Raw genomic sequence first — 812,157 nt, forward strand, 5'->3', positions numbered from 1 at the left:
CGCGGGAAGGCATCAATTACGATATTGAAGTCATGTACAGCAATGGCAAGAGAATCGACGAACGATTGATCCAATCGATTGCATCATTGAATGGCGTAACAGAGTTCAACGTGATTCATGCGTTATATAAGAATGCCTGGGTCGATGAAGCGTTCATCGCTGATGAATTGCATGAGAAGGTGAAGAAAGATAAGAGCTTACTGCAAGACGGGAAATATCCTTACGACATTACGATTCATGCATTGAATGATTCGAGTCTGCAAGACTATGCCAGAGCGGTCGGCGCAGATTACGAACAGCTAACGGATCCGGATCATCCTGCCGCGATTGTGATGGATACGATTCATTACAAAGATATGGATACGGGAAAATATATTCAGACGAAGGCCATATATACGAAGATCGGGCAAAGTATTGAGCTAACGAACTTCTATAAAGAAAATGGGGAAGAATCGAAGGCACACAAAGTGATCGTTGCCGCGTTGACGGATCAAGCTCCGATGGGGCTGAGCCCGACAGGCGTAGGCGGGGTAAATATCATCGTCTCGGAACGCGTTATGAATCGGCTGGCAGATGACGAGGACTTAGCTAACGTTCAGACATTCCTCCATCTGAAAAGTACAGAACCGATGAAAACGCAGCAGGAAATCGAAGAGATGCAGGAGACCAACCTGAATGTCTTCAATGTATATCAATCCAGAAAAAGCGAAGAACAAAATATTCTAATGATGTCCGTCTTTTCTTACGGTTTTATCGTATTAATATCTGCGATTTCCATTGCGAACATTTTTAATACGATTTCGACGGGCGTGGCCCTTCGCAAACGGGAATTTGCGATGCTGAAATCCGTCGGCATGACGCCAAAAGGCTTTGCGAAAATGATGAACTATGAAAGTGTTTTTTATGGGGTCAAGTCGCTGCTGTTCGGGCTTCCCGTCAGTTTCGTCGTGATGTATCTACTCTATAGGGCATTTTCGAACAAATTCAGCTACGGGTTCGCCCTTCCATGGATGAGCATTCTGTCCGTCATCGTCGCCGTATTTGTCATTGTCGGTTCCGCCATGTTATATTCCGGCGCGAAAGTAAAAAAGGAAAACATTATTGATGCATTGAAGCAAGAGAATATATGATTAACCATCGGCCCTGACTTGGTTGAAGTCAGGGCTTGCTTCGTAGATGTAGCAACAAAAAACTGACCTCTTGAGGTCAGTCAGATTCACGCGGATGTTAGTTTGTGATAGAAGAGGGCGATGATTTGGCCCGGTACCAGGCAAAGGACTCGGTTATGATATCGAGCAATGTAAGCACGACGATGGCGTTTACGAACCATTCTTTCACGTTGGGCCAGTTGGTATGCGCTCCTCCAGCATATCTTCAATTAGGCTTTGCAATTCCCGTTTAATATCCTCTCTTTGCTGCTCAGGCAAACGCTGTGTAACCGCATAAATATAACGGTCAGTAAAGTTCGCTTAAGATATTCGTTACCTATATCCCCCATCATTCCAATGATATCCTTATCCTATATCAGATGCGCGCCTGATGAATCCTAATTGAAAACGGAAAGGGAGATAAAAAGATGGGTAAGGACAATATCATAAAATCGATGCTTTCTGAAAAGGTTAGTATGACGCCGAATGGATTTATCGCAGATCAATTAAACCCAAAACAGTTCTTAGATTGCTACGAGTTGTTTTTTGACAAGATCCTTGATATTCATTCTTCCGATATAACGGGAGTAGAGGGCTATGGCGAGTTTAACGAGGAATGTATGACGGAATATGGGACCTGTAAGGAATTTCTGATCGATACGTTCGCAGAAGATAAAGAGGGGTATTGGTATCATTGGAAGGAGATGTTTGAGACAACGGTTCTCGAGCGTGAATTCTTCGATAAATACTTGCAGGAAATGAAGGACAGAATTCCTTATTGTGAAGGAAAACGCTTTTTAGTTTATAACAATACGTTTTTTGTCAATATGATCACAGACGGCAAGACGACGGTCGGGTTCCCTGACTGGAGCAGATCCGGCATCTGCGATTTCCTTCTCGATTTTGCCATTATGGACTTGAATAAGCCGTACTTGCACATCCCGGAATTGTTGTTCGAGTATTGCAAGAAAAGGGGTATCGTCATACCGGATTTTAAGGAAAGATTCTTATGTATGGCTTATTATAAAGGAATTGATACCTTGCGTTGGCATGCGTCCATTGATGACACGGAGTCCTGCACGTCCATCATGAAATCCATTAGTGAACTGAAAGATCGAATATACGCCTTATAGAAGGTGAAGCTATGAAATACGAAAATGCGAGCGATATATTACCTGAGGAACTGCTGAAAGAAATCCAGAAATACGCAGGAGGGAAACTTCTTTATATTCCCGCCGGGGAGGAAAAAAGGGCTTGGGGTGAAACGTCCGGCTACCGAGAACAACTGCAGAAGCGCAATCGAATGATTCGCAATAAGTACGCCCATGGGCTCACGGTTTCGGAACTTGCGGACGAATACTTCTTATCTTTGGATTCCATTAAGAAAATTATCTATTCAAAAAATAATGGCGAGTATTTAACTTATTCTCCGACATTAGAATCTGCTGTACACTATGCGAATGCCGGGTTGATCGAAGAGTGGATCCAATGTTATTTGCTGCTTACTCGAAAAGCTGCTCCCACTGTACATGATCTCATGAATGAAGACTTTCTCTATTTGGGAGTCGTTAAGTTTCCATTGCGTCTCATCCGGATTGAAGAATACGATATCAGGGAGAATCTTGCGGAAGAGAGTGAAGATGATGTATCCGCGCCCCCACCGCTTCTTATTGAATATGGGGAAGGAAAGTTCTATTGCACCGCGCAACAAGCGTTGTTGGCCTCCTTAAAACAACGCAAAGTAAATGCTTATCCCACCGTCATCGTGTTGAAAGGAAATGCCGAGTATAAAAGATTCATGCAATACTACGGAAACAAATTTATTTATGTCGATAAAGTATAAGTTGATTCATAGGGCCATCCCGCAAAGGGATGGCCTTATAACTTGCCGTTGTACAACTCGAATCAAGTATGCAAGAATTGCTGGTGATATGATCAAAAGGAAAGGAGAGAGGACTTCCATGTACGAATGGAATGAAATGGTCCAGCTAATGGTAGATTGGGTGGAGAGCAATATTACGGAGAGTACATCCCTATTGCAGATGTCGGAACAGTTAGGTTACTCACCCTATTATTGTTCCAGGCAGTTTAATCAATTAACCGGGATGACATTGAGGGATTACATCTGGACTCGAAGGATCAGCCGTGCCGCCCTGGAGCTCCGCGACACGGATCAGCGGGTTCTGGATGTTGCCGTAAAGTATGGATTTTCATCACAAGAGGCGTTTACACGAGCTTTTAACAAGGCATTTCGGCTCACCCCTGCAGCCTACCAAAAAGCTCCCCGACCTATTCCGTTGGCTATTCGTCAGGAGGTATTCTCGCCTTATCATTATTTGATCAAGGAGCGGGATAAGATGAGTAAAGTACATTTGCAACCGGCGGAGATCAAAGTCGAGTTCATTCCGGCGCACAAATTTATCGGGATCTGGGATATTTCCGTAACAAATTATGGGGACTTCTGGGGAAACGGGCACTCTTGTGATGAGATCAGCGGTACGCTCGAGAGTATGTCCAACCATACTCTTCCTGGACAACTGGGTCAGACGGCGGGATGGTTTTACCAGAACGGTCAACAGGGGTACTTGTATGGAATCCCCGTTTCAATGGAGTATGATGGACCGATTCCGGAATGTATGGAATGCAGGGAAATTCCGGAATCGGAATATTTGGTCTTTTTCCATCCGCCTTTCGATTACATGAAGGATAATGGTGCTGTTATGAGGACAACTGAAGAGGTAGCATGGAACTTCGACCCCCAAGGGATGGGATACGAATGGGATGAAGGGGCCAAACAGGACTACCAACGACATTTTCCAGAGGGTTATGGTTATGCAGTGTTGCGACCAGTAAAAAAGATATAGCTGGCATTTTGAATCTCTTATACTCATCAGAAGCTGGATTTCATGGTAATATAGTATGCAAACATTACCAATTTATAGTTATGGAGGCGCATACGTATGGACCAACAATTGCAGCAAGAGGGGTACTTTGGAGAGTTCGGGGGCAGCTTTGTTCCACCGGAATTGCAGGAAGTGCTGGATTATTTAAGTGAGCAATTTTACAAGTTTCGAGATGACCCGGACTTCAAGGAAGAGCTTAGCTATTATCTGCGCGAATATGTTGGTCGCCAGAGCCCGCTAACGTATGCGGAGCGGCTGTCCGCAGCTTGGGGAGGTCCCAAGATCTACTTAAAGCGCGAGGATCTGAATCATACCGGAGCGCATAAGATTAATAACGCGATTGGCCAGATTCTGCTCGCGAAGCGGATGGGAGCGAAGCGGATTATCGCCGAGACGGGTGCCGGGCAGCACGGTGTTGCTACGGCAACGGCTTGCGCCATGTTCAATATGGAATGCGTCATTTATATGGGAGCGGAAGATACGCGCCGCCAGGCGCTTAACGTGTTCCGGATGGAACTGCTCGGCGCAACCGTCATTCCGGTTCATAAAGGGCAGGGACGACTGAAGGATGCGGTGGATGAAGCGTTAGACGATCTGGTTCGCAACTATAAAAATACGTTTTATTTGCTCGGATCCGCGGTTGGCCCGCACCCATTCCCGACGATGGTCAAACACTTCCAGGCTGTCATCAGCGAAGAGTCAAAGCAGCAGATTCTAGAGAAGGAAGGCCGGCTGCCGGATGCGGTGGTGGCATGCGCGGGCGGCGGCAGCAATGCGATTGGCGCATTCGCCCACTACATCGACGAGCCGAGCGTTCGCTTGATTGGCGTCGAACCGGACAAAGCGCCAACCTTAACTCAGGGCGTCCCAAGCATCATTCACGGCTTCAAGTGTTTAGTGTTGTTGGACGAAGAAGGCCAGCCTCAAAAAACCTATTCGATCGCTGCGGGGCTCGACTATCCGGGCATCGGACCGGAGCATAGTCACCTGAAGGTAACTGGGCGGGCCGAATATGCGACCGTTACTAATGAGGAAGTGCTGGAAGCCTTCCAGGAGCTGTCCCGCACAGAGGGAATCATCCCTGCCCTAGAGAGCGCGCACGCGGTTGCACACGCCAAGAAGCTAGCCAAGGCGATGGGTCCGGATCAAATTCTTATCGTTAACTTGTCTGGCCGCGGGGACAAGGATGTTGAACAAGTGTATCAAATGCTCAAATAGGTTCCGCAGGTGCTGTGGCCGTCAGGAAGTTGATCTGACGGCCTTTTCTCCATTATTATTTCGTGGTTGTAATATAGAATTCGCCTAGAAGTTCCTTCATTTCATAACTGCTTGGTGCCAGTTCTTTTTCAACAAAAGCGTTGATTCCCGACTTTTCAATATCATACATAACTTCAATTTCTTTCGAGAATAATAGCTTTTCTTGTTCAAGCAAGTTCGAAAGGGATGGTTGTTGTTTGGGCTCAATTTTCCCCGTATTCAGCGTTTGCTGCAGGCCCTCAACATAGGATTCCAACGAACGGCTGCCTACGATTTTCAATCCTTTATTGTCCTCGTTGATCATAACGATCGTCGGGAAGCCTCTAACACCAAGTCTTCTAGCGAGACTAAAATCTTCGTTCAATAATTGTTGGCCGGATTGATGCTCGGCATCCCTGACAATAGCTTCTCCATCGAGCCCAAGCTGATTTACGATGTCTATCATGATGGATTCCTCAGCGATATTCCGATTAAAGACGAAGAGGGCTTCTCGTGAACGTCTTAAGTAATCATAGGCTAATGCATCGTTATTATTTTTTTGAATCACTTTGAATACACGAGAAGGCGGGAAGGAGGATTGGACCGGATTGTTGAGCATCAATGAACCGTCAATCGGCATGCGCGAATATTCTCCAACCTCTCTCCAGTGGCCGAAGACATCAGCAGGTCCTGATATTCCGTTACGGGGGTCGACAGGCTCATCACTCCATTTCTCCAGCAACCCGCCCATTACCGTATGAAAGTTAAAATAATGCCCATACTGCTCTTTAAATCGACGAAGAACAGGCTCAAGCGCCCAGCAGTGAGAGCAAATAGGATCCGTGACATAATACAATTCAATGGATTTTTGAGGTTGATTAAAATCGATCATCTCCATTTCTTCTTCCCCAGCTACGCCACATACACCAGTCTCTAAATCACAAATCATATGATTATCGTTCGCCATTTGTTTATCCTCATCTCCCATGATTGTTGCTTTACAATCAAATTCTAGCCATAATCGATCGATCGGAACACCAATAGATCATTCGATTTGTTGTTTATGCAACACATTGATACAATTGTTTAAAAAGTTGGAGGGACATGATATGACGCAATCGAAGACAGACCCCCGCATTTTACGAACTCGCAAGTTAATCATGGACTCTTTTATTGAACTTTCAGGGAATAAAGAATTCAAGGATATTACCGTCAAGGATATTACAACAGAGGCTAAGATCAATCGCGCAACGTTCTATTATCATTTTGAAGATATATATGACTTGCTCGACAAAGTATTATCGGAAGTTCTATTGATTAATTTGAATGCCATAGACTTCGAGAAAAGCGAGCTAAATGAAGCGTCGATTATTGATATCTTCGTAGCCATAACGGATTTCCAAAGAGCGTTATCCAGTCGGTGTCATAGAGGATACGATGAGACTATAGCCCGCATTATCAGGGAACAACTTGAAATCATTTTCTATGGCATGCTGCGAAAACAACATACAACAGAAGAGAATGAATCGCTAAAAATTACAGCGGTCATTTTAAGTTGGGGCGTTTATGGTGCTTCGGTAGAGTGGAGGAGAAATCGTAAGGAATTATCACCAGAAGCATTTATTCGGTCGGCCATTCCTTTTCTGATGTCTGGGATTGAACACGGAAAATCGTAAAAACGCAACAACGGCGAATATTTATAGCGATTATTGTTAATACAAGTCTATGAGAGCAATTTTCTTTTGGATCATTTTAGTATAATATTTGGTAGATAAGAGGAAGAAATAATTGAATGAAGATTGGCAAATATTTTTGGATAAATATGAATTTATTTTCGTTTGTGAATATGAGAAGGAGAGATGGAAATGTCGTATATCGTTGATTTTAAGAATGTGTCTACGGTTGGCTTAGAGTCTTCCCCTGTAGTAGAAGCTCTTGCTGGTCTGCGTGCGAATGAAGCCCGTTATTTTATGACCAAGTACAAGCATGAATTTACGGTTGTACCCGCTAGCGAAAGTCAGGATACCCTTGATTATGTGAACCGCATTTTGAAAGAAGAACGGAATATTGAGTTTGCGGCCAAACCTCTAGAAACGTCGCGTTTTCAAGTGGAAAATATCCAATTTGCCTACGTTTTCTATGAGGATGGTCTTGCGATCAATGTGATGTATACGGTTGATGACCCTAAGAAGCGGGCCGTTGGGTTTAAGCTGTCTGAGGGAATGGAAATACCAAAGGAGCTAGAAGAGAAGTTTAAGTTTGCTAGGCAGAAGTCGAAACTAGCCGGGACGATTCGGGGTTCGTTTTTTGTCATTAAAGGACAATATTAAGGTAAGCAAAAAGCGTAAATAAATAGGAATCCAACCGTTGTGGTCTGTGGCATCTACGCTGGGATCATATGTTGTTCTATTCCGAATATTCGTTCTATTTAAATACCTCTAAAGCTAAGTAGAGACCGGGCGTAGTATGCCCGCAGTCTCTATTTTATTGTTAAACTCCCAGATTTCATCGGATCTAGTGAAATAGTGCTGATACCCCCACACCGCCCTACCATTAGCCTATCTTCTGTCAAGTAAATTAGTGCTTTAGCCCTGATTATTAAATTGGAAATTCAACTATAATGAGAGAATACATAATTCAACATTTTTCAACATTTTCTCAGAAAAGGTGATTTCATCTATGTTTTCTCCGTTCCAAAAGAAGAAGAGTAATCTTGAGCAGCAGCAATCGCGAGAGGACCTCGGCATAAGGAGGGACTTGGAAGAACCACAAATGGAAGTGTCGATAAATTCGGCTGATTCCGGGGTGAATGAAGAGCCTTCAGGCTCTATTTTAAACAATAAGGGCCATATGGACAAAAGCTCGCTTGATCTGGTATTCGCCGTAGAGCAGATGATTAAGGCCAAGCAGCATGTCGAAATGAGTCATAACGATATGCAAGATCGACTAAGCCACGCGAACGGACAAAATGATCGTTTGAACAGAGACTTGAAGAACTTGGGCAAGGTCATCGAGGAACGCGAGAAGAGTATTCTGGAGCTGGAGCGGAGACTGACCGATAAGAATCTGAAGGTCGACCAGATGATGGAAGACTATCGGGAGCTTCATTCCACTTTGTCTGGTGAGAACGAGGAGCTTAAAGGCGTAATTGAGCTTGAACGCCAGAACTATGCTGGCTTACTTCAGAAGCACAACGAGACGACTGCCGATAAGAATAAGAGAATCAGCGAACTTGAGGAGAAGCATGCAAGACTTGAAGCGGAGCTCGCTCAAATGAAACAGAAAACCGATGCTCTTCGCCAGGAGAAGACGCATCTCCTTAATATTGTAACTGACTTTACTAACCGACTGACATCTCCATTTGCATCGAATGTGGGAACAACAGAGGAAGCTTCAATCGATTAAGTCATGTCTGATCGGAAGAGAAGGACGAAGATGGGGATGGAGACATACAGCACGCAGGTAATGGAGCTGCTGTCGCTTGGGAAGACCTCCGATGGTGTAAACCAAATCAAGGTTATCGTTACCCAAGAGGATAGACAAGCTGCATACGTAATCGAAATAGATGACTTTACATTTCTTGGGCTTGAAGCGTTGAATCCATTGAATGGAGACAGGATTCGACTCTCTCCCTATTCCAAGTGGGATCCTTACCGAAATACCTTTTATAGTGCCATAATCAGAACCACAGATGTTTCCCGAGATATGCTGTATTTTGCATGCAGCGAAGCATATATAGATCGAATAAAGCAGATCAGGGATTTTCCACCCGTTCTAATAGACGAGGGAGGGCAGGAAGGCGGAGTAGAGAAATTCGCTCAGTACCGAGCACAATTCCTGCGGCAATTCTCTGCACGCGTGCCAAGGATATCCATTCTAATCCTGGTCATATTCGGCTTGCTGACTGTTCTATCTATCGCTTCGAAGGGCAAAGATGATTTCGTACGTATATTTAGCGGGCCAATCGGCGTAGTGAATGCAGAGGTAACAACGGATGACTTTCAAGCACCGATTGTTCGCGCATTCATAAGTGATTTGGATAAGACCGGAGTTTCAAATGTGGCTGTTGGATCAGAACAATCCGCCCTATCCCAAGTCTCGGATCAGCCTAACATCAATCAGACGCAGGCAGACTTTGAAGTCATCGACATCGATGAGAATAAGAAGCTCTTTGGGGTGCCAAAGAAATATGTCGCCTTAACCTTCGATGATGGACCCTCCGCGCTCACGGAGCAAATCGTGGACATTCTAACGGAAGAGAAGGTAACGGCGACATTTCTATTCGTAGGGCAGAATGTGGAACGCAATCCAGATGCCGTAACTTATGCGAACGAGCATGGAATGTCAATTGGGAATCATTCCTGGGATCACAGTGTACTTCCGAGAGCTACCTCTCAGGATCAGAGTAAAAATTTGTCGAAGACAAACAGCGCTTTGGAATCCCTGACGAATACTGCCGTTACTTTGTTCCGCCCGCCATACGGTGCGGTTAACGATGAACTTGTCTCCGAGGCTAAGAAGTTGAATATGAAGACCCTCCTGTGGAATCGAGATCCGGAGGACTGGAATGAGAAGAAGCCAGAGGACATCATTCGATTCTTTCATCAGAGTGAAGCTGCTGGGGGCGTATATGTACTGCACGAGAACAAGAACACATTAAAGGCACTTCCAGATATTATAAAATACTTAAAAGGAAAGAACTTAACGTTCGTCGCGTTCAAATAAAATAGACCAGTATTGACGTGAAAAGCACCCATTTGGGTGCTTTTTAATTTTACTCTAAAGTTGATACGGTGAACCTGCTCAGAAATTTGCTTTCTAATGTTGGTGGGGTTTGAACATAAGACATTTCATCGATTTAAATGGAATAGCCAAGCCTCTAGAAACGGGAGTTTTTATTTATGACGTTGACAAAATATTAGAACGTGATTAGTATTAGAAAATATTTATATCCGTTGAAAGTCAAATAAAATAGTAAGCAAGCTATGATTGCTATGGGTCGTACTATAGCAGGAGCAGCTTCTGGAGAGACCGTGGAATTCCACGGCGCCGAAGGGTTCACAATCTCAGGCAAAAGGACAGAAGAGTATTAAATATCTAATTTGTTATATTGGAATAGGTATAACAAGTCTTATTTATTATTCTTTTGATCAAGAGATTGGAGCGCATCCAATCTCTTTTTTTATGCGTAAATAAGGGGGAATATGCTATGGGACAACAGGAATTGAAGAGAGGGTTAGAGAATCGGCATGTTCAACTTATTGCCATTGGCGGCACCATTGGTACTGGGTTATTTTTAGGATCAGGCAAAGCAATACAACTGGCGGGGCCATCCATTATCTTTGCTTATTTTATCGTGGGTATTGCCATTTTTTTCGTGATGAGGGCGCTAGGAGAGCTATTATTGTCGAAGGCCGGGTATCAATCTTTTACAGACATTGCTGAAGACTATCTTGGACCACGGGCCGCGTTCGTAACTGGGTGGACCTATTGGTTCTGTTGGATCATGACGGCCATGGCCGATGTGATTGCTGTCGGGGTATACGTGAAATATTGGTTTGATATCCCGCAGTGGATCCCTGCAGTCATCTGTTTAATCATTTTATTATCACTCAATCTATTAACGGTTAAAAGTTTCGGGGAATTGGAATTTTGGTTTGCTCTAATCAAGGTCGTGACTATTCTGGCGCTGATTGCGATTGGCGTTGTTTTGCTGGTCATCGGATTCCAAACAGATGCAGGAACGGTGAGTGTCAAGAATATTTGGGAGCACGGGGGATGGTTTCCAAACGGCGTTTCGGGGTTCTTACTTTCATTCCAAATGGTTGTGTTTGCCTATGTCGGTGTGGAGTTAGTGGGTGTATCTGCAGCGGAGACATCTAATCCGGAGAAAAATATCCCGTCGGCGATTAATAAAATTCCGTTAAGAATTCTATTCTTCTACGTCGGAGCATTGATCATCCTATTATGCATTAACCCATGGACGGAACTCACTCCATCCGAAAGTCCCTTTGTCAAAACGTTTGCTTTGGTCGGCATTCCTATTGCCGCAGGAATTATTAACTTTGTCGTACTAACGTCAGCCGCCTCAGCTTGCAACAGCGGGATGTTCTCAACAAGTCGGATCTTATATAATTTGGGCAAGAATAACCAGGCTCCAACCGGCTTTGCCAAACTTAATAAAAATCATGTACCCAGCAACGCGTTATTCATATCTACGCTTGTCCTATCGGTGGGAGCTCTTCTGAGTAAGCTTATTCCGGAGCAAGCTTTTGGCATCGTGACAACCATTAGTGCCATTTGTTTTATCTGGGTATGGGGTGTCATTCTAATTTGTCATTTGCGGTATAAAAAAACACAGCCGGAATTACAGGCTAAATCGAAATTTAAGGCACCGTTGACGCCATTTATAAATTATGTTGTCCTAACGTTGTTTGCCATCGTTCTCATGATTATGCTGTATGCTGAAGAGACGCGCCCGGCCTTATTATTGACGCCAATATGGTTTGTTCTATTATTTACTTTGTATGCGAGCAGAAGAAGGAAGGAACAGCGTAACAGGGTATAGGCAAAAATTATCACACCCTAATTTGGTAAAGGTGCCCGATGTGGAGTCGGGTGCCTTTTTGCTATTATTACTATTAATGTTTTAATTCATTGTCGAAATAGTGCTTTTATACTATTTTTGAGTCGGATTGTTCGTTTACTGTCTACTTTTTTGGTGATATACTCACTATAAATAGGAGAAAATGCAAAAAAATGTAGAGAATTGGGGATTTTTCAGGATGGTTATGGAGAGAAAAAACGGCGAAACGATTATCCTTATCCCATCGCTTGAGCCAGATGAGAGACTATTGACCTATGTACAGCAATTGCGAGATTATGGTTTGATCCATATTGTTATTGTGGACGACGGTTCCGGCGATGCGTACCAGTGGATTTTTGGTCAGCTTCGCGAGAGCGGTTGTGTTCTGCTGCGGCATACGGAGAATCAGGGGAAGGGCGCTGCGCTCAAGACGGGCTTTCAGTATATTGAACAGCAGTTCGATGAGGTTGCCTGCGTTGTAACGGCCGATTCAGATGGACAGCACGCAGCAGAGGATGTATACCGGCTTGCGGAAGAAGCGAAGCGTCATCCTGACGCGCTGGTTCTTGGGGTAAGGAACTTCAGCGAGGGAGGGATACCGCCGAAGTCATTGCTGGGCAATCGGGTTACTTCCTTTATTTTTGCGATGTTGTATGGCAAGAAGTTATCCGATACGCAGACAGGACTTCGGGCTTTCGGCCCTTCGCTGCTCGCATTTATGCAAAATATTCGCGGGACCCGATTTGAATACGAGCTGCAGATGCTCATCTCTTGTATTCAGTCCGGCATACCGATTCATACGCTGCCGATTCAAGTCATTTATGAAAATGGCAATGCGGGGACGCATTTTAAAGCGATTCAGGACAGCGCTCGGGTGATGCGTGTTCTGTTCTCCAATTTCGTGCGGTTTATTTCCTCTTCGATTGCAAGCTCTGTCGTCGATTTAGGGATCGCATGGCTACTGATCGACATATTGCGGCCCATGCTGGGTGAACAGGACTATATCAGGATCCTACTCGCGACGGTGATCGCAAGAGTCATCTCCATTATGGTCAACTATTTGCTGAATAAGCATTTTGTATTCCGCAAGGAGGATAGCCAGGGGAGTTTATGGAGGTATTTGACTTTGTGCGTAATCGTGATCTTGCTTTCCAGCACCGGGGTCTATTTGTTCCATACGATGATATTTATGAATGAGAAAATAGCAAAACTCGTCTGTGATGCCGTGTTGTTCCTGCTAAGCTTTCAGGCGCAGCGGCGGTGGGTATTTGCTGCAAGGAGGCAGCGACGATAGTGCAAAATGAAAAACGGCAGCATATTTGGTTTGTCGTCACGATGATCCTGATGTCCATCTATTTGTTATGGCGTATCTTTTTTACGTTACCATGGGATCAAGGGTTCTTGAACATGGTATTCGGCATTCTGCTGATTGTAGCGGAGACGGTAACGGTGCTGACGACCTTTGAATTGTTTTTTCAGAAAATGCAAAAGGAACGCACACAGCTCGACTTCCCAATCATCCCACCGGAGCATTATCCGGATGTCGATGTGTTCATTGCCACGCACAATGAGCCGGTCGATCTGCTGTATAAAACCGTTAATGCCTGTACATTCATGGATTATCCGGACAAGCAGAAGGTTCATATTTATTTGTGTGACGATGGTGGTCGGCCTGAGGTTGAAGAGCTGGCCAGACAGTTTGGTGTCGGGTATCTTGGTTTTCCTGGGAACAAGGAGGCTAAATCCGGCAATTTGAATCATGCATTAAGCAAAACCTCCTCCCCGCTTATTGCGACTTTTGATGCGGACATGATTCCGCAGCATACCTTCCTGATGAAGACCGTTCCATATTTCCTGCTCTCGCAGTTTACCCAGGACAAAGGGGAATGGCGGCTTCGAAGAGAAGATGAGCTCGATGACAAATTCAAGCTCGGGCTGGTTCAGACCCCGCAGAGCTTCTACAATCCGGATTTATTCCAATTTAATCTTTATGCGGAACAGGGCATTCCGAACGAACAGGATTTCTTCTCCAGAGAGGTTAATATTTTGCGTAATGCCTCCAATGCGGTGGCCTATACCGGGAGCAACACGGTCATTTCCCGAAAAGCGATGGAGGAAATCGGCGGTTTCCCGCTGAAGACGATCACCGAGGATTTTGAGACCAGCATCCGCTTGCAGCAAGCAGGCTATATTACGTATGCAACCCAGGAAGTTCAGGCTGCAGGGCTGACCACGACAACAATTCCGAGCATGATTAAGCAGCGCATCCGCTGGGCGAGAGGCATTCTTCAAAGTTTGCAGAATACCCGTGCTGTTACTTCCGGCAAGCTGCCCTTTTGGACAAGAGTTACCTATATGAGCAGCTTCTTGTATTGGTGGTCTTTTTTTAACCGGTTGATTTTCATCATGGCACCCATTTTGTTTGCGCTGTTCGACTTCCAAATTGTAAACACGAGCTTTTTGGAAATTCTCGTATTTTGGCTTCCGTCTTACTTTTGCTACAGTATGTCGATGCGTTATCTGTCCAGCAATATTCGCAATCAGCGCTGGAGTCAAGTCATCGATACGATTTTCATGCCATATCTGATATGGCCAGTTCTGCTTGAAACCTTGCACATCCATGAGAGGAAGTTCAAGGTGACGAACAAGAAGAAGGGCGCCGGACCGAAGTGGATGACTTCCTTGTTGTATGCACTTCCGCACATTTTCCTGCTGCTTCTTTCGGTTGCGGCAATCGTCCGGTTCGTGCACGGCAAGTACGGCTTGGCTCTCTTCTACAGCAGCATTATCGTGTTTTGGCTGGTTCATAATATGATTGCACTCTGTTATGCCTTGTTCTTCATGATCGGCCGCCGCGCTTATCGGGAGACAGAGCGAATTCGGGCGCAAGAGGATGTCACGATCCACTACAAAGCGGGCAACCTGCGCTATCAGGCCAGGACCGTCGATGTGTCGGAGCATGGCATTGCCATATATGTCGAACATCCCGTCTACTTGCCGCCCCAGACGACGATCTCACTCGTCGTGAAGAGCGAGCGCTATGAAGCGAGTCTGGATGCCGTCATCGTCTATGTGAAAAAGGATGGGGATGGCTGGCGCTATTCGGCAACGGTTCAGCCGGTCGATGAGACGAACAAACGCCAATACATGCAGATCATTTATGACCGGAAACACTCTTTGCCTGAGCAGATGAATCTATGGGATACGGCTTATGACGATATGGTCCGTAACGTGAAAAGGCGCATTGTTCAACCGCTTCTGGATAAACGAAAAATGCCGCGGATTCCGCTTCAGTGTCCAATCGTTATGACGAATGGTGCTGGATGTACGCTGCGCAGTTTTAATTACCTTTACTTTTCCGCCTCCGGATTCCAGGGCGATATTCCAGTAGGGGCTGTGGTGACCTTCTATACCCGAAGCGATATTGAAGTCATTGTGCGGCATACGGGTAAAACGACGGCCGGTCATCAAGAGGTGCTCCTCTCGGTTGAGAATATCGGCGATATAGTGGATCGCGGGCTTGTCGATCAGATGCTGGATGATTTGCTCCATCCACGTTCCGAGAGCGCTTAAGAGGATGAGGAGAGATAGAAATGCTGATTTTGTTTCAACTGTTGATGGGGGTCCTATTGGTGCTTTCCTGTCTGGGTTACATGCTGTTTGTTCGAAAAACACTAACATTACCATGGGAGTTCATCCCTGTATTCGTATTTTCATCGATTGCCTGCATTGTTTTTGTGGGTGGTCTGGCAGGGCAGCTCTATGTAGTTAGTCTTGTTGTGTTGATTCTAGGCCTGCTGGCGTACGTTGGACTCGTGGTCCGCTGGCTGCGCCAAGGGGCTAAATTCCGCTTTTCGTTTTCTATATTTCTAGTTACTTTCCTGGTAGGAAGCTTTATCTTTCTGCTGGTGCTGTTCCAGACCTCATTGACGCATTACGATAATTTTTCCCACTGGGCGATCGTGTTGAAGGTGATGTTAAGTACAGATGCCTTCCCGACGTCAGCTTCGAACCTGATTGATTTTAAAAATTATCCGCTTGGCGTCTCGTCTTTTCTCTATTATGTCTGCCGGTTTGCGGGACATGCTCAGTCCGTGATGTTATTCGCGCAAGGGCTGCTCATTTTTTCGTGTTTCTATGCTATGTTTGGCATCGTATCCGAGAAGAAACGTTTTCTCTTGTATGCTTTCCTTGGATTAGGCCTTTCCATGCTTTCTTTTTTCAATCTGACGATCCGCATCACTAATCTGTTGGTGGACTTCTTGCTCCCGATTTATGCGCTGGCCATCTTGGCGGTGGTCTATCGGTATCGGAATGAGATGAAGCGGGCATGTCTTGTCGTTCTTCCGCTTGCGGGCTTGCTGACGGTCATGAAAAGCACGGGTATTATTTTTGCGGCGATCGGGTTGCTCTTCTTGATCTACACTTGGCTGACGCATTGGAATAAGCCCGGCTGGAAGAACGTGCTTGCCGTCGTCGGGATGCTCTGCGGGGTATTGCTTCCTTACTTTGGCTGGAGCTGGCGCATGAAGTCTGTCTTCCAGGGCGTAGAGAATAAATTCGACGTCGCTTCCTCCGGTCTTCAAATGGGAAAAACGACGGAGCAAATGCATGAGATTATATCGCTATTTCTGAAGTCCAGTACCGATCTGACGACACGGCCGGCGATCGGGATTGTCGTCTTTGAGCTCCTAGCGATCGCGGCTTCTATTTTTGCGGCGGTGGTGTTGAAGAAGAAGTGGAATTTGTGGAAAGCGCTGATTGCCTTGGATATCGTCCTGTTATTGTACTATGCAGGGATTCTGGGGTTGTATCTGTACTCTATGCCGCTAGATGAGGCGATTTGGCTGGCTGGTTTTGAACGTTATGCATCCAGTATTGTCGTACTCTTCGCTGGCGGTTTAGTGCTGTGCGCTGCGGTCGATATCGAGCGTTCCTTTCATTATAAAATCGGCGAAGTGCCCGATTATCGCGCATTTAAGAGTGTCCAAATGAAAGGATACTATCAAAAAGGAATTATGGTCTGTACGGCGATTGCCGTCACCTTGCTGTTATCGGAGTATAACGGCATTGTCTCCATTGCGAAGAGCTACGATACGACGCTCCCGTACAAAGTCCATGAGGTGACCGGTGATCGGTGGTACCCAAATGGTCAGGAGGATAACCACAAATATCTGTTCTACGCCTCGGACGCAGATCAGCAGGTGACGAACTATTACATGCAATATATCGGGAAGTATTTCCTGTATGCCCCTCATGTGGACGGGATTGTTCTGTTCTATGAGGACAATATGGACAACCTGCTCAGCGGCTACGATTATCTGGTCGTCGTGGAGCGTGATTCCGATGGGAACCGTCTGTTGAAGAAGCATTATGGCGTCGACATGCAGGAGGGCATCTACCATATTACCCGTTCCGGGGAGCAGATCGTTCTTACGCAGGTCTGAATGAAATTGATACTACAACGAAAAAATCACCAAAACCGTAAAAGGGATTGGTGATTTTTTTTGGAGTGGTCTTGTTGTATTTACGCTGAACCTTCCGGCACCCTGCTGGACATATCAAAATCAACATCTTCAATAAATTCGATCACTTCTCCATTGGGACTGTGAACAAGCGCGTTCGTGACGTGAAGCGGCGGTTCGCCGAGCGATAGGTGCGACGGTTCTACGAATGGCTTGGCGCCATACGCAAGCGCTCTCTGGTACATCACCTCGGCATCATCGACATAGAAAGCGAGATGCAGCAGTGCGCCGTGGGCTACCTCTTCATCCGACACGGCCTTCTTGCCTTGGGCGGGAATGACGGCGTCGTTATCGAAGATTTCAAGGCAAGTTCTTCCGTCAGGCGAGACCAGCATGGAAGCTTCTTGGATTTGGAAGGAAGGCAGGCTCCAGCGGTGACCCGTCTTGAACCCTAACACTTCCGTATAGAATGCAATCGTTGCTTGATAATCTTTGGCTTGAATGGCCACATGGGATAGACCTTTAATGCTCATCCTACATCCTCCTCATATATCATGTATCTATTGTAATAGGATGAAGTTATGAGATGAATGCGAATAGTAAGGAGATTATCGTATAATGCATAATGAATATAAGGTATTTTGGCCAAGGAGGTTTATTTTATAAAACCCCGGTCTGGAGGTGTATAGATTGTATGGAATATTTGGAATATTTGATCGATGACGTGGATCGCAAGATCATGCAATTGCTGCAGCGCAATGCGCGCATGCCAATTTCACAGATCAGCAAAGAAGTGTCGATGTCTCAACCATCCGTGAAAGAAAGAATCATGAAGCTGGAAGAAAGGAACATCATTTCCGGGTATTCTGCCGTATTCAATTTGCGGAATCTGAATCGAGGAACAACGACGTTCATCCTCTTCAAAACGGAACACTGCCAAGACATTGTTGATTTTTGCGAGGGTGCTAGAGAAGTAACAGATTTATACCGCATCAGCGGAGAATATAATTATCTGATCAAAGTGCAAACGACAAGCATTGAGGAACTCGCTCAGCTCCAAGACACGCTCACGAAGTTCGGCGTGTCCAAGTCGCATATTAGTATGAAAAATATGATCGAAAATCGGATATTACTCTAAAATAGAGGATCGAAGAGGTCAGGCAGACAGAATAGGCCATCCCGCCAAGGATGGCCTATTAATTTGTAGTGAAAGATCAAGCCGGGAACCATCATGAAGGTTTGTTTATGATTACTTATTCTGCAGGACCTTGCCTTTTACCTCGCCGATTTTAACTTCTCCGTTACCAGACTGCGTAATCGACGCATCTTTGGCCACATCGTTGATGTCCAGGCTGCCGTCACCCACATGAATCTCGGCAGAGCCTTCTACATGATCGATAACCATATGTCCATTGATATTGTGAATGACGACATCAGATCCAATATTGCGAACGGTAATATCTCCATCCCGATTGTCGATGTCAAGCGAGCCGGATACGTTCGACGCTTGAATATTACCGTTGATATTGTCAATTTTGGCGTTGGACGATAGATCTGATATATGGATATTGCCGTCCCGATGAGACATAATGTCCAGTTGAAGTTGCTTCGGCACTTTGATGTCCAAGTCCACCGCCCCAGATCCCATAGCTAGGAATTGCCCTCTAAACTGCGCATCCAGATTAGCGATCTCTCCCTGTGCCTCAAGTTTAAGTTCTAATTTATCCATGCTGACCCCATTGACCTTAGCGAGTGCTGCGACTTCGATCTGATCCGAATCGGAGCTGCCTGTAATCCTAATCTCCCCATTTCGATGATCAATGACGAGCTTGGTCAGAGCATTTACGGGTAGTTCCAGCTTCTTCGTCGCTGTTTCTTCTTTTGCTCCGCAGGCAGTAATCATCAGCAATAGGGCCAGCAGCATCGTGCTAAGTGTCATTTTCATTATTTTCATATAAGACTATCCTCCGTATTATGATTCTCTATCAAGCAACATCTCGCTTAACGAATAAAGGATACGAAATTAAATGCATGATCGCGAGATGAAGTCCAATGAACACCAAGGAATATCCAAGCGTTACCCCATCAACAGAAGGATCCCCATATAGGTACGACGTAAGGTCCGTATGAGAGAAGATGAAGTATTTCGTCCAGGCCCAGCCATCCATTGCGATCGCGATGATGAATCCGGTAAGCGAGGTGAGCAGGGAAATTACAATGGAAAAGGTTGTGCTCCGAAAAGCGGCAGAAGTCATGAAAGCGAGCGTTGTTGCAATCAGCAAGAACGGAATATCTAGCACATACGTTGCTAGTAGTGCCTGCAGCATTGGAACTTCACCTACGGCATGACCCTTCACATAGAAATAGCTATCCGCTAATCCATCAAAGCCGAATATGAAGCCTCCAAGGAGTACGGACACGAGTATGCCGGCTGCGGATAACAGCAGTCCAAACAGGATTGTGGCGATGTACTTGGACATATAGATCTTGGTTCGACTCGCCGATCGGGTCAACAGCAGCTTAATCGTGCCGGATACGAATTCGGCGGCGACAATCTCGCCTGCAATCAAGATGGAGATGAGGGATGCCGCAAAAATAATATTTCGCGCCTGGTTCACAGCAAAACTCCATGCATTGGTGTTAGGCGGAATGTTTTGCTGGAGATAATATTGATTCAACACGATATGTTTCTCGGCCTGTTTGATTTCAATCTCCAACGGGTCCGGTTTGGTAGCCTCCTGGCGAAACCTATCATTGTCTTGTTCGAGCTGAGTCCTCCAGTTCTCGTGTGTAGCACCGCCTCCGGTCGTTTTTAAATTCACGATTTGTAGTAAGACGTACACTAGGACGATTGCAACCATCACCCACGTACGCTTCCGTTTATAGATCTTCATATTCTCGTTGCGAATGAATGGAATCAATGTTCTTCTCCTCCCGTTATTTCCATGAACTTCTCTTCCAGCGTCTTCTGGATCGCGTGGACGCCATATACATTAATTCCAGCACCCATTAGCTCCCGACTAATGTCAGGGATTTGCGTCTTGGCGATGACGATTTGGATATGTCGTTGATCGGTCGTGATGACATCACCGGACAGGATTGATTGCAGGATCTGCACCGCTAAATCCGGTCGGTCGACCTCGAAACGGACTTGAGTTCGTTCATCATCTGCCATATCCGATATTTTGTGAATGCCAACCAGCTTCCCTTGCTGTAGAATCGCAACGCGGTCGCACATCATCTCCATTTCGGACATCAGGTGGCTGGAGATCATAATGCCCACTTCTTCGTTTTGAGCCAGATGCTTCAAATGACGTCTCAGCTCGCGAATCCCAGCCGGGTCAAGACCGTTGGTCGGCTCGTCGAGCACGAGCAGGGAAGGCTTGTGAACGAGAACGACAGCAAGACCTAAGCGCTGCCGCATGCCTAGGGAGTAGGTGGCGACCTTATCGTTGATACTGTGCTCTAATCCAACGAGGGCAACGACTTCCCGGATTCTTGCGTCTGTCACGCCTGGCGTCATACGGGAGAAGTGAATCAGATTATCATATCCGGATAAATATTTGTACAAATCGGGGTTCTCCACGATCACACCTACATGCCTCATGGCTTGCTCAAAATGTGCATGAGCGTCTGTACCGTCAATTCGTACGTGGCCGCCCGACTTGGACATGAGGCCGACGATCATTCGAATCGTCGTCGTTTTCCCTGCTCCGTTGGGACCGAGGAGTCCTAGGATTTCTCCCTTTTCCATGTCCAGCGTCAGTTGATCGACAATGGTCTTGTTTCCAATTTTTTTCGTAAGATTACGAATTTGCAGTAGCGACAATGCAACCACTCCTTTAATTAGCAAATCGAATGAGATATAATTTTCCGTATTCTGGTGGATTTATCTCAGCCACCAACAAACTACCAGAACTGCTGTCATAAAGCCGAGTTACAAGGCGTCATAACCTGATATGACAAGGGAAATCGGGCATGTTCAGGCAGTTTATTGATCATTTCAATCGATTGAACGGAGTTGTACATATGCGTTTATGGATGAAAGACCGGTGGTCTTGGCAGGATTGGGCGATGCTAGCGATTCGTATGCTGTGGGTCGTCGCAGTCATTATTTTGATGTATCAGGATCAGCCTTCCTTTCCATTTTGGATGGTATTTGTTCCTCTTTTGCTGTGTCATCTTGTTCCTTTTATATTCGTGAAGGGCCACTACTATCTATATCTGACCGTTGAGTGCTTGCTCGCTGGCGGTGTATCCTTATATCTTGCTTACGATTTTGGATTGATAAGATTGTTCCCGCCGGCTCTCTTCACGATCGCTTTCTATAGCCGGGGGCGAGCCCACTGGTGCTCGCTGCCTGTCGCCGTGACACTGTTCGTGCTGAGCGCGGGAGATTCCGTTAGCTCATCGTTGTCACACCCAGTCGTGTGGCAGAGCTTACTGGATGCGTTTATTTTCTATGGCGTAAGCTATGCGCTGCAAAAAGGAGCCATAGCGATCCATACCATCAAGCATAAGCTTGTGCTGATCAGAGAGCAGTATGTGATTCTGGAGCAGTATTCTTCACAAATCGAGAAAATGACGCTGCTGGAGGAACGTTATCGGATGGCCCGCGAGCTGCATGATACAATGGGCCATACGTTTACTTCCATGATTCTTGGAATGGAGACATTGAAGTCCCATATTCATTCGAATGAAGGGGAAGTTAAGCTGCAGCGTATGCTCAAGCTGGCAAGAACGGGGTTAGACGATATTCGCCGTCAAGTGCATCAGATGGATCCGATCGAGGAGGCACTGCCGTTAGATCGATCGCTGCTTCAGATCATGGATGAGTTTAAGACGAACACAGGGATCCGGGTTGTATTTCGCACAATGGGCGAGCCATATCCTGTGGTGAAGCAGGGCAAGCTGGCGCTTCATCGCTGTCTGCAGGAGGCGCTAACCAACTCCAGCCGCCATGGGCAGGCGAGCACGATTCAAGTCCTTCTTCAATATGATCCTGCGCAGTTGATGCTGCAGGTACAGGATAATGGTAAGGGTACGGATAGCCTTCAGTATGGATTCGGTCTGACAGGTATGAAGGAACGACTGGCCTCAATGCAAGGCAAGCTCTATATCCATTCGCAGGCTGATGCCGGCACGGTGATGGCCTGTACGTTGCCGAACACGTCTCATGACAGTGGACAAAGCATCAAGATTTTGTTGGTGGATGATCAACCGTTGGTCCGCGAAAGTCTGAGATTGTTGTTGGGAGAAGAACGGGATTTTGAAGTGACGGTCGTTGGAGACGGCAAGCAAGCCATCCAGCAATGTGGGAAGGATCGTCCCGACATTGTATTAATGGACATTAACATGCCCGAGATGGACGGGATTGAGGCTACCAAGTCTTTGAAAGAGAAATGGCCGGACATTCGGATCATCATGATCACAACAATCGAGGATGTCACCTTAGCGGCTGAAGCGCTTCGTATAGGAGCGGAAGGCTACCTGCTGAAATCGATACATCCTAAGGAATTAGCCGCAACGGTTCGGCTTGTATATGGCGGGGGGACCATGATTTCGCAGGACATGGCCTATCAATTGTTTCAATTTCATAAGGGGGATCAGGCACCGAATCCATACGAGCTGACTGAACGGGAGATCGATGTTCTACGGTGCTTGACGGAAGGGCTTCGTAACAAGGAAATTGCGCAAAATTTGCATTTGTCAGAAGGTACGATACGCAATTATATCTCATCTATCTATCTAAAATTGCAAGTAAATGGCCGTGAAGAGGCAGTAGAGAAGGCAAAACTGGAGTGTCTGATTCATCGGAATCCGGTAGGTTCGTCCCGGTAACCGGACGTTAGACGCATTGTTCCAGAAGTATGATGGAGAGTAAAATAATAGGAACATGCGAATCGGGGCAATCAGCCGGTGAAGGATAAGGAAAGGCGGGAGACGATGAACTCACGACAGGAAGAAGCGCTGGAAGAGATGAAGGCGGCGATTTATGAATGGTTCGATGAGCAGGAGAAACGAAAGGACGTGGAGGACGCGGTCAAGCGTACCACACTGCAAATAGGCATCTTTAACGACATGGAGTTAGATTACAGGCCGGGTAGGACGATCGTGGATAGCTCAGGCTTTGGAGGGAACGATGCAGGGCGTAAGTCGATGAAGGCGTCACCTTTTACGCGGGAGCAGGTCTTGCACGAGGTACAGCCGCGGCTTGTGGATATCGTCAAGGAGAGGCTGAACAAGCTGAAGACGCAGGTCTTGATCGACTACCGGTTCACCTTACAGGGATCCTTCGCAACGACAGACGGACCTGTAAAATTAACGGTGCTTGACGTCGTATATGAAGAGAAAAAGCAGCAGCTGTTGGAGCGGGTTGCTTCTTATATCGAGAATAAGCTGGAGAAGGGGGTCTATCCGACCAAGCCGCTGGAAACCTTCTTCCTGACGCGCCATATGTTGGATCCGAATTTGTTCCCCGTGCCGGACGTCGGAAGAACGATTGCTTTATTTGACCGAATTCAGGAGCTGAACAAAGAACGCACGCAAGCGCTGAGGGAGCATCGAGGCGATATCATTCGGGCTTTGAAGCACTGGGCAGAGGATATATTCCTGCCGCGCTATTATGATGTCACCCGTTCCGAATACAGAACCAATGAATATACCATCAAGCCGGATGCGGTATTAACGCATGTGGATGAGCCGAACCAGCCGATCGACCTGCTGTTGTACGGCGCGGTGATGATCCTTCGTTACGAGCCGAACTACAGCAAAGATAAGGGCAAGACGTTCTTGGAGCTTGCGAAGCAGCTTGGCAGCGGCAGAGCAGGGCGCATGCTGAAGGAAGGAAGCGACAGCTTCGCGCCGGAAGACGTGCATTTGCGCGACGAGTTGGTGGAGTGCAAGGCCAACGATGTATTCTCCACGATGACAATAGTGATCCGCCAAGAGGAAGCAGGAGCGTACGAGCGAGCGATTGTATTCATACTCTCTTTGTTACGGAAGGGTTTCCCGAAGAGCTACAAAATCAAACTAAAATCCAGCATGAGAGAAGCATTGCCTATCAAAGGGCTGGCAAAATCGGATACGCATCGTTTTTTCGCGAATGCGCTAGCTTATACAGAACTGCATCCGTTGCTCGAGGAGTACGCTCGCGAGGCGATGGAACAATTCGAATGGTACGAGGATACCGAAAGTGAGAAGAGCGTCATGCCGGGCAGTTATGCCGTATTCGGGCTGGGGCTCACGGACGAGCGGTATTTCCCGCTAGTCGAAGCTTACATGGCGCTTGTGGATGAGGAGCATCAGCTGATGCAGGACAAGTTCACGACTGTTTTCGCCGAGACCCATGGCATAACCGAACGCTCGGTGTCCGCCTTGGTCGCTTGTCTGCGCTGCTCCCATGATTCACTGAAGCTGAAGATCCAGCCAGAGCTGGAGAATGAGGACAAGCTGGCGCTGCTGGTGCAGCATGTCGAGGATTTGCCGGATTACGAGGCGGAGCGGGTGCTGTACCCGATCTGGGGCAAGACGGAGAAGCTGGCTGCCTCGGCCCGCAAGGCGCAGGAACCGCGCAAGGAGCTGTTGCTTCGATTGCTCAAGGCGGCAGGACAAGAGATATAACAGGTAACGGCGTCTCTTATTGTGATTTTTTCTGTGATACAATAGTCAAAAATGATAAAAATTGGAAACTATTAAAGTGTGGGGAGAGGGGATGGAACTGATGTATGAGCAATTGAAGGACAAACTGAGTAAGGAAAACTACCTGAAATGGTTTCCTGGCCATGGAGCGGAAGAGCAATGGATTGCGGAAGTGGAAGAGGAGTTAGGGCTCAGCTTGCCTCCGTCTTACCGCTGGTGGTTAAAGCATTATGGCAATGCTCAATTGCACGGCGCGTATATTCTCGCGGTCGGTTCTCCGGAACATCGCGAATATGACGACAGCGACATGCTCTACATCCATCGGTTGAACCTGGCAGAGGATTGGTGGGTCAGCCAGTTCCCTCACCGAATCGACTTGTTCGTTCCGGATGGCGACGAGCTTTATTTCTTTGATACGTCTATCAGAGACGAGCAGGGCGAATTCCCGGTCATGCGTTATGATCTCATGAATGATATGATCGATCTATATGCTCCGTCGTTCGCGGCGTTTCTGGAACGGTTGATCGACGAGACGAATTAAGATGTGCAGAGCAGAGCCGACACTCGCTATCGATAAGCAAATGTCGGCTCTCCGGCCTACAAAGCCCAGTGTTTACTTGTATTTCTCTAACTCCGCATTCAACCTGGCATTTTCTTTTACCAACTCCGCGTTTTCAGCCCACAATCTTTGCGCTTCTGCGACATCCTTGCTAGATACCCAGCCGGATAGATCGTCTCTTCTTGCATACCCAGGCAGTTGATCACGAATCACCATTCTAATGTGTTGTTCATTATCAGCATGATAGGTAGGCACTTCTTCGAACACGGATTGCTTAAATGCTTGGAACTCTTGATAGTACCGCGTTTCGGTAAAATCGAATGTCTTCTGCCTCAATGCTTCATCCGTGACGGCAAAGGCAAATCGAGGCTTGCCGATTTCTCCAGCATAATCATATTCCCAATGCGTATAGCTCTTCGAGTCATCCGGAATTAAGGTGCCGTACAGCCCACCGAGAATGAGGATGTAGACATCGCTTTCATTGATCCACCGTTTAATCGTCTCCATGTTATGTCTGTCCTTGTAGACTAGCTCTACGCCAGCAGGGATGTGGCCGGCTCTCAGGATAGCTTCTACGGCGGTTTGACGTTCCATGATCAGGTCAGAGAACGTCGACGATATGTAAACTTGCAATTTTTTTCTCATAGGTCACCTACATGCATTAAAATTAATATAAATCATAGCGTCAGCTTACTTTATATGTCAATCGTGCTAAAGTCTTACCATTCTAGCGAATTGCCGCCCATTCCAGGCTAGCGCCGTTCCCCGGACAGGTGTCTAGGCATAGGAATAAGCAAATAGGAACACTAACCCACGAGCGAGGATGGTGGACATTTCGATGGTACAACACCGGAAAAAGACAGGCACGCAATTGACCGGCAGGATCGTGGTACCGGGCAGCCCGTCATACAATAGGGCCAGAATGGAGTTCAACAGACGGTTTGACAAATTCCCGCGCGTCATCGTCTTCTGCAGACGGACGCAGGATGTGATCAACGCCGTCAAATGGGCCAGAGAGCGAGGTGTGCGGCTGCGAGCGCGCAGCGGACGGCACAGCTACGAGGGCTTCTCGTCCGTCAATGGCGGGATCATTATCGATGTCAGCGAGATGAATAAGGTGAAGGTGGATCGCAAGAAGATGGTGGCCCAGGTGCAGACGGGTAATCCGCTTGCCCGTGTCTACCGGAAGCTGTGGAATAAGCGCGTAGCCCTTCCGGCAGGGACCGCGCCCGATGTGGGAGTCGGCGGGCTGACGTTAGGCGGAGGAATTGGACTTTTATCGCGCAAATATGGGCTCACCTGCGACAACCTGAAGCAAGTGAAGATGGTCGTCGCTTCCGGACGCTATGGAGCGAAGACGATTATCGCGAATAAGAAGCGGCATAGTGATCTGCTCTGGGCATCGCGAGGTGGTGGGGGAGGCAACTTCGGCATTGCGACCTCGTATACGTTCCGGGTACGACCGATCTCCACGGTCTCCATCTACAGCATTACCTGGAAATGGCGCGATCTGGAGAAGGTGTTCCCGACTTGGCAGCGATGGGCGCCTTCCGTCACGAACCGCTTAACCTCAACCATTGAGGTAGCGGCCAAGCAGGTGGGAACGATCGTATCGACGGGGCAGTTGCTTGGCGGTGCTAAGGAGCTGCGAAGACTCATCCAGCCTTTGCTGCAGGCAGGAACGCCGGTGAAGGTGATGGTGCGGACCGTGCCGTTTATCGAAGCGACCAAGTTTTTTGCCGCATCGGACTTGAATCTAGAGCCGAAGTTCAAAATTACTGGAGCTTATGGGTTTAAGCCTTTGCCTCGCGAAGGTGTACAGATCATCCGTGATTTCCTGTCCAAAGCGCCTAACAGGCATTCTACCGTGTGGTGTCAAAGCTTAGGTGGTGCAGGAAGCGCGGTGAGTCAGGTATCCCCGACGGCAACGGCTTATCCTCATCGGAAGGCAGAGACGATTTATGAGCTGTCGGCACGGTGGCGGAACGATGGCGAGCAGCAGCGAAATATTCGTTGGGTAGAGAGATTCCGTAGAGCGCTGCGACCTTTTGTCGTCGGGGATTACGTGAACTTCCCCGATTTGAAGATCAAAAACTGGCCTAAGGCATATTATAGCGTGAACTTTCCAAGGCTGACGCGGGTCAAGCGGAAATACGATCCCCACAACGTGTTTCGTTTTGCCCAGAGTATCCCGGTGAAGTAATCAGCGATCGCTCTCCATGAAGGATGAGCGATCGCTTGTTTTCGGTTCGCTAAAATGAATGATACGATGAACGTATATGTTATAATATAAATTTTGTAAATACTTGATGTGTTGCCTAGGCCTACACCAGAAACTTGAATTAAAAGATAGGAAGGGAAAATCAATGAATGACAGAGTTGTGATGCCAATCTGGATGTTTGGCGTATTTATTGTAATTATGAACACGACTATGTTTAACGTGTCGATCCCTAGCATCATTGCGGATTTTCATATCACAGCTGATCTAGGGTCGTGGATTATATCAAGCTACTCCATTGGATATGCCTTATCAACGATGATATATAGCCGTTTGTCCGATAGTGTTCCAATGCGGAAGTTGCTGTTGGTTGGTCTGACAATTCTGGGCGTATCCTCGGTATTCGGTATCTTCGCGCACGACTTTAAATTTCTGCTAGCCGTTCGTATTCTACAATCGGCAGGTGCGGGAACAATGGCAGGTCTGGGATTGGTAATGGCGAGCCGTTATATCCCTTATGAACGGCGGGGAAGAGCGATTGCCATGATCTCGACAGGCAGTGCGATGGCTTTTGGATTCGGTCCTATCATTGGAGGCGTCCTCAGTGAGTATTTCGGATTTAACGGGTTGTTTGCTGTCACCTGCTTGATTCTATTGGTGCTTCCCTTCTTGATGCGGTTGCTTCCAAAGGAAGAACCAAAGCCATTACAATTCGATGTTCTCGGAGCAGCATTAACGATTGTCAACGTAGGAGCATTATTGATCGCTATCATGCAACGCTCCTTATTCTGGTTGGCCGGTAGTCTTCTCTCGATTGTGGTACATCTATGGCATCTGAGAAGAGTAAAGAATGAGACATTTATCAATCCGGAACTTTTCACTAGAAAAGATTACCGGAAACTTACGGCGGTCGGCTTCTGCGTTTTGGTGTTGAACTTGGGCAATCTGTTCCTCATGCCGCTTGCCCTAGCCAATTTGAGTGGTGAGTCGGAGATCGCCATCGGGTTGATTATTGCGCCGGGGGCGTTGTTATCGGCAGTTTTAACCCGTTTTGTGGGAAGGTGGATTGACCGCTACGGAAATATCAGATTTTTGCTTATTGGTCACAGCATTTTAGCCATTGTACTGGCTGTGTTTTCTTTTGCTGTACAAGTCTCGCCTCTCGTAATTCTTTGTGGGTACTTATGTTTCTCGCCCTCGTTCTCGGCTACCCTATCTTCGTTAAATAATGAAACGACCCGCATTTTGCCGAAGCGATTAATCGGCTCGGGTATGGGATTGATGCAGCTGATTCAATTTTTTGGAGGGTCGGTCTCCGTTGCAGTATTCGGAATGATTCTAGCCATGCAAAAGAGCATCCCGCTCGGTTTGGCTTACGAGAATGTATACCGTATTTTGCTTGCGGTATGCCTGCTCTCCCTAGTCATCGTGGTATGGTACACACAAACAGCAAGCAAACCAGAGTATCAGTCTTAACGAAGTCGTCGGTCATTGGAGCGATTCAAATCACATTAAATGACACACCATCACCCCAATGCGGATGATGGTGTTTTAATTTCGGAGGAATAGCGAAGAAGTTAGGCGTTTTCTATGCCATGTTTGTTGGCAATACGCTCGTTTTGGTTGGGCTGGCCCTTTCCCTTGGTAATCAAGTCCCGCAGGCTGCCGTTTATGTAGGTGCCCCAGGAGTCCGAGCAGACGGGGTAGCATTCGTACGTGGGAGTAAGTCCTACGTGTGTAAAGCGAACTTCAGTTTTGTCGTCCTTCTTGGCGATTTCAAAGACAATGTCGGTATCCGTCCACTCGCTCATGTCCTTTACGAAGCTAAAGTAGTTGTCTGTAATGTGCCAGGCAACCTGTCGCCCTGGAACAAGTTCGGTGATTCTGATACTACAGCGGTGAATGTCTTGGTAGTGGTACTTAAATTCACCGAGTTCGTCGGTCTTGCCCTCGATTTCTTCTGACCACCACCCGCGGACGTTGTTGATGGCGGTGAAGACTTCATCGGGGCTCTGGTCTACCTCAAAGGAAATGCTGTAATTTTGATTCATGAATGCACTCCTCCAGCTATTTTTTGATTACCACAATGAGTATAAAACACGTACTTGCAAAACGCAAGTACAATGACGCAATCAAAGTAAACTTGCAAAATGCAAGTACAGTTAGTATACTTATGCTCATGAAAAAGCGAACATCTACAGTTTGTCCAATCGTATACGCCCTCGACATTTGGGGCGATCCATGGAGTCTGGTCATACTTCGTGACGTCCTCATCCATAACAAGCGGCATTACCGCGAGTTTCTCGCTTCACGCGAGCACATCTCGACTAATATTCTAAGCGCACGGCTTCAGTCACTCGTTGAAGTAGGTCTGCTCGTCAAGATAGACGGCGAATCTAATCGCGCACAAACGATGTACCGACCAACACAAAAGGCACTTGATCTTTTCCCGATCGTGTTTGCCATCATGCACTGGGGACTTAAATACAACCCAAATACCGATATGAGTATTCCGATCATGCAAGAACTAATAACAAATGAAAAAGAGCTGGAGCAGCGCTTGTTGCGAAATTTCGACGATATTACGTAATCGTTTTTGATGGATAAGACAAAAGTGCCCTCGGTAACATTTGAGGGCACTTTTTCGTGTGTTCTTTCATTTTGTATTGAAAGCTCCACGTAGAATCCGTGGCTAGTCATTATCGCAGCATCCTTCATCTTCATTTAGGTGCCCGGCTCGCTCGATTTTGGTCTTCAAGTATTTTTCGTTGTATTCGGAGACATCTCCCCACAGCTGCACCCGACCCTCAACATCCAAACCTGCCTTTCGGAGCGCATCTAATTTTCTTGGGTTGTTTGTGATCAGCGTAACCGGCTTAGTCCGCAGTGCCTTCAAAGCCTTTATTGCATCGCCATAATTACGCGCATCATCAGCAAAACCAAGTTGAAGATTGGCATCGACGGTATCATATCCGTTTTCCTGAAGAATATAGGCAAGCGCTTTACTAAAGAGTCCGATGCCTCTTCCTTCGTGGTTTGCCAGATAAAATAACGCGCCATGACCATGCTCGGCAATATGCTTCAAGGACTGTCTGAGTTGATATCCGCAGTCACATCGCTTGCTGCCGAATATATCCCCGGTATGACAGATAGAATGAAATCGGATTAAGGCATGATCCGCGTTATGAAAGTCCCCATGGACGAGGATGCTCGATTGCTGAAATTCGGCTAAATTAACAGAAGATAACTTGGCAATGATACGCTCAAAGTCTTCCGTCACTTCGTCGCAATGAAGCCAGCAGTACCACTTGAACTGGGCGGTTTCCCCATTTAAGTTAATCGGGAGTTTAATGGGACCGACAAGATAGATTGCGCCTTCATCGGATTTGATCAGTTGTATTTTATCTTGTAGAAGCGAAATCACATGAGGATCAAAATTATATACGGCAGGCATGGGACATCTCCTTTTAATATCCGAGTTGAAAATTCCGGCAAATGTTGTTGTCAATCTCATTATGCGCAAAAGATGCCATACTATGTGGGATTTTCGACCATCCTACGATTCCATGTTACAAAAAAGCCGTTTTCCTAAGTTGGAAAACGGCTTTAACTTTTGAATGCTTAAAGATTATGGCCAAACGGGATTACTTTAAATCAACGGGTTGTTGTTGTGTAACGCAATGAATCATGCCACCATCTTTGTACAATTCTCTTACATCAATGCCGATAACCTTACGATCAGGGTATAGTTTCTGGATGCGGTCGTTTGCTATTTTGTCATTCGAATCATGATAGTTGGGCACGAGCACAACGGTATTTCCAATGTAATAGTTGATATAGGAGCCCTTGTAGCCCAAATCTTTTCCGCTCTCCAGCACGACATTGTTTTTAGTTATTGGCAGATACGCATATTGATAAGGCTTGCCAGAGGCATTCTTGGCGTTCATTAACGTGCGTATATCCTTAGGGGAGACGCCCCAGTCCTCCAAATCCTCTTCTTTCATGGTAACAAGCGTGGACTTATCATGAAATTTAGCAAAGCCATCGATATGGAAATCCGTAATGTCCAAGCCTGGCACTCCGTCTAACCAAATAAAATTCGTAACACCAAGATTTTCTTCTATGACTTCCTCAATGTCTGCTTCGGATAACTTAGGATTTCGATTCTTATTCGTAACGCTACTACGTGTCGATAAAAATGTACCCTGACCATCTAACTCAAATGCGCCGCCTTCAAGTACGACATCATTGAGATCGATGCGTTCCATACCTAGCTGTTTGCTTAGTTTGTTCCCAATGGAGGCATCTTTTTTATATGGTGTTTTCTTGCCCCAACCGTTGAATCCCCAGTCCATGAGCTTCAGATTTTTATCTTTGTCATATACAAAAATAGGCGCGGTATCTCTTGCCCATACATCGTCTGTAGGGACAATATAGAAGTCGATTTTGTCCATGTTGAGGCCCTCATCGTACAGAAGATCATAAATATATTCTTTTTCGTACTGATCGTAGGCGATGATATGAACGTTTTCTCCTTCACTTAAGGCACTTGTCATCTCGATCCAGATGTCTTCTAGATTTTCTTTATGGCCCTTTCCATAGGTAAAGTTATGGGGCCATTGCAGCCAAGTCCCTTCATGCTGGCTTCTTTCATCGGGCATTGTGTATATGCCTACGTTTTGTTTCATGGTTTGACCCTCACCGGCTTTCAGTTGCGTACACCCTAATAGAATCCCCGCTGTTAATAAAACCCCCGTGCACAATACAATCATCTTATTCATGTTCTAATCTCCTTATGTTCTAATCGCTTGCTCTTGAAGTAGAATAAGCTTTGACATTGTGTCAAGGTCAAGCCATTATGATCTTGCTTCGTTGATGACGGGAAAGCAGACTTGTGTCACATACTCCTCCACAGGGCAGTCGCATTCCGAACCTTTCAAGTAGGTTTCATAAGGGGGTCCATGCAAGATGTAACAGTTGCTGTCTATCCATTCTTCCAGCGCCAGATGCGCGTATCCGATATCGTCATAACTTCCAATATGCAAGGTTGTAGCAACAAACTCTTGGGGGAGTGTTTTGATTTCCCAATCACATGACGTTTCTTCGCCATGTCGCTGCACGATCGGGATCATCAATTCGATATCGCTATGATCTGGGGTATATTCTTCATCGAAAAAAATAGCAGACGGAGTACCAAGTAAGTGAATAAGACGCTTTTCTGCTTGTTCGTATAAGGAGTCAATATACTCGTCCATGTGATCGATATTCATCTGCACTCTTTGACTTAGGACATGGATCTCGTTCCTCATTCCGAGCAGGATATCATAAGATCTTCTTTCTCCCGGAGTCAAATCCACCTTGTGATCGATCATCTCTTGCATTTCGGCAATAATCTGTTTGTATTGATTCATCTCATGTGATAATTCACGGATTTTCGAGTGCATCAATCCAGTAACCGATTCCAAGTCTGATGTCTGAAGGATCGTTCTAATTTCCGGCAGGGAGAATCGATATTCTCTCAGTTTCTTGATTCGCAATGCCGTCTCTAATTGACTCTTCCCATAATATCTATACCCGTTCGTAGTATCTACATGTTCTGGTTTTAAAAGTTCTTCCTTGTCGTAGTGTCGTAACATGCGTGCGCTCATTTTGCACAGCTGAGAAAATCTGCTGATCGTGTACATCGTTCTCTTCCTTCGTATGGATTTCAGTATAATCATATTCGAATATGGACGACTCGTACAATTGTCTGCCAATAATTGATAGGTGTATGTGGTGATACTTTCCTATATCTCGATGAAAATGAAAATAGCCCCCCCGCACGCTGTCGGCGTACGAAGAGGGTTATTGGAGTTCTGTTTACTTGTAGACCTTGTTCAAAATGCGGTACATGAACACGGCGACTTCTGCTCTCGAGGCGTTGCCTTGCGGGTTCAGCGTCTGTCCGTCGCCTTGAATCAGGCCTTCCTTCACCATGCCGGCCAGACGGTCCGCGGCATAGGCTGATACCTTCGCGTGATCCGTGAATCCGGCTAACGTCTCGGCGCTTGCGGTGATGTTCAGGTGTCTAGCCGTATCCAGCGCTCGAGCCGCGATCGTGAACATGTCTTGGCGGGTGATCTTCTCCGTCGGACGGAAGGCTCCGTCGCTCGTACCTTCGATGATGTTCAGTGCCTTGGCTGTCGCCAGCGCTTCATAGAAGTAATCACTGCTGTTCACATCCTTGAAGCTGCTGGATGGCGCAGCGTTCAGCTCAAGCGTTCGCATGAGCATCGCAACGAAATCCGCTCGGGTGATGCTCGCGTTCGGGGCGTATGTGCGTTCATTCATTCCTTGGATAACGCCGCGCGCCGCCAAGAATTCAATCGATGGCTGCGCCCACGCATATGCGGCAGTATCGGCGAAGGTCTTGTTGACCACTGCTACGGCATAGGTGCTGAATTGCTTCACTTCCAAGCGCACTGTTCCTGTCGATGGATCGTAGATGCTGCTCGGTACTGGAACGGCACGGCCCGCTGCATCGATGGATAGGATGACAATGCTGCCCGGGTTCGCTAGTTCCGCTGCGGCAGGCTTGTATGGAATCGCAATGTGTACGGCCGTATCCGGGTTATGCCACGCACGGCGCGCCCCTTGCTCCATCACATCCAAGCTGATCGCCGACCGGCTGCCGATGGCTTCTCGCGTTTTCGCTTCTAGGGAGGACGGATCGGCCTTGCGAATGATTAGACTCACGACGTCAGTATCCGATACGTTCTTATCCTTCAGGAAGTTCGAAGGCAAGGTGATGCTGCCGATCGGCGTCACGATCTCGATCTTATTGTCCGGTGTCGGCTTATTCACCGACTTCTTCGGCAGCGATACTGCAACTTGGCTCGCGTTATTCGCGCCCTTCACTTCGATGTGGACGACGGTAGCTCCGTCGGCGCCAGGCTTCGTATCCTTCTGTGCCTGCTCCAGATCTTTCGCTTCAATCGTGGCGCTGGCGGTTCCTGCGTCAACTTTCGCATCCACCGAGATATGGCCAGGCGTGACCGTCGCCTTACCCGGCGTCACAGTTGGCGGTTGCGTATTGTTGTTGGTCGGCGTTTTCGGTGGCTCTGGACGCGGATTACCGCCATTGCCGTCATCCCGATCTTTAACGATCAGCTCCAGCTGTGCGTATTTGGTCGGGTCCATCTGGCTCGTTGCGCGGATGAATACCGTTCCGGGGTTCAATCCTGTAACCAGACCTTTGTCGGTGACATTCGCAATGCCTGCCGGACCTTCCACTGACCAGGTGACGTTCTTGTTTATTACGTTCTCTGGCAGTACTTTGGCCGATAACTGAATTGTTTCTTCCGCCTTGATGACCGCTCTCTCGCGATCTAGCCAGACTTCGCTGACCGGTGGATTAGTAGGCTTATCCGCTTCTTCCACGGTGAGCTGGAAGTCTGCATATTTCGTCGCATCCGCCGCGCTCATCGCGCGGATTGTTCTTGTACCTGGCGAGATGGCCTTCACCAGCCCCGTCTCGGTGACGTCGGCCACTTGCTTCGACGCATCACCGTATACGGACCAGATGACGCTTTTGTTCGGCACATGCTCCGGCAGAACCGTAGCGTTCAATTGCAATTCTTGCCCAACTTTCAAGGTGCCGCTCGTCTGATCCAGACGGACTTCATCGACTTGAACCTCCGGCATGCGGTCGACCGTAATGACGCTATCAGCGTAGACGTTGCTCCATACGCTCGTTGCCCGAACGATGGCGCTTCCTAAATTCTGAGCTGTCACCAAGCCGTCTGTACCTACCTGAACGATGTTGTCCGCAGAAGAGCTGTACACGGACCAAGTCACGCCTTTGTTGCTAGCATTGGCCGGTAGTACGGTCGCGTTCAGTTTCACGCTCTCATTCACGGCCAGATTAACATTCGGTTGGTCGATGACGACCGACTGCGCCGGAATTTTGACCAGTCTAAACTCATCGACCACGCGGTCGTTGATGGTCTTCACGACGAATTTCATCTCGTCCCCATCGATCTCGGCAGCAACGTACATCTGCACTTGCTCGCCATCAGTCACTTTCTGCCAATCTCTTGCCCATACCTGGTAGAACTTCGGACCGGACGAGCCGCCGACGATATAGGTCGTTCCTTCGCCGTCACCCACCGGCTTCTTGTCTTTCATCGGATAAGTCCGTACATATACGTGATCGTGGCCGTTCATGACAAGATCGACTTGGAACTCGTCAAAAATCGGCGTCCACGTGTTGCGGATATGCTCGGAATCATACATGCTGCCGAACGGTCCGCGGTGGAACGCGACAATCTTCCATTTCTTATCGGTAGCAGCCAGGTCTTTGCGCATCCATTCCTTCTGTTGTTCGAAATCGTATTCGCTGTTCAGTACGATGAAATGAGTGTTCTTATAATCAAAGGAGAAGTTGCTTCCTTTGAGGCTGTCGATCCCGTTCTGCGGGTGGTTGAAGTGCGCGAGGTAATCCTCGGTCTTACGCGTGCCCGTCACTTCATGGTTCCCGACGACAGGCACGATGGTCGTCTGCATCAGTACCCCTTGCGCGGCGTTGAACCACATGTTCCATTCGTTTTCTTTGAAGCCGTCCTCGACCAAGTCGCCGCCCTGCACGACGAACTCCGTATCCGGATGATCGGTCATCGCTTTTTTCAGAATATCGCCCCACAGCTTGAAGCCTGTTTCATTCGAAGCCTGCGAATCCGCGAGGAAGATGAACTTGGTCTTCTCGCCAGTCGCAGCCGCTGTCTGGAATGAACCGTTCGTGCTGTAGTTGCCGTGTCCATCACCTACGCGGAACATATAGTGCGTTCCTGGCTCTAGTCCGCTTGCGATGGATTTATGAACCCGTACGGTACCTGTATCGGTTGTAGTGAACAAGTAGCTATTGCCATCAAATCGCAGTACGTTCGGAGCGTTGAAATCTGTAAACTCCGACTTCTTCACGACCTCGACCACGGTATCGGCCGTCGCCGGGTTCGTATGCCAAGTGAAAGCTTTGGATGCCGTCGTATCCGCGCCCATCGTCACGCTGACATTGCTCGGCGTTGGACTGCCGGCTAGCGGCGATACTTTGAATTTCAGGATCGGGCTGTAGTCGTCGCCTTTCACCGCTTGGAGCCGATATTCCTTCACTTCCGAGGTGAACGACTCTGTGACCAACTTACCTTGCGCGTCGGTTACACCGATCTCAGAACCGGCTGTATCAGTGATTTTCACGCCGTCGACGGCCGCTCCACGTTCGTCAACGACTTTGAACGTCGTCGGCATGCCTTGCACGACGCCATGCTCATCCCAGCTTAGCTGCAGATGGTGCTTCACGACCGCTTCGACCGGTAGACCAAAGAAGCCGAAGTTCGTATCGCCTTTGTCTCTGAACGTAATGGCCCCCGATTTGAAGGCGATTTTAATTTTCTCCTCGGCATCAGGCTTGATCCGGTATTGGATTTGGCCGAGCAGATCCTGGTCCGTTAGCCCTGCCGCATGAATGTTATTGAAGGTCAGCGTGACGGCACCTGTCGTCTCGTCGATCTTGGAGACCAGTTGGCTCTCTGCCAGTTTGCCGCCTTTCAAGACGCTCAATTGATCCACCTTAGCCGGATCGAAGTTGAATTGCATTGTGCTGCCCTGAATATCCGCTGCCTTCAGCGCTTTAATATCCACGGTGTACGTATTTCCAACGTAGACGGTTGTTGGGGCCTCGTAGATGATCTTCGACGAGCCGGTATTGACCGTAAAGGTCCATTCCTTCTCCGTCACGTTGCCTGACAGGTCCCTGATCTTGATCTTCGCCAGGTGAACCCCGTCCGCTAGTGGTACGTTCGGCGTGTAGTGGATTTGTCCCTTTGGAGGATACAGCGCATGCTGTACCAAGACGCCGTCCACGTAGAAGCGAATTTTGTCCGGATCGATCAATGTCGTTCCCGGGTGGGTTACCGGATCGTACCCGAAATCTTCGCCGATTGCTTCAATTTTAGGCGTATTCGTTGTAATCGTGCTGCCTTCCGCCGGTTTGAAATCTTTCAGGATCGGCGGGTCCATATCGTCGTTGGTAGGTCCGTATACCGCCCGGATTTGGTCGATGTAGAGGACACCTGCTGTCTTGTTGTCGTTCTTTGTCTCCATGTAACGCACAGGCTGATCCATACGCAGTGGAAGCGGCCGCCCTTTCGGCACATCAGCCTCCAGGTATCGCCACCCCGTAAAATCGACGCCTATCGATTGATCGACGTAATCAATGCCGACGGCCGCCCCGTTGCCGTCGCGGATCTGCCCGCGCAGCCAGTGCTTTTTCCCGTCGCCGTATACCCAGACGCCGATCTTCTCCGGATAGCCGGGAATTTTAATGTTGCTGTCGAGATCCTTCGCAGCGATGTACGCGCCGGACGTTCCGATCGTCTCTGTGAAATCGTACTCCAGCTTCGCCGATTTATTGCCTAGCCGAACGAAGTCCTCATCCGTCTCTTCGCTAAGCTTCACGCTCTTGTACCGTGCGCCGGATTCGGTCTGATACTTGCCCGTGCCGTTCTCGAAATCCTCCAGCACGACAGGCGGCAGTCCGACTTTGACGTCCATCGACGTCACGACGTTGTTGTATTTCACGATAATTTTGCCGCTCTGCTCCGTATCGTTCGTTGCGGTAAAGACGCCGTTCTGATCGATGCTTCCGATCGGCCCCTCGATATCCCATACGAACTTATCGTTCTGCGCTTGAATGAGCTGCCCGTTACGGAGCGCACTGACGGATAACGTGAATTTCTCGCCTGAGGTGAAGGTTTTCACGGCGTCAGTGAATTTCAACTCGGTTAATTCATCCACGACTTCCACCTGCCCTGTACCGTCTAATCCGCCTGCGGTCACCGTAATTTCCGCTGTTCCCGCCTGATTGCTGGCCGTGAATTTTCCCGCGTTATCGATCGTTCCGACAGGCTTCCCGAGGCGCCAAGCCGGCGTTCCGGTGATCGAAGCAGGATGACCGTTCGCATCTACCGCGGCTGCTTTGAACGTAACGGAGGAGCCAACCAGCACGCGCTCCAGGTTCGGCTGTATAACCAGCTTGGATGCGGCACCTTCTGGCGCTTTGTTCACGAGCAGCAGTCCGTTCGCCGTCTTCCGCTCCGAACCGTCTGATGGCAGGTTCAGAATTCGGCGCTTCGTATCGCCCGGCAGCTTGGCCACGAACGTCGCAGATCCGCCGCCGTCCAAACATAGCGCGTTCACCGCGCCCATATTTTTCATGATCTTGCCCAGATCGTCGTAGGATACGCCTTCGCTGAAGCCCGGCGCCCGGCCGTCGATTTCGACCATGATGATCGAACCGTCGGCTTTGGTGCCGATCCCGACCCGCGGATACAAGGCTTTATCTTCGTGGGTTTGGGCCACGCCGTCCTTCACCAGCATGAAAACGCCGCCCATCGCCATTTTGACGTCTTTCCATTCACCTTCCAGTTCGAAGCTGGCTGTAACCTCGTCGCCGATAGTTAGTCCGGCCAGTTCGGCCCGGTATTTGCCTGATGCGGACAATACAACTTGACCCGCCTTCAGAGGTGTATTTCCTTTACTCTTATGTATCTCGGACACTTTGAGTTTCAAGCTCTTGCCGCTCTTCACTTCGCCTTCCAGTACGTCGAGCACAACCTCATCGCCGAGATCGTTCGTCATGGTAGAGGTATGGAAGGAGGAAGTATACAGCATGAGTTCTTCGCTATTTTCTCGCATTCGGTTAATGTGGGAGATCGGTACCGTCTTGCCCCCGATTGTAAGCGTCCGGGTCAGCTCTGGGCTGAAGCCGTAAATCGTCGTGCCGTCGTTCTTCAGGCCGAAGGCAAGCCAACTCCACTTCTCCGGCGGACTGGTCAGAATCTCGCCGTCCCCCATGAACAACCCGAGCGGAACGCCGGTCGCCATGTCATAAAAGTCGCCGTTGATGGCTGCAATGACCCGGTTGCCAGGTGCGTCGGCGTCATCGGCCATTTTTGTGACTCCCTGCATCCCGTAGACCTTGCCGTTTGTCTTGCCCGGCTGGAGATCTAGCATCTTATTCTTCGGATCGAACTCGACAGAATGGATTTTCTCCAAGCCCTGCGGCAGCTTCATCTCCTGCCAGGTATACTTCGCACCCGGACTGAGCTCCATCTGGCGCGTATCCAGAACTTGTCCGAATGCCGTCTGGGGATTGTCTGCTGCTAGCGCTTGTCCCAAAGGAGTAACCAAAGAGAACAGTAGAACAAGGTTGAGACCTATAGCGATGCTGCGTGTCTTTCGTTTCATCTCGTTTCTTTTCCTCCTTGCTAGATTCTAGTCGTCTAAATGACGTGTCCTAGTATAATATGCAAGGTTTGAAAAGTAATGAATCGATCTTTTTGTTTCTGAACCAATTTTCTTCTTAACCAAATCTTTAAACCTAGGTCTCAAATTCCTAGACTTCTGCGGTATTCCCCCGGCGTCATATGTACATGCTGCTTGAATACGCGATTGAAGTATTGCAGCGTGTCAAATCCCACCTCGCCGGCCACTTCGTAAATTTTCAGATGGGGTTGAATCAGCAGTTCCTTGGCCTTCTCAATTCGGACGCGGTTCAAATAATTGATGAAAGAATAGCCCGTATATTTCTTGATCTGTACGCTGAAATAAGATACGCTCATGCCGAATCGCCCGCTAATCTCTACCAGCGTATGGTCGCTCTGGTAGTTCTCCTGGATATAGTCGCAGGCCCGTCTCACATTCAGCTTCACGCTGCTATCGGCTGTCGAGGATGATAGAGTGATCCAGAACTCCCCCAGCCTCTGAAAATAGGCGATAGCCTCCCCTTCTCCCTGCCATGTGAAAGGCTCATTGTATTCAAGACCGCGTTGCTTGAGAACGTAATGCCATTTGGCATATAACAGGCGTAACAAGCCCAACCGCTCTCCCGCCTGGCACTCCTCGAAGCTCTGTATATTTCGGATCAACTCGGCGTGCTTCTGGATGAACTCACCCGGCTGAAGGAGCTCGAGCCGATCGAAGAACTGCTGCGCCTGCACGAACTCACGATGCGCGCCATGGTAATAGACCACACGCTCTTCCGCCCGCCGTAGCGCTCGCCTCAGCTCTTCGCCCTTCACCGGCTTGAGCAAATAATCGATGGCGCCTGCTTGCATAGCCTGCCGGACATCTTCAAAGCGCATGCTGTCGCTTAGCATGATCGTGACGACGGGAATTCGCTGTTCGTGTACATGGCTCACCAAGTTCAGTCCTTCGCGCCAAGGCGGCATAAGATCAGTGAGGAGAAGCGTAGGCCAGCCCTGTTCCATCAATTGCAAAGCTCCTTCCCGGTTACAAGCCTCCCCGACGACGATATGCCCCATCTCTTGCACCATCTTTTTGATTGCCGCACGTTTATCCGCATGAGGATCCACAATATGGACATGAAGCATCGCTGTTACCCTCCCTCTCCTCCGCGTTGGAGTCCGTTTGTTCGTATTTAACGTTTCTTCGGCTGATCGGTTGCGGGAAGTAAGCACCTTTGCAAAATCTTTAAAAAGGGATAGCTGGATGGTTGTGCCTATAACTTGAATTTTTTGGTGGGTAGCGTGCGGCGCAGATCCTTCTATTGACAGTTGCCGCACAACCATACTACAATGCGTAGTATAAAAGGATGGGATGGCATGAAGATCAAAAAGATGAACGTGGGCGAAGAGGGGCTGAATCGTTTTTTCGGGCCGCTGGAAGCGAAGATTATGGACCTTCTCTGGTCTTCTGAGGGAATGAGCATCAAGGAAGTGCAGTCGATCCTTAACCAGGAGAGCGCGATCTCGGTTAACGCGGTAACGACGGTCATGAATCGGCTTCTGGAGAAGGGACATCTCTCGAAGGTGCTGGTTGGCAGCGGGAGAACGCAGGCCGCGCGGTTTAGCACGGTCCAGACGAGGGAAGCGTTCCTCTCCGAACAGATGAGGGCGGTGTCAGAGGGGCTTATTCAGGAATATGGAGGACTCGTTGTAAGCCATATGATCAATGCGCTTGAAGACGTGGATCAAGAGCTGATCGCGAAGCTCGAGCACAAATTAAGCGAACTGAAACAGAGGAAGAAGCCATGAACTCGCCAGTCAAGTTAAGATGGGTCTGCGCGCTGATGGTCGTCTTCATCGTATTGCTCAGCGCACAGGCTGTCATATATCTTGCCGACGCCATGCGCGGCGATGCGACGCAAGGTCCGATGATCCACGCCGGCATTGTCGCAATGATCGTCGGATACACGCTGGTCCGAATGATCTGGCGAATCGTTGCCCAGTCGTATGGGTCATGGACATGGCGTAAGCATTTTCGCTCTATCCAGCATGTGAAATTAACAAGACGTTTTGCGTACAAATATCGCAGCTTAGGTACGGAAATCTTGGTTGTGAAGGACCGTGCCTTTATTGCGCTAACCATCGGCATGCGGAGGCCAACCATCGTCCTCTCGTCTTCCGTTTTTGACCTGTTCAACGACGATGAGGTGAAGGCGATCATACTGCATGAATGGCATCACTGCCGCAATCGCGATAACGTGAAGTTGTTCCTGATGAAGCTGCTTACGGAGGGATTCGGGTATTTACCGATCATGCGCCCCATTTTCCACTATTATCATACTTGGATGGAGCTTCTGGCCGACCGCTTCGCGATGCAGCGTATGGGCACGGAGGTGCCGCTAGCCCATGTGCTGCTGAAGCTGTCGAAGCTCGGGGCTGTGCGCCAGCATGCAGCTGCCGTTCATTTTGCGACAGCGACGATGGATTATCGCATTGCGCAAGTGCTCGAACCGAACAAAATTGTGAAGGTGAAGCTGGCATGGCTTAGACCTTTGCTGGTTTCCTTTTCGCTGCTATTTTTATTGATGATTGGCGGGGACTCATAAGCCCCTGTTTTTTTGGTTGATTATACTACATATTGTAGTATGAAAGGGAGGATAAGAGATTGAGCGTAATCTTATTTCAAATTGGCGATTTCGCGCTGTATACGCATGGCGTCGTGACGGCGCTGGCAGCACTGTTGGCGTTGGGGATGGCGCATTACCTCGCTGCCGGTACTTCGTATCGGCCGCATATCACGAATATAGTACCCTATTTGCTCGTTGGAGCGGTTGTATGTGCTCGCATCTGGCATGTGTTCTTTTTCCAGTGGGGGTATTATTCGAAGCATTTGTTGGAAATCCCCTTGATCTGGCAAGGCGGCATATCGATTCAAGGCGCATTGATTGGCGGCTTCGCAGCCATGTACGTCTATGCAAGGAAGTATGGCTTATCCTTCTGGGGACTGGCTGATCTACTGGCTCCGGCGATCGTCTTGGGACAGTCGATCGGGCGAATTGCCTGCTTCTTGAATGGAGATGCTTTCGGTGCGCCAACGGGACTCGGGTTCGGCATGGTCTATCGCGAAGGAACAGATGCGTATGCCGCTTACGGTTCCCAGCCGTTATGGCCGGCGGAACTCTTCGAGAGTCAGTGGGATCTGATCATCTTCGTCTTGCTGCTCTTGGCAAGGAATCGCAAATGGCCGGCCGGCATGCTGTTCTTGGCCTACAATATCATGTATTCGTTCGGACGGTTCAACTTGGAATGGCTGCGAGGCGATTCTCCGCGGTATGCACTGCATTGGACAGCCGGCCAGTGGACCAGCTTCAGCGTGATCGCGATCAGCATGTGCGTGATGGGTGTCCTGTACATACGCGAGCGACGAGGCATCTCTCGCGATATGGCCTCATGAATGAGATGAATAGAATCGACTTCCTTAAAACACTGCAAACTGTGGATCTTTATGCTTGATGTGGTTGAAATACCCATTGTTCTATGCAATAATCACAGGCGATTAACAGAAAAAATCTACAACACCTCAAGAAAAAAGGAGGACTCAAAGATTGATGAACATATCAGATATCAGGTACGAACAATTCAGTGAAAAAGATGATCATGCCGCTAGAAAATTATTAAGCTATGATGCCGATGCGAGTGAAGACATCCTTCGGGTGCTTGATCAAGAACCGAAATTGTTCATTACTGCGTTTATTGAGGACCAGCTTGTTGCGCTGGCCCAAGTGAACGAGCCTGCTCCACAGTCCTATGTAACGGTGTTCGTCGCTCCACAGTATCGAAGGCAAGGAATCGGCTCTGCAGTAGTAAAGTATGCTGAAAATAAATTGCTGGCGGGCGGGACCCAAAACGTCAGAAGTTCCTTTCGTGCCGGCCATCAATCATCTTTTGCATTTGCGCAAAAACTTGGGTATGACAAGTATTTCTCATCGGCTTATATGCAGCGAACCGGCGACGCCTTCCCCCTGGCAGAGCTTCTTCCGATAAGGCAGTATACGGATGACGACTATCTTCCTACGCATTCGCTATATGCCACAGCTTTTCATGAAATGCGTGTCCGTGTGGGGTGCTTTCCTGATTCTGTGATTGAACAGCCTAGCGAAACAGGACGAAGGGCATGGCAAGAGGGGGCGAAAAACCGTTTTGTCTATGAAATGAACGGAGAAATTGTCGCTTACAGCAACCTTTATGGTAATGAAATTAGTAGTATTTCCGTACGTACAGACTATCAGGGGCTTGGGATCGGAAGAAAGTTTATGATGTATTTATGCAACGAGATCTATCAGCGCGGCTACAAAGCCGTCGACCTTTGGTGTGTTGTCGGGAATGATGCTAGACATCTGTATAACAGCCTTGGCTTTAAGGAAAAGTATGTGAATCAATTGGTGCGAAAAACGCTGTGAGTTTACCGACACTGCAATAGATGATTGCACAATTTACCAAAATGAATAGAATTGTTTTCATCAGAAAAAGATAATACAATATCGTCAGAAGTAACGTAGAAAGTTCATGATGACTTTAGATAGCGCTTACAATTCAAGACTGGCGTCTACTTCGTCATTGTGATGTTGCAGCTTGTCCAGATTTACAGCTAAGAGAGTAGCAGAAGGGGGAAACTGCAATGGAAAACAAGGAATTAAAGAGGGGTCTCGAAGCGCGTCATATTCAGATGATTGCTTTGGGCGGCACAATCGGTGTTGGGTTATTTATGGGCTCTGCAAGTACAATCAAATGGACTGGTCCATCGGTGATGCTTGCGTATGCCATTGTGGGGATCTTTATATTTTTCATCATGCGCGCAATGGGGGAAATGCAGTACGTAGAACCGAGTACGGGGTCCTTTGCGACCTTCGGGCATAAGTACATTCATCCTCTGGCAGGGTACATGACGGCTTGGAGTAACTGGTTCCAATGGGTTGTGGTCGGGATGGCGGAGATCATTGCCGTTGGGACATATATGAAGTACTGGTTTCCGGATTTGCCTGCTTGGATCCCAGGGATCATCGCCATGGTGATTCTCGGTGCTGCCAACCTAATCTCTGTGAAGTCATTTGGTGAATTTGAGTTTTGGTTTGCAATGATTAAAATCGTAACCATCATATTGATGATTGTTGCGGGGTTTGGTCTGATTTTCTTCGGACTTGGCAACGGCGGGAATGCGATCGGATTCTCTAACTTGTGGGCGCATGGAGGCTTTTTTGCCGGTGGCTGGTCGGGTTTTTTCTTTGCTCTCTCGCTGGTGATTGGAGCTTATCAAGGTGTCGAGCTGATCGGGATTACAGCAGGTGAGGCCAAAAACCCGCAAAAAACGTTAACGAGAGCGACGCAAGGGATTATTTGGCGGATTTTGATCTTCTATATTGGCGCGATTTTTGTGATTGTGACCGTCTACCCTTGGAATCAATTACAAGCCATTGGCAGCCCGTTCGTCGCAACGTTCGCGAAGATCGGCATTACGGCAGCGGCGGGGATCATCAACTTTGTCGTTATCACCTCAGCCATGTCAGGTTGTAATAGTGGGATTTATAGCGCGGGACGCATGCTGTATACATTAGGGGTTAACGGACAGGCACCGAAAATATTTACGAAATTGTCGGGTAACGGTGTGCCCTTGCTGGGAACGATCGGCGTACTCGTAGGATTGGGCATTGGCGTGATTTTAAGCTACATTGCACCGGAGAATCTATTCGTGCATGTGTACAGCGCCAGCGTACTTCCCGGTATGGTACCGTGGTTTGTTATTCTAATCAGTCAAATTCGATTCAGAAAAATTAAAGGGGCTGAACTGGATCATCATCCGTTCAAAATGCCTCTCGCTCCAGTGACCAACTATGTGACCATTGCCTTTTTACTTATGGTACTGGTCGGGATGTGGTTGAACGATGAGACGCGCATTTCCCTAATTTCCGGCATTATTTTCTTAGGTATTGTTGTGATTAGCTATTTCGCTTTTGGGGTTAGCAGGGCGGTTCCAATAAGTGATCAAACCAATAATGAACCTTCGAACAAATAAACTGGCGAACATCCATTTGATGAAATCAAAAAACATCCCATTCTCCGCCTAAAGGGGAATGGGATGTTTTTATGATCTAACCTGTCGTTTCAGATTGTTTTTATGATCTAGGTTGGCCTTTTAGGCTTCTCGCAGCTGCTTAATCACTTCCGCTGCGAATTGATCCGTAAACCGAAGGCGTCCATTTTCCTGTACGATTCGTCCTTCATGCATGCGGCGGTCCAGCCATTCGGTTATCCATCCTGGGGCATAGCCGCCTTGACCGAATTCTCCGCCGAAGGCGATCATTTTCTCATAGATAGCCAAGTATTGTTCACGACTGGTATCCGGGTATGACTTTGTGTACAGCCAAAACTGCACATCATACATCAGATACGATAATTCATCCGCATGAAAAGAAAAATGGCCTTTTTCTTCGACAATCCGTGTACAGATGCTGCGGATTTTCTGTTCGATCTGTTCCACTTCCGATACTCGAGTGCAAAGCTCCCCCAGCAAGGGAGAAAATTTTCCGTGGGATACTTTGTAAAGATCTGCTTCCTTGTCTTCCTCGGAGGTATCGAATTCTTCTTCACTCACTAGGCCTCTAATAAACGCTTCGAAATTATCTGCTAGGTAAGTAATTTCATAATCGTCCTCCTGATCGACGTGAATCACTTCGGGTTCACCATCTCTTCCACATGCCCGATAGTCTAACATCACGACGTCATGACCTGCTGAAGGACAATCGCAGATCACTACGCCAATGTCGGGATATCCCCATTCCTCAATCATAAACCGACTGCCGAGATCCCCGCCGATCGAATAGCTTTTCTCCCGGCCAATGCCCAGAATGCCCGTAATGGCAATATGATCTTCAGCCCAGGAGGTCGGTTCCTCCGCTCTAAAGCAGGTATTCTTCGGAATTCCGCCATTCTGCTGCTTCATCAGAGCAATGTATGAGGAAGGGAGTTTATAACCTAGCTCTTCCTCGATTGAGGCGATGAGTTCATCCGTGGGTGGCTCAGATAGATAGGAGTTCCTCGCATACTCGCTGTCGTCCCAAAAGTCGACAAGCGAAAAGTTCGAAAAAGGAATTTCCTCTGCTCCCGATCCACGAGACTCTATGGCCGCTGCCCTTTTAGCCGCCATCCGACGCTCTTGCCTTTGTTGCTTCTCCGCTTTTTGCAAGCTCCACTTTAACCATAATTCCGTATCCTGATCACCGGCTTCTAGCTTGTCTGAGGTACGGAATGCCTGTGCCGCCTCTTCATATCTTTTTAAATGATAAAGAGAATAACCTACCCGATAATACCATAGCGGATCTTGTTGACCTGCGTCGGATATTTTTTTAAATTCGTTGAGCGCTTCTTCATATAGCCCCAAGTTGTTATAGGCTCTGGCTAGTCGGCTGACTGTCTCATAGTCCCGTTCCTTTTCAGGAATAGCTAACAACAAGTCCACAATTTGCTGCTGTTCGTCTTCTTCATGCCATTGGTTCAATTGTTCGATAAGCGCTTGGTCCATTGCAACCTCCAAAACTATTATTTTTCTATAAAATAGAGCTCATTGCGGGGGAAATTGGTGCATCGCCAGCAAATTCGAGCAGGCTTTGACCCCGGAGCTGCAGCATATAACGCTTGGTATCTTCTACCTTTAAAAATTGTAACATCAATAAATGGCTGTGTACATGAATAAGCGAACGATCTCGGGGAACTATGCCTCATCAAATTTCTTGAAGGGGAGCTGTAAATGAAACAAGCTGATGCCGGTAGAGTACCAACGCCAGCTTGCATCCTATTACGGGAGAGAACCATTACAAATCTAGCTTTTTATGATCGCGTTGTTCAAGGTTACGGGCCGTCTGGCTAAGCTTCACCTTTTTGTGGTCCTCAAACGTTCCTAGTACAAGATCAAAAACCGGATTAGTGACACCGTACCAGTAATTTTCATTTTTATAGTGATGCCATAAATGAGTTTTCTTCATCCAGCGACCCCATCGGGAGACCGGGGTAATCGGGCGGTGGGCGATATAATGCTTCCACTCATAGAATAATAGGAACAGGATCACGCCAGCGATAAACGCATTTGTAATGACGAGGCTGGTAGTGATAAAGTAGGCAATCGTTCCCGCAATGGCGATGTTCGGCAGAGAGTACCACAAAGGCAGAAACAATAAATGCAGGTCATTCGGTTGTACGTGATGATCATAGTGTAAGCGCTTAATTAGATTTAAAAAGAAGGGGTTCTTCGGCGTTTTTATGTGAAAAAGGAAACGGTGTGTGAAATACTCGGCAGCGGCATAAGCGGCCATGCCTATGACGAAAGCAATCCATGGGCCGATAGAGGTCAGGCTCGGGGTGAGGAAGCCAAGACTAACCACGGAGATTCCGCACATGATGCCTATGTCGGGGAAGAAGAAAAACTCTTTTACATAATCCCTCATTCAAAAACGCCTCCTAATCATAATTACGGGGCAACATTTTCGTATTGCTGGTGCAATGGCCTCTTTGTCACGCTATTCTATGCGTATGCAGGAATAAATTACTTGATTCTGAAGTTATTTTCTGTTATTTTTGTTAGTATCAAAATGTTATTATCAAATAAATACTAAGATATGAACGGGTGGGAACAATCGTGGATTTATTAGATCGCGACGGACTAACGGAACGCGAATTTATGGAACAGTATCAGGCAGGGGATTATGAGCGCCCTTCGGTAGCGGCGGACATCGTCGTCTTCACCGTTACGCAAACCGACGAGGACAATTACCGCAAGCTTCCGGAGAAGGAGCTAAGGGTCCTGCTCATTCGTCGAGGAGGTCATCCCTTCTTGGGCAAATGGGCGCTGCCGGGTGGATTTGTCCGGCCGAGCGAGACGACCGAACAGGCCGCAGCAAGGGAGCTGCGGGAGGAGACCGGCGTGGATAACATTTATTTGGAGCAGCTCTATACGTTCAGTGAAGTCGGGCGAGATCCCCGGACATGGGTTATGAGCTGCTGTTATATGTCGTTGATCAATAGCGAACAAGTGAAGCTGAAGGCAGGGGATGACGCCGATAACGCCGCATGGTTCAAGGTTTCCTATAAGCTGTTGAGGGAGCATAAAGAGTTGGTTGAGGGCGGATACGTGAAGTCGCTGCAGTACGAGCTTAAACTGAGTTCCGAACATGAGGAGTTAGCGGCGGTAGTGGAGCGTACAGTGACGGTGACGGAATCTTCAACCGCGACGTCTTACGCGATCCTATCCAATGAGGGGCTGGCTTTCGATCACGCGAAAATTATTGCCTATTCGATCGAGCGCCTGCGCGGCAAGGTGAACTATACCGATATTGCGCTTCACTTGATGCCTAAGCTGTTTACCTTGACCGAACTGCAGCAGGTTTACGAGGTGATTCTGGATAAAGAGCTGCTAAAAGCTGCATTCCGACGCAAAGTAGCCGATCTTGTCATGGAAACGGACCACTACACCGAAAATGCGGGCCACCGTCCATCCCGATTGTATCGAAAAAGTCTGGAGGAAATCCGATGATATACGACATTCAAAATTTGCGCAACGCGCACCTTAAAGGGAAATCGTTCAAGTTTTTGTTCTTCTGGGGCCATACGCCGCCGCGCGATGGAAGCGTGGATAAGAGCTGCTTCAGCCAGTGGTGGATGAGCCCATTCGTTGTAGAGGGGTCGACTTACTCCTGTGCTGAACAGTACATGATGGCGGAGAAGGCACGGTTATTCGGGGATGATGAAATGCTTGGTGCCATCATGCAGGCCAAGCATCCTAAGGAGATGAAAGCTTTCGGACGTGCAGTGAGAAACTTCGATAAGGATGTCTGGGAGAGCGAATGCTATGGGATCGTCAAGCGAGGAAGCTTGGCCAAATTCTCTCAGAATCCGCAGCTGGGAGATTATTTGAAAGCGACGAAAAACCGCATTCTCGTGGAGGCTAGTCCACGGGATCGCATTTGGGGTATCGGCATGGGACAATCCAACCCGGATGCAGAGAATCCAATGAAATGGCGGGGGAGAAATTTACTAGGTTTTGCGCTGACCGAAGCGCGAGACGAGTTATTGAAAGAAGGGGAATGAATTGAATCGAAAGGAAATTGCACAAGAAACCTTGCAGATCCAGCAGCAAGGATACTATGAATACGATGGACATCGAATAGATTTTGCCGCAGCGCAGAAACATGCTGAGGTGAGCAGTCATCTGATCACACCCGAGCAAGGAGCCGCGATGGTAAGAGACTGTCAGGGGTTGTCTCCACTAGAACAATCAGCTACATACGCCGTCTCGAACGAGGCGACCGTGAAGGCGATCATGAATTTTGCGGAAGCGGGGAAAGAACGGATCGGCGTGCTGAACTTTGCCAGTGCGAAAAATCCGGGAGGCGGATTTCTGAACGGAGCGATGGCACAGGAAGAGAGCTTGGCGGCATCCAGTGGATTATACGGAACGCTGCTGCGCAACGAAGGCTATTATACGGCTAATCGTGCTTACCGATCCATGATGTATACCGACCATGCGATTTACTCTCCGGATGTGGTCTTTTTCCGCGATGAGCGGTTTAACCTCATGAAACAGCCGATTACGGCCTCTGTTTTGACGTTGCCTGCGGTGAATTATGGCCAGGTATTGCTTAAAGGGGAGGATCCTCAGCAAGCGGAACGTGTGATGAAAGACCGTATGCGGTTGGCTTTGGCGATATTCGCATGCAAGCAAGATAAACATCTCATTTTGGGGGCGTACGGCTGCGGGGTGTTCCGGAACGATCCTTTGAAGATAGCCAGCTGGTGGCAGGATCTACTGGATAACGAAGGCTATCGATCGTTCTTCTCGGAAATCAAGTTCGCGGTATTAGATTCGTCGAAGGATGGTAAATGCATTCGTGCATTTGAGAAGCTGAAGTGACGCAACGGAGGGTTATGACGTGAATCCTGTTCAGCCTCTGGTCTGAGCTACTAGGCTAGCGCTTTTTTAATTATAAGCAAGTTGAGTGTCCAACCATTCAATACTATATTGGCATATAGTTGTTGAAAGGAGGGATTGATGTGTCTAGTAAAGATGAAGAATATTATAAGAAGTTGTATCGATACTATAAAAAGAAATATAAGGATTGCAAAGAAAGTCTTGAAGAATGTGAAGAATCGCGTTGTAAACCCGGCCCTCCGGGACCCCCGGGGCCACCCGGACCACCCGGACCTCCGGGGCAAAATGGACAGGATGGACAGACTGGAGAGCAAGGGCCGCCGGGGCCACCCGGACCTCCAGGGCAAAATGGACAGGATGGGCAGACTGGAGAGCAAGGGCCGCCGGGGCCACCCGGACCTCCGGGGCAAAATGGACAGGATGGACAGACTGGAGAGCAAGGGCCGCCGGGGCCACCCGGACCTCCTGGGCAAAATGGACAGGATGGACAAACTGGAGAGCAAGGTCCACCCGGACCACAAGGTCCTCCAGGACCGACAATAACTCCAGCTTATGGATATGTCGTACGGAATAATACTGCTAATGTTACGTACGTTGTGAACACGCCAGTTCAACTGGATGTATTTAATCCACTTGTTCTAAACGATGTGACGATGGCGACGAATGGCTTGCAAGTGCAAAGAACAGGGATATATCATGTGCAATTCGCAGTGTCTACTGTACAATCTTCAAGTCAGAACAGCCAATCGCTTGTTGATTTAAGGGTTTTCATAAATGGCAGCGTTTCTGCCCAAACACAATATCCTAGTAGAGTATCATTACAATTTACACAAAACGGCCAATCTGTAAATCATACGATCACGCAACATTCCTCCGCACTCCTACAATTAACTACAGGAGACTTAGTTCAAATTGCGCCGGTTACCGCAGCAGCAAGCTCTTATACGACTGCTTATTTACAAGTAATCCAAATCATATAGTCTAAGCAGGTTAATTCTTATAATCAAAAAAGAACCCTAAACTTTTGGTTTTAGGGTTCTAATGATGAGTAAAAACATAATCTATTTTGCCGCTTTTCGCCCCACCAATACCCAGTACAGAGATAAACTGAGGAGGGTAATGAGTACGAGAATGAATAGGATATTACTGAACATGGAAGCATCCGAAGTGCTTGTCATCCCTAGGAAGTTATTTCGCAGTGCGGAACGGTCCATCATGGCTGCTGTATAGGCAATTCCGATTGACATCGCGACATTCAGTGTCAAATTATAAAATCCGACCGCTGTTCCTGTTTTTTCTTTTTCAATCGTACGAATACAAGAATCAATTAATGGTGCATACATGAATGCAAATGAACTAGAGAATAGCACCATGGAAATCACGAATACAACAACAGAGGATTGTATAAAGAATGCGCCTAACAGTAGGCTGACTACAATACTGGACATGGCAATTGTAATACATTGCTTGCTCCCCAGAAACTTCGCAATTTTACCAGAAAGTGCCCCGACGATCGTAGCTCCTATAAAGCCTGGTATCATGAGTAGTGAAATGGTATCGAGCTTCAGACCATATATCTTTTCAAGTAAGAATGGAAACAGGAAAATGTACGCTAACTGCACAGAGTAAATGACAAAAGCAACGCCGAGCAAGGAGATAAACTGATTATTTTTAAAGAATGATATGCCAATAAATGCTTTGGAGTTCTTCTTGATATAAATAAGGAACAATGTTATTGCAGCAACAAACAAGAGAAGGTACACCCAATTGAAATCAGTAATGTACAGGAGTAGGGCCGCTGAAATAGTTCCCACGAGAAATAATCCCAATACATCTACATTACTTTTTTTCGCTTCTTCCTTAGGGAGATATTTCAAAACAAAAGGAAGGGTAAGCAGGGTTACTAAAGAAAGTAAAAACAGTGTTGTCCAATGGAAGTACGTAGAAACGTAACCTCCAGTCAATGTACCTATAAGCTGCGAAAGCGCAAAGCTGCTGGTACTCAATCCTAAAAATTTCTTTTGTTCATTTGCAGGTAAATGTTTGGTTACAAAGATAACATAGAGTGTTTCGGCTGATGCCAAGCCTGCCGTCTGAATGATTCGTGAGATCACAACGAGTATAAACGAATGTTGGAACAAGTATCCCATGACGGAACCAGCACATATTAATATGATCCCCGCGATAAAAAGTTTTCTGATACTAACGGAATCCGCCAAAGCTGCGTAAACCACCGCTCCGATTCCAATCACAAGGCCAGCCAAGGTAGCTTGCCAGCTAACGGTAGTCGCCGAAATTTGGAAATCCTTTGCCATATCGACAGAAATAATCTTAAACGAGTTGTCAATGATCAGACATAATAGAAATAACAGCAAGGTTATCGGTACTGCTTTCTTAACATTATACTCTTGATTTTTCTTCATGCTCACATCTGCAGTTATGGTAGACATAGCGATATTCTTCTCCTTTGTTGTTTCCTCATGATGTTAAAAGGTAGCGCTTCCATGAATACCCCAAAATAGTATTATCTTTTGGTTACGATTTCATGATCATGCATAATTCTATACAACATTGTATAGTTGTCTAAAAACTTGTATTAGATTTAACAAAGAGAATGTTAACACAGCTTTATCTTGCAGACAACCCATCTTTTTTTGGAATTTGTCTTTTTTGTTACAAAAAAGCGATATATTCATAAGAATACATCGCTACCAGTTTATAGAATTATTTATTTGTTATTTAGATGCTTTGATCTTAATTTGACTGTGTGCCACAGGGATATAGTATTTGTTGTAGACAACAGGGTATTTATCGCTGATATATACGCTTTCTAGGATCAAATCACATTCCTCTTCGTTAGAAAGTTGGTATTTTAGCGACGACGGCGTATTGACGGAATTCGAACGTTTAATTTCAATGGTTGAGGAATTGGCGAGTTCATATATTTTCGTTTCCAACATCTCTAATACCTGTCCCTCGTTTTGTAAGTCAAGATTTAACTCGGAGACCGCTTCGATTGGCATCATCGTAAAAGCAAAAGCTACGATCTTGTCGTTGCTTTTATACCATCGTTCCAACGCAACAACGGCAGTCGTCTGTTGATTCAATACTTGCATGGCATAATCCGTTAATAGGTCGATTCGAAAACTAAGTTCGATATCATCTATGTTTCCGGTATAGCATTTATAGAGAGGATTCCCGAGCTTCTCCAGGCCATCCATATGATCATTATGATGGAATTTTGTAATGAAATTCCCTTTTCCGTGGATGTTTTTAACCAAGCCATCCTCCTGCAATAGTGCTAGAGCATGTCGTAATGTCATTCGGCTTACACCGAATTTTTTGGCCAATTCAGGTTCTGTAGGAAGCTGACTGTCGGGAGGAAATGCTCCATCCATGATTAATTTATACAATTGGTCATACACAATGACGAATAATGGCTTTTTTTGTTTATTGAGCTCATGAAGTTTATTAATCATTTTCTTATGCCCCTATAATCGTTCTTCTTTTCTTGAATCTATTGTAACGTGGATTCCTTCGAATGCGTATGCTACCAAATGTTGCACATAGGGCTCGTCCAATGGATCACCAGTCACTAGCAAACGGTAGAAAATCGGCCCATAAATGAGATCCGTGCATATTTCAATGTCGAGACTCTTTTTCAATTCCCCGCGTTGAATTCCTTTCTCTAACAGACCTCTTGCCTCAAGTCGGCGGGGACGGAAAAATCGTGCTCGATAGGCTTCCGCCAATCCTGAATCAAACTGGCCTTCGCCTAATAACTCCGTAATGATGGTCCCCTCCCGACTCGTCAAAAACCGGGCTAAATTCGTGGCGTGAATTTGAATATCTTGAAATGCTGAACCCGTATCAGGCACGGGCAGTCTGGCCGTGGCGGCATACAGGTAACTATCCATGACCACAGCAGCCTTGTTCGGCCACCATTTATATATTGTGGCTTTGCTAACTTGGGCACGATCGGCAATTTTATCAACGGTGACGGCTTGAAAACCATTTTCCAACAATAACTCATAAGATGCGGAAAGGATAGACTTTTGCGCTTCTACATTACGAGGCCTGCCTCTTTTGCCATTCATCGTAATTATCCCCTTTCGTCAATACATAACAGATAAAAACAAACTATACGTTCAGTATACCAATTGTGAATAAAAAATAAAGTTGAAATCACCTATTTACAAAACTACACGTTCAGTATATTATTTTGTTATTGAATTTATAAACTATACGTTCAGTATTTAAAATGCGAAGAAGGAGGAGTTAGCCCGAGGTGAAATTCGCATGGAATTGTCATTACCGTAATCAATGAAGTCCCTTGACTGTAAAAATAATAAGTATAAGGAGTTGCCTAAAATGACTGCTGTAAAAAAACAAACAATCGAGAAAAATATCCCAACATGGTTAACCATACTGCTGGCTGCCGCATGCGGAATTATTGTAGCTAATCTTTACTATGCGCAGCCCTTGATCGGGGTCATCAGCTCTTCAATTGGGCTGTCAGCAACCAGTGCAGGCTTTATCGTGACGATAACGCAGATTGGTTACGTCGTCGGCTTGCTATTTGTCGTACCTATGGGAGATATTGTTGAGAATCGAAGGCTAATTGTCATATCTTTACTTCTCACAGCGGTTGCCCTTGCCATCACTGCTGTGTCGAAGCAAGCTGTGCTGTTCCTATGCGCTGCATTAGTCATTGGTATAGGGTCGGTCGCTGCACAAGTACTTGTGCCTTTTGCGTCATATCTTGCATCCGAATCCTCACGCGGCCGTGTTGTCGGCAATATTATGAGTGGCTTGTTACTTGGAATTATGCTAGCACGTCCTTTGTCGAGCCTGGTCGCTGACTTCTTTGGATGGCATGCCGTATTCGCTTTGTCGGCTGCAGCCGTTTTTATTTTGGCAATCGTACTGTCGAAGGTGCTGCCTACAAGAAGGCCTTCGACAGACACACACTATACAGCTCTACTTGGTTCGATGTGGCACTTGCTGCGAACAACCCCGATCTTACGCCGCCGGGCTGCTTATCATGCATGTGTGTTTGCGACGTTTAGCTTATTCTGGACAACAGTTCCTTTATTGTTATCTAGCGAGGCTTTTCATTTTACTCAGAAAGGCATTGCGTTATTCGCGCTAGTAGGCGTTGCAGGCGCAGTAGCTGCGCCTGTAGCTGGGAGGTTGGCCGACCGCGGCTGGACGAAGCCTGCGACAGGGATTGCGCTCGCTACGGTCGTCATTTCTGTTCTGTTACCGCTTATGATCCGTAGTAGTTCACCCATCGGCATTGCTGTTCTCGTCGTTGCAGCCATATTATTGGACGCCGGTGTATCCGCAAATCTTGTGCTCGGACAACGTGCGCTCTTTACGTTGAGTCCGGAAATTCGCAGTCGTCTGAATGGGCTTTTTATGGCTATTTTCTTCTTTGGTGGTGCGATCGGATCCGCAATTGGAGGGTGGATATACGCCACGGGGGGATGGAGTGCTGCGTTATGGGTTGGGATAGCTTTCCCGATCATTGCCTTGCTTTATTTTGCCACAGAGAAGAAGTAATTCTATGCCATTATTATGTTGTTAGTTTCGCATACGCGATAAAGAACACCGTGATCTCTCCAATGATTGCATAATTAGGTACATGATAAATCAAGTCAAACATTATACAGCAACCCAATATTCCTAATAATATCGCCAAATGATAGGGCTTTAAGCGTAGATGTTTGTGTCTATATAGGTGGAACACCAGAGATGTCGATAGAAAGTATAGAAGTACGGACCCGAATACAAAAATCAACATGAATGGATAATCTAATTTTTGTTGATACAACAATTGGATTGATGCGGCGATCATGCTCAAGGATAAGTATATGAATAAGTGTCCATAAATAATCGTCTGGCCCGCCGTTTGTATTTCCTTACTCACTTTGGTCTCAACATTTTCAAAGTACTGCCACCATATTGCAATGACTAGCAGACTTGTAAATGCGACAAATAAAATCGATGGCAAATCCCAGTGACTGAACTGCAGTACGGCCAGAATACTGATTACGGATTCACCTAGAAGAATGAGCGTAAACAAGGCAAATCGTTCAAATAAGTGAGGGGTGTGTATGGGTGTCTTCACCAGGTGTCTTCGCCCGATTAGGGGAAGTATAATATCTACCGCAATTCCCATATACAAAATGACATACCGAATCCAGGAGTCAAAGAAAAGCGAACAAGCAGATATCGATATCCCAATTAAAAAGTAGGTCCCCAAGTAGGATGCGGTCGAATGTTGATGAGCCGCTTTGGATTTATGCACCATCAGGTATTGCATGGCAGTCAGTGCTCTCGAACCTATATATCCTACAAAGAAGGGGATATAGTATTGATCGAAATTAGGGGATAAGCTTGCTGTCATGAGCAATACAAAGAAGAGTTGAAGGATAATAAATATTCGATGTATAAAGATATCTTGACCGAATCGATTGATAAAGAGCGTTTGTCCGACCCACCCCCACCAAATTGGGATAAAGATTAGAACAAATTTAACGAGATATTCAATGGGAATGACCCCATTGTCTGCATGCAATAAGACATGCGTTGCTTTGGAGACCGCTGCGACAAAAAGAATATCATAAAATAGCTCTAACCAGGTGACCTTTTTTTCAGCCATACCCTTTGGAATCCCCCTTTGACGCATATTTTCTAAAGTAAGCTAAATGAAGGCGTTGCTTCATCTGAATGATTATTTTATTATACCAATTTTAATATCGTGGTCTATAATTTAATCAAACATTATCCATAGTATGGGGGATTAGCGATGATTCGATTAGCAGGAGTCGAAGAGGCTCATTACGTTCATCAAGCCATGATGGCTGCATTCGAGGAATATAGAAATGCTGATGTTCCTTCCAGTGCACTTCATGAGACAGTAAGTTCCGTCGAGGAAGCCTTGAGAAATGGGTCGGAGCAAGCTGTAGTATGTATGAATGAGGAAGTTCCGTTAGGTTCGGCAAGGTTTAAAATAGACGCAAGCGGTCTGTACTTCTCCCGCCTTTCTGTTAGTCCTGAAGCTAGAGGGAGAGGGATTGCTAAGCGTATGCTCTCATGGCTCGAAAATTATGCAGGAGAGCAGGGTAAGTCGAGAGTATGGTGCCGAGTTAGGATGTCGGCACCACAAAATATTCGATTGTACCAATCGGTTGGTTATCAGGTTTACAGGGAGGAAATGGTGATCAACCCAAATGGATTCGCGGTGAATACAGTGCTTATGGAAAAGATCATTTAAAGGATTGTAGGATTTCCAAATAATGAGGATTGTACATGATGCCGAGCACGTTACCGAATGGATCGACGACGGAAGCCGTAATAAATCCTGAATCCCCGCGAGGGATGAGCGGCTCGTACTCTTTAGCTCCCATGTCTTTTAATTTCTGAAGTGTGCCCTCGATATCGTCAACATGCCAGTACATGATGGCACCGCCGGGGCCGGACGTCGCAGCAGCAGGAGCAAAACGACGATCAATCAATCCCAATTCGTGCTGGTAGTCTCCAAGGCGGAACTCGGCATAAGCTAAGCGTCCATCCGGTCCTGAGCGTTCGAAGTAAGGCGCGATGCCTAGCAGAGCGGAATACCACTTCTTAGCCGCTTCCACATCATCCGCCCAGTAACTGATCGTTGCAAATCCTCGTAATGTTTGGTTGTTGTTCATGCTTAATTCCTCCCTAGAATATGATCGATAATCGTATCTTTAATACCATTATGAGCAACGATCACTGACGACATCCTGTCAGTGTTGTGAAGTTTAAATGAAGTAATTCGATGGTCATCGAAGGATTCTCATGCTAGCATAGAGAGACAACAGGAGAAATAAGAAAGTAGGAATCATTGTGTCTCGATTACTCTACGCTGCATTAGTGATGCTAAGTCTGATTTGGGGAGGTTCGTTTTTCTTTATTAAGCAGCTGCTGCACGACTTCGGTCCGTGGACGATTGCTTTCCTAAGATCAAGCTTTGGGTTAATCACCATTACGATCATCATGTTCGTATGTAAGAAACCATTCGAGTTACGTAAAATACAGTGGTTCCCGATGGCCGTCATGGCGCTTGTTAACACGGCTGTTCCTTGGGCAATTATCGGGTTCAGCGAAACTCGATTGTCCAGTAGTATGGCCTCAATATTGAATGCCACCACGCCGCTATGGACGATCGTCGTCGGGGCGCTGGTCTTTAAGGTGGCTACGCACCGGATGCAATGGATAGGTATGGGCGTGGCATTTGTTGGGCTGATTATATTACTAGACATTAATCCGCATTCCATTGTGTCGGTCGACTTGATCGGATTTATCTGTATGCTGGCTGCGACGTTATGCTATGCGTTCGGTTCTCAGTTGTCCAAGCGGCTTAAGGGTGTATCGATGTATCAGACGACATTCGGCACGCTGCTCTGCGCGATGCTCGGAAGCGGGACAATGGCATTTTCAACCGAACCGGTTGACTTGTCGAAGGTGACTTCGTTAACGAATATCGGGATGCTCATTGGATTGGGCATATTCGGCTCAGGCATTGCTTATATTTTATTTTATTTCATGGTTCAACGAGGAAGTCCTGAATTCGCAACGATGGTGACTTATCTCGTTCCAGCTACTGCCATCCTATGGGGATATACGCTGTTGAACGAGCCCGTTCACTGGAGCTTATTCGCAGGGCTTGCCTTTATTCTGAGCGGCGTATTCGTATCCAGCAGGAAACGGGTAAGTCCGGGAACCAGTAATCAAAAAAACACGGTCAGCTGAAATCCAGTCGCCCGTGTTTTTTTCTCATTTATTCGCTTTGTTTAAGCTGCTAAGCGAGTCATTAACTGCAGATTTACACTTGCTGTCATCAGGGCTTCCTGAACGGACTGCCGCTAATACCACATCAATGGTTCCATCAATTTGAGTCCATGTGTTACCGTCTATTTTCCGGAGCTTAGGCTCAGAAGTATCCCACTGATGTTCTAAATTATCTGCGTCTTTTTTTGCCATAGCAAAGTCATTGGCGTTTATATCGTTTAACATATCACTCTCAATTTGAACGAAATCCGTTAATTGCCCGGCCAATGTAGCTTGTGTAGCATCGGTTTGCGAAGCGATATGATTGTTTAACCCGACATAACCGCCTATACCAACAACGAAGAAAATGCACAGTACCACAACAGTCTGCATCAAAACATGCTTCTTGCTTCCAATGGCTTGGTTTGTTTCTGCGGTTATATGTTTTGACGTTGTATCAAATTCTGTCACCGCAAGGAAAATAATGATCGCCAGAATAGCGATAAGGAAAATGATACTCGTAATGGTTGTCCCCAAACCTAACGCGCCATTATTTATGGGTTGAGATAGGTAATCTCCGAGTGATGCTCCGAGTGGACGCGTAAGAATATAGGCAATCCAGAATGTTAATATCCCATCAAGCTTCATAAATTTACGTGCCAAGAATACGCAAGTAATAATCATAATCACAGTTATTCCTGTGAGAAGGTAACCAAGACCGAGTTGCTCGGAGAATAGATCCCCGACGGCTGTACCAAGTGCAAATGTGAATAGAATGGTAAGCCAATAGAAAACTTCTCTTCTCCTCGTGTAAATCGAGTGGATTGAGAGTGTTTTCTCGCTAAGATACCAACAAAGAAAAGTTAGTCCTAGTAGCACGGAGAACACGATTGTACTCGTCTCGAGAGGTATTCCGATATTGTCTGTCAGATTATCGGTGACGAGTGTCCCGAATACGCTAATCAGCACAACCGTTAGCCAATAAATGCCGGGAATATATTTCGTTGCTCGGAATTGAAAATACAACACAATGAAAAACGCGATTCCCATGATCATTGTCGTGAGCGATAATCCATATCCAAGACTGAAATTGAGGAAATCGGCAAATGTCTCACCGACCGTTGTACATAACACTTTAATAATCCAGAAGAAAATAGTAACTTCAGGTACCTTGTTAAGTAGAAATTTCATTTTGTCTTGGTTCACTTTCATGCACATCCTTTCCCTTCTTTGCAGTGCCCCCCACAACCTTATTAAATTACAGTAATATAGTTAGATTAAAATCTGATTAGAAGAATATGAAATAGTTGCTCAAAAAAACCCATCCTGTTCTAGGATGGGTTTCTTATCATTTGATATCTGCCGGGTTCTTCTCATTCAGCCATTGCAGCAATTCCCGAATCGCAGGAGCATGTTGGTCATTAGCATTCATGATATCGGTGAATACAGGGGAGGCATCCTTCAACAGCACATAACTGAAATAGTAATAGCTGAGGAAGGCCTTCGACTCGTAGCCGGGAGGCTCTTCTTCCTCCCACTGCAGCTCGTCATCTTCCTCGTCTTCAGGCCATAAGTATTTTTCGTTTAGAAGCTCGCTCATCGTTGCAACCGTTTTTTGCGAATCCATATATTCCACGGTTATCGCATTCGCTACGGTCATGTACAGCTCTATTTCCTTCGTCGAGACATCCTCTGGTTTCTGATCTGCCAGCTCCCGCAGGAGCAGGAGCATGACCCACGGCGTCGTCTGCCACAAGGTGCCTTGATGTTCGATCAGATTAGCTAATTCTTCGTATTGCTTCGTTGCGATAAGTCGTGGGATGTCCGTTCCTCTTCCATAGGCTGTTGTTAACCGCTGCCAGGGTATCTTATCCATTGTTAGGGTATGTATGTCCATTCCCCTCTCCTCCTCATTGCACAAGCGCTTGTTCTTTACTTCCGAAGCAATTCTTCGATCAGCACGCCGTTAATCTTCAATCCCCTAATATCGCAATCGGTAAGCTCGACGTTGGATAGATTGCATTGATTGAACTGTGTTTTCGTGAGATCGCATTGTTGGAAGGAAATCGGTTTATAATTGCCTTCCGGGTTGTAGTTCCCATCACATTCTTGCGGGAGGACAACATGGCTAAATTCGGTTCCGAATAGATGAACATGGTCGATAACGGCATGACTGAGATTCGCATGCTGGATCGTGATCTGGGACAGATTCGCATTCGTAATGTTAGATTTGGCGCCATTCACGTCATTGATGGCTATTCCGCTCATGTTGGCGTTGTTGATCTGCGTCTTGGCGAGACTTACATTATCGAATTGAAGCTCTTCAGCTCTTACATCCTTAAAGACCGAACCGGAGATATCCGCCATGTGAATTTCCATCTTTTCATTTGTCATTGTCATTTTCACATTCTCCCTTCCCAATATTTTACTTGAAAATATCATATACCTAGAAGTTACTTCAAGGTCAACAAGAAAAATAAGAAGGCCCTCCTGAATATCCTTAGGGAGGGCTTTTCATGTTATATATGATGGAAGTAATTACTTCGATGCTGTCCTTTGAATACCGGCATAGACCGCTTCGCATATATCCGTTGTAAACTTGCCTGACATTCCCTCGAGCGCTGTGTTCGTAAAGGCTACAACACTTAGCTCTTCTGTCGGATCGACAAACCACGAATGACCGTAGGTGCCGCCCATTCTCCACGTACCTGCTGATTCCGGGGTATTGGCAGCGACAGGGTCTTTAAGCAAAGTGAATCCTAAGCCAAACCCCCTGCCTGGCCAATACGGCATATGCAGATCTCCGATTTGATTCGTTGTCATCTCTTTCACGAGCGCTTCGGGAAGAATAGGCGCGCCGCCTAAACGCAACGTTTCCAACAGCTTAAGGAAATCGCCTGCGCTGCCGACCATGCCAGCTCCACCCGAAGGATACGCTGATGTATCGTTAGCTCGATTGGGAGAAAGTCGGAATCCTGCTGTTCCCTCTACAAAAGGAACGGTATCATCGTCACGCAAACGTCGAGGTTCTCCAGGAGAATCTGCATATGCTGCAGTAAGTCTAGATTCATCTACCGCCACAAAAGCCGTGTTGTGCATACCTAACGGTTTCGTAACGAGCCTGTGAACCGCCTCGTTCAGAGGCATGCCTACAGCTTTTTCGATGACAGCCCCCAATACGTCCGTTGCGATGGAATATCTCCACATCGTCCCTGGTTCATAGAGCAGGGGAGCGGATGCGATTCTCTTCAGATTGTCCTCTAGCGAGATTCCTGTCTGATCCATGCCATCGGATACCCCTGCCAGCGCATAGGTACCATGTTCTTCTTGGAAGAACCGATACGTTAGTCCAGCGGTATGCGTCATTAACTGCTGCACTGTTATGGAAGCGGGCTCTCCCTTAGATAAGACGGGGCGGAAATTAGGAAGCCATTTGGTCACTGAGTCGCTAAGCTGTAATTTTCCCTGTGAGATTAAGACTAGTGCTGCGGTCGATACGATCGGCTTCGTGACGGACGCATATCTGAACAAGGCGTCTTCCTCCATCGGCCGTCGCTGCTCGCGGTCAGCTAGACCGGCTGCTCTACTGTAGACCCGTTCTCCTCTTCGTGCGATTTGAACTACTGTACCGACAATTCTTTTCTCCGTAAGTGTACGGTCAATGACTTCGTTAACGAATGCGTGCAGATCTTTTGTTTTTAAGCTGCTCATTTCGTCATCCCTTTCCCGATGTTTTTGGTTGATTAAGTCTAATGCGTGAGTTTATTATATAAATGAATACACTGATTTTATATAAGACGTTAAAGTATGTTTCTTAGAATTACGACGATTATCAAGGTAAATATTGAATATATCTTTGAAATTTAAGGAGGTATGATTTCATGGACGAAATTGACTATAACATTCTGTTCCACTTGCAAAATCAAGCCAGATTATCGATGACGGAATTGGGCAAGTTGGTAGGCTTGTCGCAGCCGGCTGTGACGGAACGCGTAAGGAGAATGGAAGAAAAGGGTGTAATTGAAGAATACCGTACTGTGGTTTCTCATCCTAAAGTGGGTAAGTCATGCACAGCCTACATGTTATTCCGGACAAGGGACTGCTATGCATTCCTGGATTTTTGCCGTGAATCACCTGACGTCGTAGAATGTTATCGGATTAGCGGGGAACATAACTATTTACTAAAAGTATTGACGGACTCTACGCAAGGATTAGAAGCGTTCGAGAATAAGTGTGATCCGTATGGCACCTATACAACCTTAATTGTGATGTCTTCGCCGATTGCCTATAAAAATCTGATTGAAGGGACAAATTTATTGGCATAGTCACTGCAAGGTGAACAAAAAGGAATCCCCCAATCGGATTCCTTTTGATGTTTATTTCTAAGATATTGAACTTTTATTTTCTTTGTGGAACGCGTGCTTCTTGGCTTGCCAAGCGATGATCAGAGCAGGAAGCATAATGATAACGAGGGATCCTGGGAGGGAAATCCCCCCGAATTGCTTGAGTAGGATTGCGCCAATTATCCCGCCGCCGCCGATGGCCAGATTCCATACCGTAACAAGCATGGATTGGGCAATATCAGCGTTGTTACCCCCTGCCTGAGCTATTGCAGTCTGCAGCAATGTGGCTGCTCCTCCGAATGTAAGTCCCCATACGATGACGGCTAAAAGAATGATTGAAGGCTGCCCGCTGCCAACCCCCATTGCGATGGAAGCAAGCCCGAATCCTGCGATACTGATGAGCACGAGTAATCTTAGGTGACGATCGATGAACACCCCGATAATCCATAATCCTACGACCGAAGCAATACCAAATATCAGCAGCACCACATCCGTTCGGTCGGCGAGCTTGGTTCCAGCCAGATAAGGAGAAATATACGTATATAGAATGTTATGAGCCAGTACCCAGGCAAGTACAATGATTAAGATGGGCCTAATGCCAGGGAGAATGAAAATGCTCCGAAGCGGGAGTCGATTACTGACTTGTTCTCCTTCATAATCCGGCAGTTTCCACAGGATCCAGACGATTAAGAACGCGGTCAATACGGACAAGGATCCGAAAATCAGACGCCAGCCCATGTGCGTGCCGAGAAAGGTGCCGATCGGTACGCCTAGCGCGAGTGCTAAAGGTGTCCCAACCATGGCTATAGCCATCGCTCTCCCCTTCTGTGAATGAGGTACCATACGGCGTGCATAGCCTGCCGTCATTCCCCACAGTACCCCGGCCGCTACCCCGGAGAAGAAACGAGCCACGAGGGTCAGGATATAAACGGTGGATAGTGCTGTGACGGTATTAAAAATAAGAAACCCAATGATACACAGCAGTAGAAGCGGGCGTCGTCTCCATTCGCGCGTAGCTGTTGTAAGCGGAATGGCTGCTACAAGTGATCCTATCGCGTAGACAGTAACAAGCTGTCCGGCAAGCGGCTCCGTGATGCCAAGATCTTGTGCAATTTGAGGCAATAGCCCGGCTGGCAGACTCTCCGTTAGGATGCATATGAACCCAGCCATGGCTAGCGCTAACAGGCCAGCGATAGGAAGACGGGGTGAATACGCCGCACGGGTGCTGCAACGGGAGGGCGAGGTCGTTCTTGTTTTTGCGATCATGTTCAGTCTCCTTTATCCATGTATTGATGATTTACATGCTTCGGGTCTAAGCATATAGAAAGCCGTCGTGAATTGGCATACAGGATTAAAGGGAATTGCGGCGATTCGTCGTGAAAATCCATTTATTCTCGATGTTCATCTTTTAATTTTAAGGTCGAATTTGATGAGGGTCACCCGATACCGCTTAGTGGGTTCGAACCACGAATTTTTTTAAGCCCAAATTGCAAAATCGGTACTAACAATTGGATATATTTATGCTATGATATATGAATAGTCCTCAATAGGGAGGAAGATTGTTTTATTTTGCTGTTAAGATTGTTAGATTGAAGTCGATAGCAAGAAAAGCGCTTCTTGGGGATGATCGTTAATCGGACATGTGCGAACCAAAGCCACGACCCATGCAAGTGCCCGGGTTTAGGCCTTGGTTTTTGTGTATTCCTAGGCCCTCACCGACGTTTCTCCTAAAATTTATCGATTTATAATCACATCTAACTATCATATAATATTAAATATCTTAATCTAGTAATATTAGCGAGCCTAAACAGTAGGAGCAAGTGCAACTTTTCTTTCAAATACTAGCGTGTAAGGACGGTAAATATGAGCGACAGACAAACCGAAACAGACGTTATTTTAATTGGTGCCGGAATCATGAGTGCGACGTTGGGGACATTGCTGAAAGAATTAGTACCAGATTGGAAGATTACCGTGTTTGAGAAGCTGGCAAGCGCAGGAGAGGAAAGCTCGAACGAATGGAATAATGCAGGAACAGGGCATGCTGCGTTGTGCGAGCTGAACTATACCGCCGAGAAACCGGATGGATCCATCGATATTAGCAAAGCGATTAAAGTAAATGAGCAGTTTCAAGTTTCCATGCAGTTCTGGTCTTATCTTGTGAATAGCAATCTCATTCGTAACCCACAAGATTTTATTATGCCATTGTCTCATATGAGCCTAGTCCAAGGGGAACAGGATGTGGCGTATTTGAAGAAACGTTTTGAAGCGCTGTCGAGCAACCCTCTGTTCCATGGAATGGAATTCTCTGATGATCCGAGCACATTGCTGGAATGGATTCCATTGATTATGCAAGACCGGACATCGAATGAACCGATTGCGGCAACGAAAATTGACTCGGGCACGGATGTCAACTTTGGCGCTTTAACGCGCATACTGATCGACCATTTGAAAAAAAATAACGTCAATATCCATTACAAACATAGTGTTGAAGATATTCATCGTACGAGCGATGGCTCATGGGAATTGAAAGTGCGGAATGATCAAGGTAACGTCGAACGGCATACGGCCAAATTCGTCTTTATCGGGGGCGGGGGCGGAAGTCTTCCGCTGCTTCAGAAATCTGGTATTCCTGAAGGAAAGCATATTGGTGGATTCCCGATCAGCGGACTATTCATGGTGTGCAACAATCCGGAAGTGGTCGCGCAGCATCATGCCAAAGTGTACGGTAAAGCGAAGGTTGGCGCACCGCCAATGTCTGTTCCGCATTTGGATACTAGATTCATCGATAATAAGAAATCGCTGCTCTTTGGACCGTTTGCCGGATTTTCGCCAAAGTTCCTGAAGACTGGCTCTATGTTCGATTTGATCGGTTCCGTGAAGCCGAATAATGTGCTCACGATGCTCGCGGCAGGTGCCAAGAACCTTTCATTGACCAAATATCTGATCCAGCAAGTCATGCAATCGAAAGAAAAGCGTATGGAAGAGCTTAGAGAGTTCATCCCGAATGCCAAAAGTGAAGATTGGGATCTACTCGTAGCCGGTCAACGCGTGCAAGTCATCAAAGATACGACTGCTGGTGGCAAAGGAACGCTGCAATTCGGTACGGAAGTGGTGAGTGCCGCAGATGGATCGATCGCTGCATTGCTCGGCGCTTCACCGGGTGCCTCTACAGCTGTCTCCGTCATGCTAGAGTTAATCGAGAAATGTTTCCCGCAGCATATCAAGGCGTGGGAACCGAAAATCAAAGAAATGATTCCATCTTATAACGTACAGCTCGTCAAAAACCCAGAGCTTGTCCATGAGATCCATACTTCAACTGCGCGGACACTGGGACTGAACAAAGAAATGCAGACCGTTATGTAGCGTGAATGGAAACAACACGGCCTTCGTCCTGATTGCAATGGGATGGAGGCCATTTTGCTATGCCTGCCATTTAATGAGTGAAATGACCTGAACCTTATCGTAAATCGTGGTAAATTGAAGAGTAGAGGACTTAATCTACGTGATGAGAGGGTAGAGCGATGAAAGAAATCTTGTTCAAGTACATGACGAGGTTCACGTCCATGAGCGAAGAAGAGCAGCAGGCGATTATGAATGATATCGTGATAGAGGAATATAAAAAAGGAACCGTGCTCCTGCGACAAGGAGAGGTTCCGACGAAGTGTTATTTTGTGCTAAAGGGATGCATTAGACAGTACTCGATTCATGAAGCGGGCAAAGAGGTGACATCCAACTTCTATACCGAAGAGCAAGCTGCCTCGATCTCCAATGCGCGTAGACGAGATAAACCCTCCGAGTATACCTTAGTGTGTCTGGAAGACGCCGTATTGGTCGTTGGCGATATCGCAGTCGAAGGGGACATGTATAACAAATACAATCAATTGGAGTCCCTAATCCGTCAGATGGTTGAGGAGAAGTTCGGTGACGTGCAGGATGAATATGCGTTATTCATCGCCTCTACGCCGGAGGAGAGATTTAGATCGCTCCAGCAGAACCGACCCCATTTAATCGATCGGGTACCTCAGCATCAACTGGCGAGTTATCTCGGCATGACACCGGAATCGCTCAGCAGGATCAAGAAACGCGTTCAACAAGACGAGCGTGGCAAATGAATGTCACACTGCGGCTGACGAGGGTTTACCGCCTTTGAAGAGCAGCCATAAGCCGAACCCAAGCTCACCAACGATCATCGGAACGGTGAATATATATATCAATACCGCGATCATCCCTTCGTATTGCGGGAGGAATACGTTGCACGAATGAATGAACATATAACCGACACCGGCAATGATCAATAAGATGCTGATGATTTTCGGAGAGTGGGTGAATCGGAGAGCGACATAGCCCACAACCGCTAGATGAATACCGAAGGTGATTAACCCAATTGACCAGATGGATTCAAAAGCGTTTAAATACAGCATCCCCTGCGTTGGAAGCTGCTCGGATATCTGAGACGAGGCTGTGCGGGTGAGAAGCGACATGAATAGCAAATTCAAAATGGCTGTACCCAATATGGCCGAATAGATCAGCCGGAACCACGCGGCCAGCAAGGATAACTTCTGGTGTGCCGGTTTCATAACCGTATAGAACGCCCAGGCTACTACGATATCGCAGATGAGAATGACCACCCAGCCGAAGATCTCAGCTTGAAAAAGGGAATGGGAAGACTGGATGTTTTGAAAAGTGGTGCTGGCGTCGCCTTGTACAACAAGGCTTGCATGGACATAGCCATATGAGAAAAATGAAGCAAGTGTCATAATGATCAGCGATAGACCTGCAGTCAATGCGGCTCGCCGCTGATCCGTTTGCGTTTTCGTAGCGGTAATCATTGAATAACCCCCTAGATGTTGGAATGATTCTATTGTAATGTGAGGGGGATAGCTGTTCATTGACTTAAGTCAAGAGTGCAATGAGTGAATGATCAATGGGCTTTAAGTAACATTGAGGGCTTGATAAATTTGTTGAATAAGTTGGTGAATATCGTTGGAGAATCACGTGAAGGCAATCGATGATGTAATTGAGAAAATGCAATCGGCCGTCGAAGGGATGCGTAAGCAAGATCCGGATTTTTACGCGAAATACCCGATGAATCTTGGGGCCGTAGCGGATGAACAAGCCATATGTACCATTACTGACGAATGGACGCTACCCGATGAATATTTGTACTTCTTGAAGCACTATGTGCCTGAATCGGTGACGTGGAACAATGATGAATATATTGGTCTTCAAATATACGGAGCTCAAGATCTGCTAGAGGGTCAATGGGGGTACAACTATAACCCGGTTACGCAAGAAGATATTCCGGATTGGCCAGACAGCCTACTAGTTATTGCATCCGATGAGGGTGACCCTTACTGTATCGATCTATCAAGGGGAGACACCGTCATCTATACGGCGGAGCATGGGATGGGCACGTGGGATTTCAACATCGCTTACGACAATCTAGTGGAGTTCCTCCACAGCGTCCTCACTCCGCCCGGATTCGATGCGTTGGGACTGGATGGCGACGAAGAGTCGTACGACTACTACAAAATTCTGATTACAGGCGAAGGTAAAGATAAGATCAAAACATTGCTATTCATTAAGAGGACGTTCTCCTGCGATGTTGCGCGAGCGAGATCTCTTTTATCATCCGTGCCTCTGCTCGTATATAAGGGGATTGAGCAGGGCGCTGTGAAGGTCGAGAACGAGCTGCAGAACATCGGTGCGGATTATGAATTGCGTCAAATCGAGTGGGACGAATTCGTGCAGCGGTGAGCGGGCGTATACGAGGATAATTCATTGACAGAAAGAGCGTAGAGGATTAATATTGATTACGTAAACGTTTAACCTTTCTGATAAGTATCGTTATTTCAATAGGATTGAGAATATAGAAAACGTTTACGTAGAGAGGTGGTCGGATGGCAGCAACGATTAAGGACATCGCGAGAGTAGCCGGTGTCTCCACTGCGACGGTATCCAGAGTCATCAATCATCTTGGCGGATACAATGAGGAAACCGAGAAGAAGGTGACCGCCGTTGCCAAATCATTAGGATATCGCAAGAATGAAAATGCACGAAGCTTGGTGCAGAAGTCCACCAACACCATCGGTATCATTATGCCGGATGTGACAACGTCCTTCTATGGCGATATCATCCGAGGCATCGAAGATATGTCTTATGAGCAGGGGTACAGTGTGATTTTAACTCATGCCGGGAGCAGCGGGTCTCGAATCCATGAGAGCTTGAATCTGATGGGAGAACGCAGGGTCGATGGGCTCATTATCGTGTCGATTGAACTGCATGAAGCCGCAATGGATGCGCTATCATCGCTCGACATTCCCTATATTCTGCTCTCGACCAAGACGGATCGCGAAGATATGCCCTATCTGAAAGTGGATGATTTCAGCGCGGCCTATACCGCGGTCGAATACCTTATTCAGAACAATCATCGATCGATCGGCATGGCAGGAGCCAACCCGGTCGATCCGATATCCGGAGCGCCGCGAGTCCAAGGCTATACGCAGGCGCTGCGAGACCATGGGATAAAGGTGGATTTGAACCTGATCAAGGCCGGGGACTTCAGCTTCGAATCAGGGAAAGAAGCGATGCAAGCTTTCCTTGAAGATCAAGCCTCGATTACTGCGGTGTTCTGCGCAAGCGACGAAGCTGCATTAGGGATCATATCGACTTGCTTCGAGCATGGCATCAGCGTACCAGCGGAGCTATCCGTCGTCGGATATGACAATTCCAAGGTATCGTATATGTCGATCCCACCGCTTACGACGGTCGCCCAGCCCTTATATGACATGGGACGAGAGGGATGCTTGGAATTGATTGACGCGGTTCAACATAAAATCAAGATTGAGTCCAAAGTTATTCCGCATGAACTCGTGGTGCGCAAGTCGGTCCGAACGTTATAAAAAACCTCATTAAGAGGTTTTTTCACCCGTTACGTAAACGTTTACGTTAGAACATATAGGCCTTCCTAAACCAAACCGAAAGGAAATGAATTCGATGCAAGATACACACACAAAAGAAAAAGCAGTAAAGTGGTGGCAGACCGCTGTTGTCTATCAAATCTATCCACGAAGCTTCCAAGACAGCGATGGAGATGGCATTGGGGATCTAAGAGGAATCATTAACCGAATCGACTACTTGAAGCTGCTGGGGATTACAGCTATTTGGCTGTCGCCGGTCTATAAATCCCCGAATGATGATAACGGTTATGATATTAGCGATTACCAAGACATTATGGACGAATTCGGCACGATGGCAGATATGGAAGAATTGCTCGCCAAGGCAAATGAGGCCGGCATTAAGATCATTATGGACCTTGTCGTGAATCACACTTCCGATGAACACAAATGGTTCATTGAAGCGAAGAAGAGCAGAGACAATGAATACCGGGATTATTACATCTGGCGTGATCCGGTGAATGGTGGCGTTCCGAACGGTCTAGGTTCCATATTTAGCGGCCCAGCATGGGAGTGGGATGAAGCCAGCGGCCAGTACTTCCTGCATTTATTCAGTAAACGTCAGCCGGACCTGAACTGGGAGAACCCGAAGGTTCGTCAGGAAGTCTACGATATGATGAATTTCTGGTTAGATAAAGGCGTCGGCGGCTTCCGCATGGACGTCATCGATTTGGTCGGTAAAATTCCAGATCAAGAAATTACAGGAAATGGACCGAAGCTGCATGAGTATCTGCAAGAAATGAACCGCAAGACATTCGGTTCCCATGATGTCCTTACAGTCGGCGAGACGTGGGGTGCGACACCGGAAATTGCAAAGCTGTACTCTGACCCGGCGCGGAATGAGCTATCGATGGTGTTCCAGTTCGAACATGTCATGCTCGACCAGCAAGAAGGCAAGGATAAATGGGACTTAAAGCCGCTTCGTATCGCGGATCTAAAAAGCGTGCTCGCGAAATGGCAGACGTCGCTTGGCAACCAAGGCTGGAACAGCTTGTTCTGGAACAATCATGACTTGCCGCGAATTGTGTCAAGGTGGGGCAATGATAAGGAATTCCATGATCAGAGTGCGAAAATGTTCGCGATACTCCTGCACATGATGAAGGGTACACCTTACATCTATCAAGGCGAAGAGATCGGTATGACGAACTGTCCGATCTCGAGCATTGATGAAGTCGAAGATATTGAGGCCGTAAATATGTACCATGACCGTCTGGCGAAAGGGTACGAAGTTAACGATATCATCGCATCGATCAACGCCAAGGGAAGAGACAACGCCCGCACGCCAATCCAATGGGATGACAGCAGCAATGCTGGCTTTACGTCCGGCACGCCTTGGCTGCACGTGAATGAGAACTATACGACGATTAATGTGAAGCAAAACCTTGAACAGCCAGATTCGATCTTCTATACGTATCAGCGATTGATTCAGCTGCGCCAGGAGAATCCGATTATCGTATGGGGCGATTTTGAACTAATCGAACAGACGCCGGAAGAAGTGTTTGCCTACTATCGCATCTTTGAAGGAGAGAAGTGGCTCGTAGCAGCGAACATGTCTGAGCAGGAACATGTTCTTGCTGTCGACGAAAACGTATCTGAGATCATCATGAGCAACTATCATCGTGCTGAGATCGATGTAACGAATCTGACGATGCAGCCGTATGAAGCCTTTGCGGTAAAAGTATGAGCGTAATGCTTAAGAAGTCCACACGCCAATTGTGTGGGCTTTTTGCGTATGAGATAATTCAGATAAGATGCAACTCTAATAGGGGTTTTGGAGGGTGGAGACATGTTGAACATCGACGTGAGTATAGTCGCACGATTGATCGAAGAACAATTTCCCGAATGGTCTGCCTTAGAAATCAGACCTGTCCAAGTGAGCGGACATGATAATCGAACGTTTCATCTTGGTGAGCACATGAGCGTAAGATTACCAAGCGCAGCGGGCTATGTTGCGCAAGTGGAGAAGGAGCATCGATGGCTCCCCATCTTAAGTAAACAGCTATCTCTACCGATCTCACAGCCTGTTGCAATGGGACGCCCTAATGATGAGTACCCATGGCCTTGGTCCATCAATAAGTGGTTGGAAGGGGAAGCGCTATTGCTCAGCCATGTGGAAGATCTGGATCAATTGGCGCGCGATTTGGGTGCGTTTTTGATGGAATTGCAGTCGGTCGATGCGACAGAAGGTCCTCCGGCTGGGGTGCACAATTTTCATAGAGGAGGGTCTCTGTCGGTCTATGATGAGGACTCTCGCACGGCGATCGCGAACAATATCGAGACATTTGATGCAGAAGTATTGCAAGCGATATGGTCGCAGGCACTGGCTTCAGCATGGCGTTCAGAACCGGTCTGGGTCCATGGTGATGTAGCGCCAGGGAATCTATTGGTTCAAGAGGGGAAGCTCTGTGCGGTCATCGATTTTGGTGTTTTGGGTGTCGGAGATCCGGCTTGCGATGCCGCGATGGCATGGACATTCTTCGATGCTAGTAGTCGAGAAATATTCAAGCAGGCCCTGTATATGGACGAGGAGACCTGGGACCGAGCCAGGGGATGGGCGCTGTGGAAGGCGTTAATTACGTACGACGGAAGCAAGGATACGGACAAAGCTCGCGCAGAAGAAGCCTATTACGTGATTCAGACCGTCATGGACGAGTACGCTTGTTCGAAGAGGAACCGTGGCTTAAGATAACCGTCGAGTATATGGAGGCGTTCCATGGATCAATACTATGCTGCCCTGGAAATGCTTCAGATGGATTAATCGGAACTCGAAAACAACCATTGCCGCATTGAACACGGCAATGGTTGTTTTCGTTTTATTTGGACTCCGTCTTCGCATATCCCTTATACGCCATCTGTACGCCCCGCACAATCGCCTTCTCCAAGACGATGGCTGCGGCGGTTCCAACCGCGGTGACAGCGAAATCGCCTGTCAATCCGCTTGTGTCGGATCCCGTAGCCATGCAGAAGACCGTGTCGCCGTCGCTCTGAATATGTACGGGCGAGATGGCCCGTGCCATGCCGTCGTGAGCGAGCGTTGCGACTCGGCTGGCTTCCGCCTTCGTCAGGCGTGCCGTTGTAGCGATGACAGCAATCGTGGTGCCTCTTAGATGCATGGCTGGCGGAATTTCTCCTTCCATCATGGCACGCGTCTGGTTGACGAACGAATTGTCAGGCCGCAGTGCTCCAGCGACAATGCGTCCGCGATCCCAGATGTCACCGAGCGCATTTACGACCGCGAGCGCCGCTACGGTCGGCCCGCCAGGAATCGTCCACGATGACGTTCCTATCCCGCCTTTCATTGGGCGGCCATATATTTTCCCGACCGTTGCGCCCGCCCCCGCGCCAACACTCCCCTCGGCCACCGGCCCCGCATTTGCTGCCACACAAGCAGCGTAGCCCATCTGGCCATCGGGTCTTCGAGCCCCCTTCGAGAAGACAATGTCGAAGATCACCGCGGCGGGTACCGTTGGCAGTGGTCCTGCTTCTGTCATATAGCCAATGCCTTGCTCGGCGAGCCAGTACATAACCCCATCCGAGGCTGCCAGCCCGAAATAGCTTCCGCCTGTTAGGAGGATGGCTTCGACCACATCCGTCGTCGTGCCTGGACGAATGGCGTCGGTCAACTGTGTTCCAGGGGCACCTCCTCGAATATCGACGCCGGGTACAGCTCCCTTCGGGCACAGGATGACGGTACACCCCGTACGCCCACGCTCATCTTCCGCATTCCCCACCAAGATACCCGGCACATCCGTTAGCCCGCCGGCTAGTTGCAACTCCCCATTTTTAGGTACTTTGTTTCTCATGTCCCTCACCTCTTGCTATGAGCGTATGAGATTTGGAATGAATGATTGCTAGTACGGAGTAAAAATATTGCTTTGACCCTAATTCGAGGTTACCCTCCGCCTACTAGAAGACCATCAAATGAAACCAAAACATAAAATCAACCATCAGGAGGAACCCTACAATGAATACCAACGCAGAGAGGAACTTTAGATGACAACATTTGATGCAATCATTATTGGATTTGGGAAAGGAGGAAAAACACTGGCTGCGGAGCTGGCTAACCGCAATTGGAAGGTAGCCGTTATCGAACGATCCAATAAGATGTATGGAGGAACTTGTATCAACATCGGCTGCATACCTACAAAATCATTAGTCTATCAAGCGAAACTAGAACAGGTAAAAGAGGTTCAAGATCCGAAGATGCGGATCGCCCATTATGATCAGGCTATTCAGCAAAAGGATGAACTCATCACCTTCCTGCGACAAAAAAACTACAACAATCTAGCCCAGCATGAAAATATCCAAGTATTTGATGGTACAGCATCGTTCATATCCGATCATGAAGTGCAGGTTGCCTCTGAGGAAGAGACAACCGTCTTATCTGCACCCCAAATCTTCATTAATACAGGAGCCGAGACGATCATCCCTAATATTCCGGGTGTTCGGGAGAGTCAGTGTGTCTACACGAGCACATCCATGATGGAGCTGAAAAAGCTTCCGAAGAAGCTGGCGATTGTCGGTGGCGGCTATATCGGATTAGAGTTTGCATCTATATATCGTCAATTTGGCTCGGAAGTGACCGTTTTGGAAGGCGGCACCAAGTTCATTGCGCGCGAAGACCGAGATGTAGCAGAAGCCGTGTATGACGTACTTTCAAAGAAGGGGATTGATCTTAAATTGAATGTCAACGTCATCGGACTTAAGGATACGCAAGAGGGAACAATTCTGTCTTATGAGACAGCAGGTGTTTCGGAGCAACTGCATGTAGATGCCGTCTTGCTGGCAACGGGTAGAAAGCCGAATGTAGATGGACTTCATCTGGAAGCGGCGGGGGTTGTGTTGGATGAACGAGGTGCCATACAAGTAGATGAGCATCTGAGAACATCCGTCCCCCATATATGGGCGCTTGGCGATGTGAAGGGTGGTTCACAGTTTACTTATATTTCGCTTGATGATTATCGAATCGTGAAGGATGATCTCTTTGGGAATGGCACCCGTCGTACCACAGATCGAACGAATGTCCCTTATAGCGTGTTTATTGACCCTCCGCTGTCCCGTGTCGGACTCAGTGAGGAAGAAGCTCGTCAGAAAGGGTATAACTTGAAAGTGGCGAAACTTCCTGCTGCCGCGATTCCACGTGCTCGCATTATCCAGGAAACAGACGGATTCATGAAGGCGATTGTAGATGCTGATTCGAATAAGATCGTTGGAGCAACCTTGTTCTGTGCCGAGTCTAGTGAAGTGATTAATATGGTAAGTATGGCAATCGAAATGGGCCAACCTTATACATTTCTAAGAGATTATATCTTTACGCATCCTACGATGAGTGAGGCATTAAACGATTTGTTCTCCCAAATCCAAGGGTAGCTATCCTTAACAAAGCCCCCGTGGTAGGCATAAGAAGTGAACGTAATCAACAATAATTGAATCGGCCTTTCTACTTGGTTATTAACGGAAGCAATGACTAGGCGTCGATATCGTCTTTTCTGGGCATGCTACTGAAAACAGGACTAGGAGGGGTTCCACATGTCTCGAAGAAGGAAATATGCTGTACCCGGCGTTGAGCGCGGCATGCAGCAATTTAAGGCGGAAGTGATGCGAAGCGAGGGGTATAACGTAAATCTGGATCGGCCCGACGATGTGAAATACGAGGTCGCCAAGGAACTCGGCGTGCCGCTCGTGCCAGGAGACAATAGTGATCTGACCACTGGCTCGGCTGGCAAGGTTGGCGGTCGAATTGGCGGGTCTATGGTTCGCGAGATGATCCGGTTAGCGCAGCAGAAGTTAGCGGATAGCGACAAAAATTAGCTCATTAGAAGGGCCACCTGTGAAGGATGGCCCTGATTGTCATTTTCTATTTTATCGTTAAGACTTGCCCTTGGGTCATTGCAACCAGCTGTTCCGGCGTAAGCTCGAAGACGGTTTTAGGGTGTCCTGCCGCAGCCCATAGTGTTGTGTATTGGAACAAATCCTCATCGATAAAGGTCAGGATAGGTTCCACATGCCCGAGCGGTGCGACCCCACCGATGACAAACCCGGTCCGTTCCCGCACAAAATCGGCATCCGCTTTGCCCAGCTTGTCCTGCACAACCTCGCCAATGCGCTTCTCATTCACGCGATTGGCGCCGCTCGCGACGACCAGCACGGGTTTATCGGCTCCCTTCAGACGGAAAATGATTGACTTCGCAATTTGTGCAACCTCACAGCCGATGGTATCGGCTGCTTCCTGTGCTGTTCGTGCGCTGTCCGGCAGCTGAATAACCTCGTTGGGATGTCCAAGTTCCATCAATGCATTTTGCACCCGTTGAACACTTTCGTTAAGCAGAAGATCCATTACAATACTTCCTCCTTCATTCAAGCTCCCTTTTTATCCAAGAGCGATATAGATTTACTATACGGATGAAGCCATTCATTGTCCACGCCACAGTTCTTCACCTAAATATGGGCGTCATACAAATACTCCAGATCTTGCAGCAGATCCGGCACCCATGCTTCGGATCCTGGAATGGTCTCGATGCCGCCGTGCACGAGCCAATGCAAGGTCCGAATGAGCCAGCAGATGCCGCCCATTCGGACCTGCCACTCCAACTGCTGGATAGGAATGTCGGCGACATCTTGAAATGCAGCGATAATATCCTCTTCTGTTAGCGCGGTCCCATTTCGAGCCTCCTTTATCAAGCAGTACAAATCGCCGAGATGCGGGCTTAAGTAAGCGATGGACCAGTCGATCGGCATGATGCCGGTATCTTGGATGACGAGATTCTTGGCATGAAAATCATGATGGACAATGGACAGCGGGACGGTCTGATATAAAGTTCTTAAATCATGGGGTAACCGGGCTCTGACGTTGTACAGGACTTGGTTACCCCTTATTGCGTCAGATCGCAGCAGATCATCCAGCTGGCGAATGAAAGCATCGGGTGGTACGAAATACCGCTCCTTCGTCTCTCTCGACAGCACGGCCTCTAAATGTGCAGCTGCGCTCTGGCGGAGACGCGCCAATTCTCTCGCCGATTCTAGGAAATGCTGCGGTTCCGGCTGCTGCTCTAGATTGCAACCCCCTGCATCCTCCATCACCATGACGCCGCCTTCAAGGCATTCAACAACAGCGTAGATCTGCGGAGCTTTGATCTGCAGAGGATGGACGAGCTGACGATATATTTCGGCTTCTCCGGCCATCTCGCGGCCGCCCCATTTCACAATGCGTGATTCGCCTGAGGACAGCCTGACGCGATACACCTCGGATAATGACCACTTTCGTAACAGCATCCATTCGGTCACTTCGTGGATCCATGGCAGCATCTCGCTACATGCGATAAAGCGATCTGGAATCATAACTTCACTTCCTCTCCTAATGTACTTCATGGGTCATATTGTGGCACACACAGCCCCCAAAATATAGACTTATATTTCACAATTTGTTATGATGTTGAATAGGGTCTCGATTGTTTTCGAGACTCTTTTTTTGCCTTGATACTGTGTCCTAATTACAATAAAAGCCACCCCTTCACAGGGGTGGCCTTTGTCGTATTAGAAATCAAAATTATCCGGATCCGGACCGACGCGCAGATCTTGATTTAGCCCATCGATCCGAGCCATATCGTCTTCGCTCAATGTGAAATCGAACAACGCTGCATTTTCAACAATGCGGTGCGCTTTAACGGATTTTGGAATGGTGATAACGCCATGCTGTAGATCCCAGCGCAAGATGACTTGTGCGACGGACTTGCCGTATTTCACTGCAATTTCCTGCAATGTCTCGTTGTCGAGCAGCTCGCCTTGCATCAGCGGGGACCAAGCTTCGAGTTGAATGCCATGTGCCTTCGTGTAACGCAGCAATTCCTTTTGTGTCAAGCGGGGGTGGAATTCTACTTGGTTCACCATCGGTTTGATCTGAGCCGTAGACATGACATCTTCTAAGTGATGAACCTGGAAGTTGCTCACGCCGATCGCTTTGACGCGGCCCTCGCGATATAGGGTCTCCAGCGCTCGCCAAGCTTCGTTGTATTTCTCTTGTACAGGCCAATGGATCAGGTAGAGATCGAGATAGTCGAGGCCTAATTTGTCTAAGCTGGCTTCATAAGCTGCCAAGGTCGATTCGTAGCCTAGATCTGCATTCCATACTTTCGAGGTGATAAATAGATCTTCCCGCGAAAGCTGGTTCTCTTCGAGGGCTTCACGAATCGCCTGGCCAACGCTGCGTTCATTTCCGTAAATGGCTGCTGTGTCAATGCTGCGGTAGCCGTGGGCAATAGCTGATTTGACGGCCTGTACCAACGTGTCTCCTTCTTCAACCTTAAATACCCCCAGTCCTAGCCCGGGCATCTTCACGCCATTGTGTAATGTTACTGTGTCTTGGATATGGTTCATCATGTGTTGTAAACCTCCTAAGTTGTTATATAGATATGATATTCCGGCAGCATCAGCATGCCTTAGCATGTCCATTCGTGCTTGTTCCACGGTGTGAGATCCTCTGGTCTCGGTTCTCCAGCATTTTGGCCCAAGCTGTTAACAGAACGGCCCCGAGCACCATCAAACCGCCGATCCATGTCGTATGAATCAATCCCATACTGTCGGTCACGACGCCGCCGAGATATGCGCCAATGGCGATACCTGCATTAAATGCGGCAATATTGACCGCGGAAGCGACATCCTTGGCCTCAGGGGCTAGCCGCTCAGCCAGCATAACGACGTACACTTGGAGTCCCGGCACATTCATGAATGCGAACATCCCCATGAAGAAGATGGTGACGAGTCCGACCCATTTGAACGGTGCCGTGAACGTGAGCAGGAATAGAATTAGGGCTTGAATGGCGAACATATAGAATAATGCTGTGACGGGCTTCCGGTTAGCCGCTTTGCCGCCGATCATATTGCCAATCGCGATGGCGACGCCATAGACGAGCAGAATGATCGCGATCGTCTGCTCCTGAAATCCGGTTATATCATGGAGCAGCGGAGATAAATAAGTAAAGACGACGAATGTGCCCCCATAACCTAACGCAGTAATGGCAAAGACGAGAAGCAAGCGACCATTCGTGACGAGTTTGATCTGGTCGTTAAGACGAACTTTGGCGCCTTTACGCAAATTCGAGGTAACGAGCGTCAAGTTCGCAATGAACGCGACGACACCGACGGCGACAATGGCAACGAATGCTGCCCGCCATCCCATTTGCTGCCCAATAAACGTACCGAGTGGCACCCCCGTCACCGTAGCGATGGTGAGTCCGGAGAACATGATCGAGATCGCACTCGCCCGGCGATGTTCCGGCACGAGATCTGCTGCAATCGTGGACCCGATGGACATGAAAATCCCGTGCGATAACGCGGAAATGATACGCGCAATGAGCAGTACGGTAATTCCACCCGCCGATGCGGCGAGCATATTCCCCGCGATAAAGATGACCATAATCCATAGAAGTAATGTTTTCCGAGATATTGTCGAGGTCAGGGACGTTAGGATTGGAGCTCCGAAGGTAACGCCTAATGCGTATAACGTAACGGTTAATCCCGCGGTGGTAACAGATATATGAAAATCTTCAGCGATCAGAGGCAGCAGCCCTACGCTGATAAATTCGGTTGTTCCGATGGAAAAGGCGCTGATGGCAAGTGCAAGGAGCGCCAACATGCTTCTTCGATTCTCTATCGTCATGGTTCTCTCCCCTGTATCTTTTCTTGTGGTTTCCGGCCGGTAACGTTATTATGAATGGTAGATGTCCAAATGAATAGTAGGTACTTTTTTGTGCTATAGGTACTAAAAAGTACCTGTAAAATAGATCAGGGGGATGAAGGCAATGGCAGAAGAAGTTGTAGGGAAGAAAAAATATAATATTTCTGTCGAGGCGACATTAGAAGTGATCGGCGGCAAGTGGAAGTGCGTCATCTTATGCCACTTAACGCATGGGAAGAAGCGGACAAGCGATCTCAAGCGACTGATGCCTGCCATTACGCAGAAGATGTTAACGCAGCAATTGCGTGAACTCGAAGAAGATGGCATCTTGAATCGGATCATCTACAACCAGGTGCCGCCGAAGGTGGAATATGAGCTGAGTGAATATGGCTGGAGCTTGAAGAGCATCCTGGATTCCTTATGCACGTGGGGGGAGAATCATATCATTAAGGAGTATGGTGACAAGTTCGCCGTGTTAGAGGACAACATCCTGAATCATAAGTGAGGCCTATGCCAGGCACCGATTATACCTGGGATGCTATAAAAAATGCCACCCCAATCGTAGGGATGGCATTTTTACATCTCAACGTTTACTTCTTCCCTTTGCGTACCTTTAACAGCTTACCTTTGACTGTCGTATCTTTCATCAGTTCAAGCACAAGGGGTCCTTTGCCATTTAGAATCTCGACATCCGTCACGAAATCGAGGATGGTAATGATTCCAATATCATCTGCGGTTACGCCGTCAAGTTTAGCGATTGTACCGACAAAATCTACGGCTCGCAGCTTCTTTTTCTTACCCCCATTGAAGTTAAGCTTCATAATCTGCTTATTTAATTGCTCGCGTTTATCTTTTTTCAATTCAGGTCCAATATGGAGCTTCTTCTCGAATTCTGCCCTATAGCGCTCAACCTCTTCTTCGGAGGGGGCTTTCACTTTCGGAATCGTAAATCCAATATATGCTTCAATATCGGCTAATCGTCTGCTATCCCTCGGCGTGATGAAGGTAATGGCTTTACCCGCCTTGCCTGCACGTCCCGTACGCCCGGTGCGATGAACATAGCTCTCCTTCTCTAGAGGAATATCGTAGTTAATGACATGGGTAATATCCGTGATATCGATCCCCCTGGCTGCTACATCGGTTGCAATCAAGTAACGGAATTGTCCCCTTCGGAACGCATGCATCACCTCGAATCGCTCGTCCTGCTCCATCCCGCCATGGATCCGATCGCATGAATAACCGTGATCAGCCATTTCCCTGAATAATTGGTCCACGTGCTCTTGCGTACGGCAGAATACGATACAGCTGTCAGGACGCTCGACTATAAGGAGATCCTGAAGCAGTGCTAGCTTGTCCGCCTCCGATACCTGAATCATCGCGTGCTCAATGGTGGCCGTCGTCAACCCGCTCGCTTGGATCTCAATTTCGGTAGGATTGTCCATATATTGGTGTGACAGCTTGGCTACATCCTCAGGGAACGTAGCGGAGAATAACATCGTAACTCGGTCGCGTGGCAGCGCTTGAATGATCGACTGCACCTGATCAATAAAGCCCATATTCAGCATCTCGTCCGCTTCGTCAATAACGAGGTAAGCCATCCGACTTAGCGACAGTGTGCCGCGTTCAATATGGTCCAGCACACGTCCCGGCGTACCTACGACGATATGCGTCCGTTGCTTTAATTCGGCCTTTTGTATATGGAAAGGGTGCCTCCCAAAAAGAGGCGTTGCCTTAATCCGCTTAAAGCGCCCAATGTTCGTGATATCTTCATTGACCTGTAACGCAAGTTCGCGGGTTGGCGTTAGGATCAATGCCTGCGGCTTATTCTCGTTCCAATCTACGAGCTCGCAGAGCGGAATGCCATAAGCAGCTGTCTTGCCACTCCCAGTCTGCGATTTGACCACAAGATCCTTCTTCTGAAGCGCAACAGGAATGACTTCCGATTGCACCTCTGTTGGCGTGTCAAAGCCCAAGCTGCTCAGTGCCCTTACAATCTCTTCACTTAACGGATACGCTGTAAATCGTTTCTCAGTCATCAGTAACCTCTTCTATGCTATATTTCGAATATCTTATACCTACAGAGTTCCACCGTGTATCTGTCGTATACCCTCTATTATACGATGTCTTTACACCTATTGGTGTAAGACTTGTTTTGATAGTAGGTGGTTAAGGAGGGAAGGATTGCCATATTAGAGAAATTGTTGTACAATGCAACGTGGTAATAAATTACTTTGTTGGGGGAAGATGACGTTGGAAAGTAACAAAATCGCAATGCCTATTCTAGGCGCATTGCTGGCAGCCGTTGTTGGCGGTGTCGTGTGGGCAGCCATTGTCGCTATGACAAATTATGAATTGGGGATCGTGGCCTGGGCCATTGGCGCTCTGGCGGGATATGTCGTTGCCAACCTTGCTAAGAAGCAAGTCTCTGCGGCACATCAAGTCATTGCCGTCTTGGCAAGCCTTATCGGTATTTTGCTCGGTAAATATTTCTCGTTCGGTTATATCTACAGCGAAGGAGTATCGGGGATCTTCGAGAGCGAAGTGATGACGGTATTCCAAGAGAATTTCTCAAGTCTGTTCAGTGCCATGGATTTCGTATTCATTGCGCTTGCCGTTGTATCGGCATGGCAGCTGCCACGGAGAATCGCGAATCAAGCCGCTCCGAAGGAATCGACGCAAGCTGCAGAATAAATGATCTTTCGTTAGCTCAATCGCATCTGGCCTATCCAATCGTTAACAAGTGGACAGGCCAGGTGCTTTTTCTGTTCTATAACATACAAAGAACAGCTATGACAGAGGGGATCTGCCATAACTGCTCCATAAAAGGATAGCATCACTACTTAATATATTCACGACTCACGAGATCAGATGCGATTTTCTCGGTAGGAATTACAAATTCTACAATGCCTTCGGCTCCCGGAGCTACCTCATACTTATCGAAGGAGATGACGAGTTTGCCTTCGTTATTGATGTAGAAGCTCTGATCCTTCTTGATCGTCTCGAAGATGTCCATGGACTCTGTATCATTCGCGTCCTTCTTCACCCAATAGGTCTTCTCCGGATCAGCTTTCATCTGCTCGAGCATTTGCTGCTTAATATTCTCGCTAATATGCGCGATGTAAGAATCGTCCTTGAACAAGCTTGGAAGGCTGATTAATACTTGGTTCTTCTTATCGATCGTATCATACTTCATCGTTGTTGAAGACGAGCCGACGGTGTTAACATAATAACGGCCGATCGAGAGGATTTGGTCGTTATCTGTTTTTACTTCATACCCCGTATCTACGCCAAGGTGGCCGCCACCTTGTTTTTTCATTTCATCCATCTCTTGCTGGAACTCGGCATACAATTTCTTGTTTTCCTCCATATATTTCGTGTTCAACATCTCTTCGAGGGTTTTGTTCTCCAGATTCGTAACCGCCGGCACCTTCAAGTTGGCATTGAACGTATCTTCATCCACCTTGAACTCGCGGAAGGTAACGACCTTCACGATTTTGTCCAGCACGGGAATATTCGCGAACGCATTGGCAATGGCAGGACTACTGTTCACACTGGATACGAATACGATAACAGCTGCCGCCGTACCGATCATCCATCGCAGGTTCGTTCGTTTCATACGGCTCTGGCGAATGGCTTTGTTCACAACGAAGTCGAGTTCTTCCGGAATCGGGATTTGCGTGTAATTCTGTTTCAATTGTTCGATATTGTTATCCATGGTTATTATACCTCCATAGCGGATTCATCTTTTAATTTCACACGTAGGACACGGAGTGCTTGATACAATCTTGTTTTGACGGTATTGATGTTCTCGTTCAACACTTCAGAGACTTCTTCAATCTTCAGGTCTTCAAAATATCGCAGCATCACGACGCTTCGGTACTTCACAGGTAATTCCTCTAAGGCTCGTTCAAGGTCAATATTGTGGTACGAATCGGATGTTCCTTGGCTATAAGCTTCAAGTGTCTCTTCGTCGACAACCTGAATTCGCTTCTGCTTCCTAAGAAAGTCTAAGGCGGTATTCACCACGATGCGGTAGAACCAGCTTTTTATCGCGTCGGGGTTCTTCAGTGACCCTGCTGATGCGAATGCCTTGTGTATGGAATCCTGTACAATATCCAATGCGTCTTCTTTGTTACGTACATAGCTATAAGCAAGCCGATAAATGTTCTCTTTGTGCTCCGTGATGCATTGGATAAGTGAGTTCTCGAATTTTTTGTGACTAAGCATGATTTCGTGCCTCCAACTTTACGTAATTGCTTGTTGTAGCTATGACGTGGGAATGGCATCAAAAAGTTTTAAATCAGGAAAGACATCTGCAAAACCTCCCTCGCTTGTGTCCTTCGTGTGTTTTGTATAGGCAAGACGGCAATTGTTCCGAAAAAGTTTGAGTCAAGTTGGTAGTACAACCACAGGTCTATTCCATTTGTGGAAGCGGGATAGGCCTTTTTGATATGTCGGAATAGGGTTTTCGCGAGGTTGTTTTGCGAGAATTTTGAGAGAGGCTTTTGGTAGAATGCGGGAGAGCGACAGGTGATTGAAACGTCAGAGGAGGAGGATATTCGACATGATAGACAGACAAGTACAGCAATGGGTGAGGAAGCTGTGGATCGGTGCAATGGCCGTTATGATCGCAGCGCTCGGAATTGCGCCAATTCCGGTGCAAGCGGGAGCAGCTGAACATTGGGTGCAATACGCAAAAATCGGTAAAAAAGAAAATATGTATCTCGGCTCATTTTCAAATCCAAGAAGTGTTGTGGTGGATAGCAAAGGGAACGTATACGTAGCCGATTCAGGTAATAATCGTATTCAGAAGCTTACGATCGCAACGGGCGAATGGAGCATGTGGGGGACAACAGACGGAAGATATGGGGAGAAATTAGGCGAGTTCCAAGGTCCGCAAGGCCTGGCCATAGACGAAGAGGATAACTTATATGTGGCTGACAGCTCCAATGATCGTATTCAGAAGCTTGATGAGAAGACGCAACAATGGAGCGAGATTGGACTCGGCAAAGGGACAGGTCTAGGCATGTTCATGGAACCGAAAGGCGTGGCGGTGGATAAGAGTGGGAATATGTATGTCGCTGACTCAGGAAACCATCGCATTCAGAAGCTGGATTCTAATGGACAGTGGACAGCATGGAATCGAGCGAACGGAGGATCTGGCAGCGGATTAGGCGAGTTCAACAGCCCTGCGCGCATTGCGGTAGATGGCACTGGTAGCCTATATGTCGTGGATCGGAATAATCACCGGATCCAGAAGCTCGACGTATCGGCGGGTGGAGAAGGCGTATGGCATGAGTGGAAGGGGAGCGATGATCTAGGGAGGTTCAAGTTCCCTAACGATGTGGCGGTCGATCGCAGCGGCAATGTATACGTCGCGGATCGCGACAACCATCGCATTCAGAAGCTGGATCGATCATCGGGCGATGAAGGCGTATGGAGCGTCGTTAGCAATGGGTTAGGGAATGCGCCTGGACAGCTAAAAAACCCGAACGGCGTGGCGCTAGACAGCAGCGGGAATGTATACGTTGCGGACACGTCGAATCATCGCATTCAGAAACTCACGGTCAGTACTGAACAGTGGAGCGAATGGGGATATCAAGGTCCTGTTCCTGGGACAGGTCTCGGAGAGTTTTACAATCCAAGCGGTGTAGAAGTGGATCCGAGCGGGAATATGTTTGTCGCTGATTTCTATAACAATCGGATCCAGAAGCTGAATGCATCCACCAAGCAATGGGAGAAGATCGGCAATGGTATGGGGTCAGCGATTGGTCAATTGGATGGTCCGACTGACATCGCGATCGATGGCAGCGGCAATCTCTACGTGGCGGATAAGTACAATCAACGGATTCAGAAGATGACACCAGCTGGCGAATGGAGTGTCTTTGGCACAACAGCTGGGCTTAGCTATCCTAGCGGTGTTGCTGTTAGCAAGAAAGGGGATGTCTATGTAGCAGACCCTTATGAAAAAGTCTTGAAATGGAATGCCGTATCCGAGAAATGGGATAAGCTAGGCGGTAAAAAGGAATGCAAACCGGAAGAAGCCAATCTTCCAGGTCATGAAGACGGCTGCGAGCTTGGCGGGTTCAATGAGCCAGGAGGCGTAGAAGTTGATGACGCTGGCAATATCTATGTCGTGGACAGCCTGAATCACCGTATTCTGAAGCGGGATGAGTCTCAAGGGGATGCAGCGCTATGGAAGGAGTGGGGAGTAAGCGGACAAGCGGGTAGCGGCTTGGGCGAGTTCAACGATCCTTACGATATTGCGATTGACAGCAAAGGGAACCTCTATGTCGCCGATTCGGGGAACCATCGTATTCAGAAGCTGAATACAGCAACGGGCGTGTGGAGCGAGTGGGGCATAGCTGGCGGTAGACCAGGTGCCGGGCTAGGCGAATTCAACAGTCCGCTAGGCGTGGCGGTAGATCGCGAGGGGTATCTCTACGTAGCCGAATTTGGGAACCATCGGATTCAACGCATGGTATCCGAAATCGTACCGCCTAGCGCGCCAACGGATATCAAGGCTGAGGTCGCGGCTGGGGAATCCCAAGCGACGGTGACGTTCAGCGCCCCAACGAATGATGGCGGCAGCGATGTTACGAGTTATACAGTTACCTCAAGTCCGGGCGATATTAAGGTAACTGGCTCAGGCAGCCCGATCTCGGTTACGGGCCTAACGTATGGTACGGCGTATACGTTCACCGTGGTTGCAACGAACAGCGCGGGGAGCTCCGCGGCTTCAGCGGCATCGAATGCCGTAACGCCTACAGAATTGACGGTGCCGACCGCGCCTGGCGCGCCGACGGACGTCACGGCAGAGGTTGTGATGGGCGAGTCGCAAGCGACCGTGAAGTTCAATGCCCCAACGCGAGATGGCGGCAGTCCGATTACAGGCTACACTGTGACCTCGAATCCGGGAGGTATGACGGTAACAGGAACGGCGAGCCCGATCACGGTGACGGGATTGACGTACGGCACGGCTTACACGTTTACCGTCGCAGCAATCAATGACCTCGGGGTCTCGAAAGCGTCGGCTCCATCCAATGAGGTCGTGCCGCTGGAACAGCGATCCATTCCGGGGGCACCGACGAAGGTAACCGCTGTTGCAGGCGATGGGGAAGCGACGATCGCATTTGCCGCTCCGGTAAGCGATGGCGGCAGCCCGATTACAAGCTATACCGTGGTTGCATCGCCGGGAGGCCGCACTGCGACGGGCACAGGCAGTCCGATCAAGGTCATCGGCTTAACGAATGGAACGACGTATACGTTTATGGTGATCGCGACGAACGAGGTGGGCAGCAGCCTTCCATCGGAACCGTCGAACGTCGTAACACCAAGGGGTTCAGAGACGAGTCATAGTGGAGGAAGCGGACCAGTTACGACGCCGGCATTGCCATCGGAACCGGATGCGATTATGTTCGTGAATGGGAAATCCGTTAGCGCTGGCAAGCTGAAGGTAACGAAGAACCGGTCGCAGCAGGTCTCGACGATTACGATTGACCCGAACAAGCTAGAAGAGAAACTTGCGAAGGAAGGTCAAGGGGCTGTGGTCACCATCTCGGCAGCCAAGGGCTCGGATGTCATGATCGGAGAGCTGGATGGTCAGATGCTCCAGAACATGGCTGCGAAGCAAGCAGTGCTCCAGATTAGAACCGAGCAAGCCACGTACACACTTCCAACGCAGCGGGTTGATCTTCAAGCGATCTTAGCCCAATTCAGCAAGTCGGCGGCACTGAAGGATATTACGATTCAGGTTGAAGTAGCTAAGTCGCAGCAGCAGGTACCGGCAATTCTTCAAGAGAAGATGACGATGGTCGTGCCGCCGGTTGCTCATACGGTGAGAGCCCAGTATCTAGATAAGACCGTGGAGGTCGAATTATTTAGCGGCTATGTTGAGCGAATGCTTGCGATTCCGGCCGGGGTTGATCCGAATAAGATTACGACAGGTGTCGTCGTGAATGCCGATGGATCACTGCGGCATGTGCCTACGAAGGTCATGCAGAAAGATGGTCAGCATTATGCCGAGATCAACAGCTTGACGAATAGCCAATACGCTGTGATTTGGAATCCGCTGACGTTCGCGGATGTCACGCAGCATTGGGCGAAAGATGCCGTCAATGACATGGGATCGCGCCTTGTCGTGCAAGGCGACGGCCAGGGCGCATACCATCCGGACGAAGCCATTACACGAGCGGAATTCGCAGCGATTGTCGTTCGCGGCCTCGGGTTAGAGCCAAAGGCGGAAGCGGGCGAGTTCTCTGATGTCGAAGCAAAAGAATGGTTCGCTGGGGCTGTAGGCACGGCATGGAAGCTTCAATTGATTACGGGCTTCGATCAGCGCGAGTTCCGTCCGAACGATAAGATCACCCGCGAGCAAGCGATGGCTATCTTAGCCAGAGCAATGGACGTGACGGGGCTTAAGGCGATGTCTGCGCAAGCGAATGGACAGTCATTGGCTTCGTTCGCGGATGCTGAGCTTATACCCAGCTGGGCGAAGAAAGGTGTCGCGGATTGCTTGCAATTCGGTATCGTATCCGGCAGAAATCGTACAGAATTGGATCCAAAAGCCGATGTCACCCGAGCTGAGGTTGCGGCGATGGTTCAGAAATTACTGAAAAATTCCGACCTAATATAATATCGTAAACCATGGAAAAATCCCTCAAGCGCAGAGATGCGACTTGAGGGATTTTTCCTCCGTAGAGAATGTCATTCGGCAGTAACACTGCGAACCGGAACAGAGGCGGATGGCGTCGGCCGCCATAGTATTTTGCCAAATACAATGCCCACCAGACCGATGATTGCGATGACGATGCCGAAGTAGATGAATGTACGTGCCGGCCCGATCAGCTGCACCAGCAGTCCTCCAAGCAGCGGCGCTCCAATCATCACCACACCGAGCACCGTATTCTGAATGCCGAAAACGCGGCCGATCATGAACGGGGGCGTCTCTTTCTGCAGGCAATAGTTGAAGGTGACGATGAAGATCCCATTGCCGATGCCCATGAGGAGTCCGAGCAGCAGCACGGGCAGGATCGATACCCCGACAGGGAGCAGTCCAAGTCCGCCAACCGACAGGCCAATAAGGGTATAGCCACTGCCGAACTTCCAGCCATACTTGGTCGTTGATTTGAGTCGGTTCATCGCGACAATGCTGAGGATGGCTCCTGCACCGGCTGCCGCTACCATCCAACCCAGCAGCGATTCCTGCTCTGGAGCAACGGTTCGGAAGAGGCTGGTGAATTGAAAGTCTACCATCTGAATGGCGAGGGCCCCGGTCAAACCGAACAGCATCGTGATGAACAGCAGTCGGCTGCCCAGGATGAAGCTCCAGCCTTCCTTCCACAGTGTGCGCAGCGGTGGTGCGGGTTGATCTACCGCAGAGGACGTGTCACCCGACGATGTCTTGTCTGCGCTGCTCTCTCCCGCCTTCACGGTAAGCAGCAGTAGGTAGGAACCAAGCCTGAAGACCGCGCAAATGACAATACACCATTGCGGTGATAACAGAGATAGTACGAACCCGCCGAGTAGAGGTCCGGCGATTTTGGAGCCTTGGTTCACGATGCCGTTTAGCGAGGTCGCCTGCAGCAGCTGATCCTCTCTGACGATACTGCGTGTGAGCGCCTGCTGAGCAGGCACATTCAGCGTCGAAATCGCCGCGCGCAGCATCAGGATCGGAAGCAGCCACGCCATGTTGGGGGTGAGTAGGATCAGTAGCGTGAGGACCGCTGTTAGCAGATCACAAACTCGCATTAATCGCAGCTTATTCAGTCGATCGGCAGCGACGCCTGCAACGGAGCCGAGCAGGATGCTCGGCAGTGCATTTGCAACCGGAATCAGCGCCAGCATCAGCGGGTCAGCGTGCCAGCGATATCCGACGAGTACCTGAATGGCCAACATGTCGAACCAGTCGCCGAAGGTGGCCGCAGCAAAGGCGCAATAGACGCGCATGAAGATGGTGTTGCGAAGCAGGCTGGTCCCTGCCTGTTGTGAAATGTTCATAGGTCATTCCTCCGTATCAATTACAGCTAAGATCTATCAAGGTTGACCCTACTGTAACGGAGAAATGTCAGAGGATGATCAGAGGAAAGTCAGGGACGCTTAATTTCGCCAAGAATCAACGTTTCTAACGGTGCGAGCAGAGCGTGGAGTCCGATCCGCTCCTGTGCTTCTTCGTATAAATCCGCATATTTCTGCTGCAAGGACGGTCTAGTTGGAATACTGCTGCAGATGAACCGGATCCGATTCAGAGCATATAACCGCATCGGCACAAATCCTGACCTCTCCAGCACCTCGAGTCCCTCATCGATGAGCATTTCCGCTTCGCGCCATGCCTGACACCGCAGCATCCAGAGCCCCTTCACGACACGATAACTGCCGATTTCCCGCAGAAAAGGCTTCGCCGTTAAGATCTCCCCTTCGATCACTTCCGCCATCTTGGTCAGCTCACCGTCTTCTGTTCCAGCGATCAAGTGGACGAACATCTCTGTAATGGCTGTTTGTGGTACGAAATTGGCATAGCCAAGCTCGGCGATGACGGCGTGGCTGACATTTATGCGCTCCAATGCCCTGTCAACCTCTCCCGCCAGCGTGAATAATTCAAGAATGTTGAGAATCTCCATCTCACGGTGCGGGGCAGGCGCTAGGAGCCCCTTCTCCAAGACCTCTTCACATACGGCAAGCCGCAGCTTAGGATCTCCGGTGAAGGAATAGAACAACAGCAGATAATAGAAGCGTTCGCTGAGCGGCGCTTCGTTCGTATTTATCAGCCATGACAGGTCCCCTTGGACAAAATGGATATAGACGGAATAGAACGGATCCAGCTCATACCCGAGCACATCCTGTTGGCGAGCAAGGGTCAGCATTGAATGGCCTTGGCCGTACGTATGATACTTCCCGAATACGTCCCGCATCGTCTTATGCAGCTCTGCATCGTGAGTGGTCGGATTCACTGCCCCGGCGCCCGAACGCTGCCGTACTGTAAGGCGATAACCAATACCTCGAACCGATGCGATCTCCACATCGGCAAACGGTCGAAGCTTCTTGCGAAGACGGTAAACATGGTCATCGACCGTCCGTTCGCTAGGGTATTCCAGCGGCCATACTTGATCTAGCAGCTGCTCCCTGCTGAATGTAAGGCCTTTGTTACGATAGAGGAATTGCAGCAGCGCGAATTCTTTGGGCAGCAGGGTGACGGTGAGGCCATCGGCAGCCGCTATATATTCATGTGGGCGTAGTTCCAGTTGCATGCAGAAACCTTCTTTCCCGTGTACAAACTTCATAGGTCTAGTATACCAACCAACCCTTAAAATTTTATAAAATAATTACATTGCAATCCCCTGAATTTTAGCATAATCCCCTCGCCATCTATCAATGCCATTCCGATTTAGGGGTGGCATTTTTACATTCAGCAATAAACGGTATAATAAATGGGAAGAAGTGGACATTAACAATGCAATAGAACATGACCAGGATTTCATACGTCTAAAGGAATAAAGGAGATTATATGACAATACAGCGAAACGTCGGTTGGAATTTCGATAACAGCTATGCGCAGCTGCCGCAATCTTTCTTCTCCACAATAAACTTAGCGCCTGTCCGTGCACCAAAGTTGGCCGTCTTGAATCATCCGCTGGCCGCTTCGTTAGGTCTGGATGCAGAGGCACTCCAGAACGAAGAGAGTGTTGCAGTGCTTGCGGGGAATGAGGTGCCGGATGGCGGCCTGCCGCTTGCGCAAGCGTACGCAGGGCATCAATTTGGGTATTTCAATATGCTAGGAGACGGCCGCGCGGTGCTGCTCGGTGAGCAGATAACGCCGCAGGGCGAGCGGGTGGATATTCAGCTAAAAGGATCGGGGCGTACCCCTTATTCTCGCGGAGGCGATGGAAGGGCGGCGCTCGGGCCGATGCTGCGCGAATATATCATCAGCGAAGCGATGCACGCGCTGGGTATTCCGACGACGCGCAGCCTTGCCGTCGTCACCACGGGGCAGTCCATTGCCCGGGAGAAGGACCTCCCGGGAGCAGTCTTGACTCGCGTAGCCGCAAGCCATCTGCGTGTCGGAACGTTCCAGTACGCAGCGCAATTCGGCACCGTGGATGACCTGCGCCGTCTTGCTGATTATACGATAGAGCGCCATTATCCGAATGAGGATGCTGGAGAGAACCGTTATCTCTCACTCCTCACAGCGGTGATCAAACGTCAGGCTGCACTCATCGCCAAGTGGCAGTTGGTTGGCTTCATTCATGGCGTCATGAATACGGACAATATGACGATTAGCGGGGAGACGATCGATTATGGTCCTTGCGCTTTCATGGATGCCTATGATCCTGCGACAGTATTCAGCTCTATCGATTCCCAAGGCCGTTATGCCTATGGCAACCAACCGTATATTGCGGGATGGAATCTGGCTCGATTCGCGGAGACGTTATTGCCGCTGCTGCATGAGGATCATGAGCAAGCGGTTAAGCTTGCACAGGAGAAGATCTCTACATTCATGGATGTGTACACCGCGAATTGGAATGAGGGCATGCGGGCCAAGTTGGGGCTCTTGGGCGAAGAGGAGCAGGATGAGGCATTGATTAACGATCTACTCGGGTTGATGGAAGCCTACCGTGCGGACTATACCAATACATTCCGCGCCTTAACCTTGAATCAGCTGGAAGGGTTAGACCTGTTTGGCTCTTCGGAGTTCGCTGCATGGCATGCACGCTGGGAGGATCGGCTCGACAGGCAGGAGGCATCAAGAGAAGATGCAAATCAATTGATGCGGAACAGCAATCCGGCCGTTATCCCTCGGAACCATCGGGTTGAAGCGGCGCTGGAGGCAGCTGAATCGCGAGGTGATTACAGCGTGATGGAAGGACTGTTGGCTGTGCTGTCCACGCCATATGCTTACACCACCGAACAAGTGGAGTACTGCACTGTGCCGGAACTGAATAAGCCTTATCGTACCTATTGCGGTACGTAACGGATGGATTGGCCGGAGGACTTGATGTCCTGCGGTCAATTTCGTACATACGGGGCATTTCCGTTTCGCTTGGAGCCTCTGTATAATAATACTCCATAAGTAATTTACAGCTTTGGAGGTCCGCTATGAGCAATAAAGGATGGACGATGGCGTTCGTCGGTGTACTCCTTGTATTCGGTTATTTCCTGTACAAGTTCATGTCGCCAGCGCTGGAGATTAATCATTTGGTTCAGGATATGAATCTGAGCAGTGTTAAGCGTGAATCGATGAAGCATGTCGTGCTGATCGCGCAAGAGCTGGACAATCCCTTCTGGAGGACGGTCGAGCAGGGAGCGAGAGCATCGGCGGCACAGCGCGGAATCGCGATTGAATATATGGGTCCGAATCGCATTAATCCTTCTGAGCAGAAGAGATTGCTGGAGAAGGCGATCACGGGTAAGCCGGATGCCATTCTCCTTCAAGGGGTGAAGGATCCGGACTATGCAAGCCTGATCGACCAAGCGGTCGACCAAGGCATCCCTGTGATCACCGTCGATGCAGATCAGCCGGATAGCAAGCGGCTCGCTTATGTGGGAACGGATAACCTGGAAGCCGGTAGACGCATGGGAGAGTTGATCGTGAGCCATGCTGCCGGCCAGGGCAAGATTGGCGTCATCATCGGGAGCGAGACCGCGGATAATCAGCAGCTGCGGCTAGAAGGGCTTCGTTCCGTCATTTCAAAGACGCAAGGATATGAGATCGTTGCCGTCCGTGCATCGAATATCTCCCGCATGCAAGCTGCGACTCAGACAGAAGCGTTACTCAGCCAATATGGGGATATGAAGACGATGGTTGGACTAAGCGCTTTAGACGCGGCAGGTATCGTCGAAGGGATGAGAGCAGCGAATCGCACAGGTCTGCGTGTGTTCGGTTTCGATGATATCGATGCGACGGTTCAAGGCATCGCAAGCGGAGTTATTACCGCTTCCATCGTTCAGCATCCGCGTGAGATTGGGGAGAGATCGATTGAATTATTAGAAGCTTATTTCAAGGGGACCGCCCCGACGGCACAGCGATTTATCGCAACTCGTGTGCTGGATCGCAATCATTTGGCATCGAAGGTGAACAGCTGATGAATATTCGCAGAATGTTGTTTATTGTGATTCCAGCCCTGTTTATCGCGAGCAATGCGGTGGCGTTCTTCATCTTCCAGAGCGGCATCACGGTGCAGAAGAGTTATAATGTGATGCTGGATCGGGTATTATTATACAAGCAAATCGCCGGGCAAACGGAAAATAATCTTCGGACATTAAACGTTTATTTGTCGGATCGAAACGAGATGAGCCGTAGTAACTTCACACAACAGCGCAATGAGCTGAAGCAGCTGCGGGAGGGTCTGTCTGCACAAGAGACGATCTCATCGACAGCGGTGCTCGTTTGCAGCTACCTTCATATGATTGATACCTTTATGGCACAAGAGGATGATGTCATGCAGGCATTTCACCATACAGATTCTTTGGCATATGCAGGCTTCTATGAGAAGGCGGAGCGGACCGCGGCGTTCATCCAAGAAGAGGGCCATCAGCTCATTGATCTGGAACTTAGCTATTATCAACCGTTCTATCAGCAAATCTTCACCCATACGAAGTCTATGAATGGCTGGGCCGTTGCCGTATTCGTCCTGAATACGCTGATTAGCGTTGCATGCGCGTATTGGATTTCACTAGGGATTACCAGGCCCATCCGGCAACTTACGAGGACCGCGCAGCAAATATCGAGAGGAAATTTACAGGCCCCTTCCCCGAAAATTGGAGCGCATCACGAGTTTGGCGTATTATCGGAGGCATTCGAGCGTATGCAAGAGAGCTTGAAGTCGCTGATTGCGAAGGAGAAGGAGGGTCTAGAGCGGGACAAGCTGGTCAAGTCGCTTGAACTGGAAGTGCTGCAGAACCAGATGAACCCCCACTTCCTCTTTAATTCACTGAATGTTTTATCCAAGCTTGCGCTGCTCGAGGGTGCGGAGAAGACGAGCGATCTCACCGTCACGATGTCTAATCTTCTTCGATATAACCTTCGCAAGCTGGACCATCCAGTAACCCTCCGGGATGAAGTGGAGCATGCCAAAGAATACTTTACGATTCAACAGGCCCGGTTCCGTGACCGCATCCGGTTCATCACCGAGATCGACGAGCGGGGACTGGATATATGGGTTCCAACGTTAACGCTGCAGCCCTTGCTCGAGAATGTGTTCGTGCATGGCATCGAGGGCATGGAGCAGGGGGCCGAGATCAAGCTTGCTGTGTCATACATTCCCGGGGAGGTCAGAGTCTCCATCTCGGACAATGGGATTGGTATGAGCGAAGAAGTACGCCAGTCCTTGCTTCAACATGATGCGAGGCCGCCGACTGCACAGGCGAAGGGACAATCCACGGGTCTTGGCACGCGCAATGTGTTCAGACGATTAGAGTTGTTCTACGGTAGGGAAGATCTCGTAGACATTGTTAGCAAGCCGGGCCTCGGAACGACGGTTCTGATTCGGTTTCCTGCTGCAGGAAAGGAGGAGGAAGATGTATCGCTTATTGATCGCAGATGACGAGGCGTTAGAGCGGGAAGGCATCGAGTGGATCGTGAATCGCATGCTGCCGAATACCTTCGAGATCATGCATGCGGAGAATGGTCGCATGGCGATTCAGAAGGCGTATGAGTTCCGACCGCATATTATTTTGATGGACATCAAGATGCCAGGGATTCAAGGGCTAGAAGCATTAAAAGAAATCAAAGCTCACCATCCGCAGGTCAAAATGATTCTAGTTACCGCCTATGAATATTTTGAATATGCCAAAGAGGCACTGGCACTTGGAGTCAAAGAATATTTAGTGAAACCGGCCAAACGCGACCATATCGCAGCGCTGCTTCAGCGGTTAATCGACGAGATTGATCAGGAGAAGCGGAAGCGTGAGGAGGAAATCGCAGTCAGGGATAAGTTCTTTCAGCTGCTCCCGTTGGCTGAGACGGAAATGGCGCTCGTCTTTATGTCGGATCAGGTGAATGAGACGGAAGTAGGGCAGCTGGCTGACATTGTTGGGGTCTCGATTGATAAAGGATGTGCTATCGTGCTAGCCCTGCCAGACCTAGGGAAGCTGCCTCACAAGGAGATCGGGAATGACAAGAAATATCTGTTTGAGACCGTAAAAAGCGCAGCGAAAGGGTTCATCAAGCAGCGCACAGGCTGTGTGGTCAGCTCCATGGTGTACTGGCATATGGCTATTTTTCTGCTGGAAGAGGATTCGTCGAAGGATGCAGTACTCCGGGAAGAAGCACTCGGTCTTGGCACGAAGCTGATTGAGAATCTTCACGAGCAGCACGGGATCGACGTGACGGTCGGGATCGGCACGGTGGGGGCGGATATCTCAGGCATCCGACGATCCTATTTTGAAGGTGTCTTCGCATCGACTTATGAGCAGCAATGGGGCAGCTTGTGTCTATTTGAAGATCTGGCGGTACCGCGGTCGGAAGATTCATCAGACCGACACGCTGATGCGAAGTTCACCGAACATATCGCAGAGCGAACGTATGTGGAGTTAGCTATCCAGCGTATCCGGGAGGAGCGGGAACAACGCACGTGGAGTGTCATCGATAATGCCGTAACGTTCATTCAAGAGCGATTTCGCGAAGAGATCTCGCTTGAGGATGTGGCAGAGCACGTCCACTTGAATCCGCATTATTTCAGCAAGGTCTTCAAGCAGCAGACCGGAGAGACCTTCATCGATTATGTAACGAGGCTGCGGATCGACAAGGCAAAGGTATTGATCGGCGAAGGCCAGTTCAGCCTGAAGGAGGTCTGTTATCTCGTAGGCTATAAGGATCCGAATTACTTCAGCCGTGTGTTCAAGAAGGTCGCGAAGGTATCGCCAACCGAATATCGCAATCAACTTTAATTCATGAGGTCCATGCTGTGATGCATGGACTTTTTTGTTTTTGGGGGACAATAATGTGCTAGTCTACGGCTCTGATGTTATGCGGCGGAGGCTCGGACTAATATTATGCTGGTATACGACAAATAAGTGAAGGCAATCGAACCCTGACCTGAAGCCAGCCCGTGCTATAATGGGCTCTCAGATTACGAATATACCTTGTGTGGTCAGATAAAGGACTCGTATGCAAATACGAAAAAAGTCAGAAAGGATAATCTTGCGTGAGCTTAAAAGAACATCATGAAGAGCAGCAAGTCAGTATGAAATTTGTCACTCTTGTCTCGATGGTTGCCGCTTTGGGCGGATTATTATTCGGATTCGATACCGCTGTCGTATCGGGTGCGATTGGGTTTATGAAAGACCATTTCAGCTTGAATGAAGTGGAAGTGGGCTGGGCTGTGTCCAGCTTAATTATCGGTTGTATTGCAGGGGCTGCAAGTGCAGGTGTACTCGGCGATCGATTCGGCCGGAAGAAGGTATTGATCACGGCGGCCATCCTCTTTATTATCGGATCCATCGGATCGGCGATTCCGTCCACCTTCAGCGGTTACATTATCGCACGGATCATCGGCGGGATTGGCATTGGTATCACCTCGACGCTCTGTCCGCTCTATAATGCGGAGATTGCACCTGCCAAATATCGCGGTCGTCTGGTTGCCTTGAACCAGTTCGCTACTGTAACGGGAATCTTCCTCACGTATTTCGTCAATCTCGGTATCGCTGGATACGGGGATGACGCATGGGACATTGCCATGGGTTGGCGTTGGATGTTCGGATTTGGCGTCCTGCCGGGCGTATTATTCTTGGTGCTCCTATTCTTCGTGCCGGAGAGTCCGAGATGGTTGATTAAACAGGGGAAAGCCGCGGAATCGCTCCCGATTCTGCTCAAGATTCATGGCGAGGAGCTGGCGAAGCAAGAAGTATTGGATATTAAGAAATCGTTCGCGCAAGAGAGCGGTTCGATTCGCCAATTGTTCAGTCCTGCCTTGCGCATTTCGCTCATCGTAGGTGTAGGACTGGCGATTCTCCAGCAAGTGACGGGGATTAACGCGGTCATGTATTATGCGCCGGAAATCTTCAAAGAAACGGGTGCCGGGACGAACGCTGCCTTGGTACAGACCATCTTGGTCGGGTTGATTAATTTCTTGTTCACCATTCTTGCGATTTGGCTGATCGATAAGGTCGGACGCAAAGTCCTATTGCTCATCGGATCCGCCTCCATGGCCGTGAGCCTTGCGGTGATTGGCACGGCGTTCTATACAGGACACACGTCAGGGATGCTGGTGCTTATCTTTATTTTGATCTACGTCGCATCGTTTGCGATATCGCTCGGACCTGTCGTCTGGGTTATCATGTCGGAGATCTTTCCGAATCGGATTCGCGGAAAAGCGACGGCAATCGCCTCCATGGCGTTGTGGGCTGCGGATTACATCGTATCCCAGACCTTCCCTCCGATGCTTGCTTCGGCGGGGCCTGCGATTACATTCTGGATCTTCGGTGTGATGTCCGTGATTACGTTCTTATTCACATGGCGGATTGTCCCTGAGACGAAGGGGAAATCGCTGGAGGAAATTGAAACTTTGTTGGCCTCCTCAAAAGGTTAAATATAGAGATGCCGGGACGATTGTCCCGGCATCTTTGCTATATATCATTGCGATTGAACCTTCCTCGCCTTCAAGTCGGGTGTTGCAAGCAAACTTGTAGGTCGCTCGTTTCGAAAATGTCTCGGTTGAGGTTGGTTGAGGTGTAGTCTATATCGTCAAATACCGATAATAGTAAAGCGGAGAGAAGACGTCAAGAATGCGATTCTCTTCTCTATTCAAGAATTACACGACTTCAAAAGGTGGGAACATGATGAAATGGAGATTCACAATACGGGCGAGACTTATTCTATCTTTTATAGTCATATTGATCGCGCCCAGCTTAGCCATTGGCCTATTCTCCTATGATAGCGCCAGCTCCACAGTAGAGAAGCAAATCAGACAAGGTACGGAGCAAAGTGTCAAGTTATTGAATGAAAAATTGAGTTCGGTCATTCTGGAAAATAAACAGAATGTTGCCTTCCTAGCCAACACAATCCGAAATCATGAGGATAAGGCGCAGAGTTATACTTCTGCTCGGCAACTCATTGAACAATTCCAGCTTCAGCATAAGGGGATCGAGAGCGCCTATGTAGGCACGTTCGACGGAATCATGATTCAATTTCCTGACGTGAAAATGCCTGATGGCTATGACCCGCGCAACCGGGATTGGTATAAGGCGAGCGTGGATAAAAAAGGAAATACCATCGTTTCTCCTCCTTATAAATCATCTTCAACAGGTAATATGGTCATTACGATCTCACGAGCTCTTGAAGACGGCTCGGGGGTTATCGGTGTAGATGTAAATCTCGAACAAATCTTAACGATAGCACAAAACATGAAGGTGGGGGAAAAAGGCTATTCTATTATTCTAGATCAGAATCGCCGGGCCATCGTTCATCCGACCAAAAAAGCGGGGCAAGTATTGAAGGAGAACTGGCTGGATGAAGTATATTCCGAATCTTCTGGACATGTGGACTATGAGCTCGATGGCAGTCCCAAGATCATGGACTTCGTGACCAATGAGGAGACGGGCTGGAAAATTGGTGGAACAATCGATGTTCAGGAATTTAAGGATGCTGCTGGGCCGATCTTTCGTACGACCGTTATCGTGATCGTTATTGGCTTATTAGCCGGATTTGTTATCGTATATGTTACGGTCAGATCGATTCTGAAACCGCTGAGACGATTGATTCAGGCAGCCAATATGGTTAGTGATGGCGATTTAACGAAGCGGGTACATCGTGAATCGCAAGATGAAATCGGTATTCTAAGTGAAACATTCGATAAGATGACAGACTCATTACGTACGGTATTGCAGGAAGTGGCGGATACGTCTATGCAGCTGTCTGCTTCATCTCAAGAGCTGGCGGCGGCGTCTGAGGAATCTGCCCAAGCTTCTCATTATACGGCAGAGAGTATGATGCAGCTGGCAGAAGGATCGGACGAGCAAATGAATAGCATGAACCGTGTCGACCTTACTGTTCAAGAGATGATCATGGGCGTTAGACAGATTGCGGAGAGCTCACAGACCGTGTCACAAGCAGCTGTTCATTCGTCTGATATGGTTGACGAGGGTCGTCATTCTATTCAAAAAACAGTTCATCAGATGGAGTCGATTAGCAGCAGCGTCAGTCAGCTTGGAGAGTCTATGAAAGGACTAAGCGATCAGGCGCGCAGCATTGATGATATTGTTCAAGCGATTGCCGGTATTGCTTCGCAGACGAATTTACTCGCACTCAATGCTTCGATCGAGGCTGCTCGTGCAGGAGAGCATGGACGAGGATTCGCCGTCGTTGCAGCGGAAGTGCGTAAGCTGGCTGAGCAGTCTAACTCGATGGCGCAGCAAATCGCCGAGACGATCCAACACATCCAGTCTGAGATGCTCAGATCTGCACAGGATACAGAGAAGAGTGCAGCGGAGGTAACGCTTGGTATCGAAGTCATGCATGAGGCAGGCGAAGCTTTCCAGCGTATCGAACAATCGGTGAATGTCGTCGCAACACAGATCCAAGGCGTATCTGCTTCAGTTCAACAGATGGCCGCGGGAACCGAACAGATGGCTAGCGATATCCTGGATGCCAAGTCGACAACCACGGCGATGGCTGGGAACACACAGAGCGTCTCAGCTACGACAGAAGAACAGCTTGCTTCCATGCAGGAAATCAGCATGTCAGCAGAGGAGCTGTCGAAGATGGCAGATCGCTTAAAAGTGGTTATTTCTCAATTCAAGCTCTAAGAATGTCGTGTATCCGATCACGGATAAATAGAGATGCCGGGACAATTGTCCCGGCATCTTTGTTATGTATGTATTCGTGTGCGAGGTTACTTTGCGATGCTCACAATGCGGTTTCGGCCTTCTCTTTTCGCCTGATATAACGCTTCATCCACCGATTGGAACAATTCATTTAGCGTTGATTTCGAGTCCTTTACAGGCTCCAATGTCATGTTGTCCAAGGCAAGCAACCCGACGCTAATCGTGATCGATAATGCGGGCGTCACAGGTGAGATGTTCATCTTGTTCGCTTCGACGGTGGATTTGATGCGTTCTGCCAGGATGTTGGCTTGGGCACGAGTCGTATTCGGGAGATAGATAATGAATTCTTCTCCGCCATAACGAGCCAGAATGTCGCGCTGTCGCAGGTTCTGTCTAATCACTTCCACGGTGCTGCACAGGACTCTGTCGCCGGCGAGATGTCCGTAGTTGTCATTGATGAATTTAAAATAGTCGATGTCTACGAGCAGTAATGAGAATGGTATGCGATGATTCATGTTTTTTATCACTTCGAGCTCTAACTGCTGTGTTAAGTAATGGCGATTGTAACAATTCGTCAAGCTGTCGGTGATCGCCATTTTCTCGAGTTTCTGGTTGGATTCGAATAGTTCACGCTGAATCGCAATCAACGATTGGTTACGATCGTGCAGGATTTGGTTCTGTAAGTTCGTCTCGTTGATCAAGCGGCGCAGGACGCTCATATCCTGGAACGTAATGATACGCCCGACCATGGCATCTCGAACGATAATCGGCGCAGCATGGATATGGATATATCGGCGATTGTCCCGATTGAACATGACTTCAATCTCAGCTCTCTTTAGCGGAGATTGCTGATAGGTCTGAATGAATGCGTTGGTTTTGTCGGTGGATTCATGATGTGGGAGGATGGATGTAATATCGAAGCGGTCACCTACATGCAGTTCAAAATAGGGACGAAGCGAATGGTTGATCTCGACGATGGTCTCATTATCGTCAAGTACGACAATGCCGTGCGCGATGGTGTTGATGATATCTTGGTGTGCGATGGTCACAATATCGAATACTTTATCTCGATGGATGGCGACGACGAAAATGATCGCTGACAGCATAATGCCAAGGGACGTGAGTCCTGGCAAGACCTTAAGCGATTGCCAGAAGACGACATTGAGAGCGATGTCTGCCAGGATGAATATCGTCATGACCACAATGCCTGTGAGCACTTGTTTCACTTGCTTTTTGATGCGTGGCGAGCTGTTCCCTGCTAGGGCGAGATACATCATATACAGTGACACGAAGACATACCCGATAAAAATGGTGATGCAGAGCCAAAATAGAGGCCCATACGTCCTTTGGATATAACCGCCGTCCAAAGGCTCCACGAACATGCCGTAAGGATTGAGAATCACGATGATGGCTGCGCATATCGTAGGAACAGACATGGTAAATAATACTTTTCTTCGTGGGAATGGCGATCGACCCGTCAGGAAAAGTGTGAATAATAGCCATCCAACGGTCAGCATCGACATATCGACGAAGGCAATCTTAACATAAAGTAATTGGAGCTGGGGGTTGTCCGTTGCTTTGATCGCGAACTGGCAGAATGGCCATACCATCATAGAGAAATGGAATACTAAGTAAGCCTTATGCAAATTCGTAATGGTGACGGTAGCAAAAATATAAGCAAATAAGGTAAATAAGAGAATAAACAAAACGAAGTCAATCCACACCCAATATACACCTCTGTGACATGGTAATCCAATTTATTATAAGCCCTTAGACCCACCTACGGAAGCCATAAGGGCTTAAAATTTTCAAATTTGTGGAAAATAGTTAACCTGTAATCACTCTTTCGACCGGATAATGGAACTTGGCATCCTTTTTGCTGCCGCCGATGATGTATAAGAAGGAAGTAAGTCCGATTCTACCGATGAACATGAGTATGATCAGAATCGATTTGGCAAAAGTGCTGAGTTCCGGAGTGATGCCCGTAGACAAGCCAACCGTTCCGAAGGCAGAGCAGACCTCGAGGAAAATCTCAATTAGCTGATGCTGCTTGTCCGAAATGCTGATCGCAATGACGGAGAGACAACACATGATCGAGGCCAATAGCGTAATGGCGAGTGATTTCATCACATCATCTTGGTGCAGCTCACGCCTGAATACCTTGATCTCCCGGTTCCCTCTAGCAAAGTGATAGATGAATAAGATATTCAGCGCAAAGGTTGTCGTCCGGATCCCGCCGCCGACGGAATTCGGAGATCCACCAATGAACATGAGTACACCCATCACTAAGAGTGTCGGATGCGAGAATTCACTAATATCCATCGTCGTAAGTCCAGCGCTTCGTGTTGTCGCGGATTGGAAGAGCGAATAGAAGAAGCTCTCATGTAACGCCATTCCTTTGAAAAAGTGCTGATATTCCAATGCGAAAATAAGCACGGTCCCGATCAGCAGCAGGACCCCATACGTCAGCGTCGATAGCTTGGTGAATAGAGAAAAGCGAAAAGGTTGTTCAAGCTTCGACTTTCTCCGGGATAAATATGCCTTCAATTCGATTAAGACCGGGAAACCGATGGACCCGAAGACGATGAGCACAATCGTGAGCAGCTGTACATAGTAATCATGCGCGAACGGGATAAGTGAATTGCCCGTGATATCCATCCCTGCATTGGTTGCTGCACTGACGGATGCGAATAGCCCTTGAAGGAATGCCTCCTGCCAGGTCGGGAAATATCGCAAGAAATGAAATCCGAATAGAAGCGCCCCGATTAGCTCTGTCAGGATGAAAATTTGTAGGATTTCTTTGACCAATTGAACGAGTCCCGATAAAGCGAACTGGTTATTGTCGACCATGATGAGGCGCCGTTCACGAAGGCCGATTTTGCGACCCAACAGGATCCAGAAGAAGGTACTCATCGCCATAATGCCGATACCCCCGAATTGCAGGACGAGCATAATGACGAAATATCCGAATACACTGAACGTCTCCGATACATTGATGACACCTAACCCGGTGTCGCTTACCACGCTGACGGCGGTGAAGACCGTATCGAAGAAGGACATGTCTACCCCTGGTCTATGCACGGCGGGGATATTAAATAATAGAACAGAAACGGTGACTGCAAGTAAATAATAGCCGGAAATCACTTGAGCTGGGGAACGCCTCTCCAGCCAGTTCCGAAGTTTTTTGAACATGGAATGACTTAACCTCTCAATTTTGCTTTTTTGAATATGGACAGCAGAAAAGAAACCTATAGAAGAGTTGAACTCCTCTATAGGCTTGTACGCAAAAGGTGTTTCTGATGCTTAGAATAGAGTCTACCACACTCTTTGTTTTTTCTCTAGTAATCGATGGTTAACAATTTTGTGATGTTCCTGAATCTCCGCCGGTGGCTCTGTTGCCCTACAATATGAACTTCCAGATCGCCCAAGAGATAAAGGCGGAGAACCACGAAATGAATCCGAACACCATGACGATTTTATTCTCGCTCCAGCCGTATTTGAGACTAAAGTGATAATGGATTGGCGCCATTCGGAATATTCTTAATTTGGTTTTTTTGTAATACCAGACCTGGAGCATCACGGAGAATTGCTCGACGAGATAGACGGAGAATAGGATAGGGATTAAGATCTCTACCTTTTCGATCACCGCTAAGAAGGCGAGTGAACCGCCAATGGCGAGCGAGCCTGTGTCGCCCATGAATGCTTTGGCCGGATAGATATTGTAGATGAACAAACCGAGCAAGCAGCCGACCATCACTAATGAGAATGTCTTTACTTCTATGCGCTCCGAGATGACAAAGAAGAAAAAGAAGGTGGGAATGGCCACGTTGATCAGCAGCCCATCGAGCCCATCCGTAAAATTAATCGCGTTCGCTGAGCCGACAATAAATAACGTCATAATGATAAGATACGCAAGAATCGGTAGATGCAGCGAGAAATTGTTAAACAGCGTAATTTCGGAACTCAAGTCGAACTGAAATAACAGGATGAGCAGCAAGGTGATCGTGAAGGTGAACTGGAAGATCAGTTTGGTCCTTCCGGATATGCCGGACGGGTCTTGAAAAGCCGCCTTCTTGAAATCATCCATAAAGCCGACGAAACTGAACAAGACGAATGTTGCCCCGATAAAAAGTACCAGCGGTTGGGGATGAAGGTACGTTGAGGTCATGACACCGATCAGCAGAATAATCCCCGCCATCAGAGGGGTGCCGCGCTTGGCGTGATGCTCTGGCGGCAGCTCAGCCCGAATCGGCTGCGTTAGCTTCAGACTGCGTAACCCCCAGATAAGAATCGGTGTTAATGCAGCGACGAGTAAGAATGAAATACCAAGTGCAAAAAGTAGTGATGACGTCATCGAAAGGTTCTCCTTTAATCGATATCATTCCGTAGTAGTATATTTTGGAGCCGTGGACAAATATTACTGTTTATCCTTCGACCATTCGAAAATCAACTCATTGGCCATCCTTTTATTTAGCCGATAGGTTTCTTTTGTACCCAACTCGGCGGAGAGCTCTTTGATCTTCTTGATCTGGGATTCTGTTGGCGGTTGTAGCTCGATCAATCGTTCATAATTCTGATAGGCGACGCGCTGTGCAGTCTCTGGGGTCAGCAGATCAATCGTCTCATATAACGCACTGGCGGCTTGTTCGGCGGTCAGGCCGAATCCGGAATCCGTCGATAACATAAATCGGTCGGGATACGATTCAATTAGCGGTATGAAATCTTGTAGTTTATTCGTGCTGTCGGGACTGTATGCCGTAAATCCAGCAAAAAAGTCGATATAGAGATTCGGGTGCTTGGCTAGCAGCGTTTGGAGGCTGCTAGGGTCGTTGTATGCATTGCCATGTCCGAAAATAATCGTCGTGTTCGGGTGCTGTTCCAAGGCTGTCTCAAGATGGAAAATCGGCGTCCCGTTGGGTGGATCGATATGAAGAAGAATCGGAACACGGTATTGTGCAGCTAGCTCATAGATTTGCGGGAAATAGCCGTCATTCGGGTGCTCGGATTTCCAGGCTACTTTGGACACGATCGGCGAATACGTTGATGCGGCAGCGATCTCTCCGATATTCAAATATCCTTGCTCCAGCTTGTCTCGCACGATGGACAGCCCTTCTTCCTCGTAAATCGGGAAGCCTGCAAAGGATGGGTAGATATGGTCGGGTGCCTTACGATAGTGGTCCCAAGCCAGTTGATCCGTAGTTTGTGCGCTCGGTTCTGAAATATCCCCGAATAAGACGATCCGGTCAATACCATATTGGCCCCACTTCGATACAGGATCGGGGTGCCCAGCATCGTGGTTATGGATGTCAATCAGCGTAAGGTCACGGTAGATCTCGTGCAGTGATTGACTCGCATCCTTGCTCTTGCGAACATTCTGAATGAGAGCGAGCTCGGACTTCGGCGAATACTCGCTCAGCGGCTCGACAGCGGCGCTGGTGTTGCTGGTGCATCCCGTGATCAGGAGTATGCCGATTGGTATCGCGCTAAATACAACATGCCATTTGGGCCGAGACATGTCCATCCCTCCAATTTAATGATATGGATCAATTTGGATGTGTCACCAAAATTATATATACAAAAACAAGCTGGTTCAATAGAAACCAGCTTGTTGCGTTGCATGATAACCGAAGCAGGCAACTGTTATCCGCGTTGTGTCATGTTGTTCAAATCCGTGGCCAGCTTGTCGAGCTGGAGGAAGCTGTCTTTGATCTCGGAGATGCGTTCATCCTGCGTTGTCATGCTGGCGGACATCTCTTCAATCGAAGCCATGTTCACTTCCGTTGTTCCAGCGATCGTGACGATATCTTCGGTCAATTTCATATATTGGCGGTATACGTCATTCGCGTACTGCTGTACTTGGGTGGACTGATCTTCAACTTTCATCGAATCATTCGAGAGGGAGCTGATCAAGCCCGCGACATGTTTTGTGACATCTCGGCTATCGATCACAGATTGCTGTCCGAGAATAATTTGCTCTGCCGCTTGATCGGTTTTGACGCGAATGTTCTCGAGAATCGTGCCGATTTGTTCCGTAGACTGCCTCGAGCTCTCTGCGAGCTTCTGAATTTCGCTGGACACGACGGCGAAGCCTTTGCCATGCTCACCGGCTCTGGCCGCCTCGATGGCTGCATTCAGCGCGAGTAGGTTCGTCTGCGAAGAGATTTGGTTGATCGAAGTGACGATATCGCTGATTCGCTCATTCTGCGCATTGAGCTCCTTCATCAGCGCAGCCGACAGTTCAATCGTCTCGTATACATGGTCGATTTTCTGTGATAGCTGTTCAGCACCTATCCAGCCCTGTTGCGCGAGATCAACGGAGTTCTCCGATAAGGTCTTCATCGTGGATGATCGCTCCGCTAGCGAAGCCACCGTATGCTCAATCCTACGGACGGATTCACTCATATCGGTAATGCTATGGGTCTGCGTCTCGATACTTGATGTCACTTCGGAGAAGGATGAGGTCACTTCTTGGGAGATCGTGCTGGTCGACGTAACGTTCTGCCGCAGCTTCGTATTGAAGTCATTCAGAACATGTAGGGATGATGAGATCTGATCGATCATCGTCTGTGTTCGATCTTTTTCCGTGATGGCCTGCTCGCGTTGTTCGGCCGCTTCTTGCTGCAGCTGCCCGCTGAATCGCGTGGAGGCTAGGAGAGGGGCGGAAATGAGCACGAAATATAACATAATCGTGAGCGGATCGTTGTTGCCGAACATCTCTTCTTTATAAGGGCTAATAATTAAGTATATGGTGAGTGCGAGTCCTAAGAATGTAGAGAACGCTTGAGCTCGAAAGTTGTTGTATAACGTCATGATGCCTAAGTTCACGAATACAAGGAAGTACGTCGTAATAATCGGACCGGTCAAAATTAAGAGCAGTGTAAGTACGGTCACGATGATCGGAATGAAATACATGACATAGTCGGAGAGCCAGCGTTTGTAAGTCATAACGGTTGCCATGCCACAAGTAATCGAGCCGACAATGACGAGTACGATGATGGAGCTTGTCGGGGCTCCGGTTAGCATATCAACAACAACGCCCAAGACGAGCATTACCCAAATGATGTTGACGAGGAGTTTATTACGCCGATGCAGCGTGTCAGAACGGGTCACTAGGATCAACCTTTCGTATGTGAATGATTTAGATTTAACAGTACCATAATTCGCCATTTTTCGCCAAGAAATTGCAAGGGCTGACACGTGAAGCATCCCTATCCTACGTGGATAGGGATGCTTCTTAATGGTTCGGAATGATGAATGAGACGGTTGTGCCTACCTCGGGCCGGCTCTGAATCGATAAGCCTTGCCCATACAATTGGATCAACCGACGATTCGTATTGTAGAGCCCAATGCCGCCTTTTCTCTTGGATGGTTGGTACAGCAGCTGATCCACTTGGTCTTGCTCCATGCCTTTGCCATTGTCAATGACTTCAATCCGCGTATGGCCCTCTTGAGCGGTTATTCGAATAAGAACCGTTCCACCCTTTTGCCGGCTTAGGAGGCCGTGCTTGACTGCGTTCTCGACCAACGGTTGAACCGTAAGCGGGGGGAAGAGCACGTGAACATCCGGGTCAACCTCCCATAAGATCGATAGCCGATCTTCAAACCGTTCCTTCTCGATATAGAGATAGGCTTCGACAAGATCAAGCTCATGGGAGAGCTCTACTAACTTCCCAGCATTGAGGAAATCAAAGCTAATCCGCAGATAGGAAGCAAAGGCTTCGCCGAGCTGCCGCATCTTCTCGGTATCGATATCACTTAGCGCCATGATGGAGTTCAGTGTGTTAAATAAGAAATGGGGATGGATCTGGGCCTGCAAGTAGGCTGCTTCCATACGTAGACGTTCATTGATTGACTGCTTGAGTGTAATTAACGCCCGGATCCGATATTTCAGCTCCAGCGCATCTACGGGCTTGGTGACGTAATCGTTCGCCCCCGATAAGAAGCCTGTATAGATATCTGCTGGCTGGCTGCGTGCCGTGAGCAGCAGAACGGGCAGCTCGGATACGGAATAATGCTCCCTGACGTGTTGTGTCAGCTCGTAACCCGACATCTGAGGCATCATGACATCGGTAATTAACAGATCCCACGGCTTCGCCCGCAGCTGATAGAGCGCTTCCCGCGCTGAACTGACGGTGGTGATGTAGTAAGGTTCAGCAGCAAGAATGCCGACGAGTACATTCAAGTTGACGGGATCATCATCCACGGCCAGAATATGGGCTCGCTCCGTACTCTGCGATAACGGTGTTGGAATCGTTGGTGCAGACCATTCAAGAGCAGCCGCGGCGGCCATGGTCGAGGCGGGAGAAGCGTCGTTCACCCTGAACATCATCCCCTGAAGCGGCGCTGGCCCGGGTTCGGACATGGTTGAGGACATCAGCGTTGCCTCTGCCAACGGCAGATTGAAGCTGAATGTCGATCCCTTGCCTTCTTCAGATTGAACGGTCAGCGCTCCGCCATGCAATTCAACTAACTGCTTGCAAATGCTCAGACCAAGTCCAAGGCCTCGACCGTCTTGGATGCCATAGGATCCTTGTTCATAAGGCAGGAATACGCGCTCTAACGTAGCTTTATCCATACCGACGCCCGTATCCGTGATATGAACTAAGGCATGCTCGCCTCGTATCTCAGCGGATATGACGATGGTTCCTTCGTTTGTATATTTGATCGCATTATGCATTAAATTATACAGAATCTGAACGAGTCTCTTCTCATCTGCCAGTACCGGAGGTAGCGAATCTGCGATATCCATCCGGAAATGGACAGGCTTTCCTTCCGTCAAGAACTGCAGCATCGCGATGACACCGGGCGCGACCGCTTGGATCTTGATCGGCTCTTGCGATAGCACGATTCGGTGTTCCTTCAGCCGCGCGACATCGAGCAGATCGCCCAGCAAATGTGACATGCGGCGGCTGACGGTAATCAGCAGTTCCATATCTCTCCGCGTGCTATCGCTCATCTGCGCCTGCTCTTTGGTGACGATATTCTGCGCGATATTCATGATGCCGTGCAGCGGCGTTCGCAGCTCGTGCGATGTATTGGCTAGGAATTGATCCTTCAGCTTATCGGCTTGGGTGAGTTGCTCATTCAGCAAGGTGTTCGCCCTCACGTTGCGGAAAAACTTCTTGAACCAATACGTTGAGAATCCGATGAGGATGGCGATCATATCGATCGGATAATAGACGATATTGAATTCGCGGTAAGCATTCCATAAGCCCCATAGAATATTGGATAGTATCGCAGTAGCGGATAGGATCAAGAATATGTTGTCCACATCGTCTAGCTTGTCGGTGGTCATTTTTCCGATGACGTAGACGAGCCATGCCAATGGAAAGAGGTAGAGAACCCAGAATATCCCGAAGTGAACGGTCGATTGCACGAGTGGAGCGGCTGCTGCGATCGTAACGACCGAATAAGCGATGAGGGCGACCGTGTAGATCTGTACACTTCGGCTCTTCGGGTTAGCTGTCGTGAACCGCCTAAAGACAAGCAGGATAAGGAAGGTCTGCCACATCATTGAGAGAAGTCTAATCTTGATCGCCCACGTGTAATTGATCGGTAGCCAGAGCAGTAGCAGATGATCGTGGCTGACCACAATCTGTGTCCCGACCAACATCGTGAGTAGAACGACGATGAACAATGTACTCTCCCGTCGGCTGAACAAGAAGAGGATGAGGGCGTACACGCTATGAACTAGCAAAATGATGAACGTAACGAGTTGAAATCCGATCGAATACCATCGTACGTAATCAATGCCGGCCTGCGCGCCAAACCGAATGGACTTCTCAATACCCCCATAATAAGGATCGTCGAAGTTCGCAACACGGATCAACAGTTCAATCTCAGTGGTTCCATTCCCTTCATAGGAAGGACGGTATGAGACATTCATCGGCTCGTAGCTCCCCACATCCGAGGTTACGCTGCCGATGCCGCCTGATGCAATCCCGTTGATCTCGACGGCTGAGGAGGCTTCAATCCCTTTGATCCATAAGGAGACCGGTTGTTCAAGCGGGTCCACGAGAATGCGCAGTCGATACGTGCCATAGCCGTACGAGGAATCCGAGGTATTCGCCCATGCCTGGTTCCAATTGCCGGGGACTTGTAGGAATTGTGTATGTGCCTGCTGTTCCTTCGTGCTGGCATGCGTGAGGAGCTTGTCTGGGTAGAATTCCCACTCGCCGTTCAAAGGATAGGTCGACCTGGTATCGAGCGTGATACCTCGCAGATCGATGACACCCCGCACGGCGCGAGGCGCCTCCGAAGGGGTGAAGAAGGATGACCAAGTCATGCGCATGCCGGTAAGAAGAATAAGGAACAGAAGAATGATTGTTATGTATTTAAGGGCGGGTTTATTGTATATTCGCATCATATCGGAGAAATTCGACATAAAGGGAGATTGTTCCTCTATTGGCGTTATATCAAAAAAATTGCAGGGGTCGTTGACTCTCGTCTTACCCGTGGGGGTAAGATGGGAGTGTTCCGGAACAGGCGCCCCGTCCCACGTTCAATTAGCTCCTTTATGCAGTTAATTCATACTTGTCGCGCTAGTCCGCGCCAAATAACTGCTTTTATGCAGTTATTTCACGAGTAATACGGCGGTTTGTACCATTTAGATGCATTTATGCAGTTATTTTCGCACATTATCCATCTGATCGCGCCGAATAACTGCCTTTTTGCAGTTATTTCATGCGGAACGCGGTTATTTGTGCTATTTAACTGCCTTTATGCAGTTATTTTATGCAAGCACATCGCCGAGAAAATCATTCACCTACGTAAGCATGTCGGCGTTACGCGCTTCCTCCTCCATGTACTGCTCGCCACGATGCCGCATGCCGATGTCTTGCGAGCGGTCGAACTGCTCGGCACCGAAGTGGCCCTGCGCGTCCGTAAAGAAGTAAAGCGATGGGAAGCGGAGCGCCAGGGCATACGCTATAATGATTGAATCGCGGACAGCGCAGCCGCTAACCGCCGGATCCCCTCTGCGATATTCGCCTCCGATACATTGCCGTAGCCAAGCAGAATGCGATGCTCATGACCCGTACCCTTCCGAATGGCGTGGATTTCAACCGGGTGAACTCTTACACCGTATGCTTCAATTTTGGACAATACGTCCTGCGTGAACTCAATCCCCGGAAACTCAGCAAGCAAATGAAGCCCCGTAGAACTCCCCATTATCCGCATGTTGTCACCGAAACGCTGCTGCAGCGTCTGCACCATGAAGTCGCGGCGTTTCCGATACACCTTCTTCATCTTGGCAATGTGGCGCTCCAGATACCCCTCCTCAATGAATCGCGCAAGCGTCAACTGCTCCAGTGCAGGCGTATGCAGGTCCGTCAGCCATTTCAAGTCGCGCGCGCGTTCGATGAGCGACGGGGGAAGGATGAGGTAGCCGATGCGCAGCGCGGGCGATACGATCTTGCTAAATGTCCCAATATAGATGACACGTTCCGGGTCGAGCCCTTGGAGGGAGCTGATCGGAGCGCTGTCGTAACGAAATTCGCTGTCATAATCGTCCTCGACGATATAGCTGTCCGTTGCCCGTGCGAACTGAATTAACTGTACGCGCCGTTGAATCGGCAGCACGCCTCCCATCGGGAACTGGTGGGACGGTGTTACATAAGTGAATGCAGGCTTGCGGTCATGCGGCAGCAGCTGCGTTAGCAGGCCTTGCTCGTCGACGGGAATGGGAAGCAGCTCCGCCCCTGGCATCTTGAAAATCGTATGAATTTCATGGGTGAGAGGATCTTCGACGATGACTTCGGAACCGCTCGCGAGCAGCAGCTTAGCAATTAACCCTAGAGCTTGGGTCGCCCCCGTCGTAATCAGCAATTGTTCAGGTTCACAAAGGATTCCTCGCGTCCGCCGCAAATACCGGGTCACTGCGGTTCGGAGCTCGTGTCGTCCCTCGGGTTTGCCATATCCGAAAGCGTCATGAGGAGCCTGATTATATATTTGTTCGGTGAGCTTCCCCCACAGCTTGCGTGGGAACAGATCCAGCGCCGGAATGCCCGGGCGAAAATGAATGATATCACGTTGCTCATGCCCTGTAAGTGCGTCGCTTAGGGGTGAAGGGGCTGCTTGACCGCCGATGCCTTCCAAATAGGCTCCTTCCGCGACATATGTCCCCGAGCCGTGCCGCCCCTCAATATAGCCTTCCGCGAGCAGTTGCTCATAGGCTTCTATGACGATATTGCGCGACACTTGCAGGTTTGCGGCAAGCTCTCTCGTGCTCGGCAGCTGTTCTCCGCTGCGCATCTCTCCTTGCAGAATTTTACGGCGATAGCAGTCATAGATTTGCCGATATAACGAAATGCCGGATGATCGGTCAATTTCAATCCAAGTCATAGGATCAGTCCTTCTTCTAAAGTGGTACTACGAGATCTTGAATCGAGTGGTACTTTTACCATCCACTTTAGCACGTTAGGCTAAGTACGAGAAGGTTAAAGTCGATGAATGGGGATGATATGGAGTGCATGTGATGGAATTGCAAGCTTCGGCTGCGCAAGCGCTGAAATCGATCGCTCGCAATGAGCAAATGAAATCGTATATTCAAGAATCGAAGGATCTCTATCCGCTGCTTGCCAGAGCCGCGAGAAGGTATGTTGCAGGCGAGACGAGGGATGAAGCCATTGCCGAAGCGATGGAGCTCACGGCTCGGGGGTACGTTACATCGCTGGAATATATCGGCGAGAATACGCGGGACCAGGCAGGCTGCGAAGCAGCCCATCATGAGTTCTTGCAACTCATTCATACAGCTAACCAAGCCGGTATTCAGCATACGATATCGCTCGATTTATCGCATATCGGCATGGTGGTCGATGCAGAGCTTGCATACAAGCATCTCGCAGCGTTGGCGCGTGAAGCCGGCTTGCACGGGATGAAGGTGATGATTAGCGCGGAAGAGTCCGCGAAGACAGACCAAATTCTCGCGATCTACCGAAGGGCTTGTGAAGATTATGCTAACGTTGGGATTACGCTGCAGGCCCAGCTGCACCGCACCGAACGCGATGTGGAAGAGGTTCTAGCCTGTCGCGGTCCTATTCGCTTAGTGAAGGGAGCATATCAAGAGTCGCCTGACCTGGCGCTGCCTCGCTCCGAAGCATTGAATGCGAGGTACCTCGGCCTGGCCGACCGTCTAATTGCCTCAGGCCGATCCGTCTCGATCGCGACGCATGATGAAGTATTGCATCAAGCTATCAGGCAGCGCGGATACTTGCAGCATTCTAACGTCGAAATAGAGATGCTCTACGGGATACGACCAGATCTCTTGAAGCGGCTTCGAGACGAGGGCCATCGCGTGAAGGTCTACGTGCTGTACGGCCGAGAGTGGTTCCTCTACTTCTGCCATCGCCTCTCGGAATATCCGCCGAATCTGTATCAAGCGATAGTCGATGTGGTGATGCCGCGCGATTCGAAGGAAATCGGATATTAGTAGACGAACAGCCTCCAGCGATTAACTGGAGGCTGCTTTTATGCGTTCTTCTTTTGCTCGAGTTGGAGATGTCGCCTGCACGGTTCTTGCCGATTCAATGCGGACACTTCGCTCGGCCTTCCGCTGCTGTAGGTTATTGCGCAGGAGCGCAAAGATAATGAGCAGTGTGCCGTAGAATTCATACATACTGATCTGATACCCTTGGAACGCCATAATGACAAAGGTTGTAATGGGAACGAAATTTATAAATAATATCCCATTCACCGGAGATAACAACTTGATCCCTTGGTTCCAGCAGAGCAGTGCAGCGAGCCCCGGCAACAAGATCATGAAGGCCATCTCGTATTTAATCGAGAAGATCGTGTGAAGCGTGGGCACCGGCAGCACACCCGATATCGAGGCAGCCGATACGACGACGAAGGACACCGCGCTTCCTAGCAAGCAAGTAAGGGTGGAATAGCGCAGAATGGACCATTCCTTGAAATGGGTGCCGCCCATGGAATAGATGACCCATCCCACAACGCCTGTAAAGATAAGAAGCAGTGGGAATAGATGTTGTCCTGCCATGACGAAGAATGCTAATTTCCCGTTCGTAATGACGAGCAGTGCTCCTGCAAGTGCAATTACGACGCTGACGAGCGTAAATTTGTTAGGCGCTTTGCGTGTCGTAAGCCAGACGACCATAATCGAGATCATCGGCATCATCACTTCCATGATCGAGGCGGCGATGGTGCCGGCATCCCCCATCAGCTGTTGTCCGAGGAAGACGCCCATATTATAGACGGTGAATGCCATCGTTCCGAAGAACAATAACGCCTTGCCCTTGCCTTCCATACGGAATGCGGCGCGGCCCTCCTTCATCCACAGCATGATGGTGAGGATGATCGCGACGACGAAATAACGAATGAATGAGAAGTAAAATGGATCAATTTGCTGCAAGGCTACGTGCGCGACGGGAAACATTGCTCCCCATGACATACTTGCGATCAGGCATAGGATGGACCCGATGATGGTTTGTTTTTTTAGCATGGTCTCTTGTCTCTCTCCCTTGGTCTCTCCCTAACATGGAACTGCCAATTTTTTGTCTTCACTCATCATAGGAGAGAGGAGGCGGATAGTAAAATGATTGAAAATCAAGTTTATCATCATTTATAATGATACCTAATCAAAATCATAGACAGATGAGAGAGCAGAGGCGAGTTGTAGTGGAACTCAATGATTTGAGAATTTTTCAGACGGTCGCTGTTCATGGGAGTATCAGCAGAGCAGCGCTAGAGCTCAATTATGTGCAATCCAATGTCACGGCACGCATTAAGCTGCTGGAGAAGGAGCTGCGGACACCGCTATTCTATCGGCATAAACGAGGGATGATTCTCAATCCGGAAGGCAAAAGGCTGCTTATGCACACACGGGAGATTCTGTCGGGCGTGGATGCGATGCTCCGTTCCTTCGAAGATACATCGAGTCCTTCAGGGACGCTTGAGATTGGGATCGTGGAGACGGTGAACGCCCTGCCAGGCATCCTATCCGCATATTACAGTAAGTACCCTCAAGTGGAGTTATCGCTAAAGGCGGGGGTGACGGAGCAATTACTGCAGCATGTCGTCGATATGAAGCTCGACGGCGCCTTCGTCTCCGGACCGATCCGGCATCCGTTAATCGAGCAGGTGGAGGTCATGCAGGAACAGCTTGTCCTGGTCTCGAAGAGCCCCAACTTTACAATCGAGGAACTGACACAGAGACCATTATTGTTGTACAACAAAGGCTGCGGCTATCGCGAGAAGCTGGAGAGTTGGATGAAAGCGGAGGGGATCATACCGAAGCATATTATGGAATTCGGCACGTTCGGGACCATTATCGGCAGCGTCGCTGCGGGCATTGGCATCACCATTTTCCCGGAGTCCTCGGTGACTGATCTTGCAGTGGGCGGAACCGTGTATTGCCACCGGATCCCAGAACCTTTTCGCGAGATTACAACCATATTCATCCGGCGCCGAGATGCCTATGTGACGAGCACGTTGCAATGCTTCATGGATGAGATTGTGGCTCGATCGACATCAGGCCATGTTAGATAAATACGTAAGTGAGGGGAAGGTTGTAAAGCATGAATGCTAGCTGGCAAAAGCAGCTGGATGAGCACCGCGGGAAGCGTAAGGAAGAAATCATTGAATGAGCGGCGGAGGCATTGTTCATGGAACAAGAGCTCACGAAAGTGACGATGAAGGATATAGCGGGCTGCAGAAGTTCCGTACCATGTTCGAGCATCTGCTGGATCGTTTTGATGCGAACACAGATCAGAACCGATTCGTCGGCATGTTCGATTTTATGTTCCGCGACAGGGCGAGCTCCATTCGCCGAATGGTTGGAGGAAGGTCAACGCGACGGCTCGATTCGCCAAGACCTACAGGTCGAGGTATGCACAGCGATGATTAGTAACGTGATGAATGCAACGATTCAGCGCATTGCAATTCGCGGCGATATTCTGCATTAAGATCAGCGCGTCGATCCGGCGTTAGTACTGCGTGAAATGACAACGATGATCCTCGCTTACTTACAACCGAATGGATAGGACATGGAACGTAATTTAATTGGACACTCCTGATTCAGCTAAATAGCTCGTAGAATCCTATGGATTTTACGGGCTATTTATTTTGGAGTGTTTGGATAATTATTCATATACAGGAAATGATAACTTCGAAATTCCAACAAGCGGTACAGACGGCTAATTGTAAAAGTGAGGTTAATGGGATGTTCAAGAATATTTTCGGAGTACTTCAAAAAGTCGGTAAAGCACTGATGCTTCCGGTAGCCATCTTGCCAGCTGCGGGGATCTTGCTTGCACTGGGAAATGTATTGCATAATCCGTCATTGCTGGAATGGATTCCTGCCCTTGATAATGATACTGTTCGAGGGGTTTCAGCTGTTATGGAGCAGGCGGGGGGCATCATATTCGATAATTTATCATTGCTGTTCGCGGTGGGGGTCGCTATTGGCCTTGCTGGCGGCGATGGTGTTGCCGGTTTAGCGGCGATTATTGGATATCTCGTGATGAATGTGACGATGAAACTCATTATTGGTATCACACCGGAAATGGTCGCCACGAATTTGTCGTATGCCAACGTGCTCGGGATTAGTACGCTGCAGACCGGGGTATTCGGAGGAATCATCGTCGGCATACTGGCAGCAGTGCTGTATAAGAGGTTCTTTACGATTGAGCTTCCTTCCTATTTGGGATTTTTTGCAGGTAAACGATTTGTTCCGATTATAACGGCGGCATCCTCTCTGATTCTCGGGATCATTATGGTATTCGTATGGCCACCGATTCAAGGCGGCTTGAATGCATTCTCGCACAGTATGATTGATAAAAATCAGACTTTAGCGGCATTCGTATTTGGGGTCATTGAACGGTCGCTCATTCCTTTTGGATTGCACCACATTTTCTATTCGCCGTTCTGGTTCGAGTTCGGTCAATATGTAAATAAAGCCGGGGAACTCGTCCGCGGGGATCAGAAGATCTTCTTCGCCCAACTAGCGGACGGTGTGAACTTAACAGCAGGTACGTTCATGGTCGGGAAATTCCCGTTCATGATGTTCGGATTACCAGCAGCCGCGTTAGCGATGTACCATGAAGCAAGGCCTGAGCATAAGAAATTGGTAGCCGGGATGATGGGCTCCGCAGCACTAACGTCCTTCCTGACAGGAATTACGGAACCGTTAGAGTTCTCCTTCTTATTCGTTGCACCTCTTCTTTTTGCGGTACACGCGTTATTTGCCGGGTTGTCGTTCATGACGATGCAATTGTTGAATGTGAAAATAGGGATGACCTTCTCGGGCGGCGTCATCGACTTTTTGCTGTTTGGTGTGCTGCCGAATCGTACGCGCTGGTGGTTAGTTATCGTGGTTGGTCTTATACTGGCGGTCATTTATTATTTTGGCTTCCGGTTTGCAATTCGTGCCTTTAATCTAAGAACTCCAGGCAGAGAAGAAGTTACCCGAGACAGAGCAGCGGTTAGTGCGAAGGATGCGGATGAACTGCCCCGCAATATTCTGACAGCACTCGGCGGTCAAGAGAACATCACGTCGCTAGATGCATGTATTACGCGGCTGCGCGTAACTGTGAAGAACTCAGCAGGTGTAAATAAAAGTCAGTTGAAGGAGCTGGGAGCTTCTGGCGTATTAGAGGTCGGAAATAATATTCAAGCGATTTTCGGTCCGAAATCGGACATCCTGAAGACAAAAATTAGTGAGATCATTACACGAGACAGTATGGAGCTCGAAGCATCGAAGGATGTTGTGAAGGATAAGGATACAGAGAAGCCTAGCGATAAAGAATAGTACGTACCAAAGAGCAGCATTTGCCAAGTGACCAGGTTGAAAAGTAAAAGAGTTGAGCAGAAATAATCCCCGCTCAACTCTTTTTTTACAAAAAGCTAACAAGCCGTTAGGGCTTCGAGGTAACGGTGTTTGAGCAGGATACGAATCTGTATGCGGCCTTTATGGAGGGAGCGGGAGCGGTCCGGCAGAGAGCGGACTTGGTGATCTATGCTGCCAATCTCCCAAGTGCTAACCTGAAGCCTACGCTTCGCTTAGAGTGGTCGGAGCCTTTTGGTGAGAATCTACCCTGGTTCCTGCACGAGCTGCCAACCGTATTCGTATCCTTCGCGAACCCGTACCAGCTGTATGATCTTCCGAGGGTGCCGGTCTATGTGAATGCATACTTAGCCAGCGAACATACGGTAAGGGCTGTCGTGACTAAGCTTGTCGGAGCGTCCAGCTTCGAAGGCAGCAGTCCCGTTGATCCTTTCTGTGGCAGCTGGGATGCTTGGTTCTAACCTAGCGCATAAAAAAAACGACCTTCCCTAGATTCATCTAGAGAAGGTCGTTTATTTATCGCAATGCTTGTCCTAAGAGCTAAGCTTACGCTTTGTTCGAAGAACCGAACTCGCGGATTTTACCGATAACTGTTGCTTTGATCGCATCGCGACCTGGAACGATATATTTACGAGGATCGAATGCTTCGCTGTCTGCTGCAAGAACTTCACGAACTTTTTTGGAGAACGCGATTTGGTTCTCTGTGTTTACGTTGATTTTTGCAGTACCCAAGGAGATAGATTTCTTGATTTGATCTGTAGGAATACCTGTTCCACCATGAAGAACCAATGGAAGTTGAGTCGATTTGCAGATCTCTTCCATTTCTTTGAATCCAAGTTTTGGTTCGCCTTTGTAAGGACCATGAACAGAACCAAGAGCTGGAGCTAGGCAATCGATGCCTGTCAATTTAACAAGCTCTGCACACTCAGCTGGGTCAGCGTAGATTACGCCATCAGCAACAACATCGTCTTCTTGTCCGCCAACTGTACCAAGCTCAGCTTCTACAGATACGCCTTTGCTGTGTGCATATTCAACAACTTTTTTCGTTGTTTCAACGTTCTCAGCAAATGGATGATGCGAAGCATCGATCATAACGGATGTGAAGCCAGCATCGATTGCAGCTTTACATTTGTCGAAGCTTGAACCATGGTCCAAGTGGATTGCAACTGGAACAGTGATTTTCATTTCTTCGATTAGTGCTGCAGTCATTGCAGTAACAACTTTGAATCCGCCCATATGACGAGCTGCGCCTTCAGATACACCAAGGATAACTGGAGATTTCTCTTCTTCTGCTGCAGCTAGGATCGCCTGCGTCCACTCCAAGTTATTGATGTTGAATTGACCAACCGCATAGCCTTCTTTAAGCGCTTTGACTAGCATGTCTTTCATTGATACTAATGGCATGATAAATCCTCCTAAGTATGGTTCTTTTTACTGTTAAGGGTTCCTCGCCAGATGAAGCGCGTGGCAAGAAATGCAGCCGTAAGCAATACTCTCCGCTACAGAATAACAGCATGTCGCTTAAGTTAATATTAATTAACTCACGCATATTAATTTTTATTTTACCATAAATGAATCAATTTCATAATAGATAGTCGTAAACAAGTGAACCAATAGCGTAGACAATTATTCAGATTTCAGCGTAGAAGCATCATTTTCGGGTGATATTTTTTGATGGAACATGCAATACACAGATAAATTGTCGAATTGAGTCTCCTTGTTTAAAGTAAATCCAAATCGCTGGTACAAATGAACATTTTCCTTATTTTCGGTATCCAGAGCGATGCCACACGAATTTTTGTCTGCATTTACCGTATCCAACAAATGCTGCAGCATCACTCTGCCAATGCCTTTACCCTGCGCTTCTGGCTGAACTCCAATCATAATGAGATAGTGATGTGTAACGGAAGGAGCCGCCGATCTTGTAACGTGCATATAGGAATTAAGGAGATTCACAGCTCGTGTGGATATTTGGAACAATAAAGGAATCAACCGCATGGTTAAAAATAAGACTCCGCTCACGTTAGGTCTCCTTGTTGGTGGCTTCTCAACGAGGTAAGTGCCAAGCAAGCGTTCATTTTCAAAAACACCCCATACCTCCTCTTCATGGAACAGAAGGCTTTTATCGAACAAAAAAGAGACAAAAGCTTCGACGCGTCCTCTTGCTCTACGGTCTTGTTCGGAATCACCAAATATATGCAGGAATAAAGGATCCCGGGCAAAAGCCCTACGCATGAGGGTCACGAATAAGGGTTTATCCGACTTGGTTAGCTTGGATACGCTGTAGGGGCCGCTCATGTCTCGTCACCGGCAGGATGCTGTGCAATGCCATAATGATCCACAGCGAAGCTATACAACACTTTAAGCAGAAATAACAGGCTGATGGTCAACATATAGGGCTGCATACTTGGAAGCAGCGGGATGCCACCGAGGCCCATAGACAAGAGGATTCCTGCGACAAAACGTTGTGAAGCCTTTCCGATAAGCGCGTTCACGATAAATGCCCCTGCAATCGTATATGCCCACACCCCGATCGCATGCCAAATGTTCGTATTTAATAAAAGCGCAACAATCACGATGTGAAAGTGTATCGCAATGAATACGATGCGATTCGTTCTTCGCGACGCATAAAAGTTGCTGGTTGAGGCCGTAAAATTGGCTACACATCCGGCAAAAATATCGAAAATCAATAATAACGCCAGGGCGCTCCGCCATAGGGGTAAATCATCCGTAAGATCAGGGAAGATCACATATAAAGCCGTTGTTAGCAGCCCGCCAAAAAGCAGTATGGACACGATGGAGCCGATTGACTGCTGCTCGCCAAAAACATCATGCAAAAATGAAGGAATCCGTATTTGTGTCATTGCACATTACTCCTATCATCATTTTATAGTTATGTAGTACTAATGTAAAATTACTACAAAATTATTATATGCGAGTAATTTCGAAAATACAATAGATTTGTACTTGATTTATTGAATTACTCTAAAACTTAAGCTACACTACAAATATGAGGTGAGCTAAATGAACGGTTTTGAACGACGAAAACAGAAAAAACTCGAGCAAATCTATCGTGTGTCATTTGAATTATTTTCAAAATTCGGATTCCAGAAGGTTAGTGTGAATGAGATCGCTCAACTGGCCAAGGTTTCCCCGGCAACGATATATAACTATTTCGGGACTAAAGAACAGCTCTATACAGATATGCTAATGAATTGGATGGACAAGCAGTTAGAGCAGTATGAGCGCATTCTTGATTCAGAACTTTCCTTTCCTGAGAAGACCAGGGAAATCATGCTACTCGAGGCCAATAACTTACAAATCATATCCGATGAATTTTCCAGAGTCTCTGAGCTAGGTGGATGGGTGCAAACGATGGAGAGCTATAACGAGCAGAAAATTATCCAATTTTTTGCGAAGTATGTCGCGATGGGGAAACAAGAGGGGTATATTCATAGAGGGCAGACAGACGAGGTAACGATGCTGTATTTTACGATGTACAAGAATGAGCTGGGTCGGTATTGGCAAGAGGAGGATCAAGAGCATAAATCTCGGAGTATGGATCAATTGATGCAGTTGTTTTTTTATGGACTGGTCGGAAAAACAGAATAAACTTGCAGCATCTTCCAGTTTGGTATCATATCAACCCGGATGGCAGATCAACACGCCTTATCGCAGGGAATATTCAGACAAATAAAGCCTTCATGACGGTTAAATGTCATGGAGGCTCTTTTGTGTTTCTATTTTCTCTTTAGTATGATGCATTTGCGCTATATTTATCATCCAATAATGCAAGGAACCGCTTGGTCGCAGGGGATAGATGCTTGCTCCGGTGATAGACATAGCAGATGCCGCGCTTGAAGGTGACGCCTTCGATCGGTACTTTGACCAAGAGTCCATGCTTCACTTCCTGCTCAATCGCGAAGCTTGAGATCATCGCGACCCCCAGTTCATGAATGACGCCTTGTTTGATGCCTTCGAGATTGCTAATCTCGAGATACTTTGGCGGCGAGAATCCCAGTTCCTTGAATTCCTCCTCCAAATAGCTGCGCGTGGCGGACTTATCGGGTTTAATGATTAGCGTCTCGTCGACCAAGTCCTCGAACGTACAAGACGTTTTGCTCGCCAGCGGGTGTAAGGGCGGGACAACCAGGACAAGCTCATCTTGATAGAACGTCTTGCGCTGATACCGCGATTCGTCGACCATGACCCGGTCCGAGATGATGAGGAATTCGACTTTATTGGATTCGAGCAGGTGGGTTAAAGCGCTGGAAGACGTGATGTTCATGTTAATTTTGATATCGGGAAAAGAACGCGAATAATCACGTAGCAGCTTCGGCAGCAAATAGACCCCGACGAAATTACTCGCGCCAAACGACAGTGTGCCGTAGGATAAGTCCTCCAGCTGCCGGATATGATCCTTGGCGGTATGCAGCAGATTGATGATCTGCTCGGCATACGGCTTGAACGCCTCGCCTTGCTTCGTCAGGTACAGCTTCTTGCCGATACGATCGAATAGGGGCACGCCGAGATCCTCTTCAATGCTCTGCACTTGCATGCTCACCGATGGCTGGGAGCAGTAGAGCCGCTCGGCTGCTTCCGTGAAGTTCAAGCATTCGGTTAGGGTGATGAAGGTCTGCAATTTATTGATATTCATCGATCTGACTCCTCTCAATGAACTATAACGATCTGTTATGATAATCACAAATAAATCAAATTGTATTATAATCCATGATTTCATAAAATGAAAGCGGTAACACATACAAGGTTGAGGAGGATGGGGAGATGACCGAGGTTTCACCGAAGGAGCCATCTGTCAAGAAGAAGAGCAAGATTGAGACCGCCATGAAAAGGTTAGGGATTCCGCTTGCTGTCATTATCGCGCTATTATTGTTTTTCATGCCGACCCCTGAGGGGATGAGCCTGGAAGCGCAGCGTTCCATTGCGATATTTACGGGTGCGCTGATTCTATGGATCACAACGCCAATTCCGATTTATTTGACATCGATTATAGCGATTCTATTGCTTCCGCTCGTGGGAGCGGTGGAAGATCAAGAGGTTGCCTTCGGCACATTAGGGTTCGATGTCATCTGGTTGATGGTGGCTGCCTTCATTCTGACAGCTGCGATGATTAAGTCGAATCTGGGCCGGCGATTATCCTTATGGATGGTTACGCAGTTCGGGAAGACGCCGAAGAAGACCTTATTTCTATTGATCGTCATTAACTTCATACTCGCCTTCTTCGTGCCGTCGACGACGGCAAGGGCGACGCTGATGGTGCCGATTTGTCTTATTCTGCTCGAAGTGTATAAGGCGCTGCCGGGAGAGAGCAACCTGGGACGCGTGATGATGCTGCAGGGCGTTCAAGCAGATGCGCTCGCGACATCTGGGGTCATGACGGCAACGTCCGGGAATATTATTGCGGTAGGGTTCATTAATGAACAGGCTGGCGGTCATATCGGGTATATGGACTGGCTGCTCGCGTCGATGCCAACGGCGATCATTACGATGATCCTGACGTTCTTCATCGGCTTGAAGCTGTTCCCGCTCAAGAGCGGATCAAGTTTCGAGAACGCGAGGGATACGCTGAAGGAAGAGCTAAAGAAGCTTGGCAAGTTCTCCGTCGACGAGAAGAAGGCGCTCGCGATCTTCGTCTTCACCGTCCTGTTATGGGCAACAGGCGATTACCACAAGGCGTGGTTCGGCTTCGAATTAAGTACGGAGCAGACAGCTGTGCTGGGCGCACTCTTATGTCTGCTGCCCCGCATCGGACTGCTCACTTGGAAAGAGACAAATATCAAGTGGGAGCTCATGATTTTTGCCGCGGGTGCGTACGCGGTCGGGAATGCGCTGGATAAATCCAAAGGCGCGGAGTGGATTATTAATAAAGTGGTTATGGGTCTAGGGATGGAGCATATGAACCATACACTAGTCGTGATCGTCGTTATTTTCCTCAGTATGTACAGTCACTTGATCTTTACGAGTAAAACGGTACGGGTTACGATTCTCATACCGGCATTTATCGCGCTGGCCAAGACGCTCGGGATGGACCCGGTGCCGCTGGCTCTCGCAGCCGCGATGACGATGACGTATACGATTACGCTGCCGCCGCACTCGAAGGTGAATACGATCTATTTCGGAACCGGTTATTTCTCCGTCTTGGATCAAGTGAAATATGCGATTGTGACCTGCTTCATCGGGGCATGCGTCATCAGCTTGGCTGTCTTTACTTGGTTTAAAGTGATTGGAATATAGATAGAGGTCATAGGAGTATAGGAGGCGACCATGTTGAACAGAAAAGTAATTCTTGCGATTGCAGACGGATTGGGCGACCGTCCACATCCTATGTTAGATAATCGAACACCGCTGGAATACGCGAATACGCCGACCCTGGACCGGCTTGCAGCCGAAGGGATTACGGGCATGATGGATTTGATCAGTCCCGGGATTCCCGTTGGCACCGATATGGGGCACTTGATCTTGTTCGGCTATGAACCGCATCATTATCCAGGGCGCGGTCCCATTGAAGCGCTCGGCATCGGGATGGACGTCCAGCCGGGGGATGTGGTGCTGCGCTGCAACTTCGCAACCGTGGATGAGAATGGCATTGTGGTTGATCGCCGGGCAGGCCGTATCCGTGAGGGAACGGAAGCGATCGCGGAAGCGTTTCGGGGCCTCGCGATCGACGGTGTTCAGATCGAATTCCGCCCGGCTACGGAACATCGAGCGGTGCTCATTCTACGCGGCGAGGGCTTGAGCGACCAGATTAGCGATTCGGATCCAAAGGCGCCGAACGACGGCAGTTCGTATCATGAGGTTCTGCCGCTGAACGCGACGGAAGAAGCGGTGAGAACGGCGCGTATACTGAATGCGTTTCTAGCGAAGGCGCACGCGCTGTTATCCGATCATCCGGTGAACGTGGAGCGGGTGGAGCAAGGGCAGCAACCTGCGAACTTCATCCTCACGCGGGGCGCGGGGCAGATGGCTCTGCTCGAGCCGATCACGGAACGGCTGCATCTGACAGGCAGCTGCATTGCCGGTGAAGGCACCGTGCTCGGCGTCGCGAAGCTTGCCGGCTTCACGCCAATCACGGACAGCCGCATGACGGCGAACGTGGATACGGATGTAGCGCTCAAGGCGAAGCTGGCCTTGGAGCAGATCGTGGAGAACGATATGGTGCTCGTGCATCTGAAGGCACCGGATTTGATGGGCCATGACAATAAGCCGCTCGAGAAGGCGAAGGCGATTGAGCAGTTCGACCGGATGGTCGGCCTGATTGCCGAAGGCCTTCCGGAAGATGTCTACCTTGCGCTCGCGGCCGACCATTCGACGCCGTGCGAGATTGGCGAGCATACCGGCGATCCGGTGCCGGTGCTCATCTATGGGCCAAGCATCCGTCGAGATCGTACGGTGCTCTACAATGAGATGGATTGTGCTTACGGCGGGCTCGGGCACGTGACAGGATACCAGTTTGTTCAGACGCTCCACGGGCTAATGGGTCGTGTGAAGAAGCAGGGGAATTAATAGAAGACGGAAGCGTCAGAGAACATCGCGTTCGCTGACGCTTCTTTTTGCTGTAGCCACAGTTACTCTTTTTCATCGAATTAGAGGGGTTGAAACTCCAGTTACTGGAGGTTGTATGCTTGGTTGGAACAAGCAGCAATAACAGGAACAAGGAGGAGTTTTACTTATGAGATCACTTGAAATGGTGACAACAATCTTCAATATTCTATTGCTTGGCTGGATGGTATTCGCGAGGAGCAAGTCGCAGCGCGGGCTGCTCGGTGGGTTCGGTATATCCGTGATTCTCGTGCTGGTACACGCGCTCGTCGAAGGCATGCGGTGGCAGATGATTCCGGTCTATACGATGACGCTCATCCCGATCGTAATCTTAGCCGTACGTCGGGCGTTCACACCCAAAGAGGGGTATAAAAAAGGTACACGTTCCCGTATCCGATTGATCCTCACGACGGTGCTGGCCGCGCTGTACGCGGTTATCGCCATCGCGCTGCCCATTGTACTGCCGATATTCACGTTCGAGAAGCCGACAGGGCCGTATAAGGTCGGTACGATCACTTATGATTGGAAGGATGAACAGCGGGAGGAGACGCTCACGCCCGAACCTGGCGACAAACGCGAGCTGATGGTGCAGATCTGGTATCCAGCCGATGCACAAGCCAAGGGCCGTACGGCCCCTTATCTATCACATGGGGATGTCTTTGCCGAGGGGTACAGCACGATTTTGAACATGCCGAAGGCCTTGTTCACGACATTTGGTTATGTGAAGACGCATGCCATCGAATCCGCGGAACTGTCCGCGTCGGCAACAACCTATCCGGTACTCTTGTTCTCGCATGGATTTAGTGGACACAAGAATCAGAACACCTTCCAGGTGGAGCAGCTCGCCAGCCAAGGCTATATCGTGGTAGGCATCGATCACACCTACAGCAGTACGGCATCGGTGTTTGCGGATGGTCGAGTGGCCCCATATGTGCCGCAAGACATGAACTCGGGTACCTACTTAGATCAAGCTAATGACGGATGGGTTGAGGACGCGAAGTTCGTGCTCGACCAAGTGGAGAAGCTCGCGAAGAACGATCCCGACAACCGGTTCACCGGGCGAATGGATCTGCAGAACGTGGGGATGTTCGGTCATTCCTTCGGCGGAGCGACGAGCACGCAGATGCTGATGACGGATGCGAGGATCAAAGCGGCCGTGAATCTGGATGGCATCTTGTATGGCAAGCAGCGAATTCCAGCTGGAGGTCTGAAGAAGCCGTTCCTCATGATGAGTGCGGACGGATCCCTCGATAGCCTGCAGATGATCCAAGATCCGGCCATGAAGCAGATGATGAAGGACCTGATTGCACGGTATGCGCATGTTGCCGAAGGCGGCAACTACTGGATGAAGCTCAATCATATGACGCATATGGGCTTCACGGATTTGTACCTGTTCTCCCCGCTGTATGAACAGATGGAAGGTGTCGACGCGCGAGGGGCTCACCGCTTGATCAACGCGTATTCTCTGGATTTCTTCAATCATTATTTGAAGCACCAGCCCCTTCAGCTGTTGGAGCAGAACATCGGCGAACATCCGGATTTTACGCTGCAAAAAGGTTAACAACCTTCTGTTTGCTGCTGAAGTCTCCATTGGATGCCCTGATATAATAATTGGCTTCCCTTATACAATTGGTGGTACTGCGGGCTAATGATGGCGCATAACGTGTTGCACCGTTCCAAATGCTTGGTTCGTGTGCTCTCGAAATATTCCGCATAGGATCGGAAGAAGTCTTCACGATCGCTAGGCGCTAACTCCGCTGAATTGGCATACAGCATGGCCATATCCTCTACAATGGATTGGACCACCGTGCTGCCTGCCGTACATTTCTGCTTCCATGCGTGATTCAAGCGATCTTGAATATGCTCCATCTTCTTCCCCCAAGTCGCCGCGTTATAGCGGGGCTGATGCACGATACGAGAGAAGAGCAGCTCGACGCGCTTCAGATCCGCGATGAATTGCGGATCGTTCATGAGCTCTTGCAGTTCCTGCCAGGCGGCCGTCTGCTTGGCCGACGTCTTGGGCTGATGGACGACGAATTTATTGAAATAATATAGAAGAGGGTCTCTCCACTCGTCGGGGATACCCTCGAATAAATGAGCCTCTTCCACTTTGTCTGCGATGAATTGTCTGCGACTCTCGGTATCGATGGTCCGTGCATTCACCAGATCATGGATGTATCGAAGCGAATCGTTCCCGTGCATCTGAGCCTGTCGCAAGACGGATATCATGCTCGCGATCGTATTCGCCTGCGTCTCCAGTGACTCGATCTGCCACGCCAGCGCCTTCTCTACGGTTAATTCCCCTGCAATCAACTGATGGATTTCGTCAATGCCGAAATCCAGATAGCGCAAAGTCGTAATGAGCTCTAATCGCCAGATATCATCTGCCGTATACAGCCGATGACCGCCCTCCGTATACTCGCTTGGCTTGATCAATCCAATCTCATCATAGTAACGGATCGTCTTCACGGTGGATCCCGTCATTCTAGCGACTTCCCCGATCGGATATTTCTTGTTCATATCTTTTCACCCTCTTACGCTTGTCCTTAACAATCATTTCTTATCTGACACAATAACAAACTAATTATCATTAAACAACGAGAACAGACGGAAAGGGATATGCGTATCCATCCCAACCCAGCGAAGTATCGAGAACGCGAATCCGTTTGGACAGGCTCTTGCCAGAAGGGCTGCTGAAAGGGAAATCCCGGATTAACGTGCATCAAACAGATAAAAGCAATGCTCATCACGAGCATTGCTTTACTTAACAATCGCAGTCCTCGATTGCATTATTTGGTGTAGTTATCAAAATAGCCTTGAATAAAGATAATCGGCGTACCTTTATCTCCGCTTCCTGAAGTTAAATCGGACAGCGAACCAATCAGGTCCGTAAGTCTCCGCGGCGTTGTTCCTTGCGCTTCCATCGCCCCGATCAGATCCGATCCTTTATGGTCAATGAATTGAGCAATCGCTTGCTGGAGCTCTTCGCCTCTTAAATCGGCGAAATTGTTGTCCGCCAAATACTTCAATTTGATTTCATTCGGCGTGCCGCTCAGGCCGGAGGTGTAAGCCGGGGATACGACCGGATCCGCAAGCTCCCATATTTGACCCACCGGATCTTTAAATGCGCCGTCTCCGTAGATCATGACTTCAAGATGTTTGCCTGTCTTCTCTTGAAGTATGCGTTGGATATGATCCACGACAGGTTGGCAGTTGCGCGGGAATAGCTTGACGGTATTTTCCGTTGCTTTGTTGGATCCGAGTAAACCGTAAGCCTCATTATAGCCGCTGCCATCTATGGATTCCGACAGGATGTTGTCGAGGCTGTAAACTTTGTCTCCGTCATTCGCTTTCAAGATTTTTTTCGTTCTGAATCGGGTGTGAATATCGCATGTGAGCACATTTTTAGTGTAATCCAAAATGGATTTAGGATTATTAGAGAAGATAACTTCACAATCAACGTCGTACTCTTCAATCAACGATTTATAGTAATCAATATAGTCGGCACCCGTAAATGGATGTTTGTTATGTCCGAAATAACCTCGGAATTGTTCTTCTGTGAGTACGTCCGTCCAAGGATTCACGCCTTTTTCATCCAGCATGTCGATGTCTACCAAGTGATTGCCCACTTCATCCGAGGGGTAGCTGAGCATAAGGACGATTTTTTTAGCCCCTTTTGCAATACCGCGCAGACAGATAGCGAACCGATTCCGGCTTAGGATCGGGAAAATGACGCCGATCGTCGTATCTCCGAATTTCGAACGGATATCTGTAGCAATATGATCAATTGTCGCATAATTGCCTTGAGCCCGAGCGACGATGGACTCCGTTACTGTCACAATGTCCTTGTCGTTGAAATGAAAACCCTCAACTTCTGCCGCTTTTAACACACTATCTACGACGATCTCTTCTATATTGTCCCCTTGGTTGATGATCGGGCATCGAAGACCTCTAACCACTGTTCCAACAACTCTTTCCAATGTTATCACTCCTTATCACTATATTCCATCCTATCTTCTTTAACTATATAGCGATTCAGAACCATAAGTAAAATTAATATATGTAATAGTAAATATAAATGTCAGTAATATTATCTATTAAATTTCTTTTTTATGAATTTGAAAAATGGGTATTGAATATCCCCTTAGGGGAGGTTTTACGCTTGGATTCAGCAAGCTGTTGGAACAGAAAATAAGGAGGTTTTATCGTTATGAGGTCTTTTGAAATGTTGTCTACGATGTTGAATATTCTATTGCTCGGTTGGTTGATCTTCGCTAGGAACAAGTCGCGGCGGGGGCTTATGGTAGGTGCCGGGATTTCAATGCTATTCGTGCTGCTGCATGGGCTTATCGAAGGCATGCGTTGGCAAATGACTCCGGTCTATCTGATATCGCTCATTCCGATTGTCATGTGGGGAGCAAGACATATTACCAAGCCGAAGGAAGTGAACAAAAAGGCGTCGCGCATCCGATTGATTCTGGTGGCGACGCTGGCTGTCCTCTATTCATTCATCGCTGTAGCGCTGCCGCTCCTATTACCGGTATTCACATTTGAGAAGCCGACAGGCCCATACAACATCGGCACCGTATCTTACGCTTGGAAGGACGATCGGAGAGAGGAGCTTCATACGCCCGAACCCGGCGATAAGCGTGAATTAATGGTTCAGATCTGGTATCCGGTGAGTGCTGACGCGAAAGGCAAGCGAGCTCCTTATGTTTCACACCCCGATATTTTTGCAGAGGGATACGGCACGGCGTTGCATATGCCTAAGCTATTATTTACAAGCATCGGTTTCGTCAAGACGCATGCGATCGAAGCGGCCGCGTTATCCGATCAGGAATCGTCCTATCCCGTGCTCATTTTTTCGCATTCGTTGAATGGGACGAAGAACCAGAACACGTTCGAGATCGAACAGTTAGTCAGCCATGGATATATCGTGGTCGGCATCGATCATACGTATCGCAGTACGATATCCGTGTTCCCTGATGGACGTGTCGTCCCATTTGTTCCCCAAGAAAGCAATACGATCGACTATCTAGATCAAATAAACGAAGAATGGGTGGAAGATGCGAAGTTCGTGCTCGACCAAGTCGAGAAGCTCGCGAAGAATGATCCGGATCATCGATTTACGGATCGGATGGATCTAGAACGCATTGGCATGTTCGGTCATTCCTTCGGCGGGGCCACAACAACGCAAATGCTCATGACGGATTCACGAATCAAAGCCGCGATCAATATGGACGGCGGACTCTACGGCAAGCTCCGGATACCGGCAGACGGGCTGAAGAAGCCGTTCCTGATGATGAGCGCAGATGGCACATTGGCAGGGACAACGCATATGAGCGACGAGGAGATCGCTTCCCAAGGCACGACACGGAAAGACCTCGACAAGTTTTTTGAGGATACGTTTGCGCGTCAAGCATCTGTAGCCGTAGGCGGGAACTACTGGATGACCCTGAAGCATATGAAGCATATGGGATTCTCGGACATGTATCTGATTTCCCCGATATTCGAAAAGTCGGAGGGTGTTGACGTGCAGCGCGTCCATCAGTTGATTAACGATTATTCGCTCGATTTCTTTAACCATTACTTGAAGCAACAGCCGGTTAAATTATTGGATCAGACGGTCGGTGACCATCCGGCATTTACATTACAGAAAGGCTGAGGGCAATTTGCCCTCGGCTTTTTGCCGACTACTGCTGCTCGAGCTTCCATTGGATGCCTTGAAGCAATAAGTCGTTGCCTTTCGCGAACAAGCGATATTTGGGGCTTAGGATGGAGCATAGCGCATTGAATCGTTCGATCCGTTCGGTCCTAGGCTGCTGAGAATAAGCGGCGAAGTAGCGGAAAAAATCTTCTTGGCTCGCCGATTGTCCTGCGTTGGCATACAGTAAAGCGGTGTCCTCGACAATCGCTTGGACGTAGGGGCTATCAGCAGCCCGCTTTTGTTTTAGCGCCGTATTGAGCCGGTCGTGAATTTCATCTATTTTCTTGACCCATCTCGCGGCATCATAATGTGGCTGATGGACCATGTTGAAGAATAGAAATTCATCGTTCTTCAAGTCGGCAATAAACTGTGGATCGTTCAGCAGCTCCTGCAATTCCTGCCATGCGACGGTTTGTTGGGCTGATATTTTCGACTGATGGATAATGTGTTTATTAAAGTTATACAGGAACGAGCTTCTCCATTCTGCAGGAATACCCTCCAGCAATTTGGATTCTTCTACAATTTTAAGTATAAATTTATGGCGTTTCTCCGTATTGATAGCCCGTGTGGTCACCAGGTCATGGATATAATACAAGGAATCTGCTTCGTGATCCTTCGCTTGCCGCAAGATAGATAACATATTCGCGAGTGTGCTCATCTGTGACTCGATGGATTCAATCTGCCAGTCCAGTGCTTTTCCTAACGGAACCTCCCCAGAGATCATCTGCTTGATCTCCTCAATCCCGAAATCCAGGTATCGCAGCGTTGTAATCAGCTCCAAGCGCCACAGATCTGAAGCCGTGTACAGCCGATGCCCGCCTTCGGTATATCCCGTCGGCCGAAGCAATCCGATCGTGTCATAATAACGGACGGTTTTAATGGTGGTTCCGGTCATTTTTGCGGCTTCCCCAATCGAATATTTACGCTCCACATGTCATCCCCCCTTTGGTTGCATTATACTACGTCTTTCGCGTGAAGGGGGGATGAAGACATGCAGGTCACGTATTGACGTCGCCGAGTGATCCCGCACCGGTCGGGTGATCGACGATATACAGCCAGCTGCCGTCGGCTTGTTGCCGCACGATCTCGGATGTGTGACCACTAATCTGCAGCGGCTTGCCTTCTGCATCGACCGTGGTGAGGGTGAAGTGCGCGCGCAGCAAAGCGATATTCTCGAACGGTACGCAGTAGATGTTCTTCGACACCATGGTCCCTTGCAGACGGAGCAGATCGGTGAGCGTGTCTCGTCTTGCGGCTTCGTCTCGATCTTGGGCCCCGCTCGGATTAATCAACACCCCGTCCGGCTCGTAGAGCGCCAGCAGATGGTTGATATCGCCTGAATTATAGGCGTTAGCGAATGCGGCGTTCATGTCTTCGGGTCGCAGGACGGGGCTTGGATGAAATAAGTCGTTCATAAGTTCGGATTCTCCTTTATAATACACGTATAAGAGTGATGTTAACGGAATTCTCGCGATGTGATAAGTACGCAGAAAATAATGACTTAGTCATATAAACCTGACTATAGAATGGTGGAGGTAGACATGCCGTATCAGGATGGACAATTCGGCTGCCCGGTCGAGGTAGGCCTTCAAATGGTCAGCGGGAAATGGAAGCCTCGAATTCTCTACGCGCTGCAACAGCGAACGAAGCGCTTCGGCGAGCTTCAGCGGGAGGTTGCTGGCGTATCGAGACATGTGTTGACGACGCAGCTGCGGGAACTAGAAGCGAGCGGGTTGATCCATCGGCAAGTCTATGGTCAGGTGCCGCCGAAGGTGGAATACAGCTTGACCGAACTTGGTAACAGCCTGACCCCGATTCTGGAGCAGATGATCAAGATCGGGGAGCACTACATCTCTACGCACAAAACGGATTCGGCAGTAGACGTATAGCGCGAAGCACCCTTTTTCTAAGGGTGTTTTTTTATATTGCGAAAATGATGTCACAAAACGGCTGGCGCTAATTGTTATATAGGCATAGATACAAAGGAGGTGAGCCTGTGAAGCCAACCATCCCCGGGGAAGTGGAAGAGAGAGCCAAGGCGATTGAAGCGGTCATCGACCGTGTCAAACATGGAGACAAGCAAGCGTATGCATCGATCATTCGGCAGTTCGAACGGCAAATGTATACCTATTGCTACTATATTCTGAGAAATCACGAGGAGACGGAGGACGCGGTACAGGATATTTTTATCCGGGCCTATGAGCATCTGGATCAATATAGCAGACAGGTGTCCTTCTCCGCGTGGCTCTATAAAATGGCCTACAACCACATGATGAATATGAAGAGGAAGCAGGGCCGCTGGTTAAAGCTAGTGAATGCAGTCCAGGAACAGCAGCCGAAGGTGGAGATTTCGCCGAAGGAGTCTGTGATTGAGGAGATGCTGACGTATCTCACACCGGAAGAACGCCATATTCTGCTGCTCAAAGCGGTTGAGCAATACAGCTTTGAAGAGATCGGCAAGATTATGGGTATCAAGCCGGCCACGATCCGCAAGCGATATGAGCGGCTGCGCAGCAAGCTGCTCGAGTACAAGCTTCATAAAGGAGGAAACACCCATGGTACATTTGCCTGAATCAACGAAGGAAATGGATACGATCGAGCAATGGATCCGTGATTCGGACATGCCGCGAGCGAGTATGAGTGATCAGATCATGGATAAGATTGGAGAGAATAGAATGCGTAACAAACATAAATCGAATGTGATGAAAAAAACAGCCATTGCCGTATCTGCGGCGGCTGTACTAGGCGCCGGCATCATCGGAACGGGGTATGTCTCTCCTGTAATGGCCGCGACACTGAAGCAGATTCCGGTCATCGGCAGCCTCTTCTCGGGTACGAATGAGGAGCGGCTTCAGACGGCAATGGAGCAAGGCATTGCGAGCATTCCTAACTTGAGCGTGACACATGACGGCGTGACTCTGAGAGTGACGGAGCTGTTATACGATGGAACCCGTCTGGCTCTGCAAATGGAGCGCACAGGCATAGACATGGCATCGGTCATGATGCCGTATCAAGGGGATGGCGGGAAGAAAGGCTACATGAAGCAACCGACACTCCTCGCGGATGGCAAGGAAATTAAATTCAGTAAGGGCGCTTTCGGTGAAGTGCCGCAGAAAGATAACACCATTCTCGTGGATTTATCCGAAGGGCTGTCTTTGCCAGATCAATTCGAGCTAACTGTTCAAACCGAGGTAACACAGGTGAAAGAGCCGTTTGTCTTCAAGATTCCCGTGAAAATTGACAATCAGACATTAGCTTTGGAACCGAACGCAACGCAATCGAGCGGCGAGTTCAGCTATACGGTCAAGCAATTGGAGCTAACGCCGTTGTCGACGCGATTGGTATTGGATAGTACGGGCGCTGTTCCTGCAGCGCCAGAGCAATCGGGACAATACAGCCCATCGATGATGTATTATGACATTGTTGATGATCAAGGGAACGTGTTGAATCAGAATCAGGTCGATTTTTTCCATCGCCTGCCAGATACTGCGTACCATATCGACCAGTTGTATTCCGGCCTCCGAGCGACACAGAAATCGATTACGATCAAACCTTACACGTTCACGGTGAAGACGTCAGATTGGAGCATCGTCGGTGAGAGCAACGGCAAGCTTGGCGATAAGACCTATATTAAGGATCTGGAATTAACGATTCCCGTTCAGCCCTAATTCAACAAGATTTCATTCAATCGAGAACTCCTTCCTAACGAAGGAGTTCTTGGCGTTTATCGGGAATAGTTAGAGATCAATCATGGCATGGAGGGGCATCCGCATAGGAGTAGAGAAAAGAGTAATATCGCGAATGGAGGAATGTGCGTGGTTCAAAGAGGGCTTATTCTCGCAATTCTAGTGTGTGGAGGCATTCATTTAGCCACCTTGCAGTTAGATGTTGCACTCATACACTGGGTGTTCAAGCTGCTGCCTATGCTGTTGATCCTTGTGTTGGCCGTTCGTTCGAAATCGATGGACCGCACCCGCGCGTATAAGGGCCTCATCGTAGCCGGGTTATTGTTCAGTATGGCGGGCGATACGTTCCTGCTTAATGCAGGGGATCGTTGGTTCATGCTCGGATTAGGGTCTTTTTTCATCGGCCACCTGCTCTACATTGCAGCCATGGTCAGAAGGTGGCAGTATACCTGGCTAGGGCTGCTGTGGATCCTGCCGATCGGCGCTTATTCAGGGTTCGTCGGTTCCCAATTGCATGAAGGCATTATGGGGGATCCTAGCCAGAATGGCTTATGGCTGCCCGTACTCGCCTATGTGTGCGTCATCTCGGTGATGTGCTGGCTCGCGTTGATGAGTCGTAATGCGTATGCAGCGGTCGGGTCAATCCTATTTGTGGCTTCCGACTCGATTCTGGCTTGGAACAAATTTATCGGGTCAGTGCCGGCATCGGGATTTCTCGTTATGCTCACGTATTTCGCAGCACAGGCGCTCATTGCGTGCAGCATTGCGAATGGATTAGCAGGGAAAAAGTCGACAGATGTGCGCGGGATGCGGATGTGAAGCAAGGATCGATGTAACCTTTCGTGTCTAAGTTGGCACTAGGATATAGGACAGAAGAGAGGAGCGGGGTGCGTGCTTCAATACATCGAAGAAGTAAGACAAGGGAACGAGCGAGCCTTCGAACCGATCGTCAGGCATTTCGCAATGATGGCGCACGCGGTCGGCTATGAGAAGCTGCGGGACGTTCAACTTGCGGAGGATGCGGTGCAGGAGGCGTTCACGGAGGCATATCTGCATATCGGCCAGCTGCAGACGCCGGAAGCATTCCCAGGCTGGTTCAAAGCGATCGTCGAACGACAGTGCTACAGGATGCTGCGGGGGAAAAAGCATCCGGTTGTGCCTTACGACGATGCGGCGCAATCGATCGCGTCCACGTTCAGCTTATCCGATTGGATGGAGCGCCGGGAGCTTAAGGAGGCGGTGCGACAATCGATCGCCTCCTTAAGCTCGAATCTGCGGATTGTTGTGCGCTTGTTCTATTTGCAAGGGTACTCGCTCGCTGAAATTTCGGGGTTCCTGGACGTCTCAGTACCGACCTTGAAGAAGAGACTGTTCGACGCCCGCCAGAAGCTGAAGGACGCGCTGCCCGTTGCCGATCTGGTCTCAGTATTCCATCATTTGTACGAAGGGGGAGCAGGCATGCTGCATATTGTGAACGGCGATTTTGTCGCCGAGAAGCTGCGCCAAGGCGTCGTGAAGGGGGACATTCTCGTCTGGCGGGAGGTCTATCCGCACGGCCCGGTCTTTACCGATCCTGTCGCAGGGGATCATCGCGCGCTGCGGGCCGACTATTTAGAGAAGACGATCGGGGTGCCTCGCATCGAATTCGTGCGGGGTAGCGAAGAGCAAGAGCGCACGCTCACCGCATGCGGTCAATATAGAGACATCGTGTTATGGTTCGAGCATGATCTGTTCGATCAGACGATGCTGGTGTACTTGCTGGATTGGTTCGGAAGGCAATCGTTGCCGGAGACGAAGATCCACCTGCTCTGCATCGGGAGTTATCCGGGGATTCCGCTATTCCGCGGGCTTGGTCAGCTATCGACAGCGCAATTGAGCGAGCTCTCGGGTACGTGGAAGATGGTCAGTAAGGACGAACTGGCACTGGGCAGTGCCTTCTGGCAGGCGTACACGTCAGAAGATCCGGAGTCGCTGCAGCAGCTGCTTCGCACAGATACGAGCGCTCTGCCATTCGCAGCGGATGCGTTCATGACGCACCTTGCGCAGTTCCCATCGACATTGGACGGGCTGGGGATCGTGGAACGGGCGACGCTGAAGGTGCTGCAAGAAGGGGAGCATTCCGCCCACGGCCTTTTCAAGCAAGTCGGCGATCAGCTGCATCGGCTTGGCATGGGTGATTTGCAGTATGGCTATATATTGCGCCGCATGGCAGAAGGCTCGCATCCGTTGATTGAGCTTCGAGGCGACAGAGAGATGCAGCGTCCTCCCGGTCAATATTTCTCTTTGCAGAATCAGGATGTCGCGATGACGCCATTCGCTGAGCGCGTATTGCAAGGTGAAGCAGATTGGGTCACTCATAATGGCATCGACGCTTGGTATGGCGGTGTGCATCTGCAAGGGCACCGTCCAGCGTGGCGGTGGGATGCTGTAGAACGGCAAATCGTGCTCGGAGAATAGCAAGAGCGGCAGCTCTGAACAGATATTCTGTTCAGGCTGCCGCTTGTTTGTTACAGATCCGTATGTGCGATGATCCTCGAAATGATCGAATCCCAGTCTTGAGGGTGAAGCTCATGCCCGGTACCTTCCAGCGTCACGAGCACCGCGCCTGGGATTGTGTTCGCCAGAAGAACCCCATGGGCATAAGGGATGATCGGATCTTCCGTGCCATGGATGACCAGCGCCGGGATATTGATCTCTCTTGTTCGCAATAGATATGACTCGCCGCCTGCAGCCATGCCATGGTTGTTCATGCTGTCGAACCGCCGGGATCGACGGAGCTCCTCTTGCGCCAATTGGCGAATTCGATCTTCGTCGAACGGATGCCTTGACCCTGCGAGAACTCGCCATTTGCCGACCGTGAACGAGGTGACTGCCTGTTCGTCGGTCCAGTCGATGGCCCCGGCATTCGCGAAGAACTGCATCACCTTCTCTTCCATTGGCGGAAGCTCGGGCGCGAAGTTCGAGGTTGCGAGGAGTGTGACGGTATGTACGCGCTCGGGATGTCTCAGTGCCAGAATCTGCGTCAGCATGCCGCCCATGGACATGCCGACGATGTGGGCGCGAGCGATGCCGTAGGCATCTAAGATACGAATTGCATCATCCGCCAAATCTTCGAACGTATATCCAGGTTGGCCCAGCTCGTAAGCGGTGGAACGTCCAACATCCCGGTGATCGTAACGTATCACGTATCGCCCTGCATCCGCTAAGCGCTGACAGAAGCCGTCCTCCCACCACACCATCGAGGATTGCGCCCCCATGACCAGCAGAATCGCTGGATGTGAGGCATTTCCGAAGCTTTCGGTATATAATTCAATGTCATTGAATTGTAATAGTTGTTCGCTCATTGCGAGATTCCCCCATTCGATATCCAATTAAAAAAACAAAGGCCGGCAGCCTGTGTCTATCGTCATCGAAGAAATAAGCGATTCGTAAGGAACCTTCAGGTGTCCGCTCGAGAAGAAGCTTAACGATATCATGGGACAATACGCCACAGATCGTTATTATCACCGAGCGAGATCGCAAGGTTCATTCATCATCAATCACCGATCTAGGTTACCCAGTAGGCAGACCATTCTCCGATTACAATATACACAATATAGCTGTTAGCCGCTATTCCATTCATTGTGCACAAGAAAATCGAAAAATTAGTTAGCCACACGTAACCCTCCATTGTGTTCAAGTGAGTCCATCCTACCATAGGAAAATTTTTACTGTCAATCTTATGTTTTCTGCTTGCAATTTTCAGCACGAACGATTACATTGTAATTAGCTAACCTAACTAGTTGTGCGGAAAGGTGATTGGATGAGTAGATCAAAGAAAGAGTTAACGACAGACCATTTGCCCAAATTAGGCGTGACGCCGTATGTTGAATTGATGGACAGCACGGCGACGAGCGAGACGAATCGCCAATCTGCGTCGCTAGGACTGCTGATGATGTGGCTCGGGGATCATATTTTGGATGCGATGGACTTGGATCTCGCACCGTTCGGTATTACTGAGAGTAAACTGGACCTCCTGCTACTCTTGACGCTGCATGAGAATAGAGAACGCGTGACGCCTTCAGCCTTGGCAGATCGGCTTGGAATTCGGCGCGCTTCCGTTACAACCATGCTCGACTGGCTCGAGAAGAGGAACTGGGTGCTGCGCGAGCCTAGCGCGGGGGATGGACGCATGCTGCATGTCAAGATTACGGCGGAAGGACGCGCACTGATTGATCAAGTCCTGCCGATCTTCTGGGCCGCTTGTGCATCGTTCATGGCCGATTTGGAGCCGGAAGAGCAGCGCGTGCTCGAGAAGATTTTGTTGAAATTAAATCGTTCGATGGAGAATCGACTGGGGGTGGGAAGGTAATTTTTTTTGCGCATGTAGTTAGGTTAGCTAACTAGTTATAAGACAGATGATGAAAGAGGTGCGTTATGGCACAGGTTATTCAAGCATCAACTCGAAAACGAAATTATTCATTGATGACGATGGTCCTCTGTTGGGCAGGGATGGCGGTCATGTCCAGTTTGTACGTGACCTTGCCGCTGATCTCGCTATTCTCTGATCGATACAGCATTACGTTGACGCAAGCGGCTTCAGCGGGAAGCATCTTCTCGCTGGGGTTCGCGATCGGATGTCTGATTTATGGGGCATTGTCAGACAAATATGGGCGTAAGAAAGTCATTTTTATCGGACTTATTGTACTGGCCATCATCTCTCTCCTGCTCGGCATGGCGGATCATTTCGCTTGGATTCTTATTCTCAGAGGCCTGCAGGGGGCTGCGGCCGCAACCTTCTCACCGGTTGCCCTTGCTTACGCGGTAGAGATGTTCCCTGCAGAGAAGCGGGTGACGACCATCGGCTTTATTAGTACAGGATTTCTGGTTGCGGGCATTGTTGGTCAGGTCATCAGCAGCTTGATGAGTCAGGCGTATGGCTGGCATGCCGTATTTTATCTGCTGGCTGTGGTGTATGCCGTCACTTCGCTGCTTGTTGTGTTGTTCTTGCCGAAAGGCGAGATTCAGCAGGCTCATGCGAATATATGGGCGCCGTTGAAGCAGATCGGCAAGGTGTTCACACAGAAAAATCTCGTGTTGGGTTATCTGGTTGCGTTGGTTCTGCTTATGTCCTTCGTCAGCATGTATACGGTTTTGGGCAATTACTTGAGTGGGCCGGATTTTGGTCTAAGCAAACAAGAAATTCTCTACGTTCGTCTGGCCGGTGTGCTGGGCATGATCATCTCTCCGTTCGCAGGGAAACTCGCGAGCAGGATCGGAGTGCGTTCGGTATTGCGTGGGGGGCTCTTGCTAGCGGTGATCGGGCTGGCATCGTTAGGGATGATCGCTAGTCTGCCCGTGGTCGTCCTCATGAGTGTCATTTTCGTTGCAGGTATTGCATTGTCTGTTCCATCCTTGGTGTCCCTGATTGGTCAGTTGGGTGGAAAATCGCGAGGGATTGCAGTTTCAGTCTATACGTTTATTCTGTTCGCAGGCACAAGTCTCGGCCCGATTCTATCCATTTATTTGATGAAAATTAGCAGTTACCTCATGACGTTCATTTTGTTGGCACTTGTGCTGGGTATTGGGTTATTGGCGGCATGTCTGATTCGTCAGGAGACAGCTGAGGTGACAGCAGGAGGGAAATAAGAGGTTGTGAAAAGGAGCTAAAATCGAATATGCAAGCCGAGGAAATGGTGCATTTCAAACTTAGGATCGTCTTCAGTCGGAAGGCGGTCTTTTCTTTTGAGTTTTTCATGCTTCATATGACATAATTCGACAAAAATCAGATGCTAAGGTTGCTATAATAGTCTCATTGTACATATATCTATTTACCTATGTGCTAATCATTGGGGTCAGGAGTGGTGTGTAGCATGAAGAAATGGTCAGGAATGATTTTAGGTGTATTGCTGGCAGTTAATTTGTCTTTTTCAAGCTCTTCATTTGCGGAAGAGGGAACGAAGTTCACAGATGTTAGCGGTACATTCTGGGCGCAGGATGAAATTAATAGCATGGCTCAGTTAGGGCTTGTGAAAGGTTATGCTGATAATACGTTTAAACCGAATAATACTGTGACTCGTGAGGAGTTTGCAGCAATTATTACGCGTGCGTTTTATTTAGATTTGCCGGATGAGAGTAAACCTGAGACTTTCGTTGATGTTACCAAATCAAGATGGTCATATACAGCTGTAGAGGCGTCTAAAGAGTTTATTACAGGGTATTATCCACCCTCGGGTAAAGCTTTCTTCGACCCGACAGGGAAAGCGACTCGGGAAGATGTGGCTGTCGCGCTTGTAAAGACGATGGGTTATCAACCAGATGAACTGAAGGATAAGAATATTCTTAATCAGTTTTACGACGAAGACGATATTTCCCCAAATATGCGCACATATGTGGCTCTAGCTGTAGAGAAAAAGTTGATAAATGGATACAAAACGGGAACATTTAAACCGGCGCAAGCAGTTACGCGTGCAGAGTCAGCAGCTCTACTGTATCGTGTGATCAAGGGAGCGGCGGCAGATAGTCAGCAGGCATTAACATTGAATGTTGAAGTTCCAGAGACAGTATCGTCACCGACATTTTATATTACCGGTGACGTAACCAAAGGCGCCGAAGTATTCATCAATAACCAGAAGGCAGAAGTCGATCAAGGCCAATTCCGTGTTGGGTTCCGGTTGAAAGAGGAAGGGAGCTACAAATACACGGTGTCCGCAAGATTGCCTGGCGGAAAAACACAATCCGTGACAAAGACGGTTAAGTTTGAGAAAGGAGCACCAACACTAGAAGTAAAAGGTGTACCCGAGAAAACAGATAAACAATCCATTACCGTGTCTTGGACGGTAAAGGATGAGAATGATTCATCTCCTGTCGTATTCTTAAACGATGAGAAGCAGTTCGGATCATCAGCAACAGTTAAACTCAAGGATGGAGACAACGAAATTACGGTGGTTGTTCAGAATAGCTTTGGCAAATCGGCCAAAGTCGTTAAACGTGTTGTTTTCCAAGGTAATGGTCCTGTATTGAATGTTTTGGACGTTCCGGCGACTACAGATAAAGAGACATTGAAACTAAATTGGACAGTCCAGGACAAGAACGATAGTTCTCCGAAGGTGTATCTGAACGGAGAGCAACAGTTCGGTACAAGTACGACATTTACGCTTAAAGAAGGTACAAATACACTATTATTCAAAGCGGTTAATAGCATGGGCAAAACAACAGAAGTGACGAAAACAGTCGTATTGACGGGAGGGGCTCCTGTACTGACAGTAGACACATTACCGGAGTCGACCGTTAATAATTCTATTAAAGTCAGTTGGAATGTTAAAGATCAGAACGATAGCTCTCCCAAAGTATATGTAAATGATGAACAGGCCTATGGCAGCAGTATGAGCGTGTCACTTAAGCCGGGGATTAATAAAATTACGATTAGAGCAGTAAATAAACTCGGAAAGGTCGCTGAAGTGACGAAAGAAGTTAACTTTACGAACAATGGCCCGACCTTAACATTGGCTGATATTCCTCAGACAACAGGCAAAAAATCATTGCGCATTAGTTGGACTGTATCAGATACTAATGATAGTTCTCCTAGAGTATATGTGAATGATGAGCAGAGCTATGGTACAAGCACAACCATATCATTAACGCCAGGTTCGAATACGATCAAGATCAGAGCGGTGAATAATCTCGGTAAAGCAACGGAGGAGATGCGCACAGTTGTATTTGAACCGCAAGGTCCGAGTTTGGTTCTAGGATATATACCTGAAACAACAACATCACAGACAATTACGCTTTCTTGGACGGTTAGCGATGAGAACGACGATTCGCCGAAATTATACGTGAATGATAAAATCGTATACTACAGCACTAGTATGGATGTGACGCTGACTCCTGGGGTGAATACGTTCAAAATCGTTGCCAGCAACAAGCTTGGAAAAACTACGGAAGCGATTTGTACGGTCAATTATACGCCAGTTCAACAGTAATAAGGAAGGACCGGGGCAGTGACGCTGCTCCGGTTTTTTAACATTATATGAAAGCGAAGTGATATCATGCATACCTATACACTTGTCCATAAGGATAACCTCACGGACAACGAATTGTCCCAAATTCTCCGCGTCTGGGAAGGATCGGTTCGAGCAACGCACCACTTCCTGAAGGAAGAAGACATTGTATCACTCATTCCACTCGTGCGTGAGGGGGTCCCTCATGTGGAGCATCTGATATGTCTTGTGGATGAACAGCAGGAGATTCAAGCCTTCATGGGCATTCATGGCGATAAAATTGAAATGCTGTTCGTATCGCCGGACCTGCGCGGGAAAGGCATGGGTAGGAAGCTCGTGACGTATGCACTGGAGGAAATGAACGTGCAATACGTGGATGTGAATGAACAGAATCCGCAAGCTGTAGGATTCTATGAACACGTCGGATTTGAAGTTTACGAACGTTCAGAGCTCGACGATCAGGGGAATCCTTTCCCAATCTTGCGGATGACAAAGGCTCGCGCTGCGCATTAAGCAGTGGCGAGCCTTTCGCTTGCTGAGGGATTATCGATCCAATGTCAGCGGGAGAAATGCGTACTCCTCTTGGCGCAGAATCTCGCCTTGGCGTACGGGGATCGGTTGCTTGAACAGCGGTCCATCGAGAACGGTGGTGTGGAATTCCCCGCCTTCACCGCAAGGGTCGATCCCTCGTGCTACGAGCTCCTTCACATAATCGAGCGTGAGTACGCGTCCTAGATCGTCTTCAGTCATGCCGAGCTTGCAATTGACCGTCACGATGATCGTGACGAAGCCGAGCTGGATGAATGTCTCGACCGCTTCGCGGTGATCCATCTCCCATAGCGGCATGCCCAGCTTCATGCCGGCATTTTGCGTGACTTTGTCATGCCAGCAACCATGCTCCGGCATGTCCAGATCACCGGTGACAAGCGCCTCGGCGCCATGCTGCTTCGCTGTTGCTAGCAGTTCCATGTAGTGCGCTTCATAGTCAGCCCAGCTGGAGGCTGCCGTAAATACCGGGAGACCAATTGCATCAGCCTGCGCTTGAATAACTTCCGGCGGCATCCCATGGGATCGCGAACGCTCCCCCTTTTCCTCCAGCATGACGATTAATCCAATGGCTTCTCCGACCTGCATCGCTTGGTGCAGCGCCAGGACGCTATCTTTCCCTCCGCTAAAAGATGCGATGAATTTACGTCCATTCGCGCCTGTTTTCCACTCTGTGGCTTTCGTCATACGTATCGTTCTCCTTCTATCGTCTCAGACTTCTATTCTATCATTGTACTTGATTTATTTTGAATTGCGAGTTGGATATAATGAATGCATATGGAAGGATGACTACCGTAGCGGAATATGACTTAGGAGATGAATGTTGATGTCCAAATCTATCGTAGAGAAGTTGAATTTACATAAATTCGAGCAGACAGCGGTCTTGTATAAGCCGGAAAGAAGTGACTATTTATCGGAATTGGCAGGGTATGATACGTCGCTAACGGAGGGTGCCGCCTATGACCTTATTTTCGCCTTCGTGCTGGATATGGCGTCCTTGCGAACCTTGGTACACCGCGTCATTGAGCAGCGGCATCTGAAGCCGGGCGGTTATCTGTTCGCGGCATATCCGAAGAAGGGCAATAAGGTATATCCGACGTTCATTCATCGGGATGAGCTGTTAGATGGGCTAGGTAGTGACGAGAACGGCTATGTTGGGACAAGCTCCATTAAATTCGCGCGGATGGTGGGCCTCGATGATGTATTTACCGTTGTCGGGTTCAAAGAGGATGCGAAGGGCAAGGTCAAGGCAGATCAGCCTTCTACGAAACCAAGCCAACGCGTAGACGATTACATTGCCTTGATCCCGGAGATCGAGCAGGATCTCGCGGATACGCCGGAGCTGCTCGCCGTGTATCAAGGGCTGACGCCAGGATACCGCAAGGATTGGGCGCGTTACGTCTACAGCGCGAAGCAGGACGAGACGAAGGCAGCACGTCGCGAGGAGATGAAGATGATTCTTCAGGCGGGGTACAAGAGCCGCGAGCTGTATCGCAAAGACCAATCCAAATAATGCGCACACGAAAAAGATCACGCTCCTAGGAGGTGATCTTTTCATTTCTTTCTTTTCTATGGCTTAGATCGCGAACCAATAGACGTATTGCTTGCGAAGGAAGGTAAACCCGGCCTTCGAGGCGGTTCGCCATGAGCCGGTATTCGATTCCATGCAATTCCAATGTGCGATCAAGCCTCTACGTGCACAGGCCTCTGCATAATGAAGCGTCAGTTGATGAGCCAGTCCTTGGCGCTGATGAACCGCTGCCGTCTCAATATCAATCGGGAGCAGTTGATTGTAATACGACGTACCCATAATAACGGCGACAACCTCATCTCCGTGTAACGCGGCATAGGCTAGTCCTTTGCTTAGGAACGCTTCGTCGGATCCCCATGATCCCAAGATTCGCTTGCGAATCATCTCGCTATTCTTGCATTGCCCCGTCTTGATCCTTTTCAGAAATACCTCATCAATACCGTGGATCGCATATGCTCCGTGAATTGTCGGCCGTTCCTCACTGAAAATTGTAGACCTTTGGTAAGTGTGCTCATATTCCCGATCAATGGACTTATCCGAGAATAGCGCAAGCATCGCTGCTTCGGTCTCAGGATCGGCAACGGAGAATTCGAAGTAAAACTGCCCACGTGCCTTGAGCCAAGGGAACAATTCAGTCTAAGAACGCTCTGAATCGCAGATAGGTTTCCTGTTCTTCAGGTCTGCCTAGTGTACAGAAGCCTCCTACAGCGGATGAATACACCACGGCAAGGGTGGGCTGTTCAAGATCATTCACCCATATATCGCCCTTGCATTCTCCGGCGACAATGCCTGAGAAGCTAGGGGTCTCGTCACTTACAATGGCTCCGATTTGTGCTGCGTCCAGCCTGTCTACACGGATCATTTCGTTCACAACTCCTTAGGCGATTATGAACCCATTATAAGGGATGATGAAGTCGCTTGACAGCAGGTAGCGCAATTCAGTCGGATTCGACGGGGAATCCTGTTAGAATACGCGTCTCGCGGTGACGAACCGCTTCTTCCATTGTCCTTCGAACGCTTCGAAGTGTACGCCTTTTTCCTTCGAGTACGTATGCAGAATTTGATTGTTCCCGGCATAGATCGCCACGTGGCCGATGTCAAGCTTACGCGCAGTGAAGAAGAGCAAGTCGCCTACACGGAGATCGTCGAGCTTGACTTCTTTGCCGACTTTAGCTTGATCATACGACACGCGAGGGAGCTCGATCGACAACGTATCCCCGAATACACGCTTCACAAAAGAAGAGCAGTCGAACGTCTTCGTCTGGTCGCTTGTAGCGCCGAACTCGTACGGTGTGCCTAGATATTTCGAGCCGGCTGCGATTAACTCGCTGCCTTGCTTCTGAATTAAGGCAGGGCTGGAGTAATCGGTATATTTGGGTTTGGCTGATATGTACCCGGTTTGATTATTCTTCGTCTGAACTTCTAGCCAAAGCGCATTTACCTCACGGATGACATGGACTTTCTCTCCGACAGGCAGCAGGCCTAGTGAATTGGTATCATTCTGAGAATCTGGCGTCGTTCGAAGATTAACACCTTGCGCGATCGAAGTCTCATATTCGACGGGAGAGGTGATCCAGATGGATTTGGTGTTTGGCTCCCACTTGACGGTGCTACCAAGCGCCTCGCTCACGAATCGCAGCGGAACTAAGGAGAACCCGTTCGTAATCTGACCTGGAACCGATAGGAGTAGGGTCTGGCCATCCAGAAGGGCTGTTGTATCTCCGAGCCTATAAGTAAGGGTCGTGCTTCCTTTCGTTGCTGTTACGGTCTTGCTGGCATCATTCCAGGATAGCTTGGCACCTTGCGCTTCGAATATCCCGCGTATGGGTACCAAGGTTGAGCCATTGACGACGACTGGAGGCGTCTCCGATTGGAGCTGGCGACCATCCATGAACATGGATATAGGCTGCGCTGTCGCTTGTTCCAGCTGTGCCGCTGCTGCTTGCGCAGGAGCTGAAAAGAGCATCGATGCGGCTAGCAGTAAGAGGAGTGTATGTGGTTTCTTCTTCATGTTGTCATCACCTTGTTGATAGATTTGTACTCTATCATTGGACGACATTTAGACGAATTGGTTATGTGGTAAATATTGCAACCGATTGTTCGGGTTAGTGATGCGCGAGGATGTTGATGAGTTTGCCGAAGGGGTCTCGAACATAGAAGCGGCGTACACCCCAAGGTTCGTCCGCGGGACCATATTCGATCTGGAACCCGGATTCCTTCATGCGCACGTACGCTTCATCGACATCATCCACTTCAATGGACAGATCCGGGGTTGTCGTATTGGAGCCGCCTTGTGATGCAAAGCTGATCTGGATTCCCATCTCATCCGGCGATCCATACGTGGCAATCCAGCCGTGATCCATGAGGAGTTCAAGCCCGAGTATATCGTGGTAGAAGGATTTGGCGAGCGTAATGTCTGCTGTGGCAAAATTGGTAACAATTCGGCGGACCTTCATAGGAATCTCCTCCAGTGAATCGTAATTTTCCATAGTATACCAGAAGATAGTGTCCATACGACAGCGTTCTAGTGTTGCGAAATCCTGGCAAGATATAGAATAATAGATCACATATATCAATGCGTAGGGAAATGGAGACTGGAGACATGATTCGCAAGTTATCGCAGGAAGAGCTGGATACGCTATTGTACACGATAGAGAGAGAACAGCATTTTCTTTATTATTCTTATCTAACGAATCGCAGACAGCACACTGTTCATTATGGGCAGTTCACAGATGGAGGCGAGCTGCTTGGAGTTTTGGCATCCTTTACGGGATTACCATTCAACGCCTTTGCCGTATACGCTGTGCAGGAGTCCTTTCGAATGCAATCGATGTTGCCCTTCATGCAGCAGGAGCTTCAATTGCCAGAGGATGCCGTCGGCAACTTTATCCTCACGGAGGAGGAGATAGGGCTGCTCGCTCCTCAGCTCACTTTCGTTAGGCCTCCAAAGCCGCTGCTGCTTATGAAGCATACCGATAGCGAAGCGATACCGTCGGAGGATCAACGCGTTATACGACTTGGAGCAGGTGACTATGAGCGAATCGAGTCGAGGCTAGCAGCGCTGAACACGATGGCTTTCTCGCGTGAAGAGCTGAAGTACCCATTCTTTGGCGTCATGGATGAGCAGGAATTGGTCGCTGTGGGCGGGTACCACGTCTACACCGGGGATTATATCGAGCTCGGGAATATCGGTACGGACGTCTCGAAGCGAAGACAGGGGCTGGGCAGACGGATCTGTACCGAGCTGACAAGGCAGGGAAGAGCCATCTCGCCGCATGTGTATTTGAATGTGCTGGAGGACAATGCCGCCGCGATTCAGCTCTATCGCTCGCTTGGGTATGAAGTAGTCTGCAAGCAGTATATTACTGAATTTGTTATGTGATGGAGGACAAATAACTAGAGCCAATCATGATGATCGGCACCTCTCATCATTTACAGATTATATTCCCTTATTATGGGGTTTTATCATAGGCCTAATCATGCGTATCGTAGAAACGCGACATATACGACGCTAATCCCCACCAAAAAACACCCCTTAGATTGTCTAAGGGGTGCGCTTTATAGGGCTGTGCTATTTATTTTTGTAACCCATAAATGTTGTAGAGTTCATCGACCATCAGGTTCGCCGCGCGAACGCCTCCTGCCGTGTTGAAGATCGCATCATCGACTTTGAATGCTTTCTTGTTCTTCACGACATTCAGGTTCTGCCACAATGGGTCTTTCATGAATTCTTCCGCTTGTTTGTTCCCTTTGTTGTCACCTGTCTCATACGTGAAGTAGAGCATCATATCGGCATCGACTTCCGGGATACGTTCTTTTGTAATTTCCTCTACGAAAGTATCCTTGTAGTTCGTTTCTGGACGCGCAATTCCGATTTGTTTGAAAATGATGCCTGTGAACGTATCGGAGAGGTAAATCCGTGTTTTGCCGCCCATGAAGCGTACAACCGATACTTTCTCTTTCAGCTTATCGCCAGCTTTGGCTTTGAAATCGTCGATTTTCTTATCGAAATCCGCCAGCACTTGCTCGCCTTCGGCTTTTTTGCCTAATGCTTCGGCATATAAGGAGAAGTTCGCCTTCCATTCGCCGCGAAGCGTCTCGGAGAATACGGTTGGCGCGATCGCGCTTAGCTGTTGGTAGACTTTCTCTTGGCGCATTTTATTGCCCAGGATCAGGTCTGGTTTGAGGCTTGCGATCATTTCGATGTTCGGCTGGGATTCTTCCCCGAGTACCGTGACGCCTTCCATGTCGGCTTTGATGTGATCATACCAAGGGTCGCCTGTAAAAGATTTCACCGCACCCACTGGCTTGATACCGAGCGCTAGTACGGCTTCGGTTCCTTCGTTCGTAAGTACCACGATACGTTTCGGTGTTCCCTTAATCGTCGTCTCGCCCATGGCATGCTTAATTGTATATGATGTTGTGTCCGCTGCTTGCGCCTTGTCTTCCGCAGCCTTCGACTCGGAGCCAGATTGGCCGCCGCAAGCGGTAAGCACGAGAATTACTGCGCATAATAGGACAAACATTTTGGTTAACTGAGAAGTATGGCGTTTGGCACGCATAATGATATATCCCCCTAATATCTTTAATTGATAATGATTATCATAGGGGAAGGTAAGGAGGGTGTCAACAATTAATTGAAAATGATTCTCAAAACAATTGACAGCGCTGACTCGGTCTCCTACAATTTAACTTGGATTAAAGCGCTAGAGTCTCGAATAAGCATAGGCAGACGGAGTCGATCATAATGAATAGAGGAATTTTGACCACCCCTTATAAAATAGCAGGACTGTTCGTCTTAGTAGGACTCGTTGCTGTGGCGATGATTTGCAGTGTATTGTTCGGCGTAACGCAAATTTCGTTCCACACGGTGATCGAGTCTTATACAGCATTTAACGGCTCGAATGAGCATCTCATTATTCAGAATACTCGGGTGCCCCGGGCGCTCATTGCGGCTTCGGTCGGCGCTGCGCTTGCGGTTGCGGGCGCCTACATGCAAGGTCTGACACGAAACCCCTTGGCTTCGCCAAGTATTCTTGGGGTCAATTCGGGTGCAGCCTTTTTTATTATTGCGACCTATGCAATATTCTCGGACATCTCGTTGAATGTGCTGACGTGGGTAGCATTCTTGGGCGCTGCGGTTGCAGTCGTCATCGTCTATATTCTAGGTTCCCTCGGCAGGGACGGCATGACGCCGATTAAGATTACGCTCGCAGGCTCAGCGATGACGGCCTTCTTCGCCTCTTTAACGCAAGGCATTCAATTAACGAGCGGCAAGGCGTTCGAGCAGACGTTGTTCTGGTTGGTCGGTTCGGTCGCAGACCGTGATCTGAATATGCTGACGGCTGTATTTCCTTATATGGCGATCGGCCTCATATTGGCGTTGTTCATGGCGGGACAGATGAATGTGCTCAGCATGGGTGAGGATGTCGCGATTGGTCTTGGCCAACGTACGGCGGTCATTAAGGTGATAGCGGTCATCATTATTCTGCTGCTGGCAGGGGGATCTGTTGCGGTTGCGGGACCGATTGCTTTCGTAGGGATTATTATTCCTCATATTTCTCGCTATTTTGTGGGAACCGATTATAAATGGGTGATTCCATATAGTATATTTTTGGGCGCACTCCTTCTGTTGGTGGGAGACATTGGCTCTAGATTTATTGTGATGCCGAAGGAAGTGCCTGTCGGTGTCATGACCGCGATCGTCGGCGTTCCTTTCTTTGTGTACATTGCGCGCAGAGGAGTGGATGCGAAATGAAGAAGTTCATCACGGTTCGAGGTCCGTTCTATTCTTTTCTTATGAGCCGCAAAGTATTAGCGGTAAGCACGTTATTGTTCTTCGTGATGCTGGCTGTCATTGTCTTAAGTGTTGGGATGGGATCTGTGCGAATCGGTGTTATGGATACGATCTCGGCCCTTTTCGGACAGGCGAAGGATAGCTCCCATCAGGTTATTATCGTCAATCTGCGCCTGCCGCGAATCGTTGTGGCGATGCTCGTCGGCGCTGCGCTAGCGGTATCTGGGGCCATTCTGCAAGGCATGATCCGCAATCCGCTTGCATCACCCGATATTATCGGTATTTCGGGCGGAGCAACGCTGGGTGCGGTCATCTATTTCTATTTCTTCGCGGAGACGACAAGCATTCATATGCTGCCGATTGGCGCCGTTCTCGGTGCGTTTATCTCTACATTTGTTATCTATTTGATGGCTTGGAAAAAAGGGGTGTCCCCGCTAAAGCTGGTATTGATCGGCATCGGAATGAATGCGGCATTTACGTCGATTACGTACATGCTCTTAATCTCGGCGCCGTTCGTGCTGGCACAGAAATCATTGACGTTCATGACGGGAAGCATCTACGGCACCTCTTGGCAGAATGACGTGCTGCCGCTGCTGCCTTGGGTTCTGATCTTGATGCCGGCAGCGATGCTACATGCACGGCATGTTAATGTGCAGGAGCTCGGTGATGATGTCGCCGCAGGGGTCGGGAGTTCGGTTCAGAAGCATCGACTGGTGCTGCTGATTCTCGCCGTTGGCCTTGCAGGCGCTGCTGTTGCCATTGGCGGAGCGATCGCCTTCATCGGTCTGATGGCGCCGCATATTGCGCGCCGGCTCGTCGGACCTGCCTTCGGTGGGGTACTCCCGGTATCGGCCTTGATCGGTGCGCTGCTGCTGCTGCTCGCCGATTTCGTCGGCAGAACGATGTTCATCCCGCTTGATATTCCGGCAGGTGTATTCACCGCGATTATCGGTGCGCCGTTCTTCGTCTACTTACTTTATCGTCATCGCAAATCATAAATGTATACATCGAGGGGGGTTCGACCTATGATCGCTATGGAAACGAAGGATCTGAGTCTTGCGTATGGTGAGGCGATAATATTTAACGAATTGAATTTTGCCATTCCGAAAGGCGAGATCACGGTCTTCGTCGGCAGCAACGGCTGCGGGAAGTCAACGCTGCTGCGCTCCCTCGCTCGTCTAATAAAACCGAAAGACGGGGCGGTCCTGTTAGACGGCAGTGAGATTGCCAAACTGTCCACGAAGGAAGTGGCAAGGCGTCTAGCGATCCTGCCTCAAGGCCCGATTGCCCCGGAAGGGCTGACGGTGCTGCAGCTGGTCAAGCAAGGGAGATACCCGTATCAATCCTGGCTGCGTCAATGGTCACAGGAAGATGAGGATATGGTAAGGCAGGCGCTGGATGCGACAAGTATGACGCCATTCGCGGAGCGGACGGTAGATTCTTTATCCGGGGGACAACGGCAGAGAGCATGGATTGCGCTTACCTTGGCACAGGGGACGGATACCATTTTGCTGGACGAACCTACGACCTATTTGGATTTGACGCATCAGATTGATGTCTTGGATTTACTGTACGAATTGAATGAACGCGAGCACCGTACCATCATTATGGTGCTGCATGATATTAATCTGGCCTGTCGCTATGCGCACCATATGGTCGCAATTAAGGATAATCGGATTTGGGCAGCCGGCAAGCCGGAGGAGATCGTGAATGCCGATCTGATGTCCTCGGTATTCGGCATGGAATGTGTGATATCGCAGGATCCGCTATTCGGCACACCGATGGTAATCCCGCATGGGCGAGGACGCAAACCTTTGGAAGTATAGAAGAGTAGATGGCCTTTCACGGTGAAATGGACTGTGAAGGGTCATTTTTTATTTGTGAAGAGATCATAAAGCGATTGAAGAAACCATAGTGGAATAATATACTAATTGTGCCATTTGGTGCTCGTGATTCTAGACTAAGGATGAGGTGATCCCTGTTTTGCAAAAAACAAAAACGTTTCTCGTGTTTTTATGCGCCATTCTAATTGTCCTTTATACGGTAATTCAGTATGGATTCTTCGATGTCAAGTTCGCAGGATTGGTGCAGTTCAAGCTCCAGAACCCAGATTTCCATGTGACGCCCTGGGTCTATTTCTTGTATGCCCACATCGTGACAGGGGCGCTAGCGCTGCTGATTGGTCCTTTCCAGATCTTCCGTAAGCAGCGGGACGTGAAGTCTCGCAACCTGCACCGCCGCCTCGGGATGGTGTATGTCATTTCGATTTTCATAAGCGGGATCGTTAATATTTATCTGTCCTTGTATGCCACGGCGGGTTGGGTTGCGCAGGTTGGGTTCATTGGGCTCGATCTCGCCTGGATGATGACGACGTATATGGCTGTCGCGAAGATTATGCGGCAAGACATTGCTGCCCATCGGAATTGGATGCTCCGCAGCTATGCGCTCACATTTGCTGCAGTGATGCTGCGGATATACTTAGGGCCGCTAAGTCTCGCCTTCGGGGATTTCGAGCTTGCTTATCGTGTTACCGCATGGCTGTGCTGGGTGCCGAACTTGATCATCATCGAGATGGTCATTCGGAAGCGAACGTTAAGGAATGAGTAAGATTCGTCCGCTAATCTTCCGCTGCTCGAACGTCTTATGAGCCTGGGCTGCGTCCGCGAGCGGGTAGATGCGGTCAATTTTGACGGATACCTGGCCTTGCTGAACCCATCTGACGAAATGCTCTGCATAATCGTGCCACGCATCTCTGAAGTATAGGAGCGAGAATCGATTAATGTAGAGCGAGCCCTTCTCCTGCAGAGTCATCAGATCGAGCGGAGGAACGAAGCCGCTCGCTTGCCCGAAGAGCTCCAGATATCCGCGTGGGGCCAGACTGTCGAGGCTTCCTTCGAACGTATCCTTACCTACGCCGTCGTAGACGACATTCACGCCACGGCCTTCTGCGATCCGACGCGCTTCCTTCGCAAAATCCGCCTGTGTCGAGATAATAACCTCATCAGCCCCTGCCTCTCTGACGGCTTGAGCCTTTTCTTCGGTCGACACGACCGCAATAACGCGGCCTCCGCGAATTTTGGCCATCTGTACGAGGAAGAGTCCGACACCGCCCGCCGCAGCATGCACTAGGCACCAGTCACCTGGCTTAATGGGGTACGCCTCATGTGTTAAGGCATAGGCCATGAAGCCTTGAACCAGCCCGGCTGTCGCTTGCTCCAGCGTTAGCTCTTCCGGAACAGGAATAAGGTGATTGGCAGGCGCTAGGACATGCGTCGCGTAAGTTCCGCCTCCACCTCCACAGATGACACGATCTCCTATTTTTACGCGCGTATCGTCTGATCCGAGCGCTTCCACAATGCCCACACACTGGCTTCCGATCGTAGCAGGGAGGTTGTCGTTCAGGCCGCCCTTTTTCTTGTAAAAAGCTTGCTGGACAAGGTCGCCGCGCCGATGCTGCAGATCAAGGAAATTCACACTAGCTGCTTGCACGCGAATGAGGGCTTCGCCTGGTGCGGGCGTTGGTATTGGCAATTCCTCGAGTTGCATCACTTCAGGACCACCATAAGCATGGATACGAATAGCTTGCATGTTCATCGATTTACACACTCCTTTTGTTTCTAAGATACTAAAAATGTTTCTGGGAAATTATATTATCGAGGTTATGCTACAATGTCAATATTGTTTCTGAGAAACTTTAAAATAAGATGCGTTCTTGATATACTGTGCGTAAGTCTATTTTGTTAAGGAGATTGTCGTATGACGCAACCATTAGATTCGAATCGAAGCACAATCGAAGCATTCGATAAAACACAAATCATTCAGGAATTAATGGAGACGACGGCGAAGCTGCAGACCAAATTTCAGGAAGAAGATGATGAAGAAAAGCAGTGGCTTGTTGCCAATAGCAGCAATCCAGAGGTCTTAAGCTTCTTGCAGGAATCGACGGTGATGATGCTGCATGTCATTGATGCCATCGGAGGGCTGGAGCCAGTGAATGGGATCACCATTTCCAAGCAGTTCGGCATTCCAAAAGGCAGCGTCTCGAAGATCACACGGCGATTGGTGGAGAAGAAGATCATTCGTACCGAATATCTTCCCGGAAACAAAAAAGAGGTGCTGTTCTGCACGACATCACTAGGCAAAGAGATCTTCGATCTGCATCAAGCGCTGCATCGCCAGATCGATAAAGGTGTACATCGCTTCCTCCAGCGTTACAGTGAAGATGAGCTGAAGTTCATCATGCAATGTTTGCAAGATGTTCTCGAAGCCTCGTGGGTTCAAGTGGAGTCGGAAGAGGAAGAGGCCCTGCCTGAGTCTTCACAAGTCATGGCACAAGAGCAGCAAGTTTCGCAGGCTACCGAAGATCGGGATGACATCATGAAGATGATGAAATCGTTGAGTGGCCCTGAGTTGAAGAAGGCAAAGGCGATCCTGAAGGATGTCTTTTTCACTTCGTATGACGAATAATAAGGAGCGTGCTGCTGCTTGAATAAGACAGACCGAATGCTTGCTATTGTATTGGAGCTGCAGCGAACGTCGGTGCTGCGCGCAGAGGATTTGGCGGCGATCTTCGAGACGAGTGTGCGGACCATTTACCGTGACATTCAAGCATTAAGCGAAGCGGGTGTACCCGTCGTAGGAGAACCGGGGGTTGGCTATTCTTTGATGGAAGGGTATTTCTTGCCGCCGGTGACATTTACCGCTGAGGAGGCGGTCACCCTGATCATAGGGACGGACTTCATCGAACAGCGATTCGATCAAGATTATGGTCAGAAGGCACGTTCTTCGCGCGGAAAAATTGAAGCGATCCTGCCAGAACCTGTCCGGATGGAAGCCACACGAGTACGCAAGACGATGCGGCTGCTAACGACGAATGATGAGCGATATCGCGGACCAGAGAAGGCGTATGTCGAGAAGATCCGCCAAGCGATTCTACACGTACGGAAAGTTAAATTCGGTTACGCGAAGCGATTGCCGGAGGAGGATGGGAATCGCCATAGTGTACGGGTCGCAGCACCTTATGGACTCGTGTTCACCAATGGCTCTTGGGTTCTTGTAGCGAGATGCGAGCTGCGGCAGGATATTCGCCACTTTCGGTTATCGCGGATGAACGAGCTGACGATGCTCGACGAGGCCTTCCAGCTGCCTTCGGACTTCAACCTGCAAGACTATGCGCCGCCAGATGATCGGAATGTTATTGTACGTGTTCAGGTACATGCCGATATTGCGGATAAAGTGAAGGAATCCCCCAATTACTATCGTGAATCCATCGAGGAGCTAGAAGATGGATGTCTGCATATGACCTTCCGTGTCCGTCTGCCGGAGGAGCTGCTCCAATGGGTGCTTGGGTGGGGTGCGGGTGTCGTTGTGGTCGAACCGGAATCCTTGCGAAGAAAGGTCCGTGAAGAAATTCTGCATATGCTTGAAGACTACTGACATAAGGGTGTCAGGAGCGCTGTGATATCGTGGAATCAAATGACGATAAAGGAGCTGTTCATGAGGATGAATACACGCGAATCTTTGTACAAATTGGAGGAAACGGCGAATCACTATATGCAAGTATTAGAACAATTCAGCATGGAGCAATTACAACGTCAGCCGAATGAGGAGGCATGGTCGCTGGGGCAAATGGTGCAGCATTTGATCAACTCGGCACTCTATATGCACTTACGGAACGTGGAACTGTGCATGGATGCGAGCGGAGGCAGCGCTGAGCCGGATGGCGTGAAGACCGAAGCCGGGATGGCGTTGTTCGAGCAAGGCAGCTTTCCGCCTGTGCGGATCCAAGTACCGCCATCACCGCAATATACGCCTGCACAGCCTACCAGCAAGGAACTGCTCGTACAGGGGCTGAACACGGTGATTCAGCGGATGCGGGAGGTCGAGCCGACACTTGAATCTGCGAATCGATCCAATACGGTCGCTCATCCGCGATTTGGCGGTATGAATGCAACTGAGTGGTTTTTGCTGATCGAGATGCACTATCGTCATCATCTGCTGCAACTCGGTCGGTTGAAGGAATTTCTATACGCATGAATATAGGGAACGAAGGAATGGAAACGATGGCAGCCGATGTCCTAAGCGAGCCATGCCGATACTGGATTGGTGTCGTATCTGCAGCACATGTGAAGCGCGGCGTGGCGGGTGGGTTCGCACAGCTCTGTCACGGCAAGTCAGCACCTTTGCGAAGAATGCGTCAGAACGACTGGTTGGTCTACTATTCTCCACGAACAGATATGGCCCAAGGGGAGGCGCTCCAAGCATTCACAGCCATTGGACAGGTTGCAGATAACAGCGTCTACGAATTTCAAATGACCGAATCCTTTGTGCCATTTCGCAGAAATATTCGCTATCGTCCGAGTAGGGAAGTGAAGATCGCCGATGTATTGGATCAGCTTAGCTTCACGCGCGGGAACCGCAATTGGGGATATTCTTTCCGTTTCGGTCATTTCGAGATCGGAGAGGAAGATTTTCAGATCATTTCCAGAGCCATGCTGGAAGATGCGGATTTGTCTATATGAGGAGACTATGTTATCATTCACCCCTATAAGGACTCTTAACAAAGAATAGAGGAAATGAACATATGTCTAATTTGCCTAACTGCCCTAAATGCCAATCCGAGTACACGTACGAAGATGGCAATCTATTAGTCTGCCCGGAATGTGCGCATGAGTGGACACTAGAATCGGAAGCTGCGAGCAGTGACGATACGAAAGTCTACAAAGATGCGAACGGAAATATTCTAAGTGATGGCGACACGGTGAGTGTCATCAAGGATTTGAAGGTCAAAGGAAGCTCTTCTGTGATTAAAATCGGAACCCGCGTAAAGAATATCCGTCTTGTCGATGGGGATCATGATATTGATTGCAAAATTGACGGTTTTGGTGCGATGAAGTTAAAGTCGGAATTCGTCAAGAAAATATAATCTATATATGAAAAGGGCACTCCTCTTGCAGGAGTGCCCTTTTATTCACGATCTATAGAATACGCTGCGTTGAAGCACCTGCATCGCCTGTTGAACCTCTCTTAATTCCTCTTGCGATACGCCCTGCATGCGCTCTAAAAAACGTTCCCCAATGCGCTGGAAGGCATCATCCATCATCGCTTGTCCTGACGCGGAGAGACGGATCATCTGCTTCCGCCGGTCGTCTGGGCTATCATATTTCTCACACAGATGTTTATCGCACAGCTTGCGGATTTCACGGCTCGTATTCGGCATCGAGATATGCTTGCAATCACTGATCTCACTTAGTGTCACGGGCTGGCTAACCGCCAAATATTCCAGAATGCCATACTGAAGCGGTGTGATGTCGTCCTGCTTCATATCCTTTGTTAACGTATGGGTCACTTCATGAACGTCTGCCGTAAAGGCGACCAATTGATGAAAAAATGCTTCTTTTTCTTTATCCACGTGAGCTCACCTCACCTTCCACGATAACAAATTTGTTATCCACAAACAATTATCATTTGACAACTAAATAATAGCATGATAGCATCTAGTTATCAAATGACAACTAATGAGGTGGGGACATGAACGTATTGGTGATTTATACGCATCCGAATCATGAGAGCTTAAGTTATGCGTTTTTGCAGCAAGTCATCCAAGGCAGCCGTGAGAACGCGAAAATCGCGGAGATTCAGACGCTTGATTTGTATGAAGAGGGGTTTAATCCGGTGCTCGTCTTCAACAAGGGAAAGCGTAGACGGGATATGCATAGCGATCCGAACCTAGCGAAATATCGTGAACAATTGACCTGGGCGGACAAAATCGTCTTCGTCTATCCGATCTGGTGGGGACGGCCTCCGGCGATGCTCCTCGGTTATATTGACCAGATGTTCGCTTCGAATTTCGCTTATCGCGATCATGGCGGTCTTTTGCCGGAGGGGCTGCTGAAAGGCAAATCGGCGGTGTGTATATCCGTCATGAAGGGGCCGCCGCTCTATCCGCTATACTGGCTGAACAATGCCCATAAAATATTAATGCGCAAAGCGCTGCTGAATTATGTCGGGATCAAGCCTGTGAAGTTTTTCGAGTTCGGGAATATGGAGAGCCCGAAGGGCCGGCATTCGCAGAAGCTGCGTAAGGTATATCGATATTTCCAGACAGTAGCGAAGTAGATGTTGGATGTTCATGGATTCAGGCGATAATCTGTGATAAGATTTACTCTTATAGTGCGTGGTTCAAAAGTCGGCATTTCAGCACCGAGAAAGTTGCGAGAACCTGAAGAAGGAGGAACGGAGTTTAGGCGAAACCTAAATGAGTACCGGACTTCGAAGGTGAACGTAAGGTTCGATGTCGATTATGCTTCTTGAATGACTTCGTGATCAAATGATGACTTTTTGAACAACCTCTTATATTGAATGAGGAAGTGAACGTAGATGATCAACATAACCATCCCAACACCGGATGTTACAATTTTGAAGCAAGAGAACCCGCAGCTAAGCCACATTTTTGGATTCACGGATTTCCATCTGATCTCGAGAGAGGTAGGGGGAATCTACATGTTCTACAATGCGAAGGATGAATTGTTATTCGTTGGGAAAGCAAGAAAGCTTAGACCACGGATCAAGAAGCACTTCGAAGATACGGTATCTCCAATCAAAGCACACCGGGAGGAAGTAACGAAGATTGAGGTATGCGTGGTAGAAGATGCGGTTCATCGTGAAATCTACGAGACATATATTATTAATGCATTGCAAGCCAAATACAATGTAGACAAAGTTTTCTACAAATAAAGGGAAGTTGTCCATTCCAAAACCTTTCTTCTGAATAAGATAGAGTAGATTCATATATTCTAATCGTATAAGAGGATCGGTGATGGTCATGGCGGCGAAACGACAACCCAATCTTAGAGAAAACCAAGTTTATTCGAATCGGGTGGTAAGATCGGAGTTCGATAATAACTGGAGAACTGTTGTGCTCCAGAGTGGCTACGTCAAATATATCGCACTGCGGAACAATGCAAAGGTCACGGTGATACTGACAACGGGACTAACGAAGCTGCTGACGTTCAATAAAGGCGGGTACGTCCTCGTCGGATCAGGCGGCGTAAGCCATTATAGTAAACCGCATTTTGCAAGAAACCTGAACTAGGCTATCGGAAGGATAAAAAGAGGGACATTTCATGTCATCAAGCGATGATATGTGAATGTCCCTCTTTTAATGAAAAACGGTTAATTCCCTTCCATACGGGCAATTTCCTTGTGCACGATAGGCGCGACCTTGGTGCCAAGGTACTCAATGGTCCGCAGCATCTCGCTATGCGGCAGGGAGCCGTAATCGACATGCAGGAAGAACCGATCTAGGCCAAGATTTTTGCGCAGCAGAACGATTTTCTCTGCGACATACTCTGGATCGCCGACATACAATGCACCTCGCAGACTGCGAGCTGCATCGAACGAATCCCGGGTATATGGCGGCCATCCGCGTTCGCGCCCGAGTTTGTTCATTGCCGCATGCGTAGACGGGTAATACAGCTCCGCTGCCTGCTCGTTCGTATCCCCAATGAATCCGTGGGAATGCGATGCAATCTGGAGTTTGGATGGATCATGTCCGGCCCGTGCCGCTGCTTCTTTGTAGAGCGAGACTAAGGGTGCGAACCGCTCCGGCATGCCGCCGATAATCGCGAAAGTGATCGGCAGGCCAAGTGTTCCCGCACGAACCGCGGATTCCGGCGTACCGCCGCTGGCAATCCATACAGGCAGCGGATCTTGCACCGCGCGCGGGTATACGCCGAGATTGTCGATGGCTGGACGATGTCCGCCGCGCCATGATACTTTTTCCGATGCGCGAACGGCTAGCAGTAACTCGAGATGTTCTTCGAATAACTCATCATAATCCTCCAGACTATAGCCGAAGAGTGGGAACGATTCAATAAATGAGCCACGGCCTGCCATAATCTCCGCTCGCCCGTTCGAGAGCCCGTCGAGGGTTGCGAAGTCCTGATAGACGCGGACCGGATCCGCGGAAGATAATACGGTAACGGCGCTGGATAGCCGGATATGCTTCGTCATGGAAGCTGCTGCTGCGAGAATGACAGCCGGTGAAGAAGCCGCATAATTCGCGCGATGATGCTCGCCGATCCCATAGACATCGAGACCGACTTGATCCGCGAGGACAATCTCTTCGACGGAACGCCGCATCCGCTCTGCATGACTGATCGCGACGCCGGTCACTGGATCCGGACTTGCATCTAGAAACGTGCTGATACCAATTTCCATTCGCTTGGTTGGTTGGGTCATGTTCTCTGCCTCCCTTGATTTTATGATTATTATACTATAATTTTTATTGCCACTCAAGTAAAGTTAGTTATAAACAAAAAGAATAGTACCACAAAAAACAGCCCCTTCAACCTTAATGGTCGAAGAGGCGAAGTGCGGGTTAACGAGGTCTTTTCGTGAAGATCTGGAAGGTCACGCCGAATTTATCGGTCACGACACCGTAGGCAGGGCTGAAATAAATCTCTTGCAACGGCATCTCGACTGTACCGCCTTGCTGCAGCGCATCATAGATCTGACGTGATACGGATGCGTCGCTCGCCGAGAGGCAGATCCCGACATGGTTGCCTATCGCAACGGAATCGCCGGGGATACTGTCGGAGACGAAGAACACCGTCTCATCCACGCTTAGTACCGAATGCGCAATACGCTCTTTGGCATCGGCAGGGAGCGTTCCTTCCGGCGCATCGCCAAAGGTTTGTTGGAAGAGCACCTTCGCGCCTAACGCTTGCTCGTAGAATTGAATCGCTTCTTTCGCGGTACCATCCAGCATAATAAATGGGTTAACTTGTGTAGACATGTTCAACAACTCCTTCAGATTTTTATGACCAATCAGCTCCAGCTCGAATGCGTCGCTGCTGGACTTTGACCCCATTGTACATGATAATAGTGACAACTATTGTCATAATCATAACGACGCAACATAAATATTGTGACGAGAAGGGAAGACCTTGAACATGCCGAAATCCAAACGACTGATGGAGATGATGATGGTCGTTAATCAGAAGCGACAATTTACGGTGAAGGAGCTGGCTCAAGAATTCGGCATATCCCAGCGGACCGTGCTGCGGGATTTGCAGGAGTTAAGCGAGCTTGGCGTCCCCCTATATTCGGAGGTAGGACCGCATGGTGGATATCGTGTGTTGAAAGAGAGGATTTTGCCGCCGATCGCTTTTACGGAGGAAGAGGCGATTGCTATTTTTTTCGCGACGCATGCTTTGCGACACTATACTTCGCTGCCGTTCGAGACCGAGTCTTCCTCCGCTTTGGGCAAATTCTATTACTACATGCCGGAGGATGTGCGGGCTCGCATTGATCAGATGAAGAATCGGGTTGACTTTGTCACGCCGATGCGAAAGACGGGTTCGCCATTTCTGGCGCAATTGCTGGACGCTGCTGTTCACCAGAGAGTGATCCGCATGGACTATGAATCCCGCAGCAGCAGGTCGGAACGAGAGGTTCAACCGATTGGCATTTATACCAAGAACGGCTTCTGGTATTGTTCAGCTTACACATTTATGTATCAATCGATACGCCTATATCGTTGTGATCGCATTCTTGACGTGCTTCCATCCTCAACGGAGCCGCTGCAGTCGATTCGCTCGATGAATTTAGATACGAGGGATTTGGAACACGGGGCGGGTGTAGAAGAACCCAAGGCGGAGCTGCATGTTGACCTTAGTAAAGAAGGCGTGGAACGATGCGAAGCCGAGATCTGGTCTGCGCCCTATGTTAGGAAGCGGGAGGATGGAACGGGTTCGATGGAAGGTGAAGTCCCGCGCAGTGAAATCCCCTATTTCGCGAAATTCTTCATCGGGCTTGGTCAGGATGCAAGGGTGCAGCAGCCGCAGGAGCTAGTGGATCAGATCCGTCTGATGCTTCATGCGCTCGTAGAGCAATATGGGGGATGATGAAAGTCTATATTATCGGAACGAGAAGAAGGAGAGATGTCATTGATTAGAAGAGAGGCCCCTGCCATTCAGGATGTGCAACAAGTTCTAACGGAATGTCTTCATTCAACTGATTTTACGGTTGAGAGAGAGCGGAGCGGCGTATCTACATATGTGTATCGTGTTCATGCTGCGGGTCAAGTGCTGTACCTTCGTGTTCTTCCCGAGCAAGGGATGAGCTTCGTAGTGGAAGTGCAGTTACATCAGCTGCTGCGGCTTAAGGGCGTTCAAGTTCCTGAAGTGCTCCATTTCGAGCATCGAAATGAAGTGCTTGGCATGTCCATGATGGTGGTTACCGAGATCGCGGGGAGCGATGCTAGCAGATGCGACTCTGCCGATCAATATAAGCATCTTCTGAGGGAGGCCGGACATCAACTGGCTCTTCTCAACCAGGTTGATGTTGACGGGTTCGGTTGGGTTGTCCGAGACAATACCTCTTTGGACAAGAAGCTTCATGGAGAGAAAAGAAGTCTGCACGAAGTCATCTTTGAAAATCTTGATGAGGATTTGTCTGGGCTAGCAGGACATGTATTTCATCCGGAGGAAGCTGCTCGGATCCGACAATTACTAGATTCGGGTACGGAGCTGATGACGCGTCATGCTCCGAAGCTGGCCCATGGAGATTTTGATGACTCTCACATTTTTCAGCAGGATGGACAGTATAGCGGGATCATCGATTTTGGAGAAATCCAAGGAAGCAGCCCATTCTACGACTTGGGACATTTCAAACTGCATGATGGTCAGCGATATCAAGGTTTCGAAGCGCTGACAGCGGGATATCACGATGTAAGGATGCTAACGCGCGATGATCACGCTGAGATTGACCTCTGGGCATTATGGATTGGCGTTCGCAGGCTCGGCATGATCCATGGAAGGCCTTTGGGCGGCTACCACGAGCATCTCAGTCGTACGGTGAAGCAGCTGCTAACGCATATGAAACCTATGAAATAAATTTTGTTCGGAGCATATAATTTCCATTTATTTCATGGTAAGTTAAAGGAGACCTCATAGATTTACATCACACATTTTGATGTCTATAGGAGGCAACGAACCGTGGAAAAATGGATAGTGAGCTTAACGTATTTCTCCGCACTTGGTGCTGGGCTGATGGCTGGGTTATTTTTTGCATTTTCGACCTTTGTGATGACAGCGCTTGAACGAATCCCGAAGTCGCATGGCATTAGCGCGATGCAATCGATCAACCAGACTATTTTAAATCCCTTGTTCGGGCTTGTATTTGGCGGCACAGCCTTAGCCTGTCTTGTCCTCGCGATTATCTCCTTCTTCCGTTTAGGCACCGTGAGTGCCAATCTGGTGCTGGCAGCCAGTCTGCTCTATTTGATCGGGGTCATCTTGATCACGATGGTATGCAACGTACCGTTAAATGACGCGCTTGCTGTTGTGGATCCGAATAGCGCAGCTGGCGCCGACGTATGGCGTACCTATTTGGACCGATGGCTGCCTTGGAATCATGTGCGTACCATCGCATCGATTGGATCGCTTGTTTTGTTTATTCTCGCACTTCGCTTTAAGTCCTAAAAAAATATTATTTTTATTAGCAAACATGTCGATTTCGGATGTTTCCGTTCGTCGTCTTCATAGAAGCAACGATAATTTCATCGAAAAGGGGACATTTCCATGTACACCACAACATCGAAGGACGGAACGAAAATTGCATATGACAAATCGGGCCGCGGGCCATCGCTTATTCTGGTAGCGGGCGCATTCAGCTATCGTAAATTTCCGGGTCAGGTGCAGCTCGCAAATCTGTTATCGGAGCAATTTACCGTATACAACTATGATCGCCGCGGTCGCGGGGATAGCGGCGATGCTTCCGTATACGATGTTGCGCATGAGATCGAAGACCTTGAAGCGTTGATCGAGGAAGCCGGCGGCTCGGCTTATGTGTGGGGGCTATCGTCTGGTGCGGTGCTTGCACTGCAGGCGGCAGCGCGTGGGGCGAAGATTACGAAGCTGGCGCTGCATGAACCGCCATTCATCGTGGATTCCGCGGGCCACAAGCCGCCGAGCGATTTCGCGCAGCACGTTACGGAGCTGATCGCTGCGGACCGCCGGGCGGATGCGATCAAATATTTCATGACACAAGGTATGGGAGCTCCTTCGTTCGTCGTCGCATTGATGCGGTTGATGCCGGGGGTATGGACGAAACTGATGGCGGTTGCGCATACGCTTCCTTATGATGCAGCGCTGCTGAACGGCTATATGGATGGGAAGCCGCTCCCTGCGGATCTGTGGAGGACGGCTGTAATGCCAACGATCATCCTCGAAGGAACAGAGAGTCCGATCCAGTTGCGCAACGGGGCTAAGGCGCTGGCAGGTGTTCTGCCGAATGCGCAGCTGCGGAGCAAGAAAGGGCTTGGACATACCAAGAAACTCAACGCTCAGATAATCGCTGCGGAGCTGAACGCATTTTTCTAGAGAAATGTATCGAAAATGTCGATTTCGACGAATCGCATTCGTCGTATGAATAGAAGCGCCAGAAATGAAGCTTCAACAACCTAATTTCAAGGAGGCATGTTCATCATGAGATTTATGATGATTGTCAAAGCAACAACAGATTCGGAAGCAGGGGTTATGCCAAGCCAGGAGCTTATTGATGCGATGCAGAAATACAACGAGGAACTGGTGAAGGCCGGCGTCCTGCTCGCGGCAGATGGCCTCATGCCAAGCGCAAACGGAATTCGGATTTCCTATCCTGAACCTGGCGGCAAACCCAAAGTGATCGACGGTCCATTTACCGAGGCGAAGGAGATGATTGCAGGGTATACGCTGATCGAAGTGAAATCCCGGGAAGAAGCAATCGAATGGGCGATGCGTATGCCGGACCCGCATGGCTTCGGTCAGGGGGAGATTGAGCTAAGGCAGGTATTTGAGGTCGAAGATTTGATGGCCGACCCCGAGACATTGGCAAGGGAAACGCTGCTGCGTAAGCAGCTTGAGGAGCAGAAGCAAGCGTGACGGTAGCAAATACACAGCGAACCATAGATGCTATATGGCGCATCGAGTCGCCTAAGCTAATCGCCGGATTAACTCGCATGGTGCGAGACGTGGGGCTGGCAGAGGATTTGGCACAGGATGCGTTGGTCATTGCGCTAGAGCGTTGGCCGGAGATCGGGATCCCGGATAATCCGGGCGCCTGGTTAATGACCGCTGCCAAGCGGCGTGCGATCGATCTGCTGCGCAGGAATAAGGTACGGGATCAGAAGTATGATGAGATTGCCAGGCATGCAGAACTGTATACGGAAGATGATGTGGATGCGAGGCTTGACGGGGAGATTAACGATGATCTTCTCCGTCTGATCTTCATGACCTGCCACCCGCTATTATCGCAGGATGCTAGAGTTGCCTTGACATTGCGTTTGTTGTGCGGGCTAACGACGGATGAGATTGCACGCTCATTCCTGGCAGCGGAGTCAACCATTGCGCAGCGCATTGTACGGGCGAAGAAGACGCTTAATGCGGAGAAGGTGCCTTTCGAGGTGCCGATGGGGGACGAGCTGAAGGAACGTCTGGCCGCCGTACTCGAAGTCATCTATCTGATGTTCAATGAGGGATATGCGGCGACTTCAGGCGATCATTGGGTTAAGCCGCTGCTCTGTCAGGAAGCGCTGCGGCTTGGGCGCGTTCTCGCAGAGATTGCGCCGCAGGAATCGGAGGTGCATGGGCTGGTTGCCTTGATGGAGATTCAATCCTCACGCTTCAGAACGCGGGTGAATGCCGCAGGTGAACCTGTGCTTCTGATGGATCAGAACCGAGCACAGTGGGATCGGTTGTTGATTCGACGGGGGCTTGCGGCATTGGAACGCTGCCAGAAGCTTGGTCGACCGCTTGGGCCGTATGCGCTGCAAGCAGCCATATCGGCATGCCATGCGGAGGCGAAATCAGCTGAGGAGACGAATTGGATTCGAATTGCAGCGCTATACGAAGGGTTGTCTCGATTGATGCCGTCGCCGGTCGTTGAGCTGAACCGGGCGGTTGCGATCGCCATGGCGTTCGGCCCGGAATTCGGTTTGCAGATTGTCGATGAGCTGAGCGTCGAGCCTGCCATGAGAGGATACCATCTGCTGCCGAGCGTGCGCGGTGACCTGCTGGTGAAGCTGGGACGGCTTGAAGAAGCTCGTGCAGAGTTCGAGCGCGCAGCCGCCATGACGCGGAATGTCCGCGAGCAGGCGTTGCTGCGTAGTCGGGCAGCCGAGTGTATGTCTGATGCATCGCAATAATAATTTTTTTGACCATGATGTCGATAATGCCGTTGTCCGTTCGTCGTCTTCATAGAGGGAGAACCTTGGCAGCTCGCCGCTGCTGCAGGCGGATCTTCCGAATAGGAGGGAACGACAATGCGATATATGTTGATTGCGAAGGCAACAGAGTACACGGAGGCAGGTGTGAAGTACAGCAGGGAATACGATGCGGCGAGGGCCGCGTATAAGGAATCGCTCGTGAGAGCTGGCGTGCTCCTAGCCGATGAAGCGCTGCATCCTAGTGCGACGGGGCTTCGTATCGGGTATCCGGTCCATGGCGGAGAGCCGGAGGTCACCGTAGGGCCTTTCCCGGTAGACCAAGAGCTTATTGCCGGCTACATGGTGATTGAAGTGCGGTTGGAAGAAGAAGCGATTGATTGGGCGCGTCGTATGCCGGTTCCAAGCGGGCCAATGGCCTTTGGGGTTGAGCTGCGCAAGCTCGAAGAGGATGTGGCTCTCGCAAGAGATCCCCACATTCTGGCGATGGAAGTGGATTTAGAAGAGCAGCGGAACATGTTGAACCAATGATAATCAAAGGAGCGAATACGTCAATGAATCAAGAAGTTACTGAATTTATCGAAACATTAAAGGAACCATGGCAAGGAGAGCTGTCCACAAATTTGCGCGAGGTTGTTCGCCAAGCCATACCGGACGTACAGGAGCGGATGCAGTACAAGAAGCCGCATTTTCTGAAAAACGGCAAATATGCTGCAGTGATCTCGACTTCGAAGGATGCGGTGAGCTTTACGATCTTCCATGCGACGAACCTTACACTTCCGGAAGGGATGTTCGATGGGCCGCCGGAGAGAAAGACGTTGAAGCTGCGTAAAGGGGATACGGTAGATGCTGAGCAGCTCGTGGCTTGGGTTAGTGAGGCATCGAGTGCAATTTAGTTGTGGAGTTGAGATGTACGTTGCAAATTCGAAGAAGGACTGCTCTCTATGGCACCCGTGTGCTTAGGGCGGTCCTTTTTTGGCGTAGAGACTTAGTGAAATATGGACGAATTCAAGGGCTGGTAAAGGCATAAGGATAAGAAGGTAAGATATTGAGTTTGTAGAAGAGGTTGGTGGAACATGCCGACACGACGTACGAACCGGACGCCCCTTGTCTTTGTCCCAGGGGTGTTCGGATCCATGAGCAGCAGCATTATACGAGGGACGGGGCACTGGAGCTTCGGCGTGGCGGGCGTGTTCTACGAGCCGTTCATAGATATGCTGAAGCAGATGGGCTACCGTTTACACATGGATTTGTTCATCGCTTACTATGATTGGCGGCAGCGTATTCCAGACATTGTCGAGAACTACTTGAAGCCTGTCATTCAGGAGGCCAAGCGTGTATCGGGGGCATCCCGGGTGAATCTCGTCTGCCATAGCATGGGGGGCTTGGTTGCACGAGGATACGTGCAGAGCCTGCCTTATTGGAATGATGTCGATCAGCTCATCATGTTGTGTACGCCGAATGCAGGATCGCCTTCCAATTATGTCTACTGGACGGGCGGGGCGCTAGCGCCGGGGGCGGAGACACCGGAGAATATCGTGACGATCGCAATGAACAGCTATCTGGACAATGTGAAGCATGATCATCCGGATGATCCGATCGAAGCTGTCCATACAGTATTCCCGAGCTTGCTGGAGCTTGTGCCGGCAAGAGAATACGGGAATTACTTGATCGTCGGACCGAAGGAGGAGATGCGGTTCGTTCCTTATTCTGCGATGCGGGTACAGAACGCCTTTCTTGACCGGCTGAATGCAGGACGCGCGATCATACAACATCGCGGGATTCAGGTGACTGTCATTGCGGGGATCGAGACTCGTACTGTGCAGATGCTTCGTAGGGTCCAAGGGGATATCCGTTCGGAAGATAGCGGAGCCGTCTGGCAGGCGATCCTCAGTGATACCGGCGATGGCAATGTATTGGTGAGCAGCGTTTTTGTTGTCGAAGGCGATCAATATCTCGTTGAAGGCAATCATATGCAGGTGCTCTTGCGGAGCGAATCTATTCTTCGTTCGAAGTTGACTCGCGATAAGTGATTGAAGCGCAAAGACACTAGTGCCATTAGGCGCTAGTGTCTTTCTTTTCTTGTGCCCGTGTCTTGATCTTGATCTATTGTAATGTGCAGGCGAGGACGGTATCCCCGAAGGCTTGAATATCCTCTAAATAATCGTATCCATGTGGATTGGCGCCGGTTTGATTATACATTCGCACTGCGACCAGTTGATACTGTGGAATGACGAGACAGGCGCAGCCTGTTTTGCCGAGAATTTGATAGGATCCTGTCGGCAACGAATGCCCAAGCTCCGAGAGAGGTCTTGGCTTGTCCTGGACCCACCACGCAAATCCGTTCCTTGGCAAAGAATCATCTAAGCGTGATGGGCTCTGTATGATCGTTGCACGTTCTGTGACTTCTCTCGGAATCACTTGTTTGCCATTTACGAGGCCATGTTGCAGATGCAGATATCCCCAATGCGCTAGTTCTCGTGCACTAACAAATAGGTTCACTTCTCCGCCTTGTTCCGCAGCATACGATTCCCCTAGCCACACGAGATGTTCATTCGGTTCCTTCTGCCATCCCGTCTCTGTCAACCCGCATGGACCGAACACATAGTGACGCATGACATCGGCAAGAGGTGCCTCGAACACCTTACGAATCACACGAATCAGCATATTAATTCCGACGTTGTTATACATCCAACCTGTCCCGGCAGGAAAGGCTCTCTCGTGGTTGTTCTTGAGCCCGTGGGTATGCGTTAACAGATGTCTGAGGGTGGTTCCTTGCACGGCTTTAACGTTCAAATCATCCAAGTAACCGGTAATGGGGTCGTCAAGAGAGGAGATCCGCTTCTGGTGAAGCGCCAGACTGACGGCCAGACCCAGGTACGATTTCCTGACGGAAGCTACATTGAAGCGTGTAGAGGCTGTGACGGGAAGTGTTTGAGCTTCATAATCATAAGATCCCATGTAGGATTCATGGACAACGGTATCGCGGTGAATGACATATACGGCTGCGGCGGTACAAGAGAGTTGTTCTTTAACCCGGAGAATTCGATCGGTCAATGGTGTAAATTGCTCACGCTGCACCGGTTGTGCACGTTCAGGCATGTTCATCACGCTGCCATCGCCTCCAATATTTTGATTTGAAAAGCTTGTGTTCACTAGCCCTCTGCGTCTCTCGCAGGTCCCCACTTGATGGCCCATTTCTCCATCTCCTTCAGGGAGGTCTGGAAGTCCATACCTTTCTCCGTTAAGGAATATTCCACGCTAATCGGAACAGTAGGAAACACCTGACGCCGGACGATCTCATTCTTCTCCAAGAGCCTGAGGACGTTAGTCAGCGATTGTGTCTTTACGACGGCAAGGTCTCGGTGAAGCTGCTGGAACCGTTTGGGCCCTTGCGAGAGCTCGGCGATGATGAGGAACGCCCATTTGGCGTTCAGAATTTGCAATACGGAACAAATATGCGAGTACCGTTGTTCATTTGGACCTTGCACGTGATCTTCCAATTCGACCATCTCCATAACTTACTTATTGTTAGGTAGTCAAAAGTTTTGGATAATGTCCATTCATTTTGCCTTCTTACATAAAGAATGTAACCTCATTATAATTCCAATTACAGGGAATGGAAAGATGAGAAAGGGATGATCGATATGCATCGATTAACAATTTATTTATTAGCACTGGGGGTCTTCTTCACTGCGACGGCAGAGATTGTGGTCTCCGGGATTCTTCCAATGATCGCGCGGGATTTGGGCATCTCCATCGCGCTTGCAGGTCAGCTCATCACGGCGTATTCGCTTGCGTTCGCAATCGGAACGCCGATTGTCGTCGCGCTTACAGCGCGATTGGAACGCAGGCTAGTGCTCGTCAGTGCATTGATCGCGTTCATGCTAGGGAGTGCCGTCGCCGTGTCGGGTACGGATATAACCATCCTCATGGTGTCGCGAGTCATTCTTGGCGTAAGTGCCGGGGTATATCTTGTTGTTGCTCTCGGCGTGGTGGCGAAGCTCGTCTCTGCGGAACGGATTGGAGGCTCGATCGGTACGATTATTCTCGGATTCAGTGCGGCGATGATCTTGGGCGTCCCGATGGGGATTGCGATCGCGTCATGGCTGAACTGGCAGGCGATATTCATCGTGCTCGGCGTTCTCAGTTTATTCGTTACGTTGGCGCTCTATCGTCTTCTGCCACAGCTGGATGGAGAGGCGCCGATACCTTGGCAGCAGCAAGTGAAGGTATTGGGTAGTACCGTTATTGTCAGCGGTTTGCTGCTGACGTTCTTCCGCGAGTCAGGCAATTCCGTGTTCTTCACGTATGTTGCACCGTTTATGACAGACATGCTGCAGATGGATATACGACGAGCATTAGCGTGACGATGCTGATGCTTGGCATTTTCGGGGCGATAGGATCGAGACTAGGCGGCTACGGCGTGGATCGGTGGGGTGCCTCCCGCGTCATTACGGCGAGTGTGGCATTGCATGTGGTTGCTCTCGCCCTGCTGCCCCTGTTCTCGGGGATGAAGTTCATGGGACTGTTCCTCATTGTTATTATTGTGTTCGCGATGTTCTTGGCGGGGCCAGCGATCCAGACCTATTTCATCCAGCAGGCACCGCATTCCTCGAATTTGGTACTGAGTCTGAACACTTCCATTATCCATTTTGGGTTGGCAGCAGGGGCGGGCGCCGGAGGGGCATTGGTGAGTTCGACGTCTACCGTGCTCTATAACCCATGGTTGGCCAGCATTGTTGTCTCTCTAGGTCTTGCAGCAGCAATCGTCAGCTTCTATGTGCGTGGCAAACGCGAGGTACAGACGACATCATAGCGTTAATCGGTTCAAGGATTGTAAGCTCCAATCTTATCTATGCGGTAAGATTGGAGTTTTTGCGTTAAAATGGAAGGTGAGAGGGAAATGAAGGGAGCGGAGGGTATGACTGTATTAGAAGTAGATATTGTGGAAGCGGGTTATGAAGTCCATGAGCCGAAAATCCATGCGATTCAATTTCAAGTGAAACCGGGTGAATTGGTCGGGCTGATCGGGCCGAACGGTGCAGGCAAAAGTACGACGATGAAGAGCTTGATGGGCTTATTGAAACATTGCAAAGGTGAGATTCGATTCACCGGGCCGCAGCAGTCCTACGGCTATATTCCGGAGAAGCCGATCATGTATGATGCGATGACGCTGTGGGAGCATCTGGAGCTGGCGGCGGCAGCCTACGATCTGCCGGTCGAAGTCTTCGAACAGCGAGCGAATGAGCTGCTGCGGCAATTCCGGCTGCAGGATGTTAAGCATCAGCTCCCAGCGAGCTTCTCCAAAGGCATGCAGCAGAAAATGATGCTCGTCATCGGCTTCTTGACCGAACCGGACGTCTACATCGTGGACGAGCCTTTCGTCGGGCTGGACCCGAGAGCGACGAAGGACTTCTTACGCATGCTCGATCTGGAACGGAAACGCGGCGCGGGCGTGCTGATGTCGACGCATGTGCTGGATACAGCAGAGCGAATCTGCAGTTCCTTCGTCATGGTCGACCAAGGGAGAGTCGTGGCGAGCGGGACTCTTGCGGAGATCCAAGCGCAGAGCGGATTGCCGGAGGGTACACTGCTCGATTGTTTTGATGCTTTAACTTGAAGGAGAGAGTAGAGGTGAACCGTCATGCGCATCCATGCGAAGCAATTAGCAAGGAGAAGACTGAAGGAGGATGCCGTTTATCAATATAAGGCGCTGCGCAGCGCAGTAGACTGGACCGTTATGCTGTATTTCATCGTACCTGGCATTTTTTTCGCGGTGATTGGATATCGGTCGTTGTGGACAGACGATTTTCCCGCATGGATCGAATATATGCCTGCATCCGTTGTAGCAGCGCTGTTGTTCCTCTGTGCGCGGAGAGGGAATGTTCGAGTGCTGGTACAAGAAGCAGACGTGTTATTTCTGCGGCAGAAAGAAAGCTGGGTGCACGCCCTGACTCAGGTGGGTTGTCTCTATAGTATGACGCTTGATGTACTTATAAGTGTTTTGGCGTACGTAGCGGTACTGCCGATCGGGATGCGATCTTTCGGATGGATATGGGGTGAGTGGACGGGATTGCTCCTGTTCCATTTGTGCTATTCGATGTTATGGTCCTTACTCAATAATCGTATTCAGATATCGCTCTCCGGTTGGCGGCGTTGGGTGATAAAATGGGGCGTGACCGCGGCTGGAGGCGTGCTGTATGTAGCAATAGTGCTCCGTTATAGTCAACTTACATGGCTGCTGGTCGGGGGTGCGGTGTTATGGATGGCACTCCTTGTGCTCCTTATGCGGTCGCGGATACGTTGTGTGGATGCTTTTGAGCAGGATATCCTCGTGGAGGGCAAGCAGCGGATGCGACTAACCGGGTTGCTGCTGCACAATACACTAGATCGGTCACCGTGGTTCCGCATGCGCAGACCGATGTTGTTTCGCCACTCGAATCATTTGTTCTCGTCTCGTCAACCACACCTTGTCGTAGCTGAACTCGCGATCAAATCGGTCTACCGCTCGAATCTGCAATTGAAGACCATGCTGCAGCTGCTCGGGGCGGGGATTGCTGCCGTCCTGTTGACGCCGACGATGATTAAGATTATCGTATTCGTCTTATTAACGTTGTTAGTCTGGTATTGGATGCAGGGCGTCTGGCACGATTTCGTGAAATCCGCTTATGTGAAAATGTTCCGCTGGCGCGAGGAGGATCTCCGTGCTGCGAAGCCAATTGCTGTCTATGGCCTGATGCTGCCGATCACTGTGGTGCTTGGGTTAGTCATGGGTTTGTTGATTCAAGGGATATGGGGCGGTCTGATCGCAATTCCGGTGAGCGCGTTGTTCGGCTGGATTATCGTACATACGATCGGTGCAGTCGATATTCGTAAGTGATGTTGGGCAGGATAGTACCCGTAACCACCTTCAATACAGAAAGAAGTGAGCTATTATGAAAATTGTACTTATCCGCCATGGGCAGAGCGTATGGAATGTAGAGAATCGGTTTACAGGTTGGACTGATGTGGATCTATCCGAGAATGGTCTGAATGAGGCGCGGGAAGCCGGGCAGATCTTGAAGAAGCATGGGTATGTATTCGATGTGGCGTATACGTCTGTGCTTAAGCGGGCGATTCGTACGTTATGGATCGTGCTGCATGAGATGGATTTAATGTGGATTCCTGTACATAAATCATGGATGCTGAACGAACGGCATTACGGTGCACTGCAAGGGCTGAACAAAGCAGAGACAGCGAAGCAATATGGTGAGGAGCAAGTCATGAAGTGGCGTCGATCCGTGGAAATTCGGCCTCCTGCGTTAGATAAGCAGGATGAGCGGTATGAAGCTTCGAATCCGAAATATAAAGCCTTAGCCGAAGGGGAATTTCCACTAACGGAAAACTTGGAGGATACGGAACGTCGGGTGCTGCACTATTGGACGGAAGAGATCGCGCCTGCCATTCGCAAGGGAGAGAAGGTCATTATCTCGGCGCATGGCAACACGCTGCGGGCGCTGGTGCAATATCTGGACGATATTCCGGCGGATGGGATCGTGGATCTCAACATTCCGACAGGGGTACCCCTCGTGTATGAGCTTGATGAAGATTTGAAGCCGATCCGGCACTATTATCTCGATATGGATGGTGAAGTGGCGGATGGCGTAATTCCAAAGCATATGGGATAGATTGAATAGCTGTTGTGAACATAGACGAAGACCCCTCGAACGGAGGGGTCTTCGTGTGTTTTGCGGCTTACGATCAGCCGCAGTGCAGTCCATTTGGCACTAGAACGGTATCCGTTCTTCCGAGTGTATCGCATAGCCGTGTTCTGCGGCCCAGACATGTAGACCATGCCAGAAGGTCTCACAGACGGCAATCAGCTGCTCCGAATCGGCTAGATTGCCGGACATGACGAGTTCGGCAACGGCATCGTAGCCCGCTGGCCGATCCGGCAGGGATACGGCTTCAGACAAGACCATGGCGCCGGTGGAATAGAGCTTCCGGTGATGTAATCCAATCAGCATCGCACCGTACTGCGCGAACTGCATGGTGAGATACGGTAGGTATGTGCGCGGACCATGGTGCGCAATGTTGCGAAGCTTCCCCGCGAATTCCATCATCTCCCCGACGAGAATGCCCTCGACGGCTTCTTGGTACGCGGAAGCATCCGGCGACTGAGCGGTTTGTCTCAGGGCGACGAAGAAGTTCTCGGGGTCATAGAGGGCCTTCGCGTGATGGTACGGCCCATGGGTCAGCGACCATTCGCCTTCGATGTCGTAAGCCTCGCTGTGCAGCACGTCTTCGCTCACGACGTTCACTTCGGCTTTCCAAGGGCCTGCAGACCATTCATGGCTGAATCGAACCTTCTCCTCAGAACGTCGTAATACGCAGAACATCTCAATATCAGAATAAGGCCCGTCGGTGCCGCGAGACAGCGATCCGTATAGCCCGATGGCCAGAAGCCTCTCGCGATACGTGTCATGCAATCGGTCAGCCATTTCGTGCGCTAATATCATTCGGTCCTCGTGGGACATGGTTTGTGGTCCATTCATCAAGTTCATCGTGTGCATCTCCTTTAATATCGTTATAGGCGGATTGCTGTAGTGTGAACTTGTGTATGGTGGACCACGCGCTTAACGGGGGATTTTATCTCGAAGCAAGATCCTCATATCCGGTTCCTCCTAATATGCTATATTATAGAAATTTTACCCAATCCATGGATTCGAAGTCAAATGAATAAGCCTTCGACACCTAACAGGGATCGAAGGCTTTATGAATTAACGTTTGAGCAGTAAATAGATGAAATACGGAGCGCCGATCATGGCGACCATAATTCCCGCAGGAATCCCGTCCGGTCCTATGATCTGGCGGCCGATCGTATCGGCCAGCAAAAGCAGCCACCCGCCCGTGAAGATGGCGATCGGAATGAACAGCTGGTTCCGCGGTCCGACGAGCGCCTTCGCGATATGCGGCGCCATCAATCCGATGAAGGCGATGCCGCCGGTCACGGATACGGCCGACGCCGCGAGCGCTACAGCGACGAGGAGCAGGATGAGTCGCTCCTTGTTGATCGAGACGCCGACGCCAATCGTCACCGGTTCATTCATGGCGAGCAGGTTCAATCGGTTCGCCCGGTAGAGCGTGAACGGCGCGAGGATGGCGATCCAAGGGAGAATCGCCAAGACGAACGGCCAATCGGTTCCCCAGATGTTCCCCGCGAGCCATTTGGAGATGAAATCGACCTTGGAGCGTTCGGCGGACGAGATCAACACGATCATGATGCCCGACAGCGCCATGGAGAACCCGACCCCGGTGAGGACGAGCTTCACTGGCTGTAATCCGGTGTTTTTGTTATAAGCGAATACATAGATGAGAAGGGCCGTGATGACCGCTCCGATAAAAGCGATGATCGGCAGCATGTAGACGAAATTGCTTGCATCGATCGGGAAGAACAGGAAGAAGACGGCGATTCCGACGCCGGCCCCAGAGTTGATTCCGATGATGCCCGGATCTGCGAGATCATTGCGTGTAATCCCTTGAAGAATGGAACCCGACAACGCGAGCGCCATCCCGGCCAGTAGGGTGATGACAATACGCGGCAAGCGTATCGAGAAGAGCACGAAATTCTCCTTGAAGGTCCCTTGCCCGAGAATCGTAGGCAGAAGCCGGTCGTAAGACAATTTCGAATACCCTAGTCCCATGCTAATAATGACGGTAAGTATAATGAGTGCGAACAAACTAAGTAGAATAAGCCGCTGCTTGCGGATCAGTGCAGGTTGAATCATGAGAAATGCTTCCCTCCTTTACGCACGATGTAGAGGAAGAATGGCAAGCCGAGCATGGCGACGATTGCCGCGACCGGCGTCTCATAAGGCGCGTTGATGGTACGTCCAAGCGTATCGGCGAACAGCATGAATGCGGCGCCGGTAATCGCGGACATCGGAATGGAATACCGGTAGTCGGTGCCGACGAAGCCGCGCACGATATGCGGAATCATCAACCCGATGAACGTCATGTTGCCGACGAGTGCCACGGAGGCGCCGGCGAGAAGTACCGTAGCGAAGATGAGCAGCATCTTTAGCTTCTGGATCTTCTGTCCTAAGCCCATCGCGACCTCTTCGCTGAGGCTTAGGATGGTCAGCTGCTTGGATAGCGCCATTGCGATCAACAGCCCGGCGATAATGAATGGTACGATGACCTGGAGCTGATCCCAGGACGCCCCGATCAATCCGCCGGCAGTCCACATAGATACGTCTTTGGAAATTTTGAAATAGATGCCGATGCCTTCCGCAATCGCATACAAGAAGGCCGAGATGGCCGTTCCGGCGAGCACGATCCGAAGCGGCGAGAAACCGCCTTTCTTCACCGTACCGATGCCGAAGACAAGGATGGATCCAAGTGCTGCTCCTATGAAGCAAGCAATCATGATATAGAAATAATTCGCACCCGGAATGAAGGCGAGCGTAATCGCCAGCGCTGCATTGGCGCCTGCGGTCAACCCGAGCAGGCCGGGATCGGCCAGTGGGTTGCGCGTCATGCCCTGCATCATCGCGCCGGAGACGGCAAGCGCCGCTCCGACGAAGATGGCTGCAACTTCACGAGGTAAGCGAATTTCACGAATCAACGATATTTTATCTCCCGTAGCGTCTGGCGAGGTCAGCGCGAGCCACACATCCTTGATAGATGTGTCGGCTGCTCCGAATACCATCGCGACCATGAACATCGCTACGAACAGGAGAATTCCTGCGATCAGTTTGTAGACGAATGGGATGGAACGTCGATTCGTCATCGGCTTAGTTTCCTAGAAATTTCTCGATAAAGAATTCAAGTTGGAAATCAAGTGTCAGTGGGTCATTGAAGTAGAACGATTTGGCATCCGTTTCGTAGACACGATTGTTTTTCACCGCAGGGACGTTTTTGTACGTATTGGTGTTTTGGAACGAATTGTCGGTATCGCTGCTCTTGCTGAAAATGATGTAGTCGCCGGCGAACTCTGGCAATACTTCGGCAGACAAGGCGTAATAGCCAGGCGCCATCGCCATTTCCTTCACTTTCTCAGGCATTTTCAATTTCATCTCTTGGTAGAGGATCTCCGTACCGCGCCCCCAGTGATCACCGAAGACATAGAGCTGCTTGTCGAAATTCTCAATGACGGACACGGTAGCATTCTCGCCGATTTTTGCTTTGATGTCAGCACCAGCTTTAGCAGCGCGCTGTTTGAAATCATCGACCCAAGCTTGCGCCTCTTTCTCTTTGTTCAGCAGCTTACCAATTTCGATATGCTGCGTTAAGTAGTCTAATTTTCCGTAAGTATACGTAACGGTAGGAGCGATTTCTTTTAATTTATCCGCGTTCTTAATCGTGGTCAGTCCGATGATCAGATCCGGATCGAGCTCAATGATCTTCTCGAGATTCTCATCCGATACTTCCTGGACGTCTTTCAATTTATCCTGGAACTTCGGATTCATCTTCGACCAGGAATCGACGCCGACGAGATGAACGCCAAGCGACATCACGTTGCCAGCATACGTCGAGAGGACGACGACGCGTTCCGGATGGCTAGGAACCTCGATCGGACCAGCCTCGGATTGGTACGTGAAGGTTGCATGTTGTTCTGTCTTCGCCGGTTCTTTCGCAGCGGACTCATCCGCTGGCTTGGCTGCTTGGCTGTTGCATGCGCTCATCAAGATGAGGAGTACAGCAAGGGCGGGGAGCAATAGTTTTTTCATGTTCTGTTCTTCTCCTTTAAGCAAAGTATGGTTATATGCTGTTTAATCTTTCATTTACAATTGATAATGATTATCACTATCGATCTTTTAATAAGATAGCCGTATTCACGCCTATTGTCAACAAATTTTATATATATTTTCGCGGATCAATATGGTACGAATAGATATACTAACTGGATTATGGAAAAGAAAGGAGAAAGTGATTGTAATGGAGTTCGTCATCCCTCTATTAGCCTTGATCGGTGTCATCGTGGTGGCAACGGTCTTGAATAAGAAGTTCCCTCGTATCCCTCTCGCCTTATTTCAAATTCTGCTCGGTGCGATGGTGTCTTGGCTGCCCTTCATTCCGATTACGCTGGAGTTCGAACCGGAAGTGTTCATGGTCTGCCTCATCGCGCCGCTGCTGTTCGGAGATGCCCGCGCGACGTCGCGCAAGGAGCTGTGGGACTTCCGAAAGCCGATCCTGTACATGGCTTTGGGCTTGGTGTTGATTACGGTGCTTGGTCTCGGTTACGTGATCCATTTGCTCATTCCGTCGATGCCGCTCGCCGCGGCCTTTGCACTCGCGGCGGTGCTATCGCCGACAGATGCGGTGGCCGTGAAGTCGATTACGCAGGGACTTCCGCTGCCTTCAAGCTTAATGCCCATCTTAGAGGGGGAGTCGCTGCTGAATGACGCGGCGGGCATCGTGAGCTTCAAGGTCGCGCTCGCTGTCGTATTGACGGGGGTATTCTCCGTGCAGTCGGCGACATTCAACTTTATCATCGTCTCGTTGGGCGGAATTTTGGCGGGACTGATCTGCGGGTTCTTATTCGTCAAATTAAGGCTGTCCCTCCGGCAGAACGGGTTCGAAGAGGTGAACTCACTCGTTGCGATACAGTTCATTACGCCTTTCGTCATCTTCATTATTGCTGAGGAATTGGCGGTCTCCGGCATTCTGGCGGTTGTCGCTGCGGGGATTATTCATGGGATCGAGCGGGACAGGCTTCAACAGACGTCCACGAAGATTCAGATGACTTCGAGTACGACATGGTCCGTATTGAGTTATCTCTTTAATGGCTTCGTATTCGTGCTGCTGGGTTTCTTGCTGCCAGAAGTCGTGCGAGGGCTGCTCGAGAGCCAGGAAATCTCGATAGCTGTCGTGCTCGGGTTCACGCTGCTTATTAGCGTCGGGCTATTCTTGATCCGCTATATCTGGGTGTATGCGCTGTATCGCAATTTCGTCGCTATCGAAGGGCATGAGCCGCATGGTGAAGCCGATAACGTCTCCAGAGGCAGATATGCGTTGTTGACCGCCACCTGCGGGATCCATGGAACGATTACGCTTGCGACGGCGATGTCGATTCCATTCTTGTTGTCGAACGGTTCGTTGTTCCCTTATCGGAACACGATCCTATTTATCTCCGCGGGCGTCATTCTGCTTAGCTTGCTCTTCGCCACGATTGTGCTGCCCCTCTTGCTGCGGCACGCGGCCGAGCAGGAAGTAGAGGAGAAGGACTTCATGTCGATGCAGGAAGCGACGCAATATATTCTGCAGCGGACGATCCAGCTCTTGGATGCCGAATCAGACAATGATCATAAACGAGCGACCTTCCGGGTCATTCGCGAACTGGAAGAGCAGCGGCGGATGATGGAGGAAGGCAAGGCGTCGAAGCTATCGAGCAGCGTCCTGCGCAAACTTCAGGAGATCGGCCGCGAAGCCGAGATGAAGAAGCTGACGCAGATGATCGAACAGGGAGAAGTGTCACCGCAACTGATGACGCATTATCCGGTCATCAACGAGCCGCAAGAGCTCTATACCGTACGGTCGAATCTACGTCGCATATGGTTCCGCTACAAGATGTATTGGATGAAGAAAAAATTGAAGAAGCTTAGCGGGGCGCAGCTGCCGCCTAAAATGGCTTCGCGAACGAAGGAACTCACGGCGTTCGTCGAGGAGATGCATCGCGTGAAAGGGGAGCTGCGACAAGCGGCGATTCAAGCGATCAAGCAGCATATGACGCCGGATAATCACTATGAAGCCCTCTTTATGATTCAATATTACGCACGGAAGCAGCAATCATCGCTTAGTGAGGAAGAAGAAGCGAACTTCATGGATATGGTCGGTGAAGTGCGGCTGCGGAGCATTCAATTGAAGCGGGATTTGGTACAGAATTTAGAAGAATCAGAACAAATTACGGCAGCAACGCGGCTAAAACTGCTGCAGAATATGAATTATGAAGAGATGCTGCTGCTCGATCCGGCGTAAGGTAAGCAGGCAGCAGCAAAAGAGCCATTCCATGGCTGGTGGATAACCAGTTGGAATGGCTCTTTTATGATGTCCTAAGCGTTGATCGATTAGAAGAACTTCACGAGTTGATCTTTGATTGCTTCGTTTGTTCCGCTGACAACCGTGCGGATTTGCGGTTTGTTGAACAAGGCCTGAATCTGTGCAGGATATTCCTGAGCGATCTCACGAAGGCGGATAGATTCGTCGAACTTCGCCGGATGCGCTGTGGAGAGAATGATGGTCACATCGTCCGCTGTCGCCAGCTTGTCTGCTGCCGCTGCGCCGCATGCTGTATGCGGATCCATCAGGTAGTCGTACTTCGCATAGTAGTCGCTCAATGTGTCGAGGCATTCTTCGTTCGACACGCTGTACGCGGAGAAATCGGACTGCACGTGGCTAAGCGTATCCGCATCGACGGCGATGCGCCCTTCGGCTTTGAACTCAGCCATGAGCGTGGATACAACGTCACTATTCCCATTATTCAAGTAGTAGAGGTAACGCTCGAAGTTGCTCGCCACTTGGATATCCATTGAAGGGCTGTACGTACCGCGGAATTCGCCTGGTTGGTACAAGCCTTCACTTACGAAGCGCTCGAGAATGTTGTTCGCATTCGTCGCCAAGATGAGCTTATGAATCGGCAATCCCATTTGCTGCGCAAGGTAACCAGCGAAGATATCGCCGAAGTTGCCTGTCGGCACGCTGAAGCTGATCTTACGGTCAACGCCTTGCTTCGCCAATTGGAAGTAAGCATAGAAATAGTACACCGTCTGAGCCAGAATCCGCGCAATGTTGATGGAGTTGATCGCGCGCAAATGGTACTCATGCTTGAAGTCCACGTCGGCGAACAGCTCCTTGATAATGCGCTGGCAATCATCGAAAGTGCCTTCCACGGCTAGATTCAAGACGTTGGCATCGTCAACGGTCGTCATTTGCAGGGCTTGTACCTCACTGACCTTCTGGTGCGGATGTAGGATACAGATGCGGATGCCTTCTTTGCCGCGTACCCCTTCGATGGCCGAAGCGCCCGTATCCCCTGAAGTTGCACCGAGGATATGGATAATCGAATTGGTTTTTTTGGATACATAGGAATAGAGGTTACCGAGGAATTGCAGTGCGACATCTTTGAATGCAAAGGTCGGGCCATGGAACAACTCCAGGATATAGCGTTGGTCGTCCAGCTTATGGACCGGTGTCACTTCGTCATGACGGAAGGTGCCGTAGCTGTCATCCACCAACTTCTTCAGATCGGCTCTTGGAATCTCATCGTTCACGAACAAGGAGAACACTTCGAGCGCAAGTTCGGGATAGGTGAGCTCTTGCCATTGACGCAGCGTCTCTTCAGATAATTGCGGCAGGTGTTCAGGGACGAGCAGTCCACCGTCATTTGCCAGTCCCATCAGGATAGCGTCGATGAACCCGATCGGGGCGACTTGCCCCCGTGTGCTGATATACTTCATATTTAATCTCCTCGTTAAATAAAATTACATCCATTGTACATGATCTCTCTGTCGAGGTCGATATGGAAGTTGAAGTCGGCTCAAACGTTGAAATCTACCGCTCGAACTGGTTAAATGAGGGATAAGTGTGAAATGGAAATTGAATTGGATAAGGAGAAGTGACGTACAGCCATGGCGAATAGCAGAAGATTCAAGCTTACAGAGGTAGCAAGACAATTAGCGAACGTTGCGATGGGACAAGCCCATGCAGATTTGGTCATTAAGAATGGTACTTTGGTGAACGTATTATCCGGCGAACTCATCGAGCAAGTGGATGTCGCTGTCGCGGCAGGGAGAATTGCGTTCGTGGGCAACGCAGATCACACCATTGGAGAGCAGACGCAGGTGATTGATGCCGCAGGCAGATTTATTTCCCCGGGGCTATTGGATGGCCATATGCACGTGGAGAGCACGATGCTGTCGGTGACTGAGTTCGCAAGAGCGGCATTGTCGACAGGCACGACCGGAATTTTCATGGATCCGCATGAAATCGCGAATGTATTCGGCAGCGAGGGCGTACGCTTGATGCATGAGGAAGGACAGCAGCTTCCGCTCAAAGTCTACACGACCTTCCCATCCTGCGTTCCGGCAACCATGGATTTGGAGGATGCCGGAGCGAGCTTATCCGTCGAGGATATTCGAGCCGGGATGCAGTGGAACAACGTTGTCGGTTTGGGTGAAGTGATGAACTTCCCGGGCGTCGTGTTCGGAGATCCGCAGATGTGCGGCGAGATTGAAGCGACAATTGCAGCAGGTAAGGCGGTGACAGGGCATTTCCCAAGTGATGATAATCGCATGCTGCAAGCTTACCTGAATGCCGGGGTGACGTCGGATCATGAGACGGTTACGCGGGAGCAAGGGCTTGAGAAGGTACGCCTCGGCATGCATTTGATGATCCGGGAAGGCTCTGCATGGCATGATGTGAAGGAAGTCATCAAGATCGTAACGGAAGATAAAGTGAATACGAGCAACATCTCGCTCGTAACCGACGATGTGAACCCGCAGACACTCGTCGAGCTGGGACATCTAAACCATGTGATTCGCCGCGCGATTGAAGAAGGGGTCGACCCGGTGACGGCGATTCAGATGGCGACGATTAACGTCGCGCGTTATTACCGGATGGACGAAGATCTCGGCAGCATCGCCCCAGGCAAGTGCGCGGACATTCTGCTCATCGATGACCTTCGCCGTGTCGTGCCATCGACCGTCATCACGGATGGTGAGGTGATCTATGATCAGGGGCAATATACGGTGGAGTTCCCGAAATTCACCTATCCGGAGCGAATCCTGAACTCGATGAATGTGCACAGAACGCTCACGGCGGATGATTTCAAGCTGGCAAGCCGAGGAACGGCGGCGAAGACGGAAGTGAACGTGATCGGCGCGATCGAGAATAGTGCGCGGACCGAGAAGCGGAAGGCGGTTCTTCCCGTAGTCGATGGCATCATTCAGCCAGACCTGGCGCAGGATGTCATTCGTCTTGCTTGTATCGAACGTCACCATGCGACGGGCCAGATCTCGAACGCGTTCACCCATGGCTTCCAGATCCAATCGGGTGCAGTCGCCTCAACCGTGGCGCATGACAGCCACAACTTGATCGTCATGGGCGTGAGCGAGGAAGATATGGCCTTTGCAGCGAATGAACTGGTTCGGATCGGCGGGGGGACGATCGTCGTTCGTGACGGCAAGGTACTCGCATCCGTGCTCGCGATTGCCGGGCTCATGTCCGAGAAGTCTTTGCAAGAGGTTGTAGAAGAAGTCGCACAGCTGGATGAGGCTTGGAAAACGATCGGATGTCCGTTGAATGCGCCATTCATGACGTTCTCGCTCATTGCGCTGCCGGTGATTCCGGAGATTCGTATCACGAATCGCGGTCTGGCCGATGTGATGGAGTTCAAGCTGATTGATGTCGAAATAGGATAATGATTGAACGTAGAGAGGTGGAGGAGCTATGAAATATCGTCGGCTCGGTAGAAGCGGACTCGAAGTATCGCTATTAGGACTCGGAACCAATGCCTTCGGCAAACGCGCGGATGAGGACACGTCCATTCGGATTATCCATCATGCCATCGATCGTGGCATCAACTTCATTGATACGGCCAATATTTACGCGGGTACGGAATCCGAGCGCATCATCGGCGAAGCGCTGGCAGGCAAGCGGCAGCACGTTGTGCTGGCGACGAAGGCCGGGCTCCCGACCGGGACGGGCCCGCATTCGCGCGGCTCATCGCGGTATCACCTACAGCAGGAGCTGGAGCAGAGTCTTCGGCGTCTAAAGACGGATTATATCGACCTGTACCAGATCCATACGTTCGACCCGAACACGCCGATCGAAGAGACGCTGCGCACGCTGGATGACTTCGTAAGCGCCGGGAAGGTGCGCTACATTGGCGCTTCCAATTATGCGGCTTGGGAGTTCATGAAGGCGCTGGGTATCAGCGATCACCAAGGTTTCGCGCGGTATGTGTCCAGTCAGACGTGTTATTCGCTGGCTGACCGTACGCCTGAGCAAGAGTTGATCCCGATGTGCCTTGATCAAGGCGTGGGATTGATTCCTTACTTCCCGCTCGCTGGCGGTATCTTAAGCGGCAAGTACCTTGCAGCGGAGCAAGCGCCGCAAGGCTCTAGAGCAGAGACGGATCCGAGCTTCAACCGATTCCTGAACGATCAGACAATTGCGTTAGGGCAGCAGGTCAGCAAGTTGGCTGCAGATCGAGGCTGTACGCCTAGCGCGCTATCGCTCGCATGGCTGATGGATCAACCGGTCGTCTCGACGGTCATTGTGGGTGCGACGAAGGTCCAACAGCTTGAGGATAACCTGCAGAGTCTAGAAGTTAGGCTTACGCCTGAACTCACGCAATCTCTACAGGAGGTTAGCGAACCATTCCGCGAGGGCAAGCCTTTTGCCTTGTATCGCCTTTCTTAATAAGCTGCGAGTTGATCGCTTCAAATCCCCATCTTCCAAGAGATGGGGATTTTTTTGCATCCAGGTGTTGACATATTGCGAATATTGTATATAGTATATATATACACTATTTACTTGATGAACACACATCAATGATCGGAGGTAGATAATGAACATCATCATATCTCACGCATCTGAAGATCCGATTTACATCCAGATTGTAAATCAGATTCGACATAGTATATTGAACGGCGAGATGAAGGCCGGAGATAGTCTCCCGTCCATCCGTCAGCTTGCCAAGGATTTGCAAGTGAGTGTGATTACGACGAAGCGCGTGTACGAAGAGCTGGAGAAGGAGAAGTTGATCGACTCGGTCGTCGGCAAAGGCTCATTCGTCTCGGGCGCCAACATGGAGTTCATCCGGGAACAGCGCATGAAGCTGCTCGAGGACAAGATGCTCGAAGTGATCCGGGAGAGCCGTGATCTGAACATGAGCGAGGAAGACGTTATCAATCATTTGAAGTTGTTGTTCGAGGAGGAACAGACATCATGAATGCCATAGAAGTACGTAACTTAAGCAAGTCCTATTCCCAATTTTCCGTTGATAATATATCTCTTGATATCAAGAAAGGTTATATCACGGGTCTGATCGGACCGAACGGCGCAGGGAAGAGCACGCTGATCAAGATGATGCTCGGCATCGTTCGTCCGTCGGCGGGAAGTATCCGCATGCTCGGCGCTGAGATGCCAAGCGAGGAGATTACGATTAAGCAAAGCGTAGGGATTGTCTCCGATGATTGTTTCTATTACGAGCACTTATCTCTGAAGGATATGAAGAAAGTGATCGCACCTTTCTACACGAAATGGAATGAAGCGAAATTCAACCGATATATGGAGCAGTTCGAGTTGTCTCCGATGAAGAAGATCAAAGAGTTGTCCAAAGGGATGAAGATCAAGTTCGCCCTGGCGATTGCCTTGTCGCATGAGGCTGAGCTGCTCATTATGGATGAGCCTACCTCGGGACTTGATCCCGTATTCCGCAGAGAGCTATTGGATCTGCTGGCTGAAATCATGCAGGATGAGCGGAATACGATTCTATTCTCGACGCATATCACGACTGATCTGGATCGTATTGCAGATTACATTGCCTTCGTTAACCGCGGCAAGCTTGTGTTCAACGATGTGAAAGACGATGTATTGGACCGTTATGCGATCGTCAAAGGCAGCCAAGACCTGCTCGATGCAGATATTCGGGCCAAATTCATCGGTCTTCGCGAGACATCGGTAGGGTTCGAAGGACTTGTTGACGATCGCAAGCAAGCCCAAGAGCTGTTCGGCAGTTATGCCATCCTTGAAACACCGTCGTTAGAAGACATCATGTACTACACCGCTAAGGGAGGTCCTATCTATGCTTAACCTGATTCGTAAAGATTTCATCGTCATGAAGAGTTCGTTAGGACTTATCCCTCTCTATTTCGTGATTTTTAGCATGGTTCTCATATCCAATACGATGTCAGCTTACTTCCTGGTCGCTGTCTATACGGCTTTCACCACGTTGATGATGAGCACGGGTGCGGATGTGAAGAACGATAATCATGCATTTCTCATTACGATGCCGATGAACCGGGCGCAAATGGTGAAGTCAAAGTATGTCACAGCGGTTCTGTATACGGGAGTTGCAGCGATTGCTTGCTATATTTTCTACACTATAGTTCGTTACGTGAAGCCAAGTCTGGGCATGCCCGCTTATTCGATGGGACAATTCCTGGCATCGATCGGAATTTCATTGGTGTTCGTCTCCATCTACTTGCCGCTGTTCTACTGGCTTAGCAAAAAAGGCATGGCGATCATCAACATGGTCTTCATGATTATACTGATTGGACTAACGCCATTTATAAACATTGGGACGTACCTGATGCATAAACAGAATGCCGGTTCAATCGACAATATGAGCGTTGTGCTTATCGGATTAGGCGTCGTGCTTCTATTCATTGCTTCCTACTTCTTAGCTAAATACTTGTTCAACAGAAAGGATTTATAATTACGATGAAAACATCATTTGCAAACATCATGAAATTTACGGCGATTTGCGCCATGGTTACATCGATTGGTCTTACTTCCACGTTCGGTTCAGCATCCGCAGCTCCAGCAGCGAAGCCGCTGCCTGTGAAGGCCAATGCCATTCAGACAATTGAATTTAAGACGGATGACAAGTTCGAAGACCTGAAATTTCTCAAGAAAGCAATTGGCGATAAACGAATCGTCATGCTCGGCGAGAGTTCGCACGGTGCGGCGGAGTTCAATAAGTCAAAAGCGAGAATGGTGCAATTTTTACATAAAGAAATGGGCTTTAACGTCCTTGCCTTCGAATCGGGACTCGGGGACGCGAGCGGTACTTATGCAGGGATCTCGAAGCTGACAGCTGAAGAAACACTGCGCAAATCGATCTATCCGGTATGGCATGCGAAGGAAATGGTACCGCTGTACGATTATATTAAGCAGCAATCGACGACGAAGCAGCCTTTGATCCTGACGGGATTCGATATGCAGCCAAATGGTGCTTTCGGCCGGTTCATGGAAACATGGTTCGCGCCAATCGATAAAGCATTTGCGGAAGAAGCAAAGACGCTTGAGAACAAGCTAACCGATATCTATTTCAACATCGATTGGGATCAAAAGGATTGGGATAAAGACTATGCATATGTGCTGGACGGTTATACGAAAATCCAGAAGTTTATAGCAGCGCACGAAGCGGAATTGCAGAAAGATTTCCCGAATGATAAGACGATTCTGCCAATTATGAAACGTGTCATCTCGGATCGCATCTATATGATTCAGAATGTACTTAAGGCACAAGTAGCTTACAACAATCTCACGGTGGAGAATTATGTGGTCTCGACGAGCCTGCGCGAGAATGTCGCTTACCTGCGTGATGAGATGATGGCGAACACGTTAACATGGCTGGTGGACCATGTCTACAAGGATCAGAAAGTCATCGTATGGGGCCATAACTATCACCTTCGGAAGAACAATTCCGTGATGGCTTCGCCGGTTCAGCTTCACCTGTACGAAGGCGGTTCGGTACCGAACATGGGGGAACTGATGTCTTCGCGCTTGAAACAGCAATCATACACGATCGGTCTATTCATGTACGGAGGGGCAACAGGAGCGAATAATGATGGGTCAGCAATGCCAGTGAACGCGGAGATGGGTCCGAATAGCTTGGAGACGATCTTGAAAGGCGCAGGGAAACCGTACGCATTCTTTGATCTAACTTCAGCAGACAACAAGGAATGGAAGAATAGTATGCATACCGGCCTGTATTGGGGCATGCTCGAAGAGCCGTTCGTGCCAAGCGAGCAGTATGATGGGATATTATTTATCGAGAAGACGACACCGTCGGCATATTTACCGAAGAAATAATACAAGGAGCCCCGCTTCGTTACGAAGTCGGGGCTTTCATATGTCATGCTGCATGGTAATCTACTTCATGATCGCGTCCATGGCTTCTTTATATTGTTCGTACAGCGGCTTCCATACTTTCTCACGTGACCCGAAGTTTCGTCCATCCAGCAGGGATGCAATGACGTCGAGGCAGACATGCCATCCGGCGAGGTCTCTCGGCGTATGTGGCGTTGGCCGTTGAATCGTCTCCTTCATCACGAGCAGGCAGCCTTCCTGCGCAGGATACAATTCGAATCGAACAGCATCTTCACCCCACGTGAACGCTAGTACGGCGTTATGCTCGAGTGAGGTAATTGTCATTTCCTCAAATGTACCGTTCTGCATGTCGAATAGGATTCGCCCGCCTTCGCGAAGGGAGTCTACGCGCAGCTCAGAGAACCATTGCTGCAACTTCTCGTTGTCGGTCAAATAAGCCCATACGGCTTCAACGGGATGCAGTAAATGGCGGCGGAATTCTGCAATGTAGCCTTCTCCAGCGGGTTTAATGATTGCTAGCATGTCTCATTCCTCCTTCATAACATTCCTATGATTGATTGTATACTACGCTAAGATGATCATGCCATACCGAAAATTCGAGCGTCTAGATTGTGTTCGATGCGGTAGAGGGCTTCGTCTGGCGTGACGACGGATTCGGTCATTTCCTGCATGTCTTTGAGGCGCACCTTCCCGGCACGTGCTTCATCTTCACCCATCAATAGGACGTAGCGAATGCCTTGGGATGAAGCCGACGCGAGTGATTTCTTCAACTTGCGCTTCATGAACTCAGTTCGAGTACGAATGCCGTTCGATCGAAGCTCGGCTGCGATTTTTAATGCCTCATGAGCGGTATCCCCAATGGGGATGATGAGCACGGCGGCGGTCGGTACAACGGGATTCACGCGATGCTGAATCAGCTCCATGATCGATTCCATCCCAAAAGAAAGCCCCACCGTAGGATAGTCCATGTCATTCTGCCCGATGAGCTGACCGATGATCGCATCGTACCTCCCTCCAGCACCTAAGCTTGAGGGGTATGACAGGGTTGCGTCGTAAATCTCATAGACCGTGCCGGTGTAGAACGATAGGCCCCGGGAAAGGAAAGGGTCGAAAGGGCATTCTTGCGATAGTCCCAGCGATTGGATGAGGGATTGTAGAGCTTGGACTTCCATCGTCCCAGGGCGTTCTTCAAGTCCTTCGTACCTCGAACATACTTCGTCAAAGGTGCTGTTCTTCATCGCAGCGAATGCAAGGATCGCATCGATCACCTGTGAGTTCAGTCCCTTGGTATTCAGCTCTTCCTGTATGCCGGTCAGGCCGATTTTCTCGATTTTGTCGAGCGTCAGCATCACCGAGAGCATTTCCTGGGAGGGCACGCCTATGGATTCAAGTAGTTCCCCTAGAAACCGCCGATTATTCCATCGTATCTTCACCGGGATATCCAACCTGCGGAACGCTTCAATCGCAAGCTGCATCAATTCTGCCTCAGCCTCGGGGCCTTGAATGCCCACCACATCGACATCGCACTGTTGAAACTCACGCAGACGTCCACGTTTTACCGGGCCATCGCGGAAGACTTTACCCATTTCATATCGTTTGATCGGCAGACTAATACTTGGATTCATGGCGATCAGCTTCGCAAAAGGGATGGTTAAATCATATCGTAGTCCCAGCTGCCGCATCCCTTGGTCTGTGAGTTGATACATTTCCTTGATGATTTCATTCCCGCCTGCATATTTCGATGTCAATAGCTCGAGTTCATTCAGAATGGTCGTATTCGTGCCTTCGAAATCATACAGTTCAAACACGTCCTGAAGTGTGACTTGAATGTTGTGCCGAAGCGCTTGCTCTTGTCCCCAGAAATCATAAGTTCCTTTTACGTTTTGCATGATCTTCAATCCCTTCTCTGATCGATAAAATAAAAAACGCGCCGGACCCATAGGTCCTGCGCGCTTCGATATGCCGCAGGTGGGCCAACGCGAATAGCGTTAGCCCACCCTGAAATTTCGATCAGGTGTGCTAACGCCGTTTGTAATGATGAAGTTGACTATTCCATTGGATCGTAACCATGGTGATGATCTCCTTCAGAACGTGATTTAGAACGATTATAGAGGATTCGCCACAGACATTCAAGGGCTGTTTTCATCGTCCGCTAACCCGGCAATGAGAACAGCCCTCTGATTCTAACCTTATTATCTCTTTAGTTTATATTTTATATAGATGTTCTCCTCAAAAGAAAGTTATTCTTCCAGCTTGAACTTCTTCACTTCCTGATCCAGCTCAATGACCATATCGCGCAGGGTAGAAGCGGAGCTCGAGATCTCTTGCATCATGGCCATCTGTTCCTCGGAGGAAGCGGCTACGCTTTGCGAGTTCTGTGACGCGTTCTGGCCGATGCGGGCAAGCTCATCAAGGGATGCAGCCACCTGCTCACTGCTCGCCGACATCTGCTCTGCGGCTGCGGACACCTCGTGCACCTGCTCATTGACGCTCTGCAAGGCACCGACGATGCCTTCGAAAGTCTCGCCTGCGCTATTCACCGCGCGTGCGCCGTGTTCGACCTGTTCCATACTGGTGTTCATGGCCGCCGATGCTTGATCAATGTTCGACGCAATGTCGTTCAACAAGACAGATATCTGCTGCGATGAGTTGTGTGATAAATCTGCGAGCTTACGTACCTCTAGCGCAACGACAGCGAAGCCTTTGCCATGCTCCCCGACTCTAGCCGCTTCAATCGAAGCATTCAGTGCCAAGAGGTTCGTCTGGCCCGCAATGTTCGTAATGGTCGATAGGATGTGTTCTATCTCCTGGGACTGCTGCTGTAAGTTCGCGAGCATGTCCACCGTATGGGAGACGGATTGGTGAATTTCTTTCATTTCATGAACGGATTGGCGGATGATCGTATTCCCTTGCTCGGCATTTCCGCTGACTTCGCGCGCATAATCGGACAACCGGGAAGACGATTCCGCGATGCGCTGAATGCCCGTGGCCATTTCCTCCATCGCGATCTGGCTCTCCATTGCGGATTGCATTTGCGTCTCGGAGCCCGAAGCCACCTCTTGAATGGAGCCGGCAATCTCTTCAGTCGCGCGAGAGGTCTGCTCTGCACTCATCGTTAATACCTTAGAAGACGTCGCGACGTTCTCTGCCGTCACCTGGACATTCTGAATCAGCTGTCTGATATTGTGAATCATGGTATTAAAGTTGGCGGACAGAATCCCAACTTCGTCTTGATTGTGGACCGGTATGTTTACGGCAAGATCTCCGTCCGCGACGCGCATGCTCAGCTCGGACAGTTTTCGAATCGGCCGCAAGGTAGCGCGCACCAAGAAGATCATCAAGATGATGAAGGCGAACACAACAGATAAGGCAATGGACAACGTCTGAACGAGCATATTGCTCTGACGTTCTTTGAGCACGGTATATTTGAAATCGACGCCGAAGATCGCAACCCGTTTCCCGTTCGCATCGGTTATAGCGCTGATAATACTAACCCATTCGCCATTTTCATCTTCGTATACTTCGGACATGGCGTAGCCTTCCTTTTCCAACTTGTCAAGGGCTTCGGCAAATGCACCCTTAGCTTCATAAGGATCGCCTGGCTTGAGATTCATATCATATAGCGCTTGATTCCCAAGAAGCATCGTGATCTTCTTGTTATCTCCGTTCTTCGCTATATCAGGCAAATAAATGTAGCTGTTCGATATCAATTGATTCTGGTCCATGCTGTTCAACTGCCGCTGAAGACTTTGGATGCCGGCGTCTGTATTGAATGCCTCGGTACCGACTAATTTTTTGGCTTTCTCGATTGCTCCGATATTCTGAGAAACCACATTATGCAGCGTCCATTCCATCGTGAGAATCTCATCCGTCTGCTGACCCCTTAATTGGAAGTAGGAGGTGACGGTAAGAATGCTCTCTAATAGGAAAAATAGCACCGCAAGCACCACACTTGATTTGAACACTAGACTTTTTCTGTTGACCCAATTTTTCCTTTTCACACGAAGCCCCCCAATACATGCTAAGAAGTTCAAGACGTCATTTCAGGTGAAGCCAAATCGCAAAAATGTGATTATTTATTTATCGTCATTTATCCTATCGAACTTTAAGGATTTTTTGTAAAAACCGGAGTTATGTACGAGGGCGGATCAACAATGTGGAAGGCGTGGAAAATCATGAGATTACGCACAAAAAAACAGGACGTTAACGTCCTGTTTTCTGCTTGTTGTTAAGGTTCTGGCTATGCTGTGGTGTGGTTCAAATACCGCTCACTATACTCATGCTCCAGCATGCTCATCAAGATCGCATCATGGTACTGGTGATTGTAGAATACCGCATCCCGTTGAATACCTTCCTGCTGGAAGCCAAGTTTCCGATACACATGCTGAGCGCGTTCATTATAGGCATACACATTCAGCTCAATGCGGTGCAAATTCTGGACGCCAAAGCCGTAATCGAGGAGAAGGCGGATCGCTTCGGATCCATAGCCTCGTCCTTGATGACGCGCTGCACTGATCGCAATGCGAAGATTGGCGCTGCGGTTCGTGCTTGAGATGTCTTGTAGAGCGATATCGCCAACAATCTCATCGGTGTCCGTTTCCGCAATGAGAAGTAGAATGCTGGATGAATCTTGGGATTTGCTATCGATATATCGCTCAATCTGTTCTCTTGTGAAATGCTGCTGTGTTCCGGTTAGTCGCAGCATATCCGCATCGTGCAGCAATTGATAGTATACTTCCGTATCTTCATTATTCAGCGGACGTAAGTAGACCTGTTGGCCTGTTAGAAATCGGACAGGGCGATTGGCCGGGGTGTTATGGCTCATGAGATGTTCCTCCTGATTCGCTTCATCGTGTTATGGTGATGTACATAACGTATCGTAAATCTGTATACTTGAGAATATGCAGATTTGAATAATTTTGAAGGACAGATTGAGGTGCAAGATGTATAAGGTCACCCTATCTCTATCGAAGCTGGACCCCGATGCGAAGGCTCCACAGTATGCGCAATTATATGAACAATTGAAGTTAGCCATCACCGATGGAGAATTGGCGGAGCATATGCGGATGCCGTCCATTCGCTCTTTCGCTGGAACACTTGGTGTCAGTACGACGACGGTTGAGCTAGCCTATAGTCAGCTGGTTGCCGAAGGGTTCTTGGATAGTCGGCCCAAACGCGGATATTACGTACAGAAGCTCCCAGAACCTTACTGGCAAACGGGAGGTAGTGAGCAGGATGGAGAGGCAGCCACCATCACGTCTATTCCCCGAGCTGCGCCGATGAGAGACAATCTGGCGTATCGGTATGATTTCCATCTCTCGAAGAATGATCTCGAGGTATTTCCGTTTGCGTTATGGCGCCGGCTATCCAATCAAGTGCTCCGACAGGACCATCAGGACCTGCTGTTCTATGGCGACCCGCAAGGAGAATACGGGCTTCGCGTTCAGATTAGTCAATATCTCCGTCAGTTCCGCGGCTGCGTGTGTACGCCGGAACAGGTGGTCATTGGTTCAAGCCAGCATCAGCTTTTAACATTAATATGCCATCTGTTGAAAGGGCAGTTGCTGCATATTGGGGTGGAAAATCCGGGTTATCTGCTGCATGCGGAGACATTTCGGCAGCAAGGGCTTCACGTGTGCCCGATCCCGGTGCAGGATAACGGCATTCAAGTGGAAGAAGTCTATGCCGCTCATGTGCAGGCGGTCTGCGTGTCCCCCTCTCATCAATATCCGAGGGGGATCGTCATGCCGATCGCGAAGCGTCTTCAGCTGCTGGAATGGGCAGAGCGTGTGAAGGGATATATTATTGAAGATGACTACGATGGAGAATTCCGGTATCATGGCCGTGTGATTCCATCTCTCCAGGGCCTGCAGGGCGGGCATCGCGTGATCTATTTAGGCGGCTTCTCGCAGGTGCTGGCCCCGTCGCTCTGCATCCATTACATGGTGCTTCCGCCCGATTTGATCGGCGTCTATCAGCAGATGGAGCATCAGATGCTGCTCGAGCAGTCTGCTTCGCGCATTCACCAATGCACCTTGCAGTTGTTTATGGAGCGTGGGCACTTGGAGAAACATATCCGCAAAATGCGTAAACGATACGGCCTGAAGCATGATCTCTTAATTCAATCCATTCAGGCTGTGTTCGGGGAGAAGGCGGTCATCATCGGCAAGGATGCGGGGTTCCACATCCTGTTGCGTATCGAGCATCCACTATCGGAGCATGAACTTGTCCTGCGCGCGAGAGAAGCGGGGGTACGTGTCGCTTCTGCTGCCCATACGTGGCTCACGCCTACATCGTATTCGTACCGGGAATTTTTTATCGGCTTCGGGGGTATTGAGCAGGAGCGGATTGAGCCTGGAATCAAGCGTTTATACGATATATGGTATTCCGATCAAGGGGAAGCGAGGGCGTAGCGGTGAGAAAATTCATTTCCATTTCGCATATTGCCCACATATAGGGTAGAATTGATATTAAAATATTTTAGGAGTTGTCGAGATGTCGAACGAAGAAGTGATTTTGACCCCGGAGGGTCTGGCGCAACTGCAAGCGGAATTGGATGATCTGAAATATGTGAAGCGTAAAGAGATCGCTAACCGGATTAAAATCGCGCTCAGTTACGGGGATCTGAAAGAGAATAGCGAATATCACGCGGCCAAGGATGATCAAGCGTTCATGGAGACGCGCATCCAGGTACTCGAGAGCAAGCTGAAGCGATCGCGTGTCGTGGACACGAGCAGTCTGGATCATTCCCAGGTCAACATTGGCTCAACCGTTGTCCTCTATGATCGCGATTTCGCCGAGAAGGTAGAGTATAAGATCGTAGGCGCGGAAGAGGCGGACGTGTTAGAGAATAAAATATCGTATGAAAGCCCGCTAGGAAAGGCGCTTCTCGGAGCCAAGGTAGGCGACTTGGTTAAGGTTGACGCACCGATGGGTGAAATAAGTTATGAGGTACTTGAGATTAAAATGGTCTAATGGATGACCGCTTGAAAAGAGGATAAGGCATGAATAAAGCATCCATCTATGGATTAACACGAGATCAACTGGCAGCTTGGCTGCTTGAGCGCGGGCATAAGAAATCGAGGGCTCTTCAGGTCTGGGATTGGCTCTATCGGCAACGGGTGAAGGCGTTCGACGCGATGGAAGATGTAAACCCGGAATGCATCGCATTGTTGTCCGAGCATTTTGCCATTGAGACCTTAGCGGAGCATTTGAAGCAGGAATCGACGGATGGAACGATTAAGTTTCTGTTCCGACTCGAGGATGGCAATCTCATCGAGACGGTCTTGATGCGCCATAAATTCGGTTTGTCGGTCTGCGTCACGACGCAGGTCGGGTGCAATATCGGCTGCAGCTTCTGTGCGAGCGGGTTGCTCGCGAAGAGCCGCGATCTCACGAGCGGTGAGATTGTCGGTCAGATTATGAAGGTACAGCATCACCTGGATGCGAGAGGGCAGGGAGAACGCGTTACGCATATCGTCGTGATGGGCATTGGCGAGCCGTTCGATAACTTCACGAATATGTCCGATTTCATCAATGTCGTGAAGGATGCGAAAGGTCTTGCGATTGGTCCGAAGCATATTACGGTATCCACAAGTGGTCTAGCGAACAAAATCGAAGAATTCGCGGATTCCGATTTACAGGTGAACCTCGCCATATCGCTGCATGCACCGAATAATGAGCTGCGGACACGGATCATGAAGATCAATAAGGCCATTCCAATTGAGCGCTTAATGCAGGCAATTGATTATTACTTGGAGAAGTCCAACCGCCGCATTACGCTCGAATACATCCTGCTGAAGGATGTGAATGACGGTCTGGCGCAGGCGAATGAGCTTGCAGAACTTATTGAGGCACGTCCGCGTCTGAAGAAGATGGCGAATGTGAATCTGATCCCATATAACCCGGTAGACGAGCATAGTCAGTACCAGCGAAGCGAACAGGCGTCCATACGGGCATTCTACGATGTGATGAAGAAGAACGGCATCAGCGTCAGCGTACGTCTGGAGCACGGGTCGGATATCGATGCGGCTTGCGGACAGCTGCGGAGCAAGCAGATGAACAAAGATCGCACGGAAGTGGGTTAATTCAATCGTCACATCCCATTCCCTGGGAAATAAAGCACGGAACAGAGCACCATCTTCCCCGAGAGAGGAGATGGTGCTCTGTCGTGTTATTGAACAGCGACCGAGACCGGTCTTGCTAAGATACGTTGTCGATAATCATGGATTTTCTGGGCATAGGTCATGGCCAGTTTCTTCGCGGTCTGAAGATTCCCCGCATTCGCGAACACTTGGAACATCGGCTCCTCGCTATCAGGCAGAATCAAGGTCCAGCCTTCGTCGTGGAAGATTTTGATCCCATCGATGAGCTCGACTTGCTTGCCCTTGGTCTCTTCCATTAGGAAACGCATGACTTTGCCTTTGTCAGCCCACGGACACTCGACTTTCTCCTTCAAGAGGGTGAAGTCAGGGATGGAATCCACGAGTTGGGATAGACGCAAGTTTTTGTCGGCCATCAGTTGCATCAAATGCACCAGCGTATAGAGTCCGTCACTGTAGATATGAAATCCTTGATTCTGGCAGCCTTCCATGATGGAACGTGAATCTGCCTTAGTACGAATGACCAAGCGACCCATCTGCGCAGCGAGAATCTCAGCACTGTGGGAGATGTTCACAGGAACAAGGAGCTCCGGCTGATCGTTATGGTTCAACTGGATCATGATCTGCAGGATCGACAGCAACGATTCCGAGATGACTTCGCCTTGCTCGGTCACGACATCGATGTGCTGCCCATTCGCATCTAATCGGATGCCGAAATCCGCCTTGCTCGAAGTAACCCAGCTTGCGAGCTCATCCGGGGAAGAGGTGACGCGATTGAGTTGAATCACTTTACAGCCGAGAATCTCTAGCAACTCTGGAATGATTTGTTGGAGATTCCGGTAATCATACTCGAGTACGACCGTGTAGCCTTGCGACTCAATCGCGTGGTTCTCAATGAGCGAGAGGAGGTGCTCGCGATATTGCAGGCGCACGTTCGGCGCGGTTCTTGCCCGCCCGACTTTGCTCGGACGAATGAGACGGCTGTCCTCTTGGACATAGGCATTTTCGATCTTACGTTCTGCGCCCTTGCTGAGCGGCAGCCCGGCACTATCGAGGAATTCGATGACGAATTGATTGTCGCCGCTCTCGGTAAGGGAGCGGATATGAATGCCGCCGGCGCAATCCGAATGATGGACAGCGTGCCGTGATACGGATGAAGTCATCGAGCCGAAATGATACGTATGGATGCCTGAAGCATGCATGCCGGATAGGAATACATTCGCGATCAACGCAGCAAATGGCGAAGAATCATGGCTGACGCCCACGACGCTGCCAGCAGGAATCGTTGTTCCATAGGCTAGCGCGAGTCGATTGGCGAAGTTGGTCGTCAGATCGACATTGCATGTGCCGTTCACGCCGGATTGTCCGAATAGATTTTTGGATAGGCGATCGCCGCGGATGAAGGAATGCTTGACGGTCGTGTGGTGATCGATAATTTTATTCGGGAAAATTTTGACTCCCGGCTGAATAATACTCTTCGTTCCAATCTGGCAGCTGTCACCGACAATGGCTTCTTCGTGAACGATGGAACCCGATTGAACAATAACATTCTGGCATAGGGTCGCGCCCCGGACTTCCGCGCCGAGTGCAATTAAGTTATTCCGCCATAGGACAGCGCGTTCCAGCGTTGTATGGCGGCCGAGAATGGAGCCTTCGCCGATAATGGTATAAGGCTCGAGCGTAACATGCGGCTCCAGTATGCAGTCAGAGCCAATGAAGCAAGGAGACTGTAGAATGACGTCCTGGTCGATCTTCACATGCTCACCCGTCCAGATTCCCGGAGCAATCTCAATGCCTGGCAAGGCGATATTCACTTTCCGATCGAGCATATCGAACTGCGTCTCGCGATATTGCGTCAGATTGCCGATATCCGACCAATAACCATCCGCGACGTAAGCATATAGCGGTTGATTCTGTGCCATGAGCAGCGGGAAAAGGTCTTGACTGAAATCGAACACTTGCCCGCTCTCGAAGTAGTTGAACACGTCAGTCTCCAGAATATAAATGCCCGTATTCACCGTATCGCTGAAGACTTCGCCCCAGCTCGGTTTCTCTAGGAATCGAATGATCTGGCCATCATCATCGGTCATTACCACGCCGAATTCCAGTGGGCTGTCGACATGAGTTAAGATGAGTGTTCCGATAGAACCTTTGTGGCGATGGTATTCGATGGCTTGCGTTAGATTGAAGTCCGTCAGAGCATCGCCGCTGATGACGATGAAGGTCTCATCAAGGAATTCTTCCGCGTTCTTCACGCTGCCAGCCGTACCTAAGGGGCTATCTTCTTCAAAATAGTGCAGCTGTACGCCAAAATCGGAGCCGTCTCCGAAATAAGAGCGAATCATTTCAGGAAGATATTGAACCGTTACAGCAATCTCGGTGATCCCATGCTGCTTAAGCAGTTCTATGGTATATTCCATTACAGGACGGTCTAATAAAGGTACCATCGGTTTTGGTGTGTTACTGGTTAGCGGGCGCAGACGCGTCCCTTTGCCTCCTGCCATAATAACTGCTTTCATTTTCATTCCTCCTGTTCATTTATATACAAAGCCGAATGGCTTAAACGTCTTAAGGGTAACGACGAACCTGGCTTTACGCGTTGTTATTCACAATTCTCATCTTCGGTTGCTGCGACTTCTTGGTACGAGAGCTGGTCGAACTCACGATGCAGCGTACGATGATACGTATGGATCGTCTGCCGAGCAATGTGTTCCCAGTTATACGCGGTCGCGATTTTATAGGCGGCTTGCTGGGCCATTTCTAGTGCCATTTCTGGGTTCTGCAGCATTTGAATGACATGCGTCGCGAGCGATTGCACATCCCCAGGAAGGACGGTATAACCATCCTCTCCGTAGTTCACGATCTCCTGCAGGCCGCCTGTGCCAGAGACGATGATCGGCGTACCAGCCGCCATCGCTTCGAGCGCGACGATGCCGAACGGCTCATACAGGCTTGGGAAGATGGCGGTAGACGCCATCTGGAACAATTGGTTCCGCGTGGTATCATCCACGAAGCCTGTGAAGAGAACGTGATGCTCCACGTTCATCTGTCTTGCCTGAGCCTGCAGCTCTTCCATGGCAGGGCCCTTGCCGCTGATGATGAATTTCGTATTCGGACAGCTCGCCAGTATGGCAGGGATGCTGCTGAGCAGAATGTGTACACCCTTCTCGCGAACGAGTCTGCCGACGAAATAGACGATTTGTTCATCTGGTCTTGCGTACTGCGATCTTAGGGAAGCATTCATCTCTGCCGGCTCGAGGAGATGCGTATCGACGCCATTCGGAATCGTATCCAGCTTGTCGGCAGGCAGCCCAAAGAGGCGAAGGAGCTCATCCTCCATATAACGACTGCATCCAATCATGCGCCATGCTTCGTAGGTCAGCTTCCATTCAAGATGGTGGATGCGCTGTTGAAGCTCGCTATAGATCCCTTGATTGCGTCCATGTTCCGTCGCATGGATCGTGGCGACGAGCGGCAGGTTGAATTGATGCTTCAGCGCAGTTGCGGCCTGACAGACAAGCCAATCATGCGCATGGATCAGATCAAATGGGCCGTAATGGGCAATCAGCGGCTTGCAGTAGTCCGTCATTGCCAGGTTCAATTGGAATACCCATTCCATGAAGCTGAGGTCATGGGACTGATATGTTCTGACACGATGCACATGTACGCCTTGATTCACTTCGTACGACGGGTAGCCGTCGACATGCGAAGTAATGACATGGACCTCCATGCCCTGCTTCGTCAGGCTGCGTGCGAGATCATATACATGCCTTGATAATCCGCCGACCGTCATCGGCGGGAATTCCCAAGATAGCATAAGTATTCTGAGCCCATTCCGAGCGGGCTGTACTTCCTGCTCAGATTCAGCCGAAGCTGTCGGATAGGAACGGTAGATGCGGTAATCGAGCCTAGGGAAGATATCATCCCGGCGTTCCACTTCCTGCAGCCAAACTTCCTCGAGTGTCCCCTGGCGAAGTGCGCGATAGAGCTTCTGGAATCGGTTCATATGATTTTGCGTTCGCTTCACCGCATAAGGCACCATCGTCTTGTTATCCATAATGAACGCCCAGTCGCTGCTCTCCGCGAGCATCAGCTGCTTCGCAGCTTGGTTCAGTGCTCGCTCCTCGAGATCGGTTGGATTCGGAAAATGATCCGCGAGCTCGATCATCTGTTCCTCCATCCGGTGGAGATGGCGGTAGATCCAAGCGTTATCTTGCCCGAGCCACACTTCCCCGTACCCGGCACGGCCCCAGCTGGAGAACGCTAGGTGACATTGTTCATTCTCGTGATACTCGTGCAAATATTCGGCAGGTGTAATCATCTGAAGAGTCTGGCCGTGATCATGTACCTTGCGACACAAGTGATCGATGAATCGAGGCCCCTCGTACCACCAGTGGCCGAACAGTTCGGCGTCATAAGAAGCGATTATGATCGGTTTGCGATCCATGTGCGCAGCGAGATGCTCCACTTGCCTCTCCCGATTAAAGAAGAAATTGCCTGCATGATCGGAAGCTTTTGCTTCCGCCCATGAGGGGCGGTAGGGCTCTTTGTGCCCGTCTTGCCCTGTGATGCGGTAGTATTTGATGCCGGTATGCAGTCGGACGCCTGTTTTATGTAAATAAGGCTTAATATAGTCGTAGTTCAGGTCATAGCCGATATCACGGTAATATTCGCGATAATCATAGTCGCCAGGGTAGCCCTCGAGCGAGCTCCATACTTGCTTGGAAGTCTCTTGATCTCTCGCAAATGCCGCTACGCCATGCGGGGTAATGACAGGAGCATAGACACCGCGCCGCGGCTTCGGATTGGCGTGATTCAAGCTGTGTGTATCCGTGAAGAAGAAGTCGATCCCATAATCCTTGAGAATGCGGTCTAATCCTTCTTTCATGCCACATTCGGGCAGCCAGATGCCGCGGGGACTTCGTCCGAGCATGGCGGTATGTACCGTGACGGCATTCTCAATCTGTGCGCGAATGGCTTGCTCCGTATTGACATAAGGCAGGAAGGCATGCGTCGCAGCAGAAGTGATCAGTTCAAGATTCCCTGCATCTTGAAATTTGCGGTAACCGTCAATAATTCTACCCTGATATGTCGTGATGAATAGATCTTTGATGTGCTGGAATTGTTCGAGGTATTGGACGGCAAGGGGATGGAAGGCATCGTCGCCTTGGGTCCGTTCGCACTCGCTTGCGGCGAGCTCAATCAAATTGTTGAGATAGCTGAGGTAGCGTTCTTGGAGTAGTGGACTTGCTAACATGGAGAGTAACGTTGGCGTTAACGACATCGTGATGCGGAAGTCGATCCCGTCACGGACCAGTCCTTCGAATACATCCAGCTGAGGAAGATAAGTCTCCGTCATCGCTTCGAATAGCCAACGCTCTTCGATATAATCTTCACTCTCAGGATGGTGTACGAAAGGCAGATGCGCATGCAGCACAAGGGATAAATAACCTTTTACCATGACTTGTTCACTCCTTCCTCTGATGGTTCTGCTGCTGACGCAGTCAGGGAGTAGCCTGTAAAAGCGTTTTGCCATTCCGGTGTTGGGACTGGTCTAGCGAGTTCCAGAGTCACCGGGTGATATTCCGTCCAAGAGCTCTCATCTTGCGGCGGAAGTGTTACTGTATTCGAACGAAGGAGCGTTACAAATCTCCCATCGAGGGTTGTTGTTCCGTAATCTACAATATAAGTACAGTTCGGTTCCATGCCCATGACGAACCAATTGTCCGCATCTCCATGAAGCGCGATGTCTGTGTGGCGATTCCAATGATCGCCGCTGAAATCCAGACACGTGATGTCGTACACGCGCAGGAATTTAGGCAGATGGTGAAAGGCGGTGTGAAAATGCTCTTCGGTCATTTGCTTCCGCTGGCCCGTGATATCCCAATAGACGTAGAGCGAGGAAGGATCTCTTGGCATGATCGTGATGTGATCGAAGATCACGTCACTTGCTTGTAAGTGTGCGTCGTCAATCTCGGGAGAACACGGTGCGACGGTCTGTACGGCCGCATCGATTTGCTGCGCTGCCTTGTTGCGCTCCTTGCTCAAGTGATAGTTCAGCTTGCTGTAGGATACGCCAAGCTGTTCTGCAATTTCTTTACGCGTTCGTCCTTCTTCTAGTAATCGCATTATGTTTACAATATCCAATGAACTTGCCCTCCAATTCCTTATTTGAAAATGAGAAGAAAGTCACTCACGGACTTCCTTGGTCTTTTCATAGATTAGTGTATAGGATATGCCGTGATAAGTTTGCCGAAGTATGAGTGAGGATTTCGGGACCTTTTGTAGAATTTTCGAAGTTCATTGCACATTTTGACAAAATAAAAAGCGCCGTCGAGAGGAACAAATCTCGTAAGCGCTTTTATTGGAAAGAGGGTAATTCAGATCCATCTACGCAAGATTGCTGAGAGGATTCGACTCGGAGAGCAAGGCTTCTTTCGCCAAAATATACATCGCGCTGCTCCATCCGAGCGGGGTATTCGGATTCGCCGCGGCGGTCCCGCCATAATAGAGCTCCGGCAGTACGCCAGGCTTTGTCATGAGGCTCTCCGTTCGGTGGATATAGCTGCGCGCTTCTTCATAGCGGCCAAGCGTCAGGTGGCAAAGGGCGAGCCACGGCAATCCGAAGGTCCATTCCGCCTCCGTACCGCGATAGAAATCACGGGGCTGGTGTCGGCCATGATGGGGTTCAAGGGTGCTGTAGTAGCTGTCCCCCTCGTAGCGGATGAGGCCGCGGTCTCGCAGCAACTGCTGCTCGGCCCGCTGCACGATGATATCGCCCAGCATGCCAGTAAACAGACGATACGGGTACACGAGGCTGAGCTGTGCAAGATCCGTTGATTTTTCCTGACTTTCATGGGGGAAGAGGGTGAGTAAGGCATGAAGTCCTTTATCAATCAAGGCATCGGGCACAAGCACGTATGGCTCAACGGCTTTGAGCCCAGCTACGCAAGCGCCGATCGAGGAGGCATGCACCTCCCGTGCTTCTTCCCACATGCCGTTATCTGGGTCATGCCAATATTCGATGTGGCCTAGATATTCGACCAGTCGCTGGACGATCTCGAGATCTTTGTCATCACGGAACATTCGCTTGCCTGCGGCAAGTCCAGAACCGATCCCGAAGAGGAAGGCTCCGATCATATCATGCTGGACATGTCCCCAGTTCTGATCATGAATTTCCAGAACGTCCTGCGCTGAATAGCGGGCGTGAAGATACTCCCATTCATACGAAGGCTTCTGCTTCGAGAGAATGTGCAGCTTCCATTCGTAGGTACGGAACAAATCTAGCAGCCGATAATAGGTTGATTCATAGTATCGATTTGGTTTATTTAGATAGGGCAGCGACATATAGACACAGTCACGAATCCAGACGTATTGATAATCCTTCGACGGACTGGCGATGTATAGTCCATGGGGCAGGCGCAGTTGATCCAGAATTAGATAGCTCTCCTTTAACATAGGGGTGATTCCTCCTCTTAGGTCACTGAAATCTCCATTCTATTAAGCAGTCTGTCCGATTTCCGAATCTATTAAACTTGTGATGATTAGACCTTTTTCGTTGTATAATGGATAATCATAGTCATGTTCGGCAAGATCTCGTAATGCGAGAGAGGAGGCGTAATGGATGAGAGTGATCATTGTGGATGATGAGCGGTTAGCTCTACAGAGCATGAAGAAGCACCTGCATGAGCTCGGTTCATTCGATATTGTAGGGATATTCCAGGATCCGCAGGAAGTGTTGGACTGGATGCAGCGGGATCGCGTCGATGTCGCATTCCTAGATATCGAGATGCCAGAGATGAGCGGGATGGTGCTCGCTGAACGGTTGATGGAGATTCATCCTTCCATTGAAATCGTGTTCGTTACGGCCTACAGTCATTATGCGATCGATGCATTTGAAATCAATGCGCTAGACTACTTAATGAAGCCTGTGCAGAGGGTCAGGCTGGAGAAGACCATGCGTCGTCTTCGGGAACGTTCCGAAGCCGAAGTTGAAGTGAAGAAGCTGGGTTCGCAAGCAATGCTGGGTTGTCTGCTGAATCTGCATTATCGGACTGCCGCGCAGGAAATTCAGACCTTTGGATGGCGGACGACCAAGGCGCAGGAATTGTTCGCATTCTTGCTCCATCACCGGGGACATACTGTGCATAAGGAGACGATCCTCGAATGGATGTGGCCGGAATTTGAGATCGAGAAATCTACGGCGCATCTGTATACGACGATCTATCAGATTCGCAGAGTGATTAAGCAAATGGGGCTGGACATACAGGTCAAATATAAAGATGAAGGCTATTGCTTTGAACGAGGGAGCTTGCTCATCGACGTTGATGTATGGGAGCAAGGAATTCGATCTGCCCCGCCTGTCTCGCCAGAGACACTGGAGCAGCAGCACGATTTGCTCGATTTGTATCGCGGAGACTATCTCAGCGATCATCGGTACATCTGGGCCGAGAGCGAGCGGGAGCGGCTTCGGATGATGTGGTTCGTTCATGCGAAGCAGGTGATTGATTGCCACATGCAGCTAGAGCAGTATACCGAGGCGGTACAGCTGCTTCAGCAGCTGCAGGAACGGTACCCTTACGTAGAAGACAGTTATTTCGGGATGATGAAGATTCACGCGATGCATGGCAATTTAGGCGAAGTCAAGCGCCAGTATGAACGGCTTACGCTCACCCTACAACAGGAACTGGGCGTTGAACCAAGCGAAGCGATTCATGCGTGGTATACTGAGCGGATGTGACGAGCAGTGATTGGACTGCCGGGGATATCGAAGTGCGTGCGAACACGCATGAATATAAACGAAATAACGATAGTTTGGAGCAATTGACCAAGCACATTCCTGAACCATGATGGTAATTCGAAAGAACCTGTTCTCTCCTCGGGAGGACAGGTTTTTTTCCGTTTGATCGCATTGGTTCAGTTATTGTTCAGCGCGCCGTAATAGAATGTCCCCTAGAGTATCTTGAAGGAGGAGAAATAGGTTGAAATATACCGGAAGACTCGTATTATCGATCATTACGGTGGCGCTTACGGTCAGTTTGAATACGTACCTTATGTCGATCCGATTGTTCAATATATATATTATCGTCATTTCTTGCGGGGCCATCGTACTATCATGGGTGGGAGGCAAACGCTATGATGAGGTGCGCGACGAAGCGGATCTCGACTCGCTTACCCCTGCGTATCGACGTAGAACTGCGTACCACCTATTCGATCGACTGCAGCAGAGAGCAAGGAGGTCTGGACGAGCAGTCGCCGTATTTTTCATTGATATCGATGATTTTAAGTTGATTAACGATCATTACGGTCACGCCGTCGGCGACGTCATGCTGCGAAAGACCGCGGAAGCCCTTATGGAGGTGGATGCCTGTGAGACGCATGTCGTTCGGTTTGGCGGGGATGAATTCCTCGTGCTCGCGTTGTGTGATAGCGAAGCGGAGCTTCAAGACACACATCGTCGAATGGTGCAGCGGCTAGAAGCGATTCCTGCCTTAACCGCGGTCTCCTTAACGGTGTCGATTGGCTATGCTTGGTATCCGCAGCAGGGTATGCGGCTCGATGACCTCATTGATTCCGCTGATCAACAGATGATGGAAGCGAAGCGACGCCTCAAGCAAGGTAGGCGCAATGCGGTCATACGCTGAAGAACATATGAATATCACGAAAGACATGAAGAAGCCCCTGTACTCGAATTGAGTAGCGTGAGGGCTTCTTTGTTTCTCAAAGATGTGTGTATGTAATCACGGATAATTCTGAAATTTTCAGAAAATTTCAGAATTTACCACTGGGATTTGCATTGTACGTACGGCGCTGATGCGCGAGATTGGCGGCTGGGACGAAGATGCGATTACGGAAGACACGGCGGTATCATTCGAGATTCTTACGCGAGGCCAGCTGATTGCACTGGCACCGAAGGCAGAAGTGTAACAGCAGGAGCCTGAGCAGCTGAGCGTATATATGCGGCAACGAGAGCGCTGGGCGAAGGGAAATTACCGTGTTGTTATCGATAATCTGCATCATTTGTTTAATACGTCGAGCTGGCGGATTAAACTGCATGTGCTCTATTATGCCGCGAGCTATTTCTGGTTCATGATCGCACTGATTATCTCGGATATTATTTTCGTCGTGAATATCGTGTATCGGATCATGGGGTTGTTCAACCCGGCGGTTGTGTCGCCGTTCCAATTCACGAGCGATGTCTACGTCTATCTGGTGATTGCATGGGCGCTAATGTATTACATCTATGTGCTGCAGATCAATCTAGCGCTCGCATCGGATATCGGTCAGAGCAATATCCGCAATTTTATTTTGTCCTGCGTTTCTTATTTTACGTATGCGCAGTTATTCCTAATCATATCCCTCAAAGCGTTCTATTCCATGATTGTGGACCGCATCAGCGGCAGGCAGAGCAAATGGTACAAGACGCAGCGATTCGATTAGCGGCAGACCCTTCGGGGTCTGCTTTTCGGTGTTAGCGAGTTCCTGCCTTAATGACCGCGAAGACCTAGAACGATCTTCAGCTTCTTGCGGTTCTTCACACCCCATTTAAACCCTTCCCTCGTATCAAGGATGAGCACGTACGTACCTACCCACATTCTCAGATATATTGCTTCAAGTCGAAAGGGTCGTGCCCAGCCCTTCACCTCGTATTCCGTACCGTCTTCACGCTCGAATTCAGTCCGAATAAACCAGCGGTTGCCTAGTCCGATCTCGATATACTTTTTCAAGCGGGACCTCCATCATATTCGTCTTCACATCCATAATATGCCTATTCTAGCATAATTCCTTGAGAGAGACCCTGCAGGGTTCCTTCTTGTCAACTCTAGTGATACAATCTGGTTAACAAAAGGGGCGAGGTGAGGCATTGAATATTCAACTACGAGGACATCATCTATTATGCCTGCTAGGTTATCGAGGGAAGGGCTATTCGGATGGATTCTGCGCGAACATGACCGAAATCTATGAGAGGCTACGCATGGAGCCGCAGACGATGATCGAGATTGTCTCGGGGCCGGATGCGATCTGTGCCGCATTTCCTTCGGATCAGCCCTCGCATTGTCAGAATCGGACCGTATATCACAAGGATCAAGAGATTCTAGCGCGAGTCGGAATACGTATTGGAGATTCTGCTAGCTGGACGGAGATATGCGAGGCGGTTGCGAGGCAGATTGTCCCAAGCGACATCAACCAGATCTGCGCCGATTGCATTTGGCATCCGCTTGGCGTATGTCAGGAAGGCGTGGCCCATATCCGTTCGGATCGAACGCTTCGCAAGCTGCCATAGGGATCCTTACCCAGCGGAGGGACCAAAAAGCACATACCCCATCCCGAATAGAGATGATATAGTAGAAGGAACGAAATTCAACTAGACGACAAAGGGTGTTGCAAATATGGCATACAAAATGATTGTACTCGACTTAGACGATACATTGCTGCGCGATGATCAGACGATCTCGCCGCGGACGAAGGAAGCGTTAATGCGTGCGCAAGAGGAAGGCGTAAAGGTTGTACTCGCTTCAGGCCGCCCGACCTATGGCATGGTAGGCATCGCGAAGGAGCTGGAGCTTGAGAAGTTCGGCAGCTTCATTCTTTCTTTTAACGGCGCGAAGATTATCAATTGCAAGACTAGCGAGGAGCTGTTCAGCAGCACTTTGTCTGTGGATACGGTGCACGAGCTGTACGCGAAGAGCCAGGAAGAGAACGTATCGATCTTGACTTATGTAGCCGATGAGATCGTGACGGCATGGAAGAACGAGTATACCGAAGTCGAATCCAACTTAACGGGGATGAACATCCACGAGGTTGACAGCTTCGTAGAGGCGGTCGACGTACCGGTGGTGAAATCGTTGATGGTCGCGGCGCCTGAGCGGTTGATCGAAGTTGAGAAGAAGCTGAAGCAGGTGTATGCTGGCAGGCTGAACGTCATGCGTTCGAAGCCGTTTTTCCTCGAGTTCACCGAAGTCGGCGTCGATAAAGGGACAAGCCTCCATCATCTCATCCAGAAGCTAGGCATTCAGCAATCTGAAGTGATTGCGATGGGCGACAGCTACAATGACGTGGCGATGATTGAATTCGCGGGACTTGGCGTGGCCATGGGCAATGCCCCGGATGATATTAAGGCGATTGCGAACTATGTCACGGATACGAACATGAATGACGGTGTGGCAAAGGTCGTAGAACAATTCGTATTAACCCCTCAGCATGTTTAATTGCTATGCATCATAATCGGATAACGCGTATTTCTGCAAGGGCGGAAATGCGCGTTTTTTAGGTTCGGCGCGTTTGACGAATATGGTAAAATGGAAAAGGTGTCTTTCTCATACATCTAAAATGATAAATATGGTAGGTGTTGCATGCTTAATGCATATTTATTTCCGATTTCCTATGCTTTCTTAACTTTTCCCATCGCTGCGTTATTGTTCACGATGCCATTCTTGATCGTGCAATATCGCAGACATGGCTATATTCATAAGTTCAGAGCGCTGGTTCTCTATTTGCTGCTGCTCTACTTAATGAATGCTCTCTATCTGATCATTCTACCGTTGCCGGCATCGATTCATAATCTGCCGCCGAAGGCTGCAACTTATTTCCAGACGATACCGTTCAATTTCGTAGAAGATATCGCAAGAGAGACGTCTGCGAAGCTCGGTAGTCCGTCGACGTACCTGCACCTTCTCAAAGAGCGGGCGTTCCTCCAAGTACTATTCAACGTGCTGCTCCTTGTCCCGTTCGGGATGTTCCTGCGTTATTATTTCCGCGCAGGTTGGGTGAAGTGTCTCGTGATGTCTTTCGGATTATCGTTATTCTTCGAACTGACGCAGGTGACCGGTATCTATGGCATCTATGACTATCCGTATCGGCTGTTCGATGTCGATGATCTGATGGCGAATACGTTCGGCGGCATGGTCGGGTTCGTGCTCGCGGAATGGGTGTCGAAGCTGCTGCCACGCATGGATCGGCTGGATGCTGGGGTTGATTTGTCGACAAAGCGGGTATCTTATACGCGCCGCGGGATTGCCTTCTTTTTCGATTGGTGTATCGTCTTCCCGATCTCCGCTTTTTTGGCGGTAGCCGGGCTCTCGACTTCCTATGTGGTCGTTGTTGCGCTATATTTCATTGTGCTGCCGTATATGACAAATGGACGGACCTTCGGCAAGTGGATCGTGCGGATTCACGTGAAAGGACAAGGAGACCGGATTGGACTCAAGGAGCTTGTGATCCGATACGGGCTGCTCTATGTGGTCGTCGGCGGGTTGAACGTCCTATTCGTCTTCAATGTGCAAGAAATGCCGGGCGTGTTCGGCGTGTTGTATGGATTAGGCTTATTCGTTATGAATGTTTGGTTTGGTATTCACTGTCTCCGCTGCTTGTTCAATCGGAACAAGGAGTTGTTCTATGAGAAGAAGAGCGGTACCAAGCATGTGATCTCTATATATTCCAAGAAAGTTAACAACCAAGAGTAAGGATGAGGTGAAGCGCCGTGAGTGACAACCGTGATACGACACAAGCATGGATTGAGCAATTCTATCAAGCGCGAGGGTGGTCGAATTACGGCCCTTTTGAGCGTGTTGGCTTCCTAATGGAAGAGGTTGGGGAGACCGCACGGGCGATTCGTGCCATCGAAATCGGCCGAGATCGGCCTGATGAGCTTGTGCAGCCGATGGAACGTTTGCGTCAGGAATTGGTGGAGGAGTTAGGGGATGTTCTCGGCAACATCATCATTCTCGCGAACATGTATGATGTGTCGTTAGATCAAATTCTAGAAGTTCATAAAGACAAATTAACGAAGCGATATCAGAGTGGAGTGTGAGCAGTGATGAAAAAGATTTGTGTATTCGCAGGATCGAACGTAGGAACAAGCCCTGAATATGAACAAAAGGCGGAAGAGCTCGGCCAATTGCTTGTCTCCAATAATATCGAGCTCATCTATGGCGGCTCCAAGATTGGCCTCATGGGCCGGGTTGCAGATACGGTCTTAGCGGCAGGCGGACGCGCAGTTGGCGTTATGCCGCGAAATTTGTTCCGCGGGGAAATGGTGCATCCGAACTTAACCGAGCTGCACGAGGTCGACGGCATGCACGAGCGTAAGGCGTTAATGTCTGAGTTGTCGGATGGCTACATTGCCTTGCCTGGCGGACTTGGCACATATGAAGAGCTGTTCGAGGTGCTTAGCTGGTCACAGCTTGGTATTCATAAGAAACCTGTCGGTGTGCTGAATGTCCAAGGATTCTATCAACCGATGGCTGATATGCTCGAGCGTACTGTGGAAGCGGGATTCATGCAGCGATCGAATCTTGGCTTAGTCTTGGTGGAAGCAGCGCCGCAGGAATTGCTCCGCCAGATGTTAAGCTACACACCGCCCGTGCAGACGAACAAATGGAATGAGCTGAAATAGCTGCTGCCGTAATAGCCTGTCCTGATGAAGGGGTGGGCTTTTCGTCAAAATTATGGATTAATTTACCTATTCATGAGATGATTAACAGGTTGGTTCAAATGGGTTATTCATAGATTCTACTGAGGGAGTGTGGTTCAGGAAGTATGAAGTCGACTTGGAAAGGTACGAGAATGGTAGTGATTCTAACGATCGTTGCATTGATGGTTCATTGGTTCATGCCTGCTTACACCTATGCCGCGGGACAATCATCAAGTCGGTATGATGTGGTTGTCATTGGCAGTGAGATTCAAGGGGTGCTCTTGGCCAAATCCGCGCGGAGCCTCGGACTGAACGTGCTGATCCTTGATCCACGCCATAAGCCTGGCGGTGAACTGGTTCAAGGGCAGATGATGGTCCTCGATGAGCCGAATGATAAGAAGAAGCGTAGTCTTGTTCAAGGGGAATTGAAGAATCTATATACCGGATACAAAGCAGGCACCATTCGATCCGTGGAGGAGATTACGCGGTATTATGAGAAGCTGCTTCGCGGGATTCCGATTCGCAGCGGTATTACGATCGAGTCGCTGAATATCGCGCCATCCCCATACAATAGCCAGCAGAAGTCCATCCAATCGCTGACATACAAGGCGAATGACGGGAAGACCTATACGATCGAATCGAATTATTGGGTGGAGAATACTGATCATAACGCATTGACAGGCCGACTGAATCTGAAGCGTATCCCAGGCATGGAGCAGATCTACAAGGGTAAGAAACCGGATTATATGGCCGCAACATTCATGCTGAAGTTCAAGAACGTGGATTGGAAGAAGCTGCACGCAGACATTCTCAAAGATTATCCGATAACTAACTTACAAGCTAAATATGGCCCTAATACATACGTTGATTGGAAATTCGGAACAGGATTCAGCAATGTCACGAGTAAATACAAGCCGCAGGATGCCCAGCTGCTCTTACGTGGGCTCAATATCACCTACCAGAAGAACGGCGATGTCCTTATCAACTCCCTGCTCATCTTCGACGTAGATCCTGCCAATCCGAAATCGGTGGAGTCTGCTGTAGCGAAGGGGAAGGCCGAAGCGCCGCATATTCTGAAGTTCTTGCAGAAGAATATTCCTGGGTTCGCCAAGGCTGAGCTCAATGGCTATCCGGAATACCTCTATATCCGCGATTACAATCGCTTCGAGACGGAATATGTGCTGCATGAGAGCGACGTGATGAACAGCCGTATGTTCTGGGACAACGTGAGCATTGGCGGCTATGGGATGGATCTGCAAGGGACGAAAGCGATACCGAAAGGCATTAATGTCGGCACTCCGGATCGCTATGGGATACCGCTGCGTTCCTTCGAGCTGGCTGATTATGAGAACGTCTTAGTCGTTGGCAAAAATATCGGCGCGACCATCAAAGCTTACGGCAGTGCGCGAATTGTCCCGAATACGGCTCTCGCTGCACAGACGATTGGTATCATCCTCGGTAAGGAATCGAAGCAGAAGCGCCTCAAGGCATTGACGGCAGCCGATTTCGATCGGATTCATCGCTATTTAGAGAAGGATTTCCGTATTAAACTTCAGAAGTAAAGGCTGCATGCAAGGGAGGGATATCCGGTGAAAATTGACCGATTGCTCGCGATGACGGTCCTTCTGCTGAATCGAGGACGCATTAGCGCGAAGGAGCTGGCTGAGCGGTTCGAGGTGTCGACCAAGACGATCTATCGCGATATGGATACGCTGTGCCAAGCAGGCATACCGATTGCCGCGTATCAAGGTACCTCGGGCGGCTTCGAGATGATGGAGCAGTTCACGATCTCCCGCCAGTTCCTGACGCTGCAAGAGATCAATTCCATCATTCTCGCCGTTCGCGGGGTGAATCAAGCTCTCGATGACAATACATATGATCATCTGTTGGAGAAGGTCAGCTCTTTGCTCAGTCAAGCGGATCGATTGCCGTCAGCCGGCACGTCCGACCCGTTGATCGTGGATCTGAACCCGTGGGGGCAAGGCCCAAGCACGCGCCATAAAGTGAATGTGATTCGGCACGCCATCGAGGAGCGCTGCGTTGTCAGCTTCCATTACATGAATATGCATGGCGAAGAGAGTGAACGGGACGCTGAGCCGAGCGCGCTGATCCTGAAAGGCAATGTGTGGTATCTGCAAGCCTATTGCCGGCTGCGCAGCGAGTTCCGCGTCTTCCGGTTATCCCGTATTTATGATCTCGCGCTTCAATCGATGCGGTTCGATCGGCGCGAGGCACCATCGATGGAGGGTTACGTTTGGGATTCTTCCTGGAGTCGGGAAGAGGAGAAAGCCATCAAGTTGAGCTTCTCTCCGCAGGTGCGATACCGGGTGGAAGAGACCTTCGAACCCGGGCAAGTGCTGGTCGGTGCAGACGGTTCTGTGCGTGTGGAGGGAGATTTCAACGATGATGAATGGTTCTATGGTATGCTGTTGAGCTTCGGCCATCAAGTTCGCGTGGAGCAGCCGCCTGCTGTTGCGGCGGAAGTCGTTCGTCGAGCTAAGCAAATTATTGAGCAATATTCGAACTAGACAGATAGCTGTCCAATTTCCCCGGATACAATGAGGATATTAACCGATGGAAATGAGGAAATGTAACATGAAAGAACCTATTGTAACCCAGCGCCCTGCCTTCGATCTGATCGGAATCAGCGCACGAACGACGAACGCAGCCGAGGCGGGACCGGAAGGTGTTATTCCGAAGCTGTGGGAGACCTACTTCCAATCGTCCATCTTGTCGCAGATGGAAGCGAAAAATTCGGATCTTCTCTACTCACTCTATACGGACTACGAAAGTGATGCTTCTGGTGCGTATACCGTGATGCTTGGTCATGAGAAAGGGGATGGAGCGCCGCCTTTACCAGAGGGATTGACCGAGTTCCATGTCCCTGCTGCAAAATATATGGTGTTCACGACGGAACCGGGTCCATTCCATGTGGTCGTACCTGCAGCTTGGCAAGAGATATGGGCTTTCTTCCAGAATTCTTCGCTTCAGCGAACGTATACCGGTGATTTCGAGCTGTATCCTACCGCGCAGTTTGATCCGAATCATGCGGTAGTCGACATCTATATTGCCATTCAATAAAAAGTTCGAGGGATGACCTGATCATGCAGGGCATCCCTTCTTCGTTGTTAGGCGCCATGCGTTCGTACAGGCGTGAGAATGTAGATCGCCTTGGAAGCCGCTTCTTGCTCTAGTGGTTCGATTCGAATGGGGCTCCATTTGCCCTGGAATGTCAGACACACGTCCCTGCTCACCATCGTCCGCAGAATATCACGCATATATTTGCTGTTGAAGGCGATCCGGATATCTTCCCCTTGCTGCAACTTTGCTTCCCACTGTTCGTTCACATCGCCGACTTGCTCTGTACTGGAGAACAAATTCACATGGGTCTCCGCGGTTTCTAAGCGGACGATATGCCCATCCCCCGCTAGTATGGAGACGCGGTCAAGCGCGTGAAGCAGATCCTCCGTCTGCACGACGAGCCTTGTTGTATGCGCGGCAAAGGCATTCGGATCAATGGCTGGATAAGTCCCTTCGATCAAGGCGGTATAGAAAGAAAGCTGGTTCGTGCGGAACAGCACTTGGCGGCTGCCGATCTGAATATCCACGGGGGATTCATCATCGGTGAGGATTCGGGACAACTCCATTAAGCTGCGTCCTGGGAGGATGATCGGATGGATCGCAGCCGCATCGATATCGTCGATATTCGTGAGCAGCGAAGCGAAGCGGACCCCGTCTGTAGCCAGCAATTGGAGCTGGTTCGCATGACGATCCCACGCCATGGATACCCCTGTGAGTACGGGCCGTTGTTCAGAGGGGGAGACGGCGAAGGCTACTTGTTGAACCATCTTCAGCAATTGCGACGAGGACAACCGAAGAGTCAGATCAGGGCTCACGTCAGGCACCTCGGGAAAATCGCCGGCTTCCATGCCGGCTAGCCGATATGTTGCCCGTTCGGAACGCACGGTAAGCAGGAGCGGATCGATGAGTTCGAGCGTTAGTGTGCCAGATGGGAGCTTGCGGACAATATCGAACAGATATTTGGCAGGCACGACGATACGGCCAATTTGCTGGATGTGCAGCAGTTCTTCTTGTAGGGAGAGTTCCACTTGAATCGTCATCTTCGAGTCGCTGGCACGCAGGTGCAGTCCTTGAGGCAGAGCCAAGATCAATAGTCCGGATAGGATCGGCATAGATGGCGATATGGTTCGAATGACCTGACCAAGGGCGAGAAGCAGGTGATCGCGCGTCGTCTTAATCTTCATGTGGATCCTCGCCCTGTCGGCCAGTACCTGCAATGTTATAGGTCATGATGATCTCCCGGATCAGCTCGGAACGAGAGATTTTCTTCGATTGGCATATCGCTTCGAGGTCATCCCAGAGCGGTTCAGGTAGTGTTAGTGAGATTTTCTTCGTCAGACCAATCCCTTTTCGTCCTGCTCCTTCTCTCGCACCGCCTTTGCCAAATGTGATATGCAATTGTCCTTCCTCACGCGGTATACCGACTTTGACTTGCTGCCTAGGCAATAGATTCACGCTCCAATGGTTGAATATGAATAAGGTTACTTAATTCAAAGAGTATGGTACATCCAATATATCACATAAAAATGGAAATGTCTGCAATGAAATGGAATTGCATGTGGAGTTAAGGAAATTCAGTCGTACATCTTAAGCTAATCTTTAGCTGCTAGCGGTTTACAGGCTTGGACGGGGCTTGTAAAATTTGAAGAAGTATGTCGAATTGCAAAGGGTTGAACGTATGAAACACAGCAGGATTTACTTCAAAATGAGGTTGTTCTATTTCGTTATCGTCTCGTGTGCGGTCGTTGGCGCCTTAATCAGTGCCAGACTGTACCTTTCATATTTTGCTACGAACAAGTCTTCTGAAGTGGCGCTCGCGAAGCAGTATCTGGCCATTGCGGAAGATATGAGGAACGAACTTGATCTCATGCTAATTGAAGAGTATCGCAAGAGTCTCGGACCAGAAGAGCATAAGAAAATTAAAGCCTACCTCGAAGAGTATCGCCAGCATATTCATGCGAGGTACGTCTACATCCTCATGCTGGATGAGAGCGATGTATCGAAGGTATTAATCTCGTCGGTCCCATTAGGTGCAGTAGAACTGCCTATCGGCGCTCCATGTACGGTACCACCCGAGCAGGTGAATCAAGCGAAACGGGGACAGTCCTACTATACAGGCATTATGCAAGTAGACGACGGCGGCGTGAAAGAATCGTATTTATCCGTCGGTGTGCCTTTGCTTCGTGCGGATGGATCGGTCCTTGGTGTCATTGGTATTGATATTGGTGCGCAGGATTTAGAATATGCCAAAGATGAAGTCATGCGTGGAAATCCATTTATTTTCGGAATCGACGTCTTATTTGCGTTAACGCTGCTCATAGCGATTTTTATGCTGAATAAGTGGTATCGATTGCGCCTTCGCCGGAGTTTGCAAGAATCTGAACAGCTCTATATATCGGAGCTAGGCAAAGCGATCGGCACGATCAAATCCAGCCGACACGATATGTTGAATCATTTCCAGGTCATTAGTGGTCTGCTCCAGATGAATTATGTGGACCAAGCCCAGGAATATTTGCGGAATCTGAGTATCGAGACGAAGGTACTGGACTGGACGGTGCGGATTAAGAATCCGATTCTGATGGTCTTGTTCCAGAGCAAGTGGGAGCTCGCGAAGTCGCGCGGTATTCATATGGAATTCGATGCCGATCAAGATACGTACCGTCTGGTGGAATCGATGGATCTGGTGAAGATTTTCTCGAATTTATTGGATAATGCGATTGAAGCATTGGAATTGTATGAGGGGGAGCTGCCGAAGCTGATCCATGTGACCTGCCGCAACGATGGGGAGAAATATGTATTTGCTGTCCAGAACCCGGCGGAGCTGACGGCAGGCGAACAGAAGAATTTCTTCCAATATGGCTATACCACCAAAGAATGCGCGCAGCATCTGCATGGGAACGGCTTACTGATCGTCATGAATACGGTGGAGAAATACAAGGGAAGTATTCATTTGACGTATGAAGATGGCCAGGTATTGATCCAAATTAAGATCTAAGTATTTTCAATCTATCGAAATTCTTGGTATCATACAAATAAATGAATCTACAGCAAAGGGATGAAAGAAGATGTTAGACGCAATCAAGATCGAGCGCACAACCTCGCCAAAGGCAAGACCGCAAGACGATCAGCTCGGATTCGGTAAATATTTCACAGATCATATGTTCATCATGGATTATGATGCGGCCAAAGGATGGTACGATCCACGCGTCGTTCCCTATCAACCAATCACACTCGACCCAGCAGCGAAGGTATTCCACTATGGACAGACGGTATTTGAGGGATTGAAGGCTTACCGCACGAAAGATGGAAGAATTCTGTTGTTCCGTCCGACGAGCAATTTCAAGCGTCTGAACAAATCGAATGACCGCCTCAGCATCCCGGCACTCGATGAAGAGCTTGCGCTGCAAGCACTCAAGACGCTAATTGAGGTAGATTTAGATTGGATTCCTCATGCAGAAGGGACTTCCCTCTACATTCGTCCGTTCATTATCGCGACGGAGGGATCGCTTGGTGTTGCGCCGTCGCGTCAATACAAATTCATGATCATCCTCTCGCCAGTAGGCTCGTATTATGCGGAAGGCATTAACCCTGTCAGCATTCACGTGGAATCGGAATATGTCCGTGCGGTTGCAGGCGGCGTAGGGAATGCGAAGACAGCAGGGAACTATGCAGCAGGATTGAAAGCGCAGGAAGGCGCGACAGCGCTAGGGTATTCGCAAGTGCTATGGCTTGACGGCGTGCATCGGAAATACATCGAAGAGGTTGGCAGCATGAACGTGTTCTTCCGAATCGGTGACCAAGTCATTACGCCAGCGATTAACGGCAGTATCCTGGAAGGGATCACACGCGATACAGTTCTCGAGCTCTTGAGACACTGGAATGTCTCTGTAGAAGAGCGCCGGATTTCGATCGACGAGTTGGTTGAAGCGCACAAGAATGGTTCACTCATCGAAGCATTTGGGACAGGTACGGCGGCGGTCATCTCCCCGATTGGTTCCTTGCATTGGGATGGAGAGAAGCTTGTGATCGGCGATGGTGTGACAGGCGAGCTATCCAAGAAGATCTACGATGCGCTCACAGGTATTCAGAAGGGCGAGCTCGAGGATCCGTTCGGCTGGACAATACAGTTGTAAGATTGAATGGCTTGAAGGAGACGACACGATGAGCAAAGTAAATGAGCAAGAATTGATTCAATATATTACAAGCAAGTCCAAGATTGATCCGAAAGGGATCGGCGTCGTGCTGAAACATGCGCAGAAATTCATCAGTACCGCCAAACCGAATGCGCGCGGCGAGGTGGATATTGATAGCGACGACCTCGTGGACTACGTGATGAGCCGTCCGGATGTGAAGCTGAATGAACTTCAGGTGGAGACGATCTTGGATCTCGAGATGGACTACTTGATGGAGAAGGGGCTCGCGGGGTACGAGGACTAAGCTCAATCGAGTGAACGATATAGGCGCTCCCGATGGTGGGAGTAGAGAAGGGCGGCCTGATGGGCCGCCCTTTTTGTGCTGGCAGGTTAGGGAGCGAGTGATGCGAGGTGTGGAACTCTGTCGTGCGGGGACGGGGGGGGTAATCGATGTTACTGGGGTGGGAGAGACGTATGGGTGATCCACAGCTGATGCCCAGTTCTCGAGTCGATCTTCGGCCCTGGCAGGATACGCGCAACCGATGCCGCTACCGTCGGTAATCGCTGACACCGGTGGCCTAACGAATCGAGGTAACGCTATTGTCCGGAAAAATGGGGACGGCACATGCTAACGAACTGAGAATACGCTAATGTGCTCTTTTGGAACTCGAAAGGGCGGAAATTGGCGGAATAGCGCTATGTGAGTTCGTTAGAATCTGAGATCGGTCGATTTGAAGTAAATAAGTGTTGCTGGGTTCGTTAGAAATGTTCACGTTCTGGACACCATTGAATCCAAAACATTTCTTGAAATATTTGGTGATTCAGTGTATATTCTCATTGAGAATGATAATCATTATACATAAGGTGAGGTGTTGGCGCATTGGAGCACAACAACGAAGAATTATTTGATATCACGATTATTGGCGGAGGGCCGGCTGGCCTGTTCTCTGCTTTCTATAGCGGGCTGCGGGAAATGAAGGCGAAGATCATTGAGTTCCAACCGTATCTTGGCGGCAAAGTCCATGTCTACCCGGAGAAAATGATCTGGGATATCGGCGGAGTGACGCCAATCCCTGGTGCGAAACTGATTGAACAAATGGTGGCGCAAGGTTTAACCTTCGACCCAGAGGTCGTGCTGAACGAGAAGATTGAGAAAATCTCGAAAAATGAAGATGGTCTGTTCGAGCTTCATGCTGCCTCAGGCCGCGTTCACTATTCGAAGACCGTAATCGTGGCGGTAGGTGGCGGGATTATCAATCCGCAGAAGCTGAATATTGAAGGCGCCGAACGGTACGAGGTAACCAACCTTCATTACACGGTGAAGTCGCTTAAGCAATTCAAAGATAAGACGATCATCGTCTCTGGCGGAGGCAATTCGGCGGTGGATTGGGCCAACGAATTGGAGCCAATTGCTCGCAAAGTCTATCTGACCTATCGCAAGGAAGCGTTGAACGGTCACGAAGCGCAAGTCAAGCAGCTGATGAATAGTTCTGTCGAATGCCTATTCCAGACGACGATTACACGGCTTATTGCGAATCCAGGGCAAGAGATGTTGGATCGTGTGGAGCTGACGAATCATGCGACGGGGGAAGTCACAGAGCTAGCCATCGATGAAGTCGTCATCAACCATGGATACGATCGGGATGCGAAATTGATCGAGAACAGCGAGCTCCAGATTGAGACCGCCGAAGATTTCTACATCGCAGGCAACGCGTCGAGCGAATCCTCCGTCCCAGGGCTCTATGCGGCAGGGGATATCCTACAGCATGACGGGAAGTTGCATCTCATAGCAGGCGCATTCCAAGATGCGGCGAATGCAGTGAACAGAGCGAAGCAGTATATCGAGCCAGAAGCCTATGGATGGGGGATGGTCTCCTCCCACAACGATATTTTCAAATCCCGGAACCGTGAGCTCGTGAAGCAAATGATGGGTTCATAGAAATAACGTAATGAAAGAGCTTGCCAGTTGGCAAGCTCTTTTGTTATGCCTTCTTCGTCCATAACGGACCGCATCGGCAGCATAAGAAGATGATCACATTGCCAAGCATGGCGATCCCGAATACGATCGTGGGGTTCGCGAGCTCTGAGATCCATCCGGCAGCGAAGATTGCGAACGGCATGCCCAGCTTGAAGAGCGATCCTGTGATCCCGCTGATTCGACCAATCAGGTGATGCGGCGTCGTCTCCTGGCGGAAGGTCCAGATGCTGACGGTACTGATTGTCTCGAACAATCCGTTCAAGAAAAGGGCTGCTGCTAGCCACCACCCCGAGTGGGCGAAATAGAGCATGGCATAAGTGAATCCGACGAGTAGAGTCGTCATCGTTACGATCACACCAGCTTCGAATCTTCTACGCAGCGGCTGAAGCAGGAAGCTTCCGATGAGCCCGCCGGCTCCCGCGGCAGAGAGGACGAGACCAAGTTCGAAATTCTCGAGGCGGAGCGTATCCTTCGCGAAAAAGATGATGGTCGTATCGACCATGCCCGACGTAGCGTTCAGGAAAATGACAGTCAGTGTAATGAGCCAGAGCAGCCGGTTGCTACGAAGTTCCGTCCAGCCGGCATAGAGCTCTCGCCAGAATCCTTGCTGCTTCTGCGGTGCGATCATCTCATCCGAGCGCAGGAATAGGAGTGTCACGAATCCGATTATGAATAACAGACCGGTGAGGAAGAGACTATCCTGCAGCCTTGGCAGCATTAGTACGAGCCCGGTTATAGCCGGACCCATAATGCCGATGAGCGTCGTAATGAAGTTGAATGAAGCATTGGCCGCGGTCAGCATCTCATTCGGCAGGGTGTGCTTGACCATTCCGACACGGGCATTACCCACGGCATAGTTACACGTCATGAGCAGGAATCCACCGATATAGAAGATGGCCATGGAAGGTTGACTGCTGCGAATCGACAGGAAGTAGAGCAAGAACAAGAGGATCATCTGGATCAGTACAGCCCACAAGGACCATTGCTTCTTGCGAACGCGGTCGACGAAGACGCCGATGAACATGGCGAGCAGTAGATTCGGCAGGAACTCAATGCCGCGCATCGTTGACATGGCTACCGATGAGGATGTCCATTGATAGAGAATGAGCGGGAGGGCCAGTTCATAGATTTTATTGCCGAAGGTCATCATCGCCCCAGAGATAAACAGAATGAGGAAATTCGGGTGCATCCAGATGGATGATGTATTGGTCTTTGTGGCGGTAAGCGATGTTGCTTCTGTGCTTGGCATAGCTGCTCGATCCTCCTCTTTACGGTGGGAATGAACCCCATTATACTTTTGGAAAAGGAGAACAAAAAGCGAAAAGGTTCCGCGCATCTTTTCGCCTTTTATGGAGGGGCAGACCAAATGGAAGTGGAAGCGTATTTCGTGAAATTACGTGAGCATTATGCGGATATCCCAGAGAAGCAAGCGTTCTTGCTATCGATGGATGATTTGACGGGAATTTGGGATTGCACACGGCGGAATGCGCAACTTGTGCTCCGTCGGATGGAAGATCATGGTTACGTGACATGGCAAGCTGGCCGAGGGCGGGGCAACTTGTCCAGCCTGACGTTCCGCCGCTCTTATCGTGACGTGTTCCTGCATCAGATCAAGTCGCTCGTGCTGCAGGAGCATATTCACGAGGCATGGCGTCTATTGGATTCGTACGAAGATCAGAACCTCCAAGACGAGGTTACGGCATGGATCGCCAGCCAGTTCGGGGTTCGGCAGGACCTTGATGCTAAGGATGTGCTCCGGTTCCCTTTTTACCGGCCTGTACTTGATCTGGATCCAGCGCATGTCATCCGACGGACGGAAGCGCACTGGATGAGGCAGATATTCAATACGCTCGTATCTTATTCGGCGAGGGAACAGCAGATTGAACCAAAGCTCGCACATGCTTGGGAATGCGATGCGTCGAAGAAGCGATGGACGTTCTATCTGCGTAAGGGGATTCGATTCCACCATGGGAAGCGGATGACCGCTCGCGATGTTGCGTATACGTTTCGTCGAATTCAGACGGCGGCGCCGCTAGAGTGGATTCCTGCGATGATTGAGAGGATGACGGTGATTAGTGACTACTGCATCGAATTCCAGCTGTATACGCCGAATGCAATTTTCGATCATTTCATATGCACGGAACGATATTCGATTGTACCTGAGGATCATGATGAACGGGGAGACGGGAATCTCGAAGCGATACCGGTGGGGACTGGCCCTTTTCGACTCATCGAGAATAATGAATCGAAGATGGTGTTGGAATCGTATGAGCATTATTTCGAAGGTTGCCCGCATTTGGATCGGATTGAGATGTGGGTATGGCCCAATTATGATGGGGATTTGCTTCTCCAAGTGAAGGATCGGGAGGCACAACTGCTGTATAATGAAGCACCGTCCACCATGGGGGCTAAGCCGTCTCTTCGTCAAGTGGAGAAAGGAAGCTGCTACCTCACATTCAATCTCGCTAGAACAGGAATACTTCAAGATATTCAGCTGCGCCAAGCGATTCATGTGGGGCTGGATCGAGCGCAGATGCTCGCGGATTTGGGTGGTCATCGCATGTGTCCAGCGGGTGGATTCATCCCGGAACAAGACGAGCGGCCTTTTCATTCGGAATACGATCTGGCCTATGCGATGGAGCTTGTCCGAACATCGAGCTATCAGGGCGAACGCTTAACGTTATATACGTACGAGATGATAAGTAATGAACAGAGTGCGGCTTGGATTCAGGAAGCGTGTGCGCGGATTGGTATTCAATTGGACGTCGTAGTCGTTCCGATTCGGGAGTTGGCAAGTCGAGAGGTGCTGGCTACAGCGGATCTAGTCTTTGCCGGTGAGGTGCTTGGGGAGCAGCCGGATATGACTTTGATGGAGATGTACACCCTGAATACGAGTTTTATTGGCAATCATCTGAGTCCTGCTGGATCTGCCGTTGTCGATCAAGGGATTGCAGCGTGTCTTCTAGAGGAGAAGGTGGAGAACCGTCTGCTATTGCTGCATGGTATTGAAGAAGCGTTAAAGCAGCAATTACAAGTGTTGTTCTTATATCATAATATCCAGACGGCAAGTCACCATCCTTCGCTTGGCGGGATCACACTAAATGCGTGGGGTAAGGTAGATTATCGACATGTCTGGGTTCGTCGGAAATAGGAGGGCTGCCATTGGCAAGCCCTTATTTTTTTGCCTATGGATCCGGGATGAAATGAAAAAGTTGGGAGAATAGTAAATGAGGTGTTAATAACCAATTGATTAAAGGATGGTGTACGTTGGAATGAGAGGTTGGTCAAATCGTAATTCGGTGAATCTTAAGGGGAACTTCATGTTTAGAAATGCAATCAAAGGGGCAAGTATGCTGCTGCTTGTTATAACACTGATGCTAAGTATGCCGTCGGTCGTTGGAGCGGTAGGTAAAGGCGCGCAAGGAGCCGATGTCTATGTTATCCAAGGTATGCTGTAATCCCTAGGCAGTTATGGGGGTGAAATTACCGGCTATTATGATCAGGCTACGGTGAACGGTGTGAAGCATTTTCAGAAGAGACATGGTCTGCCTGTGACAGGGACAGTAGATGAGCGCCAAGGTGGCGGCATGGGTGGTAACCAAGGCGGCGGCCAAGGGTCCAATCAAGCCCCGGATAACGGGAAGAAGAACACAGCGCCTAAAGTACAAGAAGTGCCTGGTATTAGCAACATCGGCAAGGACAATGGTAAAATCGGAGATGAGTATTAATTCATCTTCCGCAACAAAGTACGCCTTACCCACACGGGATAGGGCGCTCTTTACCTCAATATAAGGGTTCTCACAAAACGATTACCGTTTTCGGATGAACGCCGTCTGGATTCAAGCTTTTGCTTGTTTAATCGGCACTGCTTCCTCCGCCGCTGTCTCCGCTGGAGCTGTCACTTGATGATCCGCCATCACTCGAGGAATGATCATGGTTATGATCGAAGTTGGTCATGTGAGGGTCAGCGTAGAAATGGGAGCTTGAATATTCATTGCCTTCACCGGGTCTTTTCGATCCACGTCTCGCTGACGAAGCTGCTATGACAATAAAAATTACGAAAGCGATTAATATCAAAATGATCCAATTTTCCATAGTGAGCACTTCCTTTTTAACAATACGAACAAGGTTATGAAGAATTATACCATTCATGGCAAGCCCTGCGGGGTAAAATAATAAATCAACGCGCAGACTTGACTTCTTGATTCAAATCCCTTAATATCCCAATAAATGAAAAATAATCAAAAGCGAAGAAGAGAAAGAGTACCAGGCGTAATGTCTTTAACAGAGAGCTCCGGTAGCTGCGAAGGAGCAAAGATAGCCGCATGGGAATATGGTCTCCGAGCTGCGCATCGAATCCCCCGCAGGGGGCTGTAGGCTGCGCCGGGTCCTGCACCCGTTATCGTGCTAGGGTATAACCGTCTCTCGTTTGGCGCCGTACCCGAAGAGGTGACTGCCGCAAGGCAGGAATGAAATTGGGTGGTACCGCGTGAGTTGAACTCTCGTCCCTTTGTGGATGAGGGTTTTTTGGCGTTCAAAGAAAAAGGAGGAATGAACGATGGATTACGTATTTATAGGCGGGGCATGGCCTTATGCCAACGGAGATCTCCACCTCGGCCGCCTCTCAAGCCTGCTGCCGGGTGATGTGCTCGCACGCTATTACAGAGCGAAGGGCAAGCAGGTGCTCTTTGTCTCGGGCAGTGACTGTCACGGGACGCCGATTGCTGTGCAAGCCGCGAAGGAAGGCGTAACACCGAAGATTATCGCTGACCGATACCACGAGAGATTCGTTGATTGTTTTGCACAGCTCGGTATCTCTTATGATTGGTATACGCGTACGGATCAGACGATGCATCACCACGTTGTGCAAGAGATATTTACAGCGCTTCTCCATAAGGGGGTACTGTATCGCAAGACCGTGCAGCAAGCCTACTGTGAGACAGATGAGCGATTCTTGCCTGATCGCTATGTCGAAGGGACGTGCCCGGTCTGCGGCAGCGCAGCGCGGGGGGATCAATGCGATGTCTGCGGGACGCTGCTTGATCCTTCGGATTTACTGGACCGTACCTGCAAGCTGTGCGGCAATCCTCCCGTCGAGCGGCAAACGGAGCACTACTATTTCGAATTATCGAAATTTTTGCTGGAGCTTAGCTCGTACGCCGAGCATGCCACAGGATGGCGAGATAATGCGGTGCAAATGACGCAGCGCTACCTCACCGAAGGTCTTCAGGATCGAGCGGTAACCAGGGATTTAGATTGGGGCGTCGACGTGCCCGTGTCAGGTTTCGAAGCGAAGAAAATTTATGTTTGGATCGAGGCAGTCTGCGGTTATTTGTCAGCCAGCAAGCAGTGGGCAGACGAGACAGGCAACCGCTGGGAGCCGTATTGGCTCGAAGGCGAAGCGGAAGTGCTCTCTTATTATGTCCATGGCAAAGACAACATCCCGTTCCATACCGTCATTTGGCCTGCGATATTACAGGGTGTTGGCGGTCTCCATCTGCCTGATCGGATCGTCTCGAGCGAATATATGACGCTGGAAGGGAAGAAATTCTCTACGAGCAGGAATTGGGCGGTCTGGGTGCCGGATATGCTGGAACGCTATCCAGCGGATGCGATTCGGTACTTCCTCATTGCAAACGGACCGGAACGCCGGGACACGGATTTCTCATGGCGGGAGTTCATTCATAGTCATAATGGCGAACTGCTGGGCGCCTTCGGTAATTTCGTAAACCGTACGCTCGTATTCCTCCAGAAGTCGTATGATTCGCTCGTGCCTGACGGAAGTCTGGACCCGGAATGGAAAGATAGCATCGATACATTGTACCAGCAATCCGGTACCCTCATCGAGGAAGGTCGGTTGAAAGAATCGCTGGAGCTCATTTTCGCGTATATTCGCCGTGCGAATAAATATTTCGATGAACGGAAGCCTTGGTTGCAAGTGAAGGTAGACCGCAGCGCTTGCGGCGATACGTTATATACTTGTACGCAGATCATCGCGAACCTTGCGAACCTGCTGCAGCCATTCATTCCTTTTGCTTGTGATCAGATCAGAACTTTTCTGTCGCTTGCGGCATCACCTGTCTGGCACTGGATCGAGGTCCCTGTTAATCAATCGGTACAACATCTTGCCCTGCTGTTCGAGCGGATCGACGTTCAGAGAATCGAAGAGGAGGCGCGGATTCTTAATCAGCAGTCTACCTAGAAAGTGGTTTGGTTTGTAAAATTATTACATTGTGTGCTTCGAATGTTCTTGTTACAATGAACAGCGAGATGTGATAATGTCATTTTCACATTTTGGGCGGGCGAGGGGTTTTACGAAGAAGAAGGTTCACTAAATGATTCAAAAATGGTTTCGTCTACAGGAACACGGTACGAACGCAACCCAAGAGATCATGGCAGGGATCGTCTCATTTTTTACAGTAGTCTATATTATTGTCGTCAATGCGTCGATCCTTGCGGATGCGGGGATTCCTTTTGAAATGGGCGTTGCGGCGACAGTATTTACATCGTTTATAGGTTGTCTCATGGTCGGTTTCTGGGCGAATACCCCGAATGTACTGGTACCTGGTATGGGTGTCAATGCATTATTCTCGTACACGATTGTACAAGGTATGGGGTTGCCTTGGCAGGAAGCGTTAGCCGCCGTTTTCATTTCGGGCTTGGTTGTTACGGTTATTTCATTTACGTCCTTGACGGATTTGATTGCCAAAGCCATCCCGAATTCGCTGAAACATGCGATTACGGTTGGGATCGGGTTCTTGCTCACGTTCATTGGGATGGAAAAAGGCGGCTTGATCGTCTCTGGCAAGAGCACGCTTGTGGCGCTAGGCAGTTTTTCCGACCCGCATGTACTTCTGACGCTGGCCTCACTTGGGATTACGCTCTTCTTGTTCGTGCGTAATGTCCGGGGGAATCTGTTGATCGGTATCGCACTTGGCACAGCGCTGGCAGCGTTGTTCGGCGGACTGGATACAGGTTCTGGAGGTGAAACGGCCTTATCCCTTGCGGATTATGGTTCGTTCATCGGTGCCATGTCCTTTGACAGCATTGGTTCCATCGTCTTCTGGGTTGCAACATTCTCATTGATCTTGGTCGTCTTATTCGAGAATGTCGGTTTGATTCATGGCCAGATGGAAATGATCAAGCGTCCAGACAAATTCAAGCGGACGTTCCAAGCCAGTGCCGTATCTGCCGTAAGTGCAGGTCTGTTCGGTACGAGTCCGACGATCTCATCGGTGGAGACAGCGGCAGGGATCTCAGCCGGCGGTAGAACAGGATTAACCTCGATTACGACAGGTGTGCTGTTCCTTAGCTCGATCGCAGCGATTCCGCTGATCAAGCTGATTCCAAGCTCGGCGATTGCACCGGTGCTAATGATTATCGGCGGACTCATGATTCAGAGCATCAAGGATATCAAGTTCGACGATATGACGGATTGGTTCCCGGCGTTTCTGACGATTGCGGCGATTCCACTGACTTCGAGTATCGTGGATGGGATGGCATTCGGCTTCATCGCCTATCCGCTCCTTAAGATTGCAACGGGTAAATGGAAAAGTGTCGGCATCGTATCGTACGTCATTGCCATGCTATTTATTATGAATTTTGTGCTTCACACTGCAGGTTAATCGCATAACGACAAGGATAAACCGTCTTCGAGAGAAGACGGTTTTTTGCGCTGCGTGATGCCTTACTTTCCCCTGCGTTCTATGGCGAAATCTGTCTAAAATTCGCACCGAAAGGTAATAATGGTCTATTAGTTCTTACTCAAAAACAACCTCTATTAGTTCACTGCATCTAAGGAGATACATTATGCGCCTAACCAAGCGATTCCGATCGAACGCCACCAATCCCATCAAGGCATCGATCGTCAAACGAAATGTGCTGCACAAGAGTCTCGCAGCGAATATACAAAGAATGAAGCATGATCTGGGGAACAGCACGGATGTTGTCATCCGCGAGATTCGTATTGGTAAAGATGGTAATCAAATGGCAGGGCTCGTCTATACTGATGGCTTGGCTGACACCAAACTCATTTCCGATTTTATTATGGAATCCGTCATGCTGGATATGAAGGCGATTCAAATCCGGTCCACCCCTCAATCGCGCCCGAATCCAGTTCAGATACTGAAGGATTATGCGATAACGGTTGGTGAGATCAGCAGCCTGACTCAATATAAGGATCTATATCAGAGTGTACTGTCGGGAAGCACCGTGATCATGCTCGATGGCTATGAGGAAGCGATCTCGATCGGTACACATGGATGGCAGGAGCGGGGCGTGACAGAGCCGAGCGCAGAGTCGGTTGTCCGAGGTCCGCGGGAAGCCTTCTCGGAGAACCTGCGCACCAATACGGCCTTAATCCGTCGTAAGATTAGAGACCCGAAGCTATGGCTTGAGACGAGGCTGATCGGGCGGGTTACCCATACGGAAGTATCGTTTATGTATATTCAGGGGATTGCGAACGACAAGGTTGTTCAGGAAGTGCGGGAGCGGCTGGATCGGATTGATATTGACGGAATTCTGGAGAGCGGATATATCGAGGAATTGATCCAAGATGAGGCATACACGCCTTTTCCAACGGTCTATAACACAGAACGGCCCGACGTCGTTGCAGCTGAGTTGCTGGAGGGTAAGATTGCGATCCTCATAGATGGGACACCATTTGTACTGATTGTTCCGGCGTTGTTCGTCTCATTCCTGAATTCAGCAGAGGATTATTATCATCGTGCGGATATTAGCAGTCTTGTTCGAATGCTTCGATATGTTGGATTTTTCATCGCATTACTGGGCCCATCGCTGTATGTAGCCATTACAACCTTCCATCAGGAAATGCTGCCAACACAGTTGCTGATTGGCCTTGCAGCCCAGCGTGAAGGGGTACCTTTTCCAGCGTTCTTGGAGGCAGTTATGATGGAGATAGCCTTCGAAATTTTGCGGGAGGCAGGACTGCGGATGCCGAGAACGATAGGGCCGGCCGTGTCCATCGTTGGGACGCTGGTCATAGGGCAAGCGGCGGTAGAAGCGGGAATTGTATCGGCGGCGATGGTCATTGTGGTATCGACGACAGCGATTGCGAGCTTCGTTTTCCCGTCCTACAGCATGGCCAACTCGGTACGGATGCTTCGATTCCCGTTAATGGCGCTTGCTGCTTCCTTTGGATTATTCGGTGTCATCGTGGGGATTTTTGCGATTGTACTGCATCTGTGCAGCTTGCGTACCTTTGGCGTGCCGTATATGAGTCCATTTGCGCCATTCAACATTCAAGGGCAGGAAGATGCGGTGTTCCGGATGCCGCAATGGATGATGCGGACGAGACCTGGGTTAATTGCTAGGAAGAACATCAAGCGTTCAAATAACCGCAGACCCCAGAAACCAAAGCCCAAAGGTTAACTTGTATTCATATATGATGACAGGATGAAGGAGCGGATGGCATGCATCGAAAAATAATGTTGATCTTGATATCCCTCCTCGTTCTGACATCTTTGTCAGGGTGTTGGAGCCGAAGAGAGCTGAATGATCTAGCGATTGTACTGGCACTTGGTGTCGACAAGATCGGGGATCAGTTTGAGGTGTCCGTACAGGTTGTGGGCCCTAGGGAAGTATCAGCCAAGGGAGGGGGAGGGCAGAGCTCCCCGGTGGTTACCTATCATGCCGTAGGGGAGACTGTCATTGAAGCGATACGGCGGATGTCGACCATTACCGCGCGAAAAACCTACTACTCCCATATCCGCATGCTTATTTTGGGCGAGAAGTTGGCGAAGGAAGGCATAAAGGACGCTCTGGATATTATGTCGAGAGACCATGAGTTTCGGACCGATTTCTTTGTAGCTGTTGCCAAAGGCACGACCGCGAGAAATATCTTAGGCTTCTTTACCCCTCTCGAACTGGTTCCGGCGAATAAGTTATATAATTCACTGGAGACCTCGCAGAAGAACTGGGCGCCGACCTTGCAAGTGCATCTTGACGAGCTTATTGATTCGCTGACCAGTACAGGGACTAACCCGACACTAACAGGGATTCGCATTCAAGGCGACGCTCAGATGGGCAGACTGAAGGAGAATTCGAGGCGAATCGATCCCCCAGCATTATTGGAATTCTCTGGCATTGGTGTATTCAACAAAGATAAGTTGATCGGTTGGCTCAATGAGTCGGAAAGTATTGGGCTCAACTATATCATGGATCACGTGAAGAGTACCATCAATGTGATTCGTTGTCCCCAAGGGGGGAAGATTGCTAACGAAGTTATCAATTCTCATACCAAAGTGTCGGGCCATGTCGTGAATGGGGAACCACAAATTCGGGTCAAAATCGAATTGGAACAGAATGTGGCTGACGTTGGATGCAAGCTAGACCTGACGAAGCAGCAGACCATGCATGAGTTGAATCAACGAACCAGTAAGAATGTGTTGGATCGTGTTCAAAAAGTGATTCGCACTGCACAAGATACATACAACATCGATTTTCTCGGTTTTGGCGATACGATACGACGCGATCAACCACAGCTGTGGAAGAAATATGAGCAGCGTTGGGATAGTTATTTTAAGCGATTGAAGGTTACCGTGAATGTTAAAGTCAAGACACGCCGCCTCGGAACGGTGTCGAATTCATTCTTGCAAGAGATGAAGGAGTAGTGGGTCATGTGGGGAGTATTGGGGATCCTAGCCGTAGCTGTAACTATTTTTTGTATCGATGGCCTGAAGCTGGTGAAGCAAGGGGATAAGAAGGAACTGTGGATTTTCTCGATTCTGCTATGCATTGGAACGGGGCTCGGTATTGCTTTTTTGCAGCATATTGAATTACCTAGCCCTGTGGATTGGATTGAGGTTCTCTATCGGCCTTTTCGAAATGTGTTGTACAATCCCAAGGGATGAAGGAGGTAAGGGTCGATGGATAACATTAAGATTAGTGTAAGGCAGTTCACCATTTTAATGATTTTGTTCACCATTGGAACAGCGATTCTCATTATTCCATCGACCATTGCGGCCGTCGCCAAACAAGATGCATGGATATCTGCGTTGATCGGTATTGGCTTGGGGTTGTTGCTGATGTTGATCTATGCGGCATTAGGCAATCAGTTCCCCGGCCTAACCCTTGTGGAGATGAATGATCGTGTGCTGGGTAAATGGATCGGCTGTATCGTATCCCTTGGATTTCTTTATTTTACTTTCATCACGTCGAGTGAACTGTTATATTTCGTTGGCGATTTCTTAGCTACACAGATCATGCCAGATACGCCGCTACCCTCGCTCAATGTTATGTTTGCCATCATATTATTAATGGGTGTACGCCTTGGGCTCGAAGCATTTGCTCGGGCGGCGGAAATATTATTTCCGCTATTCATCTTGTTGTTCCTCATCTTGGTGATCTTCATCGTACCAGAGATCGATATCAAAAACGCAAAGCCAATGCTCAATGCCGGTGCGCCGTCCATTATTCAGGCAAGCCTCATGTTCACGAGTGTAGCGTCCATCCCGACGGTTACGATGCTCATGATCGGTCCTGTGTCGCTGAACAAACCGAATAAATTGCGTCGATCCCTCATCCTTGGAACGTTAATCGGCGGGGCCTTCTTGTTCGTTATCGTGATCTTGACGGTCTTGGTCTTAGGGTCTGATATGACCGCAAGACAAGCATTTCCCAGTTATGTCCTCGCGAAAAGGGTCAATGTAGGCCGCTTCCTGCAGCGGATCGAAGCCATTGTTGCTGTGATGTGGATCGTTACGATCTATTTCCGGATGTTGATCTATTATTATGCATCGATCGTAGGGCTCGCGCAGGTTCTCCGAATCAAAGATTACCGTGCACTGACGCTTCCGCTAGGACTAATAGCCGTCATATGCTCGCTGCTCATCCATCCGAACGCTGCACATTCGATTCAATACGATAAGGAATACTGGCTTCCCTACGCTTCAACGTTCGGTGTATTCCTTCCCTTATTACTGTTGGTGGTGGCTTTATTTCGTAAGAAATCAGCGGAGAGTAACAATGACTCCTAATAGAGTAAATCAATAGTTAAGGCACACCGGAATATTGTTGTTCTCGTGTGTCTTATTTTGTTTTTGCGGCAATGATCTTGATTGAAAAGTGGAAAAGTTATATAGTAAGTAGTAAGTGATAAGTAGTAAGTAGTAAGTAGATAGCATCATCAGCAGACTGATGAGTAAAGGAGTGCTTGGCAATGTCAGAACTTACATTAGCTCAATCGTACACACTCGTAGCCCTGAATGCCCAACGGAGCATGGAGATGACGACGGCGAAGAAGGTAGCGCTGCGCTGCATATCGGCCGCTGTTATCTTAGAGATATGTCTGGAACAGGGGTTAACGCAAAATGACGTTCACATTCGCATAAACAAGGATCAATTCGAGCAATCGCAGCATACAGTCTACCGTGGTTTGACGATCAAGTCGGTTGCCCGCAAGCCAGGGATCGCTTCGGATGATTTAAGGTCTTGGCTTAAGAAGGCTTCCCGTCTCTCTAGAAGAGCGATGATACAATTAGAACGCGTCATGGCAGACTCGCTGCAGGAAATAGGTCTACTAGAGGATATTCCTCATGTGTTAGGCTGCGATCTCTATTTCGAGAGTGCAGGTGTTCGCGTGAAGCAATATCGCAGTGACATGGGGGAATATGCTAGAATCGTAGAAAGTACTCGTGCGGAGATTCTGGAAGAGGGTCCGTTGACGGATGAGACGATCTGCATATTATGGCTGCTTCGCGAGAGCGGATGCATGCGGGAGGTATTCTCACTTCATGAGCTGGGACGTGTGAACGAGCGATTGAATGCGTTGTACGCAACGGTTCCATTAATCCGGCAATTGTTCGATATTCGTATTTCTCACGGGATCGAATTAACCATCAAGCGATTCCTGCATTTGAAGAGGGAAGTAACCAAGACACCGATCGGCAGGCTGGTTAATTTTGCTCTTCCATTCATCGAACGCTCACAGGCTGTCTTCATCGAGACCGAGACGTTGATTACCAATCCAACGCAACGACTGCATTTTGTAATCGATCGGCTGGTGGCGAACGGAAATGTCGTTACAGTCCTGCAAGAAGGCACCATTCCAAGCGTCCGAATTGATAATCTGGATTACGATGTCGTGACGCATGCGATTTATGGGAGATTCCCGATTTATGGCGTTCGTTTGTTACCCAAAAGCTTAGTATAGAAGGGTTGTTATTTATGTCCAGACAACGTTCTATGGAGTCAATATTGAAATCGGAGTACGTATCCATAGGAGAATTAGTGCGGCTGACCGATACACGCTATAGCACGCTCAAACATTATACAGAAGAAGGCATGCTGCCTTTTGAACAACAAGAGGAGAATTTGACACGCAGGTATCGAAGGGAAGAAACGGTTGCACGGATTGAGCTCATTAAAAAGTTGAGGTCAGAGGGAAGATCGGTTCCTGAGGTCAAAGAGCTGCTGTCATGGAAATAAATGCATGACCAGAAAGAAATGGAAGGACCTGAAGCTAGGTAGCTTCAGGTCCTTCTGATTGGCAGGTTGAAATTCTATCGCTCCCCGCCGCGGTTAGGCGTGGATTGCCCAGGCTCTTCTGCGTTAGTAGGCGCCTGCTCATTTTCTGCCTGCGCCTTAGCTTCAGGAGACGATGTTAAGTCTATTGGTGCTTGGGATACGATAACCTCATCAGCGAACGGCTTGCCGCAACGGCTGCAGAATTTGGAATCATAGGGAGAGGTTTCCCCGCAACTACAGATTCTCTCACCTTTGACGCGTGCGAGCTCTTGCTCCAAGGCAATCAATTGTGTCTCTAACACTGAAATCTCGCGGCAGATTCCTTTCATACGGCCTTCAACATCATCCATCGAGGTGGAGGCAATCGTGCTCATCCCCGATGCGCGATAGACGATTTCGCCAAGCTGCTCGTATTGTTCCTGGATGTCTTTGCGTTTCGACGCGATCTGGGCGTAGAGCTTCGTATACTCCACCGTTTGCTGCGCTTTATCTTTGACTTGGTTCAATCCCGATTTCATTTTATCGAATAAACTCATGATAATTCCTCCTTCATCCTCATCCGTGACACGGTTTTCCCTTATTATCCCATGCGACAATAGCAAGGGCAATAGAGGGACAATCTATGCATGTAAATATCTCACCGAACATAGAAAAGACTGCCGCTCACCAAAACGCATTGTGGTGAATGACAGTCTTACACGTTGTTGTCCGAATATTATTCGGATCCCGTCCGCAGATGGCCGGATCGCACGACCTTCGTCTCTAAGTACCGCTCATTATATTCAGATACATCTCCCCAGAGTGGAACACGACCGGACAGGTTCGCCCCGGATTGTTGCAAGGCTTGCAGCTTCCTAGGGTTGTTCGTAATGAGCGTGACCGGTTTGGAACGCAGGGATTGCAGCACGAGAATCGCTTCTTCATAGTTCCGGGTGTCATCGGAGAATTCGAGCGCCAGGTTGGCTTCAACGGTATCGTGTCCTTCTTCTTGCAGCAGGTAAGCAAGGGCCTTGCTGAAGAGTCCAATGCCGCGTCCTTCATGATTCGCGAGATAGAACAGGGCTCCAGCACCTTGCTTCACAATCATTTGCATGGATTGACGAAGCTGGAAGCCGCAATCACAGCGCTTGCTTCCGAAGATATCGCCGGTATGGCAAATGCTGTGGAATCGGATGACGGCATCGCTCGCGTGTTCGAAATCCCCATAGACGAGGACGCTGGATTGCTGCATCTCTGCAAGCGAAGCTTGCGATAACCGAGCAACTAGGGCTTCAATAGGCAGCTCTTCTCCTGGTGCTGTATTCGGCAGTGCATCACTAGGCACCCAGCAATACCACTGGAAAATGTGCGTCTCTCCGTGCAGATTTACCGGCAGCTTAATGGGACCAGCCAAGTAGAGGGATTGATTGGTATCTTGTATATAACGGACTTTATGCTTCAACACATCTGTGATTTTTTTGGATATGGTCATATCGCGTCTCTCCTAATTCTCAAACTCACATATTGGTTACTTAATGTAAGTAAGTATATTATTAAAACCAAGTTGAGTCAATGGATTTAATGTTGGATGATTGTGCAGCACGTCTATTCCACTACTTCCTAGTATAGTGATATAAGTCACATCGAGCAAATAGGTGATTTGCGGTTCTTTTTTTGCTGATTGGGGTAATTTAATGCAAGTGGTGTTCAAATGAAGAAATTGTTGTAGGGGGATTGAAGATGCAGAAGGCGCAGCGGGCAGATAGGTCGGACCGGCTGACAGGCCAGTCATGGCTGCTGCTCGCGGTGAACGCATTGTTCGTGATTGCGAGCAGTCTCTCCGGAACCTTCCTTGGTGTATACCTGTGGAAAGCAAGTCATGACTTTGCCACGATCGGTTGGTTTACACTTCTGACGCATGTATGTATGGCGTTGACGTTCTGGGTTGCAGGATATTTTGTGAAGCAAGGTTATACGTTGATATGTTTTCGAATCGGGATTGGTCTTTCTGCGAGCTTCTATGCGATTGTCTTGCTGCTCGGGACGTCTGCTGTTCACTATATTTGGTTGTTAGGTCTCGTCCAGGGTCTCGCGACAGGGCTGTTCTGGCTTGTGTTCAATGTGATTTATTTTGAAGTGACCGAACCGGAGACGCGGGATCGATTCAATGGATGGATGGGGATTTTCGGCGCGGTGGCAGGAATGGTTGCGCCTTGGTGTTCGGGACTTCTGATCTCGCATATGAATGCGGAGCGCGGTTATCGTGTGGTGTTCATGATTTCGCTCGGAACGTTTATTGCCGGCGCTGTCGTCAGCTTCTGGCTGCGTCAGCGCCAGACGGAGGGAAGTTATGAATGGGGACTGCCTGTCCGAATTTTGAGGTCCAAGGGAACACCATGGCGGTCGATTCTTGGGGCACTCGCGGCGCAAGGGTTCCGCGAATCGGTATTCGGGGTGATGATTGGACTGCTCGTCTATATTCAGACTGGCAGCGAGATGAAGCTCGGTAACTTCACATTGATTACGTCGGCCATTGCATTTGTCAGCTTCTATCTCGCGGGCAAATGGATTAAGCCTACTTGGCGCAGCCCGGCGATGCTCCTCGGGACCATAGCGCTAATCGTGGTGATCTTACCGTTCTTCTTCGGGATGAGCTATATGACGATGTTGATCTTCGGGATTGGAACCTCACTGTTCATTCCATTCTATACCGTTCCGATGACCTCGGCGGTCTTCGATCTGATTGGGCAGCATGAGGAGAGTGTTCGGCAGCGGGAGGAATATATCGTTCTGCGCGAGTTAGCACTGAATGTGGGCCGGATTGTGAGTATGCTCTTGTTCATTGTGACCGTATCCGTCAGTCAAGCTCCGCTCGTTCTGAACATACTGCTTCTCGTGGTTGGCAGCGCGCCATTCGTATGCTGGCTGTGCATGCGGGGGTATCTTCGCTCTATGGCGGTGAAGCCGCAAGAGAAGCGGCCGCAAAGGGTGTAACGCGCTATCATAAAGGGTCACATGTACGATTGCCGTGAAAGTGAAGAGTATGGCAAAGTTGCAGTAGTAGACAATAGGAGTGGGGCATTCGCCGTCACTCCTATTATCTATCGGATGAATGTGATTATGACTTATCGACAACAGCTTTATCGTATAATCCACGGCCAAAGACGTTTGCTGTGATTGGTTTTTTTCCGATTTCGCGTGCCCATACAGAGAGTTGGCCCATATGATGGATCTCATGTGCGATGATGTGGCGGGTGAGTTCACCCCATGTAAACGTCTCGATCCGTCCGTCAGGACGCGTTTCTTGGAAGATTCGTTCCTCCAACTGTTCGTTCCATTCGCTTACGAATTCAATCACATCGGGTCGGAATGAGGATTCCAGCTCACGTACGCGTGCAATGCTCTGATAGCCATCGAAGCTTTCTTGGAAATCCGGTCTTCCTTGCATAGCGCGGATCCAACTCCATTCGACATCGATGATATGGAAGAGGGTATGTAAGATACCGCCTACACCGCCAGTACGCACCTTCAGCAGCTCCTCCAGAGGAACGTCTTCACACCAGCGGAACCAGTCGTTCCGAACCTGCCAGTTGTATTCGAATAATGTTTTCATCAGATCCCTCAATTCTATAGATTCATTATGAATGCCGTAATATTACAATTATACGGGAATGGTTCCTGATCGTGGGTGTTATTTTAACGCCATGTAAAAAATGATTTGATACCTTATCGGCGAGGGAAAATCAGGATATAATAATTGCGATGGGGAGGCCTGTCCGACCTATACAATACTGCGAAAAGAGGATGAGGAGTAGTATGAATATTGCACCTTATATCAATCTGGATGGTCAATGTGCGGATGCCGTTGCATTCTACGAGAAGGCACTGCAAGCGAAAGTCAAAGGAATTATGCGTTTTGGCGATATGCCAAACGAAGATCATCCGATCCCTGAAGATGCTAAAAATCGTGTCATGCATGCTGCGATCGAGATTGACGGCAATACGATTATGTTCTCGGATACGTTCCCGGGACAGCCATTCTCTTATGGAGATCAGCTGAGTATAGCGATCGTATCGAATGATATAGAACGTCTGAAGTCGATCTATCATGCGCTCGCAGATGGGGGACAGGTGATCATGGAGCTGCAGAAGACGTTCTGGAGCCCGTTGTATGCCATGGTAAAGGACAAATTCGGCATCCAGTGGCAGCTTAACGGCGAAGAGTGTAAAGAATAGTAGCTTATACGAACGAGCAACGAGGGGCATCCGCGCGGTGGGTGCTTCTTTTTTAATGGACTTGCCAATACAGCACAAAAAGGGATGTCCTCTGCTAACGATTTCATTACGTTGACAGAAGGCATCCCTTTGCTGGTGTTGTCGCGGTCCGTGCTTAGATGTAAGATCTCTTGCGGAAGAAGAGCAGCGCTGCGCCGCCCAGAATCAGCAGCATCGCAAGCACCGGTTGGCCAGTGGACAGCTTGCTCAAGACGGAACCAATCGTGAAGACCACGAAGAAGATCAAAGATAACGCGAGCAAAATATTGATCGGGATGAGCAGATACTTGTTCCGGCTTCCCATCCAATAGAATTCGAACAATCCGATGGCAGGCGCGAGAATAAATCCTGGCCACATGATACCCCAACTGTCGAACAGCATGGAGATCTGGCAGACCACGCCAGCGGTGAGGAGAATTCCGCCTGGAATTAATAATCCAATGCCCCGTCGATCCGTTACAGAGAAATACAACCAATGCAGGAATACACCCACGGGGATGACGAACATGGTCGGCCAGAAATATTTGAATATCGTACCCGTTCCCCAAGAATCGCCCCCGCTTGTTACGAGTAGAATTCCGAGAAGAATCAGAATCCCGCCCATTAGCCAATTTCGGTTCATTTTACGTTCGCCCCTTATCATTCGTACATGTCAGTTATACTCATCTTAGCATGCAGGTATCGCATTGTCCTCCGACTAGGGAGCGAAGACCTACTGGACTAAAGTCTAGTTGGCTCGTGCTGAGGATTCTTGCTGCCTATCCATTCGGAATGGCTGAATCGATCGAAGATTCAACGGATAGAACGGCCAGTACGGTGACGGCGCTGAATAAAATACCGTAGAGTACCGTCTGGATGGAGAAGTTGAACATGGCAACGCACGCAGACCACTCCAGAAGGACCGCAATAGCGCCGAAGACCAGTTTTGCTTTTTTATTCATGAGAGTATGCTCCTTTTGCATAGTAATATTTACCTTATTTTAACAGGGGATAGGTAATGTCGACAAGGGGAACGTTCATAAAATGTTCAAGAAATGCAGGGTTGAAATGACAAAAATCACTGGTATATAATTAACACATTCAATACGAAAGTGAACGGGTGTTTACTAATGCAGTATTTAAAAGACGACGTCAAAAATAACATATTAAGCGCAGCCTTGTCCGAGTTTCTGGGTCATGGTTATAAGAATGCGTCCATGCGCCAGATTGCGAATACGGCAGGTATTACGCCGGGGAACATTTATCGTTATTTCAAGAGCAAGGAAGACCTCTTAGATGAGCTGCTGCAGCCAACATATGAGCAGTTCCTGCAATACCTTGCCGAGATTCGGATCAATATTGAGCGGACTTGTTCCAAGGACAACACGAATCCGTTCAGTTATCTGAATATGATTCAGAGTACGCTGCTCGAGCTGATCAAGGAGTCTAGCAGCGAGTTTCGCATTATGCTGAATTTAAGCGCAGGATCGAAGTATGAGCATGTGAAGCAGGATCTAATCGAATTCGTCATCCAGATTCTCGAGCAGTTCTTCTTAGCTGCACCTGACTTGTCAGGCCCAGTACTCGCGGAGATGAAGGTGACGGTACGCATGATATCCACGACACTCGTGGAAGGGATGTGTATGATTTTGCGCGATCATGAAGACGGGGCTACGGTTCGTCGGCTCGCGAATGAATTGCTGCATCTTTACTCGGCTGGGATATGCGAGAGACTCAGCCAGTAATTTTTTTGTTCTAAAAATGAACGGGTGTTCATTAACCTTTTAATGGATAGGAGTGGAGAGAGAAATGATGAACAAAATCATTAAATGGCGCTGGGGGATCCTGGCGGCATGGCTTGTTGTGACGGCGCTGCTCGTCGCGTTTCAGCCAGATGTCAATGCGATTCTGCGGCAGAGAGGTCAAGACCCGTTGACCGATGACAGTCCATCGAAAGTAGCAGGTGCCCTGCTCAAAGAGATGAGCGGCGGCGGTACCTCGCGGAGCAATATTATCGTCTTCCATACGGATCAGAAGATGACCGATACGGAGATGAAACAGGTTGAGAAAGGCGTTGCTGATCTCACGTCGAAGAAGTCTGAGCTTGGTCTTGCGAATATTCTAGATCCATTCTCAATGCCAGACGCGAAGTCATCTTTGATCTCCGAGAACGAGACGACGCTGATGGTGAGCTTCGAATTGGATCGTAAAGGGCGGGAGATTTCGGACATTAAGGACGAATTCGGCCAAGTGCTGAAAGGGATGGACGTTCCTTACTATTTGACGGGTGAGGATTTCATCCAAGAGGACTACATTAAGGCGTCGGAAGCTGGGGTAGAGAAGAGTGCCGTTCTCACGGTGGCCTTCATTCTGATCGTCTTGATCGTGATGTTCCGGTCGGTGTTAATTCCTTTTATTTCACTCCTGCTCGTGGGCGTCTCCTACTTAGTCTCCATGGGGATTGCAGCGCAAGTGATTGATAAATTGAACTTCCCGGTGACGAGTATTACGCAGATGCTGCTGATCATGATCTTGTTCGGGATCGGTACAGACTATAATATTCTACTGTTCAACCGGTTCAGAGAAGAGCTGGCCCATGGACGCTCGATCGACGAAGCGATTGTCGTCTCCTACCAGACGGCAGGGAAGACCATCTTCTACAGTATTCTAACGGTATTCATCGCATTTGCCGGGCTCAGCTTCTCGAACTTCGGGATCTATAAGTCGGCGAATGTGGTCGCGATCGGAACAGCAGTATTGGTGCTTGAGATCATGACATTGACACCGTTCTTTATGAAAATGCTCGGGACGAAGCTATTCTGGCCTTCGAAGAATAAGGATGGGCACAAAGAAAGCAAGTTCTGGGCGAAGCTCACGGGTCTGTCGGTCCGTCATCCGATCATTACGACCGTGATCATTCTTGTGCTTATGATTCCAGTGATCTTGACGAGCGGGCAGAAGTTATCCTTCGACCAACTGAAGGAACTCGGGAACGGGTACCCTTCAACGAAAGGGTTTAGTATCGTAGCGGAGAATTTCAGCCGGGGTCAGGCGCTGCCGACAACCGTTGTCGTAAAGAGTGATAAGGCATTAGATAATAATGACAACCTTGCCGTCATCGATAGACTAACCGATAAAATCAAAGGGATTGACGGTGTAAAGAAAGTCGCGAGCGTGACGCAGCCGCAATCCGAACCGATTGAGCAATTCTATATCAGTTCGCAGACGGAGACCGTAGCGGAAGGAATAACGGCAACCAAGGATGGCGTTGACAAGATTCAAGACGGAATTCATCAAATGAATGAAAAGCTGGTGAGCCCTGACTTCTCCGATGTCACGAAGTTGGCATCGGGAACAGGTGAGATATATAACGGCTACAACCAGATCACTGGGGCGATGAACCAAGTGGCTGCTGGGATTGATCAAGGTGCGAATGGTGCGGATCAGTTGAAGCAGGGAATCACGAAGTTGAAGACCGGGATGAAATCTGTCTCGAGTTCAACAGCTGAGCTCAGCCAAGGCATCTCACAATTGCAACAAGGATATGGCTCACTGGCTGACGGCTATTCACAGCTTGAAGCGAAGCTTCCTGGCATTCAGCAAGGATTGGCTGGGATGAACGGATTAATCGGTGGGCTGGGTGCGAAGTACAGTCAGTTAGGCGAAGATCAAGATTATGCGAAGTTGAAGCAGACCGGTGCGTCGCTCGAATCTGGCGTTGCTCAGATGATCGGCGGTATGCAAGAGCTGAACAAGAACTATGGGCAGCTCAATACTTCCTTTGCCAAGGCTTCTGCAGGGCTCCAGCAAGTAGCTGCAGCACAAAAGCAGATGACGGCGGGCATGGAGGAGCTTGAATCGGGGGCATCAGCACTCGCGAGCGGCTTGCATAAGGGAGCTGCGGGAAATCGTCAGATTACAGCGAATATGAAGAAGCTGAATGATGGGCTTGCAAAAATCCAAGATGGACAGAAGAAGCTGGGGGTAGGCCTTACAAGTTTATCGGACGGCATGGCGCAATTGAAAGATGGTCTTGGCAAGAGCGGCAACGGTCTTGGCGACATCTCGGAAGGACTTGGCAAGACAGGCGACTTCATGACAGAGTTGAACAGTGCGAAGACGTTCTTCATTCCTCGCGAGGCGCTTACGAGTGAAGATTTCGGCAAAGCCGTGGATAACTTCATGTCGAAGGACCGCAAGATTACGAAATTGCTCGTTGTGCTGGATAACGATCCATACTCTCAAGCAGCGCTTGGAACTGTGGAAAAAATCAATGACACGATTGCGAGTACGTTGAAAGGAACCACGCTTGCGAATGCTCAGTTCGGTGCGGCAGGACCTAGCTCCTCGACGTATGATGTGAACAATGCGCAGGTGGAATCCTTTAATAGTACAGCGATCATCGTTATCGTTGGGGTGTTCCTCGTCTTGCTGCTGGTGATTCGTCAATTCTGGCCAGCGATCTATATTATACTGTCGCTTGTTGCATCCTATTATGTTGCAATGGCGGCATCGAATTTCATGACCGATTATATTCTGAAGGCGGATGGCGTATCATCGTTCGTGCCGTTCTTCTCCTTCATTATTATCGTCGCCGTAGGTGTCGATTACAGTATCTTCTTAATGATGCGGTACAAGGAATATGGCTCCATGGCGCCAAGAGAGGCTATCGTGCACGCGGCCAAAAATATCGGCGGCGTGGTCATCTCCGCGATGGTGATCTTAGGCGGTACCTTTGCAACGTTGATGCCATCCGGACTTGTCCTGCTCATTGAGCTGGCAACAGCGGTTATCGTAGGACTTCTTGTGCTATGCTTCATCCTGCTGCCAATGCTGCTGCCTGCCCTACTCGTTCTTCCAGATGCGTTCAAACGCAAAGGGGTGCGGGAGAAGGAGCAAGTGTATCGGAACTCGTTCGAATCCTAAGTAAATCGTTAAGGAATATAAAAAGTCTCCAGAGCCACGGTGGATGTGGTCTTTGGAGACTTTTTTGGCATACGCCATAGTTCGGTCGGATGTTATGGTTGCTGGCGGAAATGATTCATCACCCAGTTGATGCCATTGATCGCGTCTGTGACTTCGCCATGCAATGCGCCGAAGAACGTATCTTGCAGCGGGACGGTAGCTTGTCCGTTATCTGCGACTAATGTATCGTATATGCGGCGCATGTCCGCTTCACTATCGATGTTCAGAATGACTTTGATGTGATGGCCTTTCGATACATGACCGCCATACGTACTGGAGAAATGCAGCAAGCTGCTGCCGATATGGAGCTCTGCGTGTCTAAGAACGCCTTGATGCTCGTTGAGGATTTTTACTTCACCGCCGAATAGGCTCTGGTAATATTGAATCGATGCTTCGACATCTTCGACGACGAGGAATGGGCTTGCAGTTGTAATCATGTGAGGACGCCTCCTTTACATTTAAGAAACCATTTAGTTTCACTTTTGATATTATATGAAACCTTTTGGTTGTGTGTCAAATCAAATTTGAGTTGTCGTTCATGTCCCGAGGTTCGTTGGGAAGCTCTTCACACGCAATCTCCATCAGCTGGAGCGGTGGAAAAGGAAGTAAGCCGCAATCAAATTCCTTCTATTGACATCGAAATGATAAAATCTTATCATACATACATATGAATGTATGTAAAAAGAGGTGATGTATTGCCACGTAATAAATACCCGGAAATAACCGAACAACGTATATTAGATGCGGCGACGAAGCTTTTCCTCGAAAGAGGGTGGGAACAGACCACAATTCAAGATATTGTTGACGATTTAGGGGATTTGACCAGAGGCGCGTTTTATCATCATTTCAAATCAAAAGCAGATATTATCGACGCTGTTCTTAATCGATTGGCACTAGAAAATAATCCTTTTGAACAAACAAAAGATATCACAGGTTTAAATGGGTTGGAAAAATTAAAAAATGCTTTCTTATTGTCCTTTACGAATCAAGGGCAGATGGATGCGATCAAGTCGATTCCGTCGATTTTGAGAAGTCCGAAGCTGATTGCCAATCAATTAATGGACTGTATTAACACCGGAGCTCCAGATATCCTTTTTTTTATCGAAGAAGGTATGAAGGATGGATCACTTTCTATTAAGTACCCCAAGCAGACGGCTGAGACGCTGATGCTGCTGACAAACATGTGGATTAGTCCTGTTATTTTTGCAGTCGATACTGAGGAATATATGAACAAGGCTAGACACTTGCGGGAGCTGTATAATGGTATTGGCTTACCTATCATAGATGAACAAATCCTAACGGCGCTTGAACAGTTCCACAAAGAAATTTGTGATCAAAATAGACTGTCGTAAGATAGTTTATTTTTTTGGATGAATACATACATATATATGTATGTAAATGGGATGGATGAAGAATGGTTGAATAGTTGCAAACACAGTAATGAAAAAAAATAGCTGTATGGAGGTCTAACACAAATGGAACAAAAAATTGAAGGATTTGTCGATCGTATGCTTGAGAATTTTGCTCCACAATTTTTTTGGTTGAGCGTTATTTTGGGTGTCATCATCATTCTATTAGGAATCACCTTTACGGTGAGAAGATCCTCAACAAAGAATTTGCAGACTGTTGGAATGATATGTATTGGTGTCGGCGTTCTAGCGATTTTAAGTGGTTGGGTGCAGATGTAGATTCGAGATGAACGAAACGAAAAGAAATGTCCTATTTGAGGACATTTCTTTTATTTTATGGGGCTATGAAGGTTATGGCCCAAAGATCTGACCGAGATGATGCTCCAAATGCTCCACGTAATCTTTAATCAACCACTCCAACGTGACGATCTGCCCTTCACCGATATCACAGGTGTACATTAACCTGTCCTCAGGAATGGTGGTAATGACACTTAGCGCTTGTGTATTCAGAGCAATCCATAGATTTAGCACCTGCGACACAGACTGATTCTGATAATTCATGTGCTCCACCCATTGGTTCTGCGCATATTTAAGCACGACGTAAGGCTGCGATTCATATTGTGCACGTACAAATCGCTGAATATTCGTCAATGCGGAGTCACATAAATGTCCGAGAATTTCTTTTTTGGACCATTTATGCGGTTGCGGTCGTTCGGAAAAATCGTGTTCAGATAGGTTCGCAAGTCTTGCGGGAACCTCCTTGATCCAATGCTGCAATCGTTCTATTGTTGCGTTCATAGGTTCACCTCTATGTCGTTGTTAGGAGGGGACTGCGCTTGCGGCATAGGCATAACAACGGTAAACGTCGTTCCTTCCCCGAGGGCGCTCTTTACGGAAATGCTCCCCTCATGCATATCGATTATTCGCTTCACGATGGATAGGCCTAAGCCGTTGCCGCCGATCTCCCGGTTCCGTGAGACATCGGCTTTATAGAAGCGTTCGAAAATATGCTTCTGCGCCTTCGCGTCCATCCCGATGCCCGTATCCGTAATATGTACACGAACAGGGCCGTGATTCGGCTGTTCACGTTCGACGCGCACTGTGATCAATCCGTTCGCAGGTGTGAATTTAATGCTGTTATGAATGAGGTTGATCCATACTTGACTCATCATCTCTTCATCTGCGGTGACGATACACTCGGGCATTTCTGCTTCGATCTCAATCTGCTTCTCCTGCCATTGCGGTTCACATGCGAGAATGGTTGTTTTGAGCTGCAAGTCTAGTCGATACGGCTTCGGGTCAAAAGGATGATGCTTCGACTCTAGGGAAGTCAGCTTCAGTAAGTTCTCGCTCAGCTTCGATAATCGTACACTCTCCGTCTCAATAATATCGAGATAATGCGAGCGCATATCTGTCTCCAAATCTGTTCGCTGCAAGGCTCTTGCAAAACCGCGAATGGAGGTGAGCGGAGATTGAATCTCATGCGAGACATTGGAGATGAACTCCTGCCGCATGTTCTCGAGCTCATTCAGTTGGACGGCCATATCATTAATGTTCGTGATGATCTGCCCGAATTCATCGTCCACACGCTCCTGCGGATTAATATAGGCGGAGAAGTCGCCCTTGGCAATGCGCTGCAAAGCTGTAATGACGAGGTTGAAGGTCTTCTCGGACTTGCGCTTCGCATAGAACGCGAGAGGTATTGCGATCGTCGCCATAATAATCAGTGCTGCGAATTGAATAATGAGGAAGCTTAGAAAAAGCGACGATGGCAGCGACATCTTATCGCGGAGCCAATAGTAGAGACCGTAGGCTGCCGCCCCGCTGCCGACGAAGAAGAAAATAATGGTGATGGTCGCTTGGAAGATGCGGAACCACAGCTGCTCTCGAATGCGCTTGATCATGACTCGGCCTCAATCTCGAGGCGATAACCGATCCCGCGTACCGTGCGTATGCGGAAACCATAAGCGTCTTGCGGGAAGCGGTCCCGCAGTCGATTCATATGCACATCGAGCGTCCGCTCATTGCCTTCGAAGTCATAACCCCATATGTCTTGAATCAACTGTTCCCGTGTAAAAGTCTTCTCGGGGTAACTCGCTAATTTGAATAGCAGCTCGAATTCCTTGGGTGGCAGTGTAATGGAATCGCCTCGGCTATGGGTCACTTCAAGCGTGTTGTGGTTAAGCTGCATTTGGCCTAAGGTAACAACCTGAGAAGCCGTAATCTGATATCGCTTCAATAATACCTTCACCCGCGCGACGAGTTCTAACGGATCGAAGGGCTTCACGAGGTAATCGTCCGTCCCCAGATCAAAGCCCTTTAACTTCTGCGTCGTCTCCCCTTTGGCCGTCAACATGAGGAGCGGTATATCGTAGTGCCTCCGCAGCTGGCGGCATAACTCCCACCCATCCATCTTCGGCATCATAATGTCGAGAATCATCATGTCGACTTTCAAACGTTCCATCAGGTCGAGCGCTTCAAGGCCATTCGTTGCTTCACAAGTCTGAAATCCTTCTTGCTTCAGGAATAGAGAGACAAGCTCTCGAATATGGGCATCGTCATCGACGATCATAATATTCGTCATGTATACAACCTCCTACAGGGCTATATACAGCAGTATACACGATCTATTTAAACAACATTTAAACGAAATCGTAAAATCGATGCCGGCATCCGTTTATTTCGAGCGAATCATCCAGCGCTGGAGCCAGTTCGGCCGTTTGATACGACAATTATGGAAGGCAGCGATCTGCCATTCGCCATTGACTTTGAGGAGCACATTACTATTGATGGATTGGCGGGACGTTGGGGGCTTCTTATGGAACCGCAGCTGTACGATCCCCGTTGCGTGAGCGATCGCGAGTTCCGGTGAGAGGAAGCGTAGGGTCAGTTCGGCGTCCAGATACAGTAGCTTCGATCCGCGGAGCACGCCATTCCACAGCTGCTGATGCACCGTATCGATGGCTTGCCGCCCTCGGAGATGCTCCCCGTTGAATGTCACATAATCCGCATCTGCTGTGAAGCACCGTCCATAAGCTACCCCGTCTCCTGCATCCCAAGCTTGCGACAATCGGATGAATAGGTTTTGGATCGCTTGGCGATCATTCATGGTTGGACTGTTCATTCGCTTCTCTCCTTTTCATGATCCTGTGGTATACTGAACTGAATTCACAATATCCATTCATTAACTTATTAAGTTGAATTAAATATCTTATTGAATTAAGATATTTTTCATCATAACAGGAGTGTTTTGCCATGTCAACGGATCATAAGCCCGAACTGCCGCCTTTGTACGGGGCATTAATCGAACAAATACGAGAGAATAGCGCGCGCGCCGTGATGTTCCATCAAGCGATTGCGGATGAGTACGGATTAAATGCTACCGATCATAAATGTCTCATGTTCCTCAGCCAAGGCGAGGGGGAAGGCGTTACCGCGGGGCAGCTTGCAGGATTGACGGGACTTACTACAGGCGCAGTGACAAGCATTATTGATCGATTGGAGAAGGCGGGATTTGCGAGAAGAGAGAAGGATCCGAACGATCGCCGCAAAGTCATTGTGCGAGCCGTCCCAGAGCAGGTTGCGCGAATTGGTGAGCGGTTCCGTTCCATTCAGGAGAATACATTGAAATTGTTAGCACGTTATTCGGACCAGGAACTGAGGGTAATTCTCGATTTCTTGCAAGCTTCGAATCAAATGTCGATGCAGGAAATTGAGCGCATCCATGGCAAGGATTAATCCTATCTACCTGCGTCTGTTCGGTGCTATAATAGGAAGAATGAAATCGAGAAGTAGGTGCATCATTAGAGATGATTGCTGATATTCTATCCTATATATCTGACGGTAACTGGGTGGAGCTGCTGGAGAAATATCGCTCGCTAGGGCCGTTCCCCGGTATCTTCCTAACCTTTATGAAGTCCTTCGTTCCGCCGCTGCCAACGATTGTGCTGGTGGGAGGGAATGCGGCTGTCTATGGGTTCTGGCTCGGGTTTTTATATTCGTGGATTGGGCTCGTGAGCGGCTGTGCCGTGACCTACCTGATCGTAGCCAAAATATCCGGATCCAGATTCGCGAAGCGCTGGACGTCGAAGCCGAAGGTTCAACGCGGGATGCGTTGGGCGCGGCAGAATGCATTTAGCTATGTGTTCCTGCTCGGCATTTTGCCTGTCGGACCGTTCGTCGCCGTCACCGTTGCCGCTGCAGCGGCACGTATGCCATTTCGCTCCTTCCTCTTAGCTTGCGGCATGGGTAAGGCGATTATGGTCTTCATGGTCTCTTATATTGGTTATGATCTGAAGAGATTTATGGAGCGTCCAATCGAGCTGTTGTATGTCGTTCTCTTCATTGTGGCATCCTTATGGGTAAGCAAGCGGATTGAGAAGCGATTCGCGCGTGCAGAAGAGGCGATCGATACGACAACGATGCCGTTGGATTCGACGAAATGATTGTAATGATTGTATAGAAGAGGTGTTCTAACGCAGCATGGGTTTTTACTGGTGGTTTGTTCCAGTTCTTTCATTCGTTCTATTCCTTTGGTTCTATCTTAGAGATCCGAGGCGAACGGTGAATGGTTTTTTGTTTAATATTTTCATCTGCTCGACAGGAATTGCGAGCATTATTGCAGCCTTTGCATCCGATCAGACATTTCTCAAAATTCTAGCGATCATTCCGATCGTCCTGATCGTGATCATGTTGACTTTTGGCGTATACGCTCTGGTCATTGTGCTGTTCATCAATGCGAGAATCCTGATTCGCAAGGAAGGTCGTAAGTTTTCGAATTATCTCACGTTGATTTTAGGCATTGGTATTTTACTGTTTATCATTCTTTCGATTATCCAGCCGATTCGTTATTTACCGAAGGAAATTCAAATCTTGTATCCTGGGGTTATGTTCATTTTCCTCTACTTCCTGGTGAATTTATTCAGTTTCCTGTCGGCTTACTTCCTGTATCAATTCAACAAACCGAGATATCGTCAAGATTTTATTATCGTGTTAGGGAGCGGTTTGATTCGTAATCAGGTCCCGCCATTGCTTGCGAATCGAATTAATAAGGCCATTGAATTTTATCGCAAGCAGGAAGCCGTCGGAACGCCGCCGACCATCATTCTATCAGGCGGCAAAGGCTCGGATGAGAATCTGTCGGAAGCCGAAGCGATGCAAGCTTACGCGGTGGACAAAGGAATACCGATAGAGCATACGATTCAGGAGAATCAATCCAGGAATACGTATGAGAATATGTTGTTTTCTAAGAGGATCATGGATGGGCTAAAAGGGGACAGCTACAACAGTATCTTCGCAACGAATAATTTCCATCTGTTCCGGGCTGGCATGTATGCGCGTCTTGCAGGGTTGTCCAGTCAAGGCATCGGGGCAAAGACAGCGCTCTACTATTGGCCTAACGCGATGATTCGCGAATATATTGCCGTCGTGGTCATGAATAAGAAGCGGCATGGAATCGTCGTAGGGATTGTACTAGGCTTAGCGATGTTCGGTGTCATACTTCAATATCTGTTCAAGTAACTAATTAGGATGGGCCATTGTGCGAAGTTGGCACGCGGCTCATTTTTTTTGTTTATTGCTATTTACAGGCGCATGTCATTCTTGATATCGCTTACAACCCACCACAGGAAAAGCCCGATTTTTCGCTGTTTTTGCGATTGGTCAAATTTGCGAATGGCGTAACGGCGCGGTTTTTGAGCAAAAACAACACATTGTCACTATGTGGAAACGATCTTGTGAAAATGATGAAAACGTATACTGTAAGCGTTAGCAGGCACCGTCCAAAATGACATATTTACGGTCATTCTGATCCCCGGTATGTTTGATGTAAGCGCTAGCAAGGTTCGATTCCAAGCATGGATGACGATGCTAACGACAACTACATTTATCAGGAAGGGGTGACACCTATGCAGAATACCAATGGGGCCCTAACGAGCAACACACTTCCTTCAGTAAAGTCGAAAGACAAGAAATTGTGGAAGCGCATTGCTCAGAACTGGGAACTTTATGTATTCATTGCACCAGCGTTTTTGTATTTCCTGATCTTCCATTATGGTCCGATGTACGGCATACAGATCGCATTCAAAAATTTCATTCCGACAAAAGGGATTCTCGGAAGCCCGTGGGTCGGGTTCGATCACTTCACTCGATTCTTTGAATCCTACTATTTCTGGGACTTGCTATGGAACACACTTAGCATCAGCTTGTATGAGCTTGTGGTCGGCTTCCCGATCCCGATCATCCTGGCACTGGCATTCAATGAAATAAGGAACGGCTTCTTCAAGAAGATGGCTCAGACCGTCACATATGCGCCGCACTTTATTTCCGTCGTCGTCATGGCAGGGATGATCATTACGTTCTTGTCGCCTTCGACAGGGCTGATTACACACGTTATTACATGGCTAGGCTTCGATGCACCGCAATTCTTAACCGATCCGAAATGGTTTAAGACGATGTACGTGTTTTCCGGTGTCTGGCAGAGTGCAGGTTGGGGAACGATCATTTATTTGGCAGCGCTCTCAGGCGTTGATCCAACGCAGCATGAAGCAGCGATTATCGATGGCGCATCGCGCTTCCAACGTGTACGTCACATTAACATTCCAACCATTGTGCCGACGATAACGATTCTACTCATTCTGAATATCGGCAGTCTGCTCGGGGTAGGATTCGAGAAAATCCTATTGCTGCAAAATCCACTCAATATGGAAGCGTCCAATGTCATTTCGACATTCGTCTACAAATCAGGTCTTGTGGATGCGCAGTACAGTTTCTCGACAGCCGTCGGTTTGTTCAACTCCGTAATTAACGCTATTCTATTAATTACCGTCAACCAAATCGTACGTCGCAGCAGTGAGAACAGCTTGTGGTAGAAAAGAGGGGTGAGACTGATGGTTTCCGGTGTTAAAGAAACTAGACGGGACAAGATATTTCTAATTTGCAACTATTTTTATGTATTCCTGGCGTTTATTATTGTGTTCTATCCTGTCGTCTATATGCTTAGTGCCTCGATTAGTGATCCGAAGTATGTCGGGTCCGGTGAGATGTGGCTGCTGCCGAAAGGGATCACGTTCGAGGGTTATAAGCGGGTATTTGAGAACGCAGCGATTTGGACAGGCTATGGAAATACAATCCTATACACGGTTATTGGGACATTGGTTAACTTAGCGGTTACCTTGCCAGCTGCATATGCACTCAGCCGCAAAGACTTCGTAGGGCGCAACTTCTTTATGGGGATGTTCATGGTGACGATGTTCTTCGGCGGCGGCTTGGTACCAAGTTACTTGCTGATCAAGGAGCTAGGCATGGTGAACTCGATGTGGGCGCTGATCATCCCATCGGCAGCATCCATTTGGAATATTATCGTATCGCGAACCTTCTTCCAATCTTCGATTCCGAAGGAACTGCAAGAAGCAGCCCAGATCGATGGATGTACGAATATGCGGATGTTCATTAAAATTATTCTGCCATTATCGACACCGATTATCGCAGTTATGGCTTTATTCTATGGTGTAGGTCACTGGAACAGTTACTTCTCGGCGATGATTTATCTCAATGACGCGGCCAAATATCCGCTTCAGCTCGTATTGCGTCAGATTCTCGTACTTCAAGAGATGGCGGCACAAGGCGGTGGCGCGATGGATATGGCAACGGCATCTGCACTGAATAATAAGGCAGAGGTTGCGGCATTGATGAAATATTCCGTCATTATTGTTGCTACATTACCGATTATCGCGGTTTATCCGTTCTTACAGCGTTATTTTGTTCAGGGTGTTATGATCGGTTCCGTTAAGGGCTGATTCATTGATCCATATATGAAAAAGGGGAGAGTATGAACATGATGAAACTTCGTAAAGCATCTTCCGTGTTACTATGCCTCACACTCGCAACATCCTTGTTAGCAGCATGCGGTTCCTCCAAAGAAGGAGAGAAAGCAGCAGAGGGTGGAAACACTACTGAAGCAGCTAAAGATGTGAAGAAAGAGGGGTTTCCGATCGTAAGCCAGCCGCTTACACTTAAGATGATGTCGCAAGATGCTGGACAGGCCGATTGGAACAAAATGCCTGTTATGCAAGAGATGGAGAAATTGACAGGCATTAAGATGGAGTATCAGCTTGCGCCGGTTGATAGCTACGAGACGAAGAAAAACCTCGTATTCGCGAGCGGTAACTTACCGGATGTTTTCTTCGCGGCGGATTTGAAGCCTGCAGAGCAAGTAACGTATGGTACACAAGGCGTTCTTATCCCGCTTGATCCATATATTGATGGCGGCTATGCACCGAACTTGAAGAAGGTTCTTGATGAGCATCCAGAAATCCGCAAGTCTTTCACGACACCGGATGGTCATATGTATGCGTTGCCGTATATCGACTTGTCTGCTGTATGGTATCGTGGACCGATGTGGTATAACGGCAAGTTCTTGAAAAAACTCGGCATGACCGAATTGCCTAAGACGACAGATGAGCTGTACACATACTTGAAACGTGTTAAAGACGAAGATGCGAACGGCAATGGCAAGCAAGATGAAGTGCCTCTTGCCTCGGTAAAACTTGACGATCTACGGATGTACTTCCTCGGATTCTGGGGTATTTACAGTGAAGCCTACTATGCAGATAAAGACGGCAAAGTACACTACACACCGCAAGAAGAAGGCTACAAAGGCTATCTGACATTCTTAAATAAATTATGGAAAGAGAACCTCTTGGACCATGAGACATTCTCACAAACCGATGAGCAGAAGAAAGCAAAAGGAAAGAACAACCAAGTAGCATTGTTCAGCGATTACTTCCCGTACTTCACGCTTGGCGGCGAGCCTAGCGAAGACAACCCGCTAATGACGCCGGTGAAGAGCGAAGTTGCTGGTTCCCCAGTATACGGTAAGCATCCAGGTATCTCGGCCCGCGGTACATTCGCGATTACGAGCAGCAACCCGAATCCAGAAGCTACAATGCGTTGGGTAGATTACCTGTATAGCTATGAAGGTTCTACATTGTTCAACCAAGGTCCTGAGAACCTCTTGTGGAAATTCAAGAACAAAGATGCGAAAGAAAAAGAATGGCTTCCAGTACCAGGCGGAGGCGACCGTGAAGAATATAAAGGTACAATCACGCCGAACTACGGTATCTTGACTCCAGGTATTAACATGAGCGAAGTTACCAAAGGTCTAAGAAGCTCGTTCGATGACTGGATCGACAAAGAGAACCAAGAGAAGCTTGTTCCAATTGCTAGATCTCCGTTCCCGAACGTCTATTTGACAGATGCGGAGCAATCCGAAGCAACGGCATTATTGTCGGATCTTAACACCTATGTGACGCAGATGGAAGCGAAGTTCGTAACAGGTCAAGAGCCGCTCGCGAACTGGGATAAATATGTTGCACAATTGAAGAAAATGGGCAGCGACCGCATCGTTGAGCTGTATCAAGCGGCTCACGATCGTTAAGATCGAATCCCTATATAGCCTCAAACCAACAAATCCCGGTTATGCTAAGGCATACCGGGTGTTGGTCTATCAGCTATGTGAGTTCATCGGGAGGCAGTTCATCGCCCACCTGCACCGGATCAGCATAGAGCTTCCGGTACTGTCCGGGTGTATAACCAGTCTCCTTCTTGAACTTGCGAATGAAGTTTGGTGTGTCGAGGTATCCGACACGTATGATGATATCTTTTAACGGATCATTGGTGGTCTTCAATTGGTGTTGAACTTCCTCCATGCGTTTCTGCCAGATATATTGGATGAAGTTGATTCCCACCTTCTCCTTGAAGGAACGGCTTAGATGTGAAGGCGAAATCGTATATTCGTAGGATACCGATTCGAGACTGAGCGAATGATCCATATAGTGTTCATCGATATAACTTACGATCTGATCCATGAGTGAGTGCTCTTCCTTCTGATGATGCTGTTCGATGGCTGAACAAATCTTCGCGGCGAGCACGTGGAAATGACGCTCCAGATCATCCAAGGAATTCGACATCATATTGGAGGCAACCTCCTGCATGACATTGTGAATGCCAAGTTCGGACGCTGTCTTCAGCATGGTATTCAGAATATCATAGCAAATGCAGCGGGTGAGCAGGGCTGAATGCTCTGATGCAAGAAGGTCACGGATTGCTGTACTAATAATTTGTTCTGCGACATCATAGCTACCCTGCTTCAAACTCTGCGAGAGCTTCAGCAGGACGGCATTTGGAATTAAGAAGGTATGGTCAGGTGTCCCGGACAACTTCTCGAAGTACGTTACAGCGCCTTGTCCCGTATGAAGTTCTACGGCGGAGCAGGCTTCGATAAAGGATTGGTTCAGTTGATCCGCACTGGCGTAGCAGGTTCCTACACCAATCGCAGGAATCTCATCGAACATTTCAAGCATATGGCTGCGTACCGCTTCGACAATGATTCGGACATGCTGTTCATTTCCCAGAGCGTTATCGTGGTCGAAGCCGACCATGAGCGCAATCTGATCCAATTGAGGCAGCTCGACGCCGTAAGCATGTGCTTGCAGCTGAGGGAATTCGATCCTTGTGAGCAACTCGACCATCGCTTGACGGTCCGGGATTTCGCTGAGTTCCTCTTCTTGCACTTCCCAGGCGTATACCATCACGAAATGGTTCGGCAGATCCAGTCGAAGGTCGAAGGCTTCCAGAATATCCGGAGTTATGCTTCGCGCACTTCCATATTTCAGGATCGTGGATAAGACATGGTTGCGTGCATAGGGTTCTTGCAAGTCAACGCGAGAGCTGTAATCTTGCAACGTACTGCGAATGTGATCCAGCTCGTTATCGGTGGAGCGAATCGATCCCGAATTCGCACTTGCCAGATTGACGAGTTCGGAGATGGGATGATATTGTCTTCTCGCGAGAATGTAGGCCATCGCAGCGCCAATGCATAGCGTGATGAAGAATAGCACAATAATGAAGCTGCGCACATGGATAATGCTGCTGAAAAATTGGTCGCTCGTCATCAGAGTGACGTAGGTCCAGCCGTTATTGTCCGATTTGACCGATACGATCGAATGCGATTGGCCGTTAATCTTCTGATCATGAATGCCGGGCTCCAGCTTGAACAAGGATTGGGCATCTAGGACGGAGAGCTTCTCGCCCGTTCCATAATGCGTCAGGACCTGACCATTGTTGTCATAGATGTAAGTCAATCCTTGATAATTGCCGAGCACGGAACTGATTAGACTAGCGAACTCCGATTCACGAATCAAGTAGAGTACACTTCCATGCGGGTTCGGGCTATTCGGCGTAATTGGAACGGTATAAGCTAGCATCGACTCCTGCAGGTAGGTATTCCGATTGACCGTATCCGCGGGATGCATGAAAGGGAATCTCGCCGTATTTAGTTCTTCGATAAGGTCCTTATGCGCCCAGTTCGTGAAGCCATACCGGCTTGAGAAGACATCGAGTGAAGACATCCCTTGTGAAGAGTAGATTCGGTCGTCGTTATGATAATATAAGAAAATTTCCGAGATAATCGAACTGGTCGCTTTATAGTTATTGAGTGCAGATATTGCTTCCAAGCTGTCATATGGGTCGTGAACACGATAAGGTGTCAGTCGCTGATCATAAGAGATGCGTGAAGCCACTTCACTCAGTTCTTTGATTCTCCCGTCAATGACCGTCTTGGTCTGGGTTAATTGATTGAGATGCGACTGCTCAATCTCCGATTGAAGATTATTTACGGCATTGCGATATATGAATACGGTTGCAAAAAGTAGAGGAATGAGGAGAATAAGTAGATAGGAACCTATAAACTTCAAGAATAACTTCGATTTAAAATAATTTCGATGCATGCCTAAGTGCCTCCTCTAGTTGTCGTGCTACGAAGCTGATTGGCAGCCGTCGAAGTACTAGAATTACAGATGATCCATTTTTCATCCATGTCTATGATACCAAAAATTTGAGGTTTTGAGACAAGATGAAGAATAAATTCAGAAATTTGCTAGAAATTGAGGCGAATAGGTCGCCAATATGGAGGGTTCGTATCGTATGAGTGAGAATCATGTAGAGGATCAAGAACAAGATCAAATTGTCGAGCAAGGTGTTCACAACTACAGCAGCGAAGAGGAGTGGGTGAAGCCTACAGACCCGTTATTGCTCGAACGTCTGGAATGGTTCAAGGATCAGAAGCTTGGTCTTATGATGCACTGGGGTCCCTATTCGCAGCTCGGTGTCGTTGAATCCTGGGCCTTGATTGACAAGGACAAAGAATGGTCCCGTAACGAGATAGATTGGGATGTGACGGACGAGGAGCTCAAGGAGCAGTATTTTGCGCTCAACAAGACGTTTAACCCCGTTCGATTCCAACCCGAGCTCTGGGCAGAACTTGCTGCAGACAACGGCTTCAAATATTTGAACTTTACGACAAAGCACCATGACGGCTTCTGCATGTGGGATACGGAGACGACGGATTACAGCATTACCGATCCGAACTGTCCGTTCCATACGCACAAATATGCGGACATCTGCAAACATTTATTCGATGCGTTCCGTGAAAAAGGGCTAGCCATTTCGGCATACTTCTCGAAGGCGGATTGGAATACGCCGACGTATTGGGCGCCGGGTATGGAGCGAAGCGATTTTACGACGCGCGGTCCTTCCTATGATCCGAAGGATTATCCGGAGCTGTGGGAAGCCTTCGTTCAATTTACGCACGAACAGATTATGGAGCTTATGACGCGTTACGGCCGAATTGATATGCTCTGGCTGGATGCGGGCTGGGTCTGTGAGCGGAGCGGACAAGATATCCGTCTCGGTGAAGTGGTCGAGCGTGCTCGGGAGATTCAACCTTGGCTGCTCTCGGCTGACCGCACGGTAGGTGGTCCATATGAGAACTTGATTACACCGGAGCAGACGCTGCCGGAGCGCCCGCTGAACGTACCGTGGGAGAGCTGCATCACGATGGGAAGCGCGTTCTCCTTCCGTTATGAAGATAACTATAAGCCGGTGCGTCAGTTGATCCATTTGCTGGTGGAGATTGTAGCCAAAGGCGGCAACTTGGCGCTTAACGTGGCGCCGCAGCCGGATGGTCGATTGTCGAAGACAGCGATCTCCCGCATCAAAGGGATGGGGGATTGGCTCAAGGTGCATGGCGAAGCGATTTACGGCACACGCACGTGCGCGCCATACTCGGTGGGCAACTACCAATTTACGCAAAAAGGCGATACAACGTATGCGTTCTATTTATATAAAGATGAGCAAGAGAAGGTTGCGGAAGAAATGCATCTGCCGATTCAGCTCGAATCGGACAAACGAATTGATCTGATGGGTGTCCAGGATAACTTGACTTATCGCCGGACAGAACAAGGCATCGCGATTCGCATGCCGAAGGTAGACGCGCAAGAGAAGGCGCCGATTGCACATGTATTCCGAATTCAATAATTGAGAGGGGTTAGGAGAAATGCAGAAGTGGTTTGAGGATGCGAAGCTTGGAATTTTTATTCATTATGGAATTTATGCGGTAGATGGTGTGTCTGAATCTTGGTCATTCTACAATGGGCGAATTACGCACGAGCAATATATGAAGCAATTAGACGGGTTCACGGCGTCGAAATTCGATGCAGACAAATGGGCGGATCTGTTCGAGAAAGCAGGCGCGAAATATGCGGTGTTAACGACGAAGCACCATGACGGTGTTGCCTTGTGGGACACGCAGTACAGCGACTTGAACGTGGTGAAGAAGACGCCTGCGAAGCGCGACATCATTAAGGAGTACGCGGAGGCGATCACGAAGAAAGGCATTCGTCTAGGGATGTACTACTCCTTGATCGACTGGTCGCACCCGGATTATCCGAGCGTGTTCGAAGGCGGCAAGGTGCCGGAAGATTTGAGCAAAGTGAACAAGCACTCCAGCCCAGTGGACGGCATTCAGGATGAAGCGAAATGGCAGAAGTTCCTGGAGTTTAACAATAACCAACTGCGCGAAGTGCTTACGAACTTCGGTAAGGTCGATTTGCTCTGGTTCGATGGTGACTGGGAACGCAGTGCGGAGCAGTGGAACTTGCCGGCATTCAAGGATTACCTCCTATCATTCAACAAGGATCTTATTATTAACTCGCGCTTGCAAGGACACGGGGATTACAAGACGCCAGAGCAAGGCATTCCGATTACGCGTCCAGAAGGTCCATGGGAGTTCTGTACGACGATCAACAGCTCATGGGGTTACCAGCATGCCGATGATAATTATAAATCGCTGAACCAGATCATTCGCATGTTCTGTGATTGCATCTCGATGGGCGGCAATATGCTGCTCGATATCGGACCGCTGGAGGACGGCACGGTTGATCCGCGTCAAGAAGCGATTCTGCTTGGCCTCGGCGATTGGATTCGCACGCATGAAGAAGCGGTTTATGGAACGATCGACGGCATCATGACGCGTTACTACTTGGGTGGCAGCACGATGTCGAAGGACAAGAAGACGCTCTACCTGTTCGTCTACGACGTTCCGAGAGAGAATATTTGCCTAAAAGGCCTTTGCAATAAAATCCGCAAAGCTACCGTATTGCACTCGGGCAAAGAGTTGACGCATGAAATCCAAGGCGGCGTGCCATGGTTCAACATCCCGGGCACGACTTGGATCCATATGACACCGGAAGATACGCATGAGCAGGTAACCGTCGTGAAACTCGAATTCGACGAGGAAATCGAAATGTATGGCGGATCCGGCGCGGTTGTAACACATAATTAAACCTAGCTTCGTGCCCATATGCGAACAATGGGAGCTAGATTCATAGAGGAGTGTTAGATATGGAACAGTTCAGATTACCGAAAATTCCGATGCCGCAGCTGCCGCTGCCACAATCGATACAGGCTGTGCTGCAAGAAGCGGAAGAGAAGCTTGCTCATCGCCCGAAGCTATTGCAATTATTCAAGAATTGCTTCCCGAATACGCTTGAGACGACAACGAAATTGATGGATGACGGTACGACCTTCATCATTACGGGAGACATCCCGGCTTCCTGGCTGCGCGACTCCGTTGAGCAAGTGATTCACTACGTGCCGTTCGCGAAGGAAGACAAGGATCTACAACGCATCTTGAGCGGCTTGATTAAGCGTCATATCAACTACATTCACATCGATCCATATGCGAATGCATTCAATGAGTCAGCGAATGATTGGCATTGGAACAAAGCGGACATTACGGAAATGTCTCCTTGGGTGTGGGAGCGCAAGTTCGAGATCGACTCGCTCTGCTTCTCGATGCGTCTTGCTTATAAGTACTGGAAAGAGACAGAGCTGACGGACATCTTCGATGCTGGCTTCAAATCGGCGATGCGTAAAATCTATGACTTGTTCAAGACGGAACAGCGTCATTTCGAATTGTCGCCTTACCGTTTCACGCGGAATAACGGGATTCCAGAGGATTCCCTGCGCAACAACGGACTAGGCATGCCTGTGAACTATACAGGAATGGTATGGTCAGGCTTCCGTTCCAGCGATGATGCGTGCGATTTCCACTACAACATTCCAGGGAATATGTTCGCAGTCGTGGCCCTTCGCCACATGCAGGAGTTCGCGGAGTGGGTATTCCGCGATATGGACTTCTTGAAGGAGCTCAAAGACTTGGAAGCGGATATTGACCATGGTATCAAGCTCTATGGTATCTACCGCCATCCGGAATTCGGACCGATCTACGCTTACGAGACCGACGGCTTCGGCAACTACTGCCTCATGGACGATGCAGGTACGCCAGGTTTGATGTCGATCCCTTACCTAGGCTATGTCGGTGCGGATGATCCAATCTATCAGAATACAAGACGCTTTGCGTTGTCGAAGGAGAACCCATTCTACTTCGAAGGCAAAGCGGCCAAAGGGATCGGCAGTCCGCATACGCCGGACGGCTACATCTGGCACATGGCGCTCTCCATGCAGGGCATTACGGCGACGACGAAGGAAGAGAAGCTCGAGATGATCACGATGCTCGAGAGCACCGATGCTGACACTGGCTTCATGCACGAAGGATTCCATTCGGATGATCCGACGATTTTCACGCGCAAATGGTTCGCATGGTCGAACAGCTTGTTCTCGCAGCTGGTGTACCAGGCGATGCAAGAAGGTTTGCTCGACGGGGAGGCATAATCTATGAATTACAGTGGTGTACCGGAGCCGAATATCACTTATGCTCCTAAGCATTACCTGTGCAGACGAGCGGCGGGACCGCTCGTCTTGGACGGTCGCGTCGACAAGCCGTTCTGGGCGGCTGCGGATTGGACAGATGATTTCGTCGATATCGAAGGCGACCTTCGTCCTAGACCGTGGAAGCAGACGCGCGTGAAAATGCTGTGGGATGACGAATATTTTTATTTTGCAGCGGATATGGTAGAAGATCAGATTTGGGCGACACTGACGGAGCGGGATTCGGTCATTTTCTATGATAATGACTTTGAGATCTTCATCGATCCGGACGGTGATACGCATCAATATTATGAATTCGAGATCAATGCGCTGAATACGGTGTGGGACCTCCTACTCGTAAAGCCTTACCGCGACGGCGGCCCTCCGGTGAACGGTTGGGATATTCAAGGCCTGAAGACCGCGGTACACATTGACGGAGAGTTGAACAATCCAGCTGCGAAGAACCGGAGATGGAGCGTTGAAGTGGCGATTCCTTGGAAGAGCCTGAAGGAATGCGCGCCGGGAGGCCGCGGACCGCTCACGGGTGAGTTCTGGCGCGTGAACTTCTCTCGCGTGGAGTGGCGCACCGAAGTTGTGGACGGTGAGTACCGCAAAGTGATCAACCCGGAGACAGGCAAATCCTATCCAGAAGACAATTGGGTATGGTCGCCGATGGGGCTTATCAATATGCACTATCCGGAGCTATGGGGCTATGTCGTCTTCACGGATGAGAACGGGCCGACGTCATTCGAGATCCCGCAGGATGAGCACATCAAGTGGGAGCTGCGGAGATTGTATTACCGGGAACGCAATTACTACGAGAAGCATGGCGCATTCACGGCGGATGTGAAGCTGCTGATGGGCGACGATGAATGGCGTATTCAACCGACGATTGAACTGACGAGCCGGATGTTCCAGATCGCGGCGCCATCGGCGGACGGACAAGCGATGTTCTACATTCGCGAGGACGGCAAGCTCTGGAGAGAGAACGTAGGTTAACGAAGGATAGAAGAGAATGGAGGAATCATACGTATGGAACAGCAATACATGGTAGCGGGTTATTGTGTGAATGCGAAGCTTCCGGAGATGACGAAGGAAGATTTGAATAAATTGACGCACCTCAATGTCGCATTCGGACATGTGAAGAATGATGCGATTACGATCGAACAATTGACGAATGCGGACGTGCTGCACAAGATTAAGCAGGAGCATCCGTCACTGAAGATTATTCTATCTATCGGCGGATGGAGCGCAGGCGGCTTCTCGGAAGCAGCTTCGACCGAAGCGGGAAGACAGAAGATGGCACAATCGGCGGTTCAGCTATTAACGGATTTGCCGCTCGACGGCATCGACTTAGACTGGGAGTATCCTTGCTACGGCGAGGCGGAGATTCACTCCAGCCCGGAAGATAAGACCAACTTTACGCTATTGTTGAAAGAAATTCGCGAAGCGATCGATCGTAAGGGCGCGCAGGATGGACGTCACTACTTGCTGTCTATTGCAGCAGGAGCCGATCAATACTATATCGATGGCACGGAAATGGATAAAGTACAGCAGTACCTCGATTTCGTGCAGCTCATGACTTACGATATGCGCGGAGGATTCCAAGTTTTGACGGGGCATCATACGAATCTGTATACGCCAACAGGCGACTTATTCCGGATCAGCACGGAGGCTTCGGTGAATATGTTCATCAAGGCCGGCGTGCCGCGCGAGAAGATTGTTGTAGGTGCAGCATTCTATTCCCGCCTCTGGAAGCAAGTGCCGAACCGAAACAATGGCTTGCACCAAATGGCAGGCACGACTGGAGGTTACGGACCAGATTTCACGGTGCTGGATGCAGAATATATCAACAAAAACGGCTTCAAGCGTTATTGGGATGAGGAAGCATGCGCGCCTTACTTGTTCAACGGCGACACATTCATCTCCTACGAAGACGAAGAGTCCATTACGCACAAGTGCAAGTATGTGAAGAACGACGGCTTGGGCGGTATGATGTTCTGGGAATATGGCTGTGATGGCACGCATCGTTTGCTGAACGCCATTTATGAGGGCTTGAAGTAAATAAATCGTTAGATGTGATAGAACCTTGTCATGTTGCGAATGGGGAGCAGGATCGTCTGTCCGCCGCGCATGTGGCAAGGTTTTTTTATGATACACGTCTCTCTGTTCGCTCATATCACTAACGAACCTAGCAATTCTTATTTGGTTTAAATCGCGTGAATTTCTACCCTAAGGGATCGTATAAACGTTATTTAACGCTAGAATAAGAACTTCACGATTCGTTAGATAAAGGGGTCGACGTTCAGCAAGCTGCTGCACAGTAGTTGGAGCCGGGCAACATTGATGGTTCATTTTGGAATATGCTAGAGTTTCAGGTAGAATGAGAGTAGACATATCTTTTGGAGGAATTATCATGAGTGAATTATCGATTATAGAATCAACGCCGTTCCCCGTGACGGTTGCATCTTTAACGCAAGATTTAACGCGCCTTGGCGTCAAGGCCGGAGATGTCCTGCTTGTCCACTCCTCTTTGTCCCGCATCGGCTGGGTGTGCGGTGGTGCGCATGCCGTGATCCTGGCGCTGCAGGAAGTGCTCGGGCCGTCAGGGACGCTGGTCATGCCTGCGCACAGCGGGCAAGTCTCGGACCCTGCTGCGTGGGAGAACCCACCCGTACCGAAGATGTGGATCGAGGAGATCTACGCGCAGATGCCGGCGTTCGATCCGACGATGACCCCGACGCTCGGGATGGGGGCGATCGCGGAGCTGTTCCGTACGACGCCAGGGACGCTGCGCTCGAATCATCCGCAGGTCTCTTTTGCTGCACAAGGTCCGCTGGCGGAGGACATCACCCGCGACCATCCGCTGACGCCGCAGTTCGGCACGGCTTCGCCGCTTGGCCGACTGGAAGCGCACAACGCAAAGATTCTCCTGCTCGGCGTTGGCTTCGACTCCTGCACGACATTCCACATGGCGGAGGCGTTGTCTCCGGTCATGCCAGAGAAGCAGATGGGCGCGGCGATAACGTTGGAAGGCAGACGCCAGTGGCAGTGGTTTGAGGATTATGCCTACGACTCCGATGATTTCGCGCAGCTGGGCGCAGATTATGAGGCCGTATCCGGTAATGTTGTGAACGGGAAGGTCGGTAATGCCGACTGCAAGCTCCTATCGGCACGTCCGGCTGTGGCGTTCGCTTCCGAATGGCTTGCGAAGCACCGATTCTCGAAGCGTGAATAACGTATATGCTAAGCGATGCACGAATAACCTTCGCCCGAACAAGGGTGAAGGTTTTTTCGTGTATGCATAGGCGGCAAAGCTGACCTGCCGGCGGCCGCTGTGCAATCTACGTTTCCGTGGTGGACTCCTGCAGCGGAACATTCGAGGAGCCCCGGATAATAAGCTCGGAATCGAGCACGAACACACGCTTCTCCGGGTACGTATCTTCGTTCATCTGGTCGATTAATTTCTCGACGAGCAGCGCGCCCATCGTATATTTGGGCTGATTGACCGTACTCAACGTTGGCGTAATGTATTTGCTAATCCGGTTATTATCGACCCCGACGACCGCGAGCTGCGTTGGAATGGTGAGACCCATTTCGGCGCAAGCTCGGTAGACGCCTAGTGCCATCTCATCATTGGCGGAGTAGACCGCCGTGAACTTTAGTTTCTTCTCGAACAGGCGCATCATCGCTTCGTAACCGCCAATCTCGTTGAAATTCCCGTTCTCCACCAACTCGGGACGGAAGGGGATGTGGTGATCCCGCAGCGCCTTTAGATATCCTTCAAGCCGTTCATAGCTATCGATCGCCGTCGGGTAACCGCTCAGGAACACGATATCACGGTGCCCGTTCGCGAGCAGATGGTCGACCACCGTACGCGAGAATTTGACGTTGTCGGTGTAAATGCAAGGGATGCGCTCGTGCTCTACGTGCCGCCCGATGACTGCAATGAAATACCCTTTGTCTGCGATTTGGAATAACTGCTCGTCCGCAATGCTCGGTGCAACCACAATAAGACCGTCGACCGTGCGGTTCATAATGAGATTGAGATATTCGATCTCCTTCTCTGTCTGGTTCTCCGCATCGCAGATGATGACGTTGTAATTGCTGGCATAGGCCATATTCTCGATACCCTTAATGATCTCGGTAAAATAGGATGTATTGATATCCGGTACGATGACCCCAATCATTTTTGTTTTCTGGGAACGCAAATTTTTGGCTGCAGCATTCGGGTGGTAACCCAATTCATCGATCGCGGTCATCACTTTTTTCTTCGTTTTTTCCGATACGGTGCTGGTCTGATTGAGAACTCTGGAGACCGTAGCGGGTGATACACCAGCCTTTTTGGCTACATCAATGATTTTCGCATCCATCACGTGCTTCCTCACAATTCCGGTTCATTTTATGTTTGACAAATAAGTTATGCTGTTATTATAATACGAAATGAAATCGATTTCAATAAAACCTCTATTTTAGCAGATTATTCAGTGTTTTTTGTTGGAGTAAGAGGGGATTATCGAAGATGCCATTTATTTTTTAAGATAAAATGAAATCGATTTCAGTAATTGATGTACATCCAAGCATATTATGCAAAGAGGAGGAAACAGGCATGTCCGGGTTGATCGCGGAGCTGCGTAAGAACAAAATGTTATTTTTAATGATTGCCCTCGTATTGGTCTTTTTCGTTGTATTCAGCTATTTTCCGATGGTCGGTGTCTACTATGCGTTTACGAACTACAATTTTGACGGCGGCTTGTTCGGAAGTCCTTTCGTCGGTATGCAGAACTTCAAGTTTCTCTACGAATCCGGGGCGCTGCTGTCACTGACGAAGAATACGGTTCTTTATAATCTCGCATTTATTTTCATTGGGAACCTACTTCAATTAATCTGCGCAATCTTCCTAAGCGAGCTAGCCAGCAAATGGTTCAAAAAGACCGCGCAATCCATCATGTTCCTGCCGTTCTTCATTTCTTTCGTGCTTGTCGGGGCATTCGTCTTCAACTTGTTCAACACGGAGACGGGCGTGATTAATGCACTGCTAAGACAGTTCGGCCTGCCATCCTATGATTTCTATATGAACACCGAACCTTGGAAATATATCATCGTCTTCTTTAACGTCTGGAAAGGGCTTGGTTACGGCACTGTCATCTACTTGGCTGCGATTATGAGCATTAGCGACGAATACCATGAGGCGGCGAAGATCGATGGCGCGAACATTTTCCACCGCATTCGCTACATTACCATCCCGATGCTTATTCCGACCTTTATTCTATTGATTCTTCTGAGTCTCGGCGGCATTCTCAAAGGGCAGTTCGATCTCTTCTACCAGATTATCGGCAACAATGGGATGCTCTACGAATCAACGGATATTATCGATACTTACGTCTACCGCTCGCTCGCCGTCAATTTCGATATTGGCATGGGAACGGCGGCTGGATTATACCAATCGTTCTTCGGGTTCGTGCTGGTCATGACCGTGAACTGGATTATCAAAAAAACGCGCGAAGACTACGCGTTATTCTAGGAGGTGTACGATGAAAATTCGTACGGAGCGATCGACCTTATGGTTCAATATCGTCGGCTATATCGTGATCAGTATTCTAAGTCTTCTCTGTCTACTGCCGTTCTGGCTGATTGTCTCGGGCTCCTTCTCGTCGGAAGCGGAGATCGTGCGGGATGGGTTCAAAATTTTCCCGTCGGAGTTCACGATCAGCGCGTATCAATCGGTCTTTAGTAACCCGCAGCAAATTTTCAAGGCCTATGCGGTCTCGATCAGCTTAACGGCGGTAGGTACGCTAGTCGGATTGTTCTTGATCTCGATGGCAGGCTATGTGCTCTCGCGTAAAGATTTTAAATACCGTAACACCTTGTCCTTCTTCATCTATTTTACCACCTTGTTCAGCGGCGGACTGATTCCTTGGTATATCTTAATTGTTAAATATTTGGATTGGAAAGACAGTTATCTCGCGCTTCTGATCCCGATGATGGTTAGCGCCTGGAACATCATTTTAATGAAGAACTTTATGAAATCGATTCCAGAATCTATTATTGAGTCTGCCAAAATTGACGGTGCAGGAGAGTTCACGATCTACTCGAGGCTTGTCCTTCCGTTATCGACGCCGGGGCTTGCTACCATCGGATTATTTCTAGGGCTGGCGTATTGGAATGATTGGTTCTCCGCGAACATCTTCATTACCACGGAGGCGAAGTATCCACTGCAGTTCCTGCTCTACAAAATTCTAGCGAGCGCAGCGGTCTTGAAGACGAGCGTGGCTGCGAACCTGTCCGCGGATTTCAAACCGCCGACGGAGTCGCTCAAGATGGCGGTAGCCATCGTCGTTACTGGCCCGATTATCTTCTTATATCCGTTCTTGCAGCGGTATTTTGTCAAAGGCTTAACGATTGGTGCAGTCAAAGGTTAATCCCGGGCATTCGGCTAACATATTAAATTGAATTGGGGGAGTTCGAAATGAAGCAAAGACTGACGAAGATATTGTCTGTATTCTTAATGGTTTCTTTACTAACGGGGATTCTCACGGCATGCGGCGGCGGTAGCAGTGATGAAGCAGCGACGAAACCTGAGACGCCGAAGACGGAATCTGGCAAGCCGGACATTTCGAAAAAGGTCGAGTTAAATTGGTATCTGGTCGGGGATGCGCACGAAGATAGCCCGAAAGTAATTGAAACGTGGAATCAGATGCTCTCCAAAGACCTCAATGCGACCGTGAAGTTGAACTTCATGACGTGGAACGACTGGCAGACGAAATATAATCTGTTGTTCGCGTCAGGGGAGAAAATCGATATGGTCTTTGCTTCCTCCTGGGCGGACTTCTTCAAATTATCGAAGCAAGGCGCCTTCCTCGATCTGAAGGATCTGCTGCCGACCTACGCACCGGAGACGTGGAAGACTGTACCGGAGCAGGATTGGAAAGATGTCACCATCCAAGGCCAGATTTTAGCGGTGCCGAGCACCTACCCGGAGTATACGCCGGATGGCATTGTTTATCGCGAAGACTGGAGGCAGGAGCTGAACCTTCCGGAGATTAAGGACCTCGGAACGCTTGAGCAGTATTTGGAAGGCGTGAAGAATGCGAAGAAAGTAACACCAATTAATGGGAAAGCGTGGAATGAAGTGAATACGCTGTTCCACAATTATTATGACTTCAAAAATATTGGCGGCGACAGCGGGGTCATTGTTGCGAAGTCTTATGATACACCCCGAGATGTCGTGGCGTATCCATTCACTGACGAATTCGCGGAATGGGCAAAGCGGATGAAGACATGGGCGGACAAAGGATTCTGGACCTCCAGTACGCTTGCTTCGCAACAAGAGGCAGGTGATTTCATCAAGGCAGGCACCGGAGCTGCCTATTGGCGTAATGCACCAGGAGCATCCGGTTTCATTGTGGATATGAAGAAGAACAAACCGGACATGAAAATAGCCTACTTCCCGTTCACGAAGTTCCACAATTATGCGGTGCCGAACCTAGGCATCAATAACGGGATGGCGATTCCGAAGAGCGCGGCAAACCCTGAACGCTCCTTAATGGTGCTCGAGAAGCTTCGTAATGATCCGGAATACTACAACTTGATGACTTACGGCATCAAAGGCCGTAACTATGACTTCACGGAGGACGGATCCATCGTATCGCCAGCACCAGGTCAAGATCCGGCAAAGGTGAAAGGCTACGGCATTGCGAGCTGGGGCTGGAGAAATGCCAAGAACGAGCATCCGGCTAAGGACAGATGGGAAGGCGAAGCGAAGCTGATTGAAGAGTTCAAGGCGATCAGCAAGCCGGATATTTTCGCGCCGATCTTGATGGATTATCAGCCGGTCAAATCACAGCTTGCTGCGGTGAACCAAGTGTATCAGCAATACGGCCAGCCGCTCATGATGGGACTCGTGCCGGATGTGGATGCTGCGATTGAGAACTACCGCAATAAACTGAAGACAGCAGGTGTAGATGCGGTGCTTGACTACGTAACGAAGCAAGTTGCGGCTTATGCCGATGAAAAAGGATTGAAATAATCGTGGATAAGGGAGTTGCGCGTATGAAACGGGTCGATAGCTGGAAGACAACGATAGACGGGCAGTTGCTGCTCGCAGCCCAACCACAAATGCAGATGAATGCTGCATCGAATAAGGCAGATGCGGCTTTTAAGATCCATGTGGACGCACAGGCAAAGTATCAGGTGATGGATGGGTTCGGGGCATCCTTCACGGATGCTTCCGCTTACCTCGTGTATCACAAGCTGGAGCAGAACGACCGGGATCGCCTGATGCGGCAGCTGTTCGATGCGCAGGAAGGCATCGGGATGAGCATACTTCGACAGCCGATGGGCGCTAGCGACTTTGCCTCGGCGCTATACAGCTACAACGATTTGCCAGCAGGCAGTGAGGACATGGATCTGCAGCATTTCTCGATTGAGCACGATCAAGCGTATATCCTGCCGCTCCTGCGTGAGGCGCTGCGAATCAATCCGCAGCTGAAGATCTTGGCGTCTCCATGGAGTCCGCCGGGATGGATGAAGACGTCCGGGCGGATGATCGGCGGTACCTTACGGCCAGAATGCTATGAGACCTATGCGGCATATTTCGTGAAATTTATTCAAGCTTACGAGCGGGAAGGGATTCCGATCTATGCAGTGACGATTCAGAACGAACCGGGCTACGAGCCGAAGGAATATTCGGGGATGATCCTGAGGCCGGAGGAGGAGCGAGACTTCATCGCGCATTATCTTGGACCGGCTTTCGAGCGGGCGGGGATCAAGGCTTTGATCCTGTGTTATGACCATAATTGGGATGTGCCAGAGCATCCGCTTACTGTGCTTCGCGATCCGGCAGCAAATCGCTATATTGCGGGCTCGGCGTGGCATTGCTACGGTGGGGAGCATGAAGCAATGTCGAACGTACGGGAGGCTTATCCGGATAAAGGTATTTGGTTCACTGAAGCGTCTGGCGGGGAATGGGTTCCGCCGTTCCGGGAAGCATTCCTCGACCAGATGAAACATGTCATCCGCAGTACGCGGAACTGGTCCAAATCCGTAGTCTGGTGGAACATTGCACTGGATGAGCATAACGGCCCCACGGTGTTGTCCAACAGCACATGCCGCGGACTTGTAGGTATTGAACAGGGGACCGGAGAGATCACGGTCCATCTCGATTACTATACGATGGGCCATATAAGTAAGTTCGTCGAGCCGGGTGCGGTGCGCATCGACTCGGATACATACGTCGATGTGGTAGAGTCGGTGGCGTTCCGCAACCCAGACGGTTCGACGGTTCTGATTGTATCCAATCGTACGCCGGAGGAGCAGACTTTCGAAGTAAGCACGGATGATGGCGTATTTCTCTACAGTCTATCTGGCGAAGGGGCAATCACATTCAAATGGTAGGCACATAACCGTGCAATTCATAACGACTGGCATAAAGGAGACTAACGCACATGACAGTATACAAGACCTATCTCACATCCAAAGATTCAAACGCTCGCCTTCAAGAGCAGCATTCGGCACCGGTGGCTCAGCGCCGTGCGGGCGAGACCGCAGACTTGGAGCTTGACCCCGCGGTGCGGTATCAACAAATTCTTGGTTTCGGCGGCGCATTCACCGAAGCGTCGGCCTATACTTTGTCCCGCATGAGCGAGGCGAAGCGCGTGGAAGTGCTGCACAGTTATTTTGATCCAACGGATGGACTAGGCTATACGATCGGACGCGTGCATATTCACAGTTGTGACTTTGCGCTGGGGAATTACACGTATGTTGAGGAGCATGACAAGGCGCTGCGAACCTTTGATATTTCGCGCGACCATCAATGGGTTCTCCCGCTTGTGAAGGATGCGGCAACGGTGAAGGGCAGCCCCATCACCATGCTCGCTTCGCCTTGGAGCCCGCCAGCCTGGATGAAGACCAACGGCGAGATGAATCACGGCGGCCATCTGAAGCCGGAATTCGCTGCGGTGTGGGCACAATACTATACGAAATTCATTCGCGCATATGAAGAGGCAGGCGTGCCAATCTGGGGGATTACGGTTCAGAATGAGCCGGATGCCGTTCAGACATGGGACTCCTGCATCTACTCTGCCGAGCAGGAGCGCGATTTCATTAAGGACCACTTGGGGCCAACGATGCACGTGGAAGGATTACAGGACGTGAAGATCCTCTGTTGGGATCACAACCGCGACATCATCGTAGAGCGGGCTTCGGTTGTGCTCTCCGATCCGGAAGCCGCCAAATACGTCTGGGGAACCGGATTCCACTGGTATGTGAGCGAGGAATTCGAGCATGTCGGGAAGGTACATGAGCTGTTCCCGGATAAGCATCTCCTGTTCACAGAAGGTTGCCAAGAAGGTGGTGTGAAGCTTGGCGAGTGGTTCACGGGCGAACGGTACGGGCGTAATATGATCGGCGATCTGAACAACTGGACGGAAGGGTATCTCGATTGGAACATCGTGCTCGATGAGACTGGTGGCCCGAACCATGTCAACAATCTATGCGATGCGCCGATTATTGCGGATACAGTAACCGATACGCTTCATTACAATAGCTCGTACTATTACATCGGGCATTTCAGTAAGTTCATTCGTCCGGGCGCGGTACGCATTGGGATGAAGCTCGCGCAGCCGGCCTCCGGTGTGCATGCGACGGCGTTTCAGAACACGGACAGCTGTATCGCCGTCGTTGTCATGAATGAATCGGAACAGCCATTTGCCTTTACACTTGGCCATGGCGATCATATCGCATCGCACACGCTCCCGGCGCATGCGATTGCGACATATGTGATGCAAGGATAGAAATTTAAGGATGAACCGTGCGTGCGATTATTCGATCATACGGTTCATCCTTTTTTTGTTGGTCATTGGCCCTATTCCATCGACAACCCGCCGGTCACTGGCGTATAAGTTCCCGTTAAGAACCGAGCGTCATCACTAGCGAGGAAGGCAATGACGCTGGCGACGTCTTCCGGCTTGGCTACGCGCCCTAATGGCGTGAAGCTGCTGATCATAGCCTTCTCTTGCTCCGTCAATAACGATGCCTCCACCGTATCTACAAAGCCGTGGGCAACCACATTCGCTGTAATGCCAGAGGGGCCGAATTCTTGGGCGATGTAGGTCGAGAACGTATTAAGCGCGCCCTTGGCCGTTCCTTGCGCGATCATGCAAGGCGAGGGATCTTTGCCATGCGTGCTGGATACATAGATGATGCGCCCGAATTTCTGCTCTGTCATATAAGGGATAACTGCTTGCGTCATGACGAACGCGGGCCGCAGTTCACCTTGGAACGCATCGGCGAAGGAAGCCCAGCTCTGGTCGGTGAACGGGGCGGCTTCGACGCTCGGCTCGGCGCCGCCGACCAGAATATCGATTCGTCCGAAGGCTTGCTTTGCCGCCGCAGCCAGCATCGCGGCTTGGTCCGCTTCGCGAAGATCGGCTTGATAGGCGATCGCTTCTCCGCCCGCGCTTCGTATGGCCGTCGCAACCTTTTCAGCCGAATCAATCTGCGACGGATCATGGACGACCAGCTTCGCTCCCCGATTGGCAAGCAGTAGCGAAGCTGCGCATCCGATGCCGCGTGATCCCTCGATGACGATGGCTACTTTTCCATGAAGCATCATAATTCATCTCTTCCTTCCGTTAATGGGGTTGATGTATACAATGCCGCAATCTCGAGTGCAGCTTGCTTCACTTCCTCCGCCAGATCGGCGGGCTGATGTACAATGACATCCGTCTTGAGGTGGAGCAAGAAACCGATTAACCATCTCTGGCGCGGAACCGTCGTACGAACGAGCAGTGAACCGGATGGCAGCCGGGTAATATCCTGCTCATCGAAATGATCGATGGCAGCAATTCTGGCGTTGCCTGAGAATTCCAGCACAAGGTCGCAGGTCAGCTCGTGGCGGCTCGTCTGCTGCAGCTGTGCATCCATTCGTTCATTCAGCTTCGTAAGCGCGACATCACGTCGCTGGAATGTATCGGATTGGATGTTGAGATGCTGGATACGCGAGAGCCGAAAGGTCCTGTAATCTTGGCGTGTCAGGCAGTAGCCGTGGAGGTACCAGGTATATCGCTTCAGCACGAGGCCGATTGGTTCTACACAGCGTTGTGTGTCATCGCCTTGGACATCCGTATAAGCGAACTGAACCAGTTTGGACTCTCGGATAGCCTGCTGCAACGCCTCGTATTTGTTGTGCTCCGCTTCACTTCGCCGCCATGGCGTGAAATCAACGATTAGCTGGTCCCGCTCGGACAAGCGTCCTTGCTCTGCCTGCGAGACCAATGCGCCGACCTTGTCGAGCAGGCGGTCCATCTGGGAACCTTGAACCGCCTGCGTCGACTGAAGTCCGCGGAGCGCGGTGAAGAGGGCAATGAGTTCATCCAAGGATAACATCTGCCGATCCAAGCGGAAGCTGTCCATGATCTCATAACCGCCCTCCACCCCTGTGTACGATACAATGGGGATGCCCGCGAGATTTAGCGATTCCAGATCGCGGTAAATCGTACGCAGAGAAACCTCCAGTCGATCTGCCAGCTCTTGCGCTTGCACGCGTTTGCGATTCAGCAGCAGGATCGTAATGGCCATCAGTCGCTCGAGCTTCATGCCGTTTCCTCCATTCTAAGGTTAATGCGACGCGGCATACCCATCTTCCTGTGCAGTCGGATCCAGCTTCTCTCGGCTCATGAAGAACGCGGCGACCAGCGCCAGGATCGCGGGAACCAGGCTCCATGCAAAGGTGGAGATGATGGAGTTCGTTAACCCCATTTTAATGCTGCTTAGCGTGCTTACATCGAAGGTTTTGCTTAAAGCGGGGTTCAGCAGGATATAAGGGTCGCTGTAATTGAAGTCCGCCGGTACCTGCTGTGCGCCTTGACTTGCAAAAGTTTGCGTCAGCTTGCTCGTGAGCAGATGGCTCTGAATGATCCCGAAAATCGTGATGCCTAGCGTCATGCCGAGTGAACGGTTAAAATTCAGCGTTGAACTCGCCGCTCCGCGTTGCGTAGCTGGGAACGAATGGATGGCCGAGCTGCTTAGCACGGAGAAGGACGCACCGACGCCAAGACCGACGAGAACCATGTATGCCGTAATGAGGATACGCGGTGAATCCATCGACAATCCTGCCAGAAGAGCCAGCCCCGCAATCAGGATGAAGAGCGGCGGAATCATAATCGTCCGGTAAGGCAGCTTCGCCATTAAGAATCCGCCGACGGTTGCCGTGACGACGGAACCGATCATCATCGGGAGCAGCACGAGACCTGAGCTTGATGCCGTTCCGCCAAGAACGCCTTGAATGTAGATCGGGATGAACATGGCTGCGGACATGTACGCGGCGCCGCTGAATACCGCAATCATGTTACTGGTCGTATAGAGTCGATTCTGGAACATGCGGAAGGAAATGATCGGTTCGGCAGCTCTGCGTTCGACGAATACAAGTAATGTGGCGAACACCAAGAACCCTGCGAACAAACTAGTGATCTGCGGAGAGCTCCAAGCGAATTCTTTGCCGCCAAGCTCAAGCCCTAACATGAGGCAGATGACAGCGCCAATGAGCAGGGATGCACCAAGAAAATCGATGCTCTGCTTGGAATGAACTGCAGATTCTTTGTAGAAGATCAAGACCAGAAGGAATGCGACGAACCCAAGCGGCAGATTAATATAGAAAATCCATTCCCATTGCAAGTGATCTGTAATAAATCCACCGAGCATTGGAGCGACGACGCTCGAAAGGCCGAATAGTGCGCCGAACATGCCTGTCATTTTGCCACGATTCTCTGGGGGAACGATATCGAACATGATCGTGAAGGCGATCGACACCATCGCGCCTGCGCCAATGCCTTGGACTGCGCGGTACAGACTAAGCTGGATAATCGATTCAGCGGTGCCGCATAAGGCGGATCCGAACATGAATACAATGATCCCGAAAATAAAGAAGCGTTTGCGTCCGTACATATCGGAGAGCTTGCCGAAGATCGGCATGCCTGCCATCTCTGCAACCATATAAGCGGATGTGACCCAGACGAATTTGTCCAATCCACCCATTTGACCGACGATGGTGCCCATGGCGGTTGCGACGATCGTATTATCCATGGAGGCCATGAGGATTGCGAGCAAGAGTCCCGCGATAATAACCCCAATGTTGTTGTGTATCCTATTCATTTTACATTCATTCCTTTCAGTGATGGTCACGTCGTGAACCGGATTTGAACCTATCGTACACAACCATTGTTGACATCTGTCTGTCAGGGTTCTGGGGGAAGATCTCAGTTTTTTTGAAATGTCTTCATGAATTTTGTAAATTTAGTAGTCATATCCTTATTTTCCATGTAGAATATGAAGCAATTTCTCATCGAAAGGTGGAGGTGTCTGATGCACGTAACATCTGGAGGCGGAATGCTCATCGGGTTCATCCCGATATTGATGCTGCTGGTCTACGCTTTGTTAATCGGTCTCGGGATCTACTTGCTGCTTCTTCTCATCCAACTCGCGAAGCGGGGAGTAGAGCTGCTTGATCTACAAATTGCAGAGAAGCGACGGGCTAGACGCGATGATATGAATCGGGATGATCCGGGTGGGAATGATGTTCAGTAAATAACACATCTTAAGGAGGAGATTGACGATGTACGAGACATTCGGTCCGGGGGATGAGGTGCTGCAATCAATCGCTTTCATCCAAGATGAAGTACCCTATACACTGATACATAGCATTGTTGGTGGGGGAGATGCAGTCAGCTATAAGTCGCGTGACGGGCAAGTGGTCTATGCGCAGACCCCCGGTTATCGGGGCTGGGTCTGGATAAGTAAACACATGCAAGGCATGGAGCGTGAGGAGCGATTACGTACATTATGCGCCGCGCTAGGTGACGTCAAGGTACCGGGGCTGGCGGGCGATCCGGATATCGTGCTGGCGATGGCCTCACTGTACGCTGCTGCGCATGGCGTCGCTTATCATCCGCGCATGGAGCTGCAAGCTTATCAGTGCCGGGTTCCGAAGCTGCCTGAAGGGGTTATGGGCGTATGCCAAGCCGCGACGGCACGAGACGTATTAGACGTTGCGCGGTTCCTCGTGGAATTCACTCTCGATGCCTATGGAAATACGGTTGATCTCGCTTCGCAGATGCAGGACGCGGATCGGCTCATCCGATCAGGCAATTTGTATCTGTGGAAGGTGAATGGCGAGTCGGTATCGATGGCGAATATCGCAGGCCGTACGCCGCGGCATGCGCGAATCAATGCTGTCTGTACGCCGCGAGCGTATCGGAAGCAGGGTTATGCAAGTGCGCTTGTGGCGGAGGTATGCCGTATCATTCTGGCGGAAGGACTCACCCCGATTTTGTATGCTGATGGAGCTAACCCTAATTCTAATCGGGTCTATCAGCAGATTGGATTCGAAGCGAGCGGGAAGATTCAAGAGATCGATTTTATTAGGGAATAATAGGGTATATGACGTAGCGAAACGACTTTCTTCCATGACGTGATGGAGAGGGAGGTCGTTTTTTTGTGTTGTCAAACGTTAAAATCTGTGCTATTTTGAAGCATAGAACCAATCATCCTATGTTTGGAGGTATTCGATTGAAATTACAGAAAGCCACACGTGTCACCTTAACCGAACAAATCGCAGCGCAGCTGGATCAGCTGATTCAATCTGGCGCATGGCCTGTAGGGCAGCGAATTCCGGCCGAACCGGAATTGGTGGAACAGCTCGGTGTTAGCCGCAATACGGTGCGTGAAGCAGTCAAGGCGCTGATCCATGCGGGGTTGCTGGAAGCAAGGCAAGGAGACGGAACTTATGTCTGCTCGAAGAGCGACCTCGGCGCTGCATTGAATCGCCGGTTCAAGAAAGCCGATCTGATCGAGATTCTGGAGGTGCGGTACGCCCTTGAGCAAGAAGCAGCACGGCTTGCGGCTGAACGGCGAACAGAAGAAGACGTTGTCTATCTGAAGCAATGCTTAGCGAATTATTTAGATTCCCGCGGGAAATCGCATTATATCGATGTCGACATGGAGCTTCACAAAGCCATTGTTCTCGCGACGCACAATAACGTCCTCATCGATCTCTACGATCATATGACAGACGCGGTCATGGCGACGATTCATCAATCGACCCATGAGGAGATTGAAGAGCAGCATGTGCAGGTCCATACGCAGTTAATTCACCATATTATCAATCAGGACGCCGATGCGGCGGTGACAACCCTTCGTCATTTGCTACACATTTCCGAGAGTGTCATCTAGACCCTTCGATAGATTAGCTAGATAAGGAGTAAGGAGTTATATGAGTTCACGCACAAGAAATTTGACCTTATTGTTTGTATGTATATTATTGGTTGCAGCGAATCTGAGAGCGCCGATTACGGGACTCGGTCCCGTTGTGGGACTGATTCGGGAAGATACGGGCCTGTCCGGCACGGTGATTGGCTTGCTTACGACGCTGACCTTGATCGCTTTTGCCGTTATCTCTCCGCTGGTTCCAGGCCTTGCGAGACGATTCGGTATGGAGCTCACGCTAATCGTCAGTCTCGTCGTGTTGACCGTTGGTGTTATTGTTCGTTCATTGCCTTCAGCCTTCGCTTTGTTCTTCGGAACGGCCTTGCTAGGCCTTGCGATTGCCGTCGGGAATGTGCTTGTCCCGACGATGATTAAACGCGACTTTCCTCAGAAGGTAGGGCTGATGACCGGGGTCTACTCTTCCTTCATGAATTTATGGGCAGCGGTCGCTTCAGGGCTTGCGATTCCGCTCGCCGAAGGCGCTAACCTGGGGTGGCGGGGATCGCTTGCCGTATGGGGCGTGCTGACGGTCATCGCGTTAATCGCTTGGTTGCCGCAGCTTCGTTACCGACAGGCGCCGCAACAAGGCGGCCAGCAAGCCAAGGGCTCGCGCATCAATCTATGGCGTTCCGGACTTGCATGGTACGTAACCTTATTCATGGGGGTTCAGTCATTTTTCTTCTACGTTAACATTACGTGGCTGCCTGAAATTCTGCACGCGCAAGGCATGAGCACAGAAACAGCGGGTTGGATGATGTTCTTATTGCAGCTCGTAAGTCTTCCAGCGTCCTTCTTGACGCCGATCATTGCAGCGCGGTTGAAGAGCCAACGGGTGATCGCGCTCTCCGTGGCTGCAGGATTCGGAATCGGATACGTGCTGTTGCTAACGGGAGGATTGTTCCTGACGGTGATCGGCACGAGCCTGATTGGGATTGCCGGCGGAGCGGGCTTCAGCTTGGCGGTTATGTTCTTCGCACTGCGCACACGTACGGTACTGGAAGCGGCAGAGATGTCAGGCATGGCTCAGTCGGTAGGATATTTCATTGCAGCGATTGGTCCAATGCTGTTCGGATTGCTTCATGATCTGACTCAGAGCTGGACGGTCACTTATATTACACTCTTCGTTACGGTGGTCATCCTCGCCGTCCTCGGTTTCGGAGCGGGCAAGAATGCATATGTTGTGGCAACATCGCCATCCAGCACAGCCGAAGGTTCGCTTCGGAAGAAGACATCGTAATAGCATAATGCAGCATGTAAAACCTCAGTCTCTAGACTGAGGTTTTTTCCTTTTGCAGTCTGATTCTAATCCCGAGAAATGGTTGTACAATAGTAATATACGAGAGACGGATCATGAGATGGAGAATAGGTGGGATGAGCAGATGATGCAATGGATGCATCCTTTGATGGCTTTTATGACGAGGCGGTTCGGAGGGCTTCAAGAAATCGATTACCAGTGGCCTTCGCCACAATTCCCGGTGATTAGTATTCGAAGCAATGCGAATCAATATCGCAGCGGATTCGGAACGCGCCCTAAGGTTGCGATCGGTCTGATCGCGATTGGTGACATTGCTGTGGGACTTGTCGCATGCGGTGCGATCAGCTTCGGTATTTTATCCTTCGGTGCAATTGCCTTAGGCATATGGCTTGCGCTCGGTGCAGTCGCGATGAGCGGTTCACTGGCAGCTGGCGCTGTGGCGATCGCCTCCGGTATTTCCGTTGGCGCCGTCGCGATAGGTGAATGGGCACTAGGCGCCGTCGCTATCGCAGAGAAAGCGTTGGGCGTTGTTAGTATCGGGGAATGGGCCTTTGGGGTCGTAGCGATTGGAGCACATGGATTCGGACTGATTCCAATCATCGGGGATTTGTTCGAGTGGTTCTTCCGTTTGTTCTAGGGATCCATCATTCGTTATAATAGAGTGGACAGGGAAATCCTGGTTCAAGGGACCTATCGGGTATCCGATAAGCTCTAATCATGCATAGCGGAGGCGAGAGAGATGTTAGTCGTAACGAATACAATTCGGATCAAAGAAGGATTCGGCAGCAAAGTCGCAGAACGGTTCGCTGGGGCAAAAGGTGTTCAGACGATGCCGGGTTTTGTTCGAATGGAAGCGTGGCTCGGGGCCGGACAAGAGGGCGAAGAAGAACTGAAGATCTGTACGGTGTGGGAGAATGAAGAGGCGTTCAAGAACTGGACATCCAGCGAGACGTTCCGTGAGTCCCACCGCGGTGCTGGCGACAGCAAGGAATATATGCTCGGTGCTTCGCTGAACAAATACCAGATGGTAGTTAGTCATCAAGCGTAAGCATAACAGGGGAGGAGGCCGATCGAGGTCTCCTTTTTGCTTGTTCTTGGGCGACGTGCCTCCTAATCCACCTTGGCGCCGTAGGCCCGCAGAAATTGAGCCGCCTGCGTAAAGTCCATGCGTGCTCCCTTCACCTCGATTGATTTGAAGTCCACGCCATTCATGTTCGCATCGCGCAGATCGGCTCCTTGCAGATTGGCTTTGGCCAGATGCGCGCGCGTCAGATCGCATCCGCGAAGATTCGCTTTCTCCAAGTTCGCGCCATAGAAGTCGGTCTCGACGAATCGGATATCGCGCAGATCCTGCTTCGCGAGCCGGGTGTATCGAAGGTTGGTGTAGGACCAGTCGCCTCGTTCCAGTGTAATGCCGTCCATATTGGTCTTGGAGAAGTCGGACCCGACGAGCTTGCAGTTCGTGAATCTGGACACGAAGAGGTTCGCCTCATTGAAGCTACAATTCTCGAATGCCGTGTCGGTATGCATGGAGCCATTGAGCTGCGCGCCGTGGAAATTGCACTCGATGAACCGGCAGCCGGCCGTCGTGAATTCTTCTAGGGAGGTGCCTTGGAATTTGCAGCGTTCGAAGGTGCAGCGAATGAGCTCGCCGAATCGGAGATCCCGCCCGCTAAAGTTCACCTCTTGAAAATGTTCGTCGACATATTGATACATAATGTCATCCCCCCATACGTTGAAGATTAGTGCGTAATTATTTAATAACTAGCCCGAGCAGTCCAGCAAAAGAGGAAGCGTGCTTCGGCGCAATGATGCATCCTCTTAAATCCTCAATCTCCACAATCAATTCATTGAATTCACAGCTGCTCAGATCGATGCCTTCCAGCTTGGCGCCGGAGAATATCGCCTGATCGATGTGGCAGTGGTCCAATTCGGTTTTGAGCAAGGTGGACTGCCAGTAGTCTGCTTGCTTGAAGGAGCTGTCTTCGAAGACAGTCTGCTTGAACTTCGCTTGGCGGAAATTCGCATAATCGCCGATACAGCGCTTGAATCGCACATTTTGGAATCGCGTCTCGGTGAAGTCGGTTCCCATTAGCTTGCAGTTGACGAATAACACGCGATGCATGAAGGCCTCGGTCAGATTGACGTTAGAGAGGTCGCAGGATTCGAAAATGACATCGGTCAGCTCCATCTGCGTCAATGTGGACGCTGTGACTGTGACGTTCTTGAAGTGAACCTTCTCGAAGGAGACCTTGGACGCCTCCTGCTCCTCGATGACCATGTCGGAGAACGTCCCAAGATGATATTCCTCTTTTGAGCGCAGGGTATAGATCAGAGGCAGTTCTGTGAGTTCTGCTGGTATTTTAGGTTCATCGATCTTTATCATACGGTTCCTCCGTTCCTGTAGGAATGCCGTACCGTTCGCTTAGTGTTCTGGCCATCGCATGCACGTCTTCGATGGAAGGGAGCGATAACGCGGAAGAAGCCATCTGCATGCCCTCTTTGGTCTGAAGGCTGCGAATGACTTGCTTCACCGCATCAGTGAATACGTGCGATGCATCGTGGCCGATGTTCGTAAGTTCTTGCAGACTGGCGGTGCTCGACGCCTGCACGAGAGGATAATCAAGCTGCGCGGGATCGCCTCCTGCCGCTGCCAGGTCATAGAATCCGCGTGTGAGCTGCGTACGTTCTCGTCCGCTTCCTTCTGTGATGACGAAAGCCTGGACGATGTAAGCATGTGATTGTCTGCGCTGGGCAATGCCGCAGAACTTGCGCCCGGCGATACTAAGATCGAAATCCCCTGGGCAGAAAGCGCCGTGGATTTCCCCTTTTTCCACCCATGCGCTGGTGGCTTGCAGTGCTTCACGAATGAGCGCGTACATCTGCTCGAAATCATTGTGGAAATGGCGCTGCGTCTGAGCCGTCTTCGGCAAGATCAGCGAAATGTTCACGACGCCAAGGTCAAGAGGCACAGCCGCGCCGCCGGTATTGCGTACCGCAGTCGAGCGGCCTTGTGCTTCCAGCCAGGCTAAGGCTTCCGCTACTTGCGGCAATCGGCTGTCGCGTAGTCCAAGTACGAAGGCGCTCGGATGTCGCCACAGATGGCAGATCGCTGGGCCGCCGCGTCCGGTCTGCCGACAGAGGATCTCATCCAATGCGAAAGGATACAGAATGTCCGGTTCATTCAGATCATTCGTCCGATCCAGTAGCAGCATGTTTCTTAATCCGTCGAGTGGGTTGGTTGTCATTGCCTTTAGAGCTCCTTTGACCATGGGATGCATCGTTCGATTTGTTACTCCTATTATGGAACAGATGAAGGGCGCTCTGCAATGTTTGCGAGAGGCGAGACCACCATGGCGTTCTATCACGGGCAATATCCGCGTAGTACCTGAGAACGCCGCAATGATCCTTCCTCTTGAGTTCGCATTGCTTATATGCATGTAACTGTTCTTTAACATAGATATCTGAGAGTGTCATATTCAAATTCCCCCTTTATTTGAGTTCATTATGCTCTCGCCAACAAGGGAGAAAAAGAGTATAGTTTTATCTAAATATTTCCTCTTTTGACGTCATATTTGTCAAATAGGGGAAAGGAGGTACCAATGCTACCTTTAGAGAGATACGCGGTATTATACGATAAATATGCGATGCCGATCGGGAAGGGTGCGGGGGTGGAGGTCTCCCTCGAACAATTGGCCGAGGTGCTCTACTGCACGGTTCGCAATGTGAAGCTGATTATCCGGAGACTTGAGGAAGAAGGCTGGATTACATGGCATGCGGGCAGGGGGCGCGGCAATCTGTCGCGGATAACCTTCCAAGTTGACAAGGACAGCCTGCTGCTGCAGCTTTCGCAAGAGCGCGCAGAGCTGGGCGAATACAAGCAGGCGTTCGATATGCTGTATACGTACAGCGATGGAACGCAGACGCTGAGCAAATTCGTCGACTGGCTCGATGCGCAGTGTGGGTACAAGACGGAATCGTGGGCAGGGATGTCGGAGGCCGACATCTTACGGATACCGATTCATCATCGTATTCAGACGCTGGATCCGGCTGATCTTGTCTACGCCTTTGACAGCCATATGGTACGTCAGTTGTTCGATCAACTCGTCACTTATCATGAAGAATATCAGCGATTCATGCCGTCGATCGCCCATGCTTGGGAACATAACGAGGATGCAAGCGTGTGGACCTTTTATTTGCGCAAAGGAGTGTTATTCCACGATGGGAACGAGCTTACATCGGAGGATATCGTCTTCACGCTAACGCGGCTGAAGCAATGCGACAAGATTCAGCGCTGGATGCTGCATACGCTAGAGAAGGTCGAGGCGGTCGGCCGGTATGTCGTGAGGGTGCATCTGACCAAACCGCATTGGTTGTTCCTACGGATCCTGTGCTCATCCTCCCTGTCGATTCTACCGCGCGATTTCGGCGGACTCACGGAAGAAGAGTATTGGTCTTTGCCGATCGGGACGGGGCCGTTCCGGCTGAGAGAATGGAATGAGAGCCAATTCGTGATGGAAGCGTACGCGAGTTATTTCCAGGGCCGCCCGCATTTGGATGGTGTGATGCTGGCCCTCGTCCCGAGAGAAGCAGCGCCGCGCTCGAAGACGAATCGATGGATGGAACTGCTATACGGCCAGGACTCGTTCCATCAAGAGCCAGACGATGCATGGACGAAGGTGGAATTGCTGCCTCGCGGCTGTAGCCTGGTCGTATGGAATATGCGCAAGCAGGGACCTCAGAGGTCCATTGCCTTCCGGCGGGCGATGAGCGCCATGATTGATCGGCGGAAGATGCTCCAAGAGATCGGGGGGTACTGGGTATACCCTGCGCATGGCTTCTATCCGAATGAGCAGACGCCACATGAGGGAGATCCGCATGATCCGGATTATGCTCGGATCCTGCTCGAGGAGTCTGGGTATGACGGCACACCGATTACGCTCATGACCCATGATGGACACGAGCATGAGCTGCGCTGGATCCAGCAACACTGCGCAACCTATGGTGTAGAGGTGCACATTGAGATTGCAACGGCGCAATCATTCCGCGACCTGGAGGTGATGCACCGGGTCGACGGCATCATGAGCTGCATCGTGCTGGCTGAGGATGAGGTCTGCTTACTTGAGATGTATGAGCAAGAAGGGGGCTACTTCAAGGAGTTCATGCTGCCGGAATTCCAGCCATGGGTGCGGGAGCGGCTGGAGCAAGTCTTGTCTACGCCGGATGAGGCGGAGCGACGGGCTCGGCTATCCGCGATCGAGCGCCGTGTCCGGGATGATGGATTTATGATGTTCCTGCTGCATAACAAAGTGGGAACCCATTCTCCTCCGAGCGTGCGAGGCGTAGGCTTCAATTCGCTCGGATGGGTGAACTTCAAGGATGTCTGGGTCACCAAGGCGATCTAGACGATATCGATTCCGGTTCAAGGAGGTGTCGACCGTACGCGACGATGGGAAAGAGACTACCTGCATCCGCAGGTAGTCTCTTTCGTGTGCTTCCCGTATATGTATGGCACTACAGTTTCTTGACTTTGCCCACGGTGAACTTATCCCCACCGTTCCAGTCCGGATGTTTGCCGGCATGGCGGACTTGGTTCGTCTGTTCATCATATTCATAGCCGTCTTCCAAGAATAGATGTTTGACCTCCAGCTTGAATTGAAGCGCGCATTCCTTGCAGAGATATCCGCGGTGAATTTGATTGTCGCAGAAATAGCATTTGTATCGCAAATTCGGATGATCGTGCGAATAGATCTTGCCTTCATTGATATATTTAATCAGCTTGGTAATCGGCACTTCGACGGCTTCACTCAGCTCATGGAGGTTGACGTTCCGATTGTTCTTCAAGTAGGTGTTGCTTCGCTCCAGCTCGGACCGAATAAATGCATAGCATTCTGGGCAATATTCCGAAAAGTACTTCTGAAAAATATTCCCGCAGCGCTTGCAGTTATCTACGTTCAATGACATTCCCTCACCTCAATTGCTTCATGCATTACTATCAGTATACCTTTCATGGTCGGTAAAAGGATATAATAGGAATGGACTATTTCATCCCAATGATAAAATCCCCCCACCACGTAGGAGGAGAGACATGCAACCTTTTACTATATCTGTTATCGGCATTTTACGTTCAATTCCTGAGGGCAAAGTGATGACTTATGGACAAGTTGCTAGTGCTGCAGGGAGTCCGCGTGCTGCGAGGCAAGTCGTGCGCGTACTGCATACCCTGAGCGGGAAGTATGATTTGCCTTGGCACCGCGTCGTGAACAAGAGCGGCGAAATTGCGCTGCAAGATGGACATTCACGTTCGGTTCAGCAGTCGTTGTTAGAGGCGGAAGGGGTTGAATTCACCACCGATGGGTGTGTGAGCCTCGAACAATATCAATGGGACGAGTCTTAATCCGGACAGAAGCCGGGATTCAACATGCAGAGCTGACGTGCGTAGAGCGGGTCTTCTTTGGCGAGGGCTTCGTAATAACTGCCAATAATGTGGTTGTTGCCTGGCGATCCGTTCTGGAAGAGCATCGACACGGAATGGCGGACATGCGTATAGAAGACGGTCTTTTTGCGCTTGGGAAGCTTGTAAATGAACGGCGGGATATGGGTGACGGCATCGACGAGATTGTTGATGCGGTAGCTGGTTTTCACCTGACGAATAAATGCTTTGGAGAAGGCGGGGTCCCCGACGCGCGGCGAGCCGAATGTATAGACCCAGGGGGTCGTATATGCGGTGTTCGCAGCGACGTCAATCGCACAGAGCGTAGCTAACGCACCGCCAAGACTATGCCCAGTAATATACACAGTTTTGTCTGCAGGAGCCTTGCTGAGCAGCTCCATAATCTGTGGACGCGCAGAGCTGTAAATATCGGTGAACCCTTTGTGCGTGAGGCCGGCATTGTTCACGAATTTGAATGGCGTCTGCATGGCAATAGCGTCCGAGATCCAATCCGAGGTCGAGACGGTCCCGCGAAAAGCAAGGATGATATCGGACTCAGACTCGAGCACGAAGCCGAAGCGCTCCCATTCACCGCGGAAGGACTTGGCCGAGATTTCCGCTGTAGATTGGTATCCATAAGGGACGACGAATCGTCCGTCCGGATCACTATATTGATCGTAGGTCTGCTCACAGACAGCCGCCAGAAAAATAGCCATTCGTACTTGATATCCATTCGCACTCATCGTTCAGCCCACCTCTCCCTACACTATATTAGAAGAGAGCGAGTGAGGTGCCTATTTTTGTACGGATTTCTTCATTCGAAAAAGCGCCAAAAACCTCAAAGGTCTTTGGCGCTTGTGCATGATTCTTCCGTTACTCCTTCACGAATTCCACTGTGCTGCGAACAGTATCGATCGGACGAACCATCTTCTCAATCTGTTCCCGCTTGGACTCAAGGAATGGTGGGAGCGATAGCTTCTCACCCAGCGTCTCATACGGCTCATCGCCCATGAAGCCTGGGCCGTCTGTCGCGAATTCGAACAAAATCTGCGGTGCCACTCTGGCATACAGCGATTCGAAGAAGAAGCGATCTACGTAGCCGGAATTCGGGAATTTGAAGCTGTCCAGCCGCTGAATCCATTCGTTCAATACCGAGCGGTCCTCGACGCGGAATGCAGCGTGATGGACGGTACCGTAGCCTTGCTGCGCCCGCGGGAGGATCACGTTATGCTCCACGACCACTTGGGCGCCGTTGCCGCCTTCGCCCACCTCGAACAAATAGAGCGAGCCTTCTTTAGCGATTTCCTTGAACAATAGTACTTTTGTCAGTACTTCCTTGAAAAATTCCACATCCGAGACGCGTACGAAGACAGGTCCTAAGCCAGTAATGGCGTATTCGAGCGGAATAGGACCTTTCTGCCATGGTGTACCGGACGCAACGCCGGCATTGTGCTCATCCGAGATCAATTGATACTGTTGATCATCGAAGTCGACGAAGGAGAGGGTCTGCTTGCCGAAGAGCGGCTGTATACCTGTATGCTGTACACCAAGGCGATCGAATCGACGTACCCAATAGTCCAAGGCGGCATCGCTAGGTACACGGAACGATGTTTTGGAGATCTCATCGGTGCCATGTTGACCCTTCGGAATGCCTGGGAAGTCGAAGAAGGTCATATCCGTTCCTGCGCTTCCCTTATCGTCGGCGAAAAATAGGTGATACGTCTGAATATCGTCCTGATTCACGGTCTTTTTCACGAGGCGCATTCCGAGCACATTCGTGAAGAAATCATAATTTTTCTCTGCGCTGCTTGTTATAGCTGTTACGTGGTGAACTCCTTTTAATCCGTTCATGATGTCATCCTCCATTATATTTATGATTGTAGTTTATCTTTACATCAAATATCTTTATTTGAAGATAATATCGCGATCCGATAGTTTTGTCAACTGAATCATTGCTAATCATAAACTTCATGGAAAAGTATCACATTTCGTTGTTTGAGCACCTATATGTGTAAGCGCTTAAACTTTACAATGGGAATACAGCAACCGAGAACAGACAGATGACAATGCGTTAACCGTTACGGAAGTTGCTGCAGGAGAGCCGTCTAGTGGTTCGCATGATGCTCTATCGAACTCACTGTCATATAAGAATTCAGACGAGGAGGGCCATGACATGGCGCAAGTTCAACCAGAGTTAGACACGGATGTAAAGGTCCGCACATCGCAGCGCAGTCCACTCCGCCGGTTCATTCAGCAGATTGATCTGCAGATGATGGTAATACCGGGGATACTGCTCATCATTATTTTCAGCTATATTCCGATGTACGGCGTATTGATGGCATTTCAGGATTACAGCATTTTCAAAGGATTCGGTGCGAGTCCATGGGTAGGGCTCAAGCATTTCGAAATGTTCTTCAATTCACCAGAGTTTTTCAACGTCATGCGGAATACGCTCATCATCAGCCTTTTGAAGCTGTGTATCGGATTCCCGGCACCGATCATCTTGGCGCTGATGCTCAATGAAGTCAGACATATGCTGTTCAAACGTGTCGTACAGACGATTACGTATTTGCCACACTTTATGTCATGGGTTATTGTAGCTGGTATCATTATGTCGCTTTTGTCGACAGATAACGGCAGTGTGAACATCCTGCTTCAGAATTTGAATCTTGTCGATGAACCGATCAACTTCCTCTCTATTCCGAAGTTGTTCTGGAGTATTCTGGTCACGACGAACGTCTGGAAAGAGATTGGGTTCGGATCCATTGTCTATATGGCAGCCATCGCGGGCATTGATCCGCATATGTACGAAGCCGCATCCATGGATGGCGCTAGCAAATTTAAGCAAATTTATCTGATTACGCTTCCATCTATCATGCCGGTCATTATTATCTTCATGATTCTAGCGATCGGAAACCTGCTCAATGCAGGGTTCGAGGATATCTTGCTGCTCGGTGTCAATCCGGTCTTGCGGGAAGTATCCGATGTCATCGAGACGTACGTGTATCGGATCGGGATTCAGAATTCACGGTACTCGTATGCCACAGCTGTCGGCTTGTTCAAGGCCATCATTAGCGTAGGAATGCTCACCATAGCGAACTACCTTGCGCGCCGGTCCGGCAATAGCTTGTGGTAAGAATGAAGACATCATGGAGGTGTGTCAAGAATGAATAGACTTGGAATTTCGGATCGAATCATGTACATCTTTATATACGCGTTTCTTATTTTGCTTACTTTCGTAACATTCTATCCGTTCTGGAACGCGCTGGTTATTTCTTTCAATAAAGGTATGGATACGGCGATGGGCGGCGTGACGTTCTGGCCAAGAAGCTTCTCGCTGGAGAACTATGAAGTCGTGTTCAAAGATAAACGGTTATTGAACGGTTTTGGGGTCTCGGTGCTGCGTACCATTATCGGAACCATATTGTCCATCCTGATGACGAGCATTTTCGCCTTCGGTCTATCGAAGAAAGAGCTGATGGGCCGCAAGTATTATATGATTCTCTGTATCATTACCATGTATTTCAGCGGGGGGCTTATTCCTTCATTCTTATTGATCCGCAGCCTTGGTTTGATGAACTCCTTCTGGGTATTTATTATTCCGGGACTCATCAGCGTATGGAATATGATCATCTTCAGAACCTTCTTCAACGGCCTTCCGGCAGGATTGGAGGAATCCGCGAAGATCGACGGTTGCGGCAACTGGGGAACCTTCTTCCGCATCGTGCTGCCGCTCTCGGGTCCCGTTATTGCGACCTTGTCGTTGTTCACGGCGATCTATCACTGGAACGACTGGTTCACACCGAGTATTTACATTACGAATGAGAATCTGCTCCCGATTCAGACCATGCTGAAGCAGATTTTGAACTCGAACATTATGTCTGAGCAGATGTCCAACTTGGATGCTGCGGCCCAGAGCCAGATGTCGAAGATGCAGAGCGTAACGAGCAAATCGCTCTCCATGGCGACGATGATGGTAGCAACGTTGCCGATTATTATGGTATACCCTTTCGTACAGAAGTTCTTCGTCAAAGGGGTATTGGTAGGATCCCTAAAAGAGTAGTAATGGGATGTTCTTGAGGCGTTTGAAGCATTTGCTTTGGACATAAAAACAAATTTTGAAAGGGGAAACAGTCAGATGAAGAACAAGAAAAAAATGCTTATGTGTGTCCTATCTGCCTTCCTAGTCTTATCTCTTCTGGCAGCGTGTGGTGGCAAAAGCGATTCGAACAAGCAGGCGGAAGGGTCAGGCAATACAACAACAAGTGAAGGCACAAAAACAGAAGAAGCAGCACCGGCAAGCGATAAGTATGAGCTAGGAAAAGAGCCGCTCGAATTCACCTTCTATGGTCACTATGATTGGTACACGATGCCAACTTGGGGACAAGACGAAGCAACCAAATGGATCAAAGAGAATAAAAAGGTTGATATTAAAGCGATCCAATCCGGCGGTGCTGCAGCGCAAAAATTGAACACAATGATCGCAACGAACGAACTTCCAGATGTGATCTGGATGGACCGCGGGCCAGACGTCGATAAGCTTCGCCAAGCGGATATGCTCGTACCGTTCGATGATTATCTTGATAAATATCCGAACTTGAAGACATGGTTCGCAGAAAATGGAATGAACATGCTGCGTTCCGATGACGGTAAATTGTATCAGTTCCCGAACTGGTATACGAGCCAGCCAAATGGTAATGCAGGATATGTCGTGAACAAGAAGATCTACACGGAGCTTGGCTCACCGAAGATCGAGACGACAGATGATCTGTACAACTACTTGAAGCAAGTCAAAGCGAAATACCCAGACGTGATTCCATTCGAGACAGGTCTTGCAAAAGACGGTCAAGGTCTTGATATTCTATACTCCGCGTTCAAAGCGAACAACAAAGCCTACTCCGCGAAAGGCGTAATGGCTGTTCCGACAGATGGCAAATTAACATCGATTTTCAAAGATGAGCCTTATCGTCAATCGATGGTCTACGCATCCAAGTTGTTCCGCGAGAAATTGATTACACAAGATGCGATGACACAGACGAAAGACCAAGAGAAAGAGAAAGTGATGACAGGCCGCGTTGCGGTATACGCAACTTCGAGCCCGACAGACATCGCGCAGCTAGCTCAGCCTGATCTGGCGAAGAAAGATCCGAACGGCGGTTACATCATGATCCCTCCTGTGCATGCGGAAGGCGTTCCTGCGGATCAAGTCTTCCCAGGCTCCTACAAGCAGTTGGGCTGGAACGTATCGGTTATTACCAAAGCAGCGAAAAACCCTGAAGCGATCTTCGCATTCCTTGACTGGTACACAGGTCCAGAGGGTCAATCCGTTCAAATGTGGGGACCTGAAGGCAAGTACTGGCAAGGTCTAGAGTCAGACGGTATTACGCCGAAATTTACTGACGCTTACGTGACAGATGCAGACGGTCTTGCGAAGCTCCAAGGCGAGACAGTGAACTTGATGTGGAACGGTAATACCGTATTCCTTGATAAGACCAAAGCGAAATACGAAGCAACATTACCGCTTGAGAAACGCAGCTGGGCAACACACTGGCAAAGTACGGTAACATGGAAAACGCAATCCGATGCAACGGAGTTCGTTAACTTGTCCCCTATGCCTGAGAGTGAAGAAGGTATCGCGCTTCAACGTATCAATGATATTTTCGTAGAGTCCAGAGCAAAAGCGTTGTTCGCGAAGAGCGATGCGGAAGTAATTGCGATTCTAGACAAAGCGGCAGCGGATGCTGATGCAGCAGGGTTCCCTAAATTGCTCGAGTTCGAGACGAACAAATGGCAAGAAAACTTGAAGAAAATGAACGGCGGTAAGTAAGCAAGGCCGAAATGAGTTAAAGCGGAGGGTATACTAATTTGACATTAGTATACCCTCGTTTTTTGCAATGAAATTCAAACGCTTAAACTTTAAGAGATGGTATACTTAGTAGAGATGCAATGACAATCGAACTCTAATGATCGAGTAGACAATCAAAGGGGGCTGTATCATGTACAAAGTGTTGCTAGCGGACGATGAAATGCTTGACCTCGAAGGAATGAAGCAATTTATTCCTTGGTCCGAGCTGGGGATGGAAGTCGTCGGGGCCGTGAATAACGGGTTCTCTGCTTGTGAAGTCATGGAGAAGCAGCCTATTGATATATTAGTCACCGATATTAATATGCCGAACATGTCCGGGCTAGAGTTGGCACGTCGCGCACTCGGCTATAAGAGTGATCTGCGTATTCTTTTCGTAAGCGGTTACCAGGACTTCCACTATGTGAAGCAGGCGTTATCCCTCAAGGCCGTCAGCTATGTGCTGAAGCCCATGGATGACAATGAATTGATCGCCTCGCTGACGAGCGTGAAGCAAGCGCTGGATGAGGAGAAGCAGCGCCGCGATGCTGAAGAAGCCTATCAGGACATGATTCCGATGGCGAAGAATGATCTATTGATCCGGCTGCTCGAAGGAGAATTGGCTTGGGGGCAATCCGAGAAACTGCAGAAACTGGCTGCTTCTTATCGTTTGAACCTGCTATTATGGCCGCTGCATGTTGTTGTGCTAGAGCTTGATGATCTGGCATGGATGCCAGTCGAGCATGTGGATGCGGCGCAACAAGAAATGCTGAATACGTTTCTCTACGAGATGAATGAGGTCGCGCGGCGGCATGGCATGGAGCATGGATGCAAGCTGTCCAGATATCGTCTTGCTATCCTCATGTCCGATAGCGGTATTCATGAATGCCTTAGTGAAATGTATCGTATCGCAAAGTCGCTCTTCTCTGGTTCTATGACCGTCGGCGTCGGTGAAGCTGTGTATGGGCTGGACCAATTGAATATCTCTTACCAGCAAGCGCTGGAGGCGATTGACGGTAAAATGTTCTTCGGCAAAGGGCAGCGAATTGACTACGCCGATGTTCGCCGAGCGCCTGCGCTGGATGACGCGCGAATTTTGGAATTCCGGCTCGATGCCTTGTTCAATGCGATGTCACATTATGAACTGGTTCGCATACACGATGAGATCGATAATTTGTTCTACTCGGTTAACGCGCTGCGTTCCAAATTCACCGTCCATAACCTCGCCATGTATATGGTCTGGAAGCTGGATCAATATTTGCACACACTCGGTGAAGATCTATTCGAGATGTTAGGCATGCAGCTGCATAACCTGGATGTGCTCTTACAATTCGATACCACGCAAGAAATTCGTTCTTGGCTTGTGCGCAAGGTGTTCGAAATTTCCGAAATTCTGCATCAGAAGGCAAGCTCGAAGAATAGTAAGCTGATCCGTGAAATTCTGAAGATGGTGAAGGACCAATTGCATGAGAATCTGACGCTTAAGGATATCGCGTACCATTTCTCATTCTCTCCCAATTATTTGGGCCATTTGTTCAAGGAGGAGGTCGGAAAGACCTTCAGTGAGGTGTTGATTCAGATGCGGATGGACCGAGCGCGTGAGCTGTTGAAGGATCCGATGCTCAAAATCTATCAGATTGCCGATCAAGTGGGCTATCGTTATCTACCTTATTTCAGCAGACAGTTCAAAGACACATTCGGGATGACACCGATGGAATATCGTAAACGCGAAGGATAACGGGGGATTTCGCATGCAAGCACAGACACAGACGAAGAAAAGGATGTACATCCCGATTGGCTTTAAGCTCATGTTGACCTATATGTTGTTCATCGTTATTCCGGTTATCGTCATTGGTTATGTGTCGAATTCAATGTACCAGAATTCCATCCGTACGCAGACGGAGAATAATATTCAAGGCACATTGCTGCAAATTCGGGATAATATCGAATACAAGCTTGAAGATGTGAAGCGTGTCTCTTCGATGCTCTATTTCGATTATTCCTTGGCGACGCAGCTTCGGAGCTTCCGTGAAGGCTGGGAGAGCTATGAACGGACAACGAAGCTGGTCCTGCCGAAGTTCGATATCGCGGTGAATGCGACGGGGATGAATATCGCGATGTCCATATTCCTCGAGAATAACTCGCTCCCGGAGGTCTATCATGGGTCTTATGAGCGGGAGAATCCCGATCTGCTCGGCGACCGCGCGTATAACTTATACCATCTGTCACGGATTGCGGAGAAGTCTTGGTATAAGGAGTTCCCAGAAGAGAAATACGCCGAGACGATGGAATGGCGGCAGGTGGAACGGGATGCTGAATTTAATCGGATATCGCTATTGCGGCGGATGGTTGACAGCTTGTACCCGAAGAAACTCAAGGAGATTGGCTTCATGCGATTAAGCGTGAAAATTCCTGATATTTTCCAGAGTGTCGACTTTGGGAAGATCGGTGAAGGAACCGTGCTATCGATCCGGGATGAGCATGAGCGCGTGATGTATCAATCGGGGGTGCTGCCGCAACAGGTCCTTCAAGCTGAGAATCCGGCAGATCATTATCTGCTGCTGGAAGAACCACTGGGCAGTATGCCGTGGAAATTGGTCGCTCACATCCCGACGACGATCATTCAACGTGACGCTCAGAAGATTCGGATGCTTATTATCGGGGTGTGCCTCGTTTGTCTGCTTGTCTTTACATTCATTGGGGTATTCGTCTCCAAATATTTCTCCGTACGGATTCAGAAATTCGTATCGGTGTTGAATGCCTTCCGTGAAGGGGATCTGCATAAGCGCATGTTCTATCGCGGGCGGGATGAATTCTCCCAGATTGCAACCGCCTTGAATGAGATGGGTGAAAATATCGATGGGTTGATCAAGAAGGTGTATCTGACACAGCTTCAGAAGAAGGAAGCGGAGCTGGAGATGCTGCAGTCGCAGATTAATCCGCATTTCCTCTACAATACGTTGTCTTCGATCAATCGGCTGGCCAAGTTCGGCGAGACGGAGAAGGTACAGCAGACGGTGCTCGAGCTGGCGAAGTTCTATCGTCTAACGCTCAATGAAGGGCGGACCATGATTCCCGTCGCGTCGGAGCTCGAACAAGCCAATGCCTATCTCGAAATCCAGAAGATCAAGTATGGGGATCGCATGGAGGTGATATTCGATATTGACCCAAATATTTGGCCATATGTCACGATGAAGCTGATCCTACAGCCTTTTATCGAAAATGTGCTGAAGCACGCCTGGTGCGGGGATCGCATTCATCTGCGGATTGTCGGGCAAATGGAGGGGGCGGATATCTTGTTCCGAGTTATCGACGATGGGATCGGGATGAAGCAGGAGCGAATTGACCAACTCTTCGGTCCCGAAGGATATATGAACGCAGGCTATGGGATTCGCAATGTCGATCAGCGGATTAAGCTGCAATATGGCTCGCAGTACGGCGTATCGATCTATAGTCGTGTGGGCATTGGGACGTCCATACAAATTCGGATCCCGGCGCAGCGCAGCAAGTCATAATCGTTGAACAGAAAAAGGATGATTCGCAGGTGTCCGAAGATACCTTGATTTGCGAATCATCCTTTTGTTATGTCTCGTGTCGATTCAGATCATCAGAATCTCGCGAATCTCTTGCTCCGTCAGCGCAGACAAGCCCTCGTGTCCAGGTTGGATGACTTCATCGATGAGGTTCATCTTGCGCTGCTGAAGCTCATACATTTTGTCTTCGACCGTGCCTTGCGCTACGAGGCGAATGACTTGAACCACGCGGCGCTGTCCGATGCGATGTGCACGGTCAGCGGCTTGCTGCTCCACCGCAGGATTCCACCAAAGATCATAGAGAATGACGGTGTCGGCTCCCGTCAGGTTCAATCCTGTTCCTCCTGCCTTTAACGAAGCGAGGAATAAGTCGCGTTCTCCTTCATTGAACCTGTGGCAGATTTCTACTCGTTCGGCAGACGGCGTCTGCCCATCCAGATAGAAATAGGGAACCCCTTGGCGGGATAACTTCCGTCCAATCATGCCGAGCATCTCAGTGAACTGAGAGAAGATCAGCAGCCGTCTGCCTGTGCCTCTGCATTCTTCAATCATCTCGAAGAGCTGCTCGAACTTGGCGGAGCTTCCTTCATAACCTTCCATGAACAGTGCGGGATGGCAACAGATTTGACGCAGCCGGGTTAGACCGGCGAGAATCTGAATCCGGGTCTTATAGAAGTCCTTCTCCGCGAGATGTTTCAGTGTCTCTTGCTGGAGTTCCGCCAAGAATGAAGCATAGAGCTTCTTCTGCTCGGGGAGCAACTCAGATGCTTGCGTGGATTCGATCTTCGCTGGCAGTTCCTTCAACACGTCGGATTTCAGGCGCCGCAGCAAGAATGGGCGAATGCGCTTTGCGATCGTATCTCGGGATAAATCGCCGAACGCCTTGAGACCGGGCAACAGGTCCGGGAATACGACGCCAAAGATGGACCATAATTCCTCCAGCGAGTTCTCGATCGGCGTGCCGGTTAAGGCGAAGCGGTAGCGGGCATCTAGCTCGCGCACGGCTTGCGCTGTCTGCGTCGTATAGTTCTTGAATGCTTGCGCCTCATCCAAGATCAGCGTGTGATAGGAGCGCTTCGTATAGAGCGAGACATCGCGCCGCAGCAGCGGATAGGAGGTGATAATGACATCGGCCTCGGAGTCGTCTGCGCGAATGATACCGCTGCGCTCTGTCTTGCTGCCATCGGCGATGACGGCTCGAATCTCCGGAGCGAATCGTCTAAGCTCGTTCTGCCAGTTGTACACGAGCGACGCCGGGCAGATGATCAGTGCTTGCCGCTTCTCCCATCGAATCTCAGGCAAGACTGAGACGAGGAAGGTGATGCTCTGGATCGTCTTGCCAAGACCCATGTCATCGGCCAGAATGCCGCCGAAGCGATAATGGGCAAGTGTCTTCATCCACTGGAAGCCATAAACCTGGTAATCCCGCAGAATCGCCGCAAGCGAATCCGGTACGGGGAAGTCGAGGTGGTCCGGGTTCCGCATATGCTCGATGAGCTTGCGGAAGGATTTGCCCAGCTTCACGTAAGGACTAGGCTGTGCGGTGTCCAATAAGTGAAGTCCGCGGACGATTGGAACGCGAAGCTGGGTTCCTGTAATTTCGCTCTTCCGAATGCCGAATTCATTGATAAGATAGATGATTTCCTGGAACGCTTCACCTTCGAGCGGCAGGAATGCGCCGTTAGGCATTTTGTAATATTTGCGTTTATCTTCAAGCGCTTGGACGACCTTGCGAATCTCGGCGTCGGAAATCCCGTCCAATTCGAACTGGAACTCGAGCCAATCCGTTCGTTCATCAGCATTCACGGTAATTCTAGGCGGCACGGTCGGCAAGTGGAGTCGTACCTTCACCGCGGAGGTCGCATAGATGTGTGCGAGTTTCTCCAATTCGGGTACAACACGGTAGAGGAATTCATACTCATAATCCTCATTCTCCATGTAATACCCTGCATCGGTCTTAGTGAAGGCGCTCTGATCCATGAGCGCTAGGATGCGCTGCTCCTTCTCACCATCACGGATAAGAATCCGGTCGCTGCCGTGCTGCTGGCCGGAGTCCTCCAACGGATTGAAGATCATCTCGCCATAGTGGAATTCGAGGCCTGCGAGCAGCTTGTCGTTCACCCGGTCGAGATACAGCTTCGCCATAAGCGGGGTGTTCACGATGCGGTCAGATATCGATTGCGCGATGTGAACGGTCCCGAGCTTCCGAAGGCCGGGGACCACTTCCTCCATGAAAGACTCCATCTGAGCGCGCGGAATGTGCAGCTGATCCTTGCGAGCGGTGTCGATGAGTTGTCTGATATCCGCGATTCGTCTCGCTTCCGCTGGCTTCAGCTTCAATAACTTGCTGTCATACAGGAGCGTGTTGTAAGCTTCCAAGACCGTAACCTCGTCGAATCCTTGGATATCGAGTTCACAGCCGTCACCAGATCCCTCGTCAAAAGAAAACCGGAGCGGAATCGGCTCGTCCGACACGGTGATTCCTTCGTGAATTCTGCCTTCATGCTCTAGCTTGACGCTGGAGGCGAATTGCAAGAAGGATAACGTCTTGTCCCATGCGAATGGCGGGATTAAGAGGGTTCTGCTATCGCTTGCCGGCCTTGCTGCTTGCGCTGACGTCGCCGTGCTGCGTTCCTGATACAACTTGTCCTGATGGTGGACACGGATCAGCTCTTGAAGGACGGCATCGTCTTCTTTGGAGAAGCGATAGTTCGTTGGTTCATAAGTAAAATGCTTGGCGAATGTGTAAGGAGCCCCACGTTCAATATGTTCGAGGAAATCTCGAATGCGCTGCACCACATAGAGACGCTGAGGACCTACTTTGATCTCGATGCCGAACATGAACTTACGAGCGCCATAAGGAATTAATCGGCAGTGGAATTCGACTTGCAGCAATGTCCTTGCATCAAGGAACGTACCCGTCGCGCTGGAGCGGACGGGCTTATCGCGGAATAACCCGAGCATGCTCTGCATGAACTGCTCGTCACGCGATACGGTCTTGCTCTCATGCGGTGTCCGTGTTCCAGATGGCGTGTCTAGGCCGTGTAGAATGTCATGAATGTGGATGAGGACAGCGGCGACATGCTTGCAATAATGATCATAGGAATAGAACGCGAGACAACTGCATTCCGCGTCAATGTCTCCGCTCGGTTCGATCTCGACTGTCACTTGATACGCACTGTTGTCTTGGACGGTGGCTGCGTAATAAGGTGTCAGCGGGTATTTGTTGACGAACTGTACTTGGCCAGCCAGACGATAGGCTTCCCCCCGTTCATAAGCTTTTTCGCCGCATAAGGATCGAATTCGCTTCAGGGTCAACGGTACTTGCATCACAGATAAATCCTTTCTCTATATGGAATGGTGATGTGTAGTATGCTAGTAAGTCCATCATAACAGAAAATACCGACTGCATGCTTGCAGTCGGTATGTTGAGCGAGGCGGATTATGCGGAGTGTCCTTGGCTTGAATTGTGCGCCAATGCCTTCATTTGTTCGGGATAACCATACGCGCCGTGTTCGCTGAGATCAAGACCGATGGTCTCTTCTTCTTCCGTGACACGAATGCCAATGGTTATTTTCATGAGATAGAGGACGGCGTAGGAGATGGCGAATGTAAATGCGGCGCAGACAATAACGCCGAGCGCTTGCACACCTAATTGCTCGAACCCGCCGCCGTAGAACAAGCCTGCCTTACCGACGCCGACTTTGGCAGCTAGCTCAGGTGTAGCGAAGAAACCGTTGGCGAGTGTGCCCCATACGCCAGCCATCCCGTGCGCCGACATGGCATAGATCGGATCATCCATCCGAAGGCGTTCGAACAGACGCATGCTGAGGAAGACGACAATCCCTGCGATCAAGCCGATGACAATCGCGGCCCAGGACTCGACGAACGCGCAAGAAGCGGTAATGGCGACGAGACCGGCAAGCGCACCGTTCAGCATCACGGAGATATCTGCTTTTCCGGTGACCATCCAAGAGATTAAGAGAGCAGCTACAGCGCCGGCCGCAGCGCCAAGTTGGGTGTTAATTGCGATGAATCCGAAGAAGCTTCCGTCGCCTGCGGCAATTGTGCTCCCTGCATTAAATCCGAACCAGCCTACCCAGAGGAGCATCACGCCAAGCGTGGTGAACACTTGGTTATGGCCCAAAATATTGTTCGGTTTTCCATTTTTGTTATATTTGCCAAGACGTGGTCCGAGCAGCATCGTTGCGGCCATCGCCGCTACGGCGCCGGTAAGGTGAACGACCGTGGAGCCGGCGAAGTCTTGATCCCCATGCTTTGCAAGCCAGCCGCCGCCCCAGATCCAATGCGCAATGACCGGATAGATAATGGCTGAGAAGACGATCGCGAAGATCAGATAGGCAGATAGCTTGGCGCGTTCAGCGAAACCACCGAAGGCAACGGACATGGAGATGGTCGCGAAGGCGAGCTGGAACATGAAGTTCACAGTCGGTGCGACGACACTGCCTTCCGGTACGGCCATACTGCTAAATCCGAAATAATCTCCCCATCCGAGGAAGGGGGTGCCTTGGGAGCCGAAGATGAAGGCATATCCGACCGCCCAGAATACCATGGAGACGATCCCGATCGTGAAGATGGTCTTCCCGGCAATGTGACCTGCATTCTTCATTCGTGTGGAGCCGGCTTCGAGCATAATAAATCCGCTCTGCATGAATAACACTAAAATTGCGCCTAACATCGTCCATACTGCATTAATCCCTAATTCCATGTCACATTACCTCTCTCCTATAATAATGTAGTCAACCCACGTTGTTCCCAAAAACGGACAATCACTCTATATAAATCATCTTATGTTCGTATATTATGGTTTATGAAAATAAATGTCAATATAACTAACACCAAAGTATAAAGTATTGTCTCATTAGTGCAAATTGGCATGAGTTCATCATTATTTTAGTCTAACAAATGTAAATAACAGTTGTGATTCGTTGCTTATTACTCAATTAATGTAAGGTTATATTACATATCCTGCATTGCGTACAATTATAAGATCTGTCTTCTCGTGAAAAAAGCCGCCATCCTCTGGATGGTGGCTTGTGATCGCGTCTATCACATGAAGCGGGTGTTATTTACCGGTACTGTGTTGTTTGCCGGGAAGCTTCTTCTCCGGGCTGCCTTGGCCATTGTGCTGCTTGTTCTTGCGGGCCTTTTCTTGCGTATCATGTACTTTCTCTACAAAATCACGGGTGCTGTCCACAGAAATTCCTCCTTGTTCAATAGATTGCCTTGTTAATGTAACCAGAATTGGAGAAAATCATCGGGAGATCGGGTAAGCTATAAAGGTCACTACATAAATAAAGGATGTGTTCGGATGAGTTGGTTGGTGTATGCCCTTGGATCAGCTGCCATGGCTGCGCTCGTATCCATCTTTGGGAAGATTGGATTGAAGGGAGTCGACTCGAATACCGCTACGACGATTCGTGCAGTTATTATGATGTTATTTCTCTTTGGGGTTCTGGTCTTTCAAGGGAAGATCTCTCAGATCGGCGATGTGCTAGCGAATAAGAAGGCGATGCTCTTCATTGTGCTTAGCGGTATAGCGGGTGCGCTCTCGTGGATGTTCTACTTCATTGCGATCCAGAAAGGCGATGTCGCGAAGGTAGCTCCAATCGATAAACTCAGTGTCGTGTTGGCTGTGGCGTTTGCACTATTATTCCTTGGGGAGAAGTTATCGCTCTGGGGCGGCATTGGCGTAGGCCTCATTGCGATCGGTGTATTGATCACCGCGTTTGCACCATAATGCGCTTGTGTTTTTTCATCTTAGAAGTGATTCCTTTATAATAAGGCAAGAGGTTATGTATATTCGGACAATGGGATAGGAGAATGTAGCATCATGAGTGGTCTTGTGAATCGTGAAGAAGCAATGCAATTCATACAAACCTGCTATTACGAATGGGGACGATCGGAAGAGGAAGCCAAGGCACGCTGGTCCGAGATTGAGCAGGAAATGGCGCAGCGGGGAATGTATGAACATACGGAGGAAGAGTTAATCTACGGAGCCAAGCTCGCTTGGCGGAACAGCAATCGATGTATCGGGCGACTGTTCTGGGATACGCTGACGGTGTTGGATGCCCGTCATGTCAATACGGAGGAGGGGATCGCGGACGCATTGATTCAGCATTTGTTGTTCGCGACGAATGATGGCAAGATTAGGCCAACAATTACGGTGTTCAGGCCCGCAATGTCATCACAGGAAGAGATTCGTATCCTGAACCATCAGCTCATTCGTTATGCGGGGTATACCACGGACGCGGGAATCGTAGGTGATCCCCACTCCGCTTCGTTCACCGCTTACTGTGAAAGTCTAGGATGGCGAGGTAAAGGTGGAGCGTTCGATATCCTGCCGCTTGTCGTACAGATTGGATCGCGGGAGCCCAAGTGGTTCGAGCTACCTTCGCCTGCTGTACTGGAAGTGCCGATCACGCATCCGGAATGGTCGTCGTTCACGGATTTGGGGCTGCGATGGTACGCAGTTCCGGCGGTATCGGATATGCGGCTTGAGATGGGAGGGATATCCTATCCTGCAGCGCCGTTTAATGGTTTCTACATGGGAACGGAGATTGGGGCGCGTAATTTCGCGGATGCAGAGCGGTATAACATGCTGCCGAAAGTTGCGAAGATCATGGGGCTCGACACCAGCAGTGAAGCGACGTTATGGCGGGATAAAGCGCTCGTCGAGCTGAATATCGCGGTGCTTCACTCTTTTCGCGAACGAGGAGTATCGATCGTTGACCATCATACAGCGGCGCAGCAATTTATGCGGTTCGAAGCGAATGAAGCGAAGGCGGAACGTCCGGTGACAGGGAATTGGACGTGGTTGATCCCGCCGGTATCGCCTGCGACGACGCATATTTTCCACAAGCCGTATCGTAATGAGATTGTGAAGCCGAATTTCTTCTATCGGCGCAAGGTAAATGAGCAGCAAGGAGAGTAAGGGAATGACATTAGGACGATTCTTACAGCTTGTGGAGATCAAGACGAAGGTAGCCAGCATGATTCCTTTTCTGATGGGGACGTTCTACGCGTTATATCGGTTTCATGCGTTTCATGGATTTCATTTTATACTGATGTTCATCTCTCTATTAAGCTTCGATATGGCAACAACGGCTATTAATAACTATTATGATTATAAAAAAGCAGTCAAGACTGAAGGTTATGGCTATGAGACACATAATGCGATTGTCAAATACGGGATGCGGGAACGGACGGTTGTTATCATTATTGCGGTGCTGCTTATCTTGGCGATAGGCACGGGGATCATGCTTGTCGTGGAGACGGGGTGGCTCATCTTCTTCATTGGTGGATTATCCTTCTGTGTGGGGATCCTCTATTCGTTCGGGCCGATTCCGATCTCGCGCATGCCGCTTGGCGAGCTGTTCTCGGGTTTATTCATGGGGTTCGTCATCCTCTTCCTGTCCACGTATATCCATGTTCCTGGCGGTGAACTCGTGAAGCTGACATTTGATCACGGTATCGCTCATCTGGATATTCAGATCCTGGAGGTGCTGCTCTTATTCGGCGTGTCGATCCCAGCGGTACTTGCGATTGCGAACATTATGCTCGCGAATAATATTTGCGATATGGATGAGGATGTCGAGAATCGGCGGTATACCTTGCCGGTGTATATCGGCAGAAAAAATGCGCTGCGATTGTTCCGATGGATCTATTATGCGGCGTACGTCGATGTGTTTGTGTTGTTTTACCTTGGTGTGCATCCGATTCTATTGCTATTATTATTCATCACGCTGATTCCGGTGAACCGTCACGTGAACCAGTTCGAGAAGCTTCAGACGAAGAAGGATACATTCGTGCTGGCGGTGAGGAATTTCATGATGATGAATGCGGCGCGAATTGCTGTGTATGGTGTAGCCATTGTCATGGCGGAGTTGTAAGACGTAAAGATCAGGAAGGAGATCGGATGATGGGAGAAGCGGACAAGTCGCCTGTTATTCTCATTGTAGATGATGAGCAGTTGATTCGGGAGCTCGTCGTAGATTATTTGAGTGATGAGGGTTATTTGGTATTGCAGGCGAAGAATGGCCGCGATGCCCTGAATCTATTACGTGAGCAAGCCGTGGATTTGGTCGTGCTGGATGTGATGATGCCGGGGATGAACGGGTTCGAGGTATGCGAAGAGCTGCGGACGTTCTCTTCCACGCTCGTCATCATGCTAACGGCCAAATCAGAAGATGAAGACAAGCTATCCGGGTATGAATGCGGCGTCGATGATTACGTGACGAAGCCCTTCAGCCCCAAGGTGCTCGCTGCCAAAATTAATGTGCTGTTGCAGCGATTTCGTGCATCGGATTTGGCGAGGGATGCTGGCGGGGATTTGTATTTCGTCATGGACGAAGCAGCGATGGAGCTTCGGATTGGCGGCGAGGTGATTGCGTTGTCCAGTAAGGAATTCGAACTTCTCGTCTATCTAGCCAAACATCCGAATCAAGTGTTGTCACGGGATAGTTTGTTGGATGCGATATGGGGATTTGATTATTACGGTGACGCAAGGGCGGTTGATACGAGCATCAAACGGCTGCGGCGCAAGCTGGGCGTGGAAGCGGAGCGGATCGTTACCGTGAGGGGAAGCGGGTATAAATATCAATCATGAAAAAATGGGGTTCTGGACGATTATCGACAAAAGTATATTGGACGACCGCGATTGGCTTCTTAGCGTTCGTCACGTTGTTCATGGTTCTACAGCTGTTGTTCTTCCAGCCTTATTCGCTCAAGGTACGCAGCTCGGAACTCGAGGATGATTTTCGCAGCATGTATGAACAGCTTCGGGATAACCCGATGGACGAGCGGTGGATGGAGGAGTTGGCTGATTTCGATGTGGCGCATTACTCGTTGACGGGCGTTGTTCATAAGCAAGGGTTGAATGTGGATGTGTATTTGGGGACGCGTGAGCTGAGGGCTGTTCCGTTGAAAAAGGCGAGGATTGGCGATGAGATGAAGGTGCAGATCATCATGGCGGATCCTTGGCAGAAGGTGACGCCTGCGCGACCCTTAACCCCTTCTACACCTGTGCATCCGGATGAGGAGTCGCAGAATAAATCTGCGCCTATCCGTACGGTTGCAGCGATTTCTTGGTACAGCTTGGATACATTGCGCCTGAATGATTTGTTGCAAGAGAAGCTCGCTGACATGCTGCAATCCCCAATGAGTGGAGGGATCACGGCGCAATTGTTCAATCAAGGCGTGGGCGTTGATTCGAACAAAGAGCGGGTGTGGGCGGCTATTGCCCCGCTCGAACAGGAGAACGGGCAGGAGCGTTACTTGGTCACGGTATCCACCTTAGAGCCCGTGTCGGATGCGGCGGCACTCTTAGGAGGCTTCTATCGTTATTTCTACATTGCGGCGGTCTTGCTATTGTTCGGATTTGCTTTTCTATTCAGCCGGATGATCTCGAATCCACTCGTGCAGCTCAATCATGCGGCTAAACGTCTTGCGAAATTGGATTTCTCCGTTCGTACGGATATGAAACGTCAGGATGAGATCGGGGAGCTCGCGCAGACTTTCGATTATTTGGCGACGGAATTACGGGATACGATGGGTGAGCTTCAGGAGGCTAACGATCAATTGCAGCAGGATATCGAGAAAGAGAAGCAGCTCGAGCGGATGCGCAAACGGTTCGTTGCGAATGTATCGCATGAGCTGAAGACCCCGATCAGCCTGATTCAGGGATATGCCGAAGCGCTTCGCGACAATGTAGGGCAAGGGGCGAAGCGGGATAAATATGCTTCAGTCATTATTCATGAATCGGAACGTATGTCGAGGCTGGTGAATGATCTGCTCGATCTCTCGCAGCTAGAGAGCGGTAAATTCCGCTTGCAATGGTCGGCCGTGCCGCTGCGAGAGCATATCTGCTTCGTACTTGGGACTTTGGAGCAGATTGTGAGTGATCGTATGCTTCGTCTTGAATGGCTATGCGCGGAGGAAGAGATTCTTGTGCGTTCGGATGCGCAGCGGTTGCAGCAGATTCTAACCAATGTGTTGACGAATGCCATTCGTTATACGGAGGCGGGCGATCGGATATATATCACAGTTCGTCCTGTATCCGACTCGATGGAAGGACATGACTTGAAGGTGCCTTCTGATGGTGGATCGCTGGGTTCCTGGGTTCAGGTCTCGATCTTCAATTCGGGTCCGTCGATCGGGGAAGAACATCTGCCGCACATATGGGATGCGTTCTATCGGCCGGACGAGTCCGGCAGCCGCGGCGATACCGGGAACGGCATTGGGTTGTCGATTGTGAAGCATTTGCTCGAGATGCATGGCAGTGAATACTCCATAGGTAATGTGGATGGAGGTGTTGAAGTGCGCTTCATGCTGCCAGTCATACCTCGATCGGAAGCATAGAGACGAGAACGTCCCTCATAGGATGTTATAGAGTGCTCGGTGTGAGCGGCTTGGCCGCAAGCGCTGCAGCGGTCCTAGGAGGGAATCAGATGAATCAAGCAGAACGTCGGTTGGCCTTGATTGGAGTGTTGCAGCGGAGCGGCATGCAGCGCGCCAAAGATTTGGCCGCTACATTTAGGACGAGCGCGCGAACCATTTATCGGGATGTCGATGCGCTAATTCATGCGGGCGTGCCGATTTACGGTGCGCCCGGACGAGGGTATGCGCTTGCGAATCAGGAGGCGCTTCCGCCAGTGAGCCTAACGGCCGAAGAGGCCTTAACGCTGCTGCTCGGCATCGATTGGATTGCAGGGCAGTTAGGGCCAGATTATCGTGCGGCTGCGGAACAGATCAGGGGGAAAGTGGAGGGCATTCTTCCGAGTGCGGTGAAGCGGAAAGCGGATCGCCAGCGTGCAGGGTTATTGCGAGCTTCCATTCATCCGCTGCATCAGGAGGAGACGCTTGGCGTGATGGCGCTGCTCAGGCAAGCGATTGTGAGGGAGACGACAGTGCGGTTCCGCTACGAACGGCGGGATCCTTATCCGGACGGCACCTTGGAGACGGTTCGATCGGTCGATCCTTACGGACTGGTCTTCGCGGCAGGTGCATGGAGTGTGATGGGGTATTGCCATCTTCGGCAAGGGATACGTCAATTCCATATTGATCGCGTGTTTGATTTGGTGCTGGAGCCGAGAATATTCACGCGGCCGCTTGATGTAGAATTTCATCGTCCAGCAGGCAAAAACCGTTCCATGGTGGTCATCGTGCGCTTCGCTGGTGATATGGGGCATGTTATTGCGGAAAGGCTCAGCCCGGATGTCACACGCATGCAGCGTACGGCAGACGGGTGGATCGTTACGCTCCATGTCAGCAGAATGGAGGATGCCTGCGCATGGATATTGAGCTGGGGCGTTGATGCGGAAGTGTTGGAGCCGGAGGAAGTGAAGGTAAGAATCGGCGAGACAGCGAGCGCGATGTTGAGTCGCTATAGTAGCGGGGCTCATTAGATTGATTGCTAGTGGCCCGATGTGGCAGGTGGTGCTGAGGACGAAATAACTGCAAAAAGGCAGTTAATTGAGCTGAGGTGGCACGATACGTGTGAAATAACTGCAAAAAAGCAGTTAATTGAGCTGAGATGGCGCGAAACCTGACACACATCTGTCAGTGTTCTCTGTGTATAGTAGGGGCAAGAAGAAGTTCATTGATGAAATTATGGGAGGTAATGAAGCATGTATCAATCGTTACAAAGTTTTATTGAGGAGTATCGACTCGAATCAGCTTCCACACAGAAAGTTCTTGATGCCTTGACGGATGCTTCACTGAAGCAGGAAGTAGCTCCGGGATATCGAACACTGGGTCAACTGGCGTGGCACCTCGTCCATAATGATGAGGGAATGCTGCTAGGGGCGGGGTTGAAGTTCGAAGCACCTGCAGCGAACGGTGAGCCACCAACGTCGGCTTCGGAGATCGCGGAGGCCTATCGGAAGGTAACAGCCGCATTGCTGCAAGCGTTAGAGTCGCAATGGTCGGATGCGAGCCTATTGGAGAAGAACAATATGTACGGTCAAGTCTGGCCGAATGGACTGACTTTGTACATTTATTTAAAGCATGAAATCCATCACCGGGGTCAGCTCACGGTCTTGATGCGTCAAGCCGGCCTACAAGTACCTGGCGTATACGGTCCATCCAAAGAAGAATGGGCAAGCATGGGCGTTGAAGCTCCAGTATAATTCAATAAATGCCAAAAGCGCGTCTTCCTTACGTTAGTAAGGATGGCGCGCTTTTTTTGAAATATCGCGTGTATAGGCCCCCACGTTGTGAGTGATCATAGTTACGCAATCTGAATAAACCCCGTGCCCCAGAATGGTTGACGCACATGTTCGCGCTTCTCTAAATAACCATTGTACGAAATTTGCAACCGATGATCTGATTGGACAGTTCCTTTGACGTAGTTCGTGACGAGTTTCTTGTCCTGGGTGGTTGTTACGGTGAGCCGTTCCGAGCGGTCGATAGAATGAATGAATTTTCTCCCCATGGAACCGCCGAACATCACTTCTTGCATCTGTACCGTAGCTGCTGCTCTTGCTATCGTGTCCTCTCCGAGATCAATGATGGCAGTAACTTGGAGTATTTTGTCCTCATTCTTCGCGGCTGAAGCTGGACCGAGATCGGTGATCTCCCATCTGGTAATGGGAATCGCATCTTCCGTGGAGACCACGGGAGATAGCATCTCACTGCTGGAATAGCTTGTATATTGAATTTCGTGGGACGACTGGCCCTTAGTGAAACAGAAGAGAAGGATAACGTTACCTAAAATTGAGTATAGTAAAACATCGTGTTCTCTACGTAATTTCAAGTCGGATCTCCTTTAACGAAGGGTATATTTTCCATTAATTGTATCAGAGGAGAAGTGTGTTGACAAAACATCTAAATGTAACTACAATGGTTACAGGTCGAAAAAATGAAACCGAGATTGTTACAATCCATGAGGAGGTTATTCATATGAAAATTGCAGTTGTAGGTGCGTCAGGTAAAGCAGGAAGCCGTATTGTGAAGGAAGCGTTGGATCGGGGCCATGAAGTGACGGCAATTGTGCGCGATGCGTCGAAGGTGTCTGGCAATGCAGCGGTGATCGAGAAAGCTGTATTCGATCTAACGGCAAGCGATCTTCAAGCGTTCGATGTTGTCGTCAATGCGTTCGGCGCAGCACCGGGACAAGAGCACTTGCACGTTGATGCTGGGAATGTACTCATCGCAGCGTTGAAAGGCTCGAACACACGCCTGATCGTCGTTGGTGGCGCAGGCAGCTTGTATGTGGATGAGGCGAAAACGTTGAAAGTGATGGATACGCCGGACTTCCCTGCGATTTACTTCCCGACAGCGTCCAACCAAGGCAAGAACCTGGACATTCTGAAGGAGACAACAGATCTGAAATGGACATTCATTAGTCCGTCCGCTCTATTCGCCCTAGGACAACGTACCGGTTCTTACGTGAAAGGAAAAGACCATCTGCTCGTGAACAGCAAAGGCGAGAGCTATGTCAGCTATGAAGATTACGCGGTCGCAGTGGTCGATGAAATTGAGCAGCCGCAACATATTGGTGAGCGATTTACCGTTGTGTCCGAATCCTAAAATAGGTTACAATAGAAATGATTACACCCCCGAAGGCCGAGGATATCGCAAGATGTCTTCGGTCTTCCTCTGTTCTACGAGAAAAACCGCCGGGTCCAATTGAGGATTCCAGCGGTTTTGTTGTATAGATGGTCGATCCGGTACGTAAGTTACATAAATTCGAGCGTGTAGCCGGTCTACAATTACGACCGTACGAATGCGGGCGCTATCGTTCACCCGATTGGCGGAGGGCAACACGATTACGATAAATAAGTTCCTCCTGCAAAAGTTGTAACGGGCCTCCGTCTTAAGCCTGAGAGTATATCTTCGCAAGATCCTTCCATTACCGGAGGTTCGCTAGAAATGGGGCTGGTAGAATAAGGGTATCCTACTTAAGGGAAGTGAACCTTATGATTACGCATTTCGCAGGACTTCGCCTAAATACTATGTCCATTCAAGGTGTGAAGCAATTTTACCATCATCAAATGGGGTTTCCGATACAGTCATCCTCGAAATATACAATCACGTTTCAACCTACGCCAGATCTAACCTTAGCATTCGAAGAGGTGCAGGAGCCGATATCACCCGCGCATTTTGCATTTGAGGTTCCTTATTCACAATTTGGGGCCCTTGTCGATCAACTGCAAGCGAGAGGGATCACGTTGTTAACATGGCCAGACGGGGAAGCGGTCAAAACGTTTGAGACAGGAGTGAATGTCTATTTTCGCGATGGGGACGGGAACATCTTGGAGCTGATTGCACATCATGATGTTCAGGAAGAGGCCATCAGCCCAAGCGGGGACTGGCAGATCCTCTACATGCGTGAGATAGGGATGCCTGCGGAGGATGTTCCTGCGCTGACGCGGTGGATGCGCGAGACGCTGCAGATGGGTGTCAGAGATGAATCCGATTGGTTCAACTTCGTCATCGGCGGAACGGCGCATGCGGTTGTCGTATCGACACAGCGACGCTGGATTCCGATCCAGATGATCGCTCTGCCGCCTCGAATGACTGTATCCTTCGGTGTCAGCGATCTGAACCAGCTCGCAGCCAGGATCGAGCCGGGACGCACGGATGAGATGATCCTGCTTAACACGGAGGACGAGTTCAAGATTCGTAAAGGCCTTTATACGTTCCGATTCGTTCGCACCACGCTCGCCCCGGATATCACGGATCGCCTAAATTTGCCTCATTTCTGATCCTGTTCTATGCTTATGAGGTAGGCTATCAATCATGATCAGAGGTGGAACTATTTGTAATCCATTAATCACAATTCGTCGTCAGGACATTCCTAGAGCTGCCGATGTGCTCGCGCAAGGCTTCGCCAAGAGCGATCCGTTGTACCGACACATTTTGCCGGACGAGGCGACGAGACTGCACGTGTTGAAGATCTTTTTCCATCGTTACTTGGAAATGCTGTATCCTTATTCCGATGTGCTCACGACATCAGACCATTATGAAGCGGTAGCGCTTGTCTTCCGTTCCGAACGTGAGGCGGAAACCTGGTTCTCGAAGATGAAATATAGGAAGCAGATTGTGATGGCTATCTTAAAATCGACGCCAATCTGCCGCATGATCGGGGTTCGCGGGTTTATCCGAGGCCTATCCATACTGAACCGTATGAGCTCTTCCTGGTTAAGCATGCTCGGGGACCAGGAATATATGCATCTGGACATGCTCGTCGTGCAGGAACCTTACCGTGGTCAAGGCTATGTATCCCGCATACTGAAGCCGCTGCTCGCCGAATGCGACGAGAGGAACATGCTGTGTACTTTGGAGACGCAGACACCGAGCAACCTTCCGATTTATGAACATTATCGATTCCGTACGCTGCAGGTCATTCCGCTGCAGGGCAGTACGCTCGAACAATACTGTATGATCTATTCGCCGCCGGGTGCGGCGTCCAAATAGAAAATGAAGACGTTTAGGATCCTGTTAGAGGACTTAAACGTCTTTTTTGTTCGCCAAAAGCATGAATCTTCCGGTTGCCACAGAGGTGACACATACGGGTGCTAGGATAGCTCTTGTACCAACGAGGCAATGCAAAATGAGGCTTCAAGTCATGGAGTAACGGAGGAGAAGTTATGCGTTATACACGTCGAGCGCGCCAAGAGATATATGTTGCGCTGCTCTTTCTAGTCCCGAGCTTGGCGGGCTTTGCGATTTTTTACTTGATCCCTTTCGTGGAGAGTGTCGGAACGTCTTTTCAGTCGGGATCGGGCGGTTTCACATTAGATCAGTATGATGCTGTGCTGGGGAGCAGTTCCTTCCGCAATGCGGCGGGGAATACGATCTGGTTCACATCGATTAGCGTTCCGCTCATTGTGATCTTATCCTTGCTCATTGCCATGTGGCTGAATCAGAAGGTGTATATACGGAATGCCTTGCGAACAGCTTACGTGCTGCCGCTAGTCGTGCCCGTCGCTTCCATCGTGTTGTTGTGGCAGATCACCTTCGATTGGAACGGTGCACTGAATTCCATCCTCTCCTACTTCGGTGTTGAACGCATCGATTGGATGAAGACGAATTGGTCCGGGACGGTCGTCATTCTGATGTACATTTGGAAGAACCTCGGCTACAACGTCATTTTGTTCCTTGCGGGGCTTCAGAACATCCCGGCTTCGTATTATGAGACGGCGGACTTGGAGGGAGCGGGGAAGGCGCGGCAATTTTTCGGGATCACCGTAATCTATCTGATCCCTACGACATTCCTTGTCATCTTGATGTCGATCTTGAATTCCTTCAAGGTGTTCCGAGAGACATATCTGCTCGCAGGCGATTACCCGCACGAGCGGATTTATTTTCTGCAGCATTACATGAATAACATGTTCGTCTCCTTAGATATGGAGAAGTTGTCCGCGGCAGCGGTCATTATGGCGGTTGGGATTCTTGGGATCGTCGGCATGCTGTTCCAGATTGAACGCCGATTCCGTTCCTTCATGGAATAAGAGAGGGGAGATCGTAGACACCATGCGAAAAATAAGATTATCAAGTACACTGCCCATGCTGCGGACGTTGTTCCTTGCATCGCTAGCGCTGATTATGGTGACGCCGATCGTGCTGACCGTCATTAATTCATTCATGACCGAGCGTGAGATTACAGCCAATTATGCTTCATTAGGACAGACATCGATGCGAACGTGGGTCACACTGAAGCTGATCCCGGATTGGGTATCCTTTGATCAATATATGACATTGCTGATCAGAACACCGGAGTTTCTGCGAATGTTCTGGAATTCGGTCGGGTTGGTTGTGCCGATCATTGTGGGACAGCTCATCTGTGCTTCCCTCGCTGCTTTTGCCTTCGCTAAGCTGCGGTTCCCAGGCAGAGACCCCTTATTCTTCATTTATTTGATTACATTGATGCTGCCGTTCCAGGTCACGCTGGTACCGAACTATATGATGGTCGATCGTCTAGGGCTGCTCAATCATATGGGGTCGATTATCCTGCCGGGGATATTCGCGCCTTTCGGCGTGTTCCTGCTCAGACAATTCATGATTAATATCCCCTCGGGGTACATGGAGGCGGCGAGGATCGACGGTGCGAGCGCACTCAGAATCTTCCTGCAGATCATCCTTCCGATGGTTCGACCAGGGATTGCGGCGCTCGTTGTTCTTTTATTTGCGGATTATTGGAATATGGTGGAGCAGCCGCTCATCTTCCTGCAGGAGGCAGCGCTTCAACCGTTGTCCTTATTCCTGACGACCATTCAGAAGGGAGCGTTCGGGGTCAGCTTCGCGGCTTCGACGCTGTATATGATTCCGATGGTATTGCTCTTCTTATATGCCGAACCGCATTTCGTGGAAGGGATTGAGATGTCAGGGATTAAAGGTTAGATTGCTGGAACAGTGATAGACAGAGATATAAGGTTAGCGGAATACATCGTGATGAAAATGAGGAGGAGTTCAATATGGGGGCACGGAGGAATAAGGTGATCCTGACCATAACCGTCATCTTCTTAAGCGTGATGGCCATCTTGGCATTCTTAAGCAATACGATTTCAGCGGCGATGCTGCCGAAGGTGACGACGGAGCGCGCATCGGTGCAGGAACTTGAGGTATCCTTGTCCGGCCGAGGGACACTGCAACCGAAGGAAAAGGCAGATGTCATGTCGGATACCGGGTTTGAGATCACAGACATGAGAGTCAAAGAAGGCGACCATGTGAAGCGGGGACAAGTATTGTTCACCTTGGACGCAACGGATTTGAAGGATCAGATCGCGGACGAGCGTACACGACTGCAGCAGGCGGGACTGGGGACGAAGGCCCTGCAGCAGGCCTTTATCGATGCGCAGCTGACGGGAGACCCTGTCGCGATTGATAAGGCGAAACGAGATCTTGAGAATGATCGCCTGAATCGTATTCTATCGGAGCGGAAGATCGCACGGATGGAGAAGGAGTTAGTAGAGAAGAGCCGAATCAAGGCGCCATTCGACGGTGTCATCCAAAAAGTAAATGCGAAAAAAGGAGATACAGCTGCAGCAGGCAAGGCGCTGGCTAGCGTCATGAATACTTCGGCAGGCTATCAATTCTCATTCACAGTCTCGGAAGGCGAAGCTTCGATTCTGGCGGTCGATGAGAAGATCGCGGTGCGCGTGAAGCAGCCGGGCGGCAAAGAGATATCCATCCAAGGGAAGGTATCGGACATGAGTGATGCGTCTTCGAGTTCAGGCGATGCGGGCAATGCGGGCTCCGGCATAACATTGGGAGGCTCCAAGGGCGATAGCGGAGGAGCAGGTCAAGGGAGTCAAGAAGACAGTGGGTCGAAAATGAAGATCACCATCGAGGTGAATGATCCGAAGCTGCATGGAGGTGAATCTGTCAGCGTGAGCAAATCGAAGTCTTTAGGTGAGAAAGGGATCGTGATTTCTAAAGACCGACTCAAAAAAGATGCCGACGGCTCGTATTTGTTGATTGTTCGAACGAAGAAAAGTCCGCTAGGTAACAGCTATGTCGCGGAGAAGGCCAGAGTGCGGCTGGGAGCGGAGACGAAGGACAAGGTCATCGTAGCCCAAGGGCTTAATTCGGATGATGACATCATTGTTGAGACCAGTGAGCCGCTGCAAGATGGCAATGAGGTTCGCGTGAAATAGAGATGAACGGCAATCGAACATTCGAAGAGAGAGGAGACAAAGCTATGAAATTCAAACCATGGGGATGCGTTGGTCTTGCGGGGGTGATTCTACTGTCGGGCTGCAGCGGCGGGAAGGAAGCGGCAAGTCCCAAAATGTCCGATGACGGCAAGAAGATCGTCGTTGTCGGAACGAAAGGTTCGACGAGGTTCCTGCAGGAGGCGGAGAAGAAGTTCGAAGCCGCACATCCGGATATCGATATTCAGCTCAAAAAATACGGGACGCCCGAGAAGAAGAACGATGGCGGCGGTATGCAGGTCGCACCCGAGATGACGCAAGAAGAGTATGATCGGCTTATTCAACAGATTAATACAGAGGTGTTGTCTGGCAAAGGTCCGGATGTGATCGATACGACAGGTTTATCGTTAGGCGTCTATGCGAATAAAGGCGCGATTGAGGATCTGCATGAACGAATGAAGAAGGATAGCAGCTTCAAACCGTCGGATTATTACGAAGGCATCTGGCAAGCTTCCGAGATCAATGGCGGGCTCTATGCGCTGCCGACTAGCTTTTTTATCGAGAACATGATGGTTGATACGAGGAAGCTTCAGCAAGCTGGCGTGAAGCTGGATGACACTAAGTGGACGTGGAAGGATTTCTTCGATATTGCGATTAAAGTCAAGGCGTCGTCGAATGACGAAGTATACGCGCTGGGTTCGAATAGCCCGAAGGGCGACCTGCTCTTCTCTATCGTCGAATCGGAATATGACCGATACGTTCAGCACGATCAGAAGACGGCGAACTTCGATTCCGACGAGTTCAGGCAACGGATGCAGCAAGTGAAGGACTTGTATGATCAAGGATTTATAACGCAAGACATCGGAGATAAGGACAAATTGATCTTCTCACAGAATACGATGTCCAATTCGGGACTGCTCGCTGTCATGACCTATTTACCGGGCTGGAAGAGCATACTTCCTCCGACGGAAGCGGGCGGTGCTGCAGGGCCATCTTTCAAAGCGTATGGCGGATTTGCGATCAATGCGAAATCCGGTGTGAAGGATGAGGCCTGGGCATTCATGAAGTTCTTGCTCTCGCCGGAGATGCAGCAGTCTTCAGAGTTCATTGGTATTCCGATGTTGAAGGAACTCGTGAAGGCACAGTTCGAAGAAAGCAAGAAATTGGCTGCGAACAAAGACGCATTCATTCAAATCGATGATGCGGATGCCTTCAATCAACATGTCGATGGCATGCTATCGCTGCTCGATCAACCAGGCAAACCATTCGCGATGGATCCGAAGATTCAATCGATGATGAGAGAGGAATTCGATACGTTTATGGTGGGCCAGAAATCCGCAGAAGAAGTGAGCAAGCTCATCCAAAGTCGCGTAACGACGTATTTGAACGAATAAAAGGATAGGTTTTTCCAAGAGACGGGGTTGTCCGAATGAGGGCGACCCCGTTTTTTGCCATGTATATACGTGTTCAGATCATTGCCACAGAGGTGACACATTGGGGTGCTAAGATGCTGTATATGAAGATAGAGTTCAGTGCACAGGAGGTAGGAGTAAGATGAAGATGAAGTTCAAATCTTGGGGATTCCTTGGGTTAGCGGGGATGATTGTGTTAGCTGGCTGCAGCGGTGGCAAGGAAGCAGGACCTAAAATGACCGATGACGGCAAGAAGATCGTCGTTGTTGGTACAGCGGGATCGACGCGCTTCTTGGAGGAGGCCGAGAAGGCTTTTGAGGCCAAGCACCCGGATATCGATATTCAGATTAAGAAATATGGACCGGAAGAGAAGAAAAATGACGGCGGCGGCATGCAGGCAGGTCAGGTGCTCACACGTGATGAATATGATCAGTTCATTTCGCGACTGAATACGGAAGTATTATCAGGCAAAGGTCCGGATCTGATGGATACGACGGGATTATCCCTTGGCGTTTACGCGAACAAAGGCGCGGTTATCGATCTTCATGACCTGATGAAGAAGGACCAAGAATTTAAGGCCTCTGATTATTACGAAGGATTATGGAAGGCGACCGAGATCGATGGGGGATTGTATGCCCTGCCAACGAACTATTTCGTGAACACGATGATGGTAGATCAGAAGCGCCTCGATCAAGCGGGTGTGAAGCTGGATGACACCAAGTGGACGTGGAACGATTTCTTCGATATCGCGGACAAGATCAAGAAATCCTCTAGCGATGAAGTGTATGCATTAGGAACAAACGGACCGAAGGGTGAACTGCTCTATTCGATCGTCGAGGCGGATTACAAGCGATATGTCCAGCATGAGAAGAAGACAGCGAACTTCGATTCGGATGAATTTAGACAAATGATGCAGCATGTCAAAGATCTGTACGACAAAGGCTTCATTACGAATTATGACGGATCTCTCGATAAATTAATGTTCACGCAAAATACGTATATTACACCGGACATGCTGGCTGCGTTCACCTATACAAAGGGATGGAAGAGTATACTGCCGCCGACCTCTGAGGGGTCATCTTCGGGCTTGTCGTTCCAACCGATGGGTTCATATTCGATCAATGCGAAATCCGGCGTGAAGGATGAAGCATGGCAGTTCATGAAGTTCATGCTCTCCCCGGAGATGCAGCAGTCGCCAGAGCTTGGCGGTATTTCGATGCTGAAAGAGCAGGTGAACGCGAAATTCGATGAACTGAAGCAGCAAGTGCAAGATGGAACGTCGCAAATGGCTGTGAAGATTGATGATCCACAAGACTTCGCACGCCATGTCGATGAGATGAAAGCCTTGCTGAACAATACAGGCCAACCATCAGCGATGGACCCGAAGATTCGTACGATTATTAGCGACGAGTTCAAGACGTTTATGGATGGTTCGAAATCTGCCGATGAGGTCAGTAAGTTGATTCAAAGCCGCGTAACAACGTACTTGAACGAGTAGTCAAAAAGGATAGAGACGTCTCTAAACGCATGAATGTGATTAGGAGGCGTCTTCTTGCATTGTCTAAAGATCTTAAAAATCAGCCCTATTTTGATTAAAAAAGAGGAAGTTCTGCCTGATGAGAGGGTTGTATAATGGATCGTAAGAAAGCGTTAACTTCATGCGTTGATGATAGATCGAAGGAGATGGCGAACATGGTCAAGAACGAAGGGTATGAACAATGGGTCAAGTCCTTGCAGGAACGTACAGAAGTCGTGAATCGAGAAGGCTTGGAGGTCATCGTCAAGAAACTGCCGGATTCAGATAACGTCGGCGAGCTGGATCCCCGCGTCTTCCAGGTGAATGTGGAAGCTGCGAAGGCGAGGGAAGGATTCCAGTTCCCGGATCCGAGCCAGTTGGATATGGTAAGCTTCGCATTCATGATGCGCAAAATTATGGGCTGGGATAACTTCGATGTTACGACGTCAGACATTCGCACGGAAGCAAGAATGATTCCAGGAACAGATGTCGAAGTCCCGGTTCGGATCTATACGCCGGCATCTGCAGTTGGAAAGCTCGTGCCGGCCATGATCTTCTTCCATGGCGGCGGATTCATGGGCGGTACGCTCGATGTGGTCGAGAATCCATGCAAAGTGGTCGCAGAACGCGCGGAAGCGGTCGTTGTGAGCGTAGACTATCGACTTGCGCCTGAGCATGCATACCCTGCGGGCTTAACCGATTGCTTCGACGTCGTGAAGTGGGTCTATGCAAATGCGGAGTCGATCGGCGTCAATCGGGAGCAAATCGCGGTCAGCGGGGATAGCGCAGGAGGGAATCTAGCAACCGTCTGCGCGATGAAGGATCGGGATCAAGGCACGGACATGATTAAATACCAGGCATTAATATATCCAACGACGAATATGGCAGGCACGACGACAGATGACTTCGAATGGACGATTGATCAATATACGATCAACAATCATCAAGAATTGATTATGGGCGGATTGATGGGGATGGGCGGCTCGACTAAAATGCTGGAGCAGGTCTATGTTCAAGGCAACGAGCAGGTTGAACACCCGTACTTGTCGCCACTGCTAGCTGAAGATCTAAGCGGTATGCCGGAAGCCCTCGTCATCTCGGCGGAATACGATTATCTGCGTCTCGAGAACGAGGCTTATGCGAGAAAGCTGGAGCGCGCTGGCGTGAAGACGACATGCATACAGTACAGCGGCATGGACCACGCGTTTATGGATAAAATGGGGCAATACCCCCAAGCCGAGGATTGTATGAATGAGATTGCGAAAGGCATCAAACGCGTATTCGCATCCTAGAGACCTGAACCTTCAAGTTCACGTGAAAAGACGTGAACTTGAAGGTTTCTCTGTATCGGGATAAGATTCTACATCGTCACGTACTTATTTGTCGTTCGAATAGGACGAATGTCATAAATGTGTCGTCCAACTAATAAGGTAATGTATTGGTGGAGTTCGAATTAGGAGGGTTGCCCTTTGCGATGGATATCTGCAGCACGGTCGAGTGCGGGTGGAAGGTCACAGAATGAGGACAGCTTGTTGGAATGGATACGGGACGGCAAGGAATGCTATATCGTCGCCGATGGCAAGGGCACTCATCGTGGAGGTGAAGTGGTCTCTTCTATGGTGACGAGTTCATTTGCGACAGCGTTTGCTGCGGCTGAACCTCTAAACCATGCGAGTCTGACCAAGGTGCTGCTGCAAACGCATGACGAAGTGAGACGGGCACAGCAGGGCATTCCTACCTTGTCACAGCTGAGCTCGACGGTTGTAGCGCTGTGTCGGCAGGGTGAGATCGTGTACTGGGGCCACGTCGGCGACTCCAGATTGTACCATCTGCGCGAAGGGCGGATTATCGAGCACACACGGGATCATAGCGTATGCCAATCACTTGTGGATCGCGGCGAGATCATGCTGCAGGATATTCGGTTCCATGAGGATCGAAGCCAGCTTTTATGCGGCATCGGAATGACGGGCGAGCTGCATGAGGAAGTCTTGCAGAAGCCCTGTGCGGTACAGCCGGGTGATGCTTTTCTGCTCTGCTCGGACGGATGGTGGGAATATGTGATTGAACCGGAGATGGAAATTGACTATTTGAAGTCTCAGACACCAGTGGAATGGCTGTCGCGCATGGAAGAGCGAATCGTGAAGCATGCGCAGGTCGATCATGACAACTATTCAGCCATCGCTGTCTGGGTGGAATCGGAACCGACACGTGAATAAGAACATACCAAAAACCGCCTGACAGAAACGCAGCAAGTGGCGTTATCAGGCGGTTTTTCAATGGATGAAATCGATTATACTTTGAACTTGCTGACCATTTCCTGAAGCTCGTTCGCCATGCTGCTAAGCGACTCCGAAGCGGAGAGGATCTCCTCCATAGCATGATGTTGATCGTTCGCAGACTGCGAGATCCCGCTGAGCTTGTTGGCGGAGTCCTTCACGATAACGGACATCTCATGCGCGGAAGCGGACACTTCTTCTGTTCCGGCCGAGATTTGTTCAGTCACAGCAGATACCTCTTGAATCTGATCGTTGACATGCTGGACGGAGCGCTGAATGCGTTCGAAGGTTGTGCCCAGTTTCTCGACTTGCACGACACTCATATCGACTTCCGTTAGACCTTCCTTCATCGATGCTGCAGCGTGGTTGATCGATTTGAGTATCTCGTGAATATGGCTTGAGATATGGTGGGTGGCATGTCCTGTCTCTTCCGCCAGTTTGCGCACTTCACCCGCGACCACAGCGAATCCCCTGCCATGTTCACCGGCACGCGCCGCTTCGATGGATGCATTCAATGCTAACAAGTTGGTCTGATTGGCAATCTCGGAAATGAGTTGAACCGTCTGTTGAATCGCCTGCGACTTCGTCTCGAGTGATTGGACGAGGGATGCTGTATTCGCGACGGTATGACTCATCTTGGCCATTTGATCTTTGGCTTGCAGAATGTCCTGATTGCCGATCACGACCTCATCGACGACGGATAGTGCCGTATCTGCGACGGTGGAAGCTGAGACAGTAATCGTCTGAATGCCCGTTGCCATCTCTTCCATGGCAATGCTGGTCTGTTCTGAACCTTGGACTTGAATTTCCGAACCCCGAACGATGTCACCCACGGATTGTACAATATGCTCAGATGATTGCGTCGAATCGTTCGCGATTGCGGTCAACTCCTCGGAAGAAGCAGCAACATGCTCTGTTGTCACTGTAATTTTGCGAATCATTTCCGCAAATGCGCCGAGCATCGCATTAATATTTTCCTTGGCCTTCTCGAGCTCGTCTCGACCCTTCACCTGCAGTTTAAGCGTTAGATCGCCTTCCGCTACTTTCGTCATCATATTGGAGATATCAAGAATCGGTCTTGTCATGTATGAAGCGACGTATACGGCAAGGATGGATATGACGATAGCCGAGATCAAGATCACGAGGAACGCTTTGAACTGGATTTGCTTCACGCTTTGATAGATCTCATCCTCGGGCGCTGTCACAATCAGCTTCCATCCTGAAGCTTCAATCGTTGAGTAGGCGGCGGATTTCGTGCCTTCCTTCTCCGGGTAGGATAGATTTCCATGTTCATCTTTGAACACGGTATTTTCGAAGGTGGAGACCTTGTCCGGTAATGCGAATTCTTTGAAATCTTTGCTGACTTTCTTCTCGTCCGGATGCGCGATATAAATGCCGCCCTCTGACAAGAGATAAGCGTAACCAGAGTCGCCTAATTTGATGCTCTTAATTCGCTCCAGCAGCGTGCTTGCATCGATTTCTGGTTGAATCGCGCCGACAAATTCGCCTTGGTCGTTCAGGATAGGGATTTCGAGAAATATTGTATATTTTTTAGAGATGGAATTCATATAGACATTGGATACCATTACTTTTTTATCTTTGATGACTTGCATGACATTGTCGAATTTCGTTCCATCCAACTTATCGCCGTTGGTATCGGTAAGCTGAGCGTTGCGATCGATGAACGTGATGACACTGACATCAGGGTCGCTCTGCTCGACCAAGGTCAATTTCGAGAGAATGTCGCTAACGTTGCCTTGCTTAAAGTCAGGGTTTTTCTGAATCAGCTCTTGAATCGAGTCGATTTTCCCACCGATCCAAGCATTAATGAAGTCGGCACCAATCTGAGCCGCTAGCGACTGTTCTTGAATGACCTTTTCTTTAAGCTTAGCAGTGGATTGTACGCTGAGAATGAATGTTAAGGTAATCATCGGAATTAACGAGAGTAATAGGAAAATGGCGATGAATTTTACTTTCAGGATGCTCAATTTACCTACCCATTTCTTTAAACCTTTTATCATGGTGTGTTCTCTCCTTCATGTCTAGTTGGTCACGTCGATATTGCGTTTCGCGGCTCTAATAGTAAATCATCGGAAAATGTCTGCCATTTTTGTAGTTATTTTTGGATGAAATTTGGTAAGATGGGGACATGGTTGTTGAAAAGGAGGTCGTAGCATGAGAGTCTTTGCATTTGCTTCGTACGTACTATATTTTCTGGCAGGGCTCGTCATTACGACGATCGGTTCGGTCATGCCGCAATTGCTCGCCCATTATAACCAATCGTATACCGTCGGTGGACAGATGGTATTCGTTAGCGCCGTTGGATTTATCGCAGGGGTGCCGATCTCTGCTGTGCTGATGCGCCTGCTCCGCAAGGAGAAGTACGTGATCGCGCTCGCCGCATTTGTAATTGCTGTTGCGCAGTTTAGCATTTGGACGCTTCCATCCTTCGAATGGGTGATCGTCTTGAATTTCTTGAATAGTATCGGTGCATCGGCGATTGAAGTGATCGTCGCGACACTGATGATGGAGGTATTCGTTGGCCGGCGTGCGGTTGTAATGAGCTATCTCGAGGTTTCGTTTGGGGTGGGGGCGTTATGCATGCCGTTGATTGCGAGTGTCCTCATCGCGAATGATGTGTGGTCTTATGCCTTTTTCGTCACGGCCTGCTTAGGTCTTGTGATGGCGATTCTATGGTGCGTGATTCACTTCTCGAAGGAAGGAGTCGATGTATCGGAATCGTTGGATGCCAGCATTGATCCGCCGCCTTCCTTCTCGAGCAAGCGGATGAAGCAGACGATCCTCCTCGCCTTTGTCTTGATGATCTTCATGTATAGCGGTATGGAGGGAAGTCTGAATAATTTCATGTCATCCATCTTCATTACACATCTAGGAGCAACGCCATATTCTGCTTCGCTTAGCATCGGAATATATTGGATTGCCATGGTGATTGGCAGAGCGGCGACGGGGTGGATTATTCGTAAAGTTAATTACGCGCAATTCCTGCGTTGGAGCATGCTCGGGACGCTAGCGGCCCTCATCATCTTCATGATGTGGCGAGAAGCGGTTGTGGGCTACGTGCTTGTGATGCTGATGGGACTAACCATGTCGGGGGTCTATTCGATTACGATGGTGTATGCGAATCATACGTTCCCGGGGATGGCACGGCTGGTCACAAGTCTCATTACCGCCTTCGCAGGATTCGGGGCAGCGGTGTTCCCGGCCTTGATCGGGTATGCCATGGACCATACCGGAACGGCCTCTGCGATCGGGTATATTGCCGTATTCGCTGTGGTCTATCTCGTGATGTTGCTAGGGGTAGGGCGATTCTATCATAGGCAATCCACCCTGGTGACGCAGGAATCGAGTGCATAAAGATTGATCAATCGACAATCTGTAATTATAATAGTTACAGGAATAACAGTAACAAAAGATATTGGAGTGTAAAGTAATGAATAATACGGCACATGAGACGATGATTGCTAACGCACCTCGTCGTCTCGCAAGACTATGGATCATTCTGCTGCTTGGAGGACTATCCGCCTTCGCGCCGCTTACGATTGATATGTATTTGCCTGCGCTGCCGGAGCTTGCGCAGGATTATGGTACGAACGCGTCACTCGCGCAAATGAGCTTAACGGCTTGCATGTTCGGTATTTCCTTCGGCCAGTTGATTATTGGCCCTTTAAGCGACCTATGGGGGCGCCGGAATCCTTTGCTGGTGGGGCTCATCATTTATGCTGCGGCATCGATCATCTGCGTACTCGCGCCATCCATTGAATCGTTCATCGTGCTTCGGTTCGTTCAAGGGGTGGGCGGAGCGGCGGGAATTGTTATCTCGCGTGCAGTGGTTCGAGACATGTACTCAGGCTCTGAGATGACAAGGTTCTCTGCCATGCTGTCGCTCGTGAATGGGGTAGCGCCGATCATTGCGCCGATCTCGGGCGGACAATTGCTGCAGTTCACCTCATGGCGCGGTGTGTTTATCGTGCTATGCGCAATCGGCGTGCTGATGTTCCTCGGCGTGATCTTCGGACTGAGGGAGACATTGCCGCCGAACCGTCGGATGAAAGGCGGTATCACGGGCACATTTCGTTCGTTCGGTTCCTTGTTCCGAGACCGTGTATTCATGGGTTATGCCTTAGCACAGGGGCTCGTGTTGGGTGCGATGTTCGCGTATATCTCGGGTTCGCCATTTGTCTTGCAAGAAATTTATGGCGTGTCGCCGCAAATGTTCAGCTTGATCTTCGCGATCAACGGCATAGGCATCATCCTGGCGAGCCAAGTCACTGGACGACTCGCAGGACGGGTGAGTGAGACGAAGCTGCTGCACTATGGCTTAGGACAAGCGAGCATTGCAGGCATCCTGCTGCTCGTTATGATTCTGCTTGATCTTGGATTGATGGGTCTCCTCATTCCGCTATTCTTCGTCGTATCTAGTGTTGGGATCGTCTCGACGGCGACCTTCACCCTTGCGATGCAGAATCAAGGCAAGGCTGCCGGCAGCGCGTCGGCTTTGATCGGACTGATGTCGACTGTATTCGGCGGCATCATGGCGCCGCTCGTCGGCATTGCAGGAAGCCATACGGCGGTGCCGATGGGCCTGATTATCGCGATCCTCGGCTTGCTTGCTGTGTTATGTTATGTCGTGATGGTGCGCGGCGCGAAGCAGGCGGCAGCGACGACGAAATCGTCCTAACTTCAAGAAGACCTCCCTTTCGAATGAGCGTTGGCGTTCATCTCTGCGGAGGTCTTCTTTGTGGTGTATTCCACCCTATCGATGTGACAGCTGCAATCCCATCTGAACCAGCCGCTTCGTCATCCCCCCGCCGATCGTGCCGATATCCTTCGTCGACATCTTGCCGTAATAACCGTCTGCAGGCAGCGAAATGCCGAGTTCCTGCGCGATCTCCATTTTCATTTGGGCTAGCGCGAGCTGTGCTTCGGGTACCAATTTTCTGTTTCTCGCCATTGATGCATACACGCCTTTCTATTCAAATTTAGGATTATTTTGTCAAGAATGGATACGTTCTATACGATGTTCTGAAAAATGAATGCAATGAAAAATCCATTTGCAGGAGGAGTGGAATTTCCGTCTCGAGACCGAGGTGGAAACATGTGGGTAAAGTACAATAGAGAAGCAGTGCCAGCATGGAAAAATGTTCGGCAGATCGGCATTGTAAGTATAGGGGATAGAGGTGGAACGGTGAAAGAGAATAACAAGACATTGATCATGATCGGGTTGCTTATCGGCATTATCTTCTCAGCACTCGATGAGACGGTCGTGACAACGGCGATGCCTACGATCATTCGTGATCTGCATGGGCTACAGCTGTATGGGTGGGTTGCTGGAGTATATATGCTGACGATGACCGCATTCATGCCGATTCTTGGCAAGCTGGCGGATTTGTTCGGACGCAAACGCATTTATATGATCTGTATGGGGCTGTTCATCGGTGGATCGATTATTAGCGGTCTCGCGACGTCGATGGAAGTGCTGTTAATTGGTCGGGGAATTCAAGGGATTGGCGCAGGCGGGATGATGCCGCTCGCGATGATCATTCTAGGTGACACCTACCCACTCGAACAGCGGGCTAAAATTCAGAGTATGATCGGACCCATTATGTTCCTGCCACAGTTATTAGGACCTATGGTAGGCGGGGTGATCGTGGATCAATTAAGCTGGCATTTCGTCTTCTTGATTAATATCCCGATTGGGATTGTATCGGCGATCTTTATGGCCAAAGGGCTACGCGAGAACCGGAGAGAAGGCAAACCGAAGATCGACTGGGCGGGTGCTGCTGTTCTCCTCGCAGCGCTGGTGTCGCTGCTTCTGACACCGGTTCTGAAGGATACACAAGGATATGAATGGAGTTCGCCGGTCATTGTCAGCTTGCTCGTCCTTGGCTGCGTATTGATTGGGCTTCTGGTCTGGATTGAATCAAGAGTGGAGGAGCCGATCATTCCACTGCATTTATTCAAGAATCGGAACGTTGTCGTGTTGTCTGCACTTGTATTTATCGTCGGACTCGGATTAATCGGCTGCTTCGCTTCTTTCCCGTTCTATGCGCAGAATATTATGGGATTGTCGCCGACCGGAGCGGGGTACTTAACGATGGCATTCATGCTCGGCGCTGTGCCAATGAGTATGTTAAATGGCTTTACGCTCACGAAATTGCGTTATCGGAACGTGTTCGTCGTGTCCTTTATTCTTCCGATTATCGCTTTCTTCTTCCTATCGCAGATCAGCGTGGATACGTCAATCTCAGCAATCGTCGTCTACTTCATCATTATGGGGGCTGGACTTGGTGTACTGTTCGCGGGCGATAATCTGATTGTGCAGGAGTCCGTGAATAAGAACGAGAGTGGGATTGCGCTCTCGACCGTGCAGTTGTTCCAAGCGTTAGGCACGACCGTCGGCATGAGCTTGTTCGGCAGCCTGCTCGCTTCTCATATTACAAACGGCGTGAGCACATTGAAGCTTCCGGCAGGCACGGCGGAGAAAATTGCGACGGGAGGCATCCCGAAGGACTTGGCACCGGATATCGCGGCTCAGGCGAAGACGGTTTTCGCAGAGGCATTCCAGAATTTATATGTGATTGCGCTCGTGATGTCGGTCCTGGCATTCGTGATTTGTTTCTTCCTGAAGAACGAGATTCTATCGAAGAAAGTCGCGGAGGAGAAGTTGGTTACACAGGATATGTAGCTGCTAGTGTAGAGACGTTCCTTTTGAGGAGCGTCTTTTTTGTGAAAAAATAAATGAAATTGTTCATAAATCCACTATAATTGGAAATATATTCATTTCAAATATAATGGGGGATGGTTCGTTTGCGTAGATTTCTGATTCTTGGCAAGGTACTCCTTGCGCTCGTACTCTTTATGGGTCTTGGCGGGGTAGCGAGCAGTCTAGTCTTGGGGACGGACGCGAGCGGCTCTGAGTGGAAGTTAGTCATTATTTCGGCGCTGAGCATGATGATTCCCGCAATGCTGTTGTTTATGGCGTTCGAGAGAGGGAAAGGATGGTCGATTGGATTGCGGCAATCGAGTGCGGTCGCATGTGCGCTACAAGGCATTGGACTTGGCATATTGCTCATCAGTATTGTGGCGATCGCGATTTGGATCTGTGGCGGCGTGGAATTTCAATCGGTACATACAGATGCGGATACATGGACTTCTGTTCTTGCAGGGGTAGGGTTGTTCACCTTGGTCGCGATCAGTGAAGAAGTGTTCAATCGAGGGTACTTGCAAGGTCTGCTACAACGGCAATATGGTGTAGCTGCGGGAGTTGTCATTTCTTCGATCATCTTTGCGCTTCTGCACGGGGCGAATCCGGGGATCTGGAGTACGCCGTTTACAATGATCAATATATTTCTGATTGGTATTTTCTTTGCGTTAACGCGGGTTATGACAGGCGGATTATGGCTCCCGATCGGATTCCATCTCGCATGGAACTTCTTTCAGGGGAACGTGTATGGCTTTGCGGTATCCGGTACAGAGACGAAGCCCATTCTGTCCATCCTCGTAAATGGCGATTCCCTTATATCTGGCGGTTCATTTGGCGTCGAGGGAAGTATTCTAACGACCATCCTCATGGTCCTTGTCTGCGGAATTTGCATGAAGTTATATGCGCAGCGCGAGCAGAACATTCACGTTGCATCCTAAGGGAAGTCCTTGGATCACATAGCCTAGGTTTCTGATTGAACGAATAGCTGGCAGGGGCTGCATATTGCAGCTCCTTATTTGCGCTTGAACGGGTTGCCGGTGTGTGCGGAACATGGGACAATGGAGAAAAGAGACATTGGAAGGCGCACATAAGGGAGGTAATGATTACAATGACGGGAATAAAGGGCGCGTGCTGCTCTGTTCGAAGAGAGGCTGCAGGCGCGGAACATCATGAAAACGCTATATTCCAAACGATACCAGAGGGTACAAGGGAACGGAAGGACTGTGTGGATCGATCCGGGATGATTCTGCTGCAAGGCGGAGAGTTTCTTATGGGTACGAATGATGCAGAGGGATTCCTAGCAGACGGCGAAGGGCCCGTGCATACGGTGAAGCTGGACCCGTTCTATATCGATGCTTGTACGGTAACCAATGCCGAATTTCGGGATTTCGTGCAGGATACGGGGTACCGGACGGAAGCGGAACAGTATGGTTGGTCATTCGTATTCTATCAATTCGTATCGGAATCGGTGAAGCAAGAGGTTGAGAGTGCGGTGCAGTCTGTGCCGTGGTGGCTCAAAGTCGACGGTGCTTATTGGGCGAAGCCGGAAGGCCGGGATTCCTCGATAGAAGATCGATGGGATCATCCGGTTGTCCATGTATCGTGGAGCGATGCACAGGCCTATTGTTCATGGGCAGGCAAGCGTCTCCCAACGGAAGCCGAATGGGAGTATGCCGCTCGAGGAGGGCTTGTCCAGCGACGATACCCTTGGGGCGATACGCTGCTCGTGGATGGTGAGCATCAGTGCAACATCTGGCAGGGACCTTTCCCAAAGATCAACCGGGCTTCCGACGGATATGCGGGGACAGCACCTGTGCGTGCATTCAAGCCGAATGGATATGGGCTCTACAATACTTCAGGCAATGTGTGGGAGTGGTGTGCCGATTGGTTCCGGGCAGATACTTATCAGCATAGTGAGACGATGAATCCGAAGGGGCCAGCGCACGGAGAAGCCCGCGTTATTCGCGGCGGCTCACATATGTGCCACAAATCGTATTGCAACCGCTACCGTGTGGCTGCGCGCTCGTCGAATACACCGGACAGCTCGACGGGGCATATGGGCTTCCGTTGTGCCGCGGATGTCTAAGAGAACATGTCAATGAAGATTGTGATTATTGGCTCCAGCGGCTCAGGAAAATCAACCTTCGCACGCGAGCTTGGCCAAATAATGAATCTGCCGGTTCATTATTTGGATTTGTATTATTGGCAGGCAGGCTGGGTGCCGACGCCAACCGAAGAGTTCACTGCGCTCAATCGAAGATTGGTTGCGGAGGAAGCGTGGGTCATAGACGGGTTGTACGGGAAGACATTAGACATCCGATTGCAAGCAGCGGATGTTGTTTTTTTCTTCGATCTATCTCCATGGATCACCACGTATCGGGTCATCAAACGAAGAATTCAATATCATGGGAAGACCCGGGTAGACATGAATGAAGGATGCCCCGAGTCGATCGATTGGCCCTTTATCCGAATGGGGTGGAATTTCCGCAGAGATAAACGACCCGGGATCCTTGCCAAACTTGAGGCGCATGCCGAGCACACCAAGATCATTGTGGTGAAGAGCCCAAGGGAAGCGAAGCGAATGTTGCATGAAGTGAAGTCCTCGGGCAGAGATTATTTTGAACGTGAGGAGTCATTTCGTTCATCGTTCTAACGGTTGAGGATGCACGCTCACAGCTTCTTAAGCCCCGCTAGCGTCTGCAGCATGTGATCCAGTAGGTTCGGAATATCCTCCATGTGATCTTCGTTCACGCGGCGGTTGAAACGGACTTCCGCGACGTTGCGGTACACGGGTTTCGCCTCCCCATAAGCGAAGCTTAGCGTCTGTACCGGCGGCAGCTCCGGCTCCCAGACCGAGCGGAGGATCTCGTCAATGTGGCTGCACAGGGTTCCCGGCTCCTCAACATTCATATAGAATCGTATGCGCAGTGTACATGCCGGCGTCTCGCCAGCTATCTCAAGAATTTCTCCGGCAAGATCCTTTAGCGCTGTGTCCAGTCGAATCTCGGCGGTGATATCGAGGCGGTCGACGAGCGCGAATTGCAATGCGAATGTTCTTGCCATGACAGACAGCTCCAGACGATCGATTCGGTTCGTGACGCGGATGATTTCGTCCAGATTATCTAGATCGTAGACTTGGTTTTCGATCGCAACTTTTAAATTATCGAATACAGTAGGGTCGAACAGCACAGGGATGGACCTCATTTCATCTTGTTTTTTGCATTTTCTACGCAACGGTCATGGTTCATGATTAGCATACCAAATTTGTTGCCACGCATGACATATTGATTCTCATTTTTGCGCATATTAGTGACGTGCTCCGATAACTTCATCACGCAATCACTTGGACACACTTGTTGTGAATCGGTTTTTGCCGCTGGAGACATTCTTGAAGATGATTAAGCAAGTTTCACATTTCGAAGGAGGAATTGTAATCATGACAACTTCCAAACATCGTCGTGAAAATGCCGACAAAATCCGTAAGCAAACTCCGCATGCGCACGGAAAGATCAAGTCTTTTAAGGAATTATCGGAGTTCTAAATGAACAAGGGCGCCCATAACGGGTGCCCTTGTTGTACAATGGGCCGTCGCAGGTGTTGCACAGCAGCGCAGTTCGATACGACGAGTAATTTTTGAGCGAATAGGGGAGCAAGTACGTGTTAAAGTATAGATTCCAAAAAGGGTTGATCGTTGTCCTTCTTGTTTGTATTTCTTTTGCCATAGAACGTGGCAAGGTGGCAGCAAATTCCGGCGAAGAACATAACGTGGCTTCTTTTCTAAATGAACTGTACGCTCTTCGAGCCAATTTACTTATACATCAGGATCAGGTTCAAATCAAACAACACTATGTATCTGGACATAAAACCAGCGATTATGCATTGCGTCAAGAATTCAAGCGAGCGGAATACCTCCAAGCTTGGGCAGAGAAAAGAGGCATACGATTCATTGATGCTAAGTCGAATATCCGCATCGTCCGGGTTAAATTCGAGGGAGATCTGGCCAGAATATCACTCGTTCAATCCTTGAAGCTTAGTTATGCGTATGCGCAATCTAATGCTCCTGCACAATCTTTTGGCATAGGGACAAGGCATGCGTTGACCTTAAAGAAAGGGAGTCATGGATGGTTATTGTATAAGGAGTGGTACTTGGACCCACTTGAAGAAAATCCTAACCTGATCTCCGTCACCTCAGATGGTGCCAAGCTTCCGTTTGTTCCTAATCATCATCCGGACATGCCGTCAGGCAACAAATACAATCGCAAACGCGCCATTGCTTATGCCAACAAATACGCAGGAATCGCATGGGGAGCAGGCAATCGTCATCGTTATAACAGAAGCTATAAGGATTATACCGGGAATGGCGGAGACTGTACGAATTTTGCTTCGCAGGTGATCGGCGATCCGAAGGAAGGCGGCGGGCTCCCCATGACGAGAGAATGGCGATATCATTTTGGCAAAGAAGGGAGTGAATCTTGGATTCGAACGGATTCATTCCATCAGTTTCTGATTCGATCTGGGTATGGGAAAATGATTGCCAGAGGCGCATTTCGTGACATCGTGAGACCAACGGCAAAATTCCCTCATGGAGCCGTATCGAAGCTGTTGCCTGGCGATTTAATCGCATTCGTCATGCATGGGGATGTGGATCATTTCTCTGTTGTGGTTGGATTCGATCATCAAGGTTATCCGCTTGTCAATTCGCATACAGCTGATCGTTATCGCGCGCCTTTTGATCTAGGCTGGGATAAATATACCGAATACCTTCTGATACACATTCAGGATTAAGTCACTCTCTCGCGGACTAGGGGCTCGACGGGACATACCTCTAACTTCATCATCATAAGATAATGAGGACGAGTAGGAAATAGAGGTGAACGGAGACCATGCCGCTGCTGTTGAAACAACTGGCAATACGGACCGGTTCTATATTTATTGTAAAAATCATGGGGTTAATCGGGCGGGTATCTTTAATCAGGTTCGTTGGTGCTGAAGGCGTTGGGCTCTATCAAATTGCATATTCTTATTATGGCCTAGCATTGATGGTGATTGTTGGCGGTTTCCCAACGGTGCTGGCCATGCTTACCGCGAAGGATCCTGAACAGGGATGGTTCTGGTTCAGAAGAATTTCCTTATTATTAATAGGTCTGGGTGGGGTCGTTAGTTATGTTACGTTCTTGTTATCTCCCCAAATTGCCGAGCTTCTTGGCAATCCGAATCTCCATTTTGCAATACGCTGCATTGCACCTGCGCTTTTTGTTGTTCCTTTGCTAAGCTTACTCAGGGGATATTTGCAAGGGTTAGAGTGCTACAGCGTCATTGCATTCTCTGAGCTCATCGAACAAGCCGTCCGAATGGGTGCCTTGGTTGTTATTGTTATGTTATGGCTTCCTCAAGGAGTCCAAATTGCCGTTGGGGGCGGTATCTTAGGTACATTCTTAGCAGCCTTGGTTTCATTCTTACTATTAATATTTGCTATTAGGTTTATCCAGCTAGGCCGTCTAGACAAGGTACATCCACGTCAACGACATACCGATCAGAATCCGAAATCCATGTTCACTTGGATACTTCATACATCGCTTATCATTTCATTCACGAGGCTTCTGGTTCCACTGTCTGACTGTATTGATGCCATTATCATCCCGAATCGTCTGCAAGCAGCGGGTCTTACAGCATCGGAAGCAACATCGATCTTCGGAATCATTACGGGGATGGCCATGCTTGTAGTCTATATGCCAACGATCGTGACAGCGGCATTATCCCATACCCTTACGATGAAGATTGTCAGCGACTGGAAAGAAGGGCGGGAAGTGAAATTTTATGAACGAACACGTTGTGCGCTTGAGCTCGGATGGGTGTGGGGGTGTACAGCAGGTTTATTCATTTTCACTTATAGTAAGTACATTTCATGGTATATCTTCGGTACATATGAAGCGTCGGAGCCTATGCGATACCTGGCAGCCGTACCGCTCCTTGTCGGATTACGAGAATTAACGACGAGCATGTTATGGGCACAGGAACGCAAAAAGGTTCCTCTTCTTGGCCTCCTAGCAGGAATTTGCGTAGCGATCCCCATTCAGTATGTTCTGGTAGCCATACCGGGGTTCCGTTATGCTGGACCTGCCATAGGGATTCTGAGTTTGGAACTTGTTACCGTGAGTTGGAATATTGGGGCGCTGAAATTGAGCAGGGTGGGTATACGATTGAAGCCTTTGATCGTCGATTTGATCCTCTTGGTCATGCTCATGACAGCCGTATCTATAGGGATGAATGCAACAATGATGGATCATGCACCCCTTCCGCTTCAACTAACGCTAGGTATAACGCTGTATATCGGAGGAGCAGGACTCTACATTTTTTGGCGTTCTCGGCCGATGAATGACGTTCTTTTTCAATCGAAATGAAGCCTGCGATTCGGGAGTATAGGTGTTCAGTACCAAAGGCCTTGCTGCGGCGAGGTCTTATTTTACATGTCGTCTTCGGATGGAAATAGAAATGCGTTACAAGTGGCCGTATGAATGTTTTACTTTTGACACATATAGGAGTATCGTGGAAGGGAAGGGTTTATTTAGGCGATGCAAAGATTCGTAATCTAAATAGGAGAGGAGAACGTATGAAGTTTCTGAAGCCTTATGTTCGCAAGTATTGGAAGCTGTTCGGCCTGGCTGTGTTCTTCCTGATGATTGAGGCGATATGTGATTTACTCCAACCGACGATTATGGCGAGGATTATCGATGACGGGGTCGCGAACAAGGAGATGGACGTCGTGCTGCGCCTTGGCGGGCTCATGCTCATGATCACTTTGTTCGGCGCCTTGACTGCGTCGCTGCGCAGCGTCATATCCTCAAGGGTATCCCAGCGGTTCGGAGCGGAGCTGCGGGCCGATTTGTTCCGCAAAATTCAGCGGTTGTCCTTCGAGAACATGGACCAATTCGACCGTGCTTCGCTCGTGACGAGATTGACAAATGACGTGACGCAAGTACAGAACTTCATGAACGGACTGATGCGGATTTTCGTCAAAGCGCCGCTCGTATGCATTGGCAGTCTGATTATGGCAGTACGGCTCAATATGCAGCTGTCTGTGGTCTTAATTGTGGTAGTTCCGCTCGTGGCCTTATTTATTTTCCTTAATATGAAGATTGGATTTCCTTTCTTCGTAAAGGTGCAGCAAGCACTAGATAAAGTAAACGGTGTGATGCGTGAATACCTGTCCGGCGTGCGTGTTGTGAAAGCGTTTAATCGCTTCGATGTGGAAGTCGATAAGTTCGAGCAAGCCAATGAAGGGCTGCAGTCCCGTTCGACGACGGCGATGCGTGTCATGTCCGTGTTCAGTCCTCAGATCGTCCTTACGGTGAACCTCGGCATTATCGCGGTACTCTGGATTGGGGGGCTTCGAGTAGATCAGGGGCAGATGCAAGTCGGCCATATTATCGCCTTTATCAACTATATGACGCAGATTTTGTTCTCTCTTATGATGATCTCGATGATCTTCAATATGTTCGTTCGGGCAAAGGCTTCCGCAGAGCGGATCGGCGAGGTGTTCCAGTCGTGGAATGCGATGACGTGGGATAGTGACACAGAAAGTAAGCCAGACCAGCGCGGTCGAGTCGAGTTCGATAACGTGACGTTTGCGTATGCGGGGACATCGGGCGATCCAGTCTTGAAACAAATATCATTCCATTGTGCGCCGGGGCAGATGATCGGGATTATCGGTTCGACCGGATCGGGCAAGAGCAGCTTGGTGCATCTCATACCGAGATTCTATGATGCAACGTCGGGTAACGTCAGCGTGAACGGGGTGGACGTGCGCCAGATGGACCCGCATAAGCTGCGTGAGACGATCGCGATTGTGCCGCAGAAGACCGTATTGTTCTCAGGTTCCGTGCTCGAAAATATTCAATACGGCAAAGAAGACGCGACCCAGGAAGAAATCGAAGCGGCTGCACGGATTGCCGAGGCGCATGACTTTATTGCCGAGTCGCCTGAAGGGTACCACTCCCGGATCGGGCAGGGCGGCGTCAATTTCTCAGGAGGACAGAAGCAGCGACTGTCGATTGCTAGGGCGCTTGTTCGCAAGCCGGACATTCTCATCCTCGATGATTGTACGAGCGCTGTTGATGTCGCGACGGAGTCTCGTATCAAGGCCGGACTGAAACAATATGCAGCAGGTCTTACCTGCTTGCTGATTGCACAACGCATCACCTCGGTGATCGATGCGGATCAGATTATTGTACTGGAAGATGGCGTCATCGTCGGTCAGGGGACACATCAAGAACTTATGGCGGATTGTACCGTGTATCAAGAAATATTCCAATCCCAATTGGGAAAGGAGATGAATCATTATGCCGCAAAATAGTGGTTCAAACCGCGCTGCAGATACTTCAGCAGCGAGACCAGGCCCCGGTGGTCCAGGGGGCGGCTTCGGTCACCGCGGAGCGGGTAGGCCTGTCGTGAAGCCGAAGAATTTCATGGCGACTCTCACAAGATTATGGCAATATGTCGGGACCGAGCGGCGCTGGCTGATGACCATCTTCGTCTTCTTGATCGTCGATGCGCTGCTCATGCTGTTCGTTCCGTATCTGATCGGCAAATCGATCGATTCGATGACAGGTTCTGAAGGGCGAGTTGACTTCGACATGCTCGAAGTGATCATTATCGTGCTAGCCTCCGCATATCTCGTGGATGCTGTGCTGACGCTCCTCCAAGGCTGGTTCATGGCAGGGGTCTCCCAACGGATCGTGATGAAGCTGCGCAGCGCGTTGTTCGCGAAGCTGCAGAAGCTGCCTGTGGCGTATTTCGACCGGCAATCCCATGGGGAAGTCATGAGCCGGCTCTCGAACGATATCGACAACGTGAGCAATACGATCTCCCAATCGACGACCCAGCTCATGTCTGGGGCGATTACCATTGTCGGCTCACTCGTGATGATGATTGTGCTAAGTCCGATTCTGACCTTAGCGAGTCTGATCACGGTGCCGCTCGTCTACCTGTTAACCCGGACCATTGCGCGGCGGACGAGTGTATTGTTCAAGGAACAGCAGGTGCAGCTGGGCAAATTAAATGGACATATTGAAGAGACGATTTCTGGCATTGAGGTCGTGAAAGCATTCAACCACGAGGACCGTGCGATTGCGGATTTCGATGCGGTGAATGACCGGCTGTTCAAGGTGGGGCTTCGTGCCCAAATTTGGTCAGGCTTCCTCATGCCAATCATGAACGTGATCAATAACCTCGGATTTGCTGCGGTTGCGATGGTCGGTGGAGCGCTTGCGGTGAAGGGGATGATCACGGTCGGCGTCATTGCCGGCTTCATCAGCTATTCACGGCAATTTGTGCGTCCGCTGAACGATATGGCGAATATCTTCAACGTGCTTCAGTCTGGCGTCGCGGGCGCCGAACGGGTCTTCGAAGTACTGGATGAACAAGAAGAGCCGGAGGATGCGCCAGATGCCATTGAGCTGCAGAATCCGAGCGGGCATGTCGTGTTCGAGGACGTCCAATTCGGATATCGCCCAGATGTGCCGATCTTAAGTCATGTCAGCTTCGAGGCAGAGCCTGGAAGCAGCACCGCGCTCGTCGGGCCGACGGGTGCAGGCAAGACGACGATCGTGAACCTGATTACGCGATTCTATGACGTGACGGCCGGCCGGATCTTGATCGACGGCCGGGACATTCGCGACTATACGCGAGACAGCTTGCGCCGTGCCTTCGGATTCGTGCTGCAGGATACGTACTTATTCTCGGGTACGATTAAGGACAATATCAAGTACGGGAAGCCAGACGCGACGGATGCGGAGATCCGGGCTGCGGCTGCGATGGCGAATGCGGATGTATTCATTCAGCGGCTTCCAAAGAAGTATGACACCATCCTCTCGGAGAATGGCGGCAATCTCAGTCAAGGACAGCGGCAGCTGCTCGCGATTGCGCGCGTCATTCTGGCCAAGCCGTCCATTCTGATACTAGATGAAGCGACGAGCAGTATTGACACGCGTACCGAGCTGCATATTCAAGATGCGCTGCTGAATATCATGCAGGGGCGGACCAGCTTCATTATTGCGCATCGATTGAATACGATTCGGGATGCCGATACGATCATGGTCATTGACCACGGCTCGATTGCAGAGAAGGGCGGACATGATCAGCTGCTGCAAGAAGAGGGTGTCTATGCCAGAATGTTCAACAACCAGTTCCGCAACCTGGAAGAGAAGCTGTCGTAATCTTAGAGGCAGCAACGATATAACGACGAGGCGACACGGCCTCCTTTTCACATAACTTGCCAACGCGCTGATGCACCATGTAATATTAGGCTGTACGCTACGCAGTACGTTGACAGAGGGAAGGAGGTACGACATGGCACTAGGACCGCGTGTATTAAAGACAGGAATTGCTGTCGCAATGGCACTCTATATCAGCTTGCTCCTTGGATTTCAGACGCCTGTGATTGCAGCCGTTGCCGCGATCTTTGCTATGCAGCCTTCGATTTATCGATCTTGGCGGTATTTCCTGGATCAGCTTCAGACGAATACACTGGGTGCGGCGATTGCGCTAGTCGTCGGGATGGCCTTCGCGCATGATCCGCTGATCATCGGATTGACTTGTATTGTCGTGATTATGATCTGTCTTAAGATGAAGATGGAAGAGACCATCGGCCTGACCTTGGTGACGGTCATCGCGGTGATGGAAGCTTCCGGGCAATGGGATTTTGCGTTAAGTCGTTTCTTGCATACGCTCGTCGGGATTGGTTCTGCATTTGTGATTAACATCTTGTTCTTCCCGCCGAAGCCGAATGTGCAGTTCTTGAAGCAGATTGATGCCGTGTTCAACCGGATGTCGCTGCTCCTGCGGACCGCCATCTCTGATGAGATGAAGGAATCTTCATTCCGTGCAGAATACCAAGCGCTTGAGACAGAAATGTTATCACTGCATGATAAATTCAAATTGTTCGAAGAAGAGATTAAGAAGATCAAACGCGCTAAATATCGCAGATCGCGGCAGATTGTCGTCTATAAGCAAATGCTGAACACGCTCCAGAAAGGTCTTGAGGTGCTGGAGGCGATCGACAACCATTATTTCCAATCCACGCGGACGCCGGAAATTAATGAAGCCTTCGATCGGCATTTGGAGCTGCTCGAGAAAGGGCATGAGCTGGTTCTGTTGAAGCTCGACGATAAAATGAAGCCGGAGCTGGAGAGCATCGAACAGATGGAGATCGAGAACGAGAAGTTCCTCCAAGCCGTGATGCAAGAGATTCACTTCGATGATGGCTCCCGCCGATTATCGATCGTCGCCGCCGCCTGTTATGAATACGGGTATCAGATTGCTCGTCTGGATCGACTCGCAGGCCATGCGGATATCGAAGAGAAGTCATCGTCATAAGATCATGCATAGAAAAGACCCGGGTGTAGGTATGCGAAAAAGCGGACCTAGCGCTTGGGTCTTTTGTCTGTTATGATAGCGTAGGGTCAAGAAAATGCTGGAAAATCGCTGGTTTTACCCTATATATCTTTGGTCATCCCCGTGCTCAATGCAAGTGCATTTGACCTTCTTTTTCGTCTTTTTCAGTGCATTGTGTGACGAAATCAGGAATGTTCCCTTGCGAAACCGGATTCGCGGGAGATAATGTGATAAAAATCACATTAGAAATATCACAGTTCTGCCAGAATACAGGAAGGAAGTGAGGCAGGGGTATCTTGACCTCCAAATTTAGAGTTATTGAAAGGTGGATATGAACGGATGGATGCTGTATTTCTGGCAAGATTACAATTCGCATCGACGACAATCTTTCACTTTATCTTCGTACCGATATCCATTGGTCTTGCGTTAACGATTGCAATTATGCAGACCATGTACGTCGTTAAAGGCAAAGAAGAATACAGACGCATGGCGAAGTTCTGGGGTAAATTATTTCTGATTAACTTTGCAGTGGGGGTTGTTACGGGGATTCTGCAAGAGTTCCAGTTCGGGATGAACTGGTCGAACTACTCGAGGTTCGTCGGGGACGTCTTCGGGGCGCCGCTCGCGATCGAAGCTTTGCTCGCGTTTTTCTTAGAATCGACGTTTATCGGTTTATGGATTTTCGGATGGGATCGGTTATCGAAGAAAGTTCATCTGCTCTGCATTTGGCTCGTTAGCATCGGTACGATTATCTCAGCATTCTGGATTCTACTCGCGAACTCATTCATGCAGCGTCCGGTCGGATTCCAAATTCAGAACGGCCGTGCTGAGATGAATGATTTCTGGGCCCTGGTCACCAATGGCCAGCTGCTCGTGGAGTTTCCACATACGGTATTAGGTGCTTTTGCTACAGGTGCGTTCCTGATTACAGGGATAAGTGCTTACAAGCTGCTGAAGCGCCAAGATGTTCAATTCTTCAAGAAATCTTTCCATATTGCGATTATTATCGGTCTGATCTCTTCTGTCGGCGTAGCGCTGTGGGGGCATCAGCAAGCACAATATTTGATTCATACGCAGCCGATGAAGATGGCGGCAAGTGAAGCGCTGTGGGGCAAGAGTGGCGACCCTGCAGGTTGGACGGTCATCGCGTCCATCGATCCGAAGAAGCAGGAGAACGGGTTCGAGTTGCAAATTCCTTACCTGCTGAGCTTCTTGTCGTATAGTAAATTTTCTGGTGAAGTCAAAGGGATGTTAGAACTGCAAGCCGAGTATGAAGCGACATATGGCCCAGGTAACTATATCCCGCCAGTGCGCACAACCTTCTGGAGTTTCCGCATCATGGTTGGAGCGGGATCCCTGATGATTCTATTTGGTCTATATGGTACGTTCCTGGCATGGCGCAAGAAGCTGGAGCAGCCGAACAAATGGTTCATGCGTTTGATGGTCTTCGGTATTTCGTTACCGTTCATCGGGAATACGTTCGGATGGATCATGACGGAGATTGGGCGTCAGCCATGGACGGTCTTCGGCTTGATGCGTACGGAAGACAGTATCTCACCAAGTGTGAGTGCTGGTCAGGTTCTATTCTCGGTGATAGCTTTTTCAACTATTTATCTGATTCTGGCGATTATCCTTGTCTATCTATTCATCAAAGTGATTCGTAAAGGGCCGAATGCGCCGGATGATCACCATGATGAACATTCCCATGATCCATTCGATCAAGTTGTGAAGGAGGAGAAGCAGCATGCACTTACTTAATGATCTCTGGTTTGTTCTAGTGGCGGTGCTGTTCATTGGGTTCTTCTTCCTCGAAGGGTTTGACTTCGGTGTCGGGATGTCGACGAAATTGCTCGCGAGAACGGATGGAGAGCGACGTGTGTTGATTAATTCGATTGGGCCTTTCTGGGACGCGAATGAAGTTTGGTTGATTACAGCAGGGGGCGCGATGTTCGCAGCTTTCCCGAACTGGTATGCGACCTTGTTCAGTGGATATTACACACCGCTTGTGTTCCTATTGCTAGCTCTGATCGGACGCGGTGTCGCGTTCGAATTCCGTGGCAAAGTGAAGAACGAGACATGGAAAAAAACATGGGATTGGGTTATTTTCCTCGGCAGCTTATTGCCGCCGTTACTACTTGGTGTTGTCTTCGCAGGCTTGATCAAAGGGCTTCCGATTGACGCACAGATGGAAATGAAGGCCGGATTGTTCGACATGGTGAACGGCTATACGCTTGTTGGTGGTCTAACGGTCGTAATGTTGTGCCTCGTGCATGGTCTGATGTTTACAACATTGCGTACCGTGGGAGACTTGCAAGTAAGAGCGCGTAAGCTCGGACAGATGCTGCTCATTCCACTTGGGGTGTTACTGGCTGTCTTCGGGATCATGACGTATACAATGACGGATGTGTTCGAAGTTCGCGGCGGCATTCTTGCAGCGGTCGGCGTCGTTGGTCTCATTGCTTTCTTGTTGTCAGGTTACTTCATGAAAATAAAAAAAGATGGCTGGGCTTTCGGGATGACGGGTGCGGTGATCGTGTTGTCGGTCGCATCGGTATTTATCGGTTTGTTCCCGCGTGTTATGATTAGTTCGATTGATCAAGCGTTCAACTTAACAATCGATAATGCAGCATCGGGAGCGTACTCCCTTAAAGTCATGACGATTGTTGCATTAACAATGCTGCCATTCGTCTTGGGATATCAGATTTGGAGTTACTTCGTATTTCATAAACGGGTTCACGAGAAGGAGCACTTGGAGTACTAATGGGAAAAGACGTGATGGGACTGAAGGGGGCAAAGTCGGTGCTTGCACTGACGGCCATCCTCACCCTCGTTCAAAGTGTATCTATTATATTGCTGGCGACATGGTTGGCGGAGGTTATCTCCGCCTTGTTCGCTGGCCAACCGCTGCAGGAACAGTACGGCAAAATGGCCATGTTCCTGTTTGCTTTTATATTGCGGCAAGTGACGGGGCTTGCGATGCAAAAGCTGGCCTATCGATTCGCAGAGACGACGGGCAGGGACTTGCAGCAGCAGCTGCTGCAGAAGCTGTTCGAGCTGGGACCTCGGTTCGCGAAGAAAGAAGGAACCGGGAATCTGGTCACGCTCGTACTCGACGGCATCTCGCAATTCCGCACCTATCTGGAGCTGATCGTACCGCGGATGATGGGTGTGGCGATCACGCCTGCGCTCATTGTGGTATTCATCTTCGTGAAGGATCCTTCCGCAGCGCTTATTCTGATCGTGACGATGCCGATTCTGATTGCATTCATGATCTTGATCGGGTTGGCGACGAAGAAGCATACGGAGCGGCAGCTCGAGACGTATCGGAAGCTCTCGAATCATTTCGTCGATTCGTTACGCGGGCTCGAGACGCTGAAGTTCCTCGGCCGCAGTCGCTCCCATGGGGATACGATCGAGCAGGTGAGCGATCGCTACCGCAGCGCGACGATGAAGACGCTGCGGATGGCGTTCCTCTCTTCGTTCGCGCTGGATTTCTTTACGATGCTGTCTGTCGCTTCCGTGGCGGTAAGCCTTGGACTGCGTCTCATCAACGGTGAGATGGGGCTTGAAGTTGCCCTGCTCGTGCTGATCCTTGCGCCGGAATATTTCTTGCCCGTGCGGATGGTCGGGGCCGACTATCATGCGACGCTCAAAGGGAAGGAAGCCGGCAAAGCGATGCAGGCTATGATTGCGGAGGAAGGGCTGAAGGTCGGAGAATCAGTGCTTCCGTCTGGATTCACGTGGACGCAGAATAGCGTACTGTCGCTTGCGAACGTGCAAGTGCAGCATGAAGCAGAAGGTCCGAGCTCTTTAAAGGATGTCTCCTTGGAGATTTCAGGCATGAAGCGGATCGGGATTATCGGGGAGAGCGGTGCGGGCAAGTCGACGCTCATCGATGTACTTGGCGGCTTTTTGCAGCCGAACGCAGGCACCTTCCGCTTGGACGGCGTCATCATCCCAGGGCTGCATGATGCAGCGTGGCGCGGAGAGACGACGTACATTCCGCAGCACCCATATATTTTCGATATGTCGCTTGCGGACAACGTGCGGTTCTACCGTCCAGAAGCATCCGATGAAGCGGTGCTGGAGGCGATTGCGGCCGCAGGTCTGCAAGAGCTGGTCGCACAGCTTCCGCAGGGCATGCAAGAGCTGATTGGGAATGGCGGTCGGCAGCTGAGCGGCGGGCAGGAGCAGCGGGTGGCGTTGGCGCGCGCTATGCTCAGCGATCGTTCGGTCATCCTGCTCGATGAACCGACGGCACATCTGGATATTGAGACAGAGATGGAGATCAAGGAGACGATGCTGCCCTTATTCGCAGATAAGCTCGTGTTCCTTGCGACGCATCGATTGCATTGGATGCCGGACATGGATCTCATCTTGGTGATGGATAAAGGCCGACTGGCTGAGATCGGGACGCATGATGAGCTGCTTGTGCAGCGCGGCGTCTATTACGGACTGATGACGGCAGAAATGGAGGGGATATCGTGAGAGAAGAATCGTGGTTCCGTCCTTATGTTCGGCAGCACGGATGGCGGTTCGCCATTGTTATTGCGTTGTCCCTCCTGACGGTGCTCGCTGCAAGCTCCTTGATGTTCACATCAGGGTTCTTGATCTCGAAATCCGCACTGCGTCCAGAGAATATTCTGCTCGTCTATGTGCCAGTTGTGCTGGTGCGAACGTTCGGGATCAGTCGAGCGGTCATTCATTATGTGGAGCGTCTCGCTTCCCATGATGCGATTCTGCGCATTCTATCGAAGATGCGGGTGAGGTTGTATCGGATGCTCGAACCGCAAGCGTTATTCATTCGTTCACGCTATCGGACGGGTGATGTGCTCGGCGCGCTCGCGGATGATATTGAGTATTTGCAAAATGTTTATTTGCGTACCGTATTCCCGACGGTTGTCGCGCTGGTCATGTATGTGGCTGTCATCGCCGTGTTAGGCTGGTTCGACATCGGGTTTGCGTGTCTCATGGGATTATATTTGTTCGTGCTTGTCTTTGTTCTGCCTGGCGTATCATTAAGGATCACGTATGCGCGGCATGAGCAAATGAAGCAGCAACGCAGCCGATTATACCGTAAACTGACGGATGCCGTGCTCGGGATGGGTGACTGGATGATTAGCGGGCGTGCCGCTCAATTCGCGGCGGCCTATGAGGCCGATGAACAGCGGGTAGCGGCGATTGAACGTTCACTTAGCCGTTGGGCGCGTGGACGGATGTTCATCGCCCAATGTATCGTGGGACTTGCGGTGGTGTCGATGGCCTATTGGTCAGGGCAACAAGCTGCCTCGGGTTCATTCGCCGTGACGTTGATTGCGGCGTTCACGCTCGTCGTGTTCCCGCTGATGGATGCATTCCTGCCAGTCTCGGAGGCCATTGAGAAAATTCCGCAATACCGGGATTCGCTCAGCCGTCTGAACGAGATGCGTGGCGGAGCAGGGGAGTCCGTTGAAGGAGATCTCACGGCCGGCGTATCGTTCACCGTAGGGCAAAATGCGCATATTCAGCTTACGAATGTACGGTATCGTTATTCGTCTTCGGAAGTGAATGCAGGAACAAGCGCTAGTCTGAGTGGACTTTCGAAGCCTTCCGACTGGACGCTCGAGAACATTGACCTCGACTTGCCGCAAGGGAAGCGCGTTGCGATCATTGGCCGCAGCGGAGCGGGCAAATCGACGCTGCTGAAGCTCGTACAGGGGGCTTTGTCGCCGAATGAAGGAGAGGTGCTGGTCAACGGTATTCCTGCACACCGTTATGGCGAGCAGATCGCCTCGGTGGTTGCGGTGTTGAATCAGCGGCCGCATCTGTTCGATACGACGGTGGCGAACAACCTTCGTCTTGGCCGTGCGGACGCTTCGGATGAGGAGATCGCGCAGGCAGCCCGGCAGGTTAAGCTGGATCAACTCATAGCGTCGCTGCCTGAGGGGTATGCGACGCCGATGCTTGAGACCGGGCAGAGGTTCTCCGGCGGAGAGCGACAGCGAATCGCGTTAGCGCGCGTGCTGCTGCAGAACACGCCGGTCGTCATCCTTGACGAGCCAACGGTCGGCCTGGATCCCCGCACGGAGCGGGAACTGTTGCAGACGATGTTCCTTGCGCTGCATGGCAAATCGCTGCTCTGGATCACGCACCATTTGGTCGGTGTGGAGCAGATGGACGAAGTCATCTTCATCGAAGACGGGCGTGTCGCGATGCGTGGTACGCATGAGGAGCTCATGGCGCGGGAACCGCGGTATGCGAAGCTGTACCGACTGGATCGTCCGCAGATTAACATATAAAGCGAATAAGCGGTACCTGCGATGGACGTCGTAGGTACCGCTTTTTTTATCTATCTTTTTCCATCATTTGAATGAAGCTTGTGAGCGCGTGAGTCCTTGTTGTCGTTTTCTTGACGATGAATTGGATCCCGACGTGACGCAGTCCATCAGGGAGAGGCATACAATTCATATCTGGCGGGACGACACTCTTCGGCAGCAAGGAGATGCCTATGCCTTCTCTGACGCCTGTCAGGATCGCGTTCAGCGTATCGAATTCGATGACGGAGCTGGGCTGCTGCTGATGCCGTTCGAACCATTCGAATAAGAGCCGCCGATAAGGACAATCGGGAAAAGCATTTACAATCATAGGTAGATTCCTTGGAGGAACGCCGCATTGGGATATGAGCACGAGCTCCTCATCCCAATGCATGACTGCCTCAACTTGTTCATCCTGGAATTGATCGCTAATGAATGCGCCATCCAGCTCATTATGTGCTACATTTCGAAGCAAGCTCTTTTGATCGCTGGTCTTAATGGATAACTGTGCTTGCGGAAATTCTCGGTAATATCGGCTGAGTAGGACAGGCAGCCGCTGGGCAGCAAGGGTCTGTGTAGCTCCGATCCGCAGAACCGCTTGGGTTGGCGTAGCGGCTACTTCCTTCTTGCCCTCCTCTAGCAAATGTATCACTTGTTTCGAGTAGTGCAGCAGCTTCTCACCCGCAGGCAAGAGCGTAACCCCTTTGTTCGTGCGCTCGAACAGGGGGACGCCGAGCTCCTGCTCCAGCTTCTGAATGCGAAGCGTAATATTGGATTGGACATATCCGAGTCGTTCCGCCGCTTTGGAGAAGGATAACTCCTCGGCAACGCATTGGAATATTCGAAGCTCTTGACTCTCCATCGGACTCCCTCATTTTTGGTATCAGTTTTTTTAATACAGGGTATGATTTCTAACTATTATACAACGAGATTCGATGGCAGTACGATGGAAATGGAAGGACTTTAGCGTAGGAGAGGGTCGGTGGATGGATATGGAACTACAACATAAAGTCGTCGTCGTAACGGGCGGAGGCACCGGGATCGGACGAGCTACGAGCATGTTGCTCGCACAGAAAGGCGCAATTGTCGCGGTCAATTATTCGAGGTCGGGGTCCGACGCGGAAGCGACGGTTCAAGCCATTCGGAACATGCAGGGGCAGGCGATCGCCGTCAGAGCGGACGTATCCAACGAGCAAGAGGTACAGCAGATGGTTGCGGACATTGTACATGCATACGGAAATGTGCATTATCTCGTGAACAATGCGAGCATTACGGAGCAGCTTCCGATGCGTGATCTGGATGCTGTGACGGATGCGATGTGGGATCGACTGCTTGCTGTTAACGTCAAAGGGATGTTCCATACGGCGAAAGCTGTGGCCCCTTATATGCAGAAGAATGGAGAGGGGGCGATCGTGAACCTCGGGAGTGTCGCGGGAACGACAGGGCTCGGCTCCTCGCTGCCTTACGCCGTGTCCAAAGCAGCCGTGCACGGACTGACCAAGTCGCTCGCCCATGCGCTCGCGCCGGAGATCCGCGTGAATGCGATTGCCCCAGGCGCAGTCGACACGCGCTGGTGGGCAGGTCATGAGGCGAAGATGCAGCAGCTGGCGGGCAGCATCTTGCTGCAGCGGATATCGACGCCGGAGGATATCGCGGAGTCGATTGTCTCCATGCTGTTGCAGAAGTCGCTGACAGGGCAGATCATCACCGTGGATAATGGGCAGACGATGTAGGACGAGGATGGGAAGCGGCACCTTTGGCCGAATTCGACGGGCTCAGATACTTCGTGTGAATGATGGGGTGAACGAACGAGCCTATACTGGAGTTATCCACGATAGAACTTCGAGCTATACTGGATATTAGTCGGATAGCAGTGTGAAAATGGCCCATTTTGCTCAAGTTGTTGCCAAGTTACTGCGATAATCCAGTGTAGTCGCCGAAATGAGGCGTTTTAGGCCAAAGTTCGTGCGATAATCCAATATAGAGTCAGTCAACCTTTCGAACTTCGGCTTGTATCAGCCTCCAACAGCCAAGAGCCACTCTGCCGGTATCGCGGGAGGTTTCAATCGAAACAAGCCCAGCACAGTATTTCGTGCATGGGCTTGTTTTTAATTCTGTGCGAGCCGTGCATCCGGCTCAAGCTAATACATCCCGAATCGAATCAGCTGCCGTATACAGCGAATTCATAAAGGGAATACCAGTAGCCGGTGCCTTGCGCCGTCGCCAGCATCCTGACATACCTTGCATTTAACGGCTCGAAGTAGATGTCGTCGATGCCGCCATCGCCCTCCGATGTCACATACACATCCGACCAGTTGAGTCCATCGTTCGACAATTGGATCCTGTAGCCCTTCGCATAGGCAAACTCCCAGTTGAGCTTGACATTATTGACGCGGTATTGTTGTCCCAGATCGACGTAGATCCATTGCGGGTTGGAATATAAGCTGGACCATCGCGTCGTCAGGCTGCCATCTACCGCTTTATCGGCCGTGTATGCGGCTGTCTCGTTAGAAGAGGAGGTTGCTGTTTTGTTCAGCGCTAGATTCGGTTTGCCGTAAATCTGGAATTCGTACAAGGAATAGCCGTAGAAGGAGTAGGCTCTTTGCGTCCCGTACATCCGGACATATCTCGCGTTAACTGCAGCAAAGGAGATATCGTCGATACCGCCGTTGCCCGTTGTCGTGGTGTATACGTCCGTCCAATTGGCCGCGTCGTTGGATACTTGGATCTTGTAGCCTGTGCCATAGGCCAGCTCCCAATTCAAAATGACGCGATTCAGGTTATAAGCCTGCCCGAGGTCGATCATAATCCATTGCGGGTCCGCGAATGTGCTGGACCATCTCGTCGTTCCGTTGCCGTCCACCACATTGTTCGCCGTCAAGGTGGCATCCTGATAGGTTGATGACGTAGCTGTTTTGTTCAATGCTAGATTAGTTGTTAATCCGGATCCTACGCTATCTCCGAATACCTGGAACTCGTAAAGGGAGTAGCCGTACATCGTCCCCCGTTCCGTCGCGCTCATTCTCACATACCTTCCCGTTGTAGGCGCGAAGCCGATATCGTCGACTCCGCCGTCGCCTGTCGTTGTCGCATAGACATCCGTCCAATTGGTTGCATCGCTGGATACTTGGATTTTGTAGCTCTTACCGTATGCGTACTCCCAACTCAGCTTGACGCGGTTGACGTTATAGTCCTGCCCGAGATCGACGTAGATCCACTCATTGTTTGAATACTGCTGACTTGACCATCTCGTGCCGAACAGATTGTCGACGGCTTTGGCCGCGTTGAAGGAAGTGCTCTGGTTCGTAGAGGCGACGGCCGTTTTGCCGGATGCCAGGTTGGTTGGAATCGTGTACGTCCCTTTGGTGAATTTGTAGATGTCTTCATACATCTGTCTACCGTCATAAATGCCGTTTATGCCGCTGTTATTCTTGTTTTTATAGAAGTTATATATCGCGAAAATATCTTGGTACCAGCCCTTGATCGCTCCCGTCATATATCCGTATTCAACGCCGGCTTTTAAGTAATTATCGAACCGATTTTTGAAATCGAGGTCGTGCATCGCCCTTTCGTCAAACTCCATCTCAATGCCTTTATTGTATGTTGTAGCTTGGGTGGTTACAGCGGTCATTCTCGAATAGTCTGAACTCGGAACGAAATAGTGGTTAGGCTGCTGAATCGTGAAATCAAAGGTGTAGTTCTGCGCGTTGTTGCTTTGTCCCGCGCCGAAATACGGAATCCAGGCATATTTTAAGCCAAGGGTGTGCAGATAGTTACCTGTGTTATTGACCGCATTCACTTCACCCTGATTGTACACGTCGATATCTTCGTGGAACCAGTAGAAGCCTTTTAATTCAAGGTTGCTGTAATTAGCTTGGTTCCATCTGCTTCGTACGGTGTCGATATACCATTTGGTGACCTTGGTTAGGTTACTGGGCGTCGAATTCAGGTTTTCGCTGATTCCGTCGTTGTCGACATCCCCGAAATTGGTGATTTCACTGTTGGGGTAAGGGATCATAATGTATACTTTGGATTTGTAATTTGTTCGGTTAAGCGTAGTGGCAGCCTGCTGGGTGGCTTGGTTCAGCGCATCAAGCTGTTGATTGGCGGTGAACAGGCGGTTCATATACCACTCCCAATCCGTCTTATAGGTCCATTTGGCAGGGTCCGCTGTATCACCGAAATCTCGATAATCAGGAGTATTGATTCCTAGGAACAGAAATGAGTCGAAAAACGTGTCGTCCATCGCGTCACTGCTGTTGTAGTGCGCAACATAAGGCAATAATGTATTTTTGTCATACGTGCCGAGTTCTTTTCCCTCGTATGTCGTTCTTCCGCCGTAGTATCCCGTATACAACAAGGCCATATTCTTCACGTTACCGGATGCTGCGGTATTCGGAGGGAAATACCCCGTCGCAGCGGCAGCAGCGGCTTCGGTGTCGAGCGGTTGCTCAAGGTCTGGTGAAGGCTCCGGTTGCGGTTCGGACTGACTAGGGATCTCAGGTACCGGCTGTTGATTCTCTGGGACTTGCGTGACCTCCGGCGGCGCATTCTCCTCCGCACTCGCTGTCGCTGGAAGAATCGTGAATACAATCGAGAAGACTAGCGCCAATGATAACAACAATGAAATTCGTCTTTGATGCCCCTGACTACGCTTCATTTTTCATCCCCATTTCTTAGGTTGAAATGATAGTTACGTTGTTACAAGTGCGTGGATTGGACCCGGGTACCCATTCACGCCAAGAGGCCTCTTCACAGTTAATACTATGAGACAATTTCATGCGTGCTAAATAGATAGTTTATTACTTTTGATATACACTTCTTTACTTTTATGACATTTTTTCGTTTTAAATCTATTATCACGCCACAAATCTGACAAAAATGGAATCGCTTACTATATAAGTGAGAGGAAATGTCTAGTGGTTTGGTGTCGGCGATCAACATTCGAAGCTATAGCGAGGGAGTACATCATCTGCTGTCGATCGACGATAGGTGGAATGCTGTTTATGGTAAATGGGGAGAGAGGAGAAGCAGTGTAATCGTAAGTGTAAGAGAAGGAGGGATCAGTGGATGGAGTTAAGTTGTCTGTGTGCCCACAGCTATTCTGTATTTTTGCATGATAGAAGTGTCATTTCGGTGCGAGGGGCTAGCTACAATGGATATCCGCAGGGTAGGGGGCCAATAACGGTCAAAAGTGTCCCAATTTCTGCAAAGTTACTGCAAAAATCCAGGATATCCACCCAAATGAGACGCTATAGACTCAAGTTGCTGCAAAAATCCAGTATAGGAGGCACAATCGACCCATACATCGAAAAGAGGTACGAGGTGGCGCCCAATCGTATGAGCGCCTACAGCATCCCTCGTCGTTGCCCGCACTTCCTATAACGCAGGCAATATTTCAGCCCATACCCCGTCCAATATGCCCTGCATATTGTCCTCCTTGCTGTTAATCGCAATGACGGCTTCGCGCTCCGGCAATACGATGCAGAACTGCCCGTGTGCCCCGTCGGCTCGATAAGCGCCGTGCGAGCACATCCAGAACTGATAGCCATAGCCTTGGCCCCAATCGGCAGGGCCGCCGTTCGCGATCTGCTTGCGCGTCACGAGGTCGATCCAAGCAGCCGGCACGAGCTGCTGTCCTTGCCACATCCCGCGCTGCAGCAGCATTTGCCCGAATCGGCTCAGCTCCTCCGTGCTAATCGACAGTCCCGCGCATCCAAGTGTCACGCCGAGGGGCGAAGTCTCCCAACAGGCATCGTGGATGCCGAGCGGCTCGAACAAGCGCGGCACGAGGTAATCCCGTACCGTCTCACCGACGGCCGCTTGCACCATCGCCGAAATCATGAACGTATCACCGCTGCTGTACATGAATTGAGATCCTGGCGCCCAGTCGAGCGGCAGGGACATGTAGTACTTGACCCAGTCGCGTTCGGTAAGAGAGGCGCGTTCCTCTGCCCATAACGGCGGATTCTGGTGCCCCGATGACATTCGCAGCAGGTTGCGCAGCGTGATCTCGCCTGGTTGCAGCGCGGGTTCTACCGAACTCTCCTGCATATGCTGCGGGAACACCTCTCTCAGTTTCGTATCGAGCGATAATTTTCCCTCTGCAATCGCTATCCCAACCGCCATGCAAGTGAAGGATTTACTGATGGAATGCTGCACACGGCGCATGTCTTTCGTTTCATCCCATGACCAGCGAAGATTCTCCCCCTGGAGGACACGTACGGTATGGACATGCAGCTTATTCTGTTTAATATATTGAACAAAACCATGGAATTCTGGCGTCATCATACGACCTTCTTTCTTAGTGAAAATCGTTCGTAGTAGTAAAAATTTCAAACTTTATAGAAACGTTTCTATTCATTATTATCACCATATAATTTCATGGTATGCGATTGTTTCGTTTATGTCAATGGAATTAAGGAAAACGCTTACCGTCAGATGTAACAAGGGAATTACCCGTTTTTGTTGTGAATTTTCAACAGAAGAATTAGGGAGAAATCGTGACATTTATTTGGCCCCAAAAAAGATTATTGACAGGATTGATCGGTAGGATTATGATTTAATCGAAACGATTCGAATAACCGCTTTCATATTTCTAGATGGTTGCTAAGGGCTACCGATGCGATATATCACATCCCAGAGGACACGGGAACTCATCGAGCGACAAGAGGCATGAGTGTCCACTCTGGGAGGACAAGGGAGGAAGATTCATATGGCGCATATCACCATCGAAACAGGATCGCCGACACTCCGCATGACGACGAGCATCCATGTTATATCCCCCTGCGATTCCGGTAATAACGCGGATACGACGCTGTATCTGCTTCACGGCGCTGGCGACAACGCGAGCACTTGGCAGCGGCTGACGACCGTCGAACAATACGCGGCCCGTTACGGATGTACGGTCATCATGCCAGAGGTTAACCGAAGTTATTACACGGATATGGCATATGGATTGGACTATTTTCATTATGTGACGGAGGAACTCCCGGCATTGTGCAGCAGAATGCTCCGTATGAATACCGATCCTCATCAGACGTATGTAGCAGGGTTATCGATGGGGGGCTATGGAGCGCTCAAGTGTGCGCTCACCTATCCAGACCGATATGCCAAGGCCGTCTCTCTTTCCGGTGTTACGGACATTCAGCGTCGCCTTCAAGATCCGCAAATGCCAGAAGGTATGGTGAAGGAAATGCAGGCGGTGTTCGGGAGTGAGCTGATCGTGAAGCCGGATCAGGATCTGTATGCGCTTGCCGCTCGTCGCATAGAGGAAGGCTCACCGCTTCCTGACATCCTGTGCTGTTGCGGGACAGACGATCCATTTATCGCCATGAACCGTGACTTTGCAGCGTTTATGCAGGAGACCCCGTTCGAATTTCAGTATGTCGAGGGACCTGGAACGCATGATTGGCGGTTCTGGGAGGAGCATTTGAAGACAACCTTTGATTTTCTGTTTCACGACAAGACCTAAGAAGAGTGAGGAGATGCAACTTGAAACCGGCAGCCTTAGGGCCTGACAAAGACCCAAAAGAACGTAAACATAACGGATCGATCCTAACTGAAATTTGGAAGCACAAAATGACCTATACGCTGTTGATTCCCGGCTTAATATGGTTGATTTTATTTGCGTATTTGCCAATGGGCGGTCTATCGCTTGCCTTCAAGCACTACAAGGCGAATCTGGGCATTTGGGGCAGTCCGTGGGTGGGACTTGAGAATTTCACCTATGTGTTCCGTGATCCAACATTCATCGATGCGTTATGGCGTACGTTGTACATCAACATTATCAAATTGGTGATTCAATTCCCGTTCCCGATCATACTCGCGGTCCTGCTCAATGAGCTTCGCATGCGCCGCACGAAGAAGCTGTTCCAGACGGTTCTGACATTCCCGCATTTCTTATCGTGGATTATCGTATCGGGTGTCGTCATCAATGTGTTGTCCTATGACGGACTTGTGAATAGTTCGCTCGCACTGCTCGGATTGCCGACGATTAACTTCCTAGGGTCGGAGAAGACATTTATCCCAATGCTCTTGCTGACGGATATTTGGAAGTCCACGGGCTGGGGCGCGATCATCTATCTGGCGGCCATTTCCGGGATTGACCAAGATCAGTATGAGTCGGCACAGATTGACGGGGCTTCCCGTATGCAGCAGATGTTCCGCATCACGCTGCCGAACATTCTGCCGACCGTAACGATCATGTTCATACTATCCGTCGGCGGGCTGATGTCCTCCGGCTTTGATCAGATTTTCAACTTGGCGAATGCCGCAACGAAGAATGTCTCCGAAGTGCTCGATGTCTATATTTATCGAATTACGTTCCAATCTTCTACGGACTTCTCGTTCTCAACTGCGGTCAGCTTATTCCGTTCTGTCGTGAATATGGTCCTCTTGCTGTTAGCGGATCGTGTGGCGAAATGGATGGGCGGAGACGGGTTATTCCGATAAAGGGGGGACACAACATGGCTAGAACGAAATCGAAATACCGTATTGGAAAAATGACAACCATTGATTACATCATCTTCGTCCTGATGCTTGTCATCGCGTTATTCATTCTTATTCCCTTCTGGAATGTCATTATGATCTCATTCTCGACGCCGAAGGAATATGCAGATAACCCACTCATGATGTTCCCGAAAAATCCAACCTTGGATTCGTACAAAGCATTGTTCGCAGACGGAAGCATCTTCCGAGGGTATTGGAACACCTTGAAGCTGTTGATTGTTGGTCTGCCGCTCAGCTTGTTCTTGACGAGCAGTATGGCTTATGGCCTCAGTCGCAATAAATTTCCAGGCAAGAAGATCATTTTCTTCCTCGTATTGTTCACGATGATTTTCAACGGCGGGATCGTGCCGCTCTATCTGGTGATGAAGTCGCTTCATTTAACAGGCTCGCTCTGGTCGGTTATTCTGGCAGGCAGCTTCAGCGCCTTTAACATGATTCTGATGATGAATTACTTCCAGAGCTTGCCGGAATCGCTGATGGAATCTGCGCGCTTAGATGGTGCAGGGGAGTGGAGAATTCTATTCTCTGTCGTCCTTCCGCTCGCGATGCCGATCATGGCGACGATCACCTTGTTCTATGGGGTGGCGTACTGGAACAGCTGGTACGATGCGATGATCTTCCTGCGTAAGGCCGAACAGCTGCCGCTCCAGAATGTGCTGCGATCGATCATCGTCGAATCGACGACCAATGCGTCCAACGCATCGAGCGTCGATGCGGTAGGCAAGCAAGGATTCTCGACCGGGATGAAGATGGCGGCTGTCGTCGTGACGATGGTGCCGATCATGTGCTTCTTCCCGATGCTGCAGAAACACTTCGCCAAAGGGGTGTTAACAGGGGCGATCAAAACCTAGGGTCCCGATTACACATAGGAAGGCCGTTTATCGCTTTACCGAGAGTTTCATTTGTAACGTACAATCGTGCATTACACATTCTCTACACAACATAGGGGGCAAACCATGAAAACTAGCAAAAAGCTTTCTACCAAATCCGTCCTAGCCATTCTAATGTGTCTAACCATGCTGCTCGCATCCGCTTGCTCGAACTCGGGCTCGAAGGAAGAGGCTGCTGGCGGTAACGAGAAGGATGCGAACGGAGCTTACAAGGATAAATTGAAGATTTCCGTCGCAAGCACCATTCAATTGAAAGATGGACAGATCGACAACGAGTTCCATAAGTATTGGATGGACAAGTTCAATCTAGAGTGGGATTATAACTACATCGAGTGGGATTCCTGGGCAGAGAAGCTTCGCCTCTGGATCAATTCCGGCGACTTGCCGGACGTAGCGACCTGGAACTATGTGCATGGCGATGCGATGAACTATATCGACCAAGGCTTGCTCTATAAATTCCCGGATGACTGGAAAGAGCGTTGGCCGAACGTGGCTGCAGCCTACAAGCTGACAGGCCTTGGCGACAAGCTGGAGGAATTGACAGGCGGCACATACGTCTTGCCTCGTCCAGTGTATTATGAGAACAAACCAGCCGATCCATTAGCGAACCAAATTGGGGTTATTGCACTACGCAAAGACTGGGCCAAAGCGGTTGGCTTCGAACTGAAAGACGCGTATACAACCAAAGAATTGATGGATTATGCACGACTCGTGAAAGAGAAAGATCCAGGCAAAGTCGGATCGAACCTTGTACCGATGTCCTACAATGCGGCGGATGCGCTGACGAACATCATTATGGCGAACAGTGAGCATTCCCGTGTGGAATCCGCGTTCTATAAAGGCGAAGATGGCAAGTTCCACTGGGGCCCTGCAGATCCTGAGACATTGGCAGGTCTGAAATCGATGCAGCAAGCGTATAAAGAAGGATTGTTGAACCCTGAGTTCTACACGTGGAAAAATAGCGAAGGCAGCGACAACTTCCGCGTGAAAGGGACAGCAGCAATCACGAGCCTTGGCGGTCTGGCTTCGTACAGACAAGACGTTGACAAAGCGATGAAGAAAAACCTTAACGTGAACAGCGATGATCTTGTGCATACTGCCATCGTACTAGGTGATGACGGTAAATATCGCAACTTGGAGCAAGCGAACTTCTGGTCGGCGCTTATCTTCTCCCCGAAAATTTCGGAAGAGAAATTCGAACGTATCATGGATCTGCTCGATTACTCCACAGGTAAAGATGGACAAATGCTCTTGAACATGGGCTTTGAAGGCAAGGATTGGAAATACGGCGATAACCAAGAGCTTGTCAGCTTATTGCCAGACGGCACTTCCCTAGAAGACAAATATCCAAGCCGGTTCGAAGGTCTATACCTGCTCGGGGATGACTTCAGTATGATCAACCCTGCAATTAAGAAGGAATACCGTGATCGCGCGGTTCTCCATTATCAAGATAAAGCGAAGTATAGCAAAGAAGGCGGCAAGCTAGCGACTTACGATTGGACTGTGCAGCTCTATGACTCCAAAGCGAAGAACCAAGCTTCGTTCCAATATGAGACAGAATATACGAACCTTATCTTGCAAAGCGGAGATTTAGAAGCGAACTGGAAGAAGTGGGTCGACAGCAAAATGTCGCTTGTTCAACCGGTTCTTGATGAACTGAACAATTTGAAGTAATGAAGTAATCCGTAGAACCCGGTGTGCAGGATGTTTGATTGCGACCGGGTTCTTCGACTAGATAGCCTGAATGAAATCGAGTGGGGGGACACGAAGTGACAAAAGAACAACTACTAGATCTCATCGCTCAGATGACCTTGGAAGAGAAAGTGGCGCAATTGCTGCAGCTGACGGCGAATTTCCATGAAGGTACAGACAGCGAGAGCCAAATAACAGGTCCGATGGAAGAGATGGGCCTTACGGAAGGTATGGTATCGGCGAGCGGTTCCGTGCTAGGGTTGTCCGGCGCCCAAACGGTGATCGATGTACAAAAGTCGTATTTGAGCAAAAGCCGCCTCGGTATTCCGCTCATGTTCATGGCGGATGTTGTGCACGGGTTCAAGACGATCTTCCCGATTCCGCTGGCGATCGGCAGCTCGTGGGATACGGAACTCGCAGAGAAGAGCGCGGAGATTGCGGCGAAAGAGTCGGCTGTGGCCGGCATCCATGTGACTTTCGCACCGATGGTGGACTTGGTTCGCGACCCGCGTTGGGGACGTGTCATGGAGACGACAGGGGAAGACCCGTATCTCAATAGTCTGTTCTCACGGGCATTTGTGCGCGGCTACCAAGGGGATCTGAAGGATCCGGATCGCCTTGCGGCATGCGTGAAGCATTTTGCAGCGTATGGCGCACCGGAAGGTGGGCGCGATTACAACACGGTGGATATGTCTGAGCGCAACCTGCGTGAGTACTATTTGCCAGCTTATCGCGCAGCGGTGGAGGAAGGCGTCGAGATGGTGATGACTTCCTTTAATACAGTAGATGGCATTCCGGCATCAGGCAATGAGAAGTTAATGCGCGGTATTCTGCGTGATGAATGGAACTTCGATGGCGTCTTGATCTCGGACTGGGCATCCATTCATGAGATGATTGCGCATGGCGCAGCAGAAGATGATTGTGAAGCGGCCTATCGTGCCATTCGCGCCGGCGTCGATATTGAGATGATGACGCCTTGTTATGTGCATCATTTGCCAGCGCTTGTGCAGAGCGGCAAGGTAGATGAAGCCATGATCGATGAAGCAGTACTTCGTATCTTGCAGCTGAAGGATAAGCTTGGATTATTCGAGAATCCACTGCGTGCAGCGGATCCGGAACGTGAGCGCGAGGTTGTCTTCTGTGAGGAGCATCGTCAAGTGTCCTACGAGCTCGCGACGAAATCGATCGTATTATTGAAGAACGAGAACCATGTGCTGCCGCTGGCGCAAGACAAGAAGGTTGCGCTAATCGGTCCTTTTGCACAGAGTGAAGATATTCTTGGTTGGTGGTCATGCGAGGGCGTGAAGGAAGATGCGACGAAGCTGGGCACGGCGCTGGAAGAGCGTCTGCAAGCAGGAAATCTTGTCATGGCTGAAGGAAGTGGCGTCCACAGCATTACGCCAGAGCAGGTGGAGGAAGCACTCCAGGCCGCGCAGCAATCGGACATCATCGTGCTGGCCCTTGGCGAAGAATCCGCGATGAGCGGGGAAGGCGGTTCGCGGACCGATATCCGTCTGCCGGAAGCACAGCTTGCCCTTGTGAAGCATCTGAAGCAGGTAGGCAAACCGCTCGCTGTTGTCTTATTCAATGGGCGTCCGCTCGATCTGCATGGGGTATTCGATGAGGCGGATGCGGTAGTCGAAGCTTGGTTCCCAGGTAGTGAGGGCGGTGCGGCGATCGCAGATATTCTGATCGGCAAGGTGAATCCATCGGCGAGACTGACCATGTCATTCCCGCAATCCGTCGGTCAAGTCCCTGTCTATTACAACCGCTTCAATACAGGCCGTCCACTGGATCCTAAGAAGAACGAAGAACGTTACGTTTCCAAATATATCGATAGTCCGAATGAACCGTTGCTGCCATTTGGCTATGGTCTGTCTTATACGACTTTTGAATACAGCGATTTGCGTGTCTCCAGTGAGGAGATGACAGCGGAACTGCCGCTCACGATCTCGGTGCAAGTGAAGAATATCGGGGTGCTCGCAGGCGTGGAGACGGTACAGCTCTACATCCGCGATATTTCTGGCGATGTCGTGAGACCGCTGCGTGAATTGAAAGGTTACGTGAAGCTGGAGCTAGCTCCAGGGGAAACGGGTAAGGCGGTCTTCACGCTCTCCGAAGAGCAGCTGCGTTACCATCATTCGGACCTCAGCTTCAAGAGCGATCCAGGGAAATTCCAGTTGTTCGTCGGTTCAAATAGCCGGGACACCCTGACACAATCGTTCAGATTGGCAGCTTCCAACTAAAGCATTATATTTTCCGGGATAGGAGAAATGAACATACATGTCAACTACTATACAATCGAAGTTCAACGTTCAAGCCGGCGATCTGAGCTTTACCTTCTGGGAGAGCGGGGATATCTATCAAGCCGTTAGCGGTCCATTCATGATTAATCAATTGATGACGAGCCCGATGGAAGGGTCGATGAATAATCTATACTTGCGGATTCACGGGGAATCTGGCATTCAATTTTACCCGATGCTCGGTATTCACTCGAACAGCAGCGTTCAGACAGGGAACGGTCGTGTCGTCTGGAAAGGTGAAGTACAGGGCATTGCCTACGAAGTGACTTTTGCATTGACGGAGCAGGGCGTATGGTTCTGGGATGTTGTGACGCGCGGCGAAAGCGTTCAGGTGGACGTCGTCTACGGTCAAGATCTCGGTGATGCGAGTGTCGGTGCCGTTCGCAGCAACGAGGCTTACCTGTCACAGTACATTGATCACGCGGTGTTCGAAGATGCAACGAAAGGGTATGTTGTCTGTTCGCGTCAGAATCAACCGCAGAACGGCGTATTCCCGTATATGCAGCAAGGATCTCTTACACGTGCGGTGGGTTACTCGACCGATGGCTTCCAATTCTTTGGCTTGTCGTACAAAGAAACCAATGTTCCGGCTTGCCTGAGCGAAGCGAACCTCGCGAATGAAGTGTACCAATACGAATTCGCGTATACGGCACTTCAATCGGAGCGGGTCGCATTGCATGGCGAAGCTCGCTTCGTCTTCTACGGTCTGTTCCGCGCGAATCATGCGTTAGCGGTGACAGAGCTGGAGTATGCAGACGTCATCGAGCAAGCTTGGGCTGCATACCAAGCAGCGGATAAGAGCGGGGCACTGCAAGAGCTGCCTTCCGTGCGTCCGCAAGCGGTGATCGGTGAGCCGCTTCGCACGTTATCGCTGACCGAGGAAGAACTGGAAACTTACTTCCCTGCGGCTTCAAGACATCAAGAAGAGCGTGAGGGCGGCAGCCTGCTCGCCTTCTTTACGGATACGTATGAGCATGTTGTATTGAAAGAAAAAGAGCTGCGTGTGGAGCGCCCACATGGTCATATTCTGATGAGCGGGAACAATGTGGAGCTCGGCAGCAAATGCATGACGACGACCACGTATATGTATGGGATTTTCAACTCTCATGTCGTGGTGGGGAACACGAATTTCAACAAAATGATGAGCAATGCGCGCAATGCGCTGAACGTACCGAAAGCGGCTGGACAGCGGATTTATGTAGAGCAAGATGGGGTCTTCCAACTTCTCATGATGCCATCGTTGTTCGAAATCGGATTCAACTATGTGCGTTGGTACTACAAGACAGCATCCGATACGCTTATCATTACGAACTACACGATGCTGGATACACCAGAAGTGCGTCTGAACGTTCGCTCTACGAGCGGGAAGTCTTATCGCTTCCTTGTGACGAACCAAGTGACGATGCATGTGAATGAGCATGAAATGCCGCTCCACATGAAGCAGGAGCAAGGCAAGCTGACATTCTACGGTGCACCGGATTCGTTAAGCGCGAAGGCTTATCCGAATCTTCAATACACGATGTGGGTTGACGGTGCTGCGGTATCGGTGGGGGATGAGCGCGTATTGGTAGAAGGCATTGAAGATGCTGATTCTTCGCTGCTGACATTCACGCTGGAGGCGTCTGCCGATTGGACCTTGACGATGCAAGGGCTGCTGGATGGGGAGCATCTTCCTGCGCCGACACGCCGTATTGAAGAGGAGATTGCAGCTTACCGCGAGTTCTTCCGCGGTGTGATGAATGGCTTCCGCCTATCCCATCCGGAGGCAAAGGAATCGGAAGAGCTGTTCAAAGTGAATGCGCTCGCTTGGTGGTACACGCACAATATGCTCGTACACTATTCTGTTCCGCACGGCTTGGAGCAGTATGGCGGCGCGGCTTGGGGGACACGGGATGTGTGCCAAGGTCCGGTCGAATACTTCATGGCGACGCAGAAGTTCGAGCAGGTACGCGATATTCTGAAGATGGTCTATGCCCATCAATATGAAGATGACGGCAACTGGCCGCAATGGTTCATGTTCGACCAATACTTTGCGATTCAACAAGAAGAGAGCCATGGCGATATTATCGTCTGGCCGCTCAAAGTGTTAAGCGACTATTTGAACACGACGAAGGATTACAGCATCCTGACGGAGCAGGTGCCGTATACGGTGAAGCACGGCTTCAACTTTACGGAAGAGACAGCTTCGATTTTGGATCATGCGAAGAAAGAGATCGGCTACATTCGCAGTCACTTCTTACATGGTACACATCTATCCTCTTACGGCGACGGGGATTGGGACGATACGCTTCAACCGGCGAATGCGCAGCTGAAGCAGTACATGGTCAGCAGCTGGACCGTTGCATTAACGTATCAGACGCTTACACAGCTCTCAAGAGCACTGCGCCCAGCAGATGCGGCGCTTGCTGCGGAGGTTGGCGAGATGGCTGCGGGCATTGAACGGGATTACAAACGTTATATGTTGAAGACGGATGTGATTCCAGGCTTCCTCTACTTAGAGGACCCTGCGCAAGCGAAGATGATGCTGCATCCAGAGGATACGGAAACAGGTATTCAATACCGCCTGCTGCCGATGACACGCAGCATGATTGCGGAGCTGCTCGAACCAGAGCAAGCCTTGTCGCACTATAAGTTGATCAAAGAACGATTGTTCTTCCCGGACGGCGTACGTCTGATGAATCGTCCGGCACAATACGTAGGCGGCGTGAGCACGCATTTCAAACGGGCGGAGCAAGCGTCGAATTTCGGGCGGGAAGTTGGACTTCAGTATGTCCATGCCCATATCCGATTCATCGAGGCGATGGCGAAGTTGGGTCATGCGGAGGATGTATGGCACGGTCTTGAGGTGATTAACCCGATCGGTATCCGTGATGTCGTGCCGAATGCCGAGCTTCGTCAGAGCAACGCGTACTTCAGCAGCTCGGATGGGAAATTCAATTCGCGTTATGAAGCGCAGACGCATTTCGACGACCTGCGCAGCGGCAAGGTTCAAGTGAAGGGCGGATGGAGAATTTACTCCAGCGGTCCGGGAATCTACATGAACCAACTGATCGCAAATTCACTCGGGATCCGTCAGGATCAAGGTGATCTCGTGATTGACCCTGTACTTCCGACGAAGCTCGATGGTCTGCAGTTTGAATTTGAATTCGCGGGTGCGAAGGTGACCTTCGTCTACCACATCGCGGGTAACACGGATCGTCGTATTGAGATGAACGGCAAGTCCCTGGATTCGGTGAGCGTAGCGAATCCATATCGTCAAGGAGGCGTTCGAATCTCGAGAGAGGCGTTCGAAACGGAGCTTCAGCCTGCGGATAACGTCATTGCAATTTATATGTAACTGCTAGAGAAGACGGAATGTATACCGTTTCGTTAGAATAGCAGGGTCGATGCCCGTCATAAGGCGTATACGACATCATCGCGGATGGTGTTGTATACGTCTTTTTTTGATGAAATAAGGGATTGTAAAGATTCCGTAAAGTTGGCTGTAAGCAATTGACACCATCCGAGTGGTATCTTATGATTTGATCATAAACGCAATTAAAAACAACTAAAAACAACGAAAAATAATTTAAGTTATCAGGTATTAATTGGTTTATGAGTGAATCAAATAAAATAAAAGGAGTGTGTATGGTGATGGCATTGCAATATCAAGGGAAAATCAAAGGCGTTATTTTTGACTGGGCAGGGACCATGGTGGACTATGGATGTTTTGCGCCGTTGGTCGTATTCGTGAATGTATTTAAGAAGCGGGGAATCGAGATTACGGCTGAGGAAGCGCGCGGCCCGATGGGGATGCTGAAGCGTGATCATATCAAGGCGCTGCTCGCCATGGAGCGGATCGCAGGCTTGTGGCAGGAGCGTAATGGAAGATTGCCGGAAGAAGCAGATGTCGATGCGCTGTATGCAGATTTCGAGCCGATGCTGTTCGCCGATCTTGCGCGGTATACGGACCCGATTCCTGGCGCACTCGACGTTGTCGTGAATTTGAGAGAACGTGGCCTGAAGATCGGCTCCACGACAGGATATACGGCAGAAATGATGGAGATCGTCGCCACGGAAGCGAAGCGTAAAGGGTACGCGCCGGATACGCTCGTCACGCCTAACGATGTTTTCGCAGGACGTCCTTACCCTTGGATGTGCTACCGCAATGCGGAATTGCTCGGCATTTATCCGATGGGGGCAATGGTCAAAGTGGGCGATACCGTCAGCGATGTGCTCGAAGGCGTGAATGCTGGCATGTGGAGTGTCGGTGTGATCAAGGGCGGCAGCGAGCTCGGCCTAAGCGAAGAAGAAGTTGCCAATATGCCAGCAGAAGAGCTGGAAGCTCGGATGAAGGCGGTTGAAGCGCGGTTCAAGGCAGCAGGTGCGCATTATGTCATCCAACATATCGGTGAATTGCCAGCCTTGCTTGATCAGATCAACGAACGTATTGCACCGGATGTGAATGCTGAAGTATTGGTTAGTGAAGGGTAGATCATCCATTATTCGAATCGAGGAGCGTATAACTATGAATATTGATATGTTAGATGATAATCCTTATTTGCTGCTCACCCCAGGTCCGTTGTCGACGAGCAAGCGGGTCAAAGCGGCAATGCTCAAAGACTGGTGTACATGGGACCGCGACTATAATGACTTGGTACAGAGCATACGCCGCCGGCTTGTGGCGCTTGCGACGCAGCGTACGGACGAGTATTCAGCGGTGTTATTGCAGGGCAGCGGCTCGTATTGCGTGGAGTCGGTGATCGGAAGTGCGTTAGGCAGCGCAGATAAATTGCTTGTCCTGACGAACGGAGCTTATGGCAAGCGGATTGTACAGATGGCTGAGGTGCTAGACGTTCAAGTCGCGGTGATCGACAGCGGTGAAGTCTCCCTTCCCAATCTAGATGATCTCGAATCTATGCTTCAGCAGGATCCTGCGATTACGCATGTGGCCATGGTGCATTGCGAGACGACGACTGGAATCTTAAATCCGATTGCGGAAGCGGGCCAGATCGTCAAGGCGCACAATAAAGTATTCATCGTCGATGCGATGAGCAGCTTTGGTGGCGTGCCATTGGATGTGGCTGAGCTTGGGATTGATTTCTTGATTAGCAGCGCAAATAAATGTATTCAAGGCGTGCCGGGCTTCGGATTCGTTATTGCACGCATCGATCGCTTGCAGGCTTGCCAAGGACAGGCACGTTCACTCTCGCTCGATCTGTACGACCAATGGAGCCATATGGAGCAGAACGGCGGCAAATGGCGTTATACATCGCCGACGCATGTCGTAAGAGCCTTCGATGAAGCCATGCTGGAGCTGGAAGAAGAAGGCGGCATCGAAGCGAGATATGCGCGCTATTGTCAGAACCAACAGACCCTCGTACGCGGTATGCGGGAGCTTGGCTTCAAGACGCTGCTCGCAGACGAGATACAATCTCCGATCATTACATCATTCTACTATCCAGATGAATCGTTTAAGTTCGAGGATTTCTATAAGCAGCTGAAGGTTCAAGGATTTGTCATTTACCCAGGTAAAATCTCCAACGCGGACACGTTCCGCATCGGCAATATTGGCGAAGTCTATCCGGAAGATATGGAGCGGCTGGTCTCTGCGATTAGCCATGTGGAGATGAAAAGTCTGTAGTCTTCTCGTGCGATGCGGTTAGGCGATGTGAGCGTCATGCTTGCACCGCCTTTTTTTGTTCACAGGGAATGTATTGTGCGTAGAGGGAAATAGAGCAGGATAGGTTGTCGTCTTGGCGGATAGCGCAGCCGTTGTTCTAAAGTTATAATGTGTAGAGAAGTAGGATGACGGAGGGGATTTGCAGTTGTCGTTGATTGGCGAGGAACGTAAAGGGATTATACTAGAGCAATTGAATTCCGAGGGACAGGTGAAGACGTTCGACCTGGTGAAGAAGTTAGGGGTGTCCTCGGAGACGATTCGCCGGTATTTAGAGGAATTGGAGCTTGAGAACCGGCTCAAGCGGGTATACGGCGGCGCGGTGAAGATTAATCTCATCGGTGAAGAGCCGTCCTATCTGAAGCGCGAGGTGCTCCATGCCGAGGAGAAACGAATGATCGGGAAGGCAGCAGCTGCGTTAGTCGAAGATAATGACGTCATTTTCATCGATGATGGGACGACGCCACTGGCCATGATCGAATTTCTGATGAATAAGAATAACTTGACCGTGCTGACGATCTCGATTCCTGCACTGCATCAGTTAATCGAATACAAGAATAAGGAATTATTCAATGGCGATATCTATCTCATCGGGGGCAAAGTAAATACGAGGCATTCTCGGGTTACGGGGTCCATTGCGGAGAAAATCGTCGAGCTGTTCCATGCAGATAAGGCGTTTATCTCGATTGACGGTATGGTGCTGGGCAAAGGCATTACCGCGTTTGATGCCGAACGTGGGCAGCTCATCAGCAAGATGATGGATAATTCCAGGCAATCGATTGTGATGAGCGACGGCAGTAAAATGGGACTTACCCAGCTCTATCGGATTGCCGAATGGCGCGATATCGACACGGTCATTAGCAATGTAGGCATGCCGAAGGACTGGGCCAAGCTGCTCGAACAGTACGGCGTTGATTGGATGGTAGCGAAGTAAATCGAAGTTGAATGCAGAAGAAGCCGGCGTCGAATCGACGATCCGGCTTGATGCGACATAAAAAAGAGCTTTAGAAGTAGCTCTAAAGCTCTTTCATGTTAGATTTCTGTGAAGCGCAGCACGAATCCCGGTCTTCCGGCATTCCATACCTGGCACTGATAGACGACTTGATCGATCGAGATTACGGCAGGGCGGTCATATTCGATGAACTCATAGGTGACTTTTTCTTGTTTGCAATAACGTTCAATTTCATCTAAGAACTCTTGTTTGTTCTTAGGAGGTTGATTCAGTTCGACGGAGAATCCTTTCTTCATCGTCTTATCCCACAATGATTTCAACATCATAATCCTCTCCTTCTCGTAGATGTCAGTTAGTTCAGAGCCGACGTATACCTCTATTATACCTCATCTTCCCAGAATCACCTAAACATGAGAGGAATGTTTCGATATCCGTTGTATTCTTCCCTTTTTGCAAGCTTCATTTTATTGGTTCTCATCCGGACTGATGATATTGACCCCTGCATCGAAACTCGATATAATGCAAGGTAGAAAGTTGTCGAAACGTTTCGAATTATAGCGTTTGAACACGATCATAAGTATTTCGTCATTCGAATGGGGTTCGCTATGATCGCCATTCTTTAGTGGCATATTTAACAATATAGGAGAAGTTGCAGGACGCTGTTGGCGTTCGTACTTGTCGAAGTGATGTCGGAAGGTATGATAGATAGGGGCGAATGTATTGGTCAGTATTAAAGATATCGCTAAAAAAGCAGGGGTTTCCGTCTCAACGGTATCTTACGCACTGAACGGGAATCCGAAGGTAACCGAGGAGACGTGTGCTCGCATTTTGGCGATTGCCAAAGAATTAAATTATGTTCCGAACGCGGCGGCAAGGTCGCTGAAGAAGAAGGAGTCTCGCATTATCGGCGTGTTCTTGACCGATTTTAGCGGTGCTTTTTATGGGGATTTGCTGCAAGGCATCAAGGAAGTTCTCAATCTTAAAGAATATGATCTGGTCGTATGCAGCGGGAAGGAATCGCATCGCATGCTGCCTGAGCGGATTATCGATGGCGCCATCATTCTGGATGAGCAGTTCCAGAGCGAAGAGCTGCTGCAGTATGCGGACCGCGGTCACAAGATCGTTGTGCTGGATCGAGAGCTGAACCATCCTAACGTGAACCAGGTGCTGCTGGATAATAAGGCTGGCGCGATGCTCGCGACGGAATATTTATTGGAACAGGGACATCGGAAGATCTATATCGTGAACGGGCCGAAAGGATCATATGATGCGAGACAACGTCTTCAAGCATCGAAGCAGACATTCGATCGGCACCAGGACGTGGAGTATATCGAGGTCGATGGGGATTTCAATAAATCCGCAGGGGAGCAGGCGGCGAAACAGATCATTGAAGCGTATACGGAGCCTGTTGCGGTATTCTGCCTGAATGACGAAATGGCGATCGGCGTATACAATTATGTCGCAACTACGCCATATCGCATCGGGGAACATATCCATATCATCGGGTTCGATAATATTGAACTCTCGGCTTATACGCAGCCACGTCTAGCAACGATTAACTATTCGAAGAAGAAATGGGGCGCTTTGGCGGCGGAACAATTGATAAAGCTGCTGCAAGGCGTATCGATAGAGCATGAACGGATTTATGTGACGCTCGTGCCGGGCGATTCGGTCGGGCGTGTGTAGAGCAATGATGAAAAAGGCTTATCTTCAAGCGAGAATGTTCGCTTGAGATAAGCCTTTTTCTATTCTTTGATTTCATTCGGAGCGCTGAGCGCATCAAGCAGCCCCGAAGACTGCAGCGGACCCCACCGCATGATTCGTGTCATCATCAGCGCCATTTCGTGCGAATTGAGCTTCATCCCGTTCTCGAACCAATAGAGAATAATGCCGAGATTGGCCGACGTAATATAGGTAATGAGATAGTCGCGTGGGATCAGGAGCTGTTCTTCCCGCAGATGAACGGCGATGATTTTCTTATAGATGTTGTCGCCCATTAAATTCCGCAAGGTGATGGCAAAGGAATGATCTCCCTTGGGCCCGAACATGACGCGGAAAAAATCGGCATGCTCAATGAAATAGTCGAAGATACACACAATTGGCTCGAATGGTTCGTTCGTATTCAGGCCTTGCAGCAAGGCGATCGGGTTCACGTCGCCTACGCGATTGGTTAATCCTTCGAGCATCTCCGCTTGCGCTTGGGCGAGCAGCTCGAATTTATCCCGATAATGGAGATAGAACGTCCCCCGGTTGAGGCCGGCACGCTGCGTAATATCGGCGATGGTGGTATTATCGAAACCCTTCTCTTCCATGAGCGCCAGGAGAGCTTGTAAGATCATTTGCTTCGTTCGGACGATCCTGGGATCGATACGATTGTTCGAGTCTTGCATGACAGTCACGGCCTCCTTATTTGAACAAATGAACAATTCCCGATGCGTTGTTGTTTAGTGCACACAGCAGTGAAAGTTGATTATTGTAATCTCATTTCATTTTATTATAATGAACACAATGATCATTAATCAACAACTTGTTCATTAAGTTTGGATAGGGGGAAACGATATGGATACGAAAAAAAACTTCTGGAGGCAGAAGACGGTATGGGGCGGTCTGATCGGTGTCATCGTGGTATGTATGGTATTCGGGCTTGCGATGATGGGGACGGTGCTCAGTTCACAGCCTAGAGAGCTGCCGGTTGCCATAGTTGTGCTCGATCAACCAGTACAGAGCCCAGCAGGCGGAGACATGGCGATCGGACAGATGATGCAAGAGAAGTTGACAGGGGAGCTTGGTACGCAGTTGCCTGTTACGTTTACGGTACTCCATTCCGAAGCGGAGGCCGTACAAGGGATGGATGAACAGAAATATTACGGGGCACTGGTGCTGCCAGAGAACCTGAGTGCAGGTGTGTTGTCCTTGCAGTCCCCGAACCCGCAGCAAGCAGCGGTGACCATCTACGCCAATGAAGGCATGAATATGCAAGTGGCGACGACGGTGAAGCAGATGTTGCATCAGGTGATGCAAGGCGTATCAGGGGAGTTGACGAAGCAGCTCATGGGCATGGTCGCAGCGAAGACGCCGGCGGTTCCGGTTCAGACGGCAGAGCACTTCATGCACCCGTTCACTGTGCAAGATCAGACGCTTCATTCAGTCGGTGCGAAGAACGCGAATGGGAATGCGCCGGGACTATTAACGCAAATCTTGTGGATTGGCAGCTTGATTACGAGTGTATGTATGTTCTTGGCATCGAAAGCTGCCCGATCGACAGGATCGCGGCCGTGGGGCACGATTCTCTTCCAAATCATTGCAGGCATCGTATTCGTAGCGGCAGCAGCCAGCCTTACGCAATGGATGGCGGAGTCCTGGTATGGGATGGAGATCCAGCATGAAGGCAAGGTCTGGTTATTCTTAGTGCTCATTGCGGTTACGTTCTTCGCCATTCAATCGACGCTGCTCAATTGGGTCGGCATGCCAGCGATGGTGCTTTTGGTTCTACTGATGTTCTTCTCGATGCCGCTGCTCAATATGGTGCCCGAGATGCTGTCCGATGTGACAAGAGACTGGCTCTATTCCTGGACGCCGCTTCGGATCGCTGCTTCCGGATTGCGCGATGTGATGTACTTCGGCGGCGAAGGCGGTGGATTGCAGGAGATTATCACGATATTAGGGTGTATTGTCGGCGCAGGTGTTATTCTTATGATGGCATCCGCGGCGAAACGTGTGAAGGTTCCGGGCGCTTCAAGACAGGTAGAACGAATATCGTAAGAGTGAAGGCGGCGATAAGCCGCCTTTTTGGCATATGGCAAGGGATTGACGAGCGGTGTAGAATAGGGAATAGATGGGAGGGATTATGACCTATGGAAATACAGGCAAGACAAGGATTATCCGAGCAAGATTTGCATGATATTCGCATTCTGGCGGACATCTGCGATGCGCTCGACGGGATTAAGCTGAAATTAAACTGGATTTCTCTACAGACGCGTTCTGCTCAAGAGACGAATGATTTCCTTATCTACGATAATGGCGATCTGATCGGTTATTTGGGTATATACAGCTTCCAAGTATCGGAAGCGGAGATCAGCGGGATGATTCATCCACTATACCGAAAACGCGGACTATTCACGAAGCTTGTCGATGCGGCGGTAGAGGAATGCAGACGGCGAGAGTTCGGACGGATCCTGTTCATTAATCATCATCGTTCTACGTCGGGCCAAGCGTTCTTGCTTGCCCGTGGCACGACATATAAGGTATCGGAGCATTGGATGCGTTGCGAGCGGACAGAATCAGATCTGAATGGCGCGAGCATTCCTGGGATGATCGAGGAAGCGGTTTATCTGCGCAGTGCAAGTGTAGAGGACAAGGAACTGTTGATTCAGCTGAATATGGCCGGGTTCGCGATGGAGGAATTCGATTCGCGAGAATATGTAGAACGGACCATCTCTAGCCCACTGGAATATACGTTCATCGCCGAAGCGCAAGGCCAGCCGATTGCCAAATTAGGGGTTACGTATGAAGAGGGGAGTGCCTTCATCTATGGATTCTGCGTGAGCCCGCAGCAGCGCGGTCGAGGATATGGCCGCCGAATTCTCGTCGAGCTCATGAACATGCTGCAGCGTGAACAAGGGAGGTCGAGATTCGAGCTCGAGGTAGCCGTGGAGAATGCACGCGCACTGAGCATTTATGAGGATTGCGGGTTCCGGGTCATTAGCGCGAATGATTATTACGAATTGAAGTTGTGAGGAAAAAAGGACCAGAGTGACTGAGATCACGATGGCCCTTCGTCTTCCGTCGTATGATGATCTTGCAAGGCCTAAGATCTTATGAACTGGAGGCGAATCCAACATGATTACACAAGAAATGACCGTACGTGATGCGGTATTGCAATATCCGGCTGCGAGCGACGTGTTCAAGCGGCTCAAAATTGACTTCTGCTGCGGAGGCAACCGACCGATTCAAGAAGCGGCGGAAGCACGCGGGCTTGATGCTGCGGCAGTCGTCCAGCAATTGAATGACATGAAGCAGTCCGCGCCAAGTATCGGGATCGGAATGGATTGGCAATATATGTCCTCACGGGCGTTGATCGAATATATCGTGAAGAAGCACCATCAGTATTTGCGTGACCAGTTGCCGCAGATCGCAGCGAATGTGGAACGCGTCTATCATGTGCACGGCGGAGATCAGCCGCATTTGGTTCAGATGGCGGAGCTGTTCCGGCAGCTGCGAGCTGAACTCGAGGCGCATATTGCGAAGGAAGAGGAGATCTCCTTCCCGCTCATCATGCGTGCGGAAGAAGATGCGGGTGTTGTCTCTCATACCGACGTGCGCGCAGTCGTGGCCGAACTGGAAGGCGAGCATGACGGCGCTGGGAATCTGCTGAAGCAGCTCCGTGAAGTCACGAATGATTTTACCCCGCCTGAACATGCTTGTACGACGTATCGGATTACCTATGCACGTCTAGAGGAACTCGAAGGGATGACGTTCGAACATGTACATCTGGAGAACAATGTGTTATTCCAGCGGTTTGGGCTGTAATCAATCGACGATCAACTAATGAAAGGCACCCCTTGCTGGTATTATCCCCTTACGGTAGACAGTAAAAAAAGAGTTCATGTTATGATGAATTCAACACTGTTGACCGGAGGGGATTTTTTCATGGCGAAAAAGGGACAGACATTCAATCGTTATGACGAAACAACTAAGCAGGAGGCTGTTAGACTACGTCTTGAGGAACACTGGAGTTATTCCATGATTATGAATAAGCTGAGTATCAAGAGTAAGAGTCAAATTCAGAATTGGGTAAAGAAATCTGAGCGTGGGGAAACGTTTAAGGATCTTCGAGGGAGATGGAGTAAGAAGCGCTTCAGATCAGTTGAAGAAGAGATTAGTTATTTGAAAGCACAGGTGGAATATCTAAAAAAGCTCAATCCAAATCTACATGGGGAGGAAAGTTGGATAAGCAAGTCCGATTCGAGTCCATTCGAGAAATGAAAACCGATTTTCCTATTAAATTACTGTGTAAGATTGCTGAGGTTTCCCGTTCTGGCTACTATAAATGGTTAGCCACTTACGAGTCCCGGAAAACACGTATGGATGAGAATACGGTAATTAAAGAGCATATTCTAGCGATTCACCGTATTCGGCCTTACTACGGTTATTTTCGCATGCGCACAGCACTACGAAAGGAAGGGCTATATGTTAACCACAAGAAGGTGCGACGACTCATGCGAGAATTAGGAATCCAGTCTGTCATACGTAAGAAACGGCCTTTCGCAGGCAGAAAGCCTTCTGTGTTGTTCCAGAATGTATTAAACCGGGAATTCACTTCAGCCGCAGCTAAGCTCAAACTAGTAACCGACATAACCTATGTTCGCGTTGGACATGGCTTCCTCTATCTTTCAGTTGTTTTAGACCTCTACAACAATGAGATTTTGACTTGGAGGTTGGGAGAACGAAATGACCTAGAACTTGTTCTGGACACCGTAAAACAACTGAATACACCAAAAGCGATCCTGCACTCTGATCAAGGGTTTCAATACACGACAAAGACGTATGCAAAGCTCCTTGCAGATCAGAAGCTTGTTGGCAGCCATTCTAGACGTGGGAACTGCTTTGATAATGCGTGCGTTGAGTCGTTCTTCTCGCATCTAAAGGCAGAAAAGCTTCATTTGGTGAAGCCAAACGGTGCCTCTGAAGCTGAACGTTTGATCACTGAATATATTGCTTATTACAACCATGAGCGGTTTCAGAAAAAATTAGGCGACCTCTCCCCTGTTGAATACAGGAAAGCGATCGCCGCTTAATTTATGGCTTTTTTAGCTGTCTACTTGACGGGGATATGACCATTGCAGGGTGCCTTTTTGTGATCATTTTATGAGCTGGTTGTTGCTCTTGCCTCTGCTTCTGCCTTCGCTTCAGCAGCTTGCTCTTGGTAACTCTTCATACGATCGTTCGTCATATAGAAGGTGAATAATAGGGCAAGAACGGTCGGAATCAACGCCCAGATGAACGTCTGCACGATGGAAGAAGAGAGCGCGTGCGTGATTTTATCCAGAATATCGGCAGGAATATTAGCCCGTGCTTCGGGCGATAGAATCGCACGCGGATCCGATAGTTGATCTACGCCTTGCGGTGCTGATCCCATCCCGGCAAAGGCGGATTTCAAGCCGTCCGCGAAGTTGTTCTTCTGTACCATTCCAAAGATCGTAATCCCGATCGTCATTCCAAGTGAACGAATGAAAGCGATCGTGGAATTCGCAGAACCGCGCTGCGATGCGTCGAAATGGTGAATGGCCGCCATCCCAAGGACGGAGAAGGAGGCGCCGAGTCCAAGCCCGGTAATAATCATATAGAAAGTAATCATACCGCGCGAGGTGTCCGTCGTAATCGTCGTGAGCAGCGCCATCCCGGTTAGGAAGATGAGCATGAAGACGACCATGACTTTACGATACCCGAATTTGACTGAAGACATGGCCCCGACCTGCGCGGAGACGGTTGTTCCGAGCATCATCGGGAGGAGAATCATGCCAGAGTTCGTCGCCGTTCCACCGGTTACACCTTGGACGAAGATCGGGATATAGACCGCTGCCGCGATGAAGGCCGCCCCAGAGAAGAGGCCGATAATCGTGCTCGAAGCGAATAATCGATTCCTGAACATGGAGAAAGCAATGATCGGTTCTTTGGCCGTACGCTCGATGAATAGGAAGATGATAAATAGGACAGCAAATCCAGTGAATAAGCTTAGGATGACAGTGGAATCCCACGCATAGGTGCCGCCGCCAAGCTCTAACGCGAACATTAAGCAAATAATGGAGCCGACGAGCGTCGTAGCGCCAGCCCAGTCGATTCGCTGCTTCGAATGTTCATGCGATTCGTGATAGAAGAGCACGACCATCAGCAGCGCTACCACACCGAGGGGCACGTTGATGAAGAAAATCCAGTGCCATGTGAACGTATCGGTGATGAATGCGCCAAGCAGCGGTCCGAAGATGCTGGATAGCCCGAAGACAGCGCCGAACAATCCACCCATTTTACCGCGCTTCTCTGGTGGGAAGGTGTCGAACATGATGGTAAAGGCAATCGGGACGAGCGCCCCGCCGCCAATCCCTTGAATCGCGCGGTAAATGCTGAGCTGCGTGATCGTCTCGGCGGTCGCGCAGAGAATCGAGCCCGCCAGGAAGAAGATAAGTCCGAAGACGAAGAAGCGTTTGCGCCCGTACATATCGGACAATTTGCCGAAGATCGGCATGCCGGCCATCTCCGCCACCATATAGGCGGAAGTGACCCACACGAATTTATCAAGGCCTCCGAGATCGGAGACGATGGTGCCCATGGCTGTCGACACAATGGTGTTGTCCATCGACGCCATGAGAATGCTGAGCAAGAGGGCTGTGACGACAAGCCCTAGATTACTTTTTCCTTTGACCACGGTTTACTCCTCCACTTAACAACAAGATTCACGGTCTCTCATGAAACCTCTCTATGTCTGAATGCAATGCTCCACGGCAGCGTCCGGAGCTTGCTGGTAACTGCTTCGATACTCCACTCGCTCGATGATACAGCCGCTGCCGATGGTGACGCGATTGCCGCGAACGATCTTAGCAGTCGTATTCTCCAGGTGGATATCATCGCCTTCGATGCTGTCGGTGATCAATCGGGAATCCGGTTGCGTTTTGAACATGTCGAGCAGTGATTTCAGCATGCTGGCCATCCCTTGCGGTTTGCGCACGCTAATCTGCTCGCCGCCGATTTCACGCGCAGTCGACGGCCAGAAGAGATCAAGGTCCAAACGGCCGACGTTCAAGAGGCCTTGCACTTCGAAGGCGCCCTTGCCGCGGAGATGATCGATGGCACAATCGCCATCAACGCTGATCATGCCGTAGAGCTTCACATCTTCGCCCGTCAGGTTCTGTCTGACCGCAAGTTGGCCGCCAATTTTGGCATCATTCAGGGTGATATGTCGATTTGCTTTGAGCTCACCGTGAAGATTCAAGCGGTCCGTTGTGACATCTCCGTTCACAGAAGTCGTCCCTGTGATCCGGGTGATTTTGGCTTCGAATGCCCCGAGCACGCTCGTATCGCCTGTGCACCGGAAGGTTTCGCAATGGATATCGCCGGAAATCTGAACATCGCCTGTAATGCTGACATTCCGGTAATAACCGCCAGCAGCGCTGGAAGAGCCTGTAATGCGTAGATCTCGAGCAGGGTTGTTACCCACGGTTTATTCCTCCTTGTATCAAGATATGCGTTAGATTTGGGTGTGATATTTGACGATGGAGCTAGGATGGATATGGAGTTCATCTTTGTATTCGACACGCTCGATGATACAATCGGGTCCGATATTGATGCGGCCGCCACGGACGACTTTGGCCGTCGTATGTTCGAGTGAGATATAGTCCCCTTCGATGGTTGTCGCAGTGACGTGCGTGTTCATGAACGTGCCAAGCAACTTGGTCATAAATTGTGAGCCGGCATGACGAATCGTGATCTGCTCGCCGCCAATTTCCTGTGCCGAACAAGGGCCGTGCGCAGCGACCTCGATCATACCTGCGTTCAACATCCCTTGGATAACGAAGATGCCGTTTGATTCGAACCGTTCGGCTTCGCAATCCCCATGGATCTTGAGATGCCCGTTCACTTGAAATTCTTCTCCTGTCAGTTTGCCGTTAATCGTGACTTTGCCGTCGATCCGTAGTTGATCGGCATGCGCGGCGCCTTTAATCTTCGAGATGCCATCGATGCTGGCGCGTTCCGCGCGCAGCGAGCCGTCGACTTTGCAAGTCCCGTTGCAGGCGAAATCCATACAGGTCAAGTCCCCATGGATCGTGCCCATGCCGTCGACGGTGACGCGGCGGAAGGTTCCGCCGTTGGAGCTGGCGATACCGTTAATTTGAATATCTCCGCTTGGATAATCGTACATAGATCTTCCTCCTATTTGGATAATCGTGTCTTAAGCGCTTCGATCGAGCTCGACAGCGCGATGCGTTGGACGAGCTTGGCATGGTCTTCGAGGTAGACTTCACTCCCGCCAGAGATAAGCAGGAAGGTTGCAACCCCCATCTTGCGGATGAAGATCAAGTCACAGCTCTTACCGTCGAACCTCTTATAATGATCATTCAGGACTTGCAGCAGGATTCGGCCCTCATCGCGGTTCATCTCCCCGGTCTGCAGCATCTGTTCTAGAACATACAAGGCGATCAATCGCTCGTAAGTGAGCACTTCGGCTTCGCCGAATTGTGCGGTGAGCAGTTGCCACGATACGTCAGACACAATGTTACGCTGCTTCAAATCTGCAGCATACAAGGCCATCTCGGATAAGTTCGGGGAGAAGAGATCGGCGAGATCATCGAGCGACGCGTTGTCTTTGAGATGAATGATTTTATCGATCCGATCCAATATCTTATCCTTGGGGAAGAAGGTCTCCTGCCCTGTGAACGTGGATTTGCGGATGAACCAATCTTCCGGGATGAGATCTTTACGTTTCCATCGATATAACTGACCATAAGAAATGCCGGTGAGTTCCAGCAGATCCTTCTTTGAAATGAGATTGTCTTCCATCGAGTAAATACCTCCTTAGCGCACAACAACGAAACAATGTTACGCACACATCGTAACACTGTTTCGTTAATGATGCAAGAGGCAGGCTTGAACTTTTTGGTGAGGAGGCATACAGTAACAATATTGGAAATGATTTAAGCTTAGAAGAATGATTTTTGTATCCAAAGTATATGAATGAGGTGGAGAAGCATGAAGGAACAAGCGTTGTTGCATGAGATGAGATGTATGTCGTTCAATATCCGTAATGCGTATGGGGATCAAGATGAGAATGCCTGGTCGACGCGCGCAGAGATGGTGGCCGGGATGATTCGTTTCCATCGCCCGGACATTGCAGGCTTGCAGGAAGTATTGCTGAACCAGCTGGAAGATATGGAGCGGATGCTCCCGGAATACGGCTTCGTCGGCGTTGGGCGAGACGATGGGGACAAGAAGGGGGAGTTCGTTAATGTCATGTATCGGAAGCAGCGATTCGAGCTCCTCGCGAGTGGGTCCTTCTGGTTGTCCGAACAGCCGGAGCAGCCGGGGTCCATGGGATGGGACGCAGCTTGTTCACGCGTGACGACGTGGGCGAAATTCCGCGATCGTCTGGACGGCACCGAATTTCTACATATGAATACGCATTTTGATCATATTGGCGTCGTGGCCGTGAGGGAGAGCGCTCATCTGCTTGGTAAGCGGGCTGCTGGCCTTGCGGGAGGGATCCCGGTCGTCCTAACGGGTGACTTTAACTGCACGAACACGACCGAGCCTTATCGCATCCTAACCGATGTGGAGGGGCCGGTGCCATTGCGCGATGCTTCGGCCGTCGCAGCGTACAACCATTTTGGGCCGGACTTCACGTTCCACGGGTTCGATCGGAAGGAGCTGGCGAAGCAGATGTTCCCACGGGAATACCAAGCTGAGACAGCAGGGCTGGAGGCGGATTCGCCGATTGATTTTATTTTCGTCAGCGATCAGGTGTCGGTGCAGGCGTTCGGCATTCTAGCGGATCATCGGGCAGGGAAATTCCCTTCGGACCATTTACCGATCGTGGCGGATATCGCTTGGCCCGTCGAGGCATAATCTACGCATAGGCATAGGTGTTACAGAAATGGAGGGGTTCGCATGATGTTGCAATTCGAATTTCTACTCCGTCTCATCATCGCGGGGATATGCGGTGTATTGATTGGTTATGAACGTAAGAGTCGTATGAAAGAGGCTGGTGTTCGGACGCATTTCGTCGTCGCGGTAGGTGCCTCGCTCATGATGGTCGTATCGAAATACGGTTTCGATGATATCTTGGGCAAGGACGGCGTGGGACTTGATCCATCGCGGATTGCAGCGCAAGTCGTCAGCGGGGTCTCGTTCTTGGGGGCAGGCATGATCTTCTTGCAGCGCCAGACGGTCAAAGGGCTCACGACCGCGGCGGGTGTATGGACGACGGCGGGCATTGGGCTTGCGCTTGGCTCCGGACTCTATACGATTGGGGTCGGCGTGACGCTGCTCATTCTGGTGGGGCAGAAAATGTTGCATCGCCAGTTCCGCTGGTTGTCTGCGCCGAAGTCGGAGCAGCTCATCCTCCGGATCGAGAATGAACCTGATATGATGGGAGCCATCCAGCGGACGTTATTATCGAGGAATATTTCCATCTTGAACTTCCATGCCGAGAAGATGGATAAGGACGAATCCGAGATCGAGTTGTCCATGCTCGTGAAGCTGCCGGGATCTTACCCTGCGGCAGAGCTGCTCTCGTTGATCCAGGAAATTCAAGGCGTGAAAGCGGTAGAAATGCAGTAATCAAAAGATAGGGTTGGCTTGTTGCGAGAATAGAATAACCCGCACCTCATGCGTAGGTGCGGGTTATTTGACGTTCTGCTCGATTTGAATCGGTTATTTGACGATCTGCCACGTGACGCCGAATTTGTCTACGACTTCGCCGTAATAACCCCAAGGCTGAAGATCGAACGGGTACTTGACCGCACCGCCCTCGCTGAGATTCGCATAGGCTGTCCGGGCTTCAGATTCATTATCGTAACTTAGCGCTAGGACGATATGGCGGCTTCCGGATACAGGCTCGAAAGCGTCGGACAAGAATAACGTATTGGTTCCGGCAACCGTCAGAACCATATGCATCACTTTATCTTTCACTGCCTCCGGTGTATTCGGCATCTGGCCGAACGTCATGACGGATTGGACCTCTCCGCCTAATGCCTGCTTATAGAATTCTGCCTGCGTTCTTGCATCCTTTGACATGATATAAGGGTTTAATTGTGCTCCCATGGTTCAACAACCTTTCTTATTTCGTTTTTGTAATTTCAGTTTCTATACAAACGACGAATGGGAGTTAACGAAATCGACAGCTTCCCGAAATGTTTTTTTCTTTTTCTCGCATATCCACTGTAATGGCGATGGTAGATAGACTTTTGGGCGTAGGTGAATGAGTTTTCTGGAAAAAAGTGTTTGACAAAAGAGTTATTCACTTATATAGTTAGTTACATGAGTAATGAACCAACTTGGTGGTGATAAAAATGATGTCCATGGATGACAGTCGTCCGATTTTTATGCAGATCGCAGAACGGATCGAGGATGACATTATCGAAGCAAGATTGCCCGAAGAGTCGCAGGTGCCGTCAACGAACCAATTCGCTACGTTCTACCAGATCAACCCAGCTACGGCTGCGAAGGGCGTCAATCTGCTAGTCGATCAAGGTATTCTATACAAAAAGCGAGGGATCGGGATGTTCGTATCAACAGGCGCACGCGCGATACTAGTGGAGAAACGAAAAGATCAATTCTATGAACAATATGTCGTTGCCATGGTGCGAGAAGCGGAGAAGCTCGGCATCACGAACGATCAGTTGGCAGAGATGATTCGTACAGGGAGGAAAGGATCATGAGTCGTGTCGTTGAAGTAAAGGGATTAACGAAGGTTTACGGAAATTTCGAAGCGGTCAAGGATGTCACGTTCACGCTAGAAGAGAACAAAATCTACGGCCTGCTCGGGCGGAACGGCGCCGGTAAGACGACGATCATGCATATGATTACGGCACAGCAGTTCAAGACGAGCGGTGAGCTTAAGGTGTTCGGCGAAGAGCCCTATGAGAATAATCGGGTGTTAAGCCAAGTCTGCTTCATTAAAGAGAGTCAGAAGTACCCAGATAATTACCGTGTCATCGATGTGTTGGAAGTGGCGTCCATGTTCTTCCCGAATTGGGATCAGGCCTTTGCACATGAACTGATCGAAACGTTCCGTCTGCCGCTCAAGCGGCGGGTGAAGAAGCTGTCTCGCGGTATGCTGTCTGCGGTTGGGATCATTGTAGGACTCGCGAGCCGTGCACCGCTTACGTTCTTCGATGAGCCTTACTTAGGACTCGATGCCGTTGCACGGGAGCTATTCTATAATCAATTAATTCAAGATTATGCGGCATATCCACGTACCGTGGTATTGTCTACACACTTGATCGACGAAGTCAGCCAACTGCTGGAACATGTGATGGTGATTGATCAAGGAAAGCTCATATTGAATGAGGACACTGAGGTATTGCGCGGGCAGGCCATCTCTGTCGCGGGAACAACTGCACAAGTTGAGGAGTTCGTGAAAGGAAGAAAAGTGATTCACCGCGAACCGTTCGGCGGACTGCTTACGGCAACCGTGATGGGAGCCGGAAGCACAGGGGACCGCAAACGGGCAGAATCGCTTGGATTAACCATTACGCCTGTATCGCTGCAGCAGCTCATCGTTTATTTAACAGGCGGATCGGTAAGAAAGGCTGGTGAGGCATAATGAATCGTTCGATAGGTGTAATGAAAATGCATCTTCGTGATAAACTTGGCTACTTGTATTTACCATGGATCATATGTCTGGGTTCCTTCTCAGTTAATTTACTCATTGGTGGCTTGATCCAAGAGGAGAAGGGCTTCTACTCCGGTGGGTTGATGTCGATCTTTGTTTATATGCTAGTCGCGGGGATTGTTGTGGTACCGCAGACGATTCCATTCGCGCTCGGACTTGGGGTGCGGAGATCGGATTATTTCACCGGCACAGCGAGTACCTTAACTCTACTAAGCTTCGTCTTCTCCATTGGACTGTCATTGCTCTCCTGGATCGAGGCGGCCACATCCGGCTGGGGCGTGAACTTGGGATTTTTCCACCTGCCTTATCTATACGGGGGAAGCTACTTGCAACAGTTCCTTGTGTTCTTCTTGATCATGCTCATGTTGAGCTTATGGGGGCTCATCATTGCATGTTACCATCGCCGATTCGGGAAAGCAGGAACGTTCACGTTGTTTATCGCACTTTTCTTGCTTGGCAGCCTATTCTCCTTCTATATGACGTATATGGGAGATTGGATGGCGGTGTTTCAATGGTTCGCGGACAAAACAGCAATGGACCTAGCGCTGCTTAGCATCCCGTTCTCCGTTCTCTTTGCTGCCCTGTCGTATTTGTTCCTACGTCGTTCAACTGTATAACTACGGTGTCGAGCGTAAAAAGACCGCCTTCTTGGAAGGCGGTCTTTTGTCTGTTCAGGGGGCGACATCCGGTGCGGTGACTGGGTCAGGCCGTGCTGCGACGGGCTTGCGTTCCCGGAACATGAAGTAGTATAGGGCAGATGCGCAAATATAGAGCACGCCTGTCATACAGAAAGTAACGACGTACCCCCAGTACTTCCCATAGGTGCTTAGCAGGTGGGATTGCACAGGACCCATCGTGGCCCAACCGAGCATGAAGGCCGTCTGCGTCATGGAGTTCGCGATCCCTCGCCGTCTATCAGAGATCCGATCCACCATAATGGAGGATTGGATTGGATTCGCAGCGTTCATCAAGGCCTGCCGGAATAAGAAGCTGATACAGGCGATGATGAAGATGTTAGTGAAGCCCGTCAGCAGCAAGAATGGCAGGGATAGCATCTGGAAGTAGACAACGGCGCGGACCTGTCCCACACGCTGTGCCAGATAAGGTCCGATCATCATCGATACAATGGTCATCACTTGTCCCAGGGAGATGAGAATTCCCACAGCCGTTAAGGACACTGCGAATCGGTTGGTAAAATAGAGATTCAAATAGGGCACGACGAGCCCTGAGCCAAATCCGACGAGCAGCTGCGCTGCCGTAAATTTGCTAATCGCTTGCCAGTCTCCACGCGTAGCTGGCAAGGCGGCGGAAGCGGGATTCGGCGCTGGATTCACGGCTGCCGGCTGCTTCGCGACATCTTTGACGAGCAGCAGTGGGAGAAAGGCAAGGCAGCTTGCAACGCCTCCAATCAATAGAACGATCTGTAAGCTGTAGATTTTGCTTACTCCTGCGGATTGAAGGACATCGGCTAGAAGGCCGCCGCCGATACTGCCGATTACCTGTGCCGCGAGTACCATCGATGAATGATAGCTGAATAGCTTGAGCCGCTGCGCTTTGCCTGCATTTTCAGCGAGGTAAGGGACCGCGATAATCTGGAAAAAGGCCATAAATAACCCGGCGAATACGGCAAAGATCATGAGCGCTGACTCGCCGCTTGCGAAGGCACGGCCCATGAAGCTAAGCCCTGTGAAGAGGGCACCGATAATTAAGAGCACCTTGCGGCTTGCCCGGTCGCTGATGAGCCCGATGGGAATAAAGATAAGCGCTGTAGCTAAGGACTGAACACTGACAATCGTCCCGTTCATATCATCTTGATAACCCAGCGCTTGAATATATAAATTGTATAGTACACTGAACATGCCCGTGCCGATCTGAAATAAGATGTTGGCGATGAAGAATAGGCGGATGTTACGATTCCACTCGGTCCAGGTCGTCGTAACGTGCTGAATAAGTCGCATGAAGTCATCCTCCGAATATAGTCCATGTTAGTTATTTCCATCATAACAAGGCCAGGAGAGGATGCATAGTCCCCAAAAGTCGCGCTTCTAAAGTCAGAGTAATGATTCTACACCGTCAATGAATATTTCCGTACCTGATATATGGCTTGATTCTGGGGATGCAAGGAATAGAACCAAATCTGCAACCTGTTCAGGCTGCCCCGGTCCATGCTCAAGCGGTTGGCTTCCTTCAGGATAGTTGACTGGGATCTTAATTTTCTCTAATTGAGGAGTCGATTGCGTATTCTCATTGATATTCGTCTGAATAGCTCCTGGACAGATGACGTTCACACGGATTTTATACCGCGCGAGTTCTAGCGCAGCCATTTTAGCAAAAGCGATCTGACCCGCCTTGGACGTGCTGTAGGCAGACATGCCGACCCCGGAAAATTTGCGGCTGCCATTGATCGAACTGGTAATAATAATGCTTCCTCCGTTTTGTTTCATATGCGGAATAGTATATTTTACGGTGAGGAACGTGCCCTTTAAATTCGTTGTTAAGGTATGATCCCACGCTTCTGCGGTTAAATCCTCTATCGGAGAGAGGGTGCCGTTGATCCCTGCATTGGCAAATACAATGTCCACGCGTCCAAAGCGGTTAATGATAGATTGAATGGCCTGCTGTACCCGCTCGGGGTCTGACACATCGGTATCAACGAACAACGACTCTCCGCCGAATTGCTTTACTTGCTGCTCCACGGATTCGCTTCGATTGTTGTTCAGATCGAGGAGACATACCTTGGCACCGTGCTGTGCTAGAAGTAAAGCAGCTGCGCGTCCGATCCCGGAACCGGCTCCGGTGATCACAGCAACCTTATCTTTGACGCGGCGTGAGTTCGAGACGTCAGACGCGTTTGTTGCGGAAATATTCATGATTGTAATCCTCCATCGGTACTCAAATTTTCCCAGTTAGTGTTCCATAGCCATCTTTATTTATTCTGCAGATTCGAACCGTCTAGGCATTCGTGTCGTTACCTTCGATGAGAAGATAATCCAAACTCGATACGAGGAGAGTGTATTCAAATGAAACGATTGACCCTGGTAAGCTTCATGATGGCTTTGATAATTCCGCTGTTTACTTCGCATGCATTCGCTGCCGCACCGAATTTCCAAGCCCTTGGATTCCCGGACGTCGCGTTGGAACAGACGATTGATGCAGGAGAAGGGGCTAAGTTCAAATATGGCCAGGTCAAGATCGAAATCCCGGAGGGAACGTTCGTCAACAAAGTCAAATTTCAAGTTGTAGAGGGGAGTTTGGCGGATTTTCAAGCAAGAGCTCCTGAAGGTGAGACCGTGCTTATGAATTTTGCTTTTCAAGTGACTGATTTGATCACGAAAGAACGCATCATCAAGTTTAACAAACCTGTGATGTTCAGCTACACATCACCTTCAGTTAGCTCCAAGAGCAAGTACTATAATATTTTGCCGGACGGAGCCTTTGTGTTGAACACGGTTCTTCCTGAAATTCATGGTAATACCCTAACGCATCCCAATCCGGGAGCGCCTGTAGGGTGGGCCGTGACTTCGCCAACTTCGTCCGAGAAGAAAACCCCGTCGCCGGGAACAAAAGCGGAGGTAGAGCCCTTTGACGGCAGCATTACGAACAATGCTTTGGCTATAAGTCCTGATGAACAGACTGCGGTAGTCTCGGATAGCCGCGTACAATCGATCCGTGTCTATGACCTCGCCAGAGGGACGTTACGCAAGGAAATCGACGGATTTGTCACACCGAGGAACGTCGTGTTCGTAGACGGAGGCAAAACATTCGTCGTCTCGGACAGCACGCTCGGTACCCTGCGGTTCTACGACTTGAAACAATTAACTTTGAAGGATGAAGTCGTGGTCGGTCCGGGGGCATTCGGTACGGCTGTCAGCCCAGATGGACGCACGTTGTATGTTAACAATCAAGCGCATAGTTCGGTTACGATCGTGGATCTTGAGAAACGTAAGCCAACTGCGGTCATTGCCGGGTTTGCACAGCCGCGGCAGGGAATCGTCATGTCTCCAGACGGACGATATGTGTTCGTTACGAACTTCAAGGGAGACAAGGTATCTGTTGTTGATGCTGCTACGAATAGTATCGTGCGTGAGATTACCGGGTTTGAGATGATACGCGGGATTTCGGTGACCAAGGACGGTATCTTGTACGCAGCCAATAGCGGGCGGGATAGTATTTCCGTCGTGGACATCGCTCAGGGGAAAATCATCAGCGAGGTAAAGGTCGGCCGCGAACCCTATGGCGCAGCCCTTTCACCTGACGGCAAACTGCTCTTTGCCAGCAGCAAGGTGGACAATACGATTGATGTGATTACCGTCTCTGACTACCGCGTGATCAAGACCATCAAGGGATTCTTGGAGCCTAGGCAAGCGATCATCTTCAACCGCGCTGGGGACGTCGCTTATGTCCTGAACCGTGATCTCTCGATTTCATGGGTGAATGTGAAGGATCGTGTAATTATGAATACCATTCAAGATGATAAATAACGAGTTCTAAAAAAATTAGTCCCCTTGATGATCGAGGGGACTAATTTTCCGTGGAGCGCTAATTATACGATAGCATGACCGACGTCATGTGGGTCAGTACCTTCTTAATGGTGTCAATCCGTGAAACAATGAACCGCCAATATTATGAATTCAGTCGTTGCTCAAAGCAATGAAATCCGTTCGGATGGATGTGTTGATGGGCATAGCCGAGGCTGCCGTAGAATTGGAAGAGGATCTCGTTCGTTGCGATGCAGTCGAGACGGATGCGATCCTTACCTTCGAAGCGAATCCCGTTCGCTGCCCATTGCATCATGGCTTCGCCGAGTCCTGTCCCGGCGTAATCCCGGTTAATGGCTAATCGGTGCAGGTAGACTGAAGTGTTATGATCTTCTGCCGTCTCCCAGAGTTCAAGGTCCCAAGGACTCGGCGTGGTGAGGAGTATCACGACACAAGCCACTTTACCTTGATCGACATCTCTCCCAATAAACACATCGCCCCGCGCAATCGCATCGGACGTGCCGTGCACATCCTCTCCTGTGAGCAATCCGCTCCATTGGGTCGATCCTTTACTTTGCAGCCACAAGGCCGTCTGACGCAGCAATGCGTTAACAGCCTCGGAATCCGCAGGTGTTGCTTGTTCAGCTTGAATTCGTTCGCGAATCCAAGGTTCTCTGATGGTGAACAGGTTCATATGGCTTGCTCCTCTCATTAAAATGATCGTACGGAATGGAATAGAATATAGAAGCAGTATACAACCTATAAAATATTTTTCAAATCCCGAAGTACATTTTTACTCCGAATAAGAGTGTGGGATTGTTGGTTGACATCAAATAATTTACGTATATATAATTAGATGATCTAATAAATAGAGTGACGAAATATTGTGGAGCTAGGAGATGACCATGCATGCTCAAGTTGTTTCGATTTCTGAAGCCGTTCTGGCTTCCTATTGTGTTTGTACTGGTGTTTGTATTCCTGCAGTCTCTATCTGAATTGTATTTGCCAACCTTAATGGCGGATATTGTGGATACGGGGATCGTGAAGGGAGATACGGATTACATTTGGCGTATTGGCGGTTTCATGCTGCTCGTGGCGGCAGGTGGAGGAATTTGTGCCATTACGGCCAGTTATTTATCGGCGCGTGTAGCGGCCGGTTATGGTCGTCAGTTGCGCAGCAGAGTGTTCAAGCATGTCGAGAACTTCTCATTGCAGGAGTTTGATAAGATTGGCACGGCCTCGCTTATTACGCGAACGACGAATGACATTACCCAAGTGCAGACAGTCCTTGTGATGATTCTGCGGATGATGGTCATGGCGCCGATGATGTGTATCGGGGGCCTCATTATGGCGATCTCCAAAGATGCGCATTTAACGTGGGTTCTCGCGGTGGTTATTCCTGTCTTGGCACTGGCAATTTTCGCGGTGGCGAGCCGAGGGATTCCATTGTTCAAAGCGATGCAGAAGAAGCTTGACCGCTTGAACCTTGTCCTGCGTGAAGGATTAACGGGGATTCGGGTTATTCGTTCCTTCAACCGGATCAATTATGAGAAGGAGCGCTTCCGGGATGCGAACGCGGACTTGACGAATACGGCGATTCGCGTCAATCGGATTATGGCATTTCTGATGCCTGTGATGATGATCGTGATGAACTTCTCGTCGATTGCGATTATCTGGTTCGGCGGCTTGCGGATCGATACGGGCCATATGGAGGTTGGGAGTCTCATGGCCTTCTTGCAATACGCGATGCAGATCATGTTCTCCTTGTTGATGGTGTCGATGATGTTCGTCTTGATTCCGCGGGCTTCGGCATCGGCGGTGCGGATTAATGAAGTGCTCGATATGAAGCCGGAGATTGAAGATCCAGCGCAAGGAGCGAGAACTGACGGCCGTCGTGGATATATCGAGTTTAATGATGTCACCTTCAGCTATCCGGGAGCAGAGCAGCCTGCGTTATCGAATCTGTCTTTCCGGGCAGCGCCTGGGCAAGTCACAGCGATCATCGGTGGTACCGGTTCCGGGAAATCCACGCTTCTCAGCTTGCTGCCGCGTTTCTACGATGTCGATAGCGGATCGGTTGTGATCGATGGAGTAGATGTGAAACGACTAACCCAGAGCGAGCTGCGATCAAAGATCGGATTTGTACCGCAAAAAGCCGTCCTCTTCACCGGCACCATTGCCGAGAACATTCGGTACGGAAAAGAAGATGCGACGGACGAAGAAGTCCGGCATGCCGCTGAAATTGCGCAAGCGAGCGATTTCATCAGCGATATGACTGATGGATATGATGCACTGATTGCACAAGGTGGAACGAACGTATCGGGCGGTCAGAAACAGCGGCTGTCGATCGCGCGTGCGTTGGTGCGCAAACCGGAGATTTATTTGTTCGATGACAGCTTCTCCGCCTTAGACTTTAAAACGGATGCGAAGCTGCGTGCTGCCCTGCGCGGCGAGACGACGGATGCGACCGTATTGATCGTTGCGCAGCGGGTGAGCACGGTGATGGATGCAGACCAGATCATTGTGCTTGAAGAGGGGCGTATTGCAGGCATGGGTACGCATCGCGAGCTGATGGATACGTCGGAAGTGTACCGTGAGATTGTATCCTCACAGTTGTCAGAGGAGGAGATCGCATGAGTAAGGAAGCACGAGGACCCAAGCATGGCGGACGCGGCCCTATGGGCGGCGGTGGCGGTATGGGCATGGGGATGCCTGTTCAGAAAGCTAAAAACTTCAAAGGCACATTAAAACGGCTGATGGGGTACATGGCACCGCGCAAATACCAATTGATCGCGGTATTGATCACGGCGATCTTGAGTACGGTATTCAGCATTGTCAGCCCGAAAATTATGGGGAAGGCGACAACGAAGCTGTTCGAAGGTCTGATGGGCAAAATGAAAGGCGTTCCAGGAGCGTCCATCGACTTTAGTTATATCGGGGATATTCTGCTTATTCTGGCGGGGCTCTATATCATCAGTGCGATATTCTCCTATTTGCAGCAATATATTATGGCAGGTGTGTCGCAAAAAATCGTCTTCGATATGCGGACACAAGTGAATGACAAGCTGGCGCGGCTGCCGCTCAAATATTTCGACGGTCGGACGCACGGTGAGATTCTGAGCCGGGTGACGAATGATATCGATAATATCAGTACGACGCTCCAACAGAGCTTGACGCAGTTGATTACGTCGATCATTACGATTATTGGGGTTATCGTGATGATGCTGACGATCAGTCCATTGCTGACGTTGATTACAGTCGTGACCTTGCCGCTGAGCTTCTTGGTGACGGTGATGATCGCGAAGCGTTCGCAGGTGTATTTTGCGGGGCAGCAGAAATCTTTAGGTGAACTGAACGGTCATGTCGAAGAGATGTACACCGGACACCGTATTGTCAAAGCATTCGGTCGCGAAGAGAAGTCGCTCGAGAAATTCGAGGAGATTAACGAAGGGTTGTATCGTTCGGGATGGCGCGCTCAGTTCATTTCCGGGATTATTATGCCGCTCATGAGCTTCATCACGAATATTGGCTATGTGCTCGTCTGTGTGGTCGGCGGGCTGCTCGTGACGAAGAAATCCATCGAGATCGGGGATATTCAAGCCTTTATTCAATATGCAAGACAATTTGGACAGCCGATTGCACAGACGGCGAATATCGCGAATATTATCCAGTCGACGATCGCTTCGGCGGAGCGGGTATTCGAAGTGTTGGACGAAGAGGAAGAGGTGCCGGAAGCAGCGAAGCCAGCGCTCGTTCAAGAGCCGCAAGGCTTTGTGTCCTTCGAGCATGTGAAATTCGGATATAAGTCAGATGAAATTCTCATCGAGGATATGAATATCGATGTGAAGCCGGGGCAGACCATTGCCATCGTAGGTCCGACGGGTGCAGGAAAGACGACGCTGATCAACCTGCTGATGCGTTTCTATGAAATCAATGATGGCAAGATCACAATCGACGGCGTCGATATTCGGGATATGAGACGCGGAGACTTACGTGGTATGTTCGGGATGGTGCTGCAGGATACATGGCTGTTCAATGGAACAATTCGCGACAATATTGCTTACGGGCGTGAAGGCGCGACAGAGCATGAGATCATTCGCGCGGCCAAAGCTGCACATGCGGACTTCTTCATTCGGACGCTGCCGGATGGGTACAACACGGTGCTGAACGAAGAAGCGTCGAACATCTCGCAAGGGCAGAAGCAGCTGCTCACGATTGCGCGGGCGATCCTCGCCGATCCAGCGATATTGATCCTAGATGAAGCGACGAGTAGTGTGGATACGCGGACAGAAGTCTATATCCAGCGTGCGATGAAGGAACTCATGAATGGCCGCACGAGCTTCGTGATCGCCCATCGTCTGTCGACGATTCGGGATGCCGATCTCATTCTGGTCATGAATCATGGTACGGTCATTGAGCAAGGGAACCATAACGAGCTGATGGCGCAAGGCGGATTCTATGCCGACCTGTATAATAGTCAGTTTACGGGCAAGTCGATCAGTTAATGGAATTGCGTTAAGGATGGAGAGGCACTTCGGTGAACGAAGCGGTCTCTCCTTTTTATACGCGTTGCATCGGTACTTTTTTTCGTTTATACTGTGTTTAATTTTATTAATTGATGGATCACTTACTATTGGTGAAGGAGGAGAGGACATGGCCAAAAAGGAGACGGCGATGGTGAATCGTAAATCGGACATTATATCGGCGGCGATTGAGGTATTCGCTGAGACCGGATATTATCGGGCAACGACGGCACAGGTCGCGGCGCGGGCCCAAATATCGCAGCCCTATGTGTTTAAGTTTTTTGCGACGAAGGAAGCCTTGCTGCTGAATGCGCTCGAGGTATCCTGGACACGCGTGGTCGATTCTTTTCGCAAAGTCGTGGAGTCCGCTGCGCCGGAACAATTGGAGCGTGAGCTGATCGAGGCTTATGAGGAGATTCTAGCGGCATATCAGAATGAAGTTCTGCTTCAGATGCAAGCGCAGACGATTCGAGAAGACGCGATCCAAGAAGCGATGCGAAATGGTTATAGCGAAGTGCGCCAAATCGTGCTCGAAGCTTTCCGCGCAGCGGGTATTCCGAATGCTGAAGAGCGGACGATGTTATTCCTTGCTCGAGGATTGCTGTGCAACATTTCGATTGCGCTGGATATGCCGGAGCTGAAAGTATTTTGAGGAGGAATCCCCCTCTTCCGAAATTAGTGATTGATTAATCAATAACGACGTGTTATATTGATTTCAACAAAAGTTAGTGATTGATCAATCACAAATAACCAATGAGGTGATTTCAATGAAAAAAGCAATTGTTGTAGGGGCAACAGGAGGAACAGGCGCCGCCATTGTAGAGGAACTGGTCGCACGCGGAATACAGACGATCGCTTTCGGTCGATCCAAGCAGAAGCTGGATCAGCTGTATGCCAGATTAGATCATCCTGCGCATCTAACATTAGCCGTAGGAGATGCATTCCAGCCAGAGACCATCGTCTCCGCTTCGGGTGATGCGGACGTCCTGTTCCATGCCGCAAATGTGCCATATCACGAGATGGTCAGCAAGCTGATCCCGCTGGGGGAATCGGTGATGGAAGCCGCAAATCAGCTTGGGATCAAGGTGGTTGCCATCGACGGCATCTATCCGTACGGCAGAAGACAAATGGGGCGCGTTACTGAAGAGCATCCGAAGCAGCCGCATACGAAAAAGGGCAAGATCCGGCTAGCTTATGAGCAAATGCTGTTCGAGAAGCGCTGGAATCGATCGAAGGTGATGATCGTCCGTTTGCCGGATTATTATGGTCCAACAGCGAATGAAGCATCTTATCTGGGTTCAACGCTCGAGGCGATTGCTGCTGGCAAGATGGCGTTCTTCATCGGCAATATGCGTGTGCCACGGGAATATGTCTACCTTCCTGATGCAGCGTATATGATCGCAGAGCTAGCGAGCAGAGATCATGCCTATAATCAGAATTGGCATATTCCAGGTGCCGGCATCATCTCAGGTAAGGACATCGTCCGAATTGCCCGTCAGGCAAGCGGAAGCTCCAAATCTGTCCTGCCGCTAGGTAGAATAGGGTTGTCCTTGCTCGGCCTCTCCGTGCCGGTCATGAAGGAAGTGGTGGAGATGCTGTACTTGACTGAGGAGCCGCTCGTGCTCAGCGGGGATAAGTATCAGAAGCAGATTAGTCCAATCCGGGCGACGGACTTTGAGCAGGGGATTACGGATACGATTCGTACGTTGCAAAAGTCTAGGGATTAGTTATTGATTAATCACTAATAAAATGAGCGAAAAAGGGGCTGCCTAGGGCACCCCTTTCTTTACATAGCAGCGTATGGTTTAAGGTTTTAACCTTACGGTTGAATCTGGATCGTTGCTTTTCGGCTTGGATCGTGATAGATGTAGATGCCTGGATTGATTTCGATGGTGGCATCGCTCGGGATATCTTTGTAGCGCTCCACTTTTTTGCCTACGGCGTTCGGCCCTGTCGGACGATATTCCGGAAGAATTTGTTCGTCGTCACCCTTGAGTCGAAGGACACTCTGGCTGATCGTATAAAAGGTCGGTGAAGGCGAATCTGACTCGACGACGAGATCTTCTCCATCGCGATAGTACGTATACTGAATGTCGAAGCCTTCCGGCATACGGATAGAGGCCTGCTGTTTCTCTGCCCCCGGTGTCTGCAGCGTGATCCAATTTCGGGAGGTATCCCTCATATCGACGATCGGGTTCTTCAGGACCAACGTCATCGGTACGCCAGACCAGTCTTGGTACCATCCCGGAGTATCGAATCTAAAATACTCTCCGGTCATCTCATTCCGTTCGTTCTGAGTCGTCTGGTACCCTCCTTTAATCATGTGATCTCCCACTTGCAGCGTAATATCTTTGAAAGAGACATTGCCGATCGTGGCCCATCGGTCACGACCGACCCCGGTCCGTTCGAATGGGATTTGGATGCTGAGCGGCGCGACGACAAGTTTCTGCAGCGATATGGCGGAATGCTCTAACAGCTTGGCATCCGGGGTTAATGGCTGGGTGTAGATCGCTTCGCTCGCCTTCTTGCCGTCAACGGCAAAATGGAAATCCCAAGTACCGTCGTAACGCTGTGCTTCCGCTAAGTAGGATACACTCCAATCAGCAGATTTCAGCTGCTCATCGCTCAGTTGATATACATTTTCTAAGAGCATTTCATGACCTTCGGAAGGAAGTTGGGTTCGGGACACCGTGTTAACCCGCTGACCCTGCAATGACAACTCTAATTTGGGATCGGTCTTGCTCGCTTGCTCCATCGGCACAGCTGTCGCAATGGTGTAGCGAATGGCCACTTTGCCTTGATCTCGAGTGATGGACTGCACTGTGATTGAAGGGTATGGCTTCGATAGCAGATCCAGCTTCTCATTCAACTTGCCGTCCCAAGGGACAGATACAGCATCCGTTTGGTAGAAGATTAGGTCCTTGGCGCTCAGTTGATAATCTTTTTGTTTCGACTTCAGGGTATCGTTCAGCGTATACATGCCGAGCAGCTTGCCGCTATCTTTGTCCTTGCTGAAATAACCGTGAATCGGCTTTGCTTTTTGTCCGTCCTCTGATAAAGTCGTGCTATCAAAATCAATAACCTCGTACTTTGGCATATTCGGCACTTCGAGCGAGACGAGAATCTTCATCCGGTCATTGCCCGTAACGACCCCATGCAGGTTCATAGTGATGCCCTGCTGTGTCACGCCAAGATCATATTGCTGCCCAATCCCGTTCTCCAACGCCGAATGTACGGTCTGCGTCCCGAATAGATTGTTCCAATTGATCTTGACGTCCGCGAAGACGGGAACGGATATCGTAAGGCAGCAGGCCAAGGCGATAGCTGCAGGTACCCATTTACGTGTTGAGGTTCTCCTCGTGCGGGATGGAGCCCCTTGATGGGCTTTGTGTGTTGCGACTTTTCGTTCGATGTTGGCCCACATCGTCTCATAATCAGGCGATTGTTCATCGCGCTGCTGAAGCCGTTCTTTTATTTCGTTTTCACGGATGGGGTACATGTCCATGCATCTCCTTCACTCATGGGATTAGGGGCGTCCTTCATGAAGCTGCGCAGCATCTGTAATCCACGATTGACCCGGGATTTCACCGTGCCCTCGGGGACCCGGAGTACTTGCGCCGTCTCGGCGATGCTCATATCGTTCCCGATTCGGAGTACGACTGCAACGCGCAGCTTGTCGGGCAGCTTGCTAAGAATGGCGCTGAATTCGTCCGCGATCTCAACCTGCTCATAGTGCTCCTCGATTTTAATCGATGGGCGGGTTAGGGAGAGTAGGAAGGATAGCTTCTCTTTGCGCTTCCCATTGAGACGACGCTTTAATACCGTGTTGCACTCGTTCACAGCGATTCGCATTAGCCAAGGTTTGATATCTTTAATGTCGGTACGATCTACGATCATTGCCTTGAAGAATACTTCTTGGCAGACATCCTCGGCATCCGCCTGCTGCTGAAGCATATGCCTGCACAGCCGATAGACTTGTTCTTTGTACGTCTCGAACATTTCCCGATCGTTCAATGTCACGGGCACCTCCTCGTTCAGTGTGATTTCATAGGCTAAGACTATTAAGGCGCCAAAAAGGTTCCCTAGATCAACATGAGATGAAGGCACGAGCTTCGTGATTGCGAACATGATTATAATTCATTATAAAAGGACTGCCCTTCGTCGACATCATCGACTTCAAGGCAGTCCTTGGTTGTATTAAGAGAGAATTCGTTTTTGACCTTCGAGTTGACGTATAGGTGCTATATTTTGCGTAAATTCTAATGTGCCTTGGTAGTTCCCTTCGTCATCACGTACAGCGAAATATCGGATCAAGACGAACTTATCCTGGAAGGGAATCCAGAAATCCTCGACGTCTTTGGTTCCGGCTTTGAACTCTTCTAATAGTTGATTAACGACGTGGACGCTTTGCGGTGGATGGCAATGCTGAACCGTGCGTCCAATGACCGCTTTCGTCCGAGCGAATATTCGCTCTTTGCCATGTCATTTCACTCATCGGAATACCCTCCTAGTGTTAAGCATGTAATTGGCTTTGACCTTACAATAACAAAGGAAGAGAGAGCAAGGCTTGATTCAGATCACATTTTTACAAAAACATTTTCGGGTCGTTCCTAAGGGTCACCTAGCAGATAAATGACCCCAAAAAGTGGTATGATAAGGGCATCGTAGTTGGCAATTTACGTTATGAGACGAGAGGAGCTTGATACATAATGAATTTATCGCATTTGAAAGCCGAGATAATGGAACGGTTTATTTCGTACGTGAAGGTCGATACACAATCGAACGAGGAGAGCACGACATGCCCTTCAACGCCGGGGCAGCTCACGCTTGCGAATCAGCTCGTGGACGAGCTGAAGCGCATCGGCATGGAGGAAGTGACGATCGATGCGAATGGTTACGTCATGGCGACGCTGCCTTCGAACTCCGATCGCGAGGTGACGACGATTGGGTTCCTGGCGCATGTGGATACGGCGACGGATTTTACAGGGGCAGGCGTGAATCCGCAAATTATTGAGCGTTATGAGGGCGGCGATATCGTCTTGAACAAGGCGCTTAACGTCGTTCTATCACCGGCCAAGTTCCCGGAACTGGGCAACTACCATGGGCATACGCTCATTACGACCGATGGGACAACTCTGCTCGGCGCAGACGATAAAGCCGGCATTGCCGAGATCATGACAGCGATGGCTTATTTGATTCAGCATCCGGAAATGAAGCATGGCAAGGTCCGCGTCGCTTTCACGCCGGATGAAGAAATCGGCCGAGGTCCGGATAAGTTCGATGTCGATGCTTTTGGTGCAACGTATGCGTATACGATGGACGGCGGTCCGCTTGGCGAATTGGAATACGAGAGCTTCAATGCAGCCGCAGCGAAAATTACGGTGAAAGGTTCCAATGTTCACCCCGGCACGGCGAAAGGCAAGATGATCAACTCGGCCAAAATCGCGATGGCCATCCATGCTGAGCTGCCGCAGGAGCAAGCGCCGGAATATACGGAAGGTTACGAAGGTTTCTACCATCTTAGCTCCTTCCAAGGCGATGTGGAGCAGTCCAAATTGAGCTATATCATACGGGATTTTGACACAGAACAATTCGAAGCGAAAAAAGAGAGACTGGCGGAGATCGTCAGCAAGTTCCAGGCGGAATACGGCGAGGAGAACGTCATACTCGAGATGCGTGACCAATACTACAACATGCGGAATAAAATCGAGCCCGTGAAGCATATCGTAGATATTGCTCATCAGGCGATGGAATCACTCGGCATTACGCCGATTATTATCCCGATCCGCGGAGGTACGGACGGATCTCAGTTGTCTTATATGGGATTGCCGACGCCGAATATTTTCGCTGGCGGAGAGAATTTTCACGGCAAATTCGAGTATGTGTCCGCAGACACCATGATCAAAGCAACGGAAGTGATCGTGGATATTATTCAACGGTTCGAGCAGCAAGCGGATAAACAGTAGAGGTAGAGCCTGGAGACGACTCATGAACATGGGGGATGAGTGTGCGCACTCGAATGTTTAAGGGAATGCTCGTTTTGGTTATTATACTGTCCGTGGGTATCGGTTGTGTCCGACAGTCGGAACCGGCATCGACACCCAGCACGAACTCATGGGCCTTTGACTTTATTCAATGGCAAGATGCGTCCTATCGGCTGACCAATGAGGTGGTAGAACGTATGGGTGAACCCATCGGATACGTAGATAACTATTCAACGGATGAGCTCGCCAGCACAGGTGGTATTTTTTCGAATCACTTCCCTAAAGGGACACCTATCTATGCGATCAACGGCGAAAGTACCGAGGATGCAATTACCGTCCAGCAAGACGGGGAATGGGTGAGGCTGTTCAACACCGATAAATTCGGGTGGCAACTTCCGGCAAAATGAAGAAGAGGCTGCTGCAGGCGAAACATGGTTTTCGCGCTGCGGCAGCCTTTTTTGGCGTATATTGAGGAATGAAGCGTTGTGGCATGCTGGTCAGTGGATCAGCTTGCTCTTCTTCGCCTTCTCAACCATGCCATGACTGATCTTATTAATCGGCGTCTTCAATGCAAGTCCCAAGACGAGCGCAATGCCTGCGAACATCAGCAGCATCCAGAAGTCCCTCTGCACGATGTCCCACAGAATGCCGCCCGTCGCTTCACGCATCATACTGATCGCATAGGTGAACGGTAGGAACGGATGGATGACCTGGAAGAAATGCGGCGTAACCTGGATCGGAAAGGTACCGCCTGCTCCGGCGAGCTGCAGGACTAGCAGGACGATGGACATAGCCTTGCCAACGTTGCCGAAGATCGAGACGAGTGTGTAGACGATCAGCATGAAGACAATGCTCAGGAACACCCCGAACAGCACGAACCAGAGCTTCTCGCGGACGAAGGCGCCGAGGAAATAGATGTCCCCGAGCGTATCGAACAAGGATTGGAGAATCGCGATGGTGACGAACGTTAAATAGCGGCCGAAATAAATCTGATACCCACGGTATTCGACCCCTTCGTGATGCACCTCGACTGTGAGCAACGAGACGAGCAACAGCGCGCCGACCCACAGCGAGAGCGTCGTGAAGAATGGCGACATCCCCGAACCGTAATTCGGAATTGGGAATAGCTTATTCTCCTTCAGGATGACGGGCTGCGCGAAGAATGCGCTCTCCTTCTCGAAATTGTTCTGCAGCAGGTCAATAATTTCTTCAATATTGCCGTGTTTCTCAAAATCTCGGATTTTGCTCGTAATCTCGCCGATCTTTGATTTGACGATTGGGAGGTCGGCCGTGACGACTTTGATCCCTTGGTCGCCGAGGGTTAGACCTTTATTCGCGTCGCTAAGCAGCTTCTCCATATCGGGCACGCGCGCGGAAGCTTCCTTCAAGATCGTGTGAATCTGATCTGTCGATTGTTTGGCCTGCTTTACCGTCTTCACGATATTCGGCGTAATCTCCGTATCGAAGCGGTCTGTAAGATCTCCAAGATCTTTGGCGGCTTCATCGGATAACGTGTTGAGGCGGTTCAACAGCGTGTCGGATACGGCTTCTCCTCGGCTGACGGCTGATTGAATGTCTCTTACCGTTGATGCCTGCTGCCGGAAGCGATCATGGTCGCGTTGAAGCCGCACGATCGTCTTATTGAACAGCTTGCCGCGCGAGATCTCGTTCAGTCGTTCGAACCAGGCTTGCGTGCCGCTCGCAAGGCGTACGGCTCCGTCAAGACGCGACGCTGCTTGCTGTAGCGCGAGATTGACGGCAGACGGGCCTGCCGTAGTATCTTTCAGCACGCCGCTCAAATCCTTCATCGCTAATGCGGCTTGCTGCAAGGAACCAAGGTCTTGTTTGATGAAAGGTGCCGCTGATTCGAGGCCTTGCTGGCTGTAATCGAGCAGCTCGCCCACACGCTGGCTGAATTGCTCGCCCTTCTTCGCTACATCGGCGAGAATCGGTAGGCTCTGCTGCGATTCCTTGACGATGCTATGCGCCGTCTCAACGTCTTTCATCGCCACCTTCAGGACACGCTCTAGCTCCGGGAAATCCTTCTCAATCTTGAAGACGAGAGATCGGACCTTCTCGATGGTGGGCAATTCTTTGTGGAGCGTAACGCCAATTTCGTTGAATATTTTGAAGATGGCTCTGTTCGCTTCCTTCACAAAGTTCGAGCTAACCTCTTGAATGATCCCAGAGGCGCCGCTGGACGTGATTTTGGGTGCGATCGCATTAACTTTCTCATTGACGTAATAATCAATTTCCGCCTTGATCGGTTCCTTGGATAGAACTGTGGCAATACGGGCGGAGAAGTTCTTGGGAATAATAATGCTCGCGTAATAGTCGCCGTGTTCCGTGCCGGAGATCGCTTTTTTGGTATCGACGAACTGCCATCCGATCTTATGATTTTCCCGCAGGGAGGCGATGATCTCATTGCCGATGTTGATCGGCTTGTCCATGATCGTCGAACCTTGGTCTTCGCTGGATACCGCTACCTGTATTCCTTTGGTGTTCCCGTAGGGGTCCCATGAAGCTTTGATGTTGAACCAAGCGTAGAGTGACGGCAGGATGATGAGCCCCAAGATCATCACGGCTGCGGCTCCATTCGTGCATATGTTGCGTATATCCGTTCCGTAGATTTGAAAGATTTTGCGCATAAGTCCCCCAGCTTCCATGTGCGGTAGCATGTTGATACCACAATAGAATTTATCAGTTTCTCGACGAAACTTGTTTTTATCTCTCTCGCTTTAGGCGGTTTACGTCACCGAAGGCGTTTGATGCTTGTGAGTTCAGTTTCGTTCTTACGGGTGGGCTTTATGCATACGACAGGAAATCTGTTTAAATACCGGATAGGATTGGTAAAATATCACATACTAGACCCACCTAATCATGAGAGTGACGGTGTATGTGAGTATGATGAATGCTGCTGAGGTTTTCTTTTATTTTATCGGCTATGCCCTGGGGGGATGGCTGCTCGAGAATGTATACAGCTGGGTGACGACTGGGGTGTTCTTCAAGGAGGGCTTCCTCTATGGTCCGCTCAAGCCGATGTATGGCTTCTCGCCGGTGCTCATCGTGTATAGCGTGAATGAATCGACGCACTGGATCTTATTGTTGCTGCTCTGCTTCATGATCCCGACTGTTATTGAATACGTAAGTGGAATGCTGCTAGAAAGGCTGTTCCACGAGCGCTATTGGGATTACAGGCAGCTGCCATTACAGCTGCACGGACATATTTGTGTGTCGTTCTCGCTTTGTTGGGTGCTCTTGTCGCTTGCTGTAGTTGTACTGCTGCATCCATTATTCCAATCCCTGTATTCGCATCTATCGGGCGTGTGGGGGATGCTCTGGCCGATGTTTGCAGTCATTCTGCTGGCAGACCTCATTGTGACGGTGAGGAAACGCAGTCGAGCGGTGCGTGGTCGTCAGCCGGTGTAGGAGGAGTAGAGGCTCGCCCTCTCAATTTTGTATTCCCACAATGATATCCCCTCCCTCCCTAGCTATATTGGATTTTTGTATGAACTTTGGATTAGAATGCTCTTTTCGTGCGGCTATATTGGATCATTGCAGGATAGAGTGATGATTCTGAACACTACTGGCACATATCGGTAGAACTTCGTGCAGAAATCCAGGATAGATGAGAGATGGCGTGAATATAGTCTCCTATCCTGGACGAAATCCAGGATAGGAGGGTCCTGCCGGACGCTGCGATAACTCCCACTGGACTCTAACTTCACACCCGAACGTGTCAATCTCTTTTCTGCTAGAGCAGCTGTGCCAGCGCGCTTTCTTGGATTTCGTAGTAGCGCATCGTCTGACCTTTGGAAGTGGGCGTTAGGAAACCTTTTGTAGTGAGTGATTGTAGGTGTTTGCGCGATGTGCGGTAGTCCAGCTCCCAGGTGTCACTAACATCCTTAGGTCTTATTGGCCGACCGAGCTGCCATGCGAAGTGTAGGATGTCTTTTTCGATTCTGCTCACGGCACTCGGTATGTTGCTGCGCAGGGTGTAGGGGCCAATCGCCAGTTGAAGCAAAGTACGACACACCTCAGGGTGCTGCTGCACATCGTCGAATGAGAAGTGAATCATACGCCAGCCTAATCCGGTTAAGAATGTGTCGCGATTAAGAGCATAGCTGAACTTCTCCCGATCCATATCCTTAATATGACTCTGGTATCCGTCACATTCGATCCCGAACCGACCGAATGGAGTTAAAAAAGCAAAATCGAGGAAATGCGACTTGCGCTTCCAATCGTATACCTCATATTCCGGATGCAGGTGCTCGAAATTGCCGAATAAGGGCCACCATACTTGTTGGAGCAGAAGTTTCTCCGCATATTGATGGCCGCGGATTAGACGTCCTTTCCGCTCACCGGTACGGCGCTCCATGTGTTGATTCAGAAATGCTTGATGTGCTTGTTCGAATGTACTCACAAGATCCGCCTCCTTCATAGCAATGCGTACAAAAAAAAGAACGTCCATAGGCCTTGTGGCTATGGACGTTCTTCGTCTGTCTATATTTTACTGGGTGCTAAGTGTTCAGTCCAGCTTTTATTCGGATGATGCGTTGTGCCCTTGTCTATCATGGATTTACGCTGTAACTTATGCTGAAACTGGACTCTGAAGGCATCTATCATGGATAATTGAGGGAACTTTGAGCGATATCCTACGAAATTAGGTCAAATCGCGTGATTATCTTGCAAAAATCCATGATAGGTGGCTATATGCACGACATTCAGTAGACTATCCTGCATGAAATCCAACATAGACCGGACCCTCACTCGCCTCACAGTCATCCCATCATACCAAGGCAGACGAGGGGGACACTGAGCACGATTCGCACCGCGCGCAAGCGTGCGGTATGACGCGCATGGCGGCGTTCAAACAAGCAGTGCTATGAAGCCCCACTCACGCCTCCACCACATATGTCGATGCATCCACCTCGGCAACAAACGGACTCACATCCCCGATCGCGTAGAGGTGCAGCTCGTGCATTGCTCGCGTACATGCGGTGTAGAACAGCTTCCGTTCACGCTCGTGCGCATACTGTACGGCCGAAGCGTTGTAGAGAATGACGGCATCGAATTCCATTCCTTTGGCAAGGTAGGAAGGGATGATGACCGTACCGCCTTCGAACGCGGCCGTCTCTTTGTCGATCAGCCGCAGCGGCGTACGTTCATGCAGCGTGTCGTAGGCCTCGCGGCATTCCGCGGCTGTCTTGCCGATGATCGCTATGCTGTTCATGCCCAGGGCCTGAAGCGCTGTAATCCGCGCTGCGATACGATCTGCAAGATCGGCTGAATCTGCTGCAATGGTCAATGTCGGCAGACGTCCATCGCGGTTGAACGGCTCGATCTGCTCGCCTTCCGGGATCATGCCTTGCGTGAACTCCACAATCGGACGCGTCGAACGGTAGCTGCGCTTCAGCACATGCGTCTCCGTATGCTCAGGCTCAAAGAGGGCCATCAGCGCACCGAAGCCTCCTGCATTAGCCGCATGTGTGTAGATCGTCTGATTGAGATCTCCGAGCGCCGTCACTTTGGCGAATGGGAACAGCTGCTTCAAGAAAGCGAATTGGAATGGCGAATAGTCTTGTGCCTCATCGATAAAGACATGGCGAATCGACGTATTCGCTTGGAAGCCTTGCAATAATTCCTTCAAATACAAATAAGGCGTCGCATCCTCATAAGACAGCTTGGAAGCTTCAAGGCCAGATAATGTATGCTCACAAATGATATCCCACTGTGCCTGAGGGATATCTTCCTGGCTAGCCTTCAGCTGCTCTACCCATTGTTCGTCGCTGAACATTTGACGATAGACGGCAGGGATGTCGATAAAATGGAGCAGCTTAACGTGCCTGCGCAGCTTCTTGAACCGCTCCTGAACGATCATCGTCGCGAGGACATCGCGCTCCCGGTCATAGTCGTCGAAGGATTCCGCCGTATACTGCTTCTTCTCGCGCAAGCGCTCGAAGGCTTCTGCATACGCGTCTTTATCCATCAGCTCAATCGCTTCTTCGACCCAACGTTTCTTCTTCTCGCGTTTCATGAGCTGCGTTAATTCGCGCAGCAGGGATTCAGCGACGAGCTTCATCCGGTTCGGAATACGCATGGAAGAGTCCAGGGCATAGAATTGATTCGCGATCGACTCTGCCGAGATGAGTTCCCGCCCGCGGAATCGGATCGGTTTGAACTGCAGTCCAGCCTTCTTGAGCCCTTCGGCGTATTGCTCGATAAATGTCATATAGGCTGGTGATGTTTTATACCGAATGCTGGCAAGACGTGCTTGATCCTCCGGGGCATCGGTTGCATTCAGCGTATATTCCAACTGCTCGAATGGATCTTCAATTGAGAAGGAACCTGATAGGCGCTTCTCCAGATATTGCTGGAACGTTGTCTGCTGCATATTATTCTCACCAAGTTCCGGAAGGACGGTAGAGACATAGCTGTTGAACAGTGGATTTGGCGAAAATAGCACAATCTGTTCACTGCGCAGCGTGTCCCGGTAACGGTATAACAAATAGGCTACGCGCTGCAGCGCAGCGGAAGTCTTGCCGCTTCCTGCGGCGCCTTGAACGACGAGCAGTCGGCTGCGCTCATTGCGGATAATCCGATTCTGTTCCTGTTGAATCGTTGCGACGATCGTCTTCATCTGGTTATCGGCGTGTTTGCCGAGCACTTCTTGCAGCAGCTCGTCGCCGATCGTTACGCCTGTATCGAATAGGCTGCGGATTGTGCCATCTCGAATAATAAATTGTCTCTTAAGATCCATCACGCCGCGGATCGTACCGCTCGGGGTCTCATACGACGCGGGGCCGGGTGGGTAGTCGTAATACAGACTGGAGACCGGGGCGCGCCAATCATAGATTAGATATTGCTCACCGCTGGAGTCGAGCAGGGATGCGATGCCGAGATAGATCTGCTCCGTCTGAGAATCGCCGTCTTCCGAGAAATCGATGCGGCCAAAATAAGGCGACTGCTGCAGTTTCGTCAGCGTCTTCAGCTGCGTGCGGGCGTGACGATGCGTCGATTCACGCTCGAATAGTACCTCAGCCTGCTGCTTCATACTGGCGAACGTCTCAGCCGCTTCGGCTTCATCCGAGAGGTTGACCGTAACATCGTCCCAGAAATTTTTGCGAATATCGACGATTTCGTCTTTGGCCTGCAGCACTTGTTCCTGCAGCTTCGTGATCCGTTGATTGATTTCGGTGACCACCTGCTGAACGCGGTCCTGTTCCTGCTGCCAATCTTGCTCTGCTGTACCCATAGTCGATTCACTCCTTTGGTTCTATTATTGTGGAAATCGCATGTTGACAGTCTCTAAATTGTTGTGCTATAATTAATTTAGATAAGACTGTGAACGGAACATAATTTCATAAAATAAAATGTTGCTCTCCATTGTACCATGGGGATTTTTTTAGTTCAACCTATAATTTTAGATTAAGACCTTTCGCACGCGAAAGGTCTTTTTTGCGTTCTCCTTGAGTTATTTCGCATTGGTCGGCAAGGATAGGTTCGATGATAAAGCAACAATCCATAACAAAAACCCGGCAGCAAGCTACCGGGTTTCTTCGTTTCGTTATTTTACTGCCAGTAATGGCTTAGCTGCTGAGGGAATTTCGCTGACTTGTACTTCTTCCCAGTGGGTGACGATGCCTGCTTTTGTCGTGATGGATAGATAAGCATCCTTCCGCAGTACTTTATGAGCGGTAAATTCGATGTCTTTTTTATTGCCGTCTTCATCAATGCCAGGCAATTTGTACAGGTAGGAGGTATGCTCAATGCCTTCCGAATCCTTGTCTTTCTGCTCCTTATACGAGTTGGTAATGATGGTGAAGTAATCCGTACCCTTTAGAAAGGGGTTATGTTGTGGAGCGTATTTGGAAACCGCGGCAGCACCGCCAAGCATGACGATGAAGATGACAGCCAGCACGGACAATATCTTGTTCGACGTTCTCATTTTCATGACGTATACCCCCTTGAATCATGGATAAAATGTTCTCTGTCATTATAGGGTTGCGTTGGTCGCTGCGGGCGATCTTTGCGCAAGAAGAGATAGACGATAATCCCAAGAATCGGGGACCAGAATAGAACAATGGCAATAAGCCAAGCGACGCTTTTGTCTTGGTAACGTTCGGATGCGTCCCGGAAAGCCCAAACAATGAGCCAAATATGAATAACGAATAGAAATGCAGGAATAAGAAACAATGCAATACCTGCAAGAATAATAAGAATGTGCATCGTGATCTTCCTTTCAATTTGGTATAGGTGAAGCGCCATTTCAAAGCTTCGAAGATGGTGCTGAGTTGTTGTCTCGTTGTGATGTACTAAGCTTACGATGAAACGAGGTATGAAACCATGGATTTAACTTTCATGATTCTTACATCTTTGTAATTTAGGCATACTAAAAATGATTGAACAGTTGTTCAACTCGGGTAAATTTGATTATTGAAAATCGATTAGATATACTAAATATTAGATTGAACAACCGGTCAAATGGCCGGAAAAAGAGATTAATAGGGGAGGAAGAAACGTGAAGAGTATTATCCGGTTTTCGCTGAATAACAAATTCGCGATTTGGATCCTGACCATCATTGTCACGGTGGCAGGATTGTATGCGGGCATGACGATGAAGCAAGAGACGCTTCCGAATCTGGAGTTGCCGGTTCTACAGGTCATGACGGTATATCCAGGCGCAGCGCCGGAGGAAGTCGTTGATAAAATATCGAAGCCGCTTGAACAGCGGTTCAAAAATTTGACTGGCGTCAAGACGGTGACGTCGACGTCGATGGAGAACGTATCTGCCATTACGGTGGAATATGACTATGGCCAAGATATGGAGAAGGCTGCTGCCGATATCCGTGAGGCGTCATCCACTGTAGCGATGCCGGCGGGTGCACAGGATACGTCGATATCTCGAATCAGTCTGAACACATTCCCGGTAATTACGTTGAGTGTGTCAGATGAATCGCTGTCGATGGAAGAATTGACGAAGGTCATCGAGAATGAAGTGAAACCAAGCTTCGAGGGAATCAACGGGGTGTCGGACGTCTCGATCGCGGGACAACAGCTCAAAGAAGTCCAGTTAACCTTCGATCAAGCCAAAATGAAAGAGCTCGGCCTATCGGAAGATACTGTCAAAGGCATCGTCCAAGGTTCCGCGCTGAATGTACCGCTTGGTCTCTTCGAAATGGGGAAAAGCCAGAAGACGATCGTGGTCGATGGTAACGTGCAGAGTTTGGACGACTTGAAGGAATTGCGTATTCCGCTCATTCCAAGTAGCGCTGGTGCGCCAAATGCAGCGCAAGGCCAGATGGGTGCAACAGGGAAAGCAGGAATGCCTGCAGGCGGTGCAGCAACAGATGGTAACGCTGCAGCAGCTGGACAAATGCCAGCAGGTGGAACACAAGCGGGTGCAGGCGTTCCGGCTGGTGTGCCAACTGGCTTGCCGACCGTTGCGCTGAAGGATATTGCTGATATTCAAATGGTGAGCAAGGCTGAGTCGATTTCTCGTACGAACGGTAAGGAATCGGTGAGCATTCAGATCGTCAAAGCGGCGGACGCGAATACTGTGGATGTCGTCAATGCAGTGAAGAAGCAGTCCGAGCAGTTCGAGCAGGATTACAAAGGGATGAAGCTCGTCGTGATGCTCGACCAAGGGAAACCGATCGAGCAATCCGTATCCACAATGTTGAACAAAGCCGCATTCGGTGCTCTATTCGCGGTTATTATCATCTTGTTGTTCTTGCGCAATTTCCGGACAACGATTATCTCGATTATTTCCATTCCGTTGTCCTTGCTGATTGGGATACTCGTATTGCGTGAAATGGATATTACGCTGAATATGATGTCGCTTGGCGCCATGACGGTTGCGATTGGGCGGGTCGTCGATGACTCGATTGTCGTTATTGAGAATATCTACCGAAGAATGACATTAAGCTCAGAGAAGCTTACAGGTAAGGCACTGGTCATGGAAGCAACGAAAGAAATGTTCATGCCGATCATGTCTTCGACGATTGTAACGATCGCCGTATTCTTACCGCTCGCGCTGGTTAGCGGCATGGTGGGCGAATTGTTCATGCCGTTCGCGCTCACGATGGTATTTGCACTGCTAGCTTCGCTGCTTGTTGCCATTACGATTGTACCGATGCTCGGGCATCAAATGTTCAAAAATGGCATCAAAAATGCGAAAATGCATGATGAGAAACCAGGTGCCCTAGGCCATTTCTACAAACGAGTATTAACGTGGTGTCTGAATCATAAGCTCGTGACGTTCGGCGCGGCGATTTTGCTGCTCGTAGGCAGTTTGTTCTTGACCAAAGCTGTAGGCGTCAGCTTCTTGCCGGAACAGGAAGATAAGTATGTGATGGTGACCTATTCTCCGGCGCCAGGCGAGCTGCGCTCCGATGTCGAGAAGCATGCGCTTGAAGCGGAGAAATTCATTATGAAACGCGAAGGCGTCGAGAAAATACAATATTCGATCGGTTCCAGCGGCAACCCGATGATGAGTATGGGCGGCGGGTCTTCGAACTCTGCGCTATTCTATGTGATTTATGATCCAAAAACGAAGAACTTCACCGAGGAGCAGAAAGCGCTCGTCGAAGGCATTAAGCAAGCGGCTCCGTCTGAGGGACAGTGGAAGCAGATGGATATGGGCGCAGGCAGCTTTGGCGGCAGCAAGATGACCTTGACGGTGTACGGGGATGCCCTAGCCGACATCAAACCTGCTGTTGAGAAGATTGAAGACGTCATGAATAAGGATAAGACGTTCGAGAAAGTCGAGTCCAGCATGAAGCAGACGTATGCGCAGTATACGCTAGTGGCAGATCAAGAGAAACTTAGTAAGCTGGGGCTTACAGCTGGCCAAGTTGCGATGAAGCTAAGCCCGGTTCGGGAACGTCCTGTGCTGACGACCATTGAGAACGAGGGTAAAGAATATAAAGTCTACATTCAAGTAGACGAGAAGAAATATGCAACGATTGATGATATTAAAAATACGAAGATCACTTCCCCGCTTGGGATGGAAGTACCGATTAAAGATGTCGTCGATGTGAAGGAAGGCGAGTCTCCGAATACGATTACGCGTAAAAATGACCGGATGTTCGTGAGTATTACGGCAGATATGACGACGGCAGATGTCGGTAAAGCTTCGACAGAACTGAAGAAGAGCATCGATGCGCTGAACCTGCCATCGACGGTCAAGGTTGAATTTGGCGGTGTGACGGAGCAAATTACAGAGACATTCACACAGCTTGGCCTTGCCATGGCTGCGGCGATTGCGATCGTCTACTTCGTCCTTGTCGTGACCTTTGGCGGCGCACTCGCTCCACTGGCGATCCTGTTCTCGTTGCCGTTCGCGATTATTGGCGGACTGGTAGCGCTCTGGCTGGCAGGGGAGACGATCAGTGTATCCGCGATGATGGGTGCTCTGATGCTGATCGGTATCGTCGTGACGAATGCGATCGTGCTGCTCGACCGTGTGATTCACAAAGAGCGTGAAGGATTAACAACGCGCGAAGCACTCCTAGAAGCAGCGGTAACGCGTCTTCGCCCGATCCTCATGACGGCGCTTGCGACCATTGGTGCACTAATCCCGCTTGCGCTCGGATTCGAAGGCGCGGGGATCATCTCGAAAGGTCTTGGGGTCACGGTTATCGGCGGTCTGACGAGCTCGACATTGTTAACCCTTGTTATCGTGCCAATCGTGTATGAATTCTTAATGCGGTTCCGCAAAAAAGAACGTGAGGAACTGATCTAGGGGGACGTGTTCGAATTGAGTTCAAAACGAGTACAGATATTAGAAGCTGCCATGAAATGTTTCGCTCAAAAAGGATACCATGCCACTTCCATTCAAGAGATAGCGGACGTGCTCGGCATTGCGAAGGGATCGCTCTATTTCTACTTCAAATCCAAGGAACATGTTTTGATCTCGGCCTTTGAGCATTATTACGATCTTATGACACGTGAAATGTTGTCCCTCGCGAAGAATAAGAGTCTTGCGCCGCGGGAACGACTATCCATGCAGCTGCTCATTCAGCTGGAGCAGATCATGCAGCACCAGGAATTCATCGTGATGATGATGAATGAGCAGGCGATTCAAATCAATGAAGAGATGCATCGATTTGTGTTCAAGACCAAGTCTGTGACCTTGAACTGGTTCTATGAGAGCATCATAGAGATCTACGGCGAAGATGCGAAGCCTTATGCCATCGACGCCTCGACGATCATTCAAGCGATTGTGTCAGACTATACGAGTTATATGCTGCTGTATCGCAAAAAATTTGATTATGATCGACTCATCGCGTTTCTCATGGAACGATTAGATGATGTGGTTCAAGGCATGATGCAGCAGCGCAAGCAACCGATTCTGACGATGGGAAATATGCGGAATTTCATGAAAATGGCGGAGGAAGGGCGAGGGCAACTCATTTCGCCTGTCGACCAGGCCCTAAATCAGCTGCGACAGCTCGTTGATGCGATGCCAAGTCCGTCGCCGATGCAGGCGGAGCTCTCAGCCTGCTGCGACGTGCTGGATGAGGAATGGGCCAAGCCTGAGCCGCAGCGGCTCGTCATGAAAGGAATCATCGCATACTTGCGTACATTTGAGCAGCCTGAGCTGCTCCCTTGCCTTCATGCATTGGAAATGGAACTAAAATAACGAAAAGAGGCGGTCCGATCATCGGATCGCCTCTTTTTATTGTTCATGTTCTACTTCATATGCCGTTTCCGATATTCCCGTGCCGTCATACCAAGATGCTTGCGGCAATAGGCTGTGAAATACGGAGGGCTTCCGAATTCGAAGATATCACTGATATCTCGTAAGGGCATATTCGTATGAATGAGGAAATTCTGAATAGCGGTGATGCGCTCTCGATCGATAAAGTCGAGGATCGTAATCCCGACTTCCGTCTTGAACAGCCGTGATAGATAATTCGGATGCAAATTGACCGTCTTGGCGATATCTTCGATGGCCAGCTTTCTCTCGATATGCTTCTTGATATAGGAAATGACCTTGTTGACGATGGGAGAGAACGTATAGGACTTATGCGTCGATACGATGCTGATGAAGCTCTCCAGCATCATATATTCAATCTTGACCGTCTTAGGAACGGTGTCGCTCTCGTCGATCAGATTAATATAATAGTCACTTAGTATGAAGGCGGATTCCGAATCGACGCCGGCCTCGATGATCGCTCTTGTGAAGATCGTGCAGCTAGCGATTAATGAATTTTTGAGGGAATTGAGTGGTTTGTTCGAGAGGTTGGCACGTTCGAGCAAATTGATCTCGTCGAGCAGCTTCATGCTTTCTTCGAGATCAGGCTTCTGAATGGCTTGGACAAGCTTCTTCTCTAAGGCATAGGGGGGATGGCTGTAATTCTGATAGCGATTCTTCACCATGTTCCGTTCTAGAATGATCTGAATATCCTCCATATGGAGCACACCTACCTTTTTTGATGAGTTCATGTCAAAGGACAAGCATCGCAAAATTTTAATAGGCATTTCATAATTTTTGTCAGGATACCGTAATTCATAATCATCGTATCGTCTATAATCGGTTTTGTAAAGGCTTACATTTCCGAATGAAAAGGGGTAAACAGATGAAGAAAAAGCTTAGCGCCATCGTGTTATCCGCCGTTTTATTATCATCTCTTGCAGCATGCGGAGGGGGCAAAACCAATGAGGGAGCAAGTCCTTCCGGGAATGCAGATACCAATGCGAGCAACGCGAATACGAGCAGCAACGGTAAAAAAGCAGTCATCACGATTATTCAGAACAAGGTCGAGATTCAAGAGCAGCTAGAAGCGGCCGTGAAGGAGTTCAACGGCTTGCAGGATCAAGTGGAAGTGCAGACGCTTGGGATTGCTGGCGATAATCTCACGACGGTATTGCAGACCCAATTCGGATCCGCGCCGGAGAAGGCACCGACGATCTTCACGACGGCTTCGGGATCGGAGTTCGAGAAGTTCCTTCCGTACATGGCGGAGCTGGGGGATACCAAGGCAGCTTCACGCATCCTGGAAGGGCAAGATAAATCCGCGATTAAAGACGGGAAATTATATGGTCTGCCTGTAGCGCTTGAAGGCTTCGGATTAATTTATAACAAAGATTTATTCAAGCAAGCAGGCGTTGATCCTGCGGCGATCAAATCGATTGACGATCTGGTGGAAGCGAGCAAGAAGCTGGAGCAGCAAGATGGCGTGAAGCATGCGATCGCTTTTGCGGAAGAGTCCTACTTCCGGTTCATGCACTTCTTCAACTGGCCGTTCGCGTTAATGAACAATACATCGGAGACGATTGGGAAGATTAATGCTGGTGAGCTGAAAATTCAGGATATTCCTGAAATGAAGGCATTCGCAGCCGATCTCGATAAGCTTAAGCCGTATACGAACCTAAGCAAGAATACGTACGATGAGCAGGTTGCAGGCTTCGCAGAAGGTCAGTTCGCGATGATCCATCAAGGCAACTGGGCGCAGAATTTGCTCAATGATTACAAGGTGAGCTTCGAATATGGTTTCCTGCCGTTCCCATTGAATGGCAACGAAGGTATCTCGATCGGCAACAGCAACTTCTTCCGGGTGAACAAACATGCGAGCGAAGAACAGCAGAAGGGTGCCAAAGCGTTCTTGGATTGGCTAATCACCGATCCGGCTGGACAACGTTACGTGACGGAAGAGTTCAAATTGATCCCGGTCTACAGCGGCTTTGATACGAGCAAGATGGATCCGTTGTCACAAGAGGTAAATCGATACGCAAGTGAAGACAAAGCTGTGCCATGGGTATTCGACCAGTTCCCTGCCGGCGCCCACCAAGACTTCGCGAACGAGATGGAGAAGTATTATTCCGGCAAAGTGAACAGCGAAGGTCTATTGGAAGGACTGGAGAAGGTCTGGATGAACGCTGTTAAATAGTTCGAATGCAAAGGCTGCTTCTCGTAACAACTGGGTGAGCGGCCTTTGTCCTTTCATTTCGGATAAGAGGTGAAATTATGAGGAGAAGTCTGAGCAATAAATGGATTGCAGCGGCCTTTATCGTGCCTTCCTTGTTTATCTTTATCAATGTCGTCTTGATCCCGTTTGTGATGGGGCTGGTCTACTCCTTCACGGACTGGAATGGGTTTGCCTTCGCAGGGTCGAACTTCGTTGGCCTCAGCAATTACGCGCAAATCTTCAGCGATTCGAAATTTATGACGGCCTTTGGGCTGACGTTCCAATATGCCTTTTTCATGATCGTCCTTGTTAATGTCATTGGTCTTGGGCTCGCAATGCTTGTGACATCGAAGATTAAGACGAGAAATTTCTTGCGTTCTGTCTATTTCCTGCCCAACCTGATCGGTGGCTTGATTCTAGGGTTCATCTGGAAATTCGTCTTCACGAAGTTCTTCGTACAGGTCGGTGACCTGGTCGGGAGCGAATCGATCTTCTTCGATTGGCTGGATCATCCGACGGCGGCCTTCTGGGCGCTTGTCGTTGTTGGGACCTGGCAGATGGCAGGGTACGTGATGATTATCTACATCGCAGCGATTCAGAGCATCTCGGATGAAGTATTGGAAGCAGCGGATATTGATGGCGCAGGCAAGTGGTATCGATTCCGTAAGATCGTATTCCCGCTCATCATGCCGGCGTTCACGATCAGTTTGTTCCTCACGTTGTCCGGTTCTTTCAAGCAATACGATACGAATATTTCCCTCACGGGCGGCGGCCCATATGGTTCGACCGAGCTCATCACGATGGATATCTTCAAAACGGCATTCAACTTAAATCAGTATGCGCTCGCACAAGCCAAAGCCATTGTATTCTTCCTTGTCATCTTGGTTGTAACGGTCACTCAGGTCGTCATTTCGAAGAAAAGGGAGGTTGAACAATGATGAAGCGAGCTGCTGGCCATCATCTGTTGCTCGAAATTTGTGCTTGGCTGCTCGGCATCCTGATGATGCTTCCCATTTACATTATGATCGTGAATTCATTCAAGGGGCGCAGAGAAATCTTCACGAATACGTTCGGGTTGCCGGAATCTTGGTCGTTCGAGTTTTATGCCAAGGCGATGGAGAAAATGAATTTTTTAACAGCGTTCAAAAACTCGTTGATCGTTACCGTGGTGAGTATTGGTCTGATCATTATTCTCTCTTCCATGACATCATGGATGCTGGTGCGCATGAACAATAAGCTAGCCAATTTCATTCTGCTTGTGTTCGTGGCGACCATGTTGATTCCTTTCCAATCTGTGATGATTCCACTGATGCAATATATGAGCTCGTGGGACATTCCAGCGATCGGATTTTCGATGGTAAATACGCATTATGGCCTTGTATTTATGTACATTGGATTCGGACTCAGCATGTCAGTCTTCTTATATCATGGATTTATTAAAGGCGTTCCGATTGCGCTCGAAGAAGCCGCGATGATTGAAGGGTGCGGCAAATGGAAGACATTTTGGAAGATCGTCTTCCCGATGCTGGTTCCGATCACGATGACCGTCGGTATTCTGAATCTGCTGTGGATCTGGAACGACTATCTCTTACCGTCGCTGACGCTGAGCAGTCCGACGCTGCGGACGATTCCGCTATCGACCTTCTTCTTCTTCGGGGAATTTACGATTCAATGGAATCTAGCGATGGCAGGTCTCGTCGTATCGATTGTTCCGGTCATTATTTTCTACCTCTTCGCACAGAAATACATTATTAAAGGCGTGATGGCGGGTGCGGTCAAATAGGAATAGAGTAACAGCTTAGGAGGGCCTAGAGATGAAGACGGGTTGGATCATTGAAGATCAAGGAAATGAACAGGACCTCGACGTTCAGGAGAGTATTTTTCATGTCGCGAACGGATATCTGGGCGTCCGTGGGAATGATGAAGAGGGCTATAACGGCGTAGAACCATCGATCCGAGGAACGTATATTAACGCGTTCTATGATATTACGCCGATTCCATATGGGGAGAGTGCGTATGCTTTTCCCGAGACGCAGCAGAAGCTTGTAAATGTCATGGATGTGCAGGACTTGCATATTCGTATCGGCCAGGAGGCGTTTAGCCTTCGTACCGGTCGGGTGGTGTCTTGCCGTCGCTTACTGAATATGAAGGAAGGCAGAGTGATACGTCGCGTGCACTGGATCTCGCCGCTGGGCAAGGAACTGGTCATGGAGTTCTCACGTATGGCGTCATTTACGACCCTAGAACTTTTCATGATGGATGTGAAAATTACGCGAATCAACTGCGACGATGAAGTGACGGTGATCTCGGGTATACAGGGAGACGTGAGCAACTATACGAATGCAGGGGATCCGCGCGTCGCATCGGACCATGCCAAGCTGCTGCATGTGGTTCAGGCTGGCATGCAGGGGGGCTATCTGCAGATGGTATCGGAGACGAGCAGGTCACAGCTTCAAGTGGCTGCCACGGTGTGCCATGAGCTGACGCCTTCGGTGGAGGGTCGTCTCTCCCAGACGGATACGTATCTCACGCAAGAATATGTTTTTCCGAAGGGGAAAGAGGTTATCAGGCTGACGAAATACAACGTATTTACCGATACGCGGCGGCATGAGCAGGTTGCGGGCAGCGGGCTTGAGATCATGAAGGACGTATTGGAGCGTGGCGTGGAACGGGTCTGGCAGGAGCAAGCACGGTACCTTGAAGCCTTCTGGATGACGGCGAATATCGAGATCGAAGGTGATGCACCGCTGCAAGAGGGGCTGCGCTACAATGTCTATCAACTGCTGCAATCCGTTGGGAAGGATAAATACAGTAACATCGCAGCCAAAGGGCTCAGCGGGGAAGGGTACGAAGGTCATTATTTCTGGGATACGGAAATTTATCTCCTCCCGTTCTTCATTCTCTGTCAGCCTGAGCTGGCGAAGCAGCTGCTCCGCTACCGCTACACGATCCTGGATGCAGCGAGAATTCGTGCAAAGGAGCTTGGCCATAAGCAAGGGGCAGCCTATGCCTGGCGCACAATTACGGGGCAGGAGTGCTCGTCCTATTTCCCGGCGGGGACGGCGCAATATCACATTAACGGCGATATCGCTTATACCTACGTGCAATATTATCTGGCTACGGGGGATGAAGCGTTCATCGCGGAATTCGGCGCTGAAGTTGTATTCGAGACAGCACGGACGTGGATCGAGCTAGGGCATTACGATGGCGATTTGTTCAAAATCGACGCCGTGACGGGGCCGGATGAATATACCGCCATCGTGAATAACAACTACTACACGAACGCGATGGCGAAGTACAACATGGCATGGGCCGTGAAGTGGTATCGGCATATGCAATCGACCCAGGCGGAGGCGTTAGCTGATCTATGTCATCGCATCGGAATAACCGATGAGGAGATCAGGGGCTTTGAGCAGGCAGCGGAGCAGATGTATTTGCCGTTCCATGAGCAGCTTGGCATTCATGCGCAGGACGATAGCTTCTTATCCAAGAAGGTATGGGATTTCGAGCATACACCTGCCGCGAACTATCCGCTGCTGCTGCATTACCACCCGTTATTCATCTACCGCCATCAGGTGTTGAAGCAGGCGGATACGGTGCTTGCGCATTTCTTAATTGAAGATGGCGTTCCGTATGAGGTAATGAAGAATTCCTATGATTACTACGAGCGAATCACGACGCATGATTCCTCCCTATCCAGCGCTATCTACAGCATCATGGCATCCAAGCTAGGCTATGCCGACAAAGCTTATCATTATTTCATTGAAACGGCGCGCATGGATCTGGACAATACCCATGGTAATACGAAAGATGGATTGCATATGGCGAATATGGGCGGGACGTGGATGGCGATTGTGTATGGTTTTACAGGCCTTCGCATCCGAGAAGACCAGCTTGTGCTGAATCCTGTATTACCGAGAGCATGGGATGGTTATAAGTTCAGTATGCATTACCGGCAGGCACGCATGACCGTTGAGGTGAACCGGCATGAGACGGTCGTCATGGTGGATGCCGCGCAGCCTGTTGTCCTTGAGGTGAAGGGAAAACGGTTCAAAATCCCGCCAGGGAACATTCGAATCGCGGTCTAAGCGGGACAGGCCTACGTGAAGGGAGACGGGAACGGCATGCTAAAGGCCGTGTTATTGGATCTGGACGGTGTCATTACGGATACGGCAGCGTATCATTATCTGGCTTGGAAAGAGCTTGGTTCCGAGATCGGTATCGAGATTGATTCCGAGTTCAATGAGCAGCTGAAAGGCGTGAGCCGGATGGAATCCTTGGATCGCATATTGCGCCATGGAGGAAAGGCTCATGCGTTCACGCTGGAGGAGAAACTGGGGCTAGCCGCCAAGAAGAACGCGCGGTATGTTCAGCTGCTGGAGGGGATCACGCCAGCGGATATCTATCCGGGAATTGAGGGGCTGCTAGTGGAGCTGCGAGAAGCGGGTGTGTATGCCGTGCTTGCCTCGGCAAGCAAGAACGCACCGCAGATTCTAGCGTCGCTCAGGCTCACCGAATACTTCGATTACATCGTCGACCCGGATGAGGTTGCATACGGGAAGCCGGCGCCGGATATGTTCTTGCGCGGCGCGGCGGCGGTGAGCGTATCGCCAGGCCAATGCATCGGGATCGAAGATGCCCAAGCAGGGATTGAGGCGATTAAGGCGGCAGGGATGATCGCCGTTGGCATTGGGTCGGGCGGGTTATTAAGTGCAGCTGGAGCAGATGTGGTGCTGCCTACGACGGAGACCTTATCGCTTGCATTCCTGCAATTGTTGTTGTAGGTTATTGGGGGGTTCGCGTAAGAACGCTCAAAACATAACAGAGGGGAAGGCCATTGCGCCTTCCCCTCTTGTTCGTTAACCAATCACTTCGATATCATCGATCGAATCGCCGTACACGGACCACCATGGCTTCGCTCCACGATCGAGCTCTGCATTCAGCAGGTCGATATTCTCGCGGCCATGCGTTTGAAGCCATTGCCGCAGTCCATCTTCACCGCCGTCACCATACGCAGCGACGCCTTCGAACCAGGTGGCACGGCCGCACAATACGCCGCAGAAGTTCGCGCCTGCTCTGGCGGCGAACGTGACCGTCTCTCGGAAGAGCTCGGAGGTGACGCCTGCGCTGAGGTAGATGAACGGCACGGTCGCGAGGTCCGAGGCTTCCTTGAAGTGCGCAGCCGCCTCGGCTTGCGTATAGGCAATCTCATTGCCCGCTGCGGCGAAACCCTCCACATAGTTGAAGTTGACCGGCACTTCGAGCTTGAGCACGTCAATCGCATAACGGGACTTGGTGAATTCTTGGATCGTCGCTTTGACTTTGGCTGGTTTCAACCGAGCGAATTCGAGGCCCTTGTCATCGGCGATGTTCGCATCGTAGACAATCGGCTCGACGAAGAGCGGAATATCGACTGCTTGGCATTCCGCGCCAACCCGTTCGAGGAATGCATGCTTCTGCTCGTTAATCGCAGCAGGCTCATCCGGATCATAATAGACTAATATTTTGACTGCATGCCCGCCGTGTTCACGGATTCGCAAGGCAGATAGATCGGCAATTAAATCAGGTAGTCTGCCTGGTTCGGTTGCGTCGTAACCTGTTTTCTCATAGGACAGGAGGAGTCCAGCATCTGCGTTCTTCGCTATAATCCCTTCAGATCCCGTCTCCAGATCCAGTAGAATCGCACTGACGTAGGGGGTTAGCTCGCGGGATACGGCGGCTTTGAAGGCATAGACTTGTTCGATGCGATAATCTTCGCCTTTCACCTTCTGAATCATCTTCTTCATGGATCCTCGTTGGTCAATGGCTAAGGCGGCAATGACGCCTCGTTCATTCGATAATTGCTGCAATCCTTCGAATTTTCCGCGCTGCATGTGCATGGTTGTCACTCCTTATATCTAGAATTTTATGTTGTGAATATTCTAACATTTAATAACATTTTTTTCGAAGACATCGCTCACAGCAATCGCCCTTTGACTGGGGTTATGATATGTTGTAATTATGGATTTTATCCATGGATTTCCTGGTTCGAGCGTCCCTTGAAATGGGGAAGCTACAGATCATCTATGGCGTGTTTAAGACAAGAAGGGGGAATGAGGATGGGTTGTCCTCGGTGTGGCAGTCATCAAATCCAAGTCGTCTCGGAGACGGAGACCAAAGGCTTCGGTGCAGGGAAAGGCTGTCTAGGATATTTGATATTTGGACCTATTGGCTTTTTGTGCGGGCTATGCGGGATGGGGAAGAGCAAGTCGACGGTATTCCGAATTTGCGCGTCTTGCGGATTCCGGTTTAAGTAATGAAGCCGGCCTCCCTGTCACGAAGAGATGCGATGTGGCTGCGCCTTATGCGGATCGGCTGCCAATCTGGCTGTCATCAGCGAGCGGACCGCAGCTTCGCCTGGCAAGGCTATCAGTTCCCGTTATGCGCACGTTGTACAGGGGTGCTGCTCGGCCAGATTGGTATGGTCATCCTCTTGTTGATGTCCGTGCGGATATCGCTTGGTGCGAGCCTCATTGGCTTAGGGATCATGTTCATCGACTGGTTGCTGCAGCGGCTTGAGGTGATGGAGTCAACCAATTGGCGGCGATTGATGACGGGAACGCTAGGCGGATGCGGGCTGATTGGGTGTTATGCTTGGTTATTTTCATGTATTCGAAGTTTATGGTAAGTCGAAGAAGCGTTTTGTCGTCTGAGTAATGGACGATCATAACGTTTCTTTTTTTTGTTTTCCGTATATGAAATCATAAAATAATAGACTTTTTTGCAGAGATTATTCCATTTCATGCGGGTGGCTTTGGACCTACAATAAGCTTACAAGATTTACCTGTAGCAAGAGGTAGCGGGGGGATACGACGATGAGCGAAGCGCTGCTGCGCATGGAGGGAATCGATAAACATTTTCCAGGTGTACACGCCTTGGACCAATGTCAATTTGAGCTATTGGCCGGTGAGGTGCATGCCCTTGTAGGGGAGAATGGGGCAGGCAAGTCGACCATGATGAAGATTGCGACAGGTGTCTTTACGAAGGATGCAGGACGCATTCTGTTCAAAGGCCGAGAAGTCGACATCCCAGATACACGAACGGCACAGCAATTAGGGATTAGCATTATTCATCAGGAACTGAATCTCATGCCCCATCTAACGGTGGCGCAGAACATTTATATCGGCCGCGAGCCGCGATATCTCGGGTTATTCGTCGATGATCAAGAACTGAACCGAAGTGTGCAGGTGCTGCTGGATCAGATGAATGTGAAGATTGATCCGCGTACCAAAGTATCGGAACTATCCGTTGCGAAGCAACAGATGGTGGAGATTGCGAAGGCGCTGTCGTATCAGGCGGAGGTCCTCATCATGGATGAGCCAACGGCGGCGTTGACAGACACGGAGATTCAAGAACTGTTCCGGATCATTGCGCAATTACGGATGAAAGGCGTCGGCATCGTATACATCTCACACCGGATGGAGGAACTGAAGCGCATTACGGATCGGATCACGGTGATGCGGGATGGCTGCTATGTGGATACAGTGCCTACCGAATCCGTGACGATCGACCAGATTATTCGCATGATGGTAGGCCGTCAGCTCTATACCACGACACGGATTGAGTTGTCTTATTCGGAAGACGAGAAGGTACTAGAGGTAGAAGGGATTACGCGCGGCAAAGAGCTTAAAGATATTCATTTCCACGTACACAGGGGGGAGATAGTTGGGTTCGCAGGGCTCATGGGTGCGGGTCGGACAGAAATTGCTCGTGCCATATTCGGCGCGGATCCGATGGATCGCGGGACGATTCGCATCCAAGGGCAGCAAGTAAGCATTCGGAATCCACATGATGCGGTCCGGCACGGGATCGGTTATTTATCGGAAGACCGTAAGCGCTACGGGCTGCTCGTCGATATGGATGTACGGGAGAATATCGCAATTTCGAACTACGCCATATTCAGACGGCTCGGCTGGATGCGAACGAAGGAGATGCATCGCACAGCGGAGTACTATACCGAGTCTTTGTCGATTAAGACGCCGGGCGTTCACCAGACCGTGAAGTTCCTCTCTGGCGGCAATCAGCAGAAGGTCGTCATCGGGAAATGGCTGACGCGGGATTGTCAGGTTCTGATCTTCGATGAACCGACGCGAGGCATTGATGTCGGAGCGAAAGCTGAGATATACAAACTGCTAGAACAATTAGCAAGCGAAGGGAAATCGATCATTATGATCTCCTCGGAACTGCCGGAAATATTGCGCATGAGTCATCGGGTCATCGTGATGTGCGAAGGGCGCATTACTGGGGAACTGAGCAGGGAAGAGGCAACGCAGGAGGAGATCATGCGGCTTGCCACACTGCGCACGAGTTGATAGATAAGAATAACCGGAAGGGGTTCAAGCGATGAAGAGTACTACCGTAGTCGAGAAACAGCCCGTTCAGACACAGCAGAAGAAGGCAGCTGTTGGGTCAGGCGCGAAGCAGAAGGTGCTGGCCTTCGCCAGCTTAATCGTGTTAATTGTCGTATTCTCTCTGTCATCTAGCAATTTCTTCGTCTTCGATAATCTAGTCGGCATTATGCTGTCGACGGCCGTTATAGGCGTATTGGCGCTCGGATCCACCTTCGTTATCATCACCGGAGGTATCGATCTATCGGTCGGCACGGTCATGACATTCTCATCGGTGATGGCGGGTGTCGCGATGAATTTCTGGCATCTCCCGCTGCCGCTTGGTGTCATTGGTGGGATTCTAGCCGGGGCGTTATGCGGACTCCTTAGCGGACTGATGGTCGCGAAGATGAAGATTCCGCCGTTCATTGCCACACTTGCGATGATGATGGTGACGAAGGGGTTGTCCCTCGTCATTTCGGGTACGAAGCCGATTTACTTCAATGACTTCCCGAACTTTACGAATATCGCCATGGGCAAACTGATCCCCGGCATCCCGAATGCGATTCTAATCTTCCTGGGACTTGGGGTGATCGCGAGCATTATTCTAACGAAGACCTTAATCGGACGGTATAACTTCGCGCTAGGCAGCAACGAAGAAGCGACACGTCTCTCTGGGGTGAACACGGCCCGCTGGAAAATCGTGATCTATACGATGACCGGCGTATTCAGCGGGATCGCAGGGATCTTAATGGCATCGCGGCTTAACTCCGCTCAGCCAGCACTTGGCAGCGGCTACGAGCTGGATGCGATTGCCGCGGTCGTGATCGGAGGCACGTCCTTAAGCGGTGGTACCGGATCGATTCTAGGGACGGTGATCGGGGCGCTGATTATGAGTGTGTTAACGAATGGGCTGCGTATTCTATCGGTCGCGCCGGAGTGGCAGACCGTCATCGTTGGGTTCGTCATTATTCTTGCGGTGTATGCAGATATTCTACGTCGCCGGAAGAGGTAAGCAAGAATCGCATGGTATCTTCTCTGCGGTGCAGAGTGATATAGGAAGCACGATCAAATGACAGGGGGAAACGAGCATGAAACGGAAACAATGGTTCATCTTACTGGCGATGATGTTGTCACTGACAACCGTGCTGGGCGCTTGTTCAAGCGGAGACAAAGGGGACGGCAAAACCTACATTCCAGTCATCTCGAAAGGGTTCCAACATCAATTTTGGCAGGCGGTGAAGAGCGGCGCGGAGAAAGCGGCGAAGGAATTCGACGTTAAGATTACGTTCGAAGGCCCGGAGACCGAATCGCAGGTTGACAAACAAATTGAGATGCTGCAGACGGCATTAGATAAGAAACCAGGCGCGATCGCGTTCGCGGCGCTCGACAGCAAGGCGGCTTTACCGCTGCTGGAGAAGGCGAAAGCGAACAATATTCCAGTCATCGGCTTCGATTCGGGGGTCGATAGCGATATTCCGGTTGCAACCGCAGCGACGGATAACGTCAAGGCGGCTGCGCTGGCGGCGGATAAGATGGCCGAATTTATCGGAGGTACCGGTGAAGTGGCGTTGGTCGTTCATGACCAGACGAGCCGCACGGGGATCGACCGCCGTGATGGATTTAAGAATCAGATTGAATTGAAATATCCGAATATTAAAATCGTCGACATCCAATACGGCGGCGGTGACCAGTTGAAATCGACAGACCTTGCGAAGGCGATCATGCAGGCGCATCCGAACCTGAAAGGTTTCTTCGGTGCTAATGAAGGCTCCGCGATTGGCGTCGTCAATGCCGTGAACGAGCTGAAGAAGAACGGTCAGATTACGATTATCGGGTACGACTCCGGCAAGCAGCAGACGGATGCGGTGCGCAGTGGAACGATGGCCGGCGCGATTACGCAGGATCCGATCGGCATTGGATACTGGTCCGTGAAGGCTGCGGTTATGGCGATTAAAGGCGAAGCGGTGGATAAGAATATCGATACCGGCTTCCACTGGTATGATAAGAATAACATCGATTCTGATGAGATCAAACCGCTGTTGTACGATTAATCGAATACGAAGCAAGTCCAACAAATTTAGAGGTTGCCCGTCTGGGCAGCCTCTATTATGCTAGGGTTAATAGAAAAGGGAATTTGTGTCATTTCAACCATCCGATCGAAGAGGGGGCACATCATGTATCGAATCATCTTAGTGGATGACGAAGATGAGGTTCGTGAGGGTATTAAGCGAAAGACCGATTGGTTGGCTTGCGGATTTGAATTGATCGGCGATTACGATAATGGTAGAGATGCGCTCGCTGCGGTGGAACTGCAACGGCCGGATGTGATCATTACCGACATCTGCATGCCGTTTATGGATGGTCTGGAACTGACACGGGCTGTGTTCGAGCGATATCGGGACGTCAAAGTGGTCATTGTGACCGGTTACGAAGATTTCGATTATGCCAAGCAAGCTCTTCAGCTCAAAGTGAACGATTATCTGCTCAAACCGATTAACTCGAAGGAATTTAATGATTTCCTGGGGAAAATGAAACTGGAGCTGGATATCGAAGTGAAGCAGCGTGAAGATCTTAGCGCCTTGCGAATCCAGCTGAATCAGAGTTTTCCGCTGCTGCGGGAGCGGTTCCTTGAGAGTCTTACCGCATCCCGGATGAAGCGAGAGGTGTTCGAGCAGAAGCTCCAGCACTTCCAGATTGTTTTGCCAGGTCCCTCTTACATTGCGCTCGTAGGAGAGCTGGATACCAAGCAGAGCGATAACAAAGGGGATGAAGCGCTGCTGCGATTCGCAGCGTTCAATATTATGCAAGAGCAGCTGGAGCAAGCATGCGGCGGCGTTGTCTTCCAGACACGGGATGATAAGATCGCGGCTATTCTATCAGGACCGCTTGAGGAGATGGAAGTGAAGGCGCAGCTCTGGTCCGAGCAGGTTCGCAGCAGCATTGAGCGATATTTGAAGCTGACGCTCACAATTGGCATCGGACGTAAATGTATAGATCTCGCCGAAATTTCAAAATCATTTCAGGAAGCGCTCTCATCACTGGATTATCGGTTCCTGCTCGGCAAAGATAAAGTGATCTCGATTCAAGATTTAGAGTACGGCAAAGGGTGGGATCCTACGAAATATAGCGCTTGGGAGAAGCAGATGCTCGCCGCCATGAAAACCGGCAAGAGCTCAGCGGTCTCCGGTGTGCTACGAGATTGGTTCGATGAGCTGAAGAGTTTCTCTTGTCCCATTGATCAATGCCGCAGCACAATCTATCAGCTGCTCGTCTCGCTGATGAACTTCGTGACGGATATTGGCTTTGAGCTATCGGCGATGCTGCAAGGAGACCCCTTCGCGCAGGTGAGGCATTTCCGTACCCTCGACGAAGCGCGTGCCTACCTGGAAAGTCTGTGCTATAACATTATTCTTCAGTTATCCGAGCAGCGTTCCACGATGGCAAGCTCGCAGATGCAGCTGGCTGAAGCCTATATTCGGGAACATTACGGCGATGAGAACTTCTCGCTGAATCAATTATGCAACCATATTTTCATGAGTATCAGTTATTTTAGCGCCACCTTCAAGCAGCATACCGGGGAGACCTTTGTCGAGTATTTGACGCGTGTGCGGCTGGAGAAAGCCAGAGAATTACTCACCATTACGAACTTGAAGACGTACGAGGTCGCGGCTCGTGTCGGGTATGGGGACCCGCAATACTTCAGCGTCATCTTCAAGCGGAATACGGGCATGACGCCGAAGGAATTCCGGCAGACGAATAAAGGGAGCGAGGTTCAATGAACGGCTGGAATCCGCTCAAACATCACAGCATCCACACCCATATCGCCATTGCATTCTCCTGCCTCATTTTATGTACCACGGCACTCCTCAGTTATAGTACCTACAAGCTCTCTTCCGATGCCGTTACACGTAACTCCCAAGAATATACCTCGCAGTTAATTGAACAAGTGAAAGTGAATATTCAGACCTACATTAGTAATATGGAGAGCATCGCAGCGCTAGCCATGCGCAGCAATGACCTTCAGCGTTATCTGAAGCAGAATGAGCCGGCTTTCGTGAAGCCGTTAATGAAGAAGCAGGTGAGCCAATATTTCAATTCCATTGTCACTTCTCGCAATGACATCTCTTCGATTCTGTTCATTAGTGATCGGGGGGATGAGATTGTATCGAACCGTGAGTCTGCCGAATTTAATTCGATTGCGCAGATTAAGGAGCAGGACTGGTATAAGAAGGTGCTTGGCACGGATCAAGCCTACATCTCCTCTTCGCATGTGCAGCGTATTTTTCGTGATGAATATCGATGGGTCGTATCCATTAGCAGAGAGTTGTCTGCGACGGAGGATACCATTGGTGGCGTACTGCTCGTCGATCTGAATTACAAGCTGATTAACAACCTCTGTCAGCAGATTGAACTCGGTAAGCGAGGGTATGTCTTTATCGTGGATCCGAGCGGTGATCTTGTCTATCATCCGCAGCAGCAGCTTGTCTACTCGCAGTTGAAGTCGGAGCAGCTCGATAAGGTATTACAGATGTGGAACGGCTCTATGACGCTGGGGGAAGGTAATGATAAGAAAATCTACACGGTCAATACGACGAGCTTCGGATGGAAAATTGTCAGTGTCACCTATCCTGATGAACTGGTCGGGAATAAGCGGCAAATCCAGTTTACGTCGGCGCTCTGGGGCACGCTCTGCTTGGTCGTTGCGCTGGCCATCTCGATTATTCTATCCTATGCCCTTACGAAACCGCTGAAGAAGCTGGAGATGAATATGAAGCTGGCGGAACGCGGAGATTTCGATATTCGGGTGGAGATTGACAGCAAGAATGAGATCGGCAAGCTGGCACGAACCTTCAATATTATGATCAGTAAAATCAAGGAGCTGATGAGCCAGGTTGTGGCGGAGCAGGAAATGAAGCGGGTGAGTGAACTGAAAGCGCTTCAAGCGCAAATTCAGCCGCATTTTCTCTATAATACACTCGACTCGATTATTTGGATGGCGGAGATGGGCAAGATGGAGGAAGTCGTCGATATGACTTCTGCACTGTCCAAACTCTTGCGTTCTACGATCAGCAAGGGGGATGAGCTCATTCCGATCTCTGTGGAGCTGGAGCATATCAAGCATTATTTGACGATTCAGAAGATGCGGTATCGCAATAAATTTACATATTCCATTGATGTCGATGAAGGGATCGGGAATTGCCAGATTCTAAAGCTCGTGCTGCAGCCGATTGTGGAGAATGCCATTTATCACGGGATGAAGCATAAGCCGGAGACCGGGCATATTCGGATTACTGGCAGAAGCGTGGGTGACGATATTGAGCTGCAGGTCATCGACGACGGAATTGGGATGGATCCGGAGGCAGCCCGAACGCTATTGGAACGGAAAGTGGCGAGCCGAAGCGGCAATGGGGTGGGTGTCGTCAATGTGGATCATCGGATTAAGCTGAACTTTGGCGCCGCCTACGGACTTTGGTTCGAGAGCGACCTGGAAGAGGGGATGAGCGTGACGATGCGAATTCCTCTGCTGCGAGAGGTGGAGCAGACATGAGAAAGAGATGGAATGGCGTCAAGCTCATCTCGCTTGTACTCCTCGGTGTGCTTACCATAGGCTGGGCGGGGTTTAGTATCGTCTCGCACGAACTTAACTCGGGGAAGAAGAAGACGATCATTTTTGTGCCGAAGACGATTGACACGACGATTGAGTTCTGGCAGGTGATGCGCCAAGGGGTGGCGAGCGCAGCGAAGGAGTTCGATGCCGAAGTCGAAGTGATGGGGACGAGAGCTGAAGTCGATGTGGATGAGCAGATTGCGTTGCTGCAGGAAGCGATCAAGAAGAAGCCGGAGGCCATCATTCTTGCTGCGACAGATTACAATCGCGTCGTGCCCGTGGCGAAGGAAATTGTGGCTGCGGGGATCAAGCTGATTACCGTGGACTCGGGTCTCAATGGCGGGATTTCTACGAGCTTCATCGGAACGGACAATACCGATGCGGGCAGGCGTACAGCCGAAATCCTGCATACGCACGTCGATTCGCATGCGGAGATCGCTGTGATCAATTTCGTGAAAGAATCAGCAACGGCGATGGAGCGGGAGAGCGGAGCGCTTGAAATTCTGCGTCGATACGGGAACTACACGGTGCTCGGCCCATTCTATAGCAACGGGTCCGTTCAGACTGCCTATGATATTGCGAGTTCGCTCCTCAAGACGCAGCCGAACTTGAAGGCGATTATCGGGTTGAATGAACCGACCGTCTTCGGCATCGGCAAAGCCATACAAGATTTGAAGATGAAGTCACAGGTTTTTGCTGTAGGCATTGATAGTTCGATGGGAGAGATTCGAATGCTCGAGGACGGTGTACTACTGGCGACGGTGATTCAGAAGCCGTTCAATATGGGATATTCCGCGGTCAAGACGGCGGTGGAGGTGATCGATGGAAAACGCGTGAGTCCGCGCATCGATACGGGCTCGAAGGTGATAACGAAGGAAAATATGTATTCGAACGAAAATCAGAAGTTATTGTTCCCATTCGTGGAATAATTGGAAGCCCGGCCTGCAGAGGTCGGGTTATTCGTCCTTTTCATGAAATTGGACATTGAATGTATATAAACGTTTTGTTATTATATCTATATAAAATACAAACGTAACTAGGATGTGTTTGGATGAGTGAGGTTAATGAATTGTTCTGGAGTGCTTCGGTTGAGCAGCTGAAGCAAGGCTACGTCTATGACGCAGCACAGGATCAATATACATGTCTCGTTTGCGGTGAGGTATTCACCACCGGTATTATCTACACCCATGCTGGGGTGATGTACGAGGCGAAGAAATTCGCGCAAGTGCATGTCGCCATTCAGCATGAATCGATGTTCGATGTCTTGATTGGCATGGATAAGAAGCTAACGGGACTCACCGATCTGCAGAAAGACTTAGTGCAGCGCTTCTATGAAGGTATGAATGATAATGACATCGTCAAAGAGCAAGGCGGGAGCGCTTCGACGATCCGCAATCATCGATTCTCGATGCGGGAGAAGATGAAGCAAGCGAGGATCTTCCTCGCGATCATGGAGATGGCGGAGGCGAAAGGCGGCGTAGATCGGCCCAAATTCTTGAGCGTACCGCGTACGGCGACTAGCCTGGATGAACGTTATGCGATAACGGAGAGTGAGCATGAGTCCATGATTAAGAAGTATTTCCCGGATGGGCCGAATGGTAGACTCATGGAGTTCCCGCGCAAGGAAAAACGCAAGATGTCGGTTCTCATTCATCTCATGCAGCGGTTTGAGCGGAATCGGAAATATACGGAGAACGAAGTGAATGAAGTGCTGAAGACGGCAAGCGATGATTTTGTTACCCTACGCAGATATCTGATTGAATACAGCTTCTTGGATCGTCATGAAGATGGCAGCGCCTATTGGGTGAAGGTCCAATAAAGCTCAATTAAGCAGGAAGGAAGTATGAACATGATGGAGAGACAATCACGTAAGCAGCTTGCGAAGCAGGTTGGACAGACGCTACGCCCGATGGGCGTGTATCAGATTAAGAACATGGTGAATGGCAAAATTTTGATCGGCAGTAGCATGTATTTGGATTCGATTTGGAACCGCCATACCTTTCAGTTGAAGATGGGATCTCATATGAATAAAGGACTGCAGCAGGATTGGAACCAACATGGAGAGGACGCGTTCCAATTCGAAGTATTGGAGCAGTTGAAGCCATCTACAGAGACATTTATGGACGAGGCGGAGCTGAAGGAATACGAATCGGAGATTAAAGTATTGGAAGAATTGTGGGTTGAGAAGCTTCAGCCCTACGGGGATCAAGGGTATCTCAGCGTTCCTCGGGCGAAAAGATAGATGGGAGGAAGGAGCCCCCTAACGTGGTTAGGGGGCTTTTTTGGTATGAGCCAATTATCGTCTCGGCTGAAAACAAGAGATGTTCTCTTGTAAAAAAGCTTCGAGTGTCCGCGGCGCTCTACCTAAGATGCGTTCGACGGTATCCGTCGGTGTCTCCGGGATGATGGTCGACATCGTCTGGATTTCTACGACATGTTCTGCGAGCCACGGCGGCATATGTCCGCGCTCGATCAGATCGCTGCGCAGCGCCTCAGGCGGTAAATTGACGAAGCGGATCGGGCGATCCATCAGCGTCGTCAATTGCTCGGCGATCTGCGGATAGGTGAAGGTTCTAGCGCCTGTCAGCGTATAGACGCGGCCGGCGACCTCAGGATTCGTCAGCGCAGCGGCGGCGACGTCGGCAATATCGCGGCAGTCGACGAAGTTGCTAGGGGAATCGCCGATACAGCCGAAGAACACCCCTTGTGCCCGGATCGGCGTAGCTTGCTTCAATAGATTTTGCATGAATGCGTATGGCCGCAGCACGGTATATTTCAGACCGGATTCCGCTAATGCCAGCTCGATTTCCGCATGCCAGCCAGCGACGGCGACAGGGGAGCGGGGGTCATAGACGGGACTTGAAATTTTGACGATATGCTCGACTCCCGCCTGCACGGCGATCCGAATGATTGATGTCTCAAGTGTCACTTGCCCTGGACTGTTTGATAGCGCAAGGAAGAGCTGCGTGACGCCTTGCAGGGCTGCGCGCATCGAATTAGGGTCATTCGCATCCGCCGCGCAAATCTCTGTGCGAGACAGATCCATATCTGAGATTTGCGCCCGAAGTCTTTCCGGATCTCGGCTTAAAGCCCGTACGGGTAGCTCAAGCGCTGTAAGTCGTCTTAAAAGTGCATTACCGATGGTTCCTGTTGCTCCTAAAATTGCGATCATATTATTTTCGCTCCTTTTCCATTATCAATGTATGTTTTATTTGGTGAGAGAACCCCGCCACCGCCAAGTCATCGTCGTACAAGCGATCGCGCCGGATACAGGGAAATCAAATCCGATCTGGTCAAGCCAGATAGGGTGATGATTCAGCTGCAGAAGGGGTAGGAGATTCGTAACTCCCCATGCCGCCAACATCCCTAAGCTCAAGCCGCCGAGGGCGAATGCTATCGTGATCAAAATGCGCGGCGTACGCACGATCCACCGATGATGGGCGCCGCGGTTGCGGAGCCAGAGACCGATGCATAACGCGACGAGCAAGGATGAGCCGCCAATCGTCGTAGCGGCTCTCAGCTGCAATACCCAGTCGGCCGTCACAATTCCGCCGATACCAGCCATAATGGCTGGAGCGAGATATGCTGGAAGCAATTCGCGCCATAGAATAAAAGCTTTCTTCCTCGAACGGGCAGATTGAACGGTTTGTATCTCCCCTGAAGGACTTGAGGTATGCCTGTTGTACATGCGGATACACCTTTCTTTCTTAAAGCGGCATCGCGACGCCATATAATTAGCTGCCTAACTATCTTACGAAAAAAAACGTCGTCCTTAATTAGGCGACTAACTATATGGCGGTATAAATGGGCTAGTCTCACTAGCCCGCCCAACCTTTCTGCGATGCGCGATTATGGTTTGGATTCTGATGATGCTATGGATTCGTCCGTCAGCGCTGAGATGCCTTGCGTGATGCGTCCCAGCAGATCGAGGAACACCGTGCGTTCCTCGATGGTCAGGTCGCTGACCATCGCTTCGAGCCTAGCGTAGTGCTCTGCAGCCATGTCGCGCAGTTTCTTCGCGCCAAGCTCCGTCAAGAGGACCGATTTTTGACGGCCGTCTAGGGAGCTTGTTCGCCGGGACACGAGTCCATCTCGTTCTAGAATGTCGATTAAACCTGTAACTGTGGCGCGTGTCACGCCTAGATTCTCCGCCAGCTGCGAGGGCAGCACTTCACCTTCGTTATCTTCGAGGTCTGCTAGCAGTCGATATCGTCCTGTCGATAACCCGAATCGGGAGAAATGGATGTCCGCGGCATGTCCCAGCTTGGCGCCGGCGGTCATCAGCCTTGCAGCTACGAGCACGGCTTGTGCGTCCACGTCTAGACCATAACGGTCGACCTGACGCTTTGTCTGTGCAAGGGTAGGGATAAGTTGCATGTCAGCTGATTCATGATATTGATTGGCCATGGATATAGTATGGCGCCTAACTATTTATTTGTCAACTCTATCTTTCGAGTGAATTCGTGGTGCATGATGCGCTCCGGAGTGGGTACGCTAAGAGAAAATGTTGTCAAATCGGCAGTGAGAGGCGGATGGGCATGCAATGGGTGCATGATTTGTTTGAGAAATATCCGGAACTGGCGGTATTCCTTACCTTAGGCGTCGGCTACGCGGTTGGCCGAATTAAGATTGGTTCGTTCAGCATCGGGGCGGTGACGGGTGTTCTGCTAACCGGCGTGCTCGTCGGCCAATTGGATATTACGATCTCGCCAACCGTCAAATCGATCTTTTTCCTGCTCTTCCTGTTCGCGATGGGGTATCGCGTTGGCCCGCAATTCGTGCATGGCCTGAAGAAGGATGGGCTGCCGCAGGTGTTATTCGCTGCAATCGTCTGTGTCACAGGTCTCGCAGCTGCTTATGCTGCTGCGCGTATTTTGGGATACAACCCGGGACAAGGTGCTGGTCTCCTCGCAGGGGCACTGACCCAATCGGCTGTCATTGGGGTTGCTTCGGATGCGATCAATGGGCTGGGGCTTGCCGCAGCCGAACAGAAATCGATGATCAGCTTCGTCGTCGTCGGATATGCGATAACATACATATTTGGAACCGCCGGCGCGGCATGGTTCTTATCGGCAATGGGGCCGAAAATTCTAGGCATTAATCTGGCCGATGAATGTAAGAAGCTTGAAAAAGAAGTTGGTGTGACGCAAGAGAACCAAGAGATTAGCTCAGGTTACCGCTTCAATGTCTACCGTGCCTATGTTGTGGAGAATCCGCACTATATTGGAGAGACCGTCGATGCAATTGAGCAGCGCTTCAAGGCGCAGGATAAGCGAATATTCATTCTCCGTATCAAGACAAGACTCGGGATGGTTGACGCGAAGCCGAACATGCGCCTTGAAGCTGGGGACGTCGTCGTCATCGGCATGACGAAGCGCAATATGGATCATTTCGTTGACGATGTGATTGGCGAAGAATTGTTCGATGAAGCGTTGTTCGAGTTCCCGATTGAGACGCTGGAGGTTGTGGTGACGAGCAAGGCTGTGATCGGCATGACGCCCCATGACCTGTCCTTCAAAATGCTGTCTCGCGGCGTCTACATTTCCGCGCTGAAGCGCCAAGGGGAGGAATTACCGATGCGGCATACGGAGCTGCATCGCGGAGATGTGATCGTGATTGTCGGTCCCCAGGCGACAGTAGAGTCCATCGTCAAGCGGATCGGGTATGCTGCCCACAAAACGAGTGAGACGGATATGATCTTCGTCGGATTCGGTGTACTGCTGGGCGGCTTGATCGGGATTCCGACGGCGCATATTGCAGGGATTCCGATCAGTCTTACGACCAGCGGCGGTGCCCTCATCATGGGGCTGATCTTCGGTTGGCTGCGTTCCTTGCACCCAACTTTTGGCCGCATTCCGGAAGGAGCCGTCTGGGTGTTCAATAATGTCGGACTTACGACCTTCGTTGCGGTTGTTGGCATCTCGGCCGGTCCCGGCTTCGTCTCGGGTATTAAGCAGTCGGGTCTCAGCATGTTCATCGCGGGTATCTTCGTAACCTTGATTCCGCTGCTCGTCGGACTGCTCATCGGCAAGTATTTCTTCAAATTTCATCCGGCGATTACGCTCGGCGCTTGCGCCGGAGCACAGACGACAACGGCTGCGATCGGAGCGATTACCGAAGTCGCGAAGAGCCAGGTTCCGGTGCTGGGTTATACGGTGACGTATGCGATCGGGAATATTCTGCTGACCATCTGGGGCGCCATCATCGTCGCACTGCTTTGATACGATGAACAATCTAACATCATGAAGGAGAGATCACACCATGACTGACAATATGCAGCGTCGCGAGATCGAGGAGCGGTATGGCAAGCTCAGTCCGTTCGAGCTCAAAGATAGATTAATTAGCTATGCAGAAGAAGGCTCTAGAAAGAGTACCAAGATCATGTTAAATGCGGGGCGCGGGAATCCGAATTGGATCGCCAGCACCCCGCGGGATGCCTTCTTCACCTTAGGCCATTACGCCGTAACGGAGGCAAAGTTGACATGGGAGGATGGCGACTTGGCTGGCATGGCGAAGAAACCGGGGATCTATAATCGCTTCATGGCGTATGCTGACGCACATCCAGGCTACCCCGGCATGGACTTCTTGCGGCAAGCGGTTGAATTTGGGATTGTTACTCAGAATTTCGATCCGGACGCTTGGGTGCATGAACTCGTGGATGGGATTATCGGCGACAATTATCCGGTACCTGACCGGATGCTCCGCCATATGGAAGAGGTTGTTAACGATTATATTATCCAGGAAGTGTACGGTGACAGAGACATCGGTAAATTCCATCTCTTCGCTGTTGAAGGGGCGACCGCCGCCATGTGCTATCTCTTCGATACTTTAGTGGCCAATAGCCTGCTCCATCCGGGAGATCGGATTGCGATCATGGTCCCAATCTTCACGCCGTATCTTGAGGTGCCGCATCTGCCAAGATATCACTTCGACACAGTTGAGATCCATGCGTCCGAGCTGCGGGAGGATGGATCGCATACGTGGCAATACCCGTCCTCGGAGCTGGACAAGCTAAAGGATCCGACGATCAAAGCATTGTTTATCGTTAATCCGAGTAATCCGCCATCGGTCGCAATTCGTCCGGAGACGGTCCATGAATTGAAGAGAATTGTCTCGAACCACAATCCGGAACTGATGATTATTTCAGATGATGTGTACTGTACGTTCGTTCAAGAGTTCCGGTCCTTGATGACGGAGCTGCCATACAATACAGTCGGTGTCTATTCGTTCTCAAAGTATTTTGGTGTGACGGGCTGGCGCCTTGGCGTGGTGGCCGTGCATGAACACAATGTGTTCGACGACAGGTTAAAAAACCTACCCAGAGTCGAAATCGACCGGCTTGCCGTCCGTTATGGCGCGTTAACGGAGCACCCAGAAGAGGTGCGATTCATTGATCGGATGGTCGCGGACAGCCGTGCGGTCGCCTTGAACCATACGGCGGGACTATCCACGCCGCAGCAGGTGCAAATGGCGCTCTTCTCCATCTTCGCCTTGCTGGACCGCGAGGACGTCTATAAGAAGCAGACGATGGAGATCTGCCGCAGAAGACAGCGGCTGCTGTTCGAAGGGCTGGGGGTGGAGCTGCGCGAAGATCCGTATGATGCGGCCTATTATTTCGAGCTTGATTTGATGGAGTGGGCGCAGCGGAAGTATGGACAGTCGTTCGCTAACTTCTTAATGACGAATTATTCCTCGCTCGATTTGTTGTTCCGGTTGGCCGAGGAGCATTCGATCGTGCTCTTGAACGGCGGCGGGTTCCGTGGGCCAGAATGGTCTGTGCGGTTCTCCCTTGCTAATCTTGATGATGAGGCCTACCTGCATATCGGACAGATGGTTCGGCAGACGTTCGAATCGTATGTCGCTGCTTGGAAGGCATCCGAGCATTCGTGAAGAAAAGAAACGCCTTCGTTGTCTGATAGACACGAAGGCGTTTTGCTGTTACTCCATACGTTCATTCACTCGTGAAACAGGATGTCGAACAACGATTGGAACAGGCTAATATCGTCTGTAATGAGGAACGCAGGAAGAAAGGCGATCACCAGAAACACCAGCGCAATAGACAGTAGAAATTTGAGCGTTGCATTCAGAACGGCCATGGCACACCCCTCCTCATCATGCTAATTTTCCTCTTTCTTTTAATCTATGCTTCGAAAAATGGAGAAGACCGGACAGGTCATAAAAATCCGCCAATTCACCGTGGTTGTCGCCGTGTTCAGGCGAATAACGATGATAAGATGAAGAAGAAGGTGTACAATGGATGGGAAGAGGTTCTAGGAGTGAAGGATGAAGTGAATAGTTTGCCTATACATGCAGCGATTCCTGAATTGAGAGAAGCGCTTAAGATACATCAGAATACCGTTCTTGTCGCTGCGCCGGGCGCCGGCAAGACGACGCAAGTTCCGCTGGCGCTGGTGGATGAGGCATGGCTGGAGGGCCGAAAAATCATTATGCTGGAGCCAAGGCGTATTGCAGCAAGAGCATCGGCACGGTTTATGGCTAAATCCAGAGGGGAACAGGTTGGAGAGACGGTAGGATACCGCGTTCGCCATGATACACGTGTCGGTCCGAAGACGCGAATCGAAGTGGTGACCGAAGGGGTTCTTACTCGTATGCTGCAGGAGGATCCGATGTTATCCGATGTCGGCCTTGTGATCTTCGATGAGTTCCATGAACGAAGCCTGCATGCGGACCTTGGGCTTGCACTCACGCTGGAAGCGCAAAGTGTGTTTCGTGAGGACCTGCGGATTCTCGTCATGTCTGCGACGCTCGATGCAGAGCCTGTTGCGGACTTGTTAGGGGATGCACCTGTTATTACGAGCGAAGGCCGCGTGTTTCCCGTGGAGACGGTCTATTCGGACCGCCGCAGTGATGTTCGGATGGAAGAGGCGGTTGGCGCTGCAGTCATTCGCGCTTTAGGGCAGGATGAAGGAGACATACTCGTCTTCTTGCCGGGCGCAGGCGAGATTCATCGAACCGCGCGTTGGCTGGAAGAACGCGTAAGGATGATGCCTCAACGTGTTCGCATTGCGCCGTTATACGGTGGACTTACGCAGGAAGAGCAAGATGCAGCCCTGCTCCCGAGCGAGTCGGGAGAGCGTAAGGTCGTACTCTCAACCTCGATTGCCGAAACGAGTCTTACGGTCGAGGGTGTTCGTGTCGTCATCGACTGCGGTTATATGCGCGTGCCGCGGTTCTCGCCGCGAACGGGCATGTCGCGGCTCGAGACGGTGCGCGTCTCCCGCGCGGCCGCGGATCAACGGCGCGGGCGGGCTGGGCGCGTCGCGCCCGGGACCTGCTACCGTTTATGGACGGTAGCGGAAGATCGCGAGCTGGCGGCGCGTACGACGCCGGAGATGCTCGAAGCCGATCTTGCACCGCTCGTGCTCGAGCTGGCGGTGTGGGGCACGAGCCCTGCGGCGCTGCGCTGGCTCGATGCGCCGCCCGCGCCGGCACTGGCGCAAGCGCGCGAGCTGCTGCGCTGGCTCGGCGCGCTCGACGCGCAGGGCGCCGCGACCGCGCACGGGCGCAGCCTCGCAGCGCTGCCGCTGCACCCGCGGCTCGCGCACATGGTACGCTGCGCGGGGCCGCTCGGCCGCGCCACGCTCGCGTGCGAGCTCGCCGCGCTGCTCAGCGAGCGCGACATCGCGCGCAGCGGCGGCGCTGGCACGGGCACGGGCGCTGGCGTAGCGCCGCTGCCCGGCGCCGACATGCGGCTGCGCGTCGAGGCGTTGCGCAGCGCGGCCCCGCCGCAGCTCGCGGTCGACGCGGCCGCGTGCCGCCGCGTGCGCGCCGAAGCGGCTGCGCTGCAGCGGCAGCTGGACGCGCCGGCGGACCGCGCCGGGGGCGATGCGCTCGCCGATTGCGGCGTGCTGCTCGCCTTCGCGTACCCGGACCGCATCGCGGAGCGGCGGCCGGATGGCCGCTACCTGCTGCGCTCCGGGCGCGGCGCGATGCTGCCAGGGCTAGAGCCGCTGTCGCAGGCGCCGTACCTCGCGCTGGCAGAGCTCGCCGACTACGGCGTGGACAGCCGCATCCAGCTGGCGGCGCCGCTTGCGCTATCGGATCTGGAGCGGCATTTCGCCGATCAGATCGAGGAGGAGCGCATCGTCGCCTGGGATGCGGATGCGCGGGCCGTCCGTGCACGGCGGAGGGTGCGCTTCGGAGCGATTGCTTTGAAGGAGACGCCGCTGCCGGATCCCGATCCGGATGACGTGCTCCACGCCTTGCTTCAAGGCATTGCACAGGAGGGCTTGCGCGTGCTCCCTTGGTCGAAAGCCGCAGCGCAGTTCCGCGAACGGCTGCAGTTCATGCATAAGCATGAACCTGCAGATTGGCCGGATGCGACGGATCAAGGGTTGTGTTCGACGCTCGCTGAATGGCTTGGGCCCCATAGCTATGGGATGAAGAAGCTGTCGGACCTGAACCAGTTGAATATGATTCAGATTTTGGAATCGATGCTGAGCTGGGAGCAGCGCCGGGAACTCGACGACTGCGCGCCGACGCATATCACTGTTCCGAGCGGATCGCGCATTCCTGTAGATTACAGCACGCCAGAAGCCCCGATTCTTGCTGTTCGTCTGCAAGAGATGTTCGGACTGCAGGATACCCCGCGCATTGCGCACGGGCGTGTTCCGCTTACGCTTCATCTGCTCTCGCCGGCACAACGTCCGGTGCAGGTGACGCGGGATTTGGGCAGCTTTTGGCGGGAAGCATATTTTGAAGTACGCAAAGATTTGAAGGGTCGTTATCCGAAGCATTATTGGCCGGATGATCCATCTGCTGCAATCCCGACGAATCGTGTTCGTCCGCGGACCTAGCACAGATTTTCATATATAGAGGTAGAGATGAGGAGGGGAACGCTGGATGAAATCGATTGAACCAGCACGTATTCAACAGCTGCTCGATCAGTTGAAGGGCAAAGAAGTCTATATCCATTTAGAAATGACGACAGGTGCTTATGCCGCACATCGCGGAGAAGCCAAACTGGCTGCGACAGCGTTCATCACCAATGCTACCGTGACATACAGCCAAGGTCATATCGCAGGTGATGGTCCATACCGCGTAGGGCTCAAGACAGCGCATGGCTGGGTATTCGCCCAAGGACTCACTCATTGGGATGAGACAGAGACGACACGTCTCATCGCGGCAGGCCACGATCCAGACGGGAAGCTCGTAGTTGCGCTGCAAATCGCACAAGAGCCATTCTCAAGCCATGAGGAGGACTGATTCGATGAATCCGAAGCACATATTAGTTGTACTGGCACATCCGGATGATGAAGGGATCATTGGCGGAACGCTCCTGCAGCATGCACGTCAAGGGGATACCATCACCTACATTTGTCTAACACTTGGTGAAATGGGGCGAAATATGGGGAATCCTCCATTCGCGACACGCGTGACGCTTCCGATCATTCGCCGCCAAGAATTGAAAGAAGCTTGTCAGCTCATTGGGATTCAAGACCTTCGTGAGTTTGGACTCCACGATAAAATGGTTGAATTCGAAGATCAAGAGGCTATTGCAGACCGGGTTCGCGAAGTCATTGACGAAGTGAAGCCAGATCTGATCTATACGTTCTATCCAGGGCATGGCGTACATCCAGACCATGACGCATGCGGCGCGATTACGATTCGTGCCATTGAGAAATTGCCCGCCGATCAGCGGCCGTTGACACGCTGCATAGCGATGACACCAGGAAGCTATGCGGCGCTTGGACAACCGGACTTCGTGAATGATATTAGCGAGATCGTGGATCTCAAAATCCAGGCCATCGCGGCGCATAAGACCCAATTCCAGCTGATGCTGGGAAGTTATGGCCAGGAGACAAGAGATCGTCATCGCACAGAGCGTCTATGGGTCTATCGCTTCTAATGTTTTTCCTAATTCACACCATATTTCATAAAGAAGAACGTCTCCAGAAGGGGACGTTCATTTTTTTGTCACAACTTTTATGGGAGGGCGGTTGAACCTCTACGAGGGGTTCTATATAATGATAACTGTTCTCATTGATAATGATTTTCATTACCACGATGGAAGCAATAGAATTATTCGCCATAACCTGCACATCCAATTCTATTGGTGATCAAACCTATTTCTTCAACCGGTCGAAGCCCTTCGCAACGGCCTACATAGCATTGATGTTTATGTAATATTTATCCATATTTAGTCTATCATTCACAAAGGAAGATCCAATCATGTTGAAATTGAGGGTTCTAATCCCTGCTTTTATCGTGCTCTCGATCATCTCGGTTTTCGTTGGCGTCAAAGACATATCCCTGCTTGATTTGTTCTCGCTTACGGAAGACCAAATACATATTTTGCAGGTCAGCCGGATCCCTAGACTGATCAGTATCATCCTCGCAGGCGTCAGCATGAGCATCTGCGGGCTGATCATGCAGCAGCTCAGCCGGAACAAGTTCGTCTCGCCGACGACGGCGGGTACGATGGATTCAGCGAGGTTCGGTATTCTGATCGCGATGCTGCTCTTTACCTCGGCAACGCCGCTGCAGAAGATGTTGGTCGCTTTTGCCTTCGCGCTCATCGGCACGCTGTTGTTCATGAGAATTCTCGATCGGATTAAGTTCAAAGACACGATCTTCATACCACTCGTCGGGTTAATGTTCGGGAATATCGTCAGCTCTGTCGCAACCTTTTTCGCCTACAAATATGATCTGATACAGAATATGTCTTCTTGGCTTCAAGGGGATTTCTCCATGATTATCAAGGGGCATTATGAATTGCTCTATATCAGTATTCCGCTGATGATCGTCGCCTATCTGTTCGCGAATAAGTTCACGGTGGCAGGTATGGGGGAGGAGTTCTCGACGAATCTGGGTCTTCATTACAAACGCGTCGTGAATTTCGGATTAATCATTGTCGCACTCTCGACCGCTTCCGTCGTGTTAACCGTCGGGATGATTCCGTTCCTTGGACTCATTATTCCGAACATCGTCAGCCTGTATCATGGGGATCATCTGAAGAATACGTTGCCGCACACCGCGTTACTTGGCGCTGTATTCGTCTTGTTTTGCGATATATTGGGTCGGATTATCATTTATCCGTTCGAGATATCGATCAGTCTTATGGTTGGGATTATCGGGAGTATCATTTTCGTGTATTTATTGATGAGGAGAAAGGCATATGGCTTATAAACGGAAGACGATTTGGCTCGCGGTGTTCGCGCTTGCGCTGATTGCGACATTCATGTTGATCAACGTCGGCAGCAACTGGGGGTACGTCATTCCTCGGCGTGTGACGAAGGTATTAGCAATAGTGCTGACCGGGAGCGCAATTGCGTTCTCGACTGTGGTGTTCCAGAGCATTACGAATAACCGGATCTTAACGCCTAGCATTCTCGGCTTGGATTCGCTCTATATGTTGATTCAGACCTCCGTTATTTTTCTGTTAGGTTCATCGGCCCTTACGATGGTGAGTAAGAACATGCATTTTATCATTACCGTCTTGATGATGGTGCTGTTCTCCGGAGTGCTCTATAAATTCATGTTCCGCCGTGATCAGCAAAATATCTATTTCCTATTGCTCATCGGGATCATCATCGGGACGTTATTCCAGAGCTTGACGACATTTATGGAAGTGATGATTGATCCGAATGAATTCATGATTGTGCAGGACCGCATGTTCGCGAGCTTCAACAACATTAATACGGACGTGCTCTTGATCGCAGGGGTCTTGATTGTGGCGGTCACGCTCTATTTCCTCAAGTTCATGAAGTATCTGGATGTGATCTCGCTTGGTAGGGACCAAGCTGTGAATCTCGGGGTTCCTTATGATTATGTTGTAAAAAGGCTATTGATTATCGTTGCCATTCTCATATCGATCTCGACCGCTCTTGTGGGTCCGATTACATTCCTCGGTCTGCTGGTCGTGAATGTGACGTATCAATTTTTGCGAACGTATCGTCACAGCTACTTAATCGGTGGATCCATGCTGATTGCAATCATTGCGCTCGTCGGCGGACAACTGATCGTGGAACGTGTCTTCACGTTTTCGACCACGATTAGCGTCATTATTAATTTTATCGGCGGTGTGTATTTCATCTATCTGCTGCTAAAGGAGAATAAATCGTGGTAGAAGTCAGTAATGTCTCCAAGTCATATGGTAACAAATCGGTGGTTGACCGGGTCTCGGTCTCCATTCGCAAAGGACAAGTGACCTCTTTTATTGGTCCGAATGGGGCTGGTAAAAGCACGCTCTTGTCGATCATCAGCCGTCTGATCAAGAAGGACAGCGGTGAAGTGAAGATCGAAGGCAAGGAGATCAGTGCTTATAAAAGCAATGAGCTTTCGAAGAAGATCTCCATTCTGAAGCAGTCTAATCATATTACGCTGAAGCTTACGATCCGCGAGCTTGTGGCATTTGGTCGCTTCCCCTATTCACAAGGGCGTTTGACGCCAGAGGATTGGAAGTTCGTCGATGAGGCGATTGATTATATGGATCTTCGCGATCTGCAGCATCATTACCTCGATCAACTCAGCGGCGGCCAGACGCAGCGTGCGTATATCGCTATGGTTATCGCGCAGAACACGGAGTATATCCTGCTCGACGAGCCGCTCAACAATCTGGATATGAAGCATTCGGTTCAGATTATGAAGACGCTGCGAAGACTCGTGGATGAGCTCGGGAAGACGGTGGTTATCGTTATCCATGACATCAATTTCGCTTCCTGCTATTCCGATTATATTGTGGCGTTGAAGGATGGGAAGGTTGTTCAAGAGGGTCCAACGGATGAGATTATCCATACGCCGGTTCTGAAGGAAATCTATGATATGGAGATTCCGATTCAGGAGGTGGAGGGCCGTAAAATCTGTGTTTACTTTTCATAATTAAAATAAATTAATCGAGGTGGAGTCATGAAAAAAACATTAGTCTTCTTATTTACCATCATCCTAGCAACTGCTCTTGCAGCTTGCGGTACGAAGAATGCCTCTGAGCCAGCTAGCGGTAACAGCACAGAGGCGCAGCAGAGCGAAGAAATGACGATCAAACATCAACTTGGCGAGACGGTTGTGAAGAAGAATCCTTCCAAAGTTGTCGTATTCGATTTTGGCACATTAGACACATTGGATAAGTTAGGCGTAGAGGTGACGGCTGTCCCGCAGTCGAATGTTCCATCGTACCTTGAGAAATATAAAGATACGAAGTATGTGAACGCAGGCGGATTGAAAGAGCCGGATTTCGAGAAAATCTCGGAGATTAACCCGGACCTGATCATCATCTCAGGCCGTCAAGCCGATGCTTATGAGGAATTCAAGAAGCTAGGTCCGACAATTTACATGGGCGTGGATACAACGAAATATATGGAATCCTTCAAGGAAAATGCGAAAACGCTTGGACAAATCTTCGGTAAAGAGGCTGAAGTGGATAAAGAATTAGCGTCGATCGATGAGGGCATCAAAGCCCTGAATGAGAAAGTGACTGCGAACAAGAAGAATTCATTGATCATTCTTGCGAACGAAGGCAAGATCAGCGCCTACGGACCGGCATCCCGTTTTGGTATCATTCATGACGTATTTGGCTATCCCGCTGTAGATCCATCGCTTGATCCGAAGCAGACACACGGGAACAGCATTTCGTATGAGTATATTGCAGAGAAGAACCCGGATGTCCTCTTCGTCGTCGACCGTAATAAAGTCGTTGCTGCGAACAGCCAATCTTCTGCACAGAGCGCGATCGAGAACGAAATCGTGAAGAAGACGACGGCGTTTAAAGACGGCAAGATCATTTACTTGAATCCGGATTACTGGTATCTGTCCGGCGGCGGTCTTATTTCGGTGGCTGAGATGGTAAAAGAAATCGAAGCTTCGGTATAGATTCCGAAGCAAGTCAGCATCATATCAACGTATATGAGCCCAGTATCTAACGATACTGGGTTTTCTTTAAATGACAGCTTGGCGTGGGGGCTCAAGGGCTCAATAACTGCTGCTTTTTTGCAGTTATTTGGCCCGCCACCTCGCTATGCGCTCGAAATAACTGCAAAAAAGCAGTTAATGAGCGAGTCGATGCGCTGTGCGCCTGAAATAACTGCAAAAAAGCAGTTAATGAGCCCGCCGCCGCGCTGTGCGCCCAAAATAACTGCAAAAAAGCAGTTAATGAGCGAGCCGCCGCGCCGTGCGCTCGAAATAACTGCAAAAAAGCAGTTATTTCGAGCGTGTGATCGCGCCTGAGCCCGCCACCGCGCCGCGCACGAAGGTGCTTACTTTTCGGTCTAATGAAGCGGCACCACGCCGCCCGCTAATCTATTCATGCCGTGCACAATGGAGATCATTGTGGTAGGATAGTGGGCGACGAAGGTTAGATGATGCGTACAAGCGGGAGGAAGCATCTTTGAGAATATTACTAAAATTATTGCAAGCCATTTTCTATTCTACTAACGCATTATTAATCCCCTACATGCCGCTTCTGTTGAAGTCCCACGGATTTAGCCCCCTGGAGACGGGGAGTTTGCTGGCGCTAGGGCCCTTTATTGCGATATTTGCACAACCGCTCGCGGGCATGATCAGCGATAAGATCGGAGCGATCCGGCCAATTCTGATCGTGCTATGGACGTTTATGGGGCTTAGCGCGCTGCTCTTATTCACGACGGGAGTTCAATCCGTAGCTGCCGTGGCCGTCGTGGCACTATATGTGTTCTTCCTACCGGCTGTATCCTTGCTAGACGCCTTGATGGTGAAGAGCGCGGAACAGTTAAATGAAACCTACAGCTCCCTGCGATTATGGGGCTCGGTCGGCTTTATGCTGACATTGATCATTGTCGGCGGACAGTTCGATGCATGGGGCGGCGTACATGCGTTGCTATGGATTTTCGCACCGATCTGGATCGGGGTACTAGTTATCTTTCTGATCATGCGCGAGCCTACAGCACAATCGGCATCGGGGGCAGGTTCAGAGACCAGACTATCGCGTACGATGCTGCGCAGTGCGCTGCTGAACCCGTCTTTATTCGTCTTCTTGGGTCTTATTTTCTTGATTGCCGTTCCGCACCGGATGAATGATACGCTCTTATCTCTCCATATGGAGCATCTCGGAGCTAACGCAAGCCAGATTTCATGGGCTTGGGCGGTTGCGGGAGCGAGTGAAGTCATCGGATTCTATGTCATGGCGAAGATGATTCGCGGCGATCGCTTGAAGCAATTGCTTGGACTCACGGCGCTTTTATATGCGATTCGTTGGGGACTCTATGTGTTTATCACCGAACCCTGGGCAATTGTCGCTCTACAGATTACACATATGTTCACGTATGTTGCGATCTGGGCGGGTTCCATCGAATATATTTCCACCGCTTTGCCGAAGCAGATTGTAGCGACAGGACAGGCGCTGCTCAGTATGGTATTCATTGGTCTAGGGGGACTCGCCGGAGGTTCGATCGGCGGAGCGATCCAGGAGCATATGGGGGAATCCGCCATGTATGCGATGGGGGTTGTATGCTGTGCGGTGGCTTGGCTTGGGTTCCTGGTATGGAACCGCCGCAGTACAGTTGAAGCGAAGCTGCAGGAAGCGTAGAATGAACACATAAAATCACATGAGGCAGGTGTAGTGACATGAAGGTAGAGATTTGGTCTGATTATCAATGTCCGTTTTGCTATATGGGTAAACGGCAATTTGAGGCAGCACTTAAGGAATTTCCACAGCAAGACGCCATTGAAGTTGTGTACAAAAGCTTTGAGCTAGATCCCAATGCTCCGCTAGAGCCGAAGGAAACGATTGATGAGATGCTCGCCTCAAAATACGGCATGTCCATTGAACAGGCAAAAGCGATGAATGCGGATGTAGCCGCCCGTGCTGCTGAAGTGGGATTAACATATGTATTCGATGAAATGAAGCCATTGAATTCGTTCGCGGTGCATCGCCTGACACATTTTGCTGCAACTCGCGGACTGCAGCAGCAATTGACTGAGAGGTTATTCGCTGCATATTTCACGGAATCGAAGTCGCTGAGTGATACGGAGACGTTATTAGCTCTAGCTGTAGACGTTGGATTAGATCGAGAAGAGGCTACAGCGATGCTGGCTAGCGATGAGTTCGCTAATGAAGTCCGCGCGGATGAACAAGAAGGAAGTCGTTTGGGCGTCCAAGGCGTACCGTTCTTTGTGTTCAACCGAAGATACGCTGTATCTGGTGCGCAATCGCAGGACGTCTTCAAAGATGTCCTTCAGAAAGCATGGGATGAATCGGGAGTGAATAAGAACTAGCCAATACCTTCATATTGACCTGAAGGGTGAATTCTCATACAATAGACAACAACAAGCAAGTATCATATGGATTTTTAAATTCACGCGTGGGTAGCCATGTCGTTGAAGGCGAAATTTTGACAGAGCGTTCTTCGCTTTGGTTTCATTCGCCCCTTGTTCAGTTATTGAACAAGGGGCTTTTGTTCGTTTATTTACAGAAAAAATGACATCATGTCGATACAGAAAGGGGTTCTTGGATGGAACGATTTAAGTATTCTACACTTGTATTTCTTGGTGCATGTAGTTATGGGGTGTTATCCACCATTCTGAAGCTCGGACTCGGTGCTGGCTTTACTGTACCGCAAATTCTAGGTGGGCAGTATTTCTTCGGCTGGTCTATGCTGCTTGTTCTTATGTTGATCTTCTCCAGGGTCAAAGTTCAGATCAAGCAAGTTGGCGCCTTGCTGCTCGCAGGGATTCCGATGAGTTTGACAGGGATTTTCTATAGTGTAGCTGTAGCTCAGCTTCCGGCATCACTCGCGGTGCTCTTATTATTCCAATTCACATGGATTGGCGTTATTCTCGAAGCGATCTGGGAACGTAAATTCCCGAGCCGTGGCAAAATAATCTCCATTATTGTCTTGATTCTAGGTACTCTGCTCGCAGGGGGCGTATTGGAGCAAGGAGGCGGAAGCTACACACCGCTCGGCATTGCAATGGGCTTGTTATCTGCTTTGACCTTTGCCATCTATATCTTCGTCAGCGGTAAAGTGGCGACGAATGTTCCGGTCTTATCTAAAAGCTTCATTATGGTTAGCGGTGCGCTGATCGTCTTGTTCATCGTTATTACGCCAAGCTTCTTGTTCGACGGGTCGCTAGCGCAGGGCGCATGGATTTATTCTGTACCTCAGGCGCTCTTAGGGAGTATTATTCCTGTCGTATTCTTCGCCATAGGTGTACCGAAGGTTGGACCCGGTCTTGGGACGATTCTCGGCGCAGCCGAGCTTCCGGCAGCGGTTATCGTATCTGTCTTGGTCTTGCAGGAGCAAGTGTCTGGATTGCAATGGACAGGAATTCTACTCATTATCGTTGGGATTGTCATTCCGCAGTTCACATCTATGCAGTCTAAGGATGATCTCAAGCCGCGCAAACTGCAAGAATCCAGCTCCATTTGATGATTCGATACACGACATGATACGATTATCGAAATAACCTCATCAAGTGGATGGATGAAGGAGCGTATACGATGATTGAACAATCGATTATCCCTTGTGTAGACAGCGAGATTACATTCTCCGTTGTTCCTCAAGGCGAAGATTTATGCGTGACGATTGCAGGAGGGACTAAGCCGCATATTGGTGCGGTTGCGCTGGCTCAGGTTCGTCCAAGCCTCGCGGACCCGAATCGCTTGAGCGCTTCGGTTTCCGTCTTGACTCTGCTCGGGCACAAGGAAGACGAGATCGCAAGGTTCGTTGCACAGCAAATTGCGGTTGCACGAGGGGCGAACGTCGTTGTATCCTGTGGCGTGCATATTGACGACGCAAGTCTGGAGCAGTTGCGTGAAATCGACCATGTGATACGTACTTGGTGTGCGGAATTCGTACGCCAACTTGGCTAATACTGCTGTAAAAAGACAAAGCTGCCAGGCTCATGCTTGGCAGCTTTTGACGTCGTATAGGAGATGTTCAACCAAGGGTATCCTAATGATTAGTATCCCCGGCAAGCGTTAGCCACTTGCGGTTATGATGTTCTTGTACTTCTACCGGGGTATCGAAGAAGTCGCTTAGCACATCCGATTGCAGACAGTTCGCCGTCTCATCGGCTTTGTAGATTTCCCCGCTCTTCACGAGCAATGTATGCGTGAAGCATGGCGTAATCTCTTCGATGTGATGCGTCACATAGAGCAAGGTGGGGCCGCCGGGCTGCTGCGTAATTCGCTCAATCATTTGCAACAGTTGTTCTCGTGCGAAGATATCAAGCCCTGTGCAAGGCTCATCCAGAATCAAGAGGTCCGGATTAGCCATGAGTGCCCGAGCGATGAGAATTTTCTGGCGCTGGCCTTGCGATAACGTGTCGTATGTACGTGCAGCAAGTGCGGAACAGCCTAGGAAATCCATTAATTCTTCGGCCTGCTTCAGATCTTGCTCTTCCGTCTTATCATACAGACCAATGGTTGCAAATTTGCCGCTGAGGACAATATTGAGCGCCGTCTGGTGCCCGTATAGCTTCTGTTGTAAGGAGGTACTGACCCAACCGATTCGTTTGCGGAGCTCGCGAAGATCCACTTCGCCGAATTTATGGTCCAGCACTTCGACATGACCCGTCGTCGGCCAGATATAGCCGTTCACGACATTGAGCATCGTTGTTTTGCCCGACCCGTTCAGTCCGACGATACACCAGTGTTGTCCCTGCTTGACTTCCCAATTCATACCGTGCAAGATCATCGTCGTATCACGTCGCCATGATACATTTTTCAGTGATATAATCATGCCCAAGTTTCCCCTCCTTATGCATGTCCTACAATTATGCTTGGGCTAGCGCTTCTTCAGCTGCATCTAAGATTTGGTCGAACAATGCATCATCGGCTTCGATGAGTGCGTCGGCCGCCAGTAATTCCTCTTCGCTTCCTGATTCTTTGGCGAAGCTCAAGCTGTAGTCCCAGTCAATGCCTCTCTTGCTGTGCAGAGAAATTTCGTAGAGGGAAGCATGCTGTTCGAGTGTGAATTGGACAGACCCGTAGTATCCCTCCTCACGCTGTTCCATCACGGCGTCTACGATTGTTAATTTCATTGTCTTGCCACCTGTTCTTATGGATTCTTGAAACGTGTTATCGGTTATTATACCACTTTCTTGGTAAATTTCACGAATTTAGCAGGGATATGTCCGGCAGTTCACGTCTTATATATTGAAGGGGTAACAACTCGACCAAAGTCTAGGATGAAATACCGCTTTAAGTCAGTGTTGAAACTTTTCATAACGGACTACAATGATATTAGGATCAAGTATTAAAAAAGGAAGGAAGCTTGAGATGATACGAAATGGAGCCGCAGCGAGCCAATCGCGAATTTTGATTCTCTCCGGTCCTCTGGGACATGGACATTTGCAGACTGCAAAATCAATAGTAGAAGCTTCGCAGTTAATTCGCAGCGACATTGATGTAGAAATTGTTGATTACATGGAGACGACTTCACCGCATTTGCACCAGGTTGGCGCATTCTGTTATGCCCAATGGGTAAGAACATTCCCAAGCATTTACGGTTACTTATATAAGAAAACAAGACATGAGAATTTTATGGTTAAAGAAGCGAAACGTGTTCGAGGTTCAAGTCTGCGTGCGCTCTTGAAATTGATTGAAGAGAAGAAGCCATCGGTGATCGTGAGTACGTTCCCGCCGGCAGCTGTTGCGGTATCCAAGCTGAAAATGCGTGGCTTGATTAACTGCAAGACAGCAACGGTAATTACCGATTATACGGATCATAGCTTTTGGCTGAACCCTGGAACGGATTTGTACTTGGTTGGGTCTGAGCGTGTAGCGCGTTCCTTGATGCATCGAGGGATCGCTCGCTCCACGATCGAAGTTACAGGGATTCCTGTACGTCCGAAGTTCTATAAGACTTATGATCGCGAACAGCTGCAGCGCAAATACCAGTTGGATCCGAATAAATTAACCGTCATGCTCATGGGCGGAGGCTGGGGATTGATTCCGGATGCCGTCCTGCGCTCTATGCAAAATCCGCAGTGGAAAAATCGCGTGCAATTCGTGGTGATCTGCGGTGCGAATGAGAGACTGAGACATCGACTCCAAGGCATTGCGGATCATAGCGAAGTATCGATTACCGTCCTTGGCTATGTGGAGCAAATCCATGAGTGGATGGCATGTTCAGATCTGATGATGACGAAGCCAGGCGGAATCTCGACTAGTGAAGCGCTGATGCAGCAGCTGCCGTTATTACTGTACAAAGCACTGCCAGGGCAAGAAGAGGATAATGTGCAAGAGTTAGTGGAGACGGGAATGGCGGTGTACGCGCCAACGGAAGCGGAGCTTGAAATGCAATTGGCGTGGATGATGACGGATCCAACGCGGATTCGAGGAATGCGCGCTCAGGCGAAATCCTTGCGCAAACATTCCCCGTACCATGCCTTATCAGCCATACTTACTTTAGAAGAAACTTCACCTTTATCCATACCGATGTATGAACAGGCTACATTACAAGTGACCCCACTCATCTAATGAAACCAAGAGGATTAACCGATCATCATTTTGCCTTCCGGGCGTCGGTATCCTCTTTTTACATTTCGGGAACCAAGGGCAAAGGCAAGGGTAAGCGGTCCTAGACGTCCAATCAGCATGGTGACGTTTAGGATGATCTTGCCCGCAAGCGTGAGGTCTGGTGTCATTCCCATCGAGAATCCTACCGTGCCAACGGCCGAGGTGGTCTCGAACAAGATTGCAATGAAAGAGTCCTTCTCCGTCATCGATAGGACGGTAGACACTGTAATGACGAGGAACAGCGCAATGAAGGTAATGGTCAAGGCTCGTAGGATTAATTCCTTGGATAGGCGGTAACGGAACATCTCGACATCCTCTCGTCCTTGAATCATAGCAATGGCGGAGACGATGAGAACGGCAAAGGTCGTGACTTTGATTCCGCCGCCGGTTGAACCGGGAGCCGCACCGATGAACATGAGGATGATCATGATGAATTGGGTTACCTGTCGAAGTGCTCCGATATCCAGGGTGCTCGTTCCAGCGGACCGGGTAGCGACGGATTGGAAGAAGGAAGCGTAAATCTTGCCGGAGAGGTCAAGGGTACCCAGGGTCTGCGGATTTGTATATTCCAGGACGAAGATAATGATCCCGCCTCCGATCCAGAGGATCCCGCTTGTCGTTAGAACCACTTTCGTATGCAGTGAGAGTCGACGCATATGCTTGTAATCGAACAATTCGGCTAGAACGACGAAGCCGACGCTGCCAGCGAAGATCAGCATATAGGATACGACGTTAAATAACGGATCATCGACGAATGCCTTGAAGCTGCTGAAATCGCCGAATAGATCGAACCCGCCATTATTGAATAGTGAAATCGCATGGAACACACCGAAATAAATCGATTGATGGAGCGGCATATCTCTCGCCCAGTGAAAGGTGAAGATGAGCGCTGCGGAAGCCTCGATCAGAATCGAGAAGAAGATAACCTTGCGAATCAACCGTACGATGCCTTCAATGCTGTTAGCATTCATAGCCTCTTGGAGAATAAGTCGTTCGCGCAGGGAGATGCGTTTCTTCATCATCAGTGCGAAGATCGTAGCGAAGGTCATGAATCCGAGTCCACCAATCTGGACGAGGAGCATAATGACGACTTGTCCGAAGGTGGAGAAGGTTGTGATAGTATCCACGACGACAAGTCCGGTTACACAGGTCGCAGAGGTTGACGTGAAGAGCGCGTCTTCCCAGGATAAGGGCTGAAGTCCTTCACGGACCGCAAAGGGGAGCATGAGCAGGATGGTGCCGATGCAGATGAGGATGACAAAACCAACCGTCAAGGTGCGTGCAGGTGACAGTCTAAAAGTCCGATGTACCATGTTACTCAATCTAATCTTCACCTCGTTCCAGCAATGTCCTGACGATTAGTCTGTCCAAACTGAGCCATAAGAAAAATAATTTGGATAAAAAATAGGACAAAGTATTCTAACCCGTGCATCTCCTTCATATAGTAAGAATACCAAGAGAGGAGGTGATTCGGATGTTACAAGAAGAGTTCAATGATGAATTGGAAGCGATTTCCGAATCCGAAGCAGACGAGGCTGCTGAGGAAGCTGCAGAGGTAGAAGAGGCTCAGGCGGAAGAAGCGTCGGATGATAGCGACGAAGCGGAAGAGTCAGTGGATGCTGAGGCGTCAGATGAGGACGAGGAAGCGTCGGATGAGGAATCGGAAGAAGATTCGGAAGACGAAGCAGCGGAGGAATCGGAAGAAGCTTAGTCGCTGCGGCTTCGTTCAAGAATGGCGAACACCCCCAATCGATCGATTGGGGGTGTTCGCTGTGCGCGCTAACTTGCGGAGAGAATGCCGAGAGGGCCACTCTCATTGATGATGTCTTGGATCTGATAGACGGAGATGGGGAACATCGGAAAGCCATAATAATAAGGCGTAATTTCATACAGCTCGAAGTATATGACGAGTGATTTGTCCGCAACATAATAGTCTTGATCCGGTCGAATACTGGTGAACGGCTCGAGTAGATCGATATGACGCTCCTTGATTTGAACGCGAATAATGTCCGACAACCGCTGTACATAGTTGCTACCCGGTTTGAAGAGTTCTGCTAGGCTGTAGAACTTGCCCGTCTTCACATTGCCTGTCAATGATTTAAGGTAGGTCATCCCATGGGCTTGATGATCATAGAACGCGTAGTTGCTCTGCGTTAAGCTTAGGATCGCGCGTTCATTCGTCTTGATCTCATAGCCGCCCTGCATTTCGGATTGCGGTGTGTTGGGGTTGAAGTTCTGCATTTTTATCAAAGACTCCGCTTGATTCTTGATCGTGATGTTCATTCGCTTCTCAACGACGGTATTGGGCAAATGAATGATTTGCGGGTAATATATCTTTACGTTTTTGGATTGTATCGAAGCAGTCTTCAGCTGCACGGGAAATGAATATGGGTCCATGGCGTTCATCCTTTCGCAGAGGGGGCTCAACGTTCACACAGGGGACAATGGCCTATACACTCTGGCAAGTTATTCTATGTGATTCGGAGTAAAGTGCAACTTGTCCTCAAGCAAACGTCAAGCGGAGGCTGTTAATCGAGCTACTATGTTATAATTTTCACAAAATTGACATATTTAGAGTGTGGAAGTACAATTAAATTGTTAATAGGTATTAATTATTTTAAATAAAGATATTTGTTTGATGCGAAGCTGAGGTGATCCAGACAGAAGATGAATCGACGTGAAGAATTATATTCGGTGATGTCCGACTATGTCGCGAAATTGGTTGTTGGCTATGCCAAAATGAATGAGCTCTCCTCATCGCAGTTATACATTCTCAAGGTGCTGGGAACCAAAGGGGACAAGAATTGCTCGGAACTTGCCAAGCTGCTGGATGTATCCTTGCCCGCGGTAACAAGTCTCGTTAATAAGCTGGTGAAGAAGGGTTACGTCAGACGCCATACGCCGGAGAATAACCGCCGCGTGGTCATGCTGCAGATCAGCCAGCCGGGACTTGAGATGCTGCGTCAGAGTGATGCGAGGTTTGCGGAGATAATGGACGAGATGCTGCAAGATTTCCCAGAGGAAGAGTTAGATGTTCTTCTTGGCTACTACAAGAGAATGAACGGAAATATGAAGATTAAGCAGATGCAGGACTAATCGATATCTAACAACATGGGGGAGGAAACGAATATGGCAAGATTAGCAGGGAAAGTGGCGATTGTAACAGGTGCAGCAGGCGGTATGGGGAAAGCAGATGCATTACTTTTTGCTGAAGAAGGTGCTAAAGTTGTCGTAACCGATGTTCAATTCGATAAGGTTCAAGAGGTTGTATCAGAGATTAAGCAGCATGGCGGGGAAGCCATCGGATTCTGGCATGATGTGGCCTCTGAGGAAGATTGGGCAACGATCGTTCAAGAGACCGTGAAGCAGTTCGGGAAGATCGATGTCCTGGTGAATAATGCGGGGATCTCTAGTATGGTACCGATGCTTGATTCGTCTGTTGAGCTCTGGAACAAGATTATGTCCATTAACTTGACAGGCGTCTTCTTAGGTCAGAAATTCGTGATCCCTCACATGATTGAGAATGGCGGCGGTTCGATCGTGAATATCTCTTCCATTGCTGGATTAACAGGCGGCAGCGGTGCGGGGGCTTATACGGCAAGTAAAGGAGCGGTTCGTCTTCTGACGAAAGCGACGGCGGTTGACTTTGCGAAGAATAACATCCGCGTGAATTCCATCCACCCGGGCTATATCGAGACACCAATGACCGTAGACCTCATGGCGAATGATGAAATGAGACAATGGTTCTTGATGCAGACACCGCTTCCTCGTCTTGGTAAAGCCGAAGATATCGCGAAGGCGGTGCTATTCTTAGCTTCCGACGAATCTTCGTACATTACAGGTGTAGAGCTTCCGGTAGACGGCGGTTATTTCGCCAAATAAAGCACATGGAAGATCCTCTTCGGCGATACGTTGGAGAGGATTCTTTTGTGTTCTGACCTGCGTCGTGAAGGGGAAAGGGGATTCATCACAGTTATTATGTGAAAAATTGAACAAAGCTTGAACGTTGCAAAAAACCTCTTGCCTTTCATCGAAAAGTGCTATATGATTACCTCATCAGCAAGTTGTGAAAAATGTCACATTAAATCTTGCTAGAATGTGGTAAAGAATGTTGGCCTTGATCGTCGGTGGTATCGTCCATCGAATCACGAAGATGATGTGATCGAGCGGGTAATAATGTCAGAGGGCATCCTGTGCTGCACGCTAAGAAGTGAAATATTTCACATAGCAAGAGTGTCGCAGGAAATGGAATGCAAAATGACACGTTAGATCATCGAGCAGCCAGCAACTATACCTTTTAATGTGAATGTATTCACAATGTAAATCAAAGAACAACCCATCAGAGGTTACCATATCGAGGAGGCGTTTTTTATGAAAATAGCAGTTATCGGATGTACCCATGCAGGAACAGCAGCCATCGTGAATGCAGCGAATTTGTATCCAGACGCAGAGATTACGGTCTATGAAAGAAATGATAATATCTCGTTCTTATCGTGCGGGATTGCACTCTATGTCGGTGGGGTCGTGAAGGATGCGCAAGGACTGTTCTATTCGTCGCCAGAGAAACTGGCTGAGCTAGGCGTGACCACGAAGATGCGTCATGACGTGATCGGTGTTGATACGGCGAACAAGACCCTTCGTGCGAAGAATCTAGAGACGAATGAAGAGATCGAAGATACGTTCGACAAGTTGATCATTACAACGGGCTCGTGGCCAATTCTACCGAAAATCGAGGGATGGCAGCTCGACAATATCGTCCTCTCGAAGAACTTCAACCATTCGAATACGATTATCGAGAAAGCGAAGGAAGCGAAGCGGATCGTCGTCGTAGGCGCAGGGTACATCGGGATTGAGCTTGTCGAAGCGTTCGAGATGAACGGGAAGCAAGTAACCTTGATTGATAGCACAGAGCGTGTGCTCAGCAAGTACCTCGATCCTGAGTTCACGGCACAGACGGAAGAGACGTTGCAATCGCACGGCATCGAACTTGCACTAGGTCAGACAGTTACACGGTTCGAAGGCGAAGCGGGTAAAGTGACGAAAGTCGTGACGACCAAGGGCGAATACGAAGCAGATCTGGTCATCCTATGCATCGGCTTTAGACCGAATACGGAGCTATTCAAAGGGCAGCTGAAAATGATGGATAACGGCGCGATCATCGTGGATGCGTATATGCGTACAAGCCAACCGGATGTCTATGCCGCAGGCGATAGCTGCGCTATTGTCTACAACCCGACAGGTGAGCATGCTTACATCCCGCTTGCAACCAATGCCGTACGGATGGGGACGCTTGTCGCTCGCAACTTGGTGGAGCCGAAGATTGCTTATATGGGAACACAAGGCACGTCGGGCATCAAAATCTATGAAGAGAACATTGCTACAACAGGCTTAACGGAGACGGCAGCTCTCGACATGGGAATGGATGTGAAAAGTGTAACAATCAAGGAGCATGACCGTCCAGAGTTCATGCCGACATACGAGGATGTCACGCTTAAAGTCGTCTATGATGCGAAGACACGCCGCATTATCGGCGCACAGCTGATCTCGAAGGCAGACCTCACCCAATCGGTGAACACCATTTCGGTCTGCATCCAGAATCGGATGACCGTCGATCAACTCGGCTTCGTCGACTTCTTCTTCCAGCCGCATTACAATAAGCCGTGGAACTTCTTGAACACAGCGGGCTTGCAAGCACAATAACACAAGATCATAAAAGGGTAAGGGCTTCGCTATATCGAATGCTCCTTGCCCTTTTTTCGCGTGCAGGTCGACGTATCATCTGTCATATAAATCCAGTTGCTATATACAATCATTTGTGATTAAATGTTTGTAGTTTTGTGCAAAAATTCAGAAACGATGCAAAATCGTAGGGGGATCTTATGAACAACGTGGTAAGTCAGAACAGTCTTGAAGGTGAACCAACCGAGACGCGAGGACAGCGGATCAAGACGCTCGCGGGGTCTATTCTCGGGTATGCGGCAGAAGGGCTCGATATGCTGCTTCTATCCTTTGTCCTTGTTTTTATTATTAAAGATTTCTCGCTAACGACGGTGCAAGCCGGGAACTTGACGTTAGCTACGACGATCGGGATGCTGGTCGGTTCGTATTTGTTCGGTTTTCTAGCGGATTTATTCGGCCGGATTAAGATGTTGTCGCTTACGATTCTATTATTCTCAGTCGCCACAGCACTCATCTATTTCGCTAATGATTATTGGCACCTGCTCACGCTCAGATTTTTTGTTGGTATGGGTGTCGGTGGGGAATTCGGGATTGGTATGGCAATTGTTACAGAAACATGGTCGAAAAAGATGCGTGCACGCGCGACGTCAGGCGTTGCATTCGGTTGGCAGCTCGGCGTGTTATGCGCATCATTCTTACCAGCATTGATCGTACCGCATTTCGGATGGCGCGCGGTGTTCTTGTTCGGATTGATACCTGCCTTGCTCGCGGTCTTCGTGCGTAAGAGCTTAAGTGAACCTAAAATGTGGGAAGTGAAGCAGAAGCGTAAGAAATTATTGCTTCAAAAAGAACGTGAAGGGACGATTCTCCCGGACGAGCAAGTGGAATTGAACAGCATGAAGAAGTTTCCGCTCCGGAGACTATTCGCGAATAAAAAGCTGACGATGACAACGATCGGCCTTATTGTCATGTCCTTTGTTCAGAACTTCGGCTACTACGGGATCTTCACCTGGATGCCGACGGTATTGTCTGAGAAGTACGGATTTACGCTTGCGAAGGCAAGTGGATGGATGCTTATCTCGACGATCGGGATGTTAATCGGGATTGGGGTCTTCGGGGTCTTGGCGGACCGTATTGGCCGTCGTAAAACCTTCACCATCTATTATGTAGGCGGAACGATCTATTGCATTATCTACTTCTTCGTGCTGACGGATGCAACATCATTGCTGTGGGGAAGCGCGCTGCTTGGTTTCTTTGCAAACGGGATGATGGGCGGATTCGGCGCGATTCTGGCTGAACATTATCCATCGGAAGCGCGTTCGACAGCGGAGAACTTTATTTTCGGAACAGGTCGCGGTCTTGCAGGCTTTGGCCCGACGGTGATTGGCGCGATTGCGATCGGCGGGAATATCATGGGGGCGATGTCCTTGATCTTCTGTATCTACCCGATTGGTCTACTCTTCATGCTCTTGTTCGTACCAGAGACAAAGGGCAAAGCCTTGGATTAATTTAACGAAGCGGATGAGGCTAGTCACTGCTTTAGGATTTGTGATATAGTACTATGATGTGCTTTGGTAAAAACTTGAGTCCCAAAGCCGCGGTTCGTAACCATCCCGCGTTATCAAAACTAGGAGGAGATACAATTGTTTAATTTAGGTTTCGGGGTCTGTTTTGCCCTGGTGAATTTTGCACTATTTCTAATCTGTTATCGATTCTTCGGTAAAAAAGGGCTGTATGCTTGGGTCGGTGTTGCAACGGTTATCGCCAATATCCAAGTCACGAAAAATATCGAGATGTTCGGCTTCGTCATGACGCTCGGGAATACGATTTACGGCACGATTTACTTGACGAGCGACTTACTGAATGAGAAATATGGCGAAAAGGAAGCAAAAAAAGCGGTCTGGTTCGGGTTCTTCACGCTCATTATGACAACGATTATGATGCAGATGGCCCTGCAGTTCAAGCCGCATGAGTCGGGTATGGAGGCGCAAGCTGCGCTGGAGATGATCTTCGGCTTAATGCCGCGATTGGCGCTAGGTAGTCTTGCAGCATACTTCATCAGTCAGTTCTTGGATGTACGCATCTATACGTTCTTGAAAAAGGTATTCCATAAACCGAATCAGCTCTGGATTCGCAGCAACGGTAGTACGGGAATCAGCCAATTGGTCGACTCCGCCGTCTTCTGTACGATTGCATTCGCGGGTGTGTATTCCTGGGATGTCTGGTTCGATATTTTCATTACGACGTATGTGCTTAAATTTATTATATCTGTCGCTTCGACGCCGGCTTTATATATCGCGCGAAGCTTTAAGTTTAAAGAAGAGTAAGAGGGACGCCGCATGTTCAGGGGAGCTGAGCATGCGGCGTTTTTTTGTGTGCATTGAAGATACATGGATCACTCTAGGGGTGGGGAGGGGTGTCCCTCTCCAGCCGGCTCTTGTCCGCCCATTCCTGGATTGGATAGAAGGATGGAATGGGCTACCAAAGGCCGGACGCAGGCTCTTCTGAGGGACACCCCATCCTTCCTTATTGGGGTGATCAACGACTAATACAAAAACACGCCACATGCATAGGGAGGGAAAAGAAGGGAAGCGCAGCATGCGCTTCCTTTCGCATAATGCGGCTTTATTCACTGCACACTAATCCCAAAACCTTATGAAAGGGGTCCGGATATGAAGAAGGCATTGCTCCTCATGCTTACGGCGCTTCTTCTAAGTACAACGCTGGGAGGCTGCACGCAGCGCGCCCAAGAACCGAAGCCTGTCAAAATACAACAACAAGCCACGCCGCACATCAGGCCGCTTGAGACAACGGACAATGCTGCGGATCTCACGGCGGCAGCGGAGGATCTCGGACGGGATGTGGCAGCAAGCTGGCCTTATGTAGGTCAATTTTGGAGCGGGATGAGCCTGAAGGCGATGCACTTATACATAACGAACGGCGGCCGCGTCATGGATGTGAGTGCCGACCATACACAGGAGATCCCACTCCGGGATATCGATGCAGTGATGAAAATGCCTTCGCGCGAGCATGCCGGACAATATTATCCGATCAAGGTGAATGGAAATGAAGGGTTATTGGTGCGTATTTCCGATGCGGATCTAACGAAGATGAAGGATGAGCGAGCGATCGGATCGCGACAAGTGGCGAAGACGCTCTTCCAACGCAGCACGGCAATGATGTTCCGGGTGTACATGGAGGAGCCGCAATGGAAGAAAGCGATGGCACTGCAGACGGACCGGACAATCGCTTACCCGATCCTCGCCAAGCCGCGTGCGTATCGCGCGATGATGCTGAAGCATCTCTCTCTTGCGTTGATGGATACGACAGGGAGAGAGGGACAATTGAAGTTCGCCAAGTATTGGTACAATCAATATAAGGAGTACGCGCCGGAAGACGCTGGGGCGATGCGTTTCGCGGATGTGATGCATGGCTCAGCGGAGTATGTAGCGGATATGGCCGATGCTTTTGCTGCTGTCGGGCATGATGCCGGTGAGGAAGCGATACGAACGTTTCTCGTGAAGAAGAATACGCCGAAGTTGATTCCTGCGTCGGAGCCGCTCACGGCAGAGAGCGATCACCTCGGCCGAATCGCGGGTCGCGTAGCGGATGAACTGCATATCCCGTGGAAGAAAGAAGCTGCGGAGGGCGTCCCGGCCTATGAATCACTTCTGCGGAATGTGGCCTACGAATGGGAAGCGATGCCTAGCGACGTAACATCTGAAGTGGAGGAGATTGTACGGGCGCGTAACCAGGAGCTGGCGACGACGGTAGATCTCTTCTTGAATGATATCAATGACAAGAAGCGGGCATTGCTCATCATTCCCGGCGATGCACTGCAGCAGCGCTATCTTGTAAATGGCTACTACCGGCACAAGGATTATAACGGGCAGGTGTGGAATCAATTTACAGGGCAGTGGAATATGGATTCAGGGACGCTAGCGCTGCGGCTCAAGACAATCGGACTTCAGCAGAATACGTATACGGCAATCGACTCCTTAAAGAAGGTCGGGATTATCGCAGTCATTCCGTTGTGGGACGTCGACTATACGCTGGAACAAGGGATGATGAAGATGAAGGCAGGACTCGCAGAGGGGGCTTTCCGAGTTGATATAGCAACGGATCAATATGGGCGCAGACTTTATATTGCAGATCAGCCAGATCCGAAAGGCACCTCCATCAATCCCCTTCGTCCGCTTGCAGAGAAGAAGCCGATACGCGATCTTGAAGGGCATTGGGCGAAGGACGTCATTCAGCAACTGGTGGATCAGGGCATCATGCAAGGGTATACGGACGGAACGTTCAGGCCGGATGCGCGAATTACGCGGGCCGAGTTCACCAAGATCGTCGTCGATGCGTTTCATTTGAAGCCGCAGGCCGGGAAAATATTCGATGACACCAAGGGGCATTGGGCGAAAGATGCGATTGCGACTGCTGTCGGACATGGCATTGCGGAAGGGATCAGTGATTCGCAATTCGCTCCGAACGATCCGATTACTAGGCAAGAAGTGGTGATGATTCTGGTGAAGGCAGCGAAGCTGCCAAAGGTGAACCTTCCAAATCCGGAACGGCGATTCAAGGATATATGGGATACAGCTTTCTGGGCGCAGGATGAAGTCTTCACCGCTGCGGCGCAGGGAATTATTGGCGGCGATGCCTCAGGACGTGTTCGTCCGAGACAATTAACAACGCGTGCCGAAGCAGCGACAATGCTCTTCAAAACACGACAGACGAAAAAGTCATGACTTCATAGCAAAGCACGATCCTGACGGGTGATGGCGGGGCGTGCTTCTTCTATGCCTACTGCTGAATTGCACGTAAATTTGCTATTGTCTAGATATTGTGATTTTTGTAACTTTCTCAAAGGATCGGCAGAGGTACAATAAAAAAGGCCAAAATTTTAAATATATTTATAGAGGAGGCCTTGATCGATGTCTTATTACAAACCGAATGAAATTGCTGAAGTGACTGTCGAGACCGGTGTGAAAAAAGCGAACAATCCGCTGCCAACCGTGTTAACGCTTGGTTTTCTCGGTGGAGCCTTTATTGCCATTGGATATTTGCTCTATATACGTGTCATAGCGAGTGCGCCTCCGGCATGGGGCAGCTTTACATCCTTTATCGGTGGCAGTGTGTTCCCTATTGGTCTGATCCTGGTGTTATTAGGGGGAGGAGAGCTGTTAACTGGGAATATGATGGCTGTACCGCTCGCATGGTTCAAACGCCGGATTTCGGCTGGGGCTATGATTCGCAATTTGATCCTGATTACGCTCATGAATTTCGTTGGGGCGATATTTATTGCTTATGCTTTTGGGCATGTAGTGGGATTAACGGAGAGCGGACCTTACTTAGAATCTACTGTCAGCATTGCAGGTCATAAAATTGAAGCGACGTTCCTCCAAGCGTTCGTCTCGGGGATCGGCTGTAACTGGCTCGTTGCGCTTGCCGTATGGTTATCTTATGGCGCGAAGAGCTTTGGCGGCAAAATATTAGGGATATGGTTCCCGACGATGGCATTCGTCGCAATTGGCTTCCAGCACGTCGTGGCCAATATGTTCGTCATTCCAGCTGCGATCTTCGCGGGGCATTACACTTGGGCGGATTATTTCACCAACTTCGTGCCGGTGTGGCTCGGCAATTTGGTGGGCGGCATGATCTTCGTCGCGGGGTTCTATTATGTGGCCTATCTACGCCGAGAAGAGAATATGACATCGAAGTCTTAAGAGATAGCGATTCTAAATGAACCGAAGCCTTCGGATTCCACGCATACTTGTGGAGTCCGGAGGCTTCTTAGATTTCCCACCATATGATATTGGCCGCTGAGGTGACGGTTCCTGCGACAGATAATGTTCCGATGACGTTCAACGTGATCGATCTGGTCGGTGGTACAATAATGCCGCCGGTGAAGTTGACCATGAACTGAAAGTTATTCGTGATGGGTGAGGTCAGGACGGTCGTCGCCCCTGTTGGCGCGGCGGTGGAGGAACGAGCGGTCATGCTGCTTGTATTGCTGCTCGCGAAGTTGGTATTTACAGGCGTTAATGTCGTGGGCGTGGTTAACGTACCGCCGGATGATAATGTAAAACTGCCCGTGAAGCTCGACAGCAAGTTCAAGGCAACGCCGATGCCTCCCGTAATCGATGAGACATACATCGTGGTATTGGCGCTGTTATTGGCCACCTGGAGCGTGATATTCACGCTTCCCCCTAGCACCGACAGCGTTCCAGAGTTCTGCGCCGAGGAGGCGAATAAGGCGCCGGATTTGCTCGCGTCGGACTCAGGCGGACCGATAATGCCCGGCGATGCGTAAGTATTCAGCAGGACGTCGTAGATGGGATGGGTTATTTTATCGAATACATATTTGTTCGGCATGATTGTGAGTACACCTCCTAGGGTGCGAAGGCAGGATTACCGTTCCCACCATGTAATATTGGCAGCGGCAGTGAGCGCTCCAGGACCGACAGATACTGTGATCGATCGACCTGGCGGTACGATAAGCTCTCCGGAATAGGGAAGATAGAAGTAGCTGCCGGCCGTTAGCAGGGTCGTGAAGGGCGTCGGTGAACCGGAGATGGTGCTGCTAACGCTTCGCGTTGTCATTGCGCTCGTATTCGGGCTGCCGAAGAGTGCGTTGAATGGGGGTGGCGTTGTCCCGCCCGTGACGGTTCCTCCGGAATAGAGGGTTACGGTGGCAGCGGCAGATGAACCGCCTGTAATGCTAGAGATGTACATGGATACGCCGCTTCCCCCGGGATTGGTGACTTGAAGCAGCAAGTTCTGATTCGCCGCTACGGCGGTCGAGCCGGAGGTTAAGACATACAAGACACCTGATTTGGCTGCATCGCCTTCAGCGCCGCCTTCGATCCCGGGCGCAGTGTACGTGTTGGTCATCTGGGTGTAGAGCGGATTATTGACCGTGTCAAAGACAAAATAATTCGTCACAGCATCCCCTCTTTCTTGAGCTAGATTATAGAATTCGCCGTCACAGCAGTATATTCGAGAAGTACGAGCATTGCATGTGATATGGCATAGGGAAAGTCGATGACAGGAAAAAGGGCTAATATGTGCACAAAAATATTGAAATCTATCATAGAAGTCTCCTTTTCAGTGAGCTATACTATAAGGCAGTAATTCTAGCTAGACACGAACTGACCGAAGATGAGGTGTCCATATGGAACGAAATGAGAGATTGCTCGACGTCGTTACGTTCGGGGAATCGATGGCTTTATTTATGCCCACAGGGACGAAGGGAATCGTGTATTCGAGCCATTTCGAGCGTCTGTTCGGCGGAGCAGAGAGCAACGTGGCTATTGGTCTTGCCCGGCTTGGCCATACGGTTGGGTGGTGCGGCAGTCTAGGGGCGGATCCTTTCGGCAAAATCATCGCGAAGACGCTTCGCAGTGAAGGCGTCGATGTATCGCGCGTTCATTTCTCCGATCACGCATCAACGGGACTCATGTTCCGTGAGGTGGTCGCGGGAAAATCGTCCGTCTATTACTACCGCCGGGACTCGGCTGCAAGCCGAATGACGCCTGCGGATTTGGATGCGGCCTACATAGGACAAGCTCAAATCCTGCACATCACCGGGATTACGGCTGCGTTAAGTGAATCCTGCCGAGATACGCTCAAAGAAGCGATTCGGATCGCGAAGGCGCAAGGGGTTAAGGTTTGTTTTGATCCGAATCTACGCTTGAAATTATGGAGTATTGACGAGGCGTGCCCAGTTCTTCTGGAGCTTGCAGAGCAAGCGGATTATTTCTTGCCGGGCTTAGATGAACTGAAGCTGCTCTACCAGACGGAAGATTTCGATACGATTATCGCTAGATTGAAAGCGTTGCCAGGTGTTTCCGTGGTGAAGGGCGGAGATGATTGCACCTATCTGCTCGAAGCGGGTGAGGTCCATGCGATTCCTTACTTCCGCGCAGCGCATATCGTCGATACAGTCGGAGCAGGAGATGGATTCTGTGCCGGGTTTATCGCGGGGGTTGTTCGCGGGGAGTCTCTGCAAGAAGCCGTGCGCCTTGGGAATCTGATCGGCTCGATGGTCATTCAGATGGAAGGCGATTGGGAAGCACTTCCGACGGCGGAAGAGGCCAATGCCGTGTTACACAACATTCAACATATTGAACGCTAGGAGGCTAGGACAGAGATGAAAAAACTCAGATTGGTTCAACAAATCGTAGACGGTGGTGTTGTCGCAGTATTACGCGGGAATTCACCGGAAGAAGTGGTAGCGATGGCGGATCAGGCGATTCGCGGCGGGATCAAAATTATTGAAATTACAATGACGGTACCCTTCGCTTTGCAAGCGATTGAGACGTTAGCGAAGCGTTATTCCAGTGCGGATCCTTCGGCAGACAATTATGCGGTGATCGGTTCTGGTACGGTACTCGATCCAGAGACAGCACGTGCAACCATTCTCGCGGGTGCAGAATTCGTCGTTGCACCTTGTCTGAACAGTGAGACGGTTAAGCTATGCAATCGCTATCGTGTGCCGGTCATGCCTGGCGTGATGACGATCCAAGAGATCCAGACTGCGCTCGAGTTAGGTGCGGACGTGGTGAAGCTGTTCCCAGGAAACCTCTATTCGCCATCGATGATCAAAGCGATCAAAGGTCCACTTCCGCAAGCGAATGTGATGCCGACGGGCGGCGTATCGCTGGATAATTTGGGCGAGTGGATTAAAGCGGGCGCAGTTGCTGTTGGCATCGGCTCAGATTTAACGAATGAAGCGGTGAAAACAGGCGATTATTCGATCATTGCTGCGAAAGCAGCCCAATATATTGCTGCATATGAGCAAACCAAGCGGAATTAATCGTTATTTGCACGTTTCAGCGCATCGACCTTATCTAGTATAGGTCATAGAATGAAGGGGTAATCACAATCATCATGAATGTATTGACTAACAAGGAGTGCTGAACCCTGATGAAATCCTTACGCTTGAAGCGTAATGCAAGACCGTTCTCAGATTATCGTAAAAATCTATGGGTACTCACGTTGGAAGGTGTTCCAGCAATTATTATGTTGACATTGCTAGGAGGACCCTTCCTAACGGGCTATTTGCTTCATCTCGGTGCAACGTCGCAGCAAATCGGCCTCGTACTGTCGATGACGACCATCGTCAACGTAGTGCAAGTCTTCGTCGCCTTCTGGATGCAGCGGATTACGAACCGCTACTGGGTGCTCGTGACATTCAGTTCGATTCATCGTATTGGCTGGGCAGCGACTGGATTGATTCCGTTTATTTTTCCAAGCGAATATTGGATTCCGGTCTTTATTACAATGTACACGATGGCTTTCCTCGGAAATGCGATTTCGGGTCTCGTCTGGACATCGCTCGTCGGAGACATGGTGCCGGCGGGGATTCGTGGGCGGTACATGGGCATTCGGAACACGATGTTGAATGCACTGGGCAGCTTGGTCCTATTCATCGGGGGGCAGGCCTTGGATCGATTCCCCGGGCAGCAGGGCTTTAATCTATTGTTCATTCCAATCGGAATTTGCACGGTGCTCAATATTATCGCTTTTGCCAATTATCCGAAGATACCGCTCGCCAAGTCGACGGAGTCGGAGTTCCTGCCTATGCTGAAGAAGCCATTCCAAGACCGTGCGTTCCTACGCGCTGTGATGTTCATTTCGTTATGGCTGTTCCTGCAAGGCATCATTGTCCCCTTGTTCTCGTATGTGATGCTGCATATTCTACATATTAGCTACAATTGGATCTCGATCATTACGGTCATCCAGACGGGCTTTATGATGATCAGCTTCTATATTTGGGGCAACTTGAACATGAAGTATAGTAACAAAAGATTGCTGTATTGCACGCTGCCTATCATTGCTTCGGCTTGTATGCTGTGGAGTCTTATCTCTGTGCTACCGGCGGTCGTAGTGTTGATCGCGGTACATGCGCTGCTCGGCATTGGGATCGGCGGATTCAACCAATTGTCCTTTAACTTCATTATTGGGGATACACCAAAAAGCGAGCGTCCAATGTTCATCGCGGTCTATTCTGCCTTAACAGGGTTCGCAGCCTTTCTCGGTCCGATGTTGGGGGGATGGCTGTATGAACGCTTGAAGGAGATGCCGGAGTGGATGCAATCGTATGGATTATCGACCTTCGTGGGCTTGATTATGCTCTTGCTTGGCCTTATTCTTGGGCGTGCTGTGCTTCGGGATTCGCATGCGCCGCATCCAACCGAGCTGACACGCGAGCTGACATGATGTGCAGATGAAGATCATATAATATATGGAAAGGCTGTCGAACGGACGTTTCGGCAGCTTTTTTTATGCTAGAATGCATTAATTTCTCGGGTTCACCCGTGAAGTTATTCATTCAAGGGGGCGATGGAATGCACGGGAAAGTCGTGATCGTCACGGGCGGATCGAGCGGCATGGGGAAAGCGATGGCGTCGCGGTTCGCACAGCTAGGGGCGTCGGTTGTCATTACAGGCCGGTCGCCGGAGAAGCTTGAAGCGGCGCAGCGCGAGATTGCAGCAATCTGTGGGGAGCAAGGACGCGTTCATACGGTAACGATGGATGTTAGGCAACCTGAAGATGCACTCCGGATGGTGCAGGAGACAGTGCAGGCCTATGGTCAGATCGATGCCTTAGTGAACAATGCGGCGGGCAATTTCCTCTGTCCGGCAGAATCCCTTAGCGTCAATGGCTGGAATGCTGTCATTCAGATCGTACTGAATGGCACCTTTTTCTGCAGCCAAGCCGTTGGCAAGCATTGGATCGCGACAGGCACCTCAGGCGCGATTCTGAATATGGTCGCGACCTATGCGTGGGATGCCGGACCGGGTGTCATTCATTCCGCCTGCGCGAAGGCCGGCGTACTGGCCATGACCCGGACGCTCGCTGTGGAATGGGGCCGGGCTTACGGCATCCGAGTCAATGCGATCGCGCCCGGCATGATCGAACGGACCGGGGGTGCAGAACGGCTGGTTCCAAGCGTAGAAGTCGGCGAGCAGCTCTTGCATCGCATTCCGGTTGGGAGATTCGGTACACCGGAGGAGATTGCCGGGCTAGCGGCGTTCTTGCTCTCACCCGATGGTGCCTATGTGAACGGCGCATGCTACACAATGGACGGCGGGGCCTCATTGCACCAGACATTCATCTGATCAGTTTCATCTCCTGCTCCTCCTCCAAATTTGACCGATGCCTTCTTAGGGTGGGGAAGATCGATTGCATATTGATTTACGGAGGGTAGGGGGGATCCGATTGAGAGCGAAGCGTCCGCCTTTGAATACCGGGAAACATCACCTCTAGTCTAATCAAAGTTTCCTGGTGTTCAACAGCGGCGATATCGGATACCCCCGGACCGGAGTGTTTTTTCAATATGCTATGGCTGAGCTTCCCCACTCCACAAAGGCTCGTCAAATTTCCCTCGCCCAACTTCTTTGACCCCGTCAACGTTAATAGTCACACACCAACACTGTTTCTCTAGACCCACACGGGTTTCATCCGTTACGATAGATTTATCATTTCGGGTTCCCCTTAAGAGGGGATCGGTTGACGTGGAGGGTTACCGGTGACAGAAGCATATCACGATTTACAACAAGGGGAACGCGGAGCTTGGACGAGTATCATTGCTTATCTCGGACTGGCTGCGGTGAAGCTAATGATTGGATGGCTATTCTATTCCGAGGCGCTGCTCGCGGATGGATTAAATAATAGTACCGATATCGTCGCATCGATTGCATTACTGATCGGACTAAGGATATCTCGCAAGCCGCCGGATGAGGATCACCCTTATGGACATTTTCGGGCGGAGACGCTCTCAGCCTTAATCGCTTCCTTCATTATGATGGCGGTAGGGCTTCAAGTGCTGTATCAAGGGATTACCAAATTAATGACAGGCAGCAATCAGATGCCGGATATGCTCACAGCATGGACGGCGCTCGGATGCGCGGCGGTCATGTACATCGTATATCGCTCGAACCTTCGTCTCGCGAACAAAGTGAACAGCGAAGCGCTCAGAGCGGCAGCGCAGGATAATCGGTCGGATGCTCTGGTCGGTATTGGCGCATTCGTCGGCATTGTCGGTACGAATCTCGGCTTGCCATGGCTCGACGTTGCTGCGGCGATTGCGGTTGGGCTCATCATCTGCAAGACGGCGTGGTCCATTTTCCGCGGAACGGCGCATTCCTTGACGGACGGCTTCGACGAACGGGAGCTGGAGCAGCTCAAAGAGACGATCATCACCACACCAGGTGTGGAGCAGCTCAAAGATATTCGTGCACGCCTACTGGGCAACCAAGTACTCGTCGACGCCACCGTACAGGTAGATAACGACCTGAATGTGACCGAGAGTCACGAGATTACCGAACGGATCGAACGGCAAATGCTAGAGAAGCACAATATCTCGCACTGCCATATTCATATTGAACCGATTTGATAGAAGCAGTCCTTCATGGGACTGCTTTTTCTATGCCATTTTTAAGAATCTTTAGGAAAAACTAATCCAACCTTAAGGAAATGTAAGGTAAATTTACCTATTCTTCGTATATAATTAGGGTAATCTTGTCAGTTCATAGAGAAGAAAGGAAGTTAATGATGCGTAAAAGGTATAGTTTGCTGCTAGTCAGTCTTCTGACGATGGCCCTGTTATTGGCGGCATGCTCTGGGGAGAAGGCCGCACTTGAACCGTTAGATGCAGAGCAGAATGTGAAGTTGAAGGTTATTTATTGGGAAGAGAACTATTTCTATCAGGAATACGGCAATTATTTTACGATGAAATATCCGAATGTTGAATTTGAAGTCATTTCCCAGAACCAATTGGAGAAAGAAGTATCTGAATCAGGCGAGGACTACAAAGAAGCGATGAATAATTTCATCGAGAAGAATCAGCCGGATATTTTGATGCTGCAACCGGACCAGTACGAGAAATTCGCAAGTGAAGGCAAGTTGTATGAGCTAGACACGATTATCAAGCAAGAGAAATTTGATACGGAGAATATCATTCCAACCGTGATGCAAATGCTCAAAGATAAGGGCGGCGGCAAAATCTACGGTCTAGCTCCAACCTTTGGGGCACAAGTTATCTATTACAACGCAGATCTATTCCAGAAGAATGGGATAGAACTGCCGAAGAATCAGATGACCTGGGAAGAGCTCTTTCAATTGGCGCAGCGGTTCCCGACCAGCGGGGCGGAAAAAGACCGCATTTATGGCTTGGGCATGGAATATGGAGGGTTCTCCAATCTGTTTATGAATGTGGGATCAACAGAGAACTTGCGATGGGTGGATAAAACAGGGAAGAAGATTCAGTTAGAATCGGAGAGTTGGAAGAAGGCCTTCAACCTGGTGGCGCAAGGCATGAAGTCCGGTGCGATCTATCGCGAGAAACCGCAAGAATCCGGCGGCGCCATGTCGATGGAGAGTTATTATGCGCGTAATCCGTTCACCATGGGTAAAGCGGCGATGACGATAGGCGGTTCTTGGTATATTAATGAGCTTCGCCAAGCGAAAGATCAAATGAAGGATTACAAGCCTTTCCAATGGGGAGTCGTGACGGCACCCGTCAGTCCTTCGGATCCGAATGTGACGGATAACATGTATCTGAGCCAGATCATGGCTATCAATGCGAAGTCGGCGAACACACGCGCTGCCTGGGAATTTGTCAAATTCATCAATGGTTCAGATATGGCCCGCATGCAATCAAGACAGATGAATGGGAACTTGCCGACGCGCAAGGATTTCATCAAAGACAAAGAGAATCATGATCTCTCGGCCTTCTATATGCTTACGCCGAAATTTACACCCTATAATTCGAAAGAGTATCAGGTGCCAAGCAATTTCTATATGACACAAAATCAAGTCTTAGAAGCGCAGTCCAATCTATTCCTTGATAATAAGCAGTCGGCAGAGCAGACTTTCGCGAACATCCAGAAGCAGCTGCAGGATGGGCTAGATAAAGGCTGGCAAGAGGACGAGGCGAAGAAGAAGAAAGATAAAGAGAAGGAAGCTAAAAAGTAAAGAGCTATACGAAGAGAGAAGAAAGGAAGTTTGTGATGCGTAAAACATATAGTATGCTGCTCGTAAGTCTTCTAGCGTTGACTCTATTATTGTCCGCTTGCTCTGAGAAGCTTGCACTAGAACCGCTGGATGCAGAGCAGAATGTAAAGTTGAAGGTTCTATTCTGGGAAGAGAACTATTTCTATCAAGAATATGGGAACTATTTCACGATGAAGTATCCGAATGTGGAGTTTGAGGTCATCTCGACCACGAAGGTTCAACAAGAAATGGAGAAATCGTATGAGGACTATCAAGAGGCCATGTACAAATTCATCGAAGAGAATCAGCCAGATATCTTGATGCTTCAGCCCGATCAGTATGAGAAGCTCGCAAGTGAAGGGAAATTGTATGAACTGGATACGATCATGAATCAAGAGAAGTTCGATACCGAGAGTTTCCTCCCATCCGTTATGCAGATGCTCAAGGATAAGGGGGGCGGCAAGACGTATGGACTCGCTGCGACCTTCGGTGCGCAAGTCATCTATTATAATGTTGATTTGTTCCAGAAGCACGGCGTAGAAGTGCCGAAGAATCAGATGACATGGGATCAAGTGCTGCAATTGGCGCAGCGGTTTCCAACGAGTGGATCGGATAAAGATCGGATCTATGGCCTGAATCTCCAGGGGATGGGAGGAGTCGCTGATCTGATCATGAGCTTGGGGAGAACAGAGAACCTCCGCTGGGTAGATAAGACAGGGAAGAAAGTTCAGTTCGATTCAGAGAGTTGGCGCAAGGCCTACCAGTTGGCTACGAATTCGTTCAAATCTGGCGCCATTTATGATGAGAAGCGCAACATGCCCCAGATGGGCGATACGATGGAAAGTTATTTGGCCCGCAATCCGTTCACCGTGGGAAGATCTGCGATGACCATTGGCGGTTCGTGGTATATGAATGAAATTAGTCGTGCGAAGGATCAGATCAAAGATTTCAAACCGTTCCAGTGGGGCGTAGTTACAGCACCGATTAATCCGGCTGAGCCGAACAGTACGAATAATATGTATTTAAGTGAAATTATGGCTGTCAACGCGAAGTCAGCAAACACACGCGCCGCTTGGGAGTTCGTTAAATTCGTCAACGGTCCGGAAATGGCGCGTATGCAATCGAGACAAATGTCGGGCAATTTACCGACGCGCAAAGAGTTCATCAAAGACAAAGAGAACCATGACTTATCCGCATTCTATCTGCTGACACCGAAATTCGAGAGCTATAATTCCAAAGAATATCAAGTGCCGAATAACTTCTACATGACGCAAAATACGGTGTTGGAAGAACAAACGAAGCAGTACCTAGATAATAAGCAGTCCGTGGAGCAGGCGATAACGAATATCCAGAAACAGCTGCAGGAAGGCCTTGATAAAGGCTGGCAAGAGGACGAAGCGAAGAAGAAAAAAGACAAAGAGAAGGAAGCAGCTAAGAAGTAATTCACTACATACATTTTGCATAGGATCGTGGTGCCTCAACTTGGGGGTGCTGCGGTCCTTTGCTTTTTTTCGCTAACCTTCTGTGCGAGTGTTCTATTAGAGGCTATAATAAATATGGTTGTAAAAAGAACGGAAAAACTTGGGCTTTGGATGAAGCAGAGGGGGAGTCATTCATGCAAGAAACCTATATTCTGACGCTCGATCAAGGGACGACAAGCTCTCGTGCGGTACTGGTGAATCGGGATGGCGATGTCGTGGAGATGGCGCAGCAGGAGTTTACGCAGATCTTTCCGAAGCCGGGCTGGGTAGAACATGATGCGAATGAAATTTGGGTTTCTGTGCTTGGTGTTATGACAACGGTGCTCGCCAAGGCGAATATCGGACCGGATCAAATCGCTGGGATAGGGATTGCGAATCAGCGCGAGACGACGGTTGTCTGGGATCGTCACACGGGAAAGCCGGTGTATCATGCGATCGTATGGCAATCGCGGCAGACGGCGGAAATTTGCGAGCAGTTGAAGGCAGAAGGGCATGAGGCTGAGTTTCGGGCCAAAACAGGGTTATTGATTGATCCGTACTTCTCCGGAACGAAGGTGAAATGGATTCTGGACCATATTGAAGGGACGAGAGAACGCGCGGAGCAAGGTGATTTGTGCTTCGGAACGATCGATACATGGTTAATCTGGAAGCTGTCGGGCGGCAGCGTGCATGTCACGGATTATTCGAATGCTTCGCGGACATTAATGTACAACATCCATGAGTTATGCTGGGATCAGGAATTGCTGCAGATTCTTGGAGTGCCGAGAGCTATGCTGCCGGAGGTGAAGTCTTCTTCTGAAGTCTACGGGGTCACGGCGGGCGGGCTGCTGTTCGATCATGGGATTCCGATTGCAGGTGCGGCAGGCGACCAACAGGCTGCGCTATTCGGTCAGGCGTGTTATGAAGTGGGCATGGCGAAGAATACGTATGGCACCGGCTGCTTCATGTTGATGAATACGGGCGAGCAGGCGATTGCTTCGGCGAAAGGTCTGCTGACGACGATCGCATGGGGGATCGATGGGCGTGTGGAATATGCGCTGGAAGGCAGTGTTTTCGTCGCGGGTTCGGCACTGCAATGGCTTCGTGATGGGCTGCGTATGATCAAGACGGCCAAGGACTCAGAGACGTACGCTTTGCGCGTGGGATCAACCGAGGGTGTGTATGTTGTCCCTGCTTTTGTCGGGCTCGGAACGCCGTACTGGGATAGTGACGCACGCGGAGCCGTATTCGGATTGACGCGCGGCACGACCAAAGAGCATTTCATTCGCGCAACGCTCGAATCGCTGGCCTATCAGACAAAGGATGTCTTAATGGCGATGGAAGAGGATTCGGGCATTACATTGAAATCATTACGTGTAGACGGTGGAGCGGTACAAAACAATTTTCTGATGCAATTTCAGAGTGATATGTTAGGTGTTCCCGTTGAGCGATGTGCGAACCCGGAGACAACAGCCCTTGGCGCAGCATACCTGGCAGGGCTTGCCGTTGGCTTCTGGCAGGATCGCCGTGAAATCGCCGGGCAGTGGAAGAAGGAGCGAGTCTTCACGCCTGCGATGGAGCGGGAAATTCAAACACGGCTGTACACCGGGTGGACCCGTGCGGTTCAGGCGGCCATGCTATTCAAGAACGAAGCAGAGATGTCATGAGAAGGTGGTGGGCCGAATGGGAAAGCCTTTATCAAGTGATCAGCGTGAAAGACGGCTTGAAGAAATGTCTCAGCAAAATTTCGATGTGCTCGTCATTGGCGGCGGGATTACGGGTGCGGGAATTGCGCTCGATGCGGCATCGCGCGGGCTGAAGACGGCGCTGATTGAAATGCAGGATTTTGCAGCAGGTACGTCCAGTCGGTCAACGAAATTGGTGCATGGAGGGCTTCGGTATTTGAAGCAGCTGGAAGTTAAGGTTGTTGCTGAGGTCGGACAAGAGCGAGCGATTGTGTATGAGAATGGCCCTCATGTGACGACACCGGAGTGGATGCTCCTACCGCTCTATGCAGGCGGGACGTTCGGCAAATGGTCGACTTCACTTGGTCTGCGATTCTATGATTATCTTGCTCGCGTGAAGCGGGATGAGCGTCGGCGAATGTTGTCGCGGGAAGATACGTTAGCGAAAGAGCCGCTGCTGAAGCCAGAAGGCTTGAAGGGCGGCGGAATCTATGTAGAATATCGCACGGATGATGCGCGATTAACGATCGAAGTCTTGAAGAAGGCTGTGGAGCTAGGCGCCTATGCCGTGAATTATACGCAGGCGACGGCGTTCCACTATGAAGAAGGCCAAGTTCATGGTGTGCATGTGACGGATCTGATCACAGATCGAACCTATACAATTCATGCGCAGACAACGATTAACGCAGCGGGTCCCTGGGTTGACGATCTGCGGGCGATGGATCACTCGCTTACGGGCTCGAAGATTTACCACACGAAGGGTGTGCATCTCGTCTTCGATCAGTCGCGGTTTCCGCTGCGGCAAGCGATCTATTTTGATACCCCGGATGGTCGGATGGTCTTCGCTATCCCGAGGGCGGGGAAGACGTATATTGGCACGACGGATACGGAATACCACGGCGATATGACCAAGCCGCGGATGACGGTGCAGGATCGCGAATATTTGCTCGCTGCTGCGAATGACATGTTCCCATCGCTTGCGCTTACCGTGGAGGATGTTGAATCCAGCTGGGCCGGCTTGCGCCCGCTCATTCATCAAGAGGGGAAGAACCCGTCGGAAATATCGCGTAAGGATGAAGTATTCCACGCGCCATCCGGCTTAATCTCCATTGCGGGCGGGAAGCTAACGGGCTACCGTCATATGGCTGAGAATGTCGTTAATGCAGTCGTGAAGCGCCGGATGGGAGTAGGCCTTGATACGAGCGATCGTCCTTGCAAGACGAAGCAGCTGCCGATATCGGGCGGGGAAATCGGTGGATCGAAGCAGTGGGAGGCTTTCGTGCGGGATCGGGCACAGCAGGGCAGAGCTTTCGGTCTGTCGCTTGTGGAAGCGGAACGATTAACTCGCCGCTATGGCGCGAATGTGGATGCGATCTTCGATCTGGTGCCTGCTTGCCAGAAGGAGCTGCGGCGTTATAACGATATGCCGACTGGACTGCTCGCGGAGCTGGCTTATGCGATTCAATATGAGATGGCTGTGACGCCTTCGGACTTCTTCATACGCCGTACCGGAGCGCTCTTGTTCGATGTAGAGTCTGTACGGCGATGGCGCGAGCCTGTGATCCGGTACATGGCCAATCGATTGAACTGGTCGTTTGAAGAGCGGGAGCGATATAGCTTGGAACTCAAGCAGCTGATGCAGGAAGCGGTGTCGGCTGTGAGTCGGGATGAATAGGGAAAAGCCGCTAGGTCGTCTGCAATTGCAGTTCGGCTTGCGGCTGTTTTTTGTGTGAGATACTCCTATCCTGGATATATGCATGAACTTTGGCGGAAATGACCTCTACTCGCGATCTATGATGGATTTTTGCGTGAATTTCACTCGATGATATGGCTGCAGCCCCCACTTCTCCCCTCTATCATGCAGTAAATCCAAGATAGGTTAACAGGTACTGCGGTATGTAGGTGCTATGATGGGCGAAATCCATTGTAGCTCTGATTCAGTTGGCTTAGAGAAAGAAAAAAAGACGAGGGCTTGTTTGCCCTCGTCTGTATGATTATTGAACTACAAGATAAATCTTCGTATTTTTTCCGCCATAGGTCACGGTTAATGTTGCTTTACCTTTGCCGTTCACACTGATGATGCCATCGATGATGTCTGCCACCTTAATATTGGAAGATTTCCAAAGACCTGCTGCGGATACGTCTAATTTAGAACCGTCAGCATAGTAAGCCGTTGCTTCGACGGTATAAGACTTATCAGATGATTTCAAAGACAGGTTAACAACATTAGTCTTCAAGTACTTCAACTGGTCCACTTCGACATCTAGTGTAAGGCTCTTGGTCCCGTACTTTGCGGTGATCTTTGCTTTACCGAAACCAACCGGGGTTACTTTGCCATCTACCACGTCGACGACACGGTAATTGCTTGTCTTCCATTCGGCTTCTTTCGTGACGTCTTTCTTCGTCTTGCCGTCTGAGAACGTTACTGTTAGTGTTACATCGACCGATGCTGGCGCATTTGGATCCTCGCTTTTGCTCTTGAGCGATAAGAACTTCTTCGATAGCTCGATCTTCTGAACGATTTCTACCTCAACCGGGATCGTAACCGATTTACCGCCGTATTTTGCCGTAATCGTTGCTTTACCAGAGGAGAGAGCTGTAATCGTACCATTCGATACAGTAGCGACTTTCTCACTGCTGGAGCTCCATTCTGCTTTATCGGCGATCGTCTCATTCTTGTTGCCTGCCGCATCCCATGAAGTTAGTTTCACGGTTGCCGTCTCATTAATCATCATGTAGATCAATTTTTTATCAGCTTCTAGTTTGTCAGACTTCGCGACATCTATTTTCACAGTTGTTGACTTCGTGCCGTACTTCACAGTAATTGTAGCTGATCCCTTGTCCAAGGCTGTAATAGTTGCTTTGCCTGTTACGGCATCATAGGCTACCTCTACAACTTTTTCATCGCTGGAGGACCATACGGCTGACTTATCTTTTAATTCAGTACCCGTGTTGCTGTTCCCCTTTAAAGCGATGGCGAATAACGTTTTTGTTCCTTTTGGATCCAGAGAAATGGATTTGATCTCTTCTTGCGTTGTCATATCTTCAACGATTTTCACCTTACGCGGTACTTCAATACTAGCTGTGAATGAGATTGACTTCCCGCTGTAAGTTGCGGTGATTTTTGATTCGCCTTGTCCATACGGCGTAATTTTTGCTAATCCGTTCTCCATGCTCACAATCGCGATATCTTCATTGCTGGATGTCCAGGTTGCCTTCGATGTAATATCGCTTGCTGTGCCGTCTGCGAAGTAGGATTGAAGTTTCACGGTAATAGGCTTTGTTTTGTCCTCAAAAGCAACGGAATCTTCAATAACGGAATCAACTCCGTTTACAACATTGCGAACTTCGAAGCGGCGAGGGACTTCCACATCAACATTCAATGTGACTTCTTTTTCACCGTACTTGGCTTTGACCGTTGCGGAGCCTGTCTTCAGCGCCGTAATTTTACCTTTATAGACGCTGACGATTTTCTCATCGCTGGAAGTCCAGTTCGCAGCGGTTGTAACGTCTTCAGGCTTAGCTGGAGCTTCAGCATAAGTCGCTTGGAGTTTCACATCGTACACGTCGTTGACCTTGAGATAAAGGTTCTGTACGCTGAGCTCGAGCTTGCTTGTGCGATCCACATCGACTTTGATATCGATCGTCTTGGTGCCGTATTCTGCCGTCAATGTAGCTTGACCGGCGCTATAGACGTTGATCTTACCGCCTACGACGTCAGCGATCCGTTCATTACTGGATTTCCATGTCGCTTTCTTCGAAATATCCTTATCTTCCGAACCATCGATAAATGTCGCGCTGACGACAATGTCTTTCGTTTTCTCAGCTAATAACATCGATATTTCTGGTGTTGGCGTATCGAGTCGGCGTACGACGTCAACATTGACCTCGATCGTTACGGATTGATTGCCGAATTTCGCCGTAACGGTAGTCGTACCTGAATCATGGCCTGTAATGACGCCGTTCGAGACGGTCGCGATTTTATTGTTGGCTGTGGTCCATTCTGCTTTGCTAGCAACTTTATCATCTGTATTACCATTTAAATAGTTAGCTGTAAGGACGACCGCTTGCGTCATGTTGGATCGAAGATCGACTCGTTGCAAATCAGCGGTCAGTGAGTTTACTTTTTTCGTTACATTAACTTCTAAAGTCTTGACCTGCGGATTTGTTCCTCCGATCGGGAACGAACCGCTAATCATTGTGGTGCCTTCGTTCACAGCGGTAATTACGCCGTTATTAATGGTGGCAACGTTCGTATTACCACTCTTCCATTCCGTTGCGAGAGTTACGTCTTTGGAGCTTCCATCGGAATAGACTGCGGTTGCTTTGACTGTCTGCGTATTTCCTGTTTCGATGGAAATGTTCGTACTGGAGAAAACCAAATTCACTAGATACACCGGATCAGCTGCCGCCGCCGGCTTCGCCCAACTTACCATACCGAGCATCAAGATCATACATAGCAATACTTTAAGCTGTTTCAATCGTCTGTCCTCCTATATCCGAGTCTTTATACTCCTTTATCGGCTGGAAAACGCGAAAAATTGATACGAATCGACATTTTGTGTAATTTTAACATTTTGCGTCAGAGTTGAACTCTGGGGCGGTAATGGGTATATTTATTTAATATATGTAGGAATGCAATAGATGAAAGGATGGTCAGGATGGAGAACGATAACAAGTCAACATCATCGAATAATTTTATTAAAAATATAGTGAGTGATGATCTGCAGAGCGGCCGCGTCCAAGAGATCATTACCCGTTTTCCTCCGGAACCGAACGGTTATCTGCACATTGGACATGCGAAGTCGATCTGTCTGAACTTCGAACTTGCGGATGAGTATAAAGGGAAGACTAATCTGCGTTTTGATGACACGAACCCGGTCAAAGAAGATACGGAATACGTTGAAGCGATCAAGGAAGACGTGAAATGGCTCGGATTCGATTGGGATGGATTGTTCTTCGCATCGGATTATTTCGATGAGATGTATAATCGTGCGGTATTGCTCATTAAGAAAGGGAAAGCTTTCGTCTGCGATCTGACACCGGAGCAAATGCGTGAGTACCGCGGTACGCTTACTGAGCCGGGTAAAGACAGCCCTTATCGTACGCGTTCCGTTGAAGAAAACTTAGATTTATTCACACGTATGCGTAACGGCGAGTTCGCGAATGGTGAGAAAGTATTGCGCGCCAAAATCGATATGAGCTCTCCGAATATCAACCTGCGTGACCCTATTATTTATCGAATCTCACACACAGAGCATCACAATACAGGCGATAAATGGTGCATCTATCCGATGTACGCTTATGCGCATCCGCTCGAGGATGCGATTGAAGGTGTAACGCACTCGATTTGTACTTTGGAGTTCGAAGATCAACGTCCATTGTACGATTGGGTCGTAGCGGAATGCGAGATGGAGCATGTTCCGCATCAATATGAGTTCGCACGTCTGAACTTAACGAATACGATTATGAGTAAACGGTATTTGAAGCAGCTGGTGGACGAAGGGCATGTTGTCGGATGGGACGACCCTCGGATGCCGACGATCTCCGGTCTTCGCCGCCGCGGCTATACGCCGGAGTCCATTCGTGAGTTCTGCCGCAGCATCGGCGTCGCAAGAAGCAACGCGGAAGTCGATTCGAGACAGCTCGACTTCTTCATCCGTGAGGACTTGAAGTTGAAGGCGCCTCGTACGATGGCCGTCGTTAGACCGCTCAAGGTTGTCATCACGAACTATCCTGAGGGCCAAGTAGAGATGCTGGAAGCGGAAAATAACGTGGAAAATCCAGAAATGGGCAACCGTCAAATTCCGTTCTCTCGTGAAATTTATATTGAACAAGATGACTTCATGGAGGTTCCTCCTGCGAAATATCATCGTCTATATCCTGGGAACGAAGTGCGCTTGAAGCATGCTTATTTCATCACTTGCAACGAAGTGGTGAAGGATGCCGAAGGCAACGTGGTCGAACTGCATTGTACGTACGATCCGGAGACGAAGAGCGGCAGCGGATTTACAGGCCGCAAAGTCAAAGGGACGATTCACTGGGTCGAAGCGACGCAAGCCCGACCAGCGGAATTCCGCCTCTATGAGCCTTTGATGCTGCCGGAAGAAGAGCGCACAGGCGAGACATTCATCGAGAATCTGAATCCGGGATCCGTGGAGACGGTTCAAGGATTCGTCGAAGCAAATATGTCGGAAGCCAAAGGGCAAGATAAATTCCAATTTTTCCGTCACGGCTATTTCAATGTGGATCCGAAGGATTCGACGGCTGACAAAATCGTATTTAACTTGATTGTGTCGCTGAAGAGCTCGTTCGATGTGAAAAAGTAAAAGAAAGCGGAAGTGAAGGCAGCTGCGAGTGCAGCTGCCTTTCTTTTTGGTATGCACGTGTCCTCATCTAGACCCCAGCCGATCGTCAAACATATCCCAAAACTACACGTATCATCCTTGCAGACAAAAAAACCTGTGCTCCGCAGAGCACAGGCTGTATGCTGCATTACATCAGTATTTTAGAAGCGACCTCGGCAAGATCCTTGATGTCAATCACACCGTCTCCGTTCAGATCAGCTTGCTTCACTTGCGCCCAGTCCGGGCTGCCGGCATGCTTGCCGTAGTTCGCAGCGACGATGGCCAGATCTCCAATGGTCACTTTCTGGTCATGGTTCAAATCCCCCGGCATACCTGGTTTGACGGCACGCACAAGGACACTCACTTCCGTGTTCTCCACCGTTCGCTCCGTACCCTCTTGATCTCCTAGAATCGCGCTCGTAACCGATATGACGCCGGTCTTCTGCGTGGTCAGGTCCTTCGCGCGGAACGTCAGTCCGATGATCTGCTCGTCGCCGTAGACGGCGTTCGTCACGCCTTGGCTCGCGATAATCATCCGCAGCTGCCCTGTTGATTGTTTTACTGGCTTAATCAGCGAGATACCAGGGAGTAAGGAAGCGGCGTCGCGGAATTCCATCGCTTGATCGTCGTACGTAATCGTAATATCCTGTGCGACGGCAGCTTCCGTCACGTGATTCAGGCCAAACGAGATGGTAAACTCCTCGCCAGCCTCCACGGCATCTTGATCGCTTATAAGTGAGGTTGAGGTGGATTCCACAGGCGCAGCAGCGGTAATCTCCATCACAGGACGGTAGACGGCATTTCCGTTCTCTTTGGAGGCATAACTAACATCCCCGTTCGAACCGTAGTTCATCTTGGATTGAATCAGCAATGCCAGCTTCTTATCCCCCGTTAACGCAGCATTCACGAGCGCAGTCACATTGAGCTGAGCAGCGACGCCAGCGCTTGGTGCTGTCCAACTCGCGACAATCTCTCCACCAGCAGGCTTGTTGTTCCATGTTAGAGTCGATTCCTTCCAGTTGTGGTCGCTGACAAGCAGGGCTTGATGCGTCATATCCGCGACGCGCGTGCCAAGAGACGTCAACGAGAGATTCGCCTCCTGCACGGGGCCGACAACAGAAGACAGATCGAACATGATGTACGACTGACGTGAATACCCTGTACCGTCTTGCTTCACGATCAAGCTTCCATCCGTACCGTAGTTGGAGCTCGCATAAGTGCCATCCCGTACAAAGGCATCGGCCACTGGCGATAGCGAAGCCGACCAGGTTGGTTGTGTGGAGAGCTCGTTGGATGCCGGGCTCTCCCCGGATGCGTTGATGGCCGATACGGCGAAATAATATGTCTTGCCGTTCGTCAGACCTGTGACGGTATACGTATTCTCCGCCCCCACCGAAGTGACGTCGATAGTCTGTGTGTACATGCCAGGTTTTGTACCGTATTTGACCCGGTACCCGGCAGCGCCGCTGACGCCCGTCCATTGCAATTCCACTTGGGACATGCTGCCTTTCGCTTCGTTCAAGACGGGTGCAGCGGGAAGCGTAGTCGCACCGAGATTCAGTACGGCCGACAACGACCTGCCGAAAGCGCCAGCCGTGTTCACCGTTAATTTAATCGTTGGCTGCAGTTGGGTAATTTGGATTCTTGGATCGAGAGATACAACGCTGGCAGCAGGCTTATGAATCTCCAATTGAATGGAGCCTGTATTCGCCTTCGTTGGATCGGAAATTCCGATATGGAGCTGACCATCTTTCACTTGGGTCGTGACGGATGCCTTCTTGTCACTTGTCAGCAAGGGTTGACCGTTCCGAGAGATCGTCTTCACGGCATCATTCCAGAAATTCGCGCCGGTCGCATGCAGTTTCGTATCCATTACCGCTTGCGCCTCGGTCGAATTTTCGATCACTTCCATGCTAGGAGCAGTCGCATAACTTGCTGTTGCAGCAGCACTCTTACCGGGTAGAAGGACATAAGCGTAAGAGGCATTGGTCGGTGCCTTGCCATGGTTAAAGGCCAAGCTAACATACGAATCCGTTACGGGATCAGCCGTATTATCGGTATTCACTTGCTTCCAATTCGCTGTTCTCGTCTCCCGCATTCCCTGGATTGTCGGAGTGCCTGGGAAGTAATAGCCAATGTCTGAACCGGATACAGAACCTGCCAGGTGTGCCCAGGAGACGTTATTCATGCTCTCTGACCAGCCGGCAGAAGCTGGCTTGACCGTGCCATTGACCGTCAATGGATTATCCCCGTTCGCATTCAGCTTCCGATTCTCGACGATCGTCTCGACTTGGCGTGTATCGGTGCTCGTCAGGCCAGAGCCGAGCGCTGCGATTTGATCTCCGAATAGGAACCATGATTTCTTCCCTTGCAGAGGCGAACCGGTATTCTGGGCATTGCTGAATTGCATGCCTGCCGTCCCCAATGATCCGTCAACAGAAGAGCCGCCGACCCAGTTGTAAGGATTCGCGTAATTCTTCCATTGCACCGGCGTTCCGCTGCCTGACCCATCTGTCGTCGTGCCTGGCAGACGATACATATCGGCCGTCGCCCAATAGTTACCGCTGAATTGCTCGATATCGCTATTGTAGAGGCTCGTCATGCCTAGCCCCGTGAACCAGCCCTTCAGATTCTCGCCATTCCCGAATTCGAAGGAAGAGATGCGAGGCGAGAACATGCTAATGCCGAAGCTGAAGTCCTCACGGGAATGGACAATACGGTCCATGCCAGGGAACTGATAGTGTCCGATGAGCTCTCCACGTCTTGGAATCGCGGTGTCATTCATCAGCTTCTTGCCGAGTATCATCTCGAAGATGCCTGCCCCGACGAAGTAGTTATCGAAAGAGGTGTCAGAGGCAATCCACTCTTTGACCATCCGTTTCAGCTGTATCGCTTGATCTGGCGGAGCCCCTTCGGCTAACCGAAGAATGGCTAACACGATGCCTCTGCCTGTTGTATGATCACTGCTCTTCTGCCGCGAAATGCCGCGCCCTCGCACATTGTCCATGATCGCGCCCTTGTAGATCAGCGGCTCATAACCTTCCTTGACCCAGCGGAACACATTGTCTGCATTCGGGTCTGTAATTCGCCAAGTTGTATCCTTGAGCAAATAGAATAGGTCGGCAATCCGGCCCATCAAGACGGCGCCATAGCCGCCTGTATACGCCACATAGGTGTGCTGGACAAAAGAGCCGTCTTCATAGAACCCGTCGCCGCTCTGCACATACAAAAATGCGGGCTTCATCGAATCCCGGCCCTGTGTGATTTTGTCGCCCGACTTGCCGATGATGCCGCGTAGGGTCACTACAAAGGCCTTGTCCAGCAGGTTCGCTCCGGTCTCGGTCACGCCGCTGATGGTGCGCTTGCTGGGGTTTGGTACGAATCGGTCGATAGCTCGTATGTAATTATCAATCTGGGCCTGGGTTAAATGGTCATACATGAGGACGAGCAAATCGTTCACCAGCTGCGGGGTGCCTATCTCCCAATCCCACCAGTTGTTGTATTCGCTCTTGCTCTCGTGGTACCGGTTCGTATAAGCCCAGTCCAACGCGCGAACAAGATCGGCCTTCAGCGCCTCATTATGATATAAGGAAGATCCGATTGTGTTATATACAATCGCCATCTTTTTCAGTCGCGTAAAATGCGAAGAAACCTGACTTGAATCCGTGGTACTCTGCAAATCACTCCACAAATAAGTCCGGTTCATCGATTTATTCATCGTGTCCCATAGCCCTGTGCCTTCGCTATTGGATACCCCGATGTCTTTCTCTTGAATATTAGCGGCAATGTCGGGGTCATTCACGTCATAGTCGGTCCCGCCTGTCAAATAGACGAACCATTTCATTCGAATCGAATCAAATTCGTCCAAGGCGGATGCCGCTTGTGCTGGGGTGAAGGGGAGCAGCAGTGTCAATGCCAATAGCCCCGCAAGCATCTTCTGTACTTGTGTGCGGTTAGATCTGAGATCGGGTGTTTCATGATTTCGACGCATGGATAGCCTCCTTAGATCATTCATGAATTCCTTACCAACAGACGTTCAAGTACTGCGATCTTCCTTGCAGCGATTCACCTCCCCCTAGAAAGAGTTACGCAGAAGCATAGCCCACGACCTCTTCGATGGCTATGTAAAATTCATATCATTTTGTGAACGATTTTGACCCCTTTTTGGCAGCTAGTTGATGAATAGGCCAACGGAAAAAAGGAAAGATTAATTCCAGTTCTTCCATGAAAACGAAGAAGAAGCACTTTGATGGTATCGTTGTGAGTTCTTTGGATGAGATCCAGGAAATAAGATGGTAAAATAGAAGGTATGAACGAATTGAAGGAAGATGAGATGATGATGGGCATTCGTGTGATCGTTGCGGCAGTGATTGCAGCAGCCCTTTTATTTACGGGAGTTGGCAATTATTTCTACAATTTCGCTATACGTCGCAGTAAGAAGGAATTCCTGGAGAAGAATACAGATTTAGCGGATCTTCCGGGCAAACCGTGGAAGGACCGTTCGGAATGGATGGAGGCACAGTCTTACGAGACGCTTCATATGACATCGAAAGATGGCATTCAGTTGACAGGTTATTACCTGGCCGCGCCGGAGCCGACGAACAATCTCGTGATTCTGGTTCACGGCTACACAGGCAAAGGCAAGGATATGGCATGCTTCGCTGAACTCTACCGCGAACAGTTCGGATACCATGTACTCATGCCGGATCTGAGAGGCCATGGCGAGAGCGGCGGGAATTACATCGGGTTTGGCTGGCATGACCGGCGTGACGTCCTGCGATGGATTGATCTGATGCTGGAGCGGCATGGCTCGCAGGTGAAAATCGTGCTGCACGGCGTCTCGATGGGAGGCGGAACCGTGCTGATGACGAGCGGTGAATCGTTGCCTGATCAGGTAAAATGCATCGTATCTGATTGTGCCTACAGCTCCGTTAAAGATATTCTTTCCTATCAACTGAAGCAAATGTTCAAGCTGCCTGCGTTCCCGTTGATCCATGTAACCAGCCTAATCTGTAAGCTGAGAGCGAACTATTTCTTCGGTGAAGCGTCCGCGATAGACCAAGTGAAGAAGACAAAGAAGCCTGTCCTATTCATTCATGGGGGGAAAGACGACTTCGTCCCGACCTTCATGATCTACCCGCTCTATGCGGCATGCAACAGCGAGAAACGGATGTTCCTGGTGCCTGATGCGGGACATGGGAATGCGTATTGGACGGATGTGGAAGGTTATACGGAGCAGGTACAGGCATTTGTTCGCAAGTATGTGCAACTTCAAGGCCCGATGAACGCTTAGTCTAGTCTATTGCCAGCTCTCCATCGGTCGACAATAAAATAGAACCGTTACCAATCTCGTGAAAACAGTTGGTGGCGGTTCTATTTGCTATATATCGGTTAAGGTAGACGCTGCCTAGATTAATAGACTCGTCGGGAACGCCGCCGTTTCTTCCTCTTGGTGCGTGCTTTGAAACGTCGCGCCTTCTTGCGAATCAAGCGAGCCCCCGTGCGCGAAGAGCGGCGTTTGGGGTGGACAGTGGCGTGGGTTAGGATACTATTCTGTTCCGGTAGAGGATCTGGCAGGAGCTCGGGCACTGGCTCGGACGTTGGATCCGGCTCTGGTGGCGGCATATGGAATGTGGGAGGATCAGGCAATTGTCCATAGTGGATAAGGTGTAGACCGTAGGCACGAATAACGGTTCCGATATCTCGGTGCGTGAGGTGAGCGAGTTCCGCTTCACGCTCGCCAATCATGGTGCTGTGCTTCTGCAAATCTTCATCAACGTAGCCTGGGTGGCACATGATCTCCGTCGTTCCATCTTGAATCCACTGTATATGACGGATAAGGCGCATGACGCTATCCGGTTCGTGAAATTTGTCGCGGATGAGTGTGTCTGTCGTTTTGACCGGTACCGGCGGTGTGACCCGCTCATGTCTCAAATCGAACCGAACGGGAACCAGTTCACGAAATGCCAGCTTAGCAATCGCATGGTAGACGGGAAGGAAATCCATATGGATGTGCATATGCGAATCAATATGTGTAGGACTGAGGCCCTTACGCTGCATGAGCTCCCACTGGGCATGAAGCTCTCGTTCCACGTCTTCTTCATGCCATTGGTGACTCTGATTGTGGAAAGAACCATATATATTCACAAGTGAGGGAATTCGAAATGGCGGAGAGATCGGCTTGCCATCCGATAGGTTGAAATGGAGGCCTACACCGAGCCGGGGGTTACGTTTGGCCAGCGCGACGGCATCCTTCAATCCGGGTTTGTTCACGATGAGGGATGTACTTGTGACAATACCGGCCTGATGGGCATCGATTATTCCGCGGTTTACGCCTTGTGAAAGTCCAAAATCGTCTGCGTTAATAATGACATATTTGGTCATGAATAAGCCTCCCATTAGCAGACTTTTTATGGAAATAAAATCCTGTAAAATAAAGGGTTATCTCTCTGTTGTTAGAATATTTATTAATACATGAAATTGTGCATCTATCCGGTAAAGGAGACGAAAGATTTGCGTGATTATCATTACTACAAAAAAGCTTGTGCGGGATTGCCGATGCCATTTGCTTTCGTGGATCTCGATTTATTACAGGAAAATATACAGCGCATCCTCGTGCGGTCCAATGGCAAGAACATTCGAGTTGCGAGCAAATCGATCCGTTCTGTCGATGTGCTCCGGCGCATTTTCGCTGCGAATGTGCAGTTCCAAGGCGTGATGTGCTTCACGGTGCCCGAAGCCATCTATCTTGCGCAGCAAGGCTTCACCGACTTGCTGCTGGGTTATCCTGCGGCGGACCCGCGCCTGCTGGAGTCCGTCGCCATGCATCAGCGTGAAGGGCGCAGCATCACGCTGATGGTCGACTGCGAGGCGCATGTCGAGCAGGCGGAAGCGGCAGCAGCGAAGTACGGCGTACGGCTGCCGCTCTGCGTGGACATCGATATGTCGATCGATGTCCCGGGGCTGCACTTCGGCGTATGGCGCTCGCCAATACGCCGGGCGATTGATGCGCTCAGCCTCGCCCAGCGCATCGCAGGCTCGAAGCACGTCGTGCTCGACGGGCTTATGGGCTACGAAGCGCAGGTGGCTGGCGTGGGCGACCACGTGCCGGGCCAAGCGCTCAAGAACGCGATCGTGCGGCGGCTGAAGCGCCGCTCGATCCGCGAAGCTGCTGCCCGGCGGGCGGAGCTGGTCTCGGCGATCGAACGCCTCGATCTCCCGCCGCTGCGGTTCGTCAATGCAGGCGGCACAGGCAGCCTGCATACGAGCAGCATGGAGCCGGCCGTCACCGAAGTCACGGCTGGCTCCGGGTTCTATGCGCCCGGTCTGTTCGATCACTACCGGGACTTCACCCTCTTCCCCGCCGCAGGGTTCGCGATCGAGATCGTACGCCAGCCGCGTGACGATCTCTACACCTGCTTGGGCGGCGGGTACACCGCTTCGGGCGCGGCAGGCAGCGATAAGCTGCCGCGGCCGTATTTGCCGCAAGGCGCGAGGCTCCTTGCGATGGAAGGCGCCGGTGAAGTCCAGACGCCGATCCGGTACAACGGACCGGAGGAGCTGGAGATCGGCGACCCGATCTTCATGCGCCACAGCAAGGCAGGTGAACTCTGCGAACGATTTACGCAGCTCTACTATATTTCAAACGGCAGTATTGTTGGCGAAGCCACGACATATCGGGGGGACGGTCAATGTTTTCTGTAGATTTGAAGACGCGTAATACAAGGGTATGGCGGAACTGGTCAGGTCTCGTGCGCAGTGTGCCGCAGAGTATCGTATCTCCGTCAAGCGTGGAAGAAGTGGTCGCTGTCGTTAGAGCATGCGCGGCGGAAGGCAGGAAGGTGCGCGTCGTTGGCTCAGGGCATTCGTTCACGAAGCTGGTTCAGACCGATGACGTGCTGGTCTCGCTAGATCGGATGCAAGGCGTCATCGCCGTAGATCAGGCTCGGGGCATTGCCGAGGTCTGGGGCGGCACGAAGCTGGATCGTCTCGGTGAAGAGCTGCATGCCCATGGGGTCGCACAGGAGAATCTTGGCGATATTAATGCCCAATCCATTGCGGGAGCGATTAGTACGGGTACGCATGGGACGGGAGAGCGACTAGGAAGCATAGCGACCCAAGCGGTTAGTATAACCGTCGTGACAGCGGCGGGGGAGATTCTTGAGTGTACACCGGAGCAGCACGAGGAGTTGTTTCGTGCGATGCAGGTGTCGCTCGGGATGTTCGGCATCATTGTGAAGCTGAAGCTGCGCGTTATTCCATCGTATGCGCTTCGTTATCGGAGCAGCAAAATGTCTTTCTCGGCCTGCTTGAACCAGCTGGATCAGTTCAAACGCGAGAATCGCCATTTCGAGTTCTACTGGTTCCCGTATACGGATGTGGCCCAAGTGAAGCTGACGAACATGACGGACGAAGTTCCCGGAACGCCAAGCCGGTGGAGCTATTGGAAAGTAATGCTGATGGAGAATGCGTTGTTTTGGGTTCTATCCGAATGCTGCCGCTTCATTCCCCGCCTATGTAAGCCGATAAGTCGATTATCTGCTGCGGGGGTACCGAATGTGCAGGAAGTGGGTTACAGCCACCGTATTTTCGCGACGCCAAGGCTTGTGCGATTCAATGAAATGGAATATAGCATCCCTGCGGATCGCATGAAGCTGGTACTAGAGGAAATACGCGATGCTGTAGATCAGCACCGATATGCTGTTCATTTTCCGATCGAATGCCGATATGTACGAGGAGATGATTTGTGGCTAAGTCCGGCGAACGGTCGTGACTCCGCATATATTGCAGTACATATGTACCGAGGGATGGCGTATACAGCCTATTTTGCAAAAGTTGAGGAGATTTGCAGACGGCATGGCGGAAGACCGCACTGGGGCAAGATGCATACGATGCAGGCGGAGCAGTTCCGTGCCGTGTATCCGAAGTGGGAAGCCTTCATGGCATTGCGTGCGCAGCTTGATCCCGAAGGCATGTTCTTGAATCCTTATTTGGCGGAGATGATTGCGCAGCAAGATCGCGTGAAGGAAGCGGCGGCATTGTCTTAGGGTGATGGCATACAAAAGCCCCGAATCCGTCATGGATTCGGGGCTTTGCGAAGAAATTAGTCAAGCACAGCTGTAATATGTTCTTTGGTTACGGACCAGTGCGAGGTCGTCCAATATTTTTCTTTGTTTTTGATGAAAATAACTTGAGGGGATTCGTGCTTCACCCCTAAGTCTTCGGCGATTTGATTCGATACCGGACGGCTCTCGATCACTTTGACAAGGGTATAGTCCACGTCTTGGTTCGGCTGGCCTGCGATATATTCGTCGAACTCCCGCAGCGCATTCGCGCTTACTGGACAGGTGGTGCTGTGCTTAATAATGAGCTGACCGCGCTCGGCGGAGCGTTGCAATACATCATTCCATTCGCTCTCTGTCGTGATTTCTTTCCAGTTCATAGGGACACATCCTCTCAGGGTTTTAAATCATGTAACTGATTCTATCACAGGTTTGCCTCGATCATCAAATGCACATTTACTTGATGCGATGAAGCCGAGTTTTCCATGTAAATATCTATATCTTTACCCGCAAATGCTATAAGATATTTAATAACAATTTATTCAAGGGGGATGGCGATGCGCGCGTTAAAAGCAATGAACCCAGCTACAGGTGAGGAAGGAGAAATAATACAGACGATTGAGCCTTATCAAGTGGAAGAAGTTATGGAGGCGGCTTGGGATGCTTTTGAGGACTGGAGCAGCAAATCGGTCCAAGAACGCGTGTCCATCTTGCGTACCCTCCGCATTTATATATCCGATCATGCCGATGAGATTGCACAGTCAGTGTCTTGGAGCACGGGCAAACCGAAGCTCGAAGCGCTGACGAATGAAGTGCTTGTCCTCCTGGATTGGATTCATCATACGGAACGAACAGCGGTTAAGGAGCTGAAGACCCGCAAGGTCAAGACGCCGATCACGTTGATTGGCAAACGATCCTATATTGCGTATGAGCCGCGAGGGGTCGTGCTCGTGATTTCCCCATGGAACTATCCGTTCTATCTTGCGATGGTGCCTGTCCTCAGTGCACTGATGGCTGGAAACGCGGTCATCATTAAGCCTTCGGAAGTGACGCCGGCGATCGGCCAACTGATGGAGCGGATTTTCACGGCGATCGGCTTCCCTAAGGGGCTTATTCAAGTGGTTCAAGGCGACGGCGCGATCGGTGCGGCGCTGGTGGCAGCGAGTCCGAACTATGTCTTCTTCACGGGCTCGGTTGCGACAGGCAAGAAGATTCAAGTCGAAGCGGCCAAACGGCTCATTCCGACGACACTGGAGCTCGGCGGCAAAGATCCGATGATTGTCTTCGAAGATGCCCATCTGGAGCGTACGGTACGCGGTGCCGTATGGGGATCGCTTGCGAATAGCGGACAGGTCTGCATGTCCATTGAGCGGATTTATGTCGAACGGCCCATCTATGATAAGTTCATCGCGCGGCTCAAACGGGAGCTCGAATCCTTGAAGCAAAACGAGCGCGAAGATACGGACCTTGGATCCATGACGTTTGCGAAGCAGATCGACATTGTGCGCGGGCAGATTGATGATGCGCTCGAGCAAGGGGCTGTGGTTGAATTCGGCGAACGACCTGTCGAATGGAAGATGAAGAAGTCGATGCATCTTCGTCCCATCGTGCTTACGCATGTCCGTCATAGTATGCGCGTGATGCAGGAGGAGACATTCGGCCCTGTACTCTGTATTATGCCCTTCGATACGGAAGAGGAAGTCATTGAGCTTGCGAACAGTACGACCTATGGGCTGAACGCAAGTGTCTGGACGAACAATCTGGAGCGGGGAAAGCGTGTTGCCAAAGCGCTTCATTCGGGTGCGGTCTGCATCAACGATGTCAATGTCAGCGTAGCCAATCCCAATTTACCATTTGGCGGCGTCAAAGATAGCGGTATTGGACGCTCGCACGGCTCGCTGGGACTCCAAATGTTCTGTCATGAAAAGTCGATCATCGAGGATCCAGGCCGGAATAAGGGAGAGCTGCATTGGTATCCCTATGTGGGCAAATACCCGCTGTTCCTGCGGTTGATTCAAGGATTATACGGGCGGAACCGAAATTATGTGCAGTTCATTCGCGCATTTTTAAGTCTAGCGAAGAAATCGAGATAATATACTAGAAGACGAACGGTATCGTTCGTCTTTTTTTAATCCCAAAAATTTATTGTTAATTCATACTTTACAGGTCGGAATTATTATGATAGATTAATCTCATCAAATAACAAATCACCGGATTGATTCATTAGATTAAAGGAAAATAAGGGGAGGATGTTCGACATGGAAGTGTTGTCAACCATCGTGAATGTTGTTGTTCTACTCGCACTAATAGGTATACTCTTGTACATGCAGAAGAAGCATGTCAGTTTCTCGAAACGGGTATTTACGGCTCTTGGACTCGGAATTCTGTTCGGGGTGTCACTTCAGTTGATCTTCGGAAGATCGTCGGATGTCATCAAAGATTCTGTAGATTGGTTTAGCCTTGTAGGTAACGGTTATGTGAAGTTACTGCAGATGGTTGCGATTCCACTAATCATGGTATCGATCATCTCTGCGATCATTAAAGTCAAAGCGAAGAGCGGTGTAGGGAAGCTTAGTACATTAATTATTGGATTACTACTATTCACAACAGCTATTTCTGCTGCAGTTGGTATTTCGGCGGCACTCGGCTTTAACTTGAAAACTGTGAACATTGAGCAAGGGGAGAAGGAACAGAAGCGCGGCGAATACTTGAACGGCAAACTCGCTGACGTGGAAGATAAGACGATTCCTCAACAAGTCTTGGACGTCATTCCATCCAACCCATTCGATGATATGACTGGCTCGCGTCCAACATCGACGATTGCGGTCGTAATCTTCGCAGCATTCATCGGAATTGCAGTTCGCGGCATCGCGAAGAAGAAACCGGCGGAAGCGGAATTGTTCACGAAGTTCGTGGAAGCTGTCTATGCCGTAGTTATGCGCATTGTAACACTTGTATTACGACTAACGCCTTACGGTATCCTTGCCTTGATTGCCAAGGTCACGGCGACGACAAACTATGCTGAAATTGCTAAGCTCGGTCAATTCGTCATCGCATCGTATGTCGCACTGATCGTGATGTTCATCATTCACTTGATTATCATCGCGGTGAATGGATTGAACCCTGTCACTTATGTACGTAAAGCATTGCCTGTATTATCCTTCGCGTTCACATCCCGTACCAGTGCCGGCGCATTGCCGCTCAACGTGGATACGCAAGTGAAGAAGCTGGGCGTGTCGGAAGGCATCGCGAACTTCTCAGCCTCCTTTGGCCTATCCATTGGGCAGAATGGTTGCGCAGGGATCTACCCAGCGATGCTCGCGATTATGATTGCTCCGACGGTTGGTATTGATCCATTCAGCTTCAGCTTTATTGCAACCTTGATCGCAGTCGTAACGATCAGCTCCTTCGGAGTAGCTGGCGTGGGCGGTGGTGCAACTTTCGCAGCGATCATCGTATTGTCGACCATGAACTTGCCAGTTGCTCTAGCGGGTCTTCTGATCTCGGTTGAGCCATTGATCGACATGGGCCGCACAGCACTGAACGTTAGTGGTTCGATGACAGCAGGACTTGTCACTAGTAAAGTCACGAAAGATCTGGACGTGAACGTCTATAACACGCCAAGCCGTGCTGAAGATGTTGACGGCGGCGTACCAGCTTAATATACCCATCAAAAAAAGGCAGAGATCCATGTAACGGATCTCTGCCTTTGATTTTTGTTCACACCGTAAAATGCAGCTTGCCCCAGTTCATGATTTCTTCCGGGAGATCCATGCCCATCTCGGCAGTGTATTGACGTTTGTATTCCGCGTATTTTTTCTCCATTTGATCTTTACGGTCACTTGCGAGATACACTTGCAGAAGGTATAAATTCATTTCTTCATCGAGCGGGTAGATGCTAAGAAACTGATTGAATCGTTGATCGGCCATCTTCCAGTTCTGCTTGTCTACGTCGTACTGGATAAGGCTGCGCATTGCGGCGAGATATTGCTGTCTGAACTTTTCTTCTAATGCCGTTTTCCAGAGATACTCTTTGCGGTCCAACAGCGGCCCTTGATAAAGCGTACATCGCTGTTCCGTCTTCGAAAGGTCTGTCACCGCTTTTTGCTGCAGTGCCTCATGGTCACGTTTGAATTCGAGCAGATCATAGGTCAGCTGCTGAGTTTGCAGCAGATAACCTTCATTGATTTTAATAATCTCAAGTGGAATCTCCTGCTCTTTCAGGAGCTTTTTCAGACGGTACAACGTATTGTGCAGATTATGCAGCACCCGTTCCTCATCAAGTTCGGGCCACAATAATTCAACCAGATGCCATTTACTAACCTCGCTATTCGGGTGGCAGAGGAAGTAGGCGAAGAGCTCCTCCGTCTTGCGCGTGGGGAAGCGTACGAGCTCCCCGCGTGGATTTCGAACTTCCAGCCCGCCGAAACATCGGATGATAACCGCCTTATTCACTGGCGCAGCTGGAGGTATGACGGCAATTCGCTGCTTATGTAATCGATTCGTTACACGCTCGATCGCGCTTTTCGTCACAGGTTTTAAGATATAATCCGTCGCCTGGACTTGGAAGGCATCTAGGGCATAATCTTTATAGGCTGTCGTGAAGATGATCTGCGTATGCTCCGAAACTTCATTGATCATGTGCGCCAGCTCAAGGCCGTTCATCCGCGGCATCTCAACGTCCAGAAATGCAACATCGGGCTTAAGGGCTAAGATGTTGTCGAGCGCTTCCAACGGATTGCTGTATGCACCAACGATTGAATAGTGAGGGTTCTGGCCAACAACATGTTTCATTAATTCAAGAATGGGCTTTTCGTCTTCAACGATAATGGTCTTGAACATGGTATTCCCCTCCATTATGCTGCGTCCCTCATAGCTCATCGTGAGATTCCTCCTGCTTCATTGGCAAATACATGGTGACTTGCGTTCCGCTGCCAAGCTCGGAATGAATCGATAGGGAGGAGCCTGGAATCGAAGCGATTCGTCTCTTAATATTGTGAAGGCCAATACCGCCATTACGCCCATTGCCTGCCTGTAGATAATACAGCCGATCGTCGGCGATCCCCGTACCGTCATCTTCAACTGTAATTTTAATATACTGATCGCCTTCGGAGATCTTTAAGGTCACGTGACCGTATCCCTCTTTCTCGAATAGACCATGGCGAATTGCATTCTCCACTAACGGCTGGATGCATAATGACGGGATTTCCACATCAAGCAAGGCATCGTCTACATATGCAATATAATCGAACCGTTCCCCAAAACGAGCTTTTTCGATTTCGACATAGGCATCGATTAGTTCGAGCTCCCGATGAAGAGGGACGAATAGCCGGGTCCGGTCCATGTCCAGAATGTAACGCAAGTACTGGCTCAGCATCGATAACAAATCTGCAGCTTTTTCCCCGTCTGTGTAGCAGAAGGAGATGACACTGCTCAGCGCATTATACAGAAAATGCGGCTTAATCTGGGCTTGATGGAAAGCGAGTTCATTCTGAATGGCTTCCCGAATCGCTTTTTTCATCGAAATTAAATTCTGTACCCGCGCCATTAAAGTCTCTGTCTCGAACGGTTTGGTAATGAAATCATTCGCTCCTGCGCGCAGGCCGAGCGCAATTTCTTTGGTTGAATCTTTGGCGGTGGCGAACAGAATAGGAAGGTCTAGGATCGAATATTGTGCCCGAACGAGCTGACTGAGCTCGATACCGGATACCTTCGGCATCATCATATCGATAATGGCGAGGTCAATCTGTGAGCTGCTGCTTAATTTGAGCATCGCCTCATCGGCCGAGAACGCAGTAATGACGTTATACTGGTTGCGATTCAGAATACTGCGCAAGGTGTGGATATTCTCGACTTCATCGTCGACAATGAGCACGGTATGCTCATATTGATTCATAATATCTAACGGCTCGTTGTCTATCTCTTCACGGCTCGCGGCTGTCTGCTTCCAGTTCGTCCCCTCTTGCAGAAGGAAGTGCTCCACGGCTGGCAGCGTAAAGGTGAATCGGCTCCCCATATCAAGCAAGGACCATTCCACGTAAATCTCTCCATCCATAAGCTCGACCAACTTCCGGCTAATATAGAGCCCTAACCCTTCATGCGTATATTCCTCCTGGGTCAAGAAAGCATCCAGCTGGCCATAATCGTTGAAAATCGTCTCATGCCGCTCAACCGGGATGCCTGTTCCGGTATCCTCCACGCTGATCAGGACAGCCGAATCTGTCTGTAACGCCTGAATTTTGATGTAGCCCGCATCGGTATGCTTGATCGCATTCTGAACGAGATTGTATAGAATTTGACGTAAACGATTCTCATCTGCCATGACCCAGATATCAGCATCCACATCGTTGATAAATTGGACCGGTTTCCCATGAAGTTCGAATTGCAGCACTTCGAGCACAATCTGAGCGACGACTTTCAGATCGACAGCCGTAGGGTAGAGACGAAGCTCTCCATGATTGAGACGGGTGACATCAATGAGATCTTGAATCAGCATCGACAGCTTAAGCGAGGTATCCTTGATCAGCCATAGGTTCTGCTTCTGCCTGCTGGTCAGCATCTTCTCCTCGTCATCCAGCAGATGAGAGGTAATATTCATAATGCCGTGAAGTGGCGTTTTGAGCTCATGGGACGTATGCGTTAGAAATTCATCCTTTAAGCGGTTCGAGAGTTTCAGTTGATGCGTGAGCACTTCCGTCTTCTCGTACGCATTCGTGAACCGCAAAGCGAGCAGGATGTTCATGAAGATAATGAACCCGAGAATGCCGAGAAAACCGAATAATTCGCTTCGCACCTGATATTCGGCGTAGAGTACGCTGAATACGAGATAGATGCCTAAGGAGAGCACGGAACCGATGAATAGAATCAATTCTTTACGGTCTGCATCCGCCTGTTCCTTGCGAAGGAAGAGATAGACCATTCGACCGAATAAGAATAATGTGACGACAGCTAAATACTGGAATCCGTACACCTTCATATCGATAAAGACCGGATAAGGCAAGATCAGAACCGCAAGCAGATAAGCGATTAGCGGTGAGATCAAGAGCAGCAGCCTTCGTCTGGACATCAGCTTCGGTTCAATGGAGAAGAAGAAGATGTTGATCAGAATCGGCCCCAGGAATTCACTGAACTCCAGCGTCTTGTAGGCGAACATAAACGGCAACTCAGGCAGAAAGCGGAGTGCGATCTTCTCTCCGAGCAGAAGGTGAGTAACAAGCAGATTTAGTAGATACATACCGCTGTAGAGATAAGGCTTCTCCTTGCGGCGCAAGAGATAGAAGCTGATATGGTAGATGCCGAACATCCCTAAGACGAGAATCGTCCCCAAGCTGGACCCGAGCTGTATCCCGCTCAGCGTATTGATATCCTCATAACGCCCGAATTGAATCGCATTGACGATCCCGCCATTGACGAATACGAAGTTCGCTGTCTGGATGACGATATCGATCTTCGGACCTTTTGCATTAAAATAGGCGGTGTACGGTGTATTTCCCGGCGTGTGCCGCTCAGCTTCGCTTGCCGGGTCACCGCTCTCTCCGAGGAGTCTGCCATTCAGGTAAAGACGATGCGACATGCGAATGTTGTTCACCTTGATCCCGTATATCCGTTCCTCGCCCGGCACGAGAATCTCCAGATGATAGGTCCCGAATCCTTTCTTGCTCATCTGGTTGGGGGCCGGGTCACCGGACCAGCTCTGGGGCACGGGCAAGTCGATGGAGGCTGCTTCGGGGCTGCGGTAGCCGCCCAAAGCTTCCGGATCTAGCAATCGATCTTTGTAGAACGTCCAATTTCCGTTAAGACTAATGACACCTTCCTTATCGAAATCCCATTTCGTGAGATCTAATAGACCATGTTCCGCTTTAGGCGCGTTAGCAGGAGTTAGACTAAGTGAATACACCCCAGCAAACAAGGCGATCGATAGAACAAATATAAATAAAATGCCGACAAGCGGACTAAAATGACTTTTTCGCAAACGTATCTCCCCATCCAATTGACTACCATCCCATTCATTGTATCATTCCATACTCACGAAATTCTCACAAGATCGATAATGGCGATAATGGTTTTGTGAGAAATTTGAGAGATAGCGTTGGTAGAGTAGAAGGTAAACAGGGAAGGAGGGACTCGTATGATGCGACATACACATCTAACAATGGAATCGATATCTGCGTTCGCTGGCGATCCAGACCATGTATGGGCTAAACGGATTGATGCGAGTGTGGCCGTGATGAAGGATATGACCGGATGGATGCTCCCGACGAAGAAGATCCCGCTGTTCGACATGCGGAAGCATTTCTTGCCTATGCTCCTGGAAGCAGCAGAAACGACGAATATCGCTAGCCTGCTCGCAGCGCTTCAATCCAAAGATGATTATCTATATCGGCACCCGATCGGAGTAGGCATAATCACTGCCGTCATCGGGAAGTGGATGGGTATGAACGAGGCGGAGTTGACGCCGCTAGCAATGGCAGCTCTGCTGCATGATATAGGGAAGCTTCGGATTCCAGAGGAGATTCTGAATAAACCGGGGAAACTGACGAATGAAGAGAGGTTGCTGATGCGGAAACATACGATTTTCGGCTATAAAATGCTGATTGAGACCGTCGGAATGAACCATCGACAAATGCTCGTCGCGCTTCAGCATCATGAACGGCAGGATGGCAGTGGTTATCCGTTCGGCATTGGTGCGGTCAAAATCGATATCTACAGCCGGATTGTCGCGATTGCAGACATTTTCCACGCTGTATTGTCCCACCGTATCTATCAGCGCGCGCATTCTTTTCATGCGTGTCTTCAGCAATTGAAGTTGAATGCCTTCGGGACGCTGGATCCGCAAATCTTGGGCATCTTCGTCCATAAGCTGATGCAGTCGCTGATCGGGAATCAAGCGGTCTTGTCCGATGGGCGCGTCGCAACGATCGTGATGATGAATCCGATCGATCCGTTCTATCCGCTCGTTCAGATCGATCGGGATTTCATCGATTTAAGCAAAGGCATGAAGCCAAAGATCAAACAAATTATTGCGTCCTCATAATTTTCCGGGGTTGGGAGGGCTTGCGGAATTCTCTCATAAATTGTCCCAATGCATATCGTGCACAAGCTATTGCGACAATCGCGAACAATAAAGCCCAGACGACGGCAGGGATATAAGTTGCCTCCCACAGATTCGCGGCATCCCCCGCATACCCGGGCGAAGTGACTGCCGTGAACACCAGATATACCGGGGCAAAGACGGATTCGACCAAGCAAATAAATGCAATGAGAACGAAATAGAGTTCACGTACGAGCAACCAAGGAATCCACAACATGAAGAGGTTGATCGCGAGGAATCCGATCGCCCAGAAGACACCGAAGCCGTTGCGAATGAAGAAAATTAAATTGATCAATGTGATGACGCTTAGCAGAATTAATCCTGCACGTGCTTTGTCGCGCGCATACAGGGCGAACAGGAGCGCCGTGAACAACGATGCCGTGATGTACCCAGCGAGTGAGATCGGAATGAATCTCCACGAGTCCCACACTTCGGAATAGGTAACGCCGCTGTGATCATTGAATAAATGAATATAGAGCACTTTGCCCGACAACACCAAGGTGACGAGCGCGTGCCCAAATTCATGGATCATCGTGTCTACATTACGGAAATACGAATTAAAAGGAATGATATACGTTAAGATCGCAGCGATGACGATGAAGATGATTGTTGTTCCCCATTTACCCATTTGGCTCGCACACCTCATTTACAGATTACGGAATCTATCGCTTATAGCATAGAGGATGCCAGCCAGGTTTGCAAACGATTAGGTTAACAACTTCAGGCCGACCGCGGAGCAGAGGACCATCGAGATGAATAGAATTCGGCGCCACTCTTTGGACTCACCGTAGAAGAACATTCCGAGCAGTGCGCCGCCTGCTGTGCCGATGCCGGTCCATACCGCATATGCCGTCCCCATGGAGATCGTACGCATCGAGAAGGACAAGAAGCCGAAGCTGCACGCGAAGGTGATCGCCAAGAGCAAGTACGAGACGAGTTTGCCGTCGCGATTGATCTTATTGATCGCCATGACGCCGGCCACCTCACAGAATCCCGCAACAATTAGAGATAACCAAGCCATTACGCCTCAGCCTCCTTTGGTTTGGTAATGGATTTGAGACCGACGACGCCTGCAACGAGCAAGGCAATCAGCAGGATCTTGACCAAGTTGAAAGGTTCTCCGAAAAATAACATTTCCGCGATAACCGCTCCGGCCGTCCCCAGCCCCGTAAATACGGCGTAGACCGTCCCCAGTGGCAGCGCTTTGGATGCCCGCATGAAGACCGTAAAACAAATTGCAATTACAATAATGGTGCCAAGCCACTCGTACCAGGTCGATGCATGCTTCAGTCCGGATACCCAGACCACTTCAAGCATGGATGCGATCAGCACCATGAGCCAATGCTTATTCATGATTGATTCCCCCATCTGTTGTTCTAAGTTGAAGATATTCCTCTCCAGAAAACCTTCCACGACGCTTTAAGGCGGCGGTTGTATCGCTCTTGTCCGCTGTACAGCAATTCGATTTGCAGCCCATCCGACAGGCATAAGAAGGCGGATGCTGCATGGTCCGCTCCAATGCCGCGCAGCTCCCCCAGATCACAGGATGATTGGATTGTCTGGACAAGTGCCTGTTCCCATTGATCGAGATGGGCATAGATCTTCTTCGAAACCTGATCGCACAGATTTTTCGGCGGAATGAATGAGACGCGCAGCAGGAATTTCGCGGCTTCGCTCTGTTCATACCGCTTAAGCTGATAAGCTAAGACGCCATACAGCCGCTCTTCTAATGAGTCTTGCTGATGATCATGCATGTATTGGATCAGTGCTTGATATTCTTCATGAAGCACCTCATCCAAGACATGCAGGAACAAGTCTTCTTTTCCTTTAAAATGCGCATATATCGAAGGCTTCTTAATGCCGACATCTTCTGCGATCTGCGAGAGTGACGCTCCGCTGTATCCATGGATAGCGAAATGTTCTAGCGCGACCTGTTGAATACGAGCTGCTGTGGACATGAACGACGTACCTCCTTATTTTGTCTACCTACCGTTCGTTAGGCACTATGCAATATATCACACGAAATGTTCGAATGTCAACGGCCTGATTGACAGAAATCACTGCCGAGCTTAGGGGTCTCAAGGTAGATTGAGAACGATAGAACACGGAAGGAGCGTGAATGAGCTTGGCGAATACAGGCCCGCGCATTCAACAAGAGAAAACGACGGTAGAACAAATGATTCGAATCGCATGTCGAGGTAGACATCATCAGAAGGAAATGCTGTGCGATTCATGCCAGCAGCTGCTTCAATACGCGCATACACGGCTTGACTACTGCCGCTTCGGTGAGCAGAAGAGCACCTGCGGCGCATGTCCCATTCATTGTTACAAGCCGGCCATGCGCGAGGAGATTCGTGTCGTGATGCGATATGCAGGTCCGCGTATGCTGCTGCATCACCCCGCGGATTTCATTCGACATGCGATTCATGGGATGAGGCGAAAACGGAAGTAGTGTTCTCTTTCCTCGGCCTACAGCATGGGGTATAGTATTATTGCAATGGAACAACCTCATGGAAAGAGGAATTGAGATGAATCGCATATTGAAATTGCTCATTTTCATCCTCGTATGCGTGATGTTCGTATATTCGAGCATTGGTCTATTCGGCTATACCGTACCTGCTGTAGTCAGTATTTCCACCTCGCTTACGGTGATATTTATTGGACTTATTATTTTTATGGAGAATCGGCATCCTTCGAGCACGATGGCATGGATTTTGCTGCTAGCATTATTGCCGGTGGTTGGGTTTGTTTTTTTCCTGATCTTTGGTCAGACGTACCGGAGCAAACGGCGCAAATACTTGGAGAAAGGGATGCGTGATCAGGAGGCCTATCAGCATTACAAGCAGCAAATTCTTCGCAATGAAGAGGAAATTAAGGATTATTGCGAGGATCAGCAGAAGATGTTCCGCCTATCCTTGAAGCTCGCCAAAAGCACAATTTCATTCTCAGGCAGCAGTACGGAGGTACTGACCAATGGGAAGAAAACATTTGATGCGTTAATTCGGGAACTAGAGCTCGCTCAGCATCACATCCATATGGAGTATTACATTTATCGAAATGACCACATCGGTACGCAGATTAAAGACATCCTTGTGCAGAAGGCGAGAGCTGGCGTCGAGGTGCGCTTCCTCTACGATGCGGTTGGGAGTTATCAGCTGCCGTCTTCGTTCCTCCAAGAGATGCGAAATGCAGGGATTGAAGTGATGTCCTTCATGCCGGTCAAGTTCCCTACGTTCTCGAATAAGCTGAACTATCGTAATCATCGTAAAATTGTTGTGATTGACGGCAATGTCGGATTTATGGGCGGATTGAACGTCGGAGACGAGTATTTGAGCCGCAGCAAGACGTACGGATTCTGGCGGGATACGCATATGATAATTAAGGGGGAAGCGGTTCGAACTCTTCAGATTATCTTCATGCAGGACTGGCAGTATATGACCGGGAAATCGTTCCTGCTGCCGGAATATTTCACTCCTGCTAGCGTGGAGAGCACGCCGGGTGCGGTGCAAATTATTCCGAGCGGACCAGATAATGAATGGACGACGATGAAAAGTCTGTTCTTCTCCATGATCACATCGGCGAAGGAGTCGATTTGGATTGCGACACCTTATTTTATACCGGATGAAGATATATTAAGCGCTCTTCGGATCGCTGCGCTGTCCGGCATCGAAGTTCGTATTCTTTTCCCAGCCAAACCAGATAAATGGTTGCCGTTCCTCGCATCCCATTCGTATTTCAGCGGATTGATCGATGCGGGCGTTGAGATTTACGAATATGAACGCGGTTTCTTGCATTCCAAGCTGATGATTATTGATGGCGAGACGGCATCGATTGGTACGGCGAACATGGATATGCGCAGCTTCCATTTGAATTTCGAGGTGAATGCGCTATTGGTGCGTACCGCAAGTGTGCAGAGAATGGTGCAGGATTTCGAACGGGACATGACGTTTGCCAGCCGGATTGATTCGGAGAAGTTCGCGAGTAAGAAGGTGGTTGTTCGGTTCTTGGAATCGGCAGCAAGGCTGTTCTCTCCGTTGCTATAAGTTAACAGGGGTATCGCGGGCAGATTGAGTTTATTTTAACTATAAGTAAGAATTCAAAAAGTTGATTTTTTGAATTTCCGAACGGAAGAAGGAGTGAGCGGGGATGAAGTATAACAGTGTATTTGACATTATTGGGCCGATCATGGTGGGTCCGTCGAGTTCCCATACCGCAGGTGCTGCAATCATTGGCCGGCTGGCTCGGAGTGTGTTCGGGCGGGAACCGAAGCGGGCGGATATTCATTTGTATGGTTCTTTTGCAGAGACGTACCGCGGACATGCGACAGATGTGGCGATTGTTGGGGGATTGCTTGATTTTGATACCAATGATGAGCGGATTCCTAATTCACTGCAATTGGCGAAGGAAGCGGGACTTATTGTGGAGTTCCATAAAGAAGAAGCGGTGCCGGAGCATCCGAACACGACGAAGATTCGTCTCGAAGATGAGCGGGGATCCCTCGAAGTAATTGGGGTTTCGATCGGGGGCGGCAAAGTAGAAATTACGGAACTGAATGGCTTCAAGCTGCGGTTGAACGGGATGTATCCAGCGATTCTGGTGCTTCATAATGATCGATATGGGGTTATTTCCGGGGTAACGAACATCCTGACACACCATCATGTGAACATTGGGCATATGGAAGTGTCGCGGAAGGAAAAAGGACAGATGGCACTGATGGTCATTGAGGTAGATCAGAATCTAGAGGATGCAATTCTGGATGAGATTCGGAAGCTCGATCATGTAACACAAGTGACGCGGATGAGTCCTTAACAAATTAGAGGCTAGTCATGCAATGCAACATTCGAATGAGGGGAGTCGAAGTGACATGTTCCGAAATGTAGCAGAACTCGTAGAAAAAGCAGAAAGTCAGGGCATTTCGATTGCAGAAGTAATGATTCGGCAGGAGATGGAATTTGGGGAGCTCAGCCGTGAAGCTGTCGTCGCTCGAATGGAGCGGAACTTGGACGTGATGGAACAGGCGGTGGATAAAGGGCTCGCAGGCGTACATTCCTTGTCGGGATTGACGGGCGGAGATGCGGTCCTGATGCAGCAGTATATAGCTAAAGGCAATACATTGTCCGGGCCGTTCATTCTCGATGCGGTGTCGAAGGCTGTTGCGACGAATGAAGTGAATGCTGCGATGGGGATGATCTGCGCGACGCCAACGGCAGGGTCGGCAGGGGTCGTACCTGGGACACTGTTCGCGGTTCGGGAGACACTTAAGCCGACACGAGAGCAAATGGTGAATTTCCTGTTCACTGCCGGGGCGTTCGGGTTCGTCATTGCGAACAATGCGTCCGTATCTGGTGCGGCAGGCGGTTGTCAGGCGGAAGTTGGTTCTGCGACAGGAATGGCTGCGGCAGCGCTCGTCGAATTGGCAGGTGGTACGCCGGAGCAGTCGGCTCACGGGATGGCGATTGCACTGAAGAATCTGCTCGGTCTCGTCTGTGATCCCGTAGCAGGACTCGTGGAAGTCCCTTGTGTGAAGCGGAATGCGATGGGAGCGGCGGTCGCCATGGTCGCAGCAGATATGTCGCTCGCAGGTATTAAGAGCCGAATTCCGGCGGATGAAGTCATCGAAGCGATGTACCGCATCGGACAAGGTATGCCGAGCGCGCTGCGCGAGACGGCTCGCGGCGGATTGGCCGCGACACCGACAGGTAAGAAGCTGGCCGAGCAGATTTTTGGAGAGAAACAGTAAACGGGGGTCCGCTCATGCGGCCGAGACCGGATGGCAGGGCAAGATGAGGATAAAGCACGCGCCTTCTCCATATCGGCTCTGCACTTCGATCTGGTCATGATGCAGCTCGACGAGCTTGGACACGATGGATAGGCCAACCCGCTGCCGCCATACTGACGAGATCTGGATTTCTCGACGCGGTACAAGCGGTCGAATAGATAGGGCAGATCGGCTTCCGGAATGCCGATGCCCGTATCTTGAACATTGCTTCGGACCGGGCTAAATGGAATCCGTAATGGAACCTTAACCGACCACCAGGCCGATGGCACATAGAATCACAAGAAACTGGCGAATGCTATGAAGGAAGGCTACGATCGTATGTGACTGATCCAAGCGTCGGGAATATGCCGGAATAAGGAGCGCATGTGAAAAAACACCCTCTAGCATCATACTTCCGCGAATGAGCGGGTAGGATGCGGAGGGTATTTTTTTTGTTGTGGTGAGTCAAGATGGAGCATGTATCGGCGTTTATGTTGGATTCTATCCAGGATAAGACGCTGAATGGAGGTTATTGCACCTCTATATTGTATTTGTGCAGGATAGAAGACATATATCGCTTCATTCTCCGCTTATATGGCCGAAGTTCGTGCAAAAATACAGGATAACACGCTGTCGGCGAGCTATCTGCCATAATTTAATGTAAATTATCCATGATAGAGGGCTAACTATCCTGTGCTAGGCGATGTGCTTATCTACGCCCACGTCCGCCGCTGCTGCCACGGCCACCGCGGCCAGTCTCTTGGCGCCCGCGGCTGTTATCGCGCCCGCCACGGCCAGCTGGCTGCGCTCCGCGGTTGCTGCTGCGTTCGCCGCGACCCGCGCTTTGCGCTGCGCGCCCGAAGTCGCGTTCGCCGCGACCCGCGCTTTGCGTCGCGCGCCCGAAGTCGCGTTCGCCGCGACCCGCGCTTTGCGCTGCGCGCCCGAAGTCGCGTTCGCCGCGACCCGCGCTTTGCGCTGCGCGCCCGAAGTCGCGCTCCCCGCGACCCGCGCCTTGCGCTGCGCGCCCGAAGTCGCGTTCGCCGCGACCCGCGCCTTGCGCTGCGCGCCCGAAGTCGCGCTCCCCGCGACCCGCGCTTTGCGCTGCGCGCCCGAAGTCACGCTCCCCGCGACCCACGCTTTGCGCCGCGCGCCCGGAGTCGCGTTCGCCGCGACCAGCGCCCGCCGCTGCGCGCCCGCCGCTGCGCTCCTCGCGCTGCGTCCCGCGGCCTGCGTTGCCGCGTCCAGCGCCACGGCGCTCACCGCCGCCGCGACCCGCCTTCGGCGCGTCCGAGCGGCTCTGGCGGCCCGCCTTCGCTTGGGACGCCTTCGCATCGCCCGTGCGCTCAAGCCCTGAGGCGCCAAGCTGGCGCTTCGGCAGCGTCATGCGAATGCCGCGCTCGATGGCTTCGAGCGCCCCGCGATCATGCGATGTCACGAACGTAATCGCTGTTCCGGTATTGCCGGCGCGGCCCGTCCGTCCAATCCGATGGATGTAGAGCTCTGCATCCGCAGGAATGTCATAGTTGAAGACATGTGTGACGCCTTCTACATCCAGTCCACGCGCCGCCATATCAGTCGCGACGAGAATTTGCAGCCTCGCCTCGCGGAATTTCTTCATGACTTGCTCACGCTTCGCTTGCGTAAGATCGCCATGCAGCTCGTCTGATGCATAGCCTTGCTCCTGCAGCTCTTGATTCAGCTTGCTTGCACGGCGCTTGGTCCGGCAGAACACGACCGCGAGATACGGACGCTGCTGATCAATGAGGGTGCACAGGTCGTTGAACTTCGAGCGGTCTGTGACCTGCATGGCGATTTGAGTAATCTCCTCGACCGTCACTTGCTTCGCTTCAACCTTCACGTGGTGCGGCTGCTTCATATACGCTTGCGCCAATTGACGCACTTGCAGCGGCATTGTTGCCGAGAAGAGGAGCGTCTGACGGCGTGTCGGCGTCTGGACAATAATATCCTGTACTTCCGTCAAGAAGCCCATGTGCAGCATTTGGTCGGCTTCGTCGAGCACGAGCATTTTCAGCTTGCCGAGCGTAATCGATCCGCGGCGCAAATGGTCGAGCAGTCGGCCAGGGGTCGCTACGACGATATGAACCGCGCCTTCTAGCTTCCGCAGCTGGCGTTCAACATCTTGTCCGCCGTAAGCCGCGAGCACGCGTGCACCCACGACGGGGGCCAGCTTCTTGAGTTCGGTCGTGATCTGAATGGCAAGCTCGCGTGTTGGGGTCAAGATCAGACCTTGCACGCCATCGTTGTTCACATTGATCCGCTCGAGCATCGGCAGTACGAATGCGAGCGTCTTTCCCGTTCCTGTCTGTGCTTCGGCGATCACATCGTGTTCATTGTGTATAAAAGGAATGGACTCTTCTTGAATCGGAGTCGGGGATGTAATCCCGAGCTCCTGCAGTTTCAAGGCGAGTTCCGTTCGGATGCCTAATTTGCTAAATGGTTTTGTCATGAGATCTTTTATCTCCCTTATCATAAATTCCTGTTGCTATTGTAACATGCGTGGCGTCTTAAGCAAGCCGCATCCGGGTGTCCGTCTGTTCAATAACGCGTTACAGCATATGTTCGTTACTGCGGTTGGGTGGAATTGGCATGGATTGTATGCAATTATCTATTGACTATTCTCATTGAATCGGGGCATACTGTGAAAACATTCTCATAGAAAAAATATGGGAAGAGCACGTGCCATTTCACAACGTAGATCATACACAGGTAAGGGGTTATTTATGTCAAAGAAGTCACAGCAGCGCAGCAACTCGGATCAATTCTCATCATTTGGCTTCATTATGGCTGCAATTGGCAGCGCCGTCGGTATCGGGAACATGTGGAAGTTTCCTTATCTCACCGGAAGCAACGGAGGAGGAGCCTTCCTATTTGTATTTATCATTTGCTTAGTTTTGGTCGGTATTCCGATCCTGCTCGCAGAATTGTCTCTTGGTCGTGCAGGCCGCGGCGATGCGATGTCATGCTTTCAAGTCTTAGCGGTCAAACAACGTAAACTATGGGCTAGCTTTGGCCTGTTATCCATTATCGCCGCATTTATGATTTACTCGTTCTATATTGTTGTTACGGGCTGGACGTTTAACTATGCGGTAGAATCCTTCTCTGGGGCGTTATATCAGAAGCCGGATTTTGCTGCATATTTTAATGAATTTTCAGGAGGGGGCTGGCCTCTCTTCTATATGATCGTGACAGTTGTGATTGCAGCTGGGGTGCTCATGAAAGGCGTATCTAAGGGCATTGAGCTGTTCAATAAAATATTGATTCCCGTACTAGGGGTATTGCTGGTCGTCCTTATGGTGGTTTCACTAACCTTGCCAGGCGCGAAGCAAGGCGTCGAGTTTTTCCTTAAACCGGACTTCTCGGAGCTATCCATTCAATCAACACTCGTCGCACTTGGACAGGCATTCTTCTCACTATCGCTCGGGATGGGGGCAATGGTCACGTACGGCGCTTATGTGGAGAAGGAGCAATCGTTAGGTAGAGCTACTCTGGCTGTAAGTGTCGGGAATATTATCTATGCGGTAATCGCAGGACTAATTATTTTCCCGATGACTTTCTCGTACGGGCTTGAGCCAGCAGCAGGTCCAGGGCTCATCTTCGTAGCACTGCCAGCAGCTTTTGCTAATATGCCATTTGGTCATGTACTTGGTGGTTTTTTCTTCTTGCTGATCGCATTCGCGGCGTTGACATCTTGCGTATCTGTACTGGAGGTTATTATTGCGTTCGTCATCAAGCATCTTCGTTGGACACGTCGGCGTGCAGTTACCGTACTATCCTGCTTAGCAGCGGTTATTGCGGTTCCGATTTCCCTATCCGTAGGAGGACCAATTGCGGAATGGAAGCTATTCGGGTTCAATCTGTTTGATTTGTTCGATTATATTGCATCGAATATTTTCCTTCCGATTGCTGGATTAGGGGTTACGTTATTCGTAGGTTACATGAGTAAGACAGCTGCGAAGGAAGCGGATCTGCATCCGGGCATGAACAAGGTGTGGCTCACGTTGCTGCGCTATGTGGTTCCTGTCTTCGTAATCCTTATTTTCCTGTATTCCACAGGGCTTATTGCGTAATACCTCATGACAACTCGCGCAGACAGGAGAAATTGCATTTATTATGGCGAATAACAGAACAGAACTTGAGACGAATCAAGTAACAGATCAATTCAGTAATACCGGCTTCATCCTAGCTGCGATCGGCAGCTCCGTCGGCCTCGGGAATATGTGGATGTTTCCTTATATCACCGGACAGAACGGAGGCGGGGCGTTCGTTCTCCTCTTCTTCCTATGTCTACTTATCGTAGGGATGCCCGTCCTTCTGGCTGAACTCGCGATTGGCCGAGGCGGACGCGGCGATGCGGCATCTTCCTTCCGAAACCTGACTACACGCAGAATGTGGCATAATAGCGGTATTTTTCTGGTTATCGGCGCATTTATGTTATTTACGTTCTATAGTGTCGTTGCGGGCTGGACGCTGCAGTACACGCTGCAATCCTTCGTTGGCGACCTCTATTCGAATCCGAACTATGCGGAGACTTTCGTACAATATACAAGCGGCTGGATGCCGGTATTTTGGCAGCTTATTATTTTCGTGATTACAGGTTGGATCGTTGCTAGAGGGATTTCCGGCGGCATTGAGAAATTCAACAAAATTGTACTCCCTGCACTTCTAATCATTCTTATCGTTCTTATGGTCCGTGCGTTATTCTTGTCTGGGGCGGGCGAAGGGATTTCCTTCTTCCTGAAGCCGGACTTCTCGCAGCTGACGGTCGATTCACTATTGCAAGCGCTGGGGCAAGCATTTTTCTCGCTCTCGCTAGGGGTAGGGGCCATGATGACTTACGGCGCATATGTGGAGAAAAATCAATCGCTTAGCCAGGCTACCTTGGCAATAACGGGAGGCAGTGTCGTCTATGCGCTCATCGCGGGGCTTATTATTTTCCCGACCACGTTCTCCTACGGGATTGCACCGACTTCGGGGCCGGGGCTAGTCTTTATCGCTCTGCCGGCGGCTTTTGCATCGATGCCATTTGGGCATATGTTCGGTGCCTTCTTCTTCGTTCTGCTCGCGATTGCGGCGCTGACTTCAGCCATCGGCATGGTTGAGGTTCCCGTCGCCTATTGTATGAATCGCTGGCATTGGAGCCGGAAGAAAGCGACGACGCTCGTCATGATTGTGTGTTATGCTTTTGCTCTGCCATGTGTGCTCTCCGCAGGTGGTGTGCTTAGCACATTCTTATTAGGCGGCAAGACGATCTTTGATTGGATGAATTACATCACGTCGAACATTATGCTCCCGCTCGGCGGATTGATGATAACGATTTTTGTCGGTTACGTATGGACGAAGTCGGTGGAAGAAGCAGGACTCAGCTCGGGCTGGTTCAGAGCATGGATTTTCACGATGCGTTATATCGCGCCGGTACTTATTATATTGATCTTATTATCATCGATCGGCTTATTGAAACTAGGCTAGTGATCGAGACAGCGTCTACCGCTCTTAATGGGCAGGTAGGCGCTTTTTTAATATGAAAAAAGTCGGGTGAAATAAATACGGCTTGCGGTGGGGAAAAATTTTTTGTGTATTTTCATGCAACATTTTGTGGAACCCTCCCGTTTAGGAGTATGTAAGCAAGGCAACAAGTAAGAGAAATATGGAATCTATTATACATACCCACATTAGGAGGATGACAACATGAACAAATTTTACAAAGCACTCGCAACGGCAACGATTCTAGCACTCGCAGCGGTACCTGTAGTTAGCGCGAATTCGGCGGAAAATCATCCGTACTTGGCCATCTGCCCTCCGGGTCCAGTTGATCAACAGGCACAATCCAAAGAAGTATCCATCCTGCATGCGAAGAACGACAATAAAGATAAAAATCAAAACGATAATAAAAATCATGACAATAAAAAAGAAGATAAAGACAACAAAGGCCATAACGAGCAGCGCCAAGTCCTCGGCACTGTAGGTCAGATCACGAACTTTACCAACAATGGTAGCGGCAAATACATTACGGTTGTTGGAAGAGGTGTAACGCCGCAAGACCGCAGCGATATGATTCTCGCGATTACGAAAGATACGAAAGTGATTAATTCCAAGGGGAAAAAGGTTAGCATCGATTCGATCGTCAAGGGTGGAAAAGCGGTAAAAGTATTCTATGGTCCAGTCATGACGAAGAGCTTGCCGCCACAAGGAACGGCGCTTACGGTCATCGAGCAAGACCAGGCGATGAACGGCGTATTGGGCAAAGTAACGGAAGCCAAAAATAATAAACTTACTGTGACAGGCAAGAACATTTATAGCGGTAAAGAAGAGACGATTGTGCTTCAGCTTACAGGCCACACGCCAATCGTGGATCAAAATGGCAAGAAAATCGACCGTAAAGCTCTAGAGAAAGGCATGAGCATTGAAGCGTTCTACGGCCCGCATATGACGAAGAACGTGCCTGCGCAAGCGCACGCGACTTATATTATCGTGAACAAGGAACAACAACAAGTGCAAGAGCTTGGCACAAGCGGTGTGATCACCGAAAAGAATGACAATCAAATCACAGTCGTCGGTACACCTGCTGCACAAGGCGGACAGAAAGAAATTAAATTGAATGTGAATGAGAATACAGTCATCGTGAATGAAAAAGGCGAGAAGCTGGCGAAGGATGCGCTAAAAGCGAACCAAAACGTGGACGTATTCTATGGGCCTGCGATGACATTCAGCTTGCCTCCAATGGGGAATGCAACGAAAATCGTTGTGAAAGCACAAGAATCGGTTAAAGTCGAGGGTACAATCGAGAAATCCGATTTTGCTAAGGATAAGCAAATCTATCTGAATGTAAACTCGGATGATAACAAAAACAATGATATTGTCTTGAACATCACTGGAGATACGAAGATCGTGAACGTTCGTGGGGACAAAGTGGAATTGAAACCAGGTATGAAAATTGTTGCTTTCCATTCTCCAATCATGACGATGTCGATTCCTGGAATCACAAGTGCACATATGATCGTTATTGAAGAAGAGCAACAACAAGAGCAATTGCCAGGAACAGATGGCATTGTGACGGATGTGAACGGTGATCGTGTGACGGTCGTTGGTAAAGCGCTCAAGCAAGGTGGTCAACAACAAATTATTCTAACCGTTGATCAAGATACCGTGATCGTGAATGAAAAAGGCGAAATGCTGAGTAAAGATGCGATTAAATCGAATGTGAGTGTAGAGGCAATGTACGGTCCAATGATGACGGCAAGCTTCCCAGCAATGTCGCATGCGAAAAAAGTTGTTGTGAAAAGCCAGGAGACTGTAAAAATCGAAGGTACAATCATGAAAGATCGTACGAATGATAAGCAGGTCTATGTGAACGTAAAATCGGATAACGAAACAACGAACGATGTGATCTTGAACATCACGAAAGATACAAAAGTCGTGAATATCAACGGCGGCGAAGCAAAATTGACGCCAGGCACTAAAATCGTGGCCTACCACTCGCCAATCATGACGATGTCGCTGCCAGGCATCACGAATGCGGAGTTGATTATCGTTAAGGATGCACAACAAGAGACATTGCCAGGCACGGACGGCATCGTAACGGATGTGAACGGCGATCGTGTGACAGTTGTCGGCAATCCGCTTGAGCAAGGCGGCCAACAACAAATCATTCTTACGGTCGATAAAGATACCGTCATTGTGAATGAAAAAGGCGAAACGCTTAGCAAGGATGCAATCAAACCGAATGTAAGTGTTGAAGCAACGTATGGCCCGATCATGACGATGAGCTTCCCAGCGATGTCGCATGCGAACAAAATTGTTGTAAAAGGCCATGAGACTGTAAAAATCGAAGGGACGATCATGAAAGATCGTACGAACGATAAGCAGCTTTACGTAAATGTGAAATCGGATAATGAAACGTCGAATGACGTGATCCTGAACATCACGAAAGATACGAAAATCGTAAACATCCATGGCGGCGAAGCAAAACTGACGCCAGGAACGAAAATCGTCGCTTATCATTCGCCGATCATGACGAAATCTCTTCCAGGCATCACGAATGCAGAATTGATCGTCGTTGTCTCTGAATAATACGAAATGAATTGAAACAGCCGCCCTCAGGAATGGGGCGGCTGTTTTAATTATGCGAATCGCAACGAACTGGGAATAAGTTGCAACTTTCGTGCGAGCGTCTCAGTCTATGGATCTAGAAGACGGAGAAGGAGAAGATGAGATGAAGAAGAAAGGCAAGTGGATGACATCGATTCTAAGTATGGCTCTGGTTGGTGCAATGATCATTCCGATCGACAGCGTACAGGCTTTTGAGACTTCACCGAATGAGACCAAAATTTTCGTGAATGCGAACTATGTGAAGGCATGGCGATATGAGAAGGATCGTGTCTTGGTCCCATTGATCGCGTTGAATACGCCGCCGGGCAAAGGGAATGAAATCGTGCCCGTGTGGGATAGCGCTGCGAAGCGTGTCACCGTCTATACAAGCGATAAGAAACGAATCGTGAAGCTCCAAGCGGATCAGCTTGAGGCGGATGTGAACGGGGATAAGGTGAAGCTGGATGTGCCTGTGCGCATCATTGACGGGCGGACATTCGTGCCGCTTCGATTCGTAAGCGAAGCGCTGGGCGGCGAGGTGAGGTGGGATCCTGAGTCGCATGCGACTTATGTGCGTACGCCTGTGCGCGTGAAGCGGGATGGGGCGATGCGCACGGGAGCGCTAGCTGAAGCGCGTAAGGAAGTGCTTAACCTGCCTTGGTATTATCCGTACCGGGATCTGCATCCACAATCGAAAGACGGAGCCTTTAAGGTGATGACTTTCCCGGAAGGTGAAGCCCTTCGATATTGGGTGAGGGATCATGATCTGGAGACCTATGTGGAAGTGAATGAGGGCGGCGTTGCGGTGGTGAAATGGCAAGGGCGATTCGACGCGAAGCAAGGAAAATATGTGGAGGAGCAAGGCACGCATCCCGATCGGCCGAATGCGCTGATCGTGTTTAACCGCTCCTATGCAGTTGGAGGCGATGCGACCTATGGAAGAGCAGATGCCAAGGGGACCTTCACGGCGGAAGGGGAATTTGCGCTTGGACCAGCATCCAGCCAGGATGCTGACGCCATTGTAGCTATATCGAATGAAGTACGTATTCCCGGTAAATAACAACCTATCCGTGAAATCAAAGCCCCCTCTCTTCTCTGGAAGAGGGGGCTTTGTCAATCAGATACATCGGCGAACCACACGACGCTCGAACTTTTGATTTGATGGATCACGACGCGACAGATCGTGCAGGGAATGTTTAGGGTTTATGTTATAATGATGAAAAATGTACGGTTGATGAGGACGGGGATTTTCATTTGATTTTTGTATTCATTGTATTGTGGATTGCCGCTTTATTATTACTTCTATCCGGCTGGCGCAATCGCTCGGCTCGCTGGCTGAGCAGTGTCGCATTCTGCGGTGGATCAGGTGCCTTGGCATCCGTACTGCAAGAAGTGATTCGGCCAGTCGTCTCCGTGCTAGGGGGAACAGCAACGACGGATGAAAGTCTTTATACGGCGATGACAATCTTCTCGTTAATTAGCTATTACGGATTGCCTTATTGCTATGTAAGGTTCGCTGGAACATACCATGGACTGCCGCAAATCCCGCCGACATGGCGATGGCTTCACTGGCTGTTGCTCTTGCCTGTCCTAGGTATGTCCCTCTTGTATCCCTATTATCCGCCGAATTACGATGTGCTTGTCTATTGGGCGGTACCGTATATCATCATCGGGACGCTGCTTATTGTGGGTAAACGAGGCATTCTGCCATGGGAACAGCGCTCCCATCAGGTGACGATGATTGCAGTCGTCCCTGCCGTCTTATTCGCGATGGTGATGAACTATGTGATGCCGGCGCTTGGCATCTATGAGATGTGGCGGTATAACGTCTGGACGATTACGCTTGCCTTTCTCATTTTCGTGACCGCATTATTCAAATCGGGCTTCCTCGGGGTCCAGCTCTATATTGAACGCCGTCAGATGGACAGGACCCTCCGCGCGATTACTTCCGGGACGGCGATTCTGAATCATGCGATTAAGAATGATATTGGCAAAATCCAATTATATTGCGATAAGCTCAAGTCTACGTCTGATGAAGGGGCTGAAGGGGCTCTTGGTGAGCAAATTCAAGACGTGAAGGTGATCGAGCGCGCTGCGACGCATATCCAAGAGATGGTGAATCGTGTGCAGCATAATACGCAGGATTTAGTTCTTCGACCGGAGCCGGTACTACTCGAGACTTTGATCTCGGAGAATATTGAGATGTTGCGTCCGAAGCTGGTGCAATCGGGGATTGAAGTTCGTACGTCTTGGGACGAGGATCACATGATGATGGAGCTTGTCGTGGATCGAGCTCAAGTTCATGAGGCACTACATAATATTATGATGAATGCAATTGAAGCGATGCCGCGAGGGGGCAGACTGATGTTTCAACGGAATGAGACCAAACGGATGTGGATCGTAGCCATTGAAGATACAGGAATCGGCATTCCGAAGGATCAACTCGCGAAGGTGATGACCCCGTTCTTTACAACGAAGGCGAGCAGCTCGAACAACTTTGGTCTGGGGTTGGCGTACTGCTATCAAGTGATGAAGAAGCATGGCGGGACGATGCGAATTGAGAGCCCTCCTTCGAGCGGCACAACGGTCTATTTACATTTTGCCAAAAATAAACGTGCAAGTCGGGAGGCTGGATCATGACAACGATTCGAGTGTTCCTCGTGGAGGATGACGAGGATTGGAGAAGGGGGTTGTCTGCTTATCTTACGAAAGAATCGGACATAGAGGTCATTGGTGCGGCCGCTAACGCGACAGAAGCAAGTACGCTTGCGCCAGCCCTGAACCCGGATGTCATCCTCATGGATATTATGCTGGTCGATTCGATGGAGGGGATCGCATTAACTGCTGAGATCAGTGCGTTGTGCCGAGCGCGAATTATTATGCTCTCGTCGCTGACGGAGAAGCAGGTGATCTTCGAAGCGTTCAAAGCCGGGGCGGTCAATTATTTGGTAAAGTCAGACTTTGGGGCGTTGCCGGGGGCAATTCGGGAGGCTTATCGTGAGCGTTCGCCGATTGATGCGCGGGTTGCCGAGCAAATCCGAGAGGAGTTCCGCCGCTTGAAGCAGCTGGAACAAGAATACGAGGCGAAGAAGCTGAAGGATCTGATCACGCCGGCTGAAATTCAAGTCTTGTCGATGATTGATCAAGGCTATACACAGACTCAGATTGCCGATAAATTCGTGATCTCCATTCGAACGGTCAAGAATCACGTAAGCCATATTCTGAAGAAGCTGCCAGGCAATAGCAGCAAGGAAGCGGCTAAGAAGGCGAAGGACATGGGCTTGTTCTAGGGAAAAGGAGTACCTGCTTGATTGAAGAGCAGGTACTCTTTTGCATGACGAGAAAGTTGTTCAAGTGAATAGGATGCATCGGGGAAGGTATCTCTTTCCAGTCGATTCTTGTCCGCCCTTTGCTATGATTTGAATAGTCGGTGGCAAAGGGCTCCCAAAGATCGAACGCAGGCTCTTCCAAGAGACACCCTCCTCCTTAGTGATATTCACTTGAACAACTGTATTTGAGTCATGCCCGTACCTGCGCTGACATCAGTGCAGGTACGGGTGGTGGTTAATTAACGGGATTTACGAGTGCGAGTACGGCTGCTTGCAGTACGGCTTGCAGTTCTGTTTTTGCGAACGCCTTTTGTACGAGCGCGCATGCCGCAGTTTACGTCGGATTCAGTGACGTGGCAGAAATGCTGAGGAATCGGAATCGTGTGATGTTGATTGATGACATTGACCGGATGGACGATTGGCTGTGTTGCTGGGTGATACGAATTTTTCACAACCGTTTGAGTTGGAGCTACGATAGCTGGTAATGTCGATGGCATTTGCATTGGTTGCATTGCATATGGGCTGACATTCGAAGGACCCATGTTGGAAGGACCCACGTTGGAAGGACCGATGTTAGCAGGACTCACATTCGATGGACTTACGTTAGAAGGGCTGACATTCGAAGGACTATATCCCATTGGTTTCATATTGCTTCCACAATGACGTTTCATTTTTTAAATTCATCTCCTTTAGCCGAATTACTATACAATACGCCATGCACCTTCGCCCTGCTTGTTCATTTGCCTTGGTACAATTGTTTATTTTTCGGGAGAAAGGTACTACGTGAAGATGGTACTATTCGTTATCGGAATCCTAGCTACAATGGAATTATGACCAGGTCATAAAGTTCTAGGATGAGGAGAGGGTAACGAATGATTCATCGTATAGATCGGAACTGGCCGACATTGCTCGGCGCAATTTTCATATTCATTGCTTTGATCACATTGCTCAAGTATTCCGTTGATCTAGATTACATTTCGGATTCGATTAAGATTGGCACGGGTATTCTGCTCGGGTGCGGTCTGGTCGTGGTAGGATTACGTGGGGCCTTGCGGTCGAGCACCGTCGTCAGCGAGGTCTTTACGGGACTCGGGGTCGCCTTGCTCTACATGACCTGCGCTTTCGCGGGCGTCTACTACAATATGTGGGACTCGATGGTTGTCTTGCTGTCGATGCTCGCCATTACCGTAGGGACTTGTATCTATGCGGTGCGGTTCAACTCCAGATTATTGATGTCGATTGGGCTCATTGGTGCGATTCTATCGCCCATTGTGATGCAGCCGGAGACGGATCAAGTATTCTCGCTGTTCCTGTATCTGCTCGTCATTAATACGGCATTTTGGTATATCAGCGTCATGAAGAAGTGGTTCGAGCTGCGCCTAATCAGTTTTATTGGCACGTGGCTGCTCTACACGGTGTATTTTATCTTGTTCCACCCGCATGTCGATCTGTTCTGGAGCAGACCATTCCTATATGCGCTGGCTGCGTACAGCTTCTATATCCTCGCAATGTTCCTTGCATCGTATAAGCAAGAGATGAAATTCGACGGCTTGCATGTCTACCTTGGGATTGCGAATGCGGTAATCTTCGGGTTGTGGTCGCTCGGACTGTTAACGCCATTTGTCTCTTTTGCTGTACCGTTGTTCTTTATGGGGATGTTATACATCATTGCAGCGGTTATCGTGCAACGGCTCGTGAAGAAGTGGAGTCTTCCAGTCATGACGAAATTGTTCGGCGGACTCCTGCTTGTCATTATTGCTACAACGCAGTTCGGCAAAGGGTGGGATTATAAGCCGCTGATCAGCGTCTATCTCTGGGTCTTCATTGCTGCAGCCGTCCTCATTACAGCGAAATGGTGCGCGGTAGAGGGGCTTAAATATATCAGCGTAATTATCTGGGCTTCCATTGGACTCTATTGGTATGTTGTGACGTGGAGTACGCCGCGTGGGGAATGGTTCGGAATGTTCATTCCATTCCTGAACTGGGGGGCGGTCGCATGGATCGTACTCGCCGCCTTGGGCTTCTACATGTCGCTTCATTTGGATGTGAAGGGAATGGGCCCATATGGAAGAATGATGATATCAACGGTGTTATCCTTAGCAAGCCATCTCATTGTTGGGGGGTTATTAACCGTCCAAGTGCAGAGCTTGTTCAGCGTCTATGATATCCGCGGTGTGGGGTTGACTTTATCAATCTCATGGGCGCTCTACTCGTTGTTACTGTTTCTGTGGGGTATGTTCAGCAATCAATGGTTCTACCGGATCTTCGGTACGGCCGTGCTCTTATTGGTTGCAGCCAAGACGATGATTATCGATCTGGCGGAGCAAGCGACGATCTACAAAGTGGTGGTGTTCCTTGTTCTTGGGGGAATCTGTTTCTTCATCTCCTACATCAATTCGAGATGGAACCCTCCGCCTAAGAAAACCGATCCTGTTCAACAAAAGCCGCAACCGGAGCAAATCGAGTGGGATGATTTATAATGTGAATCAGCTAAACATACAAAGTGCCAGGTCACCTATGACGCTGGCACTTTTGTATTAGGGAAGGAGACGAGTGGTTTAATCCGTTTTCTTCTTTTTACCGGTGTTAAAAGGTGTGACGGATTTGGCTCCTTCGATCGTATCGTTCACGAAGGCCATATCTTGATTTTTCGCTTTCATGTTCGTGGTACCGGTATAATTGCCCTTGTGTGTTTTATTTTCCATTGCGTGCTTCACCCCGGTTATGAGATAGTTAAGGCGATACAGTTAAAGTCTAGCCAATGACTAGGCTTTTTATGTGTTTGTGGTTATAATGAGAAGGATTTTTTGGACGAATATGTTATAATGAATAGATGAACCTTGAAGGAGTTGCGAATAGACATGGCATTGAAAGCAGGAATCGTTGGTTTACCGAACGTTGGTAAATCGACTTTGTTTAATGCAATTACACAAGCAGGTGCGGAATCAGCGAACTATCCGTTCTGTACGATTGATCCGAACGTGGGTGTCGTTGAAGTACCGGATGAGCGCCTAGATAAATTGACAGAGTTGGTTACACCGAACAAGACGGTACCTACAGCATTTGAATTTATCGATATTGCTGGTATTGTGCGCGGTGCGAGCAAAGGGGAAGGACTTGGGAACAAGTTCCTTGCACATATTCGTGAAGTCGACGCGATTGTACATGTGGTGCGCTGCTTCGTAGATGAGAACATTACGCATGTCGACGGCAAAGTTGACCCGATCAGCGATATCCAGACGATCAACTTGGAGCTTGTGCTTGCGGATCTCGAGAGCGTTGAGAAGCGTATAGAGCGTTCGAAGAAGAATATGAAGGGCGGCAACAAGCAGTATGCAGCTGAAGTCGAAGTGCTGGAGAAAGTAAAAGAAGCACTGTATGCAGACATGCCTGCCCGCAGCGTGGAATTAACGGATGATGAGAAATTAGTAATTCGTGACTTGCACTTGCTTACAATGAAGCCTGTGCTCTATGCGGCAAATGTCAGTGAAGATGGAGTCGCAAGTGCAGATGACAATGAATATGTTATTAAAGTAAAAGAATTCGCTGCTGCCGAGAATGCAGAAGTCGTGCCGATCAGCGCCAAAGTTGAAGCAGAGATTGCGGAGCTAGAAGGCGAAGATAAAGCGATGTTCCTCGAAGAATTAGGTCTTGAGGAGTCTGGTTTGAATCGTCTTATCAAAGCAGCTTACCGTCTGCTAGGACTCTACACGTACTTCACAGCAGGCGTACAGGAAGTTCGTGCTTGGACGATTCGTAAAGGGATGAAAGCACCGCAAGCGGCAGGCGTCATCCACAGCGACTTCGAGCGTGGATTCATTCGCGCAGAGGTTGTGTCGTATGATGATCTCGTTGCAGCAGGCTCGATGAACGTAGCCAAGGAGCGCGGTCAGCTTCGTCTAGAAGGTAAAGAATATGTCGTTAAAGACGGCGATGTCATGCATTTCCGTTTCAACGTATAGATGATGAATTAAGGCTGGGGGCAGATGTCCTCAGCCTCCTCAATATTATGGGACGAAGTAGCTTCTTAAGATGAGGTAGTCTATCGAGAGGGATTGGAACTTCTGTCCTTCGGGGCTACTCGGATCATAAGGATTAGACTGCGGCAGGATCCCCAGCCAGACATTGGACTCGTTACTCTTCAGCACCGTCCCAGGGAAGGGGCCTTCTTCGGCACGCAGCTTCTGGTATGCTTTGCGGGAAAGACGTGTAACGGTCAATAAAGGTACTTCTTCATGGACGAACTTACCGCCTGGTGTAAAGATGAACACCGTCTCCCACTCCGCTGTTGGAATCGCTTTTCCTCTACGCTCGAGCGCTATGTAGTTATTTTTCCATTTGGCAGGCAAATTAAATTTGAACTGGCCTTGTTCGCTATAGAACACGTTGCCGGTATACTTAATCGGCTTTGGGGGTTGGTCGTACATGAGGTGGTCCTGTTCACTCGGTTTTTCGGTTCCTTTGGTCTCTTCCTTCACAGTTCCAGGTTGACAGCATGTTAGAAGAATCAAGATGGTTAGGGCGAGTGCAATACGGAGCGGACCGCTCTTCGATGGTTTCATTGAACGTATGCCCTCCTTTTATATCTGGTGAATATCATATCACGTAGTATGGCAATTTGCCCCTTGAATTTATGCCGGCTTGGATAATTGACGAATTTTGCAAGAGATGACTAGGTTTTTCGATGGTTTCTGGTTATAATGGTTAAGGACTTTGGGTCCGAATTGTAAATTGTAAGAGAGTCAGGTGATTCCGGTGTAGCGACGCCATATGCTGGAGGCCGTTCAAATAAATAGCATATGAAGAAAATAATCAATAATTGAGGTGATTCCATCATGATCGATAAATTGCAATCGTTAGCAGATCGTTATGATAAATTAAGTGAGTTATTGTGTGACCCCGACGTGACGAACGATCCGAAGAAATTGCGCGAATACTCCAAAGAGCAGTCTGATCTACAAGAAACATATGAAGCGTACACAGAATATAAGACCGTTATGGAAGAGCTCGAAGCGGCGAAAATGATGCAAGGCGAGAAGCTTGACGACGAGATGAAAGAAATGGTCAAAATGGAGATCGAGGAGCTTAGCAGCCGTCAAAAAGTATTAGAGGAACGTATCCACATTCTCTTGCTGCCTAAAGATCCAAATGATGATAAGAACGTGATCGTCGAGATTCGGGGCGCGGCAGGCGGGGATGAAGCTGCGTTATTTGCTGCGGATTTGTACCGGATGTACACGCGTTATGCAGATACACAAGGCTGGCGTGTTGAACTGATGGATGTGAACATGAACGACCTTGGCGGCTACAAAGAGGTTATTTTCATGATCAATGGTAAAGGCGCTTACAGCCGTCTGAAATATGAGAGCGGCGCACATCGCGTGCAGCGCATTCCAGCGACAGAGTCTGGCGGCCGTATTCATACGTCGACATCGACAGTAGCGGTGTTGCCTGAGGTTGAAGATATTGATATTGAAATTCATGACAAAGATATCCGTGTCGATACGTTCTGTTCGAGTGGTGCGGGCGGACAGTCCGTTAATACGACGAAATCCGCTGTTCGTGTTACGCATATCCCGACAGGGATCGTCGCGACGTGTCAGGATGGGAAATCGCAGAACTCCAATAAGGAGAAAGCATTGCAAGTATTGCGCGCTCGGATCTTCGATGTGATGCGTCAAGAGGAAGAGGCGAAATATGCAGGCGAGCGGAAGAGCAAAGTAGGTACGGGTGACCGTAGTGAGCGTATTCGTACGTATAACTATCCGCAAAGCCGTGTGACGGATCATCGCATTGGTCTGACGCTCCATAAGCTGGATGCCGTGATGAACGGGGATATGGGCGAGATTATTTCATCGCTAACGCTGGCTGAGCAGGCGGAAATGATGGAGAAAGTTAACGCGTAACAGCTCGTATGCAGATTTAGAGTAGAGAAAAGAGCGTGATGATAGATGAGTCATACCCTTCGTGAAGCCTTGGCAGAGGCTTCTTCTTTTTTAGCGCAGCATCAGGTGATGGAGCCAGCCCATAATGCCGAGCTCTTGCTCTGCCATGTCCTGGGGCTAAGACGCGCGGAGTTCTTCATGCGGCTGCCGGAGCCATTCCCTGCGGAGTATGCGGAGGCATGGCAGGCGGTACTGGCGCGCAAAGCGGCTGGCGAACCGGCCCAATATATTACCCAGGAGCAGGAGTTCTATGGGCTTCCTTTTGAAGTGACCCCTGATGTATTGATTCCGCGGCCGGAGACAGAACTGCTCGTCGAGGCGATCGTGAAGGAGGGGCGCCGGCTCTGGCCTGACGGCGCACCGACGGTGTGCGACATCGGCACCGGGAGCGGAGCGATCGCGGTGACGATGGCTGTGCAGTGTCCGATGTGGCAAGTGAACGCATCGGACATCTCTGGCGCTGCGCTGGCTGTCGCGCAGCGTAATGCAGCGCGCCACGGCGCAGCGGCGCGCATCGCGTGGTACAGCGGCGACTTGCTGGCGCCGCTGGCGGGCATGAGATTGGACATCCTGGTGTCCAATCCGCCCTATATCCCCGCGGAGACGATCGCGGGGCTGCAGCCCGAGGTGCGCGACTACGAGCCGCGCACCGCACTGGACGGCGGTACGGACGGACTCGATCCGTACCGCCGTATGCTCGCGCAGCTGCCGCTGTTGGCAGCGGTGCCGCGCGTTGTGGGCTTCGAGCTTGGGCAAGGCCAAGCTCGTGAGGTCGCCGCCTGGATGGAGGCGGCGGGGCACTGGGACACGGTGTACATCGTGTCCGATTACGCAGGCATCGAGCGGCATGTCATCGCCGTGCGCGTGCAGGAATAGAAGAAGCCGATGGTCCTTGTTCAGGATCATCGGCTTTTTCGCGTTTTATCAAGGCTAGCCGTACGAATGCCTTCCGGCATACGAGCCAATGACGTGCATAGATTGGCTATATTGGATTTTCGCACGAACTTTTGCGTATCTTCGGCCAAACCTCAGCCTATGTTGGATAGTTGCAACGTAGAAAGAGCTTTTCGGACGAAAAGGGCTAAAAAGGGCCTCCTATCCCGCCCAAAATCCAACATAGGAGATACCCAGTCACTATTTATGGACTCTATCATGCAACAATCCAACATAGCTATGGGGGCGTACCGTTTTGGGGCACTGCGTGCTTGTAGCCGTACGACATAGAGCTCAGGAAGCTCTGCGTAAGCCCAGCCGCTATTTATTGCACGAGCAACTATTTCCACACAACCTCTTCACCGTACTCTTTGCCCCATTTGTACATCATTTGCAGAATCGGCATCAAGCTCTCGCCGTAGGCCGTTAGCGAGTATTCTACGCGCGGCGGAACCTCCGCGTACACTTTACGCGTGACGAGTTGATCTTCCTCCAGTTCACGCAGCTGATTGGTTAGCATTTTTTGCGTAATCGAGGGGATGCGTTTCTTAAGCTCGCTGAAGCGCAAAGTGCCATCCAGTCCCATATGCCAGAGAATAATGAGCTTCCATTTGCCACCGATGACGGCGAGGGTGAGTTCCTTTTCACAGTTGATTTCTTTGAGGTTAATTCGTTCTTTGAGTTCCGTTGCCAAGGGTGATCCCTCCTCCAATAGTATCCTATAAGTAACTACACCACTTCAAAGTGCGTACTTCCATTTTGTATGGTCTGAATCTAGAATAAACCTAGTTTCAAAAAGAAACAATCATGCCTATGGAGGGAATTGATGTTATGGAATTACAATTAGCGCTGGATCTCGTGAACATTCCGGAAGCCATCGAAGTGGTACGTGAGGTTGAAGCATTTATTGATATCGTAGAAATTGGTACACCCGTCGTCATTAACGAAGGACTTCATGCGGTCAAAGCGATGAAGGAGCAGTTCCCGAATCTGAAAGTCCTCGCGGACCTCAAGGTCATGGATGCAGGCGGCTACGAAGTGATGAAGGCATCTGAAGCTGGAGCGGACATTATTACGGTGCTTGGCGTATCCGATGACTCGACAATTAAAGGCGCTGTCGCGGAAGCGAAGAAACAGAACCGCAAAGTGATGGTCGACATGATCAATGTTAAAGAGATGGAGGCGCGTGCGCAAGAAATCGACGCGATGGGCGTTGATTATATCTGCGTACATTCCGGCTACGATCACCAAGCGGAAGGAAAGAACTCCTTCGAAGAATTGAATGCGATCAAACGCGTTGTCAAGCAAGCAAAAACAGCGATTGCAGGCGGCATCAAGCTGGACACACTTCCAGAAGTGATCCAAGCGAAACCAGACCTCGTGATCGTTGGCGGCGGGATTACAAGTCATGCAGATAAGAAATCGGTGGCTGCTGAAATGCGCCAACTGATTCAACAAGCGTAAGGCCGATGCAGACGACCATGCGTGATCAAGCGGCAGGTATTCTGGAGGAGCTCACTCGGACGGTACAAGCGGTGGATGAGGCATCCGTAAACGCCTTAATCGCGCAGATCATTCGTGCGGATCGGATTATGGTCGCAGGGGCAGGCCGGTCGGGTCTGATGATGCGCGCCTTCGCGATGCGGCTTATGCATCTTGGGTTCAACGCCTATGTCGTTGGCGAGACGGTGACGCCGGGCCTTGGGGAGAATGGGCTGCTCATCATCGGATCAGGATCGGGGGAGACGAAGAGTCTCGTCGCGATGGCAGAGAAGGCGAGAGGCATCGGCGCTTCCGTCGCGGCGATCACGATACATCTGGGATCCACCATTGGGGAGCTAGCGGATACGATCGTTCAAGTGCCGGCGGCGTCCAAGGAGAATACTTCACAGACGCGTGCGACGATTCAACCGATGGGAGCGTTGTTCGAGCAGTCGTTGCTGATCTTGTTCGACGCGATGATTCTCCAATTGATGAACATCGAAGAAATTGATAATACAGCCATGTTCGGGCGGCATGCAAACTTGGAATGACATGTTCGAGCGAGCATGACAGAAGACTCTATATCCATCATTTCTATTTGGGAAGGATGAGATAAAGAGTCTTTTCTTTTTTTCATAGAATGCTAGGTTGATAGGTTTAAGCCTCTTCGTTCTGGACATACTGAGAAATACCAAAGGATAGAGCGGGGAGGCAATCATTCCATGGCAAATCTTATTGAAATTCTTAAGAAAAAAAGCACTTATTTCATGATGATCATATTGATTCTATTTGGTTGGTTCTTACAAATGGTAGGTTCGGCGGCGGTCGTATCTGCGGCTTCAACGGAAACTGAAGGAGCGCAAGAAATTCCGAAGGAATCGATCCGTCTGCGCATTCTGGCGAATTCGGATTCGGCATTCGATCAAAAGGTGAAACGTGAGATTCGCGATAAAGTGGTCGAGCAAGTGAACACGTGGGTAGCGACGTTAGAGGATCCACAGAGTTTGAAGCAGGCGCGTGCGAAGATAAAGGAGCATCTGTCCGATCTCGAAGAATTGGTTGGCAAAGAGCTTGCAGCACGTGAGCAGGATTACGGGTACAAGGTAGAACTCGGCGTCGTACCGTTCCCAACGAAGATGTACGGGGACAAGGTCTATCCAGCCGGGAATTATGAGGCGCTGCGCATTACGCTGGGTAAAGGCGAAGGTCAGAACTGGTGGTGCGTCTTGTTCCCGCCTCTGTGCTTCATCGATGCAGGAACGGGCGAGGCGGTAGCGCAAGCTGCGGATACGGAGGGAGCGCCGCTAGTGTCGGATGGCGGATCGGCATCGACGGCTGGAGCGGATGCAGGCGGCGAGACCGAGGTGCGATTCTTCTTATGGGATTGGATCGTCCAACTATTCGATTTCATCGTAGGGCTGTTCAGCTAGAACGGCGGATTGTCAAATTGTGATATAATATAGGTTAACTTATTGGTAAGGAACTGAGCGCTCATGCAAGCTAATGAAATGATACGTAATACAACCTATTGGGAAGTTCAAAATATCGAAGCCTCCGGTGAGGCGCTGACGGAAGCGGCACGTATTCTCGCATTGGGCGGGACGGTCGCTTTTCCGACGGAGACGGTGTATGGGCTTGGCGCAGACGCGCGAAGCACCAGCGCTGTCGAACAGATTTTCGCGGCCAAAGGAAGACCTTCGGACAACCCGCTCATCGTACACATCGCGGATCCGGCCGATCTGGATTCGCTTGTTTTGCCTTACAACGAGACGGCGCGTCGATTGATGGATCGCTTCTGGCCAGGGCCGCTTACGATCGTCTTACCCGTCCGTTCCGGCGTAATCTCCCCCCGTGTTACGGCGGGGTTATCGACCGTTGGTGTGCGCATGCCGGCGCATGATGTGGCGCTCGCGCTAATCGCGCGCTCGGGCTGCCCAGTTGCGGCGCCTAGCGCGAACCGCTCGGGACGTCCAAGCCCGACGCTTGCTGCGCATGTGCGCGAAGATCTCGCGGGCCGCATCGACGGCATTGTCGATGGCGGGCCGACAGGCGTCGGCGTCGAGTCGACCGTCGTCGAGCTCGTCGGCGACCGTGTCAACGTGCTGCGCCCAGGCGGCATCACGGTGGAGGCGCTGCGCGAGGTCGCTGCCGAGGTCACGATCGACCCGGCGCTTACGCGCACGTCCGACATCGCGCCAAGCGAGGCGATCGCAGCAGCAGCAGAACCGGCCGTGGACGTGAGCCGCTGCGAAGGCGGCAGCGCCCTTGCTGTAGGCGCAGCAGAGCATGCCGCTCCCGCGGACGCCGAGGGCCATGCCCCGCGTTCGCCGGGCATGAAGTACGCGCACTATGCGCCGCGCGGCACGATGCGCATCGTCAAGGGCGATGCGCCAGAGCAGGTCTCGGCTTGGATCCAAGCCGAGCTGGATGCGGCGTCGCAGCGCGGGGAGCGCAGCGGCGTGCTCGCCTTCGACGAACATATCGCGTCTTATCGCGCGGATGTCGTCGTCTCCTGTGGCAGCCTGCATGCGCTGGAGCATGCTGCACAACGGCTCTATGCCGCATTGCGTGAATTCGATGAGCAGGGCGTCACATTCATCCTCGCCGAAGCTTGTCCAGAAGACGGCATTGGCCTTGCGGTCATGAACCGTCTCGTGAAAGCTGCAGGTCACCAGATCATCCAGTTGTAAAGGAGATTATTTTTCTTAGGTACGATGGCGTTGTTTCCCTCTCGTCCCACATTTTCATGTATCTTTCTGGCCCTGTCCGCATATGGTTGTACAAGATCATTTGGACAATGGAGGAACACGGATGGATACAGGCTTAGCGATTTGGGGCGAGCTGATTACCATACTAGTCATGGCTGTCGCGTTAGGATTTGATGCGTTTTCGCTAGGACTCGGCATTGGTATGAAAGGAATTCGCGTACGTGAGATTCTGAAGATCGGGGTCGTGGTTGCCCTCTTCCACATCATGATGCCATTAGCGGGATTGTTCATGGGGCAATATGTGGGATCGCTGCTTGGGAGTGTTGCCACGTTAGCTGCAGGCGGACTATTGCTATTGCTGGGCGGACATATGATATATAGCTCCTTGCGGGGAGATGCTGCGCAATCGATTGATTACCGAAGCGGCTGGGCGATTATTTTATTTTCGCTCTCCGTTAGTATCGATTCCTTTTCAGTTGGGGTATCCTTAGGCATGTTCCAGATTAATTTATGGCTGACGATTTTAACCTTTGGACTGTTCGGCGGAATGATGTCGATCTTGGGATTGTTGCTTGGCAGTCGAGTCAGCCACCGGCTTAGCGAATATGGCGAGGCGTTTGGCGGTGTCATTTTGTTTACATTTGGTGTACTATTTATCCTGTAAGAGGTAATTCAAAAGTCATCTTTTGATCACGAAGTGTTTGAAGTAGCGGATTCGACATCGAATCTTGCGTTCATCCTTGAAGTCCGGTATTCATTTAGGTTTGGCCTAAACTCCATTCCTCCTTCTTCGGATTCACACAACCTTCTCGGTGCTGAAAAGCCGACTTTTGAACAGCGATTATATTGAACCACTACAGAACCGAATTTAATCTAGCAAGCGAAAAGGAGTTGAGCGTGTGATGAACATCTTATTCGTATGCACCGGGAACACATGCCGGAGTCCGATGGCAGAAGCATTGCTGCGCAAGCTTGCGAAGGATGCAAACTTAGATATTGAAGTTCGTTCAGCAGGTGTTGCTGCATCGCACGGGGCGTCGATCTCGAGGAATGCCGTCGCTGCGCTGCAGGATCATCAGATCGATGCGGCAGGTGCCTCCTCTACGCCGCTTACGGGCCGTGAGGTCGATTGGGCAGACCTGATCTTGACGATGACAAGCGGACATAAGCAGCACGTTGTGCAGCAGTTTCCTGGTTCAATCGATCAGATCTATACCCTCAAAGAATATGTGGAAATGGACGAGCAAGTCATTCGAGATATGATTACGCTGGAAGAGCGTATTGCTGACTGGCAGATGAAACATGCCTTAGGAGAACCGATTCCAGATTCCGACCGCGCAGCGATTATCGCCCTTCAGCAGCGCATTCCGAACTTTGATATTCGTGATCCTTATGGCGGTTCCCTTACGGAGTACCGTCATTGTCTGACGGAGATTCATAGCGCGTTGTTGAAGCTGCTGAAGCGTACGCAAGGCTGAAAATACACCATTGATTTTCAAGTTCGTATACGATATGATGAACCTATCGAGACAGATCCGATGTAACTGGCGACGAAGTGGACATTACCACGGTGGAGCATCGGAACATACGGCCGGTCGCCTGGGCAAAAGAGCAATGACGTGAATTCGACGCGTCCTGCTCTTTTTTTCGTTTTTTCCCCAGAAATTAGGTATACTATAGTAGGTTGTTTATAAAGTCAGCCGACTTTCTGAACACATCCGAGTATGGAATATGATTACGATGGGGTAGCAGGAGGAACGACTATGAAAATCGCTATTGGCGCAGACCACGCAGGAACGCTTCTCAAAGACGGGTTAATTCAAGTTATTCGTTCATTAGGACATGATGTAGAGGATCTTGGCTGCAATTGCACAGATTCGGTTGATTATCCGGATTATGCGATTGCGGTATGCGAGCAAGTGGTGAAGGGGCAAGCGGATCGTGGCATTCTTGTCTGCGGAACAGGCATTGGCATGAGCATCGCAGCGAATAAGGTTCCAGGCATCCGTTGTGCGCTTGTGCACGATCTTTTCTCGGCAAAAGCAACGCGGGAACATAACAATACGAACGTTCTTGCGATGGGGGAACGCGTCATCGGTCCAGGCATCGCGGAGGAAATTGTTAAAGTATGGCTCGATACACCGTTTAGCGAAGGGCCTCGTCACGTGAACCGCGTGAACAAAGTTAATCAAATCGAGCAGCAGTATCGTTCCTAGTCGATCTTTTTCAGCATGAAGAAGTGGAAGGAGACGGTTACGATGAATCAACAAGAACAAGAATCCATTCAGCAGCAGGTCGAGCAGATTATACGCGAGCTTGTCGAGGTCGCATCGATTCGAGCTGGGCAGATTGTCGTGATCGGCACGAGCACCAGTGAAGTCGTTGGTCAACGGATCGGGACGGGCGGTGCAGAAGCGATAGCGGCCGAGTTGTACGCAGGGTTTGAGAAGGTGCGCAGCGAAGTCGGCTTCTATCTCGCCTTTCAATGCTGTGAGCATTTGAATCGCGCGCTGGTTGTTGAACGTGCGGCGGCAGATGCGTATCGGCTAGACGAAGTGTCTGCGGTGCCAATCGCCAAAGCCGGCGGTTCGATGGCAGCTTATGCGTATCGGCAGCTGAAGGAACCATGCCTGGTGGAGACGATCGAAGCCCATGCGGGGATCGATATCGGGGAGACGTTGATCGGCATGCATTTACGCCGCGTCGCTGTCCCTGTACGTCCATCGATCAAGCAGGTGGGGCAAGCGCGCGTCACGATGGCGCGTACGAGACCGAAGCTTATCGGCGGCGAACGAGCAGTTTATACGTGCAACTAGCACTCAATATATTGGAGCCTAGCTCCGCCTAATCATGAGGAGGAATTGGAAATGGTAGATCAATTGAGACAAGCAGACCCCGAAGTATTGAAAGCAATGGACCTTGAGCTTCAACGCCAACGCAACAACATTGAGTTGATCGCGTCGGAGAACATTGTAAGCGAAGCGGTTATGGAAGCCATGGGTACAGTTCTTACGAATAAGTATGCAGAAGGCTACCCAGGCAAGCGCTACTATGGCGGCTGCGAGCATGTTGATATCGTAGAAGATATTGCTAGAAACCGTGCCAAAGAATTGTTCGGTGCCGAGCATGCCAACGTACAACCTCACTCCGGTGCACAAGCGAACATGGCGGTATACCTTGCAGCATTGCAACCTGGCGATACGGTTCTTGGTATGAACCTGGCACATGGCGGTCACTTAACGCATGGCAGCCCAGTGAATGCATCTGGATTGCTCTACAATTTCGTTGCTTACGGTGTATCGGAAGAAGACTTCCGCATCGATTATGAAGATCTGCGCAAAGCAGCGTTCAAGCATAAACCTCGCATGATCGTTGCAGGTGCTAGTGCTTACCCGCGCATCATTGATTTCGAGAAAATCGCAGCGATCGCAAATGATGTAGGCGCGTTGTTCTTCGTCGATATGGCGCACATCGCAGGTCTTGTTGCAGCTGGTTTGCACCCAAGCCCAGTGCCGCATGCACACTTCGTTACGACAACAACGCACAAAACATTGCGCGGACCTCGCGGCGGTATGATTTTATGCCGCAAAGCTTGGGCACAAGCGATCGATAAAGCAGTATTCCCAGGTACACAAGGTGGACCACTCATGCACGTCATCGCTTCGAAAGCCGTTGCGCTTGGTGAAGCCTTACAGCCATCCTTCAAGACCTATGCACAAAACGTCATCAACAATGCGCAAGCTCTTGCTGCAGGGTTGATCGAAGAAGGCTTGAACTTGGTATCCGGCGGAACCGATAACCACTTAATGCTGATCGATACACGTAACTTGAACATCACAGGGAAAGATGCTGAGCACGTGCTCGATTCCGTCAACATTACGGTGAATAAAAATGCGATTCCATTCGATCCAACGAGCCCATTTGTAACAAGCGGCATCCGGATCGGTACACCTGCGGCAACATCCCGTGGTATGGATGAAGCAGCGATGAAGACGATCGCGAAAGTCATCGCCATGACACTCAAAAATCCGAAGGATGAGGCAGTACTTGAGAAAGCGCGCGGCATGGTGCGTGATCTGACTGCGCAATTCCCGCTTTACCCGACCTTGAAATATTAATCTTAAAAAGCAGATCGACAACCGACTCCTTACTAAGGGGTCGGTTTTTTTGGCATTATCGAAGAAGTCGCTTGTTTTTGTGTGTATTTGTGTGGGATAAATTCATTGACACACGCTTCCCCGTTCGGTATGCTGTCAAAAACAGGAATACGGGTGAGGCGATTGGAGAACAAACAAAAAATACAAGCGCTTGCATGGATTACGGCGATTTGCTTATTAGGGGACTCCATGCTTTATGTTGTGCTGCCAATCCATTGGAAGGAGATTGGGCTATCCTCCTTGTGGGAAGTCGGTATTCTCCTCTCTGCCAATCGATTAATTCGGTTACCGCTCAATCCGCTGATTGGCTGGTTGTATCGCTCTATTTCGACGCGTACAGGGGTATTACTTGCAGTCAGTCTCGCAGCGATCACGACAGCCTCTTGCGGTATTGTCGGCAGCTTCTGGGTGCTGCTCGTGATGCGGATACTATGGGGGATTGCTTGGAGTTTCTTGCGTCTTGGTGGGTATTTGACAGTTATGCAGCTCTCGGATTCGGGGAATCGGGGCCGATACATCGGTACGTACAATGGCATATCGGGTATTGGCGGTCTTGTCGGAATGCTCGTAGGCTCCTTTGCGGTCGATCTGTTCGGTATGCGGACGGTGTCGCTCGTCTTCGGGGCAATAGCCTTGCTCAGCATTCCTTATGTGATACGCTATATCTCTGACTCAAGGATTGAGATCCATGCTGACGGGACGAAACATGAACATCGCGTAAGCTTTTGGAGAGTGCCGACGGTATTATGGATGCTTGTCACGGGTCTAGCGATGGCGCTCGTGTTCCAAGGGATGTTCAACGCGACCTTAAGCCGTCTCATTCAGGTGCATGAATCCACGTTCGTGACGATTGGCGCCTTGACCATTGGGGCAGCTTCCCTTACGGGCATCTTACAGGCGATCCGCGCGAGCTGGCAGCCATGGCTAGCCCCTCTCATTGGCCGAGGTTTCGACCGCGCTGCACGTCCGCATCGCGTTGTAGCTGCCGTACTGATCGCTGCAGCTTGTCTGCTGGCGATCATCCCGCTGCAGATGCCGCTTGGCATCTGGATCGTCTTATTGCTTGGCTTACAGTTGGTTATTAGTGCCGTGACGACCGTTGTCGACTCATTCGCTACGGAAGTGTCTGCATCGCAACCTTCGAAAGTAGCCATTATGACCGCCTACACCGTTACGACGGATCTAGGCGCATCCATTGGCCCTACGCTTGCGTACACGCTGGACGCAGCCACGGGGACAGCTTCCATCTATTGGTGTGCTGCTGTGATTGTTCTCGCGATTAGCATTCGATGGGTGATCCCGTTCTCTACGGCATCGAATCGCCACGAATACAACAAGGGCTCTGAATCCATTACGGATTAAGAGCCCTTCGTTATTTAGCTAGCATTAGTCGAATCTACGTTTACGGTAGATGAAAAGACAGACGGGGATCGATAGGACTGTCCAGATCAAAATATTGAGGAAGTCGCCTTGAATGGCGCTGAATCCATTTCCTTTTGATACTTCCATTAATGCATGGGTTAGACGATCCGTTGGCAAATAAGACACGATGTTGATGAGAAATTCATTTTTCAGCATCGGTGCGAACATCGGCCCGACCATGAAGATTAAGAGGACCGGCAAGCCGGAGATCGATGTCTCTTGAACTGTACGGGATATCAGGCCGATGATCGTACCGATTGCGATGAACATAATAAGCGATAGAAGGAACATGAGAACGAGCCATAAATAATCTAGCGTAAATGTAGGGCCGACAACAGCAACGCTAATCGCAACAACCGCAATCGAGATGAGCATCGTGATGAAGCTCTTGCCGAATAGCACTTCAACAGCGGAAGCTGGGGACAGCATGAGAACGCGAAGGGTATGCTTCTCTTTCTCTTCGGATACCATGCTTGCCTGGACGAAGGCTGCCGTCATAGACAAGACGAACAACAGGGGCATGCTTAATAGGATGCCAGCTTCCATCCCCATCCGTTGGAATAGGAAGGTGAACATGATTGGCATTGCAGCCATCAACAGGACTTGTGGGTTTTTAACCGCGTCTTTCCATTCTTTTTGAACAATTGCTTGAAATCTTCTCATTGAAAATGTCATTGTAAGTTCCCTCCCGTAAGTTTGACGAAAATATCTCCTAGTGTCGGTTCGTTCGAATGTATGGACAGTAATTGGCCGAGCTGCATATAGGATTGAATTTTCTCGATGCCAGCGGCATCTTGAACGATGATTTCTTTTCCTTTGTGTGCTGTGACGACGGTGATGCTGCGGTCGCTATACATGAGCCGTAGATTTTGAGGCGTATCGAGTGCGCGAATCTCCCCTTCATGGATAAAGGCAATCCGGTCGCAGAGCTGCTCGGCTTCGGACATATCGTGCGTCGTTAAGAAAATCGTCGTGCCTGCTGCATTCAGCTTGCGCAGACTCTCATGAATATGCATCGTATTTTTCGGATCGAGTGCAGATGTCGGTTCATCTAAGAATAATAGATCCGGCTTGTGCAGGAGCGCTCTCGCTAACGTGACCCGCTGACGCATCCCTTTGGATAACTGTTTGACCATTGCTTTCTTATCTTGAAGGAGGTTCACCTCGCTCAACACTTCATCTATGCGCTTCAGGGGCACATCGTATAATTTGCAGAACAGCTCTAAATTGTCGTACACGCTGAGTCGTTCATATAATCCGCTATTATCGGTTAAGATGCCGATGCGATTGAGATGAGAGAAGTCTTTGGTCCGGGTAATGTCTTTCCCGAAGACATGCACTTCGCCAGCCGAGAGCGTGAGTTGCGAAGTAAGTATTTTAATGGTAGTTGTTTTACCGGATCCGCTAGGTCCGAGGAATCCGAAAATCTCACCCTTGCGTACGTTAAATTCAATATGTTTGAGTGCTGTTTTGCTGCCGAATGATTTCATTAATTGATTGACTTCAATGATATGTTCCATCGCTTATTCCTCTTTTCGTTTCGGTCTCTTGCTTACATCCCCAATAGTAGAGAAAAACCCGAGAACCCGCATTATATATGGGATGAAAAGAGTATGCGAAGGGTTGAAACCTGCATTTTTGGACCTGAATGAGTCAGGACTAAATGCCAATGATCGCTCTTAATTCATCGAATTTCCCCTTCGATAACGGAATGGAGGACTTCGATTTGTCGTCCAAAATAAGACTGTAGCTATTCCGTGTCCATGTGATGACTTCACGCACATGTTGGAGGTTCACGATGTAGGAACGATGGCAACGGAAGAAGCCGAATAGCTTGAGTTTCTCTTCCAGGTCACCAAGTTTGATGGCGCAGGGAAATACGCCTTCGTTCACATGGAGCTGCGAGACACCCTCATTGCTCTCGATGAACAGGATTTCTGTCGGATCGAACAAGATGATCTTGTCATTGACCTTGGCAGGTATTTTCTCGATGCGCATCGGATAGGTCTGAATAGGTGACTCGCTTGAAGATGGGGGAACATCATCAGACTCAATAATGGACTCTTGTACAGGAGCTGATGCCTCATCGTTCGTCGGTATGGCGGGAGTTGTATCTGTATCTACAGGAATGGTTGATGCGGGCGGATCCGCCGGGATATCATCTGTCTGGGCCATAGCCGCTGTGCTCTGCTGTACGGATTCGCTTGCGCTCTCTAACTCGATTTTCTTGAATTGCTGGCCTCTCAGGGAATAGACGTCGCTCGTGATCGATACGGCATCTTCCATCGAAGAAGTCGTCATGAAGATGGCGGTTCCCTGTTCTTGCAGATGAGCGATGACTTGACGGACAATAATGCAGCTCTCGAGGTCGATATTCTGCTCCATTTCTTCCAGAATCAGCAGTTCAGGGCGATGGATGATACTGCGGCCCAGATGGAGACGGCGTTGCTCAGAGAACGTGAGCTTGCTGCAAGGCAGTTCCTTCTTGTCCCATAAGCCAACTCGACGGATGATCTCATCGATCGGGCTTGTACTCACACCATACAACTGGCAGAAGTAATGTAAATATTGACGCACCTTCAGTCGTTCATAGACGCCGTCATGGCGGAGGCATACGCCAATCTGTTCCGGTGTCTTCCGATGAACCTGGGAGAGTTCGATGCCATCCCATTGCACGCTGCCATTAGAGGCAGGTGTTAGTCCTAGTAATAACTCGATGAGTTGATACCCGATATCGGGATTGCATTGTATCGCAGCACACTGTCCGGATGCCAGTGTCAGTTCCATCGTTGGAATGATGGTGTTGTTGCCGGACATTTTGCTTAATTGTTGGATATGTAGAGTTTTCTTCGTCATGTCGTGGACCCCTCGATCTGATAGATGGATGAATAAATAACAAATGGTAATTCAATGCAAGTGCAATCTAATGATAGCGGAAGATGCGATGGACGGAAAGGAAATGGCTGTAAATATTTCAAAACATATGAATGTAGGCAAAGCAAAAAGGATAGGCACCATTATCGGCCTATCCTCTTCGATTTATTGTTGTTATGAAGCTCTATTTAGCTGTCTGAAACGTTAATGTACCGTCTTTGTAGCTCCATTGGAAGGAAGGGAACTTCGCATGGACGGCGCCGAGTTCAAGATACGTTTCATTGTTGTTGATCCATACCGACTGGGAAGCAGCGGTGAATGTGAATGATTTCGAATTCGCTAGCTGGAGCGTCAAGGTCTGTTTGTTCTTATCCCATTTCGGATCTACATCGAGGAGGGAAGCGATCATTCGGGACGGGAGATATATTTTGTTTCCTTTTGCAGTCACAGGAATTTGTTCAAGCGTAAGATCTCCGAATCCCATCAGTTGATTGTTTTTGATCGTAAACGTGAGCTTGCCATCATTCACGAGATTTAATGCCGTTAATAGCTGCGCGGTGTCACCTGTTCGCTCGATGTCCGGCTTTAATCCTTTACCGTTGAAGTCGGTCAAGTTCGGCGTTACATACTGCTGTGTCGTCAGCTTGAGCAGTCCTCCGTCGGACAAGGGAATGACGGACTGGATCCTTCCTTTACCGAACGTCGTTGTGCCGACTAAGGTGGCAATGCCGTGATCATGCAAGGCACCGGACAGAATCTCAGAAGCGCTAGCCGAGTTCTTATTCACTAGGACAGCGATTGGCATGGGGAGGCTTGAACCGCCCTGAATTTCCGTAGGCTGCAACTTGTCGGTGTTGTCTTTCGTATACATCAAGATGCCCTTCTCAATGAAATGTGCTGCAATATGCTGGGCAGACTCCACATAGCCGCCGGGGTTGTTGCGTAAATCGACGATCAGGGATTTCATGCCGCGCTGCTGGAGCTTGGCGAGGTGTTCGGCGAACTCCTCATCCGCTTCACTGGTGAAGCTCGAAATCTGAATATAACCGGTGTTGCCAGGCAGCAGGGCGCTTGCGACGGCTGGAATGTGAATTGCTTCACGCTTCAAATTGAAATCCATGAGCTTGCCATTTCGTTTTATTGTAACGGTAACGGTGGTGCCGGCTTTCCCTAGGATATATTTTTGAACATGAGAGCTGTCTGTAATGGGCTTGCCGTCGACTTGGGAGAGGATATCGCCTTTTTGAATGCCGGCTTTCTCAGCGGGAGAGCCCTTGAATACACGCATAATGGTGGCTTTACCATCTTCAAAATGCGTCTCAATACCAATGCCCTCATATTGAAGGTTGAGTTGATTCTGGAACGCCTTACTCTCATCCGGGGTGAAGTATTGCGAATACGGATCGTTAAGTCCGGAGACCATGCCCTTTAGCGCTTTTTGGACAAGCTCTTCCTTCTCTGCGTTAGTAATATTGTAGGCATCAATATATTGTAAGACTTCGTTCAGAATCGCCGTCGAATTCGAGGTCGATTCAGAGGCATACGTTCGCTCAGGTAGCATAGCAGCTGTCGTGAGTAGGGATAGAGATAATGCCATGGTTATGAAAATACGTTTGATTCGAGACATTGCGCTGTGTTCAATCCTTTCTTCCATGCTTGAATGAAAATCGCTATGCTTCCACTTATATCACCAACGGAGAAGAGGTGTCAATTTAGAGCTGGTGCAGGTAAAGGATAGCTGTATGATGAATAAGGTTTCCTTGCAATGCGAACAAATAGTATTATGCTTATTGGAGAGTTGTCAAAATTTCTCTGAAAATATACATAACATGACAAAGCTCAGCAGGTATTGCGTGCAGTGTAAAGCCTAGAATGGTATAATATCGAAGGTTATGTTGCTGCAATCATCGACGAATCTGCAGACGAGAGCAATTGACAATCAGGAGGAAGAAAAATGGCTAAATTAGTAATTTGCGATCACCCTTTAATTCAACACAAACTGACTTTTATTCGAGATGTGAAGACGACAACGAAAGACTTCCGCGAGCTTGTGGACGAAGTTGCGATGTTAATGGCGTATGAAATTACACGCGACCTTCCGCTCGAGACGATTACGGTGGAGACACCTGTGACATCCACAGAGACGAAAGTGATTGCTGGACGTCCGCTAGGGCTCATTCCAATTCTACGTGCAGGACTAGGCATGGTAGACGGCGTATTGAAGCTTGTACCGAAAGCAAAAGTAGGGCATGTCGGATTATTCCGCGACCCGGACACATTAATGCCTGTCGAGTACTACGTGAAGCTGCCAACCGATGCGGAAGAGCGTGAGCTGATCGTGATCGATCCGATGCTCGCAACAGGTGGATCCGCGATTGCAGCGATTGATGTATTGAAGAAACGGAACTGCACACAGATCAAATTGATGTGTCTCATTGCAGCGCCAGAAGGTGTGAAGGCAGTTCAAGATGCGCATCCGGACGTGGATATCTATCTTGCAGCACTTGACGATCATCTGAATGATCATGGGTATATCGTGCCTGGACTTGGGGATGCAGGAGACCGCCTGTTCGGAACGAAGTAGAGTTAGAGGTAGAGTAGAGGTAGTTCAAAAAGTCACCCTTTGATCACGAAGTGTATCAAGTAGCAGATTCGGCATCGAATCTTGCGCTCATCCTCGAAGTTCGGTACTCATTTAGGTTTTGCCTAAACTCCGTTCCTCCTTCTTCGGATTCGCGCAACCTTCTCGGTGCTGAAAAGTCGACTTTTTGAACACGTACTATAAGGTAAGACTATGAGGCGAGGTGTAACACATGGAGAAAATTAAAGTCATGACGGTATTTGGCGTACGGCCGGAAGCGATCAAAATGGCTCCGCTCATTCTTGAGCTGGAGAAGCATCCTGATCACATTGAATCGATCGTGTGCGTAACGGCGCAGCATCGTCAGATGCTTGACCAAGTATTGGAAGTATTCAATATTAAGCCGGACTATGACTTGGATGTCATGAAAGATCGGCAGACGCTGAACGAGATTACGATTCGCGTATTGCATGGGCTCGAACCAGTACTGGAGGAGGCGAAGCCAGACATTATTCTAGTGCATGGCGATACGTTGACAACGTTCCTCGCAAGTTATGCGGCATTTATGCAGAAGATCCAGGTAGGTCATGTGGAAGCGGGACTTCGCACGTGGAACAAGCTATCGCCATACCCGGAAGAGATGAATCGCCAGTTGACGGGTGTGATTGCTGATTTACATTTTTCGCCAACGAAGGTCTCCGCCAATAACTTGTATAATGAAAATAAATCAGAGTCCATGGTATTTGTCACAGGCAATACGGTTACGGACGTGTTTCAATATACTGTAAAGCAAGATTACACCCATCCCGTACTCGAGTGGGCAAAAGGGAAAAAACTTATCTTAATGACGGCGCATCGCCGCGAATCGCAAGGGGAACCGCATCGCAATATCTTCCGTGCTGTCAAGCGCATTGCGGATGAGTTCGAGGATGTGGCTATTGTCTATCCGGTCCATCTGAGTCCAGCGGTCAAAGAGCCGGCTTATGAAATCTTGGGCAATCATCCGCGCATTCAATTAATTGAACCGCTTGATGTCGTGGATTTGCATAACTTCTATCCGCATACGCATTTGATTCTGACCGATTCTGGGGGCTTACAGGAAGAAGCGCCGTCCTTTGGGGTTCCAGTCCTTGTACTGCGTGACACGACGGAGCGTCCGGAAGGGATCGATGCAGGTACATTAGAGCTAGTAGGTACAGATGAGGAACATGTTTATCAACGCACACGCACGCTACTGACGGACGCGGCTACATATGACCGAATGTCCGGAGCGGTCAATCCGTACGGTGACGGCAAGGCGTCGGAACGCATCGTTCAGGCGATTTTGTATCATTTTGGCAGAACAACAGAGCGGCCAGAACAGTTCCAATAAAAGTTCATAAAGTTGTAATATTTGCAAACAAATTGCCTACAAATACAGCATACAGTGATACTGTACGGTTTTGAACGCTCGAAAACCTTATAATATCAACGTTTTTAGTGTTCAGTTCAAGGAGTTTTAACATTTAAATGAATTGACAATTCCCATTTTTTTTAAGTAAAATAAACTGGGATTCTAAGGATTGATTGGTAGATGACAACGTCGAAAAATGGCGGAACGCCATGGCGAGCAATGGGGCTTGTAACCTTACTGGGACTGGATCTCGCCGTATGTACACTAGTAGGATATTTCGCTGGAAAATGGATAGGGGAAAAAGTTGGAAGCGTTCCATTATGTACAGCAGCTGGAGTTTTGCTTGGTGTTCTGATCGGTGTGAGTAATGTCATTGTACTGATCAAAAAGGTGTTGGAGGATTCAAATGGATGACTTGTCGATCCACCTTAAAGCACTCCAACGAGTGACTTTCATTTATTTAGCAATTTGTCTGATGGGCTGGGCTTTAATTCCATCCGTCCGCAGTATTGCAGCTGGGCTTGTGCTTGGCGGAGTGGTGAGCTTGGTGAACTCCTACTTTCTAGCTTATAAAATCAGAAGCGTAACCAAGAAAGTGCTCGAGGAAGGACAGAAACGTGTAAATCTCGGTCTGCTAACTCGGGTGGCGATGGCCGTATTGGCTGTCATGGTCGCCGTGAAATCCGGCAGCGTTAATGTTTATGCAACGGTAGCAGGTTTGCTATTCGCGCAATTCATTATATTGTTCATTGGGTTTACGCAAACGCGCAAAAACAAGTAGACGTTCTGGCTGAGAAAGGGGTGAGAAACATGCATGAAGCACCAATAATTAAACTTGGCGGTTTTAACATCGATATTTCGATCGTGACCATGTTAATTGTTACTTGTGTGGTTGTATTTATTCTAGCGCGACTAGCGGTACGTAATTTATCGGTTGAAAATCCAGGGAAACTGCAGAACTTTATGGAGTGGGCAGTTGAGTTCGTTCAAGGAATGATCTCGAGCACCATGGATATGAAGAAAGGTAAAGCTTTCGTATCACTAGGTATGACGTTGATGATGTTTATTCTAGTAGGGAACTTGCTAGGACTGCCTTTCGGGATTGTCACGGAACACTCTGAGCCGGGGGCGAAAGTCTTTGGTCAAGCAATTGTTACCGTTGATGCCCAACACTTTGAGGAACTTCACGCGAAGAAACCAAATGAGGAACACCCTCATATTGGACTTGCTTGGTGGAAATCCCCGACAGCAGATGCTTCCGTTACGATGGGACTCGCATTGATGATCTTCTTCATCGTGCACTTCCTAGGTATGACGAGAAACACGAAGGCATACTTCAAGAGCTACATTGAACCTTTCCCGGTCTTCTTCCCAATAAAGTTCATTGAGGTCTTCTCGAACTTATTGACACACGGAATGCGTCTATTCGGGAACATTTATGCCGGTGAGGTACTCATCTCCGTATTGATCGGAGCTGGCGCATTCGGTATTCCAGGGTTAGTCATCTGGCAAGGATTCAGTGTCTTCGTTGGGTGTATCCAGGCATTCGTCTTCACGATGCTAACGATGGTATACATTTCGCACTCGATCGAAGATCATAGTGCAGAGCATTAGGACTCCATTCAAGCTATTTCAGCTTGGTTGTAGATACAAAACAAAAAACATTTATCTGAGGAGGATATATTATTATGGGAGTTACAGCATTTATTGCAGCAGCAATTGCAATCGGTTTGGCAGCACTTGGAGCAGGTATTGGTAACGGTTTGATCGTAAGTAAAACGGTTGAAGGTATTGCGCGTCAACCAGAATCCGCAAGTAAATTGCAAACAACAATGTTTATCGGGGTAGGTTTGGTCGAGGCGATGCCGATCATCGCGGTCGTATTGGCGTTCTTGTTCTACGGCGCAGCTTAATAACAGGATATAGGGTATGGCGGGGAGGCTTTGGCTATCCGCGCCTTCCTTTTGATTCATTAACCGCTTCAGAAAGGAGTGACTTAGATTGAGTTTAAATTGGGAATCGACAGTGTTCACTTTAATCGCGTTCCTCATTTTGTATTTCCTGTTGAGTAAATACGCATTCAAACCATTATTTAGTATTATGGAGAAGCGCAAAGAGCTCGTCATGGGTCAAATGCAGGACGCTGAGGAAAACCGCAAACAGGCGTCGCAATTGCTTGAAGATCAGAAAGCTGCGCTTCAAGCTGCGCGTAAAGACGCTTACGATATTATTGAGCAAGCCAAAACAACAGGATCGAAGCAAGCGGATGAGCTTATCGCTACAGCGAAATCGGAATCGACTCGTCTCAAAGAAGAGGCGCTTCGCGATATCGAGAGCGAGAAGAACAAAGCCGTTGCTGCGCTTCGCAGCCAAGTTAGCGGCATGTCCGTCATGATCGCATCCAAAATCATCGAGAAGCAAATCGATGAGAAATCGCAAGAGCAATTGGTTGCAGAGTACCTTAAAGAGGTAGGGGACAAAGCATGAGCCAAGACCTTGTTGTAGCGAAAAGATATGCCAAAGCATTGTTCGAAGTTGCTCAGCAGAACAACAACGTCGCTCAAGTCGAAGAAGATTTGAAAGCCGTTGTGGCTGCGATTGATGGCAATGTTGATATCACTCGATTCTTGAATGCTCCGAACATTGATCTTTCGGTCAAAGTTGACGTCATTCATAAAGCGGTAGAAGGCAAGCTGGCTGAAGCTGTGATTAATCTTGTGCAAGTTCTATTAAAGAATGGTAGACAAGATATTCTTGCTGCTGTGTCGCAAGCTTATGTTAAAGTTGCTGGGCAAGCCCTAGGCCAAGAGGATGCAACGGTTGTATCCGCTTATGCCCTTAGTGCGCCTGAAATCGAATTGGTTGCCGATCATTTCGGCAAAATCGTGAATAAAAAAATTCGCGTACAAAATGTTGTAGATAAGAGCATCATCGGTGGCATTCAAGTGCGCATCGGTGACCGTCTATATGACGGAAGCATATCTGGCAAATTAACGCGACTTGAAAAATCGTTTAAGTAATCTCAAGCACTGTAGATAGGGGTGAAGCGAATTGAGTATCAGACCTGAAGAAATCAGCACGCTGATTAAGAATCAAATTGATCAATATAAATCCGAGATTCAAGTTGTCGATGTAGGTACGGTTATCCAAGTTGGTGACGGGATCGCTCGCGTCCACGGGCTTGAGAATGCGATGTCCGGGGAACTCCTTGAGTTCGCTAACGGCGTTGTAGGTATGGCATTGAACCTTGAAGAGAACAACGTTGGGGTCGTTATCCTTGGACCTTACACAGACATTCGTGAAGGTGACCAAGTGAAGCGCACAGGCCGCATCATGGAAGTTCCTGTTGGCGAAGCATTGCTTGGCCGCGTTGTTAACTCGCTCGGTTTGCCTGTAGACGGCAAAGGACCGGTAGCAACGACGGAATTCCGTCCGGTTGAGAACAACGCACCAGGCGTTATCGACCGTAAATCGGTACATGAGCCAATGCAAACAGGGATTAAAGCGATTGACTCGATGGTACCGATCGGCCGCGGACAACGTGAGCTTATCATCGGTGACCGTCAGACAGGTAAAACAGCGATTGCAATCGACACGATCATTAACCAAAAAGGCAATGGCGTGAAATGTATCTATGTTGCAATTGGACAGAAACAATCTACGGTTGCGAACGTAGTAGAAACACTTCGCCGCAACGGTGCAATGGATTACACGATCGTTGTAACAGCTTCCGCATCTGAGCCATCACCGCTCTTGTTCTTGGCTCCATATGCAGGTGTTGCAATGGCTGAGTACTTCATGTACAAAGGCGAGCATGTTCTTATTATCTACGATGACTTGTCCAAACAAGCGGCAGCTTATCGTGAGCTTTCCTTGCTACTCAAACGCCCTCCAGGCCGCGAAGCCTATCCAGGGGACGTATTTTATTTGCACTCCCGTCTACTCGAGCGTGCGGCGAAATTAAGCGACGAGCTCGGCGGCGGTTCGATTACGGCATTGCCATTTATCGAGACGCAAGCTTCCGACGTATCGGCTTACATTCCGACGAACGTTATCTCAATCACAGACGGACAGATCTTCCTAGAGTCCGACCTCTTCTACTCGGGTCAACGTCCAGCGGTTAACGTTGGTATCTCCGTATCCCGTGTAGGTGGTAACGCTCAGATTAAAGCGATGAAGAAGGTTGCCGGTACACTCCGTCTTGACCTTGCTGCATATCGCGAGTTGCAAGCTTTTGCTCAGTTCGGTTCCGATCTGGACAAATCGACGCTTGCTCGTCTGAACCGCGGTGCTCGCATGATGGAGATCCTTAAACAAGGAATTAACGAGCCAATGCCTGTTCAAAAACAAGTTGTAAGTTTGTTCACGGCGACGAAAGGTCACTTGGATGATATTCCGGTTGTAGACGTACTTCGTTTCGAGAAAGAATTCCTATTCCACCTCGAATCCAACGAGCCAGCAATCCTTCAATCGATCGTCGACACGAAAGACATTACAGCGGATAACGAGAAGGCATTGATCGATGCGATCAATAAATTCAAAAAAGGCTTTAACGTCTCGGCATAACGAGCGTCATATAACCGAGCCTTCAGCGGATCGGTATCCTGTATTAACTTGGGTGAAGACAAGGCGCTCGCAAGTTTGCATTTGAGCCTTGTCTGCCAAGTTTGAAAGAGGTGAAATCATGGCAAAAGGAATGCGCGATATAAAACGCCAGATTAAGAGCGTTCAGAATACAAAGCAGATTACGAAAGCGATGGAAATGGTCGCAGCAGCGAAGCTTAGAAGAGCGCAGGAGAAGGCTGAGGCCGCTCGCCCCTACGCAGACAAGCTGAAAGAAGTGGTCGGTGGAATTGCAGCGGGTACGAAAGGGATAAAACATCCGATGCTGCAGAGCCGCGACGTAAAGAAGACGGGATATCTCGTAATTACGTCGGACCGCGGACTATGTGGTGGCTCCAACACTAACGTTATTCGTACTGTAATGAATACGATTCGCGAAAATCATAAATCGAGTGATGAATATTCACTATTCGTCATCGGGCGTAAAGGACGGGACTATTTCCGACGTAGAGAGCTTCCGATTGTACAGGAAGTGACGGAATTGTCTGATTCCCCGTCTTTTTCGGATGTTAAGTCAGTCGCTTCGAAGGCCGTGCAATTCTTTGAAGATGGCAAGTACGACGTACTTTACATTTTCTACAACGAATTCGTAAATGCCCTGACCCAAATCCCTATGAAGAAGCAGCTGCTTCCACTAGATGATATGAAGGTCGAGGGTGCCGCATCTAGCTATGAATATGAACCTTCTGCGGAAGAAGTGCTTGATGTATTGCTTCCGAAATATGCAGAGACTTTAATTTATAGTGCGGTACTCGATGCGAAAGCAAGTGAGCTGGGCGCGAAGATGACAGCAATGGGCAGCGCAACGAAGAATGCGACGAAGATGATCAACGAATTGACATTGACGTTCAACCGTGCGCGTCAGGCTGCGATTACGCAAGAAATTTCCGAGATTGTGGCTGGAGCGAACGCTCAGTCTTAATAGATGGGTTTAGGAGGGTAAAGCATGAAAAAGGGACGCGTTATTTCCGTTACGGGTCCGGTTGTTGACATTGAATTCGAACGTGGTCAATTGCCGGAAATTCTGAACGCGATCAAAATTGAACAACCAGCGAAATCCGAGAAAGAAGTTTCTGTGAACTTAATCGTAGAAACGGCGACTCACCTAGGTGATAACTTGGTTCGTTGTATCGCGATGTCCTCAACAGATGGTCTCGTTCGCGGCACTGAAGCAGTAGACTTGGGTGCTCCGATCTCCGTTCCTGTTGGTGAAGCAACACTTGGCCGCGTATTTAACGTACTTGGCGAAGCTATCGATAAAAAAGGTGAAGTGACTGCAGCAGTTCGCAACCCAATTCACCGTCCGGCTCCTTCTTTCGATGAGCTTTCTGTACAAGCAGAAATCCTCGAGACAGGGATCAAAGTTATCGACTTGCTTGCTCCATATACAAAAGGCGGTAAAATCGGTCTTTTCGGTGGTGCAGGTGTAGGTAAAACCGTTACAATCCAAGAGTTGATCAACAACATCGCACAAGAGCACGGCGGTATCTCCGTATTCGCGGGTGTTGGTGAGCGTACGCGTGAAGGTAACGACTTGTACCATGAGATGACAGATTCCGGCGTTATCGGCAAAACTGCGATGATCTTCGGTCAGATGAACGAGCCTCCAGGTGCACGTCTTCGTGTCGCTCTGACAGGTCTTACAATGGCTGAATATTTCCGTGATGAAGAAGGAAAAGACGTTCTCTTGTTCATCGATAACATCTTCCGCTTTACTCAAGCAGGTTCTGAGGTATCCGCACTACTCGGACGTATGCCGTCCGCGGTAGGTTACCAACCAACGCTTGCGACAGAGATGGGTCAATTGCAAGAGCGTATTACATCGACGAAGAAAGGTTCTGTAACATCGATTCAAGCGATTTACGTACCTGCCGATGACTATACGGATCCAGCTCCAGCAACAACGTTTGCTCACTTGGATGCAACGACGAACTTGGAGCGTAAAATCTCTGAGATGGGTATCTTCCCAGCGGTAGATCCGCTCGCTTCCAGCTCCCGTATCTTGGCGCCGGAAATCGTAGGGGAAGAGCACTATAACGTAGCACAAGGCGTTAAACGTATTCTTCAACGTTATAAAGAATTGCAAGACATCATCGCGATCCTTGGTATGGATGAGCTTAGCGAAGATGATAAATTGACCGTTGCTCGTGCGCGTAAAATTCAACGTTTCTTGTCCCAGCCATTCCACGTGGCAGAGCCTTTCACAGGCAACAAAGGTATCTATGTACCAATTAAAGAAACGGTTCGCTCATTCAAAGAAATCTTGGATGGTAAACATGACGAGCTTCCAGAAGCAGCATTCATGTACGTTGGTACAATTGAACAAGCTGTAGAGAAAGCGAAAACGTTGTAATAAACGTGAGCGTTAGGAGGGTTCGATGTGAGTACCTTTTTATTGGAAATCGTAACTCCAGAGCGTAAAGTGTACGCAAAGGAAGTCAATATGGTTAGCGTAAAGGGAGTCGAGGGTGAGCTAGGTATTCTAGCGCACCACATTCCGCTCGTAACACCTTTGAAGGTTGCTCCCGTGGTCATCAAGACGAACGGCAAAGTGGAAGAACTTGCAGTTCATGGTGGATTCGTTCAAATTGGCAAAGACAAAGTGGTCATCCTCGCTGAGACGGCTGAACTTCCTGGCGATATCGATTATAACCGGGCAAAGGCAGCAAGAGAGCGCGCTGAGCGTCGTCTTGCCAACAAGAAGGATAACATTGATCACCGCCGTGCAGAGCTGGCTCTCCAAAGAGCGCTTGCTCGTATCGAAGTGAGTGAACACAAGATCTAACATCCCCCTAAATCCCCCTTCACCATTGAAGGGGGACCCCAGGGCGCTGACGCCCCTGAACCCCGTAAACTGGGCTGATTGAGCTGCGGTTGCGCGGGTTTAGGTTGGGGTGGTGGGTGGAGCGCTATGAAAAAGCCTGATTCAACGTGCTGGTTGGCACGTTGGATCAGGCTTTTTCTGCTTGCATGCGTCGGGGTTTAGTTTCGTCAAAGCGGATGGGTGGAAAGATCGGCGTATGGCGGGAGTGGAGCTAATGTGTGCAAGGAGCGTCCCGGTACGACCGTCTTGGCCTATGACTAATCCAGCGTCCCTACTTTACGTCATGATTTGCGAGCGTGTTGAACCAGAAGCATTCTTCTCGCCAGTTATCATATTTTCAAATACTATCTTTGAGAAGTATTTTGGTCTCTCATTATATGATGATAATGGTAATGATGGTGATGATGGACGAAGTGATGACCCTGTGGGTGACTTTGAGTATGAAAATGGGGATGATGCATGTGTTCATGACCTTGATGTGAATAGGGTTGTGGATCGGGATCCCTTTGTTGAGACCCTTGAACACTATACTTTTCTTGATTCATTGTATATCTCCTTTCACTATTTGAATAATTCATCTTATGTCTATACAGGATTAGTGACACTTGACCTAGAGGAAATGGGCTGTTTACAAAAACCCAAAATAGGTGTGGAGCTTCGTTGGGAGCTAACGGCTCGTTAACTGTGTATAGCCGACGGCTAACGAATCCATGAGCGCTTATTCGTGCTAAAATTTGCGTTTTGATTTTCTAACTGGAACCGTAAGAGCGAAAAAAGTTCGCTTTGAAGGCGAATAAGCTCAATACGGTTCGTTACGACACTTTGCGGGCAACATAGAGCAAGTGTTAACCGAGAAAAGAATGAATTCGAGTTCTCAAGGGACTGGCATGCTGCATTTCCGAAGGGAGCCCCGTTTAGGCCTATGGCTATAACGGGGCTCTTGCTGTCCTACCCCTTTGTGATGAAAGGGGTGAGGCAGGCGATGGAGATGAAAATGCACAAGGAAAAGCTGGTGTATCGGTTGGAGAGCGGAGCGTTCGCCTTTGAAATCGGGAAAACACCATAACTCATCCAATCACATTTCCTGATTTCAACAGCGATGGAAACCGATACACCTGCGTTCCCCCACTACATGTTCATCTCCATCCACTTGCCACAATACATTTCCGTCACAAACTCTTCACGAATTTACATGTCTTCTCCGTCATATATAGCAAGTACATGGGTTGTTAGACACGCTAAAAAATACGTCGAAAACTACAAATGAAAACCCAGGTTTTGGATAGACGACATTGGTAGGTTTTGTTATAATTGTTACGGGTTTATTACAGTTTTTTTCATTTTGTATAACAAAATTATATAGTGGTGAACGGAGGCGAGGGAGGACATGGAGTACTCGAATAACTATGTCATTGTAGCGATCTTCATTGTGCTGGGGATTTTGTTACCAGTGGTAGCGCTTACAGTGGGAAGATTTCTAAGACCTAGCAAACCTACCGAAATCAAGCAAACAACCTATGAAAGTGGGAATGAGCCGGTAGGGGTAGGGCAGGTACGATTTAATATCCGTTATTACCTGTTTGCTCTGATGTTTGTTATTTTCGATGTGGAGACCGTGTTTCTTTACCCGTGGGCCGTTGCGTATAATCAGCTTGGACTCTTCGTACTTGTTGAGATGCTGATTTTTGTCGCATTGTTGCTTGTGGGGCTCATATACGCTTGGAAGAAGAAGGTGCTCAAATGGAACTCAATTTAGAATCAATCAGTCCTGAGGAACGTCAGGAGCTAGAACGAAATGTATTCATGGGAACACTGGAACAATTGAAGGCGTGGGCGCGAAGCAACTCGCTCTGGCCGCTTACCTTCGGGCTTGCATGTTGTGCGATTGAAATGATGGGAACGGGAGCCTCCCACTATGATTTGGACCGATTTGGCGTTATATTCCGCACATCGCCTCGTCAATCTGACGTGATGATCGTGGCAGGGACAGTAACGAAGAAAATGGGTCCTTTATTGCGTCGTCTATACGATCAAATGCCTGAACCGAAATGGGTTATTGCGATGGGGTCTTGCGCAACCGCAGGCGGTCCTTATGTGAAATCTTATGCCGTCATGAAAGGTGTGGATCAGATCGTACCAGTCGATGTCTACATCCCGGGCTGCCCGCCGAACCCGGCTGCATTAATCTACGGGATTAATAAATTACAAGAGAAGATTCGATATGAAGCGAAGACCGGGAAGCAGGTGACGAACCGATGAGCGACGAGCAGGACGTAAAGCCTGATAAACCGGAACGCAAGATCATGACGCCGGAGGAACGCGAAGCGAAGATCAAGGCTGCAGCAGAAGCAAGAGAAGCGCGAGAACGTGCGAAGGCAGAAGCAGCCGGTGAAGCACCGGCAAAGGCGGAAACAGATACGACGGAGGCGCCTGCGGCGGAAGCATCTACGGATGGCACTGCAGCTGCGAAACCGGAACGTAAGATCATGACGCCGGAGGAGCGCGAGGCGAAGATTCAAGCGGCAGCGGAGGCACGTGCGGCACGCGAACGCGCAAAAGCCGACGCAGGTGGCGGAGATGCACCGGCAGCGGAAGGTGCTGCTGAAGCGAAGCCTGAGCGTAAGGTGCTGACGGACGAAGAGAAGGAAGCGAAAGCCAAGGCAGCAGCAGAAGCAAGAGCAGCCAGAGCCAAAGCGAAGGAAGAAGCGGAGGCCGCTGAAGCTGCGCCGAAGGAGCCTTCCTATAACCAGCCTCGCTTAGACCGTGCCATTGCGATTCTCAAAGAGAAAATAGCAGAAGACGTGGTGGAAGAGTCCTCGATTAACGAGAACAACAACCATCTTCCGACGCTGACGCTTAAGAATGAGCATTGGTACAAGAGTGCAGAGCTGCTCAAGCATGACCCGGAATTTCAATGCGACTACCTTCGGAATGTGTCGGGTACCGACCATGAGACGCATATGGAAGTGGTCTATCATATGGTATCCATCGCGACGCAGCACGAATATTGCATTCGTGTGAAGACGGATCGTGATCAGCCGTCCGTCGATTCGGTGACACCGATTTGGCAAACGGCCAATTGGAATGAGCGTGAAATCTATGACTTACTTGGTATCGCTTTTCCGGGTCATCCCGATTTGCGCCGCATTATGATGTCCGACGATTGGGTGGGGCATCCACTGCGCAAAGACTATGTACCGCTAGATTCGGAGGTGTAATCACGCGTGATTCGGACAGAAGAACTTCTATTGAACGTAGGACCGCAGCATCCCAGTACCCATGGCGTATTTCGGATCGTCGTGAAATTGGATGGCGAAGTGATTAAGGAAGCCACACCTGTTATGGGCTATCTCCACCGGGGGACAGAGAAGCTGGCTGAGGATTTGAACTATACGCAGATTATCCCTTATACCGACCGTATGGATTACGTGTCTGCCATGACGAATAACTATGTGCTGGTGCATGCGGTAGAGAAAATGATGCAGCTCGAAATCCCTGAGCGTGCGGAATATCTAAGACTGATCGTGATGGAGCTGCAGCGTCTCGCGAGCCACATGGTATGGTGGGGAACCTACTTGCTGGATATTGGCGCAATGAGCCCTTTCCTATATGCTTTCCGGGATCGCGAGATTATCATCGATTTGTTCAATGAACTGTGCGGGGCTCGTCTAACTTATAACTATATGCGTGTAGGCGGTGTGAAGTGGGATGCATCGGATAGCTGGATCGATAAGGTGCGCGAGTTCATTCCTTACATGAAGAAGAAGCTCGTCGAGTATGACAACCTGGTCAGTGGGAACGAGATCTTCCTACAGCGAATTATCGGGGTCGGCAAGTATGATGCTCAGACGGCGATTGATTATGGATTAAGCGGAGCGAACTTACGGTGTACCGGAGTGAATTGGGATCTGCGGAAAAATGAGCCGTACAGCATCTACGATCGGTTCGATTTCGATGTCCCGCTCGGTACCAATGGCGATTGCTATGACCGCTATGTCATTCGGATGGAAGAGATGAGACAAACACTGCGTATCCTAGAGCAAGCGATTGAACAATTCCCGAAGGACGGCGAGATTATGGGCAAAGTTCCACGTGTCATTCGTCCGCCGGCAGGCGAGATCTATGCGCGCATCGAATCGCCACGTGGTGAGATCGGTGCTTATATCGTCTCGAAAGGGAAAGCAGAACCGTATCGCTTGAAGTTCAGACGCCCTTCCTTCGTGAATCTGCAGATTTTACCGAAGCTGCTCGTCGGGGAGACCATGACGAACCTCATTACGATTCTGGGCGGCGTCGATATCGTCGTTGGGGAGGTTGACTGTTAATGGGCGCTTGGTTGCAAGAGTCGTTAACTTGGACGAATTTTGCTATATTTCTAGCCTGGAGTGTAGTTTTTCTATTCATTGTATTAGGGTTCGTAACCTATGCCATCTACTACGAACGCAAAGTCATTGGATGGATGCAAGGTCGGATCGGTCCGAACCGCGTAGGCCCTTTCGGATTGTTCCAGACGGTTGCTGATATTATGAAGTTGCTGATGAAAGAGGATACCATTCCTCGCGCGGCGGACCGTTGGCTATTCATCCTCGCTCCGGTGATTACGTATGTACCTGCTTTTGCGGTATTGGTCGTCATTCCTTATACGGATTCGTTATATTTTACCGACTTGAATGTCGGATTGTTATACTACGGTGCATTATCTTGTATTTCGACGATTGGGATTATTCTCGGCGGCTGGGCTTCCAATAACAAATACTCCTTGCTCGGTGGGATGCGTTCCGCTGCGCAGATGATTAGTTACGAGATCCCGCTCGTCATTTCCATTGTCGGTGTCATTATGACCAGTGGCAGCTTAAGCCTCCGCACGATCGTGAATGGCCAAGGGGATGCCTTCTGGCAGTGGAACTTCCTGCCGCAAATCATTGGATTCGTTGTCTTCATTATCGCAGCGGTCTCCGAGCTAAACCGGACGCCATTCGATTTACCTGAAGCAGAGTCTGAGCTCGTTGCAGGGTATCACGTCGAATATAGTGGTTTCCGATTCGCATTCTTCATGCTGGCAGAGTATGTCTATATGTTTGCAATTGCAGCATTAACGACGGTTCTATTCCTCGGTGGATGGCATGCGCCGCTTCCGTTCCTTACATTCATTCCGGGCATCATCTGGTTCATTTTGAAATTCGCATTTTGCGTGTTCTTCTTGTTCTGGCTGCGTGCGACGATGCCGCGGATTCGTGTGGATCAGCTTATGAGCTTCGGCTGGAAAGTACTGCTCCCGCTATCGCTCCTGAATGTGTTCGTGACGGCCATCTACATGGAACTATTCATCAAATAGAAGGGGAGAGTACCGATGAAGGGATTACTTAAAGGGCTGGGTGTCACGTTCAAGACGATGACCGCCAAAAAAGTAACATATAAATACCCGGATGTACCGCTCGAAATGCCGGATCGCTTTCGTGGAATTCAGTATTTTGATCCGGAGAAATGCATCGTGTGCAATCAGTGTGCGAGAATCTGTCCGACAGAATGTCTGACGCTGACGGGTAAACCGAATCCGGATCCCGAGAAGAAAGGGAAAGTGATCGACACGTTCGACATCAACTTCGAGCTCTGCATTCTCTGTGATCTATGTACCGAAGTCTGTCCGACGGAAGCTGTCGTCATGACGAATAATTTCGAGCTTGCAGCCTATAGCCGTGATGATCTATTCAAGAATAAAGAGTGGTTGTACGAGAACAACAACAATATTCGTAAGGAGAATAACTCGGCGATGACGACGAGGGGGGGCGTCAAGAAAGATGTTTAATTTGAGCTTCCAGCTGACAGGCGAATATGTCGCCTTCTTCATCCTCGCCGTATGCATTATCGCCGGCGCGGTCTTAATGCTTAGCTTCAATAAAGTCATTCATATGGTGGTCTCGCTCGCATTTGCTTTTATCGGGCTGGCAGGGATGTACGTGCTACTAAACGCGGAATTTGTTGCCTTCGTCCAAGTGCTCATCTATGCAGGAGCCATCTCCATCCTCATGATCTTCGGCATTATGATGACGCGCCATGATCAGAAGGATGAGGAGCTCCGCAGACCGTGGCACGAGGCTATAACAGCGGTAGGATGTCTAGCGTTGTTCGGATTATTGTTCTACGCCATTCGCGTAACGGAGCTGCCTGCAGCAACTTGGGATCCTCCGCAGAATAATACGCTAGAGATCGGGAAGCTGCTCTATACGGAGCATGTTATCCCATTTGAGCTGATGTCGGTGCTGCTCACGGTTGCGTTTATCGGGGCAATCGTGATCGCCAAAAGGGAGGAGGACTAAGATGAGCGGAATGTTAGGGTCGTATCTGATGCTCGCTGCCATTTTGTTCTGCCTTGGTCTGTACGGTGCATTAACGAAACGGAGCGCTGTTGTCGTCCTATTATCCATTGAATTGATGCTGAATGCGGTGAACTTGAATCTCGTCGCATTTTCGAAATATGGGGTTGTTCCAGGACTGAAGGGCCAGATCTTCTCGCTCTTTAACATCTCGATTGCCGCTGCGGAAGCTGCGATCGGTATCGCGATCCTCATCGCGTTATACCGGAATAAGGGAACAGCGAATGTGGATGAATTCAATGAGATGAAGCGATAACCAATAGGAGGAAATGCAATGGAATTTGTCTACTCGCAATATGCCTTTGTCGTTCCGATCCTCCCGCTGATCGCCTTCCTAATTCTAACGGCACTGGGACGGCAGATGAAAGAGGTCGGTGGATGGATCAGTATTCTATTTACGCTCGCATCTTTCATCTATGCCTTGCTCATAGGAATCGAGCGGATCGGCGGTCAGGCAGAGGACTATACGAAAAATATGGATTGGATAAGGTTCGGCGACGTACACTTAACGGTCGGGTTCGAAGTCACGAATCTGAATGCGCTGATGCTTATGATCGTGACGTTCGTCAGCTTACTCGTGAATATCTATTCGAGAGGATATATGAAGGGCGATGACCGGATTAATATTTTCTTCGCCTACGTCTCTCTGTTTACCTTCTCCATGTTGGGGTTGGTTATTTCATCGAATGTATTAGAATTGTATATCTTCTGGGAGCTTGTAGGGGTCTGTTCCTTCCTCTTGGTCGGGTTCTGGTATCAGAAACCTGCAGCCAAAGCAGCCGCGAAGAAAGCTTTTATCGTCACACGGATTGGGGATGTCGGGCTTTTCATCGCGATCCTGCTGCTGTACGTCTACATGCCGGATCACGCACTGGATTTCGCCTCCATTCATAATGTGTTCACGCAACCCGATGTGATGGCTGCGGCGGGTATTAGTGCAGGGATCTCAACGCTGATTGCCATTCTGATCTTCGTCGGCGCGATGGGTAAATCCGGACAATTCCCATTACATACGTGGCTGCCGGACGCCATGGAAGGTCCTACCCCGATCAGTGCATTGATCCATGCCGCAACGATGGTTGCAGCGGGCGTGTACTTGGTTGCAAGAACCTTCGAGGTATTCCATGCTTCACCGGCAGCGATGGAGGTCGTCGCCTATGTCGGCGGGTTCACAGCGATCTTCGCTGCGACGATCGGGATTGCACAGAACGATATCAAACGGATTCTTGCCTACTCGACAGTCAGTCAGCTCGGGTATATGATGATGGCGCTTGGTATTGGGTCCGTTACGGCAGGGATGTTCCACTTGTTCACGCACGCGTTCTTCAAAGCACTCTTGTTCCTTGGCGCAGGCAGTGTGATCCATGCGGTGAACAAACAGGATGTGAACGAAATGGGAGGCCTAGGCTCCAAAATGAAGATCACGGCTTGGACATTCGGCATTGGCGCATTAGCCTTATCCGGTGTTCCGCCATTCTCCGGGTTCTGGTCGAAGGATGCGATTCTGACCGCAGCGTGGGAAGGCCACAAAGGGTTATTCGTTGTTGGAATCATTGCTGCATTCTTCACCGCATTCTATATGTCGAGACTGTTCTTCTTGGTCTTCACAGGTAAATCAGAAGCTGCCAAGGATGCGCATGAATCACCAGCGACGATGACGATTCCGCTCGTGCTGCTCGCGATTCTGGCTGTCGTAGCAGGGTTCGTCTTTACACCGTTCAATAGCTGGTTCGGAACTTGGCTCGAAGGTACGGAGACAGAAGAACATGCCAATGTGATCGTGATGATCCTATCGACGATCGTCGGCTTGCTGGGGATCGGGCTCGGATGGCTCATTTATCGCAAAAAATCGATCTCGCGCGATGCTATTACAGCCAGTGCACCATGGCTTACCAAATTGCTCGCGAATAAATATTATATCGATGAGCTCTATCAAGTTATTATTGTAACTCCACTGCGTGCGATTGGCGTCGCGCTCACTGCCTTCGATCAATGGATCGTGGATGGCGTCGTTCGCGGCGTTGCGGGATTAACCGTCCTGACAGGACGGACTTCGACGCGGATGCAGAACGGCCAGGTACAGACTTATGGATTGATTACGCTGCTCGGTTGCGTCATTCTGATCTTGGCGATTGTCGGAAGGAGGTTATGGTAGATGATTGCGAATTTTCCGATTCTTACGCTCATCGCCTTGTCTCCGCTGCTCGGGGTACTCATTTTATTATTCATGCCGCAAGAGAAGAGCAGAGCGATGAAAGTGATTGCCATCGCTTCGACGGTGCTCACACTAGGTCTCACCATATGGCTGTACGCAGCTTACGATTATAGTACGAAGGGCACGGCCTATGAAGAGAATGTACGATGGATCCATATCGCGCTGAACAAAGAGTTCATGGCCGATCAATTTGCATCGTACAGCATTCAATTTAATTATCATCTAGCCGTTGACGGCATCTCGCTTCTGCTCGTCCTTCTGACGGCGATCGTGAGCGTCATGGCTGCGCTTGCGTCGTTCCATATTAAGAAGCGGACGAAAATGTACTTTATTTTATTCTTGCTTCTTGAAGTGGGCATGTTCGGCGTATTCATGGCAAGAGACTTGTTCTTGTTCTTCTTGTTCTTCGAAGTCACCTTGGTCGCGACGTACTTCTTAATCGGGATTTGGGGTTACGGCGGCCGCGAACGCGCGGCGAACAAGTTCTTGATCTATAACGGATTCGGCTCGGCACTTATGCTGATTGCATTTACATTATTAATTGCAACCGCGGGATTCACGGCCGATACAGCTGCGAATGCGCAAGGGCATTATATGTATTCCGGCAGCTTATCGACGATTATGCAGAACCTGCTGGACCCGAACTCCTATGTCAATATGAAGCCGGAACAAATGACCAATGCTTTCTATATGTCGGAAGGCATGCAGACGACGATATTCGTCTTGCTGCTCGTCGCATTCGGTATTAAGCTTCCATTCTTCCCATTCCATACGTGGATGCTCAAGGTCCATAATGAAGCGCCTCCAGCTGTCGTTATGATTCACTCGGGTATTCTGCTCAAGATGGGTGCGTACGGTCTCATTCGGTTCGGACTATTCTTATTCCCGCACCAAGCGGAATCGTGGTCAACGACGCTAGCGATTCTCGGGGTTGTCAATATTCTATATGGTGCCGTGCTCGCACTCGTCCAACGAGAGTTCAAGCTTGTACTAGCATATTCGAGTATCAGCCATATGGGCGTTGTGCTTCTAGGACTTTCGGCACTGAATGAAGTTGGTCTGCAAGGCGCGATGTATCAGATGATCTCGCACGGATTTATCTCGGCCCTGTTCTTCTTGATCGTCGGTAGTCTGTATGAACGGACACGTACGACGCAGCTGGATGAGCTGGGCGGACTTGCACGAAGTGTGCCTTTCATGAGCGGCATCCTGCTTATTGCCGGTCTTGCGTCTTTAGGATTGCCGGGACTATCGGGATTCGTCGGCGAATTCCTCTCCTTCCTCGGATTGTTCAGTACGATGAAAGTCGTTGCGGTAGTCGGGGCACTGGGGATTATTCTCGGCGCTGTCTACGTTCTGCGAGGGGTGCTAGGCATCACCTATGGTCCGATGGAAGATCGTTATATCGGGATCCGCGATGCTCGTCTAATTGAGGCCATTCCGATGATCGCATTGACTGCCTTGATCGTATTGCTCGGCGTCTACCCTACGGTACTCGTTGATCCGCTGCAGCACAGCTTTGACCAATTTCTACAATTCATCAAGGTAGGAGGTTAGTCCCATGAATCCAACTGAAACAATTACGCCGCTGCAATGGGCCGATCTTGCCACCTTAGCACCGGAATTAACATTGGTCATCGCGGCAATACTCCTATCTCTGATAGATTTATTCTTGCCGAAAAGAATCAATCGTGATGGGCTAGGCGCATTCTCCTTAATAGCAGTACTCATCTCCCTTGGGTTTGTTGTCTGGCGGATGATCGATATGAGCAGCGGGGCAGAGTCGGCTTCGGCAGCTCAGGCACTGCATCTTCTGGGTCAGAGCTACCGGGTGGATGATTTTGCGAATCTGCTGAAAATCATTTTCTTAAGCGGTACGGCACTTATTATCTTTATGAGTCTAGGATCGATTCGTGAGGAAGAGATTCCGCATAAGGGTGAATATTACTACTTATTATTGCCTGCGGTTCTCGGTGCGATGATGATGGCATCCTCTGGAGACCTTATTACGCTCTACGTTGGACTTGAATTGCTCAGTATCACTTCCTATGTGCTTGTCGCGCTGAAGAAGAACGATCTTAAATCCAATGAGAGTGCTTTCAAATATGTCGTGCTTGGCAGTATCTCTTCGGCCTTTATCTTGTACGGGATGTCTTTCCTCTACGGGATGTCAGGATCAACGGATCTTGCCACAATTGCACAGATGTTGTCGCAGCATTTAGCTGATTTCAAGGTCTTAATCTATGTTAGCTTCTTCTTGATGCTCGGAGGTTTCGGGTTCAAAATTGCAGTTGCTCCGTTCCACGTATGGGCGCCGGATGTGTATCAGGGTGCGCCGACGCCGGTTACTGCGTTCCTCGCGGTTGTATCAAAGGCGGCAGGGTTTGCGATCTTGTTCCGGATCGTCTATAACGTATTTTTCCCGCTTGCGAGCCAAGAGTACATGTATATTAGCGGCGATGTGATGCTGACACTCCTGATCGTGGCGGCCATTGCTATGGTCATCGGGAATACGGCAGCACTTCGTCAGCGGAATGTCAAACGGTTGCTTGCTCTGTCCGGCGTTGCTAACGCAGGGTATTTGCTCGTACCTATCGGGCTATCGATGACACCGCTGCACGTCTCGAATTTCTCTGAGTTCGCTTTCTATCTGATTGCATACCTGTTCATGAATATCGGTGCCTTCGCGGTGGTGATGATCGTGAGTCGGGATGCGGGACATGATGAGGTTAGCGGGTTCGCGGGCTTGTATTACCGTGCTCCTTTTACAGCCGTGGCTATGACGATTCTGCTCTTATCCTTTGCGGGAATTCCGCTCACAGGCGGATTTATCGGGAAGTTGTTCATTGTTCTTGGTGCGGCGCAAATGAAAGCGTATTGGATTGCTGCAATCATGATCATCACCAGTGTCATTTCACTCTACTATTACTTCGGTATTATTCGCCAAATGTATATGCGTTCCGTGGGTGAAATGCCGTCTATCCGCTTCCCTGCACCACTCGGGATTACGGTCTGGATCTGTGTTGCTGCAACGGCCTACCTCGGGGTTATGCCGAATACGGTGCTGGATGTGATCAACAAATTTTTTGCCCTATCGTTTGATTTATTCATTCGAGCAGGAAGTTAGCCGATATCATATTGAAGAGAAAGAGCCTTCCTTCGCGGAAGGCTTTTTATACTTGTAAAGAATTAATTCGTTTTCGGGTGGGGTTATTTTACCAGATACATTCTTTGACAAAGTTAAAGGGGATCAGGCGGCACGTATCGAAGAAATAGAGGTACCTATCTAAGAGTGAAGATGGCATAGGTAAATGGAAGGAAGAATAGGAGAAGCAATGAAACGATTAAGATATCGCTATGTCGTCATCGGGATGTGTATTCTGCTGCTGCAGTACATGATCGTGCCCGTAGGAATGATGGCGGCGAAGGCAGAACCGATGCAGATCCATACCGTGGATCGTATGGAGAATACGACTGCAGAACAACATAAAGAACAGCATGAAGAACAACATGAAGAGCAGCAAAAAGAGGAGCAACCAAAGTCCTGGATCGTGAAATGGAAGGGGCAAGTCCAAGATCAGGGTCTATTACAAGATACAGAAATACTAAGCAAGCAGGAAGCTCTAAATGTCTATGTGCTGCGATTGAAGCAGGATGTTGAGCCGATGGCTTGGCTCGCGCGGGCGAGGGAATCAGCGGAAGTTGAATATGTTCAACCGAACAATCCAGTATCCGTGCTTAGAGCGCCGAATGATAGCAGCTATGAGACACAGAAATTTTTGCGCCAGATTCATGCGGACTCGGCCTGGGAGCAAGTGACGGGCAATACCAAGCTAACCATTGGGGTCGTGGATACAGGGGTTGATTTGAAGCATCCCGATTTGCAGGACAATCTTGTGGATGGTGTGAACCTGATTAAGCCCAGTCAGCTCCCTCAGGATGATAATGGGCATGGGACAAGCGTTGCCGGTGTGATTGGCGCTGTCGGGAATAACCGATTGGGCGTTAGTGGCATATTATGGAATGCAAGAGTCATGCCGATTAAGGCGCTGGATTCCTCAGGTTCGGGTGATGAAGATAAGCTCGGGGAAGGGATTGTCTATGCGGTTGAGCATGATGTGAAAATCGTTGTGCTATCCGTAGGCTTGTATCGCTATTCGACGTATATGCAGCAAATCGTGCAATATGCCGAGAGCAAAGGGGTGCTCCTGATCGCCGCAACGGGCAACGACGCTGCAGAGTTAGCTGGTAAAGTCGCCGTGAAATATCCTGCGGCCTACCCTGAGGTGATTGCTGTCGGTGGGACAGCGGATTTGAAGACGGCAGAGCCTCGTTCGAACTATGGTCCAGAAGTGGATATTGTTGCACCTTGGAAGGTCTATACGACAGCGCTTGGCGGGGGCTACACCTATGATGAGGGTACCTCGATGGCCGCGCCGCAGGTAGCAGCTGTCGCTGCGATGATCTGGTCTAAATATCCGGACATGAAGCCGTACCAGATACGAAATTTAATACGCCAGTCGGCACAGGACCTTGGAACGATGGGATGGGATGCGAAAACGGGGTATGGATTGCTCCGAGCAGATCGAGCATTGACGATGAAGCCAAAGGAGGATATTTACGAGGATAACGGAAGTCGTGAGATCGCGAAGGCGTTTCCGATTGATACTTCCATGTCTGCTGTATTGCAGGGGGAGGACGAAGACTGGTTCTATGTGAATGCTCCTTATGATGGGACATTAACAATCCAGACGCAGCTCATTCAAGGTGGAACACCGCTGCAATTAACCTATTATACTGCGACTAAAGCCGGAGGGACCAAAGTTGCAAGCCTGACGAACACAAAGACACAGATCCCCGTGAAGAAAGGCAAAAATGTATTGCAGTTCAAGTTAACGAATATGAAATCCAAAACACCTGTCACGTATAAATTGACATCAAGATTTACGATCTACAGCGATCCATACGAGCATAACAATAAGCAGTACCAAGCTTTTACACTGCCATCGCGAAGTCAGGAGGTCGTTGGGACTTTCCATCAAGATAGCGATGAAGATTGGTTCGTGTTCCGTGTGAACGCTCAAGGGACGTTAAGATTTAAGCTCGATAGCGATTCAGCCCGGATAGATCCTGCGATGGATATCATCGGACCGGGCATGGAGAAGTTAACGATAGATTCCTTCAGTGAGGATAGCTCGGACAGTGAGAGTATTACGATGATGGATAGTAAACCAGGTCAATACTATATCCGGGTCTATAATGCGATTTCGCCCAAAGCAAGCGCTGTTGCGGCAGAATATAAGCTATCTATTCAATACGTAACACAGTATACGGATCCGAATGAGCCGAATGACAAGAGTTATCAAGCGGTCACAGCAGTATCGGATACGGATTATATGGGGGTATTCGGATCAGATGCGGACGTGGATTGGTTCGAATATCGTGTGGACCAGAAGAGTTATGTGGAGCTAAGTGTTCGAGGTATTCCCTCGAACCGGGTGGTGACCATGAGTGTCTATGATCGCAAGCAGAAGGCATTATTTAAGATGTCGAATAGCTCAGGCAATACGTCGCTCAAATCAGCGAGGATCATGGAGCCGGGTACGTATCTCGTACGATTGTCCACCAATCAAATGTTCAATAGTCAATATTATCAGTTTAAAATGCACGCAGAGACGCTCGTCGCCGGTTTTCGTGATATCGAAGGCCACTGGGCGGTTCCAGCGATTACTGCCTTAACGGAGCGGCGCTGGATCGGCGGGTATGAAGGCTATCGCTTTGAGCCCGATCGTGGTATTACACGAGCAGAGGCTGTGTCCATCTTAAGCAAGGCCTATAAATTCAAAGCAGCGAACCCTGTTCAATACCGCGATGTGAATGTGAAGCACTGGGCTTACGCTGATATTGCCAAAGCCGCAGGTGCAGGGATTGTTCATGGATATCAAGATGGCAGCTTTGCACCGAATCGATTTGTGACGCGCGCGGAGATGGCCGTCATGATCGGAAATGCGATGAAAGAGAAGCCGAGAGCAAATTCGAAGAGTCCCTTTACAGACGTGAGTGTGAATCATTGGGCTGCTCCCATGCTGAGTCAAATGAAATCACGCGGATTTCTGAAGGGGTACAGTAATGGTTCTTTTAAGCCGGATGTAGCGGCGAGCCGGGCTGAATTCTCGACGATGCTGTATGAAATACTAGTGAAATAATTGTTAAATGTTGGGTTGAAATTGGGAGGAGGAGCGTATGGTATGGATGATTCGATGACATCGCTGGTTGGCTTAAGTGGGTTGGTCGGTATTATCGTAACGTTAGGTTGTATTGGACTCGCTTGGTGGGCGCTTCAAGTTGTGAAGTTTGATATGTTCTTGAGGAATGCCAAGGGGCCCCAAGGGAAGCTGCTGCACGTGTTCCTATCGGTGATTATCGGTCATTGGGTATCTGAATTTGTGCTCCAATATTGGGAATGGACACAGCGGTTAAAGGGGCTCTTCTAATTCGAGATTGGGCGAGTGCAAGTCGTGTCGAATAACATCGAACAATTGTGTGAAGACTGGTAAATAAGAAAACGATTAGAAATGTTAAGATTTTGTAACTTTTTCACGAAGATCTTGAATCACTTACGAAAATAACCCTTGTAAGTCTTTAGGGTTGAATGTTAATATGAAATCTGAGTTAAAACAGGCGTGTCATTATCTTTGTTATTTTGGAGAAAATGGTAAAAATTTATCGCGGAGGGAACCAGAATGAGCAAATTTATCGTCCGCGGCGGCAAACGGTTAACCGGAAGTGTTCGCGTCAATGGTGCAAAGAACTCTGTTCTTCCGATAATCGCTGCCTCTCTACTGGGGGAAGATGGAGTAAGCGTGATCTATGACGCACCTCCTCTTGACGATGTTATGACGATCAATAAAGTACTAGGGGTATTAGGGGCAGAGGTTACATATCTCAATGAAACGATCCGTGTCAATGCACAGAACATTGAGTCATGCGAAGCACCTTATGAATATGTTCGTAAAATGCGTGCATCGTTCCTTGTTATGGGACCTTTATTAGCACGATTGGGCCACACTCGTATTTCATTGCCAGGCGGCTGCGCGATCGGCACAAGACCGATTGATCAGCATTTGAAAGGCTTTGAAGCAATGGGTGCGGAAATTAGCCTTGGTCAAGGGTATATCGAAGCGAAAATTAATGGTCGTTTACGCGGTGCGAAGATCTATCTTGATGTCGCGAGCGTAGGGGCAACTGAAAATATTATGATGGCAGCGACGCTAGCTGAAGGCATGACAATCATTGAGAATGCAGCCAAAGAACCTGAGATTGTGGATCTCGCAAACTATCTGAATGCGATGGGTGCGAAGGTACGCGGAGCGGGTACTGGCATCATTCGGATTGAAGGTGTCGAGAAGCTGCAAGGTGCGGAGCATACGGTTATCCCGGATCGTGTTGAAGCGGGTACGTATATGATTGCAGCAGCAATGACAGGCGGCGATGTCTACGTTGAGGGCGCGATTGCTGATCATTTGGGTCCAGTCATCTCGAAAATGCAAGAGATGGGCGTTACGGTGGAGCCAGATGAGAATGGCATTCGTGTAATCGCGGACCGCCCACTTCGTTCGGTTGATGTGAAGACGTTGCCTTACCCAGGATTCCCTACGGATATGCAATCCCAGATGATGGCGTTGTTATTAATCTCTGAAGGGACTTCCGTTGTCACGGAGACGGTGTTCGAGAATCGCTTCATGCACGTGGAGGAGTTCATGAGCATGCGCGCATCCATTAAAGTGGATGGCCGTACGGCTATGGTTAGCGGCGGCTCGAAGCTCGTCGGTGCCAAAGTGATGGCAACCGATTTACGCGCAGGTGCGGCTTTAATCTGTGCGGGATTGGTGGCTGAAGGCACGACGGAAGTGAGTGGCGTACATCACATTGATCGCGGCTATGTGAATTTGGCGGAGAAGCTCTCGAAATTAGGTGCGGATATTTACCGCGTGTCCTATGATGAGTCGAAGCTGAATCCACTTGAAGCGGAGAAGAAAGAAGAGAAGAAACCGTTGTTCCAAGTACAGCCTACTTGGGCCTAAATAAGCTTTGGACGTGAGAGACCGAGACGACTTGTCGTTTCGGTCTTTTTGCGTTGCGGCCGAATAAGAAATGATGACTGAACCATGTCGAGAAAGTCGTGAAATACTAGGGATATTTGTTTTAGGGAATACTAGATTGGGATGGACTCTACATCTCATGTTAGTACTAGATCATAGAACGTGAATCTAAGCACGGCAAGGTGCAATTGATTCTATTCGGATCTATTCGGAGTTCTAGCATGTCTTCTCGCTTCATAAGATTAAGTAGAGTAGAAAGACAAGCAGACGGAGGAACCTAGCAATGACACGAATGACGGTGAAGCTTTCAGAGGATCATACCCGTCCTGTGGAGGACGGGCGCAAGAGCAGCGCCAACGCACGTGCGGAAGACCGCACCGTTCGCATCGGCGCCACCCCCGCGGGCGTGCAAGCCCCCGCCCGCGAACCCCGCGTCCCGCGCGGCGAAGTCGTCGCCCGCGCGGGACGCAAGCCGCCGCGCAGCAGGCTGACGCGGCGGGGGCCGCTCGCGTGGGCGGCGGGCATGCTCCTGCTGTGCATGATCATTCCCGCGCTGCTCGTGCAGCGGCAGGCAAGCCCTGTGACGGACGAGACGATCGCCGTCCGTGAACCCAAACCCGCGCCGAGCCCGCCTCTGCAAGAGGCTGTGCCGCGTGAACCGCTCGTCCGCGTCTACCTCGCGGGCGACCAAGCGATCGAGAAGGTGACGCTCGAGCAATATGTCCGCGGCGTCGTCGCAGCAGAGATGCCGAGCGAATTCGAGATGGAGGCGCTCAAGGCGCAGGCCATTGCAGCGCGTACCTTCATTGTCCGCCGCATGGCCGCGCAGGATACAACAGGCGTTCCTGTGAAGGGCGCCGATGTAACGGATACCGTTACCCATCAAGCCTACATGCCGCTGAAGACACTGAAGCAGAACGCGAACCGCAATAAGCTAGCTCGTGTGAGTCGAGCCGTTAGTGAGACACGCGGAATCGTTATGACGTATAAAGGCTCGCCGATCGAAGCTTCCTTTTTCTCGACAAGCAATGGATTTACAGAGAACTCGGAGGATGTGTGGCCGAACAAAATCCCCTATTTACGAAGTGTAGCGAGTCCTTGGGATAAGACGATAGCACCGCATTATACCGATACGATACGTATGACACTCGATCAATTCATGCGACGGTTGAAGGTATCCCCACCTTCCTTGCCTGCATCGGCAACACTTACACGGAAGCAGCAGGCTTATGCGAGCGCCGCCGAACCGCGTGTATTATCGAAAACCGAAGGCCATCGCATTAAGCTGATCCGAATTGGCGGCAAGAATTATACGGGTAAGGAAGTGCGCGAGAAGCTGGGCCTGCGTTCGAGCGAATTCACGTGGAAGATCATTAATGGCAATATCGAGATCACGACCTATGGATATGGTCATGGGGTTGGGATGAGCCAATGGGGAGCGAATGGTATGGCCAAAGAGGGCGCGTCCGTGGAAGAGATTCTGAAACATTATTATACGGGGATCGATTTGGAGAAATCATCCGAGTTCCTTCCTCAGGAATAACTAGCGAAGCGAGTCCGAACTTTACTAGCTTGTCGAGGCTGGTCATTCATAGCCTCGCAGCCCCCCGGCTCCCCCGATTTGCAGCATGTGGTTCTCTCTTCCCTTATATGAAATAAAAAAGGAGAGGAGGTAACTCTTGGAGGAGCCTGCGTTCGCTCTTTGGTAGCCCATTCCATCCATAACATCCAATCAAGGAATGGGCGGACAAGAAGCGACCGGAAAGAGATACCTTCTCCCACTACCTTTTCATATCAATCAATAATGCACAATCATGTTGGCAATCCCTCCCCACTATGAATCTTAAAAATTACTTTTCACATCACGTATAAAAGAAAAAGCCTTGGTAACAATGGTTATTGAGGTGATAGAGAATGAATAATGAACAGAACAAAAACAAAGCAGGTCATGAAGAATCTCCTAAAAATTCACTAGGGGCAACGGGCGCGAAGCCGTCTTCATGGAAAAGAGCAATGTCGAAGAAATGGGTATTTCCAGCAGTGTACATGGCAGCAATCGCAATCTTATTGACCGTATTGGTCGTCTACCAAGGGGCTAGATCCAAAACTAGTCCAGACCTCAGCACGAGCACCATCACCGAGAATGTAGACGGTACGACGGCAACAGATGCGGGCACGGATGGAAAAACACCGGATGCATCGGAAGTCGCAGCGAATAGCGAACCTATCGCTTGGCCAGTCGAGAATGAGAAAGATGTAAAAGTCGTTATGCCGTTCTATGATACGAACGATTCCTCTGAAGTTCATAAGGAGGCTATGGTCGAATACAACGATACATTCATTCCGAATGTGGGGATCGACCTAGCGCGTAAAGACGACAAGCCTTTCGAAGTTCTAGCTGCACTCAGCGGTAAAGTAACAAGAGCAGATAAGAACCCTGTCGCGGGTCAAGTTGTTGAGATTCAAAGTGCCGATGGTACAAAAACGATCTATCAGAGCTTGACAGATTTGAAAGTGAAGAAAGATATGGAGATCAAACAAGGCGATGTGATTGGTACAGCCAGCCGCAACGAACTTGAGAAAGATCTTGGCGTTCACGTTCACTTTGAAGTCCACAAAGACAACAAACCAGTGAATCCGCAGACGTTGTTAGGTAAACAATAATCTATACAGTTTAAACGCAGCCTTTATTCGGAATTTGCCGGATGAAGGCTTTCTTTTTTCATGCGAGTTTTCGTAGAGTCTTTCAGGTTTATTCAGGAAGCTTACAAATTTGTTATGGAGTTGTAAGTCAATTCAATAGCTGCATGCCGGCCTTTCCCGTAATGTTATGGATATAAGAAAGACATTAGAGAAAGGTTGATATCCTATGAAAAGATTTATGACCGTATCCATTGCATTTGTTTTTACGATGATCGTTCTGGTAGGTTGTTCGCCGATCGACTCTATTAAGAATTTGGTTGCGCCACAAGCGATGGGTGTCATCGCGTATGGTGATGAATCTGTAATAAAGGTGGATATCGCACGGTATCAAGAGGATCTGAAATCTTCCAACACGTACCCTGTCAAACTTGCGGATAATATCTTGGTCTTGAAGAGCAGTACAGCGCAATCATTGTTCGAGCAAGAGATGCTGCGTAAGGTGGTTCAGGACTCGAAAACCGAAGTGCTTACATCCTTGCCGACAGTCACGAAAGAAACAGGTATTTTATTCGCCAAGGAAAATGGCAGTCCGCTTAAGATCGGTGGAAAAGAAGTTAATGCGAAGTATGAAGGGAATGTTGTGATCGGGCACGGCCGGGTTTATGGGGAAAAGTTCCTGATCGTCGATGATTCAGAATGGGAGAAGTTCGTTGGTACGGACAAAATGATGGGGGTTCTGGCCTTCGATAAGAAGAACCCAAAGCATGAGCTAACGAATTTTTCAGCTGAGCGTGTTCAGCTTGTTGACCTAAAGTAAGTAATTGAGCCAAGCGATCTAAGGTGAGAGCGTCCTTCAAGTATCTGGGGATGAACTCGCCTTTTTCGGCGTACAAAGTCAGTCAGATCAAGAACTTTCCGCCATTTTACACGACTTGCTTCATGGTTTTCAGAAAATAATTGTACAGATTTCAGCTTGTCTGTCTTGGAAACAAAGAATATATAGGCACGCCCCTCATATAATGTACCAAACTATCTCGAGTAGGGAGGCGGGAGCGTGCACGACTACATCAAAGAACGCACCATTAAAATAGGCCGTTGTATCGTGGAAACGAAGAACACGGTTCGTACCATTGCGAAGGAATTTGGAGTGTCAAAAAGCACGGTGCACAAAGATTTAACCGAACGACTGCCGGAGATCAATTCGGAGCTTGCCGACCAAGTGAAGCACATTCTTGAATACCACAAATCGATCAGACATCTGCGGGGAGGAGAGGCAACCAAGATCAAGTACAAGAAAACGAGCAACAAAAAGCGCGAAGTGATCGTCGCAGGCAAGTCGTAGAACCGTGAGGGGTGAAGTCGTAATTGCTCCTGCAATCTAAAGTGTGGTAATTTATAGAGGTATGCCATTTTTTGAAGGAATTTCCCGGGTAATGTCGAATCCTTTAATATTATCGTGGGTTCAAAAAGGGGATTTTTGAACTACCTTTATTAAATTTGTACTTTGGAGGACATGGTCAATTATGCTTAGCAAGGATATCGGAATCGATCTCGGCACAGCGAACGTGCTGATTCACGTGAAGGGTAGAGGTGTCGTACTAGACGAACCTTCCGTTGTAGCAATCGAAAGTGAAACAAAAAAAGTACTCGCGGTTGGTGAAGAAGCAAGACGCATGGTCGGTCGTACACCGGGTAATATCATTCCGATACGCCCTCTGAAGGATGGAGTTATTGCCGATTTTGAAGTTACGGAAGCGATGCTTAAATATTTCATCGATCGCGTTGGTGGTCGCAAATGGTACAGTCACCCTCGTATTCTGATCTGTGCGCCGACGAATATTACGTCGGTTGAACAGAAGGCGATTCGTCAGGCGGCAGAACGGTGCGGTGCGAAAGAAGTGTTTATGGAAGAAGAACCGAAGGCAGCAGCAATCGGGGCTGGAATGGATATATTCCAGCCTAGTGGTAACATGGTTGTTGATATCGGCGGCGGTACAACGGACGTAGCTGTGCTCTCTATGGGCGACGTCGTTACCGCCTCTTCTATTAAAGTCGCAGGGGACAAGTTCGATGCTGCGATCATGAAATATATTAAGAATAAATATAAATTGTTAATTGGAGAACGGACTTCGGAAGATATTAAGATTAATATCGGAACTGTCTATCCACATGGACGTCAAGCAGAGATGGACATCCGTGGACGCGATATGGTATCTGGGCTTCCGTTTACGGTGACGATTAATTCGAGTGAAATACGAGAAGCGCTGTGGGAATCGGTGACGAGCATTGTCGTAGCGGCTAAGTCGGTATTGGAACGGACACCGCCGGAATTGTCCGCTGATATTATTGATCGCGGGGTTATCCTTACAGGTGGCGGCGCATTATTGGACGGATTGGACGAGCTGCTCGCCGAGGAGTTGAAGGTGCCGGTGCTCATTGCTGAGGACCCAATGCATTGCGTGGTAAAGGGTACGGGAATTATGCTTGATAATTTGGACAAGGTCGTAAAGAAAAACTTCAAATAAACCGATATAGGCTATATACGTAAATGTGATGCGTACATGGCATCAATCGATTTAGATGAGGGGGATCCACGATGCTTCGAGGCCTATATACGGCTGCCGCAGGAATGATAACGCAGCAGCGTAGACATGATACGGTAACCAATAATATTGCTAATATTAATACACCGGGATACAAGCAAGTGAACGCGGTGGAACGGTCTTTTCCAGAGATGCTCGTCTCGTTAATGGGAGGCGATCATAATCCGCGCGGCTCCTTAGGGAAGCTGAATACTGGCGTGTTCGCGGAGGAGAGCCTGCCGCAATATACGCCGGGCGATGTGACAGAGACGGGGAACCTGACGGATTTTGCTCTAGTGGCGAATTTGTCCGCCGTGGATCCGAGCACGAACTTGCCGATTGCATTCGACGCGAACGGGCGCAAAGTACTCGATAATGGCGACGTGATGTACAAGCCCCAAGCATTCTTCGCAGTGCAGAATGCCAATGGTGATACACGTTATACGCGAGACGGCCGATTTAAAGTAAATGAGAGCGGCGAGTTGTTAAGCAGTACAGGCGGTAAAGTGCTGGACAGCAATGGCCAGCCGATCACGCTGAATGTTCCGATCACAAGTCTGCATGTCAATGCGAAGGGCCAGTGGATCGACACGACGTCGGGTCAGCCCGCAGCGGGATTGAACCCGATTGGCATTACCCGGATTGAGAACCCGAATTTGCTGGTTCGCGAAGGCGACGGCAATTATAAATTCACGACGGAAGAAGACGCTGCGAATAATGCAAGTCCCCTTGGACAGGGCGATAATGTGGAGTTGCGTCAAGGTTCGGTGGAACGATCGAACGTGGACTCCGCGCAGTCCATGGTCGACATGATGGCAGCTGCACGAGCTTATGAAGCGAACCAGAAGATCATTCAATATTATGATCGCAGCTTGGACAAAGCCGTCAATGAAGTGGGACGCGTCTAGAGAGCAGTTCATTCTTCAGATTCGCGGATTTGATCCGCGTCACGTGAGAGGGGTAATCTAATCCATGAATAATTCGATGATTTCCGCGATGGTATCGATGTCCGGCATTCAGCAGAAGCTGGATATCATTTCCGATAATATGGCGAATTCCAATACAACAGGCTATAAAGCAAAGCAGGCTTCGTTCGAAGACGTGCTGACGAATCTTGCGACGCATGATGCGAAGATGAAGCAGCCGGGACGTGCGACACCCCTCGGGTTCACGCAGTCCTGGGGGACGCGAATGTCTTCGTTGTCCGAGGATACGACGCAAGGTTCCTTGAAAGTGACCGACGTTCCGACGGACTTGGCCGTGGAAGGCAATGCGATGTTCGAGATTGCGCTCGACGACCAAGGTACAGTAGGATGGACGCGCGATGGGTCCTTCAATCTCGTGCTGGATAAACAAGATACAGACAATGTCTATTTAACGACAAGCCAAGGATATAAAGTTCTAGATATTAATGGTGAACCGATTAAAATTCCGAACGGCTACGCGATGCAAGTAGATGCGAAAGGCCATATTACAGCGCAGAAACCGGGCTCGCCAGAGATTCTGGATATCGGGTACGTGAAAGTCGCCGAACCGATGCAGCCGGGACTGCTGCAGAAGACGGATGAGAATTTCTACATTTTGCCGTACGGTGCGCCGCAGAATGTGATGCAAGGCGTGGACCTTGCGAATATGGATCCTGCGGACCCGTTTTCACGGAAAGACATTGCGATTCGCCAAGGAGCCTTAGAACAATCGAACGTTAATCTTGCGAATGAAATGGTTGATCTTATGCAAGTACAACGCGCGTATCAATTGACAGCAAGAGCTTTAACATCCAGTGATACGATGATGGGACTCGCGAATAATCTGCGCGCGTAAGTAGCAGTTGAAGTGGGGATAGTCCAATGAATGAAGTTCAGAATGAAATGAGACAGGATGCTCGTACCGATAAACCAAAACAAACTGCAGTCAAGAGACGGAAGCGTAAGCCAGCGTGGCGTATAGCACGCGTTCTGATCTTTATTGCCATATGGGTTATTGCGATTTATGCGGGTTTATCCATCGGTTACGTGATTATTGGTAAACGTCCGCTCGGTGATGTATTTCAATGGGCGACGTGGCAGCATGTATTCGACCTCATCTTTGCCAAATAGAACATAGGCCATTTTGGCCAGTATGAAACTCCTCCTACGGGGAGTTTTATTTTTATTACCAGAGTTGTATAATGATTGGGAGAACTGAGACACTGAGGGGGACCCTAGTTTGAATGTGCCCAATTTAATGACGTTGGCCCGTTTTGCGCTAATCCCCATTTATATCTTGGTCTTCGCTTATGGGTCTAGATACTTTGCGTTTCTCATCATTTTGGTAGCGGGACTAACGGATATTGTGGATGGCTATATTGCGCGCAGAACGAATCAGATTACCAAAGTAGGCGCCATGTTAGATCCCCTCGCAGATAAGTCCATGATGCTCGCCGTGATGGTTTCCTTGCTATGGTCAGGAGACCTCCCTTGGAGTGCAGCGACGGCGATGGCCGTTCGTGATTTGGGGATGATTATTGGGTCTGCCTTTTTTCATTTTAGGGGACTTCAGACCGTTCCAGCGAATTGGATGGGCAAGCTCACTACGGTATTGTTATACGTCGCGATCATGTGGATTTTCTTCCAGTTCCCCTATGCAGAAATACTGCTCTGGGGTGTCATTGTCTTCTCATTTGTAACTTCCATCATGTATATCATACAATTTAGAGGGTTAAATCAAGTGGAATCGCCAATATCATCCGTCAATAAGGGTGAACGTCTTTAAGGGATTCCTTCCGCATCATGAACAATTCGTATCGTTCAAAAAGAGCTTATTCAGAGGCGGATTAGGCACTCGAAATAAGCTCCTTATCTTAACCTTCACATTCTGCAGCACATGAAGGACGATGGTAGCTTTTACATGGCAAGAGATTTTTATTCATACGCTGATTGAGCGTGAATTTCGAAAGGGGCAAAAATCGTGTTAAATACGCAGCAAATTCAAGAAATTATTCCACACCGCTACCCATTTCTACTCGTAGATCGCATTATCGAGGTGGAAGAAGGCAAACGTGCCGTTGGGATTAAAAATGTAACGATGAACGAGCCGCATTTTGCAGGCCACTTTCCAGGATATCCTGTGATGCCGGGTGTGCTTATCGTTGAGGCGCTTGCACAAGTAGGTGCAGCATCGATTTTAATGAAAGAAGAGAATAAAGGTAAAATCGGTTTTCTGGCTGGCCTAGACGGCTTCCGCTTCCGTGGTCAAGTGACGCCGGGCGATTCGCTTCGTCTTGAAGTCGAGATTATTCGCTTGAAGGGTTCCATTGGTAAAGGCAAAGCTGTCGCATCGGTGGACGGTAAAGTCGTGTGTGAAGGGGAAATCATGTTCGCCCTTCAATAATGACTGCGGGGCATGAACTTTCAATAGAGATAAAACCTAAAATTCGGAAGGAGCTTATTTCTAATGACAACTGAAACACGTACTGCGCAAGAAATGTATGAAAACTGGCTTCAAGATGCACTTATTGACGATGCGACGAAGCAAGAACTGCGTACGATCGCGGATCAACCGGGTGAGATTGAGGAGCGGTTCTATAAAGAATTGGAGTTTGGTACCGGCGGCTTGCGCGGCATTATGGGCGCTGGAACCAACCGAATGAATAAATATACCATTGGTCGTGCGACGCAGGGTTTTGCGACATTTATCTTGGCGCAGGCAGGGGCTTCTGAACAGCCTTCGGTTGTTATTGCTTATGATTCACGGAATCAGTCACCAGAGTTCGCGCTGGAGACTGCATTGGTGCTCGCAGGGAATGGGATTGTGGCTAAAGTGTTCAAGTCGCTTCGCCCAACCCCGCAGCTATCCTATACGGTTCGTGCATTGAACGCAACGGGTGGTATTGTAATTACGGCAAGTCATAATCCGCCGGAATATAACGGATATAAGGTTTATAACCGTGAAGGCGGCCAGCTTGTTCCTCATGAAGCGGAACAAGTCATTACTGAAATCGGCCGTGTCCCTTCGTTTGCGGCCATTCGCAGCATCTCAAGAGAAGAAGCAGAGGCGAAAGGCTTGCTCGTATGGTTAGGGGAAGCAGAAGATCAAAAGTACATTCAGACGGTTGCAGCTGAGAGTCGTAATCGTGCGCGTATTGCTGGCGAAAGTGGATTAGGCGAGAACTTCCGTATCGTATTTACGCCGCTTCACGGGTCTGGAAACCTTCCAGTTCGCCGCGTTTTAGAGGAGATTGGGTTCCAGAACATCCATATCGTTGCAGAGCAGGAGCAGCCAGACGGGAATTTCTCAACGGTGAAATCGCCGAATCCGGAAGAACGCGAAGCATTCACGCTTGCGATGAAGCTTGCGGCTGAAGTGGATGCGGATATCATTATCGGAACGGATCCTGACGCAGACCGGATGGGCGCTGTGGTGAAGAACGCTGCGGGTGAATATGTTGTCCTTTCAGGTAATCAGTCCGGGGCGATCATGGTTAATTATTTGCTTAGCCAGCTTCAAGCAGCAGGGCAATTGCCGACGAATGGCGCTGTGGTGAAGACGATCGTAACAAGTGAGATGGGTGCCACGATTGCGCAGCACTATGGCGCGACTGTGATGAATACATTGACAGGCTTCAAATATATCGGCGAGAAAATGACTCAATTTGAAGAGTCAGGCAATTATACATATTTATTTGGTTATGAAGAAAGCTATGGCTATCTTGCAGGGAACTATGCCCGAGATAAGGACGCGGTTATTGCTGCGATGCTGATCTGTGAAGCGGCTGCCTATTATAAGAGCCAAGGGAAGACATTATACGATGTACTGCATGAATTGTACGAATCCTTTGGATATTTTATGGAGAAGCTAGAGTCACGTACGCTGAAGGGAATTGACGGTGTAGCTCAGATTCAGGCGATCATGACCGCATGGCGTGAGCAAGCGCCGAAGTCGATTGCGGAAGTGAACATTAAAGAATGCATCGATTACTCTGCGGGTGTCGACGGCTTGCCGCCAGAGAATGTATTGAAGTTCATCCTTGAGGACGGATCCTGGTTCTGCTTGCGCCCTTCTGGCACGGAACCTAAGATTAAAATCTATTTTGCGGTTCAAGGGGAGTCATACGCCGAGTCTGAAGCGGCTCTAGATCGACTTGTCGCGGCCGTAGTAGAACGTTTATAGTATAAGTACCGTCCAAACACGTATCCAACTTGACGACCTCTCCGGAAATCTTCAAAATTTCTGGAGAGGTATTGAAATTTTATGTACATCATTTAGGAGGTTTTTCTGTGCTTCAACGTTTGCATCCTTGGAATACACGTATTCGCTCATGGTTATGGTGGATTGTCATTGTGGCCATTATTGCCGCGCTGCCAGTTGTCTATGACCGTATTCAGACGGAGAATACTTCGAAAAAGGTTGAATTTGTATTTGATTATCGCGACTTGGTAGACGTCGCTGCGCTTCAGCCGAACCCCGATGCTTTTATTCAAGAATGGCTAGGTAAGTTAAAAGAGGCCGGCGTTCAATCCATGTCGATGTATGAGAGTACATTGTCTGAATTTAAGTCGAGCCGCCGTATTCAGCTCTTTAATGCGAATGAGTTGTCTTTATTAACGGGACAACCTGTCAATCTGCAGCAGAACTATACGAATTTGCTGTTCACAAGTGCTGAGAATGAGAAGGCGCTCGCGCCAATCATCCGGGATACGTTCACTCGTCTCGGCTATGAAGTAAGATCTTGGTCTTTCAAGGAACAGAATGGACTTGTCATTGAAGCTTCACCAGATCAAGCCTTGATGAAACCGATGCAACAAGATCCGATTACGATGCAAATGCTCCACGATCGTGGATTTCATATTGTCCCTCGTCTGACGGATGCACTCCCGTACGATTCACAGGTGACAGAACAGCTATTGTCGACATATTCCAACCTTGGTGTTAACCGAATTATCTTTGACGGCGAGTCGGTGACAGGATTCAGTGATGAGGCAGACAGAGGCACATTAACGGATTTTGCGAACCGATTGAAGGAGCACAATATTGGGATTGCCACCATTGAGAACTTGAAGAAGCCGCAGAAGGGCATTCAGAAGCTCTCGTATTTGATCGATTACAATGTGGTTCGGCTGTACTCTTTGAGTGAACAGGATTCTTCCTTGTCGCCAGCGACGATCTCCGATCGCTTCACACTTGCGACGAAGGATCGTAATATTCGGATGCTGTATCTGAATACCGCTGCCGCGAAGGATTTGACGAAGGCTGAATTGACGAACTCGCTCGATAACTTGGTGCGCAGCTTGCAAGCCCCAGGTCATGCCATTCGTGATATTGAGAAGAACGGCTTTACAATGGGACAAGCTGAGCCATTCCAGGTAACAGACTCTAGCTTGCAGCATTATTTGAAGCTTATTGTCGTGATTGGCGCTGTTGCGTTTATTTCGTTGTTAATTTCGTATTTCATTCCATTGCTAATGACACCGGCATTCATTCTTGGGTTGATCGGTGCTGCTGGATTGTACAAGCTAAAGCCAGCTCTGCTCGAACAAGCGTTGGCTCTTGGTGTATCGATTAGTGCGCCGACCATTGCGCTTATTCTCGTTATTCGTAAAATGCAAGCTCTTCGTGAAGCGAACAGTGATTTATCTGCCGGTACACGTCTCGTTCATACCTTGATTCAATATGTGAAGACGGCGATTATCTCGCTTATGGCTGTTCCATTTATGATTGCGCTGCTGAACAACATTAGCTACAGTCTGGTATTGAATCAATTCCGCGGCGTCAGTCTGCTTCACTTGGCACCGATCGGTCTTGTGGCGTTATATGTATTCTTGTACTGCGGTGATTCTGTCTTAAAAGAGCTGCGCAGATGGCTCCGTATGCCGATTACGGTCATTATGGTTGTTGCATTCGTCGTTGCGGCTGCTGCGGGGTACTACTATTTGACAAGAACGGGGAATAGCGGATCGGTTTCTTCTATAGAATTGACGTTCCGCTCGTTGCTTGAAAATTTGATGGGCGTTCGTCCACGGAACAAAGAGTTCTTACTCGCACATCCGTTATTTATGGTCGGATTGTTCGTTTCGCTGCGTTATGCGTGGGGCCGTTTCTTCTTTATTATTGCGGTCATGGGCCAGTTGTCGATGGTCGATACCTTCGCGCATATCCACTCGCCGGTTATGATCTCGCTCATTCGCGGATTATTAGGTCTTGGTCTTGGCTTAATTATCGGTTTGGTCGCAGTACTCGTCTGGCAAATCGTTGAAAGGTGTTGGAAAAAATGGTCGCCACTCCTCGAAGAATAGTCATCTCAGGATATTACGGATTCAACAATAGCGGGGATGAAGCGGTACTCAGATCGATTTTGACGGCGCTCGAGCAAGAATCGAAGGCCCAAGGGGTTCCAATTGTTCCAATTGTGCTATCAATTAACCCTAGGCTGACGAAACGCCTGTATCAAGTGCAAGCCGTGCATCGGATGGACTTTCGGAAAGTGTTCCGTGCGATTTGGACGAGCCACGGTCTGATCAGTGGTGGTGGAAGCTTGCTGCAGGATGCGACAGGCTCGAAGACGATTCCCTATTATCTAGGCGTAATTAAGCTGGCGCAATGGCTTCGGAAGCCGACGTTTATCTATTCGCAAGGGGTAGGGCCGGTGAACCGGAAGTCATTCTTCCCATTCATTCGGAACGCATTTCAACGGAGCAAATTCGTCTCGGTACGGGATATTGAATCGGCTGAATTGTTGCAGACGATGGGGCTGGCTGAAGAACGCATTCATGTCGTGCCTGACCCGGTCATGGGCTTGCCGATCTCGAACGATCCTGAGATTCATGCCGAGGCGTTAGACGCCAATGAGCTGACCCTTCCTATGGTTGGTGTCTCCGTCCGCTACTGGAAAGAAGATCGCAGTGACATGCATCGCATTGCAGATGCGCTCCGCTTGCTATGTGAGCAGCATCCCGTTCATTTGCGTTTCTTGCCGTTCCATTTGCCAAGTGATGAAGAAGCCTCAAGATATATCATCGAACGAATGGGCGATCTAACGGAACTTGGATGTCAGGTTTCGATCTGTCCGCCGCATGAGCAGCCGCAAAGCATGTTAGCGGAAGTGAGTCGTTGTCAGCTGCTAGTGGGCATGCGATTGCATTCTTTAATCTATGCGGCATCGCAGCAGGTCCCAATGATCGGGATTTCGTATGATCCGAAGATCGATCATTTCTTGCATCGGTTACAGATGGAGCCGGTCGGTACGACAGATGTCTTGAATCCGGACTTAATGTCGGGCGAAGCTGCGTATCTATTAAACAACCGTACACAGTGGCAAGCAGAAAAACGTGAATCTATTGAAAATTTAAAACAACAAGCGAGTGAACCTGCAGAACAAATTGTTCAATATTTCCGTTAATAAAGTAGGGAACCGCTGAGTGATATTATCATGGACCCAAAGGATGAGTTATTCGTGAACATGAGCAGTCAACAACAAGCAGTAGCAGTGGAGAAATTGCCGATCTTCGGCGTGCCCTTCTCTACCATGAATATGGAGGAGACAGTACGATATTTAACAAACGCGATTGAACGGCGTACAGTGAACCACGTCATTACGGCGAATCCGATTATGGTCATGGCTGCTGTAAATGATCCTCAGATGCTGAAAATCATGCAGCGGGCCGATTTGATCGTCCCGGATGGGGCTGGGATTGTATGGGCAGCCAATTACGTCAAACGTCCTCTACCAGAGCGCGTTACGGGCTTTGATCTGCTGCACCATCTGATGAAGCTTGGAGATGAGCAATCGTGGCGCGTGTTTCTGTTAGGCACTTCGCAGGAGATTATCACGGAGGCTGCGCGTAGACTTGCTGCTCAATATCCCAATGTACAGATCGTTGGCGTGCGTAACGGATTTTTTGGCGAGGATGAGGATCAAGCCGTGGTGTCTCAAATCCAAGAGGCTGCGCCGGACATCTTGTTCGTTGCGCGCTCTGCAGCCACACAAGAGCCTTGGATTGCAAAGTATCGGGAACAATTGAGTGTTCCGGTGATGATGGGCGTTGGAGGTAGTTTTGATGTCATTTCCGGCAAGCTCAAACGTGCACCTAAGCTGTTCCAGAAAATGCGGCTTGAATGGTTCTATCGTCTCATGAAGGAGCCTTGGCGATTCAAAAGAATGCTTGCGCTCCCGAAATTCATGTGGAAAGTGATACGCGAGAAAGAAAACGTCACAAAACCATGAAATTATCGGTGAAATCTTCTGAAAACACTTCGAAATGGATAAAAACAGGGATAGCATTTCGAATATGAACAGAGTATAATTCATTCCGGTAGATAAAATGGGGGTTGAAAAGACCAATGGGAATGGTTTACGGAATCGGCTTTATATTAGCACTAGGGTTAGCGCTCGTGCTTACGCCGCTAGTGAAGAAATTTGCAGTGAAAGTCGGCGCCATGGATATGCCGAATGCTCGTAAAGTGCATACACGCATTATGCCGCGATTAGGCGGTCTCGGAATTTTCTTCGCATTTGGGATTGGTTTTCTATTACTCTTGCCCTGGTTGCCAGATAATATGTTTGCCAGCCGAGAAGGCAATTTGGTCAAAGCGTTGTTCGCAGGTGGATCGATCATTGTGTTGATCGGTGCACTCGATGATAGATTTGAATTATCAGCTAAAGTGAAATTGCTAGGTCAGATTATCGCTGCTTGTGTCGTCGTCTTCGGCTTCGGCATCACGGTAGACTTCGTAAATGTACCGTTCGGTCACGGTTATCTGTCGATGCCTGATTGGATCGCTATCCCGCTTACGATCGTCTGGATCGTTGGGGTAACGAACGCCATTAACTTGATCGACGGACTGGATGGTCTTGCTGCAGGTGTATCGGGTATTGCGATATCTACAATACTCGCGATGGCCTTCATCATGGGCAATACGACCGTTATCTTAATTAGTCTTTTATTACTCGGTAGTATTGTAGGATTCCTATTCTTCAACTTCCACCCAGCGAAGATCTTCATGGGGGATTCGGGATCCCTGTTCCTTGGCTTCAGCCTGGCGATGCTCTCGATGCTTGGGTTCAAGCAGGTGGCGATTGTCTCCTTCTTAACGCCGCTCTTCATTATCGGGGTACCGCTGTCGGATACATTCTTCGCGATTATCCGTCGCTGGCGGAGTAAGAAGCCAATCTTTGCGCCGGACAAAGGACACTTGCATCACTGCTTACGTGAGCTAGGTCTAAGTCACCGCAAAACCGTATTAGTGATCTATGCGATCGCAACCTTCTTCGGTGTACTCGCGGTAATTCAATCCGTTGCCGCAGCACACGAAGCGAATTGGGTGACATTTATCGTTGCATTTATCTTAATCTTCCTCCTGCAGATCGGTGCCGAAGTCATCGGGATCGTGGACAAGACCAAGAAACCAGTGATTCACTTCCTCAGCCGGTTCTTAATGAAGACCGAAACGGAAACGCAATCGAAATCATAATATTATAGAAGAAATACTTAAGAGCCTCTATCGCCTATGCGATAGGGGCTTTCTGTTTTTTAGTTTAAGTTTTCGGGGTCCCCGCAAAGTACCTGAGTCTCTTCGGAGGCAAAGCACCACTTTGTGGGGTTATTTTGTGCTTACTTTTTCCTACCAAATCTCTAAAAATTCGGCATGTAGTGACCGATAACTACAGTACATAGATTAATCCATGGAGGGTAATGAAATTAATCGCGAATCTACTAAAGGAGGACATACTTTTGAAGAAAATATTATCAATCATTATGGCGATCGCACTGCTGGTGGCGCTGATCCCGATCGCACCGGATAGGGTAGAGGCGGCGATTGACGCGCACAACTTTTCCTTTCCTAACGAGCAATACAAATTGGATGATGCTGCTCGTATTGTGAATAATGAGCGTCTAACCTTAAATGGTACGATCCATAATGTTATCGGACGGACAATCTCTTATGATGTTGTTCAAATTTATAAGAAGCTGAAATCTGGTTCGACGACAGAATACGAGGAAGTTATTGTTGATTCTCGTGAGGGACAGACGGGGAATATTACGTTAAATGGATCAAGTATTCAAGTATTTGATATTAAGTTGTTCCCAGGTCTGAACCGAATTACTTTCAAAGGAACGCAAGGGACTTCTAGTGTAGAGGATTCGATCTACATCGAATACCGCAATGCGCCGATGATGTATAATCTGACTGCTACACTAAATGGTAACAATTTCGATGTTAAAGAAGATTCGACTACAGTGGTATACTCTGACGCGACCAATGGTCGTACGACAGCGGACATTAGTATCACGGGGAATGCACCTAATGCTGAGAAGGTTACCGTAACAGTGAATAATAAGAGTTGGGATTATACGGTACGCAGCACGGATAACTGGAAGTTCGTGGCATCTCCAGTAAATATCCGTAAAGGGAAGAATATCCTTAATATTAAAGTCTACAATAACAACCAAGTTACGGAAACAACGCGTGAAATTGCTTTTTATAACGGTGAAGTAACCTTCTATGATCTAAACGTGACGGATGGCGTAAACTCAGGTGACTTGGCGACGAATCCGAATATTGCTATAAATCCGAGTAATGCATTAAAAGTAACAGGGAAAGTTATTGTACCTGTTGTATATACTCCGCCAGTACCACCAGCAACGACCGGTACGTATAAGCCGGCCGTAGGCAATCTTACTGATGCAGCGTTAAAATATTCAGTTGATAGTGCAGCATACACTGATATTACAAGTATCAGTACGGAAATCCCCGGATTTACGCAAGATCCTAGCACTAAATTTATGACGCTTATATTTGATGCGGGTTTAGCGGGATTATCGCTTGATCAGCCTCATACGATTCAATTTAGTGGTTGGAACTTTGCGAAGTTACCTTCACCGGGAACAGATTTATCTGGTCTCATGCAGTTTACATTGAACGATCAAGGAAAATCGTATATTTATGACGTGAATTATTTGCCTGGATATACGGCTAGTACAACAGTTGCAGAACTTGAAACGATGCAAGGCATTAGCATGATGAATGCAAATATGAATTCCGTGCCGGTTGGCGTGGAAGTATTAGTGGGGAACCCAACGGGATCGGATTCCGTTGCTGTAACTAAAATTGTTGATAATCTAGGGAACACTGTTCCGAATACTGGCTATGCTGCTGAAATGATTACAGGGGTCCCTGCATTATACGTTTATAAGACGATTAATGGGGTTGAGCAGCGTTTTCAACGAATTTTCCTTAAAATAACGAAGCTGCCGACTGCAGGGAAGATGACGCTTGAACTTACACTTAATACAAATGGTTCTAAGAAAAATATACCTGTAACGTTGTTATATGGGCCATTTGTAAAGTATAGTTCACTATTTGATGGGAAAATCATTAAATATGACACAACTCGTACGGATGCTTTGGCATTTCTAATAGGGGAACTAAGTTCCTTCTCGGGACAAATTTTTAATGTTGCTAACACGGATGAAATTCGATATTCAACGACTGGAACGCCAGCTCAACTGCAAAGCGTCTTCTTATATATCAATAACACGCTTGTAGAACTTGAAGGCGATGCGACAGACAAAACAAAATTCAAATTAAAAAGTGGCACAGACATAGAACAAAAAGCGTTTGATGCCTTGTATAAAACAGGTGACAATACGATCAAATTCGTATTTAAGACGCCGAAGAATACTTATGAGCAGACAATTAAGCTCACTTTGATTCCGACGAATCTTCCAGTGATTCCTGCACCGGGTACAGACGGGGTGTTCCCTTACAGTACTAGTTACAACACGCCGAAAGTAAATGATCCGAATTTTGAGAAAAAGGGCAGCGTTTATATGTCCAAACAAGCTCATATGAACATTTTCGGTACATTTGATTTTATTGATTTAGGTTATGATAAAAACCAGGTTACTGCAAAACTGACCAGTTTAGCTGGAGGAACTGCATTAACAAATTACAAAGTAAAAGTTACTTCCCCTGGTGAGCAGGATATCGTGTGGACACTAGCTAACACGTTTACGGCGAAACAGGATGGAGAAACATTCCAGACGGGATCGAGTGTTCCTGGGATTTCCGTTGTATATGATTACGAGCAGCAGAATTTCTCTTTCGTGATGTTGAATCATGAATTGCCGAGAGATGGCAGCCCTAAAGTATACAATATTTATGTATATAATAGTGGGGATAATGGTCCGTTCGCATCTTACCGTTTAGAAATTCAGCCTATTGCGATTCCGTATACGATTGAAAAGCCAAAGGTTGAGAAGCGTATTCTGAATCAGAACTATGTTGAGGTTGTTATCTCTTCTCCTGGCGCGGAGAAAATGACGATTCAGAAGAAAGAAGCAGAGAAGTTCATGTATGATCCGGACAATGATGATACGACGGCCAATAGTTTTGAAGCCTTCAGAGCTATGGTGTACGACCTCAAGCCGAATAAAGATAATAAAATTGAACTGGTGATCACGAAAGGGAAAGAAGTAACGAAAGATTCCTTTACTGTGAAATATGTGCCTACGACGATCCCTGGCATGCAGGTTATGGAACAAATGAAAAACTCGCATAAAGTATTTGAAGGGAAATTAAATTTAACGTTCGCTAAGGATACGAATCTAGTTCGTACAGACTATAATGCGACAGATAAATTTAAGGGACAAGTGTACACAGGAAATCGTATCCTGTTTGCTATTGCGAACCCGGATGATGGCGTTATCGATCGCCATGATTTTGAGCCAGTACCGGCTAACTACAATCTTGAATTGGAATATGGTAAGCAAGTCTATAGAGGGAACTTCCCGACGAGGTTTGTTAAAGCTAGTTCCGTATACTGGTTAGATCCAGGTATGGCTGATGATATCAGCACAGGAATGGCTTATGATCCCATTATGTATGGTAATGATCCATTCCCGCTTAAGAATCAGAACGTTCCGTTCTTTTTCATGCGAAGTGCTGATCGTGAGCTTGTGCCATCGAAGCCAGGTACACTAACGTTAAGCTATGATCCTACGATGACACAGGATGCAGGTCGATTAATTACGGTATTCCGTTTCGACCCTGTTCTTAAGCAATGGGAGAACATTGGCGGCGTTGTCGATGAGAAGAAGCATGTTATCAAAGTGCCGTTCACTCGTTTTGGATATTATGTTGTCGCTAAATTAGGCTATTCCTTCAATGACACAGTACTACATCCGTATGCACGTGATGCGATTGAGACAATCTTCGCAAAAGGCGTTATGAATGCTGTTGATCCATCAGGTATGTTTGGTGCGGATGAGTATGTTACACGTGCTGAATTTACACGCATGATTGTGCGCGCACTTGAGATTCCTTTGAATTATGAGGGTGATCCTAAGCACTTTACAGACATTCCAAGTAGTTTACAGAGTGTAAACCTCGATGGCTTGTGGGATTTCCGTTATATTGAGACTGCGGCACGTAAAGGGATTGTACGCGGCGTAGAACCCCAATATTTTGGAGCGGATCGTCATATTCTTAGACAGGATGCTGCCGTAATGATTGCCAAAGCATTGAATTTGAAATTAGAGACAGATCCAGTGAAGGTGAAAACCGCAGTGAATAAAGTGTTCCAAGATGGCGGTAAGATTGACTACTATGCACAGCCTTCTATTGCAGCAATTGCGAAGAAAAACTTCATTACTGGAATCCCAATTGACCCGACAAACCCTAAGAAAGGTTTCAATTTCCAACCGGATTCACGATTACTTCGTAGTGATGCAGCGATTATTATTTCGCGAGTTATGGCTGATATGAAGAAACTGCCTAAAATTTACTCGAATTAAAAGTAGGGAGCCTTGAGCTCCCTTTCTTTTGTTTAGTCATGAGTTGTTCTTTAATGTGGGGTTCAAAAGGAATTCTTTGGTGAGACTTTGTAATTTTGTTTACTTTGGGATACAATAATTGAAAAACGACTAAGGGAGTTCGACATATGAATAAAATTTTGGCTAAACCGCAAGTGGATTATCAAAGAGCGAAAGCTAAATTTGAAGAAAAATCGCAAGTTATGCAGAAACGTATCGAAGAAACTCGCGTGTTGCGTGAGATTACACAAGAGGTTATGGAAGAACTTGTTCAAGAGACAGGTTTCCATGATGCGTTTAACGCACTGACCATTGCAGAAAATGAACTGATTAGCTGGTCTCATACGACAATTAAACGTGAAAAAACTTACCTCGATAATAAGGATAGCTTTGATCGGATGTATCAGAACTTGGATTCCAATCCACAAGCTCGTGCTACAATCATTGATCTTGCGATGAGAATTCGATAATATTCGTGACGTTATATTGTATTGATATTTCAAAAGACACCTAATAAGGTGTCTTTTTTATTCTTTGGATATTTACAGTTTTTGCATGATGACGTTAGTATATCAACATGATATACTAACAACCGTGTCTTTTTTATATGGCAAATGTTGATGTAGAGCCTGATAGCAAGTTTCGAATATCTTTTGAAATTTTTTTTTTAAGAAACCGCAACTTTTTAGAAACTCAGACGTCTAACATTATGTGAATACAACAGAGTGACAATAAATCGACTCTAGTTTCGCACAACAGTCATATTTTGACAAAATAATAGGGTAAGATTTGAAAATATGCCTTTACGGCACTATAACCGCATTGTATAATGTTAAAGTGGGTTCATATCTACATCTATTTACCATGTTAATGTTTACTAGTTTCTGTGACTAACAGGTTACAGACATGAATTATAGGAATTTTGCTCAACTCGAGGAAGGGGGTGAATCGGCGATGAGTAACAAGAGCTACAATTTATCTAAATCTTATAAAGTGAAAGATATTCAAGGAGGAGAAACAAAGGTTATGAAGAAATTTTTAACTATCGCATTATCCACAGCAATGGCATTCTCGATGTTCGCATCTGTAGCATTTGGTGCAGAAAAAGAACTTACAACACAAGATAAATACGATGCACTTACTAAAGCAGGCATCTTCGAAGGCTTTAAAGACGGTACTGCAGGTCTTGATCAAAACATGACTCGTGCTCAATTCGCGAAAGTAGTTGCTAAACTTCTTTCTCTTGAAGATGATGCAGCAACAGCTACATCGAAGTATGTTGATGTTAAAGCTAACAACTGGGCAGCTCCATTCATCGGTTCTGTATCCAAAGCAGGGTTGATGGAAGGTTCGAAAAACCAAAAAGGTCAAGTAGCATTTGATTTCAACGGTAATGTAACTGTTGAGCAAATGGCTAAAGTCCTTGTAATTGCATTGAAACTTGAAGTTCCTGCAACAGCTGAAAACGGCGCTTCCGCATGGGCTAAAGGTTATGTTGATGCAGCTGTTAAAGCTGGATTGATCCCTGCAAATGCTAACTTCAAAGCAGCTGCTACTCGTGAGCAATTGGTAATCGCTGCTTACACAGCAAGCGTTGAAATCGAGAAAGCAAAAGTTTCTTATGAAGTAAAAGTTGTTGATGCTAACAACATCCAAGTAACATTCTCTGATGCAAAAGACAAACCAGAATCCTTCAAGCTTGAAAAAGCTCTTGAAGCTAACAAAGAAAACACTGTAACAGTTAAACGTGCAAATGGCCAAGAGAAAACTCTTAAGTTCACTTGGACGATCACTGCTGCAACTAAAGTTGAATCTGTGAAAGCAGACAACTTGAAAGAAATCCTAGTAACTTTCGATGGCGAAGTTGATGCAAAAACTGCTGGCGCTAAAGAAAACTATGATATCAAGAACAAAGATGAATCAATCAAGAGCGTAACAGTAGCTGACGACAAAAAGTCTGCTTTGATCTTGCTTGACGAAGGTGATGCTTCCACATTGACTAACCAAAAAGAAGCAACATTAAAAGTAAGCAATGTTTATAACAGCGACAAATCTAAAACTCTTAGCGCTGAAGTTAAATTCACACCAGTTGATGTGAAAACTCCAGAAGTTAAAGAAGTTGTAGGTTTGGGAACTAAAGCATTCAAAGTTGTATTCTCAGAGCCAGTTAAAAAAGCTGGAATCTATGCAACTAACAACTTTAAAGTTGATGGCAAAACAATTGTTGCAACAGTAGAATACAAATATCCAAACATTGCAATTGTAACTACTGATTTGGCTGTTGGTGACCACAAGTTGACTGTTAGCAATGTTGAAGACTTCTCTGGTCTTAAAGTGATTCCGCTTGAAAAAGAATTTAAAGTAGCTGTTGATACTGAAGCTCCTCAAATCGTTTCCGCTAAAACGAATGATTTGAAAGAAGTTACACTTGAATTTAACGAAACAGTTAAATCTGTGAGCAAAGCTTACCATAATGTAACTGCTAATGGTGGCACAATTACAGAAATTTCTGACAATAAAGTTACAGTTACATTTGCTAACCCAATGAATTTCAACGAGAATACAATCTTTGTTGAAGGTGTAACGGACTACAGTGGTAACAGTGCTAACCGTGAAGTGAAAGTGACTCCAACGTTGGATACTGAAAGACCAACTGTTGCAAAAGCAGAATTGAAACAAGATGATACTTCAAAATATCACAAATTAGTGATTGAATTGAGCAAATCTGTTGATAAAGACTCTGCAGAAACAGCGAAGAACTACACTTTGAAAAAATCCGACGGTAAAGCTGCAAGTGCAGTAGGTCTGAATGCTGATGGACATCCAGTATTGAAGCCGGTTTACGATGCTAGCAAAAAGACAGTAACAATTGATCTTGCAAGTAAATTGGATGAAGCAACTTACACTCTAGAAGTGAACAGCATCAAAGATACTGCTTATGTTCCTAATACTATGTTGCCATTCACAACTACTGTATCTGCATCTGTAGTTAAAGAAAACGGAATTTCCAGAGTATGGGTTAATGAAAGCAGTTCGAATAATGAAGCATATGTATATGTTCAATACAAGAAACCAGTAAACAGTGATAGTGCACGTGATACTGCTAAATACACAATCGCTGGTCAAAAATTAGCATCTGGTGCTTATATTGACTTGGTAACTGCAGATACAGTTCGTATTACTACTCCTAAAACAGTAGATGGTAAAGCTGTTGCTTTGAAAGGCACTCTTACAGCAACTCTAATTCAAGATGCTAACGGTGATTACATTGTTGGTAAAGATAACTACATCTTGAGTAAAGAAATCGGTGAAAGCACAATTGCTTTGGACACTGATTCCGTTAAGGCGACTTCTCAAGAAAAATTAGAACTTAAGTTCGATGGAAAAATTACTTCTGTTGACAGAACTGACTTTATTGTTACTGTAGGTGCAACTGAGGCTACTTACAAAACTTACAAACCAACAGCTGCAAGCATCAGCTCTGATGGTTCTACAATTTCCCTTGAGTTCAAAGATTCTGCTAAACTCCCAGCTGATATGTCTACTGCAACAATCTCGACGATCAGCACAAATACTCAAGATGGATTTGGTTCTAAAATTGCTGTAATCAGCAAAGCTAAAGTTACTGATAATATTGCACCTGAAATTGATGGTGGATTAACAGTGAAATCTGTAACTGGTGCTACTTATTACGAGATTTCATTCACAGCAACTGAAGGTCTAGTTAATCACAACACAGCTAACCTTAATACTTTGTTCACTGTTAAGATCGGTGACAAAGAAGCAACAGTTGGTAAAGATCAAGTAGTTGTTGATGGAAACAAAGTAACAATTTATGCAACTCCAGCTAAAGATGTTGATCAGAAAGTATTCAGTGTAGTATTTGACGGAGCAGCAAATGCTAGAGTTAAAGCTATTACTGACAACAGCGGAGAAAATGCACTTAAAGGATTTAACGAAGCAGTTGTTAAATAATAAGTGAACTAAAAGAAGGAGCTTAAGCTCCTTCTTTTTTTTGTTTTTTTGTAAAAAATAATCAATCGGATAAATGTAACATAAACGAAACTTTCTGCCTCTGAGAATCGTTTAATATATAATATATAACATCTAAGTCAGGTATAGAGTTAGTGTGAATAAAAGGAGGCAAATGAAATTGCATAGATCTAAGAAGTTGATTATGGTGCTGACTTTAGCAATGGTAGTAAGTCAGATGGGCACAATTACATCGTTTGCAGCACAGGACGCTAGTAAGCCAAAAACGGATTCAGGAAAAGTAACGACTAAGACAAATACTATAGCAGAATTATCTAGTGTGAAATCAATCAATATTTCTTCAAAAAGTTCTGTTAAACTTACAGATCTCAATATTTTATCTCAAGACAATGAAAATATACTTACATATACACTTACATATACCAATATGGATAAGAAGGATATATCCCTTATTGATTATTGGTCTAAAGTGAAAACGAAGTCAGGGACTGCTTATTCAAGTAATATCCTTGCAAAAGATAAAGACAAGAAAAAAGTATCCGCGCAATCATCACTAACCATTACTTATTATGCGAAAATCGGGAAGGTCACCAAACCATCTGATCTTGTAATAGAATTAGTCAAATGGGACTTCAGCATGGCAAATTACGAAAAGAAATTAGGTCAGTATGTTATACCTGATGCTGTAAAAGTTGAAACATTACCGGGTAGTAGTAAGACGATTAGAGCAAATGATATCCCAATAAAAACAAAAATAGAATCATCCAGTATTTATACGACTAAAGATTATTCATATTTATCTATTGGACTTAATTTTCTGAATCAAGGATATAAAGTTTTAGAAGATCCTAAATTTAAGTTTGTTGTGAAGTCAGCTGAAGGTTTTAACTACCCTGTAGAACTGGATCCTTCCAGTGTAGATTACAAGATTCAACCTCAAGGAAGCAAAATATTGAATTTAATGATACGAATTCCAGCAAGTATTAAAACTGATAAGTTACAATTACAGATTATTCAAGATGACGAAACATCCAAATTGTCATTACCAATCGCCACATATCAATTAGCACAGATGAAAAAAGAAAATATTGAGGGAAGTCAAGGCGATCTCCGATCGATTAATGTTGGAAATACAAAAATAAATGTGCAAATAAATTCATCATGGGTAACAAGCGGTAAAAATAATAATGAAATCACTGCAACAATGGAATTTACGAACAATGGCAGCCAAGCAATTACTCTTCCTAAATATGAATTTAGTTTCATAACAAGGGATGGGTACTCATATCCAATCACTACTAAGGCCTTAGACAATGTTACTATTGCTCCTTTAGGGAAAAAAGCAATAAAATTGTCTGCAGAAATACCATCTCAACTGAATACAACAGATATGCAAATCGCCATTAATCAGTCAAAAGATACAACGCAAAAAGAAAGTAATATTACTTATCCAATTGCGATATTTAAACTACCTGCATTAACTGTGAATGATAATACAATTGGAAAAGAATATACGGTAGAAACTGCAAATAGTACACTCGGAGTAACATTAAGTTCTGTCCAACGTTTACCATGGATTGATGGAGATATTGTTTCAGCAAAAATATCGATAAGAAACTATCGATACGATTCTGTTGAATTACCAAAATTAGATGGAATGTTGAAATTTGATAATATTAAAGCCACAGATGGCACAAAATTGGTGCAAACAAATACAACATTACTATTGGGAGCTAATCAAACAATAGATACCTACATCGTAACGAAAGTTCCGTATGGTATGGATTTTAGACAACTTCAGGTCTTCCTCATGGAGAAATTATCTGATGATAATTCAACAGAGATCATCCAAATATCAAATAATGGATCGATATCAGGTCTTCCTGTAATTAAAAACGGTGATTCTAATGAATTATCAACTCAAGGAAGAAGAGCAGAAGTTAAAGTTAGGAAATCTTCGTTATACCCAGGTTCTGGTTCTAATATTGTTTATTCTGAAGTAGAAATGAAAAATCTAGAAGAGAGACAAGCTGCTCTTTCTCAGTTAACTGGATATTTTAAATCTAAAGATGGTCAATATTTTAAAGCAAATGTTACACAAGTTGAAAATGCAACAAGTCCTTCTGCTAAGAATCTTGTAACCTTCTGGGCGAAAGTTCCTAGAAGCCTAGATGTAGCTGGTATGCAACTAGTTGCGGGAGAGAGCGTTACAGATAATAAGTTTACTCCTATTAAGGGAGAAGCAACAGGCTATGTAAACGCGGCTGCTTATGAACTCGTCCAAAGTGCGAATGAATATAAAAGCTCATTATCAAATATTGAATTATTCCCATATAAGTTCACTGCTACTAATATCGCAGGATATACATCTGGTTCATCTATTAGTCTAAATATGAATTATAATTTAGAACGGAACAGTGAATATGAAATGGGAACATTTGATCACAAACTTATTGTAGAGATTCTTGATTCAACTGGTCGTTCCTCGGAAAGAGAACTCACTTTAGAAAATGATTTAAAACTTGGAAATGGAAAGTCAATTACTATGAATTTCGACGGCTATGATACTGATAGAAAAAATAATAGTTACTTCACAATCGTTTTATACGATCAGTTCCAAGGGCAACGGATCAAATTGGCAAGTCAATCGTATTATTTTATAAATAAGAACAATAATGAATAAATTTAGGAGAAACACCATGAACAAACCCCAAAAATATGCTTTCAGCATCGCAATGTTAGCTAGTGCCATTCTACTAGGTAGCGTAATATCAACGAACGCAGACGGAGCCACAGTCAGTGGCTCCCAGCCGGGCTCTGTGGACGATCCAGTAGTGACGAAGAGTTATGTCGATGAGCAGGTCCAGAAGCTCGTAGCGGCTGAGCTAACGAAGCAGACAGGTGGAGGCGGCAAGGACGTGGATAAGAACGTCGAGAGCAGCGAATTGAAAGTCGTGACGATAAAGAGCGGCGAGAAGCTCATAGCCAAGGCAGGAGCGGAATTTATTGTACGAGCTGGTAAAGCAGTGGTATACAGTCCAGATGCGAATGGAATATCTGACCTGACAGATGGTAAAGATATTTCCAATGAGCAAGCTGTCGTCAACAATCATTTGCTGCTATTTCCGCGGGATGGACGCGGTGTGATGCCCGATGCGAAGCAGAAGAACGGTCTTACCGTGATGGTACGAGGCGGATACGAAATTAAATAAGTGAGGCATACTAAAGCTGCAACTGAATCCACTACGGAGGTGTAGCTTAGATGTCAAGCCGAAATCGTAAATTGGTTCCAGCCAGCCGTGATGCGTTGTATCAAATGAAGTATGAGATTGCTGCTGAATTAGGATTAAGCGTGGCCAGCCCACAGAGCCGCTCAGGTGATTTTTCTTCAGAGTTTGCCGGAGAATTGGGGGAGCATGCGGGGGGCACCGCTTATGTCACAAAGGACGATTGGGGACATATCTCGTCGAGAGATGTAGGGTACGTCGGAGGTAATATTACCCGAAGATTAATTCAGGAAGCGCAACGCACATTAATTCAAGGATAAGCATAGGATATTGGCATGATCTTACATTATTCATTCGTTGACATTGTAGTCCAAATGAAGTAATATTTTTGTCGAAGGATGTAATACAACCTTTTCCAACCGGGAAAGGTCCTTTTTATGTATAGGTATTATAGTTATATGCCAAATTATTATTGAGTTGGAGGTTGAAAACTGATGTCTTTAAATGGACGACGCTTATTTACTTCAGAGTCGGTTACCGAGGGACATCCGGACAAAATTTGCGATCAAATTTCGGATGCGGTACTGGATGCTTTTCTAACAAATGACCCGAACGCTCGGGTGGCGTGTGAAGTTTCTGTTGCAACAGGCCTTGTGCTTGTTATTGGAGAAATCAGCACCAAATCGGAATATGTGGACATCCCAGCCATCGTACGTAATACGATTAAGGAAATTGGGTATACACGTGCGAAATATGGCTTTGATTATAATACATGTGCCGTTCTGACATCCCTAAATGAACAGTCGGCAGACATCGCTCAAGGCGTTAACGCAGCGCTTGAGGATCGTGACCCCGCTCAAATGGCTGAAGAAACAGCAAGTATCGGTGCAGGTGACCAAGGTTTGATGTTTGGTTTTGCAGCGAACGAGACACCTGAATTAATGCCATTGCCAATTGCCTTGTCCCACCGTATCGCACGTCGCTTGTCTGAAGTGCGTAAAGATGGTACATTGGACTACCTTCGTCCAGATGGCAAAACGCAAGTAACAATCGAGTACGTCGATGGAAAAGCTGTTCGTGTAGATACAATCGTTGTGTCGACACAACATGCTGAAGAAGTGACGTTGGATCAAATCCAAAAAGATATTAAAGAAAAAGTTATTTTACCTGTCGTGCCAGCAGAATTGCTTGACGAGCAGACGAAATACTTCATTAACCCAACAGGACGCTTTGTAATCGGCGGACCACAAGGGGATGCGGGTCTTACAGGACGTAAAATTATCGTAGATACCTACGGTGGATACGCTCGTCATGGCGGCGGCGCGTTCTCTGGTAAGGATCCAACGAAAGTTGACCGTTCCGCAGCTTATGCAGCGCGCTATGTGGCGAAGAACTTGGTTGCAGCAGGCCTTGCGGATAAATGTGAAATCCAACTTGCTTATGCAATTGGTGTAGCTACACCGGTATCCATCAATGTAGACACGTATGGAACAGGTAAAGTAAGCGAAGAGAAATTGGTTGAGCTGATTCAGAACAACTTCGATCTTCGTCCAGCAGGTATTATCAAAATGTTGGATCTTCGCAAACCAATCTACCGCCAGACTGCAGCATATGGTCACTTCGGCCGTACCGATGTAGATCTTCCGTGGGAACGCGTAGACAAAGCAGAATTGCTCAAAGAACAAGCGAACGCTTAATTTAATAAATTTAACCCAAGGGTTGAAGAACATACCCCTGTGTGCTAGCCACATAGGGGTATTTTTGTTTTTTTGCGAATGAGTGAAGGATTGGGGTCTAAACTTACAAGGCCAATTTACCGAAAATATAGATACGAGTGTCTATTGGATGGCATGGAGAATCCTCCAACAGAAAATGGGACTGTTTTACTTCAATCATCATGCGACAATTGTTGCGTGATCCATGGGAGAATACATAGGGGAGCGGATAGAATGAAAAGGAAAGTATCTTTATGGGTAGTGTGTATTTTGGTAATCCAACTGGTTATTGGACTGCTACCTGTGTCGGCGGCGGGTACGCAGACTAAGGCAAGCAGCAAATCTGCTGTCAAAGTAGCCAGTGTCACGGATGTGGTGTATACGGCTCCAAAAGTTTTAATAACGACGCCTGCGTATAATGCGACAGAAGTGAGTATTAATGCTCGATTGGACATCATATTCGATCAACCCGTGATCAAGGGATCAGGGTATATTTCGATTATGGATCAATCGACGAACAGCGAATACCAGAAGATTGATGTTACTTCAAGCTCGGTAAGCGTGAGTGGCAGCTCTGTGTTTGTCACGAGCAAAACGTTAGCGGTAAATAAAAGATATTACGTGACGATTGATCCGGGTGCAATTCAAAATACAATCGATGGCGGAAATTTGCCATTCGGAGGTTTATCTGGTACTGCGTGGTCTTTTAGCACGGTGAGATCCTCGGATACCTCAGCACCTTACGTAACGAGTTACTCTCCGTCAAATGGGGCGAACATTGCAGCGGCTTCTTCTTTGTCATTAACTTTTAATAAAATTGTCTTCCCAGGGAGCGGCAATATTCAGATTTTCACCTCCGGCAATCAACTGGTAGACACGATCCCTGTGAACTCTACCCGTGTCACAGGCGGAGGGACAAGTGTCATCTCGATAATTCCGTCGAGCGGCGCCTTGAGCACGAATACGAGTTACTACGTGAAGATCGATGCCGGTGCATTTGCCGATCAGTATTATAATCCATATGCAGGGATTTCAAGTACATCCACGTGGACGTTCCGCGTGACTACCGATACGACCAAACCGTATGTGGTGAGTCAGACGCCTTCCGACGGTTCAACGAATGTAGCAATTAGCGCTACGATTTCAGTAACATTTAGTAAAGAGGTACAATTAAATACTACCTCGATATCGCTTCGTCCACTGTATGCGAACACAAGTGCAATTACTGGCCGCACCTCACTAAGCTCAGATCGACGTACGGTAAATATTACACCTCAGTCTAATATGGCGTTCAGCACGACTTATGCTATTGACATCCCAAGTGATTTTGTGAGGGACTTGGCAGGAAACTCAAACGATGCGAGATCGGGAAACAGTTATTGGACATTTACGACGACTATTCAAGATAATACGCCACCAGTAATGCAATCAATTAAAATGTATAACAATAATGCGATTGTACTTCAGTATAATGAGTACTTAGATCAGAATTCAGTGCCGTACACATCCAATTTTACTGTTAGTGTAAACGATGAGAATCGCGGCGTGTCCAGTGTGAGTGTGAGCGGAGATCGCGTTTATGTTTATTTGCAGAGCGGGGTAGCAGTAGGGCAACTCGTCAAAATCACATATACACCAGGTGTGCGACCAATACAAGATTTAGCTAGAAATCGGGCGAGCAGCTTATATAATCAAGTTGTACAGAATACAGTCGAAACGACATTGCCAAAGGTTACAAGTGGATACATTTCAGGCCGTACAGTAAATCTGACATTCAGTGACTCTGTATACAATCTATCATCTAATGCTTACACACAATTTACAGTAACAGCGAATGGCAGTACAAAGAGCATTAGTAGCAATACAACCTACAATAGTACTAGCATAAGTTTGACACTCGATAGTTCCGTAAGTAATGGCGATGTTGTCAAAGTGAGTTATACGCCGGGCTCCTATCCATTAAAGAGCTATTATGGTACGCCGATGAGCTCATTTACAGATTTCTACATTCGTAATTATAATGACAACGTAGCACCGGTGCTGGAATCGACAAGCGTAAGTGGTAGCAAGTTGGTTCTGACCTATAATGAAGGTATGGATAGCTCTTATATCCCAATGAAGAGCCACTTCTCTGTCTTGGTGGATGATAAGCCACGTTATGTAACAGCGATTAGTATTAATCAAAATATTGTAGAACTGACGTTAGCATCCAGCGTGACGAACGGGCAAGCTGTTACGGTATCCTACGCACCAGGAGATCCTAGGCTTCGAGACTTGAACAGTAACTATGCACCCGCATTCAACCTTGTGAAGGTGGGTATTTCGCTGGATACGGATGTTCCATATGTAAAGACAGCAACCGTAAGTGGGGATACACTGACCTTAAATTTATCTGAGAAGGTAACAACGGCTTCGAGCTTAGGCTCCTCGCAATTCTCCGTGAAGGTAAATAATACGAACGTAAGCCTTCAATCTGTCGTTCTGAATAGCGCCGGGGATACAATTTCGATTAACTTGGTAACATCAGTTACAGCGGGACAGAACGTGACTGTAAGTTATACGCCAGGGAGTTACCCACTGAAGAATAGCAAGGGAAACGAAATGAAGGCATTTACGAATACAACGGTTACGAATCAGACCGGTTCCTCTACATCTGGATCTAATCTGCTCACGACGGAACAAAGCTATAATCCGGTAGCAACAGGGCTTAATATTCTAAAAACAGAGAATGCAAAGACGAGTTCTGACCGTTCTCGCTTAGGGAAGACGATTAATCGTTATTCCATTGATAAAGATAAGCTTAAAGAGGCATTTATCTACGTGATCTCGCAAGATCGCTCCTTGAATAAGATGGTTACATTTGATGTGCCTGCAACGGAACGTGCGGCGTCGGTGCTCATTCCACTTCAGGCGTTAGAGGAAGTATTCGTTCAGAACAAAAATACGTATATGTCTATCCGTCATGGTGACATGATGTATATCATGCCTCTAAGTAACCTAAAGTTTGGTGATGTCACAAGAGAGTTTGGGACATCGTCTGGCAATATCTCATTATTACTTCAGTTTGAGAAGCAAGAAACGACAGGAATGATTCCTTTAATTTCTGAATTAGGTAGAAATGGAGCTCAGGCAGTTACTGATCCATATGATTTCAGAATATCTGGCTTGGTGACCACACCGACACCGAAGGTGTTGGACTTACAAATCTTAATGCAACATACAATGAAAGTGAAGCAACAAATTAATCAAGATCAAACATCGACGGTTCGTTATGATTTAAGTGCGGGCAATTTAAGTTATGTCCCCACTATCTTCGGAAAAGATACGTCAGCGGCCTACGTTACCTTTACCGGGCCAAGTAACGACATGTACCGAATCGTAAGTAATAATGCGTACTACGCGGATGTGCAGACCCATTGGGCAAAAGCGGATATTAATCAGCTCGCTTCGAAGTTCGTCGTAGAAGGACGTTCGAATACGGCGTTTGTGCCGAATGCAGCGATTACGCGTGCGGAGTTTGCTGTATTCGTCGCGAGAGCGCTTGGATTGTCTGGCGATAAAGCATCAGCTGCAAGATTTAAGGATGTATCGACCAATACGACGGTCGGTGCCTATATCGGCGCTGCGTCGAAGGCAGGTATCATTCAAGGGAACACGGACGGTACATTCAAGCCGAACAACTTGATTACACGTGAACAAATGGCGCTGATGGTTGTTCGTGCGATGGATCATGTGGGCAAGGGAGTTGTACTCGACACGGATTCAAGTACACTTCTGAAGAAGTTTACGGACCGCGGGAAAATTAATAAGAGTGCTCAGGTTTCCGTAGCGAAGGCGCTGCAATCGGAGATTATTGCCGGGATGACGGCGACAACGTTCAATCCGCAAGGCAATGCAACGCGAGCTCAAGCCGTCGTTATGTTGAAGCGCATGATGCAATCAATCCAATATTTGAACTAAGTAAAACAATGAAATAGAGCTAGAAAGAAAACCGCCGAGAGAGATTTCGGCGGTTTTTTTGGGCTATTTGGCTCATTTCCTAGGAAATGACGTAACTTTTTGGCGAAAAAAGAGTCTATTATATAGAGTGAAACTCGAAATAGAAGATTTTATCTAATGATAGTAGATGATTTCGACAGACCCTGGGATGAATAGGAGAGCTACGAGACATGATGCAGAAAAGCAGTGACACGGTACGCCGTGGCGTATACGTGATTGGGAGGAAAGTGTTTATACTAACGGTTGCGGGTGTATTGCTCTTGCAGCCTATTTGGGCGGACAGCAGTGTATATGGGGCGGCCGCTAATTCTAGTAATAGCGGGATATCAACAACAAGTAAGAAAATTAACGATCATATCGTGCAAGTTCAGTCCGGTATGATTACTGCTGGCGCGAAGATGGTTGAATATCAATGGTCTGGAACACGTTCGAAAAAGAACGTAACCGCAAAAGTGAATGTGATCGAAGTGGATCTAACGAATCCCAATGTCAAAATGGACGTGATGACAGGTCAAAACGGACAATTTACAACGACGCAATCGGTCGGCGGCATGGCGAAGGAGACTGGCGCGGTTGCAGGGGTAAACGGTGACTACTTCCAGACGGCTACGGGCAAAGATCGCGCACCGCTTGGTGCACAGGTTGCAAATAATGAATTTATGTCGAGTCCGTCGCAATTGAGCGGGATGTATGCTTTTGCGTTGACAGCGAACAGGGAACCCGTCATTGACCTATTTACCTTCGAAGGGCAAGTAACGGCTCCAGACGGCACAACGTTCCCGCTCGCTGGGATCAACAAGGCAAGTTACATGACGGAGCCGAATAACGCATACAGTCATGTGAATGCGATGTATGTATATACAAGTGCTTGGAAGTCGCTAACCCGTCCAGCGGAATCTGCAACGACGCCGACAGAAGTGCTCGTGCAGAATGGCGTCGTCATGCAAATCTCGGAAGGCACGCGTTTGGAAATGCCGGTACCAGGAGATGGATATATTCTGCGTACGCATGGACAAGCTGCTAACTTCATTCGTGAGCATGTGCAAGTTGGCCAACAGCTGCAGGTGAATTATAACCTCGTTGCGGCATCCAGCGGACAAAAAGTAGATCCAAACTCGCTTCAGATGATGATCGGCGGACACACACTACTCGTTGAGAACGGGAAACCATCCACGTTTTCGCGAAATACAAATTCAATTAGTGGCAGTAGCGCTCGCGCGCGGACAGCAGTTGGATATTCGCAGGACAAAAAGACGGCTTATGTCGTGACGGTTCAAGACAATGGCACAAGCTCTGGTATGACACTTAAGGAACTGCAAAGCTTCATGCAAGATATTGGCATCTGGAAAGCTGTGAATTTAGATGGTGGCGGTTCAACAACGATGGTATCTAGACCTCTTGGGGAGACAGATACGTCACTCACGTTCGATACCGAATACGGTAAGACGCAACGGGGAGTGGTGAACGGTCTTGGGATCTATACGACGGCACCTAAAGGCGAACTGAAAGGTCTAATGGTGAGTGGACAGAACACGCTGTTCGTCGGACAAGAGACGACGTATGCCCTTAAAGGCTATGACACGTATTACAACCCGTATGATACATCGAGTCTTGCTGTGAACTGGAGCGCTTCATCGGAAGCAATGAAGTGGACAGGTCAGAACTTCAAAGCGATGAAATCCGGAAAGACGGAAGTGATTGCGAAGTCCCAGAATGCGAAGACCAGCATGAACGTTGAAGTAATCGGTGGAAATCAGCTGGCAGAAATGAATCTAAGTAACAATATGGGCGCTCTGGAGGCAGGTGCTCAGAACGCAACAGATATTACTGTTAAATTAATCGATGGCCGTACGTTGTCTCTTCCTGCAGAATCTGTGAAATGGGAGTTTATTGGATTCAAGGGTTCCGTCCAAGGCAACACGATTACCGTGAGTGAAGTCAATCCAGATGCTCAAATCGGATATGCGATTGCGCGATACGATGGTTTCAGTACAGTCATGACGATGCAATCCGGTATGACCCAAATGTGGGAAGATTTCGAGAATGTGAAGTATCCGATTCAGTTCACAGGCTCTCCAGCCGAAGTGCAAGGAAGCGCAGCGGTGGTGACAGGTGTGACTGGTCGCGAGAAGTCCAAAGTGCTTGATTTGCAATACGATATGACGAAAGCTACCGGTAAACTATATGCTTACGCAGAATTGAACGGTAAGAACGGTAAGGCGCTAGATATCACCCCAACCTCGATGAGTATTGATGTCATGGGTGATAGTAGTCTGAATTGGCTGCGCGCAGAATTTGTGGATGCGAATAATCAATCGATCTATGTGGACCTTGCCAAAGCCATCGACTGGTCAGGCTGGAAGACGCTCAATATCGACCTTAGTGCACAGAAGCTTAACAGTGCAATGAAGCTGAAGCGGGTATATGTCGTAAACGTGCCGGAAGGACAAGATGAGCGCCAGCTAACGGGCGAGGTTGCTTTTGACAACATTCAATTCAAGGGGGCTGCATCGGGGAACTCTCTTACGCTGCCGAAGCCAGCCGTTGTCCTCAAAGTGAACGATACGACAGCAGTTGTGGACGGGAAGAACAAGAAGATCGAAGTCGCACCGATTGTACGGGATAACGTAACCTATGTACCGGTAAAAGTGATTCTCGATGAATTCGGCGGAAGCGCACGTTGGGAATCTGCAATCAAAAAGGTCATGGTGCTGCGCGCAGATCGGATGATGGAACTATGGGTGGGCCAAAAGGATTATATTGCTAACGGAAAACGCAATACTTCGGAAGTGTCGCCAATCATCTATAAAAATCGTACCTATGTCCCATTACGTCTCGTGTCGGAGCAAATTGGTCTTAAAGTCGACTGGGATGGCAAAAACAAGTCCATTACATTGCAATGATGTGGTATGATACTATTAGCTTCTCGGACATTGTGATAGAAATGGAGTAGATCTCTTGTGGAGCAAGTAGATGTGATCGATCGTGTCATAAAGAATGCGATAAGCGTCATGGAAAGCAGCAAATATCAAATCTTTGAAATTCTCGATAACTCGCGTTCAGAGATGCGTTCGCTCAATCAAGAGCTTCAACATGTCATGAAGGAAGCAGGGGAGACCGTGGATCGGGTTGATATTCTTGAACGAGATTATCGACTGGCGCGAATTCGCCTGACGGAAGTTAGCCGCGACTTTGTACGGTATACGGAGGCCGATATTAAAGCCGCATATGAGAAAGCAACACAGATACAACTCGATCTCATGATTTTTCGCGAAAAAGAAATATATCTCCGCGCTCGCCGCGATGATCTGCAGAAACGGGTACGCAATGTAGAGAAATCGATCGAGCGGGCCGAAACTATAGGTTCTCAAATGAATGTAGTCCTGGAATATTTATCGGGTGATCTTAATCAGGTCACCCGTATTCTCGAATCAGCGAAGAACCGTCAGCTCATCGGGCTCAAGATTATTGTGGCGCAAGAGGAAGAGCGAAAGCGGATCGCTAGAGAAATTCATGACGGCCCTGCGCAGTCACTGGCAAATCTAGTGCTTAGGACGGAAATTGTCGAAAGAATGATGCATAAGCAGGATTTTAACCAGGTATTGGACGAAATAGTAGATTTGAAATCACAAATCCGTGCCGGTCTGGAAGAGATTCGTAAAGTGATCTTTAACCTGCGGCCGATGGCCCTGGACGATTTAGGACTTATTCCGACGCTGCGTAAATTTGTACATGATTTTGAGGAGAAGACTCGCATCCGAACGACCTTTGAAGTAAGAGGGAAAGAGCTTCGTCTAAATTCAGGAATGGAAGCTGCCATATTCCGATTGGTTCAAGAAGCATTTACGAACACGATGAAACACGCTCACGCTTCTTACGTTTCGCTTGATATTACATTCCAAACCCAAATGGTTAAGCTGGTGATCCAAGACAATGGTCAAGGATTTAATAAAGATTTATTGTCGGAGAAGCAGAAGAAGCATACGCATTTTGGCCTGATTGGGATGCAAGAGAGAGTTGAATTACTAGAAGGGAGGATGGAAGTCGAATCCACCGAAAATGTGGGGACGAAGATCATATTCGTTATTCCTACGAATGCTAACAGTAGAGAGGAGTTGCAGGATGGATACGAAAACAACGGGTACGGGAAAAATTAAAATTTTATTAGCTGATGATCATCAGCTTTTTCGTGAAGGTCTTAAACGAATTCTGAACATGGAAGATGACCTTGAGGTGATCGGCGAATGTGGGGACGGTATTCAAGTCCTGGAATTCTGTAATCATACCAAACCTGAAGTCGTACTCATGGATATCAACATGCCGATTGAAAATGGCGTCGTTGCTACCGAAAGATTACGCGAGATGTTCCCTGATATTAAAGTGTTGATTCTATCGATTCATGATGATGAGAGTTACGTGTTCGAGACGCTTCGTAAAGGTGCTTCCGGTTACTTGCTTAAGGATATGGAAGCTGAAGCACTGATCACAGCGATACGCTCTGTCATTATCGGTCATGCTTATATTCACCCGAAAGTGACGGGAAAGTTGATCCAGCAATTACGCCGGATGACGTACTTGGACGAAATCGGTGTGATGAGCGACGGGAATGATGTTGCTCGTGAAGCTGGGGTTAAATTCATGGCATCGGATGATCATCCTTTGACACGTCGTGAGGCCGAAGTGCTTCGCTTAATGGCAGAGGGCAAGAGCAATAAGATGATTGGTGAATACCTCTTTATTAGTGAAAAGACAGTAAAAAACCATGTGAGCAGCATTCTGCAGAAAATGGAAGTGGATGATCGTACACAAGCGGTGATTAACTCCATTAAACAGGGTTGGGTAACGCTGTAAAAGCAGGATTTCTTCGATGAACATTTCGGGGATCCGATGAGTGATTCGAGGTACATAGAACGATCCGACGAAAAGAAGAACGTTGGCAGCACGAAGATGAGTTCTTGTCCGAAGAACCGGCTTCTTCCATAGCGCATATAGTGTACTATGGGAGGTGAGCCTCGATGTTACTAACGTTGGGTCTGATTCTGGCATGTTATGCTGCGGCTATCGCAGCGGTCCATGCTATACTTCATTGGCACAAGAAACGTGGTCTCGATACGGCGGGACGAGAACTGGAATATGTACTGGTTACCAAGCAAAATCAACTGCAGATTGAATGGGTCATTAGAGCGCTCATGATGTATGCAGGACTACGTGGGGCAAGGCTTCGGTTAACGATCATTGATGATCATTCAACCGATTTAACGATACCGATCGTACAACGCTTAACGTTGGATCGAAGTGTTGATGTATGGATTGTTGATGCATCGGGATGGGATCCAGTTGCTGTCATGCAGCATATGCGTCATCCGATTCGCATTCGATTGAATGAAGCGGAAGATTGGGCGAAAATTCCCTTTGTTGGATGATACTGGTAAACGGTTACAATGATAATGTTCATATCGTTGATGATTAAGGTTGTAAAATAGCAATGAGTGTGAAGCACACCTCATTCAGCGAAAGCTGAGGGGGTGTGCTTTTTTCGTGTTCCAAGGACAGGGCGAGATACGGGGGAGGGGGACAGATTAGTAAAGAGGAAAGTCGATCGAACGTAAAAATATGACGTGGCAAGGAGGAAATAAGATATGCGAGTTTATGTGTATACCGTACAAGTCAGAGATAAGTGGGTCTGTCGATTGACGCTGGATTGGCGCGTGGATGTGAGGTATTGGTTCGGTGGGGAGGTTGTGGGAGATGAAACGATTGGATATAGGGGTGATGAGGGATTCGGATTCTATGGTGAGCAGCGTAATGAGAATGTTATGAGAGGTAGTGGTGAATATGGGGGTGCACAACCTGCTGAGGAAATAAGGATGACTGCATCGCCAATCCCGCTTGGACTAGCAGCATACATTACGGATCAATGGAGGACAGGACCATTGGAAACAAAGCGCTTGATTCAATTGTTGCAAGAAGTGGAGCCTCGGGTGATGGAATGGATTTCACCAAGGGATTTGCAAGTTATCCAGATGAAGAGGGAGGATGTCGGTCGGGGGCAAGGGATAGGGAAGGGAATATGGTGGGGAGAGGAAAATCGAAATGAAGAAGGAATGGACGGGAACGGAAAACGAAGCGTTCACGGAAGCGATGGGATGGAGGTAGAAGGGATTTGTCATGGTGATCTGTGGCATGACGAGAGATGGAGCGGCCTGAAGCGGGATGCCATACGCATGGCTGTGGGAATTCAGGGGCGTTCGTTGCTCACACATGAACTGCAAGATCTCCTTGCATCTAACGGATTGAAGGATGCAGGGCAGTATTGGCGTACGCTGGCACAGCTCGCGTATGTACAAGGTCTGGCGGAGCTGCGGAGTGGACTAGCTGTCCACGAAGCGCGGCGCCGTTTCCCGCTGTTGCGCCGCCAGCGGGAGCTTCGCTGCCTGCGCTGCGGCAGCCGCGCAGGCTCGCACCGCCGCACGGCATGCGCCACGTGCGGCAGCCCTGGCTGCGCCTATTGCGAGGCCTGCCTCGCGATGGGGCGCAGCCGGGCTTGCGCGCTGCTGCTGCATGGCACCGCAGCAGCAGCGCGCTTTGTGGCCGCGGCGGGCCTTGCCCGCGCCGCTGGCCGCGCGCACGCCACCGAGCCTGGGGCGCGGTGGCGGCTCAGCGAAGCGCAGCACGACGCTTCGCGTGCTGCGCTTCGCTTCCTGCAGCAGCCGTGCGACACTGCAGGCAAGGGCGTGCCGTCTTTCCTGCTGTGGGCCGTGACTGGCGCAGGAAAGACGGAAATGATCTTCCCGCTCATCGCTCATGCGCTCGAGCGGGAACAACGCGTGCTCATCGCGACGCCGCGGCGCGATGTCGTGTTAGAGCTTGCGCCGCGGATCGCGCAAGCTTTTCCGGACAGCCGTCTCGCCACGCTCTACGGCGGAAGTCCGGATCGCTGGATGGCAGCAGAGATTACGCTCTCGACGACACATCAGCTGATGCGCTTCTACCACATGTTCGATCTCGTGATCATCGATGAACTCGATGCGTTCCCTTATCATAACAACGAGCAGCTTCAATATGCAGCGAGGAAGGCGTGCAAACCGGATGGCAGATTCATTTTCCTATCGGCAACGCCGCCCGATGCTATGCAGCGGGATGTACGTCGCGGGAAGCTGCCTCATGCCAAAGTTCCCGTGAGGTTCCATCGGCATCCGTTGCCCGTACCGAAACGCTTAACGCTGCAACCGCTCCGACAAGCTTTGGATCGTGGTGCTTTACCCATCCCGCTCGTTAGATCCTTGACCTATTCCATCGATCGAGGGGCCCAAGTGTTTATTTTCATCACTCGAATCAAGCAGGTCGAGCCATTTGTCCATCTACTTCGTCATCATTTCCCGAATTTGCCGGTTGAGGGCACTTCTTCTGAGGATGCGGACCGCGCAGAGAAAGTCATTCGTTTTCGTCAGCGCGACAGCCGAATGCTCGTAACGACGACCATTTTGGAACGTGGCGTGACCATTCCAAAGAGTGATGTCTTTATTCTGGATGCAGACAGCGCCTTGTTCGACTCTGCTTCTTTAGTTCAGATGGCGGGTAGAGCAGGGAGATCGCTCGAAGATCCTGCAGGACACGTGACGTTCTGCGCTTCCGTATGGAATCGGGCGCAGCAGCATGCGGTTCGGCAGATCACATCCATGAACCGAATTGCAAGGCAGCAGGGCTATCTGAAGTCCACAATAGATGGGAGGTAGTGAGTATGAAGTTGTTGAACTGGTTCCGAGCGCTGCCATCATTGCTTGCTCCAAGCATTTCTATCTGTTTGGCATGTAATCGAGCCATACATCGCTCTCATCAGAGTCACACGATTCAGGGTGCACCACATGCAGAACTCGTATCACGAGCCATACATCAACGCAGAACTCCGAATCCTTTCCATGCGTTGTGTGATGCATGTTTGCACACCATTCCATGGATCCAGGCCATCCGATGTCCTGTATGCGGGCGTGCAATTGGATGTCCGGATTGCGGCCGCCGTGGCACCAATCGCACCTATTTTCAACAAAATCGAAGTGCAGTCTCTTACAGTCCTCAGATGAGGGAATGGTTGGCTACCTATAAATACCGGGGTGATGAACGTTACCTGCATCTGCTTGGCTCCATGTTATTATCCGCTTACTATCAGCTATGTAGTGAACGTTATGGAAGTGGCGCGCCAGCCCGGTTTGACTGTATCACGTATGTCCCTGTCAGCCCATCCCGGTTGCAGGAACGGGGGTTCAATCAGGCAGAGCAATTTGCCCGCATTCTACATATGTTCACCGGTATTCCGGTTCTTCCACTGCTTCAACGCAACCGTCATACCCTTAAGCAGAGCATGAAATCCCGTGGGGACCGCATTGAAGATATGAAGGATGTATTTTCGCTTTCTTCCCAACTCAGCCCTGATCTACGATTCTTGTCCTCGAAGCCAATCCGCATCCTGCTGATTGATGATGTGTACACGACAGGAAGTACGGTGAATGCCTGCGCCAAAGCGTTAGGAGGGCTACCCAATCATTTGGAGACTAGTATTTGCATTTCAAGTCTTACATGGGCGCGCTCATAGGAATCTATAAAGGTTTGAAGGGGAAATGACGATAATAATAGTAATAGTAAAACTGCCCAATAATTTGATAAAATAGGTATATTGTAGGTAGGATTGCAATGAAGGGAAGGTTCGCCCATGAATGTAGAAAATTGCCCGCGCTGTGGCAGAATTTTTGCCAAAGGGATTCGAGATATTTGCCCGAACTGTTATCGGGATATTGAAGATGAATATGAGATTTGCGTCAAATATTTGCGCGAAAATAAAGAAGCAACGATGCAGGTGCTCTCGGAAGAGACAGGCGTATCTGTTACGCAGATTACGAAGTTCCTTCGCGAAGGCCGGATCTCCATGAAAAATGCACCGAATATGTCCTATCCTTGTGAGTCATGTAGTACACCAATTCGTGAGGGACATCTGTGTGACACATGTCGGAGTCGACTTACACGGGATATTAAGCACTTATCCGAGGATGAGCGGAGAAGAGAGCAACAGCAGCATCAGAATAAAGACGTACATGCTTATCGCGTAGTTGACCGTTTCAGAGATCGCGAATAGATAGGAACCAGACATCAACGAAGAGCCGCGGAGGGAATTTGACCGCTGCTTTTTTTCTGCTAAGGCGATCTTTTTGCTCGATAGCATGATCGAAGTCCTAGTGCGTCTTACTATGGAGCCCTCATGTTTTCGTCGAATATTCTATAAAATAATGTAAACCCATGACCGATAAATAGTATAACAAGAGAACGGTTGAACGTTAGAAGGAGGTAAGCCATTATGAAAATTAATGAGTCTCAACGAATCAGTGCGATAAATCAATATCAGCGCAATACGGAAGCACGAGGCGGTAACATGAATAAGAAAGCACGCCAATTGGATGAGGTATCGATATCCCCTGAAGCGAAGGAAATGCTGGATGCACAGTCCCGTGTCACGGATCCTGAACATGCCAAGCGCATTGCGGATTTGAAGCAAGCGGTAGCATCGGGAACGTACCATGTGGATGCGAATAAGATTGCAGAGAAGCTGCTGCCTTATTTTCGCAAGTAAGTAGCAACTAGAACGAAGAAGGAATGTGGTGAACGAAATTGGCGATTCAGACTTTGATCGATATCTTAGAAGAAATGAATGCGCAGCATACGCTGATGCTGGAGCTTGCCGAACGGAAGAAGCAAGTGATTATCCAGGATGATGTGGAGGAGCTAACGCGAATCGTCAATAAGGAAACGAAGTTCATTAAAGGCATTGTTGAGCTCGACAATGCGCGCCAACAGGCCGTATATGAATTTTTGCATGAAAAAGGGATCAAATCCAACTTGAATCTCAATGTAACCGAACTGCTGCGGATGGTGTTCCACCCGGAAGAAAAGCGAAGATTGATGGATGTGCAGCAACGACTGACCACTACGATGCTTGCGCTCAAGCAGGCGAATACACTCAACCAACAATTGATAGAACAATCATTGACGATCGTGAACTATACGCTCGACTTGGTAACAGGGGGCCCGGAGGACGAGGTCGTGTATCAACATCCGGGTCATCCGGGGTACTCCCCGAAGCGTAAAGGGATTTTCGACTCAAGGATTTAACGATATAAGGAAGATATGAAGGAGGGAAATTATGGCTTCAACATTTCATGGAATCGAGACGAGTAAACGTGCTTTGTCCACACAGATGGCTCTGATGCAGACAATGGGTCACAACGTCGCGAATGCGAACACAGACGGGTATTCTAGACAGCGGGTTAATATTTCCGCATCGCGGCCTATTGAGGCACTTGGATTTACGAAAAGTAACGCAGCAGGTCAGTTGGGGACAGGGGTACAATATGATAGCATTACTCGAGTTCGTGACAAGTTTCTAGATGACCAATTTCGTAATGAGAGCAAAGACTTTGGTAGCTGGAGCGTACAATCTGATACATTGAATAAGCTTGAAGGAATCATTAACGAGCCTTCGGATACTGGAATTCGTACGGTGTTGGATAATTTCTGGAAAGCTTGGTCAGATTTAAGTCAGAATCCTGAGAACGTAACTGGACGGAAAGTTGTTCGTGAGAGTGCAATGGCATTGGCAGATGCCTTTAACTATACGGATAAAAAACTAAGTGATCTCAGTGCAGACCTTACGAGTAATATTGATGCGAAAGCGAATCAGATCAACTCGTTAACAACAGCAATCGCGAGACTGAATGATGTTATTTATCGGCAAGAAGGATTGGGGGATGACGCCAATGATTGGCGTGATCAACGCGATCTATTAACGGACCAACTGTCTCAAATCGTCAATATTCAGGTCACGGATACGCCTCAAGGCTATACAATTAATATGGGAAGCACTAATTTAGTAACATTCGATACTGCTACAGAGACAACGGCAGATGCATTAACCAATGGCGTTGGCTCCGGTGATATCAGTAGTGGCGAAGTATTCGGTATTGTGACGTCCCGTGATCGCCATGTGGCTGAGTATCGGAAGCAGTTAGATTCACTTGCGAACACCATCGCGAATGGTGAAGTACAGATTACAATACCGAAAGGTTCGGTTCTTCCTCCGGGTACGGTTTTAAATGGGACACCATATAATGGTGCACTGACTTCAGACATTACCGTCACGGTCCAAGGATTGAATGGTCTTCAGAAGTTGGGATATACATTGAATAGCCCACTGCAGACTGGAGTAGACTTCTTTACTTCTAAAGATGGTTCGCCGATCACGGCATCGAACTTTCAACTCAACAAGATTATTGCAGATGATCCTGGCAGGATCGCGACTTCTATGCGTTCTGAGACAACTGCAGCTGGCGAGGCTGTTGTCAAAGGGAATAACGTGCTCGCGTTGTTGACATCGCAATTAAAGGATACTTCGTTTAAGTTCGTGTCCACGGGCTCAGCTACGGTTGTTTCAAATGGAACTGTTGATGATTTCTTCCGTGCGGTTGTCGGTCAACTGGGGGTTCAAGCGAGTGAAGCAAGTCGCAATATGAATAACCAGAAATCTCTCGTTGATCATATTGCTTCGCAGAAAATGTCTGTCAGCGGCGTCTCGATTGATGAAGAAATGTCGAATATGATTATGTACCAGCACGCATATTCAGCAGCGGCAAGAGCGATGACAACATTTGATCAAGTACTGGACAAAGTCATTAACAACATGGGTATTGTTGGTAGATAGGGTATGAACCAGTATAAGTCTCATGGGGACTAAGGGGGATGGATTATGTCTATACGTGTTACGCAAGGAATGATGACGAACCAACTTATGCGTAATGTTACGAAGAACTATAACAATATGAATAAGTATCAAGAGAATTTATCCACGGGCCGAAAGATCAATAAACCTTCAGATGATCCTGTAGGGATTACATATGCGTTGCGTTATCGCAGTGAATTAACTATGAATGAGCAGTATCAGAAGAATATGGACTCGGCCAAATCCTTTGTTGAGCATACGGATACGATCATGGGCCAAATTAATGACGTATTACAGCGTGCAAGCGAACTTACTGTTAAAGGGGTTACGGGGACGAATCCCCAATCTGCATTAGATGCAATTAGTGCTGAGATGGGTGGGATATTTGACACGCTTCTAGTACTAGGCAATGACCAGATGAATGGAAAATTCATTTTTAACGGGCAAAAGACGGATCAAATGCCGTATTCCACAGGCGGAGAATCGACAGATACTCAAAAAGTAAATTTCCAATCTGCTGCAGGCGTCATCATTCCTATTAATATAACTGGGAATGAGGTGTTCGGAGAAAATACAGATCAGGATAATATGTTTACGATCATTAAATCCCTTCAGACGGCGTTTAAGAATGGAGATCAATCCACGGCGGTTAGTTTAATGGATAAGCTGCAGAGCAGAATGGATAAATTTCTCGATATGCGCTCTGAAGTCGGTGCCCGCTCGAATCGCATTGATCTGATGGACAGTCGGCTTAAGGACTTATCGCTGAACTTAACGGATTTAAGCTCAAAGACAGAAGATGCCGATATGGCAGAGACGATTATTAAGTTACAGTCTCAAGAAAGTATTTACCAAGCCTCATTATCCAGTGGAGCTAAAATTATACAACCGAGCTTGCTAGATTATCTACGCTAAGATAGATGAGGGGGAGCACGATGGAGCTTCAACGCTTATCGATTAGGCAAACTTTTGGCAAGATTGGGATAGAGACAGAAAATGCACAACAGACTCTCGAATCCCCGCGTGGGGAACTGTCGATCGAGACGAAACGTGCCGTTGTGGAAGGAAACTATGAACCGGGTGAGCTGACGATCGACTCATCCGCAGCATGGAGTGCGTTAGGTAAGGGATCACATATGCAATGGATGAACATGATTTATAGCCAAATGGATCAAATCGCTTTGCAAGCGATCGCCAAGCAGGTCGAGGATGGGCATCGCATGGGCATGATTACGAATAAGAAGAATGCTTTTGCGGATATTGGCAAGAAAGCTTCGCAAGAGACTTTGGGGCCGATTCAATATGTAGGCGAGGCATCGAATATGAATGTTAAGCTGAACTATGAACCGCGTCCGTATCAAGCTGAAGTGCAGCCAGCCGAGCTCCATATAAACTACACGCCGCAGAAGGTGCAGGCGCAATACCAAGCAGGTAAGGTAAATATCAATCTCGAACAACCTTTCACCATTAATATTCGTGTTTCGGATTATTCTTGGGACTGGGATTCATGATAACGAACGAGGCTATAGCGTTGCTATAGTCTTGTGTTTATTTAAGGAGGAGACAACATGCTTCAACAATTAGACGGGAAAATCATATATCTGGATGGGACGCTGCTCGGGCTCGAATCGTTGAATCAGTTTGCCATCCGCTCGATTGAGGGCAATCCACTGTTTGCATTGCTTCAGTCAGAAGAAGAAGATGGGGTAGGGCTAGTTGTCGCTTCACCATTCCATTTCTTCAAGGAGTTTGCTTTCGAGATATCAGAGCAAGAGAAGGAGCAATTGCAGCTCGAACGGCATGAAGATGCGCTAGTCCTCGGTATTCTGACCCTTCGAGATCCCTTTAAGAGTTCGACGATGAACTTGATGGCGCCGATCGTCGTAAATATTGCGAACATGAAAGGCATGCAGCTCGTCCTTCCTCCGAAATATGAGTACAGCGCAAGAACCCCGATCTCCGATAAGACTGTTGTGCAAGGCGGTGGTCAATAATGCTCATTTTAACGCGCAAGAAAGGTCAGTCGATTATCATCAATGATGAGATTGAGATTATTATCTCGGCTGTTGATGGCGATCAAGTGAAAGTCGGCATTAATGCCCCTAAGCATATGAAGATCTACCGCAAGGAAGTCGTTGAAGCGATCGAGCAGAGCAATAAGGAAGCAATCTCTTCCGCTGTGACCGTGGACCTATTGAAAAATTTGATAAAAAGCGAATAATTTTTTGATTTTTCGACGAAATCCTCTAAACAAACCTAAATCATCATCCGATATATGTATCATGAGGCTTAAGAGCACTCATAATCCACACGGAAGTGGAATATCACAATTTCAGGGAGGAAATATCCAATGATTATCAACCACAATCTTAACGCAATGAACGCACACCGCAACTTGCAATCCAGCAACATCTCTCAAGGTAAATCCAGCGAGAAATTGTCTTCCGGTTACAAAGTAAACCGTGCAGCTGACGATGCAGCAGGTCTTTCGATCTCCGAAAAAATGCGTACACAAATCCGTTCTTTGAACCAAGCTCAATCGAACGTTCAAGACGGTATTTCTCTTGTACAAACAGCTGAGGGTGCAATGAACGAAGTATCCGATATGTTGACTCGTATGAAAGAGCTTGCTGTTAAATCCGCTACTGGAACTTACAATACAGAAGACAGAGTAGCGATCGATTCCGAGTTTAAAGCTCTTAAAGACGGAATTGACAATATTGCTTTGAAAACAACTTTCAATGGTGTTACTTTGTTAGATGGTTCTGGTACTACTATCTCCATCCAAATGGGTGACAAGGGCATCGATCAGATTACTGTATCCTTGACTAATATCCAAACTTCTGTTCTTGGTGTTACTGGAGATCTAACAAGTGCTGGTAATGCAAGCACAGCAATGGGTCAGATTGATACTGCAATTACTAAAGTAAATACTGCACGTTCTGACTTTGGTGCTAAGCAAAACCAAATGGAACATACATTCAACAACTTGGGAGCTACAGCTGAGAACTTGCAAGCAGCTGAATCCCGTATCCGTGATACAGATATGGCGAAAGAAATGATGAACTACACGAAACTGAACATTCTACAACAAGCTTCGACTTCGATGCTTGCTCAAGCAAACCAAGCACCGCAAGGCGTTCTTCAATTGCTTCGTTAATCCTGAATCAACATCTAGAAGCCCATTACTTCGTAATGGGCTTCTATTAGTAGTAAGAGGAAGATAGTTTTTGCTTATTTAATTTAATTAAAAGCAATTTTGCGTATGGATCTTTATTTCTGTGCAATTAATTACGATAAAAATAATAAGAACCAAAAGATACGGAGGAAACATTCATGCCAATACGCATTACAGGTATGGGGTCCGGGCTTGATATTGATAAACTCGTTACCGACATGATGAGGGCTGAACGGATTCCGCTTGACAAGATGAAGCAGAAGAAGACAACTGTGGGCTGGCAAACCGATCTCTACCGTGAAGTAAATACCAAGCTGGCGGGATTACGTAAGGCATTGGACAAAATCAGGCTGCAAGGTGATTGGAAGGACTATAAAGCAACATCCACCAATGAGAATGTAGTAAGCGCAACGGTTGGTCCGGGCGTACCTTCCGGCAACCATAAGGTAGAGGTAACAAGCCTTGCAACAGGAGCCTCAATTACAGGCGGGAAATTAACAAACTTCGATCCTTCGGCCAAATTCGGAGATAAAGGATCTATCACACTTACAACAGGCGGTAAGAATTATACCATTGATTTCACTGCTGACGACACTTATACCTCCATTATGAATAAAGTAAACAGTTCTCCTGCTGGCGTTCGTATGAGTTTCGATGATATAACAAAGAAGGTTTCTATTGTAACGAAAGAGACAGGGGATAGTGTTAATTTATCAGTCTCTGATAATACCGGAGGTAATGTAGCGGGAATATTGGGGAAATTAAATTTGAATAATCCTGTTAGTAAAAATGATCCTTCCTACGATCCTTTAGATAATACGCAAGCGAAATTACTTGCTGGCACAAGTGCTATTGTCAAAATCGATGGAGTAGTCATTGATCCACCACCATCTAGCAACACCTTCACTGCCAATGGAATTACATATAAGGTTCAAGATGTAACAACTGAACCGGTAACGATCCGAGTTGGCGGTGACAATGATGGTATGGTGAAACAAATCACTGAGTTCGTCGATGCTTATAATTCTACAATAGAATTGCTGAATCAACGTACTAAAGAGAAAAAGTTCCGTGGCTTCGCTCCGTTAACAGACGAGCAGAAGACTGATATGAAAGAAGCGGATATTAAGAACTGGGAAGAAAAAGCAAAGAGTGGTTTGTTGGGCAATGATATCGTTCTTAAGAAGACAATGAACGAGTTACGTTCCATATCAAGCAAAGTTTTGACTTCACTACCTGACGGAATGAATACACTGTTTAAGATAGGGATTTCAACGTTGCCATATAATTCAGGGACACCTAATGATGCAGGCAAATTGAGTATTGATGAGGAAAAACTTCGCAAAGCGCTTTCAGAAGATGCAGGTGCCGTTGTAAGTTTATTTACGAATCCCGGTGTAAAGGATCCAAATGACGATAAAAAGGATCCTGACTTGAGCGCTCAAAGTGGTATTGCAAGAAATATGTTTAAAGCTATCGATTTAAGCATACAAGAGCTTATCGCTAAGGCTGGAGGCGTCGGAACGCCAGCAGAGAGCAATTCGAATACGCTTGGCAAGAAATTAACTGATATTAACAAACAAATTACGATATTTAATGATAGGCTCGCAAGTAAAGAGAACTATTATTACAAGATGTTCGCTGCGATGGACTCCGCTGTCGCGAAGAATAATTCACAGTTGAACTGGTTAATGAAGAATGGTTGATAGATGAGAGGAATGTGATAGATTTGCTAGATAGAATCGCATCCAATTCCATGTCCAACATTCGGGTACAGTCATCCTCGGAAGTGAGCCTCAGTAGCAATGATGTAGGACAGGGCGATGATAGAGTATTAACATCAACAGAATTGTTAGAGAAGAGACCGAATGAGCTTTCCATCTCAGATGCTGCACTTCAGAAGGCACTCGTGAAGGTGAACAAAGCGTTAAAAGGGTTGGATACCCGGCTTGAGTATAAGTTCCATGACAAAACAGGTGATATGATCGTTAAAATCATCAACGCGGACACGAATGAAATTGTCCGCGAGGTACCTTCGGAGAAGATCGTTGATCTTATTGTTAAGCTACAAGAGTTATCTGGGTTAATTATAGACGAAAAGAGGTAATCCCCTTTGATTAATCATCAAGCACAAGACACCTATTTGAGAATGCAGGTGCAAACAGCTGCACCATGGGAGTTAACGACCCTTTTGTTCAATGGATGCATTAAATTTATGAAGCAGACAAAGGATGCCATCTCACGTCAAGATTATGAGTTGAAAAATACATTTATTAAAAAATCTGTGGATATTCTGGACGAACTAGTAATTACGTTAGATCGAAATTATGAAATATCCAATCAGTTGGAATCTCTATACGCCTATATGAAGGAAAGATTGTTTCAGGCGAATATGAGTGGTAACGCAGATTATATTGACGAATGCATAACGCTCATGACAGATTTACGTGATACATGGGTTCAAGCGATGAAGCAGTTACATGCAAAGTCCAAGGTGAACGCATGAGTCTGGAAGACGCTATCGTAGATTTACATCGGATGAAAGAAATCTCAGCTATGCTGCATGAGCTTGATTTAGAAAAGGAAGAACATTACGAACAGCTAGCAGAGCTGCAGCAGGAACAAGCGCAGCTGAGGGAACAGTTAACGCCTTGGATTTCTCAATTAAGTCAACGTGCTGAGACAAGGGGAATCATTCAAGAGTCTATTGCTTTGGAGCAAGCTCTACACATCAAGGTCGTAAAATATCACGAATTAGCCAAGGAGCAGATTGATAAGCTTCGAGCAGGCACTCAATCCAGGAATGCCTATTCGGGGACATTCTATCAGACAGAAGGATACTTCGTGGATCGTAAGAAATAAGAAAAGCTGGTTCGATCTTGGATCGAACCAGCTTTTCTCGATTAAAGAAGCAAGTCCTTTATGATAGCAATACCATCATAGTGTGGATAAAGGCTATTAAATTTCTTGGAATATTTCAATTTGTCTTCTTGATCAGCAATATGCCTTAGCAATATCGGGTATAAATGCAGTTTAGTCGGAGAAAGATCAAGAGCTTTCTTCAGGAAAGGTAAAGCTTCGGGAATGTTTCCTGATTTAAGATAATAAAGTGCAATGTTCTCGTAGCCTGTTGCATTTAGTGTATCCTTCTCTAACAACATAGAGTAATAATCAAAGGCAATCTCGATTTGTTGTGTAAAGTAGAGAAAATCACCAAGTCTATTAGCGAGTGTATCAGCAAGATCGGGATAGCGATTAATTAGCCAATCATACGTCTCATAATGTTCTGATTTGAATAAATCTGTGAGTAGCTGATAAATGATCGTGCTGTCGATGTTTTCCGATGTCTGTAGATGATCTACTAACAGGTTCTGCAATGTATGAAATGCAGTCGGATTATCCTCAGTATAAATAAGGTGATTTATTAATGCAGGGTCTTTCCATAAACAGAGAGCTGTACCAATAAGGCGATTGAAATGTGCCGGAGTCGAACGACTTTCTTCTGCTTGCAGGTGCTTAAAGAATAACGATCTGTCATTCATGACCGCAGCATAATGTAGCATATATTCAGATTCGAGTTTAACACTTAGAGCCATACATCTAAGATAATAATACTCGCACAATGAACGATTCCCAACAATCAGACTGGCTTGTAACAGACGTAACGCAGATTCTGGAGACTCTGCAGAATAGAGTCGATTTAGCAGCGAGATCATGTCTGGAACGGTGTCGGTTTGTAATAGTAGATGGATTAATTGTGATAGATCTTTAAGTTCATCAGTTTTTGATTCAATGACCCGTATAAGCAGCGTGACGGCCATAGAATAATTATGAGATTTGGTATAAATATCAATTAATTCGTTATAGATCAACTTGCTGTAAGTGGGTGAGATAAACCAGAAGTTCTGATTATTTCTTGATTGTTCATCTGCTATTTGAATACATTGCTCGAATATTGCAGCAGCCTCAGTAGAAAAACCAAGGAGGTTTAGATAATGTGCCTTCAAATACATGAAGTCAATATATTGTGGCCATCGTCGAATGCATTCTTCAACGACATCAAAGACTTCCTTTCCTCTTCCTAAATGGGCAAGTATCGTAATGATCTTATATTTGCAATGGATAATAAAGGTTTTGTTCTGAGATTTCTTCGTGTCGGCTCGTCTATAGTAATAAAGGGCTTTCGTATAATCTCCTAGAGCATCATATTCATTTGCAAGCGTGAAATAGTCGTATTCTTCAAACTGTTTATTTCTCTTCATTTCATTAAAAATCGAGAGATTACGTTCTCTTTTATTCTTTTTTATCGTTGTTTCATAGGTATATCCCGTATGAAAAATATTGCAATTCATTTTTTGTACAGGTAATTCGACTTCTTTATATAGAACTTGTTCATGAATCGGTCTGTGAAACCTTACTTCGGGATGATTGCATAATATACGGACAGCAAATGATTCCATCATTTTGCCGGAATTCTCTGTTCCTGTGAAATTAATAATAGGCAAGATAAAGCCTTGTGGTAGTGTATGGTCTGACTGCTCAAGAAAACTCTTGATTTTATGATGGTCATCTGAATTGATATATTCATCTGCATCCATAATAAGAATCCATTTGCTTGTCGCTCTGCGAATTGCTTCGTTTCTAGCGGCTGAGAAATCATTCGTCCACTGAAAGTCATAGATTTTATCTGTAAATTGGAACGCAATTTCTTTCGTTCGATCTGTTGATCCCGTATCTACCACGATGATCTCATCCACTAAACCTTGAACGCTTGTGAGACAGCGTTCAATCACCATTTCCTCGTCTTTAGCAATCATGCATAGTGATAATAATTTTTCCATTGGGTCCCCCAAAATTAGAATTATAGAATATATATCGGCAAAATTGATCTGGAATATCAGGAATCTATAAGATCCATTATCTGACTTTATATAATTATTATGCTTTTGACGAAATATGTCGATATAAAATGAATAGAGACAGTACGTGCAGTGGATATCATCACACTATAGAAAGGGTATATTATGAACATATCGTTGTCATTAGTCATGATCGTTAAAAATGAAGAAGCAACATTACGTAGATGTCTTGAAAGTGTGCAGGGAATAGTAAATGAAATTGTAATCATAGATACGGGATCCAAGGATAATACAAGAGAAATTGCTCGATCCTACCGTGCTAAGGTTTATGATTTTGAATGGACTGGAAGTTTTGCAGATGCCAGAAACTTTGCATTGCAGCATTCAACGAGTGATTGGAATCTAATTCTTGATGCGGATGAGTACATTACTAATGATTGCAGAGAAACAATAAGGAATTTTATAGGGCGGTATCATGCACTTGGTCGGATTAAGATTGTCAGCAAATTTGTAGATCAGGAAGGTACCGGTTATGCACATTCATTCGCTACAAGACTCTTCCCTTCTGGTTTATTCTACCAAGGGAGAATTCATGAGCAAGTCCAATCAGATTTACCGAGAATTAAGCTAAATGTTGAAGTCCAACATGACGGTTATTATCAAAAGAATAAATCGGATCGCAATATTCCGATATTGGAGCAGGAGATTAAGCAACACCCGAATGATCCTTATTTCTATTATCAGATTGCTAAAGAATATACAGGTCTGCAACAGGACCAGTTGGCTTATAAAAGTCTTGTCAGAGCTAATGAGTTGTTAACACGAAAAGAAGCTTATGCTCCGAATGTAATTGTAGCTTACATGTATGCAATCGTTGCAACTCAAAACTGGGAAGAGGGGTTAAAGGTCATTGAGCGGGAACATATCTACTTATATGACTATGCTGATTTCCATTTTGTTAGTGGCGTGTTCTTCCTGGATCTTATCTTAAGTGATCCGGAGAAGTATATCGCCTATCTCCCTCGAATAGAACAATCTTATTTGAGTTGTTTGGAAATAGGGGAGAACGAGAAGTACGACAATGTTATTGGGACGGGAAGCTTTAAAGCTTTATATAACCTAGGGGTTTTTAATGAAGTTATGGGTAAGATGGATAATGCCGTTGAGTATTATAAGCAATCAGCGTCGTATCACTATCAACCAGCGATCAATCGACTGAACATTAGTAGATAGTTTAAACGGAATGATTATGCTAACTAAAATATAGGAAAATGTCGATATAGTTTTAAGTTCTACTCACCATGGGATTCGGGGGATCAATATGAAAACAAGTATCGTTATTGCGACTTTTAATAAGCTGAATTATAACCAACTTTGTATTGAAAGTATTCGTAAATATACCAGCCATCTTGATTATGAGATTATTGTAGTCGATAATAACTCGACAGATGGTACTGTTGATTGGCTAAATCAACAAGAAGATATTCTTGCAGTGTTTAATACTGAGAATTTTGGATTCCCTAAAGCATGTAACCAGGGTATTGAATTAGCGACAGGTGATCATATTCTATTGTTGAATAACGATACGATTGTTACGAAAGATTGGCTGGATAATATGTTGCGTTGTCTTCATAGTGACGAAAGTATTGGGGCGGTAGGATCTGTGACCAACAACTGTGCGAATTATCAATCTATCTCTGTGCCATATAATACAGTAGAGGAGATGCATCAGTTTGCTGCTGAATTTAACATTTCGGATCCAGAAAAATGGGAAGAGCGAATACGTTTAATTGGTTATAATTTGCTTATAAAAAATTCTGTAATTAGTCAAGTAGGTTTATTAGATGAGAGGTTTACACCAGGTAATTATGAAGATGATGATTATTGCCTGCGCATTCGATTGGCGGGATATAAATTAATGTTATGTAAGGATACTTTTATCCATCATTTTGGGAGCACTTCATTTAGGGAGAATGTTAACGGTTATTTGAAACTGTTAAATACCAATAAACAGAAGTTTTACGAAAAATGGTCAATTGATCCTGATGGGTTAGCAGAAATAAATTATAATTTAGTAAATCAAATAAAGCCCATTCATCCATCATCACTTCGTATTCTAGAGATTGGTTGTGGTTTAGGAGCAAACTTGGTAGAAATCCGCAATCGATTTCCAAATGCAGAACTACATGGCGAAGAACCGGATGTTCATAAAGCTAATGTAGCTAAATTTGTGGCTACAATCAATTCAAATGAGTATGAGAAAGGGTATTTCGATTACATTATTATTAGTGATCCGTTAGAATATGATTTAATGCGGGAGGTTTTACACTATTATGAGTTATTAAATTCATATGGTGGGCTTTTAATTGAAGTCCCCAATATTCACCATTTTAGAATAATAGACAGGTTTCTAAGAGATGATTTGGGAAGAGATGTAGCTCGTTACTTCTCTTATAAAGATTGCGATCAAATAATGAATTCATCTAATTGGGGGCAAACTAGTATAGTAGGTGTAACCTCAAGTATATCGGATACTGATAAAACATTTATTGAGAAATTGAAACATGTAAATCATCATATTCCTGAGAAACAATATATGATCGAGAAGTACTTAATGACGTTTAAAAAGTATAATTTAAGTAGTGAAATTAAACAGATTGTTAATCAATTGATTCAGGAACAGGATATAGAGACCAATACAAAGCGACTACTTAATTACGACCATGATGTTGTATTAGACGTTATTGTTCAAAGCTCTACTAGCCAGACAGTTGCACTACTGAATTATTTGGCAGTTCTACTGATAGATCGTGGTCACACAAAGCAAGCGCTACCCTATCTTAATAAGGCATTTGAGTTAGATGAAATGAACTCTAGTACTTTATTTAATTTAGGCCTCGTGATGTATCACTTAGAGAATTATGACCTTGCAATCGAATGGCTTCAGTATATACCGAATAAAGACGCAACTATTTTGCAATTAATCGAAAAGTTAGTTCAAGAACGCGAGTTGCAAAAATAAGTTTTCTAGGAGGGTGGATAATGGATAAGATGGAGACAGGTGAGCTACACGAACTATTAAGTCACATTGACCAAGAATTACAACTAGAAGAGAGTGCTAGTAAGTTGATCTCTCTAGTTACTGAAGGGATTATTAGAATAGATGATGTGATTAATACTATTAATGATTATGTCATCCAAAAAGTAGCGGTTTGTAATCTCTTAGCAATCAAGAGCTATGAATTTAGGACATATGATAATATTCTCCCACTATTACAACAGGCGCTATTGTATGATGATACTAATCGAGATACGTTAATCAATTTAAGCTGTTTTCTTGAACAATGTAATGAGTACGAACTAGCACTTCATTATGCAACACAATTAAAAGATAACGATGAAGAAATAGTCCAACTTCTTGAGCGCTTGAGGAGTAACTTAACATGTGATCAAGAAGATAATATATTATCCATTGAACAGAATGATGTCTTGTTTACTGGAGAAAGATTGGTAATCAACAAAACAGTAAAAGATCAATTTAATAATGTGCTCGAAGAACATCTAGCACGATATGAGTTAGCATGCAGTTTTGCTAATGAAAAAATTGTCTTGGATGCCGCCTGTGGTACGGGATACGGCAGCAAGATGATGAAGGATACGGGAGCAAAGTATGTCATGGGGGTCGATATTTCTCATGAAAGTGTGGAGAGTGCACGTGTAACCTATGGTTCAACGAGTGTGGATTTCGCAGTAGGTAACGTTAATCACTTACCATTCAATGACGGTACCTTTGATATGGTTGTCTCTTTTGAGACGATTGAACATATTGATAATGGCGCAAATTGGATTAAAGAGTCTGCTAGGGTTCTGAAGAATGGAGGACTATTCTTAGTCTCCACTCCGAATAGAGCAATTACGAATCCAGGCATATACTTTAATGAACGGCCACTGAACCCTCATCATCAATTTGAATATACTACGGTGGAATTTGTAGGTGAACTTTTAAAAGAATATGATATTGTAAATTTATATGGTCAATCATTTATTAATGATGCGAATACATACTATACACAGGTTATGAGGAAAGCTCGGGAGTTAGGCGTGAGTTCTACGCCTATTTTGCAAGATACAGTAGTAAGTACCCAACTAAGCCCTCTTAGCGAGGTAAAGGATGCACAGCCCATGTATGTAGTTGCAGTATGTAGAAAGAAGAGTGTGAGTCATAAAACAGAGCAGAATGAGCTATAGTTACATTCAAAACTTTTTTGTTCAATTGAGTTTTGTCTAAAAATTTTTTAAGGCTGTGTTATAGGGTGAATATCTCTATGTAAATAAAATATTATGGATTGCTGTATAATTACTGGAAGCCCTGCTAAGGACACGTATATAGCGTCTGTATGACACCGCTTACAAAAACTCATCTAAAATCATTGACACCGCTTCCATACGGTGGTATATTCAACCTTGTGGACGTACTCCACTTTCATTTGAAGACGAAGGGAATGTATTTGAATGCAAGGTAAAGTAAAATGGTTTAACGCAGAAAAAGGTTATGGTTTTATCGAAACTGCTGACGGTGGGGACGTATTCGTACATTTCTCCGCGATCCAATCTGAAGGCTTCAAAACTTTAGAAGAAGGTCAATCCGTTGAGTTCGACATCGTTGAAGGTGCTCGCGGACCACAAGCAGCTAACGTAATTAAATTATAATCATCCCCGGCAGTGATGCCGAGCTACATAAGGTCTGATGGTTAAATTGATAGTTTAGCTAATGAAAGCCCTGGACTCGTTCTAGGGCTTTTTGTTGTTTTCAGCATAAATGGAATCTATAAATCGTGATGAGCATTCTTATTAATTGCTTGGCTTTTGAAGTGTATCCTAGACCTCCTTTGCAATGTTTCTGTAACAATTCCGAACAGTTTTTGACAACTCTCCTCACGTGAAACAACTACGCCATTTTCATTGTAAAGGAATTTTGAAGATCGCTGAGAGGTGTGTTATAATAGAGCTAAGCAAAGGAGGAGTGCCCTATGAAATACAGCATTCGAGGCCAACAGATCCAAGTGACAGACGCTTTAAGAGAGTATGTAGAGAAAAAGCTAAGTAGATTGGAAAAGTATTTTGAAGTGCCGCCTACCTCTGAGGTACATGTTACATTGAGCGTAATCAAGGACAAACATAGTATTGAGGTTACGATTCCTCTGCCAGGCTTGATGCTCCGCGCCGAAGATAAGACAGATGACATGTACGCTTCGATTGACGCCGTCATTGATAAGTTAGAGCGTCAAATTCGTAAACACAAAACTAAATTGAACCGCAGATTCCGTCAAGAGGGCAGCTTGAAGTCCCTAATCGTTGATGGAGGTTCAACAGCAGTTGCGCTTGAGGATGAAGAGGATACTCTTGAACTCGTGCGTACGAAGCGATTTACACTGAAACCAATGGATGTGGAAGAAGCCATCTTACAGATGAACATGGTGGGACATAACTTCTTCGTCTTCTCCAACATGGACACGAACCAAGTGAATGTCGTATATCGCCGTAACGATGGCAAATATGGATTAATCGAGCAAGATTGATTCTAGGATCGACATTTAGGCAAATGAATATACATGAATAACAAAGCTTGGCTCCTCCCGGGGAGTCAGGCTTTTTCTAGCTTTTGAACCCCATTAACATTACAAATTTGAAGCATACACAGAATGGAAATATTTTTGATGAAAACTTTTCGAAACAATCCGGCCGGTTAGCGCGTAAGTATATACATAGTGTCCATACTCGATTGTTGCGACAATACCCACAAACTGTTACAATTTAATGCAAACCATCTGTTTGTACGAAATACGAAAGGGGTCTACCCATGCTAGGACTTGTTAAAAAGATATTTGGCGACCAGAATGAGCGCGAAGTGAAGCGTCTCATGAAGACGGTTGACCAAATCAACGAAATGGAACCGACGTACAAGGCGCTTTCGGACGAAGAGTTGAAGGCGAAAACGGAGGAATTTAGAGCACGCTTAGATAAGGATGAGACGCTAGATGACATATTGCCAGAAGCTTTTTGCGTGGTGCGTGAAGCTTCGATTCGGACGTTAGGCAAGCGTCATTATGATGTACAATTACTCGGCGGTATGGTCCTTCATGAAGGTAAGATCGCAGAGATGAAGACCGGGGAAGGGAAGACACTCGTAGGTACCTTGCCGGTATATTTGAATGCCCTTTTAGGAAAAGGCGTTCACGTGGTTACAGTCAATGACTACTTGGCACAGCGGGATAGTGCAGAGATGAGTCAGATTTATAATTTCCTAGGCATGACCGTTGGGGTTAACCTGAACGGATTAAGTCACGAAGATAAGCAAGCCGCTTATGCTTGCGATATTACGTACGGAACGAACAATGAGTTCGGATTTGACTACTTGCGCGACAACATGGTGCTCTATAGCGAGCAAATGGTTCAACGCCCATTATACTTCTGTATTATTGACGAAGTGGACTCGATCCTCGTCGATGAGGCGAGAACACCGCTCATCATCTCAGGACAAGCCGCGAAATCGACGGAGCTGTATTTTGCTGCGGATCGATTTGTTCGTCGTTTAACGGCAGAAGAGGATTATACGGTTGATATTAAAGTGAAATCCGTTGCGTTGACGGATGTCGGTGTTGGAAAGGCAGAGAAAGCATTTGGCGTCGAGAACTTGTTCGATCAGAGCCATGTGACGCTCAACCACCATGTGACACAGGCGCTTAAAGCGAACGTGATCATGCGTCGTGACGTCGACTACGTTGTTCAAGACGGCGAAGTCTTGATCGTCGATGAATTTACGGGCCGGATCATGCAAGGTCGTCGTTACAGCGATGGTCTTCACCAAGCGATTGAAGCGAAGGAAGATCTGGATGTTCAGAATGAGAGCATGACGCTGGCGACAATCACATTCCAGAACTATTTCCGGATGTATCGCAAACTCGCCGGTATGACGGGAACAGCGAAGACAGAGGAAGAAGAATTCAAGAAGATCTATGGTCTTGAAGTTATTCAGATCCCGACCAACCGTCCGAATATTCGTAAGGATATGCCGGATGTCGTCTATAAGACGGAAAAGGGTAAATTTAAAGCGGTTGTCGATGAAATCGTGGAACGCCATAAGAACAAGCAACCGGTGCTTGTCGGTACGATTTCGATCGAGAACTCCGAGCTGCTCTCGGAAATGCTGAAACGCAAAGGCGTACAGCATAAAGTCTTGAACGCGAAATACCATGCGGAAGAGGCGGAGATCATCTCTGGAGCAGGGATCGCGAACTCGGTTACGATCGCTACAAATATGGCTGGTCGTGGTACAGACATTTTGCTCGGTGAAGGTGTCTCCGATTTTGGAGGCCTGCATATTATTGGTACAGAGCGCCATGAGAGCCGTCGGATTGATAACCAGCTTCGCGGTCGTGCGGGACGTCAAGGGGACCCAGGTTCCTCGCAATTCTACTTGTCGATGGAAGATGAGCTCATGAGACGTTTCGGTGCAGAGAATATTTCTGGCATGATGGATCGTCTTGGCTTTGATGAGGAATCGCCGATTGAGAGCCGTCTTATTACACGTGCAGTTGAGTCCGCTCAGAAGCGTGTAGAAGGTAGCAACTTTGATGTTCGTAAAATTGTCCTTCAATATGACGATGTCATGAATCAACAACGTGAGATTATTTATAAACAGCGTCGTGAGATTCTTTTCTCCGATAACATTCGTGAAATCGTGCTAGATATGATTAAGCCGACAATCGAACGTATTGTCGAAGCGCACTGTGCGGAAGATATTCCAGAGAACTGGGAACTTGAAGAAGTGGCAGAATGGGCGAACAACACGCTCCTCGAAGCCGACCAAGTTTCGAGAGACGATATCTGGGGCAAGGAAAAAGAAGAGATCGTAGAATTCATCATGGGTCTTGTTGTAGAGCGATACACAGCACGTGAGGAAATCATGGGCGAAGAGATGATGCGCGAGTTCGAGAAGGTTATCGTGCTTCGTGCAGTTGATAGCAAATGGATGGATCACATCGATGCGATGGATCATCTCCGTCAAGGGATTCACCTACGTGCATACGGCGGTACGGATCCGCTTCGCGAGTATCAATTTGAAGGCTTCGAGATGTTCCATGAGATGATCAGCCAAATCCAACAAGATGTGGCGACATATATCATGAAAGCTCAAGTCGAGCGTAACCAAGAGCGTCAAGCGGTTGTCGAAGAGAGCAAGATCTCGACGAACAGCAGCAGCGAGCCTGCGACGAAGCAGCCGGTTCATAACGAACCGCAAATCGGACGCAACGATCCATGCCCATGCGGCAGCGGTAAGAAATATAAGCAATGCCACGGGAAGTAATCTTCCCGTCTAACGACGAATGTGAAGCCAGATGAGGTGGATGGAATGATCGAACCAAGCGTAAAACAGGATCTACGCGAAATTGCAAAGAGATTATCTGACCTTAGGGGGTCTCTTTGACTTAGATATGAAGCAAGAGATGATTGAGAATTTCGAGGTCAAAATGGCTGCGCCAGACTTCTGGGACGACAACGAGCGTGCCCAAGGCATTATTGCGGAGTTGAACGCGATCAAGTCCTCTGTTGACCAATATCAATCATTGAACCAAGAGTATGAAGATACGACGATGATGTTGGAGCTTGCGGTGGAAGAGCAGGATGAAGCTTTAGCGCAAGAATTGTCTGGTACGGTTGAAGGCCTTATGAGTAAGCTGGAGACATTCGAGCTTCAGCTGCTGCTCAACCAGCCATACGATAAATTCAACGCGATTCTTGAACTGCACCCTGGTGCAGGCGGAACGGAGTCGCAAGACTGGGGCCAAATGCTGCTGCGGATGTATACCCGTTGGGCGGAGAAACGGAACTTCAAAGTCGAAGTGCTCGATTATCTCCCAGGCGATGAAGCGGGAATCAAGAGCGTCACGCTATTGATTAAAGGCTTCAATGCTTACGGCTACCTCAAAGCGGAGAAAGGTGTACATCGTCTAGTGCGGATCTCGCCGTTCGATGCATCCGGTCGTCGCCATACTTCATTCGTATCTTGCGACGTTGTGCCAGAGATTTCGGAAGATGTAGAAGTCGACATTCGGACGGAAGATTTGAAGATCGATACGTACCGTGCGAGCGGTGCGGGTGGTCAGCACATCAATACGACGGATTCCGCGGTACGGATTACGCATATCCCGACGGGCGTCGTCGTTACATGTCAGACGGAGCGTTCACAGATCAAGAACCGTGAGCGGGCGATGACTGTACTTCGTTCCAAGTTATATGAGCGTAAAATTGAAGAGCAACAGAAACAGCTTGACGAAATTCGTGGAGAGCAGTCCGATATCGCTTGGGGAAGCCAAATTCGTTCTTATGTATTCCATCCCTACAGCATGGTCAAAGATCATCGGACATCCGTAGAGACAGGAAATGTCGGCGCGGTGATGGACGGCGATCTGGATGCCTTTATTGATGGGTACCTGCGGAACCAGATTCGGCATGAATAAAGAAAAATGCAAAAAAACCACATCACTATAAACTGTACCCCTTGTAAAGGACATTCTTAAAAAGTCTAGGCAGATTGAAGAAGATGATCTCTGTATTGAACAGGGGTCATCTTTTTTAAATTCCACTGGTATCTGTAGTGATTATAATAAGTCATGTAGTCCTTAATCTCCCGTTTTAATTCGTCCAAAGTCAAACAGGGCTTAATGGAGGCCTGATCTTTAAAATGGCCGAAAAATGATTCCTGAGGTGCATTGTCCCAACAGTTTCCTCGCCTGGACATAGACTGTTTTAGATTCAGCTTCCTCACCATTTTTTTAAAATCCGGATGTGTATAGTGGGACCCCTGGTCAGAATGAATTAAGGCCCCCTTTGCTTTCTTAAACCTTCTGTTTTTCTTAAGCTTAATGAGGGTGTTTGTTACAAGATCCAGCGTGATTCGGTCTGATACATGATAGGCTACGATCTCATTCGTCGAACTGTCTTTGATGGTGGATAGATAGGCTTTCTTGCCTGAAGCGTATAATAAATAGGTGATGTCCGTCAGTAATACCTTACCAGGAATATTCTGCTTAAACTCCCGGTTTAGCAGGTTGGAAACGACCCTGTGCTCTTGGGTAGCCTTCATCATCCTTTTATCGGGATTAGCCTTCCTGAAAGGACACACAATGCCGTACTTCTTCATAACTCTCCTGATGCGTTTCAGATTGTAGACAACCTTAAACTGCCCCTCTAGTGTCATCTTAATAGAACGGGCACCTTTCTTGCGTTTTTTGAAATGATAAGCTTTTAAGATGACCTCTTTTACCTGTTCATCTTGCTGCTCACGTTGACTTCTCTTTTGCTTTGCCACGGAAGACCAGTACCTGTAGTAGCCGCTCCTAGAAACCTCAGCTACTTTACATAAATAGTTGACCATACGATGGAGTTGATATTTCTTGATAATGGTACGAATTAGAATATATTTTTGGTGAGGTGACAGCCTTATTTCTTGCTCTGCCCCCTTTCGATAAAACGAATCTTTTTTAACAACTCGTTCTCCGCTTTTAATAAGTTATTCTGAGCCTCCAACCTGGCATACTTCTCTTCCAAAGTCAGTTCTCTCGTGAGAGGTCTTCCTGATCCTTGGCTTCTCGTATCCTGCAGGCCTAAAAAACCGTTCTCCTGGAAACTCGAACGCCATCTCTTCCCCGAGGATCTGACTCTTTGGATCCCAATAACTGTTACGTCAAAACCAGATTCTTCAAATATTTCTCTCGGTAGTTTGCCTTTGTTATTCTCTGAGATAAACAATTGCTTAAACGCATCTGTATATGTAATTGCCTTTGAAGATACAGACTTCACATAAGGATTGTTAGATAACAGCTTGATTTCTTTATCTGTGAATATTTTCTTGCTCACTTCATTTTTCCATTCCCATCTTTTCTGATATAAACAAAAGTACCCTACCGAGAGACTTTTTTAAAGTGTCTTCTCGATAGGGTACAGTTTACTATGATGTGGTTTTTTTATTTTTTTATTCGAAATCTACTTTCGAATAAAAAACTTGTTGTTCATAGTTATTTTTTACTATTTCACCATTAAGTTTCTGAGCAAAAAGCCGATAATATTACTGAAGTATATTTTACACAATCACGAAGTACCGTTCTTAATGGGACTGAAGAACGAGACAATCGAAAATGTTGGCAAAACTGTAGTGATGCAGTGACGCAAAGCCATGGGTCTTTCAATAGAATGTTGGAAGATTGCCAGGTTCCAATTTGATAGAAAACAATAGCATTTGCTGTTGTTTTTTATATTGTAAAATTTTCTGAAGGGGGATAAGTATGCAATCTTTTTTTAAGAAGGTAAATGTGATGATGGTATTTCTTCTTGTGATCATGATGATACCATATCAAACGACTTCGTATGCGGCAGCAAATGATTATGTATCCGTAACGAAAGTAGTGGATCCAACTGTGATAACAACTGAGCAAGAAGCAGAAGTAAAGCTAAGTATCAAGGGGACACCACCAGTAAATGTGGTCATGCCGAATGACGTTATCTTGATCATTGACAAGTCCGGTAGTATGAGTCCGGATTACAAACCCAACAATGGTGAAGATAAAATGACGGCAGCTAAGAATGCAGCTAAAGGTTTTATCGATTTAATGGATATGACCAAACATCGCGTTGGAGTTATTGACTTTAGTTCTGCAAACATGACCAAATTACTTCCATTAACGACGGATAAGGACAAAGTAAAAAACTATATTGGCTCGATCGAAGCAAATGGTGCAACGGCAACAGGCAATGCAATCGATATGGCTATAAAAGAACTTGAGAATCATCGGCCAGAAGCGCAACCGGTAATCGTTATTATGACTGACGGTGACGCAACCGAACCCCAAGGGACAGCTTATGAATATGCCTTGGAGAAAGCACAGGCTGCTAAGGATGCAGGTATTGTTTTCTATACGATTGCTTTGCTGCAGCCGAAAGAAAATCCCGAAACAAGCGGTCCTAATAAATTGCTGAAAGAAATGGCAACAACGTCCGCTCACCATCATTTCGTACTAGGTTCCGTTGGTTTGAGTGAGATCTACGCGGCAATTGTTAAAGAAATAGGTATGGCGAGCGCTTATAACGTTCAGGTTACTGACATTGTATCACCAGAATTTGAAATCGTCCCTGGCTCGTATGACTCGAATATTCCGAAGCCAACGGTTGCAGGGAATTCGCTAACATGGAACTTCCAAGAGTTGAAGAATAGCGATTTATCCTTTACCTATAAGATTAAACCGAAAGACCCGAACAAGGCAGGTACTTTCCAGGCTTCGACAACTGCTTCGATTATCACGTATAAAGACTATGCTGGGGCAGCACGTCAAAAGGCGATTCCATCAGTTGCTGTACAAGTGAAGCTTTCTGCACCAGTCGTTACTTCGATCGAGCAGAACTTTGGTAAACCTGAAGGTGGAGAGACGGTAACGATTAAGGGTGATAATTTCAGACCAGGTGCTGCAGTAACATTTGGATCGGGTACAGCAACGAATATCAAAGTCATTAGTAAAAATGAAATTACTGCGACAGTTCCAGCAGGTACAGTTGGAACAACAGTAACAGTTACTGTAAAGAATACGGATAATCAGATGGCTACGATACCTTATTCTTATAAGGCGGCTCCTGTTGTGACCTCCATCAAGCCTAATAATGGGCCGTTGGCAGGTGGAACATCTGTCTTGATCGAAGGCAATTATTTTTCTAATGCAATTGAAGTGAAGTTTGGGGACAAAGTTGCACCAATAAAACGTTATACGAATACAAAGCTCATTGAAGTAAACTCTCCAGCAACTACCAATTCAGGCCCTGTAGATGTTGTGTTAACGAACCCAGACGGCACGACTGTTACAGTACCTGGTGGATTTACTTATAATGCGCCGGTTGTCGTGAAACTTACGGTTACTAGCGTCTCCCCTAACATTGGCGAATTAGCGGGTGGAGATGCCGTATATTTTGATGGTACTAAATTTACTACCGAGACAAAAGTATTCTTTGGGGATGCAGAAGCCAAGATACTTACGTTTTATTCCGATAAACGCTTTAATGTGTTGACGCCTACTGGTAAGACACCAGGGGCAGTGGAAGTGAAGCTAGTTAACCCAGATGGAGAGACAGTAATCATCCCAGCTGGTTTTACGTATAAGCCTGCACCGGTCAAGCCTGCTCCAACACTTACAAGTATTACCCCGGATAGTGGATTAATTACTGGCGGAACAAGTGTTAGTATTATGGGAAGTGGATTTTTAGAGGGTGTCAAAGTATACTTTGGAACTAATGAAGCGGCTATTGCTAAATTGAACTCTGGTTCACAGATTACAGTCACGTCACCTGCGGTTGCGGCAGAAGGCCCTGTCAATGTAAAAGTTGTAAACCCGGACGGCCAAGAAGTAATGAAGGAAAACGGGTTTAACTATTTGCCGATTCCACCGATTGTCCCTGCTATTACGAGTATTTCTCCGACCAGCGGCCCATTTGTCGGGGGGACCGTTGTTTATATCAACGGAAAAGATTTTGATAAAGGCATGAAAGTCTATTTTGGTGATAAAGAAGTAGCTATTGGGATGTATTATGGTAGTACGAGAATTCAAGTCACTGCTCCGCCAGCCACAGTAGCAGGTGCAGTGAATGTGAGGGTCGTCAACCCGGACGGTAGAGAAGGAAATGTAGCAGCTGGGTATACCTATGAAGCACCGATTGTCCCGAAGGCACCTTCAATTAAAGCAATTTCACCGGATAATGGACCTCTAGCAGGTAAGACGAGTGTTTACATTGATGGTGCTGATTTTGTAAAAGGGTTGAAGGTATATTTTGGTTCACAAGAAGCTACGGTTATTTCGTTCTACAATAGCGGTAGATTGCTTGTCATGTCACCGACGGCTACCGTTGCAGGTCCTGTTGATGTAGAAATTGTAAATCCAGATGGACTGTCTGCAAAAGCTTCGGCTGGATTTACTTATAATGCACCACCAGCGCCAAAGGCACCGTCCATTACAGCAATTAGTCCGAATAATGGGCCAATCGCTGGAAGTACTAACGTCTATATTGATGGAGCGGATTTTGTTAATGGATTAAAGGTTTATTTTGGTAATAATGAAGCTACTATCCTTTCGTTCTATAATAGCACTAGGATCCTTGTAAGAACGCCATCGTCGCCGACTGAGGGAATCGTGGATGTGAAAATTATTAACCCAGACAATCTATCTGTGGTTGCTGCAGGAGGTTTTACGTACTTTAAACCAGCGCCATTGCCAGTTACTATAACGACAGTAACTCCGGATAGAGGAATTTTAGCCGGTGGAGGTACCATTGATATCAGCGGGACGAACTTCCAAGGACAAGCAAAGGTTCAATTTGGATCGCAACTAGTGCCTATTGACTACTATTATGGAAGCGGCAAGATTCGCGTGAAGGTGCCTGCCTCGGCTACTCCGGGTTCGGTTGATATTACCATAACAAATCCTGATGGCGGAACTGCAACTGCAGTTCAAGCCTATACGTATGAAATAGCGATCCCTGCCATTACTGCGATAACACCGAATCATGGTCCAATGAGTGGCGGAACAGCCGTCTATATTGATGGTAAAAATTTTGATCGCGATCTAGTATTAACGGTTAATGGAAAGCAAGTGGCTGTAACCACTTACTATAATAGTGGACGGATACTTTTCATTACGCAAAGCAGTACGATTAGCGGTTCTGTATCAATTGTTATTACAAATCCATCAACAGGTGAAAAAGCAACTGGTACATTCACATATGATGCACCGCCGCCTGTTCCGGCTCCTGCAATTACAAGGATTACACCAAATTCCGGGCCTCTTGCCGGAAGAACAGTCGTATATATTGATGGAAGCAACTTCGTTAATGGACTTAAAGTATACTTTAACGGTGTAGAAGCTCAAATGTTCTCATTCTATGGAGCGACTAGGTTAGGGATTTTTTCTCCAGCAGCAAGTGCTGCAGGTATTGTTGATGTCAAGATCGTTAATCCAGACGGTCAAGTAACTAATTCTGTTCAGTTCGAGTACAAATAAACTTAAAAGAGCGGCGGCTTCCTCAAAGAGGGCTCGTCGCTCTTTTAATTTCATGGTATGCTAAGATAGTCGATTGCAAAGGTATATTGAAGAATTCGGTGTATCCTCCAGATCGTTAGTGGAAAATATATTTTAACGAGATCAGGATAAGTGGGGTGCAAATCGCTGTTACAATGTAACTGAATATTTCTACAGTTTATGTGGCAGATAATTCTATGAACATAAGTCAAAAAACGAAAAGGAACGAACGGATCGTAAAGCCTTTGCATCCAATATTACTTGGCATTATCGAATTTACGCTTGTCATTATCGGATGCTTCAGTATTGCAGTGAGCTTTAACTTATTCATGCTGGCGCATCAAATCGCTTCCGGCGGCGTGTCGGGGATCTCGATATTGGTACAGCACTTCACGGGGATTCAACCAGCTTATACACAGTGGATCATCAATATCCCGCTATTTATTCTAGGCGTCGTTCTAGTAGGCAAAAATTTCGGTATCAAAGTACTCGTTGGAATTTTCTTTCTTCCATTATTCATTCTGTTGACGAAGGATTGGCCTACACCAACCGATAATGCGCTGCTGGCATCCATTTACGGTGGGCTCGGGGTTGGACTCGGCTTAGGACTCGTGTATCGCGCGAGAGGGTCAACGGGTGGCTTGGATTTGGTCGCACAGCTGATCAACCGATTTACCGGATTGAGTTACCATCTTGCCGTACCTATGCTCGATGGCATCGTCATCTTGTGCGCAGGGATATTCTTGTCGCCGGAGAAGGCGCTGTACGCGCTGATCGGTCTATTTGTAACGAGTAAGACGATCGACGCCATTCAGACCGGGTTCAACGTCTCTAAGGTTGCATTCATCATATCCAATGAAGCAGAGAAGCTGCAGCAGGCGATTCTGAATGATTTGGACCGTGGATTAACCGAGTTGGACGGCCGGGGCGGCTTCACAGGGGAAGAGCGCAAAATCTTAATGGTCGTTCTATCGCAGACCGAAGTCAGCAAATTGAAGGTGTTGGTGAAAATGGTGGACCCATCGGCATTCGTCATTATTAGTGATACAAAGGAAGTCTTGGGCGAAGGCTTCAAACTTCATACGTAGTACATATTTTACCAGAGTCGTAAAATCTGCTCGTGCCTTGTCACGATTGGGTTTTACGGCTTTTTTGTTGCGTCCGAAACCTTCAAAAATAACCGTTGTATAAATATAAATAGGGGTGTATAATGATACGTAATTTCAAATTCGGATATGATTTCAAAGCAAGTCTACTAGATGTATAATGGAAAATATTACACATGACATATAGCGTCACATCGGGGAGGAATGAACCATGAATACAACATTGCGAGCTGCGGTCGTCGGTTCGACTGGCTACGGCGGCGTAGAGCTGATCCGTTTCCTAAGCGGACATCCGAAAGTACAGATTACATCCGTCATATCATCATCGAGTAGCGGTGAGCGTCTATCGGACGGTTTTCCGCATTTGACAGAGATTATTACCGATACCTTGGATGGGGTAGATATCCCGCTGATTCGAGAGAAAGCCGATGTTGTATTCACGGCGACACCGCACGGGGTAAGCGCGAAGCTGGTACCGCAGCTGCTCGAAGCGGGTCTGAAGGTGATCGATTTATCCGGTGATTTCCGGTTAAAAGATGGCGCGGTCTACGAGAAGTGGTACAAACACGCACCGGCAGACGAGGCCTTGTTAGCACAGGCTGTCTATGGGCTCAGCGAAGTGTTCGGAGATCAGGTGGAGGGCCTTGATTTTGTATCGAATCCAGGTTGTTATCCGACAGCAACATTATTAGGACTCGTACCTGCTGTAGCAGCAGGGTGGATTGATCCGAAGAGCATCATCATTGATGCGAAATCGGGTGTGTCCGGTGCAGGACGCGGAACAAGCCTCACAGCGCACTATGCTGAGATTAATGAGAATTTCAAAGCGTACAAAGTGAATAAACACCAGCATACGCCAGAAATCGAACAGATTCTAAGTCAAGTAGCTGGGGAGCCTGTGACGGTGACGTTCACGACGCATTTGGTACCGATGACGCGCGGCATTATGTCGACGATGTATGCTACATTGAACGGATCGCATACCGAAGCGGAACTGGTTCAACTATATAGGCAATATTACGAAGGCCGCCGATTCGTTCGGGTTCGCGACACGGGCGTTTGGCCGGCGACGAAGGAAGTATACGGCTCCAATTATTGCGATATCGGCTTTTCCGTGGATGAGCGCACAGGACGGGTTACGATCATTTCGGTGATCGATAATATTGTGAAGGGCGCCGCAGGGCAAGCGATTCAGAATTTAAACATTATGATGGGCTGGGATGAGACGTTGGGGCTCTCCCTCACGCCTGTCTATCCATAATAGACAGCTATAAGAGGTAGTTCAAAAAGTCATCATTTGATCACGAAGTCATTCAAGAAGCATAATCGAGATCGAATCTTGCACTCACCTTCGAAGAGCATATGCTTACGAAGTATGTTCCCTCCGGAAACATTTCAGGTACTCATTTAGGTTTCGCCTAACTCCGTTCCTCTGAAAGTTTATCGAAGGAAAACTCTCTACGGAAGCATAGGCTCTTCAGGTTCTCGCAACCTTCTCGGTGCTGAAATGCCGACTTTTTGAACACGCATTTTAAGGAAATGGGGAGAAGAGACATGGGCGTACAGCATTTTACGGTGGTGGAGAATGGCTCGGTGACCGTACCGAAGGGATTCAAGGCCGGGGGCCTACATTGCGGATTGAAGAAGACAGAACGTAACGATCTAGGAGCGATTCTATGCGAGGTGCCAGCGACGGCAGCGGCAGTCTATACGACGAACGTATTCCAAGCGGCTCCGCTCAAGGTAACGCGCGAGAGTATTGCAGCTGAAGGCAAGCTGCAAGCTGTGATCGTGAACAGCGGGAATGCGAATGCGTGCACAGGAAAGCAGGGCGAACAAGATGCGTACCAGATGCGCGATGAGATTGCAGCCCAACTCGGCGTGTCAAGTCATTATGTGGCGGTCGCTTCGACCGGTGTCATCGGCGAATTGCTGAAGATGGACCGCGTTAGCGCGGGGATTGCGAAGTTGCCTGCGCGTCTATCGAGTGATGCGGCAGGAGCGGAAGACTTCAGCCAAGCGATTCTAACGACGGATCTCGTAAAAAAAGAAATTTGTGTCGCCGTGCAAGTTGGCGGACATACAGTTCATATCGCGGGTGCAGCCAAAGGCTCTGGTATGATTCATCCGAATATGGCGACGATGCTGGCGTTCATGACGACGGATGCGGTGATCGATCAGGCTGCGCTGCAGCAGCTGCTCGGTCAGACAACAGATGTCACATTTAATATGATTACGGTAGACGGCGATACCAGTACGAACGATATGCTCGTAGCGATGGCAAGCGGTCTTGCGGGTAATGAGTCACTTCAGCCGAATCACCCGGATTGGGACGCTTATGCAGCCGCATTCCGCCATGTGTGCGAACATCTGGCCCAAGCGATCGCACGGGACGGCGAAGGGGCGACGAAGCTGGTTGAGGTGAACGTAAACGGCGCAGTATCGGATTCATCCGCACGAGCGATTGCGAAGACGGTCATCGGCTCCAGCCTGGTGAAATCAGCCGTATTCGGCGCTGATGCGAACTGGGGACGGATTATTGCGGCCGTGGGCCGTGCAGGTGAGCCTGTTAATCCAGAGACGGTAGATATTCGACTCGGCGACATTACGGTGCTAACCCAATCGAGACCGGTTCCATTTGACGAGGAGATCGCGCTTGAATATTTGAAAGGCAACACCGTGACGATCCATGTCGCCCTGAACAACGGGGATGGCGTCGCTACAGCATGGGGCTGTGATTTAACGTATGATTATGTTCGCATCAATGCGGCGTATCGGACGTAGGGCACGGAGGATAGAGGAACGATGACGATGCAGATGAATACAAAGTTTGTAATGAAATGCGGAGGCAGCACGCTCGCTGCGCTCCCGGATGCCTTCTTTGAAGATTTACGCAGGCTGCAAGCGGACGGCATCATCCCAGTCATTGTGCATGGCGGTGGTCCGGCGATATCGGAGACTCTGACGAAGCTAGGGATCGAGACGGAATTCGTAGGTGGACTTCGCAAGACGAATGATGCGGTCTTGGATGTCGTCGAGATGGTGCTTGCGGGGCAGATCAACAAAGAGATCGTTCGTAAAATCGGCATGAGCGGTGCAAAAGCTCTTGGTCTCTCCGGCGTGGATGGCGGCCTGATGCAGACGGTACCGGTAGCGAATGCCGCTGAGGTAGGTTTCGTCGGAGATGTCGTAGACATTCGAGCAGAGATCATCGAGGGCATTATCCGTATGGGCTACATGCCTGTCATCGCCCCAATCGGCATATCGGCGGATGGTACGCAGCGCTTCAATATTAATGCGGATACCGCGGCGGGTGCAGTTGCTTCCCACATTGGGGTCGCGCAGATGATCGTTGTGACGGATGTGCCGGGCATTATGAAGAAGATCGATGGCGAGCTGCAAGTTCTGCCGAAGATTACGATAGCAGAGATTGAAGAGATGATTGCAACAGGTGAAATATATGGCGGTATGATTCCGAAGGTCCGCGCTGCGATGCAATGTATCCAAGGTGATGTGAAGGAAGTCGTCATCGTCAATGGCACGGAACCGAATGTACTGAGCCGAACATTACATGGTGAAGCGATTGGTACGCGAATTGTGACTGCATAAATAGATGAGGCAATGACAAAGATAGGCGAATTGAGAGGAGGAATTCACGATGAGTGGAACACAGGAAAAAGGTCAAGGTCAGGTACAAAGCGCGTTATTCCCAACGTACGCAAGATTTCCGATTTCGTTAGTGAAAGGCGAAGGAAGTTATGTATGGGATGAGGAAGGCCGCAAATATCTTGATTTCACGAGCGGTATCGCCGTCAATGGTCTAGGGCATGCACCGAAGCAGGTGAAGGAGAAGCTCGTTTCCCAGTTAGACGAATTGTGGCATGTGTCGAATATTTATCAAATCCCGAATCAGGAAAAGGCAGCGCAGCTGCTGACAGCGAATAGCTGTGCAGACGCGGTGTTCTTCTGTAACTCCGGTGCGGAAGCGAATGAGGCAGCCATCAAACTAGCTCGTCGCTATCATCAGAAGGTGCTTGGGAATGGACGTTATGAGGTGATCACGTTCACGCAATCCTTCCATGGACGCACGCTAGCGACCTTAACGGCGACAGGACAGGATAAAGTGAAGGATGGCTACTTGCCGTTGCCGGAAGGCTTCAAGCATGTGCCGATGCATGATGAGAAAGCGCTCGAAGCTGCGATCGGAGAGCATACGTGCGCGATTATGCTGGAGCTGGTGCAAGCGGAAGGCGGCATCGTTCCTGTGGAACCATCGTTCGTGCAGCACATTGTGAAGCTGTGCAAAGAGCATAATCTCCTCTTAATCATTGATGAGGTTCAGACTGGAATCGGCCGTACAGGCAAATTGTTCGCTTATGAGCATTACGGTATCGAACCGGATATTTTCACGTTAGCCAAAGCGCTTGGTAGTGGATTCCCGGTTGGGGCGATGTTAGGCAAAGCTTATCTGCGTGATGCATTTACAGCAGGAAGCCATGCTTCCACCTTCGGCGGGACACCAATTGCGATGGCTGCCGTCATTGCGACGCTCGAGACAATTGTGAACGAGCGATTGTCGGAACACGCCGCAGATATGGGCGATTATTTAATGCAGCAGCTGCAAGAGAAGCTGGAAGGCAATACGTATGTGACCGGCATTCGCGGCAAAGGCTTGATTATCGGCATCGAGTGCATTGAACCGGCAGGTCCGATTATTGCGGAAGCGCAGCAGAAAGGACTACTGACAGTGGCCGCAGGCCCGAATGTGGTTCGGTTACTGCCGAATCTACTGGTCACACGCGAAGAGATTGATATTGCCGTTGGTGTATTGAATGACATATTAACCGCGAAGGCAGCGGTGAAACAATAGAATTTGTAGCAGGAGTGATAGATATGAGCACGACACAAGAGCTTGGCATTAACCTCAGAGGCCGGGATTTCCTCGGCCTTGGCGATTTTTCTTCTGAAGAAATTCGTTATCTGATCGATTTGGCGATTGAACTTAAGAAGAAGCAAAAGAATGGTGAAGTATATCAGCCGCTGAAAGGCAAAACGCTAGGTATGATCTTCGAGAAATCCTCCACACGTACGCGCGTGTCGTTCGAAGTCGGGATGTATCAACTTGGCGGGCAGGCGTTGTTCTTAAGCAAGAACGATATTCAAATGGGCCGCGGCGAGACGATTCATGATACGGCGAAGACGCTGTCCCGTTATTTGGACGGGATTATGATCCGTACGTTCGCGCATCGCACGATCATTGATTTGGCGCGTTATGCGACGGTTCCGGTGATTAACGCATTGACGGATCTCTCGCATCCATGCCAAGCGCTGGCGGATTACCAGACGATTCTGGAGCACAAGGGCAAGCTGGCAGGTCTGAAAATGGCTTATGTCGGTGATGGCAACAATATGGTGCATTCCTTGATGATTGGTGCAGCGAAGCTTGGCCTTCACATCTCTATCGCATCGCCTGCAGGTTATGACATGGACGAGACGATCATTCGTCAGGCGCAGGATATCGCGGCATCGACAGGATCGAAGATCGTGATCACGCGTGATCCGAAAGAAGCGGTTCAAGATGCGGACGTCATCTATACGGATGTATGGGCGAGCATGGGCTTTGAGTCGGAGCAGCAAGAGCGCGAAGCAGCATTCAAGGACTTCCAAGTCAATGAAGAGCTTGCGAAGCTTGCTAAGTCAGACTATCTCTTCATGCACTGCTTGCCAGCACACCGCGGAGAAGAAGTAAGTGCGGGTGTCATTGACGGCGAGAACTCGATTATTTTTGATCAAGCAGAAAATCGGCTGCATGCCCAGAAAGCGGTTATGGCGGCGATCCTATAGTATGTATGAGGTTCAAAAGATGATTTTTTGAACTACCTCTTATAGTAATTTGATGAGCAATGGGGGAGAATGGACAATGGCAAAAGAAAAAATCGTACTAGCCTATTCAGGCGGTCTTGATACATCAGTTATTCTGAAATGGTTAAAAGAAACATATGACGCGGAGATCATCGCATTTACGGCCGATATCGGTCAGAAGGATGAGCTCGATGGCTTGGAAGCGAAAGCCTTAGCGACAGGCGCTTCCAAAGTATACATTGATGATCTTACAGAAGAATTCGCAAAAGATTTCATCTTCCCGATGTTCCAATCGGGCGCGTTATATGAAGGGCAATATTTACTCGGCACGAGTATCGCTCGTCCGTTAATTGCGAAGCGTATGGTGGAGATTGCGCGCGCAGAGGGCGCGACGGCGATTGCACACGGTGCAACGGGTAAAGGAAATGACCAGGTGCGCTTCGAGCTTGCGGCAGCAGCGCTTGCGCCGGAGATCAAAGTGATCGCGCCTTGGCGTTCCGAAGAATTCCGCAACCAGTTCCCTGGTCGCGCGGAGATGATCGCATACGCAGAGAAGCATGGCATTCCAGTTCAAGCATCGGCAGCGAAGCCATACTCGACGGACCGTAACTTGCTGCATATCAGCTTCGAGAGCGGCATGCTGGAGGATCCTTGGTTCGATCCAAGCGCAGAAGAGAACAAAGATATGTACGTGCTTAGCGTGTCTCCTGAGGATGCGCCGGACCAAGCGGAGTACATTGAGCTGGAGTTCGAGCAAGGTGATTGCGTTGCAATCAATGGCGAGAAACTAAGCCCATTGCAAGTGATGGAGCAATTGAACGAAATCGGCGGCAAACACGGCATTGGACGTGTAGATATGGTCGAGAACCGTTTCGTCGGCATGAAGAGCCGCGGCGTCTATGAGACACCAGGCGGTACGATCTTGTTCACAGCACATCGCAAGATGGAATCCTTAACGATGGACCGTGATGTGATGCATTTGAGAGATTCCTTGATCTCCAAATATGCAACACTCGTATATAATGGCTTCTGGTTCGCGCCAGAGCGTCTAGCATTGCAAGCATTAGTTACTGAGAGTCAACGCAACGTATCGGGTACTGTTCGTCTGAAACTGTACAAAGGTAACGTGATTGGTGCCGGCGTGAAGAGCCCTGTGAGCTTGTACAATCCGGATATCGCGACGATGGAAGCCGATCCGACACAAGCGTATGACCAAGCGGATGCGACTGGATTTATCCGTCTGAATGCATTGCGTCTCAAAGTAGGCTCCGGCGTGGAGCAAAGCGCGAAGCGCTAAGATGGAGAGAGCGGAGGGTGTGGTGTTAGGTATGAACTGATTCGTCTTACAACGATGCAGCTGATGGAGAGCCGGCGGAGCACGGAGAGAAAGTTTGGAACTGGAGGAGCGAGAGCGTTCGCCTTTGTTTTTGGATTTCATCCCTAATCAATCTCAATCAAGAAATCCAAAAACAACAGCGACCGGAAGTCCAAAGTTTCTCGGAGTGTGGTAGAAGGAGACCGGGGATCGTATGCATGCGTGAGATGAATTGGTGAATGACGTTAGACCACACCCCTTCGCGAACGGAAGGGGATTACGAAGATGAGTAAACTATGGGGCGGCCGCTTCACGAAGCAGACCGATCAATTGGTAGAAGAATATACAGCCTCCATCATGTTCGACAAAGAACTGGCGGAGGAAGACATCCAAGGCAGCCTTGCACATGTCACGATGCTAGGTAAATGCGGCATCCTTCCGGAAGAGGACGTCGAGAAAATCCGTGAAGGCTTGCTGAAAGTACAAGGGATGATTCGCCGCGGCGAGATCGAATTCTCCGTCTCGGACGAAGATATCCATATGAATATCGAGAAGACGCTGATCGAAGAGATCGGTCCTGTCGGCGGTAAGCTGCACACGGGACGCAGCCGCAATGACCAAGTTGCGACGGACATGCACTTGTACCTGCGGAAGCGGGTTGTTGAGTTCGTAGGCTTACTAGGCAAATTGCAAGAAGCGTTATTGACGCAGGCCAAGGCAAATCTAAATACGATTGTGCCTGGCTATACACATCTGCAGCGGGCGCAGCCGATTCTGTTCGCGCATCATTTGATGGCGTATGTCTCCATGTTCGAACGCGATATTGAGCGTCTGCAAGACAGCTACAAGCGCATCAATGTACTGCCGCTCGGCGCAGGTGCGTTGGCAGGGACGACATTTGCAATCGATCGCCATTTCGTCGCGCAGCAGTTGAACTTCGACCGCGTCTACGAGAACAGCCTCGATGCGGTAAGCGACCGCGACTTCATCCTTGAGTTCTTAAGTAACGCATCGATGATCATGATGCATTTGTCGCGCTTCTGCGAAGAGCTCGTGCTCTGGTCGAGTACCGAGTTCCACTTCGTTGAACTCGATGATGCCTTCTGCACAGGCAGCAGCATTATGCCGCAGAAGAAGAACCCGGACGTGGCTGAACTGGTACGTGGTAAAACGGGACGTGTCTATGGCAACCTGTTCGGCTTGCTAACCGTCCTTAAATCATTGCCACTAGCTTATAACAAAGATATGCAAGAAGATAAAGAGGGGATGTTCGACACGGTTCGGACGCTGCAAGGCGCGCTGCAATTGTTCGCCCCAATGGTAGAGACGATGAAGGTCAACAAAGACCGGATGCGTCAAGCCGTGAACCAAGACTTCTCGAATGCGACGGATATCGCGGACTTCCTCGTGAACAAGGGTCTCCCATTCCGTCAAGCGCATGAAGTGATCGGGAAGACCGTATTGTACTGCATCCAGAACAACAAATACCTACTTGACCTAACACTCGATGAATTCAAGCAATTCTCAGCGTTGTTCGATGATCGCATCTACGAGGTATTGCAGCCGCAGCAAGTGGTGAATGCGCGTAACGTCTATGGCGGTACGGCAACAGTGCAAGTGGAAGCTGCAATTACGCGGGCTGAACAAGCTTTAGAGCAGACGGTTGCTTGGGTCGACGAGTATTCGACAAAATGCAAATAGAACGATCGATAAGACCGGAGGCGATAGCCTTCGGTTTTTTTGCCATGATTCAGTAAAATGTAAATACGTGAATCTCTTACAGAGAAGTTTTGATGCCAGTGTGATATAAGCGGTATAATGAAGGTGTCTTCAAATAAGAAATTTCAAGATATCCAGGGAGGGTGGAAATCAGAATGACAAATGCTAAAGTAGGATTTATCTATGCGCATCCAGACGATGAGACATTTGGTTGCGCTAGTCTTATAAGAGAGCTTGCCGATCAAGGCGGCGAGCCAGTACTGCTCTGCGCTACGCGCGGCGATGCGGGAAAGACTGGGCGATTAGGGGAAATGACCCGTGAAGAGCTTGCAGTACTGCGTGAACAAGAGCTGCGTACAGCCGGCGATATTATGGGGCTTTCGGTGATCCATCATTTGGGCTACCCCGACGGTAAATTGAAGGATGTTCCGAGAGCAGAACTTGTGGAACATATCGTGCACTTTATTCAATCCCATCAGCTAGCGGTTGTCGTCACATTCCCGGAAGATGGCGTGAGCGGTCATCTCGATCATATCGCCATTCATCATGCGACGAATGAAGCGATCTTCAGTGGACGCTGCCCAAGTGTGCAGAAGCTCTATTACAACGCGCCGTTTGAGGTTCGCAATTCGGGCGAAGGCGTAACGCTCAAGATCCAAGTGGAGCCGCATTGGAAGATGAAGGCCGCCGCACTACGCGCGCACCAGTCGCAGGTCTTTTCTGTGGAACGGGTATTCGGCGATTTGGAGCAGATGCCTAATCAGGCGTGGGCGAAGGAAGAGGTCTTCATGCTGGCATGGGAACGAGGGACGCATTGGCCGAAGAAGCAGGAAGCAACCATCTATGATGATTTGATCTAACCGATCATTGTTCGTTAGGGCAGCGTGAGCTGCCCTTTTTGTATAGTTACATTTCGATTCGTACTTACTCTCATCTCAATCATAAGTTTTACTAATGATACAAATAGCAGATCGGTATTTCACTTTACGTCAGCCGAAGCTTATAGTTGAACTGTAGATGAACGTTCAGCACGTGACATTAGTGAATGAGGCAGGGGGGACACAGCGTGGAACAGACACAAATACTTGCTGTGCAGCAAAAAAGGAAAATACCGTTCGGATGGCTGGCTGGGTTAGGATTAACATTTGTAATTGCTATCGTCGCAAAGTGGTTGTCGGCACTTCCGTTTCTAAATATTATGGGTCAGCTTGTGATTGCTTTGTTGATCGGGATGGTGATACGATCGATGATCGTCGTACCGGAACGTATCGCGGTTGGAACGAACTTCTCGAGTAAGAAGCTGCTTCGCTTCGGTATTATTCTACTCGGGATGCGGCTCAATCTTGTGGATCTCGTGCACGCCGGACCGAAGGTGCTGCTGCTGGCGGTGATTGTCATTATCTTCACGATACCGGTTGTCTATGGGCTTGCGCGTCTCTTCAAGGTAGAGCAGCGGTTAAGCCTTCTCACGGCATGCGGTTCCGCCATCTGCGGGGCAGCGGCTGTTGTAGCGATCGCGCCGCAGCTCAAGGCGAAGGAAGAAGAGACGGCGATTGCGGCAGCGGTCGTGGCGATTCTCGGGACGTTGTTTACGCTAACCTATACATTGTTGTATCCCATTCTCGGGCTCTCTGATTTAGGATATGGCGTATTCTCGGGAGCCACGCTCCATGAGATTGCCCATGTCATCGCGGCGGCGGCACCGGGAGGGAAAGCAGCGGTCGACCTTGCTGTCATCGAGAAATTGACGCGCGTTGCGCTGCTCGTACCGGTCGCGATCGGGATTGGCATTGCGGCGAATCGTCTCGAGCGTAAGCAGAGCGGGGACCAAGGGAAATTCGATTGGCGTTCGATTCCGATACCATGGTTCATCGTAGGGTTCCTTGCAGTGAGCGGCATTCATTCGCTCGGCATCATCCCGACGGGTGTGGCCGATTTCATCGTGGTTATCGCTTATATGCTGATCGCGATGGCAATGGCGGGGCTTGGGTTAAGCGTTGACTTCGGTGCATTCCGGCGCTTCGGGCTCAAATCGTTCGCAGCAGGTCTCATTGGTTCGATTCTGCTTGCTCTTCTAGGATTTGGATTGGTACATGTACTTCAGCTTGCATAATAGACGAAAAAAAGCGGAAATCCCGTCAGGGACTCCGCTTTCATCATATTCAGGGTGAGATTAATATCCTCTTACATATTGCTTCGGAGGTACCGCATCTTTCGATACGGCTTGCAACGCATGCAGCGCCCAGTAAGGATCGCGCAGCATACCGCGGCCTACCGCTACGAGGTCCGCATCGCCATTCGCTACCGTTGCTTCAGCAAGCTTAGGATCATCAAGTATACCTACGGCAATAACCGGAACTTGTAATGCTTCCTTGATCGTACGCGCCACTGGCACTTGGTACCCAGGATAGTTACCGGGCTTCTTGCTGCCTGCAGGTGCTTCGCCGCCTGTAGAGACATGGAAGAGGTCTACGCCAGCTTCTTGATATTGACGGGATACCTTGATCATATGATCGATATCATAACCACCATCCATGTACTCAATTGCCGAGATGCGCATGATAAGTGGCATATCGGCCGGGATCACGCTCTTAATCGCCTGGATGATCTCAACGCCGAATTTCGCGTAATCTTGACCGTATTCGTCCGTACGTTGATTAAGCGCAGGAGAGTGGAACTGATGGATGAGGTACCCATGTGCTCCATGGATCTCGATCGTATCCACGCCAGCTTCCACGGCACGACGCGCAGATTCCTTGAACTTCACGACCATGGCTTTCACTTCATCTGTTGTGAGGGCGCGAGGTGTCTTATCGTTCTCGGTTACTGGGATGGCTGAAGAGCTCACTGGAACGAGTGCATCGCCTGCTTTACGTCCCGCATGAGCGATTTGGATACCGATCTTGGAGCCGTATTTATGCACCTCATCAATGATTCGGCGATATGCTGGAATTTGTTCATCCGACCATAAACCTAGATCATAGTTGGAAATACGTCCATCAGGTTCAACATCCGTCATCTCCATAATGATAAGACCTGTACCGCCAACGGCACGGGAAACATAGTGAACGAAATGCCAGTCGGTCGGCGTACCGTCCATCGCTTCAACGGAATATTGGCACATCGGCGGCATCACGATTCTATTTTTCAATTCAAGGTTTTTCAATTTGTAGGGTGTAGATAAATGTGTCATGGTGTATCTCTCCTTTGGATCTATTGGAATTTGGAATATCGTTTGAACTTGCAGCTGCTGTAATTGAATTATAAGACCAACGACTTTAAAAAGGGAAGTAGTGATATTTTTTACATATAGTTTCCCTTAGGGAAGTATTGTGATATATTCAGGTAAAAGAGTGGAAAATTTATGAGGAGGGCGACAACTTGGATACATCAGAACACCTTATTTTAACCAAAGCTCCGTTCGGCAAAACATGTGCAATCGAGAAAACACTCGATGTGATCGGGACGAAATGGACGTTCTTAATCCTCCATGATTTGTTGATTGAAGGAACGATGCGGTTCAGCGATATTCTGAAGTCGATGGATGGCATTAGTCCGAAGACGCTGGCGCTCAGACTAAGAGAGCTAGAGCAGCACGGCCTGCTGATACGCACGGTGTACCCTGAAGTACCGCCGCGGGTGGAGTATACATTAACGCCCAAAGGAAAGCAGCTGGAGGGTGTATTCATAGAAATGAAACGGTTCGGATTAGGTTTGATCGATTGATCTACATGCAGCAAAAAAAGAACACGATGGGCGAACCCATGGTGTTCTTTGTCTTTTATGAAGCCGGTGCTTGCTGTGCGAATACGGAGAGCAGGATTAAGGCCACGAGGATGCAGAAAAGTGTGAAGAACGTAATCTTCCAGCCGCTGCGCGGGACTTTGCCGGATACCTTGCCTGTCTCGCCGTTCACCATGTAACGATAGGTTTTTTTCTTATACGTGTAGGTAGCGTTCCATAACGGTAGGAGGATATGTTTGTAGGTCTCGTTGTACGTTTTCGTCGAGATGCTAAGATGCCGTATTTCATCTCCTCCGATTTCTCCTCGGATTTCCTGCTCCAGCTGATCGTCCATCCGTGACGCAGCTTCATCCCAGCCTTCGCGAAGCGGGACGGTGTATCGTTCTGCGATAAATCCGCTCAAATATTCCGGCTGATAAGGAACGAGTTCCTTCAACCCGAAATCTTGGAACCGATCGAGCAGCTTCGAGTCGTGCTGATGAGACGCAGGGACGAGAATATCATCAAAAGAACGATCGTAATCGCCACTCGTCCAATGCCATACGGTGTACCGAACTTGCTCGGTGTACGTCTCCGTCTTGCCGTCGACGACACGCGTTCGTGTCTCTGTCCGATAATGGTAATCGCCTCGTTCGGCCGTATAGGAGGATTCGGTATCTGCATCGAAAGTCCAGAACGGGATGTAGATCCCGGAGACGTTAGATCGCGTATTTTGTTTTTTGAAGGCATTCGGCACGAACCATTTTTTCTTTTTCCATTGGAGAAAAGCGGCATTGGCTTCGTCTTTGGAAATATGAAACGGCATCAGCGATTCGGGACGAATTCCCGTTGGATCGCCCTGTGCTAGTACCTTCGGTGAACCGCAAAAGGCGCAGACAGCAGCGGTCTGTTCCGCGGGAATCAGCATCTGAGCGCTGCAATTCTCACATTTGACGACCTGCTGCTCGGTTCCCCAGTCCATACGCGAAGCGTCGGTATCATCGAGAAAATCCAGTTCGTATTCGTAGACCTTATCATCGTCCTGTTCAATAGGCGTCAGGGTGCCACAATAGCTGCATTTCATCTGTTGGCTCTCGGTGTCGAATGTCATCTGCGCCCCGCAGCTCTTGCATGGAAAACGGATCGGTGCTTCAGATACAGCCATGTCCTTCCCCCTATACTTTATTTCCGCAATTGGAACAGAATTTCACGCTGGAAGCGAGCGATTGACCGCATTCGGAGCAGAATTTCTTCTCTGGGCGCGGCGTTCCGCACTCGGGGCAGAACTTGTCGGTTGGCTTCATGCCATGACCGCAAGAGCCACAAGGTTCACTGCTAACGACAGTCGGAGCCGGCTGAGCCGGTTGTGGTTCGTTCGGTGCGCCGGACGGCGTATTCATGGCTTGCTGGAACATTTGCCCCATCGCCATGCCTGCGCCCATGCCTGCACCGGCACCGGCTAAGCCGTTGCCCGGGTTGTTCGCTGCATCTCGGATCGACTCTGCTGCTTGGAATTTCATATATTGATCCAAGTTGCCTGCGACATTCATGGAAGATTTCCGGTCAATCATGCGCTCAACCTCTTCCGGCAAGGAAATATTCTCAATGTAGAAGCCGGTCAAGCTGAGTCCGAACGGATTGATACGCGGCTCCAGCTTCTGCTGCGTTGCCGCGCTAAGCTCGTCGTAATGAAGGGCAAGATCCATGATCGGAATGCGCGATTCGGCGAGCAGATCGCTGACACCCGAGATAATGACGGAACGAAGATAACCGCCAATCTGATCAGGGCTGAAGGAAGACTGCGTGCCGAATATTTCTTTTAAGAAGAGGGCAGGGTCCTGCACGCGGAACGCATAGCTTCCGAATCCACGTAGGCGGACGGCGCCCAGATCCGCATCCCGCACGATAATCGGATTTTGGGTGCCCCATTTCTGATCGGTGAAATTCCGTGTATTCACGAAATAAACGTCGGCTTTGAATGGCGAATTGAAGCCGTATTTCCACGATTTCAGCGCAGTGAGTACGGGCATATTCTGCGTGCTAAGCGTATAGGTACCTGGACCGAACACATCGGCAATCTGTCCTTCATTTAAGAAGATAGCCGCTTGGGATTCGCGAACGATGAGCTTCGCTCCCATTTTGATCGCATTGTCATAGACAGGGAATTGGTGTACGACTTCATCGGTTTGATCGGTCCATTCGATGACCTCAATGAACTGGCCTTTAATAAACGAGAACAATCCCATGCTCCTACCTCCATTGAATGAATCTTGTATTTTGAAAAAATGAATCTATTGGCTCTGACGACGTAGTCGTTTCTTCCTATTATAACGAAATTAAACGCTGACGTACTACAAAATCTATCACTTTCGCTCGAACCTTGTCCGATATGATATAATTTCTTGGACATGGAACAGTTGGAGGCACATAAGGATGATGGAGCAGTTAGTACAACATTTAAAAGTGTTAGGTTTTACGGAGATGGAATCCAAAATGCTTATCGTGCTTGCGGAGCAAGGCTCGATGTCTGGCTACGAGGTAGCTAAGCGTCTTGGGGTATCCCGTTCGAATGTATATGCCGCGTTGCAGAAGCTCGTGGACCATGGGTTCGTGCTGTGCAGTAAAGGGGAGCCCACGCATTATACGGTGCTGCGTGTGGAGGAACTGACTCGTATGATTGGCGATCAATTGCAGAATTCGATCCGCCATGTGGAACAGTTGATGCCGAAGCAGTCGAATGATGTAACGGAGTTTTTTAGTCTAGATAGCGAGAAAAAAGTGATCGAGCGTGTACGGCAAGAGCTCGGACGAGCGCAGCAGGAGATCATTGTCGACGTGTGGGCCGAAGAAGCGACGCTCTTCCGGGAGGATCTGGAGCAGGCGGAGAAGCGCGGCGTCAAAGTCTTCTGGTCGGTTGTAGAGAGTCTAGAGGAGCATCGGCAACGGAGAATGCAGCTGCAGCTTCACTCTTCGTTAGAAGGGGATACAGCCAAGAGGGATCAACCCTATGGGCGTAAATTCTCGATCGTGATCGACCGCAAATGGAGCATGCTCGGTATGCGCGGGGAAGACATCCCGACGAAGGCGCTGGTGACGGAACACCCGGCGCTGCTGGAGCTGCTGCTCAACCATTTCGCACAAGAGTTGGTCCTGTTCGAAGTGGAGCATGAACTAAGTCCTGAGCTGCGTGAGCGGTTTGGAGCGAATTTTGAGGGGATTTATCGGAAGTATTTTCAGAGCGGTCTTGTGAATGTGAAGTAGGATGTTGCGTGATCAAAAGCCAACGATTAGGAAAATAAAGGAATATTGACCTCCTGTATGGAATATGGAACTACATGACGAGTTTTAGTTCAATCAGGAGGTTGCCGGATGAATATCATTACCCCGCAGCGGTTGTATCACGGTACGACGGATCAATATGTGCCGTCCTTTCAGAATAAGCTGCTAAATAGTCAGTATTGGCGTCCAGGACGCGATTTCGGAGAGGGATTCTATACGACGATCTCCGCAGCGCAAGCGAGAAGGTGGGCGCATAAAATGGCGCGGAGCTCCGTGCTCGGTCAAGTGCACGCATGCGTGCTTGAGATTGAGCTGCTCGCGATGCCGGCGGATATCGAACCGCGTATTTTCTTAAGCGATTCCATCGCTTGGGCCGAGTTCATTATGTCGCATCGCAAGGCGGATGTGAAGGGCCAGGACCCTTGTGCGCAGCACCCAGATATCATCATCGGACCGATGGCGGATAGTGACACTGGTAAAATCATGCAAGAAGCGATACAATTAAATAGAGACGTCCATTGGTTCTATGACCAAATTACGAGGTCGATGCGAGGCAGAAGACTAGATTCGCTATATTTGGGCAATCAAGTCGTATTTTCGTCAGAAAAATGGGAGTCATTTCTTCGTCTTGTTGGATATAATATTTATATAGGAGGAAGGTGGGTCTATCATGAAAACGCAAGTGCGACTGAACACTTATGAACGTGGGATTGTAAATGCATTGATGACAGGCTTTGGATTTACGGCAAGCGCAGCGCGTGAGCTGGTGGTTCAGTATATAAGCGTCATTCGCAAACTGGGCGGTTATGATCCCTGCCATGACCATGCCGAACGATTGGTTCAGGCGCGTCAACTCCAAGTCACGCCCGAAGCTTGGTTGGAGCGAATTCAGGCCATTGACCGTGAAGTCGCGAAGGACAAAGGCATTCCGCATCTCGAACGCAGCGAGCCGTACGCTCGCGTCAGATAATAAGAAACCCCGCAAGGGCCTAGGATTCAAGGGCCCTTGCGGGGTTTTGCTGTTAGAGCGCGAGTAGTGCTGTTAGCACGCGCTCGTAGTAGGCGTCGCCATGCGGCACGAAGTCCTGCCGCATCAGGCGCACGCTGCGCTCGGACATCGCAGGCACGTCATGGCCTGTGATGTCCGAGCTGCCCGCAGGGGCGAGCCGGCTCGGCCGCTCGCCCAGCGGAAACGCGAGGCCGCGCGCGTCGACCGACTCGCGCGCGCCCGCGAGCAGTTCAAGCATCTCGCGCAGCGATGCTTGGTAGAGCCCAGCCACTTCCGACGCCTGGAGGCGGTAGGAAGTGAGGGGTTGATCGCAGCGTACGCCGAATAGATGGCAGTACTCGCGATCCACGAAGGGAATACCGCGCACGTCGCCAGTATTCTCGTATTGGGCTGCCCCGAGCGAGGTCAGCGACTCGAACGCGACTGATAGGCCGAGTTCTTCTTCGAGCTCCCGCGCAGCTTGGCGCACGGTCTCCCCGGCAGTCAGATGACCTGCGGCCGTAATATCATAGCAGTTCGGGAACGTATCTTTCAGCGCGTTCCGCTGCTGGAACAAGACCTGACGGTCCGCACCTTCCCCGCTGACGATCCAGCAGTGGAAGGATTGATGCCAGTATCCTTTCGCATGCACTTCGGATCGTGGTGCCACACCGAGATGATTCATGGTCTCATCGTAGATATCGAAGAGCTCTTCGTCTTGTGCCATAGGGCTTGTCATGCGATTCGACGCTCCTTAGACGCCTGTTGAAGGCTCCGTCTTCGTGAGTTGCGATGTGCAGTGACCACAGCGGGTAGCTTGTACCGGAATCGAAGAATAGCAATACGGGCAGTCCTTCGTTGTAGGCTCAGCAGCCACTTCTTCTTTCTTCTGTTCACGCTTCAGCATATTAATCCCCTTCACCAGCATGAAGACGCAGAAGGCGATAATGAGGAACTCAATAATGACGTTGATAAATTGTCCGTATGCAATGACAGGGATGTTCTCTGCTTTGACTTGCGCTAAAGTTCTCCCATTCGTACCATCCGCTAGCGGAATATACAGATCCTTAAAGTCAACAGCCCCAAGCAATCGCCCGATTGGAGGCATGACGACATCATTAACCACCGAAGTTACAATTTTACCGAATGCTCCCCCAATGATAACCCCGACGGCAAGATCAATGACATTTCCGCGGACGGCAAATTCTCTAAACTCTTTCATGATTTTCATCGAATACAATCTCTCCTTTACCCATACGTGCTAATACCAATATTAACATTATAGGGTGTAATTGATTTGTTTAAAACCTGGGAATCCTAAAATAACCGTCAAAAACCGAACGAAATGACTTTCGCCATGTCGAATTATGCGGTATACTTCTACTTTATAGCGAATTAATTAATGGGAGGAACCATTGTGAAATTACTGCGTGATAAAGTCATCTCGGATGGCATCGTACTCAATAATCAAGTGTTGAAAGTAGACTCATTCTTGAATCATCAGATGGATCCTGTGCTCATGCAAGAGATGGGCAAGGAATTCGCGCGATTGTTCGCCGAGAATGGTGTGACCAAAGTATTGACGATTGAATCCTCAGGTATTGCACCTGCGATTATGACGGCACTAGAGCTGCATGTTCCGTTGATTTTTGCCCGTAAGCAGAAATCATTGACGCTTCGTGAGGATATCTTCACGGAGAAAGTCTATTCCTTTACGAAGCAAGAGACGAACGAAGTGACCGTGTCCAAAAAATTCATCCATGCTACCGATCGCGTGCTGATCATTGATGATTTCTTGGCGAACGGCGAAGCGGCATTTGGTCTGGCACGTATCGTGGAGCAAGCCGGTGCGAGCGTTGCGGGAATTGGCATCGTGATCGAGAAGGCATTCCAACCAGGCGGGAAGAACCTCATCGAAGCAGGTTATCGCTTGGAATCTCTCGTTCGCATTGCCGGACTCGAGAATGGACAAGTCCAGTTCGTAGAAGAGGATGAAGCGTAACATGCAACTCCATCGTCATCCGCTCAAGACGTTATCTCTTGGGTTTCAACATGTGTTAGCCATGTACGCAGGCGCCGTCATCGTACCGCTTATTGTAGCGGGTAATCTCGGGATGAGTCAAACGGAGCTCACGTATTTGGTAGGAATTGATCTATTAATGTGCGGTGTGGCGACACTACTGCAACTATGGAATAATCGGTTTTTTGGGATCGGACTGCCTGTTGTGCTGGGTTGTGCGTTCCAAGCGGTTGCACCCATGATTACCATTGGCAAACAGTTCGGCGTATCCGCAATTTATGGCGCGATTATCGCTTCAGGTTTGTTCGTCGTCCTTTTCTCAGGGCTATTCGGGAAGTTAATTCGATTCTTCCCGCCAGTCGTAACCGGATCGGTGGTCACGACGATTGGGGTTACGCTGATTCCAGTTGCTCTAACGGATTTAGGCGGCGGACAAGGGGCTGAGGATTTCGGAAGCATAGAGAACTTATTGCTAGGCTTTGGCGTCCTTATCGTCATTATTCTGATCAATCGGTTCTCGGGCGGATTTATGCGCGCCATTTCGATCTTGTTAGGGCTTGTACTGGGTACAGTCGCTGCTGGATTTATGGGTAAAGTCGACTTGCATCCGGTGCTTGACGCGAGCTGGCTACATCCCATTAAGCCGTTCTATTTCGGTACGCCTAAGTTCGAGCTGTCCGCGATTGTGACGATGATTATTGTTGCTATTGTGAGTGTGGCGGAGTCGACAGGGGTGTTTATGGCCTTAGGCAAAATTATGGATCGAGAGATTACGTCGAAGGATTTGGCCAAAGGATACCGTGCAGAGGGACTCGCGATTATGCTCGGCGGGATCTTTAATGCATTCCCATACACGACGTATTCACAGAACGTTGGCCTGATTCAAATGAGCCGTGTGAAGACGCGGGATGTGATCGTGACAGCAGGGGGAATACTCGTCCTGCTCGGATTCGTACCGAAGATCGCTGCGATGACGACAATCGTGCCGACGTCTGTGCTTGGCGGCGCGATGATCGCAATGTTCGGGATGGTCGTATCTTCCGGGATTCGGATGCTCGGTTCGTCGGTCGATTTGAACAACCACGAGAATTTACTTATCATCGCCTGTTCCGTTGGTATGGGGCTTGGCGTTACCGTAGTGCCGAATTTATTTCATGCGCTTCCCGACTGGTTGAATATTCTAACCGGGAATGGGATCGTAGCTGGAACCTTTACGGCGATTTCGTTGAATATCCTATTTCACGTCCTTCGGCGGAGTAAGCCGGCAGAGACAGAAGAAGTATAAGAAACCCCTCCTTGCATCGATGCGAGGAGGGGTTTTTATAACCACTGAATTGATCTATCCTTGTGCCGTCATCAAACGAAGAGCCCCAGGATGAATCTCAGCCGTAAGCGGCGTTACAGCGACCTGTTCACCGTCCCCGAATCCGATACGCTGCAGCTCGGATTGAATCTCCACCTTGGAAGCGCGAAGCATTGTGACGAATGGCAGCTTCGTATGCCGACCGAAGAGGATCGTAGGGAATAGTCGTAACAACTGCCATTTCGTGCAGCGATGCACGACGCAGATATCTAATGCACCGTCGTCTGTATGCGCTTCCGGACAGATTCGGAGTCCGCCGCCATACGAAGTCGTATTCGTAACGGCGACGAGCCAAGCTTCGTTGAATGTCTGCGCTGTGCTGCCGTCTACGCTTAACTCAAGCCGAGCGGGTTGATAGCGGAACAACGTCTGTAGGACGCCGATAATATAAGCGAGCCGACCGATGCCGAGCCGGTTGCACCAGGCCTTATAGCCGCTCGCGTTCACCGCGTTCGCGACTTCCGCGTCGAACCCGACCGCGAGCGCCGTTAGCGTCCGCTCGCCGCCGGCCGTGCCGATCAGGTCGATGCTGCGCATGCGCCCTGATAATGCTACATCCAGCGCCGCCAGCGGCTTGCGCGGGATGCCGAACCCCCGCGCGGTATCGTTCCCCGATCCCGCAGGGATAACCGCGAGCGGAATGCCGCTCGCGGAGAGCAGCGGCACGATGCTGTGAATCGTGCCGTCGCCTCCGAGCACCGCCACCAGCGTAGGCGGCTGCTCGGCAATCGCATCGCGCACGCACTGCTGGGCCTGTGCCGCGCTAGAGGTGATGGCGTAGCGATAGGGGACGCCTCGAGCCTTCAGGATAGGCTCGATCTCGCCCCATACGCGTCCGCCTGCACCGTTGCCAGCTAGTTCATTGATGATGAAGAAATACAAGAATAATCGCTCCCCAGTTGTCATGTCTTGAGATCATTATAGGAACTGACCTCAGAACGCGCAATCAGAATCTATGCAGAACGCACAAAACGCCTCCCGTCTTAAGGAGGCGTTGCTTATTGCTTTTCCATATAAGAGTGTTTAATGTTTCACTGCTCTTATATTTTCTGAAGATATATTTTTTTATTTATCCGATTGATCTTGATGAAGTCGCGGGTGAACTTGTTTCTTCTGATTTTCGATTTCATCTTTTTTGGGCACTAGCCGCGGATCTGTCGTGCCCTCATGGTGATTACTGAACATATACTCTTTAAGTTCCCATTCCGTTGTACCTAGAATGACATTAGCCGGGAAGGTCTGTCCGCGATGGAGATGCTCTTCTTGTCCCAATTCATTCGTATAGATACCATCAACTTCAACCCGTTCGTGCGAGACGGGGTTCATATCTTTCTCCTTGCCCATGCCACTAGCCCCTTTCAATCAACTTATCCTTAACGTTCCCAGCCGATTGCACAGCTATGCATTGGACAGACTTATACCCAATTACATCAATCGCAGCCCGCATGACGGACAATCAATATGCTTGTCCGTCACGGCGACGTGGCAGGCAGGACAAGTATCCTCGAAGGGGCCAAGCTCCTTGGCCTTTCGTGCAGCTTCCAGGGCTCGTGCTTCATCTTCTTCCTTTTGCTTTTCCGATGCCTGCGAACCGCCGCCGAATAAGGCTTCCACATACTTCTTAATTTCTGAATGTTTGTCTGAGTCGTCCGTTGTCGATTTAATAATGAGAAAGAAAATGATAAGAATGATAACAACGATAGCGATGGAGAGCGTCGTTCCAATCCAATTCACCGTATCGCTATAGAGCGGAGCTTGCTCAGACATGAATTACTTCCCCCTTGACGGCTCGTCTGTAATCAATCGAAACGGAAAGAATACATAGAAGAGGGCAATGAGCCCGAATAAGATAGAACTAATGAAGACAACCTGCTGCGTGCTCATGATGGAAGCTAGAAAACCGCCAAGTACCGGACCGATCATGACGCCAATCCCTTCGACCGTCGAGAATATCCCCCAACCGAGGCCTTGCTGTGCAGGCGGAACATATTGTGCCAGCAGCGCATTCCATGCTGGAAGCACAGCCGCGTAGGAGATCCCGAGTACGATCGCCCATACGTAGGCCATACCAAGGCTAGGGCCTTGGGAGATGGAGAACAACGCAAAGGCAAAGATTAGGAATCCCAGCACGAGGAACCATTTCTTGCCGAACCGATCGGATAGCTTGCCCATCGGAATCAATCCAATGACCGTACAAGCGCCGCCGAAGAGGAGCAGCAGTGTATATTCTGTATTGGTCAGACGCAGCGACTCTTCGGCGAAGCTCGGTAAGATGGGTACGATCATACTCGCTCCGGTTGTCTGGAGAATCATACCCGGCAGCAGCGGTTTCATGGCCTTTAGCCGCTCTTTCAAGATGCTGAGCTGTTCGCGAAAGGGAATAGCTCTCACTTGATTGACTTTTTTATTCGTCATGAATAGAGACAGCACCCATGCGAGGACAGAGAGTGCGACCAGCATCCAATAAGTCAGAATCGGATAATGTTCGATGACAAGGTTACAGACGACAGGACCGAGCCCCATACCGACGAGCCAAATCGTATAGAGAAAGCCCATTTGCGTCGCGCGGTTCTCCTCTGTCACTTTGGTTAGACAGACAATCCAGATGGGAGAGATGCCAATCCCGTACAAAGCCGAAGCTAGAACGAACACCCATGCGGTATGCGCATATTGGAAGAGGAACATCCCTGCGCAGGTAATGAGCAGACCCGTGTGAACAATGAAGCGGATCGAGAATCGATCCAGCAAATAACCGATAACCGATTTAAGCACCGTATCCGTCAAATAATGAGCCGTCACGGCTACACCGATCATCGCAACAGGAATGAAGAGGATGTTCTTACCGTAAATCGGAATGAAGCTGATGAGTGCCGCACCGCGAACGAACTCAACAAGGAATAGAATGGTGGCGAGTAAGCTCATTTCAAGTCCCATGGACAGTTTATTCATTTTCAGCATTTCTTCAAGAATCTCCTTTAAATGATGCAGCGCATAGCAGTTATATCCAACAACCTTAATATACACGATGGGCGTTCAAATGAAAAATAATCAATCATTACATAAATGTAAGGTTTCCACCTTTTTCTGAAAGGTAAATCGGTGTTTAGAATCGAATTGAAACTTTATACTTGAAATTATGAAGTGCATGGTTCATGCAAGGTAAATTGATTAAAGCGAGGTCGACATACATGTCTAATGATAATATTGTGGTTCAGCTCGAACATGTAACCAAAGTAATTGGAGGGAAGACCATTATTAACGATCTGTCATTTTCCGTTGAGCGCGGGGAAGTTTACGGATTTCTTGGTCCGAATGGCTCCGGGAAAACGACGACGATCCGTATGATGCTCGGACTCATCTCGATGACGAAAGGTGAAATCTACATCGAAGGACACAGTGTGCGCAAAGAGCGTTCAAAGGCTGTATCTTACGTTGGCGCGATTGTAGAGAATCCGGAGCTGTACAAATATATGACGGGCTACAAAAATTTGATTCATTTTGCGCGAATGAGTGCAACGCCAGTGAGCAAAGAACGGATTCAAGAAATTGTGAAGCTGGTTGATCTAGAGAAAGCAATCCATCAGAAAGTGAAGACCTATTCGTTAGGCATGCGTCAACGCTTGGGGATTGCACAAGCGCTTCTCCATGATCCATCTATTCTCATTTTGGATGAACCGACGAATGGATTAGATCCGGCAGGGATTCATGAATTGCGTGATTACTTGCGTAAGTTGGCTTCCGAAGAGAACATTGCGGTTGTCGTCTCCAGTCACTTGTTATCCGAGATCGAATTGATGTGTGACCGTGTTGTCATTATCCAGAATGGCCAATATGTTGATGAGCGTACGATTAAAGGTGTCGATCTGACACATCAGAAGCAGCCGGTTGCGATTGAAGTGGACGACCGCGTGCTTACGAAGCAGCTCCTTGAACCTTACGACATTATCAATATCGAACAGAATATTGTTGTCGTTAATTTAGAGAAGGGCCAGATACCTGATGTGATCGCATTGCTTGCTGAGCATCATGTACGGATCTATCAGGTGGCGACGCAGAAAGAATCGCTCGAAGATATGTTCTTGTCGCTCACCAAAGGAGGAGACCGTTAATGTTTATGAAGTTATTTCAGAATGAATGGATGAAGATGAACAGCAAGAGACAAGGATTATACTTCAACCTGTTCATCATCGTAATGATGGGCGGAATTGGGCTGGTCATTAAGCTCTTCGTTAAAGGTGCTTCAGAAGAGATGGATGCGTATACGTTTTTGTCTTTACTGTCTCAAATGATGCCGATGATCATTATGCTGTTCGGGGTTGTCATCGGGGCGCAGATTGTTACAGATGAATTTAAGGATGGCACGATTAAACAGCTATTGATCCGTCCAGCGAGTCGAGCTTCCGTCCTCATGTCCAAATACGTTGCAGCGATTGTGATGTTCTTGTTGACATATGTCGTGATGATCGTCGCAGGATTTGCGATTGGTGCCGTATTTTTTGGCATAGGTGAAGGTTCCATTGTTGATCAGATTGTCTCCATATCGTATGGCATACCTTTCTCGATCTTCTTGCTTACGGTATCCTTTGCAGCTGGCGTGTTCACGACAAGCCTTGGGTTATCCATCGGAATTGGACTCTTCATTAATATCTTCAGTAGCATGTTCGGCTTAATGGCTGGCAGTAAAGAATGGTCCAAATACGTCGTGTTGAAATATACAAGTCTTGCGCCTTATGCGAATGGGGCAGTGGACTCATTAGGCGTGAATATGTGGTTCGCCTTGACCATCACGATTCTTACGATTGCTCTCTTCGCTATTTTGAGCATCGTTCGATTCAGAACAAGAGAAATTAATTAATTTAGATTAAATTTATAATCGCTGTCCGCCCTTATGGGACGAGGGCAGCGATTTTTACTTGTATTATTCAATAAATGGAATTTTTATAATCCACTGTAAACTTGGCAAGGTTATGATATAATATTCGTTAGGAGGGTTTTTCCAATAATAAACGTAATATGTGGAAAACGGTGAATCTTTTCGGCGTTCTCTAAAACGGAGCATGGTCTACAAAGCTTTGGGAGGGAATTTTTCATGGCAACGAAGGGACACAATGAAGTAAGGGAAAGCATTAAAGAAATGGCTCGTATTTTCCGACCTAAAGATCCTCGTAAGTTTGTGAAAGAATATATCCGAAAGTACCATATTATGGGAGGCTACGAAGAAGAGCTGACCACGATTGTTGAACATGAATTGGTAAAACTACAGTCTTAATCAAATACAAACCGCTTGCGCGAATGAAAAAACATTCGTACAGGCGGTTTTTTTTGTGAAATTTGCATATACCTATATAATGTAAATTTCGATTTTGGGTTTGCTCGAATTGTGTCGATAATATGTTGCAGTAAGGTGAATAACGGAAGAATTTGGAGTGAAAACGGAGGGCTCAAAGCGCTATGAAAGCGGATCGAAAATAAAATGGAAGCGCATACAAATCGCGCAGTGGTGCGACTTTTTCGACTTTTAGAACAATTTGTGAACTGGTCTATAAACATTGACAAAAATTCCCCCGGAAATTATAGTTAATTACGTGATACTGTTAATTGACAAGCGATTAGCATCCGTGTTAAAGCACGTAGATTGCTTATTTTGGGGAACGTCGCAATCTATGAAAATGTAAAAAGTGGGGTTGATCAATGATGAATCGGTGGCATGCAGTAAAGCGGCTCCTTCCAATTTTGGCAGGTTTGGCGCTTTTACTTTCCGCTTGCGGCCGTGCGGATCTGTCGACATTACAGCCGCAAGGACCTATTGCAGAGAAGCAGTATGATTTAATGAAATTATCAATTGGTATGATGATCGTCGTAGTCGTGATCGTGTTCTTGATCTTAGCCTACGTACTCATTCGTTTCCGTAGACGCCCAGGGCAGACGGAAATACCGAAACAAGTCGAAGGCAGTCACAAATTGGAGATCATTTGGACCGTAATCCCGATCATCCTGTTGGTGATTCTTGTTGTGCCTACGGTTAAGTACGTGTTTGAGTTTGCGCAGGATTATTCCAAAGATAAGAATGCGATTCAGGTGAAGGTCACTTCGCATCAATATTGGTGGGAATTTGATTATCCTGATTACGGAATTAAGACGGGTCAAGAGCTTGTTATTCCGACGACGAAGAAGATTTCTCTTCAATTAAACACGGTTGACGTGCTTCACTCATTCTGGGTTCCATCGTTGTTCGGTAAAATCGATACCAACCCTGAAGGAAATACGAATAAGATGTACTTCGAAGCGCCAAAAGCCGGCGTTTATCGCGGTAAATGCGCAGAGTTATGCGGTCAGTCCCACGCCTTGATGGATTTCAAAGTCAAAGCGGTGGACGAAGCGAAATTCGACGCTTGGGTTCAAGAGATGAAGGCTCCTGCTGTATTGCCTGAAGATCCGCAACTTGCAGCTGCATTCGAGAAGAAATGTCTTTCTTGCCATGCTGTAGGGGATAAAGGCGGTACGCTCGGTCCGAACTTGACGGGCATCGGCAATAAGCAAGCGGTTGCTGGCGTGTTGCTGAACGATGAGACGCCTGTGGAAGAGAACCTTAAGAATTGGATCGCTGATCCAGAGAAAGTTAAACCAGGTTCAAAAATGCCGAAAGTTACTTTATCTACAGAAGAGTTAGACGGCATTTCGAAGTACCTTGCGAATTATAAATTACAATATGACAACGGGAAGTAAGGGAGGCAATAACCTTGGCTCATTCGGTAAAAAGGTATCACGGGTTAATGGATTGGCTCACAACCGTTGACCATAAGAAAATCGGTATTCTATATCTTATCGCCGGCGGATTGTTCTTTCTCATCGGCGGTATTGAAGCGATTCTCATTCGGATTCAGTTGATGCAGCCGAAGCTGGACTTCGTATCTGCTCAGACATTTAATGAATTGATTACGATGCACGGAACGACGATGATCTTCCTTGCGGTCATGCCAATCATTTTCGCTTTGATGAATGCGATTATTCCGCTTCAGATCGGTGCGCGCGACGTAGCGTTCCCATTCTTGAACTCACTCGGATTCTGGACATTCTTCTTCGGCGGCTTGCTCCTTAACTTGAGCTGGATCGTTGGTGGAGCACCAGATGCAGGCTGGACATCGTATATGCCGCTTGCCAGTAATACATACAGTAACACCCATGGGGTGGACTTCTACTCCCTAGGGTTGCAGATTGCCGGTATCGGTACGCTGCTCGGGGGGATTAACTTCCTCGTCACCATCATCAACATGCGTGCGCCAGGGATGACCTTCATGCGTATGCCGATGTTCACATGGGCGGTATTCATTACGTCGGCCTTGATCCTGTTCGCATTCCCTGCGATTACAGTTGGTCTCGTATTACTTACATTTGACCGGTTATTCGGTGCGAATTTCTTCGAAATTGCCAACGGCGGTAATGCCGTGTTATGGGAGCATATCTTCTGGATCTTTGGTCATCCTGAAGTATATATCTTGATCTTGCCGGCATTCGGTATTATCTCGGAAGTTGTATCGACATTCTCGAGAAAACGGTTGTTCGGATACAGCTCGATGGTATTCGCAACAATCCTTATCGGATTCTTGGGCTTCATGGTATGGGCTCACCACATGTTCACAGCAGGTTTAGGACCAGTAGCGAACGCCCTGTTCTCGATTGCGACGATGTTGATCGCCGTGCCGACGGGAATTAAGATCTTTAACTGGCTGTTCACCCTATGGGGTGGTCAATTGACATTCAACACATCAAGTTTGTTCGCGATTGGATTCATTCCAACATTCGTTATGGGTGGGGTTACAGGGGTTATGCTCGCGTCTGCGCCAGCTGACTTCCAGTACCACGATTCCTACTTTGTCGTAGCGCATTTCCATTACGTTATCGTCGGTGGTCTCGTATTCGGTCTATTCTCAGGCTTGTTCTACTGGTGGCCGAAAATGTTCGGTCGCGTACTGAACGAAGGACTTGGTAAAATCACGTTCTGGACATTCTTCATTGGATTCCATATGACGTTCTTCGTGCAGCATTTCTTAGGTTTGATGGGGATGCCGCGTCGCGTATTCACTTACTTGCCGAACCAAGGATTTGACACGATGAACTTAATCAGTTCCATCGGTGCGTTCTTGATGGGTGTAGGTACGATCGTATTCTTGATTAACATCGCGGTTACGGCTGCGAAACCAAAAAATGCACCAAACGATCCATGGGTAGACGGACGTACATTAGAATGGACGATTCCTTCCCCAGCGCCAGAATACAACTTCAAACAAACACCGCTTGTGCGTGGTTTGGACGCTTATTGGAAAGAAAAAATGGCAGGCAACAAAGAAGTTCCTGCAGCGGAGCCTGTTGGTTCGATCCATATGCCTTCTCCATCGATCATTCCATTTATGATGTCAGTTGGATTGTTCATCGCTGGTTTTGGATTCATGTTCGCAAAGGATGAGTTTGCGAATGGTTTCGTAGGTATGTTGTTCAATAACTATATCGTTGCAATTCTCGGTTTGGTGATTACATTCGGCGGTATGTTCTTACGTTCCGTATTCGATGATCATGGCTGGCATATTGAACCAGAGGAGCTAGAAGATAAGGGGGTAAAAGCATGAGTTCGCACGCAGAACATGTAGACGGCCAATTGCCTCATGAGCCGGAGAAGGCGACCCTCGAAGGCCGTAATAAGGTCCTTGGATTCTGGTTGTTCCTCGGTGGGGAATCCGTGTTGTTCGGAACTTTGTTCGCGACGTTCCTTGCGCTTCGCGACCAGATCGCTGACGGTAAACCGGGAACAGAGTTGTTCCAATTACCGACTGTGGCTCTGGCGACATTCATTCTCTTAACGAGTAGTTTGACGAGTGTATTCGCTACCCAAGCGCTTCATCGTCATAATGTCAAAGCAATGATCAACTGGTTGATCGTGACTGTCATTCTTGGGTTAGGGTTCTTGGGTCTTGAGATTTATGAGTTCTTCGAGTATGTGCACGAAGGCCATAAGTTCACGACAAGCGCATTCAGTTCTTCGTTCTATACCTTAGTTGGATTCCACGGTGCCCACGTTGCATTCGGGGTTGTATGGATCGGAATACTTATTGCTCAAATTTTCAAAAAAGGGTTAACGGTTGTTACCGCCCCTAAAATCTATGTAGCAGGTATCTACTGGCACTTTATCGATGTCGTGTGGGTATTCATCTTCACAGTGGTTTACTTGATGGGAAAGGTGGGCTAACGAATGTCAACACAGCATTCTGCTTCAGACTCGACGGCGAAGCATCGTCATCGCCACGAGGGACCTGGTAAACATATCGTAGCATTTATTTTCTCCATCGTTCTAACGTTGATCGCTTTCGCTGCTGTTATGGCAGGCGAAGTGAACAAGACATTTACCTACATCATCATCATGGTGATGGCCGTTCTGCAAGTTGTGGTCCAATTGGCATACTGGATGCACATGAAAGACCGCGGGCATTTAATGCCAATCATTTTCTTGTTTGGCGGAGCCTTGATTGCCTTTACAGCTATTATCATGGCCGTATATTGGGTTTGGTGGTAAATAAGTAGAGGGGGGCAGTGATTGCTGCCCCTCTTTTTATGGATATATCTTGTTTGATTTGGACAGAAATGGACGACAATGTCTGAATGTGAGAGAATATCTTATATTTCTCGCTAAAACGCTTTCCCTCCTTACAAAGGACACCGAAGGCGTTGATGCTTGGGTCGATTAGATAAGGAGGGATCAAGGCATGCTCGGCTTAGAATACTTTAGCTTCTCAGATTTATGGAGTCCTTGGTTTTTAATACTTATGATCGCGATTACCGCTGCGTACTTTGTGATCATCGGTCCGCTTCGTGCACGATTTGCTGAAGAAGGGACAACGAAGGTAGGGCAGAAGATTTGCTTTGTGGCCGGGATGGTATTGTTCTATTTGGCGCAAGGCGGTCCGATCAGTTTTTTAAGCCATTTGATGTTCACGTTCCACATGCTTGCGATGGCATTATCTTATATTATTGTGCCGCCGCTCATTATTCTTGGTATTCCGACATGGCTATGGCGTTCGATGTTCCGCTACCGCCCGCTGCATAAATTGAAGTTTCTCATGCACCCGATTTTCACAGCCGTATTGTTCAATGCGCTGTTCTCGCTCTATCATGTTCCGGCTGTTCACGATTATGTCATGCTTCATTTTGTAGTCCATCGGATCTATTATGTGGTATTATTAATTACCTCAATGATGATGTGGTGGCCAATTCTCAGCCCGATTCCGGGCGGCAAGCTGCAGGATGTTAGTAAGATGGCGTATATCTTTGTGAATAGTGTATTGATTACACCGGCCTGTGCTTTGATTATTTTTGCAGGAGAGCCGATGTATGCGACTTATAACGATCCCAATGTATGGGCTCAGGCCATGGGTTATTGCTTCTCGGGCGACCCGAAGGTACTGCTCGAGTTGTTCGATGGACCGACGTTCTTCAATATTCTAGATCCGATGCAAGACCAACAAGTGGGCGGCATTATGATGAAGTTCATTCAGGAGCTTGTTAACGGGTCTGCGCTCGCGTATATCTTCTACCACTGGGTGAGAAGAGAGAGTCGCGACGATGATATGGACGAACTACCTTTGGTAGGCTCGGAGAATTGGAATAAAGCATAAGGGATGAGGAGTAGAACGGAGGGTTCGCGTGGATATTTTTACAATTTTTCCGACGATTAGTACAAGTTTTATTGTCATTAGTGCGATCCTAGTCGCGATTGGCTGGGTACAGATTATTAAGGGCAAGCGCAAGGCGCATGAGAAGACGATGATTGCCGGTGCGATTGCAGCGTTATTGTTCTTCATCATCTACATGTCGCGGACGATCTTTGTCGGCAACACGGCATGGGGCGGTCCGGATGATTTGAAGCTATACTATCATGTATTTCTGATCTTCCACATCGTGCTTGCGACGGTTGCAGCGGTGTTCGGTCTAACGACACTTACCTTAGCCTTTAAGAAGAACTTCGGGAAGCACCGTAAATGGGGTCGCGTCACAGCCGTGACATGGTTCTTTACCGCCATTACAGGCGTAGCAGTCTATGTATTGCTGTATGTCCTCTATCCAGGTGGTCATACCAAACCTGTGATTGATGCGATTTTTGGTCTATAATATCTATCCCTATCGAAATAAAGCCGATGGACTCTTGTGTGACAAGAGCTCATCGGCTTTTTTGTATATCGCATGAGATGCTATTTGGCCATCCGTGTCAACGTCTTCGACAGCATCAGAAGAACAAGTCCGAGGGCAATCGATAGACCGCCAATGATACTAAAGACATTGAAGTAACCAAGCGTATTGATCTTCGAAGCGAACTGACCGCCGACGATATTCGCAATGCCCGTACTTGCCAGCCATACCCCCATAAGCAGCGATGTAAGCTTCACCGGAGCGATTTTGTTCACGAGGGACAAGCCGACAGGGGATAAGAAGAGTTCACCTACCGTATGGAAGAAGTACGTCGCTATAATGAATAGAATGTTCGCCTTCTCCGTGATATGCGCGCTATCACTGCCTGTCCGAAGCACCGCCATAAGGAGCACGGTGTATCCGACACCGAGCAGGATCATGCCAAGGCCCATTTTTGTCGGTGCGCTAAGGTCGCCACGTTTGCGATGTGAGAGCTTCAGCCAGAGCGTCGATACGACGGGTGCAAGCAGGATGACGAACGCTGGGTTAATGGACTGGAACCATGAGGTTGGGACCTCCCAACCGAAGATCGTCTTGTCGATAAATTGATTCGTATAGAGCGTGAGCAAGCTGCCGGCTTGTTCGAATCCAGCCCAGAAGAAGATGACAAAGCAGGTAATGATCAGAATAACCGCCGTCCGCTGTTTTTCTTTTGGCGTAAGCGGGGTCGTGATCTTCTTGCCGCCCTTGTTGATCGAAGCCATTGTGATCACTGGTTTCGTGCCGAGGTCGCCCAAATATCGCGGCGCAAGCATATTGAAAATAATTTGCCCAATGACCATCCCGATACTCGAGGCAAGGAATCCGTATTTGTAGCCGTAGACAATCGTATCCATCATGCTGGTCTTGAAGTATTGCTCCGCAAGATAACCGCAGATGAGCGGAGAGATCAATGAACCGACATTAATCCCCATATAGAAAATAGTATAGGCCGAGTCGATTCTTCGGTCATTTTTCGGGTATAAGTCCCCGACAAGGGTAGAGATATTCGGCTTGAAGAAGCCGTTCCCGATAATGATGAGTGCAAGGCCGATATATAGCGCAGACACCGTCTGCGAAGCGAATAACGCGAAGTTCCCGATCGCAATGGCGATCCCGCCGATCGTGATGGCCTTGCGTCGACCGAGGTACCGGTCCGTCAGATAACCTCCAAGCAGCGGCGTGAAATAACAAGCTCCAGTGAAGAACCCGTAGACGGAAATGGCCGAGCTCTCAGAGAATCCGAGTCCACCGCTAATAAGTGCTGCAGTTAGGTAGAGGACGAGCATTGCACGCATGCCGTAGTAGCTGAATCGTTCCCACATCTCTGTGAAGAACAGAATATACAACCCTGGCGGATGTTTCTCCTTGGTTAATGGGTTAGGAAGGTCTGATGGTTGGGTGGTCAATGATGGTTCCTCCTTCTCATGCTGTATACATTAGAACATTACAACTTTAGCGTACGAAATCTATGATTTAATTATAGTTGTCGATTTTAGATGGTTATATGACCGTCAGTCAAGGAAATACAGCACACGCAGAGAAGGTTAAATTTTGGAATAACCAAATATACTGAATCTATTTATGATGAAGGATAACCAGAATATCTTGATATGACTAGAGATGGTGACGCTTACGTAAAATGATGAAAATAAAGCAAAAAATTTTTCCAATTCATTGGTGGAAAGTGTTGACAGTGTGATAAGCACACTATATACTGTGTATAAAGATATATACAGTATAAACACTAACTGAGACATATATAGACTCAACTCATTGGACTGAAAGGATGATATTCGTGCAAGTAATGCGAGACGCGTGGTTTCTAACGAAATCGGAATATGGGGGACTGCGATATAAAAATGTAATCTCTGTGATCATGATTGCCTATATCACATTCATGTCCATTCCGTTAACGCATAGCGTTCTCCCGGTGGATGAAGAAACGTCACTTGCTTACTTATTCATCGATTTTTACTTTTTAACGATGGTGCCGATCCTCGGGTTTATTTTGAACAAGAAGTCCTTTAATTATCATCGCGATGATAGCTACACCGTGAACTTGGCGCATACGCGAACGATGCCGGTCTCGTTCGAGGTGATCATGACCAGCCGGATCATTCAGTTGATTCTGCCGTTGCTGGTGAATGGAACGATCTTCTTCACCGCGCAGTATTTGTTCGCGGAACGATTGTTCGACGGCATGACGGTACCGCAGTATATAAGTTATACATCGATATGGCTTGGATATGCAGTGCTAACCTCGGCAGTATACATTTTTGTAGAAATGACGCGCAGCGGCAAGACATATCTCGCGGTGACCGTGGTGCTTATGGTATTGAACATAGCAGCAGCACTTATCTGTTGGTTCGCCAAGGTCAGCATCCTCGTGTTGACGGTGGACATCGCGAAGCAGCATCCGCTCTTATCGCCGGTCCTGATGTTCATTGCAGCTGGGTGCGTGATGTTCCTTACCGTCAAGGGAATCAGAAGAAAGCTGAAGACACGCGATTTGATGTAACGCTTCTATCGTATAAGAGACTCCGAAGAGAAGAGGTGGGAAGGTGTGGATCCCCATTCAATTAAATGAGAATAGTGCAGAGCCATTGTACCATCAGATCGAAGTACAGCTTCGTTCTTTGATTCTTAGCGGCCAAGTGGAGGAGGGAACATTATTGCCGTCGATTCGGGAGTTCGCGAACGATCTGAAATGCAGCGTGATCACTGTTCGTCGGGTCTATCAGGATCTGGAGTCCGAAGGGCTGCTGCGGACGAAGCAAGGCACGGGGACCTTCGTAGCGAAGGTCGGATCGGATGAGCGGGATCGGCATCGCCGGACGGCGGTCGTAGAGGCGATGGAGGCCGCGGTGGATGTCGGAATGCAAGTGCAATGTACGAAGGATGACCTGAAGTCGATCTTCCAAGAGGTTTTGGATGCGAAATATAAGGGTTAGCACACAGGCTGTGATGATGGGATATGGGGTGAGTTGATGGAAGAGCTGGTTGTTCGGATGAGAGGGATCGTGAAGGAGCGAGGCAAGCTTCAAATCGGTCCGATGGATGTAGATTTTCCTGGCGGTTATGTAACGGCGATCGTCGGGTCTAATGGCTCGGGGAAGAGCACGCTGATGAATATGGTGATGCAGATCGTACATCCGGATCAAGGGCAGATCGAGCTGTTAGGCCATACACTCGCTGGTGAACATCAGTGGGAACTGAAGAAGCGGATTGGCTATGTGATGGAGAAATCGTGGCAGGACCAGAACGGAGATACGCTCGAGATGATCGCCGGACAGATGAAATATTGGTATCCAACCTGGAATCAGGCGCTCTATGAACGGCTTATTGACGTATTTGAGATCGATCCAAAGCAGCGGTTCAATAAGATGTCCAAAGGAACGAGAAGGAAATGCGAGTTCATTATCGGTTTCGTCCATGAACCGGATCTGCTGCTGCTCGACGAGCCGTCCTCAGGACTCGATCCGCTGTCGTGGAGGGTCATGATGGATGAGATTCGAGCATATATGGAGGGTGGGGATCGCGCCGTCATTCTGGCCTCCCATATTATCGATGAAGTGAAGCGATTAGCCGATTATGTCATCTTCATGCATCGTGGGAAGCTGCTAGGCCGATATGAGAAGGATCAGTTGACCGATGATTGGAAGGCATTATGGGTGGAAGCGGGTCCGGAGGTGGATCGCGAATCGTTTCGAAGGCTCGGTGGCGTGATCACGCTGGAGAATGAAGGTCGAAACGTCGTTAAAATCATAACGTTAGATGTATCGATGACGGAAAAAGCGCTAGAACAATCGGGCTTTCATGTTATGCGAACAAGTGGTTTAGACCTTGATGAAATTTTCACGTATTTGATTCAGCAACAAGTTTAAAATCATAGGGAAAGAAATCGGATGAGGAGGTTCATGGAATGAAGGCATTGCAATTGGAGCAAGTGGTCAAAGTCTATGGGGACAAACGCGCGGTGAACGGCATCAATCTGGAAGTGGGCAAGGGAGAGATTTATGGACTGTTAGGAGCCAATGGTGCGGGGAAAACAACGACCATGCGGATGGTACTAGGGCTGATCTACCCGGATGAAGGCCAAATTCGGTATAACGGGAAGGGTTATGGCAAGGCATTGAATGGCATAATGGGCTATTTGCCGGAGGAGCGGGGCTTGTATCCGAAGATTAAGGTCAGCGAACAGCTCATCTATCTGGCACAACTGCGCGGGATGTCGAAATCGGATGCGGACCGCAGCTTGAAATACTGGCTTGAGCGCTTTAATGTACCGGAATATTACGATAAGAAGATCGAAGAGTTGTCCAAAGGGAATCAGCAGAAGATGCAGTTCATTGCAGCGGTGATCCATAAACCGCAGTTCATCATTATGGATGAGGCGTTCAGCGGCCTTGACCCGGTCAATGTCGAGCTGTTGAAGGAGACGGTCAAAGAGGTTCGTGACGGTGGAGCAACCATTCTGTTCTCGACACACCGCATGGAGCATGTCGAAGAGCTGTGCCAGAACATTACGATTCTGCACAAATCGAATACGGTGCTACAAGGGAATCTGAAGGAGATCAAGCGCCAATTCCCACGTGAGAGCGTCATTCTTGGGACGGACGGCGAAGTGACAGACTTACACAAGATTGCAGGCGTAACGAGCGTGGACCGATCGGAGATCGGATATAAAATCGGTATTTCCGACGAGCGGGCAGCACAGGAAATTCTAAGATTAGCGATGCAGCAGCGGACGGTAAGCCGCTTTGAAGTGGTGGAACCGACATTGAACCAAATCTTTATTAAGGCGGTGGGTGAGCGTCATGAGTAATTTGAAGACAATCGTTGGCTTTACCTATAAAAATAAAGTAAGAACCAAATCGTTCATCGTGACGACGATTATTCTGCTCCTGCTCGTTTCGGCAGGAATCAACAGTCTGTATGTGATGTCCTTGTTCAATAATAAAGACGAAGGCCCGGCTAAAGCGGAAGTCGTCGGTATGTACCTCGACACGGCAGGGATTGCGGAATCACTGAAGGGCCAATTCGCGAAGCAGCCGAACGCGAACATCTCGCTCCAAGTCTATGAGGGTTCCGTAGACCCGGCGACGGATGAAGCGAAGCTGAAGCAGGATCTTGCCGGGAAGAAGATCACAGGGTATTTGGTCTTAAGCGGTGGCGAGAACGGTAAATTCCCGAAATTCATCTATAAATCGAGCAATATCCGTGTCACCGGCGATTCGCTGACGAGATCGCTCGAGACGGCGCTCACGGCGGTAAAGATGGATTTCATCGTTGCGGATACGCTAAGCGAATCGCAGAAGCAGCAGCTCGCTGAGCCGATTGCGATGGATCTGGAACAAGTAGCTGTCAATGAAGGCAATGCCGGAACGAATCAGACGCAGGAGCAGAAGGTCGCTGCCTATATTCTGGTGTATGTCATGCTCTTCCTGTTCTTCATGACGGCCTATATGACCGGCAATATGATTGCAGCAGAAGTGACGGCGGAGAAGAGCTCGCGTATTATGGAGATCTTGATTACGAGCGTGTCGCCGCTGTCCCAAATGTTCGGGAAGGTCATCGGTATGTTCCTGGTCGGTCTGACGCAGATTGCGGTCTTCGTTGTGACCGTCGTCGTGAATTTAAGCTTGCCGCATAACCTCGCAATTCTACAAGAATACCATATCGACATGTCGGAGATTGATCCGATGCTCTTGATCTATGGCATTCTATTCTATATTCTAGGTTACTTCTTGTTCGCCGTGCTGTTCGCAGCGATCGGCTCGATGGTGAGCCGCACCGAAGAGCTGGGTCAGGCGATTATGCCAATCACGTTCGTATCGCTCGCGGCATTCTATATCAGCATGTTCAGCATCTCGACGCCGAACACGATGCTCGTGAAGGTGGCGTCGTTCATCCCGTTCACCTCACCGACATCGATGATCTTACGTCTAGGTCTTGGTGAAGTGGCTTACTGGGAAGTATGGCTCTCAATCGTCTTCTTGCTTGTGGCCATCTTCATCTGCGGCTGGCTCTCTGCCAAGATCTATCGCACCGGCGTGTTGATGTACGGCAAGCGCCCAACGTGGAAAGAGCTTCGCAAGGCGATGAAGGCGTATAAGATTTAAGGATCATATCATAATTTGCACCGCGCGCAGCTTCCAGCGCGCGGTGTTTTGCTGTATGACGGAGTGCTAACTACGAATGATAGGAGTGAGAGGATGCCGAACCTTCTAGAGATAGAAAATATCAGCAAATCATTTGGCAACAAAGTTGTCTTGAAAAATGTGTCATTCCATGTGCCGTCTGGATCTATTGTCGGCTTCATTGGTGATAACGGGGCTGGAAAATCAACGACATTTAAAGCCGTACTCGGATTAATTTCTAAAGATAGCGGTACAGTTAAACTATTTGGCGAAGAAAATATCAATCAACATGTCAAGATGAAGGAAAAGATCGGCGTTGTATTTGATGCGATGAATCTGCCGGCTCATCTTACCATCAAACAACTCAACAACGTTTTTAAGCGGCTGTATGATGCTTGGGATCAAGACAATTTTGATCGATTAGTCCATGCTTTCTCTTTACCTGTTGATAAAAAAGTGAATACATTCTCGCGTGGAATGTCCATGAAACTGTCTGTAGCGGTGGCGCTGTCCCATCATGCACAATTATTAATCCTAGATGAAGCGACGGGAGGGCTTGATCCCTCATCAAGGGAAGCGTTGCTAGAAGAATTACAACATTTTGTACGTAACCGTAACGGCGGTATCTTGCTGTCTTCTCATATTATGAGTGATGTGGAGAAAATCGCTAGCCATCTTGTCGTGATCAAAGATGGAGAAATTGTATTAAATGAAGAGAAACATAAGGTTTTTGAAAGTTATGCGATTGCAGATATAGATGAGGAACAACTAACGTTAATCAACAAAGATATCGTTGTCGCGAAAAGGAACCATGGTTCTTATATCAGTGTACTTGTATCTGATAGTCGGGAATTATCAAAGGAGATAACTTCTAAACCCATTACCATGGAAGAACTGAGTGTCTTGTTAACAAGGAGTGAAAAATAAGTGAGAGGTTTAATATTGACCAACTATTACCTCGTTTATCGAAGTTTATTTGCATACATAGGTATAGCTATTTTGGTGTCAGGTTTGATTTTTTATTTTGGGGAACCGTCCATGTACCATTTTGTGGCGATGATAACGATCTTATTGATCGCGGCGCCCGCGATTGAGGTGATTAAGTATGAGGGGAAGTCGGGTTACGACAAGTACGTTCTGACGTTGCCAGTGACGAGAAGGCATGTCGTGCAGAGTCACTATCTTTTTTATTTTTTCGTTGTCATGATCGGCATGCTGTTATCGTTTGGTTTATTTTATGGCTATGGCCAAATGTCAGCTGCGCCCGTTGATGGGGTGTTCAAGACGGTCATGTTAGGGACGTTCATCGTTCTTTTTGCCGGCGCAATCGCGTATCCGCTCCTCTATGTGTTTGGGTCGGAAAAATCAGATGCGATTTCGATTGGAGGCGCGGTCGGGGGGCTTTTCGTTGCGTTTGGATTACAAGGCTTGATTAACGATCTCATCGCACAACCACCGCTGTCCAATATCAATCCATCGATATCGGCTCCAGTTGCATATGCAATCATAGGCGTTATCCTATATATTCTTTCCTTTTTTATTTCTCTGGTTATCTATCAACGGAAAGAATTTTAGTATACGCACCAACCCTCTTATCCCCAAAAATAACAGGATAGTTCAGGTTTGATCTAGATAATTCATTTTATCTGCGATTATAATCCTTTACGATAGAGGTATGGATTGAAAATTATATCGCTGCTAGAGCGAAGGGAGAAGGGGAAATCTTGAGCTCAAACACCATTTCTATTGTCATCGTCGGTTATGGCGGTATGGGAAGTTATCATGCAAAACATTTGATCGCGGGCAATCCGCGCCTGAAAGTGGTAGGAACCTATGATGTGCTGGCAACTCGCCAGACGGCATCGGAACAGGATGGCTATCCGGCATATGCAAGCTACGAAGCGGTATTGAACGATCCTGCTGTAGACGTCGTTCTGATCGCGACACCGAATGATGTGCATAGAGAATTGGCGATCGCGGCCATGAAGCATGGCAAGCATGTGATCTGCGAGAAGCCGGTCACGATCTATGCTTCGGAGTTCGAAGAAATGATGGCGGTTGCACAAGAGACGGGCCGCGTCTTGATGGTTCACCAGAACCGGCGCTGGGACGAGGACTTCCGTATCATCAAACAAATGTATGACAACAGAACGATCGGGGATCTGTTCCAGATCGAATCCCGCGTGCACGGCGCGAACGGCATTCCTGGCGACTGGCGTCACCTGGAAGCGCACGGCGGCGGCATGCTGCTCGACTGGGGCGTTCACTTATTAGATCAGTTCTTGTTCATGATCGATAGCAAAGTAACGAGTGTATCGAGCCGCCTAAGCTTTATCCTCGGCGATGAAGTTGATGACGGATTCGATGCGATCCTTGAATTCGAGAATGGCGTAACGGCGATCGTCGAAGTGGGGACGACCAATTTCATTACCCTTCCGCGCTGGTATGTGAAAGGAACGGAAGGTACGGCGGTGATCGAAGACTGGTCGCTTAAAGGCCGCGCTGTCGTTCGCAATAATGAAGTGGGCAAAGTCGAACCGAAGCCGATCCAAGCCGGCGTGGGTCTGACGAAGACGATGGCTCCGCCATCCGAAGAAGCAACGATCACGACAACGTTGCCAGCCGCTTACGAGCATGCGAGCAGCTTCTACGATAATTTCGCAGATGTGGTTGAAGGCAAGGCGGAAGCGATCGTGAAAAACCATGAGGTACTGCGCGTGTTGAACTTGATCGAGAACATTTTCAAGGCAGGTCGTAACCGTGAAGTGATTAAGGACTTCGATACGTACGAGTCGAAATAGGATTCTATCTAAAGGGCGCCGACAGGCGTCCTTTTTTTTGCGTGTTGCACTAGCTGCTCGTATGAAAAACATCCGTTAGTTCTTTGTTCCTATACAGGATTATCCACCTATGGAAGTCAGTTTTGTGTATGTTACCGTGAAAGTGCTTGCAATAGAATAGCTTCTGTAAGAACTCATTTTAAGACAGGTTCAGAGATGGAGGTGGGTACGTGTAGAGGACAGCATTGGTGTTTGTGCTACAAGCGGGATAACTTCATTAAGGAGCTGAGGAGAATGCGTCGTTGTTCATTATGGATTGTCATCATGGCACTCATAGCTGGTAGTTTCGGCTATCAAGGAATGGCTTCCGCTGCGGCGGAACAGTATGTATTTGAAGCGGAGAGCATGACATTAACGAATTTCTCGACCGATACGGTAACTTATATGAACGATATCAATAATCAGCCACTCGAGACAGTGACATTGATTCAGGGCGGAGTAGGACAGACAAGTACGGCTAGCACTGTGTTTAACGGGGTATCCGGTAGTTACGATATCATTACCCGATATGTTGGGAAGGTTCAGAACGGCGTTGGATATTCGATTGCAATCAATGGCAGCTTGGTTGATCAATGGGGGTCAGCGCAGCGTAACGGCGCCAATGCTACGGATCCGCGCAACATCGATAATCATACATCAAGCAAGGTCACGCTTAACGCAGGAGATGTCATCAAGCTGACGGCGATCTCCACCAATGAAGCAGCGCGTGTAGATAAGTTAACGGTTCAGACATACAAGGGGCCGCCGACAAGCACACTAACACTCGACTCTCCGAACGCAACGTTGAACAATGGATTCGACTGGGCGAAAAACCGGTCACTGGGGCTCACGTTCTACCCAGGCAATCCGATGCTGGGGCATGAGAGTGAGTGGTGGCGTCTTTCTGATTCCACGCACACGACGATTGTACCTGGTTATTGGGGAGCGTATTTGAACCGGGAAAGCTTCTACAATCGCGATATTTCGCATCAGTCGGATGCAGGGCACTTGCTCGGCTTAGGCAATGAAACCTTTAGCATGATGAAGACCTTTGCGGGAGACATCAACCTGCCTGGCCAGAATGGCTGGCCGTTGTGGGCGCATAGCTCCTATGGCGCGATGTACTACATGGATGGCACGGGATTCAGAGAGCTGCCATCGCCATTTGATGTCATGCACAAGGCATATCAGCAGTATCTATGGACGGGCGATACGAAGTGGATTAACGATCCGGTCTTATCAGCGTACTATGATTCAACCATCGGACCGTTCCTGACCGATCACGGCGTAATCTGGAATGATGCCAATCCGGCGAATGAACAGCCTGTCGTTAAGATGAAGTCAGGTGAATTCACGTCTACTTATTATGAACATACTCCGCAAGATCCGGCGAACAGACTTGTCTCTGCTGGGGATTCACTTGCATTGGAATACCAATCGCTGCTAGCGTACTCGCAAATACGGAAGGCGAAAGGTGATACGAACGGCAGCACGCTGTGGAAAAATCGCGCACAGCGACTGAAGGACTATTATGAGACACACTGGTATGATGCATCTACCGGTCGGTATATCCGAGGTATCGATGGAAGTGGTCGCTCCAAGAGTGACTGGGGTCAAGAGAACAGCTTTTTCATGCCGCTGAAAGGGCTTGGCGACTTTGGACCACGAACAAACGCTTATCTAGATTTCATCAGTGATCACGATGACAGCATGAATGTCGAAGCCACCACATACATGCCTGAAATGTACTACAATTATAACAGGGCTGCAGAGGGCTGGTTCTGGTTAAAGAAAATTCTGACCGAAAAAGATACATATCCTGAGGTTGCGTTCACCGCGGTCAGCAACATTATCGTCGGTATGATGGGCGTGCAGCCGAATGCCCCTGAGCATAAAGTCGCCACGATTTCGCGTCTGACGAATGAAGTACCTTGGGTAGAGGTGAACCATGTCCAAGTAGGCGACAATGATTTGAACATTAAGCATAATGGAGTAACCAACTCTACACTAACGAATAATTCAGGTGGCACTATTACTTGGGAAGCGCAATTCTATGGGACCCATCCTACAATTTATATTAACGGCGCAGCACATCCATCGCAGACGAAATCTCTCTACGGTCAGACGATATCCTACGTCGATGTTCAGGTGAATAACAGCGAAGAAGTTCATGTTGGTCCGCAGATCGTCGATTACACGCCTCCGACGGCGCCAACGAATCTGACCGTAAGCAATGTAACGCAAAACAGCGCGCAGCTGAATTGGACGGCATCCACAGACGATGTAGGCGTCACCGCGTATGATATCTATAGCGGCTCAACGGTCATCGGAAGCACGACGTCAACCAACTATAAGGCGACGGGGCTTGCGGCAGACGGAGCCACCTATACTTTTACGGTCAAAGCGAAGGATGCAGCGGGCAATGTCTCTGCTGCCAGCAATGCTGTTCAGGTCACGACACCGATTTTGCCGCAGGTTTATTTGACCGATTTGAACTGGGTATCTGCAACCGCAGGCTGGGGGACGGTGCAGAAAGATAAGAGCATAGGGGAAAATACGATCACCTTGAACGGAAAAACCTATGCCAAAGGCATTGGAACGCATGCCGCAAGTCATATCACCTACAACCTAAATGGACAGTACGCAAGATTTACTTCCGATGTAGGCGTTGACGATGAGAGTACGGTCGGAGGGACAGTCGTGTTCCAGGTATGGGGGGATGGCAACAAGTTATTCGACAGCCAGACGATGACGTGGGCAAGTCAGACCCAATCCATTGATATTAGTGTTGCAGGAGTCAACCAATTGCAGCTTACGGTAACGGATGCTGGCGACGGGATTAGTCACGACCATGCTGACTGGGCTGATGCTCAGCTATTCCGAGGCAGTTCCGATACACAGGCACCGACAGTGCCAACGAATCTTGCTGCAAGCAATATCACGGAGAATAGTGTGCAGCTGAGCTGGACAGCATCTACCGACAATGTAGGTGTAACGGGATATGATATTTACAATGGGTCCACTTTGGCGGGGACATCTACGACGACGAGCTTTTCGATAACAGGACTTACGGCAGGAACAGCTTATACGTTTACGGTCAAAGCGAAGGATGCAGCTGATAACAGCTCAGCAGCTAGCCATGCGGTGAATATAACGACGCAGAGCGCGCAGCAGGGTCCGGTATATTTGAGCGATCTCGCTTGGGTATCCGCAACGGCAGGCTGGGGAGCGGTGCAGAAGGATAAGAGCGTAGACGGAAATCCGATCACCCTGAATGGACAGATCTATGCCAAAGGACTCGGAACCCATGCGGCCAGCAGCATCACGTATAACTTAAACGGACAATATACAAGGTTCCAATCGGATATTGGCATTGATCATGAAGTGAGCGCGAATGCAACCGTCGTATTTCAAGTCTGGGCTGACGGCAACAAAATCTATGATAGTCAGACGATGACGCCGGCAAGTCAGATCCAATCCATTGATGTGAGCGTGGCAGGAGTCAATCAATTGGTACTCACGGTAGAGGATGGCGGAGATGGCATCAATAGCGACCATGCGGATTGGGCGAATGCAAGGCTGCAATAGCATGTTGTAGATAGAATAGAGCTCCTCTCTTTCAATTCAAAGAGAGGAGCTCTATTTATTTCCTTATCGAATCGCGGTACTCCGAGGGGGTCATGCCCGTCACATTCCGAAAAACACGGCTAAAATAATGCTGATCCGTATAGCCGATTATTTCGGATATATCTTTGAAGTCCATCGACGGTTTCGCTTCGATTAACCGCTTGGCTTCTTGAATCCTGAGCGAAATGAGATACTGTAGTGGAGGAACGCCTTTATATTTCTTGAAAACGCGAATGATATACGATGGATTGAATTGAAATTTATCCGCCAAATGTTCTACGTTGATCGCTTCCGTAAAATGGAGCCGAATATATTCCTCTAACAAGATGTAGAGTTCCTCCGCGGAATCCGTTTTCTTGTGAACAGGCAAGTGACGGATGATTAGCCTCAGCATGTTCTCGTATAAGGCGTCGGTATACTTAGCAGTAGCTGCGATATGGTAAATGCCGGATTCTATCGCGGATACCGTCTGCCTGCTCGGATCATCCAACGCTTCGAATAGGAGACGGGTCAATTGAATCAGTGTCTTCTCTAAAGCATGTTGCGTATGCGGGTGCTGCTTCCATTCTTCGAACAGGCGGGATAGTTCCAAGCGAAGTAGATCGAATTTTCTCTGCTTCACATACATCTCGATCGCGTTGACCGTAATGGGAGCCAAAGGGATGGTGCGGTTCGGCGTTGAGTCGGTGTCGTGGAGCAGAATGATCGACGATTGGCACGGTATAAGCCCTTTATCGAGTGATCGGCGCAGCCCTTGAGCCGTCTCCCATAATGCTCTCAAAGGTACAGGTTCATGGTGTGTGCAGAGGGTGACGGGAATTGCTTGCTCCATATAGGCTGTAATTTGATCTTGGATTCCCGTTGCCCGATGGACCGCTGATCCACGCGGAAGATGCTCCGATGTCGTAATGAGAAATTTGACGTTATAGCGTTTATCGTCAATGACCCACCATTTTCCCTGGGGTTCCAGCTGAGTTGCCATGAATGGGGCCCAATCTACAAGCCCCCATAACTTGTTGATGTACTGCGCATCGATGTCATCTGCGGCGTATCGGTATAGATTGCCAAGACAGACAAGATACAGCATATAGGTCCCATTCTCCAGCGATGCGGGCACAAATCGGCTGGATTGCAGCCCGTTCAAATCTTGCGTGAGGATGTTCCTCTCTTGCACTTGGTTACGCTGATCGAGTTTGCTTTTGATCTCATCGAGCGTATCTTGCAGGCTCTCGCCGGTCATCGGTTTCAGCAAATAATCCATGACACCGAGCTTCAGGGCTTGCCGGGCATAGGTGAAATTATCATAGCCGCTTAAGATCACGATATGGGTTTCGGGGTACAATTTCTTGACGTGGCGCGTCAATTCAATCCCATCCATCAGCGGCATTTTCACGTCGGTGAACAGAATATCGGGTTGATGGCGTTTCACAAGCTCCAGCGCGTCTTCGCCGTTCATGGCCGTCGCGATGACCTGGAATCCGGGATCCGTCCGTTCAACCTTCTCGACAATATGCTCTAGAATAATCTGCTCATCTTCCGCGACCACGACGGTGTATGCATTTGGTCTAAGCATCGTTTCCCTCCTCCGAGCGCGGGCCTCCAATCCGTACCCGGGCTCCATGTTCCGTATTCAATAATTGAAAGACAGCCTTCTCGCCATAGAATACCTTCAAGCGATCATAAATGTTGAGCAGTCCAATATGCGGATCGCTATCCTCCGCGGGTCTTTCGAGTTTATCCATTTTGGCCGACAGATTCATCAATGCTTGTTCATCGAAGCCGATGCCGTTATCCGTGATGACCATTTCCCACCCGGCATCAGTTACGGCACCGATCACATAGATATGCCAAGGGGGTCTTGTATCGAAGGCGTGTTTGAAGCAGTTCTCGACGATCGGTTGGATGATCAGCCTAGGTACCGAAATAGAGTTCATTTCGATCGGGATGTCGATGGTGCAGGTGAAATGGCCGGAATAGCGGGACTTCATCAAGTCCAGATATTTTCGGGTATAATCCATCTCTTGCGCAATCGTAACGGGGGCCGACCCATCTACGGCAATATACCGCAGCATACCCGAGAGGTCGCTGCACATTTTGACAATGTCATGTTGATGATTGTTGTCAGCCTTGATGCTGATGACTGTCAGCGTGTTGTAGAGAAAATGCGGGTTCATCTGCGCCTGCAAGGCTAACATTCGCGCTTTGATCTCTTGAGATCTCGCCTCTACGGCTTCACTCAGAGAGGCCTCAAGCCGTTCACACATTTGGATATAGGCCGATTGCAGCTCCTCCAGCTCGTTGAGACGTGCTCGGGCATCTGGGAAGTTTTTGGGCGGAAGCGTCTGCAAGTTCAGACTGGCAATCGATTTTCGAATCGCTTTTATCGGCGTCGTCAGCCCTCTAGCCACATAATAAGTCACAATCATCGTCAGCAATAGTGCTGCGATGCCGATGAGAATAATTTGCGTTCGGAATGCTTTGACCGGCTGCAATAAAGCGGTTTCAGATTCAACCAGCAGAACGGTCAAACCGCTGAATTCGGATCGCGAGTAAGCGACAATTTCGGAAGTCTTCGTTGCTTCGTCCATCTTCGCCTGCACCGCAGGCTTGACGATACCGCTCGTGTCGGCTAGCTGACTAACGACGTTCCAATGGGTGTCGGCCTGCTGCTGTGGATTGGACAGTGGGTAGATCAAGACACCTTTCTTGTCATACACGTATACTTTGATCGAATGGGAGCTCTGCGCACCCGGGATGGCAACGGACCGATTCACGATATTTTCGAAAATGCTGTAATCTTGTTGGACTTCGACGATGCTGTCGAGCGGTTCGCCCAGCACTTCCGTAAAAGCTCTGCACAGGGAAAACACGATCGTATTCGACTGATCCCAGTCGTCCTTACGCGGCGGAATGATCGTTTTGCGCCCGTCCATCGCGAGTGTTGCATGTACCCAAGGCCTACTTAGAATCGAATCGGGGGATAGCTGCGATACATCGAAGTTTTTCCCGAATTCGATGTACTTGCCATTCACGCCAAAAATATGAATTTGTTTGAATTGAAAGGGGTAACCGGTAATAGAGAATAAGGTGCTCGATAGATTTCTTCGATTATTCAGTTCTTTGGTCGGATTATCTGTGCTCTCAAAAAAATAGGTTCGTAAACTATCGGAAGTAATGACCCGTCCGGCAATGGCATCCATTCCGCGAAGCTCGGCGTCAAATTTATCAGAGATGTTGAGCGATAATTGATGAATCGATTCGGAAGCTTTCTGCTCGAGTGCTCGGGAGACATACAAGTAAAAGGAAGTTGCAAAAATGATGATCAGGAGCGTAATGAGACCGGCATACGCCAAGAACAGCTTGGCTTGAACCGTTTTGAGCCAATTCATTCGTTCGTTCCCCCAAAGGTATCGTCGTGTTCACTATTATCCACATCAATCGGTCATTTTCCTGCATTCCGTTTGTTCTACCGATGTTAAATAATAGGAATGTACCTGTACCGTACATTTACACAATAAATAATAAAGGGAGGTTTGTAAATGCGCCATATGAAACCGCTTAAAACATTGGCCGTGACGCTGATATCGCTTCTTAGCATTTACGGATTGATAGGTTGCTCCGCGCAACAGGATCAGACAACGGAGGGAGAGAAGAACCAAGAACAGACGGTTACGAAAAAGGATGTTACGATCACGTTCGTCGGTTCGCAGAACTGGTTGAACAAGGGCTCCAAAATCGATTCGGAGCTAAACGATGCATTTACGCAAGAAACCGGCATTAAAGTGGATATGCAAGTCATCCCGGACGATCAATATGCGAATGTGTTAAAAACGAAGCTCGCCTCGGGCGAAGCGCCGGATATCTTTATGGTCAGCGCAGGTGTAGGGGCCCAAAAGTTCCTTCCGGACAAATATTTTGCGGACCTGTCGAATGAGAAGTGGGTATCAAGGTATGTCCCTTATGCCAAAGCGGGCAGCACGATCAATGGCAAGGTGATGGGCTTCATGACATGGTCGGTCGATGGATGGGGCATGCTCTACAACACGAAAGTCTTCGATCAATATCAGCTAACAGTGCCTAAAACCTTCGAAGAATTTACGAAAACGATGGATACGCTGAAGGCGAACAATATTACGCCTGTCTTTGAAGTGGGTAAAGAAGCTTGGCACTGGGGCATTTGGTTATCTCAAATGGGGCCAATTGCCGAGAAGAATAGTCCTGGCTTGTACGACAAATTAAATACGAACCAGATCAAGTTCGCGGATGTTAAGGAATTTGAGACGTTCTTAACGCAGTTCAAGGAGATGTTCGACAAAGGTTATTTCGGTAAAAACCCGATGTCGAACACATGGGATTCCGGCTATGAAGCGATGGGGAAAGCCCAAGCGGCAACCTTCCTCGGCTATACCTCCTATCAGAATGAGGTAGCGGGAAAATTTGCAGCGTCAGGCGCGAACGAGTGGAAGATGTTCCCGATTCCGATGGCTGGCAATAACGTCTTCTCGCACTCTGCTGGCGGGAACATGCGCGTCGCGTACAAAGACTCCAAAAATTTGAACAGCGTCAAAGCTTATTTCGCTTTCTTGGCGAGACCCGAGAATCTGAAAAAGTATTATGAAGCGCGTCCGGATATTCAACCTGCGCCTTCCTTCACGGATGTGCCAGCGAAGCCGTCGGAGAGTGGTAAATCGCTCCTTGAAAATGCGCCTGGCGGCGATGGTGTGGATATGGAATACGGTGTGCTGTACTGGGATAATACGGCCGTCGGGAAATACATTCAGGATATGATGCTCGGCGGTCTGACGCCGAAGCAGGTATTGGAATCCATTGATAAAGATAGAGCCAAGTTATTCAATGCAACAGCCAAGTAAATGAAATAGATCCATGCGAAGAAGATGTCCGGCTCATAGCAACCGGACATCCTTCGCTTATACAGATGGCAGGCCTTGTTCTAACAGAGCACAGAGGGGAGAACCGACATGTATGCTTCAAAACTGTATTCGTGGAAATTTATATTACCTGCATTTTTATTGTTCTTTGGATTGTTTCTAGTCCCTAACCTCATGGGATTCTATTATTCGCTTACGAATTGGAATGCGATGAGCGATCAGGTGAAATTTATTGGTCTCGACAATTTCCGAGAAGTGTTCACGGATCCATCCAACTTCCGGTTCATCTATAATACGTTGATGTTCGCTCTGGTGACGTCACTGTTCAAAGCGGTGATTGGACTCGCGCTGGCGCTGATGCTGAATGAAGGCATGAAGTCCAAAAACGTGCTAAGAACGATCTTCTTCATGCCGGTCGTCATTTCGAATTTAATCGTCGGGCTTATTTTCCAACAAATTTATAACCCGGATACCGGGATCTTGAATGAATTCCTGCATGCGATTGGTCTTGGCGCCCTCAGTCAGTCGTGGATCGGCGATCCGAAGCTTGCGATCTGGTCCAGTATGGGGGTTGAGATATGGAAAGCAGCGGGCTTTAATATGGTCATCTTCCTGGCAGGATTACAGATGGTCCCCAAAGAGATGTATGAGGCAGCAGACATCGACGGGGCTAACTATTGGAACAAATTGATGAAGGTTACGATTCCTTTTTTGATCCCTTCGATTACGATCAATATGATGCTGAATGTAATTTCAGGGCTGAAAGTGTTCGATGTGATTTTTGCTTTAACCAATGGTGGGCCGGGTAGAGCTTCTGAGGTGATCAATTTAACGATATTTAATCAATTTGGGCTTGGTACGTACGGCTATGGCACGGCGCTGGGTGTCTTGTTATTTGTGTTCCTCGCGGTGATATCGGTTGGCTTGGTTAAGATATTCACACGATCTGAGGTGAACGCAGGATGAGCAGAAGATTTAATATGATCAATGGAATCAAAGAGGCCCTTATGTGGGTGCTTAGTCTCATCATTCTTGTCCCTGTCGCTATGCTGATTCTAAACTCGGTGAAGAATGTAACCGAATCGGCTGTGATGAGTTTAAAGCTGCCTACGGAATTTCATTTGGAGAACTTCATGACTGTATTCAAGGATGGGAACATCATTCGTTCGTTCGGCAATAGCTTGCTCATTTCTTCATTTACATCGGTTATTACGATTATGACTTCTTCGATGGCCGCTTTCGTCATGACCCGGAATCGAACAAGGTTGAATCGCTATGTATATATTCTTTTTCTCGTAGGCTTAATTGTCCCGATGAACTATATTACAACAATGAAGGTGCTGCAGATGCTGCATCTGATCAATACGTTTACAGGCATCGTCTTGCTCTATTCGGCCGTGTTCATTCCATTTACGGTATTCCTGTTCTACGGCTTTGTCAGCGGTATTCCGAAAGAGCTCGATGAATCGGCGGTGATTGACGGCTGCGGGGGGACCAGCTTGTTCTTTCGAATTATCTTCCCGCTGATGAAGCCGGTATCGGTGACAGCGCTCATCATTAACTTTTTAAATTGCTGGAATGATTTCGTGCTTCCTCTGTACTTTTTGAATTCGTCGAGCAAATGGGGCATGATCATGACGATGTATAACTACTTCAGTCAGTATATTAGCTCATGGAACTTGGTGTCCGCAGCGATGTTGATTAATTTGGTTCCGATTCTATTCGTATATGTGCTAGGTCAGAAGTATATTATTTCAGGGATGACAGCAGGAGCCGTAAAAGGCTGATGTATGGAAAAGGGGGATTGGACAATGGCAATATTCAGCCTACCTGAGCGCAAGGCATGGGTCTTACGAACACAGCATGCTGATTACGTAATCGGCGTCGACGCAAGCGGGGCGCTTCAGCATCTGTATTGGGGCGAGCCGCTATCTATATCGGATGATATCCCGAGCACAGCTGGTCAGCATGCTTGGATCTGGGAGCCGGAAGAGGGCAACAGTAGGGAAGAATGTATGCCGTGGGGCAGACGCAACTTTGCCGAACCTGGCTTAAAGGTGGACTTCGCGGATCAGACGCGCGATGTTGTTCTCACATTTGACGAGGCCGATATTGAAGGAAATACACTTCGTATCGTCTTGAAGGATGTATTGAAGTCCCTGCAAGTGACGGTCTGTTATCGTGTCATTGATATATTTGATGTGATTGAGCGATCGGTGGACGTGAAGAACACAGGCATGGGGCCGGTGAACATTGAGCAGGTAATGAGTGCGATCTGGCATCTTCCCGTCTATCCGTCTTATCGGCTCACGTATCTGACCGGCCATTGGGGGGCAGAGACGCAGCTTCGTCGGGAACTGCTTCATGAGGGGAAGAAAGTGATCGAAGCCCGCAGAGGCATTACAGGGCATAACAACAATCCGTTCTTCGCCGTTGATTTCGGAGAAGCAACGGAAGAAACCGGCCTTGTCTACTTCGGCGGACTTGCCTTTAGCGGCCACTGGAAGATTGTTGCGGAGCGTACGCCGTATCAGACGCTGCAGATCGCGGCGGGCATCCATGATTTTGATTTTCGCTGGCGGCTGGAAGCGGGGGAGTCCTTCGTCTCCCCGGTATGCGTCGGCGGGTTTACGAATCAAGGATTCGGCGATGCGAGCCGTAAGCTGCACGGGTATCAACAGCAGCATGTGCTGCGGGGCAGCGGGCAGCTTCGCCCCATCTTGTATAATTCATGGGAAGCGACTTCTTTTGACGTGAACGAGACGAATCAGAAGGAACTCGCAGCAAAGGCGGCGCGGCTTGGCGTGGAGCGCTTCGTCGTGGATGACGGCTGGTTCGGTCAGCGTGATCACGATAAGGCGGGTTTAGGTGATTGGGTTGTGAACAAGATTAAGTTCCCGCAGGGGCTAGGGCCGCTTATCGATGAGGTGACGTCACTGGGCATGGATTTCGGCATCTGGGTTGAGCCGGAAATGGTGAATCCCGACAGCGACTTATATCGGCAGCATCCGGATTGGGTCTACCACTTCCCGGATCGCCCGCGCACAGAGGGCAGAAATCAGCTCGTGCTCAACTTAGCCCGCGAGGACGTTCAAGCATTTGTCTATAACGCCGTCGATGAATTGCTGTCTACCTATGCGATTTCGTTCATCAAATGGGACATGAATCGTTACTTCAGCGAGCCGGGGTGGCCGGGAGCGCCGGTGGGCCGCGATCGCGAAATCTGGGTTCGGCATGTGAACGCCCTCTACGACATTTGGCGGCGGCTGCAGGAGAAGCATCCGCATGTGCAGTTCGAGTCATGCGCTGGCGGTGGCGGACGTGTGGATATGGGGATCATGCGGTACGCTGATCAATTCTGGACGAGCGACAATACCGATGCGCTGGACCGACTGCGCATTCAATGGGGTTATTCGCACGCGTATACAGCGAAATCGATGGTATGCTGGGTGACGGAGACGGTCAACTACATGAACGGCCGGCAAATTCCGCTCAAGTTCCGGTTCCATAGCGCTATGATGGGAACACTCGGTATCGGCATGAACTTGAACCATCTGACCGAAGCGGAGATGGAGGAGGCGGCAGGGTACATCGCGCAGTATAAAACCATTCGTCCGATCGTTCAGGAAGGGCTCTGCTACCGGCTTTCTCCGCCTGAGCAATCGGATCTGACATCGGTGCAATATGTGGCGAAGGATGGACAGGAGGCGGTCGTGTTCGTGTTCCGGCACGCACAGCATTTCGGACATCCTGCGCTCCCCGTGAGACCGCGTGGGCTCGCACCATCCGCACGGTATCGCAATGTTGCAACTGGCGAAGTCCGCAGCGGGCAAGGTTGGATGTCGCGAGGCATCCTGCTGAGGCTGACAGGGGATTATGACAGTGCTATGATCAGATTGGTTCAGGATGAGAGTAATACGTACGAGTCGAAATAAATAGCTATATGTGGAAGCCGATAAGAATGATGATCGAGATCTTATCGGCTTTTCATAATTACAGTCATAGTTCCAATAAAAAATGATTGAGCATTCCTGTTTTTTTATGCTAATCTAATCCGAAGTGGTGCTGCACGATCTGTTCGGTGAGGAGAATTCGATTATTAGGAGGGATACCGTGTCCAACTTCAATGAGCAAATGACGCAGCTGCTGCAGCAAGAGTTAGTGATCGCGCTTGGGTGTACCGAACCTGTAGCCATTGCATGGGCCGCATCCGTCGCGAGAAGTCATGTCAAAGGCGATATGACACAGCTGGATGTGACGATCAGCGCGAATGTCATGAAGAACGCGATGGCCGTCGGCATCCCGGGAATGAAGCAGACGGGAATTGACTTCGTAGCCGCCTTGGGAGCGATCGCTGGGGATCCGAATAGCAAGCTGGAGGTGCTGAAGAGTGTTCCTGCAGAGGCAGAGCAGGAGGCAGCAGCTTTTATCGCAGCCGATCATGTGAAGATTAAATTATCCGATTCACCTAAAAAATTGTATATCGAGTTAATCGTGTACAGCGCGAGCGAACAAGCCAAAGTTATCATTGAAGATTTGCATACGAATATTACGCGTATTGAAGTCGGTGATGATTTGCTATTCGCCAAAGAATGCGATTACTTTCACGAACAAAATGATCAAGAAGATGATGTATATAGCCAATTGAGCCTCGAGCGTATTTATCAATACATTCAAGAGGTAGCGCTCGTTGATCTGGACTTGGTGAAGGAGAGCATTACGCTCAACCGAGCGATTTGTATCGAAGGATTAAAAGCAAGCTACGGTCTCCAAGTAGGTAAGATCCTGAAGGAGAACGTGTCTAAAGGACTGCTCTCGGATGATGTCATTACCCACGCAATGGCGCTTACCTCGGCTGGCTCCGATGCACGGATGGCGGGCGTGATGATGCCGGTGATGTCGAACTCGGGAAGCGGTAATCAAGGGATTGCCGTGACGATGCCTGTCGTCGCCGTCGCGGAGAAGATCAATGCTGATGAAGAGAAGATGATTCGCGCCGTGGCCTTCAGTCACTTGATCGCGATCTGGATCAAGTCGAAGTTCGGCCGTCTATCGGCGCTATGCGGCGTCACGGTCGCTGGGGCTAGTGCGGCGGCAGCCATTACGTACCTGCTCGGCGGGGACGTAAACCAGATGTCGTTCGCGATGCAGAATGCGATTGGCAACGTGACTGGTATGTTATGTGATGGCGCCAAGGCGGGATGCGCGATGAAGGTGTCGACGTGTACTGGCGCAGCGGTACAATCCGCATTGCTCGCGACATCAGGGATGAGAGTCCCTGGCACCAATGGGATTATCGGACAGGGGTTGGATGAGAGTATCGATAATTTCTGTCGACTTGGCAATGAAGGGTCCTTGAAGATGGATGAACTCATACTCGACATGATGCTGAATAAACGCAAAGAATAGAAGATTTTCGTTCGTATTCTGTAATATAAGAGTTAATATCTGGAATCATAGCGCATACGGATCATCAATGTCCGCAAGCTTGCTCTAAATCCATAATCTGTTGAAGCTGGAATAGGAATCCTGGGGGGTCAACATCGTTGATCTGATCAGGATTTTTTTGTATACGGAAAGTCCAAAAAATACGACAAAAAAAGGATTGGTTTGCCAGGGGAATTGTGGTAAAGTCATTGGGTTGATGTCGCTTTTTGACGAAATCATCAATCGTTCAATAGGGGAAATCTTATGGAGAAATTAACGCAGACATATAGTGTGGCGCTTGTTATTGTATCTTACTTGATTGCGGTCATTGCATCCTACACGGCACTCGATTTAGGGCGGCATGTGAACGATTCGCGCGGGAAGAGCCGCTTGTTCTGGCTCATTGGCGGCGCATGCTCCATGGGGCTTGGCATCTGGGCGATGCACTTCATTGCCATGCTCGCCATGCATCTGCCCATCGAGGTTCATTATGACGTGCTCAAGGTCTTTATCTCCATTATTTACGCTATCGTAGCCTCTGGTATTGCGCTGTATGTGGTGACGGGGAAGACGCTGACGATCGGCCGTCTGTCCATCGGGTCCTTGTTCATGGGGGCGGGCATTGCCTCGATGCATTATACGGGAATGGCTGCGATGGACATGCCTGCCACCATTCAATATAACACGTTTTGGTTCATCGTCTCGATTCTGATGGCCGTCCTCGTATCGACGGTCGCGCTGCTCATCACGTTCAAGCTTCGCACCGCGCGCAGTAATCTGTTGGGCACGCTGATTAAGCTGCTAAGCGGGTGTGTCATGGGGGCAGCCGTTGCCGGGATGCACTATACGGGCATGTATGCGACGACATTCGTCTCGCACCATGCGCATATTGATCATTCCGCCATGTCGATGAATTTTACACTGATGGGTTACGTGATCGGCATCGTGACGATGATCATTCTGAGCGCCACGCTAGCGACAGCCTATCTCGACCAGGTATTAACGGCGAAGACAAGAAAAGTGATGGAGAGCGATGAACGCTATCGTTCTTTGTTTGAACATAATTTAGACGGCGTCTTGTCCTTTACGAAGGATGGCGGATTCGTGAATATGAATCCAAGAGCCAAAGTGATCACGGGTGAAGATCATATTACATTCGTTGGCTTCTTATCCATGTGTCGTCCGGGGGATATCGCCGGTCTAGAGCTTCAATACGAGAAGACCATGCAAGGCGAAGCGCACAAATGCGAAGCGGTGATGACGAATCGTCAGGGCCTTACGCTCGATCTGAGTATAACGCTGGTGCCGGTATTCCTCCATGAGGAGATTGCGGGCGTGTTCATGATCGTACGAGACATTACGCTGCGGAAGCAGACGGAACGAGAGCTGCAGGAATCGGAAGAGAAATTCCGCTCCGTCATTCAGTCGGCGACGGATGCGATTATTATATCGGATCATGCTTCGGTAATCATTTCATGGAATAAGGGCGCGGAGGACATGTTCGGCTATCAGGAGCATGAGGTGCTCGGGGAGCCGCTATCGAGAGTGATACCGGAACGATTCCATGATGCGCATCATCATGGTCTGGAGCGATTCGTTCGGACAGAGATTCCGAAGATGATCGGATCTACGGCTGAATTGGTGGGATTTCGGAAGGACGGATCGGAGTTCCCGCTCGAATTGTCCTTAGCTACGTGGAAGACAGGGGAGAAGATCTTCTTCACCGGCATTATTCGGGATATTACCGAACGGAAATTGGCGGAAGAGAAAATCAATCACATGGTCTTCCATGATTCGTTGACGGGGCTGCCGAACCGTCGATTCTTCGAGGAGAAGCTGCAGAAGGCGGTCGCTGCGGCCATGGAAGAGCAGCGGGAAGCTTACGTGATGTTCCTCGACTTGGACGGATTCAAGTTGGTGAATGATTCGCTTGGACATGACTTCGGCGATCTGCTGCTGAAGGAAGTAGCGGGTCGAATTCTAACATGCGTAGAAGGGCATGGGGTCGTGTCGAGATTAGGCGGCGACGAGTTCACCATTATTCTCGAAGAGATTTCCGAGCAGGAGGCGCTTCATATCGCGGATCAGATCATTCATTCCATTGAAATGCCGATATTAATCGACGGGCATGAGCTCTATGTCACGACGAGTATGGGCATCTCGCGATATCCAGATGACGGGGCCGATTCACGCACGCTGATGAAGCGAGCGGACACGGCGATGTATACGGCGAAGGAACAAGGCAAGAACAATTATCGGATCTATGCGCCGACGATGCAGCTCGTGACCGATCAGAAAATATTTCTACAGAACGAATTGAATCAAGCACTGGAGAACAAAGAACTGATCCTCTATTATCAGCCGCAGATCAGCATGAAGGATGGGATGATTGCCGGCATGGAGGCGCTCATTCGATGGAATCATCCGACGAAAGGCATTATCCCGCCGGATCAATTCATTGCCCATGCCGAAGAGACCGGGTTAATTGTGCCGATCGGGGAGTGGGTGCTGCGGACGGCTTGCAGACAGAACAAGGCTTGGCAGGACCAAGGGTTCCCGCCGATGCGTGTCGCTGTGAACCTCTCAGCGCGCCAGTTTTTGAAGAAGAACCTGGTGCAGTTCGTGAAGAATGTGCTGCAAGAGACCGGGCTTGCGCCAGAATATTTGGAGCTGGAGATCACCGAGGGAACGATGCTGGATGTGCAGCGTTCCGCCGATGCGCTGGAGAAGCTGAAGAGGCTTGGCGTTCACATCGCGATTGATGATTTCGGAACCGGGTACAGCTCCCTTTCGTACCTGACGAATTTTCCGCTCGACAAGCTGAAGATTGACCAGTCCTTTATCCGGGATACGCCGACCAACCAGAATAACAAAGCGATCGTCTCGACGATTATTTCGATGGCGCGCCACTTGAAGCTGCAGGTGATCGCCGAAGGGGTGGAGACGGAAGAACAATTGCATTTCTTGCGGGATGAAATCTGTGATGAGGTGCAAGGATACCTATTCAGCAAGCCGCTGTCGGTCGAGGAGATGGAGCAATATTTTAACAAGAGCATGTCGGAGGTCAAATAGAGCCATATCTGCAAAAAAGGGAGATCGTGCCGAATACGGAGCGATCTCCCTTTTGATTTATGCGATGAAGAATGGCAGCGACTTCAGTCCGAAGATCATCGAGCTCTCGGCGCGTTCAAGCATATGGCTCTGATCCCGCCGGAAGTTCGCGAATCGTTCGAAGAGGATGCGCAGCGCAATGCGGGCCTCCAATCTTGCGAGCTGTGCGCCGAGGCAAAAGTGAATGCCGTGTCCGAAGGCGAGATGCGGATTCGGGCTGCGATGGATGTTGAAGGTGTTCGGCGATTCGAAGACGGCCGGATCATGGTTCGCCGATCCGATCCAGATGTCGACCTGCTGACCAGGCTCGAGCGATTGACCGCACAGCTCCGTTGCTTGCTTCACGCGGCGGCTCATCTTCTGTACTGGTGAGCAGTAACGGAGCACCTCTTCGATCGCTGTCGGGAAGAGAGAAGGATCGGCAGCCAGCTGTTCTCGGGCCGATGGCTCGCTGTCGAAGCAGAGCATCGCCGAGGAGATGAGATTCGTCGTCGTCTCGTTCCCGGCGACGAGCAGCAGCACGCAGAAGCCGATGATCTCGAGATCGGTCAGCTGCTCGCCGTCGACATGGGTATGCACGAGGCTGCTGATGAGATCCTGCTGCGGCGCGGCGCGGCGTCCGTTCGCAATCGCCGTGAAGTATTCGCTCATCTCTTGCTGGCACTGGATGAAGGCATCATAGCTCGTTCCGACGAGCGCGTTCGACCATTCCCTGAACTGCAGCCGATCCGAAGCGGGAATGCCGAGCATTTCAGCGATGACGATCATTGGCAGCGGACTGGCAAAGTCATGGAGTACATCCATGCGGCCGCGCTGCTCGATTTGATCACATAGCTCATGGGAGATAGCGGTAATCTTCGGCGCTAGCCCTTCGATGACTTGCGGCGTGAAAGCGCGCGAGACAAGCATGCGCAGCTGACGGTGCTTCGGTGGATCCAAGAAGAGGATGCTGGCATCAATCGGCACTTCGGCCGTGTCATTTAATTGCGAGGAGAAATGTTCATGATTTGTGAAAATAGCTTTAATGTCCTCGTATCGAAATGCGTCCCAGCTATTGTGCTCTGCATCGTAAGACAGGGGCGCTTGCTCGCGCATGTCCTTGAACCAGGATAACGGGATAAGTTCATTACCTTCCTTCAACCATTCCATCGTAGATCACCTTTGCCTTCTCATTTGATTAGGATCAACCTTTCGTCAGGAAAATGCCCGTCGTCATCGTCGTGTACAGGAATTGTTCCAGTTCCTCACGGGTCACTTCATCCTGATGACTCATGTAATAGCGGCACCCGTTATCGATCATGCCGATCAACGCGGTTGCGGCAAGCCGGCAGTTTCCTTCTCGCATGCCGCCGGCACGTTGGGATTGTTCCAAGCCGTCAGCTACGAAATGGATATATTCGAGCCGCATCTTCCGGACTTCCTCCAGCACATCTTGATCGAGCCCATTGGATAATTCGTTGAAGACGATGTGTGCGAAGCCGCTCGATTCCAAGAAGATATCAAGATTATGCCTGATGATGCGCATAACCTGCTCCGAGAACGGAAGGTCTGCGTAGATGTCGGCTTGGACACGATCCATAAGCTCTTGCAAGCCCTCAGCGACGATTGTCTTGAACAGCTCGGACTTGCTCTTGAAGTGATAGTACAAGGTGCCCTTCGCGACATTCGCTCGCAATGCGATTTCATCCATGCTAGAGCGGTGGAACCCGTGTTCTGAGAATACCTCTTCGGCTGCTTGAATGATTTTATTTCTACTCATGAGTTGTCGGCCTCTCCAATGCATTTTGATTTTTTGTACTGACTAGTCAGTTCAATCTTATCGCATTGGAAAATGTTAGTCAATCGGTCAGATCAAACGCTAGTAATATTTTTAAAAAAGAGTATAGTTATGGAGGTATAACGGAAAGAAGGAAGGCGCATCATGGCACAGACAAAAGCATCAGTTAGAACGATCGTATCGATTGCATTTCTCGTCTTGATCTGGGGGTTATCTTGGTCCATCTATAAAGTCACGCTGCACTATACGCCGCCGATCCTATTCGCAGGTATGCGCTCCTTATTCGGAGGTTTGCTGCTGGCGATATGTTTACTGCCGACGTGGCGTAAATTGCAGTGGCGCGAGAACTGGTCGCGCTACGTGATTTCCGGGCTGCTGAACGCCGCATTTTTCTACGGCTTGCAGACGGTCGGACTCATCTATCTGCCAGGCGGGTTATTCTCCGTACTGGTCTATTTCCAACCGGTCTTGATCGGTTTGTTCGCTTGGATGTGGCTGGGTGAGCGGATGTCACTTATCAAAGTCGCAGGGCTGCTGATCGGGTTCATCGGCATCATCGCCGTAAGTTCAGGCAGCTTCACCGGACAAGTCTCCTTCGTTGGCGTTACGCTAGCCTTGCTCGCAGCGATTAGTTGGGCACTCGGCGTTATCTACGTGAAGAAGGAGAGCGGAAAAGTCGACTCGATGTGGATGGTCGCGTTTCAATTTATCCTTGGCGGCGGTTTATTGACGGTCATTGGGTCTGGCGTCGAGAGCTGGTCCAGCATTACGTGGAATAGCACGTATCTGCTCGGGCTTGGGTTCGGTTCTACGCTTGGCATCCCGATTGCATTCGTTATCTACTTCCATCTGATGAATACGGGCGAGGCGAGTAAGGTCGCATCGTTCACGTTCTTAGTTCCGCTTATCGCAGTGTTGACGGGGACATTATTTTTGCATGAGCCATTCACTTATTCCTTATTGCTGGGGCTGGTCCTCATTGTCGTCAGCATTTATTGCGTGAACTATACGAGTAAACGCAACAAGAAGGGAATTGCGCTGCAAGAGTAGTGCATGTCTACCCTTTTAACCGTCATCATATAAACGGCGATCATTTTGACCGCATCATTCATTTCTGCGTGGTTAGCCGATAGATAGATCCACCTATCCTGAATAAGCTTGCTGGTCCCCTCTCAAGGGAATGCCAGCGGGCTTTTTTGGTTCGTGCACGACCCGAAATTATCATACCCAACCTAAAATTAGGCGCCTATTCACGTCGCAGGGGAGCTTTTACAATGATACATGTAAGAGCTTACATCTAGAATGATAGAGCGAAGGACAGGGGGCGTGGCTCAGTATGAGTTCGATAAGCAGCAGTGAGAAGAGAAGGACAAGATTCAAGAAATTCTACGGACAGCGGTACCTTCAGGTGATGGCCTTGTTAGGCGTCGCATGGATGATTGTGTTCAACTATATTCCGATGTACGGCATTATTATTGCATTCAAGGAGTTCGATATTATTAGCTCGATTTCGGCGGCGCCGTGGGTTGGGTTCGAGCATTTCAAAGCATTCCTAGAGGATGAAAATTTGCCTTATGTCATTAAGAATACCCTCGGGATGAGCATCCTGAAGCTTGTCATCGGCTTCCCGCTGCCGATTCTATTCGCACTTTTCCTGAACGAGATCCGCTCCGCTTTCTTCAAAAAGTCGATCCAGACGATCTCGTATCTCCCGCATTTTTTATCGTGGGTCATCCTCGGCGGCATTATGGCGACATGGCTTGCGGACGTCGGGATCGTGAACAAAATCCTGATGGCGTTACATTTGATTGAGGAGCCGATTACCTACTTGGCGGAGCCGGATCATTTCTGGACGATTATCATTACATCCGACATTTGGAAGGAGCTCGGCTGGTCAGCCATTATCTACTTGGCAGCGATCTCCAGTGTGTCGCCGGAGTACTACGAAGCGGCGACGATCGACGGTGCGGGGCGCTTCCAGAAGATCTGGAACATTACGCTCCCATCGATCAAAGGGACGATTACCATCCTATTCATCCTGGCCGTAAGCGGACTGTTGAACTCTAACTTCGATCAGATTCTCGTGCTGCGCAATTCTCTGAACGAGACGTCTAGTAACGTCATTGACTACTACGTCTATCAGACGGGACTGTTATCCGGCAGGTATTCCTATGCGACGGCTGTCGGGCTCATCAAGTCTGTCATTGCGCTTATGCTGCTGCTCGGCGCGAACTACGTGACGAAAAAGCTGAACAACACATCATTATTCTAAGCAAAGGCGGTGACATCCATGTTCGCATTCAAAAGACAATCCGCTTCCGATGCGGTATTCGATATGATCAATAACTTCGTAATGTTATGCATCTGCTTCATGACGCTGTACCCGATCTGGTACGTCGTCGTTAATGCCTTCAACGACGGGGCAGATGCTATGCGCGGCGGTATCTATTGGTGGCCGAGACAATTCAGCCTCGAGAGCTTCCGCGCGGTCTTCAGCAGCAGCGGGATCATGACGGCGATGGGGGTGACGGTGGCGAAGACGGTCATCGGGACGGTCGTGCATGTCTTCTTCACCGCGATGGTGGCCTACGCCGTATCTCGCAGGGAACTCATCGGCCGCAAGCTCTATATGATTATCGGTACGATTACGATGTTCTTCGGCGGGGGCTTAATTCCTTACTATCTGCTCATTCGAGACTTGGGTCTTTTAGACAGTTTCTTGGTCTATATCATTCCGGCAATGTTCAGCTTCTTCGACCTTATCATCTTCCTCTCGTTCTTCCGAGAAATCCCGGAAGCGCTGGAGGAAGCGGCAAAGATTGACGGCGCACATGATTTTCGAATTTTTTACAGCGTCATTATTCCGTCTTCGATGCCAGTGATTGCGACGATCGGCTTGTTCCACGGCGTTTATCAGTGGAATGACTATTTCACCGGCATGATCTATATCAACAACACGGATTTGCAGCCGATTCAGACCTTTTTGTTCCGCGTGGTTGCGCAGTCCAGCTCGAATCAGATGCTGGCATCGATGCCGAGTGGGGTGGCCGTTACCGTCACTTCCCAATCGCTGAAGCTGGCGACGATGGTGGTGACGACGGCACCGATCGTGTTCGTCTATCCCTTCTTGCAGAAGTATTTCGTGAAAGGCTTCATGCTCGGAGCAATTAAAGGCTAGCGGGGATTATCAATGATTGGTACCGCCTTGGCTTACTGGAAGCGCTGTACCATGATTGTTAATAGATTATAATTGGTGAAAAGGGGAGACTTATGAGACGTTCACGTAAATTTTTGTTAACACTGTTAACTTTGATGCTGGCATTCGGCATGGCGGCGTGTTCTGGTGGTAAGAAGGAAGAGAGCGCGGCGCCTGCGAAGGAAGCCGATGCCGAAGCTGTGAAGACCGCCGTGAATCCGGATGAACCGGGCTGGAAGCAATCAGCAGCGACGCCGATTACGTTCGATTGGTATATGAATTTCTCCTGGTTCAATAAGAAATGGGGAGATGACCCGACGAGTCAGTATGTGACGAAGAAGACGGGCGTCGGCATTAACTTTATCGTACCGGCGGGCAATGAGAACGAGAAGCTGAACACGATGATCGCTTCGGGCAAGCTGCCTGATTTTATAACCCTAGGCTGGTATGAAGAGGCCGTGAAGAAGATGGTTAACGGGAAACTCGTCCTGCCGCTGAATGAGCTGGCGGAGCAATACGATCCGTACTTCTTCAAGGTGGCGGATCCGGCAAAGCTTGGCTGGTATACGAACCCGGATGGCAATGTATACGGCTACCCGAACGCCTCGTCATCCCCGGCAGACTATAAGAAATACGGCGAAGTATTTACTTCGAACCAGACGTTTGAAGTGCGAAAGGATATGTACGAAGCAATCGGCAGCCCAGATATGAGTACACCGGAAGGCTTCTTGAACGCGCTGAAGCTGGCGAAGGAGAAATTCCCGGAAGTGAATGGGCAGCCGCTCATTCCGCTCGGCCTGCATGACTTTACCGATGTTGGGAACTACTCGCTCGAAGGGTATCTGCAGAACTTCCTAGCGATTCCGCAGCAGAAGGACGGCAAGCTCTATGATCGCCGCACGGATCCGGAATATCTGAAGTGGATCAAGACGCTACGCAAGGCGAACGAAGACGGCCTTCTCGCGAAGGATATTTTCATCGACAAGCGCCCTCAGATGGAAGAGAAAATTGCACAGGGCCGTTACTTTGCGATGCTGTACCAACGCTCGGACTTTGCTGCGCAGAATATGACCTTGCACCAGAAAGATCCGAATACGGCTTATATCGCGATCGACGGACCTGCCAATGCGGCGAAGGATGCGCCGACGCTGTCCGGTCCTGGTATTTCGGGATGGACGCTTACGCTAATCTCCAAGGACGTGAAGGATAAGCAGCGCGCGATTCAGTTCTTAAGCTACCTAATCAGCGAAGAGGGGAACAAAGATTTATTCCTCGGGGAGAAAGGCTTCTCCTACGACACGATTGATGGGAAGGATCAATTCCTGCCGGCAGCGCTCGAAGTATTGAACAAGGACCGGACGGCATTCGACCAGAAATACGGTTCATCTTTCACGTATTGGATGCTGATGGACACGAATATGAACCTGCAATGGGCTCCGCCTAGCGTGGACCCTGCGAAGCAGATGGAGGATTGGACGAAGGGGAAATCGATCAGCATGGCGGAATTCGACAATATCGATCCTCCTGCGGCGTCGGAGGAAGGCATTGCCAACAGTAAGATTGCACGCAATTGGGGCAAGGCATTGCCGAAGATGCTGCTCGCCAAATCGGATGCCGAGCTGGATGAGATCTTCAATAAATTCATGAGCGACCGTGCAGCTTCCGGCGGCGACAAGATTGACGCCTATCGTCAGCAAGCTTATGAGAGTAACGTGAAGAAGCTCGAAGCACTGAACAAATAATTGTAATCGATATACAATGGCCCGGGGATTCGTCATGTACGAATGATCCGGGCTAATGACATCATGGGGATGGAAGGGATGGGGAGCATGAATCGTGTGCGAAGATGGGCGGCGAATCGGATGGAATCCATCGGTGGCTTGTCGATCCAGATGAAGCTGATTATTTCGTTCATCGTGATCATCCTGATTCCAATCGTATGTCTATCTTGGTATCTCTTCCATGATATCTACCTGAACCGGATTCAGGATATGACTAAGAAGAATCAATACATACTCGATATTGAGAAGACCACGATCATGAACAATATGAATCTGATGGAACGAACCGCGCAGCTGTCGCTTTCGAATAATGAGATTAACGATTATTTGCAGAGTACCGAAGAGCTTGACGTCAAGAGCTTGCTCGATTTCAAGAACAAGACATTCAGTACCTTTCAATACTTTTTGTTCAACAATCCCAGCATCGCGAATATTCGGCTGTTCACGGATAATCCAAGCATCTATGAGTTGTGGCCGATTATTTTCAAAGAAAGCCGGATTGCGAACAAGTCTTGGTATCCGACCGTCATTGCTCAACAAGGCATTGTCCGTTGGGAGATTAACCGCAGCGATCAGGGCGCGCTCGTCACGGCCTCTCCAGACCCGAACCGTACCGAGTTGTACATCTCTCTACTTCGGGAATTCAAGAAACCGGATAACACGCATAACGGTGTGCTGGAGGTGAATATGGAACTCAAGAACTTCTTCACGAAGACCTTCAGTATGATGCAGGATCGAGATTCCCAGATGATGATCGTCAGCCGCGATGGCAGTCTGTACACGAATGAGCAGGCGGAGATTTTCAGACGAATCCCAGCAGCAGAGCTTGCACGACAATTCACCATGCATCATAAGGGGGCAAGGGACAGCTTCGCCTTGACTATCGAGGGGCAGCCCTTCTTATTCATTCAGAGCTATATCGATCGCTTAGATATTACCCTTGTGAATGCCGTGTCGCTGCAGAGTACGATATCGGATATCAATAAGACGCGGAATCAGATGATACTGGTAACCTTCGTTCTTATTGTTCTTCTCTCGCTTATCTCTTATTTCTTGCATTCCCTGATTCTGAAGAAATTGAAGATTCTAAGAGATTCGATGAAAAAAGTGCGAAGAGGGGATTTCCATGTCGACATCCAGGTGAAGGGGACGGATGAAGTTGGAGAGCTAGCGCATCATTTCAGGCAGCTGCTGAAGCAGATTCAAGAATTAATCGCCGATGCGGTGAACCGCCAAGCGACAGCGAAGGAAGCGGAGCTGAAGGCGCTCAAGAATCAGATTGATTCTCACTTTCTCTATAACACGTTGGAAAATTTGAAAATGATGGCGGAGATCGAGGCGCAGTATACGATTTCGGATGCGTTGACATCGCTTGGGAGCATGATGCGCTATAGTCTGCAGTGGACGAGCAATCACGTCAAATTAAGCGATGAGATAGGTCATATCCGCCATTATATTGCGATCATGAATATTCGCTATGAAGACCGTCTGGAGCTGGTGCTCGACATTCCGAAGGCGAATCTGATGCAGGAAGTGTTGAAGATGTCATTACAGCCCATCGTAGAGAATGCGGTCAAATACGGCTTGGGTTCGTCGCAGCATCAGAAGCCGAAGCTGACGATTACGATTCGCACGATGGTGATAGGCGATCAGATGATCATTGAGATCGAAGATGATGGTATCGGAATTGATCAGCGGAAACGGGATGAGATCAATCGGATGCTGGCGGCGGATGAGACGGAATATCAGCGGATGCGTGCCGCAGCAGGTTCACCTGATGCCAGGAGCACGGGGATTGGGCTTCGCAATGTGCATCATCGAATATCCATGTTCTATGGCAAGGAATACGGTATTCGCGTGAAAAGTCAGGAAGGAAGCTATACGCAGGTCCGAATGGTCGTACCTTATTTTATACTCGCAGGGGGAGGTGTGGAGCAACATGCGCAAGCTATTGATCGTAGATGATGAAAAGAATATCCGTCTCGGGCTGAAGTCAATGATCGAACGTGAGTTTGCAGATCAATATTCGTTCTATTTTGCCGGCGATGGGGAAGAGGCGCTTCGGATCGCGCAGGAGGAACAGGTCGAGATCTTGATCACCGATATTCGAATGCCTGTGATGGATGGGATTGAACTGATTCATCAGGTACGGGATGTCATGAAGCATCTCGCCGTCGTCATTCTTAGCGGGTATGATGATTTTCAATATGCGAAGGAAGCGATCCGCTGCGAGGTCAAGGAGTATCTGCTGAAGCCGATTGTGCGGCAGGAATTGTTCCAAGTCCTCACACGATTAGAATCGGAGCTGAATCAGCGCCAAGTGATTGCCGACCAGCTGACACACGCGATGCAGTTGATGGACGACTATAAGTCGGTGCAGCTGAATTATGTGCTGATGCATGAGGAATTGACGGCAGCGGACATGCGCGAACGGCTGTCCAAGGCAGGGCTTGACTGGCTGGACCATGGATATTACGTGGGAATAATGAAGATGACGGCAAGCGGACAGCCGGACCACTGCGTGCCTTACGGTTGTAAAATCGACGATGCATTGGAAGACGCGGGGGGGATGAACTGTATCCGTGTGAACGATAAGAACGGGCGAATGGTCATCATTGCGGAGCAGCGCGACATGCTGTATCGGATGACGAACCAACTATCATGCGAACCGTTCTTCGCCTACCGTATGGGAATCAGCGAGGCCATGATCGGCATGGAGCAGATTCGACAGGGCTATGCAGAGGCATGCAAGGCGCTGTGTTACTATCTGCTGCAGCCATGCTGCGGTGCGATTGAATACGGTACGATACGGGGGAGAGAGGCGAATTATCACCTCCCAATCGACGATTTGAAGAAAATTGCGAATATGCTCGGTACGGGCCGCGAAGCGGAGATGATGCGGTTGCTGCTGCATGTGTTCCATACGAAGGATATTGCTCGGTATGACATATGTTATTTGGAAGGCCTCAGTAGATCGTTGAATGAACTTGTCTTCGACAAGGTGTTCGAGGTCTACGGCGACGCATCCATCGAGATTCTCAAGCTCTATAGATGGGTCGGCAATATTTATAATTTCGATACATTCCATGACTACATCCATAATGTCAAAAGCCTGCTGCTGCGTTTGAATGATTACGTTGGTCAGGTGCGGTCTGTTCATCACGAACAGAAAGAAATGCATCATGCCTTGCAGTACATTCATGATCACTATCATCAGGATCTGAATATGGCGATGGTATCGAATCATGTGTCGCTCAATTACAGTTATTTCAGTCAGGCCTTCAAGGAGTACACGGGCGAGACCTTTGTCAGTTATTTGCGCAAGCTGCGGATCGAGCGAAGCAAGGAGCTGCTAGGTCGTACGGATTTCAAAGTCTATGAGATCAGCACACAAGTGGGATTCGAGAACGTGAAGCATTTCACCCGCGTGTTTCGGGAGATTGAAGGGGTCTCGCCTTTGGAGTATCGGACCCAACAGGAAATCCTGGAGAGGCGATAAGTCATTAACCAGGGAGAACCTATTGCTGTAATGGCCTTACAGTGATGGGTTTTTTGCCGTGTTCACGCAGTGGTTGTTATTTAAGCTCTTTTATCGTGCTGGAATAGATGGTGCGCAAAGGGATGAAAAAATGCCATAATCCACCTTAAGAATTGGATATTTTGCTTGAACGGATCTTTTTTATAATAGCATTTGAAAACGCTTTCTAATTATGTGTTGAGAGGGGATCAAGGCATGAAGAGAAACATGATACGATTGTTGTCTGTTATGATGGCGGCATTGCTATTTACCACATTGACAGCGGGATCCGCTGCGACGGCCGCGGCATCGAAGCCCGTAGAACCGAAGGATGAAGGTGTCACCTTCTACCTCGTCCGTCACGGCGAGACGTTATTCAATGTCCAAGGCAAGATGCAAGGCTGGTCTGATGCGCCATTAACGGAGGAAGGCATCCATGTTGCCGAGAATTTAAGTCGGGGCTTGAAGGGTGTTCCGTTCGTTGCCGCCTACAGCAGCACCAGCGAGCGTGCGATGGATACGGCGAACATTGCGCTGAAAGGCAGAGGTATTTCGCTGATCACCGATAAGCGTTTGAAGGAATTCAACTATGGCGAGTGGGAAGGCGCGAAGGGCGAAGACATTCTGAAGCAGCATCCTGACATGTACACGAATCCAAATGTGTTCAAGCAAGCAGGCGGCGAGAGCACCCAGGAAGTGATTGACCGGATGAAGGCGGCACTCACAGACATTGCGGAGAAGCATAAATCGACGGGTGGCAACGTCATGGTCGTCGCGCATGGGATGGCGACAGTTAATCTTCTGCTCGCGATAGATAAGAATGCATGGGGCATGAAGCCGCTGCCGAACTCCAGCGTGACGACGCTTCAATGGAAAGACGGCAAATTCAAAGTGCTGAAAGTCGGCGATATGAGCTATGCCGAGAAAGGCGAGAAGAAGCTTCGCTTCTACTTCGTTCGCCACGGCGAGACGCTCTTCAATGTGCAAGGATTAATGCAGGGCTGGTCCGATTCCCCGCTGACGAAGGAAGGCATTGAGGTCGCGAAATATTTAGGCAAAGGGCTTGAGAACGTGCCTTTCTTAGCTGCATACAGCAGTACGAGTGAACGTGCTGTCGATACAGGCATGCTGGCTCTTGGGGGGCGCGATCTTCCATTGCAGCTCGATAAGCGCCTCAAGGAGTTCAACTATGGCGAATGGGAAGGTATGAAGGGCGAAGATGTCTTGAAAGCGAACCCGGACATGTATACGAACCCGAATGTGTTCACCAAAGCGGGCGGGGAGAGCACGCAAGAGGTTGTGGATCGGTTCAAGGATTTCTTGAAGAGTGTTGCCGCCAAATATAAGGATGCGAATGGCAACATCATGGTCGTATCCCACGGAATGTCAACGGTGAATTTGGTCAATGCGCTAGATCCGAAGGCTTGGGGCATGAAGCCGCTGCCGAACTCCAGCGTGACCATCATCGAGTATGAGAATGGCGAGTTCCATGTGGGCAAGGTCGGCGACCAGAGTTATGTTGAGAACGGGAAGAAAGCACTAGGACACGAATAAGCAAGGGCTCAGGACAGGTCATTTGACCTGTCCTCTTTGCTCCGTCATACTAGGAATATGAAGGGTTCATAGTTGACGCGAGAAGCGATGAGGTGATCCGAGTGGATTATATTTATGAGAGCATCCCGCTGGATGCTAAATTAAAGATTAATATTTTTCTTCATCGCGCGAAATATGTCCATGACCATTGGCACGACAGCTTGGAGCTGTTCTTCGTGCTGAAGGGCAATGTTGATATGTACATTCAGCGCAAGAAATATACACTCCATGAAGAAGATATGATCCTTATCAATAGTAATGAGATTCATTCCATCATTGCCGACGAAGATAATTTATTGCTTGTACTGCAAATTCCAATTTCTTTTCTAAGCGATCACTTCGAACATGCGGATTCGCTATCGTTCCATCTGAAATCGTTCATGTATGAACCGGAGGAGCAGGAGCGATTCAATGAGGTGCGGATGCTGCTGGCCGAGATGATGTGGGTCTATAACAAGGAAGGCTACGGCTATGAGCTCAAGATGAAGTCGCTGTTATTCCAGCTCCTCTATTTGCTCATCTGGAAATTCAAAGAAGGAGAGAGCGAAGACAGCGGCAAGATTAGCCCAAAGCACATGGATCGGATGCTGCGGATCGCCAATTATATTCAAGAAAATTATATGAAGCCGCTCAATTTGAATGAGCTTGCATCGCAGGAATATTTGTCCGTGCCGTATTTGTCGAATTTTTTCCAGAAGCATATGGGGCAGTCGTTCACGAAATATGTGAACACGATCAGGCTGAACCACGCGGTGAAGGATATCGCCTATACCGATTATTCAATTACGCAGATTGCGATGGATCATGGGTTTCCGAATTTGAAGTCTTTCCACAAGGCGTTCAAGGACGTCTATAATATGACGCCGAACCAATACCGGAAAGAGCTGCAGGATGAACATCATAGGGAACGGAAAGTGACCACGGGACAGAAAATTTCGTCTTATCTGGAATTTGATCGCGAGAACGCTTATGGCGCGTTGTTCAAATATTTGCCGGATCGAAACCTGTCGCGGGTCGATCGAACGTCGGATAAGGGTGTGGTGACGCAGGAAATCCACCTTCAGTTGACGGGGAATGCCAAACCGCTTAAGCCTTATTGGCAGAAAATCTGTACGATCGGCAAAGCAAAGGAAGGGCTCTATCACGAGGTACAGCAGCATGTACGATCGATGCAGTCTCTGTTGAATTTCGAATATATTCGGTTTCATGGCATATTCGATGATGAGATGATGGTCTATCGTGAGGATACGCAGGGGAACCCCATCTATAATTTTTTCTATGTGGACCAGCTATTCGATTTTTTGCAGGGGATCGGGCTTAAGCCGTATATTGAGTTTGGATTTATGCCAAGAGACTTGGCGAGCGGTGAGCAGGGCATCTTCTATAAGAAGAGTAACGTGAGCAAGCCGAAGGATTTGAATCAATGGGCAGAGCTGATTCGTCAATTCATGATACATTGCGAGCATCGCTACGGCCTGGAGACGCTTCGCACTTGGAAATATACATGCTGGAATGAACCGGATCTCTTCTTGTTCTGGAAAGATACGATGGAAGATTATTTGGCGATGTATGAAGCAACCTATCGTACGGTGAAGCGGATTAGTCCCGATTTGAAGTTCGGAGGTCCTGAAATCCTTTCGGATACGATTTACCAAGAAGAGTGGCTGTCGTCGTACTGGGCTTTTTGCCGCAGTCAGGATTGCATGCCGGACTTCTTCTCTTTCCACAGTTATCCGTCAGGGGTGCTTGGTGAGAACGGAGAAGTGACATGGCTGCCGACCAGCAGGGCGAACGACTATCTGGCCGAGACGATGACGTTGCTGAAGAAGAAGTTCCAGCAAGAGAAGATCAAGATGCCAGAGATTTATATTACCGAATGGAATGCAACGGGAGATCATCGGGATCTGACGAATGATACTGTCTTCAAAGCAGCCTACATCGCGAAGAATATTGTTGAGAATGAGGACATAACAGGTTTGGCCTATTGGACCCTTACCGATCATCTGGAAGAGCTGCCGCCGCCACGTGAGACGTTCCATGGGGGGCTGGGGCTAATTACGAATAATGGCATCAAGAAGCCGGGCTATTACGTCTACCAGATGCTGAGTCAGCTGGGCGACCAGTTACGGGATCGTGGAAAAGGTTATTGCCTGACGCAGCGGGGGCACTGCTATCAATTGCTCCTGTACCATTATTGCCATTATGACAAGCTTTATGAGATGCAGGACGCGCTGGGCATCGATTCGCTGAATCGATATCATGTCTTCCAAGATATGAATGATCTAGAGATGAGCTTCACCTGCGAGGACATCCCGCCGGGGACCTATGAGCTTCACAGCATGCATATCAATCGGGAGCATGGAAGCGCCTACGACACGTGGCTGGCGATGGGAGCACCGGCCGAATTGACGCCCGGGATGGTCGACTATTTGAACCAAAAGGCTGCGCCTTGGCAAGAATATAAGACAATTGAGATTCATGAGTCAGCGGCGCGATTTAAATATACGTTAAGTCCGCATGAGGTTCGGTTCTATGAGCTGCGGCCGCTGCGACATTTTTGATGGAGAAGAAAAGACATTTTCGATGCGTTTCGAAGGTGTCTTTTTTTGTGATTCGATGTAAGCGGTTCCTAGCGGTCTTGGATAAGCAGAAAAATTGACATGGTTTAGATTAAGAATCGGAAAGTTGCCCCCGTTAAAATTTAATATAATTCAAAATGTAAGGGCTTACATGGTGGGGGGCCAACCATACAGCACGAGCGGATAGCTACACAAATTGATCGTTGGAGGGATCTTCATGAAGCCAGAAGTTTCATGGAAAGAGCGTATTAGTTATGGATTAGGCGATACAGGATCAAATTTGATATTTCAAATGATCACGCTATATCTCATGTTTTTCTACACGGATGTCTATGGATTAAATGTCGCTGCGGTCGGAACGTTGTTCCTGGTTGCACGGGTGATCGATGCTTTTGACAGTCCGATTATCGGGGTGCTGATCGACCGTACGAATACAAAATGGGGTAAATCGAGACCCTACTTCTTATGGCTCGCCATCCCATTTGCAGTCGTCGCGGTGTTAACGTTCATGACACCGGATTTCAGCGATTCGGGAAAACTAATCTATGCATACGTGACGTATATTGCATTGGGTATTCTGTATGCCGCAATTAACTTGCCGCTGACGTCCCTTTTGCCAAGTTTGACGAGCAACTCTCAAGAGCGTACTGTCGTCAATTCCGTTCGGATGATCTTCGGGCAAATCGGTGGATTAATTGTTAGTATCGGTGCGCTGCCGCTCGTTGCGGCCTTTGGTGGGGGCAACCAGCAGAGAGGCTTCATGCTGACGATGATCCTCTTCGCATCGCTTGCGGTCGTCATGTTCTTCATTACGTTCGCTAATACACGTGAACGCGTGCAGACGGCGAATGGCAATCAGGCCGTGCCGTTTAAGGAAGGAATCAAGGCGATTAAAGGCAATACGCCATGGTGGCTGCTGCTTGTGATTAACGTATTTTTGTGGCTAGCCATGACAGGAAAAGGTCAGTCCGCCATTTATTTCTTCAAATATAACTTCGCTCGCGAGGATCTGATCCCATTAGTTAATGGACTTAATATTATGCTGCTGGTCGGGATTGCCGTTGCACCTGTGCTAACGAAGCGCCTTGGAAAGACGAAGACTGCTGTACTAGGATTTATCATTGGGGCAGTGGGACAGCTTATCGCGTTTATCGCGGCGAGTATGTTCTCTATTCCGTTAATTGTTGCAGCCATTGTCATTGGGAATATTGGATTGGGATTTGCGGCTGGTATTCTATTTGCGATGCTCGCAGATACCGTTGATTACGGCGAATGGAAATCCGGCATACGTGCGCAAGGTCTATTAACCGCAGCAAGTGCATTCGGCGTGAAGTTCGGGATGGGGATCGGCGGTGCGCTTGCCGCGTGGATTCTAAATATTGGGCACTATGTGCCGAATCAAGAGCAATCCAGCTCGGCGCTTGCATCCATTCAATTCAACTTCGTCTGGCTGCCGCTGATCTGCTTCACGATCTCGATCATCCTATTCATGTTCTACAAGATCGATCGCGTGGAGAAGCAGATGATCCGTGATCTGGATCTGAAACGCCAAGGCGGTACGACAATACAGGCTTAATCTCGAACGTGAATCGAGAGCGAGAACCGTTGCCAATTCGGCAGCGGTTTTTGTGTTGTGACGAAATTCGTGCCACTAGATATGGACAAGAAGAAATCTATGAAATCTAAAATAAATTTTAGAAAACAAAATTTTTAATGATATAAAACCCTTATTTTACGCCGATTGTATCCCTTTCCAACCCGAAATATAGGCATGTTATTGTATTGACAAGCACAATATATTGATGTAAATTGATTAAGCACAACTACATATCGTGATGTACAGGTTTTTTGCACCTCTAGTGTTAGAGTGCAAAGATTAATAGGGAAGACCGGTTAAAATCCGGCGCGGTCCCGCCACTGTAATAGAGGAGCGGTTGCTAGAGAGCCACTGATTAGTACAAATCGTACAAATTGGGAAGGCGGCAATCACGATGATTCTTGAGCCAGGAGACCTGCCTGTCATTTGCACATGTCATGCCTACGGAGATAGGAACGTGCTAGCGTCGTCTTAATGAGTGAACCAACCGTTAAGGTGCGTTTGGCTGTTTGCGCCAAATGCGCTTTTTTTTGTGAGTATAAGAGAGAGGACTGAGTTACGAAATGGTCATCGCATATGATTCTAAGACCGGGAATGTAAGAAGATTCGTACATAAATTGAATATGAAAACTGTGGAGATTGACGAGCAGACACAGATGGATGAGCCATTTGTTCTGATTACGTACACGACAGGGTTCGGTCAAATTCCAGAGAAGGTACAATCTTTCTTGCAGAAGAACGGATCGTTAATGAAAGGCGTATCGGCGAGCGGGAACCGTAACTGGGGAACGAGCTTTGCGAAGAGCGCGGATACGATTGCGATGATGTATGATGTACCAGTCATTTCGAAGTTTGAACTATCGGGCACGACAAATGATGTGCAACGTTTTGTAGAAGGAGTGAACAGCATTGCGGCATATTGAGTTAAATAACCAATTGATGCTTCGTGACGCGGACGGATTTTTCCGTTTGGATCGCGACCATGAGGCGGTAACAGCATTTATGGAAGAGGTAGCAAGTAAGAGCTTGCGGTTCGATACGATCCAAGAGCAAGTTAACTATATGATTGAGCACGAATACTACGAGAATGTATATGAGAAATATACGGCTGCCCAGGTCGAGGAAATCTTTGAACTAACAAGAGCTTCAGGATTCGAATTCCAGTCCTATATGGCAGCTTCTAAATTTTATCTGGATTACGCCTTGAAGAGTAATGACCACAAGCAATATCTAGAGCAGTACTCCGATCGCGTATCGATGGTATCTCTTCACTTAGGGGATGGCGATTTCGACAAAGCGAAACGTCTTGCGGTAGCGATGATGGAGCAACGCGTTCAGCCTGCAACACCAACCTTCCTGAACTCCGGTAAGAAACGCCGTGGGGAGATGGTATCGTGCTTCCTGCTTGAGATGGACGATGCGCTTAACTCCATTAACTATGTGCTTGGCACGTGCATGCAGCTATCGAAGATCGGTGGCGGTGTTGCAGTGAACTTATCGAAGCTTCGCGGACGCGGAGAGGCGATTAAAGGCGTAGAAGGCGCGGCAAAAGGAATCATGCCTGTTCTGAAGCTGATGGAGGATGCATTCTCCTATGCGGACCAAATGGGTCAGCGTAAAGGCTCCGGCGCAGGATACTATAATATTTTCGGCTGGGACGTTGTGGAGTTCCTCGACTGTAAGAAGATCAACGCGGATGAGAAATTGCGGATTAAGACACTTTCGATCGGTCTGATCGTACCGGACAAATTCTACCGTTTGGCAGAAGAGAACCAACCATTGCATGTCTTCGCTCCTTATTCGGTCTACAAAGAATACGGCGTACATTTGGATGACATGGATTTGGATCAGATGTATGATGAATTGCTTGCGAACGATAAGGTGAAGAAGAAGGTCATCATGAGCGCACGTGATATGCTCGTGAAGATCGGCATGATCCAGCTCGAGTCCGGATATCCGTACATCATGAATAAGACCAATGCGAATGAAGCTCATGCCCTCAAAGGTATCGGTTCCGTGAAGATGTCGAACCTCTGTACGGAGATCTTCCAGCTGCAAGAGACATCCGAAATCGGCAACTATGGCGAGGGAGATGTGATCCGCCGCGATATTAGCTGTAACTTAGCATCGTTAAATATCGTGAACGTTATGGAACACGGGAAAATCAAAGAATCCGTTCATGAAGGAATTGAAGCATTGACGGCCGTTAGCGACATGACGAGCATTCCGAATGCGCCAGGGGTACGCAAAGCAAACGACGAGATGCACTCGGTGGGTCTCGGCGCGATGAACCTGAACGGTTACCTTGCGAAGAACAAAATTGCGTATGACAGCAATGATGCGAAGGAATTCGCTAGCGCGTTCTTCATGATGATGAACTACTACTCGCTCGAGAAAAGTATGGAAATCGCCCGCGATCGCGGCGAGACGTTCCGTGATTTTGACAAGTCGGAATATGCGAACGGGAATTACTTCACAAGATACGAAGAGACGGATTTCCGTCCATCATCGGAGAAAGTGCTGAAGCTGTTCGCAGGCATGGAGATTCCATCGCCAGAAGATTGGACAGCACTCAAGGCTAAAGTTCAAGCACATGGCTTGTACCATGCATACCGCTTGGCGATTGCGCCAACGCAAAGTATTTCATATATTCAAAATGCAACATCAAGCGTCATGCCGATTGTTGAGCATATCGAGACGCGGACGTACGCGAACTCAACGACTTACTACCCAATGCCGTACTTGGCGAAGGATAACTATTTCTACTATAAATCGGCGTATCAAATGGACCAATTCAAGGTCATCGATTTGATCTCTGAAATTCAGCAGCACGTCGACCAAGGGATTTCAACCGTTCTTCACGTGAACAGCAACGTCACGACCCGTGAGCTGGCAAGATACTATCTCTATGCGGCACGCAAAGGCTTGAAGTCGCTCTATTACACAAGAACGAATCATTTATCCGTAGAAGAATGTATTAGTTGTTCGGTATAATAGAGGTTCATAGGTTCATGAACTAGGGGGAAGAAAGACATGAAAGCAGTCAATTGGAATCGTCCCGATGACGATTTTACAGCAATGTTTTGGAATCAGAATATTATGCAGTTCTGGACGGATGAAGAGATTCCACTCTCCGATGACAAAATGTCATGGGTGGCCTTGAAGCCGGAAGAACGTGATACGTATATGAAGGTACTCGGCGGGCTTACGCTGCTCGATACGATTCAAGGCGGCGTAGGGATGCCGAAAATTCTGGAGCACGTGGACGGATTGCAGCGCAAGGCGGTGCTTGCGTTCATGGGGATGATGGAGCAAATCCATGCGAAGTCCTACAGCAGCATTTTCACGACGCTGGCGAATAGCGAAGAGATCGATCAGTTGTTCAAATGGGTCGAAGATGAGCCGCATTTGCAGAAGAAAGCGAAGCTGATCTCCGGCTACTACACATCGATCGTCACGCCTCGTGATCTGTACATGGCGATGGCCGCTTCTGTATTGCTCGAGAGCTACTTGTTCTATAGCGGATTCTTCTATCCGCTCTACCTTGCTGGTCAAGGTAAAATGACAAGCAGCGGCGAGATCATCGACTTAATCATCCGTGATGAGAGTATTCACGGGGTCTACGTTGGTGTTTTAGCGCAAGAAGTATTTGCGAAGCTAACGGCAGAAGAGCAAGAGGCTTGCACGCGCGATCTGTACGAACTATTAGAGCAGCTGCAAGCGAACGAGGAATCGTATACCGATACGATTTACACAGCGATTGGACTCGCTGCAGATGTGAAATCGTTCGTGCGCTATAATGCGAACAAAGCCCTCATGAACCTCGGTCTTGAGCCGAAGTTCGAAGAGGAAGAAGTGAATCCGATCGTACTGAACGGATTGAGCACAAAGACGAAGCAGCATGACTTCTTCTCGAAGAAGGGGAATGGCTATGTTCGGACGACGAACGTGGAGCCGCTGCGGGACGAGGATTTCGTATTTGAATTTTAATCGAGAGCCATCAGGCGTTGTTCCTGGTGGCTTTTTTTGCGCGCTCGCAGTGGGGGCGCTGCAGCATCCTCAGCCAGTCCGAAGGGATATCACTCTCCAGTCGTCTCTTGTCCGCCCATTCCTTGGATTGGATGAGGTGGATGGAATGGGCTCCCAAATGCCGAACGTAAACTCTTGCGAGAGATATCTCCTCCTCCCTTGATGGGATGCTTCATCGCCAATTGAAGGGGCACAAAAAAGGCCACCAGCAAAGACGTCTGGTGGCTTCGATGTGGGCGGGCATTCCTTGGATTGGATGAGATGGATGGAGTTGGCTCCCAAATGCTGAACGCAAGCTCTTCCGAGAGATATTCCCTTCTCCCTTGATGGGATGCTTCATCGCGTAATTTTTACTCTACCCAGCGTGAAAGCCTGCTTTTGCCCGCTTTCACATGTTTTAACTGCGCCACGATAATGACGCTGATGATGACGAGCAGGAACCACGAGCTGATTTTGCCGAAGCCGACCGGCTGCCATACTTCTTGTTGATCCGGATAGGTCCAAGCGCCCAAAAATGTTGCGATGTTTTCTGCGAGCCATATGAAAAATCCTACGAGCAAGAAGGCAACCGTTAGCGGCATACGGTAAGTCTTTGCGCGAACCGTGAACCAAATCTGGGTTTTCCAAAACACAATCGGTACGAGCGCCATGAGCCACCAGCGAGCATCAGGGATAAAGTGGTGGCTGAAGAAGTTCAAATAGATCGCCGCTCCAAGCGCAGATGCAGGTATCATGCCTGGCCAGCCGGTCATATCCATCTTAAGCTGCCGCCATACTTGGCACATGTAACTCGCCACGCTTGAGTACATAAAACCACTGTACAGCGGGACGCCGAATATCTTGCTATATCCCTGTTCGGGATATGACCATGACCCCATGTGTACTTTATATAGTTCCAGTACCAGTCCAATGATGTGAAACACACAAATAACTTTGATCTCGTCAAGCGTCTCTAATCGGCTGCGGTACATGAAGTACTGCACGGCAATCAGCACCAGCAAAATAAGATCGTATCTGTAGATAAAAGGGACATCAAACCATTTGGTCGCAGCCAGCGTTACGAATATTGCAACGGGAAAAATGCAGCTCATCGCTTGCTCATAACCGAAGTGAAGCCATTGCATTGTGGCTTGAGCAAATGAATATCGCGGTTGTATCTGTTCTTTCATTCCATTTATTTGATTCGATTGCATCTGGTCGCCTCTCCTGTGATCAGACTTTGATATTGACAATATTTTAACCTGTTGTTTATCGTTTATCAATAAATTTATTATGTTTTTCATAAAATATATATCTTTTTAAATAGCCAGACAAGAGCCAAGATATTCCTCTGAATGAACCAAGAGGGTTCTTTGCAACCCTGTCTATGTTGGATGTTTGCACGAACTTTTGTGAAAATAGCCGGTTTGGCCGCACTTTCGTGTACTTTTGCACGAACTTTGGGCATTTTGCGCTTCAGACTCCCGATTTGGTGGTTCTATCGTGCGAAAATGCAATATAGGCGGCAGAAAACGCCATATCTGGCTTTCTGTCCTACAGAAATACACGATAGGCGCCTGATGCTTCCATCTATATCGCATAACCCAATTCATGGTAGACCGGAGATCGAATGGAGGGGACATGCTTCTGCCCATCGTCTAATAAGCTAGAAGAGAGGATAGAGTGTAGGAGGAAGTTTCTCTATGCAGCATCTTAAACTGAACGCATTTCAACTCAAACTTATCGCCATGCTCTTCATGGTGTTCGATCATATACATCAATTTATCCCTGGCATGCCGATGTGGTTGAACTATGTTGGTCGGTTGGTATCCCCGATTTTTTTCTATTTTGTCGTCGAAGGCTTCTTCCATACAAGAAATCGCATGCGATATGCAAGAAGACTGTTCAGCTGGGCGGTAGTCATGTTTTGCGGCTCCCAGTGGCTGACTTGGTGTTTTCCTCAGAGCCCCCCGATTCACAACAATATCTTCTTATCGCTTGCGCTTGCGGTGGTGATGATGATGGGGATGGAATGGGCTAAATGGAATCGTAAGGGGATGTACATTGGTCTACCGTTAGCGGTTGTCGCCATTGCGGTCGCCTTTTTCTATTCCGAAGCCTCGTTATATGGCATAGCGATGACGTTCGTCTTCTATTTCTGCCGAGATCGGAAAGGACTACTGGCACTGGTCTACGGGATTGTAAGCTTGGTGCTGACGATTGGTCTTCGGATGGAGATTAGCTATGAGGCGCTGCTTCTGCACGATGCGCAGTGGATGATGATCTTTGCGATCATCCCGATCTTAATGTATAGCGGGGAACGCGGACCGAATACGAAGTTTGCAAAATATATGTTTTATACGTTTTATCCGGTCCACATTTGGATTCTATTTATTATAGGATATTTTGCTAAACTTAACGGCGCATTAGGTTAGCGATATTGTCTTCACAAGCCTGCTGAAAGGCACGAGGTTCATCCACGAATAGATAGATTTGATGCACAGACTGTTTTTTCCCGAAGAGGCGAAGGATGGTCTGCAGTTGTTTCAGCTCTATTTTCACATTGGGTTCGACGGCTAATGGGGTAAAGGCTGTCTGCTGCTCCGCTTTGGATAGGTTCACCGATTGAACCAGGGATACGGATGCAATCTGTTCGATCTCCACGATTGCACGCATCTGAATGCCATATTGCATTCGGAGGATGCCATCCCCGAGCAGGATTGGATTCAGACACATGGCGAGATAATCTGCAATGAGCAGCAGGATCATATATATGTTGCCGATCGAGAGCAACCAAGCCGCAGGATGCGACCATTGCATGACAAGCAGATGGATTGCGACGCCTTCAATAAGCAGGATTTTTGAGATCATCAGTGTCAAAATGAACCAATTCGACTCTTTGTGGTATCGGAACGACGTCTTGCCCACCTTCTCAAACGGCCGTGATTTCCAGGCCAACAACGTATAATAGAGTATCGAGAGATCATGCAGTAAGAACGAAGTGATCTTCGTATTCGGCAGCGAAGACTGGATGCTGTTCCGTAAGATATCGATCGGATGCGAATGAGCAGTTCGGCTCTGTCGAACATGCGTGACGATGCGATAGAGGATACGTCCCTCGTATGCGACCAGCATCACCTCGAGCGGGATCAATACGTACTCCAGGTGACGCGTCATGCCTTGCTCTATATTAGGAAGAATCAGCCGCAAGGCAACATATCCAAGGATGGAGCAGACCAGAATCGGCGCGAGGGTGTTATTCTGTTTGCGGAAGACGAAGAAGTACAGCAACGCCGGAATAACGAGCATATAATCTAACGTTATCCCGACGTTCATGAGCGGTGTATTGTCGAGATATAGCTGTGACCTGGCCATCGTCAGATCGAATAAGAGGATGAAGGAGCACAATCCAAGAATAAGCCATACATTTCGCGGATACCTTCGAAGCATAGGACGAACCTCCCATTGTTAGAATTTTGATATATCAAATTATAGCATTTTATACCATTTATTTATCTTGTATGTTGTGTGAACGCGCCCGCTAGGCGGGATGAATCGCCAATAATACCCCAGGGTATCCCTGGGGTATTTTCTTGTGCACGCATAAGTAGCCCGCGTGAATATATTATAGAAGTACGTGTTCAAAAAGTCGGCATTTCAGCACCTGTAAGTTTTCGCAGAATACTTGCATCGTAAGCTGCTGAATGTTGCGAGAACCTGAAGGGCCTATGCTTCCGTAGTGAGTTTTTCTTCGAAAAACTTTCAAGGAACGGAGTTTAGGCGAAACCTAAATGAGTACCTGAAATGTTTCCAAAGGAAACATACTTCGTAAGCGTTAACTTTCGAAGGTGAACGCAAGATTGGATGTCGATTATGCTTCTTGAATAACTTCGTGATCAAATGATGCCTTTTTGAACTACCTCTAGAAGTGAGATGTTAGCCCAAGGGAGGAATGTCCATGTCACACTCAGATTTCATCATGGCACAGACGAACCAATTTGGTGCGCATAATTATCATCCGTTGCCCGTTGTGATTGCACGAGCGGAGGGCGTATGGGTAGAGGATCTGGAAGGGCGGCAGTACATGGACATGCTAAGCGCTTATTCCGCTATGAACCATGGTCATCGCCATCCAAAAATCATTCAGGCCTTGAAGGATCAAGCAGATCGCGTTACACTTACGTCCCGCGCATTTTATAGCGAGACCTTGGGAAAGTTTTATGCCAAGCTTGCCGATTATACGGGAAAAGCCATGCTGCTGCCGATGAACACGGGGGCAGAAGCGGTAGAGACTGCGATTAAAGCGGCACGCCGATGGGCCTATAGGCACAAACAGATCCCGGCAGATCAGGCTGAAATCATCGTGTGCAGCGATAACTTCCATGGGCGTACCGTAACGGTAACATCCCTCAGCTCAACGGATTCCTACCGCGAGGGATTTGGTCCGTTTACACCGGGGTTCCGAGTGATTCCATTCGGTGATCTGGAGGCGCTGGAAACTGCGATCACTCCACATACTGCCGCCTTCCTGATCGAGCCGATTCAAGGGGAGGCGGGTATTCTTATGCCTCCTGCAGGGTATTTGAAGCAAGCGTACGCATGTTGTCGGCGGCATCGCGTCTTATTCATCGCAGATGAGATTCAGACCGGATTCGGCCGTACAGGACGCAAATTCGCGTGTGATTGGGAAGATGTCGTCCCGGATGTCTATATTGTAGGCAAGGCGCTAGGCGGAGGCGTCATGCCGATCTCGGCCGTTGCAGCGAGTGAGGAGATTCTTGGCGTCTTCGAACCTGGTTCGCATGGCTCTACCTTTGGCGGCAATCCACTTGCTTGTGCAGTCGCCATCGCCGCGCTGGACGTCCTCGAGGAAGAGCATCTTGTGGAACGGTCAGAGACGTTAGGAGCGTATTTCATGCAGAAGCTCTCCACGATCCAGTCGCCGCAAATCCACCAGATCCGAGGTCGAGGCTTATTCATTGGAATGGAATTAATGGTCCCCGCAAGACCTTATTGCGAAGCGCTCATGCGATTAGGCGTCCTCTGCAAAGAGACGCATGAACGGACCATCCGATTCGCGCCGCCGCTCATCATAACCGAAGAGCAGCTGGACTGGGCTTTTCTAAGAATTGTGCAGGTGATGGAGACGTTGGCCTAATGGCAGAGGAGGTTCCGAGTATGGCGATTCCAAAGGTAACAATCATTCGTGTGCCGTTCGGGCTAGGCGCAGGTCGCCCGGGAGCGGAATATGGTCCGGAAGCGATCTTGCAAGCAGGGCTAGTGGAGCGGCTCGAGCAGGATGGTATCGAAGTCGTGGAGGTAAGTGATATCACCCCGCCCCCTGTCTTGACAGCGGTGGTGGATCCGAAGGCAAGATACCTTCCGGAGGTGATGGATGTGTGCGGAAGACTGGCGGTGCGCGTTGCGCAGTCGTTAGCCGATGGGACATTCCCATTGATCCTGGGTGGCGATCATAGCATTGCAGCGGGCAGTATTGCAGGCGCAACTCGGATAAACCCGAAGCTTGGGGTTATTTGGTTCGATGCGCATACGGATCTGAACACGGTTCAGACGAGTCCTTCGGGGAATGTGCACGGGATGTCTCTTGCGGCCTCGCTGGGCTGGACGGATTGGCGGATTGAAGATGCAGCGGGCCAATATACCCCGGTACAACCATCGAATGTCGTGTTTGTCGGGGCACGGGACTTAGATCCTGGGGAGAAGGACTTTATTCGCAAGCAAGGCATTGCGTGTTTTACGATGCATGAGATCGATCGCATGGGCATGGAGGCCGTGATGCTTCAGGCGATTCGGATCGCGAGTCATGGGACGGATGGCGTGCATTTAAGCTTCGATATCGATAGTGTAGACCCAAGAGAGGCTCCAGGAACCGGGACGCCTGTACGTGGGGGAGTCAGCTATCGCGAAGCCCATTTAGCGCTTGAATTGCTATCGGAAGCAGGATGCGTCACATCCGCCGATTTCGTTGAAGTGAATCCGACATTAGACATAAACCAGCAAACTTCGACATTAGTGATGGAATTGATTTGTTCTTTGTTCGGAGAACGAATTCTCTAGCCCCACCTGGAGGTAGAGGATGGTTCGGTCTGGGAATATAGACGCATTAAAAGGATCTTTTGGGATTATTCGACAAATTTCTTGCGGTCTCCGCAATTTAATCTTGCGCGGTTTGCGGTCTGTTCCGCAAAAAAAATTAGGGTATTTCTCAAATAGTTTTCGGTGCAGAAGTCCTATATTTTTCTTATGCTTATAGTAGTGAAAAGATAAGCACCGAGCATAGAGGAAGAAGGGGCAATCATGAGAAAAGAGAATGTTTATCGGTTTATTATTGGACAGCGGCGTACGGGATTACATCAAGAACCGGCAATTCGAATTAAACATCCGGCAAGCGACCTATCTGTCCCGCGTGAATTCTGGAATCAAGTTCGCGTGCGCTCGGATATTGCGTCTGCGAAAGCAGCGAGCGAAACCGATCAAGCAGAAGTGAATGTTGTCTATATCCCGCAAGGAATCACAGGATCTTCCACATATATTCTTCATAGCCAAGGGGTAGGGGTTATTATTGACCCTGGTTCACGTTTTAAGAAAATTTGGTCGGTCGTTGAACGGCTTGGGATTGAGATCAAATATATCGTAGTTACGCAAGCGCATGCCGATCATATGATTGCGCTAGAAGAGCTGAAGAAGGCGACAGGCGCACAGGTTGCTATGCATGAATACGACAAATGGGCGGTCTCGAAGCAAATCTATCGCGATAACTTCTTAATGGAATACCGTCAGTCGTATGCAGATATCGATATCGGGTTGCAAGATAGCGATCTGCTGGAATTCGGAGGCAAGAAGCTTGAAGTGATTCATATCGCAGGGCAGACACATGGCAGTATTTGCGTGAATTGCGATGGTTATGTTTTCTCCGGGCGATTGATGTTTCAAGTGCTGGAGGAAGGGCGCGGCGGGCTGGATGTCCGTTCGAACGATGCGCAAGCCTACCGCAAGGTCATTCACCGCATGAATAAGAGCTTTATGGCATATGCGGCGCAAGGCAAACCTGTTTTTGTCGAATATGCAGGGCATAAATGATTGATGATCTGGAATTGCTCTAGCCTAATTGTGACTTACACGATAGAATGAGGTTAATCATATTCGAGGTTAGGGGCTCTCTTTGTGGACAGATTGCATGTGGAATCAGCGATGTTGAAGGTTATCCATCGCCATGTTACACCGCCCGTACTACGGGATTTGATGGAATCTTATGTTGCATATAAAATGACGGAATCCACCGTATTTGGGGAACTGGCATTGTTGCATTACAGCATGTTCGGAGGCGTCTCGGAGGAGCGTTATGCAGGGGCGGCCGCGATTGAGTTACTTGTACTAGCGTTAGATATCTTCGATGATCTCCAAGATCAAGACAACGATCGTGTACCTTGGATGAAGCACAATCAGGCGCAATCCATGAACGCAGCGATCGGATTTCTGGCACTAAGCACGAAAGCCATTATGGATACGAATTTCGACAATAATCGCAAGTCTATCGCAGTCGAATTGCTTCAGCATCGATTGAATCAATCTGTCGGAGGACAATACATCGATGTCGACAACGGCATTACCGTGGAAGATGAATGTCTTGCAATGATTCGGGCAAAATCGGGGGCTCTGGTGGCTTGCGCTTGTCAATTAGGGTGCGTGCTAGCGACAGGAGCCTTGAACGATGATGTCGGGTCTTATGGAGAGTTGTTAGGCATGTCCGCACAGCTTCGCAATGATATGGAAGGCATTTTGCGCTGGGATACAAGGAATGATCTCATTCATCGGAAGCGGACGCTGCCTGTACTTTATTTGCTGGATGATTCATCGCCGGAGCTTCAGGTTCTTCGCGATTATTATGCTGGACAAGCAACTGTCGACCAGATATACGCGAACAAACATGTCATTATGGACCAAATCGAGCGCGGAGGTTGCATCCCGTATACTCAGGTACATATCCAATTTCTTAAGCAAGAATGTCATGCTTATATCGCAGGTCTATCCATTGATCTTCATTGGAAGCAAAAATTGGAAAATTTTATATAAAACTACCAATTCCGCAAATACCGCAATCGATATTGCGGAAAACCGCAAGTATGTTTGCGAGCTCAAATGAAGTCGATGATGGTATAGTAAAAATGTAATGAAAAAATAGTCGAAAAGGTGGAGTTGTAAATGGTTAAGCAAATGATCAACTACCTCACGAATAACCCGCAAGTATCACAATTAGTTATGAATGGACAAGCCAGCCTTGTAGGTGTTACACCAGCGCAGCAAAAGACAATTGTCGACACGATGACTGGCGGCAAATGGACTGAAGTCGAAGGTGTAAGAAGAAGCTACTGGTTCTTTGGGTAAAAAACTTCTTTGATTGGAGCAAAAGATGGGTTACGTTAGGAAAAATCGAATGTTCTTCGTCCTGATCACAGCAACCTTACTCGTCATGTATTTTCTGTACACGGATTTGAGAGTTGCGTATATCGGCTTGGAAGTGAGAAAAACAAATGACAGCCAATGGGTCATACGCAATGTTGAACCAAACGGCCAAGCCTATAATTTGGGGATCCGACAGGGTGACCGTGTCATTTCGATCGATCATGCGGATGTCGAGTTTTACCCTAACGTAGGATTATTGTCTTCCATTGATTCCATTGAGACGGAGCGTGATGGAAAAGTCACACGGTATCGGTTCGATCATAAATTGAGTCAGCCTGTATCCATGGAGCAGACCATCTTACCCATCTGTTTGTATATTGTATTACTCTTTCTATCGATATTCCTAATGTTTAAGAAAAGAGAGGATGCTGCGGCACATCTGCTGATCCTCTTTTTTCTCGCTGTATCGATAAGTTACGTCAGTGCGGGAGCGTCCGCGCGCAAAGACTATATCGGTATGCTAACGTTATGGATAACAATCTTGCAAATCCCGGTTATTTTTCTTCATTTCCTATATCGGTATTTTAACCAGAGAGATCTGGAGATTGTGAAATTCCATGTCATCGTAAGTATGTATGGCATTAACGCATTGATTCTTGCTATGAACAGTCTAATTGTATTTACGAGTTTCGGACAATACTTCTTCAATGGACTCGCAATGCAAATATTACTAATTTCGTTCACCCTAGAGACAGTCATCAGCATCCTTATTCTTATAATGAGCTATCGCAAATATCGTAATACAACGTATCGACCATTGTTCAAATTTATGCTGTTCGGCAATTTTATGTCTTTTTTCCCTTTTGTGTTCTTGTATGCGCTCCCGTGGATTTTAATTCATCGGGAAATTATATCAGCGAATACGGCTGCGATCTTCCTTTTTTTATTACCGATTATTTATGTATATTTGATGGCAGCCAATCATTTGCTTGATATTGAGTTTGTACTTGATCGTTTGCGTTATTATTGTCTGCTAGCTGTTATTCCAACTTCGTTCATTCTCATCGGAGTTTATTTTTTGGTCAGGCAGCGTGAGGATGTATTCATCAAATGGGCTCAGATGTTTTTATTTATATATGTTGGTGTCATTTTATTTCTATATGTCAAAGATATGCTCGATTTCAGGTTCCGGAAGAAACTGTTTATCGGCACTTATAATTTTCAATCGAGTCTGGATCGATTCTCTAGTCAGATTAGCAAGATGATGAAGGTGCCTGATCTGGAGGAGAGGCTACTTCGAGAAGTGTTAGACGTACTTCCTGTCAAGTCAGCTGCGCTGCTTGAGATGAAGAATGATGAAGGGCAGATTGTCTTCATCCGTTCACAGGGTGGTGTTCTACCGAAACAGGAAGCACTTCTGATTGAAGAATTACAAGGCAAGATTCACGACTATGCGGTCGGTGATTGCATTAAGATTGATTCGGGCCTCTGTTGTGTCATAGGCAAGCATCAGAAAGGGCACAACCTGTTATGGATATGCAGTAAAGAGAATCGCGTGCAGTTTAATCGTGATGAATTGGTGTGGTTACAGACGATTTCCAATTACGTCAGCATGGTATACGAGAATTTACAACTAATTGAAGGAGTCATTATGGACTTAGAACTGCGTTCACACGGGAAGGCTCCTGCATGGGTGCTCCGTATGCTATTTCAATTGACAGAGAAAGAGAGACGTCGACTTGCTGCAGATCTGCATGATTCTGCGCTTCAGGATCAATTGCTCTGGTACCGCAAGCTTGAGATGATTCTGGAAGAGACGGATCTCACGACGGAGGTCAAGGAACGTCTTACTCAGATTAAAGAAGGGCTTCTAGATGTCGTACATCAGATTCGTGAGACATGCAATGAGCTGCGCCCTCCGTTCCTGAAGGAAATGGGCATTGTCGAAGCAATCGAGAATCTTTGCAACTACGCGCAATTCCATTCGAATTATTCGGTTGATTTTAACTATGATGGATTTAACCTAGAACTTGATGATGAGTACGTGCTGACCATCTATCGGATTACGCAAGAATTAATGCGGAATACGACCAAGCATGCCAAAGCGTCACATGTCGAAATCTTACTGCGACAGAACCATGAACATATCGCGTATGTCTATCGAGACAATGGGGTTGGGATGGATATGGTGCAATTGCAGTCTTCCTTCAGTCATATGGGGCTATCCGGGATTCGTGAACGGGTATCTGGGTTCGAAGGGGAGACCATGTTCCATTCTGCCGTAGGCGAAGGATTCGAGGTCATTATTACGCTGCCTTATCAGACTGAGCCGAGCAGCCAGTACGCCATAGCGAGGGGGGTCGTAAATGATTGAAATCTTGTTAGTGGATGACCATCCATCGGTTGGAGAAGGCACGAAGATTATGATTGAGAAGGAACCGGATATGAATGTCACGGTTGTCTTCTCAGGACTTGAAGCACTGCAGCTTATTCGAGAAAATAAATACGATATTATGTTGTTCGACCTCAATATGCCGGGGATTAGCGGACTTGAGCTGACACGTAGAGTGATGTCCATCAATTCGGGGTTCACGGTCTTGATCTATTCTGGCTATGATATTAGTGCGCACTATAACATACTCATTGAATCAGGCGTAGCAGGGTTCATTAGCAAGACATCGTCGCGTGAGCAGCTGATTGCAGCAATTCGATGCGCGCTGCGGGGAGAAGCTGTTATTCCAATATCGCTGCTCAAGCAGCTGCGGCGTAATGATATTCGTTCTGGAACGGGCCTTAGTCAGAAGGTTGAAGATGTCTCCATCAATGAGAAGGAACAAGAGATTCTGCAGGAAGTTGCTAACGGATTAAGTAATAAAGAGATCGCGGGATTGCTCATCATGAGCCAACGGACGGTCGAATATAACTTAACACGGATATTTGAGAAATTAAATGTCCGATCAAGGTCCGAAGCGATCATTGTCGCGAAACGGCTCGGATTGATTCATATTCAGGAGTTCATGTAGTCTACTTACATTGACTAGTGAAAGAGACGGGGGATATGATGATTTGTTTTGAGGAAGAACGATGAGAGTGATTGGGAGCGTGAGCGTACGGGCTTTCATGGAACAAATCCGTACTCGATTCTATTTTTTTTCAACGTTCTTCATTTGTCTATTCGTCATTGGGTTATGTTACGCGGCCGACGGCCAATCCTTAGCCATCCTTCCGATTTCCAAAGGGGAAGTATATCTGCCGATCTATATTCTACTCGGCATATTATTTACCACGATCGTAGGGTGCGGGACGGCGGCGGGGAAATCCATCTATCGTGATCGCGAGATGTACAAGATTAAAACTCATGGGCGATATAAAGATTTTGCCCTGGTGTTTATAGGGAAAATTATCGGAGTTGGTACCGCAGGCATGATGCAATTGCTGATCATTGTCATGTTATCCATCATGTTATTGGATTATTGGCAGTTACAGGCGGTTATGCTGAATTCGCAACTATGGCTGGATCTCCGTCATTTGACGCCATCCTTATTCGCGTATACGGTGCTATTTTTCGTTCTTGGCTATGCGCAGTATGTTGGGTTGTACGTTACGATCGGTTCGGTGAAGAATAAGAATGTTATGATACTATTGATGTTGTTCGTAACTGCTCTTTTTATCGCCATGATTACAGCCTGCTTCTATATTCCTGATGTAGCGCATGAGATGCTGCTTAAGGTCGGATCGATGTTCCCTTACTCTGCGCCATTCTTTATGATTATTCGCCTGAGTTCGGAGGATCTGACTTGGTTTCAATTCATGATGCCGATAATCATTATGATCGGGGCGATATGGATAAGCAATTGGCTCACAATTCGTTACTATGTCGTCGTGATTCGCAAAATGAAGAAGCCGGTTTCCCTAAAATAGGGATCGGCTTCTTTTCTTATTTCATAGGTTAAGAGGATATTTTGGTGCGAGGATAGACATTTGTCCAGGTTTCAGCCATACTGATACACAGAAAATGATCAACGGAGTTGTACGAATGCATCCACTCGCTAAATTAATCGCTGTTCTTTGTACGACAATTCTCGTACTTACGTATTCGACTGCCTTGATCCAAGGCGTTATTTTCATCATGGTTGTAGCTGTCGGTTTAACGCTCGGGAAGCATGTGAGGCATGTATTTGGCAAGATGGCGCGATATATGCTGGTATTCGCTATTCCTTTCTTTTTTATCCAATGGATTTGGTTGCCTGGAAGCACGGTCTGGTTCTCATGGGGACCACTGCAGGTAACCTATGAAGCACTAGACTATGCTGGGGCGGTTACGTTGCGCCTGATGACGTTATTCCTGACTTCAGCTATGTTCATGGTGACAACGGAACCCCGAGATGTCGTCCTGATGCTGACGAAGCAACTGCGCGTGCCATACCGTTTTGCCTATGCCGTGTCGCTCGCGCTTCGTTTCCTACCAGTACTTTCCGAAGAAGCGGAGACCATTCGCACGACCCATCAGATCCGTGGGATGAAGCCTCCTAGAGGCTTGCGAGAACATGCACAGGCTTGGAAGCGATTCTCGATCGCGATTTTCACTAATTCGGTTCGACGTATGCAGATGACGGCAAGTGCGATGGACACCAAAGGATTCGGTGCTTACGCGGAACGGACGTATTGGCGCGAGAACCCGATATCTCATTTTTCATATGTGGTCATGGGGGTGTGTGTGACCGTAACGGCGTTTTGTTTATCCTGGCTCTAATGCAATTGATCTTATTCAATATGAAGTAAAGGATGGTACATATATGTCTACAAAGGCAACGAAGCTCCAACGATTTACAACGATAGAAATTGTATTGATGGCGATATTAGCCATGGCAAATGCGGTATTAACGGTATTCCTATCTTCGGTTAATCAATTCTTAACGACGCTTGGCGGACCGATCGCAACCTCTACCATTGTTGGGATTTATATGATTTATGGTGTGCTTGCAATGTATATCATTCGTAAGCCGGGAACCGCGTTCATCACCTATATGTTGGGCGCGACAGTTCAGACGTTACTTGGGAATTCTTATGGCATGGCTGCATCGGTTGTCGCTGCGCTCTGTTACGCACTGGCTGTTGAATTAATCTGTCTATTATTTCGTTACAAACGGTGGAGTGTTGGCGTGATGATGCTCATTGGCTTCTGTGCCGTGCCGTTATGGTTTATTTTCGCTGCGAATATGTTCGGTTATCTGAAATGGGGCTGGTCGCAGCTGACGATTGCACTCATCGTGCGGTGCATCAGCGGGGTCATGCTGTGCGGATGGCTTAGTAAAATGATCGGAGATGCGATGAAGCGTACGGGTCTGCTCCGAACCTTCCATATCGGAAGAGATGCGAAATGACAAGAGAGCAAGTGTTGATCGCATGTGATCAGGTGACATATACCTATGATGGCGAGGCGTGCCCTGCCGTCCGTGAGGTGTCTCTGACGATCCGACAAGGTGATTTCGTGACGATCTATGGGCCGAATGGCAGTGGGAAATCAACCTTATGCCAGATGATGAATGGACTAATTCCAGGACAGCTGGGTGGAGAGTTGCATGGGAAAATAACCGTGCAGGATTATGAATTGCAAGGCGATCCGGCAGAAGTCCACCAATTATCGCCCCAGATCGGCTTCGTCTTTCAGGACCCGGATGCGCAATTAGTTGTGGGGCGGGTTGAGGATGAGCTTGCGTTTGCCCCAGAAAATTTGCGCGTAGCACGCGGAGAAATCATCCGTCGATTGGAAGAAACGCTTCGTCAGGTTGCGATGGAGGATTATCGAGAACGTCATGTGCACCAGCTCTCCGGTGGGCAGAAGCAGAGGATTGCGATCGCAGCTGTACTAACGATGAAGACGCCTGTTCTGATCTTAGACGATGTTACGTCGAGTCTGGACGCTGAAGGCAAGCAATCCGTCTTCGAACTGCTCAATGCATTACATGAACAGGGAGTCACTTGTATTGTGACCGCATCGCGAATCGATGCGATTCCGCGCGCTACCAACAGACTTATCACGATGGAATCGGGAGAGATCCTGTCGGATGTACCCGTCACGGATAAGGAGCAATTGCCCGTAATCGCACCATCGTTAGAAGCTATGCAGACAGGTCTACCGAAGCGGCGAATTGGAATGGAGCCTATGATTGAGATTCGTGAACTAACGTATCGCTATCCGAATGGCTATCTGGGGCTGAAGCCTTGCTCATTCGATGTATTCCCTGGAGAAATTACGGCGGTCACAGGGCCGAACGGATGTGGGAAGTCGACTCTTACGAAATTGCTCATGGGGTTGCTGCCGGCAGGGAAGGGTACGATTCGGATGCAGGGTGAGGATATAACCAAATCTTCCATTTACGATCGTGCGAAGTGGCTCAGCTATGTGCATCAGCAGCCTGAACACCAGTTTATTGCGAACACGGTAATGGAAGAGTGCATTTACAGTTTGCGCGCGAAGCAAGAGAACGGGCGAGACGAAGGATGGAGCCGGAGCGTGCTGGAGGAGCAGGGCAGCCGGATGCTGGATCGCATAGGCTTGTACGAGAAGCGGGATCGTCATCCATTTCAGTTGAGCCAAGGCGAGAAGAGACTATTAAGCGTTGCATCCATGTGGTTGACGAATCCGAAGCTGCTCATTCTGGACGAACCGACAAGCGGCCAGGATCAAGCCAATACGAGGCGAATCTTCGAATGCTGTACGGAGATGGCAGAGCAAGGGGTGTCGATTCTCGTCGTCACGCATGATCAACAGTGGATCGAATCATGGGTCCATCGAACGATACAACTCTATAATTCTGCTGTAAAAAAGTGAAAAATATAGGAATTTATCATCAAGGAAGTAGGAAAAACGAATTATTTGTCGAACCTATTAAAAGTAGGTTTTTCCATAATTTTGCTATAGAGGGTGTTCGATCTGTCTCGCAAGCTGAATCCACTTTCTACCTATCGCGCATTGATTGCACTTGTCTGTTGTATCGGATTAGCGCTGCTCGGGACGCAATGGGTTATTGATTTTTCTTATGGCGCACGGATTTTTTTCTGCAGCGCTTTTCTATTTGTGATTTTGTACTTGTTCGGACCTTACTGGGCGAGCGCGTCTGCGATTGTCGTGAGCATAGTCTCCTATTTTGTGCTGGAGAGTTCGATCTATGTGCTCTTGTTCTGTGTTGAGGTGATCGTGGTCAGCGCCGTCTTCTCACGGAAGAAGCGATTTCTATTCATATGGGATGGACTGTTCTGGCTCTTCCTCGGGGCGCCGTTAGCGGGTTTTATCTATTACTTGCAGATGGGTAGCTATGCCTCCGAGATGTATTTGCAAGTATTTATGATTGCGATGAGCGGTTTATTGAACGGATTGTTAGGGGATGTCATGATCACCTATTTGCCGTGGAGACGGTTATTCCCGAAGCTGAAGAAGCGCACCATTTATTTGAATCAGCTGCTCACGCATCTCTCAATCGCGGCAGTGATCGGACCTTTTATCTTAAATATGTATATGGACAGCTTTCAAATTCGAAATCGGGTCGAACATGACTCCAGGTTACTAGTACAGACGCAGACACAGCATATGCTAAATGAGATTGAGCGTCTTCAGCAAGAAGCGAGGGCGAAGCGTACGACCCTTCAAAAAACAATTCTGGCTGGCGGTCTCTTGCAAGAACTGGTCAATAAGTCAGCGAATGGCCCGATCTCCATTGGACTATTCTACTCGAACGGGCAGCTTGCTGGTTCAACGGACGGCAATACATTCCTGCAGCATTATAATCGCATGAAAGCTGAAGAGATGACCCCCATTACATCGGAGGCCTCGATTGAAGAGCTAGGCACGGTTAGCACGCAATTGAAAACGAAGAGCTCCTTCTATCGATGGATCCCGGTCAATACGCATTACAGCTATGAGACGTGGCGATGGAATCATGGCTATTACGTATTATTAACGGAACTGCCTGACTTGAATCCGAGCAAGGTTGTTGCGTACATCCCGATATCTTATTATCAGCAGGGTACGATTCTAGCCTATACCAACAAATTTATTGTCATGTTCACATTCTGCTTGGTTGCAGCGGTTGTCTCGTTGTTCTTCAATTCTTATCTCATGCTATCGCTTAACCAGTTGATGAAGATGACGACGGATTTGCCGGAGAAATTGAAGCGTCAGCAGGTATTTGCGTGGCCCCGAACGGCGATTCATGAGATAGGCTCCCTGGTGACGAATTTCCGGACCATGTCGGAACGTGTGGTCGAGATGTTCCATGAGATGCAGCATATGAATGCACAGTTGATCGAGCAGACCGAGATGCTCGCCAAATCAGAGGAACGATTAGAACAGCTCGCGTATTATGATTCTTTGACGGGATTGCCGAACCGGTATCAATTCACGGTATATCTGGAGCAGGCGATTGCCCATGCTTCGCAGCATGGAGGGGATCTTGCTGTGATGTTCATTGACCTTGACCGATTTAAACATGTGAACGATACACTTGGTCATGATGTTGGTGATCTATTGATTGCAGAGGTGTCCAGACGATTGGGCAGCATCTTTAATGATCGGACGCAGCGGTCTAGCTGTGCAAGACTTGGTGGGGATGAATTCGTTGTCATTCTGCAAGACGTGAAGCGGAGTGAAATTGATCATTATGCCGAAGTGATCATCGAGAAGATATCGAAGGCTTTCTGCATTCAATCGCATGAATTGTTCGTCGCAGCAAGTATCGGAATCAGTCTATATCCGCGGGACGGAGACAATCTGACATCCATGCTGAAGAACGCCGATACGGCGATGTATGTTGCGAAGGACAATGGTGGCTCTTGCTATCAATATTACCATGAGATTTCGACAGCGCATATTTCAGAGCGAATGATGCTCGAGAATCAATTGCGCAAAGCGCAGGAACGCGGTGAGCTGCTCCTACATTATCAGCCATTGCTCAATGATCGTGGTCATGTGATTGCTGCAGAGGCGTTGATTCGCTGGAATCATCCAGTCCACGGTTTTGTTCCGCCGTCACAGTTCATCCCATTGGCAGAGGAGACCGGACTTATTATTCCGATTGGGGAGTGGGTCCTTCGGACTGCCTGCCTGCAGCATTCGGCGTGGATAGGAGAAGGGCTGTCGAGCATCCAGATGAGTGTAAATGTATCCTTGCGGCAATTTTCTAAAGATGATTTCGTTGCATCCGTAGATCGTATCTTAGCGGAGACGGGCTTTGATCCACGATATTTAATCTTAGAGATTACGGAAGGGTACGTTCATCATGATATGGAACATGCCATAGACGTGCTAAGACAACTCAAAGAACGCGGAATCCAGATCGCGATTGATGATTTTGGTACCGGATATTCTTCGCTTAGCCGACTGCGGAATTTACCCATTCATATGATCAAATTGGATCAATCGTTCGTAAGGCACTTACCGTCGGATCAGGTGAATGCTTCCATTGTGAGAACAGTGATCGAGCTTGGTCATAGTCTAGAGGTGGCCGTAACTGCGGAGGGGATTGAGACGGAAGAGGAGCTGGCATTTTTACGAGACAGTGGGTGTGATAAATTTCAGGGCTATCTGTTCAGTAAGCCGATTGAAGCGAATGTATTTGCATCCATTTTTACAGCTGCGTATACAGGAAGAACCTAACCCATTGGGCTAGGTTCTTTTCATTTTAGCTGGCGTGATGCGATCTGCGGTCATACCTAGCTTTTTGAGCAGGCGCATAGCAAGGACCTTTTCTTCTTCGGTTAGACCACTAACGGCTGAAGCGATTGCACGGGTATGTTCAGGATATACCTTGTCCATCACGGCTCTGCCTTCTTCCGTGAGTTCCGTATTGATGACGCGGCGGTCTTTGGAGCAATGCTTGCGCCGCAAGAGGCCTGTCTGCTCGAGTTTATCAATGACATAGGTTACGTTACCGCTCTGAAGAAGCAGCTTAGAACCAATTTGTTGAACGGGTTGTGATCCTTTCAAATACAGCACTTCTAATACAGCGAATGCAGTAGGGTTGAACCCTTGCGCCTTACTGCTTAGATTGAAATGTTCGGACACGCTTTTGAACGCTTTGGAGAAAACGTGGAATAATTGGACGGATGGATCTAACCGTCTTTCTTCAAGTTCCTGCAATCTCTACACCACCTTTATACGATCGGTTATGCGATTATCTTACGTGATGAATAAGTTAAATTTAAATAACTTTTATCACATCAACTGAATCTTGAAATATTTACATATCAATATTATCGCTGAAGGAGCGCGTGAGCGCGAGGTAATCCATCACATGGCAAATCCCGCGATGAATTCTTCATCACTTGATAGGAGACATGAATCTTTCGTGAGGAGGGTATAGTAACAGTTAGGATATGATCTTGATGAGAAGGGAGTGATTGAATGCAACATTCAGCGATTTCGTTTCAATTCCGAGATTCACACAGCGCGAGGTTAGCCTTTGATACGATGCAAGAGCTAGGGTACGAACCGAGAATCGATAATGCTGTAGGGACGCAGTTACATATTCATGTGGAACATGCTGACTTAACATCGGCGCTGGAGATTGCGCAGGCCTATGGCGGCGAGCTGCAAGCGCAAGCTGAAATGACGGAAATGGCTGTTCATGACGAAGCCTACGGCTTGGATCACCTTATTCCTGTACCCGCCCATGTGGTGAACGAGGATTGGGTAGATGGCTACGCGGATCGCGAGGCATTTCGTGATGCCGATCAATATAACAATCTAGATCTGCGTGATGAAGATCATTTGGCTTGGGTTGATGAGACAACGGATCATTTCTCAGGAGAAGTGAAGGCATAGGATCTGCAGGTTCATGGAGAAAAGGTGGCGAATCACGATGATTCAGCCACCTTTTTGCATCGTGGGCCTCTATGTCTGATTGCAGAATTGCGCTGCGCTCATGCCCGCCGTGTATCCGGTTGTAAATGCTGCTGTAATGTTATAGCCTCCCGTATAACCGTGAATATCCATGACTTCACCGCAGAAGAAGAGGCCTGCCGCTAGCTTGGACATCATAGTCTTCGGATCGATTTCCTTCAGATGTATACCCCCGCCGGTGACGAACGCTTCCTCGATGGAGAGCGTCCCGTTCGCCTGCATCGGGAATTCCTTCATCAGATTCGCAAGCATAAGCCAAGGCTGCTTCGGAATATTGTCGAAAGTTGTATCTTCTTGAAGCCCGGCAAGCTTCAGGAACAAAGGTATCATCCGTTCAGGCAGAAGCGGCTTAAGCACATTCTTGATCGCTTTCTTCGGATCCTGCCGAGCGAGATTCATGGATGCGTGATAGAGCTCATCGACGGATTTATCGGGAAATAAATCGACGGTCACACGAATCAAACGGGTATCGAATTTTTTCTGTGCTTTGACGACAAATTGACTTGCGCGAAGGGCTGCGGGTCCCGATATGCCAAAGTGGGTGAAGAGCATATCCCCTTCATGTTCAATGATCTTCTTGCCTTTCGGGTTCCATACCGAGAGTGTAATATTGCGAAGCGACAAGCCTTGAAGCTCCTTACTGCGAATGAACGGCTCTTGCACCGTAATCGGAACTTCTGTCGGAAATAATTCTGTGATCGTATGTCCTGCCTCCATCGCCCATGGATAGCCGTCACCTGTCGAACCTGTCTGGGGAACGGACTTGCCACCCGTTGCGATAATTACGGTGCGGCTGCTCACGGTCTCCCCTGAGCGCAACCGTACGCCGACTGGGACATTGTCGCGATATTGCACTTTGTCGACAGGACGGTTCGTGCGCATTTCGACGCCGAGCTTCCGTGCTTTGCTGATTAAGGCGTCCACGACCGTCTTGGCTTTATCGGATACAGGGAACATACGCCCGCGATCCTCTTCTTTGAGTGCAATCCCTAGATTCTCGAAAAATCGAATAATGTCTTTATTGCTGAAATGGGCGAATGCACTGTGCAGGAACCGGCCATTTCCCGGAATATATTGAATCAGCTCATCGATTTCCTTGGCGTTAGTGACATTGCAGCGCCCGCCGCCTGATATGCCCAGCTTCCGTCCGAGCTTGTCCCCTTTATCGATCAATAGCACCGAAGCGCCGTGCTCCGCAGCCGCGATGCTGGCCATGAGCCCCGAAGGCCCTCCGCCGATGACGATGACGTCATATTTCATGATGATGTTCTCCTTTAGTTCATTTTCCTGACTCTATTGTAACGTGTTTCGTTCTTGTTTAAAATTCCGAACTCTAAAACGCGTATATTGTAAAATCTTGTATCTTGTGATTTAATTCTTGTAATTATATATTCTTGAGGCCGGTGATCGTTTCTGTGATTTTTACGCCAATTAAAGAAACCTTCTTACAAGAACTCATTGCATTGTTACCTGCATTTATGCTTCAAATATGGACAATGAAACCCAAAGTATCCGGTCTGCTTAGTAATTTCAGAATTTTATTCGCCTTCTTCAGTATGATCGCCTTTCTATTATCTATGGCATTCTCTTATTGTACGCCAGATGAATTCTACTATGATTTTCGCATGGTTCCACTCCTAATTGGTATTTTGTATACCGGGTTTCGATCGAGTATCGTACTGGTCGCAATTTATATTGGAGCACATTTTCTTTTTTTTGATCAAAATGAAATGTGGAATCTTCCGAGTGATGTAGGGCTCTATCTCATTCCTCTTGCCATGTATTTCATCCCAAAGTTTCGAGCAGGAGATGCCTCGAAGCGTATTCGTATTGCCACTTATATCGTTGTCGCTGGCATGGTTCTCTCTTATATTGTTTATATCGTTAGAGTTCGCAGCATGATGGTGCAATTAGATTTCTCCAAAGTGCTGTATGAAGTGCTGTTCAGCGGGATTTGTATGCTTACAGCCTATTTATTGCTATTTTTCATAGAAAGTATTCTCGAGAAGATGACATTGCAAGAGCAGCTCCACCAAGTATCAGGACAATATCACCAAGAGGCGCAGAAAATGAAGCAGCTAATCGACGCTACTCCGCTCGGCGTGATGTCGGTAGACAAGATGGGGAATGTGACGGCGATTAATGATATGATGCTGCGATTATTCCAGGTACAAGGGCAAGTGAGAAGCGAGGATTTGATCGGAAAACCGTTCAATTACTTGCGAAAGCGCTATGGTATGGAGTATCCGGATATTCAATTGGCACGTTCCTTGCAAGGCGAGAAGACCAATGCGGAAGTCCTCCAATATAACGAGAAAATCCTCATCTCGACCATCTCGAGCATTCGCAATCCGAAGACGGATGAAGTCGTAGGCGCAGTAGGGATGGCGCACGATGTAACAGAACTGCAGATGCTGCGCACGGAGATTGGTAATCTGGAGCGGCTCAGCCTCGTCGGGCAGATGGCTGCGAGTATTACCCACGAGATTCGGAATCCGATGGCTGTTGTGCGCGGGTTCGTTCAGTTGATGCGCGAGAAGAGCGATCAATCGCTGCATGATTATTATCGAATCGTGCTCGAGGAATTGGATCGCGCGAATATGATTATTAATGACTTCCTCTCCTTGGCGCAGAATCGCATTGTGGAGACGGAAGAGAGTCATCTGCATGATATTGTAAACGATTTAAGTCCGCTGCTGTGGGCAGATGCGAACTTGCGGGGACTTGGCATCGAAATGCGTTTTGCTTCGGATGTCCCGCATCTGCACCTGAATGAGAAGGAGATTAAGCAGCTTATATTGAATCTGGTACGTAACGGAATGGAAGCGATGAACGGCAAGGGGACGTTAACGATTGAGACGAAGCGGGTGAAAAATACGGTTCAGCTCATCGTTCAAGATACCGGGGAAGGGATTCCACAGGATACGCTGGATAAAATGTTCGAACCGTTCTATACGACGAAATCCAAGGGAACAGGCCTTGGACTGCCGTTATGCCTGAGTATCGTTGAGCGGCACAAAGGTAAAATCGCGGTTGAATCTGTGCAGGGGGAAGGAACGACGTTCGTCGTATCCTTCCAGGCAGATGTAGCATAACCAGTATAACAAGAGATTGGGGGAAAACATCGAAGATGAATTATGCATGGTCCCTAGGTCCCTTTATTCTAACGCAGACAATGTTGTTCAATGCCGTGTCGATCGCGGCGGGGGTTGCAGCCATGCTGTGGAGGCTCTACCTGGACGGGGAGAAGGTTCGGATATGGTTTGACCAATTTGCAACCTATCTTATGATTATCGTCTTATGCTATAAATTCGGGTTCTTAGTGGACGACCCAGGAATGCTGCTGCGTAATCCTCGGATCGTCCTGTTCATGACCGGCGGATCTACAGGAGGTTGGATTCTCGGGGGCTTCTGTATGCTGGTATTGACCTATCGTGGGATGAGTCGAGGCGTATTGTCTTTGCGCGTCCTCACGAATGTTCTGCCCTACGGTATCGCGGTGATGGGAATTGTAATGTATGCGATGCAGTGGATCTGGGATCCCTCGCTCCTGCTTGCAGCGCGCCTTCTGCTGCCGCTTGGACTCTTGATCTTGCTGCTGTTCTGGCAGAGCGGATTGCGTGAAGGGAATCACCTCGCTGTATTTCTAGTGGGGCTGGGGATCGGCGGTATGGCACTGTCCATTGTGGAGCCGCACCTAGGTGGGCAGTTCGGGAAAATCGTCCCCTGGATTGGCTTAACCAGAGCGCAGTGCGGTTGGGTCGGCGTAGCCCTGATCGGCATGTGGCTCCTGAACTTGAAGCGGCGAACTCAGCCGGATAATCCATCCTGATGCGGAACATAATAGGAGGGAGCTCAAGGAAAGGAGGACAATTTCGTGGCAAAAGATAAAGATAAAGCTAAAAATCGGAATGCAGGTCCATATAAACCTTCCCAAGATGGAATGGATAGAAAAACAGACGTGGACAGTCCGAATCGTCCAGCGACCTAGAAATTTGATAGGTGCGCCAAGAGATGCGATCGGCCTTGTGAAGCAAGGGTTTTCCCTTGCTTTCATTCTTTATGAATGTATAATAAAGGGTAGCGATAATAAGTTTGTTGCTAAGAATTCGTAAGGAGTGAAAGCAAATGTCAATGTCTTTTGATCGATATATGAAAGATATGGTTCAACCGATGCGTGATGATCTTACGCGGGTTGGGATTGAAGAATTATTAACGCCAGAGGCTGTTGAGGAGAAGCTGCCAACGGCAAAAGGTACAACACTTCTCGTGATTAACTCCGTATGTGGCTGCGCAGCAGGCCAATGCAGACCAGGTGTTGCTAAGGCTTTACAACATGATGTCACACCGGATCATTTGTATACCGTATTCGCAGGGCAAGAGAAAGAAGCGACTGCCAAAGCGCGTGAGTACTTATTGCCATATCCTCCTTCATCCCCTTCGATCGCGATCTTGAAGGATGGCGAGTTGGTTCATTTCGTTGAGCGTCATAGCATTGAGAACCGTAGTGCAGATGACATTGCGGCTGAATTGACGGCAGCATTTGATCGTTACTGCAAATAAAATGCTTCCCCGTCGTTACTCGTGAACGGCGGGGATTTTCATATTTTCATATCGTTCGTGAAGTACATAAGCAATGCATAACAATGAATAAGGCGGTGTCCCTAATGAGTTTGCAGCAGGAAATTATTGAACGGCTAGGCGTTAAGCCATCGATCGACGTCGAGGAAGAAGTTCGGAAGCGGGTCGATTTTCTGAAGGAATACGTGACGAAGTCCGGTGTGACGGGTCTTCTGATTGCGATTAGCGGCGGAATTGATAGTGCTGTGGCTGCAGGTCTGTGCAAGCAAGCAACGGACGAACTGAGCCAAGAGACAGGGCGCGATTATATGACCCTTGGTGTCTATCAGCCTTATGGTACGCAAGAGGATATCAATCACAGCTACGAAGTGGCGCAGGCGTTCCAGCTGAAGCATACGGTGGAGACGAACATTGAGGATGCGGTGAACGAGATCGCGCTGGAGACGGAGCATGCCTTCAAGTCGCTTAGCATTCATCGTCATATCAGTATCCCGGGCAAAGGTAATGTCAAAGCACGGACACGGATGGTCGTGCAATATGCGCTTGCTTTTGATCTCAATCTGCTTGTTGTCGGAACCGACCATGCTTCGGAAGCAATTACAGGCTTCTACACGAAGTGGGGCGATGGGGCCGTAGATATTACGCCGCTCAGTACGCTTAACAAACGCCAGGTTCGTCAACTGGCAGCGCATATCGGCGTGCCGAAGAGCGTATTAGATAAAGCGCCGACCGCAGGATTATGGGAAGGACAGACGGATGAAGGCGAATTAGGGATCACTTATGACGAGAACAGCGATTATCTCGAGGGCAAAGATATCCCACAAGCAGCGCGCGAGAAGCTGGAGAAGCAGTACCTGAAAACGGAGCATAAGCGTTCTGCGATTCCGGGAATATAATTGAAATTGAAGGATGAGAAACCATCGACCAAGAGGTCGGTGGTTTTTTTGTGCGTCCATTTTGCTCAGATTGTCGCATTATATATTGACTTGATATATATCGAAATGATATATTAATTTCGGCGATAGGAAATTAATGACAGATGATGTAAGCGGAGGAACAGTGATGAACAGTCAGGACGTTATTCTTGGGATGCTGCTCAAAGGCCCGATGTCAGGATATGATATGAAGCAAGTATTCCAAAGTGTGTTTTCTTATTTCTATGATGCAAGTTACGGAACCATTTACCCTACGCTCAGCCGGATGGAGAAGAATGGATTGATCACGAAGGAAAGTGTCGTACAGGAAGGGAAGCCGAACAAGAATGTCTATGCGATTACAGCGCAAGGGCATGAAATGTTCATGCAGTATATGCATAGCGAGATCGAGCCAGAGAGCTTCCGATCTGATTTATTAATGCGCATGTTCTTTGGCGAATTCGTCGGCAAGGACGTCGTGGTGGGGTGGTTCGAGCGCGAGATCGTGAAGAAGGAACAACAGTATCAGCAGCTTAGCAGCGGATATCAGGAGTTCGCACAGCTATGCAGCCCGACGAAGCGGTTATGCGCGGAGTATGGGATGGAGTCACTAGCCCACGCGATACAATTCCTGAAGAAAGGGCTTCGGGAAATTCAGGCGTTAGAGGCGTAGAAAAAGAAAAAGAAAAAGAGGAGTGGGAGAGTCGATGGATTTTTCCAAACAAAAAAGAGGTCTCATTATTCTGGCGATGGCGTTGGGACTGTTAATGTCTTCACTCGACAACACGATCGTATCGGCGAGCATTGCCAAAATTCTCGATGATTTCGGCGGCTTCAGCCAGCTGTCCTGGGTATTTACGGCGTATATGTTAGCGACGACGAGCACGATGTTAGTCCTTGGGAAGATGTCGGACCTATTCGGACGGAAGCGGTTCTATCTCATTGGGATCGGATTATTTATCTTAGGCTCAGCTTTATGCGGTGTTGCACAGAGTATGGATCAGTTGATTTGGTTCCGTGCGATTCAAGGGATTGGCGCAGGGGCTATCTTTCCGATTAGCTTTACGATCATATTCACAATTTTTAAGGATCCGAAAGACGGCGCGAAATTAAGCGGCATTATGGCAGGGATCTTCGGTCTTTCCTCTGTTGCCGGACCCCAGCTAGGCACATTCATCACGGAGCATTGGGGCTGGCGGTGGTGTTTCTACGTGAATTTGCCGATCGGGATTGCTTCGTTCCTCGTCTTATTGTTCGCGCTGAAGGAGACGCGTTCTGAACGTAAGCCGAAAGTCGATTATGTCGGGACGATACTGCTCGTCATGACGTGTCTGTCGGTTATGCTCGCGATGGAATGGGGCGGCAAGGACTATGCATGGAGCTCGTGGCAAATCCTCGGCTTGTTCGCTGTCGGGCTGATTGGGTTAATCTCGTTCATCCAAGTGGAGAAGCGTGCGGAGGAACCCGTCCTTCCGCTTGAAATTTTCCGTAATCGGGTCGTGCTCGGTACGAGTATCCTCAGCTTTTGCCAAGGGGTCATGATGTTCGGAGCGATAACCTATCTGCCGATCTTCTCTGTGGCCGTGCTCAATCATACGAATACGAACAGCGTCTTAACACCGATGATGGCTTCGATGATCTGTGGGACGATCGTAAGCGGGATGCTCATGATGAAGTTCAAGTATCGGACATTAATGACGATATCCATGTTATTCGGGGTTGCGACATCGATCCTGCTGATTATGGCTTCACGTCAGATTGGTGATTTGGAGATGATCCTCATTATGATACTGCTCGGGTTCGGGGCGATTGGCCCTATGATGAGCATTGGGCAGAATGCGATGGCGAGCAGTGTCGATCCGCGTTATATGGGTGTCAGCTCATCCATCGTCGGCTTCTGGCGTAATATCGGAGGTGTCATGGGCGCATCAGTGATGGCCGTGATCGTCAACCATCAGCTCAAAGGATTCATTGAGCAAGGCGCAGCCCAGAATCATATTCCAACGGGGCAGATTGATAAGCTGGCGAATCCAGAACTATTAATGCATGCGACCGATAAAATTCCAGCGGCCATTGTCGGATTCTTGCGCGATTCGATGGGATCTGCGATCAATCAAGGTTTTATTCTCAGCTTAAGTGTGGCGGTGATTGGTGTGGTGGTTGCACTGAGTATCGGCAACAGTAAGTTCCAAGCGCCGAATCGGCAGGGCGAGGCAGGTGTGCGTGCGGAGTAAGGTTGTTATGTTATTGGAGGTAAAAAAGAACGAGCTATCCTTATTGGGATAGCTCGTTCTCGTTCTGGCGTGTCGCGGAAATCCGCTTCTTCTGCGTGAGGTCGATGACCATCGATGTGATGACGGTCAGGAACGGTAGGCTCCATAGGAAAATCGCATAGGGAACATAGGATGCGATCGGAATGCCGATAATCGTCCCGCACAACACGGCGAGCAGATTCCAAGGGACCATCGCGGCTGCGACTAGAGCCGTATCCGCGATGACGCGGGACAGATGCTCGCGCGCGAAACGCCGCTCCCAGAGCGGGAGGAGATTCCGCCCGGTCATCATGATCGGCAATGTCTGTGTACAGGAGAGCAGGCTCAAGATGATGCCGAACAATCCGGCTCGGACAGTGCCTGCGGCCATGGATGAAGACGTGCCAAGGATTTTCTCCATATAAGGCTGCAGTGTTCCCGTCTCTTCCAGAATGCCGTTGTAAGCCCCTGCGAGTGCGATGAGCAGGACTAGATCGAGCATCTGTAGCATCCCTTTGGTATGGAGAGAAGGGAGTTCCTCGAATTGATACCCGCGCCATAGCGTATGAAGCCATTCTGTGAGCGAGATCTGCTGCAGCCAGGTGCCGATGATGATACTTGCGGCGATGGACAAGAGGAACGCGTACTTCGTCTTAAGACGGAATGCATTCGCACCCAGTAGGACGATCACAGGGATCAAGAGCCAAGGCGACAATTCAAAATGGGCGCTGAAATTCGTCGTAGGCATCGTCATATGCTGAGCATTCCAGTTCCCGCGCAAATCCGAGATGCCATAGAAGACGAGCGCGCAGAGTACGGCGGCGATCGTCGTTGGCATCAGCTTCGGATATTGCTTGCGTACCGTCGTGCCGGTTGAACTCGCGAGCAGTTGATGCGCGCTGGAGAACGGCGAGGTTCGATCTCCGACGAAGACGCCGGAGACGAGCGCCCCGGCAAGCAGCGGGAGCGGAATGTGCAGCACTGCCCCCATCCCGATGAGAGGAATACCAATCGCGCTCAAGGTGCCGGTCGAGGTGCCAAGAATCATGGAGATGACGGCACAGAAGAGGAAGGAGAGCGTGACCAGGTACGTGGGGTCGATCAGCTGCAGCCCCTGCTCAATCAGGTACGGGATGGTACCGCTCTCCGTCCATGCCGGAATGATCAGGCTGCCCAAGAGGAGAATCCAGACGACCTCTTTGGTATGCAGGATGCCCGACTTAATGCTCCGTCCGAGCGTGCTCCAAGATGTGCCGGCCCGGGTCGTAAAGAAAATGAGTGATCCGAGGCCGAGCAAGAAGCCGAATGCGAGCGGTATATGGTAGAAATAGGCGAGCAATAGCCCGGCAATAGTCAAGCTAATCATGATGCCCAGCTGAAGCGGACGGATCATGGATCGGTTCCTCACTCTCTTGTTAGGTCAGTTCGGTAACGAAACGTTACATGTTAGCGAATACGCGTCTGAATACGCGTATGGTTCGTTCGGTAATCTCCGCCACTTGCTCCGGCGTCGTGCTGAGTGGCAGCCAGTAATAGATCGTATCGCCGAGCGGACGCAGGATTAAGCCCTCATCAAGTCCGGCTTGATAGATCTGATTGCCGATGCGCGTCTCAGACGCAAAAGGCGTTCGGCTTGCCGCATCTTGGTAGAGGTCCATTGCAGCGATCATACCGATCTGACGCACATCGGCCACCTGTGGCAATGATTCGAACGTGCGCAGCTGCAATGACAGCTCAGCCGCTGCGCGATGAGACTGCTCGAGCACGCCTTCTTCTTCGAATAAGCGAAGGCTCTCCAAGGCGACGGCACAAGCGACAGGGTTCCCCGTGAAGCTGTGGCCGTGGAAGAATGTCTTCTGCGTGGCGTAATCATCATAGAACGCCGCATAGACCTCTTCGCGGCAGAGCGTCGCCGCGAGGGGCATGATGCCCGCCGTCAATCCTTTGCTGACGCACAGGATGTCGGGGCTAATGCCCGCGTGCTCGCAGGCGAACATCGTGCCGGTTCGCCCAAACCCTGTGGCCACCTCATCGGCAATGAGGTGGACATCGTACTGCGCGCATAGCTCGCGCAGTCCGGCAAGATAGGCGGCGGGGTAGATCACCATGCCGCCTGCCGCTTGAATCATCGGTTCCACGATGATTCCTGCTAGTGTGTCCGCGCGCTCCTGGAACAGCGCGCGCACGGCTTCCAGCGCGTCCGCCACGAGGGCGGCTTCGCGCTCAGGGGTCCGTCCGCTGCCGAGCACGCGTACGTCCGGGGAAGGGACGCGATGCGCGCCGAAGAGTAGCGGCTTGAACATCGCGTGGTAGAGATCGACGCCGCCTACGCTCACGGCACCGATCGTATCGCCGTGATAGCTGTTCTCCATGAAGACGAAGCCCGTCTTCGCTTTGCGTCCGATCTGCTGCCAATATTGGAAGGACATCTTGATCGCGACTTCCACCGCTGTCGAGCCGTTGTCGGAGTAAAACACTTTGCTGAGTCCTTCCGGCGTAATATGTACCAGCTTCTCGGCGAGTTCGATGCCGGGCTGATGCGTCAGACCACTGAACATGATGTGGTCGAATTGGTCGAGCTGACGCTGGATGGCTGCTTTGATCCGTGGGTTGCCGTGCCCATGTACATTGCACCACCAGGAGGACACCGTGTCGTAGTATGATTTTCCTTCGGCATCGAAGAGTTCGATCCCTTGTGCTCGCGTAATTAATAGATGATCCTGCTCGGCATAATCCTTCATTTGCGTGAAGGGATGCCAGACGTAGGCGCGGTCTTTCGCGAGCAGTTCTTGTTTATGTTGTAAATCCATGTTGGTATAACCTCCTAACCTTTGCAGAACGAATGATGAGTTCATGTTTCAGCTTAATCCTCTGCCCCGATCTTGGCAAGCTTGTGGGGTCAACCATCAAGGAGGGGACTTCGATATATTCCAATAGACTCGTCTTTTTTGCGGATGGGCCGTATCGCCTTGTTGGTTCATGTTGCAAATAGGCATCCCTTGCGCATTCTGATATAATGAGACGCAAGTCATGATGCTGTATTAGAAATCAAGGAGGATCAGCATGATCGTTGGAATGGGTCACGATATTCTGGAAATTGAACGGATTGCGGACATGCGTGAGCGGTCCTCATGGGATCGTTTCTTGCATAAAGTGCTTACGGATGCGGAGCGTAATCTGGCATCAGATCGCGGAGGACGGATCGTTGAGTTCGTGGCAGGCCGGTTCGCGGCGAAGGAAGCCGTCGTCAAAGCGCTTGGCTGCGGGATTGGGGAGAAAGTCGGGTTTACGGATATCGAGATTTTACCGGATGACCATGGGAAGCCGGGCTGTACCCTATCGATGGAGGCATGGAAGAGACTCGTGATGGACAAGCAGGAGTATACGATCCATGTTAGCATTACCCATCAACGGTCGTTAGCCTCAGCCATGGCGATTGTTGAGTATCGGGAGGACACCCAAGCATACGCTTGAGCGCCTGCCCGCCGTCATCGCCTTATTTTTTGGTCGATAACCAGTCTGCCAATTGCTCAATTTCTTGCTGCTCGAGCATTTTTTTGAACGCAGGCATTTTATTGCTGCCCTCTGCAATTTGGGTGACGATCTCTTCCTTCGTCATCTTCGCGCCAACCTTCGTTAAGTTGGTGTCAGGGCCCATCCGGCCGGATAGGTCTGCGGCATGGCAGCTCATACATTTTTGCTTGAACAGCGTCACGGTCGCTTCCGGTCCTTCCACGGTCGCTTCAGTCTTCGCCGAGCCGCCGCTTGAGCCGCATGCGGAGAGGACGAGCAGTGCCGTGCCGAGCATCAGGGCAGCGCCGATCGTGCGTAACTTATGTACTTTCACAGCTTTTCCCTCCATGTATAGATCATACCCTCAGTATAGGCGAGTAGGGTTCCCCCTACAAGACTGCTGAGGAAAATGACACCACTTGTTCATTCTAAATGCAAGTACCTTGTTATAAAAGGAGATTTACGGATTATTATGCAATCATCCATAGAAGCCAAACATTATTTTAGCCGCGAGCTGCTCGCATGGTATAGCTTGTACAAAAGAGATCTGCCATGGCGCCGCCATCGCAACCCTTATTATATTTGGGTCTCCGAGATTATGCTCCAGCAGACCCGCGTCGATACCGTTATCCCTTATTTCCATCGGTTCATCGATCGGTTCCCGACGATTGAAGCGTTGGCCGATGCCCCGGAAGAAGACGTCTTGAAGAGCTGGGAAGGGCTCGGCTATTATTCTCGGGCGCGTAATCTGCAATCTGCCGCGCGTGAAGTGAAGGAGCAGTATGGGGGAATCGTCCCTGACACGAAGAAAGACATCTCCGGACTGAAAGGTGTAGGTCCCTATACCGCGGGAGCTGTGCTTAGCATCGCCTACAATCAACCTGAACCAGCGGTCGATGGCAACGTGATGCGGGTGTTGTCGCGTTATTTCCTTATTGAAGAGGATATTATGAAAGGGAGTACACGCGCCTTCATGGAAGGGCTGGTCATCGAGCTGATCCCGGAAGGGGAGGCGTCGAATTTCAACCAAGCCTTGATGGAGTTAGGGGCGCTTGTCTGTACGCCGAAGTCGCCGCAATGTCTCACATGTCCGGTCATGGCGCATTGCGCAGGACGCATTGCCGGTATGGAGGAATCGCTGCCGGTGAAGACGAAGGCGAAGCCTCCGCGTCCGGAGTATCGTTCCGTTGCGATCATCGAAGGAGCGGGTGAGCATGCAGGCCAAGTGATCGTCCGACAGCGCCCTGCGGAAGGACTGCTCGCGCGGATGTGGGAGCTGCCGCATGTGCTCGCGCCGCAGCAAGCTGCCCTCGGATGTGCTGATGATCCGGTGCAGATGGACATGCTGCGCGGCGCGATGCATGAGGAAGGAATCGCTATGGTACCGGATGACTTCGTCATGGAGGCGGACCATATCTTCAGCCATATCCATTGGCATTTGCGTGTATACCGCTGTACATCGACGTTGCCGGATTTATTCACGCTGCCAACAACCTATCGATATATCGAAGAGAAAGATATGGACGAGTTAGCCTTTCCGAACGTGTTCATTCGCATATTACGCGCTTACTTCAAGGAGCAATCCGTCTTGCGCCAATAAAAAAAGCTCGACCTTCGCGCTAGCGCAGAGGTCGAGCTTTTTGCATTACATGCTTATTTTTTCGCTGCTTCGTAACGTTTGCCAACTTCTTCCCAGTTCACAACGTTCCAGAATGCTGCGATGTAGTCAGGACGTTTGTTTTGGTATTTCAAGTAGTAAGCATGCTCCCATACATCAAGACCAAGAAGCGGAGTTTCGCCGTCCATGATCGGGCTGTCTTGGTTCGGCAAGCTGTATACTTTCAAGTTGCCTTCTTTGGATAGGGCAAGGAATGCCCAGCCGCTGCCGAAACGAGTTGTTGCTGCTTTTGCGAAATCTTCTTTGAACTTGTCGAAGCCGCCAAGCTCGTTATTGATTGCATCAGCAAGTGCGCCAGTTGGAGCGCCGCCAGCGTTTGGTGCGATTGTCTCCCAGAACAAGGAGTGGTTCGCATGACCGCCGCCGTTGTTGCGAACAGCCGTACGGATTGCTTCAGGAACGCTGTTAAGGTCTGCAATCAGATCTTCAACGCTTTTGCTTTGAAGCTCAGGAGCGGACTCCAGTGCTGCGTTCAAGTTCGTTACATACGTGTTATGGTGACGATCGTGGTGGATCATCATTGTTGTCTCGTCGATGTGTGGCTCAAGAGCATTGTTTGCATAAGGTAGTGCTGGTAATTGATGTGCCATCGTTAAATACCCTCCCGTAATATGTAGTTCACTTCTTTATTAAAACCTATTTAACATAATAAATCAACATTTATGTATGTAAAGTCGGATCGAAGTTGTGAACTTCTTCCACCGACATTTTTTTTCGTTTCCATCTAAGCGTGTGTGTGGTGAGGGATGAACCCCTTGGGGCTCTAGAGGATGGGGCGATTTTTGGTATAATTTGAAAGCGCTTAAGTTTAAGCGCTTTCACGAGAAAACGAGAGAATTATTAAGTTAATTGTTGATTTTGTGTTAAAAATAGAAGATTTTCCTCGAATTTTGTTGTATTATAACAATATGTTTTTTCAGGAAGCACCGGGGCAGTACAGTTGAATATAAAGGAGATTGAAGTATGCAAGTTCGTTCCTTTCAGTTGTCGGATTATATGCGTGTGACTCAGCTATTCGAAGAGTCATTGTCGGATTCATGTTACGAGCAGACGATGGAGGCTTTTGCAAGGCAGTTATCTTGGGATAGCGATCTTGTACTGATCTATCAAGAAGACGATGTAATCAAGGGCGCCATTATTGGAACGATTGATAACAATCAAGGCTGTTACTACCGATTGGCCGTTCATCCGGCTTATCGTGGACAAGGTGTCGGCAAATCGCTGATTACTTCGATGCAGCAACGATTCCAGGGACGCAACGTGTCTAAAATTTGCATCGCGGGCGACGAGCATAATGAACCGATTTTACCGCTGTTCGCATCGATGGGGTTTGACGCAACGAATGTTCTTCAAGCATTTCAGAAACTTCGTATTGTAACGGGTTAATTACAGGAATCATCCTTTATGGGGCATATCTTTCGACGCCATTGCAAATGGTGGAAAGATATGCTTTTCTATTACTATGAACAATTTAACGTACACCCCCACATTGATCAAAAGTTTCAAACATAACGGACATTTACATCGGCAGTGGCTTCAGAATTGGCTTGTACCCCAAGAGGTTCTTGATCCTGAACACCAGCGTGAAGGCATGGTGGTACTCATCAATTGTCAGACGCCTATTATGGAAGCCGACGGTAAACAGTGGATGAGCAAAGTTCCCGCGGTTTCTTTTTTTATCCCGGGCGCGTGGTATAACATTGTCGCCTTAATTGAAGAGACGGGTGTGCGCTATTATTGCAATATCGCATCGCCGCCTTATTTGGCTGAAGATGTCGTGACGTATATCGATTACGATTTGGATGTTGTACTTTACGCAAGCGGGCATATAGATATTGTAGACCGTGATGAATATGAGCGACATAAGGCAAGTTATCACTACCCTGAGATTGTGGATCAGAAAGTGGCCATGGGCCTTTCACAGCTGCTCGACCGCATCCAGAATAAGAAGGCTCCTTTTCAAGATGGTCTCGTAGTGTCGTATTACAATGCATGGAGACAACATTTCGCCAAGGAGTAAATTGCCTATGGATAACTCGTTACCGACGGGAAATGAGCCGCCAAAAGAGCAGGCCGAGATGAAGAGCAGATGGAAGCTGATGGTCAGGGATTGGTTCAATGCCTTGATCATCGCGGCTGTGCTCGTGGTGCTGCTGCAGACGTATGTATTCAATTTGTCGAAGGTGAAAGGGGAATCGATGCAGCCCACGCTTCATGATCAGGATCGGTTATTCGTTGATAAAATTGTATACGCCTTCGCGAATCCGAAGCGCGGGGAAGTCGTCATTCTAGAAGATCCTTCACCGGATGTGGGCAGGCAGTTCCTCGTGAAGCGCATCGTTGCGGTCCCTGGGGATGAGGTGGAAATCCGTGAACGCAAGCTGCTCGTGAACGGCGTTGAACAATCGGAGCGCTATACGGATATTTGGATAGAAGATGATAAACCCGTGCATGTGTTTCTAGAGAAGGACGAATATTTCGTGTTGGGGGATAACCGGCATCATGAGAAGAGCAAGGATAGCCGGCGGTTCGGGCCCGTGAAGCGGGATACGATTATTGGGAGGGCGGACTTTATCCTATGGCCCCCCCACAACTTCCGATGGCTTTAGAGGAAGGATTAAAATCTCACTTTGATAACGAAGCAAGACTGAGGGCTAATTCGACGTCGAATCTTGAATTCAACCGAGATTTCCGGTACTCACGTAGGTTTTGCCTACGCTCCGTTTCCTCAATCTCTAGTTTCATCCAACCTTCTCGGTTCTGAAAGCGAAATTTTAATCCCATCATTCATGTGAAAAAATGAAGAATATAACTTCTAATAAAAGAAACAAAGAGGTGAGACAAGTGACGGATTCCAGCAACACCGATGTGCCGGGCAGCGCGCAGCGCTGGGCACAGCTCAAGTCAGACATCCAAGAAGCAGCCACCTCCCTCGGCATCGACAGCATCGGTTTTGCATCGGCGGATCCGTTCACGACCTTAAAGGATCGACTGATTGCCCATCGCGCCAAAGGACATGAATCGGGCTTTGAGGAGAAAGATTTGGACAAGCGTACGACGCCGTCCTTATTGTTCGACCGGCCCAAGTCGATTATCGCGATTGCTGTGGCCTATCCTTCGAAGTTGGTGGACCCGCCGAAGTCGGAGCCTGGCGCCTATCGAGGGATATTGGCGCGCTCGTCCTGGGGACGGGATTACCACCATGTCCTTCGGGACCGCTTGAAGCGCCTTGAGACCTTCATCGCCGAGCGCGTACCGGAAGCCCGAATGGAGAGCATGGTCGATACGGGAGCACTCTCCGACCGGGCCGTCGCGGAACGGGCCGGCATTGGCTGGAGCGCGAAGAACTGCTCGATTATTTCGCCCACGCATGGATCGTGGATCTATCTCGGCGAGATGATTACGAACATCCCGTTCGAGCCGGATACGCCGGTGACGGAAGGGTGCGGGGAATGCACCAAATGCATTGACGCTTGCCCGACGAACGCGCTCGTCGGACCAGGACAGTTGAACGCGCAGCGGTGCATCTCTTTTCTTACGCAGACCAAGGGTGTGCTTAGCGACGAGTTTATGACCAAGATCGGGAATCGTCTCTATGGCTGCGATACTTGTCAGATCGTCTGTCCCGAGAATCGGGGCAAGAACTGGACGCAGCATCCGGAGATTCAGCCAGACCCCGAGATTGTGAAGCCGTTGCTCATTCCGTTGCTCTCGATGAGCAACAAGGAGTATAAGGCGAAGTACGGCGAGAATTCTTCCTCTTGGCGAGGGAAGAAGCCGATTCAGCGGAATGCGATCATCGCACTCGGGAATTTCAAGGATGTGACAGCCGTTCCGCATTTGCATGCGTTAATGAAGGAAGATCCGAGACCGGAGCTCCGCGTGACGGCAGCTTGGGCACTTGGGAAGATCGGAGGACAAGCATCGATGGACGTATTAGAAGATATGCTGTACCGCGAAGCGGACCACGATGTGATTGCAGCGATTCAGGAAGCGAGAATTAAGCTTGGGATGCATACGACCCCATTACTGTATACGGAGATGGATTCGCCGATCGGTCCGCTCACGTTAGTTCGTTCGATGCAAGGACTGTGCCGCATCGAGTTCGGCGCATTTGAAGAGCAAGAAACGTCCATTCAGGCCTGGGCGAGTCGGTGGTATGCAGAGCCGGAGCTTGTTCGCAATCATGCTGCGATGAAGGAGATCGTGATGCAGCTTCAACAATTTTTTGCAGGGGAGCGTAAGTCGTTCGATCTCCCGCTCGATATGCAGGGAACACCGTTCCAACTGCAAGTGTGGCAGGCCTTAACCGAGGTGCCTTATGGTGAGACGTGGTCCTACAAGCAGATTGCTGAGTGGATCGGCCAGCCGACAGCCGTTCGAGCGGTGGGCGGCGCGAATAATAAGAACCCGGTATCGGTCATTGTGCCTTGCCACAGGGTGATTGGCATGAATGGCAAACTGGTCGGGTACGGCGGCGGATTGGACAAGAAGCAGATCCTGCTCGCGCTGGAGCAGCAGAATACAGATTTACCGTTTGTCAGTCCATAGTGGACATGCTATGATATGTGCAAACATGCATCTGATCAAGGCTTGTCAGAGGTTATAGCGGGCCTTGGGATGTTACTAAATAGATGAGGAGAATTATCGAATGAATGTTGTTATTCCAATTGTGACACTAATCGTGGGGCTGATTCTTGGGTTTATTATCGGCGTATTCTACTTGCGCAGACAATTGACGAAGATGCAGAGCGACCCGCAAATGCTTCAGAAGATGGCGAAGCAAATGGGCTATAACTTGAATAACAAGCAAATGCAGCAAGCGCAGCAAATGATGAAGGGTCAGCAAGGCAAAGGCGGACGTAAATTTAAGTAAGCTAGAAAGTAGGGTGCATCTTGTCAGGAGTTAAGGATTATGTGAATGAGAACGTGGAGCAGAACCGCGAGAAGATCGAATACCATGTGCAGCAGATCCTGAAATTGATCGGCGAGGACGCCGAACGGGAAGGGCTTCTGGAGACGCCGGCTCGAGTTGCTCGGATGTATGAGGAGATTTTTGCAGGGTATGCCGTCGATCCGCGTGAAGTGCTCGGCGTGACATTCGATGAGCAGCATGAAGAGCTTGTCATTGTCAAAGATATCGTCTACTACAGTCAGTGTGAACATCATATGGCGCCTTTCTTCGGGAAGATCCATATCGGTTATATCCCAAGCGGGAAAATTGCAGGACTCAGCAAGCTTGCACGTCTTGTCGAGGCGATCACGCGTCGATTGCAGGTGCAGGAGCGGATCACATCCGAGATCGCTGATATTATGGAAGAAGTGCTTAAGCCGCACGGCGTCATGGTTGTCGTGGAAGGCGAGCATTTGTGCATGTGCGCGAGAGGCGTGAAGAAGCCAGGCAGCAAGACGGTAACGTCCGGTGTCCGCGGGAGCTTCCGTCGCAGCTCAACACTGCGCAACGAATTTTTATCGTTAATCAAATCATAGGGATGATCTTCGAGAAATCGCTCGTAAAGCTCTTACATAGAGGCTTTGCGGGCGTTTTTTGTGTTTAAGGCATGTCGCGTTAGAATCTGATGCGCGATGATAACATCGCTTCATATGACCGTCGGGTGAACTTCCTGACGGTTTTTCGTCTTGAGCGGTATAGAACCGCTGGATGAGCAATAAAGTGATAAGAAGAGTTGTGACGATGCATCGTGAAAAGGAGTGGCTGCAAATGCTGCACATTGTTGCTTGTGTCAAACAAGTACCTGACACGAAAATTATCAAAATGAACCCGAAGACCAACACCATGGATCGGGCAAGTGCGCCTGCGATTCTCAATCCCTATGATGCGCACGCGGTGGAGGAAGCCGTCCGCCTAAAGGCGAGGTATGGCGGGAAAGTATCTGTCGTGACGATGGGGCCGCCGCCGGCGGTCAAAGCGATTCGCAAATGCATTGAGATTGGGGCAGACGAGGGGTATCTCATTACAGATCGTGCCTTCGCCGGGGCAGATACCTTGGCAACCAGCTACTCGCTGACCAAGGCGATCGAGAAGATCGGTACCCTGCAGCCGATTGACCTGATTATTTGCGGTAAAATGACAATTGATGGGGATACCGGACAGGTTGGCCCCGGGATTGCGCGACGCTTGGATATCCCGCCGTTAACGAGCGTGAATAAGGTCGTGGAAATCGATCGTGTTGCAGGTCAAGCGATCGTCCATCGGAAGCTGGAGGACGGGTATGAGGTCATTCAGACGACATTGCCTTGTCTGTTATCGGTGGAGAAGGAAATCAACGACATTCCGTATTCGACTTTACCGAATATGATGCGTGCCGCACGGTATCAACCCGTGATCTGGTCCGTTGAAGATTTGGGGATCGTGGATCGGACCAAGCTCGGGCTGAAAGGCTCGCCGACGATCGTCGCCAAGGTATGGCCGCCAGAGAAACCGAAGGGCGGCGAGATGCTGCAAGGAAGCAGTGAGGAACAGGTGAATGGACTTATCGGCATCCTGATGCAAAAGAAGGAATTGTTCCATAAATCGAGCGCCACAGCGGAAGGAGGCGTGCAATGAATATTGAAGATTATCGTGGCATATGGGTGTTTCTTGAACATAAAGAAGGAGCGATTGTCCCGGTCTCCCTTGAATTGCTCGGCGCGGGAAGGCGACTTGCGGACAAACGCGGTGTTCCTTTATCCGGGATTTTGATTGGCGATGGGGTGAAGGCGCTGGCGTCCGAGGCGGTTGCTTATGGAGCGGAGACGGTCTATGTGTATGATGCGCCGATCTTCCATTACTACCGAACCGAATCGTATATGAGGGCGGTTATTGCTTGCGTGGAGAAGTATAAGCCGGAAATTTTCCTCTATGGCGCAACGTCGACAGGCAAGGACTTGGCAAGCGCGGTAGCGACAGACCTCGCAACGGGCCTCACGGCCGATACGACGATGCTCGATGTCGATGCCGAGACGGGACTGCTGGAGGCGAGCCGACCAGCATTCGGCGGCAATATTATGGCGACGATTCTGTGTAAGAAAGACCGCCCGCAGATGGCGACCGTACGTCCGAAGGTGGTGAGGGCGCTGGATCGGGATCCCGGACGGACGGGAGAGATCATCGAGGAGCCTGTAGATTTGCGGGAGGAGGATATTCGAACGAAGGTGCTAGATATCGTCCGGCATGCGGTGAAGAAGGTTCGGCTTGATGAAGCGGATATTATCGTCGCGGGCGGCAAAGGGCTAGGCGGTCGGGCCGGCTTCGAGATGATCGACGCGTTCGCGAGGCGGATCGGCGCTTCGGTGGGCGGCAGCCGGGATGCGGTCGAGGCAGGGTGGATTGAGCATGCACGGCAAGTGGGACAGACGGGGGTCACGGTGACGCCGAAAATTTATTTTGCGATCGGCATATCAGGAGCGATTCAACATTTGGTCGGGATGCAGAATTCCGGGTTAATTATCGCGATAAACAAGGATCCGAACGCTGCTATTTTCGGAGCTTGCCATTATGGCATCGTAGGGGATGCTTTCGAGATTGTGCCGATGCTAACGGAAGCTTTCGATCAAGCGCTGCGAGAAGAGGTGGAACATGGCTGAGAAATTTGATGTAATCGTCGTCGGCGCCGGTCCAGCGGGGACCGCATGTGCATATACTTTAGCGAAGCAAGGTGTAAGCGTTTTACTCTTGGAGAGGGGGGAATATCCCGGATCGAAGAATGTCATGGGCGGTGTGCTCTATCGGAAAATGATGGAGGATATCATCCCAGGTTTCTATAAGGAAGCCCCTGTCGAACGGCCGATTGTTGAGCAGCGGTTTATGATGCTGGATAAGGAATCCGCCGCAACGTTCAGCTACAAAGGAATGGAGTGGGGCAAGGAGCCTTACAACAACTTCACGGTGCTCCGTGCCAAGTTCGATCAATGGTTCGCAGATCAAGCCGTAGCGCAGGGTGCGCTGCTCATTAATGAGACGGTAGCGCTTGAATGCATCGTGAAGGAGGGTAAAGTTGTCGGCGTCCGGACGGATCGGCCGGAGGGAGATATCTATGCGGATGTTGTCGTCCTCGCAGATGGGGTCAATTCGCTCCTCGCAAAGTCCCTCGGGTTCCATAAGGAATTCAAGCCCGATGAAGTAGCGCTGGCCGTGATGGAAGTGCTGAAGCTCGATAAGAAGATTATCGAAGACCGCTTCAATCTGGAAGGTGATCAGGGCTGTACGATTGAGATTTTTGGCGACTCGACCAAGGGGATCCTCGGTACAGCATGGCTCTACACGAACAAGGATAGTCTCAATATCGGTGTCGGCACGATGCTCTCCGGACTTATCAAGCATAAGCTAAAGCCTTACGAACTGCTGGAATACGTGAAAACGCACCCGATGATACGTCCTTACATTCAAGGTACGGAGCAGCAGGAGTACTTGGCACATCTCATTCCAGAGGGCGGATACCGATCCATGCCGAAAATCGTCGGGGATGGCGTCGTTGTCGTGGGTGATGCGGCGCAGATGGTCAATGCGATCCATCGGGAAGGGTCTAACATGGCCATGACCTCGGGGGTGATTGCAGCTGAGACGATTATCGAAGCGCGGTCGACAGGCGATTTCTCCGAGAAATCGCTGGATATTTATCGTCAGCGACTAATGGAGTCCTTTGTTGGCGAGGATCTGAAGAAATACAAGGATGCGACGCATCATTTCGAGAAATACCCGCATTATTTTGAACAATATATCCCGATGATCAATCGTGCGGCGAGCCAGATGTTTACCGTCGATGGAACCTCGAAGCGGGAGAAGCAGCGGAAGATCTGGCAAGGCATCGGTACTGCATCGGATAAATTCAAAATTGCTCGTGACTTGTTTCAAGCTTGGAGGGTGATGAAATGAGTAATGGAACGAAAGGGCAATCGATTGAAGAGAAGCAATATTTGATCCGATTCAAGGCCGACACCAATTCACACCTGCATGTGCTGGATTACGATACGTGCGCAACGAAATGTCCGGATAAAATTTGTACGATCTTCTGCCCTGCGGAAGTGTATAAGTGGGAAGAGATTCGGATGCACGTTGGCTATGAAGGTTGTCATGAATGCGGCAGCTGCCGGATCGGATGCCCACATGAGAATATCAAATGGGAGTACCCTAAAGGTGGTCACGGGATCATCTTCCGGTTAGGGTGAGCGCCATGTTCCGGGTCGGGGATCGTGTTGTATTCGTGACGGACGGGACAGTAGGGATTGTGATGGGGATCGATGAAGATCGATGTCAGGTGATTTGGGAGGATTTCTTCGCAAGCTGGGAGAAGATAGAGCTCTTGCGTAAAGAAGATCCGAAGACGATGTAGGGGATAACGAATAATACGGTGAACACAAAGAGCTGACCTCGTGGTCAGCTCTAACTGTCATGTTCTTGGTTATCTCCGAGCAGGCAGATGCTGATGGATAATAACGAGATTCGTTTCTTTTTCATCGAATATTATTCCTCTCTTTGGGATGCGTATAGCAATTCTACGCCATACTATTGTATTAGATTTGCTATAAATTTACATCCCTTTCCACATTGGAGGAATCGATTCAAGCATGCAATTATCAGAGATGAATCCTACACGTCCTTGGCCATTGCCGGCAGCGCCGTGGATAATGTCGCAGCAATGGCGTGATCTAACCTTCATTCATTATGCGATGGAGCCGGGTGTATTGTCCCCGTTCATCCCGCGTGGGCTTGAATTAGATACTTATCAAGAGCAAGCATGGCTTAGCGTCGTCGTGCTTCGGGTGCATCATCTTCGAATGCGGTTCATGCCGCCGATCCCGAGTATGCTGGATTTCAATCAGATCAACCTTCGAACCTATGTCCGTTCCTGCGAAGGCAAACCCGGCGTCTATTTTTTGCGTATTGGCGCCACGAGCCGGCTTGCGGTGTTCGGCGCCTCGACCGTCATGCATTTACCGTTCGTGCACGTGGACCTTCAGATAGATCCCATGCATTCAGAGATGCACCCTTCAAGGCATCCATCGGTCCAACATGTCGATTGTCGATTTTCGGACCGCACGACGCTGCAATTCCATACGATGCTGGACTCGAGTTCGTTTCCTGCGAACGCCAATCCATTAACGAAGTGGCTTACCGAGCGATACTGTCAATATAGTGATGCCTTACGTCCCGATCCGCTTCAAGCACAGGACACAGCGAGCAGCAAGCTGCTCATTACAGACATTCAGCACCCGCCATGGTCCGTTCAGACCGTAAAGGTAACCATGGAACAGAACTCGCTGCTTCAACCCGATGGAATTCTACTGCCATCTTCACCGCATCTCGCGACGTATACGGACAAGCTGCAAGCGTATGTTTGGTGGCAGCGGCCTGTGAGAGCTTAAGACTGAATGTTCGGATGAACGAACAGAACCCGCGCGGCTGCATGCTGCACGGGTTCTCGTCATGCCGTTCACCACGGCTGCCATCTTAATTGTCTAGCTTGCTTGTAGCGAGCTGCTACGGCAGGCCAATAGACGACGTTCCACCAGTTATCGATGTACTTGCGACGGTTGTTCTGGTACGTCAAATAATACGCATGCTCCCAGACATCAAGCGGGAGGAGGGGGATGTTATCCCACTGTGACAAGTTCTGGTGCTTCTCCGCTTGCAGAATCTGTGTACGGCCGCTGCGAGGGCTCCAGACGAGAATCGCCCAGCCGCCGCCTTCAACCTTCTCGGCTGCAGCACTGAATTGGGCCTTGAATTGATCAAAACTGCCATAATCCTGTATAATCTGCTCCGCTAAGTCGCCTTCAGGCTTCCCGCCGCCTTCCGGATTCATGATGTCCCAGAAAAGGGTATGTAGATCATGTCCAGCCCCATTAAAGGCTAATTCGCCTGCCCAATATTTAATGAGGTCGTAGTTCCCGTCTTCTCTTGCATTGGCGAGAGCGAGTTCCGCGGCATTCAGACCTGTGACATACGCCTGATGATGCTTATCATGATGGATTCGCATGGTTGTCTCATCGATATAAGGCTCCAGTGCGTCATAAGGGTAGGAGAGAGGAGGCAGTTGATGACCACCGATAGGAACGGGTTCATGCTGCTTTGGGGAGAGCATGTCAGACCATGTCTTGATCCGATAGTCCTCGGGATCGAAGGAAGATTGCTCTAGGTATGAGGGGGCAGCGATTCCTGGATGAACCATCGGTTGCGCCGTTTGGATGAAAGACTCGGATTGCTCAATGATCCGGCGCAGGGTCTGCTGAGCTGGAATATTGCGCTGAATCGCAGGACTTGCGGCCATCACTTCTCGGAGCTGGGTGACCCACGCCAGCGAGTGGGCAAGGGACGCGTTCAATAGATGATCGACTTGCTCTTGCAGTTCAGGGGCGAAAGGCCGATCGGTATGGCGGAAGGGATGGATATAGAATTGTGTGTAGTGAATGGTTCGATGAACGAGCCGTTCCCATTCGTTCAGCCAAGCAATATATTGCGGCTCAAGTGCTGGAAGCACGGAAGGAATGAAGGCCATGTTCTCTTTTTCTTGTCGTTTCCATTGCAGGATTTCTTCGAGTACGCGTGCGGGCATAAGCGTACCATATACAAACAGCATGTCATAAGCACCTCCCTTAAAGTGCGTGTTCAAAAAGTCGGCATTTTCAGCACCGAGAAGGTTGCGAGAACCTGAAGCCATGCTTCCGTAGCGAGTTTTTCTTCGAAAAACTTGTAGGAGGAACGGAGTTTAGGCGAAACCTAAAAGAGTACCTGAAATGTTTCCAAAGGAAACATACTCCGTAAGCATACGCTATTCAAAGGTGAACGCAAGATTCGATGCCGATTATGCTATCTTGGATGATTTCGTGATCCAATGATGACTTTTTGAACAACCTCCTAGAACATCTCTATTCAAGATATTCTAGGTGAGGGTAGCCTATGCCATGCTGTTTGGGTAGATTCTAAGATTAAGATACGGCGTTTAGGAAGGAAGCGGTTCGCTTCAAATATTCTTTGGGATGCTGCCGGTAGATCATTTCATGCAAGGCGCCATTCGAGATCCATACCTCGGAATTCAGATTGCTCTGCTTCGCTGCGAGTTCTTCTGCAATCGGATAAGGAGCCTTCTCATCATTGGTTCCATGAATGAAGAAAATAGGCATCTCATAGTTATGGCTCTTCACAGCTTCGTATGGGATTTGCTGTAAGCTCGTGCCGTTGATGATCGGGAATAAGGAACGCAGGATCGGCAGTGAGACATCACGAGGCAGCTTCATATGTTGGCTGATATTATGATACAGCGTATCCGGCTCGAGCAGAAACGTGCTGTCCAAGATCATGGCATCGATGTCGTCCGTCTTCAGCGCCGCTTGCAAAGCTGTGCCGGCGCCCATGGAGAAGCCCCATACGACAATTTCCTTCGACCCGCGCTCTTTGGCGTATTGAATGGCGCCGAGTAGTTGCTCACTCTCGATGGCGCCGCCTGTTGCGGCGAGTTTATGCGTCTTCGAAGCGAAACCGTAATCGAACATGACGACGTTGTAATTCAAACGGTGCGCGAATTGTGCGAGATCGTACATTGGTACCCACAGCTCTTCGCGGTTCGCGCCATAGCCATGGCTGAATACGATGGTCTTCTGCGAGTTCGCAGCGGGGATATACCAGCCCTCTAAGTTCGTGCTGTTATCTAATGCAGGGAATGTAATATTCTCGTAATGCAGACGTTTGGCTTGATAGGGATTCGACGTGATGTCTGCAACGGTAGGATTGGACAGCACCCATGCAATATAGCCATGCAATGCTAGAAAAGCAAAGACGAGGAGCGTGACAAGTGATAGAGTAAGTGCGATCATGACATGTCTTAGACGCAGACGACGATAAGGTATCGCAGGTGAAACGGGCTGTAAAATATCGCCTTGTAGTACAGGTTCAGTCCATGTGGATGTCGTCATAGCGTATACCTCCTCTAAAATCTTAGATGTGAAAGTTAAAATCAGGTTCAAAAAGTTGCCTTATCAGCACCTGAAAGTTTCCAGAGGAAACTGCTTCGAAAGCGTATGCTTAGGTTGCGAGAACCTGAAGAAGGAGGAACGGAGTTTAGGCGAAACCTAAATGAGTACCGGATTTCGAAGGTGAACGCAAGATTCGATGTTGATTATGCTTCTTGAATGACTTCGTGATCAAATGATGACTTTTTGAACTACCGCTAATAGAGATCTATGAAAGCGTTTTATAATTGTATGGTAGTTCTATCGTATGATGAGATAGGTCTAGGGTCAATGGGTGGTCGTAATTTGTAAGGTCCTTGTAATCTACCTGTAACAGAGGCAATCTCAGCTTTACGTGAGCGTAGATTTTCGTTATACTGGATGTAACTAAGTTTCATTCTATGAAACTATTTTTAAGGGGGAATCCTCTCTTGGAAGAACGTAAATTAACGGTTCGAGCCGTCGAGCGGGCTTTAGATATACTGATTTGCTTTACATCGGACACGGATTTGGGCCTGACGGAAATCTCCAGCAAGATCGGGTTACATAAGAGTACCGTGCATCGGTTGCTGACCACACTGGAGGAGAAGGGGTTTGTTATCCGCAATCAAGCGACAGAGAAATACCGATTGGGTATGCGCGTCTGGGAGCTGACAGCGAACCTGTCGCAAGAGGATGACCCTGCGAGTATCCTCCTGCCGGAAATGGAGCGGCTGCGTGATCTCATCGGTGAGACGATCAGCCTGTACCTGCGTGATGGCAAGGAGCGAATTCGGATTCAAGCCGTACAGAGTAATCATGCGATTCGCCGGGTAGCTCCGGTGGGCATGCGTGCGCCGCTATCGGTAGGGGCATCGAGTAAAGTATTGATCGCATATGCGAATGAGGACATTCAAGCTGAATTGATCCAGTCGTTAGACTGGGCGTCAGAGTCCGAGAAGGAGCATTATATTCGCCAATTATCGGAGATCAGGGAGCAGGGCTATGCGACAAGCTTTGAAGAGCGTGAATCTGGTGCTGCAGCCCTATCTGCGCCAATATTCGACAGATCCCACCACTTGGCGGCGGCTTTGTCCGTCTCCGGACCTGTGAACCGTTTCTCGCTTCAGGCGATGCAGGATCAAGCACCGCTTGTGATTGAAGCAGCGAAGCGGATGGGGAAGATGTTACGATAAGAAGAAGCTATTACACGGCATCAAAAAAGAGCCAATATCATTGCAGTATAGACTGCATGGTATCGGCTCTTTTTTGCCTTGCAAGGTTCACATCCATTTTTCGCCCCAGGATTGAATTTTCTCAATAACGGGTTCTAGATCTCTACCTTTGTCCGTTAGGTCATATTCGATGCGAACCGGGGTCTCCGGATAGACATTTCGGACGAGAATGCCGCAGTTCTCCAGCTCCTTGATCCGATCCGTCAGCATTTTATCGCTCATTTCCGGAATTTGTTCTTTAATCTCTTTAAATCTGCGTGGACCGCCTAACAGTACGCGAATGATTAGACCTGTCCAGCGTTTGCCAAGCAGCTCAGAAGCGTGCTCGTATTTAGGACACATTTTAGAGTAATCCATTGTAACACCTCTTTTCCGGGCAAATGCAATATGCAATGTCCTTGCAATAATTTTAGCATATCTATTCTAAGAAAAATAGGTTATTTAAAAATTATTTTTAGTTGCTTGACAAAAGTTAGTTGATGAGTGTATATTAATAAAAGTTAGTAACAAACAAAAAATAAGTGTTAAGGGGAGAGTTACAATGTTAGACGCAGGTATTCTTATTATTCGCTTGGTGATCGGACTTTTATTTATCGGTCATGGCGCTCAGAAATTATTCGGGATGTTCGGGGGACACGGACTACGCGGTACAGCAGGATGGCTAGAATCCATCGGGATGAAGCCGGGCATGCTCATGGCCTTCATGGCAGGTGCTGGTGAGTTGGTAGGCGGATTATTATTCGCATCAGGTATCTGGTTAACGATCGGTGCTGCACTCATCGTCATCACGATGCTGGTATCCATCGTTACCGTACACGGCAAGAATGGTCTATGGATTACTGCAGGCGGTTATGAATATAATCTGGTTCTTATCGCCGTAGCTGTAGGTATCGCCTTCATCGGCGGCGGGCAATATACATTGATGAACTAATGGAATAGAAGTGAGGAGGATCAATCATGATTAACATTTATCCAGCAGAATCTCGTTACACGGCAGACCATGGATGGCTGAAGAGCAATTTCAGCTTCTCCTTTGCGGATCATTACGATCCGAGCAATCTGAACTTTGGCGCCATGCGCGTGCTGAATGACGATTTCGTCGCGCCGCAAGAAGGGTTCGGCATGCATCCGCACCGTGAGATGGAGATTGTATCCATCGTGCTGTCCGGCAAACTTGAGCATCGGGACAATTTAGGTAATCATGCGATCACTTCATTCGGTGAAATTCAGCGGATGTCGGCAGGAACAGGTATTTTTCACTCGGAATTCAATGCATCGAGCGATGAAACGTTGAATTTCTTGCAAATGTGGTTCATCCCTGGGGAGTCGAATCTGCAGCCGTCCTACGAGACGTCGGCATTCGATGTGAATCGCATGCGCAATCAATTATTGCCTGTCGTCTCTAGCAGCGGCGGAGAGAATGTGGCGAAGATTCATCAAGATATGACGATCTACTTGTCCGATCTGGATGCAGGACAGTCACTATCTCATGCGACGACGGCTGATCGCAAAACATTCGTCTTTGTCCTCGAAGGGGACGTCACCTTGAATGGTGAAGCGAAGCTGGGTAAGCGAGATTCAGCACGAATTGCCGACATCACAACGCTGCAGATTGAAGCAAGTCATGATGCGCGGTTCATGCTCATTGACTTGTGTGATCTGTAATACGCTATAAGTTCAGACGCGTTCTTAAACCGCTCGTCCTTTAGGATGGGCGGTTATTTGCCTTTCCATGCACGATTCGTCACGATGGCAAATTCGTTAACATATATCTGTGCATCTCCTTTGTATACTAGAAATACACCCATCACATTCCTCCTGAAGGGAGACGGTATATATGGAGACATTCGGCAGAGGTTGTCTGTATATTATTATTGGCTTCGTACTTATCTTCATTCTAGCCATATTCGTTGGGGGGATTACGATCCCTTGGTTTATTCTGATTCCGCTCATTATCTTCGCGTTCTGGATCGCAAGTCAGAAGAATAAATGACGCCGTGTATGTAGTAGGGAAACGAAAAAGAGCTCCAAGATGTCCTAACCATCAGACATCTCGGAGCTCTTAACTTATGATATGAGTTCTAGCTTTATTGGTTCGCGATCATTTGACGAAGTACCGTCTGCAGGATTCCGCCGTTATGGTAGTAATCCACGTCGACCATGCTGTCTAGACGTACCGTTGCCGCAAATTCGAAGCTGCTGCCATCTTCGCGCGTTGCGATAACTTGGACCGATTGTCCTGGCTGTACATCATTGGACAAGCCAAGAATATCGAAAGTCTCGCGGCCTGTAATGTTCAGCGTCTTCCAGCTCTGTCCGTCTTGGAATTGAAGAGGAAGAACGCCCATACCGACAAGGTTGCTGCGGTGGATCCGCTCGAAGCTTTCTGCGATAACCGCTTTGACGCCGAGGAGGAATGTTCCTTTGGCTGCCCAGTCACGGGAGCTTCCTGTACCGTATTCTTTACCTGCAATGACGACGAGGTTCTTACCTGCATCTTGATATTTCATCGAAGCATCATAGATCGACATCACTTCTTCGTTCGGCAAGTAAGTCGTTACGCCGCCCTCTGTACCCGGAGCCACTTGGTTACGGATACGGATGTTCGCGAACGTCCCGCGCATCATCACTTCATGGTTACCACGACGGGAACCGTAGGAGTTGAAGTCTTCTTTCTTCACGCCGTTCTCGATCAGGTATTGACCAGCGGGGCTGTCAACCTTGATGTTACCTGCAGGGGAGATATGGTCCGTTGTGACGGAATCACCCATGAGCGCAAGCACGTTCGCTTGCTTAATGTCTGCGATATCATTCAAGTTTGTGCCCAGGTTCGAGAAGAATGGCGGGTTCTGAATATAAGTCGATTTCTCATCCCACTCATACAATTCGCCTTGCGGCGCTGCGATTTGGTTCCAACGCTCGTTCTGTGTAAATACGTTTTCGTATTTATCGCGGAACATTTGCGGTGTTAATGCCGTTGCTACCGCTTCTTTGATTTCTTGCGATGTCGGCCAGATGTCTTTGAGGTACACCGGCTCATCGTTCTGATCATAGCCGATCGGATCATTCGCAAGGTCAATGTTCACCGTACCAGCTAGTGCATAAGCAACAACAAGCGGCGGGGAAGCAAGGTAGTTCGCTTTCACTTGAGCGTGAACGCGTCCTTCGAAGTTACGGTTACCGGATAATACCGCCGCTACCGTCATATCGTTATCCGCGATCGCTTGACCCACTTCATCAGGGAGTGGACCGGAGTTCCCGATACAAGTCGCGCAGCCATAACCTGCTACGTGGAAGCCAAGAGCCTCTAGGGATTCCAGTACGCCAGCTTTTTGCAAATATTCGGTTACCACGAGGGAACCAGGCGTCAAGCTGCTCTTCACATAACCAGGCTTCTTAAGTCCGCGTGCAACGGCTTTCTTCGCGACGAGACCTGCGCCTAACATAACGCTAGGGTTCGATGTGTTCGTACAGCTTGTAATCGCTGCGATCACGACTGCGCCAGCAGCCATTTCGCTCTTCTCGCCATTCGGATGGGAGACAGAAACGGATTGCGCGATTTTCTCGTCGGACAAGCCATAGCCGCCTTTATCGATTGGCGTGCGAATAATGCTGTTGAATGCTTCTTTCATGTTCGACAGCTCGACGCGGTCTTGCGGACGTTTTGGTCCAGCTAAGCTCGGTACGATCGATCCGAGATCAAGTTCAATCATATCGGAGAAGATTGGATCCGGCGTTGCGTCTGTACGGAACATGCCTTGTTCTTTATAGTAGCTTGCTACAAGCTCAATTTGCTCTTCCGAGCGGCCTGTACCGCGCATGTAGTTCAATGTCTCATCATCGACTGGGAAGAAGCCGATGGTTGCGCCGTATTCTGGTGCCATGTTGGCAACCGTCGCACGGTCTGCAAGGCTGATGTTGGATAAGCCTGGTCCGTAGAATTCTACGAATTTGCCGACAACGCCTTTCTTACGAAGCAATTGCGTAACGGTTAACGCAAGGTCTGTCGCCGTTGCGCCTTCTGCCAAGTTGCCTGTCAATTTGAAACCGATAACTTCTGGTGTAACGAAGTATAACGGTTGGCCAAGCATCCCAGCTTCTGCTTCAATACCGCCAACGCCCCAACCGACTACGCCAAGACCGTTGATCATGGTAGTGTGGGAGTCCGTTCCGACGAGGGAATCCGGATATACTTCTGTTACGCCGTCAACGTCTTTCGTTGCAGCAACGGATGCAAGGTACTCGAGGTTCACTTGGTGAACGATACCCGTGCCCGGAGGAACTGCGCGGAAATTGTTGAATGCCGTTTGCGCCCAGCGCAAGAAACGGTAACGCTCTTCATTGCGCTCGAACTCGACATTCATGTTGTACTCTAGCGCATCTTCTGATCCGAATGCATCGACCATAACCGAGTGGTCGATAACAAGATCAACCGGTACTAGCGGGTTGATTTGCTTTGGATCGCCGCCAGCTTTTTTGACCGTATCGCGCATTGCAGCGAGGTCAACGACAACCGGAACGCCAGTAAAGTCTTGCAATACAATACGTGCAGGAATGAACGGAATCTCTTTGTTCTCATCGCGGCCTTCCGCCCAGCTCGCGATTTGCTTCACATGTTCACTTGTAATGGCTCTGCCGTCGAATTGACGTACAGCTGCTTCCAACAACACTTTAATGGAGAATGGAAGCTTGTTAATGCTGCCGACACCTTGCTCTTCAAGACCCTGAAGACTGTAGTAGCGGTAGCTTTTCCCGTTCACTTGCAGGTCGCGGGCTACGGAGTAGTGATCCTTTTTGGACATGATGCTGCGCCTCCTAAATTATTCTCGAAGGAGTCTCCTTCGATCTAGAGTCCAATTTGAAATGCTGTTCGTTTCATCTAGTGAAACGCAATTTCAAATTAATGATTTACCTTAAGTATAACTGGATAACTTGTTGTCGTAAAGGGTTTTTTAACCGGAGGCCTTCTTGGATTATTTCAATAAAATATCGATAATTTCTGAAAATTTTACCATGAATCGATCATGAAAATGTTTACAATGGATGGAATATCACCACACCCCGCAAAGGCTTCTGAAGCGGTAGGAAGGAGACGTTGTTATGCCATTCCTGGATAAGCCTCGATTCAAGTCCATTCGTTATAAGCTGATATTCGGCTTCCTCATCGTGATGCTCCCACTGATTGCCTTCTTGCTGTACAACAATTTCTACGCGATTGAGGTGGTGCGAAGCCAAATCGCGAAGTCCTTCAGCAATCTGACGGCCTTATATATGGGACAGATTGATCGGAATTTAGAGGAACTCGATAAGTATCTCTACAATTTGTCAGCGCAGAATACAGACCTCCTCAGTCTCGAGTTTCCGGAAGACCGCGATCCCGATCAATATTATTTTGCGAAAATAAGGCTGTTCAACGCATTAACCGATGATATCGCGAATTACCCGCTGGCCGATATGTTCTTCGTCTATTCCGCCGCCAATGATGAATTGATCACAACGCCTTACCGTGGTACGGAGTACGCCGAGCATGAAGCGCGCAAGGCCGATGTGAACCGATTTTTCAATCAGGAACACTATGTATCGAAGCAGATCTCAAGACAATGGTTCGTTCGGCAAATCCATCAGACGTATTACCTTAGCCATATCGTGCCGGTTAGCGAAGGGGTGTTCATCGGGGCATGGGTGAGAGCGAGTAATCTCATGATGCCTATGAGCTTGATTGATCTGGGGGAGCAGGGAAGGACGGTACTGTCGACGAGCGAGGAACAGCCGATGTCTGATGCATCCTTTATCAGTCAGAATGGCATCGATCTTGCCTTGCACAATCAACCTTACAATATGACGGGCACGAAGGATCGTTATCTCGTCGTCGGAGATCGGTCGAGCAAAGGGGATTTTACGCTGCTCGCCTTAATTCCGGATCGTGTGATTCTTGAACAGCTGCCTTTTCTTCAACGGATGGGATCCGTTATCTCGATCGGGGCCGCGGTACTCATGATTGCTGTGCTGTTAGGTCTTCGGAAAGTCATCTTGCTTCCGATCAACCGCATAGTAACGGCGATGCGCCGGGTGCAGGACGGGAACCTCGACGTTCGCATTGCACAAGGCAGTGCGAGCATGGAATTTGAGCTGATGAATGCGACGTTCAACACGATGGCTTCCCAGATCAAAGAGCTCAAAATTCATGTCTACGAAGAGCAATTGAATCTGCAGCGCGCAGAGCTGCAATATTTGCATCTACAGATGAAACCGCACTTCTTCCTAAACGCGCTGAACATTATCTATAATCTGGCCGAAGTAAGGGATTACAGCTTAATTCAGGACATGTCCCGAAGTCTCGTCCAGCATTTCCGCTTCATGTTCCGCAGTAATCTCAGCTTGGTACTGCTCCAAGACGAGTTAGAGCATACTCGCAATTACCTGCATATCCAAGAGCTTCGTTTTCCCGGCCATGTCTCCTTTGAGATTGATTATCCCGAATCCTTCGTGCACGCTAGCGTACCGCCTTTAATCATTCAGACCTTCGTGGAGAACACCGTGAAGCATGCAGTCACATTGGATGAACCGCTGCTGATTCGCGTAAGGGTGGAACCTATTGCATCGAGTGAAGGAGAAGAGCAGTATATGAAAATCCTCATCGAAGATACCGGAGGCGGATTCCCTGCACAGGTGCTTGAGCAGCTGCAGCGAGGGGAGGACATGGGCCGTCGGGAGGGCGAGCATATCGGCGTCTGGAATGTCCAGCGAAGGCTGGGTTTGCTCTATCAAGGAAAGGCGAAGCTATTGTTCTATAACGGCTCAACATGCGGTGCGGTTGTGGAGATTCATCTCCCTGTACGGATACAAGCATAATTAGATGAAGGAGGTCAAAACCCATGTTTCAGGTTCTTATTGTGGATGACGAGCTGCATGCGGTAAAAGGGGTTGCTTCGGGGGTCGATTGGGCGCGGATTGGCGTGACGAAAATCCATCAAGCCTATAATATTCGGCAGGCTAAAGAGGTATTTGAGCAGCATCCCGTTGAGCTCATGGTCTGTGACATTGAGATGCCTCAAGGCAGCGGGCTAGAGCTTATGGCTTGGGTGAAGGAACGATACCCAGAGACGATCGTCGTATTCCTGACCTGTCATGCGGATTTTCAGTTCGCGCGCCAGGCGCTGCAGCTTGGAAGCTTCGATTATCTCTTGAAGCCGGTCAGGTACGCGGAGCTGGAGAGCGTGCTTGCGCGTGGGATTGAGCGATTGGAGAAGTTGAGAGCACAGTCGGTATTCAATCAGACATATCTTCACTATCAGCGATTATGGGAGTCGCATCAGCCGCTGCTGATCGAGCGGTTCTGGCTGCATTTGATTGGACGTGAAATTCCTTCCCACCCGGATCGTATTCAGGAGGTGCTCGTGAAGCAGGGCATTCCTTATCGGGCGGAACAACGCTTTATCCCCGTATTTATTCGGATACAACGTTGGCATAAGGAGCTGTCGCTGCGTGAAGAGAAGATCATGGCTTACGCCTTGCGCAGCACGCTGCAGGAAGCCGCTGCCGAGCATGGGGTGGACGGCATTTGCATTCAGGTGCAACGCGGCGAAGCTCTAGCAATTTTTGAACAAGAGAATTTGTCTTTGGACAAGGTGCGCGAAGCGATGCAACACTATGTTCGTTTCTGTACGCAATACTACTATTGCGACCTGTCCTGTTATGTTGGGGAACCCGCAACGATGCACCATATGACGGATCGCTACGAGCAGCTCGTGCTCCATGACGCAGAGAATGTCACGCGGATGAATGAAGTGTTCGTCACGGAGGAAGTAGTGAAGAAGCAGGATCTATGGGAGCTGCCGCGGATGGAGATGTGGTCCGAATATATGATGAGAGGAGAACGGGGCAAGCTGGAGGAGGAACTGCATTCTTATTTTGAATCGCTTAAGCAGGTTGATCATTTAGATGCTAAATTATTGAAGGATTTTTTCCATAACTTCCTACAGAGGGTTTATCACATGCTGCAAGTGAAGGGGCTCCAAGCTCACCCGATATTCGCGGATAAAGTGACGACGGAACGAACGCAGGCAGCGGTCCGGTCCATTTACCATTTGCAGCAGTGGACGGGGGATGTCCTGGCACGCGCATGGGAGCAGCTCGAGCTCATCGAACGCACCTCAACGGTCGTCGCGGAGGTGAAGCGGTATATACAAGATCATCTGGATCAGATGATCTCACGGGACGAACTGGCGCTGCGCGTCTATCTCAATCCAGATTATTTGACGCGCATCTTCAAGAAGGAGACCGGCCTGTCGATCTCCGACTACGTGCTGCAGGAGCGCATGAAAAAAGCGAAGCACCTGCTGATGCATACAGATATTCCCGTGAGCCAAATCGCCGCTTCGATTGGGTACGCGAATTTCTCCCATTTCTCGAAAATGTTCAAAAAAGTAACGGATACCAATCCGCAGCATTATCGGCGCCAAGTCAAATCGTAAGGTCGGAAGGAGCATAATAGAGGTCGGCATTGCGGTAGTTCGCGGGACCTGCGATCTCCTAAGATAGAACTACGACATGATTGAAAGGGGAGCGCAAGACATGCTTACATCCGCAATCAAGCCCGGCAAGTTAAGAGTTCTCGCGAGGTATTGGCCGTTATTCGTGATGGTGCTGCCGGGTCTACTCTACCTGCTCATTAACAACTATTTACCGATGTTCGGGATGATTATCGCATTCAAGGATTACAACTATGCCCGGGGGATTCTCGGGAGCGACTGGATCGGGTTCAAGAACTTTGAATACCTGTTCAAGACGGACGATGCCTTCATTATTACGCGAAATACGATTCTGTACAACGCGGCTTTCATTATTATCAATCTGGTCATCGCCGTCGGCGTCGCGATTCTGCTCAATGAAGTGAAGAACAAGATCTTCGCAAGGTTCTATCAGAGCGTCATTTTGATTCCATATCTCATCTCGATGGTCATCGTCGGTTATCTGGTGCTGGCGCTGCTTAGCGGTGAGAACGGCATGATGAACAAACAGATCCTGCCGATGCTCGGCATCGAGGCGATTCCTTGGTACAACGATCCAAAATACTGGCCTTATATTCTGACCCTCGTGAACATTTGGAAAAATGTCGGCTATCTCTGCGTCATCTATCTTGCGGCTGTCATTGGCATCGATCCCGAGTATTATGAAGCGGCCAGAATCGATGGCGCGAGCAAGATCCAACAGATTAAGAACATTACGATTCCGCTGATCATTCCTGTTATCTCGATCATGACCTTGCTCCAGATCGGGCGTATCTTCTACTCCGATTTCGGACTGTTCTATCAAGTGCCGCTGGATACAGGGGCGCTGGCGCCGACGACGAACGTCATCGATACGTATGTCTATCGTGCTTTGCTGAATTTAGGGGATTTCGGGATGTCCTCCGCTGCAGGGTTATATCAATCGCTCGTCGGATTTATCCTCGTCCTGGTCTCAAATTACGTGGTCAGCCGGCGTAATCGGGACAATGCCCTATTCTAATCGACGGATCAAGGAGGATGCCTAATGAAATCTCATCAACTAACCCAGTGGGTCGCCCATATTCTGTTCATTGCCGTGACGATCGGCTGCTTGTTTCCTTTCCTGCTCTTGATCATGACGTCGATTACCGACGAGAACACCTTGCTGCAGAAGGGATACTCCATTTTCCCAAGCAAAATAAGTCTGGATGCCTACGCATACTTATGGCGTGATTCATCCGCGATTGTCCGTGCCTACGCGATCACGATATTCGTGACGCTGGTTGGAACGGTGGCAGGGCTGCTTATTACGGCGCTGCTGGCCTATCCGCTTTCCCGCAAAGACATGCCGGCCCGAAACCCGCTCGCGTTCATCGTATTCTTCACGATGCTGTTCAATGGGGGACTTGTCCCAACCTATCTGGTCTACACCCAGCTGTTCGATATGAAAAACACCCTGCTCGCACTCATTCTTCCAGGGCTGCTGACGAACGGGTTCTTCATTCTATTGATGCGTACTTTCTTCGGCACATCGATTCCAACACCGATTATTGAATCCGCTTCCATGGATGGGGCGGGCGAGTTCCGCATCTTTTATCGGATCATTCTCCCGTTGTCACTGCCGATTCTAGCGACCGTGGGCCTTATGCAGACGATCATGTACTGGAATGATTGGTATAACGGGTTGATCTATATTACCGACAGCAAGCTGTTCAGCTTGCAGAACCTGTTGAACCGCATTCTGATGAATGCGCAGTTCTTGCAGAGCAATTCCGTAGGCAATCAGAACGTAGGGACGAGTATTCCGACGGAGACGGTACGAATGGCGATGGCGGTGATCGGCGTTGTTCCTCTGCTATGTGCGTATCCGTTTTTCCAGAAGTATTTTGTCAAAGGTCTCGTGATCGGCGCGATCAAAGGGTAGGAGAAGAGCTCTGGCTAAGCTCAGCTTCGGCTGATTGGCACATAGGTAGTGATGGATGTTCTAGTTCCATGAAAAAAGGGAGGTTTTCGCGAATGAGAACAAAGAGAATGACAGTGCAATGGCTGCTCGTGACCTTGGTGGGGTTATCGATGATGTTGGCGGGGTGCGGCAGCAGCAAAGACAATGGATCGGCTGGCGGCACAGAACAACAGTCTGGATCTAGTGAGAGCGGCGGCAGCGGTGCTTCGGACTTGAAGCCGTACGAGATTACGATTGCTTATGCGAACTTGGGTAACGCGAAGGACCTGCAAGAGGTGCAGGATGCGATCAGCAAGGTGACGCAGGCGAAGATCAATGCGACGGTCAAGCTGATGCCGATCGATTTCGCCGCATGGGCGCAGCAGACGAACCTGATGCTCGCGGGAAATGAGAAGCTCGATATTATGATGACGATGGGCTCGTTGAACTATAGTGGTCAGGTGGCGAAGGGGCAACTGCTGCCGTTGGATGAGATGCTGGATAAGTATGGCCAAGAGGTGAAGAAGGCGATCGCACCGGAGATTCTCAAGGCGACCATGATCGATGGTAAAACGTTTGGCTTGCCGAGCATTCGCGACTGGGCCGCGGATTTCGGCGTGATGATGCGCAAAGACCTGGTTGACAAATACAAGATCGATACGGCGTCTATTAAGTCATTGGACGATTTGGATGCAATCTTTAAGATCATTAAAGATAATGAGCCGACGGTGACGCCTGTGGTGCCATATTTGCAATCGACTGGGGTGCTCAGCATCTTCAGTACGGCGGATTTTGATACCCTAGGCGATACGTTCGGCGTGCTGCCGGACTATGATAACGGTCTGAAAGTCGTGAATATGTACGAACATCCGAAATATAAAGCGATGGTCGACATTGCGAGAAGATGGTACATGGCGGGCTACATCTCCAAGGACGTTGCGACGAATAAAAATGCAGCGAGCGCACTGATCAAGGCGGATAAGGCGTTCGCCTATATTGCCAACATGAAGCCGGGCTACGAGTCGAAGGAATCGCGAACGGCAGGGAAGGAGCTCGTGGGCGTGCGGCTCACGAAGCCGTTATCGTCGACGACCGGTGTTCAGACGGGGATGTTCAGTATTGTGAAGAACTCGCAGGATCCGGAGCGCGCGATGATGTTCTTGAACCTGCTCTACTCCGACAAAGAGCTCATCAACCTGATCGATTACGGCATCGAAAATAAACACTATGTGAAGAAGTCCGACAATGTGATCAACTATGCGCCGGGCGTGGATGCTGCGACAAGTGGCTACAACCCGAATCATGGCTGGCTGTTCGGCAACCAGTTCCTCTCGTATATCTGGGAGGGAGATCCGGAAGATCTGTGGGAGCAGACGGCAGCCTTTAATAAGTCAGCGACGTTCTCCAAGGCGATGGGCTTCAACTTCAACGTGGATCCGGTGAAGACGGAAGCGGCTGCGGCGAAGACGGTGGTCGACCAGTTCGCGATCGGCTTGATGTCGGGGACGCTAGACCCGGCGGAATACCTGCCGAAATTCAACGAGAAGCTGAAGGCGGCAGGATTAGATAAAATTATCGCAGAGAAACAGAAGCAATTGGATGCGTGGGCGGCGAGTCAAAATAAATAGACGAAGCGGGAGGCCCCTGTGTCGCACTTGGTGCGCATGGGGGCCTTTGCTGTGGGGTGGGGGTTCGCCGTGGCGTCCCGCGAACGGCAGAAATAACTGCCAAAAGCAGTTAAATAGCCCGCCATGCCCGCGAGCGGTCGAAATAACTGCCAAAAGGCAGTTAATACGCTCGCCACGCCCACGAACGGCTAAAATAACTGCAAAAAAGCAGTTAAATAGCTCGCGGCGCCCGCGACCGGCTGAAATAACTGCAAAAAAGCAGTTAAATAGCTCGCCGTACCCGCGAGTGGCCGAAATAACTGCAAAAAAGCAGTTAAATAGCTCGCTGTGCCTGCGAGTGGCTGAAATAACTGCAAAAAAGCAGTTAATATGCTCGCTACGCTTACGGAACGGCCGAAATAACTGCAAAAAAGCAGTTAAATAGCCCGCCACGCCCGTGAGTGGCTGAAATAACTGCAAAAAAGCAGTTAAATAGCCCGCCATACCCGCGAGTGGCTGAAATAACTGCCAAAAAGCAGTTAATTATGCCTGCCGCGCGTGTGAACTGCTGAAATAACTGCCAAAAGGCAGTTAATATGCTCGTGGCGCCCGCGAACGGCCGAAATAACTGCAAAAAAGCAGTTAATACGCTCGCCACGCCCACGAACGGCTAAAATAACTGCCAAAAGGCAGTTAAATAGCTCGCCGCGCCCGCGAACGGCCGAAATAACTGCTAAAAAGCAGTTATTTCGCTCCCACGCGCTCACCACCACGGTGTGCTCAATTGAAAAGCGGCACCTCGCACAATCGTAGCTCCAAAAAGGGGATGGATATGGGGTGAAGGAGCGATAGCGGCCGTAACCCCATATCCACCCATCCCCGTGCGCCAACGTTGCAGGCCGCGCCACTCTTTTGAGCACACCCAATCCCCCTCATATTTCCCCCAGCATGTCATATACTGAACCAACCTTGCTTACGGTAAAAATCTCTAGGGAGGTCATTTGGTATGCGAAAAGACTGGAAAAGCGCCCTGTATTCCTATGTGAATCAATTTAACCGGACAGAAGTCGATTATCGGCAGCCCGCAGATCAAGTCGTGGTGACAGATTTAGATCATGTAATGCGCAAAAGCACTCGCATGCATATGCTAAAGGAATGGTATCAAGCGCGGGAGTCAACGCCGCTTCGCAATGAGACGCGGACAAAGCTGCTGCGGACACGTGAAGGTGAAGGGGAGGTTGTCGTTGATCTGGAATTCCAGACGCGGCGAATCTATGAGAAACGCCACATCGCTCACGTCGAAGAACGATTAGAACAAGAGCGTATCACACTGAACAAGGATGGCGACATGTGGATCATTACCCGCATTGAGCAGAACATCCCCGAACGTCATCCCGAAGAACGAAGAACGGAGAAGGAGGAGATTGTGACTAACCCTGAACAGCAGACGTCCGAGCATATCCCATCCCTTCCTCTTCTAAATACGGATGTTCTCGGGATGCCCAAATCGTGGCGTGCGAAGCCTTATGCAAGGGAACGCGCGGTTCAATATGCAGATCAGTGGTGGAACGGAAATAACCCGGAATTTCTAGCCTTTGAAGTCGATTGCACGAATTATATTTCGCAGTGTCTCGTTGCAGGGGGTGGACCAATCCACTATACTGGTAAAAGAGAAACAGGCTGGTGGTACCGGGGCATGGTGAACAATCAGGAGGCTTGGAGTTACAGCTGGGCGGTCGCCAATGCGCTTAACAATTATTTGAATCATAGTGATTCGTATTTGCAAGCCGTTCCCGTTGAAAGGCCGACGGATTTACAGCTAGGCGATGTCATTAGTTATGACTGGGACGGCGATGGCCGCTTTCAGCATAGCGCAATCGTAACTGCGTTTGATGCTGGTGGGATGCCGCTGGTTAATGCACATACGACAAATAGCCGACATCGTTACTGGGATTACCGGGACTCTTATGCGTATACAGATCGTACACAATATCGTTTCTTTCATATTATGGATTATTTCTAATTTCTAAATGGTTTACAATGAAATAAAGGGCCTATGGGGCTACAAAACATGTTCTATTGCGGAGGAAAGTCATGAGCGGCATAAAGAAAACACGCGTAGGTCTTATCTACGGAGGCAAGTCAGGCGAGCACGAAGTATCTTTATCCACAGCATTTGCGGTGATGAAGGCATTTGATTATAGCAAATATGAGATCGTGCCTTTCTATATAACGAAAGACGGCGAATGGCGGAATGGTCCGGTCCTTCAAGCGCCGGTAGAGCATTCGGGATTATTGCAATATGAAGCGGATGAGAATAAACCGGCAGGTTCAGCAATCATGCCATTGTTCTCCGATGCAAGTCGGTCCGTAGCGAGCAGCAACAGTGCGCAGCACATTGACGTGATGTTCCCGCTGCTGCACGGTACATTTGGCGAAGACGGCACGATACAGGGGCTATTCGAGATTGCGAACGTGCCTTATGTTGGTGCAGGCGTTCTTGCATCTGCCGTAGGTATGGATAAGGTCATTATGAAGAAATTGTTCGCTCAAGCGGGTCTACCGCAATGTATGTATCGTTACTTCACGCGGAAGCAATGGGAGAAGGACCCAAGCTACCATACGATTGAGATCGAAGTATCGCTAGGCTATCCTTGCTTTATCAAACCTGCGAATCTAGGTTCCAGTGTCGGCATCTCCAAAGCGCGCAACCGCGAAGAGCTTGTCGCAGCGATTGAGCTGGCACTTCGCTATGACCGTAAAGTCATTGTGGAAGAGTTCATTGATGCGCGTGAGATCGAAGTTAGCGTTCTAGGCAACGAGGAACCAAGAGCTTCCGTCCCAGGCGAGATTACTTCTTCTAGTGAATTCTATGATTATCAGGCCAAATATACAGACGGGAATTCGTCGATGATGATCCCGGCGAACATCTCCCCAGAGCTGACGGAAGAGCTTCGTTCCCTAGCAATTCGCGCATTCCAAGCGATTGACGGCTCGGGATTGTCGCGAATCGACTTCTTCGTACAGAAACATGACAACCAGATCATGATCAACGAAGTGAACACGATGCCAGGCTTTACCCCATTTAGCATGTACCCGCTCATGTGGCGCGAGACAGGCGTCTCCTATCAGGAGCTGCTCGATACATTGATCCAGCTTGCGCTGGAGCGTTTCGAAGAGAAGCAGCAGATCGATTTTGGTAACAGCAAACCGCAGACCGTTGTCTAAGGTTAATGACGTAAAATAAACAGGATTTCAGCCATAGCAGGGAGGTTATTCGCTTCCCTGCTCTATTTTTAATGACTAGAGGAGGAAGGTTGAATGGGATTTCAGACAGAGTTTAATTCCGTATGCAAGTTCAAGTCGGAGCAAGAATTGTACGAGCTGTTAGAGTACGGCCGCGGCAAAATGGTGAAGAGCGGTTTCCGGGTGTTCCCGACAGGTCAGAAGGTTATCGCCTATACACCGGATAATCAAGCGATTGCGATCGTGAAGATCGTCGCATCCATCGCAGAGATCAACTTCCAAGGGGAAGAAGTGACTGAGGTGGAGATGGAGCTTATTCGTAAATTGACTGAAGAAGAAGCGCGTGTGCAGACGGCTCTCGCGTACGAGATGTTTTTTGGCGATCCCGATAAAAAGTAACGCATGATGGGCACACTTAGAAGTATCTGGATTTCAGGTAGGATAAGGAGGCCCATGTGTGAAAAAGGCAATGCACGTTCGGTTCGGCTATGTCGCGATGTCTACGGTAATCAAGAATGCATCGCCTTCACGAACGATGACCTACAAACAGTTCGAGAAGCTGGAGGACGTCCACGCAGGCTACCGCCGATTGGAACGAATTGCGGAAGAAAATCTGCATAACACGTTGCGTCTGCTGAAGCATAACCGAATGCACGATATTCATCTCTATCGGATGTCATCGAAGCTAATTCCCCTTGCGACTCACCAATCTTTGCAGGAATGGGATCCGTTCCCTTATCTGAAGCCGGCGTTTCAGGCGATCGGCGATTATGCGAAGCAAGCGGGGATGCGATTGTCTTTTCACCCCGATCATTTCACCGTATTTAGCACGCCACGCGAAGAGGTGCTCCGGAATTCGATTCGTGATCTAACACATCATGTGAAGATGCTGGATGCCATGGGGCTGGATGACTGCGCGAAGAATAATATCCATATTGGCGGAGCATACGGAGACAAGAAGACAGCAGGGGCAAGGTTTATCCATCAGTTCTCCAAGCTCGATTCGAGATTGAAGCGGCGCGTGACATTAGAGAACGATGATAAGACCTTTAATGCGCTAGAGACGCTGCAGATCAGTGAGAAGCTACGGCTGCCGATGGTGCTCGATATTCATCATCAGTGGGTGAATAATGAAGGTGAACGCCCTGAAGAACTATGGCCGCGCATCCATGCGACATGGCGTGAAGATCATGCCCTACTGCCGCCCAAAATTCACGTATCCAGCCCGAAGAGCGACAAGGACATCCGAGGCCATGCTGACTATGTCGAGAGTGCGCCGCTGTTGCATTTTTTGCGGAAGGTTGCGCCCATGACGACCCATCTGGATGTGATGATTGAAGCGAAGATGAAGGATGACGCGCTTTTTAGGCTCGTGGAGGATCTGAAGCTGTATGTGCATGATGGCGTTACAATCAAGGACCAAGCCAGTGTTGAAGTAGAGGGATAAATTGGGAAATTGACCATATAACGGCTGAAATACTTGAAATTCGCCTGTAAATAAGGTAATTTGGACAAAGGACTGGTTATTAGCGTGTGGCGTTCCATTCGGATGGACAAGCTAGCAATCGGTGAGAGGAGGAAAAGAAAGAAATGAGTCAATTATTAGCAGGTAAAAATATTGTAGTCATGGGTGTCGCTAACGATCGCAGTATCGCATGGGCGATTGCACAATCCTTAGCGGCGCAAGGTGCACGTCTAGCATTTACATATGAGAGTGAACGGGTGCAGGAGCGTGTGGCGAAGCTTGCATCAACAATTCCAGGTTCGATTCTGTTGCCGTGCAACGTAACAGTGGACGAGGAAATCGATACACTGGCAGCGCAACTTAAGGAAGCATTCGGCGTGCTTCACGGTGTTGTACATAGTATTGCATTTGCGAAGACGGAAGAGCTGGAAGGTATGTATGTAAATACATCCCGTGCTGGATTTGCGCTAGCACACGACATTAGCGCATACTCCCTTGTTGCGGTATCGCAACGTCTATATCCATTAATGACAGAGGGCGGCAGCATCATGACGATGACATACCTTGGTGCTGAACGCGCAATGAAGAACTACAACGTCATGGGTGTCGCGAAGGCAGCGCTTGAAGCGTCTGTACGTTACCTTGCAAGCGACCTCGGTCAATACAACATTCGCGTGAACGCTGTATCAGCGGGCCCAATTCGTACCCTTGCTGCGAAAGGGATCAAAGATTTCAACTCGATTCTGCGTGAAGTGGAAGAGAAAGCTCCGCTTCGTCGTACGACAGAAACGGCTGAAGTTGGCGATACGGCGATGTTCCTACTGAGCCCGTTATCCCGCGGAATTACAGGCGAAGTCATCTATGTAGATGGTGGATTCCATATCGTAGGCGTCTAACGTCATCGAAGTTCGAAAGTTCGTTTCTGCAATATAGCGCCGCGAAGACGCTGAGGAGAAACGGACTTTTTTGCTACTTAGGCTGCAAGCCATTTATATATAGATTCCCGGAGATGTGCATGAGTTGGTTTTTATACGCATATCGTAATCGTGACGAAACTTGCTGATCCCTTGAGCGTATAATTTGTATATGTATAGGAGATTCAATAGGAAAGTAGAGTGATAGCCTTGAATCAAACGAACCAAGAGCCTTATGTGGTTAGCAGTAAGAGCTTTACCGCCGTTGCCATCAATTGCGCTGCGAAGGCTGGCGAATGGATTAAGAGCAAACTAGGAAACTATGAAAAATTAGATATAAAAGTCTCATCGCATGATTTAGTGACCGAAGTGGATAAAGGCGCAGAAAAACTCATTCGCCGCTTAATCATGACACATTTCCCCGATCATTCCTTCCTTGGCGAAGAGAGTACAGGCATTGGAGCGGAAGCGGCCGCCTCTGCACTTGACCAGGTGAAGCAATCGGATTATCTATGGATCGTGGACCCGATCGACGGCACAACCAATTTCGTGCACGGATTACCGTTGTATTCGGTCTCGATTGCCCTTGCGCATAAAGGAGAGATCATCGTCGGCGTGATTTATGATCCGGCACGGGATGAGCTATTCGTCGCAGAGAAAGGCAAAGGCGCGTACGTCCATGGCGTGCGTATGAAGACATCGAAGGAAGAGAAGCTTGAGAGCAGCTTGATCGCGACAGGCTTCCCGACTGATCAGACGGTATTGCTGCCGCTGAACTTGGCTGGCATTCAAGCCGTCGCGCCACGTGTTCGCAATATCCGGACGATTGGATCTGCGGCGCTGAGTCTCGCTTATGTGGCGACAGGGCGTTTGAGCGGATTCTGGGAGCTGAATCTGAACGCTTGGGATCTGGCAGCCGGGGTGCTGTTGATTCAAGAATCCGGCGGTAAGGTAACGGATACAGCGGGCAACCCGTACCATCTCGGCGTACGCCATGTCTTGGCAAGTAACGGCCATATTCATGACGAATTGCAGCAGGTGCTGGCAGAGGCTAATGTAACGGGGTTAGATCGTTAATTTTGCACATCGATTGAGCTAGGCTGGTGAAGACTATATGCGTAGTAAGTTACAGTACAACGCATATTTTGCAGACAAAGGAAGGGTTCGAAAGACATGGATAAACAACGTGATAATCAAGCGGCTCATACGCTGGAGCAGCAGTTGAGCGACATGTTGACCGAAGGCGAGATGGAGACCGTCGACCGCAAGGCGCAAGAACGGGCTCAGATCTCGCCAAAGTACGAAATCCGAATTCAGACGGAGCTAGACCCCATTCGCGAAGAGACGAAGAAGTTCCGCAGCATGGCGAAGGAAGTTGACGGTCGCTATGACCGATATGTGAAAGATGAGAAATAGCAGTCAGAAGAGAGCAAGGAGACGCATGTTTCTTTGCTCTTTTTGTCCGTGAAGTCACTTAGGCTTGGGAGAGGAGATATGGAGATGAACATTGAACAACAACCTGTTGTATCCATACGGGATTTATATATGGCTTATGGCACCAAAACCGTACTTACGAGCATTGATTTGGATGTCTATCCAGGGCAGATCATTGGATATATCGGGCCCAACGGGGCAGGGAAGAGTACGACAGTCAAGATTATGCTTGGTTTGGTGACCGGTTATTTGGGTGAAATTCAGCTGTTCGGTCAGGATATCGCGAAGGGAGACCTGCAGTATCGGAATCGGATCGGTTACGTGCCTGAAGTCGTAGATATCTATGATAATCTAACGGCAAGCGAATATTTAACGTTTATTGGGGAGTTATACGGGATGACTTGGGATCATGCGAACCGGAAGGCGCGCAGGTTGATGGAGCAGTTCGGTTTAGGAGCGGACGTCTTTAACAAGCCGATCGCATCGTATTCCAAAGGCATGAAGCAGAAGGTGATGCTCATCTCCAGTCTGCTGCACAACCCGGATTTATTGTTCTTGGACGAGCCGCTCAGCGGATTGGATGCCAACAGTGTCATGGTCGTCAAAGAAATTCTAGCGCAGCTCGCGGCACAGGGGAAGACAATATTCTATTCTTCGCACATTATGGACGTCGTTGAGAAGATCAGCCACCGAATTGTACTGCTCAATGGCGGGCGTATTGTAGCCGATGGGACATTTGATGAGTTGAAGGAACGTAATCACGAAGGAACCTTGGAAGAAATCTTCAATGAACTGACAGGCTTTCACGAGCATAAGGTGATTGCTGAGGATTTCGTATCCATTGTGCAAGAGGTATAGCGATGCGGGAATTCAGAGTATTACAGATCTTAGATCGTTGCCGAGGCTATTTCACGAAGTTGGGCGTTGATTACGATGTCATGCGCAAAATTCTACAGGTGAAGCTCTTGATGGATCGTCGGCGGGTTCCGACGGTGCTCACGATGATGTCGAAGAAGAAGAAGCAGGACGATATGCTGACGGAGACGAACTATTTTGGCAAATCGTTATTTGTATATGGCTTTATCGGATGCTTGATGGTTCCGTTCCTGATGCTCGGCAGCCAGCCGATGGTTCAGATGAGTATTATCTTCAGCATGATGATGTTCATGATGACCTCTTCGATGATCTCCGATTTCTCTTCGGTGCTGCTTGATGTACGGGATAAGTCTATACTCAGTACCAAAGCGGTTCACCCTAGGACGATCAGCATGGCGAAGGCGCTACATATTGTCAATTATCTTGTGATTATTACAACCGTATTGATGGCGCCGGTGTGGGTCGTGTCAATTATCCGGTATGGGATCGTCTTTGGTTTGATTTTTCTCGTGGAGATCATTCTGCTGGATTTGTTGATTCTTGTACTGACTGCACTTGTTTATTTCGGGGTGCTGCGGATTTTCGATGGCGAGAAGCTGAAGGATATGATCAATTATGTGCAAATCGGTCTGTCTATCGGACTTGTCATCGGCTATCAGATTGTAATTCGCTCCTTCGATCTGATGCAAATTGATTTCGATTGGGTGCCGGCATGGTGGAACTTACTGCTTCCGCCAATATGGTATGCAGCGCCTTTCGCTCTGCTTACAGGGATGACAAATCCGTATGTGATCGCGATGACGGTGCTTGCTGTATGTGCCCCGATCCTTGCGGTAGCGGTCTATATCCGCAGTCTGCCGAAGTTCGAGCAGCACTTAATGAAGTTAACTTACCAAGGGGGAGATGGAAAAGTCGCCGAGCGTCGAGGTTTGCATGTTCTGGCGAAGGTGTTGTGTACGTCGCGGGAAGAACAGGCTTTCTTCCGATTCGTGATGCGCATGATCGGGAGCGAGCGGGAGTTCAAGCTCAAAGTCTATCCGTCGCTCGGGGTCGCCTTTATTCTGCCATTTGTCTTGCTCTTCAATACGCTGCGGAGCGGGGGGCTCGCGGAATTAAGCTCGAGTTCGATGTACTACACGATCTATTTCTGCTTGATGGTCATTCCGACCTGTATCGCGATGGCGAAGTTCTCAGGTCGGCACAAGGGTGCATGGATCTATCATGTGGCCCCGGTTCAAGATGTCTCCGCATTCCACCGGGCTCTAACCAAAGTGGTCTTGCTCCGTATGTTCATCCCTGTGTTCCTGATCCAAGCGCTTGTCTTCATTGCGTTGTTCGGAAGCCATATTGTTCCGGACCTCTTCGTCGTCGTTCTGAGCGCGATCGTCTATACGAGCTTGTGTTACAAGTTCATGACGAAGTCGCTGCCGTTCTCGGAACCTATCGCAGAATCCCAGCAAGCCACAGGGTGGGGGATCATGCCGTATCTGCTCATGATCGCGCCATTCACCGCCATTCATTATGGCAGTACGATGCTGGCATATGGGCAGTATATCTATTTGGCCGCGCTTATTGCGGTCTGCCTCTGGATCTGGACGGGGGGAAGAAGCAAGGGAAGACAGGTCAATATTAACGCATAGCGTAAATAAAAAAGGCACGCCTTCATCGGTTTTGATGAAGTGAAGTGCCTTTTTCTATGTGGATCATGAATTTAGAAAAATATGGGTTTACAATTATTTGTCTTATGAGTAGAATTCTTACTAGTAAGATAATTTTATGAACGCACAGAAAGAAGGTGGACCGCATCCAGAAGCAAGATATTCATCAAATTTACAGCATGTACAGCGTTCTTGTACGGCGATGGATGACGGATTGGAATAAGAATGCCATGTTGAACGTACCCCATACGCATTTTATGGCGCTTGAAATATTGGATGCGGAAGGGCCTCAACGTGCAACGGTACTCGCGAATACACTTGCGATAACGTCAGGCGGTGTCACTGTGATGACCGACAAGCTCGTGAAGAATGGACTGGTGAAGCGGTTGACGAAGGAGGATGATCGCCGCGTCGTCATGCTTGAGATTACGGAGAAGGGCAGAGAGGTATTGTCTGAACTGCAGGAGCAGCGCACCGTAATGATCGATCAACTGATGCAAGATTTGACGGAAGCGGAAGTACGGGAATTGCTTCGCATTTATAAAAAACTGTTGGATACACAGAAGGATTAGCGATAGCGAATCACTCGGGTATAGCAGCAATGCTGTCTGAATCATCTTCATTCTTGTAAGCGTATACACGATTCGGAAAATGAGAGGAGATCGATCGATGAGCAAGCCGTGGGATGCAAGTTATGACGTCGTTGTCGTAGGTTCAGGTGCAGGAGGGTTAGCGGCGGCGTTGACTGCCAGATTGAAAGGGATGTCTGCGCTCGTCATTGAGAAGACGGCGTTATTCGGTGGGTCTAGCTCTTTGTCCGGCGGTGCGATATGGGTGCCGACGAACCATTATCTGATGGAAGCGGGACTTCAGGATACGTGGGAGCAAGCGCAGGCCTATCTGAATGCAACGGTAGGAGATCGCGTCCCAAAGGCACGTAGAGAAGCTTATGTGAAGCGTGGTGCGGAAATGGTGCGGTATCTGCATGACAACACGGAGCATGTACGTTTCAAGTACATTCCGGGCTATTCGGATTATTATCCCGAAGCACCAGGTGGATTTCCACAAGGCCGGTCCGTAGAACCTCTCATTTTTGACCTGAAGAAACTTGGTGAGGAACGTAAGAAGATGCGACGCGCAAATTTGCCGACCTACGGTATTGTCATGAACGCTTTTGAATTTCATAAAGTGAATATGATTACAAGAACATGGATCGGCAAAAAAACATCGCTTAAGCTCGGCATGCGCTTGATTCGTAGTGTTGTAACCGGTGCGAAGCTGTCCTCGCTCGGTGAAGCATTGATAGGCCGTCTACGCAAATCGCTGATGGATGTTCAGGGAGAAGTCTGGGTGAAGACAGCATTTCATGATTATGTGATGGACGAGGGGCGTGTTGTCGGTCTGATTGCAGAGCGCGATGGCAAGCTTATACGCATTGAAGCGAAGAAAGGCGTGATTCTAGCTTCAGGCGGGTTCTCTCACAACCAGAGCATGCGTGAGCAATATTTGCCGCACCCGACATCGGAGAGATGGACATCGGCTTCCGAAGGACAGACCGGAGACATCATCGGGGCATCACTCAAGATCGGGGCGACATTGGATCTCATGGATCGGGTCTGGGGAGCGCCGTCTGCCGTCCCTCCGGGTCAATTGCCGTATTTCTTAGTCGCGGAGCGCGCGTTGCCGAACATGATGATCGTCAACAGCGTGGGCGAGCGTTATCTGAACGAGGCCGTGCCCTATCATCAATTTGTGGATCAGATGTACAAGAACGATAAGCCGGAAGCGAGAACCACACCGTCATGGATCATTATCGATAGGACGACGAAGAGCCGCTATATCTTCCTTGGCCTTTTCCCAGGACAGCCTTTCCCGAAGAAGTGGTTCGATAATGGCTTCATCAAGCTAGGCAATACGCCGGCAGAACTAGCTCAAGCGATGGGCGTGCCCGTGGAGAAGCTGACAGCAACGTTCGAACGGTTTAATCGCGATGCGCGGCAAGGCAAGGATACGGCATTCCACCGCGGGGATAGCGCGTATGACCGTTACTATGGCGATCCGACGTATCCGAATCCGAACATGGCTCCGCTGGAGAATGGGCCGTTCTATGCGGTTCAGATCTATCCGGGTGATATCGGTACGAAGGGCGGCATCGTAACGGATGAATACGCCCGGGCCCTCGATGTAAAGGGGGAACCGATTCCAGGCTTATTCGCCACAGGCAACTGCTCGGCCGCAGTAATGGGAGAGACGTATCCAGGACCGGGGGCAACCTTGGGACCAGCGATGACTTTTGGCTATGTCGCAGCGTCATTTATGGCTAAGTAGTTGCTCGTTACGCAGAGCCCTACTCTTGTACCTAATTATGGTATAATCATGTGGTAGATTTATAGATTGGGTATAGAGGTGAAATGGTGATGAAGAAGCAACCACGATCGAAGGGGAGAACGATCGTTGTGACTGTCATGGCATGTATGCTCGGTATGAGCTGGGCAGGCGGCACTTATGCGGAGACGGCCGTTCCCATGAACAGTGCTGTAGAGACGAAGGCAGCGCAAGCAGCGGTATCGGAACTGCGTTATGTCGCACTTGGCGATTCGCTAACTGTAGGCTTCGAGCCGCAGCTGCTTAAGGAGAAGAACCCTGTTCCTTATGGGTTTGTGGATCGAATCTTGGAGCAGGCGTTATACAAGGGCAGAGCGAAAGTGAACAATTACGGCATTCTTGGATTAACCAGCGAAGGGCTGCGTATCTATGTAAAGGCAATTCAATCCGGTCAATCCTTCAAGTATGCAGATTTGAAGTCCGTTGCAGAGGACCCGCGCGCATCCTCGATCGAACAAGGAATCGCACAAGCCAAGGCCGATATTGAACAAGCGAATGTGATTACGATTACGATCGGCGGGAATGATTTTGGCGCCTTGCTTAGCGGCATGAGCGATCTGACCGATGATAAAGCGAAGGGATTGGTCGGTGGTCTGATCGAACAGTATACATCGAATGTCACGGAGACGGTGAACATGCTCAAGGCAATGAATCCGCAGGCGACGATTGTTATCGCGGATCAGTATCAACCATTGCCGAAATACCAGCGTGAAGCGTTATATCAGAAATTGATGGAAGTCGCAGACCAATTTACCAGTACGATTGACGGTATCGCGAAGACCTTTACGGATCAGGGGATCGACGTCAAAGTCGCGCATGTCGCTGAACGGTTCAAAGGCAGAGAAGGTGAGCTTACGCATACCAACTTGATGGAGCAAGATATTCATCCCACCCAGAAAGGGTATGAGCTGATGGCGAAGGCCTTCGCTGAGACGATATGGGGATCATATCGTGAACCGAAACAGATCGGAACAGGGACGGCGACCATCGTTGTGAAAGGGCAAGAAATTGTCTCGAAAAATCTGCCAACGGTACGGAATAACCGGACGTTCGTCGCGATCAAAGATATCGTCGATGCCATGGGCGCAACGTCGAAGTGGGATAACAAGACGTCAACAGCCACAATTACGTATGGCGACCGCGTCCTAACCTTGCCGATCGGTGCGAAGACAGCATCGGTGAATGGTCAGCCGCTTGTTGTTGATGCTCCAGCTTTCCTGCTGAAGGTCGGTCAGGAGCAGAAGACTTATGTGCCGCTGCGTCTGCTCGCTGACGGGTTAGGCTTCCAGATTGAGAATCGGGCTAAAGCTCATACGGTATTTATTAATCCATAGGTTCAGAAGACTTCCGACATTGCACGGCGTAGGTGCGATGGACGGAAGTTTTTTTGTATAGCGAGAAGTGATGTGGAACGAAGCCATTCTGCAAGTCTATTTTAATTGTTAACCAAATATATTATAATTGGTTGACAATTAAAATGTCATAGACGACAATATGAGGTGCATCAGCGATGAACAACAAAGGATTATTCATAACAGGGACGGATACCGATGTGGGTAAGACACAAGTAGCTTACGGCATTGCAGCGGCATTGACACACCATCTCAGTATGCGGGATATCCGGCTGTGGAAGCCTGTCCAGACCGGTGTCAGCGTCGGATCGCAGCATGCAGACAGCTATCGTCTGCTCCACGGAAGTTTGATCGGCAAGCAGCAGGAGGAACAACTTGTATCGTTAACCTTGCCCGACCCGTTAGCTCCATGGATCGCAGCCCGAAGAAGCGGCGCTGCGCTGGATTATGAACAATTGGTCCAGGAGGGCAAGGCAAGGCTTGCACAAGGCGGCATGTGGATGGTAGAGGGTGCCGGCGGGCTTGGTGTTCCGTTAACCAAGCAGCATCTGATGGTGGATTTAGCGCGAGATCTTGCACTCCCGTTATTGGTTGTGGCTAGAGCAGGTCTTGGAACGGTGAACCATACGCTGCAGACGGTTGCCTATGCTAGGCAGGCGGGTCTCCAGGTCGCTGGTGTGATTCTCAATGGTTACCCTGAAGGATCAGAGGCAGATGTGATGGACAATGCCATGATGATCGAGACTTTCGGTGACGTTGAGGTTCTTGGTATGTTGCCTTGGATGGATGAAGAAGCGAATGATGAGTGGAGATTGGCCTGGGCTGCATGTGTTGCTGAACGTGTGAATTTGCATCAACTTATTGGAATGGAGAGGGATTAAGGATGAGTGAATTGTTAACTAGAATCGATTGGAATACATATGCAGATAAAGCTCTACGAGGAGAACGGTTATCGAAAGAAGAAGCGTTATCAGTACTTAACGCAGATGATGATGAACTGCTTGCCATTATGCATGCAGCCTTTCGGGTACGCAAGCATTACTTCGGCAAGAAGGTGAAGTTGAACCTCATCATCAATGCGAAGAGCGGATTATGCCCGGAGGATTGCGGTTATTGCTCACAATCCATCGTCTCGACAGCACCGGTGAAGAAATACCCAATGCTCGAGAAGGATGTCCTCATCGATGGCGCGCGTAAAGCGATGGAGATGCAGGCGGGCACGTATTGCATCGTAGCGAGCGGGAAAGGACCGACGCCTCGCGAACTGGATCAAGTCATTGCCGCGGTCGAAGAGATCAAGTCAACCATGCCGATGAAAATCTGCGCATGCCTTGGGATCCTGTCGCAAGATCAGGCTAATCGTCTGAAGACGGCAGGGGTCGACCGCTATAATCATAATTTGAATACGAGTTCGGGACATTTCTCGAGCATTACGAAGACCCATACGTATGATGACCGCGTTACAACGGTCGAGAGTGCCAAGGCCGCGGGCATGTCGCCTTGCTCGGGCTGCATTGTTGGGATGGGCGAGTCGAAGGAAGATGTCGTCGATGTCGCTTACGCCTTGCGTGAGCTCGATGCAGATTCTATCCCCGTGAACTTCTTAAATTCGATTCCAGGAACACCGCTTGAATCGCTCAAGCATTTGAATCCGCGTTATTGCTTGAAGGTGCTTGCACTATTCCGGTTGATTTGTCCGGATAAGGAAATTCGGGCGTCTGGCGGCCGGGAAGTAAATTTAAGATCGCTTCAACCGCTGGCGTTGTATGCTGCGAATTCAATCTTCGTTGGGGATTACCTCACAACCGAGGGGCAAGAGGCGACAGATGATCATCGCATGATTGAAGATATGGGCTTTGAGATTGAGCTATGTGCGCTGTAAAGGCTGCGAAGTGGGATTGGATGCAGGCGGAGCTGGACCGATTGCAAGAGGAACATTTGGTACGGCAATTGGTGGCGACCAAGCTTCAGGTGGGCGGCTGGCTGGAACGCGATGGACGGCGGATGCTCAACTTGGCCTCGAATGATTATTTGGGGCTTGCCTCGGAATCGGGGATTCGAATTGAACCTTCGGATGTGCAATATCCTTGTGGGGCGGGGGCATCCCGTCTTGTCGCTGGGAATGACCCGATCTACACCCAGCTTGAGCAGGAGTTCGCTGCGTTCAAAGGAACAGAGTGTTGTCTCCTATTCAGCAGCGGGTACATGGCGAATCTGGGGATTATTCCTGCGCTTGTCGGTAGACATGACTATGTCTTTAGCGATCGTCTGAATCATGCCAGCATTGTGGATGGCATCCAGCTTAGTCGAGCGGAGCATGTACGGTATCGCCATCGGGATCTGAACCAACTGGAGCATCAACTGAAAAAGGCACCGGCGAATTCACGCAAACTGATCGTCACCGATACGATCTTCAGTATGGACGGGACGATAGCACCCCTGCAAGACCTGGTCACGCTCAAGGATCGCTACGGCGCCATGTTAATGGTCGACGAAGCCCATAGCGGCGGAGTTTATGGCAGCGAAGGTCAAGGAATCGTACATGCGATGGGTCTCCAAGACCAAGTTGAGGTGCAGATGGGGACGTTCAGCAAGGCTTATGGTGCCGTTGGAGCCTATGTGGCAGGGGACGCGGTCTTGATTCAATATTTGATCAATCGTGCGCGTACGCTTATTTACAATACTGCGTTGCCGCCGATCCTAATCTATGCGATCCGAGAGAACTGGCTTCGTTCGCAGCGAGAAGCTTGGCGGCGCCAGGCGCTGCAGTCACGGGCTCAGCAATTTCGAAGCGTGTTGCAGGCAGCGGGGTTCGATATGGGGGACAGCGAGAGTCAGATCGTTCCACTCATGATTGGAGACAATGTGCAGGCAATCGTGTATAGCCGAGCGCTGCAAGCGGAAGGAATCGCGGCTGTTGCCATCAGACCGCCTACTGTCCCGCAAGGGTCAGCGCGGATCCGGTTCACGATCATGGCTACACACCAGGAACACGAATTGAATTGGGCTGCCCAGCGTATGATTGCGATTGGCCAGCAGATGAGGTTGATCTGATATGACGAAGCCGCATATATATTGGATTCATGGTTATGGCACCTCATCGGCCGTGTGGCAGGAGATGATACCGGATCTGCCGGAATTCACTCATTCTTTTGTTAGTTATCAGTCTTGTCATACGGTAGAAGATTTTCGGAACACGGTGAGGAAAGATATTCAGAACCTGCTTGAATCCGCGACACCAGCAGATCTGCACATCATCGGCTGGTCGATGGGGGGCATGCTCGGGATTGAAGCGTTAGCGCATGATGATCTAAATTGCTCAATCAGGCGGCTGGGGTCGTTAACCCTTATTGCCTCATCGCTTCAATTCGTCACTACGAACCGAGATCAAGGGTGGCCAAGACGCATCGTCGAGCGGATGCGCAAGAAGATGATAGAAGAGCCTGAGGCAACTGTATCAGCGTTCCAAGCATCGCTGCATACGGATGAAGAGCGTGCGCAGCTTCGTGACGAATATGTTATATCGCACGATTTTAACGAGGCTGGGTTAGTTGCAGGGCTGCAATATTTGCTCGATACGAATTTGCATGAAGCTTGGATGAAGTTAATACAGCAGCAGATGAATATTTATTGGATCCATGGCATGTTAGATGAAGTATGTCCGGTTGATGCTGCGCCAACGCATTCTCTAGCAGATCGGATTGCATATATACCTGATGCGGGCCATATGCCTTTTCATCATCAACGACATTTATTTTTAACGATATTAAGGAGAAGACTGGGCTATGGGACGAACGTTACTAGTGGATAAAGAGCGAGTGCGCCGCAATTTCGACCGTCATGCCGGGCAATATGATCAATATGCAATCGTACAACGCTGGATGGCTGAACGTCTACTTGGATATGTAGCCGAGTGGGCGAAGGGGCGTCAGGTGAGACGCGTACTAGAAATTGGGTGCGGCACAGGCATGGTTACAGCAGGGCTCGTCCAGTTATTTCCACAGGCGCATATCACGGCGCTGGATCTCTCTGATCGTATGATAGAGGAGACGAGGAAGCGTCTGGGAGGAGAAGCGTCTGATGTATCTTTTATTGTCGCAGATGCCGAGATGTGGTCTTGGGCGTGCGCACAAATGATGCAGGACCATAATGCTCACCATTCGCAGGAATTTACATATGATGTTATTGTATCGTCTGCGGTATTCCAATGGTTCAACGATCCGCAGTGTACGTGCCAATCCTTGCTGCAATTGGTGCGGAGCAACGGCCTATGCGCATTTGCTACATTCGCTGGCGATACCTTTCATGAATTGCATCAGTCCTTTGCAGCAGCGGAATTGAAGCTCGGGCTTCCGATGAGACCGCATGGGCAATCGTACCCGTATGAAGCGGATTGGCGGGAAATCTTCGAGCATCAGGGCTCATTCCAATGGCAACAGCAGCAATATATGCTTACGTATCCGGATGTATTGGCATTTATGCATAGTGTGAAGCGGGTCGGTGCTTCAAATGCCGTGATGCAAGCGGACCAAGCCGGCAGCAGCCGAGCCTTATTGCAAGCGATGTCCGCACATTATGAACAGCACTTTGCCGCGAACAGCGGGGAAGGGATTCAGGTCACCTATGACGTGGGGTACGGCATCTACTGCCGAGAAGGATAAATCGCATAAGAAAGGCACCGCATGACTAGATTTGCTAGTGCATGCGATGCCTTTGCTAACAGTATTTACAAGTTCTTGGAGTCCCCGCAAAGTACCTGAATGTCTTCCAAGTCTAGAGGGATAGTTAAGCCTGCGGTTCGGTATGCGGCTTAACACCTGTCCCTCTGCGGCGCTTGATCAAGAGACCGACCAGGATGACTGCAGCGACGACCACGATCTCGAATCCATACTTAATGAACGGATTCGTGAAGAATGGCTTCATGAACGATTCGCCGACGATCATTTTCGAAGCTGTCCATCCAAGGACGGCCGAACCGATGGTGATGATGATCGGATATTTCTCCATGAATTTTAAGACGATAGTACTTCCCCAGACAACGATCGGTACCGAAATGGCAAGACCAAGAATAACGAGTAAGAAGCTGCTGTGGGCTGCGCCTGCGACAGCGAGAACGTTGTCGAGCCCCATGACCGCATCCGCGATAATGATCGTCCGAATGGCAGCCCATAGGCTCTGACCGGATTCGACGTTATGCTCTTTCTCCTCGACCATCAGCTTGACGGCGATCCAGAGAAGGACAAGTCCCCCTGCAAGCAGCAAGCCTGGGATTTTGAGCAACCAGACGACGACTAAGGTTGCTGCCGCCCGGATACCGATCGCACCGACAGTCCCCCAAATAATAACTTTCTTTTGTTTATCCTTTGGCAAGTTGCGCGCCGCTAGACCGATAACGATGGCATTATCGCCGGCGAGAACAAGGTCGATCATGACGATTGCGAGTAGCGCCGACCAGAACTCCATTGAGAATAAATCCATAATTCCAACTCCTCCTATAATGATATAAACAAAAAACGCCGTTACCCTCTATGGTAACGGCGTCTAATCTTATCTAGACAATAAAAAAGAGACCTTTACCATAGATGGCAAAGGTCTCGCAAACAACATGATCGTTGCCAATAAAGCCGGGGAAACGGGTTCCCGTAATGACGACTTTACTGTGACTTGCTACTCCCCTTTGGAGACGTATTGAATTGTCTCTATCCTACCACAGCCGATCCGGATTTTCAATCATCCGAATATAACATTTTCATGTTACATTCGCGGATTATCGGACTGACATGTGATTGAAAGCGGTATTCGCAGCTTCGATCGTTCTAGCGATGTCATCCTCCGTGTGCTCGGTTGTCAGGAACCAGGCTTCATATTTTGAAGGAGCGAGGCAGATGCCTTGGGACAGCATGCCGCGGAAGAACTGAGCGAATAGCTCGCCGTCGGATTGCTGTGCTTCTTCATAGTTTGTCACAGGATGGTCGCAAAAATGCGTGGAGAACGATCCGCGAATGTGATTAATGGTCAAAGGCACGCCATGCTTGCGCGCAGCGTCTTCAAGACCGCCTACGAGCGTCTTGGCGAGCGCGTCCATGCGCTCGTATGTGCCTGGTGCCTGCAGGACCTCCAGGCACGCGATCCCCGCAGCGATGGAGGCTGGATTGCCTGCCATCGTGCCGGCTTGATACGCAGGTCCGAGCGGTGCGACCTGCTCCATAATATGCTTGCGGCCGCCGTATGCGCCGATCGGCAAGCCGCCGCCGATGATTTTGCCGAGCGCCGTGAGGTCCGGCTCAATCGCGGCAAAATCATCAAACGCAGCGAACGTCTGCGCGCTGCCGTAGTGGAAGCGGAACGCGCTGATGACTTCGTCATAAATGACCAGCGCGCCGAACTGCCGCGTGAGGCGGCAGAGGCCTTCCAAGAAGCCAGGGGCAGGCATGACCATGCCGAAGTTGCCGACGATCGGCTCGACCATCACGGCTGCGACATCGTCGCCCCAGCGCTCAAGTGCTGCTTCCAGCGCATTCAAATCATTGAACGGTACGGTGATGACTTCTTGTGCGATGCTCGCTGGAATTCCTGCGCTATCCGGAATGCCAAGGGTAGAAGGGCCGGACCCCGCTGCAACGAGGACAAGGTCGGAATGCCCGTGGTAACAACCCGCAAATTTAATGACTTTGTTACGTTTCGTATAAGCGCGAGCCACACGGATGGTGGTCATCACCGCTTCCGTACCGGAGTTGACGAAGCGTACTTTATCGAGCGATGGGATCGCATCTTTCAGCATCTTCGCGAACTGGACTTCCAGCGTCGTGGGCGTTCCGTACAGGGTGCCGTTTTGTGCTGCGCGCGTAATTGCTTCGGTGACATGCGGGTGTGCGTGTCCGACGATAATCGGGCCGTAAGCAGCCAGATAGTCGATGTATTTATTGCCGTCGACGTCCCAGAAATAAGCGCCTTGACCGCGTTCCATGAAGACGGGAGCACCGCCGCCAACAGCTTTGAAAGATCGGGAAGGGCTGTTCACTCCGCCGACGATATGGGTTAATGCTTCTTGATACCAATGTTCTGAACGTTCTCGATTCATTGCATATTCTCCTTAAGACTACGAAAAGTTAATAACGGTGTTGATCATTTCTTAGATGTGCTGGTATTCGAGTCTGTCTTGTCTGTCTTGTCCGTCGTTCCGTTCGTCGTTGTACCGGTGTCTGTCGTTGTCGCCGTTCCGCCATCTGTCGCTGTAGGAGGTTCTGGCGCATTGTCCTTTGTGAAGGTTTCTTGGACGAAATCCTTGAGCTTATCGAAGTTTTTGACGCCGATGACCGCGGCTCCGCCAGCTTTTTCCTCAGAGATCATATCCATCGGAGGAATCTGTACGCTGCTGCCGACCTTCGTATCGTAACCAAGCGCTGCAAGCTTCCACATATCATCCACGGTAAGGTTCGTCTCAATGAACGGATTCACTTGCTCAAGGATATCTGGTAATTTCATGATCGACCAAGTCGTTTGCATTTTCGCTGCCACCGCTTTTAAGAACTCGCGTTGACGTTCCGTACGCGTGAAATCCGACATGGCATCGTGGCGGAAACGAACGTATTGCAGAGCAGATTTCCCATCGAGATGCTGCATCCCTTTTTTAAGATCGATATCATACTCATGTTTGTCTGCTTTACTGCTGTATTTCATGTCTTTCTCCACTTCGAAGTCAATGCCGCCAATGGCGTCGATCAACGCAATAAAGCCTTTGAAGTCGACGTAGACATAGTATTGAATCGGAATCCCCATGACATCGCTGACGGTCTTCATTGCGAGGTTCGGGCCGCCAATCGCTAACGCAGCATTGATCCGCTCCTTGCCGTGGTCTGGAATATCAACGTACGTATCCCGAAGGATGGAGAATAATGTCCCTCGCTTCGTTACGGGATCCACTGAGGCAATCATCAAGGAGTCGGAACGAGGCACCTCGTTCTTCGCGAGTCCCCGGGAATCGCCGCCTAAGAGTAATATGTTAACGCGCTCCGTGCCTGTCCATTCCGGAGGCTTCACTTCTTCCACTTGCGTATTATTTTTAAAGATAGAGTCCTCGGGTTTCTTATTCATATTATCAAGACCTTTGTACATGCGGAACGCATAGATGCCGGCAAAAATCAGTACAATAGCAACTATTGTAATGCTGGAGTAAGTAATCCACTTTGCCCGTTTGCTCATCTTTTTCATAAAATGTTGCTTTCATTCCTTTCTTCCCTATGATTTTCAGAAAATAAATGGTTTTGCAAGATGAACTATTTAAAGTATCATTACATTATAGTTTTTTTTTTGGAGAAAAATCAAATGAATTGTCGTTTTTTAGGCATTGTACCAGGAGGTTGCTAGAATCGTGTTAGCGATAGATGTCAAAGATTTGCGCAAAGAATTCAACGTGCAGAAGAACCGCGAAGGCGTGAAGGGCGCCCTGCTGGATTTGTTCCGTCGGGAATACAACCAGGTACGTGCGGTCAAAGATATATCCTTCCAGATTCCTAAAGGTGAAATTTGCGGTTATATTGGCGAAAATGGGGCTGGGAAATCAACAACAATTAAGATGCTGACAGGCATTCTCGTCCCGACCTCCGGCGACATTCGCGTGAATGGCTTCGTACCTTATCAAGACCGTGAGAAATTCGTGCGCGGCATTGGGGTCGTCTTCGGCCAACGGAGTCAGTTGTGGTGGGATATCGGCGTGATCGAGTCGTTCCAGCTGCTTCGCAAAGTCTATCGCGTGCCGGAAGCGGAATTTAAGAAGCGGTTGGATGAACTTGTCGAACGACTGCAGCTGCAGGATTTGCTGAACCGTCCCGTACGTAAGCTGAGCCTTGGGCAACGGATGCGTTGTGAGCTCGTTGCTTCCTTATTGCATAACCCGTCGATCTTGTTCTTGGACGAGCCGACGATTGGTCTGGATATTGTGGTGAAGACGGAGATCCGGGAATTTCTCAAACAGATGAACCAGCGTTATGAGACGACGATTCTCCTCACGACGCATGATTTACAGGATATTGAAGCCCTCTGTTCGCGCGTCATTATGCTGGATGATGGGCGAATTATTTATGACGGCGGTCTGGATGAACTGAAGGCGAAGTGGGGCAAAGGACGTGAGGTCCAGTTCCAATTCGCGGCGCCGTTCCAGCTGGAGCAGCTGCAATTCCTAACGGCTGGCCTTGAGGTGGCATGGTCTGTCGAGAACGAATACACCGCCAAAGTCTGGATTCCGCTCGAAGTGAACGTGTCCGATGTGCTGAGCCGCGTCGTCGGTACGACGGAGATTACAGACATTAAGATCATCGAGACGAATACCGACGATATCGTACGCGAGATTTATAAGTCAGGGTCGGCGGACGAATCGAAGCTGCATTTGCTGGGTGAGGAGAAGGTGTCGAATGGTTAGCGCTTATCTCGATTTCATCCGCATTCGGTTTCTAATGATGCTGGCTTACCGCGTCAATTATTACAGTGGGATTCTCATTTATACCCTCAATATTGGTGTCTATTATTTCACCTGGCAGGCGATCTACGGTTCGCAGCAGACGCTTGGCGGGTTCACGGTCGATCAGATGACGACGTATGTTGCGGTGTCTTGGATGGCCCGCGCATTTTATTTCAATAACTTGGATCGGGAGATCGCGAACGACATTCGGGACGGCAGTGTCGCGATTCAGTTCATCCGGCCGTATAACTATGTCTTCGTCAAAATGATGCAAGGTCTTGGCGAAGGCTTGTTCCGTCTGCTGCTCTTCATGGGCCCGGGGATGATCATCGCATGCCTGCTGTTTCCAGTGAAGCTTCCGACCGATCCAGCCGCGTGGACAGCCTTCCTCTTTATGTTATTAATGAGCTTCTTAATTAATTCGCAAATTAATATCTTTACCGGGTTGCTATCCTTCTTCGTCGAGAACAATGAAGGTATGATGCGGATGAAACGCGTGTTGGTCGATCTATTCTCCGGGGTCATCGTGCCGATTAGTTTGTTCCCAGGCTGGCTGTCAGGCATTATGAAGTATCTGCCGTTCCAAGCGATCACGTTCCTGCCGAGCTCGGTATTTACGGGGCGTATTCAAGGGACAGGCATCTGGCAAGTGCTTGGGATTCAATTGTTATGGTTCGCGATTCTAATTCTTCCGATCTACTTGATGTGGCGCAGCGCTCGGCATCGGTTGTTCGTACAGGGGGGTTAGAGTATGGTATTTTACACATCGTTAATCTGGGAATATATGAAGAATTATGTGAAAACAAAGCTGACGTACCGCGCAGACTTCTGGGTCGAGGTGCTGTCGGATCTATTGTTCCAAGCGACGAATTTGATCTTCATCCTCGTCATCTTCCAACATACCAACTCGCTCGGCGGGTGGTCGGAAGCAGAGGTGGTGTTCGTCTACGGATACTTCATGATCCCTTACGGGATTTTTATGTCGTTTATCAATTTATGGGGCTTCAGTGAGCGCTATATTGTCAAAGGGGAGATGGACCGCGTCTTGACGCGACCCGCACATAGCTTATTTCAAGTCATTTTGGAAAATATCGATCCGCCGTCCATCATCGGTTCCTTCGTGGGGGCTGTTATCCTCGGCATTTGTTGGGCCCAGCTCGATATTCCGTTCGGCATTGTGGAGCTGCTCGTGCTGATCGTCATGGTGATTGGTTCTGTCTTGATCTATACTGGCGTGTATACTGCGTTAACGGCGATTTCATTCTTCTCCGACGCACCGACGGGCATCCTGCCGCTGATGTTCAATATCCAGGGATACGGGCGATACCCGATCACGATCTATAATCGACTGATTCAAGTGCTGTTGACGTGGGTCGTGCCGTTCGCCTTTGTCGGCGTCTATCCAGCGGCGTATTTCCTTGATCAGGAGATCACGAAGTCGTTCGCGCTCCTAACACCGGTCGTTGGGATCGTATTCTTTACGGGAGGGCTTCTGTTCTGGAACTATGGCGTACGGAAATATCGCGGGGCCGGGTCATAGGAGAGGCAGGTCCGATGAACAAGCTCGCTTCGCGTCTGAAACGTCCTTCCAGTCGCTGTTGTCCTCAGATTTCTTGACCGGATCAATTAATTGTTGATATCCGAGGACAAAGGCGAGCGCTATCGCTCTTCCATTACGTTTCAGCCGCTACGCTCTATGTTCATGGAACTTGTTAGTTTAGTAGAAGGAGGGAATAAGAATGACAGATTTGCAACTGGGACAACGCATTCCTGATTTTACATTGCCCGCATCGAACGGGAAGCAGGTCTCCCTTAGCGATTATCGAGGTAAGAAGCTCGTCATTTATTTTTATCCGAAGAGCTCAACGCCGGCCTGTACGCAGGAATCATGCGATTTCCGCGATTTTCGCGGCGAGTTCGCCAAATATAACACAGAAGTGATCGGGATCAGTGGCGATGAGACGAAGGCGCAGCTGAAGTTCATCACGAAGAACGAGCTTCCGTTCCTGCTGCTCGCGGATACGGAGCACGACGTCAGCAGATTGTTCGGCGTCTGGCAGTGGAAGAAGCTGTACGGGCATGAGTTCGAAGGGATCGTGCGTTCCACTTTCCTGATCGATGAAGAGGGAAGGCTTGCTGGGGAATGGCGTAAGGTGCGCGTCAAAGGGCATGTCGACGCGGTACTGGAGACCGTGAAGCAGATGGGATCTTAGGTGGTTTGCATGAACAGGGTATGTCGATTGGGATCGGCATACCCTGTTTTTTGTGTTCTTATTTAAAGAGCTATGTGGTAAACACCTAACGACGTATGCGTGCGGTGTACGTAGAAGTGTCGTGCGCGGGGAAAATAACTGCAAAAAAGCAGTTAAATAGCGTAGAAGTAGCGTTCGTGGCGAAAATAACTGCAAAAAGGCAGTTAAATAGCGTAGAAACGGCGTGCTTAGCGAAAATAACTGCAAAAAAGCAGTTAAATGGCATAGAAGTAGCGTAGACGACGAAAATAACTGCAAAAAAGCAGTTAAATGGCGTAGAAGTATCGTGCATGACGATAATAACTGCAAAAAGGCAGTTAAATAGCGTAGAAGTAGCGAGCGTGGCGCAAATAACTGCAAAAAGGCAGTTAATTGGCGTAAAAGTAGCGAGCGTGGCGCAAATAACTGCAAAAAAGCAGTTAAATGGCGTAGAAGTATCGTGCGTGGCGAAAATAACTGCTAAAAGGCAGTTAAATGGCGTAGAAGTAGCGTGTGTGGCGTGAATAACTGCAAAAAAGCAGTTAAATGGCGTAGAAGTAGCGAGCACGACGAAAATAACTGCAAAAAGGCAGTTAAATGGCGTAGAAGTAGCGAGCACGACGAAAATAACTGCAAAAAGGCAGTTAAATGGCGTAGAAGTAGCGAGCACGACGAAAATAACTGCAAAAAGGCAGTTAAATAGCGTAGAAGTAGCGAGCGTGGCGCAAATAACTGCAAAAAGGCAGTTAATTGGCGTAAAAGTAGCGAGCACGACGAAAATAACTGCAAAAAAGCAGTTAAATGGCGTAGAAGTATCGTGCATGACGATAATAACTGCAAAAAGGCAGTTAAATGGTGTGGAAGTAGCGAGCACGACGAAAATAACTGCAAAAAGGTAGTTAAATAGCGTAGAAACGGCGTGCTTAGCGAAAATAACTGCAAAAAAGCAGTTAAATGGCATAGAAGTAGCGTAGACGACGAAAATAACTGCAAAAAAGCAGTTAAATGGCGTAGAAGTAGCGAGCACGACGAAAATAACTGCAAAAAGGCAGTTAAATAGCGTAGAAGTAGCGAGCGTGGCGAAAATAACTGCAAAAAGGCAGTTAAATAGCGTAGAAGTAGCGAGCGTGGCGAAAATAACTGCAAAAAAGCAGATAAATTGCGTAGAAGTAGTGAGCGCGGCGCAAATAACTGCAAAAAAGTAGTTAAATAGCGTAGAAGTAGCAAGGGAGGCGCAAAAGCGCCCCCCCTCCGAATTATTTGCCGAACAGCCGCTTTCGGTATTTGATCACCAGGAAGATCACGAGGAGGACAATAACGCCAATCACCACATAGACCGCATTATGCTCCACAAGTCTGAATACCCGGTTCCACTGCGGTCCGAAAAACTTGCCCAGCCAGATGAACACAATCACCCAAAACAACGCGCCGGTATAGGCGTAGATTGCGAACTTGCGGAAAGGCAGGCGAATAATGCCTGCGAAGTATCCGGTGAAATGGCGTACGCCAGGGATGAAATAACCGATAAAGATAAGTCCATTGCCGTATTTGCCGAACCATTTCTCTGTTTTTTCGATTTTGGCGGTGCTTAATAAGAACCACTTGCCGTATTTGCGAATAAAGGGCATCCCCACGGCATGCCCGACGAAATAAGTGATCGTCATCCCGATCGTTGTGCCAAGGAATGCGACAATCATCAGGATCATCCAATTTAATTTGCCCATATAGGACAAATACCCTGCATAAGCCATCGTCGTCTCCCCGGGAAAAGGCAGCGCAATGAACTCCAGCAGAAGTCCAAAAAAGAGTACGAAATAGCCGTAATCATGGAACAGCTGTTCAATATGGTGCATCCAGCAAATCCTCCTATACGAATCAACTTAACTCAGTCCAAGCCGTTCCAACTGCTATATTTCTATGAGTTTAGCAATTAATATTGTCGGCTGAGTCATAGAGTTTCATACCTTCCCATATACTCTAGCAAATGAATGATTTCATAGACACTTGGGAGGGTATGGAATGAAGAATCAACGTAGTAATCGTCAGCATGTAAGCAAAAGTATGACATGGAATCGGAGAAGCTGTGCGATGGTGCTGCTTCTCCTTTTTAACTATACATTGTTTACGGGAATTGCAAGTGCCGAGCAGTCAGCAAAGGTGCTCCAGACGAAGACGGTCTATTTAACATTTGACGACGGACCGAGCAAAAACACTTCAGAAGTTCTGGATATACTGGCCAAAGAAAAGATCAAGGCCACGTTCTTCGTTCTTGGTCAACAGGCAGCGGAGCATCCTGATCTAGTGAAGCGCATCGTCCAGGAAGGGCATCAGCTGGGCAATCACTCTTATAATCATGCATACAAACCATTATATACCGATTTTCGAGAATTTTGGCGACAAGTGATCAAGACAGAAGATGTGCTGAATCAAATTGTGGGACAACGTCCTACCTTGTTACGCGCACCCGGAGGAACGTATGGGAATTTTGATCAGAATTATTTTGATTACCTCGGTCAGGCGGGATTCATCGTACATGATTGGGACGTGGATAGCGGTGATTCGAAGCGCAGAAATGTCCCAGCCTCAGAGATTATTAAAGGGGTCAAATCAGGCCCGCTCAAGACGAATGTCACGGTGCTGCTGCACGACGGGACGGGACATAGCGAGAGCGTGAAGGCACTGCCGACGATCATTCAATATTATAAAAATAACGGCTATCAGTTTGCTGCACTCACACCAGAGGTGAAACCTGTACAGTTCCGGCTCGCGTCGAAGTCGAAATGGGTGAAAGCTGCTTTGTCATCGGAGGAAGCGGATCGCATGATGATGCAAAGTGTCAATTCATGGCCTGAAGCATCCTCGGGAACGGTAATGAACCGATCCTTGCCGTTACAAATCCGAAATGGATCATCGACTTGGCTGCTAAATGTTGAGGAATATCAAATGATCCGCGACCAGTTCTATGTTAGCTTACGGACGATGACAAGCCGAATGGGTGGGGAGATCACGTGGCATGAGACAGAGCAGACCGTGATGATCAAGATTGGGGATCTGCAAGCAGATATGAACATGAGTAAGCGCGTAGCAGTCGTTAAACGATCAGACGGGGAGCGTACAGATATTTCGTTGGATTATGTGATGAGTAATGGGAGCATCCAGTTGAATTTAAGAGATTTGTTGGAAGTATTGAATTTGAAAGTGGTCGGTTATGTCGATGATGGGCAGAAGCGGGAGGTTACGGTGGAATAAGAAGATATAACAGCTGAATTATCAAGGGAATTGAGGTCTAAATCGAACTTGATGTGGCGAAACTAGTAGAAATGAACATTTCTCATAGAGATGGAGGTTTCGCTAAATGTCTTATTCAAATCCGATTCTACCTCGTCAAGAACAACTGACGCCATTTGTCGAGCAGATGATTGCGCGCGTCGAGAGCGTGATGATTGGCAAACGCGACGCGATCATGAAGACATTCCTCGCCATGATGTGCGGTGGGCATGTCTTGATTGAAGATGTCCCCGGCGTGGGCAAGACGATGCTGGTTCGCGCGGTAGCGCAATCGATCGGCGGCTCATTCCAGCGGATTCAATTCACGCCTGACGTGCTGCCGTCAGATATTACGGGGGTGTCTGTCTACAACCCAGCAACGTTGCAGTTTGAATATCGACCCGGTCCGCTGATGGCGAATGTGGTGCTCGCCGATGAGATCAACCGCACTTCGCCACGGACGCAATCTGCGCTGCTCGAAGCGATGGAAGAGCGGCGGGTTACGGTCGATGGCGTCACACGGCGGCTGCCTGAGCCTTTCGTGCTGATGGCGACGCAGAACCCGCAGGATTTTGAAGGCACGTACCGGCTGCCGGAGGCGCAGCTGGACCGCTTCTTGCTCCGGATCAAGCTCGGCTTTCCGGAGCCCATGGAAGAGGTGGAGCTGCTGAACCGCATGCAGCAGCTCCACCCCATTGATGCGCTTCGGCCACTCGTGATGGCCGAAGACATCGTGCGCATGCAGCGCGAGGTTCGCGCGGTGCATGTCGATGAGGCGATCAAGCACTATTTGGTGCTGATCGCCCAGTCTACACGAGCGCATGCAGACCTTGCGCTCGGTGTGAGCCCCCGCGCATCGCTGATGTGGATGCGCGCAGCGCAGGCCCATGCGTATATGCATGGGCGCGCCTATGTGGTGCCCGACGACGTAAAACAGATCGCCGTCGACGTTCTGGCCCATCGCTTGGCGCTCGTGCCGCAGGCACGCATGATGGGTGTGCACTGCGAAGAGCTGCTTATTCAGCTCATTCGTGGTGTACCTGTCCCGATGTTCAAATCGGATGCGGGGGCGAGAAGAGCATGAGATCGATAGGGAAAGGCATCGCGGCACTTGCATGTTGGGGTGCCGTCTTTGCTATAGCAAATTATCGCGATGGGGCGGTGGAATGGTTCTTGTTCACCGTTTTCTCGTGCATTATCGGCTCAGGTCTGCTCATCCAGATGCTCGCGCTGCGAAGGGTCCATGTTGTGCGCCGTATGGAACGGACTCGCCTTTTTGCCGGCGAGTCTTTCACGGTGACGATGGAAGTTTCGGTGAATTCCTGGATTCCGTTGTTCTGGTTAACGCTCACGGAACGCGCCATGCCCACGCATGGGCAAGCTGGCATCCCGCCAAAGCCTGTCTTCACCCACACGCATCTTTGTTTGCCGGGCTTTCGTTCCCGAATAACTTATGCGTATCGTATTCATGGTCTTGCACGCGGTCGATATGCTTTTGCCGATATGGAGGTAAGCACCGGGGACTTATTTGGATTTTTTACGAAAAAGAAGCAGGTGAAGACAAAGGAATCCATTCTCATCTACCCGGCTCGAATCGGTTGGCCGCAGGCGTTAACGGGCTATGCCGTGCCTTCGACCAAAGAAGAGCAGAGCATGTACCGTATGGGCATGGAATCGGCTACGCTCGGGACAGAATTGCGTGAATACGTACCCGGTGATCCGTGGAAACGAATCCACTGGAAGAGCTCGGCAAAGCAGAGGAATTGGCAGATCCGGTTGCCGGATCGTGTAGGAGAGTCCTATGTCTGTATCATATTGGATACCTCGTCAGCCAAGCAGCAGCGATTCGAGATGAAGATAGCTTGGAGCGTCGCACGGCTGGAGCAACTCCTCGCGGTCGGAACGGAAATATCGTTGGTCTGCCCTCAGGGGGATGAACGCCGCACATGGCAGCTGAAGGACGTGATGACGGCGGAACTTATGCAATATTTTGCGGAGGTCCAGCCCAAGGAGCAAGCATTATTATTGACCACGGTCCGGCATACGGCGATGCGCGAGCCGCGAGGTGCGGTATTCGTTATTGTCTCGGAACGGATGGATCAAGAAGCAGCAGAGGTCGCGCAGTGGCTCTATACGCAAGGGCATCCCTTGGAATGGGTGTGGGTTATGGAGCATGATCAGCTCAACGCGGATGAACAACGATGGTTTGAACGCATGCAACGTCTTGGCGTGACCTTATATCGCATTGAGTCGAAGCAGGGACTGCTGCCGACGCCGCGAGGAGGTGTGGAAGATGTCAGCGCATAAGACAAGCCACACCGTCCGAAGTGCGATCATCTCAATCTTATTGTTCGGACTCTTCGCAGAATGGCTAATCCCGCTGTACCATTTGCAGGATAATATTGACTTTTACCGGATCTCACCATTATTCATCGCCTTGGCATGTTTCCTGATTATCGGTTGCTTGTCGCTGCGTACAGCGATTCGAATGAGCTTGTTTCTGCTCGTCTGCATCGGAACGTGGATCAGTATTTATGCCTCCACAGGCACTTCCAGTATGGATGCGCTGAGGAACCTGGTGTCTTCTGTTACTACAAATTTCGGACTCCTGATGCAAATGAATGGCGGCGGTGGATTCGTGAATAGCGGAGAACTTCGAACAGGGCTCTTATTAATCGGATGGGCCATGCTCGTCACATCGGTCCAATCACTGGCGATTCACCGTCAGAGCAGCATTCTGTTCATTGGCATCACGATCATCTATCAATTGATTCTGTTATGGGGCTTCGGTATGGATACCACGATGGGCATGATTCGAACGGTAACGGAGGCGTTATTGTTGATTGCGCTCTTGCGAATCGTTACCTTGGAACAGGTCAAGCGATCGGTGGATGGCTGGAGCCGTAATCAGGCGATGCTGCTGGGCTGGCCGAGAAGATGGATGGGGGGCACTCTGATTGCGGTAATGCTGTGCTTTATAGGCGGTTATTTCTTGGCCCAGCGCACAGAGCAAACGGATGTGAAGCCAATCGCTTGGGATCAGGAATTTGCTGGTCTGGAGCAATGGGCATCGGATACGTTCGGGACCAATCTAGTGAATTGGCTGGATGGGGCGGCCAAGACACAGACCGCTTCCGCTTCCCTGACGAAGACGGCGACTGGAGAGACTGGATATAGCGAAAATGATGAGAGCTTGGGCGGAGCGCTCGAATCAGATCCTTCGATTGTATTCGAGGCAACGACCCCTGTTCGATCCTATTGGCGCGGCGAGACGAGAAGAATCTATGATGGAAGAGGCTGGCTTGCATCGACCGAGGCTTGGGAACCTCTGCAGCAGTGGGCGACGATTGACACGTTAGCAGCGGAGCAGGAAGATGCCTCGAAATCAACTATAGAACAGTCGATTCGCTTTACTTCATCGAATTTGATCTCGACGCAGAAGTGGCCGCTTTTTGCTGGCGGAGTGATTATAGGCTTGAATCAGTTGCATGTGAAAGGTTCGGGGGAGGACTCCACTTCCGCAGTTCGTCCGGCGAATACATCTGAAGCCTCCATTCAATACCACCCGGAAGATGGGGCCTTACGGATAGCTTCGATCGGGGCAGGCAAGCTGGTAACAGGATACATGCTAGATGTTCGAATCCCAGACGTCGTGCCAGATCAGCTGAGGCAGATCAAAGAATCGGATCCAGCTTCGATTACGCAAGACTATTTACAGCTGCCTGATAAGCTGCCTGAACGAGTGTCAGCGTTGTCCAAACAAATCATAACAGGTCAAATGAATCGGTATGATCAAGTGAAGGCGATTGAACAGTATTTGCGGACGTACTATACCTATACTTTAACCAATACGGCTGTACCGCCTAAAGGAGCAGATTTCGTCGACGACTTCTTGTTTAAGCAGCTCAAGGGTTATTGTAATCATTTCTCAACGGCGATGGTCGTAATGTTGCGTACGCAAGGCATTCCTGCAAGATGGGTCAAAGGGTTCGCGCCGGGTGAGCCTTCCGAAGATACTGCGAATACCTATACCGTGCGGATGAGCGATGCCCATGCTTGGGTTGAGGTCTATTTTCCAGGAGCGGGTTGGGTTCCATTCGAGCCGACACCGGGCTTTCAACCAGGCGATGAAGAGAAGGGGATCGGGTCGGAACAGCTCGCTGCGCATCCAACGCCACCGATATTAGGTAACGCGGCTTCGTCGGAGACGGGCTCAGGCTCAACGGCTGCTGATGCTGCCGCGACGCCAAATGCAGAATCCCAAGTATCGGATTGGTTCATCCGTGCATTGCGTGGAGGAGAGACAATCCTGTCTGATCTCTATAATGTTGCAAGGAATGGGGACATAAGCTGGCTGTGGAAAGGTGCATGGACCATTGGATTGATTGCACTTGTCGTCTGGCTGTGGCTTCGATATCAATGGTACATCCGACTGCATGTTGCGATTCTGCGTTTCCGTACTTCTCATGAGGATCCGAAGCGAATTGAACGGGTCGCTCGGTTGTTATGGCAGTTATGGATTCATCAATATGGAGCGAAATCGCAAGATTTAACGATGCGTGAATATATTGCGCGGCTGGATGGCAAAGCTGACAATAAGAAGGGTTCGCTGATGCAGGCTGTATTTGCTATGGAAGCGATCACATTCCATCCGAAGCAGTATGACCGGTTGATGAGGAATCGACTGATTCAGTTTTGCAAGGGGAAGAATCGAGGTTGACAGATCAGCGCTATGCTCCCTCGAAAGCAGTATTTCGAAGCGAACTTGCCTTGACGGTGGGATTTTCGGTTCGTATAATTAACTTCATGAATTGAGGGAGGCACGTTACTAATGGATAAACCGAATGAAATTATTGTTGTTCTCGATTTCGGGGGACAATATAACCAGCTTATTGCTAGACGTATTCGCGATTTGGGCGTATACAGCGAGCTTTTGCCTTTTAATACGTCTGCTGCACGCATTCGTGAGATCGCGCCGAAAGGGATTGTATTCTCTGGCGGACCGCAAAGTGTATATGAAGAGAATGCCCCACAAGTAGATCCGGAAATCTTCGAATTGGGCTTGCCAATTCTAGGAATTTGCTACGGCATGCAGCTAATGGCGCATCAGCTTGGCGGTAAAGTTGAACGCGCGGACAAGCGCGAATACGGAAAATCCGATGTCGACTTTGAAGCAGACTTCCGCTTAGTCGCTGATCTTGATGCGAAACAAACGGTATGGATGAGCCATGGCGACCATGTCGTTGCGCTTCCAACTGGTTTCAAGACAACAGGAAGCTCCGAGCACGCACCAATTGCTTCGATGCTGCATCCTGAGAAGAACTTCTTTGCGGTTCAATTCCACCCAGAAGTACGCCACTCGGTACACGGGAATGAAATGATTCGCAACTTCTTGTACAATGTCTGTGGTTGCGAAGGCAACTGGAGCATGGAGACGTTCATCGATGATACGATTCGCGATATCCGCAATCAAGTCGGTGACCGCAAGGTCCTCTGTGCACTTAGCGGCGGCGTAGATTCCTCCGTTGTTGCGATCCTGTTGCATAAAGCGATTGGCGATCAACTGACTTGTATGTTCATCGACCACGGTTTGCTGCGTAAAGGCGAAGCTGAGAGCGTAATGGAGACGTTCGTTGGCAAATTCGATATGCATGTGGTCAAAATTGATGCGCGCGACCGTTTCTTAGGCAAACTGGCTGGCGTATCAGATCCAGAGCAAAAACGTAAAATTATCGGTAACGAATTCATCTACTGCTTCGATGAAGAGTCGAAGAAATTGGGTCAATTCGATTTCTTAGCGCAAGGTACACTGTACACGGATATCGTCGAGAGTGGTACAGCAACAGCGCACACGATCAAATCGCACCACAACGTGGGCGGCTTGCCAGAAGACATGCACTTCGAGCTGGTTGAACCGCTTAAGACATTGTTCAAAGACGAAGTTCGCAAAGTCGGTTCCGAGTGCGGCTTGCCGGATGCGATCGTTCATCGCCAGCCGTTCCCAGGCCCGGGTCTTGCGATCCGCGTGCTAGGCGAAGTGACGGAAGAGAAATTAGCAATCGTTCGCGAGTCCGATGCGATTCTGCGTGATGAGATTGCCAAAGCGGGCCTTGACCGCGAAATCTGGCAATACTTCACGGCGCTTCCAGGCATGAAGAGCGTGGGCGTTATGGGTGATGCGCGTACGTATTCCTACACGGTAGGTATCCGCGCTGTAACATCGATTGATGGTATGACTGCGGACTGGGCTCGTATCCCTTGGGATATCTTAGAGAAAATCTCCGTTCGTATCGTCAACGAAGTCGAGAACGTTAACCGCATCGTGTACGATGTGACTTCGAAGCCACCAGCAACGATTGAGTGGGAATAGGATGAAATGATTGATGGCGTTAATTGCTTGTAAATCCTTGATGGACAAGGGTTAATGGCGTTCTCGGCATTCAAATCATCGCTACACCTGCAACAATTGGTGAAAAAATTACTCTCTTTTATTTGCGTTATTTCGCAAATGAAAGGGAGTTTTTTTATGACTAAAACGAATGAGGTATTCGAGCATTTCTTTTGCATTCCAAAGTGAAATGCTAAAATGGCTATGTGAATTATTGGAAGTTTAATAATTAATTATGACACCCAAATAACCTTTGTACCGTATAAATGTGTGAATCAGCTGGTTGATTTCCGAGTAATGAAGACGCTCGTATAGCAACAAGATAATATAAGAATTTATAGGATAGTAGGGAGTAGAGTGCGGATGATAGATTGGATAAAAGAATGGGTTGAAGCTAATTCACTACTGTGCATATCCATAGTACTATTTATCTTGGGGCTAATATTTCTAATTTCCTCGATTGTTGAGTATAGACTAAGTAGGAGAGAAGAGATCTCTGTTGATGATATGAACGATACGATGGATGATATCGCTAGGGAAACACGAGATTGGGGCATGGGAATTGAGGTTAGATTGAATCGTACTTACAATACTGTTGACAAAGTGTATAGTTTCAATGAACTGATAAGGGGAATAGGTTACACTTTACTCATATTTGCATTTTCTGCTGTATGTTATATAGCCTACTTATGGTAGGAATAGTAGCAGTGGCACAAATAACTGCAAAAAAGCAGTTAAAAATGAACTGCACCCCAATTGTTAGACACCATCTAGCAATTGGAGGTGCAGTTTTTTGTCAAAATTCAATTTAGACTTGAAAATAGAAGCTATTCATCAATTCACAACGGGAACCAAAGGAGTTAAAAGTATTGCGAAGTCCCTAGGAATAAATCATGAAGTCTTGCGTATGTGGATCAAGCAATACGAATATCACGGTGTAAAAGCATTTGAAAAGACCTATACAGTTTACTCCATACCCTTTAAACTAGACGTACTCAACTACATGAATGAGAATGGGACGTCTCCAAATGAAGCAGCTGTCATTTTCAATATCTCTTCTCCAGGGGTTATTCGAAGGTGGCGCAGTCAATTCAATGAACTTGGGATCGACGCCTTAAAACCAAAGAAAAAGGGGCGTCCTGTTATGACAAATAAGATTAATAAAGGAAAGAATAAGAAAGCACCTGCTGAGGGATCCGTTGAAGCTCTACAAGCTGAATTAGAACGTTTGCGCATGGAAAACGCCTACTTAAAAAAGTTGAATGCCTTAGTTCAGAACAAGGAGAAATCACCAAACAAGACAAAGCACGAGTAGTCTATGAATTAAGGCTTGAATATCCGGTGGTTGCATTGCTAGCGTTCGCTAAAGTCCCACGTAGCACCTTCTATTACTGGGTAAAGCAGTTTGACAAGCCCGATCCAGACGCAGACCTGAAACTCCTTATTCAATCCATATACGAGGAACATTGGGGGCGCTATGGCTATCGTCGTATCCGTGATGAACTATTTAATCGTGGACATCGAGTTAATCATAAAAAAGTGCAGCGTATTATGAAAGAATTAGGCTTGAAATCCTTGGTGCGTATGAAAAAATATCGCTCCCATAAGGGTACAGTAGGTAAAATTGCGCGTAACGTACTTGAACGTAATTTTCAGGCGGAAAAACCGAACAAGAAATGGGTTACGGATATTACGGAATTTAAGTTGTTTGGTGAAAAGTTGTATTTATCACCTGTTATGGACTTGTTTAACGGTGAAATTATCACTTACACAGTGGGATCTCGTCCTACCTATTCCTTAATTTCCGAAATGCTTAATAAAGCCTTTAAACGCTTATCCGAAGAGGATGAACTCCTCCTGCATTCGGACCAAGGCTGGCACTATCAGATGAAGCAGTATCAACATGCTTTGACGAAACAAGGAATTACCCAGAGCATGTCACGCAAAGGCAATTGTTACGATAACGCGGTAATGGAGAATTTCTTTGGCATTTTGAAGTCTGAGTTTCTTTATCTTAATAAGTTTGAAAGCATGGATCACTTCAAGCAAGAACTAGCAAGATACATTGATTACTACAATAACAAGCGCATCAAGTCAAAATTAAAAGGCATGAGCCCGGTACAATACCGCGCTCATGCCCAACAGGTTGCATAAAAATATTGTCTAACTTTTAGGGTTCACTTCAATCCCTCGTCTAAGCCCCGAACGGCCCAAATAACTGCAAAAAGGCAGTTATTTTTGCTCGCCTGAGCTCCCAACGGCACAAATAACTGTTAAAAAGCAGTTAAATCGCACGTTTGAGCCCCCAACGGCACAAATAACTGCAAAAAAGCAGTTAAATCGCTTGCGCTGAGCCCCCAACGGCCCAAATAACTGCAAAAAAGCAGTTAAATCGCTTGCGCTGAGCCCCCAACGGCCCAAATAACTGCAAAAAGTCAGTTAAATCGCTCGCCTGAGCTCCCAACAGCGCAAATAACTGCAAAAAAGCAGTTATTTCGCTCGCGCTAAGCCCCCAACGGCGCAAATAACTGCAAAAAGGCAGTTAAATCACCCGCCAGAGCCCCCGACGGCGCAAATAACTGCAAAAAAGCAGTTATTTCGCTCGCGCTGAGCCCCCAGCGGCCCAAATAACTGCAAAAATTCAGTTAAATCGCCCGCCAGAGCCCCCGACGGCGCAAATAACTGCAAAAAAGCAGTTAAATCGCCCGCCAGAGCCCCCCGACGGCGCAAATAACTGCAAAAAAGCAGTTAAATCCCCCGGACGGAGCTCCGAACGGTCCAAATAACTGCAAAAAAGCAGTTATTTCGCTCGCGCTAAGCCCCGCACGGCCCAAATAACTGCAAAAAGGCAGTTATTTCGCCCGCACGAGCCCCCAACGACCCAAATAACTGCAAAAAGGCAGTTATTTCACCAACCCGAGCCCCCGGCAGTTATCCCCTCTCACATAAGCTCATTCACTACACTCACTCAAGCATCTCACCCCCGTGCAGATTGCCGCATTTTCTCCATCAAACAAATTTACCCCCTCAAACCGAACAAATAGGCGAAAAAATGCCCCAGAAGCGTGATCATTCTAACAGACATACGAGTAAATCCGTACGGGTGTGCAACTGCAATGGCGTGCTCCATGCCCTACAATGGGGGTATTATCGGAATTTTGTAAGCGCTATCGCACTAAGGAGGAGCAGCTATGACGTTCAGTTATGATATTCGTACCATTCCATTCAGCCGCTACGGCTCGTTTCTGACTATATCGTATTTACGTGCTTCGGGAGATCGACCGGAAGGCGTCTATTTACGGACGGTACGCGGGGGAGATATGACCAGCGGCGCCGCATTTCGCATTGAGCTGACGGCGAAGGGAGAGGATGTCCCTTACACGACGCATGCGACGCCATCACGGCTTCGGCTCGAGTCGGGCAGCGGCTATGCAGAGATCTGCATTTTTGACGGTCGCACGGTAGGTTTCAGAGCGGTGGGCGTCGGCGTTCGGCTCACGTTGTCCGGCGGCGATTATGATTATGCGATGCAAATGAAGGACAACCGCTGGGAAGTGAACAGCTTCCTGAACGAAGTACGGTTCATGCTCACTTCGATGCAAGGACAGATCGAGATGGATGCGCCTTGGGTTCGGACGAAATGCACGCATGTGAAGGCACATTTCGTGCCGGATGCAGCGACGAACATCACCGAGTTCCGCATCGAAGAGTACCGTACGACCTGGCTTGAGCGTGCGTTCCCGTCATTCGATGAAGGGGTGCAGCTTGTCGCGGCAGAATATGAGGCATGGCGGCAGTCAACTCTGCCGTCGGATGATGCCTATGCAGTTGGACGGGAGCTTGCTTCGTATATTACCTGGTCTTGTGTCGTACCGGCGGATGGTTATCTAACACGCCCTGCGATGTACATGTCGAAGAACTGGATGACGAACATTTGGAGCTGGGATCATTGCTTCAATGCGATGGCGCTCGTTCGTTCAAATCCAGCGCTTGCGTGGGATCAATTTATGATTTTCTTTGATCGTCAAGATGAGAGCGGGCTGCTGCCCGATTTTATGAATGATAAATATGCCTTGTGGAATTGCAATAAGCCGCCGATTCACGGGTGGACGCTGGCTTGGATGATGGATCGCACCGATTGGATTGGTGAGGCGCAGCTTCGCGAAGTCTATGAACCGCTCGCACGTTGGACGCGTTGGTGGTACAACGAGCGGGATGATGACTTCGATGGTGTTCCGCAATACAACCACGGCAATGACAGCGGCTGGGATAACAGTACGATTTTCCATGAACGGGGCGCGGTGGAGAGTCCGGATCTCTGTGCTTATCTCGTGCTGCAATGCGAGACGCTTGCCCGGATTGCCGGTGAGCTCGGCAAGTCGCATGAAGCCGCTGAATGGCAAGCCCTGGCGCAGCGGACGCTTGATCGCATGTTGGAACATTTCTGGCAGGATGGCGAGCTTCGCGCCGTTCGTACGGGGACGCACGAACGACTTCAAGGCGAGAGCTTAATCAACTACATGCCGATCATTCTGGGGCAGCGATTGCCGCAAGAAGTGCAAGATGCACTCATCCAAGCGTTGTCGGACGAAGACCGATTCTTATCGCCGAACGGATTTGCGACCGAGAGCATGGGCAGTCCGCATTATGAACCGGACGGTTATTGGCGTGGGCCGATCTGGGCGCCGGTCATTATGCTGCTCACCGATGGGCTTCGGCGCGGCGGATACACGGAATTGGCAGCGATCGCGGCACAGCGTTTCTGCCGGATGGCGAACACGAATGGCATGGCAGAGAATTTCGATGCCATTCAGGGTACAGGACTCCGTGATCGAGCTTTTACATGGACATCCAGTGTATATCTGATGCTAGCTCACGAATATGTAAAAGCTTAGCGGCAAGCGCACGGTTCTATGCTCTGAAGAACCGTGCGCTTTAGTGTTCCTTTGCATTGACATGATGGACTTAATAAATTTTGGAGTCCCCACAAAGTGACTGAATCAGCTTCGAAATTAGTTTCCATGATATGGGAAAATATTGGAATGATGTTCTGGATTGTCAGCGGCTTAGGTGTGTGATAAACTTCATTTACTTTAGAGGACGAACATGCTCAGCAGGAGGCAGTCTATGTACAATCAGCGGATTCAAATGATATTTCATCGATTACTAGCGCCGCGTCGGAGTCTTCGGTTGAAGCTCGTGATCTTATTTCTCATCGCTTCACTGCTGCCGCTCATCACGCTCGGTGTATTGTCATTTACGAAATCTTCAGAACTGCTGCAGGATCAATTAGGCAAGTATGGGAGCAATGCGGTGACGCAGCTGCAATACCAGCTGGATTCGGAACTTAGTCAGATGGAGCTCGTAGCTGAATATGTACATGCTTACTTGCTGAACCCGTCACGGATTGCAATACATCGGGAAATTCCGCGCTCATATTCAGATTTGCATGAACAGAGTGATTTAGAGGATTTTCTGAAAGCGCTTAAAACGGTGAAGCAGCGCGGGTTATTTATTATTACCAAGTCCGGCTACTTCTATGGGGAGAACTCCATTAAGACGACGACCTTGAAGGAGCAGGCTTGGTGGAAAGCGATGCCTGCCGATTACGCTGGGGAATATTGGCCTGGGTTCTACACCCCGCGGCACTACAAGGAATATAGCGAGAAAGAGAAGGTGCTCGGTCTCGTCGTACCGATTCGTAATCAGCAAGGCGCGCTGAAGGATAGCCGGATTCTGATTGAGATGAACGCGGATAAAATGTATGAGCTATTCCATTTGTTCGAGAAGAACACGCAAGCGATGCTCACAATTAAGAACAGTGAGGGGCAGCTGATTTATCAATCCGCGCAAGCCTATACGCCGCAAGAGAATGATGTGGTATGGTCTAAATCCTTAACGCTGAATGATTGGACCTTGGAAGCGAGATTGCCATATAAATCCTTCTTCCAATCTTCGAATATTATTCGTTCGTATACGGGTGTCGGCCTGCTGTTCTCAGGCTTGCTTGCATTGTTGTTAGGATTCTTGTTCTCTTCCCGTGTCACAGGACGAATTAAGCGGCTCAAGGAGTCGATGTTCCTTGCAGGGAAAGGGCGATTGCAGACGAGGATTCCTGTGCAGGATCGCGATGAGCTCGGGGTGCTGGCCCACAGCTTCAATCGTATGATCGGGCAGATTCAAGATTTGGTCGAAGAGATTACGGTGACGGAGAAGCTGAAGAAAGAAGCAGAGCTGCGAGCATTCCATTACCAGATCAACCCCCATCTGTTGTTCAATACATTGAATTCGATTCAATGGAAGGCACGGCTGCAGGGCAACGAGGATATCCGTAAAATGCTCTACCACCTCGCCATGCTGCTCGAAGGCAATCTGGATATTACGCAAGAGCTGGTGACGCTGCGCAAGGAGCTGGAGATTATCGATCATTTCCTCCATATTCAGCGGATTCGATATGAACATGAAGTCAATTATGAGCAGATTGTAGATGACGCGTTGATGAAATACGTTATTCCACGGATGAGCTTGCAGCCGCTGCTAGAGAATATATTTTTCCATGCGTTCGAGGATGGATGCGGTACTATTCGTGTCTCCATTGAAGAGGAAGGCGAGGATCTTGTGCTTCGATTAGAAGACAATGGCAAAGGAATGACGGAGGAGAATAAGCAGAAGCTGCTTCAAGGAACCTATCGCAGCAAGCGAGGCAGAGGTCTCGGTGTGAACAATGTGGATCAGAAATTCAAACTTCATTTTGGACCTTTATATGGCTTGGATATTCAATCTGTTGTTGGTCAGGGCACGGTCATCACGATCCGTTGGCCGAAGAAGGAGGAGGACGAACATGACAACCAAAGCACCCATTAAAGTATTAATTGCTGATGATGAGAGTATCGTTCGTAAAGGATTGGTTGCAACGGTCGATTGGGCGCGCTATAACATGCAGGTCGTCGCGGATGTGCCGAATGGTCAGAAGGGCTGGGAGGTATTTACGGAGCTGCGCCCCGAAGTGATCATCACGGATATTGTGATGCCGGAGCTGAACGGGATTGAATTCGCCCGCCGAGTGAAAAAAGAAGCGCCGTCCACCCGAATTCTTCTGCTAAGCTGTCATCGCGATTTCGAATTTGCCCAGCAGGGCATCTCGCTCGGAGCTTCAGGCTATCTCCTCAAGACAGCGTTCGAAGATGAGGAGCTGAATGAGTTCCTGCGCAAATTTCAAGAAGAGATTCATACCGAACATGCTGGCAGTACGGCTGTATTAGATGATCGTGCGCGCTGGAATGCTTCATTCTATGCTTGGCTATGCGGGTTCCGCAATGAATTCCGCAGTGAGCTGCAAGCGCGCTGGACGTCACAGTGGTCATGGATGGAAGAGCCGCATAGCGTCTATCTGGCGAAGTCGTTCGCGCAGGAAGAATCGTTGAACTGGGCGGATATCGAGGGTCGCCTGCAAGTTGGCTGCGAGAGTATTCTATGCGGTACGGATCGCTCCTTCTACTTCATTCGCTACAAGGATCGGGAGGCTCTGGAGGCGCTGTTCAAGGACGTGAAGAGCCGGATTCCATCATTCCATTGGAGCGGAACGGGTCCCTTGCAAGGGATGGATGCTTGGCTGGAGGCTGTGACGAAGCTGCATCAGGAAGCGGAGCTTGAGAAGAAGTTCGAGCTGAAGGTGCATTCCTGGCCAGAGACGATTACGAATGCGATACGTCTTGTTGCGGAGGATTTGCGGGAGCCGTGGTCTGTTAGCGATGTTGCGCATCGGATCGGCCTAAGCCGCAGTCATTTCAGTACGCTGTTCAAGAAGGTCACCGGAGAGAATTTCATCGAGCTGCTGTATCGGATGCGTCTGCGCGTGGCGATGGATCTGCTGGCGAATACGAACATGACCTTGCAGGGCATCGCGGAACAGATCGGGATGGTGGACGGCAAATATTTGAGCAAATGGTTCAAACGATACTGCGGGATGACTCCTTCGCAATATCGGGCCGAACAAAAAGAAGAATCCTGTTAAAATTTAAGACAAATTAACCCCTGCCATGAAACAAATAGCCGTTTTGAAAACGCTTTATTTTTCTTAAAGTGAGAGTAATCAATTGATTGAAAAAATGGTTTGAGGGGGCAATCATCCATGACTAACAAACGTATTATGATTACAACGCTATTATTGTTGGTTGCATTAACGGTCAGTGCTTGCGGCGGCGGTGGAGGAGCAACATCGAACCAAGGCAGCGAAGGAAGCTCGGGAAGCAAAGATGCAGAGAAAACGCTACGTTTTGCAACATGGGATACAGGTGACAGTCTGAAGGTACAGCAGGATATCGCGAAATTGTTCGAGAAGCAGCACCCGGGCGTCAAAGTGCAAATTGAGCCGTATGCAGACGGATTCGATCAGAAGCTTGCTGCGTCCTTCGGTGCAGGCAACCCGCCCGATGTCATGCTGATGTGGGATTTCCCGACATACTATACGAACTTGGAACCACTGGATTCTTTTATGTCGAAGGATGAGAGCCTGAAGCTGGACGATATTTATGAAAGCCTATTCAATTACGTGAAGGTCGATGGACAGACCTATGGATTGCCGAGCGGATTTACGACTCGCGCATTGTATTACAATAAGAAAATGTTCGATGATGCTGGCGTTCCATATCCGAAAGATGGATGGACATGGGATGATTTCAAAGCCGCAGCGAAGAAACTCTCCAATCCAGCGAAGAAGCAATATGGGTTCGGCATTCGTACCTCCAATGATCCTTACGATCTTCAAGGCATCGTCTGGAGTAACGGCGGCAGCTTCGTAAGCGCAGACGGCAAAGAAATCGAGGGTCAAATGAACAGCCCAGAGACGGCGCAAGCGATCCAGCAGTTCGGCGATATGCTGAAGGACGGTTCGGCAGCTCTCGTAGGCGGTAAGAACCAGATGAGCGGTGACGATGTGTTCAAAGCGGGTAAAATTGCGATGTGGGAAAGCGGTGTATGGCCATTAGAAGGGTTTAAGACGGCGAAGGTGGACTTTGGTACCGTTGAAATGCCTGTCTTCCCGGGCAAGCCGGTTAAAGGCATCGTTGCGCTTAGCGCGATCTCCGTGGCCAAACAATCCAAACAGAAAGATCTCGCTTGGGAATTCACGAAGTTCTTCGTATCGAATGAGGTCATTAAGATGCGCAGCAACTCCGACTTGCCAATTCGTAAGAGTCTCGTTCAAGAATTGAAGTTCGATCAGAACCCACTGTATGTACCGTTCTACAACATGCTTGAGCGTTCGGACAATACACCTTCGTTCTTGCTGAATAGCAACTGGAAGCTCGTGAATCGTTACCTGACGACAGCGATTGACTCCGTGATGCTAGGCGAGAACGCGCAAGATGCATTGAATGCAGCTGTGAAAGATGCGAAGAAATACATGGATAAGAAATAGAATAAAAGTTCAAGCTCGGTGAGTTTCTCACCGGGCTTTTTTATACTCAGGATTGGAACCCCATACCCGTCCTCAACACGCGCAAACGTAGAAGGTTAATCCAAGGTTTTTTCTTTTTCCATACCACCGAACAAAAGAACGAAACCCTCCGAACATTATCCCTCTACAGGCAGAAAAGCCCCGTTTTTTTCTCGAACAAAGTGCCACCTATTGCGAAACAGATGACCGTGTAAAAGCGCTTTCATTCAGACTACAATGGAACCACACCAACGATGTCTAACGGGCTTTCCCGAACATCTTCTGAAAGGAACGATATTAATGGAATCTATCAAAAAGCGGACGCCTGCTCGATTCAAGCAAATGAGTATCCCTTATCTGTTCACGTTGCCTTGGATAATCGGCTTTCTTGCATTCACCCTAGGGCCGCTCATTTTCTCACTGATTATTAGCTTCTATGAATGGCCTGTTGTTGGAGAGAAGACATTCATCGGGTTAGCTAACTATAAAGAGATGTTCACGAACGATCCGCTATTCTGGGAATCGCTCGGTGTAACGATGAAGTTCGCTGTGCTCTTCGTGCCGTTGAACATCATTATTGCGTTACTCCTCGCCATGCTACTGAACAAGAATGTTAAGGGCAGTGGGTTTTTCCGGACAGCCTTCTACTTGCCATCCGTTATCTCGGGTGTTGCGCTCGCGATGATCTGGTCCTGGGTATTCGATGGAGAATACGGGATCTTGAACTATGTATTGTCCGTATTCGGAATTGAAGGACCGAAATGGCTTATCAATACAACATGGGCTCCCGTTGCGATGGTTATCGCTAGCCTATGGGGGCAAGGTTCCATGATGCTCATCTTCCTCGCGGGACTGAAAAATATCCCGAAGGATATGTACGAAGCGTCAGCGATTGATGGCGCGGGCAAATGGAAGCAATTCACGCGTATCACGCTGCCGATGCTAAGCCCAACGATTTTGTTCAACTTGATTACGACAATTATCGCTGCATTCCAGCAGTTGACGCTTGCGCTTGTCATGACAGGCGGCGGTCCGCTGAACTCAACTTACTTCTACGCGATGTACATGTATGAGAATGCCTTTAAGTATTCCAAAATGGGCTATTCCTCCGCTAACGCATGGTTCATGTTCGCGATCGTGCTCTCACTTACATTAATCGTCTTTAAGTCTTCATCCGCGTGGGTCTACTACGAAGGGGAAATGAAGCAAGGCAAGAAATAGACGACTATGCTGAGATTGCACAAGAATGACCGATTCGACAGATACGTATAAACGGGGTGATACCGATGAAAAAAATATTCATTTACGTCGTTCTTATTTTCTTCTCATTATTGTTCTTAGCACCATTCTTCTGGATGATCACGACGGCCGTGAAATCACCGGAAGAGCTGTATGTCTTCCCGCCGAAATGGATTCCATCTGTCTTTCATTGGGACAATTTTATAACCGCATGGGAGTCGCAGCCTTTTAACGTGTTCTTGAAGAACTCCTTGATCGTCACGGGATTGTCTTTAGCAGGACAGCTTATATCCTCGTCTCTTGTAGCATACGGGTTCGCACGGTTCCGCTTCAAAGGTAAAGATGTATTATTCATGATCCTGCTGGCATCGATGATGATTCCTTGGGAAGTGACGATGATTCCGCAGTATATGGAATTTAACTATCTCGGATGGATCAATACGTTGAAGCCGCTCATTATTCCGGCATGGTTCGGTTCGGCCTTCTTCATTTTCTTATTGCGCCAGTTTATTATGGGCATTCCGGTCGAACTAGAGGAAGCCGCACGGATCGACGGTGCGAATCCGATCCAGATCTTCATTCGCTTAATCGTTCCGCTCATGACTCCTGCGTTAATTTTAGTGGGCGTGTTCCACTTCCTAAGCAGCTGGAATGATTACTTAGGTCCATTGATTTTCTTGAACGACCAGAGCAAATATACGCTTACACTTGGATTGTCGCAGTTCAGAGGGATGTTCGGCGTCGATATGGTATCGATCATGGCGGTTACGTTCCTGATCTGTCTGCCGCCGCTAGCATTGTTCTTCTTCGCACAGCGTTATATTGTCGGAGGTATTGCAACGACGGGGATCAAAGGTTAATTCATGACGAGACGATTAAGGGTGTCTATGGACAGCACTTGATCGTCTTTTTGTTTTGAATTTTAATGAATTCCGAACATTAACATTAATTGAACATTATAATATTCGCGTTTTCCATTGACAAAATTCGACCCCATCCTCTACAATATAGATGAATAACAAAATTGATTGCGATATTTCGTATAATCTTGGGAATTGGCCCGAGAGTCTCTACAAGGTCACCGTAAATGATCTGGCTACGAAAAGAGAGAAGAAGTGCTGCCCTGATTTGTGGGTGTGCTTTGATTTCTTTTGGATGCGAGCCTAGGAGATGTTTAATCCTAGGTTATTTTTGTTGTTCCCTATTTCATAAGCTTGGCGCTTATAAAACTTTTAGGAGGAGTCTTTACAATGGATCGTTTCTTTAAGTTAAAGGAACACGGAACAAATGTCAGAACTGAGGTTTTGGCGGGGATCACAACGTTTATGACCATGGCTTACATTTTGGCGGTTAACCCGAACATCTTGTCTGCTTTCGGTAAAACAGGAATGGAATGGTACTCCGTATTTTTGGCGACAGCAATTGCGGCGGGTGTATTCACCATCGCGATGGGGATTTTCGTAAACTTCCCAGTAGCACTTGCACCAGGTATGGGTCTTAATGCATATTTTGCATCGGTAGTTATTTCGACAGCATCGAGTAATCATCCGGTGACGTGGCAAATCGCGTTAACAGCAGTATTTATGTCCGGTATTATCTTCTTCATCTTGACGGTAACGAAGCTTCGGCAGATGCTCTTGGTGGCCATCCCAGACGGCTTGAAGCATGCGATCACGGTAGGTATTGGTTTCTTCATTACGATCGTAGGTTTGAAGAACAGCGGGATCTTGTCCGTAGCCGTTGAATCGACCAAAGACATCAAGGCAGGCGCATTTACGCCGCTTCTTGGATTTGAATCCGTATTTTCGATGGGTAGCTTCACGAACCCTGACGTTATGATCACATTGATCGGTATCGCATTGATCGGGATTTTAATGGTGCTGCGTGTGCCAGGGGCGATCTTCTTCGGTATTATCGCGACATCGCTGATCGGTTGGGCATTATTCTATGATCATCTCAAAGCAGCAAGCACAACGCCAGCAACTTGGATGCCTGATTTCAGCCAATTGAACTTCTGGCAGTTCGATTTCTCGGGTATGATGGGTGTAGGGATCGTATCAATCATCGTAACATTCACATTCGTTGAATTGTTCGATACATTCGGTACATTGGTCGGTACAGCAACACGCGCAGGATTTATGAAGAACAAAGATGAAGGCAACAAACGTGTAGGTAAAGCGATGTTCGTTGACGCGATTGCGGTTGCAGGCGGCGCGGCAGTAGGTACAAGTACAGTAACGACGTTCGTTGAGAGCTCCGCAGGGGTTGCAGCAGGCGGTCGTACGGGATTAACTTCCGTAACAACAGGTCTTTGTTTCTTAGCAGCTTTGTTCTTGGCGCCAGCTGTAGCACTAATTCCAGGATCGGCAACAGCAGCAGCTTTGATCATTGTTGGTGTACTCATGGTTCAATCGGTAAGCGAAATTGACTTCAAAGATATGACGATTGGTATTCCTGCATTTTTGACGATTGCGTTTATGCCTTTCACATACAGTATTGCGAACGGAATTTCCTTAGGTATCATTTCTTATGTAGTATTCGCGTTCGTTGGTAACATCACAGGGAAAAGCGAGCATAAGGTTCACTGGTTAATGTGGATTTTGTTCATCTTGGTTCTTGCACGTTATGTGTTCATGGGCGGAGAGGGCTAAATCGAACTTGTATGATGACAAAAGAAAGCCGAGCGTATCGTCAGGAAGGTGGCGATGGCGCTCGGCTTTTCTATTTCCGTGAAGAATGCTGCTGGAGAACCCGAATGGCTTGGCTTGTCTCGGTAAGCTGTTTGATCGTAGCATCATGCTGGGAAGACGCATAAGCGAAGAACAGGGTGTCCACGGCGAGCAGTTGGGCCAGCCGTGAGCTTGTTGCAGCGCTGCGGAATACAGCCTCTGGCGCATGCGCTATGGAGAGCATGTATTTGGCGGTTGCGGCGAGTTCATGGTCCCCGTAATGGGAAATCCCGACCGTCGTTAGTTGGTATGTGTTGGCGAGCTTGGTGGATTGCACGACTTCATGTGTCTTGCCGCTATAGGAGACACCGATGAAGACCGAACCCACCGGTGCATTCGCAATATTGACCGCAAGCACATGAAGATCATGGAACGCAAAGGCTGTCTTCCCAAGCCGCATCCATTTCTGCGCGATATCCTCGGCTACGACGGATGATGCGCCGATGCCGAATGAATAGATAGCAGGGGCCTTGGCCATTGCTTCAACGATATGATCGATCATTTGACTGTCTAGCGAAGCGGCCGTATCTTGGAGCGCTTGGACGCTGTTCGATAACGTCTTCTTAATAATCGAATCCGTCTGATCGCTCGGGTCGAAGTCGTAGTACGCTGGACGCTCATTCTTCGCCATGTCCAAGGAGAGTCTTACCTTGAGCTGAGGGAAGCCGTCAACATGCAGCGATTGGCAGAAGCGCACGACCGAGGCGCCGCTCGTCTCTGATCTGATCGCGAGCTCATGGATACTCATTGTTGCTGCTTCTTCCGGATGATCTAGAATATATCGAGCCACTTTCTGTTCTGATTGCGGCAATTTATTGTATAAGGCTTGAATTTGCGTCAAAATACTTCCCATCATCTCGAAGGCCCTCCGATTTGTCATGTATGAAGAAAATAGGACATCTTCGGAGTCGAATAACTCCAAGATGCCCTAATTTTCGTGTATTGTTTATGCCTTAGTTCTCTTTATTATGCTCTAACAGCAGCTCTTTTGTAAAGCCAAAGAAGTAAGTGAGCAGGAAGCCAGCGATATAAGATGCGACAAGTCCGAGCAGGTAACCGAGGATCGAAGCGCCGATGCCGAGTGGACCTGTAACAAGTGGAACGAGCACAAGTCCGGAAGGGCCGATTGCCATGGAACCGATGAAGTTGCCTGACATCGCATAGAATCCTAATACGGCACCACCGAAGCCGCCGCCTAGACAGGCTGTGATGAACGGGCGGCCGAGTGGGAGGGATACCCCATAAATAAGCGGTTCGCCGATCCCGAGGAATCCGACAGGGAGAACCCCTTTGATGAGATTACGCATGCTCTTATTACGTTTCAGCTTCAGGTAGATCGCAATGGCTGCACCAACTTGTCCGGCACCGGCCATGGCTAGGATCGGTAACAGTGCGGTATAACCGAATTGAGCAATTAATTCTGCGTGAATCGGAATCAAGGCTTGGTGTAGTCCGAACATAACAAGCGGCAAGAATGCTGCAGCAAGCACAAATCCGGATAACGGACCGCCATGGGCGAGCAGCCAAGTCGTCGCTGTACCAATACCACCAGAAATGATGCCTGCAAGCGGCATGAAAGCAAAGATCGTAATGAATCCAACAACAAGTAGGGCAATTGTCGGTGTGACGATGATATCAATCGCTGCAGGAACCCGTTTGCGAACCCACTTCTCAACATAAGAGATTAGGATGGCTGCGAGGATGGCTCCGATAATCCCACCTTGACCCGGGTTTAACTTAATTTCTCCGAAGATCGGATAACTATACGTAATGTTCGCTACGCTTGGTGCGATAATGATAGCTGAGACGGCACCGCCAAGAGCTGGCGTACCACCGAACTCTTTGGCAGCATTAACCCCTGCAAAGACGGTCAGGTACATAAAGAAAGCGGAACCAATAACGCTCACGATCGGCTGCAGCGTAACCATCCAGTCCGGTGAGAAGCCTGTCTGCATGAGGTTAGCCATGAGACCGGCGATCCCGTTAATCAGACCGGCACCGACAAGAGCCGGAATCAATGGGATGAAGATATTCCCGATTTTGCGCAAGAAATTTTTGAAAGGGGTATTATTCTTTTTCTTCAGTTCGGCCTTAATATCTTGTCCGACGGCTTGTGTCGAGGGCGCCTTCGGCGCCTCGGTTCCATCACCGGATTGAATAATATCTCCAAATTCGTCAGCGACCTTCTTCACTGTGCCTGGTCCGAGTACGATTTGGTATGTCTCATCATCGACCACGCCTAGAACGCCTTTAATGCTCTTGATTTTGGCTTCATTTATCATGCCTCGATTGACGGGATTAACGCGCAGACGGGTGATGCAGTTTGTGAAGCTCTCGACATTCGAAGCGCCGCCTACCGCATTCAGTATTTCCTGAGCAAGTACACGATGTGGATTCATGGTGATATTCCTCCCGGTTGTTTGGTCTTAGGTGATTGAGGGTAGGTTAGTTTATTGAATGGCTTGCCGGACGAAACCGCTCGCGTTTTCTAATTTTTCGATTGTCTCTTCGTACGTAGCGCCGGTTAAGATCATGACAATAGCTGCTTTTGGCGTATTGTTTGCTAACTCCAAGTAATGCTCAGCT

At 49.1% G+C, this 812,157-nt stretch carries 713 protein-coding genes, 5 pseudogenes, 5 riboswitches and 1 other annotated feature (2 of these 724 only partly in view); of the genes and pseudogenes, 519 read left to right on the forward strand and 199 right to left on the reverse strand.

Features of this window, described 5'->3' with window-relative positions:
* From GCU39_RS24745 to trpB, 5 genes and pseudogenes are all read left to right on the forward strand, one after another.
* Positions 1-1,130, forward strand: partial view of an ABC transporter permease gene (locus tag GCU39_RS24745; protein ID WP_152395893.1) — the 3' portion only. 1,462 nt of this gene lie to the left of the window's left edge; 1,130 of the gene's 2,592 nt are visible here — the last part of the coding sequence; the start codon falls outside the window, past its left edge; its stop codon occupies positions 1,128-1,130.
* A gap of 473 nt (positions 1,131-1,603) precedes the next feature.
* Positions 1,604-2,281: a hypothetical protein gene (locus tag GCU39_RS24750; protein ID WP_227793323.1), complete on the forward strand. Its 678-nt coding sequence runs from the start codon at positions 1,604-1,606 to the stop codon at positions 2,279-2,281.
* Positions 2,282-2,292: 11 nt separating this feature from the next.
* Positions 2,293-2,550: pseudogene (locus GCU39_RS32080) on the forward strand (CD3324 family protein); the annotation flags it as partial.
* Positions 2,551-3,109: 559 nt separating this feature from the next.
* Positions 3,110-4,012 carry a helix-turn-helix domain-containing protein gene (locus GCU39_RS24760; RefSeq protein ID WP_152395896.1) on the forward strand — a complete coding sequence of 301 codons (903 nt, stop codon included), beginning with the start codon at positions 3,110-3,112 and terminating at the stop codon, positions 4,010-4,012.
* 96 nt (positions 4,013-4,108) lie between these two features.
* On the forward strand, positions 4,109-5,269 hold the full coding sequence (gene trpB, locus GCU39_RS24765; protein ID WP_152395897.1) for a tryptophan synthase subunit beta: 1,161 nt from the start codon (positions 4,109-4,111) through the stop codon (positions 5,267-5,269).
* 55 nt (positions 5,270-5,324) lie between these two features.
* Here the strand turns inward: trpB and GCU39_RS24770 are convergent, their stop codons facing one another.
* A complete protein-coding gene (locus GCU39_RS24770) occupies positions 5,325-6,254 on the reverse strand; it encodes a DsbA family protein (RefSeq protein WP_407671589.1) in 930 nt (309 codons plus the stop codon).
* A gap of 142 nt (positions 6,255-6,396) precedes the next feature.
* On the opposite strand from GCU39_RS24770, the gene GCU39_RS24775 reads away from it, so the two are divergent.
* The 8 genes from GCU39_RS24775 to GCU39_RS24810 all read left to right on the forward strand — a co-directional run bounded on the left by GCU39_RS24775 (position 6,397) and on the right by GCU39_RS24810 (position 17,320).
* Positions 6,397-6,963, forward strand: a complete 567-nt coding sequence (locus GCU39_RS24775; RefSeq protein WP_152395899.1) for a TetR/AcrR family transcriptional regulator — start codon at positions 6,397-6,399, stop codon at positions 6,961-6,963.
* A gap of 189 nt (positions 6,964-7,152) precedes the next feature.
* Positions 7,153-7,617: a DUF8821 family protein gene (locus tag GCU39_RS24780; RefSeq protein ID WP_152395900.1), complete on the forward strand. Its 465-nt coding sequence runs from the start codon at positions 7,153-7,155 to the stop codon at positions 7,615-7,617.
* A 427-nt stretch (positions 7,618-8,044) separates the two neighbouring features.
* Positions 8,045-8,692 (forward strand): hypothetical protein, encoded by a 648-nt coding sequence (locus GCU39_RS24785; RefSeq protein ID WP_227793324.1) that lies wholly within the window; start codon positions 8,045-8,047, stop codon positions 8,690-8,692.
* A gap of 3 nt (positions 8,693-8,695) precedes the next feature.
* On the forward strand, positions 8,696-10,012 hold the full coding sequence (locus GCU39_RS24790; RefSeq protein WP_152395902.1) for a polysaccharide deacetylase family protein: 1,317 nt from the start codon (positions 8,696-8,698) through the stop codon (positions 10,010-10,012).
* A 287-nt stretch (positions 10,013-10,299) separates the two neighbouring features.
* Positions 10,300-10,379: riboswitch (glycine riboswitch) on the forward strand.
* A gap of 117 nt (positions 10,380-10,496) precedes the next feature.
* On the forward strand, positions 10,497-11,855 hold the full coding sequence (locus GCU39_RS24795) for an amino acid permease (protein ID WP_152395903.1): 1,359 nt from the start codon (positions 10,497-10,499) through the stop codon (positions 11,853-11,855).
* Positions 11,856-12,072: 217 nt separating this feature from the next.
* Positions 12,073-13,167 carry a bifunctional glycosyltransferase family 2/GtrA family protein gene (locus GCU39_RS24800; protein ID WP_193726616.1) on the forward strand — a complete coding sequence of 365 codons (1,095 nt, stop codon included), beginning with the start codon at positions 12,073-12,075 and terminating at the stop codon, positions 13,165-13,167.
* Positions 13,167-15,446 (forward strand): glycosyltransferase family 2 protein, encoded by a 2,280-nt coding sequence (locus tag GCU39_RS24805; RefSeq protein WP_152395905.1) that lies wholly within the window; start codon positions 13,167-13,169, stop codon positions 15,444-15,446. Before GCU39_RS24800 ends, GCU39_RS24805 begins: the two co-directional genes overlap by 1 nt.
* Positions 15,447-15,466: 20 nt before the next feature.
* Positions 15,467-17,320, forward strand: coding sequence for a hypothetical protein (locus tag GCU39_RS24810; RefSeq protein WP_152395906.1), 1,854 nt, complete (start codon positions 15,467-15,469; stop codon positions 17,318-17,320).
* A gap of 80 nt (positions 17,321-17,400) precedes the next feature.
* Here GCU39_RS24810 and GCU39_RS24815 read toward each other — a convergent pair whose 3' ends face one another.
* Positions 17,401-17,871 (reverse strand): VOC family protein, encoded by a 471-nt coding sequence (locus GCU39_RS24815; RefSeq protein WP_152395907.1) that lies wholly within the window; start codon positions 17,869-17,871, stop codon positions 17,401-17,403.
* Between the two features lie 161 nt (positions 17,872-18,032).
* Between GCU39_RS24815 and GCU39_RS24820 the strand changes: the two genes are divergently transcribed.
* The gene (locus GCU39_RS24820; RefSeq protein WP_407671590.1) at positions 18,033-18,476 is read left to right on the forward strand and encodes an Lrp/AsnC family transcriptional regulator; all 444 of its coding nucleotides are present in this window, start codon (positions 18,033-18,035) and stop codon (positions 18,474-18,476) included.
* 111 nt (positions 18,477-18,587) lie between these two features.
* On the opposite strand, the gene GCU39_RS24825 is transcribed toward GCU39_RS24820, so the two are convergent.
* Genes GCU39_RS24825 through GCU39_RS24835 form a run of 3 tightly spaced genes read right to left on the reverse strand, consistent with a single transcriptional unit; the run spans position 18,588 to position 21,167 of the window.
* A complete protein-coding gene (locus GCU39_RS24825) occupies positions 18,588-19,292 on the reverse strand; it encodes a DUF4097 family beta strand repeat-containing protein (RefSeq protein ID WP_152395908.1) in 705 nt (234 codons plus the stop codon).
* 31 nt (positions 19,293-19,323) lie between these two features.
* Positions 19,324-20,259 carry an ABC transporter permease gene (locus GCU39_RS24830; RefSeq protein WP_152395909.1) on the reverse strand — a complete coding sequence of 312 codons (936 nt, stop codon included), beginning with the start codon at positions 20,257-20,259 and terminating at the stop codon, positions 19,324-19,326.
* The gene (locus GCU39_RS24835) at positions 20,256-21,167 is read right to left on the reverse strand and encodes an ABC transporter ATP-binding protein (protein ID WP_152395910.1); all 912 of its coding nucleotides are present in this window, start codon (positions 21,165-21,167) and stop codon (positions 20,256-20,258) included. The genes GCU39_RS24830 and GCU39_RS24835 overlap by 4 nt, the downstream gene beginning before the upstream one ends.
* A 200-nt stretch (positions 21,168-21,367) precedes the next feature.
* On the opposite strand from GCU39_RS24835, the gene GCU39_RS24840 reads away from it, so the two are divergent.
* The 3 genes from GCU39_RS24840 (at position 21,368) to GCU39_RS24850 (ending at position 25,520) form a co-directional block, all read left to right on the forward strand.
* Positions 21,368-23,179 carry a helix-turn-helix transcriptional regulator gene (locus GCU39_RS24840; RefSeq protein WP_152395911.1) on the forward strand — a complete coding sequence of 604 codons (1,812 nt, stop codon included), beginning with the start codon at positions 21,368-21,370 and terminating at the stop codon, positions 23,177-23,179.
* Between the two features lie 105 nt (positions 23,180-23,284).
* A complete protein-coding gene (locus GCU39_RS24845; RefSeq protein ID WP_152395912.1) occupies positions 23,285-24,961 on the forward strand; it encodes a DUF6138 family protein in 1,677 nt (558 codons plus the stop codon).
* Between the two features lie 91 nt (positions 24,962-25,052).
* Positions 25,053-25,520: an SMI1/KNR4 family protein gene (locus tag GCU39_RS24850; RefSeq protein WP_321575607.1), complete on the forward strand. Its 468-nt coding sequence runs from the start codon at positions 25,053-25,055 to the stop codon at positions 25,518-25,520.
* Between the two features lie 72 nt (positions 25,521-25,592).
* On the opposite strand, the gene GCU39_RS24855 is transcribed toward GCU39_RS24850, so the two are convergent.
* Positions 25,593-26,183, reverse strand: a complete 591-nt coding sequence (locus GCU39_RS24855; protein ID WP_152395913.1) for a DUF4062 domain-containing protein — start codon at positions 26,181-26,183, stop codon at positions 25,593-25,595.
* A gap of 193 nt (positions 26,184-26,376) precedes the next feature.
* Here GCU39_RS24855 and GCU39_RS24860 point away from each other — a divergent pair, with 193 nt between their 5' ends.
* Positions 26,377-27,741: an FAD-binding oxidoreductase gene (locus GCU39_RS24860; protein WP_152395914.1), complete on the forward strand. Its 1,365-nt coding sequence runs from the start codon at positions 26,377-26,379 to the stop codon at positions 27,739-27,741.
* Positions 27,742-27,904: 163 nt separating this feature from the next.
* Positions 27,905-29,233: an MFS transporter gene (locus tag GCU39_RS24865; RefSeq protein ID WP_152395915.1), complete on the forward strand. Its 1,329-nt coding sequence runs from the start codon at positions 27,905-27,907 to the stop codon at positions 29,231-29,233.
* Positions 29,234-29,334: 101 nt separating this feature from the next.
* Here GCU39_RS24865 and GCU39_RS24870 read toward each other — a convergent pair whose 3' ends face one another.
* A complete protein-coding gene (locus GCU39_RS24870; protein WP_152395916.1) occupies positions 29,335-29,808 on the reverse strand; it encodes an SRPBCC family protein in 474 nt (157 codons plus the stop codon).
* 128 nt (positions 29,809-29,936) lie between these two features.
* Between GCU39_RS24870 and GCU39_RS24875 the strand changes: the two genes are divergently transcribed.
* A complete protein-coding gene (locus GCU39_RS24875; RefSeq protein ID WP_193726617.1) occupies positions 29,937-30,347 on the forward strand; it encodes a winged helix-turn-helix transcriptional regulator in 411 nt (136 codons plus the stop codon).
* A 102-nt stretch (positions 30,348-30,449) separates the two neighbouring features.
* Here the strand turns inward: GCU39_RS24875 and GCU39_RS24880 are convergent, their stop codons facing one another.
* From GCU39_RS24880 to GCU39_RS24900, 5 genes are all read right to left on the reverse strand, one after another.
* Entirely contained in the window at positions 30,450-31,211 is a 762-nt protein-coding gene (locus GCU39_RS24880) for a GTP cyclohydrolase II (RefSeq protein ID WP_152395918.1), read from the reverse strand.
* A gap of 190 nt (positions 31,212-31,401) precedes the next feature.
* Positions 31,402-32,538: an agmatine deiminase family protein gene (locus GCU39_RS24885; protein WP_152395919.1), complete on the reverse strand. Its 1,137-nt coding sequence runs from the start codon at positions 32,536-32,538 to the stop codon at positions 31,402-31,404.
* Positions 32,539-32,613: 75 nt separating this feature from the next.
* Positions 32,614-33,441 (reverse strand): MerR family transcriptional regulator, encoded by an 828-nt coding sequence (locus tag GCU39_RS24890; RefSeq protein WP_152395920.1) that lies wholly within the window; start codon positions 33,439-33,441, stop codon positions 32,614-32,616.
* Between the two features lie 175 nt (positions 33,442-33,616).
* Positions 33,617-40,039, reverse strand: a complete 6,423-nt coding sequence (locus GCU39_RS24895) for a phosphodiester glycosidase family protein (RefSeq protein WP_152395921.1) — start codon at positions 40,037-40,039, stop codon at positions 33,617-33,619.
* A gap of 140 nt (positions 40,040-40,179) precedes the next feature.
* Entirely contained in the window at positions 40,180-41,184 is a 1,005-nt protein-coding gene (locus GCU39_RS24900) for a response regulator transcription factor (protein ID WP_152395922.1), read from the reverse strand.
* A 231-nt stretch (positions 41,185-41,415) separates the two neighbouring features.
* Between GCU39_RS24900 and GCU39_RS24905 the strand changes: the two genes are divergently transcribed.
* The 5 genes from GCU39_RS24905 (at position 41,416) to GCU39_RS24925 (ending at position 46,108) form a co-directional block, all read left to right on the forward strand.
* Positions 41,416-41,847, forward strand: coding sequence for a BlaI/MecI/CopY family transcriptional regulator (locus GCU39_RS24905; protein WP_152395923.1), 432 nt, complete (start codon positions 41,416-41,418; stop codon positions 41,845-41,847).
* Positions 41,844-42,644 carry a M56 family metallopeptidase gene (locus tag GCU39_RS24910; protein ID WP_152395924.1) on the forward strand — a complete coding sequence of 267 codons (801 nt, stop codon included), beginning with the start codon at positions 41,844-41,846 and terminating at the stop codon, positions 42,642-42,644. The genes GCU39_RS24905 and GCU39_RS24910 overlap by 4 nt, the downstream gene beginning before the upstream one ends.
* 59 nt (positions 42,645-42,703) lie before the next feature.
* A complete protein-coding gene (lgt, locus tag GCU39_RS24915) occupies positions 42,704-43,492 on the forward strand; it encodes a prolipoprotein diacylglyceryl transferase (RefSeq protein ID WP_152395925.1) in 789 nt (262 codons plus the stop codon).
* Between the two features lie 154 nt (positions 43,493-43,646).
* On the forward strand, positions 43,647-44,498 hold the full coding sequence (locus GCU39_RS24920) for a GNAT family N-acetyltransferase (RefSeq protein WP_152397421.1): 852 nt from the start codon (positions 43,647-43,649) through the stop codon (positions 44,496-44,498).
* Between the two features lie 218 nt (positions 44,499-44,716).
* Complete coding sequence (locus GCU39_RS24925) at positions 44,717-46,108, forward strand: amino acid permease (protein ID WP_152395926.1); 1,392 nt, start codon at positions 44,717-44,719, stop codon at positions 46,106-46,108.
* Between the two features lie 120 nt (positions 46,109-46,228).
* Here GCU39_RS24925 and GCU39_RS24930 read toward each other — a convergent pair whose 3' ends face one another.
* A complete protein-coding gene (locus GCU39_RS24930; protein ID WP_152395927.1) occupies positions 46,229-47,614 on the reverse strand; it encodes an SMI1/KNR4 family protein in 1,386 nt (461 codons plus the stop codon).
* A 289-nt stretch (positions 47,615-47,903) separates the two neighbouring features.
* Entirely contained in the window at positions 47,904-48,533 is a 630-nt protein-coding gene (locus GCU39_RS24935; protein ID WP_152395928.1) for a sterol desaturase family protein, read from the reverse strand.
* Between the two features lie 191 nt (positions 48,534-48,724).
* On the opposite strand from GCU39_RS24935, the gene GCU39_RS24940 reads away from it, so the two are divergent.
* From GCU39_RS24940 to GCU39_RS32085, 4 genes are all read left to right on the forward strand, one after another.
* Positions 48,725-49,618, forward strand: coding sequence for an NUDIX hydrolase (locus tag GCU39_RS24940; protein ID WP_152395929.1), 894 nt, complete (start codon positions 48,725-48,727; stop codon positions 49,616-49,618).
* Positions 49,615-50,172, forward strand: a complete 558-nt coding sequence (locus tag GCU39_RS24945) for a riboflavin biosynthesis intermediates N-glycosidase (protein ID WP_152395930.1) — start codon at positions 49,615-49,617, stop codon at positions 50,170-50,172. Before GCU39_RS24940 ends, GCU39_RS24945 begins: the two co-directional genes overlap by 4 nt.
* 1 nt (position 50,173) lies before the next feature.
* Positions 50,174-50,995 (forward strand): TIGR02452 family protein, encoded by an 822-nt coding sequence (locus GCU39_RS24950; RefSeq protein ID WP_152395931.1) that lies wholly within the window; start codon positions 50,174-50,176, stop codon positions 50,993-50,995.
* Between the two features lie 138 nt (positions 50,996-51,133).
* The gene (locus tag GCU39_RS32085; RefSeq protein WP_227793325.1) at positions 51,134-51,556 is read left to right on the forward strand and encodes a hypothetical protein; all 423 of its coding nucleotides are present in this window, start codon (positions 51,134-51,136) and stop codon (positions 51,554-51,556) included.
* Between the two features lie 518 nt (positions 51,557-52,074).
* Here GCU39_RS32085 and GCU39_RS24960 read toward each other — a convergent pair.
* The 3 genes from GCU39_RS24960 to GCU39_RS24970 form a co-directional block, all read right to left on the reverse strand.
* Positions 52,075-53,463 (reverse strand): MFS transporter, encoded by a 1,389-nt coding sequence (locus tag GCU39_RS24960; protein WP_152395933.1) that lies wholly within the window; start codon positions 53,461-53,463, stop codon positions 52,075-52,077.
* A gap of 285 nt (positions 53,464-53,748) precedes the next feature.
* Positions 53,749-54,492, reverse strand: coding sequence for a GntR family transcriptional regulator (locus GCU39_RS24965; RefSeq protein ID WP_152395934.1), 744 nt, complete (start codon positions 54,490-54,492; stop codon positions 53,749-53,751).
* Between the two features lie 12 nt (positions 54,493-54,504).
* Positions 54,505-55,110 (reverse strand): TetR/AcrR family transcriptional regulator, encoded by a 606-nt coding sequence (locus tag GCU39_RS24970; protein WP_152395935.1) that lies wholly within the window; start codon positions 55,108-55,110, stop codon positions 54,505-54,507.
* A 274-nt stretch (positions 55,111-55,384) separates the two neighbouring features.
* Here GCU39_RS24970 and GCU39_RS24975 point away from each other — a divergent pair, with 274 nt between their 5' ends.
* Positions 55,385-56,578, forward strand: a complete 1,194-nt coding sequence (locus GCU39_RS24975) for an MFS transporter (protein WP_152395936.1) — start codon at positions 55,385-55,387, stop codon at positions 56,576-56,578.
* A gap of 13 nt (positions 56,579-56,591) precedes the next feature.
* On the opposite strand, the gene GCU39_RS24980 is transcribed toward GCU39_RS24975, so the two are convergent.
* Entirely contained in the window at positions 56,592-57,680 is a 1,089-nt protein-coding gene (locus GCU39_RS24980; protein ID WP_152395937.1) for a low temperature requirement protein A, read from the reverse strand.
* A gap of 147 nt (positions 57,681-57,827) precedes the next feature.
* Between GCU39_RS24980 and GCU39_RS24985 the strand changes: the two genes are divergently transcribed.
* Positions 57,828-58,295, forward strand: a complete 468-nt coding sequence (locus GCU39_RS24985) for a GNAT family N-acetyltransferase (protein WP_152395938.1) — start codon at positions 57,828-57,830, stop codon at positions 58,293-58,295.
* Here the strand turns inward: GCU39_RS24985 and GCU39_RS24990 are convergent.
* Complete coding sequence (locus tag GCU39_RS24990; RefSeq protein ID WP_152395939.1) at positions 58,288-58,719, reverse strand: VOC family protein; 432 nt, start codon at positions 58,717-58,719, stop codon at positions 58,288-58,290. The genes GCU39_RS24985 and GCU39_RS24990 overlap by 8 nt on opposite strands.
* A gap of 178 nt (positions 58,720-58,897) precedes the next feature.
* On the opposite strand from GCU39_RS24990, the gene GCU39_RS24995 reads away from it, so the two are divergent.
* Positions 58,898-59,803: a DMT family transporter gene (locus GCU39_RS24995; protein ID WP_152395940.1), complete on the forward strand. Its 906-nt coding sequence runs from the start codon at positions 58,898-58,900 to the stop codon at positions 59,801-59,803.
* A 24-nt stretch (positions 59,804-59,827) separates the two neighbouring features.
* Here GCU39_RS24995 and GCU39_RS25000 read toward each other — a convergent pair whose 3' ends face one another.
* From GCU39_RS25000 to GCU39_RS25015, 4 genes are all read right to left on the reverse strand, one after another.
* The gene (locus tag GCU39_RS25000) at positions 59,828-61,033 is read right to left on the reverse strand and encodes a COG4705 family protein (RefSeq protein ID WP_152395941.1); all 1,206 of its coding nucleotides are present in this window, start codon (positions 61,031-61,033) and stop codon (positions 59,828-59,830) included.
* 136 nt (positions 61,034-61,169) lie between these two features.
* Complete coding sequence (locus tag GCU39_RS25005; protein ID WP_227793326.1) at positions 61,170-61,697, reverse strand: hypothetical protein; 528 nt, start codon at positions 61,695-61,697, stop codon at positions 61,170-61,172.
* 56 nt (positions 61,698-61,753) lie between these two features.
* Positions 61,754-62,221 (reverse strand): pentapeptide repeat-containing protein, encoded by a 468-nt coding sequence (locus GCU39_RS25010; RefSeq protein ID WP_152395943.1) that lies wholly within the window; start codon positions 62,219-62,221, stop codon positions 61,754-61,756.
* Between the two features lie 138 nt (positions 62,222-62,359).
* Positions 62,360-63,532 carry a serine hydrolase domain-containing protein gene (locus GCU39_RS25015; protein WP_152395944.1) on the reverse strand — a complete coding sequence of 391 codons (1,173 nt, stop codon included), beginning with the start codon at positions 63,530-63,532 and terminating at the stop codon, positions 62,360-62,362.
* A gap of 170 nt (positions 63,533-63,702) precedes the next feature.
* Between GCU39_RS25015 and GCU39_RS25020 the strand changes: the two genes are divergently transcribed.
* Positions 63,703-64,146: an Lrp/AsnC family transcriptional regulator gene (locus GCU39_RS25020; RefSeq protein WP_152395945.1), complete on the forward strand. Its 444-nt coding sequence runs from the start codon at positions 63,703-63,705 to the stop codon at positions 64,144-64,146.
* A 57-nt stretch (positions 64,147-64,203) separates the two neighbouring features.
* On the opposite strand, the gene GCU39_RS25025 is transcribed toward GCU39_RS25020, so the two are convergent.
* Entirely contained in the window at positions 64,204-65,430 is a 1,227-nt protein-coding gene (locus GCU39_RS25025; protein WP_152395946.1) for an MFS transporter, read from the reverse strand.
* Between the two features lie 597 nt (positions 65,431-66,027).
* On the opposite strand from GCU39_RS25025, the gene GCU39_RS25030 reads away from it, so the two are divergent.
* Both GCU39_RS25030 and GCU39_RS25035 read left to right on the forward strand, forming a co-directional pair.
* On the forward strand, positions 66,028-67,527 hold the full coding sequence (locus tag GCU39_RS25030; RefSeq protein ID WP_152395947.1) for a malate:quinone oxidoreductase: 1,500 nt from the start codon (positions 66,028-66,030) through the stop codon (positions 67,525-67,527).
* A gap of 158 nt (positions 67,528-67,685) precedes the next feature.
* Positions 67,686-68,276: a Crp/Fnr family transcriptional regulator gene (locus GCU39_RS25035; protein ID WP_152395948.1), complete on the forward strand. Its 591-nt coding sequence runs from the start codon at positions 67,686-67,688 to the stop codon at positions 68,274-68,276.
* Positions 68,277-68,279: 3 nt separating this feature from the next.
* Here GCU39_RS25035 and GCU39_RS25040 read toward each other — a convergent pair whose 3' ends face one another.
* Positions 68,280-68,993, reverse strand: coding sequence for a DUF4386 domain-containing protein (locus GCU39_RS25040; protein ID WP_152395949.1), 714 nt, complete (start codon positions 68,991-68,993; stop codon positions 68,280-68,282).
* 166 nt (positions 68,994-69,159) lie between these two features.
* Between GCU39_RS25040 and GCU39_RS25045 the strand changes: the two genes are divergently transcribed.
* The 4 genes from GCU39_RS25045 (at position 69,160) to GCU39_RS25060 (ending at position 73,809) form a co-directional block, all read left to right on the forward strand.
* On the forward strand, positions 69,160-69,921 hold the full coding sequence (locus GCU39_RS25045; protein WP_227793327.1) for an SMI1/KNR4 family protein: 762 nt from the start codon (positions 69,160-69,162) through the stop codon (positions 69,919-69,921).
* Between the two features lie 143 nt (positions 69,922-70,064).
* Positions 70,065-71,066 (forward strand): LacI family DNA-binding transcriptional regulator, encoded by a 1,002-nt coding sequence (locus GCU39_RS25050; RefSeq protein ID WP_152395950.1) that lies wholly within the window; start codon positions 70,065-70,067, stop codon positions 71,064-71,066.
* Positions 71,067-71,160: 94 nt separating this feature from the next.
* Positions 71,161-72,804 (forward strand): glycoside hydrolase family 13 protein, encoded by a 1,644-nt coding sequence (locus GCU39_RS25055; RefSeq protein WP_152395951.1) that lies wholly within the window; start codon positions 71,161-71,163, stop codon positions 72,802-72,804.
* A 102-nt stretch (positions 72,805-72,906) separates the two neighbouring features.
* On the forward strand, positions 72,907-73,809 hold the full coding sequence (locus tag GCU39_RS25060) for an aminoglycoside phosphotransferase family protein (RefSeq protein ID WP_152395952.1): 903 nt from the start codon (positions 72,907-72,909) through the stop codon (positions 73,807-73,809).
* Between the two features lie 124 nt (positions 73,810-73,933).
* Here the strand turns inward: GCU39_RS25060 and GCU39_RS25065 are convergent, their stop codons facing one another.
* The gene (locus GCU39_RS25065; protein ID WP_152395953.1) at positions 73,934-74,923 is read right to left on the reverse strand and encodes a P1 family peptidase; all 990 of its coding nucleotides are present in this window, start codon (positions 74,921-74,923) and stop codon (positions 73,934-73,936) included.
* A gap of 190 nt (positions 74,924-75,113) precedes the next feature.
* Here GCU39_RS25065 and GCU39_RS25070 point away from each other — a divergent pair, with 190 nt between their 5' ends.
* Positions 75,114-76,490, forward strand: coding sequence for an FAD-dependent oxidoreductase (locus tag GCU39_RS25070; RefSeq protein ID WP_152395954.1), 1,377 nt, complete (start codon positions 75,114-75,116; stop codon positions 76,488-76,490).
* 159 nt (positions 76,491-76,649) lie between these two features.
* The gene (locus GCU39_RS25075) at positions 76,650-76,931 is read left to right on the forward strand and encodes an alpha/beta-type small acid-soluble spore protein (RefSeq protein ID WP_152395955.1); all 282 of its coding nucleotides are present in this window, start codon (positions 76,650-76,652) and stop codon (positions 76,929-76,931) included.
* Between the two features lie 46 nt (positions 76,932-76,977).
* Here GCU39_RS25075 and GCU39_RS25080 read toward each other — a convergent pair whose 3' ends face one another.
* From GCU39_RS25080 to GCU39_RS25095, 4 genes are all read right to left on the reverse strand, one after another.
* Positions 76,978-77,457 (reverse strand): YbaK/EbsC family protein, encoded by a 480-nt coding sequence (locus tag GCU39_RS25080; RefSeq protein ID WP_152395956.1) that lies wholly within the window; start codon positions 77,455-77,457, stop codon positions 76,978-76,980.
* Between the two features lie 101 nt (positions 77,458-77,558).
* A complete protein-coding gene (locus tag GCU39_RS25085) occupies positions 77,559-78,458 on the reverse strand; it encodes a phosphotransferase (RefSeq protein ID WP_193726619.1) in 900 nt (299 codons plus the stop codon).
* Between the two features lie 195 nt (positions 78,459-78,653).
* Positions 78,654-79,496 (reverse strand): aldo/keto reductase, encoded by an 843-nt coding sequence (locus GCU39_RS25090; protein WP_152395958.1) that lies wholly within the window; start codon positions 79,494-79,496, stop codon positions 78,654-78,656.
* Positions 79,497-79,545: 49 nt separating this feature from the next.
* Positions 79,546-80,775, reverse strand: coding sequence for an MFS transporter (locus GCU39_RS25095; RefSeq protein ID WP_152395959.1), 1,230 nt, complete (start codon positions 80,773-80,775; stop codon positions 79,546-79,548).
* A 142-nt stretch (positions 80,776-80,917) separates the two neighbouring features.
* Between GCU39_RS25095 and GCU39_RS25100 the strand changes: the two genes are divergently transcribed.
* Positions 80,918-81,298 (forward strand): winged helix-turn-helix transcriptional regulator, encoded by a 381-nt coding sequence (locus GCU39_RS25100; RefSeq protein ID WP_152395960.1) that lies wholly within the window; start codon positions 80,918-80,920, stop codon positions 81,296-81,298.
* Positions 81,299-81,383: 85 nt separating this feature from the next.
* On the opposite strand, the gene GCU39_RS25105 is transcribed toward GCU39_RS25100, so the two are convergent.
* Positions 81,384-82,829, reverse strand: a complete 1,446-nt coding sequence (locus GCU39_RS25105; protein ID WP_152395961.1) for a DEAD/DEAH box helicase — start codon at positions 82,827-82,829, stop codon at positions 81,384-81,386.
* Positions 82,830-83,037: 208 nt separating this feature from the next.
* On the opposite strand from GCU39_RS25105, the gene GCU39_RS25110 reads away from it, so the two are divergent.
* Positions 83,038-83,484 (forward strand): hypothetical protein, encoded by a 447-nt coding sequence (locus tag GCU39_RS25110; protein WP_227793328.1) that lies wholly within the window; start codon positions 83,038-83,040, stop codon positions 83,482-83,484.
* Between the two features lie 145 nt (positions 83,485-83,629).
* Here the strand turns inward: GCU39_RS25110 and GCU39_RS25115 are convergent, their stop codons facing one another.
* Positions 83,630-84,508, reverse strand: coding sequence for an anti-sigma-V factor RsiV (locus GCU39_RS25115; RefSeq protein WP_152395963.1), 879 nt, complete (start codon positions 84,506-84,508; stop codon positions 83,630-83,632).
* Positions 84,509-84,513: 5 nt separating this feature from the next.
* Positions 84,514-85,020, reverse strand: coding sequence for an RNA polymerase sigma factor SigV (locus GCU39_RS25120; RefSeq protein WP_152395964.1), 507 nt, complete (start codon positions 85,018-85,020; stop codon positions 84,514-84,516).
* Between the two features lie 337 nt (positions 85,021-85,357).
* Between GCU39_RS25120 and GCU39_RS25125 the strand changes: the two genes are divergently transcribed.
* Entirely contained in the window at positions 85,358-89,428 is a 4,071-nt protein-coding gene (locus tag GCU39_RS25125; RefSeq protein WP_152395965.1) for a fibronectin type III domain-containing protein, read from the forward strand.
* 71 nt (positions 89,429-89,499) lie between these two features.
* Here the strand turns inward: GCU39_RS25125 and GCU39_RS25130 are convergent, their stop codons facing one another.
* Both GCU39_RS25130 and GCU39_RS32415 read right to left on the reverse strand, forming a co-directional pair.
* Entirely contained in the window at positions 89,500-90,741 is a 1,242-nt protein-coding gene (locus GCU39_RS25130; RefSeq protein ID WP_265333417.1) for an MFS transporter, read from the reverse strand.
* Positions 90,742-90,881: 140 nt separating this feature from the next.
* Positions 90,882-92,039 carry a winged helix-turn-helix domain-containing protein gene (locus GCU39_RS32415; protein WP_152395967.1) on the reverse strand — a complete coding sequence of 386 codons (1,158 nt, stop codon included), beginning with the start codon at positions 92,037-92,039 and terminating at the stop codon, positions 90,882-90,884.
* Positions 92,040-92,296: 257 nt separating this feature from the next.
* On the opposite strand from GCU39_RS32415, the gene GCU39_RS25140 reads away from it, so the two are divergent.
* The 6 genes from GCU39_RS25140 to GCU39_RS25165 all read left to right on the forward strand — a co-directional run bounded on the left by GCU39_RS25140 (position 92,297) and on the right by GCU39_RS25165 (position 101,532).
* Positions 92,297-93,760 (forward strand): protein adenylyltransferase SelO, encoded by a 1,464-nt coding sequence (locus GCU39_RS25140; protein ID WP_152395968.1) that lies wholly within the window; start codon positions 92,297-92,299, stop codon positions 93,758-93,760.
* Between the two features lie 125 nt (positions 93,761-93,885).
* A complete protein-coding gene (locus GCU39_RS25145; protein WP_152395969.1) occupies positions 93,886-94,872 on the forward strand; it encodes a substrate-binding domain-containing protein in 987 nt (328 codons plus the stop codon).
* Positions 94,872-96,332, forward strand: a complete 1,461-nt coding sequence (locus tag GCU39_RS25150; RefSeq protein WP_152395970.1) for a sensor histidine kinase — start codon at positions 94,872-94,874, stop codon at positions 96,330-96,332. The genes GCU39_RS25145 and GCU39_RS25150 overlap by 1 nt, the downstream gene beginning before the upstream one ends.
* Positions 96,307-97,677, forward strand: coding sequence for a response regulator (locus GCU39_RS25155; RefSeq protein ID WP_152395971.1), 1,371 nt, complete (start codon positions 96,307-96,309; stop codon positions 97,675-97,677). The genes GCU39_RS25150 and GCU39_RS25155 overlap by 26 nt, the downstream gene beginning before the upstream one ends.
* Before the next feature lie 296 nt (positions 97,678-97,973).
* Positions 97,974-99,317: a sugar porter family MFS transporter gene (locus GCU39_RS25160; protein ID WP_193727007.1), complete on the forward strand. Its 1,344-nt coding sequence runs from the start codon at positions 97,974-97,976 to the stop codon at positions 99,315-99,317.
* Between the two features lie 247 nt (positions 99,318-99,564).
* Positions 99,565-101,532 carry a methyl-accepting chemotaxis protein gene (locus GCU39_RS25165; protein WP_193726620.1) on the forward strand — a complete coding sequence of 656 codons (1,968 nt, stop codon included), beginning with the start codon at positions 99,565-99,567 and terminating at the stop codon, positions 101,530-101,532.
* An 86-nt stretch (positions 101,533-101,618) separates the two neighbouring features.
* Here the strand turns inward: GCU39_RS25165 and GCU39_RS25170 are convergent, their stop codons facing one another.
* The 6 genes from GCU39_RS25170 to GCU39_RS25195 form a co-directional block, all read right to left on the reverse strand.
* Positions 101,619-103,274 carry a histidine kinase N-terminal 7TM domain-containing diguanylate cyclase gene (locus GCU39_RS25170; RefSeq protein WP_152395974.1) on the reverse strand — a complete coding sequence of 552 codons (1,656 nt, stop codon included), beginning with the start codon at positions 103,272-103,274 and terminating at the stop codon, positions 101,619-101,621.
* Positions 103,275-103,377: 103 nt separating this feature from the next.
* Positions 103,378-104,742 (reverse strand): TrkH family potassium uptake protein, encoded by a 1,365-nt coding sequence (locus GCU39_RS25175; protein WP_152395975.1) that lies wholly within the window; start codon positions 104,740-104,742, stop codon positions 103,378-103,380.
* A gap of 208 nt (positions 104,743-104,950) precedes the next feature.
* Complete coding sequence (gene mraY, locus GCU39_RS25180) at positions 104,951-105,904, reverse strand: phospho-N-acetylmuramoyl-pentapeptide-transferase (RefSeq protein ID WP_152395976.1); 954 nt, start codon at positions 105,902-105,904, stop codon at positions 104,951-104,953.
* Between the two features lie 63 nt (positions 105,905-105,967).
* On the reverse strand, positions 105,968-107,065 hold the full coding sequence (locus tag GCU39_RS25185) for an amidohydrolase family protein (protein ID WP_152395977.1): 1,098 nt from the start codon (positions 107,063-107,065) through the stop codon (positions 105,968-105,970).
* Positions 107,066-107,190: 125 nt separating this feature from the next.
* Entirely contained in the window at positions 107,191-108,660 is a 1,470-nt protein-coding gene (locus GCU39_RS25190; protein WP_152395978.1) for a methyl-accepting chemotaxis protein, read from the reverse strand.
* A gap of 124 nt (positions 108,661-108,784) precedes the next feature.
* On the reverse strand, positions 108,785-111,934 hold the full coding sequence (locus tag GCU39_RS25195) for a hybrid sensor histidine kinase/response regulator (protein ID WP_152395979.1): 3,150 nt from the start codon (positions 111,932-111,934) through the stop codon (positions 108,785-108,787).
* A gap of 360 nt (positions 111,935-112,294) precedes the next feature.
* On the opposite strand from GCU39_RS25195, the pseudogene GCU39_RS25200 reads away from it, so the two are divergent.
* Positions 112,295-112,489: pseudogene (locus GCU39_RS25200) on the forward strand (LLM class flavin-dependent oxidoreductase); the annotation flags it as partial.
* Here GCU39_RS25200 and pdxR (GCU39_RS25205) read toward each other — a convergent pair.
* Complete coding sequence (gene pdxR / locus GCU39_RS25205; RefSeq protein ID WP_152395980.1) at positions 112,477-113,892, reverse strand: MocR-like pyridoxine biosynthesis transcription factor PdxR; 1,416 nt, start codon at positions 113,890-113,892, stop codon at positions 112,477-112,479. The pseudogene GCU39_RS25200 and the gene pdxR (GCU39_RS25205) sit on opposite strands and share 13 nt — an antisense overlap.
* 130 nt (positions 113,893-114,022) lie before the next feature.
* Here pdxR (GCU39_RS25205) and GCU39_RS25210 point away from each other — a divergent pair, with 130 nt between their 5' ends.
* Positions 114,023-114,979 (forward strand): proline dehydrogenase family protein, encoded by a 957-nt coding sequence (locus GCU39_RS25210; RefSeq protein ID WP_407671592.1) that lies wholly within the window; start codon positions 114,023-114,025, stop codon positions 114,977-114,979.
* A gap of 21 nt (positions 114,980-115,000) precedes the next feature.
* On the opposite strand, the gene GCU39_RS25215 is transcribed toward GCU39_RS25210, so the two are convergent.
* Positions 115,001-116,008: a DMT family transporter gene (locus GCU39_RS25215; protein ID WP_152395982.1), complete on the reverse strand. Its 1,008-nt coding sequence runs from the start codon at positions 116,006-116,008 to the stop codon at positions 115,001-115,003.
* Between the two features lie 176 nt (positions 116,009-116,184).
* Here GCU39_RS25215 and GCU39_RS25220 point away from each other — a divergent pair, with 176 nt between their 5' ends.
* The 4 genes from GCU39_RS25220 (at position 116,185) to GCU39_RS25235 (ending at position 119,811) form a co-directional block, all read left to right on the forward strand.
* Positions 116,185-117,054 (forward strand): LysR family transcriptional regulator, encoded by an 870-nt coding sequence (locus GCU39_RS25220; protein WP_152395983.1) that lies wholly within the window; start codon positions 116,185-116,187, stop codon positions 117,052-117,054.
* 116 nt (positions 117,055-117,170) lie between these two features.
* On the forward strand, positions 117,171-117,470 hold the full coding sequence (locus GCU39_RS25225) for a hypothetical protein (protein WP_152395984.1): 300 nt from the start codon (positions 117,171-117,173) through the stop codon (positions 117,468-117,470).
* A gap of 257 nt (positions 117,471-117,727) precedes the next feature.
* Positions 117,728-119,314 (forward strand): glucose-specific PTS transporter subunit IIBC, encoded by a 1,587-nt coding sequence (gene ptsG / locus GCU39_RS25230; protein ID WP_152395985.1) that lies wholly within the window; start codon positions 117,728-117,730, stop codon positions 119,312-119,314.
* A gap of 125 nt (positions 119,315-119,439) precedes the next feature.
* Complete coding sequence (locus GCU39_RS25235) at positions 119,440-119,811, forward strand: hypothetical protein (RefSeq protein ID WP_152395986.1); 372 nt, start codon at positions 119,440-119,442, stop codon at positions 119,809-119,811.
* Between the two features lie 85 nt (positions 119,812-119,896).
* Here GCU39_RS25235 and GCU39_RS25240 read toward each other — a convergent pair whose 3' ends face one another.
* The 3 genes from GCU39_RS25240 to GCU39_RS25250 form a co-directional block, all read right to left on the reverse strand.
* Positions 119,897-120,754, reverse strand: a complete 858-nt coding sequence (locus GCU39_RS25240; RefSeq protein ID WP_152395987.1) for a class II fructose-bisphosphate aldolase — start codon at positions 120,752-120,754, stop codon at positions 119,897-119,899.
* A 222-nt stretch (positions 120,755-120,976) separates the two neighbouring features.
* On the reverse strand, positions 120,977-121,648 hold the full coding sequence (locus GCU39_RS25245; protein ID WP_152395988.1) for a GNAT family N-acetyltransferase: 672 nt from the start codon (positions 121,646-121,648) through the stop codon (positions 120,977-120,979).
* The gene (locus GCU39_RS25250; RefSeq protein ID WP_152395989.1) at positions 121,645-122,214 is read right to left on the reverse strand and encodes a hypothetical protein; all 570 of its coding nucleotides are present in this window, start codon (positions 122,212-122,214) and stop codon (positions 121,645-121,647) included. The genes GCU39_RS25245 and GCU39_RS25250 overlap by 4 nt, the downstream gene beginning before the upstream one ends.
* A 160-nt stretch (positions 122,215-122,374) precedes the next feature.
* Here GCU39_RS25250 and GCU39_RS25255 point away from each other — a divergent pair, with 160 nt between their 5' ends.
* Complete coding sequence (locus GCU39_RS25255) at positions 122,375-122,962, forward strand: TetR/AcrR family transcriptional regulator (protein WP_152395990.1); 588 nt, start codon at positions 122,375-122,377, stop codon at positions 122,960-122,962.
* A gap of 139 nt (positions 122,963-123,101) precedes the next feature.
* On the opposite strand, the gene GCU39_RS25260 is transcribed toward GCU39_RS25255, so the two are convergent.
* Positions 123,102-124,007: a LysR family transcriptional regulator gene (locus GCU39_RS25260; protein WP_152395991.1), complete on the reverse strand. Its 906-nt coding sequence runs from the start codon at positions 124,005-124,007 to the stop codon at positions 123,102-123,104.
* 128 nt (positions 124,008-124,135) lie between these two features.
* Between GCU39_RS25260 and GCU39_RS25265 the strand changes: the two genes are divergently transcribed.
* The 3 genes from GCU39_RS25265 (at position 124,136) to GCU39_RS25275 (ending at position 128,471) form a co-directional block, all read left to right on the forward strand.
* Entirely contained in the window at positions 124,136-125,605 is a 1,470-nt protein-coding gene (locus GCU39_RS25265; RefSeq protein WP_152395992.1) for an SLC13 family permease, read from the forward strand.
* 30 nt (positions 125,606-125,635) lie between these two features.
* Positions 125,636-126,874 carry a 2,3-bisphosphoglycerate-independent phosphoglycerate mutase gene (apgM, locus tag GCU39_RS25270; protein ID WP_152395993.1) on the forward strand — a complete coding sequence of 413 codons (1,239 nt, stop codon included), beginning with the start codon at positions 125,636-125,638 and terminating at the stop codon, positions 126,872-126,874.
* A gap of 166 nt (positions 126,875-127,040) precedes the next feature.
* Positions 127,041-128,471, forward strand: a complete 1,431-nt coding sequence (locus tag GCU39_RS25275; RefSeq protein WP_152395994.1) for an alpha/beta hydrolase family protein — start codon at positions 127,041-127,043, stop codon at positions 128,469-128,471.
* On the opposite strand, the gene GCU39_RS25280 is transcribed toward GCU39_RS25275, so the two are convergent.
* The gene (locus GCU39_RS25280; RefSeq protein ID WP_152395995.1) at positions 128,468-129,430 is read right to left on the reverse strand and encodes a MerR family transcriptional regulator; all 963 of its coding nucleotides are present in this window, start codon (positions 129,428-129,430) and stop codon (positions 128,468-128,470) included. The two genes, GCU39_RS25275 and GCU39_RS25280, sit on opposite strands and share 4 nt — an antisense overlap.
* Before the next feature lie 269 nt (positions 129,431-129,699).
* Positions 129,700-130,890: a coenzyme F420-0:L-glutamate ligase gene (locus tag GCU39_RS25285; protein ID WP_152395996.1), complete on the reverse strand. Its 1,191-nt coding sequence runs from the start codon at positions 130,888-130,890 to the stop codon at positions 129,700-129,702.
* A 230-nt stretch (positions 130,891-131,120) separates the two neighbouring features.
* Between GCU39_RS25285 and GCU39_RS25290 the strand changes: the two genes are divergently transcribed.
* Positions 131,121-132,575 carry an alpha/beta hydrolase gene (locus GCU39_RS25290; RefSeq protein ID WP_152395997.1) on the forward strand — a complete coding sequence of 485 codons (1,455 nt, stop codon included), beginning with the start codon at positions 131,121-131,123 and terminating at the stop codon, positions 132,573-132,575.
* A gap of 28 nt (positions 132,576-132,603) precedes the next feature.
* Here the strand turns inward: GCU39_RS25290 and GCU39_RS25295 are convergent, their stop codons facing one another.
* Entirely contained in the window at positions 132,604-133,548 is a 945-nt protein-coding gene (locus GCU39_RS25295; RefSeq protein ID WP_227793329.1) for a MerR family transcriptional regulator, read from the reverse strand.
* 67 nt (positions 133,549-133,615) lie between these two features.
* A complete protein-coding gene (locus tag GCU39_RS25300; protein ID WP_152395998.1) occupies positions 133,616-134,032 on the reverse strand; it encodes a YybH family protein in 417 nt (138 codons plus the stop codon).
* 111 nt (positions 134,033-134,143) lie between these two features.
* Here GCU39_RS25300 and GCU39_RS25305 point away from each other — a divergent pair, with 111 nt between their 5' ends.
* The 5 genes from GCU39_RS25305 to GCU39_RS25325 all read left to right on the forward strand — a co-directional run bounded on the left by GCU39_RS25305 (position 134,144) and on the right by GCU39_RS25325 (position 138,760).
* Positions 134,144-134,506, forward strand: coding sequence for a winged helix-turn-helix transcriptional regulator (locus tag GCU39_RS25305; protein ID WP_227793330.1), 363 nt, complete (start codon positions 134,144-134,146; stop codon positions 134,504-134,506).
* A gap of 107 nt (positions 134,507-134,613) precedes the next feature.
* Complete coding sequence (locus GCU39_RS25310) at positions 134,614-135,189, forward strand: RNA polymerase sigma factor (protein WP_152395999.1); 576 nt, start codon at positions 134,614-134,616, stop codon at positions 135,187-135,189.
* Entirely contained in the window at positions 135,173-136,285 is a 1,113-nt protein-coding gene (locus GCU39_RS25315; protein WP_152396000.1) for a DUF4179 domain-containing protein, read from the forward strand. The genes GCU39_RS25310 and GCU39_RS25315 overlap by 17 nt, the downstream gene beginning before the upstream one ends.
* Before the next feature lie 147 nt (positions 136,286-136,432).
* Positions 136,433-137,122 (forward strand): lysoplasmalogenase, encoded by a 690-nt coding sequence (locus tag GCU39_RS25320; protein ID WP_193726621.1) that lies wholly within the window; start codon positions 136,433-136,435, stop codon positions 137,120-137,122.
* 72 nt (positions 137,123-137,194) lie between these two features.
* Complete coding sequence (locus GCU39_RS25325; protein ID WP_152396002.1) at positions 137,195-138,760, forward strand: sigma-70 family RNA polymerase sigma factor; 1,566 nt, start codon at positions 137,195-137,197, stop codon at positions 138,758-138,760.
* Between the two features lie 50 nt (positions 138,761-138,810).
* Here GCU39_RS25325 and GCU39_RS25330 read toward each other — a convergent pair whose 3' ends face one another.
* Positions 138,811-139,647 (reverse strand): alpha/beta fold macrolide esterase, encoded by an 837-nt coding sequence (locus tag GCU39_RS25330; RefSeq protein ID WP_152396003.1) that lies wholly within the window; start codon positions 139,645-139,647, stop codon positions 138,811-138,813.
* Positions 139,648-140,105: 458 nt separating this feature from the next.
* Here GCU39_RS25330 and GCU39_RS25335 point away from each other — a divergent pair, with 458 nt between their 5' ends.
* The 4 genes from GCU39_RS25335 to GCU39_RS25350 all read left to right on the forward strand — a co-directional run bounded on the left by GCU39_RS25335 (position 140,106) and on the right by GCU39_RS25350 (position 144,795).
* On the forward strand, positions 140,106-140,654 hold the full coding sequence (locus tag GCU39_RS25335) for a MarR family winged helix-turn-helix transcriptional regulator (RefSeq protein WP_152396004.1): 549 nt from the start codon (positions 140,106-140,108) through the stop codon (positions 140,652-140,654).
* Between the two features lie 65 nt (positions 140,655-140,719).
* Positions 140,720-141,931 carry an MFS transporter gene (locus tag GCU39_RS25340; protein WP_227793331.1) on the forward strand — a complete coding sequence of 404 codons (1,212 nt, stop codon included), beginning with the start codon at positions 140,720-140,722 and terminating at the stop codon, positions 141,929-141,931.
* Positions 141,932-142,155: 224 nt separating this feature from the next.
* Positions 142,156-144,264, forward strand: coding sequence for an S-layer homology domain-containing protein (locus GCU39_RS25345; protein ID WP_152396005.1), 2,109 nt, complete (start codon positions 142,156-142,158; stop codon positions 144,262-144,264).
* 66 nt (positions 144,265-144,330) lie between these two features.
* The gene (locus GCU39_RS25350) at positions 144,331-144,795 is read left to right on the forward strand and encodes an acetyltransferase (RefSeq protein WP_152396006.1); all 465 of its coding nucleotides are present in this window, start codon (positions 144,331-144,333) and stop codon (positions 144,793-144,795) included.
* Positions 144,796-144,825: 30 nt separating this feature from the next.
* Here the strand turns inward: GCU39_RS25350 and GCU39_RS25355 are convergent, their stop codons facing one another.
* The gene (locus GCU39_RS25355; protein ID WP_152396007.1) at positions 144,826-145,515 is read right to left on the reverse strand and encodes a Dph6-related ATP pyrophosphatase; all 690 of its coding nucleotides are present in this window, start codon (positions 145,513-145,515) and stop codon (positions 144,826-144,828) included.
* Positions 145,516-145,654: 139 nt separating this feature from the next.
* Between GCU39_RS25355 and GCU39_RS25360 the strand changes: the two genes are divergently transcribed.
* Entirely contained in the window at positions 145,655-146,341 is a 687-nt protein-coding gene (locus GCU39_RS25360) for a YdeI/OmpD-associated family protein (protein ID WP_152396008.1), read from the forward strand.
* A 63-nt stretch (positions 146,342-146,404) separates the two neighbouring features.
* Here the strand turns inward: GCU39_RS25360 and GCU39_RS25365 are convergent, their stop codons facing one another.
* The 4 genes from GCU39_RS25365 to GCU39_RS25380 form a co-directional block, all read right to left on the reverse strand.
* Entirely contained in the window at positions 146,405-146,989 is a 585-nt protein-coding gene (locus GCU39_RS25365; RefSeq protein ID WP_152396009.1) for a GNAT family N-acetyltransferase, read from the reverse strand.
* 1 nt (position 146,990) lies between these two features.
* The gene (locus GCU39_RS25370; protein ID WP_152396010.1) at positions 146,991-147,221 is read right to left on the reverse strand and encodes a hypothetical protein; all 231 of its coding nucleotides are present in this window, start codon (positions 147,219-147,221) and stop codon (positions 146,991-146,993) included.
* Positions 147,222-147,323: 102 nt separating this feature from the next.
* Positions 147,324-148,370 (reverse strand): stalk domain-containing protein, encoded by a 1,047-nt coding sequence (locus GCU39_RS25375; RefSeq protein ID WP_152396011.1) that lies wholly within the window; start codon positions 148,368-148,370, stop codon positions 147,324-147,326.
* 94 nt (positions 148,371-148,464) lie between these two features.
* Entirely contained in the window at positions 148,465-148,815 is a 351-nt protein-coding gene (locus GCU39_RS25380) for a VOC family protein (protein ID WP_152396012.1), read from the reverse strand.
* 146 nt (positions 148,816-148,961) lie between these two features.
* On the opposite strand from GCU39_RS25380, the gene GCU39_RS25385 reads away from it, so the two are divergent.
* Entirely contained in the window at positions 148,962-149,741 is a 780-nt protein-coding gene (locus GCU39_RS25385; RefSeq protein ID WP_152396013.1) for a GNAT family N-acetyltransferase, read from the forward strand.
* Positions 149,742-149,934: 193 nt separating this feature from the next.
* Here the strand turns inward: GCU39_RS25385 and GCU39_RS25390 are convergent, their stop codons facing one another.
* Complete coding sequence (locus tag GCU39_RS25390; RefSeq protein ID WP_152396014.1) at positions 149,935-150,921, reverse strand: ABC transporter substrate-binding protein; 987 nt, start codon at positions 150,919-150,921, stop codon at positions 149,935-149,937.
* Positions 150,922-151,106: 185 nt separating this feature from the next.
* On the opposite strand from GCU39_RS25390, the gene GCU39_RS25395 reads away from it, so the two are divergent.
* The 4 genes from GCU39_RS25395 to GCU39_RS25410 all read left to right on the forward strand — a co-directional run bounded on the left by GCU39_RS25395 (position 151,107) and on the right by GCU39_RS25410 (position 154,763).
* Positions 151,107-152,117, forward strand: coding sequence for a FecCD family ABC transporter permease (locus tag GCU39_RS25395; protein ID WP_152396015.1), 1,011 nt, complete (start codon positions 151,107-151,109; stop codon positions 152,115-152,117).
* A complete protein-coding gene (locus GCU39_RS25400; RefSeq protein ID WP_152396016.1) occupies positions 152,114-153,154 on the forward strand; it encodes a FecCD family ABC transporter permease in 1,041 nt (346 codons plus the stop codon). The genes GCU39_RS25395 and GCU39_RS25400 overlap by 4 nt, the downstream gene beginning before the upstream one ends.
* A 27-nt stretch (positions 153,155-153,181) precedes the next feature.
* Complete coding sequence (locus GCU39_RS25405) at positions 153,182-153,982, forward strand: ABC transporter ATP-binding protein (RefSeq protein WP_152396017.1); 801 nt, start codon at positions 153,182-153,184, stop codon at positions 153,980-153,982.
* Positions 153,983-154,139: 157 nt separating this feature from the next.
* Positions 154,140-154,763, forward strand: a complete 624-nt coding sequence (locus tag GCU39_RS25410) for a DUF2306 domain-containing protein (RefSeq protein WP_152396018.1) — start codon at positions 154,140-154,142, stop codon at positions 154,761-154,763.
* Here the strand turns inward: GCU39_RS25410 and GCU39_RS25415 are convergent.
* The gene (locus GCU39_RS25415; protein ID WP_193726622.1) at positions 154,749-155,750 is read right to left on the reverse strand and encodes a quinone oxidoreductase family protein; all 1,002 of its coding nucleotides are present in this window, start codon (positions 155,748-155,750) and stop codon (positions 154,749-154,751) included. The two genes, GCU39_RS25410 and GCU39_RS25415, sit on opposite strands and share 15 nt — an antisense overlap.
* Positions 155,751-155,912: 162 nt before the next feature.
* Between GCU39_RS25415 and GCU39_RS25420 the strand changes: the two genes are divergently transcribed.
* From GCU39_RS25420 to GCU39_RS25440, 5 genes are all read left to right on the forward strand, one after another.
* A complete protein-coding gene (locus GCU39_RS25420) occupies positions 155,913-156,623 on the forward strand; it encodes a helix-turn-helix domain-containing protein (RefSeq protein WP_152396019.1) in 711 nt (236 codons plus the stop codon).
* Positions 156,624-156,641: 18 nt separating this feature from the next.
* Entirely contained in the window at positions 156,642-157,592 is a 951-nt protein-coding gene (locus GCU39_RS25425) for a helix-turn-helix transcriptional regulator (RefSeq protein ID WP_152396020.1), read from the forward strand.
* Between the two features lie 66 nt (positions 157,593-157,658).
* Complete coding sequence (locus tag GCU39_RS25430; protein WP_152397427.1) at positions 157,659-158,192, forward strand: DinB family protein; 534 nt, start codon at positions 157,659-157,661, stop codon at positions 158,190-158,192.
* Positions 158,193-158,209: 17 nt separating this feature from the next.
* Entirely contained in the window at positions 158,210-158,677 is a 468-nt protein-coding gene (locus GCU39_RS25435) for an EVE domain-containing protein (RefSeq protein WP_227793332.1), read from the forward strand.
* Between the two features lie 62 nt (positions 158,678-158,739).
* The gene (locus GCU39_RS25440) at positions 158,740-159,081 is read left to right on the forward strand and encodes a zinc ribbon domain-containing protein YjdM (protein ID WP_152396021.1); all 342 of its coding nucleotides are present in this window, start codon (positions 158,740-158,742) and stop codon (positions 159,079-159,081) included.
* Between the two features lie 45 nt (positions 159,082-159,126).
* Here the strand turns inward: GCU39_RS25440 and GCU39_RS25445 are convergent, their stop codons facing one another.
* Positions 159,127-159,567, reverse strand: coding sequence for a MarR family winged helix-turn-helix transcriptional regulator (locus GCU39_RS25445; protein ID WP_227793333.1), 441 nt, complete (start codon positions 159,565-159,567; stop codon positions 159,127-159,129).
* Between the two features lie 119 nt (positions 159,568-159,686).
* Between GCU39_RS25445 and GCU39_RS25450 the strand changes: the two genes are divergently transcribed.
* The 3 genes from GCU39_RS25450 to GCU39_RS25460 all read left to right on the forward strand — a co-directional run bounded on the left by GCU39_RS25450 (position 159,687) and on the right by GCU39_RS25460 (position 161,250).
* The gene (locus GCU39_RS25450) at positions 159,687-160,274 is read left to right on the forward strand and encodes an NAD(P)H-dependent oxidoreductase (RefSeq protein ID WP_152396022.1); all 588 of its coding nucleotides are present in this window, start codon (positions 159,687-159,689) and stop codon (positions 160,272-160,274) included.
* A 261-nt stretch (positions 160,275-160,535) separates the two neighbouring features.
* Positions 160,536-160,892 (forward strand): nucleotide excision repair endonuclease, encoded by a 357-nt coding sequence (locus GCU39_RS25455; RefSeq protein WP_152396023.1) that lies wholly within the window; start codon positions 160,536-160,538, stop codon positions 160,890-160,892.
* 88 nt (positions 160,893-160,980) lie between these two features.
* Entirely contained in the window at positions 160,981-161,250 is a 270-nt protein-coding gene (locus GCU39_RS25460) for a hypothetical protein (protein WP_152397430.1), read from the forward strand.
* Between the two features lie 80 nt (positions 161,251-161,330).
* Here the strand turns inward: GCU39_RS25460 and GCU39_RS25465 are convergent, their stop codons facing one another.
* Together GCU39_RS25465 and GCU39_RS25470 are read right to left on the reverse strand one after the other, a co-directional pair.
* Positions 161,331-162,398, reverse strand: coding sequence for an LLM class flavin-dependent oxidoreductase (locus GCU39_RS25465; RefSeq protein ID WP_152396024.1), 1,068 nt, complete (start codon positions 162,396-162,398; stop codon positions 161,331-161,333).
* Between the two features lie 139 nt (positions 162,399-162,537).
* Entirely contained in the window at positions 162,538-162,954 is a 417-nt protein-coding gene (locus tag GCU39_RS25470; RefSeq protein WP_152396025.1) for a VOC family protein, read from the reverse strand.
* 157 nt (positions 162,955-163,111) lie between these two features.
* Between GCU39_RS25470 and GCU39_RS25475 the strand changes: the two genes are divergently transcribed.
* The 9 genes from GCU39_RS25475 to GCU39_RS25515 all read left to right on the forward strand — a co-directional run bounded on the left by GCU39_RS25475 (position 163,112) and on the right by GCU39_RS25515 (position 170,396).
* Positions 163,112-164,065: a helix-turn-helix transcriptional regulator gene (locus GCU39_RS25475; RefSeq protein ID WP_152396026.1), complete on the forward strand. Its 954-nt coding sequence runs from the start codon at positions 163,112-163,114 to the stop codon at positions 164,063-164,065.
* Positions 164,066-164,107: 42 nt separating this feature from the next.
* Positions 164,108-165,055, forward strand: a complete 948-nt coding sequence (locus GCU39_RS25480; RefSeq protein ID WP_193726624.1) for a phosphotransferase family protein — start codon at positions 164,108-164,110, stop codon at positions 165,053-165,055.
* Positions 165,056-165,157: 102 nt separating this feature from the next.
* Complete coding sequence (locus GCU39_RS25485) at positions 165,158-165,643, forward strand: anthrone oxygenase family protein (RefSeq protein ID WP_227793334.1); 486 nt, start codon at positions 165,158-165,160, stop codon at positions 165,641-165,643.
* A gap of 99 nt (positions 165,644-165,742) precedes the next feature.
* Positions 165,743-166,543 (forward strand): alpha/beta fold hydrolase, encoded by an 801-nt coding sequence (locus tag GCU39_RS25490; RefSeq protein ID WP_152396028.1) that lies wholly within the window; start codon positions 165,743-165,745, stop codon positions 166,541-166,543.
* A gap of 105 nt (positions 166,544-166,648) precedes the next feature.
* Complete coding sequence (locus GCU39_RS25495) at positions 166,649-167,083, forward strand: YciI family protein (RefSeq protein WP_152396029.1); 435 nt, start codon at positions 166,649-166,651, stop codon at positions 167,081-167,083.
* Positions 167,080-168,345 (forward strand): RNA polymerase sigma factor, encoded by a 1,266-nt coding sequence (locus GCU39_RS25500; RefSeq protein ID WP_152396030.1) that lies wholly within the window; start codon positions 167,080-167,082, stop codon positions 168,343-168,345. Before GCU39_RS25495 ends, GCU39_RS25500 begins: the two co-directional genes overlap by 4 nt.
* Before the next feature lie 117 nt (positions 168,346-168,462).
* Positions 168,463-168,894: a YciI family protein gene (locus GCU39_RS25505; RefSeq protein ID WP_152396031.1), complete on the forward strand. Its 432-nt coding sequence runs from the start codon at positions 168,463-168,465 to the stop codon at positions 168,892-168,894.
* A gap of 23 nt (positions 168,895-168,917) precedes the next feature.
* Positions 168,918-169,259, forward strand: coding sequence for a DUF1801 domain-containing protein (locus GCU39_RS25510; RefSeq protein WP_152396032.1), 342 nt, complete (start codon positions 168,918-168,920; stop codon positions 169,257-169,259).
* Between the two features lie 180 nt (positions 169,260-169,439).
* Entirely contained in the window at positions 169,440-170,396 is a 957-nt protein-coding gene (locus tag GCU39_RS25515) for an esterase/lipase family protein (RefSeq protein ID WP_152396033.1), read from the forward strand.
* 73 nt (positions 170,397-170,469) lie between these two features.
* Here GCU39_RS25515 and GCU39_RS25520 read toward each other — a convergent pair whose 3' ends face one another.
* Positions 170,470-171,561 (reverse strand): serine hydrolase domain-containing protein, encoded by a 1,092-nt coding sequence (locus tag GCU39_RS25520; protein ID WP_227793335.1) that lies wholly within the window; start codon positions 171,559-171,561, stop codon positions 170,470-170,472.
* Entirely contained in the window at positions 171,519-171,866 is a 348-nt protein-coding gene (locus GCU39_RS25525; RefSeq protein WP_227793336.1) for a winged helix-turn-helix transcriptional regulator, read from the reverse strand. The genes GCU39_RS25520 and GCU39_RS25525 overlap by 43 nt, the downstream gene beginning before the upstream one ends.
* Positions 171,867-172,010: 144 nt before the next feature.
* Between GCU39_RS25525 and GCU39_RS32420 the strand changes: the two genes are divergently transcribed.
* From GCU39_RS32420 to gpmA, 5 genes are all read left to right on the forward strand, one after another.
* Entirely contained in the window at positions 172,011-172,733 is a 723-nt protein-coding gene (locus GCU39_RS32420; protein WP_321575608.1) for an MFS transporter, read from the forward strand.
* 2 nt (positions 172,734-172,735) lie between these two features.
* Positions 172,736-173,182, forward strand: coding sequence for an MFS transporter (locus GCU39_RS32425; protein ID WP_321575609.1), 447 nt, complete (start codon positions 172,736-172,738; stop codon positions 173,180-173,182).
* A 105-nt stretch (positions 173,183-173,287) separates the two neighbouring features.
* On the forward strand, positions 173,288-173,986 hold the full coding sequence (locus GCU39_RS25535) for an ABC transporter ATP-binding protein (RefSeq protein ID WP_152396034.1): 699 nt from the start codon (positions 173,288-173,290) through the stop codon (positions 173,984-173,986).
* A gap of 24 nt (positions 173,987-174,010) precedes the next feature.
* A complete protein-coding gene (locus GCU39_RS25540) occupies positions 174,011-175,246 on the forward strand; it encodes an ABC transporter permease (protein WP_152396035.1) in 1,236 nt (411 codons plus the stop codon).
* 52 nt (positions 175,247-175,298) lie between these two features.
* A complete protein-coding gene (gene gpmA / locus GCU39_RS25545; RefSeq protein WP_152396036.1) occupies positions 175,299-176,033 on the forward strand; it encodes a 2,3-diphosphoglycerate-dependent phosphoglycerate mutase in 735 nt (244 codons plus the stop codon).
* A 99-nt stretch (positions 176,034-176,132) separates the two neighbouring features.
* Here the strand turns inward: gpmA and GCU39_RS25550 are convergent, their stop codons facing one another.
* The 4 genes from GCU39_RS25550 to GCU39_RS25565 form a co-directional block, all read right to left on the reverse strand.
* Positions 176,133-176,900 carry an ANT(4')-I family aminoglycoside nucleotidyltransferase gene (locus GCU39_RS25550; protein WP_407671724.1) on the reverse strand — a complete coding sequence of 256 codons (768 nt, stop codon included), beginning with the start codon at positions 176,898-176,900 and terminating at the stop codon, positions 176,133-176,135.
* 225 nt (positions 176,901-177,125) lie between these two features.
* Positions 177,126-178,133 carry a FecCD family ABC transporter permease gene (locus tag GCU39_RS25555; protein WP_152396038.1) on the reverse strand — a complete coding sequence of 336 codons (1,008 nt, stop codon included), beginning with the start codon at positions 178,131-178,133 and terminating at the stop codon, positions 177,126-177,128.
* On the reverse strand, positions 178,130-179,137 hold the full coding sequence (locus GCU39_RS25560) for a FecCD family ABC transporter permease (protein ID WP_152396039.1): 1,008 nt from the start codon (positions 179,135-179,137) through the stop codon (positions 178,130-178,132). Before GCU39_RS25560 ends, GCU39_RS25555 begins: the two co-directional genes overlap by 4 nt.
* 4 nt (positions 179,138-179,141) lie before the next feature.
* Positions 179,142-180,077 carry an iron-hydroxamate ABC transporter substrate-binding protein gene (locus tag GCU39_RS25565; protein ID WP_152396040.1) on the reverse strand — a complete coding sequence of 312 codons (936 nt, stop codon included), beginning with the start codon at positions 180,075-180,077 and terminating at the stop codon, positions 179,142-179,144.
* A gap of 208 nt (positions 180,078-180,285) precedes the next feature.
* Here GCU39_RS25565 and GCU39_RS25570 point away from each other — a divergent pair, with 208 nt between their 5' ends.
* Positions 180,286-182,325 carry a Na+/H+ antiporter gene (locus GCU39_RS25570; RefSeq protein WP_193726625.1) on the forward strand — a complete coding sequence of 680 codons (2,040 nt, stop codon included), beginning with the start codon at positions 180,286-180,288 and terminating at the stop codon, positions 182,323-182,325.
* 89 nt (positions 182,326-182,414) lie between these two features.
* Here GCU39_RS25570 and thrC read toward each other — a convergent pair whose 3' ends face one another.
* Entirely contained in the window at positions 182,415-183,803 is a 1,389-nt protein-coding gene (gene thrC, locus GCU39_RS25575) for a threonine synthase (protein WP_152396042.1), read from the reverse strand.
* A gap of 171 nt (positions 183,804-183,974) precedes the next feature.
* Here thrC and ade point away from each other — a divergent pair, with 171 nt between their 5' ends.
* From ade to GCU39_RS25605, 6 genes are all read left to right on the forward strand, one after another.
* Positions 183,975-185,765, forward strand: a complete 1,791-nt coding sequence (gene ade / locus GCU39_RS25580; protein ID WP_152396043.1) for an adenine deaminase — start codon at positions 183,975-183,977, stop codon at positions 185,763-185,765.
* 28 nt (positions 185,766-185,793) lie between these two features.
* Complete coding sequence (locus GCU39_RS25585; protein ID WP_152396044.1) at positions 185,794-186,768, forward strand: aldo/keto reductase; 975 nt, start codon at positions 185,794-185,796, stop codon at positions 186,766-186,768.
* A gap of 148 nt (positions 186,769-186,916) precedes the next feature.
* Entirely contained in the window at positions 186,917-187,300 is a 384-nt protein-coding gene (locus GCU39_RS25590) for a GntR family transcriptional regulator (RefSeq protein ID WP_152396045.1), read from the forward strand.
* Positions 187,297-188,163: an ABC transporter ATP-binding protein gene (locus GCU39_RS25595; protein WP_152396046.1), complete on the forward strand. Its 867-nt coding sequence runs from the start codon at positions 187,297-187,299 to the stop codon at positions 188,161-188,163. The genes GCU39_RS25590 and GCU39_RS25595 overlap by 4 nt, the downstream gene beginning before the upstream one ends.
* A complete protein-coding gene (locus GCU39_RS25600; RefSeq protein WP_152396047.1) occupies positions 188,156-188,788 on the forward strand; it encodes an ABC-2 transporter permease in 633 nt (210 codons plus the stop codon). Before GCU39_RS25595 ends, GCU39_RS25600 begins: the two co-directional genes overlap by 8 nt.
* A gap of 5 nt (positions 188,789-188,793) precedes the next feature.
* Complete coding sequence (locus GCU39_RS25605; RefSeq protein WP_152396048.1) at positions 188,794-190,170, forward strand: erythromycin esterase family protein; 1,377 nt, start codon at positions 188,794-188,796, stop codon at positions 190,168-190,170.
* A gap of 60 nt (positions 190,171-190,230) precedes the next feature.
* Here the strand turns inward: GCU39_RS25605 and GCU39_RS25610 are convergent, their stop codons facing one another.
* The 4 genes from GCU39_RS25610 to GCU39_RS25625 form a co-directional block, all read right to left on the reverse strand.
* The gene (locus tag GCU39_RS25610; RefSeq protein ID WP_152396049.1) at positions 190,231-190,710 is read right to left on the reverse strand and encodes an SRPBCC family protein; all 480 of its coding nucleotides are present in this window, start codon (positions 190,708-190,710) and stop codon (positions 190,231-190,233) included.
* 56 nt (positions 190,711-190,766) lie between these two features.
* The gene (locus GCU39_RS25615; RefSeq protein WP_152396050.1) at positions 190,767-192,077 is read right to left on the reverse strand and encodes a histidine--tRNA ligase; all 1,311 of its coding nucleotides are present in this window, start codon (positions 192,075-192,077) and stop codon (positions 190,767-190,769) included.
* A 351-nt stretch (positions 192,078-192,428) separates the two neighbouring features.
* Positions 192,429-194,153: a methyl-accepting chemotaxis protein gene (locus tag GCU39_RS25620; protein ID WP_193726626.1), complete on the reverse strand. Its 1,725-nt coding sequence runs from the start codon at positions 194,151-194,153 to the stop codon at positions 192,429-192,431.
* A 275-nt stretch (positions 194,154-194,428) separates the two neighbouring features.
* Positions 194,429-195,013, reverse strand: coding sequence for a GNAT family N-acetyltransferase (locus tag GCU39_RS25625; RefSeq protein WP_152396052.1), 585 nt, complete (start codon positions 195,011-195,013; stop codon positions 194,429-194,431).
* A gap of 118 nt (positions 195,014-195,131) precedes the next feature.
* On the opposite strand from GCU39_RS25625, the gene pdxR (GCU39_RS25630) reads away from it, so the two are divergent.
* From pdxR (GCU39_RS25630) to rlmN, 3 genes are all read left to right on the forward strand, one after another.
* A complete protein-coding gene (gene pdxR / locus GCU39_RS25630) occupies positions 195,132-196,601 on the forward strand; it encodes a MocR-like pyridoxine biosynthesis transcription factor PdxR (RefSeq protein ID WP_152396053.1) in 1,470 nt (489 codons plus the stop codon).
* An 82-nt stretch (positions 196,602-196,683) separates the two neighbouring features.
* Positions 196,684-197,163, forward strand: a complete 480-nt coding sequence (gene greA, locus GCU39_RS25635) for a transcription elongation factor GreA (RefSeq protein WP_152396054.1) — start codon at positions 196,684-196,686, stop codon at positions 197,161-197,163.
* A gap of 29 nt (positions 197,164-197,192) precedes the next feature.
* Complete coding sequence (gene rlmN, locus GCU39_RS25640; protein WP_152396055.1) at positions 197,193-198,275, forward strand: dual-specificity RNA methyltransferase RlmN; 1,083 nt, start codon at positions 197,193-197,195, stop codon at positions 198,273-198,275.
* A gap of 86 nt (positions 198,276-198,361) precedes the next feature.
* Here rlmN and GCU39_RS25645 read toward each other — a convergent pair whose 3' ends face one another.
* The 4 genes from GCU39_RS25645 to GCU39_RS25660 all read right to left on the reverse strand — a co-directional run bounded on the left by GCU39_RS25645 (position 198,362) and on the right by GCU39_RS25660 (position 205,748).
* A complete protein-coding gene (locus GCU39_RS25645) occupies positions 198,362-200,809 on the reverse strand; it encodes a sugar phosphate nucleotidyltransferase (RefSeq protein WP_193726627.1) in 2,448 nt (815 codons plus the stop codon).
* Between the two features lie 83 nt (positions 200,810-200,892).
* Positions 200,893-203,751 (reverse strand): 1,4-alpha-glucan branching protein domain-containing protein, encoded by a 2,859-nt coding sequence (locus GCU39_RS25650; RefSeq protein ID WP_152396057.1) that lies wholly within the window; start codon positions 203,749-203,751, stop codon positions 200,893-200,895.
* Positions 203,745-204,419, reverse strand: a complete 675-nt coding sequence (locus GCU39_RS25655) for a DUF4912 domain-containing protein (RefSeq protein WP_193726628.1) — start codon at positions 204,417-204,419, stop codon at positions 203,745-203,747. The genes GCU39_RS25650 and GCU39_RS25655 overlap by 7 nt, the downstream gene beginning before the upstream one ends.
* 261 nt (positions 204,420-204,680) lie before the next feature.
* Entirely contained in the window at positions 204,681-205,748 is a 1,068-nt protein-coding gene (locus tag GCU39_RS25660; protein WP_152396059.1) for a glycoside hydrolase family 15 protein, read from the reverse strand.
* A gap of 166 nt (positions 205,749-205,914) precedes the next feature.
* On the opposite strand from GCU39_RS25660, the gene GCU39_RS25665 reads away from it, so the two are divergent.
* From GCU39_RS25665 to GCU39_RS25675, 3 genes and pseudogenes are all read left to right on the forward strand, one after another.
* The gene (locus GCU39_RS25665; RefSeq protein WP_152396060.1) at positions 205,915-207,030 is read left to right on the forward strand and encodes a response regulator; all 1,116 of its coding nucleotides are present in this window, start codon (positions 205,915-205,917) and stop codon (positions 207,028-207,030) included.
* A gap of 241 nt (positions 207,031-207,271) precedes the next feature.
* Positions 207,272-207,934 carry a GGDEF domain-containing protein gene (locus tag GCU39_RS25670; protein WP_152396061.1) on the forward strand — a complete coding sequence of 221 codons (663 nt, stop codon included), beginning with the start codon at positions 207,272-207,274 and terminating at the stop codon, positions 207,932-207,934.
* 151 nt (positions 207,935-208,085) lie between these two features.
* Positions 208,086-208,730, forward strand: a pseudogene (locus tag GCU39_RS25675) (glycosyltransferase); the annotation flags it as partial.
* Between the two features lie 47 nt (positions 208,731-208,777).
* Here the strand turns inward: GCU39_RS25675 and GCU39_RS25680 are convergent.
* A complete protein-coding gene (locus tag GCU39_RS25680) occupies positions 208,778-209,017 on the reverse strand; it encodes a DUF3977 family protein (RefSeq protein WP_152396062.1) in 240 nt (79 codons plus the stop codon).
* 137 nt (positions 209,018-209,154) lie between these two features.
* Here GCU39_RS25680 and GCU39_RS25685 point away from each other — a divergent pair, with 137 nt between their 5' ends.
* The 8 genes from GCU39_RS25685 (at position 209,155) to GCU39_RS25720 (ending at position 215,784) form a co-directional block, all read left to right on the forward strand.
* Complete coding sequence (locus GCU39_RS25685; RefSeq protein WP_152396063.1) at positions 209,155-209,574, forward strand: DUF1284 domain-containing protein; 420 nt, start codon at positions 209,155-209,157, stop codon at positions 209,572-209,574.
* A gap of 106 nt (positions 209,575-209,680) precedes the next feature.
* A complete protein-coding gene (locus GCU39_RS25690; RefSeq protein ID WP_152396064.1) occupies positions 209,681-210,499 on the forward strand; it encodes a Cof-type HAD-IIB family hydrolase in 819 nt (272 codons plus the stop codon).
* Between the two features lie 144 nt (positions 210,500-210,643).
* Positions 210,644-211,753 (forward strand): VanZ family protein, encoded by a 1,110-nt coding sequence (locus GCU39_RS25695; RefSeq protein WP_152396065.1) that lies wholly within the window; start codon positions 210,644-210,646, stop codon positions 211,751-211,753.
* A gap of 17 nt (positions 211,754-211,770) precedes the next feature.
* The gene (locus GCU39_RS25700) at positions 211,771-212,100 is read left to right on the forward strand and encodes a MazG nucleotide pyrophosphohydrolase domain-containing protein (protein WP_152396066.1); all 330 of its coding nucleotides are present in this window, start codon (positions 211,771-211,773) and stop codon (positions 212,098-212,100) included.
* A gap of 6 nt (positions 212,101-212,106) precedes the next feature.
* A complete protein-coding gene (locus GCU39_RS25705; protein ID WP_152396067.1) occupies positions 212,107-212,685 on the forward strand; it encodes an LOG family protein in 579 nt (192 codons plus the stop codon).
* A 143-nt stretch (positions 212,686-212,828) separates the two neighbouring features.
* A complete protein-coding gene (locus GCU39_RS25710; protein WP_152396068.1) occupies positions 212,829-214,265 on the forward strand; it encodes an FAD-dependent oxidoreductase in 1,437 nt (478 codons plus the stop codon).
* A gap of 27 nt (positions 214,266-214,292) precedes the next feature.
* Positions 214,293-215,231: a helix-turn-helix transcriptional regulator gene (locus GCU39_RS25715; RefSeq protein ID WP_152396069.1), complete on the forward strand. Its 939-nt coding sequence runs from the start codon at positions 214,293-214,295 to the stop codon at positions 215,229-215,231.
* A gap of 67 nt (positions 215,232-215,298) precedes the next feature.
* Positions 215,299-215,784 carry a GyrI-like domain-containing protein gene (locus tag GCU39_RS25720; RefSeq protein WP_152396070.1) on the forward strand — a complete coding sequence of 162 codons (486 nt, stop codon included), beginning with the start codon at positions 215,299-215,301 and terminating at the stop codon, positions 215,782-215,784.
* Between the two features lie 47 nt (positions 215,785-215,831).
* On the opposite strand, the gene dnaN is transcribed toward GCU39_RS25720, so the two are convergent.
* Both dnaN and GCU39_RS25730 read right to left on the reverse strand, forming a co-directional pair.
* Positions 215,832-216,968, reverse strand: a complete 1,137-nt coding sequence (dnaN, locus tag GCU39_RS25725; protein ID WP_152396071.1) for a DNA polymerase III subunit beta — start codon at positions 216,966-216,968, stop codon at positions 215,832-215,834.
* Positions 216,958-217,239, reverse strand: coding sequence for a ribbon-helix-helix domain-containing protein (locus GCU39_RS25730; protein ID WP_227793337.1), 282 nt, complete (start codon positions 217,237-217,239; stop codon positions 216,958-216,960). Before GCU39_RS25730 ends, dnaN begins: the two co-directional genes overlap by 11 nt.
* Before the next feature lie 223 nt (positions 217,240-217,462).
* Between GCU39_RS25730 and GCU39_RS25735 the strand changes: the two genes are divergently transcribed.
* From GCU39_RS25735 to GCU39_RS25750, 4 genes are all read left to right on the forward strand, one after another.
* On the forward strand, positions 217,463-218,779 hold the full coding sequence (locus GCU39_RS25735) for a GHKL domain-containing protein (protein ID WP_152396073.1): 1,317 nt from the start codon (positions 217,463-217,465) through the stop codon (positions 218,777-218,779).
* A 70-nt stretch (positions 218,780-218,849) separates the two neighbouring features.
* The gene (locus tag GCU39_RS25740; protein WP_152396074.1) at positions 218,850-219,917 is read left to right on the forward strand and encodes a branched-chain amino acid aminotransferase; all 1,068 of its coding nucleotides are present in this window, start codon (positions 218,850-218,852) and stop codon (positions 219,915-219,917) included.
* Between the two features lie 28 nt (positions 219,918-219,945).
* Positions 219,946-220,221 carry a hypothetical protein gene (locus tag GCU39_RS25745; RefSeq protein WP_152396075.1) on the forward strand — a complete coding sequence of 92 codons (276 nt, stop codon included), beginning with the start codon at positions 219,946-219,948 and terminating at the stop codon, positions 220,219-220,221.
* A gap of 576 nt (positions 220,222-220,797) precedes the next feature.
* Positions 220,798-221,856, forward strand: coding sequence for an NAD(P)/FAD-dependent oxidoreductase (locus GCU39_RS25750; protein WP_152396076.1), 1,059 nt, complete (start codon positions 220,798-220,800; stop codon positions 221,854-221,856).
* Between the two features lie 43 nt (positions 221,857-221,899).
* On the opposite strand, the gene GCU39_RS25755 is transcribed toward GCU39_RS25750, so the two are convergent.
* Positions 221,900-223,144 carry an MFS transporter gene (locus GCU39_RS25755; protein ID WP_152396077.1) on the reverse strand — a complete coding sequence of 415 codons (1,245 nt, stop codon included), beginning with the start codon at positions 223,142-223,144 and terminating at the stop codon, positions 221,900-221,902.
* A gap of 117 nt (positions 223,145-223,261) precedes the next feature.
* Here GCU39_RS25755 and GCU39_RS25760 point away from each other — a divergent pair, with 117 nt between their 5' ends.
* From GCU39_RS25760 to GCU39_RS32100, 3 genes are all read left to right on the forward strand, one after another.
* Complete coding sequence (locus GCU39_RS25760) at positions 223,262-225,046, forward strand: ABC transporter substrate-binding protein (protein WP_193726630.1); 1,785 nt, start codon at positions 223,262-223,264, stop codon at positions 225,044-225,046.
* A gap of 169 nt (positions 225,047-225,215) precedes the next feature.
* The gene (locus tag GCU39_RS32095; protein WP_227793338.1) at positions 225,216-225,353 is read left to right on the forward strand and encodes a hypothetical protein; all 138 of its coding nucleotides are present in this window, start codon (positions 225,216-225,218) and stop codon (positions 225,351-225,353) included.
* 51 nt (positions 225,354-225,404) lie between these two features.
* Positions 225,405-225,623 carry a peptidoglycan-binding protein gene (locus tag GCU39_RS32100; RefSeq protein WP_265333418.1) on the forward strand — a complete coding sequence of 73 codons (219 nt, stop codon included), beginning with the start codon at positions 225,405-225,407 and terminating at the stop codon, positions 225,621-225,623.
* Positions 225,624-225,750: 127 nt separating this feature from the next.
* Here GCU39_RS32100 and GCU39_RS25770 read toward each other — a convergent pair whose 3' ends face one another.
* Entirely contained in the window at positions 225,751-225,990 is a 240-nt protein-coding gene (locus tag GCU39_RS25770; RefSeq protein WP_152396079.1) for a hypothetical protein, read from the reverse strand.
* A gap of 146 nt (positions 225,991-226,136) precedes the next feature.
* Positions 226,137-226,408, forward strand: a binding site (T-box leader).
* Positions 226,409-226,453: 45 nt separating this feature from the next.
* Between GCU39_RS25770 and metG the strand changes: the two genes are divergently transcribed.
* The 8 genes from metG to GCU39_RS25810 all read left to right on the forward strand — a co-directional run bounded on the left by metG (position 226,454) and on the right by GCU39_RS25810 (position 235,341).
* Positions 226,454-228,097 (forward strand): methionine--tRNA ligase, encoded by a 1,644-nt coding sequence (gene metG / locus GCU39_RS25775; protein ID WP_152396080.1) that lies wholly within the window; start codon positions 226,454-226,456, stop codon positions 228,095-228,097.
* A 133-nt stretch (positions 228,098-228,230) separates the two neighbouring features.
* Positions 228,231-229,520, forward strand: coding sequence for an NCS2 family permease (locus tag GCU39_RS25780; protein WP_152396081.1), 1,290 nt, complete (start codon positions 228,231-228,233; stop codon positions 229,518-229,520).
* A 184-nt stretch (positions 229,521-229,704) separates the two neighbouring features.
* The gene (locus GCU39_RS25785) at positions 229,705-231,285 is read left to right on the forward strand and encodes a spore germination protein (protein ID WP_152396082.1); all 1,581 of its coding nucleotides are present in this window, start codon (positions 229,705-229,707) and stop codon (positions 231,283-231,285) included.
* A gap of 41 nt (positions 231,286-231,326) precedes the next feature.
* Positions 231,327-232,526, forward strand: coding sequence for a Ger(x)C family spore germination protein (locus GCU39_RS25790; RefSeq protein WP_152396083.1), 1,200 nt, complete (start codon positions 231,327-231,329; stop codon positions 232,524-232,526).
* Positions 232,527-232,532: 6 nt separating this feature from the next.
* Entirely contained in the window at positions 232,533-232,766 is a 234-nt protein-coding gene (locus GCU39_RS25795) for a hypothetical protein (RefSeq protein ID WP_152396084.1), read from the forward strand.
* Positions 232,767-232,781: 15 nt separating this feature from the next.
* Positions 232,782-233,891, forward strand: a complete 1,110-nt coding sequence (locus tag GCU39_RS25800) for a GerAB/ArcD/ProY family transporter (RefSeq protein WP_152396085.1) — start codon at positions 232,782-232,784, stop codon at positions 233,889-233,891.
* 182 nt (positions 233,892-234,073) lie between these two features.
* Positions 234,074-235,066 carry a hypothetical protein gene (locus GCU39_RS25805; RefSeq protein WP_152396086.1) on the forward strand — a complete coding sequence of 331 codons (993 nt, stop codon included), beginning with the start codon at positions 234,074-234,076 and terminating at the stop codon, positions 235,064-235,066.
* Positions 235,067-235,080: 14 nt separating this feature from the next.
* Positions 235,081-235,341: a helix-turn-helix domain-containing protein gene (locus GCU39_RS25810; protein WP_152396087.1), complete on the forward strand. Its 261-nt coding sequence runs from the start codon at positions 235,081-235,083 to the stop codon at positions 235,339-235,341.
* Positions 235,342-235,415: 74 nt separating this feature from the next.
* On the opposite strand, the gene GCU39_RS25815 is transcribed toward GCU39_RS25810, so the two are convergent.
* Positions 235,416-235,916: a hypothetical protein gene (locus GCU39_RS25815; RefSeq protein WP_152396088.1), complete on the reverse strand. Its 501-nt coding sequence runs from the start codon at positions 235,914-235,916 to the stop codon at positions 235,416-235,418.
* Between the two features lie 179 nt (positions 235,917-236,095).
* Entirely contained in the window at positions 236,096-236,851 is a 756-nt protein-coding gene (locus tag GCU39_RS25820; protein ID WP_152396089.1) for a GTP cyclohydrolase II, read from the reverse strand.
* 248 nt (positions 236,852-237,099) lie between these two features.
* Here GCU39_RS25820 and GCU39_RS25825 point away from each other — a divergent pair, with 248 nt between their 5' ends.
* Positions 237,100-238,353, forward strand: coding sequence for an MFS transporter (locus GCU39_RS25825; RefSeq protein ID WP_152396090.1), 1,254 nt, complete (start codon positions 237,100-237,102; stop codon positions 238,351-238,353).
* A gap of 124 nt (positions 238,354-238,477) precedes the next feature.
* Here GCU39_RS25825 and GCU39_RS25830 read toward each other — a convergent pair whose 3' ends face one another.
* Positions 238,478-238,972 (reverse strand): DinB family protein, encoded by a 495-nt coding sequence (locus GCU39_RS25830; protein ID WP_152396091.1) that lies wholly within the window; start codon positions 238,970-238,972, stop codon positions 238,478-238,480.
* A 203-nt stretch (positions 238,973-239,175) separates the two neighbouring features.
* On the opposite strand from GCU39_RS25830, the gene GCU39_RS25835 reads away from it, so the two are divergent.
* Entirely contained in the window at positions 239,176-239,595 is a 420-nt protein-coding gene (locus tag GCU39_RS25835) for a VOC family protein (RefSeq protein ID WP_152396092.1), read from the forward strand.
* A gap of 154 nt (positions 239,596-239,749) precedes the next feature.
* Here the strand turns inward: GCU39_RS25835 and GCU39_RS25840 are convergent, their stop codons facing one another.
* Both GCU39_RS25840 and GCU39_RS25845 read right to left on the reverse strand, forming a co-directional pair.
* Positions 239,750-240,256, reverse strand: coding sequence for a hypothetical protein (locus GCU39_RS25840; RefSeq protein WP_152396093.1), 507 nt, complete (start codon positions 240,254-240,256; stop codon positions 239,750-239,752).
* A gap of 136 nt (positions 240,257-240,392) precedes the next feature.
* Positions 240,393-240,575 (reverse strand): hypothetical protein, encoded by a 183-nt coding sequence (locus GCU39_RS25845; protein ID WP_152396094.1) that lies wholly within the window; start codon positions 240,573-240,575, stop codon positions 240,393-240,395.
* Positions 240,576-240,743: 168 nt separating this feature from the next.
* On the opposite strand from GCU39_RS25845, the gene GCU39_RS25850 reads away from it, so the two are divergent.
* Both GCU39_RS25850 and GCU39_RS25855 read left to right on the forward strand, forming a co-directional pair.
* The gene (locus GCU39_RS25850) at positions 240,744-241,358 is read left to right on the forward strand and encodes a TetR/AcrR family transcriptional regulator (RefSeq protein ID WP_152396095.1); all 615 of its coding nucleotides are present in this window, start codon (positions 240,744-240,746) and stop codon (positions 241,356-241,358) included.
* Between the two features lie 64 nt (positions 241,359-241,422).
* A complete protein-coding gene (locus GCU39_RS25855) occupies positions 241,423-244,539 on the forward strand; it encodes an MMPL family transporter (RefSeq protein WP_152396096.1) in 3,117 nt (1,038 codons plus the stop codon).
* A 92-nt stretch (positions 244,540-244,631) separates the two neighbouring features.
* On the opposite strand, the gene GCU39_RS25860 is transcribed toward GCU39_RS25855, so the two are convergent.
* A complete protein-coding gene (locus GCU39_RS25860; protein WP_152396097.1) occupies positions 244,632-245,015 on the reverse strand; it encodes a VOC family protein in 384 nt (127 codons plus the stop codon).
* A 258-nt stretch (positions 245,016-245,273) separates the two neighbouring features.
* On the opposite strand from GCU39_RS25860, the gene GCU39_RS25865 reads away from it, so the two are divergent.
* Positions 245,274-245,930, forward strand: coding sequence for a TetR/AcrR family transcriptional regulator (locus GCU39_RS25865; protein ID WP_152396098.1), 657 nt, complete (start codon positions 245,274-245,276; stop codon positions 245,928-245,930).
* Between the two features lie 123 nt (positions 245,931-246,053).
* Entirely contained in the window at positions 246,054-246,266 is a 213-nt protein-coding gene (locus GCU39_RS25870; protein ID WP_152396099.1) for a hypothetical protein, read from the forward strand.
* A 72-nt stretch (positions 246,267-246,338) separates the two neighbouring features.
* Here GCU39_RS25870 and GCU39_RS25875 read toward each other — a convergent pair whose 3' ends face one another.
* The 4 genes from GCU39_RS25875 to GCU39_RS25895 all read right to left on the reverse strand — a co-directional run bounded on the left by GCU39_RS25875 (position 246,339) and on the right by GCU39_RS25895 (position 249,111).
* Entirely contained in the window at positions 246,339-246,785 is a 447-nt protein-coding gene (locus GCU39_RS25875) for a DinB family protein (protein ID WP_152396100.1), read from the reverse strand.
* Complete coding sequence (locus GCU39_RS25880) at positions 246,782-247,891, reverse strand: sensor histidine kinase (protein ID WP_152396101.1); 1,110 nt, start codon at positions 247,889-247,891, stop codon at positions 246,782-246,784. The genes GCU39_RS25875 and GCU39_RS25880 overlap by 4 nt, the downstream gene beginning before the upstream one ends.
* Positions 247,888-248,571, reverse strand: coding sequence for a response regulator transcription factor (locus tag GCU39_RS25885; RefSeq protein WP_152396102.1), 684 nt, complete (start codon positions 248,569-248,571; stop codon positions 247,888-247,890). The genes GCU39_RS25880 and GCU39_RS25885 overlap by 4 nt, the downstream gene beginning before the upstream one ends.
* 93 nt (positions 248,572-248,664) lie before the next feature.
* Positions 248,665-249,111: an SgcJ/EcaC family oxidoreductase gene (locus GCU39_RS25895; RefSeq protein WP_152396103.1), complete on the reverse strand. Its 447-nt coding sequence runs from the start codon at positions 249,109-249,111 to the stop codon at positions 248,665-248,667.
* Between the two features lie 131 nt (positions 249,112-249,242).
* On the opposite strand from GCU39_RS25895, the gene GCU39_RS25900 reads away from it, so the two are divergent.
* The 6 genes from GCU39_RS25900 (at position 249,243) to GCU39_RS25925 (ending at position 255,423) form a co-directional block, all read left to right on the forward strand.
* Positions 249,243-249,725, forward strand: coding sequence for a MarR family winged helix-turn-helix transcriptional regulator (locus GCU39_RS25900; protein WP_152396104.1), 483 nt, complete (start codon positions 249,243-249,245; stop codon positions 249,723-249,725).
* Between the two features lie 71 nt (positions 249,726-249,796).
* Positions 249,797-250,432, forward strand: a complete 636-nt coding sequence (locus GCU39_RS25905; protein WP_152396105.1) for a TVP38/TMEM64 family protein — start codon at positions 249,797-249,799, stop codon at positions 250,430-250,432.
* A gap of 37 nt (positions 250,433-250,469) precedes the next feature.
* Entirely contained in the window at positions 250,470-251,507 is a 1,038-nt protein-coding gene (locus tag GCU39_RS25910) for a YdcF family protein (RefSeq protein WP_152396106.1), read from the forward strand.
* A 386-nt stretch (positions 251,508-251,893) separates the two neighbouring features.
* A complete protein-coding gene (locus tag GCU39_RS25915; RefSeq protein WP_152396107.1) occupies positions 251,894-252,856 on the forward strand; it encodes an ABC transporter permease in 963 nt (320 codons plus the stop codon).
* 18 nt (positions 252,857-252,874) lie between these two features.
* Positions 252,875-253,783, forward strand: a complete 909-nt coding sequence (locus GCU39_RS25920; RefSeq protein WP_152396108.1) for a carbohydrate ABC transporter permease — start codon at positions 252,875-252,877, stop codon at positions 253,781-253,783.
* Between the two features lie 38 nt (positions 253,784-253,821).
* Entirely contained in the window at positions 253,822-255,423 is a 1,602-nt protein-coding gene (locus tag GCU39_RS25925; RefSeq protein WP_152396109.1) for an extracellular solute-binding protein, read from the forward strand.
* Between the two features lie 73 nt (positions 255,424-255,496).
* Here the strand turns inward: GCU39_RS25925 and GCU39_RS25930 are convergent, their stop codons facing one another.
* Entirely contained in the window at positions 255,497-257,773 is a 2,277-nt protein-coding gene (locus GCU39_RS25930) for a helix-turn-helix domain-containing protein (RefSeq protein ID WP_152396110.1), read from the reverse strand.
* A 196-nt stretch (positions 257,774-257,969) separates the two neighbouring features.
* Between GCU39_RS25930 and GCU39_RS25935 the strand changes: the two genes are divergently transcribed.
* From GCU39_RS25935 to GCU39_RS25960, 6 genes are all read left to right on the forward strand, one after another.
* Entirely contained in the window at positions 257,970-259,361 is a 1,392-nt protein-coding gene (locus GCU39_RS25935) for an alpha-L-fucosidase (protein ID WP_152396111.1), read from the forward strand.
* Positions 259,362-259,380: 19 nt separating this feature from the next.
* Positions 259,381-260,667, forward strand: coding sequence for an alpha-L-fucosidase (locus GCU39_RS25940; RefSeq protein WP_152396112.1), 1,287 nt, complete (start codon positions 259,381-259,383; stop codon positions 260,665-260,667).
* A 59-nt stretch (positions 260,668-260,726) separates the two neighbouring features.
* Positions 260,727-262,058, forward strand: coding sequence for a glycoside hydrolase family 125 protein (locus GCU39_RS25945; RefSeq protein ID WP_152396113.1), 1,332 nt, complete (start codon positions 260,727-260,729; stop codon positions 262,056-262,058).
* A 3-nt stretch (positions 262,059-262,061) separates the two neighbouring features.
* The gene (locus GCU39_RS25950; RefSeq protein ID WP_152396114.1) at positions 262,062-263,093 is read left to right on the forward strand and encodes a carbohydrate-binding family 9-like protein; all 1,032 of its coding nucleotides are present in this window, start codon (positions 262,062-262,064) and stop codon (positions 263,091-263,093) included.
* Positions 263,094-263,126: 33 nt separating this feature from the next.
* A complete protein-coding gene (locus GCU39_RS25955; protein WP_152396115.1) occupies positions 263,127-264,158 on the forward strand; it encodes a glycoside hydrolase family 18 protein in 1,032 nt (343 codons plus the stop codon).
* A 319-nt stretch (positions 264,159-264,477) separates the two neighbouring features.
* Positions 264,478-265,332 carry an AAC(3) family N-acetyltransferase gene (locus GCU39_RS25960; RefSeq protein ID WP_227793339.1) on the forward strand — a complete coding sequence of 285 codons (855 nt, stop codon included), beginning with the start codon at positions 264,478-264,480 and terminating at the stop codon, positions 265,330-265,332.
* A 106-nt stretch (positions 265,333-265,438) separates the two neighbouring features.
* Here the strand turns inward: GCU39_RS25960 and GCU39_RS25965 are convergent, their stop codons facing one another.
* Positions 265,439-266,467 carry a LacI family DNA-binding transcriptional regulator gene (locus GCU39_RS25965; RefSeq protein ID WP_152396116.1) on the reverse strand — a complete coding sequence of 343 codons (1,029 nt, stop codon included), beginning with the start codon at positions 266,465-266,467 and terminating at the stop codon, positions 265,439-265,441.
* A gap of 236 nt (positions 266,468-266,703) precedes the next feature.
* On the opposite strand from GCU39_RS25965, the gene GCU39_RS25970 reads away from it, so the two are divergent.
* From GCU39_RS25970 to GCU39_RS25990, 5 genes are read left to right on the forward strand one after another with little or no spacing between them, the layout of a single operon-like run.
* Complete coding sequence (locus GCU39_RS25970) at positions 266,704-267,618, forward strand: ABC transporter permease (RefSeq protein ID WP_152396117.1); 915 nt, start codon at positions 266,704-266,706, stop codon at positions 267,616-267,618.
* Positions 267,619-267,628: 10 nt separating this feature from the next.
* Positions 267,629-268,516 carry a carbohydrate ABC transporter permease gene (locus GCU39_RS25975; protein WP_152396118.1) on the forward strand — a complete coding sequence of 296 codons (888 nt, stop codon included), beginning with the start codon at positions 267,629-267,631 and terminating at the stop codon, positions 268,514-268,516.
* 47 nt (positions 268,517-268,563) lie between these two features.
* Positions 268,564-270,123 (forward strand): extracellular solute-binding protein, encoded by a 1,560-nt coding sequence (locus tag GCU39_RS25980; RefSeq protein ID WP_152396119.1) that lies wholly within the window; start codon positions 268,564-268,566, stop codon positions 270,121-270,123.
* A gap of 23 nt (positions 270,124-270,146) precedes the next feature.
* Positions 270,147-271,490 (forward strand): glycoside hydrolase family 30 protein, encoded by a 1,344-nt coding sequence (locus GCU39_RS25985; protein WP_152396120.1) that lies wholly within the window; start codon positions 270,147-270,149, stop codon positions 271,488-271,490.
* Between the two features lie 50 nt (positions 271,491-271,540).
* Complete coding sequence (locus GCU39_RS25990) at positions 271,541-272,887, forward strand: glycoside hydrolase family 30 protein (protein WP_152396121.1); 1,347 nt, start codon at positions 271,541-271,543, stop codon at positions 272,885-272,887.
* Positions 272,888-272,958: 71 nt separating this feature from the next.
* On the opposite strand, the gene GCU39_RS25995 is transcribed toward GCU39_RS25990, so the two are convergent.
* From GCU39_RS25995 to GCU39_RS26005, 3 genes are read right to left on the reverse strand one after another with little or no spacing between them, the layout of a single operon-like run.
* A complete protein-coding gene (locus GCU39_RS25995; RefSeq protein WP_152396122.1) occupies positions 272,959-273,708 on the reverse strand; it encodes an SDR family NAD(P)-dependent oxidoreductase in 750 nt (249 codons plus the stop codon).
* On the reverse strand, positions 273,705-274,691 hold the full coding sequence (locus GCU39_RS26000) for a helix-turn-helix transcriptional regulator (RefSeq protein ID WP_152396123.1): 987 nt from the start codon (positions 274,689-274,691) through the stop codon (positions 273,705-273,707). The genes GCU39_RS25995 and GCU39_RS26000 overlap by 4 nt, the downstream gene beginning before the upstream one ends.
* 21 nt (positions 274,692-274,712) lie before the next feature.
* Positions 274,713-276,245: an MDR family MFS transporter gene (locus tag GCU39_RS26005; RefSeq protein WP_152396124.1), complete on the reverse strand. Its 1,533-nt coding sequence runs from the start codon at positions 276,243-276,245 to the stop codon at positions 274,713-274,715.
* Positions 276,246-276,455: 210 nt separating this feature from the next.
* Here GCU39_RS26005 and GCU39_RS26010 point away from each other — a divergent pair, with 210 nt between their 5' ends.
* The 6 genes from GCU39_RS26010 (at position 276,456) to GCU39_RS26035 (ending at position 280,657) form a co-directional block, all read left to right on the forward strand.
* Complete coding sequence (locus GCU39_RS26010; RefSeq protein ID WP_152396125.1) at positions 276,456-276,677, forward strand: hypothetical protein; 222 nt, start codon at positions 276,456-276,458, stop codon at positions 276,675-276,677.
* A gap of 28 nt (positions 276,678-276,705) precedes the next feature.
* On the forward strand, positions 276,706-277,521 hold the full coding sequence (locus tag GCU39_RS26015; protein WP_152396126.1) for a GNAT family N-acetyltransferase: 816 nt from the start codon (positions 276,706-276,708) through the stop codon (positions 277,519-277,521).
* A 137-nt stretch (positions 277,522-277,658) separates the two neighbouring features.
* Positions 277,659-278,321: a FadR/GntR family transcriptional regulator gene (locus tag GCU39_RS26020; protein WP_152396127.1), complete on the forward strand. Its 663-nt coding sequence runs from the start codon at positions 277,659-277,661 to the stop codon at positions 278,319-278,321.
* Between the two features lie 40 nt (positions 278,322-278,361).
* Positions 278,362-279,591 (forward strand): CynX/NimT family MFS transporter, encoded by a 1,230-nt coding sequence (locus GCU39_RS26025; protein WP_152396128.1) that lies wholly within the window; start codon positions 278,362-278,364, stop codon positions 279,589-279,591.
* A gap of 118 nt (positions 279,592-279,709) precedes the next feature.
* The gene (locus GCU39_RS26030) at positions 279,710-280,246 is read left to right on the forward strand and encodes a hypothetical protein (RefSeq protein WP_227793340.1); all 537 of its coding nucleotides are present in this window, start codon (positions 279,710-279,712) and stop codon (positions 280,244-280,246) included.
* A gap of 102 nt (positions 280,247-280,348) precedes the next feature.
* On the forward strand, positions 280,349-280,657 hold the full coding sequence (locus tag GCU39_RS26035; protein ID WP_152396130.1) for an antibiotic biosynthesis monooxygenase: 309 nt from the start codon (positions 280,349-280,351) through the stop codon (positions 280,655-280,657).
* Positions 280,658-280,719: 62 nt separating this feature from the next.
* On the opposite strand, the gene GCU39_RS26040 is transcribed toward GCU39_RS26035, so the two are convergent.
* Genes GCU39_RS26040 through GCU39_RS26050 form a run of 3 tightly spaced genes read right to left on the reverse strand, consistent with a single transcriptional unit; the run spans position 280,720 to position 282,857 of the window.
* Entirely contained in the window at positions 280,720-281,325 is a 606-nt protein-coding gene (locus GCU39_RS26040; RefSeq protein WP_152396131.1) for a pentapeptide repeat-containing protein, read from the reverse strand.
* Between the two features lie 37 nt (positions 281,326-281,362).
* Positions 281,363-281,995: a pentapeptide repeat-containing protein gene (locus tag GCU39_RS26045; RefSeq protein WP_152396132.1), complete on the reverse strand. Its 633-nt coding sequence runs from the start codon at positions 281,993-281,995 to the stop codon at positions 281,363-281,365.
* Positions 281,979-282,857 carry a lipoate--protein ligase family protein gene (locus tag GCU39_RS26050; protein WP_152396133.1) on the reverse strand — a complete coding sequence of 293 codons (879 nt, stop codon included), beginning with the start codon at positions 282,855-282,857 and terminating at the stop codon, positions 281,979-281,981. Before GCU39_RS26050 ends, GCU39_RS26045 begins: the two co-directional genes overlap by 17 nt.
* A 354-nt stretch (positions 282,858-283,211) precedes the next feature.
* Between GCU39_RS26050 and GCU39_RS26055 the strand changes: the two genes are divergently transcribed.
* Positions 283,212-285,014, forward strand: coding sequence for an ABC transporter substrate-binding protein (locus GCU39_RS26055; protein ID WP_152396134.1), 1,803 nt, complete (start codon positions 283,212-283,214; stop codon positions 285,012-285,014).
* A gap of 109 nt (positions 285,015-285,123) precedes the next feature.
* Here the strand turns inward: GCU39_RS26055 and GCU39_RS26060 are convergent, their stop codons facing one another.
* The gene (locus GCU39_RS26060; RefSeq protein ID WP_152396135.1) at positions 285,124-285,573 is read right to left on the reverse strand and encodes a flagellar protein; all 450 of its coding nucleotides are present in this window, start codon (positions 285,571-285,573) and stop codon (positions 285,124-285,126) included.
* A 124-nt stretch (positions 285,574-285,697) separates the two neighbouring features.
* Between GCU39_RS26060 and GCU39_RS26065 the strand changes: the two genes are divergently transcribed.
* On the forward strand, positions 285,698-286,006 hold the full coding sequence (locus tag GCU39_RS26065; protein ID WP_152396136.1) for an MGMT family protein: 309 nt from the start codon (positions 285,698-285,700) through the stop codon (positions 286,004-286,006).
* On the opposite strand, the gene GCU39_RS26070 is transcribed toward GCU39_RS26065, so the two are convergent.
* Together GCU39_RS26070 and GCU39_RS26075 are read right to left on the reverse strand one after the other, a co-directional pair.
* Positions 286,003-286,785, reverse strand: a complete 783-nt coding sequence (locus GCU39_RS26070) for a lipase family protein (RefSeq protein WP_152396137.1) — start codon at positions 286,783-286,785, stop codon at positions 286,003-286,005. The genes GCU39_RS26065 and GCU39_RS26070 overlap by 4 nt on opposite strands.
* A 130-nt stretch (positions 286,786-286,915) precedes the next feature.
* A complete protein-coding gene (locus GCU39_RS26075; RefSeq protein ID WP_152396138.1) occupies positions 286,916-287,893 on the reverse strand; it encodes a ring-cleaving dioxygenase in 978 nt (325 codons plus the stop codon).
* Positions 287,894-288,215: 322 nt separating this feature from the next.
* Between GCU39_RS26075 and GCU39_RS26080 the strand changes: the two genes are divergently transcribed.
* The 5 genes from GCU39_RS26080 to GCU39_RS26100 all read left to right on the forward strand — a co-directional run bounded on the left by GCU39_RS26080 (position 288,216) and on the right by GCU39_RS26100 (position 295,399).
* Positions 288,216-289,178 carry an ABC transporter permease gene (locus tag GCU39_RS26080; protein ID WP_152396139.1) on the forward strand — a complete coding sequence of 321 codons (963 nt, stop codon included), beginning with the start codon at positions 288,216-288,218 and terminating at the stop codon, positions 289,176-289,178.
* Between the two features lie 30 nt (positions 289,179-289,208).
* Complete coding sequence (locus tag GCU39_RS26085; RefSeq protein ID WP_152396140.1) at positions 289,209-290,105, forward strand: carbohydrate ABC transporter permease; 897 nt, start codon at positions 289,209-289,211, stop codon at positions 290,103-290,105.
* 75 nt (positions 290,106-290,180) lie between these two features.
* Complete coding sequence (locus GCU39_RS26090) at positions 290,181-291,869, forward strand: extracellular solute-binding protein (protein WP_152396141.1); 1,689 nt, start codon at positions 290,181-290,183, stop codon at positions 291,867-291,869.
* 169 nt (positions 291,870-292,038) lie between these two features.
* A complete protein-coding gene (locus GCU39_RS26095; RefSeq protein ID WP_152396142.1) occupies positions 292,039-293,622 on the forward strand; it encodes a response regulator in 1,584 nt (527 codons plus the stop codon).
* 13 nt (positions 293,623-293,635) lie between these two features.
* A complete protein-coding gene (locus tag GCU39_RS26100) occupies positions 293,636-295,399 on the forward strand; it encodes a cache domain-containing sensor histidine kinase (RefSeq protein ID WP_152396143.1) in 1,764 nt (587 codons plus the stop codon).
* A gap of 84 nt (positions 295,400-295,483) precedes the next feature.
* Here the strand turns inward: GCU39_RS26100 and GCU39_RS26105 are convergent, their stop codons facing one another.
* The 3 genes from GCU39_RS26105 to GCU39_RS26115 all read right to left on the reverse strand — a co-directional run bounded on the left by GCU39_RS26105 (position 295,484) and on the right by GCU39_RS26115 (position 300,635).
* Positions 295,484-298,747: a DEAD/DEAH box helicase gene (locus tag GCU39_RS26105; protein ID WP_152396144.1), complete on the reverse strand. Its 3,264-nt coding sequence runs from the start codon at positions 298,745-298,747 to the stop codon at positions 295,484-295,486.
* 112 nt (positions 298,748-298,859) lie between these two features.
* Positions 298,860-300,146: an ammonium transporter gene (locus GCU39_RS26110; RefSeq protein WP_152396145.1), complete on the reverse strand. Its 1,287-nt coding sequence runs from the start codon at positions 300,144-300,146 to the stop codon at positions 298,860-298,862.
* A gap of 357 nt (positions 300,147-300,503) precedes the next feature.
* Positions 300,504-300,635 (reverse strand): DUF4023 domain-containing protein, encoded by a 132-nt coding sequence (locus GCU39_RS26115; protein WP_152396146.1) that lies wholly within the window; start codon positions 300,633-300,635, stop codon positions 300,504-300,506.
* A gap of 114 nt (positions 300,636-300,749) precedes the next feature.
* On the opposite strand from GCU39_RS26115, the gene GCU39_RS26120 reads away from it, so the two are divergent.
* The 7 genes from GCU39_RS26120 to GCU39_RS26150 all read left to right on the forward strand — a co-directional run bounded on the left by GCU39_RS26120 (position 300,750) and on the right by GCU39_RS26150 (position 307,566).
* Positions 300,750-301,178, forward strand: a complete 429-nt coding sequence (locus GCU39_RS26120) for an EamA family transporter (protein WP_152396147.1) — start codon at positions 300,750-300,752, stop codon at positions 301,176-301,178.
* 93 nt (positions 301,179-301,271) lie between these two features.
* Positions 301,272-302,372 carry a nitric oxide synthase oxygenase gene (locus GCU39_RS26125; protein ID WP_152396148.1) on the forward strand — a complete coding sequence of 367 codons (1,101 nt, stop codon included), beginning with the start codon at positions 301,272-301,274 and terminating at the stop codon, positions 302,370-302,372.
* Positions 302,373-302,376: 4 nt separating this feature from the next.
* Entirely contained in the window at positions 302,377-303,330 is a 954-nt protein-coding gene (gene menA / locus GCU39_RS26130; protein ID WP_152396149.1) for a 1,4-dihydroxy-2-naphthoate polyprenyltransferase, read from the forward strand.
* Between the two features lie 26 nt (positions 303,331-303,356).
* A complete protein-coding gene (locus GCU39_RS26135; RefSeq protein ID WP_227793341.1) occupies positions 303,357-304,046 on the forward strand; it encodes a response regulator transcription factor in 690 nt (229 codons plus the stop codon).
* Positions 304,043-305,797 (forward strand): sensor histidine kinase, encoded by a 1,755-nt coding sequence (locus GCU39_RS26140; protein WP_152396150.1) that lies wholly within the window; start codon positions 304,043-304,045, stop codon positions 305,795-305,797. The genes GCU39_RS26135 and GCU39_RS26140 overlap by 4 nt, the downstream gene beginning before the upstream one ends.
* A gap of 89 nt (positions 305,798-305,886) precedes the next feature.
* Positions 305,887-306,843 carry a helix-turn-helix transcriptional regulator gene (locus GCU39_RS26145; protein ID WP_152396151.1) on the forward strand — a complete coding sequence of 319 codons (957 nt, stop codon included), beginning with the start codon at positions 305,887-305,889 and terminating at the stop codon, positions 306,841-306,843.
* Between the two features lie 222 nt (positions 306,844-307,065).
* Positions 307,066-307,566 (forward strand): DinB family protein, encoded by a 501-nt coding sequence (locus GCU39_RS26150; RefSeq protein ID WP_152396152.1) that lies wholly within the window; start codon positions 307,066-307,068, stop codon positions 307,564-307,566.
* Positions 307,567-307,667: 101 nt separating this feature from the next.
* Here the strand turns inward: GCU39_RS26150 and GCU39_RS26155 are convergent, their stop codons facing one another.
* Entirely contained in the window at positions 307,668-308,192 is a 525-nt protein-coding gene (locus GCU39_RS26155) for a hypothetical protein (protein ID WP_193726631.1), read from the reverse strand.
* Positions 308,193-308,338: 146 nt separating this feature from the next.
* Between GCU39_RS26155 and GCU39_RS26160 the strand changes: the two genes are divergently transcribed.
* The 10 genes from GCU39_RS26160 to GCU39_RS26205 all read left to right on the forward strand — a co-directional run bounded on the left by GCU39_RS26160 (position 308,339) and on the right by GCU39_RS26205 (position 319,181).
* Positions 308,339-308,968 carry an NAD(P)-dependent oxidoreductase gene (locus GCU39_RS26160; protein ID WP_152396154.1) on the forward strand — a complete coding sequence of 210 codons (630 nt, stop codon included), beginning with the start codon at positions 308,339-308,341 and terminating at the stop codon, positions 308,966-308,968.
* 389 nt (positions 308,969-309,357) lie between these two features.
* Complete coding sequence (locus tag GCU39_RS26165) at positions 309,358-310,146, forward strand: VOC family protein (RefSeq protein ID WP_152396155.1); 789 nt, start codon at positions 309,358-309,360, stop codon at positions 310,144-310,146.
* 34 nt (positions 310,147-310,180) lie between these two features.
* The gene (locus tag GCU39_RS26170; protein WP_152396156.1) at positions 310,181-310,858 is read left to right on the forward strand and encodes a GNAT family N-acetyltransferase; all 678 of its coding nucleotides are present in this window, start codon (positions 310,181-310,183) and stop codon (positions 310,856-310,858) included.
* A gap of 173 nt (positions 310,859-311,031) precedes the next feature.
* The gene (locus tag GCU39_RS26175; protein ID WP_152396157.1) at positions 311,032-311,895 is read left to right on the forward strand and encodes a carbohydrate ABC transporter permease; all 864 of its coding nucleotides are present in this window, start codon (positions 311,032-311,034) and stop codon (positions 311,893-311,895) included.
* A 22-nt stretch (positions 311,896-311,917) separates the two neighbouring features.
* A complete protein-coding gene (locus GCU39_RS26180) occupies positions 311,918-312,784 on the forward strand; it encodes a carbohydrate ABC transporter permease (RefSeq protein ID WP_152396158.1) in 867 nt (288 codons plus the stop codon).
* A gap of 74 nt (positions 312,785-312,858) precedes the next feature.
* Positions 312,859-314,040, forward strand: a complete 1,182-nt coding sequence (locus GCU39_RS26185; RefSeq protein ID WP_152396159.1) for an efflux RND transporter periplasmic adaptor subunit — start codon at positions 312,859-312,861, stop codon at positions 314,038-314,040.
* 44 nt (positions 314,041-314,084) lie between these two features.
* Positions 314,085-315,431 (forward strand): ABC transporter substrate-binding protein, encoded by a 1,347-nt coding sequence (locus tag GCU39_RS26190; RefSeq protein WP_193726632.1) that lies wholly within the window; start codon positions 314,085-314,087, stop codon positions 315,429-315,431.
* Positions 315,432-315,591: 160 nt separating this feature from the next.
* Entirely contained in the window at positions 315,592-316,947 is a 1,356-nt protein-coding gene (locus GCU39_RS26195; protein ID WP_152396161.1) for an ABC transporter substrate-binding protein, read from the forward strand.
* Between the two features lie 194 nt (positions 316,948-317,141).
* Positions 317,142-318,257: an alpha/beta hydrolase gene (locus GCU39_RS26200; protein WP_152397436.1), complete on the forward strand. Its 1,116-nt coding sequence runs from the start codon at positions 317,142-317,144 to the stop codon at positions 318,255-318,257.
* 177 nt (positions 318,258-318,434) lie between these two features.
* On the forward strand, positions 318,435-319,181 hold the full coding sequence (locus GCU39_RS26205) for a PP2C family protein-serine/threonine phosphatase (RefSeq protein ID WP_152396162.1): 747 nt from the start codon (positions 318,435-318,437) through the stop codon (positions 319,179-319,181).
* 74 nt (positions 319,182-319,255) lie between these two features.
* On the opposite strand, the gene GCU39_RS26210 is transcribed toward GCU39_RS26205, so the two are convergent.
* Positions 319,256-321,262, reverse strand: a complete 2,007-nt coding sequence (locus tag GCU39_RS26210) for a methyl-accepting chemotaxis protein (protein ID WP_152396163.1) — start codon at positions 321,260-321,262, stop codon at positions 319,256-319,258.
* Between the two features lie 154 nt (positions 321,263-321,416).
* Here GCU39_RS26210 and GCU39_RS26215 point away from each other — a divergent pair, with 154 nt between their 5' ends.
* Positions 321,417-322,616 carry an MFS transporter gene (locus GCU39_RS26215; protein WP_152396164.1) on the forward strand — a complete coding sequence of 400 codons (1,200 nt, stop codon included), beginning with the start codon at positions 321,417-321,419 and terminating at the stop codon, positions 322,614-322,616.
* A gap of 76 nt (positions 322,617-322,692) precedes the next feature.
* Positions 322,693-323,940: a Bcr/CflA family multidrug efflux MFS transporter gene (locus tag GCU39_RS26220; protein ID WP_152396165.1), complete on the forward strand. Its 1,248-nt coding sequence runs from the start codon at positions 322,693-322,695 to the stop codon at positions 323,938-323,940.
* A gap of 75 nt (positions 323,941-324,015) precedes the next feature.
* On the opposite strand, the gene GCU39_RS26225 is transcribed toward GCU39_RS26220, so the two are convergent.
* Positions 324,016-324,213 (reverse strand): alpha/beta-type small acid-soluble spore protein, encoded by a 198-nt coding sequence (locus tag GCU39_RS26225; protein ID WP_152396166.1) that lies wholly within the window; start codon positions 324,211-324,213, stop codon positions 324,016-324,018.
* A gap of 171 nt (positions 324,214-324,384) precedes the next feature.
* On the opposite strand from GCU39_RS26225, the gene GCU39_RS26230 reads away from it, so the two are divergent.
* From GCU39_RS26230 to GCU39_RS26245, 4 genes are all read left to right on the forward strand, one after another.
* Positions 324,385-325,947 carry an MDR family MFS transporter gene (locus GCU39_RS26230; RefSeq protein ID WP_227793342.1) on the forward strand — a complete coding sequence of 521 codons (1,563 nt, stop codon included), beginning with the start codon at positions 324,385-324,387 and terminating at the stop codon, positions 325,945-325,947.
* A 122-nt stretch (positions 325,948-326,069) separates the two neighbouring features.
* Positions 326,070-326,903, forward strand: coding sequence for a CPBP family intramembrane glutamic endopeptidase (locus GCU39_RS26235; RefSeq protein WP_193726633.1), 834 nt, complete (start codon positions 326,070-326,072; stop codon positions 326,901-326,903).
* A 170-nt stretch (positions 326,904-327,073) separates the two neighbouring features.
* A complete protein-coding gene (locus tag GCU39_RS26240; protein ID WP_152396168.1) occupies positions 327,074-328,051 on the forward strand; it encodes a formylglycine-generating enzyme family protein in 978 nt (325 codons plus the stop codon).
* A gap of 12 nt (positions 328,052-328,063) precedes the next feature.
* The gene (locus GCU39_RS26245) at positions 328,064-328,618 is read left to right on the forward strand and encodes a P-loop NTPase family protein (RefSeq protein WP_152396169.1); all 555 of its coding nucleotides are present in this window, start codon (positions 328,064-328,066) and stop codon (positions 328,616-328,618) included.
* A 17-nt stretch (positions 328,619-328,635) separates the two neighbouring features.
* Here GCU39_RS26245 and GCU39_RS26250 read toward each other — a convergent pair whose 3' ends face one another.
* On the reverse strand, positions 328,636-329,151 hold the full coding sequence (locus tag GCU39_RS26250; RefSeq protein WP_152397438.1) for a hypothetical protein: 516 nt from the start codon (positions 329,149-329,151) through the stop codon (positions 328,636-328,638).
* A 250-nt stretch (positions 329,152-329,401) separates the two neighbouring features.
* Here GCU39_RS26250 and GCU39_RS32105 point away from each other — a divergent pair, with 250 nt between their 5' ends.
* The 10 genes from GCU39_RS32105 to cydC all read left to right on the forward strand — a co-directional run bounded on the left by GCU39_RS32105 (position 329,402) and on the right by cydC (position 343,634).
* Positions 329,402-329,506, forward strand: a complete 105-nt coding sequence (locus tag GCU39_RS32105) for a DUF6254 family protein (protein ID WP_018754539.1) — start codon at positions 329,402-329,404, stop codon at positions 329,504-329,506.
* Between the two features lie 116 nt (positions 329,507-329,622).
* Positions 329,623-330,750, forward strand: coding sequence for an amidase domain-containing protein (locus tag GCU39_RS26255; protein WP_227793343.1), 1,128 nt, complete (start codon positions 329,623-329,625; stop codon positions 330,748-330,750).
* A gap of 98 nt (positions 330,751-330,848) precedes the next feature.
* A complete protein-coding gene (locus GCU39_RS26260) occupies positions 330,849-332,366 on the forward strand; it encodes an oligosaccharide flippase family protein (RefSeq protein ID WP_152396170.1) in 1,518 nt (505 codons plus the stop codon).
* A gap of 209 nt (positions 332,367-332,575) precedes the next feature.
* Positions 332,576-334,318 (forward strand): ABC transporter ATP-binding protein, encoded by a 1,743-nt coding sequence (locus GCU39_RS26265; RefSeq protein ID WP_152396171.1) that lies wholly within the window; start codon positions 332,576-332,578, stop codon positions 334,316-334,318.
* Positions 334,305-336,179, forward strand: a complete 1,875-nt coding sequence (locus GCU39_RS26270; protein ID WP_152396172.1) for an ABC transporter ATP-binding protein — start codon at positions 334,305-334,307, stop codon at positions 336,177-336,179. Before GCU39_RS26265 ends, GCU39_RS26270 begins: the two co-directional genes overlap by 14 nt.
* 133 nt (positions 336,180-336,312) lie before the next feature.
* Positions 336,313-337,338: an FUSC family protein gene (locus tag GCU39_RS26275; RefSeq protein ID WP_152396173.1), complete on the forward strand. Its 1,026-nt coding sequence runs from the start codon at positions 336,313-336,315 to the stop codon at positions 337,336-337,338.
* Between the two features lie 357 nt (positions 337,339-337,695).
* Positions 337,696-339,114: a cytochrome ubiquinol oxidase subunit I gene (locus GCU39_RS26280; protein WP_152396174.1), complete on the forward strand. Its 1,419-nt coding sequence runs from the start codon at positions 337,696-337,698 to the stop codon at positions 339,112-339,114.
* Positions 339,101-340,117: a cytochrome d ubiquinol oxidase subunit II gene (cydB, locus tag GCU39_RS26285; protein ID WP_152396175.1), complete on the forward strand. Its 1,017-nt coding sequence runs from the start codon at positions 339,101-339,103 to the stop codon at positions 340,115-340,117. Before GCU39_RS26280 ends, cydB begins: the two co-directional genes overlap by 14 nt.
* The gene (gene cydD, locus GCU39_RS26290) at positions 340,117-341,844 is read left to right on the forward strand and encodes a thiol reductant ABC exporter subunit CydD (RefSeq protein WP_152396176.1); all 1,728 of its coding nucleotides are present in this window, start codon (positions 340,117-340,119) and stop codon (positions 341,842-341,844) included. Before cydB ends, cydD begins: the two co-directional genes overlap by 1 nt.
* Entirely contained in the window at positions 341,841-343,634 is a 1,794-nt protein-coding gene (gene cydC / locus GCU39_RS26295) for a thiol reductant ABC exporter subunit CydC (protein ID WP_152396177.1), read from the forward strand. The genes cydD and cydC overlap by 4 nt, the downstream gene beginning before the upstream one ends.
* A gap of 46 nt (positions 343,635-343,680) precedes the next feature.
* Here the strand turns inward: cydC and GCU39_RS26300 are convergent, their stop codons facing one another.
* The gene (locus GCU39_RS26300; RefSeq protein ID WP_152396178.1) at positions 343,681-344,511 is read right to left on the reverse strand and encodes a LysR family transcriptional regulator; all 831 of its coding nucleotides are present in this window, start codon (positions 344,509-344,511) and stop codon (positions 343,681-343,683) included.
* A gap of 130 nt (positions 344,512-344,641) precedes the next feature.
* On the opposite strand from GCU39_RS26300, the gene GCU39_RS26305 reads away from it, so the two are divergent.
* On the forward strand, positions 344,642-345,382 hold the full coding sequence (locus tag GCU39_RS26305) for an SDR family NAD(P)-dependent oxidoreductase (protein ID WP_152397440.1): 741 nt from the start codon (positions 344,642-344,644) through the stop codon (positions 345,380-345,382).
* 428 nt (positions 345,383-345,810) lie between these two features.
* On the opposite strand, the gene GCU39_RS26310 is transcribed toward GCU39_RS26305, so the two are convergent.
* Together GCU39_RS26310 and GCU39_RS26315 are read right to left on the reverse strand one after the other, a co-directional pair.
* Positions 345,811-348,273: a discoidin domain-containing protein gene (locus tag GCU39_RS26310; protein ID WP_193726634.1), complete on the reverse strand. Its 2,463-nt coding sequence runs from the start codon at positions 348,271-348,273 to the stop codon at positions 345,811-345,813.
* Positions 348,274-349,028: 755 nt separating this feature from the next.
* Positions 349,029-349,940, reverse strand: a complete 912-nt coding sequence (locus tag GCU39_RS26315) for a serine hydrolase domain-containing protein (protein ID WP_227793344.1) — start codon at positions 349,938-349,940, stop codon at positions 349,029-349,031.
* A 424-nt stretch (positions 349,941-350,364) separates the two neighbouring features.
* Here GCU39_RS26315 and GCU39_RS26320 point away from each other — a divergent pair, with 424 nt between their 5' ends.
* The 9 genes from GCU39_RS26320 (at position 350,365) to GCU39_RS26360 (ending at position 363,638) form a co-directional block, all read left to right on the forward strand.
* The gene (locus GCU39_RS26320; RefSeq protein WP_152396180.1) at positions 350,365-351,123 is read left to right on the forward strand and encodes an alpha/beta hydrolase; all 759 of its coding nucleotides are present in this window, start codon (positions 350,365-350,367) and stop codon (positions 351,121-351,123) included.
* A 20-nt stretch (positions 351,124-351,143) separates the two neighbouring features.
* Complete coding sequence (locus tag GCU39_RS26325; protein ID WP_152396181.1) at positions 351,144-352,103, forward strand: ABC transporter permease; 960 nt, start codon at positions 351,144-351,146, stop codon at positions 352,101-352,103.
* A 14-nt stretch (positions 352,104-352,117) separates the two neighbouring features.
* The gene (locus GCU39_RS26330) at positions 352,118-353,011 is read left to right on the forward strand and encodes a carbohydrate ABC transporter permease (protein WP_152396182.1); all 894 of its coding nucleotides are present in this window, start codon (positions 352,118-352,120) and stop codon (positions 353,009-353,011) included.
* A gap of 105 nt (positions 353,012-353,116) precedes the next feature.
* Complete coding sequence (locus GCU39_RS26335) at positions 353,117-354,724, forward strand: type 2 periplasmic-binding domain-containing protein (RefSeq protein WP_152396183.1); 1,608 nt, start codon at positions 353,117-353,119, stop codon at positions 354,722-354,724.
* 95 nt (positions 354,725-354,819) lie between these two features.
* Positions 354,820-356,988, forward strand: a complete 2,169-nt coding sequence (gene bglX / locus GCU39_RS26340; RefSeq protein WP_152396184.1) for a beta-glucosidase BglX — start codon at positions 354,820-354,822, stop codon at positions 356,986-356,988.
* 37 nt (positions 356,989-357,025) lie between these two features.
* Positions 357,026-360,382 carry a GH36-type glycosyl hydrolase domain-containing protein gene (locus GCU39_RS26345; RefSeq protein ID WP_152396185.1) on the forward strand — a complete coding sequence of 1,119 codons (3,357 nt, stop codon included), beginning with the start codon at positions 357,026-357,028 and terminating at the stop codon, positions 360,380-360,382.
* Positions 360,383-360,678: 296 nt separating this feature from the next.
* A complete protein-coding gene (phnX, locus tag GCU39_RS26350) occupies positions 360,679-361,518 on the forward strand; it encodes a phosphonoacetaldehyde hydrolase (protein ID WP_152396186.1) in 840 nt (279 codons plus the stop codon).
* Positions 361,519-361,552: 34 nt separating this feature from the next.
* A complete protein-coding gene (phnW, locus tag GCU39_RS26355; protein ID WP_152396187.1) occupies positions 361,553-362,668 on the forward strand; it encodes a 2-aminoethylphosphonate--pyruvate transaminase in 1,116 nt (371 codons plus the stop codon).
* A gap of 184 nt (positions 362,669-362,852) precedes the next feature.
* A complete protein-coding gene (locus tag GCU39_RS26360) occupies positions 362,853-363,638 on the forward strand; it encodes a DeoR/GlpR family DNA-binding transcription regulator (protein WP_152396188.1) in 786 nt (261 codons plus the stop codon).
* A 98-nt stretch (positions 363,639-363,736) separates the two neighbouring features.
* Here GCU39_RS26360 and GCU39_RS26365 read toward each other — a convergent pair whose 3' ends face one another.
* The gene (locus GCU39_RS26365; protein ID WP_227793345.1) at positions 363,737-363,982 is read right to left on the reverse strand and encodes a DUF4318 domain-containing protein; all 246 of its coding nucleotides are present in this window, start codon (positions 363,980-363,982) and stop codon (positions 363,737-363,739) included.
* Positions 363,983-364,376: 394 nt separating this feature from the next.
* Between GCU39_RS26365 and GCU39_RS26370 the strand changes: the two genes are divergently transcribed.
* A complete protein-coding gene (locus tag GCU39_RS26370; RefSeq protein ID WP_152396189.1) occupies positions 364,377-365,342 on the forward strand; it encodes a LacI family DNA-binding transcriptional regulator in 966 nt (321 codons plus the stop codon).
* Positions 365,343-365,401: 59 nt separating this feature from the next.
* Here GCU39_RS26370 and GCU39_RS26375 read toward each other — a convergent pair whose 3' ends face one another.
* A complete protein-coding gene (locus GCU39_RS26375; protein ID WP_152396190.1) occupies positions 365,402-366,046 on the reverse strand; it encodes a TetR/AcrR family transcriptional regulator in 645 nt (214 codons plus the stop codon).
* 169 nt (positions 366,047-366,215) lie between these two features.
* Here GCU39_RS26375 and GCU39_RS26380 point away from each other — a divergent pair, with 169 nt between their 5' ends.
* The 4 genes from GCU39_RS26380 to GCU39_RS26395 all read left to right on the forward strand — a co-directional run bounded on the left by GCU39_RS26380 (position 366,216) and on the right by GCU39_RS26395 (position 370,453).
* A complete protein-coding gene (locus GCU39_RS26380) occupies positions 366,216-367,418 on the forward strand; it encodes a YhgE/Pip domain-containing protein (RefSeq protein WP_152396191.1) in 1,203 nt (400 codons plus the stop codon).
* Positions 367,419-367,510: 92 nt separating this feature from the next.
* Positions 367,511-368,392, forward strand: coding sequence for a GNAT family N-acetyltransferase (locus tag GCU39_RS26385; protein WP_152396192.1), 882 nt, complete (start codon positions 367,511-367,513; stop codon positions 368,390-368,392).
* Positions 368,393-368,495: 103 nt separating this feature from the next.
* Positions 368,496-369,185 (forward strand): iron-sulfur cluster repair di-iron protein, encoded by a 690-nt coding sequence (ric, locus tag GCU39_RS26390; RefSeq protein WP_152396193.1) that lies wholly within the window; start codon positions 368,496-368,498, stop codon positions 369,183-369,185.
* 120 nt (positions 369,186-369,305) lie between these two features.
* Positions 369,306-370,453, forward strand: a protein-coding gene (locus GCU39_RS26395; RefSeq protein WP_152397154.1) for an IS3 family transposase whose coding sequence is annotated in 2 segments (ribosomal slippage) — positions 369,306-369,564 and positions 369,564-370,453 — 1,149 coding nt in all. Because the reading frame shifts where the segments join, the coding sequence is not laid out codon by codon here.
* Between the two features lie 68 nt (positions 370,454-370,521).
* On the opposite strand, the gene GCU39_RS26400 is transcribed toward GCU39_RS26395, so the two are convergent.
* From GCU39_RS26400 to GCU39_RS26415, 4 genes are read right to left on the reverse strand one after another with little or no spacing between them, the layout of a single operon-like run.
* Positions 370,522-372,078 (reverse strand): MDR family MFS transporter, encoded by a 1,557-nt coding sequence (locus tag GCU39_RS26400; protein WP_152396194.1) that lies wholly within the window; start codon positions 372,076-372,078, stop codon positions 370,522-370,524.
* 51 nt (positions 372,079-372,129) lie between these two features.
* Positions 372,130-372,867, reverse strand: a complete 738-nt coding sequence (locus tag GCU39_RS26405) for a bactofilin family protein (protein WP_152396195.1) — start codon at positions 372,865-372,867, stop codon at positions 372,130-372,132.
* Between the two features lie 30 nt (positions 372,868-372,897).
* A complete protein-coding gene (locus GCU39_RS26410) occupies positions 372,898-373,569 on the reverse strand; it encodes a polymer-forming cytoskeletal protein (protein ID WP_152396196.1) in 672 nt (223 codons plus the stop codon).
* An 11-nt stretch (positions 373,570-373,580) separates the two neighbouring features.
* On the reverse strand, positions 373,581-374,207 hold the full coding sequence (locus GCU39_RS26415; RefSeq protein ID WP_152396197.1) for a YhbD family protein: 627 nt from the start codon (positions 374,205-374,207) through the stop codon (positions 373,581-373,583).
* A 189-nt stretch (positions 374,208-374,396) separates the two neighbouring features.
* On the opposite strand from GCU39_RS26415, the gene GCU39_RS26420 reads away from it, so the two are divergent.
* On the forward strand, positions 374,397-375,269 hold the full coding sequence (locus GCU39_RS26420; protein WP_152396198.1) for an endonuclease/exonuclease/phosphatase family protein: 873 nt from the start codon (positions 374,397-374,399) through the stop codon (positions 375,267-375,269).
* A gap of 42 nt (positions 375,270-375,311) precedes the next feature.
* Positions 375,312-375,983, forward strand: coding sequence for an MgtC/SapB family protein (locus GCU39_RS26425; RefSeq protein WP_227793346.1), 672 nt, complete (start codon positions 375,312-375,314; stop codon positions 375,981-375,983).
* Between the two features lie 93 nt (positions 375,984-376,076).
* On the opposite strand, the gene GCU39_RS26430 is transcribed toward GCU39_RS26425, so the two are convergent.
* On the reverse strand, positions 376,077-376,466 hold the full coding sequence (locus GCU39_RS26430; RefSeq protein ID WP_152396199.1) for a VOC family protein: 390 nt from the start codon (positions 376,464-376,466) through the stop codon (positions 376,077-376,079).
* Between the two features lie 248 nt (positions 376,467-376,714).
* Here GCU39_RS26430 and GCU39_RS26435 point away from each other — a divergent pair, with 248 nt between their 5' ends.
* From GCU39_RS26435 to GCU39_RS26445, 3 genes are read left to right on the forward strand one after another with little or no spacing between them, the layout of a single operon-like run.
* A complete protein-coding gene (locus GCU39_RS26435) occupies positions 376,715-377,083 on the forward strand; it encodes a GntR family transcriptional regulator (protein WP_152396200.1) in 369 nt (122 codons plus the stop codon).
* Positions 377,080-377,970 (forward strand): ABC transporter ATP-binding protein, encoded by an 891-nt coding sequence (locus GCU39_RS26440; protein ID WP_193726635.1) that lies wholly within the window; start codon positions 377,080-377,082, stop codon positions 377,968-377,970. Before GCU39_RS26435 ends, GCU39_RS26440 begins: the two co-directional genes overlap by 4 nt.
* A 20-nt stretch (positions 377,971-377,990) precedes the next feature.
* Positions 377,991-378,656 carry a hypothetical protein gene (locus GCU39_RS26445; RefSeq protein ID WP_193726636.1) on the forward strand — a complete coding sequence of 222 codons (666 nt, stop codon included), beginning with the start codon at positions 377,991-377,993 and terminating at the stop codon, positions 378,654-378,656.
* 54 nt (positions 378,657-378,710) lie between these two features.
* Here the strand turns inward: GCU39_RS26445 and GCU39_RS26450 are convergent, their stop codons facing one another.
* Together GCU39_RS26450 and GCU39_RS26455 are read right to left on the reverse strand one after the other, a co-directional pair.
* Complete coding sequence (locus GCU39_RS26450; protein ID WP_152396203.1) at positions 378,711-379,997, reverse strand: MFS transporter; 1,287 nt, start codon at positions 379,995-379,997, stop codon at positions 378,711-378,713.
* A 93-nt stretch (positions 379,998-380,090) separates the two neighbouring features.
* On the reverse strand, positions 380,091-380,909 hold the full coding sequence (locus GCU39_RS26455) for an SDR family oxidoreductase (RefSeq protein WP_152396204.1): 819 nt from the start codon (positions 380,907-380,909) through the stop codon (positions 380,091-380,093).
* A 150-nt stretch (positions 380,910-381,059) separates the two neighbouring features.
* On the opposite strand from GCU39_RS26455, the gene GCU39_RS26460 reads away from it, so the two are divergent.
* Positions 381,060-382,520: a beta-propeller fold lactonase family protein gene (locus tag GCU39_RS26460; RefSeq protein WP_227793347.1), complete on the forward strand. Its 1,461-nt coding sequence runs from the start codon at positions 381,060-381,062 to the stop codon at positions 382,518-382,520.
* A gap of 142 nt (positions 382,521-382,662) precedes the next feature.
* On the opposite strand, the gene GCU39_RS26465 is transcribed toward GCU39_RS26460, so the two are convergent.
* Positions 382,663-383,211: a GNAT family N-acetyltransferase gene (locus GCU39_RS26465; protein WP_152396205.1), complete on the reverse strand. Its 549-nt coding sequence runs from the start codon at positions 383,209-383,211 to the stop codon at positions 382,663-382,665.
* A gap of 215 nt (positions 383,212-383,426) precedes the next feature.
* Between GCU39_RS26465 and GCU39_RS26470 the strand changes: the two genes are divergently transcribed.
* The 4 genes from GCU39_RS26470 to GCU39_RS26485 all read left to right on the forward strand — a co-directional run bounded on the left by GCU39_RS26470 (position 383,427) and on the right by GCU39_RS26485 (position 388,767).
* Positions 383,427-385,154 (forward strand): ABC transporter ATP-binding protein, encoded by a 1,728-nt coding sequence (locus GCU39_RS26470; protein ID WP_152396206.1) that lies wholly within the window; start codon positions 383,427-383,429, stop codon positions 385,152-385,154.
* A complete protein-coding gene (locus GCU39_RS26475) occupies positions 385,151-387,022 on the forward strand; it encodes an ABC transporter ATP-binding protein (protein ID WP_152396207.1) in 1,872 nt (623 codons plus the stop codon). The genes GCU39_RS26470 and GCU39_RS26475 overlap by 4 nt, the downstream gene beginning before the upstream one ends.
* A gap of 148 nt (positions 387,023-387,170) precedes the next feature.
* A complete protein-coding gene (locus tag GCU39_RS26480) occupies positions 387,171-387,692 on the forward strand; it encodes a TetR/AcrR family transcriptional regulator (protein WP_152396208.1) in 522 nt (173 codons plus the stop codon).
* A gap of 115 nt (positions 387,693-387,807) precedes the next feature.
* On the forward strand, positions 387,808-388,767 hold the full coding sequence (locus tag GCU39_RS26485; protein WP_193726637.1) for an SDR family NAD(P)-dependent oxidoreductase: 960 nt from the start codon (positions 387,808-387,810) through the stop codon (positions 388,765-388,767).
* 92 nt (positions 388,768-388,859) lie between these two features.
* Here the strand turns inward: GCU39_RS26485 and GCU39_RS26490 are convergent, their stop codons facing one another.
* From GCU39_RS26490 to GCU39_RS26500, 3 genes and pseudogenes are all read right to left on the reverse strand, one after another.
* Positions 388,860-390,539, reverse strand: coding sequence for a DUF4179 domain-containing protein (locus GCU39_RS26490; protein WP_193726638.1), 1,680 nt, complete (start codon positions 390,537-390,539; stop codon positions 388,860-388,862).
* On the reverse strand, positions 390,512-391,168 hold the full coding sequence (locus tag GCU39_RS26495) for an RNA polymerase sigma factor (RefSeq protein ID WP_227793348.1): 657 nt from the start codon (positions 391,166-391,168) through the stop codon (positions 390,512-390,514). Before GCU39_RS26495 ends, GCU39_RS26490 begins: the two co-directional genes overlap by 28 nt.
* Before the next feature lie 69 nt (positions 391,169-391,237).
* Positions 391,238-391,522, reverse strand: a pseudogene (locus GCU39_RS26500) (PAS domain-containing protein); the annotation flags it as partial.
* A 242-nt stretch (positions 391,523-391,764) separates the two neighbouring features.
* On the opposite strand from GCU39_RS26500, the gene pepT reads away from it, so the two are divergent.
* The gene (gene pepT, locus GCU39_RS26505) at positions 391,765-393,006 is read left to right on the forward strand and encodes a peptidase T (RefSeq protein ID WP_152397447.1); all 1,242 of its coding nucleotides are present in this window, start codon (positions 391,765-391,767) and stop codon (positions 393,004-393,006) included.
* A gap of 65 nt (positions 393,007-393,071) precedes the next feature.
* Complete coding sequence (locus GCU39_RS26510) at positions 393,072-393,431, forward strand: hypothetical protein (RefSeq protein ID WP_152396210.1); 360 nt, start codon at positions 393,072-393,074, stop codon at positions 393,429-393,431.
* 90 nt (positions 393,432-393,521) lie between these two features.
* On the opposite strand, the gene GCU39_RS26515 is transcribed toward GCU39_RS26510, so the two are convergent.
* Positions 393,522-395,672, reverse strand: coding sequence for a YhgE/Pip domain-containing protein (locus GCU39_RS26515; RefSeq protein ID WP_152396211.1), 2,151 nt, complete (start codon positions 395,670-395,672; stop codon positions 393,522-393,524).
* A 232-nt stretch (positions 395,673-395,904) separates the two neighbouring features.
* Here GCU39_RS26515 and GCU39_RS26520 point away from each other — a divergent pair, with 232 nt between their 5' ends.
* Positions 395,905-396,453 carry a putative ABC transporter permease gene (locus tag GCU39_RS26520; RefSeq protein WP_227793349.1) on the forward strand — a complete coding sequence of 183 codons (549 nt, stop codon included), beginning with the start codon at positions 395,905-395,907 and terminating at the stop codon, positions 396,451-396,453.
* Positions 396,454-396,778: 325 nt separating this feature from the next.
* On the opposite strand, the gene GCU39_RS26525 is transcribed toward GCU39_RS26520, so the two are convergent.
* The 4 genes from GCU39_RS26525 to GCU39_RS26540 form a co-directional block, all read right to left on the reverse strand.
* Positions 396,779-397,447 (reverse strand): hypothetical protein, encoded by a 669-nt coding sequence (locus GCU39_RS26525; protein WP_152396213.1) that lies wholly within the window; start codon positions 397,445-397,447, stop codon positions 396,779-396,781.
* A gap of 474 nt (positions 397,448-397,921) precedes the next feature.
* A complete protein-coding gene (gene helD, locus GCU39_RS26530; RefSeq protein WP_152396214.1) occupies positions 397,922-400,279 on the reverse strand; it encodes an RNA polymerase recycling motor HelD in 2,358 nt (785 codons plus the stop codon).
* Positions 400,280-400,591: 312 nt separating this feature from the next.
* Positions 400,592-400,978, reverse strand: a complete 387-nt coding sequence (locus tag GCU39_RS26535) for a YxeA family protein (RefSeq protein WP_152396215.1) — start codon at positions 400,976-400,978, stop codon at positions 400,592-400,594.
* Positions 400,975-401,253, reverse strand: a complete 279-nt coding sequence (locus GCU39_RS26540) for a PLDc N-terminal domain-containing protein (RefSeq protein ID WP_193726639.1) — start codon at positions 401,251-401,253, stop codon at positions 400,975-400,977. The genes GCU39_RS26535 and GCU39_RS26540 overlap by 4 nt, the downstream gene beginning before the upstream one ends.
* Positions 401,254-401,545: 292 nt before the next feature.
* On the opposite strand from GCU39_RS26540, the gene GCU39_RS26545 reads away from it, so the two are divergent.
* Together GCU39_RS26545 and GCU39_RS26550 are read left to right on the forward strand one after the other, a co-directional pair.
* Positions 401,546-404,770, forward strand: a complete 3,225-nt coding sequence (locus tag GCU39_RS26545) for an efflux RND transporter permease subunit (protein ID WP_152396217.1) — start codon at positions 401,546-401,548, stop codon at positions 404,768-404,770.
* A 15-nt stretch (positions 404,771-404,785) separates the two neighbouring features.
* Positions 404,786-405,670, forward strand: a complete 885-nt coding sequence (locus GCU39_RS26550; RefSeq protein ID WP_152396218.1) for a TetR/AcrR family transcriptional regulator — start codon at positions 404,786-404,788, stop codon at positions 405,668-405,670.
* A 50-nt stretch (positions 405,671-405,720) separates the two neighbouring features.
* On the opposite strand, the gene GCU39_RS26555 is transcribed toward GCU39_RS26550, so the two are convergent.
* Positions 405,721-406,476, reverse strand: coding sequence for an AraC family transcriptional regulator (locus GCU39_RS26555; RefSeq protein ID WP_193726640.1), 756 nt, complete (start codon positions 406,474-406,476; stop codon positions 405,721-405,723).
* A gap of 134 nt (positions 406,477-406,610) precedes the next feature.
* Between GCU39_RS26555 and GCU39_RS26560 the strand changes: the two genes are divergently transcribed.
* The 5 genes from GCU39_RS26560 to pgmB all read left to right on the forward strand — a co-directional run bounded on the left by GCU39_RS26560 (position 406,611) and on the right by pgmB (position 412,723).
* The gene (locus GCU39_RS26560; RefSeq protein ID WP_193726641.1) at positions 406,611-407,921 is read left to right on the forward strand and encodes an ABC transporter substrate-binding protein; all 1,311 of its coding nucleotides are present in this window, start codon (positions 406,611-406,613) and stop codon (positions 407,919-407,921) included.
* A gap of 77 nt (positions 407,922-407,998) precedes the next feature.
* A complete protein-coding gene (locus GCU39_RS26565) occupies positions 407,999-408,877 on the forward strand; it encodes a carbohydrate ABC transporter permease (protein ID WP_152396221.1) in 879 nt (292 codons plus the stop codon).
* Positions 408,877-409,722: a carbohydrate ABC transporter permease gene (locus tag GCU39_RS26570; RefSeq protein WP_152397448.1), complete on the forward strand. Its 846-nt coding sequence runs from the start codon at positions 408,877-408,879 to the stop codon at positions 409,720-409,722. The genes GCU39_RS26565 and GCU39_RS26570 overlap by 1 nt, the downstream gene beginning before the upstream one ends.
* A gap of 31 nt (positions 409,723-409,753) precedes the next feature.
* The gene (locus GCU39_RS26575) at positions 409,754-412,027 is read left to right on the forward strand and encodes a glycoside hydrolase family 65 protein (protein WP_152396222.1); all 2,274 of its coding nucleotides are present in this window, start codon (positions 409,754-409,756) and stop codon (positions 412,025-412,027) included.
* A gap of 36 nt (positions 412,028-412,063) precedes the next feature.
* Positions 412,064-412,723, forward strand: a complete 660-nt coding sequence (pgmB, locus tag GCU39_RS26580) for a beta-phosphoglucomutase (protein ID WP_152396223.1) — start codon at positions 412,064-412,066, stop codon at positions 412,721-412,723.
* Positions 412,724-412,798: 75 nt separating this feature from the next.
* Here the strand turns inward: pgmB and GCU39_RS26585 are convergent, their stop codons facing one another.
* Positions 412,799-413,818 (reverse strand): tagatose 1,6-diphosphate aldolase, encoded by a 1,020-nt coding sequence (locus tag GCU39_RS26585; RefSeq protein ID WP_152396224.1) that lies wholly within the window; start codon positions 413,816-413,818, stop codon positions 412,799-412,801.
* A gap of 219 nt (positions 413,819-414,037) precedes the next feature.
* Between GCU39_RS26585 and GCU39_RS26590 the strand changes: the two genes are divergently transcribed.
* From GCU39_RS26590 to GCU39_RS26635, 10 genes are all read left to right on the forward strand, one after another.
* The gene (locus GCU39_RS26590) at positions 414,038-414,235 is read left to right on the forward strand and encodes a hypothetical protein (RefSeq protein WP_152396225.1); all 198 of its coding nucleotides are present in this window, start codon (positions 414,038-414,040) and stop codon (positions 414,233-414,235) included.
* A 32-nt stretch (positions 414,236-414,267) separates the two neighbouring features.
* Positions 414,268-414,606 (forward strand): DUF2085 domain-containing protein, encoded by a 339-nt coding sequence (locus tag GCU39_RS26595; RefSeq protein WP_227793350.1) that lies wholly within the window; start codon positions 414,268-414,270, stop codon positions 414,604-414,606.
* 187 nt (positions 414,607-414,793) lie between these two features.
* Entirely contained in the window at positions 414,794-416,290 is a 1,497-nt protein-coding gene (locus GCU39_RS26600; protein ID WP_152396227.1) for a sugar ABC transporter ATP-binding protein, read from the forward strand.
* A 31-nt stretch (positions 416,291-416,321) separates the two neighbouring features.
* A complete protein-coding gene (locus tag GCU39_RS26605; RefSeq protein ID WP_152396228.1) occupies positions 416,322-417,320 on the forward strand; it encodes an ABC transporter permease in 999 nt (332 codons plus the stop codon).
* A 76-nt stretch (positions 417,321-417,396) separates the two neighbouring features.
* Positions 417,397-418,359, forward strand: a complete 963-nt coding sequence (locus GCU39_RS26610) for an ABC transporter substrate-binding protein (protein WP_152396229.1) — start codon at positions 417,397-417,399, stop codon at positions 418,357-418,359.
* 123 nt (positions 418,360-418,482) lie between these two features.
* Positions 418,483-420,087 carry a response regulator transcription factor gene (locus GCU39_RS26615; RefSeq protein WP_152396230.1) on the forward strand — a complete coding sequence of 535 codons (1,605 nt, stop codon included), beginning with the start codon at positions 418,483-418,485 and terminating at the stop codon, positions 420,085-420,087.
* Positions 420,084-421,856, forward strand: a complete 1,773-nt coding sequence (locus GCU39_RS26620) for a sensor histidine kinase (RefSeq protein WP_152396231.1) — start codon at positions 420,084-420,086, stop codon at positions 421,854-421,856. The genes GCU39_RS26615 and GCU39_RS26620 overlap by 4 nt, the downstream gene beginning before the upstream one ends.
* Positions 421,853-422,845 (forward strand): substrate-binding domain-containing protein, encoded by a 993-nt coding sequence (locus tag GCU39_RS26625; RefSeq protein WP_152396232.1) that lies wholly within the window; start codon positions 421,853-421,855, stop codon positions 422,843-422,845. The genes GCU39_RS26620 and GCU39_RS26625 overlap by 4 nt, the downstream gene beginning before the upstream one ends.
* Before the next feature lie 122 nt (positions 422,846-422,967).
* Entirely contained in the window at positions 422,968-423,735 is a 768-nt protein-coding gene (locus tag GCU39_RS26630) for a DUF2087 domain-containing protein (RefSeq protein WP_152396233.1), read from the forward strand.
* Positions 423,736-423,765: 30 nt separating this feature from the next.
* Complete coding sequence (locus GCU39_RS26635) at positions 423,766-424,158, forward strand: GIY-YIG nuclease family protein (protein WP_152396234.1); 393 nt, start codon at positions 423,766-423,768, stop codon at positions 424,156-424,158.
* A gap of 54 nt (positions 424,159-424,212) precedes the next feature.
* Here the strand turns inward: GCU39_RS26635 and GCU39_RS26640 are convergent, their stop codons facing one another.
* The 3 genes from GCU39_RS26640 to GCU39_RS26650 form a co-directional block, all read right to left on the reverse strand.
* Positions 424,213-425,088: an SDR family oxidoreductase gene (locus GCU39_RS26640; RefSeq protein ID WP_152396235.1), complete on the reverse strand. Its 876-nt coding sequence runs from the start codon at positions 425,086-425,088 to the stop codon at positions 424,213-424,215.
* Between the two features lie 36 nt (positions 425,089-425,124).
* Positions 425,125-425,604, reverse strand: a complete 480-nt coding sequence (locus tag GCU39_RS26645) for a hypothetical protein (protein ID WP_152396236.1) — start codon at positions 425,602-425,604, stop codon at positions 425,125-425,127.
* 161 nt (positions 425,605-425,765) lie between these two features.
* Positions 425,766-426,323 carry a MarR family winged helix-turn-helix transcriptional regulator gene (locus GCU39_RS26650; RefSeq protein WP_152396237.1) on the reverse strand — a complete coding sequence of 186 codons (558 nt, stop codon included), beginning with the start codon at positions 426,321-426,323 and terminating at the stop codon, positions 425,766-425,768.
* Positions 426,324-426,448: 125 nt separating this feature from the next.
* Here GCU39_RS26650 and aspT point away from each other — a divergent pair, with 125 nt between their 5' ends.
* Together aspT and aspD are read left to right on the forward strand one after the other, a co-directional pair.
* Positions 426,449-428,137 (forward strand): aspartate-alanine antiporter, encoded by a 1,689-nt coding sequence (gene aspT / locus GCU39_RS26655; RefSeq protein ID WP_227793351.1) that lies wholly within the window; start codon positions 426,449-426,451, stop codon positions 428,135-428,137.
* 40 nt (positions 428,138-428,177) lie between these two features.
* Positions 428,178-429,806 carry an aspartate 4-decarboxylase gene (gene aspD, locus GCU39_RS26660; protein WP_152396239.1) on the forward strand — a complete coding sequence of 543 codons (1,629 nt, stop codon included), beginning with the start codon at positions 428,178-428,180 and terminating at the stop codon, positions 429,804-429,806.
* Between the two features lie 65 nt (positions 429,807-429,871).
* Here the strand turns inward: aspD and GCU39_RS31665 are convergent, their stop codons facing one another.
* A complete protein-coding gene (locus GCU39_RS31665) occupies positions 429,872-430,012 on the reverse strand; it encodes a hypothetical protein (protein WP_193726642.1) in 141 nt (46 codons plus the stop codon).
* 192 nt (positions 430,013-430,204) lie between these two features.
* Here GCU39_RS31665 and hrpB point away from each other — a divergent pair, with 192 nt between their 5' ends.
* From hrpB to lpdD, 12 genes are all read left to right on the forward strand, one after another.
* A complete protein-coding gene (gene hrpB, locus GCU39_RS26665) occupies positions 430,205-432,733 on the forward strand; it encodes an ATP-dependent helicase HrpB (RefSeq protein WP_152397449.1) in 2,529 nt (842 codons plus the stop codon).
* 46 nt (positions 432,734-432,779) lie between these two features.
* On the forward strand, positions 432,780-433,142 hold the full coding sequence (locus tag GCU39_RS26670) for a YojF family protein (protein ID WP_152396240.1): 363 nt from the start codon (positions 432,780-432,782) through the stop codon (positions 433,140-433,142).
* Between the two features lie 4 nt (positions 433,143-433,146).
* A complete protein-coding gene (bshB2, locus tag GCU39_RS26675; protein ID WP_152396241.1) occupies positions 433,147-433,785 on the forward strand; it encodes a bacillithiol biosynthesis deacetylase BshB2 in 639 nt (212 codons plus the stop codon).
* 326 nt (positions 433,786-434,111) lie between these two features.
* On the forward strand, positions 434,112-435,065 hold the full coding sequence (locus GCU39_RS26680; RefSeq protein ID WP_152397450.1) for an ABC transporter permease: 954 nt from the start codon (positions 434,112-434,114) through the stop codon (positions 435,063-435,065).
* On the forward strand, positions 435,055-436,005 hold the full coding sequence (locus GCU39_RS26685; protein ID WP_152396242.1) for an iron chelate uptake ABC transporter family permease subunit: 951 nt from the start codon (positions 435,055-435,057) through the stop codon (positions 436,003-436,005). The genes GCU39_RS26680 and GCU39_RS26685 overlap by 11 nt, the downstream gene beginning before the upstream one ends.
* Entirely contained in the window at positions 435,999-436,757 is a 759-nt protein-coding gene (locus GCU39_RS26690; RefSeq protein WP_152396243.1) for an iron ABC transporter ATP-binding protein, read from the forward strand. The genes GCU39_RS26685 and GCU39_RS26690 overlap by 7 nt, the downstream gene beginning before the upstream one ends.
* A 27-nt stretch (positions 436,758-436,784) precedes the next feature.
* Positions 436,785-437,744 carry a siderophore ABC transporter substrate-binding protein gene (locus tag GCU39_RS26695; RefSeq protein ID WP_152396244.1) on the forward strand — a complete coding sequence of 320 codons (960 nt, stop codon included), beginning with the start codon at positions 436,785-436,787 and terminating at the stop codon, positions 437,742-437,744.
* Positions 437,745-437,861: 117 nt separating this feature from the next.
* A complete protein-coding gene (locus tag GCU39_RS26700) occupies positions 437,862-438,098 on the forward strand; it encodes a hypothetical protein (protein WP_193726643.1) in 237 nt (78 codons plus the stop codon).
* 160 nt (positions 438,099-438,258) lie between these two features.
* Positions 438,259-439,434, forward strand: a complete 1,176-nt coding sequence (locus GCU39_RS26705; RefSeq protein ID WP_152396246.1) for an MFS transporter — start codon at positions 438,259-438,261, stop codon at positions 439,432-439,434.
* A gap of 38 nt (positions 439,435-439,472) precedes the next feature.
* Positions 439,473-440,123, forward strand: a complete 651-nt coding sequence (locus GCU39_RS26710) for a DsbA family oxidoreductase (protein WP_152396247.1) — start codon at positions 439,473-439,475, stop codon at positions 440,121-440,123.
* A gap of 236 nt (positions 440,124-440,359) precedes the next feature.
* Positions 440,360-441,277, forward strand: coding sequence for an EamA family transporter (locus GCU39_RS26715; RefSeq protein WP_152396248.1), 918 nt, complete (start codon positions 440,360-440,362; stop codon positions 441,275-441,277).
* A 71-nt stretch (positions 441,278-441,348) separates the two neighbouring features.
* Positions 441,349-441,720, forward strand: a complete 372-nt coding sequence (gene lpdD / locus GCU39_RS26720) for a prenylated flavin chaperone LpdD (protein WP_193726644.1) — start codon at positions 441,349-441,351, stop codon at positions 441,718-441,720.
* Positions 441,721-441,802: 82 nt separating this feature from the next.
* Here lpdD and GCU39_RS26725 read toward each other — a convergent pair whose 3' ends face one another.
* Positions 441,803-442,591 (reverse strand): ABC transporter ATP-binding protein, encoded by a 789-nt coding sequence (locus GCU39_RS26725; protein WP_152396250.1) that lies wholly within the window; start codon positions 442,589-442,591, stop codon positions 441,803-441,805.
* A 34-nt stretch (positions 442,592-442,625) separates the two neighbouring features.
* Positions 442,626-442,892, reverse strand: coding sequence for a hypothetical protein (locus GCU39_RS26730; RefSeq protein ID WP_152396251.1), 267 nt, complete (start codon positions 442,890-442,892; stop codon positions 442,626-442,628).
* A 238-nt stretch (positions 442,893-443,130) separates the two neighbouring features.
* On the opposite strand from GCU39_RS26730, the gene GCU39_RS26735 reads away from it, so the two are divergent.
* Positions 443,131-444,333, forward strand: coding sequence for an MGDG synthase family glycosyltransferase (locus GCU39_RS26735; RefSeq protein WP_152396252.1), 1,203 nt, complete (start codon positions 443,131-443,133; stop codon positions 444,331-444,333).
* Between the two features lie 14 nt (positions 444,334-444,347).
* On the opposite strand, the gene GCU39_RS26740 is transcribed toward GCU39_RS26735, so the two are convergent.
* Positions 444,348-445,685: a TrkH family potassium uptake protein gene (locus GCU39_RS26740; RefSeq protein WP_152397451.1), complete on the reverse strand. Its 1,338-nt coding sequence runs from the start codon at positions 445,683-445,685 to the stop codon at positions 444,348-444,350.
* 161 nt (positions 445,686-445,846) lie between these two features.
* Between GCU39_RS26740 and GCU39_RS26745 the strand changes: the two genes are divergently transcribed.
* Positions 445,847-446,083: a hypothetical protein gene (locus GCU39_RS26745; RefSeq protein WP_152396253.1), complete on the forward strand. Its 237-nt coding sequence runs from the start codon at positions 445,847-445,849 to the stop codon at positions 446,081-446,083.
* A 68-nt stretch (positions 446,084-446,151) separates the two neighbouring features.
* Here GCU39_RS26745 and GCU39_RS26750 read toward each other — a convergent pair whose 3' ends face one another.
* Complete coding sequence (locus GCU39_RS26750) at positions 446,152-446,769, reverse strand: DUF3298 and DUF4163 domain-containing protein (RefSeq protein ID WP_152396254.1); 618 nt, start codon at positions 446,767-446,769, stop codon at positions 446,152-446,154.
* 270 nt (positions 446,770-447,039) lie between these two features.
* Between GCU39_RS26750 and GCU39_RS26755 the strand changes: the two genes are divergently transcribed.
* The 7 genes from GCU39_RS26755 to GCU39_RS26785 all read left to right on the forward strand — a co-directional run bounded on the left by GCU39_RS26755 (position 447,040) and on the right by GCU39_RS26785 (position 455,774).
* Positions 447,040-447,468, forward strand: coding sequence for a MarR family winged helix-turn-helix transcriptional regulator (locus tag GCU39_RS26755; RefSeq protein WP_152396255.1), 429 nt, complete (start codon positions 447,040-447,042; stop codon positions 447,466-447,468).
* A gap of 33 nt (positions 447,469-447,501) precedes the next feature.
* Positions 447,502-448,254: an SDR family NAD(P)-dependent oxidoreductase gene (locus GCU39_RS26760; RefSeq protein ID WP_152396256.1), complete on the forward strand. Its 753-nt coding sequence runs from the start codon at positions 447,502-447,504 to the stop codon at positions 448,252-448,254.
* 489 nt (positions 448,255-448,743) lie between these two features.
* The gene (locus GCU39_RS26765) at positions 448,744-450,072 is read left to right on the forward strand and encodes an FAD-dependent oxidoreductase (protein ID WP_152396257.1); all 1,329 of its coding nucleotides are present in this window, start codon (positions 448,744-448,746) and stop codon (positions 450,070-450,072) included.
* A gap of 179 nt (positions 450,073-450,251) precedes the next feature.
* Positions 450,252-451,559, forward strand: coding sequence for an MFS transporter (locus GCU39_RS26770; protein WP_152396258.1), 1,308 nt, complete (start codon positions 450,252-450,254; stop codon positions 451,557-451,559).
* Between the two features lie 135 nt (positions 451,560-451,694).
* Positions 451,695-452,378, forward strand: a complete 684-nt coding sequence (locus GCU39_RS26775) for a queuosine precursor transporter (RefSeq protein ID WP_152396259.1) — start codon at positions 451,695-451,697, stop codon at positions 452,376-452,378.
* Positions 452,379-452,723: 345 nt separating this feature from the next.
* A complete protein-coding gene (locus GCU39_RS26780) occupies positions 452,724-454,796 on the forward strand; it encodes an S-layer homology domain-containing protein (RefSeq protein WP_152396260.1) in 2,073 nt (690 codons plus the stop codon).
* Positions 454,797-454,982: 186 nt separating this feature from the next.
* The gene (locus tag GCU39_RS26785) at positions 454,983-455,774 is read left to right on the forward strand and encodes a formate/nitrite transporter family protein (protein ID WP_152396261.1); all 792 of its coding nucleotides are present in this window, start codon (positions 454,983-454,985) and stop codon (positions 455,772-455,774) included.
* A 67-nt stretch (positions 455,775-455,841) separates the two neighbouring features.
* Here the strand turns inward: GCU39_RS26785 and GCU39_RS26790 are convergent, their stop codons facing one another.
* Together GCU39_RS26790 and GCU39_RS26795 are read right to left on the reverse strand one after the other, a co-directional pair.
* Positions 455,842-456,423 (reverse strand): hypothetical protein, encoded by a 582-nt coding sequence (locus GCU39_RS26790; RefSeq protein WP_152396262.1) that lies wholly within the window; start codon positions 456,421-456,423, stop codon positions 455,842-455,844.
* A 36-nt stretch (positions 456,424-456,459) separates the two neighbouring features.
* Positions 456,460-456,993: a hypothetical protein gene (locus tag GCU39_RS26795; protein WP_152396263.1), complete on the reverse strand. Its 534-nt coding sequence runs from the start codon at positions 456,991-456,993 to the stop codon at positions 456,460-456,462.
* Positions 456,994-457,222: 229 nt separating this feature from the next.
* On the opposite strand from GCU39_RS26795, the gene GCU39_RS26800 reads away from it, so the two are divergent.
* From GCU39_RS26800 to GCU39_RS26840, 9 genes are all read left to right on the forward strand, one after another.
* On the forward strand, positions 457,223-458,185 hold the full coding sequence (locus GCU39_RS26800) for a sugar kinase (protein WP_152396264.1): 963 nt from the start codon (positions 457,223-457,225) through the stop codon (positions 458,183-458,185).
* Between the two features lie 15 nt (positions 458,186-458,200).
* On the forward strand, positions 458,201-458,866 hold the full coding sequence (locus GCU39_RS26805; RefSeq protein WP_152396265.1) for a bifunctional 2-keto-4-hydroxyglutarate aldolase/2-keto-3-deoxy-6-phosphogluconate aldolase: 666 nt from the start codon (positions 458,201-458,203) through the stop codon (positions 458,864-458,866).
* 110 nt (positions 458,867-458,976) lie between these two features.
* On the forward strand, positions 458,977-460,272 hold the full coding sequence (locus GCU39_RS26810) for an MFS transporter (protein ID WP_152396266.1): 1,296 nt from the start codon (positions 458,977-458,979) through the stop codon (positions 460,270-460,272).
* A 128-nt stretch (positions 460,273-460,400) separates the two neighbouring features.
* Positions 460,401-461,174, forward strand: a complete 774-nt coding sequence (gene fadH, locus GCU39_RS26815) for a 2,4-dienoyl-CoA reductase (RefSeq protein ID WP_152397452.1) — start codon at positions 460,401-460,403, stop codon at positions 461,172-461,174.
* Positions 461,175-461,584: 410 nt separating this feature from the next.
* Positions 461,585-462,451 (forward strand): cation diffusion facilitator family transporter, encoded by an 867-nt coding sequence (locus GCU39_RS26820; protein ID WP_152396267.1) that lies wholly within the window; start codon positions 461,585-461,587, stop codon positions 462,449-462,451.
* Between the two features lie 176 nt (positions 462,452-462,627).
* Complete coding sequence (locus tag GCU39_RS26825; RefSeq protein WP_227793352.1) at positions 462,628-464,031, forward strand: ABC transporter substrate-binding protein; 1,404 nt, start codon at positions 462,628-462,630, stop codon at positions 464,029-464,031.
* A 35-nt stretch (positions 464,032-464,066) separates the two neighbouring features.
* Positions 464,067-465,491 (forward strand): ABC transporter substrate-binding protein, encoded by a 1,425-nt coding sequence (locus tag GCU39_RS26830; protein ID WP_193726645.1) that lies wholly within the window; start codon positions 464,067-464,069, stop codon positions 465,489-465,491.
* Between the two features lie 173 nt (positions 465,492-465,664).
* Positions 465,665-467,176 (forward strand): glycerol kinase GlpK, encoded by a 1,512-nt coding sequence (gene glpK / locus GCU39_RS26835; RefSeq protein WP_152396269.1) that lies wholly within the window; start codon positions 465,665-465,667, stop codon positions 467,174-467,176.
* Between the two features lie 16 nt (positions 467,177-467,192).
* Positions 467,193-468,869 carry a glycerol-3-phosphate dehydrogenase/oxidase gene (locus tag GCU39_RS26840; protein ID WP_152396270.1) on the forward strand — a complete coding sequence of 559 codons (1,677 nt, stop codon included), beginning with the start codon at positions 467,193-467,195 and terminating at the stop codon, positions 468,867-468,869.
* Positions 468,870-469,188: 319 nt separating this feature from the next.
* Here the strand turns inward: GCU39_RS26840 and GCU39_RS26845 are convergent, their stop codons facing one another.
* Entirely contained in the window at positions 469,189-471,675 is a 2,487-nt protein-coding gene (locus GCU39_RS26845; protein ID WP_152396271.1) for an Ig-like domain-containing protein, read from the reverse strand.
* Between the two features lie 180 nt (positions 471,676-471,855).
* Here GCU39_RS26845 and GCU39_RS26850 point away from each other — a divergent pair, with 180 nt between their 5' ends.
* A complete protein-coding gene (locus tag GCU39_RS26850) occupies positions 471,856-473,523 on the forward strand; it encodes a glutamine--tRNA ligase/YqeY domain fusion protein (RefSeq protein WP_407671605.1) in 1,668 nt (555 codons plus the stop codon).
* Between the two features lie 166 nt (positions 473,524-473,689).
* Here the strand turns inward: GCU39_RS26850 and GCU39_RS26855 are convergent, their stop codons facing one another.
* Positions 473,690-477,532 carry a polysaccharide lyase family 8 super-sandwich domain-containing protein gene (locus tag GCU39_RS26855; protein WP_193726646.1) on the reverse strand — a complete coding sequence of 1,281 codons (3,843 nt, stop codon included), beginning with the start codon at positions 477,530-477,532 and terminating at the stop codon, positions 473,690-473,692.
* Positions 477,533-477,850: 318 nt separating this feature from the next.
* Here GCU39_RS26855 and GCU39_RS26860 point away from each other — a divergent pair, with 318 nt between their 5' ends.
* Positions 477,851-478,834: an alpha/beta hydrolase gene (locus GCU39_RS26860; RefSeq protein WP_227793353.1), complete on the forward strand. Its 984-nt coding sequence runs from the start codon at positions 477,851-477,853 to the stop codon at positions 478,832-478,834.
* Positions 478,835-478,953: 119 nt separating this feature from the next.
* Here GCU39_RS26860 and GCU39_RS26865 read toward each other — a convergent pair whose 3' ends face one another.
* Positions 478,954-479,925 (reverse strand): carbohydrate deacetylase, encoded by a 972-nt coding sequence (locus GCU39_RS26865; protein WP_193726647.1) that lies wholly within the window; start codon positions 479,923-479,925, stop codon positions 478,954-478,956.
* 174 nt (positions 479,926-480,099) lie between these two features.
* Here GCU39_RS26865 and GCU39_RS26870 point away from each other — a divergent pair, with 174 nt between their 5' ends.
* Positions 480,100-481,245, forward strand: a complete 1,146-nt coding sequence (locus tag GCU39_RS26870) for an amino acid deaminase/aldolase (protein WP_227793668.1) — start codon at positions 480,100-480,102, stop codon at positions 481,243-481,245.
* Positions 481,233-482,588: a D-arabinono-1,4-lactone oxidase gene (locus GCU39_RS26875; RefSeq protein ID WP_152396275.1), complete on the forward strand. Its 1,356-nt coding sequence runs from the start codon at positions 481,233-481,235 to the stop codon at positions 482,586-482,588. The genes GCU39_RS26870 and GCU39_RS26875 overlap by 13 nt, the downstream gene beginning before the upstream one ends.
* 56 nt (positions 482,589-482,644) lie before the next feature.
* Here the strand turns inward: GCU39_RS26875 and ytxJ are convergent, their stop codons facing one another.
* Positions 482,645-482,983, reverse strand: coding sequence for a bacillithiol system redox-active protein YtxJ (gene ytxJ, locus GCU39_RS26880; RefSeq protein ID WP_152396276.1), 339 nt, complete (start codon positions 482,981-482,983; stop codon positions 482,645-482,647).
* Positions 482,984-483,160: 177 nt separating this feature from the next.
* Here ytxJ and GCU39_RS26885 point away from each other — a divergent pair, with 177 nt between their 5' ends.
* A complete protein-coding gene (locus GCU39_RS26885; protein ID WP_152396277.1) occupies positions 483,161-484,696 on the forward strand; it encodes an aldehyde dehydrogenase family protein in 1,536 nt (511 codons plus the stop codon).
* A 165-nt stretch (positions 484,697-484,861) separates the two neighbouring features.
* Positions 484,862-486,265, forward strand: a complete 1,404-nt coding sequence (locus tag GCU39_RS26890) for an L-cystine transporter (protein ID WP_152396278.1) — start codon at positions 484,862-484,864, stop codon at positions 486,263-486,265.
* Positions 486,266-486,323: 58 nt separating this feature from the next.
* Here the strand turns inward: GCU39_RS26890 and GCU39_RS26895 are convergent, their stop codons facing one another.
* Both GCU39_RS26895 and GCU39_RS26900 read right to left on the reverse strand, forming a co-directional pair.
* Positions 486,324-487,484: a response regulator gene (locus GCU39_RS26895; RefSeq protein ID WP_227793354.1), complete on the reverse strand. Its 1,161-nt coding sequence runs from the start codon at positions 487,482-487,484 to the stop codon at positions 486,324-486,326.
* The gene (locus tag GCU39_RS26900) at positions 487,474-490,575 is read right to left on the reverse strand and encodes a sensor histidine kinase (protein WP_227793355.1); all 3,102 of its coding nucleotides are present in this window, start codon (positions 490,573-490,575) and stop codon (positions 487,474-487,476) included. Before GCU39_RS26900 ends, GCU39_RS26895 begins: the two co-directional genes overlap by 11 nt.
* 156 nt (positions 490,576-490,731) lie before the next feature.
* Between GCU39_RS26900 and GCU39_RS26905 the strand changes: the two genes are divergently transcribed.
* Positions 490,732-491,637: an HD-GYP domain-containing protein gene (locus tag GCU39_RS26905; RefSeq protein WP_152396280.1), complete on the forward strand. Its 906-nt coding sequence runs from the start codon at positions 490,732-490,734 to the stop codon at positions 491,635-491,637.
* Here the strand turns inward: GCU39_RS26905 and GCU39_RS26910 are convergent.
* The 4 genes from GCU39_RS26910 to GCU39_RS26925 form a co-directional block, all read right to left on the reverse strand.
* Positions 491,621-492,322 carry a M50 family metallopeptidase gene (locus tag GCU39_RS26910; RefSeq protein WP_152396281.1) on the reverse strand — a complete coding sequence of 234 codons (702 nt, stop codon included), beginning with the start codon at positions 492,320-492,322 and terminating at the stop codon, positions 491,621-491,623. The genes GCU39_RS26905 and GCU39_RS26910 overlap by 17 nt on opposite strands.
* Positions 492,323-492,400: 78 nt before the next feature.
* Positions 492,401-492,715 carry a DMT family transporter gene (locus GCU39_RS26915; protein WP_152396282.1) on the reverse strand — a complete coding sequence of 105 codons (315 nt, stop codon included), beginning with the start codon at positions 492,713-492,715 and terminating at the stop codon, positions 492,401-492,403.
* Positions 492,715-493,047: a DMT family transporter gene (locus tag GCU39_RS26920; RefSeq protein ID WP_152396283.1), complete on the reverse strand. Its 333-nt coding sequence runs from the start codon at positions 493,045-493,047 to the stop codon at positions 492,715-492,717. The genes GCU39_RS26915 and GCU39_RS26920 overlap by 1 nt, the downstream gene beginning before the upstream one ends.
* 23 nt (positions 493,048-493,070) lie before the next feature.
* Positions 493,071-493,652: a TetR/AcrR family transcriptional regulator gene (locus GCU39_RS26925; protein WP_152396284.1), complete on the reverse strand. Its 582-nt coding sequence runs from the start codon at positions 493,650-493,652 to the stop codon at positions 493,071-493,073.
* A 161-nt stretch (positions 493,653-493,813) separates the two neighbouring features.
* Here GCU39_RS26925 and GCU39_RS26930 point away from each other — a divergent pair, with 161 nt between their 5' ends.
* From GCU39_RS26930 to sdaAA, 4 genes are all read left to right on the forward strand, one after another.
* Positions 493,814-494,146 (forward strand): nitrous oxide-stimulated promoter family protein, encoded by a 333-nt coding sequence (locus GCU39_RS26930; protein ID WP_152396285.1) that lies wholly within the window; start codon positions 493,814-493,816, stop codon positions 494,144-494,146.
* Between the two features lie 76 nt (positions 494,147-494,222).
* Positions 494,223-495,737, forward strand: coding sequence for a cardiolipin synthase (cls, locus tag GCU39_RS26935; RefSeq protein WP_152396286.1), 1,515 nt, complete (start codon positions 494,223-494,225; stop codon positions 495,735-495,737).
* Positions 495,738-495,840: 103 nt separating this feature from the next.
* On the forward strand, positions 495,841-496,503 hold the full coding sequence (gene sdaAB / locus GCU39_RS26940) for an L-serine ammonia-lyase, iron-sulfur-dependent subunit beta (protein ID WP_152396287.1): 663 nt from the start codon (positions 495,841-495,843) through the stop codon (positions 496,501-496,503).
* A gap of 55 nt (positions 496,504-496,558) precedes the next feature.
* On the forward strand, positions 496,559-497,434 hold the full coding sequence (gene sdaAA / locus GCU39_RS26945; RefSeq protein ID WP_152396288.1) for an L-serine ammonia-lyase, iron-sulfur-dependent, subunit alpha: 876 nt from the start codon (positions 496,559-496,561) through the stop codon (positions 497,432-497,434).
* Positions 497,435-497,613: 179 nt separating this feature from the next.
* Here sdaAA and GCU39_RS32565 read toward each other — a convergent pair.
* Positions 497,614-497,742 (reverse strand): annotated as a pseudogene (locus tag GCU39_RS32565) (hypothetical protein); the annotation flags it as partial.
* A 419-nt stretch (positions 497,743-498,161) separates the two neighbouring features.
* Positions 498,162-499,919: a DEAD/DEAH box helicase gene (locus GCU39_RS26955; protein ID WP_152396289.1), complete on the reverse strand. Its 1,758-nt coding sequence runs from the start codon at positions 499,917-499,919 to the stop codon at positions 498,162-498,164.
* A gap of 274 nt (positions 499,920-500,193) precedes the next feature.
* Here GCU39_RS26955 and GCU39_RS26960 point away from each other — a divergent pair, with 274 nt between their 5' ends.
* The 6 genes from GCU39_RS26960 to GCU39_RS26985 all read left to right on the forward strand — a co-directional run bounded on the left by GCU39_RS26960 (position 500,194) and on the right by GCU39_RS26985 (position 508,848).
* Complete coding sequence (locus GCU39_RS26960) at positions 500,194-501,540, forward strand: sodium-dependent transporter (protein WP_152396290.1); 1,347 nt, start codon at positions 500,194-500,196, stop codon at positions 501,538-501,540.
* Between the two features lie 43 nt (positions 501,541-501,583).
* Positions 501,584-502,939: a sodium-dependent transporter gene (locus tag GCU39_RS26965; protein ID WP_152396291.1), complete on the forward strand. Its 1,356-nt coding sequence runs from the start codon at positions 501,584-501,586 to the stop codon at positions 502,937-502,939.
* A 219-nt stretch (positions 502,940-503,158) separates the two neighbouring features.
* Positions 503,159-505,540, forward strand: coding sequence for a hypothetical protein (locus tag GCU39_RS26970; RefSeq protein WP_152396292.1), 2,382 nt, complete (start codon positions 503,159-503,161; stop codon positions 505,538-505,540).
* 142 nt (positions 505,541-505,682) lie between these two features.
* Complete coding sequence (locus tag GCU39_RS26975; protein ID WP_193726648.1) at positions 505,683-506,618, forward strand: copper amine oxidase N-terminal domain-containing protein; 936 nt, start codon at positions 505,683-505,685, stop codon at positions 506,616-506,618.
* Between the two features lie 194 nt (positions 506,619-506,812).
* Positions 506,813-508,198, forward strand: coding sequence for a sensor histidine kinase (locus tag GCU39_RS26980; protein WP_152396294.1), 1,386 nt, complete (start codon positions 506,813-506,815; stop codon positions 508,196-508,198).
* Positions 508,195-508,848 carry a response regulator transcription factor gene (locus tag GCU39_RS26985; RefSeq protein ID WP_152396295.1) on the forward strand — a complete coding sequence of 218 codons (654 nt, stop codon included), beginning with the start codon at positions 508,195-508,197 and terminating at the stop codon, positions 508,846-508,848. The genes GCU39_RS26980 and GCU39_RS26985 overlap by 4 nt, the downstream gene beginning before the upstream one ends.
* 278 nt (positions 508,849-509,126) lie before the next feature.
* Here the strand turns inward: GCU39_RS26985 and GCU39_RS26990 are convergent, their stop codons facing one another.
* Positions 509,127-509,534, reverse strand: coding sequence for a hypothetical protein (locus GCU39_RS26990; protein WP_152396296.1), 408 nt, complete (start codon positions 509,532-509,534; stop codon positions 509,127-509,129).
* 225 nt (positions 509,535-509,759) lie between these two features.
* Here GCU39_RS26990 and GCU39_RS26995 point away from each other — a divergent pair, with 225 nt between their 5' ends.
* Positions 509,760-511,367 carry a DUF2339 domain-containing protein gene (locus GCU39_RS26995; RefSeq protein ID WP_152396297.1) on the forward strand — a complete coding sequence of 536 codons (1,608 nt, stop codon included), beginning with the start codon at positions 509,760-509,762 and terminating at the stop codon, positions 511,365-511,367.
* 78 nt (positions 511,368-511,445) lie between these two features.
* On the opposite strand, the gene GCU39_RS31670 is transcribed toward GCU39_RS26995, so the two are convergent.
* The gene (locus GCU39_RS31670) at positions 511,446-511,592 is read right to left on the reverse strand and encodes a hypothetical protein (protein ID WP_018754671.1); all 147 of its coding nucleotides are present in this window, start codon (positions 511,590-511,592) and stop codon (positions 511,446-511,448) included.
* Positions 511,593-511,748: 156 nt separating this feature from the next.
* Here GCU39_RS31670 and ychF point away from each other — a divergent pair, with 156 nt between their 5' ends.
* Entirely contained in the window at positions 511,749-512,849 is a 1,101-nt protein-coding gene (gene ychF / locus GCU39_RS27000; RefSeq protein WP_152396298.1) for a redox-regulated ATPase YchF, read from the forward strand.
* A gap of 45 nt (positions 512,850-512,894) precedes the next feature.
* On the opposite strand, the gene GCU39_RS27005 is transcribed toward ychF, so the two are convergent.
* Entirely contained in the window at positions 512,895-513,449 is a 555-nt protein-coding gene (locus GCU39_RS27005) for a hypothetical protein (protein ID WP_152396299.1), read from the reverse strand.
* 273 nt (positions 513,450-513,722) lie between these two features.
* Between GCU39_RS27005 and prfA the strand changes: the two genes are divergently transcribed.
* Both prfA and prmC read left to right on the forward strand, forming a co-directional pair.
* Positions 513,723-514,793, forward strand: coding sequence for a peptide chain release factor 1 (gene prfA / locus GCU39_RS27010; protein ID WP_152396300.1), 1,071 nt, complete (start codon positions 513,723-513,725; stop codon positions 514,791-514,793).
* Positions 514,794-514,838: 45 nt separating this feature from the next.
* Complete coding sequence (gene prmC / locus GCU39_RS27015) at positions 514,839-515,708, forward strand: peptide chain release factor N(5)-glutamine methyltransferase (RefSeq protein ID WP_152396301.1); 870 nt, start codon at positions 514,839-514,841, stop codon at positions 515,706-515,708.
* Between the two features lie 397 nt (positions 515,709-516,105).
* Here prmC and GCU39_RS27020 read toward each other — a convergent pair whose 3' ends face one another.
* Complete coding sequence (locus GCU39_RS27020; protein ID WP_152396302.1) at positions 516,106-516,459, reverse strand: winged helix-turn-helix transcriptional regulator; 354 nt, start codon at positions 516,457-516,459, stop codon at positions 516,106-516,108.
* Positions 516,460-516,596: 137 nt separating this feature from the next.
* On the opposite strand from GCU39_RS27020, the gene hxlA reads away from it, so the two are divergent.
* The 10 genes from hxlA (at position 516,597) to GCU39_RS27070 (ending at position 525,474) form a co-directional block, all read left to right on the forward strand.
* The gene (gene hxlA / locus GCU39_RS27025) at positions 516,597-517,229 is read left to right on the forward strand and encodes a 3-hexulose-6-phosphate synthase (protein WP_152396303.1); all 633 of its coding nucleotides are present in this window, start codon (positions 516,597-516,599) and stop codon (positions 517,227-517,229) included.
* Positions 517,230-517,234: 5 nt separating this feature from the next.
* Positions 517,235-517,798, forward strand: coding sequence for a 6-phospho-3-hexuloisomerase (gene hxlB / locus GCU39_RS27030; protein WP_152396304.1), 564 nt, complete (start codon positions 517,235-517,237; stop codon positions 517,796-517,798).
* A gap of 171 nt (positions 517,799-517,969) precedes the next feature.
* Positions 517,970-518,677: a stage II sporulation protein R gene (gene spoIIR / locus GCU39_RS27035; protein ID WP_152396305.1), complete on the forward strand. Its 708-nt coding sequence runs from the start codon at positions 517,970-517,972 to the stop codon at positions 518,675-518,677.
* A gap of 78 nt (positions 518,678-518,755) precedes the next feature.
* Positions 518,756-519,937, forward strand: a complete 1,182-nt coding sequence (locus GCU39_RS27040) for an L-threonylcarbamoyladenylate synthase (protein ID WP_227793356.1) — start codon at positions 518,756-518,758, stop codon at positions 519,935-519,937.
* 121 nt (positions 519,938-520,058) lie between these two features.
* On the forward strand, positions 520,059-520,619 hold the full coding sequence (locus tag GCU39_RS27045; RefSeq protein ID WP_152396307.1) for a manganese efflux pump MntP: 561 nt from the start codon (positions 520,059-520,061) through the stop codon (positions 520,617-520,619).
* Positions 520,620-520,857: 238 nt separating this feature from the next.
* Positions 520,858-521,433: a low molecular weight protein arginine phosphatase gene (locus GCU39_RS27050; protein WP_152397457.1), complete on the forward strand. Its 576-nt coding sequence runs from the start codon at positions 520,858-520,860 to the stop codon at positions 521,431-521,433.
* A gap of 52 nt (positions 521,434-521,485) precedes the next feature.
* Positions 521,486-521,567: riboswitch (ZMP/ZTP riboswitch) on the forward strand.
* 151 nt (positions 521,568-521,718) lie between these two features.
* Positions 521,719-522,171: a ribose 5-phosphate isomerase B gene (gene rpiB / locus GCU39_RS27055; protein ID WP_018754683.1), complete on the forward strand. Its 453-nt coding sequence runs from the start codon at positions 521,719-521,721 to the stop codon at positions 522,169-522,171.
* A gap of 42 nt (positions 522,172-522,213) precedes the next feature.
* The gene (locus tag GCU39_RS27060) at positions 522,214-522,771 is read left to right on the forward strand and encodes a TIGR01440 family protein (protein ID WP_152396308.1); all 558 of its coding nucleotides are present in this window, start codon (positions 522,214-522,216) and stop codon (positions 522,769-522,771) included.
* A gap of 51 nt (positions 522,772-522,822) precedes the next feature.
* The gene (locus GCU39_RS27065; protein ID WP_152396309.1) at positions 522,823-524,073 is read left to right on the forward strand and encodes a serine hydroxymethyltransferase; all 1,251 of its coding nucleotides are present in this window, start codon (positions 522,823-522,825) and stop codon (positions 524,071-524,073) included.
* A 153-nt stretch (positions 524,074-524,226) separates the two neighbouring features.
* A complete protein-coding gene (locus tag GCU39_RS27070) occupies positions 524,227-525,474 on the forward strand; it encodes an MFS transporter (RefSeq protein WP_152397458.1) in 1,248 nt (415 codons plus the stop codon).
* A 24-nt stretch (positions 525,475-525,498) separates the two neighbouring features.
* Here the strand turns inward: GCU39_RS27070 and GCU39_RS27075 are convergent, their stop codons facing one another.
* From GCU39_RS27075 to GCU39_RS27090, 4 genes are all read right to left on the reverse strand, one after another.
* Entirely contained in the window at positions 525,499-526,209 is a 711-nt protein-coding gene (locus tag GCU39_RS27075) for an ABC transporter permease (RefSeq protein ID WP_152396310.1), read from the reverse strand.
* Complete coding sequence (locus tag GCU39_RS27080; RefSeq protein WP_152396311.1) at positions 526,206-527,054, reverse strand: ABC transporter ATP-binding protein; 849 nt, start codon at positions 527,052-527,054, stop codon at positions 526,206-526,208. Before GCU39_RS27080 ends, GCU39_RS27075 begins: the two co-directional genes overlap by 4 nt.
* A gap of 139 nt (positions 527,055-527,193) precedes the next feature.
* Positions 527,194-528,390 (reverse strand): LytTR family transcriptional regulator DNA-binding domain-containing protein, encoded by a 1,197-nt coding sequence (locus tag GCU39_RS32435; RefSeq protein WP_321575610.1) that lies wholly within the window; start codon positions 528,388-528,390, stop codon positions 527,194-527,196.
* Positions 528,391-528,592: 202 nt separating this feature from the next.
* Positions 528,593-530,062, reverse strand: coding sequence for a S41 family peptidase (locus tag GCU39_RS27090; protein WP_152396312.1), 1,470 nt, complete (start codon positions 530,060-530,062; stop codon positions 528,593-528,595).
* 300 nt (positions 530,063-530,362) lie between these two features.
* Here GCU39_RS27090 and upp point away from each other — a divergent pair, with 300 nt between their 5' ends.
* From upp to GCU39_RS27435, 70 genes are all read left to right on the forward strand, one after another.
* Positions 530,363-530,992, forward strand: a complete 630-nt coding sequence (gene upp, locus GCU39_RS27095; protein WP_152396313.1) for a uracil phosphoribosyltransferase — start codon at positions 530,363-530,365, stop codon at positions 530,990-530,992.
* A gap of 229 nt (positions 530,993-531,221) precedes the next feature.
* The gene (gene wecB / locus GCU39_RS27100) at positions 531,222-532,361 is read left to right on the forward strand and encodes a non-hydrolyzing UDP-N-acetylglucosamine 2-epimerase (protein WP_152396314.1); all 1,140 of its coding nucleotides are present in this window, start codon (positions 531,222-531,224) and stop codon (positions 532,359-532,361) included.
* Positions 532,362-532,562: 201 nt separating this feature from the next.
* Positions 532,563-532,796 carry an AtpZ/AtpI family protein gene (locus tag GCU39_RS27105; protein ID WP_152396315.1) on the forward strand — a complete coding sequence of 78 codons (234 nt, stop codon included), beginning with the start codon at positions 532,563-532,565 and terminating at the stop codon, positions 532,794-532,796.
* A complete protein-coding gene (locus tag GCU39_RS27110; RefSeq protein ID WP_152396316.1) occupies positions 532,789-533,163 on the forward strand; it encodes an ATP synthase subunit I in 375 nt (124 codons plus the stop codon). Before GCU39_RS27105 ends, GCU39_RS27110 begins: the two co-directional genes overlap by 8 nt.
* 29 nt (positions 533,164-533,192) lie before the next feature.
* On the forward strand, positions 533,193-533,996 hold the full coding sequence (atpB, locus tag GCU39_RS27115; RefSeq protein ID WP_152396317.1) for a F0F1 ATP synthase subunit A: 804 nt from the start codon (positions 533,193-533,195) through the stop codon (positions 533,994-533,996).
* A gap of 74 nt (positions 533,997-534,070) precedes the next feature.
* Complete coding sequence (atpE, locus tag GCU39_RS27120; protein ID WP_152396318.1) at positions 534,071-534,295, forward strand: F0F1 ATP synthase subunit C; 225 nt, start codon at positions 534,071-534,073, stop codon at positions 534,293-534,295.
* Positions 534,296-534,383: 88 nt separating this feature from the next.
* The gene (gene atpF, locus GCU39_RS27125) at positions 534,384-534,869 is read left to right on the forward strand and encodes a F0F1 ATP synthase subunit B (RefSeq protein WP_152396319.1); all 486 of its coding nucleotides are present in this window, start codon (positions 534,384-534,386) and stop codon (positions 534,867-534,869) included.
* Positions 534,866-535,402: a F0F1 ATP synthase subunit delta gene (locus GCU39_RS27130; protein ID WP_152396320.1), complete on the forward strand. Its 537-nt coding sequence runs from the start codon at positions 534,866-534,868 to the stop codon at positions 535,400-535,402. The genes atpF and GCU39_RS27130 overlap by 4 nt, the downstream gene beginning before the upstream one ends.
* Positions 535,403-535,433: 31 nt before the next feature.
* Positions 535,434-536,948 (forward strand): F0F1 ATP synthase subunit alpha, encoded by a 1,515-nt coding sequence (gene atpA, locus GCU39_RS27135; RefSeq protein ID WP_152396321.1) that lies wholly within the window; start codon positions 535,434-535,436, stop codon positions 536,946-536,948.
* 118 nt (positions 536,949-537,066) lie between these two features.
* Positions 537,067-537,927, forward strand: coding sequence for an ATP synthase F1 subunit gamma (gene atpG, locus GCU39_RS27140; RefSeq protein WP_152396322.1), 861 nt, complete (start codon positions 537,067-537,069; stop codon positions 537,925-537,927).
* A gap of 24 nt (positions 537,928-537,951) precedes the next feature.
* Complete coding sequence (atpD, locus tag GCU39_RS27145) at positions 537,952-539,358, forward strand: F0F1 ATP synthase subunit beta (RefSeq protein ID WP_152396323.1); 1,407 nt, start codon at positions 537,952-537,954, stop codon at positions 539,356-539,358.
* A 27-nt stretch (positions 539,359-539,385) separates the two neighbouring features.
* Positions 539,386-539,790 (forward strand): F0F1 ATP synthase subunit epsilon, encoded by a 405-nt coding sequence (locus GCU39_RS27150; protein WP_152396324.1) that lies wholly within the window; start codon positions 539,386-539,388, stop codon positions 539,788-539,790.
* Positions 539,791-540,082: 292 nt separating this feature from the next.
* Positions 540,083-540,511: a hypothetical protein gene (locus GCU39_RS27155; protein ID WP_152396325.1), complete on the forward strand. Its 429-nt coding sequence runs from the start codon at positions 540,083-540,085 to the stop codon at positions 540,509-540,511.
* Positions 540,512-540,751: 240 nt separating this feature from the next.
* Positions 540,752-540,895, forward strand: coding sequence for a hypothetical protein (locus GCU39_RS31675; protein ID WP_193726649.1), 144 nt, complete (start codon positions 540,752-540,754; stop codon positions 540,893-540,895).
* A 321-nt stretch (positions 540,896-541,216) separates the two neighbouring features.
* The gene (locus GCU39_RS27160) at positions 541,217-541,585 is read left to right on the forward strand and encodes an NADH-quinone oxidoreductase subunit A (protein ID WP_152396326.1); all 369 of its coding nucleotides are present in this window, start codon (positions 541,217-541,219) and stop codon (positions 541,583-541,585) included.
* Positions 541,570-542,088, forward strand: a complete 519-nt coding sequence (locus tag GCU39_RS27165; protein WP_152396327.1) for a NuoB/complex I 20 kDa subunit family protein — start codon at positions 541,570-541,572, stop codon at positions 542,086-542,088. The genes GCU39_RS27160 and GCU39_RS27165 overlap by 16 nt, the downstream gene beginning before the upstream one ends.
* On the forward strand, positions 542,085-543,047 hold the full coding sequence (locus GCU39_RS27170; RefSeq protein WP_227793357.1) for an NADH-quinone oxidoreductase subunit C: 963 nt from the start codon (positions 542,085-542,087) through the stop codon (positions 543,045-543,047). The genes GCU39_RS27165 and GCU39_RS27170 overlap by 4 nt, the downstream gene beginning before the upstream one ends.
* A gap of 6 nt (positions 543,048-543,053) precedes the next feature.
* The gene (locus GCU39_RS27175) at positions 543,054-544,154 is read left to right on the forward strand and encodes an NADH-quinone oxidoreductase subunit D (protein ID WP_152396328.1); all 1,101 of its coding nucleotides are present in this window, start codon (positions 543,054-543,056) and stop codon (positions 544,152-544,154) included.
* Positions 544,154-545,164, forward strand: a complete 1,011-nt coding sequence (nuoH, locus tag GCU39_RS27180; protein ID WP_152396329.1) for an NADH-quinone oxidoreductase subunit NuoH — start codon at positions 544,154-544,156, stop codon at positions 545,162-545,164. The genes GCU39_RS27175 and nuoH overlap by 1 nt, the downstream gene beginning before the upstream one ends.
* Positions 545,165-545,179: 15 nt before the next feature.
* Positions 545,180-545,635: an NADH-quinone oxidoreductase subunit NuoI gene (gene nuoI, locus GCU39_RS27185; RefSeq protein ID WP_152396330.1), complete on the forward strand. Its 456-nt coding sequence runs from the start codon at positions 545,180-545,182 to the stop codon at positions 545,633-545,635.
* Positions 545,628-546,146, forward strand: a complete 519-nt coding sequence (locus GCU39_RS27190; protein ID WP_152396331.1) for an NADH-quinone oxidoreductase subunit J — start codon at positions 545,628-545,630, stop codon at positions 546,144-546,146. The genes nuoI and GCU39_RS27190 overlap by 8 nt, the downstream gene beginning before the upstream one ends.
* 1 nt (position 546,147) lies before the next feature.
* A complete protein-coding gene (nuoK, locus tag GCU39_RS27195; protein ID WP_018754711.1) occupies positions 546,148-546,459 on the forward strand; it encodes an NADH-quinone oxidoreductase subunit NuoK in 312 nt (103 codons plus the stop codon).
* 18 nt (positions 546,460-546,477) lie between these two features.
* A complete protein-coding gene (gene nuoL / locus GCU39_RS27200; RefSeq protein ID WP_152396332.1) occupies positions 546,478-548,358 on the forward strand; it encodes an NADH-quinone oxidoreductase subunit L in 1,881 nt (626 codons plus the stop codon).
* A complete protein-coding gene (locus GCU39_RS27205) occupies positions 548,359-549,975 on the forward strand; it encodes a complex I subunit 4 family protein (RefSeq protein WP_152396333.1) in 1,617 nt (538 codons plus the stop codon). It abuts the gene before it with no gap.
* 4 nt (positions 549,976-549,979) lie between these two features.
* A complete protein-coding gene (locus GCU39_RS27210) occupies positions 549,980-551,545 on the forward strand; it encodes an NADH-quinone oxidoreductase subunit N (protein ID WP_152396334.1) in 1,566 nt (521 codons plus the stop codon).
* A gap of 208 nt (positions 551,546-551,753) precedes the next feature.
* Positions 551,754-554,624 (forward strand): S8 family peptidase, encoded by a 2,871-nt coding sequence (locus tag GCU39_RS27215; protein WP_152396335.1) that lies wholly within the window; start codon positions 551,754-551,756, stop codon positions 554,622-554,624.
* 42 nt (positions 554,625-554,666) lie between these two features.
* The gene (locus GCU39_RS27220) at positions 554,667-554,912 is read left to right on the forward strand and encodes a DUF1146 family protein (protein WP_152396336.1); all 246 of its coding nucleotides are present in this window, start codon (positions 554,667-554,669) and stop codon (positions 554,910-554,912) included.
* 249 nt (positions 554,913-555,161) lie between these two features.
* Positions 555,162-556,502, forward strand: coding sequence for a UDP-N-acetylglucosamine 1-carboxyvinyltransferase (gene murA / locus GCU39_RS27225; protein WP_152396337.1), 1,341 nt, complete (start codon positions 555,162-555,164; stop codon positions 556,500-556,502).
* A 301-nt stretch (positions 556,503-556,803) separates the two neighbouring features.
* Positions 556,804-558,063: a stage II sporulation protein D gene (gene spoIID / locus GCU39_RS27230; RefSeq protein ID WP_152396338.1), complete on the forward strand. Its 1,260-nt coding sequence runs from the start codon at positions 556,804-556,806 to the stop codon at positions 558,061-558,063.
* A gap of 371 nt (positions 558,064-558,434) precedes the next feature.
* The gene (locus GCU39_RS27235; RefSeq protein WP_152396339.1) at positions 558,435-559,184 is read left to right on the forward strand and encodes a M23 family metallopeptidase; all 750 of its coding nucleotides are present in this window, start codon (positions 558,435-558,437) and stop codon (positions 559,182-559,184) included.
* A 205-nt stretch (positions 559,185-559,389) separates the two neighbouring features.
* Positions 559,390-559,980, forward strand: a complete 591-nt coding sequence (locus GCU39_RS27240; protein ID WP_152396340.1) for a lipoprotein BA_5634 family protein — start codon at positions 559,390-559,392, stop codon at positions 559,978-559,980.
* A 237-nt stretch (positions 559,981-560,217) separates the two neighbouring features.
* The gene (gene spoIIID, locus GCU39_RS27245; RefSeq protein ID WP_018754720.1) at positions 560,218-560,505 is read left to right on the forward strand and encodes a sporulation transcriptional regulator SpoIIID; all 288 of its coding nucleotides are present in this window, start codon (positions 560,218-560,220) and stop codon (positions 560,503-560,505) included.
* A 181-nt stretch (positions 560,506-560,686) separates the two neighbouring features.
* A complete protein-coding gene (gene mreB, locus GCU39_RS27250; protein WP_152396341.1) occupies positions 560,687-561,688 on the forward strand; it encodes a rod shape-determining protein in 1,002 nt (333 codons plus the stop codon).
* A gap of 71 nt (positions 561,689-561,759) precedes the next feature.
* Entirely contained in the window at positions 561,760-562,653 is an 894-nt protein-coding gene (locus tag GCU39_RS27255) for a flagellar hook-basal body protein (RefSeq protein ID WP_152396342.1), read from the forward strand.
* A 64-nt stretch (positions 562,654-562,717) separates the two neighbouring features.
* Positions 562,718-563,566, forward strand: coding sequence for a flagellar hook-basal body protein (locus tag GCU39_RS27260; RefSeq protein WP_152396343.1), 849 nt, complete (start codon positions 562,718-562,720; stop codon positions 563,564-563,566).
* 26 nt (positions 563,567-563,592) lie between these two features.
* Entirely contained in the window at positions 563,593-563,841 is a 249-nt protein-coding gene (locus GCU39_RS27265) for a DNA-directed RNA polymerase subunit beta (RefSeq protein ID WP_152396344.1), read from the forward strand.
* A 109-nt stretch (positions 563,842-563,950) separates the two neighbouring features.
* Positions 563,951-564,496: a CDP-alcohol phosphatidyltransferase family protein gene (locus tag GCU39_RS27270; protein WP_152396345.1), complete on the forward strand. Its 546-nt coding sequence runs from the start codon at positions 563,951-563,953 to the stop codon at positions 564,494-564,496.
* A gap of 195 nt (positions 564,497-564,691) precedes the next feature.
* A complete protein-coding gene (gene fabZ / locus GCU39_RS27275) occupies positions 564,692-565,114 on the forward strand; it encodes a 3-hydroxyacyl-ACP dehydratase FabZ (RefSeq protein ID WP_152396346.1) in 423 nt (140 codons plus the stop codon).
* A 63-nt stretch (positions 565,115-565,177) separates the two neighbouring features.
* The gene (locus GCU39_RS27280; RefSeq protein WP_152396347.1) at positions 565,178-566,893 is read left to right on the forward strand and encodes a phospho-sugar mutase; all 1,716 of its coding nucleotides are present in this window, start codon (positions 565,178-565,180) and stop codon (positions 566,891-566,893) included.
* Between the two features lie 107 nt (positions 566,894-567,000).
* Positions 567,001-569,016 (forward strand): DUF5693 family protein, encoded by a 2,016-nt coding sequence (locus tag GCU39_RS27285; RefSeq protein WP_152396348.1) that lies wholly within the window; start codon positions 567,001-567,003, stop codon positions 569,014-569,016.
* Complete coding sequence (gene csaB / locus GCU39_RS27290) at positions 568,992-570,119, forward strand: polysaccharide pyruvyl transferase CsaB (RefSeq protein WP_152396349.1); 1,128 nt, start codon at positions 568,992-568,994, stop codon at positions 570,117-570,119. The genes GCU39_RS27285 and csaB overlap by 25 nt, the downstream gene beginning before the upstream one ends.
* Positions 570,120-570,179: 60 nt before the next feature.
* Entirely contained in the window at positions 570,180-570,944 is a 765-nt protein-coding gene (locus tag GCU39_RS27295) for a WecB/TagA/CpsF family glycosyltransferase (protein ID WP_152397461.1), read from the forward strand.
* Positions 570,945-571,060: 116 nt separating this feature from the next.
* Positions 571,061-572,191 carry a glycosyltransferase family 4 protein gene (locus GCU39_RS27300; RefSeq protein ID WP_152396350.1) on the forward strand — a complete coding sequence of 377 codons (1,131 nt, stop codon included), beginning with the start codon at positions 571,061-571,063 and terminating at the stop codon, positions 572,189-572,191.
* Positions 572,192-572,451: 260 nt separating this feature from the next.
* The gene (locus GCU39_RS27305; protein WP_193726650.1) at positions 572,452-576,516 is read left to right on the forward strand and encodes an S-layer homology domain-containing protein; all 4,065 of its coding nucleotides are present in this window, start codon (positions 572,452-572,454) and stop codon (positions 576,514-576,516) included.
* A 146-nt stretch (positions 576,517-576,662) separates the two neighbouring features.
* On the forward strand, positions 576,663-577,004 hold the full coding sequence (locus GCU39_RS27310; protein WP_152396352.1) for a hypothetical protein: 342 nt from the start codon (positions 576,663-576,665) through the stop codon (positions 577,002-577,004).
* A gap of 484 nt (positions 577,005-577,488) precedes the next feature.
* Positions 577,489-580,509: an S-layer homology domain-containing protein gene (locus GCU39_RS27315; RefSeq protein ID WP_193726651.1), complete on the forward strand. Its 3,021-nt coding sequence runs from the start codon at positions 577,489-577,491 to the stop codon at positions 580,507-580,509.
* Positions 580,510-580,687: 178 nt separating this feature from the next.
* Complete coding sequence (locus GCU39_RS27320; RefSeq protein ID WP_152396354.1) at positions 580,688-583,210, forward strand: hypothetical protein; 2,523 nt, start codon at positions 580,688-580,690, stop codon at positions 583,208-583,210.
* Between the two features lie 16 nt (positions 583,211-583,226).
* On the forward strand, positions 583,227-583,739 hold the full coding sequence (locus GCU39_RS27325) for a hypothetical protein (protein WP_152396355.1): 513 nt from the start codon (positions 583,227-583,229) through the stop codon (positions 583,737-583,739).
* Between the two features lie 50 nt (positions 583,740-583,789).
* Positions 583,790-584,074, forward strand: coding sequence for an alpha/beta-type small acid-soluble spore protein (locus GCU39_RS27330; protein WP_152396356.1), 285 nt, complete (start codon positions 583,790-583,792; stop codon positions 584,072-584,074).
* A gap of 174 nt (positions 584,075-584,248) precedes the next feature.
* Positions 584,249-585,451: a methionine adenosyltransferase gene (gene metK / locus GCU39_RS27335; protein WP_152396357.1), complete on the forward strand. Its 1,203-nt coding sequence runs from the start codon at positions 584,249-584,251 to the stop codon at positions 585,449-585,451.
* Positions 585,452-585,739: 288 nt separating this feature from the next.
* A complete protein-coding gene (locus GCU39_RS27340) occupies positions 585,740-589,429 on the forward strand; it encodes an Ig-like domain-containing protein (protein ID WP_193726652.1) in 3,690 nt (1,229 codons plus the stop codon).
* A gap of 209 nt (positions 589,430-589,638) precedes the next feature.
* Positions 589,639-592,371 (forward strand): phosphodiester glycosidase family protein, encoded by a 2,733-nt coding sequence (locus GCU39_RS27345; RefSeq protein WP_152396359.1) that lies wholly within the window; start codon positions 589,639-589,641, stop codon positions 592,369-592,371.
* Positions 592,372-592,479: 108 nt separating this feature from the next.
* Positions 592,480-593,625 (forward strand): sensor histidine kinase, encoded by a 1,146-nt coding sequence (locus tag GCU39_RS27350; protein WP_152397462.1) that lies wholly within the window; start codon positions 592,480-592,482, stop codon positions 593,623-593,625.
* Positions 593,591-594,319: a response regulator gene (locus tag GCU39_RS27355; RefSeq protein WP_152396360.1), complete on the forward strand. Its 729-nt coding sequence runs from the start codon at positions 593,591-593,593 to the stop codon at positions 594,317-594,319. The genes GCU39_RS27350 and GCU39_RS27355 overlap by 35 nt, the downstream gene beginning before the upstream one ends.
* Before the next feature lie 164 nt (positions 594,320-594,483).
* The gene (locus GCU39_RS27360) at positions 594,484-594,891 is read left to right on the forward strand and encodes a hypothetical protein (RefSeq protein WP_152396361.1); all 408 of its coding nucleotides are present in this window, start codon (positions 594,484-594,486) and stop codon (positions 594,889-594,891) included.
* 216 nt (positions 594,892-595,107) lie between these two features.
* Complete coding sequence (locus GCU39_RS27365; RefSeq protein ID WP_152396362.1) at positions 595,108-597,204, forward strand: ATP-dependent helicase ComFA; 2,097 nt, start codon at positions 595,108-595,110, stop codon at positions 597,202-597,204.
* A gap of 353 nt (positions 597,205-597,557) precedes the next feature.
* On the forward strand, positions 597,558-598,058 hold the full coding sequence (locus GCU39_RS27370; protein WP_152396363.1) for a ComF family protein: 501 nt from the start codon (positions 597,558-597,560) through the stop codon (positions 598,056-598,058).
* 117 nt (positions 598,059-598,175) lie between these two features.
* Entirely contained in the window at positions 598,176-598,595 is a 420-nt protein-coding gene (locus tag GCU39_RS27375; protein ID WP_152396364.1) for a TIGR03826 family flagellar region protein, read from the forward strand.
* A gap of 219 nt (positions 598,596-598,814) precedes the next feature.
* Entirely contained in the window at positions 598,815-599,087 is a 273-nt protein-coding gene (flgM, locus tag GCU39_RS27380; RefSeq protein WP_152396365.1) for a flagellar biosynthesis anti-sigma factor FlgM, read from the forward strand.
* A gap of 53 nt (positions 599,088-599,140) precedes the next feature.
* Positions 599,141-599,626 carry a flagellar protein FlgN gene (locus tag GCU39_RS27385; RefSeq protein WP_227793359.1) on the forward strand — a complete coding sequence of 162 codons (486 nt, stop codon included), beginning with the start codon at positions 599,141-599,143 and terminating at the stop codon, positions 599,624-599,626.
* A 31-nt stretch (positions 599,627-599,657) separates the two neighbouring features.
* Positions 599,658-601,211, forward strand: coding sequence for a flagellar hook-associated protein FlgK (flgK, locus tag GCU39_RS27390; protein ID WP_152396367.1), 1,554 nt, complete (start codon positions 599,658-599,660; stop codon positions 601,209-601,211).
* 45 nt (positions 601,212-601,256) lie between these two features.
* Positions 601,257-602,144, forward strand: a complete 888-nt coding sequence (gene flgL / locus GCU39_RS27395; protein ID WP_152396368.1) for a flagellar hook-associated protein FlgL — start codon at positions 601,257-601,259, stop codon at positions 602,142-602,144.
* A 20-nt stretch (positions 602,145-602,164) separates the two neighbouring features.
* Positions 602,165-602,740 (forward strand): DUF6470 family protein, encoded by a 576-nt coding sequence (locus tag GCU39_RS27400; protein WP_152396369.1) that lies wholly within the window; start codon positions 602,165-602,167, stop codon positions 602,738-602,740.
* Between the two features lie 57 nt (positions 602,741-602,797).
* Positions 602,798-603,223, forward strand: a complete 426-nt coding sequence (gene fliW / locus GCU39_RS27405; RefSeq protein ID WP_152396370.1) for a flagellar assembly protein FliW — start codon at positions 602,798-602,800, stop codon at positions 603,221-603,223.
* Positions 603,223-603,450: a carbon storage regulator CsrA gene (gene csrA / locus GCU39_RS27410; protein WP_152396371.1), complete on the forward strand. Its 228-nt coding sequence runs from the start codon at positions 603,223-603,225 to the stop codon at positions 603,448-603,450. Before fliW ends, csrA begins: the two co-directional genes overlap by 1 nt.
* 129 nt (positions 603,451-603,579) lie before the next feature.
* Positions 603,580-604,389, forward strand: a complete 810-nt coding sequence (locus GCU39_RS27415) for a flagellin N-terminal helical domain-containing protein (RefSeq protein ID WP_152396372.1) — start codon at positions 603,580-603,582, stop codon at positions 604,387-604,389.
* Between the two features lie 176 nt (positions 604,390-604,565).
* Positions 604,566-606,113, forward strand: a complete 1,548-nt coding sequence (fliD, locus tag GCU39_RS27420; protein ID WP_152396373.1) for a flagellar filament capping protein FliD — start codon at positions 604,566-604,568, stop codon at positions 606,111-606,113.
* Between the two features lie 23 nt (positions 606,114-606,136).
* Positions 606,137-606,514 carry a flagellar protein FlaG gene (locus GCU39_RS27425; protein ID WP_193726653.1) on the forward strand — a complete coding sequence of 126 codons (378 nt, stop codon included), beginning with the start codon at positions 606,137-606,139 and terminating at the stop codon, positions 606,512-606,514.
* A gap of 6 nt (positions 606,515-606,520) precedes the next feature.
* Positions 606,521-606,913: a flagellar export chaperone FliS gene (gene fliS, locus GCU39_RS27430; RefSeq protein WP_152396375.1), complete on the forward strand. Its 393-nt coding sequence runs from the start codon at positions 606,521-606,523 to the stop codon at positions 606,911-606,913.
* On the forward strand, positions 606,910-607,269 hold the full coding sequence (locus GCU39_RS27435) for a hypothetical protein (protein WP_152396376.1): 360 nt from the start codon (positions 606,910-606,912) through the stop codon (positions 607,267-607,269). Before fliS ends, GCU39_RS27435 begins: the two co-directional genes overlap by 4 nt.
* Positions 607,270-607,310: 41 nt before the next feature.
* Here GCU39_RS27435 and GCU39_RS27440 read toward each other — a convergent pair whose 3' ends face one another.
* Positions 607,311-609,248: a glycosyltransferase gene (locus tag GCU39_RS27440; RefSeq protein ID WP_152396377.1), complete on the reverse strand. Its 1,938-nt coding sequence runs from the start codon at positions 609,246-609,248 to the stop codon at positions 607,311-607,313.
* A 207-nt stretch (positions 609,249-609,455) separates the two neighbouring features.
* Between GCU39_RS27440 and GCU39_RS27445 the strand changes: the two genes are divergently transcribed.
* From GCU39_RS27445 to prfB, 7 genes are all read left to right on the forward strand, one after another.
* A complete protein-coding gene (locus GCU39_RS27445) occupies positions 609,456-610,499 on the forward strand; it encodes a glycosyltransferase family 2 protein (protein WP_152396378.1) in 1,044 nt (347 codons plus the stop codon).
* Positions 610,500-610,587: 88 nt separating this feature from the next.
* On the forward strand, positions 610,588-612,288 hold the full coding sequence (locus GCU39_RS27450) for a glycosyltransferase (RefSeq protein WP_152396379.1): 1,701 nt from the start codon (positions 610,588-610,590) through the stop codon (positions 612,286-612,288).
* A gap of 20 nt (positions 612,289-612,308) precedes the next feature.
* Positions 612,309-613,514, forward strand: coding sequence for a class I SAM-dependent methyltransferase (locus GCU39_RS27455; RefSeq protein WP_152396380.1), 1,206 nt, complete (start codon positions 612,309-612,311; stop codon positions 613,512-613,514).
* A gap of 264 nt (positions 613,515-613,778) precedes the next feature.
* A complete protein-coding gene (locus tag GCU39_RS27460; protein ID WP_018754767.1) occupies positions 613,779-613,976 on the forward strand; it encodes a cold shock domain-containing protein in 198 nt (65 codons plus the stop codon).
* A gap of 320 nt (positions 613,977-614,296) precedes the next feature.
* Positions 614,297-614,845: a ribosome hibernation-promoting factor, HPF/YfiA family gene (gene hpf / locus GCU39_RS27465; RefSeq protein ID WP_152396381.1), complete on the forward strand. Its 549-nt coding sequence runs from the start codon at positions 614,297-614,299 to the stop codon at positions 614,843-614,845.
* Positions 614,846-615,126: 281 nt separating this feature from the next.
* The gene (secA, locus tag GCU39_RS27470; protein ID WP_152396382.1) at positions 615,127-617,634 is read left to right on the forward strand and encodes a preprotein translocase subunit SecA; all 2,508 of its coding nucleotides are present in this window, start codon (positions 615,127-615,129) and stop codon (positions 617,632-617,634) included.
* Positions 617,635-617,679: 45 nt separating this feature from the next.
* Positions 617,680-618,787, forward strand: a protein-coding gene (gene prfB, locus GCU39_RS27475; RefSeq protein WP_152396383.1) for a peptide chain release factor 2 whose coding sequence is annotated in 2 segments (ribosomal slippage) — positions 617,680-617,751 and positions 617,753-618,787 — 1,107 coding nt in all. Because the reading frame shifts where the segments join, the coding sequence is not laid out codon by codon here.
* Between the two features lie 65 nt (positions 618,788-618,852).
* Here the strand turns inward: prfB and GCU39_RS27480 are convergent.
* A protein-coding gene (locus tag GCU39_RS27480; protein WP_407671607.1) for an IS3 family transposase occupies positions 618,853-620,186 on the reverse strand; the annotation gives its coding sequence in 2 pieces (ribosomal slippage) (positions 618,853-619,793 and positions 619,793-620,186; 1,335 coding nt in all).
* Between the two features lie 273 nt (positions 620,187-620,459).
* Positions 620,460-620,546, forward strand: a riboswitch (cyclic di-GMP riboswitch).
* A gap of 65 nt (positions 620,547-620,611) precedes the next feature.
* Between GCU39_RS27480 and GCU39_RS27485 the strand changes: the two genes are divergently transcribed.
* The 11 genes from GCU39_RS27485 (at position 620,612) to GCU39_RS27535 (ending at position 636,494) form a co-directional block, all read left to right on the forward strand.
* On the forward strand, positions 620,612-624,361 hold the full coding sequence (locus GCU39_RS27485; protein ID WP_152396385.1) for an IPT/TIG domain-containing protein: 3,750 nt from the start codon (positions 620,612-620,614) through the stop codon (positions 624,359-624,361).
* 215 nt (positions 624,362-624,576) lie between these two features.
* The gene (locus GCU39_RS27490) at positions 624,577-625,467 is read left to right on the forward strand and encodes a YitT family protein (protein ID WP_152396386.1); all 891 of its coding nucleotides are present in this window, start codon (positions 624,577-624,579) and stop codon (positions 625,465-625,467) included.
* 229 nt (positions 625,468-625,696) lie between these two features.
* Positions 625,697-626,746: an N-acetyl-gamma-glutamyl-phosphate reductase gene (gene argC / locus GCU39_RS27495; protein ID WP_152396387.1), complete on the forward strand. Its 1,050-nt coding sequence runs from the start codon at positions 625,697-625,699 to the stop codon at positions 626,744-626,746.
* 293 nt (positions 626,747-627,039) lie between these two features.
* The gene (argJ, locus tag GCU39_RS27500) at positions 627,040-628,269 is read left to right on the forward strand and encodes a bifunctional glutamate N-acetyltransferase/amino-acid acetyltransferase ArgJ (protein ID WP_152396388.1); all 1,230 of its coding nucleotides are present in this window, start codon (positions 627,040-627,042) and stop codon (positions 628,267-628,269) included.
* Between the two features lie 33 nt (positions 628,270-628,302).
* Positions 628,303-629,094 (forward strand): acetylglutamate kinase, encoded by a 792-nt coding sequence (gene argB, locus GCU39_RS27505; RefSeq protein ID WP_152396389.1) that lies wholly within the window; start codon positions 628,303-628,305, stop codon positions 629,092-629,094.
* 49 nt (positions 629,095-629,143) lie between these two features.
* Entirely contained in the window at positions 629,144-630,355 is a 1,212-nt protein-coding gene (locus tag GCU39_RS27510; RefSeq protein WP_152396390.1) for an acetylornithine transaminase, read from the forward strand.
* Positions 630,356-630,378: 23 nt separating this feature from the next.
* Positions 630,379-631,329 carry an ornithine carbamoyltransferase gene (gene argF / locus GCU39_RS27515; RefSeq protein ID WP_152396391.1) on the forward strand — a complete coding sequence of 317 codons (951 nt, stop codon included), beginning with the start codon at positions 630,379-630,381 and terminating at the stop codon, positions 631,327-631,329.
* Positions 631,330-631,405: 76 nt separating this feature from the next.
* Positions 631,406-632,644, forward strand: coding sequence for an argininosuccinate synthase (locus GCU39_RS27520; RefSeq protein WP_152396392.1), 1,239 nt, complete (start codon positions 631,406-631,408; stop codon positions 632,642-632,644).
* Between the two features lie 303 nt (positions 632,645-632,947).
* A complete protein-coding gene (gene argH / locus GCU39_RS27525; RefSeq protein ID WP_152396393.1) occupies positions 632,948-634,363 on the forward strand; it encodes an argininosuccinate lyase in 1,416 nt (471 codons plus the stop codon).
* Positions 634,364-634,536: 173 nt separating this feature from the next.
* A complete protein-coding gene (locus GCU39_RS27530) occupies positions 634,537-635,241 on the forward strand; it encodes a PIG-L deacetylase family protein (protein WP_152396394.1) in 705 nt (234 codons plus the stop codon).
* Positions 635,242-635,447: 206 nt separating this feature from the next.
* The gene (locus GCU39_RS27535) at positions 635,448-636,494 is read left to right on the forward strand and encodes a YeiH family protein (RefSeq protein WP_152396395.1); all 1,047 of its coding nucleotides are present in this window, start codon (positions 635,448-635,450) and stop codon (positions 636,492-636,494) included.
* A 60-nt stretch (positions 636,495-636,554) separates the two neighbouring features.
* Here the strand turns inward: GCU39_RS27535 and GCU39_RS27540 are convergent, their stop codons facing one another.
* Positions 636,555-637,574, reverse strand: a complete 1,020-nt coding sequence (locus GCU39_RS27540; RefSeq protein ID WP_152396396.1) for an NADH:flavin oxidoreductase/NADH oxidase — start codon at positions 637,572-637,574, stop codon at positions 636,555-636,557.
* 188 nt (positions 637,575-637,762) lie between these two features.
* Here GCU39_RS27540 and GCU39_RS27545 point away from each other — a divergent pair, with 188 nt between their 5' ends.
* Positions 637,763-638,107, forward strand: coding sequence for a winged helix-turn-helix transcriptional regulator (locus tag GCU39_RS27545; RefSeq protein WP_152396397.1), 345 nt, complete (start codon positions 637,763-637,765; stop codon positions 638,105-638,107).
* Between the two features lie 55 nt (positions 638,108-638,162).
* Here GCU39_RS27545 and GCU39_RS27550 read toward each other — a convergent pair whose 3' ends face one another.
* Together GCU39_RS27550 and GCU39_RS27555 are read right to left on the reverse strand one after the other, a co-directional pair.
* The gene (locus tag GCU39_RS27550) at positions 638,163-639,269 is read right to left on the reverse strand and encodes a TFIIB-type zinc ribbon-containing protein (protein WP_152396398.1); all 1,107 of its coding nucleotides are present in this window, start codon (positions 639,267-639,269) and stop codon (positions 638,163-638,165) included.
* A 10-nt stretch (positions 639,270-639,279) separates the two neighbouring features.
* Positions 639,280-640,350, reverse strand: coding sequence for an SPFH domain-containing protein (locus GCU39_RS27555; protein ID WP_152396399.1), 1,071 nt, complete (start codon positions 640,348-640,350; stop codon positions 639,280-639,282).
* A 187-nt stretch (positions 640,351-640,537) separates the two neighbouring features.
* Between GCU39_RS27555 and GCU39_RS27560 the strand changes: the two genes are divergently transcribed.
* From GCU39_RS27560 to GCU39_RS27570, 3 genes are all read left to right on the forward strand, one after another.
* Positions 640,538-641,365: a TrmB family transcriptional regulator gene (locus GCU39_RS27560; protein ID WP_321575611.1), complete on the forward strand. Its 828-nt coding sequence runs from the start codon at positions 640,538-640,540 to the stop codon at positions 641,363-641,365.
* Between the two features lie 108 nt (positions 641,366-641,473).
* Positions 641,474-642,085, forward strand: coding sequence for a DUF3990 domain-containing protein (locus GCU39_RS27565; RefSeq protein WP_152396400.1), 612 nt, complete (start codon positions 641,474-641,476; stop codon positions 642,083-642,085).
* On the forward strand, positions 642,054-642,353 hold the full coding sequence (locus tag GCU39_RS27570) for a hypothetical protein (protein ID WP_152396401.1): 300 nt from the start codon (positions 642,054-642,056) through the stop codon (positions 642,351-642,353). The genes GCU39_RS27565 and GCU39_RS27570 overlap by 32 nt, the downstream gene beginning before the upstream one ends.
* 52 nt (positions 642,354-642,405) lie before the next feature.
* Here the strand turns inward: GCU39_RS27570 and GCU39_RS27575 are convergent, their stop codons facing one another.
* Both GCU39_RS27575 and mscL read right to left on the reverse strand, forming a co-directional pair.
* On the reverse strand, positions 642,406-643,098 hold the full coding sequence (locus tag GCU39_RS27575; RefSeq protein ID WP_152396402.1) for an NUDIX hydrolase: 693 nt from the start codon (positions 643,096-643,098) through the stop codon (positions 642,406-642,408).
* Positions 643,099-643,125: 27 nt separating this feature from the next.
* Complete coding sequence (mscL, locus tag GCU39_RS27580; RefSeq protein WP_152396403.1) at positions 643,126-643,602, reverse strand: large conductance mechanosensitive channel protein MscL; 477 nt, start codon at positions 643,600-643,602, stop codon at positions 643,126-643,128.
* A gap of 186 nt (positions 643,603-643,788) precedes the next feature.
* On the opposite strand from mscL, the gene GCU39_RS27585 reads away from it, so the two are divergent.
* Together GCU39_RS27585 and GCU39_RS27590 are read left to right on the forward strand one after the other, a co-directional pair.
* Positions 643,789-644,373 (forward strand): xanthine phosphoribosyltransferase, encoded by a 585-nt coding sequence (locus GCU39_RS27585; protein WP_152396404.1) that lies wholly within the window; start codon positions 643,789-643,791, stop codon positions 644,371-644,373.
* A gap of 1 nt (position 644,374) precedes the next feature.
* Positions 644,375-645,676, forward strand: coding sequence for a nucleobase:cation symporter-2 family protein (locus GCU39_RS27590; RefSeq protein ID WP_152396405.1), 1,302 nt, complete (start codon positions 644,375-644,377; stop codon positions 645,674-645,676).
* A gap of 54 nt (positions 645,677-645,730) precedes the next feature.
* Here GCU39_RS27590 and GCU39_RS27595 read toward each other — a convergent pair whose 3' ends face one another.
* The 4 genes from GCU39_RS27595 to GCU39_RS27610 form a co-directional block, all read right to left on the reverse strand.
* Complete coding sequence (locus GCU39_RS27595) at positions 645,731-646,660, reverse strand: diacylglycerol/lipid kinase family protein (RefSeq protein WP_227793360.1); 930 nt, start codon at positions 646,658-646,660, stop codon at positions 645,731-645,733.
* A 159-nt stretch (positions 646,661-646,819) separates the two neighbouring features.
* Entirely contained in the window at positions 646,820-647,098 is a 279-nt protein-coding gene (locus tag GCU39_RS27600) for a transposase (RefSeq protein ID WP_152396406.1), read from the reverse strand.
* Between the two features lie 81 nt (positions 647,099-647,179).
* Complete coding sequence (locus GCU39_RS27605; protein WP_152396407.1) at positions 647,180-647,521, reverse strand: hypothetical protein; 342 nt, start codon at positions 647,519-647,521, stop codon at positions 647,180-647,182.
* A 3-nt stretch (positions 647,522-647,524) separates the two neighbouring features.
* Positions 647,525-648,712, reverse strand: coding sequence for an MFS transporter (locus GCU39_RS27610; protein WP_152396408.1), 1,188 nt, complete (start codon positions 648,710-648,712; stop codon positions 647,525-647,527).
* Positions 648,713-648,942: 230 nt separating this feature from the next.
* Between GCU39_RS27610 and GCU39_RS27615 the strand changes: the two genes are divergently transcribed.
* From GCU39_RS27615 to GCU39_RS27655, 9 genes are all read left to right on the forward strand, one after another.
* Positions 648,943-649,863, forward strand: coding sequence for an ABC transporter ATP-binding protein (locus GCU39_RS27615; RefSeq protein ID WP_152396409.1), 921 nt, complete (start codon positions 648,943-648,945; stop codon positions 649,861-649,863).
* Entirely contained in the window at positions 649,863-650,609 is a 747-nt protein-coding gene (locus tag GCU39_RS27620; RefSeq protein WP_152396410.1) for a DUF2705 family protein, read from the forward strand. Before GCU39_RS27615 ends, GCU39_RS27620 begins: the two co-directional genes overlap by 1 nt.
* Positions 650,610-650,843: 234 nt before the next feature.
* Positions 650,844-651,023 (forward strand): hypothetical protein, encoded by a 180-nt coding sequence (locus GCU39_RS27625; RefSeq protein WP_018754798.1) that lies wholly within the window; start codon positions 650,844-650,846, stop codon positions 651,021-651,023.
* A 422-nt stretch (positions 651,024-651,445) separates the two neighbouring features.
* A complete protein-coding gene (gene coxB / locus GCU39_RS27630; protein WP_152396411.1) occupies positions 651,446-652,480 on the forward strand; it encodes a cytochrome c oxidase subunit II in 1,035 nt (344 codons plus the stop codon).
* Between the two features lie 47 nt (positions 652,481-652,527).
* Positions 652,528-654,378 carry a cytochrome c oxidase subunit I gene (gene ctaD, locus GCU39_RS27635; RefSeq protein ID WP_152397465.1) on the forward strand — a complete coding sequence of 617 codons (1,851 nt, stop codon included), beginning with the start codon at positions 652,528-652,530 and terminating at the stop codon, positions 654,376-654,378.
* Entirely contained in the window at positions 654,375-654,995 is a 621-nt protein-coding gene (locus GCU39_RS27640; RefSeq protein WP_152396412.1) for a cytochrome (ubi)quinol oxidase subunit III, read from the forward strand. Before ctaD ends, GCU39_RS27640 begins: the two co-directional genes overlap by 4 nt.
* Before the next feature lie 3 nt (positions 654,996-654,998).
* On the forward strand, positions 654,999-655,319 hold the full coding sequence (locus GCU39_RS27645; RefSeq protein WP_152396413.1) for a cytochrome C oxidase subunit IV family protein: 321 nt from the start codon (positions 654,999-655,001) through the stop codon (positions 655,317-655,319).
* Between the two features lie 190 nt (positions 655,320-655,509).
* Positions 655,510-656,418 (forward strand): cytochrome c oxidase assembly factor CtaG, encoded by a 909-nt coding sequence (gene ctaG, locus GCU39_RS27650; RefSeq protein ID WP_152396414.1) that lies wholly within the window; start codon positions 655,510-655,512, stop codon positions 656,416-656,418.
* Between the two features lie 28 nt (positions 656,419-656,446).
* Positions 656,447-656,911: a DUF420 domain-containing protein gene (locus GCU39_RS27655; RefSeq protein ID WP_152396415.1), complete on the forward strand. Its 465-nt coding sequence runs from the start codon at positions 656,447-656,449 to the stop codon at positions 656,909-656,911.
* Between the two features lie 80 nt (positions 656,912-656,991).
* Here the strand turns inward: GCU39_RS27655 and GCU39_RS27660 are convergent, their stop codons facing one another.
* On the reverse strand, positions 656,992-658,377 hold the full coding sequence (locus tag GCU39_RS27660; protein WP_152396416.1) for a peptide MFS transporter: 1,386 nt from the start codon (positions 658,375-658,377) through the stop codon (positions 656,992-656,994).
* A 389-nt stretch (positions 658,378-658,766) separates the two neighbouring features.
* Between GCU39_RS27660 and GCU39_RS27665 the strand changes: the two genes are divergently transcribed.
* The 9 genes from GCU39_RS27665 to GCU39_RS27705 all read left to right on the forward strand — a co-directional run bounded on the left by GCU39_RS27665 (position 658,767) and on the right by GCU39_RS27705 (position 669,518).
* Positions 658,767-659,489: a hypothetical protein gene (locus tag GCU39_RS27665; RefSeq protein WP_152396417.1), complete on the forward strand. Its 723-nt coding sequence runs from the start codon at positions 658,767-658,769 to the stop codon at positions 659,487-659,489.
* Positions 659,490-659,532: 43 nt separating this feature from the next.
* On the forward strand, positions 659,533-659,922 hold the full coding sequence (locus GCU39_RS27670) for a GntR family transcriptional regulator (RefSeq protein ID WP_152396418.1): 390 nt from the start codon (positions 659,533-659,535) through the stop codon (positions 659,920-659,922).
* Between the two features lie 36 nt (positions 659,923-659,958).
* Positions 659,959-660,855 (forward strand): ATP-binding cassette domain-containing protein, encoded by an 897-nt coding sequence (locus GCU39_RS27675; protein WP_152396419.1) that lies wholly within the window; start codon positions 659,959-659,961, stop codon positions 660,853-660,855.
* A 38-nt stretch (positions 660,856-660,893) separates the two neighbouring features.
* Positions 660,894-661,796 (forward strand): ABC transporter ATP-binding protein, encoded by a 903-nt coding sequence (locus tag GCU39_RS27680; protein WP_152396420.1) that lies wholly within the window; start codon positions 660,894-660,896, stop codon positions 661,794-661,796.
* Positions 661,789-663,093, forward strand: coding sequence for an ABC transporter permease (locus GCU39_RS27685; protein WP_152396421.1), 1,305 nt, complete (start codon positions 661,789-661,791; stop codon positions 663,091-663,093). Before GCU39_RS27680 ends, GCU39_RS27685 begins: the two co-directional genes overlap by 8 nt.
* Before the next feature lie 93 nt (positions 663,094-663,186).
* Positions 663,187-664,038, forward strand: a complete 852-nt coding sequence (locus GCU39_RS27690; protein WP_152396422.1) for an ABC transporter ATP-binding protein — start codon at positions 663,187-663,189, stop codon at positions 664,036-664,038.
* Positions 664,039-664,686: an ABC-2 transporter permease gene (locus GCU39_RS27695; RefSeq protein ID WP_152396423.1), complete on the forward strand. Its 648-nt coding sequence runs from the start codon at positions 664,039-664,041 to the stop codon at positions 664,684-664,686. It begins immediately after the preceding gene.
* A 194-nt stretch (positions 664,687-664,880) separates the two neighbouring features.
* On the forward strand, positions 664,881-665,912 hold the full coding sequence (locus GCU39_RS27700) for a Gfo/Idh/MocA family protein (protein ID WP_265333556.1): 1,032 nt from the start codon (positions 664,881-664,883) through the stop codon (positions 665,910-665,912).
* 303 nt (positions 665,913-666,215) lie between these two features.
* Complete coding sequence (locus GCU39_RS27705; protein WP_193726654.1) at positions 666,216-669,518, forward strand: NPCBM/NEW2 domain-containing protein; 3,303 nt, start codon at positions 666,216-666,218, stop codon at positions 669,516-669,518.
* Between the two features lie 55 nt (positions 669,519-669,573).
* Here GCU39_RS27705 and GCU39_RS27710 read toward each other — a convergent pair whose 3' ends face one another.
* Together GCU39_RS27710 and GCU39_RS27715 are read right to left on the reverse strand one after the other, a co-directional pair.
* Complete coding sequence (locus GCU39_RS27710) at positions 669,574-671,130, reverse strand: response regulator transcription factor (RefSeq protein WP_193726655.1); 1,557 nt, start codon at positions 671,128-671,130, stop codon at positions 669,574-669,576.
* Entirely contained in the window at positions 671,123-672,946 is a 1,824-nt protein-coding gene (locus GCU39_RS27715) for a cache domain-containing sensor histidine kinase (protein ID WP_152396427.1), read from the reverse strand. The genes GCU39_RS27710 and GCU39_RS27715 overlap by 8 nt, the downstream gene beginning before the upstream one ends.
* 150 nt (positions 672,947-673,096) lie before the next feature.
* On the opposite strand from GCU39_RS27715, the gene GCU39_RS27720 reads away from it, so the two are divergent.
* The 6 genes from GCU39_RS27720 to GCU39_RS27745 all read left to right on the forward strand — a co-directional run bounded on the left by GCU39_RS27720 (position 673,097) and on the right by GCU39_RS27745 (position 682,945).
* Positions 673,097-674,428: an ABC transporter substrate-binding protein gene (locus GCU39_RS27720; protein ID WP_152396428.1), complete on the forward strand. Its 1,332-nt coding sequence runs from the start codon at positions 673,097-673,099 to the stop codon at positions 674,426-674,428.
* Positions 674,429-674,536: 108 nt separating this feature from the next.
* Complete coding sequence (locus tag GCU39_RS27725; RefSeq protein WP_152396429.1) at positions 674,537-675,412, forward strand: carbohydrate ABC transporter permease; 876 nt, start codon at positions 674,537-674,539, stop codon at positions 675,410-675,412.
* Positions 675,409-676,233, forward strand: coding sequence for a carbohydrate ABC transporter permease (locus tag GCU39_RS27730; protein ID WP_152396430.1), 825 nt, complete (start codon positions 675,409-675,411; stop codon positions 676,231-676,233). The genes GCU39_RS27725 and GCU39_RS27730 overlap by 4 nt, the downstream gene beginning before the upstream one ends.
* Before the next feature lie 24 nt (positions 676,234-676,257).
* Entirely contained in the window at positions 676,258-678,381 is a 2,124-nt protein-coding gene (locus GCU39_RS27735) for an alpha-galactosidase (protein ID WP_152396431.1), read from the forward strand.
* Positions 678,382-678,580: 199 nt separating this feature from the next.
* The gene (locus GCU39_RS27740) at positions 678,581-679,855 is read left to right on the forward strand and encodes an L-cysteine desulfidase family protein (protein WP_407671725.1); all 1,275 of its coding nucleotides are present in this window, start codon (positions 678,581-678,583) and stop codon (positions 679,853-679,855) included.
* A gap of 282 nt (positions 679,856-680,137) precedes the next feature.
* Positions 680,138-682,945, forward strand: coding sequence for a bifunctional diguanylate cyclase/phosphodiesterase (locus tag GCU39_RS27745; RefSeq protein WP_152396433.1), 2,808 nt, complete (start codon positions 680,138-680,140; stop codon positions 682,943-682,945).
* Positions 682,946-683,002: 57 nt separating this feature from the next.
* Here GCU39_RS27745 and GCU39_RS27750 read toward each other — a convergent pair whose 3' ends face one another.
* The gene (locus tag GCU39_RS27750) at positions 683,003-684,133 is read right to left on the reverse strand and encodes a cytochrome P450 (RefSeq protein WP_152396434.1); all 1,131 of its coding nucleotides are present in this window, start codon (positions 684,131-684,133) and stop codon (positions 683,003-683,005) included.
* A gap of 34 nt (positions 684,134-684,167) precedes the next feature.
* The gene (locus tag GCU39_RS27755) at positions 684,168-684,743 is read right to left on the reverse strand and encodes a TetR/AcrR family transcriptional regulator (RefSeq protein ID WP_152396435.1); all 576 of its coding nucleotides are present in this window, start codon (positions 684,741-684,743) and stop codon (positions 684,168-684,170) included.
* A gap of 162 nt (positions 684,744-684,905) precedes the next feature.
* Here GCU39_RS27755 and GCU39_RS27760 point away from each other — a divergent pair, with 162 nt between their 5' ends.
* From GCU39_RS27760 to nrdF, 12 genes are all read left to right on the forward strand, one after another.
* Positions 684,906-685,811, forward strand: a complete 906-nt coding sequence (locus GCU39_RS27760) for a DMT family transporter (protein WP_152396436.1) — start codon at positions 684,906-684,908, stop codon at positions 685,809-685,811.
* Between the two features lie 286 nt (positions 685,812-686,097).
* A complete protein-coding gene (locus tag GCU39_RS27765) occupies positions 686,098-687,033 on the forward strand; it encodes an ABC transporter permease (RefSeq protein WP_152396437.1) in 936 nt (311 codons plus the stop codon).
* An 18-nt stretch (positions 687,034-687,051) separates the two neighbouring features.
* Complete coding sequence (locus tag GCU39_RS27770) at positions 687,052-687,939, forward strand: carbohydrate ABC transporter permease (RefSeq protein ID WP_152396438.1); 888 nt, start codon at positions 687,052-687,054, stop codon at positions 687,937-687,939.
* Positions 687,940-688,031: 92 nt separating this feature from the next.
* On the forward strand, positions 688,032-689,699 hold the full coding sequence (locus GCU39_RS27775; RefSeq protein ID WP_152396439.1) for a type 2 periplasmic-binding domain-containing protein: 1,668 nt from the start codon (positions 688,032-688,034) through the stop codon (positions 689,697-689,699).
* A gap of 63 nt (positions 689,700-689,762) precedes the next feature.
* Positions 689,763-691,703, forward strand: coding sequence for a sensor histidine kinase (locus tag GCU39_RS27780; RefSeq protein ID WP_227793361.1), 1,941 nt, complete (start codon positions 689,763-689,765; stop codon positions 691,701-691,703).
* Positions 691,678-693,237, forward strand: coding sequence for a response regulator transcription factor (locus tag GCU39_RS27785; RefSeq protein ID WP_152396440.1), 1,560 nt, complete (start codon positions 691,678-691,680; stop codon positions 693,235-693,237). Before GCU39_RS27780 ends, GCU39_RS27785 begins: the two co-directional genes overlap by 26 nt.
* A gap of 234 nt (positions 693,238-693,471) precedes the next feature.
* Positions 693,472-694,809, forward strand: a complete 1,338-nt coding sequence (locus GCU39_RS27790; RefSeq protein ID WP_152396441.1) for a histidine phosphatase family protein — start codon at positions 693,472-693,474, stop codon at positions 694,807-694,809.
* 101 nt (positions 694,810-694,910) lie between these two features.
* On the forward strand, positions 694,911-697,409 hold the full coding sequence (locus tag GCU39_RS27795) for a GH39 family glycosyl hydrolase (protein WP_152396442.1): 2,499 nt from the start codon (positions 694,911-694,913) through the stop codon (positions 697,407-697,409).
* 235 nt (positions 697,410-697,644) lie between these two features.
* The gene (locus GCU39_RS27800) at positions 697,645-699,003 is read left to right on the forward strand and encodes a glycoside-pentoside-hexuronide (GPH):cation symporter (protein WP_152396443.1); all 1,359 of its coding nucleotides are present in this window, start codon (positions 697,645-697,647) and stop codon (positions 699,001-699,003) included.
* A 248-nt stretch (positions 699,004-699,251) separates the two neighbouring features.
* A riboswitch (cobalamin riboswitch) is annotated at positions 699,252-699,461 on the forward strand.
* 126 nt (positions 699,462-699,587) lie between these two features.
* Entirely contained in the window at positions 699,588-699,947 is a 360-nt protein-coding gene (gene nrdI, locus GCU39_RS27805; RefSeq protein ID WP_152396444.1) for a class Ib ribonucleoside-diphosphate reductase assembly flavoprotein NrdI, read from the forward strand.
* Positions 699,934-702,018: a class 1b ribonucleoside-diphosphate reductase subunit alpha gene (gene nrdE, locus GCU39_RS27810; RefSeq protein ID WP_152396445.1), complete on the forward strand. Its 2,085-nt coding sequence runs from the start codon at positions 699,934-699,936 to the stop codon at positions 702,016-702,018. Before nrdI ends, nrdE begins: the two co-directional genes overlap by 14 nt.
* 39 nt (positions 702,019-702,057) lie before the next feature.
* Positions 702,058-703,014, forward strand: coding sequence for a class 1b ribonucleoside-diphosphate reductase subunit beta (gene nrdF, locus GCU39_RS27815; protein ID WP_152396446.1), 957 nt, complete (start codon positions 702,058-702,060; stop codon positions 703,012-703,014).
* A gap of 389 nt (positions 703,015-703,403) precedes the next feature.
* Here the strand turns inward: nrdF and GCU39_RS27820 are convergent, their stop codons facing one another.
* On the reverse strand, positions 703,404-704,177 hold the full coding sequence (locus GCU39_RS27820) for a DUF817 domain-containing protein (protein ID WP_152397467.1): 774 nt from the start codon (positions 704,175-704,177) through the stop codon (positions 703,404-703,406).
* A 558-nt stretch (positions 704,178-704,735) separates the two neighbouring features.
* On the opposite strand from GCU39_RS27820, the gene GCU39_RS27825 reads away from it, so the two are divergent.
* Complete coding sequence (locus tag GCU39_RS27825) at positions 704,736-705,467, forward strand: TraX family protein (RefSeq protein WP_152396447.1); 732 nt, start codon at positions 704,736-704,738, stop codon at positions 705,465-705,467.
* On the opposite strand, the gene GCU39_RS27830 is transcribed toward GCU39_RS27825, so the two are convergent.
* Positions 705,448-706,482 carry a hypothetical protein gene (locus tag GCU39_RS27830; protein WP_152396448.1) on the reverse strand — a complete coding sequence of 345 codons (1,035 nt, stop codon included), beginning with the start codon at positions 706,480-706,482 and terminating at the stop codon, positions 705,448-705,450. The genes GCU39_RS27825 and GCU39_RS27830 overlap by 20 nt on opposite strands.
* A 508-nt stretch (positions 706,483-706,990) precedes the next feature.
* Here GCU39_RS27830 and GCU39_RS27835 point away from each other — a divergent pair.
* The 12 genes from GCU39_RS27835 (at position 706,991) to GCU39_RS27890 (ending at position 721,111) form a co-directional block, all read left to right on the forward strand.
* Positions 706,991-708,190 (forward strand): ornithine--oxo-acid transaminase, encoded by a 1,200-nt coding sequence (locus GCU39_RS27835; RefSeq protein WP_152396449.1) that lies wholly within the window; start codon positions 706,991-706,993, stop codon positions 708,188-708,190.
* A 20-nt stretch (positions 708,191-708,210) separates the two neighbouring features.
* On the forward strand, positions 708,211-709,110 hold the full coding sequence (gene rocF / locus GCU39_RS27840) for an arginase (protein WP_152396450.1): 900 nt from the start codon (positions 708,211-708,213) through the stop codon (positions 709,108-709,110).
* A 240-nt stretch (positions 709,111-709,350) separates the two neighbouring features.
* Positions 709,351-710,133, forward strand: coding sequence for an MBL fold metallo-hydrolase (locus GCU39_RS27845; protein WP_152396451.1), 783 nt, complete (start codon positions 709,351-709,353; stop codon positions 710,131-710,133).
* An 84-nt stretch (positions 710,134-710,217) separates the two neighbouring features.
* A complete protein-coding gene (locus GCU39_RS27850) occupies positions 710,218-711,126 on the forward strand; it encodes a polyprenyl synthetase family protein (RefSeq protein ID WP_152396452.1) in 909 nt (302 codons plus the stop codon).
* 129 nt (positions 711,127-711,255) lie between these two features.
* A complete protein-coding gene (gene comX, locus GCU39_RS27855) occupies positions 711,256-711,438 on the forward strand; it encodes a competence pheromone ComX (protein WP_152396453.1) in 183 nt (60 codons plus the stop codon).
* A 13-nt stretch (positions 711,439-711,451) separates the two neighbouring features.
* The gene (locus GCU39_RS27860; RefSeq protein WP_193726656.1) at positions 711,452-713,830 is read left to right on the forward strand and encodes an ATP-binding protein; all 2,379 of its coding nucleotides are present in this window, start codon (positions 711,452-711,454) and stop codon (positions 713,828-713,830) included.
* Positions 713,823-714,479: a response regulator transcription factor gene (locus GCU39_RS27865; RefSeq protein WP_018754853.1), complete on the forward strand. Its 657-nt coding sequence runs from the start codon at positions 713,823-713,825 to the stop codon at positions 714,477-714,479. The genes GCU39_RS27860 and GCU39_RS27865 overlap by 8 nt, the downstream gene beginning before the upstream one ends.
* Positions 714,480-714,540: 61 nt before the next feature.
* Complete coding sequence (locus tag GCU39_RS27870; protein ID WP_152396455.1) at positions 714,541-715,377, forward strand: ABC transporter permease; 837 nt, start codon at positions 714,541-714,543, stop codon at positions 715,375-715,377.
* A 115-nt stretch (positions 715,378-715,492) separates the two neighbouring features.
* Positions 715,493-716,209 carry an energy-coupling factor transporter transmembrane component T family protein gene (locus GCU39_RS27875; RefSeq protein ID WP_193726657.1) on the forward strand — a complete coding sequence of 239 codons (717 nt, stop codon included), beginning with the start codon at positions 715,493-715,495 and terminating at the stop codon, positions 716,207-716,209.
* 43 nt (positions 716,210-716,252) lie between these two features.
* Positions 716,253-716,840 carry an ECF transporter S component gene (locus GCU39_RS27880; RefSeq protein WP_152396457.1) on the forward strand — a complete coding sequence of 196 codons (588 nt, stop codon included), beginning with the start codon at positions 716,253-716,255 and terminating at the stop codon, positions 716,838-716,840.
* Positions 716,837-718,291, forward strand: a complete 1,455-nt coding sequence (locus GCU39_RS27885; protein WP_152396458.1) for an ABC transporter ATP-binding protein — start codon at positions 716,837-716,839, stop codon at positions 718,289-718,291. Before GCU39_RS27880 ends, GCU39_RS27885 begins: the two co-directional genes overlap by 4 nt.
* A gap of 93 nt (positions 718,292-718,384) precedes the next feature.
* The gene (locus GCU39_RS27890; protein ID WP_152396459.1) at positions 718,385-721,111 is read left to right on the forward strand and encodes a putative bifunctional diguanylate cyclase/phosphodiesterase; all 2,727 of its coding nucleotides are present in this window, start codon (positions 718,385-718,387) and stop codon (positions 721,109-721,111) included.
* A gap of 9 nt (positions 721,112-721,120) precedes the next feature.
* On the opposite strand, the gene GCU39_RS27895 is transcribed toward GCU39_RS27890, so the two are convergent.
* Positions 721,121-721,594 carry a MarR family winged helix-turn-helix transcriptional regulator gene (locus GCU39_RS27895; RefSeq protein WP_152396460.1) on the reverse strand — a complete coding sequence of 158 codons (474 nt, stop codon included), beginning with the start codon at positions 721,592-721,594 and terminating at the stop codon, positions 721,121-721,123.
* Positions 721,595-721,858: 264 nt separating this feature from the next.
* On the opposite strand from GCU39_RS27895, the gene GCU39_RS27900 reads away from it, so the two are divergent.
* Complete coding sequence (locus GCU39_RS27900; RefSeq protein WP_152396461.1) at positions 721,859-722,278, forward strand: DNA/RNA helicase; 420 nt, start codon at positions 721,859-721,861, stop codon at positions 722,276-722,278.
* 69 nt (positions 722,279-722,347) lie between these two features.
* Here GCU39_RS27900 and GCU39_RS27905 read toward each other — a convergent pair whose 3' ends face one another.
* Positions 722,348-723,616, reverse strand: coding sequence for a BaiN/RdsA family NAD(P)/FAD-dependent oxidoreductase (locus GCU39_RS27905; protein WP_152396462.1), 1,269 nt, complete (start codon positions 723,614-723,616; stop codon positions 722,348-722,350).
* Positions 723,617-723,852: 236 nt separating this feature from the next.
* Here GCU39_RS27905 and GCU39_RS27910 point away from each other — a divergent pair, with 236 nt between their 5' ends.
* The 6 genes from GCU39_RS27910 to GCU39_RS27935 all read left to right on the forward strand — a co-directional run bounded on the left by GCU39_RS27910 (position 723,853) and on the right by GCU39_RS27935 (position 730,085).
* Positions 723,853-725,451, forward strand: coding sequence for a two-component system sensor histidine kinase NtrB (locus tag GCU39_RS27910; RefSeq protein ID WP_193726658.1), 1,599 nt, complete (start codon positions 723,853-723,855; stop codon positions 725,449-725,451).
* Between the two features lie 35 nt (positions 725,452-725,486).
* Positions 725,487-726,188 (forward strand): hypothetical protein, encoded by a 702-nt coding sequence (locus GCU39_RS27915; protein ID WP_152396464.1) that lies wholly within the window; start codon positions 725,487-725,489, stop codon positions 726,186-726,188.
* Between the two features lie 296 nt (positions 726,189-726,484).
* Positions 726,485-726,919 (forward strand): BrxA/BrxB family bacilliredoxin, encoded by a 435-nt coding sequence (locus GCU39_RS27920; protein ID WP_152396465.1) that lies wholly within the window; start codon positions 726,485-726,487, stop codon positions 726,917-726,919.
* Positions 726,920-727,023: 104 nt separating this feature from the next.
* Positions 727,024-727,833 (forward strand): NAD(+) synthase, encoded by an 810-nt coding sequence (nadE, locus tag GCU39_RS27925; RefSeq protein WP_152396466.1) that lies wholly within the window; start codon positions 727,024-727,026, stop codon positions 727,831-727,833.
* A gap of 166 nt (positions 727,834-727,999) precedes the next feature.
* Positions 728,000-728,524, forward strand: a complete 525-nt coding sequence (locus GCU39_RS27930) for a PadR family transcriptional regulator (RefSeq protein ID WP_152396467.1) — start codon at positions 728,000-728,002, stop codon at positions 728,522-728,524.
* 34 nt (positions 728,525-728,558) lie between these two features.
* Positions 728,559-730,085 (forward strand): MDR family MFS transporter, encoded by a 1,527-nt coding sequence (locus GCU39_RS27935; protein WP_152396468.1) that lies wholly within the window; start codon positions 728,559-728,561, stop codon positions 730,083-730,085.
* Positions 730,086-730,125: 40 nt separating this feature from the next.
* Here GCU39_RS27935 and GCU39_RS27940 read toward each other — a convergent pair whose 3' ends face one another.
* The gene (locus GCU39_RS27940) at positions 730,126-731,496 is read right to left on the reverse strand and encodes a Na+/H+ antiporter NhaC family protein (RefSeq protein WP_152396469.1); all 1,371 of its coding nucleotides are present in this window, start codon (positions 731,494-731,496) and stop codon (positions 730,126-730,128) included.
* A 46-nt stretch (positions 731,497-731,542) separates the two neighbouring features.
* Positions 731,543-732,913, reverse strand: coding sequence for an adenosylmethionine--8-amino-7-oxononanoate transaminase (bioA, locus tag GCU39_RS27945; RefSeq protein WP_152396470.1), 1,371 nt, complete (start codon positions 732,911-732,913; stop codon positions 731,543-731,545).
* Positions 732,914-733,166: 253 nt separating this feature from the next.
* Here bioA and acpS point away from each other — a divergent pair, with 253 nt between their 5' ends.
* The gene (acpS, locus tag GCU39_RS27950; RefSeq protein WP_152396471.1) at positions 733,167-733,577 is read left to right on the forward strand and encodes a holo-ACP synthase; all 411 of its coding nucleotides are present in this window, start codon (positions 733,167-733,169) and stop codon (positions 733,575-733,577) included.
* Between the two features lie 22 nt (positions 733,578-733,599).
* On the opposite strand, the gene GCU39_RS27955 is transcribed toward acpS, so the two are convergent.
* Positions 733,600-733,950 carry a c-type cytochrome gene (locus tag GCU39_RS27955; RefSeq protein WP_227793362.1) on the reverse strand — a complete coding sequence of 117 codons (351 nt, stop codon included), beginning with the start codon at positions 733,948-733,950 and terminating at the stop codon, positions 733,600-733,602.
* A gap of 138 nt (positions 733,951-734,088) precedes the next feature.
* Here GCU39_RS27955 and mutY point away from each other — a divergent pair, with 138 nt between their 5' ends.
* Positions 734,089-735,216 (forward strand): A/G-specific adenine glycosylase, encoded by a 1,128-nt coding sequence (mutY, locus tag GCU39_RS27960; protein ID WP_152396473.1) that lies wholly within the window; start codon positions 734,089-734,091, stop codon positions 735,214-735,216.
* 53 nt (positions 735,217-735,269) lie between these two features.
* On the opposite strand, the gene GCU39_RS27965 is transcribed toward mutY, so the two are convergent.
* Positions 735,270-735,884: a superoxide dismutase gene (locus GCU39_RS27965; RefSeq protein WP_152396474.1), complete on the reverse strand. Its 615-nt coding sequence runs from the start codon at positions 735,882-735,884 to the stop codon at positions 735,270-735,272.
* 373 nt (positions 735,885-736,257) lie between these two features.
* On the opposite strand from GCU39_RS27965, the gene GCU39_RS27970 reads away from it, so the two are divergent.
* From GCU39_RS27970 to GCU39_RS28020, 12 genes are all read left to right on the forward strand, one after another.
* Positions 736,258-736,680: a GNAT family N-acetyltransferase gene (locus tag GCU39_RS27970; protein WP_152396475.1), complete on the forward strand. Its 423-nt coding sequence runs from the start codon at positions 736,258-736,260 to the stop codon at positions 736,678-736,680.
* Between the two features lie 76 nt (positions 736,681-736,756).
* Entirely contained in the window at positions 736,757-737,314 is a 558-nt protein-coding gene (locus GCU39_RS27975; protein ID WP_152396476.1) for a DUF402 domain-containing protein, read from the forward strand.
* A gap of 7 nt (positions 737,315-737,321) precedes the next feature.
* Entirely contained in the window at positions 737,322-737,903 is a 582-nt protein-coding gene (gene lepB, locus GCU39_RS27980) for a signal peptidase I (protein WP_152396477.1), read from the forward strand.
* Positions 737,904-738,138: 235 nt separating this feature from the next.
* Positions 738,139-739,845: a tRNA epoxyqueuosine(34) reductase QueG gene (gene queG / locus GCU39_RS27985; RefSeq protein ID WP_193726659.1), complete on the forward strand. Its 1,707-nt coding sequence runs from the start codon at positions 738,139-738,141 to the stop codon at positions 739,843-739,845.
* Between the two features lie 100 nt (positions 739,846-739,945).
* The gene (locus GCU39_RS27990) at positions 739,946-740,170 is read left to right on the forward strand and encodes a YneF family protein (RefSeq protein WP_152396479.1); all 225 of its coding nucleotides are present in this window, start codon (positions 739,946-739,948) and stop codon (positions 740,168-740,170) included.
* A 20-nt stretch (positions 740,171-740,190) separates the two neighbouring features.
* Positions 740,191-740,784, forward strand: coding sequence for a GTP cyclohydrolase I FolE (folE, locus tag GCU39_RS27995; RefSeq protein WP_152396480.1), 594 nt, complete (start codon positions 740,191-740,193; stop codon positions 740,782-740,784).
* Between the two features lie 232 nt (positions 740,785-741,016).
* Positions 741,017-741,862 (forward strand): electron transfer flavoprotein subunit beta/FixA family protein, encoded by an 846-nt coding sequence (locus tag GCU39_RS28000; protein ID WP_152397468.1) that lies wholly within the window; start codon positions 741,017-741,019, stop codon positions 741,860-741,862.
* On the forward strand, positions 741,859-742,881 hold the full coding sequence (locus GCU39_RS28005) for an electron transfer flavoprotein subunit alpha/FixB family protein (RefSeq protein WP_152396481.1): 1,023 nt from the start codon (positions 741,859-741,861) through the stop codon (positions 742,879-742,881). The genes GCU39_RS28000 and GCU39_RS28005 overlap by 4 nt, the downstream gene beginning before the upstream one ends.
* Entirely contained in the window at positions 742,874-744,169 is a 1,296-nt protein-coding gene (locus GCU39_RS28010) for an FAD-dependent oxidoreductase (protein ID WP_152396482.1), read from the forward strand. Before GCU39_RS28005 ends, GCU39_RS28010 begins: the two co-directional genes overlap by 8 nt.
* Positions 744,166-744,462 carry a ferredoxin family protein gene (locus GCU39_RS28015; RefSeq protein WP_152396483.1) on the forward strand — a complete coding sequence of 99 codons (297 nt, stop codon included), beginning with the start codon at positions 744,166-744,168 and terminating at the stop codon, positions 744,460-744,462. Before GCU39_RS28010 ends, GCU39_RS28015 begins: the two co-directional genes overlap by 4 nt.
* Positions 744,463-744,467: 5 nt before the next feature.
* Positions 744,468-744,626, forward strand: a complete 159-nt coding sequence (locus GCU39_RS31680) for a hypothetical protein (protein WP_193726660.1) — start codon at positions 744,468-744,470, stop codon at positions 744,624-744,626.
* 235 nt (positions 744,627-744,861) lie between these two features.
* Positions 744,862-745,659, forward strand: a complete 798-nt coding sequence (locus GCU39_RS28020; protein WP_152396484.1) for a YqjF family protein — start codon at positions 744,862-744,864, stop codon at positions 745,657-745,659.
* A gap of 68 nt (positions 745,660-745,727) precedes the next feature.
* Here GCU39_RS28020 and GCU39_RS28025 read toward each other — a convergent pair whose 3' ends face one another.
* On the reverse strand, positions 745,728-746,873 hold the full coding sequence (locus GCU39_RS28025) for a Fe-Mn family superoxide dismutase (protein ID WP_152396485.1): 1,146 nt from the start codon (positions 746,871-746,873) through the stop codon (positions 745,728-745,730).
* Between the two features lie 349 nt (positions 746,874-747,222).
* Positions 747,223-748,206, reverse strand: a complete 984-nt coding sequence (locus tag GCU39_RS28030) for an alpha/beta hydrolase (RefSeq protein ID WP_152396486.1) — start codon at positions 748,204-748,206, stop codon at positions 747,223-747,225.
* A gap of 467 nt (positions 748,207-748,673) precedes the next feature.
* Between GCU39_RS28030 and GCU39_RS28035 the strand changes: the two genes are divergently transcribed.
* Positions 748,674-749,417, forward strand: coding sequence for an IclR family transcriptional regulator (locus GCU39_RS28035; protein WP_152396487.1), 744 nt, complete (start codon positions 748,674-748,676; stop codon positions 749,415-749,417).
* A gap of 87 nt (positions 749,418-749,504) precedes the next feature.
* Here GCU39_RS28035 and GCU39_RS28040 read toward each other — a convergent pair whose 3' ends face one another.
* Positions 749,505-749,813: a winged helix-turn-helix transcriptional regulator gene (locus GCU39_RS28040; RefSeq protein WP_152396488.1), complete on the reverse strand. Its 309-nt coding sequence runs from the start codon at positions 749,811-749,813 to the stop codon at positions 749,505-749,507.
* A 184-nt stretch (positions 749,814-749,997) separates the two neighbouring features.
* Here GCU39_RS28040 and GCU39_RS28045 point away from each other — a divergent pair, with 184 nt between their 5' ends.
* The 3 genes from GCU39_RS28045 (at position 749,998) to GCU39_RS31685 (ending at position 751,449) form a co-directional block, all read left to right on the forward strand.
* Entirely contained in the window at positions 749,998-750,387 is a 390-nt protein-coding gene (locus GCU39_RS28045) for a DoxX family protein (protein WP_152396489.1), read from the forward strand.
* Between the two features lie 26 nt (positions 750,388-750,413).
* Complete coding sequence (locus tag GCU39_RS28050; protein ID WP_152396490.1) at positions 750,414-751,121, forward strand: pirin family protein; 708 nt, start codon at positions 750,414-750,416, stop codon at positions 751,119-751,121.
* 172 nt (positions 751,122-751,293) lie between these two features.
* Positions 751,294-751,449, forward strand: a complete 156-nt coding sequence (locus GCU39_RS31685; protein WP_018754897.1) for a hypothetical protein — start codon at positions 751,294-751,296, stop codon at positions 751,447-751,449.
* A 94-nt stretch (positions 751,450-751,543) separates the two neighbouring features.
* Here the strand turns inward: GCU39_RS31685 and acnA are convergent, their stop codons facing one another.
* Entirely contained in the window at positions 751,544-754,258 is a 2,715-nt protein-coding gene (gene acnA / locus GCU39_RS28055; RefSeq protein WP_152396491.1) for an aconitate hydratase AcnA, read from the reverse strand.
* 298 nt (positions 754,259-754,556) lie between these two features.
* Here acnA and GCU39_RS28060 point away from each other — a divergent pair, with 298 nt between their 5' ends.
* The 22 genes from GCU39_RS28060 to bioC all read left to right on the forward strand — a co-directional run bounded on the left by GCU39_RS28060 (position 754,557) and on the right by bioC (position 779,485).
* Positions 754,557-756,308 carry a sensor histidine kinase gene (locus GCU39_RS28060; RefSeq protein ID WP_152396492.1) on the forward strand — a complete coding sequence of 584 codons (1,752 nt, stop codon included), beginning with the start codon at positions 754,557-754,559 and terminating at the stop codon, positions 756,306-756,308.
* 23 nt (positions 756,309-756,331) lie between these two features.
* On the forward strand, positions 756,332-757,930 hold the full coding sequence (locus GCU39_RS28065; RefSeq protein ID WP_152396493.1) for a helix-turn-helix domain-containing protein: 1,599 nt from the start codon (positions 756,332-756,334) through the stop codon (positions 757,928-757,930).
* A gap of 100 nt (positions 757,931-758,030) precedes the next feature.
* Entirely contained in the window at positions 758,031-758,966 is a 936-nt protein-coding gene (locus GCU39_RS28070) for an ABC transporter permease (protein WP_227793363.1), read from the forward strand.
* Between the two features lie 24 nt (positions 758,967-758,990).
* Positions 758,991-759,869, forward strand: a complete 879-nt coding sequence (locus tag GCU39_RS28075) for a carbohydrate ABC transporter permease (protein ID WP_152396494.1) — start codon at positions 758,991-758,993, stop codon at positions 759,867-759,869.
* Between the two features lie 92 nt (positions 759,870-759,961).
* Positions 759,962-761,515: an ABC transporter substrate-binding protein gene (locus GCU39_RS28080; protein ID WP_193726661.1), complete on the forward strand. Its 1,554-nt coding sequence runs from the start codon at positions 759,962-759,964 to the stop codon at positions 761,513-761,515.
* A 985-nt stretch (positions 761,516-762,500) separates the two neighbouring features.
* On the forward strand, positions 762,501-763,517 hold the full coding sequence (locus GCU39_RS28085) for an amidase domain-containing protein (protein WP_152396496.1): 1,017 nt from the start codon (positions 762,501-762,503) through the stop codon (positions 763,515-763,517).
* Between the two features lie 71 nt (positions 763,518-763,588).
* Positions 763,589-764,722, forward strand: coding sequence for a D-alanine--D-alanine ligase (locus GCU39_RS28090; protein ID WP_152396497.1), 1,134 nt, complete (start codon positions 763,589-763,591; stop codon positions 764,720-764,722).
* A 93-nt stretch (positions 764,723-764,815) separates the two neighbouring features.
* Positions 764,816-765,139 (forward strand): hypothetical protein, encoded by a 324-nt coding sequence (locus tag GCU39_RS28095; RefSeq protein ID WP_152396498.1) that lies wholly within the window; start codon positions 764,816-764,818, stop codon positions 765,137-765,139.
* Between the two features lie 70 nt (positions 765,140-765,209).
* A complete protein-coding gene (gene uvsE, locus GCU39_RS28100; RefSeq protein ID WP_152397470.1) occupies positions 765,210-766,187 on the forward strand; it encodes a UV DNA damage repair endonuclease UvsE in 978 nt (325 codons plus the stop codon).
* A 143-nt stretch (positions 766,188-766,330) separates the two neighbouring features.
* Positions 766,331-767,101 carry an enoyl-ACP reductase FabI gene (gene fabI / locus GCU39_RS28105; protein WP_152396499.1) on the forward strand — a complete coding sequence of 257 codons (771 nt, stop codon included), beginning with the start codon at positions 766,331-766,333 and terminating at the stop codon, positions 767,099-767,101.
* A gap of 228 nt (positions 767,102-767,329) precedes the next feature.
* A complete protein-coding gene (locus tag GCU39_RS28110; RefSeq protein ID WP_152396500.1) occupies positions 767,330-768,196 on the forward strand; it encodes an inositol monophosphatase family protein in 867 nt (288 codons plus the stop codon).
* Between the two features lie 96 nt (positions 768,197-768,292).
* Positions 768,293-768,535: a hypothetical protein gene (locus tag GCU39_RS28115; RefSeq protein WP_152396501.1), complete on the forward strand. Its 243-nt coding sequence runs from the start codon at positions 768,293-768,295 to the stop codon at positions 768,533-768,535.
* Between the two features lie 84 nt (positions 768,536-768,619).
* The gene (locus GCU39_RS28120; RefSeq protein WP_152396502.1) at positions 768,620-769,411 is read left to right on the forward strand and encodes an ABC transporter ATP-binding protein; all 792 of its coding nucleotides are present in this window, start codon (positions 768,620-768,622) and stop codon (positions 769,409-769,411) included.
* Positions 769,412-769,413: 2 nt separating this feature from the next.
* Complete coding sequence (locus tag GCU39_RS28125; protein ID WP_152396503.1) at positions 769,414-771,069, forward strand: hypothetical protein; 1,656 nt, start codon at positions 769,414-769,416, stop codon at positions 771,067-771,069.
* 155 nt (positions 771,070-771,224) lie between these two features.
* On the forward strand, positions 771,225-771,659 hold the full coding sequence (locus tag GCU39_RS28130) for a MarR family winged helix-turn-helix transcriptional regulator (RefSeq protein ID WP_152396504.1): 435 nt from the start codon (positions 771,225-771,227) through the stop codon (positions 771,657-771,659).
* A 97-nt stretch (positions 771,660-771,756) separates the two neighbouring features.
* The gene (locus GCU39_RS28135) at positions 771,757-773,415 is read left to right on the forward strand and encodes an FAD-dependent oxidoreductase (RefSeq protein ID WP_152396505.1); all 1,659 of its coding nucleotides are present in this window, start codon (positions 771,757-771,759) and stop codon (positions 773,413-773,415) included.
* Positions 773,416-773,504: 89 nt separating this feature from the next.
* Entirely contained in the window at positions 773,505-774,806 is a 1,302-nt protein-coding gene (locus tag GCU39_RS28140; protein WP_193726662.1) for an SGNH/GDSL hydrolase family protein, read from the forward strand.
* A 176-nt stretch (positions 774,807-774,982) separates the two neighbouring features.
* The gene (gene bioD, locus GCU39_RS28145) at positions 774,983-775,705 is read left to right on the forward strand and encodes a dethiobiotin synthase (protein WP_152396507.1); all 723 of its coding nucleotides are present in this window, start codon (positions 774,983-774,985) and stop codon (positions 775,703-775,705) included.
* A gap of 2 nt (positions 775,706-775,707) precedes the next feature.
* The gene (gene bioB, locus GCU39_RS28150; protein ID WP_152396508.1) at positions 775,708-776,706 is read left to right on the forward strand and encodes a biotin synthase BioB; all 999 of its coding nucleotides are present in this window, start codon (positions 775,708-775,710) and stop codon (positions 776,704-776,706) included.
* Positions 776,694-777,878: an 8-amino-7-oxononanoate synthase gene (gene bioF, locus GCU39_RS28155; protein WP_227793364.1), complete on the forward strand. Its 1,185-nt coding sequence runs from the start codon at positions 776,694-776,696 to the stop codon at positions 777,876-777,878. The genes bioB and bioF overlap by 13 nt, the downstream gene beginning before the upstream one ends.
* Before the next feature lies 1 nt (position 777,879).
* Positions 777,880-778,635 carry an alpha/beta fold hydrolase gene (locus GCU39_RS28160; protein ID WP_152396509.1) on the forward strand — a complete coding sequence of 252 codons (756 nt, stop codon included), beginning with the start codon at positions 777,880-777,882 and terminating at the stop codon, positions 778,633-778,635.
* Positions 778,610-779,485 (forward strand): malonyl-ACP O-methyltransferase BioC, encoded by an 876-nt coding sequence (gene bioC, locus GCU39_RS28165; protein ID WP_152396510.1) that lies wholly within the window; start codon positions 778,610-778,612, stop codon positions 779,483-779,485. Before GCU39_RS28160 ends, bioC begins: the two co-directional genes overlap by 26 nt.
* 124 nt (positions 779,486-779,609) lie before the next feature.
* Here the strand turns inward: bioC and GCU39_RS28170 are convergent, their stop codons facing one another.
* The 3 genes from GCU39_RS28170 to GCU39_RS28180 form a co-directional block, all read right to left on the reverse strand.
* Positions 779,610-780,302: a TerC family protein gene (locus tag GCU39_RS28170; RefSeq protein ID WP_152396511.1), complete on the reverse strand. Its 693-nt coding sequence runs from the start codon at positions 780,300-780,302 to the stop codon at positions 779,610-779,612.
* A gap of 289 nt (positions 780,303-780,591) precedes the next feature.
* A complete protein-coding gene (locus GCU39_RS28175; protein ID WP_152396512.1) occupies positions 780,592-781,905 on the reverse strand; it encodes a glutamate-1-semialdehyde 2,1-aminomutase in 1,314 nt (437 codons plus the stop codon).
* Between the two features lie 44 nt (positions 781,906-781,949).
* Complete coding sequence (locus GCU39_RS28180; RefSeq protein WP_152396513.1) at positions 781,950-783,026, reverse strand: LCP family protein; 1,077 nt, start codon at positions 783,024-783,026, stop codon at positions 781,950-781,952.
* Between the two features lie 169 nt (positions 783,027-783,195).
* Here GCU39_RS28180 and GCU39_RS28185 point away from each other — a divergent pair, with 169 nt between their 5' ends.
* From GCU39_RS28185 to bcp, 4 genes are all read left to right on the forward strand, one after another.
* Positions 783,196-784,242, forward strand: coding sequence for an ABC transporter ATP-binding protein (locus GCU39_RS28185; RefSeq protein ID WP_152396514.1), 1,047 nt, complete (start codon positions 783,196-783,198; stop codon positions 784,240-784,242).
* Positions 784,235-785,029, forward strand: coding sequence for an ABC transporter permease (locus GCU39_RS28190; RefSeq protein ID WP_152396515.1), 795 nt, complete (start codon positions 784,235-784,237; stop codon positions 785,027-785,029). Before GCU39_RS28185 ends, GCU39_RS28190 begins: the two co-directional genes overlap by 8 nt.
* A 3-nt stretch (positions 785,030-785,032) precedes the next feature.
* Positions 785,033-785,821: an ABC transporter permease gene (locus GCU39_RS28195; protein ID WP_152396516.1), complete on the forward strand. Its 789-nt coding sequence runs from the start codon at positions 785,033-785,035 to the stop codon at positions 785,819-785,821.
* A gap of 199 nt (positions 785,822-786,020) precedes the next feature.
* Complete coding sequence (bcp, locus tag GCU39_RS28200; protein WP_152396517.1) at positions 786,021-786,494, forward strand: thioredoxin-dependent thiol peroxidase; 474 nt, start codon at positions 786,021-786,023, stop codon at positions 786,492-786,494.
* Positions 786,495-786,579: 85 nt separating this feature from the next.
* Here bcp and GCU39_RS28205 read toward each other — a convergent pair whose 3' ends face one another.
* A complete protein-coding gene (locus GCU39_RS28205) occupies positions 786,580-787,539 on the reverse strand; it encodes a hypothetical protein (protein WP_193726663.1) in 960 nt (319 codons plus the stop codon).
* A 229-nt stretch (positions 787,540-787,768) separates the two neighbouring features.
* Positions 787,769-788,365 (reverse strand): DedA family protein, encoded by a 597-nt coding sequence (locus GCU39_RS28210; RefSeq protein ID WP_152396519.1) that lies wholly within the window; start codon positions 788,363-788,365, stop codon positions 787,769-787,771.
* Between the two features lie 166 nt (positions 788,366-788,531).
* Between GCU39_RS28210 and GCU39_RS28215 the strand changes: the two genes are divergently transcribed.
* The 14 genes from GCU39_RS28215 (at position 788,532) to GCU39_RS28280 (ending at position 809,493) form a co-directional block, all read left to right on the forward strand.
* Positions 788,532-789,761 carry a polysaccharide deacetylase family protein gene (locus tag GCU39_RS28215; RefSeq protein ID WP_193726664.1) on the forward strand — a complete coding sequence of 410 codons (1,230 nt, stop codon included), beginning with the start codon at positions 788,532-788,534 and terminating at the stop codon, positions 789,759-789,761.
* Positions 789,762-789,867: 106 nt separating this feature from the next.
* Positions 789,868-790,863: an AAA family ATPase gene (locus GCU39_RS28220; protein ID WP_152396520.1), complete on the forward strand. Its 996-nt coding sequence runs from the start codon at positions 789,868-789,870 to the stop codon at positions 790,861-790,863.
* Positions 790,860-792,086: a DUF58 domain-containing protein gene (locus GCU39_RS28225; RefSeq protein WP_152396521.1), complete on the forward strand. Its 1,227-nt coding sequence runs from the start codon at positions 790,860-790,862 to the stop codon at positions 792,084-792,086. Before GCU39_RS28220 ends, GCU39_RS28225 begins: the two co-directional genes overlap by 4 nt.
* The gene (locus GCU39_RS28230; RefSeq protein ID WP_152396522.1) at positions 792,073-794,499 is read left to right on the forward strand and encodes a transglutaminase-like domain-containing protein; all 2,427 of its coding nucleotides are present in this window, start codon (positions 792,073-792,075) and stop codon (positions 794,497-794,499) included. The genes GCU39_RS28225 and GCU39_RS28230 overlap by 14 nt, the downstream gene beginning before the upstream one ends.
* Before the next feature lie 111 nt (positions 794,500-794,610).
* Positions 794,611-796,149, forward strand: a complete 1,539-nt coding sequence (gene guaA / locus GCU39_RS28235) for a glutamine-hydrolyzing GMP synthase (RefSeq protein WP_152396523.1) — start codon at positions 794,611-794,613, stop codon at positions 796,147-796,149.
* Between the two features lie 381 nt (positions 796,150-796,530).
* Positions 796,531-796,863, forward strand: coding sequence for a hypothetical protein (locus GCU39_RS28240; RefSeq protein ID WP_152396524.1), 333 nt, complete (start codon positions 796,531-796,533; stop codon positions 796,861-796,863).
* Positions 796,864-796,960: 97 nt separating this feature from the next.
* A protein-coding gene (locus tag GCU39_RS28245) for an IS3 family transposase (protein ID WP_152396525.1) occupies positions 796,961-798,321 on the forward strand; the annotation gives its coding sequence in 2 pieces (ribosomal slippage) (positions 796,961-797,417 and positions 797,417-798,321; 1,362 coding nt in all).
* A gap of 1,037 nt (positions 798,322-799,358) precedes the next feature.
* Complete coding sequence (locus GCU39_RS28250) at positions 799,359-801,062, forward strand: amylo-alpha-1,6-glucosidase (RefSeq protein ID WP_152396526.1); 1,704 nt, start codon at positions 799,359-799,361, stop codon at positions 801,060-801,062.
* 232 nt (positions 801,063-801,294) lie between these two features.
* Complete coding sequence (locus GCU39_RS28255; RefSeq protein ID WP_152396527.1) at positions 801,295-803,031, forward strand: sensor histidine kinase; 1,737 nt, start codon at positions 801,295-801,297, stop codon at positions 803,029-803,031.
* On the forward strand, positions 803,009-804,181 hold the full coding sequence (locus GCU39_RS28260) for a response regulator (RefSeq protein ID WP_152396528.1): 1,173 nt from the start codon (positions 803,009-803,011) through the stop codon (positions 804,179-804,181). The genes GCU39_RS28255 and GCU39_RS28260 overlap by 23 nt, the downstream gene beginning before the upstream one ends.
* 117 nt (positions 804,182-804,298) lie before the next feature.
* Complete coding sequence (locus tag GCU39_RS28265) at positions 804,299-805,585, forward strand: ABC transporter substrate-binding protein (protein ID WP_152396529.1); 1,287 nt, start codon at positions 804,299-804,301, stop codon at positions 805,583-805,585.
* Positions 805,586-805,903: 318 nt separating this feature from the next.
* Complete coding sequence (locus GCU39_RS28270; RefSeq protein ID WP_152396530.1) at positions 805,904-806,824, forward strand: carbohydrate ABC transporter permease; 921 nt, start codon at positions 805,904-805,906, stop codon at positions 806,822-806,824.
* A gap of 65 nt (positions 806,825-806,889) precedes the next feature.
* Positions 806,890-807,702, forward strand: a complete 813-nt coding sequence (locus GCU39_RS28275; RefSeq protein ID WP_152396531.1) for a carbohydrate ABC transporter permease — start codon at positions 806,890-806,892, stop codon at positions 807,700-807,702.
* A gap of 158 nt (positions 807,703-807,860) precedes the next feature.
* Positions 807,861-807,961: riboswitch (purine riboswitch) on the forward strand.
* A gap of 131 nt (positions 807,962-808,092) precedes the next feature.
* Complete coding sequence (locus GCU39_RS28280) at positions 808,093-809,493, forward strand: NCS2 family permease (RefSeq protein ID WP_152396532.1); 1,401 nt, start codon at positions 808,093-808,095, stop codon at positions 809,491-809,493.
* Between the two features lie 70 nt (positions 809,494-809,563).
* Here GCU39_RS28280 and GCU39_RS28285 read toward each other — a convergent pair whose 3' ends face one another.
* From GCU39_RS28285 to murQ, 3 genes are all read right to left on the reverse strand, one after another.
* A complete protein-coding gene (locus GCU39_RS28285; RefSeq protein WP_152396533.1) occupies positions 809,564-810,427 on the reverse strand; it encodes a MurR/RpiR family transcriptional regulator in 864 nt (287 codons plus the stop codon).
* 97 nt (positions 810,428-810,524) lie between these two features.
* On the reverse strand, positions 810,525-811,970 hold the full coding sequence (locus GCU39_RS28290) for a PTS transporter subunit EIIC (RefSeq protein ID WP_152396534.1): 1,446 nt from the start codon (positions 811,968-811,970) through the stop codon (positions 810,525-810,527).
* 51 nt (positions 811,971-812,021) lie between these two features.
* Positions 812,022-812,157 carry the 3' end of an N-acetylmuramic acid 6-phosphate etherase gene (gene murQ / locus GCU39_RS28295; RefSeq protein WP_152396535.1) on the reverse strand. Its footprint extends 752 nt past the window's final position, so the window shows 136 of its 888 coding nt (coding positions 753-888); its start codon lies off the right edge, out of view; it ends in the stop codon at positions 812,022-812,024.

The organism is Paenibacillus guangzhouensis, from assembly GCF_009363075.1.
Taxonomy (GTDB): Bacteria; Bacillota; Bacilli; order Paenibacillales; family Paenibacillaceae; genus Paenibacillus_K; species Paenibacillus_K guangzhouensis.

Excerpts from the sequence above, each read along its gene's own strand:
- GCU39_RS24750 (WP_227793323.1), top strand. The coding sequence starts at position 1,604 with ATGCTTTCTGAAAAGGTTAGTATGACGCCGAATGGATTTATCGCAGAT.
- GCU39_RS24760 (WP_152395896.1), top strand. The coding sequence starts at position 3,110 with ATGTACGAATGGAATGAAATGGTCCAGCTAATGGTAGATTGGGTGGAG.
- trpB (WP_152395897.1), top strand. The coding sequence starts at position 4,109 with ATGGACCAACAATTGCAGCAAGAGGGGTACTTTGGAGAGTTCGGGGGC.
- GCU39_RS24770 (WP_407671589.1), bottom strand. The coding sequence starts at position 6,254 with ATGGCGAACGATAATCATATGATTTGTGATTTAGAGACTGGTGTATGT.
- GCU39_RS24775 (WP_152395899.1), top strand. The coding sequence starts at position 6,397 with ATGACGCAATCGAAGACAGACCCCCGCATTTTACGAACTCGCAAGTTA.
- GCU39_RS24780 (WP_152395900.1), top strand. The coding sequence starts at position 7,153 with ATGTCGTATATCGTTGATTTTAAGAATGTGTCTACGGTTGGCTTAGAG.
- GCU39_RS24790 (WP_152395902.1), top strand. The coding sequence starts at position 8,696 with ATGTCTGATCGGAAGAGAAGGACGAAGATGGGGATGGAGACATACAGC.
- GCU39_RS24795 (WP_152395903.1), top strand. The coding sequence starts at position 10,497 with ATGGGACAACAGGAATTGAAGAGAGGGTTAGAGAATCGGCATGTTCAA.
- GCU39_RS24800 (WP_193726616.1), top strand. The coding sequence starts at position 12,073 with ATGGTTATGGAGAGAAAAAACGGCGAAACGATTATCCTTATCCCATCG.
- GCU39_RS24810 (WP_152395906.1), top strand. The coding sequence starts at position 15,467 with ATGCTGATTTTGTTTCAACTGTTGATGGGGGTCCTATTGGTGCTTTCC.
- GCU39_RS24815 (WP_152395907.1), bottom strand. The coding sequence starts at position 17,871 with ATGAGCATTAAAGGTCTATCCCATGTGGCCATTCAAGCCAAAGATTAT.
- GCU39_RS24820 (WP_407671590.1), top strand. The coding sequence starts at position 18,033 with ATGGAATATTTGGAATATTTGATCGATGACGTGGATCGCAAGATCATG.
- GCU39_RS24825 (WP_152395908.1), bottom strand. The coding sequence starts at position 19,292 with ATGAAAATAATGAAAATGACACTTAGCACGATGCTGCTGGCCCTATTG.
- GCU39_RS24840 (WP_152395911.1), top strand. The coding sequence starts at position 21,368 with ATGCGTTTATGGATGAAAGACCGGTGGTCTTGGCAGGATTGGGCGATG.
- GCU39_RS24845 (WP_152395912.1), top strand. The coding sequence starts at position 23,285 with ATGAACTCACGACAGGAAGAAGCGCTGGAAGAGATGAAGGCGGCGATT.
- GCU39_RS24850 (WP_321575607.1), top strand. The coding sequence starts at position 25,053 with ATGGAACTGATGTATGAGCAATTGAAGGACAAACTGAGTAAGGAAAAC.
- GCU39_RS24855 (WP_152395913.1), bottom strand. The coding sequence starts at position 26,183 with ATGAGAAAAAAATTGCAAGTTTACATATCGTCGACGTTCTCTGACCTG.
- GCU39_RS24860 (WP_152395914.1), top strand. The coding sequence starts at position 26,377 with ATGGTACAACACCGGAAAAAGACAGGCACGCAATTGACCGGCAGGATC.
- GCU39_RS24865 (WP_152395915.1), top strand. The coding sequence starts at position 27,905 with ATGAATGACAGAGTTGTGATGCCAATCTGGATGTTTGGCGTATTTATT.
- GCU39_RS24870 (WP_152395916.1), bottom strand. The coding sequence starts at position 29,808 with ATGAATCAAAATTACAGCATTTCCTTTGAGGTAGACCAGAGCCCCGAT.
- GCU39_RS24875 (WP_193726617.1), top strand. The coding sequence starts at position 29,937 with ATGAAAAAGCGAACATCTACAGTTTGTCCAATCGTATACGCCCTCGAC.
- GCU39_RS24880 (WP_152395918.1), bottom strand. The coding sequence starts at position 31,211 with ATGCCTGCCGTATATAATTTTGATCCTCATGTGATTTCGCTTCTACAA.
- GCU39_RS24885 (WP_152395919.1), bottom strand. The coding sequence starts at position 32,538 with ATGAATAAGATGATTGTATTGTGCACGGGGGTTTTATTAACAGCGGGG.
- GCU39_RS24890 (WP_152395920.1), bottom strand. The coding sequence starts at position 33,441 with ATGTACACGATCAGCAGATTTTCTCAGCTGTGCAAAATGAGCGCACGC.
- GCU39_RS24895 (WP_152395921.1), bottom strand. The coding sequence starts at position 40,039 with ATGAAACGAAAGACACGCAGCATCGCTATAGGTCTCAACCTTGTTCTA.
- GCU39_RS24900 (WP_152395922.1), bottom strand. The coding sequence starts at position 41,184 with ATGCTTCATGTCCATATTGTGGATCCTCATGCGGATAAACGTGCGGCA.
- GCU39_RS24905 (WP_152395923.1), top strand. The coding sequence starts at position 41,416 with ATGAAGATCAAAAAGATGAACGTGGGCGAAGAGGGGCTGAATCGTTTT.
- GCU39_RS24910 (WP_152395924.1), top strand. The coding sequence starts at position 41,844 with ATGAACTCGCCAGTCAAGTTAAGATGGGTCTGCGCGCTGATGGTCGTC.
- GCU39_RS24920 (WP_152397421.1), top strand. The coding sequence starts at position 43,647 with ATGAACATATCAGATATCAGGTACGAACAATTCAGTGAAAAAGATGAT.
- GCU39_RS24925 (WP_152395926.1), top strand. The coding sequence starts at position 44,717 with ATGGAAAACAAGGAATTAAAGAGGGGTCTCGAAGCGCGTCATATTCAG.
- GCU39_RS24930 (WP_152395927.1), bottom strand. The coding sequence starts at position 47,614 with ATGGACCAAGCGCTTATCGAACAATTGAACCAATGGCATGAAGAAGAC.
- GCU39_RS24935 (WP_152395928.1), bottom strand. The coding sequence starts at position 48,533 with ATGAGGGATTATGTAAAAGAGTTTTTCTTCTTCCCCGACATAGGCATC.
- GCU39_RS24945 (WP_152395930.1), top strand. The coding sequence starts at position 49,615 with ATGATATACGACATTCAAAATTTGCGCAACGCGCACCTTAAAGGGAAA.
- GCU39_RS32085 (WP_227793325.1), top strand. The coding sequence starts at position 51,134 with ATGTGTCTAGTAAAGATGAAGAATATTATAAGAAGTTGTATCGATACT.
- GCU39_RS24960 (WP_152395933.1), bottom strand. The coding sequence starts at position 53,463 with ATGTCTACCATAACTGCAGATGTGAGCATGAAGAAAAATCAAGAGTAT.
- GCU39_RS24965 (WP_152395934.1), bottom strand. The coding sequence starts at position 54,492 with ATGATTAATAAACTTCATGAGCTCAATAAACAAAAAAAGCCATTATTC.
- GCU39_RS24970 (WP_152395935.1), bottom strand. The coding sequence starts at position 55,110 with ATGAATGGCAAAAGAGGCAGGCCTCGTAATGTAGAAGCGCAAAAGTCT.
- GCU39_RS24975 (WP_152395936.1), top strand. The coding sequence starts at position 55,385 with ATGACTGCTGTAAAAAAACAAACAATCGAGAAAAATATCCCAACATGG.
- GCU39_RS24980 (WP_152395937.1), bottom strand. The coding sequence starts at position 57,680 with ATGGCTGAAAAAAAGGTCACCTGGTTAGAGCTATTTTATGATATTCTT.
- GCU39_RS24985 (WP_152395938.1), top strand. The coding sequence starts at position 57,828 with ATGATTCGATTAGCAGGAGTCGAAGAGGCTCATTACGTTCATCAAGCC.
- GCU39_RS24990 (WP_152395939.1), bottom strand. The coding sequence starts at position 58,719 with ATGAACAACAACCAAACATTACGAGGATTTGCAACGATCAGTTACTGG.
- GCU39_RS25000 (WP_152395941.1), bottom strand. The coding sequence starts at position 61,033 with ATGAAAGTGAACCAAGACAAAATGAAATTTCTACTTAACAAGGTACCT.
- GCU39_RS25005 (WP_227793326.1), bottom strand. The coding sequence starts at position 61,697 with ATGGATAAGATACCCTGGCAGCGGTTAACAACAGCCTATGGAAGAGGA.
- GCU39_RS25010 (WP_152395943.1), bottom strand. The coding sequence starts at position 62,221 with ATGACAATGACAAATGAAAAGATGGAAATTCACATGGCGGATATCTCC.
- GCU39_RS25015 (WP_152395944.1), bottom strand. The coding sequence starts at position 63,532 with ATGAGCAGCTTAAAAACAAAAGATCTGCACGCATTCGTTAACGAAGTC.
- GCU39_RS25020 (WP_152395945.1), top strand. The coding sequence starts at position 63,703 with ATGGACGAAATTGACTATAACATTCTGTTCCACTTGCAAAATCAAGCC.
- GCU39_RS25025 (WP_152395946.1), bottom strand. The coding sequence starts at position 65,430 with ATGATCGCAAAAACAAGAACGACCTCGCCCTCCCGTTGCAGCACCCGT.
- GCU39_RS25030 (WP_152395947.1), top strand. The coding sequence starts at position 66,028 with ATGAGCGACAGACAAACCGAAACAGACGTTATTTTAATTGGTGCCGGA.
- GCU39_RS25035 (WP_152395948.1), top strand. The coding sequence starts at position 67,686 with ATGAAAGAAATCTTGTTCAAGTACATGACGAGGTTCACGTCCATGAGC.
- GCU39_RS25040 (WP_152395949.1), bottom strand. The coding sequence starts at position 68,993 with ATGATTACCGCTACGAAAACGCAAACGGATCAGCGGCGAGCCGCATTG.
- GCU39_RS25050 (WP_152395950.1), top strand. The coding sequence starts at position 70,065 with ATGGCAGCAACGATTAAGGACATCGCGAGAGTAGCCGGTGTCTCCACT.
- GCU39_RS25055 (WP_152395951.1), top strand. The coding sequence starts at position 71,161 with ATGCAAGATACACACACAAAAGAAAAAGCAGTAAAGTGGTGGCAGACC.
- GCU39_RS25060 (WP_152395952.1), top strand. The coding sequence starts at position 72,907 with ATGTTGAACATCGACGTGAGTATAGTCGCACGATTGATCGAAGAACAA.
- GCU39_RS25065 (WP_152395953.1), bottom strand. The coding sequence starts at position 74,923 with ATGAGAAACAAAGTACCTAAAAATGGGGAGTTGCAACTAGCCGGCGGG.
- GCU39_RS25070 (WP_152395954.1), top strand. The coding sequence starts at position 75,114 with ATGACAACATTTGATGCAATCATTATTGGATTTGGGAAAGGAGGAAAA.
- GCU39_RS25075 (WP_152395955.1), top strand. The coding sequence starts at position 76,650 with ATGTCTCGAAGAAGGAAATATGCTGTACCCGGCGTTGAGCGCGGCATG.
- GCU39_RS25080 (WP_152395956.1), bottom strand. The coding sequence starts at position 77,457 with ATGGATCTTCTGCTTAACGAAAGTGTTCAACGGGTGCAAAATGCATTG.
- GCU39_RS25085 (WP_193726619.1), bottom strand. The coding sequence starts at position 78,458 with ATGATTCCAGATCGCTTTATCGCATGTAGCGAGATGCTGCCATGGATC.
- GCU39_RS25090 (WP_152395958.1), bottom strand. The coding sequence starts at position 79,496 with ATGATGAACCATATCCAAGACACAGTAACATTACACAATGGCGTGAAG.
- GCU39_RS25095 (WP_152395959.1), bottom strand. The coding sequence starts at position 80,775 with ATGACGATAGAGAATCGAAGAAGCATGTTGGCGCTCCTTGCACTTGCC.
- GCU39_RS25100 (WP_152395960.1), top strand. The coding sequence starts at position 80,918 with ATGGCAGAAGAAGTTGTAGGGAAGAAAAAATATAATATTTCTGTCGAG.
- GCU39_RS25105 (WP_152395961.1), bottom strand. The coding sequence starts at position 82,829 with ATGACTGAGAAACGATTTACAGCGTATCCGTTAAGTGAAGAGATTGTA.
- GCU39_RS25110 (WP_227793328.1), top strand. The coding sequence starts at position 83,038 with ATGACGTTGGAAAGTAACAAAATCGCAATGCCTATTCTAGGCGCATTG.
- GCU39_RS25115 (WP_152395963.1), bottom strand. The coding sequence starts at position 84,508 with ATGGATAACAATATCGAACAATTGAAACAGAATTACACGCAAATCCCG.
- GCU39_RS25120 (WP_152395964.1), bottom strand. The coding sequence starts at position 85,020 with ATGCTTAGTCACAAAAAATTCGAGAACTCACTTATCCAATGCATCACG.
- GCU39_RS25125 (WP_152395965.1), top strand. The coding sequence starts at position 85,358 with ATGATAGACAGACAAGTACAGCAATGGGTGAGGAAGCTGTGGATCGGT.
- GCU39_RS25130 (WP_265333417.1), bottom strand. The coding sequence starts at position 90,741 with ATGCGCGTCTATTGCGCCTTTGCTGCGGCCACCTTCGGCGACTGGTTC.
- GCU39_RS32415 (WP_152395967.1), bottom strand. The coding sequence starts at position 92,039 with ATGCAACTGGAACTACGCCCACATGAATATATAGCGGCTGCCGATGGC.
- GCU39_RS25140 (WP_152395968.1), top strand. The coding sequence starts at position 92,297 with ATGACAATACAGCGAAACGTCGGTTGGAATTTCGATAACAGCTATGCG.
- GCU39_RS25145 (WP_152395969.1), top strand. The coding sequence starts at position 93,886 with ATGAGCAATAAAGGATGGACGATGGCGTTCGTCGGTGTACTCCTTGTA.
- GCU39_RS25150 (WP_152395970.1), top strand. The coding sequence starts at position 94,872 with ATGAATATTCGCAGAATGTTGTTTATTGTGATTCCAGCCCTGTTTATC.
- GCU39_RS25155 (WP_152395971.1), top strand. The coding sequence starts at position 96,307 with ATGTATCGCTTATTGATCGCAGATGACGAGGCGTTAGAGCGGGAAGGC.
- GCU39_RS25160 (WP_193727007.1), top strand. The coding sequence starts at position 97,974 with ATGAAATTTGTCACTCTTGTCTCGATGGTTGCCGCTTTGGGCGGATTA.
- GCU39_RS25165 (WP_193726620.1), top strand. The coding sequence starts at position 99,565 with ATGATGAAATGGAGATTCACAATACGGGCGAGACTTATTCTATCTTTT.
- GCU39_RS25175 (WP_152395975.1), bottom strand. The coding sequence starts at position 104,742 with ATGTTCAAAAAACTTCGGAACTGGCTGGAGAGGCGTTCCCCAGCTCAA.
- mraY (WP_152395976.1), bottom strand. The coding sequence starts at position 105,904 with ATGACGTCATCACTACTTTTTGCACTTGGTATTTCATTCTTACTCGTC.
- GCU39_RS25185 (WP_152395977.1), bottom strand. The coding sequence starts at position 107,065 with ATGTCTCGGCCCAAATGGCATGTTGTATTTAGCGCGATACCAATCGGC.
- GCU39_RS25195 (WP_152395979.1), bottom strand. The coding sequence starts at position 111,934 with ATGTCGAATTTCTCCGATATGATGCGAATATACAATAAACCCGCCCTT.
- pdxR (WP_152395980.1), bottom strand. The coding sequence starts at position 113,892 with ATGACTTGGATTGAAATTGACCGATCATCCGGCATTTCGTTATATCGG.
- GCU39_RS25215 (WP_152395982.1), bottom strand. The coding sequence starts at position 116,008 with ATGCTAAAAAAACAAACCATCATCGGGTCCATCCTATGCCTGATCGCA.
- GCU39_RS25225 (WP_152395984.1), top strand. The coding sequence starts at position 117,171 with ATGGAACAAGAGCTCACGAAAGTGACGATGAAGGATATAGCGGGCTGC.
- ptsG (WP_152395985.1), top strand. The coding sequence starts at position 117,728 with ATGTTCAAGAATATTTTCGGAGTACTTCAAAAAGTCGGTAAAGCACTG.
- GCU39_RS25240 (WP_152395987.1), bottom strand. The coding sequence starts at position 120,754 with ATGCCATTAGTATCAATGAAAGACATGCTAGTCAAAGCGCTTAAAGAA.
- GCU39_RS25245 (WP_152395988.1), bottom strand. The coding sequence starts at position 121,648 with ATGAGCGGCCCCTACAGCGTATCCAAGCTAACCAAGTCGGATAAACCC.
- GCU39_RS25250 (WP_152395989.1), bottom strand. The coding sequence starts at position 122,214 with ATGACACAAATACGGATTCCTTCATTTTTGCATGATGTTTTTGGCGAG.
- GCU39_RS25255 (WP_152395990.1), top strand. The coding sequence starts at position 122,375 with ATGAACGGTTTTGAACGACGAAAACAGAAAAAACTCGAGCAAATCTAT.
- GCU39_RS25260 (WP_152395991.1), bottom strand. The coding sequence starts at position 124,007 with ATGAATATCAATAAATTGCAGACCTTCATCACCCTAACCGAATGCTTG.
- GCU39_RS25265 (WP_152395992.1), top strand. The coding sequence starts at position 124,136 with ATGACCGAGGTTTCACCGAAGGAGCCATCTGTCAAGAAGAAGAGCAAG.
- apgM (WP_152395993.1), top strand. The coding sequence starts at position 125,636 with ATGTTGAACAGAAAAGTAATTCTTGCGATTGCAGACGGATTGGGCGAC.
- GCU39_RS25275 (WP_152395994.1), top strand. The coding sequence starts at position 127,041 with ATGAGATCACTTGAAATGGTGACAACAATCTTCAATATTCTATTGCTT.
- GCU39_RS25280 (WP_152395995.1), bottom strand. The coding sequence starts at position 129,430 with ATGAACAAGAAATATCCGATCGGGGAAGTCGCTAGAATGACGGGATCC.
- GCU39_RS25290 (WP_152395997.1), top strand. The coding sequence starts at position 131,121 with ATGAGGTCTTTTGAAATGTTGTCTACGATGTTGAATATTCTATTGCTC.
- GCU39_RS25300 (WP_152395998.1), bottom strand. The coding sequence starts at position 134,032 with ATGAACGACTTATTTCATCCAAGCCCCGTCCTGCGACCCGAAGACATG.
- GCU39_RS25305 (WP_227793330.1), top strand. The coding sequence starts at position 134,144 with ATGGTGGAGGTAGACATGCCGTATCAGGATGGACAATTCGGCTGCCCG.
- GCU39_RS25315 (WP_152396000.1), top strand. The coding sequence starts at position 135,173 with ATGGTACATTTGCCTGAATCAACGAAGGAAATGGATACGATCGAGCAA.
- GCU39_RS25330 (WP_152396003.1), bottom strand. The coding sequence starts at position 139,647 with ATGAGCGAACAACTATTACAATTCAATGACATTGAATTATATACCGAA.
- GCU39_RS25335 (WP_152396004.1), top strand. The coding sequence starts at position 140,106 with ATGAGTAGATCAAAGAAAGAGTTAACGACAGACCATTTGCCCAAATTA.
- GCU39_RS25340 (WP_227793331.1), top strand. The coding sequence starts at position 140,720 with ATGGCACAGGTTATTCAAGCATCAACTCGAAAACGAAATTATTCATTG.
- GCU39_RS25345 (WP_152396005.1), top strand. The coding sequence starts at position 142,156 with ATGAAGAAATGGTCAGGAATGATTTTAGGTGTATTGCTGGCAGTTAAT.
- GCU39_RS25350 (WP_152396006.1), top strand. The coding sequence starts at position 144,331 with ATGCATACCTATACACTTGTCCATAAGGATAACCTCACGGACAACGAA.
- GCU39_RS25355 (WP_152396007.1), bottom strand. The coding sequence starts at position 145,515 with ATGACGAAAGCCACAGAGTGGAAAACAGGCGCGAATGGACGTAAATTC.
- GCU39_RS25360 (WP_152396008.1), top strand. The coding sequence starts at position 145,655 with ATGTCCAAATCTATCGTAGAGAAGTTGAATTTACATAAATTCGAGCAG.
- GCU39_RS25370 (WP_152396010.1), bottom strand. The coding sequence starts at position 147,221 with ATGATCCGTGTAGACAGGCTGGACGCAGCACAAATCGGAGCCATTGTA.
- GCU39_RS25375 (WP_152396011.1), bottom strand. The coding sequence starts at position 148,370 with ATGAAGAAGAAACCACATACACTCCTCTTACTGCTAGCCGCATCGATG.
- GCU39_RS25380 (WP_152396012.1), bottom strand. The coding sequence starts at position 148,815 with ATGAAGGTCCGCCGAATTGTTACCAATTTTGCCACAGCAGACATTACG.
- GCU39_RS25385 (WP_152396013.1), top strand. The coding sequence starts at position 148,962 with ATGATTCGCAAGTTATCGCAGGAAGAGCTGGATACGCTATTGTACACG.
- GCU39_RS25390 (WP_152396014.1), bottom strand. The coding sequence starts at position 150,921 with ATGCGTGCCAAACGCCATACTTCTCAGTTAACCAAAATGTTTGTCCTA.
- GCU39_RS25395 (WP_152396015.1), top strand. The coding sequence starts at position 151,107 with ATGAATAGAGGAATTTTGACCACCCCTTATAAAATAGCAGGACTGTTC.
- GCU39_RS25400 (WP_152396016.1), top strand. The coding sequence starts at position 152,114 with ATGAAGAAGTTCATCACGGTTCGAGGTCCGTTCTATTCTTTTCTTATG.
- GCU39_RS25405 (WP_152396017.1), top strand. The coding sequence starts at position 153,182 with ATGATCGCTATGGAAACGAAGGATCTGAGTCTTGCGTATGGTGAGGCG.
- GCU39_RS25415 (WP_193726622.1), bottom strand. The coding sequence starts at position 155,750 with ATGAACATGCAAGCTATTCGTATCCATGCTTATGGTGGTCCTGAAGTG.
- GCU39_RS25420 (WP_152396019.1), top strand. The coding sequence starts at position 155,913 with ATGACGCAACCATTAGATTCGAATCGAAGCACAATCGAAGCATTCGAT.
- GCU39_RS25430 (WP_152397427.1), top strand. The coding sequence starts at position 157,659 with ATGAATACACGCGAATCTTTGTACAAATTGGAGGAAACGGCGAATCAC.
- GCU39_RS25435 (WP_227793332.1), top strand. The coding sequence starts at position 158,210 with ATGGAAACGATGGCAGCCGATGTCCTAAGCGAGCCATGCCGATACTGG.
- GCU39_RS25440 (WP_152396021.1), top strand. The coding sequence starts at position 158,740 with ATGTCTAATTTGCCTAACTGCCCTAAATGCCAATCCGAGTACACGTAC.
- GCU39_RS25450 (WP_152396022.1), top strand. The coding sequence starts at position 159,687 with ATGAACGTATTGGTGATTTATACGCATCCGAATCATGAGAGCTTAAGT.
- GCU39_RS25455 (WP_152396023.1), top strand. The coding sequence starts at position 160,536 with ATGATCAACATAACCATCCCAACACCGGATGTTACAATTTTGAAGCAA.
- GCU39_RS25460 (WP_152397430.1), top strand. The coding sequence starts at position 160,981 with ATGGCGGCGAAACGACAACCCAATCTTAGAGAAAACCAAGTTTATTCG.
- GCU39_RS25465 (WP_152396024.1), bottom strand. The coding sequence starts at position 162,398 with ATGACCCAACCAACCAAGCGAATGGAAATTGGTATCAGCACGTTTCTA.
- GCU39_RS25470 (WP_152396025.1), bottom strand. The coding sequence starts at position 162,954 with ATGTCTACACAAGTTAACCCATTTATTATGCTGGATGGTACCGCGAAA.
- GCU39_RS25475 (WP_152396026.1), top strand. The coding sequence starts at position 163,112 with ATGCCGAAATCCAAACGACTGATGGAGATGATGATGGTCGTTAATCAG.
- GCU39_RS25490 (WP_152396028.1), top strand. The coding sequence starts at position 165,743 with ATGTACACCACAACATCGAAGGACGGAACGAAAATTGCATATGACAAA.
- GCU39_RS25495 (WP_152396029.1), top strand. The coding sequence starts at position 166,649 with ATGAGATTTATGATGATTGTCAAAGCAACAACAGATTCGGAAGCAGGG.
- GCU39_RS25505 (WP_152396031.1), top strand. The coding sequence starts at position 168,463 with ATGCGATATATGTTGATTGCGAAGGCAACAGAGTACACGGAGGCAGGT.
- GCU39_RS25510 (WP_152396032.1), top strand. The coding sequence starts at position 168,918 with ATGAATCAAGAAGTTACTGAATTTATCGAAACATTAAAGGAACCATGG.
- GCU39_RS25515 (WP_152396033.1), top strand. The coding sequence starts at position 169,440 with ATGCCGACACGACGTACGAACCGGACGCCCCTTGTCTTTGTCCCAGGG.
- GCU39_RS25520 (WP_227793335.1), bottom strand. The coding sequence starts at position 171,561 with ATGGGCCATCAAGTGGGGACCTGCGAGAGACGCAGAGGGCTAGTGAAC.
- GCU39_RS32420 (WP_321575608.1), top strand. The coding sequence starts at position 172,011 with ATGCATCGATTAACAATTTATTTATTAGCACTGGGGGTCTTCTTCACT.
- GCU39_RS32425 (WP_321575609.1), top strand. The coding sequence starts at position 172,736 with ATGCTGATGCTTGGCATTTTCGGGGCGATAGGATCGAGACTAGGCGGC.
- GCU39_RS25535 (WP_152396034.1), top strand. The coding sequence starts at position 173,288 with ATGACTGTATTAGAAGTAGATATTGTGGAAGCGGGTTATGAAGTCCAT.
- GCU39_RS25540 (WP_152396035.1), top strand. The coding sequence starts at position 174,011 with ATGCGCATCCATGCGAAGCAATTAGCAAGGAGAAGACTGAAGGAGGAT.
- GCU39_RS25550 (WP_407671724.1), bottom strand. The coding sequence starts at position 176,900 with ATGAATGGACCACAAACCATGTCCCACGAGGACCGAATGATATTAGCG.
- GCU39_RS25555 (WP_152396038.1), bottom strand. The coding sequence starts at position 178,133 with ATGATTCAACCTGCACTGATCCGCAAGCAGCGGCTTATTCTACTTAGT.
- GCU39_RS25560 (WP_152396039.1), bottom strand. The coding sequence starts at position 179,137 with ATGACGAATCGACGTTCCATCCCATTCGTCTACAAACTGATCGCAGGA.
- GCU39_RS25565 (WP_152396040.1), bottom strand. The coding sequence starts at position 180,077 with ATGAAAAAACTATTGCTCCCCGCCCTTGCTGTACTCCTCATCTTGATG.
- GCU39_RS25570 (WP_193726625.1), top strand. The coding sequence starts at position 180,286 with ATGGAGTTCGTCATCCCTCTATTAGCCTTGATCGGTGTCATCGTGGTG.
- thrC (WP_152396042.1), bottom strand. The coding sequence starts at position 183,803 with ATGAAGTATATCAGCACACGGGGGCAAGTCGCCCCGATCGGGTTCATC.
- ade (WP_152396043.1), top strand. The coding sequence starts at position 183,975 with ATGGCGAATAGCAGAAGATTCAAGCTTACAGAGGTAGCAAGACAATTA.
- GCU39_RS25585 (WP_152396044.1), top strand. The coding sequence starts at position 185,794 with ATGAAATATCGTCGGCTCGGTAGAAGCGGACTCGAAGTATCGCTATTA.
- GCU39_RS25590 (WP_152396045.1), top strand. The coding sequence starts at position 186,917 with ATGAACATCATCATATCTCACGCATCTGAAGATCCGATTTACATCCAG.
- GCU39_RS25595 (WP_152396046.1), top strand. The coding sequence starts at position 187,297 with ATGAATGCCATAGAAGTACGTAACTTAAGCAAGTCCTATTCCCAATTT.
- GCU39_RS25600 (WP_152396047.1), top strand. The coding sequence starts at position 188,156 with ATGCTTAACCTGATTCGTAAAGATTTCATCGTCATGAAGAGTTCGTTA.
- GCU39_RS25605 (WP_152396048.1), top strand. The coding sequence starts at position 188,794 with ATGAAAACATCATTTGCAAACATCATGAAATTTACGGCGATTTGCGCC.
- GCU39_RS25610 (WP_152396049.1), bottom strand. The coding sequence starts at position 190,710 with ATGCTAGCAATCATTAAACCCGCTGGAGAAGGCTACATTGCAGAATTC.
- GCU39_RS25615 (WP_152396050.1), bottom strand. The coding sequence starts at position 192,077 with ATGCAAAACGTAAAAGGAACTTATGATTTCTGGGGACAAGAGCAAGCG.
- GCU39_RS25625 (WP_152396052.1), bottom strand. The coding sequence starts at position 195,013 with ATGAGCCATAACACCCCGGCCAATCGCCCTGTCCGATTTCTAACAGGC.
- pdxR (WP_152396053.1), top strand. The coding sequence starts at position 195,132 with ATGTATAAGGTCACCCTATCTCTATCGAAGCTGGACCCCGATGCGAAG.
- greA (WP_152396054.1), top strand. The coding sequence starts at position 196,684 with ATGTCGAACGAAGAAGTGATTTTGACCCCGGAGGGTCTGGCGCAACTG.
- rlmN (WP_152396055.1), top strand. The coding sequence starts at position 197,193 with ATGAATAAAGCATCCATCTATGGATTAACACGAGATCAACTGGCAGCT.
- GCU39_RS25645 (WP_193726627.1), bottom strand. The coding sequence starts at position 200,809 with ATGAAAGCAGTTATTATGGCAGGAGGCAAAGGGACGCGTCTGCGCCCG.
- GCU39_RS25650 (WP_152396057.1), bottom strand. The coding sequence starts at position 203,751 with ATGGTAAAAGGTTATTTATCCCTTGTGCTGCATGCGCATCTGCCTTTC.
- GCU39_RS25655 (WP_193726628.1), bottom strand. The coding sequence starts at position 204,419 with ATGCGATTACTAGAAGAAGGACGAACGCGTAAAGAAATTGCAGAACAG.
- GCU39_RS25660 (WP_152396059.1), bottom strand. The coding sequence starts at position 205,748 with ATGTTAAAGGAGAGCTATCTAATTCTGGATCAACTGCGCCTGCCCCAT.
- GCU39_RS25665 (WP_152396060.1), top strand. The coding sequence starts at position 205,915 with ATGAGAGTGATCATTGTGGATGATGAGCGGTTAGCTCTACAGAGCATG.
- GCU39_RS25690 (WP_152396064.1), top strand. The coding sequence starts at position 209,681 with ATGGCATACAAAATGATTGTACTCGACTTAGACGATACATTGCTGCGC.
- GCU39_RS25695 (WP_152396065.1), top strand. The coding sequence starts at position 210,644 with ATGCTTAATGCATATTTATTTCCGATTTCCTATGCTTTCTTAACTTTT.
- GCU39_RS25705 (WP_152396067.1), top strand. The coding sequence starts at position 212,107 with ATGAAAAAGATTTGTGTATTCGCAGGATCGAACGTAGGAACAAGCCCT.
- GCU39_RS25710 (WP_152396068.1), top strand. The coding sequence starts at position 212,829 with ATGAAGTCGACTTGGAAAGGTACGAGAATGGTAGTGATTCTAACGATC.
- GCU39_RS25720 (WP_152396070.1), top strand. The coding sequence starts at position 215,299 with ATGAAAGAACCTATTGTAACCCAGCGCCCTGCCTTCGATCTGATCGGA.
- dnaN (WP_152396071.1), bottom strand. The coding sequence starts at position 216,968 with ATGAAGATTAAGACGACGCGCGATCACCTGCTTCTCGCCCTTGGTCAG.
- GCU39_RS25735 (WP_152396073.1), top strand. The coding sequence starts at position 217,463 with ATGAAACACAGCAGGATTTACTTCAAAATGAGGTTGTTCTATTTCGTT.
- GCU39_RS25740 (WP_152396074.1), top strand. The coding sequence starts at position 218,850 with ATGTTAGACGCAATCAAGATCGAGCGCACAACCTCGCCAAAGGCAAGA.
- GCU39_RS25745 (WP_152396075.1), top strand. The coding sequence starts at position 219,946 with ATGAGCAAAGTAAATGAGCAAGAATTGATTCAATATATTACAAGCAAG.
- GCU39_RS25755 (WP_152396077.1), bottom strand. The coding sequence starts at position 223,144 with ATGCCAAGCACAGAAGCAACATCGCTTACCGCCACAAAGACCAATACA.
- GCU39_RS25760 (WP_193726630.1), top strand. The coding sequence starts at position 223,262 with ATGGAAGTGGAAGCGTATTTCGTGAAATTACGTGAGCATTATGCGGAT.
- GCU39_RS32095 (WP_227793338.1), top strand. The coding sequence starts at position 225,216 with ATGTTTAGAAATGCAATCAAAGGGGCAAGTATGCTGCTGCTTGTTATA.
- GCU39_RS25770 (WP_152396079.1), bottom strand. The coding sequence starts at position 225,990 with ATGGAAAATTGGATCATTTTGATATTAATCGCTTTCGTAATTTTTATT.
- metG (WP_152396080.1), top strand. The coding sequence starts at position 226,454 with ATGGATTACGTATTTATAGGCGGGGCATGGCCTTATGCCAACGGAGAT.
- GCU39_RS25780 (WP_152396081.1), top strand. The coding sequence starts at position 228,231 with ATGATTCAAAAATGGTTTCGTCTACAGGAACACGGTACGAACGCAACC.
- GCU39_RS25785 (WP_152396082.1), top strand. The coding sequence starts at position 229,705 with ATGCGCCTAACCAAGCGATTCCGATCGAACGCCACCAATCCCATCAAG.
- GCU39_RS25790 (WP_152396083.1), top strand. The coding sequence starts at position 231,327 with ATGCATCGAAAAATAATGTTGATCTTGATATCCCTCCTCGTTCTGACA.
- GCU39_RS25795 (WP_152396084.1), top strand. The coding sequence starts at position 232,533 with ATGTGGGGAGTATTGGGGATCCTAGCCGTAGCTGTAACTATTTTTTGT.
- GCU39_RS25800 (WP_152396085.1), top strand. The coding sequence starts at position 232,782 with ATGGATAACATTAAGATTAGTGTAAGGCAGTTCACCATTTTAATGATT.
- GCU39_RS25805 (WP_152396086.1), top strand. The coding sequence starts at position 234,074 with ATGTCAGAACTTACATTAGCTCAATCGTACACACTCGTAGCCCTGAAT.
- GCU39_RS25810 (WP_152396087.1), top strand. The coding sequence starts at position 235,081 with ATGTCCAGACAACGTTCTATGGAGTCAATATTGAAATCGGAGTACGTA.
- GCU39_RS25815 (WP_152396088.1), bottom strand. The coding sequence starts at position 235,916 with ATGAGTTTATTCGATAAAATGAAATCGGGATTGAACCAAGTCAAAGAT.
- GCU39_RS25820 (WP_152396089.1), bottom strand. The coding sequence starts at position 236,851 with ATGACCATATCCAAAAAAATCACAGATGTGTTGAAGCATAAAGTCCGT.
- GCU39_RS25825 (WP_152396090.1), top strand. The coding sequence starts at position 237,100 with ATGCAGAAGGCGCAGCGGGCAGATAGGTCGGACCGGCTGACAGGCCAG.
- GCU39_RS25830 (WP_152396091.1), bottom strand. The coding sequence starts at position 238,972 with ATGAAAACATTATTCGAATACAACTGGCAGGTTCGGAACGACTGGTTC.
- GCU39_RS25835 (WP_152396092.1), top strand. The coding sequence starts at position 239,176 with ATGAATATTGCACCTTATATCAATCTGGATGGTCAATGTGCGGATGCC.
- GCU39_RS25840 (WP_152396093.1), bottom strand. The coding sequence starts at position 240,256 with ATGAACCGAAATTGGCTAATGGGCGGGATTCTGATTCTTCTCGGAATT.
- GCU39_RS25845 (WP_152396094.1), bottom strand. The coding sequence starts at position 240,575 with ATGAATAAAAAAGCAAAACTGGTCTTCGGCGCTATTGCGGTCCTTCTG.
- GCU39_RS25850 (WP_152396095.1), top strand. The coding sequence starts at position 240,744 with ATGCAGTATTTAAAAGACGACGTCAAAAATAACATATTAAGCGCAGCC.
- GCU39_RS25855 (WP_152396096.1), top strand. The coding sequence starts at position 241,423 with ATGATGAACAAAATCATTAAATGGCGCTGGGGGATCCTGGCGGCATGG.
- GCU39_RS25860 (WP_152396097.1), bottom strand. The coding sequence starts at position 245,015 with ATGATTACAACTGCAAGCCCATTCCTCGTCGTCGAAGATGTCGAAGCA.
- GCU39_RS25870 (WP_152396099.1), top strand. The coding sequence starts at position 246,054 with ATGGAACAAAAAATTGAAGGATTTGTCGATCGTATGCTTGAGAATTTT.
- GCU39_RS25875 (WP_152396100.1), bottom strand. The coding sequence starts at position 246,785 with ATGAACGCAACAATAGAACGATTGCAGCATTGGATCAAGGAGGTTCCC.
- GCU39_RS25880 (WP_152396101.1), bottom strand. The coding sequence starts at position 247,891 with ATGATCAAGCGCATTCGAGAGCAGCTGTGGTTCCGCATCTTCCAAGCG.
- GCU39_RS25885 (WP_152396102.1), bottom strand. The coding sequence starts at position 248,571 with ATGACGAATATTATGATCGTCGATGACGATGCCCATATTCGAGAGCTT.
- GCU39_RS25895 (WP_152396103.1), bottom strand. The coding sequence starts at position 249,111 with ATGAACAGTCCAACCATGAATGATCGCCAAGCGATCCAAAACCTATTC.
- GCU39_RS25900 (WP_152396104.1), top strand. The coding sequence starts at position 249,243 with ATGTCAACGGATCATAAGCCCGAACTGCCGCCTTTGTACGGGGCATTA.
- GCU39_RS25905 (WP_152396105.1), top strand. The coding sequence starts at position 249,797 with ATGATTGCTGATATTCTATCCTATATATCTGACGGTAACTGGGTGGAG.
- GCU39_RS25910 (WP_152396106.1), top strand. The coding sequence starts at position 250,470 with ATGGGTTTTTACTGGTGGTTTGTTCCAGTTCTTTCATTCGTTCTATTC.
- GCU39_RS25915 (WP_152396107.1), top strand. The coding sequence starts at position 251,894 with ATGCAGAATACCAATGGGGCCCTAACGAGCAACACACTTCCTTCAGTA.
- GCU39_RS25920 (WP_152396108.1), top strand. The coding sequence starts at position 252,875 with ATGGTTTCCGGTGTTAAAGAAACTAGACGGGACAAGATATTTCTAATT.
- GCU39_RS25925 (WP_152396109.1), top strand. The coding sequence starts at position 253,822 with ATGATGAAACTTCGTAAAGCATCTTCCGTGTTACTATGCCTCACACTC.
- GCU39_RS25930 (WP_152396110.1), bottom strand. The coding sequence starts at position 257,773 with ATGCATCGAAATTATTTTAAATCGAAGTTATTCTTGAAGTTTATAGGT.
- GCU39_RS25935 (WP_152396111.1), top strand. The coding sequence starts at position 257,970 with ATGAGTGAGAATCATGTAGAGGATCAAGAACAAGATCAAATTGTCGAG.
- GCU39_RS25940 (WP_152396112.1), top strand. The coding sequence starts at position 259,381 with ATGCAGAAGTGGTTTGAGGATGCGAAGCTTGGAATTTTTATTCATTAT.
- GCU39_RS25945 (WP_152396113.1), top strand. The coding sequence starts at position 260,727 with ATGGAACAGTTCAGATTACCGAAAATTCCGATGCCGCAGCTGCCGCTG.
- GCU39_RS25950 (WP_152396114.1), top strand. The coding sequence starts at position 262,062 with ATGAATTACAGTGGTGTACCGGAGCCGAATATCACTTATGCTCCTAAG.
- GCU39_RS25955 (WP_152396115.1), top strand. The coding sequence starts at position 263,127 with ATGGAACAGCAATACATGGTAGCGGGTTATTGTGTGAATGCGAAGCTT.
- GCU39_RS25960 (WP_227793339.1), top strand. The coding sequence starts at position 264,478 with ATGAGAGTAGACATATCTTTTGGAGGAATTATCATGAGTGAATTATCG.
- GCU39_RS25965 (WP_152396116.1), bottom strand. The coding sequence starts at position 266,467 with ATGGATGCGAAAATCATTGATGTAGCCAAAAAGGCTGGTGTATCACCC.
- GCU39_RS25970 (WP_152396117.1), top strand. The coding sequence starts at position 266,704 with ATGTCCGGGTTGATCGCGGAGCTGCGTAAGAACAAAATGTTATTTTTA.
- GCU39_RS25975 (WP_152396118.1), top strand. The coding sequence starts at position 267,629 with ATGAAAATTCGTACGGAGCGATCGACCTTATGGTTCAATATCGTCGGC.
- GCU39_RS25980 (WP_152396119.1), top strand. The coding sequence starts at position 268,564 with ATGAAGCAAAGACTGACGAAGATATTGTCTGTATTCTTAATGGTTTCT.
- GCU39_RS25985 (WP_152396120.1), top strand. The coding sequence starts at position 270,147 with ATGAAACGGGTCGATAGCTGGAAGACAACGATAGACGGGCAGTTGCTG.
- GCU39_RS25990 (WP_152396121.1), top strand. The coding sequence starts at position 271,541 with ATGACAGTATACAAGACCTATCTCACATCCAAAGATTCAAACGCTCGC.
- GCU39_RS25995 (WP_152396122.1), bottom strand. The coding sequence starts at position 273,708 with ATGATGCTTCATGGAAAAGTAGCCATCGTCATCGAGGGATCACGCGGC.
- GCU39_RS26000 (WP_152396123.1), bottom strand. The coding sequence starts at position 274,691 with ATGAAGCTCGAGCGACTGATGGCCATTACGATCCTGCTGCTGAATCGC.
- GCU39_RS26005 (WP_152396124.1), bottom strand. The coding sequence starts at position 276,245 with ATGAATAGGATACACAACAACATTGGGGTTATTATCGCGGGACTCTTG.
- GCU39_RS26010 (WP_152396125.1), top strand. The coding sequence starts at position 276,456 with ATGCACGTAACATCTGGAGGCGGAATGCTCATCGGGTTCATCCCGATA.
- GCU39_RS26015 (WP_152396126.1), top strand. The coding sequence starts at position 276,706 with ATGTACGAGACATTCGGTCCGGGGGATGAGGTGCTGCAATCAATCGCT.
- GCU39_RS26025 (WP_152396128.1), top strand. The coding sequence starts at position 278,362 with ATGAGTTCACGCACAAGAAATTTGACCTTATTGTTTGTATGTATATTA.
- GCU39_RS26030 (WP_227793340.1), top strand. The coding sequence starts at position 279,710 with ATGGAGAATAGGTGGGATGAGCAGATGATGCAATGGATGCATCCTTTG.
- GCU39_RS26035 (WP_152396130.1), top strand. The coding sequence starts at position 280,349 with ATGTTAGTCGTAACGAATACAATTCGGATCAAAGAAGGATTCGGCAGC.
- GCU39_RS26040 (WP_152396131.1), bottom strand. The coding sequence starts at position 281,325 with ATGTATCAATATGTCGACGAACATTTTCAAGAGGTGAACTTTAGCGGG.
- GCU39_RS26045 (WP_152396132.1), bottom strand. The coding sequence starts at position 281,995 with ATGATAAAGATCGATGAACCTAAAATACCAGCAGAACTCACAGAACTG.
- GCU39_RS26050 (WP_152396133.1), bottom strand. The coding sequence starts at position 282,857 with ATGACAACCAACCCACTCGACGGATTAAGAAACATGCTGCTACTGGAT.
- GCU39_RS26055 (WP_152396134.1), top strand. The coding sequence starts at position 283,212 with ATGCTACCTTTAGAGAGATACGCGGTATTATACGATAAATATGCGATG.
- GCU39_RS26060 (WP_152396135.1), bottom strand. The coding sequence starts at position 285,573 with ATGTCATTGAACGTAGATAACTGCAAGCGCTGCGGGAATATTTTTCAG.
- GCU39_RS26065 (WP_152396136.1), top strand. The coding sequence starts at position 285,698 with ATGCAACCTTTTACTATATCTGTTATCGGCATTTTACGTTCAATTCCT.
- GCU39_RS26070 (WP_152396137.1), bottom strand. The coding sequence starts at position 286,785 with ATGAGTGCGAATGGATATCAAGTACGAATGGCTATTTTTCTGGCGGCT.
- GCU39_RS26075 (WP_152396138.1), bottom strand. The coding sequence starts at position 287,893 with ATGAACGGATTAAAAGGAGTTCACCACGTAACAGCTATAACAAGCAGC.
- GCU39_RS26080 (WP_152396139.1), top strand. The coding sequence starts at position 288,216 with ATGGCGCAAGTTCAACCAGAGTTAGACACGGATGTAAAGGTCCGCACA.
- GCU39_RS26085 (WP_152396140.1), top strand. The coding sequence starts at position 289,209 with ATGAATAGACTTGGAATTTCGGATCGAATCATGTACATCTTTATATAC.
- GCU39_RS26090 (WP_152396141.1), top strand. The coding sequence starts at position 290,181 with ATGAAGAACAAGAAAAAAATGCTTATGTGTGTCCTATCTGCCTTCCTA.
- GCU39_RS26095 (WP_152396142.1), top strand. The coding sequence starts at position 292,039 with ATGTACAAAGTGTTGCTAGCGGACGATGAAATGCTTGACCTCGAAGGA.
- GCU39_RS26100 (WP_152396143.1), top strand. The coding sequence starts at position 293,636 with ATGCAAGCACAGACACAGACGAAGAAAAGGATGTACATCCCGATTGGC.
- GCU39_RS26105 (WP_152396144.1), bottom strand. The coding sequence starts at position 298,747 with ATGCAAGTACCGTTGACCCTGAAGCGAATTCGATCCTTATGCGGCGAA.
- GCU39_RS26110 (WP_152396145.1), bottom strand. The coding sequence starts at position 300,146 with ATGGAATTAGGGATTAATGCAGTATGGACGATGTTAGGCGCAATTTTA.
- GCU39_RS26120 (WP_152396147.1), top strand. The coding sequence starts at position 300,750 with ATGAGTTGGTTGGTGTATGCCCTTGGATCAGCTGCCATGGCTGCGCTC.
- GCU39_RS26125 (WP_152396148.1), top strand. The coding sequence starts at position 301,272 with ATGAGTGGTCTTGTGAATCGTGAAGAAGCAATGCAATTCATACAAACC.
- menA (WP_152396149.1), top strand. The coding sequence starts at position 302,377 with ATGACATTAGGACGATTCTTACAGCTTGTGGAGATCAAGACGAAGGTA.
- GCU39_RS26135 (WP_227793341.1), top strand. The coding sequence starts at position 303,357 with ATGATGGGAGAAGCGGACAAGTCGCCTGTTATTCTCATTGTAGATGAT.
- GCU39_RS26140 (WP_152396150.1), top strand. The coding sequence starts at position 304,043 with ATGAAAAAATGGGGTTCTGGACGATTATCGACAAAAGTATATTGGACG.
- GCU39_RS26145 (WP_152396151.1), top strand. The coding sequence starts at position 305,887 with ATGAATCAAGCAGAACGTCGGTTGGCCTTGATTGGAGTGTTGCAGCGG.
- GCU39_RS26150 (WP_152396152.1), top strand. The coding sequence starts at position 307,066 with ATGTATCAATCGTTACAAAGTTTTATTGAGGAGTATCGACTCGAATCA.
- GCU39_RS26160 (WP_152396154.1), top strand. The coding sequence starts at position 308,339 with ATGAAAATTGCAGTTGTAGGTGCGTCAGGTAAAGCAGGAAGCCGTATT.
- GCU39_RS26165 (WP_152396155.1), top strand. The coding sequence starts at position 309,358 with ATGATTACGCATTTCGCAGGACTTCGCCTAAATACTATGTCCATTCAA.
- GCU39_RS26170 (WP_152396156.1), top strand. The coding sequence starts at position 310,181 with ATGATCAGAGGTGGAACTATTTGTAATCCATTAATCACAATTCGTCGT.
- GCU39_RS26175 (WP_152396157.1), top strand. The coding sequence starts at position 311,032 with ATGCGTTATACACGTCGAGCGCGCCAAGAGATATATGTTGCGCTGCTC.
- GCU39_RS26180 (WP_152396158.1), top strand. The coding sequence starts at position 311,918 with ATGCGAAAAATAAGATTATCAAGTACACTGCCCATGCTGCGGACGTTG.
- GCU39_RS26185 (WP_152396159.1), top strand. The coding sequence starts at position 312,859 with ATGGGGGCACGGAGGAATAAGGTGATCCTGACCATAACCGTCATCTTC.
- GCU39_RS26190 (WP_193726632.1), top strand. The coding sequence starts at position 314,085 with ATGAAATTCAAACCATGGGGATGCGTTGGTCTTGCGGGGGTGATTCTA.
- GCU39_RS26195 (WP_152396161.1), top strand. The coding sequence starts at position 315,592 with ATGAAGATGAAGTTCAAATCTTGGGGATTCCTTGGGTTAGCGGGGATG.
- GCU39_RS26200 (WP_152397436.1), top strand. The coding sequence starts at position 317,142 with ATGGTCAAGAACGAAGGGTATGAACAATGGGTCAAGTCCTTGCAGGAA.
- GCU39_RS26210 (WP_152396163.1), bottom strand. The coding sequence starts at position 321,262 with ATGATAAAAGGTTTAAAGAAATGGGTAGGTAAATTGAGCATCCTGAAA.
- GCU39_RS26215 (WP_152396164.1), top strand. The coding sequence starts at position 321,417 with ATGAGAGTCTTTGCATTTGCTTCGTACGTACTATATTTTCTGGCAGGG.
- GCU39_RS26220 (WP_152396165.1), top strand. The coding sequence starts at position 322,693 with ATGAATAATACGGCACATGAGACGATGATTGCTAACGCACCTCGTCGT.
- GCU39_RS26225 (WP_152396166.1), bottom strand. The coding sequence starts at position 324,213 with ATGGCGAGAAACAGAAAATTGGTACCCGAAGCACAGCTCGCGCTAGCC.
- GCU39_RS26240 (WP_152396168.1), top strand. The coding sequence starts at position 327,074 with ATGACGGGAATAAAGGGCGCGTGCTGCTCTGTTCGAAGAGAGGCTGCA.
- GCU39_RS26245 (WP_152396169.1), top strand. The coding sequence starts at position 328,064 with ATGAAGATTGTGATTATTGGCTCCAGCGGCTCAGGAAAATCAACCTTC.
- GCU39_RS32105 (WP_018754539.1), top strand. The coding sequence starts at position 329,402 with ATGACAACTTCCAAACATCGTCGTGAAAATGCCGACAAAATCCGTAAG.
- GCU39_RS26260 (WP_152396170.1), top strand. The coding sequence starts at position 330,849 with ATGCCGCTGCTGTTGAAACAACTGGCAATACGGACCGGTTCTATATTT.
- GCU39_RS26265 (WP_152396171.1), top strand. The coding sequence starts at position 332,576 with ATGAAGTTTCTGAAGCCTTATGTTCGCAAGTATTGGAAGCTGTTCGGC.
- GCU39_RS26270 (WP_152396172.1), top strand. The coding sequence starts at position 334,305 with ATGCCGCAAAATAGTGGTTCAAACCGCGCTGCAGATACTTCAGCAGCG.
- GCU39_RS26275 (WP_152396173.1), top strand. The coding sequence starts at position 336,313 with ATGGCACTAGGACCGCGTGTATTAAAGACAGGAATTGCTGTCGCAATG.
- GCU39_RS26280 (WP_152396174.1), top strand. The coding sequence starts at position 337,696 with ATGGATGCTGTATTTCTGGCAAGATTACAATTCGCATCGACGACAATC.
- cydB (WP_152396175.1), top strand. The coding sequence starts at position 339,101 with ATGCACTTACTTAATGATCTCTGGTTTGTTCTAGTGGCGGTGCTGTTC.
- cydD (WP_152396176.1), top strand. The coding sequence starts at position 340,117 with ATGGGAAAAGACGTGATGGGACTGAAGGGGGCAAAGTCGGTGCTTGCA.
- GCU39_RS26300 (WP_152396178.1), bottom strand. The coding sequence starts at position 344,511 with ATGGAGAGTCAAGAGCTTCGAATATTCCAATGCGTTGCCGAGGAGTTA.
- GCU39_RS26305 (WP_152397440.1), top strand. The coding sequence starts at position 344,642 with ATGGAACTACAACATAAAGTCGTCGTCGTAACGGGCGGAGGCACCGGG.
- GCU39_RS26315 (WP_227793344.1), bottom strand. The coding sequence starts at position 349,940 with ATGATGACGCCAGAATTCCATGGTTTTGTTCAATATATTAAACAGAAT.
- GCU39_RS26320 (WP_152396180.1), top strand. The coding sequence starts at position 350,365 with ATGGCGCATATCACCATCGAAACAGGATCGCCGACACTCCGCATGACG.
- GCU39_RS26330 (WP_152396182.1), top strand. The coding sequence starts at position 352,118 with ATGGCTAGAACGAAATCGAAATACCGTATTGGAAAAATGACAACCATT.
- GCU39_RS26335 (WP_152396183.1), top strand. The coding sequence starts at position 353,117 with ATGAAAACTAGCAAAAAGCTTTCTACCAAATCCGTCCTAGCCATTCTA.
- GCU39_RS26345 (WP_152396185.1), top strand. The coding sequence starts at position 357,026 with ATGTCAACTACTATACAATCGAAGTTCAACGTTCAAGCCGGCGATCTG.
- phnX (WP_152396186.1), top strand. The coding sequence starts at position 360,679 with ATGGCATTGCAATATCAAGGGAAAATCAAAGGCGTTATTTTTGACTGG.
- phnW (WP_152396187.1), top strand. The coding sequence starts at position 361,553 with ATGAATATTGATATGTTAGATGATAATCCTTATTTGCTGCTCACCCCA.
- GCU39_RS26365 (WP_227793345.1), bottom strand. The coding sequence starts at position 363,982 with ATGATGTTGAAATCATTGTGGGATAAGACGATGAAGAAAGGATTCTCC.
- GCU39_RS26375 (WP_152396190.1), bottom strand. The coding sequence starts at position 366,046 with ATGCAAGACTCGAACAATCGTATCGATCCCAGGATCGTCCGAACGAAG.
- GCU39_RS26380 (WP_152396191.1), top strand. The coding sequence starts at position 366,216 with ATGGATACGAAAAAAAACTTCTGGAGGCAGAAGACGGTATGGGGCGGT.
- GCU39_RS26385 (WP_152396192.1), top strand. The coding sequence starts at position 367,511 with ATGGAAATACAGGCAAGACAAGGATTATCCGAGCAAGATTTGCATGAT.
- ric (WP_152396193.1), top strand. The coding sequence starts at position 368,496 with ATGATTACACAAGAAATGACCGTACGTGATGCGGTATTGCAATATCCG.
- GCU39_RS26410 (WP_152396196.1), bottom strand. The coding sequence starts at position 373,569 with ATGTACGATTATCCAAGCGGAGATATTCAAATTAACGGTATCGCCAGC.
- GCU39_RS26415 (WP_152396197.1), bottom strand. The coding sequence starts at position 374,207 with ATGGAAGACAATCTCATTTCAAAGAAGGATCTGCTGGAACTCACCGGC.
- GCU39_RS26420 (WP_152396198.1), top strand. The coding sequence starts at position 374,397 with ATGAAGGAACAAGCGTTGTTGCATGAGATGAGATGTATGTCGTTCAAT.
- GCU39_RS26425 (WP_227793346.1), top strand. The coding sequence starts at position 375,312 with ATGATGTTGCAATTCGAATTTCTACTCCGTCTCATCATCGCGGGGATA.
- GCU39_RS26430 (WP_152396199.1), bottom strand. The coding sequence starts at position 376,466 with ATGGGAGCACAATTAAACCCTTATATCATGTCAAAGGATGCAAGAACG.
- GCU39_RS26435 (WP_152396200.1), top strand. The coding sequence starts at position 376,715 with ATGATGTCCATGGATGACAGTCGTCCGATTTTTATGCAGATCGCAGAA.
- GCU39_RS26440 (WP_193726635.1), top strand. The coding sequence starts at position 377,080 with ATGAGTCGTGTCGTTGAAGTAAAGGGATTAACGAAGGTTTACGGAAAT.
- GCU39_RS26445 (WP_193726636.1), top strand. The coding sequence starts at position 377,991 with ATGAAAATGCATCTTCGTGATAAACTTGGCTACTTGTATTTACCATGG.
- GCU39_RS26450 (WP_152396203.1), bottom strand. The coding sequence starts at position 379,997 with ATGCGACTTATTCAGCACGTTACGACGACCTGGACCGAGTGGAATCGT.
- GCU39_RS26455 (WP_152396204.1), bottom strand. The coding sequence starts at position 380,909 with ATGAATATTTCCGCAACAAACGCGTCTGACGTCTCGAACTCACGCCGC.
- GCU39_RS26460 (WP_227793347.1), top strand. The coding sequence starts at position 381,060 with ATGAAACGATTGACCCTGGTAAGCTTCATGATGGCTTTGATAATTCCG.
- GCU39_RS26465 (WP_152396205.1), bottom strand. The coding sequence starts at position 383,211 with ATGAACCTGTTCACCATCAGAGAACCTTGGATTCGCGAACGAATTCAA.
- GCU39_RS26470 (WP_152396206.1), top strand. The coding sequence starts at position 383,427 with ATGCTCAAGTTGTTTCGATTTCTGAAGCCGTTCTGGCTTCCTATTGTG.
- GCU39_RS26475 (WP_152396207.1), top strand. The coding sequence starts at position 385,151 with ATGAGTAAGGAAGCACGAGGACCCAAGCATGGCGGACGCGGCCCTATG.
- GCU39_RS26480 (WP_152396208.1), top strand. The coding sequence starts at position 387,171 with ATGGCCAAAAAGGAGACGGCGATGGTGAATCGTAAATCGGACATTATA.
- GCU39_RS26485 (WP_193726637.1), top strand. The coding sequence starts at position 387,808 with ATGAAAAAAGCAATTGTTGTAGGGGCAACAGGAGGAACAGGCGCCGCC.
- GCU39_RS26490 (WP_193726638.1), bottom strand. The coding sequence starts at position 390,539 with ATGTACCCCATCCGTGAAAACGAAATAAAAGAACGGCTTCAGCAGCGC.
- GCU39_RS26495 (WP_227793348.1), bottom strand. The coding sequence starts at position 391,168 with ATGTTCGCAATCACGAAGCTCGTGCCTTCATCTCATGTTGATCTAGGG.
- GCU39_RS26510 (WP_152396210.1), top strand. The coding sequence starts at position 393,072 with ATGCTCGTTTTGGTTATTATACTGTCCGTGGGTATCGGTTGTGTCCGA.
- GCU39_RS26515 (WP_152396211.1), bottom strand. The coding sequence starts at position 395,672 with ATGCGCAAAATCTTTCAAATCTACGGAACGGATATACGCAACATATGC.
- GCU39_RS26520 (WP_227793349.1), top strand. The coding sequence starts at position 395,905 with ATGAGAGTGACGGTGTATGTGAGTATGATGAATGCTGCTGAGGTTTTC.
- helD (WP_152396214.1), bottom strand. The coding sequence starts at position 400,279 with ATGGGTACAGCAGAGCAAGATTGGCAGCAGGAACAGGACCGCGTTCAG.
- GCU39_RS26535 (WP_152396215.1), bottom strand. The coding sequence starts at position 400,978 with ATGAAAATGAGAACGTCGAACAAGATATTGTCCGTGCTGGCTGTCATC.
- GCU39_RS26540 (WP_193726639.1), bottom strand. The coding sequence starts at position 401,253 with ATGCACATTCTTATTATTCTTGCAGGTATTGCATTGTTTCTTATTCCT.
- GCU39_RS26555 (WP_193726640.1), bottom strand. The coding sequence starts at position 406,476 with ATGAACTCATCAAAAAAGGTAGGTGTGCTCCATATGGAGGATATTCAG.
- GCU39_RS26560 (WP_193726641.1), top strand. The coding sequence starts at position 406,611 with ATGAAGAAAAAGCTTAGCGCCATCGTGTTATCCGCCGTTTTATTATCA.
- GCU39_RS26565 (WP_152396221.1), top strand. The coding sequence starts at position 407,999 with ATGAGGAGAAGTCTGAGCAATAAATGGATTGCAGCGGCCTTTATCGTG.
- GCU39_RS26570 (WP_152397448.1), top strand. The coding sequence starts at position 408,877 with ATGAAGCGAGCTGCTGGCCATCATCTGTTGCTCGAAATTTGTGCTTGG.
- GCU39_RS26575 (WP_152396222.1), top strand. The coding sequence starts at position 409,754 with ATGAAGACGGGTTGGATCATTGAAGATCAAGGAAATGAACAGGACCTC.
- pgmB (WP_152396223.1), top strand. The coding sequence starts at position 412,064 with ATGCTAAAGGCCGTGTTATTGGATCTGGACGGTGTCATTACGGATACG.
- GCU39_RS26585 (WP_152396224.1), bottom strand. The coding sequence starts at position 413,818 with ATGCACATGCAGCGCGGAAAATTCGAAGGATTGCAGCAATTATCGAAT.
- GCU39_RS26590 (WP_152396225.1), top strand. The coding sequence starts at position 414,038 with ATGGGTTGTCCTCGGTGTGGCAGTCATCAAATCCAAGTCGTCTCGGAG.
- GCU39_RS26595 (WP_227793350.1), top strand. The coding sequence starts at position 414,268 with ATGTGGCTGCGCCTTATGCGGATCGGCTGCCAATCTGGCTGTCATCAG.
- GCU39_RS26600 (WP_152396227.1), top strand. The coding sequence starts at position 414,794 with ATGAGCGAAGCGCTGCTGCGCATGGAGGGAATCGATAAACATTTTCCA.
- GCU39_RS26605 (WP_152396228.1), top strand. The coding sequence starts at position 416,322 with ATGAAGAGTACTACCGTAGTCGAGAAACAGCCCGTTCAGACACAGCAG.
- GCU39_RS26610 (WP_152396229.1), top strand. The coding sequence starts at position 417,397 with ATGAAACGGAAACAATGGTTCATCTTACTGGCGATGATGTTGTCACTG.
- GCU39_RS26615 (WP_152396230.1), top strand. The coding sequence starts at position 418,483 with ATGTATCGAATCATCTTAGTGGATGACGAAGATGAGGTTCGTGAGGGT.
- GCU39_RS26620 (WP_152396231.1), top strand. The coding sequence starts at position 420,084 with ATGAACGGCTGGAATCCGCTCAAACATCACAGCATCCACACCCATATC.
- GCU39_RS26625 (WP_152396232.1), top strand. The coding sequence starts at position 421,853 with ATGAGAAAGAGATGGAATGGCGTCAAGCTCATCTCGCTTGTACTCCTC.
- GCU39_RS26630 (WP_152396233.1), top strand. The coding sequence starts at position 422,968 with ATGAGTGAGGTTAATGAATTGTTCTGGAGTGCTTCGGTTGAGCAGCTG.
- GCU39_RS26635 (WP_152396234.1), top strand. The coding sequence starts at position 423,766 with ATGATGGAGAGACAATCACGTAAGCAGCTTGCGAAGCAGGTTGGACAG.
- GCU39_RS26640 (WP_152396235.1), bottom strand. The coding sequence starts at position 425,088 with ATGATCGCAATTTTAGGAGCAACAGGAACCATCGGTAATGCACTTTTA.
- GCU39_RS26645 (WP_152396236.1), bottom strand. The coding sequence starts at position 425,604 with ATGTACAACAGGCATACCTCAAGTCCTTCAGGGGAGATACAAACCGTT.
- GCU39_RS26650 (WP_152396237.1), bottom strand. The coding sequence starts at position 426,323 with ATGGCCAATCAATATCATGAATCAGCTGACATGCAACTTATCCCTACC.
- aspT (WP_227793351.1), top strand. The coding sequence starts at position 426,449 with ATGGGCATGCAATGGGTGCATGATTTGTTTGAGAAATATCCGGAACTG.
- aspD (WP_152396239.1), top strand. The coding sequence starts at position 428,178 with ATGACTGACAATATGCAGCGTCGCGAGATCGAGGAGCGGTATGGCAAG.
- GCU39_RS31665 (WP_193726642.1), bottom strand. The coding sequence starts at position 430,012 with ATGGCCGTTCTGAATGCAACGCTCAAATTTCTACTGTCTATTGCGCTG.
- GCU39_RS26670 (WP_152396240.1), top strand. The coding sequence starts at position 432,780 with ATGAAATCGATTGAACCAGCACGTATTCAACAGCTGCTCGATCAGTTG.
- bshB2 (WP_152396241.1), top strand. The coding sequence starts at position 433,147 with ATGAATCCGAAGCACATATTAGTTGTACTGGCACATCCGGATGATGAA.
- GCU39_RS26685 (WP_152396242.1), top strand. The coding sequence starts at position 435,055 with ATGGCTTATAAACGGAAGACGATTTGGCTCGCGGTGTTCGCGCTTGCG.
- GCU39_RS26695 (WP_152396244.1), top strand. The coding sequence starts at position 436,785 with ATGAAAAAAACATTAGTCTTCTTATTTACCATCATCCTAGCAACTGCT.
- GCU39_RS26710 (WP_152396247.1), top strand. The coding sequence starts at position 439,473 with ATGAAGGTAGAGATTTGGTCTGATTATCAATGTCCGTTTTGCTATATG.
- GCU39_RS26715 (WP_152396248.1), top strand. The coding sequence starts at position 440,360 with ATGGAACGATTTAAGTATTCTACACTTGTATTTCTTGGTGCATGTAGT.
- lpdD (WP_193726644.1), top strand. The coding sequence starts at position 441,349 with ATGATTGAACAATCGATTATCCCTTGTGTAGACAGCGAGATTACATTC.
- GCU39_RS26725 (WP_152396250.1), bottom strand. The coding sequence starts at position 442,591 with ATGATTATATCACTGAAAAATGTATCATGGCGACGTGATACGACGATG.
- GCU39_RS26730 (WP_152396251.1), bottom strand. The coding sequence starts at position 442,892 with ATGAAATTAACAATCGTAGACGCCGTGATGGAACAGCGTGAGGAGGGA.
- GCU39_RS26735 (WP_152396252.1), top strand. The coding sequence starts at position 443,131 with ATGATACGAAATGGAGCCGCAGCGAGCCAATCGCGAATTTTGATTCTC.
- GCU39_RS26740 (WP_152397451.1), bottom strand. The coding sequence starts at position 445,685 with ATGGTACATCGGACTTTTAGACTGTCACCTGCACGCACCTTGACGGTT.
- GCU39_RS26745 (WP_152396253.1), top strand. The coding sequence starts at position 445,847 with ATGTTACAAGAAGAGTTCAATGATGAATTGGAAGCGATTTCCGAATCC.
- GCU39_RS26750 (WP_152396254.1), bottom strand. The coding sequence starts at position 446,769 with ATGGACCCATATTCATTTCCCGTGCAGCTGAAGACTGCTTCGATACAA.
- GCU39_RS26755 (WP_152396255.1), top strand. The coding sequence starts at position 447,040 with ATGAATCGACGTGAAGAATTATATTCGGTGATGTCCGACTATGTCGCG.
- GCU39_RS26760 (WP_152396256.1), top strand. The coding sequence starts at position 447,502 with ATGGCAAGATTAGCAGGGAAAGTGGCGATTGTAACAGGTGCAGCAGGC.
- GCU39_RS26765 (WP_152396257.1), top strand. The coding sequence starts at position 448,744 with ATGAAAATAGCAGTTATCGGATGTACCCATGCAGGAACAGCAGCCATC.
- GCU39_RS26770 (WP_152396258.1), top strand. The coding sequence starts at position 450,252 with ATGAACAACGTGGTAAGTCAGAACAGTCTTGAAGGTGAACCAACCGAG.
- GCU39_RS26780 (WP_152396260.1), top strand. The coding sequence starts at position 452,724 with ATGAAGAAGGCATTGCTCCTCATGCTTACGGCGCTTCTTCTAAGTACA.
- GCU39_RS26785 (WP_152396261.1), top strand. The coding sequence starts at position 454,983 with ATGTCTTATTACAAACCGAATGAAATTGCTGAAGTGACTGTCGAGACC.
- GCU39_RS26790 (WP_152396262.1), bottom strand. The coding sequence starts at position 456,423 with ATGCCGAACAAATATGTATTCGATAAAATAACCCATCCCATCTACGAC.
- GCU39_RS26800 (WP_152396264.1), top strand. The coding sequence starts at position 457,223 with ATGGAACGAAATGAGAGATTGCTCGACGTCGTTACGTTCGGGGAATCG.
- GCU39_RS26805 (WP_152396265.1), top strand. The coding sequence starts at position 458,201 with ATGAAAAAACTCAGATTGGTTCAACAAATCGTAGACGGTGGTGTTGTC.
- GCU39_RS26810 (WP_152396266.1), top strand. The coding sequence starts at position 458,977 with ATGAAATCCTTACGCTTGAAGCGTAATGCAAGACCGTTCTCAGATTAT.
- fadH (WP_152397452.1), top strand. The coding sequence starts at position 460,401 with ATGCACGGGAAAGTCGTGATCGTCACGGGCGGATCGAGCGGCATGGGG.
- GCU39_RS26830 (WP_193726645.1), top strand. The coding sequence starts at position 464,067 with ATGCGTAAAACATATAGTATGCTGCTCGTAAGTCTTCTAGCGTTGACT.
- glpK (WP_152396269.1), top strand. The coding sequence starts at position 465,665 with ATGCAAGAAACCTATATTCTGACGCTCGATCAAGGGACGACAAGCTCT.
- GCU39_RS26840 (WP_152396270.1), top strand. The coding sequence starts at position 467,193 with ATGGGAAAGCCTTTATCAAGTGATCAGCGTGAAAGACGGCTTGAAGAA.
- GCU39_RS26850 (WP_407671605.1), top strand. The coding sequence starts at position 471,856 with ATGGAGAACGATAACAAGTCAACATCATCGAATAATTTTATTAAAAAT.
- GCU39_RS26855 (WP_193726646.1), bottom strand. The coding sequence starts at position 477,532 with ATGCGTCGAAATCATGAAACACCCGATCTCAGATCTAACCGCACACAA.
- GCU39_RS26860 (WP_227793353.1), top strand. The coding sequence starts at position 477,851 with ATGAACGAATTGAAGGAAGATGAGATGATGATGGGCATTCGTGTGATC.
- GCU39_RS26865 (WP_193726647.1), bottom strand. The coding sequence starts at position 479,925 with ATGACCAAATATGTCATTATTAACGCAGACGATTTTGGACTTTCACAA.
- GCU39_RS26870 (WP_227793668.1), top strand. The coding sequence starts at position 480,100 with ATGCCATTTGCTTTCGTGGATCTCGATTTATTACAGGAAAATATACAG.
- GCU39_RS26875 (WP_152396275.1), top strand. The coding sequence starts at position 481,233 with ATGTTTTCTGTAGATTTGAAGACGCGTAATACAAGGGTATGGCGGAAC.
- ytxJ (WP_152396276.1), bottom strand. The coding sequence starts at position 482,983 with ATGAACTGGAAAGAAATCACGACAGAGAGCGAATGGAATGATGTATTG.
- GCU39_RS26885 (WP_152396277.1), top strand. The coding sequence starts at position 483,161 with ATGCGCGCGTTAAAAGCAATGAACCCAGCTACAGGTGAGGAAGGAGAA.
- GCU39_RS26890 (WP_152396278.1), top strand. The coding sequence starts at position 484,862 with ATGGAAGTGTTGTCAACCATCGTGAATGTTGTTGTTCTACTCGCACTA.
- GCU39_RS26895 (WP_227793354.1), bottom strand. The coding sequence starts at position 487,484 with ATGAGCTATGAGGGACGCAGCATAATGGAGGGGAATACCATGTTCAAG.
- GCU39_RS26905 (WP_152396280.1), top strand. The coding sequence starts at position 490,732 with ATGATGCGACATACACATCTAACAATGGAATCGATATCTGCGTTCGCT.
- GCU39_RS26910 (WP_152396281.1), bottom strand. The coding sequence starts at position 492,322 with ATGGGTAAATGGGGAACAACAATCATCTTCATCGTCATCGCTGCGATC.
- GCU39_RS26915 (WP_152396282.1), bottom strand. The coding sequence starts at position 492,715 with ATGGCTTGGTTATCTCTAATTGTTGCGGGATTCTGTGAGGTGGCCGGC.
- GCU39_RS26920 (WP_152396283.1), bottom strand. The coding sequence starts at position 493,047 with ATGAATAAGCATTGGCTCATGGTGCTGATCGCATCCATGCTTGAAGTG.
- GCU39_RS26925 (WP_152396284.1), bottom strand. The coding sequence starts at position 493,652 with ATGTCCACAGCAGCTCGTATTCAACAGGTCGCGCTAGAACATTTCGCT.
- GCU39_RS26930 (WP_152396285.1), top strand. The coding sequence starts at position 493,814 with ATGAGCTTGGCGAATACAGGCCCGCGCATTCAACAAGAGAAAACGACG.
- cls (WP_152396286.1), top strand. The coding sequence starts at position 494,223 with ATGAATCGCATATTGAAATTGCTCATTTTCATCCTCGTATGCGTGATG.
- sdaAB (WP_152396287.1), top strand. The coding sequence starts at position 495,841 with ATGAAGTATAACAGTGTATTTGACATTATTGGGCCGATCATGGTGGGT.
- sdaAA (WP_152396288.1), top strand. The coding sequence starts at position 496,559 with ATGTTCCGAAATGTAGCAGAACTCGTAGAAAAAGCAGAAAGTCAGGGC.
- GCU39_RS26955 (WP_152396289.1), bottom strand. The coding sequence starts at position 499,919 with ATGACAAAACCATTTAGCAAATTAGGCATCCGAACGGAACTCGCCTTG.
- GCU39_RS26960 (WP_152396290.1), top strand. The coding sequence starts at position 500,194 with ATGTCAAAGAAGTCACAGCAGCGCAGCAACTCGGATCAATTCTCATCA.
- GCU39_RS26965 (WP_152396291.1), top strand. The coding sequence starts at position 501,584 with ATGGCGAATAACAGAACAGAACTTGAGACGAATCAAGTAACAGATCAA.
- GCU39_RS26970 (WP_152396292.1), top strand. The coding sequence starts at position 503,159 with ATGAACAAATTTTACAAAGCACTCGCAACGGCAACGATTCTAGCACTC.
- GCU39_RS26975 (WP_193726648.1), top strand. The coding sequence starts at position 505,683 with ATGAAGAAGAAAGGCAAGTGGATGACATCGATTCTAAGTATGGCTCTG.
- GCU39_RS26985 (WP_152396295.1), top strand. The coding sequence starts at position 508,195 with ATGACAACGATTCGAGTGTTCCTCGTGGAGGATGACGAGGATTGGAGA.
- GCU39_RS26990 (WP_152396296.1), bottom strand. The coding sequence starts at position 509,534 with ATGAAACCAATGGGATATAGTCCTTCGAATGTCAGCCCTTCTAACGTA.
- GCU39_RS26995 (WP_152396297.1), top strand. The coding sequence starts at position 509,760 with ATGATTCATCGTATAGATCGGAACTGGCCGACATTGCTCGGCGCAATT.
- GCU39_RS31670 (WP_018754671.1), bottom strand. The coding sequence starts at position 511,592 with ATGGAAAATAAAACACACAAGGGCAATTATACCGGTACCACGAACATG.
- ychF (WP_152396298.1), top strand. The coding sequence starts at position 511,749 with ATGGCATTGAAAGCAGGAATCGTTGGTTTACCGAACGTTGGTAAATCG.
- GCU39_RS27005 (WP_152396299.1), bottom strand. The coding sequence starts at position 513,449 with ATGAAACCATCGAAGAGCGGTCCGCTCCGTATTGCACTCGCCCTAACC.
- prfA (WP_152396300.1), top strand. The coding sequence starts at position 513,723 with ATGATCGATAAATTGCAATCGTTAGCAGATCGTTATGATAAATTAAGT.
- prmC (WP_152396301.1), top strand. The coding sequence starts at position 514,839 with ATGAGTCATACCCTTCGTGAAGCCTTGGCAGAGGCTTCTTCTTTTTTA.
- hxlA (WP_152396303.1), top strand. The coding sequence starts at position 516,597 with ATGGAATTACAATTAGCGCTGGATCTCGTGAACATTCCGGAAGCCATC.
- hxlB (WP_152396304.1), top strand. The coding sequence starts at position 517,235 with ATGCAGACGACCATGCGTGATCAAGCGGCAGGTATTCTGGAGGAGCTC.
- spoIIR (WP_152396305.1), top strand. The coding sequence starts at position 517,970 with ATGGCAAATCTTATTGAAATTCTTAAGAAAAAAAGCACTTATTTCATG.
- GCU39_RS27040 (WP_227793356.1), top strand. The coding sequence starts at position 518,756 with ATGATACGTAATACAACCTATTGGGAAGTTCAAAATATCGAAGCCTCC.
- GCU39_RS27045 (WP_152396307.1), top strand. The coding sequence starts at position 520,059 with ATGGATACAGGCTTAGCGATTTGGGGCGAGCTGATTACCATACTAGTC.
- GCU39_RS27050 (WP_152397457.1), top strand. The coding sequence starts at position 520,858 with ATGAACATCTTATTCGTATGCACCGGGAACACATGCCGGAGTCCGATG.
- rpiB (WP_018754683.1), top strand. The coding sequence starts at position 521,719 with ATGAAAATCGCTATTGGCGCAGACCACGCAGGAACGCTTCTCAAAGAC.
- GCU39_RS27060 (WP_152396308.1), top strand. The coding sequence starts at position 522,214 with ATGAATCAACAAGAACAAGAATCCATTCAGCAGCAGGTCGAGCAGATT.
- GCU39_RS27065 (WP_152396309.1), top strand. The coding sequence starts at position 522,823 with ATGGTAGATCAATTGAGACAAGCAGACCCCGAAGTATTGAAAGCAATG.
- GCU39_RS27075 (WP_152396310.1), bottom strand. The coding sequence starts at position 526,209 with ATGACATTTTCAATGAGAAGATTTCAAGCAATTGTTCAAAAAGAATGG.
- GCU39_RS27080 (WP_152396311.1), bottom strand. The coding sequence starts at position 527,054 with ATGGAACATATCATTGAAGTCAATCAATTAATGAAATCATTCGGCAGC.
- GCU39_RS32435 (WP_321575610.1), bottom strand. The coding sequence starts at position 528,390 with ATGACGAAGAAAACTCTACATATCCAACAATTAAGCAAAATGTCCGGC.
- GCU39_RS27090 (WP_152396312.1), bottom strand. The coding sequence starts at position 530,062 with ATGGAAGAAAGGATTGAACACAGCGCAATGTCTCGAATCAAACGTATT.
- upp (WP_152396313.1), top strand. The coding sequence starts at position 530,363 with ATGGCTAAATTAGTAATTTGCGATCACCCTTTAATTCAACACAAACTG.
- wecB (WP_152396314.1), top strand. The coding sequence starts at position 531,222 with ATGGAGAAAATTAAAGTCATGACGGTATTTGGCGTACGGCCGGAAGCG.
- GCU39_RS27105 (WP_152396315.1), top strand. The coding sequence starts at position 532,563 with ATGACAACGTCGAAAAATGGCGGAACGCCATGGCGAGCAATGGGGCTT.
- GCU39_RS27110 (WP_152396316.1), top strand. The coding sequence starts at position 532,789 with ATGGATGACTTGTCGATCCACCTTAAAGCACTCCAACGAGTGACTTTC.
- atpB (WP_152396317.1), top strand. The coding sequence starts at position 533,193 with ATGCATGAAGCACCAATAATTAAACTTGGCGGTTTTAACATCGATATT.
- atpE (WP_152396318.1), top strand. The coding sequence starts at position 534,071 with ATGGGAGTTACAGCATTTATTGCAGCAGCAATTGCAATCGGTTTGGCA.
- GCU39_RS27130 (WP_152396320.1), top strand. The coding sequence starts at position 534,866 with ATGAGCCAAGACCTTGTTGTAGCGAAAAGATATGCCAAAGCATTGTTC.
- atpG (WP_152396322.1), top strand. The coding sequence starts at position 537,067 with ATGGCAAAAGGAATGCGCGATATAAAACGCCAGATTAAGAGCGTTCAG.
- atpD (WP_152396323.1), top strand. The coding sequence starts at position 537,952 with ATGAAAAAGGGACGCGTTATTTCCGTTACGGGTCCGGTTGTTGACATT.
- GCU39_RS27155 (WP_152396325.1), top strand. The coding sequence starts at position 540,083 with ATGACTAATCCAGCGTCCCTACTTTACGTCATGATTTGCGAGCGTGTT.
- GCU39_RS31675 (WP_193726649.1), top strand. The coding sequence starts at position 540,752 with ATGGCTATAACGGGGCTCTTGCTGTCCTACCCCTTTGTGATGAAAGGG.
- GCU39_RS27160 (WP_152396326.1), top strand. The coding sequence starts at position 541,217 with ATGGAGTACTCGAATAACTATGTCATTGTAGCGATCTTCATTGTGCTG.
- GCU39_RS27165 (WP_152396327.1), top strand. The coding sequence starts at position 541,570 with ATGGAACTCAATTTAGAATCAATCAGTCCTGAGGAACGTCAGGAGCTA.
- GCU39_RS27170 (WP_227793357.1), top strand. The coding sequence starts at position 542,085 with ATGAGCGACGAGCAGGACGTAAAGCCTGATAAACCGGAACGCAAGATC.
- nuoH (WP_152396329.1), top strand. The coding sequence starts at position 544,154 with ATGGGCGCTTGGTTGCAAGAGTCGTTAACTTGGACGAATTTTGCTATA.
- nuoI (WP_152396330.1), top strand. The coding sequence starts at position 545,180 with ATGAAGGGATTACTTAAAGGGCTGGGTGTCACGTTCAAGACGATGACC.
- GCU39_RS27190 (WP_152396331.1), top strand. The coding sequence starts at position 545,628 with ATGTTTAATTTGAGCTTCCAGCTGACAGGCGAATATGTCGCCTTCTTC.
- nuoK (WP_018754711.1), top strand. The coding sequence starts at position 546,148 with ATGAGCGGAATGTTAGGGTCGTATCTGATGCTCGCTGCCATTTTGTTC.
- nuoL (WP_152396332.1), top strand. The coding sequence starts at position 546,478 with ATGGAATTTGTCTACTCGCAATATGCCTTTGTCGTTCCGATCCTCCCG.
- GCU39_RS27205 (WP_152396333.1), top strand. The coding sequence starts at position 548,359 with ATGATTGCGAATTTTCCGATTCTTACGCTCATCGCCTTGTCTCCGCTG.
- GCU39_RS27210 (WP_152396334.1), top strand. The coding sequence starts at position 549,980 with ATGAATCCAACTGAAACAATTACGCCGCTGCAATGGGCCGATCTTGCC.
- GCU39_RS27215 (WP_152396335.1), top strand. The coding sequence starts at position 551,754 with ATGAAACGATTAAGATATCGCTATGTCGTCATCGGGATGTGTATTCTG.
- GCU39_RS27220 (WP_152396336.1), top strand. The coding sequence starts at position 554,667 with ATGGATGATTCGATGACATCGCTGGTTGGCTTAAGTGGGTTGGTCGGT.
- murA (WP_152396337.1), top strand. The coding sequence starts at position 555,162 with ATGAGCAAATTTATCGTCCGCGGCGGCAAACGGTTAACCGGAAGTGTT.
- spoIID (WP_152396338.1), top strand. The coding sequence starts at position 556,804 with ATGACACGAATGACGGTGAAGCTTTCAGAGGATCATACCCGTCCTGTG.
- GCU39_RS27235 (WP_152396339.1), top strand. The coding sequence starts at position 558,435 with ATGAATAATGAACAGAACAAAAACAAAGCAGGTCATGAAGAATCTCCT.
- GCU39_RS27240 (WP_152396340.1), top strand. The coding sequence starts at position 559,390 with ATGAAAAGATTTATGACCGTATCCATTGCATTTGTTTTTACGATGATC.
- mreB (WP_152396341.1), top strand. The coding sequence starts at position 560,687 with ATGCTTAGCAAGGATATCGGAATCGATCTCGGCACAGCGAACGTGCTG.
- GCU39_RS27255 (WP_152396342.1), top strand. The coding sequence starts at position 561,760 with ATGCTTCGAGGCCTATATACGGCTGCCGCAGGAATGATAACGCAGCAG.
- GCU39_RS27260 (WP_152396343.1), top strand. The coding sequence starts at position 562,718 with ATGAATAATTCGATGATTTCCGCGATGGTATCGATGTCCGGCATTCAG.
- GCU39_RS27265 (WP_152396344.1), top strand. The coding sequence starts at position 563,593 with ATGAATGAAGTTCAGAATGAAATGAGACAGGATGCTCGTACCGATAAA.
- GCU39_RS27280 (WP_152396347.1), top strand. The coding sequence starts at position 565,178 with ATGACAACTGAAACACGTACTGCGCAAGAAATGTATGAAAACTGGCTT.
- csaB (WP_152396349.1), top strand. The coding sequence starts at position 568,992 with ATGGTCGCCACTCCTCGAAGAATAGTCATCTCAGGATATTACGGATTC.
- GCU39_RS27295 (WP_152397461.1), top strand. The coding sequence starts at position 570,180 with ATGAGCAGTCAACAACAAGCAGTAGCAGTGGAGAAATTGCCGATCTTC.
- GCU39_RS27300 (WP_152396350.1), top strand. The coding sequence starts at position 571,061 with ATGGGAATGGTTTACGGAATCGGCTTTATATTAGCACTAGGGTTAGCG.
- GCU39_RS27310 (WP_152396352.1), top strand. The coding sequence starts at position 576,663 with ATGAATAAAATTTTGGCTAAACCGCAAGTGGATTATCAAAGAGCGAAA.
- GCU39_RS27315 (WP_193726651.1), top strand. The coding sequence starts at position 577,489 with ATGAGTAACAAGAGCTACAATTTATCTAAATCTTATAAAGTGAAAGAT.
- GCU39_RS27325 (WP_152396355.1), top strand. The coding sequence starts at position 583,227 with ATGAACAAACCCCAAAAATATGCTTTCAGCATCGCAATGTTAGCTAGT.
- GCU39_RS27330 (WP_152396356.1), top strand. The coding sequence starts at position 583,790 with ATGTCAAGCCGAAATCGTAAATTGGTTCCAGCCAGCCGTGATGCGTTG.
- metK (WP_152396357.1), top strand. The coding sequence starts at position 584,249 with ATGTCTTTAAATGGACGACGCTTATTTACTTCAGAGTCGGTTACCGAG.
- GCU39_RS27345 (WP_152396359.1), top strand. The coding sequence starts at position 589,639 with ATGATGCAGAAAAGCAGTGACACGGTACGCCGTGGCGTATACGTGATT.
- GCU39_RS27350 (WP_152397462.1), top strand. The coding sequence starts at position 592,480 with ATGGAAAGCAGCAAATATCAAATCTTTGAAATTCTCGATAACTCGCGT.
- GCU39_RS27355 (WP_152396360.1), top strand. The coding sequence starts at position 593,591 with ATGGATACGAAAACAACGGGTACGGGAAAAATTAAAATTTTATTAGCT.
- GCU39_RS27360 (WP_152396361.1), top strand. The coding sequence starts at position 594,484 with ATGTTACTAACGTTGGGTCTGATTCTGGCATGTTATGCTGCGGCTATC.
- GCU39_RS27365 (WP_152396362.1), top strand. The coding sequence starts at position 595,108 with ATGCGAGTTTATGTGTATACCGTACAAGTCAGAGATAAGTGGGTCTGT.
- GCU39_RS27375 (WP_152396364.1), top strand. The coding sequence starts at position 598,176 with ATGAATGTAGAAAATTGCCCGCGCTGTGGCAGAATTTTTGCCAAAGGG.
- flgM (WP_152396365.1), top strand. The coding sequence starts at position 598,815 with ATGAAAATTAATGAGTCTCAACGAATCAGTGCGATAAATCAATATCAG.
- flgK (WP_152396367.1), top strand. The coding sequence starts at position 599,658 with ATGGCTTCAACATTTCATGGAATCGAGACGAGTAAACGTGCTTTGTCC.
- flgL (WP_152396368.1), top strand. The coding sequence starts at position 601,257 with ATGTCTATACGTGTTACGCAAGGAATGATGACGAACCAACTTATGCGT.
- GCU39_RS27400 (WP_152396369.1), top strand. The coding sequence starts at position 602,165 with ATGGAGCTTCAACGCTTATCGATTAGGCAAACTTTTGGCAAGATTGGG.
- fliW (WP_152396370.1), top strand. The coding sequence starts at position 602,798 with ATGCTTCAACAATTAGACGGGAAAATCATATATCTGGATGGGACGCTG.
- csrA (WP_152396371.1), top strand. The coding sequence starts at position 603,223 with ATGCTCATTTTAACGCGCAAGAAAGGTCAGTCGATTATCATCAATGAT.
- GCU39_RS27415 (WP_152396372.1), top strand. The coding sequence starts at position 603,580 with ATGATTATCAACCACAATCTTAACGCAATGAACGCACACCGCAACTTG.
- fliD (WP_152396373.1), top strand. The coding sequence starts at position 604,566 with ATGCCAATACGCATTACAGGTATGGGGTCCGGGCTTGATATTGATAAA.
- GCU39_RS27435 (WP_152396376.1), top strand. The coding sequence starts at position 606,910 with ATGAGTCTGGAAGACGCTATCGTAGATTTACATCGGATGAAAGAAATC.
- GCU39_RS27440 (WP_152396377.1), bottom strand. The coding sequence starts at position 609,248 with ATGGAAAAATTATTATCACTATGCATGATTGCTAAAGACGAGGAAATG.
- GCU39_RS27445 (WP_152396378.1), top strand. The coding sequence starts at position 609,456 with ATGATCGTTAAAAATGAAGAAGCAACATTACGTAGATGTCTTGAAAGT.
- GCU39_RS27450 (WP_152396379.1), top strand. The coding sequence starts at position 610,588 with ATGAAAACAAGTATCGTTATTGCGACTTTTAATAAGCTGAATTATAAC.
- GCU39_RS27455 (WP_152396380.1), top strand. The coding sequence starts at position 612,309 with ATGGATAAGATGGAGACAGGTGAGCTACACGAACTATTAAGTCACATT.
- GCU39_RS27460 (WP_018754767.1), top strand. The coding sequence starts at position 613,779 with ATGCAAGGTAAAGTAAAATGGTTTAACGCAGAAAAAGGTTATGGTTTT.
- hpf (WP_152396381.1), top strand. The coding sequence starts at position 614,297 with ATGAAATACAGCATTCGAGGCCAACAGATCCAAGTGACAGACGCTTTA.
- secA (WP_152396382.1), top strand. The coding sequence starts at position 615,127 with ATGCTAGGACTTGTTAAAAAGATATTTGGCGACCAGAATGAGCGCGAA.
- GCU39_RS27485 (WP_152396385.1), top strand. The coding sequence starts at position 620,612 with ATGCAATCTTTTTTTAAGAAGGTAAATGTGATGATGGTATTTCTTCTT.
- GCU39_RS27490 (WP_152396386.1), top strand. The coding sequence starts at position 624,577 with ATGAACATAAGTCAAAAAACGAAAAGGAACGAACGGATCGTAAAGCCT.
- argC (WP_152396387.1), top strand. The coding sequence starts at position 625,697 with ATGAATACAACATTGCGAGCTGCGGTCGTCGGTTCGACTGGCTACGGC.
- argJ (WP_152396388.1), top strand. The coding sequence starts at position 627,040 with ATGGGCGTACAGCATTTTACGGTGGTGGAGAATGGCTCGGTGACCGTA.
- argB (WP_152396389.1), top strand. The coding sequence starts at position 628,303 with ATGAATACAAAGTTTGTAATGAAATGCGGAGGCAGCACGCTCGCTGCG.
- GCU39_RS27510 (WP_152396390.1), top strand. The coding sequence starts at position 629,144 with ATGAGTGGAACACAGGAAAAAGGTCAAGGTCAGGTACAAAGCGCGTTA.
- argF (WP_152396391.1), top strand. The coding sequence starts at position 630,379 with ATGAGCACGACACAAGAGCTTGGCATTAACCTCAGAGGCCGGGATTTC.
- GCU39_RS27520 (WP_152396392.1), top strand. The coding sequence starts at position 631,406 with ATGGCAAAAGAAAAAATCGTACTAGCCTATTCAGGCGGTCTTGATACA.
- argH (WP_152396393.1), top strand. The coding sequence starts at position 632,948 with ATGAGTAAACTATGGGGCGGCCGCTTCACGAAGCAGACCGATCAATTG.
- GCU39_RS27530 (WP_152396394.1), top strand. The coding sequence starts at position 634,537 with ATGACAAATGCTAAAGTAGGATTTATCTATGCGCATCCAGACGATGAG.
- GCU39_RS27540 (WP_152396396.1), bottom strand. The coding sequence starts at position 637,574 with ATGACACATTTATCTACACCCTACAAATTGAAAAACCTTGAATTGAAA.
- GCU39_RS27550 (WP_152396398.1), bottom strand. The coding sequence starts at position 639,269 with ATGGCTGTATCTGAAGCACCGATCCGTTTTCCATGCAAGAGCTGCGGG.
- GCU39_RS27555 (WP_152396399.1), bottom strand. The coding sequence starts at position 640,350 with ATGGGATTGTTCTCGTTTATTAAAGGCCAGTTCATTGAGGTCATCGAA.
- GCU39_RS27560 (WP_321575611.1), top strand. The coding sequence starts at position 640,538 with ATGATGGAGCAGTTAGTACAACATTTAAAAGTGTTAGGTTTTACGGAG.
- GCU39_RS27565 (WP_152396400.1), top strand. The coding sequence starts at position 641,474 with ATGAATATCATTACCCCGCAGCGGTTGTATCACGGTACGACGGATCAA.
- GCU39_RS27570 (WP_152396401.1), top strand. The coding sequence starts at position 642,054 with ATGAAAACGCAAGTGCGACTGAACACTTATGAACGTGGGATTGTAAAT.
- GCU39_RS27575 (WP_152396402.1), bottom strand. The coding sequence starts at position 643,098 with ATGGCACAAGACGAAGAGCTCTTCGATATCTACGATGAGACCATGAAT.
- mscL (WP_152396403.1), bottom strand. The coding sequence starts at position 643,602 with ATGAAAATCATGAAAGAGTTTAGAGAATTTGCCGTCCGCGGAAATGTC.
- GCU39_RS27590 (WP_152396405.1), top strand. The coding sequence starts at position 644,375 with ATGCAACTCCATCGTCATCCGCTCAAGACGTTATCTCTTGGGTTTCAA.
- GCU39_RS27595 (WP_227793360.1), bottom strand. The coding sequence starts at position 646,660 with ATGACAACTGGGGAGCGATTATTCTTGTATTTCTTCATCATCAATGAA.
- GCU39_RS27600 (WP_152396406.1), bottom strand. The coding sequence starts at position 647,098 with ATGGGCAAGGAGAAAGATATGAACCCCGTCTCGCACGAACGGGTTGAA.
- GCU39_RS27605 (WP_152396407.1), bottom strand. The coding sequence starts at position 647,521 with ATGTCTGAGCAAGCTCCGCTCTATAGCGATACGGTGAATTGGATTGGA.
- GCU39_RS27610 (WP_152396408.1), bottom strand. The coding sequence starts at position 648,712 with ATGCTGAAAATGAATAAACTGTCCATGGGACTTGAAATGAGCTTACTC.
- GCU39_RS27615 (WP_152396409.1), top strand. The coding sequence starts at position 648,943 with ATGTCTAATGATAATATTGTGGTTCAGCTCGAACATGTAACCAAAGTA.
- GCU39_RS27620 (WP_152396410.1), top strand. The coding sequence starts at position 649,863 with ATGTTTATGAAGTTATTTCAGAATGAATGGATGAAGATGAACAGCAAG.
- GCU39_RS27625 (WP_018754798.1), top strand. The coding sequence starts at position 650,844 with ATGGCAACGAAGGGACACAATGAAGTAAGGGAAAGCATTAAAGAAATG.
- coxB (WP_152396411.1), top strand. The coding sequence starts at position 651,446 with ATGATGAATCGGTGGCATGCAGTAAAGCGGCTCCTTCCAATTTTGGCA.
- ctaD (WP_152397465.1), top strand. The coding sequence starts at position 652,528 with ATGGATTGGCTCACAACCGTTGACCATAAGAAAATCGGTATTCTATAT.
- GCU39_RS27640 (WP_152396412.1), top strand. The coding sequence starts at position 654,375 with ATGAGTTCGCACGCAGAACATGTAGACGGCCAATTGCCTCATGAGCCG.
- GCU39_RS27645 (WP_152396413.1), top strand. The coding sequence starts at position 654,999 with ATGTCAACACAGCATTCTGCTTCAGACTCGACGGCGAAGCATCGTCAT.
- ctaG (WP_152396414.1), top strand. The coding sequence starts at position 655,510 with ATGCTCGGCTTAGAATACTTTAGCTTCTCAGATTTATGGAGTCCTTGG.
- GCU39_RS27675 (WP_152396419.1), top strand. The coding sequence starts at position 659,959 with ATGGAAGAGCTGGTTGTTCGGATGAGAGGGATCGTGAAGGAGCGAGGC.
- GCU39_RS27680 (WP_152396420.1), top strand. The coding sequence starts at position 660,894 with ATGAAGGCATTGCAATTGGAGCAAGTGGTCAAAGTCTATGGGGACAAA.
- GCU39_RS27685 (WP_152396421.1), top strand. The coding sequence starts at position 661,789 with ATGAGTAATTTGAAGACAATCGTTGGCTTTACCTATAAAAATAAAGTA.
- GCU39_RS27690 (WP_152396422.1), top strand. The coding sequence starts at position 663,187 with ATGCCGAACCTTCTAGAGATAGAAAATATCAGCAAATCATTTGGCAAC.
- GCU39_RS27700 (WP_265333556.1), top strand. The coding sequence starts at position 664,881 with ATGGGAAGTTATCATGCAAAACATTTGATCGCGGGCAATCCGCGCCTG.
- GCU39_RS27705 (WP_193726654.1), top strand. The coding sequence starts at position 666,216 with ATGGCACTCATAGCTGGTAGTTTCGGCTATCAAGGAATGGCTTCCGCT.
- GCU39_RS27710 (WP_193726655.1), bottom strand. The coding sequence starts at position 671,130 with ATGCTTAGACCAAATGCATACACCGTCGTGGTCGCGGAAGATGAGCAG.
- GCU39_RS27715 (WP_152396427.1), bottom strand. The coding sequence starts at position 672,946 with ATGAATTGGCTCAAAACGGTTCAAGCCAAGCTGTTCTTGGCGTATGCC.
- GCU39_RS27720 (WP_152396428.1), top strand. The coding sequence starts at position 673,097 with ATGCGCCATATGAAACCGCTTAAAACATTGGCCGTGACGCTGATATCG.
- GCU39_RS27725 (WP_152396429.1), top strand. The coding sequence starts at position 674,537 with ATGTATGCTTCAAAACTGTATTCGTGGAAATTTATATTACCTGCATTT.
- GCU39_RS27730 (WP_152396430.1), top strand. The coding sequence starts at position 675,409 with ATGAGCAGAAGATTTAATATGATCAATGGAATCAAAGAGGCCCTTATG.
- GCU39_RS27735 (WP_152396431.1), top strand. The coding sequence starts at position 676,258 with ATGGCAATATTCAGCCTACCTGAGCGCAAGGCATGGGTCTTACGAACA.
- GCU39_RS27740 (WP_407671725.1), top strand. The coding sequence starts at position 678,581 with ATGACGCAGCTGCTGCAGCAAGAGTTAGTGATCGCGCTTGGGTGTACC.
- GCU39_RS27745 (WP_152396433.1), top strand. The coding sequence starts at position 680,138 with ATGGAGAAATTAACGCAGACATATAGTGTGGCGCTTGTTATTGTATCT.
- GCU39_RS27750 (WP_152396434.1), bottom strand. The coding sequence starts at position 684,133 with ATGGAATGGTTGAAGGAAGGTAATGAACTTATCCCGTTATCCTGGTTC.
- GCU39_RS27755 (WP_152396435.1), bottom strand. The coding sequence starts at position 684,743 with ATGAGTAGAAATAAAATCATTCAAGCAGCCGAAGAGGTATTCTCAGAA.
- GCU39_RS27760 (WP_152396436.1), top strand. The coding sequence starts at position 684,906 with ATGGCACAGACAAAAGCATCAGTTAGAACGATCGTATCGATTGCATTT.
- GCU39_RS27765 (WP_152396437.1), top strand. The coding sequence starts at position 686,098 with ATGAGTTCGATAAGCAGCAGTGAGAAGAGAAGGACAAGATTCAAGAAA.
- GCU39_RS27770 (WP_152396438.1), top strand. The coding sequence starts at position 687,052 with ATGTTCGCATTCAAAAGACAATCCGCTTCCGATGCGGTATTCGATATG.
- GCU39_RS27775 (WP_152396439.1), top strand. The coding sequence starts at position 688,032 with ATGAGACGTTCACGTAAATTTTTGTTAACACTGTTAACTTTGATGCTG.
- GCU39_RS27780 (WP_227793361.1), top strand. The coding sequence starts at position 689,763 with ATGGGGATGGAAGGGATGGGGAGCATGAATCGTGTGCGAAGATGGGCG.
- GCU39_RS27785 (WP_152396440.1), top strand. The coding sequence starts at position 691,678 with ATGCGCAAGCTATTGATCGTAGATGATGAAAAGAATATCCGTCTCGGG.
- GCU39_RS27790 (WP_152396441.1), top strand. The coding sequence starts at position 693,472 with ATGAAGAGAAACATGATACGATTGTTGTCTGTTATGATGGCGGCATTG.
- GCU39_RS27800 (WP_152396443.1), top strand. The coding sequence starts at position 697,645 with ATGAAGCCAGAAGTTTCATGGAAAGAGCGTATTAGTTATGGATTAGGC.
- nrdI (WP_152396444.1), top strand. The coding sequence starts at position 699,588 with ATGGTCATCGCATATGATTCTAAGACCGGGAATGTAAGAAGATTCGTA.
- nrdF (WP_152396446.1), top strand. The coding sequence starts at position 702,058 with ATGAAAGCAGTCAATTGGAATCGTCCCGATGACGATTTTACAGCAATG.
- GCU39_RS27820 (WP_152397467.1), bottom strand. The coding sequence starts at position 704,177 with ATGCAATGGCTTCACTTCGGTTATGAGCAAGCGATGAGCTGCATTTTT.
- GCU39_RS27825 (WP_152396447.1), top strand. The coding sequence starts at position 704,736 with ATGCAGCATCTTAAACTGAACGCATTTCAACTCAAACTTATCGCCATG.
- GCU39_RS27830 (WP_152396448.1), bottom strand. The coding sequence starts at position 706,482 with ATGCTTCGAAGGTATCCGCGAAATGTATGGCTTATTCTTGGATTGTGC.
- GCU39_RS27835 (WP_152396449.1), top strand. The coding sequence starts at position 706,991 with ATGTCACACTCAGATTTCATCATGGCACAGACGAACCAATTTGGTGCG.
- rocF (WP_152396450.1), top strand. The coding sequence starts at position 708,211 with ATGGCGATTCCAAAGGTAACAATCATTCGTGTGCCGTTCGGGCTAGGC.
- GCU39_RS27845 (WP_152396451.1), top strand. The coding sequence starts at position 709,351 with ATGAGAAAAGAGAATGTTTATCGGTTTATTATTGGACAGCGGCGTACG.
- comX (WP_152396453.1), top strand. The coding sequence starts at position 711,256 with ATGGTTAAGCAAATGATCAACTACCTCACGAATAACCCGCAAGTATCA.
- GCU39_RS27865 (WP_018754853.1), top strand. The coding sequence starts at position 713,823 with ATGATTGAAATCTTGTTAGTGGATGACCATCCATCGGTTGGAGAAGGC.
- GCU39_RS27870 (WP_152396455.1), top strand. The coding sequence starts at position 714,541 with ATGAGAGTGATTGGGAGCGTGAGCGTACGGGCTTTCATGGAACAAATC.
- GCU39_RS27875 (WP_193726657.1), top strand. The coding sequence starts at position 715,493 with ATGCATCCACTCGCTAAATTAATCGCTGTTCTTTGTACGACAATTCTC.
- GCU39_RS27880 (WP_152396457.1), top strand. The coding sequence starts at position 716,253 with ATGTCTACAAAGGCAACGAAGCTCCAACGATTTACAACGATAGAAATT.
- GCU39_RS27885 (WP_152396458.1), top strand. The coding sequence starts at position 716,837 with ATGACAAGAGAGCAAGTGTTGATCGCATGTGATCAGGTGACATATACC.
- GCU39_RS27900 (WP_152396461.1), top strand. The coding sequence starts at position 721,859 with ATGCAACATTCAGCGATTTCGTTTCAATTCCGAGATTCACACAGCGCG.
- GCU39_RS27905 (WP_152396462.1), bottom strand. The coding sequence starts at position 723,616 with ATGAAATATGACGTCATCGTCATCGGCGGAGGGCCTTCGGGGCTCATG.
- GCU39_RS27910 (WP_193726658.1), top strand. The coding sequence starts at position 723,853 with ATGAAACCCAAAGTATCCGGTCTGCTTAGTAATTTCAGAATTTTATTC.
- GCU39_RS27915 (WP_152396464.1), top strand. The coding sequence starts at position 725,487 with ATGAATTATGCATGGTCCCTAGGTCCCTTTATTCTAACGCAGACAATG.
- GCU39_RS27920 (WP_152396465.1), top strand. The coding sequence starts at position 726,485 with ATGTCAATGTCTTTTGATCGATATATGAAAGATATGGTTCAACCGATG.
- nadE (WP_152396466.1), top strand. The coding sequence starts at position 727,024 with ATGAGTTTGCAGCAGGAAATTATTGAACGGCTAGGCGTTAAGCCATCG.
- GCU39_RS27930 (WP_152396467.1), top strand. The coding sequence starts at position 728,000 with ATGAACAGTCAGGACGTTATTCTTGGGATGCTGCTCAAAGGCCCGATG.
- GCU39_RS27935 (WP_152396468.1), top strand. The coding sequence starts at position 728,559 with ATGGATTTTTCCAAACAAAAAAGAGGTCTCATTATTCTGGCGATGGCG.
- GCU39_RS27940 (WP_152396469.1), bottom strand. The coding sequence starts at position 731,496 with ATGATCCGTCCGCTTCAGCTGGGCATCATGATTAGCTTGACTATTGCC.
- bioA (WP_152396470.1), bottom strand. The coding sequence starts at position 732,913 with ATGGATTTACAACATAAACAAGAACTGCTCGCGAAAGACCGCGCCTAC.
- acpS (WP_152396471.1), top strand. The coding sequence starts at position 733,167 with ATGATCGTTGGAATGGGTCACGATATTCTGGAAATTGAACGGATTGCG.
- mutY (WP_152396473.1), top strand. The coding sequence starts at position 734,089 with ATGCAATCATCCATAGAAGCCAAACATTATTTTAGCCGCGAGCTGCTC.
- GCU39_RS27965 (WP_152396474.1), bottom strand. The coding sequence starts at position 735,884 with ATGGCACATCAATTACCAGCACTACCTTATGCAAACAATGCTCTTGAG.
- GCU39_RS27970 (WP_152396475.1), top strand. The coding sequence starts at position 736,258 with ATGCAAGTTCGTTCCTTTCAGTTGTCGGATTATATGCGTGTGACTCAG.
- GCU39_RS27975 (WP_152396476.1), top strand. The coding sequence starts at position 736,757 with ATGAACAATTTAACGTACACCCCCACATTGATCAAAAGTTTCAAACAT.
- lepB (WP_152396477.1), top strand. The coding sequence starts at position 737,322 with ATGGATAACTCGTTACCGACGGGAAATGAGCCGCCAAAAGAGCAGGCC.
- GCU39_RS27990 (WP_152396479.1), top strand. The coding sequence starts at position 739,946 with ATGAATGTTGTTATTCCAATTGTGACACTAATCGTGGGGCTGATTCTT.
- GCU39_RS28000 (WP_152397468.1), top strand. The coding sequence starts at position 741,017 with ATGCTGCACATTGTTGCTTGTGTCAAACAAGTACCTGACACGAAAATT.
- GCU39_RS28005 (WP_152396481.1), top strand. The coding sequence starts at position 741,859 with ATGAATATTGAAGATTATCGTGGCATATGGGTGTTTCTTGAACATAAA.
- GCU39_RS28010 (WP_152396482.1), top strand. The coding sequence starts at position 742,874 with ATGGCTGAGAAATTTGATGTAATCGTCGTCGGCGCCGGTCCAGCGGGG.
- GCU39_RS28015 (WP_152396483.1), top strand. The coding sequence starts at position 744,166 with ATGAGTAATGGAACGAAAGGGCAATCGATTGAAGAGAAGCAATATTTG.
- GCU39_RS31680 (WP_193726660.1), top strand. The coding sequence starts at position 744,468 with ATGTTCCGGGTCGGGGATCGTGTTGTATTCGTGACGGACGGGACAGTA.
- GCU39_RS28020 (WP_152396484.1), top strand. The coding sequence starts at position 744,862 with ATGCAATTATCAGAGATGAATCCTACACGTCCTTGGCCATTGCCGGCA.
- GCU39_RS28025 (WP_152396485.1), bottom strand. The coding sequence starts at position 746,873 with ATGCTGTTTGTATATGGTACGCTTATGCCCGCACGCGTACTCGAAGAA.
- GCU39_RS28030 (WP_152396486.1), bottom strand. The coding sequence starts at position 748,206 with ATGACGACATCCACATGGACTGAACCTGTACTACAAGGCGATATTTTA.
- GCU39_RS28040 (WP_152396488.1), bottom strand. The coding sequence starts at position 749,813 with ATGGATTACTCTAAAATGTGTCCTAAATACGAGCACGCTTCTGAGCTG.
- GCU39_RS28045 (WP_152396489.1), top strand. The coding sequence starts at position 749,998 with ATGTTAGACGCAGGTATTCTTATTATTCGCTTGGTGATCGGACTTTTA.
- GCU39_RS28050 (WP_152396490.1), top strand. The coding sequence starts at position 750,414 with ATGATTAACATTTATCCAGCAGAATCTCGTTACACGGCAGACCATGGA.
- GCU39_RS31685 (WP_018754897.1), top strand. The coding sequence starts at position 751,294 with ATGGAGACATTCGGCAGAGGTTGTCTGTATATTATTATTGGCTTCGTA.
- acnA (WP_152396491.1), bottom strand. The coding sequence starts at position 754,258 with ATGTCCAAAAAGGATCACTACTCCGTAGCCCGCGACCTGCAAGTGAAC.
- GCU39_RS28060 (WP_152396492.1), top strand. The coding sequence starts at position 754,557 with ATGCCATTCCTGGATAAGCCTCGATTCAAGTCCATTCGTTATAAGCTG.
- GCU39_RS28065 (WP_152396493.1), top strand. The coding sequence starts at position 756,332 with ATGTTTCAGGTTCTTATTGTGGATGACGAGCTGCATGCGGTAAAAGGG.
- GCU39_RS28070 (WP_227793363.1), top strand. The coding sequence starts at position 758,031 with ATGCTTACATCCGCAATCAAGCCCGGCAAGTTAAGAGTTCTCGCGAGG.
- GCU39_RS28075 (WP_152396494.1), top strand. The coding sequence starts at position 758,991 with ATGAAATCTCATCAACTAACCCAGTGGGTCGCCCATATTCTGTTCATT.
- GCU39_RS28080 (WP_193726661.1), top strand. The coding sequence starts at position 759,962 with ATGAGAACAAAGAGAATGACAGTGCAATGGCTGCTCGTGACCTTGGTG.
- GCU39_RS28085 (WP_152396496.1), top strand. The coding sequence starts at position 762,501 with ATGCGAAAAGACTGGAAAAGCGCCCTGTATTCCTATGTGAATCAATTT.
- GCU39_RS28090 (WP_152396497.1), top strand. The coding sequence starts at position 763,589 with ATGAGCGGCATAAAGAAAACACGCGTAGGTCTTATCTACGGAGGCAAG.
- GCU39_RS28095 (WP_152396498.1), top strand. The coding sequence starts at position 764,816 with ATGGGATTTCAGACAGAGTTTAATTCCGTATGCAAGTTCAAGTCGGAG.
- uvsE (WP_152397470.1), top strand. The coding sequence starts at position 765,210 with ATGCACGTTCGGTTCGGCTATGTCGCGATGTCTACGGTAATCAAGAAT.
- fabI (WP_152396499.1), top strand. The coding sequence starts at position 766,331 with ATGAGTCAATTATTAGCAGGTAAAAATATTGTAGTCATGGGTGTCGCT.
- GCU39_RS28115 (WP_152396501.1), top strand. The coding sequence starts at position 768,293 with ATGGATAAACAACGTGATAATCAAGCGGCTCATACGCTGGAGCAGCAG.
- GCU39_RS28120 (WP_152396502.1), top strand. The coding sequence starts at position 768,620 with ATGAACATTGAACAACAACCTGTTGTATCCATACGGGATTTATATATG.
- GCU39_RS28125 (WP_152396503.1), top strand. The coding sequence starts at position 769,414 with ATGCGGGAATTCAGAGTATTACAGATCTTAGATCGTTGCCGAGGCTAT.
- GCU39_RS28135 (WP_152396505.1), top strand. The coding sequence starts at position 771,757 with ATGAGCAAGCCGTGGGATGCAAGTTATGACGTCGTTGTCGTAGGTTCA.
- GCU39_RS28140 (WP_193726662.1), top strand. The coding sequence starts at position 773,505 with ATGAAGAAGCAACCACGATCGAAGGGGAGAACGATCGTTGTGACTGTC.
- bioD (WP_152396507.1), top strand. The coding sequence starts at position 774,983 with ATGAACAACAAAGGATTATTCATAACAGGGACGGATACCGATGTGGGT.
- bioB (WP_152396508.1), top strand. The coding sequence starts at position 775,708 with ATGAGTGAATTGTTAACTAGAATCGATTGGAATACATATGCAGATAAA.
- bioF (WP_227793364.1), top strand. The coding sequence starts at position 776,694 with ATGTGCGCTGTAAAGGCTGCGAAGTGGGATTGGATGCAGGCGGAGCTG.
- GCU39_RS28160 (WP_152396509.1), top strand. The coding sequence starts at position 777,880 with ATGACGAAGCCGCATATATATTGGATTCATGGTTATGGCACCTCATCG.
- bioC (WP_152396510.1), top strand. The coding sequence starts at position 778,610 with ATGGGACGAACGTTACTAGTGGATAAAGAGCGAGTGCGCCGCAATTTC.
- GCU39_RS28170 (WP_152396511.1), bottom strand. The coding sequence starts at position 780,302 with ATGGATTTATTCTCAATGGAGTTCTGGTCGGCGCTACTCGCAATCGTC.
- GCU39_RS28175 (WP_152396512.1), bottom strand. The coding sequence starts at position 781,905 with ATGAATCGAGAACGTTCAGAACATTGGTATCAAGAAGCATTAACCCAT.
- GCU39_RS28180 (WP_152396513.1), bottom strand. The coding sequence starts at position 783,026 with ATGAGCAAACGGGCAAAGTGGATTACTTACTCCAGCATTACAATAGTT.
- GCU39_RS28190 (WP_152396515.1), top strand. The coding sequence starts at position 784,235 with ATGGTTAGCGCTTATCTCGATTTCATCCGCATTCGGTTTCTAATGATG.
- GCU39_RS28195 (WP_152396516.1), top strand. The coding sequence starts at position 785,033 with ATGGTATTTTACACATCGTTAATCTGGGAATATATGAAGAATTATGTG.
- bcp (WP_152396517.1), top strand. The coding sequence starts at position 786,021 with ATGACAGATTTGCAACTGGGACAACGCATTCCTGATTTTACATTGCCC.
- GCU39_RS28210 (WP_152396519.1), bottom strand. The coding sequence starts at position 788,365 with ATGCACCATATTGAACAGCTGTTCCATGATTACGGCTATTTCGTACTC.
- GCU39_RS28215 (WP_193726664.1), top strand. The coding sequence starts at position 788,532 with ATGAAGAATCAACGTAGTAATCGTCAGCATGTAAGCAAAAGTATGACA.
- GCU39_RS28220 (WP_152396520.1), top strand. The coding sequence starts at position 789,868 with ATGTCTTATTCAAATCCGATTCTACCTCGTCAAGAACAACTGACGCCA.
- GCU39_RS28225 (WP_152396521.1), top strand. The coding sequence starts at position 790,860 with ATGAGATCGATAGGGAAAGGCATCGCGGCACTTGCATGTTGGGGTGCC.
- GCU39_RS28230 (WP_152396522.1), top strand. The coding sequence starts at position 792,073 with ATGTCAGCGCATAAGACAAGCCACACCGTCCGAAGTGCGATCATCTCA.
- guaA (WP_152396523.1), top strand. The coding sequence starts at position 794,611 with ATGGATAAACCGAATGAAATTATTGTTGTTCTCGATTTCGGGGGACAA.
- GCU39_RS28240 (WP_152396524.1), top strand. The coding sequence starts at position 796,531 with ATGATAGATTGGATAAAAGAATGGGTTGAAGCTAATTCACTACTGTGC.
- GCU39_RS28250 (WP_152396526.1), top strand. The coding sequence starts at position 799,359 with ATGACGTTCAGTTATGATATTCGTACCATTCCATTCAGCCGCTACGGC.
- GCU39_RS28255 (WP_152396527.1), top strand. The coding sequence starts at position 801,295 with ATGTACAATCAGCGGATTCAAATGATATTTCATCGATTACTAGCGCCG.
- GCU39_RS28260 (WP_152396528.1), top strand. The coding sequence starts at position 803,009 with ATGACAACCAAAGCACCCATTAAAGTATTAATTGCTGATGATGAGAGT.
- GCU39_RS28265 (WP_152396529.1), top strand. The coding sequence starts at position 804,299 with ATGACTAACAAACGTATTATGATTACAACGCTATTATTGTTGGTTGCA.
- GCU39_RS28270 (WP_152396530.1), top strand. The coding sequence starts at position 805,904 with ATGGAATCTATCAAAAAGCGGACGCCTGCTCGATTCAAGCAAATGAGT.
- GCU39_RS28275 (WP_152396531.1), top strand. The coding sequence starts at position 806,890 with ATGAAAAAAATATTCATTTACGTCGTTCTTATTTTCTTCTCATTATTG.
- GCU39_RS28280 (WP_152396532.1), top strand. The coding sequence starts at position 808,093 with ATGGATCGTTTCTTTAAGTTAAAGGAACACGGAACAAATGTCAGAACT.
- GCU39_RS28285 (WP_152396533.1), bottom strand. The coding sequence starts at position 810,427 with ATGATGGGAAGTATTTTGACGCAAATTCAAGCCTTATACAATAAATTG.
- GCU39_RS28290 (WP_152396534.1), bottom strand. The coding sequence starts at position 811,970 with ATGAATCCACATCGTGTACTTGCTCAGGAAATACTGAATGCGGTAGGC.